Annotated in this window: 775 protein-coding genes, 4 tRNA genes, 1 other RNA gene, 8 pseudogenes and 1 riboswitch (2 of these 789 cut by a window edge); of the genes and pseudogenes, 141 read left to right on the top strand and 647 right to left on the bottom strand. The window is 45.8% G+C overall.

Annotation, left to right across the window (positions count from 1 at the left end):
- The 6 genes from ACR32F_RS13385 to ACR32F_RS13360 form a co-directional block, all read right to left on the bottom strand.
- Window positions 1-363 carry the 5' portion of a response regulator transcription factor gene (locus ACR32F_RS13385; RefSeq protein ID WP_440119153.1) on the bottom strand. The gene continues 306 nt to the left of window position 1, outside the view, so 363 of the gene's 669 nt are visible here — the first part of the coding sequence; its start codon is at window positions 361-363; its stop codon lies beyond the left edge, outside the window.
- A 28-nt stretch (window positions 364-391) separates the two neighbouring features.
- Complete coding sequence (locus tag ACR32F_RS13380; RefSeq protein ID WP_440119152.1) at window positions 392-2,356, bottom strand: ABC transporter ATP-binding protein/permease; 1,965 nt, start codon at window positions 2,354-2,356, stop codon at window positions 392-394.
- A gap of 269 nt (window positions 2,357-2,625) precedes the next feature.
- A complete protein-coding gene (locus ACR32F_RS13375; RefSeq protein ID WP_440119151.1) occupies window positions 2,626-3,918 on the bottom strand; it encodes an amidohydrolase in 1,293 nt (430 codons plus the stop codon).
- A gap of 78 nt (window positions 3,919-3,996) precedes the next feature.
- Window positions 3,997-4,290: a hypothetical protein gene (locus ACR32F_RS13370; protein ID WP_440119150.1), complete on the bottom strand. Its 294-nt coding sequence runs from the start codon at window positions 4,288-4,290 to the stop codon at window positions 3,997-3,999.
- A 74-nt stretch (window positions 4,291-4,364) separates the two neighbouring features.
- Window positions 4,365-5,462: a saccharopine dehydrogenase family protein gene (locus tag ACR32F_RS13365; protein ID WP_440119149.1), complete on the bottom strand. Its 1,098-nt coding sequence runs from the start codon at window positions 5,460-5,462 to the stop codon at window positions 4,365-4,367.
- Window positions 5,446-6,153: a class I SAM-dependent methyltransferase gene (locus tag ACR32F_RS13360; protein WP_440119148.1), complete on the bottom strand. Its 708-nt coding sequence runs from the start codon at window positions 6,151-6,153 to the stop codon at window positions 5,446-5,448. The genes ACR32F_RS13365 and ACR32F_RS13360 overlap by 17 nt, the downstream gene beginning before the upstream one ends.
- Window positions 6,154-6,281: 128 nt before the next feature.
- Between ACR32F_RS13360 and ACR32F_RS13355 the strand changes: the two genes are divergently transcribed.
- Window positions 6,282-7,415 carry a helix-turn-helix transcriptional regulator gene (locus ACR32F_RS13355; protein ID WP_440119147.1) on the top strand — a complete coding sequence of 378 codons (1,134 nt, stop codon included), beginning with the start codon at window positions 6,282-6,284 and terminating at the stop codon, window positions 7,413-7,415.
- Between the two features lie 124 nt (window positions 7,416-7,539).
- Here the strand turns inward: ACR32F_RS13355 and ACR32F_RS13350 are convergent, their stop codons facing one another.
- The 7 genes from ACR32F_RS13350 to ACR32F_RS13320 all read right to left on the bottom strand — a co-directional run bounded on the left by ACR32F_RS13350 (window position 7,540) and on the right by ACR32F_RS13320 (window position 54,189).
- Window positions 7,540-8,277 carry an ABC transporter permease gene (locus tag ACR32F_RS13350; RefSeq protein ID WP_440119146.1) on the bottom strand — a complete coding sequence of 246 codons (738 nt, stop codon included), beginning with the start codon at window positions 8,275-8,277 and terminating at the stop codon, window positions 7,540-7,542.
- The gene (locus ACR32F_RS13345; RefSeq protein ID WP_076214666.1) at window positions 8,270-9,187 is read right to left on the bottom strand and encodes an ABC transporter ATP-binding protein; all 918 of its coding nucleotides are present in this window, start codon (window positions 9,185-9,187) and stop codon (window positions 8,270-8,272) included. Before ACR32F_RS13345 ends, ACR32F_RS13350 begins: the two co-directional genes overlap by 8 nt.
- An 86-nt stretch (window positions 9,188-9,273) precedes the next feature.
- Window positions 9,274-10,314, bottom strand: a complete 1,041-nt coding sequence (locus ACR32F_RS13340) for a sensor histidine kinase (RefSeq protein WP_440119145.1) — start codon at window positions 10,312-10,314, stop codon at window positions 9,274-9,276.
- Window positions 10,307-11,014 carry a response regulator transcription factor gene (locus ACR32F_RS13335; protein WP_440119144.1) on the bottom strand — a complete coding sequence of 236 codons (708 nt, stop codon included), beginning with the start codon at window positions 11,012-11,014 and terminating at the stop codon, window positions 10,307-10,309. Before ACR32F_RS13335 ends, ACR32F_RS13340 begins: the two co-directional genes overlap by 8 nt.
- Before the next feature lie 69 nt (window positions 11,015-11,083).
- Window positions 11,084-30,316 (bottom strand): non-ribosomal peptide synthase/polyketide synthase, encoded by a 19,233-nt coding sequence (locus ACR32F_RS13330; protein WP_440119143.1) that lies wholly within the window; start codon window positions 30,314-30,316, stop codon window positions 11,084-11,086.
- 69 nt (window positions 30,317-30,385) lie between these two features.
- The gene (locus ACR32F_RS13325) at window positions 30,386-38,206 is read right to left on the bottom strand and encodes an amino acid adenylation domain-containing protein (RefSeq protein ID WP_440119832.1); all 7,821 of its coding nucleotides are present in this window, start codon (window positions 38,204-38,206) and stop codon (window positions 30,386-30,388) included.
- 164 nt (window positions 38,207-38,370) lie between these two features.
- A complete protein-coding gene (locus ACR32F_RS13320) occupies window positions 38,371-54,189 on the bottom strand; it encodes an amino acid adenylation domain-containing protein (protein WP_440119142.1) in 15,819 nt (5,272 codons plus the stop codon).
- A gap of 221 nt (window positions 54,190-54,410) precedes the next feature.
- Here ACR32F_RS13320 and ACR32F_RS13315 point away from each other — a divergent pair, with 221 nt between their 5' ends.
- A complete protein-coding gene (locus ACR32F_RS13315; RefSeq protein ID WP_440119830.1) occupies window positions 54,411-55,646 on the top strand; it encodes a cytochrome P450 in 1,236 nt (411 codons plus the stop codon).
- A 65-nt stretch (window positions 55,647-55,711) separates the two neighbouring features.
- Here ACR32F_RS13315 and ACR32F_RS13310 read toward each other — a convergent pair whose 3' ends face one another.
- The 14 genes from ACR32F_RS13310 to ACR32F_RS13245 form a co-directional block, all read right to left on the bottom strand.
- Window positions 55,712-67,978: an SDR family NAD(P)-dependent oxidoreductase gene (locus tag ACR32F_RS13310; protein WP_440119141.1), complete on the bottom strand. Its 12,267-nt coding sequence runs from the start codon at window positions 67,976-67,978 to the stop codon at window positions 55,712-55,714.
- A 12-nt stretch (window positions 67,979-67,990) separates the two neighbouring features.
- Window positions 67,991-88,003 (bottom strand): SDR family NAD(P)-dependent oxidoreductase, encoded by a 20,013-nt coding sequence (locus ACR32F_RS13305; protein WP_440119140.1) that lies wholly within the window; start codon window positions 88,001-88,003, stop codon window positions 67,991-67,993.
- Between the two features lie 110 nt (window positions 88,004-88,113).
- Window positions 88,114-98,103 carry an SDR family NAD(P)-dependent oxidoreductase gene (locus ACR32F_RS13300; protein ID WP_440119139.1) on the bottom strand — a complete coding sequence of 3,330 codons (9,990 nt, stop codon included), beginning with the start codon at window positions 98,101-98,103 and terminating at the stop codon, window positions 88,114-88,116.
- Window positions 98,100-109,709 (bottom strand): SDR family NAD(P)-dependent oxidoreductase, encoded by an 11,610-nt coding sequence (locus ACR32F_RS13295; protein ID WP_440119138.1) that lies wholly within the window; start codon window positions 109,707-109,709, stop codon window positions 98,100-98,102. The genes ACR32F_RS13300 and ACR32F_RS13295 overlap by 4 nt, the downstream gene beginning before the upstream one ends.
- Before the next feature lie 13 nt (window positions 109,710-109,722).
- Window positions 109,723-116,418 (bottom strand): beta-ketoacyl synthase N-terminal-like domain-containing protein, encoded by a 6,696-nt coding sequence (locus ACR32F_RS13290; protein WP_440119137.1) that lies wholly within the window; start codon window positions 116,416-116,418, stop codon window positions 109,723-109,725.
- A 47-nt stretch (window positions 116,419-116,465) separates the two neighbouring features.
- Window positions 116,466-122,708, bottom strand: coding sequence for an SDR family NAD(P)-dependent oxidoreductase (locus ACR32F_RS13285; RefSeq protein WP_440119136.1), 6,243 nt, complete (start codon window positions 122,706-122,708; stop codon window positions 116,466-116,468).
- A complete protein-coding gene (locus tag ACR32F_RS13280; RefSeq protein ID WP_440119135.1) occupies window positions 122,705-126,646 on the bottom strand; it encodes a type I polyketide synthase in 3,942 nt (1,313 codons plus the stop codon). The genes ACR32F_RS13285 and ACR32F_RS13280 overlap by 4 nt, the downstream gene beginning before the upstream one ends.
- A 41-nt stretch (window positions 126,647-126,687) precedes the next feature.
- Window positions 126,688-129,966, bottom strand: coding sequence for an ACP S-malonyltransferase (gene fabD / locus ACR32F_RS13275; protein WP_440119134.1), 3,279 nt, complete (start codon window positions 129,964-129,966; stop codon window positions 126,688-126,690).
- A 20-nt stretch (window positions 129,967-129,986) separates the two neighbouring features.
- Window positions 129,987-130,667: an MBL fold metallo-hydrolase gene (locus ACR32F_RS13270; RefSeq protein ID WP_440119133.1), complete on the bottom strand. Its 681-nt coding sequence runs from the start codon at window positions 130,665-130,667 to the stop codon at window positions 129,987-129,989.
- A gap of 15 nt (window positions 130,668-130,682) precedes the next feature.
- Window positions 130,683-131,426, bottom strand: coding sequence for a hypothetical protein (locus tag ACR32F_RS13265; RefSeq protein WP_440119132.1), 744 nt, complete (start codon window positions 131,424-131,426; stop codon window positions 130,683-130,685).
- 168 nt (window positions 131,427-131,594) lie between these two features.
- Window positions 131,595-132,437 carry an undecaprenyl-diphosphate phosphatase gene (bacA, locus tag ACR32F_RS13260; protein WP_440119829.1) on the bottom strand — a complete coding sequence of 281 codons (843 nt, stop codon included), beginning with the start codon at window positions 132,435-132,437 and terminating at the stop codon, window positions 131,595-131,597.
- Window positions 132,438-132,833: 396 nt separating this feature from the next.
- Window positions 132,834-133,712 carry a membrane protein insertase YidC gene (yidC, locus tag ACR32F_RS13255; RefSeq protein WP_440119131.1) on the bottom strand — a complete coding sequence of 293 codons (879 nt, stop codon included), beginning with the start codon at window positions 133,710-133,712 and terminating at the stop codon, window positions 132,834-132,836.
- A complete protein-coding gene (locus ACR32F_RS13250) occupies window positions 133,649-133,999 on the bottom strand; it encodes a hypothetical protein (protein ID WP_440119130.1) in 351 nt (116 codons plus the stop codon). The genes yidC and ACR32F_RS13250 overlap by 64 nt, the downstream gene beginning before the upstream one ends.
- Window positions 134,000-134,092: 93 nt before the next feature.
- On the bottom strand, window positions 134,093-135,712 hold the full coding sequence (locus tag ACR32F_RS13245; protein WP_440119129.1) for a DUF4153 domain-containing protein: 1,620 nt from the start codon (window positions 135,710-135,712) through the stop codon (window positions 134,093-134,095).
- Window positions 135,713-135,845: 133 nt separating this feature from the next.
- Between ACR32F_RS13245 and ACR32F_RS13240 the strand changes: the two genes are divergently transcribed.
- A complete protein-coding gene (locus tag ACR32F_RS13240) occupies window positions 135,846-137,633 on the top strand; it encodes an ABC transporter substrate-binding protein (RefSeq protein WP_440119128.1) in 1,788 nt (595 codons plus the stop codon).
- A gap of 60 nt (window positions 137,634-137,693) precedes the next feature.
- On the opposite strand, the gene ACR32F_RS13235 is transcribed toward ACR32F_RS13240, so the two are convergent.
- Together ACR32F_RS13235 and ACR32F_RS13230 are read right to left on the bottom strand one after the other, a co-directional pair.
- Window positions 137,694-139,046, bottom strand: coding sequence for an FtsW/RodA/SpoVE family cell cycle protein (locus ACR32F_RS13235; protein WP_440119127.1), 1,353 nt, complete (start codon window positions 139,044-139,046; stop codon window positions 137,694-137,696).
- Complete coding sequence (locus tag ACR32F_RS13230; RefSeq protein ID WP_024631897.1) at window positions 139,043-139,378, bottom strand: PadR family transcriptional regulator; 336 nt, start codon at window positions 139,376-139,378, stop codon at window positions 139,043-139,045. Before ACR32F_RS13230 ends, ACR32F_RS13235 begins: the two co-directional genes overlap by 4 nt.
- Window positions 139,379-139,671: 293 nt before the next feature.
- Between ACR32F_RS13230 and ACR32F_RS13225 the strand changes: the two genes are divergently transcribed.
- Window positions 139,672-140,256 (top strand): AAA family ATPase, encoded by a 585-nt coding sequence (locus ACR32F_RS13225; RefSeq protein WP_440119126.1) that lies wholly within the window; start codon window positions 139,672-139,674, stop codon window positions 140,254-140,256.
- Between the two features lie 166 nt (window positions 140,257-140,422).
- Here ACR32F_RS13225 and ACR32F_RS13220 read toward each other — a convergent pair whose 3' ends face one another.
- The 4 genes from ACR32F_RS13220 to ACR32F_RS13205 form a co-directional block, all read right to left on the bottom strand.
- Window positions 140,423-142,573, bottom strand: a complete 2,151-nt coding sequence (locus ACR32F_RS13220) for a cytoplasmic protein (RefSeq protein WP_440119125.1) — start codon at window positions 142,571-142,573, stop codon at window positions 140,423-140,425.
- A gap of 322 nt (window positions 142,574-142,895) precedes the next feature.
- Entirely contained in the window at window positions 142,896-143,972 is a 1,077-nt protein-coding gene (locus tag ACR32F_RS13215) for an ROK family protein (protein ID WP_440119124.1), read from the bottom strand.
- Window positions 143,973-144,011: 39 nt separating this feature from the next.
- On the bottom strand, window positions 144,012-145,214 hold the full coding sequence (locus ACR32F_RS13210) for an ROK family transcriptional regulator (protein WP_440119123.1): 1,203 nt from the start codon (window positions 145,212-145,214) through the stop codon (window positions 144,012-144,014).
- Between the two features lie 537 nt (window positions 145,215-145,751).
- Window positions 145,752-146,591, bottom strand: coding sequence for a YitT family protein (locus ACR32F_RS13205; RefSeq protein WP_440119827.1), 840 nt, complete (start codon window positions 146,589-146,591; stop codon window positions 145,752-145,754).
- A 375-nt stretch (window positions 146,592-146,966) separates the two neighbouring features.
- Here ACR32F_RS13205 and ACR32F_RS13200 point away from each other — a divergent pair, with 375 nt between their 5' ends.
- The 3 genes from ACR32F_RS13200 to ACR32F_RS13190 all read left to right on the top strand — a co-directional run bounded on the left by ACR32F_RS13200 (window position 146,967) and on the right by ACR32F_RS13190 (window position 149,861).
- Window positions 146,967-147,992, top strand: a complete 1,026-nt coding sequence (locus ACR32F_RS13200; RefSeq protein ID WP_440119122.1) for a fatty acid desaturase — start codon at window positions 146,967-146,969, stop codon at window positions 147,990-147,992.
- 136 nt (window positions 147,993-148,128) lie between these two features.
- Complete coding sequence (locus ACR32F_RS13195) at window positions 148,129-149,265, top strand: histidine kinase (protein WP_440119121.1); 1,137 nt, start codon at window positions 148,129-148,131, stop codon at window positions 149,263-149,265.
- Window positions 149,262-149,861, top strand: coding sequence for a response regulator (locus ACR32F_RS13190; protein WP_440119120.1), 600 nt, complete (start codon window positions 149,262-149,264; stop codon window positions 149,859-149,861). The genes ACR32F_RS13195 and ACR32F_RS13190 overlap by 4 nt, the downstream gene beginning before the upstream one ends.
- A 121-nt stretch (window positions 149,862-149,982) precedes the next feature.
- On the opposite strand, the gene ACR32F_RS13185 is transcribed toward ACR32F_RS13190, so the two are convergent.
- From ACR32F_RS13185 to ACR32F_RS13175, 3 genes are all read right to left on the bottom strand, one after another.
- Entirely contained in the window at window positions 149,983-150,891 is a 909-nt protein-coding gene (locus ACR32F_RS13185; RefSeq protein WP_440119119.1) for a hypothetical protein, read from the bottom strand.
- Window positions 150,892-150,952: 61 nt separating this feature from the next.
- Window positions 150,953-151,693 carry a polysaccharide deacetylase family protein gene (locus ACR32F_RS13180; RefSeq protein ID WP_440119118.1) on the bottom strand — a complete coding sequence of 247 codons (741 nt, stop codon included), beginning with the start codon at window positions 151,691-151,693 and terminating at the stop codon, window positions 150,953-150,955.
- A 399-nt stretch (window positions 151,694-152,092) separates the two neighbouring features.
- Complete coding sequence (locus ACR32F_RS13175; RefSeq protein WP_440119116.1) at window positions 152,093-152,596, bottom strand: ferritin; 504 nt, start codon at window positions 152,594-152,596, stop codon at window positions 152,093-152,095.
- Window positions 152,597-152,770: 174 nt separating this feature from the next.
- On the opposite strand from ACR32F_RS13175, the pseudogene ACR32F_RS13170 reads away from it, so the two are divergent.
- Window positions 152,771-153,200: pseudogene (locus tag ACR32F_RS13170) on the top strand (amino acid permease); the annotation flags it as partial.
- A gap of 187 nt (window positions 153,201-153,387) precedes the next feature.
- Here ACR32F_RS13170 and ACR32F_RS13165 read toward each other — a convergent pair.
- The 3 genes from ACR32F_RS13165 to ACR32F_RS13155 form a co-directional block, all read right to left on the bottom strand.
- Window positions 153,388-153,507, bottom strand: a complete 120-nt coding sequence (locus tag ACR32F_RS13165) for a YjcZ family sporulation protein (RefSeq protein WP_440119115.1) — start codon at window positions 153,505-153,507, stop codon at window positions 153,388-153,390.
- Between the two features lie 103 nt (window positions 153,508-153,610).
- Entirely contained in the window at window positions 153,611-153,868 is a 258-nt protein-coding gene (locus tag ACR32F_RS13160; protein WP_440119114.1) for a YolD-like family protein, read from the bottom strand.
- Window positions 153,869-154,157: 289 nt separating this feature from the next.
- The gene (locus ACR32F_RS13155; RefSeq protein ID WP_440119113.1) at window positions 154,158-154,817 is read right to left on the bottom strand and encodes a hypothetical protein; all 660 of its coding nucleotides are present in this window, start codon (window positions 154,815-154,817) and stop codon (window positions 154,158-154,160) included.
- A gap of 247 nt (window positions 154,818-155,064) precedes the next feature.
- Here ACR32F_RS13155 and ACR32F_RS13150 point away from each other — a divergent pair, with 247 nt between their 5' ends.
- The gene (locus ACR32F_RS13150; protein ID WP_440119112.1) at window positions 155,065-156,183 is read left to right on the top strand and encodes a GGDEF domain-containing protein; all 1,119 of its coding nucleotides are present in this window, start codon (window positions 155,065-155,067) and stop codon (window positions 156,181-156,183) included.
- 113 nt (window positions 156,184-156,296) lie between these two features.
- Here ACR32F_RS13150 and ACR32F_RS13145 read toward each other — a convergent pair whose 3' ends face one another.
- Both ACR32F_RS13145 and ACR32F_RS13140 read right to left on the bottom strand, forming a co-directional pair.
- The gene (locus tag ACR32F_RS13145) at window positions 156,297-156,824 is read right to left on the bottom strand and encodes a hypothetical protein (RefSeq protein WP_440119111.1); all 528 of its coding nucleotides are present in this window, start codon (window positions 156,822-156,824) and stop codon (window positions 156,297-156,299) included.
- Window positions 156,825-156,857: 33 nt separating this feature from the next.
- Entirely contained in the window at window positions 156,858-158,516 is a 1,659-nt protein-coding gene (locus ACR32F_RS13140; protein ID WP_440119109.1) for a diguanylate cyclase domain-containing protein, read from the bottom strand.
- A gap of 308 nt (window positions 158,517-158,824) precedes the next feature.
- Between ACR32F_RS13140 and ACR32F_RS13135 the strand changes: the two genes are divergently transcribed.
- Genes ACR32F_RS13135 through mnhG form a run of 6 tightly spaced genes read left to right on the top strand, consistent with a single transcriptional unit; the run spans window position 158,825 to window position 164,733 of the window.
- The gene (locus tag ACR32F_RS13135) at window positions 158,825-161,779 is read left to right on the top strand and encodes a Na+/H+ antiporter subunit A (RefSeq protein WP_440119826.1); all 2,955 of its coding nucleotides are present in this window, start codon (window positions 158,825-158,827) and stop codon (window positions 161,777-161,779) included.
- A gap of 1 nt (window position 161,780) precedes the next feature.
- Window positions 161,781-162,119, top strand: coding sequence for a Na(+)/H(+) antiporter subunit C (locus ACR32F_RS13130; protein ID WP_440119107.1), 339 nt, complete (start codon window positions 161,781-161,783; stop codon window positions 162,117-162,119).
- On the top strand, window positions 162,112-163,590 hold the full coding sequence (locus ACR32F_RS13125) for a Na+/H+ antiporter subunit D (RefSeq protein WP_440119106.1): 1,479 nt from the start codon (window positions 162,112-162,114) through the stop codon (window positions 163,588-163,590). The genes ACR32F_RS13130 and ACR32F_RS13125 overlap by 8 nt, the downstream gene beginning before the upstream one ends.
- A gap of 6 nt (window positions 163,591-163,596) precedes the next feature.
- Window positions 163,597-164,073 carry a Na+/H+ antiporter subunit E gene (locus ACR32F_RS13120; protein ID WP_440119105.1) on the top strand — a complete coding sequence of 159 codons (477 nt, stop codon included), beginning with the start codon at window positions 163,597-163,599 and terminating at the stop codon, window positions 164,071-164,073.
- Window positions 164,073-164,357 carry a Na(+)/H(+) antiporter subunit F1 gene (locus ACR32F_RS13115; RefSeq protein ID WP_440119104.1) on the top strand — a complete coding sequence of 95 codons (285 nt, stop codon included), beginning with the start codon at window positions 164,073-164,075 and terminating at the stop codon, window positions 164,355-164,357. Before ACR32F_RS13120 ends, ACR32F_RS13115 begins: the two co-directional genes overlap by 1 nt.
- Window positions 164,341-164,733, top strand: a complete 393-nt coding sequence (gene mnhG, locus ACR32F_RS13110) for a monovalent cation/H(+) antiporter subunit G (RefSeq protein ID WP_440119103.1) — start codon at window positions 164,341-164,343, stop codon at window positions 164,731-164,733. The genes ACR32F_RS13115 and mnhG overlap by 17 nt, the downstream gene beginning before the upstream one ends.
- A 129-nt stretch (window positions 164,734-164,862) precedes the next feature.
- Here the strand turns inward: mnhG and ACR32F_RS13105 are convergent, their stop codons facing one another.
- The 8 genes from ACR32F_RS13105 to ACR32F_RS13070 form a co-directional block, all read right to left on the bottom strand.
- Window positions 164,863-166,035 (bottom strand): rhamnogalacturonan acetylesterase, encoded by a 1,173-nt coding sequence (locus ACR32F_RS13105; protein ID WP_440119825.1) that lies wholly within the window; start codon window positions 166,033-166,035, stop codon window positions 164,863-164,865.
- A 63-nt stretch (window positions 166,036-166,098) separates the two neighbouring features.
- On the bottom strand, window positions 166,099-167,124 hold the full coding sequence (locus tag ACR32F_RS13100; RefSeq protein ID WP_440119102.1) for an alpha/beta hydrolase family protein: 1,026 nt from the start codon (window positions 167,122-167,124) through the stop codon (window positions 166,099-166,101).
- Window positions 167,125-167,382: 258 nt separating this feature from the next.
- The gene (locus tag ACR32F_RS13095) at window positions 167,383-169,617 is read right to left on the bottom strand and encodes an MMPL family transporter (protein ID WP_440119101.1); all 2,235 of its coding nucleotides are present in this window, start codon (window positions 169,615-169,617) and stop codon (window positions 167,383-167,385) included.
- An 18-nt stretch (window positions 169,618-169,635) separates the two neighbouring features.
- Complete coding sequence (locus tag ACR32F_RS13090; protein ID WP_440119100.1) at window positions 169,636-170,835, bottom strand: NAD(P)/FAD-dependent oxidoreductase; 1,200 nt, start codon at window positions 170,833-170,835, stop codon at window positions 169,636-169,638.
- A 35-nt stretch (window positions 170,836-170,870) separates the two neighbouring features.
- The gene (locus ACR32F_RS13085; protein WP_440119099.1) at window positions 170,871-171,605 is read right to left on the bottom strand and encodes a methyltransferase domain-containing protein; all 735 of its coding nucleotides are present in this window, start codon (window positions 171,603-171,605) and stop codon (window positions 170,871-170,873) included.
- The gene (locus tag ACR32F_RS13080; RefSeq protein WP_440119098.1) at window positions 171,592-172,746 is read right to left on the bottom strand and encodes a type III polyketide synthase; all 1,155 of its coding nucleotides are present in this window, start codon (window positions 172,744-172,746) and stop codon (window positions 171,592-171,594) included. The genes ACR32F_RS13085 and ACR32F_RS13080 overlap by 14 nt, the downstream gene beginning before the upstream one ends.
- A gap of 210 nt (window positions 172,747-172,956) precedes the next feature.
- Window positions 172,957-173,577 (bottom strand): flavin reductase family protein, encoded by a 621-nt coding sequence (locus ACR32F_RS13075; RefSeq protein ID WP_440119097.1) that lies wholly within the window; start codon window positions 173,575-173,577, stop codon window positions 172,957-172,959.
- 170 nt (window positions 173,578-173,747) lie between these two features.
- Window positions 173,748-174,746, bottom strand: a complete 999-nt coding sequence (locus tag ACR32F_RS13070) for an ABC transporter substrate-binding protein (protein ID WP_440119096.1) — start codon at window positions 174,744-174,746, stop codon at window positions 173,748-173,750.
- A gap of 285 nt (window positions 174,747-175,031) precedes the next feature.
- Between ACR32F_RS13070 and ACR32F_RS13065 the strand changes: the two genes are divergently transcribed.
- The gene (locus ACR32F_RS13065; RefSeq protein ID WP_440119095.1) at window positions 175,032-175,628 is read left to right on the top strand and encodes a hypothetical protein; all 597 of its coding nucleotides are present in this window, start codon (window positions 175,032-175,034) and stop codon (window positions 175,626-175,628) included.
- A 137-nt stretch (window positions 175,629-175,765) separates the two neighbouring features.
- On the opposite strand, the gene ACR32F_RS13060 is transcribed toward ACR32F_RS13065, so the two are convergent.
- Window positions 175,766-176,950: a multidrug effflux MFS transporter gene (locus ACR32F_RS13060; protein ID WP_440119824.1), complete on the bottom strand. Its 1,185-nt coding sequence runs from the start codon at window positions 176,948-176,950 to the stop codon at window positions 175,766-175,768.
- 54 nt (window positions 176,951-177,004) lie between these two features.
- Window positions 177,005-177,748, bottom strand: coding sequence for a GTP pyrophosphokinase (locus ACR32F_RS13055; RefSeq protein WP_440119094.1), 744 nt, complete (start codon window positions 177,746-177,748; stop codon window positions 177,005-177,007).
- A gap of 167 nt (window positions 177,749-177,915) precedes the next feature.
- Here ACR32F_RS13055 and ACR32F_RS13050 point away from each other — a divergent pair, with 167 nt between their 5' ends.
- The 3 genes from ACR32F_RS13050 (at window position 177,916) to ACR32F_RS13040 (ending at window position 181,138) form a co-directional block, all read left to right on the top strand.
- Entirely contained in the window at window positions 177,916-178,866 is a 951-nt protein-coding gene (locus ACR32F_RS13050) for an alpha/beta hydrolase family protein (RefSeq protein WP_440119093.1), read from the top strand.
- 127 nt (window positions 178,867-178,993) lie between these two features.
- Window positions 178,994-179,701, top strand: a complete 708-nt coding sequence (locus tag ACR32F_RS13045; RefSeq protein ID WP_440119092.1) for a YoaK family protein — start codon at window positions 178,994-178,996, stop codon at window positions 179,699-179,701.
- 114 nt (window positions 179,702-179,815) lie between these two features.
- Entirely contained in the window at window positions 179,816-181,138 is a 1,323-nt protein-coding gene (locus ACR32F_RS13040; RefSeq protein WP_440119091.1) for an MFS transporter, read from the top strand.
- 131 nt (window positions 181,139-181,269) lie between these two features.
- Here ACR32F_RS13040 and ACR32F_RS13035 read toward each other — a convergent pair whose 3' ends face one another.
- The 5 genes from ACR32F_RS13035 to treC all read right to left on the bottom strand — a co-directional run bounded on the left by ACR32F_RS13035 (window position 181,270) and on the right by treC (window position 186,923).
- Window positions 181,270-181,473, bottom strand: coding sequence for a hypothetical protein (locus tag ACR32F_RS13035; protein ID WP_440119090.1), 204 nt, complete (start codon window positions 181,471-181,473; stop codon window positions 181,270-181,272).
- 77 nt (window positions 181,474-181,550) lie between these two features.
- Window positions 181,551-181,814, bottom strand: a complete 264-nt coding sequence (locus ACR32F_RS13030) for a YkgJ family cysteine cluster protein (protein WP_440119089.1) — start codon at window positions 181,812-181,814, stop codon at window positions 181,551-181,553.
- A 252-nt stretch (window positions 181,815-182,066) separates the two neighbouring features.
- Entirely contained in the window at window positions 182,067-182,915 is an 849-nt protein-coding gene (locus tag ACR32F_RS13025; protein WP_440119088.1) for a chemotaxis protein, read from the bottom strand.
- A 226-nt stretch (window positions 182,916-183,141) separates the two neighbouring features.
- Window positions 183,142-185,172 (bottom strand): PTS system trehalose-specific EIIBC component, encoded by a 2,031-nt coding sequence (treP, locus tag ACR32F_RS13020; protein ID WP_440119087.1) that lies wholly within the window; start codon window positions 185,170-185,172, stop codon window positions 183,142-183,144.
- Between the two features lie 29 nt (window positions 185,173-185,201).
- A complete protein-coding gene (gene treC / locus ACR32F_RS13015; RefSeq protein WP_440119086.1) occupies window positions 185,202-186,923 on the bottom strand; it encodes an alpha,alpha-phosphotrehalase in 1,722 nt (573 codons plus the stop codon).
- Between the two features lie 284 nt (window positions 186,924-187,207).
- On the opposite strand from treC, the gene ACR32F_RS13010 reads away from it, so the two are divergent.
- From ACR32F_RS13010 to ACR32F_RS13000, 3 genes are all read left to right on the top strand, one after another.
- Window positions 187,208-187,807 carry a TetR/AcrR family transcriptional regulator gene (locus ACR32F_RS13010; RefSeq protein WP_440119085.1) on the top strand — a complete coding sequence of 200 codons (600 nt, stop codon included), beginning with the start codon at window positions 187,208-187,210 and terminating at the stop codon, window positions 187,805-187,807.
- Between the two features lie 98 nt (window positions 187,808-187,905).
- Complete coding sequence (locus ACR32F_RS13005; RefSeq protein ID WP_440119084.1) at window positions 187,906-188,571, top strand: hypothetical protein; 666 nt, start codon at window positions 187,906-187,908, stop codon at window positions 188,569-188,571.
- A 28-nt stretch (window positions 188,572-188,599) separates the two neighbouring features.
- On the top strand, window positions 188,600-189,598 hold the full coding sequence (locus tag ACR32F_RS13000) for a TraB/GumN family protein (RefSeq protein ID WP_440119083.1): 999 nt from the start codon (window positions 188,600-188,602) through the stop codon (window positions 189,596-189,598).
- Window positions 189,599-189,776: 178 nt separating this feature from the next.
- On the opposite strand, the gene dctA is transcribed toward ACR32F_RS13000, so the two are convergent.
- The 9 genes from dctA to ACR32F_RS12955 all read right to left on the bottom strand — a co-directional run bounded on the left by dctA (window position 189,777) and on the right by ACR32F_RS12955 (window position 202,225).
- Window positions 189,777-191,132, bottom strand: coding sequence for a C4-dicarboxylate transporter DctA (gene dctA / locus ACR32F_RS12995; protein ID WP_440119082.1), 1,356 nt, complete (start codon window positions 191,130-191,132; stop codon window positions 189,777-189,779).
- Window positions 191,133-191,367: 235 nt separating this feature from the next.
- The gene (locus ACR32F_RS12990; RefSeq protein ID WP_440119081.1) at window positions 191,368-192,063 is read right to left on the bottom strand and encodes a metal-dependent hydrolase; all 696 of its coding nucleotides are present in this window, start codon (window positions 192,061-192,063) and stop codon (window positions 191,368-191,370) included.
- 80 nt (window positions 192,064-192,143) lie between these two features.
- On the bottom strand, window positions 192,144-193,835 hold the full coding sequence (locus tag ACR32F_RS12985; protein ID WP_440119080.1) for a glycoside hydrolase family 13 protein: 1,692 nt from the start codon (window positions 193,833-193,835) through the stop codon (window positions 192,144-192,146).
- A 120-nt stretch (window positions 193,836-193,955) separates the two neighbouring features.
- Window positions 193,956-194,414: a VanZ family protein gene (locus ACR32F_RS12980; RefSeq protein ID WP_440119079.1), complete on the bottom strand. Its 459-nt coding sequence runs from the start codon at window positions 194,412-194,414 to the stop codon at window positions 193,956-193,958.
- Between the two features lie 43 nt (window positions 194,415-194,457).
- Window positions 194,458-195,324 (bottom strand): effector binding domain-containing protein, encoded by an 867-nt coding sequence (locus tag ACR32F_RS12975; RefSeq protein ID WP_440119078.1) that lies wholly within the window; start codon window positions 195,322-195,324, stop codon window positions 194,458-194,460.
- 205 nt (window positions 195,325-195,529) lie between these two features.
- Window positions 195,530-197,962 carry a glycogen/starch/alpha-glucan phosphorylase gene (locus ACR32F_RS12970; protein ID WP_440119077.1) on the bottom strand — a complete coding sequence of 811 codons (2,433 nt, stop codon included), beginning with the start codon at window positions 197,960-197,962 and terminating at the stop codon, window positions 195,530-195,532.
- Between the two features lie 311 nt (window positions 197,963-198,273).
- A complete protein-coding gene (gene glgD, locus ACR32F_RS12965) occupies window positions 198,274-199,380 on the bottom strand; it encodes a glucose-1-phosphate adenylyltransferase subunit GlgD (protein WP_440119076.1) in 1,107 nt (368 codons plus the stop codon).
- A 27-nt stretch (window positions 199,381-199,407) separates the two neighbouring features.
- A complete protein-coding gene (locus ACR32F_RS12960) occupies window positions 199,408-200,577 on the bottom strand; it encodes a glucose-1-phosphate adenylyltransferase (protein ID WP_440119823.1) in 1,170 nt (389 codons plus the stop codon).
- Between the two features lie 496 nt (window positions 200,578-201,073).
- Window positions 201,074-202,225: an iron-containing alcohol dehydrogenase gene (locus ACR32F_RS12955; protein ID WP_440119075.1), complete on the bottom strand. Its 1,152-nt coding sequence runs from the start codon at window positions 202,223-202,225 to the stop codon at window positions 201,074-201,076.
- Between the two features lie 268 nt (window positions 202,226-202,493).
- On the opposite strand from ACR32F_RS12955, the gene ACR32F_RS12950 reads away from it, so the two are divergent.
- Entirely contained in the window at window positions 202,494-202,574 is an 81-nt protein-coding gene (locus tag ACR32F_RS12950; protein WP_440119821.1) for an IS3 family transposase, read from the top strand.
- Between the two features lie 350 nt (window positions 202,575-202,924).
- On the opposite strand, the gene ACR32F_RS12945 is transcribed toward ACR32F_RS12950, so the two are convergent.
- From ACR32F_RS12945 to ACR32F_RS12935, 3 genes and pseudogenes are all read right to left on the bottom strand, one after another.
- Complete coding sequence (locus ACR32F_RS12945) at window positions 202,925-203,812, bottom strand: GNAT family N-acetyltransferase (protein ID WP_440119074.1); 888 nt, start codon at window positions 203,810-203,812, stop codon at window positions 202,925-202,927.
- Between the two features lie 135 nt (window positions 203,813-203,947).
- Window positions 203,948-205,642, bottom strand: coding sequence for a M3 family oligoendopeptidase (locus ACR32F_RS12940; protein ID WP_440119073.1), 1,695 nt, complete (start codon window positions 205,640-205,642; stop codon window positions 203,948-203,950).
- Window positions 205,643-205,915: 273 nt separating this feature from the next.
- Window positions 205,916-206,344 (bottom strand): annotated as a pseudogene (locus tag ACR32F_RS12935) (GH12 family glycosyl hydrolase domain-containing protein); the annotation flags it as partial.
- Window positions 206,345-206,947: 603 nt separating this feature from the next.
- Here ACR32F_RS12935 and ACR32F_RS12930 point away from each other — a divergent pair.
- A complete protein-coding gene (locus tag ACR32F_RS12930; protein ID WP_440119072.1) occupies window positions 206,948-207,685 on the top strand; it encodes a hypothetical protein in 738 nt (245 codons plus the stop codon).
- A gap of 139 nt (window positions 207,686-207,824) precedes the next feature.
- The gene (locus ACR32F_RS12925; RefSeq protein ID WP_094937532.1) at window positions 207,825-208,037 is read left to right on the top strand and encodes a hypothetical protein; all 213 of its coding nucleotides are present in this window, start codon (window positions 207,825-207,827) and stop codon (window positions 208,035-208,037) included.
- A gap of 102 nt (window positions 208,038-208,139) precedes the next feature.
- Here ACR32F_RS12925 and ACR32F_RS12920 read toward each other — a convergent pair whose 3' ends face one another.
- Entirely contained in the window at window positions 208,140-210,887 is a 2,748-nt protein-coding gene (locus tag ACR32F_RS12920) for a PAS domain S-box protein (protein WP_440119071.1), read from the bottom strand.
- Window positions 210,888-211,163: 276 nt separating this feature from the next.
- Between ACR32F_RS12920 and ACR32F_RS12915 the strand changes: the two genes are divergently transcribed.
- Entirely contained in the window at window positions 211,164-211,985 is an 822-nt protein-coding gene (locus ACR32F_RS12915) for a protein-glutamine gamma-glutamyltransferase (RefSeq protein ID WP_440119070.1), read from the top strand.
- Between the two features lie 117 nt (window positions 211,986-212,102).
- Here the strand turns inward: ACR32F_RS12915 and infC are convergent, their stop codons facing one another.
- The 11 genes from infC to ACR32F_RS12860 form a co-directional block, all read right to left on the bottom strand.
- Complete coding sequence (gene infC, locus ACR32F_RS12910; protein ID WP_440119069.1) at window positions 212,103-212,597, bottom strand: translation initiation factor IF-3; 495 nt, start codon at window positions 212,595-212,597, stop codon at window positions 212,103-212,105.
- Between the two features lie 120 nt (window positions 212,598-212,717).
- A complete protein-coding gene (locus ACR32F_RS12905) occupies window positions 212,718-213,650 on the bottom strand; it encodes a manganese-dependent inorganic pyrophosphatase (RefSeq protein ID WP_440119068.1) in 933 nt (310 codons plus the stop codon).
- Between the two features lie 524 nt (window positions 213,651-214,174).
- The gene (locus ACR32F_RS12900) at window positions 214,175-214,906 is read right to left on the bottom strand and encodes a metallophosphoesterase family protein (protein ID WP_440119819.1); all 732 of its coding nucleotides are present in this window, start codon (window positions 214,904-214,906) and stop codon (window positions 214,175-214,177) included.
- 113 nt (window positions 214,907-215,019) lie between these two features.
- Entirely contained in the window at window positions 215,020-216,027 is a 1,008-nt protein-coding gene (locus tag ACR32F_RS12895) for an LLM class flavin-dependent oxidoreductase (RefSeq protein WP_440119067.1), read from the bottom strand.
- A 208-nt stretch (window positions 216,028-216,235) separates the two neighbouring features.
- Complete coding sequence (locus tag ACR32F_RS12890) at window positions 216,236-218,170, bottom strand: LTA synthase family protein (RefSeq protein WP_440119066.1); 1,935 nt, start codon at window positions 218,168-218,170, stop codon at window positions 216,236-216,238.
- Between the two features lie 153 nt (window positions 218,171-218,323).
- Window positions 218,324-218,590 (bottom strand): N-acetyltransferase family protein, encoded by a 267-nt coding sequence (locus tag ACR32F_RS12885; RefSeq protein WP_440119065.1) that lies wholly within the window; start codon window positions 218,588-218,590, stop codon window positions 218,324-218,326.
- Window positions 218,581-218,967, bottom strand: coding sequence for an HAD-IA family hydrolase (locus ACR32F_RS12880; protein WP_440119063.1), 387 nt, complete (start codon window positions 218,965-218,967; stop codon window positions 218,581-218,583). The genes ACR32F_RS12885 and ACR32F_RS12880 overlap by 10 nt, the downstream gene beginning before the upstream one ends.
- Window positions 218,964-219,185 (bottom strand): hypothetical protein, encoded by a 222-nt coding sequence (locus tag ACR32F_RS12875; RefSeq protein WP_440119062.1) that lies wholly within the window; start codon window positions 219,183-219,185, stop codon window positions 218,964-218,966. The genes ACR32F_RS12880 and ACR32F_RS12875 overlap by 4 nt, the downstream gene beginning before the upstream one ends.
- Window positions 219,186-219,309: 124 nt before the next feature.
- The gene (locus ACR32F_RS12870; protein ID WP_440119061.1) at window positions 219,310-221,583 is read right to left on the bottom strand and encodes a putative PEP-binding protein; all 2,274 of its coding nucleotides are present in this window, start codon (window positions 221,581-221,583) and stop codon (window positions 219,310-219,312) included.
- Between the two features lie 358 nt (window positions 221,584-221,941).
- On the bottom strand, window positions 221,942-222,265 hold the full coding sequence (locus ACR32F_RS12865) for a hypothetical protein (RefSeq protein WP_440119060.1): 324 nt from the start codon (window positions 222,263-222,265) through the stop codon (window positions 221,942-221,944).
- Window positions 222,266-222,752: 487 nt separating this feature from the next.
- On the bottom strand, window positions 222,753-223,571 hold the full coding sequence (locus ACR32F_RS12860) for a serine hydrolase domain-containing protein (protein ID WP_440119059.1): 819 nt from the start codon (window positions 223,569-223,571) through the stop codon (window positions 222,753-222,755).
- A 346-nt stretch (window positions 223,572-223,917) separates the two neighbouring features.
- On the opposite strand from ACR32F_RS12860, the gene ACR32F_RS12855 reads away from it, so the two are divergent.
- Window positions 223,918-224,079 carry a hypothetical protein gene (locus tag ACR32F_RS12855; RefSeq protein ID WP_440119058.1) on the top strand — a complete coding sequence of 54 codons (162 nt, stop codon included), beginning with the start codon at window positions 223,918-223,920 and terminating at the stop codon, window positions 224,077-224,079.
- 305 nt (window positions 224,080-224,384) lie between these two features.
- Here the strand turns inward: ACR32F_RS12855 and ACR32F_RS12850 are convergent, their stop codons facing one another.
- The 10 genes from ACR32F_RS12850 to ACR32F_RS12805 form a co-directional block, all read right to left on the bottom strand.
- Entirely contained in the window at window positions 224,385-225,851 is a 1,467-nt protein-coding gene (locus ACR32F_RS12850) for a helix-turn-helix domain-containing protein (RefSeq protein WP_440119057.1), read from the bottom strand.
- 296 nt (window positions 225,852-226,147) lie between these two features.
- Window positions 226,148-227,143 (bottom strand): ABC transporter substrate-binding protein, encoded by a 996-nt coding sequence (locus ACR32F_RS12845; RefSeq protein ID WP_440119056.1) that lies wholly within the window; start codon window positions 227,141-227,143, stop codon window positions 226,148-226,150.
- A 180-nt stretch (window positions 227,144-227,323) separates the two neighbouring features.
- The gene (locus ACR32F_RS12840; protein ID WP_440119055.1) at window positions 227,324-227,698 is read right to left on the bottom strand and encodes a hypothetical protein; all 375 of its coding nucleotides are present in this window, start codon (window positions 227,696-227,698) and stop codon (window positions 227,324-227,326) included.
- A 12-nt stretch (window positions 227,699-227,710) separates the two neighbouring features.
- Window positions 227,711-228,382 carry a 3'-5' exonuclease gene (locus ACR32F_RS12835; RefSeq protein ID WP_440119054.1) on the bottom strand — a complete coding sequence of 224 codons (672 nt, stop codon included), beginning with the start codon at window positions 228,380-228,382 and terminating at the stop codon, window positions 227,711-227,713.
- Window positions 228,383-228,822: 440 nt separating this feature from the next.
- Window positions 228,823-229,419, bottom strand: coding sequence for a histidine phosphatase family protein (locus tag ACR32F_RS12830; RefSeq protein WP_440119053.1), 597 nt, complete (start codon window positions 229,417-229,419; stop codon window positions 228,823-228,825).
- Window positions 229,416-231,632 carry a class I SAM-dependent methyltransferase gene (locus ACR32F_RS12825; RefSeq protein WP_440119052.1) on the bottom strand — a complete coding sequence of 739 codons (2,217 nt, stop codon included), beginning with the start codon at window positions 231,630-231,632 and terminating at the stop codon, window positions 229,416-229,418. Before ACR32F_RS12825 ends, ACR32F_RS12830 begins: the two co-directional genes overlap by 4 nt.
- Window positions 231,633-231,649: 17 nt before the next feature.
- Window positions 231,650-232,486: an aminoglycoside phosphotransferase family protein gene (locus ACR32F_RS12820; protein WP_440119051.1), complete on the bottom strand. Its 837-nt coding sequence runs from the start codon at window positions 232,484-232,486 to the stop codon at window positions 231,650-231,652.
- A 201-nt stretch (window positions 232,487-232,687) separates the two neighbouring features.
- A complete protein-coding gene (locus ACR32F_RS12815) occupies window positions 232,688-233,278 on the bottom strand; it encodes a GNAT family N-acetyltransferase (RefSeq protein ID WP_440119050.1) in 591 nt (196 codons plus the stop codon).
- A gap of 5 nt (window positions 233,279-233,283) precedes the next feature.
- Window positions 233,284-233,730: a RidA family protein gene (locus ACR32F_RS12810; protein ID WP_440119817.1), complete on the bottom strand. Its 447-nt coding sequence runs from the start codon at window positions 233,728-233,730 to the stop codon at window positions 233,284-233,286.
- A complete protein-coding gene (locus ACR32F_RS12805) occupies window positions 233,708-234,622 on the bottom strand; it encodes a helix-turn-helix domain-containing protein (RefSeq protein WP_440119049.1) in 915 nt (304 codons plus the stop codon). The genes ACR32F_RS12810 and ACR32F_RS12805 overlap by 23 nt, the downstream gene beginning before the upstream one ends.
- A 129-nt stretch (window positions 234,623-234,751) precedes the next feature.
- On the opposite strand from ACR32F_RS12805, the gene ACR32F_RS12800 reads away from it, so the two are divergent.
- Window positions 234,752-236,041, top strand: coding sequence for a Gfo/Idh/MocA family oxidoreductase (locus ACR32F_RS12800; protein ID WP_440119048.1), 1,290 nt, complete (start codon window positions 234,752-234,754; stop codon window positions 236,039-236,041).
- A gap of 377 nt (window positions 236,042-236,418) precedes the next feature.
- On the opposite strand, the gene ACR32F_RS12795 is transcribed toward ACR32F_RS12800, so the two are convergent.
- Window positions 236,419-236,763: a hypothetical protein gene (locus ACR32F_RS12795; RefSeq protein WP_440119047.1), complete on the bottom strand. Its 345-nt coding sequence runs from the start codon at window positions 236,761-236,763 to the stop codon at window positions 236,419-236,421.
- 137 nt (window positions 236,764-236,900) lie between these two features.
- On the opposite strand from ACR32F_RS12795, the gene ACR32F_RS12790 reads away from it, so the two are divergent.
- Complete coding sequence (locus ACR32F_RS12790; protein WP_440119046.1) at window positions 236,901-237,296, top strand: hypothetical protein; 396 nt, start codon at window positions 236,901-236,903, stop codon at window positions 237,294-237,296.
- Between the two features lie 234 nt (window positions 237,297-237,530).
- Here the strand turns inward: ACR32F_RS12790 and ACR32F_RS12785 are convergent, their stop codons facing one another.
- From ACR32F_RS12785 to ACR32F_RS12725, 13 genes are all read right to left on the bottom strand, one after another.
- Window positions 237,531-240,704, bottom strand: coding sequence for a bifunctional cytochrome P450/NADPH--P450 reductase (locus ACR32F_RS12785; RefSeq protein ID WP_440119045.1), 3,174 nt, complete (start codon window positions 240,702-240,704; stop codon window positions 237,531-237,533).
- A 265-nt stretch (window positions 240,705-240,969) separates the two neighbouring features.
- Entirely contained in the window at window positions 240,970-241,524 is a 555-nt protein-coding gene (locus ACR32F_RS12780; RefSeq protein WP_440119044.1) for a glutathione peroxidase, read from the bottom strand.
- A gap of 310 nt (window positions 241,525-241,834) precedes the next feature.
- On the bottom strand, window positions 241,835-242,587 hold the full coding sequence (locus tag ACR32F_RS12775; protein WP_440119043.1) for a LutC/YkgG family protein: 753 nt from the start codon (window positions 242,585-242,587) through the stop codon (window positions 241,835-241,837).
- Window positions 242,550-244,067 carry a LutB/LldF family L-lactate oxidation iron-sulfur protein gene (locus tag ACR32F_RS12770; RefSeq protein ID WP_440119042.1) on the bottom strand — a complete coding sequence of 506 codons (1,518 nt, stop codon included), beginning with the start codon at window positions 244,065-244,067 and terminating at the stop codon, window positions 242,550-242,552. The genes ACR32F_RS12775 and ACR32F_RS12770 overlap by 38 nt, the downstream gene beginning before the upstream one ends.
- Window positions 244,064-244,792: a (Fe-S)-binding protein gene (locus ACR32F_RS12765; protein ID WP_440119041.1), complete on the bottom strand. Its 729-nt coding sequence runs from the start codon at window positions 244,790-244,792 to the stop codon at window positions 244,064-244,066. The genes ACR32F_RS12770 and ACR32F_RS12765 overlap by 4 nt, the downstream gene beginning before the upstream one ends.
- 70 nt (window positions 244,793-244,862) lie before the next feature.
- Entirely contained in the window at window positions 244,863-245,624 is a 762-nt protein-coding gene (locus ACR32F_RS12760; RefSeq protein ID WP_440119040.1) for a DeoR/GlpR family DNA-binding transcription regulator, read from the bottom strand.
- A 1-nt stretch (window position 245,625) separates the two neighbouring features.
- The gene (locus ACR32F_RS12755) at window positions 245,626-247,119 is read right to left on the bottom strand and encodes a rhamnulokinase (RefSeq protein WP_440119039.1); all 1,494 of its coding nucleotides are present in this window, start codon (window positions 247,117-247,119) and stop codon (window positions 245,626-245,628) included.
- A 238-nt stretch (window positions 247,120-247,357) separates the two neighbouring features.
- Window positions 247,358-247,873: a DUF2500 domain-containing protein gene (locus tag ACR32F_RS12750; RefSeq protein WP_440119038.1), complete on the bottom strand. Its 516-nt coding sequence runs from the start codon at window positions 247,871-247,873 to the stop codon at window positions 247,358-247,360.
- A gap of 108 nt (window positions 247,874-247,981) precedes the next feature.
- Complete coding sequence (gene pepF, locus ACR32F_RS12745; RefSeq protein WP_440119037.1) at window positions 247,982-249,784, bottom strand: oligoendopeptidase F; 1,803 nt, start codon at window positions 249,782-249,784, stop codon at window positions 247,982-247,984.
- A 193-nt stretch (window positions 249,785-249,977) separates the two neighbouring features.
- On the bottom strand, window positions 249,978-250,337 hold the full coding sequence (locus ACR32F_RS12740) for a winged helix-turn-helix transcriptional regulator (protein ID WP_440119036.1): 360 nt from the start codon (window positions 250,335-250,337) through the stop codon (window positions 249,978-249,980).
- Window positions 250,338-250,616: 279 nt separating this feature from the next.
- A complete protein-coding gene (hxlB, locus tag ACR32F_RS12735) occupies window positions 250,617-251,180 on the bottom strand; it encodes a 6-phospho-3-hexuloisomerase (protein ID WP_440119035.1) in 564 nt (187 codons plus the stop codon).
- A 4-nt stretch (window positions 251,181-251,184) separates the two neighbouring features.
- On the bottom strand, window positions 251,185-251,817 hold the full coding sequence (gene hxlA, locus ACR32F_RS12730; protein ID WP_440119034.1) for a 3-hexulose-6-phosphate synthase: 633 nt from the start codon (window positions 251,815-251,817) through the stop codon (window positions 251,185-251,187).
- A gap of 368 nt (window positions 251,818-252,185) precedes the next feature.
- Window positions 252,186-253,268, bottom strand: a complete 1,083-nt coding sequence (locus tag ACR32F_RS12725) for a lactonase family protein (protein WP_440119033.1) — start codon at window positions 253,266-253,268, stop codon at window positions 252,186-252,188.
- A gap of 226 nt (window positions 253,269-253,494) precedes the next feature.
- Between ACR32F_RS12725 and ACR32F_RS12720 the strand changes: the two genes are divergently transcribed.
- Window positions 253,495-254,424 (top strand): AEC family transporter, encoded by a 930-nt coding sequence (locus ACR32F_RS12720; RefSeq protein ID WP_440119032.1) that lies wholly within the window; start codon window positions 253,495-253,497, stop codon window positions 254,422-254,424.
- Here ACR32F_RS12720 and ACR32F_RS12715 read toward each other — a convergent pair.
- From ACR32F_RS12715 to ACR32F_RS12695, 5 genes are all read right to left on the bottom strand, one after another.
- Window positions 254,402-254,992, bottom strand: coding sequence for a DUF2062 domain-containing protein (locus ACR32F_RS12715; protein ID WP_440119031.1), 591 nt, complete (start codon window positions 254,990-254,992; stop codon window positions 254,402-254,404). The genes ACR32F_RS12720 and ACR32F_RS12715 overlap by 23 nt on opposite strands.
- A gap of 58 nt (window positions 254,993-255,050) precedes the next feature.
- Window positions 255,051-255,509, bottom strand: coding sequence for an OsmC family protein (locus ACR32F_RS12710; RefSeq protein WP_440119815.1), 459 nt, complete (start codon window positions 255,507-255,509; stop codon window positions 255,051-255,053).
- 24 nt (window positions 255,510-255,533) lie between these two features.
- Window positions 255,534-256,301: a DeoR/GlpR family DNA-binding transcription regulator gene (locus tag ACR32F_RS12705; protein WP_440119030.1), complete on the bottom strand. Its 768-nt coding sequence runs from the start codon at window positions 256,299-256,301 to the stop codon at window positions 255,534-255,536.
- 143 nt (window positions 256,302-256,444) lie between these two features.
- Window positions 256,445-257,575: an NADH-dependent flavin oxidoreductase gene (locus ACR32F_RS12700; RefSeq protein WP_440119029.1), complete on the bottom strand. Its 1,131-nt coding sequence runs from the start codon at window positions 257,573-257,575 to the stop codon at window positions 256,445-256,447.
- Window positions 257,576-257,750: 175 nt separating this feature from the next.
- Window positions 257,751-258,428: an SOS response-associated peptidase gene (locus ACR32F_RS12695; RefSeq protein ID WP_440119028.1), complete on the bottom strand. Its 678-nt coding sequence runs from the start codon at window positions 258,426-258,428 to the stop codon at window positions 257,751-257,753.
- 228 nt (window positions 258,429-258,656) lie between these two features.
- On the opposite strand from ACR32F_RS12695, the gene ACR32F_RS12690 reads away from it, so the two are divergent.
- The 3 genes from ACR32F_RS12690 (at window position 258,657) to ACR32F_RS12680 (ending at window position 260,369) form a co-directional block, all read left to right on the top strand.
- Entirely contained in the window at window positions 258,657-259,178 is a 522-nt protein-coding gene (locus ACR32F_RS12690; protein WP_440119027.1) for a hypothetical protein, read from the top strand.
- A gap of 47 nt (window positions 259,179-259,225) precedes the next feature.
- Window positions 259,226-259,900 carry a hypothetical protein gene (locus ACR32F_RS12685; RefSeq protein WP_440119026.1) on the top strand — a complete coding sequence of 225 codons (675 nt, stop codon included), beginning with the start codon at window positions 259,226-259,228 and terminating at the stop codon, window positions 259,898-259,900.
- Between the two features lie 217 nt (window positions 259,901-260,117).
- The gene (locus ACR32F_RS12680; protein WP_440119025.1) at window positions 260,118-260,369 is read left to right on the top strand and encodes a beta-galactosidase; all 252 of its coding nucleotides are present in this window, start codon (window positions 260,118-260,120) and stop codon (window positions 260,367-260,369) included.
- A gap of 322 nt (window positions 260,370-260,691) precedes the next feature.
- Here the strand turns inward: ACR32F_RS12680 and ACR32F_RS12675 are convergent, their stop codons facing one another.
- From ACR32F_RS12675 to ACR32F_RS12625, 11 genes are all read right to left on the bottom strand, one after another.
- Window positions 260,692-262,599 carry an ABC transporter substrate-binding protein gene (locus tag ACR32F_RS12675; RefSeq protein WP_440119024.1) on the bottom strand — a complete coding sequence of 636 codons (1,908 nt, stop codon included), beginning with the start codon at window positions 262,597-262,599 and terminating at the stop codon, window positions 260,692-260,694.
- Window positions 262,600-262,804: 205 nt separating this feature from the next.
- A complete protein-coding gene (locus ACR32F_RS12670; RefSeq protein WP_440119023.1) occupies window positions 262,805-263,026 on the bottom strand; it encodes a glycoside hydrolase family 2 protein in 222 nt (73 codons plus the stop codon).
- A 78-nt stretch (window positions 263,027-263,104) separates the two neighbouring features.
- Window positions 263,105-264,193 (bottom strand): peptide-methionine (R)-S-oxide reductase MsrB, encoded by a 1,089-nt coding sequence (msrB, locus tag ACR32F_RS12665; protein ID WP_440119022.1) that lies wholly within the window; start codon window positions 264,191-264,193, stop codon window positions 263,105-263,107.
- 16 nt (window positions 264,194-264,209) lie between these two features.
- Window positions 264,210-264,776 (bottom strand): redoxin family protein, encoded by a 567-nt coding sequence (locus ACR32F_RS12660; protein WP_440119021.1) that lies wholly within the window; start codon window positions 264,774-264,776, stop codon window positions 264,210-264,212.
- A gap of 18 nt (window positions 264,777-264,794) precedes the next feature.
- On the bottom strand, window positions 264,795-265,520 hold the full coding sequence (locus tag ACR32F_RS12655; RefSeq protein ID WP_440119814.1) for a cytochrome c biogenesis CcdA family protein: 726 nt from the start codon (window positions 265,518-265,520) through the stop codon (window positions 264,795-264,797).
- A gap of 34 nt (window positions 265,521-265,554) precedes the next feature.
- The gene (locus ACR32F_RS12650; RefSeq protein ID WP_440119020.1) at window positions 265,555-266,595 is read right to left on the bottom strand and encodes a HAMP domain-containing sensor histidine kinase; all 1,041 of its coding nucleotides are present in this window, start codon (window positions 266,593-266,595) and stop codon (window positions 265,555-265,557) included.
- A complete protein-coding gene (locus ACR32F_RS12645) occupies window positions 266,592-267,296 on the bottom strand; it encodes a response regulator transcription factor (RefSeq protein ID WP_440119019.1) in 705 nt (234 codons plus the stop codon). The genes ACR32F_RS12650 and ACR32F_RS12645 overlap by 4 nt, the downstream gene beginning before the upstream one ends.
- A 76-nt stretch (window positions 267,297-267,372) precedes the next feature.
- Window positions 267,373-267,888, bottom strand: coding sequence for a hypothetical protein (locus ACR32F_RS12640; protein WP_440119018.1), 516 nt, complete (start codon window positions 267,886-267,888; stop codon window positions 267,373-267,375).
- A gap of 166 nt (window positions 267,889-268,054) precedes the next feature.
- Window positions 268,055-270,604 (bottom strand): beta-mannosidase, encoded by a 2,550-nt coding sequence (locus ACR32F_RS12635; protein WP_440119017.1) that lies wholly within the window; start codon window positions 270,602-270,604, stop codon window positions 268,055-268,057.
- 257 nt (window positions 270,605-270,861) lie between these two features.
- A complete protein-coding gene (locus ACR32F_RS12630; RefSeq protein ID WP_440119016.1) occupies window positions 270,862-271,887 on the bottom strand; it encodes a LacI family DNA-binding transcriptional regulator in 1,026 nt (341 codons plus the stop codon).
- Between the two features lie 192 nt (window positions 271,888-272,079).
- Window positions 272,080-273,027 carry a DMT family transporter gene (locus ACR32F_RS12625; RefSeq protein ID WP_440119015.1) on the bottom strand — a complete coding sequence of 316 codons (948 nt, stop codon included), beginning with the start codon at window positions 273,025-273,027 and terminating at the stop codon, window positions 272,080-272,082.
- Window positions 273,028-273,189: 162 nt separating this feature from the next.
- Between ACR32F_RS12625 and ACR32F_RS12620 the strand changes: the two genes are divergently transcribed.
- Complete coding sequence (locus tag ACR32F_RS12620) at window positions 273,190-274,065, top strand: LysR family transcriptional regulator (RefSeq protein WP_440119014.1); 876 nt, start codon at window positions 273,190-273,192, stop codon at window positions 274,063-274,065.
- A gap of 48 nt (window positions 274,066-274,113) precedes the next feature.
- Here the strand turns inward: ACR32F_RS12620 and ACR32F_RS12615 are convergent, their stop codons facing one another.
- From ACR32F_RS12615 to ACR32F_RS12590, 6 genes are all read right to left on the bottom strand, one after another.
- Window positions 274,114-274,596, bottom strand: coding sequence for a tetratricopeptide repeat protein (locus ACR32F_RS12615; RefSeq protein WP_440119013.1), 483 nt, complete (start codon window positions 274,594-274,596; stop codon window positions 274,114-274,116).
- A 193-nt stretch (window positions 274,597-274,789) separates the two neighbouring features.
- Window positions 274,790-275,647 (bottom strand): heme o synthase, encoded by an 858-nt coding sequence (cyoE, locus tag ACR32F_RS12610; protein ID WP_440119012.1) that lies wholly within the window; start codon window positions 275,645-275,647, stop codon window positions 274,790-274,792.
- 158 nt (window positions 275,648-275,805) lie between these two features.
- Window positions 275,806-276,372, bottom strand: coding sequence for a hypothetical protein (locus ACR32F_RS12605; RefSeq protein WP_440119011.1), 567 nt, complete (start codon window positions 276,370-276,372; stop codon window positions 275,806-275,808).
- Window positions 276,373-276,617: 245 nt separating this feature from the next.
- On the bottom strand, window positions 276,618-276,971 hold the full coding sequence (locus ACR32F_RS12600; RefSeq protein ID WP_440119010.1) for a DUF3243 domain-containing protein: 354 nt from the start codon (window positions 276,969-276,971) through the stop codon (window positions 276,618-276,620).
- 115 nt (window positions 276,972-277,086) lie between these two features.
- A complete protein-coding gene (locus ACR32F_RS12595; RefSeq protein ID WP_440119009.1) occupies window positions 277,087-277,644 on the bottom strand; it encodes an MFS transporter in 558 nt (185 codons plus the stop codon).
- Window positions 277,644-279,086, bottom strand: coding sequence for an FAD-binding oxidoreductase (locus ACR32F_RS12590; protein ID WP_440119008.1), 1,443 nt, complete (start codon window positions 279,084-279,086; stop codon window positions 277,644-277,646). Before ACR32F_RS12590 ends, ACR32F_RS12595 begins: the two co-directional genes overlap by 1 nt.
- 126 nt (window positions 279,087-279,212) lie before the next feature.
- Between ACR32F_RS12590 and ACR32F_RS12585 the strand changes: the two genes are divergently transcribed.
- Entirely contained in the window at window positions 279,213-279,401 is a 189-nt protein-coding gene (locus tag ACR32F_RS12585) for a hypothetical protein (protein WP_440119007.1), read from the top strand.
- A gap of 123 nt (window positions 279,402-279,524) precedes the next feature.
- Here ACR32F_RS12585 and ACR32F_RS12580 read toward each other — a convergent pair whose 3' ends face one another.
- The 17 genes from ACR32F_RS12580 to ACR32F_RS12500 form a co-directional block, all read right to left on the bottom strand.
- Window positions 279,525-280,454, bottom strand: a complete 930-nt coding sequence (locus tag ACR32F_RS12580; RefSeq protein ID WP_440119006.1) for an NAD(P)/FAD-dependent oxidoreductase — start codon at window positions 280,452-280,454, stop codon at window positions 279,525-279,527.
- 226 nt (window positions 280,455-280,680) lie between these two features.
- Window positions 280,681-282,309, bottom strand: coding sequence for an S-layer homology domain-containing protein (locus tag ACR32F_RS12575; protein WP_440119005.1), 1,629 nt, complete (start codon window positions 282,307-282,309; stop codon window positions 280,681-280,683).
- 162 nt (window positions 282,310-282,471) lie between these two features.
- Window positions 282,472-283,074, bottom strand: a complete 603-nt coding sequence (locus tag ACR32F_RS12570) for a nitroreductase family protein (protein ID WP_440119004.1) — start codon at window positions 283,072-283,074, stop codon at window positions 282,472-282,474.
- A gap of 155 nt (window positions 283,075-283,229) precedes the next feature.
- Complete coding sequence (locus tag ACR32F_RS12565) at window positions 283,230-283,478, bottom strand: hypothetical protein (RefSeq protein WP_440119003.1); 249 nt, start codon at window positions 283,476-283,478, stop codon at window positions 283,230-283,232.
- A gap of 252 nt (window positions 283,479-283,730) precedes the next feature.
- Window positions 283,731-284,579, bottom strand: a complete 849-nt coding sequence (locus ACR32F_RS12560; RefSeq protein WP_440119812.1) for an AraC family transcriptional regulator — start codon at window positions 284,577-284,579, stop codon at window positions 283,731-283,733.
- Between the two features lie 80 nt (window positions 284,580-284,659).
- Window positions 284,660-285,208, bottom strand: a complete 549-nt coding sequence (locus ACR32F_RS12555; RefSeq protein ID WP_440119002.1) for a glutathione peroxidase — start codon at window positions 285,206-285,208, stop codon at window positions 284,660-284,662.
- A 142-nt stretch (window positions 285,209-285,350) separates the two neighbouring features.
- Complete coding sequence (locus ACR32F_RS12550) at window positions 285,351-285,821, bottom strand: hypothetical protein (protein WP_440119001.1); 471 nt, start codon at window positions 285,819-285,821, stop codon at window positions 285,351-285,353.
- Window positions 285,822-285,866: 45 nt separating this feature from the next.
- On the bottom strand, window positions 285,867-286,343 hold the full coding sequence (locus ACR32F_RS12545; protein WP_440119000.1) for a GyrI-like domain-containing protein: 477 nt from the start codon (window positions 286,341-286,343) through the stop codon (window positions 285,867-285,869).
- Window positions 286,344-286,389: 46 nt separating this feature from the next.
- Window positions 286,390-286,899: a hypothetical protein gene (locus ACR32F_RS12540; RefSeq protein ID WP_440118999.1), complete on the bottom strand. Its 510-nt coding sequence runs from the start codon at window positions 286,897-286,899 to the stop codon at window positions 286,390-286,392.
- A 17-nt stretch (window positions 286,900-286,916) separates the two neighbouring features.
- The gene (locus ACR32F_RS12535) at window positions 286,917-287,552 is read right to left on the bottom strand and encodes a hypothetical protein (RefSeq protein ID WP_440118998.1); all 636 of its coding nucleotides are present in this window, start codon (window positions 287,550-287,552) and stop codon (window positions 286,917-286,919) included.
- Window positions 287,553-287,724: 172 nt separating this feature from the next.
- On the bottom strand, window positions 287,725-288,522 hold the full coding sequence (locus tag ACR32F_RS12530; protein WP_440119810.1) for a carbohydrate ABC transporter permease: 798 nt from the start codon (window positions 288,520-288,522) through the stop codon (window positions 287,725-287,727).
- 99 nt (window positions 288,523-288,621) lie between these two features.
- Complete coding sequence (locus ACR32F_RS12525) at window positions 288,622-289,503, bottom strand: carbohydrate ABC transporter permease (RefSeq protein WP_440118997.1); 882 nt, start codon at window positions 289,501-289,503, stop codon at window positions 288,622-288,624.
- A 534-nt stretch (window positions 289,504-290,037) separates the two neighbouring features.
- The gene (locus ACR32F_RS12520; protein WP_440118996.1) at window positions 290,038-291,354 is read right to left on the bottom strand and encodes an ABC transporter substrate-binding protein; all 1,317 of its coding nucleotides are present in this window, start codon (window positions 291,352-291,354) and stop codon (window positions 290,038-290,040) included.
- 172 nt (window positions 291,355-291,526) lie between these two features.
- Complete coding sequence (locus tag ACR32F_RS12515; protein WP_440118995.1) at window positions 291,527-292,321, bottom strand: response regulator transcription factor; 795 nt, start codon at window positions 292,319-292,321, stop codon at window positions 291,527-291,529.
- A 23-nt stretch (window positions 292,322-292,344) separates the two neighbouring features.
- Window positions 292,345-294,165 (bottom strand): cache domain-containing sensor histidine kinase, encoded by a 1,821-nt coding sequence (locus ACR32F_RS12510; RefSeq protein WP_440118994.1) that lies wholly within the window; start codon window positions 294,163-294,165, stop codon window positions 292,345-292,347.
- 196 nt (window positions 294,166-294,361) lie between these two features.
- The gene (locus ACR32F_RS12505; RefSeq protein ID WP_440118993.1) at window positions 294,362-296,695 is read right to left on the bottom strand and encodes an endo-1,4-beta-xylanase; all 2,334 of its coding nucleotides are present in this window, start codon (window positions 296,693-296,695) and stop codon (window positions 294,362-294,364) included.
- Window positions 296,696-297,040: 345 nt separating this feature from the next.
- The gene (locus ACR32F_RS12500) at window positions 297,041-297,808 is read right to left on the bottom strand and encodes a helix-turn-helix domain-containing protein (protein ID WP_440118992.1); all 768 of its coding nucleotides are present in this window, start codon (window positions 297,806-297,808) and stop codon (window positions 297,041-297,043) included.
- 146 nt (window positions 297,809-297,954) lie between these two features.
- Here ACR32F_RS12500 and ACR32F_RS12495 point away from each other — a divergent pair, with 146 nt between their 5' ends.
- Complete coding sequence (locus tag ACR32F_RS12495; RefSeq protein WP_440118991.1) at window positions 297,955-300,231, top strand: FAD-dependent oxidoreductase; 2,277 nt, start codon at window positions 297,955-297,957, stop codon at window positions 300,229-300,231.
- Between the two features lie 369 nt (window positions 300,232-300,600).
- On the opposite strand, the gene bglB is transcribed toward ACR32F_RS12495, so the two are convergent.
- The 27 genes and pseudogenes from bglB to ACR32F_RS12360 form a co-directional block, all read right to left on the bottom strand.
- Entirely contained in the window at window positions 300,601-301,671 is a 1,071-nt protein-coding gene (gene bglB / locus ACR32F_RS12490; protein WP_440118990.1) for a beta-galactosidase BglB, read from the bottom strand.
- 35 nt (window positions 301,672-301,706) lie between these two features.
- The gene (locus tag ACR32F_RS12485; protein ID WP_440118989.1) at window positions 301,707-304,262 is read right to left on the bottom strand and encodes a hypothetical protein; all 2,556 of its coding nucleotides are present in this window, start codon (window positions 304,260-304,262) and stop codon (window positions 301,707-301,709) included.
- Window positions 304,263-304,267: 5 nt separating this feature from the next.
- The gene (locus tag ACR32F_RS12480) at window positions 304,268-305,086 is read right to left on the bottom strand and encodes a carbohydrate ABC transporter permease (protein ID WP_440119809.1); all 819 of its coding nucleotides are present in this window, start codon (window positions 305,084-305,086) and stop codon (window positions 304,268-304,270) included.
- A gap of 5 nt (window positions 305,087-305,091) precedes the next feature.
- Window positions 305,092-305,997, bottom strand: a complete 906-nt coding sequence (locus tag ACR32F_RS12475) for a carbohydrate ABC transporter permease (protein ID WP_105598307.1) — start codon at window positions 305,995-305,997, stop codon at window positions 305,092-305,094.
- 92 nt (window positions 305,998-306,089) lie between these two features.
- The gene (locus ACR32F_RS12470) at window positions 306,090-307,361 is read right to left on the bottom strand and encodes an ABC transporter substrate-binding protein (protein ID WP_440118988.1); all 1,272 of its coding nucleotides are present in this window, start codon (window positions 307,359-307,361) and stop codon (window positions 306,090-306,092) included.
- Between the two features lie 22 nt (window positions 307,362-307,383).
- Window positions 307,384-308,265: an AraC family transcriptional regulator gene (locus ACR32F_RS12465; protein ID WP_076216236.1), complete on the bottom strand. Its 882-nt coding sequence runs from the start codon at window positions 308,263-308,265 to the stop codon at window positions 307,384-307,386.
- 313 nt (window positions 308,266-308,578) lie between these two features.
- A complete protein-coding gene (locus ACR32F_RS12460; RefSeq protein ID WP_440118987.1) occupies window positions 308,579-310,045 on the bottom strand; it encodes an amidase family protein in 1,467 nt (488 codons plus the stop codon).
- Between the two features lie 60 nt (window positions 310,046-310,105).
- A complete protein-coding gene (locus ACR32F_RS12455; RefSeq protein ID WP_440119807.1) occupies window positions 310,106-310,417 on the bottom strand; it encodes a DinB family protein in 312 nt (103 codons plus the stop codon).
- A gap of 25 nt (window positions 310,418-310,442) precedes the next feature.
- Window positions 310,443-310,861 (bottom strand): annotated as a pseudogene (locus ACR32F_RS12450) (PLP-dependent cysteine synthase family protein); the annotation flags it as partial.
- 473 nt (window positions 310,862-311,334) lie between these two features.
- Window positions 311,335-311,691, bottom strand: a complete 357-nt coding sequence (locus ACR32F_RS12445) for a shikimate kinase (RefSeq protein ID WP_440118986.1) — start codon at window positions 311,689-311,691, stop codon at window positions 311,335-311,337.
- Window positions 311,692-311,956: 265 nt separating this feature from the next.
- Window positions 311,957-313,174: a glycoside hydrolase family 5 protein gene (locus tag ACR32F_RS12440; protein ID WP_440118985.1), complete on the bottom strand. Its 1,218-nt coding sequence runs from the start codon at window positions 313,172-313,174 to the stop codon at window positions 311,957-311,959.
- A gap of 391 nt (window positions 313,175-313,565) precedes the next feature.
- On the bottom strand, window positions 313,566-314,630 hold the full coding sequence (locus ACR32F_RS12435) for a polysaccharide deacetylase family protein (RefSeq protein ID WP_440118984.1): 1,065 nt from the start codon (window positions 314,628-314,630) through the stop codon (window positions 313,566-313,568).
- A gap of 367 nt (window positions 314,631-314,997) precedes the next feature.
- Window positions 314,998-315,192: a hypothetical protein gene (locus ACR32F_RS12430; protein ID WP_440118983.1), complete on the bottom strand. Its 195-nt coding sequence runs from the start codon at window positions 315,190-315,192 to the stop codon at window positions 314,998-315,000.
- A 17-nt stretch (window positions 315,193-315,209) separates the two neighbouring features.
- The gene (locus ACR32F_RS12425; protein WP_440118982.1) at window positions 315,210-315,575 is read right to left on the bottom strand and encodes an NIPSNAP family protein; all 366 of its coding nucleotides are present in this window, start codon (window positions 315,573-315,575) and stop codon (window positions 315,210-315,212) included.
- Window positions 315,576-315,610: 35 nt separating this feature from the next.
- Entirely contained in the window at window positions 315,611-316,411 is an 801-nt protein-coding gene (locus ACR32F_RS12420; RefSeq protein WP_440118981.1) for a phosphotransferase, read from the bottom strand.
- A gap of 205 nt (window positions 316,412-316,616) precedes the next feature.
- Complete coding sequence (locus ACR32F_RS12415; protein ID WP_440118980.1) at window positions 316,617-317,156, bottom strand: GNAT family N-acetyltransferase; 540 nt, start codon at window positions 317,154-317,156, stop codon at window positions 316,617-316,619.
- 181 nt (window positions 317,157-317,337) lie between these two features.
- Complete coding sequence (locus tag ACR32F_RS12410) at window positions 317,338-317,610, bottom strand: DUF4367 domain-containing protein (RefSeq protein ID WP_440119806.1); 273 nt, start codon at window positions 317,608-317,610, stop codon at window positions 317,338-317,340.
- Entirely contained in the window at window positions 317,606-317,998 is a 393-nt protein-coding gene (locus tag ACR32F_RS12405; protein WP_440118979.1) for a hypothetical protein, read from the bottom strand. The genes ACR32F_RS12410 and ACR32F_RS12405 overlap by 5 nt, the downstream gene beginning before the upstream one ends.
- Before the next feature lie 4 nt (window positions 317,999-318,002).
- Complete coding sequence (locus tag ACR32F_RS12400; RefSeq protein WP_440119804.1) at window positions 318,003-319,109, bottom strand: hypothetical protein; 1,107 nt, start codon at window positions 319,107-319,109, stop codon at window positions 318,003-318,005.
- Between the two features lie 120 nt (window positions 319,110-319,229).
- Window positions 319,230-319,715 carry an AAA family ATPase gene (locus ACR32F_RS12395; RefSeq protein WP_440118978.1) on the bottom strand — a complete coding sequence of 162 codons (486 nt, stop codon included), beginning with the start codon at window positions 319,713-319,715 and terminating at the stop codon, window positions 319,230-319,232.
- Between the two features lie 25 nt (window positions 319,716-319,740).
- Window positions 319,741-320,442: a metallophosphoesterase family protein gene (locus tag ACR32F_RS12390; RefSeq protein WP_440118977.1), complete on the bottom strand. Its 702-nt coding sequence runs from the start codon at window positions 320,440-320,442 to the stop codon at window positions 319,741-319,743.
- 14 nt (window positions 320,443-320,456) lie between these two features.
- Window positions 320,457-321,038 carry a GNAT family N-acetyltransferase gene (locus ACR32F_RS12385; RefSeq protein WP_440118976.1) on the bottom strand — a complete coding sequence of 194 codons (582 nt, stop codon included), beginning with the start codon at window positions 321,036-321,038 and terminating at the stop codon, window positions 320,457-320,459.
- Window positions 321,039-321,316: 278 nt separating this feature from the next.
- Window positions 321,317-322,369: an ABC transporter substrate-binding protein gene (locus tag ACR32F_RS12380; RefSeq protein ID WP_440118975.1), complete on the bottom strand. Its 1,053-nt coding sequence runs from the start codon at window positions 322,367-322,369 to the stop codon at window positions 321,317-321,319.
- Between the two features lie 84 nt (window positions 322,370-322,453).
- Window positions 322,454-323,428 (bottom strand): galactofuranose ABC transporter, permease protein YjfF, encoded by a 975-nt coding sequence (yjfF, locus tag ACR32F_RS12375; RefSeq protein WP_440118974.1) that lies wholly within the window; start codon window positions 323,426-323,428, stop codon window positions 322,454-322,456.
- Window positions 323,418-324,461 carry an ABC transporter permease gene (locus ACR32F_RS12370; RefSeq protein ID WP_440118973.1) on the bottom strand — a complete coding sequence of 348 codons (1,044 nt, stop codon included), beginning with the start codon at window positions 324,459-324,461 and terminating at the stop codon, window positions 323,418-323,420. Before ACR32F_RS12370 ends, yjfF begins: the two co-directional genes overlap by 11 nt.
- A 4-nt stretch (window positions 324,462-324,465) precedes the next feature.
- Entirely contained in the window at window positions 324,466-325,977 is a 1,512-nt protein-coding gene (locus tag ACR32F_RS12365; RefSeq protein ID WP_440118972.1) for a sugar ABC transporter ATP-binding protein, read from the bottom strand.
- 85 nt (window positions 325,978-326,062) lie between these two features.
- Window positions 326,063-327,085 (bottom strand): substrate-binding domain-containing protein, encoded by a 1,023-nt coding sequence (locus tag ACR32F_RS12360; protein WP_440118971.1) that lies wholly within the window; start codon window positions 327,083-327,085, stop codon window positions 326,063-326,065.
- Window positions 327,086-327,327: 242 nt separating this feature from the next.
- Here ACR32F_RS12360 and ACR32F_RS12355 point away from each other — a divergent pair, with 242 nt between their 5' ends.
- From ACR32F_RS12355 to ACR32F_RS12345, 3 genes are read left to right on the top strand one after another with little or no spacing between them, the layout of a single operon-like run.
- Window positions 327,328-329,139, top strand: a complete 1,812-nt coding sequence (locus ACR32F_RS12355; RefSeq protein WP_440118970.1) for a cache domain-containing sensor histidine kinase — start codon at window positions 327,328-327,330, stop codon at window positions 329,137-329,139.
- A complete protein-coding gene (locus ACR32F_RS12350) occupies window positions 329,136-330,734 on the top strand; it encodes a response regulator (RefSeq protein WP_440118969.1) in 1,599 nt (532 codons plus the stop codon). The genes ACR32F_RS12355 and ACR32F_RS12350 overlap by 4 nt, the downstream gene beginning before the upstream one ends.
- On the top strand, window positions 330,727-331,701 hold the full coding sequence (locus ACR32F_RS12345) for a sugar ABC transporter substrate-binding protein (RefSeq protein ID WP_440118968.1): 975 nt from the start codon (window positions 330,727-330,729) through the stop codon (window positions 331,699-331,701). The genes ACR32F_RS12350 and ACR32F_RS12345 overlap by 8 nt, the downstream gene beginning before the upstream one ends.
- A gap of 156 nt (window positions 331,702-331,857) precedes the next feature.
- Here ACR32F_RS12345 and ACR32F_RS12340 read toward each other — a convergent pair whose 3' ends face one another.
- The 32 genes from ACR32F_RS12340 to ACR32F_RS12185 form a co-directional block, all read right to left on the bottom strand.
- Window positions 331,858-332,109: a hypothetical protein gene (locus ACR32F_RS12340; protein ID WP_440118967.1), complete on the bottom strand. Its 252-nt coding sequence runs from the start codon at window positions 332,107-332,109 to the stop codon at window positions 331,858-331,860.
- A complete protein-coding gene (locus ACR32F_RS12335) occupies window positions 332,093-332,659 on the bottom strand; it encodes a GNAT family N-acetyltransferase (protein ID WP_440118966.1) in 567 nt (188 codons plus the stop codon). Before ACR32F_RS12335 ends, ACR32F_RS12340 begins: the two co-directional genes overlap by 17 nt.
- 72 nt (window positions 332,660-332,731) lie before the next feature.
- Entirely contained in the window at window positions 332,732-333,133 is a 402-nt protein-coding gene (locus ACR32F_RS12330; protein ID WP_440118965.1) for an NUDIX hydrolase, read from the bottom strand.
- Window positions 333,134-333,313: 180 nt separating this feature from the next.
- Window positions 333,314-333,736: a DUF1801 domain-containing protein gene (locus ACR32F_RS12325; RefSeq protein ID WP_440118964.1), complete on the bottom strand. Its 423-nt coding sequence runs from the start codon at window positions 333,734-333,736 to the stop codon at window positions 333,314-333,316.
- A gap of 99 nt (window positions 333,737-333,835) precedes the next feature.
- Window positions 333,836-334,063 (bottom strand): hypothetical protein, encoded by a 228-nt coding sequence (locus ACR32F_RS12320; protein WP_440118963.1) that lies wholly within the window; start codon window positions 334,061-334,063, stop codon window positions 333,836-333,838.
- Window positions 334,064-334,068: 5 nt separating this feature from the next.
- Window positions 334,069-334,491 carry a GNAT family N-acetyltransferase gene (locus ACR32F_RS12315; protein ID WP_440118962.1) on the bottom strand — a complete coding sequence of 141 codons (423 nt, stop codon included), beginning with the start codon at window positions 334,489-334,491 and terminating at the stop codon, window positions 334,069-334,071.
- 49 nt (window positions 334,492-334,540) lie between these two features.
- The gene (locus tag ACR32F_RS12310; protein ID WP_440118961.1) at window positions 334,541-334,990 is read right to left on the bottom strand and encodes an NUDIX hydrolase; all 450 of its coding nucleotides are present in this window, start codon (window positions 334,988-334,990) and stop codon (window positions 334,541-334,543) included.
- Window positions 334,991-335,052: 62 nt separating this feature from the next.
- Window positions 335,053-335,829 carry an rRNA adenine N-6-methyltransferase family protein gene (locus ACR32F_RS12305; RefSeq protein ID WP_440118960.1) on the bottom strand — a complete coding sequence of 259 codons (777 nt, stop codon included), beginning with the start codon at window positions 335,827-335,829 and terminating at the stop codon, window positions 335,053-335,055.
- An 89-nt stretch (window positions 335,830-335,918) separates the two neighbouring features.
- Window positions 335,919-336,392 (bottom strand): GNAT family N-acetyltransferase, encoded by a 474-nt coding sequence (locus ACR32F_RS12300; protein ID WP_440118959.1) that lies wholly within the window; start codon window positions 336,390-336,392, stop codon window positions 335,919-335,921.
- Between the two features lie 190 nt (window positions 336,393-336,582).
- Complete coding sequence (locus tag ACR32F_RS12295) at window positions 336,583-337,122, bottom strand: HAD-IIIA family hydrolase (RefSeq protein ID WP_440118958.1); 540 nt, start codon at window positions 337,120-337,122, stop codon at window positions 336,583-336,585.
- Between the two features lie 285 nt (window positions 337,123-337,407).
- Window positions 337,408-337,719 carry a hypothetical protein gene (locus ACR32F_RS12290; RefSeq protein ID WP_440118957.1) on the bottom strand — a complete coding sequence of 104 codons (312 nt, stop codon included), beginning with the start codon at window positions 337,717-337,719 and terminating at the stop codon, window positions 337,408-337,410.
- Between the two features lie 21 nt (window positions 337,720-337,740).
- Window positions 337,741-338,406 (bottom strand): phosphotransferase family protein, encoded by a 666-nt coding sequence (locus ACR32F_RS12285; RefSeq protein ID WP_440119803.1) that lies wholly within the window; start codon window positions 338,404-338,406, stop codon window positions 337,741-337,743.
- A gap of 34 nt (window positions 338,407-338,440) precedes the next feature.
- The gene (locus tag ACR32F_RS12280; protein ID WP_440120088.1) at window positions 338,441-338,626 is read right to left on the bottom strand and encodes a hypothetical protein; all 186 of its coding nucleotides are present in this window, start codon (window positions 338,624-338,626) and stop codon (window positions 338,441-338,443) included.
- Window positions 338,623-339,168, bottom strand: coding sequence for a GNAT family N-acetyltransferase (locus tag ACR32F_RS12275; RefSeq protein ID WP_440118956.1), 546 nt, complete (start codon window positions 339,166-339,168; stop codon window positions 338,623-338,625). The genes ACR32F_RS12280 and ACR32F_RS12275 overlap by 4 nt, the downstream gene beginning before the upstream one ends.
- Before the next feature lie 56 nt (window positions 339,169-339,224).
- Window positions 339,225-340,316 carry a CHAP domain-containing protein gene (locus tag ACR32F_RS12270; protein ID WP_440118955.1) on the bottom strand — a complete coding sequence of 364 codons (1,092 nt, stop codon included), beginning with the start codon at window positions 340,314-340,316 and terminating at the stop codon, window positions 339,225-339,227.
- Between the two features lie 69 nt (window positions 340,317-340,385).
- Entirely contained in the window at window positions 340,386-340,850 is a 465-nt protein-coding gene (locus ACR32F_RS12265) for a hypothetical protein (RefSeq protein WP_440118954.1), read from the bottom strand.
- A 144-nt stretch (window positions 340,851-340,994) separates the two neighbouring features.
- Window positions 340,995-341,429: a hypothetical protein gene (locus ACR32F_RS12260; protein ID WP_440118953.1), complete on the bottom strand. Its 435-nt coding sequence runs from the start codon at window positions 341,427-341,429 to the stop codon at window positions 340,995-340,997.
- A gap of 18 nt (window positions 341,430-341,447) precedes the next feature.
- The gene (locus ACR32F_RS12255) at window positions 341,448-341,876 is read right to left on the bottom strand and encodes an NUDIX hydrolase (RefSeq protein ID WP_440118952.1); all 429 of its coding nucleotides are present in this window, start codon (window positions 341,874-341,876) and stop codon (window positions 341,448-341,450) included.
- Between the two features lie 113 nt (window positions 341,877-341,989).
- A complete protein-coding gene (locus tag ACR32F_RS12250; RefSeq protein WP_440118951.1) occupies window positions 341,990-342,517 on the bottom strand; it encodes an AAA family ATPase in 528 nt (175 codons plus the stop codon).
- Window positions 342,518-342,636: 119 nt separating this feature from the next.
- Complete coding sequence (locus ACR32F_RS12245) at window positions 342,637-343,383, bottom strand: class I SAM-dependent methyltransferase (protein ID WP_440118950.1); 747 nt, start codon at window positions 343,381-343,383, stop codon at window positions 342,637-342,639.
- A 116-nt stretch (window positions 343,384-343,499) separates the two neighbouring features.
- Window positions 343,500-343,859, bottom strand: a complete 360-nt coding sequence (locus tag ACR32F_RS12240) for a lysostaphin resistance A-like protein (RefSeq protein ID WP_440119802.1) — start codon at window positions 343,857-343,859, stop codon at window positions 343,500-343,502.
- Window positions 343,860-344,381: 522 nt separating this feature from the next.
- Window positions 344,382-345,263 (bottom strand): GNAT family N-acetyltransferase, encoded by an 882-nt coding sequence (locus ACR32F_RS12235; RefSeq protein WP_440118949.1) that lies wholly within the window; start codon window positions 345,261-345,263, stop codon window positions 344,382-344,384.
- A 257-nt stretch (window positions 345,264-345,520) separates the two neighbouring features.
- Window positions 345,521-346,069: an AAA family ATPase gene (locus ACR32F_RS12230; RefSeq protein ID WP_440118948.1), complete on the bottom strand. Its 549-nt coding sequence runs from the start codon at window positions 346,067-346,069 to the stop codon at window positions 345,521-345,523.
- A gap of 68 nt (window positions 346,070-346,137) precedes the next feature.
- Window positions 346,138-346,782 (bottom strand): DUF3885 domain-containing protein, encoded by a 645-nt coding sequence (locus ACR32F_RS12225; protein ID WP_440118947.1) that lies wholly within the window; start codon window positions 346,780-346,782, stop codon window positions 346,138-346,140.
- Between the two features lie 109 nt (window positions 346,783-346,891).
- Entirely contained in the window at window positions 346,892-347,383 is a 492-nt protein-coding gene (locus ACR32F_RS12220) for a GNAT family N-acetyltransferase (protein WP_440118946.1), read from the bottom strand.
- 266 nt (window positions 347,384-347,649) lie between these two features.
- Window positions 347,650-348,012 (bottom strand): hypothetical protein, encoded by a 363-nt coding sequence (locus tag ACR32F_RS12215; RefSeq protein ID WP_440118945.1) that lies wholly within the window; start codon window positions 348,010-348,012, stop codon window positions 347,650-347,652.
- A 256-nt stretch (window positions 348,013-348,268) separates the two neighbouring features.
- Window positions 348,269-349,366 carry a Gfo/Idh/MocA family protein gene (locus ACR32F_RS12210; protein ID WP_440118944.1) on the bottom strand — a complete coding sequence of 366 codons (1,098 nt, stop codon included), beginning with the start codon at window positions 349,364-349,366 and terminating at the stop codon, window positions 348,269-348,271.
- A 91-nt stretch (window positions 349,367-349,457) separates the two neighbouring features.
- The gene (locus tag ACR32F_RS12205) at window positions 349,458-350,630 is read right to left on the bottom strand and encodes a Gfo/Idh/MocA family protein (protein WP_440118943.1); all 1,173 of its coding nucleotides are present in this window, start codon (window positions 350,628-350,630) and stop codon (window positions 349,458-349,460) included.
- Window positions 350,627-351,544 (bottom strand): sugar phosphate isomerase/epimerase family protein, encoded by a 918-nt coding sequence (locus ACR32F_RS12200; RefSeq protein ID WP_440118942.1) that lies wholly within the window; start codon window positions 351,542-351,544, stop codon window positions 350,627-350,629. Before ACR32F_RS12200 ends, ACR32F_RS12205 begins: the two co-directional genes overlap by 4 nt.
- A gap of 470 nt (window positions 351,545-352,014) precedes the next feature.
- Window positions 352,015-352,512, bottom strand: a complete 498-nt coding sequence (locus ACR32F_RS12195; protein ID WP_440118941.1) for a metallophosphoesterase family protein — start codon at window positions 352,510-352,512, stop codon at window positions 352,015-352,017.
- A gap of 36 nt (window positions 352,513-352,548) precedes the next feature.
- The gene (locus ACR32F_RS12190) at window positions 352,549-352,983 is read right to left on the bottom strand and encodes an Rrf2 family transcriptional regulator (RefSeq protein WP_440118940.1); all 435 of its coding nucleotides are present in this window, start codon (window positions 352,981-352,983) and stop codon (window positions 352,549-352,551) included.
- Between the two features lie 43 nt (window positions 352,984-353,026).
- Window positions 353,027-353,404: a DivIVA domain-containing protein gene (locus tag ACR32F_RS12185; RefSeq protein ID WP_024630343.1), complete on the bottom strand. Its 378-nt coding sequence runs from the start codon at window positions 353,402-353,404 to the stop codon at window positions 353,027-353,029.
- Window positions 353,405-353,605: 201 nt separating this feature from the next.
- Here ACR32F_RS12185 and ACR32F_RS12180 point away from each other — a divergent pair, with 201 nt between their 5' ends.
- Window positions 353,606-354,172, top strand: a complete 567-nt coding sequence (locus ACR32F_RS12180) for a TraR/DksA C4-type zinc finger protein (RefSeq protein WP_440118939.1) — start codon at window positions 353,606-353,608, stop codon at window positions 354,170-354,172.
- Window positions 354,173-354,289: 117 nt separating this feature from the next.
- Here ACR32F_RS12180 and ACR32F_RS12175 read toward each other — a convergent pair whose 3' ends face one another.
- From ACR32F_RS12175 to ACR32F_RS12145, 7 genes are all read right to left on the bottom strand, one after another.
- Window positions 354,290-354,973: an ArsR/SmtB family transcription factor gene (locus ACR32F_RS12175; RefSeq protein ID WP_440118938.1), complete on the bottom strand. Its 684-nt coding sequence runs from the start codon at window positions 354,971-354,973 to the stop codon at window positions 354,290-354,292.
- 111 nt (window positions 354,974-355,084) lie between these two features.
- Window positions 355,085-355,504, bottom strand: a complete 420-nt coding sequence (locus ACR32F_RS12170) for an MFS transporter (RefSeq protein ID WP_440118937.1) — start codon at window positions 355,502-355,504, stop codon at window positions 355,085-355,087.
- Between the two features lie 237 nt (window positions 355,505-355,741).
- Window positions 355,742-356,017, bottom strand: a complete 276-nt coding sequence (locus ACR32F_RS12165) for a barstar family protein (protein WP_440118936.1) — start codon at window positions 356,015-356,017, stop codon at window positions 355,742-355,744.
- Window positions 356,018-356,031: 14 nt separating this feature from the next.
- Complete coding sequence (locus tag ACR32F_RS12160) at window positions 356,032-356,472, bottom strand: ribonuclease (RefSeq protein WP_440118935.1); 441 nt, start codon at window positions 356,470-356,472, stop codon at window positions 356,032-356,034.
- Between the two features lie 259 nt (window positions 356,473-356,731).
- Window positions 356,732-357,739, bottom strand: a complete 1,008-nt coding sequence (locus ACR32F_RS12155) for a Gfo/Idh/MocA family protein (protein WP_440118934.1) — start codon at window positions 357,737-357,739, stop codon at window positions 356,732-356,734.
- A 2-nt stretch (window positions 357,740-357,741) separates the two neighbouring features.
- Window positions 357,742-358,116, bottom strand: a complete 375-nt coding sequence (locus tag ACR32F_RS12150) for a helix-turn-helix transcriptional regulator (protein ID WP_440118933.1) — start codon at window positions 358,114-358,116, stop codon at window positions 357,742-357,744.
- Window positions 358,117-358,586: 470 nt separating this feature from the next.
- Window positions 358,587-359,747, bottom strand: coding sequence for an acyltransferase (locus tag ACR32F_RS12145; RefSeq protein ID WP_440118932.1), 1,161 nt, complete (start codon window positions 359,745-359,747; stop codon window positions 358,587-358,589).
- Window positions 359,748-359,808: 61 nt separating this feature from the next.
- On the opposite strand from ACR32F_RS12145, the gene ACR32F_RS12140 reads away from it, so the two are divergent.
- On the top strand, window positions 359,809-360,210 hold the full coding sequence (locus tag ACR32F_RS12140; RefSeq protein ID WP_440118931.1) for a YidH family protein: 402 nt from the start codon (window positions 359,809-359,811) through the stop codon (window positions 360,208-360,210).
- 355 nt (window positions 360,211-360,565) lie between these two features.
- Here the strand turns inward: ACR32F_RS12140 and ACR32F_RS12135 are convergent, their stop codons facing one another.
- The 11 genes from ACR32F_RS12135 to ACR32F_RS12085 form a co-directional block, all read right to left on the bottom strand.
- Window positions 360,566-361,168: a general stress protein gene (locus ACR32F_RS12135; RefSeq protein ID WP_440118930.1), complete on the bottom strand. Its 603-nt coding sequence runs from the start codon at window positions 361,166-361,168 to the stop codon at window positions 360,566-360,568.
- 889 nt (window positions 361,169-362,057) lie between these two features.
- Window positions 362,058-364,577, bottom strand: coding sequence for an ATP-dependent helicase HrpB (hrpB, locus tag ACR32F_RS12130; protein WP_440118929.1), 2,520 nt, complete (start codon window positions 364,575-364,577; stop codon window positions 362,058-362,060).
- A gap of 98 nt (window positions 364,578-364,675) precedes the next feature.
- The gene (locus ACR32F_RS12125) at window positions 364,676-365,482 is read right to left on the bottom strand and encodes an SDR family oxidoreductase (RefSeq protein ID WP_440118928.1); all 807 of its coding nucleotides are present in this window, start codon (window positions 365,480-365,482) and stop codon (window positions 364,676-364,678) included.
- Window positions 365,483-365,673: 191 nt separating this feature from the next.
- Window positions 365,674-366,516, bottom strand: coding sequence for a protein phosphatase 2C domain-containing protein (locus ACR32F_RS12120; protein WP_440118927.1), 843 nt, complete (start codon window positions 366,514-366,516; stop codon window positions 365,674-365,676).
- 10 nt (window positions 366,517-366,526) lie between these two features.
- Complete coding sequence (locus ACR32F_RS12115) at window positions 366,527-367,279, bottom strand: vWA domain-containing protein (protein ID WP_440118926.1); 753 nt, start codon at window positions 367,277-367,279, stop codon at window positions 366,527-366,529.
- 33 nt (window positions 367,280-367,312) lie between these two features.
- A complete protein-coding gene (locus ACR32F_RS12110; protein WP_440118925.1) occupies window positions 367,313-369,412 on the bottom strand; it encodes a hypothetical protein in 2,100 nt (699 codons plus the stop codon).
- Between the two features lie 157 nt (window positions 369,413-369,569).
- Window positions 369,570-369,845, bottom strand: coding sequence for a WXG100 family type VII secretion target (locus ACR32F_RS12105; RefSeq protein ID WP_017689071.1), 276 nt, complete (start codon window positions 369,843-369,845; stop codon window positions 369,570-369,572).
- A gap of 196 nt (window positions 369,846-370,041) precedes the next feature.
- Window positions 370,042-370,590: a WXG100 family type VII secretion target gene (locus ACR32F_RS12100; protein WP_440118924.1), complete on the bottom strand. Its 549-nt coding sequence runs from the start codon at window positions 370,588-370,590 to the stop codon at window positions 370,042-370,044.
- A 6-nt stretch (window positions 370,591-370,596) separates the two neighbouring features.
- Window positions 370,597-371,427, bottom strand: coding sequence for a hypothetical protein (locus tag ACR32F_RS12095; RefSeq protein ID WP_440118923.1), 831 nt, complete (start codon window positions 371,425-371,427; stop codon window positions 370,597-370,599).
- 16 nt (window positions 371,428-371,443) lie between these two features.
- Window positions 371,444-375,448: a type VII secretion protein EssC gene (essC, locus tag ACR32F_RS12090; protein ID WP_440118922.1), complete on the bottom strand. Its 4,005-nt coding sequence runs from the start codon at window positions 375,446-375,448 to the stop codon at window positions 371,444-371,446.
- Window positions 375,449-375,500: 52 nt separating this feature from the next.
- Window positions 375,501-375,821 (bottom strand): hypothetical protein, encoded by a 321-nt coding sequence (locus tag ACR32F_RS12085; protein ID WP_440119801.1) that lies wholly within the window; start codon window positions 375,819-375,821, stop codon window positions 375,501-375,503.
- Window positions 375,822-376,242: 421 nt separating this feature from the next.
- On the opposite strand from ACR32F_RS12085, the gene ACR32F_RS12080 reads away from it, so the two are divergent.
- Window positions 376,243-376,482, top strand: a complete 240-nt coding sequence (locus ACR32F_RS12080) for a hypothetical protein (protein WP_110892980.1) — start codon at window positions 376,243-376,245, stop codon at window positions 376,480-376,482.
- A 375-nt stretch (window positions 376,483-376,857) separates the two neighbouring features.
- Here ACR32F_RS12080 and ACR32F_RS12075 read toward each other — a convergent pair whose 3' ends face one another.
- The 4 genes from ACR32F_RS12075 to ACR32F_RS12060 all read right to left on the bottom strand — a co-directional run bounded on the left by ACR32F_RS12075 (window position 376,858) and on the right by ACR32F_RS12060 (window position 379,995).
- A complete protein-coding gene (locus ACR32F_RS12075) occupies window positions 376,858-377,397 on the bottom strand; it encodes an N-acetyltransferase family protein (protein WP_440118921.1) in 540 nt (179 codons plus the stop codon).
- 44 nt (window positions 377,398-377,441) lie between these two features.
- Entirely contained in the window at window positions 377,442-377,780 is a 339-nt protein-coding gene (locus ACR32F_RS12070; RefSeq protein WP_440118920.1) for a L,D-transpeptidase, read from the bottom strand.
- 56 nt (window positions 377,781-377,836) lie between these two features.
- Complete coding sequence (rsgA, locus tag ACR32F_RS12065) at window positions 377,837-378,862, bottom strand: ribosome small subunit-dependent GTPase A (protein ID WP_440119799.1); 1,026 nt, start codon at window positions 378,860-378,862, stop codon at window positions 377,837-377,839.
- Between the two features lie 539 nt (window positions 378,863-379,401).
- A complete protein-coding gene (locus ACR32F_RS12060) occupies window positions 379,402-379,995 on the bottom strand; it encodes a metalloregulator ArsR/SmtB family transcription factor (RefSeq protein ID WP_440118919.1) in 594 nt (197 codons plus the stop codon).
- Window positions 379,996-380,172: 177 nt separating this feature from the next.
- On the opposite strand from ACR32F_RS12060, the gene ACR32F_RS12055 reads away from it, so the two are divergent.
- The 3 genes from ACR32F_RS12055 to ACR32F_RS12045 all read left to right on the top strand — a co-directional run bounded on the left by ACR32F_RS12055 (window position 380,173) and on the right by ACR32F_RS12045 (window position 382,312).
- Window positions 380,173-381,171, top strand: coding sequence for a YpdA family putative bacillithiol disulfide reductase (locus ACR32F_RS12055; protein ID WP_440118918.1), 999 nt, complete (start codon window positions 380,173-380,175; stop codon window positions 381,169-381,171).
- 5 nt (window positions 381,172-381,176) lie between these two features.
- Complete coding sequence (locus tag ACR32F_RS12050) at window positions 381,177-381,620, top strand: DUF441 domain-containing protein (protein ID WP_440118917.1); 444 nt, start codon at window positions 381,177-381,179, stop codon at window positions 381,618-381,620.
- 176 nt (window positions 381,621-381,796) lie between these two features.
- Window positions 381,797-382,312: an ADP-heptose synthase gene (locus ACR32F_RS12045; RefSeq protein WP_440118916.1), complete on the top strand. Its 516-nt coding sequence runs from the start codon at window positions 381,797-381,799 to the stop codon at window positions 382,310-382,312.
- A 132-nt stretch (window positions 382,313-382,444) separates the two neighbouring features.
- Here ACR32F_RS12045 and ACR32F_RS12040 read toward each other — a convergent pair whose 3' ends face one another.
- Both ACR32F_RS12040 and ACR32F_RS12035 read right to left on the bottom strand, forming a co-directional pair.
- The gene (locus ACR32F_RS12040; RefSeq protein WP_440118915.1) at window positions 382,445-382,891 is read right to left on the bottom strand and encodes an NUDIX domain-containing protein; all 447 of its coding nucleotides are present in this window, start codon (window positions 382,889-382,891) and stop codon (window positions 382,445-382,447) included.
- A gap of 74 nt (window positions 382,892-382,965) precedes the next feature.
- On the bottom strand, window positions 382,966-383,262 hold the full coding sequence (locus tag ACR32F_RS12035; RefSeq protein WP_440118914.1) for a HesB/YadR/YfhF family protein: 297 nt from the start codon (window positions 383,260-383,262) through the stop codon (window positions 382,966-382,968).
- Window positions 383,263-383,793: 531 nt separating this feature from the next.
- On the opposite strand from ACR32F_RS12035, the gene ACR32F_RS12030 reads away from it, so the two are divergent.
- Window positions 383,794-385,539 (top strand): ABC transporter ATP-binding protein, encoded by a 1,746-nt coding sequence (locus ACR32F_RS12030; protein WP_440118913.1) that lies wholly within the window; start codon window positions 383,794-383,796, stop codon window positions 385,537-385,539.
- 12 nt (window positions 385,540-385,551) lie between these two features.
- A complete protein-coding gene (locus ACR32F_RS12025; RefSeq protein WP_440118912.1) occupies window positions 385,552-387,642 on the top strand; it encodes an ABC transporter ATP-binding protein in 2,091 nt (696 codons plus the stop codon).
- A gap of 150 nt (window positions 387,643-387,792) precedes the next feature.
- On the opposite strand, the gene ACR32F_RS12020 is transcribed toward ACR32F_RS12025, so the two are convergent.
- From ACR32F_RS12020 to ACR32F_RS11990, 7 genes are all read right to left on the bottom strand, one after another.
- On the bottom strand, window positions 387,793-388,425 hold the full coding sequence (locus ACR32F_RS12020; RefSeq protein ID WP_440118911.1) for a YdcF family protein: 633 nt from the start codon (window positions 388,423-388,425) through the stop codon (window positions 387,793-387,795).
- A gap of 7 nt (window positions 388,426-388,432) precedes the next feature.
- A complete protein-coding gene (locus ACR32F_RS12015) occupies window positions 388,433-388,978 on the bottom strand; it encodes a hypothetical protein (RefSeq protein WP_440118910.1) in 546 nt (181 codons plus the stop codon).
- 101 nt (window positions 388,979-389,079) lie between these two features.
- Complete coding sequence (locus ACR32F_RS12010) at window positions 389,080-389,790, bottom strand: hypothetical protein (RefSeq protein ID WP_440118909.1); 711 nt, start codon at window positions 389,788-389,790, stop codon at window positions 389,080-389,082.
- Window positions 389,787-390,770 (bottom strand): ATP-binding cassette domain-containing protein, encoded by a 984-nt coding sequence (locus tag ACR32F_RS12005; RefSeq protein WP_440118908.1) that lies wholly within the window; start codon window positions 390,768-390,770, stop codon window positions 389,787-389,789. The genes ACR32F_RS12010 and ACR32F_RS12005 overlap by 4 nt, the downstream gene beginning before the upstream one ends.
- Window positions 390,771-390,775: 5 nt before the next feature.
- Entirely contained in the window at window positions 390,776-392,506 is a 1,731-nt protein-coding gene (gene argS / locus ACR32F_RS12000; RefSeq protein WP_440118907.1) for an arginine--tRNA ligase, read from the bottom strand.
- A 617-nt stretch (window positions 392,507-393,123) separates the two neighbouring features.
- Entirely contained in the window at window positions 393,124-393,459 is a 336-nt protein-coding gene (locus ACR32F_RS11995) for a four-helix bundle copper-binding protein (protein ID WP_440118906.1), read from the bottom strand.
- Window positions 393,460-393,523: 64 nt separating this feature from the next.
- Entirely contained in the window at window positions 393,524-394,597 is a 1,074-nt protein-coding gene (locus ACR32F_RS11990) for a CobW family GTP-binding protein (RefSeq protein ID WP_440118905.1), read from the bottom strand.
- Between the two features lie 170 nt (window positions 394,598-394,767).
- Between ACR32F_RS11990 and ACR32F_RS11985 the strand changes: the two genes are divergently transcribed.
- The gene (locus ACR32F_RS11985; RefSeq protein WP_440118904.1) at window positions 394,768-395,286 is read left to right on the top strand and encodes a MogA/MoaB family molybdenum cofactor biosynthesis protein; all 519 of its coding nucleotides are present in this window, start codon (window positions 394,768-394,770) and stop codon (window positions 395,284-395,286) included.
- A gap of 111 nt (window positions 395,287-395,397) precedes the next feature.
- Here ACR32F_RS11985 and ACR32F_RS11980 read toward each other — a convergent pair whose 3' ends face one another.
- The 104 genes from ACR32F_RS11980 to ACR32F_RS11465 form a co-directional block, all read right to left on the bottom strand.
- Window positions 395,398-395,952: a hypothetical protein gene (locus tag ACR32F_RS11980; RefSeq protein ID WP_440118903.1), complete on the bottom strand. Its 555-nt coding sequence runs from the start codon at window positions 395,950-395,952 to the stop codon at window positions 395,398-395,400.
- Window positions 395,953-396,027: 75 nt separating this feature from the next.
- On the bottom strand, window positions 396,028-397,047 hold the full coding sequence (locus ACR32F_RS11975) for an oxidoreductase (protein WP_440118902.1): 1,020 nt from the start codon (window positions 397,045-397,047) through the stop codon (window positions 396,028-396,030).
- A 406-nt stretch (window positions 397,048-397,453) separates the two neighbouring features.
- Window positions 397,454-398,908, bottom strand: coding sequence for a nicotinate phosphoribosyltransferase (locus ACR32F_RS11970; protein ID WP_440118901.1), 1,455 nt, complete (start codon window positions 398,906-398,908; stop codon window positions 397,454-397,456).
- 195 nt (window positions 398,909-399,103) lie between these two features.
- Window positions 399,104-399,667 (bottom strand): cysteine hydrolase family protein, encoded by a 564-nt coding sequence (locus tag ACR32F_RS11965; RefSeq protein ID WP_440118900.1) that lies wholly within the window; start codon window positions 399,665-399,667, stop codon window positions 399,104-399,106.
- Between the two features lie 63 nt (window positions 399,668-399,730).
- Window positions 399,731-400,534 carry an NUDIX hydrolase gene (locus tag ACR32F_RS11960; RefSeq protein WP_440118899.1) on the bottom strand — a complete coding sequence of 268 codons (804 nt, stop codon included), beginning with the start codon at window positions 400,532-400,534 and terminating at the stop codon, window positions 399,731-399,733.
- 64 nt (window positions 400,535-400,598) lie between these two features.
- The gene (locus ACR32F_RS11955; RefSeq protein ID WP_440118898.1) at window positions 400,599-401,018 is read right to left on the bottom strand and encodes a PaaI family thioesterase; all 420 of its coding nucleotides are present in this window, start codon (window positions 401,016-401,018) and stop codon (window positions 400,599-400,601) included.
- Between the two features lie 346 nt (window positions 401,019-401,364).
- A complete protein-coding gene (locus ACR32F_RS11950; RefSeq protein WP_440118897.1) occupies window positions 401,365-401,829 on the bottom strand; it encodes a RicAFT regulatory complex protein RicA family protein in 465 nt (154 codons plus the stop codon).
- A gap of 262 nt (window positions 401,830-402,091) precedes the next feature.
- Complete coding sequence (gene miaB / locus ACR32F_RS11945) at window positions 402,092-403,648, bottom strand: tRNA (N6-isopentenyl adenosine(37)-C2)-methylthiotransferase MiaB (protein WP_440118896.1); 1,557 nt, start codon at window positions 403,646-403,648, stop codon at window positions 402,092-402,094.
- 311 nt (window positions 403,649-403,959) lie between these two features.
- A complete protein-coding gene (pduL, locus tag ACR32F_RS11940) occupies window positions 403,960-404,532 on the bottom strand; it encodes a phosphate propanoyltransferase (RefSeq protein WP_440118895.1) in 573 nt (190 codons plus the stop codon).
- A gap of 219 nt (window positions 404,533-404,751) precedes the next feature.
- Window positions 404,752-405,729: a dipeptidase gene (locus tag ACR32F_RS11935; protein WP_440118894.1), complete on the bottom strand. Its 978-nt coding sequence runs from the start codon at window positions 405,727-405,729 to the stop codon at window positions 404,752-404,754.
- Between the two features lie 90 nt (window positions 405,730-405,819).
- Window positions 405,820-406,080 (bottom strand): stage V sporulation protein S, encoded by a 261-nt coding sequence (locus ACR32F_RS11930; protein ID WP_007430104.1) that lies wholly within the window; start codon window positions 406,078-406,080, stop codon window positions 405,820-405,822.
- 117 nt (window positions 406,081-406,197) lie between these two features.
- The gene (locus ACR32F_RS11925) at window positions 406,198-406,992 is read right to left on the bottom strand and encodes a TIGR00282 family metallophosphoesterase (protein WP_440118893.1); all 795 of its coding nucleotides are present in this window, start codon (window positions 406,990-406,992) and stop codon (window positions 406,198-406,200) included.
- A 167-nt stretch (window positions 406,993-407,159) separates the two neighbouring features.
- Entirely contained in the window at window positions 407,160-408,701 is a 1,542-nt protein-coding gene (gene rny, locus ACR32F_RS11920; protein ID WP_036670418.1) for a ribonuclease Y, read from the bottom strand.
- Window positions 408,702-409,011: 310 nt separating this feature from the next.
- Window positions 409,012-409,749 (bottom strand): regulatory protein RecX, encoded by a 738-nt coding sequence (locus ACR32F_RS11915; RefSeq protein ID WP_440118892.1) that lies wholly within the window; start codon window positions 409,747-409,749, stop codon window positions 409,012-409,014.
- A 381-nt stretch (window positions 409,750-410,130) separates the two neighbouring features.
- Entirely contained in the window at window positions 410,131-411,195 is a 1,065-nt protein-coding gene (gene recA, locus ACR32F_RS11910; RefSeq protein ID WP_440118891.1) for a recombinase RecA, read from the bottom strand.
- 238 nt (window positions 411,196-411,433) lie between these two features.
- Window positions 411,434-412,690, bottom strand: a complete 1,257-nt coding sequence (locus ACR32F_RS11905; RefSeq protein WP_440118890.1) for a competence/damage-inducible protein A — start codon at window positions 412,688-412,690, stop codon at window positions 411,434-411,436.
- A 105-nt stretch (window positions 412,691-412,795) separates the two neighbouring features.
- Entirely contained in the window at window positions 412,796-413,383 is a 588-nt protein-coding gene (gene pgsA / locus ACR32F_RS11900) for a CDP-diacylglycerol--glycerol-3-phosphate 3-phosphatidyltransferase (RefSeq protein WP_440118889.1), read from the bottom strand.
- Window positions 413,384-413,702: 319 nt separating this feature from the next.
- Window positions 413,703-414,194 carry a YajQ family cyclic di-GMP-binding protein gene (locus ACR32F_RS11895; protein WP_253433904.1) on the bottom strand — a complete coding sequence of 164 codons (492 nt, stop codon included), beginning with the start codon at window positions 414,192-414,194 and terminating at the stop codon, window positions 413,703-413,705.
- A 151-nt stretch (window positions 414,195-414,345) separates the two neighbouring features.
- On the bottom strand, window positions 414,346-414,510 hold the full coding sequence (locus tag ACR32F_RS11890; protein WP_167434746.1) for a hypothetical protein: 165 nt from the start codon (window positions 414,508-414,510) through the stop codon (window positions 414,346-414,348).
- 73 nt (window positions 414,511-414,583) lie between these two features.
- Complete coding sequence (locus tag ACR32F_RS11885; RefSeq protein ID WP_440118888.1) at window positions 414,584-415,696, bottom strand: RodZ domain-containing protein; 1,113 nt, start codon at window positions 415,694-415,696, stop codon at window positions 414,584-414,586.
- Between the two features lie 66 nt (window positions 415,697-415,762).
- Window positions 415,763-416,530 (bottom strand): DUF3388 domain-containing protein, encoded by a 768-nt coding sequence (locus ACR32F_RS11880; protein WP_440118887.1) that lies wholly within the window; start codon window positions 416,528-416,530, stop codon window positions 415,763-415,765.
- Between the two features lie 197 nt (window positions 416,531-416,727).
- Window positions 416,728-416,991 carry a DUF3243 domain-containing protein gene (locus tag ACR32F_RS11875; protein ID WP_440118886.1) on the bottom strand — a complete coding sequence of 88 codons (264 nt, stop codon included), beginning with the start codon at window positions 416,989-416,991 and terminating at the stop codon, window positions 416,728-416,730.
- Window positions 416,992-417,166: 175 nt separating this feature from the next.
- Window positions 417,167-417,937, bottom strand: coding sequence for an elongation factor P 5-aminopentanone reductase (gene ymfI, locus ACR32F_RS11870; RefSeq protein ID WP_440118885.1), 771 nt, complete (start codon window positions 417,935-417,937; stop codon window positions 417,167-417,169).
- A gap of 1 nt (window position 417,938) precedes the next feature.
- Window positions 417,939-419,219 carry an EF-P 5-aminopentanol modification-associated protein YfmH gene (gene yfmH / locus ACR32F_RS11865; protein ID WP_440118884.1) on the bottom strand — a complete coding sequence of 427 codons (1,281 nt, stop codon included), beginning with the start codon at window positions 419,217-419,219 and terminating at the stop codon, window positions 417,939-417,941.
- Between the two features lie 3 nt (window positions 419,220-419,222).
- Entirely contained in the window at window positions 419,223-420,503 is a 1,281-nt protein-coding gene (gene yfmF / locus ACR32F_RS11860; RefSeq protein WP_440118883.1) for an EF-P 5-aminopentanol modification-associated protein YfmF, read from the bottom strand.
- A gap of 128 nt (window positions 420,504-420,631) precedes the next feature.
- Window positions 420,632-421,459: a spore cortex-lytic enzyme gene (sleB, locus tag ACR32F_RS11855; protein ID WP_440118882.1), complete on the bottom strand. Its 828-nt coding sequence runs from the start codon at window positions 421,457-421,459 to the stop codon at window positions 420,632-420,634.
- A 188-nt stretch (window positions 421,460-421,647) separates the two neighbouring features.
- On the bottom strand, window positions 421,648-424,380 hold the full coding sequence (locus tag ACR32F_RS11850) for a DNA translocase FtsK (protein WP_440118881.1): 2,733 nt from the start codon (window positions 424,378-424,380) through the stop codon (window positions 421,648-421,650).
- Between the two features lie 90 nt (window positions 424,381-424,470).
- Window positions 424,471-424,701, bottom strand: a complete 231-nt coding sequence (locus ACR32F_RS11845) for a YlzJ-like family protein (protein WP_440118880.1) — start codon at window positions 424,699-424,701, stop codon at window positions 424,471-424,473.
- Window positions 424,698-425,405 carry a ClpP family protease gene (locus ACR32F_RS11840; protein ID WP_440119797.1) on the bottom strand — a complete coding sequence of 236 codons (708 nt, stop codon included), beginning with the start codon at window positions 425,403-425,405 and terminating at the stop codon, window positions 424,698-424,700. Before ACR32F_RS11840 ends, ACR32F_RS11845 begins: the two co-directional genes overlap by 4 nt.
- A 274-nt stretch (window positions 425,406-425,679) precedes the next feature.
- Window positions 425,680-427,359: a ribonuclease J gene (locus ACR32F_RS11835; RefSeq protein ID WP_440118879.1), complete on the bottom strand. Its 1,680-nt coding sequence runs from the start codon at window positions 427,357-427,359 to the stop codon at window positions 425,680-425,682.
- 437 nt (window positions 427,360-427,796) lie between these two features.
- A protein-coding gene (locus tag ACR32F_RS11830; RefSeq protein WP_440108848.1) for an IS3 family transposase occupies window positions 427,797-429,130 on the bottom strand; the annotation gives its coding sequence in 2 pieces (ribosomal slippage) (window positions 427,797-428,726 and window positions 428,729-429,130; 1,332 coding nt in all).
- Between the two features lie 174 nt (window positions 429,131-429,304).
- On the bottom strand, window positions 429,305-430,180 hold the full coding sequence (dapA, locus tag ACR32F_RS11825; RefSeq protein ID WP_440118878.1) for a 4-hydroxy-tetrahydrodipicolinate synthase: 876 nt from the start codon (window positions 430,178-430,180) through the stop codon (window positions 429,305-429,307).
- A 47-nt stretch (window positions 430,181-430,227) separates the two neighbouring features.
- A complete protein-coding gene (dapG, locus tag ACR32F_RS11820; RefSeq protein ID WP_440118877.1) occupies window positions 430,228-431,445 on the bottom strand; it encodes an aspartate kinase in 1,218 nt (405 codons plus the stop codon).
- A gap of 416 nt (window positions 431,446-431,861) precedes the next feature.
- The gene (locus tag ACR32F_RS11815) at window positions 431,862-432,458 is read right to left on the bottom strand and encodes a dipicolinate synthase subunit B (protein WP_440118876.1); all 597 of its coding nucleotides are present in this window, start codon (window positions 432,456-432,458) and stop codon (window positions 431,862-431,864) included.
- Complete coding sequence (gene dpsA, locus ACR32F_RS11810) at window positions 432,455-433,354, bottom strand: dipicolinate synthase subunit DpsA (protein WP_440118875.1); 900 nt, start codon at window positions 433,352-433,354, stop codon at window positions 432,455-432,457. Before dpsA ends, ACR32F_RS11815 begins: the two co-directional genes overlap by 4 nt.
- A gap of 224 nt (window positions 433,355-433,578) precedes the next feature.
- Window positions 433,579-434,025 carry a dUTP diphosphatase gene (gene dut / locus ACR32F_RS11805; protein WP_440118874.1) on the bottom strand — a complete coding sequence of 149 codons (447 nt, stop codon included), beginning with the start codon at window positions 434,023-434,025 and terminating at the stop codon, window positions 433,579-433,581.
- Window positions 433,985-435,268, bottom strand: coding sequence for a M16 family metallopeptidase (locus tag ACR32F_RS11800; RefSeq protein ID WP_440118873.1), 1,284 nt, complete (start codon window positions 435,266-435,268; stop codon window positions 433,985-433,987). Before ACR32F_RS11800 ends, dut begins: the two co-directional genes overlap by 41 nt.
- Before the next feature lie 98 nt (window positions 435,269-435,366).
- Window positions 435,367-436,362 carry a polysaccharide deacetylase family protein gene (locus ACR32F_RS11795; protein ID WP_440118872.1) on the bottom strand — a complete coding sequence of 332 codons (996 nt, stop codon included), beginning with the start codon at window positions 436,360-436,362 and terminating at the stop codon, window positions 435,367-435,369.
- Window positions 436,363-436,586: 224 nt separating this feature from the next.
- Window positions 436,587-438,689 carry a polyribonucleotide nucleotidyltransferase gene (gene pnp / locus ACR32F_RS11790; protein WP_440118871.1) on the bottom strand — a complete coding sequence of 701 codons (2,103 nt, stop codon included), beginning with the start codon at window positions 438,687-438,689 and terminating at the stop codon, window positions 436,587-436,589.
- A gap of 252 nt (window positions 438,690-438,941) precedes the next feature.
- Window positions 438,942-439,211: a 30S ribosomal protein S15 gene (rpsO, locus tag ACR32F_RS11785; protein ID WP_017689136.1), complete on the bottom strand. Its 270-nt coding sequence runs from the start codon at window positions 439,209-439,211 to the stop codon at window positions 438,942-438,944.
- A 159-nt stretch (window positions 439,212-439,370) separates the two neighbouring features.
- Window positions 439,371-440,309 carry a bifunctional riboflavin kinase/FAD synthetase gene (locus ACR32F_RS11780; protein WP_440118870.1) on the bottom strand — a complete coding sequence of 313 codons (939 nt, stop codon included), beginning with the start codon at window positions 440,307-440,309 and terminating at the stop codon, window positions 439,371-439,373.
- 68 nt (window positions 440,310-440,377) lie between these two features.
- On the bottom strand, window positions 440,378-441,301 hold the full coding sequence (gene truB / locus ACR32F_RS11775) for a tRNA pseudouridine(55) synthase TruB (protein ID WP_440118869.1): 924 nt from the start codon (window positions 441,299-441,301) through the stop codon (window positions 440,378-440,380).
- Window positions 441,295-442,272: a DHH family phosphoesterase gene (locus ACR32F_RS11770; protein WP_440118868.1), complete on the bottom strand. Its 978-nt coding sequence runs from the start codon at window positions 442,270-442,272 to the stop codon at window positions 441,295-441,297. Before ACR32F_RS11770 ends, truB begins: the two co-directional genes overlap by 7 nt.
- Before the next feature lie 18 nt (window positions 442,273-442,290).
- A complete protein-coding gene (rbfA, locus tag ACR32F_RS11765) occupies window positions 442,291-442,650 on the bottom strand; it encodes a 30S ribosome-binding factor RbfA (RefSeq protein ID WP_440118867.1) in 360 nt (119 codons plus the stop codon).
- A gap of 25 nt (window positions 442,651-442,675) precedes the next feature.
- Entirely contained in the window at window positions 442,676-445,267 is a 2,592-nt protein-coding gene (gene infB / locus ACR32F_RS11760; RefSeq protein WP_440118866.1) for a translation initiation factor IF-2, read from the bottom strand.
- Window positions 445,260-445,589 (bottom strand): YlxQ family RNA-binding protein, encoded by a 330-nt coding sequence (locus tag ACR32F_RS11755; protein WP_440118865.1) that lies wholly within the window; start codon window positions 445,587-445,589, stop codon window positions 445,260-445,262. Before ACR32F_RS11755 ends, infB begins: the two co-directional genes overlap by 8 nt.
- A complete protein-coding gene (gene rnpM / locus ACR32F_RS11750) occupies window positions 445,579-445,887 on the bottom strand; it encodes an RNase P modulator RnpM (protein ID WP_440118864.1) in 309 nt (102 codons plus the stop codon). The genes ACR32F_RS11755 and rnpM overlap by 11 nt, the downstream gene beginning before the upstream one ends.
- Window positions 445,888-445,912: 25 nt before the next feature.
- The gene (gene nusA / locus ACR32F_RS11745) at window positions 445,913-447,010 is read right to left on the bottom strand and encodes a transcription termination factor NusA (protein WP_440118863.1); all 1,098 of its coding nucleotides are present in this window, start codon (window positions 447,008-447,010) and stop codon (window positions 445,913-445,915) included.
- A gap of 123 nt (window positions 447,011-447,133) precedes the next feature.
- On the bottom strand, window positions 447,134-447,595 hold the full coding sequence (gene rimP, locus ACR32F_RS11740; protein WP_440118862.1) for a ribosome maturation factor RimP: 462 nt from the start codon (window positions 447,593-447,595) through the stop codon (window positions 447,134-447,136).
- 256 nt (window positions 447,596-447,851) lie between these two features.
- Complete coding sequence (locus ACR32F_RS11735) at window positions 447,852-452,171, bottom strand: PolC-type DNA polymerase III (RefSeq protein WP_440118861.1); 4,320 nt, start codon at window positions 452,169-452,171, stop codon at window positions 447,852-447,854.
- Between the two features lie 152 nt (window positions 452,172-452,323).
- Window positions 452,324-453,778, bottom strand: a complete 1,455-nt coding sequence (proS, locus tag ACR32F_RS11730; protein WP_440118860.1) for a proline--tRNA ligase — start codon at window positions 453,776-453,778, stop codon at window positions 452,324-452,326.
- Between the two features lie 68 nt (window positions 453,779-453,846).
- On the bottom strand, window positions 453,847-455,118 hold the full coding sequence (rseP, locus tag ACR32F_RS11725) for an RIP metalloprotease RseP (RefSeq protein WP_440118859.1): 1,272 nt from the start codon (window positions 455,116-455,118) through the stop codon (window positions 453,847-453,849).
- 113 nt (window positions 455,119-455,231) lie between these two features.
- Complete coding sequence (locus ACR32F_RS11720; RefSeq protein WP_440118858.1) at window positions 455,232-456,371, bottom strand: 1-deoxy-D-xylulose-5-phosphate reductoisomerase; 1,140 nt, start codon at window positions 456,369-456,371, stop codon at window positions 455,232-455,234.
- Between the two features lie 67 nt (window positions 456,372-456,438).
- Window positions 456,439-457,233 (bottom strand): phosphatidate cytidylyltransferase, encoded by a 795-nt coding sequence (locus ACR32F_RS11715; protein ID WP_440118857.1) that lies wholly within the window; start codon window positions 457,231-457,233, stop codon window positions 456,439-456,441.
- Window positions 457,234-457,249: 16 nt separating this feature from the next.
- Complete coding sequence (locus ACR32F_RS11710; RefSeq protein WP_440118856.1) at window positions 457,250-458,017, bottom strand: isoprenyl transferase; 768 nt, start codon at window positions 458,015-458,017, stop codon at window positions 457,250-457,252.
- An 88-nt stretch (window positions 458,018-458,105) separates the two neighbouring features.
- Window positions 458,106-458,660 (bottom strand): ribosome recycling factor, encoded by a 555-nt coding sequence (gene frr, locus ACR32F_RS11705; protein ID WP_440118855.1) that lies wholly within the window; start codon window positions 458,658-458,660, stop codon window positions 458,106-458,108.
- The gene (gene pyrH / locus ACR32F_RS11700) at window positions 458,660-459,388 is read right to left on the bottom strand and encodes a UMP kinase (protein ID WP_024630245.1); all 729 of its coding nucleotides are present in this window, start codon (window positions 459,386-459,388) and stop codon (window positions 458,660-458,662) included. Before pyrH ends, frr begins: the two co-directional genes overlap by 1 nt.
- 229 nt (window positions 459,389-459,617) lie before the next feature.
- Window positions 459,618-460,268 (bottom strand): translation elongation factor Ts, encoded by a 651-nt coding sequence (gene tsf / locus ACR32F_RS11695; protein WP_440118854.1) that lies wholly within the window; start codon window positions 460,266-460,268, stop codon window positions 459,618-459,620.
- 115 nt (window positions 460,269-460,383) lie between these two features.
- Entirely contained in the window at window positions 460,384-461,082 is a 699-nt protein-coding gene (gene rpsB, locus ACR32F_RS11690; protein ID WP_017689155.1) for a 30S ribosomal protein S2, read from the bottom strand.
- Between the two features lie 273 nt (window positions 461,083-461,355).
- Window positions 461,356-461,985 (bottom strand): hypothetical protein, encoded by a 630-nt coding sequence (locus tag ACR32F_RS11685; protein WP_440118853.1) that lies wholly within the window; start codon window positions 461,983-461,985, stop codon window positions 461,356-461,358.
- Window positions 461,986-461,988: 3 nt separating this feature from the next.
- Complete coding sequence (locus ACR32F_RS11680; RefSeq protein ID WP_440118852.1) at window positions 461,989-462,561, bottom strand: hypothetical protein; 573 nt, start codon at window positions 462,559-462,561, stop codon at window positions 461,989-461,991.
- Between the two features lie 66 nt (window positions 462,562-462,627).
- Window positions 462,628-462,942, bottom strand: coding sequence for a hypothetical protein (locus ACR32F_RS11675; RefSeq protein ID WP_440118851.1), 315 nt, complete (start codon window positions 462,940-462,942; stop codon window positions 462,628-462,630).
- Window positions 462,943-462,994: 52 nt separating this feature from the next.
- Window positions 462,995-464,404 (bottom strand): DUF342 domain-containing protein, encoded by a 1,410-nt coding sequence (locus ACR32F_RS11670; RefSeq protein ID WP_440118850.1) that lies wholly within the window; start codon window positions 464,402-464,404, stop codon window positions 462,995-462,997.
- Window positions 464,405-464,465: 61 nt separating this feature from the next.
- Entirely contained in the window at window positions 464,466-465,254 is a 789-nt protein-coding gene (locus tag ACR32F_RS11665; protein ID WP_440118849.1) for a FliA/WhiG family RNA polymerase sigma factor, read from the bottom strand.
- A 15-nt stretch (window positions 465,255-465,269) separates the two neighbouring features.
- Window positions 465,270-465,713: a hypothetical protein gene (locus ACR32F_RS11660; protein ID WP_440118848.1), complete on the bottom strand. Its 444-nt coding sequence runs from the start codon at window positions 465,711-465,713 to the stop codon at window positions 465,270-465,272.
- A gap of 4 nt (window positions 465,714-465,717) precedes the next feature.
- Window positions 465,718-466,215 (bottom strand): chemotaxis protein CheD, encoded by a 498-nt coding sequence (locus ACR32F_RS11655; RefSeq protein WP_440118847.1) that lies wholly within the window; start codon window positions 466,213-466,215, stop codon window positions 465,718-465,720.
- Window positions 466,208-466,828 (bottom strand): chemotaxis protein CheC, encoded by a 621-nt coding sequence (locus tag ACR32F_RS11650; protein WP_440119796.1) that lies wholly within the window; start codon window positions 466,826-466,828, stop codon window positions 466,208-466,210. Before ACR32F_RS11650 ends, ACR32F_RS11655 begins: the two co-directional genes overlap by 8 nt.
- Window positions 466,829-466,838: 10 nt before the next feature.
- Window positions 466,839-467,300, bottom strand: a complete 462-nt coding sequence (locus ACR32F_RS11645; RefSeq protein WP_440118846.1) for a chemotaxis protein CheW — start codon at window positions 467,298-467,300, stop codon at window positions 466,839-466,841.
- 42 nt (window positions 467,301-467,342) lie between these two features.
- Complete coding sequence (locus ACR32F_RS11640) at window positions 467,343-469,415, bottom strand: chemotaxis protein CheW (RefSeq protein WP_440118845.1); 2,073 nt, start codon at window positions 469,413-469,415, stop codon at window positions 467,343-467,345.
- A 33-nt stretch (window positions 469,416-469,448) separates the two neighbouring features.
- Window positions 469,449-470,888: a chemotaxis protein CheB gene (locus ACR32F_RS11635; protein ID WP_440118844.1), complete on the bottom strand. Its 1,440-nt coding sequence runs from the start codon at window positions 470,886-470,888 to the stop codon at window positions 469,449-469,451.
- Window positions 470,889-470,920: 32 nt separating this feature from the next.
- A complete protein-coding gene (locus ACR32F_RS11630; protein WP_440118843.1) occupies window positions 470,921-471,808 on the bottom strand; it encodes a MinD/ParA family protein in 888 nt (295 codons plus the stop codon).
- Window positions 471,805-473,154 carry a flagellar biosynthesis protein FlhF gene (gene flhF / locus ACR32F_RS11625; RefSeq protein ID WP_440118842.1) on the bottom strand — a complete coding sequence of 450 codons (1,350 nt, stop codon included), beginning with the start codon at window positions 473,152-473,154 and terminating at the stop codon, window positions 471,805-471,807. Before flhF ends, ACR32F_RS11630 begins: the two co-directional genes overlap by 4 nt.
- A complete protein-coding gene (flhA, locus tag ACR32F_RS11620; protein ID WP_440118841.1) occupies window positions 473,151-475,184 on the bottom strand; it encodes a flagellar biosynthesis protein FlhA in 2,034 nt (677 codons plus the stop codon). The genes flhF and flhA overlap by 4 nt, the downstream gene beginning before the upstream one ends.
- 25 nt (window positions 475,185-475,209) lie before the next feature.
- Window positions 475,210-476,292 carry a flagellar biosynthesis protein FlhB gene (flhB, locus tag ACR32F_RS11615; RefSeq protein WP_440118840.1) on the bottom strand — a complete coding sequence of 361 codons (1,083 nt, stop codon included), beginning with the start codon at window positions 476,290-476,292 and terminating at the stop codon, window positions 475,210-475,212.
- 23 nt (window positions 476,293-476,315) lie between these two features.
- Complete coding sequence (gene fliR, locus ACR32F_RS11610; RefSeq protein ID WP_440118839.1) at window positions 476,316-477,104, bottom strand: flagellar biosynthetic protein FliR; 789 nt, start codon at window positions 477,102-477,104, stop codon at window positions 476,316-476,318.
- A gap of 10 nt (window positions 477,105-477,114) precedes the next feature.
- Window positions 477,115-477,384 (bottom strand): flagellar biosynthesis protein FliQ, encoded by a 270-nt coding sequence (gene fliQ, locus ACR32F_RS11605; RefSeq protein ID WP_111270016.1) that lies wholly within the window; start codon window positions 477,382-477,384, stop codon window positions 477,115-477,117.
- Window positions 477,385-477,409: 25 nt separating this feature from the next.
- The gene (fliP, locus tag ACR32F_RS11600; RefSeq protein WP_440118838.1) at window positions 477,410-478,165 is read right to left on the bottom strand and encodes a flagellar type III secretion system pore protein FliP; all 756 of its coding nucleotides are present in this window, start codon (window positions 478,163-478,165) and stop codon (window positions 477,410-477,412) included.
- A complete protein-coding gene (locus tag ACR32F_RS11595; protein WP_440119795.1) occupies window positions 478,162-478,698 on the bottom strand; it encodes a flagellar biosynthetic protein FliO in 537 nt (178 codons plus the stop codon). The genes fliP and ACR32F_RS11595 overlap by 4 nt, the downstream gene beginning before the upstream one ends.
- A gap of 11 nt (window positions 478,699-478,709) precedes the next feature.
- A complete protein-coding gene (locus ACR32F_RS11590) occupies window positions 478,710-479,075 on the bottom strand; it encodes a response regulator (RefSeq protein ID WP_017689175.1) in 366 nt (121 codons plus the stop codon).
- 28 nt (window positions 479,076-479,103) lie between these two features.
- Complete coding sequence (gene fliY / locus ACR32F_RS11585) at window positions 479,104-480,375, bottom strand: flagellar motor switch phosphatase FliY (RefSeq protein ID WP_440118837.1); 1,272 nt, start codon at window positions 480,373-480,375, stop codon at window positions 479,104-479,106.
- Window positions 480,365-481,363 carry a flagellar motor switch protein FliM gene (gene fliM, locus ACR32F_RS11580; RefSeq protein ID WP_440118836.1) on the bottom strand — a complete coding sequence of 333 codons (999 nt, stop codon included), beginning with the start codon at window positions 481,361-481,363 and terminating at the stop codon, window positions 480,365-480,367. The genes fliY and fliM overlap by 11 nt, the downstream gene beginning before the upstream one ends.
- Before the next feature lie 39 nt (window positions 481,364-481,402).
- Window positions 481,403-481,861, bottom strand: coding sequence for a flagellar basal body-associated FliL family protein (locus tag ACR32F_RS11575; RefSeq protein WP_440118835.1), 459 nt, complete (start codon window positions 481,859-481,861; stop codon window positions 481,403-481,405).
- Window positions 481,861-482,082, bottom strand: coding sequence for a flagellar FlbD family protein (locus ACR32F_RS11570; protein WP_024630220.1), 222 nt, complete (start codon window positions 482,080-482,082; stop codon window positions 481,861-481,863). The genes ACR32F_RS11575 and ACR32F_RS11570 overlap by 1 nt, the downstream gene beginning before the upstream one ends.
- A 66-nt stretch (window positions 482,083-482,148) precedes the next feature.
- The gene (gene flgG / locus ACR32F_RS11565) at window positions 482,149-482,967 is read right to left on the bottom strand and encodes a flagellar basal body rod protein FlgG (protein ID WP_440118834.1); all 819 of its coding nucleotides are present in this window, start codon (window positions 482,965-482,967) and stop codon (window positions 482,149-482,151) included.
- An 82-nt stretch (window positions 482,968-483,049) separates the two neighbouring features.
- On the bottom strand, window positions 483,050-483,433 hold the full coding sequence (locus tag ACR32F_RS11560) for a TIGR02530 family flagellar biosynthesis protein (RefSeq protein ID WP_440118833.1): 384 nt from the start codon (window positions 483,431-483,433) through the stop codon (window positions 483,050-483,052).
- Window positions 483,430-483,978 carry a flagellar hook capping FlgD N-terminal domain-containing protein gene (locus tag ACR32F_RS11555; protein ID WP_440118832.1) on the bottom strand — a complete coding sequence of 183 codons (549 nt, stop codon included), beginning with the start codon at window positions 483,976-483,978 and terminating at the stop codon, window positions 483,430-483,432. The genes ACR32F_RS11560 and ACR32F_RS11555 overlap by 4 nt, the downstream gene beginning before the upstream one ends.
- A 19-nt stretch (window positions 483,979-483,997) precedes the next feature.
- On the bottom strand, window positions 483,998-485,392 hold the full coding sequence (locus tag ACR32F_RS11550; RefSeq protein WP_440118831.1) for a flagellar hook-length control protein FliK: 1,395 nt from the start codon (window positions 485,390-485,392) through the stop codon (window positions 483,998-484,000).
- Window positions 485,393-485,431: 39 nt separating this feature from the next.
- Window positions 485,432-486,370 carry a MotE family protein gene (locus tag ACR32F_RS11545; protein WP_440118830.1) on the bottom strand — a complete coding sequence of 313 codons (939 nt, stop codon included), beginning with the start codon at window positions 486,368-486,370 and terminating at the stop codon, window positions 485,432-485,434.
- Between the two features lie 43 nt (window positions 486,371-486,413).
- Entirely contained in the window at window positions 486,414-486,866 is a 453-nt protein-coding gene (gene fliJ / locus ACR32F_RS11540; RefSeq protein WP_440118829.1) for a flagellar export protein FliJ, read from the bottom strand.
- A gap of 11 nt (window positions 486,867-486,877) precedes the next feature.
- Window positions 486,878-488,197, bottom strand: a complete 1,320-nt coding sequence (gene fliI, locus ACR32F_RS11535; RefSeq protein ID WP_440118828.1) for a flagellar protein export ATPase FliI — start codon at window positions 488,195-488,197, stop codon at window positions 486,878-486,880.
- Window positions 488,184-489,044, bottom strand: a complete 861-nt coding sequence (locus tag ACR32F_RS11530) for a FliH/SctL family protein (protein ID WP_440118827.1) — start codon at window positions 489,042-489,044, stop codon at window positions 488,184-488,186. The genes fliI and ACR32F_RS11530 overlap by 14 nt, the downstream gene beginning before the upstream one ends.
- Window positions 489,037-490,053: a flagellar motor switch protein FliG gene (fliG, locus tag ACR32F_RS11525; RefSeq protein ID WP_440118826.1), complete on the bottom strand. Its 1,017-nt coding sequence runs from the start codon at window positions 490,051-490,053 to the stop codon at window positions 489,037-489,039. Before fliG ends, ACR32F_RS11530 begins: the two co-directional genes overlap by 8 nt.
- A gap of 11 nt (window positions 490,054-490,064) precedes the next feature.
- Window positions 490,065-491,648 carry a flagellar basal-body MS-ring/collar protein FliF gene (gene fliF / locus ACR32F_RS11520; RefSeq protein WP_440118825.1) on the bottom strand — a complete coding sequence of 528 codons (1,584 nt, stop codon included), beginning with the start codon at window positions 491,646-491,648 and terminating at the stop codon, window positions 490,065-490,067.
- A gap of 137 nt (window positions 491,649-491,785) precedes the next feature.
- The gene (gene fliE, locus ACR32F_RS11515; protein WP_440118824.1) at window positions 491,786-492,097 is read right to left on the bottom strand and encodes a flagellar hook-basal body complex protein FliE; all 312 of its coding nucleotides are present in this window, start codon (window positions 492,095-492,097) and stop codon (window positions 491,786-491,788) included.
- Window positions 492,098-492,152: 55 nt separating this feature from the next.
- Window positions 492,153-492,605, bottom strand: coding sequence for a flagellar basal body rod protein FlgC (gene flgC / locus ACR32F_RS11510; protein ID WP_440118823.1), 453 nt, complete (start codon window positions 492,603-492,605; stop codon window positions 492,153-492,155).
- A gap of 5 nt (window positions 492,606-492,610) precedes the next feature.
- Window positions 492,611-493,018 carry a flagellar basal body rod protein FlgB gene (flgB, locus tag ACR32F_RS11505; RefSeq protein WP_440118822.1) on the bottom strand — a complete coding sequence of 136 codons (408 nt, stop codon included), beginning with the start codon at window positions 493,016-493,018 and terminating at the stop codon, window positions 492,611-492,613.
- A gap of 992 nt (window positions 493,019-494,010) precedes the next feature.
- Window positions 494,011-495,411: an ATP-dependent protease ATPase subunit HslU gene (hslU, locus tag ACR32F_RS11500; RefSeq protein ID WP_440118821.1), complete on the bottom strand. Its 1,401-nt coding sequence runs from the start codon at window positions 495,409-495,411 to the stop codon at window positions 494,011-494,013.
- 140 nt (window positions 495,412-495,551) lie between these two features.
- Window positions 495,552-496,094 (bottom strand): ATP-dependent protease subunit HslV, encoded by a 543-nt coding sequence (gene hslV, locus ACR32F_RS11495; RefSeq protein WP_440118820.1) that lies wholly within the window; start codon window positions 496,092-496,094, stop codon window positions 495,552-495,554.
- Between the two features lie 26 nt (window positions 496,095-496,120).
- On the bottom strand, window positions 496,121-497,464 hold the full coding sequence (trmFO, locus tag ACR32F_RS11490; protein WP_440118819.1) for an FADH(2)-oxidizing methylenetetrahydrofolate--tRNA-(uracil(54)-C(5))-methyltransferase TrmFO: 1,344 nt from the start codon (window positions 497,462-497,464) through the stop codon (window positions 496,121-496,123).
- Between the two features lie 23 nt (window positions 497,465-497,487).
- Window positions 497,488-499,578, bottom strand: a complete 2,091-nt coding sequence (topA, locus tag ACR32F_RS11485) for a type I DNA topoisomerase (protein WP_440118818.1) — start codon at window positions 499,576-499,578, stop codon at window positions 497,488-497,490.
- Window positions 499,579-499,695: 117 nt separating this feature from the next.
- Window positions 499,696-500,826 (bottom strand): DNA-processing protein DprA, encoded by a 1,131-nt coding sequence (gene dprA, locus ACR32F_RS11480; RefSeq protein ID WP_440118817.1) that lies wholly within the window; start codon window positions 500,824-500,826, stop codon window positions 499,696-499,698.
- Between the two features lie 245 nt (window positions 500,827-501,071).
- Window positions 501,072-502,001 carry a succinate--CoA ligase subunit alpha gene (sucD, locus tag ACR32F_RS11475; protein WP_440118816.1) on the bottom strand — a complete coding sequence of 310 codons (930 nt, stop codon included), beginning with the start codon at window positions 501,999-502,001 and terminating at the stop codon, window positions 501,072-501,074.
- A gap of 101 nt (window positions 502,002-502,102) precedes the next feature.
- Entirely contained in the window at window positions 502,103-503,263 is a 1,161-nt protein-coding gene (gene sucC, locus ACR32F_RS11470; protein WP_440118815.1) for an ADP-forming succinate--CoA ligase subunit beta, read from the bottom strand.
- Window positions 503,264-503,514: 251 nt separating this feature from the next.
- Window positions 503,515-503,970, bottom strand: a complete 456-nt coding sequence (locus ACR32F_RS11465; RefSeq protein WP_440118814.1) for a MarR family winged helix-turn-helix transcriptional regulator — start codon at window positions 503,968-503,970, stop codon at window positions 503,515-503,517.
- 223 nt (window positions 503,971-504,193) lie between these two features.
- On the opposite strand from ACR32F_RS11465, the gene ACR32F_RS11460 reads away from it, so the two are divergent.
- Together ACR32F_RS11460 and ACR32F_RS11455 are read left to right on the top strand one after the other, a co-directional pair.
- The gene (locus tag ACR32F_RS11460) at window positions 504,194-504,622 is read left to right on the top strand and encodes an organic hydroperoxide resistance protein (protein WP_440118813.1); all 429 of its coding nucleotides are present in this window, start codon (window positions 504,194-504,196) and stop codon (window positions 504,620-504,622) included.
- Between the two features lie 205 nt (window positions 504,623-504,827).
- On the top strand, window positions 504,828-506,432 hold the full coding sequence (locus ACR32F_RS11455; protein ID WP_440118812.1) for a YifB family Mg chelatase-like AAA ATPase: 1,605 nt from the start codon (window positions 504,828-504,830) through the stop codon (window positions 506,430-506,432).
- A 112-nt stretch (window positions 506,433-506,544) separates the two neighbouring features.
- On the opposite strand, the gene ACR32F_RS11450 is transcribed toward ACR32F_RS11455, so the two are convergent.
- The 10 genes from ACR32F_RS11450 to rplS form a co-directional block, all read right to left on the bottom strand.
- Window positions 506,545-507,096 (bottom strand): nitroreductase family protein, encoded by a 552-nt coding sequence (locus ACR32F_RS11450; protein WP_440118811.1) that lies wholly within the window; start codon window positions 507,094-507,096, stop codon window positions 506,545-506,547.
- A 408-nt stretch (window positions 507,097-507,504) separates the two neighbouring features.
- Window positions 507,505-507,690 (bottom strand): carboxypeptidase-like regulatory domain-containing protein, encoded by a 186-nt coding sequence (locus tag ACR32F_RS11445; protein ID WP_440119794.1) that lies wholly within the window; start codon window positions 507,688-507,690, stop codon window positions 507,505-507,507.
- 32 nt (window positions 507,691-507,722) lie between these two features.
- A complete protein-coding gene (locus ACR32F_RS11440) occupies window positions 507,723-507,884 on the bottom strand; it encodes a hypothetical protein (RefSeq protein WP_440118810.1) in 162 nt (53 codons plus the stop codon).
- A gap of 411 nt (window positions 507,885-508,295) precedes the next feature.
- Complete coding sequence (locus tag ACR32F_RS11435) at window positions 508,296-508,694, bottom strand: YraN family protein (protein WP_440118809.1); 399 nt, start codon at window positions 508,692-508,694, stop codon at window positions 508,296-508,298.
- Window positions 508,691-508,999, bottom strand: coding sequence for an EscU/YscU/HrcU family type III secretion system export apparatus switch protein (locus ACR32F_RS11430; protein WP_440118808.1), 309 nt, complete (start codon window positions 508,997-508,999; stop codon window positions 508,691-508,693). The genes ACR32F_RS11435 and ACR32F_RS11430 overlap by 4 nt, the downstream gene beginning before the upstream one ends.
- On the bottom strand, window positions 508,996-511,053 hold the full coding sequence (locus tag ACR32F_RS11425; protein ID WP_440118807.1) for a DNA ligase: 2,058 nt from the start codon (window positions 511,051-511,053) through the stop codon (window positions 508,996-508,998). Before ACR32F_RS11425 ends, ACR32F_RS11430 begins: the two co-directional genes overlap by 4 nt.
- 30 nt (window positions 511,054-511,083) lie before the next feature.
- Entirely contained in the window at window positions 511,084-511,785 is a 702-nt protein-coding gene (locus ACR32F_RS11420; protein ID WP_440118806.1) for a ribonuclease HII, read from the bottom strand.
- 453 nt (window positions 511,786-512,238) lie between these two features.
- Entirely contained in the window at window positions 512,239-513,102 is an 864-nt protein-coding gene (gene ylqF / locus ACR32F_RS11415; RefSeq protein ID WP_440118805.1) for a ribosome biogenesis GTPase YlqF, read from the bottom strand.
- Window positions 513,103-513,319: 217 nt separating this feature from the next.
- Window positions 513,320-513,940, bottom strand: coding sequence for a signal peptidase I (gene lepB / locus ACR32F_RS11410; protein WP_440118804.1), 621 nt, complete (start codon window positions 513,938-513,940; stop codon window positions 513,320-513,322).
- Window positions 513,941-514,249: 309 nt separating this feature from the next.
- Window positions 514,250-514,591, bottom strand: coding sequence for a 50S ribosomal protein L19 (gene rplS / locus ACR32F_RS11405; RefSeq protein WP_024630190.1), 342 nt, complete (start codon window positions 514,589-514,591; stop codon window positions 514,250-514,252).
- A gap of 529 nt (window positions 514,592-515,120) precedes the next feature.
- Here rplS and ACR32F_RS11400 point away from each other — a divergent pair.
- On the top strand, window positions 515,121-516,080 hold the full coding sequence (locus ACR32F_RS11400) for a polysaccharide deacetylase family protein (RefSeq protein WP_440118803.1): 960 nt from the start codon (window positions 515,121-515,123) through the stop codon (window positions 516,078-516,080).
- A 175-nt stretch (window positions 516,081-516,255) separates the two neighbouring features.
- On the opposite strand, the gene ACR32F_RS11395 is transcribed toward ACR32F_RS11400, so the two are convergent.
- The 20 genes from ACR32F_RS11395 to ACR32F_RS11300 all read right to left on the bottom strand — a co-directional run bounded on the left by ACR32F_RS11395 (window position 516,256) and on the right by ACR32F_RS11300 (window position 534,791).
- The gene (locus ACR32F_RS11395) at window positions 516,256-516,636 is read right to left on the bottom strand and encodes a VOC family protein (protein ID WP_440118802.1); all 381 of its coding nucleotides are present in this window, start codon (window positions 516,634-516,636) and stop codon (window positions 516,256-516,258) included.
- Between the two features lie 190 nt (window positions 516,637-516,826).
- Window positions 516,827-517,594, bottom strand: coding sequence for a tRNA (guanosine(37)-N1)-methyltransferase TrmD (gene trmD, locus ACR32F_RS11390; RefSeq protein WP_440118801.1), 768 nt, complete (start codon window positions 517,592-517,594; stop codon window positions 516,827-516,829).
- A 1-nt stretch (window position 517,595) separates the two neighbouring features.
- Window positions 517,596-518,108, bottom strand: coding sequence for a ribosome maturation factor RimM (gene rimM, locus ACR32F_RS11385; protein WP_440119792.1), 513 nt, complete (start codon window positions 518,106-518,108; stop codon window positions 517,596-517,598).
- 293 nt (window positions 518,109-518,401) lie between these two features.
- Window positions 518,402-518,632 carry a KH domain-containing protein gene (locus ACR32F_RS11380; RefSeq protein ID WP_024630185.1) on the bottom strand — a complete coding sequence of 77 codons (231 nt, stop codon included), beginning with the start codon at window positions 518,630-518,632 and terminating at the stop codon, window positions 518,402-518,404.
- Window positions 518,633-518,655: 23 nt separating this feature from the next.
- Window positions 518,656-518,928 carry a 30S ribosomal protein S16 gene (gene rpsP / locus ACR32F_RS11375; RefSeq protein ID WP_017689219.1) on the bottom strand — a complete coding sequence of 91 codons (273 nt, stop codon included), beginning with the start codon at window positions 518,926-518,928 and terminating at the stop codon, window positions 518,656-518,658.
- A gap of 54 nt (window positions 518,929-518,982) precedes the next feature.
- Window positions 518,983-520,359 (bottom strand): signal recognition particle protein, encoded by a 1,377-nt coding sequence (ffh, locus tag ACR32F_RS11370; RefSeq protein ID WP_440118800.1) that lies wholly within the window; start codon window positions 520,357-520,359, stop codon window positions 518,983-518,985.
- A gap of 69 nt (window positions 520,360-520,428) precedes the next feature.
- The gene (gene ylxM / locus ACR32F_RS11365) at window positions 520,429-520,779 is read right to left on the bottom strand and encodes a YlxM family DNA-binding protein (protein ID WP_440118799.1); all 351 of its coding nucleotides are present in this window, start codon (window positions 520,777-520,779) and stop codon (window positions 520,429-520,431) included.
- A gap of 273 nt (window positions 520,780-521,052) precedes the next feature.
- The gene (gene trhA, locus ACR32F_RS11360; RefSeq protein ID WP_440118798.1) at window positions 521,053-521,700 is read right to left on the bottom strand and encodes a PAQR family membrane homeostasis protein TrhA; all 648 of its coding nucleotides are present in this window, start codon (window positions 521,698-521,700) and stop codon (window positions 521,053-521,055) included.
- A 124-nt stretch (window positions 521,701-521,824) separates the two neighbouring features.
- Entirely contained in the window at window positions 521,825-522,838 is a 1,014-nt protein-coding gene (ftsY, locus tag ACR32F_RS11355; RefSeq protein WP_440118797.1) for a signal recognition particle-docking protein FtsY, read from the bottom strand.
- Between the two features lie 75 nt (window positions 522,839-522,913).
- The gene (gene smc, locus ACR32F_RS11350; RefSeq protein ID WP_440118796.1) at window positions 522,914-526,483 is read right to left on the bottom strand and encodes a chromosome segregation protein SMC; all 3,570 of its coding nucleotides are present in this window, start codon (window positions 526,481-526,483) and stop codon (window positions 522,914-522,916) included.
- A gap of 189 nt (window positions 526,484-526,672) precedes the next feature.
- Window positions 526,673-527,371: a ribonuclease III gene (rnc, locus tag ACR32F_RS11345; protein ID WP_145318996.1), complete on the bottom strand. Its 699-nt coding sequence runs from the start codon at window positions 527,369-527,371 to the stop codon at window positions 526,673-526,675.
- A gap of 13 nt (window positions 527,372-527,384) precedes the next feature.
- On the bottom strand, window positions 527,385-528,623 hold the full coding sequence (fabF, locus tag ACR32F_RS11340) for a beta-ketoacyl-ACP synthase II (protein WP_440118795.1): 1,239 nt from the start codon (window positions 528,621-528,623) through the stop codon (window positions 527,385-527,387).
- A gap of 180 nt (window positions 528,624-528,803) precedes the next feature.
- Complete coding sequence (acpP, locus tag ACR32F_RS11335; protein ID WP_024630176.1) at window positions 528,804-529,037, bottom strand: acyl carrier protein; 234 nt, start codon at window positions 529,035-529,037, stop codon at window positions 528,804-528,806.
- Between the two features lie 152 nt (window positions 529,038-529,189).
- Entirely contained in the window at window positions 529,190-529,939 is a 750-nt protein-coding gene (fabG, locus tag ACR32F_RS11330; protein ID WP_440118794.1) for a 3-oxoacyl-[acyl-carrier-protein] reductase, read from the bottom strand.
- Between the two features lie 37 nt (window positions 529,940-529,976).
- The gene (gene fabD, locus ACR32F_RS11325; RefSeq protein WP_440118793.1) at window positions 529,977-530,909 is read right to left on the bottom strand and encodes an ACP S-malonyltransferase; all 933 of its coding nucleotides are present in this window, start codon (window positions 530,907-530,909) and stop codon (window positions 529,977-529,979) included.
- Window positions 530,910-530,936: 27 nt separating this feature from the next.
- Window positions 530,937-531,926: a beta-ketoacyl-ACP synthase III gene (locus tag ACR32F_RS11320; RefSeq protein WP_440118792.1), complete on the bottom strand. Its 990-nt coding sequence runs from the start codon at window positions 531,924-531,926 to the stop codon at window positions 530,937-530,939.
- Between the two features lie 8 nt (window positions 531,927-531,934).
- Window positions 531,935-532,930, bottom strand: coding sequence for a phosphate acyltransferase PlsX (gene plsX, locus ACR32F_RS11315; RefSeq protein ID WP_440118791.1), 996 nt, complete (start codon window positions 532,928-532,930; stop codon window positions 531,935-531,937).
- Entirely contained in the window at window positions 532,927-533,475 is a 549-nt protein-coding gene (gene fapR, locus ACR32F_RS11310; protein WP_063564670.1) for a transcription factor FapR, read from the bottom strand. Before fapR ends, plsX begins: the two co-directional genes overlap by 4 nt.
- A gap of 447 nt (window positions 533,476-533,922) precedes the next feature.
- Window positions 533,923-534,096, bottom strand: a complete 174-nt coding sequence (gene rpmF / locus ACR32F_RS11305) for a 50S ribosomal protein L32 (RefSeq protein WP_017689233.1) — start codon at window positions 534,094-534,096, stop codon at window positions 533,923-533,925.
- Window positions 534,097-534,284: 188 nt separating this feature from the next.
- Window positions 534,285-534,791, bottom strand: a complete 507-nt coding sequence (locus ACR32F_RS11300) for a YceD family protein (protein ID WP_440118790.1) — start codon at window positions 534,789-534,791, stop codon at window positions 534,285-534,287.
- A 446-nt stretch (window positions 534,792-535,237) separates the two neighbouring features.
- Between ACR32F_RS11300 and hmpA the strand changes: the two genes are divergently transcribed.
- A complete protein-coding gene (hmpA, locus tag ACR32F_RS11295) occupies window positions 535,238-536,479 on the top strand; it encodes an NO-inducible flavohemoprotein (RefSeq protein ID WP_440119790.1) in 1,242 nt (413 codons plus the stop codon).
- Between the two features lie 353 nt (window positions 536,480-536,832).
- On the top strand, window positions 536,833-538,065 hold the full coding sequence (locus ACR32F_RS11290; RefSeq protein WP_440118789.1) for a nucleotidyltransferase: 1,233 nt from the start codon (window positions 536,833-536,835) through the stop codon (window positions 538,063-538,065).
- 293 nt (window positions 538,066-538,358) lie between these two features.
- Here ACR32F_RS11290 and ACR32F_RS11285 read toward each other — a convergent pair whose 3' ends face one another.
- The gene (locus ACR32F_RS11285; RefSeq protein WP_440118788.1) at window positions 538,359-539,399 is read right to left on the bottom strand and encodes a SepM family pheromone-processing serine protease; all 1,041 of its coding nucleotides are present in this window, start codon (window positions 539,397-539,399) and stop codon (window positions 538,359-538,361) included.
- Between the two features lie 193 nt (window positions 539,400-539,592).
- On the opposite strand from ACR32F_RS11285, the gene ACR32F_RS11280 reads away from it, so the two are divergent.
- The gene (locus ACR32F_RS11280; protein WP_440118787.1) at window positions 539,593-540,912 is read left to right on the top strand and encodes a nucleoside recognition domain-containing protein; all 1,320 of its coding nucleotides are present in this window, start codon (window positions 539,593-539,595) and stop codon (window positions 540,910-540,912) included.
- Here ACR32F_RS11280 and coaD read toward each other — a convergent pair.
- The 18 genes and pseudogenes from coaD to ACR32F_RS11190 form a co-directional block, all read right to left on the bottom strand.
- Entirely contained in the window at window positions 540,890-541,396 is a 507-nt protein-coding gene (gene coaD / locus ACR32F_RS11275; protein WP_440119788.1) for a pantetheine-phosphate adenylyltransferase, read from the bottom strand. The two genes, ACR32F_RS11280 and coaD, sit on opposite strands and share 23 nt — an antisense overlap.
- 1 nt (window position 541,397) lies before the next feature.
- Window positions 541,398-542,006, bottom strand: coding sequence for a 16S rRNA (guanine(966)-N(2))-methyltransferase RsmD (gene rsmD / locus ACR32F_RS11270; protein ID WP_440118786.1), 609 nt, complete (start codon window positions 542,004-542,006; stop codon window positions 541,398-541,400).
- Window positions 542,007-542,619: 613 nt separating this feature from the next.
- The gene (locus ACR32F_RS11265) at window positions 542,620-544,827 is read right to left on the bottom strand and encodes an NPCBM/NEW2 domain-containing protein (RefSeq protein ID WP_440118785.1); all 2,208 of its coding nucleotides are present in this window, start codon (window positions 544,825-544,827) and stop codon (window positions 542,620-542,622) included.
- A gap of 131 nt (window positions 544,828-544,958) precedes the next feature.
- Window positions 544,959-545,133: pseudogene (locus tag ACR32F_RS11260) on the bottom strand (IS4 family transposase); the annotation flags it as partial.
- A gap of 454 nt (window positions 545,134-545,587) precedes the next feature.
- Window positions 545,588-545,950 (bottom strand): hypothetical protein, encoded by a 363-nt coding sequence (locus ACR32F_RS11255; protein ID WP_440118784.1) that lies wholly within the window; start codon window positions 545,948-545,950, stop codon window positions 545,588-545,590.
- Between the two features lie 60 nt (window positions 545,951-546,010).
- Entirely contained in the window at window positions 546,011-546,295 is a 285-nt protein-coding gene (locus tag ACR32F_RS11250) for a hypothetical protein (protein WP_440118783.1), read from the bottom strand.
- A gap of 130 nt (window positions 546,296-546,425) precedes the next feature.
- Window positions 546,426-546,731, bottom strand: coding sequence for a hypothetical protein (locus ACR32F_RS11245; RefSeq protein WP_440118782.1), 306 nt, complete (start codon window positions 546,729-546,731; stop codon window positions 546,426-546,428).
- Window positions 546,732-546,884: 153 nt separating this feature from the next.
- Window positions 546,885-549,947: a glycoside hydrolase family 2 TIM barrel-domain containing protein gene (locus ACR32F_RS11240; RefSeq protein ID WP_440118781.1), complete on the bottom strand. Its 3,063-nt coding sequence runs from the start codon at window positions 549,945-549,947 to the stop codon at window positions 546,885-546,887.
- Between the two features lie 157 nt (window positions 549,948-550,104).
- The gene (locus ACR32F_RS11235) at window positions 550,105-550,935 is read right to left on the bottom strand and encodes a carbohydrate ABC transporter permease (protein ID WP_062833750.1); all 831 of its coding nucleotides are present in this window, start codon (window positions 550,933-550,935) and stop codon (window positions 550,105-550,107) included.
- Window positions 550,928-551,818, bottom strand: a complete 891-nt coding sequence (locus ACR32F_RS11230; RefSeq protein WP_036610887.1) for a carbohydrate ABC transporter permease — start codon at window positions 551,816-551,818, stop codon at window positions 550,928-550,930. The genes ACR32F_RS11235 and ACR32F_RS11230 overlap by 8 nt, the downstream gene beginning before the upstream one ends.
- Window positions 551,819-551,959: 141 nt before the next feature.
- On the bottom strand, window positions 551,960-553,243 hold the full coding sequence (locus ACR32F_RS11225; RefSeq protein ID WP_440119786.1) for an extracellular solute-binding protein: 1,284 nt from the start codon (window positions 553,241-553,243) through the stop codon (window positions 551,960-551,962).
- 377 nt (window positions 553,244-553,620) lie between these two features.
- Window positions 553,621-555,411, bottom strand: coding sequence for a cache domain-containing sensor histidine kinase (locus ACR32F_RS11220; RefSeq protein WP_440119784.1), 1,791 nt, complete (start codon window positions 555,409-555,411; stop codon window positions 553,621-553,623).
- 18 nt (window positions 555,412-555,429) lie between these two features.
- Window positions 555,430-556,977, bottom strand: a complete 1,548-nt coding sequence (locus tag ACR32F_RS11215) for a response regulator transcription factor (protein ID WP_440118780.1) — start codon at window positions 556,975-556,977, stop codon at window positions 555,430-555,432.
- A 278-nt stretch (window positions 556,978-557,255) separates the two neighbouring features.
- The gene (locus tag ACR32F_RS11210; RefSeq protein WP_440118779.1) at window positions 557,256-560,315 is read right to left on the bottom strand and encodes a X2-like carbohydrate binding domain-containing protein; all 3,060 of its coding nucleotides are present in this window, start codon (window positions 560,313-560,315) and stop codon (window positions 557,256-557,258) included.
- Between the two features lie 362 nt (window positions 560,316-560,677).
- On the bottom strand, window positions 560,678-561,574 hold the full coding sequence (locus ACR32F_RS11205; RefSeq protein WP_440118778.1) for an SMP-30/gluconolactonase/LRE family protein: 897 nt from the start codon (window positions 561,572-561,574) through the stop codon (window positions 560,678-560,680).
- 14 nt (window positions 561,575-561,588) lie between these two features.
- Entirely contained in the window at window positions 561,589-562,251 is a 663-nt protein-coding gene (locus ACR32F_RS11200; protein WP_440118777.1) for an SGNH/GDSL hydrolase family protein, read from the bottom strand.
- A gap of 27 nt (window positions 562,252-562,278) precedes the next feature.
- Window positions 562,279-563,067, bottom strand: coding sequence for an alpha/beta hydrolase (locus ACR32F_RS11195; protein WP_440118776.1), 789 nt, complete (start codon window positions 563,065-563,067; stop codon window positions 562,279-562,281).
- Between the two features lie 156 nt (window positions 563,068-563,223).
- Window positions 563,224-564,057: a helix-turn-helix domain-containing protein gene (locus tag ACR32F_RS11190; RefSeq protein ID WP_440118775.1), complete on the bottom strand. Its 834-nt coding sequence runs from the start codon at window positions 564,055-564,057 to the stop codon at window positions 563,224-563,226.
- Window positions 564,058-564,187: 130 nt separating this feature from the next.
- On the opposite strand from ACR32F_RS11190, the gene ACR32F_RS11185 reads away from it, so the two are divergent.
- From ACR32F_RS11185 to ACR32F_RS11175, 3 genes are all read left to right on the top strand, one after another.
- Entirely contained in the window at window positions 564,188-566,215 is a 2,028-nt protein-coding gene (locus tag ACR32F_RS11185) for a beta-galactosidase (protein WP_440118774.1), read from the top strand.
- Window positions 566,216-566,622: 407 nt separating this feature from the next.
- Entirely contained in the window at window positions 566,623-567,579 is a 957-nt protein-coding gene (locus tag ACR32F_RS11180) for a helix-turn-helix transcriptional regulator (RefSeq protein ID WP_440118773.1), read from the top strand.
- Window positions 567,580-567,801: 222 nt separating this feature from the next.
- Entirely contained in the window at window positions 567,802-568,479 is a 678-nt protein-coding gene (locus ACR32F_RS11175) for an AlkZ-related protein (RefSeq protein ID WP_440119783.1), read from the top strand.
- Window positions 568,480-568,586: 107 nt separating this feature from the next.
- On the opposite strand, the gene ACR32F_RS11170 is transcribed toward ACR32F_RS11175, so the two are convergent.
- On the bottom strand, window positions 568,587-570,101 hold the full coding sequence (locus tag ACR32F_RS11170) for a UxaA family hydrolase (protein ID WP_440118772.1): 1,515 nt from the start codon (window positions 570,099-570,101) through the stop codon (window positions 568,587-568,589).
- Window positions 570,098-571,615, bottom strand: a complete 1,518-nt coding sequence (locus tag ACR32F_RS11165) for a tagaturonate reductase (protein WP_440118771.1) — start codon at window positions 571,613-571,615, stop codon at window positions 570,098-570,100. Before ACR32F_RS11165 ends, ACR32F_RS11170 begins: the two co-directional genes overlap by 4 nt.
- Window positions 571,616-571,813: 198 nt before the next feature.
- Between ACR32F_RS11165 and ACR32F_RS11160 the strand changes: the two genes are divergently transcribed.
- The 3 genes from ACR32F_RS11160 to ACR32F_RS11150 all read left to right on the top strand — a co-directional run bounded on the left by ACR32F_RS11160 (window position 571,814) and on the right by ACR32F_RS11150 (window position 573,712).
- Window positions 571,814-572,689 carry an AraC family transcriptional regulator gene (locus tag ACR32F_RS11160; protein WP_440118770.1) on the top strand — a complete coding sequence of 292 codons (876 nt, stop codon included), beginning with the start codon at window positions 571,814-571,816 and terminating at the stop codon, window positions 572,687-572,689.
- Window positions 572,690-572,780: 91 nt separating this feature from the next.
- Window positions 572,781-573,017 (top strand): hypothetical protein, encoded by a 237-nt coding sequence (locus ACR32F_RS11155; RefSeq protein ID WP_440118769.1) that lies wholly within the window; start codon window positions 572,781-572,783, stop codon window positions 573,015-573,017.
- A gap of 17 nt (window positions 573,018-573,034) precedes the next feature.
- Complete coding sequence (locus tag ACR32F_RS11150; protein ID WP_440118768.1) at window positions 573,035-573,712, top strand: tetratricopeptide repeat protein; 678 nt, start codon at window positions 573,035-573,037, stop codon at window positions 573,710-573,712.
- A gap of 244 nt (window positions 573,713-573,956) precedes the next feature.
- On the opposite strand, the gene ACR32F_RS11145 is transcribed toward ACR32F_RS11150, so the two are convergent.
- The 15 genes from ACR32F_RS11145 to rpiA form a co-directional block, all read right to left on the bottom strand.
- Complete coding sequence (locus ACR32F_RS11145) at window positions 573,957-575,012, bottom strand: phosphotransferase enzyme family protein (RefSeq protein ID WP_440118767.1); 1,056 nt, start codon at window positions 575,010-575,012, stop codon at window positions 573,957-573,959.
- Window positions 575,013-575,131: 119 nt separating this feature from the next.
- Window positions 575,132-575,758: an SGNH/GDSL hydrolase family protein gene (locus ACR32F_RS11140; RefSeq protein WP_440118766.1), complete on the bottom strand. Its 627-nt coding sequence runs from the start codon at window positions 575,756-575,758 to the stop codon at window positions 575,132-575,134.
- A 198-nt stretch (window positions 575,759-575,956) separates the two neighbouring features.
- Window positions 575,957-579,124, bottom strand: a complete 3,168-nt coding sequence (locus tag ACR32F_RS11135) for an MMPL family transporter (protein WP_440118765.1) — start codon at window positions 579,122-579,124, stop codon at window positions 575,957-575,959.
- On the bottom strand, window positions 579,121-579,579 hold the full coding sequence (locus ACR32F_RS11130) for a MarR family winged helix-turn-helix transcriptional regulator (RefSeq protein ID WP_440118764.1): 459 nt from the start codon (window positions 579,577-579,579) through the stop codon (window positions 579,121-579,123). Before ACR32F_RS11130 ends, ACR32F_RS11135 begins: the two co-directional genes overlap by 4 nt.
- 209 nt (window positions 579,580-579,788) lie before the next feature.
- Window positions 579,789-580,226: a GNAT family N-acetyltransferase gene (locus ACR32F_RS11125; protein WP_440118763.1), complete on the bottom strand. Its 438-nt coding sequence runs from the start codon at window positions 580,224-580,226 to the stop codon at window positions 579,789-579,791.
- A gap of 207 nt (window positions 580,227-580,433) precedes the next feature.
- The gene (locus ACR32F_RS11120; RefSeq protein ID WP_440118762.1) at window positions 580,434-581,420 is read right to left on the bottom strand and encodes a BadF/BadG/BcrA/BcrD ATPase family protein; all 987 of its coding nucleotides are present in this window, start codon (window positions 581,418-581,420) and stop codon (window positions 580,434-580,436) included.
- Between the two features lie 108 nt (window positions 581,421-581,528).
- Window positions 581,529-582,242 (bottom strand): class I SAM-dependent methyltransferase, encoded by a 714-nt coding sequence (locus tag ACR32F_RS11115; protein ID WP_440118761.1) that lies wholly within the window; start codon window positions 582,240-582,242, stop codon window positions 581,529-581,531.
- Between the two features lie 20 nt (window positions 582,243-582,262).
- A complete protein-coding gene (locus ACR32F_RS11110; RefSeq protein WP_440118760.1) occupies window positions 582,263-583,246 on the bottom strand; it encodes an alpha/beta hydrolase in 984 nt (327 codons plus the stop codon).
- 83 nt (window positions 583,247-583,329) lie between these two features.
- On the bottom strand, window positions 583,330-585,039 hold the full coding sequence (locus tag ACR32F_RS11105; RefSeq protein ID WP_440118759.1) for an ATP-binding protein: 1,710 nt from the start codon (window positions 585,037-585,039) through the stop codon (window positions 583,330-583,332).
- A 16-nt stretch (window positions 585,040-585,055) separates the two neighbouring features.
- Window positions 585,056-585,385 (bottom strand): cobalamin B12-binding domain-containing protein, encoded by a 330-nt coding sequence (locus ACR32F_RS11100; RefSeq protein WP_440119782.1) that lies wholly within the window; start codon window positions 585,383-585,385, stop codon window positions 585,056-585,058.
- Window positions 585,310-585,471: a hypothetical protein gene (locus ACR32F_RS11095; protein WP_440120087.1), complete on the bottom strand. Its 162-nt coding sequence runs from the start codon at window positions 585,469-585,471 to the stop codon at window positions 585,310-585,312. The genes ACR32F_RS11100 and ACR32F_RS11095 overlap by 76 nt, the downstream gene beginning before the upstream one ends.
- Window positions 585,437-585,817, bottom strand: a complete 381-nt coding sequence (locus ACR32F_RS11090; RefSeq protein ID WP_440118758.1) for a hypothetical protein — start codon at window positions 585,815-585,817, stop codon at window positions 585,437-585,439. The genes ACR32F_RS11095 and ACR32F_RS11090 overlap by 35 nt, the downstream gene beginning before the upstream one ends.
- Before the next feature lie 266 nt (window positions 585,818-586,083).
- Window positions 586,084-586,545 (bottom strand): MarR family winged helix-turn-helix transcriptional regulator, encoded by a 462-nt coding sequence (locus ACR32F_RS11085; RefSeq protein WP_440118757.1) that lies wholly within the window; start codon window positions 586,543-586,545, stop codon window positions 586,084-586,086.
- Between the two features lie 15 nt (window positions 586,546-586,560).
- Window positions 586,561-587,160 carry a GNAT family N-acetyltransferase gene (locus ACR32F_RS11080; protein WP_440118756.1) on the bottom strand — a complete coding sequence of 200 codons (600 nt, stop codon included), beginning with the start codon at window positions 587,158-587,160 and terminating at the stop codon, window positions 586,561-586,563.
- A gap of 24 nt (window positions 587,161-587,184) precedes the next feature.
- Window positions 587,185-587,856, bottom strand: coding sequence for a ribose-5-phosphate isomerase RpiA (rpiA, locus tag ACR32F_RS11075; protein WP_440118755.1), 672 nt, complete (start codon window positions 587,854-587,856; stop codon window positions 587,185-587,187).
- A gap of 667 nt (window positions 587,857-588,523) precedes the next feature.
- On the opposite strand from rpiA, the gene ACR32F_RS11070 reads away from it, so the two are divergent.
- Together ACR32F_RS11070 and ACR32F_RS11065 are read left to right on the top strand one after the other, a co-directional pair.
- A complete protein-coding gene (locus tag ACR32F_RS11070) occupies window positions 588,524-590,266 on the top strand; it encodes a methyl-accepting chemotaxis protein (protein WP_440119780.1) in 1,743 nt (580 codons plus the stop codon).
- Window positions 590,267-590,312: 46 nt separating this feature from the next.
- A complete protein-coding gene (locus ACR32F_RS11065; RefSeq protein WP_440118754.1) occupies window positions 590,313-594,020 on the top strand; it encodes a non-ribosomal peptide synthetase family protein in 3,708 nt (1,235 codons plus the stop codon).
- Between the two features lie 79 nt (window positions 594,021-594,099).
- Here ACR32F_RS11065 and ACR32F_RS11060 read toward each other — a convergent pair whose 3' ends face one another.
- The 3 genes from ACR32F_RS11060 to ACR32F_RS11050 form a co-directional block, all read right to left on the bottom strand.
- Window positions 594,100-594,723, bottom strand: a complete 624-nt coding sequence (locus tag ACR32F_RS11060; RefSeq protein WP_440118753.1) for a TraX family protein — start codon at window positions 594,721-594,723, stop codon at window positions 594,100-594,102.
- Between the two features lie 51 nt (window positions 594,724-594,774).
- Complete coding sequence (locus ACR32F_RS11055; protein ID WP_440118752.1) at window positions 594,775-595,272, bottom strand: GNAT family N-acetyltransferase; 498 nt, start codon at window positions 595,270-595,272, stop codon at window positions 594,775-594,777.
- A 199-nt stretch (window positions 595,273-595,471) separates the two neighbouring features.
- Window positions 595,472-595,945 carry an RbsD/FucU family protein gene (locus tag ACR32F_RS11050; protein ID WP_440118751.1) on the bottom strand — a complete coding sequence of 158 codons (474 nt, stop codon included), beginning with the start codon at window positions 595,943-595,945 and terminating at the stop codon, window positions 595,472-595,474.
- A gap of 279 nt (window positions 595,946-596,224) precedes the next feature.
- On the opposite strand from ACR32F_RS11050, the gene ACR32F_RS11045 reads away from it, so the two are divergent.
- Both ACR32F_RS11045 and ACR32F_RS11040 read left to right on the top strand, forming a co-directional pair.
- On the top strand, window positions 596,225-596,653 hold the full coding sequence (locus ACR32F_RS11045) for a MarR family winged helix-turn-helix transcriptional regulator (RefSeq protein WP_440118750.1): 429 nt from the start codon (window positions 596,225-596,227) through the stop codon (window positions 596,651-596,653).
- Between the two features lie 30 nt (window positions 596,654-596,683).
- Complete coding sequence (locus ACR32F_RS11040; RefSeq protein ID WP_440118749.1) at window positions 596,684-598,009, top strand: MFS transporter; 1,326 nt, start codon at window positions 596,684-596,686, stop codon at window positions 598,007-598,009.
- Window positions 598,010-598,103: 94 nt separating this feature from the next.
- On the opposite strand, the gene ACR32F_RS11035 is transcribed toward ACR32F_RS11040, so the two are convergent.
- The 3 genes from ACR32F_RS11035 to yicI all read right to left on the bottom strand — a co-directional run bounded on the left by ACR32F_RS11035 (window position 598,104) and on the right by yicI (window position 603,175).
- A complete protein-coding gene (locus ACR32F_RS11035; RefSeq protein WP_440118748.1) occupies window positions 598,104-599,405 on the bottom strand; it encodes an MFS transporter in 1,302 nt (433 codons plus the stop codon).
- A 287-nt stretch (window positions 599,406-599,692) separates the two neighbouring features.
- The gene (locus ACR32F_RS11030) at window positions 599,693-600,712 is read right to left on the bottom strand and encodes a phosphotransferase family protein (protein ID WP_440118747.1); all 1,020 of its coding nucleotides are present in this window, start codon (window positions 600,710-600,712) and stop codon (window positions 599,693-599,695) included.
- A gap of 144 nt (window positions 600,713-600,856) precedes the next feature.
- The gene (gene yicI / locus ACR32F_RS11025) at window positions 600,857-603,175 is read right to left on the bottom strand and encodes an alpha-xylosidase (protein ID WP_440118746.1); all 2,319 of its coding nucleotides are present in this window, start codon (window positions 603,173-603,175) and stop codon (window positions 600,857-600,859) included.
- Window positions 603,176-603,347: 172 nt separating this feature from the next.
- Between yicI and ACR32F_RS11020 the strand changes: the two genes are divergently transcribed.
- Entirely contained in the window at window positions 603,348-604,262 is a 915-nt protein-coding gene (locus ACR32F_RS11020; protein ID WP_440118745.1) for an AraC family transcriptional regulator, read from the top strand.
- 201 nt (window positions 604,263-604,463) lie between these two features.
- On the opposite strand, the gene ACR32F_RS11015 is transcribed toward ACR32F_RS11020, so the two are convergent.
- The 20 genes from ACR32F_RS11015 to ACR32F_RS10920 all read right to left on the bottom strand — a co-directional run bounded on the left by ACR32F_RS11015 (window position 604,464) and on the right by ACR32F_RS10920 (window position 633,689).
- Entirely contained in the window at window positions 604,464-605,381 is a 918-nt protein-coding gene (locus tag ACR32F_RS11015; RefSeq protein ID WP_440118744.1) for a hypothetical protein, read from the bottom strand.
- 387 nt (window positions 605,382-605,768) lie between these two features.
- The gene (locus tag ACR32F_RS11010) at window positions 605,769-607,628 is read right to left on the bottom strand and encodes an adenine deaminase (protein ID WP_440118743.1); all 1,860 of its coding nucleotides are present in this window, start codon (window positions 607,626-607,628) and stop codon (window positions 605,769-605,771) included.
- Between the two features lie 242 nt (window positions 607,629-607,870).
- A complete protein-coding gene (helD, locus tag ACR32F_RS11005) occupies window positions 607,871-610,246 on the bottom strand; it encodes an RNA polymerase recycling motor HelD (RefSeq protein ID WP_440118742.1) in 2,376 nt (791 codons plus the stop codon).
- Window positions 610,247-610,537: 291 nt separating this feature from the next.
- Window positions 610,538-610,999, bottom strand: a complete 462-nt coding sequence (locus tag ACR32F_RS11000) for a pyridoxamine 5'-phosphate oxidase family protein (protein ID WP_440118741.1) — start codon at window positions 610,997-610,999, stop codon at window positions 610,538-610,540.
- A 152-nt stretch (window positions 611,000-611,151) separates the two neighbouring features.
- Window positions 611,152-612,219 (bottom strand): FUSC family protein, encoded by a 1,068-nt coding sequence (locus ACR32F_RS10995; protein ID WP_440118740.1) that lies wholly within the window; start codon window positions 612,217-612,219, stop codon window positions 611,152-611,154.
- Between the two features lie 219 nt (window positions 612,220-612,438).
- The gene (locus ACR32F_RS10990; protein ID WP_440118739.1) at window positions 612,439-613,164 is read right to left on the bottom strand and encodes an HD domain-containing protein; all 726 of its coding nucleotides are present in this window, start codon (window positions 613,162-613,164) and stop codon (window positions 612,439-612,441) included.
- Window position 613,165: 1 nt separating this feature from the next.
- Complete coding sequence (locus tag ACR32F_RS10985) at window positions 613,166-614,605, bottom strand: NAD-dependent malic enzyme (protein ID WP_440118738.1); 1,440 nt, start codon at window positions 614,603-614,605, stop codon at window positions 613,166-613,168.
- A gap of 206 nt (window positions 614,606-614,811) precedes the next feature.
- Entirely contained in the window at window positions 614,812-616,884 is a 2,073-nt protein-coding gene (locus ACR32F_RS10980) for a beta-galactosidase (RefSeq protein ID WP_440118737.1), read from the bottom strand.
- Between the two features lie 40 nt (window positions 616,885-616,924).
- Window positions 616,925-618,034, bottom strand: a complete 1,110-nt coding sequence (locus ACR32F_RS10975; RefSeq protein WP_440118736.1) for a glycoside hydrolase family 53 protein — start codon at window positions 618,032-618,034, stop codon at window positions 616,925-616,927.
- 32 nt (window positions 618,035-618,066) lie between these two features.
- A complete protein-coding gene (locus ACR32F_RS10970) occupies window positions 618,067-618,945 on the bottom strand; it encodes a carbohydrate ABC transporter permease (RefSeq protein WP_440118735.1) in 879 nt (292 codons plus the stop codon).
- A gap of 29 nt (window positions 618,946-618,974) precedes the next feature.
- A complete protein-coding gene (locus ACR32F_RS10965) occupies window positions 618,975-619,865 on the bottom strand; it encodes an ABC transporter permease (RefSeq protein WP_440118734.1) in 891 nt (296 codons plus the stop codon).
- 188 nt (window positions 619,866-620,053) lie between these two features.
- Window positions 620,054-621,745 (bottom strand): sugar ABC transporter, encoded by a 1,692-nt coding sequence (locus ACR32F_RS10960; protein ID WP_440118733.1) that lies wholly within the window; start codon window positions 621,743-621,745, stop codon window positions 620,054-620,056.
- Window positions 621,746-621,868: 123 nt separating this feature from the next.
- A complete protein-coding gene (locus ACR32F_RS10955; protein ID WP_440118732.1) occupies window positions 621,869-623,491 on the bottom strand; it encodes a response regulator transcription factor in 1,623 nt (540 codons plus the stop codon).
- A 68-nt stretch (window positions 623,492-623,559) separates the two neighbouring features.
- Complete coding sequence (locus ACR32F_RS10950) at window positions 623,560-625,314, bottom strand: sensor histidine kinase (RefSeq protein ID WP_440118731.1); 1,755 nt, start codon at window positions 625,312-625,314, stop codon at window positions 623,560-623,562.
- A gap of 338 nt (window positions 625,315-625,652) precedes the next feature.
- The gene (locus ACR32F_RS10945; RefSeq protein ID WP_440118730.1) at window positions 625,653-626,351 is read right to left on the bottom strand and encodes a hypothetical protein; all 699 of its coding nucleotides are present in this window, start codon (window positions 626,349-626,351) and stop codon (window positions 625,653-625,655) included.
- Between the two features lie 121 nt (window positions 626,352-626,472).
- Window positions 626,473-627,999 carry an ABC transporter substrate-binding protein gene (locus ACR32F_RS10940; RefSeq protein ID WP_440118729.1) on the bottom strand — a complete coding sequence of 509 codons (1,527 nt, stop codon included), beginning with the start codon at window positions 627,997-627,999 and terminating at the stop codon, window positions 626,473-626,475.
- Window positions 628,000-628,180: 181 nt separating this feature from the next.
- Window positions 628,181-629,089, bottom strand: a complete 909-nt coding sequence (locus tag ACR32F_RS10935) for a carbohydrate ABC transporter permease (protein WP_440118728.1) — start codon at window positions 629,087-629,089, stop codon at window positions 628,181-628,183.
- 18 nt (window positions 629,090-629,107) lie between these two features.
- Entirely contained in the window at window positions 629,108-630,103 is a 996-nt protein-coding gene (locus ACR32F_RS10930; protein ID WP_440118727.1) for an ABC transporter permease, read from the bottom strand.
- Window positions 630,104-630,283: 180 nt separating this feature from the next.
- Window positions 630,284-631,897, bottom strand: a complete 1,614-nt coding sequence (locus tag ACR32F_RS10925) for a response regulator transcription factor (RefSeq protein WP_440118726.1) — start codon at window positions 631,895-631,897, stop codon at window positions 630,284-630,286.
- Window positions 631,872-633,689 carry a sensor histidine kinase gene (locus ACR32F_RS10920; RefSeq protein WP_440118725.1) on the bottom strand — a complete coding sequence of 606 codons (1,818 nt, stop codon included), beginning with the start codon at window positions 633,687-633,689 and terminating at the stop codon, window positions 631,872-631,874. The genes ACR32F_RS10925 and ACR32F_RS10920 overlap by 26 nt, the downstream gene beginning before the upstream one ends.
- A gap of 299 nt (window positions 633,690-633,988) precedes the next feature.
- On the opposite strand from ACR32F_RS10920, the gene ACR32F_RS10915 reads away from it, so the two are divergent.
- Entirely contained in the window at window positions 633,989-635,425 is a 1,437-nt protein-coding gene (locus tag ACR32F_RS10915; protein ID WP_440118724.1) for a hypothetical protein, read from the top strand.
- Between the two features lie 12 nt (window positions 635,426-635,437).
- Here ACR32F_RS10915 and ACR32F_RS10910 read toward each other — a convergent pair whose 3' ends face one another.
- On the bottom strand, window positions 635,438-636,034 hold the full coding sequence (locus ACR32F_RS10910; RefSeq protein WP_440118723.1) for a DUF4269 domain-containing protein: 597 nt from the start codon (window positions 636,032-636,034) through the stop codon (window positions 635,438-635,440).
- A gap of 21 nt (window positions 636,035-636,055) precedes the next feature.
- Window positions 636,056-636,262 carry a YwbE family protein gene (locus ACR32F_RS10905; protein WP_440118722.1) on the bottom strand — a complete coding sequence of 69 codons (207 nt, stop codon included), beginning with the start codon at window positions 636,260-636,262 and terminating at the stop codon, window positions 636,056-636,058.
- A gap of 251 nt (window positions 636,263-636,513) precedes the next feature.
- On the opposite strand from ACR32F_RS10905, the gene ACR32F_RS10900 reads away from it, so the two are divergent.
- Entirely contained in the window at window positions 636,514-636,939 is a 426-nt protein-coding gene (locus tag ACR32F_RS10900; RefSeq protein ID WP_440118721.1) for a hypothetical protein, read from the top strand.
- A complete protein-coding gene (locus ACR32F_RS10895; protein ID WP_440118720.1) occupies window positions 636,939-637,553 on the top strand; it encodes a hypothetical protein in 615 nt (204 codons plus the stop codon). Before ACR32F_RS10900 ends, ACR32F_RS10895 begins: the two co-directional genes overlap by 1 nt.
- Before the next feature lie 152 nt (window positions 637,554-637,705).
- On the opposite strand, the gene ACR32F_RS10890 is transcribed toward ACR32F_RS10895, so the two are convergent.
- Both ACR32F_RS10890 and ACR32F_RS10885 read right to left on the bottom strand, forming a co-directional pair.
- Entirely contained in the window at window positions 637,706-638,482 is a 777-nt protein-coding gene (locus ACR32F_RS10890) for a polysaccharide deacetylase family protein (RefSeq protein ID WP_440118719.1), read from the bottom strand.
- Window positions 638,483-638,620: 138 nt separating this feature from the next.
- Window positions 638,621-640,645 (bottom strand): Na+/H+ antiporter, encoded by a 2,025-nt coding sequence (locus ACR32F_RS10885; protein ID WP_440118718.1) that lies wholly within the window; start codon window positions 640,643-640,645, stop codon window positions 638,621-638,623.
- A gap of 432 nt (window positions 640,646-641,077) precedes the next feature.
- Here ACR32F_RS10885 and ACR32F_RS10880 point away from each other — a divergent pair, with 432 nt between their 5' ends.
- Complete coding sequence (locus ACR32F_RS10880) at window positions 641,078-641,377, top strand: hypothetical protein (protein WP_440118717.1); 300 nt, start codon at window positions 641,078-641,080, stop codon at window positions 641,375-641,377.
- Window positions 641,378-641,471: 94 nt separating this feature from the next.
- Here the strand turns inward: ACR32F_RS10880 and ACR32F_RS10875 are convergent, their stop codons facing one another.
- Window positions 641,472-641,954: a MarR family winged helix-turn-helix transcriptional regulator gene (locus ACR32F_RS10875; RefSeq protein ID WP_440118716.1), complete on the bottom strand. Its 483-nt coding sequence runs from the start codon at window positions 641,952-641,954 to the stop codon at window positions 641,472-641,474.
- A gap of 188 nt (window positions 641,955-642,142) precedes the next feature.
- On the opposite strand from ACR32F_RS10875, the pseudogene ACR32F_RS10870 reads away from it, so the two are divergent.
- A pseudogene (locus tag ACR32F_RS10870) lies at window positions 642,143-642,325 on the top strand (flavodoxin domain-containing protein); the annotation flags it as partial.
- Between the two features lie 155 nt (window positions 642,326-642,480).
- Entirely contained in the window at window positions 642,481-643,590 is a 1,110-nt protein-coding gene (locus ACR32F_RS10865) for an FAD-dependent monooxygenase (RefSeq protein ID WP_440118715.1), read from the top strand.
- A 142-nt stretch (window positions 643,591-643,732) separates the two neighbouring features.
- On the opposite strand, the gene ACR32F_RS10860 is transcribed toward ACR32F_RS10865, so the two are convergent.
- The 19 genes from ACR32F_RS10860 to ACR32F_RS10770 form a co-directional block, all read right to left on the bottom strand.
- A complete protein-coding gene (locus ACR32F_RS10860; protein ID WP_440118714.1) occupies window positions 643,733-644,062 on the bottom strand; it encodes a metal-sensitive transcriptional regulator in 330 nt (109 codons plus the stop codon).
- Window positions 644,063-644,352: 290 nt separating this feature from the next.
- A complete protein-coding gene (locus ACR32F_RS10855; RefSeq protein ID WP_440118713.1) occupies window positions 644,353-644,586 on the bottom strand; it encodes a ferredoxin in 234 nt (77 codons plus the stop codon).
- Window positions 644,587-644,685: 99 nt separating this feature from the next.
- Window positions 644,686-644,922: a glutaredoxin family protein gene (locus ACR32F_RS10850; protein WP_440118712.1), complete on the bottom strand. Its 237-nt coding sequence runs from the start codon at window positions 644,920-644,922 to the stop codon at window positions 644,686-644,688.
- Window positions 644,923-644,955: 33 nt separating this feature from the next.
- Window positions 644,956-645,159: a heavy-metal-associated domain-containing protein gene (locus ACR32F_RS10845; protein ID WP_440118711.1), complete on the bottom strand. Its 204-nt coding sequence runs from the start codon at window positions 645,157-645,159 to the stop codon at window positions 644,956-644,958.
- Window positions 645,160-645,164: 5 nt separating this feature from the next.
- Window positions 645,165-645,794, bottom strand: a complete 630-nt coding sequence (locus ACR32F_RS10840) for a nitrite reductase (protein ID WP_440118710.1) — start codon at window positions 645,792-645,794, stop codon at window positions 645,165-645,167.
- A gap of 17 nt (window positions 645,795-645,811) precedes the next feature.
- On the bottom strand, window positions 645,812-646,690 hold the full coding sequence (locus tag ACR32F_RS10835; RefSeq protein WP_440118709.1) for a hypothetical protein: 879 nt from the start codon (window positions 646,688-646,690) through the stop codon (window positions 645,812-645,814).
- 26 nt (window positions 646,691-646,716) lie between these two features.
- Window positions 646,717-649,104: a heavy metal translocating P-type ATPase gene (locus tag ACR32F_RS10830; protein WP_440119779.1), complete on the bottom strand. Its 2,388-nt coding sequence runs from the start codon at window positions 649,102-649,104 to the stop codon at window positions 646,717-646,719.
- Between the two features lie 78 nt (window positions 649,105-649,182).
- Window positions 649,183-649,383 (bottom strand): cation transporter, encoded by a 201-nt coding sequence (locus tag ACR32F_RS10825; protein WP_440118708.1) that lies wholly within the window; start codon window positions 649,381-649,383, stop codon window positions 649,183-649,185.
- A gap of 528 nt (window positions 649,384-649,911) precedes the next feature.
- Window positions 649,912-652,488, bottom strand: a complete 2,577-nt coding sequence (locus ACR32F_RS10820; protein WP_440118707.1) for a beta-mannosidase — start codon at window positions 652,486-652,488, stop codon at window positions 649,912-649,914.
- A 59-nt stretch (window positions 652,489-652,547) separates the two neighbouring features.
- Window positions 652,548-654,158 (bottom strand): helix-turn-helix domain-containing protein, encoded by a 1,611-nt coding sequence (locus ACR32F_RS10815; protein ID WP_440118706.1) that lies wholly within the window; start codon window positions 654,156-654,158, stop codon window positions 652,548-652,550.
- Window positions 654,155-655,960 (bottom strand): cache domain-containing sensor histidine kinase, encoded by a 1,806-nt coding sequence (locus tag ACR32F_RS10810; RefSeq protein WP_440118705.1) that lies wholly within the window; start codon window positions 655,958-655,960, stop codon window positions 654,155-654,157. Before ACR32F_RS10810 ends, ACR32F_RS10815 begins: the two co-directional genes overlap by 4 nt.
- 29 nt (window positions 655,961-655,989) lie before the next feature.
- Window positions 655,990-656,844 (bottom strand): carbohydrate ABC transporter permease, encoded by an 855-nt coding sequence (locus tag ACR32F_RS10805; protein ID WP_440119777.1) that lies wholly within the window; start codon window positions 656,842-656,844, stop codon window positions 655,990-655,992.
- Window positions 656,845-656,883: 39 nt separating this feature from the next.
- On the bottom strand, window positions 656,884-657,762 hold the full coding sequence (locus ACR32F_RS10800; RefSeq protein ID WP_440118704.1) for a carbohydrate ABC transporter permease: 879 nt from the start codon (window positions 657,760-657,762) through the stop codon (window positions 656,884-656,886).
- 134 nt (window positions 657,763-657,896) lie between these two features.
- Complete coding sequence (locus tag ACR32F_RS10795; protein ID WP_440118703.1) at window positions 657,897-659,210, bottom strand: extracellular solute-binding protein; 1,314 nt, start codon at window positions 659,208-659,210, stop codon at window positions 657,897-657,899.
- 222 nt (window positions 659,211-659,432) lie between these two features.
- Window positions 659,433-661,520 carry an acyltransferase family protein gene (locus ACR32F_RS10790; RefSeq protein WP_440118702.1) on the bottom strand — a complete coding sequence of 696 codons (2,088 nt, stop codon included), beginning with the start codon at window positions 661,518-661,520 and terminating at the stop codon, window positions 659,433-659,435.
- A gap of 453 nt (window positions 661,521-661,973) precedes the next feature.
- Window positions 661,974-662,534, bottom strand: a complete 561-nt coding sequence (locus tag ACR32F_RS10785; protein WP_440118701.1) for a flavin reductase family protein — start codon at window positions 662,532-662,534, stop codon at window positions 661,974-661,976.
- Window positions 662,535-662,739: 205 nt separating this feature from the next.
- Complete coding sequence (locus ACR32F_RS10780; RefSeq protein WP_440118700.1) at window positions 662,740-663,006, bottom strand: metal-sensitive transcriptional regulator; 267 nt, start codon at window positions 663,004-663,006, stop codon at window positions 662,740-662,742.
- 74 nt (window positions 663,007-663,080) lie between these two features.
- Window positions 663,081-663,512, bottom strand: a complete 432-nt coding sequence (locus ACR32F_RS10775; protein ID WP_440119775.1) for a DsrE/DsrF/DrsH-like family protein — start codon at window positions 663,510-663,512, stop codon at window positions 663,081-663,083.
- Window positions 663,509-663,910, bottom strand: a complete 402-nt coding sequence (locus ACR32F_RS10770; protein WP_440118699.1) for a MarR family winged helix-turn-helix transcriptional regulator — start codon at window positions 663,908-663,910, stop codon at window positions 663,509-663,511. The genes ACR32F_RS10775 and ACR32F_RS10770 overlap by 4 nt, the downstream gene beginning before the upstream one ends.
- A 239-nt stretch (window positions 663,911-664,149) precedes the next feature.
- Between ACR32F_RS10770 and ACR32F_RS10765 the strand changes: the two genes are divergently transcribed.
- The 5 genes from ACR32F_RS10765 to ACR32F_RS10745 all read left to right on the top strand — a co-directional run bounded on the left by ACR32F_RS10765 (window position 664,150) and on the right by ACR32F_RS10745 (window position 673,277).
- Window positions 664,150-668,313, top strand: coding sequence for a sulfite reductase subunit alpha (locus tag ACR32F_RS10765; RefSeq protein ID WP_440118698.1), 4,164 nt, complete (start codon window positions 664,150-664,152; stop codon window positions 668,311-668,313).
- 258 nt (window positions 668,314-668,571) lie between these two features.
- Window positions 668,572-670,332, top strand: coding sequence for a DEAD/DEAH box helicase (locus ACR32F_RS10760; RefSeq protein ID WP_440118697.1), 1,761 nt, complete (start codon window positions 668,572-668,574; stop codon window positions 670,330-670,332).
- 2 nt (window positions 670,333-670,334) lie between these two features.
- Entirely contained in the window at window positions 670,335-671,591 is a 1,257-nt protein-coding gene (locus ACR32F_RS10755; RefSeq protein WP_440118696.1) for a YqhG family protein, read from the top strand.
- 178 nt (window positions 671,592-671,769) lie between these two features.
- Complete coding sequence (locus tag ACR32F_RS10750) at window positions 671,770-672,822, top strand: hypothetical protein (RefSeq protein ID WP_440118695.1); 1,053 nt, start codon at window positions 671,770-671,772, stop codon at window positions 672,820-672,822.
- A 62-nt stretch (window positions 672,823-672,884) separates the two neighbouring features.
- Window positions 672,885-673,277 carry a hypothetical protein gene (locus tag ACR32F_RS10745; RefSeq protein ID WP_440118694.1) on the top strand — a complete coding sequence of 131 codons (393 nt, stop codon included), beginning with the start codon at window positions 672,885-672,887 and terminating at the stop codon, window positions 673,275-673,277.
- An 87-nt stretch (window positions 673,278-673,364) separates the two neighbouring features.
- On the opposite strand, the gene ACR32F_RS10740 is transcribed toward ACR32F_RS10745, so the two are convergent.
- Window positions 673,365-673,589 (bottom strand): YqzE family protein, encoded by a 225-nt coding sequence (locus ACR32F_RS10740; protein WP_440118693.1) that lies wholly within the window; start codon window positions 673,587-673,589, stop codon window positions 673,365-673,367.
- A gap of 196 nt (window positions 673,590-673,785) precedes the next feature.
- Between ACR32F_RS10740 and ACR32F_RS10735 the strand changes: the two genes are divergently transcribed.
- Window positions 673,786-674,565 (top strand): N-acetylmuramoyl-L-alanine amidase family protein, encoded by a 780-nt coding sequence (locus ACR32F_RS10735; RefSeq protein ID WP_440118692.1) that lies wholly within the window; start codon window positions 673,786-673,788, stop codon window positions 674,563-674,565.
- On the opposite strand, the gene ACR32F_RS10730 is transcribed toward ACR32F_RS10735, so the two are convergent.
- On the bottom strand, window positions 674,540-675,457 hold the full coding sequence (locus ACR32F_RS10730) for a divergent polysaccharide deacetylase family protein (protein WP_440118691.1): 918 nt from the start codon (window positions 675,455-675,457) through the stop codon (window positions 674,540-674,542). The two genes, ACR32F_RS10735 and ACR32F_RS10730, sit on opposite strands and share 26 nt — an antisense overlap.
- 439 nt (window positions 675,458-675,896) lie before the next feature.
- On the opposite strand from ACR32F_RS10730, the gene ACR32F_RS10725 reads away from it, so the two are divergent.
- On the top strand, window positions 675,897-677,594 hold the full coding sequence (locus tag ACR32F_RS10725) for a carbohydrate-binding protein (protein ID WP_440118690.1): 1,698 nt from the start codon (window positions 675,897-675,899) through the stop codon (window positions 677,592-677,594).
- Between the two features lie 108 nt (window positions 677,595-677,702).
- Here ACR32F_RS10725 and ACR32F_RS10720 read toward each other — a convergent pair.
- Both ACR32F_RS10720 and pelA read right to left on the bottom strand, forming a co-directional pair.
- A tRNA-Leu gene (locus ACR32F_RS10720) sits at window positions 677,703-677,786 on the bottom strand.
- Window positions 677,787-677,966: 180 nt separating this feature from the next.
- Entirely contained in the window at window positions 677,967-678,926 is a 960-nt protein-coding gene (gene pelA / locus ACR32F_RS10715) for a pectate lyase (protein WP_440118689.1), read from the bottom strand.
- A 410-nt stretch (window positions 678,927-679,336) separates the two neighbouring features.
- A riboswitch (cyclic di-AMP (ydaO/yuaA leader) is annotated at window positions 679,337-679,468 on the top strand.
- 6 nt (window positions 679,469-679,474) lie between these two features.
- Here pelA and ACR32F_RS10710 point away from each other — a divergent pair.
- On the top strand, window positions 679,475-679,939 hold the full coding sequence (locus ACR32F_RS10710) for a C40 family peptidase (RefSeq protein ID WP_440118688.1): 465 nt from the start codon (window positions 679,475-679,477) through the stop codon (window positions 679,937-679,939).
- A 105-nt stretch (window positions 679,940-680,044) separates the two neighbouring features.
- Here the strand turns inward: ACR32F_RS10710 and ACR32F_RS10705 are convergent, their stop codons facing one another.
- The 4 genes from ACR32F_RS10705 to ACR32F_RS10690 all read right to left on the bottom strand — a co-directional run bounded on the left by ACR32F_RS10705 (window position 680,045) and on the right by ACR32F_RS10690 (window position 681,861).
- Window positions 680,045-680,374, bottom strand: coding sequence for a carboxymuconolactone decarboxylase family protein (locus ACR32F_RS10705; protein WP_017689352.1), 330 nt, complete (start codon window positions 680,372-680,374; stop codon window positions 680,045-680,047).
- Window positions 680,375-680,513: 139 nt separating this feature from the next.
- Window positions 680,514-680,732: a hypothetical protein gene (locus ACR32F_RS10700; RefSeq protein ID WP_440118687.1), complete on the bottom strand. Its 219-nt coding sequence runs from the start codon at window positions 680,730-680,732 to the stop codon at window positions 680,514-680,516.
- A 120-nt stretch (window positions 680,733-680,852) separates the two neighbouring features.
- On the bottom strand, window positions 680,853-681,182 hold the full coding sequence (locus ACR32F_RS10695; protein ID WP_440118686.1) for a hypothetical protein: 330 nt from the start codon (window positions 681,180-681,182) through the stop codon (window positions 680,853-680,855).
- A gap of 97 nt (window positions 681,183-681,279) precedes the next feature.
- Window positions 681,280-681,861, bottom strand: coding sequence for a xanthine phosphoribosyltransferase (locus tag ACR32F_RS10690; protein ID WP_440118685.1), 582 nt, complete (start codon window positions 681,859-681,861; stop codon window positions 681,280-681,282).
- 204 nt (window positions 681,862-682,065) lie between these two features.
- Between ACR32F_RS10690 and ACR32F_RS10685 the strand changes: the two genes are divergently transcribed.
- Window positions 682,066-683,121: a YkvI family membrane protein gene (locus ACR32F_RS10685; protein WP_440118684.1), complete on the top strand. Its 1,056-nt coding sequence runs from the start codon at window positions 682,066-682,068 to the stop codon at window positions 683,119-683,121.
- Between the two features lie 136 nt (window positions 683,122-683,257).
- On the opposite strand, the gene ACR32F_RS10680 is transcribed toward ACR32F_RS10685, so the two are convergent.
- From ACR32F_RS10680 to ACR32F_RS10665, 4 genes are all read right to left on the bottom strand, one after another.
- Window positions 683,258-684,388 (bottom strand): glycosyltransferase family 4 protein, encoded by a 1,131-nt coding sequence (locus ACR32F_RS10680; RefSeq protein ID WP_440118683.1) that lies wholly within the window; start codon window positions 684,386-684,388, stop codon window positions 683,258-683,260.
- A gap of 385 nt (window positions 684,389-684,773) precedes the next feature.
- Window positions 684,774-685,322, bottom strand: coding sequence for a GNAT family N-acetyltransferase (locus ACR32F_RS10675; RefSeq protein ID WP_440118682.1), 549 nt, complete (start codon window positions 685,320-685,322; stop codon window positions 684,774-684,776).
- A 106-nt stretch (window positions 685,323-685,428) separates the two neighbouring features.
- Window positions 685,429-686,469 carry a hypothetical protein gene (locus ACR32F_RS10670; protein ID WP_440118681.1) on the bottom strand — a complete coding sequence of 347 codons (1,041 nt, stop codon included), beginning with the start codon at window positions 686,467-686,469 and terminating at the stop codon, window positions 685,429-685,431.
- A gap of 97 nt (window positions 686,470-686,566) precedes the next feature.
- Complete coding sequence (locus tag ACR32F_RS10665) at window positions 686,567-687,370, bottom strand: Cof-type HAD-IIB family hydrolase (RefSeq protein WP_440119773.1); 804 nt, start codon at window positions 687,368-687,370, stop codon at window positions 686,567-686,569.
- Window positions 687,371-687,489: 119 nt separating this feature from the next.
- Between ACR32F_RS10665 and ACR32F_RS10660 the strand changes: the two genes are divergently transcribed.
- Window positions 687,490-687,735, top strand: coding sequence for a hypothetical protein (locus ACR32F_RS10660; RefSeq protein ID WP_440118680.1), 246 nt, complete (start codon window positions 687,490-687,492; stop codon window positions 687,733-687,735).
- Here ACR32F_RS10660 and ACR32F_RS10655 read toward each other — a convergent pair.
- Complete coding sequence (locus tag ACR32F_RS10655; protein ID WP_440118679.1) at window positions 687,715-688,461, bottom strand: pseudouridine synthase; 747 nt, start codon at window positions 688,459-688,461, stop codon at window positions 687,715-687,717. The two genes, ACR32F_RS10660 and ACR32F_RS10655, sit on opposite strands and share 21 nt — an antisense overlap.
- Window positions 688,458-690,155 (bottom strand): RsmB/NOP family class I SAM-dependent RNA methyltransferase, encoded by a 1,698-nt coding sequence (locus ACR32F_RS10650; protein WP_440118678.1) that lies wholly within the window; start codon window positions 690,153-690,155, stop codon window positions 688,458-688,460. The genes ACR32F_RS10655 and ACR32F_RS10650 overlap by 4 nt, the downstream gene beginning before the upstream one ends.
- A gap of 221 nt (window positions 690,156-690,376) precedes the next feature.
- Between ACR32F_RS10650 and ACR32F_RS10645 the strand changes: the two genes are divergently transcribed.
- A complete protein-coding gene (locus ACR32F_RS10645) occupies window positions 690,377-690,922 on the top strand; it encodes a thioredoxin family protein (protein ID WP_440118677.1) in 546 nt (181 codons plus the stop codon).
- Between the two features lie 188 nt (window positions 690,923-691,110).
- Here the strand turns inward: ACR32F_RS10645 and ACR32F_RS10640 are convergent, their stop codons facing one another.
- The 3 genes from ACR32F_RS10640 to ACR32F_RS10630 form a co-directional block, all read right to left on the bottom strand.
- Complete coding sequence (locus ACR32F_RS10640; protein ID WP_440118676.1) at window positions 691,111-691,611, bottom strand: DUF309 domain-containing protein; 501 nt, start codon at window positions 691,609-691,611, stop codon at window positions 691,111-691,113.
- Window positions 691,598-692,413, bottom strand: coding sequence for a GTP pyrophosphokinase (locus ACR32F_RS10635; RefSeq protein WP_440118675.1), 816 nt, complete (start codon window positions 692,411-692,413; stop codon window positions 691,598-691,600). Before ACR32F_RS10635 ends, ACR32F_RS10640 begins: the two co-directional genes overlap by 14 nt.
- A 139-nt stretch (window positions 692,414-692,552) precedes the next feature.
- On the bottom strand, window positions 692,553-693,650 hold the full coding sequence (locus ACR32F_RS10630; RefSeq protein WP_440119771.1) for a quinone-dependent dihydroorotate dehydrogenase: 1,098 nt from the start codon (window positions 693,648-693,650) through the stop codon (window positions 692,553-692,555).
- A gap of 251 nt (window positions 693,651-693,901) precedes the next feature.
- On the opposite strand from ACR32F_RS10630, the gene ACR32F_RS10625 reads away from it, so the two are divergent.
- A complete protein-coding gene (locus ACR32F_RS10625) occupies window positions 693,902-694,039 on the top strand; it encodes a hypothetical protein (RefSeq protein ID WP_017689367.1) in 138 nt (45 codons plus the stop codon).
- An 84-nt stretch (window positions 694,040-694,123) separates the two neighbouring features.
- Here the strand turns inward: ACR32F_RS10625 and ACR32F_RS10620 are convergent, their stop codons facing one another.
- From ACR32F_RS10620 to ACR32F_RS10610, 3 genes are all read right to left on the bottom strand, one after another.
- On the bottom strand, window positions 694,124-695,560 hold the full coding sequence (locus tag ACR32F_RS10620) for a L,D-transpeptidase family protein (protein ID WP_440118674.1): 1,437 nt from the start codon (window positions 695,558-695,560) through the stop codon (window positions 694,124-694,126).
- A 174-nt stretch (window positions 695,561-695,734) separates the two neighbouring features.
- Complete coding sequence (locus tag ACR32F_RS10615) at window positions 695,735-695,977, bottom strand: ferredoxin (RefSeq protein WP_440118673.1); 243 nt, start codon at window positions 695,975-695,977, stop codon at window positions 695,735-695,737.
- Window positions 695,978-696,095: 118 nt separating this feature from the next.
- Window positions 696,096-697,403: a DNA polymerase IV gene (locus tag ACR32F_RS10610; protein WP_440118672.1), complete on the bottom strand. Its 1,308-nt coding sequence runs from the start codon at window positions 697,401-697,403 to the stop codon at window positions 696,096-696,098.
- Between the two features lie 565 nt (window positions 697,404-697,968).
- Here ACR32F_RS10610 and cimA point away from each other — a divergent pair.
- Window positions 697,969-699,588, top strand: coding sequence for a citramalate synthase (gene cimA / locus ACR32F_RS10605; RefSeq protein WP_440118671.1), 1,620 nt, complete (start codon window positions 697,969-697,971; stop codon window positions 699,586-699,588).
- Window positions 699,589-699,851: 263 nt separating this feature from the next.
- Here the strand turns inward: cimA and ACR32F_RS10600 are convergent, their stop codons facing one another.
- Window positions 699,852-700,403 (bottom strand): TlpA family protein disulfide reductase, encoded by a 552-nt coding sequence (locus ACR32F_RS10600; protein ID WP_440118670.1) that lies wholly within the window; start codon window positions 700,401-700,403, stop codon window positions 699,852-699,854.
- A gap of 183 nt (window positions 700,404-700,586) precedes the next feature.
- On the opposite strand from ACR32F_RS10600, the gene ACR32F_RS10595 reads away from it, so the two are divergent.
- Window positions 700,587-701,075 (top strand): M67 family metallopeptidase, encoded by a 489-nt coding sequence (locus ACR32F_RS10595; protein ID WP_440118669.1) that lies wholly within the window; start codon window positions 700,587-700,589, stop codon window positions 701,073-701,075.
- On the opposite strand, the gene ACR32F_RS10590 is transcribed toward ACR32F_RS10595, so the two are convergent.
- Genes ACR32F_RS10590 through ACR32F_RS10580 form a run of 3 tightly spaced genes read right to left on the bottom strand, consistent with a single transcriptional unit; the run spans window position 701,061 to window position 704,323 of the window.
- Window positions 701,061-701,798, bottom strand: a complete 738-nt coding sequence (locus tag ACR32F_RS10590) for an exonuclease domain-containing protein (RefSeq protein WP_440118668.1) — start codon at window positions 701,796-701,798, stop codon at window positions 701,061-701,063. The two genes, ACR32F_RS10595 and ACR32F_RS10590, sit on opposite strands and share 15 nt — an antisense overlap.
- A complete protein-coding gene (locus tag ACR32F_RS10585) occupies window positions 701,795-702,889 on the bottom strand; it encodes a DUF294 nucleotidyltransferase-like domain-containing protein (RefSeq protein ID WP_440119770.1) in 1,095 nt (364 codons plus the stop codon). Before ACR32F_RS10585 ends, ACR32F_RS10590 begins: the two co-directional genes overlap by 4 nt.
- Window positions 702,890-702,922: 33 nt before the next feature.
- On the bottom strand, window positions 702,923-704,323 hold the full coding sequence (locus tag ACR32F_RS10580; protein WP_440118667.1) for an ammonium transporter: 1,401 nt from the start codon (window positions 704,321-704,323) through the stop codon (window positions 702,923-702,925).
- Window positions 704,324-704,672: 349 nt separating this feature from the next.
- On the opposite strand from ACR32F_RS10580, the gene ACR32F_RS10575 reads away from it, so the two are divergent.
- Together ACR32F_RS10575 and ACR32F_RS10570 are read left to right on the top strand one after the other, a co-directional pair.
- A complete protein-coding gene (locus tag ACR32F_RS10575; protein WP_440118666.1) occupies window positions 704,673-705,101 on the top strand; it encodes a MerR family transcriptional regulator in 429 nt (142 codons plus the stop codon).
- Between the two features lie 28 nt (window positions 705,102-705,129).
- Window positions 705,130-705,810 (top strand): zinc metallopeptidase, encoded by a 681-nt coding sequence (locus ACR32F_RS10570; protein ID WP_440118665.1) that lies wholly within the window; start codon window positions 705,130-705,132, stop codon window positions 705,808-705,810.
- 44 nt (window positions 705,811-705,854) lie between these two features.
- Here ACR32F_RS10570 and ACR32F_RS10565 read toward each other — a convergent pair whose 3' ends face one another.
- Entirely contained in the window at window positions 705,855-706,766 is a 912-nt protein-coding gene (locus ACR32F_RS10565) for a LysR family transcriptional regulator (RefSeq protein ID WP_440118664.1), read from the bottom strand.
- A gap of 71 nt (window positions 706,767-706,837) precedes the next feature.
- A complete protein-coding gene (locus ACR32F_RS10560; RefSeq protein WP_440118663.1) occupies window positions 706,838-707,464 on the bottom strand; it encodes a rhomboid family intramembrane serine protease in 627 nt (208 codons plus the stop codon).
- Between the two features lie 147 nt (window positions 707,465-707,611).
- Here ACR32F_RS10560 and tpx point away from each other — a divergent pair, with 147 nt between their 5' ends.
- Complete coding sequence (gene tpx / locus ACR32F_RS10555) at window positions 707,612-708,130, top strand: thiol peroxidase (RefSeq protein WP_440118662.1); 519 nt, start codon at window positions 707,612-707,614, stop codon at window positions 708,128-708,130.
- A gap of 73 nt (window positions 708,131-708,203) precedes the next feature.
- Here the strand turns inward: tpx and ACR32F_RS10550 are convergent, their stop codons facing one another.
- The 4 genes from ACR32F_RS10550 to ACR32F_RS10535 form a co-directional block, all read right to left on the bottom strand.
- The gene (locus ACR32F_RS10550; RefSeq protein WP_440118661.1) at window positions 708,204-708,593 is read right to left on the bottom strand and encodes a DUF1499 domain-containing protein; all 390 of its coding nucleotides are present in this window, start codon (window positions 708,591-708,593) and stop codon (window positions 708,204-708,206) included.
- A gap of 186 nt (window positions 708,594-708,779) precedes the next feature.
- A non-coding RNA gene (gene ssrS, locus ACR32F_RS10545) (6S RNA) lies at window positions 708,780-708,971 on the bottom strand.
- Window positions 708,972-709,021: 50 nt separating this feature from the next.
- Window positions 709,022-709,849: a YesL family protein gene (locus tag ACR32F_RS10540; RefSeq protein WP_440118660.1), complete on the bottom strand. Its 828-nt coding sequence runs from the start codon at window positions 709,847-709,849 to the stop codon at window positions 709,022-709,024.
- Window positions 709,850-710,033: 184 nt separating this feature from the next.
- Window positions 710,034-711,635 (bottom strand): DEAD/DEAH box helicase, encoded by a 1,602-nt coding sequence (locus ACR32F_RS10535; RefSeq protein ID WP_440118659.1) that lies wholly within the window; start codon window positions 711,633-711,635, stop codon window positions 710,034-710,036.
- A 313-nt stretch (window positions 711,636-711,948) separates the two neighbouring features.
- Here ACR32F_RS10535 and ACR32F_RS10530 point away from each other — a divergent pair, with 313 nt between their 5' ends.
- The 4 genes from ACR32F_RS10530 (at window position 711,949) to ACR32F_RS10515 (ending at window position 716,034) form a co-directional block, all read left to right on the top strand.
- A complete protein-coding gene (locus ACR32F_RS10530; protein ID WP_440119768.1) occupies window positions 711,949-712,761 on the top strand; it encodes a YitT family protein in 813 nt (270 codons plus the stop codon).
- A gap of 174 nt (window positions 712,762-712,935) precedes the next feature.
- The gene (locus ACR32F_RS10525; protein ID WP_029880762.1) at window positions 712,936-713,124 is read left to right on the top strand and encodes a hypothetical protein; all 189 of its coding nucleotides are present in this window, start codon (window positions 712,936-712,938) and stop codon (window positions 713,122-713,124) included.
- 162 nt (window positions 713,125-713,286) lie between these two features.
- Window positions 713,287-714,468: a putative glycoside hydrolase gene (locus ACR32F_RS10520; protein ID WP_440118658.1), complete on the top strand. Its 1,182-nt coding sequence runs from the start codon at window positions 713,287-713,289 to the stop codon at window positions 714,466-714,468.
- 213 nt (window positions 714,469-714,681) lie between these two features.
- On the top strand, window positions 714,682-716,034 hold the full coding sequence (locus tag ACR32F_RS10515) for an MATE family efflux transporter (RefSeq protein WP_440119766.1): 1,353 nt from the start codon (window positions 714,682-714,684) through the stop codon (window positions 716,032-716,034).
- Window positions 716,035-716,175: 141 nt separating this feature from the next.
- On the opposite strand, the gene pfkA is transcribed toward ACR32F_RS10515, so the two are convergent.
- Both pfkA and ACR32F_RS10505 read right to left on the bottom strand, forming a co-directional pair.
- Complete coding sequence (pfkA, locus tag ACR32F_RS10510; protein ID WP_440118657.1) at window positions 716,176-717,147, bottom strand: 6-phosphofructokinase; 972 nt, start codon at window positions 717,145-717,147, stop codon at window positions 716,176-716,178.
- A 53-nt stretch (window positions 717,148-717,200) separates the two neighbouring features.
- The gene (locus ACR32F_RS10505) at window positions 717,201-718,280 is read right to left on the bottom strand and encodes a tetraprenyl-beta-curcumene synthase family protein (RefSeq protein ID WP_440118656.1); all 1,080 of its coding nucleotides are present in this window, start codon (window positions 718,278-718,280) and stop codon (window positions 717,201-717,203) included.
- A gap of 395 nt (window positions 718,281-718,675) precedes the next feature.
- Between ACR32F_RS10505 and ACR32F_RS10500 the strand changes: the two genes are divergently transcribed.
- The 3 genes from ACR32F_RS10500 (at window position 718,676) to ACR32F_RS10490 (ending at window position 722,486) form a co-directional block, all read left to right on the top strand.
- On the top strand, window positions 718,676-719,560 hold the full coding sequence (locus tag ACR32F_RS10500) for a glycosyltransferase family 2 protein (protein ID WP_440118655.1): 885 nt from the start codon (window positions 718,676-718,678) through the stop codon (window positions 719,558-719,560).
- 373 nt (window positions 719,561-719,933) lie between these two features.
- Complete coding sequence (locus ACR32F_RS10495) at window positions 719,934-721,274, top strand: multi antimicrobial extrusion protein MatE (RefSeq protein WP_440118654.1); 1,341 nt, start codon at window positions 719,934-719,936, stop codon at window positions 721,272-721,274.
- Between the two features lie 36 nt (window positions 721,275-721,310).
- Window positions 721,311-722,486: an MFS transporter gene (locus tag ACR32F_RS10490; protein ID WP_440118653.1), complete on the top strand. Its 1,176-nt coding sequence runs from the start codon at window positions 721,311-721,313 to the stop codon at window positions 722,484-722,486.
- Between the two features lie 139 nt (window positions 722,487-722,625).
- Here the strand turns inward: ACR32F_RS10490 and ACR32F_RS10485 are convergent, their stop codons facing one another.
- The gene (locus ACR32F_RS10485) at window positions 722,626-722,823 is read right to left on the bottom strand and encodes a cold shock domain-containing protein (RefSeq protein WP_017689394.1); all 198 of its coding nucleotides are present in this window, start codon (window positions 722,821-722,823) and stop codon (window positions 722,626-722,628) included.
- Between the two features lie 163 nt (window positions 722,824-722,986).
- Between ACR32F_RS10485 and ACR32F_RS10480 the strand changes: the two genes are divergently transcribed.
- The 5 genes from ACR32F_RS10480 to ACR32F_RS10460 all read left to right on the top strand — a co-directional run bounded on the left by ACR32F_RS10480 (window position 722,987) and on the right by ACR32F_RS10460 (window position 727,073).
- Entirely contained in the window at window positions 722,987-723,220 is a 234-nt protein-coding gene (locus tag ACR32F_RS10480) for a hypothetical protein (protein WP_017689395.1), read from the top strand.
- A 3-nt stretch (window positions 723,221-723,223) separates the two neighbouring features.
- A complete protein-coding gene (locus tag ACR32F_RS10475) occupies window positions 723,224-723,409 on the top strand; it encodes a hypothetical protein (protein ID WP_440118652.1) in 186 nt (61 codons plus the stop codon).
- A gap of 202 nt (window positions 723,410-723,611) precedes the next feature.
- On the top strand, window positions 723,612-725,402 hold the full coding sequence (gene pepF / locus ACR32F_RS10470; protein ID WP_440118651.1) for an oligoendopeptidase F: 1,791 nt from the start codon (window positions 723,612-723,614) through the stop codon (window positions 725,400-725,402).
- A gap of 134 nt (window positions 725,403-725,536) precedes the next feature.
- Entirely contained in the window at window positions 725,537-725,917 is a 381-nt protein-coding gene (locus tag ACR32F_RS10465) for a LapA family protein (protein WP_440118650.1), read from the top strand.
- Between the two features lie 115 nt (window positions 725,918-726,032).
- Window positions 726,033-727,073: a M42 family metallopeptidase gene (locus ACR32F_RS10460; protein WP_440118649.1), complete on the top strand. Its 1,041-nt coding sequence runs from the start codon at window positions 726,033-726,035 to the stop codon at window positions 727,071-727,073.
- Window positions 727,074-727,399: 326 nt separating this feature from the next.
- Here the strand turns inward: ACR32F_RS10460 and ACR32F_RS10455 are convergent, their stop codons facing one another.
- From ACR32F_RS10455 to ACR32F_RS10445, 3 genes are read right to left on the bottom strand one after another with little or no spacing between them, the layout of a single operon-like run.
- Window positions 727,400-729,334, bottom strand: a complete 1,935-nt coding sequence (locus tag ACR32F_RS10455; protein ID WP_440118648.1) for an ABC-F family ATP-binding cassette domain-containing protein — start codon at window positions 729,332-729,334, stop codon at window positions 727,400-727,402.
- A 60-nt stretch (window positions 729,335-729,394) separates the two neighbouring features.
- The gene (locus tag ACR32F_RS10450; protein ID WP_440118647.1) at window positions 729,395-729,973 is read right to left on the bottom strand and encodes a TetR/AcrR family transcriptional regulator; all 579 of its coding nucleotides are present in this window, start codon (window positions 729,971-729,973) and stop codon (window positions 729,395-729,397) included.
- A gap of 13 nt (window positions 729,974-729,986) precedes the next feature.
- Window positions 729,987-730,796: a DUF92 domain-containing protein gene (locus tag ACR32F_RS10445; RefSeq protein ID WP_440118646.1), complete on the bottom strand. Its 810-nt coding sequence runs from the start codon at window positions 730,794-730,796 to the stop codon at window positions 729,987-729,989.
- Window positions 730,797-731,082: 286 nt separating this feature from the next.
- Between ACR32F_RS10445 and ACR32F_RS10440 the strand changes: the two genes are divergently transcribed.
- Window positions 731,083-731,490 carry a hypothetical protein gene (locus ACR32F_RS10440; protein WP_440118645.1) on the top strand — a complete coding sequence of 136 codons (408 nt, stop codon included), beginning with the start codon at window positions 731,083-731,085 and terminating at the stop codon, window positions 731,488-731,490.
- A gap of 107 nt (window positions 731,491-731,597) precedes the next feature.
- Here the strand turns inward: ACR32F_RS10440 and ACR32F_RS10435 are convergent, their stop codons facing one another.
- The 6 genes from ACR32F_RS10435 to hemE all read right to left on the bottom strand — a co-directional run bounded on the left by ACR32F_RS10435 (window position 731,598) and on the right by hemE (window position 738,054).
- Complete coding sequence (locus ACR32F_RS10435) at window positions 731,598-732,230, bottom strand: fumarylacetoacetate hydrolase family protein (RefSeq protein ID WP_440118644.1); 633 nt, start codon at window positions 732,228-732,230, stop codon at window positions 731,598-731,600.
- 60 nt (window positions 732,231-732,290) lie between these two features.
- The gene (locus ACR32F_RS10430) at window positions 732,291-733,043 is read right to left on the bottom strand and encodes a glycerophosphodiester phosphodiesterase (protein ID WP_440118642.1); all 753 of its coding nucleotides are present in this window, start codon (window positions 733,041-733,043) and stop codon (window positions 732,291-732,293) included.
- Window positions 733,044-733,068: 25 nt separating this feature from the next.
- A complete protein-coding gene (locus tag ACR32F_RS10425; RefSeq protein WP_440118640.1) occupies window positions 733,069-734,484 on the bottom strand; it encodes a CapA family protein in 1,416 nt (471 codons plus the stop codon).
- Window positions 734,485-734,622: 138 nt separating this feature from the next.
- Window positions 734,623-736,047, bottom strand: a complete 1,425-nt coding sequence (gene hemY / locus ACR32F_RS10420) for a protoporphyrinogen oxidase (protein ID WP_440118638.1) — start codon at window positions 736,045-736,047, stop codon at window positions 734,623-734,625.
- Window positions 736,047-736,997 (bottom strand): ferrochelatase, encoded by a 951-nt coding sequence (gene hemH, locus ACR32F_RS10415; protein ID WP_440118636.1) that lies wholly within the window; start codon window positions 736,995-736,997, stop codon window positions 736,047-736,049. The genes hemY and hemH overlap by 1 nt, the downstream gene beginning before the upstream one ends.
- Window positions 736,990-738,054: a uroporphyrinogen decarboxylase gene (gene hemE / locus ACR32F_RS10410; RefSeq protein ID WP_440118634.1), complete on the bottom strand. Its 1,065-nt coding sequence runs from the start codon at window positions 738,052-738,054 to the stop codon at window positions 736,990-736,992. The genes hemH and hemE overlap by 8 nt, the downstream gene beginning before the upstream one ends.
- Before the next feature lie 203 nt (window positions 738,055-738,257).
- On the opposite strand from hemE, the gene ACR32F_RS10405 reads away from it, so the two are divergent.
- The gene (locus ACR32F_RS10405; protein ID WP_440118632.1) at window positions 738,258-739,469 is read left to right on the top strand and encodes an MFS transporter; all 1,212 of its coding nucleotides are present in this window, start codon (window positions 738,258-738,260) and stop codon (window positions 739,467-739,469) included.
- Window positions 739,470-739,582: 113 nt separating this feature from the next.
- Here ACR32F_RS10405 and ACR32F_RS10400 read toward each other — a convergent pair whose 3' ends face one another.
- Window positions 739,583-740,779 carry a cytochrome P450 gene (locus ACR32F_RS10400; protein ID WP_440118630.1) on the bottom strand — a complete coding sequence of 399 codons (1,197 nt, stop codon included), beginning with the start codon at window positions 740,777-740,779 and terminating at the stop codon, window positions 739,583-739,585.
- A 530-nt stretch (window positions 740,780-741,309) separates the two neighbouring features.
- Between ACR32F_RS10400 and ACR32F_RS10395 the strand changes: the two genes are divergently transcribed.
- Entirely contained in the window at window positions 741,310-742,521 is a 1,212-nt protein-coding gene (locus ACR32F_RS10395; RefSeq protein ID WP_440118628.1) for an asparaginase, read from the top strand.
- A 204-nt stretch (window positions 742,522-742,725) separates the two neighbouring features.
- On the opposite strand, the gene ACR32F_RS10390 is transcribed toward ACR32F_RS10395, so the two are convergent.
- Window positions 742,726-743,358 (bottom strand): O-methyltransferase, encoded by a 633-nt coding sequence (locus ACR32F_RS10390; protein ID WP_440118626.1) that lies wholly within the window; start codon window positions 743,356-743,358, stop codon window positions 742,726-742,728.
- 240 nt (window positions 743,359-743,598) lie between these two features.
- Between ACR32F_RS10390 and ACR32F_RS10385 the strand changes: the two genes are divergently transcribed.
- From ACR32F_RS10385 to ACR32F_RS10370, 4 genes are all read left to right on the top strand, one after another.
- The gene (locus ACR32F_RS10385; protein WP_440119765.1) at window positions 743,599-744,753 is read left to right on the top strand and encodes a THUMP domain-containing class I SAM-dependent RNA methyltransferase; all 1,155 of its coding nucleotides are present in this window, start codon (window positions 743,599-743,601) and stop codon (window positions 744,751-744,753) included.
- Window positions 744,754-744,967: 214 nt separating this feature from the next.
- A complete protein-coding gene (locus ACR32F_RS10380; RefSeq protein WP_440118624.1) occupies window positions 744,968-746,965 on the top strand; it encodes an LTA synthase family protein in 1,998 nt (665 codons plus the stop codon).
- Between the two features lie 88 nt (window positions 746,966-747,053).
- Entirely contained in the window at window positions 747,054-747,482 is a 429-nt protein-coding gene (locus tag ACR32F_RS10375; protein WP_440119763.1) for a cytidine deaminase, read from the top strand.
- A 95-nt stretch (window positions 747,483-747,577) separates the two neighbouring features.
- The gene (locus ACR32F_RS10370; RefSeq protein ID WP_440118622.1) at window positions 747,578-748,312 is read left to right on the top strand and encodes a DsbA family oxidoreductase; all 735 of its coding nucleotides are present in this window, start codon (window positions 747,578-747,580) and stop codon (window positions 748,310-748,312) included.
- 380 nt (window positions 748,313-748,692) lie between these two features.
- Here ACR32F_RS10370 and ACR32F_RS10365 read toward each other — a convergent pair whose 3' ends face one another.
- The 12 genes and pseudogenes from ACR32F_RS10365 to ACR32F_RS10310 form a co-directional block, all read right to left on the bottom strand.
- Window positions 748,693-749,523 carry an aldo/keto reductase gene (locus tag ACR32F_RS10365; RefSeq protein WP_440118620.1) on the bottom strand — a complete coding sequence of 277 codons (831 nt, stop codon included), beginning with the start codon at window positions 749,521-749,523 and terminating at the stop codon, window positions 748,693-748,695.
- A 175-nt stretch (window positions 749,524-749,698) separates the two neighbouring features.
- A complete protein-coding gene (locus ACR32F_RS10360) occupies window positions 749,699-749,980 on the bottom strand; it encodes a hypothetical protein (protein WP_440118618.1) in 282 nt (93 codons plus the stop codon).
- 165 nt (window positions 749,981-750,145) lie between these two features.
- Entirely contained in the window at window positions 750,146-750,367 is a 222-nt protein-coding gene (locus ACR32F_RS10355) for a DUF1450 domain-containing protein (RefSeq protein ID WP_024629198.1), read from the bottom strand.
- 21 nt (window positions 750,368-750,388) lie between these two features.
- Window positions 750,389-750,691: an iron-sulfur cluster assembly accessory protein gene (locus tag ACR32F_RS10350; protein WP_440118616.1), complete on the bottom strand. Its 303-nt coding sequence runs from the start codon at window positions 750,689-750,691 to the stop codon at window positions 750,389-750,391.
- Window positions 750,692-750,833: 142 nt separating this feature from the next.
- Window positions 750,834-751,091: a hypothetical protein gene (locus ACR32F_RS10345; RefSeq protein WP_440118614.1), complete on the bottom strand. Its 258-nt coding sequence runs from the start codon at window positions 751,089-751,091 to the stop codon at window positions 750,834-750,836.
- 229 nt (window positions 751,092-751,320) lie between these two features.
- Window positions 751,321-752,535: a M14 family metallopeptidase gene (locus tag ACR32F_RS10340; protein WP_440118612.1), complete on the bottom strand. Its 1,215-nt coding sequence runs from the start codon at window positions 752,533-752,535 to the stop codon at window positions 751,321-751,323.
- Window positions 752,536-752,744: 209 nt separating this feature from the next.
- Window positions 752,745-753,554, bottom strand: coding sequence for a glutamate racemase (gene racE, locus ACR32F_RS10335; RefSeq protein ID WP_440119762.1), 810 nt, complete (start codon window positions 753,552-753,554; stop codon window positions 752,745-752,747).
- A 226-nt stretch (window positions 753,555-753,780) separates the two neighbouring features.
- Window positions 753,781-754,176 carry a YtxH domain-containing protein gene (locus ACR32F_RS10330; RefSeq protein ID WP_440118610.1) on the bottom strand — a complete coding sequence of 132 codons (396 nt, stop codon included), beginning with the start codon at window positions 754,174-754,176 and terminating at the stop codon, window positions 753,781-753,783.
- A gap of 168 nt (window positions 754,177-754,344) precedes the next feature.
- On the bottom strand, window positions 754,345-755,250 hold the full coding sequence (locus ACR32F_RS10325; RefSeq protein WP_440118608.1) for a DUF4261 domain-containing protein: 906 nt from the start codon (window positions 755,248-755,250) through the stop codon (window positions 754,345-754,347).
- Window positions 755,251-755,261: 11 nt separating this feature from the next.
- On the bottom strand, window positions 755,262-755,723 hold the full coding sequence (locus tag ACR32F_RS10320) for a DUF86 domain-containing protein (RefSeq protein WP_440118606.1): 462 nt from the start codon (window positions 755,721-755,723) through the stop codon (window positions 755,262-755,264).
- 173 nt (window positions 755,724-755,896) lie between these two features.
- Window positions 755,897-756,184: a Dabb family protein gene (locus tag ACR32F_RS10315; RefSeq protein WP_440118604.1), complete on the bottom strand. Its 288-nt coding sequence runs from the start codon at window positions 756,182-756,184 to the stop codon at window positions 755,897-755,899.
- Window positions 756,185-756,466: 282 nt separating this feature from the next.
- Window positions 756,467-756,862, bottom strand: a pseudogene (locus tag ACR32F_RS10310) (phage holin family protein); the annotation flags it as partial.
- Between the two features lie 439 nt (window positions 756,863-757,301).
- Here ACR32F_RS10310 and ACR32F_RS10305 point away from each other — a divergent pair.
- Window positions 757,302-757,898: a helix-turn-helix domain-containing protein gene (locus ACR32F_RS10305; RefSeq protein WP_024629188.1), complete on the top strand. Its 597-nt coding sequence runs from the start codon at window positions 757,302-757,304 to the stop codon at window positions 757,896-757,898.
- 130 nt (window positions 757,899-758,028) lie between these two features.
- On the opposite strand, the gene ACR32F_RS10300 is transcribed toward ACR32F_RS10305, so the two are convergent.
- Together ACR32F_RS10300 and ACR32F_RS10295 are read right to left on the bottom strand one after the other, a co-directional pair.
- Complete coding sequence (locus tag ACR32F_RS10300) at window positions 758,029-758,217, bottom strand: hypothetical protein (protein WP_440118602.1); 189 nt, start codon at window positions 758,215-758,217, stop codon at window positions 758,029-758,031.
- Window positions 758,218-758,232: 15 nt separating this feature from the next.
- Window positions 758,233-759,387: a sn-glycerol-1-phosphate dehydrogenase gene (locus tag ACR32F_RS10295; protein WP_440118600.1), complete on the bottom strand. Its 1,155-nt coding sequence runs from the start codon at window positions 759,385-759,387 to the stop codon at window positions 758,233-758,235.
- 164 nt (window positions 759,388-759,551) lie between these two features.
- Between ACR32F_RS10295 and ACR32F_RS10290 the strand changes: the two genes are divergently transcribed.
- A complete protein-coding gene (locus ACR32F_RS10290) occupies window positions 759,552-759,737 on the top strand; it encodes a hypothetical protein (protein ID WP_440118598.1) in 186 nt (61 codons plus the stop codon).
- 196 nt (window positions 759,738-759,933) lie between these two features.
- Here ACR32F_RS10290 and ACR32F_RS10285 read toward each other — a convergent pair.
- A tRNA-Leu gene (locus ACR32F_RS10285) sits at window positions 759,934-760,017 on the bottom strand.
- 393 nt (window positions 760,018-760,410) lie between these two features.
- Here ACR32F_RS10285 and ACR32F_RS10280 point away from each other — a divergent pair.
- The 3 genes from ACR32F_RS10280 (at window position 760,411) to ACR32F_RS10270 (ending at window position 762,426) form a co-directional block, all read left to right on the top strand.
- Entirely contained in the window at window positions 760,411-761,403 is a 993-nt protein-coding gene (locus ACR32F_RS10280) for a Gfo/Idh/MocA family protein (protein ID WP_440118596.1), read from the top strand.
- A gap of 58 nt (window positions 761,404-761,461) precedes the next feature.
- Entirely contained in the window at window positions 761,462-761,857 is a 396-nt protein-coding gene (locus tag ACR32F_RS10275; RefSeq protein WP_440118594.1) for a DoxX family protein, read from the top strand.
- A gap of 209 nt (window positions 761,858-762,066) precedes the next feature.
- A complete protein-coding gene (locus ACR32F_RS10270) occupies window positions 762,067-762,426 on the top strand; it encodes a winged helix-turn-helix transcriptional regulator (protein WP_440118592.1) in 360 nt (119 codons plus the stop codon).
- 72 nt (window positions 762,427-762,498) lie between these two features.
- On the opposite strand, the gene ACR32F_RS10265 is transcribed toward ACR32F_RS10270, so the two are convergent.
- The 6 genes from ACR32F_RS10265 to ACR32F_RS10240 form a co-directional block, all read right to left on the bottom strand.
- Entirely contained in the window at window positions 762,499-764,115 is a 1,617-nt protein-coding gene (locus ACR32F_RS10265) for a sensor domain-containing diguanylate cyclase (protein ID WP_440118590.1), read from the bottom strand.
- 102 nt (window positions 764,116-764,217) lie between these two features.
- Window positions 764,218-764,964, bottom strand: a complete 747-nt coding sequence (locus ACR32F_RS10260) for a spermidine synthase (protein ID WP_440118588.1) — start codon at window positions 764,962-764,964, stop codon at window positions 764,218-764,220.
- A gap of 181 nt (window positions 764,965-765,145) precedes the next feature.
- Complete coding sequence (locus ACR32F_RS10255; RefSeq protein ID WP_440118586.1) at window positions 765,146-766,282, bottom strand: 5-methyltetrahydropteroyltriglutamate--homocysteine S-methyltransferase; 1,137 nt, start codon at window positions 766,280-766,282, stop codon at window positions 765,146-765,148.
- A gap of 125 nt (window positions 766,283-766,407) precedes the next feature.
- The gene (locus ACR32F_RS10250) at window positions 766,408-767,310 is read right to left on the bottom strand and encodes a LysR family transcriptional regulator (RefSeq protein WP_440118584.1); all 903 of its coding nucleotides are present in this window, start codon (window positions 767,308-767,310) and stop codon (window positions 766,408-766,410) included.
- A gap of 59 nt (window positions 767,311-767,369) precedes the next feature.
- Window positions 767,370-768,107, bottom strand: coding sequence for an SDR family oxidoreductase (locus ACR32F_RS10245; protein WP_440118582.1), 738 nt, complete (start codon window positions 768,105-768,107; stop codon window positions 767,370-767,372).
- Window positions 768,108-768,131: 24 nt separating this feature from the next.
- Window positions 768,132-768,407: an Atu4866 domain-containing protein gene (locus ACR32F_RS10240; RefSeq protein ID WP_440118580.1), complete on the bottom strand. Its 276-nt coding sequence runs from the start codon at window positions 768,405-768,407 to the stop codon at window positions 768,132-768,134.
- A 162-nt stretch (window positions 768,408-768,569) separates the two neighbouring features.
- Here ACR32F_RS10240 and ACR32F_RS10235 point away from each other — a divergent pair, with 162 nt between their 5' ends.
- Window positions 768,570-769,505 (top strand): AraC family transcriptional regulator N-terminal domain-containing protein, encoded by a 936-nt coding sequence (locus ACR32F_RS10235; protein ID WP_440118578.1) that lies wholly within the window; start codon window positions 768,570-768,572, stop codon window positions 769,503-769,505.
- Between the two features lie 64 nt (window positions 769,506-769,569).
- Here the strand turns inward: ACR32F_RS10235 and ACR32F_RS10230 are convergent, their stop codons facing one another.
- Window positions 769,570-770,007, bottom strand: a complete 438-nt coding sequence (locus ACR32F_RS10230) for a MerR family transcriptional regulator (RefSeq protein WP_440118576.1) — start codon at window positions 770,005-770,007, stop codon at window positions 769,570-769,572.
- Between the two features lie 168 nt (window positions 770,008-770,175).
- Here ACR32F_RS10230 and ACR32F_RS10225 point away from each other — a divergent pair, with 168 nt between their 5' ends.
- From ACR32F_RS10225 to ACR32F_RS10210, 4 genes and pseudogenes are all read left to right on the top strand, one after another.
- Entirely contained in the window at window positions 770,176-771,024 is an 849-nt protein-coding gene (locus ACR32F_RS10225; RefSeq protein WP_440118574.1) for an SDR family NAD(P)-dependent oxidoreductase, read from the top strand.
- A gap of 113 nt (window positions 771,025-771,137) precedes the next feature.
- Window positions 771,138-771,756: pseudogene (locus ACR32F_RS10220) on the top strand (GntR family transcriptional regulator).
- A 171-nt stretch (window positions 771,757-771,927) separates the two neighbouring features.
- Window positions 771,928-773,091 carry an oxalate decarboxylase family bicupin gene (locus ACR32F_RS10215; protein WP_440118572.1) on the top strand — a complete coding sequence of 388 codons (1,164 nt, stop codon included), beginning with the start codon at window positions 771,928-771,930 and terminating at the stop codon, window positions 773,089-773,091.
- Between the two features lie 78 nt (window positions 773,092-773,169).
- The gene (locus ACR32F_RS10210; RefSeq protein ID WP_440118570.1) at window positions 773,170-774,309 is read left to right on the top strand and encodes a zinc-dependent alcohol dehydrogenase; all 1,140 of its coding nucleotides are present in this window, start codon (window positions 773,170-773,172) and stop codon (window positions 774,307-774,309) included.
- 133 nt (window positions 774,310-774,442) lie between these two features.
- On the opposite strand, the gene ACR32F_RS10205 is transcribed toward ACR32F_RS10210, so the two are convergent.
- From ACR32F_RS10205 to ACR32F_RS10145, 13 genes are all read right to left on the bottom strand, one after another.
- The gene (locus ACR32F_RS10205) at window positions 774,443-775,210 is read right to left on the bottom strand and encodes a class I SAM-dependent methyltransferase (protein ID WP_440118568.1); all 768 of its coding nucleotides are present in this window, start codon (window positions 775,208-775,210) and stop codon (window positions 774,443-774,445) included.
- Window positions 775,211-775,464: 254 nt separating this feature from the next.
- Complete coding sequence (locus ACR32F_RS10200) at window positions 775,465-777,438, bottom strand: PTS fructose transporter subunit IIABC (protein ID WP_440118566.1); 1,974 nt, start codon at window positions 777,436-777,438, stop codon at window positions 775,465-775,467.
- Between the two features lie 270 nt (window positions 777,439-777,708).
- Window positions 777,709-778,620, bottom strand: a complete 912-nt coding sequence (pfkB, locus tag ACR32F_RS10195) for a 1-phosphofructokinase (RefSeq protein WP_440118564.1) — start codon at window positions 778,618-778,620, stop codon at window positions 777,709-777,711.
- 2 nt (window positions 778,621-778,622) lie between these two features.
- Window positions 778,623-779,369 carry a DeoR/GlpR family DNA-binding transcription regulator gene (locus ACR32F_RS10190; protein ID WP_440118562.1) on the bottom strand — a complete coding sequence of 249 codons (747 nt, stop codon included), beginning with the start codon at window positions 779,367-779,369 and terminating at the stop codon, window positions 778,623-778,625.
- A 546-nt stretch (window positions 779,370-779,915) separates the two neighbouring features.
- Complete coding sequence (locus ACR32F_RS10185) at window positions 779,916-780,392, bottom strand: hypothetical protein (protein WP_440118561.1); 477 nt, start codon at window positions 780,390-780,392, stop codon at window positions 779,916-779,918.
- Window positions 780,393-780,528: 136 nt separating this feature from the next.
- Window positions 780,529-781,956: an NAD(P)-binding domain-containing protein gene (locus ACR32F_RS10180; RefSeq protein ID WP_440118559.1), complete on the bottom strand. Its 1,428-nt coding sequence runs from the start codon at window positions 781,954-781,956 to the stop codon at window positions 780,529-780,531.
- A gap of 448 nt (window positions 781,957-782,404) precedes the next feature.
- Complete coding sequence (locus tag ACR32F_RS10175) at window positions 782,405-782,764, bottom strand: hypothetical protein (protein ID WP_440118557.1); 360 nt, start codon at window positions 782,762-782,764, stop codon at window positions 782,405-782,407.
- A gap of 85 nt (window positions 782,765-782,849) precedes the next feature.
- Window positions 782,850-783,803, bottom strand: a complete 954-nt coding sequence (locus ACR32F_RS10170; RefSeq protein ID WP_440119761.1) for an NAD-dependent epimerase/dehydratase family protein — start codon at window positions 783,801-783,803, stop codon at window positions 782,850-782,852.
- Window positions 783,804-783,920: 117 nt separating this feature from the next.
- The gene (locus ACR32F_RS10165) at window positions 783,921-784,442 is read right to left on the bottom strand and encodes a TetR/AcrR family transcriptional regulator (RefSeq protein WP_440118555.1); all 522 of its coding nucleotides are present in this window, start codon (window positions 784,440-784,442) and stop codon (window positions 783,921-783,923) included.
- Between the two features lie 301 nt (window positions 784,443-784,743).
- Window positions 784,744-784,920 carry a hypothetical protein gene (locus ACR32F_RS10160; RefSeq protein WP_440118553.1) on the bottom strand — a complete coding sequence of 59 codons (177 nt, stop codon included), beginning with the start codon at window positions 784,918-784,920 and terminating at the stop codon, window positions 784,744-784,746.
- Window positions 784,921-785,199: 279 nt separating this feature from the next.
- Window positions 785,200-786,009, bottom strand: a complete 810-nt coding sequence (locus ACR32F_RS10155; protein ID WP_440118551.1) for a hypothetical protein — start codon at window positions 786,007-786,009, stop codon at window positions 785,200-785,202.
- Entirely contained in the window at window positions 786,010-786,981 is a 972-nt protein-coding gene (locus ACR32F_RS10150; RefSeq protein ID WP_440118549.1) for an ABC transporter substrate-binding protein, read from the bottom strand.
- A gap of 108 nt (window positions 786,982-787,089) precedes the next feature.
- Window positions 787,090-788,691 carry a helix-turn-helix domain-containing protein gene (locus ACR32F_RS10145; RefSeq protein ID WP_440118547.1) on the bottom strand — a complete coding sequence of 534 codons (1,602 nt, stop codon included), beginning with the start codon at window positions 788,689-788,691 and terminating at the stop codon, window positions 787,090-787,092.
- Between the two features lie 357 nt (window positions 788,692-789,048).
- On the opposite strand from ACR32F_RS10145, the gene ACR32F_RS10140 reads away from it, so the two are divergent.
- The 3 genes from ACR32F_RS10140 (at window position 789,049) to ACR32F_RS10130 (ending at window position 790,534) form a co-directional block, all read left to right on the top strand.
- Window positions 789,049-789,468 (top strand): MarR family winged helix-turn-helix transcriptional regulator, encoded by a 420-nt coding sequence (locus ACR32F_RS10140; RefSeq protein WP_440118545.1) that lies wholly within the window; start codon window positions 789,049-789,051, stop codon window positions 789,466-789,468.
- A 25-nt stretch (window positions 789,469-789,493) separates the two neighbouring features.
- Window positions 789,494-790,144, top strand: a complete 651-nt coding sequence (locus tag ACR32F_RS10135) for a nitroreductase family protein (RefSeq protein WP_440118543.1) — start codon at window positions 789,494-789,496, stop codon at window positions 790,142-790,144.
- 93 nt (window positions 790,145-790,237) lie between these two features.
- Window positions 790,238-790,534 (top strand): putative quinol monooxygenase, encoded by a 297-nt coding sequence (locus ACR32F_RS10130; protein ID WP_440118541.1) that lies wholly within the window; start codon window positions 790,238-790,240, stop codon window positions 790,532-790,534.
- 132 nt (window positions 790,535-790,666) lie between these two features.
- Here ACR32F_RS10130 and ACR32F_RS10125 read toward each other — a convergent pair whose 3' ends face one another.
- From ACR32F_RS10125 to ACR32F_RS10085, 9 genes and pseudogenes are all read right to left on the bottom strand, one after another.
- Window positions 790,667-791,587: an NAD(P)-dependent alcohol dehydrogenase gene (locus ACR32F_RS10125; RefSeq protein ID WP_440118539.1), complete on the bottom strand. Its 921-nt coding sequence runs from the start codon at window positions 791,585-791,587 to the stop codon at window positions 790,667-790,669.
- Window positions 791,588-791,712: 125 nt separating this feature from the next.
- The gene (locus tag ACR32F_RS10120) at window positions 791,713-794,406 is read right to left on the bottom strand and encodes a LuxR C-terminal-related transcriptional regulator (RefSeq protein ID WP_440118537.1); all 2,694 of its coding nucleotides are present in this window, start codon (window positions 794,404-794,406) and stop codon (window positions 791,713-791,715) included.
- A 51-nt stretch (window positions 794,407-794,457) separates the two neighbouring features.
- Entirely contained in the window at window positions 794,458-795,111 is a 654-nt protein-coding gene (locus tag ACR32F_RS10115) for a formylglycine-generating enzyme family protein (protein WP_440119760.1), read from the bottom strand.
- Between the two features lie 253 nt (window positions 795,112-795,364).
- On the bottom strand, window positions 795,365-796,723 hold the full coding sequence (locus tag ACR32F_RS10110) for an FAD-binding oxidoreductase (RefSeq protein ID WP_440118535.1): 1,359 nt from the start codon (window positions 796,721-796,723) through the stop codon (window positions 795,365-795,367).
- A gap of 613 nt (window positions 796,724-797,336) precedes the next feature.
- On the bottom strand, window positions 797,337-797,858 hold the full coding sequence (locus ACR32F_RS10105; RefSeq protein ID WP_440118533.1) for a MarR family winged helix-turn-helix transcriptional regulator: 522 nt from the start codon (window positions 797,856-797,858) through the stop codon (window positions 797,337-797,339).
- Between the two features lie 49 nt (window positions 797,859-797,907).
- Window positions 797,908-798,717, bottom strand: a complete 810-nt coding sequence (locus ACR32F_RS10100; protein WP_440118531.1) for a lysophospholipase — start codon at window positions 798,715-798,717, stop codon at window positions 797,908-797,910.
- Between the two features lie 211 nt (window positions 798,718-798,928).
- Window positions 798,929-799,078, bottom strand: a pseudogene (locus ACR32F_RS10095) (IS30 family transposase); the annotation flags it as partial.
- Between the two features lie 167 nt (window positions 799,079-799,245).
- Window positions 799,246-801,687, bottom strand: coding sequence for a flavocytochrome c (locus ACR32F_RS10090; protein ID WP_440118529.1), 2,442 nt, complete (start codon window positions 801,685-801,687; stop codon window positions 799,246-799,248).
- Between the two features lie 13 nt (window positions 801,688-801,700).
- Window positions 801,701-802,315: an NADPH-dependent FMN reductase gene (locus ACR32F_RS10085; protein WP_440118527.1), complete on the bottom strand. Its 615-nt coding sequence runs from the start codon at window positions 802,313-802,315 to the stop codon at window positions 801,701-801,703.
- Between the two features lie 180 nt (window positions 802,316-802,495).
- Between ACR32F_RS10085 and ACR32F_RS10080 the strand changes: the two genes are divergently transcribed.
- The gene (locus ACR32F_RS10080; protein ID WP_440118525.1) at window positions 802,496-803,425 is read left to right on the top strand and encodes a LysR substrate-binding domain-containing protein; all 930 of its coding nucleotides are present in this window, start codon (window positions 802,496-802,498) and stop codon (window positions 803,423-803,425) included.
- 9 nt (window positions 803,426-803,434) lie between these two features.
- Window positions 803,435-804,373, top strand: coding sequence for an FAD:protein FMN transferase (locus ACR32F_RS10075; RefSeq protein ID WP_440118523.1), 939 nt, complete (start codon window positions 803,435-803,437; stop codon window positions 804,371-804,373).
- A gap of 148 nt (window positions 804,374-804,521) precedes the next feature.
- On the opposite strand, the gene ACR32F_RS10070 is transcribed toward ACR32F_RS10075, so the two are convergent.
- A complete protein-coding gene (locus tag ACR32F_RS10070) occupies window positions 804,522-806,201 on the bottom strand; it encodes a recombinase family protein (protein WP_440118521.1) in 1,680 nt (559 codons plus the stop codon).
- Window positions 806,202-806,319: 118 nt separating this feature from the next.
- On the opposite strand from ACR32F_RS10070, the gene ACR32F_RS10065 reads away from it, so the two are divergent.
- A tRNA-Ala gene (locus ACR32F_RS10065) sits at window positions 806,320-806,391 on the top strand.
- A gap of 37 nt (window positions 806,392-806,428) precedes the next feature.
- Here the strand turns inward: ACR32F_RS10065 and ACR32F_RS10060 are convergent.
- The 18 genes from ACR32F_RS10060 to ACR32F_RS09975 form a co-directional block, all read right to left on the bottom strand.
- Window positions 806,429-806,671: a hypothetical protein gene (locus ACR32F_RS10060; RefSeq protein ID WP_440118519.1), complete on the bottom strand. Its 243-nt coding sequence runs from the start codon at window positions 806,669-806,671 to the stop codon at window positions 806,429-806,431.
- Window positions 806,672-806,680: 9 nt separating this feature from the next.
- On the bottom strand, window positions 806,681-807,625 hold the full coding sequence (locus tag ACR32F_RS10055) for a BRO family protein (protein ID WP_440118517.1): 945 nt from the start codon (window positions 807,623-807,625) through the stop codon (window positions 806,681-806,683).
- On the bottom strand, window positions 807,618-807,986 hold the full coding sequence (locus ACR32F_RS10050; RefSeq protein WP_440118515.1) for a hypothetical protein: 369 nt from the start codon (window positions 807,984-807,986) through the stop codon (window positions 807,618-807,620). The genes ACR32F_RS10055 and ACR32F_RS10050 overlap by 8 nt, the downstream gene beginning before the upstream one ends.
- Before the next feature lie 15 nt (window positions 807,987-808,001).
- Complete coding sequence (locus tag ACR32F_RS10045; RefSeq protein ID WP_440118513.1) at window positions 808,002-808,397, bottom strand: hypothetical protein; 396 nt, start codon at window positions 808,395-808,397, stop codon at window positions 808,002-808,004.
- 43 nt (window positions 808,398-808,440) lie between these two features.
- Window positions 808,441-809,061, bottom strand: a complete 621-nt coding sequence (locus ACR32F_RS10040) for a Rha family transcriptional regulator (protein WP_440118511.1) — start codon at window positions 809,059-809,061, stop codon at window positions 808,441-808,443.
- Between the two features lie 190 nt (window positions 809,062-809,251).
- Complete coding sequence (locus ACR32F_RS10035; RefSeq protein WP_440118509.1) at window positions 809,252-809,566, bottom strand: hypothetical protein; 315 nt, start codon at window positions 809,564-809,566, stop codon at window positions 809,252-809,254.
- A 97-nt stretch (window positions 809,567-809,663) separates the two neighbouring features.
- Entirely contained in the window at window positions 809,664-809,882 is a 219-nt protein-coding gene (locus ACR32F_RS10030) for a hypothetical protein (protein ID WP_440118507.1), read from the bottom strand.
- Between the two features lie 94 nt (window positions 809,883-809,976).
- Entirely contained in the window at window positions 809,977-810,363 is a 387-nt protein-coding gene (locus ACR32F_RS10025; protein WP_440118505.1) for a type II toxin-antitoxin system PemK/MazF family toxin, read from the bottom strand.
- A 280-nt stretch (window positions 810,364-810,643) separates the two neighbouring features.
- A complete protein-coding gene (locus ACR32F_RS10020; RefSeq protein ID WP_440118503.1) occupies window positions 810,644-811,024 on the bottom strand; it encodes a phage holin, LLH family in 381 nt (126 codons plus the stop codon).
- Between the two features lie 24 nt (window positions 811,025-811,048).
- Window positions 811,049-811,957: a peptidoglycan recognition protein family protein gene (locus ACR32F_RS10015; RefSeq protein WP_440118501.1), complete on the bottom strand. Its 909-nt coding sequence runs from the start codon at window positions 811,955-811,957 to the stop codon at window positions 811,049-811,051.
- A gap of 48 nt (window positions 811,958-812,005) precedes the next feature.
- Window positions 812,006-812,548 carry a hypothetical protein gene (locus ACR32F_RS10010; protein WP_440118499.1) on the bottom strand — a complete coding sequence of 181 codons (543 nt, stop codon included), beginning with the start codon at window positions 812,546-812,548 and terminating at the stop codon, window positions 812,006-812,008.
- Between the two features lie 4 nt (window positions 812,549-812,552).
- A complete protein-coding gene (locus ACR32F_RS10005) occupies window positions 812,553-813,011 on the bottom strand; it encodes a Panacea domain-containing protein (protein WP_440118497.1) in 459 nt (152 codons plus the stop codon).
- Between the two features lie 135 nt (window positions 813,012-813,146).
- Window positions 813,147-813,590, bottom strand: coding sequence for a phage holin family protein (locus ACR32F_RS10000; protein ID WP_440118495.1), 444 nt, complete (start codon window positions 813,588-813,590; stop codon window positions 813,147-813,149).
- Between the two features lie 68 nt (window positions 813,591-813,658).
- Window positions 813,659-813,817, bottom strand: coding sequence for an XkdX family protein (locus ACR32F_RS09995; protein ID WP_440118493.1), 159 nt, complete (start codon window positions 813,815-813,817; stop codon window positions 813,659-813,661).
- Window positions 813,810-814,364: a hypothetical protein gene (locus ACR32F_RS09990; RefSeq protein ID WP_440118491.1), complete on the bottom strand. Its 555-nt coding sequence runs from the start codon at window positions 814,362-814,364 to the stop codon at window positions 813,810-813,812. Before ACR32F_RS09990 ends, ACR32F_RS09995 begins: the two co-directional genes overlap by 8 nt.
- An 11-nt stretch (window positions 814,365-814,375) precedes the next feature.
- Complete coding sequence (locus ACR32F_RS09985; protein ID WP_440118489.1) at window positions 814,376-817,927, bottom strand: hypothetical protein; 3,552 nt, start codon at window positions 817,925-817,927, stop codon at window positions 814,376-814,378.
- A 112-nt stretch (window positions 817,928-818,039) separates the two neighbouring features.
- Window positions 818,040-818,222, bottom strand: a complete 183-nt coding sequence (locus ACR32F_RS09980) for a hypothetical protein (protein ID WP_440118487.1) — start codon at window positions 818,220-818,222, stop codon at window positions 818,040-818,042.
- A gap of 48 nt (window positions 818,223-818,270) precedes the next feature.
- Window positions 818,271-818,513: a hypothetical protein gene (locus ACR32F_RS09975; protein ID WP_440118485.1), complete on the bottom strand. Its 243-nt coding sequence runs from the start codon at window positions 818,511-818,513 to the stop codon at window positions 818,271-818,273.
- 452 nt (window positions 818,514-818,965) lie between these two features.
- Here ACR32F_RS09975 and ACR32F_RS09970 point away from each other — a divergent pair, with 452 nt between their 5' ends.
- Complete coding sequence (locus ACR32F_RS09970) at window positions 818,966-819,754, top strand: stalk domain-containing protein (protein ID WP_440118483.1); 789 nt, start codon at window positions 818,966-818,968, stop codon at window positions 819,752-819,754.
- Between the two features lie 43 nt (window positions 819,755-819,797).
- Here ACR32F_RS09970 and ACR32F_RS09965 read toward each other — a convergent pair whose 3' ends face one another.
- The 32 genes from ACR32F_RS09965 to ACR32F_RS09810 all read right to left on the bottom strand — a co-directional run bounded on the left by ACR32F_RS09965 (window position 819,798) and on the right by ACR32F_RS09810 (window position 852,408).
- Window positions 819,798-822,536, bottom strand: coding sequence for a phage tail protein (locus ACR32F_RS09965; protein ID WP_440118481.1), 2,739 nt, complete (start codon window positions 822,534-822,536; stop codon window positions 819,798-819,800).
- 10 nt (window positions 822,537-822,546) lie between these two features.
- On the bottom strand, window positions 822,547-823,314 hold the full coding sequence (locus ACR32F_RS09960; RefSeq protein WP_440118479.1) for a phage tail domain-containing protein: 768 nt from the start codon (window positions 823,312-823,314) through the stop codon (window positions 822,547-822,549).
- Between the two features lie 65 nt (window positions 823,315-823,379).
- Window positions 823,380-823,667 carry a hypothetical protein gene (locus tag ACR32F_RS09955; protein ID WP_440118477.1) on the bottom strand — a complete coding sequence of 96 codons (288 nt, stop codon included), beginning with the start codon at window positions 823,665-823,667 and terminating at the stop codon, window positions 823,380-823,382.
- A gap of 23 nt (window positions 823,668-823,690) precedes the next feature.
- Window positions 823,691-823,999 carry a hypothetical protein gene (locus tag ACR32F_RS09950; protein WP_440110381.1) on the bottom strand — a complete coding sequence of 103 codons (309 nt, stop codon included), beginning with the start codon at window positions 823,997-823,999 and terminating at the stop codon, window positions 823,691-823,693.
- Window positions 823,989-824,174 carry a hypothetical protein gene (locus ACR32F_RS09945; protein WP_440110379.1) on the bottom strand — a complete coding sequence of 62 codons (186 nt, stop codon included), beginning with the start codon at window positions 824,172-824,174 and terminating at the stop codon, window positions 823,989-823,991. Before ACR32F_RS09945 ends, ACR32F_RS09950 begins: the two co-directional genes overlap by 11 nt.
- A 351-nt stretch (window positions 824,175-824,525) precedes the next feature.
- Window positions 824,526-824,615, bottom strand: coding sequence for a putative holin-like toxin (locus ACR32F_RS09940; RefSeq protein ID WP_367988533.1), 90 nt, complete (start codon window positions 824,613-824,615; stop codon window positions 824,526-824,528).
- Between the two features lie 469 nt (window positions 824,616-825,084).
- A complete protein-coding gene (locus ACR32F_RS09935; RefSeq protein WP_440119758.1) occupies window positions 825,085-832,248 on the bottom strand; it encodes a phage tail tape measure protein in 7,164 nt (2,387 codons plus the stop codon).
- A gap of 92 nt (window positions 832,249-832,340) precedes the next feature.
- Entirely contained in the window at window positions 832,341-832,778 is a 438-nt protein-coding gene (locus tag ACR32F_RS09930; RefSeq protein ID WP_440118475.1) for a hypothetical protein, read from the bottom strand.
- The gene (locus ACR32F_RS09925) at window positions 832,768-833,250 is read right to left on the bottom strand and encodes a hypothetical protein (protein WP_440118473.1); all 483 of its coding nucleotides are present in this window, start codon (window positions 833,248-833,250) and stop codon (window positions 832,768-832,770) included. Before ACR32F_RS09925 ends, ACR32F_RS09930 begins: the two co-directional genes overlap by 11 nt.
- A gap of 12 nt (window positions 833,251-833,262) precedes the next feature.
- Window positions 833,263-834,141, bottom strand: coding sequence for a glycosyltransferase family protein (locus tag ACR32F_RS09920; protein WP_440118471.1), 879 nt, complete (start codon window positions 834,139-834,141; stop codon window positions 833,263-833,265).
- Window positions 834,142-834,223: 82 nt separating this feature from the next.
- Window positions 834,224-835,237 carry a glycosyltransferase gene (locus ACR32F_RS09915; protein WP_440118469.1) on the bottom strand — a complete coding sequence of 338 codons (1,014 nt, stop codon included), beginning with the start codon at window positions 835,235-835,237 and terminating at the stop codon, window positions 834,224-834,226.
- A gap of 5 nt (window positions 835,238-835,242) precedes the next feature.
- Window positions 835,243-835,989 (bottom strand): glycosyltransferase, encoded by a 747-nt coding sequence (locus tag ACR32F_RS09910; RefSeq protein ID WP_440118467.1) that lies wholly within the window; start codon window positions 835,987-835,989, stop codon window positions 835,243-835,245.
- 57 nt (window positions 835,990-836,046) lie between these two features.
- Window positions 836,047-836,799 carry a hypothetical protein gene (locus tag ACR32F_RS09905; protein ID WP_440118465.1) on the bottom strand — a complete coding sequence of 251 codons (753 nt, stop codon included), beginning with the start codon at window positions 836,797-836,799 and terminating at the stop codon, window positions 836,047-836,049.
- Between the two features lie 51 nt (window positions 836,800-836,850).
- On the bottom strand, window positions 836,851-837,567 hold the full coding sequence (locus ACR32F_RS09900) for a hypothetical protein (protein WP_440118463.1): 717 nt from the start codon (window positions 837,565-837,567) through the stop codon (window positions 836,851-836,853).
- 9 nt (window positions 837,568-837,576) lie between these two features.
- Complete coding sequence (locus tag ACR32F_RS09895; protein WP_440118461.1) at window positions 837,577-838,047, bottom strand: hypothetical protein; 471 nt, start codon at window positions 838,045-838,047, stop codon at window positions 837,577-837,579.
- A gap of 12 nt (window positions 838,048-838,059) precedes the next feature.
- Window positions 838,060-839,283, bottom strand: a complete 1,224-nt coding sequence (locus ACR32F_RS09890; protein WP_440118459.1) for a hypothetical protein — start codon at window positions 839,281-839,283, stop codon at window positions 838,060-838,062.
- A gap of 8 nt (window positions 839,284-839,291) precedes the next feature.
- On the bottom strand, window positions 839,292-839,780 hold the full coding sequence (locus tag ACR32F_RS09885; RefSeq protein ID WP_440118457.1) for a hypothetical protein: 489 nt from the start codon (window positions 839,778-839,780) through the stop codon (window positions 839,292-839,294).
- A gap of 11 nt (window positions 839,781-839,791) precedes the next feature.
- On the bottom strand, window positions 839,792-840,478 hold the full coding sequence (locus tag ACR32F_RS09880) for a hypothetical protein (RefSeq protein ID WP_440118455.1): 687 nt from the start codon (window positions 840,476-840,478) through the stop codon (window positions 839,792-839,794).
- 55 nt (window positions 840,479-840,533) lie between these two features.
- Window positions 840,534-841,523: a hypothetical protein gene (locus ACR32F_RS09875; RefSeq protein ID WP_440118453.1), complete on the bottom strand. Its 990-nt coding sequence runs from the start codon at window positions 841,521-841,523 to the stop codon at window positions 840,534-840,536.
- Window positions 841,524-841,554: 31 nt separating this feature from the next.
- Entirely contained in the window at window positions 841,555-842,004 is a 450-nt protein-coding gene (locus ACR32F_RS09870) for a hypothetical protein (protein ID WP_440118451.1), read from the bottom strand.
- A gap of 19 nt (window positions 842,005-842,023) precedes the next feature.
- Entirely contained in the window at window positions 842,024-843,394 is a 1,371-nt protein-coding gene (locus ACR32F_RS09865; protein ID WP_440118449.1) for a hypothetical protein, read from the bottom strand.
- A gap of 7 nt (window positions 843,395-843,401) precedes the next feature.
- The gene (locus ACR32F_RS09860; RefSeq protein ID WP_440118447.1) at window positions 843,402-843,542 is read right to left on the bottom strand and encodes a hypothetical protein; all 141 of its coding nucleotides are present in this window, start codon (window positions 843,540-843,542) and stop codon (window positions 843,402-843,404) included.
- The gene (locus tag ACR32F_RS09855; protein ID WP_440118445.1) at window positions 843,539-845,128 is read right to left on the bottom strand and encodes a hypothetical protein; all 1,590 of its coding nucleotides are present in this window, start codon (window positions 845,126-845,128) and stop codon (window positions 843,539-843,541) included. The genes ACR32F_RS09860 and ACR32F_RS09855 overlap by 4 nt, the downstream gene beginning before the upstream one ends.
- A 15-nt stretch (window positions 845,129-845,143) precedes the next feature.
- Window positions 845,144-846,955, bottom strand: a complete 1,812-nt coding sequence (locus tag ACR32F_RS09850) for a terminase (protein WP_440118443.1) — start codon at window positions 846,953-846,955, stop codon at window positions 845,144-845,146.
- The gene (locus ACR32F_RS09845; RefSeq protein WP_440118441.1) at window positions 846,948-848,012 is read right to left on the bottom strand and encodes a hypothetical protein; all 1,065 of its coding nucleotides are present in this window, start codon (window positions 848,010-848,012) and stop codon (window positions 846,948-846,950) included. Before ACR32F_RS09845 ends, ACR32F_RS09850 begins: the two co-directional genes overlap by 8 nt.
- A gap of 225 nt (window positions 848,013-848,237) precedes the next feature.
- Window positions 848,238-849,203 carry an HNH endonuclease gene (locus ACR32F_RS09840; protein ID WP_440118439.1) on the bottom strand — a complete coding sequence of 322 codons (966 nt, stop codon included), beginning with the start codon at window positions 849,201-849,203 and terminating at the stop codon, window positions 848,238-848,240.
- A gap of 102 nt (window positions 849,204-849,305) precedes the next feature.
- Window positions 849,306-850,520, bottom strand: coding sequence for a metallophosphoesterase (locus tag ACR32F_RS09835; protein ID WP_440118437.1), 1,215 nt, complete (start codon window positions 850,518-850,520; stop codon window positions 849,306-849,308).
- Window positions 850,517-850,717 (bottom strand): YonK family protein, encoded by a 201-nt coding sequence (locus ACR32F_RS09830; protein WP_440118435.1) that lies wholly within the window; start codon window positions 850,715-850,717, stop codon window positions 850,517-850,519. The genes ACR32F_RS09835 and ACR32F_RS09830 overlap by 4 nt, the downstream gene beginning before the upstream one ends.
- Before the next feature lie 35 nt (window positions 850,718-850,752).
- Window positions 850,753-851,142, bottom strand: coding sequence for a hypothetical protein (locus tag ACR32F_RS09825; RefSeq protein WP_440118433.1), 390 nt, complete (start codon window positions 851,140-851,142; stop codon window positions 850,753-850,755).
- Window positions 851,143-851,193: 51 nt separating this feature from the next.
- Window positions 851,194-851,649: a hypothetical protein gene (locus ACR32F_RS09820; RefSeq protein ID WP_440118432.1), complete on the bottom strand. Its 456-nt coding sequence runs from the start codon at window positions 851,647-851,649 to the stop codon at window positions 851,194-851,196.
- A gap of 30 nt (window positions 851,650-851,679) precedes the next feature.
- Entirely contained in the window at window positions 851,680-851,931 is a 252-nt protein-coding gene (locus ACR32F_RS09815) for a hypothetical protein (RefSeq protein WP_440118430.1), read from the bottom strand.
- Window positions 851,932-852,081: 150 nt separating this feature from the next.
- The gene (locus tag ACR32F_RS09810; protein WP_440118428.1) at window positions 852,082-852,408 is read right to left on the bottom strand and encodes a hypothetical protein; all 327 of its coding nucleotides are present in this window, start codon (window positions 852,406-852,408) and stop codon (window positions 852,082-852,084) included.
- Window positions 852,409-853,586: 1,178 nt separating this feature from the next.
- On the opposite strand from ACR32F_RS09810, the gene ACR32F_RS09805 reads away from it, so the two are divergent.
- The 3 genes from ACR32F_RS09805 to ACR32F_RS09795 all read left to right on the top strand — a co-directional run bounded on the left by ACR32F_RS09805 (window position 853,587) and on the right by ACR32F_RS09795 (window position 854,307).
- Entirely contained in the window at window positions 853,587-853,763 is a 177-nt protein-coding gene (locus ACR32F_RS09805; protein WP_440118426.1) for a hypothetical protein, read from the top strand.
- A 173-nt stretch (window positions 853,764-853,936) separates the two neighbouring features.
- Window positions 853,937-854,095, top strand: a complete 159-nt coding sequence (locus ACR32F_RS09800) for a hypothetical protein (protein WP_440118424.1) — start codon at window positions 853,937-853,939, stop codon at window positions 854,093-854,095.
- A gap of 11 nt (window positions 854,096-854,106) precedes the next feature.
- A complete protein-coding gene (locus ACR32F_RS09795; RefSeq protein ID WP_440118422.1) occupies window positions 854,107-854,307 on the top strand; it encodes a helix-turn-helix domain-containing protein in 201 nt (66 codons plus the stop codon).
- Window positions 854,308-854,483: 176 nt separating this feature from the next.
- Here the strand turns inward: ACR32F_RS09795 and ACR32F_RS09790 are convergent, their stop codons facing one another.
- From ACR32F_RS09790 to ACR32F_RS09695, 20 genes are all read right to left on the bottom strand, one after another.
- Window positions 854,484-854,753: a hypothetical protein gene (locus ACR32F_RS09790; protein WP_440118420.1), complete on the bottom strand. Its 270-nt coding sequence runs from the start codon at window positions 854,751-854,753 to the stop codon at window positions 854,484-854,486.
- Between the two features lie 62 nt (window positions 854,754-854,815).
- The gene (locus ACR32F_RS09785; protein WP_440118418.1) at window positions 854,816-855,142 is read right to left on the bottom strand and encodes a hypothetical protein; all 327 of its coding nucleotides are present in this window, start codon (window positions 855,140-855,142) and stop codon (window positions 854,816-854,818) included.
- A gap of 153 nt (window positions 855,143-855,295) precedes the next feature.
- Window positions 855,296-855,703, bottom strand: a complete 408-nt coding sequence (locus tag ACR32F_RS09780) for a hypothetical protein (RefSeq protein WP_440118416.1) — start codon at window positions 855,701-855,703, stop codon at window positions 855,296-855,298.
- Between the two features lie 30 nt (window positions 855,704-855,733).
- Window positions 855,734-855,819, bottom strand: a tRNA-Ser gene (locus ACR32F_RS09775).
- Between the two features lie 327 nt (window positions 855,820-856,146).
- Window positions 856,147-856,914 (bottom strand): hypothetical protein, encoded by a 768-nt coding sequence (locus ACR32F_RS09770; RefSeq protein ID WP_440118414.1) that lies wholly within the window; start codon window positions 856,912-856,914, stop codon window positions 856,147-856,149.
- Window positions 856,901-859,717: a hypothetical protein gene (locus tag ACR32F_RS09765; protein ID WP_440118412.1), complete on the bottom strand. Its 2,817-nt coding sequence runs from the start codon at window positions 859,715-859,717 to the stop codon at window positions 856,901-856,903. Before ACR32F_RS09765 ends, ACR32F_RS09770 begins: the two co-directional genes overlap by 14 nt.
- Window positions 859,718-859,742: 25 nt before the next feature.
- Complete coding sequence (locus ACR32F_RS09760) at window positions 859,743-861,104, bottom strand: hypothetical protein (protein WP_440118410.1); 1,362 nt, start codon at window positions 861,102-861,104, stop codon at window positions 859,743-859,745.
- A 263-nt stretch (window positions 861,105-861,367) separates the two neighbouring features.
- Window positions 861,368-861,964, bottom strand: a complete 597-nt coding sequence (locus ACR32F_RS09755) for a hypothetical protein (RefSeq protein ID WP_440118408.1) — start codon at window positions 861,962-861,964, stop codon at window positions 861,368-861,370.
- Window positions 861,965-861,979: 15 nt separating this feature from the next.
- Window positions 861,980-863,149 carry a ParB N-terminal domain-containing protein gene (locus ACR32F_RS09750; RefSeq protein ID WP_440118406.1) on the bottom strand — a complete coding sequence of 390 codons (1,170 nt, stop codon included), beginning with the start codon at window positions 863,147-863,149 and terminating at the stop codon, window positions 861,980-861,982.
- 18 nt (window positions 863,150-863,167) lie between these two features.
- Entirely contained in the window at window positions 863,168-863,389 is a 222-nt protein-coding gene (locus ACR32F_RS09745) for a hypothetical protein (protein WP_440118404.1), read from the bottom strand.
- 12 nt (window positions 863,390-863,401) lie between these two features.
- Entirely contained in the window at window positions 863,402-864,058 is a 657-nt protein-coding gene (locus ACR32F_RS09740; RefSeq protein WP_440118402.1) for a helix-turn-helix domain-containing protein, read from the bottom strand.
- 100 nt (window positions 864,059-864,158) lie between these two features.
- Window positions 864,159-864,356, bottom strand: coding sequence for a hypothetical protein (locus ACR32F_RS09735; protein WP_440118400.1), 198 nt, complete (start codon window positions 864,354-864,356; stop codon window positions 864,159-864,161).
- A 159-nt stretch (window positions 864,357-864,515) separates the two neighbouring features.
- On the bottom strand, window positions 864,516-865,535 hold the full coding sequence (locus ACR32F_RS09730; protein WP_440118398.1) for a tyrosine-type recombinase/integrase: 1,020 nt from the start codon (window positions 865,533-865,535) through the stop codon (window positions 864,516-864,518).
- A 142-nt stretch (window positions 865,536-865,677) separates the two neighbouring features.
- Window positions 865,678-866,037 carry a hypothetical protein gene (locus ACR32F_RS09725; protein WP_440118396.1) on the bottom strand — a complete coding sequence of 120 codons (360 nt, stop codon included), beginning with the start codon at window positions 866,035-866,037 and terminating at the stop codon, window positions 865,678-865,680.
- Between the two features lie 93 nt (window positions 866,038-866,130).
- Window positions 866,131-866,415, bottom strand: coding sequence for a hypothetical protein (locus tag ACR32F_RS09720; protein ID WP_440118394.1), 285 nt, complete (start codon window positions 866,413-866,415; stop codon window positions 866,131-866,133).
- A 194-nt stretch (window positions 866,416-866,609) separates the two neighbouring features.
- Complete coding sequence (locus tag ACR32F_RS09715; protein WP_440118392.1) at window positions 866,610-867,032, bottom strand: hypothetical protein; 423 nt, start codon at window positions 867,030-867,032, stop codon at window positions 866,610-866,612.
- A 466-nt stretch (window positions 867,033-867,498) separates the two neighbouring features.
- The gene (locus ACR32F_RS09710) at window positions 867,499-868,008 is read right to left on the bottom strand and encodes a hypothetical protein (RefSeq protein WP_440118390.1); all 510 of its coding nucleotides are present in this window, start codon (window positions 868,006-868,008) and stop codon (window positions 867,499-867,501) included.
- Window positions 868,009-868,041: 33 nt separating this feature from the next.
- A complete protein-coding gene (locus tag ACR32F_RS09705) occupies window positions 868,042-868,350 on the bottom strand; it encodes a hypothetical protein (protein WP_440118388.1) in 309 nt (102 codons plus the stop codon).
- Between the two features lie 295 nt (window positions 868,351-868,645).
- Window positions 868,646-869,056 (bottom strand): hypothetical protein, encoded by a 411-nt coding sequence (locus ACR32F_RS09700; RefSeq protein ID WP_440118386.1) that lies wholly within the window; start codon window positions 869,054-869,056, stop codon window positions 868,646-868,648.
- A gap of 87 nt (window positions 869,057-869,143) precedes the next feature.
- Entirely contained in the window at window positions 869,144-869,386 is a 243-nt protein-coding gene (locus ACR32F_RS09695; protein ID WP_440118384.1) for a hypothetical protein, read from the bottom strand.
- A gap of 151 nt (window positions 869,387-869,537) precedes the next feature.
- Here ACR32F_RS09695 and ACR32F_RS09690 point away from each other — a divergent pair, with 151 nt between their 5' ends.
- The 3 genes from ACR32F_RS09690 to ACR32F_RS09680 all read left to right on the top strand — a co-directional run bounded on the left by ACR32F_RS09690 (window position 869,538) and on the right by ACR32F_RS09680 (window position 871,596).
- Window positions 869,538-869,759 carry a helix-turn-helix domain-containing protein gene (locus tag ACR32F_RS09690; protein WP_440118382.1) on the top strand — a complete coding sequence of 74 codons (222 nt, stop codon included), beginning with the start codon at window positions 869,538-869,540 and terminating at the stop codon, window positions 869,757-869,759.
- A 216-nt stretch (window positions 869,760-869,975) separates the two neighbouring features.
- Window positions 869,976-870,548, top strand: a complete 573-nt coding sequence (locus ACR32F_RS09685) for a helix-turn-helix domain-containing protein (protein ID WP_440118380.1) — start codon at window positions 869,976-869,978, stop codon at window positions 870,546-870,548.
- A gap of 256 nt (window positions 870,549-870,804) precedes the next feature.
- Window positions 870,805-871,596, top strand: a complete 792-nt coding sequence (locus ACR32F_RS09680) for a helix-turn-helix domain-containing protein (RefSeq protein WP_440118378.1) — start codon at window positions 870,805-870,807, stop codon at window positions 871,594-871,596.
- 501 nt (window positions 871,597-872,097) lie between these two features.
- On the opposite strand, the gene ACR32F_RS09675 is transcribed toward ACR32F_RS09680, so the two are convergent.
- From ACR32F_RS09675 to nrdR, 3 genes are all read right to left on the bottom strand, one after another.
- Complete coding sequence (locus ACR32F_RS09675; protein WP_440118376.1) at window positions 872,098-872,337, bottom strand: hypothetical protein; 240 nt, start codon at window positions 872,335-872,337, stop codon at window positions 872,098-872,100.
- Between the two features lie 1,054 nt (window positions 872,338-873,391).
- Window positions 873,392-874,252: a hypothetical protein gene (locus ACR32F_RS09670; RefSeq protein WP_440118374.1), complete on the bottom strand. Its 861-nt coding sequence runs from the start codon at window positions 874,250-874,252 to the stop codon at window positions 873,392-873,394.
- 607 nt (window positions 874,253-874,859) lie between these two features.
- Window positions 874,860-875,327, bottom strand: a complete 468-nt coding sequence (gene nrdR / locus ACR32F_RS09665; RefSeq protein ID WP_440118372.1) for a transcriptional regulator NrdR — start codon at window positions 875,325-875,327, stop codon at window positions 874,860-874,862.
- A 116-nt stretch (window positions 875,328-875,443) separates the two neighbouring features.
- On the opposite strand from nrdR, the gene ACR32F_RS09660 reads away from it, so the two are divergent.
- A complete protein-coding gene (locus tag ACR32F_RS09660; protein WP_426249373.1) occupies window positions 875,444-875,665 on the top strand; it encodes a small, acid-soluble spore protein, alpha/beta type in 222 nt (73 codons plus the stop codon).
- 150 nt (window positions 875,666-875,815) lie between these two features.
- Here ACR32F_RS09660 and ACR32F_RS09655 read toward each other — a convergent pair whose 3' ends face one another.
- From ACR32F_RS09655 to ACR32F_RS09605, 11 genes are all read right to left on the bottom strand, one after another.
- Complete coding sequence (locus ACR32F_RS09655; protein WP_440118370.1) at window positions 875,816-876,379, bottom strand: lytic transglycosylase domain-containing protein; 564 nt, start codon at window positions 876,377-876,379, stop codon at window positions 875,816-875,818.
- Window positions 876,376-876,972 carry a dephospho-CoA kinase gene (gene coaE, locus ACR32F_RS09650; RefSeq protein ID WP_440118368.1) on the bottom strand — a complete coding sequence of 199 codons (597 nt, stop codon included), beginning with the start codon at window positions 876,970-876,972 and terminating at the stop codon, window positions 876,376-876,378. Before coaE ends, ACR32F_RS09655 begins: the two co-directional genes overlap by 4 nt.
- Before the next feature lie 9 nt (window positions 876,973-876,981).
- Window positions 876,982-877,749 carry a manganese efflux pump gene (locus tag ACR32F_RS09645; protein ID WP_440118366.1) on the bottom strand — a complete coding sequence of 256 codons (768 nt, stop codon included), beginning with the start codon at window positions 877,747-877,749 and terminating at the stop codon, window positions 876,982-876,984.
- A 155-nt stretch (window positions 877,750-877,904) separates the two neighbouring features.
- Window positions 877,905-878,735, bottom strand: coding sequence for a DNA-formamidopyrimidine glycosylase (gene mutM / locus ACR32F_RS09640; RefSeq protein WP_440118364.1), 831 nt, complete (start codon window positions 878,733-878,735; stop codon window positions 877,905-877,907).
- Between the two features lie 116 nt (window positions 878,736-878,851).
- Window positions 878,852-881,506, bottom strand: coding sequence for a DNA polymerase I (gene polA, locus ACR32F_RS09635; protein ID WP_440118362.1), 2,655 nt, complete (start codon window positions 881,504-881,506; stop codon window positions 878,852-878,854).
- A 236-nt stretch (window positions 881,507-881,742) separates the two neighbouring features.
- Entirely contained in the window at window positions 881,743-882,402 is a 660-nt protein-coding gene (phoU, locus tag ACR32F_RS09630) for a phosphate signaling complex protein PhoU (protein ID WP_440118360.1), read from the bottom strand.
- Between the two features lie 64 nt (window positions 882,403-882,466).
- Entirely contained in the window at window positions 882,467-883,222 is a 756-nt protein-coding gene (gene pstB, locus ACR32F_RS09625; protein ID WP_440118358.1) for a phosphate ABC transporter ATP-binding protein PstB, read from the bottom strand.
- A gap of 225 nt (window positions 883,223-883,447) precedes the next feature.
- A complete protein-coding gene (locus ACR32F_RS09620) occupies window positions 883,448-884,626 on the bottom strand; it encodes a methyl-accepting chemotaxis protein (protein WP_440118356.1) in 1,179 nt (392 codons plus the stop codon).
- Between the two features lie 148 nt (window positions 884,627-884,774).
- A complete protein-coding gene (locus ACR32F_RS09615) occupies window positions 884,775-885,503 on the bottom strand; it encodes a response regulator transcription factor (protein ID WP_440118354.1) in 729 nt (242 codons plus the stop codon).
- A gap of 116 nt (window positions 885,504-885,619) precedes the next feature.
- Entirely contained in the window at window positions 885,620-887,446 is a 1,827-nt protein-coding gene (gene pnpS, locus ACR32F_RS09610) for a two-component system histidine kinase PnpS (protein WP_440118352.1), read from the bottom strand.
- 329 nt (window positions 887,447-887,775) lie between these two features.
- Window positions 887,776-888,648, bottom strand: coding sequence for an SDR family oxidoreductase (locus ACR32F_RS09605; protein WP_440118350.1), 873 nt, complete (start codon window positions 888,646-888,648; stop codon window positions 887,776-887,778).
- 395 nt (window positions 888,649-889,043) lie between these two features.
- Here ACR32F_RS09605 and ACR32F_RS09600 point away from each other — a divergent pair, with 395 nt between their 5' ends.
- Window positions 889,044-890,603, top strand: a complete 1,560-nt coding sequence (locus tag ACR32F_RS09600; protein ID WP_440118348.1) for a histidine kinase N-terminal 7TM domain-containing protein — start codon at window positions 889,044-889,046, stop codon at window positions 890,601-890,603.
- 220 nt (window positions 890,604-890,823) lie between these two features.
- Here the strand turns inward: ACR32F_RS09600 and ACR32F_RS09595 are convergent, their stop codons facing one another.
- The 4 genes from ACR32F_RS09595 to citZ form a co-directional block, all read right to left on the bottom strand.
- Complete coding sequence (locus ACR32F_RS09595; protein WP_440118346.1) at window positions 890,824-891,249, bottom strand: hypothetical protein; 426 nt, start codon at window positions 891,247-891,249, stop codon at window positions 890,824-890,826.
- Window positions 891,250-891,393: 144 nt separating this feature from the next.
- A complete protein-coding gene (mdh, locus tag ACR32F_RS09590) occupies window positions 891,394-892,335 on the bottom strand; it encodes a malate dehydrogenase (RefSeq protein WP_440118344.1) in 942 nt (313 codons plus the stop codon).
- 15 nt (window positions 892,336-892,350) lie between these two features.
- On the bottom strand, window positions 892,351-893,643 hold the full coding sequence (gene icd, locus ACR32F_RS09585; RefSeq protein WP_440118342.1) for an NADP-dependent isocitrate dehydrogenase: 1,293 nt from the start codon (window positions 893,641-893,643) through the stop codon (window positions 892,351-892,353).
- A gap of 149 nt (window positions 893,644-893,792) precedes the next feature.
- Window positions 893,793-894,905, bottom strand: a complete 1,113-nt coding sequence (citZ, locus tag ACR32F_RS09580; protein ID WP_440118340.1) for a citrate synthase — start codon at window positions 894,903-894,905, stop codon at window positions 893,793-893,795.
- 468 nt (window positions 894,906-895,373) lie between these two features.
- Here citZ and ytvI point away from each other — a divergent pair, with 468 nt between their 5' ends.
- Window positions 895,374-896,492 carry a sporulation integral membrane protein YtvI gene (gene ytvI / locus ACR32F_RS09575; protein ID WP_440118338.1) on the top strand — a complete coding sequence of 373 codons (1,119 nt, stop codon included), beginning with the start codon at window positions 895,374-895,376 and terminating at the stop codon, window positions 896,490-896,492.
- Between the two features lie 107 nt (window positions 896,493-896,599).
- Here ytvI and ACR32F_RS09570 read toward each other — a convergent pair whose 3' ends face one another.
- The 9 genes from ACR32F_RS09570 to ACR32F_RS09530 all read right to left on the bottom strand — a co-directional run bounded on the left by ACR32F_RS09570 (window position 896,600) and on the right by ACR32F_RS09530 (window position 907,175).
- Window positions 896,600-896,998 carry an FxsA family protein gene (locus tag ACR32F_RS09570; RefSeq protein ID WP_440118336.1) on the bottom strand — a complete coding sequence of 133 codons (399 nt, stop codon included), beginning with the start codon at window positions 896,996-896,998 and terminating at the stop codon, window positions 896,600-896,602.
- A gap of 6 nt (window positions 896,999-897,004) precedes the next feature.
- Window positions 897,005-897,511 (bottom strand): acyl-CoA thioesterase, encoded by a 507-nt coding sequence (locus tag ACR32F_RS09565; RefSeq protein WP_440118334.1) that lies wholly within the window; start codon window positions 897,509-897,511, stop codon window positions 897,005-897,007.
- A gap of 130 nt (window positions 897,512-897,641) precedes the next feature.
- Window positions 897,642-899,069: a pyruvate kinase gene (pyk, locus tag ACR32F_RS09560; protein ID WP_440118332.1), complete on the bottom strand. Its 1,428-nt coding sequence runs from the start codon at window positions 899,067-899,069 to the stop codon at window positions 897,642-897,644.
- Window positions 899,070-899,174: 105 nt separating this feature from the next.
- Window positions 899,175-900,206 carry an acetyl-CoA carboxylase carboxyltransferase subunit alpha gene (locus tag ACR32F_RS09555; RefSeq protein WP_440118330.1) on the bottom strand — a complete coding sequence of 344 codons (1,032 nt, stop codon included), beginning with the start codon at window positions 900,204-900,206 and terminating at the stop codon, window positions 899,175-899,177.
- Window positions 900,207-901,100 (bottom strand): acetyl-CoA carboxylase, carboxyltransferase subunit beta, encoded by an 894-nt coding sequence (gene accD, locus ACR32F_RS09550; RefSeq protein WP_440118328.1) that lies wholly within the window; start codon window positions 901,098-901,100, stop codon window positions 900,207-900,209.
- Between the two features lie 63 nt (window positions 901,101-901,163).
- Window positions 901,164-901,484 carry a hypothetical protein gene (locus ACR32F_RS09545; protein WP_440118326.1) on the bottom strand — a complete coding sequence of 107 codons (321 nt, stop codon included), beginning with the start codon at window positions 901,482-901,484 and terminating at the stop codon, window positions 901,164-901,166.
- Window positions 901,485-901,506: 22 nt separating this feature from the next.
- On the bottom strand, window positions 901,507-901,695 hold the full coding sequence (locus tag ACR32F_RS09540; RefSeq protein ID WP_017689496.1) for a hypothetical protein: 189 nt from the start codon (window positions 901,693-901,695) through the stop codon (window positions 901,507-901,509).
- Between the two features lie 275 nt (window positions 901,696-901,970).
- Window positions 901,971-902,462, bottom strand: coding sequence for a phosphatidylglycerophosphatase A family protein (locus ACR32F_RS09535; protein WP_440118324.1), 492 nt, complete (start codon window positions 902,460-902,462; stop codon window positions 901,971-901,973).
- Between the two features lie 615 nt (window positions 902,463-903,077).
- Window positions 903,078-907,175, bottom strand: coding sequence for a DNA polymerase III subunit alpha (locus ACR32F_RS09530; protein ID WP_440118322.1), 4,098 nt, complete (start codon window positions 907,173-907,175; stop codon window positions 903,078-903,080).
- Between the two features lie 275 nt (window positions 907,176-907,450).
- Between ACR32F_RS09530 and ACR32F_RS09525 the strand changes: the two genes are divergently transcribed.
- From ACR32F_RS09525 to ACR32F_RS09515, 3 genes are all read left to right on the top strand, one after another.
- Window positions 907,451-907,780: a YtrH family sporulation protein gene (locus tag ACR32F_RS09525; RefSeq protein WP_440118320.1), complete on the top strand. Its 330-nt coding sequence runs from the start codon at window positions 907,451-907,453 to the stop codon at window positions 907,778-907,780.
- Window positions 907,781-907,801: 21 nt separating this feature from the next.
- Window positions 907,802-908,302 carry a hypothetical protein gene (locus ACR32F_RS09520; protein ID WP_440118318.1) on the top strand — a complete coding sequence of 167 codons (501 nt, stop codon included), beginning with the start codon at window positions 907,802-907,804 and terminating at the stop codon, window positions 908,300-908,302.
- Window positions 908,303-908,385: 83 nt separating this feature from the next.
- Window positions 908,386-908,727, top strand: coding sequence for a YtpI family protein (locus ACR32F_RS09515; protein ID WP_440118316.1), 342 nt, complete (start codon window positions 908,386-908,388; stop codon window positions 908,725-908,727).
- A gap of 146 nt (window positions 908,728-908,873) precedes the next feature.
- On the opposite strand, the gene ACR32F_RS09510 is transcribed toward ACR32F_RS09515, so the two are convergent.
- From ACR32F_RS09510 to ACR32F_RS09495, 4 genes are all read right to left on the bottom strand, one after another.
- A complete protein-coding gene (locus tag ACR32F_RS09510) occupies window positions 908,874-910,208 on the bottom strand; it encodes a DRTGG domain-containing protein (RefSeq protein WP_440118314.1) in 1,335 nt (444 codons plus the stop codon).
- A 257-nt stretch (window positions 910,209-910,465) separates the two neighbouring features.
- Complete coding sequence (locus ACR32F_RS09505) at window positions 910,466-910,753, bottom strand: hypothetical protein (protein ID WP_062319949.1); 288 nt, start codon at window positions 910,751-910,753, stop codon at window positions 910,466-910,468.
- Between the two features lie 120 nt (window positions 910,754-910,873).
- Window positions 910,874-911,221: a YlbF family regulator gene (locus ACR32F_RS09500; RefSeq protein ID WP_440118312.1), complete on the bottom strand. Its 348-nt coding sequence runs from the start codon at window positions 911,219-911,221 to the stop codon at window positions 910,874-910,876.
- On the bottom strand, window positions 911,221-911,394 hold the full coding sequence (locus ACR32F_RS09495; RefSeq protein WP_440118310.1) for a hypothetical protein: 174 nt from the start codon (window positions 911,392-911,394) through the stop codon (window positions 911,221-911,223). Before ACR32F_RS09495 ends, ACR32F_RS09500 begins: the two co-directional genes overlap by 1 nt.
- A 97-nt stretch (window positions 911,395-911,491) precedes the next feature.
- Between ACR32F_RS09495 and ACR32F_RS09490 the strand changes: the two genes are divergently transcribed.
- From ACR32F_RS09490 to ACR32F_RS09470, 5 genes are all read left to right on the top strand, one after another.
- Window positions 911,492-912,859 (top strand): YheC/YheD family endospore coat-associated protein, encoded by a 1,368-nt coding sequence (locus ACR32F_RS09490; RefSeq protein ID WP_440118308.1) that lies wholly within the window; start codon window positions 911,492-911,494, stop codon window positions 912,857-912,859.
- Between the two features lie 30 nt (window positions 912,860-912,889).
- Complete coding sequence (locus ACR32F_RS09485; protein WP_440118306.1) at window positions 912,890-914,080, top strand: YheC/YheD family endospore coat-associated protein; 1,191 nt, start codon at window positions 912,890-912,892, stop codon at window positions 914,078-914,080.
- A gap of 61 nt (window positions 914,081-914,141) precedes the next feature.
- Window positions 914,142-915,515 carry a YheC/YheD family endospore coat-associated protein gene (locus tag ACR32F_RS09480; protein ID WP_440118304.1) on the top strand — a complete coding sequence of 458 codons (1,374 nt, stop codon included), beginning with the start codon at window positions 914,142-914,144 and terminating at the stop codon, window positions 915,513-915,515.
- Entirely contained in the window at window positions 915,515-916,621 is a 1,107-nt protein-coding gene (locus ACR32F_RS09475) for a YheC/YheD family endospore coat-associated protein (RefSeq protein WP_440118302.1), read from the top strand. Before ACR32F_RS09480 ends, ACR32F_RS09475 begins: the two co-directional genes overlap by 1 nt.
- 35 nt (window positions 916,622-916,656) lie before the next feature.
- Entirely contained in the window at window positions 916,657-917,835 is a 1,179-nt protein-coding gene (locus ACR32F_RS09470) for a YheC/YheD family endospore coat-associated protein (RefSeq protein ID WP_440118300.1), read from the top strand.
- Window positions 917,836-917,933: 98 nt separating this feature from the next.
- On the opposite strand, the gene ACR32F_RS09465 is transcribed toward ACR32F_RS09470, so the two are convergent.
- The 4 genes from ACR32F_RS09465 to ACR32F_RS09450 all read right to left on the bottom strand — a co-directional run.
- Window positions 917,934-919,850: an alginate lyase family protein gene (locus tag ACR32F_RS09465; protein WP_440118298.1), complete on the bottom strand. Its 1,917-nt coding sequence runs from the start codon at window positions 919,848-919,850 to the stop codon at window positions 917,934-917,936.
- A complete protein-coding gene (locus ACR32F_RS09460) occupies window positions 919,847-920,182 on the bottom strand; it encodes a cupin domain-containing protein (protein WP_440118296.1) in 336 nt (111 codons plus the stop codon). The genes ACR32F_RS09465 and ACR32F_RS09460 overlap by 4 nt, the downstream gene beginning before the upstream one ends.
- 67 nt (window positions 920,183-920,249) lie before the next feature.
- Window positions 920,250-921,647, bottom strand: coding sequence for an ABC transporter substrate-binding protein (locus ACR32F_RS09455; RefSeq protein ID WP_440118294.1), 1,398 nt, complete (start codon window positions 921,645-921,647; stop codon window positions 920,250-920,252).
- Between the two features lie 132 nt (window positions 921,648-921,779).
- Window positions 921,780-922,746 carry the 3' portion of a helix-turn-helix domain-containing protein gene (locus ACR32F_RS09450; protein ID WP_440118292.1) on the bottom strand. Its footprint extends 638 nt past the window's final position, so the window shows 967 of its 1,605 coding nt (coding positions 639-1,605); the start codon falls outside the window, past its right edge; it ends in the stop codon at window positions 921,780-921,782.

Here is a 922,746-nt window from a genome sequence, read left to right as displayed (position 1 = left end):
TTTGTTGTATCGCTTCAATAACGATTTCACACGCAGGACTAACTCTACAGGATCAAAAGGTTTGACTAAATAATCGTCTGAGCCAGCATTAAATCCTTTGACTTTATCCTTGGATTCTCCTTTGGCAGTCACCATCAGGATCGGAATGTCCATATAAGATCGGATATCTTCCGTCAGTTCAATGCCGTCTATTCGCGGCATCATCACATCCACAATGGCTAGATCAATCTTCGTATGAGACAGGATGTCCAGTGCCTCTTGACCGTCTGGAGCTTCCAAAACGGAAAAATGATTTTTTTCAAGATAGATTCGGATTAATTTGCGGATATGGGAGTCATCATCCACTACAAGAATCGTGTTCATGTATCCATTATCCTTTCCGCTATTGGTTTTATTCGTATCGTAAAGACTCCATGGGGTCCAGCTTCGCAGCCTTCGATGATGGCATCAAACCAGCAATGATACTAATCACTGTACTTACAGCAATTCCGAAAACAATATAGTATCCAGACAGGTTAATTAGTTTTGCTCCAAAGGCGTTGTCCAAGAGAATATTCAATACATAACTAATGATTATCGCCAAGACTACCGCAATGATACCACTGAATACTCCCAATAGAGCAGATTCTGAGAAGAATATTCGCTTGATGTCTTTCTTTCTTGCTCCAATTGCACGAAGAATTCCGATTTCCTTCGTTCGTTCCACGACACTAATATAAAGCACAACCAAGATCATGATCCCGGATACGATCAACGAAATCCCTGCAATACCAGAAAGTACAATCGTAGCCATGTTCACATAAGTCGTAATATTCTCCATGATTTTTGCCGTTTGGGAGCCCGTGAAGCCCGCATCCACAGCAGCTGCATTAATATCATTTACATATTTCATATCGGTTGCATAAGCATTAACTTGAATTGGACCAATGGAGATTCCATTATCCGTATACATGTGCTCCAGTGTCTCTGATGAAAGGTATCCTGGGGATTGCTGCAATGGAGATCTTTGATCTGCAACTTCATATATACCTGATATGGTCACTTCTTTTTCCAATGTTATTGGTTTATTACTGCCATCCATCTCGTTGATATATAGAAACACAGACTTGCCGATCATCGATTCACCCTGGTCATTTCCACTTAATTGTTTCGCCGTATCCAAGGGTAATAACATCTGATTCTCAACCGGAAGAGTTCCTGCTGTAATCGTTTCTGGATCAAAGGCATCCGTTAACGTCGTCAACTGCGTGAGTCCCACACTTTGTTCTTCATTAACTATTGTTGATTTGCCTGTAATGGAAGTGATGGTCTCTACATGATCCACATTAGGGAAATTACGAATCGTTTCAATATCAGCTTCTGTGAACGGTTCACCTGTCGCCATCAAAGCTTCCGGGCCTTGCATATCTTTGGCTTCTTCACTCGGCTTCGTTATATCCACGAGCAAAGGGTCCATGCTTGAATTGATTTCGTCGTTCATATAAGTCGTTATCCCATTACCCAAGGAGAGCATCAAGAGCACACTTAATATACCTATAGATCCACCCAACGCTACCATTACATTACGCTTGGCATTGAGTTTCATATTTTTGAGAGCCATGTTAAATGAAGCAAGCAGGCCCAGGCTCCGGGAAGAATCTTGACCACTCTCGTAGACAGCCGTAGAAGGATCTTTGAGGTGAATGTCATCACTAATCCGCCCCTCCTCTACCTTCACTATACGTGTACCTGAATCAGCCACTTTCTGCGAGTGAGTTACGGCAATGACCAGCATTCCTTTTTTTGCTATGCTGTCCAGCAAGGCCAGGATCTGATCTCCGTTCTCCTTATCCAGCGCACCTGTTGGTTCATCCGCCAAAATAATGTCCGGATTGTTGGATAAAGCCCGCGCGATGGACACCCGTTGCTTCTGACCACCGGACAGCTGGTTGGGACGTTTGTTCAGATGATCCTTTAGCCCGACTTCTGTCAAAATATCAATGGCTCGCTTGTTCCGGTCCTTCTCATTCGTATCCGTCATTTGCATAGCAATCGTAACATTTTCAAGGACGGATAGATGCGGGATCAGATTAAAATTCTGAAATACAAAGCCGATATTATTCTTCCGATAATCATCCATTTCCTTCTCCGTCATGGCACTTAGGTTCTTGCCGCGAACAAGGACGTCCCCTTCATAATCGGAATCCATTCCACCAATGATATTCATCAGCGTTGACTTGCCACAGCCTGATTCGCCAAGGATTGAGACGAATTCCCCAGTCTCAAAGCTTAGGTTCAAACCGTGGAGTACCGGAACCTTTTCCTTGCCATATAATGTGTATGATTTCTTTACATTTTTAACTTCTAATATCTTCATCTGGATCTCTTCCTCTCCTGATCTTGCGCTGTATATCTATCTATTTGATGTTTCATAGCGTAACAAATGAATGTGAACTGATAATGAACTGGGCTATCGGTATCTGCCTGTACAAAAAAAGACACCTGCACTTACTTGAAGTGAATCGTGTCAAGTAAGTGCAGGTGTCAAAAAAACGCCATGAAATGCGAATTCATGGCGTTTCTTAATTTACCTCTATCCTAAATAATCCATTTATTCCCTAGATAATTCCTAAAATCAACGACTATTCAAACTCCTTCAACAATACGCTTCGCCCTAACCTTCACCTCACGGTACAGTTCGTCTTCATCAATGGTAAGTAACTGCCTGCTTCTCATGAGAATTTGACCATTCACAATTGTGGTGTCCACGTCCGCACCATTTACGCTGTAAGCCAGTAGCGACTCTATTTCATGTACAGGTTGCAGATGGGGTTTGACCAGATCAATCAGAATCAGATCGGCTTTGCGGCCTGCTTCCAGCACACCTACTTCATCATGAAGAGCCAGCAAACCCGCACTTCCGCGTGTAGTCAGGTGTAGAATCGCTTTTGCCGGCAGACGAGTAGGATCGCCATAGTCCAGCTTTTGCAGCCAGGTTGCTGCTTTGATCTCTTCAAACATATCCACTGTTGTCGCACTTCCCGCACCATCGGTTCCGATTCCAACATTAATTCCTTGTGCCAGCATCTCGGTAATGGGAGCAATTCCACACCCCAGCTTCAGATTACTGACTGGATTGTGTGCTACGCCGCCACGCATGCCTTTCAATCTGCCGATGTCCCTTCGATTCAGGTGTACACCATGAGCAAGCAGCACATGTGCCTTTTCAAACAAACCTGCCTCTTCCAAATACTCCGTTGGCGTCATGCCATAGCGATCGCGAATCTTCACGACTTCTTCCTTCGTCTCAGCCAGATGAATGTGGATGGGCACGTTCTCCTGTTCGGCCATCGCAATCACTTCCCGCAAAGGTTCTACGGGACATGTGTAGGGGGAATGGGGTCCATACATCGTTGTGATCCGTCCCTCGGCCCCTCCAGACCAGCGCTGTACAAGATCGATTGCTTCCTGCAACCTGCGTCCCTCATCATCCTCCATGAACACCATTCCGCGTGTCAGTGATGCCCGGATACCCGTTTGCTTCACTGCTTCTGCGATCTCGTTCATATGGATGTACATATCCGCAAAGGCAGTGGTACCCGAACGGATCATCTCGGCGATGGATAGCTGGGCACCCCAATAGATATCTTCAGGAGTCATCCGCGCTTCTGCAGGCAGCATTTTGCGGTCAAGCCAGTCCATCAGCTTCAGGTCATCCGAGAATCCCCGGAGCAGACTCATCGGTGTATGCTGGTGGGCATTAACCAGACCCGGCATGGCAATCTTATTGCGGCCATCGATAATTTCATCTTCAGGTTGAGGCAGAATGTGGTTCGCAATCTGTGTAATGCGATCTCCTTCAACACGAATATCCCCCATGAAGGGGGCATCGGCATCTTTCATCGTTAAGATCGTAGCTTGCTGAATCAATATGCTCATTACATTCACGACTCCTCTGGATTTGGTGTGATTCCTTCCATATCCGAGGGTAAGCCTTCACGTAACGGGAAGGTCAAGTCATTTTAATTTTTGAATCGTCATCTTTCTGAAACTTTGAATAAAGGGCTTGGGGTCCATTTCGACCATGTATGGATAGACTCCTGTACTCGTATGCAGATAGAAAAATCCACCCTCATCGCCCATTCTTCGAAATGACATGTCAAACACCTCCGTGATGTTGAACTCACGGTATTTCGTCACGATTTTATCGGAATACAGAATCATGGAGCGGGCATTCTTATGCACCTCTTGGGCGAGACCCGTCACTTCTCTCTGTACTTTGTAATAGGGTAATACAGCAACGCAGTTCATGATCTCCCTCCATTCATGCCATCATTATTGTTCCATCATAGCAGATCGGAGGGCGCCAGCAAAAGAACATGAAATCAGGTGATCTTGGTCGTCACTTTTAGCGGCATATGAAGTGCATCCTGAATGTCCTGCAAAGAAAGACACTGCTCAATATGAAACACACCATGTGGCAACTCTGTTCTATACATGCGTTCTGCCACGGCTGCAGCCACCGCTGCTGTTGCGTCTGCTTCCTTGGCGCCAACCAGCAGTTGTTCGACGCGGACTTGCTCGCCATTTTCCCATCCTACGACATCAACCTTGACTGCATACATCGGCTCCCCTCCAGGAATAAGGCCAAATGCCTTGACCGTTCCGTTTCGAAGGGCTGGAATACGCAGCAATGTGAATATTCCCATACGTTTCGAAATCGCCATGGATTTGGTTATCCAGCGAGAATCCAGACAGAGTCTGGTAGATACGGTTGGAATACGTAACGTTCGAGCAACCACATGCTGATCCGAAAAGTTAAATCGATATGCCCTCCGGTTGCCCAGTTCCGCTCCAAAATCAATCCATTTGCCATCTCCAAAACTCTGCACCTTGGCAGGTTTGCCCTTTATCATCACTTGATAGGTAGCATTCATCTGATCAACGGTCCACTCCACGGCCGCCTTCCCGTGCTTCTCCCCAAGTCCCAGCATCACAGTAATATCTGCCTCCTCCACCTGATCCATATGCATGGTCGCTTCGCGTACAAGCAGATTAGTCACTCCCGGTGATAATCCAACGCTGAGTATCGCGGTTGATTCCGAACGTTGCATTTTGGAGTGCAGCTGTTCAACCTGAGCCAGAAAATCAAACTTTGCTGAAATATCCATATAATCGGTTCCGGCTTGTGCGCAGGATTCAACGAACCGGGTATCGGTCTGATCCACACACATGATTACGAGCTTCACCGAGCGTAACATTGCCAGGTCCACAGGTTGTGTTACATCCAATTGAAGCGGCTGGACTACGCCACCTGTAGATCTGCTGAATTCTTCAGCCTTATTCATTCGGGTACCTGCCGCCCATACTTTGCCTGGGAAGGAGCGTCCCAACTGGGTACATATCATTTGCCCCACTTGACCGTATCCACCAACCACCCAGATCTGATCTTTCACGAGGCTCAATTTAGTTTCGACTTGCATAATACCCCTCCACCCAGAACGCCCCGAAGTAACGTGTAATTTGTGAGAATCCGCATTCGGCAAGCAGCTGAATCATCTCTTCAGATGATATGGGGTCGGATTCACGGCCCAAGGAAGTAGTAAAGCGCTCCCACTCTTCTGGAAGGACGCCTGCACTCAACATGTGATCCTTCCAGGCTTGCATCATCATTGGATATGCAGGTGAGCGAAGATCAGCATTCACAGCCGCAATGATCAGTGGCGCTCCCGGTTTAAGTCTCGCTGCAAGGCTGGTCAGAAATGTTCGCTTGGACTCCATCCCCTGAATAAAATGCAACATGAGCATGCTCGTCGCCCCATCATATAAAATATCTTTCGGCAATTCTTCCACCGTGACAGGTAGCAGCTTTACTCTGGAACCGATGTCCGCCTCCACGACTCGTCTCTCAGCGAGCTGTAACATGGGCTGCGAAGGATCTACTCCGGTAAACGTCCATCCGGCATGGCGTGATCCAAGCAGAGCAATCTCTTTCCCCCCTCCTGCTCCAGCTATAATTATATGAATATCGTTGTTATCCGTAATCGATGCTGCAAGCAGCCTCTCCATCAGATCATGCATATGAGAATAACCCGGAATTTTCAAGGCTATCGATTGTTCGTAGCGATGTACATCTGCTGTTTCCCAGCTCATGGATGATTGATTCTGATTCATGGATACTGCACCCCTCTTGAAATGAAGTTAGACTTGACTCGTTGTTCGTCTAATTTCATTATAGAAGGATACGCCAAGCCTACAATCCCAGAACATTGGGATATACGCGCATAGGGAGGGGAGAAATCTTGTTGACATCACGTATGGACCGTAACCGCAGACTCATCACTTCTCTTGAAAAAAGGACCTGGACCTCGCGTACCTACCGGGAAGCTGTACTGAAGCAAATCCAGAACATGGTTCCCTATGAAGCTTACTGTTTCACAACGGTTGATCCACAGACCCTTCTCTCAACGGGTGCTGTGACAGAAGACGGAATTGAAGCCATTCATGATCGGCTGTTCGTTAATGAATACATGGAAGAAGACATACATAAGTATGCTGATTTGATTCGCAGCGGTGAGCACACAGCCATTCTTCATGCATCGATCAGCTTAAAATCGGAACAAAGTTTGCGATACGTTCATATTCTTCAGCCAGCAGGTTTCAGCGATGAACTGCGAGCCGTACTGGTCAGTGGAGGTGCTTGCTGGGGATACCTGACCCTGTATCGTAAGACAGGACGGTCCTTCTTTACGGAAGAGGAGCGACTATTCATTCAGGCATCGACTTCTTCCATTGCATCGATGCTGCGATCCACAAGTCTGACACTGATGGATGAGATCACCAGCGAGAGTCCCTCAGAACCGGGCATTTTAATCACATCGGACACGTTCCAGCTCTTATCTGTGAATGCCCCCGCTCAATATTGGCTGTCACAATTGCGTATGCTTGAACATATAGGGCCGGATATCCTGCCCCGCCCAGTTCGTGCAGTCAGTTCACATCTGCAGCGTCAGACTCGTACAGATCGAGATGTAACGGTTGCACAAGAAGCTGCCCATGGTTCCCCCTCCAAAGTCTGTATTCAACTCTTGGACGGTCGTTACCTCGCACTTCATGCCAGCCTCATGCAACAGCCTGCGGGACCGGATCAGATTGCCATACGGCTTGAACAGGCCATGCCACAGGATCTGCTTCCTTTGCTCGCCGAGAGTCATGGACTATCTATTCGGGAACGAGAACTGTTAGGTTACGTGCTACGTAGTTATTCTTCCAAAGAGATTGCCTCAGCGATGCATATTTCTGTCTACACGGTTCAAGACCATTTGAAATCCATTTTTGCTAAAACGGATGTATCTTCGCGCCGTGAGCTGATCTGGTATTTTGTATCCCGTTTCCAGCTGTCGGATGAGCATTCTATTAATAGAACGATAGATTGATTCATTAATTGAATAAATCTGTTATGTATGATCTGAAAAATCCCTTATCAGTAAACAGGATAGTGAACTCATCACTCTGTTTATTGATAAGGGATCTTATCCATCCGTTGTAACTTCTTTTTTATTAATGAATATCTATTTTCTTGAAATAACCGATGGCCAGTCCGAGACAAATGATAGACGTAGCAGCGATCGAAATATATGAATACTCTGGAGGATATTTGGCTTCCAGTGTTCCATTGGCAATATCCAATGCTGCGGTCCATGGAAACAATCCGCGATGTTCGCTAGTAGCAAGCATCACATTCACCAGTGTAATAATAATGGTTACGATAATCGCTGGCACAAAACTTTTTAATACGAGTGTAATCAGAATGATTGGGGTCGACAACAGAAACAACAACAGACCTGCCACTACATAATTGCTGAGCGAGTTGAGCACGAACTGTGGAGTAAGACCTGCAAACTGACCCAGCGAACCAAAAATGATCGCCAGCGCCCAAGCGGATAAGGTAAGCAACATAATCCATCCCAGCAGCATAATCCATTTGGACATCAAAAGAGCGACTCTGGAGACGGGAATGGTCAGCAGATTCTTCATTGTATCCTCTGCATATTCCCTGTTATACAGGTAAGCGGTAATGACACCATACAATGGAACTCCAATGACCAGTACAGCATATATGCTTGTGTTGGACATAAGCACACTGAATTGTGCAACAAGATAAGGCTCTTTTGTTTTCATTTGTACAAACATGGCAGCAGCTACCATCAAAGGGGCAACGGCCGCGCCGATGATACTAAGCAGAAACATTTTAGAGCGTTTCAGCTTGAGAAGTTCAGTGTAAAGCAAATTAACCAATGGTTCCACCTCCAACCAGCTTGGTGAAATAATCTTCCAAACGATCCTCACTCACCATAATTTTGGTTACATTGATGTCATTTTCCATAAAGATTCTGTTTAGCTTCCCTTGTTGTCCAAGATGAGAGTAAACCCGGATATTGCGTTCATCATGAATTTCATATTCAGCCTGATCCAAACCGTCGAGAATTACCGCAGCCTTATTATCATCTGAAACTTGAAATTCCGTGTATTTACGGTTCCTTTTCCGAAGCTGCTCAAATGAAATTTCCTCCAGCAGGTTCCCTTCATGAATAATGCCCATGTAATCAACCAGTTGTTCAATTTCCGATAAAATGTGGCTTGAGATCAAGATGGTAATATTTCTCTCCGTGGCCAGATTTTTAATCAGTCTGCGAATTTCTTTGATCCCAATCGGATCAAGTCCATTGGTAGGTTCATCAAGAATCAGCAATTCAGGATAGTGCAACAGGGCTCGGGCAATGCCTAACCTTTGTTTCATTCCCAAAGAATATTTGCCAACCAATTTTTTGGTTTCATTTTGCAAACCTACGATTTCAAGCGAGTCCTCAATTGCATTCTTTTTGTATATCCCCATGATTCGAGCGTTGATAGATAAATTTTCACGAGCAGTCAGGTTCTCATAAAAACCGGGTACTTCTACAATCGAGCCGGTTCTTCTTAATATTTCTTTTTGATTGGTAAACAGGTTCTCCCCAAATATCTCAATCTCACCATGCGTTGGTTTGATTAGACCGAGCAGCATACGGATTGTTGTTGTTTTCCCTGCCCCGTTGCGTCCAAGAAACCCGTATATCCCACCTTGTTGAACGGTCATGTTCAGTGAATTAACTGATTTTTGAGTCCCGTATTGTTTGGTAAGATTTGTTGTTTTGATAATTACACTCACGTCTAGCGCACCTTCCTTCCAAGAACTGATAATTTCATTCTAGGTTTCAGATTTTAAATAGCGCTTATCCAAATCTTAACTATCTCTTAATTGTGCTGTGACTGTGACAGCCGCTTATACTTGGGGATCGTGAATATAAAGGATGTTTTCACACCAGGTGTGCTCTCTGCCTGCAAATGCCCATCATTTTTCTCAGCCAGTGTCCGGGCAATTGAAAGCCCAAGCCCGCTTGCCCCAAAGACAGGGCTACGTGAGTGGTCACTGCGATACATACGTTCAAACACCAGATTTAGCTCTTTCTCCGATATCCCTGGTCCCTGATCCCATACGGTTAATTGAAAATCGAAATGATAACATGCTATTTCAATTCCCAGAACGCCCCCTTCATGCCCATACTGGATGGAATTTTGAATCAGATTACTGATGAGGCGATTGATACTCAGCCTGTCTGCCATAACGAAGCAAGGGTAATCCGGAATCTGAATTTCTAGATCCATCTCTGCTTTTTTGAGACTGGGTATAAATTCAATCAAAATCTCCCTGGTCAATTCGGCCAGATCCAACGGCTCAGCCTGCATGGGCATCTCGTCTGCATCCAGTTTGGCCATGGTGAACATCTCATCTATCATTTTTTTCAAGTCCTTTGATTTCCTCGACAAAATATCCATATAGTCTCTTCTCTCTTCTTCTGTGGAAGCAATATCATCCTTGAGCGCATCCACATAACCAATCATCGAAGTTAGAGGTGTGCGAATATCATGAGAAATGCTGGAAAGCAGACTCTTTCTTGCTGCCTGAGAGCGCTGGGCATCGATCTTTACGTTTTCTAGCTGCTCCATCAGGTCATTTGCTGCAAAAACGATCTCATCCAGCAGTACATTCCCTTTGCTTAATATTCTTCTTTTTCCTTCTCCATTGACCGCCCGCTGCAGTTCAGAAGCAATCGATTGCTGCTTGCTTCGAATCTGATATTGATTAACGAGTACCAAGACGCTGGTGAAAACGAAAGCTGCAAACAACCACATTCGTGAACCATTCGTCAAGCTCGTGTAGTATTCCAGGACAAGTGCCCCAGCTCCGATGATCAACTGCAGACCAGATAACATCAAGACGGCATCTCTATTCATCCCGTTCACCTACAAATTTATAACCGATACCCCAAACGGTTTTTATAAACTGTGGATTGGAAGGATCGGATTCAATCTTCATTCGCAGCTTTCGGATATGTACCATGACGGTATTGTCATCATCCAAATACCCGTTATCCCATACATTTCTGAATAATTGGGCTTTGGTGAACACCTGACCAGGATTGGACATCATAAATTTGAGCAATTCCGTTTCTTTGCCAGTCAGATCGGTCTCTTTTCCCTGGACATCAATTGTGTATGTTTTCAAATTCATCATCAATCCTTTGAAGCGAATGACCTCACTGTGGTCAGGAACTTCCGTCCCAAGAACCATAAATCTACGCATGAGTGCCTTAATTCTGGCAACCAGTTCATGAATGCTAAATGGTTTGGTAATGTAATCATCTGCGCCGATGCCAAGACCTATAATTTTGTCTGTTTCGTGGTCTTTGGCTGTCACCATCATGATGGGTACATTACTGATACTGCGAATTCTTCGACAAGCTTCCATACCGTCCATCTGAGGCATCATCAGGTCAAGAATGACCATATTATATTTGTGCTGTTGAAACAGCTGCAGCGCTTGTTCACCATCTGCGGCAGTATCTACGGTGTACATCTCCCGCTCCAGGTATTTTCGGATCAGGTCTCGAATCTCCTTATCGTCATCCGCAATGAGTACACGAATATTTTGCATGATTTCAACCTTCTTTCATGTTAAAAAAAGGTTGGCGTTTCTGACTCACGAAACGCCAACCTTGAAATGTTATTTAGTACTTGTCAGCAAGAGTTCGTTGATGAGCGTTGCATTCTGTTTCACAATCTCCGGATAGTTTTTGTCAATCATCTCCATATGTTTGCCGTAACCTTTCACTTGTCGGAATTGTCCTGTGGTGGATTGGGCCCACAATGCAATCGAAGCATTGGCATCCAAAAGTCCTGAAGTCACATAACTGATGTTACCATCAATCGTACCAAAGGTTATGGCTTCGTGAACATACAGGTAAGATTTCGTAATCAGCTCCAGCAAATAGTCATTCGCCAATTTCTCAAGGTCTTGATATTGACTCATGTTGAACTTTTGCTGAATCTCCTGCCTGATTTGTTCTTCAGTCAGACGATGCTCTTCCACTTCTGTTCGGTATTTTGAGTCCAGTATAATCAGGTCACGCACTTCATATCCTCTGCGGTTAAGCTCTTTGGCTACATCAAAGGCCAGCACTCCACCCGAGGAGTAACCCATCAGTGTGAACGAACCCTCCTTTTGAATATCAATCATCATTTGGGCGTAACGAGCAATCCGATCTTCTGAAGTAATGAAATTAAAGCTGTAAACTCCAAACGAGTCCAGGTGCTGAGCAAGTGTCATGTATGCAATACCCATGGAAGCAGCGGGAGGAAAACAGAAAACAATCCGATTATTCTCGCTTGTCCGGGTTAGCTGCATGCAATCTTCGGTGTAGTCCTCCAGGAGATCTTTGGCCTTCTCTACAAAGTTCGCCAGATCAGCAATGGTCGGTTTTTCAAAAATATCCTTAAACGGAATTCTAAAATTCAGCAGACTGTACAAACGGGATACAAAAGACATCACATTTAACGAATTCGCACCCATCTCAAACAGATTTGCATGTATGCTAATCGGCTTCACTGGAAGAATGTCCTCCCAAATATCTGTCATGTGGCGTTCCAGTTCTGTTTCCGGTGGTGTGTAGGATTGCAGAGCTGTCACACTACCCTCATGCTCAGGCAATGCCTTCAAGTCCACTTTTCCATTCACCGTCAATGGGAGCTGATCCATTACAACAAAGAATGCAGGTATCATATATGCGGGAAGTTCGTAAAGCAATCCCTGTTTCAGTTGAACGATGTCCATCTTTTTACTCGGGTCTACAGGTACGATGTACGCACAGAGATAGCTTTGCTGAGCATCATCTTGCCGCGAGGTCACAATTACATCTTTAACTTCCGGTTGTTGCAGCAAACGATGCTCAATTTCTCCCGGCTCAATACGGTATCCCCTAATTTTCACCTGATGATCGATTCGTCCGAGGAATTCCATGTCGCCATTTGGCAACCATTGCACCAGATCACCTGTCCGGTATAGGGTAGTCGCTTCTTTGAACGGATTGGGTACAAACTTCTGCATCGTTAGTTCCGGACGTCCGAAGTATCCTCGGGATACTCCATCACCTCCAATGTATAGTTCCCCTGGCGAACCAGCCGGAAGCAGTTGCTGATGTTTATTCAGCACATATAACTGCACATTTGCAGCAGGTTTCCCAATAGGTACTGAGATTCTCGTGTCCGTCTCGGGATTGTACGGATGGATCATGCAGCCTACAACCGTTTCTGTTGGCCCGTATTCATTAAAGATCTGAACCTTGCCTCCAAAACTCTCGTATACTTCCCGAGCCAATTCCGATTTCAGGTCCTCACCGCCTACAATCAGGCACTTGATACTGGATCGGGTATTGTCCATATCCTTAATCAGATTCAGATGTGATGGTGTCAATTTAACCACGCCTGCTTGCCGATCCCTGAATACATTCAGGATCACCGGTTCATCTCCGCTTGTTGGATATACCACTATTTTATTTCCAGTAACCAGCGGTGTAAAGATCGAAGTGATCGTCAAATCAAACGCAAAGGAGGAGTACAGAGCAAAATCAAGTTCCTGATTCTGCAAATAAACGTCCTTCGCCCAGAAAATATAGTTGATCAGACCGCTGTGCGGAATCATTGTGCCTTTTGGTTTCCCGGTAGATCCTGAGGTATAGATCATATACGCTACATCCTCCGGTCCAGCATATTGCTCCAATGGTTCTGCTGAATAATGGCTATAATCTGCATCAATCGATACGGATGTTCTGCCTAACCCGGTATGGCCTTCTCCCATTTCCAATATGATCGGTGAACCGCTATCCTCCAGAATAAATTCAATCCGTTCTGCGGGATATTCCGGGTCAATGGGCACATACGCTCCGCCCGCCTTCATAATAGCCAGAATGCCAACAATCATCTCGGGTGAGCGCTCAACCATAATGCCTACCATGGAATTTGACCCAACACCGATAGCTTTTAAATGTCTTGCCAACTGATTCGATTTTATTTCGAGCTGTCTGTAGGTCAGCACATCAGAGCCCAAAGCTACGGCGACATGTTCAGGGGTCTTGACGGCCTGTTCACCGACCAACTGATGCATCGTTTTGCCCTTCGGATAGGCTGATGCCGTATCGTTGTACTGGTCCATCAGTATGACCTGCTCTTGTTTCGTCATGATTTGAATATCATTGACCCGCATGTTTTCGTCTGTCACTATTTGTTCCAGCAGGGCCAGCATATGGTTTTCCATGACTTTCATCAGGAATTCATCATACTTGCTGGAATCATAAGCAAACTTGATTACAAGCTCTTCACCAGGTATTGCAATCAGATTGAAACCATAATTCGTCTGTTCCTGACTATGGACGTCCTCAATGACAAACCCAATATCGTTCGCGCCCTGTTCCAAGAGACTTGAATCCACCGAGTAATTTTCAAAAACCATGATATGATCGATTAAATCTCTTTTCAGACTGCTCAAAGACGCAATTTCAGCCAGACCCAGATGGTGATGCTGACTCCCTTCAATCGATAAGGCCTGCATTTCTCCAACCAGTTGTTTGAAGGTATGTCCCACATCCCATTGAATGCGTGCAGGAATGGTGTTGATAAATAAACCAACCATGTTTTCGATCCCTCTTACCTGCGCTTCTCTCCCGGATACCACCGTTCCAAATACGACATCTGAAGTATCGTTGTACTTGGCAAGCATGATTCCCCAGACACACTGCATAATCGTATAAAATGTGACATGGTTCCGGTTGGCAAGGTCATTCATTTGCTTCGTGAGCTGTCTGGAAATGCGGAATTGATGCTCCTGTGGAGTGGCCCCCTCGTTCAATGAACGAGAAGATCCTGCTGGAAGTTGAATCTTGTTCTCGTATCCCCCCAGATAATCCTTCCAGTAAGAGATGGCTTCATCCTTGTTTAACGCCTGCAACCATTCCACATATTCACTATAAGGTACAGGCTCGTGGAGTTGAAGGTTCTTCCCAGAACGTTTGCACTCATACAGGTGGACCAGTTCTGCAAGAATGATGCCTCTTGCCCAGCCATCAAGCAAGATATGATGGTTACTCCAGATTAACGAGTATTGCTCCTCATCGGTCTGCAGCAGTTCAAATCGAACCAGTGTATCTTTTCCAAGATCAAAGCCTTTTCGTTTGTCCTCCAACGCAGCTGACAGTACACGAGTACCTCTGTCCTGTTCTGGCAAACCTCGAAGATTTCGGTATACAAAAGCAGCCCTTCGGTTTTGACAAATGATATTCCGCGGCTCTTCCGTAACATGGTATTCAATGGAAGCACGAAGCATTTCGTGACGTTGCATCAATATGTTCAGACTCTCCTGAAGTAGGACAACGTCAAGGTTTCCTCTGATGTTCATGATCAGTTGCTCAAAATAAACCCTGTCCCCGCGATTCTCAAGTGCATGGTACAGCATCCCGCGCTGCATGTTGGCCAAAGGATAGATTTTCTCAATTCGCTCTGTGCCGAACTTTTGCGTTATGACCTCCAGATTTTGCAGGGTTAGATGCGGATCTCCATAATCGGATGGCGTTTTTTCGGCCTGCTGTTGCTGCGCGCAATGTCCAATGACCCGTTGAAGCATTTTTTTGTAGGTTGTCGCAAAGTTCTCTACGATGGATTCATCAAACAACCTGTGGTTGTAAGTGATGTTAATCATCAATTGACCTTCAGCCACATATGCAATAACTTCCATTGGATTGACCCGAATGACATCATCCCCGACCGAATTGCCCGCTGACAGCCAGGAAGAACGAAACAGACCACTATTGATGTCCTGATCCATCTGTCCCAAATAGTTAAACAACAGGAGCGGTATCTGTTCTTTCAACGTTGGCAATTCATTGGTCATATACTTCAATATTCCGTAACCAATTCCTTTAGCTGGAACTCTTCTTAGCTGCTCTTTTACTTCCTTGATCGTTGTGCCAAGCCCTTCCTCATTTCCGAGATCGATACATACCGGATATTTGCTTGTGAACCAACCAACCGTACGACTGATATCCAGCTCATCTCCCATTAGTTCACGACCGTGACCTTCCATCGTTACCTTAACTTTGTTCGCTCCTGCACATTCCTTAATGGAGAGAGCCAAAGCAGCCAGCAGAATATCGTTAATTTCGGTATAGTAGGCCTGGTTGGTCTCTCGCAAAAGTTGAGTGGTCATCTCCCGGTCCAGCGATACACTGCACATTCGATTATCACCGTAACGGTATTCATTCAGATGAACTTCATGCCTTGGAAGAAAGCCGGCCTCTTCCTGATCCGTCTTGATCCAATACGCACGCTCCTTCGCTAGACGCCCTCCCTTTGCATAGTCCTTCAGGAAAGATGCATAGTACGGGTAAGAATCAGTAATCGGATAAAAAGAAAGACGCTGTCCTTCCAGAAGCTGCCGGTATCCTACTGCTAAATCCTCCAGCAGAATTTTCCAGGATACACCATCAATGAGCAGGTGATGGATTACAATGAGCAGGTGATCTCCCTGATCGGTTCTGAAAATGACGGCTCGCACCAGAGGCCCCTCGAAAACTTCAATCGATTCCTGTATGTTGGAGGCAGCCTGCTGCACCCTAATGTACAATTCCTGCTCATCAAGACCTGTCATATCCTGTACGTCCATTTGGAAAAGACCTGCTTCATAATCGAGATTGGCCTGCACCACCTTGCCTTTTTCCTCACGATAGGACATCCGCAAGACATCGTGATGCATCATTAACCCTTCCATGACCTCCCGGACTGTCTCTGGCATAAATCCTTCCTTGCGGTACAACATCAAGGACTGATTAAAGTGGTTCATTCCTGTACGGTGATGCTGCGTAAAATAAGACTTCTGAATGGGTGTAAGATCAATCGGACCCGTCACACGCTGCTTCATCCGATTTACATGGGAATCATCTCTCATATAACGTCCCAGTAACTTGATCTGTGGATTGGCAAATAGCTCTTTCATGGTCAGCTTTTTGCCAGCTCTGGACAGTCTGGATATAATTTGCAAGGCCTTGATGGAATCACCACCGGAAGCAAAGAAGTGATGGTGAATGCCTATTGGCTTGAAGCCGAGCACCTCTTCCCATATCGAAACGAGCAGGCTCTCCTCCTCATTTCTTGCAGCCTCATAAACCGTCTCTCCACCAGTGCTTGCATCTGGTTCGGGAAGTGCACGTACATCGATTTTCCCATTGCCGGTCAGAGGCAAGGTATCCAATTGCATAAAATGCGTAGGAATCATATATTCCGGCAATTCGATACCCAGATGAACGCGAATTTCGTCCAATGGTATCGTTCTGTTTGCGGTGAAATAGGCACAGAGCACGGCAGAATTGTCCTGGTTTGCTCTAGGTACTATAATTGCCTCGTGTACACCTTCCAGAAGCAGCATTTGTTTTTTGATTTCATCCAGTTCAATACGGTAACCACGCACTTTCACCTGATTATCCTTCCGACCTGCCAGTTCCAGCTCACCATCATGTGTCCAACGGGCAAGATCTCCCGTTTTGTACATGATCTGCCCCGGCTTGAATGGATCTTCAACGAATTTTCCTCGGGTCATTTCTGCCTGATTGAAATACCCGCTGGATACCGCTTCACCCGAAACACAAATTTCACCGAATACACCCCGGGGCACCAGATGGTTATAATTATCAAGCACGTATACGGCAGTGTTATCAATCGGTCTGCCAATAACCGGTTGCTGCGTAAAGAAACGAACGTTCTCAGACGATATCTTATGAAAAACTACACCAATCGTCGTTTCAGTTGGACCATAATGATTCATGATCCGGCTGTTTGGAAACTCTTGAAGGTACTTTTCCACATCGGTTGTATTTATTTTCTCTCCGCCCAGCACAACCAGCCGCAGCACAGGCTGCCATTCTGCAAATGCAGGATCATGGAGCAGCAGATTAAATAATGAAGGTGTCAGCTTGATGAATGTGATATGCTGCTGAGCCATCATTTGTAGTGCTCTGGCCGGATTGGTGTAGTCTTCCTTGGTTGGAATATGGAGCTCGCAGCCTTGCAACAGGGCTGAAAATACACTTGTGTATCCCAGATCAAAAGCACTGGAAGACATCAGCATGGTTCGATCTGTCGCAGAAATTCCCGTCTCGCGGATAAACCATTGTGTGTAATTGACAACATTTCTGTTACGGACCATTACGCCTTTTGGAGTACCTGTTGACCCAGAAGTATAGATCATATACACCTGTTGTTCAGGTGAAGTGGGCAGAGATAGATCCGTATAGTCTAGGTTCTCGATTACGACGTCGTTAACCTGACACACCTCGCCACTGAAATGCATCCCCTTGGACAACGGATGATCCACTAACAGAACGGTAGCCTGACTGTCTTTCAAAATGGCATTGGTCCTGTTCACCGTCTGCTCAGGATCAATCGGCAAATACATCGCTCCCGTTTTGAGGACAGCAAGCATGCTTGTAACCATGGCCACGGATGGATTAACACTTACGGCGACAACCGAATTCGGTGCAGCTCCTTTTGCTCTCAGCGAGCGGGCCAGTTGATTAGCCCTGCGATTCAACTCTTCATAAGATAACTCGTCTTCCCCCGACACAACGGCACGTTGCTTGGATGACTTCCTCACTTGCTCCTCGAACAGTTCAATTAGAGCTGCTTCTGTTCTGTATTGCACAGGCTGACCACAGGATAGCTGCATAATGGAATTTGTCTCTTCTAATGTGATGAATGGAATATCCTGCAACCGCAACGCGGCATCGTTGCTGATATTTTCCAGCAATTCAGTCAGGTGGCCTGCCATGCGCTCTATTGTTTCACGCTTGAACAACTCTGTGGAATACGTAAACACACATTTGATCCGGCCCTCAGCCTCCATTGCGGTTAAGGTGATATCAAATTTGGATCGGATGTTGCTTGGAGGAAGTGAACTGAACTGAACTCCCTCTATTGCAAGTTCCTCACTGTCATAATTCTGGAATACCAGCATCGTATCAAACAAGGCGCTTCGACTCATGTCTCTTGCCAGGGCAAGGTGTTCCACCAATTCATCGAATGCATAATCCTGGTTTTCATAGGCCAGAAGTGTATTTTCCTTGATCGTGTTAAGATACTCCCTGAACGTCAACGTGCCTGCCGGACGATTCCGAAGTGCCAGTGTATTGATGAACAAACCGATTACATTTTGCAGCTCCGGCTGTGTATTGCCCGCTACCGGCGTCCCCACGATAATATCCTCTTGCCCGGTGTATCGATGTAACAGTGTTGTATAGCCAGCAAGCAGAAGCATAAATAATGTTGCGCCCTCTTTTTGAGCCAATTGAGACAGCCGCATCGACACACTTTCGGATAACTCGAACGGGAACAGCTCACCTTCATAATTGCGGTGTTGCGGTCTTGCATAATCGACAGGCAGATCCAGAAGTGGAATTTCCCCTTGATAAGCACTGAGCCAGTAGTCCTTGTGTACCTGCATTACCTCCGTTGTTCTGGACCGTGCTTGCCACTCGGCATAATCCCTGTACTGCAATTGTAATGGTTCAAGCGTTTGTCCTTCATACAGGGCGCTCAGTTCCCTGGTTATGACACCCATGGATACACCGTCCGCAATAATGTGATGCATATCCATAATCAGAATGTATTCCTCAGGCCCCTTCTGCATAAGTTCCACCCGCAGCAACGGAGCCCGAGTCAGATTAAATGGACGTACAAATTCCGCCTGCCATGCTTCTAAAGTCTGTTCACCCAACCCGCGAGATTTGATGCTGAATTCCACCTGTTGTTCAATTCGTTGAACAGGTTGTCCATCAACCATATGGAACGAAGTCCTGAAGGATTCATGACGCTTGACCAGATCCTGAAAGGCTCTTTCCAATTGGCGCACATCCAGATTGCCTGATATGTTCATGGCATAGGGCATATTGTAGGCCAGGCTCGAATCTTCCATCTGATGGATAATAAAAAGTCTTTTTTGTGCAGACGAGAGCGGGTAGAACTCCTTGGTTTCCGCTTTGGTAATCGTGTCATATTTGCTGGAACGAGCAGAATCAATCCATTTGGACAAGGCTCTGACCGTTGGCGTTGCAAATACTTGTCTCAATGGTATGGCCACACCGAATGCCTTGTGGACACGAGATACGAGAGCTGAAGCCTTCAGCGAGTGCCCTCCAACTTCAAAGAAATTGTGGCTTACGCCAATACGGTCATTATTTAGAAGCTGATGCCAGAGTGCAAGCAATTCCGCTTCCATCTTGCTTCCCGGAGCTTCATAACCCCCAAGTGTTGACATGCCCGCTTCCGGGGCTGGCAGCGCCTTGCGATCCACTTTTCCGTTAGAGGTCAGTGGCAATTGTTCCATCTTCACAATGTAGGCTGGCATCATATAATCGGGCAATTGCAGAGACAACTGCTGTCTGATCTGTTGCGTAACCAGATCATCCGCTTCCCCGTTCATGGTGATATATGCGCAAATATATTGTGTATGCTCTTCATCTGCCCTGGCTACAACGAATGCATCCTTAACCATATGAAGCTGAAGCAACTGATGTTCGATTTCACCTAATTCAATTCGATATCCCCGAATTTTGACCTGATGATCCATTCGGCCCAGGTACTCCATACTTCCATCTGCACACCATCTGGCCAAGTCGCCTGAACGATACATTTTCTCACCAGGATAGAACGGATCTTCAACAAATCGTTCTTCCGTAAGACTGGATCGATTGAGGTATCCTCTGGCAAGCCCTTCTCCTGCAACGTATAACTCACCTGCACATCCTACAGGCTGCAATTGGCGATACTGGTTCAGAATATACGCCCTGAGTGTCGGGATGGGCTGACCTATATTACTTCTGCCCGTTTGCATGTCTGATGGGGTGATTTCCTTGTACGTAACATGAACCGTAGTCTCCGTAATTCCGTACATGTTAATTAACTTTGTAGAAGGATAACGCTCATACCATGATGCCAATAATGACGGACTTAACGCTTCTCCACCAAAAATGACTTTTCGCAAAGTCAGTTCCTTCCTCGGACGTTTTGCCTCTTCATGCATCAACCGATAAAAGTAGGATGGCGTCTGATTCAGGACGGTTACCTTTTCACGGATTAATAATTGCACGAATTGTTCAGGCTGTTGGGCGACCAGTTGTGGAACGATAAGTAATGTACCCCCGTACAGAAGTGCTCCATACATCTCCCACACCGAAAAATCGAAACAGAAGGAATGGAACATCGTCCATATATCGTTCTCGCTGAAATCAAATCGATTACGATCATTGATCAACAAACGTACGACATTTTTATGCTCAATCAGTGTTCCCTTGGGATTCCCGGTCGTGCCTGAGGTATAAATCACATAGGCGAGATCGTGTGGCTGAACGGATGTCTCCAGATTTCCTGCATCCACGTGATACGAGTTCTCTTCCTCCAAGACAACGCATGAACCCCGATGAAGTCCACGATCCATCCCTTTTGCAGAAACCACAAGCAGGTGAATGCCCGAATCCTCCAGCATATAACTAATACGCTCATCCGGATAGACAGGATCAATAGGTACATATGCGGCTCCCGCTTTTAATATTGCCATGATGCCAACAATCATATCGATGGACCGATCCGCCATAATCCCTATGAATTGCTCTGTTCCTCCTGTAAGAGAAAACAACGTACGAGCCAGTTGATTGGAACGCTCATTCAGCTCCAAGTACGTCATATGACGATGCTCATCCCGGACAGCGATCCGATCAGGTGTACGGCGAACTTGATGCTGAAACAGCCCATGAATGGTCATATTTCGCGGGTAATCCGCATCAGAGTTATTGAAGGAATTCAGAAGCATTTCACGCTCTTGACCACCCACGAGTTGAATGTCTGTAAGCTGTTGATGGTCGACTGAAGTGACTTGTTCTGCCACACTCCTGAGATGTTGATCCATACGCTCCATGATGGATGAATCATATTTATTGCCATCATACGTAATCACAAGGGTCAGGCTCTCACCAGGTGTTGCTGAAACCAGGAATCCGTAGTTGCTCTGTTCTTCCGCATGCAGTCCGGTAATTTCAAAACCAACCCCACTGCCGGATTGTTGAACAGCCCCATGATCCAAGGCATAGTTTTCAAATACGAAGACGTGATCCATTAATTCCTTGTTCAGTTCACTCAATGCCTGAACCTCGGCCAGATTCAAATAATTGAATCGCTGACTTTCAACAGCTTGTTTCTGAACAGCCTGGAGTACGTCGCCAAAATGCCTCTGATGCTGGTAACCAATCCGAACGGGAATGGTGTTGATGAACAACCCAACCATCTCTTCTATGCCTTCAACTGGCGCTTCCCTGCCAGAGACAACGGTTCCGAATATGACGTCCTCTGTATCATTGTATCTGGCCAGCACCAGACCCCATATACATTGAATGACGGTATTCAACGTTACACCATAGCGAGCACCCATTTCGTTTAATTGGCGAGTTAACCTCTGACCCAGTGATATAGTCTGTTCTATTCGCAAATACGGAACAGCATTCTCTGTAAGAAGCAAACCTGGAACACTCGATTTCGTGTCATAATTTTCCAGATAACGTCTCCAATACGCTTTGGCCTCATCCTTGTCCTGACGAATGAGCCATTCCATGTAATGATGATATCGTTTCGGCTCCTTCAGGCTGTGCGCCTTATTCTCAAGTTTGGCCTTATAGATCTGTAACAGCTCGGATAATATAATTCCCAGACACCATCCATCCAGCAAAATATGATGATGGCTCCATACAAGGGTGTAGGATTGATCTGTGGTGTGAAACAGAGCTGCACGCATAAGTGGCTGTGTATCCAGACGGAAACTGCGAGCCTTATCCTGCTGTGAAAAAGTTTCCAACTGAGCTGCTGAATGATTTGCTTCCAAAGCTGTCCAGTCTTGAAATTCAAATTCAATGGTGAGGTTTTGCATAATGACCTGTCTCGGTTCTTCCAAATCTCGATGTATAAATGAAGCTCTCAATGCTTCATGTCTGTTCATGAGCTCATTGAAACTGGATTGCAAGTAATCCGGGTTCACTTCCCCGCGAATCTCCATGATCGTTTGCTGGAAATACGCAGTTGATGACGCATCTTCCATCGCGTGAAAGAGCATGCCTTGCTGCATATTGGTTAACGGATAAATCCGCTCAATTATCACGCCCGGACAGGCTGACTTAATAAGATCTAACTCCTCCAGTGCAAGGCTTGGATCGCCATAGTCGGAAGGTGTATAAGTCGTTTCACGCTGAGACAAGCAATGGTCCACAATTTCCGTTAATCGTTCGAAAAATGTCTCTGCAAACCGGCTTACGAGCGGCATGTCCACCGTAGTTTGATTTGCTGTTACGTTGAGATGTAACTTCCCACCGGAAACGAAGGTGTTCAGTTCGATTGGGTTATTTCGGGCAATATGGCCACCGATCGTTTGCCCCGCAGAAAACCGGGACTCCCGGAACATGGCTTCCCCAGTCATGGCTCCGTCCATCTCGCCGAGATAGTTAAACGAGATGGATGCTGGGCGCTCTGTCTGCAACTCTGGCATCCGGGCCACATATTTCAGCGCTCCATAGCTAAAGCCTTTATGGGGTACCTTGCGCAATCCCTCTTTCACCTGTTTGATGGTGGTTGAAAGTTCGTCCTCCGCTTCACCTTTCAGCAGCACCGGGTACAGGGTCGTAAACCAGCCCACGGTGCGGCTGAGATCGATGCCTTCCAGCACATCCTCCCGGCCATGTCCTTCCAGATTCACTTTCAGCTTCAGCTCACCCGTCAGTTTCCGCACGGCGAGGTACAGCGCACTGAGTAACAGATCATTGATCTCGGTCTGGTAGGCCCGGTTGCTCTCCCGCAGCAACTGCCGGGTGACTTCCGCACTCAGGGTGCTTTGCAGGGTATGGCTGTCCGCGAATCGATCCGGGCCTGCCGCTTCCTCCCGTTCTCCCAGATTCAGTCCAGCCCCCTCCGCTGCAAGTCTGCTCCAGTAGGCTCGTTCCTTCGCGGCCTGCGGGCTGTTTGCGTAATCCTGCAAGGCTTCCGCAAAGCGCTGGTAAGAGTCGGTCTTCTCACCTGCATCCAGCTCTTCTCCCCGCTCCGCCTGCTGATACAACACTTCCAGGTCTTCCAGCAGGATTCGCCAGGATACCCCGTCCACGACCAGGTGATGAATCGCCAGCAGCAGATGGTCTCCATCCTCGGCTTCAAACCACCCAACCTGCACCAGCTTGCCTTCTTCCAGGCTACATGCCTGCTGCACCCCGGTAGCCGCTTCATAGACCTGGCGATCCGGTTCAGCCCAGCCCCGCACATCAAACCGGTGCAGGGTATACATCCGCTCTCCGGTATGCACCGGGCGGTTGAATTGACGGATGCTGCCGTCCGCTTGTATCTCATACCTCATGCGCAGCGCATCATGATGCTCCAGCAGCCGATCCAGCACCTGCTCAAGCACTTCTGCCTTGAACCCGGCCGCCCGGTGCAGCATGAAGGACTGCGTGAAGTGGTTTCGTTCCGTAGGATTGTTCGCAAAAAACCACTCCTGAATCGGGGTCAGTTGCACCTCCCCTTCCACCGGCCCCTGGTCGAGCCGTTCGCGCTGCTCCCATTTCACATACGGCGAGAGGTCCCGAATCTTCGGATAGGCAAACAAATCCCTGACCTCCATCCGCAGCCCCGCCCGGGCCAGACGTGATCCGATCTGGAGCGCCTTGATGGAGTCTCCACCGGAGACAAAGAACTGGTGATTGATGCCCAGCTCCTCCATGTTTAGCACGTCACGCCAGACTTCCACCAGCAGACGCTCCACCTCGTTGCGCGGTGCTTCCGTCTCCGGTCCGGCAGACAGATGGTGATCCGGCTCGGGTAACGCCTTGCGGTCCAGCTTGCCATGGGATGTCAGCGGCAGCTGCTCCAGCTGCACCACATAGGCCGGGATCATATAATCCGGCAGCTCCGCTTCCAGCCAGTCCCGAACGGTAGCGGCTGTCCACGCTGCTTCGCCTTCGGCTACAACATAGGCGCACAACGCCCGGTTTCCCTGCGGGTCCTGGTGGTCCAGCACCGCTGCTTCCCGGATCACCGGATGTTTCAGCAGCTGTTGTTCGATCTCGCCAAGCTCAATCCGGTAGCCACGGATTTTCACCTGTTGATCGGTACGCCCCATAAATTGCAGGTTGCCACCAGGCAGCCAGCGCACCAGATCACCTGTCCGGTACATTTTGCTGCCGGGTTCATGCGGGTTGTCCACAAATTTCTCGGCTGTCAGTTCAGGATTATTTAAATAACCCCGTGCCAGACTTTGACCAGCAATGTACATCTCCCCGGTCACACCTGTCGGACAGAATTGAAGATGATCATTCAAAATAAAAATTCTTGTATTCGTAAAAGGTTTGCCTATAGGAATGACACCCTCTATGGAATCAACTTCATGCAGAGTGGTAACCACCGTATTTTCCGTTGGTCCGTAAGCGTTGATCAGCCTGTAATTCGGAAGGGTATGAAGTTTGAGCTGTTCTCCCCCGGAAACTAGCAAACGCAAAGACGAATTGGACAGTTCAACAAATGATTCACATACCTTGGAAGAGAACGTTGCAATCGTTATTCCATACTCCAATAAGTATTCATTCAGCCTCAATATATCCAGTCTCAGCTCGGTCGGAATGATATGAAGTGTGGCCCCTGACATCAGTGCAGGGAAAACTTCACTAATCGAAGCGTCAAAGGTCATTTGGAGATAGTTGGCAACCCGGTCTCTCTCGGTTAACTGTAGAGCATCTATATATCCACAACAAAAGTTGGTCAAGGCACCTTGCTCAACCTGTACCCCCTTTGGCATACCTGTAGAGCCTGACGTGTAGATGATATATGCCAAATCGTCAGGATTTGTCGTCATCACTGCGGAATCAGTCTCAGACGGAATCCCAAGCGATTCTGCAGCATTCCAATCCTTCAATGCTGCCTCATCCAGAATGAGTGCCACACATTTGGAATCAGCAGCCCTGAGCCGATCTGACCCATGGTTCTGGGTCACAACCAGTTTTGCTCCACTATCCTGAAGCATGTACCGGATTCGCTCAACCGGAGTTGATGGGTCCAGTGGTAAATAAGCTCCTCCTGATTTCATAATACCGAGAATGCCCGCAATCATTTCTACAGACCGATCCATCATAATACCAACGACCGTTTCTCTGGTTATGCCAAGCTGACGCAGGCGATCTGCAACTAAGTCCGCCGCTTCATTCAGCTCATGGTAGGTCATGCTTCTGCCATCATGTACTACCGCAATCTGATCAGGTGTTCGTACAGCATATTGTTCAACCCACTCGTATACCCTTTGGTGCAGTGGATAAGAGCGGGCGTTATCATTATAGACGTGCTGCAGCATTTGCTTCTCTTCTTCAGATACCACTTCAAACTCACCCAGCTTGCCGTGGGGATTGCTTAATATCCCTTTTAATAATTGAATAAAGTGATGGCTCATGTTTTCAACCGTTTGAAGTGAGAACAGATCACTGCAATATTCCAGTTCAAACTCAAGTTGGCCATTCTGTTCAACAGCAGCAAGAGTCAGATCAAATTTGGCAATGGGTAGCTCCGTCTCATAAGGCTCAACGTGTAAATCGCCCCATTGTTGTCCGGATGTACGCTCAAGCTCCAGATTTTGCAGCACAAACATCGTATCCACCAATGCGTTTCTGCTTCTGTCTCTTGAGACATGAAGCTTGTTGATGAGCTCATCAAGCGGATAATCCTGATTTTCGTATGCCTGTAATGCATTTTCCTTCACTTCTCCAAGGAAATCACTAAAGGACCTTACCGCTACAGGATAGTTGCGCATGGCAAGTGTATTAACAAACATACCGATCACCTGTTGGAGATCTGCGTGTTTGCGCCCCGCAATCGGAGATCCCACGACAATGTCATCTTGTCCTGAATATCTGGAAAGTAAAGTTGTATAAGCGGCCAGCAGTACCATATATAATGTTGCTTCATGATCTCTGGCCAATTGATGCAGTTCACGTGTGAGCTGTTCGTCACAAACAAATTGCACCCGGTTTCCTTTAAAAGAGTATACTTGCGGTCTTGGCCAGTCTGTTGGCAATTGAAGAACCGGAATTTCTCCCTCAAATCGATTAAGCCAGTAGGTTTCCTGTGTCTTCAGTCCTTCACTATTAAACCAATCCTTTTGCCACTCAGAATAATCCTTGTACTGTAACTTCAGCTCAGGCAGAGATTTCCCCTCATACAATTCATGGAACTCCTGAACAAGCACCCCCGTTGACACACCATCTGCAATAATGTGATGCATGTCCATCACGACTACATGTTCCTGTTCACTGATTTTCATGAGTTCGATCCGCATTAACGGGACCTTGTCCAGTTCGAATGGACGAATTCGATTCGAAAGCGTTTCTTCCAGAGATCGGCTTCCCAGTTCAAAATGTTCGACAGCAAACGGAACATGTGAATGAATCCGTTGGACGGGTTCGCCATCCACAATGACAAAGGACGTCCTGAATGACTCATGTCTCTGTACCAATTGCCGGAATGCCTCTTCAAATCGCACCACGTCCAGTTTTCCAGATACCTTCATCACTGCAGGCATATTATATGAAGTTCCGGTATCCGAAATCTGATGCAACATATGAAGTCTGCGTTGAGCAGAAGAGAGTGCATAATAGGGCTTTGATTCGGCCGGTTGGATGGAAAGATAGTCCTCTTTGGCAGCAGATTCAATGTAATGGGCAATACCTCGGATGGTTGGCGCAAGGAAAAGCTGTCGAATCGGCACCATCACCTGAATCTCTTTGTGAATTCGTGATGTCAGTGCTGTCGCTTTAAGTGAATGACCGCCGGATTCAAAGAAGTGATCATGAACTCCGGCAGTTTGCACCCCCAAAACTTCTTTCCATATGGTGCAAATACGATCCTCCAGCACGGTACTTGGTGCTTCATATTGGTCATGCTTCAAATGCTCTATGCAATCTGCCGGTTCAGGCAGTGCCCTGCGATCAACCTTCCCGTTTCCTGTTAAGGGAAGCTCATCAAGCAGAATAAAATAGGAAGGGACCATGTAGTCCGGCAGGCGCTCCGATACATACGCACGAATCCCGGTGGTCGTCAGCGCTGGATCAGCCTTTAGATATGCAATCAATATGTCCTGATCTGCTGCATCTTTTCTCGTCATTACGATCCCTTCGCGAATCCCTTCATGCTCCAGCAGAACATACTCGATCTCACCCAGCTCAATGCGGTAACCACGCAATTTAACCTGGTGGTCCAAGCGTTCGAGAAATTCAATATCGCCGTTTCGGAACCGGCGTACCCGGTCCCCTGTTCGATACATCCGTGTTCCCTTGAGCAAGGGATGTGGAACGAATCGGGAATCGGTCAGTTCCTTGTCATTCAAATACCCCAGACTCAAACCATCTCCGGAAATGCATAATTCCCCTGGAATACCAGCTGGAACCAGATTCTGGTATCGGTCCATCACCCAGACCGAAGTATTGGCAATCGGTTTTCCGATGGGAAGGTTCGTGACCGCTGCTTCGATGGACCTGATGGGATAAGCTGTGGTAAATACCGTACTTTCTGTTGGTCCGTATACGTGAATCAGGCGATCCGGGCCTAGAATATCCAGCCCTTTCCTGGCCTGGGCCACAGATGCCCGCTCGCCCCCAAACAATACTTTGCGGAAGCCGCGGAGACACTCCGGCTCACGATCCACGAGCAGATTAAATAGTGCGGTCGTCATGAAAGAAACCGTGACTTTCTCACGAACGATAACTTCAGCGAGCGCTTGAGTGTCCAGAACCGTATCCTGTTTGAGCAGAACCAGACAGGCTCCGTTCAAAAGTGCGCCAAAAATATCAAAGACAGATCCGTCAAACGCATAATTCGAAAGCTGCAATACCCGATCTTCCGGGCAGATATCGATGTAATCCGTCTCACATACAACCCGAATTACGTTTGCATGAGAGATGATAACTCCTTTGGGCAATCCGGTTGAGCCTGACGTGTAAATCATGTAGGCCAAATCTTCCACGCAGCTCTCACTGTCATGCTTCGCTTCCATTAACTGTGTGGCAGCCGCCATCTCCATGACTGCAGGCATATGATCCATGTAGTCGGCATTCAGCGGTAACATTAGAAAATCTGGAGGTGCCTGGCTGATCCATTCGGGCTGTGTCAAGAGCAGCGCAGCCCTGCTGTCCCGAAGCATATGACTTATTTTTTCTTCCGGCCAACCCGGGTCCATGGGTAGATAAGCCGCCCCTGCTTTCAGAATCCCAAGTATGCCCACAATCATGTCTACCGAGCGGTCTGCCAGCAGTCCTACCACCGCCTGCTCGGGTAGCCCAAATTGATATAACCGGGATGCCATTTGATCCGCTTTTTCCTGCAATTCACAGTAGGTGATGTGCACATCATCCATAATAAGGGCGGTGGCATGAGGCGTTTTCTGGACTTGTTCATCAAAAAGCTGGGGAATGGTTTTCCATTTGGGATAATCCGTCACAACCCCCATGGAATGCCGCTCAAGCGTCAGAAGTTCATCATCCCCGACCAAAGTAATGTTCTGGATCTGGATACTCTCATCTGACGTAATTTGATGGATAATCGTTTTCATATGCTTCTCAATCTGATCCATCAGAGCCTGTTCATAGACATGTTCATCATAAATGAGTAGCAGCGTTAATTTCTCTCCAAGTCCAGCAGCCATTGTAAACGGATAGTTGGTTCGTTCCTCTCCAGTAATCTCGCTGATTTCAAAGCCCAGATTGGACCTCTCTGCCATCTTCCTGGTATCCAGAGCATAATTCTCAAACACAACGACATGATCAAGCAGATCATGTTTGAGTTCAGTGCGGGCCTGCACCTCGGCCAGACTTAAATATTGATACGCCTGACTGCTCAAGGCGTCTGACTGAATCTTTTTCATGAGCTCCACAAATTGTTGCTCTCCGGAAAAGGTGACACGTGTAGGAATGGTATTGATAAACAAACCAACCATATTCTCAATGCCATCAACGGCTGCATCCCTTCCGGATACAACAGTTCCAAAGACGGCATCTTCGTTGTCATTATATTTGGCGAGCAGAAACCCCCACATCGCTTGAATGACGGTGTGGAGTGTCACGGCATGTTTCTGCGCCATCTCTTTCATTTTTGTGGTGAGGGCTTGGGAAAACTCTATTTTCTTCTCTTTTCTGGAGAAGGTCATCTCACTTGTTGGTCGGTTTATCGAAGGCAGGCCGGTCTTCTCACTGTATCCTGACAGATAATGATCCCAGTACCCAAGACCCGATTCCTGGTCCTGCTGCTGGAGCCACTTCATGTAATTGCTATAAGGCCGGGTTTCTGCCATTTTAGACTGTAGGCCATTAGATTTGTCAGCATATATATCCAGTAATTCATTGAAGAGAATGCCCATGCTCCAGCCGTCCAGTATCATATGGTGAAACGTCCAGATCATCTGGAAATGCTGTTCACCCGTACAAACAAGAGCGATTCGAAGCAGGTTATCCTTGGACAAATTAAATCCTTTTGCACGATCCTTCTCCATAAAATCTTGCATTAAGGCAGCGATTTCATCGTCTGACCTGCCCCTTAGATCTTGAAAGGTAAACCCGATGGGCCGCCGCGAAAGCACAACATGAACGGGTTCCTCCAATTTGGTATGAACCGAGGCTCTCAATATTTCATGTCGTTCAAGCAAATGATTAAAGCTTTGCTCCAGAATTTCGGGATGAATCTCCCCGCGTATATCCAGTACCGTTTGTTCAAAATAGGCATCTTCAGACGGATTTTCGAGCGCATGAAACAGCATTCCTTTTTGCATCGGGGACAATGGGTATATTTTCTCGACTTTTGCCTTCATGGACCGATATCATCTCCTTATTGGATCGTACCTAAGCTGTGCTAAACATGGGATGAAAATATACAGATATTAATCCTCAATCAGCTCATACTCGCTTAATAAATCTTCAAGATCCTCTAATGACAAATCATTAAATCCATAGTCGGAAGATGTCTTTTCCGCATGTTCTTTGCTGACACAATGGTCAACCACCTGTTCAAGTGCTTCGATATAATAATGGTTTAAATTAAGAATTACTTCTTCTGAAAACGCAGACTTGGTATAGGTTGTGCTAAGGGTCAGGCTTCCGTTATAGATGGCTGCATTCAACTCAATCGGATTAATGCGGGCAATATGCTCGCCCATGCTTTCTCCCGGTTTAAAATGCGAAGCATGAACCCACCCGGATTGTGCAGATGCTCCGATCTCTCCCAAATAGTTAAAAAGAATTGGAGCCTTCTTCTCCGTCTGCAACTCTGGCATCCGGGCCACATATTTCAGCGCTCCATAGCTAAAGCCTTTATGGGGTACCTTGCGCAATCCCTCTTTCACCCGTTTGATGGTGGTTGAAAGTTCGTCCTCCGCTTCTCCCTCCAACAGAACCGGGTACAGGGTCGTAAACCAGCCCACGGTGCGGCTGAGATCGATGCCTTCCAGCACATCCTCCCGGCCATGCCCTTCCAGGTTCACTTTCAGCTTCAGCTCACCCGTCAGCTTCCGCACCGCAAGGTACAGCGCACTGAGCAGCAGATCATTGATCTCGGTCTGGTAGGCCCGGTTGCTCTCCCGCAGCAACTGCCGGGTGACTTCCGCACTCAGGGTGCTTTGCAGAGTATGGCTGTCCGCGAATCGATCCGGGCCTGCCGCTTCCTCCCGTTCTCCCAGGTTCAGTCCAGCCCCCTCCGCTGCAAGTCTGCTCCAGTAGGCTCGTTCCTTCGCGGCCTGCGGGCTGTTTGCGTAATCCTGCAAGGCTTCCGCAAAGCGCTGGTAAGAGTCGGTCTTCTCACCTGCATCCAGCTCTTCTCCCCGCTCCGCCTGCTGATACAACACTTCCAGGTCTTCCAGCAGGATTCGCCAGGATACCCCGTCCACGACCAGGTGATGAATCGCCAGCAGCAGATGGTCTCCATCCTCGGCTTCAAACCACCCAACCTGCACCAGCTTGCCTTCTTCCAGGCTACATGCCTGCTGCACCCCGGTAGCCGCTTCATAGACCTGGCGATCCGGTTCAGCCCAGCCCCGCACATCAAACCGGTGCAGGGTATACATCCGCTCTCCGGTATGCACCGGGCGGTTGAATTGACGGATGCTGCCGTCCGCTTGTATCTCATACCTCATGCGCAGCGCATCATGATGCTCCAGCAGCCGATCCAGCACCTGCTCAAGCACTTCTGCCTTGAACCCGGCCGCCCGGTGCAGCATGAAGGACTGCGTGAAGTGGTTTCGTTCCGTAGGATTGTTCGCAAAAAACCACTCCTGAATCGGGGTCAGTTGCACCTCCCCTTCCACCGGCCCCTGGTCGAGCCGTTCGCGCTGCTCCCATTTCACATACGGCGAGAGGTCCCGAATCTTCGGATAGGCAAACAAATCCCTGACCTCCATCCGCAGCCCCGCCCGGGCCAGACGTGATCCGATCTGGAGCGCCTTGATGGAGTCTCCACCGGAGACAAAGAACTGGTGATTGATGCCCAGCTCCTCCATGTTTAGCACGTCACGCCAGACTTCCACCAGCAGACGCTCCACCTCGTTGCGCGGTGCTTCCGTCTCCGGCCCGGCAGACAGATGGTGATCCGGCTCGGGTAACGCCTTGCGGTCCAGCTTGCCATGGAATGTCAGCGGCAGCTGCTCCAGCTGCACCACATAAGCCGGGATCATATAATCCGGCAGCTCCGCTTCCAGCCAGTCCCTTACGGTAGCGGCTGTCCACGCTGCTCCGCCTTCGACTACAACATAGGCACACAACGCCCGGTTTCCCTGCGGGTCCTGGTGGTCCAGAACCGCAGCTTCCCGGATCTCCGGATGTTTCAGCAGCTGTTGTTCGATCTCGCCAAGCTCAATCCGGTAGCCACGGATTTTCACCTGTTGATCGGTACGCCCCATAAATTGCAGATTGCCACCAGGCAGCCAGCGCACCAGATCACCTGTCCGGTACATTTTGCTGCCGGGTTCATGCGGGTTGTCCACAAATTTCTCTGACGTCAACTCCGGATTATTAAGGTAGCCCCGGGCTACACTGTTACCAGCAATGTATAGTTCTCCTGCTACACCAATCGGACATAATTGATGATTGCTATTCATTACGTAGGTCCATATGTTGGGGAGCGGCTTGCCAATCGGAATATTGCCCTGAACCTGGTCTACCCGTTGGTAGGTGGTAGCGACCGTGTTCTCGGTAGGTCCATATGCATTGATCAGCGGATAGTCAGGAAGAAACGAAAGTTTCAGCTGTTCTCCTCCAGCAATCAGCAAACGCAACGATGTGTTAGGTTGATGGATAAAAACTTCACACACTTTAGGCGGCAAAGTAATCAATGTAATGGAATGTGCATTCATATATGCATTTAGCTGTGACATGTCCAGACGCAACTGAGATGGGATGATATGCAGCTCGGCCCCCACCACCAACGCAGGAAAAATGTCGATAATAGACCCATCAAATGTAATTTGCAAATAATTGGCTGCACGATCTCGTTCCGTTATCTGCTGAGATTCACTGAAGCCATAACAGAAATTGGCGAATGATCCATGCTCAATTAATACACCTTTGGGCAATCCGGTTGAGCCTGAGGTATAAATGATGTAGGCCAGGTCATGTTCATCATGTTTTATTTTTGGCACGCCATGCCGAGCCGATCTTCCGTCGTTCTCCCGAATGTTCTGTAATGGTGAGCAATGATCGTCAAGCAACAGCGTTTTACAGGAATTTCTATATTTTTTCACTTGGGGCAACAAATGTTCTTGAGTAACAACCACGCTGGCACCGCTATCCTCCAGCATGTAGCGAATACGTTCCTCGGGAAAGGCCGGGTCTAACGGCATATAGGCTCCACCCGATTTGAGAATACCGAGTAAACCGACCATCATTTCCAATGAACGATCCATCATAATGCCTACAGGCATTTGCTTATGCACGCCAAGATCCTGCAGAGCTTTCGCAACATCCGTAGCCCGTTCATTCAGTTCGCTATAGGTCAGTTGTTTCCCGTCATATACAACAGCCACTTTATTGGGAAAACGGATTGCATGGTCTGCAATCTGTTCCGGAACGGGTTTTCGTTGGGAGTAGTCCCGAACATTGTTGTTGAACTGGTACAGCAGCAGTTCCCTTTCCTTTTCCGTCACCAGATTGATCTCACCAATTGTGCGTTGAGCATCGTTTACTATCTCTTTCAAAATTTCGTTATAATGTCCAGCCAATCTCTCAATGGTTTCTTGTTTGAACAGCCTGGAGGCATACCCGTAAAACATCTCTATGCCCTCCGCTGTCTCCAAAGCGGTTACGCTCAGATCAAACTTGGCTGTGGGATGACTGAACGGATAGTATTCTGCTAGCAAACCATTAGCGTCCATTTCGGTTGTCTGTTCAGCCTGAAGGGTGAACAGGGTATCAAACAGCGCGCTCCGACTTGCATCCCTCTTCACTTCAAGTTTGCTTACAAGTTCATCAAACGGATAGTCCTGATGGGCAAAGCCGTCAAGCGTAGTATCCTTAATATGATGAAGCAACTGCTGCAAGGACATATCGAGTTCGGGATAAAAGCGTAATGCCAGCGTATTGACAAACATACCCACCATATCTTCCAATTCCGGATGCTCTCGTCCTGCCACCGTAGTACCTATAATGATGTCATCCTGGGAAGTGTATCGGGCAAGAAGTATCGTATATGCGGTTAACAGCAAAACAAACAGCGTTACACCGTTTTCGGCAGCCAGCAAACGCAGTTTTTGTGTCAGTTGCGAATCCACTGCAAATTGAAGCCGGTTTCCTTCATGACTCTGAATCGCAGGTCGGGAAAAATCCAACGGCAAATTTAACACGGGCAATTCACCTTTAAGCACGTCTGTCCAGTAATGCTGATGCTCTTGCCTTTGTTCCTGTTGTTCCAGGGCCAGAGACCATTCAGCATAATCTTTATATTGAAGGGTTAATGGTGCCAATTGTTTATGTTCATAGATTTGCCCTATTTCCTGGATAAGGATATCCATGGACACCGCGTCTGAAATCAAATGATGCATATCAAGACATAAATATTGGCTGGTCTCCGTTCGCCATAATGCAGCTCTGAACAAAGGGGCCCTCTCCAGATCAAAGGGTTGGATAAATGAATGTATGAACGGATCGAAATCCTGTTGCAACCCGTTGCCTACAAGAAGATTGAAGTTCACTTGGGCATGAATCCGTTGCACGGGCTCGCCATCGATTTCTGTAAATGAAGTTCTCAGCCCTTCATGTCTATGAATGATTTCAAGCAATGTCTGCTCCATGCGCTGCTGTTCAGCCTCTTTTGACAAACGGATAATAAGTGGCATGTTGTACATCAAACCCGTTTGTTGTACCCGGTCCAGAATGTAAAGTCTTCGCTGTGCTGCGGACAAAGGATAATGCGACTTGTCGTTAGCTTTTTGGATTCGAAAAGTGCGCTGTGTCTCCCTTGTTTGAAGCCATGCAGCCAGCTGCCTGATTGTAGGCATGTTAAAAATATCCTTAAGTGTAATCCGAATCTCTAACTTTCTCTGAATGGCTGACATCATGGCAAATGCTCTCAAGGACTGACCACCCAGTTCAAAAAAACTATGATCTACGCCAATGGGCCGAAGCTCCAATATCTCTTCCCAGATGGACGCCAGTATACATTCCAGCTCATTGCTTGGGGCCACATACGTCGTATTGGCCATGCTGTCCCCATCGGGATTGGGCAAAACGTTAAGGTCTGCTTTGCCATTGAGGGTGCGTGGAATGCGTTCCAAACTCATAAACCATGAAGGTATCATGTAAGCCGGCAATCGCTCTCTCGTATGTTTTTTCAGTTCCTCGATGCCATGCCTATGTTCTGGCGAATTCCAGACAATATACGCACAAAGACAGAGCTGACCTTGTTGATCCTTATGAGCTATAACCACAGCGTCGCTTACATCAGGATGAGCTGCCAAATGATGCTCCACTTCCCGAATTTCAACGCGATATCCACGTATTTTAATCTGTTCATCATTTCTTCCAAGAAACTCGATATTGCCATCCGGAAGCCATTTCCCCATATCCCCGGTGCGGTACATTTTGTTCCCCGATGCATCCAGATGATCTACAAAACGGGATTGTGTGAGCTCGGCAAGGTTGAGATATCCCTTAGCGACCCCTGCCCCGCCGATGTATAATTCCCCTGCTACACCAATCGAAACGGGTTGTTGATATTCATCAAGGATAAACACCTCATAATTGCCGAGAGGACTGCCTATGGGAATGGATACTCTTTTCTCATCCTGTGGCATTACACGATAATATGTAGCACATACCGTTGCTTCGGTAGGTCCATATGAATTGTACACCTGAGCCGAACGAACCATATTCCGGACATATTCGTATTTCAGGACGTCCCCGCCACTGATAAATTTCATGTTGGCATGTGGACGCAAATGCATGTTTTTGTCCAACTCGTTTAGAAGCAGCGGGGAACAGCTCAAGACAGTGATGTTCTCTTTATCAATCTGCATAACCAGGTCATCCACATGAGTTTCGTTGAGCTTGCCACTAAGAACAATACGTCCGGATACAGCCAGCAACGGAAATACTTCCTCAGTGAACGCGTCAAACGAAAAGGACACCACCTGAAGAACCGCATCTTCCTTTGTTAGCGGTACTCTGTCCAAAAATGCAGAGATATAGTTCAATACATTTCCATGAGTCGTCATAACTCCCTTAGGCGCACCTGTCGAACCGGAAGTATAGATCACGTAGGCCAAATCTCCTTGGTGATTAACTCGTTTCGGATTGCCTGGTTCCATATGTTCAATCTCCGGGTTGTCCATCGCCAGCTCGGATGTGATGTGGAGTTTGTCTCTCATGGGACATCCGTTCAACAGCAACACAGCCTCGCTATCCATGAGCATGTATGATACCCGGTCATCAGGCAATTCAGGATCAATGGGCAGATAAGCCGCCCCCGCCTTAAGAACTGCCAGTATTCCAACAATCATGTCCAAGGATCGCTCAACCATAACACCAACGATCGAATTGGGCTTAACCCCTTTCGTTCGCAGCAGACGTGCCAGCTTGTTTACCCTTTCATTGAGTTGACGGTAAGACATGAACCTGTCTCCATGGACTACTGCCGTCCGATCAGGCGTGAGTCCAGCGCGTTCTTCAAGCAAATCATTTAATGTGTCTGGATACGTATCCACCCGCTTGCTGTTAAACTGATAAAGGACTTGTTCTTGTTCATGACTGGACAACATGCGAAGCTGACTTACCTTTTGCCCTGCGTTCAACGCAATCTCATTCAGAAGATTCATCAAGTGGCTTAAAAAACGCTCCATGCTTTGCTTGGCAAACAATTCGGAAGCATATTGCAGATCCAGTTTCATATGACTGCCGTAATGGATTACGGTGAGACTAAGATCAAATTTGGAGACCGGCAGATCGAATTCACACATTTCCGCTTGAAGCTGACCAAGTTGGAACACATAATCCTCGGCGTGCTGCAAATCAAACATCGTATCAAACAGCGTGTGTCTACTTCGATCCATTGGCAAGTTCAGTTTTTCAATCAATTCATCAAAAGGATAATCCTGATTCTCATATGCGGCTAAGGTATGCCTTCTCACCTGATTCAAAAACGCGCCGAATGTCTGCTCAGGGTCCATGCTGTGTCGTGTTGCTATTGTATTTGTGAACAAACCGATTACTGATTTGAGGTTATCATGCGACCTGCCTGCGATCGGAGTACCCACGATAATGTCCTGCTGTCCAGTATATTTGGATAAAACCACCACATAAGTTGAAAGAAGCAGCATGTACAGCGTTACGTCATGCTCATCGGCAAGACGCTGCAAATTCCTCGTTAGTTCCTGATCCATCTCGATAACCATTCGTTGACCGGCATAATTTTGTTCTGGCGGGCGTGCATAATCCAGAGGCATTTGAAGTTGTAGCAGTTCCCCACTCAGCGTATCCAGCCAGTATGTCTCCTGCTTCTGCAAATCACCTGAACGTTCTTTGGCTTTCTCCCATGCCACATAGTCCTTGTACTGGATGGCAACAGGTGCCAACGGTTTTCCACTGTACAGTTCAGCCAGTTCATTCAGAAACAATGCAAATGACATCCCATCGGATATAATATGATGCATATCCATGAGCAGCAAATGCTGATCTTGATCCAAACGGACCAGTTCCGCGCGCAGCAGCGGAGCCTGTGTTAGATCAAAAGGCCGAATAAATTGTTTGATCTTGTTTAAAATATCGGATTCATTCCATTCGCTGGAATCAAGCTTAAACCGAATTTCAGGGTGAATCTTCTGAGCAGGCTCACCCTGATCATCCACAAATGACGTTCGAAGCGCCTCATGCCTCTCGATCATGCGCCCAATCGCGCCTTCAAGTGAATCCGGCTCGAGATGGCCCGTCAGCTTCACCGCCATTGGAATGTTATAAGCAATTCCCTGATCGTCCATTTGATGCAAAATATACATTCTTTTCTGGGCTCTGGATAGGGAATACAACTTGTTGGTTGATTCTTCGGCCTTTGGAATAGGTGCATTCCATACTTTTTCCTGATGGATCAGAAATTGAATAAGAGCCTGTTTGTGTTCTTTAATCTGTGATTTAAGGTCAGCATCGATTTCCTCACGTGGTCCGATCATTTTGATTTTTCCCTCTTGATGGTACAATTTCACATTTTTCCTCTGTAAATGATTCATAAACTCCGCTATGTTCATAGGAATTCACCATTCCTTTCAGTATGACGCCTAAGACAGGGAATTCCGGGAGAAACTGCACCTTTGCACCTCGTCTAATGAAGGGGCTATACGTGATGCAGTCTCTCACGGATCATTGAGTCATTCATTGAACTAAAAACGAACTGCTAAATCTCTTCTTCCACATATTCATTCACATCGGTGTCAACTGTACTTCCGCTCAATATATGAATAGCCTGTTGTTTAATCGTTGGATATTCAAAAAATTGACTGATTCTTAATTCCATTTGGAACTTCCGGTTAGTCAGCTGAACTGCATGCATCACTTTCAGGGAATTCCCGCCGCATTCAAAGAAATGGTGGGCGGTACCAATCGGCTTCACATTCAATACTTCTTCCCATATGTTTACTAACTGTTCCTCCACATAATTGGAAGGTGCTTCATACGTTGTCTCGGACTTGACTGCTATCTCAGGACGAGGCAGCGCGCGGCGATCTATTTTCCCGTTTGGCGTAAGAGGGAATTGTTCCAATACCTTGAAATATGAAGGAACCATATAACCTGGCAAACGGGCTTCCATATAGGATTGCATATCCATCCGGTTGACGTCCTGCAGGACAGTAAGGTACGCACACAATGTATCCAGCCCACCCGAATCTTTGACAGCTACGACAATGGCTTCACGGACATGCTCATGTGAGATCAGGACCTGTTCAATCTCCCCAAGTTCGATCCGATAACCTCTCAGTTTCACTTGATGATCCATTCGCTCCAGAAATTCAATCGTTCCGTCAGACCGTCGGCGCACCCGATCTCCAGTGCGGTACATTCGTCCATGGTGCTGATATGGATTGTTGACAAATTTGGCTTCGGTCAGATCCTCATTGTTCAGATACCCGAGACTTAACCCCTCTCCTGAGAGATAAAGCTCTCCAGGTACCCCATTCGGAACAAACTGTTGATTGCTGTCCAGAATCCATGCAGATGTGTTCGCAATAGGCTTGCCGATTGGAAGACTTCCATCGTTTTCACCTATGGCTTGTATAGGGTAACTTGTTGCAAATACTGTACTTTCCGTAGGACCATATACGTGGATCAGTTTATCTGCTCCCATAAGGGAAAGAGTTTTTCGGGCATGGGAGACAGAAGCCCGCTCCCCTCCAAAAAGGAGTTTCCGAAGTCCCATCAAACAATGAGGCGCACGATCAACAAGCAGATTGAACAATGCAGTTGTCATGAAACAGACCGTAATTCTCTCCTCTGTCATCACTTTAGACAGTTGGTTGATATCCAGCAGCGTCTCCTGTTCAATCATGACGAGTCTCGCGCCGTTTAATAGCGCCCCAAAGATGTCAAATATGGAGCCATCAAAAGCATAATTCGAGAGCTGCAATATGGAATCGGAGGACGAAATTTGAATATAATTTGTATCCTTCACTACCCGAATGGCATTGGCATGAGAGATCATTACACCTTTTGGTTTCCCCGTAGAACCAGAAGTGTAGATAATATAGGCCAGGTCGTCTCCTGCCTTATGCTTGTATGCCAAGGTTGGGAATGATTCCTTCGTACCTTTGCTCTCTAATCGGATGATTTCTTCAACATCCGCATGTACATTCATGACTTCAATTACGTCTGTGAAATCCTCCATCCATTGTTTCTCCGTAAGCAACACGGTGGCCCCACTGTCTTGCAGCATGTGGGCAATCCTCGCTCTTGGCCATTCCGGATCGATTGGTAAATAGGCTGCTCCGGATTTGAGAATTCCAAGTATACTTATAATCATCTCGGAAGAGCGTTGTACCATCAGTCCTACGATGGATGAAGGTTGAATGCCTTGCATGCACAAACGTTCCGACATCTGATTTGATTTCTCCTGCAGTTCCAGGTAGGTGAACTGTTTTTCATGCATTACAAGTGCAACTGCATCCGGAGTTCTCTCTGCCTGCTCATCAAATAGCTGAGATAATGTCTTTTCTTTCGGAAATGGTGTCTTCGGACCATGGGACAACAACTCCATCTTGTGTCGGGCCTGCTCGTCAATAAGAGCAATTTCTTTCACTCGGATATTCTGGTTTGCACTGATTTGCTCCGCCACATAGAGAACATGATCACCCAGACCTTTCATCAGATCTGAATCTAATATGTTGCTGTTATAAGACCATTTGAGTCTGAACGTATCGTCCAGGACAGCAGTTACACTCAAATCATAGTGTGTGTGCTCATTACCATAAACGCGCTCTAGCGTTACTCCTGTCACACGTTCTGCCGTTAGGTCCGCAGCCTGTTCACTTCCAAAATTCTGGAACACCAGTACATGGTCAAGCAAATCGGCTTTTAATTCACTTTGATCCTGTATATCTGCCAGGTGTACATAGCCATGCTTTTGACCTTCCATCCCTTCCTGTTGAACCCTGCGGAGAGTATCGGCAAAAAACTCTTCCGGCTCAAGCTTCACTCTGGTAGGAATGGTATTAATAAACAGCCCCACCATGTTCTCTATTCCTTCAACGTCAGCGTCTCGCCCGGAAATGACTGTGCCGTATATAACATCTTCCGTACCACTATATCTGCACAAGACCATTCCCCATATCGCCTGAATCAACGCATTAAATGTAACCTGACTGTTCACAGCGAACTGTTTCAGCCGACTTGTGAGTTCACGTGGGAATTGAATTTCCTGCTCCCGCAACGTTGGCACTTCCGTATTCAGATTAGCTCCTGTTTTGGGCAAAGAGACACGTTCATAGTATCCCTGAAGGTACTGTTTCCAGTAAGTCAGTGCTTCCTCCTTGTTCTGTTGATCAAGCCAGTCAAGGTAGTCCCCGAGCGGTCTGGTCTCTTCCAACATTTCAGGCTGCCCAGCCTGCTGACTGGCATAAATCTCAAACATTTCACGAATCAGGATGTCCAAACACCAGCCGTCCAGCAAAATATGATGATGACTTATGACCAGTGTGTACGCATCCGTCCCCTTGGAAATCAGAGAGAATCTGATTAATAACTCGCGGCTGAGATCAAACCCTCTTTCCTGATCATTGGCCCTGAATTGCTCCATAAGTTCAAGCTGTTCCTGCTGGCTCTTACCGGTCCAATCCAGCATCAGCCATTCAGCTTGTTGCTGATCAATGATAAGCTGGCGTGGCTGCTGCACAAGTTGATATTCAAATATGGAGCGAAGTCCTTCGTGACGCTGTATCACCCGTCCAAAGCAGTATTTCAATAGTTCCACATCAACGTTACCCTTTAATTCCACAAATACCTGTTCAAAATAGGCATGTGATGTTTCTTGCTCCAGTGAATGGTACAACATACCGGATTGCATGAGGGTCAACGGATAAATTTTGCTGATCACAAGTGGATCAACCCTATTTTGTATGGCCTCCAACTCCGCTATGGATACAGGATGCTTCCCATAATCGGACGGGGTTCTCTCTGTGCCCTGCTTGTTCCGGCAGTGGTGAATGATTCGATGCAGATTGTAGATGAACAATCGATTAAGCTGTTCAGCGATCTCACCTGCATATACCCGTTCACAGAAAGTTGTATGAACGGTAAATTTCCCATCCATTACAACTGCATTGATCTCAAAATCATGCGCTCTGATGAGCTGCCCACCGACGGTTTGTCCTACTGGGATATGAGACGAACTGAACAATTTCCGCTCCAGACTGCTGTCCAGTTCACCCATATAATTGAACAAAATAGATGCTTCCTTTTCATCCGAAAAACAACGCTGATCAGCCATATACTTGAGAATCCCGTATCCGATGCCTTTATTGGGGACAGCTCTCAGTGTTTCCTTAACTGTTTTAATTGCCTCAGGCAATTCCAGCTCCTGGAACAGGTCAAATACCACCGGATATACGGATGTAAACCATCCCACCGTTCTGCTGACATCCATCTCGGTTTCGAGCGCTTGACGACCATGCCCCTCCAACATGATTTTGAACAGGGGTTGACCGGTCATCTCGGTTACACTTAGCATAAGTGCAGTCAACAGAATGTCATTAATCTCGGTTTGGTAGGCTCTGTTCGTCTGTTGTAGAAGCCAGCCGGTTTGTTCACGATCAAGCTCAGATACAAGGGTAGCACTATGACCATAGTCATTGACTGTATTCGTTGTTTGGCGCTGAAAATCCAGGAATGGCGTATACACACCGGACACGTTTTTCCAAAATGCCTGCTCCCTTTGCAGAAGGTGATGTTTGGCATATGACTTTAATGCTACAGCAAATTGCTGGTAAGAAACGGTTTTGGGTCCCACATCAAACGGCTCTTGTTCAACCGCTTGCATGTATAACCATTCAAAATCTTCGAGCAAAATTCTCCAGGACACCCCATCCATAACCAAATGATGAATGGTGATTAACAGGTGTTCGCCTTCATCCAGCCTGAAGAGCCGGAGTTTCACAAGTTGTCCCTCGTGAATCAGCATTTTCTTTTGCAACAATGATGCCTGCTCCTCAATGAATGCTTCCGGTTGTGCTGCACCCCTTGCATCCACAACGTCGAATTCAAACATACCGCTTCTATAGTTCCGAATGGTCTGCGTCATTTCTCCAGAAGAGTTGTATCCATAAACCATTCTTAATCCGTCATGATGCTCCAGCAGTTTATCGAAACTAAGTCGAATGGCGTTCTGATCGAACCCTTCCTGCCTAAATAACATAAAAGCCTGATTGTAATGGTTATGCTCCGTATGGTTTCTCGCAAAAAAACGCTGCTGAATGGGGGTTAGGAAAACCTCACCCGTCACCTCAACATTCCCAGTAGAAAGGGTCTGGGCCTGTCTGACATATGGACTAAGCTGACGAATGGTCGGGTTGGCAAAAAGATCCTTCATCTCCACTTTTAAACCCAGCTTGGACAATCCTGAAATCGTCTGGAGCGCCTTGATGGAGTCCCCGCCCATTACAAAAAAGTTGTGATGAATCCCAATGCAATCCAGATTCAAGATTTTCTCCCATATCTGAACAAGATTTTGCTCCTTATCATTCCTTGGTGGTTCATACTTCGAGTCATCCAGTATTCTGCTGCCCGGTTCAGGGAGTTGGGAGCGGTCCACTTTTCCGCTTACCGTTCGCGGTAAGTGATCCATTTTGACAAAATGGGCTGGTATCATATATGAAGGAACCTGTAATTCAAGTCTCTCACGAACATCCATAATGGAGATCCCCGGATCAACAATCACAATATAGGCACAGAGATAATCATTACCTCTTTCATCCTGACCTGCGTTAACAAACGCCTCTTGAATTACCTCCAGACGGGTTAACTGATATCCCACTTCCCCCAGCTCAATTCGATAACCACGGATTTTAACCTGATCATCCTGTCTGCCAACAAATTCAATGGTTCCATCCGGCAGCCATTTGGCGGTATCGCCTGTACGGTACATTTTCCGGTCGCTGTCTACAGGTGAATCCACAAACTTTTCTGACGTAAGATCCGGTTGATTCAAGTACCCGCGTGCCACGCCCTCACCAGAAATACACAACTCACCCGGTACACCAATAGGCTGTGGACGATTGTAACGATCCATAATCAGGATGCTTGTATTTCGGATTGGTCTGCCAATCGGAATCGTTCCTGATCGCTCGCCTGCTCCATACATGATTCTGTTCCACGCGGCGTCCACCGTGCATTCCGTAGGTCCATATACGTTTGTGACGTTTGCTCTCATTCCAGGGAGCGTGGTATATACTTCATTGAGAAGGTCGAAGGTCAGCACGTCCCCACCGATGATCAGCTCTTGCAGTTCATACTGCTGTTTGCGTCCGCCCAAGGCCAGGGTGAGCAATTTCAGATGAGCAGGCGTGCCATCGGACACATGAATATGATGATGAGCATAGTAATTCAGCAAAAGATCTGCTTCCCAGACCGTGCTCTTAGGCACGATATGCAGTGCATGCCCCAGCAGCAGAGCAGCAAAAATTTGCTTTACCGATGCATCAAAGATATATGGAGCAATCAATGCAATATTCAAAGGGGTCTCATAGTGCTGATATACTGCTTCTACCAGTCCGTCCACCAGATTGTGAACATTGTAATGTTCAACAACGACTCCTTTCGGTCTGCCGGTAGATCCCGATGTATAAATGACATAAGCCGCATCACTGGATTGGTTGATCATATCCGGTTCACTTACCCCCGAACTAACCAATGCGTCCAATAAAATAATCGTACCTTCAAACGTAAGGTCATCCACCATGGAATGATCTGCTGTACACAATAAACGTGCACCACTGTCAGTCAGCATATAACGTTTGCGCTCAGCAGGAAGTTCAGGATCAATTGGCATGTAGGCCGCACCTGATTTAAGCACCCCTACAATCGCAACGATCATATTTATGGAACGCTCCACCATCACTGCAACAATGTTATTTGGTCCTGCTCCTTCCTCACGCAATCGGCAAGCTAGGACATTCGCCTTCTCATTCAACATGCGGTAGGTCAGTTGTTCATTCTCAAAAACCAAAGCAATATTGTCCGGATTGCGTTCAACCTGCTCCGCGAACATCTGCACCAGTGTTTTGTCCCGCTCATAGCGTCGTCTCGGCGGGTTGAACTCTGTCAGAACGGTTTTCTCTGCTTGCGTCAGAATATCCAATTGATCAAGTCGCACTTCAGGAGCGGCAGCAACCTGTTTCAATATCTCAACAAAATGTTCAGCAAAGCGCTGCATACGCTCCGCCAGGAACACATCCGTGTTATATTCCAGTTCGAGATTCCAGCTCAGGTTAGTTTTGTTCATTCTGGCCGTCATATCAAATTTGGAACGTTGGATGCCATCTTCAAGCAATACGGCCTCCACATCGTTCATTTGGAGATGAAGATCATCTGTATTTTGAACAAGCATTACGTCAAACAGTGGATTGCGTGAAGGATCACGCTTCACATTAACCTGTTCAACCAAACGTTCAAATGGATATTCCTGATGCTCATAGGCCTGGAGTGTGTTCTCCTTCACTTGTTCCAGATATTGCCGGAAGGTATAATGGCCCAGCGGCGCATTTCTGAGAACTATTGTGTTTACAAACATGCCGACAACACGGTTGAGATCATCATGATTCCGACCTGATACCGGCGTACCAATCAGGATATCTTCCTGTCCGGTATATCTGGAGAGCAATGTTGTAAATGCAGAGACAAACAACATATACATGGTGGCTCCCTGATCATTGGCCAGTCTCTCAAGCGCAGCCGTCAGTGTTTCATCCAGTTGCAAACGAATCTGATCCCCGTTAAACGTCTTGGTCTTTGGCCGTGCAAAATCCAAAGGCAGGTCAAGAACCGGAACCTCTTCCTTCAACACATCAGACCAATATTTTTCATGCCGGACCCAGTCACTGCTTGATTGCCGCTCTTGTGCCCAGAGTGAATAATCCTTGTATTGCACAGCTGCATGTGGCAATTTTTTGCCATTGTAGAACCCGGCCAGTTCATGCATCAGAATTCCGATCGAGATCCCATCTGAAATCATATGATGCATATCAAATAAAAGGACATGTTCGTCTGCTTTGGTTTGCACAAGTTCAGCCCGCATCAGTGGGGCTTGTTCCAGTGAAAAAGGTTGTACCCAGTCGGATAGCACAGGTGATTCCCCTTCTGTAAGGGAGGAACTGAACTGAACTTCAAATTCGACACTTAGCATAATCCTTTGAACAGGCCTACCCTGATTCATGACAAATGAAGTCCGAAGTGATTCATGTCTTGCAATCAGGCGGGAGAACGCCTCATTCAATTGCTTTTTATTCATGCTCCCCTTCAATTTCATGGCAAGAGGCATATTATAGGCTGTACCCGTAGGATCAAGATTGCTCAGAATATAAATTCTTTGCTGCGCCGCTGATAAATCATACATGGACTGCAATGGCGCATGGGAAATGGATACATACCTGCTTTTTTTATGCTCCAGAATGTACTGAGCCATGCCTCGGATGGTAGGTGTACGGAAAATCTGTACCAGCGGCATTTCTACCTGCATCTCCTTGTGTAATCTGGAGATCAGTATAGTTGCCAGCAATGAGTGTCCGCCAATATCGAAGAACCGGTCATGGACACCCAAATTGCCAACCTTTAAAATGTCCTGCCAAAGAGTGACCAGTGCAACTTCAACCGGATTCCTTGGTGGTTCATACGCTATGGTCGTCCGGTTGTCCGACCGTGTAGGAATCGGCAATGCCTTTCGGTCCACTTTACCGTTAGCTGTCAAAGGCAAGCGATCCATCGTGACGAGATAGGAAGGCACCATATACAAAGGCAAGCACCGAGTCAATTCTTCTTTAATCTCATCGATGACTCCCACAGACTGCCCCTCATGACAAACAACATAACCGCAAAGAAACGTCGAGTCTGCCAGGTCCGTATGCGCGACAACTGCCGCCTCTAAAACTCTTGGGTCCTGCAACAGCAGATGTTCAATTTCGCCAAGCTCAATTCGGAATCCCCGTATTTTCACCTGGTCGTCCATACGGCCCAAATATTCAATATTGCCATCCGGTAGCCAACGCACCCAATCTCCGGTCCGATACATCCGTTGTTCTGGATTAAAAGGATGTTGAACAAACTTGTCTGCCGTTAACTGGGGCCTGTTCAAATACCCTTTTGCAAGCCCGGCTCCGCTTATGCACAATTCTCCTGGAACCCCTATGGGCGACAACTGGTCACTGCCACTCAGAATGAATACGTTGGTATTCGGCAGTGGTCGACCTATAGGGATATTGGAATACATCTGATCTATGGCAAAACTTGTGGTGACCACTGTATTTTCAGTTGGGCCATAGTTGTTCACAATTTCATAGTTCCGGGGTTCGAAATAATTCAGTTTGTCTCCCCCCGTCAGCAATGTTCGAAGAGAATGGTTCTCCTGCCGGATAAACTGTTCACAAATTGCTGTAGGCAGGAACGCAATGCTGATCTGATGCTGATGGAAATAGTCATTGATGCGCACCACATCCAGTCTGATTTCATCCTGAATAAGATGCACGGAAGCTCCTGACAACAGGTATGGGAACAATTCCCATACAAAAGCGTCAAAGCTCAAACTTGCATAGCTCGCACTGCGATCAACATCGGTGATCTGATACCGCTTATGGTGCCATGTACACAAATGAACAAGCGATTGGTGCGAAACCATCACTCCCTTAGGCTGACCTGTGGAACCTGATGTGTAGATCACATAAGCCAGATTTTGGCTTTGCCCCCGTATTGGTTGCAATGACGAGGAGACGAGGGATTTGTCCGTTTGCAAAAGTTCAGTCTGCATATCAATGATATGGACAGAGCTTTCTTTTCCTTGAACTACACGTTCAAAATGTTCCTTCCGTGTCAATACCCATGGGGCCTGACTGTCTTCAAGCATGTAATGGATACGATCATTCGGGTAAGCCGGGTCAATGGGCAAGTATGCCCCGCCTGCTTTTAGAACCGCCAGCATTCCGATCACCGCATCTATTGAACGCTCTGCGAGGATCCCAACGATGTCGTTATCACGTACTCCTTTTTTCCGTAGTACATCAGCAAGCTGTTCACTCCGATGGTTCAACTCGCGATAGGTTACATGATTTTCGCCCATCACCAGAGCAACATGATCCGGTGTACGTTTCACTTGCTCTTTAAAGAGCTCATCCACCGTTTGATGCAACGGATACTCCATGGATGGTGGATTAAAGGTATGAAGCAGCTGATGCTTTTCTCCCGAAGACAGGCTTTCAACCTTGCAGAGCGGCTGTTCCAGACCGGATATCATGTTCCCCACTAAGGCAACATAGTTATCACTCATACGCAGAATGGTTTCCTGACCAAACAAATCGGTGGAGTACTCAATGTTAAGCACGATTTCGTTTTCAAACTCAAGGATGTTAAATGTCAGATCAAATTTTGCATTATCCAGATTAAACATGACAGGTGACACCTTCATACCCTCTTTTTCACGGGTAAACAGAGAAGCATTCTCCAGCGAGAACATCGTGTCAAACAATGGATTGCGATTGACCTCACGTTGTGCACCTGTTTTTCGCACCAATTTATCAAATGCATACTCTGAATGTTCAAAGGCTGCTACGGTTGTTTGTTTGATTTGCTCAATAAACTGTCTGACACTATCTGATTCGTTCATCTGATTTCGCAATGCAATGGTGTTCACGAATACACCAAACATATGTTGTAACGGCTCATGCAGACGGCCAGAGGCAGCCGCACCCACAACCAGGTCTTTCTCATGGGTATACCGGTGCAGTAAAAGGAAATAGGCACTAAGCATCACCATATACAACGTTGATCCGGTATCCTTGGCAAGCTGCCTGATGTCGCGGGTCAGGCTCTCGCCCAAGTAATTGTATATATTATTTCCTTCATACGTGTTTACTTCAGGTCGCTTGAAGTCGTAAGGAAGCTCAAGTGTTGGCGGGGTACTACTATAGATATCCAGCCAGTACGCCTCCTGTTTCGCCATCTCATCCGAATGACTGTACTGTTCCTGCCATGCCGTATAATCCTGATAATGCACATCAACGTCTGGCAGAATCGAACCACTGTAGAGCTCCAGCAATTCGTTCATTAATATGCCTTGAGATGTACCGTCAGCCACAATATGGTGGAAATTTATAATAAACAAATGACGTCCATGGCCAATTTTCACCAGTTTTGCCCTCATTAAAGGAGGCAGGCGAAGGTCAAAAGCTTGAGTGGACTGTTTGCACAGGTTGCTTGTCAAACGAACGAGTTCATGGTCATCTGCATCAAGTTCTCCGAGATCATCATAATCAAGTGCGAAGGCTACGTTTGTATAAACTGTCTGGACAAGCTCATCCTCTATCACTTCAAATCCAGTTCTCAGTATTTCATGCCTCTCAATAAACGTTTGAAGCGCTCTCTCAAGCCGTACGAAGTGTACTTCTCCTTCCATAAGCAGCGCCATAGGAATGTGATAAGCTCCCCTATTATTTTCAAGCAGCGAGAGGGTGTACATGCTTCTCTGGGCTGCAGAAGCCCTATATCGGTCACGGCGACTTAACTTCTCAATGATCACAGCAGGTTTGACATATGCTTTTGTAACCAAATACTGTTCCAAGCTATATATCGTATCATTTCGGAACATTTCACCAATGGGAACTTCAACATGAAGCCGCTTCTTCACTTCAGCCACAATTGCCATAATTTTCAGCGAATCACCGCCAAGATCAAAACAACTTACGTTCATGCCAATCTGCTTCAAGCCAAACACATCTCTCCAGATCTGAAGCAGCTGTTCCTGAATGGAATTGACAGGCTCTGTATCCTCTACAGCATGTTCACGAACAGTGAGTTGATGCTGCCTTGCCACTTGTTCAAGTGTCGCTTTATTGACCTTTCCATTGGCAGTAAGCGGGACTTCATCTACATTCAGAAACATGGACGGAACCATGTAATTTGGCAATTTACTCTGCAAAAGAGCTTTGAGTGGCAGTGTGTCCACATCCTGATCTGCAACAACAAAGGCAAAAAGGTTCTTGATTCCTTTCTCGTCACCAACATCAATAACGGCTGCCTTTTGCACTTCATCTGCTTGCAGAAGCACATTCTCAATTTCACCGAGTTCTACCCGATAACCTTTGATTTTGACCTGGCTATCTTTTCTGCCGAGAAACTCCACATAACCTTCAGATCGAAGGACACCGAAATCACCCGTCTTGTAGATGTACCCCAACTGTGGATGGACAATGAAAGATTGTCTCGTTTTTTCCTCGTCATGAATATAACCGCTTGCTACACCGTTTCCACCGATGTACAACTCTCCCTCTACATCTACAGGGCATGGTTGAAGTTGTCTGTTCAGCACATGAATCTGTTGATTGGCTAGCGGTCTGCCGTAAGGGATGCTTTTCCACTGATCAGACACTGCCGAGATTGGATAATAGATGGACCATATCGATGCTTCAGTGGCTCCTCCCAAACTAACCACCTCAGATTCAGGAAATACATCTACTATTTTCTGAGGAAGCCGCAGAGATATCCAGTCACCGCTAAGCAATACCAGACGGAGATCATTGTTCTTCTCTCCCGGAGAATACAGATCAACACACATGTCCATAAGAGCAGGAACCGAATTCCAAATGGTGATTTTTTCTTGTTCCATCACGTTCTTGAGCTGAAACATGTCACGCTGATCATCAATAAGAACCAGACAAGCCCCACAGCTGACAGCGCCGAAAATATCATAGACGGATAAGTCAAAACATAATGAAGATATGCCCATCATTCGATCACTGAAAGTTACGTTAAATCTTTCATTCATATCCAGGATCGTATTGGCTGCTGCGCCGTGCTTGATCTGCACACCTTTGGGCTTGCCCGTGCTTCCAGAAGTAAAAATAACATAGGCCATATCATCATTCGTCACTTCGCTGTTAATGGATTCCGCAGAGTAGGTTTCTAACGATTCCGTCTCATATAGCTCTGGCATGATGAAAAATTTACAGTTGGCCTTTTCGCGAATATATTGCTTACGTTCCTCCGGATAGTCCGGATCAAGCGGAATATAAGCTGCTCCCGCTTTGAGCACACCGAATATATTCACAATGGTGTCAATACATCTCTTGCCATACACCCCGATATAATCGCCCCGCTGAACTCCTTGGCTAGTCAAATACCTTGCAACCTGATTGGATTTGCATTCCAATTCCCTGTAACAGATGGAGCGTTCATGATGCCGAATCGCCACCCGATCCCCCAATCTTTTAGCGGTTACGGATAACATGTCATGCAGAGGTCGCAAAGCGAAAGGGCGGCTCGTATCGTTATACTGTTCGATGAGTTGTCGGCTTGCCTGGCTCACTTCAAGCTCTGTAACTTGTGTTGCAGAAATCACTTGGTTCAGGATGTTCAGGTACTGTTGAAACATGGAATTAATCACTTCTTTTTCAAACAATTGATCCACAAAGTCCCATGTGATATACAACCCGCCATTTATTTCATACACCTGATTATCAATATAAACCTGTGAGGTTCTTGTACTGAAATACTTGATTTGGTCAAAGTTAAACAAAGCGTCAAATGAATCTTCGACATTTTCATTTAAGACACTTGTAAATACAATCGGCATAACTGCTCTTTTATGCATGTCATGTTTTTTGCCCAATTGTCTGATAAAATCAACGCCATCGTAATGTCTGTGATCCAGTGCATCCAGCAATGAATGCTGTACCGACTCTGTAAATGTCCAGAACGAATTCAGTGAATTTCGGGCATCAATATCAAGCAACATTAGCGTTGTAAAGTCTCCCGCCATCCTCTTCACATCTTCATGAAACGGAATCCGATTAAATACGGTCAGGTTGACCCCAAATCTCTCCTGGTTCGACCAGTGTGCAAGTACATAGGCATAGGCTGCGCATAGAACGGAGGTCGGTGTAACGTTATGCAGCCTTGCCTGCTGTTTAAGCTTGTTCCAATGTTCGCCCGTTATGAAGTTGGAGAATTTGCCGAATTTGGGTACGTTTATGTCTGCCGGATTACATTTGAGCGGCAAAGCCGGAGAACCCGGGAAGTCTTCCAGCTTGTCCATCCAGTACCGTTGATCCTTGAAATAACGTGCAGACTGTTTGAAGCGCGTCATTGCTTGAACATAGTCCCTGAAATTGTATTGAAGCTCCGGCAGCTCCTGATCCCTGTTTGCATATAGCCATTTGAATTCCTTGATGAGCAGTTTCAAGCTGCTGTCATCACATATGAGCGGGTCCAGGTTCAGATAAAAATAATATTGACGCTCTGACATCCGGTAGGCTTTCATCTCAAATAATGGCCACTCGCTTGGAATAATAACTTTTGTCATCATACGTTGTCTCTCTGCTTCCATTCGCGAGATACAATATGCCGTATCCCATTCTGTCACGTCTATCACTTCTACCGTGTATAATGGTGGACTTTCCAATATTTGCTGTGTCCCGTTCTCGTACACAACTGTTCTTAATATCGGATGCCTCTTGATCAACTTCTGCAAAGTTGCATTAACCAAATCCATATCGGCCTCGGCCTCGAATTCAACCGTAAAATTGGTTGCAGCTCCACCCATCTCAAATGCAGGGTCTCGTCCAATCAGATAAGCCAGCTGAATACCCGTGAGACCAAATGGCTCAAGCATATGGGCAGGATCACCTTGATCTGTGAAATAAGCCTCCGTATGATCCTCATCTTTATTTTCTTCCAAAAATTTCGCGATATTTTGTATCGTTCCAAGACGAAAAAGCTGATTCAATGGCAGACTTGCACTTAAATCCTCACTAATCCTTGCAATCACTTCAATCGCATTAAGTGAATGACCGCCCAGATGTGCAAAACTGTCATTTACACTCAATTGCTCGATCTGTAGTACATCCTTCCAAATCAAGGACAGGCTTTGTTCCAACTCAGTTGTCGGAGCAACGTATACCCTGCCTGAATGGATACTGCTATCGGGCTCGGGTAATTCACTCTTGTTAATCTTGCCATTAGCAGTCAACGGCAGCTGCTCCAGCTTGACATAATAGCTTGGTATCATGTACTCCGGCATTCTCTGCTCCAGGAAAAGACGCAGCTCCTCAATTGAGGTTTCCTGGGTCAACACCATATATGCACACAGATAGGAATGACCCGCATCGTTTGTTCGCATCATGACAAATGCCTCTGCTACCGCATCATGCCGGGACAAATGGGTCTCTATTTCCCCGAGCTCGATCCGAAAACCACGAAGCTTCACCTGCTGATCCATTCGATCCAAAAATTCAAGGGTATGCTCAGGCGTCCAGCGAACCAAATCACCCGTGCGGTACATCCGTTCTGATGCTAGGAAAGGATGGGGAATGAATTTTTGTTCTGTGAGTTCATCGTTATTCAAATAACCGAGCGCCAGTCCATCACCGGATATGCATAATTCCCCGGCTGTTCCGACAGGGGCGGGATGATCATGCTGATCCAATACCAGAACGGAGGTATTCGCGATTGGATTGCCAATCGGTATTGTAAGCGCTTCCTTTTCAATTTCATTTACAGGATAATATGTGGAAAAAACCGTGCTTTCCGTAGGTCCATAAACGTGAATAAGCTTATTCTTCCCCATATAGTCAAGCGCTTTTTTGACATGTGTCAACGAAACTCTTTCTCCGCCAAAGAGCACTTTGCGAACCGATTTCAAGCAGGAAATTTCACGTTCCACGATGGCATTAAAATAAGCTGTTGTGATGAACATAACGGTTATCCCGTTTTTTTCAATGCACCGGGCCAAGCCTGGCATGTGAAGTGCCTCTTCCTTCTGAATGATAACCAATCTGGCTCCATTCAGAAGGGCTCCAAATATTTCAAATACCGATGCGTCAAACGAATAGTTGGACATCTGAAGCATGCAGTCCTGTTCCGTAATGGTGATGTAATTGGTATTACATACAACACGGATGGCAGCTCGATGAGAGATCACCACTCCTTTGGGGAGCCCCGTTGATCCGGACGTATAAATGATGTAAGCCGGATCTTCTGCCTGGTTAAGGTCCGTCAGTGCATCGGATGGAAAGTCACAATAATCCTCGATCCTGGGATGAATGATTTCCAGGCCGGTACATTCTTTGTATTTGCCTACAGACTGAGATGTCAGCAGCATACATGCTCCACTATCCTTGAGCATATAATTCACTCGTTCCTCAGGTGTTTCGGAATCGATCGGTAAATAAGAAGCCCCTGATTTGAGAACAGCTATTAAAGCAATGATCATTTCAGGGGATCTCTCTAGCATAATACCAATTATTTTGTTGCGGTCTGCTCCCTTCTGACGAAGAAATGCGGCAATCTGATTTGAATACTGATCTACTTCCTTGTACGTATATTGAATAGTGTCTGAGGTTACCGCAATGGCATCGCGATGCAAGCGGGCCTGTTCTTGAAATAACTGATGGATGGTATGATTGCGGGGATAGTAAGTTCTGTTCTCGTTCACTGTCGGATTCTCTCTGATATTGGAATGTCCAGTAATCATAACGATATCCTTCCTTTGTAAGCAGAATACAGCTATTATATTATCCTAAAATTTCCATGTCAATCTATTTACTTATTTGCGTTTTTAAGTAAAACAAACGTAAAATTTGGTGAATATTCAGAGGATAACTCGACAGATTCCAGTATACATGCTACTCTATTTTTGTATAATTTCCTTTATTTTTCAAAAAGCGCATGATAAAAGGAGGAAATCCCTTGTCAATGCCTGTCATTGATGTTAATGATCCAACCACATTTTATAATGAAAACTTCTTTGGTAATCCGTATGACGTGTATCGCCAGCTTATTCAGCAAGGCGAAATTCACAAAGTGAATCTTTATGGAGGACTATGGTACATCGGTGGGTATGAAACCGTAAACAAGTACATTGCAGACCCACGCATTTCCCATAACACGGCACAACAATATTGGGCAGTCCAGTTTTCGGAGCAACAGCTTTATGGAATTCTGGAGTTTATTCGTCTGTTCTCGATGTGGATGTCCCTCCAAGATGGCACTTCCCACATCCGATATCGCAAAATGCTAACCCAGGCCTTCTCCGTGTCGATCAAAAATCTGGCTCCCTACATTATGGATCTGATTGACGACTCTCTTGATGAACTGGAAGGAAAAGAAGAGGTGGATCTGATTCGGGATTATGCTTACCCTCTTCCCACCAAAGTCATTATGAAACTGCTGGGTCTGCCTGAGGAACAGTATGAACGTGTTGCCGAATGTGCAGACAGTCTCGTTCACCTGTTCGGTTCCATGACGGTTACATATGAGGATGTCACCCGGGCACAAAATCTATTGGTTTTGTTGACTGCCTATTTGACAGATGTGATTGAAGAACGAAGAATGCATCCTCAGGAAGATTTTATAACCTATCTTATAGAGGCAACTGATGATGATGGTGTGCACCTGACGATTGAAGAAATTCATGCGCAATGTGCCATGCTGCTCTTCGCCGGACATGAAACCACACGTAATCTGATTGGGAATGGTATGCTTACACTGATGAAACATCCGGAACAACTTCAGAAATTGAAAGACTCTTCGGGTCTGATCAAAAGCACCATTCAGGAAGTCCTTCGCTATGAAAGCCCTGCGCAGATTACCGTAAGAACCGCCCTTGAGGACATGGAAATCCTGGATCAGCAGATTAAAAAGGGAGAATTGATCATGTTCTGCTTCGGTTCAGCCAATCATGATCCGCGTAAATTTACCGATCCTCATCTGTTTGATATTGAACGCAATGAAGCGCGGAATCTGGCCTTTGGTGTAGGCATTCATTCTTGTATCGGTGCCCAATTGGCGATGATGGAAACAGAGATTGCCATGAGCCGTCTGATCGCAAGGTATCCCCATATGGAATGGATTCAGGAGCATCCCGAATGGCTTCCCAATGTAGGCTTTCGCGGTCTGCAACGGTTGCTTGTTCGCTTGAACAATAGATGACCTTTATGTAAGATCGTAAGATCCAAAAAGCGTCGCTCAATAATGAGCAACGCTTTTTTTTAATCTTATTTAATCTGGTTTTTGGAACTTTTGCGTGGAGCTCTTGCTTTGGTACTTTTTTTGAAGGATTGAATGTCTTTTTCCGTGACCCCTTCATTTGAATACAACTGCTTGCAGAAAGCACCTATTCGATCAGAGCTTGCGGGATTGGACAACAGCATCATATGGTTAGAAACATCGATGTCAAACAAATTAAAGTTCGGAATGTTCTCCTCCCATACGCTCCAATAGGATGAGTTGTTCAGTTCGATGCAATCTTCCTCCGTGACAAAGTAAGGTTCAAGTTCACCAAAGAAATGTCCGCTTTGATTGCGGAAATAATAACATGCCACAGCATCTCGATCCGCAAGAGATTGGATTTGGTACTGGTCAGCCTGGTATGCCTGCTGGACCTTGACACATTGCTCAATGAGCTGCTGGAGATGCTTCTCATTTTTGAAAAGCCCTCTGGATTTTGCAATTTCTGTTAAATGTTTTAGAAAATCCTCATTACTCAGTTCCATATTGATTTCATCACGGTGAATCAGCGTGTCTACGATCTTCTCCGGTTGATGAAGAATGGAAGACATTAGCGACATGTTTACAGACTGTAATATATAACCTTTGTCCGAAGAAGTCATTTCATCTTCATCGGAGAGATGGATCGAATCGAGCATCACCATGCTGTTCACCAGGTCACCCTGATTCTGAAGCAATCTGCACACCTCATATGCAATCAGGCCGCCAAGAGAATAACCGCCAAGATCATACGGCCCATCTGGTTGAACGGTTTTAATCACATGGACATAATACATGGACATGCCTTCGATTCCATATAACGGAGAGCGATCAGTCATCCAGCCTCTTGCCTGGATACCATAGAATGGTCGCGTACACCGGGATGCAATAACCTGATAACCTTCAACCCCACCCATTGCGGCGTGAAACCAGAAGACGGGTCTGCCTTCAGAGGCGTGATTCAGCCGAACAAGTTCGGGGAATTGTGGCCATGCCTTAACACCCGACGTCAAAGAGTTTTTTGCTTTCTCCGCTGGTTCGGTGACGCTGGAACTTGTTTCCTTCACTTGAAGCATAGGGGCCTGATTTAATCTGTCTGCCAGGTTTGCAGTGATATCGGCCAAAGTCAAACAATGCTGCAAATCGGCTGCATTGATTTCGGGGCACAGCTCTGTTTGCAAACGCTGAATCAACTGAATAAACACGATGGAGTCCATTCCATATTGCACAAGAGGTGTCGATTCATGAATCTCATCGCTTTCCAACCCAAGCAGATTCAGGATAATGGCTGTGATCTTGTGTTCCAGTGATGTATTCCCGGCTACATCCACACCGGAATCAGATGCCCCTTCCTCCAGGCTAGAAATGACCAAAGATTTGGCATGAGTAGGAGTATGAGTAAGGTCAATCCAGCACCTTCTCTTTTCAAATGGATACCCAGGCAATGAAATGATTTGAGCAGGCTTTCCTTCATACAGATCTTCCCATGAAACGCTACCTCCTTTGGACCAGTACAATGCAATTTTATCAAGGCTGCCCTCAGCCATGAAGGCCCTTATCATTTTTTCGCCAGTCCTTCCTGACAACAGCTCCTTCACTGCCGAGTCTTCTTCTGCCCTTCCAACAAACATCGGACAAGATTCAACAATGTTTTTATTTGCTTTTTCCGCTTTCAAAAACTTCTTCAGCCCGTTAATGAGTTCTTTTTTGTTACTCACAATTAGAGCCAAGCGGTCCGGCATCGCGTCTCTGCCCACTTGCAGCGTATACGCCACATCCCTCAAGCTCAACTCGTTATTTAATATGACTGTATTCAGGAGTTGCTGTACAGCAGCCTGCAGACGTTCCTTATTCAAAGCCGACAGAATGACAACTTGGGCCACTGAATCTTCGCTCACTGCATCATTTTGCTCTGTCTCCGCGGTAACGTACTCTTCAATGACCACATGTGCGTTTGTCCCGCTGATGCCTGTAGTGCTGATCGCTCCCATTCTTGATGCATTCAACTGCGTTCTCCACGGTCTGTTTTCTTTATTGATATTGAGGTTTCCCATGTTCCTGTTGATATACCGGTTAGGCTCTTCATAGGAATGCAGCGCAGGAATTGTTTTATGCCTCATGGCCATCAACATGGTTATCAGACTAACCAAACCGGATACCGCAAAGGTATGTCCGATTAGAGGCTTTACGGAGCCAATTGCCACTGATGCGTCCTGATCGTTATAAGAACCATAAACGTTGGATAATGCCTGCATCTCAATCGCATCTCCTATGGGTGATCCCACACTTTGCGACATGATAAACTGCACGCTGCGTGGATCAATCCGATAACGTTTATATACCATTTTCATTAACTCTGCCTGCGATTCAGGATCAGGCGCAGTTAAACCATTCGTTCGGCCGCTATAATTAACACCACTGCCTCTGATCGTACCATATATACGATCTCCGTCCGCAATGGCCTGTTTTAAAGGTTTGAGCATCAACGCGGTCACAGCCTCACCAGGTACCATACCGTTAGCGCGTTCATCAAATACCCGGCACTGACCGTCAGGGGACAACATACCTGCCCGATGGAGAGCTGTATGCAGCATGGGAGAAAGAATCAGACTCACCGCCCCGGCCAAGGCCGTCTCGCACTCTCCGCTTCGTAGCGCCTGACACGCCTGATGAAGAGCTACCAACCCTGAAGAACATGCAACAGTGATCGCCATATTGGGTCCTTTCAGATCCAGCGCATATGCAATACGGGCTGCAAGTGTAGCATTTTGATTACCGTTGATCGATCCTTTCTCTGCTGTCAAATAACCATACTCGCCTTCTTCAACTCCAACATATACACCACAATTCTTGCCACGGATACGATCCCCCATATAACCGGCATCCTCCAGAGCATGCCACGCCTCTTCCAGAAACAGGCGTTGTCTGGGATCTATCATCGCTGCTTCATTCGGTGAAATATGGAAAAACATTGGATCAAAACGATCAATATCCGCCAGATAACCTCCCCATGCAGGGATGTCAGCGTCTTCGGATACCTCCTTCCTGCCTTCCGAGGTCCAACGGCTGCGGGGTAATCTCGATATACATGAAGAACCCGATTCGACATTTGTCCACAAATCCTCGATGGTGCCTGCCTGCGGAAATCTTCCGCTCATGCCGATGATGGCTATGGGCTCTTCCCTCTGAAGTTCTGAAGGTTCAGGGTCAGGATGCTCCATTGGTCCGCCAAGCTGCTCCATTACAGATGAATTGGTGTTTCTGTCTGCATGGGATTGATCTTGTGTTTGTGCTGGATATGTCGTTGACATCATGCTGTACCTTGCTTCCATTTCTTTGGAAAAGGATGTGATCAGATGCTGCGAAAGTTTGTTCAGGGTGGAATGTGCAAAAAACACTGTCGGCGACAATTCAAGCTGGAATTGCTGGCTCATAAGCTCAGCGAATTCCGCCAGGCTGATCGAATCAAAACCATAATCCGCCAGATTCCGGTCCGGGTCCAACTTGATTTCTTCCATTTTCAACAATTGTGCAGCCCATCCTCTTAGTTCTTGTCCTACATATTCCTGTAAAGTCTTGCCTAATGGTGAATGTGGCTTCCTTACTTCAGCCTGATCCTGATTTTCCGCTTTTGTGCGCAATCCAGGGGAAGGCTGCTTGGGAACCGGCATGTCCAAGCCCAAAAAGCGATGTATCCGGCTTGACCTTCCAGCCAGAGCAAGCTGATGTGTACCGGACTGCCTGATCACCTGATCAAAAAAAGCAATCCCTTCATCCTTTTCCAGAAAACGCAGTCCACTTGTTCTCAGATACATGTCCATAGCTTCTGATGTCTTGGAGCCCATTCCGCCTTCTCTCCAAAGTGGCCATAGAATCGAGATTGTACGAATATTCTGATCCTGCGTCTGGGCGTAAGCCATCTGAAAGCGATTGGCCACTGCGTAGTCACAGGAACCAAAGTCCCCCAGCAGCGCCGATAAGGATGAAAAGTAACAGCGAAAAGCCAGAGGTTCGTTTTGCAATGCTTCATCCATCACAAGTAATCCTTTAACCTTGGGACGTAATACTTGATCAAACGCTTGTATGCTTTTGGACAGCAAGGTTCCCTGACTTTCCATTCCCGCTGCATGGACCCATCCGTGGATATCGCCACATTGCATTTTTGCGGATTGCAGAGCAGTTGTTACTTCCGACACTTTACTCACATCTGCCTGAACATACACGACCTGACTGCCATTTTTTTCGAGGTCCTTGAGCAATTGCCTTTTCATCTCATCAAGCGGAGATCGTCCCATCAAAACGAGATTGATTCCCTCTGACGCCCAGGTTTTTGCGAAAATAACACCTAATCCGCCAAGCCCACCTGTAATCAATACCGTCTGTCCAGGCTTCGGATAACGGGTATGCTCATCCGCAGATTCCGTTAAATCAACTTTCTTCATTCGACTTACCAAACGACGTCCATACTCGAAACGAACACTTTGCGGTGATTGGGATATAAGTTCATCCCACATCAGGTTTGACAGGTCCGCAAATGCCGACAGATCCGAGTCCTGTCCTGCCTGAGAGCTGCAAACGGTTAATTTCGTCTTCTTCATACTCAGACCTATTGAACGTTCAAAGCCAATCCACGAATCGAGGTAACATTGATCCAGCGCAGTGCCATGTTCTCCAGCCAGTAAAATACGTTTGGGCTGTATATTCTCCATAACCATGGCCTGGATCATGTGCACAATTGGACTCGTATCACGTAAATATTGGGCATCATCAAACGGCCACAGATACAGAACCGCATCAATATAATCATCTTCCTTGGCGATCATGCGAAATCGTTGACCGTAAGCTTCCCGATCCATTTTCCCGGCTTCCGGTCCTGCTTCTTCAACAAAATAGACCTTTGTATTCGGACTGCGACGAGCCAACATTTCGCGAATGATGGACTGTTTGTTTTTATCAGATAACAGACATATCAGTCCCCTGACATCTTCTCTGGCCAGCTTGGCTGAATCTGAATCAAGGCGAGGTGTTTCTTCCCAAACTTCTTGAAAAGAAAGCAGCTCCGTCGGTTCTTCCGATGGTACGTGCTGACTCACAGAACCGAACTGTTTTCCTTCGGACGGGGAACCCGATTCGGATTTTTGGACGGACTGATACGGCACCCAATACTTTTCCTTCGCAAATGGATACGTAGGCAAGCTTAATCTGGAAGGTTTATCATGATCATCTTTATATAAATGCTCCCAACGAACCGGATACCCCTTGGTCCACAGATCCAGTACCTTTCCATAGGAACCGTTTTGCAGCCAGTGGTTTACGATTTCCTCTGTTCCCTCGTCCATGCTAAACACCAATGCTTCTTTGCCGCCTTGCAAACCCGCTTGGTACATTAAACCTTCTGGCAGGTGTTCCATGTTGCCATCCACTGCTGCGCTCAGCTTTTCTCTCAGATCGGCGATGCTGGAAGTCAGCACACCCAGCCGCTCCTCCATCGCATTACGTCCCACTTGCAACGTATAGGCCAGATCACGGAGATCGGAATCCATATATGAACCGTGCTGCAATCTCTTCAGCAACAAACGAACCTGCTCCTGAAGCTGACCTTTATTGCGTGCAGACAGAACGATCATTGCCGGATGTTCAGGTGCAGGTGAATGTTTCGCCTCTTTTTTATCCAACCTTCTCGTATACTCTTCAAGAATGACGTGAGCATTGGAACCGCCAAAACCAAAAGAACTGACCCCCGCCCTTCTTGGCATTGCCTTTCCGTCCGCGTTTGTAATCGGCTTCCATTCCTGCAGTTCACGAACAAGGTAGAACGGACTGTCTTCCAGCTGTACGTAAGGATTCACTTCATCCAGATGAAGATTTGGAGCCAGTTTTTGATGTTTTAATTGCAGCAGTACTTTAATTACACCTGCAATGCCAGCAGCCATCTCCAAATGCCCTATATTGCTTTTTACCGAGCCCAGTCCGCAATGCGCCTCATCCATTCGGCTATCGCCAGTGCATTCATACAGATTCCTGAACGTCGCTTTAAGCGCATTGACCTCAATCGGATCGCCCAAAGGGGTACCTGTGCCATGAGTTTCGATATAACCTACCGTTCTCGGATCAATTCCTGCTTTTTGGTACGCTTCAAATAACAATTCCGTCTGAGCTTTAGGGTTGGGTGCCGTTAATGAATTGGCGCGGCCTCCATGGTTTTCGTTTGTTCCACGGATAACGGCATAGATATGATCTCCCGCTTCCTCGGCATCCTTGAGAGGTTTGATCATCAACATGCCGACCCCTTCACTCCGAACATATCCATCAGCCTGAGCGGAAAATGTTTTACACCGGCCATCACCACTCAACATACCTGCCTTAGTTAAGCTGGTATAACCTTCAGGTGTCAAAATGGTATTAATACCACCTACAACGGCTGCATTGCAATCCCCGTTCCTCATCGCAGTGACTGCGCGATGGATCGCAACCAGCGAGCTTGAGCATGCGGTTTCAATCGGCTCACTCGGACCATGGACGTTAAGAAAATAACTCATCCGGTTCGGCCCAACCGAAGGCACGATTCCTGTGGAAGTATAACTATCCATAGCCATGCCTGAGGACGCGATGAGATTGCTGTATCCCGTGCCAGCCGTTCCCACAAATATTCCCAGCTTGCTGCCAGAAAGGCTTTGCGGAGCATATCCAGCGTCTTCAATCGCTTTCCACACATACAGCATCAGCAGCCGCTGCTGCGGGTCCATAAGTTCCGCCTCACGGGGAGAAATGCCAAAGAATCCGGGATCAAATTGATCCACACCCTCAATGAACCCTCCCCACTTCATGTCGAGCTCGCCAGTCTCGTTAATGGAATCCCTGTGATAAACATACTGTTCCCGACGGGACAAAGGTATTTCCGTAATGCAATCCCGCTGTGTTTCCAGATTACCCCACAGCTCGTCCGGGTCAGCAGCCATCGGGAAAATGCCGCTCATGCCTACGATTGCAATGCCTTGATCCTCCATGAAGTTAGTAGGCTTCACCCTTCCCACTTCCGAGGCATGTTTTCTTATCAGTCGCCGGGATGCCAAAGGTTCAGGTCGTTCAGTTATACTCTTCGTTTGTGCGGGAACCATCTCGGACGCAAATCTCGTCAAAAATTGTTGTTGATAGGTACGTGTTACATATTGTGAGAAGGCTTGCAGCGTCGAATATTCAAAAAACAATGCCGGGGTAAGACTCATGTTGAAATTCTCGTTAAGTGTGTTGGTCAGTTCAGTCAGCATGATGGAATCAAGTCCATACTCTCCAAGTTCAACTTCGGGATCAATTTGTGTAACCTGCACCTTAAGCAGTGACGAAATCATGGAAGCCATCGTTTCCCTGACCTTATGTTCGAGCCAGGCTGTATCCGCTTCTTCCTCTGTGATGGCTGACTGCCCCGCATTCCGTGAGTCATGAGCACCGGGAGGAGACAGAAACTTCTGTCTCAATCGAGTCACTTCGCCTGCCGCAACCAGCACCTGACTTCTTCCACTTGCCAATGCCTGATACAAGGCTGCCGTTCCTTCTTGCTCGCTCAGAGGATGCATGCCCGTCTGTTTTTTCAAATTGCGTAATTGCTGTTCATTGATCTGCATACCTCCCGATTTCCATAGAGGCCAGTTCACCGACAACGTTTGTCCGGTCCGCTCTCCTCCTTGGACAAGCGTATTGCGATAAGCAGCATAACGATCCATGAAAGCATTGGCAGCCGCATAGTCTGCCTGTCCGATGTTACCTGTCACGCCTGTACCGGAGGAAAACAAAATCATGACATCCAGCTCATCCATCCGGGTTGCTTCATCCAGATAAACCGTACCCGCCACTTTGGATGCCAGCACCTCTCTGCATTCTGCACCTGTTTTATTTTCAATCAGACGGTCCCGGGTAATGCCAGCGCCATGCAGAATGCCGTTCACTTTCCCATAAGTGTGACGGACCATCGCCAGTACCGTCTGAACATTTGCTTTATCCGCTACATCCATGGTCATGTATTGAATGTGGGCGGACAGTTCCTGTATCCTCTGCCTAACGGCAGTTGGCAACGCTGGAGCCCTACCCGTCAAAATGATCGTTGTCCCGGTTGCTTTGAGTGCGATATCCTGTGCAAAAATTAGTCCGAGACCACCGCCGCCTCCAGTAATAACGTACACGCCCCCATCTTGCCACGGGTGGGCCGGTTGATGCCCATGGCCTTCCCGATTAGAATGCTCCTCGATGGAACTCACTGCCTCGGTGGATACGTCCTGAACAAGTTCCTTCCATGACGCCCGGTACATTTGGTTCTCCATATACCGCAGGTGATCCTCATTCGGCAAATTTGCACAGGACTTAAGCTGTTCCATCCATTGTTCCGGTGACGTGTCATGCTGCATTTCGACGAGCTGACAGCGCACCTGCGGATGTTCAAGCTGAACTGTACGGAGCAGGCCAGACAGCCCTGTCCACAGTCTGGATTGTCCTGCATCGTCGGTTATGACAACCTGAATGAATTTACTTCCTTCATGGCGAAGATTCTCACCATCTTTGAACTGCTCCAACAGAGCAAGTACATATGCTTCGTAACGTTGTGCAATGTTTCCTGCTGAACCGAGTTGTATCAGGGAAACCCCTGGCATTTCCTGTTTCAACACTTCGCTCAAAGTGAAATTTGTCAACTCACCACACAGGATAATCCGGTGTTCGCTGTATGAAACCGGTACGTAAAGGGATGGGAGGTTCGGGACAGTTTCCCAGTATGGCTCCAGAAGGATTACTCCTTCCACCTCGGGTACACTCACGGTGACTTGTTCCATCCAGACCAGAACCTGCCCAACGTTATTGGCTATGGCTATGTCCAGCATGAGATCGGATATAACGGCTCCAACCGAATCATGATGTGGAGTCGTGCCCAGACGAATCCAGACCCAAGCAGGTTGTCCATCTAACACCACATCCAGGGAACGGACCGATTTTAATGCAAACTCCCCACCCAGCTTTGTTTGACCGGTTTGTCCATAAAGTTCACATAATCCGGCTTGAATGGCGTCTTTCAGTATTTCCGGATCAATGATCATGTCAGGTGATCTTGTGGTTTCATCAGAATTGGAAATGTGGAGCAGCACTTCTCCATTTCCCTTATAACTTTGTTTCACACGGCCCGTTATCTGTCTGCCAGACCATGCCGTACCCGCGTCCGGTGTAGCTGTGCTGGAATTCAACTCACACCGCTTGCGTATAGTTTGCAGGTCAAACCTTGTTTGGTCATAAGCAGAGCTTTCCGGTCTGGAGACTCTTCCCGTCGTTAATAACTGCTGTTCCTTGTTGTTGCCTACACTGCCGATTTCAAAAAAAAGTTCTTCCTGATCTTCTTCAGGGCATATTTCAATTTGAATCTGTAATGGAAAATCCGTGTTTATGATGTTCGCGTCATGCTGCACCCACTCCACATCGGATAGTCTGAGATTCATCACGGATTGCCTATCCCCGCCTGACGGCTCCATGGCATGCTGCGCCGCCACACGTGCCATTTCCATACAGGTCACATCGGGGAAAGTGCGTTTTCCAGAATTAGCAGGAGCTTGCAGAAATGACTCGGTTCCAGTGAAAAGAGAGCTATAGCGCTGTGAGTATAAATTGGAAATGTTACTGTGTACAAGGGGATGCATAACCCCTGCCGAGTTTAAATATCCATCTTCGAATGGCCGCAGAATTCGGGAATCGGGCATAGGAACCCAATACTTCTCTTGGGCAAACGGATACGTTGGCAGACTGATTCTGGCTGGCTTCTTCCCTTCGTACAAGGCTGACCATTGGACAATGAACCCTTTTGTCCAGATCTCTGCAACTTTGCCCAGCTTGCCACGCAGGTACCACTTATGGACCAGTTCCTGCATTTCCTCGTCTTCCGTTAGTGACAGGAGTGTATCCTTGCGTTTGGCATGCCCTCTGTAGGTTTCAATCACGTCATGACCTGGGACTGCTCCTTCATGCATAAAATGAGCCAGTCCAGTCTCCAACTCAGCCAATGTTCCAACGATCAGGGCCAAACGCTCCCCCATGGGCTCGCGTCCTACCTGTAATGTATAGGCCATATTAGCCAAATCGTTCTCTGCATACTTCCCTTCACGCAAGGCCTGAAGCAGCTGATTCACTTGTTCACGCAATCGCGCTTCGTTTCTGGCGGACAATACTACGATTGCAGGGTGTTGTCCGGGGATTGCTGTTGTATTTTTTTCATGATTCTCGCGATTCGGAATATACTCCTCCAAAATGACATGTGCGTTCACGCCGCCAAAGCCAAAGGAGCTTACTCCCGCACGTCTGGGCATTTCCCTGCCATCGCTATCTCTCGGGGCGGCCCATTCCCTTGTTTCCCGCACAATATAAAACGGGCTGTTGTCCAGTTGGACATAAGGGTTGATATGATCCAGATGCAAGCCTGGCACAAGCTTGCGATGTTTCATCTGAAGCAATACCTTCATGACACCCGCCACACCAGCCGCCATCTCAAGGTGTCCAATGTGAGACTTTACGGAGCCCAAACCGCAATAAGGTGTACCGAGTGGTTCATCTCCTGATTGGCGAGACAGTTCTTTAAAAGCGGACTTCAGCCCGTTCACTTCTATCGGATCACCCAGAGGCGTCCCGGTTCCATGGGTTTCGATATAACCGATGGTTCTTGGATCTATGCCAGCTTTGCGATAGGCCTGGATCAATAGGTCAGCCTGTGCCTTCGGATTGGGTGCCGTTAAGGAGTTGGCCCGTCCACCATGGTTCTGACTCGTCCCCCGAATCAGTCCATAGATGTGATCACCCGCTTGTTCTGCATCTTTCAACCGTTTGAGCATCAGCATGCCAACACCTTCACCACGAACATACCCGTTAGCCTGTTCGGAAAAAGTTTTGCAGCGTCCGTCTTCACTCAGCATCCCTGCACGGTTAAAGCTGATATGCCCTTCCGGGGTCAGAATTGTATTAATGCCCCCAACGATGGCTGCATTACAATCCCCATTTCTCATCGCTGTTACTGCCCGGTGGATGGCAACTAGTGAACTTGAACAAGCCGTCTCGATTGGTTCACTTGGGCCATGTACATTCAGGAAATAGCTCATTCGATTGGGTCCTACGGATGGAACAATTCCAGTTGAGCTATACCCCTCAATAGCCAGTCCTGAACGGGAAATCAGACTGCTGTATCCCGTTCCGGAGGTGCCCACGAATATGCCCAGATTACTTCCGGACAAGCTTTGAGCAGCATAGCCCGCATCCTCAATGGTCTTCCATACATAGAGCATGAGCAGACGCTGCTGCGGGTCCATAAGTTCTGCTTCCCGAGGGGAGATGCCAAAAAATGACGGATCAAATTCATCCACCCCATCCATAAATCCGCCCCATTTGATGTTGGTTTTATTCGACTCCTTTAGGGGATCTCCATAAATGGACTTCCAATCCCATCGTGACGATGGAATTTCGGTGATACAATCTCTTCCCTCCATTAAATTTTCCCACAGCTTATCTGTATCCTCTGCCATCGGGAACCTTCCTGTCATGCCTACGATCGCAACAGGCTCAAAGGCCATTATCGTCTTGTCTGCTCGCTGAAAGGTTGGTGAGTGGCTGTCCTGAGATCGCTGGTTTGTGTCTCTCATCAGACGATTGTTTCCTTGCTTGGCGACATCCTGAGATTTCTGAAAGCTCTCATCATATTCAGTTGTTTCAGTATTCTCATAAGTTTCAGCGTTCTCATAATTGTGAGCCATTTCGAAATTTTCGGATGACCTAAATCTGTTCTTCATTGTGGATTCAGATGAAATATGTGTTTTCTGGACATCTCTTGCCTTAGCAGGAGATGTCCACAATTCTGCAAATTGATCAACATAGGTGTCCAAAACATAGTCTGTAAATTGCGCCAAAGTTGAATGTTCAAAAAAAACGGCCGGGGTTAGATTCAGTCTGTAGTTCCTGTTAAGGGAGTTGCTCAGTTCGGTTAACATAATGGAATCAAATCCATACTCACTGAGCTCCACATCTGCTTCAATTTCCTCCGGTCTTACCTTTAGCTGGTTAGCCACAGCCTTAGTCAAAATTCTGCGTGTCTTCTCATGTAACTCGGTATTTGCCTGAACCGTATTTCCGGATTCCTGAGGCTCGCCGGAAGTCCGGGTGTGTTGATTTTGTGCCATCAGAGAGGTTAGTTGATTGGCTGCATCCTGCGGATTTAGTTTCCGTGCTCTGATATCATTGTATATTTGATACAAGTCGCCTTTCATCCGATCACACTCCTATTCCTTCATGAACGCTTCAACAAATTGCGCTTCCGTTAGTTCCCCGTCCAGAACACGATTAACCAGTTCCAAATAGAGGTCGTCCCTGTGCTTATCCCCTTCGGGAGCAGCCGTATACATTGGAGAGGAAATATCCGGTGATTGTGATTTTACAGTTCTGATCTTGTCCCGGATTCGTTCAGGGTCGCCTGCCATGACCATCACTCTGGAAGACCCAGATGACAGTGCAAGGGTTAATGCCTGTATTCCCTGATGTGAATGCAGGGGCCTAATTCCCATTTTCTGCCACATCATTTGTTTCACAGATGAGTCAACCTTCATGCCGCCATTTTCCCAGAATGGCCAGTTTACGGACAGTGTCCTGCCGCTTCGTTTGCCCTGACCCACCATCGTTTCCCGGTATGCTGCATAAAGGTCCATGAACGCATTGGCTGTAGCGTAATCACTCTGACCCATGTTGCCGAGGACGGCAGTTCCGGAGGAGAACAGAATGAAGAAATCCAGTTCTTCTTGTTTTGTGCATCGATCCAGGTGAACTGTTCCAGCCACTTTGGGTCTCAAAACTTCACGCCATTCTTCCTCTGTCTTGGCAAGGAACAGACTGTCTCTGATCAGTCCTGCTCCATGAATAACGCCGTGAATAACGCCATAGGCTTGTTTTATGCTATCAACAAGGTTCTGCACGGCTTCACCATCCGCTACATCAACCTGCAGATAGTCCACCCGTGCCCCCTGCTCTCGCAGTACTTTAAGAGATTGTTCCATCGGACCGTCCATCGGTGATCTGCCCACGAGAACAAGCGTTGGATGCTTGGCCTGGGTGGCGATCTCTTGCGCAAATACAAGTCCAAGACCACCCATACCGCCTGTAATGAGGTATACACCATGATCACGCCAAAACCGTTGTTCAAGAACGGTGGACGGATCAATCTCCTGCCAGTCTGCCAGTTCCCGTCGACGGCCCTTATAACGAATCCAGCTATCTTTAGGCTCGCAAACGTCCCACTTCAGCAGCTGTAAAATATCTGCGTTGTCCAACTGCTCATCCATTTCGATCAACTGTCCTGCAACAGCCGGATATTCGAGTTTAACACTTTGCAACATGCCGGATAGCGCAGCATACAAACGCTGCTCTCCGTTATTAGGCACAACTACCTGTACAATCCGCGGTTTATTCGATTCACTGGACAGTATCGTTTGAAGTTTACCAAACACCTGCAAGGCGCCATCCTCGAACCAACTTTCGGCTGTGGCCATTCTCCCATCCAATCCAATCGGTATAAATGATGCAGACGGGAATTCAAACTCCATCTCACTCAGCCTGCAAGCGAATGCACCACATAAAATAACGATATGCTCACCCTCATGAGTCATCTGGTTGTGACCTGTTTCTTCCACCCCCAACTCCCGCCAGTACGGCTTTAACAGCAGCATTTCAGACTGAGGGGTTGTGTCAGCGCCTGACGCTGTGGATTTTGGATCGGGAAGCTGTCTGGAGGAAAAGCCAATTAAACGAACACAGACATTTCCTCTCTGGTCAAACAAATCAATATCAAACGTCATTCCTTTCCCATCCGAACTGGAATCGGAGCTGTAGCGCACCCATGCCCACATGTCCTGAGCACAGGCTTTATATATTTGAACTTTCTTTAAAGCAAAAGGAACCGAGGGCTGTGGTCCACCTGAATCTTGACTTGCCTTTTTTCCATCCGCGTCAGGATGCTCCAGCATCATGCCAATAGAGGCCTGCAACGCGGAGTCCAATATACAGGGATGAAGGACATACGAGTTCATTTCTGGCAACAAATGCTCAGGAAGCTTCAGTCGGGCCAAAACCTCTCTCTCCCCGATATGCAATTGCTGTATTCCTTTAAATGCAGGTCCGTAATGGATACCGGCTTGCCGAAATGCCTTGTAACAGGTTTCACCCGTCCAGACCGATTGATTGCATGCAGCCATGAGTTCGTTCAGATCATGAATTGGAGCCGATTCGGCCTCTTCATCCCATCCCAGCTGTCCTTGACTGTATACATGACGTTTCCCCTCAGCCTGCTGGTCTTGTCGGTAAATCTCATAACTTATAAGCTGAGGATTCTCTGTGACAGGATGCAGTCCGATCCCTACCTGAATGCTGTTATGAGTTGCTGCATCTCCGTCCATGACAACGGGGCTGATCCACACCACATTTTGCAGAAAAACGGGTCGTGTTCCCGCAACGGTAAGCTGCAATGCTGCCCGGGCCATCTCTAACTGGGCCACTCCAGGAAGTACAGAGACTCCATGAATGATGTGATCCCTAAGGAAAAATTCTGTTCCATTGAACACCGAGCTGAACCTTTGCTCAGTGAAATCAGACGTATTTTGTTGCACCAGAGGGTGAAGAGAAGTCCATGAGTGCTCCCGCGATGGCTGCTGCTCTTCCCTTTGCTCCCTTTCCTTTGGCGCCATCCAGTATTCCTCTCGGGCAAAAGGATACGATGGCAGACTGATGCGTAATGGTGGCACATCCCCATACATCTGTCCCCAGTTCAGATCATAGCCCTGGGCATACAGATCAGCCAGCACATGGAGAATTTCCCTCTGTTTTTCCGGGGACAGACTTCTTTCGGTGCTTTTGATAATCCATTCGTCCCCATGCTCCTGCAACAGCTTTTGTCCAGTAAACCTTCTTGGCACCACGCCCTCAAACAAAACCCCTGACTTGGATTGACCCCGCTGCTTCATCATGTATACGGCATCTTCCCTGGACTGCACAACCACCGCACAGCGGTGACGGAAATGCTCACGTCCCTCCAGCAACGTGTAGCTGATTGCCGCCAGATCCGGCTTCTCTTCCCGTTCCAGTACGGCGATCATGTCCTCCACCTTGCGCTGTAGTGCTTCTTCCGTTTTGGCTGACAGTGCCAGCAAATAATAAGGTGACGCATAACCAGGCGTTCGTTTCTGCCCATTACCTTCATAACTTTCCACGACGACATGCACGTTGGTTCCACTCATGCCAAAGGCACTCACCGCTCCCAGCCTCGCCTGCTCTGTTCGTGGCCAAGGCCGATTGCTTTTGTTCACATAAAATGGACCCTCCGACCACCGGATATATTCACTCTCTTCCTCACAGTGCAGACTTGCCGGGATCGTCTCATGACGCATCGCCTGTACCAGGCTAATCAGGCTCACCACACCCGAAGCGGCGAGGGTATGGCCCAAATTCGTTTTTACCGACGTTAACGCACAGGAGCCTGGCGCCATATTTCTTGATTTGTAGGCTTCCTGCAAGGCATTGATTTCGACCGGGTCTCCGAGGCGTGTTCCCGTCCCGTGGGTCACAATGTACTGCATGTTCTCCGCCCGAATGCCGTACCGGGCATACACCTCATTCATCAGCGCCGTCTGTGCCACACCACTCGGCGCGGTAATTCCATTCGTTTTGCCATCATAGTTCATGCCGCTGCCCCGGATGACCCCGTAGATCGAATCTCCATCCGCCTCAGCCTGCGATAAGGCCTTCAGCACAACGACCGCTATCGCCTCTCCCGGAACCATGCCATTGGCACGCTGGTCAAACGCATAACAGCGCCCATCCTCGGACAGCATCCCCGCCTGGGACATCGCTTCGAATCCCTGCTCGGTAAGCAGCAGGCTCACCCCTGCCGCAAGAGCCGTGTCGCACTCTCCGGCCCGCAGGCTGGCACAGGCTTGATGAACAGCCGCCAGCCCCGAAGAGCAAGCGGTATTAATCGCCATATTGGGACCCTTCAGGTCCAGAAAATACGCTAATCGGGCTGCCAGAATGGCATTGTGATTGGACGTAAGCGGCCCATCCAGACCAACAAATTGCAAATACTCATTATTCTCTACCCCGACAAACATGCCGACCCGGCCGGAGGAAAGCTGTCTTTTGCCATATGCGGCATCTTCAAGCGCTCTCCAGGACTCCTGTAACAGCAATCGCTGACGCGGGTCCATGCTCTCGGCCTCACGCGGGGAGATTTCGAAGAAGCGGGGATCAAACTCCCGTACCCCTGGCACAAGACCGCATTTCCAAGGTTCACGCCCATGGCGGGTGGAAAACCGATCTTCCGGTGCCCTTTTTATCGCTTCCTGACCCTGACTGATCATGGACCACATCTCGTCCACATCACGTGCTTCGGGGAACCGTCCGCTAATGCCAATAATGGCAACAGGCTCCGTGAATTGATCCATTTTGTTCAGATTACGGGCAGTTGGACGATGATCGGATGCGGGGATGGATTTGCCGCCAACCCATCTTCCGGAACGTCCAGATCGGTAACCTCGGTCCGCGACATCGTATTTCATGTCGGTCACGGCCTTCCTTTCCTCGTACATGCCAATTAAAACATCCCGATGCTCGTTTTCCAGATATTCAGCCAATCCCTTCAGTGTGGAATGTCCAAAAAATATGGACGGTGTCAGTTCTGCTCCGTAATGACGGCTTAACCGCGCTGCATACTCCGTCAAGCTGATGGAATCAAATCCAAACTCCGCAAGATTGGCTAGAGGGTCCAATTCTTCATGAGGTATCTTTAACAGCTCGCTTGCTATTTCTCCAAGCTCCCATTGCGCGCATTCAGCAACCGTTTTGCCATGCAACTCCACACGCACACTCAGCTCCACCGCAGGATTCGCAGGATTCAAGACCGGATTCCTGACTCCATGTGAAGGCTGAGGTATGCTAACAGCTTCATCAGGTGTGAATTCAACACCCAGAAAACGATGTATGCGCTCCGGTTTCCCCGCCATAACGAGTTGGTGAGCGTAAGGTTCATTTAGAATTTTTTGAAACAGGGCTACCCCTTCGTCTTTTTCCAGAAAACGTTGACCACTCGTTTTGAGATACATGGCCGAAGCATTTTTCTCGCCTGTGCCCATTCCGCCCTCTCTCCAAAGCGGCCAGTTGATGGATACCGTGTGAATAGGACCCGTGCGATGCTGCTCTTGGGCATAAGCCATCTGGAATCGATTCGCCACAGCATAGTCACAGGAACCGAAGTCTCCCAAAATAGCCGATGAGGAAGAGAAATAACTGCGGAACTCCAGCGGTTCGTTGCCCAGAGCCTTGTCCAATGCCAATGTTCCCCGGATTTTGGGAGCAAGCACACGCTCAAAATCAGCTGCTGATTTATCCAGCACACTTACCCGACTTTCAATCCCGGCAGCGTGGATCAGTCCGTGAATTGCGCCGAATTTTCGTATGACTGTCCGCACCGCTTCTTCGACTTGTTCTAATACGGCAACATCAGCCTGAACATACATTACCTGACTGCCCGCCTCGGTCAACTCATCCATTCTTTGCTGTTTCACGGAATCCAGGGAAGATCGGCCCATCAAAGCCAGATTTACACCCAGCGGAGCCCACGCTCTGGCAAAAGCAAGGCCGATTCCTCCCAATCCGCCTGTTATCAAATATGTCTTTCCAGGTAACACGTATTCCGTCCCCGGTTTGTATTGCTCTGTTGGGGGGATCGGTCTGATGCGGCTTACTTTACGCTGATTATGCTCATAACGTACGCTGCATCGCTGGTTTGACCTTAATTCTTGCGATAGCCGTTCACTCCACAATTTCCAGTTCACTTCATTTATGGAATCCACATCGCTGCTGATCACCTGTAATTTCGTATGAGGCATAATGAGTCCAAGTGAACGCTCAAAACCGATCCATGCATCCAGGTAACACCGCTCGATCCCTGTTCTGCATTCCCCGGCGAGAAGAATTCGGCCAGGCTTGATCTTCTCTGCCGCCAATGCCTGAAGCAAAAGTAAAATCGGCTTAGTGTCCTGCAGCAGTAGCGGTTCCTCCAGTGCCGGCAAGTATAGTACAGTATCCACGTTCCCATGTTGCTGGCTGATCTCCTGAAGCGCTCCCCTGTACTTCGCAAGATGAACGGGATCTGTCTCTTTTTCCCACACTGCCGGATCGATGAAGACCAGCTGGATATGAGGACTGTGATGCTTCATCAATGAAACGAACTTCTCCTGGCTCTTCTGACAGGAAAGCACACATAATATGGTCTGTGGGTTCTCTTCACGATGAAGTTCAGGCTCTGAGTTTTCCCATATTTCCTCAAAAGCCATCAGAAGGGTATCGTCAGCGACCTCACGTTCTAACCCTTTCCCCTTCATGCCCTCCGGCACATCATTTCTCGCCAGATCCTTTTGGACCTGCAAACCCGCCATGTGTGCAACCACCTGTTCTTTCTCATCGCAGAAAGTAACATCCAGCCCCGAATCCGACTCCCTGATCCACATCCACAGCGGGTGTTGCAAATGGTCTGCCGAAAATTCCATGGACTCCATTGAAAGCCAGGTATGTCTTTCACTCTGTACCTCATGCACACTCGACTTGTCTACCTCACTTGATGGCATGGCCTTGTTGCGATAATCTGCTGCCGTTCCCGATCTTGTCTGAAAGATGTTTGCCGCCAGTGATACGGCTTCAGTCAGCAAATTCGGTGTAATTAACAAAGCCCGATCCTGATCATTGCTTTCAGGCGAGAGCTTTATTAACACTTCATTTTCGCCCGTATAACAACAAACAATGGATGAGTATATACCTTCTGAAGATGGGTTCCCAAGCTCCACCTGTGTACATCTTTCGGTAATGGACTGTACATCCATAGGGGGATTAACAAATTCCAGAAGCTCATACGCGATACGCCCCCTGCTCCATAACTCTTCTCTGCCCTCAGCTCTTTCACTGAATATCTCATAGATTAAGGATTGATCGGATTGTGGAATAATGGCCAAATGAACCTCCAGCGGCTCCTCTGTCACCACCACTGGATTAACCCATTGATGATCGAACAGCTTCATGTGAACCGGAGCCTGATTCATCTCGTCCGCTCCCTTTAACGCACATGACACCGCTGCCCGGACCATCTCCACATGGGCTGAATCCGGCAGACATTTGTAACCCGATTCCATATGGTCATGCAGTAACGGATCTTCCTGGGCAAAAATAGAGCTATACTGCTGCTCGCGCAGCGTTGACGTATTCCGGTGTACAAGCGGATGAAGCTTTGCTGTATGATGCTGCTCGTTCATTTGACCTGTTGCAGGGGATGACTGGGTCACCCAGTATTCTTCCTGAGCAAACGGATATGAAGGCAGATGAATACGTCCAGGAGCAGCCTCGCCATACATGTTCACCCAATCCAGCGCGTAACCCTGACAGTATAAATCCGCCAACACATGCAGGATATCACGGTATGCCCCGTTTGCCGCTGCGTGAGTTTCATGCTGAAGCTGATGTAAAAGCTCATGACCGTGTTCTCGAACAATGCGCTGTTCAATGAACTCCCGGCTCACTGTCCCGCGAAATATTTTCCCGTTATTTTCTTTCGAGCCGAACGCTTTCCAGACATGCACAGCATCTTCCCTTGACTGCACAACCACCGCACAGCGGTGACGGAAATGCTGTCGTCCCTCCAGCAGCGTGTAGCTGATCGCCGCCAGATCCGGCATCTCTTCCCGTTCCAGCACAGCGATCATGTCCTCCACCTTGCGCTGTAGTGCTGCTTCCGTTTTGGCTGACAGTGCCAGCAAATAATAAGGTGACGCATAACCAGGCGTTCGTTTCTGCCCATTACCTTCATAACTTTCCACGACGACATGCACGTTGGTTCCACTCATGCCAAAGGCACTCACCGCTCCCAGCCTCGCCTGCTCTGTTCGTGGCCAAGGCCGATTGCTTTTGTTCACATAAAATGGACCCTCCGACCACCGGATATATTCACTCTCTTCCTCACAATGCAGACTTGCCGGGATTGTCTCATGACGCATCGCCTGTACCAGGCTAATCAGACTCACCACACCCGAAGCGGCGAGGGTATGACCCAAATTCGTTTTTACTGACGTCAGCGCACAGGAGCCTGGCTCCATATTTCGCGCTTTGTAGGCTTCCTGCAAGGCATTGATTTCAACCGGGTCTCCGAGGCGCGTTCCCGTCCCGTGGGTCACAATGTACTGCATGTCCTCCGCCCGAATGCCGTACCGGGCATACACCTCATTCATCAGGGCTGTTTGTGCCACACCACTCGGCGCGGTGATTCCGTTGGTTTTGCCATCATAGTTCATGCCACTGCCACGGATGACTCCATAGATCGAATCTCCATCCGCCTCAGCCAGCGATAAGGTCTTCAGCACAACAACCGCTATCGCTTCTCCCGGAACCATGCCATTGGCACGCTGGTCAAACGCATAACAGCGTCCGTCCTCGGACAGCATCCCCGCCTGGGACATCGCTTCGAATCCCTGCTCGGTAAGCAGCAGGCTCACCCCTGCCGCAAGAGCCGTATCGCACTCTCCCGCCCGCAGGCTGACACAGGCTTGATGAACAGCCGACAGCCCCGAAGAGCAAGCGGTATTAATCGCCATATTCGGACCCTTCAGGTCCAGGAGATAGGCTAATCTGGCGGCCAGAATGGCATTGTGATTGGACGTAAGCGGCCCGTCCAGGCCAACAAATTGCAAATACTCATTGTTCTCCACCCCGACAAACATGCCGACCCGGCCGGAGGAAAGCTGTTTTTTGCCATATGCGGCATCTTCAAGTGCTCTCCAGGATTCCTGTAACAGCAATCGCTGACGCGGGTCCATGCTCTCGGCCTCCCGTGGGGAGATTTCGAAGAAGCGGGGGTCAAACTCCCGGACCCCTGGCACAAGACCGCATTTCCAATCCGCATCCTTTTTACTACTGGTGAATCGATCCGAGGGAACGGTCTTAACAGCCGTTTGCCCATTTACGAGAATCGACCACATCTCCTCTACATTGCGCGCTTCGGGAAATCGTCCACTGATGCCAATAATAGCAATGGGTTCATCGGCCTTTTGCAATCGACGCGTGTCTCCTGAACGCCGATATTTGCCAGATGCCTGTCTTTGGGCGTTCGGCGTTCGGGCTTTGGAACGATGCTGTGTCGCTTTGCTTTTAAACGGTACGGATTGCTCCGTACGCTCTTCCCCCGTTAGATTTTCGTGATCCGCATATTTTCCCGTAACAGCGTCCTTGAATTCTCGCTCCAGATAATGAGCCAACTCATGGAGGGTCGTGTGATCGAAAAATATGGATGGCGCCAGCTCCAATCCAAAATGCTGATTAAGAACCGTTGCGTATTCAGTCAGGCTAATGGAATCAAATCCATACTCCGCGAGGTTTTCATTGCCATCAATCAGTTCCCTCGAAATTTTCAACGTTTGCCCTGCCAGTTCCTTTAACTCCCATCTTACACACTCCGATGTTGTCAGTCCCAAGAGCTCTGGTCTCCGGCGAGAAGCTGCGGGAGCAGATACTGCTTCTTTCGAGATAATCACGGTTTCTTGCTCGGATGCACCCAATGAAGACTCAAATGAGGATTCAAGGGAAACTGCAGTTGCAGCATCCGAATGGACCGCCATTTCTTCGTTTTCTGCCCCTTGCGGTATGGTTGCAAAGCCTGCTTCTAATGCCTGAATCTTTAACATTAAGCGTCCCTCAGATGAATACAAACGAATGTCCAGCACTTCACGCCCTGGCGGCCCGTCCACCCGTTCTCTCCGATCTACTCTTGCCCAAGAAACGTCTGATCCCCCTAGTGCATCAAGTCTTTGAAGGGATTGAATGCAAACAGGACGCGACCCCGGAATATCCAGCTGTTGCTTTTCTATTCCCGTCCAGCCCAGTCCCCCACAAACGGCAAGCTGAATTGCATCTACCGGCAGTCTGTACATTGGCGGCACAGATAACACATCCGTTGCCTGTTCAAACTTGATCAGGATATGATCTTCCCCCGCATATATACGTTCTACCGCATAAGATGATGAGCACAAGACTTGCTTTGAAGCATCGTTTGCAAAAAAGGCGATCGACGAATCCACCTCAGCAGGATAGATTTCATCAATAGAGTCAACCTCCAGAGCATCTGATGCTGTAAACTCTGAAGCCACCTTTTTAGCCATTCCGCTACTGTATACGGGCTGGAGTTCCCCTCCATTTTCCCCATATATGACGTATCCCACTGTTAAATGTGGTTCGGATTGCAATGAGATGTGTAACGGAAGTGGCTGATCAGACACGTAAATAGAGCTGTCCCATACCACATCCTGCAATTGGATCGATAATTCAGGTTCAGCCGAATCCTGATGATCAGGTATCGCCAAATCCAGAGCCGTATAGGCAATTTCCAGATGAAGCAAGTCAGGCAATAATTTTGCTGCCTGCTCTTCATTGATATCTATAAGCACAGGCGAATCCATCGTGAAGAGTGAACTGTATCGCTGCTCATGAAGATCTGAAGTATTGCTGTGCAGTAGTGGATGAAGCATGGCTGACCCGTCATTTCCAATTACGTTGGAGTTGAACGATGCTTCCTCTGATTTCATTGGAGCCCAATAACGATTTCTTGCAAAGGGATAGGAAGGCAGACTGATTCGGCGCGGGTGCTGCTGTCTGTTTTCCCCGTATAGCTCCGTCCACCGGATCACTGCCCCTCGCGTCCAGGCGTCCAGTACATGCTCATAACGCCCCTGGGACAGCCAGCGTTTCACATTTTCTTTCATGTCTTCCTCATCCGTCAGCCACCCCGGATTCTCCTGTCCTTGCTTCACATGTCCCTGATAATACTGGCTCCCTTTGCCTTCCGGTTCTGCCTGACTAACCTGTTCCACATAACGGTCCAGCTTGGCGACCAGTTCGTCCACCGTTTGCGCCAGCACGCCCAGACGAGCCTCCATCGCTTCACGTCCCGTTTGCAGCGTATAAGCAATCTCCCGCACCTTCCAGCTGCTTTGCGTCATTCGAAGTACATCCCGCAGCTGACGGGCCTGAACGACCAGTCGTTCCTCGTTCCTCGCTGACAGCACAATCATCCCTGGCACTTCATTTTGTTCATGGTTCTCGTTTTGCTCGTTCGCCTTTTCTTGCGCCAGATCAGGTTCCCGGTATTCCTCCAAAATGATATGAGCATTCGCTCCACCTGCCCCAAACGAGGAAATCCCTGCCCGTCGCGGTACAATCTCACCGTCCACTCTCGGACGTGCCCAAACGTCCAGCTCCCGCTGAACCGTGAACGGGGTTTGACTAAAGTCAATATGCGGGTTGGTCTGCTGCACATGCAGGGACGGCGCCAGCTCCCCATGCTGCAATTGCAGCAGCACCTTGGTGACTCCCGCGATGCCTGCTGCGCTCTCCGCATGTCCGATATTCGATTTCGCGGAGCCAATTGCACAGTAGGCTTCTTCCGACGGGTCGCGTTGAAACGCTTTGCTCAGCCCCGCGATCTCAATCGGGTCGCCCAGCGACGTACCCGTACCATGGGCTTCCACATAACTGATCGTCCGCGGGTCAATGTCCGCCTCACGCAAGGCCCGGCCGATGACGTCCGCCTGGGCGTTGGGATTCGGCACGGTGTACCCGTTTGTTTTTCCGCCGTGATTCAAGGCCGACCCTTTGATCACTCCGTAAATCCGGTCCCCGTCTGCAACCGCCCGCGCAAGCGGCTTTAACAGGACCGCGCCCACCCCTTCACCCGGCACATATCCGTCGCCCCCTTCACCAAAGCTCTCGCAGCGGCCTTTGCTGGAGAGGAATCGTCCTTGAGACAGCATGATATATTTGTTCGGGTGGACCGACACATTCACTCCGCCTGCGACCGCAATCTGACATTCGTTCTGTCTCAGACTTTGACACGCCAGATGAATGGAGGTCAGCGAAGACGAACACATCGTATCCACTGCCATGCTCGGTCCACGGAAATTACAGAAATACGACACCCGGTTGGCGATTGACGCCGGATTGCCCGAAAGCGCAATGGATGACTCAGCCCCGTATAACTGGTATTCCTCGTACATCACACCCACGTACACACCCACGATGTCGGCAGCCAAACGCTCCCTCGTATACCCGGCATCTTCCAGCGTCTCATACACACACTGCATGAATAGTCGTTCCTGCGGGTCCATCATCTCGGCTTCCCGGGGAGAGATCTGGAAGAACAGTGGATCGAATTCGTCCACCCCGTCCAGAAATCCGCCCCAGCGTCCATAGGTCTTGCCCGGCGTACCCGGCGCCGGATCATACACCTGCTCCTGATCCCAGCGTTCTGCCGGTATTTCGGTGATACTATCTGTTCCACTACGCAGATTCTCCCAAAACTCATGGATATTCCGCGCTCCCGGATACCTTCCCGCCACACCAATAATGGCGATATCCTGCTCCCCCTCTTGCACCTGAATGGATGATTCGGTTGAATTTATCGAATTCAAAGAATTCATTGGTGCTGCGTTCTGCGACTTTGCATCAACATCTTGTTGATCCCTCAACGTCCTCTTTGTGTGCAGAGTGCCCTTGGATTTAATGTTCTCTATTCCCGGATTTTGTACAGCCAACGAGGTCGGGGATATATCAACGGACTCTTCAGGACGTTCTTCCCCTACAATGAGTCGCAGTTGTTCATGATGGTGTTCAAGAAAATATTCGCTCAAAGCCCGAAGGGTCTGATATTCGAAAAATAGTGTTTTGGGCAAAAGACCAAACTGTTCTTCCAAATTGGTAGTCATCTGCATAATAAGCAACGAATCTATACCGTATCGATCCATGGCTGTATCTGCGTCAACCCTTGATTTTGGAAGTCCGATGACCCGGGCTAAATGCTCTTGCAGAAATTGAACTGTTTTTTCTCGCAAATCAGCATCATTCTTTTGTACGGGGTCATGTTTCTCTTTATTCATATCCAGGTCCATTCGCTCCTTCCCCATTGGGTGGATCTGACCGGTAATATGTCGGATCGTTTGGCTCATGTTCAAGTGTCCCAACAGTTTCTCTGCTGGGATGTCCCATCCATGCCGGGTCAGCAGTCTGCGGGAAAGCTCGCTCCATTGCACCGGGTCCAGAGCATATTCACTCCAGTCCATGGCCGGATCAATCTCCTGCTCCCCCACGTTCAGTAGAGCGGCCACTTCCAATTTAAGCACAGCCATAGCTTTCAGCTCTGCCGCGCTTCCCGCATGAGACGAAGCCTGGGTTGATTCCGTCTGGGTGGATAGCCATTCCGACGCTGCTTCAAGCCCGTCTGTCTTTGCCAACTCGATCGGTTGGCCCGACCACGACCCCCCCGGCTCCAGCAGGCTTCTGCGCAGCGCCAACAGATTGCCTTCCGCCACCGCCACCTGACTGCTTCCACTCGCCCAGGCCTGATACAGTGCCTTCACCCCCGACGCGGTTCCCAGCGGTCTTAGCCCATGCTGTTTCCACAGACGTGCCTTCCCCTCTTCCTCCAGCTGCATCCCGCCTTCTTCCCACAGCGGCCAGTTGATGGACAAGGTTCGACCCTGACACTCCCCGCGTTTCATCCGCACATTTCGGCTCGCCGCATACGCATCCAAATACCCATTGGCGGCTGCATAATCGCCCTGCCCTGCATTCCCCGTCACCGCTGCACCGGAGGAGAACAGCAGCAGCGCATCCAGCGCCTCTGTCCCGATCGCTTCTTCCAGATTCCGTGTGCCATTTACTTTCGGGGCCAGCACCGCCTGCCAGTCGGCTTCCGTTTTGTACCGAATCAGACTGTCCCGGATCTCTCCGGCACAATGCAGCACCCCGTTTACCCGGCCGTATTGCTGACGAAGACGACGAAACAGTGCATGGACCGCCTCCCTGTTGGTGACGTCCATCGTTTCATAAAGCACTCGGGCCGGAAGCTGCGCCATCTCTCGCTGCACCGTCTCCGGCATCGCCGGGGATCGGCCCGTTAAAATCAGCGTGCTGCCTTCTGTCCGTCCCGCAATTTCCCGGGCCCAGATCCGTCCCAGACCACCGGCTCCGCCTGTAATGACGTACACGCCTCCGTCCCTCCAGGGGAACAACAGTGGGAACTCCGTCTTTGTCCTCACCTTCATCTCTATCTCCGCATTCACGTTCCCATTCCCGTTCACATTCTCATCCACATCCACATCCACCGCCTGCCAGCCCGCTCGCTTCAGCCCGTCCGTTTCCCACCGCAGGTGGCTTTCCTCCGCATGGACGGCACACTGATGCAGCTGCTCAGCCAACCCTGCGGCGGATGTCTCTGGCTGGACTTCGACAAGCTGTGCCAGACTGCCCGGATACTCCAGCCGCACAGTCCGCAGCAACCCGCTAAGGCCAGCGAACCGTCTTCCTTCTTCATCTCCAGCCACGACAACCTGCAAGGCCATGCGGCGGCTTCGCTGTTTCGAAAGCTGCTGCTGAATGTGGTACAGGATGGCCTGAACAGCCTGTCCGTACCGCTCCTCCAACGGCCCCGTTAACGCCATCTGCTCCCAGGGTGCATCCGCATCCGCGAAGTCTTTCGGGGCCCAACCACACAGTAGCACCGCTGGCTCGACCGCCGGAACCGCAGGCGTTAGGGAGCGCTTCGGCAGTTCCTGCCACGCGGGCTGCACCAGCAGCACGCCTTCCCGGCTTTCCGGCACACGTGAGGTGACACCCCGCAACCGTATGCAGACCTGTCCCTCTGGATCGCACAGCTCCAGATCCAGTTTGCGGACCCTCGCCTCCGCATCGGAGGATGCCGCAGGCTCGGGGCGAACACGCACCACAGCCCACATCTGCGCCTGGCAAGGGGCGATTACTTCCGCCTCCTCCAGCGCAAAGGGCAGCGGTGCAGAAGCGGACCGATTCCCGATTCGTTCGGCTGGACCCATCAAACTTGCCGCATCCCCCAGGGCTGTAGACTCCAGAGCTTCCGCGATCTGATCTCCTGCCAGCAGGGCGATGGACGCTTGCAGGGCTCCATCCAGCATACCCGGATGCAGCACGGTATCCGCCTGTCCCTCAAAGAGGGCTGGCGGCAGAGACAGCTGCGCCAAGGCCTCGTCCGTCCCCCAATGTAGTTCGACAATCGTCTGATGGGACGGACCGTACTCCAAGCCCAGTTTCCGGAACGTTTCATAACAGACTTCCCCGCTGGCCTGTCCCTGTGTACAACGGCTGTGCACAGCCTGCAAATCCAGACTTTGCACGGATTCTGCGAGGGGGTGTCCTACGCTCACACGCCCTTGGCTATACACCGCTTCCCCAGACTCGATTACAGACTCGGTGGATAACACTGCCGATATTTCATAGGACAGACTTCCATCGGCCTCGGCCTCAAGCGTAAGATGAACCTCCACAGGCTCCTCCCCAACAACGAGTGGCCTGCTCCACATCACATGGCGCAGCAGCAGACTATACATGCGCGGAGGCCAATTGGCTGCGTGTGCCGCTGCTGCACGGGCCATTTCCAGCTGAGCAACAGCCGGAAGCAGCTTGTGCCCCTGCACCACATGATCGCTCAGGAAAGGCTCTCTGCCATTGAACTGACTGCTGTACCACTGGCCTCGTAGCAGATCCGAGCGGTTGTGGTGCAGCATGGAGTGCAGTAATATGCTTTCATTTAATGGCTTAACCGTTGTTGGTTTTTCTGCTAATGCTGAGTAACTCATTTCTTCGTTCTCTACCCAATACCGCTCTCGGGCAAATGGATAGGTGGGTAGTGATATGGTCCGATAGTGACCCTGCTCAAACAACAGATCATAATCAAGTTCATATCCCTGGATATAAAGATCCGCTGCAGTGCCCAAATGCTCCAAATATTCGCTTGCATGTGTCGTCTTCCGGCAACTTCGCAAACATTCATTCCCATATCGTTGCAATGAGGAGTGTTCACGTGAAATATCCAGTGTTCCTTGTGAAACCCGAACCTGCGGTGCACTTCCCTTGTCCAACCAGCGTTGAAGTAAAGTGATCGCTTCATTCAGACTTCGGGTCACACATGCGAGGCGGAAATCCATATGTTTTCGTCCCAATAACAGAGTGTAGCTCAGGTTACCGCAATCCAGTTCCGGCACTTGTCTTCCGTAGGTGGTGAGTTGTTCAACCTGCTGACGCAATTGTTCGTCGGTACGAGCTGAAAGTGCAATCAAATATCCCGGCATCGGCGCTGACGGTCTGGATCGCAGCGGTCCCTCCTCAATGACCATATGGGCATTCGTACCACTGAAACCAAATGAACTGATTGCAGCACATCTTCTGCCACTTGATCCGGCTTTCCATTCCATCGTGGCTGTTGGGATATAGAACGGGCTGTCATTTAAGGCAATCTGGCTGTTGGGTTGATGAAAATGAATGGAGGGGGCTATTTTTTGATGGCGCATCCCCAGCACAATTTTAAACAAACCCGCTACACCGGCTGCCGTGGCCGTATGACCGATATTGCTTTTTACCGAGCCGATTGCACAGAACTGTTTTTGGTCGGTATGTCTTCTGAATGCCTGCGTTAATGCATTGAACTCAATCGGATCTCCCAACCTGGTCCCTGTCCCATGAGCCTCGACCAGCTGGATGTGTTCAGGATTAATATTAAAAGTCTCATATACGTTCTGCTCAAGACGTTCCTGGGATTTTGCACTGGGAGCCGTAATTCCATTGGTGGACCCATCCTGGTTTATTCCGCTCCCTCGAATGACTCCGTAAATCTGATCCCCGTCAGCCAGCGCCTCGCTGAGCCTTTTTAGGATAACAACCCCTGCCCCTTCTCCCGGAACAAAACCATCCGCCGCTTCATCAAAGGTATGACACCGTCCTGTTGGAGACAGCATTCCCGCTCGATTGGAGGCAATGTAAAAGCCAGGGGTCGACTGGATGAATACTCCTCCGGCAAGGGCCATATTCGTCTCTCCTGACCATAATCCCTGACATGCCAGATGAATGGCTACCAATGAACTGGAACAGGCTGTATCTACTGTAATAGCCGGACCATGCAGATTCAGGTAGTAGGCTATACGAGCAGGCACAATAGAATTGGCGTTCCCCCAGAAAGCTTGCGGGGGCCCCTCATGTCCAAAAATGCTCTGGTAATCCATACCACTGCAGCCTACATAAACGCCGCATTGAAGGCCCTCGGCCTTTTTGCCGACATAACCGGCATCTTCAAGCGCCTTCCAGGACTCCTCCAAAAAAATGCGCTGCTGCGGGTCCATATAGGTGGCTTCCACGCCTGATATGTTAAAAAACAGAGGATCAAAACGATCAAAATCCTCTATAAAGCTGCCATGTCGACAATAGGAATGCTGATTAGCGTAATAAGCACCCAAATCCCAACGTTTTACTTCTCCAATCAGATCATCCCCGGCTTGCAAATGTTGCCATAACTCCTCAGGACTGCGACTTTGTGCAAAGCGGCCACTGATTCCAACAATCGCTATTTCCTCCCGGATGGAAGGTATCTCCTGATCCATTGCGGTCTGTTGTCCCACAACGTTTTGCTCCCATGGCTTAGCAGAATACGGCTTAAAGCGTTGATCTTCAGGGATGTGTACCACAATTTTGCCGATATTACTGCGGTTTCCCATCGCCTTGTATGCTTCTTTCACTTGCTGAAAAGGATAGGTGGCATAAATCGTCGGACGAACGACGTTCTGGTCAATCAGGATCGCCATTTCACTCATATAGGTTCGAATTATAGAAGGATCACGGAAGGCCATCCGTCGCAAATCTACCGAATAGAATGCCTGATTGTTCGATAACAAGGATAAATCAATATTTTTGGCTGATTTTAAGGCAGTCATGGCAATTTCAATATATCTGCCACCGGGAGCAAGACAAGCCATACCCTTTTGAATCGCCTCACCCGATAAAGTATTGATGACAATATCTACACCTTGCCCGTTCGTAAGACGGCGAATCTCCTCGGCAAAATCCTGCTCCACATACTGAATGGTATGGTGCACACCCTGCTGTTGCAGATAGTTCAGTTTCACATCTGAACCGGCTGTGGCATAGATTTCCAGACCATAGTGCTGGGCCAACTGTACGGCAATAAGACCTGTCCCTCCGGCCGCCGTCTGAATCAATATTTTTTCACCTGGCTGCGGTTTGGCTTTGTGGAACACATCAAGCATGGTCATAGTGACGGCCGGCAGAGAGCAGGCTTCTTCAAATGTTAATCTTTTCGGTTTGGGTACAACGTGAGCCGCCGGACAGATCACCATATTGGCATGACCACCCATCTGCTCACCCATCATGCCCACCACTTCATCACCATGCCAAAGGTCTGTGACCTCGGAACCTGTTTGAACAACGACCCCGCTGACTTCAAAGCCGGGGGTAAACGGATAAAGGGGCATGGTTGGATACAGCCCTCTTACACATAACAGATCTCCAAAATTAAGTGAAAATGCATGCACAGCAATTTGCACTTCGTTTGGCTGGAGTGAACGCGATTGATCCTGAATTAGTTGAAGTTCATCCGGTTCTCCAGGTTTCTCCAGCAGCAATCGATAATATGCACCTTCCGAAATTGATCCCAGCTTTTCGTTATCAACCATTGTGCTTGTCCAAGTCGAATTGGGATTAGTCCTCTCATCCCGAACTGGCAACCGATCCTCATTCCTATGCACAATGGACTTCTCAGCCGTACGATTATCGCTGCTTATGTCCATAATGATGGCTTGTTCGTCTTTCCTCTGTGGAGATGCAACAGCTGGATCAGGCAGCATCTGCGCCGCAATCTCTTTTCGATATTGCTCCAGCATATGCTTGCTCAAGGCGTGGACCGTATTATGATCGAACAGCACTGTAGTCTGCATCACTATTCCACATTGCTCATTAATGAGATTGACCAGATTTACGGCAACAATCGAATCGACGCCATATTCAGAGAAACTTTGATGATTGTCGATCCGATCCTGACTCATCTTCAGGGATATCTCTATGCTGTCCCGGATGACCGTAATAATATGATCCCGGATCAGGTGGTCCGGAATATCTTCTGTGGGCTGAATGTTTCCAGCCCCTGTAACCAAGGACGGACTGGGCTTCCACTCCACCTCAGGAATCGCTTTTGTTTGTGCCTGTACAGGATGAGATGCAGAGTTTTGTTTCATTTCGTGTATAATGATGCCGTCACTTTGAGATACAACGATTTGTTGCCCCCACTCTTCAGCATTCAACGCCGGAAAACGAGTACTTCTAAACCCCTCCTTGGCAAGCACCTTTTTCCATGTTTTGGGTGTAAGTCCCGGGCAGCCCGGAATACGCAATGCCTCATCTTCGTATAACCACCAGCCTTCCAACAAACCAAACGTAATATGGGCAAAAAGTGTATTATCGGTTATCTCGTTCAGGAACAGATGTCCCTGCTTTTTGAGAGCTGCCTTGATATGTCTGAGGGTTTGGCGAATATTGGCTGTGGCATGCAGCACATTGGCCGCAATCGCTATATCATAGACAGCTTCATCAATTGATTGATCATGCAGCTGTTTGGTAACATCTATTTTTCTGTAGGTCAAATAAGGGTGTTCATCTCCATAGCGCTGCTCTGCCTGCAACAGAAAAGATGAAGAGATATCCGTATAACAATATTCCTCAATGTGCTGGGCATACGGTCTGAGCTTATCCAGCACGGGAGTACTGGTTCCACCTGTACCCGCGCCAAATTCAATGATTCTCAACCGGATGGTTGCATTCTTTTTTCTTTTTTCTTCAATAATTGCTATAAGTTGCGACCCCAGAACCTCATTGAAATAATCAGCGATGGGATTGTTTTTGTATATCCCTTCGACAAGTGTCATGCTTGAATTGGGGAAAAGAACATCCGTTGCCTGTTTGTGTCCCCGAAGAATGTCAGGCAGGTGTTTTAATGCCGTTTCTGCCAAAAGGACCTGGGATCGAATGTGGCCTTTATGCAGCCATTGCTGTTTAACTTCATCCCATTTCTGCCACACATTTTCGAAGGTAGTGGAGGTTTGCCCACCTACAGCGCTGTTCCCCTGTTCTTTGGCTAGTACAGCAAGTGTTTCTTCCATCCAGCGATGGAACCAAACGGCTACCCCGTTCTTCTCTAACAATTCCTTGGTGCTGGAATACCTTTTTTCAAACAAACCCATTGCATTTAATTCCGCTGACAATAATGCGACAAGCCACCCGTGTAACTGATCTGTCTCACTGCGAAGTTCCTCGGGAATATGTTTTGTAACCGGAATATACACCTGATCATCCATTGTTTTAACCTCCCTGTGGTGGCAGATGCCCATTCATCAGAAACATTTATCTTCTGTCGCTACCCATACCGTGCAAAACGGTTCATGCACCCTGTCAACACCTCTTTCTGTTACACATTCAGGGATGCAACTTTGTTCAAGTTCAGCTCTTGCATAAAAAGAGGTCTGGTCGTTCTGACAAGTCCCAGTTGATCCAGTGATCCTGTCAAAAGGATTTCCAGCGCTTTCATGGCTTCAGGTACTTCAATAGAACCGATACCGGCATTGCTCATAAGTGTGTTGTATTCTTCCGAGGCTACACTTCCCACACTTCCCCAATAACCCCAATTGATGACTTTGACATCATAGGAACGCTCCCTCGCAAGCTGATGAGCATACGCATCCTTGAAGGTGCAGCCAGCCGCATAATTGCTTTGCCCAGGTGATCTGGTAAACGAATTAAAAGAGGAGAAGAACAGCATGAAGTCGAGATCATCCTGTCCAAATACCTGAGCCATGCTTGCACTTACAGCAACTTTCGCAGATAAGACAGCCTGAAAACGATCCTCCTCCATATTGGCGATGCTCCGATCCTGCAATACAATCGCAGAATGAATTACACCATGAATATGGGGATGTCTTAGCTTAATCTGTTCATAGGCCCTCCGGAGGGAATCTCCATTTGTCGCATCCGCCACAATGTACTCGGGAGCGGGAGCACTGCCCAGCGAGGCCAAACGTTCCAGACGACTTTGAATAATCAAATCCGGTTCCCTTCTCCCGATCCAGATAATACGCGCATTGTACTTCCGCATCATGTATTCACTCCACACCTGTCCAATGCCACCTGCCCCACCAATGACCACATATACTCCCTCTTGGCGATAAGCATCTTGGATCGCATGTTCATTGTGCACATTTACCGGTATCAACTCCTGGCGTAACCACTCGTTATCTCTGTAGAGATAGGCGTTACCTTGCGTATCCCAAGGAAGATCTTGCATTCGGGTCTCCGCCCATTCAACCTCATGCTCCAGATCAAGCAGCTTTATGTTCCACCGGGAGTATTCTTTGGCCAAAGAACCCGCAAAACCATGAACGCTGGCATGGGTAGGGTTAATTTCGTCCATCGGAGAGGATGGGATCACATTTGTTGTGATGATGGTCAAACTCAAGCTTCGATTACCGTATCCAAGCTCCAGCAGACTTTTGACCAACCTGAACAGTTGAAGAACCCCCTGCTCCTGTCCATCAACAATCGAATGATCTGTCATGCTTACGTTACCGGGAGACGGAGCCTGCCAAACGATATGATCCAGCATGGCTAACTCCGACAGGCTGTCCTTCCAAGCGATGATGCTATTCTGTGGCAGCATGTGCAGTGCACCCGGATATAGTTTCAGGGCTTCCTCATGGCCTGTATCGTTGTCACTGATGATGAGCACCTTGTTACCAACGGATAGCGGAAGCGCTGTTTCCTCCGGCGTAAATACACTCCACATGGGTGTCATCAGAACATGTCCAACAGGAGGGATGTCCCCGGATGTCAACGGATTTTGAAATAAAGAAAGTCTGTCCGCTGAAGGAGCTTTACATGCCAGCTCTGTCATCCGAATGCATAACCTTCCGTCCGGGCTATACATTTCAATTCGAAACTTGATCAGCCCCTGCGCTCCAGAAGGTTGGTCCAACCGTTGGACACGCACCCACATCTCTTCCGTGCAAGGATGCAGGATTTCCAGCTGATCCAGTGTAAATGGCAGTGGCACTGAATCAGAACTTTGGCCTTCCTCCACATGTTGTTTTAACAAAAGACCCACGGACGCCTGAAATGCCGCATCAAGCAAATATGGATTCAATACATATAACTCCTTATGCCCGGCCGCCGGAGACAACCGCAATTGTGCCCAAACCTGATGATCCTGGATTAACAGCTGTACAAGTCCCTGAAAAGCGGACCCGTAGGCTAGACCTAACCCGTCAAACAGGGAATAACACTCGTTACCAGCAAGGACACGTTCTGCCTTCTCAACCAGCCAAAGCTTGTTTCCCGTTTGTTGAGAGAGTGTATGCTTCCCCCGCAGCAGAACGGAACCTTTACAATGACTCCGCTTGAGTTGCTCAGATCCATGAGTGAAGCTATAGATCTCGAAACCTACGATTTCATCATTCTGCTGTTCAAGTTCGATCAGAACATCAACAGGCTGATCAACCTTTAGAGGTATCATCCATGTGACTTTCTGAATACACGATACCTGCAACGAATCGTCGAAAAGTCCAACAGCTTGCTGAACCGCCGCTCTGGCCATTTCCAGATAGGCCGTACCTGGAAGCCATTTCTCTCCATTCACCTGATGATGAGCCAAAATCGTTTCCTCGCCCGTAAACGTACTGGCATATCGCTGCAAGCCAAAGCTGGATGTATTGCAGTGTACAAGCGGATGTAAAATAGGTACGCCAGTATGTTGTAATACTTTGCTTCTCTTTTCGCCCGAGACAAGAGGCTCAGGTACCCAGTAACGTTCAGCTGCAAACGGATACGTTGGCAGATTGATTCGGCGCGGGTGCTGCTGTCTGTTTTCCCCATATAGCTCCATCCACCGGATCACTGCCCCTCGCGTCCAGGCGTCCAGTACATGCTCATAACGCCCCTGGGACAGCCAGCGTTTCACATTTTCTTTCATGTCTTCCTCATCCGTCAGCCACCCCGGATTCTCCTGTCCTTGCTTCACATGTCCCTGATAATACTGGCTCCCTTTGCCTTCCGGTTCTGCCTGACTAACCTGTTCCACATAACGGTCCAGCTTGGCGACCAGTTCGTCCACCGTTTGCGCCAGCACGCCCAGACGAGCCTCCATCGCTTCACGTCCCGTTTGCAGCGTATAAGCAATCTCCCGCACCTTCCAGCTGCTTTGCGTCATTCGAAGTACATCCCGCAGCTGACGGGCCTGAACGACCAGTCGTTCCTCGTTCCTCGCTGACAGCACAATCATCCCTGGCACTTCATTTTGTTCATGGTTCTCGTTTTGCTCGTTCGCCTTTTCTTGCGCCAGATCAGGTTCCCGGTATTCCTCCAAAATGATATGAGCATTCGCTCCACCTGCCCCAAACGAGGAAATCCCTGCCCGTCGCGGTACAATCTCACCGTCCACTCTCGGACGTGCCCAAACGTCCAGCTCCCGCTGGACCGTGAACGGGGTTTGACTAAAGTCAATATGCGGGTTGGTCTGCTGCACATGCAGGGACGGCGCCAGCTCCCCATGCTGCAATTGCAGCAGCACCTTGGTGACTCCCACGATGCCTGCTGCGCTCTCCGCATGTCCGATATTCGATTTCGCGGAGCCAATTGCACAGTAGGCCTCTTCCGACGGGTCGCGTTGAAACGCTTTGCTCAGCCCCGCGATCTCAATCGGGTCGCCCAGCGACGTACCCGTACCATGGGCTTCCACATAGCTGATCGTCCGCGGGTCAATGTCCGCCTCACGCAAGGCCCGGCCGATGACGTCCGCCTGGGCGTTGGGATTCGGCACGGTGTACCCGTTTGTTTTTCCGCCGTGATTCAAGGCCGACCCTTTGATCACTCCGTAAATCCGGTCCCCGTCTGCAACCGCCCGCGCAAGCGGCTTTAACAGGACCGCGCCCACCCCTTCACCCGGCACATATCCGTCGCCCCCTTCACCAAAGCTCTCGCAGCGGCCTTTGCTGGACAGGAATCGTCCCTGGGACAGCATGATATATTTGTTCGGGTGGACCGACACATTCACCCCGCCCGCCACCGCAACCTGACATTCGTTCTGTCTCAGACTTTGACACGCCAGATGAATGGAGGTCAGCGAAGATGAACACATCGTATCCACTGCCATGCTCGGTCCACGGAAATTACAGAAATACGACACCCGGTTGGCGATGGACGCCGGATTACCCGAGAGCGCAATGGATGACTCAGCCCCGTATAACTGGTATTCCTCGTACATCACGCCCACGTACACACCCACGATGTCGGCCGTCAAACGCTCCCGCGTATACCCGGCATCCTCCAGTGTCTCGTACACACACTGCATGAACAATCGCTCCTGCGGGTCCATCATCTCGGCTTCCCGGGGAGAGATCTGGAAGAACAGTGGATCGAATTCGTCCACCCCGTCCAGAAATCCGCCCCAGCGCCCATAGGTCTTGCCCGGCGTACCCGGCGCCGGATCATACACCTGCTCCTGATCCCAGCGATCTGCGGGTATTTCGGTAATACTGTCCGTTCCACTGCGCAGATTGTCCCAAAACTCATGGATATTCTGTGCTCCTGGATACCTTCCCGCCACACCAATAATGGCGATGTCCTGCTGCGTATCGGCAGGTGTGTCCTGCCTGGACACCTTTGTGTGTGATTCATTCATCCGTGGTGCAGTCGTTTGGCCCCGTTCAACAGCCAGATAGGGTGACCAATTCTCTCCAGGGATGGACAAGGCAGGTTGCAGTACGGGCTGCTGTTCTTTGACATGCTTGTCTTCCAAAGGTATGGATACTGCATCTGAGGCTGTATGGGGATTTCCCTCCCTTAGCAACCTGTCCAGTTTTTCGCCTTGTTCCTGTAGAAAGTACCCGCTCAAATCCCCAATCGTCTGGTATTCAAAAAATAATGTTTTGGGCAGAGGTCCAAATAAACTCTCCAGTTTATTTGTCATCTGCATGATCAGGATTGAATCGATTCCATACTGCTCCAGGGGTGCGTTGGCTTGAATCCGAGATTCGGGCAGTCCAATAACTTCGGCAAGTGTTCTGATCAGAAATTGAACCGTCCGTTTGGGTTTGTCACCTGCCTGTGATCGATTTGATTCCCCAACAGAAGGATTTATTTTATTCATCGATCCCAATCCTTTGGTTTCACCATTGGAAACCAGGGACCCCTGTTGGTTTTTGGAATATAAAAGCTCCCTGATCCGGGTCACATTACCCGACAAAACAGCAATCTGTCCGGCCCCAGTTGCCATGGCCTGATAGAAAGCCTGTATGCCGCTGGACGTTTCCATTGCTGCCAAACCGTAACGATGGAACATCCGTTGCTGGACGGATTCAGGTATCGTCATGCCCCCTTCAGTCCATAACGGCCAGTTTATGGAGATGGTCCGCCCAAATCGCTCACCCTTCTGCACTCGCTGGTGCCGCTCAGACACAAAAGAATCCATAAAAGCGTTAGCTGCCGCATAGTCGGCTTGTCCGGGATTGCCAAACATCGCAGCAACAGCCGAGCAAACGATGAACAGATCCAGTTTTTCCTCCCGAGTTGCTTCATCCAAATGAACAATACCGGACACCTTCGGAGCAAAAACGTTGCGAAGATCGCCTTCCTTTTTAGCAAAAATGGGGTGATCATGCATGATTCCAGCACAATGAATGATCCCATTCAGCTCACCAAACTCCATCTTGAATGAATTCACCAATTCTTGTACGGTCTGCCGATCCGAAATATCCCCCTGTCTGTAAATGAGGTTTATTCCTTTCTCACGCAGAGCATCAAACGGCTTCCGAATCGTTGAAGAGGATGCTCTCCCTACAGCAACAATGGTACAGGAGGGTGCATGACGAGATATTTCTTCAGCCATGATGATGCCGAGAGCACCTGCTCCCCCGGTAATTACGTAGACCCCTTCGGATTTCCATGGTATGTCGAATGTACTTGGAAACGGATCATATTCATTCATTTTCCAGTCCTGAACATGACGAAGCCCACTCTCATAACGGATTAACCCATGTTCCGGGTAATTACGGTTATCTACGAGCATGTTCGCCAGCATCTCCGATTCCGTCTCATCCATGAACTCAATAACCTGACCATGAAAGGATGGATTCTCCAGCTCGGCTGTTCTTAACATAGCGGCTAGTCCCTGATACAACGACAAATCGCCAGGAATGACAATTTGGAGCCATTTGTCATCGTCTACATGTGACTCTGCCCGCATCAGACGCTGGATCTCTTCAAGTACCCGTAATGCGCTGTTGGTGAATAATTCGTCCCAAGACTGGCTGAAATCGGTTGACCGAATACGTACACTCTGAATGGAAAAACGCTGTAAATAATGCTCCATTCCCGGATAGCTGTGATTGCAATTTTCGAATAAAAGGACCACATGATTGCCCAACGTTATGGTCTCATTCCCGGAATCTTCTTGGTCAAATTTCTCAACAGGTGACACTTTCCAGTAGGGTTCAGCCAGCAAAGTCCCGTTGGCCTCATGTTCTATCTGCCCGGGAAGCTCACGGAACGTTAGCCCCCTGATCCGAAGGACATGCTGCTCCTTGGAGTCATATCCATCAATATCTACTTTTTTTGTATCAGCTAGAAAGTCATCCGGCTTACAGACGCGAACATGCGACCACATTAATGGTGTATGGTTTCCCAATATCTCCACATGCTCCATAGCATACGGAACTGGCGTTATACCAGGCGAACCTCCTGCTGCCACCAACAGAAGTCCGATGGATGCTTGTAAGGCACTGTCTGTAAGACCAGGATGAAGCCTGCCAGCGCCATACTCGTGTAGCCAGCCTTCCGCGAGATCCAGCTTGGCCAATACTTGGTCCTGCCCAACGTACAGCTCCTCAATTCCCTGATAATATGCACCGTATTGCAGACCCATTTGTTTAAACTGGTTGTAGCAAGCCTCTCTTGTATAAAATCCTTCCATGCATTGTGTTCTGATCTGTGTCAGATCTGTCTGTACAGCTTCCCGAGGCTCCATCATTGTTGCTTGCCCAAGACAGTGCACAACAGGCTCTTCCGCACCATTGCTCTGTATCCGAAACTCGATCTTTCCCCGATCAAGCGGACGAAGCAAAACGTCAACCTGAACAGGCGTATTGCTCACCTGCAGTGGACCATACCAGCCGATATGACTCAGACTTATCCTTATTTGTGCTTGTTCATCGTGCGCATGAGCCATTTCGACTGCAGCACGCGCCATCTCCAGATAGGCTGCACCTGGAAACACGCTATGCCCTTGCACGACATGATCCTTCAGAAAAAGCTCCCCGCCATCAAAGGTAGAACTAAATTGGAGAGCAGCCAAATTTGAAGTATTACGATGCAGCAATGGATGAAGGAACTGGTTTAAATCCTCTCTGCTCTGACCGGAGCGCTGACGGATTGCACGGTCATCTGGTGCATAACCAGCATCAATCCAGTACTTTTCTTTCGCAAACGGATAAACAGGCAATGAGATTCGTCCTGCGGTTGTATGTTCAAACAACAATTCAAAATTAAGGTTATATCCCTGCATATATAAACTTGCTGCTGCTAATAATTTTTCCGTAAATTCAGTTGAATCCGGTGATTCCGAACAATGCCGCAAACATTCATTTCCGTAACGCATTAATGATGACTGTGGGCGCAGCGTATGTGCCAGTTCCACCACCTGAACTTCTGCCGCTGATCCCTTTTCAAGCCATTTCTCTAGTATTCTGATCAACTCTTGCTCGTTACGAACCACACAGCTCAATCGGCAGTTCATATGTTTTCGTCCCATAAGCAAGGTATAACTCATATCCCAGCAGCTCACATCGGATTGTTCCTTGCAGAAGCCAACCAGTTCCTTGACTTGAATTCGCAATTGCTCCTGGGACTGAGCGGATAAAACAATCAGGTTCCCGGGGCGAATGACCTTCTGACTTTCCTTGACGGGTGCTTGTTCAATGACCATATGTGCATTCGTTCCACTGAAGCCAAAAGCGCTGATTGCGGCCATCTTTTTAACACCTGGCGGTGTGATCCAGTCGGTTGTCTCTGTATTGATGTAAAAAGGACTGCTCGCAAAAGGAATGTGTTCATTACCTTCCTGAAAATGAAGGGAAGCTGGAATTTGTGCGTGTTTTAAGGAAAGCAAAATTTTGATCAGTCCCGCCACACCCGCAGCCGCGGCTGCATGTCCAATGTTGGTTTTGATTGAACCGATAGCACAGTAACTTTCTTCTTCAGTGTACGTCCGGAATGCTTTTACAAGCGCGCTGTATTCAATGGGATCTCCCAATTTAGTTCCTGTTCCATGGGCTTCAACCAGTTGAATATTTCCAGGGTCTATGTCAAAACGATCATAGACCTCACACATAAGCTGTTCCTGAGACTTGGCACTCGGCGCAGTGAGCCCGTTCGAAGCGCCATCCTGGTTAATGGCTGTACCGCGAATAACCCCATGAATGTTGTCCCTGTCACGCAGAGCATCACTCAAACGCTTCAGAACAACAACCCCTGCACCTTCTCCAGGCACAAATCCGTCTGCCCGTTGGTCAAACGTATGACATCTGCCTGTCGTTGAGAGCATGCCGGCCCGATTGGATGCAATGAAGAAACCAGGTGTGGACTGTATAAACACACCTCCGGCAAGCGCCATTTCCGTCTCTCCAGACCACAGTCCCTGACAGGCCAGATGAACCGATACGAGTGAACTCGAACATGCCGTATCCACAGCAATGGCAGGGCCCTGCAAATTCAGATAATATGCGATTCGAGCAGGAATGACTGAACCCGAGTTGCCCCAAAATGCCTGCGGAACAGGATTTGATCCAAGCAGTGTCCGATAATCAAGCTCATTAAATCCCGCGTATACACCACACTTCAGGCCGGCAACTACCTCTCCCGCATATCCTGCATCTTCCAGCGCCTTCCAGCATTCTTCAAGAAAAATTCGCTGATGCGGATCCATGTGAGCAGCTTCCGTGCCAGAAATGTTAAAGAATTGCGGGTCAAATTCATCTATGTTTTCCAAGAAACCACCGTGATTGCAATAGGGAGTATCCTGTTCGAAATATGACGACATATCCCAACGCGTGACTCTACCGACCAGATCTTTTCCCGCGGCCAAATGATCCCATAAGGAATGGATATCATCTGCCTGCGGGAATCGGCCGCTCATTCCAACAATAGCAATATCTCCCCGCTCCACCTTTAATGGGCTATAGGACTTCGGCAAGGCAGAAAGGTAATTATCGCGTTCAGATGTACCTTCTGTATTGTGCGCATGTGGGACAGAAGCTTCAGAGATCAATTCCGCCTGTTCTACAGATTTGGAGGACTTTTCGCTGGTCTGCACAAGGACGTCCCGATACTTCTCAACAATATGGTTGGATAACAGCTCAATAGAGCTATAATCAAACAGGCTGGATACCTGCAAGGATATGGATAACGCCTCGTTAATGGACTGGACAAGCCGCACGCCTGTAATGGAGTCCACACCATATTCGGAGAAAGGCTCCTCTGAATCAATCATGGTGGTGTTCACTTTGAGTGATGCAGATAGCATGTCTGTCACGATCTCACTTACTTGCGCTTTCAATGCGGTTGCCGGAGTGCTCGCCAAACCTAAGGATGACTTGCTCGGCTTCTTTTCTTCCAGTTCGGGACGACTTCCCGGAGGAAACGGATCATTGGACTGTAATTCAGACCGTGACTGCGTGGGAGATCCAGCTTGAACCGCTTCAGCATCCGTTTGCCTGACTATGCCGTCACTGTAAGCCACAATGACCTGCTGCCCTTCGTCGTGCCAAACTTTTGCAGGAAATGCAACAGAATAAAAGCCCGCTTCCAGTAACAGTTGTTCCCACATATGAGGTGCTACTCCGGGACAATCGGGTAAACGAAGTTCAGGGTCCTCATACAACCACCACCCATCCAACAAGCCAAAGGTAAGGTGAGTAAAAAGGGAATTGCTGCTAATCTCGTTAATTAACAGCAATCCACCTTGTTTTAATAGAGCCTTGACATTACGCAGTGTTGTCCGCAAATCGGGCGTTGCGTGCAGCACATTGGCTGCGATTACCACATCATACGAACCTGCACCTATTTGCTGTGCAGACGGAGCATGACGGACATCAAACATACGATAATTCATGAATGGCCTGCCTGCTCCATACTTTTGTTCACCGTGCAAAAGAAATGCTTGGGATACATCCGTGTATGCATACTCCTGAATATGTTGTTCCATGGTTTTTAGTCTGTGCAGAACAGCTGCGCTTGTTCCCCCGGTTCCCGCTCCAATCTCCATCATGCGGAGAGCGGAACTGTCCAGCTGGATTTTATGCTGCACATAATGTGCCACTGTTTCAGCAAGTACTTCGTTATAACGGTTTATTTTCACGTGTATATCCCCCCGACCAATTCCATTGAGGAATCAGGAAACATAATCTCGGTTGCCAGGCATTTTCCGCCGAGAATATCCGGCAGGGCCTTCAACATCGTTTTAACCAATCTGATCTGTGGTTCCGCGCCGTGGTGCTTGATCCAGCCGGGTATGCTGTGCTCCCATTCCTGCCAAGCAGATTCGGCATTTGGCGCGTTATTATTGCACAGCCTGTATCCAGATTCAGTTTTCATCAGATAGCCGTAGCGGACTAGAGCTGTCAAGCTTCCCCTGATCCAATGCGCGTAGGTATCCGACAAATTCTGTGTTAACTCCGCCAGAGTGCCAGAGCTAATCTCGGACACAAACCAACCGGAGGCGTGTAGTTGCACCCACATCAGCTTTGCAAGCAAAGGCTCCATCTTTTGGAGCAAATGACCTGTATTCTTCTCTGGATGAGAGGTAAGCATGAGGTCATGAGTCTCTGGCCTACTCACCTTTAGAGGCTGATCCGACATGTAGACCTGTACTGACTTTTGCATATTGATTCCAGGAATCGAATGTGTTCTTGTTTTTAACAAGGCAGCCTGTGTAAGATCTATGCTCATGAGCATCTCCAAAGCTTCCATCGCTTCTGGCCCCTCAATTGAACTCACACCCATCCGGTCCATGCGTTCCCTGTATTCCAATGAAGCCACACTGCCTACACTACCCCAGAAACCCCAATTCATAATTTTGACCGGGCACATCCAGGATTGTCGCAACCAATGCGCAAACGAATCTTTAAACATGCAGCCCGCCGAGTAATTGCTCTGTCCTGGTCGTCTGGTAAATGAATTCATGGATGAGAAAAAGAGTACAAAGTCCAGACTTTCTTTCGCAAATATGTTCGCCATGACGACACTTACATCCAGTTTGGCGGTAAATACATATTGAAACTGTTCCTCTGTCATCTGCTCCAGACTGCCATCTTGCAAAACAATTGCTGAATGCACAATACCGTTTATAGTCTTGAATCGGCTTTTGATCGTTTCATACGCACCCATTAATTCCACTTCATTGGCTGCATTGGCCGAAATATATTCGGGAGCAGTCCCCAGAGCTGACAAACGATCCTGCTTATGTCGTATCTCGTCGTTGTATTCACTTCTCCCGATCCATATCACTCTCGCCTGATAGGTCCGGATCATATATTCACTCCATACTTCACCGATACCGCCAGCTCCACCAATAACAACATAGATTCCGCCATGACGATAGTTGCTGTTGTCATGAGAAGCATTACTCTCCAGGCGAACAAGTTCCTGACCATACCAGCGGCCGTTTCGCTGGACCTGTAGTTCCCCTTGATCTTTCGGTTCCAGAGACAGCGCTGCACGAATGGAACGTTCATTGATGTTACCGGCTTGCAGATCCACGAGACGTACACACCACTGCGGGAACTCCTGCGCCATCGAGCCGGCGAGACCATGAACTCCGGCATCCACAGGATTAACCGGGTCGCTTGACCAGACGGATTGTGTCTGACAAGTTAAGAACGACCATTCCAACGGGCGATGACCATACCCCAATTGAATCATGGCTTTAATGATTCGGAACACATTTTTCACGCCCATATTCTGTGCCGATATCAAATGATCCAGCGAATTTGGTGGGAGAGACATATGATTGGATAACCAAATGATATGATCAATCGAATTGATCTTTTCCAAGACATCCATCAGACTGATGGGATCTGCCGCAATTTCCGCATCCATACGGATTGATTTTGCATGGATCTGTTGAACCATCTCCCATTGCTCCGCTGTACCTCCAATCACAAGCCATCGTTTATTTCCAGGATTGAATTCGGACTTTTCAGTCTTATTGATTACTTCCCATATTGGAGTCAGCATGAGATTATGTTCCGATGGGACAGCAGAAGCACTTTCCTCCTGCTCAACCTTGGATTCAATTGTCGCTTTGGCCTGAACTTGCTGCGGAATCCAGTATCTTTCCCTTGCGAAAGGGTAGGTTGGGAGACTGATCCGTTGGGGTTTTCGCTCAGCAACATATAATGTATTCCAGTCCAGGTTCAGACCCTGTACCCATAGTTCCAATAATTTGTCATGCTGGCCTTTCTGAATCCACCGATTCACCATTTCTTCCATGTCCTCATCCCGACTAAGGATGGAAAGCATCTCTTTACCCTTTTTCACATGACCGGTATAAAACAATTTTTGGGAAGCTCGTGGTTTCATATCGTCTGCCTGTTCAATATAAGCGTTCAGTTTGGCAATCAGTTCCTCTATGGACACAGCGAGCAATCCCAGACGCTCTTCCATCGACTCACGCCCAACCTGCAAAGTATAGGACAGGCTCCTCATATCCGAATCCTGATATATTCCGGTGTATAACACCTCAAGTAATTCTTTCGCCTTACTCCAGAGTCGTTCCTGATTTCTTGCGGACAGCACCACGATAACAGGGGAATGAGGGCAATCTTCGTCTTTGTCAACTGTTGTCTGCTCCGAATACATACCCGCCGGCGTATACTCTTCAATGATGATATGGGCATTTGCTCCTCCGGCTCCAAATGAGGATACGCCTGCACGTCTCGGAATAATCACTCCGTTTATCTTCGGACGCTTCCATGGTTCGAGCAGCTTCTGAACGAAAAATGGGCTCTGGGTAAAATCAATATTCGGATTGGTTTCTTCCGCGTGCAAGGAGGGTGCAAGTTCCCCATGCTGCAGTTGCAGCAGCACTTTTGTTACCGCGGCGATGCCTGCTGCGCTTTCGCAGTGACCAATGTTGGATTTGGCTGAACCGATGGCACACTTGAAGTTGGATTGAACCGCCTGCTCAAATGCCTTTGTTAAACCCGCCACTTCAATGGGGTCTCCGAGCGAAGTCCCTGTTCCATGTGCCTCCACATAACTGATCGTTCGCGGATCGATTCCTGCCTCATGCAGGGCGTCCGCGATAACTTCAGTCTGTGCGTTCGGATTTGGCACGGTATATCCATTGGTTTTCCCCCCGTGATTCAGCGCCGATCCTTTGATCACACCGTAAATCCGGTCCCCATCCGCTACGGCTCTCGCCAACGGTTTCAACAGAACTGCACCAACGCCTTCACCCGGCACATAACCGTCTCCCCCTTGGCCGAAGCTCTCACACCGCCCTTTGGTGGACAGAAAATTCCCCTGGGACAAAAGAATATATTTGTTGGGATGGACCGACACATTCACACCGCCAGCTACAGCTACCTTGCATTCGTTTAGTCTAAGGCTTTGACAGGCCAAATGAATGGAAGTTAATGATGACGAACACATCGTATCCACCGCCAGGCTTGGTCCGCGAAAATTACAGAAATACGAAACCCGATTGGCAATGGAAGACGGATTGCCGTTCAATGCCATGGAGCTCTGCGATCCATAGAGCTGATATTCCTCATACATCACACCTACATATACGCCCACTTTCTCCGTGCTCAAGCTTTGTCTTGTGTATCCCGAATCTTCCAATGTTTCGTATACACACTGCAAAAAAAGTCGTTCCTGGGGGTCCATTGTTTCGGCTTCACGAGGAGACACCTTGAAAAACAAGGAATCAAACTCATCCACACCATCCAAAAAACCACCCCAGCGGCCATACGTTTTGCCGGGAATTCCAGGCTCTGGGTCATACACCTGTCCGTGATCCCAACGTTCAGATGGAATCTCGGTAATGCTGTCCACACCACTACGCAAGTTATGCCAGAATTCCCGGGTATTACGGGCACCTGGATATCTGCCCGCCATTCCAATAATGGCAATATCCTGATGCTGATTATTTGTGCCCTTTTCGCCACCAGAGGGTGAGTCCATATGAATGGAAAGGTCCGGATCCGTTTTTTTCAAAATAGGTTTGGCTTTGGCTTGGACTCCTGTCAGCAGCTTTCGCTTCGATATCATGGCATGCGTTGGAGCGTGCGTTCTGGAGTCCGACACCTTCTGTAAATTCTCTAACACATTCTTCTGTGTCGCTCCGGCTGGTTTTATCCATTTTTGCTGCAGTATCTTATCCAAACGCACCTGATGCATGTTCATCAAGTAATGACTTAGTTCCCTCAGGGTCTGATACTCAAAGAACAGCGTTTTGGACAGGGAACCCAACTCACTCTCCAATACGTCCGTCATTTTCATAATGAGCAGCGAATCGATACCATATTGCTCCAGCGGGGCATCCGGCTCAATCCTTGAATCTGGCAAGCCAATCACGGGTGCCAATTTTTCAATTAACCAAAGGATGGTTCTATCCTCACGCTTGTCATCAAGTCCGGTGATCTCTTCCGTATCCTCGATACCCGCGGGTATATCCGCTTTTGAACTCTTGGCAAGGTTTAATTCAGCGGTTGCGCGAAGGCTCATTTGTTCCAAGAGTGTCTCTGCGGAAATGTCCCATCCATGCCGGGTCAGCAGTCTGCGGGAAAGCTCGCTCCATTGCACCGGGTCCAGACCATATTCACTCCAGTCCATGTCCGGATCAATCTCCTGCTCCCCCACGTTCAGCAACCCAGCCATTTCCGACGTGAGCACCGCTTCCAGCTCGACCGCGCTTCCCGCCTGAGACGCAGCCTGGGGCGATTCCGTCTGGCTGGATAGCCATTGCGACGTTGCTTCAAACCCGTCTGCCTTTGCCAACTCGAACGGTTGGGCCGACCACGAACCTCCTGGCTCCAGGAGGCTTCTTCGCAACACTGGCAGATTGCCTTCCGCAACAGCGACCTGGCTGCTCCCACTCGTCCAGGCCTGATACAGCGCCTTTACACCCGACGCGGTCCCCAGCGGTCTCAGCCCATGCTGTTTCCATAGGCGCTGCTTCCCCTCTTCCTCCAGTTGCATGCCGCCTTCTTCCCACAGCGGCCAATTGATGGATAAGGTTCGACCCTGACACTCCCCGCGCTTCATCCGTGCATTCCGACTCACCGCAAACGCATCCATATAACCATTCGCGGCTGCATAATCGCCCTGCCCTGCATTACCGGTCACCGCTGCACCGGAGGAGAACAGCAGCAGCACATCCAGCGCCTCTGTCCCGATCGCTTCTTCCAAATTCCGTGTGCCATTTACTTTCGGGGCCAGCACCGCCTGCCAGTCGGATTCCGTTTTGTTCCGAATCAGACTGTCGCGGATCTCTCCGGCACAATGCAGTACCCCATTCACTCGGCCGTATTGCTGACGAAGACGCGTAAATAGACCGTGAACGCCCTCCCGATCGGTGACGTCCATCGCTTCATAGAGCACTCGGGCAGGAAGCTGCGCCATCTCTCGCTGCACCGTCTCCGGCATCGCCGGGGATCGGCCCGTTAAAATCAGCGTGCTGCCTTCTGTCCGTCCCGCAATTTCCCGTGCCCAGATCCGTCCCAGACCACCGGCTCCGCCTGTAATGACGTACACGCCTCCGTCCCTCCAGGGAGGCACCAGCAGGGATTCCGTCTTTGTCTTCACCTTCATCTCTATCTCCGCATTCACGTTCCCATTCCCGTTCACATTCTCATCCACATCCACCGCCTGCCAGCCCGCTCGCTTCAGCCCGTCCGTTTCCCACCGCAGGTGGCTTTCCTCCGCATGGACGGCACACTGATGCAGCTGCTCAGCCAACACTGCAACGGATGTCTCTGGCTGGACTTCGACAAGCTGTGCCAGACTGCCCGGATACTCCAGCCGCACAGTCCGCAGCAACCCGCTAAGGCCAGCGAACCGTTTTCCTTCTTCATCTCCAGCCACGACAACCTGCAAGGCCATGCGGCGGCTTCGCTGTTTCGAAAGCTGCTGCTGAATGAAGTACAGGATGGCCTGAACAGCCTGTCCGTACCGCTCCTCCAGCGGCCCCGTTAACGCCATCTGCTCCCAAGGTCTATCCGCATCCGCGAAGTCTTGCGGGGCCCAACCACACAGCAGCACCGCTGGCTCGACCGCCGGAACCGCAGGCGTTAGGGAGCGCTTCGGCAGTTCCTGCCACGCGGGCTGCACCAGCAGCACGCCTTCCCGACTCTCCAGCACACGTGAGGTGACACCCCGCAACCGTATGCAGACCTGTCCCTCTGGATCGCACAGCTCCAGATCCAGTTTGCGGACCCTCGCCTCCACATTGGAGGATGCCGCAGGCTCGGGATGAACACGCACCACAGCCCACATCTGCGCCTGGCAAGGGGCGATCACTTCGGCTTCCTCCAGCGCAAAGGGCAGCGGTGCAGAAGCGGGCCCATTCCCGCTTCGTTCTGCTGGGCTCTTCCGGCTTGCCGTGTCCCCCAGAGCTGTAGACCCCAGGGCTTCCGCGATCTGATCTCCTGCCAGCAGGGCGATGGACGCTTGCAGGGCTCCATCCAGCATACCCGGATGCAGCATGGTATCCGCCTGCCCTTCGAAGAGGGCTTGTGGCAAACGGAGTTGCGCCAAAGCCTCATCCGCACTCCAATGGAGTTCGGCAATGGCCTGATGAGACGGACCGTATTCCAGACCCAGTTTCCGGAACGCTTCATAACAGACTTCCCCGCTGGCCTGTCCCTGCGTACATCGGCTGCTCACTGCCTGCAAATCCAGGGTTTGCACTGCTTCTGCGAGCGGTCGTCCCACGCTCACACGCCCCTGACTATACACCGCTTCCCCAGACTCGGTTGTAGAGTCAGTTGATAACGCTGTCGAGACTTCATAGGAAAGGCCTCCATCTGCCTCGGCTTCAAGCGAAAGATGAACCTCCACAGGCTCCTCCTCAACGACCAGAGGCCTGCTCCACATTACATGGCGCAGCAGCAAACTATGCGTACGTGGAGACCAGTTGGCTGCATGTGCCGCTGCCGCCCGGGCCATTTCCAGCTGAACGACAGCCGGAAGCAGCTTCTGACCCTCTACCACATGATCGCTCAGGAAAGGCTCATTGCCGCTGAACTGGCTGCTGTACCACTGGCCTCGCAGCAGATCCGAACGGTTATGATGCAGCATGGAGTGCAGTACTGCCACCTTCTTGCCGGAATCTGCCGTCTCGGCCTCCCCTTTTACATTTACCATGGGTACCCAATATCGCTCTCTTTGAAATGAATAGGTAGGGAGACTGATTCGAATGGGTCTGTTGTCCTCCGGATACATGCTTTTCCATTCAATGGTTATTCCTTTGGCCCATACTTCAGCGATTGAAGCCATCTTTCTTTTGTTAATCCATATTTCGAGCGCTGTCCGAATGTCTTCATCCGATTGAAACATTTCTGTTATCGCATCTTCTTGAAGCCTGACTTCTCCCTCATAACCAACCCGACTGTTCAACGATCCAATTCGCGGGCCTTGGTCTTTGCTTTGCACATACTCTGCACATTTCCTTTTCAGCTCTTCAAGAGAACTGACAACAAAAGCAACCCTGTATCGCATATGCTCTCTGCCCATCTGCAGCGTGTATGCCAGATTGGATAGCTTGATTCCTTGTGTGGCGGCGGAATTTTGATGTTCCTCACCGGTGGAGAGATAATTCATCATGTCGCGCACATGATCAAGCAGACTTGTTTGAGTTTTGGCAGATAACGGGACAATGACCGGAAGCTCGGACTCAAAATCCGAACTGGAATTTACTACTCCCGATGCATATTCTTCAACAATCAAATGGGCGTTACTGCCGTTTGCCCCGAAGGAACTAATACCTGCTCGCAAAGGTTCCGTTTCTGGATTCATACGATCCACCTTCACATTTCTCCAGTCTCTTCCTTCCCTTTCCACATAAAAAGGAGTGTTCTGAAATGGGATAAATGGATTCAGGCGCTCCGCATGCAGGGAAGGAAAAATCCGGTTGTATTTCATCTGTAGCAGTACCTTGGTTAACGCAGCTACACCCGCGGCTGCTTCCAAATGTCCGATATTGGACTTCAGCGAACCAATTGCACAACTCTGTTCCGGCAGTGTCCAGTCCGCCAACGCTTTGTGCAGTCCCTGTACCTCGATTGGATCTCCAAGGGACGTTCCTGTGCCGTGTGTCTCAAAATAACTGACTGTTCGAGGATCAACCCCTGAGCGTTTAAAGGCCTCTTTAATGACTTCCGACTGTGCCGTTGAATCCGGTACCGTTGGACCTGATGTTTTTCCTCCATGATTGATTGCAGACCCTTTAATAACACCATAAATGGAGTAGCCTTGCTCTTCGGCATGGCTCAGACTGGTTAGCAATACCGTTCCGGCTCCCTCACCCGGCACATATCCATCTCCGCCCTCTCCAAAACTGCGACATCGTCCATCGGATGACAACAGCTGTGCCTCTTTCAAAAACATATATCGATGTGGATGTGTAATGACGTTGACTCCGCCAGCAAGAGCATACTCACATTCCTCATTTCGAATGCTTTCGCAGGCCAAATGAATGGCTGTTAATGCGGAGGAACACATGGTATCTACCGCAAGAGAAGGACCACGGAAATTCATGCAATACGATACCATGTTTGCGACGGACGCTGCGCTGACCCCCAAGGATGTAGGTACACCACGATCTGTCAGTTCCGATGCAAACAGTTCATAATGATTCCAGAATACGCCCGCAAATACACCTACACTCCGGGTACCTGTTGAAGCATCATGGTGCTGACTGCGTTCAACACGAAAACCCGCATCTTCACAAGCTTCCCATGCCGTCTCCAGAAAAAGTCTCGCCTGGGGGTCCATCATCTCCGCCTGACGGGGAGATAAATTAAAAAATAGTGGATCGAACTCATCAATCTTATCGATGAATCCCCCAAACTGATAATATGAATCTGGCGTATACGAAAACCGCCCTTGTTCCCAACGTTCGATGGGAAAGCCTGTAATGCAATCCTTGCCTGATAACAGATTCGCAGCAAACTCATTCACATTACGAGCCATCGGATAGCGGCCAGCCACACCAATAATGGCTATATCCTCTGTATGCATTCCCGATTGCCGCTTTTCTTTTCGAGACGCCTCATTATCATTATTTGAAACTTTTGCGGAGGAGGGATGGATAACCGTTTGCGCAAAGCTTCGGATGAACGAGGGTTTACCATACATCACAACAGTCTGCGTTGAAGCATTCATCATAAGCCAATCGAACAGTCGCAATCCTTCGTTTTGAGGAAGCGGAGCCAACCCCGTCTTGGCTTCCAACTGCTGCTCGTAATCTGGATCAATCGACATGCCTCCATTCGCCCATAGGGGCCAATTGATCGAAATGGTTCTGCCTGATCGCTGTCCTGCCACAACCTGCTGCTGGCGCAGCTCTGCAAACCGATCCATAAAAGCGTTCCCGCAAGCATAATCCGCTTGTCCCATATTACCGAGCACAGCAGATAGAGAAGAAAATAAAATAAAAAAGTCCAGTGGTTCATCACGGGTATATTCATCCAGGTACCAAAGTCCGCTCACTTTAGGGCCAAGCACTTCCGAAATATTCTCTTTCGTTTTCTGTAAAATGAATTGGTCCCGGGTTACTCCTGCACAGTGCACGATTCCCCGAAAGGCTCCCAGGCTGGTCCGGATCTGCTGGATCACATGACTCGTCTGCTCGCTATGAGTGAGATCTGCCTGAAAATAATGAACATCAGCACCCAGGTTCTTCAACTTGGACATCTGGTCAGACTCTTTTTGCCCAAGAGGGGAACGCCCCACCAGCGCCAATGTAATCCTCCCTTGCTCGGCCAAATGACGACTCACCATCAAACCTAATCCACCCAATCCACCTGTAATCAGATAAACACCATCTTTTGCGGCAAACTGGTTTTTCTGCGGCAATTTTATCGGCTTTTCACGATATTTTTTCACCATTCGCACGCGGGACTTTCCGGTGTAATACACTTCAACGACTCCCGATGTATGTGTTACTCGCTCCTTATCCAGCCAGTCCGCCCATTGGGTTCTTGTAACGTTATGAATATCATCCACCGTGATCATCTGCCCATGCAGACGGGGGTTCTCTGCATGAGCTGTCTTTAATAGCGCTCCCAGAACGCTTGCAAAATCACTGCCCGTTCCTGACGGACCAATCACTTGAATGAGGGTCTCGGCCAGTGGAAACTGCTGCATGTACTGCTGAAGCCAGACCATACATTGCTCACACACTTGTTCAAACGATTTTGGCATGGTGCGTTTACTTGTCAGGGTGACAACCTCGGATTGCGGAAAACATTCCTTGATACTTTGATTATGTCCAGTTGCCTCTTCACAAAGAATAACCACGTGGCTGCGCTCCCTATTTGAGGTATTACGCTTATGCAGCAAGGCTTCTTCCCAGAAGGGTTCGAGCATAATCGAGGAGTAATGATCCTTCTTTCCCTTATCATGATCGAATTCCGTAGTTTTGGTGCTAGCCTTGTTGCCCGAAGCCTTGTTCTCCGCATACTGATTTTCAGTAAATGCCTCGGGCCAATGTTGATGCAAATATGCGGCAAGAGACTCCATGTTGGAATATTCAAACAACAGTGTGGGGTAGAGCTGCTCCATCACTTTGTTTTCCAGCGTCCTGGAGAGGTTGATAAGCTGTAAGGAATCCAGTCCCATCTGATAAAATCCCAGCTCTGTGTCCAAAATCGCTTCAGGTGTCCCAAGCACTTTACCTATTTCCTTTTTTAAATAATCCGCAACCTGTTTTACATTCCCTTCAGGGACACTTCTACGCTGAATGGATAGTTCCGGTGCACCTTGTAAGCTACCCTTTGTGACAGGCTTTGGGTTCGTGTCTTCCTCTGATCCTGATGCTTCTGTCCCGTTCGGGTTATGATGAACTTCGGCCCATTTCTGTATCAAATGAGGATTACGTATGCGTTTGGCAGTTAAACGTTCAAATTCAACCAGGGACTTGCCAGCAGAGTCGACAATCCGAATATCCATGGAGACCAGGTCCGGCGATGAGACCGAATGGTCTCCAGTCAATGGTCGGGCAAACGAATGCACACCAATGGTGTCAGGTAACGGGCCAAAAATACGAAACCGATCGATCATAAAAGGAATATAGGGAGTCTGATCATCATACATTCCCTGCGCTTTTGCCTTTAAACGAAATGAGGAACCTGCAAACGTTGCCCCATCCAAAAATGCCGCATGTGCATAAAATTCATCGGAGTAAAAGGAAGCCTGCTCACTGAGATTCAGACACATAAGCTCCTGATTTTCATATTGGTAGACAACCCCTAAAGTTTGCATAAATGGCCCATGTTCGATGTTGACCTGCCTCGCCAATTGATAAACCTCATCCATGCTCCACTGATCCCGGGATTGAGTCTTCAGATCCTGAACATGGATTACCGGCGGATTAAACTCGGGATCAACAAGAAACATCGTACATTGCATATGTTGTTCTTCACTGCTCTGATCGATGATACCATTCATCACTTTTTTGCTCGTGATGGTTACCCCCCACTGCATCTCTGAAGGTACAGGTGAGAAAGTCACAGCGATCTGGCGATCAAATTGCTCTGATGTCACAATGGGCGTTGTAAACAAAATCTGGCGCAATTCGATGGAGTGTGTCTCTATATATAGGGCCGACAAACGATAGATCATATCCAGCAAAGTGACCCCGGGTAACGTACAAATTCCGTGTACACGATGATCCTGAACGATGGCGTTGCTGTGGCTTAACCGTTGCACGTACGTTTCCTGACTGCGTCCTATCAACGACAGTTCCCCCTTACTGCAATTTTTTCGGTGTGAAGAAAGGCAGCATATGCTCAGGTTTACGATTTTCTTGTCCTGAATACGTTCCGACCACCGAGTTTTCCTCACCCTGGTCCGGCCAAAACCGGGCTCTGTTCCAGGCAATGCGATGTAAACGAGATTCCAGTGTCGCTTTATTTTGTTCCGGGACACCTTCATTGCTGACAAGGATATGAGCGTTATTTCCTCCGAGTCCAAATGCGCTGACACCCGCACGCAACACTTTATTGGTCCAGGGTGTAAGGTCTTGAACGAGGAATAACGGACTTTCTTCAAACCGAAATCTCGGATTCGGATGCGGACAATTCAAACTAGGCGGGATCTGACCATGCATCATACTCAGCAAAACCTTGATCATGCTAACTGTCCCTGCCGCGCTCAACAGATGTCCCACATTGCTTTTGACACTTCCCACGCCGCAAAGATCCCCCTTTTCCATCGTGGTTCCCAGCACTCGGGTTAACGCTTTAAGCTCAATGGGATCACCAATAACAGTGCCTGTTCCGTGTGTTTCCACATAACTGATTGAAGCCGGATCAATATTCGCATCTTTGATGGCACGTTCGATCAATGCCTGCTGAGCCTGAGGGTTCGGCGTGGTCACGCCCATCGTATGCCCATCATTATTAATCGCAGAGCCATCAATCACTCCGTAGATTTTGTTTCCGTCCTCTATGGCCTGCTCCAATCGTTTCATGACAATTACTCCACAGCCCTCCCCAACCCCAATTCCGTTGGCAGATGCATCGAAGGTTTTACATTGTCCATCCGGTGACAGCACCCTTGATGCAGTCAGGGAAAGATAAGGCGTCTCATCCAATAGAACTTCAACCCCACCGGCAATCACCAGATCCGCTTCCCCATTCTGCAAACTCCGGGCAGCCAGATGGATCGCTGTTAGGGAACTGGAACAGGCTGTGTCTACCACCATATTGGGACCTCTAAGGTTGTATAAATGAGCCAGATGTGCCGTAATAAAATTTTGACCTGTACCAATGATGGTTTGTTTGTTGTCCTGACGTATTTTACTCATGAAATGACCTGTTCTTGCCCCTGCAAACACACCAACCTCAAGCGACTCAAGCTGATCCTTTCCATATCCTGCATCTGCGAGCGCTTCGGCACTGACCTCAAGCCACTGCCTTTGCAAAGGGTCCAGATGAGTCGCTAGGGAGTGATCCATTCCAAAAAAATCAGGATCAAACGATTCCAGATCATCGAGAAATGCACCCCATTTGCTCATGCTTGTCCCTGCTTTACCTTCAGGATGATAATACGTTCTCCAATCCCACCGGGATGACGGAATTTCACGTATGCTGTTTTTGCCTGTTTTCAGATTGTTCCAAAATTGCTCCGGGTTCACCGCATCCGGGAAATGACAGGCCATTCCAATGATGGCCACTCGGGGACGGGAACGATCTTTCGACGGCAGGAGAATCTGCCGATCCTCAGGTCTGTTGAGCTGTTCAGGAGACACATGCGGACTCGTTACGTACTTTTGCAGCAAAGCCCCTGTCAGCCCTGCGATTGTTGGGTAGTCCAAAAAAAGATGAGGTTCAATCACAGGAATCTGTAGCTCGCATTCCACCCGGCGTGCCAGCTGCGCAATCATGATTGAATCCATCCCAAAATGTTCGAATGATCGGTCCGGGTTCATTTTCTCGGGTTCAATACACAACTCCTCAGCGAAAATGGAACTTAGTTTCATCTGTAATGTCTCAGACGTATCAGAAAAGGGAACGCCACTTATGATGGGTATTTCAGGCATCGTTTCAGCTTTAACAGATCTGGAAAGCCCCGATTCCCCCTCAACATCAGTGGATTCGCCGCTCATTATTGCCGGAAGCATTACTGCGCTTTGTTGAGTGATTAGTGCCCAGTCCAGCAGCTTCAGTCCTTCTTTATCCGTGATACTGAGCAATCCGGTTTCGTTATAGGCTTGACTCGGAAACTCACCCATCCCTGATTCCTTCCAGTTTGGCCACTGGATACTGATAAGGGGACTGTGATGAGCATGCGCTGCGGCATAATAATCCATGTAGGTGTTGGCCATGGCATAATCGCTTTGTCCAACACCAAGTTTCGGAATGGCTCCAGTCACGGAAGAGAACAGGACAAAAAATTGCAAGGGATCGTGACGGAAGCATTCATAGAGCGCAACAGTGCCTAACATTTTGGGGGACAACACCCTCCGAATCGTTTCCAGCGGTTTACGAATAAAGGCGGGATTCTCCAGGTCGGCTATGCCGGCTGCGTGAATTACCCCTCCGGCTGCGCCCATCGTTGAACGTATATGTTCTGCAGCCTCCAGAAGTTTTTCCTTATTACCTATATCAAGAGACAGCACTACAATCTGTATGCCCTGCTTCTCCAATTCCAGGATTTCTCTAACTTTGCTGCCGATCTCGTCTTTGTCCCCGCGTCGTGCCCACCATTCATTCCGAGGTGGAAATGGGGTCTGACCGATCAGAACAAGTTTACGGACCCCGTAGTGTCGAACGGCATGCTGCGCACACAGCATGCCGAGACCTCGTGTTCCCCCGGTTACCCACAGGACATGACTGGATGGAAAAGGGAGTCGGTTTTGATTAGACTGCTGAATATTTATGTTATCGAGCGTATCCAGATAAGCACTGTACCGCTGTCCTTCGCGATAACAGACTTCATGTTCCCTTCCCGCATGAGTTAGCTCCTGGACGATTTGTGCAGCGACATCAAGCTCACTGTCCGCCGGGTCCACATCGATATGCCGCGAAATAATATGACTGTACTCACTTTGGAGCATCCCGTAGAGCCCTGCCCGTTCTGCTCCACCCAGATGAATGGATTTGTTTTGGAAAGACTCCAGGCCCATGGTGACTCCAAACAGTTTTAATTCTTTGTGGTCACGGGAAATAATCATTTGCTGAAGCTGGGCAATCCAGTGAATCAGCTTGTCCAGCATCATTTCTTCCGCTTCCATCTTTCGGTCACAGCCTGACAGGTCTATAAAAGCATCACAATTTATCAAAACATCGAGCAGACGTCCAAAGTCCTTCTCTTCCTCGCTTACAAGCACAACCTTGCTCCCCTGTATCATCTGTGAAAGTTTATTGGCAAGTCCAACGGTTTTCATTGTTGATCCAACCACAACTTTTCCATGCCCCTGATCAAGGTTTGTAACCGCCGAACGCTTCCATTGTTTCCCGAGGAGCTTGGCTATTCTGCGCTCTTTTGTGACAGCACCAACATCCGAAATCTCCCCTTTTACATCCGTTCCAACGGACCGGGTTGCTTCCTCGGAACTCACCCAATATTTTTCCCGTGCAAAGGGATACGTCGGAAGAGGTATCCTTTTATACTTTTCTATCGAATAAAGCCGGTTATAATTCAATTCATATCCTTGTACATACAGTTCTGCAATGGCATGCAGGTTTTCAAAATATCGCGAATCATCTGATGATTCCACAGCAATTCGTTGGATACATTCATTTCCATAACGTCGAAGAACGGATTGCTCTTTGGAAGGCTTGCCTGATAAATCCGCCGTGTAGATCTGTGATGAGCCCCCGGTTTCAAGCCATTGTTCCAAAATGGAGGCCAGATCGTCAGAATGCTGAACTACACATGCTACCCGATGCTCCAGATGCCTTCTTCCCGTCACCAAAGTGAAGCTTGCACTTGCGTAATCAAGCTGGGCTCCCACTTTCCTGTAATGCTGCGCAATTCGTCTCACCAGTTCTCTCAACTGTCCTGTCGATTGTGCAGACCACACCAATAGATAACCCGGTTTATGTATTGAAGGAGACAACTCTCCGGGAGCCTCCTCGATGGCAAGGTGAGCGTTGGTTCCACTAAAGCCAAATGAGCTTACAAGTGCAGTCCTTTTTTGTCCGGGAGGTGTATGCCATGGATTCAATTGGGTATTGACATAGAATGGACTATTCGGAAAATCAATATTGGGATTTGCTTTGGAATAATGAATGGACGGCGGAATCTGTTGATGTTTCAAGGCCAATAACAATTTGATAACACCGGCTATGCCCGCTGCTGCAATTGAATGTCCCATATTCGACTTGATCGAACCTATTGCAGCATATTGTGAACGGCTCGTATACTTCCGGAAGCTCCGGTTCAGTGCTTCAAATTCAATGGGATCACCCAGTTTCGTTCCGGTACCATGCGCCTCGACCATTTGGATCTGATCCGGATTAACACCAAATTGTTCGTAAAGCTGGCTTTCCAGCCTTTCTTGGGAAGCTGCACTGGGCGCCGTAATTCCATTGGTGCTTCCATCCTGATTGATACAGCTGCCTTTAATGATCCCGTGGACATGATCGCCATCTTGGATGGCATCCTCCAACCTTTTAAGCAACAAGACTCCAACACCTTCACCCGGCACAAAACCGTCTGCACGTTCATCAAAGGTATGGCACCGTCCAGTTGGGGACAGCATGCCCGCCCGACTAGTAGAAATATAAAAATCCGGCGTGGATTGGACAAACACTCCACCTGCCAGAGCAAGCTCCACTTCCCCTGACCAAAGGGCTTGACAAGCCAGATGAATGGCAACCAGCGAACTCGAACAAGCGGTATCCACTGCGATCGCTGGTCCCTGTAAATTTAGAAAATAAGATACCCGGGCAGGTACGATGGACGCAGCATTGCCCCAAAACGCTTGTGCAGGCGCCTGTTCACCGATCAACTTTTCATAGTCTCCTCCGCAATATCCGGTGTAGACTCCGCATTTGCGGCCCTGAATCAGTTCCCCTGCGTATCCGGCGTGTTCAAGGGTTTTCCACGATTCCTCCAGAAACAATCGCTGTTGAGGGTCCATATGCATCGCTTCAACATTGGAAATTTTGAAAAACAAGGGATCAAAACAGTCGCTATCCTCTAAATATGCCCCATGATTATTTTCCGTTTTCCCTACAGTTGATCCTGTCTGTTCGGAAGTCCATCGCGCCCCACGCTGAATCAAGTCATTGCCTGCGGCCAAATGCTCCCATAATTCATCCACATGATCTGATTGCGGAAATCTACCGCTGTAGCCAATAATAGCAATCTCCTTGTGTGTGCTGTTGGAACCGGAGGATGTTATACCTCCATCGGAATGACTCTCCATTGCATCACCCAAGCTGAATTCTCGCTCTTCACCAATACCAGTCTGTTGAGTTTGCTGGACATCGCGCTTATGGATACTGTGAACCCCAGAAAACTGCGTTTGTTGTTCTGGCTCCATCGGTTTCTCCTGATACATTGGCGCAATATAATGTGCAAGCTGGTTGACACAAGGAAAATCAAATATATCGGTGGTGAACAGCTCCGTTCCCAAACGTTCATTAATGGAATGAATTAATCGAACACCCGTTATGGAGTCCACTCCATAATCGGAAAAAGCCTCCTCATGATCGATTAGCTGTGCCTCAACTTTCAAAGATTCACATAATGTCCGAACAAGCACTTCCTTTATGTACTTCAGTTTTTCTTCGGATGAACGTGAACTCTCCACTTCGGGCAACCGGATTTCTGACGGTTTTTCCTGAATATTGTGCTGAATGCGGCTCGTTCGACTTTGGGCCTGATGTTTGACAGTTTGCTCATGTTTCACGGTCTGCTGACGTACCACGCCATTACTTGTCCCCATTATCACTTGCTGACCCTTGAATTCGTCAGAATGAGCCAGTAACTGCACTTCCCCGAACCCCTCGGATAACAGAATGTTTTTCCAGGTTTCCTGTTCAAGCAAAGGTCCTCCGGAAATACGAAGAGCTGGGTCCTCATAGTTCCACCATCCATCCAACAACCCAAATGTAAGGTGATTCAAAAGCGTATTTTCGGTGATTTCATTGATCAAAAAAACACCCTGATAACGAAGCAATGCCTTGGCGTTCCTTAAGGCAAGGCGAATATTAGGAGCAGCATGCATTACATTGGTTGCTATCGCTATATCATAGGTCCCCGCTTGCAGAGACTGGGTGGACAACGGTTGGGACAAATCAAACGTTCCGTATGTAAGGTACGGATAACGCGGACCATACACCTTTTGGGCATGACTCAAGAAAGCCTGGGAAAGATCGGTATAACAGTACTCATGAATATGGGGATGAAAATCACTCAGTCGGGCAAGAACTGCCTGACTCGTGCCTCCTGTCCCGGCTCCAATTTCCACAATGCGGATATGTGCACTCGGGTTCTGCACAAGTTGCTGTTTTATAATAGCTGCAACCCGATCTGCCAAAACGGCATTAAAATAATCGGCAGCAGGATTGTTCATGTAAATGTTCTCCACCAGATGCATGGAACTATTCGGAAAAATAATATCGGTTGCAGACTTCTGACCAGTCAAAATGTCTGGCAGCGCTCGGAGCGTGGCATCCAGCAGTGGAATGTAGGAAGACACGTTGTGATCGGCTAGCCACAACAATTTTTTTCTGTCCCATTCCTTCCATGCATGAGCCAAGTCTGTATCGTTGGTCTGAATCAAGGGATTTACAGAGCCGGTAGAGGTGAAATAACCATATTTTTGCAAATAAACGAGACTCTCCTGCCACCATCTCCTGTAACGCTTGATCATTAGATCAGGCATTTCTGCTATAGTGGCGTCTTCACCCCGGAAATTGCTCAAAAGGCCGGCAGCATACAGTCTGCCCCATAATAATTGACCCAACAACTCATTCAGTTCCTTCATTACACGTTCCCCCCACTGTCTGATAATCCCCGTTCTTCAGACCCCTGTTATAAAACCAGAGACGGTACAGATCCCTGATAGACCATAATGGATTCTTCTTCATCCAAGATCTCCAGATCTACCAAAGGCTGTTTCCTGATTAATGCAACCTGATCCAGCCCACCATTCATCAATACATTTAGAGCCTCCATAGCTTCGGGAGCTTCAATTGAACCTTGTCCTGCTTTTTCCATGCGTGTCTTGTAATATTCAGAACGTACCAAACCCACACTTCCCCAATATCCCCAATTCATCACTTTGATTGGGACATCACAGCCCTGTCTTAAAAATTGGGCAAATACATCTTTGAACTTACAGCCAGCTACGTAATTGGCCTGTCCAGCCGAATTCAAAAAGGAGTTCATAGACGAAAAAAAGAGTACAAAGTCAAGCGACTCTCCAATACACACTTTGGCTATATTGATGCTTATGTCTACCTTGGTGGAATAAGCTTTCCGAAAAGAAGCTTCGTCCATATATTCCAGACTGCGATCTTGCAAAACGATGGCTGAATGAATAAAACCGTGAATGGTTTGATGTTTCCTCCTAATCTCTGTACATGCCTGACGCAGTGCTTCCGAATCCGTTGCATCAATAGCCATGTAAGAGGGTACGGGGCCAAGCTTGCCCAGTCTTTGCAACTTCGCCTGAATGTCAGCATCCAGATCCCTTCTTCCCAGCCAGATGATCTGGGCTTTATAATGCCGGATCATATATTCACTCCATGCCTCCCCGATTCCGCCTGCTCCACCAATAACGACGTAAACACCCCCATGGCGATAGGAATGAGGCTGATCGGAATTCGCAGGGGTATTATATGCAACGGGCACGAGTTGCTGGCGAAACCATTCGGCTTGTCTGTTTACATACGGAAATCCATAGGAATCAGCAGGCAGCGACAGCAATTCGTACAGACTCTTCTCATTCAACACCTCCAGATCCACCTGCCTAACCTTCCATCCGGGTCGTTCTTTGCACAATACACCTATAAGACCATGTATCCCGGCATGAGTGGGATCAACCGGATCAAGTGTATGAATGGAGTTTGCCCGCATCGTGATCACAGTCCATTCCATACTCCGATTTCCATATCCGTTCTGAAGAAATGCCTTAATCAGTCTGTAGAGAAGAAATACTCCTTCTTCCTGGGCCTCAATCATTCCCTCGACATCAGGCAAGCTTCCAGCGGTTATTGGAGATATCCACACCACATGACGAAAGTTCATGATTGGGGTCAGCTGTTCCGAGATCCGCATGATGGAATCCTGTGGATTCAAAACGATCATTTCGGCATGTGGCAGATGTTTGAGCAACTGGCTCAAGTGCTGGCTCTTCATACCTACCAAGCATATTTCTCTTGGCAGATCGTTGACTCTCCATGTAAGGTCACGTTCACGTTCATGTTCAGGTTCATGTTCAGGTTCAGGTACATGGATAACCTGCTCTTTCCATACAGGGGCCAGCATTTGTAACTCGTACATCTCCATCCCTTCAGTTTCTTCGAGATCAGTAGCTTTCGACTCAGGTCTTCTGAAACGCATTGCCTTAACAGATACCAGTACATCACCCTTCACATTAAACAAATCCATGTCATATTCGGTATCCGCGTGTACAACGGCGCTACCGCTTTCGTGATGGACTCGGACATGAGCCCACATCTCTGCTTCGCAGGAGCCAAACATTTGGATTTGCTGTACGGAGAAGGGCAACAAAGGCGTATCTTGCTGCTCGTCCTGAATATTTCCCGAAGCACTGGACCAGATTCCAATTGCGGCTTGAAAAGCGTTATCCAGAATACCTGGATGAATGGTACCGTCCTGAAATCCATCTAGAATACCCGAAGGCAGGGCAATTCTGGCCAGTGCCTGATCATGACCCACTGCCACAGATTTCAGGCCCCGGAATTCTGGACCATACCGCATGCCTCTGGCTGAAAAAAAGGAATAACAATGCTCTGTTGTGAGATTTTCCAGATTACAGTTGCTCAGGATGGTCTCCACTTCGCATGTTTTGCTTACTTCCCGCTTGGTAATCACAGCAATCCCTTGGCTGAAAACCATGGTGTCTATCTCATCCCCCTGAGAATTACTTGGAGAATGAACTGTCACTACAATATCTCCATTCATGGAAGGCTTAAGAAGTATTTGAAGCCTTCCCATTCCTTTTTGAGCTACAACAGGTTTGAGCCATACCAGCTTTTTAAGGCTGATTTGTTCATCCTTTGCAGGGTGAGCAGCCATCATGACAGCAGCCCTGATCAGTTCAATATGAGCTGAAGCAGGCAATATGTTATATCCGTTTATTTCATGATCCCGAAAAAAAGATTCTTGGCCAGTAAATGCAAATTCGTAGCTATATGCCCAAAAATCCGATCTGTTTTCCAGCTCCATCATGATTCTGTCATCTATTCCCGACCGATGAGATCCCGGTTTTTTTATGCTGTTGACTGGATCAGGAAGCCAGTGCCGTGTCTCTGCGAACGGATATGTCGGTATGGAGATTTTCCGTTTCCCTTCACTTTTATCCATTGAAGACCAATCAATCCGGTTACCGGTTACCCAGAGCTGAGCAAGTTTATGAAGCTCTGCTTCGATCATAAAATCCTGATCCGTGGACGGATGATTGTAAGTTATAACGCGCTCATCTTGGGGGGATTTGCGCTTGGCTATGCTCCCTTGCCAACATCGAGATGGATCTGCCCGATCTGTGACAAACTGCTCAAGCGTTTCCACGGCATCCGTGATGCTTGAACTCACAATTGCTAGTCTTTCCTCCATCTCCTCCCTGCCCGTTTGCATTGTAAATGCAACATCAGCCAGGGTAATCCCATCCGTTTGACTCAGGAATTGACTGATTCGCCTCGCATATGCTCTCAATCGATCTCTGTTCTTTGCAGAAACGATGAGTAACTGGGGGCGATTGGATATATTCTGGGAACTATTGCGCTTTGTCACGTATTCGCGGATGACGATATGAGCATTGACACCTCCAAAGCCAAATGAACTTACGCCTGCACTTCTTGGGGAAGCGTCATGTTTGCGATTCCACATCTGTCCTTCCTTTACGATATAAAATGGACTGTTCTCCAACTGGATGTACGGGTTAACTTCATTCAGCTGCAGATTTGGCAGCAATCGGTTATGCTTCATACTGAGTAACACGTTCAGTACTCCCGCCACTCCTGCTGCTGCCTCCAGGTGTCCAATATACGTTTTTATAGTCCCCACTGCACAGTGCGGAACGGTGGAATCCGGGGCAGAGTCGCTCAATCTGCCATGCAATTCATCCCAGTTTTTAACCAGCTGAGTGAAGGCTTTTTTAAGCGCATTTATCTCTATCGGATCACCCAATGGCGTTCCCGTACCATGTGCTTCAATATAATCTGCTGTCCTCGGATCAATTCCGGATCTGGACCACGCTTCGATAATAAGTTCTGCCTGTGCGTTAGGGTTTGGAGACGTCAGGGTGTTGGCATGCCCTCCATGATTTATAGCCGTTGCCTGGATTACTCCATAGATATGGTCTCCATCTGCTTCCGCTTTGGACAACGGTTTGAGCAGCAATGCCCCACTACCTTCGCCACGAACGTACCCATCGGCACCTTGATCAAAGGTTTTACAGCGACCATCCACACTGAGCATACCGGCCTGATTAAAGGCAATTGTCAGCTGTGGACTTGCGATAACACTAATGCCTCCGGCAACTGCCAGTTCACATTCTCCGTTGTGTATCGATTCCACTGCCCGATGAATGGCGACCAGCGAACCGGAACAGGCTGTATCCACAGGCTCACTGGGTCCATGCAGATTTAGAAGATATGAAATTCGGTTAGCCAGAATGGAGTGAAATATGCCCAAAGCTGTATGTGCCTCGGTAGGAACGCCAGTTTGATGCATCAGATCATAATAATCCGAACTAACCACCCCAACAAACATCCCTGTTTTACTTCCGGACAACTCGGACGGCCTATAACCGGCATCTTCAATGGCTTCCCATACGGTTTGCAAATAAATGCGCTGTCTCGGGTCCATCAACCCGGCTTCATGAGGGGAAATCCCAAAAAACGAAGCATCAAATTGATCAATGGCTTTCATAAATCCGCCCCATTTGATGTTGGTTTTGTTGACTTCCTTTATCGGGTCCCCATAATATTGATGCCAATCCCAGCGTTCAGGAGGGATTTCAGAAATGAATGTTTTTCCAGAAACCAAGTTATCCCATAGTTCATCCACACTCTCGGATTGAGGCATATGAGCACCTATACCAATAATGGCAATGGGCTCTTTATTCCTCCTATGGATATCGGCAGGCTCACTTGCATTCTCATTCGTTTCATCATCACTGACCGTTTGCGATGTCTGCATTTCGGGTTCATCATCCCCACCACTCATTCCATGATATCGGGCAATGTCTTCGCCATAAGCTCCGATCAGGTAGGTTGCAAATGCCCTTAAAGTCGCATATTCAAACACAACAGGAGGCGTCAGATCAATGTTGTACGTTGCGTTGAGTCGATTGACAAAATCAGTCGTCGAAATGGAATCAAACCCATAGTCACTCTTGTCCGCATCCAGATCCATTTCATGTACATCAACACTGAGAATCTGTGAGGATATGGTTAAAATAACTCCTGCAGCCCTTTCAAGTAAAACTTCCTCATTTATGCCATTCTCCAAAAACATGTCCTTTTTCGACGGTTCCACATCCGCAAATGATGTTTTCTCATGTACCTTCTGAAATTTGGCCGCATTCCCGGCAACAATCACCAGCTGACTTTCCTTACAATGGAAAGCATCTTCAAAAGCCTGTAAGGCATTTTCGCTGGATATTGAATAAATCCCGAGCGTATTTTCCAAAAAAAGACGATGGGTTTGATCTACGCCCATCCCTGCCTCCGACCATAGAGGCCAATTCAGGGAGATCGTCTGACCGGAACGCAACCCCTCTTTATTCAAATGATCCCGTCGACGGCAAAAACCGTCCATAAAGCCATTGGCAAAGGCATAGTCGCATTGTCCAGCGTTGCCCAGAACAGACATGACAGAAGAGCAAACGATGAAAAAGTCCAGCTGTTCATGACAGGATGCTTCGTCAAGCCAAACGGTTCCGTATACTTTCGGAGCCATAACGGCATCCATGTCCGCCTTGTTTTTGGATTGGAGTGTTGAATCTCTCAATACACCAGCGCAATGAATCAGACCATGAATCCCCCCAAATCTGGCTTTGCACTCATGGATGAGATCAAAGGCCGATTCACGTTGCGATACATCCACTGGAATATACTCAATTTCAGCCCCGAACTTCCCCAGATCAAGCAATTGTTGTTCCTGATCCCTACTCAGAATGGAACGCCCGGACAAAACAATGACACGAGCGAATTTGGCAAGCAAGGAGGCAAACTGTAGGCCGATGCCGCCCATCCCACCTGTGATCAAATAAACGCCTTGTTTATTCCACTCCACTTGTGGATATTCTTTTTTCGGCAGCAATACCAATCTTTTCACATAACGCCGATTGTCGCGATAACGAACCTCCACCGCCTGGTCCCGAGCTTCCAGCTCCTGTTTGATGAGTTGGAGCATGTCGATTGGTTCATTTCCCGTGTCCAATGTACGGCATGTCCATTGCGGGTGCTCCCATTTCACACTGCGCATGAAACTGCTCACAGCTTCACTTGCCGGTTCTTCTTTACGATCGCTTGAATAAGCATATAAAAGATTTACTTTCTTTTTGTCAGCGCATTTCGCCAGCCATCGACATGTATAAAATAAGGCGTAGACGCCTTGGGCAAGCTGTTTGCTCAGCAGAGTCCCTCCATCTCCAGGAAGTACCGCACCACTCCATCCATGAACGACAGTATCAGGTATCCACTGTAATTCGGACAGCCGGTTGAATAAACGGTCGAAATCTTCCTGTTCCGGTCGGACTACAAATGTACTCGCATCCTGCTCGATGAATTGATTTCCCTGTAACACACGAATGATGGAAGCTCCCTCGTCCCATTGCCGCATGTTGTCTTTACCGGAAACAAATAGCAGAAGCCTCTCACTTTTGAAAACAGAACGTTGAAGGGCCTGGCTTTCCCAGGATGGATACAGATACGTATTTTGCTGCATGTTTTTTTCATTGGAAGCCGAAGGATCATGTCGCTGTATCTCCTGTATAAGCTGGTAGGCTATCTCTGATGAGAGACGTCGTCCCTTCACCATTTCAAGAATTTGATCCAGTGATAACATCTGATCTTTTCTCATCGTTCCTCCATATAAGTTAAGACATCAACAGGTTCAACCTCTCCGGCTTCCAATTTTTGCAAAAGTGTCTTCAGTGGATCTTCCTTCGTATGGCGTTTTTTGTCCTGAACCTGTCTTACCGTAAAATCGCTCATCTCCATGCATATTTGTTCCTGCTCATCAAGCAATACAATATCAAACTTGAACGCTTTTTCCCCTTGTCTACCCTGCTGTCTAACATACACGCTTCCTTTGTCTGGAAGCCGATTCCACAATCTGACCGCACCTATGGAATAGGGCATACAAGGAACAGAGCTCACTTTTTGAACAAGTAACATCGCTGTCTGCAGGGCGCTGTCCATCGTTACAGGATGAAGCGTATATGCGTGTGACTGTTCACGACAAGAGATTGGGAGCATAAACCTGGCAATAGCCTCCTCTTCACCCATGCAGCAGTCCGTTATGGATTGAAAGGAAGAACCGTAGACCAGATGACTCTTTTCAAGTTTGCGATAAACTCCCGGAACAGGGTCAACACATCTTCTTCTAATCGCATCAATATCCCGTTTAACCTTATATGCATTGCCTTGTCGCGCAGCCTGTTTATTGCCATCTGTTTTTATTCCATACAACGTCCCTTGCCCGTGAATTCGTCTGGGGTTCGCATCATCGCCGGTCCATACGTGGAAATGAACTTTTTCCTGAGCTCTGAACAAAGAAATATTCACTTCAACAGGATGCTCCATAACCGTTAGGGGCCTTGACCACACCACTTCACCAAAACCGGTAACCTCCTGGATTCCTGCATTCTCCGCAGCGGCCAATGCCATCTCCAAATAAGCAACACCTGGTAATGTCCGTTTACCGTCTACGACGTGATCATTCAGAAAAAATTCTTTGCCGGTAAACAGAGTTTGGTACTTGAATTCATCCAACGTTGAGGTATTCCAGCCGATCATCGGGTGTAAAGCTGGATCTAGCCCCTCCCCCTGTGCACTCGGAAGCTTATGTACATCCATAACCGATTGATTCACTGTGGTATTATCATGTAATCGATGTAAAACAGACTCGAAACGCTGAGTCGGTAGGGCAAGCTTGTTAAATGTTCCTGCGGGGAACCATAGGTCCCATCTTACATTGACGCCATGGAGCCATAACTGACCAAGGATATTCCAGACGTCATCCCCCGCTTCATCCTCTTTTAAAGCGATTTTCAGCGTATCAGGTGATTCACACTGAAATGCTCCGATGTCTATGATCTTGATGTCAGACGAAATTTTTTCCAGATCAACCTGGCTTTTTTGCGTTTGACACAGCCATTGCTCAGCACTTCCGATTTCTTGCATGTTATCGTTTCGGGCACGTAATAGGTTGTCATGTTTGTCCATATGCATCTGCTGTTGTTTCAGGTTCATGGATTGAGCAGCAGCCTTATAATCCGCATTGAAATCCAAAACAAGCTGAACGACCATTTCAGGAAGTAAGATGTGATCATCCATCAGATCCAGCATTTCTTCGAATCGTGGATCGGGCTCAACCATTATCGTCAAATCCCATTTGCGGTTCAATCTCCGCAGTGAATGAGCCACAGCCGTAACCATGATGAACAACTGCTGAGGGGAACGCTCCGCAAACATCAGGACATCAGCAGGCTTTCCAAGCAGCTCCTCCAAATTCCAATCGTTTCCACTTGCTACACCCAGCAGATTCGACCATTCCTCGATATACTTTCTGAAGGTGAACTGATTAGAGAGGAGTGACCGGCCCTTAGTCAAAAAATATTGAACCCGCTCCCGATCACTTACAATTGGATATTCCAATCGATCATGTTCTCGATCCCCAGAGCCCACATTTTCAACCTGTGAACCACCCAACAAGTGCCGTAGATAAGACTCGTCAAAAGAAACCGGATACAAAATGACTTGCAATGACGGGTCATAATAGGGAAGACACGGACGATGGAGTTTAATGAAGTCAGCTTCATTCCTCCCTGCAAGCCTCGAAAGAATTTGTTCTGGAGCGATCATCTGGTTTACCCCAAGAACCGCCCACATCCCTGTTCTTTCCCCTGAAATCCATTCCACTTTTAAGCCCACATCGAGTAAACTTCGAAGGACGGCATATCCAGCAATGAACTGACAACACGGAATTGTATCTTTCACCCAAGGTTCATTGTAGAACATCCGCCGATAGTGATCGGCAAGTGGGCGATCGGCAATTTGGTCCAGTAAGGATTGGACGATATCCTTCACATGTGGTAAATCCCGGGTTGACATGTTAAATTGCTCATAGTTTAAATAGGATAAGTGACCCACTCTTATTGCCCACTTTTGCTGTCTTGGCTTGAATGGACGACTTGGGTCCGAATGCAACTCTTCCTTCAACTGCTGTAAGCTGTCTGCCATGACAGCATAACGGTAGGGAAAAGTCACTCTTCCCGTAAGCAATGTTCCACTAATATCACGCAGCGTACATTCAGCAAACTCGGGTGTGAGCGAGAATGCTCTCCACGATTCAAGCTGTTTTTCCAAATGCCATTTCGATTTGCCTGAGAGCGAGAACAGCTGAGAACGGGCTACTGCTGCTTCGCCCTTCTGTTTGTTCGAGGGTGCTGCGCACCACTGTTCAATCATCAGATGTGCGTTAACTCCACCAAAACCGAAAGAGCTTATGCCCGCTCTTAAAGGCAGCCCTTCGCCAGCACTATTCCAATCGGTTAGATGGCTTGCCACCTCAAAAGGAGTGCTCTTAAAATCTATGATGGGATTAGGGTCGTTAAAATGAAGGTTGGCCGGTATTTTGCCATGTTTCATCATCATGATCACTTTCACAATACCAGCCATGCCTGCAGCACTCTCCAGGTGGCCAATATTGGTTTTCACCGAGCCAATCCGACAAAATTGGGTTCGAGAAGTATAAGCAGCAAAAGCATTTTTAAGCGCTTCAATTTCGATCGGATCTCCCAATGACGTTCCTGTTCCATGTGCCTCAATATAAGTGACCATTTCCGGGGAAATACCTGCATCCTGATAAGCAGCCAAGATGACGTCTTGTTGTGCCTTCATGCGTGGAGCGGTTATGGATGCGCTTCTTCCACCATGATTGCAAGCAGATCCTTTGATAATCCCGTAGATATGATTACCTTCCGTTAACGCATCTTCAAGCCTTTGAAGCAACAGCACCCCTGCTCCATCGCCCGGTACATACCCATTGGCTTCCTTATCAAAGGTTTTACAGCGTCCATCCGGACTTAACATTCTTGACTTGGAAAACGAAATAAACTTCCAAGGATGCAAATTCAGATTTACACATGCAGCCAAGGCGTAATTACACTCTTTTCGTTGCAGGGCTTGTTTGGCTTCATGCACGGCCACTAATGAAGATGCACAAGCTGCATTCACCGATATACTGGCGCCCTTTAGGTCCAAAATGTAAGAAATCCGATTGGCAAGAATGCTCTCATAATTTCCAAGGCAGGCGTAACTATCTGTCTCCAATTCGGGAAGGGAGGCCATTTGGCGGTGATCTACAGTCATTACTCCGGCATAAACGGAAGTGACCTGATTCTGTAACCTTTGAAGCGAAATTCCGGAATCCTCTATGCATTGCCAGGATACTTCAAGAATAATTCGTTGCTGTGGATCCATATTTTTGGCCTCTCGGGGAGAGATACTAAAAAAGCGGTGATCAAAAGAATACACATCATCCAGCAGACCACACCATTTTCCAATGCTTTTATTAGGGGCTTCAATATCTTGTGAATAGAACTTCGATACGTCCCATCGATCTGGGGTAACCTCTTTAACGGAATCCACACCATTCGCAAGATTATCCCAAAACGTGGTATAATGATCAGCCTGCGGAAACCTGCATGCCATACCAACAATCGCAATATCCGTAAGGCGCATTCCCGAATCAATATCGGATGTTGGCTCCATGTCCTTCTTTTGTCGCATCATCCTACCCCCTGTCCCCTAACGCTGTTAAAAGTTAGTTCATCTCAACCGCCACAGCCAATTGCTTTCAAGCGTTCCTGCAAAACCAAAGCCGTATCTTCCATCAACTTTATGCCTACTTCAGCTACACGACGGTTTCTCCAGTCCTCAAGATCTGTGCCTTTTACCCATTGATTAAAAGCACCCAAGGCTGGACCACAGTGGACCTGATAATCGACCTGATGACCTGCTGTTCCTTCCATTGCAAGCCTCGTACTGTGGGCAAAATACCACTTAAATACCAATGCCATTTTGTATTTGGGGTTCTGTTCAGCTTTCTGTATTTCCTCGGGAGACCTGTATTGAACAACCTGGCGGTATACTTCATCAAAGGTTTTTTTGAAATATTTGTTTTCCAGCTGCTGTTTGTTTTTTTCACTAATGTCATTCAAAGAATCATGCTGCCGGTACAAATCATAAAGCTTGTTTGCTCTGGCGGGGAAAAATACACCTTTGCGAAGAACCTGTACCTTGGCTCCAATCTCAAACATGTCTCCAGCGGGGGCATATTCCGTGTCGTGAATGTTCATATCCTGTAGCAGATCCTTAACAGCGTCGCTAGTAGCCGCTTCAACGGTGCATTGATTGATTGAACCCGTTACGATGAAATCCGCACCGAGCAAAAATGCTGCTGCTGCTGCTTCAGGTGTACCAATGCCACCCGCAGCACCAATGCAAATCTCTTTCGAATAACCGTACTTTTCCATCATTGTATTGCGAAGACGAACCATGGCAGGCAGCATGACATAAGCCACACCTGCATCTGTATGTCCACCTGAATCCGCCTCAAGGCACAGATCCTCTGCAACGGGTACTTTTTTCAGAAGTTCTGCCTGAACCGATGTAATCTTGTTTTCCTTTAACAACTTCTCAACCATGTACTCCGGAGCAGGACTTAAAAATGCTTCGGCCACTTCAGGTCTGGATACTTTGGCAATAATGCGATTGGTTGCAGACACCCTCCCATTTGAAGAACGCTTCAGTCCATGGGCACGGTACTTGATTAATGCTGGAGTAACACCCATGAAAGCAGAAGCTTCCACTGTATGCACTCCTTTGCGCAGTAATAAGTTAACTTGATCTTCTTCTCGTTCAGGATGAGTCATTTGATGAAGAAGATTTAACCCATACGCCTGTCCATCCTGCAAATGGTGTTGCATATAATCGATTCCTTCTTCGATTTGCTTGAGGTTTAACCCACCTGTTCCCAAAAAGCCCATCATTCCCGATTGCCCCACTTTAACTACCATCTCGGCCGAAGCAATACCTTTGTACATTGCACCCGTCAAATAGGCCAATTTCAAATTGTATTGCGTTTTGAATTGTTTCGAGCCAAGGGACTCGGCCAGTCGAGTTCCTTCGCTGCCGGGCTGTACGACGGATGATATTGGAGAAGTGGAGTGAACTGCTGACGATAACGGTTCGACAGACATGTCATCCGGACGATATACGATGGGCTCACACTCCGTCTGAATCTTTGTAACCAGCTTAGTCAGCACATTGCCCGGACCGATCTCTTCTATTGTTTTTACACCCATGCCCATCAGAATTCTTACCGTTTCACACCAGCGAACCGGATGTGTAATTTGGCGGACCAAATTGGTATGAATTTCATTCGTGCGGTAGGGCTGCGCTGTATAATTCGAGATGACGGTCATCGTTGGAGAGGAAAATGAATAACGCTGGAGGTACTGTTCGAATTGTTTGGCTGATTCATCCATATACCGGGAATGAAATGCCCCACTGACCCTGAGAGGGATATACATCTGTGCACCGTTTTGCTCAAAAATCGTTTTGGCCTGATCAATGATCTCCTGTGGCCCTGCAAGGACAATTTGGGTCGGGGAATTCAGATTGGCGATATCCAGTTGGTGCAGTCCAAATCGTTGGAGAATTGTCTTCAATGCACTCTCGGTTAAACCGATAACCGCTGCCATTCCCCCTTTAGGGGCTTTGCTCATGAGTTCTCCTCTTTTATGTACAAGCTTCAGTCCTGTGGCAAAATCAAATACGTCTGCGGCAAAAAGCGCATTGTATTCTCCCAGACTGTGACCCGAAACCAGGCTTGGCTTTCTGCCCGTCTCCTTAATTTTATGTAAATACGTCATGGCGTTAACAACAAACAAAGCCGGCTGCGTATATTCTGTCAGGCTCAATTGCTGAGAACGATCGTACAAACACAGCTCCCGAATGGAATATCCAAGAATATCATCCGCCTGTCGGGTCAACTCTGAAAACTGCTCAAACAACCCTTCACCCATGCCCAATTTCTGTGATCCCTGTCCTGGAAATACATATGCCCACAAAGGTTCATCCCCTCCAGTTTCATTCGAATTGGAATAACGACTAATGATCTGTTCCACATGTTTTGCATCCTGATGGAAGGGTGTCATGGTTATACATGTTCGTTCCTTCCGGGGGCTAATCTGATTCACGAGGCTGGATAGTGTACCCGAAGGCCCCAAATCCAGAAAAATACTATTCGGTTTCTCTTCTTTAATATGGGATAACGCGCGAGAAAATAGAATCGGTTCCTTGACAACTTGCCAAAAATGATCAGTAGATACCTTGGTCACAGGTTGTCCAGTCAAACTGGAAACAAGCGGGATCGCGGGATCATTGTAAGACTGCTTGTCCAGATAGGCCAAATACTCTTTGGCGGCAGGATTGATATAGGCTGAATGAAATCCATGAGTCACAGGCAGTCTGACATGAGAAATCCCTTGGCTTTTAAGCCAGTTCTCTGCTCTTGTAACCCCTTTCAAGCTTCCGGAGATTACTAGATGATTTGCCGAATTGACAGCAACAAGCTCACACTCTGCATGCAGCTCCAGATTGTTGTCATAGACTTCACGACTATGCAATATAGCAAGCATGCTTCCCGGAACACATGTCTTGTGAATGATTTCAGCTTGTCTATAAACCGCTTCGAGCCCCGCCTTGGGAGTCATTACGTTGGATACAGCTGCTGCGGCAAACTCCCCCAAACTGGTTCCCAAAACGGTAGCGGGTATAACTCCGCTCTCTATTAATGTCCTGGCAAGTGCGTATTCCAGCATATAAATGGCCGGATGTGTAATTAGAGTTTCATTGAAATCTTCAGAAAAAGACCGATTGGAATCATATAATTCCTGTACAATGGATCTGCCGCCGATATCTTGAACCCAACGATCCATCTGCAACATCCATTGGCGAAACACCGGATAACTCTGATATAATTCTTTTCCTGCCTGAAGATATTGTGAACCCTGACCGGAGAACATAAACACAATATTTTCTTTCATATGTCACGCCCCTTGTTCCTTCACACAAAGCTTTTGGCATCCGGCTGATTCTTACGCATACGAAAAGCAATAAACTGTCCTTCATCCAAAATATTAAAATAGATGTTTCTCTCAAGCAGCATACGAAGTGTCTGACCCGGTTCAATGCCAAATGAATGTGCAGGGTATACCCTGACGGAAGGATGTATTTGTTCCCGTATTTTTTGCAAACTCTGATACATCGCACCTGGATCCCCTCCGCGTTCGGGGCATATGCCACATCCCTCTGCAAACAGAGTATCTCCTGTAAAAATATGATTTGTTAATGAATAACATATAGAACCCGGCGTATGTCCTGGGGTGTTTATACAGGATATCAGTGTATTGCCCATTAAAACGGCATCTCGATCCTTTACAGGCTTCAAATTCTTACAGTGGTACCTAAAAAAATCAATTTCGGCACCCCCCATATAAACCCGAGGATTAAAACGCTCGAGCAATGCCCCCACTAGATGTACATGATCTGCATGGGAATGTGTCAACAGGATGTGTGTGAGTTTGGCCTGCTCAGCTTCCAGGGAATCCAGAATGGCTTCAAGGTCCCAGGAAGGATCAATAACCGCTGCCTCACGGGTCGCTTCATCAACGACAATATAGCTATAATTAATGAATGCTTCATAACTGGATTTAATAGAAATCACCTTGTATTCACTGGTTGTCATATGAAGTTCTCCTTGTTAAACAAATGAAATGATCATATACAAACACGCAAAACCAACGATAAGTATAAACGGAGTATCTACGGTATGGGGTGAGAATGCCTCAGCTAGAGTTACAGCTATAGGAAGAACCAGCAGTGCAACAACTAATTGTGGAACTGTAAAACTGCTTGCAAATACCAAAAGGATCAACACTGCTGATAGAAACACACATAAACTGCCTTCGATACTTCTCGTAAACTTTTTCTTCGAAAACAAGGCATGAACACGATATTTATGTTTCCCAAAGCGAATACCGATCGGTTCGGCAAGCCCGTCTCCTAGTCCATTGATGATAACGGGAATAAAGGCCAGCGTGCCATAACCTATGCTTTGAAAATACAGAAAGCATGGTGCCAGAACGACGTAGCCGGCAATTAATTGCGTATTCATCCACAGCAAAGTATGAGGACGATCTTCGGGACGGTCAAAAGAAGCAAACATGCGTTGAACCAATACACTTTTCTCGCGAATTGGCTTAATATAAATGAGCATAATAACGCAGTTCATCAGCATTCCGACGATAAAAATAGGCCCGGTATATCCTGTACTGGAACTCACGATCAATTCAATAGCTATCGGTGTAATAAAAGACATGAAATGAACAATTTTACGAGCGTAATTCACACGCAACTGATATTTGAGTACAATCGTACCGATCAAAAATTGGATTCCGTACAGTATGACAAACATGATGCTTTGCTTTATGATGAATGCTGTCATATTTTGCGCTCCCACCCCAGTAGATGAATGTCCCTTTGATAACTACTTATTTCCAAAAAAATAAAAGGGAATCTTTCCTTTTCAATGTGAGTTAATAAAAACACTGATCATGGATAAGACTCCCCGCGACGGTTAATTTATTCACATGTAATAGATAATAAGAATGCTCTAGTTAAGCAAAAAGATCCAAAAAGCGGCTGCCAATACAAAACGATAGATTGCAAAAGGAATCAGTTTAATCCGGTTAATCAACTTCAGGAAAAATTTAACTGCAATCATGGCTACAATAAAAGCAGTCACAAACCCCGTAATAAATAAGGGAAGATCATCAACCGACAGATGATCCCAGCTCTCGTATAAATCCTTCAGTGAAGCACCGAACATAATAGGAAGCGCCATTATAAACGTGAATTCCGAGGCTGTTTTGTGACTCATGCCTGCTAGCAAACCTCCCGATAGCGTAGCACCCATTCTCGAAAAACCGGGAACAAGTGCAAAGCACTGGAACAGACCCACGATTAAAGCCTGCCGGTAAGTGACTTGATCCAACGTTTCTGCAGCTGGCTTTTTCGGTTTGAATATCTCGGCTGCAATCATTAGAATCCCGCCAAGGATTAACGTCACAACAACCGTTTGAGCACTGAACAAAACCTCTTTTATGTAATCGTAAAAAAATACGCCCCCAACACCAAAAGGGATAACACCAATAATGATATGAATAAGTGTTAATTTTTCCTTAGCTTTATTTGCTTTCCGATCTTCTCCAACATGGATGCCAAGGATGCTGAGAATTCGTTTCCAGAACAGAAAAGCTACAGCCAGGATTGAACCGAGTTGGATTACAATCTCGAATGTCGAAGCACGCACAGTACCCTCGAAACCTAGCAAATGTCCCACCAGAATCAAATGACCTGTGGATGACACTGGGGCGAACTCCGTAAGTCCTTCCACTATCCCTAGTATAAGCCCGATAATAATGTCCACTAATTTTCCTCCAAATCCTAAATGAATTATAATTTATCAAAGTAATAATTTACATAAAACACCATATTAAGTCAAGTCTTTACACTAGAATAGCCCCTCTCCAAAACTCTTAAACAAAATGGTAATTGATGCATCAAATTTTGTCAATAAATCCAAACAATAAATTTTATTTGTTTTTATTCCACGTTTCTACATCATCGTGTTCATTCTGAAATTGACTTGTAATCCCCTCCTACCATAAGTATGTTATCATCCTCCCCTTTATACTAAATACTAAAATTTGTTGAACTATGAAAATTGTTCTTGGATCACTCGGCTTTTCACTCTCACAAAAAGACCCTATAAAGTAGACTTTGTGTCTGCTCTATAGGGTGTGATGTACGTAGACGATGTTCTTATAGTTGTGATGCTACTAGCCAGTCTCTAGGACTTGGCAGGTTTTGCGGAATTGTTACGTTTTGTAGACTTTACCTTCTTCACCTCAATTATAGCAGGCTCCTGCGGATGTTCAACCGGGTACCATTTGCGGAACAATAACGTCTGCAAGACCAGGAATGAACCCCCAACCGTCCAATATAGCGGCATGGCTGCCGGGGCCGAAAGGGAGAAAAAGGCCATCATCAATGGGGAAAGATATCCCATGATGGCGAACTGTTTTCGCTGCTCAGGCGCCATGTTGGCTTGAGAAACCTTCGCTTGAATCAGATAAATGATCGCTACGACCACTGCAAGCACATAATCGGGCGCTCCCAATTTGAACCACAGAAACGAATGGGACGACAGTTCCGGCGTAAGCCGGATGGCTGTGTAAATGCCTGACAGAATGGGCAGCTGGATCAACATCGGCAAGCATCCGATATTCAGCGGATTGAACTTTTGCTTCTTGTACAGCTCCATCGTTTCCTGTGAAAGCTTCTGCCGATCTGCGGGATCATTTTTACCCTCATATTTTTTCTTGAGCGCATCCATCTCGGGTTTCATCGCATTCATGATTACTCGGGTTCCCTGCTGGGACTTGGCTTGGCGCATCATCAACGGCAGCAGCGCAAGACGAATGACTAGTGTAATCACGATAATCGCAACCCCATAGCTACCGTTAAATAGGGTGGCAATGTGCTGAATCAGATACGACAGCGGAAATACAATGTAATGATTAAAAAACCCCGGTGTTGATGAAGTAATCTCCGATACGTTGTTGCTGCATCCGGCAAGCAGCATAACCGCAAACAAAATGGCGATCAGGCCATAGATCCGTCCCTTGCCCGATGTAAAAGTGAACCCCTTGCTTGTCTTATGTTCCATATATATCCTCCTCGTTGATTTGTAGGAAATTCGCTCAACGAGGGCGTGCAATCTGGTTCATCTTCATCCGGTGATTCTCTGCGTCTGACCATTCGAGTTAATGCTTCAGGTCTGTGCTGTGCATCCAGGGACAACGCGGGCAAGCCTGGTTCAAGTCCACCACCGGCGCCACCTTCCATCCAGTACTCTGTCATGCCACAGTGAAGATGGGCAATATAGGCATAACTGACGGTGAAGATGAGTCCAATCGAGAATATATACGGCAATAATTCATGAAGTTCAAACAAGGGATTCACCCCCTTTATAGGTTAGTTTTTATATTATAACACTTACATATTGTTTTTTGCATAAATCCATACGTGAAAATAGCTATTATTCATCTATTCCGTTCTCAATTTGGACAATTCCAGCTCAGCCCTATGTCTTGCCACGTTATAAGAAGGCCAGGAAAGGTCTGCTGAATTCATGTCCAGGTAGGCATGGCGCTCCAACAGTTCCCTCTTTAGAATCGGATACTCTTCCAAGGCAAACTCCCGCAGTAGCGGAACTGCATCTGCCGACAGACTCGCCAGGTAGGAAGCATCAATAGTGCCCGTCTGATGGTAACGTTCGATATTTAGCTCGGCAATCCGTTTATCCATCCCCACATAATTGACTGCAACATAGGCTGTGAGTGCCAGCACAATATACCAGCGAATCAGCGGTATCGATGTGTAACGTATACGAAGACCGGCAATCAGCAACAGGAGTGCCAGGAAAATCATGAATGCGTGCACCAGGAATCGAATGTACGTATATCCATAAGCCTGCTCATAGAGATTCAGACGCATAAACGCGGAATACAACATGATTGCTGAACAACATACCAGAACCAGGAGTAGTACCTGATGTATGATTAAGCCGACTTTTCCACTCGGACGAGTATACTGCAATGCAACAATAAGGATGAAAAAGTTAATGCCTGTGACGAGAACCAACTCTGCGAATCCACTTCTCGCATACTCCGCGTAAGACAGATCTGCCGGAAGATGCCCCTCGCCTGCACCAAACAGGTACGAAAACTGTACGAGTACAAACAGAACGTACACACAGTTGATGACCACCAGCATCGTGCCCACAATGATCGGGTCTAATTTGAATGGTTCCCGATGAGCCTGCGTGTAGATTGCCTCGGCCGTGATCTGATTCGTAACCTGGCCCTCGACAATCGGGTTCACAGGAGGGGCTTCAAGCGTATGATCACGCGGAATAACCGCGGATGCTGCTCCATTTTTCCAATGTGCGTTCGCTCTCTTCTCTGCTTCATATTGCATAGGCTGCACAAATCCCCATATGTAACTGAATAACAATACACCTGCGATAATAATCCAGATGATTCTCGGCAATCCTGGCGTAAAAGCTAATTGGTTCAACCACTCCGGGAAACCGGATAAATATTGATTAAAAATTCCATCAGCTGAAGACAGTAAGGATACGACCACAATGAGGATGGGCAAGGATGCCACCAGGCCAATGAGCACTTTGAAAACAACCGTTTTCTGTGATTTGCCCATCCCACGCCCACCTGCTTTTACAGCGATGGCAGCAATGGTCCCCCAATGACGTATGGCTTGTGGCACCAGATGGTCGATAGCGGTACCGATCAAACCAATCTCCCACCACTGCCTCCGTTTTCTACCCATCAGATATGTCATATGTAAGCTAATGAGGCCCGGTACAGCTAGGAAATTGAGAGCATACAGCGGTTCATTGTCGTATAACATAAAAGTTAGCGACAACAAAAAAACGACGCCCCCTACAAATGCATCAATCCACTTGAATGACCTCATACGATCCCTGGCAAAAAGATACATAAAACCATAAAAGAGAATAACAAAGATGGGATATGATACACCAATCTCATTGCCAAAGAATAAATACTGTTGAATGACAGCCAGTATCCATGCAGATAGTAGCGTGATTAAAGCGCGTTGCGGTGAAGCCATTATTTTATCAATCATGGGAAAAACCTCCATTAAACTTTCTATCCTTAATTTTAGATGATAAAATAAGAATATAAATAGAAATTAAAATGAACAAAACTTCTTATTTTATGACATTACCATAGAGATCATCTCCAGGAGGACTCAATATTTGAAATTACACCAGCAATACTTGCTGTTACATAACCAATTTGGTCATAAGACTGAACATGAAGTTACACTCGCTGACCTCGCTGAACTGTTGGATTGTACTCATCGCAACACATTAACCATTGTCAAAAAGATGGTGGCCCACGACTGGATTCAATGGGTTTCCCAGCGCGGCCGTGGACGACGCTCTTCATTAACCTTGCTTGTTCCGGCTGATCAAATCGCCGCAGAATACATGATGCAGGCCATGAATCGCCGGGAGTTACAGCAAGCAGCCGAACAGGTGAGAGCATTCTCCAGTTCAACGACGATGCAGGATTATCTGAACCAATGGCTGTTAGGTTATTCAGGGCATCATACGGAAGCCGGGAGCCATAATGAGAGAATTGATACATTGAGACTCCCTATTCGGCAGCAACTTCATGCGCTTGATCCGCTTTATATCAATCTGCTGGCTGAATCCTTTGTCACCAGCCATGTCTTTGACGGATTGGTTCAGCGCAATGAACAGGGAGAGATTCTCCCCTGTCTGGCTCACACCTGGGATGTCAGCCCGGATCGGCGAACATGGATTTTCCATTTACGGAAAGGCATTATCTTTCATGATGGGCAGACATTGACTGCTCAACATATTGTGCACACCTTTGAACGGCTGAAGTCCACCAAACGACGGACATTATACCGCGACGTGAGCAAACGAATTCTGTCTATTGAAGCGGTCGATCCCTTAACGGTGTGTTTTCAACTAAAAGCCCCACACGAATTGTTTTTGTCCTTTCTTACGACGAGTCGTGCGGCAATTGTTGCTTCTCAAGCCACATACGAGCAGCGTAAAAACGGACATAACGAAGCAGATGTGATAAATACCATGCAGATGCCTGTAGGAACCGGTCCCTTCAAGGTCACCGCCTGGGATGATCATCTCTGCAGACTTGAAGCCTTTCCAATGTACTTTCAGGGCAGAGCGCAGATCGACCGGGTAGACATCCTGCAAATCCCTTGGAGTGCTCCTGCAAATCTGGATGAAAGCCAAGATATCGAATCGCCCTTCGTTCACCTTGTGCATAATCCTTCTTTGGGTGCTGGTGCAGACTGGGCACAGATTAGCGCAGGCGTGATGGTACACAAATTGCTTACTTGTAATACGCAAAAAACCGGACCGTTAAACGATCCGGAAGTAAGAAGGCACATTCAGTCTTGCCTCGCTGGAATGTATAGAGATGACGGGAATGCAGATCATCTTGAAGTCATGTATCCTGAGGCGGTGAATACCGGGACGGTACACCCGGAGGGGGCGAAGCATATAACTAAACGTTCCAATCCCGCTAGTTCCATCTCCCTGCACATTGCAACCATTCCACAATATCGCAGGGATGCCCAACATTTAGCATCTATCCTGAAGCGATGCGGTTTCTCCTGTACCGTCCGCACGGGTACAATGGAGCAGTTCAAGGGAGATCTGCGGCTGGAATCCGATCTGATTCTCTTCTCGCTGATTCGGGACCGGGACGAAGAATTGCGCAGATATGATCTCTATCTTACCTTATCCGAGCATCTGGAAGACTCTTGCAAAACAAGCGTACAAGAGATGCTGCACACCGTTGTTGCTTCGCAACGACCAGCAGATCGAACGGCTGAACTGGATCGGATCGAACAATTTTTGGTACAGCAGAGTCTGTTGTTCCATTTAACTGAAAAACCTGTGGAGACTGCCTACCTGCCTTCCGTTCGCGGCCTCTCCTTCAACAGCCAGGGATGGGTCAACCTCCGTCATATCTGGTTCCCGTGAATGCTCATTTCGGGCATAACAATATCTTCGTTCAAAGAGTGCGGCCCTGATGTTGGATGCTTATGAACTGATCATTGGATCGGCATCCACCTTCTGCCGTATTTTTTCATTTTTCTTTGAAATGGTATCCTTCCGACGGTAAATACCCAGAAGTAAACCGAGCATGGCATAATCAAACATCAGGTGATTTCCGTATCCAATAAAAGGAAATGAAATGCTAAGGATCGGAACCTTACCGGTGGTCATCGCCAACGAATAGATGGTTTGCAATGCAAACATGGCTGTGATACTGACCATAATCATGCGACCAAATCCATCCCGAATGCGAGGAAGCATCTTCACCATACTGGCAACAAACCAGATGATACCCACCAATAACAGGATCCCGGCTGACCAGCCAAACACATCAATGAGCAGCACACCTGGGTAATCTATATAGCTCGTTTTAAACCTGTCGAACGTTGTATCAACCCCATTACCCCACCAGCCGGCTGATTGTACGATATTCATAATCGAGTTATTGTAAAAACCATCCCCATTGGGATCATCCTGAAGATTCAAAACGACAGAGAGCCTCTCCAAGCGTCCGTATTGATCTCCAAAAAACAATAACAATACAGCAACACTTCCAGTAAATACAGCAGCTATAGTTGTGTATAGCCATTTTCGTGTGATCCAGCCAAATAAAACCACCGATACGATACCAAACAGGAATAAGCGAACCCAATCCGAAATTTGAAACAAGAGCACCGCAGGTAGCGCTACCATTGCAAAATAAGTCAATAATGACTGTACACCACATCTACTTCGGAGTTTATCCAGCGTAATTGCACCTATGGCAAGTGGCAATACCCACATTGAAACCGTTGTCACATCTAGTACAAAACCGAAAGGCAACACCCAGAACCTATTTATACCATTGTAAGTTGATGAAAGTACTGGATTGATCCACAACATGACATTTAGCAGAATATAGATCCACCAGGCCGCTCTTTTCAACTTTCGATAATCAAAGTAAATAAAGGACAACATGAATATAAAACCCATTACGGTGTAAATTACATGATTGCTATACAAGTCCTGATACATTTGTACTGTGACATTAGTCGTAAAAATCCACATTAACAACAGGCTCACTGTAGCTAAACCAAGTAATCCGGTCAGCAGCCCCCAATGCATTCGATGACGATGCAACCGGTGCATGCTTTTGCCCACCACTGCGGGATCACCCATCTGCTCAATGGCATATGTAGCTGCCTCTTCCTGGCCCAGTCCCTCTTGCTCCTTGTCCAGCATCATTTCTTCCATGTGATTTCCCAGTTCATCACGCAGATCGGTATGTACTTCACGAGCCTTGACCTGACCACACATCTGATCAAGATAATGTTTAATCTTCTCGTGTCGATCCGTCATGTTAAGCCTCCCTCCCCAAGCACCCGATCTACGGCTCCGCGAAATAAAAGCCACTCGGCTTTTTTATGCTGTAAAGCCTCCACACCCTTATCACATATGGAATAATATTTGCGTTTCCTACCTTCTACTTCCATCCAGTAGGACTCCACCCACCCCTCAAGCTCCATCGCGTGCAGAATGGGATATAACGTACCTTCTTTCAGATTAAACACACCCTCGGATTGGCGATGAAGTTCCTTAATCAATTCATAACCGTATAGTGGCTGTTCCTTCAACAAAGTTAGAATCAGTGTCTCCGTACTGCCTTTAATCATTTGTTTGTTTACCTGCAAAGCTGTCACTCCCCTTTGTTCATGCTCCCACGTCCAACAACAACCACTTTTACCACTTCTTAAAATTCAACGTGAACTCAATAAAATCACTTGGGTATATACATCGGAAATCTATGCATAGTAAAGCTAGGTATAATATTACCTGATCCTTCCTTTTCTGTCTAGCTATCAATTGAAGACGTTTGTGATAAAATAAACAAGTCATTCCACATCTGACAGTGTCATCATGAATCTCTCTATCCTTACTCTCATCTTACATATTCATCTATTAATTATGAGGAGGTAATTCATCCATGAGTAAACTCATTTTCTTTCTCGGCGGGGCAGGAAGTGGCAAAACAACGCTTGCCAAAGCCCTTTCTCGTAAACATAAAGCGGCTTTCTTCGATATGGATATCCTGCTGCGTCCAGCTGCCGAAGCAATAATGACCCTACAGGGACTTGATCCATCCGATCGGGATTCACCGGAATATAAACGCCTGTGCCGTGATCTGGGATACCGTATTACCATGGATGCGGCTCTGGATAACGTACAATTGGGTATCGACACTGTTGTTGTAGGCCCATTTACCAAAGAAACCGGAACACCCGATTGGATTGAGCAAGAGCTTGCACGAATCGGCCGATCCTTGCAGGACACAGATGTTCGTGTGGCCTATATTTATTTAGAAAATGAAGCCTTATACCGCGAACGGATCATGGCGAGACAATCTCCACTGGATGAATGGAAATTCGCGAACTGGGAGGCTTTCACTGCTTCACTTTCCCGAAAACAAGTCGCTTGGCCGCTGCCCCCCTCATCCGTAGCTTATATCGATAATTCAAAAGAAGATTACCATATTGCGCTGACTGAGGTGGAACAACGTATGTATGAATAACATGTAGAATCAACCAATCAAATCCATTTGTTTAATTTCTACACATCAAAGAAATATAAAGACACAGCAAAAAGAGGTATTTGCCAAGAAGACCTTAATGGGTCCATCATGACACATACCTCTTACTATTTATGTAAAACAAAACCAGACTTCCCACGCTTCATTCTCAAAGAAAATGCTCCAAAATACGTTCCTGCGCCAATGGTGTAATCACAGTTCGATCCACAGCAGGTCCTTCGGTGAGATATTCTGCTACTTCAGCCACACGATTGGACTCCAGTTCCGCCGTAAACACAAAATTTGCTGCACCCAGCGTCTCCACCAATCTTCCGCGTGCGCTGGCATGTAGCATGAATAACGTGTACAGATCAGGCCGTCGCAGCTCAGTCATGGCTCTTCCGATTGATGCTACACCTGGTTTGCTGCTGTCTACATCATTGTGTATACCAAAGGACTGTTTCAGTCCAAGATCACACCAGCACATACGACGCTCCTGCAAATCTATGATAGCTGGCATACCTAGGTGTGCATCCGCCGCCAGATCAATCCGTTCCTGTACAGTATATACTTCAAAAATATCACCCGATTGCGGCACCTTCCGCATCATCCATCCGGCATAACACTCCGGCAAATCACTGAATGGATGTCTCGCAAACAGGTTAACCATCATTGCGATATAACGCGCTCCATATGTCCTCGCAGAAAGCAAGTGTATATCGATATACTCTGCCGCTCCATCCGGTACGGCCACAATATCACCACTATGCACAGCCTGAACGTTATCCGATTTCGGATGGGTAAAAGAAACCTGATCCAGATAGCGCCAATCTGAATTGTATAACACACCGGACAGATCAATATTGATACGCTCGGTAGGTACGTCGCCAACCACGCCCTCTGTCCACCTAATAAAAAAACGAACTGTATCACCGGCTGGTAAGGGGACCCATGATCCACGGGATAGGGATCTATGGGATTTACTAGCTGAGCGAATCTTCTGTGGTATCGTATAATCTTGCAGTCTTTCGTCAATGTAAACATTGCCGAGTGAGGGCAACTTCGCAAAACGTTTTAGCAAAATATCCTCCACTGCCGAGATCATTACATGTACATCCTGAGCATCCATGGGTGGCAACGTCTGTGCAGATACATACAGCTTCGTTATATTGCCTTTCGGAAAAAAGCACCTCCGAACCTGATTATCCACTCTTGTCCGAAAATGAGTAAGTACATGGAGCAACACAGACGTAGAAAGCTTGTCTGCCACAGCTTCCAGTTTGCTCGCCACATCCTGGACGGCAATCCCCGAACGAATCATTCGATCCAATTGCCGCACCATCTCATCAGGCCGTTCAGCCAGTGTATTCAATATAAGTGAACTATCCATTTGTTTAAAAGCATGCTCCACCCTGCCGGAAAAAGTAAGCGGACATTCTCCTGAGCGTAACTGTTCAATAGCCTTCAACGCTCTTGGATAACGTTGCCGATACTCACCCGGATGCAGTCGTTCAGCTAATCTTAGCCAACGTCCTTTGTAACGAAACAGCTCTTCCAATGGTTCAGGAACAGCCTCTAGCAAAGCTAGTAACAAACGACGCTCAGATCGGTTGAATGAACGAAAGCGCGTGTTCTGCTTCAGACTGACATCACCATCGGAACAAGCTACCACCAGCCGCAGTATATCTGTTGCTGTCCGCAAATACCGCTGGAAATGCTCCAGTGAAGCACTTCCTGTTCTTAACCATGCAGCACAATAGACTGCCGCATTCTCTTTCACAAGGATTTGATCCAACTCGAACATATCCCATCCATCATACTCCGTCGCGAACCAAATGAACTGCTCTCGTGCAGCGGGTGACCGTGGCGCTTTGGCTGTGAGCAAGTTCAGTCCGATTCGATGAAATTCAGATTTTTGACCGAGGTCGATCACACGAAGTCTGGTCTGACCAAGCCATAATATTCGTTCATCCGTTTTGCTCTCCTGCAACTGAAGTGTCCAATAATGCATCAAAGCGTTCAAGTAAAGCTCGCTCTCATGAATATTCATCAGCTGATCAGGATACATTGGAACGATAAAGTTCCCCATAAGATTCGCACCCGTCATATGACGGAGTTCCTCCATTACCCGCTCAAACCAGAGCACAAATGACTCTTGTTCCCACGTACTCAGAATATCGATCAATCTGGTCGAAAATGTATACCCCTGTAACTCCAGATTTTTCAGTGCTGTCGCCAGAACACACTCTGGCAAAATGCCATCGCTCTCTGTAATGATTACCTTAAGTTCCCTGTTCAGATAGATTGAAAATAAGTCCATCGCTTGTAATCTCCCTGAAGATCATATATGTCTACTTTCTTTTCCATCCTTCTTCTAACTCGTGCATATCTAACTATCCCGTCAATCATTATGTATAAAAAACAAAAAATCAGGAGAGCGGCACCCCTAATACTGAAGTAAATGTTTAGAAGGAAGGGATGCCATAGCCTGATTATTCCATATTATAGCCCAGAATTTTCGATATTGGCAAATGAACAAATTGGCACAATGCCACAACAACAGAGCCACAAGTGGAGACGGAATCGTTCATCGATGGTTTCTTTGCCCAGCCTGAAATAAAGTCTGCTCTGAAAGGTGCAGCTTATTGAGCTGTCTGTGTCAGTCTCGACCTGATTGCAGCCAATGCCCCGATTGCTCCTGCTCTATTCCCGAGTTCAGCTACAGCTAAACGCGTAGGCAGAACGGTATAACGTTTGAGGCTTGTACGTACTTCATTTAGATAATAGGATGGGTTGGATGCAGCTACGCCACCACCGATAACAATAATAGAAGGATTAAGTAAAGCCGTGATATTCGCCAGACCTCTCGCCATATATCGCATAGGCAGTTCCAGGATCTCCAGTGCAGCAAGATCACCCGATTCGGCTGCTTTGAATACATGCCTGGCTTCGATCTGATCCGCTTTCCCTCCTGCCAGACTCAGAATCAGGGATAAGGAGCTTCCCTTTCCATCGGCAAAATAACGCCTCGCCTGTTCAGTGATCCCGGTACCTGAAGTCGCTTGCTCAAACACACCAAATGAATCAGCATCCGCAACGTAACCTGGTTGAAGCCCTTCATCTCCTGCAATGAAATGCCCAATCTCGCCTGCAGCTCCATTTTGACCGCTGTACAGCTGTCCATTCAGGACAAGAGCAGCTCCAATCCCTGTTCCAACCGTGACCATTACGCAATGGTGGTGGCCCTGCGCTGCACCTTGGTCATATTCTCCCATCGCGGCAAGATTCACATCGTTATCCAAAATGATGCTTCCGCTGTAGTACTTCGCAATAATGGGGCGAATATCTTGCTCAGGCCACTGAAATGCCGGAGCACTTCGCAGCATTCCTTCCTCTTGCAGAATCACACCTGGGAATCCCAGTCCTGCACCGGAGAGTTGATCCAGACTACACCCCACCTCATGGCAGAACGTTTCCACTTCAGCGAATAACCATCCAAAAAACTCATCCGGCTGCTCGCTGGCAAAGGTAGGCAATTGGCGTTCATAGACTTCACTTCCAGCCCGCTGTGATGACAACAGGATTAATGTTTTGGTACCTCCAATATCCACACCTGCGATCCAGCTGGATGAATCACCGCTACCAATCTGATTCCAATCCTTTTCCAACGCTGTTTCCTTTTTCATGGTTACCGTCGCTTTCTTTACGATTTTCTTCATACCTGTTCCTCCCCACTCCCGGAAATGAAATCCGGATTCTTATTCTGATACATCCTGCTGAAGATTCAGCATCGTTTGTTGCAATGCCACATGTATCGCTCCTCTAACTACGGCCTGCTCACCCAACTCAGAACAGATCAGTCTTGGCTGCACGGGAAATTGTTCAGATACGATCTGTCTGAGAAATGGCAACAGCACATCCCCGTTTCCCCCTATACCTCCGCCGAGTACAATAAGTTTAGGAGCAAGGACTACACATATATGACGCAGAGCCGAGGCGATCATCAGGCTATACTTTTTCAAAATCTCTAACGCATCTGCTTCTCCACTGTTAGCAGATGCAAATAACTTCTCTGGAGTCAGGTGTCTGCGAAGATTATCTGAATCCGAATCAACACCCTCCAATAGCACATCATGCTGATAAACATGGCTTTGGGCTAGTTGCATCAGACCTTCACAAGACAGCACATCCTCCAGCCGACGATCATCTTCCAGCAGCATCTCTGCCACCTCTCCGGTTAGCCCGCTCAACCCTCTAAGTAATTGACCATGCACCATGATGCCAGCCCCTGTTCCTGTCCCGATGGAGAAAAAAACGAACAGATTGGACTCCGCGGCTGCCCCGCTTCTGTATTCACCCAATGCGGCCATATTCACATCATTCTCCAGGATCACCTCACAGGGAAATACTCCAGACAATGATTCCAGCGAGAAAGCTTGCTCTAAACCTACTAACGGATCAACAATTCGACGAATCTCCCCCGATTCGGGCAGTACAACGCCTGGAATGCCAAAACCAATACATTGAACTTGATCCCACTTCAGATGATTCCCGTCAAGCAGTTCATCCATATAGCTTTTAATTACAACAAGGATTGTTGCTCTTGCTTGGTCATCAGTGTGGTCGACTAACGTCGGATAAGTTCTGTAGTCGATGATCTCTCCATTCAGATCGGATAAGGCGATACGAATACGTGTTGCCCCGATGTCTATGCCACAGACATAATAAGCCGTTTCATTGAAACGGATGAGGGTTGCCTTGCGACCTTGGGCATTGTTGGCTCTACCCGTTTCCAGAACCAGCTTTCGTTCAATTAAATGTTCGACCGCCGACGACACCGTGGGTTTACTTAGCCCGGTCTGACGGCTAATATCCGCTCTGGACATTGTTCCCTGAGCAATCAAAGCATCCATAATCAGATTTTGATTCAAAGTGCGCATAAACTGAGGTGTGCCAGCCATCTTCTCGTCTCCTTTCATAGTTAGTTAAGTTTATTAACCAATTAAATTCAATATATCATCGCGCTTGGTATGTGTACAGCTTTTTGTCTTTGGTCTCCTCCGTAATGGAAGAACGACATATACTTAGAGTATAAAAGCCTAATAAAGGAATTATTATACAATAATAGACGTTTATATGTTTCCGAAACATTGACCTGTTCATACAATACCTTATCACAATTAGGGAGGGTTCAATATGTATAGAAAGCATAAATGTTATGATCCAAGAACAAAGTGTTTTTACAAGAAAATCACGAAAACTTGTGTTACCAAAATTAAATATGTTCCTACAAAGTGCAAGAAACACTGTCATGTAACGGTTGAATATTGTAGAATCAAAAAAAGAAAGCACTATTAATATTCTTTAGTATCCTTCTGCCCTTCTCTAATGAGGAGGGTTTCTTTTTGAACTAGTTTAATACCGGATAAGATTAACCCATCAAAAAAAGCTGCGGTGAAATGTCACCGCAACTTCCTTCTTCCTTATATACATATTCATTACGATTTGGACAATTCAATGAATCCTTCTCCAAATACATCGCGCACATCATGTATGGTTATGAAAGCAATCTCATCCTCTGCTCGGACAATCTTCTTTAGCATCGGAACCTCTTGCTTGCTAATGACGATGTACAAAATTTCTTTTGGTGTCTTTGTATAGTATCCATGCCCTGATAGGACAGTGACCCCACGATCCATTTTCTCAATCACCTGTTTAGCAATTTCATCCTGCTTCGACGAAATGATCGTAACTGCTTTTTTGGGATTGAGCCCTTCAATAATGAACTCCATCGTTTTGGTACCGACGAACAGCATAACAATTGTACACATCAAACCTTGTGGTCCTATAATGAAGAACGATGAGAACGCCACGATCAGATCGAAGAATAATAATCCATAACTGATGTTCCAATCCAAATATTTGTTGGCAAGCCGTGCCAGAATAACTGTTCCAGCTGTCGTTCCCCCCACTCTAACAATCAAGCCGATGCCAAGACCGGCAAACAATCCGCCAAATATCGTATTAATCCACAGCTCATGTGAATCAATGGTCCAACTCTCGGTAAGGTGCAGGAACAGCGAGTTGAAAACTACCGCGATAATCGTATATACCGTAGTTGTTCTATCCAGAAATCTGTATCCTGCAATTAACAAAATACCGTTCAGTAGCAAGTTCATCAGTCCAGGGGACCATTCAAACAGGTAATACAAAATAATCGTGATTCCTGTAACGCCGCCTTCAGCCAGATCATTCGGGATGACAAACAAGTTCACTGCCAGCGCAAATAGAAATGCACCCGCCATAATAAATAGAATATCCGTTATTCGTTTCTTCATCATGTATTCCATCCAATCCATCAGAAATCAACCTATCGACCAATATTATAAGTTGTCATAACCGCTCAAAGATAGATTCTACCACGCTCACGGCAAAATTTGTATACAAAATACAAATTGTTGCGCAAATTATACAAAGGAATTTAAAATTTCCGCTTTCTACGGCTTTCTAAAAGGGAATTTCTTCCTCCACCCATGACAAATGTCATGCGTAAACATTGATAATTATCATTACAGGGTACTGACGTTTATGACTTACTGTGCTATACGAATTGTTTTACAATAATAAAAACGCATCCCCCATGAAAAGATATACTGAGGAAACGTTGAGTTATCTGATTACAGGTATAACGATTGAAGGAGGAACACATATCAATGAACAGAAATAAAGAAATGGCGCTTAAAAAAGAAGTCACCCCTTACGAGAAAAATAATCTTCGTCTAAGTATCAGACAATTATTGAATACCATAATTCCACTCTTGTTACTATGGGCCGCAGCCTACTACAGCCTGTCCGTTTCCTATTGGCTGACCTTCCCGATTGCCTTGGTGGCATCCGGATTTGTACTACGGACCTTTATCATTTTCCATGACTGCTGTCATGGTTCATTCTTCAAGAGCAAACGCGCCAATGATATTCTTGGCACCATTACTGGTGTATTAACAGTGACACCCTATCAGCAGTGGAAAAACGAGCATTCCATCCATCACGCCACCAGCAGTAATCTCGACAAACGTGGTGTAGGTGATATCTGGGTCATGACGGTTGACGAATACAAAGAAGCCTCTACTTGGGGACGCCTCTTCTACCGGATTTATCGTAACCCGTTTGTGTTGTTTTGTATCGGACCCATTTACGTGTTTCTGTTGGCCTACCGTTTTAACCGCAAAGGTGCAAGACGTAAAGAACGCATCAATACTCACCTGACTACAGTATTGATCGTTGCGCTCTATGCATTCATGTGCTGGCTAGTCGGATGGCAGGCTTTTGTAATGGTGCAGGCACCTATCTTCTTCTTCTCCGGTTTCTTTGGTATCTGGCTGTTCTACGTTCAGCATCAGTTCGAAGAGACGTATTTTGAACATGAAGACGAATGGAGTTATGTGAAGGCTGCTGTAGAAGGCAGTTCTTATTACAAATTGCCAAAACTGTTGCAGTGGATCAGCGGTAATATCGGATTCCACCATGTGCATCACTTGAGCCCACGTGTACCTAACTATTATCTGGAAGAAGCACATAACGCAACACCGCCTTTGCAGAAAGCTACAACCATCACACTACGTTCCAGTCTGGTTGCCCTGCGCTTCCGCTTATGGGACGAAGAATCAAAACAATTTATTAGCTTCAAACAGCTCAAAAGCTTATCCCGCAAGCGTTATGTTCAATCCCAATCCGTGTAACCAATCAAGCGGGTCTGACAGAGAAGCATTAACTCTGTCGGATTCGTTTTCTTGTATTCAAACTACAGTCATGCTACAGTCAGGCTAAGTTTGAGTACATTGCAAGTTTGAGGAGGAGAATTCCATTCAAAAGTGGATGCAAAATTTTTATAAAAAGACAGGGTTGAATCTTTATGTATGGCTCGCCTTTTTCATCCTGCCCTTCTATTTCATTTCACAATATTCCAAATTGTGGACGATGGTAACCGGCATCATCATCATCCTTGTCTTCTTCGTCTGTTATCTGCTCGCCTTCATCACCAAGGGCTGGCAGGTGTACATGTGGATTGGACTGCTTATTGCTATATCCATTACGATGACTATCGCCTATGATTATGCGTATTTCTCATTGTTTCTTGCTTTCTTTATTGGGAATATTAAAAATAAAGCTGGTTTCTTCACTCTCTATTCGGTAAATCTGGGAGCCAGTTTCGTAACCATTAATTATGGTTTCATTAATCAGAGTTCTCTGTTGGTGAGCCAACTCCCGTTTGTATTCATCAGCTTGATGGCCTCCATTCTGCTTCCCATCAGTACATATAACAAAAACAAGACTGAACAATTGGAAGGTCAACTTGAGAATGCCAACAAACGACTGGATGATCTCGTGAAAATGGAAGAACGTCAGCGCATCGCACGTGATCTGCACGATACACTTGGACAGAAGCTCTCTTTGATCGGTCTGAAAACCGATCTGGCGAAGCGTCTGCTCCGCAACAACCCCGATCAGGCCGAGATCGAATTGAACGACCTAAGACAAACGGCAAGTACAGCTCTGAAGGAAGTCCGGGAAATGGTAACCACCATGCGTGGCACACAATTAGTCGATGAAATGTTCCGCGCGGAACAGATCCTGAAAGCTGCTTCGATTGAATTTGTACTGGAAGGCAATCCGAAGTTGCAGGACACGTCGCAGCTCAATGAGAATGTTCTCGGCATGTGTCTGAAGGAAGCCGTGACCAATATCGTCAAGCACAGTCAAGCCACGGTATGCACCATCACCATTAAAGAGACAGAGTCTGATAACGTTTTAACGGTTCAGGATAACGGTGTAGGCATAGAACGCACGCGCAACAAGGATCGGCGCGGTACCGGCATTTTGGGTATGAAGGAACGACTCGAATTTGTGAACGGTTGTCTGGATCTTCGCTCCGGAGCAGACAAAACAGGTACACAAATCGTCATTCAGGTGCCCAAGCTGACGCGCAAACCAATGAAGGAGGATGCAACATGATCAGCATTGTAATCGCCGAAGACCAACGCATGATGCTGGGCGCCCTGTCTTCCTTGCTCAATCTGGAAGAAGACATGCAGGTGGTAGGGCAGGCAAGCAATGGAGAGGAAGCTCTGGCACTTGTCAGAGAACTGACCCCGGATATCTGTCTGATGGATATCGAAATGCCTGTCAAAAGTGGGCTGGAAGCGGCAGAAGAGATGAAAGGTTTGAACTGTAAAGTCATTATTCTGACCACTTTTGCCCGAACCGGCTATTTCGAACGTGCGCTCAAAGGTGGTGTTCGCGGATACCTGCTTAAGGATAGTCCGATTGAAGAACTGGCTGAAACCATTCGTCAGGTCATGAGCGGAAGACGGATCTTCGCCCCTGATCTAGTGGACGAGGCTTATGTAGAGGAGAATCCGCTCACTGAACGTGAGCATGCTGTATTAGGACTCATGGCAGACGGCAAAAACACGAAGGAAATTGCAGGACATCTATTTATTACAACGGGCACGGTACGGAATTATATTTCCATTATTCTCAACAAGTTAAATGCGAGTAACCGCATTGAAGCCATCACCCGTTCGAAGGAAAAAGGGTGGTTTAAATGAAAGTACCGCTTTAACCCACTGAAACATAAATAACCGTTCCGCAGCTAGGATTGGTGCAATATGCTCAAAAGAAAAAGCTTAGCCTGGAGTCATGCTCCATGCCAAGCCTTTTTATTTGTTGTTATTTCACAGAAACAACCATGCCCAAAGCTTCGAGTGCCACCTGCTTGGTCAGAAGCTGATGAATTTGTTTCCCATCTTGCCAGGAAATCGTGACATTAACGGATTGGCCACCGCTTGGGTACTCCACATTTACAAAGCCTTTGTCCTTCGGTGCAGGAAGTGTATGTGATTCCAGATAATCCACGATCTTCTTCGCAATACCAGGGTTATTCATCTGATCTTCGGATAAGGAGCGAATCTGCATCGTCCATCTGCCTTCCATCCAAGTCAGGTATTGGCTGCCTGCTGCCCCTTCCATCATGCCCTTGATACCATGACCCAGATCCACAGTCATATCCTTCGGAATATTCTTCAGGTCGGTCTCTGGAAAAATCCCTGTACTATCCGGGTCTTTATACGTCTTCACTTCATAGGAAGCGAGAACAGGTATCTTACTGCCAGCAGCAGTCAAAGAGGCATCATTAATGGCAACTGGCTGATCAGTGGAATAGAAGTTGACATGGAACGCATCTGTGCTATTCGATGTGATCGATGCAGTCAGATGTTTACCTTGATCCAAGGTAAACGAAGTAGGTAATGAAGCGTTTTTCATGGTTAGCTGACTGCGAACTGCCTGAATGACCTCATTCACAGGTTGCCCCGCTTTGTCCTTACCGCCACTTTCCCCTGAGCCTGATGTGTTGGCTGTGCTATCTCCTCCACTTTGGGAACCTGCTACTGCGTCACTGTGCTCTTCCGTTCCGTTAGAGACATTGGCGCCCCCACTTCCCGACTGTTCCTGTTCACTCACCGCGGAGGATGTGTTATCTGTTGACGATGGGTTTGTACCCTGACCACCACATCCCGCTAGAGTGAGCAACACTGCCGTTGTCACAGGAATGGTCATCCATAATTTAGTTTTACTCATGTTGTTGTCCTCCTTGATGCAATGATTGGGACTCGCTTATCTAGTCCCAATCCCATTGGTTTTAACGTTTGTCATTCCAGAAATTGACTGGCTGCAATTTTTTGTCCAATACTTCAAACTGATACCCTTCGGCCTTCAGTGTTTTCAAGACTTGTGGAAGTACTTTTAATGTTGCTTCCTGGTCATGCATAAGTACAACTGGAGTTATTCCATTCTTTTGCACATTGTGGATCTGTTTCATCACACTGTTGTAGACCTTTTGGTGATCCTTTTTGTATTTCCAATCTTCTGAATCCACATTCCAATCCCACAAGTGGAATCCACCCTGACCCAACAGGACATTGCGGAATGATGACTTGAGATACGGCTTGCTGCCGTACGGGGTACGAACGAGACTCGTTTTAACCCCCGCTGCCTTATTCAAACTTTCATTCGCCTGCTGCATTTCTTGCAGACCACTGTATGCGGATTTATAAAATTTGCCTGGAACATGAGTTACACCGTGCAAGCCCAGTCCATGTCCGTCTGCCACAATACGTTTGGTGGCCTTCTGAAACCGTTCCATTTGTGGACCGAGCATGAAGAATGTAGCTTTGGCATGGTACTGATCGAGTATGTCGAGCAATTGTCCCGTATGAGCAGTCGGGCCGTCATCGAAGGTTAGATATATGATCTTGGATTTTGCTTTATTTCCGGCATTCTGGGATACGGACGATTTGGCTGAAGCCGACTGCGGCAACAGCAATGGGATAATCAATAAAATAGCAAGTGCGATGATAAACGATTTACGAATATGTAGCATAAATATAAGTCTCCCTTATGTCTTGTATTTCCCCGGGTGTCTATGAATCTGTTATTGCATCCCTTGGCGATTAATCCTAATACTATCAAAAAGGGTGCATCCCATTCTCGCTTCAAATACTACGTTCGAGTTACACTTTTGTCAGATTAACCAAAAAAGTAATACGAATTTGATAGATTTGATCGAAAAAAACATCCGTTGGGATAGATTAATGTTGACATATAGCCTATTAACCTGATTTGTAACCTTTGATAGATTTACTTGGAATTAAATAATGAACACGAGAGATTCAGATATATTCACACAGCAAAGAAGCCTGCTCTTCAGCAGGCTCCTCCTATGTAGATCTATTTCGTTGTACTGCGAGTAATCCGGTTATCCAATTATATGGATGAATGGTTACTCCGCAGGAGCGGTGAACGAACGTTTGCCAAACTCGGCGTCCAACATGTAGAAGGCATTGCTGTCTTTTTCGATGCGGCGCAGCTTCTGAATGATATTGTCAAACAGAGCTTCCTCTTCGACTTGCTCATCGATGAACCATTTCAGGAAATACATCGTAGCATGTTCACGCTCATTCAGGGCGAGGTCAGCCAAATTGTAGAATTTCTTCGTATTTTGCTGCTCATGTGCGTATCCGTGCTCAAACACATCCAGCATCGAAGCATATTCATTCTTCGGCTCTGGCAATGCTGCAAGTGTTGCGCGTTCCCCGCGGTCATTCAGGAATTTGTATATTTTCATCGCATGAAAACGTTCCTCTTCTGCCTGCACGATGAAGAAGTTCGCAAATCCGTCCAGGCTTTTACTGGAACAATATGCGGCCATTGCCTGATATACATGAGCTGAATAAAACTCGAAGTTCATCTGTTCATTTAAAGATTGTGTCAACTCTTGACTCATTAGGAATACACCTCATTCTTTCTCTAGGGATGGTTTTATTCTATCATAACGCCCGCAAGACTTACATCGGTTTTTCTACAAAATTCGCCAATGACTGAATGGATCTCTTCCTAATATAATTGCATAGGCATTATTCTGAGTTATTCCAATCTGAAAGGTAGGCCAGCATACGACATGAGTACATCTTCGCAGCTCAAAAAAACAATAGGCATGCCACAAGCCGTTGCATTATATATTAGTGCAGTTCTCGGTTCAGGTGTCCTGATGTTCCGGGACTTGCTGCCGTGCTGGCAGGCCCGGCTTCCCTGCTCGCCTGGAGTGGCATGGTGCTGCTGATTCTTCTACTTGCCCTATCCATGGGCTTACTCTCCGCCCGTTACCCTGATGCAGGGGTGTATCACACTTCGTAACCCTCGCCTTCGGACAGCGAGCCGGAACAATGGTCGGCTGGTACTTTCTGATGTCCGTTCCCATCGGGGCACCGGTAGCTGCCCTTACAGGTGCAGGCTATATGACGGCTGCGCTGGGATTGGTGGAAGGATACAGGACGGCTATCGCGGCTCTCATGCTGGCTGCTGGACTGATCATTAATATCGTTGGTATGTAAGTCGCCGGCAAGGTGCAGATTGGCGTTGTTCTGGCGATTGTTGTTGTGCTTGTTATGACATTTGTGACCCTGCCGTTATCGTCATTCTCTTCGGAATATTCAGCCGCGCACGTCAAGCCGGAATCTGCACAAAAAAAGCTCTGCCAAGATGGCAGAGCTTCCTTTATTCATCTGGAGTAGATAATTATACCAAGAATGCTTTGGAGATGATAACCAACAGGATGAACAGAACCAGAATGGCACCTACAGAAGTGAAACCTCCGTATCCGTAGCCTCTTCCTTCTCCACTTAATACTTCGCTCATTGACCGTACCTCCTCTGCAACAGGTATGGGTTATCTTATGCAGGGGGTAGGGATTTGACAGGGCGGATACCCGGATTGCTCAAATCTGTTTCTAAATCTCCATTCAGTACCGGGGGGAATCAATACGCATAATATCCAGGAAAGGCACTTTGGCCGTCAATTCCTCTTCAACGTACTCCACATGCACAAGCCGGGTACGTGAATCAAGCTTAACGATGACTCCATGAACCTGGTCTGCCTTGCCCCATACCGTCAGCAATACTTCCGAACGTTCACGATATGCTTCGACCAGCTGGTTTCCGAGCTCTTCCAGCTCAAATTCATCCCGCGTAGGTCTTTTTGCCACTTTTGCTTTTGCCAATTTGGCGGCCTCCTCTATAGCTAATCAGGCGACCCTATTCCAAAGGGTGTTGCCGAAGTCAGATATCTTAAGTATACCATTCATTCACGTTTGTGTAATGTCATGACAACAATATGGAGCAAATTTTCCAATTCGTTATCGTAAACCGCAGTTCCCTATTCGTCACCATCCTCTATGAGAATCGTGTACTCATTCGATATTGATTCCCCTGTCCTTTTCTATCCGTTCCATTCATAAGTATACATCGCGATCAGGGAGCCTTTCAGCGTACCCTCAGTTGTGAAGATAGCTACGCAACATAGGATATGTTTCTCTCTGAACCGGGCTCAAGTTCCCCCACATGAAGATACCTTGGCGATGAGTATTCTGGAATACTCCATTGGAACTGTTCTACTGCTTGCCCACGCCATTTCGCTCCCGCAGGGAGAACGTCCGGCAATCGAAACGTATACAGTAGACGTGCCTGGTTAACAAGCTCAAAATGATCGGTTCCCGTATTCTCTGGATGCGTGAGCTTTGCCTCAAAGTGAATATTGATCACAGACCGTGCAGTCAATGTCCCCAGATTAAAACCTTGAACCAGATTAGTACCCGGTCGTTTAACACCATTCCAGCCAAGACTGCCGTCCACAAATTCCATTCCTGCTGGCAGCGAATCGGATACCTTGGCATCCACCGCGTTGTTCACCTGGAGCGTATACGTTACCTGGTCACCCACCGTAGCGTTGGTTGTACTCTCAGACTTCACAATGGACAGGTTTGGTGAATAAACAAGGAGTACAGAGTTATTGGACGGAATAACTCCCGTAATGACTAGCCCTCCTGCCACACTTTGAAATGTAAAAGCTGCATTTGCCGAATTTACCAGCTGCAGAATGTTTGCATCCGAGCCAATGAGTGCACGATAGGTTACAACGGCCCGTAGCATTAACGGTTGAACGAACGACAAGAGGAATGAAGCTCACCTCTCCTTCATCAATGATTTCCTGCATATGGAACGGAGCCAGTTATATAGTCTATGAGGGAATCATTGAATTTTGTTTGTCCTCCATAAAATGTTGTGACCACTTGAAACTTCTGTGAGTTTTGTTTTCATATAACAATTAAATAATTTGCGTTTCGCCTAATGTGCCTTATAATCAGAGTATACGAGAGCGAAGTCTGTCGTATCATTATGATGCAGTCAGCGGTGATATATGAAGAGTTCCAATACACATAGCAGTCATATCCCAACAGAATACGAATTTAAGCACTCCAAATGGATCAAAAAAATGCTTCGGGCTTACTGGATCGTCGTAACAGTCCACTTTCTCATTCAAGTGGGCTGTTATCTCTTTCTGGATTATGATCGCACTCCTGTAGATTTCATGATCCATGTTTTATTTTGGCCTACAGCTGTTAGCAGTGCAGCGATACTGTTTGCCACCTGGGTAAATCGGCGCTTCAGTTCCTATTCATTCTATGCCATGTCTATTGCCAGCACAGTTGTTGCATGGATGATCATTCGTGTCAATTATGATATTCGGATTATACTGGCCATCTGCCTGTTACCAATCTTCGCTTCGGTTCTATTTTTCAATAAAAAGAGGGTCTGGACTGTATTCCTGATGCAGATGGCGGGTTATATGATTGTCCTGTTCGATCCTACCTACCGACTATACTTATCTTCGTTCGATATGGTTTCCATTCCGGCTTTTCTGATCATAGGTACGTTCGTAGCACAGGTGATTGTTACCAGCGGAGTTGAGGTGCTGGACGATCTACAGGCAAGCATGCTTGCCAAGCAGGACCTCATTGTGCGAAACGCAATTATGACCAAGCAATCCAAAACGGATGGCTTGACCAACCTCTATAATCAAAGCTCATTCAAGGATTATTATGAAAAAGCATTTGAATATGCCAACAGTGGTATGAGTCTTCATCTGGCGTTAATTGATATTGATGATTTCAAATGCGTTAATGATACCTATGGCCATCGGGTTGGGGACGTTATTCTGGAAAAAGTCTCCCTGGTCATTCAGGAGAACATCACATCAAGTGATATTGCAGCACGTTATGGGGGCGAAGAATTCGCGTTGCTGATGTTTGAGCAGCCTTTCGAACAAGCCTATGCTCTCGTGGAGCAGATCCGTCAGAAAATAGCTTTGATGGGCCATCTGGAGCTTGAAGGAGCTTCTATTACCGTAAGTATCGGACTCAAGAGCTACAGTTCCAGTCTGACCAAGGACAAATTGTTTGAGGAAGTGGATGCATGCCTGTACGCTGCCAAGCGGACGGGTAAAAATAAAACGGTAACCTCCCTTGACTTGGATTAGGCGGTATCGGGAAAAGATGCCAAAAAAGTTGTGCCGTACTACCGGAATCCCGGTTGGTACGGCACAACTTTTTTATTTGAACCTGGAACGACCATTTCATTCATTCGTTGTCTTCACTCTACCCATTCCCAGCGATGTTCACTCTGCTCCAGCTTTGGGTGAAGATTTGCGGTCGGACCATCAATAATCAGACGCACTTTTGTGATCCACTCCTTAAAGGAATCGAACGAAGCGAACATATTCGCCATCTCTGTTGTTAGATACAGAAAATGAGGAGCCGGATATTCCGCAGTCATATGACGCAGAGCTGCATCCATCGGCGTATATTTCTTTCGCTTGCCCTCCCAGCCTTCCACACGTATGCGAGAAGAAGAGGCTCCATGCTCCCGTTTCCAATTATGAAGACGGTCTTCCCTTTTGAAATACGGCTGCACCCCGTCCCGGCTCATTCTCTTCACGGTGCTCTCATGCAAGGGATAAAGTACAAGCTGCATGAACGAGCGATGTTCTGCCGTTATAGCGGCCCGTTCGAGCTGTTCGTCGGTGACTTGTTCGAATGAATCATAAAAAATGAGCGTGCCTTTCCGGCTGGCCTTAGGCGGCTCGTAACCGTAAGGTACGGTTGTGTATTTTCCAGACATCTCATCTCTCCTTGTCCAAATCTGATCCAATATTCACAATGCGTTTATAGCTAAATCTATGTCCTTTAACTCGGTAAAGAATGTCATTCTATTTTTGCCCGCTCGTTTCGATTCATACAGAGCCTCATCTGCCATGCGGATAATCTCGCTCGGATTACCACTGTTTGTCGGGTATTCGGCACCGCCAATGCTGCAACCAATCTGAATCCGCTCATATTCAATAATAAATGGTTTGTTCAAGCTCTGTATGATATCTTCTGCATAAGTCCAGGCTTCTTCTCTTGGGTTCAGCCCTACAGAGCGGAGTACAATCAGGAACTCATCTCCTCCCAGCCTTGCCGTGATCCCCTTATCCTGACCAAGACTCGTCAAACGCTGAGCGACTTTTTGCAGAAGAACGTCCCCGGTCTGATGTCCAAGCGTATCATTCACACTTTTGAAACCGTCCAAATCAAGATACAGGAACGTTAACGTGTGCTCTGCACTATCCGTCTCCAGTGATTCTTCGAGATATAATTCAAGTGCTGTACGGTTCGGCAGTCCGGTTAACTGATCATAGTGTGCCAGATTCTGCATGACAACCAGTTCCGTATCTTTATTCGTCAAAGAAGTTAGCATGTCCCCAAGCGAACGCGACAACTCCTCAATTTCCTTAAAACCTCGATTCTCGGGAATCTTCACCTGTTCTCCAGCACCAAGTCGATTCGCTACTTGAGTCAGCCGGGCAATTGGAGCAGAGATCTGGCGGGACATCAACCAGCCAATTCCCGCAAATAGTACCGTAACCGCCAATCCTGCCCACACATTAAACCATAACATGTCTGACACAGAGGCAAATGCCGTTGACTTGAGCTGACGAATAACTATCGTCCATCCAAGACCCGGATAATCCAGATGGCCCTGGCTGTAAGCAAATCCGGTGACGTAGTCTCGTCCATCCGGCCACTGATCTATGGACCAGCTGCTCTTGTCCAGTTGCGCTGTATGAATTCCCGACAATTGCAGCGGACGGCCAATCCATTCTTTTGGACCAAGCAATACCGTATTCTCTTTTTTGCTTACAATAAACATTTCGATATCTTTTTCCTTATGTTTAAGTGGCTCCAAGACACTTTCTTCCATTTCTTTCGCCCAGGCCCAACTTAAATGTGCAGCAAGCACTCCCGCAACCTCGCCGTTCTTGTACTTCACCGGAAAACTGATATCGACAAATTGCAGCGGTTCACCCGTTGGATTGGGAAGCAACTTCGCGAGGAGGACCGCTTGATGTACATCTCCAACAAATTTACCCTTAATGCCCTCCTGATACACAGGCCTCTCTGATAAATTTTCACCAAGGAGTATACCTTCCGTTGCAGCCAGCACTTTTCCTTTCGAATCCATGTATCCTACCCAGGAGAATGAGGGAAAGCTATCTTGAAGCTGATCCAGCAGCATTTGAATTTCTGCAGGCTGGAATTCATCTTCCAGCGCAGCCATTCGGCCCAACAGGTCCAGCTCTCCTGAACGCGACCACATGTAGCGGTCCAGCTTGTCTGAAGTCTGAGATGCCGTGCTGGTGAGTGAGTGACCAATCTCTGTCTCAACAGCGACGGATGATTTCTGACTGAGAATATAACCAATCGTTAGTGTAACCAGCAGGGATAACACAGCGAAGGTCATCGTTAGTACGGTTTTAAGCTTAAATGACATAATTAATAATTTCCTCCAATAAACGGTGAATACGCCTTGGTTCTCGCTTAATGTTGTTGCCATAAAAGGCACACGGGATGTCACCTAATCGTTTTCATCTTTATCGGAATTAATGTCTTTTTATATTATATATATTCATACAATATGGCTACAGAAATTGTAACGTGTTTCTTCCATTCAAAGAATAGACACGATTCTGTATATACATACTTGGTTATGAATATAGAGAGCAAGCATGTCCTGAGATCCATATGGACCTGTTTGTCACAACAGAGAGCATCAGAAATTCAAACATTGGGGGTGTAATGTTGAGCCTGCTTCATGTTGCTGTTATCCTGCCTTTTGTGGCAGGCATTGTTCTTGCCATGCTGCACCGATTCTTCCATAAAATACATATGGGATGGCTGGTTTTACTTGTCCCAGTCCTATTATTTGGTTATTTTGCGAGCCTCATACCGGCCGTGTCCCAGCGGATCATGGTGTCGGGGTATATCCCCTGGATTCCGTCACTAGACATTGGATTTAATCTATATTTGGATGGTCTCAGTCTGCTGCTGACACTGCTAATCACCGGAATTGGCATTCTGGTTGTCCTCTATTCTATCTTTTACATGGATACTAAGGAGGCCTTGAACCGCTTCTATTTGTATCTGTTGATGTTTATGGGCGCCATGCTTGGTGTAGTATTGTCTGACAACATGATTGTATTGTACGGATTCTGGGAGTTGACCAGTATTACGTCATTTCTCCTGATCGCTTTTCACTACAAACGTAAAGCGTCCACTTCAGGCGCACAGAAATCATTCCTGATTACTGTATTTGGCGGTTTCGCCATGCTCGCCGGATTCATGTTGATGTATCTCATTACCGGAACGTTCAGCATCCGCGCAACAATTACGACATTGGGACAGATTCAGAATAATGCACTATTTTTACCTGCCCTTGTGCTGATTCTGATCGGTGCTTTTACCAAATCGGCGCAGTTCCCGTTCCATATCTGGCTGCCTGATGCGATGGAAGCTCCAACACCCGTTAGTGCTTATCTGCATTCCGCTACCATGGTCAAGGCTGGCCTGTATGTCGTAGCCCGGTTTACACCGATCTTCGGCGGACAGGGACTATGGTTCTGGCTCGTCACCGGGGTCGGACTTCTGACCTTATGTTATGGCTCTTTCCTTGCCGTGAAAAAAAATGATCTGAAAGCAATCCTTGCCTATTCCACGATCTCACAGCTCGGACTGATTATGTCCCTGCTCGGTGTTGGCTCCGCCGCCCTCTACCTCGGGTATGGAGAGTCATCTGCAATGTACACTGTCGCCATCACGGCAGCGCTGCTTCATCTGTTCAATCATGCAACCTTCAAGGCTGCTTTATTTATGGTCGTGGGGATTGTGGATCATGAAACAGGCACCCGGGATATAAGGAGGCTTGGCGGACTAGCTGCATTTATGCCCGTGACTTTTACCGTAGCGCTCGTCGGTGCACTCGCCATGGCTGGCATTCCGCCATTCAACGGATTCCTGAGCAAAGAGCTGTTCTTCCAAGCCATGGTGGAAGTGACACATCTGCGCATCTTCGGACTGGGTTCATGGAGTGTACTATTACCCGTAGTCGCCTGGCTTGCCAGTGTATTTACCTTGATTTATGCGCTTATTATTGTGTTCAAAACGTTTCTTGGCCGTACCCGCAGCGAGATTCCTGCTGAGAAGCTGCATGAAGCTCCTGTGGGTATGTTGATCCCTCCGGTCATTCTCGGTGTACTCGTTATCCTATTCGGTCTATTTCCGAATCTGCTGGCTGGATCATTGATTGAACCCGCGATGGCTGCGGTGCTTCCTTCCCTTTTGAACGGAAATGAGCATTTTGATGTTCATTTCTCCCTATGGCATGGCATAACACCAGAACTGATTATGACCATCGGTGTTATCGCTCTCGGTATTACGCTGTACAAATTGTTGCCACGGTGGAGAACGATTTACGAGCATTATCCGCAAGGATTAACGATTAACAATATGTACCATGTCGTACTGGATAATCTGCAGCATTATGCACGTAAGTGGACAGAAGCCTACATGAATGGCTCGGTTCGTAGTTATCTGGTGTACATTTTCTCGTTTACCGTTGCATTGCTCGTATATGCTTTTTTTCGTTCAGGAGAGAATATTACTTGGAATTTCAAAGGGAATGCTCCCTTCTCTTTCTATGAAGCTGTGCTGCTGGTCGCTCTGATTGCTGCTGCGGTTTCGATTCCTTTTGCCAAGAACAGACTATCCGCGGTCATTATGACGGGAGCGGTTGGTTACCTGGTAACCCTGTTATTCGTTCTATTCCGGGCGCCAGATCTGGCATTAACTCAGATGATTGTTGAGACGGTCTCGGTTGCATTGTTCCTGCTCTGCTTCTACCATCTGCCTGAACTTCAGCGGGGTAGGTCAAGCCGCAGCTATCTCAGTGTGAATATGATTGTTGCTATTGCAGTAGGTGTCGTGATGACTTTTGTTGCACTCGCCGCGAGTGGAACAGCATCGCTGGATAGTATTTCAGAATTTTTCATTCAGGAAAGCTACCATCTGGCTGGCGGCAAAAATGTCGTTAATGTACTGCTGGTGGACTTCCGCGGATTCGATACTTTACTGGAGATTATGGTACTCGGGGTAGCTTCATTATCCATCTACTCCATGATTAATCTGAACCTAGAGGCGAAAGATCTTGGTGCAAGATTGAAATTCCGCAAGAAAGAACAGACTGAAGAAACCGATAAGGAGATGGATGACGAGGCGGACAATACCAAAAAGTATGGTAACCGTGAAGGCAGCTCATCCTCATGGGATACCGTTCCATTGCAGAGCAACGATGTATTGCTGCAAACGACGACCAAAGTTGTCGTCTTTATCATCCTGACCTTTGCGCTGCATCTGTTCTTCGCAGGACACCATAATCCGGGTGGAGGATTCATTGGCGGCTTGGTAACCGCTGCTGGACTCGTATTGATTGCCCTGGCGTTCAGTACAGATACGGTACGCAAAGCATTACCTATCGATTATCGCACCCTCACAGCTATCGGGCTTGGCATTGCGTTGATAACAGGAGCGGGGTCCTTTTTGTTCGGCGTCCCTTTCCTCAGTCAGACCTTCGGTTATTTCGAGCTTCCTATACTGGGTGAAACGGAACTGGCTACCGCGATGCTGTTTGACCTCGGCGTGTATCTCGCTGTCCTGGGTGTCACCATGACCATCATTCTACAGATCGGGGAGGATCGTTGATATGGAAATATTGATGTGTGTGGCCGTTGGCATTTTGTTTGCGGTCGCCGTCTTTTTAATCTTATCGCGGAGCCTGCTCCGGATTGTGCTCGGCATGTCCATACTCACCCACGGGGTGCATCTGCTGCTGATCACGATGTCACGTCTCAAAACAGGAGCACCACCGCTGCTCGGGGAGCAGGCTGAACAATATGTCGATCCACTCCCCCAAGCTCTGATATTAACGTCAATCGTCATTAATTTCGGGCTGACCGCCTTCTTTTTTGTTCTCTCCTATCGATCCTACCTGAAGCTGAGAACAGACGATATGGAAGAAGTAAGGGGGCGTCCATATGAATAATTTGGTCGTTCTGCCCATTCTGCTACCATTGATTACTGGCGTCATTGCCCTTCTGTTCTTTCGACGGACGGACATCCAACGGGTTGTAAGTGTGATTGGACTTTTGTTGACGGCAGCCGCCTCAACCGTGCTCATTACTCAGGTCACTCAATCTGGGATCCAGACACTTAATGTGGGAGGCTGGGCACCACCCTATGGGATTGTGCTTGTTGCCGATATGGTCTCGACCCTTCTCGTTGTTGCGGCATCCATCATTGCCCTGGCGTGTCTGCTCTATGCCTTCCGCAGTATAAACAAGGAGCGGGAAGAACATCATTTTTACCCGTTCTTTCACTTCCTGATTGCCGGCGTAAACGGGTCGTTCCTTACCGGAGACCTGTTTAATCTATTTGTTTGTTTTGAACTAATGCTCATCTCTTCGTACGCATTAATTGTACTCGGAGGCACGGAAAGACAACTGCGGGAAACGATCAAGTATGTCCTGATTAACATCGTTTCTTCAGCACTATTCGTGGCTTCCATCGGCTTCCTCTACTCTGTCACTGGCACACTGAACATGGCTGACTTGTCCAACCGAATTGCCGAAGTGGGACAGAGCGGAGTCATCACCCTGATTGCTGTCCTCTTCCTGATCGTATTCAGCATCAAAGCCGGACTCTTCCTGTTCTTCTGGTTATCGGGATCTTATGCGGCACCTCCGGCAGTCGTTACGGCGCTCTTCGCCGGATTACTTACCAAAGTGGGCTTGTACGCCATTGTGCGAACATTCACACTGATTTTCTATCATGATCCAGATTTCTTCCATGCACTCATCGGTTGGATGGCTGGGGCAACCATGGTACTCGGGGTGATCGGGGCGATCTCTTATCGTGATGTCAATAAAATTCTCATCTACAACGTTATCGCGGGTGTGGGATTTGTCGCCTTTGGTATGGCATCAGCCAGTCGTCCAGCCCTGGAAGGTCTGCTCTTCTACATGCTGCATGATATGCTGATCAAAACCTTGCTCTTCCTGCTCGGGGGCGCCCTGATCGCAGTTGCGGGAACCTCCAAGCTCGACAATATGGGCGGCCTGATCCGTCGATACCCGCTGCTGGGCTGGATGTTCTTCATCAGTGCGCTGGCTCTGGCTGGCATTCCGCCGTTCAGTGGATTCCCGGGTAAATTACTGTTGTTCGAAGGTGGCTTACAGGCTGGCTTGTACGGTCTGACAGGAATTGCTGTGCTTTCCAGCCTGCTCATGCTCTACTCGGTGCTACGTATCTTCATTCAAGCGTTCTGGGGTGAACCACCTGCTGGCACAGTGAGAAGACCCTATGCCGTGAACGGTCTGCTCATTCCTGCCGGAATTCTGTTTGTGTTCATCATTGTAATGGGTGTGGGCGCTGAGGGGATGTTCCAGCTGACCTCCCGCGCAGGCGACATTCTACTGCATCCTAATGTTTATATTGATGCTGTATTGAAGGAGTAGATGTGTATGGCCTTTCAAATTGTACTGAATCTTATTATAGCTTTTGTGTGGATGTTTCTGAATAATGCGTGGAATGGTGCAGGCTTTCTCATTGGTTATCTGCTGGGCCTGCTGCTGATCGGCGGATTGCGCCGGTTCTTCCCACAACGCTTCTACATCGTGCGTGTCTGGGCGATCATTAAGCTGATTGCTCTACTGTTCAAAGAACTTGTACGTGCAAGTATCGAGGTCATTCGCCAGATTATGAAGCCGAAGCTCGATATACGGCCCGGTATATTCACTTATCAGACAAAGCTGTCCTCGGATTGGGAAGTTACACTCCTGTGTCTGCTCATCTCACTAACGCCGGGTTCCTTGCCACTTGAGATTTCGGGGAATCAACGTAAATTGTATATCCATGCGATCGATATTAAAGACAAACAGAAAATGAGTGATGATATCAAAAACACGTTCGAAAAAGCCATTATGGAGGTGACACGTTAATGTTATCCTCTCTACTATTTATTTCCTTGCTTATTCTATCCTTGGCTATTCTGGGTTGCTTGTACAGGGTGCTAAGGGGTCCATCCATGGCTGACCGGATTACTGCGCTTGATACTATCGGCATTAATGTCATTGCCATTATCGCAGTACTATCCATGATGCTCCAAACCCAAGCCTATCTGGATATCATATTGCTGATTGGCATTCTGGCTTTTCTAAGTACGGTGGCATTTGCACGCTATATTGAACGGGGGGCGGTATTCAAAAATGAAGGAGATCGTTAATGTAACCGCCGAAACGGCTATAGGTTTAATCGTTTTGCTTGGTGCATTGCTGAGTGCATTTAGCGCTTTTGGACTCATTCGTCTGCCTGATGTGTATTTACGCGCTCATGCTGCTACCAAAAGTATGACACTCGGCGTACTGTGTGTACTAAGCGGGACATTTTTCTTCTTCTGGTACTTCGACAACTATATTAGTGCTCGTCTACTGCTTGGTATTCTGTTCGTATTCATTACAGCACCGGTTGCCGGACATCTGAACGGACGGGCTGCCTATCGCACAGACGTACCCTTGTGGGAACAGAGTGTTCAGGATGAACTTGAACCGTTGCTAAAAGGGAAAAAGGTCAACCATGAAGCCAAGGATTTAATGGAATAGGTATTTGCACCAAAATCGAATTCCCCCAAGACAAGCCGCACCTTAAGCGGAGGTCTTGGGGGAATTTGGGGAATGGGGCGTTTATTAATCCAGTCCCCTTTTTGTGGGTAAGGGAGGCCTATATTTTAATCAAAATCCACTCAGTCCCTGTCTTCTCAGGTCGGCAGCAACAATACGCGCAAGTTGGGCAGCCCCTTCACGATTCGGATGCAGACTATCTCCTGTCATGTACAAGGCCAGCGTAGCCGCTGAACCAATGGAAGTGAAGTATGCAGAACTCAGCTTGTTCAGTTCCACCAGTGTTACACCTTCTTCCTGAGCTAATGCTCGCGTAGAAGCATTGTACCAGCGATTCTCCGCTGTGTGTACATTGGCTGAATTGAAATCGGTTGCCCGGCCCTGAGGCGTTGACAGAATCACGGTCGCTCCTTTATTCTTCGCCTGACGAACCATGCTACGCATGATCTCCTTGAATTGTGCTTCAGTCGTATTATTTTTGGCATTGGTATCGTTAATGCCGAACTGCAAAATAAAGTAATCCCCTGGTTTAATGTATTTCAGAATGGCTTCCATCTGTCCATCATCCCGAAATCCTCTGGCAAATTGACCACTCGTAGCCATATTACGAACCTGAAATGTATTGTTATTCACATAAGAGGGAAATAGCTGTCCCCAACCACCTTGGACACTGCTGCTGAGCGGATAATAATTGCAGACCGTAGAATCCCCGCCAATATAAACGGTACGGTTGGTCACCGTTTGATTCGATACCTTCCGGATTTCAAGTGCACTGAGCGTAAAAGCAGTGCCTGCCTTTCCTTCCGTAACAAGCAGGTTGAACTGTCCATCTGTCACCGGAATTTGAAATTTGTCCGTAGCCCCGTTACCGGTCATATTCATAATCTGGTATACACCTTCTGCTGCCACGCTGGCTCTGGCCGTGTTCCCCAAGACCACTTTGACTTCATACAGTCCATTGGACAGATCCACATTAAATGTATTGGTACTCTTGGTGCCAAAAGTAAGAAACTGAACTGCATCACTCGCAACTCCGGTCCCGGACGCAGAGACATTTCGCATATTGGCAGGTGTGTTGAATCCATATCCTTTGGCTGGAGTGTAAGCATTCGTTGCAGACACCCCCGTGTAACCGTTCTCAACTGCACCAGCGCCAAAATCAAATTTGTACTCGTTTGCCGCTGCTTCGACGACCTGTCCACCAGGGGCTGCCAGAACACCTCCAATCAGACTTGTGAACAAAGCGATACTGAGCAAATACTTTACGGATTTTGACCATTTCATCAAGAAATCTCCTCCCCAGAATCTATTGGTTTCATTGCGTATTTCCACACATCCAATAAAGTTTTACAGTACATTCTCAAGCCAGTCATAGGCTTTGGCTCCGCTGATTTCGTGTCCACCTGTGAAAAAGTCCGCACCCAGCGAGTCCTGCGCAGCATACTGTCCATAAATCTCTGTCAATCGTGCATATGCCTCTCTTGCTGGATGTAGCGGGAATACCTGATCCTCACTTCCAGCTTCGATAAACAGGGCCCTTGGAGCAATTAGGCCGATAATATCCGGCAGCTCCGCTTCCCGCAGAATACCAGGTACATAATTATCCAAACAGTGATTGCGATCCAGGATGCTACCATGAAATGTGTTTGCATATCCGCTCACAACAGCGGCACGACAGCGTTCATCAAGCGCAGCTGTAAATGCCGTCACCAGCCCGCCACCCGAGATGCCCATGCTGCCGATGCGATCCGAATTAACTTCAGGGCGGGTGGACAGATAATCGAGCACACGCATCGTCTCATAGATTCGATGGCCCGCGAGGGTCTTCCCTACCATCAGCAAATGTGCTGCAATTTTGGTACAGGAACTCACACCTGGCGGTTCATCCCGATCCTCCTCCAACCTCCGATCACCGAATCCAAGCAGTTCCGGAGCAGCAACCACGTATCCCCGATGTACAAGAGCCACCGCGAAATCCTTGTGTAATCCTGGCTCTCCTGCTCGTGGTGAACCGTCCGGTTCCATACCCGAAATCTCACGGCTGCCGTACCCGTGTCCATGACAGGCAACCATAGCAGGCTGAGATTCTTTGGTAACGCTTACTTCATTCGGGATCAAAATATAGATGGGCATACGCAATCCCACATAGGTCGTAATCTCCACGCGCTCTCGGATGTACCCTTCACACGTCGTGCGCTCCAGCAATATAGGATTCAGCTCAGCCGCCACGGCTGGAAAACCGCCCAGCCGTTCCTTTACCCGTGTTTGCAGCTGGCTGCGCCATTGCTCAAGGGATTGACCCGCCTGATAAGCTGAACGTCCGCGCGGGCTTGTTTGTTTTTGCAGATAGGATTCAATTTCCGATATTACCATTTGTACCTCCTATTTTCTTCTATGATAGACGTATGTGAAAGACTTATATGTTGGACCTATCTTATTTCTTATTTATTATAAAACAACCCTGCCACCCGAGAATTGAACATTATTGCCTGGTTTGAATGAATTCTCATCATTTTAATCAAAAAAAGAACATCCCGTACGCCTGAGCTGAGGCCCGAGAACATCCTTCTTGATCATGTACGTATCCTGTGCATGTAATAACTAAGTTTAATGAGTCGTTGTTGGCAGCCTTCATTCCCTGTATCCTGGCAGCCACCAGTTCCATCGGCCCATCAGTTTCATCAGTGCAGGTACCAGTACGAGACGGATAATTGTAACATCAATCAGCACCGCCGCCGTTATCCCGATCCCCAGCTGTCTCACGCCCGCTACATCAGCAAATACAAACGGCACAGTCACCGCAAGCAGAATCGCGGCCGCCGATGTAATCAGACTTCCTGTGGAAGCCAGCCCCTGCTGTACCGCCAAATCACTGTCTCCTGTTCGTCTGTATACCTCCTGAATGCGGGTCAGCATAAACACACCATAATCCATCGAAATACCGAAGACGAGGCCAGCAATGAATACGGGAATCATAATCGCAACAGCGGATGGCTCCATACCAAGATGCCCCTGATTGAAAACCCATACGAGTATGCCGAAGGAAGCCGCCAAACTGAGCAGATTCATCAGGATAGCCTTGACGGGAATGAGCAATGATCGGAACGCCGCGAGCAGCACGAGAATATTCGATACCACGACAAAAGCCAGTACTTTGGGTAATTGCCCTGTAACTTCCTGCATGATCTCATCCTGCTTGGCAGCTTCCCCTCCATAACGAAGCCGTATGCCATTGGCTGGAGCCACATCGTCTCTGGTCCTCATCTGTTCCAGCCAGTCTGCGGCCTGATCGGAGCCGGGTTCTCCATGTATGGTAGCAACAATACGAATGAAATGGTCAGAAACCGTTGAACGCAACCACGTAGACTGCTGAGACTCTGTTCCTTTCGGTGGATTCGACAGAGATGAAGATGCCATTGGAAATGGGCTATGGAAAACCGGCTTGTTCGGCCGAATCATCATGCCCCAGGCCGATTCAATGCCCATCACATTCGAATCCATCTGGAGCTCACGCACTTTATGGAGCGCCAACTTCCAGTGGGCGGGTGTCAGTTGTTCTCCTGTACTCCCTATCACAATATCAACGGAGGAAGTATTCTTTTGTCCAAACGTATTCTCTAACTGCTCCGCAGTCTGACGAGACTCCATTCTAGCAGGCAGAGAGGAAGCATCCGGGATGGCCAGCTGCAACTGCGCAACCGGAAGAACAAAAAGAAGCAGTGCTCCCGTTCCGAGCAGCGCCATTCGAACCGGGCGTTTCATAATCATGCCTGACCAGATTTGCCACATCCCGCGAGGTTGCGACGATGGGTTGTGCCGTTCCCGATTTAAGTTCATTGGATGCCTGGACTTGCGCCTGAAGATCCGAACAGAATAGAGAGACAGAATGGCAGGCAACAGCGTTATATTCAGCAATACCGACATCACCAGAACGATAATTGCTCCTAGAGAAACGCTCAGAAACATGGGCATCCTGATCCAGAGAAGACCCAAGAGGCCCAGCAGTACACAAGCGGCAGAAAATAATACCGCTCTCCCTGCTGTACGCATCGTTCTCTGCAGGACTTCATCTTCTCTTTCATTTGTGTGTCTCCGGTGAAGTTCCTCCCTGTATCTGCTTAGTATGATCAGCGCAAAGTCTATACTTAGCGCCATCCCCACCATGGGAATAACGTTGATAATAAAGTTGGAGAGCGCCAGATGATAGCCCATGAGTGAGGTAACCCCCATAGCCGTAATCACACCGGACACCCCCATGATCACTGCAATCAGAGCGGCACGGAACCCCCTGAAAGCAAGACATAGAATCACCAAAGCAAGCGGCATACCCAGCACCTCTGCTCGTTCCAGATCGCGAAAGCTCAAACGATTTACATCCTGCTGTACAACCGCCTTCCCTGTCATTCGGATCGTTCCCGGTCCATCTGTCGTGAGCATGGATCGCAGTTGTTCCAGAGTGGGACCCATTCGGTGAGAAGGGATATCAAAGTTTAGCAACGCATAGGCCGCACCCTCCCGGAACATCCGAGTTCCAGGTGAATCAAAGGGAGAGACAACGGACGTTAAACCTGAAACCATGCGTACTTGTTCCAGGCGATCTTTCACCCACCCATGGAATTCAGCGGGATCAGTATCTGCCCTTTTTTCGAAAAAAAGAACAACCGGATCAGCAGATAAATGGAACTGCTCCTGAAGAATAAGCTCAACCGCGTGAGCATCTCCCTGGTTTAAGTTCAAACCATGATCCTGAACAATACCGGGCAGCTTCCACGCCCAGACCGCTGACATCGCGATGACGAACACCCAGAAGAGAATGATGAACCGCGGATATCGGCTAATGAGGACAGCAAGCCTGCGATAACCCATACCCAAGCTCCTCTGATATCAGATTGGTAATCCTGTTTCCTTGAGTCGTGTGGCATTGACCAACATTCTGCGCAGCGGAGGAAACAATCGGACTGCACCGGGAAAAAGCTTCAGCATACCTGGCATACGGCAAGCCGTCTGCAACCATGCTCCCCGCCTGAGCAGCCCGGAGAATTCCTGATCCATCTGAAGAATATGCTTCCCTTTCCATTCTTCAGCCGACAATCGTCCAGCCAGATAGTCCCCTGCAATGTTGCCTGCTCTCAGCGCGGAACGTAGCGCGATGGACATCCCGTCCCCACACAAGGGCGGTATAACCATGGCCGCATCACCGATATGCGGGACGATTCCCCAGGGATCAGGACGCGTAGTCATATGAACGGGCGCCTGCGCTACAGCAGTACCCGCAACAGGAACCGCCCCTTGAAGTCGCTCCGCCAGAGCCACATTGGTCTTGGAGGCCGCAGCAAGAATGTCGTGTACACTGGAGCCCCACTTCTGTACCGTGCCCAGTTCCAGCAGGGCTGCAATGTTGACCCTCCCCTGCTCTACCGGAGCAAGGCCAATATAACCCCCTTCGCAGAAATACAGCTCCACTGCGTTCCCTCCGAGAATTCCTTCATAATGCGATTTAACACCGACATACCCTCCAGTCTTGACCTGCGCTTTTGACCGACGGGTCATTCTTTCATTGGCAGAACGTCTTACAGATGGCAACAACTGAGGCTGACGCCTTGATCCCCACGCGGCAAACACGGTCCGGGCATGAATACTCACTTGTTCGCCTCTTGTTTGGAAATCCAACCGATATCCATTGCTGAACTCTCCTGCCTCCGGTCGAATCGCTACCACCTTGCTATGCTCACGAATGTCAGCACCTGCTCCCATCGCGGCTCCATGTAATTGCATATCCAGCGCGTATCGACTAATCCCCCAGGCTTCCCCAGGCAGAGGCATATCCACACTTGCTCCGTCCTGAAAAATAAGTTTGGCTTGCTGGATGGGCACAGGTTTCAGGATCTGATCCAGATTTTCCAGCCCTAGCGAAGTTAACATTTGCTTGGATTCGGGAGACAGAAATTCTCCACAAGCCTTATGTCTGGGGAAAGATTGCTGATCAAGCAAAAGCGTACTCCAGCCTTTCCTCGCGAGTTGAATCGCCAAGCTGCTGCCCGCAATGCCGCCGCCCACAATGGCCACATCCACCGCTATATTCATGTTCATTCGCCCTCCTTATTTAATCATCTGTTGGATCAACAGTGATTCGTACCTTCATGTGGGAGGATAACCGCATAACGGAACAGAGGCTGCCAGGCATAATGCAACTGCTGTCCTGACGGCAAGACAGCTCTAAGACGCCTCCAGTCCTCTGCACAGAAACCTTTGGCAACCGACAATGGCCCATCATGACGAATATAACGATTGCGGGATATGATCCGGGTCGTCAACCAAACGGCCCCCCAGGCCAGCCAGTGTCGATGAATATCGTTAATCGCTACACCATAACGTGAAATGCGCAGCATCTGCCCCAACACCTCTGGAATCTGCCGTTCATCAAAATGATGTAGAAACTGAGCTCCCGTTACAATATCTGCACTTGCTTCTGGAAGATTGAATACATCGTCCTGACGAACCTGTATACGAGGTTCGTCGGCAAAGTAGGCTCTCGCCTCTTCGCATGCCTCAGCTGTCAGATCCACCAATTCAATAGTGATGCGAATATGATGATGATCTGCCCAGCGCAGAATACGCCGATTGATATCACCTGAACCCGCCCCCACATCAAGAATGGACAGAGTCTCAGGCTCACCCGCCTTTTTCCACAAATGCTCTATTCCATAGAGCGAAGGACGCGAAGCGTTGAAGATCCGATTCAACCAGCGCAGATGTTGATGGGCTTGCCGCAGCTCCACGCCTCCCGCGATATCGTGCTCATCCATTAACTCCTGTCTGGTCGCCCTGTTGGCTAATGGTCTAAATCGTGCCATGATTCACAGGCTCTCTTTTCTCAACGGAAGCAGGTACATACGTGAATGGAAGCAATTCCGCGGTCAGTCCCGGCCCAAAAGCAAGCGCAATCCCGCTGGAAGCCTCTTTTCGCTCCCTGTAATCCTCTCGGATGGCCTGAAGAACAAACAGAATCGTAACGGATGACAAATTGCCGTAATCCCTCAGAATGCTTCGGCTAAATGCGACCTGCTCGTCCGACAGCTGATAAAGCTTCTGCACCGCATCCACAATGCCTCTGCCCCCCGGGTGGATCGCCCAGATTTCTGGCAAATCGCTATTGTTCAGCAGTCGTTCTACCTCCGGTCCCAGATGCAAACCGAGCAACTTTGGAATCTGTGGTGAGAGATACAGGTCGAAGCCGGCATTGCCCACTTCCCAGATCATCTCTTCTGTACTATCGGGAAGCAGCACCGAATGTCCGCACCCAAGGCGGAACAGTTCTTTGCGGCCTGTACCCGATAGACCGATAACACAAGCAGACGCCCCATCCCCAAAGAAGGATGCAGCAAACAGGTCATCCCGCTTGGCGGAAGGCTGGAAATGAAGGGTGCACAGTTCCACGCATACAATAAGAACTGTAGCTGCTTGATCTGTAGTCACAATGGAATTGGCCAGTTGTACAGCCTTCAAGCCAGCAGCGCAACCCTGAAACACAAGCGGAATCCGGTTCACACGCGGTGACAGTTCCAGCTGCTGAATCAGCCGAACATCCAGACCGGGCAAAAATTGACCCGTACAACTTACGGTAATGAGATGGGTGATTTCCACAGAAGTTACGTTTGCATCCTCAAGAGCCTGTCCTGCGGCCTCCAAGCCCAGTGGAACGGCTGCGGCCTTGTATTTGGCCATACGTTCGGCTGTTGTTGGAACGTTCTCCGCCTGCGTAAACGGCAGGTAGCGGCAAGATTCCACAGGCTCAAGCAGGTTCGGTTCACAAGTATAACGAGTCTCGACACCGCACTGATTGAATATTCGCTTCGCCCATCTTCTGGAATCCGGCTCATGCTCCAGAGCTTGCGCGAGACGGGCAGATACATCTTTTTGCTCAATGCGGTGGGCAGGCAAGGCCGTTCCAATTCCCATGATGCTTGCCCCCGTTGTTCCCTCAAACTGATTCATTCGCTCAACCTCCTTATATATAAAATAGGTTCATGTCACATGTGCAGGATATAGTACAAGTCTATTCAAGCCATGCTCCGTTTATGTTCACCAAACAAGCAAAGGCGGACAGCCCATGCAAATTACGCAAGAGTTGTCCGCCTTATCCCGTTTGAGTTGAAACCCTATATACATCAAGGCTAGCCTTACATCAAAAAGCTGTTGGTGGTTCTATTCAGGCCGGATCACCGTAAATCTCTCACCAAGTTTGGCATAATCATTACCAGCCAACCGGCTGATCGGTTTCAGCTGATCCATCAGAATATAACCTGTTGCAGGATCATACACTTTTTCACTGTAATGATACTGCTTAATACGAACCAAAATCAAATCACTTACAGGCTTGCCCTCATCGTTCGCGATAGGAATATGCTGATATAATTGGCATTCCATACGTACGAGCGCCTCCTGAATTCCCGGCACGGATACCACTGTACTTGGTACAGTAGTCAGGTTTGTCCTCTCCAGCTCACTTTCATGTGGCTCCAGCATGGCAGCCGTCTCATTCATATCCTCTACGATCGATTCATCACAGATATGTACAACCAGTTCTTTTCGAGCAAGCACATTGCGAGCCGTATCTTTCATAACTCCATTCTTGCGTGCAATAGATATGGATAACAGCGGCGGATCAGAGCTCACCACATTAAAGAAACTGAACGGCGCTGCATTAACTACGCTGCCATCTTCAGACAGGGTAGTCACAAAGGCGATTGGCCGAGGCACAACCGAACCACTCATCAGTTTATAGTTCTCTCTGCCCGTAAGTTCCTGCGGGTCTAATGTATACATATGAATTGTTCCCCTTCCCTGATCGTGAAACGTGAATCGTGAATCGTTAAATGTCTTTTTCGAGCTATACTTCTTTGTCATTATATATCGATAAAAGTAAAAAAAACAAAAAACTCCTTGATGCCCATTGCATCAAGGAATTTAACCTGCAGCTTCGAATCAGATATCTGTTACTTGACAATACTATTCTGAATATCCTCCAGAATTTGTGTATTGGCTTGAACACCGCTATATAACCAACTGCGCGTGCTTTCAAATTCATAAACATCTCCGTTTTTCACAGCGGGAATACTTTGCCACACTGCATCTTTCAACGCTTCTGCCCCTGCTCCCTTATCACTGTTCACCAGGAATAGATAGTCAGCATCCATTTCTGCGATTTTTTCCAGGGAAATCTCGGACCAGTTGCCTGTTGCCTTGGCGGATACTTCCTTCACGACTTCAGGCTTTACAAGCCCAAGTTCATTGTACATTACATCACCACTGGAGACATTCTCACTTACAATATAAAACTTGTTATTAAACAGCCACAATGCTGCTGCTGACTTGGTACCACCTGTTGCAGAAGCCACCTTTTCCTTTATTTCCTTCGCTTTTGCATCATAATCGTCAAGAGCTTTCTGCGCTTTATCCGATAGGTTCAGAATCTCGCCTATTTTCAATAGTGCTTGACGCCAATCCTTGTTTATATCATCACCGAGAACATAGGTTGGGGCAATTTTGTTGTACTGTTCGTACTTTTCCCCTTCTACTGTACTTTCAGACCCTATAATGATCAGGTCTGGTGAGAAACTGGCCACGACTTCAAAAGGAAGATCACTTGCAATTCCGGGAATACCATTCAGATCCTTTTGCAGATAATCTTGCAAACCACTTCCATTGTTGATAGACCACTGGGCAGCTGGCTTAACGCCGAGTGTAACCAGATGGTCTTCCAGATAGGATGCGATAACACGCTCCGGATTCGCTGGAATGGTTACATCATGTCCCATTGCATCTGCCAGAGTACGTTCTGTCGGAGCTTCTGACTGTGTCTCGGTCTTCGTTCCCGCATTGGTCTCTCCCGTTGCTCCATTCTCTGCCGGCTTCGTTCCACATGCTGCCAGCCAAATGGACATCACGATGACAGTGATCAGAAGCATGATTGCCTTTATATTTCTGTTAAACACCTCATTACCCCCCTTCATAATGAACACCTCAATGATTGAGCCGTTATGCCAGATTCAAACGTTATATTCACTACTCGTACATATAAACGGTATATTCGCTGATTGTACATATAATAGGCATACTTACTTTTTAATTTCATTGACAATGATAATTGTTATCAATCAAGTTGTCAATGCAGTTATGCCATTTATAATCGAATACGCTCTCCAGTCGCATGATTCACACTTAGGCGGATGCCGCCATATGATGATTTCAGAATACGACGACAGGAAGGATGTTCGTACATGGATTACGTATACAACCCGGTTATTGGCTACGGAGAAGACCGTTCATTCCAGCTGCCCCCTTTGTTCCCGGGAGGAGGAATACCTGGTGGTCAGACGATCCCAGGTATTCCTGGAGGGCCCGGTTCTTATCCACCCTTTATTCCTGGCGGAGGAACGGGCGGTCAACCGCCATACTTCCCAGGTGGAGTTCCTGGCACGGCACCGGGCGTACCCGCTCAGCTCGCTCAGGGCAATCTACCTACCTTGCTCGGTGCATACCCACGCCCAGTAGGTCAACCACCCGCAGAAATGGTTTTTCTGTATAACCTGATCAAAAGCAGCCCGGGTCTTCTTCCGCTGTTTATCCAGCAGCAGCCACAGAGCCTGAGCCAGGCGGTACAATTTGCACAAACAGGTGCAGCAGCGCCTCGGGATAACGAACAACGTGTACTACCCCACTTTTGTTACAACAAATGGTCACTCGTTTTCACGTACAATGATGTTTACCTGATGTGGCCAGCCATTAATCTGTTCGGTTTTGTCGTAGGTTACTTCTATCCGTTTCTTACGCCAGGCATTCTGCTTAACACACAAATTTTGTTCGCTCTTTGCTAGATCTTAAAGATCTGTTCGGTCATATAACAAACGCCCCAACTGGAGGGATATACCCTTCCACATTGGGGCGTTTTTTTGTCGACTGAATCAGAGTTACTTCTACTTCCACGAAAGCAACCCATTAAGGGTTCCTATGTTCACGTCAACTGTTGGTCGTTCTGAGACTTAGCTCGCTTACCTACCATCACAAAGTAAATCAACAATGCACCCAGATCCGCACAGGCGATAACAATCCCCATGGGTACAGCAGTGCCTTCTCCTCCCAAACCTACGAGCGGAGCAACAATACCACCGAAGAGGAACGTCATAACCCCGATAAGTGCTGACGCACTGCCTGCCGACTTCTCCTGATTAGCCATTGCAAGCGCAAAGGAAGCGGTGTTGACAAGCCCTACACTGGATACCACAAGAAATAACGGGATCAGGACCGAGATCAGATTACCTCCCGCCAGTACGGCGACCAACAAAGATGTTCCTCCCAATGCAGCAGTTAACAGCCCGGCGATCAACAGCCGAGTTTCAGATACTTTTCCCGCAAATCTCCCGGCAATCTGACTTGCCAATATGATACCCAAACCGTTAATGGCAAAGCAGACACTGAACATCTGCGGAGAGACTCCATATATTTTCTGAAGCACAAATGGTGAACCTGCTATGTAGGCAAACATGCCCGCTGCTACGAATCCCTGGGTTAAGGCATATCCCATAAACAAGCGATCCCCTGCAATTTTGCGGAATGTGACCAAGGTCTGCTTCAGTCCCCCATTGGATCTGCGCTCTGAAGGAAGTGTCTCTCCGAGACCAAAGACCACGGCTACTAAAGTCAAAATGCCAATGACACTCAGCAAAATAAATACGCCCCGCCATGACGTATATACCAGCAATTGTCCGCCGATAATGGGTGCTGCAATCGGTGCGACGCCATTAATCAGCATTAACAGGGAGAAGAATCGTGTTAGCTCGGGGCCAGAGTATACATCCCTTACAACCGCTCGCGAAATGACAATCCCGGCGGCTCCTGCTGCACCCTGAATAAAGCGAAGCACAACAAAAGAACCCATCGTTGGGCTGACCAGGCAGAGTATGGATGCGATCGTATACAGCACAAGACCCGCAATAAGCGGCGTTCGGCGGCCACGCACATCGCTTAAAGGCCCGGCGAGCAGTTGTCCTACCGCCAGCCCTACCATACATGCCGTCAGACTAAGCTGGGCATAGGAGGTCGAAGATTGGAATTCATCGGCCAGCGTGGGCAGTGCTGGCAAATACATGTCTAGGGACAACGGCCCAAAGGCCGATAGTGTCCCCAGAATTAATGCCATCCGCACACGGGATGTGGAGTGAGTGTTTAGCGATGTCGGTGTGCTTTTCACAGGTTACTCTCCGTTACCCAGCAACTTGAGCAGGTTAGACGGCAAGGTGAACTGCTGGTTGTTAATGATAATACGGCGCAGCTCTTCTTCATCCCGATCATTATCAGCATCCTTAATCTCCTGAATCTCCCGGTGAAGTCTCTCCATCTGCTGGTCAAGCGCGTTCGCAGAGTCTGCTGCACTTTTGAGTTCCTTGGTCAAACGCTCAGGTACGTCTTTATTGTATTTATAAAAGATTTTATGCTCCAAACTTGCCCAGAAATCCATCGCGATGGTACGGATCTGGATCTCCACACAAGCATGTTCCTCACCAGTGGACATGTACACAGGCACATCCACCAGAAGATGAAGGCTTTGGTAGCCGTTTGGCTTCGGATTCTCGATATAGTCTTTTACCTCAAGCACGCGCAGGTCAGTTTGGTTGCACAGCATATCCTTAATACGATAGATGTCCGAGATAAAGGAGCAGGTAATGCGTACTCCGGCGATATCCTTGATATTTTGTTTGATACTTTCAAAGGTTAACTCATGATTTTTGCGGAACATCTTGTTCATTATGCTCTCAGGTGACTTCAGTCTGGACTTCGTATGTTCAATCGGACTGTAATCATGCAGGGACTGGAATTCTTCCTTCAGCACTTCGATTTTGGTTTCCATTTGATCCAAAGCAAATTTATAAATCATCATAAATCTCGTAATTTCATATTTGAATTTCTTGAATTGATCGATCGGATGTGGTGCGTTCATTATGGTTTTCTTCCTTTCCTTCTGCACACTAAAGTTAGTTTTATAAGTACGAGGACATCATTCAATTCATATGTCTCTTGAACCATTATAAATCATATGGAGACAATAAACGAATTTCTAACACAGCACTGTCGTTACAGCCCGGAAGGTATGGGAACCTATTTTGGGTGCATCATAAGAAAGAATCCCTGTCATTTTCCACGCCATTAACCATAAAGGAGTTGATTTCTCTGCTCTATCAAGCGACGTATTCGTCAGACACTCTCCGGGTAAAAGCTTATCTCGGTCTACCTGAAGGATTATGCTTCCCCACCCTCTCGGCAAGTGAAAGTTCCGTTAGCAACTCCGCCTTAACTCGCTTCAACTTCCTGCAAGAATCCCTGCAAATGCAACAACTCGCAAGCCGTTATCCTGCTGCAAGGAACCCAACGATCAACGATGCCCGTACACGCTGGCCTGTTCTGATCTATTGCCGCGGCGGATTGGGTAATTATGGCGGGGTAAACACCGCTTGGCTGGAGCAATTTGTCCATAAAGGGTATATCGTATTTGCTCCATCATATCGTGGCAACGAAGGTAGCGAAGGACGTGACGAGTATGGAGGAAGTGATGTCGAAGATGTACATGCCGCGTATCGACTAGCACAAGCGTGGCCTTTTGCCGATTCGGAGCGTATCTCACTCATGGGATTTTCTCGCGGAGCCATCAATGCTGTACATACAGCAACCATCTATAATGAAGGGCCAGATCAGGTACATAAACTGGTGCTTTGGAGCGGTGTCTCCGATGTGGAGCGTACCTATCATGAACGAACAGATCTGAGGCGCACATTAAAACGTGTACTTGGCGGTTCCCCGCGTGCAGCACCCCAAGCCTACCTCGCCCGTTCTCCACTTTCCAATGCACATAAACTTCGCTGCCCGGTGCTTATTATGCACGGCACATCGGATACACAGGTGAATTACAGTCATGGAACCCGAATGTACCATTGGCTGAAACGCCGAGGTGCCAATGTCACATTTCACGCCTATGGTGGACAGGATCATCATTTTCATGAAAGGATGCATCAGGCTGCGGTGAACAATATGTTTGACTGGCTGGAATCCCCATCGTTCTAAACCCGGCACACTCAGAACGCCAAGTTAATTGTAGCTACGTGCTGTGGACTTCATTTTCATTTTGAAGAATCATGCTGTATCGCTGTATACTGGAGGAGTTATGTTTTTGTTGAAAGGAAGAATGGTTATGAAAGAATTTACCCTCCAAAAGTACTCGCTGTTGCTGCTCTGCATGTCCGCCGGAATGATCGATGTCATCGGATATCTCGGTCTGGGGCACGTGCTTACGGCCAACATGACGGGCAATATAGTGTTGCTGGGGATCGCCATTGCACGTGCTCAGGAAATGGTCGTTGTTCGTGCTCTGATTGCACTTATTGGTTTTATTGCAGGCAATGCCCTCGCTGCCCGAATGATTGGACATGTTCATACGAAAAATGGCTGGTCCCCCCGCGTCACAACCGTATTTACCGTAGAAAGCATCCTACTGCTGCTCTTTGCCATCGCCATGATTAGTCCATACTCGGAACACTTATCCTATCTACTGATTGCTATACTCGCCACTGCCATGGGGATGCAAACGACAGCAGCACGCCGCATCGGGATTGCCGGCATCTCAACGACCGTACTGACCAATAATTTGGCTGCGGTGGTTGAGGATACCGTAAGCCTCCTTCATCGCCTTCGACACGCCAATATGGGCTCACTGCTCAAGGCTCTCTCTGAAGATGCCTACCTTCGTGTAGGGGCTGTTGTTATTTATTTTGGCGGCGTAATTGTAGCTGCACTCTTATTTCGCCACTTGCCGATGATTGCAGTCTGGGTGCCCGTTCTATTAATCGGAGGAGTAACCCTGTACGCGCGATTATACGCATGGGGTACGATGGATTCGTGATTGCTCGCGTGTTGGACTCTCTTGGAGCAAAATAAACAGTGGTCAATTGTTCCGCAAATCCCCTATTCCTGTTAAACTGAAATAATTGCATAGGCAACGACTGGGGGAAGACACTTGAGAATTCTACAACAGATTCAAGCGGAAATTCAGGGCTGGTCCCGTAATATTCAGATGTTTTTTCTGGCAAGTATACTGTATCAGATCGGAAATGGCATGTTCTCTGTCCTGTACAATCTGTACATCCAGGGCCTGGGCTACAATGATACAATGAACGGCCAAATCGTAAGTATTCAATCGCTCGCAACAGCCATTATGTTTGTTCCCATTGGACTATGTGGCGATTTGTTCAACCGGAAGCGGCTGCTCATTACAGGGGCTTTATTCAGCGGGATCTTTCTGATTGGCCGTTCCTTCGATTATTCGGCCAGCGGACTGATCTGGTTCGCCGTGTTCTCCGGACTTTTCGCTGGTGTATTTCAGGTACTGGCCATTCCTTATCTGGCTGAGAACGTCAAGAAAAGTCAGCGCCTGAAGATGTTTAGCTATTATTCTTCCCTTGTGCTTGCTTCTCAGGTTCTTGGCAGCCTGGGTGGCGGGATATTTGCAGACCTGTTGCACTCGGCAGGCTTCGCCAAAGTCACCGGCTTACAGACGGTTTTGTTCGTAGGCGGTGCAGCTACACTTGCTGCGTTTATTCCATTGTTGTTTGTAACGAATGATAAGGTTGCTCCGCAGACAACGGTTCTGCCCCAACCTGCCGCACTATCTGCTGAAGAAGTCATTCATGTTAGCCCCAATCAGCGCGACAAGGACAAGCACGATGCGAATATAAAAAAGAAGGACTCCCGACTGATTGGTCAGTTTGTAGTGACTCAGTTATTAATCGGATTGGGTTCCGGGTTGGTTGTCCCGTATCTGAATCTGTATTTTACCAATCGCTTCTCGGTTTCCTTGAGCGCCATGAGTTTATTGATTTCATTAGGTCAGATTATGACCATTGTTTCCATGCTGATTGGGCCGACTCTCGCAGCCAAGGTGGGGAGTGTTCGCGCTGTCGTCATTTTCCAGGTGATGTCACTTCCATTCCTTCTATTGACGGGCTTTACCAATCTGTTGTTCATTGCTTCGGTGAGTTTCCTATTCAGACAGGCACTGATGAATGCAGCCAATCCAATTCATTCAGCGATTCTGGTAGACAGAATATCCGACAAACGACGTGGGATCGCCAATTCGTTGATGCAGACCGCCTTTATGATTGGATGGGCAACCATGGGACCAGTTCAATCCTACCTGGTCACCACGTACGGGACGTATTGGGGTTACGCGATCACGTTCAGCATCACAGGCAGCTTATACGTGATTTCATCGCTGATGTACTATATGATGTTCAAAGAACCCAAACCTTCGGCTCGCGCTCTCTCAGCTGACAGACTTTGACTCCCTCCCTGCTGACTGGCAGTATTTCAGGAGGTTTATGCCGTTAGGGTGTATAATGTTTCGTTCAATCTATCGAGGTATGCCAAAGAGAGTATCCGCTGATTTTCTTCCTGCGGATACTCTCTTGTTTGCTATGAATACATTCGATTGTACATCCAGCTCACGATCCCTACCGTAACAACCGCTGCTACAATAATAAATGCAAAATATCCGATTCTCCTCTTCAACTCCGAAGTCTGATTGTCATAAAAGTCCGAGTTGCGCCTGTAAAAACCCATCCACAGACCTGCAATCATATTTGCAACGACCACTACAAACCGTTTGGCAAGTCCCATCCCATCTGAGTCCCCTTCCTCTAATCAATCCCTTTCCATATTAAGTATAATTATCCTTATAACTTAAAACAACCTTATCACACTGAACTAGGTGCAGTTTCCTGCTCCAGCCAGCTCAGAATATCAAATGCCTCATGATCTGTGTTGCCACACATCTCTTCCGATGCCTGCAATCCACTGCATACAGCTGGACGATCCTTCTGTCCAAAAATTCCGCAGCGATTGTCTTCCGTTAGCTGCACACAACGCACACCTGCGGGTTTTCCATTTGCCATTCCAGGGATCGGCGATGATATAGAAATCGCGATGCAACATGCGGCACAGCCTGTCCTGCATTCCATAGTTGTTCCCTCCAGATTATAATACTTATAGTACGTGTTCAAAAAAACCGGTTTTCAGTACCGAGAAGATGGGATGAAGCTAGAAATGGAGTAGCGGAGCGTAGGGAAAACGACGTGAGCAACTACAATGTTTCCGAAGGAAACAACCTTCGTAAGCATCCACTTATTTCGGCTGAATTCCATCTTCGATGCTGATGATGCCACTAGGCATCCTTCGTAGTCAAAAGCGGACTTTTTGAACAACCTCTTATATTATGAACGATTCACCCATGTCCACGTTCTAGCGAGTCCCTGTGCGATTCTCCGGTTCATGGTCCCATTCGAGAAATAGCCCCCATGGCTTAGTGGATTCCAGCTCCTGATTAAACCACCCGAATTAATTTCCACGTCCTCTTTGACCGCCACCTCATAGGCCGGATCGATGGGACGCAGCGGATAACCCAGAATATCGTCCCGATCATAAAAGTTCACCCATTCTCCTTCCAAGCCAGGAAAATAATGATGTGCCAGAGGAGGGGGTACCTTAATCGGACAGCTAAAGTCATGGTAACGCAAGCTCCACAACGGCAAGGTTGTTCCAAACGAATAAAAGTTCGTCAAGGTATCCCCCCGTTCTAACGCAGAGGTCACATCCACAATCTCAGGACTTTGGTTGGACGGATATTGAAGATCATAGAAAAAATTGCTCGCAATCACAGCTCCCAAACTATGGGCAATGACACAGAGGGGGGCTTCAGGTCCATTACGCTGTGCAAGTGCATGCATTGCCCGATTCAGCGTTCGATGCACCATATTGTAGTTATGGCCTTGATTTTCCACAGGTTGGTACGCAACGGCGTCAGCCAGATAATGAATGATAAAGCGGCGCAGCCTCTGATAATTTAATCCCTGAGAGCGGACAAGCTGCTGAAACATCACTTCTTCCCGATCCTCAAATACATCAGCCCAGTATACAGGTTCAATATCCAGCACCTGTTTGGCTGCCCCGGGCAAGACCATGACCTGATCCAATTCCTTATGCAATCGCGAAATCAGCCTATCGGCATAATCTTCCTTTTGCATACCCAGCCCATGAATGACCATCACCGCAATACGAGTCATGGCTCTCCTCCTCGTTCAATTGACTAGGAACTCTTTCTCAACCATATGAACTTCTCAACTCGAACATGCCTGGACCTGATATGATGATGCCTTCCGATCATGGTTCGTGTGACTTTCGTTCATTCATCCTATATACAGTTTACCACGGGACAAATGAATAAAACGTACCGCACATCAAAAAAAGAAAGCTGCGAATAACGCAGCTTCCTGATTATTGGGTATCGAATTAGCCTTTCAAATGAACCTTGATCACACCGCTCTGGTTGGATGTAACATCACCAGTAGTGACCTCGACGCGATCAACCATATCCTGACCATCCGGAATGATAATCGGCGTAATGAGTGGATATCCCGCGGCTTCAATGACCTTGCGGTCGAATTCCAACAGCGTTTGCCCAGCTCTTACACGCTCTCCAGCTTCAACATGCATCTTGAAGCCTTCTCCCTTGAGTGAAACCGTGTTGATCCCGACATGGATCAGAACCTGTAAACCGCTCGCGTGTTCAAGAATCACAGCATGTTTGCTCTTAATCACATGAGCTACCTGAGCATCAAATGGCGCAACGACCTGGTTGCCAGAAGGCTCAATCGCGACACCTTCACCCATTTGTTTCTCGGCAAAAGCCGGATCAGGTACTTGTTCGAGTGGAACGGCAGTACCTGTTAATGGCGCAAGTATTTCCAATGTGTTGACGGGTTCATCCCCCACCTGAGCTGCGCTGCGTGAGCGCTGATTCAGATCTTTAGCTGTACTTGCAGATTCCACAGACGCATTGGATATATCTGATTCTTTCTTGCTTCCAGCTACAGCTCCAATGGACTGATTTGTATGCTGGTTGCTTTCTTCTTTTCTCATTTTCGCTTTTCCGTAAATAACAGTCAGTACAAACGGGATAACCAATACAATCGCCATCCCGATGAAGAACACTCCCCACTTGTTAGGAAATATCGACAGGAACCCAGGTACGCCGCCCACACCGATGGAGGTTGCCTGAACATTATTTATGGTCAGCAGTACCCCACCGATGGCAGAACCGATCATACCGAAGATAAATGGATATCGATAACGAATATTCACCCCGAAGATCGCCGGCTCGGTAACCCCGAGGAAGGCCGACACGGAAGAAGTCGCTGCAAGTCCTCTCATTTTCTTTTCACGCAGGACAAGCATCATCGCAAGTGCCGCCGAACCTTGGGCGATATTGGACAGCGCCAGCATCGGCCACAGGAACGTACCACCTTGGCTACCAATTAGCTGTACGTCTACCGCGAGGAAGGTATGATGCATACCAGTGATAACCAGCAATGCGTACAGTCCACCATAGATCAGACCACCCAGGGCCGCATATGAATCGTAAATATAGATCAATCCGGATGTAATCGCATTTGCAATGGCAAATGTAACCGGACCAATGATTGTAAATGCCAAGAAGCCAGTAATCAGCAATGTAACAGGTGCTACAACTAACAATTTAATTGAATCATGCACCCTTTTGTTCAGGAAAATCTCCAGCTTGGCGAGCAGATAGGCCGATACCAGTACTGGCAGAACCTGCCCCTGATAACCGATCTTCTCAATATGCCAGCCGAACAGATTCCACGTGGGCACGGTGCCTTTATTCACGGCATCCGCATAACCATATGCACTCAGCAGATCGGGATGTACAAGAATAAGACCAAGCACAATCCCGAGCAGCGGACTGCCACCGAATCTGGTTACAGCTGCCCAACCAATTAACGCAGGCAGGAACGTAAAGGCAGTACTTGCAATCGTATTGATAATGGATGCGAGATCCTTCCAGGCCGGATAAACATCCACTAGTGATTTTCCATCAAAGAATATACCTGGACCTGTCAGAATGTTGTTAATTCCGAGCAAGAGACCTGCTGTAATAATGGCTGGCAAGATCGGAATGAAGATATCCGAAAGTGTCTTGATCGCACGCTGGATTGGATTTTGCTTTTTACCGGCAGCGGCTTTCACGTCATCCTTGGAAGCCCGGTCGCCCCCGGTAATCTGAATCATCTCATCATAGACCTTATCCACAAGTCCAGGTCCGATGACCACCTGATATTGTCCTTGGGAGGAAAACTGTCCTTTGACCAGTTCGTTCTGATCCAGACTTTCCGTATCCACTTTACTCTCATCGTACAAGGCAAACCGGAGTCGTGTGACACAGTGCGTTGCAGCTTCAATATTTTCTTTGCCGCCGACCGCTCGGACGATCTCCTCGACCTGTTTTTTATCAATTGCCATATTGTCACTTCCCATTTATATAATGTGAATTAGTCCTGTTGTGGTACAAGCCACATATAGGATGCATACGGGCTAAGGGAGATTTCCTGCTCCAGTGCAGGCGACTCTTTCGTGTTTCCGATCAACAATTCCGCTGTTTTGCCTGTCATGTGGTCATGCCAGACCGCCTCTGGAAAAGCAAAAGTCACATCTCGCTTGCTGAAATTGGACACCACAAGCAGGGTTTCGCTGCCATTGGTTCGCGCGTATGCAAACACATCCGGATGTGCATCGTCCAGGCGTTCATAGAGACCGTCGGTCAATACGTTAACCTCTTTACGCAGAGCAATCAATTTACGGTAGTGATAGTAGATTGAATCCGGGTCAGCCAGCTGCTGTGCCACATGAATGGATGGATATCTTTCATCGACCTTCAGCCATGGTGTTCCGGTTGTAAATCCGGCATTCTCGCTTCCATCCCATTGCATCGGTGTGCGCGAATTGTCCCGAGAACGCTCCTTCACAATGTGGAAAGCTTCTTCAGCAGATTTTCCTCTTTCTTCCTGAAGCAGCCGATACATATTCGTCGATTCGATATCACGGAACTCGCTAACATCATTCCAGACCGGATTCGGCATCCCGATCTCTTCGCCCTGGTATACGTAAGGTGTCCCCTGCATGCCATGGATCGTGGTAGCAAGCATCTTCGCACTCTCGGCACGATAATCGCCATCATCGGCAAAACGGGACAGCGCTCGTGGCTGATCATGATTATTCAGGAACAAAGCGTTCCACCCTCCACCTGCTTGCATCCCGGTCTGCCAGTCGCTGAACAACTGCTTCATGGCTTCAAAATCGTAGGGCATTAGTTCCCACTTCTGACCATTCGGATAATCCACTTTCAGGTGATGGAAGTTGAACGTCATCGAGAACTCCCGTGAAGCAGGGTTCGAGTACTGGATGCAGTGTTCCAGCGTCGTAGAGGACATCTCGCCTACCGTTACCATATTGTAGGGTCCGAATACCTCTTCATACATCTCGGTAATATACTCGTGTACACGCGGCCCATCCGTGTAAAATTTACGTCCATCGCCCGGTGACACGCTGCCATCGTCATTAAGGAAACGCTGATCCTTGGAGATCAGATTAATGACGTCCATACGGAAACCATCAACACCCTTTTCTGCCCAGAACTTGATCATATCCCGTACAGCCTTGCGTACCTGCTCATTCTCCCAATTCAAGTCAGCCTGCGTTTTGTCAAATAGGGTAAGGAAATACTGTCCCGTTTGTTCATCGTATTGCCAAGCAGGCCCACCGAATTTGGATTGCCAGTTATTCGGCACACCGCCGTCCGGTGCAGGATCTTTCCAGATATAATAATCCCGGTATGGATTATCCTTGGAAGAACGGGATTGCTGGAACCACTCATGATCTGTCGAGGAGTGATTCACCACGATATCAATCATCAGCTTCATATCACGCGCCTTCAGACCCTTCAGCAATTCGTCAAAGTCCTCCATCGTACCAAAATCAGGATTGATTCGATAATAGTCAGCCACGTCATACCCGTTATCATGCTGTGGGGATACATATACCGGCTGCAGCCACACAATATCGATACCCAGATGCTGCAAATAATCCAGCTTCTCGGTCAATCCACGAATATCTCCGGTACCCGATCCGGTTGTATCATTGAAGCTCTTGGGATATACCTGATACACCGTAGAAGTTTTCCACCACGATGATGAAGTTGTGTTCGTTGAACTCATGTTAACGCCTCCAATACATTGTAATGCTCTCATGTGATTCTCTCGGCCTAACTTCAATTCTATATTACATAAGTAAACATGTATATACAAGTTGAAACTACAATAAGTTTATTCTTCGCCTCTTCTACACATTCCCCATAAATGTTTCCTCTGTAACATTTATTGGAATAGAGCTCCATCGTTTACCCATCCTTGACAGGAAGGAATATAAACTTTATCATAATAGCTGATTGACCGATCAAAATAAAAAACAATCAATCAATCCCATGAAGGCGGATGAAAAGATGAAAAACAAGAAATATTTAATAGCCGATGCCCGCAGAGAACAAATTATTCATGCTGCGATTGAGGTTCTCACAGAGATTGGATATTTTAGCACCAGCCTATCCAAAATAGCAAACAAGGCTAATACGAGTACGGGACTCATCTCGTACCATTTTTCTGGCAAGGAAGATTTGATGAACAATACGTTGCTCTATTTGGTTGAACAAGAGAAAGCTTTTATTGTAGAGAGAGTAGAAAAAAAATCATCCAATCTGGAAAAATTGATGGCCTATATAGAAGCGGGAATCACTTATCGCGCTCTAAAACGTGGGAACACCACGGCATTATTGGAAATTGTGTTTAATGTTCGCACACCAGATAATGTTCCTTATTTTCGGTTAGAAATCAATCCTGAAGATGAATTAATCGTCCTGTTAGAAGAGATTCTTCACGAAGGACAAAAATCGAAAGAATTTCAAGATTTTGATCCCAAAGTCATTGCCATGATGATCAGAGGGGCTGTTTCGCTGTCGATGTCCCTGCCTCAAAATGAGAGTTTATTGAGCTTTAAGGATTACACAGAAAAGGTGACAAAGAACGTTTTAAAAATGATTCAATAACACCAAGAGATAAGTAAATTTTTTTAAATTAAATTTGATTGATTGATCAGAATTTAAAATGTTTGTTCAAGTTTAAATAAGGGAGGTATGTTCATCCCATGTTTCATTTCATTCGTCAACGTAAACGTCGTAAGAAATTGGAGAAGGTGAAAGCAGGCGATGGTCATCTTTTGAAAAAGTACCGGTTTTGGAGTATATTTACTCACTCCTTATTTCACATCAAAATAACTAATCATAGTAGTGGGAGAACCACTTCATATGCCATAAAATCTAAATATTTTGCAGAAAAGCCCCGTGTTGATTTATACCGCGAAAATATACATGTTGCCTATTCTAAGCTTCCAGCAGCTTTTCCAGTCGAGAATGGCGTGATCGAAATAACAAACAATTCGACCTGGATTAATGGCATTCATTATAGTAGAGCTAGCCAAGACTCCTTTACCGTATCTCCGGATAGACGTTCGATACGAGGTTTTCGAATGTGGGTGCATCGTCGATTTCCTACCCTGAGCGCATTCATTGGTATGATCGCAATTATCATCTTGTTCATATCAATCGCTTTAAGCATCCCCCAATTCCTGGAAAGCATCTCTGCTATTCCATGGGTTTCAGAAAATATAGGTGTATTTGAATCGCCGATTCAACTGTCTGTGTGGACTTATTTTGCGATTGGTATTGCCGCAGCAATCGCAGGAACAGAACGAGTTCTAATGCTCAAAAATCATTGGTTAATTGATATTGAAAGCACACATTTGGATTATTAATAAAAATGAAGAAAGGGTGAACGTTACGATGATGAAACGACTCATGGCGATATACTTGTTGATCGTAATACTTGTAGTAGCAGGGTGCTCAGGCCCCAATAACGAGCTGATCGAGAGTGAAGGAGCTAATGGACAAGATCATGAACAGCAAATAAGTGAAACGGCTCTTGATTTTGAGGGAGATGGGGGATTTCTGTGGAAGGTGGTTCACGGCGAAACGACCATGTATGTGCATGGAACCATTCATCTGGGTCATCCAGACTTTTATCCTCTTGCTTCTGGAATTGAAGAAGCTTATGAGGACGCAGATGTCATTCTTCCAGAGATCAATATGTTTAAAGCGGAAGTGAATGAAGAAGAAATAAACGAGATGGCTTTATTTGAGGATGATACCACGCTGGATGACGTGTTATCGGAGGCGTCTTATGCCAAGCTTTCAGAAATATTTGAAGCGCACGAAATGACTTTAGCTGATTACAATCGCTTCCAGCCTTGGTTTTTGGGAACCTCATTAAACCAAATTAGTAATGAGGAAAGTGAACTAGCGCCAGAGTATGGGGTTGACCTGTATTTTCTTCAACGTGCTTTAGAAGACAATAAAGAAATCGTTGAGTTAGAAACCGTGGACATGCAATATGAAATGCTAAGTGGTTTTAGTATGAAAACGCAAGTGCAAATGTTAGAAGGTTCTATAGCAGGTCATGAGAAGACAGCGAGTTTCTTAAACCAGTTGGGATATCATTGGATTCATGGGAATGCCGATGCTCTTATGAATCAGTTAACTGAGGGTCTCGAAGATATTGATGAAGAGTATCAACAGGCAATCAATGATACTCGGAATCTTCATATGGCCAATAAGCTTGATGAAATTTTACAAGCGGATGACGGACAGACCTATTTTGTCATCATCGGTGCTGCTCATGTTGTGATTAAACCAGTGTTCCAAGCGAGCTTGAGAAGAAGGGATATAAAATTGAACGGATTTATTAACGCATCCCTTGTTGCGACAAGACCACTTCCTGTGTAATTATTTCGGAAGCTGTGTTCGTGAACCCCATGATATCTGTATGGGTCCACCAAGAAACCGTCTGTTCTTCCCACGATTGATGTGGGTAACAGACGGTTCACTTCGTTGATATATGATCGGTTGAACATGATTGATACGTTTGGGTCACCTGACTAAGTCACTGCACGGGACCCGCTCCTTACGACATCTCGGGTGAAACCAATGCTTTTCCCTGTTTGTCCAGTACATTTAACTTCAATGAAGATAGCGCCGCCTGTTCTTCCCGCTCCAGTTCATCTGCACTGATCTCACCTGACAGTACAGCGCGCATTCGCTTCTGATCCAGCAGCCCTTCCCATTTTGCAACCACGAATGCTGCTACACAGTTGCCCATCAGATTCGTGAAGACACGCATCGTATCCATGAATCGATCCGCACCCAGCAGCAGAGCAACCGCTGCGACCGGGAAGGCATTCACGGCTGCTGCCGTAGCCGACAGGGCGAGAAACGCCGAGCCGGGCACCCCCGCCATGCCTTTGGAACTTAACATCAGCACCAGCAGAATCGTAATTTCCTGTCCCAAACTCAGATCAATGCCTACCGCCTGAGCGACAAAAACGGTAGCCAGAGAAAGATAGATTGAAGCACCATCCAGATTGAACGAGTATCCTGTGGGCACAACAAGTCCTACCACTGCACGATCACAACCAGCCTTGGTTAGCTTGTCCATCATTCGAGGCATGACCACCTCCGATGATCCGGTTCCAATTGCCAGCATCACTTCAGAACGGGTGTATTTCACAAATTGCAGGAAGTTCAGTCCGGTAATCCACCAGGCCGCCAGTGCAAGCATGACCAGAAACAATAGTGCCGCTCCATAACAGGCCAGAATAAGCAGACCGAAGGACGATAGTGTGGAAACCCCATAGGCACCTACCGTGTAGGCCATGGCACCAAATGCACCAATCGGAGCGAGTTTCATGATATAACCGATGATGCGGAACACAATTCCGAGCACATTCTCAATCAGCGTCAGTACATTTTCTTTTGCCTTACTCTCCGTTGCTGCCAGTGCAACCCCGAACAGACAGGCCACAAGCAGCACTTGTAGCAGCGCATTCTGTGCAAAGGCGTCCACAACACTTGTCGGAATAATATTCATGATAAAGTCTACCGTATGCGGTAATTCCGAACCATTGGTTTTCGCTTCAATACCACTTGCGTCTATGGTGGAAGGGTCCACGTTCATTCCCGCCCCCGGACGAAGCAGATTCGCTGTTCCCAATCCAAGCACCAGTGCTACCGTGGTTGCAATCTCGAACCACACAATGGCTTTCAGCCCAATGCGACCTACGGACTTCAGATCACCGATCTTGGCAATACCTGTCACAATGACCATGAATATCAGTGGTGCAATAATCATCTTGATTAATTTGATGAAGCCTGTACCCAGTGGTTGCAGCAAACTACCCAGATCCGGCCACAGGATGCCTACGCCAATTCCGATAATTACCGCTACAATAATCTGAAAAAATAATGATTTTACAAATAACATGAACACTCCCCCTGTTTGCGGTCAATTCGGATTTCCGGTTGGTTTCCGTGTAACTTTTTATATCATTCTAAAAGGGAGTTCAACAATGGAATTTCAATGTTTTTGTCATTTGTACCAACTCTAACGGTGAAAATTGAACCTGAAACCGATAAAAGACGAATATCACGTCAGTTATCTTGACGTGATATTCGTCTTTATCGATAAATCAGTTGATTATTGAACAGGGGTTCAATGTCTACCACAAAGTAATGGATTGTCCCGGGGCCAGCACGCGGCCTTCCAAACCTTTTGCAGCCAGCTGCTGCACAAAGTGTTCCGCATCCTGACGTATCACCGGGAATGTATCATAATGCACCGGAATCGTCAGCTTGGCATTGAACCATTCCGCGGCTTGCAGCGCATCTTCCGGTCCCATGGTGAAATGTCCACCAATAGGCAGGAACGCCACATCGATATCATGACGATCACCAATCATTTTCATATCTCCGAAGAGACTTGTATCTCCGGCATGCAAAATTGTTTTGCCACCTATGTTAATAATATATCCTGCAGGCAATCCTGCGTACATAATCCGTTGCTCTTCTTCCAGCACAATTCCCGACGTATGGAAAGCCTGAATCATTTTGGCTTTAGCAAAATCAAGATCTACCGTTCCGCCCATATTCATGCCAAGCGTGTCCAGACCTTTCCAGGACATATATGTAGCCAGCTCCACAATCGCAACGACCTTGGCATTATTCGCCTTGGCAATGGGTTCAGCATCCAGAATGTGATCCATATGTGCATGTGTCAGCAACACAACATCGGTTTTGATGTCTTCCGGTTTGGTGACAGCAAGTTCGTTACCACGCAGGAAAGGATCAATGATCAATGACTTCTCTTCTGTGCCCAGTTGTACACTGGAGTGTCCGTGGTACGTAATATTCAACAATTTGGAATCCTCCTGACATACGAATTCATATCTTGAAACCATTATAAATCATATCTCTTCACCAAAGCAAAACTACACGATCATCGCTGCATCCGATACACCCTTGCTTCATAAGGCTGAAGCAGAATAGAACCTTCGTCCGTGGAATAACGTCTGCTTACGTTACTGATGAGCAGCTTGGCTTGTTCGGAGTTCCACCCCTCCGGCCATTGCATCTCCGGCTCATGCTCACGAAAATTCAATATGACCAGCATTTGTTCCTCATCCAACGTTCGGGTATAAGCGTAGATATCGGGATCATCCGGCAAAAGCAGCTCATAGGCCCCATAGATGAGTACTTTATGTTGTTTGCGGAGTGTAATAAGCTTACGGTAATAATGCAAAATGGACTGAGGATCACGTTCGGCATCGGCTACGTTAATCTCGGGATAATTTTCATTCACCTGAATCCAGGGCTGAGCCTGGGTAAACCCAGCATGTTCCGTATCATCCCACTGCATGGGTGTACGTGCATTATCGCGGCTCTTCAGCCATATAGACTGCATGACTTCATGCTTCGCCTTACCTTGACCAATGTAATGATTATAATAATTTTTCGTCTCGATATCCCGGTACTCATTGATATCCGAGAAAGCGACATTGGTCATGCCAATTTCTTCTCCTTGATAGATGTAAGGTGTACCTTCCAGCGTGAACATCCATGTCGCCAGCATCTGGGCAGAACGAACTCTGTATTTACCATCATCGCCAAAACGGGAGACCGGACGCGGCTGATCATGATTGCCCATGTAATTGGCATTCCAGCCCTTGTTATGAAGCACGGTCTGCCAGCGGCTCATGATTTCTTTCAGCTCAGGCAATTTCCAAGCCCGATAGTTCCATTTCCCAATTCCGGGTGATTTGGCATCCACAAACATATGCTCGAACTGAAAGACCATATTCAGCTCATTACGATCAGTCCCCACATAGGCCAAGGCCTGTTCCGGCCCCAGTCCAGAGGTCTCTCCAACAGTCATGGGACCGTAAGGTTTCAGGATCATGTCGTTCAGTTTGTTCAGGATCGAATGCACCTGTTCCAGATTGGAAAAGAGCTGGTACGCCGGAACGACTGGCAAATGATTCGGATTGTGTGCATTTGGGAGACCTTCTGCCTTCGCGATGTGCGCGACTGCATCGAAGCGGAACCCATCCACCCCTTTTTGCAACCACCAATGCACCATCTCATACATCTCTTCTGCCATCTGAGCATTGTTCCAATTAAGATCAGGCTGGTGCTCGGAATACAGATGCAAATAATATTCATTTGTTTCGGGATCATGTTTCCACACGGAACCCCCAAAGTAGGATTCCCAGTTGTTGGGTACCTGACCATTTTTGCCTGAACGCCAAATATAATAATCCCGTTTCGGATTCACCTTGGATGAACGTGACTCTGCAAACCACGCATGTTCATCCGACGTATGATTCAGCACCAGGTCCATCATGATCTTGAGACCGCGTTTGTGCGCCTCTGCCAGCAAACGATCAAAGTCCTCCATCGTACCGTACTTGCGCAAAATGGCATAATAATCCCGGATATCATATCCGTTATCATGTCCTGGTGAATCATAGATGGGACAGAGCCAGATCACATCTACACCCAAATCCTCCAAATAATCAAGTTTCTCATAGATCCCCTGCAAGTCGCCCTGACCATCCCCGTTCGAATCCTTAAAACTGTTGGGGTAAATCTGGTATACCACACTCTCTTTCCACCAAACGATATCGCCCACCTCGCTCTCGTCTCTGTTCACTATATTAGCCGTTAATATGTTTTATCCGAAAAGATTCCCTTATAAACACTTGAATACGCATGATGCAAAAAGACCCGATCATGGACCGCCATTTGCGGTTCAATCCCGAGTCCTTCTTTGTGAGGAAATGCATAACCGAAATCCTGTATAACCGATCCAGGCACCGATCGTGTTCAAAATAATGTCATCCACATCAAACGAACCAACACGTGTAACCAATTGTGTGACTTCAACAATCATCAAAAGCATAACAACAATCCCTGTCAATGTCAGAAACGTACGACACCCGCGAAACAACCATGGAATCCAGATTCCCAGCGGAATGAACAATACGATATTGCCAAACAAGTTCTTGACCCAGGTATCTGTATTGTATCTCTCCCTTTCCAAAAGAAGTGGCCGAATCGTCTCCAAGGGTATGAAATTATATTGATAGTTTGGGCCAGGCGCTCGTCCGCTGACAAAAAGCAAATTGCACATGATCAGTGTATACAGGGCTGCCATACAGGTAACGATTGCAAGCATCCATCTGGAGTACAGCCACGATTTTCCGCTCAATGATATTCATCCTTTGACCTTGATCTCCGCGAGGCGGTAAGGTCTATTTTACCGGGATATAGATCTTCATGTCCAGTTGTTCCGGTGTGGACTTCCATACATCTGTCACTTCAAAGTCCGGTCCCTCTCTCCGTTCATAGTTAGACTGGGGTAACCAGCTGCCATAAATCATTTTGCGGATATCCTGACCGGAGCCTTCCACCGTGAATTCGGCATACAAACCACCAGGAATCTCAATCGTGGTAAACCCGGGTTCAAGTCCCTGAGATGTTCCACCGCTTTCTTCACCCACAATAAATGAAAATGCTCCATCCTCTTCAAAATGACAGGCGACACCGTAGGCCATATCAGGACGTACCCTCTCCGGAATCTTCATAAATCTTTGCTCCATGCCAAACTCCTGATAAAATCCGGGGATTTCAGCATAATGCTGCTCATTATTCAAGTTTGTCTTATATGGGTAGCCGATAATCCGGTTCGGTTCCCGTGTTACCAGGCGAGGGGTATTCATGTGGAATGATCTACCAAGCCGAGTGCGATAATCATTAAAATTAATACGTCGCTGTAACTTCAAAGGAGGTAGATGTTCGTTCAGTTTGCGTAACTTGGCGGGTGTAATCCCCCAGTGAGCTGTGAATGCGCGGGTGAATGCCTCTTGGGATTGATAACCAAAGCTCATGGCAATCTCCAGTATGCCTGCCGACGTGTTTTGCAAGTGTTCTGCGGCTTCGGTCAATCTTCGTCTGCGCACATACTCCAGTACTGTAAATCCGGTGATCGCCTGAAATAAACGTTGGAAATGAAAAGCAGAAAAGCTCGCAGCGGCTGACGTCTCCCTGATATTAAAATCATCTTGCAAATGATGCTCCAGATACTCAATGGCAAGCTGGATTCGTGTGTAATGATCCATGGCGACAGGTCCCCTATCTATTTCGAAATATTAAACGATTTCTCATTCAGTATGACTGAGATCGAAAATAGTTTTTTGATTTTCTGTGCGAACTTTACTGCACGCCAAAATCCCCTTGTTCTACAAAGAGGAATCCCTGCTCAGATGGCTTAACCAGCAGAGACCACTCTTGTAGACAAGAGGATTGAACTACATCAGTAGACCCTTAACCTTTCCAGTTCCCAGACACCGGGTGAATCCCCCAAATGTCTGTAGCATACTCACTGATCGTACGATCACTGGAGAATATACCGGATTGAGCCGTGTTCAGCACCGCCTTACGTGTCCAGCCCGGTACATCCCGGTAAGCCAGATCGATCGCAGCATGGGCATCCGCATAGGCAGCAAAGTCACGCAACACAAAATATTCATCGCCATGCGCAAGCAAGGAATCATAGATATCCCAGAATTCACCGTCACGATCGCAGAATGCACCTGGATGTACCAACTGCTCTACCACCTCGCGAATCCGTTCATCCTGCTGCACAATCTCATTCGGTCGATAGCTGCCGGAACGATAATAATCCAGCACCTCGTCTGAACGTAGACCAAAGATAAACATATTTTCCTGACCGACCTGCTCTGCCATCTCTACATTCGCTCCGTCCATCGTGCCGATGGTTAAAGCACCGTTCATCATGAACTTCATATTGCCCGTACCTGAAGCTTCCTTGCCTGCGGTCGAAATCTGTTCACTGACGTCTGCGGCCGGAATGATTTTCTCCGCAAGTGAAACCGAGTAGTTTTCCAGGAAGAATACCTTTAGGCGGTCATTTACTGCCGAGTCACCGTTTACGGTATTCGCCACATTGTTGATCAGCTTAATGATTTTCTTGGCGAAGTAATAGCTCGGCGCAGCCTTTGCACCAAAGATAAACGTACGTGGCACCATATCAAATGAAGCGTCGTTCTTGAGTCGGTTATACAAATGCATAACGTGCAGAATGTTCAACAATTGCCGTTTGTAGCCATGCAGTCTTTTCACCTGTACATCAAAAATAGAATCCGGATTCACAGCCGTTCCGGTATGATCCAGAATATAGGCGGCAAGTCGTTCCTTGTTGTCGCGTTTGATTGAACGGAACTGCTGCTGGAATGATGCATCGTCCGCAGCACTTACCAGCTCGTTCAGTCTGCCCGGCTCCGTAATCCACTCCCGTCCAATCGTATCTGTGATCAGATTCGACAGCTTCGGATTGGCGTGCATCAACCAGCGGCGGTGGGTAATGCCATTGGTTTTGTTATTGAAACGTTCGGGATAGAGTGCATAGAAGGGAGCCATCTCTCGTTCCTTCAATATCTCGGTATGCAATGCCGCGACACCGTTGACGCTATGGCTGCCCACAATCGCCAGATGAGCCATGCGCACCTGATCGTCTGCAATGATCGCCAGATGCTGAATTCGATCCGGTTCTTCCGGATAACGTTCCAGAAGCATGCCGCAGAAACGTTTGTTAATCTCTTCAATGATCATATAAATACGTGGCAGCAGCTTGCTGATCATGGCTACCGGCCATTTTTCAAGCGCCTCACTCAGTGTTGTATGATTGGTATACGATACAGTGCGAGTCGTGATATCCCACGCTTCGTCCCATCCGTACCCTTTGACATCAATCAGGATACGCATCAGTTCAGGAATGACCAGCGTGGGGTGGGTGTCATTAATATGGAATGCCACTTTATCCGGCAATCGATCATAAGACAGCTCCAGCTTGTTAAATGTACGCAGTGCACTCTGCACGCCTGCCGAACACATGAAATATTGCTGTTTCAGTCGAAGCAGCTTGCCCTCGTATTGGGAATCATCGGGGTATAAAAACTCCGAGATCGATTCTACGGAACGACTGTAATCCAGATATCCGTAATAGTTTGAAGGTGTATCCAGCGAGGTCCCCCGCTTGGGCTCCGCGCTCCACAATCGCAATGTGTTCACATGCGGCTGATCATAACCAATAACAGGCACGTCATAGGGAACAGCTACAACCGATTCGGCATCCTTTGTGATAAATTGGTACTGTCCATCCTGTTCATAGGCCTCTACGCGGCCCCAGAATTGGACTTCCACCTTTTTGTCCGGACGACGTACTTCCCATTCATTGCCCTTCTCAAGCCAATTATCGGGTAGCTCCACCTGGTTGCCGTTGATGATTTTTTGTTCAAACAAACCATATTTGTAACGAATGCCGCATCCATGCCCCGCATAACCAAGTGATGCGAGAGAATCCAGGAAACAGGCTGCAAGTCGTCCCAGACCTCCGTTACCCAAGCCTGCATCCGCTTCCTGTTCCTCGACATCCTCCAGCGAAAATCCAAGCTCAGCCAGACTGTCACGAACCAATTCCAATTCATTCACATTCAGCAGATTGTTGCCGAGCAGACGTCCAATCAGGAATTCCAGCGAGAAGTAATAGACCTGTTTATCCTGGCGCTGCTTGAATCCCTGATTCGATGCCGCCCAATCCTGACCCGCATATTCACGAATCATGCTTCCCAGTACATGATAGACATCTTCCTGGGTAGCTTCTTCAAGCGGTTTTCCCAATTTGCTGACCAGACTTCGCCTAAAAATACTCTTGAACGTTTCCTTGTTGTCAAACAAAAGTAGGTTCCTCCCGGTGAAATCCTGTAGGATGGTGGCGGTTCATTCACTCAACATTTTGGTTTGAGCATGTGCCCGTTACGGTTACGAATCGTTCTTTTGATCGCTGTTATCCCTGTATTTTCTTGATTTTATTATTTAGATGTGAAAATACAGTGATAAAGGCGAACGCTACGCTTCTTCAGAATCGATTTCGTCCCCTTCACTTACTGCCTGCGCTCTTTGCCAAACAACTTTCGTCTATGAACCTTAAATCCATCCTACAGGATTTTATTTTATATATTATAGAAGATATCGGTTAAGTGTTGGTATTAGATAATAGTACTCTTCGCCAGAATATACGGATTTGACGGATCGCCGATCAGCGTTTGTCCTCCGCTTAGTCTCACGTCTTTGTCGAGAATAACATTCTCAAGTACGGCGCCTTCGCCAATGTAGCATTTTTGCATGATGATAGAGCCTTTAATTTTGGCACCTTTCGCGACATGCACCCCCCGGAACAGGATACTGTCTTCCACTTCCCCGCCCACAATACAGCCATTCGCGAGCAGTGAATGTTTCACTTCAGCAGTGTCCAAATATTTGGCTGGAGCCTCGTACTTGATCTTCGTCTGTACAGGCTGTTCCTTGAAAAGTTGTTCATACAGTCCCGTATTCAGTAACTCCAGACTGTTCCGGTAATAGCTATCGATTGAATTAATTACAGCATGGTAGCCATCATAGGCATACGCTGCAATGTTCAATCCATCTGGATTTTTCTGAATCACATCACGGAAGAAATGGCTTTCACCATGATCGATGCAGCGCTGAACCTGGCGCAGGAACAGTTCTTTTTCCATAATGAAAATTTCTGTATATATATTCGGGTGGTTGGCGCTTTGGTGAATGTCCACCACATTACCATCCCCGTCATGTTCAACTTTGACACAGGCATCATGTTCAGGCAGCAGTTGATCCACCTTCTTGCAGACCAGTGTTACATCCGCGCCCTTGCTTATATGATACCTGTACACGTCCTGCAGATCCGCTTTGGTCACGTGCCGACTGCCCGCATGGACTACATATTGCCCGGAACCCCGGCGGAAGAAATCAAGATTATTGTGAAAATGCTGTAAATCCCCTTGCGACGTATCGGTTGGATCGTTCCAGTCTGGGGGCAAAATAAACATACCTCCATGCTTGCGATCCAAATCCCACGGCTTGCCATCACCCAGATGATCCATTAGTGAACGATACTTGCGGCGGACAAATACACCGATACTCTCAATGCCTGAATTCATCATATTGGATAATACAAAATCAATCAGACGGTATCGCCCGGCATAAGGCACCGCGGCTCCGCAGCGAAAGTACGTCAATTCCTTCAATTCCTCAAGCTCATGGTCAAGGTTAATAACTCCGATCATCAATGGTTTCATCGCATTCACCGTCCTTTTGGATATAGATTAGGGTTTACTTGGCATTCCCTCGCGAAGCTGACGCTCCAGTTCTTCCTGATCGACGAGCAATACATCACTTTCATCTCCGGGAGCGGGTGATAGATGCACTCCATTCGGAATTTCCAATCCTTCGGCAATAATGGCTTTGTGAATACGCACATTTTGCCCGATCTTCACTCTTGGCATGATCACAGAATCATTGACGAAACTGTTCTCACCAACCTCGATCCCATAGAACAAGACCGAATGATTCACCTCACCATGTACTATGCTGCCTTCACTGATGATGCAATTTCGCACTTTAGCTGAAGGTGAAATATACTGCGCAGGCTGATTCGGATTGCGAGTGTAGATACGCCAGTCCGGATCATTCAGGTTGAATAGAGTTTCCTCGTCCAATAGATCCATGTTGGATTCCCACAGACTTTGGATGGTACCGACATCTCTCCAATACCCTTCAAAAGGATAAGCGTATAAGGATTTTTGATTTTCAAGTAATAAAGGAATGATATCTTTGCCAAAATCATAGGAAGTGGATGCCTGTTGTTCGTCCTGAATGAGGAAACGCTTCAGCACATCCCACTTGAAAAGATAGATACCCATGGAAGCGAGCGTACTCTTGGGTTCAGGAGGTTTTTCTTCGAATTCAAAGATGCGATAGTCATCGTGGGTGTTGAGCAACCCGAACCGGCTGGCTTCTTCCAGCGGCACGTCAATGACGGATATGGTGCAATCTGCATCTTTTTCTTTATGGTATTGAAGCATTTTCTCGTAATCCATTTTATAGATATGATCCCCTGACAAGATGAGCACATGCTCGGGGTCGAATTGTTCGATAAAATTCAGGTTACGAAATATCGCATCAGCCGTGCCACGATACCAGTTACTGCCGTCTTCACGTTCGTGAGGAGGAAGCACATATACCCCGCCGTTTTTGCGGTCCAGATCCCAATCACTGCCAATGCCGATATAAGAGTGCAGCACCAGAGGTTCGTACTGAGTTAACACACCGACCGTGTCGATACCTGAGTTGGAGCAGTTACTAAGAGGAAAATCAATGATTCGGTAGGTTCCTCCAAAATATACAGCTGGCTTGGCCAGTGATTTCGTCAATCCTTTTAATCTTTTACCTTGTCCTCCGGCGAGCAGCATCGCTACAACTTCTTTTTTTGCCATCATTACAGCCTCCTCCACGTGCATTCATTCTGATTCATTTTAGAGCCCATAATCCGATATTCTGTTGTGGACGCTGTTGTTATTGATTAGGAGCGTGCTGTACAGACTTCTGTTTCCTTGGAAATGCAGCCTAACGTCATTCATTTTAATGCTTGAGAAAAGATGAAACGTGTAGAATTGCCTTGCTTGTCGTGCAGAGGTGATTGGTGGATGTAGAAAATTAAGATGTACCTCGTGAGAAATGCAATACACAATTCCTATTTAACATTAAACACGAAACGGGCTGGGGAATCTTGCTGGAAAACTTCGACAAAAATTCAGGTAGAGATCACACCCTCCTTCATGCCGCTGTTATTAAATATTGTATTCGATAAGAGGGAATCAAAATCCTTTTGTTTTAACCTTAATCATCAGCTGGGAAAATAAGTTAAAATTTTAATACATATGAAAAATAGCCGAGATTCCTCCCGGCCCCTATTTTTATTCTTTTAGATAGTTATATAATTTTACGGAACAACTCCACCACTTCATCCTTGGATGGTTGATATGGATTTCCCGGTGCGCAGGCATCTTTCATTGCGTTATCGGCCAATAGCTCCACGTCAGGGTCTTTCACACCCAACTCAGACAATTTCTCGGGAATACCTACTTCCTTGGAGAGCAACCTGATCGCTTCAATTACATACTCGGAGCACTCTTCATCACTCTTGCCCTTCACATCCATACCAATGGCTTTGGCAATATGCCGGAATTTACCTGGCGCGTGCTTCGCATTCATCTCTTCAACATAAGGGAGCAACATCGCGTTGCATACGCCATGCGGCAGATCGTATACTCCGCCAAGTTGATGGGCCATCGCATGAACATAGCCCAAGCCCGCATTATTAAAAGCAATCCCACCCAGGAAACACGCATAGGTCATATGTTCACGCGCCTCCAAATCACTACCGTCCCTCACAGCTCTCGGCAAGTATTCAAAAATCAGCTCAACCGCAGCGGCCGCAGTGGCGCTTGTCACGGTGAATCCTCCAGGTGTGACCATCGCTTCCACGGCATGGGTTAACGCATCCATGCCTGTAGCCGCTGTAAGACTGGCAGGCTTGCTTAGCATGAGTTCTGGGTCATTAACCGACAGGGAGACCTGACTGTTTCGGTCCACCATTACCATTTTCACTTTGCGTTCCTCATCTGTAATCACGTAGTTAATTGTCACCTCACTCGACGTGCCCGCCGTTGTATTATAAGCTACAAGTGGCACGGACTTATGTTTCGATTGATGCAATCCTTCATATTCACGAATATGTCCGCCGTTGGTTGCTACAATGCCAATGGCTTTGGCAGCGTCCTGCGGTGAACCCCCGCCTATCGATATAATGGCGTCACAGCCATGATCCTGAAATACCTGGAGTCCGTCATGTACATTCTGACATGTTGGATTCGGCTGAACCTCATCATATACTACATAGTCTAACCCTGATTTTCTTAATGTAGACAGTACCCGTTCAGCAACGCCGGAAGAGATCAATTGACGATCACTTACGACCAGCGCTTTGCGAATACCCATGTCCTGAATCATCTTGCCTGATTCATGTAAACACCCTCTACCCATCAAGTTCACGGGCGGAACATAATAAGCATGTGTTGCCATTTGAACCAGCCTCCTGCTACCCCTGATTTACTTCCTTTATTGTAACTGAATCCGTTTTCAGATATAGTGAAATAAATCACAACCAAGCTGGTAAATGTTTCATTTAAGGAGATGCTGGACAAAGCGAAACTCACGCAAAGCATGTCCTGAATGGACTGCTGCATGAATAACGGGCCCATGGAATCCTTTTGGGGACACTCAAATGTGAGAAGTACTACTTGCATACCTACCTGACCTTTAAGAGCCAAAAAGAAATTGATGATTTAACATACACTTTTACAATTACAAACGGTTACAGGCAAAACTAAACGGCCTCAGTCCCAATGAATTCAGGACCAAGACCGCTTAATTATCTTTTATTTTTTGCACTGTCTACTTGGCGGGGTGCAGTTCACTTCTGAGACAGCCCCATGGATCATCCAGCGTGTGGCGAGTGAACACTTTTATCGAATCCAGCACACCTTATTCGGTCTTTATTTGTAACTCCGGCGATTTAACGAATCGCAGACACTCTATTTTCTCGTTTCGCCCACCTTTTGGCAGGTTTTCAGCCGAATAGAGCCTGGAGGTCGTTAGAGTTATAATTCCCTGCTAAGCCCTATAATAAGTCGCCCTCGATTCGTTAGCGTCTGAACAAGTACCCAGAACCGGGGAAAAGACTGGCTTTCGGGACAGCCTTATCCATCCCTTTATGCCATGTCATTCACAGCAGTTCAGAAGCTCTCGAATTGGCATGTAATAAGCGGGATACGTACTACCTTGTTCAAAGCCAAGCTTACCCGCGATTACAATGGAATCATGCCGGAAATCCTCTGTCGTCCAATGTGGCACACATCCCTGTTTCAATAGTAATCGGACATAAGCGCTTGCCATGGCTGTAGCCAGTCCTTTACCACGGTGCACCAGATCGTAGGTATGAATACCTGTTTCATGGTGAATGCCACTGACAAACACCGAGATACAGGTACCTACAACCTGACGCTCATGCACCGCGCAAATGCCCACCCCATACCGGATGAAGTCGTCCACCGAATGCCAGAACTTCAAGATTTCATGCTCAATAATACGGCTTTTGTCTTCCACTATTACAGCTCGATCAATAATTTGAAGCGCATATCCGGGAAAAATGGATAAGGAGCTGGAAGCGGAGCTGAGGCCGGGATTGGAACTGCTCTCCAGCCACTTTTCATACTTCGCAAGATTAAATTGAAAAGGAACTCGCCGTCCTTCGCACAGACGTCCATCGAACATACGATGCAAGACTGGAGACCATTCCGAGCCCTGCTCGGGATAAACCTCAAGATTCAGCATGTCTTCGCCGGCATCTAACGCTTCAGGAAGTAGTTCCTGAACAAGTACCTGCCTGACAAGGCTGTTGAACCGTTCATTGCCCGATCTGCCGATCAGATAAAACATTTCATTTTTTGCCCAGATCAGTGCACTTTTGGGAGCATGAAGTTGATCTGCATAGACACGCCCGCTTTGGAGGCCGGTAAGCACTCCACCCATGACCACATGTCCGTTTGTACCCGAGATGAAGGGCGCCAATGCCTTCCTTTGGGAAGGTTGATCCAGTAAAACCAACATGGTATAACCTCGCATTCTTTGTATAGGGTAGTTAAATGGAATTAAATGAATACATTCAAACCCGCCCTGCCTCAGAATGCTATAACGTCAGGTTTATTCCTCGTTCCCCTTCACCTCTTCGACCTTTATTTTTGCTTAGAGCGCCTTGTCGTCTACTCCATCGAGCCATGCTTCGATATCGCCAATCACAGAGGACACACAACCGTCTTCAAACGGAGAATTCAGACCTGCCAGTTCGACCAATCCTGTGAAGGATAGGCTTCCTCCCGCTTTGCACAATGCCAGGTAGTCAGCCCATGCGGACTTCATATCCTGATTGCTGCGTTTCCAGAACTGGAATGCACAGATTTGTGCCAGAGTGTAGTCGATGTAATAGAACGGCGAGGAGAAAATATGACCTTGTTTATGCCAGAATCCGCCCTGTTCCAGATAGGCGTTATCCTTGTAATTGATGTGCGGCAGATAGGTCTTCTCAATATTGCGCCAAGCCTGCTTGCGTTCAGCCGGTGTTGCATCCGGGTTCGCATAAACAAAATGCTGGAATTCATCCACAGCTACGCCGTAAGGAATGAACAGCAGTCCCGAAGACAGGTGGTCAAACTTGTATTTGTCCGTATCTTCCTTGAAGAACAATTCCATCCATGGCCATGTGAAGAATTCCATACTCATGGAATGAATCTCCGCCGATTCATACGTTGGCCAGTTGTACTCAGGCACTGCAAAGTCACGGCTCTCATATACCTGGAAAGCATGGCCTGCTTCATGAGTCAATACATCGATATCGCCCGATGTACCGTTAAAGTTGGAGAAGATAAACGGCACTTTATAATCATTCAGGAAGGTGCAATAACCTCCGCCCTGCTTGCCTTTTTTGCTCACCAGATCCATGAGTTCGTTATCGGTCATCATCTGGAAAAATGCATCCGTCTCTGGTGACAATTCTGCGTACATTTTTTTACCATTGTCAATAATCCAGTCGGCATCACCCTTCGGTGTCGGGTTACCCGTTTTGAAACTGAAGCCCTGATCGTAATAATAGAGGGTGTCCACATCAATCCGGCTGCGTTGACGCTCTCTGAGCTTTGTTGCTACAGGCACGATATAATCGCGGACTTGCGCTCTGAAATTCGACACCATCTCTGCGTTGTAATCCGTACGGTTCATGCGATCATAACCAAGTTCAACGTACGATGGATATCCAAGCTTCTTCGCGATCTGTGTACGCACTTTGACCAGCTCGTCGTAAATGCGATCGAATTCAGCCTCATGTTCAGCCATGAACGCATACCTCGCTTCTGAGGCGCGCTCCCTCATCGAGCGATCCGTGGACAGCTCGAACGGATGCAGTTGTGGCAAGGTGCGTTCTTCGCCTTCAAACGGAATTTTGGCTGAGGCAATCAACTGGTTGTATTCCGTGGAAAGTTTGTTCTCTTTCTGCAGGTCCTCGATAATTTCAGGACTGAATGTTTTCAGGGACAGATCCGCCAGCTGGAACAGCTGTGAACCCCATTTTTGTTCCAATTCTGTGCGGAATTTGGAGTTCACCAATGCCCGATAATAATCGGTGATGTATTCTTGAATGATCGGGGAGCTTTCATCCAGAAATTCGTTTTCTGCTTTGTAGAACGTATCATTGGTATCAATGGAATGACGGATGTAGACCAATTGTGCCTGAGTTTCAAAATCACTCCGTAAAGCGTTAATTTTGTCCATATAACTGCTCTGCTCTTCAACCGTAGACGCAGCTTCAAAACCGCTCAGCAGCTCACGAAATGATGTTTTGATATGTTCCAGATCGGGACGTGTATACGTATACTCACTAAATTTCATTTATGTACACCCTTTCCTGTTAGGCATATTTCGGGATTTCCCGAGTTGAACTAAACCCTATTATACAAAAGAGCAGCCTAAAAATCCCAACTTTATGAAAAATATTTGTCCATGGGTCAAATGGAACAACATCTCTCGTTACGTATGTTACACATGAATGTCAGATACCAAACGCAAGCAAAAGATGCTGCATCCGCAGGAAATGGTTTCCTACCGAGCAGCATCTCCATGTCATTGAATCTGAATCAGAAACATTGCTGAAAAACGAAGCAATTATTGAACATTCACGTACCAGTTGGAATAGTTGATCTGACCGCTGCCCTTGGTAATTTCGCTTCCGTATTCAACACTGCTGACATATTTGCTGTTGGTAAAGTAATTTTTGGAGATCAGGTAATCGGTGAAGTTTTTGACGTTGATGTTAAACTGGTTAGGAGACTTGGCCTTTTTCAGGAAAGAGTATACCCACCATTGATGCACACCGTTTTCAGTAATCTGGCCGCGATACAGATCATAGGTTTGTCCACCGATGGACACATCCGAGAATACTTTGGAACCAATAGGACCTACCCCGGAAGTCCATTCATTCCAGATCATGATCTCCTCGGTGGGTTTGCTTGACCAGGTCGCATTGCCAATGTCGTGCAGCCAGATATCATACGCGTTATTATATTCCCCATTGGTGTTGGATGCCTTCGAATAGCTAGACTTTTTGGGATTATATGCAAATAAGCCCGCCTCGCATCATTTGCGAAGCCAGCTTATAGGCTTGTCTGTTCATACTCTCTTTCAATACAACCTAGTGTTGGTCGTTGTCCATTATCTTGTAGAACCAGCCCATTCCGACCATTCCCACAACCATAATAACAGCCATAATAATGATATATGTCATGAATGTAACCCCCCTGCTCCGTATTTCTTCACACTACTACCAGTTTACACGCTGAAACACCTCTTGAATTGACCGAACATTGACAAAAATACGAAATCTTCAATTTTAATAAATCAATGATCTCCATATTCATTCTGTCTTATGTCCATTTCCCCTTAACGATTATTCCACAACCACTGTATCCGCATCCAAATGTTCAAAACAGAGATTAACTTTTGCACTTCATTTACATCACTGATGGCAAAATGCTGGTATTATTCCTGAATGCTCTCTCTGATCTGATCCAGGTTCAAACTTCCCTTTTGGAATGACTGATTTCCGCTTCGCTGTTCAAAGTTTCATCCGCCACCCTTACGGTGTATACTATACTTCTATGAATTGGAATTGGATTATACGCAGAAAGGTTGAACAGAATGTCGACTCGAATCCCCTTTTATCGTCAGTTATTACTAGCAATACTACTAACTCTTATGCTGTCCATACTATCCGCCTGTGCCGCTGGAGAAGCCCATGTAACCGTTAATATGGACGGATCAACGGATCTGGATCTGAATCTCAGCGTAACCGACTCTGCCCTTGGGAAGATTGGACAAGACAATCTCATGACACTGCTCGCAGACACCCTGAATAAGAACAATTTCCAGGCACAGGTCTCCGATGAAGGTGATCAGAAAAAACTCACAGCTACAACACATTATGAGAAAAAAAGTACAACAAGCTTCGATACTTCCAACTTGCAGGAAGGAATCCAGATTGAGCAGTCGACTGTGCCCGGCTTCTTCACTTCCAAATTGCATATTACTGCTGAAGCAGATCTCATGAAATCCATGCCGGATGGGGAGATCAAAGACCAGATTAACAAGGTACCGGGTTTTCTTAAAAACCTATTGCTGAAAGATGTGAACTTTGACTTTAAACTGACACTGCCCATCAAAGCCCAGGATTCCAACGCAGATCTGGTTGAAGATCATGGGAAAACATTAATTTGGCACGTCTCACCACTCAATCCGAATACACTGGATTTGACTGTACAAGTTCCGAATATTCGGAATATTATCATTACAGCAGTCATTGCCTTGGTGTTGATCGCTGCATTACTCATCTGGTTTTTTGTCCGTCGCAGACGAGCCAGGCAGCGCCGGAGCAATTAAATGTAGTACGGAACGTATTCGTTCCGTAACCACAATTTGGTTAACGACTTGCCAAACCGTGTTATGGATAGTAGAATACATCCGTACTGTATGAACGGTTAAACTTAATTATGGAAAAGCCAAAGAGGTGACAGTTTTTATGAATATTCGAGAATGCCCATTGCCTGGTATCGGAGTGAAGTACCAGTTTGATACAAAAAGCGGCAATAAGCTGGTCATTATTGTGCACGAAGACGGACGACGTGAATTGTTCTCAGTTGACCCAAGTGACAACGAAGAACTTACCTTGATTGCTGAATTGGAAGATGACGAATGCGTAACCCTTTCGGGGTTAATTGGAGGGTGGTCCTGACATCTGTCAAGGCCATTTACCGTGATGTAACGCCAAATAACCTGCACCCTTAAAACCATGGGCAGGTTATTTTTTATGATTAAATTGCTGTTCCACCGCCAATCAGCGTCCCTGCTGGGATCGAATATATGGTACCCACGTGTTTAACACACGGCTAATCTCCGTTGAATTGAATGGTTTGCTGATGAAATCCTGCATCCCACATTCCAGACAAGCTTCGCGGTCATTCGATCCAGCAAATGCTGTTATGGCCGTGATGACCGGGATTTCAGGGTGTGTTTTTCTAATTTTACAGGTGGCTTCAATCCCGTCCATAACAGGCATTTTAATATCCATAAACAGAAGATCGTAGCGTTCCCTTTCCATAGCTCGTACCGCTTCTTCGCCATTGGTAACGATATCACATACTCCGCCAAGCTTACGAAGCATTTCCTCCAGCAAATGGCTGTTCACCGCTTGATCTTCAGCTACCAGAATTTTGATACCCGCTGCCAGGTTTGTTCGATCCAGCTTCTCATCATGATCCAACGTCTCTTCGATTCTATCATTCAATTCATCTTGCCATCTTTCAAGTAATAGAGTGAAGTGAAATTCTGCTCCCTCACCTGTCTCACTCTGCACACCGATCGCTCCGCCCATCAGTTCTACCAACTTTTTGCTGATTGCAAGCCCCAGACCCGTGCCTCCATATTTGCGATTAATGGCTGGATCGAGCTGTGAGAAGGACTGGAACAGTTGATGTTGCTTATCGAAAGGAATCCCAATTCCGGTGTCTTTGACCGTAAAGGATAAGATGAGGTGATCTTCATCGTGATCTCCCACGGGTTTGACGTTCACGTACACCTGAATGCTGCCTTTCTCCGTGAATTTGACCGCGTTACCTACCAGATTAATCAGAATCTGACGGATCCGGGTCTCATCCCCTCTTACGCGTTCAGGAATGTGCTCGGACATCTCGCAGGAAAGCTCGATATTTTTCTCCGATGCTTTGAATGAGAATAGTTCCATGACCCCGCCCAGAACCGCTTTAATATCAACAGGCTCACGTTCAAGATCCATCTTGCCCGCTTCAATCTTGCTGAAATCCAGAATTTCATTCAGAATATACAGGAGTGATTCACCGCTCCCAATGATAATTTCAGCAAAGCTGATTTGTTCGTCATCCAGTTTAGTTTCCATTAACAGATGAGCCATACCCATAATTCCATTCAACGGTGTACGGAGCTCATGACTCATAATCGCCAGAAACTCAGACTTTGCCCGATCGGCATGTTCAGCCGCTTCCTTGGCACGAATAATCTCCTTCACCGATGTCATATCGCGGAAGACCAATACTGCCCCGCGAATGCTCCCCTGATCCATGATCGGTTTCAATTGAAACTCTGCGAGGAAGCTGGACCCATCCTGTTTCCAGAACACGGCCTCTGAACGTTGAATACCACGCCCTTCACGGACAGCCCGAAGAATCGGAGTACCGTTCGACGGATAAGGGATACCTTCACTTTGCATCTGTAACATAATCTCCTCAAGCGATCTGCCTTTCATTTCATTGGGACAGAAATCCATCATTTTTGTTGCAATCGGATTGGCAAATATCAGATTTCCATTCTGATCCAAGCCAATAACCCCTTCAGACAAGGCATTTAGAATTAGTGCTCGCTCGTAACTCAAGTTTTCAATTTCTTCTACATACCTTTTGGACTCCGTAATATCACTGGTTATGCCGTACACACCAACTACTCGATCTTCGAGCAAAATGGGAACATTAATGACACTCGCATCAATACGCTGTCCGTCTTTGTGGATCATACCAATTTCGTAGCTCTGGGCGATCCCCTTCACCGTCTGTTCAAAGTGATATCTCGTCTTCTCCAGATCCGCCGGATCAATGAGATGATCAAAGGACTGGTTAAGAAGTTCCTCCTTGGTATGTCCCGTCAATTGCTCCTGACCTTGATTGGCCTTCAGCAAGTTACCGTCCAGGTCCAGTGAAGCAACACCCAGTGGGTTACAGTCAAACAAAGACTGGTATTCCTGCAGGCTTAATTGCTGTTGCTTGCTGGCTGTAATATCACGGGTCACAGCGATCATCTCCTGCAGATTACCCTGCTTGTCATATACATAATGGGAGATCGTATCTGCCCATACGACAGAACCATTTTTATGCTGGAGCCGATAACTGATTCGATCAGGAGCCAGCCCCTGGATCTGTCCAGCGACATAAGCTTCAACCAGAGGAATATCGTCGGGATGAATGCAGAACAGGCCAGATTGACCAAGGACTTCTTCTGGTTCATATCCCAACATGCTTCTGCAGGCTGGAGATACGTACTTGAACGTCCGCTCGGGATCGGCATGGTGTATCGCAATCAGGTCAAGCGACGATTCGGCCAGTAATCGAGAGATTCGGCTGCTTTCCTCCAACTGCTTGCGCTGAACATTAAGATGATTCTCGGCATGCTTCTGCTTCGTAATATCCACCGCCTGCACGAGCAGGTATAGTGGCTCATCATTCGCTTCATCCCTGACAATACAGGCCCGGATTGTCGCCCATACCAAAAAATCATCCTTTCGTTTCAAACGAACCTCCGTCTCATACATGAGACATGCTCCATTCGTCATTTCCCAGAACTTGCGACGGAACTTTTCCAGCTCCATGTCTTCTTCGTAAATCATATGTACAATTGAAGTGTCAATCAGTTCATCTTCAATGTACCCCAACATTTCACAAAATGCCGGATTAAGCTGTAGCCAACACCCGTTCACATGCGAAGCAACAGCAATGCCGATGGGTGCATGAGTATACAATTGTTCAAACAGAGACCGATTCTCTGTAATTGGATTCGACACTGCGTATTCTCCTTTTTATTAAAATCTGAATATATTCCGTATGAACAGTTCGACCTGCACATAACTTCATCTATAGAGTACTACCCCAAATGCCATAATTTTTAAACGGGGTCGGACAAAATTCTGGGCAATAATCGACAATTTATAACAAATTTCTCCTCGGACTGTACGTGTAGACATACAGATCCACACATCTCGCATCATATACTAAAGAATACTTGTGTACCCCCCTTTATACAAGACTGAACATCCAAACGATATTGGAGGTTATGGATCATGATCATTGTTGCGAATCAACCGGTTAACCTGGTGCGCTCGGATTGGTCTGCATTTGATTGGCACTGGTTACAGCAGCTTCAGAATAGTTCAACGATCTATACTTATCAATCCATGGACCATCTTCATTTTGAATGGACATTGAGAGAGTCTCTTGTTGATGCAGCAGAGGGGTTAGATCGAAGCGGGGTCAGTTTTGCCTCATTCGAGAAATCCAGATGTAATCCCGCCTATTGGAACCTAAATGCTGAGGGTGGCTTCGAACTAAGATCTAATGTAACTCCTGCGAATGGAATTCGCGACATCTGGAGGAATGGTCATTTATATGCCTTTGAATGTGCAACAGCCACAGTCATTGTACTGTATGGTGGAGTACTGGGAAGCATTCGTGAGGATGCTTTCAATTCGCTGTTTCATAACCTGCTGTTGTTTGATTGGCATTACGATAGCGATCTGCGATTGACCGAAAAGAACGGCAGTGACACTGCCCTCCCAGGTGATGTACTGTATTTCAAAAACCCGGACGTATCACCAGAAACACCAGAATGGCAGGGCGAAAACACCATTATGCTGGGCGAAGATCGATATTATGGTCATGGGATCGGGATTGCCAGCGGGAGGGAAATTATTCGTACACTGAATCAAAACCGTATTCCCGGAAGTACAGTATCTGCCTATTTAATGGATACGGTCATTTATCCAGACTTTTTATATCTATCCCGTTTTGCCAATAGTAATAACATGAATCCATCGACTTCTACCCCCGTCTTACCTGGACAGTTATATGTACGTATTGGCGGCAGCCGTTATTTACGAACCTGAATAGGCCGAAAGAATGCCGTTTGACATGTTATACAGATATTCAGATACGAAGAAGCCCCGTGAAGCAGCAGCTCAACTGCTATATCACGGGGCTTCTCTCATCAAAGTACGAACATGCTACGCAAGCGGGTCCAGCTGTACAACCACCTGTTTGCCACTCACCTGCACACCTGTTGTTTTGCTGCCGAATTCAGCCAGCGATTTGCACAGTTGCTCTGCCCATTCCTTGCCTGCTGCTCCTTCTTTGGCACCATGCACCTGTATGACTAGCTTCACGGAGTCACCCTTCTTGAGGATACGCTCCGCCTGAGATTGCTTCGTCTCCCGGTCATGATCTTCCATCTGTAAGTTTAACCGAATTTCTTTCACTTTACGTTTCTCGGGTGATTTGCCCGCTTTTTTCTTTTCCTGCTGCGCTTCTTGTCTTGCCGCTCCGGCCCCAATGAGTTTGCATCGCGGTGGGCTGGTCATTAAAGACTCGCATACCAGATCCACCTTGTTCTGCTTGGCAAGTAGGAGTGCATCTCGCGTGGACATAATCCCCAGATCTTCACCGTTCAGGCCAGTCAACTGGACTTCGGTTGCTTTAATCTTTTCATTTTTGATTATCATAGGACTCTCCTTCAACCAAAAAGCCTGTCCTGACCTATAACAGATCAGAGCAGGCTTGGATGGTTAACTAAATATTAAAACCGTATCTGAACGTATTGGTTATACGTCGGATCGTCTATTTTACAGTGTGTTGAAAGCTTCGGTCAGAACGGGTACAATTTGCGATTTGCGTGATACTACGCCTTTCAACAGCGCTCTGCTGTCAGACAACGTCACATTGTATGCTTTCTCTACAGCTTTGACGGAACCACCATAAGCCAGTGCAACGGAATCGTTATTCAAGATGTCGGTTACGACAAATACGAACAGGTCGAGGCCTTTGCTTGAGATGATTGCTTCAATCGCTGCTTGAAGTTCAGGTTGTTTCACGAGTACATCGTTGACATCAACTGCGTTAACTTGCGCAATTTCCACTTTGGATTGACCCATTACGAATTCTTTTGCATCCAGGGAAATCAGTTCAGCAATCGTCTTCTGACTCAAATCCGCGCCCGCTTTCAGCATATCCAGACCATAGCTGTCTGCATCCACACCAGCAATGGCAGCCAGCTCACGTGCAGCCGCTACATCCTGCTCTGTGCAAGTTGGGGATTTGAACAACAAAGAGTCGGAAATAATCGCGGACAGCATCAGACCAGCAATCGGTGCGCTGACTTCAATGCCGTTCTCCTTGTACATTTTATTCAAAATGGTTGCCGTACAACCTACAGGCTCTGCACGGAAATACAAAGGCTGGTTTGTCTCAAAGTTAGCGATCCGATGGTGGTCGATGACTTCAACAACAGTCACTTCCTCAATATCGCTCACACTTTGCTGACGCTCGTTGTGGTCAACCAGGATCACTTTATTTACTTCATTCGCAGCTGTTTTGATCAGACGTGGTGCTTCAACTTTGAATTGATCCAGTGCAAACTGAGTTTCACCGTTGACGTCGCCGAGACGAACTGCTTCAACGTCCTGACCCAATTTTGTTTTCAAATCCGCATAGGCGATTGCCGAGCAGATCGTGTCCGTATCGGGATTTTTGTGACCGAAGATTAACGCTTTTTCCATAATAATAGCCCTCCGTCAATTCTGATTTAGAATAATAATGTAATATTTCAACCATACCCTACTGATTATAGCGTTAATAGGGTCTAATTCCAATCCCTTTACAGCGAATTGATTGCAAATCATTCTCAGAGAGTACAATATGACGTAGTGAGGAAGTAGCCGTTCCGGTTACGAATCGCTCTTCCGATCGCTGTTATCCCCCGATTTCTTCTTTTACCTTTACAAAAAAATGAATTCCTTCAGGCAATGTAGCTAGTTCAGTCCAAACTGGCTTATCCTTAACAATATGTATTGCAGCCTGTTGGTTCATTCTCGTTGTCTCATCTCTCATCCATCGCACCTGCACTTTAAAAGTGCAACCATATTCAACTAAAATTTCAAATAATTTTGCTGGAGGATCATTATGAATTTCGATAAAGTCACACTACACTGCAAGCTCGATGAGATCTTGAAAAAACACAACAACATGTCTGTCCTCAAATTGTCAGAAGAAATAACGATTTATTTGAAATTCGGCGCGTGGATTAACCCTCGGGACCCTGAGGGGTCTCTCCCTTTTTCACAAAAAAGGTCTGTACGCTTCCGTCTTCACCGATCTCCAGCATGTTCAGTTGGGCACCGTAAGCACATCCGCCATCGATGCCAATCTTGTCCCAGCCCAAGTCAAACCAGACCCCCGAACCGTCATGCAAGTGCGTTACAGGCGTGTGCCCAAATACCACCGTCTCCTTAAGCGAGGTTGGTCTTGTATAGAACGGCTCCCGAATCCAAATAAAATCCTGCTCTGGCTGGGTTCGCCAGTCCTCCACATCCGGGTTGATCCCTGCATGTACAAAGATATAACCAGGAATTTCGTACACAAGCGGAAGCTGCTCCAGAAAACGAAGATGATGCTCAAAGTGTGTACGTATCCACTGTTTGGCTTCAGCATAAGCATTCCAATCGATCTGCTCCTCGTCAAAAGAAACCTGCACATAACTGGCTAATGTATGTAACCCGCCATTTCGAATCCAGTGTTTGTCATACTCCTCCACGTCATGAGTCAGTGCTTTAACCATCATCGCATCGTGATTGCCCTTAATCACTATAATGTTGTGCTGCTCGTGCATCTGCATAATCTGTTCAACGACCTGTTTGCTCTTTGGCCCGCGGTCAACGTAATCACCTAATAAAATCAGTTCGTCCTGCTCCGGATTGTAGGCTACATGCTCAAGCAGAGCATTAAATTCGTCATAACAGCCATGAATATCACTAATGACACATCTGCGGATGTGAATCTCTCCTCTCCCTGACTATGCAAGAGTATAACCGGAACCTTGCCTCACAAGGCTCCAGCCATTTCATTTTATCAATTCCCGCTCTACCTCAATTAATCCTGCTTCAAACTAAAGGCTTCTGCAATCAAGCTGAATGAACGCAGTCGTGCCTCAAACGAATGGATCGCTGATGCAATAATGACTTCATCTGCCTCATGACGTTCAGCCATTGCGGTGATTTTGTCTTTCACCTGATCTGGTGTGCCCACGATGGAAAAAGAACGTCGTTGACGGATCTGTTCCATCTCCATCGCCGTAAATGGATAGTTGTTCACCGTCTCTAAGGACGGGAATGAATTCTGCTCCAGCCCCCTGCCGAGACGCAGGAAGAAAAGTTCATTACTTCGAGCAAGATCAGCAGCTTCATCCTCTGTCTCCGCACAGAATGCCGACACAGCAATCATCGAATGTGGTTTGTCATTCAGGATGGACGGCTTGAAATGTCTGCGGTAATGCTTCATCGCCTCTTCGCCGCCTGGTGTTCCGAAGAATTGAGCAAATGCATACGATGTCCCTTGCGCCGCAGCAATTCGCGCCCCTTCAGAACTGGAACCGAGCAGCCAAACTTCGGGAACCGTTGGAACCGATGGTCCGGCAACCAGTGATGCAAACCGATGATCCTCGGGCAGCTGTTCGTGGAAATATCCACCCAGATCCGCAATCTGCTGCGGGAAGAATTGTACGTTCGACGATTTACCTTCATTCAGAGCCCTGCTGGCAATGGGCATGCCTCCTGGTGCTCTGCCTATCCCCAGATCAATTCGCCCTGGATGTAATGCTTCCAGCAGCCGGAAGTTCTCAGCTACTTTATAGGCACTATAATGAGGCAGCATTACACCGCCGGAACCTACCCGAATTTTGTCTGTATGGGCAGCCACATGTGCAATCATAACTTCAGGACTGGAAAAGGACAGCGCTCCGCTGCCGTGGTGCTCCGACATCCAGAAACGGGAGAATCCCAATTTATCCGCATGTTGGGCAAGTTTTACGGTCTCCTGCAAGGTATCCTGTACACTCCGGCTTTCATTGATATGTCCATGTTCAAGTACACTCAGTTTCATATATATTCAATCCTCTCGTCTGTTAGGTTAATGAGTCCTGCGAGTATTACACTCTCTTCCTTCTTCCATTGTAACATTAATAATTACAGTTTCAAACTTATATATCTCCTTATTACCATACCATGCTTCGATCATGCAAAAAAAAAACGTCACCAGCTCTTAGACTGGTGACGTTTTTTCTTAATCTTTCTTGATTTGTAGAAATTCGTTATGGCGCACGTTTGGGCAACAACTTCACATACTCGTCAGACAGCTTCATCAAGCTGAGTACGTGCTCATAATCGGAACGGTATGGTTCCAGATTCGTTACCTGTTCATATGTTTTCAGCGAGTAGGCCGTTCCATCATCAAAGCCTGCACCCGGAATAAACATGATGTCATTATTGACAAATGAACCTGTCGGCAAGTAATACCGAATACCGAACACATTGCGATCCATGTTGAGCAGATCATGTCCGAAGGCAGTAAACTTCTCATCCTCGAGCGAAACACCCATCAGATTCATGATCGTTGGCAACATATCCAGCTGACCGCCTGGCTGCTCAATCACTTGACCTTTGGCCTGTTTCGGCGTGTGAATCAGGAGCGGGATATTGAAACGGCTCACTTTACCGTCATAAGGGACACCCAGATTCGACTGAATCTGCTGTGTAATTTCTTCGTCAGCGGGTAATCCGAAGTGATCTCCATAGAGTACAAGTGTTGTATTATCCCATAATCCGTTCGCCTTCAATTCATGAATGAGTTGACCGATAGCATAGTCCGTATAGTTAATTGCTTGCAGATAATCGCGAAGCAATTGGTTCGTAATGGTAGCGGGAATCGTAATTCGCGCGCGATCTGCGGGAACCGTGAACGGCGAATGGCTTGATGTCGTAATGAACTGAGCATAGAAGGGCTGATTCGCAGCCTGATGCGCGGTCATTTTCTCCACACCTACACGATATAATTCTTCATCCGATGGCCCAAAATCATTAAACTTGTCATTCTGGAAGCTGGGCTTATCGAAGTATCGGTTGAATCCAAGTGCCGGATACATTTTGTTCCGATTCCAGAAGGTTACGTCATTGACGTGATATGTTTCTGACTGGTACCCCTCTTTCCCAAGTAACTTGGGCAGGCTCGGCAGTTCGCGGTCACTGTATCCCGCTGACATTGGAACAACCCCGGTTGGATAGATGGACGTGTTCGACATGAACTCGGCATCCGATGTGTTTCCCTGTCCGATCTGTTGGAAAAAATGAGAGAAATAATAGCTTTCTTTGGCCAGATCATTCAGTACCGGGGTCAACTCTTGACCGTCCAGTGAAGCGTTGAGCGGAAAATTCTGGAAAGATTCCAATTGGAGTACAATCAAATTACTGCCTTTGGCCTGACCAAAATATTTGGCCTTGATCTCTGAGCCCTGTGCTGCCTTATTCTGATAAGGATACTTGCTAACCAGCTGGTTGATCTTATCGATCGTTTCGTTAATATTGCCATTCGCAATGGCTTCATTCTCTTTGCTCATCAGAATGGCCGACGATACCTGATAATTCAGAAATCCGAGATTCTCCGCTCGAACGAGTTCATTATCAATCGTTTCCCCTTTGACGATAAAACTGCCGGACAGCACAATACAAAATGCAGCGGTAAGCACTACGCCCAACTTGCTCCAGTAACGTCTCCGACTTCTGCCGAAAGTTAATCCGCTATCCCGGTAACTGCCGTTACGTCCAGCCGTGCCTCGCCGCGAGATGAACCATACAAACAGTGCGATTACAATGTCCACAAAAAACAGGAAGTGCACAGGTCGGACCAGAGGTCCGATGCTGCCTCGCACCTGGGCGACTTGCCCCAGCTCACTCAGCGCCGTATATGTGGGAACCGAACTGAAATGTGCATTATAAAGTGTCGCCGCGAACAATAACAGCGAGAACAGCACATTGAAGAATCCGTACACTGGACGCTTCCAGCCTTTTGGCACGATCAGATCGAGAATGCATACCACGGTCAGGGCTCCGAGTGCGTCTGTTACGAAACCAACCCCGGACAGCCCCTGGAAAAAGAAATACCGTAAAAGCGATAGCTTCAGCAACATAAGAATGAATAACACGGCAAATAAGGTCCGTGATGAGGTCCGTTTATTTTCGGAATTATACATGGTCGTTTTCAACCCTTATCTGAAATTTTTACGTTGATTTTACAAAACGTATATTTCAGTATAACAGTTTTATGGTTTTTAAGCCATGTGGGGATGTTCAGCAAACAAGAAAAAAGTTTTACCACCACACTTGGTTTGGAAAATCGATCTTTCCTAGAGCGTTAAGCCACTGTTGTTATTTTCCTCATAAAGCTTACTCATAATAAACTCATCTACATATGTACCATTAACCAACAAAAACCTCAGCTTTTTCCCTTCCTGCTGAAAACCAACATGACGATATAAAGCTATTGCATAAAGATTATGGCTCATGACAGTCAATTCAAGCCGGATAATGCCCGCAGTTGGTCTCCATTCTTCCATCGCTGACATGAGCTTTTTGCCAATGCCTTGGCCAGTATAACTCTGTCTTATTCCCATGACCAAGGCGCATCTTCAACACAGGCCTGACGAATCATGAGGTCCTCGACTGTCCCTTCCCGTTGTTGTAGGATCCACTGTACAGCAGCGTTAAAATCAGTTGCCAAAAAGGCCACTTCCAACGTTTGCCAGCGCCAACGATTCTTCTCTAACGACTCTGCTCCTGCTCCAGTCAATACCAGAACGCATATACAGCCAGCAGAACGGGCGGCAGTCATGTCAGACCAGCGATCTCCAATGACAACACACTGTTCAAGATTGAGATCATGCTCCTGTGCTGCCTGCATCAGCATGTCTGGTCTTGGTTTGCGGCATTCACACCCTGCTTTGGCAGGATGAGGACATACATAGGTGTGCTCTATGCCAAATAGCCTCATTTCCTGCTGAAAAGCTTCAACCGTTGATTTGCCGTCAGTAATACCCGGTTGATTGTGAATCCAAACATTTTAATGCCGTGTTCAGATAATTTGCAGATGGAATCAGCAACTCCATCATATAGTTCCAACTCTCCGGGATAACCTATATCGTCTGTGCCACCAATCGTGCCATCTCGGTCGATAAAGACGGCTTGAATGCATAGATCATGAATGGTCATGTTTAGATACCTCTCTCCTCTTCCAGCGCGTAATGTTCTTTATTCCAAATTAAAAAAGAGGTAACAAATCAGCTCAAACTGCTGATCCAATTACCTCACATTATATCCTACCTGAAATCTAACCTTAAGCTGTCGTTGATATCTCTCCGTTCAGTATGTTTACGCCCTGCCTTTGCGCCCTTATGACTGCTTGTGCAGCAGCAATACGTGCAAAAGGTACCTGCTCTGGCAGACAACTTACGTAAGCCAGATTAATTTGATGACAAAAAGCAATGGAATCCGGATCAGCTGCATTCTCACCACAGATGCCTGCCTTTAGATGCGGTTTCCGAATTCTCCCCTGGGTAACAGCCATTTCAACCAACTGCCCAACTCCCTCGATATCCAATACCTCGAACGGGTTACTTGGAAGCAGGCGACGCTCTACATCCGGATGAAGGAATTGCTTCTCCGCATCATGTCGGCTATAGCCAAACGTCATCTGAGTCAGATCATCTGTGTCAAACGACAAGAAGTCTGCATGGCGAGCGATATGAGCTGCGGTCAGCGCCCCTCTTGGAGCTTCAATCATCGCACCCACCCTGTAGAGGCAATGACGTTTTTCCTCACCAAGCACTTGATCCGCTACATGATCAACCAGATCCCTCATCGTCTGAATTTCACTCGCATGATCTACCTGCGGAATCATAATCTCAGGGCGTACCCACCATCCTTGACGAATGCCTCTCACCGCTGCACGGAAGACCGCTTCAAGCTGCATATCAACGATTTCCGGGAACATGATACCTAACCGACAGCCCCGCTGTCCAAGCATCGGAATCCGTTCATGCAATTCAAGGACTCTGCGGATTACGCGCTCAAGTTCCTCCAATTCACTTTTATTTCCCACTACTCCCCCTATCCGCAACTGCTCATACCGCTCTTCCAACACTTCCAAATCCGGTAGTAGATCGTGTAACGTCAGGTCGAGTAATCGAATGGTTACCGGGAATCCATCCATCGCTTCGAAGAGTTGTTCAAAATCAGACTGCTGCATCGGTAACAGACGTTCCAATCCACGTTTACGCTCAGACTCACTGTCCGCCAGAATCATTTTCTGCACATAAGGAAGACGTGAAGGAGACAATAACATTTGCTCTGTCCGGCACAAGCCAATTCCCTCCGCCCCAAGCGCCCGTGCCGTGATGGCATCCCTCGGATGATCAACATTGGCAAGTACCGTCAGTTCCTTCACTTCATCTGCCCATTCAAGCAGAAGTTGCAGCTCCGGTGATAAAGGTGTCGTTTGTTCCGTCCAGCTATTAGCTACTTCCGTCACATGCCCAGGCTCAATACGCAGCAGCGCATCCTCATGGGTGATTACACCTTCATGAACCAGATCCACCGCACTCTTCAATGTAGCGATAGAGGTTAACCGTGCTTGACCGGCCTGCATTAAATACAACGTTCCTGAATCAACCACAAATTTTATCTCCTGAACCGCTCCTCTACGCTTCTCCAACTGGCTGCTTACCTCTAGCAGAAGTCCATACAGTTCAGGCGCTTCGTTCAGTAATTGTTCTAGACCGCGGTCCACATTCCGGGAAGCAGCAGATGAGATGTATTCACCAGTGATGCCCTGTTCCCCGGTAACCGGGTGACGAGAATATATTGTTCCAATACCGCTACGTTCCCCACATTCTCCATTGACCATCGCTTGTATAAGAACAGGCGATCCTTGCTTCGCAGCACCATAATGGGATTTGCGATAAACATCCGCTTGCTCTCTGGACATGGGAACACACTGAGAATTAAAAACGGCACGAATCACTTCCTGTAATTGCAGCTGGGTATCTTGAGGAAAAGGTTTACGTCCCCGCTCTTCTATTAAGCGTTTATATTCTGCGATAGCCATTTCAAGCTTCGCTTCATCCAGTATCGTGCTGTCACCCACTCGTTCCTCAAAACATTCATACGCAATTCCATGTACCAGCTGACCATAATCCTGTAATAACATCCGGTAACAATTCAGTGCATACTTCCGATCTTTCGTTTGACGAGCGAGCCCTTCTACAGTAATATCGTTCAGGCCTACATGAAGCAATAATTTCTTAACGGTCTGTATTGAACTGGCTCCATCGGAACGTACTGCAAGCAAGAGCGGGTTCTCGGAATGGTCGAAGTATTTTCCCGTTTGCTGTTCCAGATGCCGAATAGCGCTGCCAATCTCTTCAACCCCTTCAGCGGAAAGATGTCCAAGACGGGTACAAAACTCGCGGCAGCATTCTGTTGTTACAACAAATCCGGCTGGTACAGACCAACCTGCATGTAATAGCTCGGCAAGCTCAGCCCCTGTACTGCCCATCAGCCCCTTCATCTCTGCCGTACCTTCTTCCAACAGAATTACCCGTTTCGTCATTACAGCTCTCCCATCCGCCATACATGGCTATGCTTAAAGGCTTTCCACCCTTGTGGATCACCCTTCAGTTAATGGTATGTCGCAAACCTGCAGTCAAGGACATCCGCTTCCGCATTTTGTGCTCGTTATGATGTTTTTTTGTAAACGCTATACTAAATACGATTAAACAAGCCTATCTACCGCTCACATGGGCTCATTCGTCATACTAAAAAAAGAAGCCCCATCAGCCTTAGCTGAAGGAGCATCACTTGTTTAGTATGACGTACCTTGAAACGTCAGCACCTGATCAAACAGGATGTAAACTTTCTGACTCTTAAATCGATAAAGAAATCTTCCACACTCTTGATTAAATGATGAGTTATTCCCATTCACCTTTCTTGATATACGTTGCATCGTAAGCAACAATTACATTCGTTTGGTCTGTTACTTTTTGTATATCATCTACTACAACTTCTTCGCTGTAATCGACTACACTCGAATCTACTTTCTTGAAGACCCCACAATCCTTCACGTAAATTATATCTGGATGCTCAGAATCATATCGTAAGTTATCAGGTAGAGTTTCGCCCGATATTTCATACGATTCAGCAACAGTAGTAGTCATAGATGTTCCCGTAACAGGAACAGAGATCATACCCATCAAAGCTACCATTAATAACGAGGTCAAGATCTTTTTCGGCATAGCACTCTTCCTTTCTTCATTTGAAAATTTACTCTCTAGCATAACATAACCATATACTGGAATGGGAGTATTATTTAAACTGCAGGATATCGTCGATTTTCTTCCCACCCTAGAGGAATGGGAGGTCGTTACCTCGTCCTCCCTTTTTATCATGTGTTAGTTATCTTGGATGGACGTTTTTAGACATAAGAAAAACCACCTAATGATCAGGTGGTTCATGCTGCTATCGTTCCCCGTTACTTTAATGTCGTTTCTCTCCGCATGATTGCTTCCAATATTTTTATACCTGTAGAGTCTATCATAGTTCCTTGAGAAGGCTCTTTTTTAGTAATCAATTTCATTAATTGAGCAAAATAATAATCCATAATATGATTCGAGAAAAAAGAATAATTGGATAGCAATACAACTCCTACACGGAGTTCCTTGTTGAAAGCCAGATAACTATTAAAACCAGCTGAACCCCCGTTATGCCAGAGGATAACTTTATCTAGAAGTTTATCCTCGCCCCAGCCAAAATAAGGTTTGAATTTCCGATCCATATAGGGAGATGACTTTTTTGTAGTGTAGAGGCTATCGGATTATCATCCTTTAGATTGGCTTGGACAAATAAACTCAAATCGCTAACAGATGACTTAATTCCCCCAGCTCCTTCATGTATGGAAAGATCCCAATGAGGGACTCTTTTCCCGGTTGAAGCATGTCCATTCAAAAATCTGCCATTCTGTTCTGAATCAAGCATAACGGCTGTCTCATTCATCCTTAATGGACTCGTTATATATTTTTTTAACAGTTCGTCATATGTACTTCCTGACACCTTACATAGAATGTTTCCCAGTAAGCCCACACCGATATTGGAATATCCAAACGAACCAATGTTATCCGTGTAGTCGGCATTAGATAAAAAAGCAGTTAAATCTTCCTCGGTATACATTGAATAAGGATTCGATCTTTTTTTAGACAAAATGTGGTTGGTTGCCAATATCGGTAATCCCGAGGTATGAGTAGCAAGACTTTTCAAGGTAATTTTATTCAAATAATCGTTTTCAACGTTTTGCACGAAATTACCCACAATGTCATCTGAGGAAACCAGTTTTTCCTGTTCCATTTCTAATAAAAGTATGGATGTAAAAACTTTGGTTATGGAGCCGATTTCAAACAACATATGTTCAGGAGGGATCATACTTTTCTTTTTATTATTATCAAATGAATAGTATTCAACATCTCCCTCCCTAACAATCCCGATAACAAGCTGTAAATGTTTCTTATCTTTTGTGTAATCTGAAACAAAACTTTGTAAATCCTCCATAGTAAAAGTTACTCCTTTTAGTTTTATGATACTTTCATTACTCGAATGTTGAAATCACGATCATCAACCTATTTTAGGCAGATCAAACTATGTATTCGTTTCCAATTTTTGATTTTCCTGCCCCGCTGCACTAATCAACTCAGGACCAGGGATAGCTTCAATAAGGTATAAGACCTTTTCCTACTCAGCAAATTCAATAACAATAGCAAGGCAACAATACTAGAAATAGTCCTCTTGAAAGAACAATTCATGTCTGCTATCCTTTTTTTCAAATATTTGGCACAAGGATACACTATACTAAAATACGTTATAATTCAACCAAATATATACAACAGGAGGTTTTAATTTGAAACACAGAGTGCCTTTTGGTCTATTAATTCTAGCTATTGCAATGGGTGGTTTTTTTGTGACTCAACTTGAGAATGATACGTTTAAGATAGTTTATTCAGTTTTAGGAATCTTGGTTATTGTAATAAGTTACTTTTTATTTTCTAAAAAGAAAGTATAGTTAACCACAGCTTTCAAGAAATCGGAAAAAGCGAGAAGAGGAACGCCCCAGTCATATGCCGCATTGTGCAGCTGTGCGTTTCATTCTCGCTCGATTTCCACATTACAAATATATCACGTCCAAAGTCCAACGAAGGGGTCTATCAGTAGATCTAAAACTATTATGGAACGAGTCGGCATGATGATGAAGAACGCAGATGAAAAAATCCGTTTGCAGTACTCAGGCATAATTCAATTGTGAATTTGCAGAGAATGTGATTTTTTCGTGATTTTTCGAATTAACATTTCTCTCAGATGTTGCATCATTCAGCCCATAAACCGCAGTATATCATCGATCTTCTTCCCATGGGATATCACACCGTAGTTCATCCAGGTCATAAAATCAACCTCATATACATGGCCACGCTTCACTGCAGGAAGCCGTTTCCATTCGTCTCTATCGAGCAGCTCGCGCTCATCTCCAGACATGGCAGAATCCACACTGTCAAACGTAATAACCAGATGATCCGCCTCAAGTTGACTTAATTGCTCCAGCCCAATGCTGATCCTCCGTTCATGTCTGGTCCATTGCTGCACACAGGAATGCGGAGTTAATCCAAGATCCTGATAGATCACAGGTCCCACATAACCATACTGCTCCCCATAAAGTGTAATGTCCAACACGGATATACGCAACAAAGCTACCGTCTGACCACGCACATAACGCGCTAACCGACGCTTGGCTTCCAGTGCCTTATCTTCATAAGCACCGATTACATCCTGCACCCGATTCAATTTCCCCAACACATCGGCTGTAGATTTCAAAATGGAGCGCCAATCCTCTCCCAGATGATCCACGTAAAACGTAGGTGCCACCTGCTCAAAGCGATCCAGATTCCATCTATCATATCCCTTATCCAGCATGATAAATTCAGGGACATTCGCCACATTAAACTGGGCATCCTGCTGGCTTACATCGAATTCGGGTACATCATCCAATCCCAAATAATGCTGTCTGCCCCAGGAACGATGGGAACATTGCAGTACCGGCGTTACCCCGAGCGCCAGCACAAAGTCTTCCAGATACGGAGCAAATACACGTACGTCTTGACGGTAATGGCGGCGATACAAGCCTGGTGAAATACCAGCATATTGCTTGAAACGGCGACCAAAATAATACTCGTTGCTGAATCCAACATTCTGTGCAATATCATGCAAACGATCATCCGTCAGCTGTAATAGCTGTTTCGAGCGCTCCAGCCGAACAGCATTTACATAATCAAGCGGAAGCTTGCCTGTGATTTCTTTGAATTGCCGGGTGTAAGTGGCTCTGGTAAGCCGAATACCGGCCGCCAAATCGTCAACCGTTATGGCCTGATCATAGTGGTCACGAATATAGCGAATTGAACTTTGAAGCCGTGCGCGTTCATCCCTCACTTCATTCCCGGGATCACTTTGGCGAAGCAAGGCTCGGAACCACTCTTGGAAACGTAGCTGTACCTCCCATTGCTCCTGCCAATCACCAGATGTCAGTTGACGCAGTATTTGTTCCAAGGAAGCCAGGCAGGAACTCCACGGACTGTAATTCAGCTGAAAAAGAGGTAGTACTGTCGGAGAATCTGTACATTTGGGAAGTGCCGGCTTTTCCGCAGTGTCTCTTGTATGCAGAGAATTCGAAGTCACTTCTTTCAACTCAGCCACCATCAGATCAAGCCTATAGTATTGCAATTCACTTTCTGTCCAGTTGGAGCCCTCTATCCGAATGGAGGTTTCAGCTGGAACCAACATAATCATTCCTTTTTCCAAATAAGATTCCCGATCTGAGCAAATCATCGAACCTTTCCCACACGTTATGACGAATAGGGAATGACAAGCCGACATCTTATATACCAAACGTTTATCTGTATCGGGTCTGTTGTATTCTACGTATTCCATATGCTGAAGTGAGCATAGCCAGGGCTTAGGAATCAGTTGTACTATCGAGTGGCACATATTCATCGTCCTTAACTGAGAATTATTATCATTTAAAGTGTATACGAAAAAAGAAAGCTCTTCAACCCTGACTGAAGAGCTTTCTTATGGGATTATGCTTATGGAGTCATTTTTTCCAAGAGATCATCAATTTTCATCGAATTCGCTATGACGGCTCCCGATTGCCAGTGCGATCTTTCCATCATGTACACATGTTTGTTTTTAACGGCCGGAAGGGACTGCCACAACTTTCCGTCCAATACTTTGATGGCCGCCTGATTCTCTTTGGAAGACCAAATCCCATTGGAAGGGAACACAATAATGTGATCTGCATCCAGCTCCGGAATCGCCTCTTCTGACAGTAACTCCTGATATTCCTTCATATTAGCTGCCAAGGGATGAGCTGTTAATCCAACATCTGAATAGATAAATCCGGTAAGACGATTCTTCACGCCAAACAAAGCTAACGTCTTCTCGGTCACATTCAGGCGAACAACGGCTACTGTTTCATTTCCAATCACTTCCTGCAGCTTTGACTTGGCGTCTGCAATCTTGTCTTCAAATGCTGCCGCCACCTCTGCACCCTTTTCCGGTTTACCGACAACATCGGCAATGGTTCTCAAGATCTGATTGGAGTCCTGCAAAATGCTCTCAGGTAAACGATACGTTGGTGCTACCTTGGAGTACATTTCATATGTTGCTGCATCCACTCCATCCACAATAATTAGATCCGGATCATATTGCAGCAACGCTTCAATACTCCCGGTCAAATCGAATCGCGGCACATCCAGATCCAGATATTCCTGCACGCCCCACATCGGGTTATACCACTGCACCACAGGTGTAATATCGAGCGCCTTCAGATAATCCTCTACATAAATTCCGGCAATCCGCTGCGGTTGAACTGGAATCGTCACATCTCCAAATTCATCCTTAACGACACGGGTTTCCACCTTTGCTTGTGTTTCAGATGTACGTTCACCAGAAGCTGCATTTTCAGATGCAGGAGCCTGTTCTGCGTTCGAATCGGACTTTGCACCACAGCCCGTTATAACTACAACCATGAGCAGCAATAGGATAGTCCACCCTTTGAACCCTTTACTAAACCTTACCATGATACCTTCACCCCTATGTAATCTGTTGTTGTAAGCGTGAGAATGTGTCTGAAGAATAATGATTATCATTCTCATCTATTACTTAGGTGAATTGTACCTTACGCTGCGTAAGACTCACAATACACATTTGAGGCTATTTTTTTATACAAACGCAACGCATGAACTTAGACTAACCCCTGCTTAACGCAGGGGCAGTGTACCTTGACGATAACTTTCCAATAGCTGATCCACAAACGAACCAGGAACTTCGTCCTGCAATAGGAAAGCACCAATCAAACCAATATCATCACTCTCATATCCCGATAATTCAGGATTTCTTGTATAATCAAGCGTTCGTTTGAACGCCAGCTCCCTGCATGCACGAAGTACTTCTTCCTCCGCTACCTCAGAACCCGGAACAAATTGTTCAAATGCCTGCATCCACTCATCGGCGAATTCGGATGCATCCCGTTCATCCAGGTAGCCGTCCACATCCAGTCCTTCAAATGTCTGCTGACTTAAGATTATCCCCTCATTCAGATCAGCCAGTAACTTATCCGCGTCCGCTCTACTCATCCTGCTTCCCTCCTATTGATCTGTTGTCCTATACATCTCGGGTATAACAAAACGCTTCATCTCACGTCCCCGGTCTGCCGTAAAATGATCCAATGCAAGTTCTTCGTACTCCTTCAGGATATGCTCAAAAATCCGGGCAATCACACCGCAATCCGCTAAGGCATTGTGCCTGTGAATTCCCTCTGTACTCAGGTCGTAATATCGGATCAGGAAGTCCGTAGAGATAACCTCCGAAATTTCAGGATGAATATAAGTAAACATTGCTTTTGTATCCAGAACCGGATTAGTCAACATCGGCAGCCCATACAGATCACAGTGACGTTTAAGAATAGGCAAATCATACTCGTACCCCGCCTGGGTTACTAGTACCTTATCCCCGATGAATTCCAGGAATGCCTGATATCCTTCTGCGAACGAAGGAGCCTTGATCATATCATCATTGGAAATGCCTGTTAGCTTCGCGACCGCCTCTGGAATCGGTTTGGTGGCACGCACAAGTGAAGAGAACGATGAATCTAATGGTTCTCCTTTTTTGTGGTACAACGCACCAAATTGGGTCACACTTTCCTCTGCCGGATTAATTCCTGTGCCTTCAAGATCGAATATGCAATACGTTCTGTCGTGCAGTTGAGGAACTTTCAACTCCTCAACAGTGTATGTATCCGGCATAAATGTAATTTTCATTCATCTCTCCCCTTTTTCAATAGTCCAGTCGTATAATTCGCGTCATTTGCTGTGTTGGTGTTATCCGGGTTCGGTGTACAAAGTACTGGGGAAGTTGATCTATGAATGACTCTATGAAAGGAACACTCGGCGCATAGAAGAAGGAACCTCCAGGCTTTAGCGCTCTTAACAGTTCCATATATTTCCGAGCGTATACTTCCGGTTCACCGTCTGACTTGAGATGATGATGTGTAAAATGGTTGGAGAATGCCATGCTCTTGCTACTTGAGCGCGATATTTCAATAGCCAGCACAACGTTCGCGGAGATGGCCCTAATGCAGACTTGCCCCGATCATAAAACAAACTTTTATCGTCATTGAAACGGATTTGCTGCTCCAAAACGGACCCTATCAACTTGAGGTTCAGCATCATCGCCTCCTATCGTCGTTCGAACGTGTTACTCACAGAAACTCGCTCTGTTCCTCCCACAATCGGGTCACCTGAATCAATCTACTCTCCCGATCAAACTCCAATCTGTATATATCCGGCATCGTTGTATTTGCCCAGAAGTCATAACCATAGGACGGATCATAAGAACCCAAAATCAGGGTCATAACGTCCCCATGTGTACCAATCACAATTTTTTGACCCGGATGTCTGTCCAGAATTCGTTGCACAACAGCCATTGCCCGCGAAACAGCCTCTTCACCCGACTCTCCCCCTGGATAAGAAAAAGTGGGATCAAGGTACAATTGTTGTTTGGCTTCGCGAAAGTTCTCATGACGCACTTCCGAACCCGACAGTGTTCGTTCCCGCAGATCTTCCTCTGTTACCACAATCCCGCCTGACACTTCCGCCAATCCCTGTATCGTATCCACCGCCCGCCTGTAGGGGCTTGAATAGAACAGTTGTACTTGCTCCCGGTGGAGCAGATCCGCGACCGTTGCCGCGTCCCTTTTCCCTTGCTCTGTCAAGCCTCGCTCACGCTCTTGACCCTCCATATACTCAGACTCCGCGTGTCTTACAAAATACAAAGCCGTGTTGGCTTCGTTCCTCATCTGTCCGCCATTCCCTTCTTCTTTTCAATGACAATCAGGCAGGTGCTGTCTGGCAAAGGTGCAAGTTGACCATTTTCCTCCATAAATATAATTCGTTCTCCAAGAGCTTCCGTATATCCTTCCTGAAGAAAATGTTTAAATGTGATCATTTCGGCTTGTTCTCCCAACGCTTCACGAATACAGTTCTCATAGGCTGACGGCGTAAATATGCCGAACTGCTCCTGGATCTCATGGACATACGCTTCCTCACCCCATGTGTACGTGTACAGAAATTCCATGGCATCATTGATATCCAACAAAACCTCGTCTTCCGACATCCGCTCGAATTCAATATGGCGCCCTTGGAAATCCTCTGCGTATCGTTCCAGCCAATGTATGCCGTCCGCTTCCAAGAAGCGAATACGCCGTTTCTGTGTTTCAGGTTCCGTCATGATCCCATCCCGGATCAGTATTCTCCCCCCCGGTGACAACACATTGAACGAACTTCTCAGCGCAGCCACGACCGTGTCGGAATTAAATCTCCGACCATCCAGCTCAATATAGGAATACAATTCATGCAGAATGGATGAAAAAATGACCGTATCCACTGTGCCTGGCTGCACATATTGATCCAGTTGAAGGGCATCGCCCTTTATCACTTGCCAGCGGTGTGCCTCCCGTTGTTTCTTACGCTCCAGCGCTTCAATGACATTTGCTGAAATATCGATGCCGATGGGTTCCATTTCAGGTCGTTCCTGCTCGATGAGATCCAGTAAGATCCCGCCACCCGGACCGATATCCAGTACGCGCTTGCCCACGATGTAGTCCAGTAGCACTTTTTTGTAATCGCCTGAACTGTTCATGTCAGCCAGATACGTCTCTTCATTATGGAATCGATCATACGCATCGCGGCGCAGCCCGAACAGGTCGAATAACAAGAGCACAGCCTTCTCATATAACGGAGACTTCTCTGCCTCAATACAGAATGCAATCAGCTTCTCCGCTGCCGGTGAAAATTCAAAGGTCATGAACACCGTATCCGGTAAATCAGAATGACGCTCAACACGATGAGTTAGATGCGGATAAGTGATCTCTTCGCCTGCTGCAATCAGCGCCCACGAATACTCATCCAAATATTTTTCGATCATTCGTTTCTTGTAGATATTCAGCTTTTTGACACCTTTGTAGTCGTAATACATGGTATTCATCAACGGTTCGAAGCTAATATGGCGGACTGCATCGGGTTGCTGCTCCTGAAACGCTGAATCCATTCCCTCACTGCGAAGCGTCAAAAGGAAAATCTTTACCATTTCCTGCAACGAAAAATCCTGCATAGCTGACTCTACATACCATAAGGTTCGATGAGCCAGAGGTGCCAATGCCTTCTCTACATCAAGCTGGGTTTGAAGTTTGGCATACACCTCATCTATCGCTTCCCCCTGCCGAATAGACGAACTTCTCAAGCGGGATAAACGTTCCTTCACGGTCCAGTCTGTGTGTTCTGATTGTGTAATAATCCAGCCTACGATGCGCTGTACCTCAGGCTGTACCTGATTCCATAGCGCTGAATCAACACCTGCGATAATACACTCATTCAGTGCCATCAGAATGGCCTGTAATTCGTCTGCGGTTAACCACCCTTGTGTAATGAACGAATGTAACGGAGCATTCTCGGCAAAGGGGATTTCGCCTCTTATGTACTGACCAATAAGTCCATGTGTAGCAATAAGGGTACGAACGATCTCGTGCCGGGGTGTGTGGGATAGATGTAAATTCAAGCTCAGATGGTCACTTGGGGAATCGCTCTGGGATTCCGGCTGGAGTGACTTTGTGTATTCGTCCCTACTACTCTTGTCATCCAGATGATGAGCATTACCGTACATGCCATATAATTGGGCAGACCCCACGTTGTGCACGAACAGATTGATGCCCTGCTTCTGCCATATCCGACGCTGCTTCAATGAACCTGCCTTTGCCGTTTCCGACCAGACCAGCACGTCCTCCAGAATTTCTCGTACCCAAAACGAAACACGAAGCTGCTCCAATACCTGGAGTGTACGCTCTACATAATCCAATACCGGATTCGTACCTTCAAGCTCTGCTATGGAATGAATTCGTTCCAGATTAATATTTGGTTTCTCTGCCGCCGCAAGCAACTGCAACCAGGGTTGCTGCTTGGCCTCTGGGGTCGTGCCTGATTTGTAGGATTGTATGGCCTTTAATGAGTGCAGCATGGATCCTTCACCTCGGTTTACTTGTTATTTAAGTTTATATTTTCGTCCAGCAAACGAAGATGCTCCTGAACCAGCTTGAGCAACCGCCCTATCTCAATTTCAGGTAAATCCTCGTCCAGACGTGCAGCAGCCACAGGTAATATCCAGGAATCAAGCTCTTGCCGTGACATTCCTGAAAGCTGCATATAGTGCTTGATATAATTGTCGAGTAGCGTGTTACGAGTGGTTTCAAATCCTAACCGGATAGCTGAATCTGTACCCTCTGGTAATGTAGCGCTCATTAATATTACCCAGCTTCGTGCCACATCACCCGCGGGATCACCAGACATGCCTGTCATCCAATCAATGACCCAATATTGATCTCTCATTTCATTCAGCATGACATTATCGGGATGAAAGTCACCATGACAGATCTGCTGTCGCTCTGGCAGAGTCGACAAATAAGCGATCACCTTTGCTTTATCTTCCTCAGACAAAAGCGGGGTATTCCGAATTGCTCTTGAAAGGATCTGCTTTTGAGCGGGGAGTCGTCCCTCAGCATCATGTTGACCATGAAGTTTGTAGTGACATTCGGCCATTTGAAGTGAAAGCTCTTGGAACAATAAGGGTTGTGTGATGAGTAGAGACAACATCGTCTTGCCCTCGATTCGTTCAAATACAATGCCCGTTTGCGGTGCATGGTCTACCAAAAAATATGCACGAGGTACTGGTAATCCCTTGTTGAACATCCACTCACTAATGTTAAACTCATTCTGAATCACGTCGAATGAAAAATCCATTCGATATAACTTCATAATCTGATGGTTCGAATACCTGAAGATTTCTGCGGTCCTTCCTTGCCCTATTCGTTGCATGCTTTTCCTCCAATCGTGACATCCATGACTTGTTTTGATCCGAGACAGTTTGCTGATTCTTTCTCCCATTCTGATAGTCTATTTCAGTTCAGTCAAGATGAATGTATAGCGTTTTTTTCGCGTATATGGGAACAACAAACAAAAGGTCCTTGCACCAGAACCGTTCAAATGGCTCATGTAAGGACCTTTAACTGTATTCCCTTATTCAAACTCAATGCCTTTCACTTTGGCAAACACCATCACATCTACCAGCATACCTGTAGTATCACGCCGCATCTTGCGCAGTATTCCTTCCAGCGTATATCCTGCCCGTTCCGCCACCTTGGCACTTCGTACATTGCGGGCATCACAGCGGATTTCCAGCCGATTCGCTTCCAGATAGGTCATCGCAAATTGTTCAATGCCTTTCACAGCTTCGGTCATCAGTCCTTCCCCAGTGCGAGACGTTCTGATCCAGTAACCGATCTCAAAACATCGCGCATTCCAGTCGATACGATGCAGACCGCTGCTGCCTATGAATTCATCTGTATGTCTATCACGTAAATGAAGAATCAGGTCAGTACGCTCCATAAACTGCAGCCTGGCTTTACGAGCATGCGCTTCGGATTCTTCCAGTGAAGGTATATTCTCGGCAAAAGGTAACCATAACCTCAGTTGCTCCGCACTTTCACGGATGGCTTCATTAACGACCGCGCCATCTCCCCACTCCGGGGCACGAATCGCGAGACGTTCAGTGTTGAAGCTCTCGGGAAAGGAGAGCATTATGGGATTAAACGAAGTTGAACTTGTCATGTAACCTACTCCTCAACCTGAAAGATCGAATCAATAATAAGCGGCAAATTATCCCTGACGGAGACAGCACCAAATACCGAGCGGGCGTGCATTCCCTGATCCCCAAACACATCCAGCATCAGATCCGAGAAGCCATTCAACACCTTGTGATGCTCCTGATAAGAAGCTGATGCATTAATAAATCCCTGTACTTTAACCACACGTTTAACCCGATCCAGTGAACCGAGCACTTCCTGAACGACAGCCAACACTTCAATTCCGGCATTCCTGGCAAAATCATATCCCTGCTCCGTTGTGAAATCCTCGCCTAGCTTACCGCGTTCTGTCGTGTCCGGCCCTTTGCCTGATACATACATGATTCCATTTACAATCACCGCATTTGCATATTTTGCTGCTGGCGCACTTGCCCGTGGCAATACAATGCCCAGTTCATCCAATCTCGTCTGTATCATCGGCATCTCCCTGCCACCCCCTCAATGAACCTCGCTTTCTGAACTCCTGCCTGTATGTCCTTGGAGACATTTGAACGGTCCGTTTGAACATCTTCCCAAAATGAGAAAAATTGCTAAATCCTACACGCCAGGCGATCTCCGTAATGGAGTCCTCCGTTTCCCGAAGCAAGCGCTGTGCTTCCTTCACTCGCAGCAGATTCAGATAATCAATGAACGTAAACCCGGTCGTTTGTTTGAACAGTCGACTGAGATAATGCGGACTGATGCGAAACAACGCCGCAACCTCTGTTAATACCAGTGACTCCTGATAGTTTTCATTAAGATAACGGACAACAGCCTGCGTTTTGGGATGAAGCACCAGTTCGCTATCCCCAGATCTTACTGTTCCTAGGTGCTGATTTCTGTAGGCGCAGAGCAGCAACTCAACCGATCGGTGGCGCAGCAGCAAGCTGCTCCCCGTTTGCACATGGATCATCTCATTAATCATTTCGCTGACCATTCGTTCTACACCTTCATTTACCAGTGGAGGAAGTGTTAGAATCGGAATCTCCCAACCGAATGGCTCCTGTAATTCTTCGGCCAACTCAGTCGAGATCGCCAGTTCTGTAAATAGCTCGGGCTTGATATAGATCACAATTCGATCATGGTCTGGCCTGCCACTCTCCAGCGTCTTATGAACCGTATTCCGGTCAACAAATACGAGATCACCAGCTTTAACCCGATAGGAACGGTCTTTAATGAAGTATATGCGCTCACCTGATAGCAGGTAATACAGCTCATAATGATCATGAAGGTGGTCATCGGTCATCGAGAAATATCCAATACGGCGATCATATTCGATATGCAAATATCCGGTTGGATCGTTGTAATCCGTTCGAAATACCTGTGTCATGTGACTGCCTGCCCCCTTTCCTTGGATTATAGCAAAATAAGCGGTGTTTGAAAGCGATTACGCAAAAAATGCGGCGAAAGAAGTACTCCCTTGTTATAGTCTAGAACTACATTCAAGGAGGCGATAGATATGAGTAACAAAAAACGCTATGTACTGGTCGGCACTGGCGGCCGGGCTGAATTTTTTTACGGTGCTTTGGCCCAGAATTTCAAGGACACATCCGAGCTTGTTGGCTTTTGTGATATTAACCAGATCCGCATGAATTACGCCAATCAATTGCTGAGAGAAAAATATAAATATTCCGAGGTTCCTACCTATCCTGCAGATCAGTTTGATCAGATGATTACGAACGAGAAACCAGATTACGTCATTGTAACCAGCATTGACCGTACTCATCACAAGTACATCATTCGCGCGATGGAGCTTGGATGTGACGTCGTGACCGAGAAGCCGATGACCATTGATGAGGAAAAATGTCAGGATATCCTCGATGCGGCCAAGCGGACCGGGCAAAATATAAGAGTAACCTTTAACTACCGTTATGCCCCGCACCATACCAAGATAAGGGAACTGATCTTGAATGACACGATCGGGAAGGTAACTTCGGTTCACTTCGAATGGCTGCTCAATACCCGTCACGGGGCAGATTATTTCCGTCGGTGGCACCGGGACAAGCGCAATAGCGGTGGACTGCTTGTACACAAATCCACCCATCACTTTGACTTGGTCAATTTCTGGATTGGTTCGCAACCGGAGACCGTTTTTGCATTCGGAGATCTCATGTATTATGGTAGAGAAAATGCCGAGGAACGTGGCGTAACGCAGTTCTACAATCGCGCAACTGGTAACCCGCTTGCTCAAGAGGACCCTTTTGCACTGCATTTGGATTCAGATGCACATCTCAAGTCTATGTATTTGGATGCTGAGTCGGAAGATGGGTACCAACGGGATCAAAGCGTGTTCGGGGACGGCATCAATATTGAGGATACGATGGGCGTTCTCGTACAGTATCGGAACAAAGCCATTTTGACCTACTCCCTCGTTGCGTATCAGCCATGGGAAGGTTATCGCATTGCTATTAACGGTACCAAAGGTCGGATCGAAATGAATATTGTGGAGCAATCCTATGTCAATTCATTGGGTGACAAAAACCTGGAAGGGGCATTAATTGGCAAAACATTGCGAGTTCTTCCGATGTTCGATTCCCCTTATGAAGTTCAAGTCGAAGAAAAAGAAGGTGGACATGGCGGAGGTGATCCGGTTCTGTTGAATGATCTGTTCGGAGAACCTGCGGAAGATCCATTCAATCGCGCTGCCAACCAATTGGATGGAGCAAGATCCATCCTAACTGGCATTGCAGCCAATCGTGCCATCGCAACAGGCATGCCTGTGCGAATCAGTAACCTGGTTCGTTTCTAATCTTCCATATATAACAAAAAGCGCAAGTTGAAGGGATACATTTCCCTGCACTTGCACTTTTTGCTTACCTCTTTTTTCAAACCCGTTTGCCCCAGATGGACAAACCATTCCGTATGGCGTAGCCATGTCTTCTTGCTTTAAGTGCGTGTTCAAAAAGATCGGTTTTCAGTACCGAGAAGATGGGATGAAGCTAGAAATGGAGTAGCGGAGCGTAGGGAAAACTACGTGAGCAACTACAATGTTTCCGAAGGAAACAACCTTCGCAAGCATCTACTTATTTCGGCTGAATTCCATATTCGATGCTGATGATGCCACTAGGCATCCTTCGTAATCAAAAGCGGACTTTTTGAACAACCTCTTTAAGAACAGGCTTTCGCTTATACCTTCCGTTCCCACGCAGGATGACGATAAAATTCAATCGTATCAATATAGTTTACGGAGTACTTCTGCTCTACCTCCGAAAGCTCCAGCAGCTTTCTGTCGATTTCTTTTAGACCCATGACTACATCATGCCGAAGAAGGTCCATCGCAATTTTGCCCACGAATCCGCCTTCCGCATCCTTGTATTTGTTCCGAAATTCTTCATTATAGATCAGCCCAGGCGTAAATGATGCTTCAACAAATGCGTTAACGAGTGTAAGCTCGTTATCCTCCATCTGTACTGCGATATAATAATTGCCACGTTCATCCCGAATGAGATCTTTATACATTTCCACGTTCACTTGAATCACTCCTATATCTTAAGATGTACATTTATGTTGATAACGTTAATATGATAACGAACATGGGCACCATTTTGCTCACCTTCTGACCTGGTCCATTCATATAGTAGCTATAAATGGCGAACGGAGGATTACTTATGAACTGGCACCAGCTTCATACAGGTAAAACACTACAGCAGCGTCTGGCCGAGTTGCAGGGAAAACTGGCAGAACTGAATGCACCACTGTCCGGCCTGGAACCGGGACGAATCAGCAAAGTATATCCGCGTAACTTTATCAAAGTCAATCGGCAGTTATTCATTCCCCTTAGTCTGAATTCCATTCGTGTATTCGATATTCCCCGAACTCGGCGAGGCATACGGGTGGGCATTCGTACCGTCTTCCCTTCCCGAAATGCATTTAACAATATCCGACTTGTCGGTGTGGGAACAGATTACCTTGAATTGCAGGGAAAAGGCAAGTTCTCCTCCCGTATTCTCTTTCCCCTAACTCAGGTTGAATCGATATATCGACCAACAAACCGCAAGAAATAGTTTGAATGAGGCATCGCCCAATACAGTTCATGAACCAAACGGTTCGTCTATTCATTCCTTACATGAATCAATCCCATGTCAATCCTATGGTTGTCCTTCCGAATTATAACCCAAACGTCCACACATCTGCTGAACTATTGTTGACATGGCAAAAAGCGATGAGAGACAGAAGCAACTCTGTGTCTCACCGCTTAGCCGGTTATTGACCAGTCACATCAACAACTGATCCAAGAATTAGATCCCTGTCCACACGTCTTTTGCATAACGACCTTCCTGTTGTATACGTTCTAACCATGCCTCGGCTTGCTCCGAGGAATTTCCACTAATGTCGGCGTAAGCTTTCTTGAGCGTTGCTTCAACATCGGGTGCCATCTTGCTGCCATCGCCACAAATATACAGATGTCCCCCCTGTTCAAGCAAAGGAATCAGCTTGTGGGCATCATCTCTCATTAGATGCTGAACATAACACTTCTCTTCGCCATCCACTCGGGAAAAAGCGGTATGAAGCTGGACAAGACCCTCTTGCTGTGCGGTTTCCAATTCATTTTTATACAGATAATCATGATCCGGGTTCCGACATCCGAAGTACAGATGGGCTTCACCAACTTGCTGCCCCTGTTCCTTCATTACACGGCGTGCCTGCAAGAAACCACGGAAAGGAGCTACACCCGTACCTGGGCCAACCATAATAACCGGAATTTCCGCTTTTTCCGGCAGTTGGAACCCGGATTCAGGAGTCCTGATGAACATAACGACCTCTTCACCTGGCTTCAGGTTTGCCAAATAGTTGGATGCGATCCCTTTGTATTCACCCTGACCACTCCAGGCCGGAGCCCGCACAACACTTACGGTAATACTTGCTTGTTCCGGTTGTATACGTGGAGAACTGGAGATCGAATAGTATCTGGCTTTCAGGGAAGGCAGTAACTCCAGGAACCGCTCGAACGGAAGCTCACATGCCTCATACTTGAGCAAATAGTCCAGCATGGATATGCGTTTATTACGCACCTCTTCCATATATACAGACTCATCAAGAAGCGCTTCAAGCTCCTTCTTATGCGGTGGGCATACCGTATACGCCGCCAGTTCTCTCAGTTGAGCACGCGTTGCTGCCTCCTGGAGTTCCACACTGTGACTAAGCAGATCATACAGATTAACCGGTTGGTGCAGCGGCAGATGAGCTGCGCTGCGACCGGATGCATCCAGAACCAAATGCTCCGTACCGGTGAATCCATATCGCCGCAATACACGCTCTACAAGCTCCGGTGGATTTTGCGGTAAGACTCCCAGATGATCGCCTTCCTTATACGTTATGCCTTCAGGCAGTTTGATTTCCAGATGACGTGTGCTACGTTCACTGCCCGCATCGTGAAGTTCCCGATTCTCGAGCACTTCAGCAACATGTGCATCATACGTATCTGCGAGCGGTGTTACCGCCAGTCCACTGACAAACTGTACAGACAAGGAACTGCGTTCGCTGCCCGAACTGGTGTTCAATTGGAGCCCCATGATTCGTGCCAAATCCGGCCATAATTGCTCGGTCCAGTCTCCAACTTGCTTCTCAAAATCCCCACTGGCATCACTCTCGCCCAAAGGTGATAAACGTTCTGCTCCCTTGGAAGACAAATGTTCATCAATGAGATGTGGAATACGCTGATAGGTGCTGGCCCAGTTGTGATCGCCACACCCCATCACAGCGAACCGTACGCCCTTGAACTCTCCAGCATCCGCATGCTCAATCCATTCCACGAAATTCTTGGCATTGCTTGGGGGCTGACCATTGTAGGATGCACTGACAATAATAACAGCGCCTTCCTTCGGCAGCTTACCTACACGATCATCGAGTGCGGCTACCTCGCTGCGGAATCCCTGATATCTCGCAGTATCTGCGATTTCACGCGCAATGCCTTCCGCGGTACCCAGATTGGAACCGTACAGAACAAGCATTGGGGTGTGATGGGCATTTGCCGCATCCGGCTCTTGTTTTTTGGCAGCTGGTGTTGGCTCCTCCACAGCAACACCGGGAACAGCCATCACTGGCTGACCGTCGCGTGTACGAACTCGGATCGTGAAGTTATCCGGTTTGAGCGTCAACGTTTCTTTCACTTTCAACTGATAATCGGAATGGTCGATGAGTTCAAAATGTTTGAGAACCATACCCAGCACAAGCGTTGCTTCCTGGAGGGCAAACTGTTGACCAATGCAGGCCCGTTGACCATTACCAAAAGGTTTGTATGCGTCATGTGGCACTTTGCTTGGATCTTCAAACCGTTCCGGTCGGAACGCTTCCACATCTTCTCCCCACGCGTCACGGTCCCGGTGCAGTTTGGGAATCAGCACACTCACACTGTCCCCCTTCTGCAAAGGATATTTCCCGGCAAGCACGGTGTCTTTTTTGGCATATAAGGAAAACGCCGGAGCCGTAGGCCATAACCGCAATGCTTCGTTCAAAACCATGCGAACGTACTTCAGATTACGAACCTGATTGTACGTTGGAACCGGATCTTTCAGAATTTGATCCGCCTCGGCTTGAGCTTTGGCGAGCGTATCGGGATTCTTCATCAGATAATAGATGGCAAAGGACAACAAACCACTCGTCGTCTCATGCCCTGCGATCAGGAATGTGATGATCTGATACCGGATATTCTCATCATCCAGCGTTTCCCCCGTCTCAGGGTCCTTGCCACTGAGCATGTGGGACAACAGATCATCCGCCCCGTCCTGAGGCTGTTCTTTGCGATCTGCAATAATGTGATCCACTAATGCAAACATTGAACGGATATCCTGATCAAACTGTTTCTTTTTGGTGATCATCAGCTTGTCTTGCAGACGCAAACGCTGCAACGAACTCATTGATTCGTCCAGTGCTCGGACCATACTTGTAATGAATGGATGTGGTTCTTCCCGGTAGAAGCTGTTAAACCGATAGTTGAAACCACAGAGTCCAATCGTATCCAGTGTCAGACGGGTCATATCATCGGGTACGTTCACGGTTTCATCGGGGTTTAATCGTGACCATTTCTGAACGAGCTGCACAGCCAGATCAATCATTTTGTTGTGATATCCCTGCATCGCACGTTGACTGAAGCTCGGGAGCAGCACATTATGTGCCTTTTTCCAATTGGGTTCTTGCGTCCAGCTCGTAAACAGACCATCTCCGGCAAATGCACGAACCTTCTCCAGCGGTGCCCACACACGCTTGTCAAATCTGGATTCGTCGGATATCTCTGCTACCAGTTCATGGCCTGAAATGTAGAGTTCGTTTCGACCCGGTAGCTCCATGCGAAAAATCGGTCCGTATTCGTCAGCCAATTTCACAAGGGATTGCACAGGCTCATCAAAATTTAATTGTGGTAAGTTACCTAAAGGACCAAATGTTTTCGGTTGGGGAACTGAAACTTGCTTCATTTCGCTCACTCCTCTAACTTCATTTTCTGCAAATTTTCATATTTAATCCAGATAACCGAAAAAAGAATAACAGAACTAATTGACTAAAATAGTATATTAGTCAATTTTGATTAAAAAAAATGAATGGCTTCGGTATCTATCTTTTACCCTAACATTTCCAGTTCTAATCTTCAACAGTCCCAAAGTCGTAGGACCACAGGATAATCATTTAATCTGCTGCTTGAGCAAACGTGTCCTCTGGCCCTCCGATAGTGGGATCGTCCATTTAGGACTGCTTCAGCAGGTCCTGAACGGCCGATTCTATCTTTAATGGGGCAGTCGTTGTTTCATAGCGGGCATGGACCTCTCCCCTGCGATTAATCAGGAATTTGGTGAAATTCCATTTGATCCCGTCCCCATTGTACAATTCCGGATGTTTCTCCTTAACAAAAGTGTCCATCCACTGGCCTTCTTCCGTATCCAGATCATAACCTTCGAATGGCCCTCCTTCGATCAGATGACGAAACAAAGGATGTATGGATGGACCGACGACCTCTATCTTCTGAAATATCGGAAATGATATCTGAAATTGACTCCTGCAATATTGAACGATTTCAGCATGGCTACCTGGTTCTTTGTCATTAAACTGATTACAAGGAAACGCCAGAATCTCCAGCCCCTGATCATAATACTTCTCATACAACTGCTGAAGCTCTACGAATTGTCGGGAGTGGCTGCACCGACTTGCTGTATTCACAATAAGCAGCACTTTGCCCTCAAAAGCGGATAAATCACCCTTTTGCTCATCCATGAATGGAACCTCATAGGAAAATATACTCACCCATAACGCCTCCTCTGTGTTGTATCTCACATTAAATCTCTCTTGCCATGGATTATACACCTCTGTCACCAATAGGTTAAATATATAATTAATATAATAGTAATAGCTTAATCCTATAATGATAGGGCATTGAAATTACATAATAAGGAGAATAAAAGATACTTTTAACATATCATCGACAATACGACGATTTCCATTATGAACCGCTTCATAGACGGGAAGAATCTGCACAGACAAAAAAACTGCCCTCCGCAGACAAAAGCTGCTTCCCGGACAGTAATTAAGATGATTATACATTCTGAATACGTACCTATCCCATAAGAAGACCATAAACAACGCCGGGGCCGTGTACCCCAATGGTCAGGTCATTTTCGATATCGGAGGAACGACTGGGACCCGAAATAAAATGAATGCCTGCGGGAAGATTTTCTCTTCCCGCTTCGTCGAATCGATTCAGCGTTTCGCCCAGTCTTGTGCGCAGACGATCCAGCGGAATAATAATGATCAGCACCGTTGGCAGCAGACTAACGGAACGCCCTTTATCCGGTGACGACAACACGGTGACCGAACCGGTATACGCCGTTGCATAATCCGCCATAACCACACCCATATCAGCTTCGGCTGCCCGCGCCTTCCAGTTTTCATCTGCTTGGCTATTCCAGACTGAGATCTGTACATCAGGAAGATGCTCTTCCAATCCGAGATCCGTCAGCGCCTGTTCATTCTGGCGAATGATATACTTCGCACTCAGCTCACGAGATTTATTGGCAATAAAATCAGATGCTTCATCGATGTTCTGGACCCGGGCAACGTGGGCACCTACGCTTACAAAATTATCGGTAAATGCCTGTATACGCTTGTCCTCGTCCCACTCCAGTTCATTCCAGAAGGCGGGGGCCCCACGGAAAGGTTGGGTCGGAGCATGTTTCTGTCGTGGTCTTCTCAATTTGGACGCGATGTCGTTCATGAAGTGCTCCTGTTTCTCACGGGACTTCCTCTCCAATTGCTCCAGCCACTCCTGATGTTCAGTGTTCACGTTGGCCGCCCCCCTTTTCTCGGTCACGAAGGATCTGTTCCATTCGATTCCGAACGGAAGAATCCATGGCTTGATGTTCCTGATTCAGTTCCTGATCCAGCTTGTTCCATTGCTGCCGGAAGGAACGTTTGGCCAGGCTCGGTGCGACCCGGTAACTATTCCAGCCCTTGAGGGGGCCCAGCTTGAGGGAAATCCCATTATTCCGTACAATGGCTTTCTGACCGATCTGTCCAAGACGTATAGCCGCACTGAATCGTTTAGAGTTGGAAACCACTGCAGCAAAACCTTTCATGCCTGCACTTTCAAGCTTATTGCCATGACCCTCTTCTACCTTGCGTCTGCGCAAATAAACAAGCATATCATGCAATGGGATTTTGACCGGACACGCTTCATAACAGGCTCCGCACAGACTTGAAGCACCTGCGATGTCATTCCATTCATCAATATTGCCATTGAGTGCAGGTGTGAGCACCGCTCCAATCGGGCCGCTGTACGTACCGCCGTAGGCGTGCCCGCCAATATGACGATATACTGGACAAGCATTAAGACAGGCCCCGCAGCGAATGCAGTTCAACAGCTCCTGAAATTCGGGATCACCCAACTGAAGCGAACGTCCGTTATCCACGATAATGATATGCATTTCTTCCGGCCCATCTCCATCTTCTGTACGACGAGGGCCTGTAATACCTGACATGTACATCGTCAATTTCTGACCTGTGGCAGAACGTGGCAGCAGTGTTGCCATGACCTCCAGATCTGTCCAGGACGGAATGATGCGCTCCATGCCCATCAACGTAATCTGAGTTTTTGGCACGGTGGATACCATCCGGGCATTGCCTTCATTTTCGAACAGTACCATGGAACCCGTCTCCGCAATGGCAAAATTGCAGCCGGTCATGCCGATATCTGCCTCAAGAAACTTCTCTCGCAGCTTTTTGCGTACAAATCCGGCGAGCACGGTGGTATCCGGTTCCAGAATTTCGCCTGCTTCCTTGGATAATAGCTCCGCGATTTGGTAGCGGTTCTTGTGAATTGCCGGAATGACGATATGTGATGGGGCTTCACCCGCCAGTTGGATAATGTACTCACCCAGATCGGTCTCAATCGCTTCGATGCCCGCAGATTCCAATACATGGTTCAAATGTACTTCCTCAGACACCATCGACTTGGATTTCACCACCGTAGAAGCCTGCTTGTGAGCCGCAATATCCAGCGCAATCGCAGCAGCCTCCGCCGACGTATCCGCAAAATGGATATGGACTCCATTCGCGCGCGCATTATTCACGAACTCATTCAAATAATAATCCAGATATGCGATCGTATGCAGACGAATCTGCCGTCCACGTTCACGCCATTCTTCCCAGTTGCCATGTTCCTCTGAAGCAGCCTTCTTGCCATTACGCAATCGTTCAGTGGTAAACTTCACGGCTTTGCGCAAAAAATCATCATTCAACGCCAGTTCTGCACGTTCCTTCACGTTGACATTCATTACCCCTGGCTGACTCATCCTGTCCGCACCCCCTCATACAGTAGTTCGGCCAAGTGCATCACACGCACCGGTTCATTCCGATAACGCAGATTGCCCGCGATATTCATCAGACAGGCCATGTCCAGTCCTACCAATACTTCGGCTTCCGTTTCTTTGATATGATCAACCTTCTCGGTGACCATGGCTCCTGAAATATCAGACATTTTGATGGCAAAAGTACCCCCAAATCCGCAGCAATCCTCTGCGAATGGGAGCGGAACCAACTGCAATCCCTTCACAGCCGACAGTAAGGCCATTGGCTCATCCTTCACCCCAAGCAATCGGCTACCGTGACAGGATGGATGGTACGTTACCTTGTGCGGGAAATGCGCGCCCAAATCTGTTATGCCCAGCACCTGAACGAGAAATTGGGTGAATTCATAAGCTTTCACTTCCAGTCGTTTCGCCTTCTCCAGCCAAACCGGTTCATCGGCAAACAGTTCGGGATAATGATGAATCATATATGTGCAAGATCCCGAAGGACACACGACAAAATCACTGTCATCGAACGCTTCCAAAATGGTTTTGGCGGCTACCCGAGTCTCATCCCAATACCCGCTATTATAGGATGGCTGACCGCAACAGGTCTGCACAGGCGGGAAGTCCAGCCGAACGCCATGAGCGGCGAGCAATCTGACCATCGCTTCCCCCACTCGGGGATAGATGGCGTCACTGAGGCAGGTAATGAACAAGGAGACCTTCATGATTACACGCTCCTAATTAAAGTCGTTGTTATATAACAAACCATTGTCAGAACAATCTTCCGATTCGCTCTTAAACGGTGGTAATGGCAATGTCATATCCGTTCAAACGTTCCATCACATCGGCCTCCAGCGGCTGGTCCATAATAATGGAATGAATCGCCTCCAGCCCGGTTACCCTGGCGAAGGCGCGGACTCCAAATTTACTGGCATCTGCAAGCAAAATGACCTGGTCGGATATGCCAACCATCTTCTGCTTCAACCTGGCCTGAAGTTCATTGGATTCACTGATTCCGCCGCCTTCCAGATGCACACCTTTACAAGACAGGAACAATTTATCGACATGATACGTCTCCAGCGAACGTTCAGCGAGCGGTCCGACAAAAGACAGTGAGCGAGAGGCCAATTGACCTCCAGTCGAGATGACCTCAATCTTATCCCTGCTGCTTAGTTCAGTGGCTACCTGAATGGAATTGGTCAATACGGTCAAAGGCATATCCGGCATACTCGCTGCCATATACCCTGCGGTTGTGCTGGCATCCAGCAGAATTCGATCACCCGGTCGGATCATGGAAAGAGCCGACTGAGCAATCCGTTTTTTCTCCTCCGCATGTGTTGTTTCCCTTACCCTATAAGGAATTTCGGGCTGCTCTTCCTTCACACTGACAGCTCCGCCATGGGAACGACGCAATCTCCCTGCCTGCTCCAGCCGATCCAGATCACGCCGAATGGTCTCTTCGGTCACGCGGCAACGCTCACTAAGCTCAGATACACGCATACTGCCCTTTACATTAACCATCTCCACAATCCGGTCATACCTTTCAGCTGCCAGCATGTTACACCTCACTTCCAGCTTGTGATGTTGATGAAGCAGTCACACGCAGGAATCTGCCATATGCCTCTTCCCAGATGGGTTTGTCCTGTGGCTCATATTCGGTCACCGGGGAGGAATTGCGGATCACCTGGCGAGCTTCCCATATATCCTTAAATTCTCCACTCGCCATCCACTGTACAGCCATGTTCCCAATCGCACTGCCTTCTGCCGGACCAGCCCATACCGGTTTGCCAATGGAATTCGCTGTCCACTGACATAAGAGACGGTTCTGGATACCCCCGCCGACCATGTGCAATCCATTGAAAGACTGCCTGGATAGTTGTTCCGTCCATTCCAGTACTCTTCTATACTTGAGTGCAAGACTCTCCAGAATGGATCGGGCAATGGCTCCCCGATTCTCCGGCTCAATCTGTCCGGTATTACGGCAATACTGGCGTATGCGCGAAGTCATGTCTCCTGCTGGCATAAACAACTCATCGTCGGGATCAAACAAACTTGCAAATGGGGTGGCAAGCTCCGCCTTGGTCAATAATTCAGCATAGCTGATTCCCTGTCCCTGCCGCTCCCATTCCCGCATGCTTTCCTGTAAAATCCACAGACCCATGATGTTCTTGAGCAGCCTGAATGTGCCACCTGCCCCGCCCTCATTCGTAAAGTTCAGAGCCAGACTCTCTGAGCTTATAGCAGGGTGGTCAATCTCCGTACCCATCAGTGACCATGTTCCACAGCTCAGGTAAGCAAATGAACGCTCGGTTGCAGGGACAGCAACGACCGCTGAACCCGTATCATGCTCAGCTACCGCGATCACCGGAATGGCAGACAGACCCCGCTCATTGCAAATGCTGCTTCGCAGTTGTCCAACACGTGTACCCGGCATCACAGCTTCGCCAAACAGATGCTCCGAAATACCAATATGCGCCAGCAACTCACCATCCCAATTCCCCGTAGATGGATTGTACAGTTGTGTTGTTGTCGCGTTGGTGAACTCGTTCACAGCTTCGCCAGTCAGGAAGTAACGAAGCAGATCCGGAATCATGAGAAAACGCTCCGCTTCATTCAGAAGTGGTGAGCCACTCCGCTGGAGTGTTGCCAATTGATACAATGTATTAAAGCTAAGAAATTGAATCCCTGTGCGTTCAAAGATTCGCTGAGAGGTCAACTCCTTCCGCACCTGACCCATCATGCCGTTGAACTGTACATCACGGTAATGATACGGGTTGCCAAGCAACTCGCCGTTACTTCCGAGCAGGCCAAAATCCACCCCCCAGGAATCAATTCCCAGACTTTCAGGCTGCTCTCCTTTTTGTTTCAAAAGGTTTAACCCTTCGAGTAATTCATGATGCAGCCGCAAAATATCCCAATGCATTCGATCTCCGACTTTCACCGGCTCATTCTTGAACCGATGGATCTCAACCGTCTCCATTCCTTTGTCATTCAGATGACCCAATAGCGCTCGCCCACTACCGGCACCCAAATCATACGCCAGCACACTCACCGCTCTTCACCAGCCTTTCATCCTCTGCCCTATTACGACTCCATCTTTCCTCATTTTATCCTGCAGCACCTTGTACTTTATTCTTTATTTTATTGTTTGTTTACTTTTGTTTTATACTGTTTAGCTGTATTTTACGAGTATATCATTATTGTAAGCGTTTGAATACCCTGTAATTGGTTTCTTTGGCCCATACCAAAAACGACTCTCTCCACTTGGGAGGAGCCGTCGTTCAGTATGTTTACGTATAGAAGCTGCTATTGCTTGCACCAGACTGAGGCTGTACATCTCTCTCAAAATGCTTGAACCTTGTCCCCTGATATGTCAGCATCCCCCGGTCTTTTTCCACTAACAAACCATAATTACTTCCATCAACGTTGAGTTCGACACGCTCAACGTTGTCCAACTCAAAAGTAATGTAATAGGAAGTGAAAGCACTACTGTCCCCAGATCCACCACTCACTTTCGTTCTCTTCGCCACAATCGTAGCATGTAATGTCAGTAAGGTTGCCGCATTATTCGAGGACCAGGCGCGTACCCCGGAAATAATAGCAAAAACAATGACGCCCGCAATGATTAGAAATACGCCGCCGATGAAAATGGAACCAAATGCACTCATTGCACCAAACTCATTGAATCCCGAAAAAAAACCACCCTGATTCCCCTCAAAACCCGGCACTTCATTCATGTCATCAAAAACACCGAAGCCATCCACACTTAATCGACCCATCGATGAAGTTATGTTCATTAGCTCCATTCATCATCGTTCCTTTCCCGCTGGAAAATAAGATGCACCGCCCCCAGCCAAGGAGACGGTGCATGCGAACAACCCTACTTGCCTTGTCCATATACTATATGAACCTGATTAGGAATACAGACGTTCAAGTTCATCGACCAGACTACCGACATAGGCCACAGCAGAACGAATCGGCTCAGGTCCCGACATATCCACACCCGCGAGCTTCATCAGTTCTTGCGGGGTGAGACTTCCACCCGATTTAAGCGCTTCAAGCCAGCGATCCACCGCAGGCTGTCCTTCTTCCCGAATCAACTGTGCGGCAGCGGTAGATGCCGTTAGACCTGCTGCATAGGTATATGGATACAGTCCCAAATAATAATGAGGCTGTCTCATCCATGTTAGTTTGGCACCTTCGTCGATCACCAGTTCAGGGCCCCAGAACTCGGAGAGAACGTCCCCTTTTAGCTGACTTAGCGTCTTCGCCGTAATAGGTTCATCGTTTGTTGCGAGTGCATACACCCGGCGTTGCAATTCACCTTCCAGCAGATGTGTTACAAAGTTGTGGTAATACGTATTGAGCAATTGCAAAATAACCCAACGACGCATTCTTGGATTATCGGAACGTTTCAGCAAATGATCGGCCAGCAGCATTTCATTCATGGTGGAAGGCGCCTCAATGAAATATAGGGATGGTCGTGTATTGGTAAGCTGTTGGTATTTTCCGGCAAGCATGAAATGCCCGGCATGTCCCACTTCATGAGCAAGTGTAAATGCTCCGCGCATATTGTTCGCCCATGAGATCAGAATATAGGAATGAGATCCATAAATAGAGGAACAGAAAGCTCCTGTGGATTTGCCTGCGTTATCCGCATAATCTACCCAGCGCTCACTGAAAGCACGCTCTACAATCTCGCCATATTCCGGCCCCAGTACGGCAAGAGCTTCACGGATAAGCGTGCAAGCTTCCTCGTATGTAATGGCAGGACTGAATTCAGGATCCAGCGGCGCTTTCAGATCACAGAACATCAGCTTGTCCAGGCCCAACTCACGTTTCTTAAGGGCTGCGAGTCTGCGCATGTGAGGTGCAAGCTCCTGCTGGATGATGTCCAGTACATTGTTGTACATGTCTTTGCTTACTTGCTGCGGGCTAAGCAACATATCGGTAACATCATCATATCCACGCAGTCTGGACATCACTACCTGCTTCTTCACTTCGGTAGCGTAACCTTCGGCAAACGTATGCTTGTAATCACCCAACTTGGAGCTGAACGCTGCATAAGCGGAACGGCGCAACTTTGTATCCGATGACATTTCATAATTATTCTCATAGAACGACCAGGACAGCGGACGGGTATTGTCATCTCCATCAAGGGCATCATTAAATCTCATATCTGCCAATTTACCGCGCAGATAGATCCGATACGGGGAATCCAGTACCTCTCCCAGAGAAGCGAGTACTTTCTCCGTATCCGGCGACAGACGATGTGCTTTTTCCTGAATCAGACGCTCCAAGCTGCGGGCGTAAGGTTTCAGACCCGGAAGCTCTTCAATATAACGTTCAACCGCTCCATCGGGAAGATCCACTATCTCCGAATGGATAAAAGACAAGGAAGACGACAGATGTGATAGGATATCTCCCGCCTTGGCCGAATTCTCAATGTTGACGGGATTGGTACTGTCCTCTGACTGCTTGAGTCGCGCGTAAGAGGCCGTCTTGCCGATCCGTTCCTGAAGTGCTTCACGGGCATCCAGACAAGCGAGCAGTTGTTCTGCGCTTTCTCCCAAACGTCCTTTGAATGTTTCGATATGAGCAGCAGCCTCAGGTAGTGATTTAAGCTCCTGTTCCCACTCCGCATCAGTCCCAAACAAGTCTCGCAGATCCCAGGTCGTCTCCGGGCTTACTTCATCGCGTGTACGTATTTTTTCCATCTTTATATGCCATCCTCCTTGTATTTCCAATATTTCTCATCGTATCATATTCAGCTCTTCGATACCTGACATCTCCTGAAAAGAGACCTTCGATTCAAATGATTCACAACCAAGTTTTAAAAATTAGGGGAGATAAAAAAACCGCTGAGTGATGGAAGAATCCATTTACCCGGCGGTTCATTCTAAATCTCACTTATTCAGCTTTCCAAATCACATGTTCACCATAGTTTTTACCCCAGTCATACATTGCACGCAGCACTGGCATCAGACTCTGTCCATGATCCGTTAAAGTATATTCCACCCGAGGGGGTACCTCTGCGTAGACCTTGCGCTCAACCAGCTTATCTTCTTCCAATTCGCGCAACTGGTTGGTCAGCATCTTCTGGGTAATATGGGGGATAAGGCGTTTCAATTCACTGAAACGTTTGGTGCCTTCCAGACCCAGATGCCACAATATGATCAGTTTCCATTTGCCGCCAATTACAGCAAGGGTCAATTCCTTCTCACAGTTGATTTCTTTCAGATTAATTCGTTCCTTGACTTCGGCTGCCATGGCTCCGAGCCCCCTCATCTTCTTCACTCTTATATCGCATCGCGTATAATACACATATCGCGGGAACACCCCACAGTGTTGAGCTACCCGTTCCAAGCATGATGTAATAAGTACATTCATTCGATACAGCTTCTATTAATTCTACTACAGCATGGGCTGGATGCAAAGCCGGACGGAAATCAGACAAGAGTTTCACATCATAGAAAAGACCGGAGTCCTTTATATCAAAGGATTCCGGTCTTACATCTATGCTATTTCTTGAATTCTATGAAAAATGGACTATTCCAGATTGGCGTGACGCCCAAACATGTCTGCTCCGGTCATATTCTTCATTTCCATCATGGTGAGTACCAGTGCATCCATACCCAGTAACAGTCCCTGTTCAAACAAAGAGCCCATCGGCTGAATGGTTACTGCTGCTCCTGCAGTCGCTGTATCCTCTTTGGCTGAAGCCGGGAGGCGAACCACCGTATTAGCCAATTGTGCGATTGTGGACTCTGGCTTAATTGTAATCAGGCCGACAGGAGCACCCGCTTTACGGGCTTTCTGAGCCATCGCTGCCAGACTGCCTGTCTCCCCTGAGCCTGAGCATAATAAGAGGAAGTCCTTTGGACTGATCCCCGGTGTAACGGTTTCCCCCACTACATATACCCGAAGACCCATCTGCATCAATCTCATGGCAAAAGCTTTTCCCATCAGACCAGATCTGCCAGCGCCTGCAACAAAAACCTGTTCTGCAGCCAGAATATGCTCAGCCATCGCCTGCATCTCCGAATCGTCGATCTGGCTTAGCGTACGTTCCAGTTCCTTCAAGATGTCCGCCGCGTATTGCCTTGTGCTCATCAGCTTACCCTTGTTTAACGAGACGTTGCATTTCAGCTGCAACTGCTGCTTTGTCTGCCTGTCCTGTAATGCCGCCGCCTACAATAACCAGATCGGGTTGTGCTTTGATGACTTCTGGCAAAGTTTCCAGCTTGATCCCACCAGCTACAGCGGTTTTTGCGTTTTTGACAGCGCGTTTGATCGTTTGCAGATCTTCGAACGGACTTTGTCCTACCGCTTGCAGGTCATAACCTGTGTGTACACAGATGTAGTCTACGCCAAGTGCATCGACTTCGCGTGCACGTTTTTCGAGGTCAGTCACGTTGATCATGTCAACCAGAACCAGTTTGTTCTGTTTTTTCGCTTCTTCCACTGCTCCTTTGATCGTCATGTCATTACTTGCACCAAGAACCGTGATCAGATCTGCACCAGCCTCGGCCGCTTTCATAATTTCATAACCACCGGCATCCATAATTTTCAGGTCGGCAAGCACTTGCAGATTAGGGAAAGCTTCTTTCATTGCTTTAACTGCATGTAGTCCTTCGTTGATAACGATTGGTGTACCGATTTCTACGATATCAATATATTGTTCAACCTCTTTAACAAGTGCGATACCTTCTGGGATATTAACGAGATCCAATGCGAGTTGTAATTTCATGATTTATTTCTCCTTTGTTGTTCAAATATGAGTATTGAGTATTTCCTGTAAAGGGATTCCAAATATTTAGCTTGCACCAATCCGTTTGCTCGGATGCATGCAATGTTTGTTATGGCTACTCATTCATTGTAGAGCCTGACTATCGATCCAGGAAGTACGCACTTTGAAGTGGGGTAGTTACGTGGGGGAAACTAATGACACTTAATCATTGTTATAAGAACTACTATCCAGGGGTAATCATTTCATTCAGGATCGTACGGATATATTAGAGACTTGATTCCAACCTAAATATCATCAACAAAAGACCCCGCCAGACGTGGCAGGGTCCCTTCATTTTGCCTCTCGGCTAGTGAATCAAAATACCGGTTTTACAGATAAACAGGTTTCACGCATACAGGCTTGGATACACCCGTGCTGTGACCTGTGTATTTCAGACGTCCGCTCTCCGGATCAACCGTAAAGGAAACGAGGTTGTTGGTATCACGGTTGGCTGCGATCAGCAATTTTCCGTTAGGTGTCAATGCGAAGTGACGCGGATGTTCACCTTCTGCAGAGACATGCTCAACCAGGTTCAGATGTCCTGTCTCAGCGTCTACTGCAAATACCACAATGCTGTCATGTCCACGGTTTGAACCGTATACGAAACGACCATCATTGGACACTGCAATTTCGGCGGTTGTGTTTTCACTGCCTTCATAACCATCAGGCAAAGTCGACACAGTGGAAATCTCTGTCAATGTGCCAGCTGCTGCATCATAGCGGAAAGAAGTAATCGAAGAATCCACTTCGTTGATCACATAAGCAAATTGACCATTCGGGTGGAACGCCAGATGGCGCGGTCCTGCACCCGGATGTGTTTTGGTTTCGCTGTGCAACACAAGTTCATTCTTGTCTGCATCAATGGAGTAGATCGCAATGTTGTCCGCACCCAGATCCTGTACCATCATATATTTGCCATCCGGGCTAAAGAACGCGGAATGCACATGTGGCTTGTCCTGACGCTCAGGGTGCGCACCTTTGCCTTCATGCTTCTTCTCGTCCAAGAGCGCTCCAACTTCACCATTGTCCGTCAAGGCTTGCAGACCTACCAAACCACCGTGGTAACTGGAAAGGATCAAGTATTTTCCGGAAGGATCACGCTGGATATGACATGGTGGAGCCGAGATGGAATTGTTACGATTCAACAACGATAATTTTCCTGTAGAAGGATCAATGCTCAGAGCTACAGCTTCAGACATTTTATTGCCTTCGGCGGACGCCGTTTCACCAATCGCATACAGTTTATTACCATCAGCATCCACGTTGACAAACGTTGGGTTTTTCACGCCCGAGATGCCGTCAAGCTTCGACAAGCTGCCTGTATCCTCATTTAGTTCATATGCGTAAATGCCCTCATTTTCCGTTTCGGCATAAGAGCCGACCAATACGAGCAAGCGTTTTGATTCACTCATTACAGTTTCCTCCTCTATGTGTATGTAATCTGGTTGCACCTCTTCTATAATAAATCTGCCATATCAAAATAGCAATCCGCCATCGGTACACACCAAAGGTCTGATCAGCTTTATGTGAGGCTTAATAGGGTGCTTATCGCGCCTATCCATACTGAAATCCATTCATATGCTGGGCGACTTCTGCTATGATTAGATAGGCTTTTCATCCAGAAAGGACTGCATTCAATTGTTTAATTCATTTTTGCTTACGTTATATCATGTATTCCTGCCCATATCACTTCCGGTGATCGGAGGCATTTTGTTAAAACGATTCAAAAATTGGGACACCCGGCCACTGTCGGCCTTTTCCCTTTATATTTTGAGCCCAGCGCTCATCTTTGATACACTACTGCACGCTGAGATCACATGGACCGACGTAACGGGTACGTTCTGGTTTTCGATCATGAACCTGATTGCCCTGTGGGCACTTGCCGAATTGCTCAGCCGTGTCTTCCATTTGGGCGCAAGCGAAAAAGCGGGACTTACCCTTGTCTCCACGTTTACGAACTGCGTGAATTATGGGCTTCCGCTTGTGCTGCTCGCCTTTGGACAGCTTGGACTCGATAAAGCTTCGGTTTACGTTATCGGGCAGATGATTATCGTGAATACGGTAGGCATATTCTTTGCAGCAAGATCCCAGTTCACAGTTAAAAATGCCATCTTGTCCGTCTTCCGTATGCCGTCCATCTATGCTGCTGCCATTGCCATCATCCTGCGTTCATCGAAGCTGAGCTTGCCTGAAGCCTTGGATGGAGGCATCTCCATGCTCGCAGCCGGTTACTCTCCTGTCGTGCTGGCCATTCTTGGTGCACAGATGCTGCGGCCACGAGGTACTGTGGAGCCCTGGCTGCCCAATGTACGCCGGGCATTCTGGACTGGACTTGTGGTACGTCTCGTAGCAGCACCGGTACTCTCCTATCTGATTCTGACCGCACTTCAGGTCGAAGGAACGTTATTCAGCGTGCTGCTGATCCTGTCGTCAATGCCTACGGCGGTGAACGCTGTTATTTTGGCTGAGCAATTCAATGCCTCTCCACAGTTTGTGTCCCGTTGTATCCTGTGGACAACCGCTGCGTCCATGTTCATTCTGCCGATTATGATTGTGATGTCTTCCTGATCAACATTGCAGCCGGAGTGAGGGACATCGCCGCTTGGCGGCGTTTCTCCAATCGGCGTTCATATCTGCGCTTGAGTGCTCTTACATAGAAGAACTTCACAATAAAATAAGAAATCACACCCAGGATCACGCCAAGGACGGACATGCCTGCCAGAATATCCAGTCCACCTAGCAGAAGCTCACTCACAGCAGACCAGTTACCACGAAACAGCTCCATAAATGCACTCTCATGTACAGGGCCCTGCCCCATACTGTGAGCAGGCAACATCCAGGAACCGATTTGCTTGGCGAGCGGCATCAAGATAATAGGCAGAAACGTGAGTTTCCCCATCACATTGCCTACAATCGCTGCTGGCATCGAGCCCCCAGACAAGCGCACAATTGGGTAGAACAAGAGATAAATCAGTGATGCGGTCGAGATGACGATCAGTTCCAGACCGAAACCTATGGCAAATCCGGTGGATACTTTATGAGCACCTCCGGGAGCACGTAACAATTTGAGAAAATTCAGCTTCAATGCACGTGTTAAACGTGCAAATCGGTTGGTTTTGCGCTTCTGTATGTTCATACCGAACTTCCCCTTATCTTACAGATGACGGCTTGAACCGCCTATTCTTCCAGGTATATCAAACCGCGTTAACACCTGCTTTTATAATCACAGGCTGAGTCTCTATCTCAACATTGCCTGCCACGGCTCTGGAGATCATGCAGGACTGCTCTGCTTTATGCGCCAGTCGCTCTGCCTTTGCCACATCTGCCTCGGATGCTTCTGCCTTGAGAACAATACGAGGTCTGTGCACGATTCTTTCGTACGTAAATACGTTATGGGTAACATCTACCGTCGCTTCAGACTCCAGTGTCAGATCATCCGGCGTTATATCTGAACGTTCCAGCATCGCTGCCAGCGTAATCAGGTAACAGGTGGAGGCTGCACCAAGCAGCATTTCATCCGGATTGGTACCCGTTCCCGGTCCACCCATCTCCTGCGGAATCGAAATGGTCGTTTTTAATCCGCCTGCATCAATATGTCCTTCACTGTTGCGTCCACCATTCCACACGGCTTTTAGATGAAAAGGATGTTTCATTACACTCACTCATTCCTTCCTATATTAGACCCGGATACATTCTATGAGCTGTTCATTCAGTGCGTTAACATGCTGTTCGTCTATCCCCAGATCCGTGATCACTTTCCCCACGCTTCCGAGTTCAGCCACTCTTGTAAAAGCCTGTATATTGAATTTGCTTGAATCTGCCAGCAAAATGACTTCATCCGCAATGCTGATCATCTTCTGTTTCACCAGGGCCTGCAATTCATTCGATTCACTGATGCCCTTCGTCAGATGTACACCTTTGCAGGAAAGAAACACTTTATCCACGTGATACGCATCCAGCGAACGCTCAGCGAGCGGGCCGACAAAAGATAAAGACTTCGAGGCGAGCTGCCCACCTGTGGCGATCACACGAATCTGTTCCTTGTTGCTCAGCTCAGCCGCCACTTTAATGGAATTGGTCAACACAGTGAGTGGAATGTTAGGCAGTCCTGCTGCCATATACCATGCCGTTGTGCTGGCATCCAGCGCAATACGATCGCCCGGAGCAACCATTTTTATCGCTTCGTCCGCAATTCTGCGTTTCTCTTCCGCATGAGTTACAGCCCGTTCCGGGTAAGGAATCTCCGACTGACCCTCTTCCTTATATTTTACACTGACTGCACCGCCATGGGAGCGCCTGAGCCTTCCTGCCTGTTCGAGCTTGTCCAGGTCACGACGAATGGTCTCTTCCGTCACCCCGCAACGCTCACTAAGCTCGGTTACACGCATGCTTCCCTGCGTATCCACCCATTCCACTATTTTCTCATAACGTTCAGCCACAAGCATATTTATTCACTCCAAACCGTTGATTATCCAAGATGTTTCCTGTTCGTCTCATCATACCACAGTGCTCTCTCAAGAAGAATTTCACGGGATGCAGCAGATACAAAAAGGAGGGAGCTTTCGCCCCCTCCATCCTTCAATACGTATTATTTATCGTCCGCCATTGGGAACCAGCCCGGTGTATGGATAATTGCATTCCACAAGCCATCAGGGATAACCAGACGTTCCTGATCTGATTTAGTCAGGATCGTCTCGATATCTTCTTCCCGTCCGCTCTCAATTTTCTCGACCCAATCCGGCTCGATAATCAGCTCACGTCCAATCGCGAGCAGGGGAACACCGCTTTGAAGAGCTTCCGCTGCTTCATCTGCGGTATGAATGGAACCTACACCGATCACAGGCAATTTACCGCCTACTCTGTCAAGAATATATTCGATTCTGGAACGGGTATCTGCCTCACCCCGTCTTGGCTTGGACCAGAACTCGTTGACGGATACATGCAGGTAATCCAGATTTTTATCTTTCAATGCGTCAACCAGTGCGTATGTCTCTTCCATCGTCAATCCCGGTGTTTCGGGTTCTTCCGGGGAGAAACGGTAGCCAATAATAAACGGTAATTTCGTATGTTTGGCAACGGCTTTCTCTACTTCATCCACCACAGCCAGCGGGAATGTCATACGTTTCTCAATGCTTCCACCCCAGCGGTCTTCACGTCGGTTGGAATGGGGGGAGAAGAACTGCTGAATCAGATACCCATTCGCACCATGAATCTCAACACCGTCAAATCCAGCTTCAATCGCACGACGAGTCGCTTCACCAAAGTCCTTAATAATAGACGTAATTTCGTCATCCGACAATTCTCTTGGTTCAGGAGATCCCGGACGTTCACTGGCAACAGCACTTGGAGCAACCACTTGACCGGCTGGAACTGCTTGTTCCGGTGTTAGACGTCCAGCATGGAATATTTGCAGTACAGCCTTCGAACCCTGCTGTTTAATGGTATCAGCCAATCGTTTCAGACCGGGAATGAAGCTGTCATCATAGACGCCAAACTGGGCCGGAAAACCAATACCATTCTCTGTTACATGCCCTACAGCCGTAATCGACATGCCAGCACCGCCGGTGCGACGTGCATAATAAGCAAGTTCAGCGTCAGATATGGTACCATCGGCATTCGAGGACATATGAGTCATTGGAGCGAGTACGATCCGGTTTTTCAGTGTAATGCCACTCGGTAGTGAAACGTGTTCAAACATCTGGCTATACTTTGGATTCATTCGTGGTTCCCTCCTGATTATAAATATCTCTTTTAATAGATATATGAATATATGCGTTAGCTTACTGTAATGATTATAGTTACGTTTCACTCACATTGCAACTTTTGATTTTATAAAAGACAAAAAAGACGGAGCGTCCTCTGACTCTCCGCCTCTTTAGACTGGCTTGCTCAGCTTAGAAACTGCGTACGTATGCCAGCTTCTGGTCCATCTCTTCCACACATTCATAGCAGTCATGCTCATCATTGGCTACCATTGGAGTGACAGGATAGAGCTTCATTTCTGTACTGTTGTACGATTTCAAAAGGGGAAGCAACTGGGTCACCCGTGTATTGGCCGGATCAAGCCAGGTGTTGATCTCTTCTTCGGACAAGATCGCCGGCATTTTGCTGCCAAACTCACGTGTCACCATGTTCGCCCCCGCCATGAGCATCGTGCAGGTACGAAGCGGCTGTTTGCGAGTGTCTTTCCATACCTCGTATAATCCCGCAATGCCAAACAATCCGCGATCCGGCATAACTACGCGTACCGCATAACTTTTCTTGCCTTCCTGACGCCAGTAATACAAGCCATTGCACGGAATAACACAGCGCTTGGTCTCTACCAACTTGTAATAGGAAGGATTCTCATGAACCGTCATGAGATTGGCGTTGACAGCATCACGTCCCCAGAACGGAATGAATCCCCACCGGAACTCGTCCATTACCCGCTCACCATCCTGATGCAATATGATCGGTGTATGCTGGGTTGGGCTGATATTATATCGGTTTTTGTAATAATACATCACTCGTTCAATCTTGAAATGATCCCTGACCTCATCCAAATCGGCTGCCAATGAAAAACGGTTGCACATGCTCGGACACTTCCTTTCCCTGTGTGAAGTTGAATGTATTGTTTGTTATTGCAGGGAAATTATGCATGCTTGCATGGACAGCAACCGACTTATTTTGACGCAAATGTAGTCTAATCAAGCAAAATTCATTAGTTTAGACAAGAAAAACATAGACTTAAGACTCATTTCAACGTTTCTATTTCTTGTTACTATAATAGAGATAAAATACAATTATTGGAGGTTTTAAGTATGAAAAGGAAGTTTTTGATGAGCATCATGTTGTTTTCGGCCCTCGCGATGTTCGGCAGTACCATCTACGCGGCAACCTTTCTGACCTATGGCTACCCAAGCTCCACCATTCCGATTCGTACTTACAATTACGCCTCTGCGTGGCAAGCTCCCATGGATGCATCTCTCACCAATTGGAACAATGCCGGCGCCAAAGTCCAATTTACCAAAACGAGCAACTCCCCCAACACGATTACTACCGGGAATTTTAATAACACTGCATATGGTGTCAACTACGCCTCCGTATCTGGCAATCAAGTCGTAAGCTTCCGTATTGAATTGAATGCGACCACGATTTCTGCTGACGCAACCAACTTATCCAATTTTATTCAGAGCGTATTCGTTCATGAACTCGGGCATTCGATCTGGCTCGGAGACAACCCGACCACGAGCAGTCCTTCCATTATGTCATACACCCGCAACCGTAATTCCATGACCAAACCACAAACCTTCGATATCAACAATGTTAAATCCAAGTACTAATTAGTCATTCACGATCTTAAAACCTAAATCCAAGGAGGATTCAATCCATGAAAAAAAATCGAATATTGACGATGCTTGCCTCTTCCATTTTCATTCTATCTGCTGTAGGTTGCTCTTCTGCAACGACTTATACGGCTGCCACCAAGGATGAGCCAATGACTATAGTTGCTTCCGAAGACTTTCCAAACTATTCAAGCATTGGCGATCTCTCCGAGAGAGCAAATACCATCGTTAAAGGCAGTGTAATCCAGACCCGGGTTGAAGCATTGGACGACAGAGCACAAGTCTCCGTTACCGGAGACGGGAACGTTATGGATGAACCATTGAATCCCGGTGGAGAAGAGGTTCCTTTTGAGAAAATCTATACCATTCATACGATTCAGGTTGCCGAGTCCTATAAAGGCGATTACACGGCAGGAGATCAGATTGAAGTCAAACAGCTTGGCGGACAACTGGGAAACATCGAGATTATTAATGATGATAACCTCAAGCTGATCCCTGCCAAAGACTATGTTCTTTTCCTCGAAACATATGAGGATACCCCGGCAAGTCTGCTTAATTACGTGCAGAGCCTCTACATGATCAAGCCTGCGGCCAAGTCGAATCAACCAGGTGAGCAACAATCGAAGTCAGAAATCGTTGTGAGCGCGAACCCCGAGAATGACCTCACACTCCAATTGCAAGATCTGCAAGACATTCAGAACGAAGAACAGAACAAATAACCTCATTGGACAAGCTCTGCTTCCCCTTCTATTGTTGAGTCATACATAAGAAAACCGTGTTGCTCAGCAGAACTGGGCAGCGCGGTTTTTGGTGTTGTGCATGTATTGGTAATGAAATAGCAAGATCATTATAACTTATCGCAAGATGTTATTATTTTCCCTGGTAATGTTCCAGTATACAATGGATTAAATTTTCAAATAAAGGAGAACAACCTATATGAACACAAACCGTCCCGTGCAAATGGGCGTCGATTATTATCCAGAACACTGGGACCCTTCCCTATGGGAACATGATGCTCGTTTAATGGCAGACAGTGGTGTACGGATCGTCCGTGTGGGCGAGTTCGCTTGGAGCCGAATGGAGCCCACAGATGGACAATTGGAGTGGGCATGGCTCGATCAAGCAATAGAAACCCTACAGCACTCGATGGAAAAAGTAAAGGCCCTCATCTGGAACTATATAAGTTGAACTAATCATTTACACAGAAACGGAGAGGACAGAAAAAACCTGAAAAAGCGAAGCGTTCGCCTTTATCACCGGATTTTCCCCTTGAGAAAAGGGAATCAAAAAAATCTGGGGATAACAGCGATTGGAAGGTTATTCTGTCATCGGAGTGTACGTGTGAATATATCTTTAGTTCAACTTATATAGATGGCTATACGATCGAAATCTTAGAGATTCATTAACGAGAAGCATCACGATTAAGATAAATGGTGTGAAAAAGAGCAAAGGCCCGTTATGCATCTAAAATGCACTCGGGCCTTTAACTATTGGCGGAAACCACCGATCCTTACTTAGACGGTGTATTGAGTTCAATGATCCATTCAGCCAGATTCTGTGTCTGTTTCAACAAGGCAATGGGATCACGGAACCAGGACTGCTCTTCTGTCCATATGTATACTCTTCCACTTTTGACCGCAGGCAATGAACCCCAGACCGGATCTGCTTGAAGGTCTTTCAGCTGGGATTGGCTGGTCAGAACGATGTAATCCCCGGCATATTTGGAGAGTAGTTCTATGGAGAATTCATGGTATGCCCCCTGCATCAACTCGGATGGAATGGTCTTGGGTGCTTGCAAACCAAGCAACTCGTAGATATTACGCCCTCCCCGGCCCGACTGATTGCCAAAAATAAAGACTTGACGATCATATTCCTGCATAACGGAGAAGGTAGCATCAGCCGGAACAACGCTCTGCACCTCCTGCTTGATTTTTGCAATCTCTTCATCAAAATCCGCAACCCACTTCTGCGCCTCAGCCTCTTTACCAAGCACTTCGCCGAAGTAGTTTACCTCGTCCTTCAATGTTGGGAAAGTAATGGATGCGATCGAAACGGTCGGTGCAATCTTGCTGTATTTCTCATAAGCCTCCTTGTCTGGATTCAATGTAATAATGAGATCAGGTTCCAGCTCCATCAATTGTTCAACGGAATCCCCTATCGTTTCAATCCCATCCAGGTGACCTTCCAGATAAGGACTATTCATCAGAAATTGTCCTCCCCCAACAGGTTTGACACCAAGAGCAATCACAGTTCCCAAATAATCAATGGTAGCGACTCGCTCCGGATGTGCAGGAATCTCTACCTCGCCAAAGGTTGTATTCACGGTTTTCGTTTCCACAACTGCTGGCTGTTCGGGTTCTGCCGCCTCTGATGTTACTGCCCCCTGCTCGGCTGTTCCACAAGCACTCAATGTAAGTACAAGTGCAAGCGACATGATCGCTGATTTAAAATGGTTAAACATGTTGATTTCCTCATCTCCATTATATTGATAATGATTATCATCATCAATTAAAGGATAACGTTCCATGCCTCCTGTTACAATGGATTCATTTGTTACATTTAATGCACTTTTCGAAACTTTTTTCGAGTTCTCCCGCTGCTTCAACCGAAATTGTCCAGGTGTGCTTCCGGTCTCTTTTTTGAAAATACGATTGAAATAGAACGGGTCCGGGTAGCCCACATACGCCGCAATCTCGTGTAATGAAGCTTCTGTGGACGTAAGCAGGCTCCTTGCCTCTGTCATCCGTAACCGAATCACATATTCTGTCGGTGTATATCCCGTTTGCTCCTTGAATTTACGTGACAGATATTGTGGGCTATAATTCAACGATTGGGCAAGTGAATCAAGCGAGATCGGCTCCCGGAAATGAGCTGTCATAAAACGCAAAACCTGATCCGTTAGCGAAGGTTGCTGACCTTCTTTTTGCACTTGATTTTGCTGAAGCAATACATATTGTACCAATTGAAAGAAGTACCCTTTTACCTGAATTTTGCCCACTTGATCCTGTCCTGCCCAGCACTCATGTATATTTCGAACAAGTTCACGCAGTTCAAGCGCATGGTCTGGCTCGATCGCCCAGGATTGCTCGAAAGGGTTACGCTGTAACAGCATCATTCGGTATTCCAGTAGCACGTTAGTTGGCAGCGTTGATTTGTACAAAATTAGATATACCTCAGTAGCCCCGGTCGCTTCAAATGTCAGACGCCTTCCTTTACCCCCGTGAAGCAGCAAGAATTGGCCTGTAGACCATACCTCTTCATCCAGCCAAACTTGCCCCCTGCCATGAACATATACAAATGCACTCGTCGGTAATACATAATTTCGGAATAGCTCGTTTGTTGCCAGTGATATAAAACGGACATCAAGCACACGTACCTGAACCTGATCCCATAGCTTGATATCATTCTGAATTCCCATATAGACTCCCTTTCCTAAGCGATCAACACGCACAATACCTTGGCATTGTGACTAAAAACCCACCTATAACTGATAATGATTATCAATTATAACAATGATGGAACCATCTTTGAAGCCTACCTCCGTTTTTGTTGGATGCCGCAAAATAAAAAACGGTCGAAATCCCTCATAGAGAGATCTCAACCGTTCTAAAATCATGGCCTTATTACAGTTTGATAAAGTCAGCCATGGAACGAACCTGAATGAGTCTTGTATTGGAAACCGCATCGGCAGATTGCAGCCCTTCTCTGGAATTGAACTGCACTTTCACCGGAATGCCAGGAATGAGATCGAAAAAGTTGTCCGAGAATATGCCTTCCGCTTCAGAGGAAATCCATACCTGTCTGGCAAGAACATCTTTGGTCAGATGCACACCTTTGCAAGACAAACTTGCCTGTTACATGAAGGACGTTATTATCTACATCGATCATTTTGATATTCCATATTCTACTGCTACTGCCCTTCTCTACTCGACAAATGACAATAAATACCCGTATCTTTCTTCCTCCATCTTGTCTAGCGGAATAAACCGGATAGATGCACTGTTAATACAGTAACGTTTGCCACCGCGATCTTCGGGACCATCATCGAACACATGCCCGAGGTGGATGTCTCCTGCCCGGCTTCGTACCTCCGTGCGATCCATACCAAAGCTCGTATCCTTTTTATAGGTAACAACCTCAGGTACAATCGGCTTTGTAAAACTCGGCCACCCGCAACCGGAATCGTACTTATCCCGACTGGTGAATAACGGCTCTCCCGTTGCAATATCAACATACAGACCGGGCTCCTCATTATCCCAGTATTCGTTACTGAACGCATGCTCCGTATCATTGTTTACCGTGACCGCATACTGTTCGTCTGTTAATCGTTCCTTTAATTGTTCATCTGTTGGACGTGGATATTGAGCGGGATCAATCCCAATCTCCAGTTCATTCAGGACAGTCATATCAATGTGGCAGTATCCGTTCGGATTTTTTTCCAAATAATCCTGATGGTACTCCTCCGCCAAATAATAATTCTGCAGAGGCATTACTTCTGTTACGATGGGTTGGTCATATTTTTCTTGCTCTACCTCTACAGCCTGCTGAATGAGTTTGGCATCTTCAGGCAACGTATAATATATTCCAGTCCGATACTGAATGCCACGATCATTGCCCTGCTTATTCAAGCTGGTAGGATCAATAACTCGAAAATAAGATTCAAGCAATTTCTGCAAAGATACTTGCTGTGGATCATATTTTACATGAACGGTCTCCGTAAACCCCCGGTCCCCGCGAATAACATCCTCATAGGTTGGATCCTCTCCTTCGCCGTTGGCATAACCGGAAGTCACATCCTGAACCCCCGGAATACGAGCCATATATGCCTCCACACCCCAGAAGCAGCCTCCTGCCAAGTACAGGTTGTGCAGGTTTTCCTCGGAGACACTCGATACCTTGACAGGTTGAGTGGATATCGAAGATGAAGCTGAATGGTTCTCAACCCTGTTTCCACAAGCAGACACGACCATTGCTATAACAAGGAGGCACAAGCCGAGCAGCATCCTCTTCATGACACTTCCTCCCTTCTCACAAAATCTCTTGTAATGATTCCATGATCTGTTCATTGGATGCATGCCCTGGCTGCGATTTCGCTAAAATACCATCTGAGCCAATATAAAAGGAACTAGGATACGCTCTTACACCAAATTCCTTGGCCCATACACCTTTCTCATCCAAAAGAACAGTTATGTTATCATATGGCTGTTGGTCAAACCATTCGGTAAACGCTTGGGAGGATTTCTCTCCTTTGTAGTCTGGCGTAACAATCGTAATGACTTGAAAATCATTGTCTTGACCAGCCAGATTGTTCAGGTCTTCCAAACCCGCAAGACAGATGGAACACCAGGAAGCCCAGTATTTCACATACACTTTCTTGCCTTGAACATCGGACAGTCCAACCGTGTTTCCTTTCAGATCACGCAATGAAAATTCCGGAGCCGTCTCTCCCTTGTTCATCATTGTTGACGAACTCATATCGGTTGTTGATGCTGGGGTTGATGTTGACGCAGTTTGCTTTGATCCACATGCGCTCAAGATCGACAGGACTCCAGCTAATACGATTACAGATACCATCCATTTCCGTGCAATCTTCATACCGAATTCCTCCAATGATTATTGAAACCAGGTAACCAAGCTGTTTAGTCGATCTGTCATTAGCAATAGTCCCATTACAATAAGAATACCGCCGGAAGTTATTTTGATGACGCCCATGTACCTGTATAAACGACGTATCCGCTTCATAACATACTCCGAAAAAACGGACAGAATCAGGAAAGGAATCGCTAACCCAAGGGTATACAGGAACATGAGAAACCCGCCATACAGTGGAGAGCCTTCACCTGCGGCGATACCAAGAATGGCCGCCAGTACGGGCCCGATACAAGGAGTCCAGCCGAAACTAAACGTCAGACCCAGCAGGAACGCTCCGATATACCCTCCCCGTCTGGCATGGTCGCTTGACAGCTTTCTCTCACGTTCCAGCCAGGATAGTCGGATCAACCCGGTTTGATAAATCCCGAAAAGCACCACGATTGCTCCGCAGAAGGCAATAAACACTGGACTTGAGATCATATTGCCAACGATGCCGGAACCAAAACCGAGTAAAACAAATACCAGGGACAGCCCAAGAACAAATAAAAATGTCCGCAAAACAAGTGCAGACCGCAACCGAACCGAATTTGTATCGGGCTGCTGCTGATTCGTACCGTTGACCATGCTTCCGGACAGATAAGACACATATACCGGGATCAGCGGCAGAATGCATGGCGCAAAAAACGATAACAATCCTGCACCAAAAACGCCGAAAAGGAATACCAAATCACTGGTCAAGTCATTCACCACCTAAATAAATACTACGCATGACAAACCAAGGTTAGCGACTGACATAGATCGGAAGCGTGAACCAGAAACAGCTTCCTTCTCCTTTTGTACTCTGAACCCCGATCTCGCCACCATGGAGTTCCACAATCGATTGAGCGATGGCAAGGCCAAGCCCGGCCCCCCCATTGCTCTTGCTGCGTGATTTGTCAATTCGATAAAAACGTTCAAATATTCGCGAAGTTTCCTCCGCTTCAATGCCTTCCCCTTCATCCGTAACTGAAATTCGTATAAACGGCCCCTTCTCTTCGGCAGCCAAAATGATTTTTCCTTCAACAGGAGAGTATTGAATGGCATTTTGCAGCAAATTGGAAAGGACCCGCTTCATTTGTGCAGGCATCATGACCGCGGCTGGTAATTTATCAGGCAAATCGATTTCAACGTTCAGCGTTTTCTCGGCGAGATGAAACGAAAAACTCTCCAACGTACTGAGCAGCAACTCATCGACGTGACAAGGCTGAGGCTCAAATACCTCCCCTTGCGCTTCCAGGCTGGATAATTCGAACAAATCTTGAATAAGCCCTCCCAAACGCTTCGTCTCAAGTCGTATCGTGTTCAGGTAACGTTGAAAGGTTTCTTTATCCTTAATGACATCATCCTCCAACGCTTCGACGAATGACTGAATGGATGCCAAGGGAGTCCGTAAATCATGGGAAACATTGGCGATCAACTCTCGTCTGGCGGTTTCTGAGTGATGCAGATGATCAAAGCTTTCCTTCAGCTTGGAACTCATTTCATTAAATTGCTGTGCCAGGAGCTTAAATTCCTGCGTACCGATGAGAGGGACTTCCGTATGGAAATCCCCTTCGGCAATTCGTATCGTCTGCTGTGTAATTCGCGCAATCGATTTCTCTAATGGTTTAGTCAGCATATATTGAAGAATAAACGAAAGTAAGCCTACCCCTGCCGTTATAGCCGATAACCAATACAATTGTTCGATCGTAAGCAGCATTTTGGAATAACTGATGAACAAACAAATTAATAATACGCCAATACCTGTGAGACTGGACAACACCAAGTATGTGCGAAGTTTCATGAACTGCCACCCGCAAACTTGTAGCCTATACCCCAAACCGTTTTAATATATTGCGGATCAGAAGGGTTCTGTTCGATCTTCTCTCGTAATCTCCGAACATGTACAGTCACCGTCGTTGTATCTCCCTCATAGCTAAAATCCCAAATCTGGCTTAACATCTGGTTACGGGAGAACACCTGACCCGGGTGACTTGCCAGCAAATACAACATCTCAAACTCCGTAACTGTCAATTCGATTGCCTGCCCGCTGATGTGCACTTCACGCTTTGTAAAATCAATGGTGAGCCCTTCATAATTGATCGTATATTCAGATGTTGTAACAGGTGATGCCTGCGCAGCTCGCATTCTCCGCAGGATTGCCTTCACACGCAAAACAAGTTCTCTCGGACTGAATGGTTTGGTCAGATAATCATCCGCCCCCATCGTCAGTCCCATCAGACGATCCTGTTCCTCACCCCTGGCCGTCAGCATTACAATGGGCACATCCTCGGTTTGCCGAATCTCGTTGCAGACCTCCCAGCCATTCTTATGTGGCATCATCAGGTCGAGCACAATCAAGCTTGGCGTTTGGCTGTGCCACAGCTCTATAGCCTCCAGACCGTCCTTGGCCGTCACGACAAGATAACCTTCCCGTTCCAGATACCTGCGACAAACGTCGGTAATATTCGTATCATCATCAGCAACCAGTACACATTCATTCAAACGAACCCACCCCATATTCCAGAAAATACATTCGAGCCAATCATATCATATGGTGATGGCGATGCTTAGCCTTAAATCACTTCATTGTCTTGGCTGGCATCATGTATTGTTTAATTACAGACTCAGCCGCATACGAATTCCCATCATGGATGACAGGCATCGATTTCAAGTTGACTTGCATACCGTCTACCATGATTTTTTTCGATCCAATCCACAATTTAATCGTTTTTCCCGCAGGCATCATCGTGTCTTCCATCATTTTGTCATCTTTCATCATTTTGTCGTCTTTCATCATCATGTCATCTTCCATCATCTTATCGTCTTTCATCATCATGTCGTCTTCCATCATCATGTCATCTTTCATCATCGTGTCTTCCATTTTGCCCATATACATCAAAGTTACCGATCTGTCCTTGCTGTCCCACATAATGCTGTAATCGTACATTTTGGCCGCCTGTCTCAATTGAACAAGTTCCATGCCATCCTTTTTAATCGTTTTCATATCTGCAGCACTTGCCAATCCAGAAAAGGCCATAGACATCATCAATACCGCTGCTACCATCACTTTTTTGCTCTTATTCGTTTTCATCATTCTTATCACTCTCCATTCGTTTATTACTTACATTGATTACAATAAGCAAGACAGCTTACGATTCTCTAAGCGAAGTATTACGAAACCATTACGATATATAAATTGGGTCAGGTTTCAATAAAAAAACGGTTGAAATCTCTCTTACGAGAGACTCCAACCGTGCCTTCTAGGTCAAACGAATAAAATCAATCATGGATCGAACCTCGATCGGTCCCGGATTTGATATCACATCATTAGACTGCAATCTCTCTCTGGAAGTGAACTGCACCTTCACCGGAATGCCAGGAATCAAGTCGAAGAAGTTATCCGAGAAGACCCCCTCCACATCCGAAGATAGCCATACCTGTTTAGCAAGCACATCACTTTCCAGTACCAGATGAACGCCGTTTTCATCCGCTCCCCCGCTTACATCGATGTTTGCAGGCTGCAGAGCAAGGTCTTTGGACGGTACAAAATAGTGTTCCTGTACGATATTCGCCGCACCGTCCTGTTTCAGATCCAGGCGCAGCAGCGTGTTAGCTGTATCATGACCTTCAAGCCATTCCGCGTTACGTAATGACAGCACGCGATCACCTGTATTAGGTGCCAAGGTCACGTCATGTGTTTCATCACGATGCACCGTTCCATCGAACCCGAGCAAACGAATCTGTAACTGCCCTTTTACAGGTTGTAATTGATCCGAGATTATATATATATCTGTTGTATCTTCTTTTGTTCCATCTACCGATACCAACACATCGGCGAAGCTGCGTTTCGCATAATATTGCATTGCTTTCCAGCGACCAAGGTAGTCCATACCTGCCCATGAAGCCACCGGCCAGCAGTCATTCATTTGCCAGTAAAGTGTGCCCATGCAGAATGGTTTGCGGCGACGGTGTGCTTCAATGGCCGTCTTCATCGCTTCCGCCTGAAGCACTTGGCTCATATACAGGAACGATGGAAAGTCCTTCGATTCATGCATGTACATATCCATGTACTGTTTGATCAGACGATTGCCTGCCCCATTCTTTTGATGAGCCAGCATGACTTCTGATTCCAGAGCCAGATCCTCTTCTTCTGCGTAAGTGCGTACTGACTTGTACTCCGGGAATGACTGGAATCCGTATTCACTCATGAATCGACCTACGTGAACATTGTAGTTCTCAAATGGCTCTACATTGTGCCACACACCCCAATAGTGGATATCTCCTTCTGACGTGGAGGGATGAGCATGCTGCTTCTCATCGCCCGACAGGGATACGAGTGGTGAAGAAGGCCAGTAATCCACACCCGGAGCATAGGCTTCAACCACTTCCGGGAGAAGCTCATGGAAAATGGCTTCGTAATCCGCCCAGATCCGTTCTCTTTGTTCCGCGTTGTAATCCTTCTTCCAACCCCAGCCACCATTCTCAACATAGTGAGCCCAAGCCGAATCAATCTCGTTGTTACCACACCAGAGCGCAATACTCGGATGATTCCGCAGACGTTTCACATTATCCATAGCTTCATGTCTCACACTGTTCAAGAACGCTTCGTCTCCCGGATACATGCTGCAGGCAAACATGAAGTCCTGCCATACCAGTATTCCGTATTCATCACACAGCTCGTAGAACACGTCTTGCTCATAGATCCCGCCACCCCACACCCGCAGCATGTTCATATTGGACTCGGCAGCCGAGACGATCTCATGCCGATAACGTTCACGGGTTATTTCGGTTATGAAGCTGTCATTCGGAATGTGATTGGCCCCTTTGGCAAACACCGCAACCCCGTTTAATTCAAAGTAAAAGGTTGCTCCCGCTTTATCCTTGTCACGTACAAGACGAATGGAACGAAGCCCTGTTTTGACGATAGACTCTGCCACAGCTCGTTCACCTTGAAGTACTTCCGCTAGGAATGAATACATATGCGGATCGCCAAGTCCACGGCTCCACCATAGCTTGGGTTCATTGATAGAGATGGGAATCTCCACAATCTGAGATCCTGGCTTCAGCGATACCGTTTGTTCCCATCTCTGACCATCTGCGCCGATTCGAATGACCGTATCCACCGCTTGTGATGTCTCGACTTCCACGACCGCAGTCAATGAGGCTGAGATAGCGGTTACATCATTTTGTTGAATAAATACATCCTTAATTCGTACCTGTGTCCAACCTTCAAGACGCGCTTCACGCCAGATTCCACTGGTTACAAAACGCGGGCCCCAGTCCCATCCATAGTGATAAGGAGCTTTACGCGCAAAAATACTTACTCTTTTATCACCCAGACCTCCAACTTCGGATTGGTCATTCGATGCAGGTAGTGCATATCCAAGCTTCTCCAGCTTCGGCAGATCTTCCTGAATCGGAGACCGAAAACGTATTTGGAGAACGTTGCCGCTCCCTTTTAATACAGATTTTACGTCCACTGTCCACACTCGAAACATGTTGTCCGCCGATAACACATGCTGGTCATTCACATATACATCTGCATACGTATCGAGACCATCAAATACCAGCTCCAGATGTTCCTGAGACAGAAGTGTATCCTTAACGTCAAATTCAGTGCGATATTCCCAAGCTTTCTTGTCCACCCATTGAATCTCTTTCTCGTTGGTTCCATAGAAAGGGTCTGGAATTTTGCCAAGTTCCAGCAGATCCGTATGCACACAGCCAGGTACCTGAGCCGGCATCCACTCTTGATCCTCACAAGCCTTGAACGTCCAATTCTGAAAAATCTGCGATTGTATTTTACTCATGACAGCCTCCGATATCGTTGAAGTGGTGTGAAAAATCATATTGTTAGGTTTTGTTATTACAAAAACAGATAACTTACAAAACAAAATTAACATGATATGCTTACCCCAGTCAATCTGATTTCTGATTTAATTCATAAAAACCTTTATACACAAACAAAAAAAGACATGAAGTCTTACCTCCCCCATGTCTTTCTCTCCAACTTATCCTTAGCTGGCATGCCGATTATTGAAAATAATGAATGTTCGCTTCGCTCATTTCACTCCAAAATCGCATTGTACTCCTCTCTAATGATTAGTTCCGAATAAATCAACTTTCGTTCAAACGGCCCCTCAGGGTGCTTGATCCGCCACAAGAGCTGATCTACTGCCCTTATGCCCAGATTCTCTTTGTTAATATGTACCGAAGCAAGAATCGGCTCATCCGTCCGGGTATTGTCGAACCCCGTTACGGCACAGCGTTCAGGCACCTGAACGCCTCGGCTTCGGAGTGCCTGAATCACAATGACAGCCGTATGATCATTCGCACACACGATAACTTCAGGTATGTCCTCCAGCTTCATTTCAGCAATGGATCTCCGAATCTGTTCATACTCCATTCCCAGCAAATCTGCGTTCTGTATCCTTTGCAACTGCATCTCTTCCAGCACCGAGTGATACCCGAGCCACCGCTCTCTGAAACTTGCCGCGTCAGGCAATGGGCCGGCAAACTGCAATCGTCTATAGCCCTTTCCAACGAGCATTAGCACCAGTTCTTTCATGCATTTGATGTTATCTGTAAACACCGTATCTCCATGGATAGCTGGGTCCTCATGGTCGACCATCACAAGCGGAATACGCAATCGATAGATTTCCAGCAATACTGACGTTGAGATTGAACCCACGGTAATAATTCCGCTGATTGCTTCCAGATTAAGGACCGAAAACATGCGGTCCGAGGACGGTTCCGTCAACGTTAAAATATCCATGCCTTTCTCATTCAGTCGTGCAGAAATGCCGTCGAATACAGGTCCCCAGTACAAGGAGGAACGATTCTGAGAGCGGATGTTGGGAAACAAAATCAGGATGGTACCCTGCTGTACTTCCTTGATCTCCCGTTCCACCTGGATCTCGACAGGGTAACGCTTGGATTCGGCTTTGAAATATCCAAGCTGCCCAGCCGTTCTGATAATCATCTCCCGCGTATGTTCACTAACTCCAGGTTTACCCGTCAAAGCACGGGAGACCGCGAATTTGGATACTCCCGCAGCATCGGCGATTTGCTGCATGGTTACTCTTTTGCCCATCCTACTCACCTGTTTTTCCTGATTTTTCATTCAGTGTAGCATAAAAATGGATATTCAACAAAACTTGTTATGTCATTGTTTGTTTTGTTAGTTTATTCAGCGGATTAGATCCGTTTTCAATGAAATAACAAAGAAGGGTCCCCCACCATCTTCTATCAAAGATGACGAAAGGACCCTTCCTTTTCCACTGCTTTAAACTCCGGATGCACTTTGATCTCCCAATTCGCCCTGTAATGCGGTACGTTTTCTGCGCCAGAAGACCGGCTGTGGAAATTTGATCTCTGTGATGAGAACACCCATCAGCATCAGCGCTGCTCCAGCATACCCTTGCAACGTAAGCGATTCTCCCTGAAAGGTGAATGCAAAAGCTGCGGCAAATAAAGGCTCCAAGGAGAAAATAAGACTTGTCCTTGTGGGTGAAGCATGCCGCTGAGCAAGTGTTTGCAATAGGTAACCAATTCCGCTGCATAATACACCCAGACCCAGAATGGCTACCCAGGATTCAGACGTATCTGGCAGACGTGGCGTCTCCAGCAGAAATGTAGCCGCAATGCCCCATATAGCCGCAACCCCCAGTTGGACCGTTCCCAAGGTCAAAGGATCATGTTTCGGTGTGTATGTACCAGCAATCATAATGTAGATGGCATACATCAGTGCTGCGAGAATGCACAGGATATCCCCTGTATGTAAACTCAGCTCATGCTGAAGTGTCAATAATCCGAGACCAACTACGGCTACGAGAATGCTTACTGTTAAACGCAAGTCAGGCATACGTCTATGCAGGATTGTAGTCAGAATTGGCACAAAAATCACAGCCAAACTGATCAGGAATCCCGCCTGGGACGTTGTTGTACGCTGTACACCATAAGTTATGAATACAAACGCAGCGAACAGGGCCGTTCCCATGATTGTGCCTGCTACAAGCGTTCTGCGATCCATTCTAAACAATCGTCGATGAAATAGAATAGCTGCTGCAATAAAAGCGATGCCAAAACGAAAAGCGACCAAATTCAGCTCCTGCATGGACTCCAGCCCTGATTTCATAAACAGATAGGATGATCCCCAAATTACCGTTGCGAGCAGCATTTGCATATCTGCTCTTCTTGTTGCCTGACCATGTTGTGCACGTACTCCATTCATCTCGCTTCTACCCTCATTCTATGTATTCTGATCTGCCCGAGTCCGTTCACACGCACTCGCCTTGGCAAGTATAAACGATCTCTTTGCATTATAAAAATGAATATTTATAATAGTTAATATGAAATGAACTCATGTTTTATATAGAAAGGAACGGATACTTTCATGTCTTTGGTGAAATACGAAATTTTGAATGCTGTTGTGGAATATGGGAGCCTCACCAAAGCAGCAGAGGCACTGAATATTACCCAGTCAGCAGTCAGCCATGCCATCGCCAGTCTGGAGGCCGAGTGTGGCTTTTCCCTGCTGAACCGTGGCCGATCCGGTGTTCGGGTTACCGCTGAAGGGGAACGCATTCTGGGATACACCCGTGAGATCCTGCGATGGACGGAACTGATGAACCAGGAGATCTCGCTGATTCGCGGCGCCGAGATTGGAACCGTGCGTATTGGCACTTTTGCCAGCGTGTCCACACAATGGCTGCCCGGCATCCTGAAGCAATTCCGCCTGCGTCATCCCGGAATCGAGATCAAGCTATGGGAAGGCGATTATGCAGAAATTGAAGCCTGGCTAGCCGGTGGTGCCATCGATCTCGGCTTTCTGTCCCTTGGCGATTCACTGCCTTTTGAGACCATTCCACTGCAAAAAGACAGGATGATGTGCATCCTGCCTTTGGATCATGCTCTCGCCACGGAGGCGTCTGTATCCTTTGATGTACTGCTGGAGCAACCATTCATTCTGCCCAAATGGGGCGGAGATAATGAGATTGAACGACTCATTCGCCAGCATGCAGCCAAACTGAATATCGTCTATGAAGTCGCCGAAGATCAGGCCATTATGGCGATGGTTCGCAATGGTCTCGGGATCAGCCTTCTACCTGAAATGGTTCTTCAAAACCATACGAATGAACTCGCTCTCGTTCCACTCACTGGAGATCCGTATCGTATCATTGGTATAGCCTGCCCTTCCCTCGCCAATCTGTCGCCAGCTACACGTCGTTTCATTGAAGCAATACAGGAGTGGCTTACCCCATCGTTCTAACCAGTGCCAGCAGTCCATTGCTCGGATAGGTTAGTTCTGGTTCTAGGTCTAGTTCCACACCCGATCCAATTGATCTGCGTAGAAACGGATCGCTCTGCTATAATCGGTTATTCCCTTATCACTCGAAGTATCCGCCAGTTGCACAAGCAGTCGCTGCATGGCCTCTGCATGTTCCCCCAGATTATAAAGCACCATCGCGTAGAAAACTTCAAATTCCCGGTGCTCCGGGAATTCACTCATGCCTTTTTCAAACCAGGCTTTCGCCTGCGCATACTGCCCCAAAGTCCGATACGTGCTGCCAAGTCCAAGTATGGCTCCTGCCCTGTCCTCACCCGGAAGTCCAAGACTCAGGGCTCTCTCGTAATGAGGTACCGCTTCCTGTTCCAATCCAAGTGAATCATGAGCCCATGCCAGTTGATACCAGACCTGTGCGTTCTCCGGATCTTCTACTGCCGTTTCCTGCAAAAGCTCTATCGCCTCCTGGATTTTACCCTCTTGCCTTAAGAAGATCGCCCGCTCCAAAACACTCATCCTGTCACTTCCCATTCACCCAAAATCTTTTCCATATCTATAAAATATCTGTTAATTATAGCAAAAAAACACCCCGAGGAATATGTTGGAACAACCTGAGGTTGTCCATCGTTATTCCACAGCGTGCTTTTTTTTCATGATTCGTTAGTTATCTGAGCCTCTTCTTATCCAGCTACATGCTGAATCTAACTGCTTAGGACCATGTTGTGTTCGCCACCATGACAATAAATACAAGCATGAGATAATTGACGGAGATCAGAAAATTAACCTTTGCCCATTTTTCATCATCCGGTGCGTTCAGTCCACGTAGTGTATGCACGAACCAGATCAGCCCTCCAAGGATGGATACAATCAGGAACACAAGGCCGACGTAATTGAAGTAATACAGCAAAAATACAACAGGGAGCAGCAGAAATACGTAAGGAACCATCTGAACCTTGGTACGTTTCACACCTTTGACCACAGGCAGCAACGGGAAACCCGCTGCACGGTATTCCTCCACTCTGCGAATACCCAGTGACCAGAAATGCGGAGGCTGCCACAAAAACAACAACGCGAACAGTAACCAGGCACCCGCATCAACCTCATTCGTTACTGCGCAATAGCCGATTACAGGCGGCATCGCTCCCGCAATTCCACCAATCGACGTGCTCCAGGTGGAGCTGCGTTTCAGCCACATGGTATAGATCACAACATAAGCGAACCAGCCGAGCAGTGCCATCCAAGCCGACAATGGGTTAACCAGGAGAACCAATAACGCCAAACCGATGATACCCAGAACAATGCCATATCCGAGTACAAACTTGGGTTTAAGATGGTTAATGTAATCAATCCGTTTCTTGGTGCGCTCCATCTTCTGATCCAATTCACGATCCCAGTAGTTATTCATAACACAAGCCGATGCGATGACCAATGTTGATCCAATCAACACCATCAGCAGGGATATCCAGGCGATATCCCATTTTGAAGCTACCCAGAATCCTACCGCCACCGCAAACACATTCAGCCGTAGAAGTCCGGGTTTCGTTAATGCAATCATGTCTTTAAGCATGAGGAGCCTCCTGAACTATGTAAAAACGCCATTCTAATAAATGATACATGTACCTACCATGAATTACAATCTCTTTCATGAATTTGTCATAAGCAAAAAAGCATCCCTCACCGTTTAATGGAACCGGAGGAATGCTTATAGGTTGGATTTCAACTTGTTTATGGAATGTATTGCTGCACAATTTTCGTAACTTTTCCATCCTGCACAGTGATGTGATACGGGAACACGGCAAGATCGAGAACTTTTGTATTCTCATACAATGATTCGAATTTGGCAAGTGTTACAGGTTCATTCCATTGAATGTCTACTCCCTGCATCGTACCATCACGGTCATACAACTGCATCAACACCTCAGCATTGGCACTTACTTCAACCTTTTCCTGTTCTCTGCTGTCGTTGACAATATAATAACCATCTGGAGCACCATCTATTCCGGCATCCGGATTGCGTTGTTCAAAAACTTTATCAGCCTCTGTTCCTTGGTACCAGCCAATCTTGTCTACAACCAAATAGACTTTACCGTTCTCCTGCTGTAAATCATTGACATAGGCAGTAAACATCTCCGAGTTAGCAACCTGTGCTTCTTTGGGAGAAGCCTGAACAGAATCTGCGCTCTCCTCAGCGTTCGCTGGTGTAAGCACATATGTAGCAATCACAATCATGCCAAGTAATGCAACAGCTGCACCCAGCATTCGTATTTTCCATTGTTTCGCCGCGTTCTTCATAGGCAGCATCTCTCCTTATATGAACGTTACAATACCTTAACCGGAAGATTTCCGCTTCAAACGCTCATGTGAAATATTCAATCAACTCTTAACTTTCTCTATCATACTAGAATCAGAATCTTCAAAAGTATCAGCCAGATGAAAAATAGTTACAATCAGCGTCATCATTCAACGTAATCCCCACTGTGCCCAAAAAAAGAAACCCTGAATGCCATCACATCCAGGGTCTCTGTTGCTCTTCAATATTAATGATTTGCGGTCGATGCCTGCGCCATACGAACAAGCATATGAGCCAAGATGTGGCGTTCTTCTTCCTTGCCGACATTCCACAGTTCCTGAAGCAATTTCTCTTCACGGTTACGCGGTTCTTCTTTGGCAGCCAAATAATCGGCTACTTTCTCCGCAATTTTGGCCATCTGCTCCTCGCTTAGTCCAATCGATTCTCCCATGGCAATCCGCTTACCCAGGTATTCTTTGAATGCATCAAAGTTCTGTAAAATCTGTTCTCTTTCTTCCGGTGCAATCTTCTCGATTGCATTGTCCACCTTGTCGGTTGAAACTTGTCCATCTTTATGGATAACATGATTGTTTTCATTCATCTGAAAAACCTCCTTGAGAGTAATCGTTCTTTGAATTTGCAAGATGCTCAGTAATGAACAAGCTACTTATAATATAAACTTCTGGCTGGAGATTAATCAGTTCCATTTCTATCCTTTATTCATTCGGCTCTCCTAAGTCCGTCATGCTTCGTGAACGCCATACAGCCAGAGCACCCCATGCATACAGCAAGGCACTCAGATAAAATAAAACATCAATCGTCAGCCAATCGATCAGCACACCGCCTACAATAACGGCGAATCCGGAAGCAGCTGATGTCCAGAAGTGATAGTTGCCCACCGATTTCCCCCGTTGCCCGGGAACGGTATAATCCGCAAGCAAGACCCGTTCACTCATTCGCTGCATGGCATTACATATCCCCATCATGAGTTGAAGCAACAGCACCCAGATGTAGGATATGACCCAAGGAAAAGCAACCATGGCTACCGCCATTCCTATCGAGCTGACGATAAGCCACTGTCTCGCATGGCTATCCATTCGGGGTGCCAGCCATTGCGAAGCAACGGCTGAACTGATTGTAAATACAGCAAAGGCCAGTCCATATTTGGAGAAACTGTTACCCAGATTTTTGAGAAACAGAAGGTAATAGGGATAGATCATACCTGATGCGAGGGTCACGATACTTTGCGAACGGACAAGCCATTTGATATTCATTATTGCTCCCCTCCATACTGCTCCATAAAATAGTTCATAAACCGATGTTCCGGATCAAAGTGTTCTTTGGCTGCAAAAAACGCTGTTTTACGCGCATAGGCCTGTTCGAATTGTTCTGCTGTTGCGTAAGCTTCATAAGGCAGATAATAAGTTCCATTGTAACGAATGACTGTATCAATCAATTGTTGCAGGCTGGCTTTGAATCTCACCTGGTCTTCCTCGGACAGCGAAGCGTGAAACAAGCAAACCAGACCGAACATATCCTGCGTTGCATACGAAAGCACCGCTTCTTCATCCTGTTTCACATACCTCACTGTGATGTTGAGCAGGTCCAACTGCTCCCGAGATACAATCTCTCCCATCTCCTCCACAAATGCCGGAAAAGCATCCACTGGAATAAAATATTCCTGCAAAAGATCATTAGCCCCCGGCTGATGATACTCCATGAACGCGGACGGGGAAGCCATCGCATTGTTACGGCTCACCCTTTTGCCATCCTGCGACTCGAAGTATCGTTGTTGAAGCGGCCAGAACCAGGCACGCCCCCATTCGAATTCACGGTTTAGATTGAACAACAGTTTACTTGGAAGCACACCCTGCTCTCGTACAGCAAGATGATTATAATCATCCAGAGGAGCCAGTGGATCAAGGGCATAATTCAATACGTACATCTCCCGAAAATATCCCTCACCCGGTTGTACTGAAATTCGGGCAAGATGCATTCGCATCGTTGGATCTCCTAATACATTCTTTTGAAAATAAGATGGGTACTCCCCGACCTGTGTCCGTTCGGTCGTAAGAAGGTAGACTTCATCATCCGTTAACGTCAGTGTCACGTCCAGAATCAAACCAAATAGCCCATAACCTCCAAGTACAAGGAAAAAAAGCTCTGCATTGTCGGTACGGCTTACTTCCTGAATCTGCCCATCTGCTGTCAGGAGACGAAAGGACTCCACACTTTGAATGAGGGAACCGTTACGAAGTTCTCGACCATGAGCATTTACACTAATGGACCCACCTACCGTGAAGATATTCTGGGACTGCATATTTTTGACGGACAGTCCGTATGGGTTAATTGCACGCTGCACGTCAGCCCAGGTTGCTCCGGCTTGTACACGTACCTTTTTGACATCGGCATTCACTTCAAGCACCCGATTGTAGGAAGTCATATCGATGACAATTCCATCCTTATAGTAGGTATGACCTCCCTGACTATGTCGTTGCCCAGCAATCGACACGGTCAGTTTTTTATTCCGTGCATCCTGTAACAGTTTAACAAGCTGTTGCTCTTCATGACCTTGTACGATACGTTCAACCTTAACGGGGTGAAGACGACTATAGTCGGTAATCAGATATGGATTTTGATCATCGCTATCGGTTCTCCAATACGTCCAGGCACACAAGGCCAGAAGCAATAGGAGCACGCTTGTTTTTTTGAACAAATCGCTCCCTCCTTTCACATACAACGTTTCAATTTGGCTCCAGCGGTTAATCGTATACATATACATTACAGTGGTTGGGTATGTTAATGAGTACTTTAAACATACCCGAATAAGGAGGTTTTTTCCATGAACGAATCTAAAAAAGAGCGAAAACAAAAAGAGCTTGAACCCGGTGTCAACATGGTTCTGCATCCTGACCTCAACAATCCCGGCCCAACCGATATGATTGAGGAAGCCGTAGGAGATATCGTCGATAACATCACTCACCCTCAAAAAGCGAAGAAAACCGATACGCGTGGGAAGAACAAGAACTAATCCGGGCCTCATTCCGACGTGAATTCGACCTAAAAAGTCCGCCAACCCTAACACCAAAGGTTGACGGACTTTTTAGGCTGTTTTATTTTTATAACGCGAACTGAGACTGTTCATCACATGTCTTTATAACGGATTCACTTCGTTGTCCTTATTCATCTGCTGCAACGCCTTGTGAATCCAGATTGCAGCAATCGAACCTTCGCCCATGGCGACTGTAGCCTGTTCGGCATGCAGACCCAGATCCCCTGCAATCCATACATTAGGCGCGGCCTGCATGCTGCGTGGATTGGCTTCGACGTGTTTGTTATCTGCAATGACAGCTCCAAGCTGCTCCGCCAACTCATAATGGACACGATTACCTCCAAAAGCAATAAATCCGCGTTCCGACTCAAAGATCTGTCCATCTTCCGTCAACACACCAGTGATGTGACCATCTTCCATCAGTTGCACTTCCTGTACGGCAGTCTCCAGATAACGAACCCCTGCTTCTTTCATGCTTCGATGAAGTTCAGCAGAGATCGGCGTCTGCTCATGATTGATGTATAACAGATCACTTGTACGTTGAATTAAAATCATAGCCATATTTGCACCCGCTTCACCTGATCCCAGCAATATAGTCCGATGATCTTGAATCTCATATCCATCGCAATCAGGGCACACATATACAGTTCGTCCCAAGGTTGGGGTTAAACCCTTGATTTCCGGGATTCTATCCGACAGTCCAGTCGCAAGCAACACGGTTTTGGCCATATATTCAGAGCCGGACGAACCGATCAGTTGTATCTGTTCTCCCTGACGTCCTGCTTCAACGATGCGGTCTTTCTCAAAGCACACTCCAGTTCGCTCTGCCTGCATCCTGCCCCGGGATCGCAGCTCTTCACCCGATATTCCGTCGGGAAAACCAAGAATATTATGATAGGTTCCGCACAGGGTTGATCTGCCCTCTCCTGCATCTACTACCAATACCCGATGGGAACTGTAACGCCCAAGTTGAATGGCTGCCTGAAGTCCTGCAAGCCCTCCACCTACGATTATGCAATCATACTCTCGCATGCTCCGTCTCCTTCCTATCTTCTATCTCTTGTATGGTATTGGACAGAACACTATCCTTCTATACATTAAACCGTTCAACCAGACTCAAACGCTATCCGTTACAATATAGCTTGTACCAAAATAAATAACCCAAACCATCCGTCTGAGTAACGGTGTGTTTGGGTTGATATAAGATCAGGTTATTATGCCGGAAAATGAATGAAGCTATATTAGAATTTTGGAATATTTAGAAAATATATGATTCAAATCGCGAGGCGTTCGAAATAGCGTTCCATACGTCTGCCGTCTCTCCGCCCATATACCAGTAGGCAAATCCCGCAATATTTCGTTGCTCGCTCATCAGCACTTTGGCAGACAAAGAGCGACTGTCCTCTGCCCATATATATCTTGGCGTACCTTTACTGGAGTACCCGATTATATATTGAACAAGACTCGCATCCCATCGTCTAACGGAACCCGAAGCACTTGCACGCACCCCTTGTTCTGCGAGAGTAATGTCCCAAGAACTCGCTGCTGGATTTACGGAAGACCAATCCCGTGTATACAACGGAAGCGCCATAATGATTTTGGCTCGCACTACCTCAGTGAGCATCTTATCCAGTGCCTTCTCTACCCAGGGAAGAGATGCCACAGACCCCGCTTGCGGGTCACCGTTCCAATGTTCTTCATATCCCATCAGCACCATGTAGTCGGATACGGCGCCCAATTTTGCATAATCAAAGGCATCCGTCCAGTCCGTCCCCAGATCAGGGGATACATCCACAGATACAACGGCTCCCAGTGCGTGCAAAGACTTCGTCAATGAGGTAACAAATGCAGTTAGTCCCTCACGATCAGCAGGCAGTACATTTTCAAAATCCACATTAATACCGTCCAGTTTATATGTCTTCACATACGCAGCAACCTGTGAGATCACTGCCGTTCGGTTGGCTGAACTGGATAACATCTGATGAGTAAGCTCCGGGTTAGAGCGATTGCCAAGCAGTGGCCATATCTGTCTGTCCGTAGCAGCTGCCCAAGATAACAGTGCCGTGTCCGTGTGATCCGTAACCTTCATGCTGCTGTTCAGGAAGAACCAGCGGGGAACCAGTGTGTTTACTTCAGACTGTTCCACCTGCTTCTTGAATTCGGCAGTAGTGGAGTTATACTGCCAACCCAGTTGAATGCCGAGTTGATCCGAACTCTTCAACTGGTCTGACCATATTTTCTTTTGCAATATGGCATCCAGCATTACCGCTGCCTCTTCCCGTGTCACCTGATCATGCGGACGAAACATACCATCGCTGCCTCGCATCAGTCCAAGCTGATATACAGTCTGAACATAAGGACGCGCCCAGCCCGAAATATCGGCTGCGTCGTAATAGGTTGAGGATAAGATACCTGTTGATTGGGCCGGTTGTTTCAACATCCTCACAAGCAGTGCAGCAGCCTCCTCCCGAGTAATAGAAGCATTCGGCTGGAATGTCCCCTGCCCCTTGCCCTCAAGAATCGAAAGATTCGTCATGGCCGCAACGTTACCGTAATACCATGCATTGATGCTAATATCATTGTAGGGATTAATGTTATTTTTGACCGCCTTCAAACCTAGCAATCTCACTGCAAAAGTTGCAAATTCAGCACGAGTTACCGTTTTTTTCGGTTCAAACGTATGCTCGGAGGTACCAGCAGCGATTCCTGCGTTCACCAGATGTGAAATGGCATCTTTGGCATAACTGGTGTTCGTATCCTGAAAATGTTGTTGTACTGACGCAGCTTGAGCAGTGGGGCTATATCCTGCCATTGATCCTCCGAGTATTAACACACCGAATGCAGCTGCCGATACTCGTCGGATTCGTTCCATTATTCTATTATTCACATTAAAAAGCCTCGCTTCATTAGAGTACGATCTACCATCATCGTATCAAATTGAAGCGAGGCCGTATGTGGTTAAATATTGGGAAATTCGTTGTGGATGAATCGCATCATCCGCTCTATAGATCACGACTTAAAGCTGTGCTTTAAGATTAATGTCCAATGCTTACTTGTGTACTTTTACACGCTCTTCAATCGGTTGGAATTCTTTCTCGCCTGGTGCTGCCGTTGGTTTACCAAATGGCATTTGAGCGATCAGTCTCCAGTTCTCAGGAATGTTCCATTCTTGTTTAACTTTCTCATCAATTAACGGATTGTAATGCTGCAGGGAAGCGCCCAGACCTTCTTGCTCCAGAGCAGTCCAGATTACAAGTTGCAACATGCCGTTGGACTGGTTCGCCCAGATCGGGAAGTTATCCGCATAAGCAGCAAAATTTTGTTGAAGCTGTGCAATCACATTATTGTCTTCGAAGAAGAGTACAGTACCATATCCGCTGCGGAATCCGGCCATTTTCTCTGCTGTAGATTGGAAGGCTTCTTCGTTGCCAACCACTTCACGCAAAATGTCTTCTGTGTGATTCCACAATGTATCATGTTGTTCACCGAGCAATACAACGGCACGGGATGTTTGAGAATTGAATGAAGTTGGCGTGTATTTCACTGCTTCTTCTACGATTTCCTGAATTTTGGCATCCGAAATAGTGGATTCCTTACTGATTCCATAATAAGATCTTCTGTTTTTCAACGCGTCAAAGAAAGATGTAGACATTAATATTCGCCTCCTGAGATTGTTTATTCTTTGTACTAACTTTAGTAACTATAATATAGTAACATACATTAGTCAACAAACTGTTTTATTTTCACTAAATGTACATTTTTATTTATTATACATCTAGCGATTTACATTATATTCCTTTCGAAGCCTTATTCCTGTGACTTACGATAATCGGCCCGATACTTTTCTTCAGAGGATGAATTACTCTTGGTCTGATCCTTATTCTTCTCTTCTTGCTTCTCCATATTCAAGTCTTCCATCGGTATGGGGTCCACTGTCTGTTCTTCTTCGTATTGGTCAAACAAACTTTCCTTCTCGGTCTTATACTGCTCTGGATTATCATGGGAACGTTCCTTATCTATATCGTTATTATTCTGACCCGGTGTGCGGTTTGTCATTCTTCTACGCCTCCTCTGGTTTCATTACCCTTATTTACCTTTTCTACCTGTCTTCTAAACACACAGCTCCTGCACCACATGTTGAAAGAAACCATCCATGCAGTGAACGGGTCGAAAGACCAAAAAGCCAACCCTAGTGTCTGGTCGGCTTCATGCACATGTTTTAATTTAGTTGTTGCAGGGGGACTGACTTCAATGAACATGCCCTGGCGGGCAGCACCTGCTCGTCCTCTTAATTCAAGGGCTGTATTTCTATGGTTCGCGATGCAAACGGGTGCGATACAGATCAGGCGGACATCCCACACTTTGTTTGAAGATCCGGCTAAAATGGGATAGACGTTTGAACCCTGACAATCGACTCGCCTCCGTTACACTGATATCAGGCTGGAACTGGAATAACAGCTTTGCCTGATTGATACGACGATCGTACAGATACTTGAATATCGTTAATCCTGTCATTTCTTTGAACATACCTGCCAGATAGGGCTTAGACAGATGCAACTCCTGAGCCAGATCATCGAGCCCAATATCCTTCATATAATGGGTATCCACATAACGGATGATATGCTGCACATGCCGCTCCCGATCCGATGAAGGACGGTGCTCGTCCACATTTCCTTCGCAGAGGTCTGCCACAAAATATAACAGGTCACACAATCGAACATTCATGCGCTCCTGTCTGAAGTTGCCCGGATTTAAGGAGATCTGATGGAAGTTCAGCAGCAGGGATTCAAAATCGGAGCGAATATCTCCAGTTAGATTGATCCGGCAATTTCTCAGTTCTTCGAACGGCTTCAGCACCTCACTGATTCGGTCTGGGTGTAAACTGCTGCGAAGTGCAGACGGATCGAAATGCAATGTGGTTCGTTCATAAAGCCTGCCCGGTTTCGGATGTGGCCGATGAAGAGTCATGCCATGCATCAGGACCAGATCCCCTGGCTCGAGGTTGTAAACCCGGTCCCCTATAATATAGCTGCACTCTCCATCATGAAAATAATAAACCTCGTAATGTGGATGGGAATGAAATCCGTCCGACATTCCCGGGTCATACATACTGGTGGAGCGGTAGCTATATTCCAGCGGAGCACTAAATTGCATCATGTTTGGCACATTCATGCACCTCCTGTTCAGAAGAGAGGGACGGTACGTGTCAATGCCCCTTTGAATATATGAAAGGAAAACTATAAAAGCTGTTTAATACTTGCCTGAATCTCGTCAATAGAATCGACAGGTTCAAAACGTCTAACCACTTTACCCTCAGCATCAATTAGGAATTTGGTGAAATTCCATTTGATCGCATCTCCGTGTAACCATTGTGGTGCTTTATCAGCCACCATTAACTTCAACAGTTTAGCCTGCACATCCGACTCATCAAAGCCTGCAAAAGGACCCGACTTTTTCAAAAAGTCGTACAACGGGTGCGCCGTTTCTCCATTGACATCCATTTTGGAGAACATCGGAAATTTCACGCCATAGTTAATCTGGCAGAAGGATTCAGCATCCTCACTGCTTCCTGGCTCTTGCTCAGCAAACTGGTTACATGGGAAACCGATAATTTGAAGTCCCTGTTCTTGATATTGGTCATACAGTTTCTGTATGTCATCGAACTGGTGCGTGTATTTACATTTGCTTGCTGTGTTCACAATCAGCACTGGCTTGCCTTCATATTGATAGAGCGGAAATCGTTCTCCACTAGTCTTGGTAACGGTAAAGTCATAGATGGTTGGCATAAGTCAGGTACACCTCGCGAGTTTATGTAGTCATACAGAGTCATATGTTGTTCTATTATATATGATATAGGCGCAACTGTATTGAGGAAAGATACAGCTCAATTTAAGTTATTTCTTGGGTGTCTACTGTTAGAACATCAACTTACTCTATTATTTTAATACTCATAACGTACTTGGATCTGGGTAGATACTTAATCTCCATTTTTTTATCTTGATCCTCCCAAGCAATGTCCAGAGTATTAATCAATTCCATCTGATTTATTTCGATCGTTTGTTCTCTCCATTTCTTGCCCATGGATGATATTTTAGTTGGAATGCCCTTCGTTGTCTCATATTCCTTAAAGAGATATGGGCCTATATCCCGAATACTTGACACTGCATAAGGAAAAAAAAATAATATCAAGCTGATACCCACAATGATATAAGAACACTTAAAAAATATTCGCTTCACTATGTTTTTTATTACCTTCATCCTGTGAAACAATCCCAAACCAAGAAGTAATATTCCCATGCCCACTCCGATCAAATACATAAAAATCCAACCCGGAAAAAAGGTAGGAAAGAATACGAAGACACCTAAACATAAGAAAAGAACAACTATTAATATTTTCAACGGCGGCCTCCTCCTTTTAAAAAAAGTCATATAAATCCAAAATAATTATTGTAAAGCTACAAATATATCAATCTCGTTGCTGGGACTTTCCGGTTGATACCGTTCATCCCAGATTTCAAAATCATAATCCTTCGGTGCATGTCCCGTCAGATAGATCCACTGTCCATATACATAATCGTATGTATCACCAATCTCTGATTCATACCCTTGATGCGTGCATGTAACATAGTCGCTGTCAGGGACCCTGTGACTTATCATCTCTGATGGAACAACCCCCAGGTTACTTACTTCATAGCCTATTAGATGTGTGAACTTATCAACCTTCGCGTTGAAATCCTCGCTCATTGGATAAATCTGAATCAACATAATATTTTCATTTTTCCTGTGTTGAATTTCATGTTTTCTTTCAACAAGCTTATGATAGCAGCTCTTGCCAAGACCCGATTCAAATGCTTCAACAGTCGCTTCAACTTTATATCCTATTACATGAAAAGCAGGCAATGTGATTACTTTAGTTTCCATAGGATCTCCTCCATCTATAAATCGAATTATGCTTTCACAAATATGATTATGAATTGTTATATGCCCTAAGATCAATGGCATCGGTAAAATAGGTAGAAAAAGTATTGGCAAATGGTTCTTCTCTACTAAAGAATAAAGTTAATGAACTGTCCCAACAAACGATTTCAATCTCGGCTAATGGATGCTGAATCTTTGGATCTGAAATCCAAAAACCAGGATTACCGTCGGCATACGGGGTTTCTTCCAACTCTTCGAGATTGATCCTGATGTCTTTATGAAATCCTGAAAAAACAGCCCAAACAAATTGAATGTCATTACCGTAGAGAATTTTAGTAAGTTCCTCCCCCTCAATCCAGACCACATCCTTCTCCAAAGCATCTGACGGGTAGGTTATATTATTATCCATGTCATGTTCATCCGGCATTTGTTTATAATACTCTACATCCGTAATCAACCAATTCATATTTGAAAGTTGACCCTGAAAGCATTCAAATACTCTTCGCATATCGGTGTGAAATGGCATTTGATTTGTATTTTCCAAAATAAAGCTGTGCACTTATGTCCCTCCTTAAATCACCGTAATGGATAGATCAATTCAATAGGTTCTTTCATCAACTCTTCGCTAAAAATGTAATTATGATCTGCTCCCACAATACATAGAATTCTCTTGCCTCGATTTGAATGATATGTATTTTTGACACGTTGAATCATAATTTGATTTCGGACTACCCATCTAAAGTTATGAGCTTCGGGATTCACCTGCTCCAACCATTCATATTTTTGTTTCGTAATCCCATCAAATTCAATCGAATTAAATGGAATCTCTCCACATGCGTGTGTATTCATTTGCTTTGAAAACCATTCACCATCCATCTTCTCTAAATCTTTACGTTTCTCATCAGAGCAACCGTTGAATGGATCAAAGTTATTCCAGACATCTAATTCAAACCAATCAATAGGTACAAACTCTATATTCCGTTCTTCACATAATGGAAAGATAAGTTCCCAATATTCACTTGCGGGTTCTCCCCAATATCCTTTTTCACTTTTGTCCTTCAAATATTTGCTCCAACTTTGGGGATGGACTTCCCCACATATCATATCTGGATTAAATTCTCTAATAAGCTCTTCGTAAATCGAAAGAGTACTTCCATACTTTTCTCTTAACTCCTGATTATGAATCGTACCCAAGATTCCGACCACTATCATACTGATTTTACGCCTCCCCATTAATAACTATAGTTATTGTAATAGAAGCGCATATCTCGGTCTACTTTCTTTATCATTTCAACTAAAAGGACTTCTCCCTCACGACATAAAACCCTGGCGCCACCAGGATCTCCCGGTTCAGCAGCAGGGTTGGGTATACGATTTCGGCTCCTCAGCCCTTCACGGCGCTTCCCGCCACGCCTTGGATAATATAATGCTGGCCTACCAGAAACACGATAATCATGGGAATAATTCCTGCGGTCGCAGCAGCCATCATTCCGTTATAATCCACGTTGTTCTCCAAAATGAAGTTTTGCAAGCCCAGCGGCACCGTATAGAGGTCTTTGTCGATCAGGAACACCAGTGCATTCTCATAATCGTTCCAATGCCAGGAGAAATCGATGATGGCCAGCGTGGCCAGAGCAGGCTTGGCCAGTGGCAGGATGAGCCTGAAGAAAATCCGCAGATGCCCTGCACCGTCGATGAACGCCGCTTCCGAGATCTCTGATGGCACGGAGAGGAAGAACTGTCGCAGCATGAATACACCGAAGATGGTGAACATCCCGGGCAGAATCAATGCCCAGTGCGTATTGTAGATTCCGACCCATTCAAACATCAGGAACTTGGGTACAAATAGCACCTGCGGCGGGACCATCATCATCGAGAGATAGATCAGGAACAGCGGTTCCCTGCCTTTAAACTGAATCCGCGCGAACCCGTAGGCGGCAAAAGCCGAGAGGAATACAGCGCCGACCGTACTGATTAACGATATTTTTAGAGAGTTCAGGTAATACGTGACGAAGCTATCCGCGCCGCTCCACACCTTGATATGATGCTCCCAATTCAGACTGGAGGGAATCCACTGGATCGGGTAGGTGAAAACATCCGCAGGTGATTTGAACGAAGTGCTGATCATCCAGATAAAAGGCATAATCATCAGCAGTGCACAACCGGACATAAGAAGTGTCATCAAGATTCTCCGAATATAAGTCAAGGGCTCTGCACGGATCTTATATGACTGCGACGCTACCGATTTGGCAGCGGTTGATTTCTCCATGACGATTCCTCCTCAGTAATGAACCCAGCGTTTTTGACCTAGCCACTGCAATACAGTGAAAATCATGATAATCGCGAAGAGCGTCCAACTGATGGCTGCTGCGTACCCCATCTCGTAGTACCGGAAAGCATTCTGATATATAAACAACGAAAGCACGGTGGTACTGTTCCCGGGTCCGCCTTGAGTAATCGCCTGAATAATGCCAAAGTTCTTGATGGTCATAATCAATCCTGTGATTAGCAGCAAAAAGGTGGTTGGGCTTACCAGCGGCCAAATGACGCGGCCCACAGTCTGCCAAGGACGGGCTCCATCAATCCGTGCCGCCTCAATTAATTCTTCCGGGATTTCCTGCAAAGCTGCCAGATAAATAATCATGTTGTAGCCAAGCATAAACCAGATCCAGATGATATCAATTGCATACATGGACGATTCCGTGGTAGATAACCAGCCCGGCGGGTTCGTAATGCCCATTCCCCGCAAAAAACCGTTAATCGGCCCCGACGTCGGCTGGAACAGCAGCATCCAGACAAATGCGATTGCGACACCACTTGTGATGTAGGGCATGAAATAGAGCGCGCGCAGCGTTTTTTGCATATATACGGATTTGTTTAATGCCACAGCCACGATAAAAGCCAACCCCATCGATACCGGAACCGCTAACAGAAATACAAATGTATTTCGCAGCGCCACCCCAAACAGCTCATCATTCAACATGCGACGAATATTATCCAGCCCCACAAAATGGGTTTCCGGGCTCATAAATTTGTAATCGGTAAACATAAGATAGAACGAATATGCGGCTGGTATAATAAAAAATAGCAGGACTCCGAGCATATTGGGCCCGATAAACAAATAACCCAGCCTGCTCTGCCGCTTCATCCAGGATTTATTCATAACTTCCCCACTCCTCAACTGTTGTTCTCGGTTCAAGCATACCAAGATGTCCTCCAACATTTAAGGAACATAACCCCCTACCTGGTATCACAGAAATACGCATTTTATTAAGGGCTTCAAAGGGGTTAAGCATGGAATCGTTCTATCCAGTTCCTGATGCGGATACTCATTTAAAGCCAAAAAAAGACCAGCTGGAATATTCCAGCTGACCTGATCATACCTAAAGTGCTGTCCCGTAAGTCATAGGCATGACGAGGGACACTCCTAGTTAGCGTTCTTTTGTTCTAATGAATCGAGCACACCCTATTCACTCCCCTTTGCTCAGTTCTGAGATGTAACGAATCACAGAGACGTTATTTCGTCGAGTGGGTCGATTTTCAGGCTCTGACGCCATTTTATGACGGAATAACGTTACTGAGGTTTGTTAAAATGTGCATTCCTTAATCATCGACCTCTTAAGATGCGGTAGGTTCGTTAGCTTGGAGCAAGGGGAAGTCCCTTTCAGGACACCCCTTAGGTCTTCTTACACCTCAATTAAGGATTCTGCTTCAGCCATTCATTGTGGCGTTTGACCATATTTTGTACGGTAACTTCTGCGGTCTGATTGCCGAGGAAGTACTTTTCATATTCCTGAGCGCGCAGATCAATAACCTCTTGAGCAATACTGCGAACAAACGTAGGTGTCTTGTCACCGTATAAAACGAACTCCAGTGATTCCTTGTCATAAGAATCGGCATAGTCGCCAAGCAAATGGTCAATAGCTGTCTGCTGGTCCACGGCATTCGATGCAGGAAGGCGGCCACCCGCAGCCATCGGCATCATTCCCCCGTCGGCGTACCATTTCAGGAATTCCCAAGCCGCTTCTTTATTTTTGGACTTGGAATTAATGGAGATGAGATCACCGAGTCCTCCGCTTTTCACCATGTCGGCTTCTTGTGCAGTCAGTCTTGGCACAGGTGCAAATGCAATTTTCCAATCCCGCGGAAACTCCGTCATATTGTTCGAACTGCGAATCAGCCATTCCCCAATGTTGATCATCGCCGATTCGCCACTGAGGAACATGTTTTCCACCGGCATCTTGGAGGTTAGTTGCTCGCCAAGTGGTGGCGTGGTTGCATCCTCCTTCATCATTCCGTTCAACGTTTCCAGCCATTTGGTGACTAATGGATCATCGAGGTTAGAGGTACCATCCGCTTTAACATAGCCATTCTTGACTAGAACGGAATCGAGCGGGTCCACATAAGAAGCGGTATGCTGCACCAATCCGTACTTGAAGCCAGCGGTCTTCAGTTTGAGCGCATATTCACGGGCTTCATCCCAAGTCCAGGCTGTGGGTACGCTCAGTCCGGCTTGATCAAGCGCTTTCATATTTAAGGCGAAGAAGGCAGCATTTTTCTTGGTTGGCATACCATAATATTTACCGTCTACTTTCCAGGAAGCTGCGTCTTCTCCCATTTTCTCATCAATATTGTAGTCACTAAACTCTCCCAGATCGAGCGCTGTCCCGCCCTTGATGCGTTTATCGAGATTCGTGAGGGTATAGTTGACATATAGATCAACGTTCTGCCCGGTGGACAGCGCCGTATCCAACTTCAGGTTACCGTCGTCATCATTTACAAACCGCACATATTCCACCTGAATGTCTGGATGCTCCGCATTCCAGGTATCCACCACTTCCTGTGGACCATTCTCGGGCGGCACCGCCCCCCACATCGTCAGCTTCACTTTTCCCTCAGCAGATCCGCCTCCGCTCTCTCCACCATTCGTCTCATTTTTTCCTACACAGCCTGCAAGCAAGCCAAGTATCAACACGCCTACGATAATTCCGGTTAATCCTCGTTTGATTCTCATCTGGTCACATGACCTCCCTGAATTGAAGTGAATATACCTTCCGTTTCATCGTAACAGGGACCTTGCTTGCTTTATAAGATACATATCCACGATTCGAACTGAACAAAAATACGGATTTACCTTAATCTCGAAAAACAGATGGTACACACATTCCTTCTACTCATTCTGTCGATCACGAGCGGTGACGATACTGGCTGGGCGTGCAACCAGTCCAGCGCTTGAATATTTTGATAAAATAATTGTCGCTCACGAATCCGACTCGATAACCGACCTCCTGCACGGGCAAATCCGTCTCGCGCAAATAGCCTGCCGCTTTTTCCATCCGTACCCCATGCAGATAGTGAATCAGGGTATGGCCCGTTTTCTTTTTGAACAATGCACTGACATAATTCTCACCCATCATCACGTAACGTGACATGGATTTGACGGTAATGTCCTGATCGTAATGCTGTCCGATATACTCAATAATTTTGCTAATCTCCGGGTGGGTCACGACTGGCTCACGTACAGGGCTAAATATCGAATGAGAAGTAGACGGCGAAGTCGAAGCTTCATGATTATCAACCGTACCTGAACTCGCTCCTGCCGCCGCATCCAGTTCAGTTCTCACTTTACGCAGCGTATCGCGCAGTGAATTGACACTCATGGACAGCTTTAGAATATAATTGGAGGCCCCATATTCCATCGCCTGACGAACATACTCAAACTCACCCATGCAAGTCAGCATCACGAACTTGGTCGAGAGGCCGGACTGACGAGTCTGTTTGAGTAATTCAAGACCGTCCATACCTGGCATCACAATATCAGTCAGCACCAGATCAGGCGAGTCTCGTTGGATCATCTCCAGCGCCTCAATCCCATTACCAGACTCTCCAATTACCGTGAAGCCCAGCTCTTCCCAGGAAATAATCTCCCGTACGGACTCCCGGACAAACACCTCGTCTTCCACAAGCAGCACCTTCCACATGTCTGATTCCCCTCTCTATACGTCTAGTCAGAGCGCTTCTGGACGTATGGTGTCGACAATAAAAAAGGAATGCTGAACCGGATTAATGTCCCCGGTGCAGTATCCAATACTTCCAGTTCACTTTGACCCTTGAACAGCAACCGCAATCGCTCCTTCAGGTTGGACAGACCGATACCCGGACGCTTTCGGGTAATCTGCAGACGGTGGGATTCCTCCATTCCGATCCCGTTGTCCTCCACTTCCAACACCAGCGTTCCTGTATCACGCATATAAATTTCGATGCGGATCTGACCGCGCTCCGTAAGTGGTCCGACGCCATGGCGGATCGCATTCTCCACCAGTGGCTGTAGGCTAAGCTTCGGTACCAGCGCATACTCCAGTACATCGTCAAACTCACAGGTCACCTCAAAGCTATCCCGATATCGGATTCGCTGAATATGCAGATAGGCCTGCACCAGCTCGATCTCATCCTTCAGATACACCAGTTCCACCTGTGAATTCAGGCTGACCTCCAGCAGCTTGCCCAGGGAAACACACATCTCGGAAATCTCCTCATTCCCGCTGCGGATGGCACTCCATTTCATTGTATTGAGCGTATTCAGGAGAAAGTGCGGATTCATCTGGGCAAGCAGCATATGAAAATGTACCGCTTCCTTCTGACGCTCTTCCGCCTTGAGTCTGGCGATCATCTGATTCGCATCATCCAGCATGGTATTGAACGTCCGGGTCAGTTCCAGCACTTCTCCGCGGCTGCGGCCTTCAGGGATACGGACCTTGAGGTTTTTGCGTACAACCTCCTTCATCTGGTTCTGCAGATGTGACAAAGGCCGAGTGAACGTCGCCGAGATCATAAAGGCCATGAGCACAAATGCTGCCGTGAAGCCAAAAAACGTTAAAAAGTAGCGCTGCTTGAGCCCCGATATCTCCGTAAACAGCACAGCCAGTGGAATACGGTTTACCATATACCAGTCCAGTGATTCGATGTATACGTAGTTAATCAGCGTATCCGAATCTTTATCCGTCAGATAGGCCTCTGCCGGATGGAGAGCAATTTCCCGGGTCACCTCTGGAGAGAGCATGGCTTTTTCGGACGAGCGGGCGATCGTTTCCCCACTGCCGGTAATCAGGAAGTACTCCTGGTTACTCTGCGAATCCTTCAGCATGGATTGAAACCAATATGAATAATCGATGCTGATCCGTGCCATTCCGTACCTTTTGCCGCCGCTGTCCTTCATGTACGCATAGAGTGACAACAGATACGGGCTGGAGGATAACTCCCGAAGGACATGGTTGGTATCCCGAGCATCCCAGCGATAGAACAACTCTTCCGATGGAAGCGGGTTCGGATCGGTGCCGCCCTCGGTTAAGGTCATTTCTCCAAGATGTTTGCGAAATTGTTCCCGATAGGGGGCGTAGGCCAGGGCTTTTTTTGGCAAATATGAAGTGTAAACGTTATCATGAAAATCCAGCAGGGTGAAATAAACGGAAGGATTATATAGAAAAAAGCTGTTGTTGATCATCTTGAACTTCTCTTCCACCAACGACTTGTTCTCAAGCGGAGAACGATTGGCCGGAGAGGACAGAACGTTTCTTACGGCTGAATCCTGTTCCAGAAAAATCAGCGTTTTGAATGCAATACTCATCTGGTCCTCCAGAGAACCATACAACTGCACCAATTGCTCGTGGCTCTGTTCGCTGATTTTTTGCTCAACCAGAGATTCGATCTGTCCATAGTTGTAGATATTAAGTACGCTGAATGGCAGCAGAATCAACACCACAAACGCACCAAACAGCCGATACCTGAGCTTATGCGGCAAAAAGGTCTTCCAGTCGGGCTTTTTCATCCCCTCAGCGCTCCCCTGCAATTGTTGAAATCATTATACCATCAGTCCACCCGCTTCGGCCGGGGGTGGGCTCATTCGCATGGATATGTGATACCCGTTGCCAGAGGCGGGATAGGGATACACAGATTTGTTCTATTGCATTAAAAAGCCGGAGATCTAGGATCCCCGGCTATGCTGAGTGAGACTAATTATAAATTCATGATTTGGGTTCCACTCCCCAGACAAGCTCGCCATTCCGGTAAAGAGTCACCTTGGTCCAATCGGCAAAAGAGGTCTGTAGCGGGTTAAAGGAATAATCATCCCCTTCGCTGTAATTGGACCAGTCTCCTTTGTGCATCCGGGTATGAATCTCCCCCGAGGTTCCCCCGACCGGAATCAGACCTGCTCCGGTACCAAACTTCAGTTCCAGATAATGGTCCGCTCCAGGAACAGGTGTAGCCAGCTTCACAAAGCTGCCACTGATATGACTGCCTCCAAGCTGTGCATAATCACAGAAAAAGGATTGTGGTTTCTCCCCGTCCACCGTATACCAGTAACGAATCGTCAGTTCATTCAGGTTAACGGCGGAGGTCCCGTTGTTATGAATGACAAACTGCGGCTTCATCTGGTTGTCGAGCAGATTTGTATCCCCTGCACGATAGGCTAGAGCCAGATTGCCAGCAGGCTCTGGCGGCCCTCCACCCTGGACCGTTGCGAAGGCTTGAGCGGAGTTCACACTCTTCCCAACGCTGTTAACCGCATTCACCACATAATAGTAGGTGGTTCCAGCAGATACTGCCGTATCGTTGTAGCTTGTTCCCGCTACAGAAGCCACAGATGTATAAGGTCCAGCTGCTGTCAGCGACCTATTTACCGTATAGGAGGTTGCACTTGCGGATGCACTCCAGCTTAGATGGATGCTGTTATCGCTAACTGCAGTGGCGGTCAGATTCTGCGGAGCGACTGGCACTGCCTCGACCTGTGCCGTCTCTAGTACAGACCAATAGGCTGGCTTGGACTGAAGTCGCTCGTCGAAAAGCAGTGGCCAGTTGTTACGGGCGACCGGAAAGGTGCGCAGCCAGGTATTGGCATCATCCTTGCCCCATAAGGTAACATTCTTGATCGTGTCTGTATGCCTCAGGAAGATCTGGAACAGGGACTTGTACAGCGCCGCCTGCTGTGTCTTCAGTTCTTCCGGGAAGGTATCGTAAGATTGCGAATCATTGGAATAGATACTTACATCAAGCTCTGTAATATGTGTTTCGAGGCCCAGTGCCTTAAATTTGACAATGGAGCTCTCAATTTCCGATAGGGATGGATAATAGAGACTGATGTGTGTTTGATGGCCGACTCCGTCAATAGGCACACCCTTGGCTTGAAGGCGAGTGATCAGGTTGTAGAGGGCCTGGCTTTTGGCCGGCTCATGGGTATTGTAATCATTAATGAACAGCTTGGCATCCGGGTCGGCTGCATGAGCGAATTCAAATGCTTTCTCAATGTATTCTTCCCCGGCAATCTCGTACCACAGACTGCGTCGCAGGCCATCCGGCTGGGAGGCATCGATGACTTCATTTGCAACGTCCCAAGCGTAGATCTGGCCTTGATAACGCTCCATCACCGTCTCAATATGCTGCTGCATCCGTTCATACAGCACCGTTTTACTCACCAGATTGCCGTTGGCATCATGGAATACCCAATCCGGAGTTTGCGTATGCCAAACGAGGGTATGTCCGCGTACCTCTTGTCCGTTCGCTGCTGCAAAAGCTACTGCGGCATCCGCCCCGCTGAAGTTATACACACCTTCTTGCGGCTCGGTACTGTCCCATTTCAGAACATTGCCTGGTGTCAGACTATCAAAATGCTTCGTAAGTAGCTGCTTGTCCGGTTCGGTCAGCAGTTCATTGTTCGTGAAGGCCGTCCCAATTCGAAACTTGCCCGCAAAAGCATCCTGTAGGGAAGGAATGTCCTCTTCGATCACAATGGGTCCGAGATCCGGCAACTTCTCCAATCGGAAATCATCCAAATAAAAAGAAGCTGTAGCACGGTCTGGCACTTCAAAATAAACCGATAACTGATTCGCTGGTTCCAGCATTTTAAACTGCGCAGTAAGCTTGGTCCATCCGCTCGCGGATGCCGTGCCAAATGTTAAATTTTCATAATGTGTTGTATCTGGCAGGGTACGCTGTAATGACATATTGAGGTTTGTGCTGGACGCTCCCGCCGGAAGCTTGACCCAGCCAGTGAATACATACGTCTGCCCCACCTCCAAAAGTTCTGTCACATCCAGCGATGGCCCGTGCCAGCTCATAACCCGCCCGCTCACTTCCAGTCCATAATCGCCGCTACGAGCTGCAGCTGCGCTTGCGCGAAGCGTTTCTACTTCACCGCGTCCGCTCCAGCTCTGGACAGTACCATCTTCAAAATCATGACTCAGAATCAGGGCATTCTCCCCTTCTGCCGCATGGACAGATGGAGCCGCCCAGTACAAAGGAACTAACAAACCTATAACCAACACAAATTTAAGCGCTTTCAAAAATATCATTTTCCCCATCGCTTCCATTCTCCTTTATTGAATATTAGGATAAATTCCTTACGCCAAAGGCCATATCCACCTCCTTGGTTTTAAATATAAAATGAGAGTCCTCATTCAAACGGATACAGGGGGCATACGTTCGGATGAGGACTCTATATGGTAAATTATAGTATAAATTGTCCGTGATCTACAACTGAAATTGTACCTCCCCCTCTAATTTTGGTTAGAAATGTAGTATCCGCAACATCTCCACTCATTCACACCAGCTCCTCCATAATCTTGGCAATCCGTAATGAAGGTATATACCGGGTGCTCCGCTGTCTTCAAAGTTGTCTTTAAAACTTGCAGCTCACTTCTTTCTGCTCATACTCTGTGTCTCCTGCGGTACTCGGATGGACTTATGCCCAACGTTTTGGAGAACACCCTGCTCAGATAAAATCCGTTCTCATATCCGCATCGCTCGGCAATTTGGTTAAGGGTCAGGCTGCTGTCAGCCAAGAGGTTCTGCGCTTTTTTCAGACGGACCCGTTTGAGATAGCCTGATGGCGTCTCCTGAAAAGCCTCCCGGAACCGCCTCGTCAACTGTACCGGACTCAAGGCGAGCCGCTGCGCCAATTCCTGAAGGCTGATCTCCTCTTCCGCCCGCTCCTCCAACAGCGCTGCCGCTTCAGCCATTCGTGCGTCTTCGGTAAATCTCCGTTCCTTTAAGCGATTCTGTCTGCGTTCCACCTGATACTGCTGCCACAAATCCATCATAAAATGTGTCTTCCAACGGGCAGCTGACCCCTTATTCTCCTCACTGTCCTGGCGCAAATAAGCATAGGTCGAGGCTAAACGCTTTGTGTCATTGATCTGTGATTTTCCGGCTGGTGGCAGAAGCTCCTCCTCCTCCTCCAGACTACTGCTAAACTGTAAATAGTGAAATGTCAGCGGGGTAATGACTGTCCTCCGAAAGGGAACCGCCGGGGGGCATAGCACCAGATCGCCAAATCCCGCTTCTCCGATCTGACCCCCAATCTCATAACGGAATATGCCCTCTTCGACGGCAAAAGCGACCCAAGTCGTATAGATATCTTCCGTAAGAGCAAATTGCCCTTTCTGCTTCCAGTAGATGTGGTTAAGGAGCTCCATGACTTGATCACCCCTCCTGTGAAATAAAGTATATGTTTGGTGATAGTATAGTGCATTTGAAAAGTGAATATATAAATCTAAGATGAAATTATAGATATGTAATTGGAGGCCAGATTGATCTAACTCCAGTTAAGGAGGTCACAGATATGAAACAGGAGCATGTACGAAACGACATCACCGTCATCGGCGGAGGACTTGCCGGCGTATGTGCCGCGATAGCCGCTGCCCGCATGGGGCAGCGGGTCGCGCTGGTGCAGAACCGCCCCGTGCTCGGTGGCAATTCCAGTAGCGAAGTTCGGGTCTGGGTGTGCGGTGCCACCGCACATGGGATTAACCGTTATGCCCGGGAAACGGGTATTATGGGGGAACTGTTTGTAGAGAACCAGTACCGCAACCCGGAGGGCAACCCGTATCTCTGGGATCTGGTCATTCTGGAAGCGGTCCGAGCCGAATCGAATATCACCCTGTATTTAAACACGGATGTGCATGAAGTGCAGGCCTCAGGCGATGGAGAGGAACGAACAATCACCTCTGTCACTGGCTGGATGATGGGCTCCGAGCGCAGAATTTGTTTCGAGAGCAGCTTCTACCTGGACTGTACTGGCGACGGGCTGATCGGCTTTCTGGCTGGAGCAAAGTTCGCGCTGGGTCGGGAGGCCCGTAGTGAATACGGCGAGGAATGGGCGCCAGAGGTTGCCGATCAGATCACGCTGGGAAGCACGGTTCTCTTTTATACCAAAGATGCGGGAATGCCTGTCCGTTATGTGCCGCCCTCTTTTGCTAAGGATATTTCGCAGACGACCATCCCAATCCGCCGGGTAATCCGCAGCGGCGACTCCGGGTGCCATTACTGGTGGATCGAATGGGGCGGTGAACATGACACCGTACATGACAATGAACTGATCCGTGATGAGCTGTGGGCCGTCATCTATGGCATCTGGGATTATATCAAGAATTCCGGCAAATTCGAAGCGGACAACATGACACTGGAGTGGGTTGGCTCTCTGCCAGGAAAAAGGGAGTACCGACGCTTCACGGGTGATTATGTGCTGAACCAGAATGATATTATCAGCCAGCGAGAGTTCCCGGACGCTGTAGCTTTTGGCGGCTGGTCGATCGACCTGCATCCACCGCAAGGGATGTACGCGGAAGCCAGCGGCTCAAAGCATATGCACGCCGACGGTGTCTATCATGTGCCGTTTCGCTCCCTGTACTCCGTCAATGTGCGAAATATGCTGATGGCCGGGCGCGACATCAGCGCCTCGCATGTCGCCTTCGGCACGACCCGCGTCATGGCTACCTGTGCGGTCATCGGCGAAGCAGCCGGAACCGGCGCAGCGCTCTGCGCAGCCATGGGACTGACTCCGCGCGAACTGCACGCCGGGCATCTTACGACGCTGCAGCAGACTTTGCTGCGGCAAGGTGCTTCTATCATCGGGCTGCGTAACAGCGATGAATTGGATCTGGCCCGACGCGCCACAGCCACGGCCTCCAGCACGCTGACCGGCATCGCCATCGAACAGCCTGGCCAGAAGTACCCTCTGCGTTACGATGCCGCTCTCCTGCTACCGGTTCATCCGATGCTCAGCGGACTTGAGCTGTTACTGGATACGGATAGCGATACCGATCTGACGGTAGAACTATGGAATACGGGACGCAAGGAGAATTACGTTCCACACACGCTACAGGCCACGACGACCGTCAAGGTTACGGCAGGAATCGCGCAGTGGGTGAGGCTTCCGCTGGAATGGCAGCCGGACGAACCACAGAACGCTTTTATGATCATCCGGGCCAATAAAGCAGTCTCACTCTATCATTCCACGGAAGCACACAGTGGGGTACTGATTTTCTTCAAAACGGAAGAGTCCCATCTCTCCAAAAACCTGGAAGACCACTCCATGGAGCAGCCAGTTGTGCTATGGTCCATGAAAGGCTTGGCGCGTCAGCCTTTCTGCTGTCGGACCCTGGCCCCCACCATGGCTTACACGGCAGATCAAACGATCAACGGCTATCACCGTCCCTTCGGCGGGCCGCAGCAGTGGATGTCGGAACCCATGGAGCCCGGTAAGCCGGAATGGCTTCAGTTGGCGTGGGATGAACCCCAGACCTTAGTTGAGCTTCACCTGACTTTTAACGATGATGTGAATGAGGATCTGGTCAACCTGCACCATCATCGCACCATGTTCCACGTTATCCCTGAGCTTGTTTGCGATTACCGAATTGAAATATTGGAACAGGTTGGTGAATGGACCGAGATCGCACGCGTAACAGGAAACCGCAGAAGGCAAGTCATTCATCGCCTGGATGCGCCCGTTCACGCACAAGCTATGAGAGTGCTCATCGATGCCACCAATGGCAGCCGGTACGCGGAGCTTATTGAGATCCGGGCGTATGCGGAGCCAACAATGACCGGCAGGAGTTGAACGCAAGAAGCGATGTTAATCTAAGCTACAAGAATCAAGAACAACCATGAATCTATGTATGTATATTCAGCCCTTAGAATAGGCATTGGAATAACCCCCTAGTATATCCGCGGAATTCCAGGGGGTGCACTCGAAATTTTAAAAGGGTTATTTCAACTTAAATGATCTGCATATAAAGAATCCAATCGAAATAGGCTGCCTTTTCAGGCAACCGTTTCTAACATATAACTTTATTTACGAACCGAGAGAATGAACTTCTCATGACCAAGTAAAAAATGTGTTGCATCCTATTTCTGAAGATTTTCTATCATAGGCAATAGAGGATACAGGAAACTGTATCCCCTATCCTCCCCACAAGTCCGCCTTATTTTATTCGGTGGCTGGAACCCGCAAGCCCTCAATCAGGATAAACAACGTAAGTGCTTGTCCATAACCCATCGGACTAATCGGTATTTCCTTGTAAAACTGGGCATCCTGCCCCACAGGAGTTCCGTAGGACACTTGCTGTACGACTCCGTTATCATCAATTTGTTTCAACACAGCTTCAAGCGCTCTCAAGCCAATCTGGCGATAGGATTCATCTAGGTATCCATACCGGATTCCCTTGAGAATGCCGTATCCAATTGCTGCCGTTGCGGAGGTTTCTTTGTAAGAGGTTGGATCATCCAGCACGGTGTGCCACATGCCATCCTCATTCTGAAGCTTGCTCAGTGCTCTGACTTGAGCGGTTGCTGTATCCAGCAGATAGGCCTTTAGCCCGTCTTCGATCGGAATGATATTAAGGAAATCCATAACTCCCGCCGTATACCATGCATTGCCTCTTCCCCAATGAACAGCACCATAGTTATGATTTTCATTGAAATCCCAGCCATGATAGAACAATCCGGTTTTCTTGTTATATAGATATTTGATATGCACAAGGAACTGTCGTTTGGCTTCTTCCACCATATCGGGTTTCTTGAAGTATACCCCTGCCTTGGCCAAAAATAGCACCGTCATAAAAAGGGTATCAATCAGAATTTGACCATCATTGGCATCTCCCGTGATCATGTGCTGAAACGCACCATCTCCGGTTCGCAGCAGTCCATCCATGATCCAACTGCTCCACTCCTCACAAACATCTTCGTAATCCCTGTTTCCGGTCAGCTCGCATAGTGAGATCAAAGTAAGGAGCGGAGCGCAGGTGTTCACATTTTTTTCCGGTAATCCTTCCATCAGCCTTGCATTGTACCATGATTCGAGAAATTCCAGCACTTTGGCATCCTTCGTTGCCTCATAAAGCTGAAGCAAGCCATACAGACCGACACCTTGCGGCCATTCCCATAGGTGAATGTCGATCAGTCCAATTGGAAACTGTTCATTGATGCTTGTGTTTTTCATAGACTCCATCGCATGGGATACCTTGCTTATTCTCTCCTGTAGCATCATTTGATTCGGCATGTTGGTTTTCACTCCCTTGGTTTCTTACACACGATTCAGTGCTCCATGTTCAGTAACTTTAGTTGTCCCATCACTCCATAACCGTCGTGTGCAATTTCCTCTTTTTTAATAAGAAAAGGCTTGTTCATTCCCCATTGAATTGGACCATATACCGGGTCTGTTAGAGTGAGAGTTAAAGCTTGACTGTTGAATTGCGGGCTTGCAGAACGAACTTGGTTGATAAAAGCGCCAAATGACCCGAATTGCTGTTCGTTTCCTGCTCTTATAATCCAGGCGTTGCGCAAGCCAGAGGAAATAAGCTCACGCTCTCTCGTCACTCCGTTGCTCTCCATACTCGTCCCGTTGGCCGCATATATGGCCGCATACCCCTTATCCAAACGGGCAAAATGCCAGTTCTCATGCCTTACCCATTCCGTGAAGGAGCCGGTAGGAAAATAAGCATGTGTCCAATCGGAGGTCTGATCCGCAGGAATATCAAACATCATCAAAGCTATCTCCTCATGCTGAACAACGTCGGGCAATATCCCATTCCCAGCCCAAAAGCAAGGCCGACCATCCCCATGCTTATATATTTCTGCCGGATGATTCACCCAAATCTGCGCCTCAGGTGACAGAGATAAATGCTGGACATGCTCCTGATAACCTGGCTTGCCTGGACGAAAGCCAATGATTGATGATAGGGAGTATTCCTTTGTCCGACAATGATAGAGCTTGGCGTAACCCCCCTTACCCTGCTGATTAGCGAACACCAACTGCTGATTTTCCCCAAGCAACAGATGCTCTTGATATGCTGCTGGAGGAATGTAATCCGATAAACTCAAGACAACATTGCTTATTGAATAATTGTTTACATTACCAACGCCATAAGCGATCCAGCACATTGAAGTCGTTCCCGCTGCATAACTGCCCAGCAATTCCTTCTCATAGCTGCGCCCAAACGTTGTGGACAAGACTCCTTGATGCATCTGAACGGTAATATAATAGAATAACAGGTCCATTGCCTTTTTGGCTTGCTGCCTGAGCTGTTCATTATGGGCAAATTCATAGATATGCAACAGCCCCACCGCATCAATAGGAATGTATGCACTTGAATTCCATTCTGCCAATCCTTCATCCAAAAAGCGCTCAAACCATAAGGCAAGCCTCTGCTCTGCTTTTTGACGATGTACTTCACCGGATTCACCACTGTTGCCAAACGTTTCATCCCCAAACAGCTGTCCGGCTAACAGCTCATTGGTATGGAACAACAAGGCATGGTTCTCACTGAAGAACCACATCACATCATCGCCAGGTTCATCAATCCAATATCGATAGCCCAGAATACTTGCTTTTACCCGATCCCAGAACAATTCACTGAACAGACCGCTATTTCGTTCATCTCTCCAAAGACGAAACAGCCCCACCAGATAGAAGTCACTGCAATCCTTCCGTTGCTCAATCCCTTCCACACCATCAAGCAAAATGTTCTCCGCTTCTTGCAGATTGCCATCCGTTTTCAGCATGGCGATGGCCTTATGAATATTGGGACTGCCCTTCTCAGCAATACATCGCAGAGCCAGCGATTTGCGGGCTTCAATATCCGTAGCTTGCTGAGCAGCCTCATCATAGCTGGTATCGTAGGATTGGCAGCCAAACTTCTTGGTTAGTACAACATTTGAAACTGAAATAGTCAGCGTGAAGTATACGTAATGATGACCGAGTTGATTGGTATGTGCCAGAACCAGGTCCGTTTCCTTCTCAGCTATGTGTATCGTCTTATTTTCGGTGCCGTCAAAAAAATTGCCATACTGAATATCAACCTCTCTAACGATGTCCGGCAAGGGAAGCGGAAGCCTGAGCTTAATCTGCTCACCTCTAAAAATATCCGAAGGAAAATAAGCCTGTTCGAGGGCTTGCTCTGCGGATTGTACGGACTCCACCAAATGAGGAGCAATAGGCAGAGAAATCACCAATTCCTCTTTTCCCAGATATTCCACCGCAAAAGCATACATGGTATCCCGCTCAGCCAGATCCTCCCAGCAGGCATATATCTCATTGATTCCGGCTACAAGTTCAGCTTTAATAACGATTTCCTGCTCCTTGTTACGCATGAGAGGCGTAAAGTCCGTCACCAATTCCCCATTCATCCACAATGTCAGACTACCGTAGGTCTTTATCCGCAAAGAGGCGGTATGAGCAGTCGAAGAAATTACCCTTGTCGCCGCGTAACTGCGCAGATGTGTCGGTACAAACCAAAATCCTGATTGCTCCACCCGTGGATTATTCCAGGGAGAATACAGTGCCCAAGGCATCCCGTTCTCTTCTCTACTGAAGTCGTCTCCCGGGCTAGGAAACTCGCTCCATTGATCAAAAAATCGGTTCACAGGCTGCGTTCTCCTATTTTCTACAAACTCCTTTCTACATGGATTCTCATGAATGGCAAAACCATCGATAAGCCAATCATTAATATCTCCCTCCATCGTTGTTGGAACAAAGGCAACAGGCTTCGTATATATGCCGCTGATCATCCAATGATTAATGACCTGATTGTGGCCTAATTTCATAGGTTTGTAATTCAAGGTATCCATCCCGCCACGGGTGGTATCTGACATTCAACTCATCCTTTCATACCTGAAGTAATCATACCGCTGACAAAATATCGCTGGAAAACCATAAAAACAATCAGTACCGGAAGCATCGTGATTACGGACATCGCAAGCAAACTTCCCCAATCTACGTTGTATTCACCAATAAAATTAGAAAGCGCGAGCTGGATGGTATATTTCGATGGATCACTAATAGCAATTAACGGCCATACAAAATCATCCCATCTCCACATGAAGGAGAAGATCGCGAGCACCGCAAGAATCGGCTTTGCTACAGGAAGAATAATGCTCCAGTAAATTTTCCATTCGCCCGCTCCATCCATCCGGGCAGCCTCCAGCAGCTCGTCCGGTACGGACAACAAATACTGCCGCATAAGGAATACACCTGTTGGGGTTGCTGCTGGCGGGATAATAATCGCGAGCAGACTATTATATAAACCCAGTGCGCTCAGCACCTTGAATATGGGAATCATGATTACCTCAATCGGAATCATGAGTGTTGAGATAAAACCGATTAATATGATCGTGCTTCCGCGGAAGCGGTACTTCGCGAGTGCAAAGCCTGCCATGGAATTAATCAATAACAGCAGCACCGTTGAGGACACGGTTACGATCGTACTATTCATAAAATATAAGCCAAAGTCGCCTTTCCTGAATGCCTCCTTGAAATGCTCAAAGGTGACTGGCTGCGGCCACAACTTGGGAGGGAAGCTGTACAGATCGCTATTTGTTTTCAGAGCAGAAATCACGACCCACAGGACAGGCAGGAGCCACACCACTGCAGCAACACTTAACATACTGTAGATGACGATTTTGACCATAGGCTTCATTACCATCACGTAGCCCCTCCTTTCGATAGACGGAATTGCAGAGCCGAGAATCCACCAATAAGGATAAACAGCATCACCGACATGGCACTGGCCAGGCCAAGCTCCTGTCTGTTAAAGCCAATCTCATAAATATATTGAACAATATAGGTGGTATCTTTGCCCGGCCCACCACCTGTAAGCGCAAACATAAGTGGAAAGGCTTTGAACGCGTCAATCAGAGTCAGCATAACAACAAGCAAGCTTGTGGGCTTCAAAAGCGGGAGCGTGATATAGCGGAACACCTTCATTCCCGTTGCCCCGTCCAAGCGGGCAGCCTCATAATAATCCGTAGGTATAGCCTGCAAGCCCGCGATAAAAATGACCATGAAAAAGCCTGCACGTGACCATACTGTCGCGATGATTACAGCCGTATTTGCCCAAAAGGAAGAGGTTAAAAAACCGACAGGTTCCACACCAACCACGGTTAACAGATGATTCAAAATGCCAAATGAATCTCCGAAAATCCATTTCCAGGTCAATCCTACGATAATGTAAGAAATCATGGTCGGCCAGTAAAATACGGCCCTGAAGAAGCCGCGCATTCTAATCTCGCGTGCAAGTAGCAAAGCAATCCCTAACGCTGCTGCATATATTAGCGGGACAACAATTGCTGCATAAATCCCCGTTCGTCCGATGGTCGACCAAAATTCCCGATCCCCTATAATTTTGATATAATTGTCCAGCCCGTTGAACTTCATCGGGTTCAATCCATCATAGACATGGAAGGAATAGTAGAGGCCCAATAAAGAGGGAAATACGATAAAAGTTCCAAAGATCAGGAGGTTGGGAAGTATAAACAGATAAGGAGCAATAACGAGCTTCCTGTTCTGTTTTGCCAGCGTATTCCTGTTTAATCGTTGTCCTTCACTCATCTGCTTGCCCCTTCCTTATGCGTTATTCGAAAGGGAGGCTTCACAGGAATCGATAAGCCTCCGTTATGTGAATTAGCCAAATGACTTTACGTTTATTGACTGCCAATAGCCTCGTTAATCAGCTTGGCTGTTCGATCCAAAGCCTCCTGCGGAGTTGCCTTATCGGATAGAACTTCAACAATATTATTTTTCAGGTCCGTTGAAATTTTGGATATAATTGTCTGTCTGGACCAGTCATTAGCTGCAAGAGGCGAACTGTTCTTCAGTTCATCCGCAAAAATTTCAAACATCTCCTTGCCGAATTCATAATTCAATACAGAGCTGTCCTTCCGTGGACTCATAAACAATGATTCCTGATTATATTTTGAATTCACTTCTTTGGACGTTAAGTATTGAATAAATTCTGCCGCCTCCTGCTCATATCCGCTGCCTTCAAAAGCCATCAGAAACTTCCCGCCGGGCACGGAAGAACGTTGTGTTCCTTTGGGCATATAGGTGACGCCCCATTCAAAATCGGTAATATCCTTGTAATTGCTGATCATCCAGTTGCCAGCCCAGTGGGTAGCCACCGTCCCAGAACGGAACAGGTTGTTCGGATTTTCCCCTCCGAGCCATACGGATTCGGGCATGATCCCTTCTTGATGAAGCTGCTTGAACTGCTCCATGCTACGGATTCCGGCTTCATTGTTAATCGCTGCCGCAGTGCCATCCTCCGTTAAGATGCTTCCGCCATTCTGATACAAAAGAGTGGACCATCTATGCGGAGTGACATCCCATACCATGCCATAACGTGCTCCGCCTTTGTCCATAACCTCTTTTAAAGCAGCTGTGTATTCATCCCACGTCCATACCTGGTCAGGAGAGGTCGGTACTTTGACGCCCGCTTTATCAAATAAGGTTTTGTTATAAATAAGCCCATTCGCTGTGACATCCATAGGCGCCGCTACCAGCTTGTCATTAATAACATAATAAGGTTTAAGTGAGTCAATAAATTGATCCTTGAATTGATCCGCATTGTCCACGTAGGGTGTCAGATCAACCGCCTGATTAGCAAATGATCCGGTATCCGTGACCCGGCTCAGGGCAGGTGGCTTTCCACCAGATAACATTGTTTTTAATTTGGTTTGGATATCTTTGAAGCCAACTTCAATCAGATTGATCTTAACCTTGGTATTGGTCTGCTCATACTCTTTAATGATTTCCTTGATGACCTCTCCTTCTTTTCCGTCAGAGAACCATAGGAAATCCAGAGTTGTTTGTTTTGAATTAGCATTGGTACCTGAATTTCCACAAGCAGTCAATACGATGAGTAACATGACCAATACCATGCTAGTGATGAGCTTAAACGTTGTTCTTCTTGTCATATCAACATCTCCTTGGAAGGGTCTAATGAATTTTGGCTTCGTTAAGCAATTCACTTTTACGGAATAACTGTGGTGATACACCCACATATTGTTTAAAGGCCCTGCTAAAATATACAGGTGTGTTAAAACCTAGCGTCTCAGATATGGACAAAATCGGTGCATCCGTAGACAGCAACAATTTTTTGGCCTCTGCAACTCTTTTCCGTATAACATAATTGCTTATGGTATATCCCGTTGTCTCTTTGAAAGAATGACAAATGTAGTATTTATTCAAATGGAGTGTTTTGGACAGTTCATCCAACGAAACATTCTCCGTATAGTTCTGGTTTAAATAATGAAGAACCCGGCTTACACTTGTCTGCTTCTGGGAGGAACATAAAATAGGATTGGCGGATTGCTCACTGGTTGTTTTCCGGTAAATCCGCAGTAGCAATTGGGTAAGACTTAATTTGACCATTGTTTTATACCCTGTATTTCCTGCCCCCATCTCCTCCTTGATTCCCTTAAATATACCTGTGATATGCTCACGCTCCTCCGGAGGCCAATGCACCAATAACCCATTGGGATGACGGAATATGGACATCAGATTCTCCAACTGACTGACAGCAAGCATGTCCAAAAGCAATAATTCCGTGAAATTGACGAAACTTCGCTTGTACACAATTTCTCTTGAAGGATTGATTCGGTGGGGCACGCCCCCTCTGAATATAAACATATCTCCGGGCAGCGGTTTATATATTCGGTCACCGATTAAAAAGGTTGCATCTCCTTGAATAAAATAATGTATCTCATACCCATTATGCGTATGAACAGGCCATTCATCCTGAAAATTATCTGCTTCTGATCGCACATAAACTTCATTTTCCTGCAAAGCAATATTCGTCGGGGTGTGTATGGTTAGCATCAGTAAAGATCTCCCTTCTCAGAATATAAAAAGCAATATAGTTTAATAATTTACAATGATAGCGCTTTACAATGAATTGTATCACAGTTATTTCGATCTAATCCGAACAATATTGCTGTATTGTTGATCACAATTGTTGAAAATGAATAGAAAGGAATTCATAGGGAAAGGACGTTGGACACAAAAAAAACCGCTGTCCAGCCCATAGGCTATCACGCGGTCAATTAGCAAACATTTTGATAATCATCTTTTAATGATTTGAAGGTAACACCAACATATATTTTTACTTCAAAGCTAAGACGCTCTTTCAATGTTATAGGTTAGGTTTTTTTCTATGAGCTGTTCGTTGTTCAAAGGCAAATGCAATGCGAATCAATAGCGATTCACTAAAGGCTTTACCAGCAAACGTAATTCCAAATGGCCTTCCATTTGCCTTATATCCCGCAGGTACAGCGATCGATGGGTACCCCGCTCTTGCAGAAAGATCAGCACCAACGTAAGAAGGAAATACAATGGCGTCCAGTTCATATTTATGTATTGCATAATCTATTCCATTATTTTGCGAATGATATAGATCCGTTATTAACTCTAAAATGTAATTCGAATTATTAGATGGATTATTCAATTGTGCTCTATATTCGAGCAGGTTTTGACCATATTTTAAAGCTCTATCTCCATGTTGCTTGTTCCACTCCATTAATTCGCTCAGGGTGTGGACAGGTAGATCGGATGGAAGACCTTGCAAATATTGATTAACGCTATGTTTAAATTCATAATTCAGCTTGTTCCACTCCCATTTTCGGTCAAATGATGGGATGTCTATATCTTCAATAATGTGAGCTCCAGCTTCTTTAATCTGCTTCACAGCGTTCTCAAATAGTATATCATCATATTCTTCATTATCATGGTATCGTGTAAGGGGGACATTCCTGAATATGCCTATGTTTGCATTTTTCAATCCATTGAAGTCTAAACATGTTGTGTAATCTACCGTAGGTTGAGGGTTTTTCCAAGTAGCCGGGTCATCTTCATCTTTTCCAGAAAGTATCCCCAGTAGGATTGCTGCATCTGTTACATTCCTAGCCATGGGACCAGCAGTATCTTGCGAGTGTGAGAACGGTATTACTCCAGCACGGCTTATCAAGCCTACAGTTGGCTTTATACCCACAATAGAGTTCTGAATGGATGGACTTAGTATGGAAGCAGATGTTTCTGTACCTATGGAAACCATCGCAAAGTTAGCAGCTACCGCAGCAGCGGAACCCGTGCTTGAGCCCCCTGGAAAGAAATCACCATAAGGATTTAAAACTTGACCGCCTATAGCGCTGTATCCTGCCCACATATCAGATGACATGCCATTCGCCCACTCTGTCATATTTGTTTTCCCAAGTATGACCGCCCCAGCTTGCCTTAGCTTCGTGACAAGAACAGCATCCTTAGAACTGATGTGGTTTTCTAAAGCCAGTGCTCCTGCGGTTGTATGCATTTTGTCGTTGGTTTCTATGTTATCTTTCAACAAAACCGGAATACCATGTAGAAGTCCTCTCGCCCCCGCTGATTTCCTTTCATTATCCATGGCCTCCGCAATAAAGATTGCATCCGGGTTTATTTCCAACACGGAGTTGATCCTTGGTCCGTTTTGGTCAAATTGTGCAATACGATACAAGTTATACATGACCAGGTCTCTTGAGCAAAGCTCTCCCTTTTCCATGGCTGCATGTATTTCAAAAATCGTTTTTTCTTCCACATTAAAGTGATTCATTTCAAATATATTTTCCATCCCATCACCTTTTCCTATATACCTTAAACTTATTTACCCTATTGGTTTCCTCATCGTTCCTTAACGTGCCTCTAAATACCATCTTCGAAGTTGATTCATATGAGCTTGATGATAACGACTGTGGTCAGCGATATGCCATATGCCCCAGCGTATGGTTGCTTGCTTTTCATTCTCATGTCCAAAAGTAACAAGCTTCGTTAGATCGTCATCCGTTAATTGTGTACATTCGTCCTTCAACATCGTTATGACACCTTCATATGTAGACAGAAGTGAATTCAAAGATACCTCTTGAACCATCGGAAGTTTGCCATTTTCATCAATCATGGGGCCATGTTGTTCTGTTACGGTCTGATGAAGGGGTAGCCCCTTTATGCGATAAACCCAATTCAGATCGACGTGGGATTGTAGCGGCTATTACTTCAGCCTTTTTAATGGCTCCAGACATTCCTTCTGTGGCAGGTGTAAGAACTAGTTCCGCCCCCAGAGCGATCAATAGTTTCCTACGTTCAACACTGAACTTTCAGGAAGGGTTATGATTAATCTATATCCTAAAGCTGCAGCTGCGAAAGCAAGTCCCACACCTGTATTTCCACTCGTCGGTTCTATGATCACTGAATTTTGGTTAATTAACCCTCTCTCTTCAGCGTCTTTAATCATTCCGTATCCTATTCTGTCTTTTACACTACCTGCTGGATTAAAATATTCTAATTTGGCAATGATTTTCGACTCCACTTGATGCTTTCTTGCAAAATTTGAAAGCTTCAACAGTGGTGTATTACCAATCAGATCTGTGAGATTCTTCGCAATATTAGTCATTCATCACACCTCCGAGAGTCAATCCCAACTTAAACGGTTGGTTTTGATGATAACATTATCATGATTGGTAAATAAATACAACTGTAAGCGACCACTATAATAGGGGACACGCCCTTTTCATCCGCCGTCGGTGAAATTTCTGGATAACTGTTGATGAACTGTGAAGAGGCGGTGAATCCGACTGTCGCATCATGGAAACTTCTCAATAGCTTGGCTACTTCCCGTTAAAGGTTTTGTGGGATTTAATGAATTCTATATGTTCCTTATGTATAATCCATCATCAAAATGTTATCCATATCACTTTAGCATAAGCTGTTTCATCAAGAGAAACTACTCTCCATGATCCAAAAAATTCAGGCTATGATTGTCTGTTATTCTAATAACTTTGTCCTTATATAATTTCAGCTTCCCTTCAAAATTCACCCTGTTTTTCTCGAAATCATTGGTCCATTTAAACATCATTTTCAACATTTTTAGTCAGACGTATACAGCGCCTTTTCTAATCCTGCCTGTTGTTTAAGATATCGGGTAACTATTCTGAATCTCCGTTTCCATAAGGGCGGGTCAAGAAATATAATGGTATCGGCCATCTCATATAAGCACTGGTACGATTCGCGATCTGTGCCTTCAAAAATCCACTGTCCTTGTCCATCAATAACTTGAATGACTTTGATTTGCTCCTGGGGTGTACGCTTGATTCTTCCATTTTCAGTTTGATTATGCACAATACTATCCAATTCATACCAAGGCACTTGCAAGTGTTTGGATAATTGTTTTGCAAGTGTTGTCTTACCACTAGCTACAATTCCTATTATGAATATCTTCTTCATTGTACTTATCACCTACAGTTAATTGTCTATTTCTGATAAGGGTTCTATCATTCATGAACCTCAAAAAATTTGTCTGCGGTTCAGATTCTTCGAAAAAATCTTGCAGACGAATCAGTCTACAAAGTCTTCTCGAAAATGTATAGATTATCTTCTTCTTTATTTTTGGTGAATCCGGCGCATGATAAAAGAACACCAAAAACGGCGCGTTATCAGCCTTAGCGGGTTCGCGCCGTTTGGTATGAAATTACTGCCTACTAACGTATTATTATTGCATGCCTTGCATTATCGCATTAATGATGCCTTGCTGCGTTACGGTATTGTTCGAACGGTTAAACAGGCCGAAACCATGCTGTCCGTTATAGCCATTGTCCCAATAGACTGGCACCGCTTTGTACTTTTTAGCTGTTGCCGTCACCGCTTTGGCAAACGCCGCACGGTATACGTTGTTGCTGGTGTCGTACGAAGTTTTGTCAATAGAACCGAATTCACCGATCACGACAGGATAGCCTTGGGTCACAAACTTGTTGTACATGGATTGGAACTGCGAATTCAGGTAATCCTCTTGTCCCCAGGTCGATTTCTTGGAAGGGTTCGTCGCGGATGCTCCCCATTGCGTAATCGTACCTGATTCCTCTCCCGCAAAATCCCACGGAGAATAATAATGTGCCGAGATCATAAGTCTTTTCTCAGAACTAGGGATGGTTGAGGATCTGTACGTATCGGTTGGCAGAACGAAGCCGTAGTTCCCCACCGTGTAGTCGATGTTCGTATTCCAACCCGGGATCAGCAGCCATCTTGCGCTATTATTGCCGCTGGTCTGTCTCACCGTATTCACAAAGATTTGATTGTACGCGTTCAGGTTAGCATAGTAAGCAGAGTTCGGGTTACCGTAATTGCCGTCAAACACTTCGTTCATCGATTCGAAAATAAGACGCTCGTCATAATTGATAAACTTGTTGGCAATCTGCTGCCATACACGCTGATATTTCTGTTGAATGGCAGCCTGATTGCCACCGTTCACTAGCAGCCACCCGCCTTGAACGGAATTATATCCATCTCCATGAATGTTAATGACAACGTACAATCCTTCATTGTAGGCATAATCAACAACAGTTTTAATTCGATCCAGCCACGCGGAATTGATTGTATAGTTAGGTGCGCCTCCAATGTGGTTCAAATAAGAAACCGGAATACGGATCGTTTTGAAGCCTGCTTCTTTCACCTTTTTGATTAATGCCTGAGTAACAACCGGGTTGCCCCATGCTATCTCGTTAGGAGTACCATTCACTGTTGCTTCGAGTTGATTGCCCAAATTCCAACCTGCACCCATTTCATTCACGATTTGCGAAGCTTGCAATGACCTGAAATCCGATGTGATCGGGGTTGCCGCCGAAGCTCTGGTACTCCATCCGGTGAATACAACTGAAGCAAACAATGCCAGAGCTAAACTGTAAATCCCGCATTTTTTCATTTTGGACAGCATATCATAACCTCCGTTAAAGTAGTATTGTTCGTTGTGAAAACGATTTCAACAATTCGTAACATTGTCGACTATTCCGGAACTGATCCCCTCCCCATACAACCCTCAATAAAGGAAATAACCATTCAATAACATATTTAAGGAAAAACAAATACTATTTTGCGTCGTAAATGAACCTTAATTTGAACATAGGAGTCCTAGCCTCAGCTTGAATATGATGTTAGGTGATCCGTTCTGTGTATCCTCTCAATCTTGCCTTCTATCATTTCACATTAGTGTATTATGGCAATTCACGGAATTATCAATAATCGCCAGGAATATCTCATGAATCTCGCCGGGTCAACCCGACGGGATCTCGTTAGAATAGCATATCTATTCATGGACCTTGAAATTGTTAATTTATTTCCAAGTAATCAATATACACATCCCATGTCCCATCATCGGCGGTTACAACAAGCTGGATCTCCTGGTTTCCGGTGCCGTGGCTGACATTATTGAGCGTATAGACCGCAGGGCTGTTTCCTCCGAAGTAAAAGGTACCCTTCGTCTGTCCGCCGATCTTCAGTTCAACTCTCGCCATGGTGGAATTGTTTGAAGCTCCACGAAGTGAAAAATTATGGGTTCCACTTGCAAAATTTTGCGTGTATTTAACCAAATCGTTGTTAGCGTACAGCACAACTCCGTTGAAAGGAGAGCTGATATTTCCGGTGTACTGGCCACCTTTGGTCATATTTTCAGCTTCCACTTTCGTTCCGTTACTCGGGGGATTCGTGTTGCCGCCATCAGGCGCGGCTGCCCGACCTGTCGTCGGTGAGATCATGCCGGAGCAGAGGCCACGGTTCTTCAGATTTTGTGCAATCTGCGGAACCGCCTGAAGTGTCGTCTGGTACTGATCATGCATGAGAATGACGTCACCACTTTTCATCGTGTTAACAGACGCTACAATCTGTGCTGCGCTGGCACCATTCCAGTCCTGGGAATCTACATTCCACAGCACTTCCCTAAGGCCATTTTGGCTCACAACAGATTTCAAGGTCGCATTCGTCGCACCATAAGGCGGTCTGAACAGCTTCGGTGAGGTTCCCGTTATCGATTGGATGGTCTGCTGTGTCCGCGTAATCTCTGACGACATCTGAGAACTGTTTAAGTTCGTCATATTGGGATGTGTATACGAGTGGTTGCCGATCCACATGCCCGCGGCTACCTGTGCACTAACCAGAGATTTATTATTTTGCGCATTTTGTCCAACGTTGAACATTGTTGCCCGCAGGCCAGCCTGCTTCAATGCGTTAAGCATGTTGGTTGTATTGCCAGATGGACCATCATCGAATGTCAGGCCCACATAACCGTTGGGGCAACTGGCATCTGCGGCACTGGCGTCAGGCACTGCCGGAATGGAAAACAATGTGCTGAAGAGTGCAAGAGCCATCGCTCCCTTGACTAGTTTGCTTTTAAACATTAATGTACCTCCTCTTAATATAGGGGTAGTATCGTTGATCACGCCACTCCGACCGCCTCAACGTTCTCTTTCTAATGTGCCCTCCTTTCCATCGATATTCAACATGCCCAGAAAAGCGCTTTCATAACTTAGTAAACAAAAGCTTCCCGCCTATTTTTCGATGAAAACTCTTTTTCCAGGTAAATATAGTATACGTGATAGATGGATTTAAAGTAAATTGATTTAAATCCATTATATTCTATTTTTTAGACAATCTTACTCCCCTCGCACATAACAATTTTTATCTCCCATGATTGCTTTTAGCGTTTTACCCAGCGCATAATGGTTGGGTTGATCCTTTTTAAGGACACCTCGTATATTACCAGCTTCACCCGCGGACAGGTTTGTTAATTGCAGAATACTCCTGATTATCGTAGATGTAGGATACCAGATAGTCATTATAGTCTTCAGCCTGATCGCTCACATTCAGACCTAGACCATATACTCTGACTTTTGTCCCTGCCCAGATTAATTCTTCATCATTGATTTGCTCCAATAGAATCCATTCATCGGTTTCTCCCATATTTCCTCCAGCTGTGGTCAAGGTCTGTCTTTTAAAATGGTCTGATCTCTGTCAACTGTCGACGTAAAGAATTGCTGCTTCATTTCTTCTCGAAATACGTCCTTATATCGATGTCTTCCAATCAGATCAAACCGTTCTTGAACTCGCATGACATGTTCGTGATCAGACTTAATCTTCTTCTCTATTTCTTCATATTGTTCAACCGTATCATACTCCCACATCGCAAAAATCTCACTGGTGTTCTCGTCCATAGGCGTATGCCATCTTCCAATAAGTCTTGATCCATACTTCAATTGGGAAGGTAATAGAATATCATTAAATAACGCATTAAACTCCTCTACGAATGAAGAAGCTACAATATATGTTTTCCGCCGATATATCATCTGTACACCTCTCCCGTTTGTTCGCTTTCATAAGATTAACTCCAGTCATCGAAATGCTTCACAAGAAACATTACTTCGTTCTCATAATGAGCCAAATGGCCCTCTTCAATCATTTTGACAAAAGCCGTTTCCCCCAACGCAGCACGATCCGTTAACGTGGTACACATGAAACGAATACGAGAGATCACCCATTCCTTCAGATCAGCCGGCACATCCATACCGTAAGCATTAAAAAACAAAGCTATACGTCTTTTCCGTTCAGATGCATGATCTTCTTTATGGTACGGAACGACTTCCCGCTCATCTTTCCCTGGTGAAAAACCTGCCAAGGGGACAGAGGTATACAGTGTATATACCATATCCCATAAACGCGGGCCCGGACCTGCCATATCGAAATCAATAATTCCTGATGGAAAACCATCTTTATAGACTATGTTATATAATGCAAAATCGTTATGACACGCCACTTCATGTTGAGATGTTTCTGAATAGGGAAAACGGGACGGTGAAGAAGCCGCAAATCCCACGGTCGCCTCATGATAACTTCTCAAGAGCTTCGCTACTGCGGTCAGTGACTCATCCGACCACATGTACCCTTCGATCTCGGGGTAGTCATTGCCTGGAACGTTACCATCCAGGTAAGAGAGTATTTCTCTTCCCTGTTCATCAATTCCCAAATAACGAGGGGCGTGGTCATAACCCACATTCTCCAGATGTAACAGCAGTTCGTTCACGTATGGATTAGGCTTGGTACATCGTCGAAACGTGTTTCCTACTTTCACAACCTGATTCACGTTGCCGCCAGTCAAAACTTCCTCCTGGTCTGACACAAGCATTCCTCCTAGAGAGATATCTTTTCTCGTGAGCAGGATTAACCCACCCTTGGCATATGTAAATCCCAATCATTCAATGTATTCCTATCCTATCATAAAAGAGACTGTGCCTGAATCACGCCGGTTTGTTGAATCTCTCATAGGGTTGAATGATAAGTTAATAGCGCCGCCATAGCTGACGCCGCTAATGTAACCCGTTCTGGATAGACTACGTGGCAACCACGTGCCGTAAACCCTCCATGCTTTCCAAAAAATCCGAACGCTCCACCTGATACAAATCATACCGATGTTGACCGTTATTTATGGAATGATATACTTCGCAGTTTGTTGCATTAGCCAAGTGTACGTACGATAATTTTTCTACCGCTTTCCTGGATCGGATATTTTGTTTGCGGATCTTCATATATACCTTCTTTATGTGCTGTTCAAGAAAAAGTTCAACGAAAAATGACTGCTTCGCTTTTTGATTATACCCTTTTCCAAAATACGGTACGCCCATCCATGTAGCCAAAAAGCCGGTTTGATCCGCAATGTTATATAGCTCAATGGTTCCAATGGGATGGCCCATGTCGTTAAGAATAGTTCTGGAAATCGCTGTGCCTTGTTCTTCCTCTACAATTAACTGCTGGGTCATAAAAACATATTCTTCATACGACTTACAAGGATAACGAACGTAAGGAAACACCATAGGATCTGTCATTAAGCCGTAAAGTGTATGGCATTCGTGCAAGTCGCGTTTTTTCAACATGTAGTCTACCACCTAATCCTTTAGTCCGCTATATCAAGCAAACTAAGTATACAAAAGGATTTGGGGGATTATATGAATTCCATACCACTTTTCTGTAAAATCCAAAACAGGGCTATGCCAGACCACGCGGTAGACGTCAAAGCCTATTACCTCATTAAACATGCAGTACTAATTACAAGTATCATTCCATCATGGATTCAGCGATGCCAAGGACCCTTGCTTTTGAAAAATCATTTCCCGTAATCTCATATTGTAATGCTTTGCCACCGCTATCCTCCTCGATCCAGACCAGCTTCCTTTGTCCAGCGTCTGAAATATAATACCCCTCATGGCCTCGGACATTCACTCTTTCGATCTGGAATGCCTTAGCGTCAGGAATATGAATTCGAGTTTTGGTCGTGCCAAATACTTGAAGGTGAAATGATCCACGTTCTGATCGGTAGGAAAGGCTAATGCCTGTTATGACATCGTGAGGTCTCAGATCTTTTACAACTACGTTTCTTCCCGTGCTTTCGCTCTCTGCAATTCATTTCATCGATTTCTTGGACAGTTAGGTTGTCGAAGCCATAATATAGTTGAATATGTCGAACATCCGAGTCTGTTGGAAAACGCGGTTTCCAAGGATGCAATTTTTCTCTCAGAGCATCGAGATCTGCGTCCCAATCTCTGGCTGCATAATTCGTTTGTTGAGTGAAATTGTTATCCACAGCATCCGCGATATAGATGCCTTTACCTTCACCGGGCGCCAAATCTAAAATAATGCGCTGGATTTCACCCTGATCGACTGTGGTCTGAAACTGAATTTTCCCGATCACATCACCACGTTGATTTTTAACTTCCATTCTCTCAGCTCCTATAAAAGGATTCAAATTCCGCGACAGAAGCAAAGCTGTTTAACGGTACACCTTCTGACGTAATATGATGTTCCAGCTTTTCTATAAGCTGCAAGGTGACGATCCGTAATGGTTCAAAGTCCGTTGGGTCAAGGAGATTCGTCAGATCCGGATACCCCAATTGATCATACAGCTCACGATACTCCATGAATTCAAAGTGCCCGGGCCAGCGTCCTTTTTCGGCAGCATATAATATTCGTGCGATACCATCCTGCGCGCCAATCGCCACAAAATAAGCGGTCTCATAATGTTCCTTTTCACACGCGGTCAACAGTTTATTCAGCATTCCTCGTTCCTCTTCATAAAACCCCTTCATCCGATCCGGGTAAGAACGAGTTTCTTTCTGATGTTTTCTTTGTTCGGAGAGCAGCGCAAGCGTTTCCATAATCAATTGCTCACATGCAGACATGATCTTATCTGGTGAATGACTGAACATTATGGTATCCAAGTGTACATCCAGTTGATCCGGCTTTACCAAAAGCTTCCTGACTTGTTCGCGATAATGGCCCCAACTGCGTGTGTAGTACGTTTGATTCATATAAGCAAGACATTTGAACAAATGACCAGCGATCTCCTGTGCCAGGGTTCGACTATAGGACAGATTCAAAGAATCTCCCGCACGCCTTAATTTATCCAAAATAAGAAAACAATCCCTCAGGATATGCTCAGCTTGATTTATTAAGGCACCAGCCCTGGATGGGTCCTTCATAGCTGCTATCTTCTCACGGAGTTGAAGGAATCTTTCCCGATCTTCTTCTGATCTGACATACAATAACTCACAATCCGCAATGATGGTCGTATTCCAGTCCTCCATTGCCGCCATTCTTTCAGCACGGCTCCATTCAATCGGATAAAAATCAAAACTGATGCCGTCTATGATGAATTGCAGTTCAAGTTCTTTTCCTCTTGTTGTGGCTGGTATAAAAAAGAAGTCCAGATCCGATCTCTCTGTCGCCCTTCCTTGCAGATACGATCCATAATATCCAACAATAGCAACATCCTGTGGGTATTCACACTTAATACGGTTAATGATAATATCTGCTACAGCAAATACATCCATCACTGATGTTTTCCTCCTTATGTATACGTTTTCCCCTCAACCCTGAATTATTTCAAGGAGACACTGCTTGAGTTTGACGCTGCTAAATACAAACGCCTTCTAAGCTGAAGGATAAATCACTCACCAATTTGCTAAAACCCATTCCTTTATATGCTTGGCTACTTCTTCAGGCTGAAGTAATGTGGTGTCTATCGTTGACATTGGAGGCGTGAAAGCTGTATTTGAATTCTGTACTAACCAATTGGCGAAATTCTTATGTTCTTGAACAGCGTCTTCTCCCCAGCCTCGAGCGTATAACCTTTCAGCACGCGTTTCATCATCACAATGCAGGTTAATATACCGAATCGTCTCGAACTTATCTTTATGATCCGCTGCCTCAATATTTTCTGGAACCATCGTTCCACAAAGTACAGTACCACGGCCGCTTAAAGAAATACTATAGGCAATTCTAAGCCAATTTGCTTTGGCAATCTGCCAATCCACATTATCAATAATGTCCATATCAAATACATCAAAATCAGGAAGCATCCTGCGAACCAGTGAACATACTGTTGATTTACCTGTTCCACTGGCACCTGTAACAACAAATAAAGGTACTTTCTTCATTAAACTCACCCTGTCTTGTCTATTTTTAATTCATGACTCGCTCTGTTTGGTAAGCCCCTTCTTGGAAAATCAAAGCGTTTAATTGCAGGCCATACGCACATCCACCATCAATGCTTATCTTGTCTTTATGAAACCAGATATCCGGTTTGCCATAAATATCAATCGTTCTCGTATGTCCAAATATAATTCTCTTGTCTAAATGGAATTCTGATCTGATAAACTCATCCTTGATATACTTAAAGTCATGTTCAGGCTGATTCTTCCAATCCACATATTCGGGATTCAGCCCCGCATGTACATAAATGTGATCATGGTCCTCGTGATATAGAGGTAGTTCAGCCAAAAAATCAATGTGATGACCATACTCCGATTTTATTCTTTCTCTGGACTGTTTCAGCATTTCATCAGAGATGTCATTGGAACCACAATAACTTTGAAGAGTTTGAACGCCGCCATGTTCCAAAAACTTGGATTGCACCGAGAGACTATGATTGTTAATCAGATCAACTAATCGCTGATCATGATTCCCTCGTAAAGCAATGGCCCGATGCTTCTGTACCAGTTCAATGACTTTATCCACAACTTGCTTGCTATGGGGACCACGATCCACATAATCTCCAAGTAAAATTAACTGATCTTCTACAGAATTGAAATGGATGAAATTCAACAACTGATTCAGCTGATCGATACATCCATGAATGTCGCTAATGATAATGGTTCGTTTCATATACATTTCCTTTATCAATTCGCGATTTTCCCTTGGTTCTCCATAAATTCATCTTTCGTTAATCCAAACAAGATAAAGTCTAAATGTTTACCGTTTACATACACCACCTGACGCCGGACCCCTTCTTGCACACAACCGAGTTTCCGCAACATCTTCGCAGATCCTTCGTTTCCTTCAAGAACATAGTCATTGAATTTATGAAGTCTCCGTTCCAGAAAAGCATATTTCAATAAAATGGTCATTGCACTTGTTCCATAACCCCGACCTCGGTATTCTTTATCAATGACAATGCCTATGCTGAATGTTCCGTTTCTCTCGTCAATACTATTTAGATTAATGCCACCTACACTATCACCCTTGAGGTTCTCAATCGTAAACATAATGCGTCCATTCGTTGAAGTGAAGTTCGCATTTTCTCCCACGAATTTCTTAGATTCTGATACGGTAGGCGGTAACTCCACAACACATTCTAATAAAATGCGAGCAGGTGTATCAAAGCCACTGATGTAACAACTCTCCCAATCTTCTTCCTGAATGGCACGTAATCTAACCTTCTCATCCTGCCAATAATAATCTGTGTAATCGCTCTCTCTCATGTTGACCTCCCAAATCTAGTGAGTGTCCAATGATTTCCATATCACGCTTATGCTTTCATAGGGATCTTAGTCATCGGAATGAAAATGGACAAACTGCTTCGTTAACTTATATTCTCCATTACTAAACCAAACCCTTTCGCCTGCGGATACTTTGTTTTTCAAGTAGATTCGTATTGCGGCTTACGGAACAGCCTGCCCGATTGAACTAGACCACAAGCACATGGCAAAATGGAGCTACCAATAGGTAGCCCCCATAATAAATCCAGAATAACGATCCTCTAGAACCGCCTGTTGTGCATCTCTCGTTTCGCACTCTCTTGTGTAAAGATGTCCTCCGGGGGCACCATTTGCTTCGGTAGTGTACGACCTGCAATAATCTCTTTTGTAGCCTGCATGACCTGAGGACCAAGCAACGGATTGCATTCCACCACAGCGTTGATCTGCCCGCTCGCCAGAATTTCGAGTGCTTTTCGAGAGCCGTCTACCGAGACAATGATGATGTCTTCTCCTGGTTTCAAACCCACCTCTTCGATCGCTTGTATAGCGCCGAAAGCCATCTCATCATTATGGGCAAAAAGAACCTGCGGCCTTTCATCTTCTGGAACCTGAAGGAATCCTTTCATCACATGCTTTCCTTTGTCCTCCGTAAAATCTGCAGGAGCACTTTGTGAGAAGATGACATCCGCTCTGGTGTCCATGATGCGTCTAAAACCCTCTCCACGCTGGATGGAGGGAGTAGATCCACTCGTACCTTGTAGTTCTGCGATTCGGATCGATCCAGGATGATTTCGTATGCGATCCTGCACATACTTCCCGGCTTTTACCCCTTCCTCATAGAAGTCCGATCCAATCGTCGTCACAAAAAGCGAGGTGTCCTTGACGTCTACTGACCTGTCTACGATGATCACGGGTATACCTGCACTCTTGGCCTCCTGAAGGATTTCATCCCAGCCAGATTCCACAACCGGTGCAATGGCAATGACATCCACCTTTTGTTTAATGAAAGACCGAACAGCCTCGAACTGTTTTGTCTGAGACTGTTCCGCATTGTTCATGATGAGGGAAATTCCAGATTCAGCAGCAGCATCTCGAATAGACGTGGAGTTCGCCATACGCCAAGCACTCTCTCTGCCCAGTTGTGAAAAACCCAAGATAATGGGTTTCGTAGAGATGTCCTTGGATACCGACGATTGCATCCAGTCATCAACCGATGGAAGGGATTCTATGTCGGATGGAACAGGAAGAGGAGCAGACTCATGCGTTGTGCAACCGGCAAGTAATAGCAGCAATAGCAGCAATAAGAAGCACAGCCAGTTAACCTGTCTCTTCACTAATCCATCCCCCATCCTCCTGTTATTTTCTAAAACCAACGATGTAGATCATATTGTTAATTATTCTCATTTTCATATTCAACTTTAATGTGATGATTTGGCGGATACTCTCCGTCCACTAAGAAGTCTTTGGAACAAAATAAAGACAAACAACATCAGACCAATCACAATCTTTGTCCACCATGAGCTGAGTGTTCCTTCGAAACTAATTATAGTTTGGATAGCACCCTGTATCAATACGCCAATAAAGGTTCCCGCAACATAGCCGACACCACCTGTTAGCAATGTTCCTCCAATCACAACAGCCGCGATGGTATCGAGTTCGAGACCCATGGCGTGCAATCCATAACCAGATAACATATAGAACGTAAAGACTACGCCTGCCAGCGACGAACAAAAGCCACTGAACGTGTACACTAAGATTTTCGTACGTGCAACCGGCAGTCCCATGAGCATTGCGGATTGCTCGCTTCCGCCAATGGCGTAAACGTTGCGCCCGAAACGGGTGTAGTGTGCAAGATAGATCGCAAGCAGTACAACGACCAGTGCAAGAATAACATTGATAGAAACGAAGCTTCCTCCTGGCAGCGGAATCTTTGCCTGTGCAACATTCGTGTAAAATGAGTTGGTGATGGTAATGGTGTCGATACTGATGACATAACATAGCCCCCGTGCCAGAAACATGCCAGCCAGCGTCACGATGAAGGGCTGAATTTTGAAATAGTGGATAATCGCGCCCATTAATGTGCCAAACAATGCACCCATAACAAGCACCATCGGGATAACAATTGCAGGTGACCAGCCTTGCTTTTCTACCAGACTTGCGCTGATTATGGTCGTCAGAGCAATGACAGAACCAACCGACAGGTCGATTCCTCCCGATACAATAACGAAGGTCATACCAATCGCAGTAATAATTAAGAAGGCGTTATCAATTAAGAGATTAAACAGTACTTGTAAAGAAAAAAATCCGGTGTAACGGAAAGAGCCTATCGCAAACATCACGACCAACAAGCCCAGTGTGACCAAGACCGGGAGATACTTTCGATTAAGAGACATGCCGGTTAACCCCCTGTTCAGCTGGAAACTTCCGCTTTTTCCAACGAATCACAATCGACTTGCGGAAGGAGTCCGATTGAATCAAGCAAACGGCCAATACAACAAAGGCTTTTACAACCAGTGTAATTTCTGGCGGTACCCCGATCATGTAAATCGTCGTTGTTAAGGTTTGGATAATGAGTGCTCCCACAACCGTACCCATCAAATAGAAGCGACCACCATTGAGAGAAGTTCCACCGATAACTACAGCAAGAATGGCATCAAGTTCATACCACAGACCTGCGTTATTTCCATCAGCACTGGACACATTGGAGCTGAGAATAAGTCCAGCAATTCCGGCACAGAGACCACAGAAGACATAGACCGTGAGGATCACTGTTTTTGAACGAATACCTGCCAGTCGGCTGGCATTGGCGTTACTCCCGACCGATTCAATAAATAGCCCCAACGCTGTTTTTCTCGTGAGTAAAGATGCAATCAGCAGGACAATCAATACGATGAAGATGGAAAATGGTAGAGCTGCAAGTGATCCAGCACCGATATATTGGTATTTGGCATTGGATACGGTAATGATCTGTCCACTAGTAATCAATTGCGCGATACCACGTCCAGCCACCATCAGAATGAGAGTCCCAATAATCGGCTGGATCTTGGCAACGGATACAAGCGCCCCGTTCCATACGCCCAAGATCAAGGAGAGACCGATGGATAACCCAAGTGCACCAAGCACGAGCCACAACGAGCTCTGGTCCGTTCCTTTACTAATGGTCATACAAGCAACTGCACCAGAGATGGCTACAATAGAACCTACGGACAAATCGATACCCCCGGTTGCGATAACCAGCGTCATGCCGATAGATACCAGAATTAACGGTGCTCCAAAATTGAGAATGTCGATTAAACTGCCATACAGATTCCCATCACGCATAACAAGCGAGAAAAAATCGGGAGAGTATAGCAAGTTAATTATTAAAAGTAAACCAAGCATACATAACGGCCAAAACAAATGATGTTTCCGCATCTTGCCCACCATCACTTCAACCTCCTGCCATTGCTTTCATAATTTGCTGTTGATTGATCTGATCGCCGCTTAGCTCTTTCACTTTTTTCCTGTCGCGAAGTACGGATACCCGGTCGCTGACACGAATCACTTCTTCCAACTCCGAGGAAATGAACAGAACGCCCATGCCTTGTTTCGAGAGGGAGAGCACGAGTTTCTGTATCTCCGCCTTTGCACCGATATCGATTCCGCGTGTAGGTTCGTCAAGAATCAACAGATCCGGGTTCATCAGCAACCACCGAGCAAGCAGTACCTTTTGTTGATTGCCGCCGCTCAGATTTTTAATTAGATGCTCCGGGTTCTTCGGATGGATATTAAGCAGGTTGATGTATTTTTCAGCAATCTCATCCTGCTTCTTGCGAGAAATGGGCTTGGACCAGCCTCGTGTCGCCTGAAAAGCCAAAATAATGTTCTCCCTGATGGTCAAATCGTCGATAATGCCTTCGGTTTTACGATTCTCCGAGCAGAAAGCAATGTTCTGATCAATCGCATGACGCGGCGACTTGACTGTACTTCCTGTATCGGCAACGATCAGCTTGCCTTCGTCCGGACGATCTGCACCAAAGAAGAGACGAGCAATCTCGGTCCGGCCCGATCCTAATAGCCCTGCCAAGCCAACAACTTCTCCCTTGCGAATGGTCAGATCAAACGGGTCAATGGCCCCTTTGCGTCCAAGCGCAGTAGCGGTAATCATGACATCTCCCGCCTCTGCCTTCACTTGGTCATATTCCTTTGGAAGCTCTTCAAGTATTTCGAGTTCCTTGCCGATCATCTTGAGCACCAGCTCCATGCGTGGAAGTTCTGCTGCTATGTACTCTCCTTCCAACTCACCGTTCCGGAGCACCGTAAGACGATCCGACATTTCGTACACCTGATCGAGAAAATGAGTAACGAAAAGAATGGCTAGACCTTCACTCTTCAGCTTGCGCATAATTTGGAACAGTTGTTGCACCTCGTTTTTGTCGAGACTGGACGTTGGTTCATCCAGAATAAGTACTTTTGCCGAGATACTAAGTGCTCTTGCAATAGCGATTAGTTGCTGGATCGCGACCGAATACGTCTGGAGAGGAACTTTAACGTCAATGACCAGATTCAATCTTCCCCGTAAAAGGTTCTCCGCATCTTTGTTCATTTGCTTCCAATTGATTTTGCCAAACTTCATCGGCTCCCGCCCAATGAAAATGTTCTCCGCGACCGTTAAGTTCAGGCAAAGATTAACCTCTTGATAAACGGTGCTGATTCCTGCCCTTTGTGCTTCCAGTGGACCGGAAATTGAAAGTACACGGTTCTCCATGGTCACCGTACCTTCATCAATCGAATAAACGCCCGTCAGAACTTTAATTAGCGTCGACTTCCCCGCTCCGTTCTCACCCATCAAGGCATGAATCTCTCCTGGAAATAAGCGGAAACTAACGTTGGATAGCGCTTTAACTCCCGGAAAACGTTTGGTAATCTCCGTCATTTGTAGAATTGGTGGTTGAACGGCCATATAACCCTCTCCTTCGTTATAGAAAAAAGCCATTTAGCGACAGTCAGGTCGAAAAATGACTTTTCGGTGTTAACCGCATCTGCTTTTAATATTCGCGTGTCGGTAGTGCTTCTTTGGCTTGCTCTGATGTAAAGGTCGTTTCATCAGTTACGATCCGAGGTTCGATGTCTTTCCCGTCCACTACGGATTGAACCGCTTCCATTAATTGAGGCCCGAGCAGTGGATTACATTCCACGATAAAGTTGATTTTGCCATCAGCCGCAGCCTGCATTCCATCCTTCACGGCATCTACGGAGATAATCGTGATATCTATGCCTGGTTTCAGTCCTGCTGCTTCAATAGCTTGAATCGCACCAAGCGCCATATCGTCATTGTGTGCATAGAGAACATCAATTTTTTTGTGTGCTTTGAGGAAGGCTTGCATGACTTCCTTGCCTTTCGCTCGGGTAAAGTCGCCAGATTGCGAAGCAATGACTTTCAGGTTTGAATTCGAACCGATCAGTTCCATAAATCCTTCCTGACGATCATTAGCTGGCGCGGAGCCTGTGGTGCCTTGCAACTCAACGATATTAACTTCCTCTTGTGTATCCTTGTATTTGTCATTAAGCCATTGACCTGCTTTGCGTCCTTCTTCCACGAAGTCGGAGCCAATAAATGTCTTGTAAAGGGTTTTATCTGGGGAATCCACAGCACGGTCCGTCAAAATCACAGGAATACCTGCATCTTTTGCTTCCTTCAATACGGTATCCCAACCGGATTCAACCACTGGAGAAAAAGCGATCACCGTCACCTTCTGCTGAATGAAGGATCTCAAAGCTTTAATTTGATTCTCCTGTTTCTGTTGAGCGTCCGAGAATTTCAAATCATAGCCTGCTTCTTTGGCCGAATCCTGAATCGATTTAGTATTCGCTGAACGCCAGCCACTCTCCGCTCCAACCTGGGAAAAACCGAGCGTAATCGTCTTTGCACTGGCAGGTGTACTACCATTTCCGTTGGTTGAAGTCGTATCACCTGAGTTTGTTCCTCCATTGGTGCTGTTACATGCCGTGCTTACAAGCATCACCATAGTCAGTGTTAATGCAAGTCCCCACTTTTTTTTGCTTCGCATGTTGTGATCCTCCCTTTTTAAGTTCACCTTGTGGTGTGAACACATTATAGAACGCTTTTATTCTGCTCTAATATGGAATTTCTTGCGTTTTTTATGTAATAATTTAGCAATTCCAAAAGAGGAGTGCCAAAACGTGTATTTTCTTTGTTTAATTGTGTACTATTTAGTGATTTTCTTACATCATTGAAAATCATGCTATAATAATGGTACATTTTTGATCCCTTCAGATGGAGTGGAATACGTTGAAACTTATTCAATGGATTGCTTCAAGCCTCAGGCTTAAATTACTCAGCATGTTTATCATCCTCAGTTCTGTGCCACTGATCGTGGTTGGATTGATTTCTTACCACAAATCCTATACTGTCGTTTCCAATCATAACAAGGCCTCTACGCAACTGGTTGCTGACCAGCTCGCTAGAAACATCGACATCATGTTTGAAGATACGGAGCGGTTACTAGAGCTGGGTAAGAACCCGCAGGTACTTCAGTATTTGTACTCTCAATCTGAGTCCTATCCAGAAGCCAAAGCGATCCTTCAGACGTACAATCTCTATCGGGAAACATACAAATACGACAAGGTACTCAATATCTCGTTTGTTAATTTTTATGGAAAAGGCATAAGTGAACGAAAAGGTATTTTTAAGCTGGAACGAAATCCGCTTCGTAATCCTTATTTTCAATATCTGGTACAGTATCCGGATGCCATTCTGCGAATCCCTCATTCCGCACCAGCCGCAGAAAATAATAGGCTTGACGGGTTTGCTTATCCTAAACAGAATGCGCTTTCAATTATGGCAACGGTCAAAGAGCGAATTACACATGAGGTCATCGGGTTTATTGTGATCGATTTAAACGATTCGGTGATTGATGACTTTTTGACGAATACCACCATCAAGGATTCCGGCTTTTTCTATATCAATGATCAACACGGAACCACTCTTTTTAGGCCGGCCGCTAACCCGACATCCAGTTTAATTATAGATCAGATCCGATCGGTACCCTTAAATTTAGAGCACGACAGCTTTACACTGTCCGCAAGATCGAAGCCTCAATTTGTCGTATATAGCACCTCGAAACAGACCGGATGGAAAATTATCGGGGTTGCTCCTTTTCAGGAGATCATCGCAGAGGCTAATGGCATTCGGCAGTTGATCATTATCAGTGTTTTATTAAGCGCATTCTTTGCTATATCTTTATATTTTTTCCTTAATAATCGGCTTATTCTTCCCATTCAGATTCTTATGAACAAGATGCGCAAAGCTGCGAACGGTTACTTGGAAGCCAAGGTCACACCAACCGGCTCGGACGAAATCGCTGATTTGGGCAAGAGTTTCAATATTATGCTGGAGAAGATCAAGACGCTGATCGAAAAGAGCATTAGAGAAAATGAACAGGTAAAAATAGCCGAATTACGTACGCTACAAGCTCAGATCAATCCTCATTTTCTATACAACACGTTGGAATCCATTATATGGATGGCCGAAGCAGAGAAAAAAGAAAGTGTGATCAAGCTTGTACAAGCACTTTCGAAGTTCTTTCGTTTGAGTCTGAACAAAGGATTTGACTGGGTATCCATCAAAACCGAGCTTGAACATGCGCAGAATTATCTGGTCATTCAACAAATGAGGTACCACGATATTTTGAAATACGAAATCAGGGTAGACAGCGAGCTTCAGGATTATCCCATCTTGAAAATGACGCTACAGCCCCTAGTTGAAAACGCACTCTATCATGGTATTAAGAATAAACGTGGCCAAGGACTCATTTCAATTCTGGGGTATGTGGAGGGTACAGACATCATTCTCACCGTGCAAGACAACGGAATTGGCATGCCTACTGATCGATTGGCACAATTACGTGAAGAGCTTGATAACCCGGTAGTCTCCCCTTCACCAAAGGATGGCGAGCAAGAAGGCGGATTTGGTCTACTCAATGTGCATCACCGGATTCGGCTCTATTTCGGACCATCCTATGGCGTTGAAATGGAAAGTACGTATATGGAAGGTAGCAAGTTTATGATTCGTATCCCAAAAAGCAAGGGGGCTAACCGTTGAAAAAGCTGATGATCGTAGATGACGAAATCGGGACCCGAGAGAATATACGCAACTGCGTGGATTGGGAAAAGGAAGGTTTTCATTATTGCGGAGATACATCCGATGGAGAGCTTGCATTACCATTAATCGATGAATGGGCTCCTGATATTCTGATCACTGACATCAAAATGCCATTCATGAATGGTTTAGAACTTACCTCCATCGTACGTACACAAAAGCCAGACATCAAAATTATTATCATGAGCGGTCATGATGAATTCAGCTATGCCCAGGAGGCGATCAGACTTGGTGTTACCGATTACTGTCTGAAGCCCATTAGCGCCGCAGAACTCATTCAGCTCCTGCATAAGGTCAGCCAGAAATTAGATGAAGAACAACAACGAATGACAAACCAAACGATAACGAAAGAAAAACTGCTTGCCGATTTGTGTGGTGGTCTCATCGGTACGACCGATGCGATTGAATCAGCCAAACGTCTCTCTCTCCCTCTCTCTGCTAGGTTCTACACGATTGCAATTTTTGACGTGCGACCAAGAGAGGATTCCCAAGATTCGGAAGCACTAATGAACAAAATCCTTCACGTACTGGAGGAAACGCGTGATCCCCACGTAGAACTTCTTCCCTATATTCGAAGCCGGACCGAATTGGTTCTTCTACTCAAGTGCAGTTCTGATGACATCATATCCGTATATCTGGAGCAGCTACGAGGTCAGGTTCGATTGGAACTTGAACATGAGTTCAAGTGTAACATCGTCCTGGGCATTGGAAGCACTCAGGAGCGTCTGCAAGGTATCCATGTCTCGTATTTGGAAGCGGATGAAGATAAATATATTACCCGTCTCACCCATCAGAATAAGGCCTCGCTCCGTGAGATAAATCTTAGTGAGAAAATGAACCTTTTTCTCGACAGGACTCCGTTTCTTGAATTTCTCAAAATCGGCAGTCCTAACATGCGTGACCGTTTTGTGCGGGAGTTTGCCGCCCCATTGCAGTCCATCGACTGGAAGTCCTCATCTTATGGCTTTTATTTGTTGAATGACCTTACCTTGGAATCGTTTCGAATGGCGAATCAGTTATTCCGAATGGGTAACAACCCGGATGAGAACATTAAATGCCTCCAGCAGACGATCCAAAAGATTACGTGCTGGGAAGAATGTGCCCAATATCTAAGCTCTCTATTGAACCAATTATGGCAGAGAAGAGCAGAATCTTCTGGAAAATACAGTGATGTCATTGATCAGGTTAAAGAATATGTGTCACACCATTATAATAACGAACAGGTTTCGTTAAAGACGATTTCTGCACATGTTAGAATCAGTCCAAGTCACCTAAGCAAAATTTTCAGTCAAGAAACCGGTCAAACCATAACAGAGCACTTAACCAAAATAAGAATCGGAAAAGCCAAGGAACTGTTGAAAACAACCAGCAATAAGACCTTTGAGATTGCTTTTAAAGTCGGTTACAACGATTCTCATTATTTCTCTAATATATTCAAGAAAACGACAGGTTTTACTCCAAGAGAATACCGAACTCAAGGATCTGAGGAACTCCAGTTCAGACCATTAGATAAGAGAAAAGAGCCCATGTATGAATAAAGTCAAATCAGCACTCATACTCAAACTAATGCTTATACTCACAATGGTTATTACATCCGGTTCAGACCACATGCATCCGATTCGTCCGAAGCAGCAGGCTGAAGCACTTCATGTAACTACCTCCATGGAGAAATCTACAAAGGGCAAAACATTCGGTATTATCTACCCGATGACGTATCCAACGTATGAAATGATTACGATGGATGCAACGGAATTTGCTGGTAAACACAATATCACCTTAACCGTAAATGCCCCTGATGAGGCCAATACAGAACAACAAATCCGCATCATGGAGAACATGATCAAGCAAAATGTGGATGGCATTGCCATTTCGCCTGTGGATGCTACTGCACTAACACCCGTTATTAATCAGGCACAAGCTGCGGGTATCCCTGTAATCACCTTTGAATCGGATGCCCCCTCCAGCAATCGAACTGCTTATGTGGGTGCCGATAACTATCACACTGGCCGTCAGTTCGCGATGACAACAACGAGACTTCTGAATAATCAAGGCATGATTCTTGTCGAGAATGGCTTAGAGGAGATGCATGGCTTGCAGCAGCGGCTAAACGGGTTTATTGACTATATCCGCAATGAAACACCCATCGAAATATTGGAGGTTAGTTATAATCAAGGGAACGAAGATCGAGCCATGGCCGATATGGAGAACATGATTAATGCTCACCCTCACTTTAACGCGATCATAGGGCTAGATTTCGTTTCTGTTTCTGCCTCTACCCTGATCTGGAAAGCAAAAGGCCTAAAGCGGCATTTGATAGCTCTCGGTGACAGCCCAACCAGTGAAAAAGGGTTGCTGAATGGACAGCTGTCCGCCGTTATTTCGCAGAATGAGGGTGTGTGGGGAGCTAAGATGATTGAGACCTTATTACTTGCAAGCGAGGGCCTGTCAGTGGACGAAATAATAGATACGGGGATAACTGAATTAAATCAGGAAGTGGTTAACTGAAAATTGGCCTCAGCGGTACTAAACTGTACCCTATGTAAAGGTTTTCACTCGTGGGTTGATCTCCATCCTTGTCTTAATCGGGGCATTCAACAAAAATACCCCATAGAGAGACTTTTTCTAGACTGTCTACTCTATGAGGTACAGTTTGGTTTACCGCTAGGGTCTTTTTCGGGAACTTCCAGGAAATCCAGCAACCAGTAGTACAAAACCGACGAAAAACAGGAAGTATACGAGAAGTCCCATAAAACCCGTATTGTTTGCTGGTATTAACTCGCGCGTTTCCCCAGCGGACGCATATCCAGCTTCCACTATAGCTGTGGATATTCTCACCGAGATTCTATCTAAAGTTGAAATGAAAATACTGCTAATCATAAGAACCACACCCAGGATTTTATTTGTATTGTTCATGCGCTACCTCCTGTTTCACAATTCCGTAGTAGATCAAGTCCTCATACCGGTCCTCTTTCTTGACATGATCAACCAGTACCCCTTCTTTCATCATGCCTATGTTCTGTATCACTTGTCCGGATGCCGGGTTAGAGGCAAAGTGTCGTGCATACACTTTATGATATTTTTTTACATTAAAAGCGAAGTCTAACATAGCTTTAGCAGCTTCTGTTGCATACCCCTTCCTCCAAAACGGTTGACCAACCCAATAAGATAACTCTCCGTTATCGTGACGTTGATGATTAGATAATGCTATTGCCCCGTATAAAGCGCCTGTTTCCCTATCACAAATAGCAAACTCGTATAATATATCCGCATTAAAGTTTTCATTATGATGTTCTATCCATAACAAAGCACAATCCATCGTATACGGGTAAGGTAATGTAAGTGTACTCCTATATATGTTGTAGTCATTACATAGTCTGGTAACGGTTTCAGCATCTGCTCTAGTAAATAATCTCAATAATAACCTCTTTGTAGTCATCGTTTTATTGATCTCGTCGTACAACATGATATCCCACCTTATTTTATCCAAATGGATCATTATACCTTTATCATGGCTAATATCCAGCCTTCACCCATATTATTCAGAGAACTCAACTAAAATGGGATGAGTGCTATCGTCCAGTGCTTTGTGGATTCTCTCCTTAAAATTCCCCCAGGTTATCATTTCATTGGCCTGCTCTAGTGTAAAGAAACCAACCTCATCACTTTCAATACTTGTAGTTAGCGTTCCTCCAATCGGTTTTCCAGTAAATATATTGTTACATACTCCCCGGGTAGTATTCTGATAGAGTCCACAATATTTAATCAGTTCAATATCAATCCCCGTCTCTTCCTTAACCTCTCGAATGGCAGCTTGTGAAATAGTCTCGCCCTCTTCTACACAGCCTTGAGGCATTTCCCAGCCTCTTCGTCCCTTCATAAGTAAGATTTCATTGCTCTCATTAAGGACAATCACACTTGAAGATACGATAAATTTCATTCAAAAACCCTCCTTCATTTGTTTTGGAATCAATGGTTTCAAGTAAATGACGATCTTTCTCTATATTAAAGGCTGTCTCTGAACCGTTAGAAGATCCTCTGCATCATTTGCGTTCGCCCATCGTATATCAATGTTCTTTTCTTTCATCGCATGAGCTCCAATAATATCAGATTAATGGAATTAATGATTTGGATAGGTTTCTTTCAAGAACCTGATGGATTGGTTGATCAAAGCTTGTAATACATCTAGATTGATATCTGCAACTTTATTGATGTATACACATGCTTTTCCTGTTGTATGTTTTCCAAAGTCTTTTAATAGATTCTCTCGCTCTGCATCACCAGTCGCAAAATACAAACTGATTTTTGCTTTTCGGGGAGAAAAGCCCACCAGTGGTGCATCGCCTTCGTGACCAGATTCATATTTATAATGATAGGCGCCGAATCCAATAATACTCGGTCCCCACATCTTTGCTTTATACCCTGTTGTTTCAGTGAAAATATCTAATAGTTGATACGCATCTTCACGTTTTTTGGGATTCTCAACACTTTCAATAAATTCAATGACACTGTTGTCTGTCTCTTTTGTTTTAACTTTGTACATTGATAAAATCGCTCCCTTCATGTATTAGAAACAATTACTTCGTCATTTCACATTTGGCCATAACAACATCAATTCTGTTTAGGCATTCTAACCAATCGATCATGAAGTCTTTCGTAGTTTTAACACAAGAAACAGACTTAATATCAGACCAACAATCAGAAACAATACCCACTGTTCGTAACTAAAGATTATAATCAGTTCCCATAAGCTTGCTGGCCCTGAGTTTGGTTCATCACTGTAGGGATAGGCAAAAATAGCTGGTATTACTCCAAGGGCTATAAAAACTATTCCAATGATCAAAGAAAGAGAATAAACAACTCTTTTCAAAGACATCACCCCCTTAAATAATCAGGAAGTCTTATCATGAAGCGTTCATTATTTCTATTAAATTGATATTGTTCATATAATTCATGTGCATCTAATGTTCCGAGTAACCCCATCAAATCTTTAAAACGTTCCGATTGTGTTATTACTTCAATTAGTTTCTTACCAAGTCCTTGACCCCTATATTCCTCATGAATAAAAACATCACAAAGCCAATACATCGTCGCATCATCTGTGACAACCCTTGCAAAACCAACTTGAATTTCTTCCTTATAAATCCCAAAACATATTGAAGAATGGATGGACTTCTCAATTTTTTCATCGGATCTCTTATTGGCCCAATAGCTTCTAAATAAGAAACCCTTTACCGTTGGGATATCCAGAATTTCTTTGTTGTCACTTATTAAATATTCTCCGTATATAAAATCCATCAATCCATCTCCTATCAATATATTTTGCTGAATGGCATCTGGAATTGCTCTAAAATTCTTGATGCTTTAAGTAAAATTTAATTCCAGCACGATCAACATCGGAAAAATCTAATGGGTTCTCAATAAATAAATGATGTAGTTCCTTCACATCAATCCATTGGATATCTAATGTTTCATCACCAGCTACTAACAGATCACCGTTTGCCTTACATCTAAAATAGTATCCAACGGAATCAATCGGTCCCTTAACCGTCTGATATGCGGTGAATGGTCTAAGACACTCCACTTCAAATTCAGGATTATTGCCCACCGTATCAATTCTGGGTTCAATGCCTTCTATTTCATAAACCGTTAATCCAGTTTCTTCCTTGACCTCCCTTACCAGAGCGTGCACCAACGATTCGAAGGGCTCAATTCTACCCCCAGGAAGTTCAAACTTAAGAGAAGAGTCTGTCTTTGTTCTTCTTTGGATGACGATCTCGGTTGTTTCATTATTCACTCTCTCAATGATAGCTCTTGAGTTAACATAGAACATTGAACCAGTCCTTTATTCGTATTCGTTCACTTCAGCTTCTTTCCTAAAAACAAAGCAACTCTATGATCTTTATCAATAGATCCACCTGCTCTATCAATTGAATTCTTGATTCTATTGAATAAAGTGCCCCTGTCGGATTCAGACAGTTGTCTATGCTTTGAATTTGTATTAAGCAATGCAATATAATCGCTGCTTGTATAGGTAAGGATTTGACTATATTCTTTGACTTCTATATTTGTAAATTTACCTGTTCCCTCAGTAATTGCTTTTCTTTCGTTTATTGTTTCTTCAGGCGTTTGTAATTTGGAATCGTCCAAATGTGGGGCAATCTCTTTATAATGAGATCGTATTTCATTATTAATTTTATCATACATTGGCACATGAATTGTCCAGAAGAACCCCATTACACCTAAACCCTCAAGCAGCTCCCACACCCTCCGATAACCAAACTGAGGATCAATAAAATGAAACGCAGTACCCGAAATGGCTAGTTTAAAAGGACTACCTTCACCATCCCACTCTTCGAATGATGTATTTATTACCTTAAGCGACTGATAGGATTTGAATTTTTCTGCTGTGAACTGGGCTAATTTATCTCCCAACTCAATACAAGTAATATGGTTATATCCTCTGTTAACTAATCCACTTGTTGCTTGTCCAGTTCCACAACCGATTTCAAGGATTTTATCTTCTTTGTCGACATTTGAATAATTAAAAATATCGTCAAACATTTCATCTGGATAGGTAGGTCTATATTTTTCATATTCACTAGCGATATGATTAAACGTCTCTTTATTTTTCACTGGACACACTCCCTTATTATAATTTGGATTAGCTCCAATAATGTTTATGTATCTATGAATTAAACATCAACCTTTATTTTTGTGATTACCTAAATCATGTGTTTTTCATAATAAGCAATTGTCATATTGTCGTTAATTTTTTTTGTTTCCCTTTTCTGTCTATATCCTAATTTTTCATAAAGGTAACAATTCTCCCGTTCTTCTGCGATTGTAGCCAACTCCCACATTCTCGCATCGCTATATTTATCTTCAATACTTGAAAATACTTTTTGTGCAATCCCTCTCCCTTGATATTCGGGTAAAATAAATATGGGGCTAACTTTGTAGATTTTATTCTCTTTTTTCACAATTCTAATGGCCCCTACAGGCATTTCATCTTCTTTTATTAGGTAATAATCCGTGAAAATTTGAATTATTCGCTCTGCTATTTGTTCCATCGTTTCATTTGCTGGGCTTGTTTCATAGTCTTTATATTTATTGAGTAGAGGCATGAATGCTTTTATTTGGATTTCATGAATTATTGAAGCTTCTTCAAGACCTGCTTTGGATAATGAGATCGCCATTTCATAGTATCCTCCATTATTGAAACTGATTAGCTGTTTCCATTAATACGTATAATGCGTGATTCCGTTTACTTTAAAATAGAGGTATTCAAGATATTAAATGTTAATATCGAATGATTCCTTAATCATGTTATAGGCTTCTTCTCCATTTTAAGACTATATACAAACTCCTTACCCCTGTCTTGCCCTCTCATGCCTTGTTCCTTATGATCCAATGTGCTGCTTCTAAAATATCCTCCGCTATATAATCTGGATTTGCTTCAATCCATTTATCCCTATATTTCGATAACGATGAGTTACCCCAGCCTGTTCTCACGATAATTTTCTTAGCTCCTACCTCATGAGCAGCAAGCATATCGGTATCACCTACGTCACCAATAACCACACATTTGGTTAAATCTAAATTGTGTTCTTCGGAAGCTTCTAACAACATTCCAGGTTTCGGCTTTCTACAGTTACAATCCTGTTCATGTGGGCATATGTAAGCTTGATCAAATCCATATTCATTAAATTGTTCTTCAAACTGTTGAATTGTTGCCTCTCCACGTGAAATTCTGTACTGATTCGTAATAGCGAAGACCTTAAGTCCACTTTTCTTCAAAAGATGTATAGCATCTTGCGCATTAGGATATAACTTAAAAGCCTGGGGATGAATAAAATGACCTGTTCCACCAATTGTTCCATCTCTGTCGAGAAAAACCGCTTGCACGTCGTATTTGTATTTAATCATGATTAAATATCCTTTCGCAGCCGAATTTTTGTTATTTATTGGTATATTTGTACATACCACATGTTAAATCCAAGTTCTTCATAGAACTTCAGAACTTCACTATCCTACTCCATTCTTTATTGGATGAACCTAATAGGAAATGATTAACCTCATGATTCCTTGCCTCTTGCTCAAGATCTTCCATAAGTTTACAACCCCAGTTTATCATGGAGAGATTCTACGGAATGACTCACATTCTCATTAGTTCCTTCATTATCACAGGCATGTTTTGGATTATAAAATGTATTATTCAAATTTATTATTATTTCTTCCATCAAATTCTTTATTTCTTAAATTGATTTCTTTTATGGAGTTGTGAATCATTCTTGTTTGACTAATCAAATAAATATTGCCACCCAAAATACATATGGCCCCGATCCAATAATTAAGGTCCAAATTTACTTGGTAATTATCCGGAGTATAAGATCCGGCCGCTGCTGCCTGATATGCTGCAAATCCCAGCTTTTGAATCACTTCTTCCATAATTTTGGAGATCGTAATGATACAAATACCTAAGATGATAAATAATAAAGAAAAGGTAACTTGCAATCGTTTCAAAGTAGTAAACCTCCTTGGTTTTCAAATGAAATTGGTTTGTAATGTCCATTCCAACCTTTTTACCCATTCATTTTTAACATCTATATTTGCGTACTTAATCCGATCTAAAATATTTATTACTCTTGATGTTGAATACGCCTTGACTAACTCGTTCGTTATTTGCATATCTGAAAACCCACTATACGCATTCAAGAAAATTTCAGACAGTTCCTTAGAGAAATGCGGATAATGGAGATGCACAAACCATACTACCCAGGCCACATCTTGCAGGGGATTCCCACATCCTGCCCACTCCCAGTCAATAATGAAAATAGATTCATTAGATAGGATTGTATTATGTGGTCCGTAATCTCCGTGAATTAAGGAGTGCTCTCCTACAACGGATATATTAAGATTTTGTTTTACTGCCCTCTTCAAATCACTTGTTATGAAGTCAAAATCATCAATTCCGACATTTAATAACCCATAAATGGGTAAATCTATGTTACTTTCTTTGCGTTTCAGTGAATGAATATCTCTAGCCAGATGAATACCAAGTAGCTTATAGATTTCTCGGGCTTTATTGATAGCTCTATGTTCCAGAAATTGCTGACCATTAACTCCGTGAACGTAATCCATAATGATATATAGCCATTCGTTATCCTCAAAATAGTCATGAATTCTGGGTGTGACTCCCGAACTCTCCAAAAAGGTTAAACTAGTGATTTCTGTTCCTGCATCTCTATTTTCTTTCTTTGTTGAATATTTTTGCCATAACCAGAGGATTTGAACCCTCAAGTAAAAGTGTGGTATTTGTATAACCGCCGGTAAGTTCGGTCAGTTTTATGTTGTTGAATTTTTGCAATAAGATGTTATGTACCATCGAGGACACTCCTTCTTTCTGCTCTATACTTTCTAGTTCGTTCACTCCTTGACCCACTCATTAGCTTTCAATCCATAAACTATTCTGTCTATGTATCTCCCGTTGATATATTCGTAATCTCTTAGTTCTCCTTCACGAGTAAAGCCTAATTTTTCAGGAATTGCACGGCTCTTCATATTGTCTGTAGCTACTCCGATTTCAATTTTATTTAGTCCAAGTTCGCCAAAAGCATAATTCACTAGCACTTTAATGGATTTCGTGATTAACCCCTTACCCACATATTCTTTACCTAGCCAATATCCAATTTCAGTTTTTTTATTTTCTTGATCTATGTACAAGTAACCAATAGAACCAACAAGTTTATCTCCATCCCATATGCCTAACCAATAACCTTCATCCTTAGCATATCCTATGCGTGTTCTTTCAATAAAAGTTTTTGAATCCTCCACTCTTAATGTAACGCTGGGAAACTTCAACCACTCACCTATATGATCCCTGTTTCTGTTAATCAAATCATATAATTTTTGTGCATCCTTAATCTCCAATAGTGCCAAAGTAGAGGTGTCATCAATTTTGATTTTAAACATGGTTTCTTTCTCCTTTATATAAAAATAGTAAATTCTACATATAATTTCATCTCACCTTATTCTATTGTCGGTGCTACGATCGGTTTATATTCTCCGTCAAAATGAAATTGATAGCTGTCGTCTATTCGTATGTATCCGTGAATACAATGTCCTCTATCCCTGTAAAAAACACCGGAGTAGTTTTTATTGTCTTTGTTTCCTTCTGCAACTAACAATTTGCCGCCCTCACATGCCAGTACAATTCCAATATGATCATGAGAATTATCGGATAGAAGCTTTTCATAAACGATAATGTCACCTCGCTCTGGTTTAAATCCATTATGTCCATCACAATAGAAAAATCCCGTTTCAGGTTGCTGAGCCCAATTCAACCATGCACCAACCCCAGCTAATCGATACATGTGATTCGGGTATCGAATAGGTAATATTAGTTCTACCTGTATACAGCAATGATAAACGAATGCGGCACACCAATTCGCTTCCAGTAATTTATAGATATCCGAGTCTGGCCAATACCTGCATATTTCCCGATAACATTCATCCTCTGGATCCCCAATAATATCTTGACCTGCAAGCGTTTCCGCAAAATCTGCCAGCTTAAGTCGTCTATCTTCAGTTCTCCTGTTTGTTGTTCCCCCAGTAACGTTGCACTTCACTTCCACATGTTCCACGGGAATCCCTAATTCAACAAAAACCTTTTGTAGTCTATTTATCTCAATTTCGGAGAAATGATTGTTTGGATTCTGAAAATACATCTGCACAAGTATAGCGTCTTTAATTATTTCTTCATATGGTCCATGGACTCGATGGTTATCTTCTTGATAAAAGATTGATCGAAGAATGATAGATAACTCTTCGTCAGTAAAGATTTGGAGGCTACGCAAAATTGGTCTTACCGTATCTGCACTGTTTGGACCAGGAAAGGTTTTTATTCCGGTTTTATAGAAATAAAAACCATGGAGCAGCCCCGCGATCGAAGAGATTTCCGAATCTTGTTCTCTTCTTTTAGCAAGCAAAGAAGCGATACAAGAAACTCCGAAAAGAATAACCCACGCTTCCTCTTTCTTGGAGATATTCTCTGTAACAAGAAGCATTTCATGAACAAGAGCACGAACAGTATCAAGCCGATTGAACTTTTTCTCTTCCATAGATTCGATGTCTCCTGTCTTTATCCATGTTGTTATACGCTGTCCCAACTTCTTAGTACACTCCACAAATCAGTCTTCTACTAGCTCATCAGGCTTTATCCAAAATTTATTCGTTTCTTTATTTAATTTAAGATACACTGTTTTTTGTTCGCCTTTTTTCAAACGTTTGTAGCTTGTCCCCATACTATATACACTTCTGCCTGGAATAGGTAATCCGCTTACTCTTATATTATTGTATACTACGAAGTATTCATTAACTTCGATTTCACTTCCTTCAGCAAGGTCATGTGATGTCTTATTTCCTTTGATATTTAAAATTTTAATGTTTGTAGTGACCTCATTACCCTTAATATTCTGTTTGCCTGTTCCTTCAACTAATAGTTCTACATCAGCTGGTGTTATTACGAAATCATAACTCCCCAATACTCGATCCGTTCGATCAAGTATAATTATTCGATTCAAAATTACATATGTTCCGATAATCGCCAATATAATAATGAATAAAGCAGTTCGTTTCTTTCTCTTACGTGTCATCGAAATGACCTCCTGATCTATCGCAGCGTGAATATAATTTTAGGCGAAGCAGTTGTCTTGCATAATTAGTCTGGCATATTCGTTCCATGTCTTATGATCTGTGTTTATTTCAATCGTAGGTATTGCCGATTTTGTTGCTTGTATTCATAGGATTTCCTGGGTTTTAATTAATTCTATACAGGATTGTTCCACATATTCTTTAGACTTATTAATCCATTCATTGGGGTTCCTGCTCTTTATTCTTTCTTCCACTTTATCATTTGAAATTGCAAGCAAAATGCATGTAGCACCAAGTTTCAGCAATTGATTCTCAACTGCTTTTATTTCAATATCATCCGAATTAGGAAACGCGACACGATGATTTAAATGAAAACGCTCAAATATAAAAAAGAGACCTCTTGATTTTCTCCTTCCTGGACCTAAATAAGTCGCCCAATCATTTAATTTCTTTATCATATCTACTCTATTTCTCAACAATTCAAGATGCTGTTCTCGTGATAACTGTACAAACTCCCCTTGTACATTATTTAATATTTGGGAGTAATGTTCTCCGAGTATAATTATACTTAATTCTGCCATCTCGAATACCTTGTAAAATCACTTGTTGCCTTCGTTAAAGTATGTTATCTGTTTGCCATCGATTAATCTTCTTAATCCATCTTTATGAAAAGGCATTAATTGTTCAGCCTTCTCTATATCCATCCAAGCTATTTCAGAAATTTCATTAGGTCTAACGACTTCTTCAACCCCACCAATCACCTCACCTTTAAATGTAAAAAATAATACATGTTCTTCTTTTTTTAGAAATTTACATTCATTCACTGCAACTATTCCATGAACTTTAATATCTAGTCCGGTTTCTTCTTTGGCTTCCCTTATGGCTGCTTGGTCTAATGATTCATCTCTTTCAACAGCACCGCCTGGTAGAGACCAACGGTCACTAGAATCATCAATATTCCTCACCATTAACACTTTGGAATGAGTTGGATCAGTAATTAAGGAGTAAGCTACATCGACTCTGATCATTATGTTTGGTTTCCCTTCTGATTTAGGTTCTCATATTTTCCACTTACGGAATAGTATTTTATGCTTTCCATATTGCTTAAAAATCATGTTATACGGTAGGGCTCTTCTTCGAATTATCTTATCAAAAATCTATTATTATTTACTATCTCTTCAATCACCTCGTCGATCTGGTCAACAGAATATTCTTGGGTATTTAATACATGTCTTTCATCTTTTAAAACTTCTTTAAATTCATTCAATAGGATTACGCTTCGGTCTCCCATTTGAATCATTGGATCTCTTGATTGATCTCTAACAATAATGGTTTCATGATCTACCATAAACACAACATAAATGACCTTTACATTCATACTCTCCAGCTCATTAGCTAACCAGTTAGCCTCTGATGGGAAAGTTACATAATCTATAATGACATCGTAATTAAATTCAATCAGATTCTTCGCTAAACTCAATATGTTGATCCATGTCAGCTGATGAGTTTCTTGACAGAGCCAAGGCTTGCCACTCCCGTTAACAGGTAGATGACTAATATCATCACCGGAGATATATGAACTGCGATCCAAATGTTCAACAAGTCTCTTGGAAGTAGTAGATTTCCCAACACCAGCGGGACCGGAAATGATATAAACCGATCTTGACATTCTGTATCCTCCTTGAAATCTGGCTGCCAGACTGAAGCTGTATGCCCGATGTGTGAATATATAAATGTTAGTCCTTTTCCGAGCCACTAACTCACTTATTTTGGACTTCTTTAGTATTTTTAAAGTTTTCTGGCTTTGATAACAAAGGTTACAGGAAACATCTTCGCTCTTTTTACAAGATCATTATTTTCATCGTGTAATTGGATTATTTCATTGTCAGTTTCTTCAATCATTTGTTCGATAACAAACCCCGCTTTAGCCAACGCATTGATATAGGTGGATAGTTTACGATCAGATAAGGTTAACTCGCCTTGACAAAAATCAGGAGATACCGAATACCATGATTCATCCAAATAAGACTTGTTAAAAACTAATCTATTATTTTCTTCAACAACACATCTGTGTATAGGATGAGACCAACTGAAAATGAAAACTCCGTCTTTTTTTAAATAAGCAGCGATCCGACAAAAAGTGCCTTCAAGGTCGGTTGTCCAGCCTATGGCGTAAATCGAATAAACAAAGTCAAAATAATTTACGGGTATGTCACATTCTTCTTCCATGGGAGAACAGATCAATTTTGCTGAATGGCCGTTTGCTGTCAACTGTTGCTTCGCCTTTTCAATTTGATTTTCTGATATATCCATTCCCCATAGTTCAGCTGCTTTGCGATCTCCCTGATATTGCAAGGATTGACCATTTCCACAGCCGACCTCTAACATCTTTTTTCCTGATACATCGCCAAAAAGTTGGCATTTTTCTTCTGAAACAAATGCTCCATACAAAGGAAGTACGATTGCTCCTAAAAAGTCATTTCCTTTGGTGTCCCAATAGAAGCTGTTTGTTTCATAAACATTATGCTTGTTCATCTGATGGCCTCCTCTAATAACGTATTTTCGAATTCACTTCTAACTCCAACTGGAATAGAGTCCATATGGACCGACGTGTTCAGTGATGTTCCTGATTCCCTCGTTCACACCACAAACTATATTTTTATGATTCTCTTTGAAAAGAGAACTGAAAATAAATTGAATACAATATGTAATATTAGTGACAACATAATGGATTGAGTGATCTCTGTCATTGCTCCCAACAATATTCCACCTAAAAATGCAAAGATCATAAATCGAATAGTCTCGGTTGAATATTTGTAGTACTGCAAATGACAAATCGCGAACAAACCAGCAGTAATGATTACTGGAATGGTTACTGGCACATATAGAACTTCTATCAATTTGGTTGGGACAATATAAGGCTTAATGTTTGGTAAAATCAATCCCCTAAAGATAATCTCTTCTACAACCGGAAATGTAATTACAAAATTACTTATGTTGTACTTCCCCATTGGATTATAGCCCGAGAAGCGGGCTGCGATCACATTAATAACAATAAGCAAAAGAAATATTGGGAATATGCTATTAAGTTCGACTGGCATCTTAAAAATATAACTTCTATTAAAAAAGGGCACGAGAGCTACAATTACAATAGCCCAGCATAATACAGAATATTTACCAATGCTTTGAAATGGAATGCTTTTAATGGCTACATCTACTAGCTTGTATGAAAAGGTAAGTAATAGCGATATGCAAAAATATATCATTATATCTCTCCTAGTTAGGTACATTCTTGATGTCTATCAGGAATTTCATTTAACCTTCTGTATTCACAACTTTTGCTGAAATCCTATATGTCTGCTAAAACGCTTACAAGAAGCCTCCCCAAAAAGATCAATGCTCCTTGAGGAGTCGCTGCTTGAATATGATGTAATCTGATTCCATTGCCTTCTTGAACACCTCAATGGGATACTCGTACTTTATCGCTTTATATATTCACAGATTTACAATGGTTTCATCGGCACGCAGTTATATCAGATATTATGCCAATAGAACGTATAATGAGAATGCTGTTGAAATCCTATTGACTTATAAAAAGAATTATCAGAAATAACATAAGCTTTTTCAGCACCTAAGGAGCGGCCTCTTTTCAAGGCTTCTAAAACGACTACTTTTCCAAGTCCTTTCTGCCGATACTCCGGAATTGTACATACAGGTTCAACATACACATAATCCATTTTTGGACTATACCATAAGCCACAATAAGCAACATATTCTCCAACTTCATTTTCAGCAACAATATGCAGGAATGAATTCAAATGTCTTGCCGATAACATTATTTTTTGCTTGTGAATAGTGATTTCATCATCCGGCACAGGACCTTCGTTGTCAAATCCCTTCCATAGTAATTTATGATACTTATATAAATCATGTTTTATATCCATATTTTTTATGGTTATGCCTTCAGGAGTTATAAAATCAAGGCTAACATCTTCTAGTGTAAGCTCAAGTATATTTTCAGTCAGATCATTCTCCACAAATTTCTTATTGCGCAATAAATTTAGAGTGTGAGTATCCTTATCATTCACCGCGATCCCAAGGCCTTTTTCATTACTAAAAGTAGCAATGGCATATTCTAATATATCTTTGTCTAATTCTTCAAACCCTTGTTTAGTTGCAAAAAATGCTTCCCCGAAATAGTGGTCATAAGTTGCTATACCTACTAACTCGTCATTACAATACCACAATCCAATTTTATTCATTAAATCACGATCAAACTCAGGATGAAAAAACATCCACTCCCACCTTGCCCAATTCCAATTGATATGTGTACGGTCATCCTTTGATAATTCAATCAAAAAGTCACAAACTTGTTCATAATAAGAATCATCGAAATTTCTAAAAACAATTTCCATTTTAATCCCTCCATAATATTAAGAATAATTTTTCAGGTTACAATAAAGTACTCATGCGATTCATACCCAAAATAAATTATACCCTGTCTTTCCAATAGTTGGATGAAAAAATCAATTATAATTAAGTTTTTCTGCTTCATTAGCTAGAGTAGATGTTATTATGTTGGGTTTTACACTCGGATTTTTCCAATCACGTTCCGACATCCTATTTCTTAATTTCAGACCAGTTTCCACTTATCTAACTGCATAACATGATATTATTCATTATTTCTATTTATTGCTTCTATTACAACCTCCCCTTCATCTGAAGGCACTTCAAATCCTTTGAGAAAAAAAGTTAATATTTCCTCCGTAATAGTAAATGCAGCATTTGCGTCAAATCTCTTACTTCGTAGATGAAGCCGTTTACGCAATTCGCTTGGATGAACTTTCAAATAAATCAGTTTCCACTCCCCACCCGCCTCTTCTAAAAGATTCTTATATTCCATTCTTTTTTTCTGTTGCCAAAAACTAAAATCAATCACTACATTACGTTTTTCTGCCAATAGAATCATTAATTCATTACGCAACTTCAGTTCTGCTTCTACTTTGAATTGCTCATACATTTCAGTTGGATAATCAATTCCGTATCGTCCTTTTGTAGCCCATATTTCTTCATCAATGGAGAGACGTACAAAACCATCTTTCTCTAACTGCTGGGCAAAAGTTGTTTTACCAGAACCCGCTACGCCACACATCATGACTACCAATGGAACAGTTGGATCTGTCTGAAGGATCATATCTTTTATATTAAAGTTCTCATACATCAATAATCTCCTTTCACCTTTGGGTTTTCTATGTTCTTAATGTTCAAGCTGTCGCTAACTTCTCGGCCTTACCCTAGAAATACGTTGTTCATTCTTTCTCGATCATAGTCTAAAATCCAATCATTATATTCGTTATAGATGTCCATTAATTCTTCTCTTGATGCTGAAATCACATCGCAACCTCTGTCATCATAGATATGAAATATCGTTTTCTTGCTTATATTGATGAAATACACCCTATGATGAATCATTGGCTTCATTCCAACATCATGATTACAAATAGCTTTGATGAACTGACTATATTTTAAGTCCTCAACTCTACATCTAGCCCAGTACATATACATGTTGTTCCTTGGGGCTGGGATTTCATTTGGTTTACAATCCACATCTGGAAGGATCTCAAGTCTTAAGGCCCTAATCGGCTCTTTCTTCTTGATATATTTTCGATAGAGGTTTAACTTCTTCACTTTGTTTCTAGGCTCATCTGCAAAATGAGCGTGAGTAATGATAAAGACTTCATCTTCTTGATCATGAAGAGCCCTAAATAATTCAAGTGATCGATCATAAACTTGTTCCATGTAATGCTCTACATTTAATCTAAACATCCGAGGATTGCCCAGTTCAAATCGTATTGAAACAGACCAACTGTAGAAAAGAGGCGGTTTAAAAGTCAAGTTTTGAAAATATTCTGCTAGGAACGTCTTCAGATCCATTCTATCTTCTCCCCTCTCAGTTAATTGAATTGTAGTCCTTGCATATAATGTTTCTGTACTCTCGCGCATATCCGGTTTATCCAGCAGCTCCTACTCCCCTGAAATTTTATCAAGTGCTCCACTTGCTATCGCATAAGACTACAGATGTCTCAATTTGTCTTTCTGGAACATTCCAATATGTATTTAATAACTTTTTCTTCTCATCAGGTGAAACAAGTTTAAAGCCATTCTTTAAGTAAAATTTCTTAGCCCATTCAGCCGAGTTCCATGTTCCTATTAAGATCGGTTTATTGGTTAAAGCCACCAGATGAGACAACAGCTTTGTACCTATCCCGCTATTCCGCTGGTTTGTTCGTACATATGCGTGTCTAATTAAAGATACATCACCCTTATTTTGAATTCCCATAACTCCTAATAATATACCTCTTTCTTCAAACCCCCAAAATACTACACCATTGTTCATTTCATACTTCAGTTCTTCCAATTCCATATAAGGTTCATGATACATATCGTCAGGAATTAATCCTTTGTATGCCTTTGCTGCATCATTAATAATCTGATACATCAAATCCGTATCCATGCTTGTACACAATCTAATCATCAAACAGGCCTCCTTATAGTTTATAATATCTTTCGATTTATGGATCACTCTCACCTATAAGATTTGCATATCTTTCAGATAACGTTCCCAGTGTTCACGAGCCCGAAAGGCTTAAGGCAACGCAGTTGCCGGGTGGCTCTGCCACTTAGCCTTGCAGGGTTGATCGCCTGACAACGCTTCCTGGTTCCTTACCTTCTAGCGATCCAAGGGCCGTACAGATCCGATGTGTGAAAACAATGTTATCTGCTGTTACCGGCATCATCGAGTTACATTCTAAAGCTCTTATCCGTTGTAGACATCAAGTAGATGTTTGGCTTGGTTTCTAATAATAAGGTTTTTATAGTGTCTTCATCATTTAGTATAATCTTTAATATTTCCTTTCTATTAGATTTTTCTATTTCCATTCCAACCACATTTTCAAGACTAAGATCATAAATAGGTCTATTATTCACCTTAAGATGTAACGATAAAGTTCCATATGCTGGTTGAAGCAAACATACTAGAGTAACATCATTCCTATTCAGTGAAAAGAACAAATTATTATAATACCATGGTACTTCTTCATCAAAAACTTTAGGTTCTGACTCGAATAATTCGACTAATTCATAGTCTTTAGGAAATGGGTTCACTTCTTCGAAGTTCCTTTCACAGTAGATTTTATATTGTTTTGAATGTATTCCCAGTAATTGCAGATAACATCTAATTCATGGAGTTTGTAAACATCCACTCATTCAGATAAAAATATCTGAACTACATACATAATAAACCATATTGTTCCATTTGCGAAGTAAACTACAACAAACAAAAGAGCAGCCTTTAGAACAAGCTGCTCTTTCTCTTCCTTCATTTGATTTAAAAACGCATTACTCTCTTCAATAGAACAGGTTACTTCACACCACTGCTCCAAACCACTCTCTCGCTCATCGCTTTATGCTGCGCAATCAGACAGAGCTCTGCCGCTTTGAAAGCATGCTCCTGCGTCATGGCTGTTTCGGTTCGATCCAGACAATCGCGGATAAGCTGTCCAAAGAAGGGGTACCCGACTTTTCCTTTGACACTGTAGCGATATTCCCCTTCATGGTTAACCAGATATACCTGATCGCCTTCGCGCTCTCTTCCTACATCAATGTATTTGCGCAGCTCGATATAACCATCGGTGCCGAGAATGACGGTACGTCCATCGCCCCATGTGCCCAGACCGTCCGGAGTGAACCAGTCTACGCGGAAGTACCCGGAAGCGCCGTTGTTGCCGATCAGCGAAGCTTCGCCGAAATCCTCCAGTTCGGGGAACTGTGGATGATTGAAATTGTGTACCCGACTGAATGCCACCTCTGCATCGGTAGATGAAGTAAAGGTTAGGAATTGCTCGATCTGGTGACTGCCAATGTCACAGAGGATGCCGCCATATTTTTCATGCTGGAAGAACCATTCCGGTCTTCCGCCCGCGTTCAATCGATGTGGCCCCGTGCCCATCACCTGCACCACCTTGCCAATCGCTCCCTGCTCAATCAACTGCCCCGCATAGATCGCACTTTCCACATGCAGGCGTTCACTGTAATACACCATATACTTCTTGCCGGTTCGCTTCACTTCTTCCCGGGCGAGCTTTAACTGCTCCATCGTGGTGAACGGCGCTTTGTCCGTAAAATAATCCTTGCCTGCGGCCATAACTCTCATGCCAAGTGGCGCGCGCTCAGAGGTGATCGCAGCTCCAGCTACCAACAGTACCTCCTCATCGGCAAGCACCTCAGCTTCGGACGCTGCGGCCTGTGCTTGCGGGAATTGCTTGCGAAAGGACTCCACCTTCGTCGGATCGGGATCATATACCCATTTGAGCGTTGCGCCCGCCTCTACCAGAGCTCCAACCATGCCATAGATGTGTCCGTGATCCAGTGCAACCGCCGCAATGACAAATTCGCCCGGACCGCATACCACCTCTTTTTTCACACTCTTTGGTGCATAAAACATACCATCTTTAGCCATACCATTCTCCGCCTTTCCAGTTGGATTTTCCGTTTATCCGTTCCGTTATCTAGTACTCGCCCTGAGTTCAGCTTGGTGTATCCGTTTCACTTCACTTGAACGTTTGGGTCAGATCAGCTGGCTGGCCCTTGCTGTAATCCTTGACCTTCTTCGTAGTAGAAGCCACAATCCGCCCCTGCAAATGTTCATAGAACAAATCCTCATCAATCGGAAGATTCACCCAGTTGTCCGTCCAGGTTGACAACAGCATGGCATTTGATAAGGTTAACCCGTAAATTCCATCCTCACCGGGAGCAATCAGAGGTGCACCTGTTCGAATAGCATCGATCCAGTTGCGAATCAGGCCAGGATGTCCGGTTTCCACACCGGTAATCGGCACTTCGCACTTCCAGCATTCCGGCTGTCCAAATCCTCCAGTAAATCTCTGATTGAACTCAGGCTCCGATTCACGCAAACGCCAGAAGGTCAACTGACCGTCTTCTATGACAATTTTCCCCCGATCCCCGTTCACTTCGAAACGGTTCGTCCCCGGTGCTTCCCCTGTGGTTGTCACAAATACCCCTGTTGCTCCATTCGGATATTCCACGTAAGCGGTAACATCATCTTCCACTTCAATATTCCGGTATTTACCGAATGAACAGAATGCCCGCATACGTACAGGCATCATGCCAATGGTCCATTGCCACAGATCCAATTGGTGCGGGTCCTGATTGATCAGCACGCCGCCGCCTTCTCCTGCCCAGGTTGCCCGCCAACCGCCGGAGTCATAGTAGCTTTGGGAGCGATACCAGTTCGTAATAATCCAGTTCGTCCGCCGAACCTCACCGAGTTCCCCTGAGGCAATCAGATCTCTGAGTTTGATATACAACGGATTGGTGCGCTGGTTGTACATGATGGAAAACACTTTACCGCTGGCAACCGCAGCCTCATTCATCCGGCGTACCTGTTTGGTGTATACTCCAGCTGGCTTCTCAATCATGACATGCAAGCCGTGCTGCAAAGCCTGAATGGCCTGCTCCGGGTGGTCATAATGCGGTGTGGCAATGATGACCGCGTCAATTGTACCTGATGACATCATCTGCTCCGCATCCTGCCAGTAGGTGACTGATCCCGGAAGATTACTGGATACCCAGCTCTCCATTTCCATTCTCACATCACATACAGCCACCAGTTCTGCTCCTGGTACTTCTCCTGCTACCAATGTTCTGGCATGCGCTGCCCCCATATTACCAATGCCAATAACGGCTACTCGAACCAAACTCATACCTGTACCTCCTTCTCGTCAACACGACGCTCTATTTCGGCAAAAACATCTGCAAAATGCTGTAACATCGCCTTGGATTCCAATGCTCCACTGAAGTCCTCAATACCGTAGTAACCGTCATAACCGACGGCTCTCAGATCCCGGAACATCTGCACCCAATCCACCATGCCTTCGGTCAGCGGGGTCCATTGGCATTTCCAGGCTGTATTCAGAGCCATTCCTCTGTTCTTTTCATTTACACTAGCCTTATGAGTATCATACGATTCTGTTTCAAACCAACCGGCATTCTTCACATGCACATGAGACAGATATGGACCCAGCAATTCGAGCCCTAATCGATGATTTTCATATCCTTCATGCACCATGTTACCTGGATCGTACAATACGCCCACATACTGCGGGTCCAGCGATTGCACAAGTCGATAGGCCAGGGATGCCGTCGGTGCAATCGTTTGATGATGGGTTTCGACTACAGCCTTTACCTTATACTGTTGGGCCATCTCCTGAACCTCACTCAGATAATGCACAGCTTGTTTGTACAATTCAGGATAGCTGGTTTTGCGATCATAGCCGGGGACTCCTACACGCATCATGGATGCCCCCAAGGCCTGAGCGGCCTCAAATGCCTGCTCCGTCGCAATCAGATCCCCGCAGCTTAGATAAGGCACCAATGCAATCGATTGCCGGCCATGCCTTTTTGCTGCTTCACGGAATACAGGAATCTGTTCCTCCCAGCAGCTCGGGTCTACCGAGCATCGATTATTTCTCCAGTATGAAGGCTTCTCGGATAAAGCATCTTCAGGGATTCCGCGGAATCTCCACTCAATACCTTCGATCCCGGCTGCAGCCGCAGCTAAAGCCAATTCTTCTGCCTTCAAATCAGGGGTTGCTACGGTGAATACGGATAACTTCATCAAGGACCATCTCCTTATGTAAACGTATTCAATTTAGGGTTGTAAACGCATTGTATCACTCCTCTCAGCGTCTCCATAGGGGGCAGCGCCAACAGATGAATGTCAGATAACGAACAGACCATATTCCCCATTCAGGGATAACTGAAACTCCGCCTTTGACCATGAACACAACAAAAAACACCCCTGAAACAGAAACAATGTTCCGATCAGAGATGTCATATTTAAGAGGTTGTTCAAAAAGTCCGCTTTTGATTACGAAGGATGCCTAGTGGCATCATCAGCATCAAAGATGGAATTCAGCCGAAATGTCCGTTGCTCACGTCGTTTTCCCTACGCTCCGCTACTCCATTTCTAGCTTCATCCCATCTTCTCGGTACTGAAAACCGCTCTTTTTGAACACGCACTTTAAATTAAACCCTTACCTAAATCCAGAAATGATATTCAATCAACAAGAATCTGCTGGCTCCATCCTACTCCTTGTCAAAGAAAACATGCTCAGCATGTAATTTGCCCAAGTGTATCGTCAGGATACCGAACGAAAATTGCTTCTGAAAGCGCCGATCCGTGGGTGAACCCGGATTAAATATCAACATGTCATCGACAGTATGCATCACCGGAATGTGCGAATGTCCATATATCACAGCATCGACCTGCTGTCCTGCAAAAGTATAGATTGCATTCTGCTCCGTACCCTTCGCTCCCTGATGGCCGTGTACGAGACCCAGACGAAGCCCATCCGCTTCAACGATGCGGGAATAGCCCAGTTTTTCAGCGATTTCGGACGGGTCCGTATTACCAGCGACCCCTTCAACCGGCGCATACTCACTAAGCAATGGGTATACACTCCAATCCGACCAGTCACCGGCATGAAGAATTAGATCGGCACTCGGCAATACATCAAGGAGCTGAGCCGGTAACTTGTGTGATTTTCGTGATAAATGCGTGTCGGAGATGACTACAATTTTCATATGACAACCCCCCTTTCCTTTGCGTCTTACTGCAATCTACTCTGTCTGCGATGGAACAGCTTGCATCTGGGTACAGGAACGTTCCATATCTTCAAGCGTAATGGATGCAAAGAACTGCTCCACCTTAGCCTCGGCAACCTGATACAGATTGGTCAGCAGGCTGTCTATATGCAAACCCACCTCACAATCCGGGTTACAATTGCCGTGAATCGGAAACAATGGACCTTCATCCTTAGCCACCTGATAGATCATGGCTAATGTAATTTCGCTTGATGGCTTCGCAAGATAGAAACCTCTTGTTCCTGGCGAAGAGTTCACAAATCCTGCCTTTTTCAGCCCGCCCAGAATACGTCTGACGACGACAGGGTTGGTATTTACGCTACCTGCAATATGTGCAGACGTGATTCGTTCAGGCGCGCTGAGTGACAATAACAATAAACAATGCACACTGACCGAAAAATGAGTACTCATGATTAACCACCTTTTATTTTATATAATCCCAGATGTGCCAACACTATTCGGAGAACAGGTCCTGTTCAGGGCGTGCCCTGATTTTTAGCTGTCGCACACTATATTCCAGTTGTTTCACAATATCATCCAGTTGTTTACGATCAATCTTGGTCGGATCTTCCACAGGCTTCGCCGATGACTTCAGATCCCGAATCGTTAACTGCTGTTCTTGCCATTTGTCCATCAGATCTGCGATATTGGCATAAAAACGCTCGTAATCTTTAATCACCAGGTCCAGGTAAGCATCTACCTCATCAGGATCATAACCACGAAGTTTATAATTGAATTGTTTTTCATGAATCGATAAAGCGTCGAGCTGCACGCCCAATTGTTTGAACAATTGTCTTTGTTTGTCCAATCTTCGTTTCATATGTTCATCCATCTTGAACCCTCCATTATCAAACGCGATGCGGTATGAATTAAACGATAATGATTCCGCCGCATTTTCTCTCTCTATTTTTTATAACACATTATCCGTCAGATATAAAACTTAATGCCCTCTTTCCTCATGAAAATGATTGCATATCATGAAATTCGGGTAAGGACAGACTACAACTCCACTACGGGAAAGGAGCATGCCCTTATGAGTACATTAACTAAAGATCAATTTCAAGAGCTGAAAAACGCTCTTTTGGAACAACGTGAAAACTTGCAACGTCATTTTGAATCCAGCATGGAAGATGGAGCTCCAGCCGAGTCGCTCAAAGATTCAACGGGCGAGCTGTCATCCTACGATAATCACCCGGCAGATGCGGGTACGGAGACGTTTGAACGAAGCCGTGACCTAGCGATCGACGATACATTAACAGACGAATTCAATCAGGTTAACGATGCACTGGAACGTATCGAACAAGGCACATACGGAACCTGTGTGACCTGCGGAGAGGACATCCCGTTCGAACGACTTCAGGCTATCCCCTACACTGCATACTGTATTAATGATACGCCTAACCGGGAAATAAGCAACGACCGTCCGGTGGAGGAAGAAGTGATGACAATGCCGCCAAGCGGCTCTGGTGAGGTAAGACAGCGCAATGCTGGAAAATTCGACCATGCCGATGCATGGGAAGCCGTTGAAGAGTATGGCACCTCCAACTCACCTGCAACTGCAGCCAAACGCGATGTGAAGAACTATGATGAAAACATGTAATGTGTCCAAGGACTGACGTTGATATGGACTCCGTTTGGTTGACTCTCAGCCATTCTGCCGAATTACGCATGAAAAAGCCGCCAATGGCGGCTTTTTTCGCGATATGGTATGCTCCATTTATTCTTCCAGTTGACCACCAGACGAGGGGTCCTGCCTCTTTGCAGAAGGTTGTGATGTTTTGGAAACAATCGGAGCTTTACCAGATGAAGCTTTCTTTTTTGCTTTCACATCTGTTTTGGTAACAGGCTTATTCTCCTCTTGTTTGGACAGGGCAGTGAATAACTGATACACCTCTTGCCCCCCTTTTTGCTTGTCTTTTGTTAGGTAGGGCTCACACAGCTTCGTAATATTATCGTACAGAAGCTCTACTTCCTCACGGCTTGCATACAACGTCATATCCGAGATGAACATGTGATCCCCTTTTTCCGCCTGATTCATAAATCGCTTACGGCTCTGCTCGAACATTTCATTTAATAATTTGAGGGTTTCCGATCGAAATACCTGCTTCAAAGGCGAATTCTCTTCATCTTCGTTACGGAGCTGGATTTCTCCCTTAAAGGGTTCGTAGTATTTGGCGATGATTCCATTAATTTCACGAGTGGATACGATCGTAAGCAAGCCGATTTTCTCCAATTTTTTCACATGATAGTGTACCTTGGCTGGCACCTCACCCATCTGGTCGGCTACTTCTTTTACCGTAGAGGGTCTCCCTTGTGTATTAAACATATTCATAATCTGTATCCGATACGGATCGGAGTAGACCTTGATTTCTTCAATCGTTGAAAGTACTTTCTGCTGCAAACCTGTATCCTCATTTCCGGGGTACCTGTTGCTCATCAATGTGTATATTATATCGTTCAGGCAGGGCTTCGGTCAAAATAAGTCAGAGATAACAGGATTCAGAAAGCCAGGCTACAAAACGCTACGGAAGGTCTTGCTCAGAAGCAGCGCAGCTGCGGACATAGCGAGCAAAATACCAAACACGATAAATAGTATCGGTATTGCCATCCAATCTGCAAGTGCTCCTGAAATCAAACTCCCAAGTGGTGCCACACTCAAGACAATCATACTTTGAAGGGCGTACACCCTTCCCAGCATATCGGGAGGTGTAACTTCCATCAGATAGGACGCAAGGGGTGTCGTGGCGAACGGGATACCTATGCCCATCAGTAGACAAAAGACAGCAGCTACAGGCAGCTGGTACGATGTCATATAAGCTGGGAGTGCAGTCATGGCATAACTGAGGCCTAATATGACAATTCCGCTAATGACCAACACACTTTTACGATAATTTGCTCCTTTATGTGTCAACCATAAGCCGCTAAGCACCATGCCTCCCACCAGCAACTCACTCAGCAGACTTAATCCCCCCCCGCTCCGGCGTGCAACGTTTCTATGACATATGGCGTACGCAGAACACCCTTTCGTGAAAATATTTTTAACGTCGTGGTTTTGCTCCTCTATTTTGATGTTTCGTAACCAGATTTCCCTACAACAAACAAATACAAAAAAAACAGACCTCATGGTCTGTTGGGTTGATTAGATATCCGAACTGCCTTCATTTTCTTCCTAGTTTTCAACACTCAATTGAAATCCGGTCTGCTCGGCCTGAACTTCCAACATCAAATCGCGTATCCGGTCCGCTTCATTTCCCAGCCGTTCTTCGCTAATTCGATAGTTTGTCCATCTCAACTCGAGTGGAAGTTCAATCATACCCGTCAGGCAATCCCACAACGCGTCGAGGTTCCCGCCGTAAAAGTCCGGCAGATCCAGCTTATCCTTTAATTGCTGATGAAGTTCAGATGCACTGGCAAAGGCCTCTCCATCCAAAATCACGATATTCATGGCTGCTCCTTCCTCTATTTCATGCGTGTAAATGATGCATAGTGGTCTGTCGTTTTGTAGATGAGTCCATCATTGGAATACACAATCCGATCCGAATTACGGAAGCCGGAAGTATAATTGATATCTGCTTCACGCCATGTACGCCCGCTGGCTTTAGGCAGAAGTCCCTCCCGATTGCCGAATACGTCTCCCCCGATGCTTTTCCCAGGAGCAACCACAGCCAGATTTCCTTTTGACGATACCCAGCCCAGTCCTGTTGCCTGTGATTTGGTAATAAAGTTACATGGCAACGTTCCGTTTGCACTCAAATAGTTCGCTACACCGGTAAACGTATTAATGATGGTACATGTTGCAGCAGAAGCCTTCTGCTGTGTGGCTGGGGTGAACTGTGAACCTGTGAAGAAAACTACCGTTAACAACATTGCCAGTAAAGCGGTTGATATAAGCTTTTTCATTGATCCTGCCTCCCGATCCCTCAAAGTGGATGAACCTTGCCACCATGTACGTTCTACGAGTTGTAACTGCCAGATTGTACGTTCTGCTAGATTATAGTAAACAAGTCATCTCATGACTATTTATATCACATCATTTTGGTAGAAGTATCAAAATAAACCGTTAAATTTGTAAAATATTATAATTATAGCATTTTAAGACAGAAAAAAGACTCTCATCCCTGAAGATGGAGTCTGCGCTTTCTAGTATGTTCTATCTTCTCTAATCGATCAATTGCACCCGTTGACGAGTCCGTGCCGATTCCAGGCACGCATCAATGACTCGCATATTCTGAATCGTATTTTCCGGACTGAAAGGCAAGGCTTCTCCTTCAAGCACAGCGGCAGCAAATGTCTCCACCTGCAGAACATAGGAATTGGATACCGATACACGTTCCTCACGGCTGATCGAATCGGTGTGCACGATAATTTGAGGTGGAATATCACTATTCTCCCAGCCAAATACTTTTGGCAGTTCAATCCGTCCATCCGTGCCCAGGATCTCCATCTCAGCTCGTCCCGAAGCCCACATGCCACAGTCGAAGGTTAAAGCTACCGAATTCGGAAACTCCACAAGTCCCGAGGCCATCATATCGACTCCATCATGCTCGTCCGAGAATAGAGCGTGCACTGTCACCGCTTCCGGCTCCTGTCCCAGGTACATCCGGGCAGCCGAGATCGGATATACGCCTAGATCGAATAATGATCCTCCGCCCATCTCTCTTTTGAACCTTACATTCTCCTTGTCCTCCGCGGTATTACAGGTGAAGTTGCCGTGGATGGCCCTGACGGTGCCAATCTCTCCACTGGCTATAATCTCTTGCACACGTCTGTGCTTGGGATGATATCGATACATAATCGCTTCTGCAAAAAGTACGCCAGACTGATTACATACCTCAATCATCTCCGCTGATTCAATCGCGTTCAGGGCAGCCGGTTTCTCACACAACACATGTTTTCCAGCCTGCGCGGCCTTCATCGTCCACTCTTTGTGCAAATGGTTGGGAAGAGGAATATATACGGCTTCAATATCGGGATCAGCAATGAGTTCTTCGTAACTGCCATACGATCTGGCAATGCCGAGTTCTTCTGCGAGGGCTTCCGCCTTCTCCTTGCTGCGACTGGCTATAGCCAAGACTTCACCACGCTCAGATTGCTGGATGGCCGGAATGACTGCATTCTTCGCAATGGTGGATGTACCGAGCACACCCCACTGTAACTGTCTGTTCATGCTTATCTTCCTTTCGTTCCGTAATTGTCCTCTTCTGCCTTGTGTAACATCCCGAGACATCGATCCAGATCGACTTTGACCTGTTTTTTATACAATTCAGCTTTCTCGGCACCATCGTCCGTGAAGTGATATAGAACGATTTCCTGAAAATCAACCTTGGGATCATTGCCCTTCAGCTTCTTTGTACGATAAAATACACCCTGTTGTACCAATTCATGCAATGCCCGATATACCTCGCTCTGGGGTGGTACATAACCGTAGGCTTTGAATTCCTGCTTCATCTCCTCCAGCATTTCATAACCATATCCCCTGTGCTGTTCAACCATCGTAATCAGATACAGCTTGATAAATGCACGCTGTGCAATCATAAAAGCCACGTTCATTCCCCTCCTGTCAGAACCTATATATCTAGTATTATAAAACTTACGTTCGGGTTCTGCCATCTTTCTCCGTTTTTCTTCCGTTTTCTGTTTCTTTCGATTTTCCTTCCCTTCCTTCATGCTCCCATTAATCCATGTATCAAGGTGGCGAGAAAGAAAGGGGTAGGATGATCAGGAACGATAGGTAGAACAGGAATTGGTGTTTTCTATTGTGAATTTTTCATGTAATGAAATTTTGAAATAAAATTATAAAAGTTTATAAAAGTTTATAAAAGTATTTCGAAGACCTATTGAAAGCACGCCAGATGGTGCTGGCGTCACTTTTTGAGGGGTACTTTTTTCTACTTGATATGATGCTCATTCCTCTTTAATAGACAGATTAGCGATGAAATAGATGAATGAATTACGGTTGGGTGAACCGTGTGATTGTTATATGCTTTTTGTGAATTTTTCATATGTTGATTTACTCACTTATTAAGATTAGGCTTGGGTTTGGCTTTCGGTACCGTTCCCACAATCCACTTGCCCCAGCTTACTCTGGAGATGAGCCAAGTCAGCACACAGGATAACGTAAGGGCGAGCAACCAGGTCATGATCATGCGGACCACCGGATTTAAACCCATTGCCACATAAAACTGTTCATCTGGGATATAGCTGTAACGCAACATAAGCATATGCATCAGGTATCCCCCGTAAGATACACCACCAATCCAGCCAAGCAATCGTAAGACCTTAAGATTGTGCAGCTTGCCAGCGAGCTGGTACATCACCATGATGGAAGCGATGAGGAAAAGGGCCATATCCGGCCGAATCAGGCTAACCGTGTAGAATGTAATCTTTATGCCCTCCGGCTTCTGGAACTCCAGCATTACTAAATAAGTAAACCGCAGACCGAGTACAATAAACATCGTCCAGTACACCCAGCGCAGCCGATGAATCCATTCATTCCAGTGTTGGACCGATAACCCGGCTGCTGCCCCAAGGACAAAATAAAAAAAGAAATACAAGAAATTTCGATCGGCATACGTTGTAAACGAATCTGTCAGTACCGGAATGCTCAACCATTCCATGAATTTTGCGATATTGCTCAGTTGATCGACGAGCACAAGATATACGGCACCGGAGATCAGAAGAGCTACTATGCGCCCCTTCGCCTCATACCGGTTGTATACATAACGAATTGCTCGCAAGAACAGTGGAAACAGCAGATAAAATTGAATAAGCATGATAATGTACCAAAAATGAGAAGACGTTTTGCCTGTGATTAATTTTAACCCAAGGTCAGGAATATCCTGCCAACCAAATCCATTCCAACCGCGAGGCGCGAGTGTGAAGGAGATCAGTGACCAGATGATATAGGGGATAATTACATCCGTTAATCGCTTCTGCATGAAACGACCATAATGCAGCTTGTCTCCTGTGTTATAGAACAGTACCATGCCTGTAATAAAAATAAACAAGGGTACTGCAAATTTGGACAGCATCAGCAGGATCGCGAGCAGCACGCCGTCCTCCAGCTTCGCTTCCGGTACGAAGGAATAATGAGCAATGGAATGCTGGAGAACCACGGCTGCAAAGGCAATTCCCCTCAAGCTCTCTATTTCTGCAATTCGTTCTCTACGAGGCATAGCAGTCAGCCACCTTTCTTGGTTTTGCAATAAAAACAAAGTACAATGAAGCAGTATATTGATGAACGGGGTGATTCACATCTCAGATAGAGACAACGATATAACCACCATTGACTCCAAATATGTACAACAGCATCTGGCTAATGAACGTACCTTTCTGGCCTGGGTTCGTACTGGCATCGCCATGGTTGGCATCGGCTTTCTCGCTGCCGGCTTCGGATTTAACTCCACGGCATATGATCGGATCGCACATATTGCGGCAATCATCACCGGGATTACTTCCCTGATCAGCGGCATAACGATCATCTTGTGTTCCGCTACCGCTTATCACCGTAAACGCAATCAGATCAATTCACAGACATTCCAGGCCTCAACCGGATTGATTCGTTTCCTGACGCTTATGCTGCTCGTGATTGGACTGGCTCTGGCCGTTCTACTGTATGTATTGTTATTCCCTGCCTGACAGGATTAACACCTTCCTGCTAGGGGGGGCGTTCATCCATTGAGCACAGGTACAAAAGCCGGCTTCCCCTAAGGAAACCGGCTAATGACCACCTGGTGGATCATATATGTCATTCGAGTACAAGAACCCTGTCATCGATATCTAATTCCATTCAGCGAAACAAGACATGAGTTATAGTACGTGTTCAAAAAGTCTGTTTTTCAGAACCGAGAAGATGGAAAGAAGCTAGAAATGGAGTAGCGGAGCGTAGGGAAAACTACGTGAGCAACGGACATTTCGGCTGAATTTCAACTTCGATGCTGATGATGCTGCTAGGCATGATTCGTAATCAAAAGCGGACTTTTTGAACAACCTCTTATAGGAATGTATTGTTACCGAATCGAGCTGCCTTATTCTGGGCTTCCAATCTGCGCTCTTCCATATCCAAATCAGGGCGCTCAGCTGGCACTTCTTCTCCATGAACAGTCGCTCTGTCACGGTTCAGATGGTTGTTACTGCTAAACACATCATATACATCCGTGTCCCGATCTGTAGAGTCAACGAGCAACAGGATTTTGCCACTTTGCACGTATTCTTCATACTGTCTAGCGTCCTCTTCGGGAATACCAAGACCTACGAGCCCACCTACAAGTCCGCCAGCTCCCGCACCTACAGCAGCTCCGGTAAATGCTGCTGCGATCGGACCCGCAGCCAGAATAGGCCCTATGCCCGGAATAGCCAATGCCCCAATACCTGCAAGCAACCCGGCTACGCCGCCGAGTACACCGCCGGTAGCCGCACCTGCAGCTACGCCTTCAGGCGCTTTCGTACCCGTTTCTTCCCGAATCGCCTTCAGTTCCTCCCGATCCTGTGTAACTACCGAAATTTCGTCTGAAGTGAATCCTTGCGCTTTCAGGCCCTCGATTGCCCGTGATGCTTCACCTTCTGTATTAAACACACCTACGATTTTCTTCTGCATAGTGATTCCCTCCTCATTTAATTGAGTGGTTCGCTATGTTATTACCCGCCTTGCTTTCTTTCAAACGTTTCCATCGAAATATAATATGTGTTAATACCACTTTGAATCGAGTAGCTCTACCCAATAAAGGGCCCATTTACTAGGTACAGATAGCGATTGTGAAGCAACATTCCACCTTGTGGATTGCCTAGGGGCCGAATGTGCTTCATGAGCCTCTTCACCCTCAGCGCGAGGCGATCCGGCAATGCCCGCAGCAGTCCCCAGATGTCCGATATTGGTTTAAAGTAGTCCTCAAACCTCGGTCTGAAAGCTAGAGTGGAAACCGAACGCGTCCGGAGCCGGAGCGGGTGAATGCGCGGCATGAACGTGTGAGCAAGCGGCAGTGGACGAGAGCCGCAGTCTGAACAGGCAAGCAGTCGAGACGCCGCGAAGTCCGATTTTCTTCTCGGAGACCTTCGTTACGGCGGGCGGTACCCGGAGTCGTCCCTCTCGCTTGTGGCTGGAGTAAAGGTAGAGCGCTAACGAACATGAGACGTGTTATTCAAGGGTTTGAAGCCCCTGCAGAATGATAAGGAACCTGAGACACGCTATATCGGAATGTAGAGCCGTTTGTAGCATTTTTTAATGGATTTTAGGAAATAACTTGTCTGGTGTTCCTTACGTTTGAAAAAGAGAGCCTGGGAGCTAAATAAGACGTCTTATGTTCCTTAGAAAGTCGTCTGGTCCATTCGCCAGGATAAGCTAGCTTGTATTTCAAGAATTTCCGAAGCTGGCATCCAACAGGGTATAGCTTGCCTGAGTTAGAAGACACGTCCTAGTAAACTGGCAATGAAATAGCTACAAATGATCTCCTAGTTAACCAAGATATCACATAAGCAAGGTAAATTGGCTATCTCCCCCGTGGTTTGGCCCGGTTTGTCGCTATTGCTTCAAGCGGATCATCGGGCCAATAATGCTTGGGATAACGGCCTTTCAGGTCCTTCTTGACCTCAAAATAGGTTTCGCGCCAAAAATTCGCCAGGTCACGCGTCACCTGTACAGGTCGTTGTGCCGGTGATAACAGGTGTATGGTTAGGGGGACTCGGCCCCCGCCGATCCGCGGCGTCTCCTGTTGTCCAAACATCTCTTGAAGTCTTACAGCCAGAGTGGGATCTTCTGGACGACTATAATCCACAGGAATGCGTGAACCACTCGGTACCTGAATATGTGTCGGTGCTTCGCGGTCCAGTTGCTGTCGCTGTTCCCAACTCAATCCGCTCAGCAATACATCCTGCATCGATAATCTCTTGAGATCCGCAGCAGATCGCATGCCTGTCAGATAAGGACTGAGATGCTCTGCGAGCTCTTCGGTCAGATCATCTTCAACGAGATCGGGCCATTCGGGCAAATGATGATGCAGAAAACGCAGCCTGTCCGCCAGCTGGCGTGAAGATTTGGTCCAGGGCAGACAGTCCAGCCCTTCCATGCGAATGCCCGAGAGCAGTGCTTCCAGCACCTGATCTTCAGGCGGTTGTGCAATACTGCTCTCTTTCACAATAATGGCTCCGATTCGCAGCCTTTTATGTGCTCGTACGCTGCGGGTGTTACGGTCCCAAGCCACCTGTATCTCTTCATGCAGCACATGCGGACTAAAGTCCAGCAATGTCAGCTCCTGCAGCGGCGCAGCCAGCAGGATGCGCGCATCCGCGCCCTGGTCGTCCGCATCGGCTGCGACCAGATAAGCGGAACGGCTCAGCGATTCTGTCGCTGTGAGCCGCACCCCACGGCCGCTGCTCAGCAGATAGCGGCCGTCCTCCCGGCGCTGCCCGATCCGGTCCGGATAGGCGAAGGACAGCAGCAATCCGCAGCTGTCCTCATCCGGCCGTACCGGATCGGCCGCCGGGCCGAGCGCCGAGCGCAGCTGGCGGCTCTCCAGGAGCATGCGCCGCACGGCGGCATCGTCTGCGACAGCCGATGCCGCTTGCGGCGTGCCGCTGCTGTCCGCAGTCAGCAGCGATTCCACGCGCGGGCGCAGGTCCGTGCCCGCGCCTGCATTGCCATTGCTGCGGAGGCCGGCAGGCTCCTGCAGCAATGCCGCCAGCATGCTGGCGTAGCTGGCCAGCCCAAGCTCCGCTGCGCGGAGCAACATGCTGGCCAGTCGCGGATGCACGCCAAGCGCGTTCATCCGCCGCCCGAAGGGCGTGATGCGGCCGGCGTCGTCCAGGCCGCCCAGCTGGCGCAGCAGCGCCTGTGCCTGGCCGTAGGCCGCGGCAGGCGGGGTGTCCAGCCACTGCAGCTCGGCAGGGGTCTGGACACCCCAGGCGGCAAGCTCCAGCGCCAGCGGCGCAAGGTCCGCGGAAGCAATCTCCGGCCTTGCTGCGTCAGGCAGCGCAGCATAAGCCTCTTCGCTCCATAGCCGGTAACACACCCCAGGGGCAATTCGCCCCGCACGACCCCGCCGCTGATCGGCTGACGCCTTGGATACCGGCAGAGTGACAAGTCGGCTCATCCCCGTTCGCGGCGAGAATACCGATGCCCGGCTAAGCCCAGCATCCACAACAACCTTGATTCCGGCCAAGGTAAGGCTGGATTCTGCAATCGATGTGGACAGCACTACCTTGCGTTTGCCCGCTTCTGCCGGGCGTACAGCTTCATCCTGCTGCTTCATTGGCATGCTTCCATATAAAGAATGCACCTGTACATGGGCAGGAAGGATAAGTCTGGATAGCTCCCGCTCGGTACGATGTATTTCTTTCGCGCCTGGGAGAAAAACCAGTACATCCCCTTCCTGTTCCATCAGCGCCTTTACGATAGCCTGAGCCGTAAATGCCTCCAGTTGATCAGATGTCGACTTGGACATATATCGGGTCTCTACAGGAAACGTACGTCCAGGACAGTCGATCCACCTTGTGCCCTCACCTAGCAAGGTACAGACAGGAACAGGGTCCAGCGTTGCCGACATCACCAGCAGCTTCAGGTCAGGACGCAGCATTGCCCTTGATTCCAGCGCAAGCGCCAGTCCCAGATCACCGTGCAGATGCCGTTCATGAAACTCATCAAATATAATCATCGCCGTATCTTCCAGTCCCTGGTCCTGTTGTAACATCCGGGTCAATACCCCTTCAGTGACGACTTCAATTCGTGTGGTCTGACTTACACGAGTATCCATCCGCACCCGGTATCCGACGGTCTGTCCTGCTTTTTCCCCAAGTGAAGCTGCCATTCGAGCTGCAGCTGAACGAGCGGCAAGCCTACGAGGTTCCAACATGATGATTTTCCGTCCATTAACCCATGGCTCATCCAGCAAAGCCAACGGCACCACGGTCGTTTTCCCCGCTCCAGGCTCTGCGATCAACACCCCTGTATCATGATTCTGAAATAACTGTTTAAGCTCTGGAATAATTGGTTGAATCGGTAAATCCATACTCATCTCATCGCTCCTAATTGATGTACCACACGTCTATTCGAATGTTAGCATTATAACAAAAAAAGCCGTTCCAGAGGAACGACTAATGTATATCTCACCTTCTAGCTCAGCAACGACTCCGCACCATCAATGACAATTTCCGCACCTGTGATGTGTCTTGACTCGGCTGAAGCCAGGAAGGCAACCAGATCAGCAACATGTTCAGGCTGCCCCGGACCGTCCGCAAGTGGCTGCTGTCCTTCCGGGAACTCCATTGGAATAACGATCTGCTGTAATTCATCCGTTTTGACTGTACTTTGATCAATATTTGTGGCAATCGCTCCAGGGCAGATGACGTTGACACGGATCTTGAACTTCGCCAGTTCCAGCGCGGCCATCTTCGCAAAAGCCACTTGCCCGGCCTTAGATGTACTGTACGCCGACATGCCAAAGCTGGAGAAACGTTGATTGCCATTAATCGAACTCGTAATTACAATACTGCCGCCACCACGTTTCTTCATGTGAGACAGTGCATATTTGATCGTAAAAAAAGTACCGTTCAGATTCGTCGTAATGATCTGCTGCCAATCTTCAACCTGGATTTCTTCGATTGGGGCGGATACACCGTTAATACCCGCATTGGCAAACACAATATCCAGACCTCCGAACAATTCCACCGTCTCCAATACCGCTTTTTCCACACGTGCCGGATCGGAGATATCTACGTCAAATGCTCTCGCCGCACCATCATGTAACGCATTAATCTCAGCTTCCGTCTGTGAGATTCGATCATTAACCAGATCAAACAGAGCAACATACGCCCCTTCACTGGCTAACTTAAGCGCTGTCGCCTTACCAATACCCGAGCCTGCACCAGTAATAATTGCAACCTTGCCTTCAAACCGTGACTTTCCGTTTTGTCGTGTCATTTATCCATCCCACTCCTTCTCACTAAGCAATTATGTAAGAATGTGCGTTGTAGCTTTATGCTTAAACCAATTCTTCACAAGATTACCCAAAAAGAGTGCCTTTTAAATCAACACGGACAAGTTTTTTCAAAAATGACTCTCATTGCTTTTCATTACCCAACCTACCATTATGGAACACTCAATCCGAACGCTCACCATTCCAACTCAATGAAAGCGGCATCATCTTCAAGCCCACCCGTATGTCTGGCATCCAGTAGTACTTGGATATGTTCATCTGGAATATAAGTCTGGATGGCATCCAGGTCATTCAGACCATCCGTGTACAACTGGAGACGAACAGGTTCACTCGTCGACAGTTTCGCCTCATAGACATGTGGTTTGCCCCCAACGGGACCTTCCCGTGTGGACCAGCGCTCATTCGTCCGGCAATGCACCTGAAACGCTGCGGATTGCTCCTGACCGTTACGCCAGAGCCGAATTCGGGAATCACCTTGCCACGCGAGCCATACACGACTTTTACGGCCGCCTCCGAAGAGTTCAATACGTCCACATACATACATGGCCTGACTACCCCTGCTTCGTTTCTCCATCAGCACTTCCCGCAGCAATAACGGCGAGTTGTCCAGCGGATGCAACTTCTCCAGCTGGTCCGATGCTGGACTGGTCAGGTCATGAAGCAAGCGCTCCACAGCCTCGGAGGAAGGATGCTGCGTCGTTTCCAACCATTCCAGCAAGGCGTTCCCCAGAAAACGTGCAGCAAAATCACCAAGGTAACTCATGCCAACTCCATCGCATAAGACAAAATTGCACACATTACCCTTCATACGAACAGCAGCAAAATCCTGTCCCGTATCTCCCTGGTTGACCGTCTCCGCAGCTCTTCCATAACCATACCGGCACTTGAATGTACCTTGATAACGGGTCAGCGGCTGTTCTCCAGTCTGAACACTCACATAACGAAAGCTGCCCGAGTGTTGCTCAGCACGGCTTCCCTGTTCTCCGGCAGACAATGTTGCCAAACGCATCGCTTTCATGATTCCCCTCCTATCTCACAGGCGTAGCAGCGGACATCTGAAACCCGATGGATACCAGTTCTGCACAAGTACCTGGAAGCATCATAAGTGCACCGGGTGCAAGCAAATAATCTGCCTCAACAAGCATTTCACGATAACTTTCCGGCAGAACCGAGGACATATTGCGCAGCTTCTCACCATGTTCATCCTGAAGCATCGTCTCTGGCGAAATGCCCTTCCACCTTCTCGGTTCAGCAATCGGTCCTTCCAGCAAATGATCGGATATGAAAATATTCTCTACGAGTACATTGCCATCCGGCACACTCATGCCCATAATTCTCTTGGCAATCGGCTCCGGGTCTTCACCAGTAGCTACCCCATCTGTCATGTGACAAACAAGTGGCGCAGGACAGTCCTGCATGTTTGGAATTTCAGCCTGCAATATTTTCTCAGCCTGAAGAAAAGCCTTCGCTGAATCCGAGAATCTTCTCGGTGTCAGATCTGGCAATGAACCGACCGCAGCAATCTCGTCAATTCCCTTGATGCCGTTCAACAAATCGTACACATCATCACTGTATGCCAGAATCGCAATCCTGTAACGAGGTGTCAATCGATTCCCCTTCGTCGAACGAAACACCATTTGGCGAATAGCCAAGGATAAGGCATCATAGACAACATCAATCCGGCGACGATTTTCCAGAACCATATTCATGGAGGCGCTGATATCAATCAAATATATAATAAGTGCGGGTGTGCGCTGGGATGCTTGAATCGTGTAGTTCATCTGGGATGAGCCACCTCCGTCATTCACGTTATTTTACAAATTGGGCAATTTATAATTGGTATTACTCAGGAATTTGTTAATCGCACTCATTCGTGCTGCCACTTTACCTACACCTTTGAAATAGGCAGCATCGCTGCTGTACAAATTTTTGAAATCACGTGCGTAGGATTCGGCATTTGTAATTTTTTTACCTTTTTGTGCGTTGTATGTTTTGTTGTAGTGAGCAATTAGTGTAATTACATTTTGGGCACGTTTTTTCTTTAGTGCAGCTTTTTGGGCCGCCTCCTGCTTGCGTTGCGCCTCGGCTGCTGCCTTACGCTCCGCTTCCTGTTTTGCTATTTTAGCGTCATTCTCTTTTTTCCAGACCTGGTAGGCTTCATACTTCGCCTGTTTGTCGTACTTTTCTTGCTGTGCCTTCTTGGCTGCTTCAAGCTTCTGCTGTTTCTGCTTTACCAGATAAGCATCATATTTCGCCTGCTTGTCATACTTTGCCTGTAGTGCCTTGCGTGCTTCTTCCTTCTTCTTGGCTTCAGCCTGCTGTTTCTTAGCTTCAGCGAGCTTTTTCTTTTCCTCGGCCTCGAGCTTTGCAGCATCTGCCGCTTTTTGCTTCTCTTCTTCTTCCTGTTGTTTAAGAACAGCCGCCTTGGCAGCTTTTTCCTCTTCAGCAGCCTTGATTTCCGCCTGTCTTGCAGCAGCCTCCTGCTCCTTCTGTTTAACCTCTGCCTGATCGGCCAATATTTTGACGGTTGGCACGCTTCCAGCCAACAGAACAATCAGGACAGCCGAAGAAATCATAAACTTTTTGGATCTGTAAAAAGGAACCTTTACGGGCTGACCTGTAAGATCATCCTTGGGATTAAGCTTGGCATCCAGCTCCTGGATCGCCGCCTCAACTTCCAATTGCATCGCACTATTATGCGGAATAAAATGATGCAACGAACGATATACTTCCAGTGCAGCAGCAGGTTTATCTTCATCCTCCAACGCCCTCGCCTGCAGGAATAGACGGTTTACAACCGCTTCCTGACCAGGTGGTTGTATCGCATCTGCGGCATGTGGATGTTGACCAGAGATATCTTGCTTATTATCCGATAGGCTGTTTGCTGCTCCTGTCTTATCTGTCTCGCTCGAACCAGACGCATTCATCTGATCCACAGCCTTCGCTTCTGATTCTTCCACGGCTGCTGCATCAGCCAGATGGATGTCCACCGAAGCCAGTGCCACAAACCATTCGCCAAACGTAGGGCAACTGCTGAGATCATGACTTTCCCATGCACGAATGAACAGATCCGATACTTTGGAGCCCCAACGCTTCTGAAGCGACTCACGCATCGCATAATAACGTTCACTTACGGTCTGCATTTCATGCTGGTCAAAATAACTTTCTCCCCACGCTTTCTCCACAATCGCTGCATCAGACCAGCTTAACATTTCAGCGATGATGACGGCTCCGGCAAAACGGTCGGCATACGAGCTCCACAAACCGCTGTGCACTGTCCGATGGGCTGCATAACCGGGTGAACCAGCAAGCAGAGCATCTGGACGATCCATTTTGGAACCGTACATCTGCTCAACATCTACCAGTTCAACTGCAGAATCCCCTCTCAGGTTCTCATCTTCGGAAAAAAACGGAATCATCACATTGGGTGCGGACAAATCACAATGAGCCAGCCCGCGCTGTTCCATTGCCGAACCGGTTCGTGCAAGTGCTCTGGCCAGCTTCAGACTTTCCTCCGCCGTTAGCTGTTTCTGATCACTGACTACATCGAACCAGGTCAGACCTTGCACCCACGGCATCAATACCGCATACAACAAATCGGAATGTTCGCCAATTAGCGCTCCGTTTCTTTCCGGAGTGAGCACATCACGTTTGCACACCTGCAAACCTGGCAGTTCACTATAAGATTCCATATGTTCAGACTGATACACCATAGCCGGGATACGGAATTTCGGAAAAAATACTTTTAGTGCTTTAGCCCCATTTATTGAATCGTTACGGGGCAACAATTGATAGACGATACCCTGCCTTCCGGCTTGTGCATAAGCTAGACCGGGTGCAGCTGGATGCTGCCCAATCGTATAGGCAATGTCGTTAATCACCACTTCATCCCCAGGATTTGGTTGAAAAGACATGCTTATCCCTCTCTCTGTCATTCTGTAATAGTGCAGCAAAAACCGGGTGCTGTAACAACGCCCGGTTTTTGCTGTAGTTGTAAATCTTCAGCTTGCTGACTGCATATGATTCAGGGCCAATTCGGATACGGAACGTGCCCGATCTATGTATAGCAGATTAGCGAGCTTGGTCAGCTGTACGGAATTTGTTGGCAATAGCCGTCAGTTCCGCGCTGATGCTGTTCAGCGTTTGAACGAAAGATTGCATTTGTTTGCTGGCTTCCTGGAATTCCTGGAAGAAGCGTTGTTTCGTCATACCTTCCCATTGTCCTTCCATGCTTGTGATGGATTGAGTCAATGTAGAAACGATTTGCTGACTTTGCTCACCGCTTTGTTTAAACTGATTGGAAACCTGATCAAGCTGCTCTGGGGTAACTAAAATACGTCCTGCCATTTGTAAATTCCTCCTTGGTTTGTGCAATTAAATTTTGTCTTGTTCAAATTGTACTATACAAGGATCGATCGGACAAAAGCCGAAGGACCTAATCCTAATTACCCCATTTTCGGCTTTTGAAACTTCCCCTAACAGCCTATTTACAAAAAAATTCACTTTATGCTGTCCTTTTTGTTCAACTCTACATCAAATATTCTCAGGAAACTACCGGTTCGGTTCCTCTTCTCCCTCGAAAGGAGGGATCTGTGAATCTCCACGCCACAGGTTCAGGCTGCATGGCCTGGATCAGAGTAGCGGGTGAGCCATCAGGCGGTGTAGCATCCTGAACACGGTACACTGCCGCTACTGCGGAAAATGGATCGGATACAACAGCAGCAGTTGCCAAATGCGCAGGCATAATTTCACCTGCACGATTCGTCTGAAGAACATTCAGCATATTGACCGCATTACCATAGGCTGTGTTCACATGACTCAACACCGTACGATACTCCATATCTGCCTGCTGGAATAACAAGGCCTTGCGTCCCAGCTGTACGCTCAAGTCCATAAAACGACGTACCGCATCTTCGCAGAGTCGCTTACTGTGATTCCATTCACTCATTACCGCAGCGCGGGCTTCAATATCCCACTCCAGCGAATGAATTGCCTGATCCAATACCGTCATCTTTTGCTGTATTTGCTCCGCTGCATACTGAATCTGCCTACTCAGTGCCCGAAGCACATCCGGTTCCACACGAATGCGCATTTACCATCACCTTTCCTCTTCCCCTGCAGGCTGTTTAAGCCAGTTCAGTAGCATCTCATGAAACTGTTCTCTAGTCGTCAGTGCTGCAACAAGCCAATCATCCGAAGCCGCAGTACTCATGCGAAACAACCAGTTGGATACCGGACTTGCAGCAAAAGCCGCAGACTGTGAGTTCCACCCTTCTCCGTTCCATACGAGCAACCGTAGTTCTCCCTCCGACTCCTTGTTCACCAGACAGCGTGCAAGTGCAAGCGACCCATCAGGATCACTTGTCTCCTGTCCCAGCTCATCAGCCACTGTCTCTACCACTTTGTTTTTCACGTCATTCATCACATCATAGAATTTTTTCTTTGAGCACATCAGTGCCGGTTTCTCTACAGGAGAATGGCTGCTCCACTTCATCCTTTGAATCAGCACATCAATGGCTTCACGAACGTTCCCGAGATCACATAGCCGGAAGGAATCCGGTTCGTCTGCAACACGGCATACTTCAACGACACGTTCATCCGTGCAGTGTACATAACTTTCATACGACTTGCCGCTGTAAGTGTAGCGAATCCAACAAGCCCTATCGGACAGTCCGGCAATGGCTACTCTAGAGAAAACGGTCGGTGTCATGATCAGCTCATTGCTGTCCTGATCCTGAATCAGATATCCCTTGTCGAGCAAAGAGGTTTTGACGCACTCCCACTCCAGAGCAATATCTTCCGCCATATACCCGCGGAACGGATCTTCCACGCCAAGCAATCGGTCTGAACCGAGAATACCGGCCAGGAAAAAAAGTTCTTTTATTTTCAAAGTGACTACCTTTTGCTTGGAATCATGAATCGTCAACATTATGAGCCACCTCCCCTCAAACTACAACATGCCATCGGTCACGAATTTCAGAAATCCAATCGGTCATTTTCCAGCTGTCATCACAAGGAACTGCACCTTTAACCCTGGAATATTTACGTTTTACATAATAACCTTGACCTGGAGGCAGTACCTTAAGCCCATTTGAACTACCTCCGGATTCGGAATAAGGTATACGGAAGAACGAGAGATCGTTAGGGTCTAAAGTCCCGAACAACATTCCGCTCTGGGAAGCCTTCACATCGCTCACCCAGTCAGAACCAAAGGTTGGGAAGTCTGCCGGAACACCTGACAGAACCACATGTATACCTCGATCTCTTCCTTGACGAACGATCGCTCCCAATTGATCTTTCACATTAAAATCATTCAATTGCTTGGACAGCGTATCCGCATCGTCGATAACGAGAACGATCTCCGGTCCCCCGGTATAATCTCCTCTTTTCAGAACTTCATCGTACAACTGTTGGATCACAGGTGCAAGCTGTTCTTCACGGGATACGTGTCCACGGAGATGGGGCAAGCTGCTGATTTCGCCCAGTCCTCCCGAACCATAACGCATATCTACCGTGTATATTTGCACATCTTCAGGAGATGCATGATAGGCAAGTGACAACATCCAAGTCAGCAAAAATGTCGTTTTTCCGCCTTCCATTGGACTCGTAACCATGAAATGGGGCCCTTCGCGCAGATTGAGCTGGAATGGCTCCAGATCATCGGTCAGCAGACCTACAGGTACCGTTAACGAAGAAACATCTGCCACTTGTCCGAATGAACCTGTGCGAATGAGTACATCTTTAAGTTTAACCTCTTCCGGAAGCGGAGCAATCTGCGGCGCTTCTTCTCCGGTCCAGGTATCCCTGATCTCTGCAATCACACGTCGCAGAGTGGACGAACGCTTGCCCTCATCTGCTCCCGACGATGGCAGTGCCGCCTGGAACATCAATGGAGGAACCTGACCTTTGACGAGTCCTCTGCCTGGTGGAAGCTGACTCGGTGCCTTGGAAGGCCGTCCTACGGCGTAATAATAATCGCTTGGATCGGATAATTCAAAGGATACCGCATTGGGAATGTTACTTCTGAACTTCTCGAACACATCGGTGACACGGTTTGCAGTGAGGATAAAAGTAATTCCCAGGCTTCCACCCTCACGAAGAATGGTTTCCAGAAGTTCATTTTCTTCCGGGTAGGCATTACGGAATGAAAGATAACCGTCGATGACAACTATAATCTGCGGAACTACCGCATGGGCTGTCCGGCGATAGGCCGAAATGGTTTTAACGCCGGCTTCCGAGATCATATCTTTGCGCTGTGCAGACAGTTTTAGAATAAAACGGAATAACCGCTTGATTCGATCTTCCTCTTCGGACATCATCACGGCGCCGATCTGAGGCAGACCTGCAAAATCCTTCATCATTCGGCCCATATCAATAATGTAGCCATGCCAAGGTTCAGTTCTGCGAGAACGAGCCAGTGACATCAGTAAGGTCTGGACAAACGTCGTTTTTCCAAAACCGGGCATGCCATAAGCCACCAAATGTCCTTGATCTACCGGAAGAGCAAGCGGCTGTTGTCGTTGATTAGGCAGATCATCCAGCAAGCCCACCAGCGGCTTCAGACCACTAGCCCCACCATCAAGCAGCACCTCACGGTTCTCCTCTTCCTGCCAATCGTCAAGGCTTTCCCATTCCAGCGTTTCTGGCAGAGGTGGCAACCAAGGTCCCGGCAAACGACTGATACCTGCGTCTTTCGCAGCCTGTGCAACATAGTCAATGAAAACCTGAAGCTGTTTGGGAACATCTTCGCCTTTGAGGACAGCCCTGCGTTCTCCGGTCAACAAGGGTTCACGCTTCCCGTTCAAACGCACTTCCATGACAGGCAATACCGTCGTTGCATCTTCCTGCTGGTTGTACGGGGCACCACTCCAAGCGAATTGCATTTCCTCAAACACTTCATCACTGCCGACTTGGAAATATCCGCGACCCGGCTTCGTGATCCAGGCCGCATTAGGAATTTTGATCATATCCCGACTGTCACCCTCGCTTTGTACACGAAGGCAGATTCGGAACCTGGAATTACTCCATATTTTATCATCCACGACTCCCGCCGGCTTCTGGGTTGCCAGGATAAGGTGCACACCGAGCGTCCGGCCGATAGCCGCTATACTAATCAATTCATCCATGAACTCCGGCTGGTCCCGTTTCAATTGTGCAAACTCATCAATGATAATGACCAGATGCGGAAGTGGTTGCTCATGTCTTGAACGCAAAATCTTGTAATATTCATCAATGTGCTGGAGATTTCCAGCATCATTTAATATTTTTTGCCTTCTGACCAACTCAGCCCGAAGTGAAATATTGGCTCGTTCAATCAAATTTCCATCCAGATTGGTAATCGTACCCACGACATGTGGCAGATCAACGAATGTATTGGACATCCCGCCACCCTTATAGTCAATCAACATAAAGGCCAGATCATGCGGGTGGAACTCGGCAGCCAGTGATGCCACAATGGACTGGATAACCTCACTTTTACCTGAACCAGTTGTTCCGGCAATCAGACCGTGAGGACCGTGACCTTGTCGTTCAATTTTATCATGCAGGTTAATGGCTATTTTCTTACCGCCGGCTCGCACGCCCATAGGCACAGGCAATGTGTCCGGGTACCTCGTTTGTCCCCATCGGGACACCACATCCAGATCCTCTACACGTGAGGTGCTCAGCATATCGAACAAAGGAAGCACCTGCGGAATATCCGAGGCGGAAGAACGCTTCAAACGAATGGGTGACATGTAACGCGAGAGCGCCTCGGCAGTCTCTTTCGAGATAACATCCGGTGTGTACGTTTGTTGGATGACATCGGCATCTTCCGTTTTTTTGATATACACCCCTTTGCCTTGGGAGGCCTCCATAATCAATTGACAATGCATAGGAAGAGACTCTTTGCGATTGGCCAGTATAATGGTGCAGACATCAATCTCTTGTGCTGACTCCAGCAATAGTGGAAGAAGTGGTTCTTCTTCAATCAATTGGGTATCGGAGAGTACGACAACATAACACGGTGTTTGCACGCTTTTCTTGTATCGGTCTTCCTTGTTGTTCCGGCGGCGGTTCAATACGGAAAACAAGCTGTCCGCCAATTGATGCGCACCGCTGTGCCTGTCGGCCATATAACGTTGTCCCTGATCTTCATCCCAGATATGAGGCAGCCAGCGCAGCCAATCCCATTCCTTTGTTTCTTTTTCTTCATAAAAGGTAGCAATCTTCAACTCATCCGGTGAATGACGGACCGCCAGTTGGGAGATGATCACGCGCAGTGAAGCCAATACGTCCTCGCGCTTCCCTACCAATCCCATTACTTTCGACTGAAACAGCGGTAACGTAATGGACGCATCTGGCACCGTCTCGAATTCCGCTGCTAATTCATGAGCCGCTTCGATCAACTCATCCTTTTCGTAGCCGTCCACACGCGGAACCTGGAGTTTGATTCTGAACGGAATTTCGCCAATGCCGATTCGTACCTGCATGAAGTCATCATCTTCCGGCGAACGTTCCCACAACGAACTGTTGCGATTCTTCACCACTTGCAGACATACATTCGGATCACCATGAATTTCATACAGGCTTTTGACTTGCTCTGCTTGAGCCTCTTTCAGCTCTTCACGGTGCTTCTCCAGTTGTGCCCGGTACATGACTGTGCGCTCTTCCAGCTTTTTGCGGTATGACTTCTTGTTGCTCAGATACACAAAAAACGGAATGGTATATGAGGTGAGCATCATCATAACCGTCATCATCTGAAACATCATATAATTGCTATTGTTCATTTTGCCGCTCATATTGATATATACGTAGAATCCGATGCTAACCATCGTCATCATGATCGGAACGATAATTGAAATCATTGAAAATGTAGGTTTGTTGGGTTCTGTTGGCGGCCTGAGAATTTCCAGCCTTTCTTCCTTAAGAACCGGTGTCATTCTTGGAGAACGCTGATATAACACATTCACGAAGAGAAGACCTCCTTTAATTCGTTCAATAAAATGTATACGTTAAGATGCTTCATTCGTTGCTGTCCTGCTGAAATAATGAACGTCTTCCATACACGGGCGCTTCTTCAGAAGTGGTTGAAAAGGCCCGCTGAACCCGTACACAGCATCCTTGACGCAGCCCTGTTTCCATGAGCTGTTGTGTGTTCTGCGGGGAGAACCACAATCCTTCCGCAAATTTGGCTTCAAGGATGTACTGAATCCCATCTCCCGGTGCCTGTCCAAAAATGCGAACGCCTAGCAATGTCTTCAGATGTTCAATAGTACATTCATCCGGGACCTCAATGTCGAACCACTCGCCTTCCTCCCGGCCGGAATACACGGTTAGAATCATCATAATCCCTCCCATGGTCTCATATGTAATTTGTCCTAATGTCAAATTAAATCAAAAAAAGCGGATGTAACGCTATTCCAACCCTATTTTCTTACATAAACATCCTGTTTGCAATGTACAAGCTATGATTTTGTTACATATGACCCACGTATATATTAAAATATCGGCCATTGGACTCAGAACTTTTGAGGCAGTAGTAACGTTCAATGTTGCGATGTTGCGAAATTCTCCGTTTTTCTTCCCTATTAATGGAAGAAAAACGGAGAATTGTAGGATTAATTATTGTTTCGCTCACAATTGAATTGTGAACACTTTTCAAACATTGCTCACCTTTATGTTTTCATAAGCTGATTTTAAGGTAATTTTAAGCATTGGAACTTAATATAACGAGTATGAAATAACTCTCGTGAGGTGATTTCGAGTGAGAACCCTAATAACTTTTCAAAACAAATCAATCCCTGTATATTTCAATCAAGAAAACAAGCAGCCTGTGCAAAAGACACTAAGATTGCTTAGCAGTGCCCTTGAGCATAAAATTAGCAATGGTAAACGTGCTTTACAGAAATGTCTGCATTCATTGATTAGTATTGAGATTGTCGGTGGTGAAGCCATTCTTCACAGCCGTAGCGAAAATGACTCCTTGGCCTTATCTCTTTATTAAGAGGAGCCCCTATTCCACTTCAAGTTGAAGACTGGTTCGCGAACATAAGAAAAAAGGAAGCTGTCTGTTCAGACAAGCTTCCTTTTTGATGTGTACAAACTCCCTAATCTATTTCAATGTAATCTGCTGACAACATAGGCACTTTCGTGTTTTTCTACAACCTCAGCCTTCTGGATTCGAATGACAAACAAGCGTACCAGATTATCACGAGTGTTTTCTTTCTGACAAGAACTCAGTTTTCTCAAAATAAAGCGGTCAATGGACATGAACTACAGCCCCTTTACCTTTTTGGATTTACGGATCTATTCTCCCCGTGTATCCATAAATAACCAGATTCCAGCTATGCCAAACAACCTTGTCACATCATTTCCCCACCTATTTTTCAGGCAGGTTCTTTTCTCCAAAGAGTCTAATGTCTTCCCAGCCATAAGCGACCTCAATCAGTTCTTGACCACCAATTCGGATTTGCTTTGTCTGAACAGGAGTTCCGCCCATCTTTTCATAGAAGCGACACGCTGAATTTCGCTCCAGTGCCCAGATTATCAAGCTGTGCATATTCAGGGAATGAAGATAACGAACAATGTACCTGGCCAACTGCTGACCAATACCCTTTTGTTGCACTTCTCTCAACAAATAAATAGCATAGAGCTCTGAATCGTAAGGCAACTTGCCTTCACGTTCCCTTCCACCACATGCAAATCCGACAATTTTCCCATCGGACTGCTCGGCCACTACCAGAATCTGATCCCTTTCGCCAGACCGAATCGTCTGCTGCCATTGCGACAACCTCGATTCAGTAGTCAAATGATCCAAAAAATCATCTGGGATGAGACCCCGATATGTCGTCTTCCAACTCTCCGTATGTACATAAGCTATTGCCTCTGCGTCCCCTTCACGTGCTGCTCTGATCTGCATGGACATCACTCCCCTACTCCGCTTATAGATTTGAAAATCCGGCCCTAAGGCCGGATCGTTACTTGCGTACCGACGGATACCTTGGAAGACAGATCCACCACATCGGAATTGTACATGCGTATGCATCCGTGGGAAACGGATTTGCCGATGGACCAGGGTTCATTCGTACCATGAATGCCGTAATGTGGTGCCGACAATCCCATCCACAGCACACCAAAGGGTCCTCCGGGATTTGATTGTTTGTTAATAATGGTGAATTCTCCGCTAGGTGTTTGTGTGAGCATCTTGCCTGTTGCCACCGGATACCCCTTGATGACCTGATTGCCATCCAAAAGATATAACATGTGGTCAGACAGATCTACAATGATCCTGTAATCCGGCATAATGACATCCCTCCTGACCTATCTTATGCAGGATGCAACGGGATGCCCGCCTGATTTCAGGCTTCTTCCCAGTCTTTCACACTGCGGGCATGCTTGGGTTTGCGACTGCTCTCCGGTTTGCTTGAAGCTGTCCGCCGTTTGGAAGCAATCTCTTCCTTACGCTGCTGAAATTGCAGTTCCTTCTGCATTTTCAGATAATTGCTCAGTCTTTTTTCATCCAACGAACCGGCCTGGATGGCCTCTTTCACTGCACATCCAGCTTCCCTTGTATGACTGCAATCCAGAAACCTACATGTGACAGCGAGCTGTTCAATTTCCTCAAAAGCATGGGAAAGTCCATCGTTGCCTTCATCCCAAAGATTAAGCTCACGCATTCCCGGCGTATCAATTAATACGGCTCCCTGGGGAAGAACAAACATCTCCCGATGTGTTGTTGTATGTCTTCCACGGCTGTCTCCCTCACGGACCGATTGTGTAAGCTGCACATCCTCGCCCATCATCCAGTTCACCAGCGTAGACTTGCCACTGCCAGAAGAACCTGTCAGCGCAACAGTTAACCCTGGCTGCAAATATCTTTCCAGCGACGATTTGCCTTGGCCCTCCACAGCGGATATAGCCAACACTTCGACGCCTGGAGCAATCCCCTCTACACTCCTGATTTGCTCTTCCACATTGGTGCACAGATCACTTTTGCTCAGTACAATGACCGGTCTTACACTCCCATTCCACGCCATCATCACGTACCTTTCGAGCCGTCTCAGGTTGAAGTCATGATTAAGAGCAGCAACGATCAGCAGTGTATCTACGTTCGCGGCGATTAATTGTTCTTTGGTCACCGAACCAGCTGCCTGTCTCGATACCCGGCTCTGTCGTGGTATAAGATTGTGAATTATTGCTTCTTCATCGGGCTGCCCCGTAATCGCCACCCAATCTCCAACCGCTGGCACCAAGCTCGTCTCCAGACTCTCATGACGCATTCGGCCGGAAATTCTTCCCCAGCATTCTCCCTCTTCTGTAATCAAACGTTGCAGATGTCCATGGTCTGCGATAATTCTCGCTGGCTTTCTCGCCTGCTCCTCCATGTCTGCCTCTTGCCACAGTTCCTGCCACTTTGCAGACCAGCCGTACTTCTCAATATGATTATTTAAAATAAAAATTCCTCCCAAAATGAGTTATTTACTGCCTTAAAGCCGATTGAACATGAATCTCCGGTGCCAGATCAAAACAAAAAAAACCACGAGTATAAAACACCCGCGGCAATAAATAGTTAGCCGAATCGAAGACCGCCTGCCTTTGCAGATATAAGGACCGAATACTCAACAATCCGCTACATGCAATTCAGGAACACCCTTTTGATTGGCATACAAAAAAGCCACGGGATCGTCACCCGTGGCTTCATCTGTACATGTGAATATACTCTACGTACTGTGCATAGTATTGCGAACAATACTGCACAGTTGCCGTAAAATTACATGCCTTGATCCGTTCCGGAGACGCTGTTCATATTCAAATTAACGTATACTGCCATTAAGTTTGTCATTTAACATCGCCTCCCTTGTAGAATTATCCATTATGTTACACAGTGTACTCGGCTGTTGTCAAGTTCAATTTTATATTCAACTTATTTGACCTGATCCCACCGCGTCCACATCTCTACTGGATTCAGTTCATAGATCCCATCCTCCCGATACATGAACTGATGCATGATAAACTCCCGGCGAATCGTCGCAAAATCCTCATGGTACGTCAGAATAAAAGTATTGATCTCCTTCTCCGTATACTTTCGACCAAACTCAAGTTGCTCAGCCAAATGACCAAGCACAATCAGCTTTTTCTTATATTGGGCCGGAATCTGACGCAATCGCCCATCTTTGGAGAAAAAATTCCGCATTACGGATACTTTTAACGTTTCGTTAATATCACTCATATCTCCAGCCTCTTCTCTTTTAAATATAAAATCAACAGAAGCCTGAGCATGTTCCCGGATAAACGAAGGATTAAGTGTAAAAAATACCGTGTTTTTCTCTCTCCGTTCCTTAATTAAAGCAGCTTCTCTTAGCTTGGATGCATGATGTGTAACCGTCGGCTGGGATAAATTGAGCCTTTCGGCGAGTGCCTGCCCATGCAGTTCTCCCTGAGACAGCAGCAACAACATACGTAGCCGGGTCGGATCAGCCAGGGCTTTATGGTAAGCCACAATTTTCTCCAGTTGCATTATCCATCATCTCGCCTTCATTTAGATAAACATCTAATTTGATAATAATATTTTCTCTAATCCAAGTCAAATTCTCGGGAGTAGGTCGATTTAATGTTGTCAGACTCATGCTTGAACTGGCATTAGACCGCTATTTACGGTAGGATTATAGTGTTTGAAATAAGGAGGATTAAGAATATGGAAGATGTGATTATTATCGGCGGAGGTCCCTGTGGTCTGTCTGCTGCCATTGAATGCGAACGGCTGGGACTGTCAGCTGTGATTGTTGAGAAGTATAATATCGTTCAATCTATCTATTTGTATCCAACCCATATGCAGTTTTTTAGCACAGCAGAATTGCTTGAGATTGGGAATATTCCGTTCAGTACACCGAATGACAAACCTTTTCGTTACGAGGCACTCGCCTATTATCGCAAGGTAGCCGAACATTTCGGCCTGCGTATTCATAACTATGAGGAAGCCCGTGAAATCAAACGCAAGGATGATGGTACGTTCGAGGTACATACGACCAATCGACGCGGGCAGACCATCATACATGAAGGACGTAATGTGGTGGTTGCTACCGGTTATTTTGACCACCCCAATTATCTGGGTATCCCAGGAGAAGACAAGGATAAGGTCACTCATTATTTCCGGGAAGCCCACCCTTACACTCGTACACGCGTTGCGATCATTGGGGGAAGCAATTCAGCCGTGGATGCAGCCATGGAACTGGTTCGTGTCGGAGCCCATATTGATATGGTATATCGCGGAAGCAGTCTGTCCGAACATATTAAACCATGGGTACGTCCCCTGTTTGAAAGCCTGGTACAGAAAGGTCGTATTACGTTGCATCTTGGCTCACGCGTGAATGAAATTATGGATGATTCGGTTCGTCTGCTTCATACCGATGGATCAACAAGTGAGCTTGAAAATGACTTCGTACTGGCATTGACCGGTTTCCGTCCTGACCGCAAACTGCTCGCTTCCGTAGGTGTAGAAATGTCTGATGACATGGATAAACCCGTTTATGATGTGCAAACGATGGAAAGTAGCGTGCCCGGCATATATGTAGGCGGAGTTATCGCTTCGGGGCGCAATGCCAATGAAGTGTTTATCGAATCCGGACGCTGGCATGGCAGGTACATTGCCGAACATATCGTAAGCCAGCATCGTGGGCAGACCGAAGGGGAATGAAATCGATGGATATGACCTCACTGCTGTTGCTCGTATTCGCCGCACTTGGTATTATCAGCAGCAATACACCGGTGACCGTGGCCATGGTATTTCTATTGTTACTGCGGGTATTGAACCTGAATCAGACTTTTCCCTGGCTTGAAAAATACGGGCTTACGATCGGTATCATCATCCTGACCATCGGAGTCATGGCACCACTCGCCAGTGGAAAGATCAGTCTGCAAACGATCGGTGAGTCTTTCCTGCACTGGAAATCATTGCTCGCCATTGGGGTAGGATTGCTTGTGGCCTATTTGGGCGGACGTGGAGCTACGCTGATGAGTGCACAGCCTACCGTCGTTGCCGGGCTGCTTATCGGAACGGTGCTTGGGGTTGCCCTGTTCAAAGGTGTACCTGTTGGCCCCTTAATTGCTGCCGGGATACTATCATTACTTTTGGGTAAATCCTGATTGAGGTTGGGACTTGACATCCTTCTCTGGACTGGCTGTATTTCCCACCATTGTATGATATACTTCTATTCATGCACTTTAGTCCATAGCAGAGAATTCAATTTGACGATGATTCATTCAGAACAAAATGGATTCACCTTGCAACTATTAATGGCCGCAGGAGGAGTAAGGAACCCATGTCACGTCAGTTTATTACAGAAGCCGTGATGGTGGCTATTTACGGTCAATTGCTCGCGCCCCCGGCGCCTGTTGTATACATTGTTCCTTATACCACCGTCCTGGAATTATATGAGTTTCAGACCAGCCCTGATCCCTTGATGGATAACCCGGCAGATGATCAGCATGTGAAATCCAAAATTAACGAATTGATTTCTTATTTTGAAGAACCGCTGAATAAGAAAAAAATAGAACGTGCCCTGCTTATTCCTTGGGCCAAAAGTCCATCCATTCTCTTTGGTGACCAGGTCTCCATCTCCATTATCAATGCGGTGGATACCGCTCAATATGGTGAATATTTTGATCCGATTGAGACCGAACTGCTGCTCACTTCACAACGTCTGGATACCCCCATACTTACCGATCAGGTTGAATTGATTGCGCGTATTATTGAATCGGAATCCCCTGTGCAGGTATTTGATATTGAAGATTTTGATTTTGCGATGGATGATGAAGAACCGCTTGATCAGGTTTAAGTTATTGTGATTGCATGCACTTCTTGTCAACGAAGACACTCAGGGGCACTGGTCCAATCGTCACGAGCAGCCACAACGTAAAAGAAGAAGCCCTTCCGACTGGAAAGGCTTCTTCTTTTACGTTTATATATGTCATATTTCGGAACGCTTTAGTAACATCCGACTAAATTCATTCAGGATTGGCAATGATTTTGGATCAAAAAACTTCAGTCCTGCTTCGCTATTCACTCGAGACTCCACAAGTCGATCCTGGATAATCCTTGCCCTGAACATGGCTATGACAAAATAGTCCTCATCCCCACTGGCATGCAAATGCCTGAGATCCGGACCCGAATGCAGCCCTTCAAGTGTCATACGATCCGTTGTCCATCCCGTCTCTTCCCACAACTCTCTGTGAGCTGTATCTTCAATAGATTCTCCCGGACGCATCTGTCCAGCGGGAACACGCCAATGACCATGCTCGGCATGCTGAATCAGCAACAATTCACCTTTTTCGTTCTCGGCCCGAACCGCAGCCTTAACAACAATATGAGAACGGTTTGCAATATACTGGGCTAAATCTCGGGCTGGCGGATTCACTTCTTATCTCCTCCTGTTCGAAAACCGGTGCGGCCGGCCGTGAGCTATTCTATATACTCACAGATATGACGTAATTAAACCTCAGTGTAGCGATATTCAATATCCTGTCCTTCTTCGACGACATCCACGTGAAGTTGGTGGCCCTTTAGATACCAATAATCGTGATCCTCCATGAAAAACTGGATACCCGATGCTTGCGTTTTTTCTGCCGGATTTCTCGGTTCCTCCACGGCGATCCCCAGAGAAAAGCCCGGGTGTAGACCTCCGCCGGAGCTATAACGGGCGAAGAAGCGAATGCTGTCTCCTTCGTTCAAATTCAGCTCTTCCTTGTACCAGCGAGCAGCGCGGTCAGATACATGTATAATACTCATTTGGTGTCAGCTCCTCCTCTATTTATATGTTCCATCATATCTCTACAGAGGTTTGATTACAAACCTGAGACGCTCAAATTAAACAAAAAAAGTTCATTCCTTTGCATAATTCGATTACGAATTAGCAACATGTTTCGCTTTGAAAAACGTTTGACAGATTGTAAAAGGCGGTGTTAAGATGCAAACATACGAGATCCACATTGAATTTATTCCCATAAAAAGAAAGGGTGATTACGGTGTTTAACTACGACGATCTACATCAACTCAACACACAACTAAATACCGGAGCACCCATGAAATCGTTATTCCGTTCATAAGACTGCATCACAGAAGCCTGTAATCAGGTTTGCTGTTTTGTACTCTCACAATCGAACTTATTTATGGCGGTGGCTCTGCTCTCGGAGCCATGCTGCCGTATGAATGATATCTAAGACATACCGCCTGCGTGCGGTATGTCTTTTTTTGTGGGCACAAATCGGTAAACATGAACGGAACATGCATTTCACGGACCTTGAAAGGAAGGGATACCACTTGTTCTCTGTACTTAAAAACCTGGCCTGGTTTTTCCGGCTGGAACGCAAACGATACCTCATCGGTGTCATCCTGCTTATTCTGGTGGGCATAATCGAACTGCTGCCCCCCCGTCTTCTTGGCAATGCCATTGACGAGATTGTACGCGGTTCCATCACTGGGGCCTCCCTCACACGCTACATCTTACTTATCCTAGGAACGGTCATCATTATCTATCTGACAACGTACATATGGATGCACAAACTGTTTGGCGGTGCCAATCTGGTTGAACGCTTGCTTCGGTCACGCTTTATGGATCATTTGCTCCGTATGACTCCGCCCTTTTTTGAGAAAAACAGAACCGGCGATCTGATGGCTCGGGCCACGAATGATCTTCGTTCCATTGCCACTACTGCGGGATTTGGTATGCTGACATTAACGGACTCAACTGCGTTCCTGGCAACCGTATTATTCGCCATGGGTTTTCTGGTTAGCTGGAAATTGACCCTGGCCGCAATTTTGCCTCTGCCTTTTATCGCTATTGCCATGATGATCTATGGTAAAGCCGTGCATCAGCGTTACACACTGGCCCAAGACGCATTCGGTGATATGAACGACCAGGTGCTTGAATCCATTGCCGGTATTCGTGTCGTGCGTGCCTATGTTCAGGAACGTCTGGACGAGAAACGCTTTGCCGATGTAACCGAGGATGTGTACCGCAAAAATCTGGCCGTTGCCAAAATGGATGCCCTATTCGAACCTACCATCCGACTCTTCGTTGGACTCAGTTATGTTATCGCGCTTGCCTACGGCATATATCTCGTATTTCATAATGAAATTACCCTGGGGGATCTCGTATCGTTCAATATGTACCTGGGGATGATGATCTGGCCGATGTTCGCGATTGGTGAATTGATTAACCTGATGCAGCGTGGTAGTGCTTCGCTGGATCGTGTCAACGAGACTTTATCTGTAGAACCTGCTGTGAAAGACATTGAGCAGCCTGCTCATGTTACTAATCCAGAAGAGATTACGATGCGTGATGTTACGTTCCGTTATCCGAGTTCAACCGTTGATAATCTCAGTCACGTCAGCTTTTCACTGCGACGTGGGCAAACATTGGGTATTGTGGGCCGCACAGGTAGCGGCAAATCTACCCTTCTCAAACAACTTCTTCACGAATATCCTGCGGGTTCCGGTGAATTAAGCATCTCGGGTCATCCGATTCAGGATATTGCCAAAGATGATCTGCTCAGCTGGATAGGTTATGTACCTCAGGAACAGGTTCTGTTCTCCAAATCGGTTCGACAGAACATTCAATTCGGCAAGCCGGGTGCAGACGATAGCGTGATTATGGAAGCTATTCGCACGGCTGCCTTTGATGGGGATCTGGGCACATTGTCCGATGGTCTGGACACACTCGTTGGTGAAAAAGGAATCGCCCTGTCCGGTGGACAGAAACAGCGGGTTTCGCTGGCGCGTGCCTTTATCGCCGATCCGGACATTCTCATTCTGGATGATGCCTTGTCTGCGGTCGATGCAAGAACCGAAGCCAAAATCATTGAAAATATACGCAACAAACGCTCGGGCAAAACCACGCTGATCTCGACTCACCGCCTGTCCGCTATCGAACACGCAGACCGAATCATCGTACTGGAGCACGGGAAAATTACGGAAGAAGGAACCCATCAGGAATTGCTTGCTATGAACGGCTGGTACCGTGAACAGTATGAACGGCAACAGGTGGAGTCTAATTTGTCCACGTAGGAGGTCAACGCTTTGAAGTCTAATACAGGCAAACGGCTGCTTCATTACGCCCTGAAAGCCAAAGGTACTTTTATTGCTGCTTTAATTATGCTTACCATCGGTGTCGCCGCTGAGCTTGCGGGCCCTTTCATCGCCAAATCCATGATCGACAATCATTTACTCGCCATTGAACAGCCTTTCTATGAGACTACAGCTTCGGATGAAGCAGCAGTCTACAATGGAAAGAACTACAAACGTGAAGGATTGTTTGAACCGGATGAATCGAAAGGTACCGAGGTACGTGTACTGCAAGCCGGAAGAAGTTTTTATTTTGTGAATGAAGCCGTGATTGCATCAGACGGGGATCGATCTTATGCGGATGGAACCCTAACGGTGACACGCGCAGGCGAAGTGACTGGCCAATATGCGGCGGTGCCTTTATCCGCTGGTGAACTCTTTGCTTTTTACAAACCGGAAATGCCAAGCATCTATCAATTGATTGTGTATTACATGATTTTTCTGGTCATCTCCGTCATTATGGAATTTGGTAAAACGTACTGGCTGCAATCGTCTGCGAACAAAGTCATTCAAAGACTGCGCAATGATGTATATGCCCATATTCAGCGATTGCCTGTACACTTTTTTGACAACCTGCCCGCGGGTAAAGTAGTCTCTCGGGTCACGAATGATACAGAAGCCGTCAAGGATCTGTTCGTTGCGGTTCTGTCGAATTTTTTCTCAGGCATTATTACGATTACGGGTGTGTATGTCGCCCTCTTCCTGCTCGATTTCCGCCTCGGACTAATCTCACTGTTCGTTGTGCCAATGCTGATAATGTGGATTGTGCTCTATCGCAAATTCGCTACCCGTTACAATACGATCATTCGTTCACGACTCAGTGAAATCAATGCGATCATTAACGAATCCATTCAGGGGATGTCCATTATCCGGGTATTCCGTCATCAGAAACAGACCCGGCAGGAATTCGAGGATCTGAACGACGATTATATGAAACACCAGAACAAAATGCTGAACCTCAATGCCTTCACCTCACACAACCTCGTTAACGTATTGCGGAATATCGCTTTTGCGGTTGTCCTGTGGTACTTCGGGTCCAGTGTACTTGACGGCACCAGCATAATCTCCTTGGGAGTTCTGTATGCTTTTGTTGACGTGCTTGGCCGTTTGTTCCAGCCGATTACTGGCATGGTGAATCAGCTGGCGAACCTGGATTCCTCTCTCGTATCAGCCGGACGTGTCTTTGAACTGATGGATGAACAAGGTGAACCGGTAACGGATGGCTCGATGCCGAGATACAAGGGGAACGTCGTATTTGACGATGTATCGTTTGCTTATAAAAAAGATTATGTGCTGAACAATATCTCGTTCAAAGCCTCACAGGGTCAGACGGTCGCCCTGGTCGGTCATACTGGTTCCGGTAAAAGCTCGATCATCAACCTGCTATTCCGGTTCTACGATCCGCAAAAAGGCAAGATTACGATCGACGGTCAGAACGTCAAGGATCTGCCCAAACAGTGGATTCGAGAGCATATGGGGATCGTATTGCAGGACCCGTATTTGTTCACGGGTACCATTGCCTCCAATGTCAGTCTCGGTGATAAAAAGATCTCCCGTGCACGGATTGAACAGGCACTGCGTGACGTAGGTGCTGAACGGATTCTCGCTCATCTACCGCAAGGATTTGACGAACCTGTCATCGAAAAAGGAAGTACGTTGTCTGCCGGACAACGGCAGTTAATCTCCTTCGCTCGCGCACTCGCGTATGATCCCGCGATCCTGATTCTCGATGAAGCCACTGCTAACATCGATACAGAAACGGAAGCACTGATTCAGAATGCGCTTGAAGTCCTCAAAAAAGGACGTACCACCTTCATCATCGCTCACCGTCTCTCTACTATTCGTTCAGCAGACCAGATCCTGGTCCTGCATCGTGGTCGAATTGTTGAACAAGGTGCACATGATGAACTGATGGAACTCAAAGGGCGTTATTACAAGATGTATCAGCTGCAACAAGGTGCTCAAGCTGCTGAAGCCACGACTGGCGATAGCCCATTGGGTGAAGCCATACGGACCTCCTCCTCCTTTGCCGGTGGAAATGCTTAAAAAGTAAGTGGAATGCATGAAATGAAAAATGAACATCAAACCGATCTACCTCGTAGCCTTATGGTCTGCGATGTGGATCGGTTTTTTATTTTGAATAGAAGTTAGGTTCAGGTGTAGCGGCAATTAAAAAAAGGCAATCCGCACTACGCCTCATGGCTGCTGCGGATTGCCTACCCATCCTTTAACCGTATATCCCATGTACAGTACCGTCTCTCTTGCGAGAAAAGGAAACTTGCTTCGCCAGGTTTGATAAGCCGTCGTTCGTGTTGGGGATGGAACAGCATCCATACCAAGTCCATCAGCCAGTTTCATGGCCCGCTTCATATGTAATGGATCACTCACAATGGTATACGTTCGATAACCAGCCTCCTTACCAACCTTGAGTGAATTGACCAGATTCTCCTCCGTAATCCGGGACTCTGTCTCTATACGAATATCTCCCGGATCTACAGCATGTGCAATGGCATAATCCCGTCCAACTTCAGCTTCCGGCCGTTCTCCATCCCTTCCAGTGCCACCTGTAAAGAGCAGATTGCGTATTGTACCCTGACGATATAACAATATGGCATGTTCGATACGCTCGCGAAAAACCGGAGATGGGTTATCCCCTTCCACAGCTGCACCCAGAATGATCGCTGCGTCAGATACTCTTGATGATTCCTCATCCGTATATGCTGATATGAGGCCTGCCGTAACCAAAGCCCATACAATCCCAACTATTAATAGGGATATTACGGTGAGTATAATCCAGCGTTTCGTTTTCGTTTTCGTTTTCGTTTTCATTTGGCGCTCATTCATCCTCTTCCAAAGCCCGGGCTTGCATACTCTCGGCATGCATTCGCTCCAACGTTTGCAAAGCTGCTGCTGATTCAGCATCCAGACCAAGCTCTGCAATCCATGCGCCCGTATAATGCTGGAGACTAAGCTCCAACTCCTGTGCGCGGTCCTTGAAATCCTCTAATTCCTTAATCATGCGTGATCGTCCTTCCGGACTGAATGTTTCATGGATTCGTTCCTTGAAATAATGATGTACAATGCTATTGCGCTGTTTCCATAATTCATTTAATTGGCGAGTCTCTTCCTCCGAGAAAGTAAAATGATGGCGAACCTCGTGAATCAGTTGTCCAAGTGAACTGCTCATTTTTCGTTCGTACAAATTCTCCAAATCTTCTTCGGATACCGCCTTGCCTTGAGACATCTTCATTAATAAAATTAGATTGACCAGCTGCTGTTCAAGCGCCTGACCATAGTACACAGCCAATCCGTAATATGCAAACAATTCCCTGGAGTGTTCGCTATCCAGCATGTCACCATTCTGCATGTCTGTATTTTGCATAGGCGAGCGCCTCCTTTATCTCCGTACAATGCTCTCCATTTAACGTCCCTCTATCGTAACCAAACAAAGAGCAACATTCAAGTTGTGGAAATGTACGACTCCTAACTCCGCAAATCTCTTCTTCCAGAGAGCCAGAGATGAAGAATTAGTAACACCCATGCATAGATTACAGCCCACAACGTAATCAAAAAAAGGGAATCTATCTTTAAATCTTCAAATAACATCATTTCACGAACCAGATAAAATGCCGGGGGCAGAATGCGACCAAGCCATTGCAGCGATTCAGGCAACCGTTCAATTAATGAACCTTGGACAAACGATAATAACAACACAACAATTAAGGCTGGCATACTACGGCTAAGCAAGGGTATGTATGATTTTTGAAAGAAAACGCTAATTCCCAGTCCCAGCAGTGATAACGCCAGATGCCCCAACCATGCCATGATCCACTCCTCACCCGTGGGCTGTCTGTCGAACATCCCCGTAAACACCGGGTACATAACCGTAATTGCAATAAGCATTAATTGCGTAACCCATGCACAGATTAACTGGCCCATTACAACCTTACGCCTGCTTCCTGCGTGAAGAATGAGCAATTGATACTGCCCCGCAGGTTCCGTATTCATCACCATCAATCCCAGCCAGGCGGCACCAAAAAAAATCAGCATGGCCGTGACACTGTAACTGTCCGCAATAGGATTAGGTTTGTAAGAATAGATCAGTAGCATAGTGATGATATATAAGATAACCGGTGCAAAATATTTTTGTGAACGGATGTGGTGCCTTAACAAATATCGTGTCAGATGGATCATGGAGCATCTCCCCCAGCAGCATCTATGACAGATCTTGGGACTACAGATTCTGTGACCTGTTCATGAAATGAAGTTTCAGCCGGGTGATGTCCTTCCAGCAGACTTTCCATATGTAATTGACTTTTCTCCTGCTGTACAGACACAATTGAACCTCCAGCCTCTAGAATCATGCGGATGATTCCGTCTACAGAACGTCTCGCTACTTTCAAGTTCAACAACGATTGGTTGGGATCGTTTGAGTCCTTTAGACTTTGAATACTTACAACGGGTTCGCCAACTTGTTGCAAATCCTCACGACTCCAGTGGCGGAATACTTTTCCCTTCTGCAACACAATGACCTGATCAGCCAACCGTTCAATCAGCAGTGGTTCATGGCAAACTGTAACGATGGATGCACCTTCATATTTCCATTTTCTGAGTAAGGATACGATTGACTCTTGGGCCGGAACATCCAAACCGGATAAGGGTTCGTCCAGCAGCAAAAGCCCCCCTGGTCCAGGCAACAAGGCCTGAATCAAATTTACTTTCTGTAGAGTTCCCTTGGACAATAGAGGTAACTTCTGGTCTATCGCTGTACCGAGGAACAATAGTTCACTCAGTTCGCTAATCCGTTGACGCAGTACCTTAGGGCGGACACCTCGAATCCGCCCCATATCCCACAAATACTCCGCAGACGTGAAAGGAAGACGAGGTAATCCATCTAGTGCATACATTTCAGAACCTTTAATCGTTCGATGGACAGTACCTGTATCAGGCAGCAGGATGCCAGCCAATATGCGTAACAAGGTGCTTTTGCCAGAGCCGTTTCTGCCAATAAGCACAGCACACTCCCCCTGACCCACTTCAAGATTGATTTGATTCAGCACCTGAACATTTCCGAGTCGTTTGCTCACCTGTTGGAGCAATGTACCTCGACCTTTTGAGTCTGGAGCAGCTTGCTGCGATTTCCAGCACAAGAGTCCGCGTGCATTCCCTGCCACTGGAATCACATCCGTTCCGGAGCTTGAACCCCAAGTAAATATAAGCTGTAGGCCAGACGCTCGGCTGTACGCTCGGCCAATGCCACCCGGAAGGATCTGACTTCAGATGGCGCGTCTGCAATCCGTTCTGCGTGATAGAAGCGGTTGAACGCTTGAGCAACATCGATCGCATATTTGGCAATGACCGAAGGCTCATTGCGATGAACTGCTTTTTCCAGATACTCAGGATAATCCACAAGCAGTTTCAGCAGTGTCCAAGAAGTGTCACCGATGCTCGCTGGAATGGTCCCGGTGTTAGTCACGCCCTCTATACGATTGACAGGGGAAGTATTGTTGTCATTTTCCACAATCGCCGTTTCTTCCGCCTTGGCAAGTACACTTTTAATCCGGGCATGGGTATACTGCACATACGGTCCGGTCTCCCCTTCAAAACTCACGGCATCCTCAAGAGAGAAATCCACATCGTTCAGCCGATTGTTACGCAGATCCCCGAATATAATGGCACCCACACCAACGGCTTCAGCCACGTCCTGAGCATTTGCAAGCTTCGGATTTTTCTCCTGAATAATCTGTAAGGCACGAGCGACTGCCTCATCCAGCACCTCCTGCAAAAAGACAACTTTACCACGACGGGTGGACATTTTCCGGCCCTCAAAACGCATCAAGCCAAACGGAATATGCTCACAATTCGCAGACCACACATAGCCCATCCGGGATAATACCGCAAATACCTGACGGAAATGAAGTTTCTGTTCACCCCCGACCACGTATAACATCTTATCTGCCTTCATCACATCATGACGATAGACCGCTGTTGCCAGATCCCGTGTAGGGTAGATGGTTGTTCCGTCTTTTTTGATAATCAGACACGGTGGCATATTCTCATCCTCCAGGCGTACCACGAGTGCTCCATCGCTCTCTTCCAGTAAACCTCGGGACTTGAGTTCTTCAACCACCGCCCCCATCTTGTCGTTGTAGAAGCTCTCACCTAGTGTATGGTCAAACTGTACATTCAAACGTTCATACATCCGATCGAATTCCTTCATGCTCACTTCAACAAAGAACGCCCATAGCCGCTGCGCCTCCTCATCGCCTTGCTCCAGTTTGCGGAACCAGTCGCGCGCCTCCATCTCCAAGGACGGATCATTCTCCGCCTCATCATGGAAACGCACATACAGTTCCAGAGACGTACGGATCGGCTCTGCCTGCAATGCTTCTTCATTGCCCCACCGTTTGTACGCTGCGATCTGCTTCCCGAATTGGGTGCCCCAGTCTCCCAGATGATTCACACTCACCGAGGTATAACCCGCTTCGTTATATAAACGATACAACGCTGCACCAATTACAGTCGAACGCAGATGTCCGATGCCGAATGGCTTGGCAATGTTGGGAGACGACATGTCAATCACGACGCGTGCACCTGCCCCCAGCTGCAACTTGCCAAATGCTGTACGACCCAGTTCTTCAAGCAGGTTCGGTGCCAACTCTTCCCGATTGAAACGTATATTCACATAGGGCCCTGCCGGAGAAGCCTCCAGCCCTGCCGCCTGCAATCCAGACGCAATATCTACCGCAATAACCGCTGGTGCTTTTTTCAATGATTTAGCCAAAATAAAACAGGGAAAGGCCGCATCTCCCAGCTCCGCTTGTGGCGGTACTTCCAGCAATCTCAATACCTCTGCTTCTTCCAAACCAGCTAATGGGGCAATGTGTATCGCAGCTTGCTTCATCAACATGTCATACACTCCTTCTCATCATTATTTTGGGCAAAATGAAATACAAAAAAGCTCTCATCTCTATATAAGAGACGAGAGCTGATCTTTACAGTTCCCGCGGTACCACTCTAAGTGAACAGGTTGCTCCCGATGTACATCCACACATACAATAAGAACCTGCTCCGCTCCATGCGAATAACGGTCGCCTACCGGACTGCCCTCAGGCCAATGTGCTACACCCCCTCTATCGGATGCATACATTTCTTCGGACAACCATCTCACGGGTGCGGTTCACTCAGATCATGCCATACCGGCTTCCACCTGCTCCGGCTCGCTGTCATGGTTGAATCTGGCTACTCTCCCGATCACGGATATTCATCGTTTCAATTCATTGCCATCATTATACATATCATGATCTGGTTTGGCAACCTGTGACATGCAATTGGCAGCGGAGCATTCTTTATAGTGTACAACGCAATTTTGTATGAAAGAACATGAACATTACCGAAACCATAAAGAGTCCCCTCTGGAAGACAACGCTTAAGCACATCGTGTCAGATGTCCTATCTTCGTTGTCTACCATGAGGGGATCCCGCCCATATCCTTTTTGATTTTATTTTAATTGAAAGAGTTAATATTTACGCTACGGCTGCCATTGTACGGCAAGCGTCTGCACATTTGCGGCAAGCTTCTGCGCAGGCTTGGCAGTGATCATGGTGGTGTTTGCCACACTCTGCGGCACAAGCCTCACAAGCTTTTACACACAATTCGCAAATTTCCGCGATGAAATCACTTCCGCGTGTCATGGCTTGAGCAGCAAAACTGCAAATCTCTGCACATTCCCGATTCAAACGAATGCAATCACGCAACATCGCCAGTTCATATTCCTTTAGACTCGATATGTAACATACGTTGCAAGCATTCATACACTCCAGGCAAGCATCGATACATTGTTGGTATTGTTGTTGTGTCATTTAAAGTTACCTCCCAGGCAAAGTTTGCTATGCTTCTTAATACCCAGTCTGGAGGAACCTTGAATCATGGAGCCTCATTTATCGCTTCCAATTCCAGCAGTTGGCTACGAATGACATTTCGATCAAAATGTTCACCTATAAATACAGCGACGTTTGGCACATCTCCCTGAGGTGTGATCTTCATGTAATCCGATTCGCGGTAGGCATACTGGAACCAGAACCGACTGGCTGTATCACTAAATGACAAGATACCCTTCGCCCGATACACGTCCCGTGGCAATTCAGATATCAAACGTTCAAAGGCCTCGCTGTTCACCGGCTGGGTGAAATAATGCGTATACACCATAACATGTTCATGAGAAGCATGGGAATGGGTGTGATCATGATGCCCTTGCTCAGGGTCTTCCTGACCATGACTGCATCCATGCTCTGCACATGCTTCGGAATGAACGTGATGTTCCTGCTCTGCATGCTTACTCGCTTCATCTATTGATTGATAGGCATGAACATTGTCTCCGCTATGAAGCAGCAGATCCATAGCGACTTTGCACTTCACTGCAGGTATGACAGGTGCGAAGCCATTCCAGCGCGCGAGCAGGTCCTTCAGATCAGTAAGTTCCTGTTCATTCACCCGATCCGTTTTGTTCAGAAGAAGTACAGACGCACAGCGAATCTGTTCCTGCATCAACTTGAACGTCTGTCCCTTTTGCTCCTGGTACAGCCCGGACAGGTGCGCCGCATCCACGACGGTAATGAGACTTTTCAGCTCCAGTCGCATATAGAGTGAAGTTTCCGTTACAGCATCCAGAATTTCCATCGGGTTCGCGGCTCCGGTTGCTTCGATGATAATGACATCAGGCGCCTCCTCCTGCACAAGCTCGGCAAGCTGAAGCCCCAAATCACCACGCACGGTGCAGCAGATGCATCCACCTAACATTTCCGTCATCGGAACGGTAGAATCGACAATCTGGCCATCCAAATTGACGTCACCCAACTCATTCATGACCACTGCGGGCCTGAGACCACTTTGTTGCCAATGTTCAATCAGTTGAACAAGCAGAGTGGTTTTGCCACTTCCCAAAAAGCCTGACAATATGTATACAGGTATGGATGATTCATTTAATTTTAGTTCATTCATTACTGTTCACCTCTCTGTTTATCCAATGGATCTGGTCTATCTCTATCCTAGCGAGTGTACACTATCCTGCATTCTTTTCGCAATCCTTGCCTTCTCGTTCAACCTTCGTTGCCTCAAACTACTGAATAGTCTATGCTATGAGGACATGTTGATGGAGGAGGATGTTAGATATGACCAGTTCAGTGGAACAACATCGTCAGGAAGCCCCCGACACGGTATCTTGCATGATTGTAACGGTATCGGATACCCGCACCAAGGACACGGATACAAGCGGACAGCTTATGCATCAGCTACTGACTGAATCAGGTTACCAGATCGTCGAATATATCATTACACCGGACGAAACGGAAACCATTCGAAGCATACTTCAGGATGCAGCAGTTCGTGACGATATTGAAGCCGTGCTGCTCAGTGGAGGGACCGGGATTGCACCACGAGATACAACATATGAAGCAGTGTCTTCACTACTCGACAAGGAGCTGCCAGGCTTCGGTGAAATCTTCCGCTTCCTCAGTTATACCGAGGATATCGGTTCAGCGGCCATTCTTAGCCGAGCGGTAGCTGGAACGATTGGGCGCACAGCCGTATTCTCCATGCCAGGCTCCAAAGGAGCTGTTAAGCTGGCAATGGAAAAACTCATTTTGCCTGAGCTGCGGCATGTCATGCGCGAAATATATAAACCCGTCTGATATTCAGACGGGTTTTTCGGGTTTTATTTTAAGCAATACGACAAGAACGTTTCGTAGCCATAGGTTCCTTTTATCCCAGGAGAAACGACAGCTGGCTACTACATGCCGCCATTACTTTAATTGCTCCAGCACATGCTGGAACACCTGCATGACGTCCTGTTCATAATCGTCTTTTTCTCCACCGGAAGCCGTATAGACCAGGGAAACATATGCTTTACTGCGAATCGTTGTTTTGCCAAGCACATTCTCCAATACAGCCTCATCGTTATCATCATTATACATTTGTTTCATTCGGGCAGCTCGAGTGCGCGCATCACTGAAAATGTGGACTTTCACGATATGCCTGCCACTCCCATTCAACAGGTACATATAAGAAATTCCGCCCTCACCGTCATCTGCGGACATGTTGTTCATCAATTGGATGTCCTTAGCGGCGAAACTCTTACTAAGCTCTTTAATGAACGTACCGTTTAACCCGTGGCCCTGACTCTGTGCCCGTACATTTCCTTCATCCGTGGCTTGTCGGGTATATACCTTCCGCTCCTGCTCAATAGACGATGCTGAACAAGCCACCAGGGACCACGCCGCTAGTATGATGAACCCACTTACAAGTGCCCACTTGATTCGTCCAGATCTCCGATACAACTCTTTTCCGCCAACACGCATTCTCAACCCTTCCTTTCCCGCCACATACGTTGTGACGCAATCAGGTAGAGTTAGCATGTCTAAGAGAAAAGAATCTTATTCGGCAGGCGCCTCAGACATCGTGTTAACTACCGTCCGACCTACAGCGCCACCCTGCAGAATCGTTTCCAGCGTCTGTGGCAGCTGTGCCCAGGAGATTTCCCGAATCCCCAGTTCCAGCGCACGATCCGGCTTCCATTCCCCTCCAAGCAGCTTCCAGATCCGTTCCCGCCGTTCCATAGGACAATAGACAGAATCAATGCCGATCAATTGAATCCCCCGCAAAATAAACGGAAACACGGTGGATTCAAACGCAGTCCCGCCAGTCAATCCCGATACGGCTACAGCGCCTCCGTATTGAATTTGTTTCAGTCGTTCCGCCAGTGCCGGACCTGCTGCAGGATCAACGACACCTGCCCAGAGCTGTTTGCCCATTGCTCCTTTGGCTGGTGCGTCCGCCTCTTCGCGCGAAATGACATGAGAAGCACCCAGATCACGAAGCAGCTGTTCCTGTTGAGCCTTCTTACCTGTACTGGCCGTCACTTCAAAGCCCAGCTTCGCCAGAATAGCTACCGCCATACTGCCTACACCTCCGGTTGCTCCCGTCACCAGTATCTTCCCCATCTCCGGAGTCACTCCAGCTCGCAGTATAGCATCTACAGAAAGTGCTGCTGTGAACCCTGCGGTTCCGATCGCCATCGCTTGCTTCTCACTAAGTCCCTTGGGAAGAGGAACGAGCCATTCGCTGCGCAAACGTGCGTACTGACTATATCCGCCAAAATGAGATACGCCAGGTTCGAAACCTGTGCTGATCACTCGATCACCTGGTGCAAATCGACCGCTCACCGATTCCTCTACGATCCCTGCAAGATCGATCCCTGGTACGATGGGATATTCGCGAACCACTCCGCCCTTTTCTGTTGTGGCGAGTCCGTCTTTATAATTGACACTTGAATATTGGACTTGGAGGGTTACATCGCCGTTAGGCAAATCCTCTTTCTTCAGCTGCTCCATAGCAGCCTTTAAGCCACCCTGTTCCTCTTTACGCACGACATATGCGGGAAAAGTTGTTTCCATTCGATATCCTCTCCTCATCTGAAATTTAATGTCAACACAATGTAATCGATCGGCATCATATGTACAAAGGAAGAAGTCCTGAACGCTTCCATCTCATGGTTGCATCTCCTCCTTCTTTCATCCCCGGCTGATATGCAATTGAAACATACAGCATTGCTCATGTCGAAAGGAAAGCTCGGAAAGGTGCAGGATTTGGCGTCTCCTGCGCTTTCCCGAGAAATAATGACTTCATTTCCTTGTGACATTCGACTGATAAAGGTTAGTATAACGCGGTTCATGGGCTGTCTGTCCATGAGGTTTCACACAGGGTTACTTCCTTAATCATTCGTAACACAATGAACCAGACCCCAAAAACCCAAAAAGGCATAACCCGGCATCTTCTTCCGGTTATACCTTTTTGGGTTCATTATTCTTCCGTGGATTGCACATGCTCAGCGATTAATTTCTGCTTCATATTCCAGGCTGCCGGGCTTATGTTCACACGGTAGATCTCCGGATTGAGCTTCCGCTGGTATTCTGGCCAGAATAGACCCAACTGCTCCCGATGATATGCACGAATCTCATCCAACGTAGGCAGCTCATACACTTTGCGTCCATTCACAAAGATCGGCTCCAGCATGTTTACCGCTTCGTAGCGGGTTACGGTCTTCTTCAGATATGGGTGTAGCGGGTTGAACAGCTTGAGCGGTCCGCCCTGTAGCGGCTGCTCTTCCCCAGGGTAACAGATATAATCGGCTATAGCTTTACCATGTTTCGGATCAATGATCCGGAACACTTCCTTTTTCCCAGGTGTCGAAACCTTTTCGGGATTGGCGGAAATTTTGATCGTAGGCAGCATGGCGCCATCCACTTCACGCTCCACCAATTTGTATACCCCACCCAAGGAAGGCTGGTCAGAAGCGGTAATCAGCTGTGTACCCACTCCCCATGTATCAATACGGGCGCCTTGCGCCTTAAGGTTGAAAATCGTATTTTCATCCAGGTCGTTAGAAGCTACAATCTTAACGTAATCCAGTCCAGCGTCATCCAGCATCTGCCGGGCTTGAATGGATAGATACGCAAGGTCACCGCTATCCAGACGAATCGCTTTCATCTTTTTACCCTGGCTTTCCAGCTTCTTGGCTGTCTTGATCGCATGCGGCACACCACTGTTCAACGTATCGAAGGTATCCACCAACAGGGTCACCTGATCAGGCAGCACTTTGGCATAGACGTCAAACGCCTCCTGCTCTGTCATAAAACTCTGCACCCATGAATGTGCATGCGTACCCGCTGTTGGAATCCCGAAGCGCTCTCCAGCCAGCATGTTGGACGTCGCATGAAATCCTGCTACATACGAGGCACGAGCGCCCCAAATGGCCGCATCCGCTTCCTGTGCCCGTCGTGTTCCAAATTCGAGCAAGATGTCTTGGTTCGCCACTTGTTTGATCCGTGATGCCTTTGTTGCAATTAACGTCTGATAATTCATAAAGTTAAGTATCGCCGTCTCCACCAGTTGTGTCTCCATAATGGAGCCTTCTACCCGAATGAGCGGTTCGTCAGGGAAAACGATTTCTCCTTCCTTCATGGAATGAATTGTCCCCTGAAATGAAAACTGGAGCAATTCTTCCAGAAAGACCGGATCATAATTTTCCTCTTGTTTGGATAAAAATTTGATGTCTTCCATCGTGAATCGAAGCTGGCTGATATAATTCACAATCCGTTCCAATCCGGCAAAAACGGCATAACCGTTACCAAAAGGGAGCTTGCGGAAATAGGCTTCAAACACCGCTTTCCGTTTGTGAGTTCCATTCACCCAATGGGCGTACATCATATTGATCTGATATTTATCCGTATGTAAAGCCAGGCTAGTCGTCTGCATTTGTCTCATCCTCTCTGACTTCCGCTTGTGCCAGCAGGCTATGCCTGCAGACACGGGTCAACATATGGAAACTCATTCTTCATGATTCGAATCAATCGTACAATAAACAAGTCTCCGGTTTATTCCTATTCACCAGATTCCGCATCCATATAACACTCGCTCGGCTACATATGGCTATAGGATACAGGGTCACACTTACAACCCTGCGAGCACGGTATCACTCGCTTTGATCACCTGAGCCCCCAGGCTGGAACGAAAATGTCCAAGCGCCCAATCATGTCCCGCTTGATTAAAGCTGGCTACAGCATCTTCATATACCGTAATGTGAAAACCTTTATTATAAGCATCCACTGCCGTATGCAATACGCAAATATCCGTACATACACCGATCAGTGCAATATCTGTAATTCCCCGTTCACGTAACCGGAGTTCCAGATCTGTACCGCAGAATGCGCTGTATCTTGTTTTATCCATCCACCGGATCTGGGTTTCCCGTTCATCCATGACCTCGGCCAGACGACCATATAGCTGTCTACCCTCCGTATCCCTGATGTTATGGGGCGGAAACAGTACGGTCTCCGGGTGATACGGATCATTCTCTTCATGTAGATCTACAGCCATGATTACTTCATGCTTGTTATTACAATAAGCTTCGGTTATCGCTGCTACCGTCTCCTCAATCTCAACCGCAGGCTGGCCTACAGGCAATGAACCTGTCACAAAATCACGTGTAAAATCGATTACAATCAATGCTTTCATCGTCCACACTCCCCTTTGAGAATAGGTTGATCCTGATTCAATCCATGGTGATTCACTTACGAATTACGTATAGATGGAAAGGCGGGGCACAAGTTCTGTGAAACGGTAGAGCTGTGCTGGACGCTGTGAGTACTGATTGGAGCTGAGCAGGTTGCCCTCTTCATCTCGCACTTCTTCCACTATGCCTTTGCGGCTACGAGTTGATGTGATCTTCCGAATGAAGTTCGGCTCTTCAAAATCAGGCACAACACTCTGTATAACCTGGTACAACTCACTTAGTGTAAAATCACGCGGCAGGAACTGTCGTGCAATTGTCGTTTCCAGCATCTGCTGCTGAATGCGCCGATAAGCATCCTCAATAATCGTCCGGTGATCAAAAGCCAGTTCAAGCTCTTGCAATGCTTCCTGAATCGTAAACAATCCAACATCCTCAGCATCATCCGCCGCTTGACGGTGTTCCAGCATCCATTCCTCTACCAGCGCAAAAAACGCATGAGAGATAATCCATCCCCTAGGGTCACGCCCAGGCTGACTATATACATTCAAGTACTCCAGATGTCCACCGTCCACACCTGTCTCTTCCATCAACTCGCGCTTCGCAGCACCATAGATGGATTCATTCTCCTGACAAAATCCACCCGGTAACGCCCATCTTCCCGCAAAAGGCCAACCTTTACGCTTGATCAGCATTACTTTCAGCTCACGGATGGGAAGTGTCTTCGTTACTGTCTTGCGCTCCCGTTTGGTCAAGGTGAACAAAACGATATCCGCAGGAACACCATCGGGGGTACGATATTTCTTGGAACTGTAGGCACGAGCTGCCTCTTCATCGCTCTCAGCATTGACGTGTTCGTAGTTTTCGCTCATGGGCACCACCGACTATTTTCATTTTGATAATTTCATTATGACATAATAATATCGTTTGTCAACCTTAGGATTCTGTGCTTGGTGTTCTTGTCCGAGCTATGCGGAATGTTGCAGTTGCCATACACCCCAGCGTTCCTGATGCATCACGGACCTCGGATTGAGTTGTTACGCTGCGTCCAGCCTGGTGCATTACTGTCGACGTCACCATTAATTCCCCTTGTTTCATGGGTGCCAGAAAATGTACATTTAGATTGGTCGTCACACAGCCGTCGACTTCCATTGCAGCTGTTGCTACCATTCCCATCGCCTGATCCATCAGGGATGTCAGTACACCCCCATGAATAATGCCCATGGAGTTAGTATGATGTTCACCCGCTGTCAGCGCGATCTGCACTTCTTTTCCGTCTCCTTTGATATATCGACAACCCAGGAATCCCCAGAATCGTCCGTTTCCTTCTTCCACCATTTTCTCTAAAATACCCATTATTGATTTCCCCTTTATTGCACTTTATGTGTAAAAGCCCATGATGTGTTCTATATAAATTGAACTAAAGAGTGTTTAGTTCAATTTATATAACTGTGAATATTCTCTTCCAGCACTTTGCCTTCCTAGTGCTGTTGTGAATGCTCCGTTATATTAAGCCTGCTCTTACGGATCAGGTCTTATCCAGTGAAGTTGTCATGAACTGTCTGCTACACAAAATAACCCCACAACGTGGAGCTCACCTTGCTAGCTTTATTCCGTAGGTAGAGCGCCTCATCCGGATTAAACCATCCTCACGTTGTCATGTCAAAAAAGGCGCGGACTGCGTCCGCACCCTTCCGTTCATTTAACCGCAGCTAGTCGGAGGTGAATCCGTGCCTGCCTCCACGTTCACTTTCTCGGAGACGGTATCCCGGATTACGGAGATGACAAGCTGAAGCAGATAATTGATATCACTTTGACTTTGCTGGAATTCCGTAACCAATGGAATACTGTCCATCTCATCTTGCAAATCCTCAATTTCCTGTTCAATCTTGCTGACCATCTCTGTATTGTTGAAGCTTTCAAAAGCAACAATTTCTTTTTGTTTCTTCTTGATCGTTGCAATCAATTGCTGTATGCGTTCATGATCACGAATTTTGGATTCTGCCTGTTGGAACTGTTTAACTTCCTCACTCGTTCCGAGCATATCAGCCAACTCTTTGGCTTTTCCCATAATGTCGTCGCGTATGACCAGATTGCGCGTATCGTAGGTAGGCATTCCATATTGGTTGTACTGCACTTCTTCCTGCGCCACTCGAAATCGCTCCATTCTATGAGATGATATAAGATGGATTGGATGAATGATGTTCCAGCTGGACGACGGCTCCATGACCGCTACGGTTACGGATCGTTCTTTCGATCGCTGTTGTCTCCAAATTTTCCTGATTGAAATTGTTCAAGGTTAAAATTCGGAGACAAAGGCGAACGCTATCGCTTCTACAGAATCGATTCCGTCTCCTTCGCTACGTTCGCTTTACATCATCCAAACCCTGATATCTAAAAATCCAAATCCATCTTATTGGGTTTGTGTATTACTGATTAGAGGCTACCGGCTCTGGGAGCAGATGGCCTGAAATATAAAAAGTCATCGGATCGGTGATCTCCACATGTACAAAAGTACCGATAAGGTCTTTAGAACCTTCAAAATGCACCAGCTTGTTGCTGCGTGTGCGTCCTGCCAGAACGTTGGAATTCCGTTTGCTTTCACCTTCAACGAGCACCTCAACAACCTTGCCGCGCTGCTTCTCATTACTTCTCTGGCTGTAAGCGTTGATCGTTTCGTTCAGGCGTTTCAGACGTTCCTTCTTCACTTCCATCGGCACGTTGTCCTCCATGACAGCAGCAGGTGTACCTTCACGCGGAGAGTAGATGAACGTATAAGCAAAGTCATACCCGACTTCCTTGACCAGTGAAAGTGTATCTTCAAACTGCTCATCTGTTTCACCCGGGAAACCCACGATAATGTCGGTGGTCAGCACTACATCCGGGATGGCGGTTTTTATTTTGTCAGCCAGCTTCAGGTAGTGTTCCCGGCTATACTTGCGACTCATACGTTTCAGTACTTCTGAGCTTCCGGACTGAACTGGAAGATGAATGTGCTCCACCAGGTTTCCGCCTTTAGCCAATACCTCAATCAGATGATCATCGAAGTCACGTGGATGGCTAGTTGTAAACCGAACGCGTGGAATATCGATTTTGCGAATATCATCCATCAAGTCACCGAAACTGTAAGCCCTCTCTGTGAAATCCTTGCCGTAAGCATTCACGTTCTGACCAAGCAATGTAATTTCCTTAAATCCTTGCCGTGCCAGTTCCCGCACTTCAGCAATCACATCTTCTGGACGACGGCTGCGCTCTTTACCCCGTGTGAACGGAACGATGCAATATGTACAGAACTTGTCGCAACCATACATAATATTCACCCAACCGCGCATACCCTCACGTTTCTTGGGCAAATTCTCAATGATGTCGCCTTCCTTGGACCACACCTCAACAACCATTTCTTTGCTGAACAACGCTTCCTGGATCAGATGTGGCAACCGGTGTACGTTATGTGTACCAAAGATCATATCCACAAAACCATGCTTCTGCATAATCCGGTTTACAACGCCTTCTTCCTGAGACATACAACCGCATACACCCAGCAACAAGCCCGGACGTTCGGTTTTTAGTGTCTTCAGATGGCCTAGTTCACCAAACACTTTATCTTCCGCATTTTCACGAATTGCACACGTGTTCAACAGAATGATATCTGCCTCTTTGCGATCCTCAGTAGCCTGATACCCCATTGATTCCAGGAGTCCTTTGATGGTCTCCGAATCATGCTCGTTCATCTGGCATCCATACGTATATACAATATAGTGTTTGCCTTTTCCCATGTTTTTCAGTTCATCGGGTACAGCATCTTGATAATGCACCTGAACGTCTTCCTTACCCCGCTGTTTCTCCTGGCGATGATTGGGTTCCGACTTGATGTTAATCTCACGGCCCCTGATTCTTATCTTTTTGCTGAATTCATCTTGCGAAATTACTTTGGCATCGGAGAAATCAAAATATTGGGAGTAATCCTTTTTTGAGTCTTTAGCCATTTCCTTCGGTCACTCCTTACAGCCTCTATTAATAAAAATTAGTTATTTCATCCTTGGTACGCGTGAATTCCACGCTTCATACATCAAAGAGCATTACAGCAAATTATAACATGAATTGGGCTGTAGTTCCACATCCAAACACGCTCTCCCTTCATCTATGCCGAAGCGTACGCTTGTCTGTCTCACTTCTGTATAACACAGAAAACCTGAGCTTTCCATCAGAGTCGGGATAACCAGCTCTGTGGATGTGTGCTCAGGTTTATAAGTTCATTCAGACTGCCAGGGTGGCAGCTAAAAATGGTTCCATGTGATTAGTCGATGATTTCAGCAGTATCGCCATTACGAGCGCCAGCTGCATTAGCTTCATCCGTATCAATATGCATGTCCAGTGCAAAGGAGTCCGATACACGAGCCAGTACATTTTCCAGCACCAGACCACGATCTCCACTCAGGCGAACTTTCAGCAATTGTTTGTCCTCGATACCCCATTTTGCAGCATCTGAAGTATGGAAGTGGATGTGACGAGCAGCAACGATGACACCTTTATCAATCGTAACTTCGCCAGCAGGTCCTTTGATCGTAATCCCCGGTGTGCCTTCAATGCTCCCGGACTCACGTACAGGCGCTTTAACACCAATCGCAAAAGAGTCAGTCATCGAGATTTCCAGTTGCGTTTCAGGACGAACAGGTCCAAGGATACGCACTTTATCAAACTGTCCTTTTGAACCAATAACGGCTACCGTTTCGTTAGCAGCATATTGTCCTGGCTGAGACAGAGGTTTAAATTCAGTCAGTTCATAACCTTTGCCAAACAAAATTTCAACGTGCTCTTGGGATACATGAATGTGACGGGCAGATACGCCTACAGGTACTGTTTTACTCATCGTAAACTTCACTCCTTGTTTATCTATGGCCTGTAAACAGGCTCTTAACAATCCAATGGTATTATACCCCTTTTTGAAGTGAAATGAAAACGAACTGTTGAAAATTCATGAAATACACTTATTTTACAAACAATTCCCCCCTGCATTTGGTAAATCCATCTGAACATGGACGCCTTCTGCTTCATCTCATTTTTTCTAGAGACCAACAGCTTCAACATTTTAATGTCCCATCTTCAAGTTTTTCCTAGGCAAGTTTTCCCCTAAATAACTCATCGCATTCCCCCATAACCAGCCACGTACCCAATGCTCATCATAATGTTTGAGCAATGTGTCCATGAGCCGCGGATAATGCCCTGCATGTTCGAGTCCCTGAATATACGTCGGAATTCCGTCAAAATCAGACCCCATCATCAGATGGCGTTCCCCGCCCAGCGAACAAATCTGCTCAATGTGAGGCAATAGGTCTTCCATACGGACTTCACCTTCCGGCTTCACGAACCAGGGTACAAACGTCAGCCCTATCCGCCCTTCCCGAGCAATAATGGCTCGAATCTGGTCATCCTTTAGATTGCGCACGTGGGGACATATGGTATAACTGTTGGAATGAGATGCGATAAACGGACGTTCGCTTAAGTCCGCCAGCTCCCAGAATCCGTTCTCTGTTAGATGTGACACATCCAGTAGCATCCCGATTTGATTACAAAGGCGAACAAGCTCCCTACCTTTCTCGGTGAGCCCGGCCCCGCGCTTTTCCATTACACCGTCTGCTGCCCAGTTGGCATAGTTCCAGGTAATCCCCACAATCCGCACACCCATCTGATAACATAACTCCAGATAAAACAGGTTGCCCTCTAATCCATCTACACCTTCTAGTGTAAGCAATCCCCATGGACTCCCCTTCTGCCCTACCTGAATGACTTCTTCACGCCATAACAACGTCTGTGTGCCTTTGGGACGCTCCTTGGTTATTCCCACCCGTTTGCGGTATATCTCCAGCTGTCCCATCACATGTTCGAACTTGCCTCTCCCAAGTACTTCGGGCAGATAGATTGCAAAGGCCTGTAGCCCAACCCCGCCTTCGCGCATGCGTTCCAGGTTCACATCCAGCTGTGAAGCATGTTCAAATACAAGAGCGGGCTGCATCAACATTTTGCTCAAAACATCACAGTGAAAATCAGCTACACGCCAGTTATGCATGACACTCTCTCCTTCTGGGCGAATTATGGGACAAAACGCAAAAAAACCTGTCTACTTCGCGTAAACAGGTTCAATGCATAAGTACATGTATTATCTGGGCTCCACAATCAACTTAATGGCTGTTCGATCCTCACCGTCAATCACAATGTCTGTAAAAGCTGGAATACAAATCAAGTCAACTCCACTTGGTGCTACAAATCCCCGGGCTATCGCTACCGCTTTAATGGCTTGGTTCAGTGCTCCTGCTCCAATTGCCTGCAGTTCAGCATTTCCACGTTCACGAAGAACCCCTGCAAGAGCGCCGGCTACCGAATTAGGATTGGACTTTGCTGAAACTTTTAATACATCCATGGTAAGTACCTCCCTGGGAATGTTGAATGTTTGTTTCCACTTACTAGATGTTATTCGCGGGAGGCAAAAAAATACCTTCTTTTTAGGCGGGTTTCCCTGCAAAATGGGACAATACCCCTATTCCATGCGCCACTCGTCCTCCATCAGACGAATTTTTTCGATGCGTGTTGCAGCACCTGTAGCTTCATCAATCTCCACCAGAACACCGTGGAAATGCCATTTGCCATCATCAACAACAAATCGTACAGGGAGCTGTGTGTAGAACTTGCGCAGCACGGCTTCACGCTCCATGCCCAGTATGCCATCACGCGGCCCTACCATACCCGCATCTGTTAAGTAAGCCGTTCCTCCAGGCAAAATACGATCATCGTTACTCTGTACATGAGTATGTGTACCTACAACCAGCGACGTACGTCCATCCAGATGCCAACCCATGGCAATCTTCTCTGATGTTGCTTCAGCATGCATGTCAACCAGAATACATTTATAATCTTGGCGCAGTTCATCCACAATTTCATCGGCAACGCGGAATGGACAATCCAGTGCAGGCAAGAACGTCCGTCCTTGCAGATTGACAATCGCCAGCTCCTTGCCTTCACCTTTAACCACTGTGTATCCTCGGCCTGGTGTTCCCGGCGGGAAGTTTGCGGGACGAATCATGCGCGGTTCATCATCTATAACATCAAAAATGTCCTTATTATCCCAAGTATGATTACCCAGAGTAATTCCATGCACACCCCAGTTGAAAAATTCATTCGCAATTGCGCCGGTAATTCCCCGACCTGCCGCTGCATTTTCACCATTTACAATCACCACATGCGGTTTATACTTCGTTTTGAGATAAGGCAAATTTTCCTTCAATGCCTTACGTCCCACATTACCCACGATATCACCAATAAACAAAACTTTCATCTTACTGCCTCCTTAATCCCCGCCAAGTTCAACTCTCTTGAGTTTCTTTGAAACGTTGCAGGGTCTCTATCTCATGCTCAACCCTGTTTTTTTGTTATGGAACTGCCTTTTAACAGGCTATCAACAGGAAAAGTGGCCCACTACTGCGGCCACTTTTCCGTAATACTCTATTTTGCGTATTCAACCGCACGGGTTTCCCGGATGACGGTAACTTTGATGTGACCCGGATAATCGAGTTCATTCTCAATCATCTTCGTGATATCACGTGCGAGGCGGAAGGCTTCAGCATCGTCGATTTTCTCAGGTTGTACCATTACGCGAACTTCGCGTCCTGCCTGAATGGCGTATGATTTCTCGACACCTTCGAACGATTCTGAAATCTCTTCCAGCTTCTCCAGTCGTTTGATATACGTTTCCAGCGTTTCGCGGCGTGCGCCTGGTCTTGCTGCGGAGAGCGCATCTGCTGCGCCAACCAACATGGCAATAACCGAAGTCGCTTCGCAATCCCCGTGATGGGACGCGATACTGTTGATTACAACCGGATGTTCTTTGTATTTCTTCGCCAGCTCCACGCCGATTTCGACGTGTGATCCTTCCACTTCGTGATCCAGCGCTTTACCGATGTCATGCAATAGACCTGCACGTCTTGCCAGAGTTACGTCTTCTCCGAGTTCTCCAGCCATCAGTCCAGCCAGATAAGCGACTTCCATCGAATGTTTCAAGACGTTCTGACCGTAACTTGTACGGAACTTCAACCGGCCCAGAATTTTGATCAGATCCGGATGCAGACCATGCACGCCCACTTCAAAGGTAGCTTGCTCACCGTATTCACGGATGCGCTCATCCACTTCTTTGCGGGATTTCTCAACCATCTCTTCAATGCGTGCCGGGTGAATACGTCCGTCAGCCACCAGTTTCTCCAGGGCAGTACGGGCGATCTCACGGCGAATCGGGTCAAAGCCCGACAGAATAACAGCTTCTGGCGTATCATCGATAATGAGGTCAATCCCGGTAAGGGTTTCAAGCGCACGAATGTTACGTCCTTCACGACCGATAATCCGGCCTTTCATTTCTTCATTTGGCAGGGTAACAACAGATACCGTTGTTTCCGCTACGTGGTCAGCCGCACAACGTTGGATGGCGAGCGTAATAATCTCGCGGGACTTTTTGTCCGCTTCTTCCTTCGCTTGCTGTTCAATGTCCTTGATCATTTGAGCCGTCTCATGACGAACTTCCTGTTCTACGTTGGACAGTATGATACTGCGTGCGTCTTCCATAGTGAGGTTGGATATACGTTCCAGCTCCGTCACCTGGTTTTTGTAGATCATTTCGATCTGCTGCTGTGTCTCATCAATTCGTTTCTCTTTGTTAGCCACTTGCTCTTCTTTACGTTCGAGTGATTCCAATTTTTTATCCAGCGACTCTTCTTTTTGCAACAATCGTCTTTCTTGTCGTTGAATTTCGTTCCGACGTTCACGAGTGTCTTTTTCAGCTTCGGCGCGAATGCGATGAATTTCATCCTTCGCTTCCAGCACCGTTTCTTTCTTCAGCGCTTCTGCCTCTTTCTTCGCGTTCTCCACGATTTGTACGGCAGCTTGTTCCGCACTGGAGATTTTAGCTTCTGCAAGAGATTTGCGAATAAAATATCCTACTCCGAACCCAATGAATAGCGCGGCTGCAACGAGAGCGATCGTGATTGCAATTTCCATACTGTTCACCTCCTCGTTGGTTCCTCCAAGGCATTCCTTGGGTCAATTTGCAGTTTTCAAACCTAACATATTTTTGGGAATAACGAATACTCACGGCGATCCCCCGCCGATTTTCATTTCAAGTGTACATGTTGCCACGTACTATCCTCTGTCTCCAGCGGACCCATAATTAAGAATGGTATAAATCTTAAGAAACCGAAACCGCTTTTTTGGAAGGAAAAAGGGTTGTCCATTTCTTACAGACTCATGTCCATTTTAGTATTTGACGAAAGAAATTGTCAAGAGAATGCAGTATAGAGAGTCTAGTCTGCTAATCCCATAACAACGCTTCGTCATCTTCAGAGTCCCCAGCCTCATCTTCTTCAATTAAACAATTCACGACCCGCCGCACCATATCCATTGAAAAACCACGTCTCATGAGGAAAGGAAGCGTTTTATGTTTCTTCTCCTTTACGCCCCCTTTGACCTGATTCCATTTTTTGCGTCCGGCGTTCAAAGCAGTCTCAAATTCCGCATCCGTACTGACACCTTCCAGTGCTTCTGCAATAAGTTCGCTGGCAATGCCCTTTTGACGCAGCTCTTGCCTTATCCACAGTTTTCCCTTCCGCTTGCCCTCCATACGCTGCCTTGTCCATTCCTTCGCAAATAGATCGTCATCCACCAGCTTCTCCCGCTCAAGCCGATCCAACGCCTCTTCAATCAGTGGTGCGGCAAACTCCTTCTGACGAAGTTTCTGACTTAATTCATGCCGTGTACGCGGCTTATGCTCCAAAAAGCGCAGAGACTGTGCATACGTCCGCTGGCGCTCGTCAGCTACAATGATATCTTCCAGATCCTGTTTCATAAACGTATTGCCTCTGGTCAATCGATATTTAATCATTACATCTTCAAGAACAGTAATCGAATATATACCAAATGTGATTCGGTAACGAGCTTCCCTGCTCTTCGTTCGTTCAACCCGGGTAATGATAAGTTCTTCGTTATCCGGGAATTGGGAGATTCCCTCCAGCTCTGCTTCTTCATATACATCATCATCATGTTGATCCATTCAGTTCTCCCCTTCCACATCATACTTTTGTGATCTGCATTGCTTAACTGAGAGCCGTCTAGATCACAAAACCTCCCTCCAAATATGCAAAGCGCATCTCCGGAGGAGACAGCGATTTCCCAGCTTCCCTAAATACGCTAAGCGTACCTTCACAGAAAAACAGTGAACATAATACAAAAGGCCGGGAATCTAGCCCGGCCTTTTCTCTCACAGTCAGCGTGCCAACAGCCCCTGTCCATTCGGACAGGGGCTGTTGGACAGCGCCAGGCACTACAACCACACTCCCTTAGCAAGATCGAGCAAAGCTCAATCAGACAAGCTTAGGGAGTCCAATTGGACAGAACCCAATAGGGCCCTCCTATTAAGGAGGGCTTGAAAAGGTTACTCGCTGATTTCAAATAATTCTTGTTCTTCTGCAGCCTCTTTTTGTTGATCTTCGCTAGTTGGCGCAGGAACTGCAGTAGTTAAGTTACTGGCTACACGAATTTTTTGTTCAATGATTTCAGCAATCTCTTTATGCTCTTTCATGAATTGCTTCGCGTTCTCACGACCTTGTCCTAAACGCTCGCCTTCGTATGAGTACCATGCACCACTTTTATTGACGATATCCAGCTCTGTACCAATGTCAATGATACTGCCTTCTCTCGAAATACCCTCACCGTACATGATATCCACTTCCGCTTGTTTAAACGGAGGTGCTACTTTGTTTTTCACTACTTTGATACGCGTACGGTTACCAATCATGTCATTTCCTGATTTGATACTCTCAATACGGCGTACATCTAGACGTACCGTGGAATAAAATTTCAGAGCACGACCACCAGGTGTTGTTTCTGGATTACCAAACATAACCCCAACTTTTTCACGAAGTTGGTTAATAAAGATCGCGATTGTTTTGGATTTGCTGATTGCACCAGACAGTTTACGCAGCGCCTGAGACATCAAACGCGCTTGCAAACCGACATGGGAATCACCCATTTCGCCTTCGATTTCTGCTTTTGGTACCAGTGCAGCCACAGAGTCAATAACGACAATATCCACAGCACCACTACGTACAAGAGCTTCTGCAATTTCAAGCCCTTGCTCGCCCGTATCTGGCTGAGACAGAAGCAATTCGTCAATGTTAACACCAAGTTTACTTGCATATTGTGGGTCAAGAGCATGCTCGGCATCGATAAATGCAGCTTGTCCACCCGCTCTTTGTACTTCAGCGATAGCATGCAATGCTACAGTTGTTTTACCAGAGGATTCAGGTCCATATATTTCAACAATACGGCCTTTAGGCAAGCCGCCTGTTCCTAATGCAATATCCAAAGCCAAGGAACCGCTGGGTATAATTTCCACATTCATGTGAGTCGACTCACCCAGTTTCATGATGGATCCTTTACCAAATTGCTTCTCTATTTGACGGAGCGCCATATCAAGCGCGGCACGACGGTCTGACAATAAGCTCACACCCTTTACTGTTTATAAGATAATGATACCTTGTTTTAACTCGTTTGCCAAGCTTTTTTTCGAACATACATTCGTTTTTTTGTGAAGGCCGAGGCGCCTCTTCCTCAAAGAAACATTCCATTAAACAGAAAAAAGAACCGTAAACAAGGCTGTAAAGCCTAATTCACGGTTCTTCCGTCTTCCTTAATTATACTTGCTTCGGACTACAATTGCAATCCGAGACAGGTGACTAATCTATAGCCACAAGCTTCTGCCACAAACGATAGAGAATCGCTTTAGCAGAACGGATGCGGACCGTCTCCCGATTACCGTTGATGCGCAGCTCATGGATTTCCGTCTCTTTTCCACGTTCAGCAAGAGCGATAAATACAAGTCCCGGTGGCTTGCGTTCGGAATATCCAGGTCCTGCCACACCCGTAACAGCCAGGCCAAAATCGGTATCCCCAATCATGCGAATCTGCTCTGCAAGTACTTTGGCAACTTCTGGACTCACTGCACCTGGGGCATCTTCACCTTCCAGATAATCATGCGGCACATTCAACAACTTTTCCTTAATTTCGTTAGAGTAACAAACAATTCCGCCCTTCAACATCGACGCACTGCCGGGAACAGATGTCAGACTTTGCATGACGAGCCCTCCTGTACAGCTCTCAGCCGCACTAAGTGTCAGCCCCATATCAGACATCATAGTTACAATAGTGTACTCTATAGGCACATCCTCGTTCGCGTAGAGATGTTCTGTCAATCGTTCCCGAATCTGAACCTCCATCGCATCCAGCTTCAGCTTGGCCTCATTCTCGCTTGGAGCCTTCGTGGATACACGTACCGTAACTTCTCCCTCACTTGCATATGGAGCAATTGTAGGGTCAGTCTGTCCATCAATTAGATCAAGGAGTCGATCTTCCAACGCCGATTCGCCAATGCCTGCAAACTTCAGCATTTTTGAATAGATTGGCATCTCTTCCGTAAGTACGTGTTGGAACAGCCAAGGCTTGACTTCCTGTTCAAACATCGGAATCAACTCTTTTGGCGGCCCAGGCATCACTACATAGTGTTTGCCGTTGTCAGAAATAGCATTCCCTGCAGCAAGTCCCGTTTCATTGGCTAGCGGAGTTCCGCCTTCAATAACAATCGCCTGACGTCGATTATTTTCAGTCATATCCACATTACGATCTCTGAAAAAGCCCTCAATTTTGTCCATGGCCATTCGATCTAGATGCAGCTTGCGGTTCAGAACCGCCGCCAAAGCATCCTTAGTCAAATCATCCTGTGTAGGACCGATGCCCCCGGAAAATAAAATGACGTCTGCACGACCTTGAGCTATGCGAATAGCTTCGCTAAGTCTATTTAGGTTATCACCGACCACCGTTTGGAAATATACATCTATCCCGATCGCTGCCAATTCACGGGATAGATATCTGGCATTGGTATTCACTATTTGTCCAAGCAGTAGTTCTGTGCCAACTGCAATGATTTCTGCCTTCATGCAACATCCTCCTACATGTGGTGAGTGATCAAAGGGCAATAGGATGTTTTCCTATTGCCCTTTGTGCAAAGCTTGCTTCATAATTACCCATTTTAGCCTAAACAGTTACACTTTAGATAAATGAAGCAAATTTTTGTTTTTGATAAAGTAATCGATACCTGACCAGATCGTAATAATCGCTGCAGCCCAAACTGCAATAACGTCCACGTGAACACCCGTGAATGTGAATGGGAAATTATTTAGCAGCAACAACACTATTGCTACAATCTGCACAACAGTTTTTAGCTTGCCCCAAGCACTTGCTGCTACAACCGAACCTTCCAGCAGTGCAATCTGACGCAAACCCGTAACTGCAAACTCACGACTAATAATTACGACAGCAATCCAGGAATCCAGCTTACCCATTTCTACAAGTGAAATAAGCACCGCTGTAACCAACAACTTGTCCGCTAGCGGATCGAGCAGTTTCCCCAGATTGGTGACCATATTATTTTTCCGCGCCAGATACCCATCGATTCCATCCGTGCTCGCTGCAATAATAAAAATGACAGCAGCAACCAATTGATTATACGGAAGCGCGAAGCTTCCAAGTTGCAACGGCTCTGGATAAAATGGAAAATCCACGAGCAGGAACACCATCAAAAAAGGGATTAAGCAAATTCGTGCAAGCGTAATCCGGTTGGGTAAATTCACAAGACGCCCTCCCTCTTATCCTCCATACTCCAAACATTCATCTTAATCCCGTATTCATCATCCGGAACAGAAATTTACAGTTTCACTGTCAATCAGCACTAAAGTGCTCTCACTATGTAAAAACGCAAAAAATAAAGTCTACCGTTCAAACGCAAAACCGTTTTAAACGTTCCGGTGACTTCCAGAAGATGTACTGCTTTTCACAAAGTCAGCAAACGATGATGACTGGGCTTTGATGCTTGACTGCCAGCAATGCACACTTAGTATAATATACGCCAAATGCAGTGTCAAAAAACACGCATAGCTTCAAAAAGCCATATTATTTGAAATTCGTATATTGCAGATCGAGAGGCAGATTGGCACCATTCAACAACTGCATAACGGCTTGCAAATCATTTTTACTCTTACCTGTTACCCGCAGTTGGTCTCCTTGAATCTGACTCTTTACTTTCAGCTTGGAGTCACGAATCAGAATATTAATTTTTTTGGCAATATCCTGATCAATCCCCTGTTTGAAATTCAAACGCTGGCGGACTGTACCAGAAGAAGCTGGCTCAACTTTTGCATAATCAATGTTTTTTAACGGTAAACCCCGCTTGGCCATTTTGGATTGCAGCACATCAATGACAGCCTTGAGTTTGGTCTCATCATCAGATACGATCGTTAACGCATCCTTATCCAGTTTCAGACTGCTCTTGCTGCCCTTGAAGTCATAACGCGTGCCTATTTCCTTTTCAGTCTGTGTAACGGCATTTGTCAATTCCTGCAAGTCCATTTTGGACACGATATCAAATGAATTTTCTGAACTCAAACCAGTCACCCTTTCAGTTAATCATATGTTCTGTAACATTATAGAGGATACGCCAAGCAAAAGTCTAATTTTTAGAAAGTTTCCTCAAAGAAAAAAGCATTTTTGACAGCCACTCGAGGTGGTTGCCAAAAATGCTCATACAGCTGTCATCCTAATAACGGCTGCGATTGGGCTGTCTGAACATATCAAGCACACCCAGAAGAACATGTGCAAGACCAAAACCCAATATTCCGTAACCCCAAGCAGTTGGAGTCAAGTAGTAACCCAGGAGGCTGACAATGATCCCCAAACCTGTTACGATCCAGCTGACTGTCACAGCCATCCACCTCGCTTCACCATAAGTTAACTGCATGATAAGACAAAATTATTGTCTCCCGCAGTTGACTTGATTATTCGCCGCCCGTGGTGGAACCATCGGTTGAGCCTTCTGTGCCAGCACTGTTGTTGCCTTCAAGTCCAGTCGAAGAACCGGTGCTTACCGTGTCATCTCCAATTCTCAAGCGAATGCGGTTTGTGGCCTTTCCATCCGTTACGACCTGACCCCCAACCTCGATGGTTGTTGCTGCAGCGTAACCGGACTTAATGTACATTCCTGTACTATCCAATTCAAAGGTAAAGCTGTCACCATCAGCGGTATTGCCAAACTCCAACTTCTCACCACTAGAGTTTTCGCCTTTATATACTTCCAGCCAGCTATTGCCTGATGCTTTGATCGTGACGGTTACAGGCTTCCCTGCACTTCCGTTCACTTTAAAGTTCGTAATGTTGCCAGATTTGCCGTCCTCGGCAACCGTTACAGAAGTTGACGGGTTATCCGTTGGCTTTTCTTCATTTTCACCTGTCGGTTGCCCTTCGTCAGTTTGGCCGTCAGTTTGGCCGTCAGTTTGGCCGTCAGTTTGGCCATCCGTCTGTCCATCGGTCTGTCCATCGGTCTGACCCTCTGGTGTTCCGCCCCCATTACCACCGGCTTCGCCCTCATTCGTTTTCCCATTACCTGATTCATTAGCTGGGGTATTAGAGGCCTGCCCATTATCCGCAGGCACATCCGGTTTATCTTGAGGTTGCTGTTGGCTGTCTGTAATCTTCGTCTGATCCAGCCCTGGTGTATCCGCATCATCTCTGTTCATCACCACATATACGTACAACAGCACAACAATCAAAATAGGGAATGTCCACATCAGCGCAACAGACATCCAGCGGTTACTACGCTCAACCGGACGGTTTGAGCGCTTCTGAATGACCGGCTCCATCGTTGCTTCCGTCTCTTCTGCAGGTACGTCTTTTTTGTGTCCCTCCAGCAGCTCATCAGGATTCAGTCCCACCGTTTCCGCATAGGTTTTGATGAAAGCACGCACATAGAAGCTACCCGGCAACACTTTGTAGTCTCCTGCCTCTATTGCTTCCAAATACCTCTTGCGAATTTTAGTCATTTCCTGTACATCGTCAAGACTCATCCCTTTTTGCAGCCGGGCCTCTCTTAACTGCTGACCCAGTTCAGACATGCCATCTCCTCCTTATGTTTATCTCTTAAGTTGTTGCTTTTCTATTCCATGATGCCGTACGGAGCCTTACAATTCGTCGGTGTAGCTGGCCGTAAACGTATCATAAATAATCTCTTCATTGGGAATGTTACGCAATTCGATAATAATGTCAAAGTCTTTGAAATCATATTCGGACTCCTGCACAAAAATATCCGGATGCTCAATGACTTTGGTGCTAGGCATCGACATAATATCCTGTAACAAATTATAATGCCGTTCACTGGAACGGATCGTGCTGACAATTCCGTCAATGATAAAAACATTGTTTGGGTTCATTTCATCCTCGGATAGTTGACTCCTTATGGTTTGACGAAGAAGTGTCGAGGAAACAAACGTCCAGCGTTTCATCGCACATACGCTACCCGCAATGATCGATTCCGTTTTGCCGACACGCGGCATTCCACGCAATCCAATGACCTGATTTCCTTCCTTCTTGAATACTTCACCCAAAAAGTCCACAAGTAATCCAAGTTCATCCCGCGTGAAGCGAAATGTCTTGCGATCATCCGAATCCCGATCAATATAGCGACCATGCCGCACAGCCAGAATATCTACCAGTTTGGGTTGACGCAAAGCAGACACCGTTATGCTGTTCACTTTGCCAAGCATCTCACCCAGCAGACGAATCTTCTCATCATCATCCGATTCGAGCAGCATACCCCGGGTTTTGCCTTCAACACCATTAATGGTCAATATATTTACCTCAAGCATCCCCAGCATAGAGGCAATATCCCCCAACAGGCCGGGTCTGTTCTTATGTATTTTATATTCCATGTACCATTGTTTAGTTTCCATTTAAACACCCCGTAAAGCATTATTCCACATTATTCGACAGTAACAGAACGCGTCCACTGGACAACAATCTGAGATATCTTCTAAAAATGGGTCACGTTAATGATATATAAAATGAAAATGAATTACAAGAACAGGTCTGTAATCCGTTTGTAATCATTAGAGAAAAGCCCCCTTGCGGGAGCTCTCCATCTGTAATCTTATGCGTTTTGTTTGGCCAATTTGACCATCAGGCACGCAATCGTACGACGCTCATCTGCATCGCCGACATCCCATAATTCTTTTAATGCCCGGTTGGAATGGTTCGCCGGATCGACTTTCTCATCCAGGAAGTCACCGATTTCGTACGCAAGTTTGTTGATGGTATCTTCACTCATCCCCATCTTCTCTGCTTGCAGTACACGGTCACCCAAGAACTTTTTCCATGTGTCAAAACTGGTGAGCACTGTTTTGTCTGTTGACATGATAAATCCTCCTTTGCTTGACGCATGAGATTTAAAATCAACAGTTGTAATATGTGCTTCCTGGACATTTTATATACGAGCATTTTTGAATTATTTGATGAACAACTTTCAAATCGCTGTACACACAGAAACAACGATCTGGCAGACTAATTGATTGTAAAGCTTAGCCCAACTTTTACGTTAGCCAGCCGCCATTTGGACTTATAATCTGCCCGTTGATATAGCCAGACTCAGGAAGGGCAAGAAAATAAACCAGTGATGATATTTCATCAGGCTGGGCAAGTCTTCCTGCTGGAATTTCCTCTTCCAGCATTTTGAGTTCATTTTGGTCCAGATGATTCAACATGGACGTCTGAACTGCACCAGGTGCGACAGCATTTACCGTTACTCCCGAGGGAGCCAGCTCTTTGGCAAGCGCTTTGGTGAACGCATTCACTCCGCCCTTGGTGGTGGAGTAAAGAACCTCACAGGAGGCGCCTGATAGTCCCCAAATCGACGAAACATTGATGATTCGACCGTATCTTTGCGAGATCATGTGAGGCATCATTTCCTGTGTGCACATAAACGTACCTTTCAGGTTAATCGCCATTACTTCATCCCAGATCTCTTCCGTGACATCAGACAGCATGCCATAATGTGATATTCCCGCATTATTAACAAGAATGTCAGGCATCAGCCCATGTGCTTCCAACTTTTCTCTCATTCGTTCAATCTGTTCCCGGCTACGAAGATCAGCAGACACAGTCATAACTTTCCCACCGCCCTGCTCCATGCACCTTCTCGCCGCTTCATTGGCAGCTTCATGCGATTTCATGTAGTGGATGACTACATTCATGCCCACCTTCGCAAAGCGCTCAGCAATGGCAGCTCCGATGCCACCACTCGCACCTGTTACAAGTACAGTCATTTCTCCGATTGGCTTCAATTGTCCCGTTCCCCTCTCCATATTAAGGACTCACGACAAGCGATACCGCCAGCTGATCCCAGCGAATGTGCTCTTTCAATCTGCGGTTTACATCTTCCAGGGTGATCGATTTATACAGCGGGAGCATATTGAAAAAATCACCGCCACTGAATTGCTGGCGTGTGAATTCGTGGGCAATATTCTCCGGGGAGTTGAGCATACGCAGATATCCGCCTATTTTCTTTTTGCGTGCCCGCTCAAAGTCAGTTGTTTCGAACCCTTTTTCCACAATAGCATCGACTTCTTCACGAATTCGCGCAAGCAGTTGATCCGGGTCTTTAGTATCGCCACCGATAGCGGAAAAAGCGTATTGTGGCGAGCTGTTATATTCATGTCCAAAGCTATCCGAGATCAGATCTTCATCATAAAGTTTTTGAAATAACGGGGTACTGGAGCCAAAAAGCAGATCCATCATTAGTTTGGTCGTCATGTCCCGACGAAGCAGTTCTTCCCCAGTAAATCCAACATCTGTCTCTTTGAAACCAAACAAACATTTGGGCAATGATACCGCAAGTTTGGCCTCACGTCTTGCTTCTGCCACTTGCTTGGGTTCCTCCTCAAACAAACGATCAATCCGGCCCTGAGGCTCGTATTTCTTCCCGGCCTGGTTCAAACGAACCATATCCAGCACTTCCTGTGGATCTACCCCACCAACAACAAACAAAAGCATATTGCTCGGATGGTAAAAGGAATTGTAGCACTGATATAGTGTTTCTTTGGCAATCGTGCCAATGGACTCAACGGTTCCGGCAATATCGATGTGCACTGGATGTTTCTGATACATCGCTTCGATCAGGCCGAAATAAACACGCCAATCCGGATTGTCAGCATACATATTAATTTCCTGAGCGATAATCCCTTTTTCCTTTTCCACATTCTGATCGGTGAAGTAAGGATTTTGCACAAAATCAACTAATGTTTGTATATTTTCATTCACATATTCCGTAGCCGAAAATAAATAAACTGTCTGATCAAAACTGGTAAATGCGTTGGCAGACGCACCCTGCGATGCAAACGTGGCAAAAATATCCCCCGATGGTTCTTCAAACATTTTATGCTCCAGGAAATGGGCAATGCCATCTGGAACCTTCACTTCTTCCTGTCCTTCAACCTGAAAATGATTGTCAACTGAGCCGTATTTGGTTGCAAACGTGGCATACGTTTTCTGGAATCCCGGTTTAGGCAAAATATAGACATGCAGTCCGTTTTCCATCACTTCGTAATACAGCGTTTCCTGCAAATGATCGTATCTTATGCTCTCCACCGATTATTCCCCCTTCTCATCCCGCAAGAAATAAATCGTATCCAAACGGAACTGCTCTGCCGCCTCACGAACATTTTCCTTGCTGATTTGTTCTACCTGAGCCAGCAGCTCGTCTACCGTACGTTCTTTGCCGGATAACTGGCGATTGAAGTCATAAGCGATCATCTCAAAAGCAGAATCCTGCATTTCTTTAAGCAGGTTACGAATCATCGCCTTGGTTTGGGACATCTCCAAATCACTAATCGTTCCATTTTTCATTTCTTCCAGCTGTTGCTTGATAATCATGACGGCTTTTTCATAATTAGGGATTTCAATACCAGATTGGATGGTTGCAATGCCCTTGTGTCCGTCATACCGAGAAGAAGCGTAGTACGCCAGGCTTTCTTTTTCCCGAACATTAACGAACAGCTTCGAATGAGGATATCCGCCGAGAATGCCGTTGTACAATAATGCTGCGGCATATTGGGGATCGCCATATGTGATAGATGTGCGCAGTCCCATATTGAGCTTGCCCTGATTCACATTCAGACGTTCCACAATCGTTTCTACTTCTTTGTCTCCCCGAACAGCTTTCTGGGTCTGATAGTTGGAAGCGGACGCACGATCGACATTGAAGTAACGCTGAACCAGTTGTTCTACCTCTTCCAGTGTCGTGTCACCTACCACATACAAGTCCATACTTGCCTGCTGCAACCACTCCTGATAAGAAGCGGTCAGTGTGTCCGGCTCAATGCCGGGTAGATCCTTACGCTCACCCAGCGGATGCAGACGGTAAGGTTCGTTTTTGCACATCTCCTCAATGCTGCGTTCGGCCGCATAACGCATTTTGTCATTCACAATGGATTCCAGCTTTTTGCGGACGGTCTCCCGTTCTGCCTGCACATAGGAAGTTCTGAAATGTCCATTCTCTTGAGCTGGACGGGTAAGCACTTCTCCCAAAAAGGCAAAAGAGCGATCCAACAGCTGCTCGTCCCCTCCAACAAAGGAATCATTAATGGTATCCATGCGGAACTGTACGATCTGGTAATCTCCACGCTTGTAGACATCAAAGCCAAAACCCGCTCCATACAAATGCTCCAACTGTTCACGAAACTGTGTTGTTTCTGGATAGGTCTCAGTCCCGCGGCGAAGTACAAAGGGTGTAAGGGCTACTTTGGTAACCGTATCTTCTTGCAGGGGTACCCCTGCATAAAGTGATATGGCGAATGTTTTGAAACGCTTGGTTGGAAGTACATGTATGCGAAACTCTTTCTGGTTACCTCGTTCAAATCCTGATGTATTCAAATGTCAAAACCCCTTTACGGCGTCATATGTCGTGCAATACTAGTGAAGCTTAAACGTAACAACCATTTTAACCCATTCAAAAGGCAAGAAGCAACCGAAGTCACGCCTTCTGGTTGCTTCCAACATCATCACATACAAAATATATGTTGCCCGATGGTTTTCACCTGAGCGCGGGTCCAGATCCATTTGGATGTTGCTGTTCTTGGATTAAAATAATAGAGACATCCACCGGATGGGTCCCAGCCATTTATCGCCTGTTCAACGGCTTTTTTGGCCTGTTCATTCGGTTCCAGATAGATCTGACCATCGGCAACAGCAGTAAATGCACGTGGCTGGAAAATTACTCCGGAAGGTGTATTCGGGAAACTTGGTGCTCTAACCCGATTCAGAATTACTGCTGCTACCGCCACCTGACCTTCAAATGGCTCACCCCGGGCTTCACCATATACGGCGTTAGCCATAATTTTAATTTCATTCTCGGATAAACCCAACGCATTGGCTGACCCCATATTGTCTTGCTCTTTATCCGCTTTTTTGTTACTGCCCTCACTTCCACCTGAAGCTCCCTTGTGCAGGGGTGGTTCTGTTGGAGACCATTTTGTTGAAGCATTATAAAGCTTCAGCTTGGTTTCGGCTCCAACGACACCATCGGCCTTCATACCAAATTCGGATTGAAACCATTTGACGGATTTCAGCGTGCTGTTGCCAAAATTGCTATCAATTTTACCCTTGTAAAATCCCAAATACTTAAGCCGGCCTTGAAGCTCATACACATCTTGACCGTAACTTCCATATTTCACAGCGTTGCTGCTGAAAGTGGGCAAGGCCTTCTCTTCAACCTGTGGTGTACTTTGAGCCGAACTTTCGGTTGCTGTATTCTCAGGAAGCAAATAGCGGATTCCCAATGCGGACATCAGCAAAATAGCAGTGAAGAGCCATATGTTCATTTTTCGCATCGACTGTGCTCTACCTTTCTCTTGTGGGATTAACAGAATCGCTAAGGTTATTATGACAAGCCTGCTTGCTTCCTATGCACCAAATCATCCGATCATTGGACATCATGGTAAAACTTCAGCCAAAAGGTATGCAAAAAGCCCCCAACCATTAAGGCTGGGGGCTCGAATCGTCTGACTATTCCCGTGTGTTACGAGCTTATTTTGTTCTGTTGATACTGTTCAAGCGAGACCAATACTTCCCGTGGTTTGCTGCCCTCGTAAGGACCAATCACGCCCCGGGCTTCCATGGAGTCAATCAAACGTGCTGCACGGGTGTAACCTACTCGCATTCGACGTTGCAGCAGAGAAACCGACGCTTGCTTGGCCTCCAGAATAATCTGTACTGCCTTTTCATATAACTCGTCCTGTAATTCATCTTCTTCCTGAATGGAGTCGTCCACCTCAGGTACAATGGATTCGTCATACTGTGCTTCGCCTTGACCACGTACATAATTCACAATATTTTCGACTTCTTCATCACTCATAAAAGCACCTTGCACACGTACTGGTTTCGAAGCTCCCATTGGCATGAACAACATATCTCCACGACCCAACAGTTTCTCGGCCCCGCCCATATCCAGAATCGTTCGAGAATCCACCTGAGAGGATACACCGAAGGCGATCCGGGACGGTATGTTGGCTTTGATTACCCCAGTAATAACGTCCACAGAAGGGCGCTGTGTTGCAATAATGAGATGGATACCGGCTGCACGTGCCATCTGGGCCAAGCGAGCAATAGCGTCTTCCACATCACCTGCGGCAACCATCATCAGGTCTGCCAGCTCATCCACAATGACAACGATATAAGGCAGAACGGCGGCAGGATTGTCCTTCATCAGATTGTTGTAACCTTCAACGTTACGTGTGCCTGATTTGGAGAACAGCTCATACCTTTTCTCCATCTCAACTACGATCTTTTTGAGAGCCAATGAAGCTCTTTTTGGATCAGTTACTACCGGTGCCATGAGATGGGGAATGCCATTATAAACGTTCAGCTCGACCATTTTGGGATCGACCATCAGAAATTTAACCTCATTGGGTTTCGCTTTGTACAGGATACTTGTAATAATGCCGTTAATGCATACGGATTTACCTGAACCAGTAGCACCCGCAACCAACAGATGGGGCATACGAGCTAAATTACCGATAATCGTCTGTCCAGAAATATCTCGTCCAAACGCAATCGTCACTTTAGACTCGGCATCCTGGAAGGTAGCTGTTTCCATAACCTCACGCATCGTTACAACCGAAACCTCTCCATTAGGCACCTCAATACCAATCGCGGATTTCCCAGGAATTGGTGCCTCCATACGAATATCCTTTGCCGCTAACGCCAATGCGATATCGTCTGTCAGACTGACAATTCGGCTTACTTTCACCCCGATGTCCGGTTGAATTTCATACCGAGTGACGGCAGGTCCTCTGACGACTTCAAGCACTTTGGCACGAACTCCGAAGCTTTCCAAAGTAGCTTCCAGCTTGCGTGCTGTCTGCATATAATCCTTTTGGTCCCCACTCTTGCCTCCATTGTTCGGCTTGGACAGAAGGCGGAACGAAGGAAGTTTATACGGTTTCGGAGGAGGTGGCGGCGGTTTGACAGGCAGTACTTCCTGCCCCTCCGTGTCTGGAGAGCCCGTTCCCTGTGCTCCATCGCTCCGTGTGGAATCCCCATCCGGGATAACGTCAGAAGTGTCCATCACACCTGTACCCGCATTCTCTCCAGGCCACTCGTTGGTATCCACCAGTTCATCTGTAACTTTAATTGCAAGCTCGTCTGCCTGCGTTGTATCTGTAAGATCATCCGGGAAAGGATAGGCATCATCCAGATCATCATCCTTGCTCGTATCCTCAGCTCTGACATGTTCAAAGAAGTCACGGATAATCGGGGCAGAATTAGGTCTTGGTTGTGCGCCCACTTTCGAGGAAGCCTTTTTATCGGCTGCCGTCATCGGCTCATCAAGCCACGATTCTGTATGGTTTTCCTGCTCAGCACGATAGACGACCTGTTCCGTGTCTATAAATTCATCTTGATCCAATTCGCTGTCAGCCCTTGTCTGGCCTCGATCAGAGCCCCATTTTCCAAAAAGTTGGAAAAAGATGGGTGATTTCCGTTTTGGCAGTTGCTGACCTTCCATATCATCGTCATCATCTTCCTCAACGTGCACTGGAACAGGCACCACTTTGCGGGTATTTCCGCTCTTCTTGCCCGCAGAACTTGAAGAAGCACGTGCTGCTGGTCTGGACTCCAGCTTCTTATACATCGCACTACCTGCATCCCATATCTTGGTTCTGAAAATGCGAATCAGATCAACATAAGACAGATTGGTAATCAGCATGAAACTGATAATAAACATCACGATCATAATCAAGCGTGCCCCAAGGCTGCCAAACAGCCACAGGAACAAGACAAATTGTGCTGCACCGATGTAACCGCCACTGATATCCTTATTAAGCATGGAATCCCGTTCACCTGGCTTAGCAGGCGTCAGCAGCTCGGTTTGCATGTCGTTATGTACCTGTGTAATTACAGCACCAGGCTCAAGGGCTCCAACAGGAATGAGCTTCTGGTGCATAGCAGAGACGGTACTCATCATCGTTAAGGCAAACACCAACAGTACAAGGCCTGTCTTACGCGTGGTCCAACCGCTTGGCCATTTTCGGTGAATCATCACCATTAAGCCATAATAAATCCCGATGATCGGAATCGCAAAATAAAACTTGCCAAGCATTAATCCAAACATCTTGGAAAGCGAGCGTCCTACGGTTGCTTCACCCGACAGAGCTATAACTGCAAGGGTTATAAGCACAATCCCGTATATTTCATATTTTAAAACACCGCTAAATGCCGCAGTCTTTTTTTTCTTTTTTTTTCCTCTGGTCAAAATCAGGTCACCCCCAGAAGAATATTATACCATACAAATATAATCCGTACATATGTTCTTTTCCTGCTCTATTTGTCTTATTTCGTCGTGTTATGTTGATCCCGGGTTACCCGAAAGCGGAACGGTAGAACCGGGCATATTCGCAGGATTCAGATAAGCTTCCAGGGGACAATCAAGCAAACGTACGATGACAGCTTCATTTTCATTCACAGGTCTAACCTGCATCAATAATCCGTTCATCTTGATCTCCCGAGTATCTTCCCCCTCTTTCCACATTCCCGACCAAAGTTGTTCAGGCGGCATGACCGTATAGAGTGTCATTGTGTATAACCTCCTGCTTGCAGCATCTGTCTCTTGTCTCCCATGAGCTGATTCAATTGGGCAATGGCCTGTCCTATCCCGCCTACCGCATCCATCAATCCATATTTAACCGCATCTGCGCTGCCTACAGCCGTGCCGATATCCCGATTCAATTCCCCAGTCTTAAACATCAGTTCTTTGAACATTTCTTCAGAGATATTTGAGTGAGAAGTCACGAATCGTACTACCCGTTCCTGCATCTTCTCCATGTACTCAAATGTCTGAGGCACACCAATGACGAGTCCGTTCATACGAATCGGATGGATCGTCATCGTTGCACTTCCCGCTATCAGAGAATAGGTTGAAGCTACGGCGATTGGAACCCCGATGCTATGCCCTCCTCCAATCACGACAGTAACCGTAGGCTTGCTGAGCGAAGCAATCATCTCGGCAATAGCCAAACCCGCCTCTACATCTCCTCCCACCGTATTCAAAATGATCAGAATGCCCTCAATGCGCGAGTTTTGCTCTGCCGCAACCAATTGTGGAATGATATGTTCATACTTTGTTGTTTTATTTTGCGGAGGTAAAATTAAATGTCCCTCCACCTGACCGATGATGGTCATGCAGAAGATATTCGATTCCCCTGCCGGGGATTGCGTTTGTCCAAATTGCTGTATGGCCTCCGTGACAGGAGACATCGCCTTTTCCTCTTGCACTGGCATATCGGGTGCTTCAACCTCTGGCTGATTCGATCTTGATGTCTGCTTGTCATTTGTGTGTTTATTCAATCTATCCATCCCCTTATCCAGAAAATTAATGTATCTCCTTAGTATGGGGAATGTTCCAGCTGCCTTATACCCGTTGTTCGTCAAAATCACCACAATATGAATTCCTCTTAAAAAAAACAAAAAAAGCCCCTTCTCTACGAGGAACCGTCCAATATTACTCGTAGAGAAGGGGCGACTGTGTGCCTGATATATTATTGTTTGTTTTATTTTAAACTTCCATAATGATTGGCAAAATCATCGGTCTACGACGAGTTTGCTCATATAAGAAGCGTCCAAGTGCATCTTTAACATTGGTTTTGAGTGAAGCCCATTCGTTAACATTCTCACTCATCAACTTCTGCAATGTGCTGCTTACGATGCGATTTGCTTCGTCTAGCAGTCCTTCTGATTCCCGTACGTACACAAATCCACGGGAGATGATATCAGGACCGGAAACAATTTTGCCATCCTGTTTGCTCAGTGTTACTACGACAACCAGAATACCATCTTGTGATAACAATTTGCGGTCACGCAATACAATGTTACCAACATCGCCTACACCCAAACCGTCGATCAGTACGTTACCTGCAGTAACTTTACCTGCCTTACGTGCTGCTCCGTTTTGAATTTCAACGACTTCACCGATATCCGTGATGAAGATGTTTTCCGGCTCAACACCTACAGATTCAGCGAGAACCGCGTGGCGGCGCTGCATACGGAATTCACCGTGGATCGGCATGAAGTATTTCGGTTTCATCAGATTAAGCATCAATTTCAGCTCTTCTTGGCTACCGTGACCAGATACGTGAACGCCACTGTTAGCACCGCTGTAATGCACGTTAGCGCCCAAGCGGAACAGTTCATCAATCGTACGGCCAACATATTTCTCGTTACCCGGAACTGGCGTTGCTGCAATGATCACCGTATCACCAGGCAGGATATCTACCTTGCGATGAGTGGAACGTGCCATACGTGTCAATGCAGACATCGGCTCGCCTTGGCTTCCTGTGCAGAGAATCACAACACGGTCAGCAGCCATTTTGCCTACTTCTTCCGGTTCAATAATCATGCCATCTGGAATTTCAAGATAACCGAGTTCCGAAGCAATTCCGACCACATTTACCATGCTGCGTCCAATGACAGCAACTTTACGTCCAGTCACTTCAGCGGCGTTGATAACCTGTTGGATCCGGTGAACGTTGGAAGCAAAAGTTGCTACAACCACACGTTGACTTGCTTTGCGGAAGATATCCTCCAGAACGATACCCACATTTTTCTCCGAAGGTGTAAACCCTGGTTTCTCTGCGTTGGTACTGTCGGACAAGAGGGCAAGTACCCCATTGGTTCCGATCTGAGCCATACGCTGGAGATCTGCATATTGACCATTGACTGGAGTATGGTCAAATTTGAAGTCACCTGTATGAACAACAGCACCTTCCGGTGTTTCGACACATACGCCGACGGAATCCGGAATACTATGGTTAGTAGCGAAGAACGATGCTTTCAGCGTAGAACCCAGTTGAATCTCGGAATCAGCATCAATCAGAATACGTTTTGTGTCCCCCAGCAAATTGGCTTCTTTCAGCTTGTTCTCCACAAGTCCAAGAGTAAGCCTAGTCCCGTATACTGGAACATTCAGGTGTTTGAGAACATATGGCAGACCACCGATATGATCCTCATGTCCGTGAGTTAGAATAATCGCTCTTACTTTGTCACGGTTTTCAGTCAGATAAGAAATGTCAGGAATGACAATATCAATTCCGAGCATATCTTCTTCCGGGAATTTAAGACCAGCATCTACGACTACAATGTCGTTGGCGTATTGAATGACGTACATATTTTTACCAATCTCGCCTACGCCGCCCAATGCAAAAATCATCAGTTTATCGTTGTTATTTTTCTTAGACAAATGAATCTAAACCTCCTATGGTAGTTGGACGTCGTACCTTATTATTTATTGTAAGTTAAGAAAAGCAGTCTTTACATCCATGCCCATACATCGGAATGAATGATAAAGAACACCTTTATTCACGATATCTGGAAGAAGTTCTTCGAAGTTAATCCCTTCACCAACGAGTTGGATTTGAAATGATCCTTCTTAGCCGTTCCTTCCTTTTTCACCGCAAAGCTCCATCACTAAAACGATGTTGCTTTCAATTTCAAAAAAATACCGCACCCAGTCACTTGACATCATTATACATGATTAAAAACAAAAAAAACAAGTCACTCTCTCGTTATCCTACAGGTTTGCCTCCCGTAGCGAAATGAAACCTTACCATCATCGATAAAAAAAGAACCACTGCCTCTTAAACTGTACCCTATGTAAAGGACATTTCTAAAAAAGACCTACATGGCCCGAAGAAGGTGATCTCTGTATTCTACAGGGGTCATCCTTTTTAAGTTCCATTGGTATCTGTAGTGGTTGTAGTAGGTCATATATGATTTAATTTCTCGTTTGACTTCTTCCAGTGTGGTGCAGTCCTTCAGCAATACTTCATCCTTAAAATGACCAAAGAACGACTCCTGCGGAGCGTTATCCCAGCAGTTCCCTCGTCTGGACATGGATTGTCCAAAGCCCATACGTTTCACTTTCTTCTGAAAATCCGGATGGGTATAGTGGGTACCTTGATCCGAATGAATGAACGCGTCTTTGGTCTTCTTCCATCTTCGATTCTTCTGTAAGTGAAGCAACGTATTTGTCGCGAGATCCATGGTAATTCGTTCCGACACATGGTAAGCCAGAATTTCATTGGTGGAGCTGTCCTTGATGGTGGACAGGTAGGCTCGTTTCCCTTTTCCATAAGTTAAGTAGGTAATATCGGTTAGAAGCACTTTGCCCGGCACGCCCTGTTTGAAGTTACGTTGTAACAAGTTAGGCACGGTCCGATGTTCGTGGGTCGCCTTCATCATTCGCTTGTACGGATTGGCCTTTCGAATAGGACATACGATACTATATTTCTTCATGATTCTTCGGATTCGCTTGAGGTTCCAGACGATTTGAAACTTTCCCTCCAGTGTCATCTTGATGGAGCGTGCACCTTTGTAGCGCTTTTTAAAATGGAAGGCCCGGCTGACGTGAACGCGCAACTCTTCATCGGCCTGTTCGCTCCGATGGCGTCTGTGGATGGCTGGAGCGCTAAAGTAGCGGTAGTAGCCGCTTTTAGAGACACCTGCGACCTCGCACAAAACACTCACCATCCGCCTTAGATGGTATTTCTGAATCACGAATCGAATCAATCTGTATCGAAGACCAGGCACTAGTTTTACTCGTGGTTCCACCCCCGTTCGGCCATCCGAATCTTTTTTAAGAGTTCATTCTCTGCTTGGAGCAAACGAATCTGCGCTTCGAGTCTCGCGTTCTTCTCATCCAAGGTTAATTCTCGCTTTAAAGGTCTTCCTGAATGCTTGCCTCTTGCATCGTGTAAACCTAAATCGCCCTGCTCTCTGTATCTGGCTCTCCACCGTTTGGCAGCGGCTTCGATGCGAGTCATTCCAACGATCTCCGCATCCAACCCACAGGACTCAAAAATGTCTCTGGGCGGCTTTCCTTGCTGATTCGATGCAATAAAGAGTTGCTTGAACTCGTCTGTATACGTAATCCCTTTGGTCGATACGGACTTTACATATGGGTTTTTTGAAAGTTGTTTCATTTCTCGATCTGTAAACATTTTTTTACTCATCAGCTTATCTCCATCCTCGTCTCGTTCGTGGCATACAACAAAAATACCCCATAGAGAGACTTTTTTCAAAGTGTCTACTCTATAGGGTACAGTTTATCTTGTACGAGGAGCGGTTCTTCTGCCATAGCTATGTGTTTACAAAAGTTAATAAAACAGTGCCGTATGCATAAGGTGCTAATGAAACAAACCCTCAATAAAGATTTGCTCATCCTCCGTTGGAGCTATGAGCGGCAGACGGACAGACCCCACGTTCAAACCACGCAACGTCAGCGCATACTTCACGGCTACCGGGTTCGGTAGAGGCTGTGGGCACTCGAACAAACCTTTGTACACCGGAAACAACTGCTGATGTATCTTAGACGCCTGTAAAGGTGCGCCACCAATGAAAGCTTCAATCATTTGTTTCATTTGCGCACCTACCACATGACTCGCCACGCTGACGATGCCGTAAGCTCCTACAGCAATTGCAGGCAAGCCGGAAGCGTCATCTCCCGAGTACACCTTGAAATGCTCCGGAGCTCCAGCGGCAATCTGGGTTACTTGCTCTAAAGATACACATTCCTTCGTTGCCACAACATTAGGGATCTGTGCCAAGCGAAGTGTTGTTGCAGCAGACAGACTGGCTGCCGTACGTCCAGGAACGTTGTACAACATAATCGGCAATTTCGTTGCATTGGCAATGGCCTCAAAATGTTTGAACATTCCTTCTTGACTCGGTTTGTTGTAATAGGGAACAACCAATAAAATGCCATCCACACCCGCAAGTTCGGCTTCCTGCGTCAGATGAATCGAATGTGCTGTATTGTTGCTACCCGTTCCGGCTATAACTTTACATCGTCCAGCAGCATGTTTCACTGTGAATTTGAATAGTTCTACTTTTTCATTGTCGCTAAGCGTAGGAGACTCACCTGTTGTTCCGGAAACAACGAGCGTCTCAGACTTTTGATCTGCAATCAAGTAGTCTATAAGACGTGCTGTTTCCTCCCAATGAATCTCTCCTTGTTCATTGAACGGAGTGACCATTGCTGTAATCAATCTTCCAAAGTCCAATTCGATTCCTCCTTCAGAACAGGTCTCGTTCGTATTGCTACAGCTTTTTACAAATGAAGTTCGAATGAGGCGTGAAGTGCCCTTAAGGCCTGAACCATGTCTTCTTTTTTCACAAGTACCCAGATCGTTGTATTCGAATCTGCCGATTGCAGAATCTGGATGTCAGCCAGTGTCAATGATTCCACGATCCGTGCCATTATGCCTGGCACACCATTGATTCCTCCGCCTATAACGGAAACTTTAGCACAACCAGACAGACTCTGAGGTTTGAGACCAATCTCCTGCAATACCTGTATGGCCTTCTCGGAATCACTGTCAAACACCGTATAGACAACTCCCGATGGGGTAACATTAATAAAATCTACGCTTATCGAATTTTCAGCCATTGTCTTGAACACTTTCAGCTGCAAACGATCTGCACCGCCGGGTACATCCACCGTAATTTGCGTTACATTACTTACATAGGCAATCCCGGTTACATAACGGTCAACAATGCCTGTCTGCACATCCTGGAACCCTTCCGGATGCGTAACCAGCGTCCCCTCACTGTCTGCAAAGGTAGACCGCACTCGCATTGGAATTTGGGATTGCATTGCAATCTCAACTGCACGAGGATGAATGACCTTAGCCCCTTGATGTGCCATGTTACAAATCTCGGCATAACTCACGACCGTCAACGCACGTGCGTCCTCTACAATGCGCGGATCAGCGGTCAATATTCCGTTTACATCCGTATATATATCTACCATTTCAGCGCGCAATGCTGCACCGAGGGCTGTCGCTGAAGTATCACTGCCTCCACGACCCAGCGTTGTAAAGTCTCCGTTCTCCGTCTGACCCTGGAATCCGGTAACAATAACAACACGCCCACGCTGGAGCTGCTCCAGCACACGAACAGGACGGACATCCAAAATTCGGGCATTCCCGAAATTGTCGTCCGTCACAAAACCTGCTTGCGCACCGGTCAGCACTGTAGTGGGGATACCTTCATGTTCCAGCAAACTGCTCAACGTTGTCGCAGATATTATTTCACCGCAGCACAGCAATAAATCCTTTTCACGTGCAGATATTGCATTTCCGTTCTGTGCAGTCCAGTCCAGCAACGTATCGGTAGCATAAGGCTCGCCGCGGCGGCCCATCGCTGACACAACGACGACCAGATTCAATCCTGCTTCAAGTTCACGTTTAATGTGACGGAGCACGTGCTCTCTCGCCTGAACGGTGGAGAGAGACGTGCCTCCGAATTTCTGTACCATGATGCGCATCTTTATTCCTCCATTTGTGTACGCAAGAATACTGGACACGGGTCGAATCAACAAATAGATCACCCTAGGGAGCGTTCTGATGCGATTAGCTCAGCAAATGATACGGTATTCCATGCCGTTCCTTTTTGCTGGTGGTCTAGGACAATCCACAAAAAGGTGGCGGTTGTTATCGATATCACGACGCACGTTCCCAATGCACGTCCCACTTGCCCGACCTTGCCGTTGCAAGCAGGAATGCCCTTTTATACCAGGAACACGGACACAGTAGCTGTTCAAACCAGCATATCGTCCCCCATGATTTTCCTTGTCTCTCGAACCCTCTTCATTCCTTCTAGCGTCTTACCATTATCCCCGTAACTTTCGTATTGCAGAGTCGTTTATAAACCCACGCTGATACATGACGGACCCTTATATCATCATGCCTGTGCAGAACGCTCCACAATCATTGGCTGCAGCTGTCTGCCTTCCAGTGCACTCCAGCAGGTCTCTGGAATCAGCTCCATTTTGGCGACTAACGAATTCGGTTTTTTTACCGGATCATCCTGCCCAAACGGCACAAAATACAAATATTTGGCCACAAGCAATTTGGCGATGTTCGCAGCATTCAATCCAAGACCATCATTTGTGGAAATGGCAAGCACCAACGGACGCTGATTACGCATCTGTGCTTTGGCTGCCATCAACACCGGAGTGTCGGTCATCGCATTAGCCAGCTTGCTCGTTGTATTCCCTGTGCAGGGAGCGATCACAAGCACATCGAGCAATTTGGATGGCCCTAACGGCTCTGCCTCAACAATTGTAGAAATGATATCATTCCCTGTTATATCTTTCAACTGTTTTTGCCAATTTTGCGCAGTGCCAAAGCGTGTATCTGTCGTCAGAACTGAATTCGAAATAATCGGAACCACATTGGCCCCTTCAGTCACAAAGCGGCTTATCACCGGCATAACCTCTTCAAACGTACAATGAGAACCCGTAATTGCGTAACCTACCGTTTTTCCCTGCCAGTTCATTGTTCAACCTCCCGTGCGTTTTGTTCTTCCAAAAGCAAACGGATCAACGCGTCGGCAATAATGCCACCAGCCGTTTTGGGAGCAACAATGCCGGGGAGGCCAGGCGCAAGTAGCGCTTTGATACCGCGTTTTTCAGCATACCTGAAATCACAGCCACCAGGAGCGGATGCGAGGTCAATAATCACTGCTTTTTGCGGCATTCTGGACAGGATTTGTGCTGTGATTATCATAGTCGGTATCGTATTAAAAAGCAAGTCAACTGCCCCGGTTTGAGCGGCCAAATCCGTTGTCATGAAAGGCTTCCAGCCCATAATAGCAGCGCGAGCAACATCCTCTCCCCGCCTGATTCCCACCCGTACATTTGCCCCAAGTCCCTGCAATGTTTTGGCCATTGTGAATCCTGTTCGACCTAAGCCAAGTACGATGCATTCCGAGCCGTGGATCGTGAAGTCCGTCTCCCGAATCGCCATGGCAATGGCACCCTCAGCCGTTGGAATGGAGTTGTAGAGTGCGATATCATCACGATCGAGTACTTCCACAAGTCGCAGGCCATTTTCCCGGCAAAGTGCACGCAAAAACGGCTTCGCCATTCCTGTGAACACGATGCAATGCTCCGGCAATGCCGCAACATGTTCCTTTTTCAAAAAGATCGGTGTGTCACTGAACGAAGTACTTACTTTCCCCTGATCATCACAACCAACAACAGGAAGCACCAGCACATCTGCCGAAGCAAACACTTCGTCCTCCAGTTCCTGGTGTTCGATACCCGGAATGGAGCGCTCCAGTTTATCAAAACCCACTACACTTACCGTTGCATCCAGCTCAGTGCATTTTTGAATGACTTCAAGCTGCCGCGCATCTCCACCCAGGACTACAATCCGGACTCCGGTCAGCATCGGGACGTCACTCCTTTCACCACATGTATGCCTTATCGTATGCAGTGGCCCACGGGTGGGTGAAAACAATAAAATCTCCCCATCGTGTGAAGTGTTGTTCCCTTAACTCCTCCAGAAATACAAAAAGCCGCCCCTCTATGGGACGACTCTTGGAGACCATGTTCAGTTAACCACAAAGATGGAACCTTCATACAAAAGTTCTATTGGACCGTTTGGATACGGGGTTATTTCCCGGTATGACCAAATCCACCCTCTCCACGTACGGTTTCCGACAATTCAGCTACCTCAGTTAACTCCACTGCTGGAACCGTTTGGAACACGATTTGGGCAATGCGCTCTCCGCGTACAATCGTGAACGGCTCTTGACCGAGATTGATCAACAGAACCTTAACTTCACCGCGATAATCCGCATCAATGGTGCCAGGTGTGTTCAGACAGGTAATTCCATGTTTGAAAGCCAAGCCACTGCGTGGACGGATCTGTGCTTCCAGTCCAGCCGGCATGGCCATCGCAAGTCCGGTAGGGATCAGCGTACGCTGACCCGGCTGCAGCACAACATCTTCCTGAAGTGCAGCTACCACATCAAAGCCGGATGCCAGCTCGGACATTTTTTGTGGCAATTTAATATCTTCATTGCCCGGTAATTTCTGTATTTGAACGTAATGCAACAAAATCATCCCTTCTCAATCCAGCGATCGTCTTATCAGAAGCGCCAACCATGGCGAGTGCGAACGGCTCGGCAAACATCAGGTCGAGTACCGCATTGATATCGTCCATCGTTACTTGCTCAATTTTGGCAATCATTTCATCTAGCGTATGGTGTCTTCCCAGCATCAGCTCGTTTTTACCCAGACGATTCATCCGGCTGCCTGTGCTTTCCAAACTGAGGATCAGACTACCCTTCAGCTGTTCTTTTCCTTTACGCAGTTCATCCTCAGACAGGCCGTTTACCGCCAGATCGTGCAGGACCTCTTTGGTCAGATCCAGTACTTCCTTCGTCTGTTTAGGCGCTGTACCCGCATATATGGTGAAAAGTCCGCTGTCCGCATGAGAACTATGATAGGAATAAACGGAGTAAGCAAGGCCACGTTTCTCACGAATTTCCTGGAACAGTCGGGAACTCATGCCTCCGCCAATGGCGTTATTCAGTACAACCATCGCGAACTGGAGTGGATCTCCGATTTTACATCCCGGGAACGAGATACAGATATGATTCTGTTCCGTTTTCTTTTTGTGAAAGAGCTGTCCGCTCTGGAATGCCGGCATCGTAACTTGCTCAGCCACACCGTTCACATCAAAAGCACCAAAATGTTTTTCCATCAGATCGATTACACTGTCATCAATGTTTCCGACGATACTAATGACTGTATTTTCAATTGTGTAGTGCTGATTCATATATGCACGCAGATGGCTTGAATCCATCGCTTTGAGACGCTCTTCGGTACCCAGAATTGGATAAGCGAGTGGATGCTCTCCATATGCAGCCATGGCCATGAGATCATGAACCATGTCATCCGGCGTATCCTCATACATCGAGATCTCTTCCAGGATGACGTTTTTCTCCTTGATCAACTCACCATCATCCATTTTAGAACGGAAAAACATATCGGACAATACATCAACGGCTATCGGCAGATGTTCATCCAATACTTTGGCGTAGTAACATGTGTATTCTTTGGAAGTGAACGCATTCACGTTACCACCGATCGCATCGAACTGCTCCGCAATCGCTTTAGCGTCATAACGATCCGTTCCTTTGAACAGCATGTGTTCAATAAAATGAGATACTCCGTTGCTTACAGGCTGCTCATTACGAGAACCTGTCTTGACCCATATTCCGAAAGACACGGAACGACAGGTAGGAATCTGTTCCATGACTACTCTGAGGCCATTGCCCAGCTGAATTTTTTTCACGGTTGGCCCTCCTACATCTCTATAATTGCCTTGATCTCGATGCGACATCGAAATCGACATTTGGTTCCAACTGTTTGATATTAACAAAAAAACACCGTTCACTCAACCGCCGACGTTTTCACACGCTCGGATGATAACGTTTCACTAACTGTCCCAAGGGTAAGCCCCTTGGCTCGTATAGCCGAAATCATTTCTTTTAAGGCTCCTGATGAAGCTGCCGTTGGATGCATCAGAATTAATGTACCAGCTTCCGCATTTTTGGTGATTTTAGCCACGACAGAATCAGAACTCGGTTTGCGCCAATCAACGGTATCTAGCGTCCATAGAACCGTTTGCAGGCCCATGCCGGAGGCGATATCCACAGTCTGTTGATTGAAATCACCGGAAGGCGGAGCAAACCAATGATTTTCCACACCCAATTTTTGTTTCAGCAGATCCTGGGTTTTACTAATTTCTAGTTTTGCCCTTTCCCTACTCAGCCGACTCATATTGGGATGTGAATATGCATGATTGGACAGCTCATGTCCGCGCTTTTGGATTTCCTTGGCCAGTTCTTCGTTTTTGCTTAACCAGCTGCCATCCAGAAAAAAAGTGGCTCTGACCTTTTCAGCCTCAAGCGTATCCAGCATCAGGATAATGTACTCATTGCCCCAGGCCACATTAATCATAAACGATACCATGGGTTTTTCGGCATTTCCCCGGTAAATCGGATGAGCACCCAAATCCTTGAGCTGAATCTCAGGTTCTGTCTGACGATAGACATACGAGATCTTGGTATTCAACGTCCCGCCAAGCGCTTTGCGATACGTAGCCTCCACATCAATTTCAATGCCATTATAGCCAGGTATCGCTTTCCAAACCCGGTCCAATCTGGCATTTACCGGAGTGATCTTCGTTTCGGCTGCTTTATCTCGGATCGCCGATAACAGTGCATCTTCTCCAGTTGCCTCTTTGAACATATCAAATGCATTTTGCGTGCCTGGTCCATCACGGATTTCCGTAATGTATGTACGTACACTGCCCACTTGTCCGACCAGTATGACAGCTGCCATACCTACCAGAACAGCCGCCAGCTTTTTGGATTGGTTTCCCACAGCTCCATCCTCCCGCCGTCTTTGTCCCCATCATATGAGGACAAGGGCAAGAATATGAATAAAATAGCCTGTACATGTGAAGCATCCTATGAGCTTGTTCCACAACCTTTACGGGATTCGAAGAGCTATTTCTCAACCTGTATTTAAACGTTAAAAAAAGAGCCAGAAATACATATTCTGTCTCTTCATTCAATATATCATGTTAGAAAACTTGTACCGATAACCTAGGATTGAGCCGGAGCTTCAGTAGTCAATGCGGCCTTGCGGGAAAGGTTGATTCGACCTTGCGGATCAATTTCCGTAACTTTTACAGTAATGGAATCACCAATGGCAACAACATCTTCCACTTTGGCAACACGTTCTGTAGACAGTTGTGAGATGTGTACCAGACCTTCTTTGTTTGGTAACACTTCAACAAATGCACCGAATTTCTCTACACGTTTCACTTTACCGACATAAATCTCGCCGATCAGTACTTCACGCACGATTCCCTCGATGATCGATTTAGCTTTATCATTCATCTCCTGGTTGGAAGAAGCGATAAAGACGCGTCCATCCTGTTCAATATCAATTTTAACACCGGTTTCCTCGATGATTTTATTGATAATTTTACCACCTGCACCGATAACATCACGGATTTTGTCCGGATTGATATGCATGGTTGTAATTTTAGGTGCGTATTGTGAAAGCTGCTCACGTGGAGTTTTCAAAATTTCGTTCATTTTGCCCAAAATGTGCATACGACCTTCTTTGGCTTGCGCCAATGCATCCGACAAAATTTGACGATTAATCCCATCAATTTTAATATCCATTTGAATCGCGGTTACACCTTCTGGTGTTCCTGCTACTTTGAAGTCCATGTCACCCAGGTGATCTTCCATACCTTGAATATCACTCAGAATGGATACATGATCACCATCTTTGATCAGACCCATAGCCACGCCCGCAACCGGAGCTTTGATTGGAACACCTGCATCCATCATAGCTAAAGTGCTGGCACAGATACTTGCCTGAGATGATGAGCCGTTGGATTCCAGAACTTCAGATACCAAACGAATCGTGTATGGGAAATCCGTTTCGGAAGGAATCACTTTGGAAAGAGCGCGCTCACCCAGTGCACCATGTCCGATTTCGCGACGGCCTGGAGCACGCAATGGACGAGCTTCACCTACGCTGAATGGTGGGAAGTTATAGTGATGCATGAATCGTTTCGTTTCTTCAAGACTGATTCCGTCCAAAATCTGAACATCACCCAGTGCACCAAGTGTACAAACGCTAAGCGCTTGCGTTTGACCACGTGTAAACAGTCCTGTACCATGTGCACGTGGCAGCAGAGATGTATCACATTCAATTGGGCGAATTTCAGCAAGTCCACGTCCATCCGGACGAACTTTATCATGGGTGATCAGACGGCGCACTTCTTCTTTGACGATATCATGCAGAACTTCCTTCACGTCTTTGAGCAATTCCGGACTTTCAATATATTTCTCTGCAAAGTGAGCAACGGTTTCGTCATTCACGAGATCGATTGCATCCTGACGAGCGTGTTTCTCAGCAATTTTAACCGCTTCAACCAGACGAGCACTGGCGAAATCACGCACATCGCTGTTAACTTCAGCATTAACGGTATGCAATTTCACAGCCATTTTTTCTTTGCCGGCCACTTTCACGAGTTGTTCGATTACAGCAATAATATTTTGGATCTCATCATGTCCGAACATGATTGCTTCGAGCATCACTTCTTCCGGCACTTCGTTTGCTTCGGCTTCAACCATCATGATGGCATTTTTGGTTCCTGCAACAACCAGTTCAATCTCACTAACTTCAAGCTGTGCAATCGTTGGATTAATGATGAACTCACCATCAATGCGTCCCACTTTTACGCCACCAATCGGTCCACTGAATGGAACATCCGAAATGCTCAGTGCAGCCGATGTACCAATCATTGCAGCGATTTGCGGTTCGCAGTCCTGATCCACACTCATAACGATATTCAGAACTTGTACATCATTCCGGAAGCCTTCCGGGAACAATGGACGAATCGGACGGTCAGTCAGACGGCTTGAAAGGATCGCTTTCTCACTTGGTCTGCCCTCACGTTTAATAAAGCCACCCGGGATTTTACCTACGGCATACAATCTTTCCTCATAGTTTACCGTTAATGGGAAAAAGTCCAGATCTTTCGGCTCACTTGATGCTGTCACGGTACACAATACAACGGTATCCCCGTACGTTACCTTAACGGCAGCATTAGCCTGCTTGGCCAAACGCCCGGTTTCAAGCGTAAGCTTTCTTCCACCAAGCTGCATTTCAACACGCTGTTCCATGAAATTCCTCCTTTTATTCGTTCCTAACACAATGGATTCTGCATTTTCACAGTATTTCCTGCTTGTCCTGTATTCATTAACTCCGCAGCAACATGCTCACTTACAAAACAAAAGCTCCTTGCGGAGCCCTCAGCTACAAATATATGGGAACATATTCATCTACAAAACAACCCGGCTGTAAGTTCCGCTTGTCCTTTTAGACAAAGGAATGACGGATAACAGCCAGGTTGGTTTTGAAAACATGTACGAGAATTAACGACGCAATCCGAGTTTCTCGATCAAAGCGCTGTAACGTTTAACATCTTTGTTTTTCACGTAAGCCAAAAGCTTACGACGTTGACCTACCATTTTCAAAAGTCCACGACGTGAGTGGTGGTCTTTCTTATGCGTACGCAAGTGATCTGTCAAACTTGTGATGTTTTCCGTAAGGATAGCAACTTGCACCTCTGGAGATCCTGTATCGGACTCGTGAGTTTTGTGCTCGTCGATCAGTTGTTGTTTACGTTCTTGAGTCAATGCCATCCTGTTCACCTCCTTCATTATAATCGCCATTAGCCTCGTCACCGCCGGTGAGAGCAAGCAACCAAGCCAAGGTTATGTGTTGTCTCAAACGACAACATAGTACATTATATCATAATTGCCCAGTCAATGTAAATGTAAACATGCATTTTATCCAAAGCCTTAAGATAACAGGCGGCCGGCAGTTAATGCATCTTCACGAATCTGGCTAATCAATGCATCAATCGATTCAAACTTTCGTTCTTCACGAATATAATGAACAAGCTCGACCTTTAATTCCTGGTCATACAAGTGTCCATCAAAATCAAGCAGGTGCACTTCAAACGTAGGTTTCATCCCATTTTCGTGAAACGTAGGTTTCACACCGAGATTCATTACGCCACGCAGTTCCTGATCGCCATACTGCACACGAACAGCGTAAACACCCTTTGACGGTGTAACAAAATGATCCGTGAGTTCAAGGTTAGCTGTTGGAAAACCAATGGTTCGCCCACGCTTCTCCCCGTGAATTACAGTTCCCCTGATACTGTAAGGTCGGCCAAGCCATTGACTGGCCTCATCCATCTCCCCACGTTTCAACAGGCCTCGAATGAGAGAGCTGCTCACTTTCTCACCATTTAACAGGAACGGAGGAACGGTCTCAACCGTCATTTCCCCTTCTCCCAATGTACGAAGAAGCTGTTCATCTCCTGCACCCTTGTGACCGAAACGGAAGTCAAAACCAACTACCGCTGTTCTCGTCTGAAGAGGAATCAACAGGTCATGCACGAATTGTTGCGGCGTCAACCGTGAGAAGTCCTCATTGAACTCCACCACGTAGAGCACATCAACGCCCATCCCTGCCAAGATGTCTTCTTTATCTCTCAAGGGAGTTAAGTAACCCTCGTAATCCCCTTTGCGCATAACTTCCTTCGGATGTGGATGAAAGGTCATGACCGCTGCCTGCATGCCTGTTTCGCGCGCAATGCGGACAGCTGATAAGATGACACTTGCATGTCCGAGATGCAGTCCGTCGAATTGACCAATCGCAAGCACTTGGGGAAGTGTGCTCAGCTCAGTCGAATGTAACGTCTGCGGATAGGTTAGCATTACGGTTTTCACAATCATTCACCTGCATTTCACTTGATAGGCCAAGCCTGAGCATCACCATAACTCAAACCTTTACCTCTTTATTCCGGCAAAAAGACTTTAACCGCTCTCACCGTTGCTTTCAATTCATCCCGCTCAAATATCCCCAGAAACGTTCCATCCTGAGCATATAAGCGCAATAGACCAGGTTGTTCTACAGGTGGTTCCAACAAACGCGCTGACAATTTCTGGCCCTGAAGTGCTCCCTTAGCCAGATCTTTACCCACTGTATGTGATGGAATGGAAGCAATGGCTTCATCAACCGGAATTAACACCTCTGCTAATGTTCCCTCTGCCATGTGTTGCTCCACTTCTTCAATACGGAGGCAACGATCCGCGGAGATTCCCGCCGATATGGTTCGTTCCAGCTGTAACATTGTGGATGGGTATCCCAATTTTCTGCCGATATCCACACACAACGTTCGAATATACGTACCCTTGGAGCACAAAGCGCGGAAGGAAATATCGGTTGTATCACCTTGAATCTCGATTCCTGTCAATTCAAGCTCATATATCGTAACTTCACGACTCTTACGCTCTACCGTTTTTCCTTCACGTGCAAGTTCATACAGACGTTTGCCGTCCACCTTAACCGCAGAATACATCGGCGGAACTTGGGAGATGGTACCCAGAAATTGTTCAAGCACCTTCTGCACCTGTTCCTCAGTCACTTCCACAGGCGTTTCCGACCGCTCGACAACTTCACCCGTCATGTCTTCTGTATCGGTAGACAGACCCAGTCTGAGCGTTGCCAGGTATTCCTTGGGAAGCTCCTGCATGTACTCCACCACACGAGTTGCTCGGCCTAGACAAAGCGGAAGTACGCCAGTGACTTGCGGGTCCAATGTGCCCGTATGACCAATACGCTTCATTTTGAGTATACGACGCATTTTGGCTACGACATCATGGGAAGTAAATCCCGCCGGTTTATATACCGGAAGTACGCCTTCAAATGGTTTTACCATTGTGAATTCACCTGCTTGAGCACTTTTGCGATAATATCTTCCAGTTTGCCTTCCACGCGACATCCAGCTGCGAGAACATGCCCGCCTCCACCAAATGTCTGTGCAAGTGCAGCAACATCAATTTTACCAGCTGAGCGAAGTGATACCTTTACAGCGTTCTCATTAATGACTTTGAAAAAGATACCGACTTCCACACCTTGAATATTACGTGGATAGTTTACTACCCCTTCGAGATCTTCATTCGATGCAACACACGCAATCATGTCTTCAGGTGTGATTACGACCCAAGCTATCTTGCCATCTTCTGTCATCTGTAGGCTGGATAGCGCTTGATTGAGAATCCGAACTTGTGGAAGAGTCACCTGCTCCAACAAGGTCTGGGCCAGATAAGGTCCATCCACTCCATGTTCAAGCAGTCTGGAAGCCGTTGTCATCACATTTGGACTTGTATTGGCATAGCGGAACCCACCTGTATCCGTAAGCAATCCTGTATAGATTGCCGTTGCGACAGCTTTATCCCATGTCACTGGAAACAGGTTGAGGAAATCGAACAAAATTTCAGCTGTTGCAGCAGCATCAGACTTAATGATGTTGACTGTACCATAAGCGTCATTTGTAGGATGATGATCAATATTCAAAATAACAGCATCTTCTTCGAAATACTGACGAGTCAAGCCTACTCTGGCAAAGTCTGCACAGTCCACACAGATTACTGCTTTGTATTTACGCTGCGGGGGTTGTTCGGTCATGTTCACAATGTTGCCGGCTTCCCACAAAAAATGCATGCGTTGCGGAATTTCACCTTCATTTATCATCGTGAATGTCTTACCCAGACATGACAGCAGCCAGCCCATCGTTACCGTCGAGCTGACTGCGTCACCGTCCGGCTGTACATGCGACACGACCAGGTAATCATCATGCTCCAACAGAAATTGCTTTCCGTTCTGAAGCGCCTGTTCATAAGTGTGCATTGCCGTCTCCTTATTCTGTTACTGGGATTCGTTCTTGTCGGAATCAATGTCGCCAAGCAGCTTCTCAATTCGGCTGCCATAAGCGATCGATTCGTCGATCTTGAATATCAACTCGGGAACATGGCGAAATCGGATACGCTTGCCCAGCTCGGAACGCAAAAATCCATTTGCCTTTGCCAGCGCTTTGAGCGTGTTATCTTTTTGCTCCTGTTCACCGAAGACACTCAGATAAACCTTGGCTTGCGACAAGTCTCCTGTCACTTCGACTCCCGTTACGGTAATAAAGCCGATACGTGGATCTTTCAGTTCAGACTGGATGAGCAGACTCATTTCTTTCTTGATCTGCTCGCCCACTCTACCTGTACGAATCTTAGCCATTGTTGTTCACCTCATGCTTCCTTGCTTATCGTTGTACTGTCTCCATAATGAAGGCTTCGATAATGTCGCCTTCTTTGAGATCATTGTATTTATCCAGCGTGATACCGCACTCGTAACCTTGGGCTACTTCTTTGGCATCATCTTTGTAACGTTTCAGGGAATCCAGCTTGCCTTCGTAAAGGACGATGCCATCACGAATCAGGCGTGCTTCCGCAGAACGCGTAATTTTACCCGAGGTAACCATACATCCAGCAATGGTACCCACTTTACTGATAGAGAACGTGCTCCGAACTTCAGCATGACCGATTACTTTTTCTTTGTAGATCGGATCAAGCATACCTTTCATTGCTTGTTCAATTTCTTCAATAACACTGTAGATCACGCGATGCAGACGAATGTCTACTTGCTCTTGATCTGCAGTCAATTTCCCCTGATTATCAGGACGAACGTTGAAACCAATCACGATAGCATTGGATGCCGCAGCCAGAATGATGTCAGACTCCGTGATTGCACCAGCGCCGCTATGAATGATTTTCACGCGTACACCTTCAACTTCGATTTTTGCAAGGGAACCTTTTAATGCCTCAACCGAACCTTGTACGTCACCTTTGATAATGACGTTCAAATCTTTGATCTCGCCATCTTTGATGTGCTGGAACAGATCATCCAGCGTCACGCGAGTATGAGTACCCAGATCGGATTCACGTTGCGTGATCGCACGTTTGTCAGCGATTGAACGCGCTTTGCGCTCATCCTCAAACACCATGAATGGATCTCCCGCACCTGGAACTTCAGTCAGACCTGTGATTTCTACAGGTGTTGAAGGTCCAGCTTCTTTTAAACGGCGGCCTTTGTCATTCACCATCGCACGTACGCGACCGAAGCAGTTACCTGCAACAAAAGCATCTCCAACTTTCAGTGTACCGTGCTGTACGAGGATACGGGCAACTGGGCCACGTCCTTTATCCAGCTCGGCTTCAATCACTGTACCGCGGGCACGTTTGTCCGGGTTCGCTTTGTATTCGTTCACTTCTGCAACGAGCAGAATCATTTCAAGCAGACCTTCCAGACCCATTCTTTGTTTCGCTGACACGTTAACAAAGATGGTATCTCCGCCCCACTCTTCTGGAACGAGTTCATAGCTGGTTAATTCTTGTTTCACTTTGTCTGGATCAGCGCCCGGCTTGTCAATTTTGTTGACAGCCACGATAATGGGAAGCCCAGCAGCTTTGGCGTGGTTAATCGCCTCAATCGTTTGTGGCATAACACCGTCATCCGCAGCTACGACAATAATCGTCATATCCGTAACCTGTGCGCCCCGCGCACGCATCGCTGTAAACGCTTCGTGACCCGGAGTATCCAGGAACGTGATCTTTTTGTTGTTAATTTCAACTTGATATGCACCGATGTGCTGCGTGATTCCGCCTGCTTCGCCATCGGATACATTCGTGGAACGAATCGCATCAAGCAATGTTGTTTTACCATGGTCAACGTGACCCATGATCGTAACTACTGGTGGACGAGATTGCAAGTCAGCAGCTTCATCATTTTCTTCCAGCGTCTCGAAACGATCATCTTCAAGCACGATCTTCACTTCAACCTCAACACCGAATTCACTTGCAAGCAATAGGATCGTTTCGATATCAAGCTCTTGGTTGATTGTTGCCATAACACCCATAGCAATGAGTTTTTTGATAACTTCGGAAGCGTCCTTATGGAGCAACTTCGCTGTTTCACCAACAGTCATATCACCGCGAACGATAATTTTCTTAGGTGTGTTATCAATTTTCTCACGTTGCTGATACTGTTGTTGATTTCTGTTGCGATTGTTTTTGCCGCCACGGTTACCACGGAAGTTGCCGCCACGATTGTCATCATAACGACGTCCACCGCCACCGCTGTTCGAACGGTTACCGCTATTGTTGTTGCTGCCAGTCGTGCCACCTGGGCCGCTTCTGCGTTGGCCTTGTCCTTGGCTCTGACCTTGACCACCACTACGGTTGCCGCCAGTACCGGCATTACCGCCGCCACTTGGTCCTGAAGGTCTTGCTTGACCGCCACCGCTGTTATTCGGACGTTGACCCGATCCTTGCGGACGGGATGTTGTACTGCTTTGTCCACTTTGAGCTGGTCTTGGACGGTTACTTGATTGTCCCCCTTGGCTTGAGCCTTGGGAAGAGTTCGTTCTGTTGCTGCCAGTCGTGCCTTGGCCGCTAGGTCTTTGGGAGCCATTGTTATTGTTTGAATTTGGTCTATTGTTCATACCTACCTGCTTTTCCTGTTGTATTTTTGTTTGTACGGGACTACCGGGTGGGTTACTGCTATTCGGCGTGTTCACTCCGCCGGCCGGCTTGTTGCTGTCCACTGTTTTGTCACTGCGCACTGCCGAAGTAGCAACGGGTTTTGCCTCATTACTTTGCTTCGAAGCAGCAGTGGATTTTATGTCTTTAAAAAATTGTTCCACCTTACCCACTGATCCATTCTCCATAACGCTCATATGATTGTTTACGGGAATATCCAGCTTTTTAAGAATGGTTATAATTTCTTTGCTGCTCATATTAAGGGACTTCGCATACTCATAGACTCGCAATTTATCCTTGTTTTCCTGTTTACTCAATATACTCCACCTCCGACATTATCCCGATTTGCTTGGAGATCATTTTTGCAAACCCTCGATCCGTTACTGCAAGAACAACCCGCGTTTCTTTACCGATACTTGAACCCAGACTATCCCGGTCAAATCCGATCACCAGTGGAACCTTATATGTTCCGCATTTGTCGCGAAATTTCTTTTGTGTATTGGCCGAGGCGTCACCCGCAACAATAACCATTTTAGCTTCGGAAGAACGGATCGCTTTGAGCACGATTTCTTCACCAGTTACAAGTTTACCTGCACGCATAGAGAGTCCCAGATAAGACAGAGTTTTATTATTCATCATTATCACGCTCCTGCGCTGCTACGAATTCATCCTCTACCGCGACGAAATCAGCTGCCAATTGCTCGTAAATTTCCGGTGAAACCTTGCCCTTCAGCGCCCGATCCAGGGACCGGTTTTTGAGTGCAAGTTTAAAACAGGACTCTTTGCCACATAAATAAGCACCTCGTCCGGACTTTTTGCCAGTCAAATCGATAAGCACTTCATCCTCTGGCGTTTTAACGATGCGGATCAGTTGCTTTTTGGGCATCATTTCCTGGCACGCCACACATTTGCGCAGTGGTACCTTTTTTGTTTTCATACGTTAGCGCCCCCCGTGCTTTACTTTAGTCGACGGAGACGGAATCTTGATGCATTTCCGAAGAAGAATCTTTTTCTCTTCCGAATTCCTGTTCCGCCTGGCTCTCGCTCTTAATGTCGATTTTCCAGCCGGTCAGCTTGGCTGCCAATCGGGCATTTTGACCTTTGATACCAATGGCGAGGGACAGTTGATAGTCAGGAACAATAACCCGAGCCATCTTTTCTTCCTCAAACACTTGAACTTCCAATACTTTGGAAGGGCTAAGTGCGTTAGCCACATATTCGTTTACCTGGTCAGAGAAACGAACGATGTCAATTTTTTCACCGCGCAGCTCACCCACAATGGTCTGCACGCGTATTCCTCTTGGGCCTACACATGATCCAACCGGATCAACTTCCTCATTGCGGGAATGAACGGCAATCTTGGAGCGGAAACCCGCTTCGCGTGCAACGGAACGAATCTCAACCACACCGTCAAAAATTTCAGGTACTTCCAGTTCAAAGAGACGTTTCAACAGTCCCGGATGGGTACGGGACAAAATGATTTGCGGCCCTTTGGTCGTATTCTCGACCTTGGTGATATAAGCCTTAATACGATCACCATGAACAAACTTCTCGTTCGGCATCAATTCGGTCAGCGGCAAAGCCGCTTCGATTTTGCCCAGATCGATGTAGATATTGCGCAAATCCTGACGCTGCACCACTCCCGTAACGATATCTTCTTCCTTATCAACGAAAGCGTTGTAGATCAGGCCGCGTTCGGCTTCACGAATCCGCTGGGTAACTACCTGTTTGGCAGTTTGTGCGGCTATACGTCCGAAATCACGCGGCGTAACTTCAATCTCCGCAATATCTTCCAGCTGGAAGTGAGGATTGATTTCTCGTGCAGCAGGCAATGAAATTTCGGTACGTGAATCCAGGACTTCTTCCACAATCAATTTGCGGGCGTACACGCGGATAACACCGGTATTGCGGTTCATATCAACACGCACATTCTGGGCGGTGTTGAAATTACGCTTGTAGCTGGAGATTAGCGCTGCTTCGATTGCTTCGAACAGCACATCCTTGCTGATCCCTTTTTCCCGCTCCAATTCATTCATTGCTTCAATAAAATCCATACTCATGAATGTTGATCCCCCTTTCAAACATGGCATCTCATACGTAAAACGGCGAAAGGCTCTAGACTCATGAGCACCTTGCCGTTATCGTGAGATGTGTCTTTTTCATTAATAAAGTGAACACGGCACCTAAAACAGAATAGCCAGACGCGCACTGGCAACCTTCTCATAAGAAATGGCATGCTGTTTCTTGCCTGCTTCGATCACAAGTTCCCCGTTATCAAAGGAAAGCAGTTTGCCTTCAAATTCCTTTATTCCATTCACCGACTCGTAGGTCGTAATAAATACGTTTTTACCTACGGCTTTGGCAACATCCTCCGCTTTTTTCAGTGGACGTTCCGCACCAGGAGAAGACACTTCAAGGAAATAGATGGTTGGAATCGGATCGTTCTCATCCAGCTTGGCGCTCAGCTTTTCGCTGATCAAGACGCAATCGTCGATGTCGATGCCACCCTCTTTGTCGACATACACCCGTAAAAACCAGTTGCTGCCTTCTTTGACGTATTCGATGTCAACCAGCTCGAAGCCTTGTTCGTTCAAGTAGGGTTGGATCATTTCTTCCACGGTAGATTTAATGTTCGTTGTGCTCAAAACCGATAACCTCCAACTTAGGCTACACCAGTAAATATCACTGGAAAATTATTCATTACCCAAGATTCTTGTATACCAAAGACTAAAGAGTGGGTTTCCCCACTCTTTAGAAATTCGTACTATCTCGTTCACTTCAAAAATTATAACATAGTCTGGTAATAGTGACAAGTAAGCGATAGCTCAGGCCGTTTACTTACTAATGAAGAAAAAAATACGCATACCCGATTACGGATCGATTTATGCCCGTAATCTAACTCTAGAATAAGGATAGCTGATTGCTCTCTGGCAAACCACGGAAACAACCCATGTTGGATAAGAGTTCAATAATAGTCTTACTTGCTTTTGATTTCTGCTGGAAATCTTCCACGGAGAGAAACTCACCATGTTCTCTTGCCGCAGCAATATTGCGTGCTGCATTGTCCCCGATTCCGGCCAAAGCGGAAAATGGAGGGATTAGGGATTTCCCGTCAACGATAAACTTCGTGGCTTCAGAACGATATAAATCGATCGGTTTGAGAGAGAATCCACGAGCAGTCATTTCCAGTCCCATCTCCAGAACAGGCAGCATGTTTTTTTCTTTGGGCAATGCCTGAAATCCTAATTGCTCAATCTCCACAATTTTCCGATAGATAGCGTCATATCCCTGGCAGATCAGTTCGATATCAATCTCATCCGCACGAACGGTAAAGTAGGTCGCGTAATATTCAATCGGATGATACAGCTTAAAGAACGCAGTACGTACTGCTGAGATAACGTAAGCGGCCGCGTGAGCCTTCGGAAACATGTACTGGATTTTGAGACAGGAATCAATGTACCACTGTGGCACTTTACAATTCTTCATCTCATCAATCCATTCCTGTGGCAGACCGCGTCCCTTACGAACACTCTCCGTAATTTTAAACGCCAGACTTGCGTCCATACCCGCCTTGTATATCAGGAACAACATAATATCATCCCGGCAACCAATTACTGTTTTGATGTTACATGTGCCGTTTTTGATCAGATCCTGTGCATTACCAAGCCATACACCCGTTCCGTGTGATAGTCCCGAAATCTGCAACAAATCGGCAAAGGATGTCGGCTGGGATTCGACTAACATTTGACGCACGAATTTTGTACCCATCTCAGGTACACCAAACGTTGCGACAGGTGAACGAATCTGTTCAGGCGTTACTCCCAGCGATTCCGTCGAGTTGAACATGCTCATGACTTTAGGATCATTCATCGGAATCGTCGTTGGATCGACTCCTGTCAAATCCTGTAACATCCGCATCATGGTCGGATCATCATGCCCCAGAATATCGAGTTTCAGCAAATTTTCTTCAAAAGCATGATAGTCAAAGTGTGTTGTTTTCCACTCTGCATTAACATCATCTGCCGGGAATTGAACCGGTGTTACATCTTCGACCTCAATGTAATCAGGTACCACGACAATACCGCCGGGATGCTGTCCTGTACTCCGCTTAACCCCAGTGCAACCAGAAGCCAGACGATTCAGCTCGGCTCCACGCCATTTCTTCTGATGCTGTTCCTCATACTTCTTTGCAAAACCAAATGCTGTTTTCTCAGCCACCGTACCAATGGTTCCCGCACGAAACACGCTTTTTTCACTAAATAGCACTTTCGTGTAGTTATGCGCATGAGGCTGGTAATCACCAGAGAAGTTCAAGTCAATATCGGGAACTTTATCTCCTTTAAATCCAAGGAAGGTCTCGAACGGTATATCCTGTCCTTCTCCTTTGAGTGTGTTACTACAATCCGGGCATTCTTTCTCAGGAAGGTCAAACCCGCTTCGGACACTGCCATCCAGGAACCATTCACTGTGCTTGCATTCCGAATTCACACAGATATAGTGTGCAGGCAGTGGATTAACTTCGGATATACCCAGAAATGTAGCAACGACAGAGGAACCGACTGATCCCCTTGACCCTACGAGGTAACCATCCTGATTCGATTTTTTAACCAGTCGTTCCGAGATCAGATAGTTGGCAGAGAAACCATATTTAATAATTGGGATCAGTTCTTTCTCTAGTCTTGCCACAATCACTTCCGGTAGTTCCTCGCCATAGATTGACTTGGCGGTGTTATAGCAGGTATTACGGATTTCTTCATCCGCACCTTCCAGAATCGGTGTAAACAATTTGTCCGGGAACAGCTTGATTTCTTCAAACCGTTCAGCTAATTCGACCGTATTCGTAACCACAACTTCGTATGCTTTATCCTGCCCTAAGAACTGGAACTCTTCCAGCATCTCATCCGTCGTTCTAAAGTGAGCATCCGGTTTACGCTGATCTTTGAGCGGACTAAATCCTGTGATCCCATGAATCGTGATATCCCTATATAGCTTGTCTCGGGGTTCCAGATAGTGCACATTACCTGTGGCGATTACTGGTTTATCGAGTTTTGTCCCGATATCAATGACTTTGCGTATCGCCGTTTTTATTTCTTCTGGTGTAGCTACTAACCCTTTATCCACCAAATGCATGTACATCGTCAGCGGCTGGATCTCCAAAATGTCATAAAACTCGGCGATCTCTTCCGCTTCTTCAAGCGATTTGTTAAGCACCGCTTCGAAGAACTCGCCTTTTTCACAACCAGATAAAATGATCAAACCTTCACGTAAATTGATAAGTTTGGATTTTGGAATGCAAGGTACCCGCTTAAAATGCTCCGTATGAGAAAGAGATACCAGTTTGTAGAGATTTTTCTTACCAATCTCGTTTAAGGCGTAGATTCCGCAATGGAACGGTCTTGTATTCGACAAATCGACACCCACATAATCGTTAAGACGATCAAACATCGTCAATCCTTTCATCTGGGCAGCATCATTTAGCAATCCGGTCATTATGCCAGCAAGAGCAATCGTATCGTCGATGGCACGGTGATGACTCTCCAGCCCGACCTTATATTTATCTGCCAGCGTATTCAGACGGTGATTTTTCATTTTTGGATAAAGTAATCGCGCCAATTCCAACGTATCCAGAACAGGGTTCGGAAGTTCCGGCATTCCCAGTTGTCTCAGGGAAGCCTGGATGAAGCCCATATCGAAACGTGCATTATGCGCAACCAGTACCCCATCACCAGCAAACTGTACAAATTCACGAATAACAGGTTCCAGCTCCGGTGCATCTTTCACCATGTCATCGTTGATGTTAGTCAGCTGTTGAATATTATAGGGAATGCGCTCATGCGGATTAACAAACGTAGCGAATCGATCAATCTCTTTACCGTCTTCCATTTTCACAGCAGCAATCTCAATGATCTTGTTCTGTGTGACCGAAAGACCGGTGGTCTCAATATCAAATACGATATACGTTGCTGTTTTGAGCTCCAACGGCTGCGGATTCATTACAACTGCAACAGAGTCGTTCACTACATTGGCCTCAAGCCCGTAAATCATTTTAATTCCGTTTTTCTTCGCTACCTTGGAGGCCTCCGGATATACCTGTACACCACCATGATCACTTACTGCAATCGCTTTGTGACCCCATTCTGCTGCTGTTTTCACGTACTTATCGATCGAAGTTACAGCATCCATCGTGCTCATTGTCGAGTGTAAATGGAACTCCACCCGTTTCACCACTGCATTATCCTTGCGGGACGGCGGTGCCTTAACTTCAATCAAATCCGAAGGGATCATAGCCAGTTCCGGAATTTGCATAAATCTGTCGTATTCTACACGGCCACGCACTTTCACCCATTTGCCATTTGACAGCAAGCTGAGAATTTTAACATCCTCTTTTGTCTTGGCAAACATCTTCATTTGCATGGAATCGGTGTAATCCGTCAGATAGAATGTGAACAATGTATTGCCATTTCGCAGTTCTTTGCGGTCAAGGCCGAAAACAGCTCCTTGCAATGTAACCTTTTTCTCTTCATCCTGGATTTCCTGCATGGGTACAGGTGGCTCCTTGATATCGTATCCCATTTGCAAACGCAAGTCGCCCTGTTCTTCATCCACAGGCATTTCCGACTCCGCTTCACTCATCATCTTTTCGATGACCTCAAGTTCCTCTATACGTTTTTTGGCCTGGAACTGCTCCATCGCCTCTTTATTGCTTGCCACTTCGCCCACTTGCATCTTGATGCGAAGCGGTAGATGAAAGTACTTGTCATAAAAAGTCGTGATAGCCTGATCAATCTGTTTCTTACGTGCCAGTTCCATTGATGTTGCGTCACTCATTGTCAGTTGCAGCAGATCTGCTTCACATTCAAACGTGGTACGGTTCATCCAACCGTTTACAGAAGGAATCTCGCGCGTGACCCACTCCAAGAACAGGTTCCAATACTCACTGACGATATCGCCAATCTCTACCTGTTCACTATATTTGAAGCCAAAAGAAATTTTGGCAATATGATTCATCTTCTCCTGGATATGCAGACAAAACGTACGATAGATTGGAGCAGGCACCAAGGTATCCTTCGCGATCAGGATATTCCAGTCCCGATTATTACGATTTGTCTCCACTCGCTCGATCCATCCATCCAAAAAGTAAGGCTCCACTAGGCCAGCCGGGAGCTCCGTCTGTTTCATCAACAACTCAAACCGTTTTCTTTTCTCCTCGAATCCACTCATCCTGTTCCTCCTTGCCCCCCCTTAAAACATAAAAAGCTTCTGCATTCAAAAATGTCCCCGATCCGAACTCGCACCGACTCATTTTATCCGACAGAAGCTCTTCATTCCTTACTCATACAGTCCATATATGCCGCTAGTCAGATTTTCCTGACCTAATACGCTCTTGCAAATACCACAGTATGTTTCGCTTGTTCACCACAAGCCAGGCACGTATGCTTTTCTTCCGCAGGCTGGAACGGGATGTTCCGGCTTGTCGCACCTGTTACTTCTCTCACTTTATCTTCGCAAGCGTCTGAACCGCACCATCCAGCCAGTGTAAAGCCACGCTTGTTTTCCATCAATTCTTTCATCTCATCGAGCGTATCCACGGAATAGAAGTTGTCCGACATAAAAGTCCGAGCACGTTCCAACATATCTTGCTGCACTTGGGTAAGCATAGTCTGGATTTCTTCCACCAGATTCGCCTGTTCTACGACTTTCTTCTCTCCAGTGATACGTGACACGAGCACGCATACACCGTTCTCCATATCGCGTGGGCCAATTTCGAGACGAATCGGAACACCGCGCATCTCGTATTCATTGAATTTCCACCCTGGACGAACATCACTACGATCATCCATTTTAACACGGACTCCAGCCTGTTTGAGCTCGGCGAACAACTCATCCGCACGACCTACAACAGCATCACGTGTTTTGGGAGGTCCGATAGGAATCATAACGACTTGGGTTGGTGCTACTTTAGGAGGAAGCACGAGACCACGGTCATCTCCGTGAACCATAATCAAGGCACCAATCAAACGTGTGCTTGTTCCCCATGAAGTGGTATGAGCCAGTTCCAGCACGTTGTTGCGGCTAAGATACTGGATTTCAAAAGCTTTTGCAAAGTTTGTGCCCATATAATGGGAAGTTCCTGCTTGTACTGCACGTCCGTCCTTCATCATCGCTTCGATGGAGAAGGTGTCAACAGCACCCGCAAATTTCTCGGATTTTGTCTTCTGTCCCGTAATGACAGGAATCGCCAGATATTCTTCCACAACTTCGCGGTAGATTTCAAGCATTTTCATCGTCTCTTCACGTGCTTCTTCTTCTGTCTCGTGGGCCGTATGCCCTTCTTGCCAGAGGAATTCCGTTGTACGAAGGAAAGGTAACGTTCTTTTCTCCCAGCGAACTACGTTAGCCCATTGGTTGATCAGTACGGGCAAATCACGATAGGACTGAATCCATTTGGAGTACATGTGACCAATAATGGTTTCCGAAGTTGGACGGATCGCCAAACGTTCTTCCAGCTTTTCGCCACCCGCTTCTGTAACCCAAGGTAACTCGGGGTTAAATCCTTCTACATGCTCTTTTTCTTTTTGGAAAAAGCTCTCGGGAATAAACATCGGGAAGTACGCATTACGGTGGCCCGTTTCACGGAAACGACGATCCATCTCATCCTTAATATGCTCCCAAATTTCAAAGCCGTCTGGTTTGAAAACAATACATCCGCGCACGGGTGAATAGTCCATGAGATCAGCTTTTTTAATAACATCAATATACCAGCGTGAGAAATCCTCGCCCTGAGGTGTAATTTCAGTCACGAACTGTTTATCATTTTCCTTTGACATAAGACTCCAGCGTCCTCCCATAAAGACTACCTCTGAACACAAAAACTCAGAGCATAGTCAAACCATAATTATCCGTTAATCAAACGTAATATATCGTTATATGTTACAGCCAGCATCAGTACAAACAACATGGCGAACCCAACAAAATGGACCATGCCTTCCCGGTTGGGGTCAACAGGTCTGCCCCGCAGTGCTTCGATTCCAAGGAATACAAGACGACTGCCGTCCAGAGCAGGAATAGGCAACAGATTGAAAATACCGAGGTAGAGACTCAAGATGGCCGCCCATCTCGTCAATTGTTCAATCCCCTGTTTCGCAATTTGGCCTGTTACTTCAAATGTACGAACTGGACCACCGATATCGTCCATATTAAATTGATTGATCAGATGTTTGAATCCTTCAAATATCACTCTGGTCGTATCAACCATTGCTACTCCCGAAACCTTAAAGGTCTCCACAAACCCAACAGATCGGGTTGGAAGCGTAGGAACAATTCCCACTTTTCCACCCTCTTGTCCTTCTACGGCCCGAGGGGTAATCGTTATATTAAACGTTTCATTCCCCCGACGCAGTGTCCACTCCATCGGTTTGTCTTTGGAATCGGCAATCATCGTCACCATTTTTTTCGAATCTGTGCCAATAGCAGTACCATTAATGGTCTCAATGATATCTCCTTTTTGCAGGTTCGCCTGGTAGGCAGCTCCACCTTCGAGCACTTCACCAATTTGGAGATTTTTCGGATTTTCAACCGGAACTCCAGCCATTTGAGCATAGACTGCAAACAATATAAAGGCCAAGATAAAATTCATGAGTGGTCCAGCAAAAATAGCCATTGCCCGTTGTCCAACCGTTTTACTGCCAAATTGGCGATCTTTCGGTGCGATCTGAGTTTGTTTACCTCGACTCACCAACATCGCTTGCGGATGAATTCGATACTGCTGAATTTCACCATCCACATCAAGTTGCAATTTCAATGCCTTCTCCATATCAATGGAGATCACTTCACCACGAATTACATTTTTTCGGTTATCCAATTGATCGAGGTAAATCATTTTCACTTGGTCATCAGCTGACCTTACTGCAATGGTCTGACCTTCCTGAATCTCTACCAGTTCCGGGTCTTCACCTGCCATACGTGCATATCCGCCAAATGGCAGCAAACGCAGTGTGAACTGGGTCTCGTTTCTTTTATATGAGAACAATTTGGGACCAAAACCGATCGCAAATTCCCGTACAAGAATGCCGGCGCGTTTGGCAAAATAATAATGTCCCCATTCATGAACCGTCACGATGACAAAGAACATGAGCACCGTTAGAAATACCACTTGTATGGTTTCCAATCCCTATCCATCCTCCTTCACGGTACGAACCGCAGTCTGTCCCTTTAGATTATCATTATTCTCTGATGCTGCACAAGAGAATCACTTCTTCCATTTTATCTAGAAAAAAGAGATTACAGACTAAACGCAAGTTTACGGCTCTCCTGATCACACCTCGAAATTTCGTCCAGATCAGGCTCCTCCACATTGCGGTGTGCTTCCAGCACAGAAGCAATAATATCCTCTATTTTAAGGAACGAAATCTCTTTACGCAAGAAACGGGCTACGGCAACCTCGTTAGCTGCATTATATGCTGTTGTTGCTGTTCCACCCATTCTACCACACTCATACGCCATTCTTAAACATGGGAACCGTTCCATATCCATCTCACGGAATTGCAACTTGCCAGCTTTTACTAAGGAAAGACGCTTTGCAGGTGATGGTAATCGGTCTGGGTAGGTCAGTGCATACTGAATGGGAACTCGCATGTCTGGATTACCAAGCTGCGCAATAATACTCGTATCATTGAATTCCACATACGAATGAATGATGCTCTCCGGGTGGAGCAACACATTGATCTGATCATACTGAAGACCAAACAGCCAATGCGCTTCAATGACTTCGAGACCTTTGTTCACCATCGTCGCCGAGTCTATCGTAATCTTAGATCCCATTGACCAATTCGGATGTTTAAGTGCATGTTCCACTGTAACTTCCTTCAACTCTTCACGGGTAAGATCACGGAATGATCCACCAGAGGCTGTAAGCGTTATGCCCATCAAACGTTCACGCGGTTCCCCATTTAGACATTGAAAAATAGCCGAGTGCTCACTATCTACTGGTAAAATGGGCACCCCTTTTGCAATGGCTCTCGCCGTTACAATATGCCCCGCTGTAATCAGCGTCTCCTTGTTGGCCAGTCCAATCTGTTTGCCTGCATCAATCGCAGCCAGGGTCGATTCAAGTCCGATGCTTCCCACAACAGCTGTCACGACCATGTCTGCATCCGTACCAGCTGCCACTTCAACCAGTCCTTCATTGCCATAAAAAAGCTGTGTTCCAGCGGGAAGATGTGGAGCAATCGTCTCTGCCAGTTCTTTGGAGCCAACAGACACCTTTTTCGGTCGATAACGCTTCGTTTGCTCAATTAAGAGTTCGGTATTGCCCCCGGCAGCCAGCGCCTCTACCTGAAATCGTTCAGGATGCATGTCAATAACATCCAGTGTCTGAGTACCAATGGAACCGGTGGACCCTAGAATCGCAATTTTTTTCATGCTGCACCTCATCTTTATTTATCCATTGCCAACGACGAATTGTCCGCCATGTGACTTGTGTTCATTTTTAATAGGGCAGAAGCATTAGTATATGTACGAATGGAAAAACAACAATCCAGCTGTCGCACCGATCCAGAATGCCTCCATGTCCCGGGAGAAGATTACCGGAATCTTTGATGTTATACACTCGTTTATAAGCAGATTGGATCAGATCACCCATCTGTCCCACAACGGCGCATGCGATCCCGATCAATATTGCTCTCTGCCAAGACAACAAGCCGTCCGACACCCATGCAAAAACAATAGAGGTTATTATCGCGATCACGATTCCGCCAAGCGCACCCTCCACCGTTTTATTTGGGCTAATCGAGGGCCATAGTTTGTTTTTTCCGATAAGTTTTCCCACAAAATAGGCGCCTGCATCACTCGCCCATATGGAGCCCAGTAGCAAAAACGTCCAGAAGAGTCCATGATGTAAATGTCTGGATTCTGCAATGTAATAGAAACCAATTCCAATATACAGAACGCCCAAAAATAGCATCGCTATTATATTTACGGGAATCCTGTTTTTGGTTACTACTGAGGCTGCCATCAGTACAAGCATTACAAGCCAGCCGATCTGGAATAAGGATAGCGGACTTGCTTCCCATATCATTTCCCAAGGAAACACAATTGCAAATACACCTGCATATCCGATCAGGGCTACTCCTGAAAAAGGCTGTACCCCAGTCATTTTCACAAATTCATAATAACCGATGAGAGCCATAAGCAATACCAAGCCATGGTACCAGGGACCGCCCAGCATGCAAAAGCCCAAAAACAACACACCTGCTATGATTCCTGTCGTTAATCGCTGTTTCAACGGCTTCATCCTCCATCTATTTCAAACCGCCGTAACGCCTTGTTCTGCGCTGATATTCGGCTACAGCTTCAAGCAAGTGCTTTTTGCCAAATTCGGGCCAGTATATATCCGTAAACCATAATTCGCTATATGCAAGTTGCCAAAGCATGAAATTACTTAACCTTAGTTCCCCACTCGTCCGGATTAGTAAATCCGGATCAGGCATATCGACAGTCAACATATGTCTATCAATGAGTTCAGGTGTAATATCCTCTGCCGATAATTCCCCCGACTTTACCTTAAGAGCGATTTGTTTGACACAATCCGTCATTTCACGACGACTTCCATAGTTCATTGCAAAATTCAAAACAAGCCCAGTGTTATGTTCCGTAAGACGAATAGCTTCACGCAAAGCATTAATTGTATGGGAAGGTAAGTGTTCCTCTTGCCCCATCATACGAATACGTACATTTTTTTCTATAAGTTCATCCAGCTCTATCGCCAGAAATTCTTGCGGAAGCCGCATCAGAAAATCCACTTCTTCTTTTGGACGTGTCCAGTTTTCTGTCGAAAAAGCGTACATCGTCAGATATTTGATGCCCAGTTCATCCGCCGCGATGGTCGCACGTTTGACTGCCTTCATCCCATTTTGGTGCCCAGCTATCCGCGGGAGACCCAAACGCTTGGCCCATCGTCCATTGCCGTCCATGATGATGGCGACGTGCTGCGGGATATTATCCTCGGATATAGTCAGCGTTTCCTGCTTGTCAGCCCCATTCCACCACGACCGAACCCGTTTGATCATTCCTGTTCCTCCAAAATCCCTGAAGTTTCTTCACCTGAAGCTTGAAAAAGAGACAAAACCCCACCGTATTGGAGGGGCTGCGCTTGTCTTACACTTCCATGATTTCTTTTTCTTTGGCAGCGAGTACCTTATCGACTTCAGCAATAAACTTGTCAGTCGATTTTTGGATATCGTCTTGATGTCTCCGGGACTCGTCCTCGGAAATATCTGACTTCTCCATTTTTTTAATATCATCATTCGCATCACGGCGAATATTACGAATCGCTACTTTGCCTTCTTCACCGAACTTTTTCGTCAGCTTCACAAGGTCCGCTCTGCGTTCTTCCGTCAGAGCCGGAATGGACAGGCGGATCATGCTGCCATCGTTCGCTGGAGTAAGACCAAGATCCGATTTCATGATCGCACGCTCAATGTCACTCATGGAGGACTTATCCCACGGCTGGATCATCAATGTACGGGAATCCGGTGTACTGATGTTAGCCAGTTGGTTCAGCGGCGTCATAGCGCCGTAATATTCCACTTGAATCCGGTCGAGAAGAGCCGGGGTTGCACGACCTGCACGCAAGGTAGCAAGATCACGTCGTAACGCTTGAATCGCTTTTTCCATACGTTCTTCAGCATGCTGTTTAATCGCTTGTGGCATTAATCTACACTCCCTTTGACGATTGTTCCGATGCGTTCACCAAGAACAACACGTTTGATGTTACCTTGTTCTGTAATGGCAAATACAATCAACGGAATGTTGTTGTCCTTACAAAGCGAGGATGCCGTCGAATCCATTACACCAAGATCTTTGTTAAGTATATCCATGTAAGTCAACTGATCAAATTTCACAGCTGTACTATCCTTAAACGGATCTGCCGAGTACACACCATCGACTTTATTTTTGGCCATCAGGATGACTTCTGCTTCGATCTCCGCTGCGCGAAGTGCTGCTGTTGTATCGGTGGAGAAGAACGGGTTACCCGTACCTGCTGCAAAAATAACGACCCGGCCTTTCTCCAGATGACGAATAGCTCTACGACGAATATAAGGCTCTGCGATTTGCTGCATAGCAATAGATGTCTGTACGCGAGTAGGCACTTCAATCTGTTCCAATGCATCTTGTAGTGCCAATGAGTTCATTACCGTCGCTAGCATACCCATATAATCCGCAGTTGCTCGATCAATTCCGTTCTCGCTACCAGCAATTCCACGCCAGATGTTTCCGCCACCACATACGATAGCAACCTGCACACCCAGTTCAACTACTTCTTTTACCTGCTGGGCAATCGACGAGATCGTCTCTGCATCAATACCGTAGCCGTTTTGACCGGAAAGAGACTCTCCGCTGACTTTTAAGACAACACGTTTAAATACTGGCTGTTCCAATTGTTCACCCTCCACTTTGAATTGAATGCCCTGGGCATTCAACCAACAAAACTTCTCGCGCATGGCCTCCTGCTTAAAAAGAAAGGAACACAGTTGTGTTCCGCTCTTTTAGGAAAAATGTTCAACCGATAAGGCATTGTTTTCCTGAGATATAAGGGAGTTGCGCTTCGAAGTTTTATCATTCTTATATCTTCGAAAATCATTTCTGCTTGTCGGTCTCAAAACCGTCTTATTTCTTCACTTGGGACATAACTTCTTCTACGAAGTTGTCTACTTTTTTCTCAAGACCTTCACCCAGTTCATAACGAACAAAACGACGGATGGAGATGTTTTCACCGATTTGGCTAACTTTTTCATTCAACAGTTGGGAAATCGTTTTGTCAGGATCTTTAACAAAAGGTTGTTCCAACAGGCAGAATTCTTCGTAATATTTACCGATACGGCCTTCAACCATTTTCTCAACGATTTTTTCTGGTTTGCCTTCATTCAAAGCTTGAGCTTTCAAAATTTCTTTCTCTTTTTCCAGCTCTTCTGTGGAAACTTCTTCACGAGAAACAAATTTCGGATTAGCTGCTGCGATTTGCATTGCAATGTCTTTCACGAAATCTTTGAATTGGTCTGTTTTACCAACGAAGTCTGTTTCACAGTTAACTTCTACCAATACACCGATACGTCCACCAGCGTGGATGTAAGACTCTACAACGCCTTCAGTTGCTGCACGACCAGCTTTGCTTGCTGCTGCTGACAGACCTTTTTCACGCAGCAATTCAGCGGCTTTAGTGATATCACCGTTTGCTTCTTCCAATGCTTTTTTGCAATCGAGCATACCTGCGCCCGTTTTTTCGCGAAGTTCTTTTACTGCACTCGCATTAACTGCCATTATAAATTCCCTCCAACATAAGTAATTGTAAGTACACTCTAAAAAAAGGGCAGTGAGAGGTTATCCACCTGCCAACCACCCTTTTCATTTAATTCATTTTGTATGTTCGAATCTATTAAGCGGATGTTTCTTCGCCTTGGTTAGCTTCGATCACGGCATCAGCCATTTTACCTGTCAACAGCTTAACAGCGCGGATTGCGTCGTCATTACCCGGGATAACATAATCGATCTCGTCCGGATCGCAGTTCGTATCAACGATACCTACAATTGGGATACCCAATTTGCGAGCTTCGGCAACAGCGATACGCTCTTTGCGTGGATCGATGATGAACAGGGCGCTTGGCAGGCCTTTCATATTTTTAATACCGCCGAGGAATTTCTCCAGACGATCTTTTTCTTTGCGAAGCAAGATTACTTCTTTTTTAGGCAATACAGCGAATGTACCGTCTTCTTCCCAAGCTTCCAGTTGTTTCAAACGATCAATACGTTTTTGAATGGTTTGGAAGTTAGTCAGCGTACCGCCGAGCCAGCGTTGGTTAATGTAAAATTGACCAGCACGTTCAGCTTCTTCTTTAACGGAATCTTGAGCTTGTTTTTTCGTACCCACGAAAAGAATTTTACCATTCTCTCCTGCGATTCCTTTAACGAAGTTGTAAGCCTCTTCTACCTTTTTCACTGTCTTTTGCAAGTCAATGATATAAATTCCGTTTCTTTCAGTGAAGATATAACGATCCATTTTTGGGTTCCAACGACGAGTTTGGTGACCGAAGTGTACCCCAGCTTCAAGAAGCTGCTTCATGGAGATTACTGCCATCTTCACACACCTCCTAGTATGGTTTTATTGTGTCCTCCGCCGGCATCATTTTTCGCCAAGACTCTCCAACAGGAAAGCACCCTCAACAAAATTAGCACATGCGTGTGTTTTAACACCGTTATCTAATATATCATAACTGATTGCCTGATGCAACAGTCTTTCAAACTAAAACCTTTAACACTAGGAAGTATTTTTTCAAAGCGTACTCACTTAAAATGTAGTACCGCAACATTTGTCGCCACCTACGTAAAAAACCGCCCTGTCTGAGCGCACTCAGCTTGACGGTTCTTTGGTAATCTTGGCTATAATGGATTTGAAGCTTTCCCCTTTTTCAAATGCATAGGTTCCCACTTGTATTTTGGTATTAATTCGCTCCGCCCGACCAGCCTTTATGAAGTCTTGCGCATTATCAACAATTCCAGCCTTCTCTAAATTCCCTGCCACGATGGCCAGACTGTTGCCTGAGCGCACTTTGAAGGACACCGATGCAGCTTGGGGAACGTTAGGTGTTGACGGCTTAGTTGTCTTTGGCTGATCGACTTGATCCTGTTTGCCACTTTCACTCGTGACAGGTTGCTGTGGATTCTCAGGCTGATCAGGATTCTCAGCTGATTTTGCCGGCTCGGGGGCTGTTGCCGATTTCCCTTGCAGCTTGGTGCTCTCCTGTTTTTTCTTCTCCACCCACTCCGCTTCCGTATATAAATCATCTTCAGAACCTACCAATTTCATATCCAGGCTCTTCGCAGCCGTCTCCAACTGTTCCTTTGTTAGGTTTGCTGTCGCCTTCTCCGGATCCAGATTACTCTCAGACATTGCATTTTGACCTACTGTTGCAAGCTGTAGCAATACTGCCCCAACAATCATGCCACTTCCAAGTCCAATCCATAGGGAGCGCTTGTCCATCTGTTAGCTCTCCTCCCGTTCTGCCAGCTGTAAAATCAGCTGTACTTCTCCACGTTGAATGCCTGTATGCTTGGCAATAGCATCCACTGATTTTCCTTCGCCATATAAATGAAACAGCTCTGCATATCGGTCCTTAATGGATTCACGTACAGGCACAGCCTCTTGCTCGTTGACCAGCACTTCTGTATCTGAAGCCAGTTGACCTGAATCTACTCGCACACTGTCTAGAAGCCCTTGGGCTTGTAATCCGCTTGTACTATGCACTAGGTTTCTATTGGGAGATGGATCTGCTTCCTTCGTTTTGCTATTTTCCAGGTTATCTAGCCTTTGCTGTAATTCCTGAAGCTGCGATTGCATACGCTGATCTGCCGCAGTCGCCTCTCCCTTCATTTCAGCAACACGCTGGATAAGGGCATCATTATCGTTTTCTATCTCGGACATATAATGTTCAAGTGTAGATTCCATCTCTTGCACCAGGTGATGTCCTGGCTCCTGCACCTTGTCCTTCTTAGGCATGATGAGTGCATATGCGATTGCGCAGGCTCCTAATATGACAATAATGATCCATGGTGACAAATTGGGTTCTCTCCTTTAATGCAGCCATCGATGCTCAAGACTTCATGTCAATCACAATTTCATCTGTTACAACGACAAGTCAATATGTTTTCCTTTGTATGGATGCTCAGCAGGCTTGACAATGTCCTCCGATAAGGCCGAATCGGGTTCGTGGGAGCCACTCTGCTGCTCCTTGTCTTTGGATTGACCATCGCGCACAGCAGTGTGTGCCGTTTCATCCAGCGCCTCGCTTCTTTGCCTCGCCTCATTGGCTTCTTTGGCCGTTTGCTCCGCCAGCAGATTCTGGTCCGTGATCGGTCTCTGCTGGGCTTCACTCTGATAACGACCAGCTTCACTTGTTCTAGGTACGGCAATCTGCAACTCAACCGCTTTGAAACTCATACGCTCACCTCACGGTATCGAATGGATTTCTTCTTCTGCTTGAATGCTGTACTTAAACGTACGGAACCATGGTTATGTCCCCATCATGATAATAAAAAGATATTCGACTTACGGGATCTTTAATAAATTTGGTGTATCTGCCGATAACTATTTTAGAGCCACCATAAATCATCTTGAGAATATCAACGCGAGCCCTGTTTGTATCTTCAAGTACCTTCTCGATTTCAAAGATACGTGTTTTCGTTTCTTCGCTAAGACGAAGAGCCGATTTTTGTGTAGCACTCAGCTTGATTCGCATTGACATTTTATCCGGGCTCAATTGCCCTGCAGCAGCTAACTGGTCCAACAATGTCAAAGCTTTCTTGGTTTTGTCCAAACCATCCATTTGCACCCTGACTTCTTTGCGCAATTCATTCAGTTCGTTACGAAGCCTAGGCAGTACTCCAACTTCAATGGAGGTCACAGTAGACATGCTGTTGCCAACAATACGTGCCGAGACTTTCTCACCAGCCTGGATCGATCCACCAACGATAAGTCCCTTTGTGCCTGCACAAATCACTTCTTTGCCTGCACGAATGTTGGAATGCATTATACTTTGGGAGACCAGAACATTTTCACCGGCATCCACGTTACCTTCCTGAATAAAGGTACATTTAATGTTATGCCCTGCATGGATAAGCCCTTTGTTATAACCGATAATCCCGCCGGTAATTTCGATAGAGCCGTCTGCTTCCAATTCAGCTCCCTCGACACCTCCGACGACACGTATATCTCCCGCTGCTTTTACTTTAAATCCAGTGAGTACATTGCCGCGAATGACAACCGTGCCCACAAAATCAATATTACCGATATTATAATCTACATCGCCATTGATCTCGTAAACCGGAAATACATTCAGTTTATTGCCTTCCGTTTTGGTAACCAGTCCATCCAGAGCGGCGTACATTGCAGTTCCATTAGGGTTAACGACAACATTTTTCCCAACTTTGAAGCGGGCCTCTTTACCAGGACGAAAAGGGATTTCTTCGCCCGTTACAGCCCTACCCACCGTCCCATCTACAGGAGGGATTTGCTCTGCAATGATTTGACCTGTTCGCACGTTGTTTATGCGGGTCACTTCTTTATAATCTACTTTTCCGTCTTCTGCTTCCAAAGGTCGCCTTTCATCCGAATCATTCATGTCCACCAGTATCTTGATGAATCCATCGATTCCGTGAACGGGTACAATGCCCTCAGCGATTTTGCAACGATCCTTAACATATGTTTCAGGCTGACTCAAAAAAACGAGCAATGCTTCGCTCAACACACCATATTTAATACCCTGACTCGCTATATATTGCTCGAGCTCTTCCAGTGTGCAGGCAAATCCTTCTTCCTGTTTGGAAAATTCAAGGTAGGCCGTACTTTTATCGTCCGATAAAACCATGCTCAAGCACTGTTCCAAAGCAGTCCGCTGTGTCAACGCAGTTCTTCCTCCTTTTAACTTCCCACTCCTCAAAATCCGTATATTAACGCTCTCTCTATTAATCTTTACGCATAAGTAAGTCTTTCTGTTTGTCCAGTGTTCCACGCAACCGCAATATAGCCTTCGAGTGCAATTGGGAAATACGTGACGGAGAAAGAGACATCACCTCGGCAATTTCACTAAGGGACAGGTCTTCATAATACAAAAGTGAAACGACTGTCCTCTCTTTAACTGTCAGTTTTTCGAGCCCTTGCACCAAAGCTTCCTTCAAATAAAATTCATTCACTTTATAATCTGGATTTTTGGCTTTTTCGTCAACCATCAATGAAAGTCGAGTCTCCGACTCTTCTTCACGAATGGGGTCTTCCAGAGAACAAAGTGACATGACTGCCACTTCCTGAAGCATGTGCTGAAAGTCTTTCGTTGACAAGTCCAAATACTGACTCATTTCCTCATCGCTAACGGAGCGCAAATAAGTCTGCTCTAACTGTTGATACGCTTCTTCAATCCGCTTTGCCTTCTCCCGTACAGAACGCGGAACCCAATCTCCCTGACGCAAACCGTCAAGTATTGCTCCACGTACCCGCCAGGATGCATAAGTCTCAAATTGCAAACCACGTTCATAGTCGAATTTCTCCAACGCGTCAATCAAACCCATAACGCCATTGCTCTCCAAATCATCTTTCGGGACATTTTTGGGCAGGCCAACAGCCAAACGCCCGGATACATAATTCACAATATGAAGATACTTTTCAATCAAGGCTTTCTTCGCCTCAATATCTCCATGTTCTTTCCACTTTTCCCACAAATCTGCATGGTTCAAATGTGAAGCTTTACGCTCGTTCAATTGCTTTCACCCTCCTTATTTGTCTGTCAGGTGACGAACGGCCTGCGCCAACTCCTCCGGGTCCTTCGTCCGGACAAGTTTAGGCGGATCCAAAGGGGCGAATCCCGTTGGAGCTTTAGGCTCAGATGGCGGAGGAGCATCCCCAGAGGAGGCGTCCTGTCCATATTTGAGCAAGTCGTTCAGCTCTTGTCCATCGTCTTCGAGTTTGATGTCCACCTGTGAACCTCGTAGTTCTTGAGCACCCGGTGAATCATAACCATATCCATTCCCCTCTATCGAAGGGTTAATCAACAATCCTAATCCCCAGCGTAAACCATAAGCAAGGATAAACCAGGCTACGAATCCGATCAATCCGCGTATTAAACTGGTCATCAACACATTGCTGCTATAAGCTACAAAAAAAGTCAGAATAAATCCGACTATGCCTGCTCCAAGATTAATGCGGTAGTTTCCTATCATCGTCTTATAATTCCTTTACACCCATTTGGACACTTCGAATAGTTAAAAGTCCAGTTTCGCAGTCCAGTTCAATTGTTCGTCCATAATTCCCACCCGTATCTTCGGCGAGCAGTGGAATTCCTAGCTTCTGTAACCATTCCCGACAAGAATCCGCATTCCGCGGCCCAATACGCATGGTGTCACTCGCTCCCGCGAAAGCAAACATCTGTGAACCCCCAGCCATTTTGGACACAATACGTGAACGAGATGCACCAAGATGAATCATTCTTTGCAACAGCTCCGGCAACGCTGTATCTGCATACTTGGCTTTGTTCAAACTTCCTTCACGAGCAATCTCAGATGTGGGGAGCATGACATGCGCCATTCCGGCAAGCTTCAAATGCGGATCATACATTGTTAACCCCACACAAGAGCCCAAGCCAGTCGTACGGATTACACCGGGAAGATGAGCTATGTTCAAATCCGCCATACCGACTTTAACGACGCTTTTGTCCTCAATCATTGTTCAGTGGCACCCCTAGAGATTCAAATATCTTTGCAAATGACGATGGATCTGGAATCAGGAAAAACTGACCTTCTACCTGATCTTCACCTTCAAAGAAAGATGTGTCAATTAATAATGCATCGTCGCCCATTTCACCAAACTGCAGAAGGCCGTAACTGAGAATGGCTCCTGCCATATCTATGGCAAGGCCAGGAACGGTCGGGTACATGGACAGCTTCGTAAAGTCTGCTAATGAGGAGAGATAAGAACCTGCCAGGATATTGCCGATCTCTGATAACGCAGACTGTTCCATATCCGTAAATGCCAGACCTTCCTTCAGATCAAAACCAGCAAGACGGTTTAGCAGCATTTTGGCAGCCTCCGGTGTCATCATAAAGAACAGATTACCCGGCGCATCGCCCTCCACACGAAGAAATACGGTAACAACGATCCGCTCATCTCCGCCCACTTTTTCAGCAACTTCTTCAAAAGGAAGCATTTGTACTGTTGGCACACCCATGTCAATCGGTCTATTGAGAAGCTGAGACAACGCCGTTGCGGCGTTGCCTGCTCCAATGTTACCGACCTCTTTGAGCACATCCATCTGGAATCCCTCAAATCGGCTGAACATTTCCACGATGTTAGCCCTCAACACTTTCCAGCTGTACGATCTCGCTCTTATTTAATACTTCGTTCAGGTTGAGCATAATCAATAAACGAGAATCTTCCAGCTTGGCTACACCACGCAAATATCTTGCTTTGACTCCACCAACCACTTCTGGTGGAGTATCAATAGCACTGCTCTTGATATCAATAACATCATTGGCCGAATCTACGATAAAGCCAACTTGCATATCATCCACACCTACAATGACAATACGAGTCTGATCGGTGTATTCCGTTTCTGGCAAGGAGAAGCGACCACGCAAATCAATTACCGGAATAACAACACCCCGTAAATTAATAACTCCTTTTACAAAAGAGAGGGTTTTGGGAACACGAGTAATTGGCATCATGCGCTCAATGGTTTGAACCTTCTCTACCTCAACACCGTACTCTTCAGAACCTAATTTAAAGACAATGACTTTCAACTCTTCTTCCATGGAAAAAACCTCCCTATTCAATGTAAGACTTAGCTTATGTGCTTATTTAATAAATGCGTTAGGGTCGAGAATCAGAGCTACTTGCCCATCTCCCAGAATGGTTGCTCCAGAGATTCCTTCAATGGAAGGAAGATACGTGCCCATCGATTTAAGAACAATTTCACTCTGACCAATAAATTCTTCAACGGCAACAGCTGCAAGACGCTCACCTTTGCGAATCACGACAATTTCGGTTTCTTTCTCATCTGCATCATTGAAGTCAGGCACTCCGAAAACTTCGCTTAATGACAAATATGGTATTAACGATTCACGGAACGTAATCATTTTATTACCATGAATGTTGCGTACCTGTTCACGCTGCACAATAGCCGTCTCCACTATGGAGGACAAAGGAACAGCGTATTTCTCGGACCCAAGCCGAACAAGCATTGCAGCAATAATGGACAGGGTCAATGGAAGTTGAACAGAGAAGTTGGTTCCTTTACCCGGGGTGGAATGAATGGTTACATTACCGCCAAGTGAAGTGATTTTGGATTTGACAACATCCAATCCAACTCCACGTCCGGAAATATCCGAAATGATATCTGCAGTACTGAAGCCTGGTGCGAACAACAACTGATTCACTTCGTCGTCACTCATTTTGGCACCTTGTTCTTCCGTAACAACGCCACGTTTAACGGCTGTTTTCAACAGCTTCTCGCGATAAATACCTTTGCCGTCATCTTCAATCTCGATAAATACATGATTTCCACTATGGAAGGCACGAAGATTAACTGTGCCCAGCTCAGATTTGCCTGCCGCCACACGCTCTGTGATCGATTCTACACCATGATCAACGGCGTTACGCAGCAGATGCACAAGCGGATCACCGATCTCATCAATTACCGTCCGATCAAGTTCCGTCTCTGCACCACTGATCACCAGATCAATTTTTTTGTCGAGTGACTTAGCCAGATCACGAATCATACGCGGGAAACGGTTAAATACAGTATCCACAGGTACCATCCGTAATTTCAGAACAATATTTTGCAAATCTGTACTGACTCTGCTCAGATGAGCTACGGTATCGGATAAATCATTATTTCCCGTCTCACTGGCCAATTGCTCCAGACGCGAACGATCAATCAATAACTCACTGAACAAGTTCATCAATACATCAAGACGTTCAATATCCACACGAATGGTCCGTGATGGTGCAGCTGTTTGTTTAGGCGCAGCTGCTTTAGTAGCTACCGGCGTTGGTTCATCTTTAGATACAGAATTCGTATCCGAAGATACAACTGCTGGGGCAGGTGCTGCCTCCACTTCAACTGCTGCTGCTACCTGATTGGTCATCTGCTGGAGAGTCTCTTGATCCAACTGAATAACCTTGACACTTTCAATTTCAGAAATGTTCATGATACTTTTTTCAAGTTCCTGCGCCTCTTTGGTTGTTATGTAATACAACGAAAAACTGCGCTCAAACTTCTCTTGCTCGATATCCTGAACCGTTGGGAAGGACTTCACAACTTCACCCGAGCGTTCTAGCAAATCGAAGACCATATATGCACGTACGCCCTTCAATTGGCTCTGCTCGCTGACAAGCACTTCAACATATAATACCCGATGGCCTTCAGCGATGGACTGATCCAACACTGAATATTGGAACTCATCCAGCTCAACAGCGCTTGGGGTTGTTAAAGTTGTTGTACTTGTTGATTGGTTTGCTGCTGCTGGAGCGGTACCTCCTGTCAAATCACCGTTCTCAATCGCATGGAGTGAAGCAACGATAGAAGAGACATCCGCTTTACCTTCCCCACCTCCGGTAATATCCTGGACCATTGTTTCCAAAGCATCCAAACTCTTGAACAGGGTATCAAAAATGAAATCCTGCATTTTTAATTTTTCGTTACGCACCAGATCCAGCACATTTTCCATTTTGTGCGTCAGTGATGCCAAATCCTCAAAACCCATTGTAGCAGCCATACCCTTTAAGGTATGAGCAGAGCGGAATATGACCTGAACAATTCCCAGATCCTCCGGATTGCCTTCGAGTTGAAGCATATTTTCGTTAAGGGATTGCAGATGATCATTAGACTCATCAATAAACATAGATAAATATTGGTTCATGTCCATTGTGAGGCACCTCCTCCATGAGTTACACTTCGTTTATTTCACAGCTTGAACAAGTTTAGACGCGATCTCCTGCAATGGCAGAAGATGACGCACGCATTGCAGTTCTACAGCAGAACGTGGCATACCATACACAACACATGTTTCTTCATTCTCTGCAAAGGTTGACGTGACACCCGCTTCATATAACTTCTTCATCATACGAGCGCCATCACTTCCCATTCCTGTCAGCAAAACCAGATGTCTCTGCAGCGCCGTAAGCGGTAAAAGCGACTCAAACATGGTATCCACTGAGGGTCTGTGCCCGTTCACTGGTTGTTCCTCTGTCAGCTTCAAGATAAACTTTCCGTCTGCTGTTTTACTCACTTTGACATGAAATCCGCCAGGAGCGATATAGGCAGTTCCTTTTTTCAGAATCATGCCTTCCTCAGCTTCAACCACATGCAATTCGCTGAACGTATTCAGTCGCTGAGCAAGTGAGCGGGTAAAATTGGGCGGCATATGCTGCACAATAATGACTGGTGCTGGTAAATCACCTGGCAGTTGCTCCAGTAATGTCTTGAGAGCTCTTGGTCCCCCAGTTGAACAACCAATAGCCACTAGTTTATTGAATGAACCTGCTGTAAGCCCTGCCCCCTTCTGAGAGGGAATTGCTTTGACAATGTCTTTGCCGGGTTCAACAGAAGTTGCCGCTGTCTGTTCCACTGTCATTCGAGAACCATTGGTCAAACGATAATCCTTAGTAGGTTGGGCAGGCTTGTTTACCTTCGCAGAATTTTCAGCATTCTTATCAGAGACCCGATTCGGATTCCGCAAAGGCTCTACCTTTTTATCCAAACGTGCCGGACTCTGGTTCGCCGGAGGAACATTGGGTTGCTTCGATTTTGCTTTGAAGGACTCGGTTTGACTACTGCCAGGCCGTGTTCCCGGTTGGTTAGGTTCAATCGTTTTTTTCACAGGAGCTTTGCGGACTGGTATAACGGCATCCTGCTGAGCTCGCTGGGGAGGAGGCATTACGTTGCTCTGCGCTTCTGCCCGCTTCTTCATAGATGCTTCACGTTCAGCTTTTCTCTTGATTTCATTCATCGCTGCCCGCATTCGCTCAACTAGAGCTTTACCTACTTGAGCAATATCCTGGTCATGCACAATCGATGGTTTGCGGATGAAATCAAATGCCCCAGCCTCAAGCGCCATAATGGTTTCTTGCATGCCCTGTTCATTGATGCCCGAAAGCATAATTACAGGAACGGACGCTTGATTCATAATTGATTTCAATGCATCTAACCCATTCATCTCGGGCATCTCAACGTCCATTGTAATGACATCTGGTTTCAAATCTATCGCTTTTTGGATGGCTTCTTTACCGTTTGACGCTGTTGCCGTAACCTTAAACTCTGGGTCCGCTTCAATTAAATCTGCAACAATTTTACGCATAAAAGCGGAATCATCGACAACCATTACTTGATACACCGCCATGTTGTGTCACCCCTGTTCCCTTTATTCAGAAATCATGTTGTCCGCCTAAGCCACTTGTTCATAAAACCTCTGATTCCTGTCAAGGTTCCGGATTCCGGAGCTGCAGGTACAGCCAAATAGCGAAGAGCGAGTTTCTGTATATCCTTGGAGGCTTTTGCATTTGGATATGCCAGGCTGTATGGCATTTGCCTTTTAACTGCCTTTACGACTTGGGCATCTTCAGAGATGTATCCAAGCAGCGGGATATCAATCTGTAAAAATCTCTTTGCCACTCCAGCTATTTTATCAGCCACCCGTTCCGCTTCCTGATCGTCTTCAACACGGTTAACGATCATCCGAAAGGGTGTAGCATTTTCCTGGCCATGCATCACTTTAACCAAAGCATACGCGTCGGTTATCGAAGTCGGTTCAGGTGTGGTTATGATCAGGCATTCATCGGCTGCACCGATAAATTTCATATTTTCTCTGGAGAGTCCTGCCCCGGTATCAAAAATGACATAGTCCATCTCCTGAGCAATATCTTCAACTTGTTCTGCAAAAAATTCCAAATCACGATCGGACAATGAGAACAGTTCTTTCATACCCGAGCCCCCGGCGATGTAAGGCAACCCGCTTGCACCAAGCTGTATGATTTCCTGGATGGATTTCTCCCGGTACAATAGATGATACAGATTGTAAGATGAAGAAGTTCCCATAAGGACATCGATATTAGCCATCCCTATATCTGCATCAAATACAAGTACCTTCTGTCCCAGAGCCTGTAAACTCAGTGCAAAGTTAAGAGTGAAATTAGATTTCCCCACACCTCCCTTTCCACTGGCGACGGTTATGATTTTGGAAGAACGAGAACCCCGCTCAATCCCTTTCACTTCGTCCGGCATGGATACCATACTTCTGAGTGAGGCTGCCTGGTCCTTCATTGTATCCGCTCTCCCAACAACTGCTTCGTTAGCACACCCGAATCAGGCTTGAGCAGATCGTCCGGAACATTTTGTCCATTAGCTACATAAGCAAGCTTGAGTGGAAATCGATGTAGAAGGTTAAACATCGGACCACAGCTCCCAGTCTCATCTATCTTCGTGAAGATCACTTTATCCAGTCCATACTTGCTGAAATGCTCCGTAATCTGAACCATATCAGCACTTTTGGAAGTCATACTCATGACCAGAAAGGTTTCACTATTCTCCACGGGAGCGAGTAAGCTTTGCAGTTCTGAAACTAACAATTCGTTCCTGTAGTTCCTCCCCGCGGTATCCATGAAGATCAGATCGCATTCCTCAAGACGGGAAATCGCGCGCTGTGTATCACTTGGAGATTGCACAACCTCAAGCGGAACATTTAGAATGGATGCGTACGTTCTAAGTTGTTCAACGGCTGAGATACGGTACGTATCTGAGGTAATAAATCCTACTTTGCGCTGTTTGTTGAACATTTGTTCAGCAGCCAGTTTGGCAATGGTTGTTGTTTTTCCAACTCCCGTCGGTCCAGCAACATACACAATCCGTGTGGTTGGCAGAATGCCTCCATCAATACGTTTTTCCAGAAAATGTGATATTTCCATTTCAACGGCCTGATGAACTTCTGCTTCAGTCAGCTCTTTTTCAGAAAGTTGAGTCTGGACAGCGTCAAACCATGATTCCCATACCTCTGGCCAAACGTCCTGCTCGATCAAACGTTCTCTGAAAGAATGAAGTTTTTCAGGCAGCTGGTCTACCGAAGCACCTTGCTTCGACAACTTGGTCATCATCAGTTTCAAGTCCTGCAATTCAGACATGAGTTGATCTTGCTGTGGATGAGTCTCCTGCTGCACTGAGGCAGATGTTGAACCCGAAAAATCCGCCCCTTGCGGTCGCGGTTTATGTTCGGTACTCAAAGAAGATGTGATGCTGTTCAAATCTGAACCGAAATTAATCGATTCAGACACAGCTGTAGCATTGGCAGGTCTATCTTGTTCATTATTTTCAGCCGTTTTCATAGCCGATTCGTCAGAAGCAGCTTCGAACGAACGTGCCGTTTGTCGATATGCTTCTGGTACAAATGCACGGGGCACGGGTGTAAATTGGTTTTGTGTTTGCTTCGTTGCTTGTTTTTTCTCTTCCTTGTCCACTGCTGCTACAACTTCAATCCTTTTTTTACGGAACATCCCCAGCACACCGCCCACCTTGATCTCTTTGGTGGACAGAATGACGGCGTCACTTCCCAGGTCTTTGCGAATTTGAAGCATAGCTTCGGGCATGGTCTCAACAACGTATTGTTTTACTCTCATAAGTTCACCACCCCGACACTTTGGATTTCAACATTCGGCTCCAACTCACTATAGGAAAGCACGGGTATATCCTGCATGGTCCGTTCGATCACCTGGCGCAGATACATACGAATTGTTGGAGAAGTTAATATAATAGGCTGCTGGCCTGACTGGATCAGCCGATTGACTTGTTCGGTCAATTTTTGATAGACACTTTGTGTTGAAGCCGGATCCAGTGCAAGATAACTGCCTTGATCGGATTGTTGTACACTCTCGGCGATTTTCTTCTCTAGACCAGGTCCAACCGTGATCACTCTCAGCGTCTCGCCTTTCTGGGAGAACTGCTGGGTAATCTGACGTGAAAGGGATTGTCTTACGTATTCAGTCAATACGTCAGGGTCCTTGGTATACGTCCCGTAGTCAGCCAGTGTCTCAAAGATGGTAACCATATCACGTATGGATACTTTCTCACGCAACAGCTTGGCCAGTACTTTCTGTATATCTCCGATGGACAGGACAGAAGGGATCAGTTCTTCCACCAACGCAGCATAATTTTCTCTGAGATTATCCACAAGTGCTTTCGTTTCTTGTCTGCCAAGTAACTCATGTGCATGTTTCTTAATCAACTCAGTCAGATGTGTTGCTACAACCGAAGGTGGATCTACGACCGTATACCCTGCAAGTTCAGCTCTGTCCTTCGTTACTTCATCAATCCATAGTGCCGGAAGTCCAAAAGCTGGCTCTGTTGTTTCGATCCCTGTAACGGACTCCTCTTCATAACCCGGGCTCATGGCCAGATAATGATTTAACAACAGCTCCCCGCCGCCAACAACATTGCCCTTGATTTTGATCACATATTCATTCGGTCTCAACTGGATATTATCCCTAATCCGGATAACTGGAACGACTAATCCCAGTTCAAGAGCACACTGCCTACGTATCATAATGATCCGGTCCAATAAGTCTCCGCCCTGCTGGTTATCCGCCAGAGGAATCAAACCATAACCGAATTCAAACTCAATAGGGTCAACCTGAAGCAGGTTAATTACACTTTCAGGACTTCTGACCTCTTCAATCTGCTGTTCTTCTTCCAATTGTTCCTCTGCTACTTGCTTCTGATTAAGATTGTTCTGCATCCTCCATCCAGAGAAAGCCAGCAAACCTGCAAGAGGCAACGTTGTGATGATATGAATCGGCGTGAAAAATCCAAGCATTGCTATTACAAAAGCTACAATATAAAGGAGCGCCGGGTATGTAAACAATTGCCCCGTAATATCATCAGCCAAATTCCCTTCCGATGAAGCTCTTGTTACAATAAGACCTGCTGCTGTTGATATCAGGAGTGCAGGAATCTGACTTACGAGTCCATCCCCAATCGTCAATACGGAATAGGTAGACAACGCATCGGCAAAGGGGAGACCGTGTACTGTCATCCCGATGATAAAACCGCCAATCAGATTGATCAGGAGAATGATGATACTCGCAATGGCGTCTCCCTTTACAAACTTGCTCGCACCATCCATGGCTCCATAAAAGTCTGCTTCGCGTTCAATTTTGGAGCGACGTTCACGTGCCTGCTGTTCATTGATCAGTCCGGCATTCAAATCTGCGTCAATACTCATCTGCTTACCAGGCATCGCATCCAGAGTAAACCGTGCTGCCACTTCGGCCACACGCTCTGAACCCTTAGTGATAACGATGAACTGAACAACCACCAGGATCAGAAACACGATAAATCCAATGGCAATCTGTCCACCGGCAATCCAGCTACCAAAGGTGGCTACTACCGATCCCGCATTTGCTTGACCCAAAATCAGCTTCGTTGTCGATATGTTAAGTGCTAATCGAAACAAGGTGGTAATGAGCAATAATGCAGGGAAAATGGAAAACTGCAACGCTTCTTTGCTGTTCATTGCAACAAGCAATATCATCAGTGCAATTGAAATATTGATGACGAGTAGCATGTCCAACAACCAGGGTGGGATCGGGAGAATCATCATCAACACGATGCCGATGACACCCGCAAGGACAGCAATATCTTTTATCTTCAATGAATGTACGGCCTCCGATCCCCTGTTATTTCGTTCTGCCCTTTAATTTATATACATAAGCCAGCACTTCGGCTACCGCTTGAAACAAATCGGCCGGTATGGCGTCACCAATCTCGGCTCTCTGGAACAATGCCCGTGCCAGCGGCTTGTTTTCCATCGTAATGACACCGTTCTCTTTGGCAATTTCCTTAATTCGCAAGGCGACGTAATCCTGACCTTTGGCAATAATCTGCGGAGCCTCCATCTCGGAACCTTCATACTTTAGCGCTACCGCAAAGTGGGTTGGGTTCGTGATGATTACATCCGCATTCGGTACTTCCTGCATCATCCGCTGCATAGCCATACGACGCTGACGCTCCCGAATTTTACCTTTGATCAGCGGATCGCCTTCCATTTTCTTGTACTCATCCTTGATGTCTTGCTTAGACATGCGGATGTTCTTCTCATAATCGTACTTCTGGTACATGTAATCGAATACTGCAAGTACAAGAAGGGCTACTGCAATTTTGATTCCCAAATTTAAAGTGATTGAAGCAGCAAAATGCAGAATAGCATCCAGTGAAAAATGAGAAAGTGAAGCAATATCTGACTGGTAACCTGTGATTGTGCTGTATACGAGATAACCAATAATCGACATTTTCAAAATGGATTTAGCAAATTCCACCAAAGAACGGAGAGAGAAAATGTTTTTGAATCCTTTAATCGGATCCAGTTTCTCAAGTTTTGGCTTCAAACCTTCCCCTACAAGCAGAAAACCAACCTGCATATAGTTAACGATCAAAGCAACAAGTGCCGCACCCAGCAAAACAGGAGCAAGTAACAACATAACTTCAATGCCATAACGTATCATGAGCGCCATCACATTCTCGCCGGTGATTTCCATGCTCAGCCGATTAATAAAAATATCCGTAAACAGTCGAACTGTACGTACCTTGTAAAAATCACTGAAAACCATCATGATCAAAAACGTGAACAGGAGAATAGATGCACCAGACAGTTCAGCGCTTTTGACAACCTGTCCTTTTTTACGTGTATCCTGTCTCTTTTTGGGGGTAGCTCTCTCCGTCTTCTCCCCTGAAAACAACTGGAGGTCGAGTTGAAGTTTCATCCGAATCTTGTCCTCCGTTTCACTCAGCCCGGCCTTTGTCCAATGGTCCCAAGCAATTTTTCCATGGATCTGAACATCACTTCGAACAATTGACTAAATACAAAGGCGAAACTGGGAACCAGCAAAAGCAAAATGGCAAGCCCGACGAGTACTTTAAGCGGCATTCCCACAGCAAATACATTAAACTGAGGAGCCGTCTTCGCCAAGAAGCCCAATCCCACATCCGTCAAAAACAAGGCAACTACAATCGGTGCAGACATCTGAAAAGCCAGCATAAATGATTCACCTAATGTACGAATCAAAAATTCAGCAATACTTCCATCTGCCAATCGTAGGAAAAATGCATTGGATAACGGCATCCAACGATAGCTGTATACGATGGCATCCAGCAAATAATGGTGTCCGTTCATTGATAGAAACAGCAGTACAGCAAATGCATACTTGAAGTTACCTGTAAGCGGTGCTGAGGCACCTGTCATCGGATCAAATACGTTAGCCATACCAAAACCAATCTGGAGATCAATAAAGGTACCTGCTGTCTGTACAGCCGTCATGATCAGATAAGCAACAAAGCCAAGGAGCAGACCAATTAAAATCTCTCTGATGACTAGCAATATATAGCTCAAGTCTGTCGGTACGGTCTGGTCTATGCCGTACACCATATATACAGTCAGTGTTACAAATGCAGATAAACCGATTTTAAGGGAATTAGGCACATTTCGAGCCGAAAAAACCGGCGCAGTTACAAAAAATGATGCTATTCGACAAAACATAAGCAGAGCGACAGGATAACTTTGCAAAAATGTCTCCATCAGCTAAAGCCTACCCTATGTATCTGTATAAATTATCGAGAATGTTATACGTAAAATCGACTAATATATTCAAGATCCAGGGTCCGAACAAAAGTACCGCCAGTAGTACGGCAATGATTTTGGGTACAAAGGCCAATGTCTGCTCCTGAATTTGAGTTGTTGCCTGAAATATACTGATTATGAGTCCTACAACCAGAGCTAGAATGAGCATAGGTGCGCTGGCCAGCAATGACGTGTATACCGCTTTCCCGGCCAGACCGATAATAAATTCCGAAGTCATGACCGTCCTCCTTTAACCTTCCGGCTCAAGTGTTAAAACTCAGCAACAGTGACTTGACTACCAGATACCACCCGTCTACAAGAACAAAAAGTAGTATTTTGAAAGGTAATGAGATCATGACCGGCGGAAGCATCATCATCCCCATAGCCATGAGTGTACTCGCGACAACAATGTCTATAACCAGAAACGGTATGAAAATCATGAACCCCATCTGGAATGCTGTCTTCAACTCACTGATTGCATATGCCGGTACCATAACAGTAATTGGAATATCCTGATACGATTTGGGCTGTTCAGTCTGATTGTACTTCATAAACAACATTAGATCTTTTTCCCTTGTGTGGGAAAACATGAATTTCTTCATGGGATCCGCAGCTTTTTCCAGCGCCTCGGTTTGCGTAATGTCTCCCTTGAGATAGGGCTGAAGTGCTACCTGATTAATGGAAGACAACGTCGGTGACATGATGAATAGTGTCAGAAAGAGCGCCAAACCGACCAGCACCTGATTGGGTGGCATTTGCTGCGTACCCAAGGATGTCCGCACAAAACCTAGAACAATAACAATCCGAGTAAAACTAGTCATCAGTACCAGCAATGCAGGTGCTATACTCAGCACCGTGATCAACAGGATAATGGACAGTGAACTCGTACTTGGTGTTCCCCCATCGCCGTTTCCGATTTGAATATCAATATTCGGAATGGGTTCGGCAAAGGCAACAGTGACGGACGCCAGACTGATAAGTCCTATGAAACAACACGCTAACCAAATCTTTTTCTTCATGAATCCCTCGACCGATCTGTAGTATTGTCTTCTTTCAGGAGCTTCTCCATCTTCTCTTTACGGTTAGGCATCTGCCGAAGTTTGGATTCAAACAGTTCGTGAAAAGAGGATGTATCCTCTAGTTCCTTTTCCCGCGGTGGTTCATCTTTACGCAAGCGGGCTGCCAGCTTTTTAATGAGAGGTGAAAGGCTTCCATGTTGTGCCGAAGCGTCCCGTTCAAATGAATCAATGATTCTCTGTGCTTCTTCAAGATCAGAGACTTTATCTACCAGCTGAATATCATCACCCACACCGAGTAAATAGACACTACCGCCAATTTCTATGATTTGCAGCGACTTGTTCTGTCCCAGTCCGACCCCACCCAGGATACGGATTGTGCCGTCTCGGAACAATCGCTGATTCCGTTTGTTTAGAAAACGAATCAGATAAACGATAAGAACCAGGATGACGGCCAGGACAACAATCACCCATATAAGCTGAAAATAATAATTGATTCCCACGCCAGCTCCTCCTGGATTCCCCTCCTGAGCCATCATCATGTCTCTTAAACGCCCAGCGTCTTGCTGATTGCTTCGATAACCCGGTCAGATTGGAACGGCTTCACGATGAAATCTTTGGCTCCAGCCTGAATGGCATCAATAACCATAGCTTGTTGACCCATTGCTGAGCACATAATAACTTTAGCGTTGGCATCAATTTTTTTGATTTCTTTCAATGCTGCAATACCATCCATCTCAGGCATGGTGATATCCATGGTAATCAGATCAGGACGAAGCTCCTTAAACTTCTCAATTGCTTGTGATCCATCCTGCGCTTCGCCAACGACCTCGTATCCGTTTTTGGACAAAATGTCCCGGATCATCATTCTCATAAATGCAGCGTCGTCTACGACTAAAATTCGGTTTGCCATCTTGATTTAAGTCCTCCCTAATTTGTGCTTATTGTAATTTCTGAATTCGGTCCCATTGGCTTACGATATCTATAACACGAACACCAAAGTTTTCGTCGATAACGACAACTTCTCCCTTGGCAATCAGTTTGTTATTCACTAAAATATCGACAGGTTCACCGGCCAGCTTGTCCAGCTCGACAATTGAACCTTGTGACAGTTCTAATATATCTTTAATTTGCTTCTGGGTCCTTCCTAATTCTACGGTGACTTTAAGGGGAATGTCCATCAATAAATTCAAATTGTTCTCGTCTACCTGACCATACGCACCATTTTGCAAATTGGCGAATTGAACTGGCTGTACGTTAACATTCCTATTCGGCATTCCACCATAATGTTGTGGTGCACCATAAGGTTGCTGCGGTGGCATGCCATACGGCTGCTGTGGCGGCATTCCTTGAGGCATACCCATTGGAGCCTGTCCATATCCGTTGTAATCCTGAACAGGCTGCTGTGGCGCCTGTGGAGGCATCTGCTGTTGAACTGGCGGTTGCTGCTCAGGAGCGACCGGTGGTGGTGGCGCTGCTGCTGGCGCAGGTTCAGGTGCAGCAGCTGGTGCACTGGCAGTGGATTCTTGAGCGCCTCCAATCAACATTTCGACCATGTCTTTGGCAAAATGCACCGGAAGCAGCTGCATCAGATTCGAATCAATCAGGTCCCCTATCAACAGACGAAACGACACTTGAATCAGTGTCTCGTCCTCCGGAAGATTACTGACTCCCTCGCCACTCTCCAAATTGAGAATATCAATTCCCGGAGGAGAAATATTCACGAAACGATTGAAGATCGTGGACATCGAAGTCGCAGACGAACCCATCATCTGGTTCATCGCCTCCTGCACCGCGCTGATGTGGATTTCATTCAGCTCTTCATCTGCCGGATTACCTTCACCCCCAAGCATCAGATCAGCGATAACTTGGGCATCCCGTTTTTTAATAACGAGAGAGTTAATTCCTTCAAATCCATCTACGTAATTCACATGAACTGCAACATGTGGCTTGGGGAAAGCTTCTTCAAACTGTGTCCGACTGATGATGGACACCTTGGGTGTTGTAATATCTACTTTGAGGCCCAATAGCGTGGACAAAGCTGTCGCCGCGCTACCAAATGTAATATTACCAATCTCCCCCAGGGCATCCTGTTCCATTTCCGTCAGAAAATCATCAACCGTTTTCTCAGCCGGTTCCGTACTGTTCATCGTTTCCGATTGCCTCAGCAAAGCATCGATTTCTTCCTGGGATAAGTAATCCTTACTCGTCAAATTCTTCAACTCCTTCGGTGACAATCTTGTCTATTTGCACAGCCACACGGTCCTTGATCGTTCCTGGACTGCCCATATACTTCAGCCTGTCGCCAACTTTAATAGATAGTCCCTCATCCACCGATTTGTTCAACGTAATGACATCGCCCACAGATAAACCCAAAAATTCAGCAATCGAAATCTTGGATTCTCCCAATTCCGCAACGATGGGTAATTTGGCTTTGTTCACACGTTCTCTGAGAGCATCATATTCTTCTGGGGCTCTTGTCTTTTTCTCAGAAACAAACCACTGATGGGTCGACAACCGAGACATAATAGGTTCAAGAACGACATGCGGGATACACAAATTGATCATGCCTGTGGTGTCACCGATTTTGGTACTCAGCGAGATCAGAGCAATCGTCTCATTGGGGGATACAATTTGCATAAATTGCGGATTAGTCTCCAGCGCTTCCATTCTTGGAGTGATATCCAGCACGGTCTTCCAGGCTTCCTGCAAACTCTCAAACGCACGGCTGAAGATTCGTTCCATAATCGTTGTCTCAATTTCCGTCATCGACGCTATCTTTGTCGGTGCACTTCCCGTTCCGCCAAGCAGGCGATCCAGCATTGCATAACCCACGTTGGGATGAACTTCCATCACCATCCGGCCTTGTAATGGCTCTGCCTCAAATATGTTCAATATCGTCATCTTCGGAATAGAACGGATAAACTCATCATAAGGCAACTGTTCAACCTGAACGACATTAATCTGAACGAACGTCCGCAGTTGGGCTGAAAAATAAGTGGTGAGAAAGCGTGCAAAATTTTCGTGAATACGGGTCAAACTTCGAATGTGATCTTTGGAAAAACGAACTGCCCTTTTAAAATCATACGATCTAATTTTCTTTTGGGTATCTTCCTTTTTCAATTCCTCAGCATCCATCTCACCAGAGGAAAGTGCAGCTAATAGGGCATCAATCTCATTTTGTGATAATACATCCACCATGTTCTCACCCCCTTACAGGTTTACAGCGTGTTCTGTTCATTACATTGGCGCCATTACAAAAGCAGAAAAACTAGTGCTGGTCAGCTTGCCTTCCGGCAGAGCTTCATTAATAAGATTAGTCAGTTTTTCATTAAATAGCACGCGACCTTTTGCTGTAGCCAGCTCCTCAGACTTGGTATCTGCAAAAGTCTGAATGATAATCGGCTTCACCGTAATTTCCTTGATTTTCTCAAAATCTTCTTTGGCTTTTTTATCGGATAATTTGAAAGAAAAACTTACAACTACCACATGGTCTATATCAGCCAAATTAGTCTTGATCTCTCCAAGGGCCGAAGAAACCTCAACGATTTCATCCGCAGTCATTTTCTTCTCTTCAGAAGCTGCTGCTGTGTTCTCAGCTTTATTCCCGTTCTGTCCTTGCATAAACACAAAAACAACCACCACAACGAGTGTTATAGCAAGCAATATGGTTGCAAGCCAAGGCATCATTTTTTTCATCAGGATTCCTCCGTTTGCTGCACTTTGATAGTGGCTGCCTGAACCCCGATTTCACGGTTGTAATCTTTTATTTTGGAAATGACTTCATCAGCTTTTTCAAGCACAATAAGTCTTTTTCCAGTTACCAGAGTGATATACGTGTCCGGCGTCTCTTCCACAATCTCAACCATCAGCGCATTTAACCACATGGGAGAACCATTTAACCGCGTAACCGAAATCATGCTAAGCCCCCTCGATCAGAGTGGAGGAGCAAGCTCCCCCACGTATTATACATTGCTATTCAGTTATTAACGTTTCAGGTTAACAACTTCCTGAAGCACTTCATCAGATGTTGTAATAATCCGTGAATTTGCCTGGAATCCACGCTGAGCCACGATCATCTCTGTAAATTCTCCAGTCAGATCTACGTTGGACATTTCAAGCTGTCCGGCAATGATTGAGCCTGTTCCATTCTCGGCATCATTTGCTGTTAGAGGATCAAGTGCGCCGTCAGGATTGGCATTGGCCGTCATCCGGTAAAGGTTACCCCCTATTTTTTCCAGACCTCCAGGGTTGACCACCTTCCCAATCCCCAGTTGAGTCTCACCTTCGACTGTTCCATCTGCCATGGTTTGGTTAATCATACCGTTTTGGCCGATTGTAAAGGAAACAACATCATCACCAATTGTGATTTGTGCCCCTGCACTGTCCAGTACGAAGAGGCCGTCAGATGTAACGAGATTACGAGCCGCATCTAGGTGAAAATCTCCAGCACGCGTTAGAAATGGAACCTCCTGTTCTCCCCCCATGGAAACCAGAAAGAATCCATCTCCATTAATACGTAGATCTGTTGGATTGTTTGTTGTCATAGGACTTCCTGCAAGATGCAATGTATCAATAGATCCTATAGATACACCCAAACCGATTTGCTTCGCATTCACACCACCGCTTGGATCCTCCGTCGGTGCAGTTACCCCTGCTGTCGTTTGACTCATAATATCTTTGAACATGACGCGGCTACCTTTGAATCCAACCGTATTCACGTTCGCGATATTATTACCGATTACATCCAGTTTCGTTTGGAAACCCCGCATCCCGGAAACGCCTGAGTACATTGATTTCAACATTTTTTATAAATCCTCCCAGTCTTAATTTGGTTACCGCATCAGTCGGTCAGCGGCGTTCCGGCTCCCGAGAAGGGCCAGCCGGTCAAGAAATGATTACAGCACTATCAATCTGAGTGAACACATTATTCTTCATGCTCTCGCTATCCATGGCTGTAACGACAGTACGATTTTTGACATTGACGATAAAGGCCATATCCTGCATCAAAATTAAGGACTCTTTGGCTCCTTTGGCAGCAGCCTTGTCCAGGGCAGTTCCGATCTGTTGCATCTGCTCACTTTTGAGTTCAATACCGCGCTGTTCCAACCTTTTGGCAGCATGATTACTCAATTTCAACAGATTGTCTTCCAGCACCTGTGCGAACGGTCGTTCAGGGACATTAGACGACTCTCCAGCTTTGGAGCGATTGAGCAAGCTTGGTGTAATGGGACCTGTGTACAATTGGCCTACAGTTATGCGATCACTCATATCGTGTTCTCACTGTCTTCTGGTGGATTGGATGATTGAGTTTCCTTGTTCTCGTTCGCTTCAGGTGTTACATCCTGATTAGTCTGATCTGGAGATTCATTCTCTTCAGCCTGCTTTGGATTGTTCACCTGTATAATCTCATCCAGCTTAATTTCGTCTTTGCCCACTTTGGCGTACTGAACACCATCTCTTACAATGATTGAATCAACAATACCCTGACGTAGTGTTCCGTTATCCTCTTTATTAGAAGAAAGCCAACTGATCTCCCGACCAATCATGCCAGATACCGCACCCAGGGACTGATTTAATGTCTTGAGCTGGGACGAAATATTCACCAGTTGTTCAACCGAACTGAATTGGGCCATCTGAGCGATAAATTCCTTATCTTCCATTGGCTGCATTGGGTCCTGATTCTGCAGTTGGGTGATCAAAATTTTGAGAAACTGATCCTTGCCCAATTCCTTTGTTGCGGCACTTGTTGTGGCTTTATTCGCTGCCGAGTAGTTAGGCCAGGTATTATTGGTTGAAATAAATTCGTTAGCCATTTTTTCACCTCATTTCTGATTAAGCCTCTGCTGTAAACGTATCTCGTTGAACACCGTTTCCTTCCTCATGCTCACTGCGCCAGTTGCGCAGTTCTTCCTGAAGGCTTGCCGTAGTCACGGCATCATCCGATTGTTCTTCTCGTTCACGCGAGCGACGTTGCTGCTGAGAATTGCTTCCCGGCTGACGTCCACCATCCTGATACATTTGTGAACCAAGTGAACTGTTCTGAGTAACCTCAAGTCGTTCCACTTGTATACCCTGAGCTTGAAGCGCGGTACGAAGCTGCACCATTTGTTGTTCCAGCATGTCCTTCGCCATCGAGTGTTCTGTCATGAAACGGGCTACCAATTGTCCGTTTTGCAATGTAATCTGTACATCCAGTTTACCTAGATGCTCAGGGCGTAGTGAGATCGTTGCCTCCGAAAATCCTTTTTGCTGTACAATATCAAGCTTATTCACCACAAACTGTGTCATCTCTTTGGCAAACTGTGATGCTTGCATAACAGGCTCAGCCGGTTTACCTGCTGAAGTACCTGATGTACGCATGGATAACTCACCCGCTGTGATGATGCTTGCATGATCCAATTCCCCAACTCCATTTGCAAGTGTTGTAGAGATCGAATCCCCTTCACCACCTGTTACCTTAGCTCCAGCATTCGATGCTAATGCAGCAATAACTTGAGGCACAGTCGAATCTTGCTTGGAAGATTGAACGGGATTTGTTGGAGCTACTTGCGCCGCCTGATCCTTAACGACAACTAACGTTTCCAGAATCGACTTAAGCTCTGTCCACCCTTTGTTGTTGCCCACATTCACTCCAGCTTCCTGCAACTGAGTCTGAAGAGTTTGAAGCAGTTGTTTAAATTCTGTGGCATTCTTGGCCACCGTACCGTCAGGTTCAGTCATGCTGGCAACCATTTGAGTAAGGACATCTTGTAACACAAAGCGAACCGCTGCGGGATGCTCCGTAAGATCAATCATAGCACCCACTTTCGCGCTCCCGACTCCATCTGTAGTCTCTTCTGAACCCTCAGTCTGAAGACCTGAATCGTCATTCAGTTGTACATACATCTGCTGAATCAGACTCTGCAAATCTCCCAGCAATGACGGATCGTTCTCCAAAGCCTCATCAAGAGAATCCAAATCTGCAAACAATGAACTCAATATGTCGGTAATCGAAGTTTGTTCCCCATCTTCACTAGCTGTAATTGTGAAGACAAGCGGGTTTGCTGTTAAGCTTGCTGCAGCTGAGCTACTTTCCTCCGTTGTACCACCATTCAAAGACTGCACAAGAGTTTGTAGAAAATCACCATTCGTTCCAGCAGTTGCACCTTTGGACCCGGTTCCAGCCGTCTGATTTGCACCTGATGTTTTGGCAGATGATGTGGATGCCATTTGATATACGATCGACATTTTTTTCACCTCCTTCCGGTCATATAGAATCTTTCAAATCTACTTGTTACCCATTAATTTATTCAATATTTTTGCAGTTTCAACCGAATTCTCTGTCGACATATTTTCAAGCAATTGCGAGCGTGTCGCATCATCTACCGAATTCAGGATAGTCAGTGTTTTGTCTGGACTTAACTTGTATGTTTCCAACAACAGCTTGGCACCACTTGAAGCAGACATGGAGGCAAACGTTTGACTGAGCTGATTTTTATCCAGGTTTTTGCTAGTGGTTGTGGAGGCAGTTGTTTTCGCCGCCGTTTCCTTCTGCAGTCTGGATTGTAGTGCATCCAATGCCTGATCCCCGGATGGTTTCGCATCCTTCATCATCATGGTGACATCTGCGGCTGTTTTGGGATCCATCTTTTCGAGCACCTTGGTCCGAGCGGTGGATTGCATGCTGTTTAATAACAACACCATTTCTTCATTCGTCATATTTTGCAAAATGGGTGCAGCCTTGCTTGGGCTCATGTCGGCATACATTTTGGCCAAATCTTTAATTTGCTTCTGATAATCTGACTCCGTCTCTGGAGTTGCGACTGCGGCGGTTTCTGCAGCTTTTTCGGCCTCATCCAACTTTTTCTGAAGTTCGGCTGCTTTCTTGGACTCTGTAGTTGTCGCTTCCTGCGCTGCCTTGAGCTTTGTTTCTTTGTCAGTCACCTGAGATTTCAGCTTTTCAATTGTCGCTTCAGCACTTTCAACCTGCTGCTCGCTCTTTTCCAGCTTCTCTTTCTCAGGGTCCAGCACAGGATCAGGTATCCAGTCCTTGACTATAGGAACTTTGTTAGCGAGTTCAAGCAAATTATTTCGAATATCTACATTAAATAGAGTAAGTAATACACCCAGCAGTACTACGGTGAACACGATCGGGATAGAAATCATGAGAAATTTTTCCCAGCCGCCTCCCGACTCTTTTTCCAAATCTGTGTCTTTAACAGCCATCGTTCATTCCTCCTTCACGAGACAACTTCGCATCCGGCCCACATCAATTCGCGCGTCCGGCTTTGGCAGCGAAGCGTACAGTAGCCATCTCGTCCAGATCGTTCTGTTCCCTGAGGAGCATCTCCTGCTGAAATTTGATTTTGGCCTTGTCTCTCGCCCCAAACCATACTTTTTCATCAATCATCTTGCCGTTCAGAAACGTCTGATTTCGTTGCACATTGACCTGAGCATGTTTGACATCACTGTTTTTTCGAGAAATGCACTCGTCAAGATGATGAACATACCGCTGCATCTCCTGCAGACTGGATACGGAAGCCGTACTTTCCGTAGCAGATTGAATAACACCGATCAGCTCATTTTTATCATTCAAAAGTTGTACAAGATGCTCTTCCTCGGTCTGAAGTTTCCCGATCGCTGTGGATAACATCCACTCCGCTTGCGTTTTTTCATTGCTTTTCAGGTCAATAACCTTCTGGAAATGATATCGAAATTTCATCGTTTACCCATTCATCTCCTTGCAAATTCAAGAATCAAACGTTCCTGCACTTCACTTAGCGTTACTTTTTCATCGACTTTTTGTCTTGTGAAATTCCATATGCTATCAATCTGATCGATCGATTCATCAATGGCTGCATTTGAACCTCGTTGATAAGCACCAATGTTGATTAGATCCTCTGACTCTTTATAAACAGACATGAGTCTCTTCATATTATTAACGGCTTCCATTTGCTCCTCAGGAGCAATATCCTTCATCACACGGCTAATGCTCGCAAGCACATCAATCGCGGGAAAATGACCTTTATTCGCGATGGACCGATTCAACACAATATGGCCATCCAGTATCCCCCTTACCGCATCCGCGATAGGTTCGTTCATGTCATCCCCGTCCACAAGAACCGTGTAAAAAGCCGTAATGGAACCCGTTGGTCCAGTCCCCGCTCGTTCAAGAAGCTTGGGCAAACTCGCAAATACAGAAGGTGTGTACCCTCTCATTGCTGGCGGTTCACCTACGGCTAGTCCCACTTCCCTTTGAGCCATGGCATACCGTGTAACCGAGTCCATCATTAACATGACATTCATGCCTCGATCTCGGAAATACTCTGCAATGGTAGTGGCAATAACCGCACCCTTGATACGAATTAAGGCAGGCTGATCTGAGGTCGCAACAATAACAACAGATCGTTCCAAACCTTCCGGACCAAGATCTCTTTCAATAAAATCACGGACCTCACGTCCACGCTCGCCCACAAGGGCAATCACATTGACATCAGCCGCTGTATTGCGGGCGATCATACCCATCAACGTACTTTTACCAACACCTGAACCAGCAAATATGCCGACCCGCTGGCCTTTGCCAACTGTCAAAAGACCATCAATAGCTCTTACACCAACACTCATCGTTTCAAGGACCCGCGGACGCTCCATTGGGTTCACTGGCGTATTGGATGTTGAGTACATTGGCATTCTTGATGGAAGCAAAGATCCGTCCAGCGGCTGTCCTAGTCCATCCAACACTTTACCAAGCAACTCTGATCCAACCTGAACCCCAAGTGGTTTCCCCGTACCAACCACATCACATCCAGGACCGATCGATTGAAGTTCACCTAGAGGCATAAGCAACACTTTGTTATCCCGAAATCCGACAACCTCTGCCTGAAGCGGCTTTGCTGATTTTCCCGGGTAGATATAACATACATCGCCGATACTAGCATCTGGACCTTCAGACTCAACCATAAGACCGATTACCTGAGTGACCTTACCGTTAATGCGAACGGGATCAAAATGCCGCAGATGTTCCATGTATCGCTGTGAACTAAGAACCTTCATGTTGATTTTTTCGCCCCTCATCCTCTAGTGCAATTCGGATCAGTTCCTTTTTAATTTCAGCAAGCTGTGTATCAATCCTCGCGTCTATACTTCCAAACGAAGAGCGTATAACACAGCCCTTGTCTTTGACAGTAGCATCAGGCAAAATTTGCAAATCTGCTTGGGAATCAATGGACAAAGCCAACTCCTCACGAGCTGCTTGCACAAACGTGAATTGATCAGGTGCCACACATAATGCAATTAACCCCTGTTCTCGTTTGCGTGACAAATTCTGACGAATCAGTTCAAGGGTATGATCCGGATCAACAGAAAGTTGTTTGTCTATGACCTTCTCAGCGATACCACAGGCGAGATCAACCAGGAAAGGCTCTGCTTCCTGAATAATCTGATCTTTGGCTACGTATGCTTCTTCAAGCACTCCACGGGCTTCATTCATCATCTCTTCGATCTTCACCTGGAGATCCAGTTCAGCCTGTACTTTTCCTTCTTCAAATCCCTGCTGGAAACCTTGTGAACGAAGCGCCTCAGTCAGATGCTCATCCTGCTGACGCTGCTCCTGCCACCAGCTGTCGATCTGTTCACGGGCCTCTTGAAGCATTCGCTCTGCTTCTTCCGAAGCTTCACGTACCTGCTTTTCTGCAAACTCCTTGGCATCCTCCAGCATCTCGGCAGTAAGACGTTGTGTTTCCTCGTCCACGCGTGCATGTAGCACCTCTGTTTCAGAACCTTCAGCACCTACACCATCTAATTCAGCTTCAGATTCTGATCCACCATAATGATGATGATTTTCAAGTCGCTTATGGTCCTCCATCGGCACATACTGGAAAGATTTAATCAAATTAGACAATGATATCATCTCCTCCGCCGCGAGCGATAATGATCTCACCAGCTTCTTCCAACCTGCGGATCGTACCTACGATACGACTTTGTGCCTCCTCAACATCACGCAACCGCACAGGTCCCATGAATTCCATTTCTTCCTTGAATGTTTCGGACATCCGTTTCGACATGTTCCGGAACACGGCATCCCGTACTTCTTCGCTTGCCACTTTGAGTGCCAACTGCAAATCTGCGCTGTCGATATCCCGGATAATACGTTGAATGGAACGATCATCCACATTGACGATATCTTCGAATACAAACATCCGTTTTTTGATTTCTTCTGCCAGTTCCGGATCCTGAATTTCCAAAGAGTCCAAAATGGTACGCTCCGTACCCCGGTCGACCCCATTCAAAATCTGAACGATGGACTCGATGCCACCCGCATTTGTATAGTCTTGCGTTACTGTAGAAGATAATTTCTGCTCCAGCACCCGTTCCACTTGAGAAATGACCTCTGGAGAGGTGCTGTCCATCACAGCGACTCTCCGTGCTACATCTGCCTGTTTCTCTTGAGGCAATGAAGACAAGATTGCTGCCGCTTGCTCAAATTGCAGATAGGAGAGTACCAAAGCAATCGTTTGTGGACTCTCGTTTTGAATAAAGTTCAAAATTTGATTGGGGTCCGCTTTGCGTGCAAAGTCAAATGGTCTAACTTGCAGGTTAGCCGTCAAACGGTTAATAACTTCAAGTGCTTTTGCCGATCCGAGTGCTTTCTCCAGTATTTCTCTCGCGTATGTAATACCGCCCTGAGAAATAAATTCCTGTGCCAGACAGATCTGGTGAAACTCAGACATAATCATATCTTTTTCGGAGGCATCGACTTTGCGAACATTGGCAATCTCCAACGTTAGTTGCTCAATCTCCTCATCGCGCAGATGTTTGAAGATTTGCGCCGATACTTCCGGACCTAGTGTAATTAACAAAATTGCTGCTTTTTGTCTTCCTGTCAGACCTTGACTGTTTGCCTTTGCCAATGCATTCACCTCTATTCGTCAGCCAGCCACGTACGCAGCAGATTGACGAATTCGTCTGGCTTTTTCTTCGCCAAACTCTCCAATTGTTTGCGCACTTGACTTTCGTTCGTTACACTGTCCATCGTAATGGACGGAAACTCTGTTGCTACTGGAAGAGGAATCTCCTCTTCTTCCTCTTCGTTTTGTTTGCGGCGACGGCGTACTAACAAAATAACTACCGCTGCTATCAATGCTGCTATCAGTGCTCCTCCACCCCACATCATTCCTGTGGAAAGCTGGAAGCCTGTATTTGCCGCTGCTGTAGTCTGGAAGCCTTGAGACATAACCGAAACCTTTTTTGTCAGATCTGCGTCACTTATTACAGTACCTGAGTCTGCCAATGAAGCACGAACAATGTTAACCAAGATGTTCTCAATTGCATCCTGGACAGGCGCTTGTAATTCCGTTTGTCCTTCAGGTGGTTCAACCGCTACATTAATGGTTAAATCTTTTACAGTATATGGGCTGGAAATGATATCCTTCACAATTCGGTTGACATCGTAATTTTTGGTGCTTGATGATTCCTCCGAGGTGGAATTTCCTGATGCATCCGCTGATGGATAACCCGGAACTTCCTCTTGACCCGTTCCAGAAACACCGCCTGTTGGGTTACTTGCCCCCGTGTAACTCTTCTGAATCTCCTGTACACTGATCTCAATGCCTTTCATATTGTCCACATCGACCGGTGTAACCAGATTTTCTTTCCGTGTTTCTTTATCAAAATTCAGCTTGGAAACAACAAGAACGTTGACGTTTTCATCCCCCACAATCTGGGAAAGAAATTGCTTCACGTTATTCCGAACATCATTTTCAAATTTCTTCTGCAAAGCCATATTTTCTTGTACTTCAGAGGATAATCCACCACTGCCACCACGAGCTGTTGGAATCAACTCCGCTTCATCCGTGTTGGTGATCGTAATATTCTCAATGGGTAGATTAGGTATGGCGGTTTTAACCAGATTAAAATATCCATCCACCGCAGCCTGATTGGGGTGATAACCCGGTTTAAATTGCAATGCAACAGATGCTGATGCTTTATCCTGTTCTTCCAGACCAGCAAAGATATTATCTTTGGGCATGTTGACAAGTACTTTAGCATCCTGTATCCCTTGCATCCGTTGAAGCAACTGTTCGACTTCTCCGTTCAATGCGTTGTTGTACTTTACATCGAACTCATTATCCGTCATCCCAATTGGTGATGATGAATTCTCGAATGACTTATATCCTAATGAACCATTCTGAATAATTCCTTGTGATCCGATATTCACTTTTGCAATAGCAACACTTGTGCTTGGTACGGATATGGTCTTTCCATCTGAACTTAATTTGTATGGAATACTCGAGGAATCCAGGTAATTAATGACACCTGCTGAATCACTTGCATTCAAATCCGTAAATGCAACCTCATATTCCGTCTTGGACAATTGCATAGTTAGTACAACTGCAGCCAAGATCAAAAATAAAAAGGTGGAAATAAATAATACTTTTTGTTTTTTGCTAAAACTATTCCAATACTGGGATGCCTTGTCCCTGTACTGGGCGATTCTCTCATTCACTCTGTCACCCCATCCGAAACTTTGCTTAGTCTGTGCTTACGCAACCCCACTATTTCCCCAAAGGTCAGCGGTAGGAGCAGCATCGCAGCTGCTTGTTGTAATGATCAGCGCTATTCTCGAAGCGCAAGTAAATTGTTCTATAGCTGCGTTCGCATAATCTCCTGATATGCTTCGACCACTTTGTTTCGGACTTGAGTCGTGAGTTGTAAACCCAGCAGGGCCTGTTCAGAAGCGATCATCACCTGATCAACGTTCACCTTCCCAACCAAGAATTGATTCGACATTTCATGTGCTTGGGACTCCTGTGCAGCGACAGACCCCAATGCATTCTGTAAGTATGTACCGAAGCTCTGTATGGTTTCGGCTGGTGTAGATGTCTTGCTTTCGGTTGCGCTTTGCATCTGAAGCGGTTGAATCCCCTGTGTGCTAAACATGTTGTTCTGAATCATTAATGTCCCTCCCCTTCGTCTCTGTTATCTTCTTTTCTTTTTATCCAAAAGCTTACTAACCTCTTCCAATCTCCAAAGCCTTGGAGATCATTGCTTTAGTGGAGTTCAAAGCAGTAACGTTTGCTTCATATGAACGCGAAGCGGAGATCATGTCCACCATTTCCTTCGCAATATCCACGTTAGGCATATACACATATCCTTCAGCGTTCGCATCCGGATGAGAAGGATCATAGACCGGTTTTAGAGGTGACTGATCTTCACGAATCTCAGATACCCTGACCCCATCTCCAGAACCACTGCTTCGCATCTGGTTTTGAAGCATAGTACTAAAGGATTCTTTATTGGGCTCAAGCACGACCATCTTCCGTTTATAAGGAACTGCCTCACCATTCGACACGCTCGCGCGCGTCGTCTCCGCGTTGGCTATGTTGGAAGATATAACATCCATTCGCAAACGTTGGGCCGTCAGAGCTGATGCACTGATACTAAAACTATTACTGATGTTCAATTCAATTATCTCCCTTCAACTCCAACACGCATCATTTTAATCTGTTCGTTCACTTGCTGGATATAAGCGTTATAACGCAATTGGTTCTCCGCCAGAAGACTCATTTCTTTGTCTACATCAACGTTGTTTTGATTGTTGTTCATGGACGTAGACTGGTCCATATTAACTACTGGCGTTGGTATGGAAGAGGAAGGACCTATGACAAAGTGCCTTGTATCAGTTACTTTCCCTTTCAGAACACGCGTGTCTCCATTCATTTGGTCCTTCAACATTTCTTCAAAAGAAACGTCCGAACGCTTGAAGTACGGGGTATCTGCATTTGCGATGTTGTCAGCAATTGTTCGTTGTCTGATGTTGGACGCATCGAGTGCACCTTGCAACCTTTTAAAGCTAATATCGTTTAAAAGATTCACAATCTCCCTCCTCTCATTAGAAGTTATGGAAAAAGATTGAATCCTTTCCCCTGAAGATACTTATGTTTTTTCGACAAAAAATATTCGTTTTTACACGGTTTTCTAGGACTTAAGTAGAATTAACTCTGATGTTGTCGTATAACATAAGTTTCTTCGAGATTGGGATTTATTACAATAAGAAAAAAGCCCTATCTTTTCTGAAAGAGAGAGCTTTTTGTGTATTTTCTGCAAAATAAGATTTTTTTCGTAAATGTAGAGGCCCAAAACAAATGTAAGCTTGTACTCTTCTAATATCTTCTAAAACATTCTTAAGATTTGCAGGACCTTTCTCTAATCACTATCACTACTTTATAGTAGGAAAGGGTTAAGCATTTAGAATTTCCGTTCATGTATATGTTAGAAGTTTTTAGCGTAAGAATAAGGTTTTCAATCGAATTAAATGTACTATTCTATAAATTTATAAATTTAATAATTGACAAAATAATTACTTTGGATTAGTTATTTCTGCCTTTTATAAGCAACACTTTTTTAACATTTAAACTTTGTAAGCCAATTTTAATCTCACAAAAATATTTTGTCACATCTTCACTGCCATTAAATCCATTTTTGCGCATTTACGCAAAATTTCTTAACCTCTTGATTAAACCGATGACCAGACTTGGTAAAACAAAAATCCTTTTTTTGGAATTTTAAGAAATTAGCAAATAGGGTTTGTGAGCATGCTTAAAGCTTTAAATGGATGCTTTCTGCGGCCCAAGTCCTAGTTTATCTCGACACCAAAAATGATTGTAAACTTTTTATCGGTCATATGATTGGATTATATTAGGTTGAAACAGAAAAAAACGGCATCCATATAGAATGAATGAAGAATTATACGGACAGTTGCAGGATGACATATCCTAATTCCGTATAATCATTATCTTCATGCTATCTATGGTATGCCGTCATTCATACTTCATATCCCACGTACATGTAATAACAATAACCCCATGTTACAGGATATAATGACTCAAATCACGATCAAGAGCGATATCATTTAACTTCTCACGTACATATTCAGGAGTGATTACCATACGATCCAAAGTGAGCTCTGGTGCCTCGAAGGATAAATCCTCTAGCAGTTTCTCCAGAATAGTATGCAAGCGACGTGCACCGATATTTTCGGTGTTCTGATTTACAGACTCAGCGAGCTTGGCAATCTCACGAATAGCCTCATCCGAGAACTCAATCTCAATATTTTCTGTACGTAGCAAATCCACATACTGCTTGGTTAATGCATTTTTGGGTTCAGTCAGGATCGATACAAATTCCTCAAGGGTCAAGCTGCTAAGCTCCACCCGGATCGGGAAGCGCCCTTGAAGCTCTGGAATCAAATCTGAGGGTTTAGCTACATGAAATGCACCCGCGGCCATGAACAGAATATAGTCCGTTTTGACAGGGCCATACTTGGTCATTACCGTAGAGCCTTCCACAATAGGCAGAATGTCCCGCTGTACACCTTCACGAGAAACATCAGGACCGCTGCCCCGTCCTTGACTGGCAACTTTGTCAATTTCATCAATGAAAATGATACCGGTCTGTTCCGCCCGACGGATCGACTCTTGTGTAACATCATCCATATCAATCAACTTACCTGCTTCTTCCTGGATCAGCACTTTACGAGCTTCCTTAATCGCCAGCTTGCGCTTTTTCGTACGACGAGGCAGAAGGCTGCCAAACATCTCCTGCATGTTCATGCCCATCTGGTCATTACCCTGACCAGCAAACATGTCCATCATGTTAGGCGCAGTGTCTTCGACATCAATCTCGATGATGTCATCTTCCAACTTGCCGGATAACAGATCAAACTTAATTTTGCGTCGCCGCTCGGCTACACCCGTATCCGGCTCTGATTCTTCAGGTTCTGTTGTATTGTTGCCATTGTTACCGAAGATCATTTCGAACGGATTACGCTGATTTTTGGCCTTGGACTGAGAGGGAGCCAAAATATGTACGATACGCTCATTGGCAGCTTCTTCAGCTTTGTCCTTAACCTTTTCGGTCCGTTCCAACTTGACCATCCGCAGGGACGTTTCAATCAAGTCACGAATCATCGATTCCACGTCACGACCAACATAACCTACTTCTGTGAACTTTGTGGCTTCTACCTTCACAAACGGGGCTCCTACCAGCTTAGCCAGCCGACGGGCTATTTCCGTTTTGCCGACACCAGTAGGTCCAATCATCAGGATATTTTTGGGCACAATATCATCCTGGGTATGCTCAGGCAAAAGGCTACGCCGATAACGATTGCGAAGGGCGACCGCTACCGATTTTTTTGCCTTTTTTTGACCTACAATGTACTTGTCAAGCTCTGCAACAATTTGTCTGGGTGTTAACGCTTGAGTATGCATATAGCTTCCCTCCTACCAGTTTGCTGGACCTTGTTTAAGTAATACGGTTGTACAAAACTAACCTTCAAGGACAAAGAATCTCCACGAAGTACCTGGAGCCGATTCGATAATCAAGCTCCAATACGGGAGATCACTTTTACTTACAACTCTTCTACAATAATATTATTGTTGGTATACACGCATAACTCGGAAGCAATCTGGAGTGCTTCACGAGCAATATCCTTCGCTTCCAGGTCTACGGCATGACGTCTCAATGCACGCGCAGCAGATAAGGCAAAGTTGCCTCCCGATCCGATAGCAATAACATCATCATCAGGCTCGATAATTTCGCCACCACCGGAAATAAGCAACATTCCCGTTTTATCCATAACAATCAGGAGTGCTTCCAGTTTACGCAAAATCCGATCCTGGCGCCAATCCTTGGCAAGCTCTACAGCTGCACGCTGCAAATTACCATGGTGCTCCTCCAGCTTACCTTCAAATTTTTCAAACAGAGTAATGGCATCTGCTACAGAACCGGCAAAACCCGCGACAACCTGTCCACGATATAGACGTCTTACCTTCTTCGCTGTATTTTTCATCACAACACTCTGCCCCATGGTCACCTGACCATCACCAGCAATCGCTGCCTTGCCATTATGACGAACTGCACAGATCGTTGTAGCATGAAATGACATATCCATAATATCAGCCTCCTCCCACGAATAATTTATACGCGTTCCGGAACAGTTAGACCTTCTGATGCAATAAAACGGGCAATGCCATCCAGTGCACGCTTGGCAAGTGCTTCATTCTTTTCCTTTTTGTTACGTATCTTGGTTTCCAAACTTGGCAGCAATCCAAAGTTTGCGTTCATGGGCTGAAAGTGTTTGAAATCAGCAGTTGTGATGTACTGTGCCATACTTCCCAGTGTTGTCTCCACCGGCAATACCACCAGTTCCTGTCCGAGCGCCGCCTTGGCCGCATTCATACCCGCGATCAAACCCGATGCTGCAGACTCAACGTAGCCTTCTACTCCTGTCATTTGACCTGCAAAGAACAGATTCGGCCGCTCTTTGAATTGATATGTTGGACGCAGCAGTTTAGGAGAATTAATAAATGTATTACGATGCATTACGCCATAACGAACGAATTCCGCATTTTCAAGTCCAGGAATCAGGGAAAAGACACGTTTTTGTTCTCCCCATTTCAGATGCGTCTGGAAGCCCACCAGGTTATACAGGGTACCCGCCGCATTGTCCTGTCTAAGCTGAACAACTGCGTGTGGAAGCTCTCCTGTATGCGGGTTGACAAGACCTACTGGTTTCATCGGACCAAACAAAGCAGTTTGTTTGCCACGCTTCATCATGATTTCGATTGGCATACAGCCTTCAAAGTAAATTTCTTTCTCAAACTCTTTCAGTTGCGCAACTTCAGCTGAAATCAAGGCTTCATAGAACACATCGAATTCCTCTTCCGTCATTGGACAGTTCAAATAAGCCGCTTCGCCCTTGTCATAACGTGAAGCAAGATATACTTTGTTCATATCAATTGAATCTTTTTCAATAATAGGTGCAGCGGCATCATAGAAATAGAAGTATTCTTCACCCATAAGTGCCTTGATTTGCTCTGACAATGCCGGAGAAGTCAACGGCCCTGTTGCAACAACAACGATGCCATCTTCCGGCAGAGAAGTAAGCTCTTCATTGACAACTTCAATAAGTGGATGCTGATGAAGCGTCGATGTGATCTCACCCGAGAAACCATCACGGTCAACGGCAAGTGCTCCACCTGCCGGAACTGCATGACGGTCTGCTGCACTAAGTACCAGAGAGTTAAGCATTCTCATTTCTTCTTTCAATACGCCGACTGCATTGGTTAAGCCATTGGCACGCAGCGAGTTGCTGCATACCAGTTCTGCAAATTTGTCTGTATGATGAGCTGGTGTTTTCACAACAGGTCTCATCTCATATAATTTTACGCGTACGCCACGACTCGCAATCTGCCAGGCAGCTTCTGTTCCTGCCAGCCCGGCACCAATAACGGTTACTTGTTGTTCATTCGTCAAAATCATTTACCCCCATTATGCTAATCCAATCAATCTTCTTCCGGTTCCTCTACCGGCTCCTGATGATCACATGAAGTACACTGCAATCGTGTTCCCTTTTTGTTCCGTTTTTCGATCATTAGAGATCCACAACTTGGACATGGTTTCGCTGAAGGTCTATCCCATGATACAAAATCACATTCAGGATATTTGTCGCAACCATAAAAAATACGTCCTTTTTTGCTGCGGCGTTCAACAACATGCCCTTCCTTGCACTTCGGACAAGTTACGCCGATATCTTTAATAATCGGTTTTGTATTCCGGCAATCTGGAAAACCAGAGCACGCGAGAAACTTACCAAAACGCCCTAGCTTATAAACAAGCGGTTTGCCGCACTTCTCACAGATCTCATCCGATACTTCATCTTCAATCTCTATTTCTTTCATTTCTTCTTCTGCAAACACAAGCCGTTTCTCAAAAGACTCGTAGAATTCGGCAAGCACTTTCACCCAATCCTCCGAACCTTCCTCCACATGGTCAAGGTCGCCTTCCATGTTTGCAGTGAACTCCACATTCAGGATTTCTGGGAAGAACTCTTCCATCTGCTCGATGACCAGTTCACCTAGCTCAGTCGGCATGAATTTCTTCTCTTCAATGGCTACATATCCACGTTTCTGAATAGTCTCCAGGGTAGGCGCATATGTACTCGGACGCCCTATGCCCAACTCCTCAAGTGTTTTAACCAACCTTGCTTCCGTATAGCGCGGTGGCGGTTGTGTAAAATGTTGTTTCGGCTCAATCTCCTGCTTTTGAAGTACATCCCCACTCTTCAGTGGAGGCAGCAGACGATCTTCTTCCGTTGTACCGTCATCATTACCTTCCACATATACCTTCATGAACCCTTGGAAACGAACCTTGGAACCGGCTGCACGGAAAATCGTATCTCCTGCGGCAATATCCACAGAGAGCGTATCCAGAACAGCGGATGACATCTGGCTCGCTACAAATCGTTCCCAAACCAGTTTATACAACCGGAACTGATCACGACTCATAAACGATTTAATGGAATCAGGGTCACGCAGAATTGAAGTTGGACGAATGGCTTCATGTGCGTCCTGCGCACTGGCAGCCTTTTTGGAATAGTTTCTAGGCGTCTCAGGCGAAAATGGCTCACCATACTTGCCTATAATGTATTCCTTGGCTTCTTCCTGTGCGGATGCTGCAATCCGAGTGGAGTCTGTACGCATATACGTAATGAGACCCACTGTGCCTTCTTTTCCGAGGTCTACCCCTTCATAGAGTTGCTGTGCGACAGACATCGTCTTGGAAGCTCTGTAATTCAATTTACGTGCTGCTTCCTGCTGCAAAGAACTCGTCGTAAACGGGGCCGAAGGATTACGGCTGCGTTCTTTTTCTTTGACTTCCTTGATGGTAAAGTCAGCACCCTCGATCTGTTTCAGGATGGCTTGCACTTCTGCTTCACTGCCCAGCTCTGTTTTAGCACCGTTCAGTTTATGAAACTTGGCTTCAAACGGATTCCCGTCTGCTGTCAGTTTGGCCGTAATACTCCAGTACTCTTCCGGTTCAAAATCATCAATTTCATTTTCACGATCCAAAATGATTTTGACCGCCACAGATTGAACGCGGCCAGCGGACAATCCTTTTTTAACTTTCTTCCATAATAACGGACTAATTTTATATCCTACGAGCCGATCCAAGATCCGTCTTGCCTGCTGCGCATTAACCAGATCCATATTGATCTTGCGCGGAGTTTTGAACGCATCTTTCACAGCCTGTTTTGTAATTTCATTAAATACAACCCGGCAGTCCGCCGTGTCGTCCAGTTCAAGTGCATGAGCCAAGTGCCATGCAATAGCTTCACCTTCGCGATCCGGGTCAGCTGCGAGATACACTTTTTTTACTTTCTTTCGTGCATCCTTCAGTTCTTTCAAAATCGAACCTTTGCCGCGGATCGTGATATATTTCGGATTAAAATCATTCTCCACCTCAACGCCGATCTGACTCTTTGGCAAATCGCGAACATGTCCCATCGAAGCTTTTACGATGTACTTGCTGCCTAAATATTTGCCGATCGTCTTCGCCTTAGAGGGCGACTCTACGATTACGAGTGCATCCGCCATAGGTTCATCCTCCTCTCAGTCATGAAACTGCTGCTTGTATCTAATTCATACTCCATAACAGCAGGATTAACTTCCGCTAATAATCTATTTTCACATGCTGCCTTGATCACAGCATCGTCATACCCTTGCATATTTGGTTCCAGGTAATTGGCTAATCTGCTTTTTTATGATTAAAGATAACAGAACTGAATGCAAATGTCCAAAATCCCAATGGAGCTGTTCAACGAGTTGATCCAGTGATTGCTCCTCCTGCTCCAACAGATAAATAACGCGTTGTTCATCTGAAGAGAGTTTTACCATGGGGAAAATCCCCTGTTTGGAAGTTTCATCGTTTTCCGTCGAACGTCCTCTATTGTAAGGAAGTTGTTCCGTGTTTGGCAAGTCCAATCGATACTCCTCCAATAAGTCAGTGGCGCATGTCACCAATTTTGCCCCCTGACGGATCAGATTGTGCGCGCCTCGACTCTTGGGAGATGTAATGGGACCAGGGACAGCAAATACATCCCTTCCTGCTTCAAGAGCAGCATCTGCAGTGATGAGTGAACCACTTCGAATATCGGCCTCAACAACCAAAGTCCCTAGAGTTAAACCGGCAATAATCCGATTACGTTCCGGAAATAAGCCCTGTCGGGCACGCGTACCTGGTGGATATTCCGACAAAAGCAAACCCGTCTCCGCGATTCGCTCTGCAAGACTTGTATTTTCGGGTGGGTATATATTGTCAATTCCTGTCCCAAATACCGCAATGGTTTTGCCCTTGACACGAAGCACCGCATCGTGACATACGCTATCTATCCCTCTGGCAAGGCCACTCACAATCGTCAGCCCGGCTTTGCATAATTGCTCCGCCAGCTTCTCACCAACTTTACGTCCGTATACAGTAGGCATACGGGTGCCTACCATGGCAACAGACGGAGTATGTAGCAGATTCAGGTCTCCTCGACCGTACATTACCCAAGGTGGTTGAACGGTTTCCTTCATTAAAATGGGATAATTGTGATCCAGATAGGTAATAACCTCAATCCCCTGTTTATAAACGCTCTCTTGTCTTTGCTCAATCCAGTCGGCATTGAATTGCTTGGCTAGCCGCGCAGCCTGATCCTTGCGTAACCCAGCGGCTGTCCAGTCTCCTTCTTGATAGTTCAGCAGATCGGACAGTTGATGTTGTCCTGACATCAGCTTGGAGATTGTTTTCTTGCCAATGCCATCCGTTTCATGCAAACCAATCAATATCCATCTTTCTTCCATATCAAAAGCCTCCCGAGACGGGAAGAAAATCTTCCCTCATATTGTGTGACAAGTGACAACGGAATGCAAGCGTTCACTCTTACAGGTGGACAACTTCTCTCTTTTCCCCCGAAAAAAAAACGCAAAAAAGCAACCCTTCGCCCTGTTATGGACAAAAGGTTGCTTACCTTTTCCGCATCATTAATAGTCGGTTCACCAGGAAAATAACATTCCTAAACCGTTTCTTCTATTATAACGGAAAAGAATTAATGTGTCGTGCACAAATTCAGAATACCGCGTTCTTCAAGTACACTCACCAGAGTTGAGCCCATTTCAGCCGGAGTCGGAGCAACTTTGATTCCGCAAGATTCCAGTTTCGCAATTTTTTCCTTGGCTGTACCTTTACCACCAGAGATAATAGCACCCGCATGGCCCATCCGTTTGCCTGGAGGCGCCGTAACACCACCGATGAAGCCAACAACTGGTTTAGTCATGTTATCGCGTACCCACTCTGCAGCATCTTCTTCAGCCGTGCCACCGATCTCACCGATCATGATAACCGCATGCGTCTGTGGATCTTCATTGAACCGTTTCAGGATATCAATGAATTCAGAGCCTTTAACCGGGTCTCCCCCGATTCCCACAGCAGAGGATTGTCCAATTCCGCGTGCAGACAGCTGATGAACGGCTTCATACGTAAGTGTTCCACTACGGGAAACCACGCCAACGTGACCAGGCATATGAATATAACCCGGCATGATCCCGATTTTACATTCACCTGGTGTGATAACTCCCGGACAGTTAGGTCCGATCAGAACGGTATCTTTACCTTCCATGAAACGGTCAACCTTGACCATATCAAGTACAGGAATACCTTCCGTAATACAGATCACGAGATCCAACTCTGCGTCAACAGCTTCCATGATGGAATCTGCTGCAAATGCTGGAGGAACATAGATGACGCTCGCTGTTGCGCCTGTAGCTTCCTTCGCTTCCTCGACCGTATTAAACACCGGAAGGCTAACCACTTTACCGTCTTCCAACGTGATATCCACATTGGTTCCGCCTTTGCCCGGTGTAACGCCGCCTACCATCTGGGTTCCATAGTCCAATGCGCCCTTCGTGTGGAACATTCCCGTTGAACCCGTAATGCCTTGCGTAATGACTTTTGTATTTTTATCAATCAAAATACTCACGTTGCTTCACATCCTTACGGTTATTTTTCAATTCCCGGACAGCTCCGGTACTACGAAAGCAATTTACATCCCTCAGGGATGTAAATTACCCAGGAATGAACTTATTTCACGAGGGCAACAATTTTCTGTGCACCATCGGCCATGGAATCGGCAGGAACGATATTCAGACCGGATTCACCCAGAATACGTTTACCAAGTTCCACGTTAGTTCCTTCAAGACGAACAACCAGCGGTTTAGTCAGACCAAGCTGCTTCGCTGCTTCAACAACACCGTTAGCAATGACATCACAACGCATAATGCCACCAAAAATGTTGACGAAGATGCCCGCCACTTTGGCGTCGGATAAAATGATTTTGAAAGCCTCAGTCACTTTCTCCGTCGTAGCACCGCCCCCAACGTCAAGGAAGTTGGCCGGGTCGCCGCCATAGTATTTGATGATATCCATCGTAGCCATCGCAAGTCCCGCACCATTGACCATACAGCCGATGTTGCCATCAAGTGCTATGTAGCTGAGGTCATATTTGGAAGCTTCGATTTCTTTTTCATCCTCTTCATCCAGGTCGCGCAGTTCCAAAATGTCTTTGTGACGGAACAGTGCGTTGGAATCAAAATTCAGTTTTGCATCCAGTGCGATAACGTTTCCATCTCCGGTAACAACAAGTGGGTTGATCTCGGCAATGGAGCAATCTTTTTCGACAAATGCAGTGTACAGTGCAAGCATAAACTTAACCGTTTTGTTTACCAGTTCATTCGGAATCCGAATGCTGTAAGCCAGTTTGCGAGCCTGGAACACTTGTAATCCAATTGCAGGGTCAATAATTTCTTTGAAAATTTTCTCAGGTGTAGCTTCAGCCACTTCTTCAATCTCAGTACCGCCCTCTTCGGAAGCCATCATGACTACACGGCCAGTAGCACGGTCCACAACAACACCCACATAATACTCTTTGCGGATATCGCATCCTTCTTCAATCAGAAGACGCTTCACTTCTTTGCCCTCAGGTCCGGTCTGGTGTGTCACCAATACCTTGCCCAAAATTTCGGAAGCATAAGCACGTACTTCTTCAATACTCTTCGCTACTTTCACACCACCGGCTTTTCCCCGGCCACCTGCATGAATTTGCGCTTTGACTACAGTCACCGGACTGCCCAGTGCCTCTGCGGCCTCAACCGCTTCATCGACTGTATAAGCAACCTTACCGTTTGGAACGATAACTCCATACTGTTTCAGGACTTCTTTTCCTTGATATTCATGGATATTCATTCTCGAATCCTCCTATCAACATGACTGCAACAAGGCGGGTTGTTAGACTAACAAAAGACAAATGTTGACTATTTTCACTTAAACCCAATTCATTGTAACACGTTTTTAAAACGCTTTCCTTAAAAAATTAATGGTTAATAGACAGCATTTTGATATGGATATGATACCTTAATGTGAATGTTTGGATATATATGGAAAAAACCTCAGCCAGTAAGCCAAGGTTTCTTCCTTTTTGGATCTATAGAATCTCTTTATTTTCTAACTTCTTTGGTGTTGGTCTGATGAACCTTATCCAGAAGCCCTTTAAACTGACCGAGTAAAGCCTCAAACTCTGTGCTGTTCAAGCATGCATCACCCTGAATCGCTGCAGGTATGGATAAAGCTTTATTCCGCAGTTCCCAACCGGACTCTGTGAGTGTGATCAATACTTTTCGTTCATCCTGAGCTGAACGTTCGCGATTAATAAGTCCTGCTGACTGTAAACGTTTCAGTAGGGGAGTCAATGTTCCCGAATCGAGATAAAGTGCCTCTCCGATTTCTTTAACCGTACATTCTTCACGTTCCCACAATACCATTAACACCAGATATTGAGAATAAGTTACGCCAAGTACCTCAAGATAAGGCTGGTACATCTTCGTAATTTCACGTGAACATGCGTATATGGCAAAGCATAATTGGTTATCCAGCTTCAAACTGTCAGTCTGCATATGTCTTTCTCACCTACCTATTGTGCATTCTATTCCTTATAAAAAAGGTTTAATTCCCGTTTACACCGCTAGAATCTGCGATTGATCGGGAACTCTAGGTCTATCTTATCACAAATTAAAAAAAAAACAGAATAATTGAGCACAAATGATTTTACTTTTCTATTTAATCACGTTAAATTTAATTGTGCAAAATATAATTGTAGGCATAGAGGAGCGAAATCATATGATGACCATTCAACAAAAAATGTATGAAACAACAGTAAAAGCTGTAGGAGGACGTAACGGATACGTTGAATCATCCAGCCCTGAACTTCGTCTTGACGTTCGTACCCCGAAAGAAATGGGCGGTGCTGGCGGTGAAGGAACTAACCCAGAGCAATTGTTTGCTGCAGGCTATGCCGCTTGTTTTGATAGCGCATTGAACATGGTAGCGCGTATGCAAAAAATCAAGCTTGAAGGAAGCGAAGTTACGGCGACAGTTCACTTCGGCAAAGTGGAAGATGGCAGCTTTGGAATCGCAGCTACGCTGAACGTACTCGCTAAAGGCGTGGATAAAGCTACTGCTGAGAAACTCGTTGAAGCAGCCCATAAGGCATGTCCATACTCCCGTGCAACACGCGGGAACATTGATGTGGAGCTGAACATTCTTTAATTTGAATCGTATCCTCTAATCATGCTCCCTCTTGAAGGGTAACCAATTCAGGAATCAGGGATAGATATACAGCTATGATGATGACAGGTTGACGCTCTGATTTCTTTTATATAAAATGCTTAATAGAAGCTGAGGAAGCACCTTAATTCGTAGACTGGCCCGTAATATGCGGAGTCAAGGACGGAGTGAGGTGTTTCTTTATATTATGTACGGTAAATTGCATAGTGCCTGTTTATATGGTATTGACGGTGTCTTAATTGAAGTGGAGACCGATTTATCAAATGGTCTGCCGCAGACATCCATTATCGGGTTGCCGGATTCGGCCATTCGTGAAGCGGTTGAACGCGTCCGTGCTGCCATTAAAAACTGTGGTTACCAGTATCCGTTGCAGCGGATTACGATTAATCTCGCCCCTGCCGATCTGCGCAAGGAAGGATCTTCTTTTGATCTGGCCATTGCTCTTGGGTTGCTTATGACAAGTGGTCAGCTTGTACTTCCTTTAGGGGAACGGACATTGGCGGTTGGTGAATTGGCATTGGACGGTTCAATCCGATCGGTGCCTGGCATTTTATCCATGGTGGACTTGGCCAAACGGCAAGGATTTACATCTGTTCTTCTCCCTGCTGATAATCTGGAAGAGGCTTCACTGATTCGTGGGATTCAAGTATATGGCATTCGTCATTTGCAAGATATCGTACCCGAGAGTGTAAAAGCCTCCAAGAATACAGAAGGAGCACCACAGAGTGCCCGGCCTGTTGTTTTGGAGAACTACATTCATCTGGCTGCTTCAGTACCGAAACACGGGGATATGAATTCCACTAAACAAATGAACCGATCCTCATCGTTGGAGGAGGATTATAGTGATGTTCTGGGTCAGCACCATGTAAAGCGTGCTCTCATGATTGCCGCAGCAGGAATGCACAATATTTTGCTTGTTGGGCCGCCAGGTACAGGGAAAACCATGTTAATCAAACGGCTGCCTACGATCCTTCCTCCATTGTCGGAAGACGAAGCGCTCGAAGTTACCAAAGTGTTAAGTGCCGCAGGAAAGTTGAAAGAAACTTCTCGTGGTCTGATTGCAGACAGGCCTTTTCGTGCTCCACACCATACGATATCTACTTCCGGTCTAATTGGAGGTGGGGGCATCCCGAAACCGGGTGAAGTAAGTCTTGCCCACCGAGGCATTTTATTTCTGGATGAACTACCCGAGTTCCAGCGGCAAGTACTGGAAGTGTTACGACAGCCATTGGAGGATCGCACAGTCACCATTAGTCGGGCGAGAGCAGCATTTACTTTTCCCGCCCAGTTTATGCTCGCCTGCTCAATGAATCCATGTCCCTGTGGCTATTTGTCCGCTCAGTCGGAAGAACAGCGTTGTATATGCAGCCCTGCCCGTGTTGCTGCATACCGCGCCAAAATCTCCGGACCATTGCTGGATCGAATTGATCTTCAGGTCGAAGTTCCTCCACCAGGTGAGTGGCGTAAGTCTGCTGCTTCGCCTTCATCTGCGGAAATGCAGGCCAAAGTCATTCATGCTCATCAAATTCAGGCTGCTCGGTATGCTAAAAGTTCAGTTCGCTGGAATAGCCAGCTGTCAGGAACTCGTCTGCGCCGAACCATTCATCTCCCGCAAGAGGCAGACAACCTGCTACAGCAAACTTTGCAGACATTGAACTTAAGCATGCGGGCACATGATCGTATTATCAAGATGGCTCAAACGATTGCTGATTTGGACCATAATGGAGAAATTGTAACAGCTCATGTGGCTGAAGCGATACAGTATCGACAGTTGGATTTGAATTTATTTTAGCAACAAATTAAATACCCCTGCATGTGTCTCTATTCTGTGTGAGAGACGTACATGCAGGGGTATTTATCCAAGCATCGTGTTCCGTTTTATTTATTGCTACATCGTATATGAATTATTCAAATAGGGTCAGCTTGTCTTTAGCTGGCGTCCGTTCTTTGGCAGAAGGAATGACATCAGGATATCCCATGTAGACCATGCCTATAATCTTTTCACCTGCCTGAACACCGAGAGGTTTCCGGAATTTGGGCGCATAGAGAAAGGGCTTGGTTACCCAAAACGTACCGATCTCTTCGCTCCAGGCCGCCAGCAAGAAGTTCTGTACTAACGCACTTACTGCTGCGAAGTCTTCATCCCAGACATTTTGTCTCGGATCTTCCTCCAGAACTACAAGCATAATGGCCGGCACTTGCATGATATTGGCTGAGAATTTATTGTCGTCACCCATTTCTGCATCAATGGCCTCAGCCAGCTTTTTTCGCCCATCCCCGGTAAACAACAAAAACCTCCAAGGTTCGCGCAATTTATGGTTAGGAGCCCAGACGGCCGTGTCCAGCAATTCAATGATCTGCTGTGTAGGAACGGCTTCTTTTTTGAACTTTTTCACCGTACGACGGTTTTGAATGGCATTTCTTACTTCATTGCTCGTTTTTGTAGCTTTACTCATCCGTCCATCCCTCCCAGATTATAAATAACATATTACATCACTGCATCAGTAGACTGCTGCGAAACTCGCTACAATAAATCTAGAGATTGTTTTACAAACCCAATGTACATCCTTGATTATACACCCATCTCAACGCGAGATTCAAAGCAGCTGAGTTATTTAGTTGAAATAAAAAAAGCGAATCTTCATTGAATCCTCGGAAGGTCAACTGGAGTCGCTAGAAAACAGCATTCTAATGATAAGTATTTTGCAAAATGCTATCATAAAAAAATAAGCATTTTTAATTAAAATTCAATCTTTTCTACAAATTCCCCAGACCCTTCAAACGCACCTTGAACGAAGTCCATTTTATTGATTTTCTCCTTGTTACCTGCTGTGTCTGTACTATAATACTCTACCGTTTTGACATCAGGTGGTGTATCCATCAACTGTAACGAGGAGTATCGCTGAGCCTGCCTTCACCCGCTTAACTACATAATCACCTTTCGCATCCGTTACTGCTTCTCCATTAACACTGACCTTGGCTGCTGCAATTGGCCTCCCATCCTCATCTACAACCTTACCTCGGACATGAGCGGCTTTTTCCAATACCACATTCAACTTACGGGTTTCTCCCGGACTAATCCCTAAACGACCTGAACATATGGAACATACTCCTCTTTGCCTATCCAAATTGCAATGTTGGGATTATAGTCATAATCAATGCCTGTCACCGTATATATGCCTCTTTGATTTGTGTTTACGGGCTTGTCGTACAGACCGGTTACTGTAACTACTGCACCAGCCACAGGGTTTCCTTCATTATCTGTGACTTTGCCCACCATTGTGGATGGAATGATACATTTTGTATCTAATCATTTTCAGATAAATGATGATTCTTTTTGTCGCCCCCCCTTTGGATAAGTCACAACTAAAAAGCCGCATTCCTTTGTAAAAAGGAAGCGACTTTGAAAGTGACAAATCCATTGGGAAGGTATGGGACAACCACATCTCCCTTCCTAACGCCATCTATTAAGAATAACACTTTGAAATAAACGCTAACCCATTCCGCGAGTATTTCTTAAAAACTGGTAAATAAGAGCCCTATGGTTCCATTTGAAAAGAATAGCTGATATACAAAATTTAAATGTATTTATTTAATACCAATATATAAACGATACATTTCGTATCCATATTATTTCCCCCACATTGCTTCGCTCTCAAAAGGCATTCACAATATGATCTACCGAGATTGTTTCTCCTGCTTTGTTCAACATTACAGCGATCACATCAAAACGGATCTGTTGATCCGTCTCTCCTGTCATTTGCAAATACACGGCTGCTGTCGAGCGTACCTGCTGCATTTTACGCATGTCTACCGACTCCTGAGGTGTACCATACTGCCCGGTTCCACTTCTGCTACGGACTTCAACAAAAATGATCAGACCTTCGCGGGAAGCAATGATATCAATCTCCCCGCTGCGGCAACGCCAGTTTTGCCTGATCATCTGATAACCCTGCTCCCGGAGCCAACGACAGGCGGCCTCTTCACCTAATTGGCCTTTTTGCTGTCGTGACAGCTTCAAGATTGGCTCCTGTTCCGGTCTGCGTTTTATCATGATTCTTCTTCCTCACGTCCAGATGCCAAGCGATCAGCACGATAGACATACGTTAAAACTTCCGCTACCAGTTGATACAGCTCTGCCGGAATCTGTTCATCCAGATCCAGCTTGGAGAGTACTTCCACAAGTGCTGCATCCTCCTGAACAGGTACACCATTTTCCTTGGCTTTATCCAGTATGGCTTCCGCCACTTTGCCGCGGCCCTTGGCGACCACAACAGGTGCTTCGCTCTCTCCAGGGACATATTTTAGGGCAACAGCCTTTTTGGAAAGCAGGTCCGGTTGCGACATCTCGTCTTTCATACCCGCATGTCCACTCCTTTGTAGCGTTCAGGACTGTAATCCGAGGCAGTCATTTTCCGCTCCGCACCCAGTTCTTGGCCCAAAGGCCAAGGCTCTGCCTTAAAGGTCAGCAATTGATAGCCCAGCTTGTCCAAAGCCTTATGGATCTCTTCACGTCCGCTTTCCAAGAGCGGTCCCATCCCTTCGCGGTCATTCAGCACACGCAAACTGACGATATTGTTGACCACATGTACATCTACCAGTGTAGGACCTAAACTTTTCATATCCAGATCAAACCACAGACGGCAGTTGGATGCATCTAACTCCCCGCGTTGCCCCCGGCGTGACTGAATCTGGACAGAAGCGGTCTCTTCTCCGTCAGGTCCGGTTATTGGAATAAACCAATGCATCTGGGCAAACGTGGCACTTCGATCTGTTGTCAGCAATAACTGCTGACCTGTCAGGAATTGCACGGCCTGTCCGGCGGCTTCCTTGAGCGCCGCCGGTGCACCATCGCTGCTGGCAAGCTGCAGCAGCAAGCCCTTCAGCGTGTCCGCGGTTCCCGGACTCGCAACATCACCGGCGCGCGCCTGCGCAGTCGCGCCGTGCACTGCCTGCTGCTCGTGCTCCGCACCGAGCAGCTTCAGCACGCGCCCCACCCACGGGTCTCCCTCGTGGGTGACAGGCGCGTGCCCTGCCGCAGCTCCCGCAGGTGCTGCGGCACTACCGCCAGCCGGCGGCGCATCAGCGCCGGCTGGCAACGGCTGCGGCACGCCTCCGGCAGCCGCAGCCGCCTGACCGCCCTGCGATGCAGGGGCGGCCTGTGCTGCCGCACCAGGCTGTGCCGGTGCGGCTGTGGACGCGCTGCGCAGCGCGTCCAGTAACGCCAGCAGCTTGGGCGCCAGCTGCGCTGCCGATGGAGCTGCTGGCGCCGCCTGCCCTGCTGCGGGGGAAGAACCCGCAGCGGCAGGCGCTTCGGCGCGGCCGTCCGTTCTCCCGGCCGCGGCCATCTCAGGCTGGCCTGTACTCACACGGCCAGCCGCAGAATCAACAGCCGCCCCCGGTGTACCCGGGCGGCTTCCAGCAGCGCCCGCGTCAGCTCCACGCGGGCTCTCCCCCGGTATTCCAGTTCCTGCCGGAATACCTGCACCCGCTTTGCCAGCAGTTTCAACATTGCTGGCACCAGCACCAGCCTTCACTCCAGTTTCAGCATGTGCTGTGCTGCCACCTGTCTGCACGCTGCCTTTCACCGCAGCACCTGCATCCCCCGACCCGCCATCGGTCATTGGAACAGCTCCTGCGGGCGCTCCTTGCACCTGTTGCCCTGACAAAACAGGCGTGCCAATGACCTGACGCCGGTTGCCAGTCGCAGCTAACGTTTCTCCCGTCTGCCCTGCGGTTAACGGCACAGGTACTCCATTGAATACAGCAGACTTCATCGCAGCTGATTGCTCTCCGGTCAATGAAGGTTTGCCCGTCGTTTGGGTTAGCATGGATTCCAGCTGATCCGCCAATCCGTTCAACAACTGGTGCAATGGTGGACCAAATACGGTCTGATGCAGCCCCTTCACCGTTTCCCCCGTAACCGGAAGACCACGCTGAAAAGCAATTCCCGTCGCCTGCACCCACTCTTCAACAGGAACCTGTGCTGGTTTGACTGTCATCATATTTTGAACCATAGCCACATTATCCTTCGTTAAAGGTAATCCGCTGCGTTGCATCGCTAATAGAACTTCCCGGTTACCTTTTGTATCCGGCAGACCCACCTCCTGAAGCAATTTGTTCAGCGAGGCTTGCGGCAATTCAGCAAGGGTACCCGCCAAAGGCTTCATCACCGTGATGCCATTCTCACCTGGAGGCTGTACCTGAAGCAAGGTCGTTTCACCCGGACGAAGTGGGGTTTCCAATTTGGCACGAACCTGAACCCCCTGGATCTGCAGGATCGCATCCCCTCCATCATCCGATACACTAACCACGGAGCCACGAACGATCTGGCCTTCCTTTAATTCAAGCGGCTTTGCATTACCCGGCTTACTATCCCCCAGTAACCCACGAATCATCGAACTGATATTCACTTCTCTCTCCCCCCTTCCTTGAAACCTTCATTAAAATAAAGTGTGCTGTTCTCCCAGCAGATTACCAAGAAAGCTGCGACGATGCATCGGTGTAGCACCAAGAGCCATAATCTGTTCCCGATGAAATTTCGTTGCATATCCCTTATGTATAGATAGACCATATTCCGGATATAATGTATCCCAGTCTTCCTTGCAGAGCCGATCCCGGGTCACCTTCGCTATAATAGAAGCTGCCGCAATGGATTGACTATTCGCATCGCCTTTAATAATGGATTGTTGCGGTACATTCACATCGACCTTTTCCGCATCCACCAGCAGATAATCAGGAACACCGTCCAGTGCCTCCACAGCACGTTTCATTGCCAGTCTCGCAGCCTGCTTAATATTCAGACGGTCTATCGTTTCTGCATCCGCAACTCCGATTCCTACAGACAGCGCTTTTTCCATAATGATGTCAAATAATACATCGCGCTTTTTCTCCGTTAATTTCTTGGAATCATTAACTCCTTCCAGGATCAGATCCCGCGGTAAAATAACTGCCGCTGCAACCACATCCCCAAACAAACATCCCCGGCCCACTTCATCTATCCCAGCGATGCGTTCAAATCCACTTTCCCAATATTCACGCTCATAAACCAGCAAATCTCGGGGTTCACTCAATTCTTTTTTCTTCTTCGATTCATTTAAGGCATCCATTTGAGTCAGCTCATACATTTCATTATTTTCATTCATTACCTTCATCTCCTCTGCCCCACGCTTGTTTCAACGTATCATTTGTATACCTTTTTATCATATTGATGTAAATTCCCGGTTTTTGTCCTATCCACCCGTGAAACATATAGATTCATTGCCGTGATAACCATATATCATCTTAAAAATGGTGATGTCTTATTTTATCGGTATCTAAAGGTTTAAATTGAAGATATTTTGCATCGGTTAACCTTAATCGCCTCACCATTCATCATAGCACGATTTTAAAACCCCTGATACACACATCACCCAATCCCACAAAGTACTCTTTTCTTCAATCCTCTTCCATGTTCATCGGATCTACCAGATTACAACTCCTTAGTAACAAAAAAACAGCCGTTCCCGGTAATCCTATCCGGTAACGGCCGTCTTTCGGCACTTGGTTTATGAAATGAACAGATGAAGATGTATATCTCCATCTTATATAGCCCATCTTTAGTATGGAGCTTCCATTGAGAAACGGCCCATTTTGCCTGCACGCAGTTCCCGCAGAAAAGCACGCGATGCTTTTTCCAAATCGATACGTCCGCCACTTACAACACAACCACGTATACGACCGACCTTTTCCATAATCGCAATGACACTGTCTGGATTATCCGCATCCTTGGAGAACTCCTGAAGTCCGTATCTCTCTTCCAATGAATCCCAGTAGTAACGCATCAGATAGCTGATTGCAAAAAAAGCAATGTCCTCTGCGTTCAGGATCTCTTCCTTAATAGCACCTGTTACCGCAAGGCGATAACCCACATTTTGATCTTCGAACTTGGGCCAAAGAATACCCGGGGTATCCAGTAGCTCCATTTCTTTGCCTACCTTAATCCACTGTTGCCCCTTCGTCACGCCAGGACGATCTCCCGTTAAAGCAATACTCCGTCCAGCTAGTCGGTTAATAAGTGTGGATTTACCCACATTTGGAATACCAACAATCAATCCACGAACGGCTCGAGGATTAATGCCTTTGGACAGTTGACGATCAATTTTCTCTTTTAGAAGAAGCTTGGCTTGAATCGGGATATCCTTGACATTGGTACCTGTCGAAGCATCTACAGGAAAGGCAGTGATTCCCTCTTTTTTGAAATAGTCAATCCATTCTTGTGTCACTTTGGCATCCGCCAAATCGGACTTATTCAACAGAATCATCCGGGGCTTGCCTTGCAAAATTTCGTCAATCATCGGATTGCGGCTGGAGACAGGCAGACGGGCATCCAGCAGTTCGATGACCACGTCAATCAGCTTTAACTTATCCTGAATCTGGCGTCTGGCTCGGGTCATATGACCTGGAAACCATTGTATCGTCACCTTGTCTTCACCTCATTATTTGTTGATATACAAGCTCTAGCTCTAAAATCCACATCACATCACTTCAATGGCAAAATAATCTTCCGAAACGGTTATCCCCAGATATCTAGAGGCAGCCTACTTACAGAAAGCTTTTAAGCTCTGTTTCTTCTGATTTGTTCTGCCCCCTCCGTTCTAGTGTGCGTATTATAGTTCACTTATATATCCTGTACTCGTATTAGTGGTTGATCCACTTGATCTCACCGATCGGCCAGAAAATAACATCAGCACGACCAATAATATCTTTCAACGACACATAGCCAATCATGCGGCTATCTGTACTGTTTGGACGGTTATCTCCCATAACAAACACGTGGCCTGCGGGCACTTTGCCATCAGGAAACTGCTCATTCGGGAAATCCTTCACATTATAAGTTCCACCATTCGCTTCGGCTGCATCAATGGCTCCCTGAATGTAGGTTTCTTCGACTTTTTTGCCGTTAACCATCACTGTATCGTCCTGTACCTCAACCGTATCACCCTCAACAGCAATGACACGTTTGATGAAATCCCGACCTTCAGATGGTACGTGGAAGACAATAACTTCACCGCGCTTCGGTTCCCTGATATCATATAAAATTTCGTTGACAATCACGCGTTCACCGGTATCAAAGTTCGGCTGCATGGACGGCCCGTCCACAACAAACGGTTTAAAAAGTAACCACCGGATTAGAATGACCAGAACTAATGCAATCACGATGGCTTTGAGCCATTCAACAATTTCATTTTTGGCTTTTTTGGATCGACTGCCTTTCTCTTCGGCAGTATTGCCCTGGTCCTGTTGAACTTCATGTTCCATTAATGATCTTCCTCTCTTCACAGTACATGTTTATAGCAGTTTACACATCTAGTACTCCGCATCACTCAAATTCAGTTGATCATTGAATGATGCCAAATCCTCATATCAGTTATGTAATCTTACACACAAGCATTACAGTACATTTAATCCACAATTCAAATGCCCTTCAATAACTGATTTCACAATCCTCCCGGACTATTCACACGTGTACCGCCATACCATTTTACTCGGAAGTGTACCTCCGGTTCAACTTTTCCCGGACAAAAACGAAAAGGGCTTGTCTCCAAGCCCTCTCCGGTATCCGTTATATTAACGAATTTCTTTAATTCTCGCTGCTTTACCGCGTAGTTCACGAAGATAATAAAGCTTCGCACGACGAACTTTACCACGGCGAGCCACTTCGATTCTATCGATTTTAGGGGAATGAAGTGGGAAAGCTCTTTCCACACCTACACCGTAAGAAATTTTACGAACTGTAAAAGTCTCACTGATTCCACCACCACGGCGTTTAATAACAACACCTTCGAACAATTGGATACGCTCACGAGTTCCCTCGATTACCTTAACGTGCACTTTCAAAGTGTCACCAGGACGAAAACTCGGAATATCCTTACGAAGTTGTTCTTGTGTAATCGCTTGAACGATATTCATCTATGACTCCCTCCTTCCGTACAGGCGTTCATATTTCTTCCGGAGAACACCCTGTCTCCTTCATTATCCATAGAGGACCGCCGTATTCCACATAACAGACTTATTGTATCACGCAGCATATCAAAAGACAAGAAAAAATAAACATATTGCTCATGGACTCCTCAGATATCTGACATCAAGCTTGGCAACCATGCGTTCCACTCCAACCCGCTACCATTAAGATCACCAGGAGTGTCTTCATTCTGTTCATTTCATTACCTGTTCAACCTCTGAATCGCTCCTATCTATGCATCTATGTCTTATTCATATTCATGATGTTTCTCATGTTCATTGGTGTTTCTTACGAATCGTCATGATCCGATCATTATTTTTCAATAAGTCAACCTTATGATGGAAAAAATACTGTAACTTTCCGTAAAGAAAGATCGTCTATGATATAGCTTGTTGACCTACGTAACATATCATCCAATTTCACGAAGATATGAAAATGTAGAAAGAGAACTATTGTAGAAGGAGAACTATAAGACTTATGAAATATTGGAAAAGAATCACTCTTGCCGCACTCGTTGTGCTCACCTGTTTCATTACACTGTACGCATATGCAGTAACTCATCCGACAAATGCAATATCCCACAAAGCATGCACGTCCTGGGATATCGTAAAGCGTAAGGCATTTCTGTTGACTCATTCTGACTATTCCAGCAAACCTGTACTCGATAAAAACTTCCAGATTGCACCGGGTACAGCAACTGAAGTTCCTATGCTGATGTATCATTACATAGAGCCAAAGATCAATCATCGTGAAACAAACAACAAATCCATCATTATTTTGGAGGACTTTGAAGCAAACATGAAATATTTGCATGATGAAGGCTACAGTACGATTACATTGGAACAGCTTGAGCAATACGTCAAAGGGCAGATCCCACTGCCCCAAAAGTCAATTGTTATTACCTTTGATGATGGGTACCAGAACAATTACACTTTAGCTTACCCCGTGCTCAAAAAATATAATTTCCATGCTTCCCTTTTTGTCATCGGTAGTAAACTGCAGGATCAGCCTTCCGCCTTTGATCCTGCCAAAAAAACATTCATCTCTAAACAAGAGATGCAAGCTGCAACTGACGTTTTTGAATTTAACAGCCATACCTATAATCTGCATCACAAAGGGTTCCAGCGCTGTGGCAATGACGTGCCTGTTGGACTCGACACAAGTCTGTTGGATGACGACATCAAGCTGATGAAAGAGAAGGGAATTGATACGCCATACCTGGCCTATCCGTTTGGATATACCAGCACACAAATGATCTATCAACTGCAAAAAAACGGGTATCGCATGGCCTTTTCTGTTCGTCCAGGTTTTGTACGTCCAGGTGATAATCCCATGAAGCTGCCGCGATTAACAGTTACAACAGGAACCGATCTGGCTGCATTGCTTCACCCTCAATCAGATCACCCGGAGAGTCTTCCTGTAGAGATCAGCCATTGACCTAGACCCAAACTTCCCCGCCCGGATCAAGAGTCGAGCTATACAGTCTTTTCGACTGAAGCTGGGCTCTTTGGGATTCTGATGAGGTACATAACGATCATCTACGCCGCCATTTGCCTGTACCAGCAACATCTCAGCCTGCCATCACCATTCAGATCTCCCAAAAGCAACTTACTTATGAGGTAAGCCATTCTAGAAACTCAAGCCGATTTCCAAAGGGATCATGTATATAGAAGCGTTTTACCCCTTCATCAATCCTCGCTTCATCATCAATGACTTGAATGTGGTTACGATCCAGTTCTTCACGCAACGCATCTAAATTCTGTACGTGAAATGCAGGATGTGCTTTTGTAGCGGGAACAAACGCTTTTTGAACGCCAATATGCACTTGATGCATGCCACATTGGAACCAAACACCGCCACGTTTTTTCAACATTTCGGGTTTGGGAATCTCGGTCCACCCCAACACTTTATTGAAAAAATTACGAGCCTCCGCTTCACACCCTTCTGGGGCTGCGAGTTGTACATGGTCAAGACCATAAAAGTGATAAGACATATATACGCCACCTTCCGTTTCACTTGATGAAACACAGTTTCATATTATACCATCATTTTATAATAACTGCCTTTAGAAATCCAGTTTTTTCATATTCTCCATAAACGAAAAAGACCAACCCATTGTTTTATAGGCTGGTCTTTCGATCTTCTAATACAATTGTACTTCCGTGCTTATAGGGTACATAAATTTACTCTGTATTATTTTTACGATCTGAACGAATTTTTTTCAACCAGATTCGCTCTTTATCCGTCAAGTCGGCCATTTCCAGCATATCCGGTCTGCGCTCCAGTGTACGAAGCAAAGACTGCTCTCTGCGCCACGCTTCAATGTTCAGGTGATGTCCTGACAACAGCATATCCGGCACTTTCATGCCCCTAAACTCAGGTGGACGTGTGTAGTGCGGATATTCCAGCAGTCCGGTGCTGAATGAATCCGTAACTGCGCTCGTCTCATTACCGAGTACCCCCGGAATTAGTCGTACGATACTGTCAATTGCCACCATCGCGGGCAGCTCACCACCAGTTAATACGTAATCACCAATGGACAATTCGTCCGTCACAAGAAATTCACGAATACGCTCATCATAGCCCTCATAATGTCCGCATATAAAAATCAGATGATCTTCCTGCACCAGTTCTTCTGCTTTTTTCTGTGTAAACGTCTCACCTTGCGGACACATGAGAATAATACGTGGAGGTTTCATCGTTACCCCAGCTTCTCCTCGTTGCTCTAATACATCCTCGACAGCAGCAAAGATGGGATCTGGCTTCAATACCATCCCCCCACCTCCGCCATAAGGTGCATCGTCCACTGTATTATGTTTATTGGTCGCATAATTGCGGAAGTTCGTTGCGCCTAGGGATACAAGCCCTTTTGTCTGGGCTTTTCCCAGGATGCTTGCTCCGAACACACCATCAAACATTTCCGGAAATAGGGTTAATACATCCACTTTCATGTTACAGCAGCCCTTCCATCAGGTGAATCTTAACTTGCTGCTGTTCGATGTCCACATCAAGCACTACATCATCAATAACCGGAATTAATACTTCTTTACCTGCTGGCGTTTTGACGACCCATACATCATTGGCACCCGGAGTCAAAATTTCAGAGATGGTTCCGAGCGTTTCACCCTCTTCGGTGATGACAGAACACCCAACGATTTGATGGAAGTAGTATTCACCTTCCTCCAGCTCAGCCAGGTTCTCTTTTAACACTTTGGCCATGCCGCCTTTAAACTTCTCTACTTCATTAATATTGCCATACTCTTTCAGACGAAGAATATACATATTTTTATGCAATCGAGCCGATTCCACATTAACCATTACCGGGTGATTATCCGGTGTAAATAGAAATAACTCCGCATTTTTAGCAAACCGCACTTCTGGAAAATCGGTTAAAGGCATGATTCTCAACTCACCGCGAATGCCATGCGTATTGACGATCTTACCTACATTCATAAATTCTGCCATAAGTTCCTCCTGCAATCCATTCATATTGGTACTCATATTTGATGATCTCCATGCGACGGTTCCGGTTACGGATCGTTCTTCGGATCGCTGTTATCCCCTAATTTTTTTAATTATTTTTAAAGGTGAAAATCCGGTGATAAAGGCGAGCGCTAACGCTTCTTCAGAATCGATTCCGTACCCTTCACTACTTCCGCAGATAATCATACTTGACGACTATTTCAATCATATTATTTAAGTTTCAGCATGCACGAAAAGGGGCTAGGACATGCATCCTAACCCCCTTTCGTATATCTTTAAGATATGATATCAACGGTAACCCGTTTATCCATCTTAACTGCTGCTGATGTGACGACCGTGCGCAGAGATTTTGCGATTCGTCCCTGTTTACCAATAACCTTCCCAACATCGTCAGGATGAACGGTCAACTCATAAACGACAAGCCGGTCTTTCTCAACCGTCCGAACCGCCACATCTTCCGGATGATCGACCAAAGCCTTAGCAATTATGCTTACTAATTCTTCCATAGATGACCCTCCGAATCAGCACCTTATTTAGATAATTTAGACTCATGGAACTTCTTCATCACGCCCGCTTTGCTCAGCAAGTTGCGGACAGTGTCAGATGCTTGTGCACCGTTTTGAAGCCATGCCAATGCTTTATCTTCATCGATCTTAACAACAGCCGGTTGTTCAACCGGGTTGTAGTAACCGATCTCCTCGATAAAACGACCGTCACGTGGGGAACGGGAATCCGATACCACTACGCGGTAGAAAGGGGCTTTGTGAGCACCCATACGTTTCAGACGAATACGAACTGCCATTTGAAAATTCACCTCCTTCAATGAAATCTGTATATCATTTAGCTGCTCCCAGAATCAACGGAAAGGAAACTTCATTCCTTTGCCCAGACCTTTAAGCTGCTTCATCGCTTTGTTTTTACCGCCTTTAGGTCCCATCATATCCGAGAACTGTTTCATCATACGGCGCATCTCATCGAATTGCTTAATCAGACGATTCACTTCAGCCAATGATGTACCACTTCCGGTAGCAATCCGCTTCCGGCGGCTGTGATTAATCATATCCGGGTTACGTTTCTCCTCGGTCGTCATGGAGTAGACGATCGCTTCAATCCGGCCCATCTGTTTATCATCAACCTTCAGATCCTTGGCTTGTTTCATCTTGCCCATACCAGGAATCATATCCATAATCTGATCGATTGGCCCCAGTTTCTTCACCTGATCCATCTGCTCCAGGAAATCCTCGAACGTAAATTCTGCATTACGCATCTTACGTTCCATTTCCTTGGCTTTATCGGTATCAATGTTGGACTGTGCTTTCTCGATCAGAGAGAGCATATCACCCATACCAAGAATCCGTGAAGCCATACGCTCTGGATGGAAGGGCTCCAGTGCATCCAGTTTCTCTCCAAGGGAGGCAAACTTGATTGGGCAACCGGTCACTGCTTTAACAGAAAGTGCCGCACCACCACGAGTATCTCCATCAAGCTTAGTCAGAACGACTCCCGTCAGATTAAGCTGCTGGTTAAAGTGTTCTGCCACATTAACTGCATCCTGACCTGTCATGCTGTCTACAACAAGCAATACTTCATCGGGGTTCACTACGCTGTGAATCTGGCGAAGCTCTTCCATCAGTTCTTCATCGACATGCAGACGTCCAGCCGTATCGATAATGACATAGTCATTGCCGTTGTCTTTGGCGTGCTGCAGACCCTGACGTGCGATCTCTACAGGGCTTGTCTGATCTCCCAGTGTGAATACCGGCGCATTGATTTGCTCACCGAGTACTTGCAACTGTTTGATCGCTGCCGGACGATAAATATCTCCTGCAACAAGCAATGGTCTACTGTTTTGCTTTTGCAGCATTTTAGCCAGTTTACCCGATGTGGTTGTTTTACCCGCACCTTGCAAACCCACCATCATAAGCACCGTAGGTGGCTTGTTCGCTTTAGCCAGTTTCGACTGACTTCCACCCATCAAATCCGTTAGTTCCTTGTTTACGATGTCGATGATGACCATTCCTGGCGTGAAGCTCTCCATCACTTCTTTGCCAACAGCCTTCTCTTTCACCTTGGCGATGAATTCCTTGACCACTTTGAAGTTTACATCCGCTTCGAGCAATGCCAGACGTACCTCGCGCATAGCTTCGGCTACATCTTCATCAGACACCTTGCCTTTGCCGCGCAGCTTGCTGAACACATTCTGCAACCGGGTCGTTAATCCTTCAAATGCCATGATCCCACCTCCTTAAGCTTTAATACTGTTTTTAGGACCGATACGTTCCGCCGAGCCGTTATGAACTTCTCATTCGTTGAGCTGGGCAACAATATCGTGTATTTGTTTGTTGTTATCAATGGATACGCCTGCGCGTTCCAATGCATTTTGCAAATCTTCAAGATTGCGATTACGCCGTTCATGCTTTTCCAGCAAGCCAAGCTTGCTTTCGTAATTTTCCAGCACTTGTTCGGCACGCTTGATATGCTCATATACCGCCTGGCGGCTGATCTCAAACTCGGCTGCAATTTCACCAAGTGAAAAATCGTCATGAAAGTAATACTTTAGAAAAGTCTGCTGTTTCTCGGTAAGTAACAATTCATAGAAAGCAAACAACAAGTTAATCCGGTTTGTCTTCTCAAGCCGGTTTTCTTGACTCATATCGGGGCACTCCCTTCGTCAAGGAAAAACACTTTACACTCTTGCAACGTTCCTAATAATACCTAAAAGAAATCAGGTTGTCAAGCAAAAATACTTGTCACAATGAAAACACTCATTTCACGCTCGTGTTTCCTTCCCAAAGGGTTGATTTCCACCCGTTATTTTCCTGAAGATACCACCTTGTATCTCCTCATACCTCCTCCTATAGAACAAAAACGAATGGGTCTCCACCACAGGCGGAGCCGATCCGTTTCACAATTACCTACTACGCCCCTAGCGAAGAGGAGTCAGGTATATTAATACCATAAAGAAATGAAGAATACTGCCTGCCAGCACAAAGAGATGCCAGATCGCATGGTGGTACGGAAAACCACGCCACATATAAAAAAGCGTTCCAAGCGTATACATCAGTCCTCCAGCGACCAACAGCACGATTCCGCCTGTAGGAATGGCAGCCACAAGCGGTTGCCAGGCAACAATGATGAGCCAGCCCATCGCAATATAGAAAATCGTGGACATGAATAGAAACTTTTTCGTAAAAAATGCCTTAAAGATTACGCCGAATATTGCGATTGCCCAGATCACACCGAACAGACTCCAGCCGAGTGTGCCGCGGACAGCAATAAACAAAAGCGGAGTGTACGATCCCGCAATAAACAAATAAATTGAAGAATGGTCAAAAATTTCAAATAAATCTTTAACTTTACCATCTTTCCATGCATGCACGAGTGTAGAGCTCGTATAGAGCAGCAGCATCGTGATCCCGTAGATCGTAAAACTGACCACATGCCAGGGCGTGCCTTTCAAACTGGAAACTACAATCAACAGCACCAGTGCAGCTACACTGAGTGCAGCGCCGATTCCATGAGTCACCGCATTAGCGACTTCCTCACGGCGAGAATAGGTATGGGTATTAGCCATATCAACCGTCCTTTCTAGACCTATTAAATTGCCTGATTCATTTCATTATACACCTGTTGCCACTGACTTTACATGCGGAACGCACGCTCATCACTGGCAACAGGATCAAATCAGATCCTTATATCTAGGAATTTGCTTTCTCTTCTTCTGCGTCCTGAGCCGGCTGCTCCTGAATTAATCCAGCAAACAAAGCATGAACAAATTGCTCCGAGTCAAATGGCTGCAGATCATCAATCTTTTCACCCAAGCCGACCAGCTTCACAGGCAGATCCAACTCCTGACGGATGGCAACAACGATACCACCTTTGGCCGTACCATCCAGTTTTGTCAGTACGAGGCCAGTCACGCCACTTTTCTCACCGAAAAGTTTGGCCTGATTCAAGGCATTTTGGCCTGTTGTTGCATCCAGTACCATCAGTACTTCATGCGGAGCTTCCGGAATTTCACGCTGGATAACACGATAGATTTTGTTGAGTTCATCCATCAGATTGGATTTATTTTGCAGACGACCCGCTGTATCACAGAGCAGAACATCTGCCCCCCGTTGCTTCGCTGCCTGCACCGCATCATACATAACAGCTGCTGGATCAGAACCAGATTGCTGCTTGATGACATCAACACCAGCACGTTGTCCCCAAACTTCCAGTTGTTCAATCGCTCCGGCACGGAACGTATCCCCGGCTGCCATAATGACCTTTTTGCCTTGCTGTTTAAACCGATGCGCAAGCTTGCCAATCGTTGTTGTTTTACCAACACCGTTAACGCCGACAAACAAAATAACCGTGATCCCATTCGGATTCATTTTCAATTCGTTATTCTGCTCACCCCGGAGCAGATCTGTCAGTTTCTCGGACAATACAGGCTGTAGCTCAGCCGCATCCTCGATTTTGCGTTTTTTGACTTCATCACGCAGGTCTTCAATCAGATTCATGACCGTATTGACACCTACGTCGGCTCCAATCAGAATCTCTTCCAATTCTTCGTAGAACTCTTCATCGATTTTTTTGCGGCGGATGACGAGATCCGACACTTTCTCCACAAGCCCTTTACGTGTCTTTTCCAGTCCATCCTTGAACTGTTTGGTAACCGACTCTGTTTTGCTTGCAATGCTGTCTCTCAGCTTTTTAAAGAAACTCATAAAGCCCCTCCATCGTGTACATTTCTTAGTTTTAAATGATAGTAGATGAGTTGATGTGTGACAATCACTCCAGCATCAGGCAATGATAGCTTCCTCATCTTCCAGTTTAACCGAAACAAGCTTGGATACTCCGCCCTCTTCCATCGTGACTCCATATAGAACGTCCGCTTCTTCCATCGTGCCTTTGCGATGAGTAACAACGATGAATTGCGTTTGTTCCGAGAATTCACGCAAGTACTGGGCAAACCGGACAACGTTCGCTTCATCCAGCGCCGCTTCAACTTCATCCAGCACACAGAATGGTACCGGCTTAACGTGCAGAATGGCGAATAAGAGAGCCATCGCAGTCAACGCTCGTTCTCCACCGGATAATAGTTGCAGGTTTTGCAGCTTCTTGCCTGGCGGCTGAGCCACGATATCGATGCCTGTCTCCAACAATCGTTCCGGGTCCATCAGAACCAAATCTGCTCGTCCCCCGCCAAACAGCTTGGTGAACACGGTTCCGAACTCACGGCGAATTGCATCAAACGTCGTCTTGAAACGTTTCGCCATCTCGTCTTCCATTTCCCGGATAACCTGATACAAGGTTGTCTTCGCTTCCACCAGATCATTTTTCTGTACGCTCAGAAATTCATACCGCTCATTGACCCGCTGAAACTCCTCGATTGCACCCAGGTTAACGTCACCAAGAGCGGATATACTGCGTTTAAGTTTCTGAACTTCTGCCTGCGTGCTTTCCACGTCTTCCGGCACCGGATAACGCTCTTTGGCCAGTTCATAGCCAAGTTCGTACTCATCCTGCAGTTTACGCAATATATTTTCCAATTCAACATCAAGTCTGTTCACGGAAATTTCCGTCTGTCGCATCTGCTCTTCCACAGCTTTCAGCTGTGTGCGCTGTTCCTTCGTCTCACTCTCTGCGAGCTCAAGTTTCTTCGACAACTCGCTTCGAGCAGCACGCTTGAAGTCCAGCTCCTGTGCGGATTGAGTCTTTTTCAGCTTATACTGATTGAGATCTTCAATCTGCTTGACGCTCTCCGCCTGTGTTTTCTTGAGATCAGCTTCCATGGAGGCCAGCAACGTGCGATTCTGACGAAGATCTTTCACCAGTAAGTCCACTTCCCGCTCCAAACGCCGCAATTGCTCCTCGTTGGAGGAACGCTCCTGATCCAGTTTTCCTTCCCGTACTTTCAGTTCGGTGAGCTGGCTCTGCAGTTCCTCTTTCGCGGATTCATTTGCTTTGCGGGCGAACTCGGCTGCATGGATCGCACGATGATTCGCCTTCTCTTCCTCTTCAAGCTGCTCCAGCTTCTTCACGGCGACGGCTCGGGCTAAATCCATTTCTTTGATTTCTTCGGTAAACCCGCTCTTCTCCTGCCCGGCTACCGCAACCTGCTCCAGCACGTGACGAAGCTCATGCTCCACTTGCTTCATTTCCATTGAAGCTTGCTGTTCCGCATTTCGGGTATCATCCCCGGACTGACGCAGCTCGTCCAGCTTGTCCTGACACTGCTCCAGTTGGACTTTAACATCATCCACACTGTGATGCAGTTTCACGATCTGATTTTCGGTATCCGAAATATCCTGATCAAGCTGGTCCAACTGCCGTTTCCGGCTGAGCAGACTCACATTTTTCTTGTGCTGGCTACCACCCGTCATGGAACCACCTGCATTAACCACATCGCCTTCAAGGGTCACGACCCGGAAACGATACTGGCAGCGAGCTGCAATTTTATTGGCGACCTCTAGCGTTTCGGCAATAATAACATTTCCAAGCAGACTGCCAATAATGGCAGCATAACGAGATTCGAATTGTACCAAGTCAGCACCGATTCCCACAAAACCATCCATGCCTTCGATCATGGAACGTTCAGCCGCACCAATGGCACGAGGACGAATAACATCCAGAGGCAGAAACGTCGCCCGCCCCAATTGACGTTGCTTCAAAAAAGCAATCGCCTGTCTGGAAACTGATTCATTTTCCATGACGACATGCTGCAAGGATGCTCCCATCGCTGTCTCTACCGCAAGCTCAATCTTCTCCGGAACTTTGACGAGTTCTGCAACAGCTCCGTGAACACCGTTCAGTGTACCTTTACGTGAAGCCTTCAGAACTTCCTTGACACCAAGCATGAATCCGTCAAAGTCATCCTGCATCTCTTTCATCGTATCGCGGCGGGAGACCTGAGCTTCGCGCTTCTGTTCCCATTTTCGAACCGTACTCCGACTTTCTTCCAACAGCTTTTGTAAAGACTGGAGTCGTTCACTCTCCGTGATATATCCACCACGCAGATCACTGATTTCCTTGCCCAAACGGATGATTTTTTTGTCAATATCCGCTTTGCGAGCTTCCAGCGTTTCCTTCTGGCCTTCCCACTTGCCGGATTCCTCAGCCGCGCGATTCATTCGCCGCTCCAGCGTTTCTTTCTGCTGATCCGCGTAACGGATCTCATTACGTGTCTGAGCCATCTGGTTCATTAATTCCAACAAGTTGCCCTTGAGGCTTTCCTCCTGCTGCTGGCTGATCCCACCAGTGACACCAATGAGTTTGGCCTCTTCCACGGACAGGCGATTTCTTACGTCGCTTAGTTCCAACTCAAGGTTGGCAAACTTTTCGCGTAATGCAAGTAACTCGGTTTCACGCTCCCGATGTCTCTCTTCGCTCGCCGCAAGCGTCACTTTAAGCTGTTCCTGGTTCGTTTGCAGATGGTGTGAACGCTCCTTGAGCAATTCCCCGAGTCCTTCGCTTTTCTCCGTCGCTTCACTGAATTGCAGTAAGGCGGATTGCAATTGTTCCGTCTCCGTTTCCAGGGTACGCAGTGCATTCCGGTCACTTTCCAGCTTCGCATCATGACTGGAAACGATGGCAGCCAGCCCGACTTCTTCCTGTTTCAATGATTCGAGTCGTTGATTGGCTTTACTCCAGGAAGCATGAATCTGTTCGATCTGATACACATACATGGAGATTTCCTGTGACTTCAGCTGTCCACGCAATTCCTTATAGTGGATTGCCTTCTCCGCTTGTTCCTTTAACGGGCCAACCTGATCTTCCAGTTCTGTAACCAGATCATGAATACGTAGCAAGTTCTGCTCCGTCTCATCGAGTTTACGTGTGGCATCCCGCTTGCGGGATTTATATTTAACAATACCTGAAGCCTCTTCAAAGATTCCTCTGCGATCCTCTGAACGGGTACTCAGAATCTCTTCGATTCGCCCCTGTCCAATAATCGAATAGGCTTCCTTGCCGATCCCGGTATCCATGAACAATTCCGTAATATCCTTTAAACGACACGACTGCTTATTGATAAAATATTCACTGTCTCCACTACGATGTACACGGCGGGTCACGGTCACTTCACCAAAATCTAAAGCAAGCGCGTGATCCTCGTTATCCAGCGTCAACGAAACTTCGCCATAATTGACAGCCTTGCGTGCATCACTACCAGCAAAAATGATATCTTCCATCTTGCCACCACGTAGTGATTTGGCACTTTGTTCCCCCAGCACCCAGCGGATGCCGTCTGAAATGTTACTTTTCCCACTTCCGTTCGGGCCCACTACAGCGGTTATGCCACGAACGAATTCCATTTCCGTTTTGTCGGCGAATGACTTGAATCCACCCAGTTCAATCCGTTTCAAAAACATAGGGCTTCCCGTCACCTCCTCTTGCAAATTTCAAGTGTTGCACCCAGCGCTCAATCATGGATCAGGGAACATTCCCCTAAACCTCTTTACAAAAAAAAGAGCAAAAAGCAGTCCGGCCGATTAATTCCGCCGGGGCGGACCCGCGGGCTGCTCTTTGCTCTTCGTTTGTCTATGCGCTAACGGTAAAGCTTAGGCTTCCGGGAGCTTGAGTCGATCCAGTGCTGCAGATGCAGCCTGTTGCTCGGCTTCCTTTTTGGAACGCCCTGTACCTCTGCCAAGCCGTTCTTGACCCATATGGACCTCGGAGACAAACTCCCGTTCATGAGCAGGGCCCCGTTCCTCAACGATACGGTATTCCAGCGCTCCCATATTGTGATGTTGAGTGAGTTCCTGCAGTTCCGTTTTGTAATCGCTCATCTGCAGCTTGCTTCCCAGAACAATTAGCGGAAAAACATGCTGATCTAGAAATGTCCGGACAGGCGCCAGGCCCTGATCCAGATACAAGGCACCAATGAAAGATTCAAACACATCAGCCAGCAAAGCCGGCCGTGTCCGTCCTCCCGTCAGCTCCTCACCTTTTCCAAGAAGTACATACTGTCCAAAACCCAATGCTTCAGCAAATTTGACGAGGGAAGGCTCACAGACAATGGATGCCCGCAGCTTAGTTAATTCACCTTCCGGACGGTTAGGATACAAGTGATACAAGTATTCCGACACAGTCAGTTCCAGCACCGCATCGCCCAGAAACTCCAGACGTTCGTTATCCTGATGCTGACTGAATCGGTGTTCGTTTACATATGAAGCATGGGTAAACGCTTGTTTTAAAAGCTGCCTGTTGTCAAATTTGATTTGAAGTTTGTGTTGCAACTGCTTCAGATCTTCACTCAAACGAACTAGCCCCTTATGCTTCAAATTTTTTGAGAATAATGGTGGCATTGTGACCGCCGAATCCAAATGAATTGGACATGGCAATATTGACTTTAGTTTGACGTGGAACGTTAGGCACATAATCCAGATCACATTCCGGGTCCTGATTTTCCAGGTTGATCGTTGGAGCCAGTGTCTGATGTGTCAGTGACAATCCACAGATGACCGCTTCCACACCACCAGCAGCGCCAAGCATGTGACCCGTCATCGATTTGGTAGAACTCACCGCGAGCTTGTACGCATGATCACCAAATGCCTTTTTGATCGCAAGCGTTTCGGATCTGTCGCCTACAGGAGTCGAAGTTCCGTGTGCATTAATGTAGTCCACTTCTTCAGGCTCAATACCTGCATTGCGAAGCGCCATCTTCATGCAACGTGCTGCTCCATCCGGATCAGGCTCTGTCATATGATGTGCATCACCAGTGAGACCGTAACCAATCACTTCACCATAGATACGTGCACCACGTTTTTGAGCATGTTCCAGAGATTCTAGAATCAGAACACCAGCACCTTCACCCATAACAAATCCATCACGTTCAGTATCAAAAGGACGGCTCGACTTCGCAGGATCATCATTGCGTGTAGACATCGCACGCATTGCACAGAAACCAGCAAGACCTGTTGGTCTGATCGTCGCTTCCGCTCCTCCACAGATCATGGCATCCGCATCACCGTTAGCAATCAGCTTGAAGGAATCTCCAATGGAGTGTGTCCCTGTTGCACAGGCTGTTACCACGTTGATATTGGGCCCTTTGGCTCCAAGAGAAATCGACATTTGGCCCGAAGCCATGTTGGAGATCATCATTGGAATGAAGAATGGGCTTACCCGTTTTGGACCTTTCTGCAATAATGCATTATGTTGGTCCTCCCAAGTACCCAATCCACCAATACCTGATCCGATGGATACACCGAAACGCTCTGCATCAATGTTCTCGTTAATTTTCAGACCACTGTCCTCGACGGCTTTGAAGCCGGCTGCGACTGCAAACTGAACAAAACGGTCCATTTTGCGTGCATCTTTGCGCTCCATGTACTCTTCCGGATTGAAATCCTTGATCTCGGCTGCAATCTGTGTCGTGTATTCACTTACATCAAACGCCTCAATCTGAGAGATTCCGGACTTTCCTGCCATTAAACTGCCCCAGAACGTTTCCAAATCTTTTCCGAGCGATGTCATTACGCCCATTCCGGTAATTACTACTCTTTGTTTCAAACCGACTCACCTCTATATCGACTGCATTACGCACGTATTTTGTGGGAATATCCGCAAACAGACATCTATTCAACCAAGATCAGAAGACCTGCTTGATTAGCGCTGCTTGCGGAATGAGAAAAACCAATGAATGATGAGAAGTCCCGCCTGTTCGAAAACATGTGCGGGACTGAATTGACTTTAGGTATGAGATTGTATGTAGTTTACAACTTCACCTACGGTCGTGATTTTTTCTGCATCTTCATCAGAGATTTCCAAATCAAATTCATCTTCCAATTCCATGACCAATTCCACTACATCCAAAGAATCAGCACCCAAATCTTCTTTGAAAGATGCTTCAAGTGTAACTTCAGCTTCGTCTGCGCCCAAGCGGTCGACGACGATGCGTTTTACACGCTCCAATACATCGGACATCCGGTTCACCTCCTTCTTTGGTATTATACGAGAATCGCAGGCAAAATGCCATAGAAGACATATGCGGCTCCCGGCCGGGGAACCCAGCCTTTTTCCGACATTTCGGATCGTCCAGCGCCTGTTCCCCGACTATTGTTCAAGTCTGGGAAGAATTACATGTACATGCCACCATCAACATGCAGTGTCTGCCCTGTCATATAAGATGAAGCTTGTGAAGCCAGGAAAGTGACCACACCGGCGATTTCATCCGGCTGACCCAAACGGGACAACGGAATACCACTCAGCATACCGTCCACCAGCTCCTGAGACAACTCTTTTGTCATATCCGTCTCAATAAAACCTGGTGCAACACAGTTAACTGTGATTCCACGGGAGGCCAGCTCACGGGCAGATGCCTTCGTCAGACCGATTACTCCTGCTTTGGCAGCAACATAGTTCGCTTGTCCAGCATTGCCGAGCACGCCCACAACCGAGGAGATATTGATAATTCTTCCCGACCGTTGTTTCATCATTGGACGTGTAACCGCCTTAAGGCAGTTAAACACACCTTTGAGATTGGTTTCAATAACCTGATCGAATTCCTCTTCTTTCATACGCATGATCAGATTATCGCGGGTAATCCCCGCATTGTTCACCAGAATATCAACGTTGCCCCATGCTTCGATCGTAGCTTTGACCATCTGTTCGGCTTCATCCATCAGGCCAACATTCGCTTGAAGTGTTATCGCCTTGACCCCTTTGGCACGAATGGCTTCCGCCACTTCCTCAGCTGCTGCTTGACTGCCCGCATAATTCACGGCCACGTTTGCTCCAGCCTCAGCCAGTGCCAGTGCAATACTGCGTCCAATGCCACGGGATGCCCCGGTAACAAGTGCATTTTTGCCTTCTAATGGTTTAGACATAATCATTCCTCCTTTCCCCAAATCTAATCCTTGTTAATCACTTCAGCGCATTTGCCGTTGTTTCGAGCGTTTCAAGACTGTTCACATTGTACAGTTTTACGGTTTTATCTGTTTTTTTAATCAAACCGGTCAATACACTGCCAGATCCAATCTCAACAAAGGTATCCACACCTTGCTCAATAAGCCATGTCACACTGTCTTCCCATAATACGGGAGAATAGACCTGAGCCGTTAACAAATCCTGAATCTGTCCGTCCTCTGCAGGTCTTGCAGTCACATTAGCGACTACAGGAACCACTGCCGGTGAGAACGTAACGATTTTCAGTTTTTCTTCCAGCTTCTCAGCTGCACCTTTCATCAAAGAAGAGTGGAACGGACCGCTTACTTCAAGTGCAATGGCGCGTTTGCCGCCCGCTTCCTTCACTCGTTCCGAGACAGCAGCCACGCCTTCCTTGACACCCGAAATCACGATTTGTCCCGGACAGTTTATATTCGCAAGTTCAACGGCATAACCACTTTCAGATACGTCCCGGCAAAGCACCCCCAGCGCTTCCCGATCCGCACCCAACACAGCAGCCATTGCTCCTTGTCCACCCGGTACAGCCTGCTCCATATACTGACCACGAGCCCGCACAATGCTCACTGCATCAGCAAACGAAAGAACGCCCGCTGCCACCAGTGCACTGTATTCACCCAGACTGTGTCCAGCCGTATAGTCAGGCTGAATTCCTTTTTCTCTAAAAGCTTCGAGCAAAGCGATACTTGCTGTCAACAGAGCCGGTTGTGTATTTGATGTCTGTTTCAACTCGGTCTCTGGTCCTTCAAACACCAGATTGCTCAGCGAGAAGCCCAAAGCTTCATCAGCTGTGCGAAAAATTTCCGTTGCCGCTGGCACGGACTCATAAGCGTCCTTCGCCATTCCTACCCTCTGCGATCCCTGTCCCGGAAATACAAATGCTATTTTGCCCATGCCATTCATCTCTCCCAGTTGTCTTGTCTACCAAACGAGTACGGATGCTCCCCAAGTCAGTCCTCCACCAAAACCAACCATGAGGACAGTATCTCCGGCTTTCATGCGACCTTCTTCAGCGGCTTCTACCAGAGCAAGCGGAATCGAAGCTGCGGATGTGTTTGCATACTTATCCACGTTGACCACAACCTTCTCTTCCGGAAGCTCAAGTCGTTGCATCGCAGATTGAATTATGCGAATATTCGCTTGGTGAGGAACAAACAGATCTACATCTGTACGATCCAGGCCAGCCTTGCGCAGTACTTCAACTGTAGCCGTGCCCATTACGCGTACTGCAAATTTAAATACTTCACGGCCGTTCATGTAAATATAATGTTTTTTATTCGCAACCGTTTCTGCGGATGCAGGCAGACGGGAACCGCCGCCTTCCATTTGAAGCAAGCTACCGCCCGCCCCTTCAGCTCCGAGGTCGAAGGATTTGAATCCACGGCCTTCCGGCACTTCGCCCACGATAACCGCGCCTGCACCATCACCAAACAGTACACAGGTGTTACGGTCTGTATAGTCCGTAATACGAGACAAACAATCCGCACCAATAACAAGAGCATTATTGTACATACCGCTTTTAATGAAACTAGTCGCTGTCGCCAAGCCGTATACAAATCCGGAGCAAGCAGCAGACAAGTCAAATGCCGCAGCACCCTTGGCACCCAGTTTGTCCTGCAAAATGCAGGCTGTCGATGGGAATGAAGAATCCGGTGTAATAGTTGCTACAATGATCAGATCGAGATCACTGCCCGTCATGCCAGCAGATTCAAGGGCCTTGATCGCTGCCTCGTATGCCAGATCTGAAGTCGCCTGATCCGGTGCAGCGATGTGACGTTCCTTGATTCCTGTGCGGCTGACGATCCACTCATCATTCGTATCTACCATTTTTTCCAAATCGCTGTTTGTCAAAATTTTCTCAGGTACATATTTCCCTGTACCAATAATCCCTACCGGGCGCAAATTATTCATGTCGTCACTCACTTCCCGCTAATTTCCTTAGATATGCTCTCCACCAGCTCGTTCTGTACTGCAATCCGCGCTTGGCGTACAGCATTTTTGATGGCATTGCCATCAGCCGATCCATGACTCTTCACCACAAGTCTACTCAGACCGAGAAGCGGCGCACCGCCATGCTCGGTATAATCCAGTTTCCGTTTCAGACCACGCAGCTCAGGCATGAGCACTGCGGCAGCCAGTTTACTTTTGAGCGACGATGAGAATTGTTCCTTAAGCAAGGCAAAAATGGCACCTGCTGTGCCTTCCAATGATTTCAGTAATATATTTCCGGCAAAGCCATCACATACTAACACATCACAAGCCCCTGTAAGTACATCACGAGCCTCCACGTTACCGACAAATCGGATTGGAAGTTGTTCCAGTAATGGATACGCATGCTTGGTCAACTCATTGCCCTTGCCTGGCTCCGTTCCCACATTGAGCAATCCTACTCTCGGGGACTCTATCCCCTGTACTTTCTGCCGGTACAAACTTCCCATCAGGCCATATTGTGCAAGGTGTTCCGGCTTGGCATCCATGTTTGCTCCAAGATCGAGCGCAAGCACTCCCACATCATCGATCGTTGGAATCATGGGCGCAAGCGCCGGACGTTCTATGCCTTCCATGCGTCCTACCACAAGTAATCCCGCTGTCATCAGCGCTCCCGTATTACCCGCAGAGATCATGGCGTCCGCTTCGCCTTCCTTCAGCATGCGACCTGCCACTACCATGGAGGCATCCTTCTTGCGACGGACAGCTTTGACCGGTTCGTCATCCGAACCAATCACTTCGGAAGCATGCCGAACCGTCAAGTTGGCAGGTTTAACACCTAACTGACTCAGAAGGGGTTCCAGCTTGGCTTCATCGCCGATCAGGACGATCTCTGTATCCGCCCATTCCTTAGCGGCAGCAATCGCACCTTCTACGGTTGACGCGGGTGCATTGTCACCCCCCATGGCATCAATGACGATTCTCATCCCAAATGTCCTCCTTCTACGCTGTCTTCTCCACCTGAATGGTAGATTACAAAGTTGCCTTGAAACACCATTTCTTCCCCAACATAAGTAAACACTTCAACTTTTGCCTTGCCCTTTTGACCCGGGATCGACCTTACATATGCCTTTGCAATACATTTCTCTGCCAAATGAACCGAGCGGACAAAACGAATGTCTGCGGAAGCGGTCAAAGCGATCTCATCGTTAATTACGGCTACAGCCAGGGAATTGGCCTGCGCAAAAACATAGTGCCCTCGAGCAATGCCCGTTCTCGAAAATACGTGTTCTTCCTTAATCTCAAACAAGGAAATCCCACTCTTGTCCAGCTGCAAGTCCACAATATCACCGATAATCTCATGTAGGGGCAAAGAGCGCACCTGATCATATGAACGCTCTGCCATCAATTTCATCCGCTCCCGAAGTTCGGGAATTCCAAGCTCCAGCCTGTCGAGACGAATCGTTTGAATACTTACCTTCAGTTGGCGTGTAAGTTCCTGATCCGTCACAAACGGGTTGTCTTCGATCATTTTGGTCAGCTGCTGCTGCCTCTGTCTCTTCGGTACACGTTCGATGCCTGACACCCCCCGCTGTATCGTTTAAGGAACCGTCCCATCGGGTCAGTTCAACCCTTTTTCCATGTTACTTCTATAGTTGCATCCCTGGTCACAGGGTCGTTCACCACGAATCATGGTTTATGTTTATGTAACGCCAAATCTTAGAACCTGGTACTAAACTATAGTATATCTCATCCCGTGTCAAAAAGAAAGGCTGGCTGTACAAAAACAATCTCACTCTGGGGAGCCTGACTTCAAAGCCCTACACTTTGTAGATAGCAAGCTGTTCATGTTAGGAAAACCCTCTGTCTATCTGAACGCGAATGGGAACAGAGGTATGTAACAGTAGCTTCTCTTACCATGTATAATCCAAAAAAAGTAGCACCTCATCGGAATGAAGTGCTACTTAATGTCTAGCTATTATTGAGAGATGATCTCTCTTGCTTTGTACGTTCCGCACACTTTGCATACGTGGTGACTCAGCTTCAGCTCGCCACATTGTTCACATTTCACCATACCCGGTACTGCCAATTTAAAGTGAGTGCGACGTTTGTCGCGACGCGTCTTGGATGTTCTCCGTTGAGGTACTGCCATTATTCCCACCTCCTTATCAAAATAAACCTTTGCAGGTAATTAGTATTTTGCATAATTCGATCTATACGCTCACGGGAACAAAATATGGACGAACTAAACCATTCCGATCCAATATTTTGCTGATTGAAAGTCGCTCTTTGATTTATGCAAAATACCTAGTTGTTACAATGTTCGATTTTCAATCATGCTCATTTAAAAAAATCCTTGAGCCCTGCAAGCCGCGGATCGATAACTCGGTTATCACAACCGCAGTCCCCTTCGTTCAGCTCATGGCCACACTTAGGGCATAACCCTTTGCATGTATCGCTACACAGCGGTATAAACGGAAGATTCAGCAGAAAAGCTTCCTCAGCATAACCCTTCAGATCAACGCTATCTCCATCCACATAGAAAGTATCGTCGTCTTCGTGCAATTCCTCTGGCTGTTTTCCCTGCTTGAATTGCTCATGAAAATCAATATGAAAATGTTCATTAATCGGCTTAAGACACCGGGAGCACAACATGTCCACTCCTGCTGTCAGCTTGCCATGAACATCCACAACGTCTCCCTCTCTGAACTCTGCAGATAAATCCGCAGTCAGCAGGGTAACGGCTGTGATATCTTGTCGGTTAGAAACCAGTTCCTTGATATCCCACTGTTCATTAAACTGCAGGGGACCATCACTGGTAGCCACTTTGCGAAATGGCATTAACATTTTCCATCACTCCAAACGAAACCAATCTCATAATTTTAGATCAAACGCATTACGACAGTTATACAGACCAAGTCTGACTCTTTGAAACACATCATATCCTGACTGTATGTATTCTGACGATTCATCGTTAAAAGTATTATGAAATTGACTTAACAAACAAAAATCATTATACCGACTTTTCAAGACGTTTGTCAACACTTTTAACTTTACACCCTTTTTAAAAATGATGATGCAGAACCGCACACAATCTCTGATACATTATAGGCTTAGTGTAAGAGAAACTACAAGTCATGCATTTTGCATGCAGTACCGGTCACAATTCGTTAACGATTCGTGTGATCTATATCACACGAGCCCTCAACTCCCCTATCTATACTTGCTATAAACCGACACGATAAGCTTCCACCACCGATTTATTCAAATACGTCTTTCACTATCGGGAGGGAATATCCATGTTAAGTCAACACACGATTAATGTAATCAAATCAACGGTACCCGTACTTGAAGTCCACGGCGAAGCCATCACACGCCATTTCTATGAAACGATGTTCAAACATCACCCGGAGCTCCTGAATATTTTTAATCACGCCAACCAGAAACAGGGACGACAACAAGCAGCCTTAGCCAACATGGTATACACCGCCGCCCAGCATATCGATAATCTGGCCTCCATCCTCCCTGCTGTACGGCAAGTTGCACATAAACATCGCAGCCTCGGCATTGTTCCAGAGCAATATGCGATTGTTGGCACTTACCTGCTTCAAGCGATCAAAGATGTACTTAGAGATGCCGCCACCGATGAGATTATAACGGCTTGGGGTGAAGCCTACAATGTGATTGCAGATGCCTTTATCGGCATCGAACAGGACATGTATACGGAAGCGGAAAACCAGATGGGTGGCTGGGAAGGATTCCGTTCCTTCAAGGTTGCCAAAAAAGTACAGGAGAGTGAATTCATCACTTCCTTTTATCTCTTTCCGGAGGACGGTCTGCCCATTACCAGTCATGAACCGGGACAGTACATCAGTATCCGACTGCACCCGGAAGGACATGCTTATACCCAGATTCGTCAGTATAGCCTTTCGGATGCCCCGGGTAAACCTTATTACCGTATTTCCGTTAAACGTGAATGTGCTGTGATGGAGCGTCCTGACGGGGTCATCTCCACGTATCTCCACGGACACATTGCTGAGGGTAGCCTTGTTGAGTGTTCTGTCCCCGCTGGCGACTTTACCCTGAACGCGGAGGACAAGCGCCCTGTTGTGCTCCTTAGTGGCGGTGTCGGGCTCACACCAATGATCAGCATGTTAAATTCCCTTGTTAACCTTGAGGACAAACGAAACATCACATTTTTACATGCAACGGCCAATGGCAGAACCCATGCATTCCGGGAACATGTGAACGCACTGGCAGAAAGCCACGAAACGCTTCAAGCTTACTATTGTTATACACAGCCTACCGCTTCTGACCGTGAGAACGCATATTTTGACAAGGAAGGTTATATGGATGCAGACTGGCTTCGCCAGATGATCGGAGAACAGGATGCCACCTATTATTTGTGCGGGCCGGTTTCGTTCATGCGAGCAGTTTATACGGCGCTCCAAGCCATTGGCGTTGCACCAGACGATATACATTATGAGTTTTTTGGACCCAAAGCGAGCCTCGTCCCTTCGACGGAGAGTGTGTAAGCGGCCTGTCTATTAATAAGGAACTTATATGGATTTGAATGAATGAGCACATCTCTTGAATCAGCTTCAAAATGGTTTGAATGATAATCTCTCATTACCTCAAAGGCGCGTTCTGACATCCTCAGATGTTAGATTCGCGTCTTTTTCGATTGTCTTCATGGCGACCTGATTTGATCAAATGCCAGCTCATCCCCTATGATGGAACTGAGTAACGTTATTTGAGAATGCTACAGAGAGCGTTCTACATTAAATATATAACTGAAAATATATACCTGCGCTTGAACCATTTGGATTATATATTAAACTGCTATACATACCGATCCCCATCGTGTTCGAAAGGAGTGCGTTCTTATATGAAAGCCGTTGGCGTCATCGTTGAGTATAATCCCTTACACAACGGGCATGTCTATCATTTGAGTGAAGCTCGGCGGCTCAGTGGAGCAGATGCTGTTGTTGCCGTGATGAGCGGCCCTTTTCTCCAGCGTGGCGAGCCCGCCATCGTGGGTAAAAGGGCTCGCACCGAGATGGCGCTTCATGCAGGCGCCGATCTGGTGCTTGAACTGCCGGTGGCTTATGCTGTGCAACCGGCCGAGTGGTTCGCCTTCGGTGCGGTATCGCTGCTGCACCGCACCGGCGTTGTGGACTCGCTCTGCTTCGGCAGCGAGTCCGGCGACCTGGACAGCCTACAGCGCATTGCGCGCGTGCTGGCTGTGGAGCCCGCAGGGCTGCGCGAGGATATCGCGCGCCGCCTGCGGGAAGGCGCCAGCTACCCCGCCGCGTACGCAGGCGCGGCGGCGGCACTGGCGCCCGGCGGCGTCGATGCTCGCGACGCCGCTGCACTGCTGGGGCAGCCCAACAATTCACTTGGGCTGCATTACTTGATCGCGCTGCAACGACTCGGCAGCGCGATCCAGCCTTTTACGGCGGCGCGTACCGGTGCCGCGTATCATGAGGCGACGCCCGGGCCGGGAGCGATCGCCAGTGCAACAGCCGTCCGCCGCCTGCTGATGGCGGACGGCCCCGAAGCCGCCGCGCCATACGTGCCGGCGGCAACCCTTGCCATTCTGCAGCGCGAATGGCAAGAAAGGCGCGCTCCCGTGCACTGGGAGCGCTTTGCACAGCCGCTGCTGCACATCGCGGCGACCCGCCGTGCCTCCGAGCTGGCGGAGATCGCCGAGGTCACGGAAGGGCTCGAACACCGGCTGAGCCGCACGCTCGCTCAGCTTCCAGAAGCTTCAGTCGAGGCATTGCTGGACGCACTTAAGACAAAACGTTACACACGTACGAAGCTACAGCGCATGCTCACCCATTTACTACTCCATCACACCAAGGCGGATGGTTCCCCAGAAAAGTTGGCTGAAGGGCCCGGATATCTTCGGGTGCTTGGGTTTAATTCGCAAGGACAGAGCCTGCTGAAACGGATGAAACAAACCGCTTCTCTACCTGTTTTGTTAAAACCATCAACCTTCACCCACAATCAGCTTGAACTGGATGTGCAGGCTCAGGCAGCATACACCCTTGGCTGTGAACACACCAATACACGTATGATGTACAGCGACTACTATGAACCGCCAGTAAGACTCTAGCGCTGCCTACCGTTTTAACGAAAATGAAACGGTATTAACATAAACAAACTCCAAGACCTTCATGTCATGTGGATGGAGTGGTTGATATCTATTTACTGGATTCAATCGCTGCGTACTGAATGCTTCTATTATGGGCTACTGGAGATATCAGACTCACTCGAAGATCCGTTATTCCATATTTACTAAACTCAAAATCCCCTTATTGCCGGCCTGGTTAGGCATGATTGCAATAAGGGGATTTCACATGAATTCTTGGTTCACTGAGACTATTCTATTCGAAGAATATGATCGTTTTATGATTTGACGGACAAGGTTTTCAAATAAGCCAGCGCATCATCAACCGTACTGACAGGGACCAGTTTCATTTGGGTACCGATCTGTTCAGCCTTCGCTTCTGCTTCCTTATAATTATCCTTCGGCACAAAGAAAATCTCCGCATCTTTCCGGTCTGCTGCGACAATCTTGTGCACAACGCCACCGATCGCACCAACCACACCCTCTTTGGTAATCGTGCCTGTACCCGCAATCCGATGACCTTTGGTCAGATCTCCTGGGGTCAACTGGTTATAAATCTCCAGCGTAAACATCAAGCCGGCAGATGGACCCCCTACCTGAGTATCCGTGAAGGATATTTGTTTAGCCGGATCTTCTGCTTTCACTTTTTGAACCGTTCCGATCATAACACCTAATACCGCTCGGGTCTCACCTGTTTTGCTGTCTTTCACTTCAATCAGTTGAACGTCCCGGCTTATGGTCTCCCCGCCACGTTCCAATTGCATTTCGACCGTATCTCCAGCTTTTTGATCCTTTAACTGCGCAGACAGCACAGTATTGTCTGGAGTGGCCGTTCCGTTCACACCTAAAATAATATCTCCCGGAGCAATATCTCCCTTGGGTTTCGGATCTTCCGAAAGCCCAAACACAAAAATATGCTCAGGCACAATCGAATACTTCACTCCGGCCTGCTCATAAGCAGCTTCCATAGCCGATGATTGGGAGTCACTCATGAACCAGACTTGTTCCGCAGAGTATTCCGCTTCACTTTTGCCACGTAGCCGGTCTTCTTTTTTATCAACTTGTGCGTTCCGGTTAAACAAAGAGGTTCCAAGTAAAAACACATTGGCATACGTTGCCGACACTGTCGTCATCATAAACACACCATGTTCTTCCATGTCTCCATCCTTCACGGTAACCATGGGTTTTACTTCGTCGGCGCTGCCAGGCATATAAATAATATATGGCGTTGGCATATACACCGCAACATAGACGACTAGAGCCACCACGATCACAAAGATCGAAGCTCTGAATCCGCCAGATTTCCGAATACGATTCATCGCGTGAGCCCCCGTTCTTTGTGGTTCTATCCATAATTATAAGTCTAACATCCTCATCTATCCGCATACAATGGTACAGGCCGGATAGGCCGCTGTTTACAACAGCTTATCCGGTCAAGGCCGAACCGTCTGCGGACGTCATTCGGCCGTCCATAACCATTCAGAGATCTATAATAGAGGTTGAGGTGAAACGATGACAATACAGAGCGAGGTTACCGGTTCCAGCCCGTTACGAACGGTACTTCTAAGCACTGGCGCTATATTGCTAGTAATTGCAGTAGTTGTGTCTCCCAAAGAAGCATTTGATGCCTCTATTCAAGGTTTGGATATTTGGTGGAAAATCATCTTTCCGGCGATGCTTCCGTTCCTCATGTTATCCCAAATGCTGACCGCATTTGGCTTCACCCACGCCCTCGGCGTCTTGCTGGGGCCATTGATGCAACGTTGGTTCCGTCTGCCTGGCAAAGCCGGACTAGCCATCGCTGTTGGCATGTGCGGCGGCTTTCCCGCAGGAGCGGATACCGCTTCTCGCTTAGTCCAGGATCGACAAATTACCGCCAAACAGGCAGGAGTTCTGGCAGCCGCGGCTCATTTCACCAATCCGATGATGATTATTTTGGTCATTGGTGCTGCTTTTCTCCATCAACCTGCTGCCGGATATTTCCTTCTGGGGGTTCACTGGGTTAGTGGCTGGATCGCCGCCATGATCGGGATACGCCTTCTACCCATGGCAGAAAAACGCGGCACACGTGTGATCTCCACTACAGCTCCTATAGAGCGCACGAGGAATACTTCTGGTCCGAAAGGCGACCTATCGGTTAACCATCATTCTTCGTTCAAACGACGCAGCCTATGGTCCCTTATGATGCTCTCAGCCCGGGAGGCCCAGGAGCGTGATGGACGCGGGTTCGGCAAACTGCTTGGTGACACGGTCTCCCAAGCTGTGCAAACGTTAATGATGACCGGAGGGTACATGATTGTGTTTGCCGTATTTGTTCGCCTGCTCACGCTTTATCTCACCCCCGGCGCTTCAGTGAGTCTGTGGCCCGCCATACTGGAGCTCCATCTGGGAACCTACCACCTGAGTCAGAGCCAACTGACACCTGTTATCCTGATGTCTTTGCTTGCAGCCGTTCTTGGCTGGGGCGGTCTTTGCTCTCATCTGCAAGTGTCCTCTGTACTGAAAGCAGCCAGACTTGCTACAACGTCCATGTTGTACTTTGCAGGAGTACGCTTGCTTCATGGGTTGGTCGCATTTTTCATCAGTCTGTTCTCATGGGTGCCATTTAGCCGCTACACCTCTGAGGTCTGGACCACTTTTCAAACGAATCCAGGCAAGGGTCTGACACTCCTCCTGCCTGGGCAGTCCCCATTCCATGGGAACCCTTCAAACACGATTGAAACCGCATGGAGCGCTTTTCCTGCAGCCTGCATTGGTCTGGCACTGCTGCTCGCCGTCATGATCAGCCTATCCGGGCTGACCTTCTGGTTCAACCGCCGGATTTCTCGCTGATTTTCTGCCGAAGCGCAGCTTCCACTTCAGGTGAAACCAGATCCGTAACATCTCCATGATAGTGGGCAATTTCCTTGACGATACTGGAACTCAAATAAGAATATTTCGGATTGGTCATCATAAAAATCGTTTCCGCATCCGGATTCAGCTTGCTGTTGGTGGAAGCCAACTGCAATTCATATTCGAAGTCAGTCACCGAACGGATACCGCGGACGATGACCTGAGCATCTTTTTGCCGGACGTAGTTGGCCGTCAGATCGCGGAAACTGTCCACCTCCACATTCGGTAGATGCCTCGTGACTTCCGTAATGAGGCTTTTGCGTTCTTCCACCGTAAACAATGGATTCTTGCTCATGTTATTCAGAACAGCCACAATGACACGGTCAAATTGCTTCGACGCCCTTGCGATAATATCCAGATGGCCCATAGTTACAGGGTCAAAACTCCCTGGATATACGGCGATGCGTTCCTGCCGTTGTATCATTTCAGTCATGAGGAGCCTCCTCTTCCGGTGTGCTGAGTTCTCCATCTTCCACAGCTTCAGGCGCATAATAATAGATGGATACTGCCGTCTCCCCATACAAAGCCTTCCGCGTTTGTTCAAACGGGCCGAATTGCTCAGGGTAATCATGTTTGGATTCATATTCAAGCACGATGGTTGCTTCGGGTTCAAGCAAGTCCAGTTCGTGCATCGTAAGCATTAACTCGTCCCCATTTTTCATACGGTAGGGCGGATCAAGAAATACCAGGTCAAATTGGGTGCTTCGCTTGGCGAGCGCCTTCAACGCACGACCGGCATCATTCCGATATACAGCCGCCTGATCTTCCAGCTTAGTCGCTTTCAGATTGGCACGGATCACTTCAATACTCTTCGATTCCAAATCAACAAAAACAGCCTTGTCCATGCCGCGACTCAGCGCCTCAATACCGAGACCACCACTGCCTGCGAACAGATCCAATGCTGTACCACCCTCAAAATAAGGACCAATCATACTAAACAGCGCTTCCTTCACCTTGTCGGTGGTTGGCCGCGTTCCTGTGCCAGGAACAGCCTTCAGCGGTCTGCCCTTTGCAATCCCAGATACCACTCTCACTGATGAGTCACCTTTTCTCTCTATGTAAGTTTATTGATACGGTTATCGTACCACAATCGGGATCGGTTTGAAAAATAGTCTGTATAGTTTCTCCCAAGAAAAATGTTGACTAATTGTTGACGCAGATGTATAAAAAGGAAGTTTTCCGGCCATCCTGTAATTATCGACATCACAAGTGTCGTAGACAACCGCGGAGAAGACTTACGTTTCCCCATAAGCTCTTCGTCCGGTTTCTCCTCTCCCATGAAAAGTAGGCCCTCGAAAGAGGGCCTGCTTTTGTTGTTTAAACATTGATTCAGAAAGGTTTTTGTTCATTTCTAACGATTGAATGTCATTATCATATCCGTTATTGGCTTCCTCATCAACTAGGAGAGGAGGCGGCAATCTTGGAATAAATTGCTTCTATTATTGAAATCAAAATCTTTTAACATTCCATTCATCACAATTTTGTGTGAGCTAGGCTGTAGCTCTTGTTTGTCATCGCTTCACTGGCTAAAGCCATAACAAAAAAAGAGCGGGCTATCTTTTCGATAGCCCGCTCTTGGCCCTGTACCTTATCTGAATGACATTGGGAATGACCCCGCACTTGTTGACATGCTTTAACCTTACAATACTATTTGGTAAGACGAGCATTTACCCAATCGGCATGGTCACTATTTATACCATCTCCACCATCTGTTACAATAAGTTTTAGCTCATTCTTTCCAGAAAGATTAACGTGTACCTCTTTTGGTTCTATATTATTATGCATTACACCACTAGAGAATACAACTTGATTGTCTACCTGAACTTGGAACTCCACAGAACCTACAGTACCTACCTCATTATCTACCCCAACTAGCGCGGCAAAGGATGTGTACTGCCCATCCAGTTTGTAGACAATTTCACTGTTAGCATGTGTGCCCAAACCTTTTGTATAGGTCTTGTTATTTAACGTAAGTGTTTTTCCTTCAACACTACGATCTTTTTGGATTGTTCCCCAACCTGTTGTGGCAGAAAACCAATCCATATCGCTAAGATACGTTGTAACAGGTTGTGGTGTTTCAAAGATTTTAATCTCACTTGCAGAGGCAAAACCATTTGTTCCACCGCCTTGAGGTACTTCAAGTCGAACATATTTAGCAAGCGTAGGTGTGAAAGTTACTGTCTTTTCTGTGTTGTCCTTTGCCCAGGTGCCTGTTGCAACCTCAGAGAAAGATACCCCATCAAGACTAGTTAGGATTCTATATTTTGTAATAATTCCATTTTCTTCGCTTTGGCGTGGTAAATATGTCAGCTTGTTGAAAGTTAGCGGAGTTGCATACTTTGCTGTAATATTGAAAGGAAATTGATTTTGCTTAGACCATTCACTGTGCCAGATACTACTTGTATTTCCATCAAATGCATTTATTGCGGCATTATTAGCACTTGAAGTCTCTTGGCTATTTGTTGTTACCCCAATGATACTTTTTACCTTATCCATTCCATCCGTCGGTTTAATGATGTTATATTCTGACCCAAACCAAATTGGTGCAGTTAGAAGAGGTAAACTCAATGAATTAATCTTGTTTCGTGTTTCATTTGTTGCAGACAAACCCCATTTATCAAAGAATGGCGTCAAGTCATAGTGAGCTACTTTTGAAGTGTTTAGAATAAATGCCTGTTTTTTCTGATCATCTGTAGTTGGCAAATCAGCTTTTGCCGTCTCACGATATAATCGGTGTAAATCTGGGTAGAAGTTATCCCCAAAAGCAAGATCAAGTTGCCACAACATTTCTAATTTTGAATTAGAGTCTGAAAAATTCTTGGTTGGCTGATCTACAAACGTGAAAGCAGTAAAGTACTCAAATGGTGACCTTGCAGGCTCAGTAGGTTTAAGAGCCTTCTTAGCAGCTAGAGAATATAGATTTACGGTCACCTCACCCATCTCATCCCAAGTCCAGGGTCCTTGTTGTCTCAAATGACCTGCTTCATGATACTGCCCCCAACCCATTCTTGTGAGGTCTAAAGAATCGGCGTTTGCTCCAGTACTTGTAGGCATAATCGCCCCATCCCAAGTTGCATATGCATATGCTCCGCCTGTGTAGTTTGGTTGCTCAATAATGCCAATCAAATGTTTATCTAAATGATGTCTAGGATCAGAATCAGAATTTGATAGTCCAGAAATTTTATCCTGTGCTCCAATAAACGTATCATAAGTCTGTAAAACAGGAACGGGGTCTTGATTCAAGATATGGTCTCTAGCAGAAGCATACGTGAAGACTAAGAGAGCTTTTTCTGATTGAAGAACAACAGAGGGTGCATCAGGATAAGCATTCACCATTTCCTGCCAATCCGCTTTTGTGTTCTTGCCTAATACAAAGAATGGAACTGGACTCCCCCCACTCACTACATTTACATGAATACTACCTTCATTGTTGCTGTTATCAAAAGACAACAAACCGCCATTTGGTGAGGAAATTGTGTTTATACCTGCTTGTAATGGATACCGAATCGCCCACTCTTGATCATGACGATGTGTCCCAATAACCGCTGTAATTGGTTTGTTACCTGAGACTTCAATCTTAATTTGTTCATTAGCTTTTGCATATAGACCTGTTGGCTGAAATATTTTTCGCGCATCTGCATACCCCGCCGCTCTGCGCTCTCGCTCACCTTCCGCCCATATATCTCCAAGAGCTTTTACTTCAAAATTTCGCTGAACAACAAGATTACTTTGCTGTGTGACGGCTGCCTCTGAAGTTTGGGCTAGTACCTCAGATGCCGAGACAGGTACTACAACTGCTGTTGCTGTTACCACCATAAGAGATAAAACCTGAAGTGACTTCTTAAGTTTTCTCATCAAATCCTCCTGAAATAAATTAAATTTATGCATAGCTGGCATTTAAATGCCGGCATATCCATCTTGGTAAGTACTCAATAGATTTCAGACTAATAAGATCTATTGCATTACAATTCCCACTATTTATTCATTCAACTTTCACAGCTTAAATCCCCAAACAAACCCTTGATATAGCTGGGCAAACCAGAGATCCATTCTTGTAGTTGACAAAAAAAACAGTCGTTTAGTTTTCTTATTAGTTTTGGCTTGAGATATCTCAAGAGATAGACTCATGAGTTGTTGAAGTGCCGTCTGGAAATCCACATCGAACGGAGCGAAGTTAAAACCGTCTGACCAGCCAGCGTGAGCACCGTTATTAAATAACACCATTAATCCTATTTCTCCAATTACATCTTTATTCTTCTTTTAATACCTTTAATTTTAATATAAAGTGCGATAGTTACCAGTAAATAAAAAAATGGCTCATGATTGATCCGTTTCATCGGAACAAATGCCATAGAAGTACCAAAAAAATCATCTTAATCAATATATGTATCTACCTTGCGAAGCGATTGATCCCTGAGGAACTAAATCTTCAATGAAAACAAACTCATAAGCTTGTGTTTTTCTCACCTAATTTTATACAATATTAACGCAGTTTCGCTTTAAACAAATGAGACATAAAGAAGGCCCTCGAAAAAGGGCCCTTTTGTTATCACTACACTTCATATTCGTTCATACTGGCTTCCAATTCAGTCTGTAACCATCCGATTTCCCTAAGCTATACTTCCATATCATGGGTAAAATCATCAACATTCAAATATTCGATCTTGTATTTCTTAATCTTCTCACACATAAAAGCATAGAAATAATGACTCAACTCATATCGTTGTTTGCTTTTACTTAACGTTTGATACTGACCTTCGCTGACCGTCAGATCAAAGTAAATCGTATTGTCCTTCTTTGCATACCTGACCGTGGACCTTCTCTCGTAATCTTCAGGAAGACATCTGAAAACAAAGAACATCTCAATATCACACGCTTGATATTTGCTTTCTGCTTTATCAAAAACAGGCTGCAATTCGTCCGATAGATTGGCAACCTGTGTTAACCCTGAAGTGTCGGTTGATTTGCCCAGTATCATAATGAAGCTCCTCCTTGTTCATCTTCCTCTCTCTAATGTCTTTATAGAAGCAACCCTGAATCATTCAACCTTCTTTTTTTTATTTCTACGAGACATCTGAAGGCTCAAAATCGGCAACAGAATACCTAGTAATGGCAAAGTCGTGCTCCAGCTTTTATAAATAATCGATTGAATACCGACTAACAGAATTGCCAGCAAGAGGATGATCTGTATGACCTGCGTTCTATCCAATGTCCGTTTGAAGACCTTCTTGGAGATCAGCGGAATCAGAAAGAAGCCAACCAAACCGTAAAAAGTAACCATGCCCACAACAGCGAGTATAACGATCCACATTTGACTATCCATTAAATCATCCCCACTTAATTTAACCATTTTCATTATTTTACCAGATAAGCTGAAAAAATATTAGTACCCCCCCCTTGTGTGGCACCAAACATTCATTTGCTTTGATCCCTCTTCCCTCACTTTATAATGATCACTTTTCTTCAACAACAATCGTTGCATTATAGATGACAATGCGTTTCCCATCGAGATCGAATAATACTTTATTCCCGTACTCGGTATCCTGCACGTCAATTTTGCCTTCATAGGTCTGAATCATTTCACCCGTTTCACTGTACACTTTAACCACTCGTTCCAGACCGCCAGAATTATTGGATTTCATCGTTTTGAGTGCACGTTCACCTGAAGCGGTATTGAAATACCATATGAAACATCCAACAATAATGCCCAGAAAGACCAACACCGTCACCCATATACCCGTCTTTGCTTTTTTGCTCAAAATAATTCCCCTCTTTCATCTCATGTCCCGTACATTACGAACTTGGAACGAGAACGGTTTCATAGTGCACACCCCAAACTCTTCATTGGCACAACAAAACAGAGGCCTCCAACAATCGAAGACCTCTGTTTCCTATTCTAAAATATCCCTCTACTACAGTGCACGAATGACAAATTCAAATTGCAGCTCGCTATCCGCAGCGATGCGGTATTCCGGATGAACCGGAGCACCCCAGCTGTCGTCTCCACCTACGCCCATTTGTTTGCCAGCCACCGTCACGACGGTATAATGCACCGGAGGAAGCTCATACACATGCTGAGCATTCTCCAGCTCAAATGCTGTATATGGTGAGACATTCAGCTCGACCGGAGCTGCGGAGGCTTCAATTCGGAAACCACGTCCCGCGTTGTCAGTCAGTTTGGCCCAACGTACACCTGTACGGTTCCCCGACTCCTGCGGTACAAGATATGGGGCAACCGTATCCGCTACCTTACGATCATGGTTGACCAGACGTGCGCCAAATGCACGATCCGCATAGTTTTCTTCTGGTCCCATCGCCAGCCATTCCACATTTTCAAAGTCTGGTGACGTCTTGAAGGAAAGGGCATAAATCGGGAGATCCGGCAATCCGGCTACCCCTCTATACATGTTATGCACATGCAGACTTCCGTCAGCACGTACCGTATAAGCCACTTTCACTTGTACATCTGCGGAAATATTAAGCTGGTACGTGAACTCGATGCGGTATTGATCCGAATACTGTTCCGCTTTCCAATCCACAAATCTTGGCATTAGACTTGCCGCATACCAAGCGCCAAGCTCAAAGCCCATGGCCGTTCCTTTATCATTATCGGTTGTAGCGCGCCAGAACAGTGGTGCAGGAGGCTGAGCAATCGTTTCACGACCTGACAGCTTCAGGGATACCAGTGTTCCGAATGCCTTGGAGAACAGGACGTGGGTTTGACCTACTTTTACACCAATATTAACGTCCCCTTCAACCATCTGAATATCGTTAACCAGATTCAGATCCGTCACAACCGTTTCGCCAGATTGACCAGTCACATGATCTTGTGTGAAGATAAACTGTCCAAATGCTACTTCTTCCCCTTTTTCCGCCCAGAGCGTAGATGCTTTCAACACAAGCGCGGTATTCACTGCGTACTCGCCACCCGTCAGCTCTTTTGCATTCAGTGGAAGTTTCACAAGCGTTTCGCTTTGTGGAGCTACATTCACATCAAGCGTTCCGCGCAGCACTTCGTGACCATCACGCTCCAGACTATATGCCAACACAAGTGCCGACGTATCTGCAAACAGGTTGCCATTTATGATTTTGACGCCTTCCCGATCCGGGAACAGTTTGATATTTTGGTACAGGAATTTGACTTCCTGCATCTTTGCTGTCACTTTGCGGTCCGCATGAACAATCCCATTCCCACAGAATGAATAGTCTGACGGACGATCGCCGAAATCTCCACCATAGGCGAGGAATTCCTTACCATAACGGTCTTTTTTGTAAACAGATTGATCGATATAATCCCAGATAAATCCACCCTGATACATCAGATACTTGTCTTCCAGTTCCGTATATTTGTGCATACCGCCGATAGAGTTACCCATGGCATGCATGTACTCACAGCTAATATAAGGCTTATCCGGGTTAGCGTTCAGGAACTCCTCAATGTCAGCCGGCTTGGCATACATGCGGGACTCCATATCACTTGTATCATTGAAACGACGATCATGGAACACACCTTCATAATGAACAAGACGTGTAGGATCAGCCGATTTGAAATATTGTGAAACTTTATAGATGACTTCACCGCCATGAGATTCGTTACCACAAGACCAGATCAGAATGGACGGATGGTTTTTATCCCGCTCCACCATCGATACGGCACGATCCATCACGATATCATGCCACTCCGGTTTGTCGCCAGGAATAACCCATGAAGGCTCCACTGCACCAAGCTTCTGCCACGACCCGTGGGTCTCCAGGTTCATTTCATCAATGACATACAAGCCATATTCGTCACACAACTCATACCACAGGCTTTGGTTTGGATAGTGTGATGTACGGACAGCGTTCATATTGTTCTGTTTGATCGTACGTACATCCCATAACATGTCTTCCTTTGTCACTGCCCGTCCGCGGCGTGCAGTGAATTCATGGCGGTTCACACCTTTGAACACGATACGTTTACCGTTGATGTGCATCACCTTATCAATCATTTCAAACGTACGGAAACCAACCGACTGTGGTACTACCTCTACCAACTCACCTGCTGCATCATATACACGAATATACAAACGATACAGATACGGAATCTCCGCACTCCACAGATTTACGTTACCGACTTCTTCACGAAGCTGCACAAAACCGTTGGTAACCTCAGTCCCGCCAAATACTTTAACCGTACTGCCTTCAGCATCACGCAATTCAGCTTCAACTTTGGCTCCCTGAGCAGCCTTGCCTTCCAGTTTCAGCTCCAGGTTCAATGTACCGTTTGTGTAGGACTTGTCCAGATCGGTCACAACTCGAACATCCCGAATGTGGGCAGTAGGAACCGTGTACAGATACACGTCTCTGAAAATCCCCGAGAAACGCCAGAAATCCTGATCCTCCAACCAGCTTCCGGTGCTGCGTTGATACACTTCAACGGCCAGTTTATTTTCTCCGTCCTGAAGGAACGGTGTTAGATCAAAATCTGATGGGGTGAAGCTATCTTCACCATATCCAACAAACTGTCCATTCAACCACACATAGAATGCGGATTCTACACCTTGAAAAGATATATATACCGGACTGTTCTGCCAGCCTATCGGCAGATGGAACGTACGAATGTAACTGCCAACCGGATTTTTGTCTTGTGGCAATGCTGGTGGGCGCAGCTCGTTTAATCCGTCCCAAGGATATTGGGTATTTACATATTGCATCTGACCGTATCCCTGCAACTGAATATGCCCCGGAACTTCTATATCATCCCAGCCTTCACTGGAGAAATCCTGTTGGTAAAAGGATTCTGCGCGGCAGTCCGGACGAATGGCATAATTAAACTTCCATGTGCCATTCAAATCGTAGCGCATGGCCATCGTTTCGGATTTCTGTGCTTCTTCCATCGTACGGTAATAGCGATGATCCGAGTAGGCTTTGAGTCGGTTCACCTCGTATACACTCACATCACCCAGCCAGTTGATATCTGCTTGTGTTGCTTTCATTCGGCTCTCTCTCCCTCTTCATCTTCATTGTATATTTCTACTTCAAAGACTTCTTATTTCCATTTTGTGCAAACATACAGAAAGGCAGAGGCACGCCATTTCTGGCATCCTCCACACTCCCCGCAACCCGTTATTTCGAGTTTATCTTGCTATTCCATTATTTCACAGAGCCCACCATACCTGCGACAAAATGTTTCTGCATGATGAAGAAAACGATTGCTGTAGGCAGTGTTGCAATCACGATTGCTGTCATGATTACTCCGTAATCCGGAGAATAACCAGCACCAAGATTTGAGATCAACAGTGGAATCGTTTGTTGGTCAGGTGTTTGCAATACAATGAGTGGCCACAGATAGTTGTTCCAGCTACTCATGAATGTAATGATTGCTGCCGCTGCATATGTTGTTTTCATGGTTGGCATATAGATCTTCAAGAAGATGCCGAGTTCACTCAAACCATCAATACGTCCAGCTTCCAGCAAGTCTTTCGGGAACATTTTGGTGTTCTGACGGAAGAAAAAGATCAGGAACGCTGTTGCGATGGTTGGCAGGATCACTGCTGCCATCGTGTTGATTCCGATAACCGGTGCAACTCCCGAGATTGTTGCAAACATACGATACAGTGGTACCATAATCGCTGCAAACGGGATCATCATGGATAACAACAGGATATTAAAAACGACATCACGGGACTTCGTGCGATATACCTCGAAGCCATAACCTGCCATGGAACCAATAAACAGTGCCAAGACAGTGGAGATTACAGAGATAATCGCCGAGTTTCCGAGAGCCTGTACCAGATTTGTCGAATCAATCAGTTTGTTGAAGTTATCAATAAAAGCTGACCCGGGCAGCAGTCTACCCTTGGTGACATCGACTGATGCATTTGTTGAACTGACCAGCATCCAGAAGAAAGGGAAAATGGATACAAAGGCGACGATGGATAGGAACACATATGTGAAAATCCGTTTTGCTTTAGCTTTAGCCATTTTTATTATCACCTGCCACTTTAAACTGGATGATGGACAATACAATAATCAAGATTACGATGGAATACGACACTGTTGCTGCATAACCGAAGTCAGGTGAATATTTGAACGAAAGGTTGTAGATGTATTGTGAAATCGACATGGTCGCATTACCTGGACCACCTTTGGTAATATTCATGATCTCATCGAAGATTTGCAATGTACCAATCGTTGATGTGATGGACGTGAAGAGGATAATCGGTTTAAGCAAAGGTACTGTGATTTTGAAGAATTGTGTAAAAGCATTCGCTCCGTCAATTCTTGCAGCTTCATAGATCGATTGATCGATGTTTTGCAGGGATGACAGATAGAAAATCATGTTATATCCGGTCCAACGCCAAGTAACGGCGATTATGATCGTAATTTTAGCCCAGAACGGGTCTGTGATCCATTGAATTGGATCGCCAATAATGTGCAAGCCCATCAAGAATTGATTCACCATTCCATCTGGTGCGAACAAATATTTAAATACAACAGAGTACGCTACCAATGAAGTTACACAAGGCAAGAAAATCGCAGTACGGAAGAAGCTCCGGAAGCGTAGTGTGCTGTCATTCAGCAATACGGAAATAAACAGACCGAGAATAATCATTACAGGCACTTGAATAATCAAGTAGATAAATGTATTCGATAATGCTGTACGGAACGTTGTATCAACTAACAATCTTTTGTAGTTAGAAAGGCCCGAAAATTCAAGATTGGCTCCTACACCAGACTTGAACGATAAGAGCAGCGCTTGGATCATCGGGTAGAAGTAAAATGCAACAATCCCGACAACAGCCAGCAAAACAAAAGCCCATCCAGTCAAATTATTTTTCTTTTGGAGACTGTCTCCTGTATTCATGGCTTTCACAGTATGGCTCCTCTCTCTCCATGGAACATGGGTAGAACCCACGGAGCCTCTCGCCATATCCGGTTCGACTTGCGCCGGACATGGGAGACGGCTCCGATGTTTCCTAGGGTTCTATAAGTTACCTTGGGTATCTTAGTTTAATTGTGCTTCAGCTTGTTTTTGTGCATCAGCCAGAACGTCATCGATTGATTTACCGTTCAGGAATGCTTGCATTTCTACAACCAGAATATCTTCAATGGCATATGTGTTGATACCATAGTTTACGCTTGGAATTTCTTTCGTCCAATTCGCAAAGTCTGTGAAGATTTTTTGTCCGCCGAAGTACTCGTCTGCTTTCGCATAAGCTTCGCCATCAACTGCTGGTTTGTACGTACCAATTGCGCCGATGTTGTTCAACAGATCTTGATACAATTGTTTGTCAGAACCAAATGTTTTTGCTACAAAATCAGCTGCTTGATCTGCACCAGGAACGTTGTTCATAACATACCAAGAGCTACCACCCAAGTTGGATGCGTGAACAGAGTTTGGTTGACCAGCCATTTTCGGCATTGGAGCTACAGCCCATTTACCGGATTGGGAAGCTTCTTGACGTACAGATGGTGAGAACCAGTTACCTGTAGGAATTGTTGCTACGCTACCGTTATTGGCGTTGGCAACGAATTGACTCCAGTCAGAGTGCAATTTAACAATGTTGGCATCCATCATCGCTTTGTATGTGATGAAAGCTTCTTTCAGTGCAGCGTTAGTAGCAATGTCAGGTGTTTTACCATCTTCTGTGGAATACCATTTACCTGCAGTTTGGATCATCATACGAATCAAACCAAGGTCATTCGGGTCAAGAGAAAGAAGCTCTTTACCTGTTTTAGCTTTTACGTCTTTACCAATTTGGATGTAATCATCCCAAGTGATGTCTTGCAGGTCAGCTGCTTTGTAGCCAGCTTGCTCCAGCAGGTCTGTTCTGTAGTACAAACCAGCAACGCCGGAGTCAAATGGTACTCCGTATTGTTTGCCATCAAACGCTGTTGGTCCGAGTTTGTAATCTGCAAAATCGGAAGCCGTGATACTGGAAGACAGATCTTTGAACGCATCAGGATATGCATTCAAGAAGCTTTGTGAACGATAGTCTTCAATCAGAACTACGTTTGGAAGACCGCTGGCAGTTCCGGAGTTCAAACCTGTGTTCAGTTTCTGAATGATATCAGCTTGAGCGTACTCAATGATGTTAATTTTCACATCAGGATTTGCTTTTTGATATGCTTCTTTTGCTGTTTCCATTGCAGCTACGTTAAACGCTTTGTCCCAAGCCCAGATCGTAATTTCGTTTGTTTTTTCGTCGCCACCGCTGGTAGTTTTACCTCCGCCACCAGATGAACATGCGGACAACAGCAGGACAGTAACGAGCATCAGTACCCACATTTTTTTCAAAACATTCAACTCCCCTTCAACCTCTTTGTGTGTAATTTGTTTGCGTTTTCTGAAAGCGGTTGCTTTCGATGTATTCATCTTATCATTCCCATATCTCCATTCGTTAGTAATAATTTTGTACGGATTTGTCATCTTATTGCCACAATGAAAACCTTTACAGAAACCGCTTGCATTAAATTTGGTTTTTTGTAATTTCTTTTGATTTTGTACGATCTTCATCTTGAATTTTTACCAAAGTCCTCTTTTCTTCATTGGATGGATATCATTTTGCAATAAAAAAAGCCTCCCTACTTCTGCATCATGCAGCATCCGGAAGACTCTTCGTTATATATGATCTAGATCTTGAAGCTTCTCAGCTCGGTGAGCCCTTATTGGGAGATTAACGGGAGCGTCACCGTCACTCTGGTTCCCTCACCAGGTGTACTCATAATCGTAACTCCGTATGGCGTGCCATAGAGCAGTTGAATTCGATCATGTACATTACGTATGCCGATTCCACTGAACAACTGTCGATTGTTTTTGGGATTGGGCAGCGACTCTCCCATGGCGAATCCCTCAATTCCGTCCCCATTGTCCATGATCTCACAGATCAGCGATTCACCCGCTCTGGACACCATGACATGAATCGTTCCTGTCTCCTTACGAATAAAAGCATGGAAGAAGGCATTCTCAATAAAGGGCTGAATCACCAGCTTGGGCACATGATAATGGGTGCAATCCGGCGAGACATAGAAGGCGGCTTTGATCCTTCCTCCATATCTGACATGATTAATGAACACATAGTTCTTCAGATTTTCAACTTCCTGCTCCACCGTGATCGTTTCACTTACATCACTGATCGTATTTTGCAGTAGCGAAATCAACGCATTAATTGTCTCGGCTGCACTGTCCTTGTTGCCCTGCTGTACCAGAACTTTGACCGAAGCAAGCGTATTGTACAGAAAATGAGGATTGATCTGACTTTGCAAAGCAGCAAGCTCTGCATTGCGCTGTTCGCGTTGGGTCAACACCAATTGATCAACATAATCATGCAGCTCATCTAACATGTAATTGTAAGCATGGCCAAGCTGTCGGCTCTCATAACTTCCACTGACCGGAATATAGTTATCCAGATCGCTTTTTGTAATGTTGGACATCTGCTTCACCAATCTGCGGAGCGATTTGGTAATCTGATTGGTAGTTAGGAACACCAGCACCAGTGCGCCTGCAACGATCGCTGCACAGATCAGAGCAATCGTCTTCATATCCAGCAATTGCCCCATGGCCTGCTCCTTATCCACGACATTGACAATGTAGAAACGATACAGCGGCAGGTACTCTGACAGAACAATGCTGTCTTGCTCCATGACTCGTGCGTTAACACCTTTGCGGTTATCATTGTTATCATTGTTATCATTGTTCATTTGTCTCGCATAAGACAGCAGATCCAGTTGTCTGGTTCCGATCCATTCCTCCCGGTTGGAGGACACAATCTCACCGTTTTCGTTCAGGATGACCACATCATTGCCCCGGCTTGTAAAGCTGCTGTAGAACTGGCGGAACACATTCTCTTTCATCGTGACGTATAGCACACCATACATACTGCCCTGGCTTCGATTGGTCAGTGCTTTGGTGGCGGATATCATCTGCTGCTCTGAACCCTCGCCCCTGTCGAGACGATAATCATTGAAAATTAATCGGCTGGGCTGCTTCGTCGCCTCCATTGTAATGGGCATCTGCTTCAGATCATCGGCAGACATGCTCAAGTGAGAACGGTCTGTTGAATACGTTCGTCCATTAATACCACTAATTGTAATGCCTATCTCATACGATTCGGTGATGGTCTGAATCCGATCCATCGCTTCTCTCATACTATAATATGACTTCACCATCGTGAGCGAATCGCTTTCTCCTTCGGACAGAAATCCCCGGATGGCTCCGCTCTGACTCACGTTGTTCGCTACTGCGGCAATAGTATCATTAAACGATTCAAAATTCGTTTTGATCTGGCCAAGCACCTTGGAATTTGTAATGCTGAATGTCTCGGTAAACAATGTAGTCGACATATGCATAGTCGTCCACATAATAAGTACGGAAACGAGAATGATGCTGATCACCATAACCAGAAATAATTTGGGAAACAAACCCAGACGGGACAACGCGTTCATCCATTTCTTCATCATCTATTCCTTCTGACTTTATGCCCAGAATTCACGCCGATATCGGCTTGGTGACAGTCCGGTAAATTTTTTAAACACCTTGCAGAAGTAGCTATGGTCTGAATACCCCACCATACTGCTGATTTCGGATATCGTACATCGGTCCGAGCGAAGAAGTTCCTCTGCTTTCTCGATCCGAATTTTGTTCAGATATTCGTTGAAGCCTTCCTTTTTGTGAGAGGAGAAGTAACTGGACAGATAGGATGGATTAAAATGAAAATGTTTGGCCACCTCGGCAAGTCCAAGTGGCTGGTCAAAATGCTCATGCATATATTCCAGCAGCATCTTCATATTTGGATCGCTTCGTCTTCCGCCGTCGCCGGTTGTACACGACTGAACCTCCACCATGAATTGATCCAGAACCTCCATCGCTTCTCTCAGGCTCGTCGCTCCATCCACATGTTTAAAATAGGCATATTTGCGCTCTTCCAGCACATCAGACTGCACATCCATATCCGCAAGGGTGATAGTCACGTTGAAGATAAGATTGCTCAGGAACGACTTGATCTCAAATACATCCGCAATGTAGTCACGTCCCAGCGTAACGGCATGATCTTGCAAATACGCTCTTGCCGCCTCTGTTCGATTCCGTTTCACATGCTGCAAGAACATGTTCACGTTAAACTGATATCCGGCGGGATGCAGGGGCGGTAGTTCACTGTATACCAGGATGGGACGGTCCTCATAGTAAAAACGATATTCCATCAACTTGATCAGACGATTGCGATATATGTTGCCCATCTCTTCAAATGAAGTGAAGCTGTCACTCAAAACCCAGCAGGGTCCATGCTTACCCGCTTCATTCTCCGTAGCCAATTGCTTGATCCGCTGTACCATCCATTCATCTTTGGTCGAATCAACATTAAGAAGACAGACAGGGAGTGGTTCTTCGGCCGGAACCAGCGCACATTCTACACCTGGGAGCTGAATTCGCATGTCTGACTCCATCCGTTCCTGATCCAGCAGACTGGGTTGTCCAGACCCATTGTCAGATCGATAAACGAGTAAACGAAAGCAAGCATGAGGGAACGTATCCCGGACCATAGCTGTTTCTTCATCCATTTCCAGCGTAAAACCGGACAGCATTTTCTCCATTAACTGCCCCATTCTCCAGCCTTCATGCGAAGGCTCGAATTGTAACTCTGGAATTTTGCCCGCCGTGCGCTGAAGCACCTGTAACAATTCGTTGGTATCCAGTTTCGGTTTCAAAATATAATCTGCTGCTCCATTCTGAAGCGTCGAGCGTACATATTCGAATTCACTGAAGCTGCTAAGTACAATCACTTCAATCTGCGGATGACTGGCTTTTAACGTCCGGACAAATGTTTCTCCATCCATTACAGGCATCACAATGTCCGTAATGACAATATCCGGCTGTAACAAACGCACTTGCTCAAGCCCTTCTTCTCCATTCGAAGCTTCACCCACAATCTGAAAACCTTCGGCTTCCCAATTCATATGGTGCTTGATACCTTGTCTTACAAGAAATTCATCGTCAACAATCAGTACCTTGCACAACCGGTTCATGACCCTTGACCCCCTTGTCTAATCTTTCCTCTATGTCTGTACAGGTTATACCTTAATATATCGGATACAACGGCCGCCCAGTGTTAGCGGTTACATTAATTTTAAAGTTTTGTACATCTTTTTATATCTCAAAACGAATGTTTAATCAATGGTAACTATCTGTATTTTACACTATATTTCGACTTTTCGACAAAACAAGAAGCCCTTGATCCGCCTTGAGTCATTTTGGCGTACCAGGACTTCTTATGCATTTTCCTCTAGATTAGCTCAATCGCTTGTTAAGGTTCAATTCCCCATTGTAGACTTCCGCCAATATACCCCGTTACTTTAGACCAATCGACATAGGCTGTTTGAGTCGGTGCAAAAGAATAATCATCGGTCTGGGTGTAGTTGGTCCAGTCGTTTTTGGAGAACCGGGCCTGGATTTCCGTACTTTGACCCGCTGCAAGCGTACCTGCTGCGGTTTTGAAGCCCATCTCCAGTACGTGATCGGCTCCTGTCACCGTTGTTGGCAAGGCACTGAAGTTACCTGTGACATTTGCAGTGCCTGCAGTTGCCCAATCACAGAAAAAGTTCTGAGGCTGAACACCGTTAATCGTATAATAGTAACGAATTTTGACGTCGGACAGTTGAAGTGCAGTTGTGCCTGTGTTGGTCAGCTTGATCTTGGGATTAATGGCATTTCCCGTTGCCGCTGTCGTTCCATTAAACATCTCAATGCGAATCGTGCCCGCAGGCGCAGGCGTTGTATCTTTAATGATCAGATTCAGGACCGCATCATTGCCTGCACTGAAACGAAATGTTAATGCAACACTTCCTTTGGGCAAAGAAGCCAGATAGGTTTTGCTTATCACCACCTGATTGCCGGATAACGTATAATCTGTACCTGCTACCAGCGTTGAATTTCCATTTCGTATCGTGCTAAGTGTGTTACCATTCAGCGTAAACGTAACAGGAATGTCAGCCTGGTTGCCTGCTTTGTGATCAAACTCCGAAGTCACAGGCGTAATGACCGAATTGGACCCGGGAACGGTACCTCCACCAAGACGATCAGCATAGAAAATCCCCCTGCCATTGGTACCCAGATACACCCTGCCATACAAGCGAGGATCTCCCGTAATCGTGGTTACACGAGCATATTGATGCTCATCATCATTAATCCGGACCCAAGTGGCCCCGCCGTCATCGGAACGGAAGAATCCACGTGTTCCATCGATCTGTGCAATCGTGTACAAAGCAACAACACTCTGTCCAGGTGCAGCTTTACCAAATCCAATACTGTCTGCTTCATCTACATTGTCAAGTTTGGTAAAGGTCGCTCCCGAATCCGTGGAATGCCACAGTCCGTAGGGTCCTTCCTCCTCACTGCCTCCTGCAAACCAGAGTTCGCCTTCTACACCGGGAACGGCATCCAGATCCGAATTCCCTTCTACTGGCAGTCCGGTAGCCGCCGATGCAGTGAAAGACACACCGCCGTTAACACTCACATAGATTTTTCCCGCCGCAAATCCATAGAATTTGTTCGGATTTACTCGATCGGAAATCACTTTCGCCTGTGCAGGTATGCCAGTACTTGCAGTCCATGAATTGCCGCCAGTCGAATAATATACGCCTTTGTCGGACGTGCTCCACAAAAGTCGGTTACCATTCGCAGAGATCGCTACAGTACCCCCTCCGGTTGTGCCGGCAGGCTCTGCACTTGCTTTATACCATGTTGTACCTCCATCGCTGGATAAACCAATGGATTTCGCATTTGGATCAGCAGTGTAATCCGCTTTACCTACGCGTACCATGGTATTCGGACTTAACTCTGCAAAATCGAGACTTTCCGTCGAAGGGTAGTTAGGGCTGGTAAATATCGTAGCTGGTGCCTGATCCAGATCGTTATGACGGAATCCCGAGACATCCCCCAATCCGCTTAACAAATGTGCTCCACTTGGCGGACTGATCAAATCCAGTACGGCGATCTCCTCAACACCCTTTGCCATCACTGAAATATTGATTTTGTTACCGTCATCCCAATCGGTCAGATTATTCGTTCCATAGATGGTTGCACCCGTTCCATACATCATGCGATTAGAATCAAAAGGATCAATCTCCAGATCCCCGATCATCCATCCCAGTTTCGGCGAAACTTCAGGAAGTGCCGGAGTTGTTCCGAATGTCAGCCATGGTGCAGCAGATATATCCTGTGTGTACCCCATTTTACGGTTTGGATACCCATCAAATTCCCAGATGCGTGTCCACGTTGCCCCGCCATCCGTGCTGCGGAACAAATTCGCATCAGGCCACCAGGAGTTGAGGGTTGCAACCATTAATGTGCCGGGATGCTGCGCATCTACGGTCAGTCCGCCGTATCCAAAATAATTATCGGAGCTGCTGCTTGGCACTGGACTGATGTTGGTCCAGACACCCGTCGACGTATTTAATTTCCACAAGTCACCTTTCTGACCATCATAAGGTCCCGCACCATCACTGTACGAGATGTAAAGACTTCCATCGGAATCCAGCACTCCGTGATGTGGGAGATAACCTGTAGGCTGTCCAGCAACAGCTGACCAAGTTGCTCCTCCATTCGTACTGCGATATATACTTTGATTTTTGTCAGCTACCCCGACATAGATGGTCTGTGTCGCCTGCCCTGCGGAACCCGTGGATTTGTCAAAAGTAATCCAGGCAAGGCCTATGATGTCACTGGTATATTCATTCGATGGGTCCTGCACATACGTCCCCGGATTCGGGAAGCTCGTCACTTTATTCCAGGTAACTCCGTAATCCGTACTTTTCCAGAGCCCATTGCCACTTCGTGCACCAAAATACAAGATGCTATTGTCATTGGGATCAATGGTCAAGCGTTCCCCCATGGAACGTCCCGGCATGTTGCCACCAACTTTGAACGGAAGATCGGTTGTCTGCCAAGTATCACCGCGATCGGTTGAACGCAGGATGGCGCCATTGTTTTTAACCCATGAATTCGTGTACGTTCCCACAGCCATATACACTCGATCTGGATCAACCGGGTCTGTAGCCAGCGCATCGACACCGTTGTTGTTCCAGTCATGCCAACCGACAAAATCAGTGAGCGGGGTCCAGCTCTTATCCGTAGGATTCCAGCGATAAGCTCCACCGATATCCGTACGAGCATAGATCAGATCTTTCTCAGATTCGTTGAAAATAATTCCGGGTACAAATCCGCCCCCCGCCCCGGTTACAACATTCTTCCATTGATATGAATCACTCGGGGCCGCTTCTGTTGTTCCAGCGAGTGCTCCCAGTGAAGCAGCTGCCACGGCCACCGTCAGGCTCATGATCCGCAATTTCCCCAAAAACGTTTTCATAGTTACTTGGCCTCCTCTTCCATATGTTCATCGCATCCGGTCTAACCCAGCTGTGTCATCGTGTTGATGATTGCAGTGCCAGACAAATCATGCATTGCTCAGGCAACCAGCCCCACCTCCTCTCTTTCTTATGTTAAGCGCTTTCATAAATATGTTTTATTCGCCATTGTCTGGATTATACATTCAATAAATAACATTCGATGGCAATTGAAAAACACCTTCTGCATAAATTCTATTTTTTGTAATTTTTTTCATGAGTTCTTCTGTTAAATGACAAAAAGGATGCCGTATAAAACAGCATCCTCCATCATTCATTTGTTATTTTCAACTAATCGTACAGATACACTGACCGTTTTACGCGTTTATTTGGTTTCCGCTTGCGTCACACTGCCATATGCATGAGTCTTCTGTCCTTTCACGCCAGGTCTGAATACAAACACAGAGCCAGCATTCGGAGTCTCGGCTAGTCGTTCTTCAGGAATACCGATACGAGCTGTCGTAATATATAAGTCCTCCAACTCCGGCCCTCCGAAGCAGCACGATGTGACCTGGTCCGCAGGTACCTCGATCTGTTCCAGCAGTTCGGCATTGTGCGGGTTCCAGCGGGTAACTCTTCCTCCACCCCAGTGGGCAACCCACAACATTCCCTCACTGTCTACAGTCATTCCATCCGGATACCCGAAATCCTCCGGTACCGCTATGACACTTGTCCGGTTCGTTATCTCCCCCGTAGCTAGATCAAAATCAAAGCGGTCAATGGAACGTGTGGGTGTATCAATGTAATACATCGTTTGCTGATCCGGGCTCCAGCCCAGACCATTCGATGTAGATACATCTCGAACCATCGTCCGCACAGGCTGTCCCTCTTCCAGGCAATAAAATGCCCCTGCTTTGCTTTCACCGTTCATACTCATGGTACCTGCCCAGAAGCGTCCAAAAGCGTCACATTTCCCATCATTGAAACGGTTGTTGTCTTTGCCTTTCTCTGGATCTTCAATTGGTCGCAGCTCTCCTGTGAGCAAATGATACGTGTGGAAACCATTACGCAATGCCACAACGACTTCATCTCCACGGTATGGAACAACAGCACCTACGTGCTCACCGACATCATAAGCTTGATCTTGGCCTGTAGCCGGATCATATACATGCACTTTGTAACCTTCAATATCCACCCATAATAATCGGTTGTGCTCAGCATCCCAGCTTGGGCCTTCCCCCAGCAGTGCCGGAGTATGTACTGCTATGTTCAAGATACTCATGCTATCACGTCCTTTTAAGATTTGACGCCGCCTGACCATTCGAATCCGATGGCATCCAGGAATGCTTTGGACAATACCATATGGCCTGTTGCATCTGGATGCACCCGGTCGTTAGTCAGTACGGACGTATAAAAATGATCCCAGAATGGAGTAAATGCAGCCTGTGTATCCACCAAAATGGCATCATATTCAGCAGCTACTCTGCGAACAGCTTCGCCATAGACATCCATCGTAGCCCGCATCGGATCTTCTGGATTGGCTTCCAAATAATAAGGAGTCATCAGGACAAGCCCTTTCAGCCCAGGACGAACAGATGCAACCAGATCACGCAGCGTGGATTCGTACTCCTCCAAGAAAACCTGCGAATCTGTGGACAACGGATTGTCGAATTGACGCCATACATCATTAATACCGATCATAATCGTTAACCAGTCCGGTTTGAGATCAAGAACATCACGATCCCAGCGCTGCTTCAGATCACGAATCGTATTCCCACTATTACCCACATTCTGGATACGCAGCATCAATTCCGGATAAATGGAACGCAATAGTGCGTATACTTGCGCAACATAACCATGACCCAGACCTGAACTGCCCTCCCCTACAGGATGTTCGCGGCCACAATCCGTGATCGAATCTCCGATGAAAAGCAGCTTGTCATTTTTTTGCAATTTCATTGTCGTTTTCTCCTTCGCTCTCTAATATTACCAGCCTTGATTCTTGAGCCACGTCAGGCACAGATCAGACCAAGCCCGAACAGCATCGTTGTCCTCTGCCAGTCCCAGGCCGTGGGAACCCTTCTCAAAGACGTGCAAATCATAGGCAATGCCATGCGCACCCAATGCGAGAGCGTAACGCAAGCTATTTTCAACAGGCACTGCCTGATCATCACTGGTATGCCAGATAAATGCTTCTGGGGCATCGGCTCTCACCTGCTGTTCAGCACTGAAGGCCTTGATCTGCTCGGCAGATACATCTTGTCCAAGCAGATTTTCACGAGAACCGGCATGACCATAGGACTCCATCGTAATTACCGGATAACAGAGAATAACTCGATCCGGGCGTGAACTCTCCCGTTCAATAGGATCTTCATGATCTGGTTGACCCTCGTCATACAAAGTCCCTAGCGTGGCTGTAAGATGCCCGCCTGCGGAGAAACCAAGCACTGCAATTTTGGAAGGCTGAATGCCAAATTCCTCGGCATGAGCGCGTACATAACGGATCGCACGCTGGCCGTCTGCCATTGGTGCTGGATGCTGATGCGGAGCAACTCGATATTTCAGTACAAATGCGCTTATTCCCGCACGGTTCAGCAATTCAGCAATCGGGGCTCCCTCATGATCCGCCAGAAAACCGTAGCCACCACCCGGACAGATAATGACAGCGCTCTCGGAACCGGGCTGAATAAACGGAATCAGATGGGGCATTTCGTCCTCATGACCCTTGGCTGCATGAGGGGCTGCATGGTCCCACAATGGTATTGTTGATGTCAACTTCAATCATCCTCTCTAAGTAGAACGGATACATCGATCCATTTAGGCACTTTCCAATCTCAGGAATCGATACCATCATAACGGCAACGACCCTTACGCATCAATACCTTCCTGGCATCACTTTTTGTTCAATTTGGTACAGATTACATGAAACGTTTAATATAACGTTCGAAACTGTTCGGGTGTTACACCCTCAATCCGCCGAAATGTAGCGACAAAATGGCTCGCATCACGAAACCCAACCTTCGTTGCTGTTTCCTTGACCGTGAGTCTGCTGTCCCCTGTCATGAATTCTTTCGATTTGCGAATGCGGAGAAGAATGAAATAGCTGTAAGCAGTCATACCAAAGGATTGTTTGAACAGGGTGTTCAAATGTCTAGGCGTAATGCCTGGTACAGTAGCCATCTGTTCAAGGCCAATTTCGGGATCGGCATAATGCTCATTCATATAGGCAATGAGTGGAGCAAGCCGCTCCACGGCATTTGAGATGGATGAACGACTGCCCGTCATGCCATGTTTTTTGAGTAAAATCAAAAATCGGTACATGTCCGCTGATGCTTCCAATCCCGACAAGTCCTGGTCACTGCTAATCGAGCCCAATACTTCTCTACCGTAATATTCAAGCGGGCTTTCCGTTGCCCATTGGTGAAGCGCTGCCTCTCCCAGGCCAAGCGCCTCGGTGATGGCAGGACACTGAGAACCTCCAAACGTAATATACAGGGTCTCCCACTCCCCTTGAGAACGTAGATATTCATGCGGCTCGTTAGGTGGCAATAAAATTCCAGAGCCCTCCCCGAGCCGTACAGTTGAACCGGCAAATCTGAACTCTCCCGCTCCCTTCACTGTCTGAAGCCAGTGATAACAAGGATACCCCGCAGGTCTGAACACCTTTTCCTGATTGCCATTGTAACCAATGCTCTCAATGTACAGTGGAAGCGGCTGATCCCGTGATGTCATGAAATAACGTTGGTGTTGAGGTGAGATTAACATAGGTTGTCTCCTTATAAGTAACAGCCATAATTCATTTCCATATTCTTATATCCATCATTACTTTTATTATATTTTAAAAGTCATATGTATCATATAGTATAGACTTATTCTTATACAAGAGGTGAATACATTGATTAGTAGCAAATTACCCAAAATGTTCTATGGGGGCGATTATAACCCTGAACAATGGGACCAAGAGACGCACCTTGAAGACCTGCGCATGTTCAAATTGGCAGGGATTGATATTGCCACCATCAACGTATTTTCATGGGCGCTGATTCAGCCTGATGAAGTCACTTATCATTTTGAAGGACTGGACCAATTAATCAATAGTTTGTATGAAAGCGGTGTATACGTCTGTCTCGCAACGAGCACCGCTGCTCATCCGGCATGGATGGCGAAGAAATACCCGGATGTCCTGCGTGTCGATACCGACGGACGGAAACGAAAATTCGGTGGACGGCATAACTCATGCCCAAATAGCCCTACTTACCGCAAATACTCCGAGAAGATTGCCGATAAACTGGCGGAACGATATAAGGATCACCCCGCTGTTCTTGTATGGCATATTTCGAACGAATATGGCGGCGAATGTTACTGTGATAACTGCGAGAAAGCATTCCGCGTGTACCTGAAAGAACGGTATCAGACTCTGGAACAGGTCAACAAAGCATGGAACACCAACTTCTGGGGTCATACCTTCTACGATTGGGAGGAGATTGTATTACCGAGCAACCTGAGCGAGCACTGGGGAAACAACAATTCCACGTTCCAGGGCATTTCGCTTGACTACTCCCGTTTCAACTCAGACAGCATGCTCGATTGTTACCGTCTGGAATATGATGCGATTAAGAAACATATCCCGGATTCGGTCGTTACCACCAACCTGATGGGATTCTTCAAACAGCTGGACTATTTCAAATGGGCCAAATATATGGATATCGTCTCTTGGGACAGCTATCCGGGTCTTGCGACACCTGTCAGCTTCACGGCAATGGCCCATGACCTGATGCGTGGCCTGAAAGATGGTCAGCCGTTCATGCTTATGGAGCAGACACCCAGTCAGCAGAACTGGCAGCCGTATAATTCACTGAAACGCCCTGGCGTCATGCGTCTGTGGAGTTATCAGTCTGTTGCCCATGGTGCCGATACGATCATGTTCTTCCAGCTCCGCCGTTCTGTTGGTGCCTGTGAGAAGTATCACGGTGCAGTGATTGAACACGTTGGACACGAGAATACACGCGTATTCCGTGAGGTTGCTGAGCTTGGTAAAGAACTGCAATTGCTTGGTGACAAAACGCTGGATGCTACGGTTGAATCCCGAGTGGCGATTGTGTTTGACTGGGAAAACTGGTGGGCGATTGAGAAATCAAGCGGCCCTACTATTGCTCTGAACTATGTAGATCAGATTCACAAATACTATGCTGCTTTCTTCCGCCGCAATATTCAGGTAGATATCGTCAGTGTGGATACAGATATCAGCAAATATGACATCGTGCTCGCTCCTGTACTCTATATGGTGAAGCCTGGATTCGCCACCAAACTGGAGAAATTTGTTGCAGCAGGCGGTACATTCCTGACCACTTTCTTCAGTGGTGTGGTTAATGAGAGCGACCTCGTGACAACAGGTGGTTATCCGGGAGAGCTGCGCAAACTGCTCGGAATCTGGGTGGAAGAAATAGACGCCCTGCTGCCTGAGCAAAAAAACAGCATAGTTCTGAAAGAAGCCTATGGCGATCTTCAAGGAGAATATGGCTGTGGCATGCTGTGTGATCTGCTGCACAGTGAGGGAGCCGAAGTCATCGCAACGTATGGAGACGATTTCTACAAAGGTATGCCTGTGGTGACTCGTAATACATTCGGTCAAGGTGAAGCCTGGTATATCGCATCCGATCCGGAGGATCGTTTCCTGGACGGTTTGCTGGGACAACTGGCTGCAGACAAAAATATTAATTCTCTTCTGACAACTCCAGCAGGTGTTGAAGTCAGTGCCCGTACCAAGGATGGACAACCATACCTGTTTGTCATGAATCACAACGCTACTACCCAATCCTATGATCTGGGCAAAGTAGAGGCTCACGATTTGCTCACAGATCGTGCACTTTCGGGTAACATCGAGATCGAAGGCCGAGGCGTACAATTGCTCCAATTAAAATAATTTTTGTTTGTTTATGATACAACATGTTACATGTATATCGCATTGATCGTAATTTCAAACTCAAATCGGTATGATTTGTATGAATTAGGAGGTATTCATTCTTTTACACGTTACAATCTGCTACTACCCGTATCTGTTTTTACCGGATACGGGTTTTTGTCATAAATTGTGAGGCGACTAGATAGAAGGAAAACCCGGGGAGCGGAGCGAATTGGACGAGACACACAATTTAACGACGCCCCGCCGGGAAATGGAAGCGGTACCTCAGAATGCAAGCCATGCATGTAATAAATAAAAATGCTGGCGAAATATTGGTGACAATCATGTTGTCACTAATATGCTGCTACAATAGGAGTAATACTCCATCTTCCTTTCCGGCGGCGCACCCTCGAAACGGAGTGGCTGACATGAATAGAACAAATCGGCTTGCCGCCATCGTTATGGCTTTGCAGCACGGTCACGAAACGGCACATTCCCTTGCAGAGAAATTTGAAGTTTCCCGCCGCACCATTCTGCGGGATATCCAATCCCTCTCAGAGATGAATGTCCCGATCATTGCCATCTCCGGTCCCGGAGGCGGCTTCAGACTTATGGAGGGCTATGTACTACCTCCACTGCAATTGGACCCGGTTGAAGCAGCTACTCTCATCTTCGCTCTTGAAGGAATAAGCCATTACGCAGATACCCCTTTTCAAGAGAAGCGCTGGACCTTAATGGACAAAATCAAAAGTATCATTCCAGATGATGTCATGGCAAGGATTGATCCCATGCTCAAACAACTGAAACATCATGTTCCTGAACGCAACTACATCCTTCATCATCTGGAACCACTTCTGGCTTGTATCCCGGAACAAGGTTGGCTGCGTATGTTATATCGCTCTGCTTCTCGACAACGCTGGTTGAGTATCTGTCCGATTCGAATTTATGCTTCAGCCGGCTTCTGGTATTGTGAAGCGTATTCAGAGGAGCATGGCGAACAGCGCCTGTTCCGGGTTGACCGCATTTTGGACGTCAAGACAATCGAAACACTCGAAGTACAAAAACTGGCTGAACTGGCTGAACAGCAGCGTAGCAAGCCGCGTTCTCCTGACCTTTCGTCCACGAGGGTTACAGCACGTTTGAGTTACAGCGGTATGATCGAAGCGGAACAGGACAAGCATATTGGTGAACGTCTGACCGAGATTGCTCCAGACGTCTGGGAACTGTCCTTCCTCTGCCCTCCAGGTGAGTGGGCTTGGGCCGTGCGCTTCTTTTATCGGCTGGGACGTGAGGCAGAAGTGCTTGAACCGGAGAAACTCCGCTGTGAGATTCGCCAACACGCGGAGGAAGTTTGTCAGATGTATAATCTCACTTCCCATAAATAACCGTTGCAGCACATGCTAAAAGTGCGTGTTCAAAAAGACCGGTTTTCAGTACCGAGAAGATGGAATGAAGCTAGAAATGGAGTAGCGGAGCGTAGGGAAAACTATGTGAGCAACGGACATTTCGGCTGAATTCCAACTTCGATGCTGAGGATGCCACTAGGCATCCTTCGTAATCAAAAGCGGACTTTTTGAACAACCTCTAAAAAGGAGCTTGCCACATTGATGAACAAACCTATCGTAACTTACGAAGAAGCTGTACAGCGAATTCAGGCTGTGGGACTGCTCCCACTGGCGCCTTTATTTCCTGAATATCCATCCCTGTCCTCCATAACACCCAAGGAACATTGGCATAAGGATAACGCTCTCGATCCCTGGTTGTGGCGTTCCCGTCTAGCTGAGGAAGGTGTCGCTGCCTATGGCAAATTTATCAAAAAGAAAGCCATTCTAGTCTCTCGTGAATATTTCCCATGGGTGCATCGTCTGTTAGCGGACTCCAGAGTCATGGAAGAACAGTATGATGCAGGATTGCTCTCTCGCGAAGCATTCAAGCTGTACCAAATCATTGAAGAGCAAGAAGGTATTGATGGGCGGGCGCTGCGTTCACAGGCAGGTTTTGCAGCTAAAGAGGACAAAAAGACATTTGACCAGGGACTGCTGGACCTCCAGAGCATTAGTGCCATCGTGATCTGTGGCACCAAAGAAAAAGAAGGGCTCGCTGAAGGTAAAGTAGCCTGGAACAGCTCTGCGTATGAAAGCACGGGGTATTGGATGAAACGTCAAGGTGTTGAACCTTTTGAAGGTAGCGTTAAAGACGCGAGTGACCTCCTGTTACATCATTTGGAGAAACACGCTTCACCTGCCGCATTGACCAAAATCAAAAAGGCATTTGGCATGAATTGACTAGTTAGAACAAAATCCCGGAAACCATAAATGGCGCCGGGATTTTGTTTTTTTGTTTTTGTAATAGTCCTGTACCGATACGGATATTGAACGGGGATGATCACTTATTACAGGATAACGCCATCCTTGAAAATAGCGATCTCCCGAAAACCATGCTGTTCGCTGAGGGTATTCGCCCGCCCGGAAGCAATATCGAGCAGTTGGCTGAACAGCTGCACTTTAACGTCTTCCATCATCCGACCTTCGAGCAGTTGACCTGCGTTGAAGTCAATCCAGTGTTTCTTGCGGTTCGCGAGATCGGATTGGGTCGCAATCTTGACGGTAGGCACCGGGCCACCAAATGGCGTTCCGCGTCCTGTCGTGAAGAGTACAATGTGCGCGCCTGCTGCAGACAGTGCCGTAACAGACACCAGATCATTGCCCGGAGCTTCCACGATGTTCAGACCGGTTTGAGTGACACGTTTGCCATAACGAAGTACATCGACTACAGAGGATCTGCCTCCCTTTTGCGTACATCCCAATGACTTTTCTTCCAGTGTGGTAATCCCACCCGCTTTGTTCCCTGGTGAAGGATTCTCATATATATTCTGACCATGATTGACAAAGTATTGTTTGAAACCATTCACCAGGTCTACCAAATCATGAAATACCTTTTTGTTGGCCGCCCGGTTCATCAGGATGGTCTCTGCACCAAACATCTCCGGTACTTCGGTCAATATCGCAGTGCCACCTGCGGCAACCAGCATATCAGCCACCGAACCGACAAGGGGGTTCGCGGTAATGCCTGACAAACCGTCCGATCCACCACACTTCAATCCAATTTTGAGCTTGCTCAGGGGCAGTGGCTGACGATGTTCATGTTCTACGATGTCCACCAGTTCTTCCATCAGACGCAGTCCTTCTTCAAGTTCGTCATCTGCTTCCTGCGCTTTGAGAAAACGTACTTTGGAACGATACTCGGGTGCAATGCATTCGCGGAACTGGTCTACCTGATTGTTCTCACAACCCAGACCAATGACCAGCACGCCGCCGGCATTCGGGTGTTCTACGAGGGAAGCCAGCACTTGCTGCGTATATTTCAGATCATCTCCCAGCTGCGAGCAGCCGAACGGGTGCGGGAAATGGTACACTCCATCCACTCTGCTGCCGAACTGGGATTGACCCATGCGAGCCAGGGCCTCACATACTTTATTAATGCAGCCAACCGTATTTACAATCCAGATTTCATTACGGATGCCTGCTTCACCGTTAGGGCGCAAATATCCATCGAAGGACCGCAAATGTTCCGGAGGCATGTCTGTCTGAACAGATGGCCCCGGCTGATATTCATATTCCAGTAATCCGTGAAGACCTGTCTTCAGATTGTGGCTATGAATCCAGCTGCCACGCTCAATCTGCTTTTTGGCTATACCGATGGAAAAACCATATTTCATCACATCCTCGCCCGGTGCGAGGGTATGCGCAGCAATTTTATGTCCTTTGGGTACATCGTCAATCAGTGTAAAAGAAACACCGTCTGTCAGCGTAATGCTTTCCCCTTTTGCATAATCCCGAAGAGCTATAATCACGTCATCTTGCGGCTGAATCGCAATCCAGTCATTAACTGTACTTGTTCTGTTCATTTACTCTCACCTTCCAGCAAAACAATTTCGTGAACGAGCGCATCGCGTAATCCTTCTCTTTCATCCAGATTCTCGCCCCAAATGGTTGAATCCGACAATACGTTAGCCACTCTGAGGTCTAATTGCTGCTGATCCCTGTTCAGCGGGTCATAACCCTCCCAATGCCTAGCCAGTGCTGCCAGCACATCCATATCATCCCGTAAGAGGACCGCTTCACTGTTCAGTCGTTGTCCCATATAACCATCTGCCGTGTTCACTGGGCGATACAGACACAATAACCCGGCATATCCCCTAACCAGCCCAACTGGCCATTTACCTTGTTTCTGTTCATATGCCAGAAGTGTAGGCAGCACACGAACTTTGAACTTTCCTACTGTATTTAATGCAATATCCTGCAACTTGTGATCAATATAGGGGTTGAGGAAACGTTCGAATACTTCTTCGGCATACTGATCCAGATGATGATCCGGCATATCCAGTGCAGGCACAATTTCCTGATGCACTACTTCCCTAATCCATGGACCGAATTGAGAATCTTCCATTGTCTCTCTAACATGCTGCTTGCCTTGCAATATACCGAGTGATGACATCAGCGTATGGGCACCATTCAGTATACGAACCTTACGCAGCTGAAAAGGCTTCAGATCCTTCACCCAATGCACATTGAGCCCCGCCTGTTTCAGTGGTAGTTTTTTGTCCAGTGCCTCATCTGCCTGGATAGCCCAGAAATGATATGGCTCTGCCGTATTAATCAGTTGATCTTCATATCCCCAGCGATTCGTCAGGGAATCGGCTTCTTCTCTGGTTGGCGCGCCCGTGACGATTCGGTCAACCAGATTGTTCAGGAACAAATTATGATTCTCAATCCATGAACGGAAGCCCTCCGAATACCCAAAATCTTCACTGTGACGCAGTACACAACTGCGCAGCACATCGCCATTACCTTCGAGCAACTCGCATGGAAGATGAACCAATCCTCTAGAGGGGTCCCCGTCAAATCGCAGATAACGCTGATGCAGAAAGACCGTCAGTTTACCTGGAAACGAAGGTATCGGCTCGCCCTGAACATACTCTGAGTACGTATATTTCAATCCCGATTCGGTCGTGTTGGAGATCACAAATTCCAGTGATGGCAGCTCCGCCAGCTCCAGAAAAGCCTGCCATTCTTCATACGGATTAATAAATTGTGAAAAAACCGAAATCATCTCCGTACGTTCTACCGGTTCTCCCTGTGACAGACCACGGGTAATCATCGTATACAAACCGTCCTGCTCTCGGATCTGTTCCAGCTTTGCCTTTCCCCCAGGTCGAGGCTGTGTCACAGCGACACTACCGTGGAATTTGCCTTGTCTGGCACTTTCATGCAGCATCCAATCTGCAAATCCACGCAAAAAGTTGCCTTCCCCAATCTGCAGCACCTTTACGGGACGCTCCATCATTTCTCTGCATTTGCGCTGACCATCACTTCCCAGCAGATTCAGCTTCAGGCGTGGTCGTTTCGTGCTTGCCGACATGCACACTCACCTCATCGTTTATTTGTCATCATAAGAATAATGTACGATTTCAAACCCTCGCACCCATTCATTGAAAACGCTTTAAATTCATTGTATCATCAATAAAAGGAAATTAAATTGCTTATATTGCGGTAAATGTACTCTTTCATGACCAAAAGTAACATCTCTTTTATGACTACGGTTTGGAAAGGAGCTCCCATGGATCGTTCACCTGTTCGTACGACCATTCAGGCAGAATCGGGCATTCCCTTCCGTCTGGTGTACACTGATACTAAATCCCCGCAGAGCGAGTTGCCGGATCACCTTCATGACTGGCATGAAATCATATACGTCTATCGGGGTCAGGGAACTATTTTTATTGATACTGGTCTTGAAGATATGCGGGCGGGGGACTTGTTTATCATTCCCGGCAACACGGTACATCGTGCTTTACCGGATGCGGGAGATCCCGTAACTTCATCAGCTTTGTTCTTCAGCCCCGGATTACTCGCCTCCGCAGCCGGAGGTAGTGCATCAGCTCTGCTTTCCCTATTTGAACGTTGTCGTAAACGCAGAGTGTACAAGAGGCATTTGGATGATTCAGGACAAACAAAGGTTGCTGCGCTAATTGATGACATCCAAGCCGAATTCCAGTTGGAACATCACCTCAGTGCCCATGCGGCTATGCTGCGGTTGCAGCTATTGCTTATCGTTCTGGAGCGACTGGAGGCAGCTGGTCCGTCCAGTCCTGACAGGAGTATATCCGGACCCGGCTGGCTCTCCACTACGCTGGCTCACATTGACGATAAGCTGCGCAGCGGCCTGTCCCTGCCGGAATTGGCACAACAGGCCGCCGTATCACCAGCCCACTTCAGTCGTGCGTTCAAGCGCTATACCGGTATGACCCTAACCGATTATGCATTGGCTCGCCGAGTCATTATGGCAAAAGAACATCTCCTTCGAAGTGATGACACGATGACAGTTGTTGCCGATGCCTGTGGCTTCGAAAGCCTGCCCCATTTTTACCGCCAATTCAAGAAACTGACGGGCACCACACCCGCTGTCTACCGTAAAACCATGAAAAGCTCAGGTTAAAAGTGATAATACATCCTGAAATGTAGAAAATAGTTCAAGTGTAGCATATTCTTCCATACTATACATGTGATATGATATAATACTGAATTACTTGTCGGAAACGATGCGTGAGCGAGGCATTGTTGAAGGCCAGATGCCTCTGGCATCCTCAATGGATTATCCGGTAAAGCTGCGCTCAGAGACGAGCGGACGAGGCATGCTGCCCCCTTCTTTTGCCGGGTACCCGGATTGTCCTTCAGATGTGACCCACACGCGGAAACGAAGAGGGGTTGATCCGCTGGATCAATCCAAATCTATTTCAAGTGTTCGAAATGTAATTACATCCTAAGTGGAGTTGACTCTGTCGTGCTTATTAAATTTCTAATCTTTGGCCTTTTATGGCGGATTGTAGGTAATCCGTTCGTGGCTGTCCTTATCTTCCTCGTTATTCTTTATTTCCTGGACCGTCGCTATGTCGGGGTGTTCCCCAGCTTCATGAAGCCACTCAAGCGTATGCGCAATGTCTCACGACTCCGGCAACAGCTTGCCATGAATCCGAATGAAGTCTCTTCCAAGCTGGACCTGGCCCGTCTGTTGATTGAACGCAAGCGTTATAGCGAAGCTCATGCATTGCTGCTGGAACTGGAACGTCCTTACGAACATTCCGCTGAATACTGGGAGGCGCTCGGCACAACTGAGCTACATCTGGGCAAAGTAGTTGAGGGTGAGCATCATATTTTGCAGGCACTCGATATTAATCCTAGGGTCAAGTATGGGCAGCCTTATCTAACTCTTGCAGGTGCATTCAAAGAAACGGAGCGGGACAAATCTTTGGAATACGTTCACCAATTCCAAGAGATCCATTCCTCATCCAGTGAAGCTTATTATCTTCTTGGCTCAGTCTACCGCTCGCTTGGGCGTACCGCTGATGCAAAGCAAGCCTATGAACAATCGCTGAACGTATATCGCTCCCTGCCAAAGTATAAGAAGCGTCAGGAGCGCCGCTGGGCTGTCCGCAGCTGGTTCCGCAAACGCGGATTGTAACCGTTGCTGTATTACGTTTGATTCAAACATTAGATACTACAAGAATTGAGTGTATGCAATCATCCGTGATAAAAAAGGTGATCCTACAAAAAAAGTGCACTGGCTTTGCCTTAAGGCAGAAACCCGTGCACTTTTTTTGTGCATCCGTATTTTGCGATAGTCAATCTCACATTGCATGGATACCACTTCACAAGGTGTACACGAAATAGATGAATATCAGCTGTTCGAACCACATTTTGCAGCGCTATTCCAGCATCTCACGTAGCCTTTCCTCATTCCTTTTCATCCAGTCTGCCCGTTCTCTCAGCTTCACGATTTGCTGCACAGCAACTTCTGGCTCATCCGTACCTTCAAACATCCGGCTGATAAAATGCATAACCACATCCAGACTTCGAAGCAAAATAAGCTCTGGAATCGCCCTTAGCTCCTCCGGTTCCAGACTGACATGTTCCCTGAATCCCTGAATCAGTCCCTCCAAAGCCTGCCACATCCATGCTTCCTTCTTGTCCATCGTTAGAAGGTCAGACATGGGAACCGCCAGCTCCATCACCCGCAGATCCCATGTAGCAAATTCAAAATCCAATATCGCACAGATGCGACCCTGCGAATCTTCCAACACATTGGATGCATTCAGGTCTCCATGTACCAGTTGATGCGGCAGATCTTCCATTCCTTTTAAAGCATTGAAGAAAGTTGGCAACACAAGCCTCAGCTTATGCAGGTCTTCTGCACACGCAGTCAGCGCATCTGGTGGTGACGTGCATAGCTCCAGCAATTTTTCTGGTGAGCAGAGCGGATAAGCCTCCTGAATGTGATAGTAGGGCGGGTAAACAGGTTCAAGTGATATATGGAGACGAGCCATGACCGAAGACAGCATTCCCGCTGCCCTGCCCAAACCGATCAGCTGATCGGGCGTATGCCAGACCGGATTGTTGCCATCACAATAGTGGAATACGCTCACGATTTTCGTACGGCCCGTGAGACGGTCCTGTACTGAAAGAAATGTCGCATCCTTGTCGTCAGGAAGGCTAATGGGTGAAGGCACTTGAAGCGCAAAGTCTGAACGAGCCAATGCAGACAGCACCTCATGTTCAAAAGTAATTTTACTTCGATCATTATGCGTTTCATACTGCCTCAGCACGTAGGAATCTTCGTCGATCTGTACCATGAAGGTAGAGTTGTTCATGCCTCCTCTTCCGCGCTGAGCCTTCCAGTTGGATGAGAATCCATATGAGGATAAAACTTTGGATATGAGCTGTTGTTCTGAATTGTCTAGGGAACCTGCTGGGATGTTGTACACCAAAAATAACTCCTTTATCTCACGAAATGCAACCTTTATATGTCCCTATCTTAACGAAAGTACATCTTTCGGTCTAGTGCAGTTTCATGTTGTGGCCCCATAACTCCGCTCCCTACTTATCAGGCAAATGGTTGGTATCCCGCGCGATTCAGCTGTTCTGCAATCACTCGATATCCTCTTGCATTAGGATGAACCCTGTCCCAGAATAACAGTTCACGCTCACGCCCCTCAAACCTGCCATAGACCTGAGCACAGGCATAGTTACCTGATCCCGCACCATTCAAAAATGAATTGTATTGTCGTACCCAATACGCAGCTTCCCGTGCTTGTGGATACGGGTTGTACAATCCAATCGATCGGATCATATATACACTACTGCCTTTCAACTGACGAATGTGCTTCATAATCTGGGAGACATTACTGCGGGTATCGCTCAGTACTTGTGTCATTTTACTCGCGTTCGGAATTCCATGGCTTGCTTTGAACGTACGAATCAGATCGTTCCCACCGATGGACAACGTAATCAGATCTGCTTCGCGCAGCGCTTGTCGTACTCTTGGATTGCCAGATATCATCTGTAACATTTCTCCTGAGGTCAGTCCATTAACGCCCAGGTTGTCCATGGATACAAATGTACGAACATTCATTTCCGCCATTCTTCGATATAAAGGAACAAAGCCGGTGCCCAGCAGCGCTCCTATGCCTACCGTTAATGAATCTCCTATGGCCACATACCGATATACCATCCCGCCGCCCCCCTCTGCTATGTTATGAATACTTCCATATATCATTGCTATATATCTTATGAGAGAAATAGGGACGGGGCGCGGGATGTTGTCCGTAGGCATACACATTTATTTCTCAGTACCTTTATTCACTTGCCAAAAACAATACAGAAAGCCCCGCCGGGATGACCAGCGAGGCTATTCGTGGAACTTATTTTATTACATGCCTATGGTACGATCGGAATCAACGGAATCATCCTGTTCCTTATTCCGGAATGGCCACCAGTTGGCCCGGCCAAACATCTTCACCATCACTGGAACGAAGAATGGCAGGAACAACAGAGAATACAAGATCAGTCCACTGAGTACTACAGTCGCAATCTGCATCATCGAAAGGACGCCCGATGGATACATGGCCGCAAATGTACCACTTAGAATGACAGCTGCCGACAGAATAACTGTCCCCATGTTCTTCATTGCGTACAATATAGCATCCTGTACTTTCATGCCTTTGTTCTCATTGAAACGGTCCATCAGGAAGATGCTATAATCCACACCGAGTGCAATCAGCATGACAAATCCGAAGAACGGAGTAACCCAGCTGATGCCTGCGAACCCGAGGATATTCACAAAGATTGCTTCGGTTAAAGCCATCGAGGTGAAATATGCCAGCAATAGGGAAACGATCAGATACAGCGGCATAATAACCGAGCGGAGCAGCACAACCAGAATAATAAATGTACCCGCCAGCATCAGCATTACAGTGCGTGTATAGTCGTTGTTGGATATTTCCTGCAAATCGGCAAATGTACTGGTTACACCGCCAATCGCGATGTCTGCTTTTTCAAGTGCACTTCCTTGTACGGCACGATGTACAGCAGCTTCGATATCTGGAACACGATCAATCGCTTCTTTCCCGTATGGATTCTCGGCGAAAATAACGTCAATCGTCATCGTTTTCCGATCTTTGGACAGATACGTATCGAATACTTGTTTGAAGTCTTTGTTGCTAAGGGCTTCTTCAGGAACGTACCATCCTGCCAGATCCGAATCAGGTGAATTCTGCAGTTGTGTCAGATAATCCTGTGCTGAATCCAATCCCCCCGAAACTTGTTTGATCCCATCGACGCTCTGGTTAAGACCGTCCGTCAATTGTGTCAATTGGCCACTCAGATCCGAGAAGCCTTGCTGAATTTTCTTCTGACCACCCTGAAGCTGACCAAGTCCATTCTGGATCGAAGGAATTTCGCTAATCACTTTCCCCTGACCATCAGCAGCCTGTTTGAGACCGGATTGCAATTGACCGATTCCTGTAACAATCTGCCCCAGACCATTGGCAAGTGCCTTCTGGCCGGATGCTGCGGAGGCGAAGCCTTCATTGGCCTGATTAATTCCAGCTGCGGCTTCACCCAGCTTGGTCTGAATTTGACCCAGACCTTGAGCTAGCTGTGCTGTGCCCGTACCCGTCTCACCAGTTGTGCCTTTGACCCGCTGATAATCCGCGTCTTGCAGCAATTCAGGGTAGCGTTCTTCAAGCGCTGTAAACGATTCGTTCAGGCTGGTTAACGCCGTAGATACACCTGTAAGCTGTTGCTGCAGTTCACCAACACCATCACCCAGCGCTTTAACCCCTGCGCCTGCCTGACGGTAGGCTTGAAGCAACTGATTATTTGCTTGTGCAAGTTGATCCGCACTTGTTTTGGCTTTCTGAAGACCTGCTTTCAGATCACCTGCACCCGAGGAGCCTTCACGAATGCCTTTTTCAATCTGCTGTAGTCCTTCGGACAACTGTGTTATACCCGATTGCAACTGGGAGGTCCCTTTGGTCAGTTCTCCCGCTCCATTCGCAGCTTCTTTAAGTTGTGGTTCATTTTTACTTAATTGACTGCTGGCCTCACTCAGACCATCACGGATTTTATCCAGACCGGTCTTGCCTTTACCCAGTCCATCCGATAATGTGCCCACTTGTTGCGTTACTTCAAAATCTTTGATCTCATCACCAGTTGGGCGTGTCATGCTGCGGACACCGGAGATGCCTTGCACCTTCTCCACTTCCCGGCTGATTTTCTCAGCAACGGCCATGTACTTTGCATTATCCATCGCTTCATCGTTCTGAATGACAATCTGTCCAGGCAATGATTCACCAGGACCGAAGCTGTCCGAAATAATGTTGAATGCTTTGACCGAATCGTATTTATCACCAATCTCATCGAGACTGTTAAATGACAATTTGCCATCGTATGTCGCCAGTAATGGCACAGAGACCGCTGCAACGATAAGCAGAGCCGCCCATGGACGTTTCAGAGAGAAACGGCCGGCTGCACCATAGATCCGACTCTCGGCATGTTCCAATGATCCTTTGGAAGGCCAGAATAATCTTTTTCCCAGCACCGCCATAAAGAATGGAACAATGGTGACGAGTGCAAGCATCATTACGGCAATACCGACAGCAACAGCTACCGCGGAGCGGTACAGCATAAACTGGGCAAAACCGATGGCAATGAATCCAACCAGCACTGCGAGTGCCGAGAAAAATACCGTTTTGCCTGCTGTGCGGTAGGTCGCAATGATTGCATCCCACGTATTTTCATGATGAGCCAATTCTTCCTTAAACCGGCTGATCAACAAAATGCAATAATCCGTACCAATTCCGAACATGACGGCTACCATAAAAATCTGCGTAAAGGTAGAAATCGGGAAGTCCAATCCGTCCACCAGGAATGCTACAATCTGCTGTGAAACAATGTAGCTGATCCCTACGGTAAGCAGCGGAACAAATGGAGCTACGAATGAGCGGAATACGAGGAACAGAATGAGCAAAATGAATACAACTGTGATGTACTCCGATTTTTTGAGCCCCTCTTGGGAACTCTCTATCGTATCCTCATCAATCAAGCCTTTACCGGTTATGTAATGCTCCACATTGACCGATTTCAACGCTGCATTAAGATCTGCGCGCATTTCCTTGACTGTACGATCTCCCTGTTCAATGGAAAGCGACGTTAAGATCGTCTTGCCATCGGCAGAGATCATTTTGTCTGACAATTCAGGCTGAGAGAAAGGCTCCAGAATCGTCAGAATGCCCAATTTCTCTTTTTCAGCCTCCAATTGCTTGACGGCCTTCTCTGCCTCTTGTTTTCCTTCAGTACCCAAACCATCCGGATTATAAAATACAAGTGCGAGCTGACTGCCCTGCTGCTCTCCTTTTTGCGCTGCAGCTTCGTTCAGAATAGCCGCTGCCTGGGTGGAAGAGTATCCATCGGGAACCGAGAACTGTCCCTTTTCCCGGATCAGTTCACTCATATTAGGGGCGGTGAACATTAATACGGCGGCTACTACGACCCACAGTCCCATCAACCACCATCGTGCTTTCAAGATCGTTCTCATTTGTTCTCCTGTCCTCCTTCATGTGTTAACAATGCTGCAAGCTTCTCAAAAGCTTCAATGAAATTGCGGACCTCTTCCGGCTTGAAATGAACCAGATACGGCTCCAGAATCTGTTGTATTTCCTGTTCAGTTTCCCTGTAAACGTCCCGTCCGTTGTCCGTCAGAGTTAAATACACAACCCTACGGTCGCGTTCATCCCCGGCCCGATGGACCAGATCGCGATCCACCAGCTTGTTGACCAAGGCGGTAATACTGCTCTTCCCCACACACAGGAGCTCAGACAAATCAGAGGGTGTGCAAAACGGTTTCTCTTCGATTAAACGAAGTGCACAGAATTGGTCGGTGGTAATGGTCTGCCCCATGCGTTCACGTATCTGGGTATCAAACCGTTTGTTTACGAGAAAAGAAGCATCCAGATAGCGGTTAACCAAACTTTTGGCATCCGGTGTGTTCATTCTTCATTCTCCTTTCCGTATACATATAGTTCACTTGTCGAACTATTCTTCAATGAAACTATTCTATTATGAAACTATATTGTAAAGCAATACATTTTCCTGTTTTTTCAACCTAACGACAAAACAGGACGTCCGACTCAGCTTATTTGCCAAATCCAACATCCTGTTATAATTATGCTATTTTTACGTTATACAGTAGTAGACAGATATTAGGTTTCGTCTTGCTCCTCGTCCTTCTCCAATACACAGCGGAAGCGTTCCACACCCGGATACAACTCACCCAGGCTATACACCACAAATCCCGTATTTCGATAAAACTCTACAGCTTCCAGATCAGTCTCTGCGATTAATCTGTCCGGATTATATTTTGCCAGCAATTGTGAAATCATGCCACGACCATAATTTTTGAAGCGGTTCTCAGGCAGAACTGCAATATGATGAATGGTAACCTCACTTGTTCCTGTTTTCTCATATCCAATCAGACCCACTAGCTGCTCTTCGTCTTCATAACCGTCCAATAGTAGCTCGTCCTTCTCTACATACTGTTGTAACGCACGATTCAAATGATCCGGGTCTGGAAAGACCGAGTAGGACAACAACTCCTGCACTTCCGGCTCCTGAATTCTTGATTTAAGATTATTTAACACCCTGATTCCTCCTATAACTTGCTATAAAATGAAATAGAGATTGTTACACTCCAGCACTCCAATTGCAGTCCCATCTTCCGATCGCTGCGGGGATAAAGGCGCACGCTCCGCTTCTTCAGATTGGTTCTGCACTCTCCGTTAACGTGTTAATCTTGGTTTCACTGTATAGATTCCGTTATCGTATTGTAGTCGTTACCCTCTCAAAGTTCAAGTCGATTGCCGTTTCAGCTCCGCTTGCAGTACTGTCACGATGCCTTCCGGCACCTGGATTCCTGCCAAATGATAAGCATCCAGCAGCGCACCTCCGACTGCCGGCAGAGTGCTGGTGATGTAATGAATTTTTTGTCCTGCTGGTTTATAGGCTGCATCCAGCCCCTTGTGAACGGACTCCACCATATAAGGTGAACTTAGACAACTTCCCGTAAGCGTTAAGGACACCTTATCCGTCTGAAAACAGCCTGCAAGAATGAGAATACCTACAACAGCCGTATCCGCTGCCGAGTCACAGACTCTCGTCGCAAGTGGAATCTGACGAGCAGCCGCCTCGGTCACCAAGGGAGCCATTTGTCCAAATTTACGATTCATCGCCTGTTTGTTCTTCGTAAAACCCGCTGCACCGAGGGCACCCAGTTCTGAAATGGAAGTTACATTCCAATAGTCTAGTACTTGTTCAATCAGGGTCCGATCCTCTAACTCGTAACGGCCTGCAAGAATGGAATGCACAGTGTCATAAGCCAGAAAACGTGCGGCCGTCGGTGCATAATGCCCAAACTGGTCATTGCGCAGCCAATTCCCCTGTTCCGTTCTGCCGAGAATCAGGGAGCCGGTACCCCCAATAGCTACAATGCCAGGCTCACCTTCAAAGGCCGCCGTGTGCGCAATAAGCGAATCGTTCACCGCACTAATCCTGCCTGTGATCCCCGACCGGGCGAGCAATTCCTCAGCCCAGATCGTTTCTTCGTCAGAGTCCAGTCCTGCCATCCCCGCCTGAATGGAAGCAATCTGCTCTACCTTTAAACCGGCATGGTTTATGGCTTCAGCGATGCCATCCAGCACATGCTGCTCTGCATTTGCATCGTGATAACGGTTGCAACCACCCTTTTGCACATACGACAAAAGCTGTCCGCTCTCATCCGCTACAGCCACACGTGTATGGCTTCCTCCGCCATCAATTCCAATAACATATGTATTCATTCTGATCCCCCATGTTCTTGAGTCATCCATTTCAAAAAAATCGTTGCTGATGACTATGCAGAGCAAAAATGCTGCCAGGCTACAACAAACCTATGCCTGGCAGATGCACTATTGCTTCTGTGCGGCAAACCGAAGCAGTTCACAACGAAACTGTGTTGGTTCATCATACTTTTCCTCTTCAATCGTCTGAGTGACATGTTCCTGAAGAAGAATATTCCAGCCTTCATAGGCCTTTTCCAGTAACGCGACAGCTTCCTCTGTAGGCAAGTTCAATTCAATCAATGGCTTAATTTCCCGACCCGTGCTAATCTCCTTTTCCTCTACACTGGTGCTCATGGTAATACAATGGATGCCTCCTGTACGGGTTCCCGCTTGCAATCGTTCAACGGCTTCCATAAAAGCTTGTTTGTTCGAAACATGTTCCAGACAGGAACATGCTGCAATATAATCAAAACTGTCCGGTTCAATGGGATAATGTTCAACGTCCGCTTTCTCTGCTTTTACCATATGATCTACCTGGTATTCTTTCGCATATTTGCGAAGTCCATCTACAGCCTCGCCTAGCAAATCCACACCGATGACTTCGCTGTTTGTTTGCTGTAGACGCTGGGCAATCGGAATCGTATGCCTACCTACGCCGCATCCCAGATCGAGAACACGTAGTTGCGTCTTATGGGTAAGCAAACGCTCCAGCATATCCATAACCATGGGCATCGGCCTAGACATCCATGTACCGGATGCGAATAATTCATTATTCTGATAGAAGTTGGAATGGTAACCTGCCTCTGCTCTCCGTGCAGCCTCAAATTGTTCATTTCCCATCAAAGCACCTCCATGTTCTTTTACTTGTTATCTGGACCTTCTGGTATTGGGGAAGAAAGTGACATGTTTTTTCTCAAAAAGGATTCTAGTACTTCTTCATAACGGGGGCGATCCACTTGAAAAGCTGTTCCATGACCCGCACGGGGAATGGTCAGCAGTTCCTTCTCTGTCGGACATGCTTCATATAGCCTGTACACCATTTCCGTTGGTACGAACGTATCTGCCTCACCATGTATAAACAGAACAGGGACCTGAACGTTCGCCAGTTGCTTCAGCGCTGAAGCCTCTCCAAAGTAATACCCCGCCTTCCATCTGGAGATGAGACTGGTAACAGGAATGAACGGAAATGCGGGCAACTTGTATAACTGCTTGAGCTGAAAGGTCAGCTCTTCCTTCACAGAAGTATACGCGCAATCAGACACGATGGCCTTAACCTCACCGGGGAGGGCTTCGCCACCTGTCATAAGTACGGTTGCGCCTCCCATTGAAATCCCATGCAAAATGATCTCCGTCTCTGTACCAACCTTACCGAGCACCCAATGGACCCACTGAACATAATCCTTACGGTCCAGCCAGCCGAATCCAATGATGTTGCCTTCACTTTGACCATGGCCACGATCATCCGGCATCAGCACGTTGTAACCCTGTTTTTCCGCGTAAAAGCGAGCAAAGCCCGCCATTTCCCTGCCTTTTCCCGAATAGCCATGGGCCAGAATAACCGTTCGTTGCGATTGTGATTGACTATCTGAAGAAAGCCACGTTCCGTAAAGCTTTAAACCATCATATGATTCAATACGTATCTCTTCCGTTTGTTGCTTATTAAGCCAATCCAAGTCGGAAGCACTGCTGATGATTTCATTATCCGGTTCAGGCATCAGGTTCGGATTATCAACCAGAAATGATTTTGGCGCACGCCGAATAGCAGTTTTGAAGAAGTAAAGCCCACCTAACCATAGTAAAACCAGAATCATCAGGACCAAAAACGCAAGTCCGTATAATAACATAAATGTTTCCCCACCCTTACATGCTTAAATAACATTCAATAAATGGTTTATTACCCGCTTCCCCTAAATGATTCTTCATCATTTCACTTGTGGTTATTAACCTTCTCCAATGCGCAACAGGCTTCCTTGTACGCAGGTAATAAGGCATCCAATAATGGCTCTGCCTTCATCGGCAGGCCCGCCTTGGCGAACTGCTCGATTTTGGCAAACAATGTTGATAAATAGTCGATTCCCAGGCTTAGACTGCCAGACTTCAGATCATGCGCGGACTCCACTGCAGCAATATGATCACCAGACACGATATGTCTTCGCAGCACTTCAATTTTCCCTGGTGTCTCTTCACGATACATTTCAAGCAACATGGCAAGAAGTGTCTGATCCCCTTCACTGCTTAGGTCCACAATCTCATTCACGATACTCATATTCAGTACCTCTCCTGATTCGGATGATTGCTGCCACTTCTGAATCATGTTATTCAGAGCTTCCAGTGTGAAGGGTTTCCCAACAAAATCATCCATCCCTGCTTCAAAACATTTATTTTTCTCTCCATCCGTTACGTTTCCTGTCATGGAAATCACCGGAATGCGATGACGCATCTCATCCTGTTCCATGGCTCTGATTCTACGCGTTGCCTCTAATCCATCCATCACAGGCATCATGTTATCCATCAAGATCAAACTATATTTTTTGCTCAGAAAAGCTGCGATGGCCTCTTCCCCGTTCGAGACGGAATCCACCTGGGTGATGCCCAGCTTTTTGAGTTGCATCAGCACCACTCGCCGATTAATCATGTTATCGTCAGCCAGAAGGACGGACACTGGAAGAGGGGTATCCATCTGAACTTGACTCTCCTGAGGAAGGCTCCTGTCAGTCATGGGTAACGATTTTTGATGTTCTGTCTTACTCAACGGGATCTCAAACCAGAAGGTAGATCCTTGTCCTTCCTGACTCAACACGCCAATCTGGCCATTCATTAATGTAACCAGAGAATGACAGATGGACAAACCGAGACCTGTTCCCTCATACTCCTTGGAACGTCCTCGCTCCGTTTGTGTGTATGGCTGAAATAACGTTTTCTGATCTTCTTTAGCAATACCGATGCCCGAATCTTCGATCTCAAACCTTATATGCTGTGACGCTTCACACTCCTTGACTAGAGAAACCCTTATTCGCACAGATCCTTCGGAGGTGAACTTGTTCGCATTTTGAATCAGATTGATCAGAACCTGAGTGATTCGCGTAGAATCGCCTTCAAGTACAGACGAAATCCGAGAGTCATAATCAAGTGACAACTGGTTTCCGTTCTTTCGCACTTTCGGTTCAAGCAAACGGACAATATATTGGAATATGGAATGCAGTTCCACTTCCGCTATTTCAAGTCGCATTTGTCCTGCCTCCAGTTTGGATAAGTCCAGTAGGTCCTGAATCAGTTTAAGAAGCATTTTTGTCGCTTCCTGAATGACTGAAACGGAGTTTTGCTGCTCATCGGACAGGGAAGATAATTGCAGCAATTCCGCTATACCGAGAATACCGTTCAATGGAGTTCGAAAATCGTGGCTGATGACAGCAATGAACGAGCTTTTGGCTGCCTCTGCGGCGACTGCTTCATTTCTTGCAAATTCAAGGCTGACATTATTTTGGGTAAGCAGGCGTTGCAGAGTAGCGAGTTCATTATTCATCTCTGAGAATTCACTTAGAATCCGTTCTTCCTGCTCCTTATTGCGAATAATCTGATCGGATAAATGTTCAATCGTTCTGCGCAATGATTCAATCTCACTGTCTTCGTTAGGCAATCACATCATCCCTCTCTTATTCGCTTGTCATGCCCATATCGTTGTGCATATTGTGTATAGCCAGAGGCTGATTCATCAATCGCTCAACAACTTCAACAGCCTCGTCCGCTCCTGGAGCATAAGCATCCGCTCCAATCGTTCTCCATAAATCCTGATCCATATTGAAAGGGTAACCTACCAAAATTTTCACATGTGCAGTTGCAGGATGATTACGAATGAATTGGATAAGTTCTTTCGCAAGATGAAGGTGATACGTCATTGTAACTGAGATCAAAACGACTTCTCCTTGATGGCGCTCAATGGCTTCAACGATACTCCCATTGGGAACATTTGCCCCAAATAGTATGTGTCCCATCCTTCCATCTCGAACACATCTGTGAGCATACGCAGCCCGATCTCATGTTGCTCGCTGCCTACACATGCAGCAACCATTTTTCTCTCCTGACCACCATGAACTAGCCATCTGTTCGAATTCTTCTTCCACTGTCTGTTTGATCCATTTCAGATTGTTCGCCAAGTCTTCTGGCGATACGTTATAACCCGCCAGAAGAACTTTCAGCCAGGCTATATAGTGTGTAAATAGATTAGGACTCTTAACAAGCACACTCTCAGCCAAATAGTTCAAGCTATATAATGAATCCTGCTTAATCCGAGCCCGTCCACTCTCACCAAAGCGTTGCACCAGATCCGGTTGCAGATCGTATTGCTTTTCCATTATTTTGTCAACCAGGATTCCTGCTTCTTTTAGCAATTGCTCTCCAGCTTCTTGATGCGTCATATGTCATCCCTCCTCAAGCCACCGCCTCATCTCAATCTTCATCCTTCGTGCCGTAATAAGAATGATTGAGGTCCGTCAGCTACTGTTCAGGATATAATTTTTGCTCCGATTCAGGTACAACCTATCTCTTCATTATACATGAACTACGGATGAGCATGAATTTAGCCGAACCATTATTCACAATAATTTTCCTATATTATGAATAGTACTGCAAGTGATTTAGCTAGTTCCCGTCCTTTTTCCAAGCATAAAAAAACTGACCTGCGTTATAAACGCAAGTCAGTTTTCCCCTCTGCAGCGAGTCCAAGTTTTTTTAATAAACGAATCGCATCCGCTTTTTCGGAAGGTTCTAGTCCCTCCACCGCATCAATGATCACCTGATGGTGCTGAGGAAAGATTTGTGTGAACAAATGTCTTCCTTCCTCCGTCAATTCAGCGTATATGACGCGCCGATCTTCCTTTGATGCCCGACGAAGCAGCAGGTTTTTATTCTGCAATTTGTCCACAACATACGTGATATTACCGCTGGACATGAGTACTTTCTCACCGATCTTTTGCAATGCCTGCGGTCCTTTATGGTATAACAAATCAAGTACGCCAAATTCTGTCGTATTTAGTCCATGGCTCTGAATATCCCGGTTAGACCTCGATGTAACGGAATTGTATGCACGGGCGAGAACTACAAATAATTGTAAAGACAGTTCCCGATTGTCCTCCTTGTTCGGCATTTCGATAATCCTCCATCAGTTGTTTACATTTCGACCTGCGTCTGAAGTTCGCATCTGCTCCCACTCTTCGCGCAGCATTCCCATACGAATTGAATCATAATACTGCCCATCAACGATGCGGCATTTACGCATTCGCCCTTCTACCTGCAATCCCGCCTTTGAAGCAGAACGCATCATTCGTTCATTGCCTGACCATGTTGTCAATCCAACCCGGGCCAATGGCAATTGCTCAAATAAATGGCTGGACCACATTTTAAGAACTCGTGTGCCGATCCCGCGCCCCCATTGGGCAGATCGATATAACACAATTCCCATTTCCAGCCACTTGGATAAACGATGTTCCCAATAATAGCTGACTGTACCAACCATTCTGCCATCCAACTCAATAATTCGAATCGAAGCCGGCTCAGAAGTGAGCTGAGTCCCTTCCAGTCGTTTGAGCATACTTCGTTCGAAATCTTCGTAGCTCTCATGCTCAAGGGCATAATATGGCGCATCCCATTGCTTCCACTCCGGTACATCTTCACTGTAGATCAATTCATAGAGTCCAGCCAGATCTTCCTCTCCCACACTTCGGAGAACAAGTTCACCGTCCATTAACGGGTTTTCTCTCATCTATGCAACGACCTCTCTTTCCGTTCATGAACGATGCCGCTCATCGATGCTGCCATCTTCCTTTGCAAGAATGACGATATTTGCCATATTAATAAATAACCCATTATCCACCACACCTGGCAGCATATTCAACTGATTATTGAGCTCTGCGGCATGTTCTATGGCTGTCATCCTGCAATCCGCAATGAGGTTGCCATTATCCGTAAGATAACGCTGGTCCTCATTCATGCGCCATTCCGGATTACATCCTATTTTTTCAAGTGCCTGAAAGGTCCATTCTGATGCAAATGGAACCACTTCAACCGGCAGTGGAAACTGTCCCAGTTTTTGTACAGCTTTGCTGCCATCAGCTACAATAATCAGTCTGTCACTGTTTGCAGCCACAATCTTCTCACGCAAAAGAGCACCGCCGCCACCCTTGATCAGGTTAAATTCAGGATCAACTTCATCCGCACCATCAATCGTGAGATCCAGACGTCCAATCTGATCGAAAGGAACGATCGGAATTCCCCACTCCCTGGCAAGCTTGTCCGAAGCCTCCGAAGTGGCTACAGCCTGAATTTTCAATCCTTCGCGCACACGCTCGCCAATTCGACAAATGGCATAATATGCGGTTGATCCTGTACCCAACCCAACCTTCATTCCATCCTCAACATATTCTGCCGCACGCTCAGCTGCTATCTGTTTAAGATTCATCTATAAAACCCCCGCCTGCTCATGATTTGAGAATTGCATCCTGTAGTTATTATAGATAAAACCGCTTCCGATGTATATCCGTGCCTTCCTTTGTAGAGTGGTAAACTGGGCTTGATCCTCTTCTCCACATCACACATTGAGCTGTCCTATGTATATTCTTAGGTAGATTAACTTAAAAATCCATGTGGTTCTTTAACCATTCCCTCCCTGGTGTATATTTGATGGGCAGAGGACAAAACCATTTCTCCGTCCATTGCATCTTTAATTTTAATATTTCAGGATGTATTTTAACCCATCATGTTATAGAATACAGAATGAAACTAAAAAATGGAATTATTTTATATAAACAGTTCTAAATACCTATTCATTAGTTTATATGTCCATACATACGTAAATTATTAAAATTTTTTTAACGAAACTATTCAATTTAACGACATTTAATACGACATATTAAGTATAGATGTGTTTTAATAATTAGACACCTATGGGTATCGAGGTACAAAAGTTTCTACTTAGCAACTACAAACCCAAGACCATGGTCGCAGATTATACCTTTGGAGGGATGAAAAAAATGATGTAACTTGCCTGATTGAAAGCACCCAATAGGAGTTTCTAATTTAAAGAAGATCAGGAGTGGAATTTAGTGAAATCATTAAGTTGGAAAAGCATGTCATTTTTCTCCAAAAATCTCTTACTTTCATTTACTAACATCATTATCATCGGTATAGCACTTATCGCCAGTAGCTACTATTTTCAAAAAACGATTCTCGTAGATCAGCTACATGGGCAAGTCGAGCAAATCACCAAAAAGTGGGCAGCAGACATTGACTCTACTGAAGTACAGGCTGCTATTGCAGAAGGTAGCTATGATGGAAAAGCACAAACGAAATTACGTGCCTATTTTGACGAAATGCAAAAATATTATCCTAACATTGCACAAGCCTACATCTTTGGTGTCGAGCTCGGTGGAGACAACAAGCGGTTAACTTCCCTTGTAGCCATGCCGACCAATCTGAGGGAGGCTTTTCAAAGTGATAACGTAAATATCGGCGATATGTATGAACAACCCGTTGTTGTAGCAAACGCCTTGAAAGAAATGCTGAATACCGATCGGCCGACTTTTACGACATTTTATTCCGATGATTTCGGAACCTGGACAACCATTGCCTATCCAATTAAGGACAGCAACGGCAAGATCTACTCTTACTTTGCCATCGATGCAGACGCATCCGCTGTACCTGCAGGACTGAACAAATTGCTCAAGAACGGCATTATTATCCTTGTAGCGTTCCTGCTGCTGTTCCTGATTATTCAATATCTAGTTGTCAAAAACACACTCTCCCCTATCCGTCACTTGATCAAAGGAATTGATGACGTAAGTCGGGGTAATTTGAATGTCAAAATTCCGACGGGTAAAGACGACCTTGGGCTTGTGAATGAAAAGTTCAATACCATGGTGCGCAAGATCAACGATACCATCGTTAAAGTACAAATTACGTCACAAGAAGTTAACGAGTCTGCCAAGGAACTGTATGAAGTCTCTGAAAGAAACAGCGAGAATGCTGATTCCATTAACAACAATGTTACTCAAATCACTGCCAACATTCGTGCACAGGAACAGGCTACTCGAGATAGTGCCCGCGCCATGTCTGAGATGGCTGTCGTTATTCAAACCATTGCCAGCAGTTCAGCCAGCGTAGCTGACGAAGCCTATGAGATGGAACGTCGTTCACAGCAAGGAAACAGCGTGGTACGCCAGGTATCCACACAGATGAATCTGATTACGGAATCCGTTAAAAATACAGCTTCTGCCATTCAAGTTCTGGAGAGCCGCTCACAGGAAATTGGAGATATATTGAATATCATCTCTGGAATCTCTAGTCAGACGAATTTGCTTGCTCTGAACGCATCCATTGAAGCAGCACGCGTTGGTGAAGAAGGTAGAGGATTCGCAGTGGTAGCAGGTGAAGTTCGCAAGCTTGCTGAACAATCCGAACAAGCCACAAGCCAGGTTGCCGTGTTGATCCAGGAGATTCAGGCTGAAATTAAACAAGCGGTTCGTGCCATGGAGCAAGGTACCTCCGAAGTCGATACCGGACTTAGTGTAGCTGATCAGACTGGCCAGTTGTTTGATGAAATCCTGGAAGCAGCCAAGAAAGTATCGAATCAAATTCAGGAAGTATCCAGTGCTACAGAAGAAATCTCTGCAGGTACAGAAGAAATGACAGCAACTGCGGATGACTTATCTGCGAGTGTAAGCAAAACGGCGGACAACAGTGAAGGAATCTCTTCATCCGTTGATGAGCAAAAAGCATCTTTAATTACTCTTGTTGACTCCTCCAACCGTCTGAACAGCATGTCCGAGGAACTGCAAGAACTGATTTCCCACTTTAATGTAAGCAAGATCTAATTCAATCCATATCATGAACGCTTTGAACCAAGGAGGAACAGCTGAAGTGATTGAAAATCAACCATCTTCACCCCATACCGTGGAAACTAGCCTGCCGGTTCTTCAGATTCCACTGGATTTTGGGCGCCGTCAACAAACGTTCTCTTATGAGTCTTCTCATGTTCCACTAGATTCCTCTCTAAGCAAGGATCTCAAAGAAAAGTTCAGCACACAGGCCATTTATCCGGTGATCCTGTCTGCTTATGCAGCCTTGTTGTTCCGCTTATCAGGTGAACAGGAACTTGCCATCGGCACGCTGGCTCCAGATCAGGCAGCCTCTTGTCTGTTATTGCAGGTTCAGGGCAAGTTAACCTTCAGTGAACTGTTTCGTCAGGTCTCCGATCAACTGCAGCTCGATGATAAGCTGCAGACCGGAGGATACCCGGAAACCTTGTTCATGTTTAATCATGTGCAGCTGCCTCAAGCACCTCAATTGTTAAACTGGAATGTTCGTGATGATGAGGACTCGCTCATTCTGGATCTATTCTATGACAGTTCACTTCTGAATGAGTCTACTGTAATGAGATATGCAGAATATTATCAGACCCTTCTTCTTGCCATGATACGCAATGAAGACAAAGCCATCGGTGCAGTGGACATTCTAGCTGCTTCAGACCGGTTGATATACAGGGAAATGAATGATACTGCTGTTCTCGAACCTGAACATCAGACGATTCATGGATGGTTCGAAGCAACGGCGGCCGAATACCCGGACTCACCAGCAATCACTTCTCCATCGGGTCGTTACACGTATAGAGAACTGAACGAACGTGCCAATCAGGTTGCCTGCGTACTGTTATCCAACGGATTGCAAAAAGGTGAATTCGTCAGCATCTTTATGGAGCGGAGTCTAGAAACGGTTATTTCTCTGCTCGGGATTCTCAAGGCAGGCGGGGTGTATGTGCCTGTTGATCCAGAACATCCACAAGAACGAAACAGTTATATTGTTGAAGACACAGCTTCATCATTTGTCTTAACCACAGAATCATCTTTACCTGAAGCTTCACGTTTGTTCTCCGGTATTACTACCGTTCGCCAGATTCTCGCTGTGGACGGACGTCTTGCTGGCTTTGCAGCAAGCAATCCCAATCTGGATATTCAGCCAGATGACCTGGCGTATATCATCTATACCTCAGGATCTACCGGCAAACCCAAAGGCGCACTTATCGCCCATCGTGGCGTAGCCAATCTCGGCAGTGTGGTACAACGGGATTGTGACATTAAGCCAGGTGACGTATTAACCCAGTTTGCTACATACAGCTTTGATGCATCAGTATGGGATACGATTGGCGCCTTGTTCTACGGAGCAGAGTTATACTTGTTATCTGCAGATGAACGTGTATCTGTCGAAGAATTTGCAAATGCAATTGAACGCACGGGTACAACGATTATTACGATACTGCCCACAATCTTTTTCAACCAGCTTGCTTCTTATCTGTCCGATGAAGGTTTCCACAAGCTGGCCCAAGTGAAAATTATTACAGTTGCAGGCGAAGCTCTCTATGGCGAACAGGTTCGTGCCTTCCAGCGCAAATTTGGCAACCAGATTGACATTGTCAATGTGTACGGACCTACCGAATGTACTGTAGCAACAACGACCCACCGGATTAGTGAGCAAGTTCCGGAGAGTGTTGTTAATATCCCAATTGGCAAACCCATTCATAACTACAAAGTATATATCGTCAACGAACAAGAGCAACTCTGTCCGGTAGGTGTGCCTGGAGAGGTGTATATTGCTACTCCTGCCCTGGCTCAAGGGTATCTGAATCAACTGGAGCGTACACAGCAGGCCTTTATTGAGAATCCGTTTGCGATCGATGAGAAAATTTATAAATCCGGCGATATTGCAAAAATATTGGATACCGGTTTGCTCGAATATGTCGGACGCAGCGACTCTCAGTTGAAAATTCGCGGGCATCGGATTGAGATTGGTGAGATTGAAGATCATTTTGCTCGCCTTGATCAGGTTCAGGATGTCGCAGTGATTCCCAAGAAAGAATCGGATGGTCAAAATATGCTTGTTGGTTACTTTACATCCAAGGATGGCAGTACCCTTTCTGTTGCGGACATTAAAGCCCAACTGGCTGTTAAGCTGCCTTCCTATTTTGTACCCAAGTGGATCTGTCAGCTGGATGAAATGCCGATTGCTCCAACGGGAAAAATCAATCGTAAAGCGATGATAGCCCTGCCTCATGCAGAACGTCATGAAAATCGACCTGACCGGGTACTCCCCGAGTCGGAGACTGAGTCCATTATTCTTGACGCTTGGCGAACCATACTTGAACACGATGACTTCGGCGTGGAAGACAGCTTCTTCAATATAGGTGGCGATTCTCTGCGGGTCATCCATGTACTGGTCATTCTGAAGCCGCATTATCCACAGCTGAAGATTGCCGACTTTTTTGCCCAGAAGACCATTCGTGCTCTGGCACAACGCGTGGAGACCTTGAGTCAAAGCTCAGCAGAATTAACGCATTCAGCAGTCACTGATGGCATGATCACCCAATTATCCGAACATCCAGTAGAACTTTCATCTCAGATCGGATACCCGGAAATTCGGAAGCCTGAGCATGTGCTTCTGACCGGAGCTACGGGTTATCTGGGATCTCATGTGCTGCAGCAATTAATTCTGAATTCAGGTACACGGATCTATACACTGGTTCGTCGTCCAACAGATGGAACGAGTGCAATGCAACGACTTACTAAAGTGTTCGAAGGTTATTTTGGAAAACAACTGACGGATCAACTCGCATCACGCGTGGAAATCATCGAGGGTGATCTGGAACAACCGAACCTTGGTCTTTCGTCTGAACAAACGGCTTATGTCCAAGGCTGCATTGATCGTGTGATTCACTGCGCTGCAGACGTACGTCACTTCGGGGACGCTAAACAGTTTGCCAAAACAAACGTGGAAGGAACCATCGCTTTGCTGAATTTAATTCGTAGCAAACCAGGTGCCTCCTTCCATCATGTATCCACGATGGGCATACCGGAAGATCTTGCCCTTAGCGGACAATGGGAGTCATCGCTGCAATATGACCGTTTCCCGGCGGACTTGCATGTGGACAACCTGTACTCGGACAGCAAACTAGAGGCTGAGAAAGTACTCATGATTGCCGCCGAAGAAGGTGTACCTGTTAGCATCTACCGTGCGGGTAATCTGACCTGTCAATCCGAAACCGGGCGCTTCCAGTCCAACATTGATAGTAATGCCTTCTATCGCATGATCAAAGCGATGTTATTGCTGGGTAAAGCTCCGGCTGCAGACTGGATGGTCGATTTTACACCTATTGACTATGCGAGCGAGGCCATTGTTCATCTCGCATTACGTCAGGATACCGCTGGACGTGTGTTCCACATCTGTAATCCGGAGCCCATCCGCTACGATGATCTGATTCGTTCCGTGAACCGTGCTGGTTATGAAGTTGAGACGATGCCTTTCGCAGATTATACCAGCTGGTTGTTCGACGCCAGTATCAGCAAGGAACCCGAGGCGCTTCAACTGGCGATCGCCCAGCTTGAAGGTGATGGAGCCAAGGATTCAGCTTATGTATATGCTTGTCCTGTAACGACTGCCTATGTTGAACCAGCCGGAATTACATGCCCCAAAACAGATGATCGTTTCATTTCGAATATGTTGGATTATGCCGTCAATATTGGGTATTTCCCTATGGCAATTCGACCGCATTTTGGCACTTCTCCAGCAATGGAGTAAGTCCATTGCATAGATTACAAAGAGGCCACCTTCCCCGTCATACCTGGCGGTGAGGTGGCTTCTTTATATGTTTATAAGCCTATGAAGTCCAACGGATCAAAACAATAACCGCCAAATGGGCAGGATAAAAATAACGCCAAATCCAACGTGGCCCCTTCATACGGAAGCCTGCATTGTGATACTGTGCAATGGCAATGCCTGCGGTTGCTACCACGCTATACATTTGAACAGAACTGCTGTGCAGCAAAATATATAACGCATTTAAGAGCACATGTGCCATAACAAGTACCGGGCCTTGGAAATAACGGAACAACAATACCAAAAGAAGGCCATACATGCCATAATCCATATGGGTAACCTCCATGAACAACCCTGCCCCAATCACAATCGGAATTCCCAAGATACGGACCGGCAATTTATCGAGCACAAGCAGTACAAGCAGAGATGACCATAATGTCCACACAACATTCAGTGAAGTATGGTTAAAGGCAGCCATGAATGGCAATTGAGAGATCATCGCAATCCAGAACAGGCGCCATATGTATTTGGGCACGTTGCGTGTGTGTTTATAACCGATATAAACCGCAAAAGCATAGATTGGAAAAGCAATACGTCCTATAATTCGAAGCTCACCCACATGTGGAAAAAAGGCGGCTCCTATATGATCGATCAGCATGGTGATCATGGCGATCCACTGCATCATTTTCGCTAATTCCTCCTGCTTTTCCTGGCTTAAAGGGATTTGATTCCCTTCTCAGACATGCAGTTCATAATACATGAAATCGGTGTCTTGCACGTACCCTTCCGACTCATATAATGACTGAGCCTTCTTGTTACTTACCGCAGTAGATAGTGATATTCGGAGAACACCGCTCTCATATCCCATCTGTCTTGCTGCTCGCAGCAACTTACGCGCAACCCCTCTATGGCGCTGCTCCGAATCCACATACAGATCATTTAGCACCCATATCGGCCTCATAGACACCGAGCTAAAGCTGGGATATATCTGCACAAATCCGGCTAAATTTCTGGTTACTTGCCTATCCCCAAAGCTACCATCATACGGTTGAGAAATATCCTGTTCTGCTTCAGCAATCAATATGACGGATTCATTGCGTTTTATTCGTTCTCTTATATATTGGCTAGCAGCCTGGATGTCTGTGCTTTGATTGTAAAACATTCTATATTCGTTGAACAGCCTGGCTACTTCGTTAACATCGTCAAGCGACGCAGATCTGATCCGATACTCCATCTCGCTTCAGCTCCTTTACCTCTATTGTAATGTACACAGAGCCATTACCCCATTCATCATCTGGATCAAAGTTTGTAATATATTTCGATAATCCAACCTTATCAGTATGTTTCATTGGAAGGGTTGAAAATCAGCCCTATCGTTGGAAAAAGCAATAAGGCGAGCGAAGCATCCACTGCTCCGTCGCCATCATTTTGTTTCATTTCAATTCAACTTGTTGTTCATGCGTATACAGAGCTGAATCGGGGAAAATAACCCCTTTTTTCAAAATCAGATTGGCATACTGCGCACGCTCACCAGTTGCTATGATCGCATAGGCACGGGAAGCCCTCTCATAAAACGCGAAACGCTCTTCATGATCAAAGGCATCCGTGATGCCTTCATGTTCATGGATTAGCCTTCGGTAGTCTTCCCAGATGATTGGTACTACATGATCTCCCTTGACCACCTGCATAACCGCTACTGGATGCTCAGCGTATGTATCCAACGGATACAAACTCAGAATCGCCTCCAACAGCTGCACTGTACCCACAGCATCACAACGGACAAGCCGCTTGGCATGACTGGCTGCGGGGAAATTAGCATCGGCCAGTACCAGTTCATCACCATGCCCCATTTCGGACATGATCTTCAGTAGTTCTGGAGGTATTATTGCGGGAATGTTCTTAAGCATACTCAGCTCTCCTCAGTCAGCTCCACGATCAGTTGGAGCAGATTCGTCTTCGTTACCTCCACTATCCTATGTCCAACCTACGCGAATACAGCGGTATCTCTATTTTATCAGCATTTTCCAATGGTTGCATGAACATTATTCCATTTTCCATTATGACGTATCATCATTTCGCAAAATTCTGGTTCATAATCCATTTTGACAAAATTAGTTGTTTGACTTATAGTTGTTATAACAATTAATTGAAACAAAACTATTCCATTTCAGAAAGGGAGGACGTTTATGGAAATCGACTACTCGCTCGAACAGTCCATTGGATTTATGCTCGGTCTGACACACCGTAAAGCGGCGGCATTGTTATCGATCCGTTTCAAACCCTATGATATTACTACAGAGCAATTCTCTGTTCTCTTCAATATTGGCAGAGGTGAAGGCGTAAATCAGAAGGAGGTCGCCGCTCGCGTCTACAAAGACCAGCCAACGACTGCACGAATTATTGATTTGCTGGAAAAGAAAGGCTGGGTTGATCGCCGGACCAGTGAGCAGGATCGCAGAGCCTACTTACTCTATCTGACCGAAGAAGGCAAAGTCTTGCTAAATACGCTCGTTCCGCTCGAAAGAGAAATGAATAAAGGACTTACTGAAGGTATTCCCGAAGACCAGATGCAAGCATTTAAACATACTCTTTCCCTCATGAACAGCAATCTCTAACGAACTTTACACCAGGGGGAATGAAAAATAATGAAAGCACAAACCTCGCATGTCAAACTATGGACCACCGATTTTATTCTTCTAATGTTATGTAACTTCCTGCTCTTCCTGCAGCTTCACATGATTGTTTCACCGCTTCCTTCCTATGTGCAGGAACGTTTTCACGCCAATGCGTTTGAAGTCAGTCTCTTCACCTGTCTGTTTGCGCTAAGCGCGATTGCAGCCCGGCTATATTCTGCGAAAGCGCTGGAGAAAGGCCTGCGCAATGCCATGATCTATATCGGCCTGTCCGTAGCCCTTCTGGCTACACTCGGGTATTATTTTGCTGCCGGTATTGCTGTACTGTTATTGCTACGGATGTTGTTTGGTATCGGGTTCGGTATGAGCAGCACAGCTTTTCCCACTATGGCCTCGGATATTGTACCTGTAAAAAGGATGGGGGAAGGCATGGGCTACTTCGGCCTGTCCACAAGTCTCGCTATGTCCATGGGTCCGATTATTGGGGTTACATTACTTCAGGGCGCAGGCTTCGTCACACTCATGTTATGTACGGCAGGTGTCATTACCGTTATCTACCCGCTCAGTTATACCCTGACACGCAAAAAAGCTGCCAGAGTAGGTACCGACTCGGTTCGGACTCCTGCAGTTAAAGCTGCTACGTTGTCTGGCACCAAGGAAAAGACTCCATTCAACCGAAAGCTCATCCTTCCGAGTGTGTTGAATTGTTTAATGTCCATCACCTATGGCGGACTTGTCGGTTTTATCGTGTTATATGGCAAGGAAGCTAATCTGCCCAACCCTGCACTGTTCTTTTTGTTCAACGCCATCGCTGTGTTGCTGGTCAGACCTTTTGCAGGGCGAATCTATGACAGTAAGGGTCCAAAGGCGCTGCTGATTCCCGGGGCAATTTTCATAGCGGCTGGACTAATCATTCTCTCATTCGCCACTTCCATGTCCATTTTGTTTGTGGCTGCATTCATATACGGGATCGGATATGGCTCCATGCAGTCCTCCCTGCAAACCTGGATGATTCAGATCGTATCTCCTTCGCAGCGTGGTATGGCGAACGGTATGTTTTTGAACTCGCTGGATTTGGGAATTGCTACTGGAGCTCTTCTGCTTGGAGCCATTGCTTCGATAACCAGTTATACAGATATGTATCGTTACTCGGTCATGTTCATGATTCTTTTTCTGCTGATCTATCTGATTCAGGGGAAACGGAGTGGAAGTTTTGCTGTAGTGGCCCATCCGATACTCGCACATACACATATTGCTGCACAAGATAAAAATCAGCTTACGAACACTGAAAGTGAAACGGAAAACGATAGACCCGCTAAGCCGAATAAAACGGATTGATCCATCTTATATATCAACAATTCAATAGAACGCGTTTACTCCGTGAGGAAAAAGTCTGCCTCCCGTGAGTAAACGCGTTTTTTCATGCCTGAAATCAAAATGGACTTTTCTTTCTCCGTCCTGGTACATACTCACGATTCGATTTCACATCATCATAGTCATGCTCTCGATGGTTTTGACCACTGCCTGATGTTGGCTGATTGCCTTTGTCTGGCTTGACTGCCAACAGTGTCAGCAACCCTCCAACCACACCCGACGCTGCAAGAACACCGAAGAGAATAAAATGATGAGACCCCATCAACAATGACACGACCGGAGGCCCGAGAGAAACCCCGATGAAACGCATGCTACTGAACAGTGCCGTAATTGTGCCACGGTGTTTTTTGTCCACCCCTTCAGTTACCAATGCATCCAGACATGGCAGCGTTGCTCCTATACCTGCGCCTCCAAGGGTGAATAAACCCACAACCACGTATATATGATCAAAAAGCCCGATAACGCCAAGCGATACAGCCAAAATGGCAAGCCCGATAAAGCCTAGCCACTTCATCCGTATCTTGTTCTTTCCAATCCACTTCCCTGCAAGAAATGAGGATAAACACAGAGCAGCTAGGGGAATGGCAAGCACCAGTCCTTTGAGTACACCTTCGAGCTTGAATTCTGTCTCCAATGTCTCCGATAGATAAAAGAGCACACCAAAGAGAACAAACATGCAAATGCCGCCGATCGCAAACAGGGCATATAGCCAGCGTCCTTTTTCCTTCAATACACTTCGTACGGAGGCAACAAACTCAGTGAAACTCGGAGGTTCTTCCGTTTTCTTGGGTGTTTTCACCAGAAAAATAACCAATACCAAAGACAGCGCACAGAGTACAGGGATTGCCATAAAAGGCAAATACCATAACCAGATAGCCAGCACTGCACCCAAAATGGGACTTAACACCTTGCCGAAAGTATTCGATGTCTCAATAATCCCCAGACTTTTACTCACCTGGTCTTCATCATCGAACATGTCACCAACCAATGGGATCACAATTGGAAACGCCCCCGCCGCCCCAATCCCCTGCAGCAGCCTGCCACCAAGAATGGTCCAGTACGCTGCACTACCCGACAAGAGCCATGCTGCACCGCCAGCTACCGCACCCCCTGCGGCCGCAATGATCAGGCTGGGGATAATGACTGCTTTCCTGCCAAACCGGTCAGACAAGTATCCCGCGAGCGGAATGAGCAGGATGGCAACAACGGCATACACCGTAATGAGCATGCTTACTTTGAAAGAGGAGACCTTCAGTTCACGCTCAATTTGCGGAAGGATGGGTATAAGCATAGAATTGCCCAGTGTCATAATTACCGGGATGGACGCAAGTGCGACGAGGTCCCATTTTTTATCTTTCATACCTCAACCACCTTTACAGAATCAGAAAGCAACAACGTTATTGTGGGTTGTTCTGTGGTTGAATATACGGCATATGTAAAAAAGGTCACTTACCCTCCTACTGACTATATCAGTTGAACCACAGAATATTTACACTTGCCACTCCGATGACAGAATAATCTTCCGATCGCTGTTATCCCCAGATTTTTTTGATTCACTTATATAAAGGTGAAAATCTGGGGATAAAGGCGAACGCTTCGCTTCTCCAGCTTATTTCTGTCCTCTACGTTCTCGTGTAAATGTTTAGTTCAACTGGTATAGTTAAGTTTGAGTTGTTTCCATTGTTTCAATAAATTCAATGTACGCTCGTGATATTTCTGGCCTGCTTCAGGCTGATTAACCTGATGTTCATGGACATATGCGTTGAAGTAAGATGAAAGTAATCGGTAGGCAAGCCGGCGTGCCTGTCCCTCATCGGACTGATCGAGTGGCCGACCATACCCTTCGTGAAACGAAGCGGATTCTGTCGAGAGAATAGCCTCAAATTCCCTGTCGGCAAACATGGAACGATCTCCATCAATAATGGCGGCAATACTTAGCTCACCGTTGTCCTCATGGACAAGCACGTTTGCTTCCCACAAATCATTGTGAACAAGAACCGGTACAGTCACCTGATTAAATAAGTCTTTATGTTGGATGAAAATATCTGTGATTTCTTTCCCCACACCTGGCATGTATTCAACTTGTGCCGCTTTGGCTGCCGTTTCTTCAGCAAAAGAGTGCAGCACCTCGGACCAGTGTTCCGAGCCTTTAATCATACCATCGCCTTGCGGCCAACCAAAGGATGCTCCTTGAATCTGGTGCATGACAGCAGTATAGACCCCAAGCTGATGATATAAGCGCTCTTTCTCCGCCTCCGAAATCGATGAATGATCCAGCTGCTTACTGGGGATAAACTCCATAAACATGTACGTTCTCGCAATGATTAATCCGCTGTCATCACAGGCAATCATGTTTGGAGCAGGAATGCCTGCCTTCCGGTAATATTCGTAAACGATAGGTTCAGCCGCCATCATCGTGCGTTCGAACGAAAAAAGTGGATCACTCCCAGAACCGGCTGGCATTTCTCCCCGCTCTGGAGCCAACCGCAAAATCACATCGGTATATGATGCATATTCAAGCTGAATCCGATAGGTTGTATTAAAAAGTCCACCTTGCAGAAGACCAAAGCTCTTTACTTTGGTAGCGGTTCCAAAGGTATTCTCCACCAGATGATGCAGCATCTCAGATGTAATCGTGCAGTGCAAACCCGTATTTGTTGTGTTCATTATATTTGATCTCTCCTATCTATATCTGACAACTAGTAATGAAATGATACTACCATTTCTTTGCTAAAACCATATCTTCTATGGCGCGACAATAGACAAACAGACGGCACCTTGCGGTACCGTCCATTTGTTATCCTATTACACCTATAGTTGTATGGTAAGCGAGCTTACACCTGCTGCTGCCGTAACGACAACACCATTTGCACCCGACGCTTGGGAACCACCCTCTACGCTGGATACACTCTCAATGCCACGCAGCACGAGATTCCATGGTTTGCCCGCACCTTCAGTACGAACTTCCAGCACAGAGCCCTTACGGGATACATGCACAGTAAGTTCCTCCTCAGCACCTTGGTTCACCACAACAGCTTGAGTCGTTTGACCATCAGCCAGTTCGAACAAGTGCAAGGACACATCATCCGCAAAGTCATAATCCGGTTTGTTATCCACAGCACCTACAGCGATCAGACTGTTTGGCTTGATCATCATTGGCAGTGTTTTGAAGTCATGGTTTTCACTGATCCAGCGTCCACCTTGTACTTTCGCTCCTGTCAGATAGTTCGTCCAAGTGCCTTCAGGCAGGTAGTAACGCACATCACCCTCCTTATTGAAGATTGGAGCGACCAGAATGGAATCACCAAACATGTATTGAGTATCCAGGCTGTATGTTGTTGGATCCTCTGGGAAATCCAGCAGCATAGCGCGCATCATCGGAATACCTTTTACAGTGGACTCCACCGCAGAATTGTAAAGGTACGGCATCAGACTGATTTTGAGTTTGGTAAAGTCACGAACAACGTCCACGGATTCCTCGTCAAACAACCAAGGCACACGATACGAAGTGCTTCCGTGTAGGCGGCTGTGAGAAGATAAAAGTCCGAATTGTACCCAGCGTTTGTATACGTCAGGGCTCGCTGTACTTTCAAAGCCGCTGATATCATGGCTCCAGAATCCGAAACCAGAAAGTCCAAGCGAGAGGCCGCCTCGAAGTGATTCAGCCATGGATTCATACGTAGAAGAGCAGTCTCCGCCCCAGTGAACCGGGAACTGTTGACCACCTGCTGTTGCAGAGCGTGCAAACAGGGCAGCTTCGTTTTTGCCGATCTTGTCTTCGAGCAATTCAAATACAGCTTTGTTATAGAGCTGTGTATAATAGTTGTGCATTTTAATCGGATCAGAGCCATCGAAGTACACGACATCTGTCGGAATCCTTTCACCGAAGTCTGTCTTGAATGAATCAACACCTTGATCAAGCAAGACTTCCAGCTTACTCTTATACCAATTCACAGCATCCGGATTGGTAAAATCAACCAGAGCCATACCTGCTTGCCACATATCCCATTGCCATACGCTTCCATCCGCTGTTTTTACCAGATAACCGTTCTCCATACCTTCATCGAACAAGTAGGATTTTTCTGCAATATAAGGATTGATCCAAGCACATATTTTAAGACCCTTGTCTTTCAAACGGCGAAGCATGCCTTCCGGATCCGGGAACATCGCTTCATCCCATACGAAATCAGACCATTGGTATTCCTTCATCCAGAAGCAGTCAAAATGGAATACAGAAAGCGGAAGATCACGTTCAGCCATGCCATCTACGAAATGGTTAACCGTTGCTTCATCATAATCCGTTGTAAATGATGTTGTCAGCCACAGACCAAACGTCCATGCCGGTGGAAGCGCTGGTTTACCTGTTAATTTAGTATAATTATCAAGTACATCCTTGGGATTGTCACCGCCGATAATGAAGTATTCCAAAGTCTCTCCTTCTACGCTGAACTGCACTTTAGATACATTCTCAGATGCAATCTCATACGATACGCGTTCAGGATGGTTTACAAATACGCCATATCCTTTATTGGACAAATAGAACGGAATGTTCTTATAGGACTGCTCGCTGCTTGTACCGCCGTCCTCATTCCAAGTTTCAACCACTTGGCCATTCTTAACAAACGGCGTGAAGCGCTCACCGAGTCCGTAAACGTATTCACCAATGCCGAGATCAAGCTGCTCGCGGAAGTACGCTTCCTTACTCGCACCTGTAATATAACCAGCCGCTCTTTGACCGCTACCTGTAATCCGTTTTCCTCCATACAGGAAGCTGACATCCCATCCGTTCGTTTTGTCGATTTGAACTTCCAGATTGCCGCTTTTCAAAACAGCGCCTTGTTCATTTTTCGAGATGTCCACTTTCGCATCTTGATGGTTAAGCTCAAATTCAGGCCCTTTTTTCACTCTGCCCTTATGATGATTCAACGTTACACGAATAACGTTAGGCATAGGTGAGCTGTACGTTGCTTTAAGCAATGTACCGTTCAAAGTGTCGCCTTTGGTGCGAATATATTTAGTTGCCGCATATACGGTCAAAGAATCCTCTTTTTGCACAATATCACGAATGTCAGTCGGGTTTTGAATGTGGTACCCTTCACGAGTCATCCAGAATCCATCAGTAAATTTCATGTTTTCTTTCCCCCTTCGGTTATACTATAATAATATTGATATTAATCATGAATTTCTTCTCATATTTTGACCAAATATATCACGATTTTGATATTATACATCCGATTCTTGAACATCAACGCCAATCTATGGAAACGATTACATTAATAATGATACAGAAGGGGACTTGAATATGGAACGTGAACGATTACGAGAAGACCGGATTCACGGCAATGCCATGTATCCAGTCAGCGTATATCCAGATATTCAGCAATTGAATGGCGACAGCATTCTCGATTGCCACTGGCATGATGAGATGGAGTTCACCATGGTGACACAAGGCTGTGCCGTTTTTCAGATTGATATGAACACCGTTGAGGTTCAAGCTGGGGAAGCGATTTTCATCAACCGGGGCGAGATTCATGCAGGCTACTTGAAGGGCGATGTTCCCTGCGTTTTTTCGTCCATTGTGTTTAATCCAGAGCTGCTCGGCAGCCGCACCTTCGATACGGTACAGGAGAAATTCATCGGTCCACTGGTGCGCAAAACCGTGATTCCACCTTGTCATATCAAGGCAGACGAGGATTGGGGGCAAGAGATTATTCATTTTTTGAACCGAATATTTGTGGATCATGCCACTGGGTCGGAAACGTGTGAGATGACAACGAAAGCTTACCTGTATCTCATATTTGCACGAATGTTTGAACATATGCGACCTGCTTCACTTAAAGGCACTCTCACTACAGGCAGCCATGATAAGGTAGAGCGTCTGAAATCAGTACTCGGTTATATCCACAAACGTTACCCTGAATCTCTGAAACTGAAAGAACTGGCGGATGAAGCCAATATGAGCGAGGGACACTTCTGCCGTTTTTTCAAACAGATGGTACAGAAAAGTCCTGTGGACTACATCAACTATTACCGTATCCAGCAGGCCTGTATCCAGCTTGAGAATACCGATCACAAAATTGTGAATATCGCCATGGATGTGGGCTTCGAGCACCTGAGTTATTTCATCACGACATTTAAGAAACACAAGAATACAACCCCGTCGCAGTATCGCAAAATGTTTTATGAGAAAGTGGCCATGGAGCCTGCCCTGATCTAACAGAGACGGCCCAGGATGGAGAGCTCTCTTGAAGGTCATCCTCCTAGGCCGCTTTCCTTGTCTCCACCTGGTGGTTCAAACGCCAAAGAAGAAGGTGCCTCAGCTGGTAGGCTGTAAGCACCTTCTTTAACATACTGCGTATGGAATGAATCACCTTGATTTGCTGTTATGCAGCGTAACAGCTTAACTCTCTACCATTCATTATCTCAACGTCTTCCAGGAAGTATACTCATGCACCGAAAAACCGTTGAAGGATGAGTGTGCATCAGCCATTTTCTCTACGAGCTTGAGCTGTGCTTCCATGTACGCTGAACCCTCTTCATAGAATGTAATGAAATCACCTTCCTTGCTCTGTTTGGTTTCCACGGCAATAGATATCGTCTTGCCCAGCAATGCCGCTTCTACAAGCTCATCCTTCGCTACATTATAGATAGCAGCAGCGGTATCACGGTACGCCATAATGGTGATGGAATCAAACTTGCGGATCATCCAGCTGCTCACTGCCATCGTGGAACCCGGAATTTTATAGTTATCCAGCCAAAAAGGCAGGTCAGCCGCTACCGGCATCTTCATCCGTGCCGCCCGATCGACAATATATTGAACGTTCCCCTGCCACTGTGTGATTACACTGGCCTGATTGGTTTTCCACTGTGGATGCACATGGGGTTCAATATCCAGATGGATGCCAGCAAATTTCTCATTGGGTAACGCCTCATCCTGATACATTTCAATCCAGTCCAGGAACGATGCGATCTGATCCCGGCTCTCCGTCAGCCCCCAGGCGGACCTTCCATCCATCACGTCGACGGCGATGTTCTTCGCTCTGGCTTGACGAATAAAACTTTTATACTCAGGAATCTTTACATCGCGATTGATTTGCAGATAGATCGTATTCATCTTGTTCGCTGTGGCAAACTTCAGCACATCCTCAGGATGGCTCTGAATCTGCGTTGTATCCCATACCCAAGTTGCTCTTACTGGCCCCTGTATGTCTCCATGAATGGTTTCGTAACTGTCGACCGAACCAATTGCAACCGCTTTGGAGGAATAGACATTCCCCACAAACAGGATTACACAACTGATCAACAAGAACAAACGATAGCCCCTTTTGCTTTTCATATTTATACACTCCCTCTGATGTTATGCAGCACTGACGTGCAAATCCGGATGAAATCATGTCGTTTTATATTCATTTAATGGATGATTTCTAAGAGTACGACTATTCACATGCTTTTATATGCAATATCATCTCTAAGACTTACGACAAAAGAATCATATAACATTATTTCGGGTGTTCACACTTTTGTATTTATAGTTCTAAAGTCTCAAATATGAAAAACATTTTAATTTAACCCTTCTTTCCTCATGACTTCAGTCATTATTTGCATATAAACCACAACCTCCAGAAGACCTAGAAAGCGTTTTCTTATAAAAACACAAAAAAAAGACGCCCTCAGGCGACTTTGATTTTATTTATTTCAGTGATGAACCGTTGCTGATTTTAGTTTATTCGTTTCCAGTTGGAGCAGCCGGTGTATTGTCCACACTCTCATCAAACAAAGATACCAGTTCAATGCCTTCTGCCGAAATACGTACCAGCCCCTTGTCGGACAAACGCAGTTCCGGAATGACGACCAGCGCGAGCAGGGACAGTGTCATAAACGCATTATTCAACGTACAGCCTGCGGATTGCAACGCTTCGCTGATCGCAGCCGATTGGACTGCAACCTCTTCGAACGGCTCTGTTGACATCAAGCCCGCAATCCGCAGCGGGAATTCCGTCACACCGGAAGAGGTCACGACGGCTACCCCGCCTTGCATACGAATTACACGGTTACCTGCTTCCGCCATCAGTGTATCATCATTACCGATAATCAGCAGATTGTGGCTATCATGCGCAACGGTCATAGCAATGGCTGCAGGACATGTGAAACCAATGCCTCCAACCAGAGCAACAGCACGATTCCCTGTTTGTTTGTGACGCTCCAGCACAGCGATCTTGCAGATTTCCCCTGACGTTGAAATGACGACATTGCCATTTTCCACGGTGACTTGCACATGCTTTTCCTTCGTATCCACATGGTTCTCCGTGACATGAATGACTTTTGCTCCAATCGTACCTTCTGTAATCGGCGCAGACAATTCCATATCCTTCGGCTGGATATTGGCCTCCAGCTTCACTGTGTTCAGCGCTTCTTCCGGATACGTGAAGCTGTCCCAGACCGCCGTCATTTTACCGTTCTCTGACACAACATGTCCGGCAGCAATTGTCATGCCTACACGAACATCAGCCAAGCGGCCATCCAGCAAAATAATATCTGCGATATTCCCCGGAATAACGGCACCAATATCACGCGCAACCCCGAAACGCTCAGCCGTATTGATAGTTGCCATCTGGAAAGCCGTGACCGGCTTCACGCCTTGGGAAATGGCCAGGCGCACGACAAAGTCCATGTGCCCTTCCTTGAGCAGTGACTCCGAGCTCCGGTCATCGGTCACCAGCATCATACGGCGTGTATCCAAGCCAAGCTCGGTACATGCTTTGATCGTCTCCGCCACATCATGCCAGGCTGATCCCTGACGCATTTTGGCATACATGCCCAGTCGCAGACGTTCCACCACGTCTTCCTTCGTAACACATTCATGATCTCCTGTAACGCCACTTGCCGCGTAGGCTGGCAGACGCCAGTCATCCGCTGCCCAGGTGAAGTGGCCGTCAGCCACCTTCCCTGCCCGAAGGGTCGCCTGGATCTCACCGATCATCGTCTCGTCTCCATAAACCACCCCTGGGAAGTTCATCACTTCACCAAGGCCAATCATATCAGGTCCCCAAGAGAGGGCTTCAGCCACTTCTTCCGGTCCGATATAAGCACCTGTCGTCTCCAGTCCCGGATGTGTAGAAGGAACACACGAAGCCACTTGCATGTAAGCAGCCATTGGTGTGGTCCGTGCTTCATCCAGCATCAGTCGCAGGCCCTTGAGTCCAAGTACATTGGAAATCTCATGAGGGTCAAAAAAACCACCCGTTGTACCCGATGGCAATACCGCTCTCGCAAACTCGGTTACCTTCATCTGAGTACTTTCAATGTGGCAGTGTCCATCCAGCAAACCTGGAGCAATATATTTGCCTTCCGCTTCGATGATACGTGTATGTTCTCCGATTGTATGACTTACATCTTTGCCAACATAAGCTATCCGAGCTCCCTGTACCGCTATAGACATTCCTGGCAAAATTTCACCCGATATTACATTAACCAGCGTTCCGCCCCGAATGACCAATGTCGCAGGCAAGTCCCCTCGTGCTGTAGCGACCAGATCCGGTACGCAATCCGCCATTATTGGCCGTTCAAAAGATGTTGTGTTCATGTTGTTGCCTCCTTCATTAAAATAAACGAACCGAAAAAAATATATTGTTACGATTATATGAGCCTAGATTCGTTGTGTAAAGAAAATTCACACCAATTGTGCCTGAACACAAATGAAAGAGCAATATTTATCCATAGAACCCAATCCAGCTAATCTCATGTCAGGAATGCTATTCCAAACTATAGAGAAAGACTCCCGTCCCATTTGAACGGAAGTCTTCTTCATATCCCCTAAAGACGATATCATTCGGCTTGAGCTGCAGATACCTTGCCCATGTCGTACAACGCTTCAGACTGGGATGTGATGAACGGACTAGGTTTACCCATACAATAGACATGCAGCAAGTGCATGGCTCGAGTACAAGCTGTATAGAACAGTTTGCGTTCATGCTCCTGGGCATATTGCTCTGCAGAGCCGTCATAGATCAGTACAGCATCAAATTCCACTCCCTTTGCAAGATATGCCGGAATAACATGCACACCTCGTTCAAAGGCAAGCGTTGTTTTTTTGATTAATTTGGGTGCCGCAGGCAACTTCTTACTCAGCTTTTCCTGTACTTCCTTGCTCTCCTCCGCTGTCTTGCAGATGACCGCAATGGACTCATACCCTTCCTCAATCAGATGGCTGAGATCGGCTGTGATCACATCCATATGCTCCTGCTCATTGGTTGACACGATAACTTTAGGCTTCTCTCCGCTCCGGTTAAATGGAAGAATATCTTCTCCACCCGGCACCATGCTACGTGTGAACTCCACAATCTCCTGAGTGGAACGGTAACTTCTCGTCAGCTCAATCACTTCCGTATTTTCCGGTCCATACAGGTTGGTCAAAGGCCCCGTTCCACTCAAAACAGAAGAATGGGCATAGATTGCCTGATTGAAGTCTCCAAGAGCTGTTATTTTCGAGCGTGGAAACAATCTTTTCATAAAAGCTAACTGAAACGCAGAATAATCCTGAGCCTCGTCAATGATCACATGTCGAATATTCGAGTTGATCCGGAACCCGAGCAACAACTCACGCAAATACAAATACGGAGTGATGTCTTCATAAGCCAGCTCCTGTACTTTCAATCTGCGAAGTGTCATGGTACAGATTTCTTCCCAATGTGTCGGCAGCGCTTCCTCCCCCAACAAACGAACCATCTGAGCCTGGTCTTTGAATAAATCCGCATATAACTGACGAACATCCACGAAACGTAAGGACTTAATCCATTTGCGCAAAGGTTTAAGTCGGTCGCTGACAACCATGCGCGCCAGAATCTCACGTTCCTGCTGGAAGTCATCGAACGTAGTCAGCTTTCCTTTTTGCTTGCGCTTTAGACGCTGATACGCCCGTTGCAGATCCTCCGGTTCCATCAAATCCAGCTGTTGATCGACCCAAGCCGCCTCCAATTCACTTTTACCAAAGGCCGACAACTCTTTCAACATCCAGTCCCGCAGCATTTCCAGTCGACTCACAAGCTTGACGGATGACTCGAAACTGTAGAATTTCTCAGCCATTGCTTCTGACGTGACAATAGCCCGACCCTGGAACCGAACTGGCTTGAACTTCATGCCTTCGGACAACATGCGTTCCTTGTACCGTGTAATCACCTTCAGGAAAGATTCAGATGACTTGAAGCGAATACCGGACATACGTGCATCGTATTCAGGATCTTCCGTTCCCGTAAGTACATATTCGAGCTGAATGAATGGATCTTCCAGCTGATATTCCCGGCCCAGACGGCGCTCCAGATACTCCTGGAAGGTCGTTTGCAGCATGTTTTCCTCCCCAAGCTCAGGCAGAACCGTGGAAACATAACTGTTGAACATCGGGTTTGGCGAAAAAAGAACCATCTGATCCGCTTGCAGATGCTCGCGGTATTTATAGAGAAGATAGGCGACGCGCTGAAGCGCAGCCGATGTTTTGCCGCTGCCAGCAGCTCCCTGCACAATCAACATGCGCGTCCGGTCGTTACGAATAATCCGATTCTGCTCCTTCTGGATTGTCGCCACAATGCTTTTCATCTGCGCATCCGAAGTTCGGCTGAGCACCGCCTGTAACAACTCATCACCAATCGTCACCCCGGTATCAAACATAAAGCGAATCCGTCCATCCCGAATGACAAATTGTCGCTTCATCTCAATATCGCCTTGGATCTCACCACTCGGCGTATGATACGTGACCGGACCTGGTGCACCATCATAATACAGGTTCGATATGGGTGCCCGCCAGTCATAGACTAGAAAAGACTCCTCTTTCTCATCCAGAAGTGACGCAATCCCCAGATAAATGCGTTCTGCATTCGGATATCCATTCTCCTTAAAATCAATGCGACCAAAATACGGTGAGTGGTGCAGCCGTTTCATTTTGTCCAGAGCGGCCGCCGTATTGATATGACTTCGCTCCCGATCCGACAGGACCTGTGATTGTTGCCGCATACTAGTGGAGGTCTCTCCCACATCATCCGCTTCGCTGAAGTTCATGGTGACTTCGTCCCAGAAGTCTTTTCTCATCCCTACAACTTCGTCTCGAAAAGAACCTACTTCTTGTTCAAGGGTGGTTATTTTACGCTCAATCTGTTCGGTTACGGTGTTGACCCGTCCCTGTTCCTCACGCCATTGCTGGTCTGTACTCATATGTTAATACGCCCCTCTTTCCCCGGATTGTGTCCTCATAAGCCCATTTGACAAGCCCGAAAAGGCTATGGTATAATTAATTAGAAAGTAAACATTTTAATTTTATGTTAATTAGTTCTAATTTTCTGAAAACCATTTTTTATTGTACCAGTGACAGCGTCCCGATGCAAGCGGAGGCGTTTTTTTGTTGTTTTTATCTTAATTATTCCCTCTAAATGGATGAATATAGATAGTTATAGTGAAGTAGGCTATCCTTTTCACGACAACGAAGAAAGCATTCTCCCTGCCATTCTATTGTCGTAATTCTCCAATGGTCTCTCTCCAGCGCGTAATGGCCCCAGATTCCTCTTTTAATTGAAACGTTATTCCTGAAGTAATGTCTGCATAAGGCGCATGATCTACACGTACATGTATCACTTTGGCTTCAAAACGATCCCTAGGATGAACAGCCTCCATTAATTCCGGCAGTCTGCTTACTTCCAGTCGAATACTTATTAAGCTTTGCTCGTAAACAGCAATCAAGGTAGCCTTGCCTGTTCGACTCATATTCATACTTGTCTGTGTTCCCGGCCATAGAGCCAGCCTGAGCATGTGCGGGTGAATTGCAATGACCTCCCCCATACTAATCATCGCTTGATGGGGCCATGCATCTTCGGTTACAGTCAGCAGTTGCATCGCTTCATGCTGTTTATGCTCCAGATTATGGCCACTCCACCACTCCAACAGTTCAGCGTCTAGCTTAGTTACATTCATCTCTATATCCCTCGGTTCATTTAAATTCGGATTTCGTTGCAGTATTAACACTATGCGCTATGTATACAAAACAACCCGGACACACTGTCCGGGCTTGTTGTAACTCTATTGTATATGACAGAGCGGTACAACTGCAATCTGTACTGCGATGGTTAAGACCATTTGAGCCAATTCAGAATTTTATCCTGCGAATCCTTGTCTTCACTGGAACTATGCACATGTTCGGCGAGTCGGTTCAGTCGTTCCAGTTGATAGCCATAATCATAGATGGCGGCGGCCACGATGGACAGTCTCAACATCCCGTCCTGATCCATATCAAACCGGGAGATCGCCTGCTCCATGAAATGATCGTTATCCAATATAAACTGTGCCGCCTCTTCTCCATTCGGTTTAAGTTTATCCTCAAACTTGAGAAGTGCATGTTCATGGAATTTGATGACCAGTTCCAGATGTGTGTCGAAGAACTGATCCATTTCCGGTGTCCGCTGTGCCTGAAAATAATGGCGCTCTACCGAATCCAGCACATCAAAGCCTTTTTGCAGGCTTAGTAACATCTGTTTATACACAACCATCTGCCGGGTCTCGCTGAATGTAGAACGTTTCATCTTTTTCTGTTCTTCTTCAAACAAGTTATACTTATCGGATAAGGATTTAATGGAACTGCCCAGATTGTTTTTCTCATCCCGGAACACCGCTTCCTTGATCTCATCCGAGATGGATGTACGCAAGAGCAGTGACATGCCGCTGAATACACTCTGAATCTGCCTCACGAACTGAACTTTTGGCTTGGGTGGAAATACCGTAATATTGATAAGAAAGGCGGATACAATGCCAACGAGAGTCAGCAGGAAACGGTTTAATGCAAAATGCCAGTCACCTGAGGCTTCCATAATGGATACAACAGTGACCAACGTCAGACCCACCGTCTCACCCATATTCAGTTTAAGACAGATCATGATGACGAGTACGATGATTAATCCAACGGCGATGGGCTCATTGGACAACACCATACCTCCCAGCAGTGCCACAATCGCCCCCAGTGTGGTCGTCTGCAGCTGATCAAGGAAGTATTTCCAGGAACGATAGATGGATGGCTGCATGGCAAAGATGGCCGCAATCGCGGCGGGCACGGGAGATTGCGGGTTTAAGAACAGGCTGCTAAGGTACAAGGCAAGCGTAACCGCTATACCTGTCTTAAGTACACGTGCACCAAATGACATGGCGACCCCTCCTCTTGTCCGGACCTGTTTTCATTTGTTTGATGAACATTATTATTATTACCCCATATTTCTTTTTTTGCCTGAATTGGTTCAGGAGAACGATTTATTGTATCATGGAAGGCTGCGGGTTACCATGCCCTGTATCCTTTTTATCCGCAACAATACCCCCGGCTCCATCAACAGAGGCGGGGGTTTGTCATTCGGGTCAGGCTTGCAAAGTTATGAAAGCTTACCTTCCCATTCACTCTTGAACTGTTCTACAAACTGCACCATGAAAGCATGGCGTTGCTCCGCCAGCTCTTTACCATATGAAGTGTTCATGAGGTCTTTCAGCTTAAACAGCTTTTCATAGAAGTGATTGATCGTTGTACTGCGTCCATTGCGGTATTCCTCCCTTGTCATCTGCTCACGTGGTGGAAGGGACGGATCATACATCTCACGACCTCTCGCTCCAGCAAAAGCAAACGTACGGGCGATGCCTATGGCACCTAGCGCATCCAAACGATCCGCATCCTGTACAACCTGGGCTTCCAGCGAGCCAACCGCCGGACGCTGCCCTCCCGCATAAGAGATCGTGCTGATAATGTCGACAACCGCATGGCGAGTCGTTGGTTCAAGCGGCTGGGTATCAAGCCATTGGTTCAATTTCGCCATCCCAACTTCCAGACTTTCGTTCAGCTTCTCATCCGGTACGTCATGGAGCAATGCGGCCAGCTCACAGATCAATGGATCTGCACCCATACGATACGCAAGCTCCACAGCCAGTGTGGTCACCCGTTCGATGTGTGGCCAGTCATGACCATCCGTATGTGCAGCTGCATCTCCTTGCACAAATGCTCGAGCCGCACGAAGAACGGCCTCTCCTGCGGATGTTCCATCGACATGTTCCATGTCTCCTGGTCGGTGCACACTTGGGCTTGGAGGTTGAAGAGGGTGCTCTTGCATCTTACTGTTCCCCGCTTTCACGAGTCTGTTCACGCGGTATACGCCGCGCCACACCTGTCTTAACGGCTGCTTCAATCACGCGATTGCGCATCGATTTAACAATTTTATCGTTAAACACACTCGGAATAATATAGTAGCGGGTACGCTCTTCATCCGAAATGGCCGAAGCAATCGCTTGGGCTGCAGCCAGCTTCATCTCCTCATTAATTTCACTTGCACGGCAATCCAGAACGGCTCTGAACATACCCGGAAAACACAAAACGTTATTGATCTGGTTCGGATAATCCGAGCGGCCTGTCGCCATCACAGCTACAATGTCTTCCACCACAGAAGGCATAATCTCCGGTACCGGATTCGCCATGGCGAAGACAATCGGGTCAGCGGCCATGGATTGCACATCTTCCCGGGTTAACAGATTGCCACGTGACAAACCGATAAATACATCGGCTCCGCGAATCACGTCACGCAGTGAGCCTGTCTCCAGCTCCGGGTTAGTACGCGCCGCATAATCGGTCCATACTTCATTTTCATATGTGTTTGTCCGTACAAGCGCCCCTTCACGGTCCACACCAATGAGCCGACTGGCTCCCGCAGACAGCAGAATATTACTGCAAGCCACTCCCGCTGCCCCAATTCCGCAGACCACAATTTTCACATCCGTGATGGACTTGCCAACCAGCTTGAGCGCGTTGATCAGACCTGCGTATAACACAACCGCCGTACCATGCTGGTCATCATGGAATACCGGAATGTCCAGTTCCTCATTCAGACGGCGCTCGATTTCGAAGCAGCGTGGAGACGAGATATCTTCCAGATTAATACCACCAAAAGCTGGTGATATCGCTTTCACCGTACGAATGATTTCCTCGGTATCCTGTGTATCCAGACAGATTGGAAAAGCATCCACGCCTGCAAACTGTTTGAACAGCATCGCTTTACCTTCCATCACTGGCATCGCCGCGCGTGGACCAATGTTGCCCAGTCCAAGAACAGCACTGCCATCTGACACAACAGCAACCGTATTACGCTTGATCGTGAGCGAGAACGCCTTGCCAGGCTCTTCTGCAATGGCTGAGCATACCCGGGCCACATCCGGTGTGTATACGCGTGACAGGTCTTCACGGTTATGAATCGGGATCTTCGGTGTAACTTCGATCTTGCCGCCCAAGTGAAGCAGGAACGTCCGATCCGATACGTTAATAATGGATACACCTTTGAGCTGGCGCACCCCTTCTATAATTTTACTGTTATCCTGTGCATCCGTTACGGCGACCGTCAAGTCGCGCACACTTACATCCTGATTGGTCGAAATCACGTCGATGGCAATGATATCCCCGCCAGCTTCCGAGATGGCCGAAGCCACTTCGCCAAATTTGATATCTTTTGTTGTCATTTCCAGCCGAATAATGAAGCTGTTGCCGTCAAGATTTCTTTGATTCATTCCAATTCCTCCCAGACTGAAAGTCTTGAGTTGCATGTTACCTGTTTGTCTTCGCTGCACGGACACGTTTATCCTTTATATTACCCAGAAAAAGTGCTCAGCTTGCCCTTTACACGACAAAAAGACCCCCTCATCGTCTACTGGACGGTAAGGGCAGTCTCTCTGTACGCGGACTCGGCTCAACCGGCCGAATCTATATTCCTATACTATTTCCGCTCAGCCACTCTTTTCAATACACGAATGTCATATGGCTGCAAATCTAGACTATGCTCCACACCATCACCACTAAGCAGATCGGTATAGGACTGTTCATCCAGCTCCACTTGCTTCGTTTCCGGTGTGTAGTTCTGCACAAATACATAATCGGCTGTGCCATCTGTACGGATGTGTGCTGTAACTCCAGCCGGAAGCTTCGTTTCAAGCGCACGCTCAATGCCCAGGTCAGCAATCAGACGACCATAGAAATCATCGTAAAACGGTGCTTTGGTACGTGTTGCTATATAATATGCTTTCCCTGATCCCAGACGGTTAACCGTTAACGCTGGTCGGCCAGCATAGAAGTCTGAGCGATACGTTGCCAGGGCTTCTGCCCCTTCCAGATGAATCAGGTCGCATAATTCAATCGCATCATATTCTGCATTCAGCTTGAGTTCATTGCCTTTAGCAGGCACAATTCCGTTCAGATCCCGATCATGCAATCCGTCGATTTCTTCCGACCAGATTCCCAGCGTTTTGCGGAGTGGTCCCGGGAAACCGCCCAGGAAGCAAAGATCATTTTCATTTACGATGCCTGACCAATACGTAGCTACGAATGTACCGCCATTTTCTACGAATTGTTCAATACGTTCCCCGACACCTTCACGCATCAGATAAAGCATTGGTGCAACCAGCAGCTTGTATTTGGACAGGTCAGCATCCATATCGATAACGTCAACGGCAACTCCCTGTTTCCAGAACGCTTCGTAATGGGCTTCAACTGTTTGCTCATATTTCACACCAATATTGCGCGGACCTTGTGAATCATTAACGGCCCACCGATTTTCCCAATCAAAGATAATTGCCACCTCTGCCGGTACCGATGTTCCCACAATGGCTTCCATGCCTTCAAGAGCCGTTCCTACGTCCGTTACATCCTGGAACACACGCGTGTGTTCTGTCCCTACATGATCTACCACAGCGCCATGGAGTTTCTCACTGGACCCCCGGCTCTTTCTCCATTGGAAGTACTGTACACTGTCGGAACCGTGTGCCACCGCCTGGAGAGAAGAGAGCAAATGCATGCGAGGTTTCTTCAGCTTGCTGACCTCTTGCCAGTTGGTTGAGCTTGGGGTACTCTCCATCAACAGGAAAGGCTGGCCGCCCTTGATGGAACGAACGATGTCATGCATCATAGCGATCCGGGACGCCTGCTTCCCATCGTCATCTGCATCATGCCACGTCGGATAACTATCCCATGAGAGGAAATCCAGAATATCTGCGAACTTCCAGTAATTCAGACCTCCATAAAACTCCATCAGGTTAGTTGTGACTGGCAGATCTGGATTCTGAGCTTTCAGTGGTTTGGTTTCATGTACGATAAAATCAGCCGTCTGGTCTGTAACGAATCGGCGCCAGTCCAGATTCATCGCGTGCACCTGTGTTTCACCGTGCGGTGCAGGAGACTCCACTTGACTCCAGTCCGTTACGGTATGGCTCCAGAATGTTGTCCACCAGGAATGATTCAATTCGTCCAGGGTGCCGTATTTATTTTTTACCCAGCCGCGAAATGCGTCCTGGCAATAGTCACAATGGCAATCTCCACCGAATTCATTGGAAATGTGCCAGCCAATCACAGCGGGATGATCCGAATAACGTTCTGCAAGTTTCGTATTCATCGCCGTAACCTTTTCCCGGTATACCGGAGACGTATAACAGTGGTTATGACGGAAGCCATGCAGATTGCGAACTCGGTTCTCTCCAACACGCAGAACTTCAGGGTACTTGGCGGACATCCAGGCAGGTCTTGCTCCACTTGGTGTAGCCAAGAACGCATAGATCCCATTCGCTGCAAAAGTATCCAAAATACCGTCCAGCCAGTCGAAAGTATATACGCCTTCCTCGGGTTCAAGAGACACCCACGAGAAAATGCCGACGGACATCACGTTACATTTGGCAAGCTTCATCAATCTGATATCTTCTGCAAGTACTTCAGGATAGCGGAGCCATTGCTCCGGGTTATAGTCAGCGCCGTGAAGCATGCTTGGCACTTTGGAACTTACGGGTGGAAATTTGTGTGTCATGTTGACAACTCCTTTGCATATTCATTTCATTTTGAATAATCTATCTGATTAACGCGGCATTCAGCTGCGCATATGATTCGGTACCAGGTTCCTGTCCAGCAGATAGTGCTGAAAACGATTGCAACATGCGACCTTTAAAATCGAACATCGTCAGGTTCCCCCAATTATTCGGGTGTCCAACGGACCAGTCTTCCTTACTAGGTATCCAGGCAGGTTCCCAATAATAGAATCCGGCTCCAAGGCCGGCGGGAACTTCACGAATAATCTGCAGCAAATCCTTCAGATAATTCGTCTGTCCTTCCACAGTAGCGGGATATCCGGGCAGAAGCAACTCTTCCTGGTTCATAATCCACTCATGTCCTTCTGGCTGTTCCAACGTCCACGGATAAGCGGTTTCGACAACATTGATAGGTTTGCCGTAGCGTTCCGCCAAGTCGTGCAAATTGTCACGCAATGCATCCAGTGTTCCATGCCACCAAGGATAGTACGAAAGCCCAATGATATCAAACTCCACACCAAGCGCTTCAAATCGATCATAGAATTTGCGGCTCTCCGCATTATCGCCGCCGCGGTCAATATGGATCATAATCTTGATATCCGTATCAACGGATTTAACAGCAGCGATACCATACTTCACAAGTCCGGCAAAACGTTCCCACTGTTCATCCGTATCATGTTCTTCTCCACCGACACGTCCTTCATCCCATAACATGCCTGGAGTAATCTCATTCCCGACCTGCACCATATCCGGCAATGCATCATGCTCCTTGAGTGTTCTCAGCACATCTGCCGTATACGTACATACCGCACGTTTCAGCTCCTCGTAGGACAGATTCTCCCAAGCTTTCGGCTTCCACTGGTTGGCTGGATCGGCCCAACGATCCGAATAATGGAAATCAAGCAAAAACTGTAAGCCCTGTTCCTTGATCCGCTTCGCAATCGCTACCGTCCGCTCCAGATTGCAGAATCCGCCTACAGGATCATTCCAGATGCGCAAACGAATGGCGTTAGCGTCATTGAGCTTCAGGATGGACAGCAAGTCTTGTTCTTTGCCATCCACATCACTATAGCTCCCGCCATGCTGTTCGATTTCATCCATAAAAGACACATCCATTCCCAGAATGAATGTCTTCTCCTCCAAGTTGCTCACTGTATCAACCTCCATTAATTTGTGGTACAGGCTCAGCCTTTAACTGAGCCCAACGTCATACCTTTGACAAAGAAACGTTGCAGGAAAGGATACACAATCAAGATCGGTGCACTTCCGATGAAGATCTGAGCTGCCCTTACCGTAGTCTGGGAGATCGTTTCCATTTCCTTCGGGTTCATTGCCATCGTACTCATGTCACGCTTGATGATGACGGTCTGCATGAAGGTCGCCAGCGGATAATCCTTGGCGTTATTCATGTATAACAGTCCGTCGAACCAGGAGTTCCAATGAAACACCATACTGAACAATGCAATCGTTGCAATGGACGGCATCGAAATGGGAAGGAAGATACTGAACAATGTTCTGAAATGATTGGCCCCATCCATCAGAGCCGCTTCCTCCAGCTCTTTTGGAATGCCGCGGAAGAAGTTCAGCATCAGAATGACTAGGAAGGTGTTGACTGCCCCTGGAAGTACCAGTACCCAGAAGGAATCCATCAGGCCGATCTTCTGAATAACCATGTAGAAAGGAACCAGTCCACCATTAAAGATCATGCTGAAAACAAAAATCCAGGAGTAGATCGTTCTTCCTTTGAACTCACTATTTTCTTTGGACAACGGATACGCTGCCAGGAAAGTAATCAGCAACGTAATCGCCGTACCAATGACGGTACGAAGCAGGGAAATCCAGAGAGAGTTCAGGAATATTGGATTATTCATCGTTTTTTTGTAGGCCTCAAGAGAAAAGCCTACAGGCCAGAGATTGACCAGATTCGCATCGGCAGCAGCCTTTGTACTAAAGGATACCGCCAGGACATGAATCATCGGTACAATACACATAATGGCGACCAAAATCAGAAAGCAGATATTGATTATATTAAACACGCGATAAGGCAATGATTTATGATACATCGTGGTCCCTTCTTTCTCTGTTCATTCAATTAGAATATGCGGTATCCGGCGTATTTTTTGGCTAAGCTGTACGATACAAGAATCAAAATCATACTAATGACCGATTTGAACAATCCGATCGCTGTTGCGAAGCCCATCTCACCGTTTTGCATCGCAGAACGATATACGAATGTATCAATGATGTCACCCGTCTGATATACAAGCGGATTGTACAGATTGAAAATCTGATCAAATCCAGCATTGAGCACATTTCCAAGCGCCAGTGTTCCAACAACCATCAGCATCGGTACAAGCGAAGGAATCGTAATGTGCAGTGTTTGTTTCCAGCGTCCTGCTCCGTCAATTTCTGCTGCTTCGTACAACGCCGGATTAATCCCGGCAAGGGCAGCCAGAAAGACAATCATGTTATAACCAAATTCTTTCCACACATCTGTCAGAATGACCGTAGATCGGAACCAACTGTTGTCCCCAAGGAAAAAGTATGGCCCAAGTCCGAAGGTTCCCAGAACCCGGTTCACCAAGCCGCCGGTTGACAGTAGATCTATCAAAATCCCGCCCAGAATGACCCAGGACAAGAAGTGAGGTAAATAGACAAGGGTTTGAATGGTTCGCTGTATAGCCATCTTGCGAACCTCATTCAAAAGAATAGCAAAAACAAATGGAACAAATAAGTTAAAGATCAGTTTAAGCACAGCAATGATCAATGTATTCCAGATTACCTGTAAGCTGTCTTCACGTTCAAACAAATATCTGAAGTTATCCAGCCCGACCCATTCAGAGCCGCTAATCCCAAGCCATGGCTTGTAATCCTGAAATGCCATAACGATTCCGCCCATAGGCACATAACTGAATATAATCAGAAAGATAATGGCTGGCAAAAGCATAACGTGGAATGGCCAATTTCGTTTCAAAGTTCTCATGATTGCTCCCCCTGTATTTCTTCCTACTCAAGCACTCTTGAGTGGCTTATAATGCGATTATATCAGTCTTTTACAGGGTTCAAACAGCGCATAAAAGCAATATAAATGGCACAAAATCAACCACTTTACTTCAGACTAAATAAACAAAAAAAGCGCACAGACTTGTTCCGTCTGTGCGCCGATTTTGCTTATTTTTTCACGCCATCATACCATGTGTTGACCTCTTGTGTGATTTGGTCACCGCCACCCGATTTCCACGTTTGTACAAATGTATCAAACGACTCTACCGGATTTTTACCATAGATAATTTCATTGAAAGCCTGATTTTCAATTTTGTTCAAATAGTCCAGCTTCGATTTCATCGTCTGCGTTGTAGGACCTGTGAACATGTTTTTGTAAGAGATTTCTTCCTGACTCAGCAACACTTTCGCTGCGGCAGGTGTCTCTTTACCATAGTTCGCGGCAACATCTTTTTCCAGCTTGGTTTCCGGCTCTTTGCCATCTGCCAGATTCATCAGAGCTTTCATCTGAGCGTCTGGAATACGGGCACCATCACGCACGAGCAAATAACGTACAACGTTGACATACCCGCCATCAATTTTTTCATACCGTTTTTGTTTTCCATTTTCATCCAATTGATAGTCATAGCCTGCAAACAGACCGTTATCATATTCACTTCCTGGTTTCGGATCTGCGTATTTATCAAACAGGTAGTTTTGATACGTAAAGAATGCTTCTGGATGTTCCATGTCTTTTTTGATCAAAGTAACACCATTGACAAATTGTGTACCATGACGCATTGCTTTACCATCAGGTCCACTTGGGATCTCAATTGGTTTCCAAACTGCACCTGGGACATTTTTCACCGTATCGTTCAGTGGCCATCCACTCATCCAGTATGGACCTGGAATAATGCCGGCTGTACCCGCAACTGCCGGCTCTGCCGTTTTGTTTTCATCCCATAATGCTGCTTCCTGCGGGATATAACCTTTTTTGAGCCATTCGCTCATTTTAGTCAAACCTTGCTTCATACCAGGATTGATGGAACCATACTCCAGCTTGCCATCTTCACCTACATTCCATTGTTGCGGTAAGGTGCCATATGCACCAAAGATCCATGACGTATCTCCCATCCATGTGTTCATGGATGTTTTGAAACCAACGCTAAGCGGAATGACCTTAGCTGGAGCCAAGCCATCCGGATTTTTATTTTTGAATGCTTCCATCACAACTTCCAGTTCGTCAATGGTTTTTGGTGCCTTCATGTTCAGCTTGTCCAGCCAGTCCTGACGAATCCAGAGAAGGTAGTCGTTGTTGTAAGCATAGTCCAGAACAGGGACACCCATCCTTTTGCCATCACGGCTGTACTGGTTCCATACATTAGGGTCCTGATCCATTGCTTTTTTCCATGTGTCGGAAGCATATTTGTCGAACAGGGGTCCCACTTCCTGATACATGCCGGAGTCAATTAAATCTTGAGCAATTAAATTATCCGGCTGCCCTATGGTCACAATATCCGGCATTTCCTGACCGGAAGACATGGCAAGACGAAGCTTGGTTGCAAATGCGCTGTTTGTATCTGTCACGGACCACAAGGATTTGATCTCAATTCCGAATTTGTCCTTGGCCCACTTGGTTGCCACATTATTTTCCATGGATTCGCCATTTTTAAATTTTAGCTCAGGATCGATTCCCCATGCGGTAGTAATGGTAACTGGCGGATCATATTTCTCTTTGTATTCGTTCTCAGCTCCTGATGTGTTTGAAGCCGCCTTATCTCCGCCTCCACTGCCTCCTGAACATCCTGCAAGAACGACAGTCAGACACAGCGTTGTAGCGAGAAGCGACAGTAATCTCTTTTTCGTTGATTGCGCTCTCATGTTGTTCCCCCTTAAATCGTTTTGGTTACCCTTTCATTATAGGCTGACCAGGACTTTGATCCTATGATACGAAATCAAGATTTCTGCACCTTTGCCAACCTATATTCTGGAATGCTGTTGTAATTATGCCTGATCCCTGAATTCGTTGGGGGTCATGCCATAATGTTTTTTGAACATTTTGCTGAAATATTGCGGATTTTGATATCCAAGCTCACTCGTAATCTCGTAAATTTTCTTATTGGTGTTTTTGAGCAGATACAATGCACGCTCCATGCGCATTCGAATCATATAATCTCCCAGACCCTCACCTGTCTCGGCTTTATAGATCTTGGATAAGTAGACTGGATGCAAATACACCTTGTCGGCAATCATCTTCACGGACAGCTCCTGCCCGGCATCTCTTGTCACCAGTTCCTGAACCTGCTTGATGACATGCCTGCGGCTCTGTACTCCCTCCTGATCCGACAACTCCTCCTGCAGCTTGGCAAGCATCTCTGTCGCCCAACGCCGCAACTTTTCAGGAGATTGGATCAATTGGTGAGCAAGATGCAAGTCAAATCCCGCATGATCAATCTCATGCACCAGATGACCCTGTTTGTGCGCGATATACATAAATGCATTGGTTACGGACAAATACATCTCATACACATGTTCTCTGGAAAGACGAACTCGATCTGCAGCGTCAAAGACAGCGTTCAACTTGCGTGCCGCCGCTTCCCACTGTTTGGTTTCAAGCAACTGAGGCAGCACCGGTGGTTTATAGAGCTCTTCAAGCGCTTGTGCCGCATCATTCTCCGGTCGTTTCGTCAGCTCTTTATCCATATAAATGATCGTATTTTCCTCTGGTCCTGAAAGGACAAGTGATCCCAAACCTTTACGGTAAGCCGTAGTCAAATCGGCGAAATGAAAAGGTGTCGTCACAACCATGGACAGATCCCCTTGCAAATATCGGATGACATGCTCCCGGAAGGTCGCTGCCGGTTCCTTTAAGACTTCCAGATTCGTCTGCACGGGCTCTGTCCATCCCTGATGCTGTACAATCATAACCAGACACTCATGAGGGCCTCGCCCAAACCAGACGTTAAATTCTGATCCAAATACCTCTTCCGCAATATTACCTGCCGCAAAATCCATCAGATCCAGCGATTGCTGATCCATTGCCGAGAACCGACCTGTAAGACGAATCAGCATCATGACTGCCGGTTGTTCTGGCTGGAGCCCGATCTCGTACTGCTGAAGCTGTTCACCTAGTGCCCGTGCTGTAATTTCACGCCCAAGCAGCAAATCATGCATTAGATTTTCACGTAAAATCTTATAGTCTGACTTCCGGCTGTACAACAACCGATGATATTTATCGAATTCATCCCATTCATCCCGAAGAGATGTGATGGCAGCTGAGACCGAAGCCATGAATTCCTCATCGTTAACCGGCTTAAGGATATAATCGGCAGCCTGCAATTGAATCGCCTTCTTCGCATATTGAAAATCACTATGCCCTGTCAGGAGAATACAACGGATATGCGGCGAACGTTTGCTTACCTCCTCAATCAGATCCAGTCCCGACAAACCAGGCATTCGAATATCCGTGACAACGATGTCCACCGCATTTTCTTCCATGATCTGCAGTGCTTCCTTGGCTGAAGCTGCACGCAACACAGTCGTCACCCCAAGTTCTCCCCAAGGAATCGTCAATTCCAGACTTTCTGTCACATATGTTTCATCATCCACTAGCAATATATCAATCAAATTAGTCACTCCCTGTTTGCTTCGTTACGCCATTGATTCTAACGTTTATCTTATAGATCGCCATGTCTCTATCCTTCGATTTCCGGAAGGAGTTCTTTGTCAGCAGGCCACGACAGTATGACACGTAATCCCCCAAGCGGCGATTCTGTAATATCTATTCCTGCCTGCCCCCCATACCTTAGCTGAAGGCGCTGGTTTACGTTCCATAGCCCGCAACCCATTTCCTGCTCCATCGCACCTCTGAGCTTGTTGAGCAGCATCTGCCGGGCAAGTTCATCCATACCTTGTCCATCATCATCTACCGTAAGGATCATCATGCCATCCCTTTTTTCTCCAGAGACCCAGATCTCTCCAGCTTCGGCATCTGCTTCGATCCCATGAATAACCGCATTTTCCACCAGCGGCTGCACGATGAGAGGAGGCACCTCCTGCCTCAGAATGTCCTCGGATAAATCAATCCTGTAACGAATTCGATCCATCCTCATCTGCTGAATCTCCAGATAACAGGTGACGAACTCAATTTCCTCCGAGAGTGGCACCACATCACGCTCCTGCCTCGTCGTATAACGGTAATATCGGGACAGATTATGCGACATGGCAACGACAGCATCGACACGCTTCAGCTTCGCCATACTTGTAATGAACGAGAAACAATTATAGAAAAAGTGCGGATTAATCTGCGATTGCAGCTGCTTCAGCCTAGCTTCACGCACATGAATCTGTTCCAGATATACGTGCTCAAACAACTGCTGAATCTGCTCCACCATAGAGTTGAATCGTTCGGACAAAAAGCTGAATTCATTTCGTCCTTTGGGTGTGATTCTGACTGAATAATCCTCCTGTTTCAATCGTTGGAATCCACGAATCAGCTGTTTGACAGGCACCTGCACCTGTACATATAACAGATATGCCACGCCAAAGCTCATCAACAACAGACAGATCATGGCTGAATAAAACAACAAATTGGATTGGTGGATGGGCCTCAAGATAGCTGATAGAGGCATGTAATCCACCAGATACCAGCCGGTTGTACTCGACTTCACCGTATTAACCATGTAAGGCTCGCCGTCAATGACTACCGTCCGGTTATCTACATCCTTAAGTTTGTCAATAGCCAGCTTGCCCATCAGCTGACCCGTCAGGTCACGATCCGAAGTTCGGTTATAGATAACCCCAGACTCTTCTCGGTAATAGAAGGGATCATGCCGTCCATCGTCCTTGAATCTGTCCAACATATCGCGAATGTTGTCACTGTCGAACTCCAGCTTAATTACAGTTTCGGCATTGGCTGCCGGATCACTAATGCCATATGGAGATACGGTAATCCAGCTAAAGATGAATCGTTCATCATCCCCATCCTGCATCTTTCGAACATTCCATCCAGGGGATATCGTGTTTCGCAGCACCTGCTCATCGTAAAAGCGGGCATCTCTTTCGGAGATGACCCTGCCGAGCGACGGGGAATAGAGATATAATTTCGTCGTCCAGTTGGATGAACTTTCCTGGATGCTCAGCTTGTTCTGAATACGTTTAATCAGGTTAATTGCATCCAGATCAAAATACGTGCTATCGGCATAAACCCGCCGAAAACTGGCGATATCCGGATCATGAATAAGCAGATTCGGCCATGACGATAACAACTCGATATGTGTGTTTACTTGATTCTGGAAAAATTCCAGCTGATTGCTATTGGAACGATTCAGTTCATCCCGTAGAACCGCGGTCGTTTTATGATTGGAATACCAGTACAACAATACGACTGGAACCAACATAATCAGTATTAAAATAACCATTTTGGAAAAAAGATTAGTCCGGTATGACATCTCTTCATCTCACCTTGCCTTCATTTATCAGTGAATCTAATTTTAACGAAGAGAGCGTTAAACACAAACTATTTTTTTCCCGCAGGTCCGGTTCACAGCTCTATCCACCATTCCCCGCTCATCCTAATAAAATCATTTCATATATCGTAAGCGTTATCATATGCAGGCATAAAGGAGACAAAACCAACATTTCTGCACTAATTACAACTTTCACGTACCAAAAGAGCTGGCCATAAGCCAGCTCCCAACTATACCTCGCCCTATTTCTTTGATTGTTCTATTGGACTAATTATACTGCTCTCTTATGTAATCATTTTGCTTTTCCTATGCCTATATCACTACGGAATATCGTAGTCAAACACCATATTCTCCCCATCCACAGCCACATCCAGGACAATATCGATCAGCTCTCCTTTTACTTGCAATGGAGACTCAGCCAATCCCGAAAACTCCAGTTCACCTGTAAAGGTTCCACGAGGCCCTATCTCAATATGTACAGGCTTCAGCCGTACAGATTGCAAGGATTCGTAAAGTGGATCATCCTGGTTTCTGTAACTGCCCGCCAAGTCAGGCATGAGCACAGCCACCACAGACTCTCTGCTGTAATTTTTGAGTGTCAGGTCACAGGTTGCCCTGGCATCACCATTTTTCAGCACATCATAGGTACAGGAGCTTGTATTTTGGATATAGGAGATCCCATCTATGCCTGAAGCTCCCCACTTGGCTACATACATCAATTTATCCGTCATGTACGAATAACTGAGAACGATAGCGATCACAAGGATCCAGAGTCGTTTCGCCAGTCCAGGAGAAGATGACATGATCTCTTTTCTTGTAAGATAAAAGCCACAAGCGAATAAACCCATTCCGAGAAAGAGTGTGATATGCACACCACTTAAATAAGCTGTGGTGTAAGGTGATACACCTATCGCTGATAACAACGTATCTCCAACAGAAAAACCAAGATGGTGCTTAAATGTAAAGATGATGGCAAACAACAGTAAAGCTGCAGAGAACACAAGTCTGGTTCTCGACACACGAACACCTCCAATCAGCCACCTGATTATATCATATTCTTCCTAATTATGGTATACAATCCAAATGATAAAAAGACGCCTTCGGTTATTCACCGAAAACGCCCTTCATTTGAATTTCAGACTATTTCTTGGACAGGAATGCGTCGAGTTGTTCTTGTTTGGCTGCAATAATTTTATCAATGCCCGCAGCTTTCAGTTTCTCCAGATATTTCGGGATCATCTCGTTCGGATCTACTGCACCCGCTGTCATACCCGGTTTGAATTGTTTGTTCACATTGTTGACCGCTGCGATTTCATTTTTGACAGATTGGCTGTTAAACGTGAAGCCCAATGCAGGTGACTTAACCCCTTTGGCATTAAACTCCTTGAACTTTTCCCATTTCTGTGGATCTTCGTTATCCCAGAGAAAATTCAGGAACTGGTTACCCAGTTGCCACTGCGCCCCCGGATTATAGGTACGACTGTTGGCATCTACCCCTTCCGGGAGGGTAATGATGTTATCCTGGCCGTCTTTTTTCACATAATGTGTACCTTCAATTCCGAAGTTAAGCAAATTGTTAATCTCTTTGTCGGAGTGAAGCAGGTTAATGACCTGCATCGCTTTCTCTGGCTGCTCGGAAGAACGGGAGATCGCCAGCATGGCTCCAGATGCATCGCCAGTGGTAATCGTTGGCTGCGTCATCTCAATCTGGGTCAGTGGATATCCAACGTACCCCTCTTCTTCTTTATCCTTGCCCGGCTTCATACCATCGGTCCATAGAAAGGCCTTGCCTGCCTTCGCCTGATCTTTCGGGAATACATTGGAAGTCGCAGCATCACTGTTAATATATCCAGCCTGATACCACTTGCGTGCAAGTTCAGCAGCCTCCTTGAATTCAGGCGTATCCACTTCATTCAGTACAGTCGTTCCGCCTGCTGTTTTGGAGATAACTCCAGGTACGGAAGCATCCCCGAGATAATCCCAATCCAGATTTTCCAGAAGCCCGTTACCATTCGTGTTGGACATATAAAACGGGGTAATGCCTGGCTCGTTTTCCTTGATGGTTTTGAGCAGTGGCTCCAGATCGGCCCAGGTTTTCACTGCTGTCAGGTCCAGCTTGTGTTTGTCCGCGAGATCTTTGCGTACCAGGACGCCACGCGTTGCTGCTAGTTCCTTGTTCGTAGGAACGCCATAGTTCACACCATCCACCTGGGACCCTTCCATAAAGGCCGGGTCGAGATTTTTCTTGATATCCTGCCCATACTTGTCAAGCAGATCATTCAGTGGCATGAAAGCGCCCTTCGCCACATTTACAGTATAGTTCTGCCACGCCGCTGTGAAAATGATATCCGATTTCTCGCCAGAAGAGATCATGAGATTCAGCTTGTTATCCCACTGACCCCAGTCAACGGCATTGATCTTGAGCGTTGCCCCGATCTTTGGCTCCATCTTCTTGTTGATCTCGGCCTCCACCAGAGCCACATCTTTCTGTGGTGTTCCTGGGTAATACAACGTCACTTCATAGGGTTTACCCCCACTCTCAGCTGCACCCCCGCCCTCGGCTTTCGGTGTTGTTCCGCCTTTGTCCGATGAGCATCCTGCCAACACCAGGCTAAGCGCCATAACTGCTGCCGCAATACGCGGCCATACCTTTAACGTTCTGACCAATTGAACCCCTCCCTCATATGTTGGACCCTGCAACCGATTGCCCCAATTCGCAATGTTTCCCAATCTGCAAAAGTCCTTTCCCTTGCCGGCCCTCCGGCGTGACTGCACTCGCTGGTTCTTTGTATATACCCTCTCAGGTCCATCCTTGTTATCCGTTATCCGCTCCGCTAACCGGCCAGAGTTACCCCTTCACTGCACCTACGGTAAGGCCCTTGATGAAATACCGTTGAAAGAACGGATATGCCAGCACAATCGGACCAATACCGACGACAGCCATCGCCATTTGCAGCGTTTTGTTAGGCAGATTCATTAATCCACCCTGAGAAGAAATCTGTGAAGAGACGTTGGAGTTGGATGTTAAATATTGAATATCGAGCAGCGTCCGGTACATAAGGTACTGAAGGCTGATCGTCCGGTTATCCGAAATAAAAATCATGCTGAGGTACCAATCGTTCCAGTAGTTTAATGTACTGAAGAGCGCAACGGTCGCCATAACGGGAAGTGAGAGCGGCAACACAATACGTGTAAACGTTCTCAATTCCCCGGCCCCATCAATTCGTGCCGATTCGAGAATCGATACTGGAATGGAATTGGCAAAGAATGTGCGCATGACCAGAACAAAGAACGGTGATAGCAGCAGCGGCATAATGAGCGCCAGAATCGAGTTTTTCAGATCCAGCACGTTCACATAGACGAGATACCAAGGTACCAGACCGCCATTGAACAGCATGGTGAAGAAGATAAAGAAGGCAAACCAGCCACGGTAAGGCAAATCTCTCCGCGAGAGCGGGTAAGCATATAGCGCGGTCAACGCCACACTGGTGATGGTACCTACTACAGTAACAATAATAGAGATACCATAGGAGTGGATAATCTGATCCATATCCTTGAACAGAAAATCATAGGCCGTAAGGCTGAACTTCTCTGGAATTAGCTTATACCCGTTCGCAATGACCGTCGTCTCGTCCGAGAAGGAGATGGCGAAGACAAGCAGAATCGGCACGATGCAGGCAATCGCATAGAAAATAAACATGGCATGAATAATGGATGCGGAACGCCGGGATACAGCTAATGGATCACGTGATTTCACAGTCTGACTTGCCTCCTCTCAAAATAATGCATTGTCTTTGTCCATTCTCCTTACAATGGTATTGGATACAAGTACAAGCACAAATCCGACAACCGCCTGATACAGACCCGCTGCTGAGGACATTCCGATATCTCCCCCAATGAGGAACGTGCGGTACACGTAAGTATCCAGTACATTCGTTACAGGGAATAACGCTCCCGATTCCAGAGGAACCTGATAGAACAGACTGAAGTCTGCGTAGAAAATACGGCCAATCTGCAACAGTGTCATAATGACGATCAGTGGCACGAGAAACGGAACCGTAATGAAGCGAATCTGATGCCACTTGGTCGCTCCATCCAACACGGCAGCTTCATAATATTCCTCATCAATGCCAACAACGGCTGCCAGATAAATGACGGCGTAATAACCGATATTCTTCCATGTGTTTACAATGGGCAGAATGTACGGCCAATACTTCGGTTCTGAATACCAGTCGATCGGCTGCCCGCCAAAGATCTGCAGGATAGTCGAGTTCATGAAGCCTGAATCTCTGCCCAGAAAAGCCAGGACCAGATAACTGACTACGATCATGGACAGAAAATACGGAAGCAGCATGAGTGACTGATACAATTTGGACATCGCCTTGTTCTTCACTTCATTCAGCAGGATCGCAAGACCTACCCCCACTAATAAATTCAGCGCAATAAATACAGTGTTGTACGCAAGTGTATTACGAGTAATCTCCCAAGCATCGCTAGTGGAGAACAAATACTTGAAATTATCCCAGCCGCTCCAGGGGCTTCCCCAAATACCGTCGGCATAATTTACATTTTTAAACGCAATCAGCACGCCGAACATCGGCATATAGTTGTTTACCAGCAGAAACAGAATGCCTGGCAAAAACATGAGATACAAAACCTTGAATTTACCTAGATTGTGCAGGACAGACTTTCGTTTACGAACTGGTATATCATGTATGTCCCTTACATCCGATATCTGTGCTCCTTTACCCGCCTGGGGTTGTGTCTTCATAACTTGTTCTCCCTCACTCCTCTTGAATTCGTTCCTCAGGATGAAGCAACGTTTGTCTCCTGTGGTTCAAGTATACGGCGGAGCGGTCAGGTCCTCTATCTGCTGTGGTGACCTGTTCACTTATCAAATTATGACTTTAGAGGATAAAAAAACAAAGAACGCAGTATACTGCGTCCAAAATTATACGGTACGGGACTGCTTACGAAACTCCTGTGGCGTTATACCTGTGCACTTTTTAAACATTTTGGTGAAATGGGAGTAGTTATAATATCCGACTTTGCCTGCGATGTCCGTTACCTTCACGGTAGACTGGGACAACAATGTTTTTGCTTTGGCAACCCTGCGCTGCAGAATGAATTCGGAGAGCGACATCCCTTTTTCCTTCCGAAACAGGCGGGACAGGTAGGCTGGATTGAATCCGGCAAAAGAAGCAAGTTCTTCTCGCATCAGCTCTTCGCCGATATGATTTTCGATATATATGCATAACTGATCCACAATGGTCATTGGACTGTGATCGTCCGGATACAGCACCGGGATCGCACGACTGATCAAGTCTGATGTCCAATGCTTCAACTGAGGTAAGGAACGTGTCACGACACTTTCTTCCGGCTCCCGTTCCCCGGGATACAAGCTGCGTACAGACACATTCTTCTGGTGGAGCAAGGGATACACGACATGCAGCATTGCATGGTAGTACAATCGCAATATTTCCGGCGATAGCCGCTCCTGTGCAGCCAATAATTCAAAGATTTCATCAACTCGCTCACGCAAATCTCCGACTTTACCCGTTTCGAACAGGATGGACAACTCGGAAAACCACGGTATCGGCAAAAACCGATCCTCTGTCTCCCGGCCCTGCTCGTCATATAGAAATACCTCTTCAAGCTCATTGATATTGCGGCGCTCCATATCCATCAGTTCATTCAACATGCCCTGCAGGTCCGTTACGGCAACCGGAACTCCGACATAACAGGATAATCGGCAGTAGAAGTACGTACCGCACTGCTGGATATAGCCCTGACATTCTTGTGCCACTTCACTCGCCGTGGGAATGACACCATCCTGTTCATATGCAAGCACAATATTCAGTCCGCTCTGGTCCTGGAACACTTCACCGGGTTTGTCACCAAGCAGCATTTCCTTGGCTGCATTGCGAAGTGCATACTCCAGCACCTCTTCGTCACGAAGATCGAACTCCCGCACCCATTCCTCCACGGAGATTACAATGGGCAATACACGCGCTTGCGGATCGATTTCGGCCCCGTATACTTCGGCCAGTTCCTGCAACCTTTGTTGGGTTAACGTTACCCGCTGTGAGATGGCATCTTTCCAGAAACGCTCGGTTAACAGTGGTTTATGGGTCTTCCAGCGTTTGTACACCGTCTCATATACTTTATTCGTACGGGAGCGCTGCTCGCCATCCTTAATTTTGTCCATAGCCTGGGTGACAACCTTGAGCAACTGATCTGCGGGAGCTGGCTTCAGCACATAATCAAAGCTGTTCAACTTGATTGCAGTCTGGGCATAATCGAACAGGGCGTGGCCTGTCAGAAAGATCGTCAGTATACCTGGATCATGCTTCAGCACCCAGCTCTGCAGATCAAGTCCCGTTTCACCCGGCATCTCAATATCACAGATCATAATATCGATGGAGTGGGCTTTCATCACCATTCTTGCCTCTTCCGCATCACCGGCACTGAACACCCGGTCAATTCCGGCCAAACGCCAGTCTACCCCTTCGACCATCGCTTGCAGCGCGTATACTTCATCATCCACGATTAACAGGTTCCGCATAGGCTCCCCCTTCTTCTCCCTCCGTCTGGACAGGTAAATGAATTATGACCTTGGCACCTCCGTGCACCTGATTCTGGAATTGCAATCCGGCTTGATCGCCGTACTTCACAAGTAACCGATGGGCGACGTTCCAGATCCCGATATGCTGACCACCCGGGTCTTCAGCATATTGCCCCTGTTGCAGCCGCTCCAGAATGTCTTGCTCAAATCCCACACCGTTATCCTCAATCGAAAGTTGAATTACGGTAACCTCCTCAGCAGCGGATGACAGGATATTGTCCGATAGCGTTTTCATTTCCTGTGCTGTTATGCGAATGATGAATGGTTCTGTACGCCGCTGAAATCCATGAATGATGGCATTCTCCACAAAAGGCTGGATCGTTAATGGCGGAAGTACATAATGCCCAAGATCCGGGTCAATGTCGAGCGTGAAATCCAGCTTGTTTGGAAACCTCAACTTCTGGATCTCCAAATAATGACGGATATGTTCCAGCTCTTCATCTAACCGGATAACACGTTTGCCTGCACGCAGGCTGAACCGGAAATAGTCAGCCAGATGACCAGCCATCTGCTGCACAAGCTCATTCTTCTGCAAGGAAGCCAGACTATGAATAATATTTAGCGAATTCAGGTAAAAGTGCGGGTTAATCTGCATCTGTAATTGTTTGAACTCGGCTTCCCTCGTCCGCAGTTGCTCCTCATACACATCAATCTTCAGATGCTGAATTTGACTTGTCATCTGATTGAAGCTCCGTGTGACAAACTCCAGTTCAGACGAAGACGGGGTCTCCAGTCTCACATCAAGTTCCCCCCGGCTCACTCTCCTCATTCCGCGAATCAGCACATTCATTGGGCGGAATAGGAGCTGTCTAAGAAAGATCATAGCTGTGATCAGAATCACAGCTGCACCAATGGGAAGCAAGCGAATAATCTGCTGAAAAAAAGGAAGATTGCGCATCATGTCCTCTTCGGGCAGCAGCACAATATAATTCATCTCGGACATGGCTGAGGGAATGCCCAGCATCAGGTACTGTCTCGCATCTCCTTTGGGCGTCACTTCAGAAATAACCTGATAAGGATTTTTCAGGCCCGAGATATGGGACGCAGCCAGATTAATCTGGTCCGAATTCAGAGCAGAATCAGACAATGCCCAGCCATCTGCTCCCACAATGACTGCACCTCCCCGATCACCAGATTCCGTGAATTGTTCCGGGTGATTCAGTGCATTCATATCCACAAGGGCTCCCGCGTAGAACTGGGCATTAATCCGAACGGTTTTGACCAGTGCATTCCAAGTCCCACCGCGAACGATGCTCCATTCCGGCTTCTGGATATCCCCTTCCAATTGTTGCATCTGGACTGGCATGCTCTCCTGCACAATAGACATTTTGACATCATAGTTGCCTGACGTAGCCAGCAGCAAATCATCATTCACCGCATCGTACAGGAAAAATGAATCAATTAAATTGTAAAAACCGATGTCTGTCATGAATTTGTTCATAATGCGCTGTTTCGCAATAATATAATCCCCGCTGCCGTATTTGAGAAAAAACAGGGATATAATATCCGGGTCCCGCTCGCCCAGACTGTATAAATAACGATTGGTCTCCTGCAACACTCGCTCGTTCTGCTCCACACTCTTCGCAAGATGATTCATATTGGTGAGAGACACCTTATCGCGTACAACTTTCATGGCGTACACGTTGTTGTAGTAGAGCAACAGGAATAGTGGCAGCATAATCAGTGTCAGGCCCACCATAAACTTAAAGCGCAGTGAACGGATGAAATTCATGGATTACCGCCCTTTTGTTCCCTATGGGAATGAGGTTTTTTCTAATTTCTTCCTTATCATGGCATGTTTATTGTAGTCATACTTGCTTGCACCCGTCTATGAGGTTCCGTTACCTGTCTATATCAATTCTGGTGACTTGCACTTGGCCTCCAGTTCGATCACAAAGCTTCACATTCTATTAAGTTCTCCATCTGTAAAAAAAATCCTGCATCCCCTTACTCCACGAACGCCCGATGATGACATGCATACGATATATCACTCCTCGAGATTGGCAGCGGGGATGTAGGGAGGCATGTAGGATGAATATTCAACTCGTCCCATTGCATTATGTATATTTGGTTTTTATCGTCCTGATTGTCGCCGTCATGATCCGACGCAGAGATACAACCATCATTTGTGTTGCGGGTATCCTGACCATTGGACTCTTCGCGACAGAGACTTTAAGCGGTTCGGTTGCCGGCATTTTCAACAGTTTTGTATACGCAGCCAAGGAGCTGTTCAGCACCATTTTTATTATATCGATTATTGTTGCCATGAGCCGGGTGCTCATTCGAACAGGAATTAATGAAATTATGGTGACACCGCTCACCCGATTCATCCGTTCCCCGCAGGTTGCGTATTGGGGAATTGGACTAATTATGATGCTTGTATCGCTATTTTTCTGGCCTTCCCCTGCTGTCGCCCTTGTCGGAGCCATACTTCTTCCTGTAGCCGTACGTGTGGGACTTCCTCCTATTGGCGCTGCCATTGCGATGAACCTGTTTGGACATGGGATTGCCCTGTCGGGAGATTACATTATTCAAGGGGCTCCAAAACTTACCGCTGATGCAGCCGGTCTTCCGGTTACTTCCGTCATGACTGCCAGCATACCTCTGGTCATTGTAATGGGCACGGTATCCACAATTACGGCCTTCTGGATGCTGCGCAAAGAGATGAAGTTGGGCTTAACTCTTCCTCCTCAGAATCCTGTCTCTGGTGAAGCAGTGACCATACCTCCAGCTTCATCTGATCCTGTGCCTGTCTCCGCTAAACCGGTTGTTCACAGTAAACCTATGCCACCCCACCTGCAAAAAGCATTCGCCCTCCTTATCCCCTTGTTATTCGCAGTGGATGTCATCCTGATGTTTGTGCTCAAGCTTCAGGGGGGTGATGCTACAGCGTTAATCGGCGGAACGGCTGTGCTCATTCTGATTGCCGTCTCTCTTGCCTCACATCGACATACAGGTCCAGAGGAGACCACAAGTTATTTAATAGAAGGATTTCAGTTCGGATTCAAAGTATTTGGTCCTGTCATTCCAATTGCTGCTTTCTTCTATCTGGGGGATGCTGCGATCACAGAGTTGTTCAACAACCCGCTGCCTGAAGGTTCACACGGTATTGTGAATGATCTTGGGGTTGTTCTCTCAGGTCTGGTTCCAATGAATGATACGGTAGGCGCGATAACGATGACTGTGACCGGAGCGGTAACAGGAATGGATGGTTCGGGGTTCTCGGGAATATCCCTTGTGGGGTCCATTGCAGCCATGTTTGCAGGTTCGGCAGATTCCGCATCTGTGCTGACGGCACTGGGTCAGGTTTCCGCCATATGGGTAGGCGGGGGAACCTTGATTCCATGGGCTCTGATTCCAGCTGCTGCCATCTGTGGGGTCAGTCCATTCGAACTGGCGCGCCGCAACCTGAAACCGGTACTGCTGGGATTAACGGTGACTACCATTGTTGCTATCTTTCTAATCTGATCAGGGTACTACCTACTCTGACTGAAAAGAGGTACGCAAACGGGCCCAGCTCCAAAGCTCGTCCCGACTCTTTCCTGACAGATGCAGCACTTCCGCATAAGAATAAGGGTCTCCCTGAAGTCCAAGAACTGAAGCAAACGCAGGCTCCGTCTTTAAGCCTTTCAGCTTCAGTCTGCGAATCTCACGATGTCCCGCCGCACCCCAGAGTTGTAACAAATCCCATTCCACCAGCATGTGCACATAAGCATTCTGGCTGGATACAGGTATCGACTGGGCAAAAATCTCAATGGGCCAGTTTCCCATCTGCAAACAACAAGTCACATAAGGAAGCTTGCCTGGACTGCCTTCACCACGCTCACATCGAAAACCCTGCATCTCACCCAGATGGCGATGCAGCAGGTTCTCGAATGCTCCCAGATCCTCTGCCTCACACAACAGATCGAGATCACTCCCGGGAATATCGATATCAATTGGAACTGTTCCGGCCGGATATGGATGGTTTGCAGCCAGAATATGAAGCAATCCGCTTGCCCTCAACACCTGATATGCATCCTGCTGACGCACGTTACCCGAGGCCAGATGTGCCATTACATCCGCCGTTGCAATCATGTTATCGCCTTTGGCACCGAATCATTCCGATGCTCCGGTAATCACTTGTTTCACACGTCCTACTTGTCCATTCGTCAGACGCACTTTGATGCCATGCGGATGCGTAGGTGACTTGGTCAACAGATCCTTCACAATGCCACGTGTCAGCTTGCCTGTGGACTGGTCCTGCTTCAGCACAATATCCACTTCAAGACCTGGTTTAATATTTACTCGCTGTTGTCCATTCATGGGTTTCTCTCTCCTCTACTACGGTTTTCAATATCATGTATCCATGATTCACAAAGCTTCATCTATTGTAGACGTTTTGGATTGAAAACGAAAGTCATGACGATTGTTCAAGAACATAACAGAACGGTCAAACGGTCATTTCCGGTCTGAAGAGGGGTTCCTTGATCTGTGCCATCAGTCCGGGCTTTACAGCCATGCTGATCGGACGTATTGTACAAGGTGAGCATTATACATAGCGTATTTTGTTTTATATGGTCATCCCGCTCGCCTTGCTTGATATCTTGTTTGCATTCATCTGGCTGCGTAATGTGTCCAAGCTTACCTCACCGAAATTTGATGGCTTAGGTGCACTATTCTCTACCATCGGTTTCGGTTTTCTGCTCTATGGATTCAGCTCTGCCGGAGATAAAGGATGGACCAGCGCCACGGTGCTGTTGACATTGATTATCGGAGTGCTCTTTTTCGCCTTCTTTGTCCTTAGGGAGACAGCTATGAAGCACCCCTTGCTGGAGTTTCGTGTGTTCAAATACGATATATTCACCATCTCCACGCTGGCCAGCGCAACGATTAACATGGCACTCTTTGGCGGGATGCTGTTATTACCGATCTATCTGCAAAATATAAGGGATTCTCTCCGCTGCAATCCGGTCTGTTGCTGCTGCCAGGCGCACTGCTAATGCGTGTGATGTCCCCCATCTCAGGTGCCCTGTTTGACCGGATCGGCTCTCGCCCGCTCGCTATTGTGGGTCTGCTCATTACCGCCATCTCCACTTATGAGTTCAGCAAATTGACGGGTGAAACGCCATATGGTCACATCATGATGCTGTATACGTTCCGCAGCTTTGGCATGTCCATGCTCATGATGTCCGTACAGACGGAAGGACTTAACCAATTACCCCCACATCTAACCAGTCATGGCACGGCCATGTCCAATACCATCCGACAGGTGGCTGGCTCGATCGGAACGGCCCTGCTCATTACCGTGATGGCAACACGGGCAGGTATTCATTTGGCTGATTACAGCAACACGGTCACCACAACCAATGCAGCCCTGACCCAGCAAGTTGGCTTGCTGGGTACAGAGGTGGTTACCATGGCTGGAATGCCACCTGAACAGGGTTCAAGTCTCGCCTTGCAACAGCTCTATGGCATCGCTGTTCAGACATCAACGATTGAAGGCATTAACGATGCTTTTATTGTAGCCACCTGGATTTCGATCATCGGGCTTGTCCTCTCGCTGTTTCTGCGACGAGCTCGTTCCCGACCACGTCCAGTCAAGCCGGAACGTTAAATGCGAATGAGGAATGCTTCCCTATCCAAGAGAGGAATTCTCCTCGTATCCAATAGATCGCCATTTACAAATTCGCCTTTAAATGAAAAAAGGAGCATGCCAAAAAACCGCAAGTCTCTTTGATCTAGAGACTGCGGTTTTTCGTTTGTTCGCTATGGATGCTGCTTCAATGATGAAATGCCATCCTTGGCAGCCTCTTTCGCCTTGACGGCAAGTAGTTCCGATACAGTTACAAAACGATATCCCTGTTGCTGAAGCTTAGGCAGAATCGTTTTTAGCGCGGCAACCGTCTGTGATTTGCCTTCCACCTTATCGTGAAATAGTACAATATCCCCGTTACGAGCGTTCTTCAGCACTTTGTTCACAATGGCTGATACGCCTGGAGAAGCCCAATCACGTGTATCCTGATGCCAGGACCAGAGTACAATCGAATATCCTTTTTGCTTGGCGATCTGAATCACCATGTCATTGTAGTACCCACCCGGTGGCCTGAACAACAGGGGACGCTGCGCACCCGCTTCAACGATCGACTTTTCCGCCTCGTCCATTTCCCGAGTGTACTTGTCCGCCCGTGTCGATCTGACCGCATACGTGTGTGCATACGTATGATTGGCGACCTCATGCCCTTCCTGCTGCTCCTGCTTAACCAGATCAGGAAACTTCTCTGCCCATTTACCAAGTACAAAAAAAGTGCCTTTGGCTTGATATTGCTGAAGTAAAGCTAGAATTTGCGGAGTCTGGACCGGATCAGGTCCATCGTCAAAGGTCAGGGCGATTAGTTTATCATGTGTGGGAACCTCCCACACAATCTCTCCTCGCTCCTCATAATACTGGCGATTCTTCTGCACAGGTTTGGCATTGGCAGAACTGGTGCCAAGCATGAGAATCAGGGTAAACAATCCGATGGTTCGGGCTGCCTTCAGGTTCATGTAGATGTCCTCTCTTTATCGTAAAACGTAAACTCCCTGTTAGCATTTCCCGATTCACCAGAACTATTTAACGAAAAATTGGATCAATCACGGCCATCTCTTCTGCAGTAGCCTTATTTAAAATAAGGGTATATCGGATTAGGTGTTTTTCAAAGCAGTGGCTTCCACATCATTGATAAACCGGCGCAATTTCCCAGCTACCTCGCGATTAATCTCACCATTCTCGTACAGTTTTTGCACGGTGTTACGCTGCTCCTGAATGGCCACCATTTGTAATTCCAGCTTCTCCTGATTGAATGGATCTTCCGTTTTGCCCTGGTTCCAGGTACGCAATCTGGCAATGACCCGTTCATATTTGGCGATGACCGACAATGCCACAATCCGATTACCATCATTGATATGAGCACGGATCGCCTTGATTGCTGCCTCGGAGGTACGTAACTTCACCTGGCGGAACAAATCCGCATTCTCAATCATAAATGGCTGATCCGGCTTCTGGGAACGATTCGTAAACAGATGTCCAAGCACACGTCCGATTTCACTGATGGAGAACATCATCTGGGTGTTGGTGCGGTTCGCCAGCATCATTTCCTTCCGATCCAGCCAGCTGTTACATCTGAAAGCTGCCTCCGAAGCAATTACATTTTCATCCAGCATATTTTCGATTTCCCTGCGTTCAGCACGCGTACCAATCAGATTAATCGCTGTTTCCTGCTTCAAAATGTCTTTGCGTTTCCCCGCAGTAAGCTGACCGGCAGCTTGCCTGATGTACTTCGACAGATCAGATAATACGGCAAGTGCAGCAGCTTTGTTCTCGTCGTTCATCTCCGATTTGACAGCGCGAATGGCAGCATTCAGCATAATATCTTGTGCTTTTCGCTCCGTCGTTTGCGGAGTGCCGTCAGCCACTTTTTCCTCATTCTTCGCAAGTACAGGAAGAAACACACTCGCCGCAATCAGAGTAAAGAGAATGACTCCCGCCGCCAGAAAGATAATCAGATCCCTTTCAGGAAAGGGTGAACCGTCCTGTAGAACATAGGGAATGGAGAATGCCCCTGCCAGTGTTACTGCCCCTCTCACACCCGACAGTGTAAGGATGGTAACCTCTCTCATCTTGGGCTTCCCAATGGACTTTTTCTTAAGAAAATGTTCATTTCCTTGCCAGAACAGATAGATCCAGCCAAAACGGAGTACCAATAGAAGTACCGAAATCAATCCCACATAACCAAGTACTTGCAAGTTATTGAATGAAACATTCTCGAAGATCGTGCTCAGCACATCCGGGATCTGCACCCCCAGAATAACAAACACCAAGCCGTTCAAAATAAATATAATGACAGACCATGTGCTGGCAGACACAACTTGCATCTTCAGTTGCACAGACTCCGTCCGGTCACGCTCAATGGCGTGAATAATGCCGCCCGCAACTACCGCCAGAATACCTGAAACACCGATCTCCTCACTCACCAGATAAATGACAAATGGTGTTAAGATTTGCAGTAACATATGAATGGTCACATCTTCCATACCCAAACGCCGAATCCATACGCCCAGTCGGATCAGCAGGAATGACAACAACGCCCCAACCAGCAGGCCTCCAATAGCGATTAGAATAAAGCTGAACGACGCCTGTGCCAGGGAAAATACACCGGTTACGGTTGCGGCAATCGCAAACTTAAATGCAACCAAGCCTGACGCATCGTTCATTAATGCTTCTCCCTCAAGGAGCCTATGTATGCTTTTGGGCAGATGCACACGACCTGCCATAGCGCCAACAGCTACAGCATCTGTCGGTGACAGAATGGCTGCAAGTGCAAAGGCCGCTGGCAGCGGAATCGTTGGAATGAGCCAGTGAATGACGTACCCGGCTACCACCACTGTGACAAACACAAGTCCCAACGCCAGCAGCAGGATGGGAGCCCTGAGATTCCACAGCTCATGCCTTGGCGTTCGCTTGCCATCGTTATATAACAATGGTGCGATAAACAGCACAAAGAACAATTCCGGATTCAGTGGAAGATGCACACCGGCAGGCAGCAGAGCAATGGCCACACCAAGCACAATCTGAATTAGCGGAATGGGGACAAAAGGTACAAATCGGTTCAAAATGTTCGATAAACCGATCAGCACCAGTAAAACAAGTACGGCGATAAACAGTTCCATGATGACATTCCCTTTCCGCATAATAAAGTGGTGAACCCATTTTAAGAGGTTGTTCAAAAAGTCCCCTTTTGATTACGAATCATGCCTAGCGGCATCATCAGCATCGAAGTTGAAATTCAGCCGAAATAAGCGGATGCTTACGAAGTATGTTTCCTTCGGAAACATTGTAGTTGCTCACGTAGTTTTCCCTACGCTCCGCTACTCCATTTCTAGCTTCATTCCATCTTCTCGGTACTGAAAAACTGACTTTTTGAACACGCATTTTAAGTAGCCCTTATTTTAGCATAAACCCGGGAAGATTATAAAAATGTTGTCATATTCATTACCCACACGACCCATCTGTACACGACATGACTGAAGAATTCGAATTGAATTTATATATAAGATGTTACAATAGGGTCGACAATACCCGTTTGGAAAGGAACTTATGTTATGGCCTTTGGAATTAATCGCCAGGAGCTGGCAGAATGGAAGGAATGCGTATCTCGTGGTGAAGTGGCCTACCTTACTCATTTCTGGATTGACAACCGGTTTCCCGGCATTACCAGTGTAACCAAAGTGGGCTGTGCTGATCTGGATCGGCTTGAAGACTGGTGTATAGAACATGGGCTGGATCCGCGTTACATTCATCGGCGTCAGCCTTTCCCCCACTTTGACTTGCTTGGCAAGAAACAAAAGGGAATTCTGATTCAGCAAGGCCTGATCGATCATGTCCAGCGTTTCCATCTATAACTGTTACAAATGAAGACGCCAGTCTTCAAGGTTCGCATCCTTAACTGGACATGAATTCTTGAGAAACTGGCGTCTTCAAACCTATGCGATAGTTTTAACGATGAGTATGCTCAAATGCTTTCATTTTCTCCAGCAGCTTCAGCTCGATCTTCTTCAACATGCCAAACATCTGCTGCTGCTCTTCTTCCGTAAGCGCCTGCAATAATTCCCAGGTCATTCGCCCACGATTATTAATAACCGTTCGTGCAAGTTGCTCCCCATCGTCCGTTAAGGATAACCAGACAATCCTCCGGTCATCTTCACTGCGCTCCCGCTGGATCAGCCCTTCGCTCTCCAACTGGTTTAATACAATGGTGGTTGCCCCGGAAGATAGACTGAGTTGTCTTGCCACGTCTACAGCCATGCAGCGTCCTTCACGTAAAATCATGCCCAATATATGACTTTTTGTCGGATTCAGTTTGCAGTTTGTTTCATTCTTTTGCTGCTGATCCAATACTTTATTTTTATATCTGAAGAAGGCCTCCAACAATTGATCGACATTTGCCAATTGCGAGTTTCGCTCCGTATCCGGGCTCATAAACGTTCCTCCTGCCTTTGATCATAACCTACCTTATATTGTAACATATTTGCATTATTTTGTTTGTGAAAAATGCGCTTGTATCCGAAAACCCTTTACTTGTCTATCCGGCTCATGCTTATTTTGGGGTTTCATGTGACAAGCTACCTTATAGTATGAACAGATATCCATCCAAGGAGGTTGAAGCAGTGAATATTTATATTGTTTTCGACAGTGAGGGCGGGCATACTCGGGCACTTGCCGAATCGATTGCTACAGGGGCAGCCAGTGTGCACGGTGCAACCGTACATTTGCATTCCACAGAAGAAGCCGACATCTACAAACTAGTCGAGATGGATGCCATCATCTGGGATTGCCCGGGTCATTTTGGTTGAGAAATTGAAGCAGCCTATTGCAATATATGAATGAGTTTGTTTATAATAACGTATATATTAAAAGTTACTTTTAGTTACTTAATGATTTTTATAAATTTGTTATTATAAAGTAATACGATTTCAAGCCATTATGTTGCAAGGGAATTATACAGATGAATCAGGATACTCTTTTGAAAACAGATGTTTGTATTGTAGGAGCCGGCCCCGGAGGGGCGCTGCTCTCCTTCCTGCTGAATCGGCAGGGAATCTCCACTATTCTGATTGAACGCCAGCCGCATCTTCTCAAATCGTTTCGCGGGGAAGTGCTGAATACAGATGGTGAGGCTGTACTGAAGAAGCATGGTTTATACACGTCCATCACCCAGCGGGGTGTGCTACCGTTGGAGCAGATTCAATATTGGGAGAATGGCCAGATCATTCATACGATTTCTCCAGGAGAGCAAGAATCCCATGTCGGCATTCATGTGCCGCAGGATCACCTGCTGGAAGTCATCGTGTCACAATCGCAGAAACAAGGCAATGAGAAGGTTCTTTTCAATACCGTAATGACTGGATTGTTACGGGATAAGGCCAACAGAACGGTGGGCATCAACATTCGGCAGGAAGGACGACCCACTTCTATTCAAGCTTCTGTTATTGTCGGTGCGGATGGCAGATATTCAGCTGTACGCAGACACGCTGGGCTGACCCCGGATATTCACAAGCACGGATACGACCTGTTATGGGCACGAATTCCGGCACCAGCAGGATGGGAACCTGCGGTGCGCATGGCCAGTATGGATGGTCAGCAGCTCGCATTATTCTCCCAATTCGGAGGTTACGTGCAGATTGGATGGAATATTCCGCAAGGCTCTTTCTCCAAGCTGCGTGAACAGCCCTTTGCTCCATTTGTGGAGAAGCTTGTGGCTGCCTTCCCCTGTCTCGCCGATTCGGTAGCTGAACATATCCAGACCTGGAGTGATTTTGTTTTATTATCGGTAGAGAGCAGTTTCTCCGAATCATGGGCAAAAGATAATGTTGTCCTACTTGGCGATGCTGCTCACACGATGACCCCAACGGGTACCTTTGGACTGAATGCAGCACTGGAAGATGCGGACGTACTCTCAGAGCTGCTCACTCGGATGGCGGCGGATCAGTTTGTATCCACAGAACGGCTTCAGGAACTACAAACCATTCGTGGGGAGAAAGTGAAGCATCAGCTTGCCCAACAACTAGAGATGGAAACTTCCTTCCAGCAACGTATTGAATCTTTCAATAATTAATGACCTTTTCAATAGTAGACATCACCAAACAGCCGTTCACTTCCTTATTCCTCCAGGAAGCAACCGGCTGTTTTTTTGTTTTTCAGTTTGTTATCTAACGTCTTCTGAAAAATCCACCTTTCCAACTAACACTGATTCTAACTTATTTAATTAACTTATTAATAGTTATCATCAGTTCATCCAAAACCTCGTGATCGCCTTCTGAAATTCGTTCAACGACACAGCTTTTCATATGATCTTCCAATAGTTGCTTTCCTACTCCATTCAACGCAGATTGAATGGAGGCAATTTGATGCAATACGTCATCACAATACGTATCCTTCTCAATCATTCCTTTTACTCCACGCACTTGCCCTTCAATCCGATTCAACCGGCTAATTAATTTTCGCTTCGTACTCTCAGAATGATGGCTTTTCCGTTTATTTGAAGAGGTGTGGTCACATGAAGCGGCCTCAAGTATCGTATTATCCATGTAGATCAACTCCTTTATTACACATTACCATCCCCCCCTACCCTATGTAAAGGGAGCAAGAAGTATCATGGTACGCGCTGACAAGAAATAGAAAACTCAGCCTTGATTAGATATATAAAGATGTATGAAATCATTACAAAAGTAGGCATCCCATACCTAAAAAACTTCTGGTTTGTTCGCTTTGACGTTGAATTCTACTATCAACAAGGAACTGATTACACAGACATTCAATTTATGAAGCTCGCCGTATTCTTCTGGTTTGACAGTCAAACTAACCGAACTGGTACAGACTAAGAGAACGGCTTGTCATCAACCAAGATCGAATCGGTCGGGCAACCGTCTACTGCATCTTGTAAGTCTTCTAGCCAACCCGGACCTATTACTGACATTCCGCGGTTGTCGTCTCCTTCAAAAATTACATGTGCCAAACCCTCATCATCATAACCAAAAATTTCTGGCGCCACTGCTCCACATGCACCACAAGCGATGCAAGTATCTTTATCTACACAGGTATATTTAGACATATTATACCCTCCTTACAACGATATATCACTCAAAGGGCTGTTTTTAGGTAAAAAGTTAAGAATAACCCCGGTCGAAAATTGACCGGGGCCATAGAATTACTATACTAACTCACTGATTTCAGTGAGATTTTCGGCAAAGCCTACAAAGACCTTATCTCCAATTACAATGGTTGGAACAACCTGTTTGCCAGTCAAGTTCCTGACTTCCTCAGCATACTTGGCGTCTTCTTCACAATTGTAATCCGTATAGGGCAGTTCATGCTCATTAAAGTAACGTTTAGCATAATTGCAATCGCTACAGGTTGGGATTGAATAAATCTGAATGGATTCCGTCATGCCCATTTACCCTCCCTTATACTTCATTATATATTACGCTCCGACGTTATATCCTTTTTTACGGATCGCTTCTTCAATTTCAGCGATTTGAACTTTAGATTCGTCAAATCGAACTTCTACTGTTCCTTGTTCAAAATTAACGTGGCCTTCAGCGCCAAGAGCGCCAATTGCACCTTCAATTTTAGATACACAAGAACGGCAAGACATACCTTGAATTTTTACAGTAGCTTCTTTCACTGTTTTCACCCCCTTTTAAGGGTCATAGACTTCAAGTTCTCCAGTGTTATTCGATTTACGAATTTGCTAAATTTTTCTTTGGCTTTCGCATGCCTCTTATAATATTCAATAATTGTGGTAACGAAGGGAATAAGCTGATCCTCCGTTAATCCGGAACTTAGCAGCGTGGCGAAGGAGGTTTTAAGCCCCTTCGACTCACCACCAACATAAACATCGAACTTATCGCGCATCTTTACGACCCCAATATCCTTAATTAACGGTTCACTAGTGCCTAAGGCGCACCCTGCATATCCAATCTTTAGTGGTGTAGGCGTATCTATACCGGAAATGGCTAGATTTAAATTTTTGGCTGTTTCCATCCCTGCTTCTACTGCACCTCTACAAAAATTGCACGCGATCAAACTTTTTGTTACAAATCCTGTAGGATTTATTTCAAGACCGTGATCCTCAAGTTCATTTTTGATCCGATCTCGTTGTTCAATCAATACTTCTGCGTAGAGTTGCTTAAAGGGTGTCATTTCCACTTTTGAATCTGGACCAATAATCTCGCCAATTTTAACTAGTTGCTCCGGAGTGAATAAGCTTCCACCAAGTTGGATTGGTGGACTAATCGCTATTTTAATTTTATCTCCCATGCTCATACGTCTCTAACTCACTTTACATCTACTACGAAAGGTACTGTAAAGACTTCCCCATCATGTTGGAATTGGCCCCAGATTTTATAGCTTCCGCTATGCGGGAAGGAGGTCATAAATTCCGCTTTTGGACCTGTTGCTTTTTCGTCTGTTGGATGAACATGCAGATATTGCTCTGCATTCTCGGAAAGGATAACAACATGACCTACAGCACCCAGGTATTGTTCCAGGTTATTGATCCCTTCGTTCGTTTTCGCATCCATGATATTAAAGGTCAGATTTACGTCTTCATTGGCCTTTGTGCTACTCAATGAAAGTTCGACTTTTTTACCATCCACTTCTTTTACTAGATTGGAATCCGCTTGAATAGGCTCTTGGGCTTTTTCTTGTCCCCCAACATTCACCCATTCACTGAGTGTAGTACTCGCTCCACCTTTTGGAACAAAGTCGGCAAGGATTTTGTATTCGCCACCGGCTGGAAATGAAGTTTCAATCTCAAATTTTCCATCGCCCTTATAATCAGGATGAATGTGATTAAAGTAAGAGAGATCTTTATTCACCACAATAAAGTGCATTAGTTTTTCGTGACCCATTTCAAATTCATTAACCGGATTTCCATCGGCGTCCGTGATTTGGATCGTCAGATGCGAATTTCCCTTGGCCTTCACATCTGATGCAAAGGAGAACGAGGCTTTAAGGGTACTTGCTGTTGAAACAGCATGATGCCCTGCATGATCATGACTCGCACTTTCATTTTCAGAATTCATCTCATTATGATTCATACCACCATGTCCATCTGTATGTGCACTTTCTTTAGGAATTCCGCAAGCAGACAACACACCGAAAGCTAAAACACCGGTTAACATTAGCATGATTTTTTTACTCCTCATCATCATTATCCCCTCCTATTGTAAGGCCTTGATTAGTGACGTATTTTTACGCGTTGCAATCGAAGGGCATTGAGAACGACGGATACCGAACTCAAGGCCATCGCTGCGCCTGCAACCCATGGCGCTAACAGACCGATAGCAGCAATAGGAATGCCTAAGGTGTTGTAACCAAGCGCCCAGAACAAGTTTTGCTTAATGTTGCGCATGGTCTTACGACTCATGTAGATAGCATCAGGAATACTGGATAGATCGCCGCGCATGAGTGTTACATCAGCTGCTTCCATCGCTACATCTGTCCCCGTACCAATCGCCATACCAATATCTGCAGTTGCCAAAGCCGGTGCATCGTTGATACCATCACCAACCATAGCCACTTTTTTACCTTGAGATTGTAGTTTTTTCACTTCTTCCGCTTTTCCTTCAGGCAAGACCTCTGCACGAACATGGTCAATACCTACTTGAGCAGCGATGGCTTTCGCCGTCCGTTCATTGTCACCTGTAATCATAATGACCTGGATGCCCATTTCTTTCAGACGGCTCACTGCAGCTTTCGAAGTTTCTTTAATCGTGTCTGCTACAGCGACCATACCTGCATACTGGCCATCAATGGCAACCAGCATCGCGGTTTTGCCCGCTTCTTCCAAACGTGACATCGAATTATAAGCTGCTTTTGCATCGATATTATACTTTTCCATCAGTCGACGTGTACCCACGAGCAGTTGTTTACCTTCAACCGCTGCCTGGATTCCGAAGCCCGGAATTGCTTCAAAGGATTGAGTTCCTGGTAGTTCAATATTTCGTTCCTGGATGCCAACAACGATGGCTTCCGCAAGTGGATGCTCCGAATTTTTCTCCGCAGCACCAACAAGTTTCAGGAATTCATTTTCATTGCCAAAAGCGACGACATCAGTCAATTCAGGTTTACCTTTTGTAACAGTACCGGTTTTATCCAGAATGATCACATCAATTTTATGCGTCTGCTCCAGATGTTCCCCGCCTTTGAACAACACCCCTAGTTCAGCCGAACGACCAGACCCCGCCATAATGGATGTTGGGGTTGCAAGTCCAAGTGCACAAGGACATGCGATAACAAGAATCGCAATCGCTTTTTCCAACGAACCTGCAAAATCACCTGGTGTCACCCAGAAGTACCAAACCACGAAAGCAACTATTGCAATCCCTACAACGATCGGGACGAATATCCCCGAGATCACATCGGCTACCCTTTGAATTGGTGCTTTTGATCCTTGAGCTTCTTCAACAACCTTAATAATTTGTGCAAGTGCGGTTTCTTTACCCACTTTGGTTGCTTTGATCCGAAGAATACCATTTTTATTAATCGTAGCTCCAATAACAGCATCTCCGACTTTTTTCTCTACTGGAAGGCTTTCACCCGTAAGCATGGATTCATCTATAGATGAGATCCCTTCCAGCACCTCTCCGTCTACAGGTACTTTATCTCCTGGACGAATAAGGACAACATCTCCTACAATGACTTCATCCACTGGAATGGTAAGCTCTTTACCATCCCGAACCACTAATGCCGTCTTCGCCTGCAGACTCATCAATGATTTAATAGCCTCTGATGTTCGGCCTTTCGCAAGTGATTCAAACAATTTACCCATAAGAACCAGGGTAATAAGGACCGCACTCGTTTCATAATACAGGGATGGACCATGATGCATACCGTCAGCCATACTTGACCATTGAATGGTCAAATATAAACTGTAGAAGTACGCTGCAGAGGTACCAAGTGATACCAGCACATCCATGTTGGCACTCCCGTTCCGGAGAGCCTTATACGCACCCACATAGAACTGTCTACCAATATAAAATTGTACTGGTGTAGCCAGGATCAGTTGGAACCACGGATTCATAAACAAATCCGGAACATAGATCCATGAAGTGAACGAGAAGTGACCTACCATAGTCCACAACAGCGGCAAGGAAAGAATCGCCGAAATCAATAATTTCCGTTTTTGATTACTCAGTTCTTTAGCGCGATGTTCACTTGCACCACCACTGGAACCGTCTGCCTTGACGATCGCTGTATAACCGAGTTTTCCCACCTTTTCTTTCATGTCTTCGATGGAAACTTCACCAGGGGAAAACTCAACTCGGGCCGTTTCCATGGCGAAGTTTACTGAAGCGTTAGTCACACCGGGCAACTTGTTCAAGCCCTTTTCAATTTTGTTCGCACATGCTGCACAGGTCATGCCTTCAAGATTGAACTGCGCAACTTCTGATACGGAACCATATCCAAGTTTTTTGATTTTTTCCTCAAGTTCTTTCATTTCCACTTTCGTGGGATCATACGTTACACTTGCTTTTTCCAAAGCGAAGTTAACATTCGCTGATGTGACCCCGTCCATTTTGCCGAGGCCTTTTTCAATTTTGTTTGCACAAGCTGCACAAGTCATACCTGTAATTTGTATACTCGACTGTTTTGTCTGAGCCTCTGCTGTTGACACAATAACTCACTCCCCTCACGCCGTTACTTATGATACTTCATAGCCCTGTTCTTCAATAACTTCTTTGATCTTCTCCAACGAAACCCGACCTTCGTCATACGTCACTTCAACTGAATCATCAACGAGATTTACTTTGCCGGATACATTTATTTCTTTCAAAGCACCTTCGATGGAATTTACACAATGTTGGCAGCTCATACCTTGTACCTTCAATACAATGTTTTTCATTTTATTTTGTCCCTTCTTTTTTTGGATTTAGTTTGACCTAAACAGTGGGTTAACTCTTGAAGACAGTTGTTCAGGTCTCTCGCACTCTGCAAATATAGTATACCCCCCCTACCCTATATTAAGTCAAACGGTTTTTTAAATTTCTGTAATGAATGCACAATAAAGAAGCTATCTCAAAAGTTTATTCCTAATCGTCATCAAACTGCGAGATGATCCGTAACGTCATCATAATACGTTTCCTTTTCAATTAACCCTTCATTCCACGGACTTGACGTTCAATACGACTTAATCGATTTATTCAACTGTGTTTTACTATATTCGAAAGATGACTCTTACGGTTTGAAAGATCAGTGGAGTAATCATACCCCGCACCCCTATATTTATAGATAAAAAATTTTCAGAAGATCATCGCGACCCTCTGAAAAAAAGCATCTTATATAGCAATTTCGTCTACGTCTTACAGAGTTACGCTCTACCTTACTAGGGAGCAACGAACATCTTACATAGCGATCAGAGCACGCAAACAGCTCAGGCTTCGCTTCCATTCATCGCACTTACTCGAAGTTCAGTCCATGGCAGTGACACCTGTTCCGGATGTCGCAGCCGAACGGTTCTGCTCTCCCCAGGGAGCAGATCGAAATAGTTGTCGCTGAATCGCACACGTCCGAGTGGCAGCTCCAGCTTCACCAAACGGGCGATGCCGCCACTCGCTGTCACCGTGACCGATTGTTCCTCCTCATTTACATGTACGCTCAGTTGGGATTGAAGCCACACGATATCTTTAGGATCTCGTAGAAAGTATCGATTGAACGGCGCAACGAATCCCTCGGATACCAGTTCCACCATCACTTCCTCGGCACGTCTGCCTCCCAATACTTCTGCTTCGCTCAGCTCTGTAATACGAATGGATGATTGTGAACCCGCCTCTACAGGATGGGTACTCGAATACACTTTCTCTCCATCCAGTCCATAGACATGAAGCTGAAGCTGCCCCTTCAAAGACTCCAGAGTGTCATTCACAACCCACAGGGAAAGCGGCTCACCTGGCTCATGCTCCAACGACAGCAATACCGGATGAAAGAACACTTTCCCATAATAAAAGGATGCCTTCGGCAGCAGTTCATAGTCAATCATGGACCAGCTTGTGCCTGGCCAGCTATCGTTCAATTGCCACACAAGCGCCCCGCTGTTGCGGTGATTGATCCGCCGGAAATGCTCAATGCCATACCTCAGACCTTCGGCCTGAGTCAGCATGGAATAGTTCATGTACTCTTCCATATTTTGCGGAATGCCCGTGTAACCTTCCATCAGAAGAATACCTTTTTGATGATTGGTATCCTTGTTTCGATAGGCCATTTCAGGACTGCCCCAGTAGAACTGCCCCGCAGGCATGTTCTTCTCCAAGGTGTAGCGGTTGGCTGAAGCATGCATGCCGAATTCACTGCTGAACAGGGCATCATCCTTTTTATAATTTTTGAACGTCACACCTTCAATACTGTAGTCCAGCAGCGGTGGCTCCCCGTATTTCCGCGGATAGACCGAACCATGCCATACCTGCCAGTTGTGGCGATCCCCTACGTCCGGGTCATTGGCGTCATTGCCATTGTTGTCTCCGAACGGTGAAGAAGGCCAATAAGGACGCGAGGAATCCAGACGCTCCAGCACTTCCGGGATTAGCTCATGGTAGATAAGCTCGCCATAGAAGGGGCTGTTGATATCTCCGCTGGCCGACTTCATGTCATAGAGCCAGTCAATTTCGTTATTGCCACACCAGAGTGCAAGCGAAGCCCTGTTCCGCAAACGAAGGACGTTATTTTCGACCTCTTGCTGTACATTGTTCATGAAGTCACGATTGAAGTCCGGGAATAATGCGTTGGCGAACGCAAAATCCTGCCATACCAGAACGCCTTGCCGATCACATTCATCGTAAAAGACATCTTTCTCATAAATGCCGCCCGCCCAGACACGTAACATGTTCATATGCCCTTCTACCGTTAGCTCGATCAGTTCCTTGTAACGTGAGGCAGGAATGACTCCAATGAGATGGTCAGCTGGAATCCAGTTGGCTCCCTTGGCATATATTTTGACTCCGTTCAGAATAAAAGCAAACGCATCCTCGCCCAGTTCATTATGGAGCGCCAGTTCAATTGTTCGTACACCAAATCGCTCGTTGTAACGATCTACTTCCTGACCATCTGCATATAAAGTAACCTCCAGCTTGTACAGGTAAGGCTCACCCAGATCATGCGTCCACCATAACTGCGGTGTAGACAGAGTCAGCGTTGTGTCCGCAAGACCGTCTTTTACTTCCAGGTCAGCATCTCGTGCCACTTCAATACCATCTGCATCCAACAAACGAATATCACAGGTCAGCGCCACAGCTTTACCCCGTTTCTGCCTGCTACGGAAAGACAATACTGACTTCGCATCAGCAGTAACGCGAACTACAGCTTCCTTGCTGCTGGCTGATTCAGTCCGTGCGAATACGTTTCCAAGCTTGGCTGTCGTTCGTCTCTCCAGCCGCACGGTACCCCAGACCCCTACAGTAACCATGCGCGGACCCCAGTCCCAACCAAAGTTCATCGCTGCTTTGCGCAGCCACGGACGTTCTTTAGTATAAGAGGACCAGTCGAAGGTTTCCTTGTCCCTGTGATGCAGATGAAGTGGATCAAACTTGACCGCAATGGCATTCCACCCGTTACGAACCAGCGTTGTGACATCGAATGCATGTGACATGAGCATATTCGCCGTTTGACCTACTTCATGCCCATTCACATATACCGTTGCAAACGTATCCAACCCTTCAAATATTAGCTCGAAATACGCTTCTGACTCTCCGTCCTTCACCAGATTGAAATTGGTGCGATACCACCACTCCTTCTGCTCTACCCAGCGGCTCTTAGCATCGTTATGCCCGTAATAGGGTGGATCAATGATGCTGCGCTCAACCAGTGCTGCGTGTACATCTCCTGGCACTTCCGCTCCGATCCAGAAGCGATCGTCTAACGCAGCTGCCGCTACATCCATGGCCCGCTTCTCACCAATTTCAAAATGCTGAATCTTCCATAGCCCTGATAAATCCTGACTTGAACTATTCATCGTCATCCTATGCCTCGCTCTCCAGAGCCCTGAGTTATTACGCTACGAAACCGCTTGCCGAAAGCTCAGACCTGATCCGTTATCTGCTGTCTTCTACCTTCCGAAGGCTTAAATGACAATGCCTGCTCGCGATATTCACTCGGGGTCTTGCCTGTATGTTTTTTGAACAACCTGCTAAAATACTTTACATCCTCATATCCGCTAATGGCGGCGACTTCACTTACTTTGGCAGGAGATACTGCCAGCATGTCTCTCGCCCGTCGAATCCGCATGTCCGTTACAAAATCACCAAAGGTGATACCGGTCTCCTTCTTAAACAGCTCGCTAAGATGACCCGGATGCAGATGAACCTGTCCCGCCACCTGTTGCAGACTAATATCCTGTACCAAGCCGGATTCCATATAAGCAATGGCCTTCTGTACATGTGTGGTTCGCCCTTGTCCCATTTGACTGTGGTAGGCATGCATCAGACTATATAAATGATGAAACAGCAGATCCCGCAGTTCTCCTGTATCCGCATCCGATTCAGGTATCCAAGGCTCGAATCGTTCCAAATCTTCCCGTCCAATGGCACGCATCGCACGAATCAGCCAGCGCTGACCAGCATTCACGGCAGAATGCAGACAGGCATCCAAGGATTCTGGCGTTACGTCCGGGTCAATCTTGAGCTCAGTCACCAGTTCTCGCGTCCATGTGGTGAGGGTAACCGAGTCATTATCCATCAGCAGTGTCCCGAGCGCAGTCTCTTCCTCATGCTGCAAGACCGTTTTTCCACCTTTTCGATGCAGAATATCTTCATAATGCCAGATTTTGTCCTCCAGTAATCCATGGTAACTGAAAGCCACGGAAGCCGTTCTGTAGCTCTCATGCAAACGATCTATTTCCATCCTGGGTTGACCTGCGGCTGCACGCAACGTGCATTTCAACAGCTGCTCAATCCGATTTAAGGCGAAGCCCAGAACAGATCGGAAATTCGGATCTTCTGATGGCAACGGTACAACACTGATGACCTGTTCTTTTTGAATATGAGTAATCGCACCAGGCAGAACATCCTCCAGCATATTTTGCACTGCAAACCGCAGCAATGCTGCCGAAGAACGACTCCAGCCCTCTGCTTTCAGAATCAGAACTTGTCTCTGCATCGGCTCCATGCCAGCATGAGAATTGCCGTGCACACCCGTCCCCGAATGAAGAAACGCAGGACATGGACCGGAAACAATGTCTCCATCAATAATCCATGCTGCGAACAGCCGCTGTCTGTTCTCACGTAGAAGATGTCCTTCCCTGGACTTCTCTGCCCATCGTTCCGTAATTCGTTGTTTGGCCTGAAGCACCGTCTTGATAATTTCTTCCGGCTTGCTCGTCTTCAGCAGGTAATCCGTGACTCCCTGACGAATCGCCTGTTGAGCATAAGAGAAATCATCATACCCCGATAAAATAATAACCTCCAGCTCCGGCAGCAATTGCAGCCCTTCCGCTGCCAGTTCAAGTCCCGATCTGCCTGTCATCCGAATATCGGTCATCAGAATATGCGGCCTCTCCCCGGCCATACGGGTCAACGCCTCTTCAGCCGAGGCTGCTGGCGGAAGAAGCTCAATCCCCAGCTCATGCCAGGCAATAACACTGGCTAACCCTGTGCGGATAATAACTTCATCATCAACAATCAGTAGTCTCATGGCGATTCCTCCAAGATTGGAATGGAAAATGAAATCCGGGTTCCACCGCCGACCCGGCTGTCCACTTCGAGCTGTGCAGCCGCTCCATAATGGAGTAGCAGTCTTTCGTTCACATTGCGGAGTCCATAACCGCCTTGGGATAACAGATTCACTGGCTGATTTCCCTTCAAATGTTCGCTCGAATGAGCCTGTTCTTCCTCATCTGCTGGAACAAGGTTATGTCTGATCTGCTCCAATCTGTCCGCTTCCATGCCTGCACCATCATCCAGAACCAGTACATTCATTCGTTCCTGCTCCTGCCGGAACATGATGGTGATCGTTCCCATGCCATCTTTCGGTTGAATTCCATGAATCATTGCATTCTCAACCAGAGGTTGCAGCAGCAACTTTAACATCATTCGCCTTTCAAGCGCGGGGTCAACGATATAACGCACAGCGAACTTATCGGGAAAACGAATAGATTGCACGCGTACATAATGACGAATATGAGCTATCTCCTGTTCGACCGGGCAGTAGTCCTTGCCCTGATTCAGACTGATGCGCAAGAAATCGCTCAGTCCCTCGACCATATCTGCAATCCGCTTCTCTTCAGACATCAAGGCAATCCAGTGAATCGAGGATAGGGTGTTGTACAGAAAATGAGGATTGATCTGCGCCTGAAGGGCCCTGAGATCAGCTTCCTTCTTGCGGGCTTCACTGCGAATAATCTCTTCCTTCAGTATCTCGATATGTGCGCCAAGCAGATTATAACTCTCACCGAGTCGGCCGATCTCATCATCGCTTTCAGAGCGGAAGAGGGGCAACGGTCGATCCGGGTCCATTCGGGACAGGTGTCTCGTAAGGACTCGCAGCGGTCTCGTCACACGGCGTACCGTAAACCAGACAAGCCCTGCACTGATCATGGCAGATACGCTCACTGCAACCGCAGTCAGGATAAGAATGTACCCATTCTCCGATTTATATTGATCATAGGGCACCGTTCCCGTTAACGTCCACCCTGTCAGCTGTTCCGGATAATAGAGCAGTGTCCGTTTATTCTCTCCGCTGCCATACGTAGTTGTTCCGCTTCCCCCTTGCCGAAGTAACGCCTGTACTCCCGGCTCAACCTGCTCGAGCGATTGTCCAAGTCGGGATTTATCCATGGAAGACAAGATCTCTCCAGATCGCCCGACCAGCTCCAAGCGGCCTTCGCCCTTACCCAGTCCCAGTGCGGCCCATCCTTTGGATATCGCCTGCTCATCCAGACTGATCGCCAGCCATCCGATAGGTCGATAATCATGGATACTGCGAATAGGTCGAACCAATGTAATCACATTTTGGATACCTGCATAATTCTGAACCGGATATACACCAGTCCATGTTTTGACCGCATCCCCATTCGGAGCAGGTGGATAAGATAGTACATTGGATTCATACCAGGTGGCCGTGGACAAGGAGGCATCAAAACGACCTGGATAGATCGCAATGTTGGCAATATATTTTTTGGAAGCAGCCAGATTGGTCATCCTGCCGAGAATATCCACACGCTCCAGCTCATGGTCCTCATTTCTGCTAAGATACTGCTGAATATCCCTTTCTCCAATCAGAAAGATGGATAGAGTTTCGGCATCCTGCAACATATAGCGAAGATTCGCTTCCACCTGTTTCAGTGTGTCCATACCGGACAGCTTTGTTTTTTGTTCTGTGATGCGGGAAGAGATGAGAAAGGCGAACAGACCCAGCGCGAGCAGCGGCACAATCATGGAAGCCGTAACCACAACGGACAGCTTCCGTTGCAGCGAAGATGTTAACCAGCGTGCCACACCTTTCCCTCCTCTGGATGCGCTTTCGTTTAACCTTTAACTGCCCCTGCTGTCATGCCTTTCATGACCTGTTCCTGAAATACCAGATATAGAATGATGGTCGGAATGACAGACAAGGTCATGGCAGCAAGAGTCAATCCGTAGTCGGTCTGATATCCGTCGGCAAAATTCGCAATCGCCAGCGGTAACGTTTTCAAACCTGTTTTGTTAGTAAACACGAGTGCGAACGAAAAATCATTCCACGCGTGCAGGAAACTCAAAATGGTGACTGTGGACAGAGCCGGTATCGACATGGGAAGTATGATCCGGGTGAACAGTCCCCCGAGTCCTATTCCATCAATAAAAGCAGCCTCCTCAATGTCACGCGGTATACTGGCCAAATATGCTGTCAGTACAAAGATGGCCGTTGGTAAGGCAAAGGCAGTATACGGCAATATCAGAGCCCAATACGTATTCAGCAAGGACATCTGCTTCATGAGAATAAATAATGGAACCAGCGTGCTGTGAATGGGAATCAACATGCCCACCACGAAGAAGGTCATGATCAGTCCTTTCCAGCGAAACTGGAAACGTGCGAGTATAAATGAGGCCAGCGCTGCAATAAACAGCGTAATCACAAGAGATCCTACAGACACGATCAGCGAATTGCCAAAAGCCGTCCCCAGCTTGGAGCTCTCCCAGGCATTGCTGAAATTCGCAACATTCCATTTTTCCGGTAAGCCGAAGGGTCTGCTGTAGAAATCTTCATTGGTTTTGAATGCACTGATCACAAGCCAGTAGAACGGATACAATGTTAAAATACCATAGACCGTCAACAGCGTCCAAACAATTCCGCTGCGTAACCGACGAATCGGATGGGATGAAGTTCTCCCTGGGGTTGGCATCGATAATGGTGTAACACGCATTGCAGTTCCCCCTCTCCCCTAATTCTCTTTTCTTTTACGGCTTGTCATCCACTGGCTTGTTCCGATGAGCAGCAGTGAGATGAGCACAATAGTGGTCGAGATGGCACTCCCGAAGCCGTAACGGTACGTTGTGAAGGTTGAATTATACATATACGTAGCCAGCAGTTCTGTCGCATGTGCCGGTCCACCCTTGGTCATGATGTAGACCAGATCGAATGATTTCAGGCTGCCCGAGATGCACAGAATGATGGCTACCTGAAGCGTTCCCCAGATCATGGGTAGAGAGATGGATACCAGTTTGCGGATTCCAGAAGCACCGTCAATTTGGGCAGCGTCATGGATCTCGCCAGGAATATTTTGTAATGCCGAGATAAATATAATCAGGTACAGACCAACAAAGCTCCAGAGCAGGGGCGGTACCAGTGAGAAAATCGCGATTTTGTCATCGGACAGCCATTGTAGTTTCCAGCTCTCCAATCCCAATGCATCCAGCAAGAAGTTCAGTATCCCGATCTGCGGATGATAGATATATTGCCAGATCATGCCGATGACCACAGTGGATAATACCATCGGCAGAAATACGGCTGAGCGCAGGAAACGCTGTAACGGATTGCTTTTGTGCAGAATGACCGCCAACATCAGCGCTAACGGAATTTGCCCAAATACAGAGGCCAGAACAAAAATGACGTTATTTTTCAAAGCCCGCCAGAATACAGGATCATGCCATATTTCCACATAGTTATCCAGACCGATATATTTGGACTCTCCGATGCCGGACCAGTTAAAGAACCCATAGTACGCTGACCATACGACCGGTACAAATACAAATAACGCGTAAATAATGACCGCCGGGGCGAGCCCCAACATGATAAAACGCCGGCTGCGCAGTGCGTTCATTCCGCTCACTTCCCTTCGTAGAACCTATTCGCAAACACATGACTTCAATATAAAACCCCTCCCCTGCCGGGAAGGGGCCTAAGGTTTATAACATCTCATAGTCCATCCCATCCATACATGGGGTTACATCTGGTTTAATTTCCGACGGTATTGGCTTGAGAGGCCTGAATTTTGTTCGCAATGTCTTCCGCTTTGCCACCCATCATTAGCTCTTGCAAACCATTATTAATGACCTCGACGGTTGCAGATCCCAGCTTGGAATCATACACCGGCGTAATTTTCACTTCCTGCATCAAGTCATATAGTTCAACGAACAATGAGTTTGCCTTCGATTTGTCCAGATCAATCTTGTAACTGACCAAGGTGCTGCTGTCCAGGGTTGCCTTCTGACCGTCAGGCCCTGCCAAAGCATAGAATAGCTCCATTGCCGCATCCTTCTGGGCACCACTTAGCTTTTTGCTTACACCCAAGCCGGTTCCAACCACGCCAGATGTTGTTCTCGGCTCTCCCTGGCCTCCATCCACTGCAGGCAGAATCGTAATATGCGTGTTGTTCAAAATGTCTTCCGGTGCATTGTTGACCAGATTAGCCAATGCCCAGCCGCCGTTCATAACCATGGCTGCTTTTCCCTGGAAGTACAATTGCATCATCTGCGTTTCGTCAATGCTGTTAAAGCCGTCCTGGAATGCCTTGCTGTTACCGAGCTCCTGCATTTTGTCCAGCGCCTGAATGAACTGCGGATCGGTAAAGCTTGCACCCTCCTGTGCGGCCGCTTTCAGAAACCAGTCTGTGCCGGTCACCCGATCAGCCAGTGTACTGAAGATGGTGGATTGTGCAACCCAATTGGCCTTGTTCCCCAGTGCGATCGGTATTACTTTGTTTTCATTAAATGTAGCAATCGCCTGCTCCAGTTCAGCCCATGTTTCAGGCACTTTCACGTTGTACTGTTTAAACAGCGCTTCATTGTAATAGATGAAGGAAGTAGGTGCGAGATTCATCGGTACCGAGTAGATATTCCCATCCACTGTATATCCATCCAGCGCGTTTGGAATAAAGTTATCTTTCCACTCCGTCTTTGCATCCAGTTCCGCATTGATTGGTTGTAGCAGATCACCCTTCACGAACTCTTTGGTCATTGCATCTGGCCACATCACAAACAAGTCCGGCATTTCATTCGCAGCTGCCACTGTCCGAAGTCTTGTCTTGAGCCCATCTGTTGGCAGACCTTCATCCACCACTTCAATGTCCGGATGTGACGCGCGGAAGTCTTCAATAATTTTACGCATCGCTACCGCTTTGGCATCCTGCCCGGTCCAATTGTGCCAGAGTGTAACGGTCACTTTATCCTTGCTGCCGCTGCCTTCTGAGCTGTCACCGCCGCCGCAACCAGCCAGAACGATGGAAAACAACGCCATTGCCAATATTCCCAAAAGCCATTTTTTCAACATCCCTTTAATCCCCCTTGGTGATTTGATTACACTTATTGTAAATGGTAACGCTATCATTTTGTAAGGTGACGATCCACGGATACAGGGGTGAAAAATATCGGATACCCTGATTCGTTAAGCAACATTTGCTTCCATATAAAAAGAGCCCTCACAATGAGAGCCCCTTCCAAATTATAGATTTGTTAGTGTTCATGAATGATAAATGAATAGATAAGTTCTAATTTATTTTATACTGTCTTTCACCAATGCAGCAAAAGCTTCCGAACCTTCTGACGTCAGATGAACACCGTCTCCTTCAAAGTATTCATCGTGTCCTTCACTTGCGCTGTTCCAATCAATGAGTGATACATTGCTATAATTAGAAGCTGCTTCATTCAAGGCTTTATTGACTGCTCTTTCCCATGGGCGAGGGACCCGTACGGTAACCAGATATACACGTTCTTCATCCTTCAAATCATCCAGCAAGGAATCCAGACTTTTGGAATTGAATGAACCGTTTGTTCCAAGTTCCAGTACGATCTGGCTGCCCAATTGGTTGTTTCGCTTCAGACCATCCAGTACATCGGCTGCCTGCCACATCTGACGTCCGACATGACCATCCACGTGGACTCCCGATATGTTTTGTTCGAGATAGGGTTTTGCGTCCAGAATCACCGAGTCTCCAATGACCGTGTAATGAATCTTGCCGTCTTTGGCAGAAGGAGCTGTTTCTTCATTTTCATTGGAAGGGTTCATCGCCCCCTGTGGATCGTCGGATTTGGTTGCTCCTTTATGGTCCAGGTTATGCTTCGGATCATCTTTGGAATCTTCAACTGGTTGATCTTCTGGAGAAATCCCTTTTCCATCGCCTGAGGAACTTTCCTGATCATCAGGTTGGGAAGAAGAATTGGACGAGTCGGTTGACTGCTCATTTATCTCCTGATGATCTGTCGGCTGCTCCGCTGGTTTATTGCTCTGTGACTCCGGTTTCTTGCCCGGGTCGGATGTGCCCGCAGTTACTGGCAGAACGTCCTGCCCTTTTTCTTCCGCTACTGAGTGATCTCCATTCAATGTGGTGGACATAGATGCCGAGTGTGAATCGGAATTCGCTGCAGAAGTAATCATCATCTGTGACACCGTAACAGACATCAGCAGAACGCTCATCAGCAATCCAGCGCGCTTCCACCGTACATTGCGAATACCAGTTTCATTCCGTCCTCCTCTTCCCCATAACCGTGACCAGGAATCGCGGAATCCGTTATGACGAATTGGATTTTCAATATATTTAAGGGAGAGGGAGGCAAGCACAACCGTTGCCGCAACCTGCAAAATCATTCGTACAGGATGTGCTCCCCCTGTATCTACCGTTGGACTCGTCAGGATAATGACGGGATAATGCCACAAATATAAACCATATGAACGTTCGCCGATCCAACGCAGTGGCTTAGCTCCAATCCAACGTGCCAGAACGGAAGATGGATGAGCCAGCACAGCAACAAGTAGTGTCGTCGCGATAGCCTGAAGCACCATTCCCCCTTGGTACAAAGACGGATCGTATTCGCTGCTATTCAGCATCATGTAGATTAACAGAGCCAACGCCGCCAAGCCTGATACGTCCAGAACTAGTCGGTTCATGGGGGCAAGGGACGACGACAACTTGCGACTCGGCCATACCACAGCCAATGCTGCACCAGCAAGTAGCGCAAATGCTCGTGTATCTGTTCCATAGTATACACGGCTCGGGTCCAGATCCGGATTATACATGATGGCCATTGCGCCAGCAGACAACTCAGCTGTGATCACAATGAAGACGACCAGCCAGCCCTTTCGTTTGAACAAGACAATTGCCGCAACCAGAAGAAGAGGCCATACAATGTAGAACTGCTCTTCCACAGCCAAGGACCAGAAATGTCCAAACGGTGATGGAGGGCCGAAACTTTCGAAATAGGAGACGTGATGAAAGATATACCACCAATTGCTTATGTATAATACGCCTGAAAAAATATCGCCACGAAGGGCTGCGAGACGGGAAGGATCTGTGCATAGCAGCCAGATCATAACGACAGCCGTCATTGTAAGCATGCCGGGAAGCAAACGCCTTGCTCGCCGCACCCAAAAATCACCGAGAGCAATGCGTCCATGCTCCTGCCACTGTGACACCAGAATATCTGTAATCAAGTATCCTGACAGAACAAAGAATATACCTACACCGAGCAGACCGCCCGGAATAAAAGTCAAATTGAGATGATACGCGATTACCGCAAGTACCGCGATGGCTCGCAAGCCATCCAGTCCGTTCATATGCCGCTTACTTTTCAACGATTCTGACATGCTTGCCCCTCCTTGTTACTGTGAGCCCATATCATCGGTGCTTGGGGCATGGAATTCCTTATTGTGAATCTGGTTGTTATTAACATACGTATTGCACCTTCCATCTTTCATTTACAACATAAAGAAGACGTTTTTTATCCATTACCTTTCAATCCTTACGATATTCTTTATATTTTTCGTTATCTCACATAAAGCGATGTAACCTTTCCTGCCAAGCATATATAGCTGTAAAATCATACTCTAATTTTGTCGTTTAATACAGCATTTTTCATGGAATGGCTAATATTACCTTGTCTTTTTTCATATATGAGAAAGTCTCTGTTTGAGACATGATTACATGTGCCGATCAATAGCAAAAGGCTGCCGACTTGCTCAGCAGCCAATAACCATTATAAACCTATCTCTTGCCGGATTGAAAGTTTTGCTCATAATTGCTTCTTGGTGCCTAGGACCCTAGAGGTAAAACGGATGAATCTTCTCTTCCGCATTCCCATCGAGTATCCGATAAGAGGAGCGTCCTACGTACATCGGGATTTGCAGTTTATCCAGATCAACCATCCCATTCTCCAGAAAGTACTCATCGTCCTGATACCGCTGCATCACTTCACCCGCGATCCATTCATGATCTCCGTACGTCGTTATATCCATCACCTTGCACTCATAAGCAAAGTAAGCATCGGTCAGGACCGGAATATCCAGTTTGATGCCCTCCTCGTATGTAATACCGAACTTTGAGAATTTATCCGTATCTCTTCCGCTGAATGTGCCCGCTGCCTGAATCCACTCGGATCGATGACCTGGCAGAAAATGTACCCCAAAGACTCTGCTCTGCTCAATCAGCCGGTAAGAGTACGTCTCTTTCCGTATCGAGATGCCATATATTCCGGGTGACGAGCCAATATAGGTATGCCAGCCTGCGGCCATGACGTTCTGTACTCCCTCATAACGGGATGTCACCACCGCCACCATTCCGGGATACGAATAAAACAGGGGTTCATCTATCGGTTTCTTCATTGGATCACCTCTCCATTTCAGTTGGCCTGTATTTTTCAGGCCATTTCTCATCCAATATTATACAGTAACAGCAGAGGATGAGAAAGAATTACTTCATACTTTTCAGTCATTTTTGGAAAAAAATCAAAAATAGCCCTGAACATTCAAAGCGAGATGAATGTCATGGCTACTTTTGCTTTTATATGATCTATGGTCATGTAGTCATTTAACGACTCTTAACCAACAACTCAACCGCTTCCTTAACCATCTTGCTGCTGTCTCTGCCTTCAGCCAACTCATCTACAATACACTGGTGAAGATTCTCAGCCACAATCTGCGCGATTGCTTTGTCTGATGCATTACGTACAGCCGATAGCTGGGCCACAACTTCCTTGCACGTTTTACCTTCATCCATCAACCTCAACACGCCACGAACCTGTCCTTCGATTCTGCGCAAACGGGTTTTTAATTCATTTGAATATTCATAATCCATGTTATCTCCTCGCCCTTCTATGTGTGATACGGGTATGGGTATAGTATAGGACAAAAAAAAGAGAATTTACAAGGCTAGATAAACAAGTTTACTTTACCTTCTGAAGCATCTCCCAGATATGCCGCAACTCCGTCATAGTCAATGCCATCCATAAGTTCCTCCTGCTGCAAGCCGAGTAAATCCATCGTCATCGTACAGGCGATCAGCTTTACTCCTTGTTCCTGAGCCAGTTCGATAAGCTGTGGCAATGAAAGGGCATTGTGTTTCTTCATCACATGTTTGATCATGGGTGGCCCCAGACCCCCAAAGTTCATTTTGGACAAACCCAGTTTTTTGGGACCACGCGGCATCATCCATCCAAATACTTTTTCCAAAAAACCTTTTTTGACAGAGATCGCTTCATCTTTGCGAAGAGCATTCAATCCCCAAAATGTAAAAAATATCGTCACCTCATGGTCATAAGCTGCTGCACCATTCGCTATAATCAAAGCTGCAAACTTCCTTATCCATGATCAAATTCAAGCAATCCGGCCCTTATCAACTCATCTGCATGAAGCTCAGACAGTTCTTCTAATAGAGACATGCCTTCTTCTGTAAGACTGATCAAGACACTTCTGCGATCTTCCTCATTCGGAGTACGATGGACGAGCCCCAGCTCTTCACAGCGTTTGACTAGTTCTCCACAGGCATGTGGTGTAATTTGCAGCCGCTCGGCCAATTCCTTCGGTGTAGCGTGTTCCCTTCCTTGGAAACCCATAATGGACAACATTAACTGGTGATATTGGGGCGTTAATCCTTTGCTTCTGGCCGCCTGTTCGCTAAAGCGGATAAACTTGCGAATCTGATAGCGAAAAAGAGCCAATTGTTCATATACATGTTTGGGCAATCTATGTTCACTCATCATAAACTTCCTTTCTCATTATGAATTCTCTTCAGTGATATGTGATTAAATATGACATATAAATCCGCAATAAAGATATGAATTCAATTTTAGCATATTTAATGTTATTTTATATAACATTAAATATTGACTTAGATCGTAGAACGATATACATTAAGGTATAAATCAGGCAACCCAGGCTGAATCCATGTCATATTTATTTCCTTTTAAAAATTCCATTTCATGCAAGCGGGTGATCAATCATGACCACAGAACCAATTAAAAGTGTTTGTCCCTACTGCGGGGTAGGCTGCGGAATCCTGCTTGAGGTCGCGGATAATCGTGTTGTCAAAGTTACAGGTGACCCGGATCATCCCAGCAATTACGGGAGATTGTGTACCAAAGGAAACACCTGCGCTCAAGCCATTACCGAGTCTGGCCGTCTGGAGTACGCTTATAAACGAACGACTCGTGAAGCAGCGCCCCTTCCTATTCAGATGAACAAAGCCATAAGCGAGACCGCAAAACGATTACGCTCCATTCTGGATATACACGGACCTGATGCTCTTTCATTTTATGTGTCAGGACAGATGTCACTGGAATCCCAATACCTCATTAATAAATTAGCCAAGGGCTACATTCAAACCAATAATATTGAATCCAACTCCCGTCTCTGTATGGCCAGCGCTGGCACAGGATACAAACTGTCGCTTGGATCTGATGGCCCGCCAGGCTCTTACCAGGATATGGATCAATCCGATCTTTTTTTTGTAATTGGAGCCAATATGGCCGATTGTCATCCGATTTTATTTCTCAGAGTTATGGATCGTGTAAAAGCGGGAGCCAAACTCATTGTCGTTGACCCAAGAAGAAATGCAACAGCAGATAAAGCTACCTTATTCATGCAGATCAACCCAGGAACGGACTTGGCTCTGCTCAATGGTCTACTTTATCTGTTGGTTCAAAATCAGGATATTGATGAAGAATTCATCCATGAATTCACTTTGGGCTGGAAAGATATGCCTGCGTTTTTGGAGGAATACCCACCGGATAAGGTATCCCAAATTACAGGCATTCCTGAGAAAGATATACGCCAGGTGGCCCAGTGGATTGGTGCATCCGGTGAATGGATGAGTCTGTGGACTATGGGACTGAATCAAAGCACACATGGTACCTGGCACACCAATGCAATCTGTAACCTGCATCTGGCTACAGGGAAAATATGCCGTCCCGGAAGCGGCCCCTTCTCCCTGACGGGACAGCCCAACGCTATGGGTGGTCGCGAGATGGGCTATATGGGTCCCGGCTTGCCTGGACAGCGAAGCGTGCTGGTTGAGGCGGATCGCCATTTTATCGAGGACATGTGGAATATTCCGCAGGGTACCCTGCGGACTGAAGTAGGAACGGGGACCGTATCCATGTTCCAGAGCATGCAAACCGGAGATATCAAAGCTTGCTGGATTATTTGCACCAACCCTGTAGCGACTGTTCCCAACCGCAAAAATGTCATTGCCGGACTTCAGGCTGCAGAGCTTGTGATAACCCAGGATGCCTTTTTGGATACGGAGACGAATCAATATGCAGATATCCTGCTGCCTGGTGCACTGTGGTCCGAAGCTGAGGGCGTGATGATTAATTCGGAACGCAATCTTACCCTCATGCAAAAAGCCGTCGAGCCTCCCGGCGAAGTTATGCCCGATTGGAAAATCATCGCTCAGGTTGCTTGTGAAATGGGGTATGCCGATGCGTTCACTTATGAGTCCTCTGCTGATGTTTATCGTGAAATCCAACAGGCCTGGAATCCAAAAACCGGTTATGACATTCGAGGTGCCTCCTATGAACGGTTACGCAATACTCCGATACAGTGGCCATGTGCTCCTGAGATTGAACATCATCGCAATCCCATTCGATATTTAAATACAGGAATTAGCCAAACGTTAAAAGTAAATGAAGATGGGCATTCTCCTCGCATCGTATTCGCAACCGAAAGTGGAAAGGCAGTCTTTCTGGCACGCCCCTACCTGCCACCAGCTGAAATGCCGGATGAGGAATTCCCTTTTGTTTTGAATACAGGACGACTTCAACACCAGTGGCATACCCTGACCAAAACCGGAAAAATTCCCAAGCTGAACAAATTAAATCCGAGCCCCTTCATTGAGATTCACCCTGAAGACGCAGCCATGATGCAGATTACAGATCAAGATTCCATCGAAATTCGTTCCCGCCGGGGGATGGCCATTCTGCCAGCTGTCGTCACAGATCGAGTCCAGCCCGGGAACTGCTTTGCCCCTTTTCATTGGAATGATGTCTTCGGCAAAAATTTGGCTATAAATGATGTCACGAATGACGCCATTGATCCGATATCCTTGCAACCTGAATTTAAATTCTGTGCCATCTCACTCGTTCGAGTGGCCGAAGAACACTTTGATCCAATCCATTCATTGCAAAGGGAGGCCATGCATATGGGTAAAGTTGATGCACTCGCGACGATGCTAGGCGTTGAATCCTCGACTACATTAACGCTTGAAACGCATGAAAAAATGTATCTCGCCGGATTTATTACCAGTTTACGATCAGATGAATTCAAGACCACTTCAGGTGTCCCTGTACTTCCACCCACTGCACCGCTTGATGCTACCAAAAAGATCTGGTTGGATGGTGTACTCGCGGGCATGTTTTCAAGAACCTTTATCCCGGAAGCCAGTAGCGCTCCCCTCCTTCCCTCTTCTGGTTCGCAAGCAGCCTTGATGGAATCCGAAAAAACAGTTCCTAATGAGGCCATATCATCATTACGTGTCACCATACTGTGGGCTTCCCAGACAGGCAATGCCGAAGAAGCGGCAGAGGAATGTTCACGGAGATTACAAGCGGCTGGATATGATACCAAGCTGACATGTATGGATGATTACGTCATACAGGATCTATCCAATGAACGATATGTTCTGTTTATTGCGAGTACATTCGGTGCAGGTGACCCTCCAGATAACGGAACAAGCTTCTGGCAGAATTTGCAGGCAGACCATACACTACGGTTGACAGCACTTTCTTACGCCGTTCTGGCACTGGGTGATTCGAACTACGATCTATTTTGCGGGTTCGGCAAAAATCTGGATACCCGCTTGGATCAATTAGGGGCTCGCCGGCTCATGGAGCGTATGGATTGTGATTCGAGTTATCCAGATTTCATTGAAGATTGGGTACAATCCATCAAAAGCGCATTACACCCTCAACTTCCCGACATTACGCATACAACCCATGCATCAGAAGCAACAGCAATAGCAATGGCAGAGACTGCCACTCTTCGGCAAACCTATGACCGAACCAACCCTCTCACTACCCGACTGATTTCCAGTCGCAGTCTAAGTAAACCCGGTTCAGAGAAAGACACTCGCCATTATGTGTTCGATCTGAAAAATACAGGTTTGCACTATGAGGCAGGTGATGCGCTTGGGGTCTGGCCGACCAACTGTCCGGAACTTGTGGATGAATTGCTGCGTACCACCAATTTGCAACCTTCAATCCAGGTGAAAATAAAAGATCAGTCCTTTCCCATACACGAGGCACTGCTTCGGCATTTAGAGATTACCCGGGTCACACCGGAAGCACTTCGCTTCCTCGCTGATCGATCCAAGAATGCTCCTCTCCAACAATTAATAGCAAGCGAGAATAAAGAGGCACTACAATCCTGGTTATACGGCAGACAACTGGTTGATATTTTGCAGGAATACCCTGTTGAGATTCGTGCAGATGATTTGATTGGCATATTGAAACCTATGCAGCCGAGGCTGTACTCGATATCCTCCAGTTACAACGCCAATCCGGACGAAGTGCATATCACGGTCTCAACCGTTCGATACCCATTTAATCAACACCTAAGGAAAGGGGTCTGTTCTACCTTCCTTGCTGAACGCAGCGACTTTACAAAGGAGATCCCTATTTACATCCAAAAAGCCGCTCATTTCCGTCCTCCAACCAACCCCGATGCTCCCATGATTATGGTCGGACCCGGAACAGGCATCGGACCTTTCCTTGGATTCCTGCAAGAACGTCAGGCGGTTGGTGCGAGAGGAGATAATTGGCTCTTTTTCGGAGAACAACGGGCTGAATTCGATTTTTACTATCAGGAGGAATTGCAAACGATGCAGCACAGCGGAATCCTCCACCGTTTGGATACGGCTTTTTCGAGAGATCAAAATGAGAAAATCTATGTACAGACTCGTATGATGGAACATGGTGCAGAGTTATGGTCGTGGCTGCAAAAAGGAGCACATTTCTATATATGTGGCGATGCAAACCAGATGGCCAGAGAAGTGGATCTCACATTAAAGAGCATTATTCAGCAGCATGGCGGACTAACTGAAGATGAGGCAGCGGTTTACGTCAAAGCAATGCTTAAATCCAAAAGATATGCCAAAGATGTCTACTGAATCTGGTGTATGTCAAGCCCTTTTGAATAGCAGCCCGATATTCATGGAACTACAACAGACACGACGAGATGATCAAGAGATATTAGAGTTAACATCATCAGATGATAGAGCGGCCACTAGGGCCGCTTTTTCTTGTTTCCTATTTACAATAAACCTATTGCGATTTTAAACTCATCGATGGTTATGAACTCACTCTCATTCGTCCATACTATTACCTACGAATACAACGTCATCACGTATGGCAGGGGAGGAAGCATCATGAACCGGAAAAATCCGCATCAAACCAATCAACCTGCAGCAGAACTACCCGTTCCGCTTGAATTCGATCGCAGTTGGCTGAACCAACTGGAATCAAGACTCGATAAAGGTGGCCCATGGGGCGATTACAGACTCTTTCAACTTGGCATTCAAGCAGAAGAGACTAACTTAATTCCTAATTTTGATGAAATCCAGTGTTTGAAACACTTACAGGGGCTGACTCCACTTCCACACCAGTTGGACACTGCACGCAAAGTATTATTTGAAATGTCAGGCCGTGCCATTCTCGCCGATGAGGTTGGACTTGGCAAGACGATTGAGGCAGGTCTGATTCTGAAAGAATATATGGTCCGCGGTCTCGTATCCAAAGTGCTTATTCTGGTTCCTGCTTCGCTTGTACTGCAATGGGTTCGGGAGCTGAATTCCAAATTCGGAATCCCTGCGGTTGCCCAGAAAAAAGCTTATTCCTGGCAGTCCGAAATCGTCGTCGCTTCCATGGATACAGCCAAACGTGACCCGCATAAGGATCTGCTGCTGAATACGGATTACGACATGATTATTATTGATGAGGCCCATAAACTCAAAAACAAAAAAACGACCAATTATCAATTCATGCTGAAATTACGCAAAAAATACTGCCTTCTGCTCACCGCTACACCGGTGCAGAATGATATGAGCGAGCTTTTCAATCTGATTAATCTGCTGAAGCCGGGACAGCTTGGTCGTCAGGGTGATTTTGCCGCCAATTTTGTCGTCGACAAACGCATTCCAAAAAATCAGGAGTTGCTCAAGGACGAATTGTCCAAAGTCATGATCCGAAACCGCCGCGGCGAAGGACCCGTGCAATTTACCAAACGGAACGTCTCCAATGTGAATTTGCAGCTCTCTGCAGAAGAACAGGCTTTATACGATGGAGTGACCTCCTTTGTGAAGGACCAGTACCAGGAAGCTGGCGGTAACCTGAGCAGCATGCTCTCTCTCGTCACATTGCAACGGGAAGTATGCAGTAGTCGGGATGCCGTGTTTGTTACACTGGTCAATCTGTCGAAGAAACTTCCGCTGGACTCTCCCTTGCGGGACAAGATTTGGGAACTGGTGGCTCATATCAAGGCAATCAAGGAAAATACCAAAGCCGAGAAAACGATGGAGCTCGTGCGTAACATGAATGAGAAAGTCATCATTTTCACGGAATATCGAGCCACACAAGAATATTTGATGAACTATTTCCGCAACAACGGACTTACGGCGGTACCCTATCGGGGCGGCATGAATCGGGGCAAAAAAGACTGGATGATGGATCTGTTCCGTGGACGCGTGCAGGCGATGATTGCAACCGAAGCTGGTGGCGAGGGCATTAATCTTCAATTTTGCCATCACATGATCAATTTTGATCTACCCTGGAACCCTATGCGTGTAGAGCAGCGAATCGGACGAGTACATCGGCTTGGACAGCAGCATGACGTGAATATCTATAACCTGTCGACTACGGGAACGATTGAAGAACATATCTTGAACCTGTTGCATGAGAAGATCAATATGTTTGAGATGGTTATCGGTGGACTGGATGTCATTCTGGAGCGGCTGGAGAAGAAGGAGTCCATTGAGAAGAGTCTCTATAAAATCATGCTTGAATCACAAACTGAAGAGGACATTCGCCGCAAGATGGACTCCCTTGGACAATCACTCAGCTCCATCAAGCATGAGGTTGCAGGTGAGGCTCCACTCGTTTCAGGGCTCGATCTTCTCAAAGGAGGCAGCTGACCATGACCATGTCACCCCATGAAGTGCAGGCATATGTACTCACTTATCTGGAAGCGATGGAGTGTCAGATTATGGAGCGTTCCCCAGCCCATGTGACCGTCAAACTCTCGCCTGAAGCCGACAAGGCATTGACCAACCGTCCCTACTACTGGGGATTTGTCGAACGAACCGGGGCGCCAGCCGAGACGATGTCTTTTACATTTGTATTCGACCCGGATGGTCATCAACAGGCTATGGAAGCAGCAGAAGCAGAAGCAAAAGCAGCACAGACTGCTGCTCCAGTGTCACCAGGAAATGCGGGTGCTGAAGGTGCAACGGATTCAGGTTCTCAAGCCGAAGCCCCCAAAGACACCATTCTTGGTCGTTACTTCGGCATTGTTCCTTCTCTGCCGCAACTGGGACCAGGTCGAATTTTAAAAGAAGACGTGGTATATGGCAGCCGCAGGTTACAACAGATCTTCACCGCAGCCCGTGAAGGCGGTGCATTTGTGAATCTGTTTGAACAAGCAGCCAAACGCCAATTGCGAGCTACCGCACCAGCGGTATACGAGCCCTGGCTTGGAGTGTGCTTCAAAGTGGAATTCGCCTGTGACTTGAAACGGGAGGAACTTCATTTTCTCGGGATCTCCCTGCGCACGGGTGAGATCATTGAGAAATTTGGCTCCAAGCTGAATCGCCGCGACCTGAGTCCAAGACTCGCCGAGAACATGCATGTACAGACAGCCAAAGTTTCATTGGTCGATGCTGGGATCGCTCTGGAAACTCATCTGACTAACCACCTGCTGCAACTTGATTATAGCTGGGCAGAAAAAGCCAAAGAACGACTGGATCTGGAGCTTGCCGTTGTCGATGCTTACTATGAAGCTGTCCTTAGGGAAGATACACCGGAAGTAGATATAGATGCAAGCAGTAGCTCAGTCTCCGACTCAGAAGTCAGCTCCCCTATCCAAGATCAAGATAAGCCTCTTAGTGGCGGTATTCAATCTTCACACCTTGGGCATTCTCGTATCCCGCCTTCACCTCTTCATTCAGTAGGACCCATTGGAATGACGCTGGGATCTGATGTCGAGCTTGCCGCAGAATCAGCCGTCCAAGTGGAAATGGAACCGGACCCTGAACAAGAGAAGGCGAAACAAGCCATACTGGATCGCGAGGCCATGAAACTGCAATATGAGACACGCCGAACCGAGATGATCTGGCAATATGAGCCCAAAGTGAAAGTCATCGCCATTAACAGCGGCATGTTTCATTTAAGATAGACGAAGACACTACTTTTCCGCATTTCACGGCAAAAGTAGTGTTTATTCATGAGTGCCTGCCCGACAGGTTGCAGCAACCTTTGCATGGCTCGTCCACTAGAATGAAACCAGAAGCGATTATGCAGCGGATATATGGCCCCATTCGTCATGATATCCCTCAGAAAAGAAGGTGTTTGGCATGAAACAAATTTTTCACAACCCGTGGAACATTATTCGACTGATCATATGTATTGCACTATGCCAGCTGGGTTTCACTCTCCTGCTCCCCTTATTGCAAGCTGAAGGAACAATGATCCCAACCCCATCGTCATCCGTGAAATCCTTAAATTCTGCGAGAGGAACTACTGCGCCTCAATCCAGTTTACTAGCCCCAGATGCTGTGCAGCAGTTTGCACGCGAACAAGCAATAGCTCTTGGTGCAGCCAAGACAGGCAATCGATGGAGCGATGCTAGTCTGGACTATTTCCCTCTTGGACCAGGAACCCACGGCTGGCTTGTTTACGCTAACCTTAACGGCAATACAATCGGGTATATGATTATTACAGCCACCGACCAAGAAGACTTGAAGCTCACGGAATATGGTCAGGGCAATCCCGAAGAGCAACTGCCGTACAGCAGTCGATTATTGATTGAATCGTTGGAAAGGCACCATTTGAACTTAAAAGCCATACTAACAGCCGGAGGAGGCATTCATTTACGTTATGCGCCTCCCCTGCTCGCTTATTGGAAAGTAGACAGACCTAATGTCGAAGCAATCTATATCGATGCAACTAATGGCGATACGCTACCCGAGGGTGTTCTGAATAAACTAGAGGCGGACTCAATCGATGAGAGCAATAACGACGGAAGAAACACAGCTGCTCAAGTCCCCCTCAGCAAGAAGGTTCAACAGGTGGAAATGATAGCCTTATCTACAGATCCCATGCAACTGAAACCTACTTTTAACCCTGCTGATCATCTGTTATGGATTACATCCAAACCTGCTGCTGTCAAAGGAATACAGGATTTGTTTCCACTTTGGAAGGAACATAAAGAGGTAGTCTTTTCGGCAGATACTCATAATGTGTTATACGGGGGACCACTACCAGTAAGTGGTTACCAGATTTGGCGCAATAATGATGGATCGGAGCAAATTCAGTATGTAGCGATTGGTGGTCATACTTCAGTAAGACGGTTTGTACCTTTGGTGACGTTGCTACAGGAGGGTCATTTTTACAAGACGAATCCCTGACGCCCCAATTATGCTATGATAAGGTAAATTCTTCTTATACGATTAATGGAGTGTTGATGGGAATGAAAAAATTTTGGATCATCACCGGAATAGGTGTGGTTGGGTTTTTCCTGATGGGTTTGTTATTTATGAACTCTTACGTTCGAAATACCGGAGTGGAAAACGTACAAATGATGTACAAGTTAAGCACGACTGACCAAGCCATTGGCTTCATCGGAACGAATGAGTATGGGAATGGCATCTACCTTACGAAGAAAAACCTTCCTGAAACCGTTGAACTCCTTCAATCCCGAATGGCTAAACAAGGCTGGACTTATGTGAATCAAGATGGCTCGGGACATTTTTTTGAAAAGGAAGACCAGACCGCTGTCATCACAACAACAATATGGCAACGAAAGTACAAACAGATTAGTGTACAGCACAATGTTGTTAATATCGCTGATCCTGCACAGTAAAATAAGACGCCTTCCTCTGTAACGTTGTAGGAATGCGTCTTTTGCCGTTTAAGTAACATTTAGTAAAAGTAAGTTTAGTAAACACTGCTAACCCTTACCGGACGAACTCCGTTTTTGAGGTTTAACATGAGAGTCCATTGATTTTTCTTTTTTCCCCACCCATAACGAGAATGCATACGGAATCATTCCGAACCATTTCATCGCCCAAGGCTCTTTCACTTTGGTTCGCCCCTTACGTTCATCCTTCGGTGTATCGATATAACGAACAACTCGTTGCGTAATGTATTTCACCAACTCATCACTTTTGGCCATGACCTTCTGCCTCCTTTGTGCACTGTGCTCCAAAGACTTGTGTTATCCCTATTGTGCGCAGAAGGACCTATCACTAAACATTTTTTTAAGACAAATGCGTATGAAAAATACAAGAATGCACAGTCTAATGCCAAAGGTATCCATTCAGTCATTCATCTGCATCAGATACCTATTTCATGAAGGAGTGTGTATTCCCATGTATAAGCTACTGGCTACCTCCGTAGCCTTTTTAATCAGCCTCCATTGCCTTCCCTTTACTTCGCATGTCGCACATGGGCAAGCAGTATTATCAGCCAAGTCTCTGAGTTCAAATCATTCTGCTCCGTCTACGAATAGTCCGTCTATGCTGCCGGTGACCGATGGCGATGCTTATCGCTCCACCCATCATGCTTTTGCAGCACCTGTCATCCTGCTCGACGTAGGCCACGGCGGTATCGACGGGGGAACGTCAGCCCATGGTGTGTTGGAGAAAGATGTTAATCTCGCCATTAGCCAAAAAGTGTATCTCCTGCTTCGCAGTAAAGGTTATGCGGTCATCATCAACCGACTTGGTGATTATGCACTCAGTGACGATAACCGTTGGCTGAACAGCCGCTCTCGTCATGTCAGGGACCTTGCACAGCGCAAAAGTCTCAGCGAAGAAGTAAGCACGGATATCGTTGTCAGCATTCATGGTAACTGGAGTCCCAAATCATCTACGCGTGGCCCGGTGGTCCTACATCAGAAGGAAGGCAGAAGCTATCTGCTGGCACAGTCCATCCAGGATTCACTGAACGACTTGTACGGTATACAACGCGAGATCGTGTGGGGCAAGCCCTTCTATTTGTTGAATTACGTGAAGCAACCCGCGGTCATTGTTGAAACGGGATTTTTGAGCAATGCAACCGATCGAGCCAGAATGAGTAATCCCGCGGAGCAAAAACGAATTGCCCAATCCATTGCGAGCGGAATTATTTATTATCTGTCGGCAGTTTAGGCTCTATCTGCCAATGCCACACATCACGAACGAGATCACCAATACCAACAAACTCAATCTGACCCTGAAGACGGGAGACTGATTCTCGAACAACAGCTGATGTATTTAACCCCGAATGTCCCACATGACCAATCACGACGCACATCCCTTTGTCGATCGCACACTGGGTCGCCAAGTCCATTTGTTTGCGAATACGCTGTTTGGTATTATGATCATCCAAAAAAATGTCGTTGCCAATCGGAGGCATATTTTTGGCTATGGCCAATTCTCCCACGACCGAGCGGAAATTGGTGCGGCTGTCTACAAAAAACAGGCCCCTTTCTCGGCATACATCCAATACAATCGACATAATGCGTTTGTCGGAGGTAATTTTGGAACCCATATGATTATTCATGCCAATGGCATGGGGAACATCATCAATGGCTTTCTCTATGCGTTCGCGGACTTCTTCATCCGTTAGATTGGATGTGATTGCACCAGGGCCCAGCCATTCGGGTCTTCCCTTTTTGGGTTCCATGGGCATGTGTACAATCACATCCATTCCTTTTTCATGGGCTGCGATCGCATCTTTCTTGGTGGTAGATAGAAAAGGCATGACCGCAACGGTTAACTTGACGGGCATTGCCAGAATTTCGGCTGTTCCCTTCATGTCATTCCCGACATCATCAATGATAATTGCCATTTTTTTATGATTCGATGGGGACTGAACATGTGGGGCGGCGATGCTCAAACGACCATTGCTTGAAACCATCTGATTATCTATGGTAGCAGGTCCTCTCATTATGTCTGAGGCTCCAGCTGTAGATCCTCCTGCCATACCGTCAACGTAAGTAAGGATTAAAAGTGTGATGCAACCTGCTAATAATCGATAACGCCTGTTTTCTTTACTCATTCTGAATTCCCTCCCTTAGGTCTGTGTTCTCATTGTTTGATAATGGAGGACGTTATATGTAAGTAAAGGCCTGCCTGACATTAAGGAAAAATTGTATAAACTCAAAAGCCTGCGTCATAGCAGGCTTCATTCCCCAATCCCGGACTTCCGTCCCAACGAGGATCTCAATTAGAAAAAAAGGTGTTTTCAGTTTTTTTCTGATATAAAACTGAAAACACCTTGTAAAAAGAGATTAATTAGAAAAAATACTGTAATTTGTCAGGTATTCAGTTTAGGAATAATTTAGTAGAATCAACAAAGGAAAGAAGTTCAAGTCAATTCATTTCTTTCTTAAGATTTATGAAAGGAGGTATTGAAAGGGCTTACATATTTTAACGCCTATTAGCAGCTATTCTTGGTCAAGGTTTTCCTATGTAACCATTTACCATTTTCGAGGAGGATGAAAGTAGTGAATTTAAAACTAAAAAAGACGATCAACGTTCTATTGGCTTGCTTAACAGCTCTTCCTCTCATGTTGACTGTACCCGCTCCCACTCAGGTTTCAGCAGCAAGCGATGCCACCGTTAATCTGTCTGCTGAGAAACAGGTTATTCGCGGTTTTGGTGGAATCAACCTTCCCGCCTGGATCGGTGATCTTACAGCAGCACAACGAGAAACTGCTTTTGGCAATGATCAGAACCAATTAGGCTTTTCTGTACTCAGGATCTACGTCGATCCGGACCGAAATAACTGGTATCGTGAAGTTCCAACAGCCAAACGTGCCATTGAAAAAGGCGCTATCGTATTTGCATCGCCATGGAATCCCCCGAACGACATGATTGAAACGTTCAATCACAATGGAGATACCAATGCAAAAAGGCTGAAATACAGCAAGTACGCTGCCTATGCACAGCACCTTAATGACTTTGTAACCTACATGAAGGATAACGGCGTGAATCTGTATTCCATCTCGGTACAAAACGAGCCGGACTACGCTCATGACTGGACCTGGTGGACACCCCAGGAAATCCTTCGTTTCATGAAAGAGAATGCAGGCTCCATTCAAAATACAAAAGTGATGGCACCGGAGTCCTTCCAGTATTTAAAGAATATATCTGACCCTATCCTGAATGATCCGCAGGCTCTCGCCAATATGGACATTCTGGGAGCACATACGTATGGAACCCAGATCAAAGATTTCGCTTACCCGCTCTTCAAGCAAAAAGGAGCCGGTAAAGAACTCTGGATGACAGAAGTATACTATCCGAATAGTGACAATAACTCAGCAGACCGCTGGCCAGAGGCACTGGACGTATCCTATCACATGCACAGCGCAATGGTTGAGGGCGATTTCCAGGCCTATGTATGGTGGTACATCCGCAGACAGTATGGTCCGATGAAAGAGGACGGAACGATTAGCAAACGCGGTTATAATATGGCGCATTTCTCCAAATTTGTACGTCCAGGCTATGTAAGGGTGGATGCAACTAAGAACCCGGATACCAATACATTTATTTCGGCATACAAGGGTGATAACAAGGTTGTAATCGTGGCAATCAACCGTGGCACTTCGTCAGCAAATCAGAAGTTTGTGCTGCAAAACGGCAATGCCTCTACCGTCTCCTCCTGGATGACGGATGCCAGTCGAAATCTGCAATCAGGCTCACCAATCAATGTATCCAATGGCGCCTTTACAGCTCAGCTTCCAGCCCAAAGTGTCACCACGTTTGTAGCCAGTTTAGGTGGTGGCAGTGGTGGTAATCCTGGTAGCGGTACCACATATGAAGCAGAGACAGGAACCACACTCACTGATGCAGTAATTGAAACGATTAATTCCGGTTACACTGGCTCCGGGTATGTTAATTTCAACGGCTCGACTAACTCCGCAATTCAGTGGAATGCCATCAATAATGCTGTAAGCGGAACCAAAAATGTAAAGTTTCGCTATGCCTTGGAAAGCGGGACCCGTAATCTCGATGTTTTCGTAAACGGAACCAAAGTGATCAGCAATACCCCCTTCTCAGCAACGGGAGGTTGGTCCACCTGGGTAGAAAAAACGATTCAAGTGCCCATGAACGCGAATACCAATACCATTAAAGTGGTAACGACCGGCACAGAGGGGCCAAATATCGATCGTATCCATGTATCGGCTCAGTAATCGTAACCAACAAAGTTGGGACGATATAACAGAAGAATTACATTTCATGTTATCAACACAAAAAAGGTTCCCCGAAGGCGTTAGCCTAACAAGGAACCTTTTATTGGATGCGGTCGAGAGGACTCGAACCTCCACGGGGGTTAGCCCACACGGACCTGAACCGTGCGCGTCTGCCAATTCCGCCACGACCGCATATTGTATATCTCCGACATTATGTATCTCGGCGACAAGAAATAATATATCATGTGGGATACAGCATGTCAATACTCAAAACAATATAATAAAACCCGAGCCAGACATTCATGTCCAGTTCGGGCTTCGCTTATAGCCAGCTATCGATGTACAATGTCAAGCCTCACGTTTGTTTAAATGTTACAGTTTGGAAGGCCAGTTGCCATACCATGCATAACCGCCTCTTCTTTCCTTATCAATATCACTTAATTTGTATCTAACAACCCCATCACGACCAATAAAGATCGGTTTATCTGTCCCCACTTCATAGAAGCGAGCCCAGATGGGTGCCGCTTTGGAATCAGCGACAATTTTGCTGTCTCCGTTTGCTCTTTCGTACTTGTATCCCGAAATCTTCACTTTGTTGAACCAAGCCTCTGCTCCTTTGATGGATGCCGTAATTTTGGCATTAGCAGGTCTGGTCTTCAGGAAATTAACAATCGTTACACTCTCACTAGCCGTCAGAGATGGTACTTCATAAATTCTTGCTCCTGCCGGTTGAAGGGAGCTGGAATCATGTTGTTGTCCCCACGCTGTCAACTTGCCACCTGAAACCACCTGTGTATTCAGGATAGCATCTACCCCTTTAGCAACTGAGTTGTTGCTTCGATTGGCAAGTGTGCTGTCGATAAACGAGAAGTCACCCTTGCGCGCTGCTACTTCATCCAGCATGTACATTACATTAATCATGGCATCGTCATTATAAGTAATGTGCTTGTGATATCCCGAGCTTTGGTAGACTTGAGGCCATCCGCCGTTCGAATACTGCATATTGATCAAAAAGTTGATTCCTTTGATCGCAGCAGCTGAGTAGCGCGGATCATTTGTCTTTTTGAATTCCTTAGCCAATCTTCTAATTTCTGAGTATGTAGCTTTATTGTCGATCGTGGACTTTGCCCATTCCCCGCTATTTTGACTGTAATCTTTTCTCCACCCTCCGTCAGCTCTCTGGTTCTTCAAAATATCAGAAAGACTGGCTGTAGTTCCGGAAGCATCAGCAGCAGACACGGTTCCAACAGGTTGGAATGCCACCCCAACAATAGATAGAACAAACGTGCATGCCAATACGAAAGATGCAAATCTCGCTTTAGGTTTTAACAATTCATTCACTCTCCCCAATTTTTTTTGATTACTACAAAATAAACCCCTTCCCTCCTCCTTTATTTATTTATCTAACCTTTAATATTTCTTTTTATCCAATATGTGGTATAGAATGAAGTTATCTTATGCAATAAAACGGATTTTGTCAATATTTGCAACAAAATGTAACAAAGCACTTGAATTGAACCTTTCGGGATCGTTTTAATCACAAAAGACAAACTTACTTATTTGTCCAATTGGATGACCGCTGAAACAATATTACTTTTTTGTCATCAAGCATATCTAGACGGCAACATCAATTCCACCTAAAAAGCTTGAATTCCTTTAACATTGAGGTGCTAAGAAGTTATTAATATAGGTTTGACATTTACGCATTTATGCAATATAGTGTCAAAAGGTTACAAAAACTTAATTATTCATTGCCGAGTTTCATGTTTGAAAACGGAGGAACCATTCTGGGTGAATTATTCTTGTACATAGGAAATATAGGGAACCTTCAACCGAACCCTTAGCTAACTCCGTAGGCATCGAAGGGAGAACAATAAATTTTGAAAAAGCTTATCATCTCTATTTTTGGAGCAGCAGTTCTATTCACATCCGGTGCAACAAGCACACAGGCAAGTAGTATTAACACCGTAGTTGACAACATGACTGGCATACCTTACAAATGGGGTGGTACTACTCTCGCCGGGTTTGATTGTTCAGGATTTATGAGATATATTTTCAACAAATATAGCATTGAGTTACCTCGTACTTCACAGCAGCAGGCCAAAGCAGGTACTCCAGTATCCAAGGCCAATCTTCGTACAGGTGATCTGGTATTTTTCAATACGATGGGCAACGGCGTTTCACACACTGGCGTATACATTGGTGGCGGACAATTTGCTCATGCATCAAGCAGCAAGGGTGTAAGCATCACCAAACTAGCGAATCCGTATTTCAACGATCGCTACGTAACTTCACGCCGGGTGACAGGACAATTTATGTATAACAAAATGCTCGGAAAAATATAGGTTTGGTCTGATATATTGCAAAGAGGAGGCTCCGGGTAAATCCGGAACCTCCTCTTTGTTTTGGGGCTTATGTTTACGAAACAGGTGTACTCTCGACTTCTATACTTAATGTAGCGCCTTTTGAACCCTCATGGCACCCTGAGACAGTGCATGTCCGCCTCCTACAGCTCCGGCCACAGCAACCGTCTCCATGATCTCCTGATCTGTAGCGCCCTTGGCACGGGCCTCTTCCACATGGTAGAACGTACATACCTCATTGTTCGCGAACAAGCCTATCCCGAGTGCAATCAGCTGTTTTGTCTTTGCATCAATGACTCCAGGCTGAAAACACTCTCCGGTAAACTCATGATAAGACTTCACTACACCAGGTAACACATCGCTCAATGCTCCAATCTGATCCTTGTAGGCATGAACTTTATCATTCATCAATGTCATAGCTTGCAGCACTTCCTCTCGACTATAGTTACAGAACGTCCTCACTGTACCTATCTTCTCTCCCGAGTGAATCATTTATGCCAAAACATCATGGTAATTCCAAGCATTGCTCGCATGGTCCCAGTAAAATCACAAGAGATTACTCACTAAGCGGGCTTTGGCGCGGCTCGCTGAACAGCTGATATCGGTAATGGCGATCCAGCTTAACAACACGCCGATTCTGACGGCGGATGAGTACCTGCTCGCCATCCCAGGCAACAACAATACCCGTTACATCGTTAGACTCCAGCTCGTCCCGCACCACTCTTACTTTTTCCCCCGATAAACGCAAGGTGTCCAATTCTGTATCACTAATCATGTCCATGGCTCCTATACTCCAAATTAATTTACAAAAAGAGACCTAAATGAAAAGTCATTTAGGTCTCACGTGACTGTATTGGACTGTCATGTCATTCGAAAATATGTCCCCGACTGAAAGTTACCGCTGCGCGTGCTCTTTGCTGTCGTTCTTCTCGAACCAAAAATCAAGCACTTTGGCGGACATCACACGTTCTTCAAGGTACGCAACTTGATGCGGTGTAAATTGTTCTTTCCAAGAGAAGGACAACTCTTCGCACAAGCCTACAATCGTCAGCAATTCTGACCAGGCAACATAGCGTTTGTACCAGAAAAATTGAGGATGTTCAATCATATAGGGATAAAGGTCATCGAATTCCGTATGTTTACAATCCAGGGCACGTTCAAAATGAACTTTCGATTTCGCCAGCTTATCAATAAAAAATTGTTCTGTTGCAGGTTGGTTCCCCATGGTGTTGCCTCCTCTCCCTAACATAACCCCATTATAAATGAAATCAGCGGTCATGCAAAGGCATAGTTCAAAAAATAGGCCTTATTCCTTTAAAATGTCACATTACGTTATCGTCGAATTGCACGGTTCCATCGTTCAGAGAACGTATACGTACCAAGGCTTCCACTGGAATACCCTGCTCACGAATGGTACGTGCTCCCGCTTGGAAACATTTCTCAACCACAACACCGAATCCGACCAATTCCGCACCCGAACGTTCAATAATTTTAATCACTCCACGAGCGGCATCCCCATTGGCAATGATATCATCAATGAACAAAATTCGGTCATTCTCATGAATGAACTCACGGGATACCATAATATCCGTTACGATCCCTTTGGTAAAGGATGGTACTCTTTCACAATAGGCATCGGGATCAGCCAAGAGTGTTTTTTTGCGACGGGCGAATACAAGCGGTACCCCAAGTTCATAAGCTGCGGCAAAAGCAACCGGAATTCCTGAAGATTCTACGGTTAACACCCGAGTTACCCCACTTTCACGAAAACGGGCAGCAAACTCGCGTCCCATTTCCATCGTCAATCCAGGGTCAATCTGGTGATTCAACAGGCCATCCAGCTTAAGCACCTGATCCGAGATGACGACACCCTCTTGTAAAATTCGTTGTTTCAATACTTCCATAATTTGACCTCCCCAGCCTATCCTATGAGGTAAAAGTATCATATATCTAGCTCTGAGTTCAAGCGAAATTGCCTGAGCACTGTTCTGACTATCTTTTTCAAGCCACTGCTCTCTATCGATTGTCATGACTTTCGTGGGTCAAGCATACCTTGTACCATGGTACCCGCATGTCCAAACTATACAGGGGCCTGAGAGGGGAAACATATGAGACAGACATTTCGGGTGCTGCAGATTGCATTTACATACATCGGAACGGTTGTCGGAGCCGGCTTCGCAACCGGACAGGAAATTTTGCAGTTTTTTACCCAGTATGGCAAATGGGCCACCATCACCATCGGCTTATCCACCATACTCTTTGTCTGGTTAGGTACCAAAATGATGCTGATTGCCCACGATACCGGTTCCCGCACCTATGAGGACCTCAACAAACACTTATTTGGCCACAAGGCAGGTAAATGGATCACTTGGGTAGTTCTCCTCATTCTCATCGGCGTGAACAGTGTGATGCTTGCTGGGGCAGGTTCTGTTTTCGTCGAACACCTGGGATTACATTATCAGACTGGCTTAATTGTCACGCTCGTAGGTTCATATCTGCTGCTTGGACGAGGCATTCAAGCCATTCTTCAGATGAATAGCATCGTAGTGCCGATGATGCTCCTGTTATCCCTGCTCATGATTACCAGCACTCTTCATCATCCAAGTGCTATGCGATTTATAACACTTACGACAGACGCAAGCCCGATTCAGGTTTGGCTGTCTCCACTGCTTTACACCTCGTTCAATCTGGTGCTGGCCCAGGCCGTTCTCGTACCTCTAGGTAACCAGATTCGCAGTCGCAAAGTACTGAAATGGGGCGGAGTGCTGGGAGGCATTGGTGTGGGATTCATGCTAATGGCAGCTCACTTCGCCATGTCAGCACAGATGCCAGGCATCATCCAATTCGAAATCCCGATGGGCAGCATTGCCTTTCAACTTGGATGGGCGGTGCAATCCGTCTATGTATCCCTCATTTTCATGGAAATATTCAGTACATTTGTGGCCGACATCTATGGAATGACCCTACAGCTCAGGCAGCATTTACGTGTACATCCTCGTTTAATTACATTAACCATTATGCTGTTATGTTACTCACTCAGTCAGTTTGGATTCAGCTCTCTGCTATCCATCCTTTATCCTATCTTCGGAAGTATGGCACTGGTCTGGGCTGCCAAATTGGTGCTGGACCGCTGGGGCGCCTTTCATGGACGCAAAAACATCTGAACTTCATGGTTATGTATTTTATGTACTTTTATGAACCTCATTGGTTCATGACAGAAGTTATTGCGTGTTACTCTATCCTTAAGCATGACAAAAAGCCGCTGTTTAGCACAGCGGCTTGCACTTTCTGTTCTAGGTTCTAGGCTTGGCTGGAAAACTGCAGATACATTTTTTTCAGCTCATTCACCGATCTGCCGAGAGAATAGTGTGTTTTGGCTTTTTCACACGCCGAACGAGCCAGTTCATACCGGTAAGCCGGGTCCAGCATCACCTTTTCAAGCGCTTCAGCCAGTGCAAAAGGATCTTCTGCCGGTACGAGTAAACCATTGCTACCATCCTCGATCTGCTCTGGTATGCCACCTACATCCGTGCCCACAAGAGCAAGGCAACTCAGCGCTGCTTCGGCGAAGACGGAACCAAATGCTTCTGCCCGTGACGGAAGTACAAAAATATCAAAGAATGGCATGAATTCCTCAGGGTGCAGGGTATAACCATAGAAAATGGTCTCATTATAGATCCCCAACCGCTGCGCTAACTCTTCCAGATCAGGTCGAATCGGTCCGTCTCCAATAATGTGTAACACATAATCATGACCTCGACTCTTCAGTTCCGCACAAGCTTTGAAAAGAATATCCAATCCTTTTGCCGGAACGAGGCGACATACTGTCACCAGTTGTGGTATGGCATTATCATGAGGGATCGGCTTAAATCGTTTCTCATCGAATCCATTGGGGATTACACCGATTACATCAGGTTCCTTCACGTAGGGGGCCAGATAACGACGGAACGAATCCGATACGGTCAAGAGGTGCTCTGCCTGGTGCTCCAGCTCACCATAAATCGCCAGCAGGAATCGATGCTCCGGTCCATCCGTTTCAATGCGGCCATTTAGAATTAATTCTCGTTCATAACTGGAGTGAATCGTCTGAATGAGGGGTGTATCCGGGAAAACTGTTTTCATCGCAAGTCCTGCAATCGGGTGGTGGGCATGGATCAGATCGTAGGGCTTCTGAATACGCAGTTTGGTCCACCATAGATAATCACGATAGGTTTGGATATATTTTTGGACAACAGGGCTATCCTGATATTCGGTCCAATCGAACGTTTCGAACTGAACTTCCTCTCTGCCCTTGTTGCGAATTCGCTTCGGCAACGAGAACAGATCCATCTCCCACCTCGGGGTTGTAAACCTCTCTTGCATATACGGAATCATAGAGGATACACCTCCGGGCTGCTCCGGAGGAAAGAAAAGCGCCTGCAGCAATTTCACCGTTAGTTTCCCCCTTTCTAGCTTACGTTCTTTCCATGCATCTTCATTCATGATATATCAGAACATATGTTCAGTAAAGGTGAAAAATGAGAATCCCTCTCACTTCTCCATCCGCTTTTGGATGCATATCCATTTATTTTGTCTGAGGAACTGCTCTACCGTCCATTATGACATAGGGAAGCTAGAACATCTATAATGCGTTAGACACAGTAATCCCTTCGTTTGGATCACTTGCATGCTCTGCTCAATCAGTCTAGCTGACCAAGCCATTGTTCACCAAGTCGTATATACAACATATTCACGAACTGTACCCCTCAGAAGCAAAAACAAAGATCCATTAAACTCTCAAGGTTGTCCGCAACGTACGAATCAGATCGCCAGAATTTCAGGTCAGTAGCTCCACTGGCTTTTCATATGTACTGAAACCATCTGTCTCCCCCAAAAATGTATAACCATTACTCGCATAAAAGGCGTTCAATGTAGCGTTGCTGGCTCCGCAGTCCAATCGAACAGTATGTTTGTCTTCAAACTGTATACCGCTGCTTGACCATTGCAATATCGACCGTCCCAAACCACTCTGGGCATATTTTCTTCGAATCGCCAGCCGATGGAGATAGATAGCGCCATCCTCGGCGTGAGCTTTTGAACCCCAGAGATGAACATCCCACGGGCTTGGCTGACACATGAGTATAACCATCCCCGCTAGATCTGCTCCTTTTTTGAACACAAACACATCCCCACGCCGGATTGCCCCTGCCGTATCATGTGAATCCTCACCTTTGAGCAAGGCGCTCCATTGGGAAGATCCTTGACTCCGCAGCCATTCGGCTGTCTCCACCAGCAGTGAGATCACATCTTCCGTATCCCCTGGCTCCGCCTGAACCGCTTGAAAACCATCGTTAATATATTCGCTACTGATCTCGAATGAGTGCATGATCGTTCTCCTCCACTTCCACATCTCTAATAAACTAATGGTACTATACCGGGAAATGAATTTTTCGTCAAAATAAGGACAAAAAAAGGTAAAAGGCAGCTGCCTTTTACCCCTCCATTCTGGCTTCATCAATAATCTGATTCCGATATAACATCGTGAGGTGCAGGGTATCAAACTCCATTTCCTTGTCCAATTCCCGCATTAACACTTCAACCAGGCTTTTTCGCTGCATACTCGTTCCGGGAACCTCGTAATCAATGTAGCCCGACATATCCGATTGAGAAGTGTCAATTGTTGCCGTGCCAACAGGCAATCCGCCTCGCTCCTGGAGAAAAAGTTCATATACCCGAAACTCCCGATCCTTGCGCTTTAGCATGACATAACATGCTTCCTCGGCAACTTCGATCTCATCCAGGTCGGAACTATCGTAATTCTCTATCTCCTCCGAGAAATCGCGATGAATCCACTCCAGTGCCTCGAGTTCATTCCCCTGGTGCCACATTCGGATCGTGATCGTATCGATGATTTCCTCATCCAACTCTCTGACCAGTAACTCAGCAGCGGCTTCCTGTTGACTCTCTTCTGGCTCTTCATACCAATGTATTTCACCTTGAGCATCGGCACCATATTGTTTTAAGGAAGCTTCCGCAAGTTCCTGTCCATCGATATCATTAAATACATAAGTCGATATACTGCGTCCGGCACTTACCATTTCCATCTCCAGGACATGGTCCCGATCTGCATATGTAAACGATTCGACTTGTGAACTAGGGATTACCTTAACTTCATTAAGGTCCATATCGTCATAACGATCCTCGTCATGGATCATGTCCCCGGATTGCCACGTTGTCTCAAGCTCGGGCTGATGCAGAACGGAATGTAATGACCCGCAACTAACCAGCACTTCATAATATGCAGCTTCCACCGCATCCGCAAGAGATCGGATGTAGGCATGCACTTTTTCCACAATAAGTTGTTCTGTATCATCCGGCAGAGACTCCTGCTCGATCTGAAGACTGCCGGATAGACGATCTCCTTCTCTGTACACAAGGAAAAGTGAGCCTGCATAGTGACCATCGACCATCACATCCTGTACTTCCCCACCTGATGTACGCAGATCAGCAACCAATTCCACATCATGCTTCATTACCTGTCCTCCTCCATTCCTAACGTTATTCTCTTAGGATGCCCCTGAGGACGGTAGATTATGAGGCAGGCATTCATTTCAGATATAAGATGTACGGTTAGACGGACAGAACATATTTTTGGATCGCATGCGCTACACCCTGCTCGTTGTTAGAAAGTGTCACTTCATCTGCTGCCGCCTTCACTTCTTCCGGTGAGTTATCCATGGCAATCCCTTTGCCAGCAAAGGTCAGCATCGTAATATCATTGAAGTAGTTGCCAATCGCCATAATCTCTGCAGGCAAGATCCCTTTGGATTCGGCAAGCCTTTTGAGAGCAGCGCCTTTAGACGCTTCGGGATGCATCAGATCAATAAAAAAGTCACCACTCCGTGTCATATAATAAGGCAGATTCCAGGCTGACCACTCTTGCTGTACCGCATTCATCTGCTCAATAGGTCCAAAAGCAGTAAATTTGGCCAGCGGCTCGGTCATATCCACCCACTGTGGCAGCTTCAGCGGCTCTGCCATAAAGTTGTAGTACATCTCACGCACCTGCAATCCCAGACCTTCCGGTTGATCCACATACAGTCCAAAAGCCGTATTGATGTCAAAATGCACTCCTTGCGTGCGGCAGTAGGATATGAAGGGCTCAAGCCCCTGTCCGTCCAATGCAAAATGATGAACCACTTCACGTGTATCCACCTGCGCCGTTACGGCGCCATTATGTGTAATCACATACCCATCCAGTCCCATCTGCTCCATAAAAGGAATCGTATTGGCAGGACCTCTGCCTGAACACAGAACGATCTCGGCTCCCTGACGGGAAGCTTGGATCAGGGTCTCCTGAGTCCATTCGGTGAGTTCATGCTGATCATTTAGCAGTGTTCCATCTACATCAAGTGCAATTAATTTATAGGTCATTTTGGCTTCATCCTCATCTGTTAGTAATCGCACCCACCCAAACCCTCCCTTCCGAGGGAGGGACCCATAGGGCTCTGCCCTCTGGACTCCCGTCTTGCTCACCGGCGGGAGGTCGGGTCTTGCTATGTGACGGTTGGCGCAGGAGCGCTTGTTGCCAGGCACACCGCTGGCAGCGGCGGTCCCGTCCAAGCTTAACCGGGACCATTACGGGCAGGGCTTCGCTTCCTGCCCGGCTCCCTGCTTCACTTCGCGAAGGACGGGAGCTTTATTCGCCTTCGGCGCTAGTGCTGGGGCTTCGCTTCCCTACACGACTCCCTGCTCCGCTTCACGAAGGACGGGAGCCGTTAGTTCCGCAGCCGGTTTAACTCGTCTGCGGTTAGTTCACGATAGCTTCCGATGGCAAGATCGGAAGCTAGTTCAAGCTCACCCATGGCCACGCGTTTCAGATAAACCACACGCTTGCCTACTGCCTGAAACATACGCTTCACCTGATGATACTTTCCTTCGTGAATAATTAGCGAGATCGACGAAACCGTGCCTTCTTCCGTCTCTTCCTGACCGAGTATAGTCAGCTCGGCAGGCAATGTCTCGTAACCGTCAGCCAGCTGAATCCCGGCTTTGAAACGTTGTACATCCTCCTCATCAACATCCCCCAACACACGGGCTTCATAAGTTTTGGGCACATGCTTGCGTGGAGATAATAGATCATGGGCAAGCGGACCATCATTCGTGAGAATAAGAAGCCCCTCGGTATCCTTATCCAGTCGTCCGACAGGAAACGGACTGAAGACTCGATCCTCTTTACGCAGCAGATCCAGCACCGTCTTATCTCTCGTATCCTCGGTAGCAGACACGACGCCCGGAGGTTTATGCAGCATCAGATAGATCATCTCCCGATACACAATCCGCTCTCCATCGGCTTCAATCACGTTGACCTCAGGATTCACCTGTACGCCGCTGTCCTTCACTGCTTTGCCATCTACACGGATTCTGCCTTGCTTCACCATCTTTTTGAGTTCACTTCGTGTTCCCACACCCATATGACTTAATATTTTGTCCAGACGCAGTGTTTGTTTGCCTTTTCCACTCATACCGATGTCCACCTCCATCCTGCTGGATATTCGTTCTTCAGCACACCATCCAGCCATTTTCCCCAGCCGGCAGCATAACCGTCCACGCATACCAGGACGTACCCTTTGGCAGCCGTACCCGCCTTAAGCACAATTCGATCTTCTTCAATGTTCAACGTTTCACCCTTGAGGTACCTCACCGCTTCGCCATCAGCGGATGACAGACTTACGCTTCGTCGTGCCTCCGATGCATTCAGAGCGCACGCAAGCGGGTGAGACGGAACAAATCGGCCATTCTTAACTGTACCCATAAACCATCCCGGACGAATAACCTTCAGCCCCTCCAGTCTCGCAGCACCCACAGATGATTGATATACACGATCTCCGTAACATACCGTTTCTCCAGCAAGCTCGATCTCCAGTTGTTCATCGACAAACTGACTGTAGAGCGCAACCGGGTCCACACTGTTTGAAACGTTTCCTCGACTCTGCCCCCGTTCCACCCTGCGTCCTCCCGTTTCTTTACCTTTTTTAGCTGCTTTGCTCGTACCCTTATTTTCACGAGCACGTCTGTCACTGCCTTCTCTCGATTCAATTCGCAACAAACGTTCCTTTTTACGATCAGCCTTGGTCATAGCAATTGAAGAAGCAGCAATAGAGTAATCCTTGTTCCCATCTGCTTCAATCCTGGACACATCCACGACCTGTCCATACTCCATTGCTCCTTCTTTAACTACTCCTGGTTGATCTGTTTTTAATCCTTGTCCTGCACGATGCTGTAGTACAGCGACATAATGCCCCTCTCCTTCCAAAAGGTGAGGCCACAATCTGGCCGTGCCACGCGTCTGATCCAGCACCACTTCCGTCTCTTTTGCCTTATCCGGCAACATCTGACGCACCCATTCCGGGCGCCCTGGAGCAAATCCGGCAGCTTCGGGAATGTCCATCACAGCAAACTCATGATTCATATTGAGGAACTCCGCAATCATGGCTTCATTTTCCTCCGGCGCAAAAGTACATGTCGAGTACACAATCATACCTCCCGGCGCCAATAATCGTGCGGCGGTTTCCAAGATATCACGCTGCATGAGCACACATTTTTCCACCGAATGATGTTCCCATGATTTCACCATGTCTTCATCTTTGCGGAACATGCCTTCACCTGAACAAGGTGCATCGATTAATACTTTGTCAAAATAATGAGGAAATGCATCCGCGATCCGCTCGGGCGACTCATTTAATACAACGGCGTTCCGTACCCCGTACAATTCCACGTTCTTGGCCAGCGCTTTCGTGCGTTCGGCATGGATATCATTCGTGACGAGAACGCCCTTGCCTTGCAGCTTGGCTGCAATCTGTGTCGTCTTGCCTCCCGGAGCAGCACACAGATCAAGCACGCGATCTCCAGGTTGCACCTGCAATAATTCAACTGGAGCCATAGCACTTGGTTCCTGTATATAATACAGACCTGCATGATAGTAAGGATGCAGACCCGGTTTCACACCATGAGGTACATAGAACCCTGTCTCACACCACGGAATAGGTCTTAGATCAAACGGAGCAATCTCATCGAATTGTTCCATTGATATTTTTAACGTGTTCACTCTCAGTCCCGCATGTGGAGACTGCTCATAAGATTTCATGAATTGTTCAAACTCATCGCCCAACAAACTTTTCATTCGCTCGGCAAATATCGAAGGTAGCTTTACACCCATATTCCCACTCATCCTGTCTTGGTAAGATTGCATTATTGTTTTATTTTATCATATCCTGGTGTCGCTTTCCTATCACATCGTATGTATTCCACTACAGCGTGTAATGTAGTATAATGGCAAGTAGATTGATTCCTGTGCAAAAATACGGTTGTTTATGCATATTATCCCAGACTCTATTTTTGCCAAAACAATATTCCGATATGATCGATGGGGGATGTCCAATGAAATCCAAGAAAAAGAAAAGTGCTACGATCCTAATATTCCTGGGTATTTTCGTTGTTTTGCTTGCAGCACTTGTACTGGTAAACCAACAATCCAAGAAACAAATGGATACCGTGGAGAATGCTTATGGTATCGCTGCTTCCAAACTCAATCCAGCTACACGGGAGTTGCTTGATGATCCCAATTATCAACAAATTATTTTGCCGGCTGATCTCAAAACCAAAATCAATAACAAGGATAGCTTCTTTGTTTATTTCTTTGCTTCCGACTGCTCACACTGCCGTGCCACTACACCTCAGTTGATGCCCTTGGTGGACAGTGAGGGTATAGAGCTTCCTCAATTCAATCTGCGCGAATTCGAAGCTGGATGGACCGATTACAACATTGAGTTCACGCCTACACTGGTTTATTACCAGGATGGTGTCGAGAAGGACCGCATGGTTGGTGGACTTCAGGAAAATGGCAGTGACAACGGTTATACACTGGATGAGTACAAACAATTTTTCCAAAAATATAAAGCCGGTGCAACTCCTGCGGCAAGCTAAACGATTGGGCACTTCCGCAGTAATGCACGAGTATCAACCTGTGCGTTCTACTTGAAGGACAGGCTCCATAATCTGCAATCATCTAAATATGACGCAACATCCAAAACACCCCGACCATTCCTTTTGCAGGAACGTCGGGGTGTTTGATATACATCGCTGTGCATACCCACGGTATGCACACTTCAATTCTAATCCTGATTTCGCTCCAACTTCTGTCCCTGTTCCATCGTCTTCATCTTCTCTTCGTAGATTCGTCCTCGAGTAGGACTACGACGTTGTGGGATATTGGGTTTCATCTCAAGCGATCTCCTAAGTATCTCCTGTTTCAGCGCCTCATCCCTAATCTGTATGGACAAGTCCCTGTACCTGAGAGCCTGCGGGTCTGATTCAGATAGCTCTTTCACGAGTTCCTGGACTTCCTGTACCAAAGCCCCGAGGTCGATCCCCAGCGTCATATCAGGATAAGGTTCCAGAAGATCAACTGAACTCTGTAACATCATCTTTGCTCCGCGAAGATTGCCATTTCTGAAATGGTATAAACCAACAGCAATTTGCAACAATCCTTTATAGAAGGAATCCCGATTTCGTTCAAGCCACAATTCTTCCAGCACCTCATGGCACTCAAAGTAATCCTGATCCCGATTGAAGTAGACTAAATAGTCAATGTAGAGCGGCTCATAACTGCTCATCCGGGTTTTCGCCCTTTCTAGCGTCGTTCAGCAGTTCTTTCACATCATCCAATAAGTCTTTGAGCCCTTCCATATCATGACGCTCCCAGCAATCATTGAAACGTTTCTGTGCCTCAATTGCTTCGTTTACGAGATGGTAGAAATACAACTGATGTATGATGTTCAGTGTTCTTGACACAATATTGGAATCATCCTCGAAGGCCTTCTGTGCCTCCAGAATCTGCAGACGGATTGCCGACATCTCATTGTCCAGTATAAAAGCGGCCTCAGCCGTCTTTTTCAACCTGGTTCTCATGTCATCCGGTAAGCCTTCCCGAAACTTGTAACTCAGAGAATGCTCAATGGTCGCCCAGAAGTTCATCGCGAGCGTTCGGATCTGTATCTCGGCCAATACATTCTTTTGTCCCAGAGCCGTCTGAACGGGATATTCAATAATCATATGGAAGCTGCGATAGCCGCTCTCTTTGAAATTGGTGATATAATCTTTCTCGATTAGTACCGTCAAATCCTTACGACCACGAATATACTCGGCTACCCGGCGAATATCATCCACAAACTGGCACATAATGCGGATACCTGCAATATCCTCAATGCCTGTTTCTACCTGATCAAGCGGCACATTCAGGCGTCTGGATTTCTCCAGAATGCTGGATATTTTTTTGACACGACCGGTAACGAATTCGATTGGGGCGTATTCTTCCCTTTTCTTCAGCTCCGCTCGCATCGTTTTGAACTTGACTTTCAGTTCCTCTACCGCTTGTTCATAAGGAAGTAAAAATGTACCCCAGTCTCTACCGTCCATGCTTATGCCTCCTGTCTCTATAGCTTCCCCTGTTCTTATCCATTATACATGATGTTAGGCGGGGGGAAGAGTCCCGTGCAACATTACCCTCTTCCACGCTTCTATATTTGCATTCCGGGGAACAACTCCGAAACCATGCTTAACGATGCTCAGCACCAACAGCTTCCGAAATGTGGCTATAACCGTCCTTGCGCAGCAATTCACGAAGTCCGGCATGAATGCGCCGATTGACTTCCGGCCCTTCGTAGATCAATGCCGTATATATTTCCACCAGACTTGCTCCTGCTTTGATTTTTTCATAGGCGTCTTCGCTTGTGAAAATACCACCCGAACCGATAATCGGAAGTTTGCCTTCGGTCTGGCGATAAATCTGGCGAATAATTTCCGTTGAACGGTCACGAAGCGGCTTGCCACTCAATCCGCCAGTTTCCTTCGCATGCTGATGGGACAGACCCGCACGACTAACGGTCGTGTTCGTAGCAATAATGCCTGCCACGCCGCTATCTGCAATCGTGCTCACCATATATTCAAGTTCCTGATCATTCACATCAGGAGCAATTTTGACCAGCACCGATTTAGCTGATCCACCAGCTCTCTTCTGCTGCGTCTTCATCTCTGTCATGACGGCAGCGAGCAGCTCCTTCAATTCGTTCCCATGTTGCAGATTACGCAGATCCGGTGTATTTGGTGAACTAATATTGACTACAAACAGGTCCGCATAATCATATAACGCCCGAATGCATTTGGCATAATCCAGATGGGCTTCTTCATTAGAAGTGGCCTTATTTTTGCCTATATTCACCGCCACCGGAATCCGGCGATCCTTGAGCTGCGCCAATTCAGCTGCCATCGCTTCAGCACCGAGATTATTGAAGCCCATCCGGTTCACCAATGCCTCATCCGGAGGCAACCGGAATAAACGCGGCTGGTCGTTACCTGGCTGCGCAAGCGGTGTAACGGTGCCCACTTCCATGAAGCCAAAACCGATGGAAGAAAAGCCCGTTACAGCCTGCCCGTTTTTGTCCAAACCAGCAGCAAGACCCACAGGTGTCGGAAAGTGGCATCCAAACATGTCCACAGCCAGATCCGGCGTTTCACGTACGCCATACATGACACGCAAGCCTGAAGGAACCGGGCGAATACTGCCCATTCCGCTAAGGCCGCCGATAATCAGATGATGGGCCTGTTCCGGGTCCATTTTGAACAACAAAGGTTTAGCAAGACTTCTGTATAACAAATCACTCACTCCGTTCTCGTCCGGTACGCTGAAAAAACTGCTTTCCGTCTTTTTCATATGTAAAAAAACACTCTACACACAAGTTTATCCGTTTCTTCTTCAAAAGGAAAGTAGTTTGAGCACACAGAATTCAATGATGCAAAATGCTCACAAGAAATCCACCCGCCTACTGGAAATGACAAGGTGAATTCTTTACAATGAGAGCAGGACTACATTTACACCAGCCCTATTTCAAGAAGGAGGAACAGCCCATGGCTCCCAAACGCAAACCACCTGCATTACAGCAAAAGAAAGAAGAAGTTAACCGGAAAGCCATTGCATGGACAGCAGCCAGTGTCGGTGGATTGATCATTATTATCGGCGCACTGATTATTATCGCCAACATGTAAATGGTCAAACCAACTGTCTCTAATTCTACATACCAATCCAGCATGGATTTCACGCTCTCTTGGATCTGAATGATGGTTGTCCAGTTAATTCAGCCAATGGTACGTCTTATTCGGATTACTCTGCTTGGGAACAAGCGTATGCCGATAACGTTCCTTTGCCTCTGGAACAAGCTTGGTCTCTGGCAGCAGATCTTCTCCTATGCGTACCGGAGTTCCCTGAGGAGCAAGAGCAAACAGCTCTTCCACATCTCCAGTGCTCATTCTCACACATCCAAGGGATTCATCCAGCCCGATACTGTTAGGCTCGTTGGTCCCATGGATGGCATAATTGGTGTCAGAGAGTTGCATGCCTCTAGTCCCAAATTCGCCATTAGGGCGACCGTTCGGATTCACGACCTTATCTGAAATGACAAATGAACCCTCTGGTGTGCGCTCACCCCCAAGTCCTACCTCATAACTTCGAATCATGGTATTTCCACTAATGAGTGCAAGCCTATGTTTGCTCTTGTCAACTACAATCTCAAGCTGATCTTGCAAAAATGGCTTTCCGCCAAGCGTATCCACAAAAGCAGCATTTTGGACTTGCGCCGAATTCGATTTCGTCCCTTTCCCGTTCGTTGTGTTTTTGCCTGTTCCCGTTTTGTTTTGTTGATGCATGACCAGTAACGCTGGAAACATCTGAGTCATGCCAGGTGAAGTTTCACCCAGAATATTGTTTGGGAATGGCTGCGCAAGCTGGGTCACATTTTTTGGCCAGGCTCCATTCTTTTTGTGATATGTAATCATTGCGCTGGACAGAGATGCCGCAGCTTCCTGCTTGGCTGTCCACGTTTGTGCCAGACGTTTGATCTCTGGTGAAATTTCAGGTGGTTCACAGTTACACTGCTTCGCATCATAACTCTGTGCAGTTAGCTTGCCACTACGGTTCGTCTGCACGATGTATTTCACTGGCATATTCCGCTTCCATAAGGACCAGTCTCCAGAGACCTGCATTCCAAGCACAGCCGACGTTTTCACTTTCGGTCCTGAGCCCGACCACGCAGCAGCCAGTGCAGTTTCCCCCTGGTTACTTCCACCAAACGCCGCAGCTGTAAACACATTCGAAACGGCAACTGGAGCAGAATCTACCGGATCATTGCCTGATGGCGGCTCCATGGAATCATCCGTGGATTCCAACGCAGTCGACAATGCTTCTGCTGCATCACGGTTGAACCCGGGAGCATCCGCAGGTGGCAATCCTGCTAACACAAGCAGCATCAGCAGTGTCAGCCACATCTTGCGGACACGATGTTTTTTCTCCTTTTGCTCCGCCATTTCGACCAGCTTCTCCTGATAATCTTCCCATATATGTGCCGGTGCCTTGCTTCGTTCGAAAGCCTCGTAGACTTCACCCGCCTGCTGAAAACAATAGTTCGCCTTAGCCTCCTGGCCTTCACCCAAATACTCCTTACCAAGCAAATACCAGGCCATTTTGTTATCTGGATGTTTCTTAACATATGTTCTTAGATGAGTATTTTGCATCCGACCCTCCACCATTTCGCCTTTTTCCGTTTATTTATATATCGGCAGATGATGGCACGAAATCCATAGGACTTGAGAACCCGGATTCAACCTAAAACATTCGACAAAAAAAGCACCTTCCGCTGTCATGAAAACAGAAGAATGTGCTTTTGAAACTTCCTATGAAATGGAATTTTAGCCTTCTTTGTTGAAAGGCTCATCCGCTACTTTAATGGAATCTGTAGGACAACCGTCGCAAGCATCTTGCATATCCTCGAACATGTCATCTGGAATCGCTTTGATTCCTTGGTTGGCATCCCCATCAAAGATTACTTCTGCCAAGCCTTCATCATCATAGTCATAAATGTCAGGCGCCGTTGCTCCGCAAGCACCACATGCAATACATGTATCTTTTTCAACCCAAGTATACTTACTCATTACCAATCTCTCCTCCTATAATTCAAAAACGTACAGTATTTTTATCTAGAAACATATTAATACAAAGTAAGAGTTATTACAAATCATTTTACAACTACAAGTCTTCATTATGCCCTATTTAATCGAGGCTTTGCAAATTATCTTTTTGCAGCGAGGTTCCTCTTACTTTATGATTGCGTAGTAACACGGAAGGATCATCCCCCAGCATACCCGCTGTTACGACAGCATTCTCGCCAAACTTATCACGTAGCTGATCCATAATGCGAATCAGGTTTTCCTTCTTGGGCTTCTGTTCATATTCGAACAGATCAAGTTGCACCGCCGACTCCTCTCGGGGAATCAGACTTTGGAGCGTCACACCCAGCATACGAACAGGTTTCCCGCCGCCCCAATGTTTTGCAAATAGAGCACAGGCTTCCCGGTATATGATCGATGCATCTTCTGTAGGAACTTCCATCATTCGTGATCTCGTAATCGTCTTCATATCCGGTGTACGAATCGTAATCTGAATGCCCTGACTGAGCATTTCGTGCTTGCGCAAACGTCTGGCAACCTGGTCACTGATATTAAGCAACACCCGATGTACATCATGCATTTCAGATATGTCTGCCGGAAGCGTTGTCGTATGTCCAATCGATTTGTTCGCTTCACGCTCAGCCTGAACAGGCGAATGATTTATACCATTAGCTGAATTTTTTAACCAGGAGCCGTTGATTCCAAATACATCATTCAGCATACGCTCGTCGGATTTGGCCAATTGACCTATCGTTTCAATGCCCAGCTTCTTCAGCTTTTCCGCCGTCTTTTTGCCAATACCGAACAACTCGTTACAAGGTCTATGCCACAAAATTTGAGGCACATCTCTCATTCTCAAAATGGAAATGCCGTTAGGCTTTTTCAAATCTGAGGCCATCTTCGCCAGTAACTTGTTGGGTGCAATCCCGATGGAACAAGGTAAACCCAGTTCATCCTTGATTCTCGTCTGAATGCTCTCCGCAATTTCCAGCGGTGTACCGAATTGTCTGGAGCCCGTAATATCGAGGTAACATTCATCTATGGATGTCGCCTCAAGCAACGGCGTATAACTGTAAGCTATTTTCATAAATTCTCTCGAGTATTTACGATATATATGAAAATCAGGACGAATCACAATTAAGTCAGGACATTTCTTCATCGCTTGATGAACAACCATGCCTGTAGAAATGCCTCTGCTTCGGGCCGTATACGAACACGTTACGATAACTCCCTTGCGCACTTCGCTGCTGCCCGCCACGGCAGTCGCTTTACCACGATATAATTCCGGTTCCTCGGCTTCATGTACAGAACAATAAAAAGCATTCATATCGACATGCAAAATCACGCGTCCGGCGGTGGGATAGTATTGATCCACATTGATGTTGTTATGAGTTTCGTCCGAAGAAGACATGATCAAGCACCGCCCTTTCCTGTACATTGTTCCTTGAAATGAAATACCTTAAAACGCAATCTCTAGTCTATTATATCAAATATTCCTTATGTAAAATCATTCACGTTCACTATTTCCTGTTCGATTTAACGATCGATTTAATTACAACCCATCCCACAATGACAAAAATGACGAGCATTATGAATGAAATGACAACATTCTCCCATACAATAGTCATCCTTTTCTCTCACTTCCCAAGTTCTCGTGCACATCTATATTTTCTCCTGGAATATAACCATATATATGAAGCATAACATATTACACGGCGTGGTTTATAGCGTACTTCATTTAATAATCCATCATTTGTTACACTAAACTGTGATTTCGATGTAGCATTTGGCTATAATGGTGCTATAATAATTAATTATACAAATCCGCGATTTTAGGACAAATCAACGCTTGGAGTTTAATACAGTGTAGCGTTGATGAATTGAAGGATCCGTCACCAACATTTGATATGCTTTTCTCAACTCAAACTCAAAACTAAACTTCTCAAAAAAGCGCTTTATTTTAAAGGAGGATCTTCATGTCAAAGGCCATCTCCATCTTCGATACGACTTTACGTGACGGCACACAAGGGGAGGGTGTCAGCTTATCGGCAGATGACAAGCTCAAAATTGCCAAGAAGCTCGATGATCTGGGTGCTCATTATATTGAAGGCGGAATTCCCGGCAGCAACACCAAGGACATTGAGTTTTTCAAAAGAGTCAAAGAATTGAATCTGAACTCAAAGGTTGTCGCTTTTGGCAGCACACGCCGTAAAGGCAGCATTGCCAGTGAGGATGCTAACCTGAAGCGCATGATCGAATCTGGCGCCCAGGCAGCTACTTTGGTCGGTAAATCCTGGGACTTCCATGTGCATACCGCCTTGCAAACCACACTGGAAGAGAACCTCGCCATGATTTACGACTCCATTGCCTATCTGAAACAAAACGGTATGGAAGTCATCTTCGATGCCGAACATTTCTTTGATGGATTCAAACATAATCCGGAATATGCTCAAGCTGTTCTGACCAAAGCACATGAGGCTGGAGCGGACTGGCTCGTCATGTGTGATACCAACGGCGGAACGATGACGCATGAAGTGCATGAGATCGTATCCACACTTTACAGAAGCCTACCTCATGCCCATCTTGGCATTCATACCCATAATGATTGTGAACTGGCCGTAGCCAACACATTAAGTGCAGTACAAGCCGGAGCCAGACAGGTCCAAGGTACAATGAACGGTTATGGAGAGCGTTGCGGTAACGCCAATCTCGCGTCCATCATTCCGAACCTGCAACTTAAGCTTGGATATGAATGTGTTGCTGAGGAATCAATGAGACAGCTCACCAATGTAGCCCGCTATGTCAGTGAGATTGCCAATGTGAATATGCCGATTAATCAGCCTTATGTCGGCAATGCTGCTTTTGCTCACAAGGGCGGCATTCACGTCTCTGCCATCCTGCGGGATTCTCGAACCTATGAACATATCGTACCTGAACTTGTTGGGAACAAGCAGCGCGTGCTCGTCTCCGAACTCGCGGGACAAAGCAACATTGTGTCCAAAGCACAGGAACTGGGACTCGAATTTGATCCAAGCAGCGCCAACTCACGTCAGATTATTGAGAAAATCAAAGATTTGGAGCACCAGGGTTATCAGTTCGAAGGTGCCGATGCCTCTCTTGAATTGTTGATTCGTGAAGCCAATGGTGACATGAAAGAATTATTTACGTTTGAATCGTTCAAGATGCTTGTTGAAAAAACGGCTGGCAAGTCAGTTGTTTCAGAAGCTTTTGTTAAACTTAATGTAGGTGGAACAAGTGCTTATACCGCAGCTGAAGGCAATGGTCCAGTCAATGCGCTGGATAACGCACTTCGGAAAGCACTTGTGCAATATTTCCCTTCACTTGCCAATATGCATCTCTCCGACTACAAGGTACGTGTATTGGATGAGAAAGATGCTACGGCTGCGAAGGTTCGTGTTTTGATCGAATCGAAAAATACGGAAAACACTTGGAATACGGTTGGCGTATCCGAAAACGTAATTGAAGCAAGCTGGGAAGCCCTCGTTCACAGTTTCCGCTATGCGCTTCTCCAGGAAACATTACAGGACGAGCCTGAGGTAGTTCATATTCCCGCTCATGGACTAAGCAACCATTAAAGAGGTTGTTCAAAAAGTCCGCTTTTGATTACGAAGGATGCCTAGTGGCATCCTCAGCATCGAAGATGAATTCAGCCGAAATGTCCGTTGCTCACGTCGTTTTCCCTACGCTCCGCTACTCCATTTCTAGCTTCATCCCATCTTCTCGGTACTGAAAACCGGTCTTTTTGAACACGCATTTAAAGCTTATTTCCCGGAAAATAAAAGAAGCGCCTGTTTCCAAAAACATTTGGAGGACAGGCGCTTTTGATGTCTGACTCAGTCTAATTCGCGATTAATTCCTTGATTTTGCGCTCCAGCTCTTTCTCAGGCAAAATCCCCAGTATAATTTCCTGAATAACACCTCTGGAATCAATCAGTACATTCGTCGGAAAAGCCAGACCGTTATACTTGGCATATGCCGTTCCGTCCTCATCTAACAAGATAGGGAACGTCAGTTTATATTCATCCACGAACGCTTTGGCATCCTTGATTTTATCGTACGTCGTTACGTTTACACCATATAGATCCAGTTCATCTTTATACTTTGCCGCCATTTTATTAAGTTCCGGCGCTTCTTGCTTGCAGGGTTCACACCAGGACGCCCAGAAACTGACGAATATCGCCTTTTCTTTAGCACCACCTACAGTGTACGTTTTTCCATCCATGCCTTGCAAAGAGAATGCTGGTGTCAGCAGTCCCGCTCGTGGTCCCGTCTCCGTGGGCAGAGCTTCCTCCTGCTTGAACACGGCTGCGATCCCATCGCCTGCATTTTGTGCCAATGCAATGCCAACAAGCAATAGAGCACCAAGCAGTATGTATATATTTCGTTTCATGGCCATCCACCCTTTTATGTAATTAGCATATGGAAAGATACACTCACCCATCATGCTAAATGTTACACGCTCTCTTTAACATTGTACCCTTTTCCTTTAAAATTTTACAATCTGGATGATACAAAATAAAATTAAAAAGGACTCCTGCCGAAGCAGGAGTCTAAGAGAGAGGGGTGAATACAAATGGCAGCACTTCATGGGCAGCAAAACAACTTCTACATCCCTTACACCGTAGAGCAAGAGATTTCAAAGCACATGTTCCTTTCGCTGCCGCAGGAAGCCTGCGGGGTTGTGCTGGGTGAAGCCGCAGCGGGTGGCATACGAATCAGTCGGTTTCAGCCCATTCGTAACGTAGCGCCTGACCCGCTGCATCACTTCTCACTAGAAGATGCCGCATGGATTCGGTATGTGTTCAATGAGCAACAACTTATCGGGCTCTTCCATTCCCACCCCCGAACCAAACCCGTACCTTCTACCGAGGATCTCCGTACCCTTCCGAACTTCGCCGGATTGCTCCAGGTATACCTTATAGGTTCACCTGATCTTACAGCAGAATCACAACCGCAGATGCTTCTTAACGGGTATCAAATTCAAGCCGTTGTCGATCAGCGAGCCGGAATGGACCAAGCCCAATCTTACAGTCTTCAGCTCGCCAAGCTACGCGTGACTTAAATGGGTATACAGATCCCCTAATGTTTCTACACTTTTTCGGGACATGTCCTCCAGGTAACAGGACCATAACTGTGCCGTCATTTTGGCATCTTCCAAAGCATGGTGACGTCCAAAGATAGGAATACCTCTAGATTCCAATAGTTCATCCAGACCATACCCCGGTCTGCTCGGTTCGAGCCAGCGCGCCAGCATCATCGTGTCGATGAGCCGGTGTGTGAGTCTTACTTTGGACGTCCGCCATAGAGCAGCATTCAGAAAAGCCCGATCATGCGCGCTCGCATGTGCAACCAGCACACTCCCACCAACAAAAGACATGAAATCATGCAATCCTTTAAGTAACGAAGGAGCTTCCAGCGTCATCTCCTGTGTAATTCCCGTTAATTCGGTAATATGTTCCGGAACGGCTGTTTTGGACTGAACTAACGTATAGAACTCCTGCTCCTCCAATACAACGCCACCACGGATACGCACCGCTCCGAAAGAAAGAATCTCATCTCCATGTTGAGGAGAAAAACCCGTCGTTTCCAGATCAAATACAACAGCATCCAACTCGTTTAACGGCGTGTGGAGTACCTCCGGTCTACGTTGTTCTCGCATCATCGAACGGATAAACGCCATATGTTGCGCCGTAGGGGCTCCCATTATGGAAGCGATGGCGGAAGGAACCCCTCCCTGGCGCAGCGAATTCCAGAATCCAGTATTGCCCCTTGCCGGCTCTCTCATGGACGTCTCCTTTCTGCAAAACGAAGTTGTCTTTGCAACGCACGATGCACTCGCCGCACAAGTCCTAGCGTATCCCTGAGTTCATGTTGCATCTGTTTTTGTTTCAACTGTTTCTCATCCAGAAAACCACTGCTATGTTGCAATCCATTATCGATCTCAATAGGTGTGCTACGTCGAAGTTTAAGAGCAGTCATGAATGCCCGTTGAGATGAATCCAGCAAAGCAAGTGGCACCGCTTCGAGCGAAACTAGCTTCTCGATCCGTTTGAGCGTAGACGTTTCCTTGATTCCATGCTGCAATGCCAGAAACCGCGCACTGTTCACCAATGGAATATACAAGCCATATTTCACATCAAATCCGCCTGCATGTTCTCCGAATCGTTCGGTTACTACCCGACCAAGGATATTCAGAGTCGCCTTGTGTTTGACGGTATTTCGCAACACCGCATCCGAAAGCTCAGGAACGGACCTGAATCCTTCATAAAATGCAGAGATCCACTCCTCCGCCAAATGTTCCTCTCCTGCAACAAAACGCATGTCTGAAGCAATGATCAGATTGCGAACCGGCTCCCAGGACAGGTCCGATCCCCACGCTTTCAGTTGTTGTTTCCATGCTTCCAGCGTTTTCCTCCACAGAGGCTCAGAACACATCACCTTGCCTTCGCATTTGGCATAGCCCAGTTTTTCAAGCATATCGGTCATTCGAAGTCCGAGTTCAGCAAAATATTCTTCTTTTGCCGCATGCGGAGTGTCACTGATGATCATGCCATTGTCCTGATCGCTCCATAGTGTCGCTTCAACCCTGCCTGAACTGCCAAAAACGATAAAGGCATAGGGGACGGGAGGTCGGCCTAAGCCTTCCTCTACCATCCCCTGGATGCATAACTCTACTGCTCGCCGGGCAATCCGGTCATGCAATTCATTTACCGTCTGGTACCATTCAAGCCGTGACAAGGAAGCGGACAACAACTCCTGGAGCTCATTTTGCAATATTACACGTGCCTGGTGCAATTCTTGAGTAGATGCCGCACCATCTATTTCCTCATAGGACCAGGACTGATTTATAAACGGGATGGGTTCCATCATGTCCAGCCTCCTTGAAGCCTGATTCAGCCATCATTCCTCTTAGGAGCTGAACGTACCGCCATTGGATTTAGTTTCTACATTTTTCATTTGTTCAGGGTATCCGTAAGTACCATGCTCACTGATATCCAGACCCATCGTTTCTTCCTCTTCAGTAACACGGATGCCCATGATTGCTTTCATACCACCCAGAATAATGAAGGACATGATCAGTACAAAGGCAAATGCACCTGCAAGACCGAGAAGCTGAACGCCCAGTTGATGGAAACCACCGCCATAGAACAGACCCGCTTGACCTACACCCACCTTCTCGGCAAGTTCAGGTGTTGCGAACAAACCTGTCGAAACGGCTCCCCACATACCTGCAATACCGTGTACAGAGAAAGCATAGATTGGATCGTCGATTCCTTTGCGCTCAAAGAATTGAGCCGTGAAGAATGTGATAATACCTGCCAATGCACCAATGATCAGAGCTGCCCATGGTTCAACGAAGGCACAAGCACCTGTAATTGCAACGAGTGCCGCAAGTACACCGTTCAGCATGCTAGGGATATCGGATTTACCCAATACAGCCCATGAAATCAACAGCGCTGCAACACCACCGGCAGCCGCAGCCACATTTGTCGTCAATGCTACATAACCGAAGAATCCATCCCCCATGGCAGACAATGTGCTGCCTGGGTTGAAGCCGAACCAACCAATCCAGAGGATAATTACACCGAGTACAGAATACACTTGGTTATGTCCCGGAATGATGTTAGGTTTACCATCTTTGTTGTATTTGCCGATACGCGGCTTCAACAGAATGGTAGCTACCAACGCAGCCGTTGCGCCCGTCAAGTGCACAACCGTGGAGCCTGCAAAGTCTTGCATACCCAGCTCAGCCAACCAGCCGCCGCCCCATACCCAGTGAGCAACAACCGGATACATAATAATGGTATAAAGCGTACCGAACACAATATATACACTCATCTTTGCACGTTCTGCCATACCACCGCAGGCAATCGCCAGAGATACAGCTGCAAAAGCGAGGTGGAATACAAATTTAATCGTAAGTGGAACATCCGAGAAGGCCAATGATTCAAAGGAAGCCGCCATGCCGTCACCACTCATGAAGAATCCTGTGGTTCCGAAGAAACTGTTACCATTACCGAAGCCAAGACCGAAGCCAAGAGCCCAGAAGGCAATAATTGAAATCCCCAATGTCAGGATCGTTTTCCCCGCAATATGTCCTGCGTTTTTCATTCGGGTCGAACCTGCTTCAAGTAAAGCAAATCCCCCTTGCATCAGGAAAACCAGTACTACAGCCAAAAACGTAAAGGCTGAGTTCAGGCCGCTTTGAAGTTCGATGTTAGTCGGCCCCTCCGCAGCTGCAAATGCGCTGACTGGGAAAGCCAGTAACGTAAGCATTATTAACACCGACACCAACCATTTCTTTCTCATATACCCCACTCCCTCTTATGTTAGGTTTCTTCACATAACGTGAAACTCTTAATGCCATTATAAGCAGAAGACAGGAAAGTTGACAAGAGTATTTTCATCAAAACTGAAAAATATTTCTGGGAATAAAGTCATACGTCTTTTTCTTGCACTTAAGTACATAATCATATGAAATGAGTACATAGATATAGAAATGCAGTGTACAAGTACTAAAGCATAACGTTTGACTGTACGGTTAAACATCATGTATCATAACTATTAGTAATAAATTGGGCTGAGTATGCATAAACGCAGATGAAATCTGCAAATCCCTACATTTGAACTTGCAAGCGAGGTGAATATCATTGGGGATATGAAACTGTTTCGGATTGGCGAACTCGCCAAGACCGCAGGTGTCAGCGAACGGACGATTGATTATTATACAAAGCTCGGGCTAATCGCCCCTGAAGAGCGTACACAAAAAAACTATCGTCTCTATAGTAATGAAACTTTAACCAGACTTGAACGTATTGTACAGATGAAACAAGAGAAGTATAGTCTCGACGAGATTAAACAATCTCTTGAGAAGTGGAGTCTGGTGAGCACAGAAGAACAGGTGGCCAGCAAACTGACAGCATTGGAACTTCATGTGCAGCAACTTGAGCGAGAGGTCAATGAACTCAAACCGCTGCTTGGGGAGATGAAACCTGTACAAGCACGTAAACTGATGACAGGACTGCTTACCAAGAGCGCTGGTACGATGGAAGCATTGAAAATTTTGCTCGAGAACACCATGATGTAGCTTATTTCTAGAAATCGGAGGTATGAATATGAGTTTTAATAACGGTATGTTCGTTTTGATCATTATCGCCTTTTTGCTCTCTTTGTGGGCACAATTTCGCGTTAAAGGCACTTTCAGACGTTGGTCGGAGGTCCCGAACCAGAACGGAATGACCGGCTACGATGCCGCTCGTCATATGCTTGATGCTAACGGCCTGCATGATGTTCCAATCGAACCTGTTCGCGGCGCACTCTCTGATCACTATGATCCGATCAACCGGGTTGTACGCTTATCGGAACCTGTATATTATGAAAACTCAATCTCAGCTGTGTCGGTAGCGTGTCACGAAGTTGGTCACGCCATTCAGCATAAGGAAAGTTATCCCATGCTGGCACTGCGTCACCGCATCTTTCCGATTGTGAACTTCGCATCTGGACTGGCACCCTTCCTGTTGATTGCCGGATTCATCTTCAACGCCATGAATCTAGTTGGTATCGGAATTATTTTCTTCTCCGTTACAGTTGCCTTCCAGCTCATCACGTTGCCGGTTGAATTCAATGCCAGCAATCGCGCAAGAGAGATTATGGTATCCGAAGGTTACATCCGCAACGAAGAAGAAAAAGGTGTTGCTAAAGTCCTGAATGCCGCAGCTTTGACTTACGTTGCTGCAGCGCTTATCTCACTGCTTGAGCTGATTCGCTACATCGGAATCTTCAACAGCCGCGATTAATTTCAAACCCAGTAACACAACAACAACAAAACAATACCCCACCGTTAATCGGATGGGGTATTGTTTTGTTGTAAACCGAAATAATCTAACAAGAATACACGAAAGGATTGTGCAACCAGCGGCAGCTTATCATGCGCACGATGGATCAACCCAATTGTACGCGTAACTTTCGGATGAGAAATGGCCACATGCGCCGGTTGTAACGGGTTGGTCTGGAATAGCGCCATTTCAGGCAGCAAACTCACACCCATGCCTGCCGCAACCAATCCACGAATGGTATCCGTCTCTTCTCCCTCAAACGCAATCTTGGGTGTAAACCCAGCTTCTAGACAGGCATGCCAGACAATCGGACGCAGAGAGTAACCTTTGCTGAACAAGACAAATTTATCATCCTTTAGCTGCTCCAGTGCAATGGTCTCTTCTCCGGCCAACGGATGATTAGGAGGAAGGATTGCATGCAACTCTTCCGTCAGTACGATATCGCCATCCACCTGGTCATGCTTTTCCGGAAACGGTGATATAAAGGCCAGGTCCACTTCAGCTGATAACACATCACGAATGAGCGTTGGGAACATCCCCTGCTTGAATCTGAATTTGACGTTTGGATAACGCTGACGGAACGCTGCCACAACCGAAGGAATCAAGTGAATACCAAGACTGTGAGGAAAACCAATGCGAATCTCACCATGCTCCGGGTCCAGAAACTCATGAACCTCTCCGACCGCTTTGTCCAGATCTTTCAATATTCCTTCCACTCGTTTGCAAAAGAGCTGCCCCACTGCGGTTAACTGCAAATTCCGCCCTTTTTGCATAAAGAGGTCTACTCCCAGTTCTTCCTCCAGTTGATGAATCTGACGGCTCACCGCAGACTGCGCCACATGTAATTCTTCTGCCGCCTGCGTAACATGCTCCTTCTGTGCCACCTTCAAAAAGTAATGCAACTGTCTTAATTCCACTCGTCCTGATCTCTCCAATCTGCTATTCCCTACTTATATCCTTGATTACATCCCGTCTCCAGATCAATCATTTACTGTTTAAAGTTCCTGGGTTTCCACAATCGGATGATAAGTCCATAGATAAAGAATCCACCTAACAATCCACCGAAATGTGCCATCCAGCTAATGCCCGACATGGCAAAGGAGAATATAATTCCGAATACGAGCAATGTATACAACGTTTTGCGCGAAGCTTCATCCATCATCGTTCGCTGGAACAAAGCTACATACAGAAATGCACCGTAGATTGCATAGATTGCACCTGATGCACCCACCGAGATCGTAATCGATCCAACCGAGTTGTACCACGCAACAGCCAGGATGTTGCCCAGAATACCTCCACCCAAGTACAGCACACCATATCTCACTGTTCCAAGCATCCGCTCCATTGGTGGTGCAAATACGATGAGAGCAAAGCTGTTAAACAATAAATGACTGAAACCCGCATGCAGGAACATGGACGTAATGTAACGCCACCACTCTGCTGCAAATAACTCATGATTCGTCAGCGCTCCAAATTTAAGCAGCACCATACTGTTCGTCGAACCACCATTCAGACTTAACACGATAAACATGACAACATTGGCAATTAAAAGAATCGACGTCAAAGGGAAAAACTTCAAATAGCTTTTCCAGTTCTCATACCTTATAAATATCATACGTTTTCACCTTCACTCCACCTGTTCAGATCGGTCTGTACGTCTGATCCATGTTAATGATCTCTCGTCCAAATTGGACAATGCCTTTCCTAAAAGATTATAATGGATTTTGGCACGGATCACCAATTTATAAGGAGGAACATTATTATGGCACAAGAACGTACAGGCGCAGCCACATTTAAAGGCAACCCTATTACATTGATCGGACCCGAACTGAAGGCGGGCGATCAAGCACCTGATTTTACACTAAGTAAAAACCTGGTTGAAGATGCATCCCTGAAAGACTTCGCAGGTAAAATCAAACTGATTAGCGTTGTTCCTTCACTGGATACCGGCGTATGCGATGCCCAAACCCGTCGCTTCAACGTTGAAGCAGGAGAGCTCGGAGACAACGTTGTCGTGTTGACGGTAAGTGTTGACCTCCCATTTGCACAAGCACGCTGGTGCGGAGCAGCCGGAGTCGACCGTGTCGTAACACTGTCTGATTACAAAACACGCTCATTCGGCGAAGACTATGGTGTGCTGATCAAAGAATTCCAATTGGACATGCGTTCCATCTTTGTGGTTGATACCGAAGACCGAATTACATATGTGGAATATCTGCCTGAAATGACAGACTCCCCTAACTTCGAGCAAGCGATTGCCGCTGTAAAAGCCTTGCTGTAGAAGAACATACACGTTTCAGAACAAAAGCGAGGAAGGATCACCTTCTCTCGCTTTTGTTCTTCAGCCATCTATTTCAATCAGACTTATACTTGCTTAGCTTTTTATCCAATACGGAAAACAGGTTCATAATGGTACGATAATTGGAACCCAAGTCTCCAAGTGAACCACGTGATGCCGAATACATATCGACCGCACTGCGTACTGGACTTACCGATATAATGGAAACTGTAATATCCATCGTCCGTCCAAAGGTAGTCCGCTTTTCCAGTATAACTTCTCCCACAGAAGGCACTTCATGCAGCACTTTATAACCCGGAATTTTTTTGAGAGTCGATGAGACCTCTTCCCAGGCTCTGTCTTTGGATAAGTTATAATACCGTGTTTTTAATTTGGGATCCTTGGCTCGATCGCTGGTCCCCTCCATGCTGCGGATGATACCGACGAGCGTTCTCTTTAAGGTCAAGACCCTTCCTCCTTTGAATGTAACCGTTCCATTTATGTACTCTAGTGTAACATTGTTCAAGTAGTAACAAAAGGGTAAGCATCACTTTTAACAAAAATACAATTCACTCACCATAAAAGGTTTCATATAAAAAGCACCCTGCCATTCCTGGATAAGAGGAAAGTTAGGGTGCTGTACATAATAAAAGAGAAACCCGCCTATGCCGTCCGGCTACATTGTCTTATGAACCTGCTTGGCAGGTGGGTGGCCGCAAAAATGTTTTTTGAAGTCCCCATGTCATATAGACAGGGCGTTTCAGCAACATTCTGTATTGATCTCCCGAAGACATCATCATTGGTTCAAAACAACGAATAACCGAAACGTACATCGCAGGATGTACAATTATTATATCCCTAACTTTGTAAAAAGTAAATGGCGACGCTCATGTTTTATTTACGAAGATTAACATGTTTCTCGTTAGATGAATTCGGTTCAGCCGACTCCAACGTGTCAACTGTCCCGTCAGCCTGTTCAGCAGCTTTTGCAGCTTCCTCTTCTTCCTTCTTCAGCTGCATCTTCTCCATCTGCTCCTGCATCTTATTGAAGGTTGCGTAGAAGTTGAAGAAAGCAAACCAGGCAATAATGCTGATAATGAAAAAGATGAATAAGACCGGATAACGAAAACCGATATAGAACAATAGTCCACTTCCCAGCAATGTGGAAAATACACGGAATGGTCTAATCAATGTTAACAGAACCGCATTTTTAATAATGAGTCCGATGGACATGTGATAATGAACAACCATCGAGAAAAAATTAAAGAGAGAAACAAACAACAACAACAGCAGTACAAGCATGATAATTCCTACGAGCTGCATATTCCGGAATTGCGTCATGTAAACGGTATAATCCAGATACATGATGGCAAACAGCAACGTGTAAAAAATGCCCCCGATCAAACTTTGTTTGTAGTTCTCTTTGTAACCCACAAAGAAAGTACGGAATACAGGCACATCCGTATCGCCCATGTTCCATTTACGCACGACCGTAAATAAGGCCGACGTCGCCGGAAATAGTGTAAGCGGTGCCACAATGGCTATAGCCCAGTTCATTTGCAGTGATTCGTTCGCGAGGTTCTGCTGCATAACCAGCAGTTTCATAATCAAGAAAAACAAGAACGGAGACGAACAAATAGCCCACAACAGATTGGTTGCGGCCAGTCTCGTGATCCACTCTGTAAGCCGATAAATCCCACCCATAGCTCCTTTAAATTCCAAACATTTCTCCTCCTCCGCAGCCTTGCGTCTAACCCTGAAGTCTAATATTAATATACCTTATTATAGATAGGAAAAGCCAGTACTTCCCGAAAAGAGATCCGTAACTTCTCTTGCTTGGCACCCTCCATACATATAAAAAAAATGGAGCAGTTGCCTGCCCCATTTTCCAGTTCATACTTGTATATTATTCGAAAGAAGAATCTTTGGCAGGACGACGTCCTTCGTTGTTGCTTGGACGCGGTTTGCGGTCACGGTTGTAACCACCTTCTCTGCTTCCACCACTCGTGCTGCTGCTTCCGCTGCTACGATCACGGTTATATCCGCCGCGTCCGCCGCCACTGCTGTTGCGATCACGATTGTAACCACCACCACTGCTGCTACCACCGCTACTGCTGCGGTTACCGCTGTAACCCGATGGTTTACGTCCGCCGGAGCGAACATCCGGTTTACGACGCTTAGCACGGATCGGATCTTCAGGAGTCAGGTCAACTTGAGCGTCTTTTTTGTCACCTGTCATGAGCTTCAAGGAAGCTGACAACAATTGAACGGAATCATATTGCTCAAGCAACTGAATCGCGATACCTTTATACTCGTTCAGATCGCCTGTTTGTACAACTTCCAGCAGACGCTCAGCTGTCAAACGTTGTTTTCCTTCTACAGCCTCAGCCATTGTTGGCAGTGGCTTGCGTGGAATACGCTGACGTGTTACACGCTCGATAAAGTGCAGGTGATCGATCTCACGCGGTGTAACGAAAGAAAAAGCAGCACCCTCTTTACCTGCACGGCCTGTACGACCGATACGGTGAACATAACTTTCCGGATCTTGCGGAAGGTCAAAGTTTACTACATGAGTTACGCCGGATACGTCGAGACCACGTGCAGCCACATCTGTTGCAACGAGTACGTCAATGCTGCCGTCACGGAACTTACGCATTACAGCATCACGTTGATTCTGGGAAAGGTCACCATGGAGACCATCTGCAGAATATCCACGTTTTTGCAGAGCTTCAGCCAATTCGTCAACACGACGTTTGGTACGTCCGAATACAATCGCCAGTTCAGGAGATTCCATATCCAGCAAACGGCTTAGTGCTTCGAATTTTTGACGCTCAGGTACTTCGATGTAAGCTTGGTCAATCAGTGGCGCACCCACTTGTTTTGGAATAACGGATACGTGCTCAGGGTTGTTCAGGAATTGTTGAGCCAATTTTTGAATGTTAGGAGGCATTGTTGCTGAGAACAACATCGTTTGACGCTCGTCTGGAACTTGTTTCAGGATGGATTGGATATCCTCCATGAAACCCATGTCGAGCATTTCATCTGCTTCATCCAGTACAACAGTTTGTACATCTTCAAGCTTGATTGTTTTGCGGTTGATATGGTCAAGGAGACGTCCAGGTGTACCAATGATGATCTGTGGTTTTCTTTTCAGAGCACGGATTTGACGAACAATATCTTGTCCTCCGTAAATTGGCAGGGAGCGTAAACCTTTGAAGCGGGTGAGTTTTTCGATTTCTTCGGCAACCTGGATCGCGAGTTCACGTGTAGGTGCCATAATGAGGGCGCGGATTTTTTCATCACTTTTGGAGATTTTGCTGATCAACGGAATACCGAATGCTGCTGTCTTACCTGTACCTGTTTGAGCTTGTCCGATCAAGTCTCTGCCTTCAAGCGCAAGAGGGATCGCTTTGGATTGAATCGGTGTTGCCTCTTCGAATCCAAGTTCGGTGATGGCTTGCAGCACCAGTGGTTCTAGATTGAAATCTGTGAAATTTAAATTTGTCAAAATTATTCATACTCCTTTTATATGGTGGACATGGTGGACAATCCACTTTGTTGTCTGTATTCTTAAGTAGCGTTAATATCTATAGAGTATCCCATCTTGGCGAATTATTTTCACGAACAAACATAATTCATGAATGGGGCCTCAACATAAGACTAAAACTACATACAAGCGTTTGAAACATTTCAAATTTTATTGTTCCATTTGCGGAAAAGTTTCCTACTCAAGAATATCCACAAATTATTATATCACAAAATGATTCTAGATTACCAGCAATCTGGTTTTAAATATAAATGAGGTGATTAAATTGCCCAAAATGATTTGGCACTTTTTAGTGATCGTATTGGGTGCTGCAGCTATTGCCTGCGGCTTCAACTGGTTTTTGGTCCCCCATCAGCTGCTTAGCGGCGGGGTATCCGGTATTTCCATGCTTCTTGGTTATTTCACCACTTTGAATCTTAGTATAATGTATTTTGTTCTTAACATTCCCTTGCTCATTGCAGGTTGGTTTATTCTTGGACGACGCTTCATTACATTAAGTATTCTCTCGGTAGCAGCCACTTCCTGGTTCATTGCGGTGCTGCCTATTTTTGCTGTGGCTACAGACCCTCTTCTAAGCTCTGTATTCGGTGGTGTTCTTATTGGACTGGGCACTGGAGTTTCCTTCAGAGTCGGCGGTTCGACAGGCGGACTGGACATTGTCGGTTCCATTTTCACCCGTAAACGGGACTTTCCAATTGGTACGGTGATGGCCGGCATGAACGGTGCGATCATTATGCTTGCAGGATACCTGAGTGATAACTGGAATACAGCCTTGGCCTCCATGGTATCCATCTACATTACAGGCAAAGTGCTTGATCTGATCCACATCAGTCATGTCAAAGTGACACTGTACATTATTACAAACGAAACCGAATCCATGTTGAAAAAACTTCTTGTTCGCCCTCGCGGGGTTACGAAAATCAAGACCCAAGGAGCATATACCGATATCGAAAAGGACATGTTAATGACAGTGACAACTCGTTACGAGCTGGTTGAAATCAAACGCATCATCAAGGAAACAGATCCGAACGCCTTTGTTAACATCGTGGAAACGGTTGGTGTCATGGGTTCTTTCCGAAGAAGTTGAGACACATGTACGGTTAACAATTCATATAATTGTGGTATAATAACGGTGCACGGCTCCTAAATATGATGTATAGCAGGATGTACCCTTCAATTTCACAGACTATAGGCTTTTCCGATTCGCGCCGAATGACTTACCATTTTGGAATTCGAGTAGGAAAGGGTGATTATTGTGGATATGGAAACGGTAAAACTGTTCGAAATCGTCAACAGATGGTGCCCGGAAATGCTCCCTTTCTTAAAACCGAATGAACTCGACTCACTGATTGTTCTCCGGGATGGGCTGGGCATTCTGGAGCAGGGAGACGCAATGGAAATCATTCAGTACAGTATTTGTGAGCATCAAAATGAGATTTACATTCAATAATTTTTTTCAGATTGATTACGCCGCTTCTTGTGGGAGATTCCCGACAGGAAGCGGTTTTCATTTTTTTACATATGTGTTTCATTAATTGATGAATATGGTTAAAAGCCCAGAGGCTTTATTATATAATTCAAGCATGGACTGCACATAAGGGAGTGGAAAGAAATGAATATGTTATGGGCTTTACTGGCTATGGCCTGGGGAAGCTTCAGTGCTACACCGGTTACGTCAGATCAAGGAAATCAACAATTACAGTCGTTAACCAACAGCTTCAACACCGCCATCATTCAATCGCAAAAAGATCAAGTCGTTATTGATGTGGATAACCCACCTGCCAAGATTGATCCTCAACCCGATGCACCCGTTGTCAAAGGCATCTATGTAACAGCCTACAGTGCTGGTGGTGCACGCATGAAAGAACTACTGGAGCTGACAGACAATACGGAGCTTAATTCCATGGTCATTGATATTAAGGACGATCTCGGATACATAACCTACCCTACAAAGAACAAGACATTACAGGAGATGGGCAAATCCCAACCCTTTATTCGGGATATCGATGCGCTGATGAAAAGGTTGCAAAAACACGATGTGTATCCAATTGCACGTGTGGTTGTCTTTAAGGATACGATTCTCGCCAAAAAGAACCCGGAGCTCTCCTTCCGAAACAAGGACGGTTCTGTATGGGCCAACGGCGGGGGCGACAGCTTCGTAAATCCTTACAGTAAGGAAGTATGGGATTACAACATTGAGATTGCCAAGGAAGCTGCCAAACTGGGTTTCAAGGAAATCCAGTTCGACTATGTTCGGTTCCCGGAAGGCTTTGAAACGCGTGCAGACGTACTGAAGTATACGAAATCTGACAAGTCTCGGGTCGATATCGTAGCTGAATTTGTACAGTATGCACGCAAGGAACTCGCCCCGTTGGGTGTTCGAGTCTCGGTGGATATTTTCGGTTATGCAGCATCTGTACCCGCGGCTGAAGGTATTGGACAGGATTTTGTTAAAATATCTGAAAACGTGGATGTCATCTCGCCGATGGTGTATCCGAGTCATTACTCCACCGGCTGGTATGGTGTGAAAGATCCTGATAAAGATCCGTACACCACCATTAAAGGCTCGATGGAAGACACGCACAAGAAACTGGATCCAACCAAGGAACTCAAACCCGTGATTCGCCCGTGGATTCAAGACTTTACGGCAAGCTGGCTGGGTAGCGGACATTACATCAAATACGGCAAAAAACAGGTAGAAGACCAGATTCGTGCGATGAAAGACATGGATGTGGATGAATACCTGCTCTGGAATGCGTCCAATCGATATACAAAAGACGTAAACTACAAATAATGCACTCTTCTCTATTTATTCCAAAACACCCTCGTTCCGCCAGATGCGGACGGGGGGTGTTTTGCATGTATTTTTTTCTTATGCATTAGTAATAACTAGACAGATTTGCTTCCTCCGCTATTCAAACGAAGCAAAATCCACTACAATAAATAGCTGTCCGTAATATGACAGTTTAGGGATAACTCTTAAGATAGCGAGGCACCGCCAGTGAATATGACCACCACAAGCTTTGCACAGAAATTGAAGCAATTCCTGATCATATTTTTGCCCATCTTTACGACACAGATTGCCCTCTCTGCTATGTCTTTTTTCGATACCAATATGTCAGGCAAGTTCTCTCCCGCTGATCTGGCTGGTGTCGCGATTGGTACAAGTCTATGGTTACCTGTGCAGACAGGACTGAGCGGCATACTGATCGGCATCACGCCTATCGTCTCCCACCTGCTTGGTTCAAAGCGCAATGACAAGATTGGTCATAGCGTCATACAAGCCCTGTATCTCGGTGTTGCCGTCGGGCTGGTGGTTCTTGCAGCAGGTGCATTGCTGCTTCAACCTATTCTGAATGGAATGCCTTTGGAGCCGCGGGTTTCTCAAGTCGCATTCTATTTCTTATGTGCGCTGTCTTTTGGAGTCATCCCCCTCTTCGGTTACACCGTGCTGCGGAGCTTTATGGACGCACTGGGACAGACGCGGATCACCATGATGATTACGTTGGTATCGTTGCCTGTTAACATTTTTCTGAACTATTTGCTCATCTTTGGTCGTTGGGGCTTCCCTCAACTTGGAGGTGTCGGTGCAGGTGTGGCTACAGCATGTACATATTGGCTCATTTTCCTCATAAGTCTCTTTTTTGTATATCGGGTAGAGCCTTTCGCCCAGTACGGTGTTTTTCGAAAGATGTCCTGCGTCTCTCTGGCCAAATGGAAAGAACTGCTTAAGATCGGTGTTCCCATCGGATTCGCCACTTTTTTTGAAACCTCGATCTTTGCCGCGGTCACGTTAATGATGAGCCGATTTGACACCATTACCATTGCCGCACACCAGGCAGCCCTGAATTTCGCTTCTACTCTGTATATGCTACCTGTGAGCATATGTATGGCCCTAACTATTCTCGTGGGCTTTGAAGTCGGTGCAGGACGTCTGAGAGACGCCAAACAATACAGTCTGCTTGGGATTGGGGGCGCCATTGTGCTCTCTCTGTTAACCGCCGTGGTACTCCTTGTATTTGGCGAGCAAGTCGCCAGACTGTATTCGAACGATCTTGAGGTCATCGCGTTAACTCAGCATTTCCTCATCTACGCCATCTTCTTTCAAATCTCGGATGCCATTGCCACCCCAACGCAAGGAGCGCTTCGAGGCTATAAAGACGTGAACCCTGCATTAATCATTACATTTATTGCATATTGGGTCGTCGGGTTACCTGTCGGATATATCACGGCCACGTATACTTCGCTGGGTGCGTTTGGATACTGGGTTGGACTCATTGCAGGTCTTGCTGTTGGAGCAACCGCACTTCTCTGGAGACTCTTCCGGGTACAGAAGCAGGCCTCCCTGCGTAAGACGTAAGCGCCCCTGTATTCCACTAGACAATGTATGCGCACAGCAAGTGAGGAAGGTTCACACAACTCCCGTGATATACTCAGGAATATAATAAAAAGAGCACAATCCTCGTCAATGCGGGACTGTGCTCTTTGCTTATGAATCGAATTACTGGGACAACCGCTGTGCAAGTTCGTAAGTCTCCAGATCGAAATCCTTTTTCGTGTTAACCACTTTATCAATATCCGTCAGGGTAAGTTCGCCCTTGATAAAACCGCAGCCTTTGTCTGTCTCGCCTGCAATCAGACTGCGAACCGCAAAGTCGCCCAGACGGCTTGCCAGGTTACGGTCGAACGGCGTCGGCGTACCCCCACGCTGAATGTGACCCAGAACGGTTACACGCGGCTCATACGTTGGACAGCGCTCCATCAGTTCTTTCGCCACATCTTCGCCCTTGCCCACGCCTTCAGCAACGATAATGATACTGTGACGTTTACCGTGTGCAAAGTTGGCTTTCATACGATCTGCCACTTCGTCCATGTCAAATGGAACTTCCGGCACAAGAATCGTTTCAGCACCCGAAGCAAGTCCGGCATGCAAGGCGATATCCCCGCAGTGACGACCCATAACTTCAACGATGGAAGAACGTTCGTGTGAAGACATCGTATCACGCAGTTTGTTCACTGCATCAACCACTACACTCACGGCCGTATCGAATCCAATGGTGTAGTCTGTGAATGAAATGTCGTTATCAATGGTTCCTGGCAGCCCCATCGTATTGATGCCCAGCTTACTCAGTTTGTTAGCACCATTGTACGAACCGTCACCACCGATGACCACCAGACCATCAATACCGCGCGCCCGCAGAATGTCTGCACCCTTTTGTTGTCCTTCAGCGGTATAGAATTCCTTGCATCGTGCAGATTGCAGTACCGTTCCACCACGCTGGATGATATCCCCGACACTCCTCAGATCCATTGGGAAAATGTCATTATTCAAAAGACCCTGATACCCACGTTGCACTCCGTATACTTCGAGACCGTAGAACAGTCCGCTCCGAACTACCGAACGAACAGCCGCGTTCATCCCTTGTGAATCACCACCGCTCGTTAAAACTGCAATTTTCTTTACTGCTGTCATGATGTTTCTTCCTCCTCTAGTTTCACTTCAGGCTCCGCAACAATACACCTGACTTACATATGATTCCGTATCCAGCGGCTGAAAATGAAGAAAAATATTCTTGTCATCGGACTATTCTTCATCAAACGTTTGGACACGATGCGAACTTCCTGCTGTTCGCTGACTTTGGGATCAGACAGGTAAATGGCAATCAGTCCTTCGATGATCATCCGGTGAAAGGAGCTTCCCGGAATCTTCTGCACATCACTGCGTGCCATCTCCACAATAAAAGCAATTCGGTCCAGCATGGTCTCTACATTCTCATAATAGTTGCAGAAATTGAGATCTCCCCCGATGCGGTCCTCATCCTGATCAATTAAATAATCGAGCATAATGTGTAATGCGCATACATGTGGGAAATAGGCCGTGTGGATCGAGGCCGCTTGCTCCTCAGTCAACTGATCGTCACTCGCAGCCAGAAACAGCATGAATACGCCCAGTGTAGAGCCAGTTGCGGCAGCAAATTCGTTCCAACGAAACTGAGGTGTGCGGTGACGATGCTCCGACCACCATTCGAGCAATGCCGTTTCTCTCAGTTCCGGCTTGATATGCTTATATACCTGCAGGTCCGTGTATAGGCCTGCCAGATCCTGAATTTGAGGCTTGGCGGACGCATAGCCGGGTAACTGACGGGTCAGTTCCTGACATGTGGTCACCAGATTCCGCAGATATCCACCGTCATCCTGCTCCTCACGGAGAGCATAGTAATTGACGGGAGTTGCTTCGGGATCTACCGCATCAAGCATGGATTGATGGAGAAGACGAAAGTCATTCGGGTCCATCGAGGTGCTGCGGTCACACAGATTGTCCAAATAATCACTAATGGTTTGATATGAAACGATCAGCGGAATCAGAATGTGCCTGTTGGGCAAATCAGCTAAAGCGTAGACGGTCCCGCCTTCACAATGAAACTGCTTATCCTTGAGACTGGCAAGTGCCTGCGTACGTAATTCCTCATTCGGAATTTCCTCGGCCTGGGCACGCCATCCATTCAGTGCCTTCCGTGTTTCCGGAATGGTGTACTTGTACACCCCTCTCATCAATGCCAGCGGTCCACGCGGATATTGATGACGTTTTCGATTTGATTGGCTCAAAATAAATGTGCCTCCACTTGGTTGAATACGTATTAGAGCGATTTTTAACCATTCCCATTATAATATGATCCCCTTAATTGTACAAATGATCTACCGCATATTCCGCACAAAAAAATCGCATCCGAGCCGAAAGCTTTGTGATATACTAACCCATTGTTTTTATTAATCGTCCATGTTCATGCATAATCGTTTAATTTTTTGCCAATAATTTTTGGCTATTCCTGACTTTCATCCACTCATGTTTCTATTTATAGCCAAACTTCCCGATACTTATATTGTTCTCATTTTCTTCTATACAAGTGACCTTCACATATACCCTTTTTGCAGAAGAAACGTTCCCTCTGATCTTTACCGGACATACCTTATGATGAATACGAATATAAGGAGGTTTAATAATGCCCAGAATTTCTGTTATTATGCCTGTCTACAATAATGCACCTTATGTACAAGAGGCAATATCTTCAATTCTCAGACAAACATACGCCGACTTGGAGTTGATTATTATTGATGATGGGTCAACTGATGGTTCAACTAGCATGATTCACGATATTCAAGACGCGCGAGTGAAGAAGTTATTTCATTCGGTATCTCTGGGCGTAGCAGCATCTCTCAATCAAGGACTTGATATAGCACAAGGTGAATACATTGCTAGGATGGATGGTGATGATATCGCAGCCCTAAACCGTCTGGAAGTGCAAGCTTATTTTATGGATCAACACCCATACATTGATGTTTGCGGTACAGCTTACACCCAAAATTACTTGGGCCCAGTAAAGTTCACTCCTCTGGACCATGACGAAATTAAAGCGTGGCTATTATTTAACTGTTGTATCTTACATCCTTCAGTTATGATGCGCAGAAGCTCTACTGAGCATGTTGGAATTCGGTATGACCTGAACTATCCTCATGCAGAAGACTTTGAGTTGTGGACCAGATTATCTTTTAGTGGAGCTAGGTTGGCGAATATCCCACACAATTTAATGTACTATCGTTCTCACCCAGGACAAGTGTCTAATACTCACAGAACAGTCCAAGATATTTCAGCTAAAAGAATACGTCAGAGACATCTTTCCCATTTAGGTCTTCATCTTTCCGAAGCAGATTATGCACAATTAGTTAAAATAGCAGAGTTCAGAGTTAATCCGTTTGACTATGAGGATTACCAGCCAGCGGCTATATTAGCGAACTGGATCGTTCAAGTGAACTCTCAAGTGAACGCTTTTAATCAAGAAGCGTTACAAATGGCTTTCTCTAGATGTCTATCTGGATTGCCTTATTAGCGATTTCTTACATTCAAAATAAAGCGCTCATTTAACGCAAGTAAATAATTTTCATAGAACAATATTTTCATATAAACCAGAACTACAGTCAGCAAAGTAAGCCAATAAAGCCCTTAGGGGCTTTTCTTTCAAACCCTAGTCAACATATGTACTATTACATAAACTCACAGTCGAGGATAAATTTTCGATAAAGAGGAATTAGCAGAGTTTTTATTGACAGCAAAAGAGCATGGTTTATACTTGGACAATGAATTCTCCCATTTGTTAGCCTATTTCGAATTAAGATCGCTAAGAGGTTGAAGTTAAATTTGAAATCATTCTGGGCAGAATTGGGGTAACTATCCATATTTCATCCATAAAAGGAGTCGTTGACATGTCGTCAAGTGAATCACTTTCGTGGAGACGGTTATTTTCTTTCTTTGTGCCGCTTGGCATTTCCGCCTCTCTCGTCACCATTTCTCACGTTATCATTAACAGCACGCTCGCACGTTCCGCACATCCAGAGACGGTAATCGCCAGTTACGCCATTGCTGGTAGCCTGCTGACTCTCACGGAACGCCCCTCTACCCTATTGCGGCAAACCTGTTCCGCGCTCGTTCGGGACCGCCTTTCCTTTCAGGCCCTCACTTTTGTAACTAAAGTATTTCTTGCCTGTGTGCTTCTAATTGGATTTCTCATCGTATACTCTCCCGTGGGTACAGGTGTATTCAAATATTTGTTTGGCGTAAGCCCGGATCTGCTAACCAAAGTGATCGATGTTTATGAAATTCTCATGTATGTCAGCATCTTTTCCGTTATCCGCAATATTTATCAGGGCATCATCATTACGAATAATCGGACCAAGTGGCTGACGATTGGCATGTTGTTCCGCCTTGCCGGCATGTATAGCCTTTCGTTGTATTTCATCTACACGGACAGCATTGACAGTGGACGTGTAGGCGCTATCATTTTTGCTGCCGGCATGATGATTGAAGCTTTGGTCAGCTTTCTTGAAGGAAATAGCATCAAGCGCAAGATGCCAGTCAAGCTGGAGGATCATCCCGTCGAAAGTAAAGGAGATGTTTTTCGCTTCTACAAGCCGTTGTTGTTATCCAGTTTTGTCGCTCTGTTTATAGGACCTGTGATTAACATTGTACTTGGCAAAACGACCGGGATCGCTCTCGCCATTTCTTCTTTTGCCGTAGCGAGCAGTCTGATGCAGTTAATGCTGAGCTTTTTCACATACATCCATCAGATCGTGCTGAATTTCTATCTTATTGATCCCAAATTGGTGAAGAAATTCGCGCTTGTCACCGGATTTATTCCGTTTGCCATGACCGTATCGATCGCCTATACCCCCTTGGGACCCTGGGTACTGGAAAATGTAATGAGCGTTCAGGGCAATCTGTTGGAACAAAGTCTCTGGACACTGCGTGCGTTTGTGTTATTTCCGCTGATTTTCCCTTTTTTGGACTTCAGCAACGGTCTGATTCTGCTTCGTGGACAGACCAAAACGATGTTTCGTTCACAGACAGCCAATGCCATATGTACCGTAATCGTACTGCTTATTCTAGTTAGTATATTTCCAGCATGGAACGGCATGATCGGAGCTGTAGCCCAATCCCTTGGCTTACTCGCTGAGCTTATTATTGTCTGGCTTGTTATCCGGCGAACTCAGAAGGAACCTACAATGTCTGTGCCGTCACCCAGGAAATCTTCATCACTCAAAGGATAAAAAATTGAACTGTTATTAAGAATGGAGCTTCTCATCATGAAATTAAGTCACACCGCCCGGCCAGATCAGACCTGGCTGCGGGCATTGATGTTCACCATCTTTGGTTCCACCGTACTGGTGGTATCCTATTTCCAGCTTTTCTTCAGCCACCTTGGATTTAGTCGGGCTGAGATTGGTTATCTGTACGGCATCGGTCCTCTGGTATCCGTGTTCTCGAACATGTTCTGGAGCATGGCCAGCGATCGATACAAAACGGTACGCAAAGTCATGATCATCTTGCTTGCCGGGCAACTAATCACAGGAATAATGCTAGCCAATGCCACGACATTTGGTCAGGTATTTGTGCTGGTGACTCTATTTTATTTTTTCTATTATCCGGTGTATCCACTGGCAGATACGATGGCAATTACAACGGCCAGCAAGTATGGCCGAAATTTCACTTCTATCCGAGTCTTCGGATCGATAGGGTATGCTTTCTTTGCGCTGAGCATTGGGTATTTTCTTGGAGCTTTTGGTCCGGGATGGACGATATGGCTCTGTATCGGACTGGCTGCTACCACACTGCTCATCAGTTTCCGGTTGCAGGACCAGCCTTCTGGCAACAGCAGTAAAATGGATCTGTCAGGGCTCTGGGCGATATTAAAACGTCGGGATGTGCTCACCTTTTTTGGATGTGTCTTCCTGCTTGCCCTGGGCCACAGAATGAACGAAGCTTTTCTCACCATTACCCTGAAAGAACTGGGTGCCAGTGAGGGGCTGATCGGCTGGTCTCTGCTGATCTCTTCCGCAAGTGAAATTCCAGTGTTTCTGCTGCTTAGCAGGTATGGAAATCGTTACAAGGAGCTTCCGCTGCTTACCTTCGCTGCCCTGATGTATACCGTTCGTTTACTTCTGATGTCCATCTCGGATACACCCGCAGCCGTTGTTGCCATTCAGACGATGCACAGTGTTACGTTCGGCATTTTCTATGTTACGGCAGTCCGCTATATCACTCGTCTTGTTCCCGATGGTTACCGCGCTACAGGAATGGCTCTGTTCACCATTGTATGGTCCAGCGCCTCAGGCCTGCTCAGCGGAACATTGGGTGGATTGTTACTGGAACATGCAGGCAGACACACCTTCTATCTCACTGCGATGGCTTTCTCTCTGGCGGCACTGATTGGATTTGCCTTAAAGCTTATGTCCAGTAGTTTGAATAACCGCTTGTCCTAAACGTAGAGAAACCTCGCCCCTTCTGAACTTATCAAATCAAAAAAAGCACAGCATCCCACAAAGGGAACTGTGCTTGTGTTCTTATATTCAGCAAAAGCCAATCATTTATTTATAAGACATCCGGTAACCGGAAATATTCTTACAATTTGTTTACGTTAGCTGCTTGAGGACCACGGTTTCCATCAGTGATTTCGAATTCTACCGCTTGACCTTCTTCCAATGTTTTGAAGCCGTCTCCTTGGATTGCGGAGAAATGTACGAATACGTCCTCGCCGCCTTCAACTGAAATAAAGCCATAGCCTTTTTCTGCGTTAAACCATTTAACTGTACCTTTCAAATGAAAAACCTCCTAAAAATATCGCCATCTATGGCGAATACCTTAATTATACGGTATGACCTTCCTCTTTGCAATTTATCTTTTCAATAAAATTCGAAAAAATTTGCTTTGAATCGTAGGGTACGGTATCATTTTACCAAAACCGTTAGTTTGGAGACTACCTATGATAAAAAAACATGAAATATACAAAACAGACAAGTGGAATATGATGACTGTAGAAGTTCAAGGCAAATATCTTGTCCTTCGTGAAATTTCGGAAGAATGGGGCGAAGAATGCCATACCTTCCTTAGCCGCCCTGCATTGATGCACTGGGCCGAGCGCCGCTTCCCAAAAGCCGATTTTGAGAATCGTGAGGATGAATGGCGTCAACTGATGGCCGCCTTCAAAGGGGTCTAACCCATGCAGCTTGACGGAACCAATGTCGTCATTTTTATTATTCTTGTCTTCTCTATGGGAGTTATTCTAATTCTGGGACGTAATTCCATCCCGGATCGTCTGAGACGTGGAATGGCTCTTACAGCTACCCTGCTGATTTGTTTTGCGTTTTTCCTAATCGTTTACTTCCTGTACAACATGGGAGCCTAGCTTAGTCAAATATTTCAACGCGCTCCAGGCCATACTATACGGGATTATTCGTAATAGTAAGGAGGAAGGCCGTTTGAAATACCGCAAATCACTGGCCATTTTGCTGGTACTTAGCCTGATTCCTTCGTCTCTCTCCGCACAAGCGAGCGGGACGAGGGCTGCTTCGTCTATATTTTCATCACTTCATCAAAGGAGGATTCCCATGAGTCAACTATTGAAACGTTCCGAGGTGCCAACTGAACACAGCTGGAAACTGGAAGATTTATTTGCCGATCAGAAAGCCTGGGATCAGGAATATGAAGAAGTATCGTCTTTGACCAAGAAAGCCTCCGAATTTCAGGGAAAACTGAACAAGCCTGAGGCACTCAAGTCCTGCTTTGAACTCGAAGATGAGATTAGTCTCAAAACGGAACGCCTCTTTGTTTATGCCCGCATGCATCAAGATGAAGACACAGCTAATCCTACATATCAAAACCTGTCCCAAAAAGCGCAAAAGCTCGGCGTACGGGTCGGTGAAGCCCTTTCTTATGTCACACCCGAGATTCTATCCCTCCCGGATGATCAGTTGGATGCCCTCATTTCAAACGAGAAACTTTCAGCCTACAAGTTCACTCTGGAAGAGATGAAACGAGAAAAAGCGCATGTTCTGAGCCATGCAGAGGAAGCACTATTAGCACAGGTGGGCAACCTGTCACAGGCGCCACAGACTATCTTTAGCATGCTGAATAATGCCGATCTCAAGTTCCCCAGAATTAAGGATGAAAACGGCAAAGAAGTGGAACTGACACATGGCAGCTACATTCAGTTTCTGGAAAATCCAAATCGTGAAGTTCGCGAACGCGCCTTCAAAGCAGTATACGAAACATATGCCAAACAAAAGAATACCATCGCTGCTTCCTTGAATGCCAACGTAACCAAAAACATGTTCTATGCCAATGTTCGGAAGTATCCTTCCGTTATGGAAATGTCTCTTTATGGGGATAACATCCCGAAAGATGTCTATACGAATCTTGTGGATACCATTCATGAGAGCCTTCCCCTTTTGCATCGTTACATGGACCTGCGCAAGAAATTGCTCGGCGTAGATCAATTGCATATGTATGATCTCTTTGCCCCACTCGTGGATGAATATAAAATGGATATCACCTATGAGGAAGCCAAACAGATGGTTAAAGATGGCTTGCAACCGCTGGGTAAGGATTACGCTGATGCCCTACAGGCCGGTTATGATGACCGCTGGATTGATGTATACGAAAATGAGAATAAGCGTTCAGGCGCATACAGCTGGGGAGCTTACGGTACGCACCCTTACGTCTTGCTGAATCACAAAGATAATCTGAACAGCATGTTTACACTGGCGCATGAGATGGGCCACGCCCTGCATTCCCATTATTCGGACACTTCGCTTCCGTATCGCGATGCACAATACACCATCTTCCTGGCTGAAGTTGCATCCACAACCAATGAAGCGTTACTGATGGATTATCTGCTCAACAAATCAACAGATCCTAAGGAAAAGCTGTACCTGCTGACATACTATGCAGATCAGTTCCGTACCACTGTATTCCGTCAGACCATGTTCGCTGAATTTGAGAAAATCATTCACGAACGTGCGGAGCAGGGCGAGGCATTAACTCCACAACTGTTATCCGAGATCTACTATGACTTGAACGTCAAATACCATGGGGACAGTATGGTTGTGGACAAAGATATTGAGATGGAATGGGCACGTATCCCCCACTTCTATAACAGTTTCTATGTCTACAAATACGCGACGGGCTTCTCGGCAGCAACCAGCTTCTCCAAGCAAATCTTGGAAGAAGGTCAGCCTGCTGTTGACCGCTATCTTGGCTTCCTCAAAAGTGGTGGCAGCGACTATTCCATCAACATCCTGAAAAAAGCAGGAGTGGATATGTCTACGCCAGAGCCCATTCGTGAAGCCATGAGTGTCTTCAAAGAACTGATTGAACAAATGGAACAACTAACTAAATAAGGTTGCTTTACGTAACATGTGACCTGCATCCCTTGCCCATTTGGGCAAGGGATTTTATAATCAAGCGAGATGCAGGATACCCGAATCGGGGTAATGCATACATAGTCCTGAATTTTCAACAAGGAGGTAACACCATGAAAATGCAATGGGCGCTCATAGCAGGTCTCGTTTTTGCACTGCTCACTGGAATTTTTGCTGTAATTAATGTGGATTCCGTGCAAGTTAACCTGTTATTCAACACGGTTCGTATCCCGCTGATTCTGCTAATTCTGGGATGTACACTGATCGGTGGAATTATAGTGGGGTCTTATGGCATCTTCCGCCAATATCGACTACAACGTGAGAACAAGCAATTGAAATTGCGTGTAACTGAATTGGAAAGCTCGACGGCGAGCAACTCTTCGCTAGACTCTTTCAACACGATGGGACCTTTGGGAACAACAGATTCGGACCATTCTGTTGGCAAGGATTCCATTCAGAGTCAGAATAAAGAAAACCCTACAGGTACGTTGTAACAATTACAGGCAGCCTGCTGGCGATTATGAATGGCATTGTACATTCCGCCAGACAGGCTGTATTCTGTTTGCAGAACACCTTTCTGCGCATTCTTTAACGAGGAGGAAATTTTATATGAGTGTTACTATTGATGAATCATATGTCCTGTCTTTTCTGAAAAAATTACTGGATACTCCCAGTCCTAGCGGCTACACACACCACATTATCGAGATGATCCGCAAAGAAGCGGAATCGCTTAATATTGCTTGTGAATTAAACAACAAGGGTGGCGCAGTGCTCACTTTGCCCGGCCAGGATACGTCCAAGACGATCGCATTGAGCGCACATGTCGACACGTTGGGCGCCATGGTACGCTCCATCACACCTTATGGTACATTGAAACTGACTTCTGTCGGTGGATTTTCCATGCAAAGTATTGAGAATGAATATTGTACCATCCATACCCGTAATGGAAAGACTTACACAGGCACCATTCTCTCCCTTCATCCTTCTGTGCACGTCTACCCGGATGCACGCACGTTTGAACGTACAGAAAGCCATATGGAAGTTCGCATTGATGAAGTGGTCTCTTCTAAGGAAGCTGTACTGGAACTCGGAATTTGTGTGGGTGACTTCATCTCCTTCGACGCTCGTGCAGTCATTACGCCCAGCGGTTATATCAAATCCCGTCATCTCGATGATAAAGCCAGTGTAGCAGCTCTGTTTGGCATACTCGAATCTGCATATCGTGAAGGCTGGAAACCACTACATAACGTTTCGCTACTCATCTCAAACTACGAGGAAGTTGGACATGGTGCATCCTATATCCCTTCAGAAATCAGCGAAATGATCGCTGTAGACATGGGCGCAATGGGCGACGACCTCAGTTGTAAAGAAACCGATGTATCCATCTGTGCCAAGGATTCGTCCGGCCCCTATGACTATGACATGACCAATCGCCTGATTGAGCTGGCTAAACAAGCAGGTATGGATTATGTTGTTGATATCTATCCTCAATACGGCTCAGATGGCAGTGCAGCATTGCGTGGAGGAAACAATATCCGCGCCGCGCTCATTGGTCCGGGGGTTCATGCCTCCCATTCCATGGAGCGCACACATAAGGACGCCGTCATGAATACAGCACGACTGCTCGCCGCCTATATTACAACCAAGTAAATTTTGAGTTTCTTCATGAATTATCACGATCTATCTTGAGAAAGAGAGGACACCTCGGCAGCACCGTTTTCGGCGCGTTGGACGTGTCCTTTTTTTCGTATATATCTTAATTAGGTTCGTTCAATATGCTCGCGATACCTACGCTCCACAACTTCTAACTCTGCCGTGTGTTTACGTATTTCATTTTTCAGCACATGTACGTCTTTCGAACCATCGTTTCATATAACGAATAACGAGCTATATGCTGTAGAAATAAAAAAACGCCCTCTCTCAAAAGGCGACATCACATCACTTTTTGAAGAGAGGGCGATTGATTAATAAAAAGGTTAAGACTTGCTCTGCTCAATCTGCTCTGCAAGTTCATTCAGAACGGTCCAGCGTTCCATCAGTTCGTCCAGATGACGTGCCGCCTCGGCTTGCTGGGCCATTAATTCCTGCAGACGGGCTGAATCGCTGAATGATTCTTCCATCTCTTTGTTAATTCGGGCCAGATTGCCTTCAGCTTTCTCAATATTCTCATCGATCTGCTCATATTCCCGTTGCTCCTTGAAGCTGAACTTCATTTTCGCTTTAGCTGCAGAAGCAGCAGGTTTAGTTTCCTCAGATTCCAGTTTCACCTTGGTCGCTGTTCCTGTTCCATTTTCCTGAGCTGTCCCAGAGGCGTTTTTGAGCATCCATTCCGCATACTCACTGTAGTCACCCACATGTACACGTACAGCGCCATCACCCTCAAACGACAACACTTTATCCACTGTCCGATCAAGGAAGTACCGATCATGGGATACGACGAAAACAACACCCGGGAAGTCATCCAGGTAGTCTTCAAGTACAGCAAGTGTCTGAATATCCAGATCATTCGTCGGCTCATCCAGCAACAGTACATTTGGAGCAGCCATCAACACACGTAACAGGTACAGACGGCGCTTCTCCCCACCAGACAGACGGGAGATTGGAGTCCACTGTGACGCAGGAGTGAACAGAAAACGCTCCAGCATTTGGGATGCTGTAATGAGAGAGCCATCGGCCGTTTTCACATTCTCAGCTACTTCCTTGATGTACTCAATGACACGCAGAGTTTCATTCATCTCCTGATGCTCCTGCGTGAAGTAGCCCAAGTTAACGGTAGGACCAACAACAACCTCACCCGCATCCGGTTCCAGCTTGCCGGAGATCATCTGCAACAGCGTTGATTTACCGCTGCCATTCGGCCCGACAATACCAACCCGGTCACCTGGTACCGCGATATAACTCAGATCCTCTATCAGTTTACGGCCATCAGCCGACTTGGACAAATGTTCGATCTCCAGTATTTTTTTACCCAAACGAGTAGAACCAACAGATACCTCCAATGAGCCTGAACGATTGATTCCCTGCTGATCTTTGAGCTGTTCGAAGCGGTCGATTCTCGCTTTTTGTTTTGTTGTCCGCGCCTTGGCACCACGGCGAATCCACGCCAGCTCTGTACGCAGAAGGTTTTTTCGCTTTTGTTCCGAGGACGATTCTCGCTCTTCACGCTCCGCCTTCAGTTCCAGAAAGCGGGTATAGTTCGCCTCATAACGGAACAAGCGGCCATGATCCAGCTCCAGCATGACATTCGCTACACGATCCAGGAAATACCGATCATGCGTAATCATAAGCAGCGCACCGCGCCGTTTTTGCAAATACTGTTCCAGCCAGACTACTGAATCATTATCAATATGGTTCGTCGGCTCATCCAGAATGAGCAGTTCGCAGGGATGAATCAGTGCAGAGGCAAGGGCTACCCTTTTGCGCTGTCCACCAGACAATGTGCCCATCCGTGCATCGAATTGACGAATTCCCAGTTTGGACAAAATGCTCTTTGCTTCACTTTCCATCTGCCAGATCTGGAGCTGCTCCATCTCCTGATTCAAACGTAATAATTGTTCCTGCACGGCTGGATCAGATGGATTGAGCTCTAATAACTCCATCGTTTCTGTATATTCACGCACCGTTTTCATCTCCAGGCTATCGCCTTCGAATACTTGTTGCAGTACCGTGTTATCCGGATTGAACTGCGGATTCTGTGCAAGGAACTGAATACGTACACCATTCCCGATGGAAATCTGCCCCGCGTCTGCAGGCTCCATGCCTGCAATCACTCGCAAAAATGTAGACTTTCCGGTACCGTTTACACCAACGACGCCAATCTTATCCTGATCGGCCATGCCAAACGAAGCGTCCTTGAATAATATTTTTTCGCCATAACTTTTCGCAATTTGCTCTACCGTCATTATGTTCATTGCTCGTTACCCACTTCTCTGTAAATTAAATTTCAGTATCACCGCATCGGTACACTCCATTTATACTTGTAAAAAGGAACGGCAACCGTCCAGAAACAGAGCTGCTGCAAAGGAAATCCGTTTGTTCAGATCTTCCTCGTTGAACTCTGGATTAAGCATAATATCCATCTTCAGCCGGTCCAGAATTCCGATGTAGGCTTCAGCCAACAGAACAGGCTCAGGTACGCTTGCACTTTTCAGCACCTCACACACCATGCTCATATATTCGTTCATAAATGCTTTCATGAATTTCATCAGATCCGGATCATTATTGGGTGCCATAAAAAACAACTTCGTATGATTGCGACGCTCATAATAATACGTAAGATGAGTTTTGGCTATTGCCCCAAGCTTATCCCCTGTATTTTCACGAGAGTTCAAAGCATAATCAAGACGACTGATAAAACTGTTGCAATCCCGTTTAGATACGGCAATAAATAATTGCTCTTTACTTTTGAAATATAAATAAATAGTGCCTTTTGCGATGCCTGCTTCGTCCGCAATATCAGACATTTTCGTCTCATAGAAGCCTTTTGAGCCAAAAATACCGTATGCTGCATCCAAAATAGCCTCCGATTTGTCTCCCTGCACAGTGCTCAAATGCACTCCCTCCCTACAACGCCAAAATGTTACCCAAACTGATAGCCAAACATCCCCCGATGACCGAACTGAGCACGTTCACCAGATCATTACTCATCCATGACCAGCCACGCGCCCGAACCGTTCGGTGTCCACAATGCTCACTTACCTCGACCTCACGGCCGCACACGGTACAACGATACATATACTGAACCGTCGCGCCCAGATAGGAATCGGCAAAAGCACCTGCCAATCCGCCTACAAGGCCGACACATGTCCAGCTGAGCAGACTCAGCCCTTCTAACCCGGCAATCCAGGAAAAGAAGAACGCTCCCGCACCAATTAATGCTCCGCCCACGGCAGCAGCCAGTGTGCCGAGTAATGAAACACCACCCGAAGTACCTGGCGTCAGAACCTTCCAGGTTACAACAGAGCGTGGCGGCTTGCGACTAAGACTTCCCCATTCGGTTGCCCACGTATCCGATGTAACGGTAGCCATAACACCAATAAAGGCGTACATCCATGCTGGGTGCGGAAAGATCCAGTATCCCAGACATAGAACCATGCCCATTCCTCCATTGGCCATCACTTGTCCAACATCACGATTGCCCGTCTTCGCATAGGACTTCTCCAGTTCCTGCTTGCGATCCTTACGAAACCTGGAGAGCAGCGTTGAAGTAATGAAGAACAGCAATAGTGTGCCAAACCAAAACAGGTTACCAGCTCCGTAATATATCGTCCCCATCATCACAGCTGCCAGGCAGCCAGACAGGGTTAGCGACTTCTTCCAGTAGGCAGCACCCGCCACAATAAAAGCGCACACAGCGCCAATAATCCAGTCCATAAATTCTCCTGCACGTGACAGCATCTAAGCTCACATGACGTTTTATTATATTTTTGAAATTCAATTATACCACGGTTTGATGCCAATGCCGAAATCCATGGGTCAGCACACCAAAAACCTGTTTCAGCATCTTTTTAGAAGCTGCCCAATCCCAAGGCTGAATATTTATTTATCCAAATTTAAGTTTCACTTCAGCTTTCCCGGTTACACTATTATCAGAACGATACATCAGAATCAAGTTACGATTCACTGTTGTACTTCAACTATAGAATTGAGGATGATACGAATGAACATGAAAAGAGTAATGATTGTCGGAACGATGGTTGTAACGATGTCCTTCGCTGGGACTGCCTGGAGTAAATCGGCCATCTCTCCAATTCCTTTGACGAAATGGTCCATCGTCAGTATGGCTGCCGAAGACAAGAATGAGGATAAATTGCTGACTGCCCTGAACCAACCGTCCGAAGAAGATTTGTACCAGGAGCTACTCGTCGGTAAATCACTGAGAACCATTGCAGGAGAAAATGGCGGTGACTTCAGCCAAGTCATTACTTTGCAAATAAGTCAGCTTAAAGAACAGTTGGATGAACGCCTGGCAAGTGGATCTATTGGTTTGGAGCAACACGCGGCACAGAGCGAGGAACTCGAAGAACTGGTAACGAGGAGCGCCAATGCCTCCTACAACTGGGCGTGATGCGTATAGGCTAACATGTCAATTTGCAGTAAAAAATGACATACCAAAAAGGAGCGCTGACACGCCCCTTCATCGAACTTCTTTTTATAGATGCATAGAACTAGAACTTATTCTGCCGCAGTAATCGTGGACTTGCCTAAGGACACACCGTCCCAAGTCAACTCCAGCACATCTCCCGCTGCGGTTGGACCTACACCCTCAGGTGTTCCGGTAAAAATAACATCTCCCGGCCCAAGGCCGTAATGATGACCTACATAATCCACGATCTCTTGAAGGCTGAAGATCATATTACGTATATTCCCCCGCTGGACTTCGTCACCGTTTTTGGTCAGAGTAAAGTCTTTTTCAAGCAATGCCTGAGCCCCCGGAAATGTCTGGAATGCAGTAACCGGTGCAGCGTTTTTGAATCCTTTGGCCGCTGTCCAGGGATGGCCCTTTTTCTTGATAACCGACTGTACGTCTCGTAACGTAAAATCAATACCTAATGCATACGCGTCAACCAATTCATCCACAGTCATCCCCGACTCATAACTCCGGCCGATTCGAACAACCAGTTCAGCCTCATAATGAACTTCACCTTTTGTCGCAGGCAGTTCAATCAGTTCCCCATTCAAAGGCACAACCGCATGAGAAGGCTTCATAAAAATCATCGGTTCATCTGGAACCGCGTTACCCAATTCTTCCGCATGAAGTTTATAATTACGTCCTACACAGTATACATTGCGAATGTTAGTCAACATGGGTTAATAACCACCTTTATCGGATTCATTAGTGCATATAAAGGTTGCACATATATGGAGTTACGGTCTGAAGAATCGGCTGCTCGTCTCCTGGAATGCCTCCTCCCATACATCAGGCCGATTCGTACATAACATAATCTCCGGGTCAACTGCCGCGAGCCGCTTCATAATGATTTTGTCATCCACCGTCCAGGCCATCACTTGAATGCCCGCACTTCGCATCTCGCGCATCAGCGATTTGTCCACATGGGTATATCCAATGGAGAGAAAATCGCAGCCCATTTGCTGTAATGCCGCTAACAGATCACCAGGCCGTGCATCAATAATTAAGCCCGTTTTGAACTCCGGGGCCAGTTTCTTAACCTCCACCAGCGCGGTCGGTTCAAAGGAAGTGATCACCACGTCATTTTGCATATGCCTTTTTCTCACTTCATGAATAACTGCCGCAGGCAGACCCGGATACATGTCTCCCTGCGTTTTCAGTTCAATGTTCAATCGGACTCTTCCACATGAACGATCCAGTAGCTCACTTAGAGCGGGAATCCGTTCGCCTTTATACGTCTTGTTTTTCCACGCTCCGGCATCCAGCCGTTGCAGATCCGCCCAATCCGTATCCCGAACCAGGCCTTTGCCATTGGTCGTGCGGTCCAGTGTAAAGTCATGAATAACTACCGGCACACCATCACGCGACAGCTGTACATCCAGTTCCATCCATTGAACCTCAGGCTGTTCCATGGCAAGCAGGAACGCAGCCATCGTATTCTCTGGTGCAATGGAAGAAAATCCGCGGTGGGCTACACAAAGGTTGTTCATTCCATCCCCTCCTCAAAAATAGATCTCAATTAGGCGAAGCGACCCCATTCGCATCAAATCGAATGCCAGAGGAAAGCTGCGTCATTTGCTCCAGCAGAAGTTTGTTAGCATCATCCAGCATAGGAATCGCTTGACCGAGCCCTGCTTCATAAGGGATAACCTTCATGCTGCATTTTGCATCTGCACTGCATTGTGCCTGAAATACTGCCGTTTTCCAGGTTTCCTCTGTTGTTGATTTTGTGAAAATAAAATTACCCGTACTGTATGCAATCCATTTGCCTTTGTAGTACTCCAGCCCTTGCAGCACATGAGGATGTCCACCGATGACCAGATCCGCACCTGCATCCACGAACTCGTGAGCCAGACGGTTCTGGTCACTATTTGGGGTGCTGACACGTTCCTCTCCCCAGTGGGCGACCACAATGACCAGATCTGCCTTCTTACGTGCCTCCTGAATCGCTTTGACCGCACCGGTGGAATCATAGGCCTCAGCCACGCCAGCCCGATTCCCTTCGGCCTTCCAGCTCGTTTCCGGCACAACTCGGCTGAAACCAAGCAACGCAATCTTCATGCCTTTGCGTTCCAAATACGCAGGTGCATAAGCCTCATCCCTGTTCATACCCGCTCCTGTGTGCGCTATACCATATTCCTTAAGATAGGTTAACGTATCCACCAAACCCTCCACGCCCTGATCCAGAATATGATTATTAGCCAGATTCACGGCATCAAAACCGGCGGAAGCCATGGCGGCCAGCGCCTTAGGCGAAGATTTGTATACATATGTTTTGTCTGCTGCGCTAGTACCACCAAGGGTTACAGGTGTTTCCAGGTTACCAATGGTCAGGTCATCATCCTTGAATAATCTGCCGAGCTTGGCAAAAGGATAATCATAACCGTTCTTATCCAGCAACTCAGCAACTTTACCCGAGAACTGAATATCTCCAACAAAGTTAATGGTTATATTCTTCGCTGAATCGGATGGCTTAGTCGTCTCTGTTCCTTTATTCGTACCTTCATTGCCCTTTGTACTGGAAGGAGTATTGGATTCCGCCGGTTTTTTCGTTCCTGTTACCGGCTTTTCCGTTGTCACGGAGTCTTCTGAATCCGTCTTGTCGGTCCCCACTGAATTCCCCGGTTCTTCTACAGCCTGTTCATCGGAACCTTTCGCATCTGCATCTGAAGCATCGTCTGTCCCCAAATCTGACTCAGGCGAGCTTACTTGATCACCGCCCTTGGTGTCCTTTACATCAGACGGCTCCTGATTCACAATCGTTTCCTTCACCGCCTGATCAGCCTGTTGCCGCTGGTTGCCTGTTGCGTAAATAATGCAGACAAGCCCAATCGTTGTAATCAATAACAGATTGATAACCCAGATGATCCGTCTGCGAGCACGTTTTACTTTCTTCTGCTTTACACTTCGTTTCGATCTTGGGGGATACATAGGCAACTCCTCTTCTTCACAGCAATACTTATCATTATATCAGGCATATTCTGGATTTCCATGATTTCAAAGTAAAAAAAGCTGTCTCTCCAGTAGAAGGAAATATCTACAATCGAGACAGCTCTGGTTTCATCAAAATTACTTCGTCGCAAGCCATTGTGTAGCTTGAACAGACATTTCCTTTGCTTGTCTGATGCAATCAGGCAAGCCTACGCCTTCATAACCAGCACCAGCAATGTACACACCTGGCAGCTTGCTGCCAAGTTCCTCACGAAGGGCGGCAATGTGCTGGAGATGACCCACGGGATACTGTGGCATGGATTTACGAAGCCGTGTAATCTCGGAGAAGATCGGCACTGCTTCAATTCCCATCGTCTCCCGAAGATCTTTAAGCACCAGATCTGTCAGTACATCATCCGGGAGTTCCACGTTCTGTTCATCACCGGAGCGACCGACATAACAGCGGAGCAGTACCTTGTCATCCGGACTGGTATGCAGCCATTTGGTTGATGTCCATGTGCAAGCCGTAATATTGCGGCCTTCTTTCCGCGGAACCAGGAAGCCTGATCCGTCAAAGACATGCTCCACCTCTTTTTTCTCAAAGGCAAGCACGACATTAGCTACAGATACATAGTTAATTGCGTCCAGGGCCGATGTATCAACATGGGGCTGCAAGAGATCCGACGCCACAAATGTAGGTACTGTAATCACCACATCATCCGTATCAAGACACTCACCATTCTCCAGCTCAACACGATATCTGGTCTGAGCCCCATCCTGAACTTCCAGCGATTTCACCGCAGAATTCAGACGCTGGTCTACATCCTGCAATTCATGCACAAGCGCGTGAACCAGGCTCTGCAAGCCCTGACGGAAGTTCAGAAAAGCACTCCGCTTCGTGCCAGTATGCGTCTCCGTCGGCTTGCGGCCTGTCATCATTCCGCGGATCAAACTGCCATAATCCCGCTCCACTTCGCCGAATTGCGGGAAGGTTGCCTGAAGGCTTAATCGACGCATATCACCTGCATAGATCCCAGCAAGCAACGGCTCCGTCAAGTTTTCCAGCACTTCCGCTCCAAGACGGCGTTCGATCATGTAACCGAGCGATTCATCCTCATTCGTACGACGGGGCGGGATTACAAAATCCATCAATGCCCGCAGCTTGCCCGCTGGAGATACCAGACCACTTCTCAGAAATGGTCTTAATTGTGTTGGAATACCGAGAACAAGTCCTGCTGGCATGGGATGCAGCTTGCCACGCTGCATGATATACGTTTTCTTCGATTCCGGATTCTGACTTACCAGCTCATGATCGATTTCCAGCTCTTTGGCCAAATCGATCATTGCTGTTTTGCGAGCCAGGAAAGAATCTGGTCCCTTCTCAATCACGAATCCATCCCGGTGCAGTGTCTCGATCATGCCCCCCATGGACGAGCTTTTCTCGACCAAAGTAATAACGGGCTCAACACCTGCTTCCCGGTAATGCTTACGGATATAAAATGCCGCGCTCAGGCCGGTCAGACCTCCGCCGACAACAACAACACGACGTTTCTGGCCTTCCATTATATAACCGTTCCTTGCTGCCACTGGCTTATAATAACGTCACTTAACGTCTCCATGTAAAGAGGGTCACTATTGAGAGAATCAATCCGCATGAGTCGCATGTCGATCTCTTTTGCAATCGATTTGGCTTCAATGTCCAGATCATAGAGTACCTCCAGATGATCCGAGACGAACCCAATCGGTGCTACAAGTACATCCTCAACCTGTTCACGGGACAGCTCCTGGATCGTGTCCAGAATATCAGGACCCAGCCATGGCTCAGCCGTTCGACCCGCACTTTGCCAAGTGAACTGCCAGTTGGTGATTCCTACCCGGGAAGCAATGACCTCCGAAGTCTCAAGCAATTGCTGCGGATACGGGTCACCCATTTCAACAATTCGTGCTGGCAGGCTGTGGGCACTGAATAGTACTTTAACGTCCCCACGTTTCGCTCCAGCTTCCTCGAAAGCATCCAATTTGGCACTAACACGGGTGGAAAGAGCCTGAATGAGCTTCGGATGCAGATGATAGCTCTCAACGAAAGACATGTGAATGCCCAACTCTTCCGCTTTCTCACGAGCACGCTTAATGTAACTTCCTACACTCATCGTGGAGAAATGCGGTGCCAGCACGATGCCTACCGCTGTCTGAATTCCGTCCTTCGCCATCTGTTCCACGCCATCTTCTATAAACGGATATGCATGTTTCAGACCCTGATAACAACGGAAATCAACCTCTCCGATACGCTCATCCCTGTTCAACGTCTCCTGAAGTGCCTTAACCTGATTATCCGTATTTTCTCGGAGAGGGAATACCCCACCAACGATAGCTTCGTAACGGTCTGTCAGTTCTTTCAGTTGTTCCGGCTCGGGCGGGCGTCCTCTCCGAATATGTGTATAATACGCTTCAATGCTCTCCATATTTTCGGGTGTGCCATACGACATCACCAGTACACCTACAGTATTAGTCATTCGTAACCGTCACCCCAGTCTTCAATGCTTCAGCAGAATATTCATGAACATATGCCGTTAGTTCTCTCAACTTATCAAGAGATGCTTCAGGAAATAGTCCGTGCCCCAGGTTGAAAATATACCCCGGCTCCTTAATTCCTTCGTCAATAATCACTTTGGCTTGCTGCTTGATCAGTTCCATCGGTCCTGTCAGAACATACGGGTCCAGATTGCCTTGCACGGCAAATTTGCCACCAAGGCGTCTGCGTCCCTCGGAAATGGATACTCTCCAGTCCAATCCGATGACATCGGCCTGCAGATCATGCAAGGTTGGCAGCAGTTCACCTGAGGCCACACCAGGGAAATAAATTTTCGGTACATTCAAATCCGATAACTCGGTAAAGATACGGGTAATCGTCGGCAACACATATGTTCTGAAGTCGTTTGGCGAGAGAGCTCCCACCCAGCTGTCGAACAACTGGAATGCCTTGCCACCGTTTGCAATATGCGCACGAACATATGTAATAACCATATCGCCCAGTTTCTGCATCAATCTATGCCACACTTCAGGCTCACTGTACATCATCGTTTTTGTACGGATATACCCTTTGGAAGGTCGACCCTCGATTAGATAACTGGCAATGGTAAAAGGCGCACCAGCAAATGTAATCAGCGGTACATCCAGTTCTTTGTCCAGAATGCGGATCGTCTCTAGAATATGCGATAGGTCTCCTTCAACGTCTATGGGACGCAGGCGGTCCACATCAGCAGCTGTCCGGATTGGATTGTCTATTACCGGTCCAATATTTTTTACAATGTCAAAATCAATGCCAAGCGACGCAACCGGATTCATAATATCGGAATACAAAATAGCCGCATCCACACCGACTTTACGTACCGGCATGAGTGTAACTTCAGCTGCTAGCTCAGGTTGACGGCAAATTTCGAGCAAAGAATACTTTTCCTTAATTTTGCGATATTCGGGATCATAACGTCCAGCCTGACGCATGTACCACACGGGAACACGGTCCACCTGTTGTTTGAAGCTGGCCCGAATCAGACGATCATTATAGCTCATGTAAGAAGCCTCCAATAGTTTTTGGACTCATAATTATCATTATGCCCTTTTTGAAGAGCAGTAACAACCACATGCCGTTGTGTTCCGTTGACAATACTATGACATTCCTTACATCCCTCTCTCCATATGCCAATTATGTTATAATGAAAGAATCGTGTTTTTTCACAAATTACAGAAAAGGTCAGAAAGGAAGTGAAAGCACTTTGAAAACGTGGAAAGTGAATCTCATTGTGCTTTGGTTCGGACAATTTCTGGTCAATTCGGGCATGACCATGATTACCCCTTTTTTATCCCTTTATCTCGCCAGGGATCTAGGCGTTGTTGGTGAGCATGAAATCGGCATCTGGGCGGGATTTATATTTGCTGCCAATTTCCTCACCTCATTTTTGTTCCAACCGCTGTGGGGCAAGTTGTCCGACAAATACGGCCGAAAAATTATGCTCCTGCGTTCCGGATTCGGGATGGCGATTGTGATCGCCCTGATGGGTTTTGCACAGAACCCGTGGCAGCTTCTCTTATTGCGCCTGCTTAATGGTACGATCTCCGGCTTCAACCCAGCAGCTGTCGCCCTGATCTCGGGCACAACGCCGAAGGATCGCATGGGCTTCGCCATGGGGATCAGTCAGTCCGGCCAGGTCGCCGGTACAATTCTGGGCCCGCTCATTGGCGGTCTGCTAGCTGATGCGGTTGGCTTCCGCCCTATCTTCTATATTACAGGCGGACTGATCTTTGCAGCATCCATGCTAGCGATGTTCCTGGTACGGGAGACCTTTGACCGAAAAGAAGCGGCTAAACTGCCGGAACAATCTGTTTTATCCGGTTTGAAAGAATTGAATAAATCCCCTCAGCTGCCTGCGCTATTCGCTGTAACGTTTTTGTTGCAGTTTGCCATGATCAGCCCCATGTCACTCTTGCCGCTGTATGTACAGAAATTGCATGCTTCGGATGTAAATGTGGCGTTCTGGGCAGGACTTGTTGGCGCAGTCACCGGACTATCCAATATGGCTATGTCCCCGATTCTCGGGAAGCTCAGTGACAGGATAGGTTCACACAAGGTACTTACGTTCTCTCTTATAGGAACAGGGCTCATGCTTATCCCACAGGCCTTTGTGCAGACCGTATGGCAACTCATCATCGTGCGTTTCATGATGGGTGTGTTCATGGGTGGACTGCTGCCGAGCGTCAACGCGCTTATTCGCTCCTACACGCCAGATAGCATGCTCAGCCGTGCTTTCAGTTTCAATACAAGCACACTGGCACTGGGCAACATGCTTGGAGCCATCATTGGCGGTTTTATGGCTGGCTTTATCGGCATTGAAGGACTGTTCATCGTCTCTGGCGGACTATTGCTGCTCAATATGGTGTGGGTACGATTCAAACTGTACAAGAAGCCTCCATTGATCAGGGAATCCTGATGCTCGATTCAACTTATATGGACTCCTAAGAAAAGCCGCTTTCAGTGCCCATCAGGCGTGAAAGCGGCTTTTGGCATTTATTTTATTCAAACCTCTACATGAATTTATGGAGTCTAGTGGCTTACGAATTGAATCGGGTATTCTTTGACTCCAAATACAAAGGGACTCTGAATCGGCTGCAAAACGGTTTCCGGCACTAGCTGAATATTCTCCATCTGCCGAAGCATGGTCTGAAGCACAACCCTCGCCTCCAGCCTTGCCAGTGGTGCACCGAGACAAAAATGAATTCCAAACCCAAAACCCATATGTCTGTTCGGTTTGCGATCAGGCACAAACCTGTCCGACTGATCGAATTGGGCAGCATCCCGATTGGCCGAACCAACCCAGGCAATCACCTGTTCCCCGGCCTGGATCGTCTGTCCATTCAATTCCACGGTCTCTTTGGCAACACGTCCAATAGCCACAATCGGCGGATAATACCGCAAGGTTTCCTCTACTGCAGTAGGGACAAGTTCAGGATGCTCAAGTAGCTGCTGCTGAATTTCTGGTTGTTCTGACAGAATACGAACCGCGTTGGCAATCAGATTGGTTGTGGTTTCATTGCCGGCAACAAGCAGCAAGATACAGAATCCGATCACTTCCTCCGAAGTGAGCTTCTCCCCTTCAATCTCTGCAGCAAGCAGCAAGGAGATCAGGTCATCCTTCGGCTGCTGACGTCTATCTTCCATGATGGCCGTAAAATAGCTCGCCAGTTCCTGTTGATTCTTTTTCTTTTCTTCCATCATTTGTTGAAAGGCTCCGTCGCTGTCATCCTGTGCACCCATCACCAATGCATCCGACCAGTCTTTGAACTTCTGGCGATCTGAGGCAGGGACTCCAATCAATTCAGCGATCACAATAACGGGAAGGGGGGCGGCAAGATCCTTGACAAGATGCATGCGGCCTTCTGACAGATGTGGAATCAGTAACTCATCGGCGATTTGCTGAATACGCGGAGCCAATGCTTCAATTGCCTTTGGTGTAAACGCCTGATTGACCAGATCCCGCAACTGCTTGTGTTTTGGCGGGTCTGTGGTGAGCATGGTGGCTTTAGCACGATCACGTTCGGAAGAGAACAGTTTGGGGTTCTTCAACACATATTGCACATCTTCATAGCGAAAAATATCCCAGCATTCTCGATGCTTGTCATAGCGGACTGGAGTGTTGTCACGAAGTTCAGCGTACACCTGGAAGGGTGATAATTGCAGCTCCACTGCTTCCAGTTCCCGGATCGGAATGAAATTTGCATACTTTCTGGGTGCTCGGTTCATCGTTTCTCCTCCAATCAGTAATATATATTTATTGACATATTAAAATTACACTTTATATTATAAACTCAAGTTAATCGTCCTACAAATATTTGACTATAATTGAGCCCCTTTTCCTAGGATGCTTTACAAAAATCGTCAGATCTTGACAACCTGCACTGGATTTTGGACCTACTCGCTTCCGCTATAGACTTTTCTGCAACATCCCTTTGTTCAACGTTCCATACCTTGGTAGGGCCAATGAACCAATATTATATAAATCAATGTTATACGATATACATGTTATATAAAATGACATATTAAACCTATGAACATCTTTAAATCCGCGATATCCACACTGTATACCCTCTCAATATTTATTCAACAAACCTCATAAATACACAATATACTCGTTTTATCTATGAATGTAACCGATTACTCTACCTTTTTCATTGTTTGTTATATTAATTGACATGTAATACAATCAATATGACTCATATACATATATTCTGTATAAACATCACATGATACTAACCTGAAGGAGAGTGCTTTTCATGAAAAAAACTTCAAATCTTCGTCCTTGGGCTGTATGGAGCACAGCTGCTTTGACGGCACTGACCCTTTCCCTGTCCCCAATCGGAACCTATGCGGCTCAGGCGGTTACGGTAGAAGTGAGTGGTACAACAGGTGCAGTTCAGACTGCCTCATCCACTCCGGCTCGCAATACGACCATCCCTGCCGTATCGGATACTTTCAAACAATCGGCTCTGCCTAATGTTCTGGTCATTGGAACGGGTGGTACGATTGCAGGTCAATCCGAGGATGCCACCAGCTTCCAGAACTACAAGGCGGGTACGCTTCCGATTGCACAAATGGTCGACGCCTTGCCGGACAAACAGAAGATTGCAGATGTGAGCACACTCCAATTCGGAAATTCAGGTTCAGGCTCATATACGATGTCTGATCTCTATGACCTGTCCCAGACCGTAGACAAGGCACTTGCACAATATGACAGCGTAGTGGTTACCACGGGTACAGATACCATGGAGGAGATTGCCTATTTCCTCGACATGACCGTCCAGAGTAACAAACCGGTCGTGATCACAGGCTCCATGCGTCCGTGGACGGTCATCGGCTCGGATGCGCAAGCCAATCTGTACAACGCGATCAAACTCGCAGGCAGCGGGCGTACCAAATCATTTGGGACGGTGCTGATGTTGAATGACACCATCCAACTCGCTCGTGGCGTGACCAAGACGAATGATTATCGAACAGATACGTTTGAAACACCGATGCTGGGCGCTGTAGGTTATATTGATGAGACTAATATTCGGATCTACCGCGCTCCTGCACGTGCCCTGAAGCCTGAAGGCACAGCGAAGCCAGCGTTCGACCTGAGCAAAATTACGAAGGCAGACCTCGCCAAAGTCGAAATTGCAATCTCGTATCAGGAAGCTGGCGGCGGAGCCATTGAAGGATTCGTAAGCAGTGGTGCCAAAGGAATCGTGACCTCCGGTACTGGAGCAGGAGGCATTTCCAAAGCGATGGGACAAGCTCGCACCAAAGCAATTGAGGACGGCGTGATCTTCGTGACCACAACCCGGACCGGTTCGGGGAGTGTATATGGCGGAGGGAAAGGTATTATTGCCGGAGACAACCTCAGCCCTCAACAAGCTCGTGTATTGTTAATGCTTGGACTGTCCTTCAGTAATGATTTTGACACAATCAAAAAATGGTTCGAAACATACGGAACACCGGAAGTATAAGCAAGCACTCCTAACTTTATTTCATACAAGAAGCAAAACAAATAAGCAAAACAAGAGACGTTTCATTCCCTGTTACTCGGGTGTTGACCGTCTCTTGTTCTATAGAAATGAAAAAAACCTCTGTCAGACCTCATTCACACCGTCGCAAGTTGCAACAGCGCAAATGTAGATCCATCAGAGGTGATGTGCGATAAGCTCGTATTCTCACTTTACCCAGGCTAGTGCCAGACCATCATAATCCGGCAGCATCGTTGTAACGAGGCGCGGATCACTCGCCATCTGTTCATTAAATCGACGAACGGCAAGTACTGCTGGTCCCTGCTTGTCCTGATTCAACGTACGACCACGAAGGAAACAGTTATCACCCACAATGACAGCACCTGGCCGAGCCAGCTTGATGGCATAGTCAAGATATACCGGATAATTTTCCTTGTCTGCGTCAATAAAGAAGAAATCGAATGTGCGACCTTCCTGTTCCAATTGCTCCAGGCTGTCTGCCGCCGGACCAATCCGGTACTCTACCTTTTCACCAAAACCGCCTTCTTCCAGATGACCACGCGCCATTGCCGCATATTCCTCTTTCAGTTCCAGCGAGGTCAGGGTTCCATCCTCACGCAAGCCGCGTGCAATGCAGATCCCACTGTAACCGCCCAACACGCCGATTTCGAGCGCAGCTTCCGCTTTGGATGTCTTGGCTAGAAACGTGAGCAGACGTCCATACGCCGCAGCAACCGAAACTTCCGGCATGCCGTTCGAACGGATGGCCTCTTTCACTTTCAGCAAAAGATCATCCTCTTGAAATAATTGATTTACATATTCGTCAGGGGTCAGATTCACCACTAAAATCCTCCTTGGACACTTGGACTGCTTTCCATATGGATGCCAATGTTCTATAATAAATGTTTGTTGTCAAACACAGGCGGTTGACTGCTGCATCACCTTGAAAGATGAACGCATACGTTCACCGCATTTCTCATTGTAAGTTTTTTCACGGAAAGCGGCAAGGCCGCGCCGTCACTATACAGCTGAGAGAAGGATATTCCTTCTCCGGCTTGAAATGGAGTTGAAATGAATCACATGGCTCAATTGCAATTGATTGCGACCTCGGCGATGGGACTCGAGGCTGTTGTCGCCCGGGAACTGAAGCAACTGGGGTATGAGGATGTTACGATCGACAATGGCCGAGTTTTCTTCACTGGAGATTTTATTGATATTTGCCGGTGTAATCTGTGGCTGAGAAGTTCGGATCGCGTATTGGTGAAAATGGGTGAATTCCCTGCTACGACATTCGACGAATTGTTTGAAGGCACCAAAGCACTGCCTTGGGAAGAGTGGATTCCAGCCGACGGCGAATTTCCTGTAGAGGGTCGCTCCCAAAAATCCCAGTTGAGCAGCGTGCCTGCATCGCAAGGGATCGTGAAGAAAGCAATCGTAGAGAAGTTGAAGCTGACTTATGACACAGAGTGGTTCCCCGAGGATGGGTCTCGTTATGTGATTGAGGTCATTCTGCTGAACGATCGCGCCCTGCTTACTTTAGATACGACGGGACCAGGTCTGCACAAACGGGGTTATCGTAAACTCGTAACCGAAGCGCCACTCAAAGAAACGCTTGCTGCAGCTCTTATTCAGCTCAGTCGCTGGAATGTATCCCGCCCCTTTTATGATCCATGCTGTGGATCAGGCACAATGCTGATCGAAGCCGCTATGATCGGCTGGAACATTGCACCAGGACTTCGTCGGACCTTCAACTCCGAGAACTGGGCTGTCATTCCTGAAGAACTATGGGAACAAGCGCGTGAAGAAGCATTCGATGCTGTGCGTGACGATATCCCGTTACAGATTTCAGGTAGCGATATCGATCCGGAAGCCATCGAAGTGGCTCAGGCAGCAATCAAGAGTGCCGGCTTCGCCAAAGATATTGAAGTCAGCGTTCTGCCGGCGCACCGCGCAAGACCTCAGGGCGAATATGGTGTCATTATTACCAACCCCCCATATGGTGAGCGTTTGAGTGAAGAGAAGGAAGTTCAGAAGCTGCTCCGCACATTAGGGCGCAGTTACCTCGAAATGCCGACATGGTCCTTTTTTGCGATCACATCGACCAAAGCTTTCGAAGATTATTTCGGTCACAAGGCAGACAAGCGTCGTAAATTGTTCAACGGACGAATTGAGACCCAGTACTATCAGTATTTGGGCCCACTGCCTCCACGAAATAAAACACCACAATCTTCTTAATCAATGCCAATACAAAGTGCTCCTGCCATCCATGGCTGGGGCGCTTTTTTAGTGCGCTCTTCTGATCATATGAATTGGCCTTCATCGGCTTTCCTTGGACAGAATTCGATTCTACCAGAGGCATAGTTGAAAAGCCATGAGGCCACGCTATAATGAATGGAGCCCTATTTTACATTCCGATAACAAAACAACGAAAGCAAGGGGGACATACATAATGGTTGTCACTCGGCCTACGCGCAGCTCTATGACACGCGGGCTTCTGAATCATCCACTAACGTTATATCTTATTTTTCTTGTGTTCATGCTGCTTAAACTCATGTGGCTCCATCACAATCTTCACGCCTATAATATTACGATGGAACTTCTGGATAAAGTCATTGCCATTGGTTCACTATTACTCCTGTCCTTCTGGACCTGGTGGCTGCCTCGCCGCGGCATGGTCATATCACTCGTCGTGCTCAATCTGCTGCTCACCGCACTGATCTATGCGGATATGGTTTATTATCGCTATTTTCAGGATTTCTTGACCATTCCGGTATTGTTGCAGGCGAGACAAGTTGACGCATTGGGCGACAGTATTGCTACGCTGATCTACACAAGTGATCTCTGGTTCTTTGCCGATTGGCTTGTTGTCATTCCGTTCGCGGCTATCGTGCTGTTCAGCAGACGTTATCGTTCGGAACACTCCGGTCCATATGTTAAAAGCTATGGGAGTTATACATCGAGCGACAGCAAGGCGCGGATGCGCCACCGTCTCACCGCTGGGAGTATTGCCCTTGTGCTGGGGCTGGGACTCGCAGTCGGCCCGATCTATTTCTACAGCAAAACCTGGGCCAAAGGGTTGTTCGATAACAACTGGTGGAATGTATCCATGTACAACGTTACCGGACTGCTCGCTTTTCATGGCTATGATCTGTACAGCTATGCCAAAGATCATATCGGTTCAGGACCAGAGGTTGATCCGGCCGATCTGGAACAGGTGCGGGCTTATTTCAAGGACAGACAATACGCACCTCCCCTAAACGATGCGATGTTTGGCAAGTACAAAGACAGCAATGTCATCATTGTGCAGGGTGAAGCGTTCATGAATTTCATGATTGGCCAGACCATTGGTGGTCAGGAAATTACGCCTCATTTTAACAAGTTGATGAAGGAAAGCCAGTACTACAGCCACTTTTATCATCAGACAGGTCAGGGCCGAACGTCGGATGCCGACTTTGGAGCCAATATTTCTTTGCATCCTTTGCCGGTTGGGTCCGCTTTTGTCCGTTTCGCAGACCATACCTATGATTCCCTGCCTTCTATCCTGAAGGAAAATGGTTACAGCACCAATGTATTTCATGCCTATGAGAGCGGATTCTGGAATCGTTATACGATGTATCAGAATATGAAGTACGACAAGTTTTACAGTAAAAATGATTATGTTCAGGATGATCCACTTGGTTGGTCTCTGTCTGATGAGTCCTTTTTCCGCCAATCGGTTGAGAAAATGAGCAGTGAAGTGACCAAACCGTTTTATTCATTTCTCATCACACTCACCAGTCACCATCCGTATGCACTACCACAAGATAAACAGCAATTAGATGTTGGTGAGTTCAAAGGAACGATGTTTGGTAACTATCTGCAATCGGTTCATTACGTCGATTCCGCGTTGGGAAGTATGGTGGAGGATCTGAAGAACCGGGGATTATGGGACAAAACGATATTTATGTTCTATGGTGATCACGATAATTCCATTAAAGAACAGCCACAGTATGAGCAATTTCTCGGACGCTCGCTGAACGATCTAGATATGGAGCAGATCATGAACGAGGTGCCATTACTTGTGCATTTACCGGACGGAGCTGATGCTGGAGTGATCGATAAACCATCAGGACAACTGGACATCACTCCTTCCGTACTTCATTTGCTTGGCTTATCCGATCAGTCCTACTATCATATGGGCAATGATGTGTACGACGGGTCCTCTCGAATGGTGGTCCTGCGCAGCAGCGCATTCTCAGATGGTTCCGTATTTTATATTCCATCTGATGATTATATCTACGAGAACGGTTCTTGTTATGACCTGCCCACACGTACCAAAACGGATATTAATGCTTGTCGTTCCGGTTATACCGAAGCCACGAAGCGACTGCATGTATCCGATACGCTCAATACGTATGACTTGATCTCACGCTTCCGCGAGGAACAAACGTCGGGCTCATCATCCTAAAACACAGGTCCGTACACTGACGAAGCTATTTATAGCCCATTTTAGAAATCCACCCAAAGTAAAAATAAAAGGAGCTATAGACGTTATGATGACATCACCTACAGATCCATTCCATATTGAACAAAAGCTGTTTGAAGAAGCTGCACATTTTGTTAAGCAACGCTACCCTCAAGGCTGGGGCGGCGCGGCTGCCGTTTATACCGAAGCCGGTTCGCTGTTAATCAGCGTGTCTCCAGAAGTAATCAATGATGCCACGCATCTGTGTATGGAAACAGGTGCCTACCTGGAAGCTCATAAATTAAATGAGCGGGTCACCCACTCGATCTGTGTGGCTCGAGATGATGAGCATGCTGAATTCAAGGTTCTCACACCCTGTGGAGTTTGCCAGGAACGATTGTTTTTCTGGGGAGAAGATGTCAAAGCAGCCGTATACAATCCGGATGGAGCATTAATTTACAAGAGGTTGGACGAGATTCAGCCTTATCATTGGACCAAGGCATACCGGGATCAGAAATAAGTTAAAGTTGGCTGAATCCACACCTTGCGAATTATAGAAAGTCGCTATATAATTGTAACTATATTAGTTTCATTTATAATGATGGAGGTTTTACGATGAATATTGAAATATGGTCCGACTTTATGTGTCCTTTCTGTTATATTGGCAAACGTCGTCTGGAGAATGTACTGGCACAATTCCCACACCGCGAGGAAGTGAAATTACAGTTCAAAAGTTTTGAACTTGATCCAAATGCTGAACTGAATAGCGGCAAGACCAACGCGGAATATCTGGCTGCCAAATACAATATGAGTGTGGAGCAGGCACAGGGTATGAATGCCCAGATGAATGCCAATGCTCGCACGGCCGGGCTGGAATACAACATCGATGCCATGATCCCTACGAACTCCTTCTCAGCTCACCGATTGACGCACTGGGCTGAGACGCAAGGAAAAATGCTTGAGCTGAGCGAACGTCTGTTTCAAGCCATTTTCATGGAAGGTAAACATGTCGGCCATACCGATGTAATGATCCAGTTGGCTGAGCAAGTGGGTCTGGATGGCAATGCAGCAGCGGCTGTGTTGTCCAGCGATCAATTTAGTGACAATGTCCGTGCTGACCAGGCCGAAGGCGAGCAATTGGGCATCCGCGGTGTACCCTTCTTCGTATTCGATCGCAAGTTCGCCGTATCTGGCGCCCAGCCTGACGAGGTATTCCTGGATGCTATCCAGAAAGCTTGGGACGAGCGTTCCCCTTTCACGATGGTTGAATCCACCACAGCTGGCGCTGAAGGCAATGGTGTGTGCACCGAAGATGGCTGCGAAGTGCCGCAACCTGATCCATCCAAATAATACAAAAAAAGCAGCAGGATCAAGGGATACTCCCCTGATCCTGCTGCTTTTTTATACTTCCTTTACCCATTCAATATAAGATGAGTTCATAATTCACACCATAACGGAGAGGGCAGAACAAATCTGGAGAAGCGGAGCTAAAAGCTTTCTGAAAGAAAGCTGCATCGGAAGCATATGCTTCGCATTTATCACTGGATTTTTCCCTTTGAAGAAAGGGAATCAATAAGATCCGGGGATAACGGCGATCGTAAGATTGTTCTGCACACGTAGTGATCCAGTGTAATGGATTATGATTACATCTTAAATCACGACGAACGATCCGTAACCGGAACATCCACAAGCGGATCATTAAACACTTATTTTAGGATTGAGCTCCTCACTCAATCCCAAAACAGCTGATCCGGATGTGGCCCCGTCCGCTTATCCGCATCCATCGCATCAATCAGCTTCAATTCATCCGGGGTCAATTCAAAGTCAAAAATATCTGCATTCTCGCGTATCCGCTCCGGTGTAACGGACTTCGGAATCGTTACGATCTGGTTCTGAATATCCCAGCGCAGAATAATCTGTGCCGGCGTTTTCCCGTATTTTTGCGCCAGACTTTTCAAGGTTGATTCCTTATTCAATTTCCCTCTCATAATGGGACTCCATGCCTCCAGCTGAATACCCTGTTCGCCGCAGAAATCCTGCAACTCCTGTTGAATCAGACCCGGATGCAGCTCCACCTGATTCACCGCAGGTACCGTTCCACCTTCATCTATGATATCGCGCAGATGGTGTACTTCAAAATTACTCACACCTATCGCACGGATGCTTCCTTCGCTATACAGACGTTCGAATGCTCTCCACGTCTCCTTGTACTGGTCTCTGCCTGGCCAGTGAATTAAGTATAAATCAATCACATTCAATCCAAGCGCCTTTTGACTGGCCTCAAATGCTCTTAAGGTCGAATCAAATCCCTGATCCTCATTCCAGAGCTTGGTCGTCACAAACAGTTCGTTACGAGCAATACCGCTGCTCGCAATAGCTTGTCCAACTTCCTCTTCATTTCCATAAACGGACGCGGTATCAATACTTCGATATCCCACTTCCAGTGCAGTCTCCACCGCTTGCTGTACTTCTTTGCCCTTCGCTCGATAGGTCCCAAATCCCAGCCATGGCATCGTCACGCCGTTGTTCAGAATCGTACAATCTGTAATATGTTTTGTCATTCTGTACCTCCTGTGTGAAATTTGCCTGCTCTTGGTCTATTAACCTTCTCACCAAATTTTAAGCGGCACTTCACATACAGTTTGAAATTGATCCATTTCTCGGAATGTATTCCAAAGGCACATAAATAACCCGCAAAGCAATGCTGCTCTGCGGGTACTGGTGTGACAGGAACGCCTATAGATCCCCTTGCCCATGCTGACTCTGGATCGAGTTCAATCTTCTCTTCTCCTCAATGAACATTTCTTCTGCCAACTCAACGCCCTGACCTCCAAGCGAGAGCTCCGCCTGTCGCATCGCCTGCTCGGTATGCGCCAAACGGCGTTCCGCCTGTTCAATAGTCTGGTCCGTTGGATGTGACATTGCCTGTGAAACAGCAAAATGAAGTTTGTTCACTGCATTCTGCGCCTGAGATACGGTTGTATCAGCTTGCAAACTGGAATCATAACGCTTCGGCATGAGTATTCCTCCTTGGGATCATGTTCCTGCTACCCTATTAGGATGCATGATGCAAGCCTGACTTATTCTAATTCTATAATTTCCCTCAATTAGATAACTAAAAAAGAGAGGCTCCAGCCTCTCCTTTACAATTATGCGAGCGGTTCTCGCCCGCTTCCTATACCATTACTTCACGAATTTTGCGACCTTTGCCAGCACTTCTTCTTCTGACGGAGCACTAATGTACCGACCGTTGATAAAGACAAAAGCACGCTTTGCGCATGGACCGCAATACGATTTGCAACCAATCTTGATCTCCGTATCCGGAGCCATTTTCTCCAACTTGGCTACAATCGATTTTAGTCTGATATGATTACATTTTTCGCATACACGGATATCGTTTGCCATGAGTTCCCCTTCTTCGCTCCCTTAGTGGTCGCCGTTGTTGCCTTTGGATGGGTTCGTAATAACGAATCCTTCTTCAGGGAAGTACAGGTAGTCAATTTTAACGCCATCCAGCAAAGGCTGGTCATTCTCAAGAATGACTTCAATCTCTTTATCGGTAGATACAACCGTATCATTTTCTTTAGGTGTATCGATATCGAGTCCGTAGTGAGCATGATCCCCATGCGCATGTGTAATCACAACGCGCAGTTTTTTACCCTCGTTCTCAGGCTTGTCCAACTCAAGCTTCAATACTTTAGCAGCATTACGTGTAATTTTGCAGTTCATTCCATTCATCTCCTATATTGTAATTGCTGGTTCCAACAATTTCAGCATTTCTAAACTCCAGCATCTATTGTAAAGAAAGTTACTGCGTTCCGCAATAACATTGATGACAAACCCATGCTAAAACTACCCATTTTGTATTCGATTAAGACGGCGCACCCGCTGTAAGTACCGGATATTTGCGCTCTGCACGACTGACAAACCAGTTCATCAGTAGCAACGTCACACCAATATCATCTATAGGCATAAACGGCATCACGTCAGGAAGTACCCAGTAGAGCAGCGCCGGGATGATGAACAGCAGCTTCTCGCCCAAAGGGATTTGCGGAGCCCGCAACAAGCGGGGTAGCCGTTTAAATACTTGTGTCCATCGTTTGAACGACAGCAGTCTTCTCCACTTCATATGAACCCCTCCGTATGATTATTGCACCGAAATAATTCGGTACACGTTATGGTCACACCCATCATTACCCGCTTCATAGCGATCCGGAACGATTGATGTAATATGCAGATCCAAAAACGAACGCCGGTAACAGCGCCCGTTCCTGTTATACGAGTGGACAAGCAGTAAGTTTCATCTCCACTCGTCCTGATCATGTAAAAACACAGATCAACATACTTAGAAGCTTTAGTTATTGTTCTCCGTCCGATAACAACTCAGCCAGCAACATACCTACCTCCACACAAATGTCATCGAACTGATCAACAGGAAGTGGATTAACCCCTAACCCTACTTCTACCGTAAAGCCCGGCTTGCGAAACTTCTGAATGAACCAGTCTTTATATCCAGCATCGCTCCCACCCAGCTTGACTGCCTTGTAACCCGACGCTCTTGCGAGTCTGCGTGACAACGGCGCACTCTCCTTGGGTTCCAAGTCTCGATAGTTCCAATAGATCTCCTGCCCTTGGCTGTGCAGTGAAACCACAACATCGAAGTTGTGCTGCTCTGTCCACTGTGCAAGAGCCAACGCCTCCGGTTCGGATAATGGAGCTGCTCCCGCGTAATCTCTTGGCCCTGGTGATGTCATCCCTCTTCTAGCCGCCTCTTCCTCCCAATGGGCTGGAAACTGATCGTTGAGATCTACCCCTCTTATGTTAGCCTTCCAATGGGTAAAGTGTGCGCGTCCTGCGTTCCAGGCCAGCAACTGTTCTGCTTGGGGATGTTCATTAACTACCCCCTCCTGAACCAGCTCAACCCCATCCGGATTGACCATGGGGACGACCCATAGCGTGGTTTCCTGCATCCAGCGTTCAGTCTGGAACCTGTGCCAAGGTGAGTGCGTGTTATACGCTCTGGCATATTCTTCGATAAATCGCATGAGAACGGCTGTCGTCAGCCATTCATTAGCATGAACAGAAGCGTTGACATGAATATGTCTGGGTCCTTGACCCAACCGCAGATATGGCAAGGGTTTACCCATGACACTGGTGCCTATCGAACCTCTATCGATAAAAGGATACTTCTTTTCCAGCAAACCGATATCACGGTTCATTTCACGATAACCATACTCACCCTGTATCTTTACTATCGTTTTTCCATTTGAATCGGGAATATGAATACAACGCCCGCACCAATCGGATACGTTCGTAATTTCAGGGTTGGCCTCGCGCAATTCTTGTTCATTCAGCCCAAAACGCAGTGCAATCATGGATGCGTTCTCCCCCGGCTGTACTGCATACCTGCGTCCCGTTCCCGGTCTAATGCGCAGCATCTGCCCTGTCAGCAAATAGGGTTGGGACGCCGCTTCCGGGTTGAGTGCAGCCAGCAACTCCCTGGTCATATGGTGCGCTGCCGCAATACGCGACAAGGTATCCCCCTGATGAACAATGATCCATTGCAGCTCCATGTCAATCTCCTTTCCCGCAGGAAACGCTGTAATCTCCTGTCCTTTTCTCACCTGTGCCCTTGCCGTATGTAATATGTATGCAGTGCGGGTTGTCCGTCATACTCCAAAGCTTAACCCTTCTGAATATGGCTGATATGATTAAAAAAATCCCGGAACGCTAAAGGTCCCGGGATTCTTATAAGGTTCTTAGCTATAGAAATCAAAAAACGCTACGATAATTGCGTAACCTGCCAGACGACAGGCGTTTTGGAGATTTGCTCTCCGAGCCATTGGCGGGTAATATTCTGGAACATGCGTGGGTCTCCAGTGCAGAAAAACTGATGTATCGGAGTCTCATCCCCACTGGCCAGCTTTCTTTTATCATACAAAATCGTACTGATTTCCCTCGCCGTTTCATCTGCCGAACTGATCAGCTTCACTTCCTGTCCCATAACCTCCTGAATGGTATCCATGAGAAAAGGATAGTGCGTACAACCCAGAATAAGACAATCAATCGGCTGTAGTTTGATCTGGCCCAAAGATTGCTTCACCGTACTTGTCGTTTGCTCGGAACGGAATTCACCTTGCTCCACCAGCGGCACAAGTGCCGGACAAGCTTGACTGATGACATCAATATAAGGAGACAACTGTTTGAGTGCAGAGGTGTACGCACCACTTCCAATCGTCCCCACCGTACCGATGACACCGATGCGGCCCGTGCGTGTGGCAGTAATTGCGGCCCGTGCTCCCGGATGAATGACACCGATAACCGGAACATTCACTTTGGCCCGAATATAGTCGAGCGCTGCTGCCGTAGCCGTATTACAGGCGATAACGATAACCTTCGGATCGAACTGGATCAAGAAATCAACGATTTGTTCCGTGAATTGTTTAACTTGTTCGGACGAACGGGGTCCGTACGGTGTCCGGGCAGTATCTCCAAAATATATGATCTTTTCCCGCGGGAGCTGACGCATCACTTCCTTGGCGACGGTCAATCCCCCTACACCGGAGTCTAATATAGCGATTGCTTGCTGCACGAACACACCGCTTCCTTCTTCATTGAATTGGTTCTGATTACGATTGGTTTTCAGAGCTTTCTCCCTACCGTATGAGCTTTCCGGCAAAAAGGTACCTACATCTTACCTGATTTTATCGCTTGGTTCAAACAAAATACCACACACTGCGGACTCGACACAACTGCGCGCAACAAAGCAGGCTCCCCTCCAGATTGAGGAAAGCCTGCTCACGCCAAGCTTTGCTGCTTTAGATACTATCCTTGGAATCATCCACAGGAAGCTTCGCGATGACTTCAACGCCTGACTCATTCGCTGTATCGCTAGTAGCTGAATCGATCGAAGAATCGGAATCGCTAATGAACATGGATACGCGCACTTCTTTACCTTCAGCGCAATTGCGCCAGGATTGAATATCCTGAATAACGACATCCGCCGTTTCTTTTACTTTGGATACGATTTGCGAGCTTTGTTCGCCCACTTTGCCGGCCAGTTCCTGACTTTTCTCACTCACCTGACGTGCACCTTCTGAAATGTCCTGACGCAGCTCGCGTCCAGATTTAGGCGCCAGTAACAGAGCTGTCACCGAACCTACAACCGAGCCAATTAATGCTCCCCACAACAAACTTTTGTTAGAATCCTTCACGTCTCATCTCTCCCTTTACCTTAAATTAGTACCGGATAACCAGTTGCTCGTCAATCCGGGCGAATGCCTACTCTGTTGATGCAGTATAAGCAGCAAGGGCTTGACCTGACACTCCGGTTAACAAATAACTTTCGGACACCAACTTCACGACCTCAGTCGTTATGAAACTTAGGTTTGTCGGGCTGGCTCAAGTGCAGCCCCCGCATGTTCATCGCCCGGGTCCAGATCAATCACATATCGGCCTGGTGCAATCATCGCCTCCTGATGTTCACAACGCCAGCGACGCCCACCGGACGATCCCAGTGTCTGCCCATCCTGTAGAACATCTCCCTGATCAAAGATGTAATAGGCGGCACCCAGTAAGGTCTGGGCTACCGTATCCGGATCAAGTCCAACGAAATGACACTGCACATCAGGTACGCCAAGCGCGGACAGACCTACCGTGTCCATCACCAGCTGACGCTGTTCCTCCGTGCCTCCTGCCTGATACATGCGCACATTCATCGCAGCATAGAGATGTTCTTCACGCTCCTGCGACTGTACATAGGCTTCCGGTTCAACCAATTTGTCACTGCCGTACCAATACATCGCCTCACATGGCAAACATTCCATCACAGCCTGAATGGTCTTCTGGAACAATTCAAGCCGCTCTTTGCGAGGCATGGCAGCAGTGAACATATCATGAAGCCGGATGGAATATCGGGCAGTTTCTACAGCTTGTCCTGCTTCCGTCCAGTGCCAGGCTTGCTGCAAAGCACCCCCAAAGCGAGCGCGATCTGCAATTTCGTTCACCGGGAGCATACAAGTCTGTGCTGGAATGTCCCCTTCCTGAAACGAAACCTTATGGTCCAGATGGTAGAAAACCAGCATCTCAGGGTCTTGCTCTGCATTCCCATGCTTCACGTCAAGCCGGACTTGTCCAGTATGACGACCGAGTGCCTCACGCAACCGTCCGTGGTCTACTACAGGACGCTCCTGAAACAGCAGTTCAGTCATATAAACCGGATGAAATCCGGAAGGTACATCATTAGCTTCATGATTTTCTTCTCTATCTTCTTTCCATTCGTTCGTCATGCGGTTTCCCCTCATTCCTTGCTCTGTCCCTCGGCCTGTACAGTCTGAAAGGGTACCAGTTCTTTTTCCACGTAGGCACTAACCTGATTGGAAAAACGTTCAAGCACGCCTGGCAAGTCACTGCTCAGCGGATGCAGTTCAGCACGCTCCCAGCTGTAATAGTCCTGAACCAGCAGCTTGCGCAACGATACGAGGCGACTAAGCACCTCATAAGTTGCATCGTCAAAAACGTTCTCTTCGTGGTTAATCTGAATAATATCCTCATAACTGCTTGCATCACGCATGATAAAGCCGTCAATGAGATAACTCCCCACATCGGTAACGATCTCGATCGCCAGATGAAGACAACGTTCCTGTACCAGACCCAACATAAGACTGCCATCCCAAGCTTGTGATGCACGTCGAAGTCCTTCGGCCACCTCCGGAACGGCAGCAAGCCGGCGGGCAATCTGTTCCCTGTTTACATAATACAATACGTTCACTTCCCGTTCAGTGAATTATCTGTTCCGTTTTCCTCTTCGCTTAAGCCAGAATAACATCACAGGACAAGCGATTAGAAACACGATAAAAATATATAAAAATTCCATAACGTCTCTTAGATCGCTCATGCAGAATCCCCTTTAATAAAAGTAGAATGAATGAAAGATTAGATTTCGTAGTCCACTGCAATCGACTGTTCTCTGACTTCGTTCATATACTTAATGACTTCCTGATGTAGCGGATGCACCTGATACGCCTGCAGATCCTCCAGTGACTCAAACTCCGCTGTAAGGGAAATGTCGAAAGATCTCTCGGAGCGAAGTACGTCGATACCCACTTCAAGCGAAACCAATACGTCAATTTTACCTTGCAGATTACGCAGAACTTTAGCAGCAGCTTCAACACTTTCAGGAGAACGATCCTTCATTTTGAACAGAACAATATGTTTAATCATGGGACAAGCACCTCATTTGCATATAATAATTTTAGATGAATGAATTTTCTTGTATCCAAAATATATCATAACGCCCTCTATTGCGAAAGGATACTTGGAAACGTTCTCTTAAATGAAAACTATTCGGTACTGCTTTCATTCGTTTTTCGTTTTCGCCTGAGATGGGTCATCCGTCTGTTCCCTTGGGTTCGTTTCGTTGGTCTGTTCCGCTCCCGCTGCTTGCTCCGTTGTCTCTTGGTTCTCTACGTTTAACTTCGGTTTGCCCCATTCACGGTCAGCCAGAGCATCCTCTTTCTTGAGCACTGCAATGGCCTGTCTGAGCTTGTTTGGCAACGGAAGACCGATTCGGGCATAATTTTCAGTTATGGATATTAACTCATTCACCAGATAGAAGTAGATTGCTCCTCCTTTGATGATGTCCGTTCCCATAAGCAGGTCGATTCGGTGAGCAAGCAGAATAACGGTTAGAATTAGACCTTTGCGGGCAAGTCCCCAGAATCCAATGTTACTATTCAATCCGGTACCCGTTCTTACTGCCGCCGCGAGACCCGTTATATAATCCACAGCCATCGCGACCGCGAGCAGGCTAAGCAATTGATCCCATCCACCAAAAGCAAACGTCACAAACGCGCCTGAAATAGCAGCGAAGGTATTCACAGCTGGACTCACGTCTCTCACTCTTCCTTTCACTTGGGTATCCTACAAGATATGTAAGAGTAAGAGAGTTTGACAGGCCACCTGCCTGTCTAAACTGACGGAATTCTAATTTCAGATTTGTGCACATCGGAGATGGACTTCTTTCACGGAAATCGAATATTTATGGGTAAATCATGGAAATAAACCGCATCATATCAACAAAAATTTGATAAAAGTACTTTAGTCCTATCATTAGGTTATATGACCTAATTTTATTTTTACTCATAATCAATTTACTCCCTCAAATTTAGTGAAACATTGTAATCTAGGAATATACTAGGATGTGAATTGCGTGCGGTCTAGTTCATAACTCCTCCTTTGTAGCGGAAACACGCATGGTTACATTTGAAACCGGTGCACCCGGCACTTGAAAGTACCCCACTACTTATTGTAGTATTTGGTTAAAAAAATCGGAGGAAATATGCCTAATCAACCAGAACAACATTCCATCCAGGCGTGGTCTCTGATCAACCGTAAATATTTGGGGAAAGGTGTCCGTGTTAAACGGTTCCGTAAACCGACACGCTGTCAAATCCGCAATCGTGTTCTTCTTGCCGTGCTGATGGCCAATGATATCAAGTTGTCCCAGCTCGCCGAAGACCTATCCATCTCATCACGCAGCGTTAGCGCGTGGGTATATGAGGGGCGAATACCCGGCAGTACCAATTTGGACAAGGCATGCCAATTGCTTGGCTACCCGCGCCACATTCTTTTTAACGAAGAGGTTGTGCGCAAAAGCCCAGTGATTTGTCAGCCAGAGCCTTCCCGTTTCATGAAGCGTACGGTGACCCGTTCTCCGGTTAGCAACCGTATTCTGACAGGCTTGTGTATGGTCCATGATTTGTCGGTGACAGATGTCAGCCACTGGATCGGGGTTCACCCCGGCACTTTCCGCAAATGGCTGCATCAGGGAACGCTGCCTTCTGCTGCGTTTCAGGAACAAGCGGAACAATTTTTCCGCATCCCAAAAACTATTTTGTTCGCAGATGTCATCTTGAAGGATCGTCACAACAACTAAATTAGCGAACAGCCAAAAGGCTCTGTGCTCCCCTGAGGGAGGCCAGAGCCTTTTTTAGAATAACTGAATCTTTGCTCGGTGAGCAGCCTGTACCCAATGATCACGATGATCCATCAGTATACAAAATGACTTAACGGAAGCTATTACGCCAGGTGAGATGGATGAGCACCCTCTCTCCCGGACGATACGTTGCCGCCTGGCTCTCCAGTGTGCTATGGGTATATCCGCCATCCTTTGCCACCTTCTCCTTCACCAGAGCCATCACAGCCTGCCCTACGATCCAGACAATCCGTTCTCCACGCAGCTCACTCTCAATCAATCTTCATGTCGTGGATCAAACCCTCCTCGTATTGAGCACTTCATTGATATATCTCAACCCAGTATACCGATCACGAAGTGTATGAGCTGTTGTCAAAGCATGCTCTACCATCTCCGGGGTTACACCCAGTTGTTCCGTTGTTGTTGGCCCGCCTACCTCTTCCAGCCATGTTGTGAGCTGAGATACTTCAGGCAGATGATGATATATATCGAAAACCGATTCGACCGATGTTTGTGCGAGCTCTTTGTATTTTGCCGTAAGCAATGCACAAGCCACGCCAACTTTGGCACCATGCAAAACAGGCCTGTGCCCCGCTTCCATCAGGGCCATCTCCCAACGATGGGACAGGTGATGTTCCCCTCCGGAAGCCGGACGGGAATGATCAATGATCAGCATGGAGATCCCGGAAGCAATCAACGCATCCATTAATACGGTGACACCTTCCGCTCGTCCCTCAGCGATATCTCTCACATGGTCCACACAGGTAATCAATGCCTCTTCTGTCATTCGATAAGCAACCGGGCAGAACGGCTCTCCGCCCATGTCCCGGGAAACAATCCAGTCTGCAAGCGAAGTATATTTACCAAGCATATCTCCAAATCCAGCGGCATTCATCTCTTGAGGGGCTTGCTCCAAAATATCAATATCGGCAAAAATGGCATCAGGCGCTACAGCCTGAAATGTCTGTTTGATGCCGCTTACAATTAACGGTGCACCTGCCGAGGTAAACCCATCAACCGAAGCTGCTGTCGGTACGGACAGAAACGGCTTGTTCATTTTGGAACAAACAAATCGCACTAAATCATGAATGGTACCTGAACCAACAGCAATGATGGCCTGGCTTTCCAATTTCACGCCCAACAATACCTGAACAATCGCTGCCTCATCGGCAACAACATCACCTGTCTGGTTCTCCGGCATACATATCTCATCCACACTACACCCAGCTTCCCGAATGTTACTCAACACATCATATCCGGCCACCTGAGCCGTATGCCGATCATGGACAACGGTCACCCTATTGTAGCCTTGCTCAGACAAATAACCAGGCAATCGCTGAATTGCGCCATGCTCCAGATGAATCAGCATATGCACCAATCGATGTTCATGCCCACAAGTACACCGCTGTGCTTCTTCGTTCCATGCTGCAATTCGTTCGTTCATATTCATTCGAGCTTAACCTCCCTATGAGATATCATGCATCATGCATAATTACCTGAACAAAACCACAAAATGAAAAAAGGAAATAAATGCTGATGATTTTCCTGATCACACTGTACTTCCATTATCCAAAGTATGCAAACCCATAACTCACTCCCAAAGCAGGTGAACCTATGATAATTACCAAAGAAACAGGGATTTCCCTTGGATTTCTTGCAGGAACCACGTTTGGCAGCGGTATTGCTTTTTTGTTTCGCTACCAGTCGTATGAGGTCATTGCGAGTGTCGCGATTTTCGGGATTGCCGGTGCCCTCGCAGGACTCTGTACAGCAGTCAAGCTACGTCAGCGGCAGCAATAAGATGATTAGATTACGCACAGTAGTTTTAAGAGAAAAGTAACATCTTAGCCTTATATGAGAGAGCCGGATTAGGCTCTCTTTTACTATGCTTTGCAAGGTGGATCAGGCAGACATTCATATCATTTCTGTTTTTTCAAACAACAAAAAAAAGCTTATGAATTGCCTTAAGAGCAATTACACAAGCCTTTTTCTTAGATGCGGTCGAGAGGACTCGAACCTCCACGGGGGTTAGCCCACACGGACCTGAACCGTGCGCGTCTGCCAATTCCGCCACGACCGCATAATATGTATCTTCTCATGCAGGATGAAAAGCATTCTGGTCAAGCAATCACTTGTTTTACCGTAATTTAGAGTATACATACTCTGAAGCAAGATTGCAATATCTTTTTTCAAACTCCAAAAAAGGACATATGTCCTTTTTTAATTCTTCCCAACGCTCTATCGTAGGCATTAAGCAGAAACAAATGTCCTCCTGGACATACTCTACATCGGTATTTGTATTCACATAGAGCCCAAAACACCTGTTCTATGCCGCACACTTCAAGCAGGCACTTGGGCCGCAGCCTGTCCCCACACAGCGTCAATAACACAATCGCTTGACAGATGTTGCAGCATTTAAGCTACACCAATTAACTATGAATGATCCTAAGATGAAATTTAAGGAGAGATACATTTGAGTAAAACCAAACTATGTTTTATCGGTGCCGGATTCCATGCATCCACGAATATATATCCTTCTGCTATTGAAGCCGGAGCAGAAATCCAGGCCATTGCCACCCGCAATATGGAGCGCTCCGAAGCGGCTCTGTTGCGCTTTGGCAGCAACGGAATAGCGTATGACCATGTACATCTCATGTTACAGCATGAAGACTGTGATGGCGTCGTTATTGTGGCACAGCCGCAAGATCAGACTGCTCTTGCCCTCGAATGTATCAAGGCTGGCAAACATGTGTATGTGGATAAACCACTCGGTTGGAACGCAGCCGAAGCATCCGTTGTAGCTGACGCCGCCGAGAAGGCTGGTGTGGTCGTGATGGTTGGATTTATGAAACGATACGCTCCGGTCTATATGAAGCTCAAAGAACTCATCGATGACGGCTCCATGGGTAAAGCACGTTCTTTCCAATTGAAATTCGCCGTAGACAGTACCCCGTTCTGCAAGGATGAGGAACAGTTTATGAAACTGGCCGCCATCCATATGGTGGACCTGATGCGTTTCCTGTTTGGTGAAGCTGTTCAAGTTACGGGCACAGCCCGTAAAAACGGCGAACATATTAACCAGAGTATTTCCCTGAAATTTGATAACGGTGTGGTGGGCAGTGCATATTTTGCTGGGATGAGTGCATGGTCACGCGAAAGTGAAAGTGTATTGGTCACTTTTGATAACGGATTTGCGTCTGCGGATGAGATTAACACAATTACGATTCATCAATCTCGTACAGGGGACACCCCTCCATGGAAGTCTCTTGAAGAACAAGATACGGTATTCACCCCTTCCGGATCTCCCATGTCGGGAGCTTATCGGGACCTTTATCTGCGCGGATTCGTAGGCGAGATGGCTCATTTCATGGAATGCTGCCGGAACAAGTCTGTTCCGCATTCCAGCGGCAAGGATAACATCAGAACAATGGCCTTATGTGACACGATTCTATCCTCATTAATATGACGTTTATACGTATACAGCGCAAATGATTTTATATATCTAGAGAAGAGGAAATAATGACATGTTGGACACAGGGTTACTCATCATTCGACTGGTTATTGGTTTCATTATGATGGGCCATGCATGCAAGAAACTCTTCGGCTGGTTTGGTGGCGAAGGTATATCAGGGACCGCTGGATTTTTCGGAGCGATTGGTCTGAAACCTGCACGATTCATGGCGGTATGCGCAGGACTCCTCGAATTCATTGGCGGATTCCTGTTCGCCGCGGGTCTGTGGACTATCGTTGGCACCATTTTGCTCATCATACCTATGCTCGTTGCCATTGTTAAAGTTCACGCTGGAAAGGGACTTTGGAACCTGAATGGAGGATTCGAATATAATCTGGTTATGCTCGGATCATTGCTCGGTGTCGCACTTGCCAGTGCTGGAGCGTACTCACTGGATGCCATTCTGTAGCATCATTTATTTCAAATTCATACCTAACAACCTCGATGTTTCGTAAAACGAAACCGGGGTTCTTTATCGTTATAATCTCAGACCTTGGATAGGGTTTATAATCTGAATAAGAAATGATATGCTCATAGATGAACCATACGTACAATAATGTGATGTAGTATTCTAATGGATACCATAAACAACCACCGCGAACTGGAGGTGCACCTATAATGAGAAAGAACCCGACCAAGGCGTTTCCTGGACCTTATGGTTGTTCGGTAGAAGTAACGCTTAGTGTCATCGGAGGCAAATGGAAAGGCGCCATTTTGTATCACCTGTTCTCCGGTTCTTTAAGATTCAACGAGATTCGAAAATTATTTCCTGATATCACCCAGCGGATGCTTACTCTTCAGTTAAGAGAATTGGAAAGCAGCGGGATCGTACACAGGGAAGTCTATCCTCAGGTTCCTCCAAAAGTCGAATACTCGCTTACGCCGTTTGGTGAAACGCTGCGTCCGATTATTTATAGCATGAAAGACTGGGGAGAACAGTACACCAACGAAGTTCTGGCCAGATCACAAGAGGTGTAACCATAAAGAAGCTGTCCCATTCTCACACGGGATCAGCTTCTTTTGTTTGTAGGCGTCCATTTTGAAAAACCACTATTTTTCCACCGTTTGGATCGTAACCGTACGATTACGCCCCTCTTCCTTGGCTTGATATAACGCGTTATCGGCCAAGTGAAATAATTCCGTTGCTGATGTAGAATGCAGCGGATACTCAGCAATACCTGCCGAAATGGTCACGGAACGATCAATCGGCAACACACTTTCTTCGACAGTTACACGGATATGTTCGGCAATCTGATACGCTATTTTAGATTCCGTATGCCGCAATAACACAACAAACTCCTCGCCGCCATATCTGGAGCATACATCTTGCGTTCGAACCGAGAGCTTAATCATGCTGGCAATATGCTTCAGAACCAGATCACCGGCATGATGTCCATATGTATCGTTAATGGATTTGAAACGGTCAATATCCAAGACAATTATGGAGAAAGGAATCTCTCCATCAATCCAGTGCTGAATAACTTCTTCAAACGTCCTTCGATTGGTCATTCCGGTCAATACATCCGTTCTGGCATCATAGGTGAGCTGGTCTGTCTGCTTTCGAAAATTCGCCAAAGCACTCAGAACGGTGCGCGTTAACAAGTCAGCTTCCCTGTTCCAATGTGGCTTCATGATCGGCAGTTCCACCTGGCCCTTGTCTACCTGATGAACCAAATCAGCCAGTAGAACAAACGGACTGGCCAACTTGCGTGCGACCCGAATAACAATAAGCGTCAGAATCAGAAACGGCACTGAAGTGTACAACAATAACAGGCGGATATGATGATTCAGCTGATCATATACCGTCTGGGCTGGAGATACTACGACAACTCCCCAATCTGTTGCTGGTACCTTGTAATAACCAGCAAGTGAGTCCACACCAGCCTGATTCATGTATTGTTCTTTACCTGTCTGGTCGTTGAGCAACTTCTGCACAACCTTGTTTTTACTTATATTTTCACCAATCCTTTGTGTGTCCGGGTGAAATAACAGTGTTCCTTTGGCATCAACAATAAAAAAATAAGAACCATTGCTGGTCTTCAATTGACTACCAAATGACAGGTTCAAGATGTTGTTTTCCTGCAAATAGATGCTCCCACTAATCAAACCTTTGAATTCACCTGCTGGACTGAAGATCGGTTCACTCACAAAAACGACTCTTCGTTTCGAATATGGCGTTCGGTATGCTTCGGATATATAGGAGGCTCTGGATTTGAACGCTTCTTTGGCTACATCAGAACTTATAGGCTGTCCCACGCTTTTTTCCGAATAAGGGGATGAGCTCCGGATTACTCCTGTTGCATCGACCAGAGAAACCGCGTTAAAATAATTACTGCTGTTGAGGATCAAAGTCAGCGTGGAAGCCATTTTTTTCGTATCTGAATAATCGATCTCTGGAACATATTTTGCTGCATATTTCAAGCTCTCCTGCATGGATTGGAACAGCGAATCCAGCGCTTGGCTCACCTGCAAGGCATTTGAGTAGTTAAGCGAAAGCGTGTTATCAATTAACGACTGCTTCTGGGATGTATAAGAAGAGATGAACATAATGGTTAACGTCATCAGAACTGCAATGGCAACCAGTCCACTAAGGAGAGCAGTAAGGCTAATTTTTTTAATATTATTCATTTTTTTTCGTAATCTGGATGTTTTATTCTGTGCGATCATTATTGCTTCCCCCGGATTTTCATGAAAAGGCATATTCCTTCTATTTTATACGAAAGTTGTTAAAAAGAAATAAAATTATTTATGAAGTTTTTACAATTGAAATCACACTGAATCCATAATGACATATCCTTCACCAAGTTGTTGTTCGACAAACCCAGCCATATGACGAATCTGAAATTCGATGGGCCGGTCGGAACCCACCAGGATACGATTTTGGGCTTCATCTGCTGCTGTTTCGGTTGGTAGAGCAAATGAACGTGTGTAAGCAAATTGCTCTTGTAACGTCGTATGAATCGCATTCACAAGTATATCATTGCCCGCACGCCCAAATACATTTAGTAATACCGTTCCTCCCATCCGCAATTTATCTTTCAGCATTGTAAAAAACGAACTGGAGGTAAAATGCGCAGGGGTTCCAGTAGCCGTAAAAGCGTCAATAATAATATAATCATATGTACCAGCAGCTTCCTGCTGTAATAGTTCACGACCATCGCCAACCAGAACATGACTTCCACGATACCCAAAGAAAGTTTTACTTAATTCAACGACTTCTGCGTCAAGTTCAGCCACCTTTACATCGCGGTTAGACAAGTAGGTTGATAACGTACCAATGCCATGCCCCACGACAAAAACGGATTTGTATTCAGGGTTATTTCGTTCCATAAGATGAACCATCGCTCTCGGATACTCCAGCACCATTCGACTTGGCTCGTCCAGATCCATCGCTCCCTGAACAGCCGCATTTGAAAATTCAAGCACACGAAATCGGCCCTTTTCCCCATAAAGCTTGGTTGTATCATAAATGGTTAACTCATGTTGCTCACTTTTGTCTCGGTATACCACTCGCACCAGCCGTTCTCCCTTCGTTATGCTAGACGTAATTATAATAAGAATGTTCCTTCTATTATAAGGGATGATACCTCTACACCCTATAGCTGAACAGCGTTAATCAGCAAAAAAAACCGGTTCCAATATAGCGGAAACGGTCTTTGTGTTCATGCATTTGGTGTTTTATACCACTAACTCCCGATTACTTCCAGATCTCGTCAGCAATTTCTTTGATGAACCTCAACTTGTTCCACTGCTGCTCCTCCGTCAAAATATTGCCTTCCTCTGTAGAAGCAAAACCACATTGTGGGCTAAGGCAGATCTGATTGATATCTACAATCTGGGCAGCTTCCCTAATTCGAGCGATAATGGCTTCTTTCTCTTCAAGATCACCTATTTTGGAAGAAACCAGGCCCAGTACAACCTGCTGGTCCCTCACTGCCTTCAGTGGGCTGAAATCTCCCGCACGGTCTGTGTCGAACTCCAGGTAGTATCCATCAATGTGTTCCACGCTAAACAGGACATCGGCTACAGGCTCGTATCCTCCGGAAGATGCCCATGTGGAATGATAATTCCCGCGACATACATGGGTCGTAATCACCAAATCATCCGGCAGACCCGTGATTGCCTCCTGATTCACTTTGGCATACAGCTTCGTAATTTCGGATACATCCACACCTTCATGTTGTCTGGCTTCCCAATAATTTTTGTCACACAGCATGCCCCATGTGCAATCATCCAGTTGCAGGCTGCGACAGCCTGCCGCGTACAGATCAAGAATGACCGCCTTATAGGCGCTAGCAATATCCAATACCAAGTCATTTGTATTGCTGTAATAGGCCTGGGTACTTGTCTTGTTCTCTCCCCGTTGAAGTTCAGCCAGGAACTGTGCTGGTGCAGGAATCGTCTGACGGGCAACAACGTCGTCACCTGCCACTTGTTTCAGGAATTCAAAGTGAGCCACAAACGGATGTTTGGCTTTGCCAAGCTTTCCACTCAGGCGCGCTGTCTCCGCACGAGTTTCAATGCCCTGGAATTTGTACCCCTTTTCCACCGTGACCTTCTCTACACCTTCCAGACCCCACATGAAGTCCAGGTGCCACCAGGAACGTCTAAACTCGCCGTCGGTTACAGCCAGCAGGCCAACTGACTTTTGTTTATCGACCAACTTGATGATTTCCTCATCTTCAATCTGTTTCAATTGCTCAGCCGAGATTTCATTCTTTGCAAACTTAGCTCTGGCATCCTTGAGTACTTGTGGGCGCAAGAAGCTTCCTACGGTATCATGACGAAAAGGTGTTGCTTTTCGGGTCGTTGCTTTTTCCGTAATTAAGCTCATAGGGTTATCTCCTTCATCACTATAATTTCTTGTTGAATGAAAGATAACATAGCTATTTAGATATAGGGTAACTCCAATTAACTATAGCCGGGTATAGCCTGAAGCTATATCCTAAACATCGATCATCAGGACCCTATCGCTTCATGCAGGGCTTTGACATATTCGACGCCCAGATTGGAGAGAGAAGTGCTTTTGTGACTAATCCAGCCCACATTTATCGTTTCCTCACACTCCAGCGGAACAGGGATAATCTCATTTCCGTTCAGGTCAGCGCTAAGCACACCCGTAGAGATCGTATAACCGTTCAATCCAATCAGCAAATTAAACAACGTTGCGCGGTCATTGACCTGTATGCTTTTTGGATGAGATAACGTACTCAGAATTTCTTCAGAAAAATGAAAGGAGTTGTATTCCCCCTGGTCAAATGACAGATACGGATAATCCTGAAGTTGCTCAATCGCAACCGATTCCTGCTTCGCCAGCGGATTCTTCACACTGATAAAGATATGTGGTTTGGCTGTGAACAGGCTCGTGAAGACCAACCCCGCATCTTTTAACAATTTATTAATCACCTTGGCATTGAACTCATTCAAATAAAGTATGCCTATTTCACTTCGCAGACTTTTGACATCCTGGATAATCTCATAGGTCTTCGTTTCCCGCAAAGCCAGCTCGTATTCATCCTGACCGTACTGTTGCACCAGACGAACAAAGGCATTAACAGCAAACGCATAATGCTGAGTCGATACGGAGAAATGCTGGGGAGACGGCTTGGCATTCAGATACCGGTTCTCCAGCAGTTCAGCTTGTTCCACCACCTGACGTGCATAACTCAGAAACTCCACGCCTTCTTTGGACAGTGATATGCCCTTATTGGTACGTTCAAAAATGGTAATACGCAGCTCCTGCTCCAGATCCCGAATGGCATTTGACAGGCTGGGCTGAGAAATAAACAACCGTTTGGCTGCTTCATTCATGGAACCGCGTGTGGCAACTTCAATCACATATTTTAATTGCTGTAAGGTCAAGGTTGAATTCCTCTTTTCGATATCATTGTACCTATTATATACCAAAAGAGACTCTGAACTTAAGCTATACTCGCTGTAGGTCTCACTACAATCTCATTCACGTCGACCTCTGCAGGCTGGTTGATGGCATATAGGATACTTTGCGCAATTGCCGAGGCAGGAATGGAGATGTTGCGATACTCTTTCATCAAATCTCTCGCTGCTTCATCGGAGATCGTATCCGCTAGTTCCGATTCGGTCACGCCCGGTGATACAAGGGTTACACGGATATCTCCGCCTACTTCCTGTCGCAACCCCTCCGAGATGGCGCGGACCGCGTATTTGGTTGCACAATACACCGCTGCCGTGGGCGACACGGCATAGGCTCCAATAGAGGCGATATTAATAAACTGGCCGAAACCCTGCTTTTTCATGACTGGTAGTCCAGCCGCAATGCCATGCAGAACACCACGAATGTTAACATCTATCATGTGATTCCACTCATCTAATTTTAACGATTCAAGGGGAGATAGCGGCATGACTCCAGCGTTATTTAAAATAACATCGATACGTCCATAGCGAGTTTGAGCGAGGTCAACGATCGTTTGCATCTCTTCCAATCTGGTAACATCCAGCGAATGATACTCCACCGATCCGCCTTCCAAACGAATGGAGGAGGCCAATGCCTCCAAACGTTCCATACGTCTAGCTCCAATAACTACATGTGCTCCATGCTGTGCAAGCAATCGAGCTGTTGACTCACCAATTCCACTACTCGCACCGGTAATGACAACAACTTTCCCCTTTACATTGGACATATTAAATCGCTCCTTATTCTATTGTTATTGTACATTTTCTCTATACAAAACCATGCCTGCATGATACAAAACGCCGTCCCTGAAGTCTCCATCAGCTGTAAATCCCGTATCATCCACGTATTCTATATGTTTCCCATGAACAATATAGCGACCCTGATATGCACTTTGCCGATCTCCTCTCGCTTCATCATATCTACCGCAAGGAAGAAGTTCGTGTCTGATATATCCATCCTTCGTGACCCACATCCCCACATACGGGTGTTTTGGTTCTTGTTGGTCACCCATTGAATTGCGCTCCATTGTTTCTCACTCCTCTCTGCTTCAAAAGATTCCGTTGCTTATCTCCATTATGTAGAGGATCAGTCGTTATACGATAGAAAAATCCCGCAGTATTCTTGCCTATTCCTCCAGCGCGTTTTAAACTAATAATAATAATAGTGGTTCACAAGGGGGCTGCAATTCATGCTTATCAAAACAAGTGAAACGGATACGGGCATCACGGAGCAGCAGCAACAATTGGCTCAACTTATTGAGCATTTCACCCCAAATGACGGGATACATCAAACAAAAATTCCATCGCTTGCCTTAATCCGTGCCTCCGAGATCTCACAACCCATATATTCCGTTCATCAGCCTGCCCTTTGCATTGTCGCCCAAGGTTCCAAATTAGTTATACTCGGCCGCGAGAGCTACACCTACGACCTGTTACAATATTTGGTATCTTCTGTAAACTTGCCTATTTCAGGGCAGGTTGTAAAGGCTACAACCGAACATCCCTATCTATGTATTCGACTGGATTTTGATTCAGGGCAGATTTTCGATCTGATTCAGGATACGCCTTCTGCACAACCCAAACCTGACCATTCAACACGAAGAGGATTGTTTGTTAGCTCAACCAAACCTTCCCTTCTTGAAGCCGTGATCCGATTGGTTCGGCTGCTGGACACACCTGAAGACATTCCCGTCCTTGCCCCTCTGTTTATCCGCGAAATTCTATATCGTATTATTCAGGATGAACATGGACATTCCATAAAGCAGTTTGCTATTCAGGACAGTCATGCACAGCACATCGCCGAGGTGATCGAAGTCATCCAATCCGATTACGCTAAGCCACTTCGGATTGAACAACTTGCTGCCATGATCAACATGAGTTCTTCCTCATTACATCATCATTTCAAAGCCATTACCGCCATGAGCCCTTTGCAATTCCAGAAACAAATTCGATTGCATGAAGCCCGGCGAATGCTGCTTGCAGGTTCAACCGATGCCGCCGACGCTGCGTTCCAGGTTGGCTATGAAAGTCCGTCTCAATTCAACCGGGAGTATGCCCGCATGTATGGTCTCCCTCCCAAAAGCGATATCAAACGACTTCGTCATACACTCGATATTAAATGCTAGAAACAGCAAAAAGACCCGCGTCATCATGACGTGGGTTTTCGGATTCAAATAGGCAGCAGCGCCATCAAGAGAATATGTTCTGTTTTTCAAAAACAGACATCTGGTTCTCCCCGGTAATAGGGCATTCATCAGGAAACATACTTCGTTTATCCAACTTCTCATCGATAAAATCAACTACCTGCTGTAGCGAAGCAATCTGTGCTTCAACTTTCTTCCGGTGATTCACCAGCCTCTCCCGTTCATCCGGGAAATCTGCGAGATCCGAATCCATGGACATCTGGAGATATGGCTTCATTTCTTCCAGAGACATCCCTGTTTTTTTCAGACAAGTGATCAACTTCATCGTATGGATGTCCTCCGAGCGGTATACCCGATGGCGATTGGCCTTGCGTTCAGCTCGGGGAAGCAGCCCAATCTTCTCATAATAACGAATTGTATCTTCTGATAATCCGGCCTGTTCTGACGTTTCTTTGATGGAGAACATTACATTGTCGCTCATCATATGGGCCTCCTCCACATTCATTTCTCTCCATATTACAACTTGGAGCTGACTCCAAGTCAAGCATGATCCGTTCAATCCCAACACCCCTTGACTTGGAGTCGACTCCAAGTTATAGAATGAGCGCAGCATACAGATTCGTTCTGTAATCCCATTCTTCTGGAGGTTTATATGAACATACAAAATCAGCTTCGCACCGCTCTCATCACAGGTTCAACGTCAGGAATTGGTCTTGAACTGACACGCAAGTTACTGGCTGAAGGATGGCAGGTAATCGGTCTCAACCGTTCTGCTTTCCCATCCGAGGATACCGATATTCAGAACGCCTTACGTTCAGGCCAACTCCGTTGGGTTCAGGCTAATCTGACCAACTACGACAGTCTGAGAACTGCACTGGATCAGATTAAATCCGATACCGATTCAATTGATGTCTTGTTTAACAATGCGGGGGGCAGCGCTTCGGAGCTTCGTTTCTCTGATCAGGGGCATGAACTACACTTCGAACTTCAGACGGTAGTCCCTTACATCATCTACATGGAATTAGTTGAGCTATTGCTCAAAGGAAAGATGAAAACAGTTATTAATACTTCCACCACCGCGTTCAAAATGGTCAAACAATTTGATCTGAACATCTTGGAACGTCCAGCTGAATTCAAAAAGCTGTTTGGTCCTTATGCCATTTCAAAGCTCGGCTTATCTCTATGGACACGCGAGGTTGCCAAATCTGCCAATGCCGAAGGCATACAACTACTAAGCGTAGATCCCGGTGGAAATAATACGCTACGGGGCAACAAAACATCCGGCCTGCCCTTCTATATCAAACCCATTATGAAATGGTTCTTTCCTCATCCAAGTCATGGCGCTTCATTGCTCTACAGTGCGGCTTTATCAACTACCAGACATGAATCCGGTACATTTCTGGTGAAAAATAAAGCGGCAGCACTTCGTTTCACAGAGCAAGGCCCTGCCGTTCTCCACCGGGTAAACGAGATTTATGAGCAGCGTTTCCGTACAATGTAGTCTGGGAAGCCTGCAACCAACCCATCTTAACGGATCGTGAGTAGTAAAGATAACAAAAACACGCCAAAGCGGCGTGTTTTTAGGTTTATGGGCATTATGAGCTTTGAAATACAATGCAACCAAATAGGGACAAGTCCCGCCCAGCCTATCAGCAGGCGTATGAAGTGCTGCGGGACTGATTTTGCAAGGCACCCTTTCTCCGGGAACCAAACTTGTTGAAGAGAAGCTGGCGACCGATCTGAATGTCAGCCGAACCCCGATCCGTGAGTCCATCCGCCGTCTGGAACAGGAAAGATTAGTCGTGAACAAACGGGTCGTCAAGTTAACCGAGACGGATCTGAGAAATACGTTTGAATTGCGGAAGTTACTGGAGGGACATGCGGCACAATGCGCTGCTGCCTGTTATCTGCACAGGAAGTGACGGCTCTTGAGCATTGCGTGCACGTGGGACATACCGGAAGCAAAGAAGAGATTATGGAAGCCAATAAAGAGTTTCATGAAATCATCATGCGCGCAAGTAATAATGCATTGATGATTGATCTCTTCGATAAAATGCAATCCGTCATTTATCTATTCCGGCAGACGGTTGTATATTATCAGCGCCCCTTCCTCATTGAAGAGCATCATCAGATTTGCGAAGCGATCAAGGCACATGACGGGCAGACTGCCGAACGACTGATGAAAGAGCACCTGCAATCTGATCTGGAATTCTGCCTTCATTTGATTCGATAACCGGATTCATGGATTGTTCGACTTTCTCACATACGTATAAAGACGTGACCGCATGCGGTCACGTCTTTTTTGTCGTTTGTCCCTCATATTATCCAGGCCCTGATTCATAGGTGTAAACATAACGATACAATGTCGCGTGTGACATGTTATTGAATCTGGAGGGATCACTCAATGACTAAAGGACAGCAACCAAACGAAAAACCATTTATTATCCCGCAACCCATTCGTAGTGATGGCGCTGGAGGACCTGACCTGGGACCCAGAGACGTCATGAGAGATATACAAAACCCCGATATGCTGGTACCTCCGGCAACCGATAACGGGTTATTGCCCAATTTGAGAATGTCTTTTTCCGATACACATATGCAATTGAACCATGGGGGTTGGTCACGTGAAATCACCGTACGGGATCTCCCTATTGCCACTACACTGGCTGGTGTGAACATGAGCCTGACACCGGGAGGTGTACGGGAATTGCACTGGCATCAACAATCCGAGTGGGCCTATATGATCTGGGGAACGGCAAGAATCACTTCGGTAGATCAGAACGGACGTAATTTCATTGCAGATGTTGGCCAAGGAGATCTCTGGTTCTTCCCCAAAGGTCTACCCCATTCCATTCAGGGACTGGAGGATGGTTGTGAATTTCTGCTTGTGTTTGATGACGGGTCCTTCTCCGATCTGAATACGTTATCCATATCCGATTGGTTCGCCCATACACCACCGGAGGTGTTGTCTCTCAACTTCGGCGTACCCGAATCCACCTTTCAATCCATGCCGAAGGAACAGGTATACATTTTCCAAGATACCGTCCCGGGTTCCATCGAGAGCCAGGAAGTTCAATCTCCCTATGGTAACGTTCCGCTTCCATTCACACACCGATTGCTGGCACAGGAGCCACTGATTACGCCCGGAGGTAGCGTTCGAATTGTAGACTCCACCAACTTTCCCATCTCAACCACAGTTGCCGCTGCCCTAGTAGAGATCAAGCCCGGAGCCATGCGCGAACTGCACTGGCATCCCAATGCCGATGAATGGCAATACTATTTGACAGGACAAGGAAGGATGACCGTTTTCGGGGGTAATGGCACTGCGCGTACATTTGATTATCGGGCTGGAGATGTTGGATATGTTCCCGTAGCAATGGGACACTATATACAGAATACCGGTACAGACACATTATGGTTTTTGGAAATTTTCAAAAGTGACCGCTTTGAAGATGTTTCGCTGAATCAATGGATGGCTTTGACTCCGCGGGATCTGGTCCGCGACAATCTGAATGCACCTTCTGAGTTGCTAGATGCACTGCGTAAAATAAAATGGCCTGTCGTTTAATTTAGTATGCACCTCTATCATTTGAGCTGGAACGGGGTAATTGTCAGACAATCCCACTATACAAGGAGGAATATGAAGATGAGAGCAGTAACGTTCCAGGGAATTAAAGACATTCAAGTCAAACAGGTTGAAGATCCCACACTGCAACAGAAGGATGACATTATCGTTCGTATTACTTCCACTGCCATATGTGGATCCGATTTGCACATTTACCAGGGAGCCTTGCCAGCTGCCAAAGACTACGTGATTGGTCATGAACCGATGGGAATTGTGGAGGAAGTCGGACCAGAGGTTACACGTGTGAAGAAGGGGGACCGTGTGGTCCTGCCTTTTAACATTGCCTGTGGCGAATGCTTCTACTGCAATCATGACATGGAGAGCCAGTGTGATAACTCCAATGGCAATCCGGATATTCATACGGGTGGTTATTTTGGATTCACCGAGCGATACGGGAACTACCCCGGAGGTCAGGCTGAGTTATTGCGTGTTCCCTACGGAAACTTTACACCATTTGTAATTCCTGAATCCTGCGAACTGGAAGACGAAGCATTATTGTTCCTGTCCGATGTTCTCCCAACCGCTTACTGGAGCGTCGAGAATGCCGGTGTTAAACCAGGAGATACCGTTACTGTACTCGGCAGTGGGCCAATCGGGCTGATGACGCAGAAATTCGCCTGGATGAAAGGAGCCAAACGGGTTATTGCCGTAGATCGCCTGCCCTATCGACTGGAGAAAGCCAAACGCATGAATGATGCGGAGACCTTTAATTTTGAAGATTACGATGATATGGGAGAGCATATTCGTGAGATTACCCATGGCGGAACGGATGTGGTAATCGATTGCGTTGGGATGGACGGCAAGAAAACGATGCTAGAAGAGATCGGCCAGAAACTGAAGCTTCATGGGGGTGCCCTTAGTGCCATTGAGATTGGCATGAAGGCGGTGCGCAAATTTGGCACGGTTCAGCTTACCGGTGTGTATGGCTCATCCTATAATATGTTCCCGCTGGGTAATCTGTTTGAGCGCAATATCATTCTGAAAATGGGACAAGCTCCTGTTATTCATTACATGCCTGAATTGTTCCGCAAAATCACGGCAGGTGAATTCGATCCAACCGAGATCATCTCTCACCGGATCTCACTGGAAAATGCAAGCGAAGCGTACCGCATTTTCAACGATCATGAAGACGAGTGCACCAAAGTTATACTAAAACCCTGAATCGTTTTGGTCTCAAATATGCAAAATAAAACAGGCAGATCTACCTACTCAAGGTACGTCTGCCTGTTTTTATATTGCATTACTTCAGATCATTCTTACATGAACTGCTCATTAAGCATGCTGTATTGCTCTACTAGGATATGAAGTTCGGTTTAACCGCCTGGATATACACACTTTCTCCTTGAAAGCTGATGAGCCCCCCGTGCCCATTCTCTTCAAAATTGAAAACCTTTTTGATGATAGAAGGTGCGCTCAGCATGCTTGCTTCAAGCTCCCTTCTCTCCGACTCCGGTAGTGCAGCACGGTTACACCATTCTTCAAACATAAAGCCCATTCGGAATCCGGCAAACTCCAGCATCTGAATCCATTCCGTCTTGCGCCATGCCCGAACATGGCTTGCATCTCGCCACTTCTCAACTTCATTGTAAAACTGGTCAATCTCATCGCGTTCAGGTGCCACGTTGTCAATTAATAACAACCTGCCACCAGGCTTGATGACTCTAAGCGTCTCAGATACAAAGGAAGATACATCCGGAAAATGATGTGCAGCGATTCGGCAGGTAACAAGGTCAAAGAAATCATCGTCGAAGGGCAGCCTTTCTGCATCCCCGACTACAAAATCTACATTCAAGTGTCCATTCCCCCGGATAAAGTGTTCCGCTACCTGAAGCATCTCCTCCGTCAAATCTAATGCAGTCACCTTCTCAACAAGTGGAGCCAATGCGTTGGCTACATGTCCGCCTCCAGTGGCGACATCCAGCACATTCATTTCCGAAGTGGCTTGAGAGGAAGCCACAAGTAATGCCAAATCCTCACCTTTGGCATGACCCGCACTGGTCACGTATTTCCCTGCATTTATCGCAAACTGTTTCTGTACCTGACTTTTAATTTCATCAGACATTCCAAACCCTCCAGCACTTAGTTTCATTAGATAAAACAAAGTTTCATAATATAATTTCGTTTATTTTACCACAATTTAATATAAAAGCTAAATAAGCATTTAACTTAAATCCTAAATGGGCCTTTTCGTCAGCTGATGAAAAAGCTGAAATTAAATAAAGCATCTCCCAAGTGAATTTCACCTAGAAGATGCCCTGTTTTTATTTTATAATCCATTACAGATTACTCGTTTCCGTCTAACGCTAAACCTCATCGTTACTTCGCGAGCGTAGGTGATTTCTTCCACAGTCCCAGAATCAGACCGGAGATCACTGCACCGATGGCTACCGTAAGCAGGAACAGAATAGCATGGTTCGCCAATGCTGCAACGAAGATTCCACCATGTGGAGCCGGTACGTTAATGCTCCACAGCTGAGTCAATCCGCCAGCAACCGCGGAACCAATGATACAGGATGTCAATACACGAAGCGGATCAGCCGCTGCAAACGGAATCGCACCTTCCGTGATGAAAGAGAATCCAAGGACATAGTTAGTCAGACCCGATTTGCGTTCTTGCTCCGTGAATTTGGATTTGAAGAACGTTGTAGCAAGTGCGATTGCCAGAGGAGGTACCATACCGCCTGCCATAACCGCTGCCATCCATGCTCCGTCTGTGTTACCACTGGATGTGAACACACCAATCGCGAACGTGTACGCCGCTTTGTTGAACGGTCCACCCATATCAATGGACATCATGCCACCAAGCAGCAAGCCGAGCAATACCGCATTACCAGTACCGAGATTACCAAGTGCATCTACCAGCCAAGTATTAAGAGAACCAAAGATGGGATCGAAGACATAGAAACTGATTGCACCCACGATAAGTAAACCGAATACCGGGTAAAGCAAGATCGGTTTTAGACCATCAATCGCTTTCGGTAATCCTTTGAACAGCTTACGCAGACCAATAACGACATAACCAGCCAGGAAACCGGCTGCCAGACCACCTAGGAAACCGGCGTTGGAGTTAACCGCCATCAATCCACCGACCATACCTGGCATCAGGGCCGGACGATCACCAATACTCATCGCAATAAATCCGGCAAGGACTGGAATCAGGAAGTGGAACGCCCCGTTTCCACCACCAATCGTTTGCAACAGTTGAAAGATCGGATTGTCAGGACTTGCGATCTGTTCGATCAGGAAGGAGATCGCAAGCAGGATACCACCACCAACAACAAATGGCAGCATATGCGAGATTCCGTTCATCAGATCTTTATAGATTTTGCTACCTACGCTTATATTGCCAGCGCTTGCTCCCTCTTCATTGGCACTTCCACCCTGACTGCGATAGATGGGTGCATCGCCGTTAACCGCCTTGCGAATCAACTCTTCGGATTTGCGGATTCCATCGCTCACCGGTCTTTGCAATACCGGTTTGCCATCGAAACGCGCCATCTCCACATTTTTGTCTGCGGCAACGATAACCCCTTTGGCACGGGCAATCTCGTCAGCAGTCAGGACATTCTGTGCTCCTTCGGAACCGTTCGTCTCCACGCGTATATTGATGCCCATTTCCTGGGCTTTCTTTTTAAGGGCATCTTCAGCCATGAAAGTATGCGCAATCCCTGTAGGACAGGCTGTAACTGCCACGACAAAATCCTCTGAATCCGCGTTACCCACAATCACACCCGTGGTATTTTGTTTCTGACCATTAGCGTTACCCGAGCCGGATGTGGCATTCGCTGCTTTTTCAGCTTTTGCTTTCTCCTTGGCGGCTTCCTCCTCTGCTGCTTCCGCTTGTTTGGCATCAAACAACGCACTAACTTCGGCAGGTGTATCCGTACTCATCAGCTGTGAGATGAAATCGCTATCAATCAACAACCTGGAAAGTGCCGCAAGCGTACGCAGATGTGTATTACCTGCGCCTTCAGGAGCCGCAATCATAAAGAATATATGAGCTGGCTGATCATCCAACGCTTCAAAATCAAGTCCTTTTCTACTCTTAGCAAATACAACCGTTGGTTCATTGACAGCTGTTGTTTTGGCGTGAGGCATAGCGATTCCGCCACCGATGCCCGTGCTGGATTCAGCTTCTCTTTTATAGATCATTTCCTTGAACAGTACCGGATCATTAATTCGTCCGCTTTGGTTCAGACTTGCAATTAATTCATCAATAGCCTCTTCTTTGGTTGTGGCTTGCAGGTCCATGATCATCGTATCCTGGATCATCAGGTCTGTTATTCTCATTCTGGTACACTCCCTTAAGTTCAGTCGGCCTGCGATATGCAGGCCGGATCAATTCATGCCATTTCATTTACGCTTATAGAGGTTGTTCAAAAAGTCCGCTTTTGATTACGAAGGATGCCTAGTGGCATCATCAGCATCGAATATGGAATTCAGCCGAAATGTCCGTTGCTCACGTCGTTTTCCCTACGCTCCGCTACTCCATTTCTAGCTTCATCCCATCTTCTCGGTACTGAAAACCGGTCTTTTTGAACACGCACTTATATCGTTTAACTATATTTCCGTAATGGTAACTTGGGTACGCAGCTCCTCAATAAGCTCCTTGGTTGCAAGGTCATCAGAGAATGCCGTTGCACTTCCCGAGGCCACGCCTGTGCGGAATGCTTCAAGCAGATCTCTGTTCATTACGTAGGTACCTACAAATCCACCAATCATGGAGTCCCCCGCTCCAACGGAGTTTTTTACAACACCCTTGGGAACGTTCGCATGATGCACTTCTTCCTTAGTGATGAACAACGCCCCTTCTCCTGCCATGGAGATCAACACATGTTTGGCGCCTGCTTCCAACAACTTGCGACCATACGTCACCAGTTCTTCCCTTGTGTTGATGGTTACCCCGAAGAGTTCAGCCAGTTCGTGATGATTCGGCTTCACCAATAGAGGGTTGTGTACAAGAGCTTCCATTAACGCTGGCCCTGTCGTATCAATCACGAATTCGGCGTCCGTCTGCTTGCAGACTGTAATAAGACGATCATAGAAGTCTGCTCCCAATGACGGTGGCACACTGCCGGAGAGAATGACGATATCTCCTTTTTGCAATGAAGACAATTTGTGAATTAGCTGCTCCACTTCGTCTGCACTAATTGCAGGTCCAAGTCCGTTAATCTCCGTCTCGTCTCCATGCTTAAGCTTGATGTTAATGCGGGTATCGTCCGCAATCGTAACAAAATCTGTACGAATGGCATCTTCTTGCAGCTTGTCATTAATGAAACGTCCAGTGAATCCTCCAAGAAAACCGAGAGCTGTATTGTCTGCTCCAAGTTGATTCAACACACGTGATACATTAATGCCTTTGCCACCCGGTAGTTTCAAATCCCGGTTCATGCGATTCAATCCACCAAGCTTCAGATCATCCACTTCCACGATGTAATCAATGGAAGGATTAAGCGTTATCGTATATATCATGGTTATCCCTCAATTATTTTAGTTTTCTGGGCGATTACAGTCCGCCAGTGTTCTGGCATCTGCTCTGTAATCAAATCCGCCTCCTCCAAATCAAACAATTTGGCAAAAGTAATTTCCCCAATTTTGCTGGAATCAGCCAGCACATAAGATTTTCCCGACAGTTGATGTGCACGCCTTTTAATCAAGGCTTCCTCCGGATCAGGCGTTGTATACCCCATTTCAGCATCAACTCCATTGGATCCAAGAAAACACTTGTCAAAACGGAAGTTATCCATGTTCTGTAATGCAATACTGCCAATGACCGCTTTGGTGTGAATTTTCATCATACCGCCGAGTAAATAACTGCGAATTCGCTTACTCACCAGGGCCTCTACATGTGAAAGTCCGTTGGTGACTACCGTTACATCCTTGGCTTCAATGAAAGGAATCATGGCTAACGTCGTCGTCCCTGCATCCAAATAGATGCATTCGCCATTTTCAATCTCTTGTGCAGCCAAACGAGCAATCATTGTTTTTTGTTGAATGTTTTTGAACGTTTTCTCTTCCATACCTGGTTCAAGTCGTTTTTCATTCACCAGTGAAGCACCGCCATGGATACGTTTCAGCATCTGACGACTCTCCAGATCAATCAAGTCACGCCTTATCGTTGATTCAGAAACGCCAAGCAGATCAACAAGCTCTTGTAATTTCACAATTCTCTGTACATGTAAGCGCTCTATAATTGCAGCATATCGTTCTTCAGTCAGCATACTCATTCCTCCAACTGCTTCTATAGTATCATAAATCCCGCAAAAAACAATCATTTTCGTTCATAATAATTTAAAAACATTCAAAAACTTGCATCTTCCGACTTTTTTCTTGTCCAAATGTCCCTTTCATCCAGTACAGGACATGCATCCACTATTCTAGCTCCTAATGAAATGAAGGTGGTGATCTGAATGGCTACCCAAACGCATAAACGCCAAAAACTGTGTGCCCTGCAAGAAAAAAAAGCTTCACCGCTCCGCTTTGGATGGATCTCCTCCAGCTAGAGTGGCTATGCTCGCCCGGGCTACAAACATCAATACCGTCCCATCTTGGCGGAATGGACCGTTCCCTATGTTCTTCCTATTATCTGTAGCTCATATTCATCGTATCATTTCCATGCCCGGGCCACCGAACCTTTGCGGAGATGGATTTGTCGTTCACCGCAATTCCTGAGTGTACATCAAGTTGAAGCAAAACCATAAGCATTCCATAAAAAATCTTGCAGCGCCCAGCGCGGCGTTGCAGGATTTCAATGATGTTCCGCCCCTTTAAACCATCGCGCCCGGCTTCGGTTTAAGCCATTTCCCTTCTTCATTAATAAAAGCGCCCTTGAACCGGCCCATCTCTAACTGTTCAATCAGCCTATCTTCGTCCATGACTAAAATATCAGCCAATTGTCCCAAAGTGTAATAATGATTGGGATTGTAATCGAGCAGTATTGGAATAGAAGTATCATAAAGTTCCTTAATCAAATTCTCATAAGAATTTCGCCCCAGGTTCTCCATGTCCTTGTAAAATTGCAGATTATGGGACACCATATTACGGAAAGACTTATTCTCCAGATTCATCCACAGCGTATTGCACGCTCGGACACTCATATGATTTTGTTCCACATCGTAAAATTGGATATCTTCGATCTTCATATATTTCTCCTGAAAAGCAACGATCTTGAGCAAGGGTACGTTCCGTTTACGTGAAGCTTTTTTCAGATGGGCTTTGAATTGTTCATAATTCATCTCATTCATTTCTTACACCTGCCTTTAACATGTTCCAATCGACATCTTACAACAAATTAAAGGGAAGCGTAAGCTCTTTACCAAAAACAAAAAAAACGCACAGCACTTGTCATGCCGTACGGTCTATCCGTTGGAAGCACGGTGCTCAGTTGAGGGCGCCACTTCTGACCCAGGAAGCTGTAAATTCCTGTTCTTCATAATCGAAAAATTGCTGTAGTATCACTTCTTTATCATCAAGAAACAATTGATCGGCTATGGCAGATACCAGTTTGGGCACTGCACTTTTGGTACCCGATATCGCAGATGCGGACAATCCACAACTGGCAAGTGCGGAGTAATTGAACATAAATAGGCCATGTAGTCTTGCTTTTCCCTCATCGTCCCTGCTATTCATCGCAAAACCAGGACTAAGGAATGGATGCGCATCAAGCATTGCATTACGCTGCTCTGCCGGAGCCTGATAACAATCCTCCCAGCGCGCAATATGCTCCTCTATCAGTCTGAGTTCAGGTCGCAAAGCCGGATCACTAAGGAGTCCAGTGCTAATCACCAGAAAATCAAAAGCAAACTGTCCCTGCGCTGTTGTCACAACAGCCCCATCTTCCACAGCCTCTACCTTCAACCAAGGTGAGTTCAAATGCAGCTCAAATCCAGGCCATGCCGCCGCGCGGTTGAAGGTATCGTTCGTCGGAGGTTGATTGAACTTAAAAAAATGGGAAATAACTGCATATTTATCGGCAACAGGCAGAGTATGGAATCGCTCAATCATACCGGACTGCTCCATTTGACGAATCGGATTGACACTAGGTAACTGTTTCCGTCGCACAAACACATGGGCTTCCGCTACACCTGCGGCAAGTGCAAAACTGGCATTATCAAAGGCGGAGGCTCCTCCGCCAAGCACAGCAATTCTTTTCCCTCTTAACCGTTCAAAATCAATCACTTCCGAAGTATGGGCATATAACTCTCTGGGTAATTTCTCAGCAATCATCGGTGGCACATGCCACTCCCCGCCCCCCTGTATCCCAGTAGCGAGTACCACTTTTCGTGCCAGAATTATATGAGAGGAGGTACCCTCACCCTCAACATGAAGCTGGTGAATCCCTTCACTCGCTGGTTCGATTAATTTTAGCTTAACCTCATTCAACACGGGCAGGTTCAGCACTTCCCGGTACCAGCGCAAATAGTTCATCCAATCTCCTCGCGGAATCTTGTCAACCTCTTCCCATCCCTCGGGCCCAACCTGCGCCTCCCACCATGAACGAAATGTTAGAGATGGAATACCCAGATCAATGGAGGTCAGATGTTTCGGGGTACGCAAAGTAACCATGCGTGCATATGTCTCCCAAGGTCCTTCAAACCCACTTGGATTTTCGTCAATGACTAGAATGTTGGAGATGCGTTCACGCAGAAGACCAAAGGCTGCTCCTAGCCCACTCTGCCCACCACCCACAATCACTACATCATAGACATGCCCATCGCCATGCTCTCTTGACCGGACCCAATCGGCTCCGCCAAATGCCAAAAAAGCAAGATCTTCTTTTACACGTTGGTTCAAAGCATCAAGGCTCATGATTCATCAACCCTTTCGAGGTCACGTAGTGATGTAGTCATTCTCTTTGTTTTTTTATCATTGGTTGGTTAGATACGTTTCATGTTCATTCCAACATAAATTCGATGTCAGATTTGCGTAAGGTGATCAACAAAGTCAAAACGATTTTTACTATATTTTTACGTTTCCTTATACATATTAGCGTTATTATATGAGTTATCTTTCCTTTTTTGAAGTTGGCGGTAGCTTTATTGTCATTCAATCTAAAAATAACTAACATGCTTGTTAATCCTAACGAAATACTCCACTTCAAATGCACTATTCTCAAAACGTATGTACAATTCCTCGCAATGACACAGATGTAACGCCAGAGCAAAAAGACAGAACAGGAAGCAATCCGGAGCTGTCTTGAGATGGGTTAGATGATATGCAAAGCGCCTCTTGTGGGACTGTGATTCACCTTGAGCTTTTAGGTGATTTCATTGACATACCAGAAAATTCCATTGGTGGCCCCACTGCCCAGATTCAAAGTAATGGTTAGACCGTTGGAGGCGCAGAAAAGTCCAATCACATCCCCCGCATTCAAAGCTACTTCCACCGCCAATGTCACAGAACTACCTGCCCAGTACTGCCCGTATTGTGAGTAACGTAACAACTCCGTTGCTCCAAGTTCACCTTCTCCCTCCCGAATTCCTTTGAATCCCCTTGGTCCACAAAAGACAATACATCCGGATCTGACAACGCTTGTCTTTTTAAGCAAACGCTTCTTTTTGGAATTACATTTGGCTTTTCTTTTTTTAGAATTAGTGCTCGCCCATTGAGTAGACATCCGCACCTTCCTCTTTAAATTTTCGCGATCAACCACAATCCAATCTCAGTTAGTTAGTGATTGATCAATTACATATCTACAAAAACTATCCTTTCTGCAACTCCCCAATCGTCAACACAATTCCCTCTTCAAAAGATGTCTCCACAATCGGACCGATACTTCCCTCATACTTCTGTCTGCTCAATATCAACGGTTCCTGCGTCAGATATAACATCTCAACAATTTCTTTCATAACCGGCACACCAAGTCCTAGCAAAGACAGTCCCACTTTCCCTAATGCCATCACAGGTTTGACAGTCCCCGCTGCCTTCTGTGCTATACGCACAACGTCTTGACCCGATATGACACCTGAGCCAGGAATGTTCCAATTCTGCCCATACGCAATCTCACTGCATGCCAGCTCCGCCACCATAACAGCAGCATCCGGTAAATAGATGTACTCTCTTGGCGTCTTCATATTTCCGATAAAAAAAGCCATCTTGCCTTTCGCTATCGCTTCAAGCGTCGAGCCCAAATAGGAAGCCTGATTGGCCGTTGGGCCATAATAATCCGGCAAGCGCACGATCATCACCTGAGCTCTGCTCCATCTACTACTGAATAACATCTGTTCATAGGCAAATCGTGTCTTCCCTTTTCGGGTATGTGGCTGCTTCGGATGCTCCTCTGTTACCTCTTTCATTTGTCTTCTGCCATAGGGGTAGATTCCGTCTATTACAACCACTTTCAGACCTAAGCGTTCTGCAGCCTCCATCACGGACTCTCCCAGTGGGATCAGCCTGCTCTCCATCTCGTTATAGGGAACGTTCGCACAGTGAAACATTACATCCGTTTCTCGGGAAGCAGCAATAATATCATCAGGTTGGAAAGCATCTCCCAGTGCGATCTGAAGATGATCTGGAGATCCCAACTTTACTGCAAGTTGCTCCAGTTTTTGACGTGAGCGGCCAAATGCAATCGTAGAAATCCCCCGTCTAACCAATTCCTCTGTAATCGCTGCACCCGTTCCACCTGTGGCTCCAATGACAATCGCTTTTTTCATCATATATCATCCCCATTTTCATTTTGTTATTGATCAATCACTTACATAAACACACTATAATATATATTTAGTGATTGATCAATAACTAAATCTCAAAAAGGGCTTATTTCTCCCTTTTTATCTATCCTTTAACTCCGGCATATCCAGTGCTGTAGATACATTACACAACATTCCAATCGCCAAGAAAATCATCGTTCTTTTCAGCGGATTGGCAATTCCTGCAACCGTGAAAGCATCCAGCACCATAGCTCGTACTTCACCAAAACCTTTTTGCATCGCCTGCCGAATGACTTCTTCCTGGATCGTCTGCGCCTGCATCTGAAGCAAAATTTCACTCTTGTGCGATTCAAGAATCTCTTCATAGGCTTCAATCAGATCGTTCTCCAACTGATCTGGCGTCGCCGTCTCGACAACAATTCGAAACGAATCGATCACCCGTGTCCAGGAGACCTCAAGTGCATTTAATAATAAAGCTTCTTTGCTTTTGAAAAAACGAAAAATATATGGTTGTGAAATCTGGGCCCTTTCAGCCACTTGAGCTGTCGTCGCACGATAATAGCCAATTTCCGCGAAGATCTCAATCGCTGCGGAGATAATATCATCTCGCCGATTAACGGACGTCGTTGCCTCTTTAGCCACGATAATCCCCCTTTAAAGACAGTAATTAATTGATCAATAGCTTGAAGTATATAGGATACCATCCATCAATGCAAAGATTCGGGTAGTCTTATTTTTTGAGCTTACTTGGATTATAACCGTACCTTTTCCATCCGTTTCTGAATCACGTATGGTGAATCGATATACCGTATGGCTGCGTAAATGCTCGTTTTAGCTTATTTTCATTCATCATGGCCGGTCGGACCAGTTCCGGCATTGTAGGTGAGTCGGCATAACGATATCCAGAATTCGTTTTATCTCTGCAAGTCCGGCACGGTCGGTGTCAGTTACCAATAGCTCCAGTCTGACGTATAGCCTCAAACAGCATGTTATACCGGCCAGCAACTTTCTCGTCCAAAGCCAACAAACCTGCAGACGCTGGCTCAAGCCGCTGCAGGTTATGGAGCATGTCGATGTTCAGCAGGATTACTTGGAAGAATTCCGCAACATCATGATCCACCGGAATGGACCAGCCATGAATTTATTTTGAGCGAACGGAGATGGTGTCATAGCTTTATGCACTGGAAACCGAAGATGTGTGGATTCATCCCCCAGACTACCTTGGGTGGAACCAGCTTCACAGTATTCCCCTGTATCCGGAAGCTCCTTTTTTTGTATAAAAGGATTTTGGACGTAGTCTGGGCCGCGCTTCTGGCATCCGTTTTGAAGATAATATGGATTGCCTGAAGCAGATTCGTGATTCATACCATTTCGTACCATGCGGTACAAAAGTGTCAGTTCACTGCTGTAAAAGGTTACGTAATCGGGATTCCGAATCCAGCTTCGGACAGCTGTTGCAATAACCGTGTGCATGACTGCCGCTCCCTACTTGATAAGCCAAACAACAATATCGGCGAATCAAGAGCGGTGGTCCCTGCCATTTGGAATGCTCAAAGCTTTTCAGTTTGAGGGCAAAAGAATTATCTTGTTGCAGCTCCAGCCATACGCTTTGATCTTCTTGAATCTGCGCAAGTCGTAGATCCGTCTTCCATATTTTTCGATCATTGATCATACGTACGTACAATTGTTGCACATTATGTGCAACCAGAGTCCACATGACCTTTGGGCTCGCCCCCGTAGCCACGGCTACCGATTGAAAAATACGTTGCAGATGTAACTGCAATCGGTCCCTGAGTATACTGATCTCTGACCTGCGCTGGACAGGATTTTCACTTCCGGGCAGAAGGGCGCTCTCCAACTGGGTCTCATACCGCATACCGCCCGATCCGTTCAATTCAAATCGTAAAGCATCGTCAGCAATGCTAAGTGGAGTGTCGTATAGACTCGCAGCGGAGATCACGGCCATAACCAATACGGAATAACGTTTAGCAAAAAGTGTACCCACGGCCACACTTTCTTTGCCCCCCAGTTGAAGCCCTTGCTGTAAAGCCTGTTCGCGCAAGATTGAATCCCGTTTCTCTTCATCTAGCAGATCCTTCACACGGAAAGGATACTTGGGATCATCGCAAGTTGCTCTGATCGTCGTCACAAAAAGATGTTGTAATGCTTCCGACATCTCTGAATGGTCATGCCTTTGATAACGTTCCATCTATTGAATCATAGCTTCAACTTCGTTAATAATCTCGCTTCGCCCGATGGCTCCCCAGCCCTTAAACAGCCAGAACGAGTCTGTCTCGTAGACCTGATCTGCACCAACAGCCGGCACTGCCTTCCAGAGTGAGCTTGCATTGATGCTGTTTATATAATCCTCGGCATTTGGATCAACTTCCAGTACCACGAAATCGGCATCAATATCCGCGATCTTCTCCATGGACAGGTCCTCACGTTTTTCGGCAGGTGTCACAGCAGTAGGTACGAATCCAAGATCATGATACAAGAGTGTGTTGGTTGGATGACCTTTTACCGCATAAATTTGCAAGTTTTTCTCTCTTACACGCAGATAAGCCAGTTTTTTCTGATCCAGTTGTTCGACCTTCGCTTTTAATTGCTCCGCCTGTTGTTCTACCTCGGCAATCTTTTCTTTCGCGAGATCAACCTTATTGTACATCCCGGCAATGGTCAACAAATCCTGAGTCCAATAGGTTGTGTCATCCTCGTAATCCAACCATTCGTTACCAAGTACAATGGTTGGAGCAATTTTCTCCAACTGCTCATACGTATTCTCAGCAGTTCGACTCTCAATTACAATGACATCCGGAGCAATCTGAAGAATAGCCTCCAGGTTTGGACTATCAGCAGACCCTACCGTTGGAACCCCTGCAAGCTGATTTGCGAGATAAGGCAAGTACTCTCCTCCGTAACGTACTTCTACATTAACACCTGCAGGTTTCTCACCAATCGTCAGCATATGGTCAATGTAAGCGGCAGATAATACAACCATGCGCTCTATCTTTTTCGGTACAACCGCTGTTCCCTTAAGATGCTCAATCGTTTGTGTACCACTCTCTTCCACAGGTGTATCCTGTTTCTGAGGCGTTACTTCCGCTGTCTTGCCACATGCCGCCAGAACGAGCACAAGCAGGGTCAACAGTATCATAGATGCTACTCTCTGTCTTACCATTTGTATTAAATCCCCTCTGCTATTTAATAATAATAATCATTATCATTATAGTAGGGAAAAGCGAACAGGCTTACCATGGATTATTTCACTCTCTTCACTTGCACAATATCACCATACGTTAATACCAAGTTGCTTTGCTACATATCGCATGGACCATATACGTCCTGTCGGACCCAGCGTTTTGAAGAAAATATCACCTGCATCATAGACACGGCCTTCTTGAACAGCCTTCAAGACCAACCATTCCTTGGATTGTTGCAACTTCCGAAGGTGATCAGCTGCCGCTTCTGTTGGGTCAACCATCACGAAGATGTGATCGGCCTCGTATAACTGCAAATCGCCAACTCTCGTCTCCACAGCCCACTGCTCTTCCGGAAAATGACGGGGCAAATGAAATCCCAGATCATCATACAACAATGCCCCTGTTTGGTTATTTGAACCATACATTCGGTAAAACTCGGAGGATACACGGATGAACATGGCACTCTGCTTCCCCCATCTCGATTGAATCCGTTCTTGAAGAAGCTGACTTAGATCCGCATGTTGTTCAATCCACTGTGCAGCTAGTTCGGTGCGACCCAGAATGTCCGCCATGTACAGCAGTCTTTCCCCCAAATGGTTTGTGTGCTCCAACATGGCAGTGGGCGCGATATGGTGCAGGGATTCATTCGGCTCCAAACGATTACTTGTAATGATCAGGTCTGGTTGGACTCGCCTCAATCTGTCATAGTTCTGATTGAAGCTATCCAGGATAAGTCCCTGATGACTGTGCGCTTGAAGCGCAGGTACAGCAACATGGTGAGCCACTCTCTGACCATAGGACAATGCGGACACGGGCTTCATACCGAGCGTTATCACATAATCGTCCAACCCATAATACAATGTGGCGATGCGGCTGACTTTATTTTTCATATATAAGGTTGGAGCAATTCCTTCGTTTTTCTTAAAAACCCTGCTGAAATAGTGCTCGTCCCTATAACCTACTTCCTCTGCAATTTCCTTGATTTTATCTGAAGAAAATAATAGCTGTTTGGCCTTTGCCATGCGTTGTTTTAGTATATATTCGATCGGGGTCAACTTTAATTGCCGTTTGAATGTTCTTATAAAATGATTCACACTAAGTCCTGCCATTCGGGCCATCTGATCGATTCGAATCTCTTTCATATAGTGATGCGTCATATATTCAAGTGCCAGATCCATACCTGCTTCAGGCGGAGCTGCTTGTTTCACATGAATCATCAACTGAATTAACAACTGATGCAAGAGATGTTTCCTGCGTGTATTCCCCAGCTCCTTAGAAGAGTATTTCCCATTAGCTAGCGTATCCATCATCTCATGAATATCACGTGCATTGGGAGAAACATTTAGCTTGCCTGTAACAGGAAAATGAAACACCTCGGTATGCCAGGCATTCCGACTCCGGGTAAGACCCACACAGGAAAATAAAATGATCTGATATCGGACAGGTGCCTCTATATACGTCTGAAACTCCACATGCATTCCTGGCTTCAACAAAAACCACTCGTCCTGAGACACCGTGTGTACAACGTCATCAATAGTCAGAGCTCCCTTTCCAGCGATAACCCTGCATATAGCGTACCTCTTCCAAATCCTGCGCTGGACTAGCCCCGGAGTGCTGGAGTAATCGCGGACGTGAACAGCAGAGAAAAAAAGTTGCTCCAGTCGTTTTATCCAATCATTTTCTTCCATGCCGACTTCCCTTCCCTCCCTGTACATTTCCCTTTATTATAGATGAGTTGATAATTATTCTCAATAACATGACCAATCGATATGAAGCTCTCCTGACGAACAACCTACAGTGACTAAAATGCTTCATAATCGGGATAATAGAGGTACATTATTCTTTTCTCCTCAACCTGTTGCAAAAAAATAAAAGTCATGATATATTAATTGAGCCATCAATGATTGAGGCATCAAATATTGATACATCAATGATCGTGAGCAGCCAAAGTAATCATTAGGCAATGGCATTGTATACTGGCAATTTTAATTATTTGTTAACATACGCCGTTGTTCATGATTCAGATTCACCCGGGAGGTCTAGTCATGACACGTATGGTTTCCAAAGAAGAGCAGATCATCAATCTGCTGAACGTGCTGGGCAACAAAATCAGTCCCAAGTTCGAACGCTGCACCGGTATCAGTTCTTCACGGTTTGAAATTCTGCATGAGCTGGATCAGGTGGATGAGATTAACCAGTCTATGCTGCAGAAGATCATTAATATTGACGGTGCCGCCATTACCCGCCATCTGAAGCAGCTTGAGGCGGATCTGATGGTCACAAGACGCAAAAACCCCGAAGATAATCGGGTAACTTTTGTTCGTCTGACGGACCACGGTCGGAAGCAGATTGAAGGCTATAAAGTCGAGAAAACTAATTTTATCAATCAGATTTTACAGGATTTCAGTGAAGACGAGGTTCAAGCTCTCGCTGATTTCTTGGAACGTATGCAAAACAATTTCTAACCACATATAGAGGAGAGATTTATCCATGAATACAGTTCAAAACCAATTCCAAAAAACTAATGATTTTAACGAAATTGCTTATGGTCGCCGTTCCGTCAAGCTTTACGATCCTGAAGTAAAAATCAGCCGTGAAGAAATGACAGAAATTCTGGCAGAAGCTTCACGTGCACCTTCTTCCGTTAATATGCAACCTTGGCGTTTTCTCGTTGTAGATACAGCAGAAGGCAAAGAAAAGCTCGCTCCTCTTGCCAAATTCAATCAAAATCAAGTGTTGACTTCCGCAGCTGTCATTGGTGTATTTATCGACATGAATAATGCTGAGTATCTGGAAGAGATCTTCAGTAAATCTGTAGAGCATGGTTTTATGCCGCAAGAAGTTAAGGATCAACAAGTTCAATTTGTTAAACCTTATTATGAGAACATTCCAACTTCCGCTCTTCGTGACGTCAACCTGATTGACGCAGGTCTGGCTTCCATGCAATTGATGCTTGCTGCACGTGCTCATGGTTATGACACTAACCCGATCGGTGGTTACGAAAAAGATCAAATCGCTGAAACATTCGGTATGGACAAAGAACGTTATCAACCGGTTATGTTGATCTCGATCGGTAAATCGGCCAAAGAAGGTCACCCTTCCTATCGTCTGCCAGTCGATACAATCACAACTTGGGCATAATATCAGGGACCGTTTCCCTATAAGCTACGAATATATTTTAGAACAAGCGTATATTCCAAACACATCCCAAACACACTATGGAGGTTGAATCGTATGATTATCATTCACGCACATCTGCAGGTTAAACCGGATCAGGAGCAAGCTTTCCTGGCAGCAGCCAAAGATTTGGTGTCGGCAACTCGCAACGAAGAAGGTAACCTCATGTACGATCTTGTCAAAAGCACAGAGCACGAGCAGCACTATACGATGATCGAGTTGTGGAAGGACGAGGCTGCTAACGCTGCCCACAACACAAGCCCACATTTTCAGGCTTTCGCACAGCAGGCACCTGCATTCATGGCTGGCCCAATGAACCTTGAAGTATTTGCTGGAGAAGCAGTTAAGGCTTAATACACTTAAGATTAGAACTTATACTACAGTTGGCATGGGAGCTGCTTTGCTGGCGTGATAAGAAGCCGCCCTTGGTCATTTTGGCCAGTGAGCGGCTTTTTCTTGTATGGAAGATACAGAAGCGAGTACACTTTAATCGTTATGGTCAACGGTGATAACCACATTGCCCTTTTTGCGTCCAGTTTCCACATAACGATAAGCTTCGGAAATTTGCTCTAAAGGATAGCGTCTATCGATAACCGCTTGGATCTCCCCAGCTTCCATCAGTTCTTTGAGGAGTATCAAATCCTCTGCAGTAACCTTTGCAATACCTTGCCCATCAACAGTTACATATGTGCCGTTTTGCGTTAATATTTTGCTGCATTGGGCTTTTGAGACTTTGCCTACAGCATCCATAATCAGATCATATCGCTGACTTTTTTTCGAGAAATCTTCCTTCGTATAATCAATGACATGCTCAGCTCCAAGTGAACTCACCAACTCCATATTTGCTGAACTGCATACCCCGGTAACCTCTGCTCCATAATATTTGGCAAGCTGGACGGCAGCAGTTCCCACCGCCCCGGAGGCTCCATAAATCAACACTTTTTGTCCACTTTTGATCTTTCCTTTTCGCAGGAAATGTAAGGCCGTGGTTCCACCAAAAGGAATGACTGCGGCCTCCTCATATGTTGCATTGAGCGGTTTCAGAGCTACTGGATCGTCTTCAGACAGACATATATACTGAGCATGGGCGCCAAAACGCATTCCGTTTAATGCAAATACCTGATCCCCTTGATTAAAGCGTTTCACACTCTTGCCCGTAGCTACAACTTCTCCCGCGAGTTCCACACCCAGAACTGAATTTCGAGGTTTACGGATTCCCAAAAATAGACGCATGGGTATCCAGTACAAGATTGGGCTATTAAAACTGCGAACTCTGCAGTCCCCAGAAGTTACCGTAGTCGCATGAATTTTAATTAGGATTTCACGGTCCTTAAGCGTTGGCTTGGCTACGTCTCTCAGTTGCAATACATCGGGTGACCCATACTTCGTACATACTATGGCTCTCATACATTTCCCCCACATCTCAATATGCAATCAGTATATCGGGAAAATGAGTTCCGAATACAGATACTAAAGTATGGTCTTCATGATCTACCTCGGAACAATACTTCACATTACCAAGGCTATCCATTTTACAAAAGACTCCACTCTCGTGCTCTTGCCACCGCTTCGGTACGGCGCTTCACCTGCAATTTATCAAAAATAATCCGGTTATGCCCTTTCACAGTCGGAAGTGCGATATGAAGCAACTCACTAATTTCACGATTTGATCGCCCCTGGGCAATTAGCCGCAATACTTCCAGTTCCCTCCCACTCAGAGGATCAATCCGCAACTCAGGAACTCGAGAATACACCTCATCCTTTTTCTGATCCGAATAGGATTTCATCGCCAATTCCTGCGTTTCAAATGCTGTAAGCAATTGACGCCGATAAACCCGTGAGTTTCTGTTTGGCGTCATTTCCCTCAGTAGATCGTGTACAATGACACCTTCATCTACAAAAACTCGGATCATGCCCGCTGGCTCCGCAATCATCATTGCTTCTTCCAATAAATCCATAGCCTTCGTTTTCATCCCCTGTGCCTGGAGTATCGCAGCCATCAAAATGTTTGCCTTGAGCTGTTCATCCTTAAAGCCTTTCATTTCTGCCAGTTGAAGGGAAGATTCCATCATGCCAAGCGCCTCCGAGGTGTTTCCCTGCGCCAGAAGTACCCTGGCCTGACTGAAAAGATGATTTCTCTCCCGTGATAATCGGGCCGCTTCCATCAGATGCCCTTGACGAAGTAATACAAGTACGTATGCAGCAGTAATATCAGGCATCTGTTTCACAAAATTTTGCTGCTGAGCCATATCGTTGGCTTTACTCAACATAGCAGAGGCACCGTTTACATCCGCCTGTGCAAGCGCTAACCTGGCAAGCAATACCTCACTTGCAACGACTCTGTCCGTTTGGGCAAATTGCTGTGCCAGATGTAAGCTCTGTTGACCATGCAACATAGCAGCATCAAGGTTATTCCACTCATAATTCACTCGGGCTAAGCCCAGATGTGCTTCGCAAGCAATCGGCAATGGCGGCTTACCTGCCATATGAAGTACCCGCTGATAATATTCAGTCGCCAGAGGCAGATTGTTGTCAGCTTCCTGTAAGTTCCCCAACCCAAGCGTCGCCATCATCGTGATGATGTGATGCCCAATTTTTGTACTGTTAGACAATGATTCCAGATAGGATAAGTTTGCTTCTGCACGCTTTCCCTGAAGCTGGTACGCATAACCCAAGGTCCAGGCTGTAGCTGAACGGACGGGCAGATTGTCAGGATGCAGATACTTCAGTGCAAGGAGCGACTCCTTAATAATGGTATCTGCTTCGTGCTTACTGACTGCCAGCGTGGCCCGAATGGAAGCCATATGACCAATGAGATCTGGGTCTATTTGATCTTTTTCCCTGTTTTGTAGCGCTTGTTCAGCAGCCTGCAACTTCGGTTCAACGTCTGCCATATGACCTGACATTAATAATGCAGAGACGTACATAACCCAGAGTGAGGGCCTTTCATTCATTTCTTCTATTGAGATGGAATCTAACCAATGAAGCGCTGGAACAACTGCCCCACGAAAAAGAAGTGGCATTCCGTTACCTTCCATCAGATATGTAGCGCGGTTGATATCCCCTGCTGCTACAGCATGATGAAAAGCCTCAAGCTCCAGTTGATTATCCTCATACCAGATGCTGGCTCGTTGGTGTATTTCAGCAATAATGATATCGCTCTCCGTCGCCCCAGCGAGTTCAGGATTCTGTTGTACTTTTTTTCGTAACAAATCTGCAAAAAGATGATGATACCGGTACCAGCGTCTCTCATTGTCCAGAGGGATAACAAACAGATTGGATTGCTCAAGCCATTCCAGCATTTGCTGTCCGGAAAAATCAACAAGCTCATGTTCCTTTTGCTTACCCATATCAAGCAGAACATCGCATAATGAGCCGCATAATCGATCCAGAATGGAAGTTCGCAGCAAAAAATTTTGCACACGTCCAGATTGCCTTTGTAATACTTCTTCCACTAGATAGTCCAGCACCAAATGGTCCTTGCCGCTAAAAGAGTCAATAAAACGACTTGGGTCAGAAGAACCCTGCATAGATAGGGCAGCTAATTGCAGTCCTGCTACCCAGCCCTCTGTACGTGCTTCAAGCAAAGCAGCATGCTTCTCTGAAAGTTCCAATGCCATGACCCGGTCTAAGAATTCAATGGCTTCAATAGTGCTAAAACGTAAATCACTGCCTCGTATTTCAATCAAATCACCCTTTACACGCAGACGAGCCAAAGGCAGCTTTGGCTGCTGACGTGTAGTCAAGACAAGATGCATATGAGGCGGCATGTGCTCCAACAGATAGGCAAGGACATGATTTATCGCTTCTGTATTGATGAGATGAAAATCGTCAAGCACAAGTACAAAATGATCGGATATATTAGAAACCTCATTAAGGAGATATGTAATTAGGGTTTCGACTGGCGGCGGCTCGGGTGATTGAATTAAACCCATTATAGCCTCCCCAAGTTTAGGGGAAATCGTCTGTAAAGAAGCACAGAGGTATGTCAAAAAACGGGCGGGATCGTTGTCTGCTTCTTCCAGCGAGAGCCATGCAGTTGGCTGGGAAGAGGCCGTGATCCATTGATTGACTAGCGTCGTTTTGCCCGAACCCGCAGGAGCAGACACTAGGATCAGTTTGGCATGCATCCCCTCGTTCAAACGGTTATTTAGTCGAGGACGATCTACCACTTTGGCACGGAGAGTTGGAATGTATAATTTGGTGGATAAGATAGGTGCAAACATGCTCAAACCCTCCATTCAAGTATCATGAACTACATCCATTCTTTTCTGTATTTATGGAACGTTCCGGGATCTGGCAAGACGAAAACCGAGATCATCAATGCCAAACGTAGGGTGACTGCGGCGACGGCACGTCGCTCCACAACCTCTAGCCTCTTCTGCCCAGCTGCCACCGCGGAACACTCTGTAGGTACCGTACACATCTTCATCGTATAGATCCCAGCACCACTCCCATACATTCCCGAGCATATCGTAAAGTCCCCACGCGTTGGGTTCCTTTTGGTCAACTTCATGGACGTAACCGTCCGAGTTCTCTTCATACCAAGCAATCTCATCAAGTTCACCGTAACGATAACCCGTTGTTCCTGCTTTACACGCATATTGCCATTCTGCTTCTGTAGGAAGACGGTAGCCATCTGCTCCTGCGTTAATGACGATACACTCGCTATCCTCACTGATGGAGTAATATTCGCTCAGACCCGATTGCCGGGATAACAAATTACAAAAGAGAATTGCCTCATGCCATGAGACATTTGTAACCGGAGTTTGAAGCTGGTCGTTAGGTCCAGGAGTCTTTTGCAAAATCGAAAAGTACAACTCGTTCGTGACCGGAACTGGTGCAAGCCATAACGAATCTATCTCTACCGTCCATGTGGTCTTGACTCGATCGTCCCTTAATTCAATGCGACCTGCGGGTATTTCCAGCATTGGATAATTAGCAAAGTTACGCTGTGTATTGAACAATGTTCTTCCTCCCTTACATTTTCTATAAACACTGCACGATTGGTGAATGCTGATACAGGTTAACGTCGCACCTATGACATCTGCTCTCCGTGTTGGTGCCATTCCTGGTTTTGGCATCTATACTAACATAAAAATCAAAAAAACACGCCATTAAAGGCATGTTTTTTACTATTCAACATCAGTTCAGTTTTTTTAATTTAAGGCGGCAGTAAAAAAATCACTTAACCTTTGCACTACGCGCTGGAGGAATACTCTGCGGATTGTTGAACACATTTTTTGGATCATATTTGGCTTTGACTCTGCGCAATCTGGCGTAGTTGGCTCCATAATAGACCGGCCCAGAATTCTCAATGCCTTGGTCTGGAACGTTGATATAGGAACCGACAATGTATGGTTGTAACTTCTTACGTGTATTACGAACGATTGCGATATTTTGGGCGGCATGAGACTTCTTAGTCCACGAGCTGTTCCATTCCACATAAAACTTCGCGTTACGCCAGAAAAACGCTGTGGATGTAGGTGATTTGCGACTTACCGCTCCACCCCAGTTGAGGAAAAAGAAACCGGCTGGCCCCTCTTCCACGTTCTCCAAAAATTCACGCATAGACTTAATGGCTTTGTCTGGAAACGGGCGCTTGCCGAAACCGGAGGAGAACTGGTTGCTGTACCTTTGCGTAAGTACGGGATCAGGAGGCAATAGGAATTTAACCGCTTCTGTATAGGGTACGGATCGAATGATGCTGTTTGTAGGGGTTCCCACACTTGTAAGTGGCTTTAACAGACGGAGAGCCTCCGTTTTGGAGCCGAGGAATAGCCCCTCCATGCTGACATTTCCGCCCTTTTTCGGCCCTATAGACAATTCGCTACCTAGTCTGGTATCGACGGATGGAGCCCACCTTTGCCAAGCTTTGAGCACCTTTTCGAATTGAGCCCATGGCCAGGTGATACGGTACACGGTAGCCTTGGCTGGCGCCCGACGCACTTTGAATTTGTACCGAGTGTAGACCCCGAAGTTGCCCCCTCCTCCTCCACGCGAAGCCCAGAAGAGATCAGCATTGCAATTTTTGCTCGCACGAATGACTTTTCCGTTCGCATCCACCATCTCCAGCTCAAGCAAGTTATCACTGATGAGGCCAATGGTACGCTGGAGCGGACCAATCCCTCCACCTAAGGTAATACCACCGATGCCTACCGTAGGACTGTCTCCAAAAGGAGCTATGAATCCTTGCTTCGCAAGGGTATTAGCTATTCTCCCAACTCGGTTTCCTGTTCCCACGACAACTGTTCCATTTTTTTTGTCCAGCTTGATTGTATTCAGATCACTAACATCAATCACAATACCGCCGTTAACCTGTGAAAGATTGACTTCAAGTGCGTGTCTTCCACTACGCGGTCGAATAGGTACGTTATTCTCACGAGCCCATTTGATGGCATTCGAGACATCTTTCGTTTTTTTGGCAAAAACAAAGACTTTAGGATATTTGTCGGTATGGGGGTCCCAGTTTTTACGCGCCGCTTCATATCCCGGATCTCCTTTATAGATAACCCGTCCTGTAAGCTTTGTTGGTGATTTCACACTTCCCACTCCCTATTGAACAATTGTTCTTCAGCATTTCAACGCAAGGCACTTTATACTGTATGAAGGACATTCGCGGAGGGAATGGGCTGATGACCTTTTTATTATAAATGATACACATCGTTGCGGACTTTCGTCTAAAGCAAACCAAATGCAAAAAAAGAGCTGTCTCGAAAGTAATTTCCCCTCGCTCCAAGCGCTAACGAACCTACCGCATCTTAAAAGGCGGATTCTTAAGAAATGCAACGGTAACGAACCTCAGTAACGTCATTCCTTCACAAAACAGCGTCGAAACCTAAAAATCGACCAAAATGGACGAAATAAAGACTCTGGGATTCGTTAAACCTCCTACCTGTGCAAATGGGAGCGAATAGCGTGGGCTCGATTCATTAGAATAAAATAACACTACTAGGGGGTACCACGTTATACTCATGACTTATGAGACATCCCCTCTTTCAGTATGAGCTCGATAATTAACTCAGATAAAAGAAAAAATATCGATTCCCTCTCCCTTCATATTAAAAAGGAATTTGCCTTCAGGCTAATGAATAGCCTAAGGGAAAATTCCTTTGGTGTGGGATAACTCATTCAACGTTCACAGATCGTAGCAAATTTAATCATTGGCCGAATCAATTTGGATGAGCTTGCGCGGTTCTTGTTCTTTTTCACCATACCAGACCAAAACATCGGCGAACACATCCAAAATGCGAATAAAGCGTTCCTTGTCGGTCTCTGAAATGTTGTCAGCATATTTAAAAAGTTCATCAAAGCAAAGCTGGCGAACAAATTCAGTGTACTTGGCGTACACCTCGCGTCCTTTGTCTGAAGGTTTGACATAGATGTCTTTGCGATTGCCGCTCAAATGATATTTCTCTAGCAAGCCTTTTTCCTTCAGGTTCTTCACGTTTTTGGAGAACGTACTCCGGCTAACTCCAAGACGTGCTGCCATTTCCGACATTTTCTCTTCTTTGTCCTCAGCTTCCAGAATATATTCCAGTGTCTGAATCTGCGAAGCAGAGAACATCACGTCTGTACCATAGCTTCGCTGTAGCTTATAGGTGTTTGAGTATGCATTCCCATATTTAATGATCTTTTCAATAAGTGTTCGATGGTTGCCCATCCATTCTAATTTCATGGTAGTCCCTTTCGTCTTCAAATTCTCTCTCTATTCCAATCTTCTGAAATCAGATATGTTTTTCAATCCAAGTAATCGCTTCTTCAATGACCTCGTCACGACTTGGTTCGTTAAATATCTCATGAATGAGATGGGCATAGATTTTCAACGTTTTATCGGTCGAAGCAATATCTCCATAAAAATCACGAGAATCCTGCTCGCTGACCAGTCCGTCATTAGCTCCATGCAGAACAAGTACCGGATCAACAAATTGCTTCGCATGTTCTTTGAGCCAGGCTACTCCATCCCCCAAGCTATTGAACAAATCTACAGAAATCTGTTTTTCTACAAGCGGGTCATTTGCGTAAGCGGATACAACTTTCGGATCACTGCATACGCCGCTGCCAAGCTCATTCGGAAAATACGTGCCCAGAGGAAGATCCATCGGCAGTTCTCCAGCAACCTTCGTATTGTAACGGGTAAGTGCTCCTGATAGAACAATGCCTTTCACTTTGCCTGGATATTTGGTTCCGAACGAAGAAGTTGCAAAACCTCCCATACTATGCCCGATGACAAAAAGAGGTGTATCACCACTCTCTTGTAATGCCCTTTCGACAATGACATTAACATCGTCAATGATTTGATGAAAGTCACTATAGAACGTGCGCTGCCCTTCGGATCTAGCATGACCCCGATGATCGAACCGATACACGTTAAACCCGCGCTGGTTCAGCTTCTCTGTCAAATAATCATAGCGTCCTGCATGCTCAGCCAGTCCGTGTACAATAACTACCGCTGCCTTCGCGTTATCCACTGTATTCTTGCTGAAATAAAGCTGCGTACCATCAAAGGATTTGATCGTTGTTTCGGTTTTAGCCATCTTTATCCCGTCCTTTTTGTGGTGTCCAAGCTTAAGCTCCGAGAGATCATTTCCTTCAAGCCCTACCATGGACATGTTTAGTATGATGTTCATTAAAAACAATATTGTTTCTTAGAGAAACAATATATCATCAGATATGTGCTATTGTCTATAAAATTTTAGAGCGCTTTCAGATTATTTTTAGTATCACATTTTATCTAGAGACGAATTGTCAAGCCAAGTGCGACACTTCCTCTGAAAAGAATTCGTAAGCGGTTCTCCACTCCAGAGAAATCCGTACCTTTCGGGAAGGACTCTCGAAGCAACCCGTTCGAATTCCACGTTGCCAGGAGGAATACGGATCAGCACGATAAATATCCAGGCAATGTAATATTTCCGTCATATACTTAAATCCTTTACTGAGAACATTCGTGTGACCACGACCACAAAACCAAACCATTTTCACATAGAAAAAAACCCGCAAAACACTCGAAAATCCTTGTGTTAAGCGGGTTCTTTACATATGGAACCTGGAGTGATCTATATTTCTTATTTTACATTCTCTAAATCATTCATCTCATTCACAGCAGTCTTACCAGCAATTCGTCCGAAAGTAAATATGTCAGTCAAGGCATTACCACCTAAACGGTTGCCTGCATGTATACCTCCTGCAACTTCTCCAGCGGCATAAAGATGCGCAATGGGCTGACCTTGTTCATCTAATACACGGGTTTTCGTGTCGATCTTAATACCACCCATTGTATGGTGAACTGCAGGCTTTCTAGGCGTGGCGTAAAATGGAGCTTTCTCTACTTTTAAGCTAAATGTATCCTTATGGAACTCCGGATCAAAGCCCTCTTCCACATACGAGTTATACTTATCAATCGTAGTTCTAAGAACTTGAGGGTTCATATTGATTTTCACTGCCAGCTCTTCTATCGTATCGGCTCTAAATAGAGTACCCGCTTCTACCTGCCGATCTATTTTTTCCTGGCTTGTATTCGCTGCGGTTTTCTTGATCTCATCATCAGCGATAAGGTAAAATAAACTGCCCTGCTCAATAGCAGCTTTCGTTAAGACATCTCGTCCAGAAAATTCATTAACAAATCGTTCTCCCTTTTTGTTAACGATGACAAAATTTTCAGGAGGTACCTGCAGTCCACTGAACAGCTCGCCCGTATCCGGGTCAGCTACAGGCATCATTTGAGTGAAACCCATTCCGGTAAGCGCCGCTCCTACGCTCTTACCAAGTGATATCCCATCACCAGTCATAGCATAGGAATTGGTCGTTTTTACATCATCATCAATATGGCTCCAGTACGTGTTATATTCCTTGAGCATCTGTGTATTTGCACCAAAACCGCCGCTAGCAAGCACAACGGCTTTGGCATGAATGGTTATTTTCTGACCATTGACACCTGTTGCGATAACCCCTGCTATTTTACCATCTTCCAGTATCAATTGTTTGACCGGACTATCTGTAATGATTTTTCCTGAATGCTGTTCTACATATTTGCTAAGTGCAATGATAAACGCAGAGCCATAACTTTTGACAGGTTTATGACCGCGGCGCCAAAGGGCACCCACTGGAGCAAATACGATACTCTTATCATATTCAACCCCGATATCCTCAAGCCACGTAACACTTTCCAAGGCATGGTCTGTAAGTACTTTTACCAGATCGTATTGTCCATATATCATATTTCCATTCAGGTCCGTTCGTTTGCCCCCGAAATAGGTTTGCATTCTGTGAAGAAGCGGGGAGTCAAATAAATAAGCCTTTTGTGTGCCGAATTTCTCCTGATAAGCTGAAAACTCTTCTTTTAGTGCACGGAAATCCTCTACATATTCTGAATGGATCAAGCTCTCTTCGGTACTTAATAAATTCTCAATCGTTTGTCTTTCCCCTGGATTCTCATTAAACTGTTGTTGCCATTCAGGATCTGCAGCATTGACAGGACCACCGGAACGGATGGTGTTCCCTCCCACGGCAGGGTATTTCTCAAGAACAATCGCACTTGCTCCATTTTGTAAAGCTGTAGCAGCCGCACTTAGTCCCGCACCGCCGCCACCTACAATGACCACATCACAAGTATATTCTTCGTCATCCCTCATCTGGCTGCTAGCAGGTTTTGGCCGTCTTTTGAGTATGTCAGGATTAACGCCGGCAAGCTTAACCGCTTTGGCTACACCGTCGATGACACCATTACTGGTTTCAGAAGCACCTGAGAGAGCATCCACATTGAGCGTCTGTCCCTCGATAATTTTATTCGGAATTCTTATAAAAACGACATCGGCAATACCTTCGGTTTCACCCTTCGAATCGATATCGATACTTTCAATTCTATTTTCACTAAAGGATACCTTCATCGGAAGGTTTCCACTATGACCTATTGCATTAACCTCATACACACCGGGCTTATAAGTAAATTCTTCTTCTTCATTAAGCTGATTTGAAATTTTGGTAAAGCGCAGGAAGCGCAGGAAACATATTTCCAGAAAATCGATCGTCCCTTCATTGTTCAGCTTACCTGAATCGTCAAACGCTTTATGTGCACTTCCAAGCAAAAACTCATACCCTGGCATCACATTAGCTTCGACACCTGGTGCATCCAGAATTTGACGAAGATGCAACTGCGCTCGAGAGGAACCTTGTGTTCCCTGTGACGCACCAATGATCATCACGGGTTTGCCAGCAAGCGGATGCAGCTCAAAGCTTAGCCATTCAAGCAAGATTTTAAGGGATGAAGGGATGGAATGGTTATATTCGGGAGTGGCAATAATTACACCATCACTTGCGATAATTTTTTCGTTAAACGTTTGTATAATTTCACTATTCGTTTGGTTATCGGACTGATTAAACATAGGAACATCTGTAATTTCAAGGATTTCAATGGCTGCTCTGGACTCAAAGTGTGTTTTCATGAACTGAAGCAGTTTGCGATTATACGATTTTTTTGCATTTGTGCCAACGATCGCTATGATTTTCATTGTGATTAGCCCCCTACTCTTGCCAGGAAAATTTTTTCGTTTTTTTCTTCAAAGTCCTTTTTGACAGTAGTTCAGAAGTGATCTCAGTAAACAAAACAAACTCCCTGAAGATTTCGTCAAGCTCTGCTACTTTGTAAGCGTTAATAAGATTGCCACTGTTATCAAACGCACTCTGTGATTTTCCCAAAAGAAACTCGCTGCTCGGCATCAATCTCGCACCAAGCTCAGGCGAATCAAGGATTTGTCTGAGATGCGCTTGTGCTCTGGAAGAACCAAGTGCGCCATGTGAAGCACCAACGATTAGAACAGGTTTGTCAACTAACGATTGCGTCGTGTAACTGATCCATTCCAGAGCACTTTTCAAAACGGCAGGTATGGCATGATCATACTCCGGTGTGGCGATAATTACGCCATCAGCATTGGAGATTTGATCCGATAAGTCTTGTACCTTCTCGGGAATGTCAACCTCGGCATCCTCTATTTCATCTTTTTCAATGAAAGCAGGCAAATCCTTAATTTCGTATAAATCAATCTTGACCTCACTCGAAAAATGCTTTTGCATAAATTGAAGCAGCATGCGGTTAGTTGACACATCTGAATTCGTGCCCACGATTGCTAGATAATTCATGGTAATCCCCTTTCTGTCATTCGAGATGATGTTTGTAACTGTCAGACACGTTCTATGGCATAACTCTAGCATATCAAAGGTGAAATGATCTAATAGTTATTCATTGCAGTTTGATAACTAATTTGTTATAATCCAAGCACAACCTAAAGTAAGTTATTTTTTTCACAAGGGGTGAGAATCATGGCAAAATTAGAATCTCAGGACATCCTGTGTTACATTGATAGCCTCTTAAAATACAGTAACTATAGCAAGGCTGCCAAATCACTTTATATTTCTCAGCCCTACCTGACGAAGGTTATTCAAAAAGTCGAAAGTCAGTTAAACAGTGAGATTATAACTCGCAACAAGCTTCCGTATCGATTAACCGAGCAGGGAAAGATCTATTATCAGTATTTAACTTCACTCGAAAATAGCTACGCCAAACTTATCAGGGAAATATCATATGTATCGGATAATGACAACAAGGTGATACGGATCGGAATCCTTCCTAGCCTTGGTTCTTATTTAACTCCCCTTTTTCTACCCGCTTTTTTAGAACTTCATCCTACTTATAAAATAAACCTTTTAGAAGATGTACCTGAAAAAAATGAGAAACGTATCCAAAATAATGAGTTGGACTTTTGGATTGGGCAAAATTCGAGCAGTATATCTCCAAACCTAAACTCGTTTAGCTGGGGCAGGCACAGGTATCGAGCTATTATTCCGCGCTGCTGTGAACTATACCAGAAGAATGTAGCGGTCATTCCGGAAGGAACGATTGATATAAGTACAATGTTGAGTCAAAAGCTGATTTTAACTTCCAAAGGCTCTGCGATCCGAAAACAGATAGATCAATTACTTAGTGTCTACAAGATACAACCCAACATCATTCTGGAAAGTAACGAAATCTATACTGTACTGAAGCTTGCAAAGCAAAATTTGGGTCTGACCATCGTTCCTGAAAGTATACGCATCGACGAGTGCCCCTCGGAATACAACATCTATCCACTTCCTGTAGATAAGATGAGTTTGGATTATTTTATAGCACATCATGGTGAAAGAACGCTAACTAGCGTTGATCATAACCTAATAAATACCTTTCTGAATCATGGACAAAAATGTGCGATGTAGGAGGCTGTAATGAATAATTATACGGAAATCATACATCTCATGGGAACAAAAATATCCCTCTATATAGAGGGGACAGATGCTGAAAAGCTCGCCCATGAAGCCGTGAATATGCTGTTACGTTATGAAAAAGTCTTTAGTGCCAATAGTGATAACTCACAGCTTGCCATGCTCAAAAAAGAAGCTGCATCACATCCTCAAAAGGTGGACGAGGAGCTGTATCGACTCATAAAAAAAGGAAAAGAACACAGTTTGAATGAAGATTCATATTTAAATATTGCGATAGGTCCATTGATCAAATTATGGAGAATTGGTTTCTGCGAGGCACATGTGCCAGAAAATTCAGATATAAAAACGGCCTTGGAGCTCCTAAATCCTGAACATATACAACTCGATGATGAGCAAAACACGGTCCATTTATTAAAAAAAGGCATGGAAATCGACCTTGGAGCGATCGCTAAAGGTTATTTTGCTGATAAAGTTATGGAATTTTTCAAGAAAAATGGAGCTACGTCAGCTATGGTAGATATGGGAGGCAATGTTCTTGTTTATGGAGATTCACCCTCTGGATCTAGTCACTGGAAAGTCGGAATACAAAATCCATTTTTACCAAGAGGAAATGCAGCAGCACTCGTTAGCATAAGGGAGCAATCCGTCGTTACATCAGGAATATACGAGAGAGTTTTAGAGAAGGAAGGGAGTCATTACCATCATATATTTAACAGCAGAACAGGCTATCCAATAGAAAGTAATATCGCTTCTTTAACGATTATTGCGGATAGATCGTTGGACTGCGATATATATACTACAGAATTGTTTGGGTTAGATGTAGTTTCAATTATTCATAGAGTTAGTAAAATGAAGGATATGGAAGCTGCCGTAATCACTACGGATGGAAAACTGGCCTATACAGATAATCTTAGGGGAAGAATTGATCCCGTATTAAGGTAAAGTTATCAGCTACTCCATTAAGCCAGGATGTAACGGCTTTTTGCGTTATACGTTACAAATATCGTGCCGTTCTTTTGCAAACAAAAAACGGCATCTCTGCCGTTTGTGCGTGATGTTGGTGGAGCCTAGGGGGATCGAACCCCTGACCTCATCGCTGCCAGCGATGCGCTCTCCCGCGTAGTTCAGAAACACTACCATTTCCAGCATTAGATAGAAACTGCACAATGTCCAGTCTGAATTTAATATCAACACCATCACGCATTACAGTGACGACATCAATGATGCTTCGAAGCATTGTTTTCTTTTTCTCATCAGTCGCATCTTTGAATATATCAATCCAAACACTAATACTCTCAGCTAACTCTTTAATATCAGTAAGTTCCGATTTTTTAGATTGCAAATCAATTTCTAACTTTCTTACTTCGGAATCCACAAGCGTTAACTCATTTTGTTTTTGCTCTATTAATTCATTAAGCATTTCAGGTTTGAAAGCGCTCTTTCCCAAGATACTTTTCGATATTTCAGATTTCAGGGCATTTATTTCTTCGTAACACGATTCAAGTTCTTTGTTTTTATTTTCAACCTCCTGTTTAATATAATCATATTCATCTTGATTATAGTCTTTAGCATATTCTTGATAATCCATCTTTTTTAAATATGAAAGATAATTATCCACCTCTTCTAAGACTGTATCCTCTATTTTGGCTTGAGCGTACATTGTTTGACCCGCACATTCAACTTTCTTTAGTGCTTTCCCGCTACATCTGTACACTGCTCTCTTCCACTTCTGAATATCGCCATTGGCTAGGATATATTTCTTACTATTATAAGTAGTAGTTAATGGTGACCCACAATAGCCGCACCGGATCATTCCAACAAGCAATAACGGACTTTTGGTACTATTCACTCTAGAGTAAGAGTGATTTTTAATATTCTCTACCGATCTAGAACTCCTAAATGTTTGTATGTAATCAAAATCATCTTCCGGTATGATAACTAAGTGAGTTTGACATTTTTCAGGCATTGTCCATTCACTTTTATCCTTTGTAACAAAAACCCCTTCTTTAGACTTTCTTTTTCCATATGCAGGATACCCCTTGTAGGTTGGATTTCTTAATATAAAGTTTATTGCTCCTGTATTCCAATTGGAGCCAGTTGCAGTTTTAATTCCTCTTTCATTTAAATATTGAGATATTCTATTACTTCCATAACCTTCATCTTTAACAAGATTAAATATTTCTCTAATTACAATAGCTTGATCTTTATCGATTTCAAGCATCATAAGTTCTTTTCCTTTTTTATTTACAATTCCTGATTTTACTAGCTTATATCCAAATGGTGCGCTTCCACCTCTAAAAGCACCATCCTCAGCCATTTGCACATGTTTTTCGTCTACTCGCATGGAAGTCTTACGTGACTCAATGTTAGATTGCCAGAAGCGAAGAAAGTTAGTGATATCATGGCTCTCATCTTTAAATTCTTGCTGTCCTTCTTTGACTGACCACACTTCCACTCCTTGAGTAGTAAACCATTTAATTAACATAGGTGTTTCATATGTTCTTCTTCCTAATCTATCAAACATAAAACACAATAAAATATCGTAATTTCCATTTTCAGCATCATATTTTGCTCTTTGTATTTCATCGCGATCATCGTTAGATGTCTTATATCCAGATACACCTTTCTCCACATACTCCTTTACTAATGTCCAACCTTTTGAATCTATAAATTCGATACACGATCTTCTTTGCATTGGTATATCATTTCCATCCAACTGTCCCTTAGTCGAAACCCTGTAAAATGTTGCTACACGTAACTTACCTGCCATAATTAATTCCTCCAGTCGCTCTTATGTACATCCATAATTATATAGCATTTCTTTAATTGAGTAAACAAGTATTGACTGCCTAAGATTAAAGTGATATATTACTTTTTGTGTTCATCTTGGGGCGTTAGTTCAGTGGGAGAACGCTTCGCTGGCAGCGAAGAGGTCAGGGGTTCGACCCCCCTACGCTCCATACATTAAAGACCCTATCTAATGTAGGGTCTTTTTCTTCATTTAAATATGTAATGTTTCTTATTCCCCAATATTGAAGCTACTTTTTTATCCAACTCCTCTATATCCACTTCATTTGAAAAACTTAAATTTACCCACATCTTAGTCTTGCTATTAAACCGCTTTAAACCTTCTATTTTTCCGTTTATATCTATACTAGTAATTCGATATGTATTATTTCCAACTTTAATCTCTTCGCCAACAACGTCTTCTATGTATGTACTCTCTTTAATACTACTCATACTGCTACCTCAAGCACTATGGCTATTATCTTGAGTGTATTTTGTTTCAATTGTAATATATGCTTCGCTTGCTAATTTCCATTTATTATGAACATCAATGATATGAATACAATTACATTTGTTTTTTAAACTATTGTCCGTAAATGGCTTTTTACCAAGGGATATTCTATCTGCGTTAATTTTCTTCCACTCACCTTTTTGTCTTGAGTACACGTCAAAACTTCCAAGTGTTTTCATCATTCTGTAAAGTTCTCCATAGGCTATTTGTTTGTTACGACCAAAGAATTTATTGGCAAGAATAGTCACTTTTTCATCTAAATTTGTTCGATCACAAACGAATAATTGGCGCTGTTTGATTAATTCGTTTTCTTGTTGAACCTTATCTACAACCTCTGTTAACTGGTCAACTTTTGCGTTAATAGCTTTCATTTCTTGTTGTTGCTTATATAATTCAAGAGATTTCTCTGCATCCTTAAATTGAATCTGTACAAGCTGGTCATAAGGATCAATATCCAGTAGTTGTTTGAGTTTGTATACTTTCAGGTTTAACTTTTTTTCTGTTTCATCTTGGATCTGTACAATTTGATTTTCAGTTTCATCATAGTGTCCCGTTGTTTGAATCTGCTTGATTACTTTTTTGACTTTCTTTTTGAACTCTTTACCCTTGGGCAATTTACTATTGTAGATTAAGTCGAAAATTCCGTCTTCAGTTAGGAATATCTCTCCAGCATTGTTGAGTTTTCGGAAGTCGGGATTCACGACATCCGAATTCATAATTTTATATTTGCAATCTTCGTCTACATGTCTAATAAGTGCATCTCTTGTGTTTGAATACTCTAGAACACTTGCTGATTGACCACCATGAAATAGTGCTTCTCCCTCAAAATCAAAATTCACATCTTCTTTCATAAGAAACTCCACATTAAATCCTTCAAATTTAATCAAATTAGCCAATATTATTTTCTCCCTTATTTTCAAGTTTTTGAATGATACTAAAATATGTATCATAGTTTCTAGCGCACAATTGACTTAAATATTCAAAAGAATAGCGGACTGATAGCCACCAATTAAATTCGTATTTTTCATAAAAAGCTTCTGAATCGTAACTCAAAGTATCTAATACTACTTGGTGAAAATCATTATGTCCGTACAGTTGTAGCCCTTCAATCCATCCATCTAATCCTCGAACTACATTAGAATCAGAAATATGATTTAAAACTAACCATTCTACTCCATTCGCACCCTGTTCCAACTTGTCTTGAATCATACTCCACTCAAGTCCAAATAGTGATTCAGTGTTAATAGTTTTCGTCATGTATCTATCTCCTTTTCATTTTTTAATCTTTGATTTAGATTGTACTTTTTGCAGAAAGTCAAAATATTTATCATAGTTGTTTGCTTTCATAATGAAAAGATGTAGTAGTGTCATATCAACAGTCATCCACCAGTTGTAGCGATGTTTAGAATAAAATTCATCCGACTTCATTAGAAGCGAATCAATAAACACGTCCTCATAATGATATTTTCCGTGCTCTCTTTCTTCTTCGATCCAATCATTTAAACATTCATATTTCCATGGTTTAGGATTAAGATTCAGAACCAACCATTCTACCCCATTAATTCCCGCCTCTAGTTTGTCGTTAATAATTTGTCTTTTCAAACTATAATGAGCTTCATTCTTCTTACAATAAGCATTGAAACTGTTAACATCTACATTAATTATCAATTTACTGTTCTCCCTTTTATGTGTAATCAGGTTGTCTCACTTCTTACAATGCATATATTTTAGCTAGATAGTCGATTCCTTTTGGTGTTACATAAGTTGTAGGAATTACTTTTGATCTATATTTATTCTTCTTTATTACATCTTTGACTTCAAAATATCCATTATCTAGGAATCGCTGTGCTGGTAGATTACTACCCTTGAGTAATATTTTTCTCTTTCTTAGATCAGCCATAACTTTATTTCGTCCAATCCCTATGCCAAATGATTTTACGGCTGCATTAAATGGTAGAGAGTTACTTGCTGTAAACAATTGAGCATATAGGCTTTTGATTTCTTCGAGTGTCGCAAGATATTTTTGTTCTAGTTCATTAAACGCATTTATGTAATCCTCTTTAAGTTGATCGGCCTTCTTTCCTGTGAAGCCCATTGCGATAAATATGTATCCATCTTTTGTCATGTTATATTTTATGTATGTTTGTTTATTTTGACTGTGCATGTAAGGGGTCTCCGCAAAATTGCGGAGGGTGAATTCATTGCTACATCTGACGTTTCTAATTGCTCTAAGTACATCATCGTGCCGTTTATTAAACTTCTCTGCTAACAGTATAGAATCTGTATAAAATCTCCCGTCTTGTTCAAAAACTAATTGTAATTTGTTTGTCATTCTATTTATCGTTCTCCCTTATTTTTGTGCCTTAACTCTAGGACACTGCGTCTCATAGTCATCTTTCTGTCTTAATATGTGCAAACTTATCATTTCATTCAATTGATCAGTATTATTTATTCACTTATAAACATTTAACGGAACCTCATCACATCTGATCTAACCTCACCTCCCTTCATATCGACCATGATCAAACCTCTTTTATTGCTTCGTTCCATTCTTCAACTGTCATCTCTACATACTCCTCATCATTGTGAAGTAATAAGATGTTTGTCAGGATGTCATGTCCATCAAGTTTACGATATGCCTTACGTGCAGCCATAGAATGTCCCTTTACATCATAGGATTTCTTATCAAACTCATTCACAATTCGATCATATTCACGAATCGCTTCATTTTTGTCAGCGTACTCAAACATTTCGGTGTTAAAGTGTTTTGGTTGCTTGTTGATCCGCTTGGATTCATCAAGATAAAAATGTGCCAATACAATTTTCCATGGTTTCATATGTAATCCTCTTTTCAATTGTAATCAATCTATACTTCTTCATTGAAGCGGGTAAACCTTTATGTATCTGCTGAGAGTTTAATCTCAGCTTATTGTTTTACATATAATATCGGTGATCAACAGCAATCCAACATGAGAAAGATCTATTACCAATATCGTTTATTACATAGCTCTCTTCACCCACACCTAGCGTCTGCTGTCTATGTACTTGATACAATCTATCTTTTGTGAGTCTGAGTTTATCTACATTATCCCCACAGAACATTGCGTATGTGGCTTTATCCAAGTCTTTTGTTTCTTGCAACTCCATGATCATTCTTTGTTTTCCCTCCCTGTTTGTTTTGTTCTTACTCTCTCAATATAGTTCTATGTAGTCATAAAGTCAAGTATTATCTTATCATAATTAAAATTCATTTTCCTAAACTGATGTCTATCGCTCTCGAAATCGCTGGTGAATACTCCTCAGGAAGAGTAAATAATTTATTTACAAGATTTTCGTTCTTGTTGAGTGTCATGATCTGTTCACAAAGCAAAATACTATTATCGGCAATATCACATTTGTCTGCTTCTAACAATACATGAGTAGGCATCGACTTTTTAACTTTAGATGTTATAGGAATTGCTAGAACCACTGGTGAATATTTATTTCCAATATCATTTGAAACAATTAAGACCGGACGAACACCGCTTTGAATTGAACGTTCTCTATGTCCCAAGTTTGCCAGCCAAATTTCAAATCTTTTGACCGTTTTAGCCTCTTTAGCCTCAACCCCTCTGCGCTCCATTACCATCGTCATATAAATCTCTCCCTTTCATCTATCGTTGTTATCATCACTATACACTGTTTATTGTATTATTTTTACTCATATAAATCATTATACTCTTATATTCACACAAATCAACAGGAACACACGTTCTTTTCAAATAAGTCAATATGTAAAACCTTACATCATGGAATATTTTAGTCGGCTACTAAAAAAGCTTGACAAGAAAAAAGGAAAAAAATAGGGACTGATATATGTATATATACCAATCCCTATATAATTAATTAATTCCGTATTATTTTTACACTTATAATTATTTTGATGATCGTTCTATTGCTTCCGCTATGGCTATCTCAATTAATTGACGTTCAGACTCTGTTGGCGTGATTCCATATTTCTCAAGCAGATGTCTAACAATATTAAGTGATACTTCTTTTTTATCAACATTGTCATCCATATACTCATCCACATATTCAACAACGGTATCGGCAATATCTAATGCAAATGACGCTTTGTTCTTATCAAGTCCTTTAACGTTAATCGCATCAAGTACAAGTCGTGCAACCATTAGTGTTTGTTGCACACCTTCAGTCTTATCTTTGTTAATCCATCCTTTTCCCTTGACATACGGTATAACAAATAACCCTCCTACAACAGCAGCAAGGATGATTGCAATAATATATAGGTTATCCATTTATCTTATCTCCTTTATGTATGATTACTTGCTTACTTTGATGTTATTATCTTTACGGTAGTTAATCACAAGCTGTCTCCAAAAATCGTAACTACCTGTGGTGTCAGAAATATAATCTTTGTAATACTCATATGCAGCTTTAGCCCAAGATGGACATTCCATATTAGCCTTGATTTTCTCAGCCTTAATCCAATCAGATTGTTGTTGAATTGTTTTCTCAAGACTAGCCACTTGTAACTTTTCTGCTTCGGTCATTGGTTCATCATCCTTTGGTTTTGTAATTGGAGTTGCATTCGAAATCCCATTTCTTAATCGTTCTAACTCTGCTTTAACTTGAGGAATGAAGTTTTTGCTTGCAGAAGCAATTGTGTTGCCGTCTCCCCAGTAAGCAGTGCCCGGACATGACTTACTTGACTTCCCCGGTGTATAGTCTCCTAGACGTGTACCACTGGCAGAGAACCATGCGTGATATACAATCTTATCTGTATTAACGGGTACATAAAACTTTTCACACAATGCAGCATACAAATGAATCGCAGCTTCCCGTTGAATTGGTGTCATTGTGTCTACACCTTTGTCAAAGCATCCAATAATCTCGATACCTACATATCCCGCATTGTTATTGTAGATACAAGCAGGAGTCATGTTTAAATCTCGATCTAATGAAATACCCACCTTACCGTCCTCAAACAAAGTTAGGTGCTGTCCAGTCGCTTTCCATTTGTTCGTGTTAATATGATAGTTCCGCATTCCTTCTAAACATGCAAAATGATCTTGTTGAGCAATCCCGTTAATCATCTTACGAGTAGAGTAGTTAGGCGATCCAGTGTGGTGTACTTGCAAACCTTTGATTCTTCGTGTCACTTTTTGCTTTTGTAGCCATGGTCTGAACTCTGATATTTCTAATAGAAGAAAATTGCCTTTTTGGATCATTAAATCACTCCTTGGATAAATAAAAAAAGACGCTCTCATGTGAGCGCCTTAACTGTATGTACTTATAGGACAATAGCTGTACTTGCTTGTATCTGCTTGATTATGATTTTTGCTTAGATGGATCAAATGATGATAATCGATGAAGACTGGATACATGATGTTATATACATGATCATAGATACAAAAAAGCCTAATTGATTGAGTGGTTCCAAGTTGCCAGATATTAAAACTGTCATCGCTTTCTGTCTCAAACTTATTACCGTGGATTTCAGATGCAATTTTATGAACGAGTGTAATTTTGTTTGAAGCTACTGTGTGACAATGCTTAAACTGACCATTTGAAGCACCATTCTTATAAATCTCCTTCCAGTTCTCATGGATTATTGGAAGGAGTTGAGTGAATATCTCAACGACACACTTAGAAAAACTGGCCTCATCTCTAAGTTTACTTGTGAAATTTCCAACCTCAACTCCTCGCATCCAATTATGATAGGAAAAATCGAAAGATAAGTTTCTTCCGTTTGTAGGAGATATGTCATTGCTGACTCCGGTATTTGCCTTTTTATTGTTCTTTACAACCTTCTTTGCCATACAGCTAACCCAGCCGAGCAACGTAACATTCGAAGATGTCTTTGTCAGAAATTTTAACTTCGCAACGATCAAGCGGTAAGTATCCCTCTCGTGCATTTTGCCATGGAGATTCTTGATGAGAAATGGATTCTAATTCGTTTCCGTTGTAGCCTCCATATACTCCCCAAACTTGGTTCAAAATATCCGTAGTATCAGCATCGAAATTTGGCGCTTCGCCATCAAACTTAGGAATAGCCTGAGATCCTTTGTCTCTGTACTTATTGTAAACCTCTCTGATTACTGGCCCATGCACCCATGCTTCAAACTTATCTGGGAAAAGCCGATCACGAAGATCTTGCACATTTTCGTTCTGAAACGTTAGATGCCACGAGTAAGCATAATACAGAATTTTTTGAAGTTTCTTCGGTGTCATTTCTTCTTTGCTTAAAAACCACTTAATTACATCATCTACACTGTAAGACATGAGGATTCCTCCAATCATATAAAAAGGGGAACAGAAGTTCTCTTGACATTCCGTTCATAATTTAGTATATCACAAAAGTTACGTTTTGTATACACGAAGCATAAAAGTATTCAATTGTCAACGTGAATACTTTTGCTATTGCTTTGTATCTTCTGCTCCACTTTTTTCTTTAAGAATTGAAACTGCCTTTTTCACTTGCTCCGGTAGCGGAAGGTCTAATCGTCCGTAGTTTTCTAAAAGACTAATAAACTCATTCATTAGGTAAAAGTATGTAGCACCAACTGCTAAACTTAATGTTCCATTCAAGCCCAATAGTGTGTCAATACGGAATAGTACTGCAATGACAGTAAACATGAGGACTTTCTTAAGAATCCCAAAGAATCCTTTTCGTGAATTCAATCCTTTGTCGGTTCTATTGGGATTCTTATAGCCTTCATACGCAGACGCAGTTAAGCCTGTAACCCAATCCAAAACAGTAAATACAACAAGCAATGCTAGAGCTTCATTCCATCCTCCAAATGCGTAGCTTACAATTGCACCAACCACCCCCACAATAAAATTTAGAATTTTGTCTGACACATTGTTTTCCTTCTCTCAGATAAAATAAAGACTCCTACTAAGAGGAGTCCTGTAAGTTTAATTTGTTGTTAGGATGAATATGGAGTAGAGGGGATAGGTGGATTTAAAATCATATAACATTCTTCCTCTGTAATAACTCCAAATTTAACATACTGCCATAATTGTGATTCCTTAGCCCATTTGCATTCATAGTAGTATTTAAGTCTTTCATAGTCTGAATTAAACATTTTGCTCTCCTTCCATAGACAGTAATCGAAGCTCAACGCCTACAATTTGAGCACCTAGTGCTTCATTTTGCATTTTAAGGACTGTATTCTCAATTTCTTGCTGAACGATTTGATTTCCTAATATTCCATTTTGTTGTTGTAACTGCAAGGATTCTAATTCATGCATTACAAGTTGATTGCCTAACAAATCTAAACCAGACGGTTCTTGAATTGGAGGCTTGGTTAATTCTTTGATTTCTTCTTGAGTAAGACCCTCATTCCACAAGTCTATAACAATTTCATTGCTATCAAGTTGAAGAGATTCCCACAAATTCAAATTAAATTTCGGATGGAATAAACCAGAAGGAACTGGAATTCCAACAATGTAACCAACAATCTCATCTTCTTTTTCTGCTCTAATAGTATCGCTATCAGTATCACTCATATCTTCAGGCCAACTATTTTGCTCACTTATTGCATAAAAAGGGACGACACCACTAAAGGCATCGTCCACCAACTCGTCCTCCAGATAGAGGCCGTCTATATTTACTTTAGGTACGGCTTTCATGATAAACCTCCTTATTGTTCGGCGGCAAACGGCGGTATAAACATTGATACGTAAGTTCCGTCAATGCCAGCGTTGAAGTAGACCCCGCCATCAACTCCGATAGTCATCTCGCCGAATTTTGCTGCTCCTGAAATGGGTGCCCTTATAGCAGCTTTCGGTCGATATCCTACGGGTAACTTAAAGACCATTGCTCCAGCTACACCAAGTTTAACAAGTCCTCTCAAATGGACATAACCATCACTGTCTTTTCTGTATCCCGCTCCGTCTTCGACACCACCGTAATTAATCCAGCTATTAAGCAATGTCGGTGTAATCCATGCAGGAGCGTCCTTCTCAGCCTTTTTGCTCTCCACCACACTAAGACGTGCATTAGCCTGTTGAACGTCCTTCACCAAGTCAGTAAACAGTGCCTTTTCGTTGTCCGCGATAGAGCCGACAAATGGCGTTATTGGAGACGTGTCCAGCATCAGGTATGTGACGGAATAGGAGGCTGATTGATCAAAACTTGACCAAGGTATTCCAACGTATTCATTACCGTAAGAAACTTCGTACCTACGAGTAATTAAGTAATTGAAAGTTTCTTTACCTTCCTTATACAACGACATAATTACATCGGCTTTATTCTTTAACAAAGCATGATTACCATCATACGTATAGTTAACCACAGCCCAATCACCGTATCTCGTGGGTTTGACGTTTTCCCGCAACACAATCCCTGTACCGACCTCAACCTGATTAGTTCCCTCAATAAACGTCAATTGACCTTCTGACGTGATCGGCTCGACAGTTGGCGTTACGAGCTGGTATAGGAGTTGGTATGGCGTCCAGTTTGGCGCGGGTGTAGTCGGTAAAGAAGTTGTGCCCGCTCCAGGAGTTGAAGTTCCGTCAGACAGTTTATGCCAGTATTTCGTGCCTGACCCGTTGTACGGGGCTCCAGACGCTTCTCCGTCATACATACGCCATCCCATGAAATACGCCTTAATCTCGTCTGCTGTAGGTGTGTATGAGTCTCCCCATCCGCTGTCGGCACTTGGAATAGACATATATACATCCCCTGCTGCTGTGACTGCGTTTGTATCGGGCGTGTTGCCCGTGCTTCCTTGAGGCAATAACTTACCGTCAAATTTTGTGACGATTCCGCTCCCAGCTACTGCGTTCGGTGCTAGACCTGACGCCTTTACCTGTTTTAGCCCAGCAGATCCACCAGCCTCGCCAATTCCCCATGCTTTATTACCGTCCAACGTTAACTTCTTCCACTTCGCCAACCTGAAATACTGCCCGTCTCGCTCAAACACCATATCCGGGTTAGCTCCTGTATTTGGATTGGCATGCAACTCCGTTTGCAAGGCAAGCATGGCATCTTCGCGTGGAACAAATGGCTTGGCTGTATTTCCAAAATTGAGCATCCAGTTTTTGCACGATACATTTTTCGCAGCATCAAAGCTACGCATTACTATAGCAATTTCCGTTCTATTGCCTACGTTGAACGTTTTAACTTTATCGTAAGTATAGGCGAACAACTCTTGGCTATAATCAGAGCTAACTGCTGCCCATCCGACTCCGTTATTCGAACTTGAGTAACCTTCATGTTCATAGGAAAAAGTGTAGTCAGCATTTGGGATTACCGGAATACGAAACGCGATAAAGTCCATGTTTCCACCAGATTGGAAAGTCAATATATAGGGTTCGATTGCAATCGCCTTAGACGCGGCGGTTAAATAAGCAGCTTCGTATAATGGCGGTATCAAATTCTCCCCGTAGCGGATCACATACGGATTTCGGACAGGCTGAACGCTATCGACGTATGGGTATTTAGCAGCTATCTGTTGCGGTGTCATGCTATCGAGTGCGGCGTATTCATCTGCGGTGATTTCATAAAATCTTACAGCGTCAAAATAAGCGTATTGACCTGTAGCGCTGCTATTGGTTTGTACAATAACGGATGCAACGACATCCGCTGTAGGCGCATATGCCCTCCACAAAGGTGCAAATTTAGTAGTATCAGCAGTGGAATTAACGCCTTTAGTTGCCGTTAACCCATTGGCATAAAAAGAGGCATTCGTAGCATTTCCGTTTTTACTATCTACTATAGCAATATAGAATTTATTTGCTTTTGCATTGATTGTATTTACAGCAGTTGCTGTGGCAAAAGAACCTGAAGTAACTGTCAGCTTGATTCCACTGGAACCTTCGGTTTTGTTTGTAGCGTCTGTACTTACTGATCCTTGAAACGATAACCACCGCGAAATATTCTCACAATTTCCATCACGCCCTAATAGGTTAGCCATTGTCCGTCCCTGCATGCCTGTAAGTTTAAATGCAGATTCTTGCTCTGCTTGAACCACTTGCATCCCCGGTTGCAATGTTACCGTTGAACGTTTCTCATTGCTCAAATCATCAATCAATTGGTTTAAACTTTCATGTGTGTGGTCGCTTCTAGATGCCTGTGTGGATACTCCATTATTTTCTTCGAAATCAACAGTAAGTGTTCGATCAGCAGACAAATCGCCTCCACCTGCTAAACCAGCACCAGTTATAATTTCTCGGCTAATTTCGACTAGACTCGGCTTGTTAAGGATATTATTCCATTCTGTTGATACCGAAGTCTGCACAACAATTCTCCAATACTCTGTGTCAACTTCACCCGGCTCAATACCTGTTGAATCTTTTATTGCCATATACAATTTGCTGTTGTACGTAACCATATTGTTAGTTTTATATGGGGCAGTAGGGGAGTACTCACCACGGAGGACTAAATCATCGCCTCGTTGATTTGCGTAATCCCCTTGATCTTTAGCATATTTCCCTTGAGTATTCGCGAATTCTCCCTGAGTTTTCGCATAGTCACCTTGTGCTTTTGCGTAGTCAGCCGATGTATTTGCATTTGTGGTGGCAGTAATTGCTTCCTGTCTTGTTGCTTCCGTTTCTGCAATTTTGTTATTAGCATCAACAATGGTATTGTCCATCTCATCAATTTTTTCATTGGCAGATGTAATAACGCCTGATGCTGTATCGGCTTGAGTCTTAGCATAATCTCCCTGAGTTTTAGCATAATCTCCCTGAGTTTTTGCGTAATCGGCTTTAGTGTTAGCATTGACAGTAGCTTCGTGCACTAACTCAATCGAATCCTCAGTTTCCTTGATCAATTGGTCAAGCTGTTTAACTTGTTCAATTGCATCGTTACCTGCGTCAATGATGTCACCTAGAGTTTCTAGAACTTCACCATTATCTTCCTTTGTCCAGATACGATGATAACTAACAAAGTGATTACCTCTACCTTTATATGTATAAGTTTTCTGAGTTTTTTCAGCAATCATGTGGAATGAAATGATTCCCTCTGTATAATCAACTCGATATTCATTCTCTTTTAGATCACTCTTACTAGTATGAGGGACTTCGAACATATCGGGGATACGAACCTTATATAGAGGAACGGGGATTTCATTCAGTTGAATTTGTCCATTTACAACTGGTTTAGTTTCCGAAATGTCCAAGTAGGGGTCGGTACTTGTACCAGCACGATATTTAGTGATTGTACTTAATTGATAATCAAATGATGACATTGGATGCCTCCTTATGGTAGTTTTTTCGAATAAAGCACAACAAAAAAGCCACCTCCAAATTGAAGGGACTTGTTTCATTATGTGTAGTATGTATTTATGATATCAATGATTTTTACTGTTCCCTCTTTTGTTCCTTAATATAATCCCGCCATGACCTTTTAGGAAGTTTTCCTTCTCTTATGAGTTCCATTTGCTTCATGGATTCCTTCATTGATTCTGTCGGAGTGTTCGGACGCTGAATAGTTGTAATATTCATATTATCTTCCTCCTTATTCTTGTCCTTTTCATTCCACAAACTATCGCCTCCTAGTTAAATACTAGAAGGAATTTGGTGCAAAGTCTATCATTTTAACTTATCTTTACTAAGAGTTGCAAGATTAATTTCTCCGTAATCATAGAGGTTGTAACTATAGATAAAAGAAGCGAATTCTGAATTGCGAAGACAAGAGGGTTGTTCCTTCCAGCCCATTGGGAGCCCATTTTTCCCTTGAATCTTTAGATTAACAGTATATTCTAATTCATTTTCTTTAATAAATATCTCTAGTTCTTCTTTGTAATTTTGGAACTTTTGTAATAGTTCCAGCAAAGCCTTCTCGTTAGAGATGATAACTCAATCCTTTCGTATCTACAGAATGGCTTATAGGATGTTTTCCACGACAACTACAATTACATACGTGATCAGGATTGTTGGGGTCGCAGTTAGCATACCAATTCCTATCTATTGACATATTTAATGGTCTCATATTGACTAAAGAAGGAGTGTGATCATAGATTCTAGGACTATCCTCTTTCACGCTCAACTTAAATGAAACCTCATAATTTGTGTCACCCAAGTCTTCTCTAATGAAGCTATTAATTTCACTTTCATATTTCATCATCTTTTCTCTGAGTCTATCAATTTCTTTTTCATTGAGCAATTTACTCACTCCTAACAAATTCAGTATGTATTGTCGATATATATGGTAAGAAACGGTAACGCATAGTAGAATTAAACGTAAGTACTTTATGTACATAAAATACAATGAGAGAAGTGATAAAATGAGTAAATTGAAAAAGGTAGGCTATGTAAGTTTGGGTGTATTACTTGGAGCATCCCTTACTGTATCGGTTCCAGCTTTAGCAGCTACAGCCAAAACAATTCAAGCTAAGATCAATAGCTCTGTATCTGTGATGGTTGATGGTAAGAAGATGAGCACACAGCCTATCAACTATCAAAACTTAAACTACCTACCTGTTGGTGAGATTGGTAGAGCATTAGACGCTGATGTGAGTTTTGATAAGAGTAAGAATGTGATTAGTATTGAGAGTAAGAATGATACAACGACAAGCAATAGTGGTAATGGTGGTACAGGGAGTAGTGGTAACACAACAACACCTCCAGTAACAGAAACGCCAACACAAGCGACAATTCCAACTGTTAAGGCTGGTGAATCCATTACGGCTAAAGGTGTAACCGTTAGTATTGATAAGATTGAGTATGTAACAGATGGAGAAAAAGTAGATGGATCATCTTTGAGAAAAGGATTCAAAGTCTTTATGACTATAACTAATAATACAAAGTCAAATCTTGTAGAAGTAGGAGGAACATTGGTTTTTGATGCAGGGAATTTTTTAAAGAGTAAAAACATTAACTCGCTTGGTGCTACGTTTAAATTCAATGTTGATGGCTCAAAGTACAATGATTCACAACTACAGCCCGGTAAAACTGCTTCAGGATACATTTACTATGAATTCGATCAAGATGTGAGTATTGGTAAAATACAGTTTTCTCCCATTATTGATCGATTAGAAAATCATGACTACATTGGTACTTGGACATTTGAATAATTAAAAGTTAGAGACTGTATCGGTAAGACACAGTCTCTTTTTATTATGCTCCCACAAATGTTTTCATGTACAAACTAGCATTGATTCGACCTAACGACTGAGAAGACAATTCAATGGTATGCCATCCGGGTGTCTGAATCCATGAGGTTACATCAACGTTATTCTCAATAGAAGAATACATGCCTCCTCTTGTCACTCCATCAATAATCACTCTTACTCCAGTTGCTATTGTACTTTCGTAAATTCCATAATCAATAGCATGAGAATGTGAAGGCATATCGATTCTGTGACTGTGTTCTGGCATATCAATACTGTGTGCATGAGCAGGGATGGTAAATCTGTGTGTATGAGATTGTAGATTTACTGCATGTTGATGATTTCCTGAAGGAACCCAAGTTCTTGTTACGCCATTTACATCTTTAAACTGTGTTCCTTCAGGCCAACCATGGTTATGTCCTCCAGAACCAAAGTATGTCCCTTCTGTTTGAGTTGACCCAGAGACATCACGTGGCTCAGTGGTACTAATTTCAGCCTGTCTCTCCAGAGTTGTAGTCAAATTAATCCGCTCAGACAATGTAGTATTTAAATTAATCACAGCACTAGCAGCACCTTTACTGTACGCTCTAAATCGCTCCAATGAAAAGTTCAATTGAAATTGATGATATGTAATAGTGCTTGGTGAAATATAAAACTTTAGCTTCAATGGATGTGTGCTGTCTACATTATCTGCGAGTTGAATTGTATCTGTCTGAATAATCCCATTTTCATCAAGAACAACTGTTCCAAGTTTACTAACAATCTTAAGTCCATATACTCCCGGTTTATACTCGCCCAATTGTACCCGAATATTCCCCTGCTTATCTTTAATGGTCAATAGGTTACCCTCAATGGTAAACGTGCCATCATTATCAGATATGATCAATTTATTACCCAACAATAGTTTGCCAATTATTCTCTCCGCTATAATTCCATCAGGCAAAATGGCTGTCTTCCAAGTGTTTCCTCCATCATTGGTTAAAGCCATTTGCCCATGTTGTATAATAAGGAATTTTAACGGGTCAGCAGGATCTTTTACAATAACTCCACGTCTTGAAATATCAACTGTTTCCCCTACTCCAGCCGTAATATTACGTTTAACCGTATCAATTGTGCTATTAAAAATTTGTGAGACATCATCTGCGGTTGCTTTAGCTTGATCCCATTTATATTTGCTCATATCTAAAGTAGCCGAACTACTAATACTATTCGTGTGTTCACGCATAAATCTTTCTTGGTCTGTCATCAAATCTTGAGCATTAGACACGACCACATCAATACTTGATGCTTCGAAGTCGTATGTAATTTTCGTTGCAAATGCTTTGACATGGATTCCCAATATTTCATGCTCAACTGTGACCACATCTCCAATGGAGAGCTTATCTTTATTGTGTTGTTCGGTAAAAATTTCATAAAAGTTGACCAAGGATAAATCAACAATAATCTGTGGTTCCCGTACTTTGTTGAATTCCTTTTTACCATCTTCAAGCAGCTTTTTAGCATCTGTGTAATTGTCATCACTGATTTCTTTCTCGTAAACGAATTGATTTAACTCAACTAGCTGGTCACGAGTAAAGTTGTTTTCCATTTTAAATAGATTGTGCAATACTTGCATGGACGCATTTACATTATTTATTTGTGTTGTTAGAGTGGAGATTTCCATGTTCTTTTGATTGATCTGACCCAGTTTAACGTTCTTGTCGTTGATAAGTTGGTAATTTGGTTGCCCAGATTTATCTGTGGCATTATATGTATCAAGATTGTCTTCGATTAGAGCTAACTCTGTTTTTAAAGCTGTTAACTCATTATTCCTTGTACTAAGTTGTCCATTCAGAATCTCAAGTTGATTAAGTAGGGTAGTGTACTCACCTTGTTTATTCTCGATAACTTTTTCGTAACGAGCTAGAGCAATACATAATTCATCACTCATATAGTGACTATGACTAATTACGTTTCCGTTACTGTCTTGCTTGAATGGATAGACAAAATAGGTGAAGTCTTGGATGAAATTAGTTCCAGTTGGATTAGCGGATTGAATAGACATTCCATCTTTTCCGAACAATTTAAGTCGTGTACAAAACTCATCAAGATTCAATTCTTGAGATACACCTTTCATGAGTTTGCCCATCTTTGCTTTAAATCCCTTATTGATCCCATAGTTTTCGGGGTCGTAAAAACTGATTTGTCTCAAATCGGTATCCCAAACAATCAGAGCATTGAATTGTTCCGCAATCTTCTGGACACCTTCAAGTCTCGTACCGCTAAGATCGAATGAACGATACTTCAATTCAAACTGTGCATCCATATAACCAATATTCCAAATGGTTTCTCTTAATATATCGTTAAGCATTTGTTTGGCATTGTAGGATACTACGCTGTAGTCACGAATCAATTTAGCAGACAATTCGTATCCCAAACTATAGCAGTTCACATCTACGGTATCCGTATCGTTCATAATTTTAGATACTTTATCGATTATGTAATATTCTGTTTCATATTCATACTCAAAACGTATAAGAAATTTCTCTCTAATTTCATCTACATGATTATTTCTAATTTGCTTCATATCCAATTGGTCATTGAGAAATAGGGGAAGAGTGAAACTAAGTTCTCCAATATTTCCTTTGCTGACCTCTCGTTTGATTTGATATGCTTCCGTCAGATTAGCAACAGTGGAACGATTAATATTGGGTCTACATAGATAAATCTTAGGCTTGGCTATCTTGGTTGTGAATTCTTCTATCAATCAAATCCTCCTAACATTGGTTAAAGATACAGCGATATTTAAATGTGATTTTGCAATTTCCCTTTACTTTTAGAAAATTTAATCCTTGAACGAAGGAGGGATAGGAGCCATAAACATGATCGAAGTGGTAAGTAAGAGGAATATCAGAGGTAATGTCTTCTTTTTGACAATCAATGATTATTTTTTCTCTGTCGACAAGACTGGTTAAACGAAAGTTAGGACTCTCAGAATTGGAGAAGTTGATAATTTCTATCTCACCATTACCTATCTTTTCAATTTCAATAACAGGCGGTGAATTCATGTTTCCAAGGTTTTCAATTGTAATATCAGATCCAATAGGTACATTGGCAGAAAAATCATACTGCCCTTCTGTTAGAGCAGGGGAGTAGGTGTAAGGACTTATGCTTCTCATGTTGATTGTTATATACCCTTGTTTTAGAGCATTATGTATTAGTTTTGGACTATCGTTATAGATGACATAGTAACGTCTATCAATTTCATTGGAAAAGTATAACTCTTTATAGTAGGGCTGGTTACCCAGCCAGTTTGTAATTGTTCTTATTTTTTCATCATCAAAAACATCTTCAAACGCAAAGCTAAATTCAATTGAAAATGGACTTCGTTCAACTCCAATAAAGTAGGGAGTATCATTATGTCGTATTTTTTCTTCAGTTATGGATTGCTCAGACATTAATTGTTCCTCTAACATACCGCTATTTAGATTAACGTTGATGAGTCCCATATCTTGACTAGTAATACCATCAAATACAAAATACAAATCATCACGTATTGTAATTCAAATCACCTCCATTATATAAATTCGGACAAATAAAAAAGCCCTATTTATTTGGGCTTTCTTCTTGGGATAGATGGAGTATTTTTAATTCTCTGCTTCAGTTCTTCATTTACTTTTCCATATAGTAGCTTATTAAATAGCTCAACTTTTTCAGGTGTATCTAACGTGATTTCTGGATTTTTAAGTAACCGAGTTTCCTCAATCCTTAAAAAGTGTTCCTTTAGTTTCTCAGCATTCATACGTGATCGTTCAGTTGGTTTATTCCTAAGAGAATCAAGTAAACGTTTAGCATCTTCGCCTTTAAGTGTTGGAGTTGAAGCCATTTGAGTTTTCATCTAATCCCACCTCGATTTCGGTATTAACGTTGCAACCTATGTAACAATGCTTGTGCCTGTTTGTTTCGCTGTTTCGCTGCTTCAGTTGGTTTACTGTGTACTTCTTTGATAAATTGTTCAGCGTATTCACTGTCTATGTAGGTGTGGGTCTTGGATGTATCAATTGTTACGACTTTTACAAATCCATCATTTATATCAACAACAATGTGATTGTCACGTAGGTCAATTGACTTTCTTCTTGTTAAACGTTCAGACATTGGTATATGTGAGTGTGGATTGGATAATTTGGAGCGTGTCAATTGATATGGTGTTTCATTAATTCTACTCTTCATGTCTTTTCCTTTTAGGTGTACGAACATGATTCCTTTGTCGTTCCTTAACCTTTTCAATGATTGCGTCATATGGTTGATTCACACCGTGGGCAAAATCAACGAATGCTCTATATTCTTCTTCACTGTTAATTGTAATCTTGGTCGGACGAATCGGTTTCACTTTAATCTCTGTCATACCTTATCCACTCCCTCACTTTGTTCAAATTGACTCCATTTGGCATTGCACTAATATAACTTTTTAGGACTTCTTTTTGTCTGCTGTCTATACCCAAATTGGTTTTATGTATAGGTTTGACTTGTACCAATCTACCTCATCTCCTAACCAAACTGATTAACAATGAGTGTATAACTGATCAACAATCCGCATTGTGAATGTGGAATTTTGGGAATTGTTGTGCTACACTATGGATACAATAAAAAAGAGCAAGGATGCGTGAACATCCCTACTCTTTGCAACAGCCGCTTCTAAGGGCGGTGGCTGAACATAGGTATCCAGAAATTGACCGTCACCTTTGCCGAGGGCGGTCTATTTCTTTTTGTTGAAGGAAAGAATCAAAATCACCAACGTTGCGAATTGAATCATCAACATAAGTGTATCTTTCACTTCCACGGGCATCACCTCCTTTGCAGGAGACTAGCCGACCGCCCATATTAGCCATTCTGTTGTTAAGGAATATTATACCATACATACTAGAATGATGAACACCATTAGACCGATCAGAAACACATCTGATTTATATGACTAGTGATTGCATACGAGTCTAATGGGTTTACTTCATCAGGAAAGCGTGACACTGTGTCACTCTATTCTATGTACTACTTGCAAATTGCTTACTGTCTGAACCAGTCATGAAACTAAAGCCACAATCACTACATATATAGACTGGGACATTGTGAATCATTGCTATAGTTTGATTGGTACGCTTTGACTTAGATGTATGATGCAAAGTAGCAAATGAACCGCATTGACATCGTTTTTTACCCATTACATTACTCCTCTCGAATACAATATAAGTCAAGGGTATGAAATCGTAAAGATAGATATAGAAAAAAGCACCCATTTCCGAGTGCTTAATTGTATTATTCTAGTATCCTTTTTTTCTTCGCTCAGAGGCAATTCTAGTAAAGAAATCTTTCGCTCCTGCTTCATCAGTGTTCAGTCTGTCAATATGTACATTAATGTCTCCATAAGTGGCGGGGGATAGAGTAGGAGATGTCGCTGGTCTAATTGCATCAAGGTTAAAATTACTCTTGAATCTATTGAACATATCTCTTGCCACATCAACAATTTTCAACACATTTGATGTATCTGACTTGTTCAAAACCATCTCTTTTTCATGCGCCAACAGTAATTTACCTTCTGACCCCCAAGCTGGAGTCATGCCACCAGTTTCAGCGCTAAAGATTTTCTGACTAACTAAATCCTTGAAACTACCATCTGGGAATCCATATACTGAACGCAACTGGTCATTGTTTGTCTTCAACTTGTTAAAATCATTCTCCAAATTTTTGTATTGAGCAGAAGACTTATCAAGCTTTTTCATATCGTTCTTGATTGACTCAGCAGACTGTTTATTGTTTAAATACTCAGTCCAAGCCTTTCTTGAAGCCATTGTCCCCTTAATTTTTTCAGTTTCGCTATTGCTGCTTCCGGGCTCTGGTGCTGAATAATCTCCACCTTTAAACTTGTTAAAAGCGTCTTGACTTTGTTGAAATTGATAGACTAAATTCTGCATCTCTTTTGACGTTTCGAATATATGAGTTTTCATGTTGGCGAATAACTTATCATATTCTCCACCAATAATCCCAAGTGTAGCAGTTACGACTGTTGCGTCCTCACTCATCAATCCTTTTTTCAGATCATAGAAATACTTCTGATCCTCAAGAATATCTTTATACTTTTGTTCAGTCTTTTTCTTTTCATCATCCAACTTATCGAGAGCATCTTGATGCTTCTTATCTTCCTCATCTTTGATCTTGTCGTTTACATCCTTACGACTATCAAGTTGATCCTGTAAACCTTGTTTAATAAGTTCGCGTTCACGGTCACGCTGAAACTTAGAAATTTCTTCTTCAACGGAAGCTAACTGTTCCTTAAGCGCTTTTCTCTTGGCATCAGCTTCAATGGAATCGTCTAAAGAGAGATCATTAATGTCACTAAGGATTTTATTTCTGTCCTTGGTTTTCTTCGCAAGTTCTTCCTCGTGATCATCAGAAGCATATTCTCGGTCAAGTGCTTTGAGTCGAGCATTGATATAATCATCAAATTGTTTCTGTTCATCATCAATATTCTTGGTGCGTTCCTCATGGCGCTTGTCTTCTTTTTCACGTTCTTTATCGATGGCATCCAGTGCTAAGTCACGTTGTTGTTCAATGACTTTTTTATATTCTTCGATAATGTTGTCAATGGCAGACTCTTTAAGCTCTTTCATCTTGTTATTGACATCAGTCATAGCGGAATTGGTATCAAGAAGGGAGAGATTTAGTTCTTTGAGTAGTTTGTTATACTTAACAGTTTGATCAGCGTTGAGTTTTCCACTGCTCAAAAGATACTTGATATAGTCAATTTCCTTGCTAACAATTCTGTTCTTTTCCTCAATAATCGGAATCTGATTGCGTAATTCTTTGTTGTATTCTACTGAGCCTTCTGTCATACCCTTTAAATTTGCTTCTGATAACGAAAGGGCATGATCTTGTTCTGCCAACTTATCATTATAGCTTCCAACAAATGATTCAATTACATTTTCGCGTTTAGCATAAATTTGTGCTTCATCGGCTAACATTTGAGTCTCAATTTCAGCTATCTGCTTATTGTAATCCTGAGAGGTGATTTTCTTTTGCTTCATTAACTCATTGATCTTTTTAATTTCTTCTTCTCTCAGTTTACGTTGCTGTCCAATTAAACTGATTTGGGACTGTTCCTCTTTACGCCATTCGTCTGAGTTAACATACAACACAGACTGCTTATTGGAAGATTTATCGATTTTATTCTGCACTTTTTCAATGGCATTGGAGTATTGTAGTACCCAATCATCAATTAATTTAAATTGGTTCTCTCTTTGCTCAGTACGAATCTCCTCAAGATCTTTTTTAGCATCTGCTTTTGCTTGAGCTTTGTCACTTTCGGATGCAGCTTTAGTCGATGTTTTTGTGCTGGCTTTACCGTCTGAACTAGTAGTTGATTCACCAACGCCATCAATACGTCTAGCGCTACGATACTTAGGTGCCCAATAACTACTGTTGAGGCTTTGTTCGCTAAGTCCACTTTCCGTACCCATTTGAATGAACTTACTGTTACCCGTATAAATGCCAACATGAGATGCGTTGTGTCCATCTTTGGTCTCAAAGAAGATCAGGTCGCCTTTTTTCAAATCCTTTTTGGCTACAGCAGTACCTTGTTGCGATTGTTGAGCAGCAGTACGGGGAAGAGTGATATCCATGAACTCTTCAAAGAATTCTTGTACGAATTGAGAACAGTCAGCAAGTGCTCGTTTCTTAAAATCCTCAAATGTCCCCTTAAATTTTCCTTCGACTTGCTGATACTTAAATTGTCCCTGCATATTCAAAGCGGCATTGATCATGGTGTCTAGTTTGCTGTTTGATTTGCCAGAGCCAGACGAAGAAGATGCCGAAGTAGAGGATGAGCTTGTGCCAGAGATTGAATTATAGTTAGCTAAAACTTTAGGAGCATAAGCCTTCGTTTCCGAAAATGGAATATTGCCCATCTGACCTTTTTTAATCCATTTATTCACATTTCCAGAACCCGCATTATACGCAGCTAGAGCATACTCAACATTTCCATTATACTTTTTGAGCAAATCTGCAATGTGCTTTGTACCACCCGCAATGTTTTGTTCTGGGTCGTATGCGTTTTTAACACCCAACCCTTTTGCGGTTTTCGGCATAAGTTGCATTAGTCCCATAGCTCCAGCGCCCGATTTAGCGTTAGGGTTGAAAGTACTCTCAGTTTGAATAATGGCAGCCACAAGTCTTGGATCGACGCCATTTTCAGAAGCGTATTTATTGATTATATCATCGTATTTACCAGAGTAACTTTCACCAGAAGTGTTTGAAGTTGTAGTAACTTTGTAGGAAACAAGCTTACTTGGATCAGCGATACCTTCCTCAAGTAATTTAGCTTTTCGTTCCAAAAGTTTGTTCTCTTCCATTATCGATTTACGGTAAGCAGCAGATCCCTGTTCGAGACTCTTTTGTTTATTATGTAAAGAATCAATAGCACTTTCTACATTTTGAAGTTTCTTCTGTAGGTCTGTTAAAACTTCATTAGTTTCGCTATATGATTCATTCGATTTATCATTGGATTTGGTGGCATCTTTGGTGGCTTTTCCGCTATCTTTGGTGGCCTTACTGGAGTCGTTGGCGGCAGTAGTCAAGTCTGTTCGAGCACTTTCCAACAAACTCAGATCAGCCATCAGATCTTTAAGAGCCGCTCTTTCCATAGCATAGTCAGAAATAGTGGAGTTGTTGATTATGTTTCCATTAGAATCGATACCAGATTGATTTCTCCGATAAGCCCCAAACATTTGTTCAGCTTGTTGTTCAGTAATTAATCCAGCTTCGAGTTGAGAGTTGATTTCTTTAATTTTTGCGGAAGCTTCAACTTTACGCCTACGCTCCCATGCAACCATTTCGATTTCGTAAGCGGTAATCCGCTTCTTTGTTTCTTCAATAGTGGTTTTTGTTTTAGCAATCTCATCATTGACAATGGAGATACGTTCCTCTTTTTTAGCAGCAACATATTTCTTAATAGCTTCCTTACTTAATCCTGTAACTTTGATAAAGTCGCCATATTTATCATTCATCTTTTTGATAGTATCAGTAGATAGACGATTCCCATTTGCCAGTTCAGATTGAGCAGTATTGAGAATATCGATTTCTTTTTTTGTTTCGGAGACAAAAGTTGCTGTTTCACTAATCTTCTGAGACATTTCATCTGTACGCTCAACTGTTTCTTCCATTGTCAAATTGAAAGAATTCAGTGCATCATCTACTGATTCTACACCCTCAACAACTGGAGCATAAGTATATTGAGACAATACTGCTTGTAAATTCTTAAAGGATGTTGCAGTTAAATTTGTAATTCCCGGCATATCCTCAAGAAGTTTCATGCCTTCTTCTGCGTTCGCAATATCTTCACCTTGAATGGAGCTGAACACATCGCCTATGTTCTTTTTGAACTCATCAGATGATACTCCACTTTCAGCAGCAGCGGCAGCATAGATATCTAGAAAACCACGAGTTAAACCCTCAATTTTAACATTATTCGCTTCTTGTTCGTCAACAAATGATTGCCCTGCACCTTTAAATGCGAGAACTTTAGCATTCATTGCGGTTTGCATTTCCGTTTTGGAGTTAGTGAGTAAATCACTTTCTTCTTTTAATCGACCAGCTAAGTCTTTAATGGCATCTTGATACCAATCATAGTGAGCTTTATCTGTGACGGGATCAAACTGTTGTGCTTCTGATTTCTTCTGTTCGTATTCAGCAAGTAGTTCATTATACTTCTTCTCTTGATTTATCAAAGCATCTCTTTTACTCTCGATATCTTTTTCAATGTTTACAGAATTCGAGGTATAATCAAGTTCAGCAGCTAATCTTGAAGCTTTTAAATCTTCTTCTTTTAATGCGATTTGAGACTGGATGGCTTTATTATTTTCTTGAAGCGATTTGGTCTGTCCGTCAACATTTGTGGTAGTCACATTGTATTTACTAGACAATTCACTCTCAATCTGAGCAAGTTTAGACTTTTCTTCAAAACTTAGTTCAGTCTTTTTAGACAACTCATCATACTCTTTTGATAGAGATTTGAGATTTGAAAGATCGTATTGGTTCTGATTTAACTCTTCAGTTTTGTCTGTGAAATCTTCGGTTGCTTTGGTTGTGTCAGAGAAAAGACCTATAATCCACTCTAATCCGAGACCTAGTGCAGAAAATCCTAATCCAACCAGTGTAGCTGACCTTAATCCAAGCAATGCGGTTTTTGCAAATGTAGCCGCAGTACCAGCAGATCGAAGCCCACCCGCAGTTGCTTGGCTTGAAACAGTTAAACCTCGCAATCCAGCAGATGCTGTTGCAGCAGAAGGAGCAATATTGAACAATGCTCTAACTGTATTAACTATATCGATAAGCAGTAGTTTAAATGATGCTCTTAATAGAACTAACCCACTACCTACCACGCCTAAGACAACTGGCAGAGCACCAACAGTTTCAACAAGTGAAGCAACACCGTTCATCATGGATGCGAATAATGAAGTAAGTACAACAATTGAGTCGGAGATAATGGCATTACCAAAGGCAATGGACATAGTTTCCCAAGCTGTTTTCATCTTTGCAATGCGAGCTTCGAGTGACTGCATATATTTTTCATTTTCTCGCGCCGCCGAACCTTGAGAATGGAGAGCTGTTTCAGTGGCGGAAAGGGAAATATTGTAATTTTGCATTAATGCGAGAAATCTTGTGAGCTGCCACGTTCCGGCTAATTGAACAGCAGTATACTGCTGTTGTTCTTTGGATAATCCATTCCATTTACCTGCGAGTTCATCCAGAATTATAGGAACATCTTTAACTTCACCACTCATATCACGCATAGAGATACCAACCTTGGCTAACACACCTTCTGATTTTTTCATTGTGGTAAGCCTAGAGTAGATGGCTTTAAGGCTATTTCCTACAACTGCTCCCGATTCCCGAGTGGCGGTCGTAATTGCTGTAGTGTCACCAAGTAACTTCTCCATTGATACGCCGAAGGTATTTCCAGCGGCTCCAGCCTTCGTCAACGATAAGGCTAGATTTTGAGTTGTAATTGCGTAATTGTTATCGATCTCGTTCAACTTATTCGCAATTTCAATACTCTTGCTTGCTTCAACATTGTATATGGTCATTGCTGCCGTTAATGTATCTACAGCTTCACCCGGGGTTAACTCCGATATGTTCTGCAACAAAGTGGTTGTCTTTGCCAAATTCATGGTCTGATCTTCATCGAATCCCATACGTGCAAAGCCGATAGCATTCTCATTTACCTCTGTAATGCTTCGTCCCAACTCGTTTGCTAACTGAATACTCCGAGACAACATACCTTCAAAATCTGTTGACTCATCCATCACACGTTTTAACTGAGTCATCTGGCTATCCACTTGAATAATGACGCTAGTCATTTCTCTTAATGCTCTGATAACGGTATAAACTGAAGTTGTTGCACCAGTCCATAGGGCAACTTTAGAAGCTGCATCACCAAATCGCTGTCCTAATGTTTTGGCTTCGCCTCCAGCCAGTCTAGCTTGAGAAGTAATCTGTGTGAGTTTGGTTTGCAGTTCAGTTAAAGCATTCTTATAATTACTAACTTTGCCTACATCTTTAAGTTGAGCATTTAGTGCATTCAACTCAGCAACAGCAGATGAATTATTCTTAAACTTTGACTGAGCCGCAGAAATTTTGGCTTCCATATCTGCAACAGCTTTTTTTCTATTCAGATTCTCAGTCATTGCCGCCGCATGTGCCTTATCTAATGCATCACGATCACGAGCAATTTTCTGCTCTTCAGCAAATCTCGTTCTTAACTGAGCAAGAAACTGTTGGTTACGCTGTTCTTCTTCTTTTAAATTCTTGTTGATCAGTGCGTTTTTTCTCGCTTGATCCTCTTGTAATGCGTGATAATGAGCTTTGTCTAATGTTTCGGATTTCTTTATAGTCTCTTCTTTTTGTTTCAGATAGTTAGTTAGTTCAGAATAGTTTTTTACGTTTCCAGCATTATCTAAATTGACAGTTACCTTTTGATTTTTATCGTTTGCGTATGTATTCTTACTACCTGTTACTTCACCAAGCTTATTTTTTGTTGCTTTTGAACTTGCTAATGTGTAACCATTTAGCTCCTTGGATAAATCCTGAAGCGTCTTTTTCTGTTCACTGTAAGCCTTAGATTCTTCATTAATCTTTTTAGTGTTCTGAGTAATAATTGAGCCATTGGTAAGTTGTTTCTGTGTAACTTTTTCAATAGAACCATCTAACTTTTTAGTTGTTACGATTGACTCATTAATTACTTTTTGTTGTTGTTCAAGTGCAGTACTCAACACTTTAGTTGCAGATGCAAACTCATTCATAGCCTTAACAAACGACTTATCAACACTAACTGATAAGTTAAGCTTTTGAAGAGATGGATGCTTGGCTATGGCCTTAATTTCTTCATTGATATTTTTCAGGCTTGAACCGACATTTATGCCAGCATCCACCATAATTTTCAATCTATTATCCAGTTAAATCACTTCCTTTTTGCTTCTAGTGTTAAAAAGAGAAATAAAAAAGAAGCGATTCAAATGATCGCTTCTCAGTGTTTCTTCTCTACTTTAATGTTCTGTTGTTTGAGTCCAGCATACAAAGCCGCTACATGTTCTCCAGTATTTTCCAACTCTTCCCTTGTTGCTTCTGTGAATGGACGTGGAATACCTGAATACTGAAAATCGTATGTATATCCTTTACCTGTCTCCACTATTTCAGCTACATTTCTATCTCCATCTGAACGTACATTTTCAACTACCAACGTAGTGTCATCGTTGATCAATTTAGATTCCATACTATCCTCACTACCTAATCTTCCTGTACGTTGATATACGCTAGGAGTATATGGATCATACACTTCCTCTTGTACTTTATCCTTCATAATTGTTTTAACAGTTTTGGCTACATTGTTATTTAAAGCTTTTGACACTGGTTGCTGTAACTGTTTAAGAAACTTTAACAAGTCTTGCTGTGTCTTAACTTGCATCAGAGATTTCCTCGGCTTGTGCTACTGAAGCTACAGCCATTTCAGCAATTACTTTTGCTGCTTGTTGTTGAGCCGCTTTAAATCTCTGTTCAAGTTTATCGAGTTCTTCTTTTGGGAATGAATTGATTACTTCATTGGTAATTCCGTTGTCAAGAAACTTTCGTGAAATCTCGATCAGACTACCCAAATTCATTTTTTTGGGAAATGGGAGGTCAGTGAATTTCTGCATCACCAACACATTGAACAGACTCAGTGTTCCACGAATCAATACATCGTCAAGCTCAGTTTTATTTCGCAATTCCTCAACTAGGGCAATGTACTCTGTTACTGCATCTTCCATCAATGACTCACGGAAGTAGGTGTGTACATTTACCTCATAATTTTCTGATGTCACATAGATTGTTTTACGCTGATTGTTCTTACTATCAACAGTATTAAGTTTAGCTAGTGTTAGCTTATTTGATTTAGTCATTAATTCATCTCCTTATGGTTTGTGTCCGTGGTACGCATTGATAACTTGCCGAGCTCTCAAATCATAATTATGATACTTGTATACAAATTGTTGTGCTCTTTTTGCTTTCCAAGTCCTATGTCTGTCTGTCATATTCAAAACTTCATCAACCATGAGTAACATCTCGTCGGTATTCTTTGGTAAATATACATGATCATGAAATAGGTATTCTTGAGCTGGTGTCCAAGGGCTAACTAACAATCCTCCACCTATAGACAGACTCTCATAAGGTCTCATCGAGGTTTGTGTAATAGATTTATCATCTAAATTTTGACCGATAATTACTTTACTTGATGAGTAAAGATAGGGGAGATCTTCATATGCACCATATCCTTTATAAATTGAAGGATGACTCAGCAAATTAATCTCACGATTAGAATCCATCCACCATTCATTGCCGTAAATACTCACGTCATATCCATTCTCAACAACTGGCATGATGAAACGTTTAGTCTGTTCAAATCTACGCTCATAGTTATTAGCAATAAGCACAATATCTCTTTGGATACCTGAATCGACTCGTTTGTGAAAGTTCGGATTGCAGCCAAATAACATCAACTCAGCTTGCTTGCCCTTGTTCCAGTAATTTGGTAAGCATTCCGCTGTAGTCGTAAAGATGTAGTCAGCATAGTCAGACCAGTAGTCACCTATCCAATGATCAAATGGGGTATCCTCAATTGAAAAGAATGTGTGGAATATTCCTTTTACTTTTGTGTGCTCAAATATGCCTTCAGCAAAGTTAGCGAAACACTCAGAAAATACAATATCTACATGATTGTTCTCTATGTAATCTTTGAATAATTCAACTTGGGTTTCCTTGTCTTTGTCCCACAATTGATATTTGCCATCCATAATGTGCACTTCATGTCCAAGATTACTGAATCCCGAAGCAACACCATATTTGATAAGGGAACTGTTATTCGTAAATAGAACTTTAAGACCCAAGCACAACACCACTTTTCAGTGCATATTCCTCAATTGCCTCATCGATCTGCCTGTAACGCACACTCCATGTGTTCTTTTTGGCTAAATTTTTTGTTATCTCTGCTACCTGTGCCTTATTGTTAATTGAAAACTGAATTGCTTTGTCTACTTGAGATAAAAATTCTTCATCGTCTTCTGCTGTTAATACTGCATCGGGATAAATTTCAGTTTCTTCCCATTTTGTAGCTACGGATAATGTACCAGATGCCATAGCTTCAAATAGCTTGAGAGGGCAAGATGACTGAGTAATACCATCTTTTAGATTGAATGGAATCAATGAAACATCGGCATGTTGATAGTATGCATGTAAATCATCGTGACTCTTAACACCCAAATTGATTACATTGTCGGGGCAGTGTTTCCCGAATTCTTGTCCTACTAAAAAAGTCTTGTATCTATCCGCTACTTTTTTTATTAAGTTCGTTGAAATCCATGAGCCAACAGCTCCAGAAAACATCACGATGGGCTCACTAACTTCTCTATACTCTTCAGGAACATTTGAATTTTTCTCAATGTATGAATCTGGACAGGCGTTTCTAATCAAATATGTAGGTTTGGATTCCTGAGTCTTAGCATATAGTTTTTGGCTTGTAGTAAATATAATATCTGCCTTATTCATTGCTTCTTGTTCGTATGGAGCCCAATCTGGAAACTCATCAACACGATTATATATATTGATCTTAGCTTTAATGTTTTCTACATATTGAGCAGATTTAGCCCAAGTGTAGTAAAAAACATCCACCTTGAGTTGTTTGTGTTTAATCTTATTCAACACTTCTTGAAAATTATGATAAACATAAACATGAGGATATACTTCTTCAACAGGTCTATTTGATTGTTCATTGTTGCAAAAAATAACATCATAACCGTTATTCGCGAATTGTTCTGAAATTTGTTGTGGAGTTTGCTTTAAAAATCCCCAATTTAATGTTGGTGGATAAAGCATTACTTTTCGTTTGGTCAATTTTTCTAACTCCCTAATTGTTTTAGTTGTTCTGGTGACATAATGTGTTGACTATAGGCAAACAAATCACAAAAAAGCTCAAATCCTTTATCTTGAGCCATCTTGCAGAAATATGCATCTTCGCCTTGTGGATGAAATCCGTATTTTACGGACTTATAAACTGATCTATCCAATAAAATGACTGCACCAGTCAAATCTACTCGTTGCAATTTAGAACAGAGTAGGGAAGGAGCAGTTTTAACATGATAGTTTGTTATATGTCGATATTGTCCTTTATCATCTAACTTCATGATATTTGGATATAAATAAGGCTTATCTTTGTTGGTTAGATATCCATTGTAAATTAGTCCCGATACAATCTTTTTGCCGTGTTTAAGCAGTTTAGTAATTACATCGGATTCAACAATGATATCTGTATCGATAAAGATTAGTTTATCAGTTCTAGTTTTAGTCATAATGTAATTCTTTAAATTGCTCAAATGCTTGTAAATATGCTGGTTCCTTACGCTAAACTCTCGCTTGTCTGCTGGAGTATCGTTGTTGATTACATCGATTCTTATATTATTGTACAAACCTTTGTTATCTTTTTTGAATTCTGTTAACAACTTAAATGTTTTATCGGAGCTATCATTGACAACAAAGTGTAAATCGATTAATGACTTAGGATAGTTAATTTCAAAAATCTTCAACAGATAATTAGGAAGTATCCACTCTCTGTTTCTTACTGGCGCGGCTATTGTAATTGTTTTCATATTTTTCTCCTAGAAAAAAATAGGGGCAAAGCATTAAGCCTCACCCCATATGTATTTTTAGTCTTGGTCGTCGTAAACGATCATGTCAATCAGTGTATCAATACCATCAACTTTTGCAGGGAAGAGGTCAAATACAAGAGTGAGGGTACTTGGATCTCCTTCGGCAGAGTTTGAAATAGTGAAGTTTGGCTGAATTTTTGCTTTATAGCAAACCATTTGTGAGCCCACAGCAGATGTACTAGTTTCATCGATCCAAATTGTGTCACCAATCAGTTTCACATATTTAGGGAATCCCTTAGCAGTGAACGACAGTTTACTTGCTTGTGCAACTTCCGTTTGATAGTAAACTTCAACTTCATCACCCGGTTGTACAGTTGCTCCAGCATCCATAGTAATCGTCTTGTCCGTAACAGTGTGAACTTGATTCTCCTTCACTGAAAGACCATTAACGAATGGGAAAACGACTACATTTCCAACTGGAACCTTTTTAAGAACTACTGTATTGTCTGCTAAAACAGGTAGAATCTCTGTCTTGTAAACATTTTGTTTACCACGTTTAATTTCTTCGCCAGCCAAAATTGCCAAATGCTCCAGTGAGAAGATTTGTGTTTCAACTGTAAGGGTGGCTGTTTTTTCACCATCCCACGCAATACGACGAGTACCCGCACCCATTGCATAGACTCGGCTAGAAGCCATTTCAAGAGACGAAGTATTTGCATAATCCATTTTCATCAATGGGGTACTGCTTACGAAATCGACAATTTGAAGATCCAGAATATCTCTATTACCATAACGACCATCTACTAACATTTATAATTTCCTCCTAATATAAATAATCTCCGACCCTTGGTAGAGTGGAGATTAAAGTTTTGTTCTTTTTATCCATTCGGGTAATTTTGTGTTTTCACCCAAATGTCCGTTTGCCCAAACTGGGTGGAGCCTGTTAAAACTTTCTTTAATATTCAATCGTTCGAATTGTTCATAGACTTGATAGATTGTGAGTGATCCAACATTGAAGATATTTATTCCATTGTTACCAGCATTACAAAGGATAGAAAGAATGTCCTTAATTTCAAGCACATCTTCTTTTTTTTGAGTTTTCTTTTTGAAGAAGTTGATTCGATCTTGAAATGCCTTTGCTTTGGCTGTTTTTTTTGTTTCTTGTTCTGATCCCATATCCATTGCATTCAACTGTTTTATAACGAGAGAATAGTCTTGATAGTTATCTTTGTTGACAAACTCTACGCCATCGACCTTAAAAGAATTGGATAGTTCATCAAAGATTACTGGAGATCTAGCAAAGAAAGATAGTGAATCAGTCATATAATCTTTAAGATTGGGGTGGTCAGTCAGAATATCATAGTCAGAAGTTTCTTTGATCAGATCATAATCTTCATCAGATAAATTGAATAAATCGATTAATATCTTTTCCTTGTTAAACAAAGAAAATTGTACCTTCAACATGTATTCTTCATATCCGACATTTGATATCTCATCCATAGTAGGAGAATAAATATTGACTGATCCATTAAACTTGGTAGGTTGCGCTAAGAATGCTTGAAGGCGATCAATAATCATTTAATCACCTCAGTTAAAATCGTAAGTCTTGTATACCACATAGGAACCATGGTAGTCGGTGTTTACACTTAAATAATCCATTGTGTGAAAGTTCGCTTTTCCAACCCCAAGCCCATCAAAGTCATTAAAAAGTTCATCCAATTTAATAGTTATGTAGTCTGTTCTTAAAGTACCATAATCTGTACGAAACAAGTCTTGATGTGTGAAGACATTAAATGTGATAAATCCAGACTTATAAGAATTACCAACTTTTCTGTAGTTTCCGAAAGTCATTGTTATGTATGTCTTTTTCTCATCAGAAGTTTTGGGTACAAATTTATAGGGGAAAATGTGATTATACATTACCATCTGGGGATCAATATCTTTTTTATTCAAGAAATCAGAATCATTGTAAACTAAAGCCTTGAGTATTTCCTGTGATGACAGAAGTTTGTCTATAACAGTAATTTTATCTCTAGCCAAACTCTCAAATCTGGACATACCTCACCTCCTTTACATTAGTGGCACAATCTTAATTCTCTTATTCCCAACGGATAATCCATTGAGATTCTGTACATTCAATTGTACATACAGAGGAACTCTGATTTTGGTAAAATCAATATTGCTTGCCGCTTTAATCGTGCATTTGTTGTTACCTTGTGACACAATAGAAGCAAACTTACTAGGCGTTACTCCATCATCTGAAGACAGCACAAATAAGCCCTCGTCTTGCCATGGAGAGCCATTCAAATAGAATTCACACGTATAAACACCCTCTCGACCAGACTTAATTGAATCATTGCCTGTAATCGTTACTGAGTAGTCATTGCTAATACTATCTACTACCACAATCATCAGATTAGTCGAAATCCCTTTGTAATTAATAGTGATTTCAGTCTCACCAACTTGTTTAGGTGTAAACAGTCCTGTGGAATCAACATCTCCGATTTCCTTGTTAATTACAATGAATTCAATGGAAGGATTTGATATAATCTTATCGCCTTTTTTGACTTCAACATTTAATTGGATAGTCTGATTGATGCCAATACTATTAATTTGATCATTGAGTAATCTCATACCGTAGGGTGTATATCGATTGTAATCAGCAATACCCAATTCAAGATTGTCTTTGACTGGATCAATTTGATCTGACTGTAAGCTGAGGTTAACTAAACCTTCGTCTGAAACGTAATCATCATCAATCACTTTAAAGACTTCGCTACCGAAGATAAAGCGATCATCACGTTTTAATTTACGAGTATGTTCATTAAGTTGCACAACGGTTTGTCGTCTACCCGCAGGTAAATTCATAACCTTTCCTTCTTCAATACCAAAATTCGATCTAGCGTTATAGTAAAAAACAGTTGGATGCGCTTGAATGTCACCATTGTCATCGATCCACTTTAAAGTTTGATTGCATCTTTCCATAGTACCTTGAGAAATAATTTCTGTATGAGGTTTAGCTTCAGTAATTAACCAATAGTCATCGTTCCAGTAAACAAGTTCACCTGACTCAATGGACTTCTCGTATGGATGGGCAGTAAGCTTGCATATATCCTTTTTAATGTGTGGTAAAATCCAAAGCTTTTTACTGATCTCATTTACCTCAACTGTATATGCTAATGGATTTAACATAAAACTTGATGCTATCTTTCTTTTGTTGTTGTAGACATCAATATCTTTGCGATGTCTTATAGCATGAGCATTATTTATCTTTCGAAAATACCCTAAATCCATATTTCACCTCAATCAAACTGATACTTACTGTAATCAATTCCTTTTAAAGCACCAGTTAGTCGATTCCTAGAGAAATATTCACTTAATCTAAGTCTGTTATCAGAAACTATGCCCTTATACATATCAACAAAGGTTTTTCTTTCATTTGCTGGACTAAATGCTTGTAAGTCTTTTGGACTAAAGTGAATTTGATTCGCTTTAAGAGTTGAGTAATCACGATGAAAGTGACATTCAAGCATTAATTGAGCTATGATATTTATCTCTACTCTTGTTAACTCTTCATCGAACACTTCAGTATCTTTATTATATCCAAATGAAATTTCAGGAAATCCCTGTAGCAACAATTTAGAAATCGCTTCGTTTAAATAGTTGTAAGCTCGATTTTTTACAATACTTTCAGCTTCGTCATCAGGTACATTTTGATATGTAAAGAAATCTAAGTCTCTCTCAATAAGTTTATAAAAAGAATCTAATACCGATTCAACTGGAGTACCCATAAGACACCTGCCTATTCCGAAGGAGCTTCTTGAGCACCATTTGCACTAACACGTTTACCCGTTTGTTTTTTGGTTTCTTTGTTCTCATTTTGTTTTGCTTCAAACTCTGCTCTAATTTCAGCTTCAATTTTCTTTCGTTCTTCAGCTAGAATTTCTTCCAATTCCTTCTGTTTCTTCGAGCTTTCTTCAGCTTCCATTTCAGAAGAAGTTTTTCGAATTTGAATAGCTGTAATCCGTTTTCCTTCATAGAGTTCCTTATAACGACTATCAATAGCGTTTTTCACTCTAGTAGAAATATCATAGGCATTGGAATTGTCTAATTGAGTGACCATTCCACGCACACGTTCAAAAAGGGATGTGGAGTCAATCTTCATCAGTAATTCGAGCCCTTCTTTTGTAGGTTCTAGAATGATTTTTTCAATGTCTTTGTTGGTCAGAATAGTTTCCCAATTACGGACACCCAAGGCTTCATAGATATCCTTCTCCTTGGCTGGATCAAATCTCAGATAACCCTCACGGAAAACATGAGATTGGGTGTTAATACCGCGAACTTCACTGAAAGAAAGCTGCAATACATATGGGATATCATTGCTTGATGGCTCAAAAAGATAACCATCTTGTTTAATGTTGCTTGCTACAGCTACACAACCGTCTGTATAGTTGTGAACGTCAATTAATGTACTGTCGTTAATACTCATAATCTCTCCCTTTCTATAAATAGGGGCGAATTAACGCCCCCTAATTTAATGATGTTTAAGTCAAGACAATCTTGGCAATTTTGTCAATCTTATTGATTGCAGTTCCGAATTCAAATCCAGTAATCTTCAGATCAACTTTCTCACGTTGGTTGTCAAAGGTTTCATACACGCGAAGTTGTCCACGCATATCCAATTTACCAATCTTACCTGCCAAACCGAAAATGCGTTTATCAGGCAACAACTGCATGTTATCACCAGTACGTTTCGCACCGGAAATTTGACCTACACGTACACCGTTATAGAAGTCAACCAATCCATACCGATTGAAGCTATTTTTCATTTCTTCGCTCATAAATGGAGCATGTCCACTCATACGTGCAATTTGTTGTGCATATTTGGAGAGTGAAACTGTGAATGGATTTTCTCCACGATCAACCAAATACAATGCAAGTTGATCCATAGCCGCAATGGAAGGATTGGAACCTCCAGCAGTAATCAATTGCTCGCCACCTGTAATAGCTGCATCTACCTGAGAGAAAATATCATAGAACATTTTGTTTTGAAGTGCTTCTTTACCGAAAACAGTCAGATTGGCAATTGATTTGAATCCGTTGCGTCTAAGGTCTGCATATGTAATCGAAGTTTCAACTTGCTTATGTTTCCATACTGGAGTTACAGCGTTATTATCAATATATGATTTGTTAACATTGCCGCCTTTTGCAGCGTCATGAGCAATCAGGGTATTCTTAGGATCTTCGACAAGTTTATAATCGTCAAACTCATCGATGGTCCCACGATCAAACATGAAATCAAGAAGCTCATCTGGAACATCATACACTTCAGGGCTGATAACGTTGACAATATAGTTTGCTAGTTCATTATTATGATCTGAACCTTTCTCGCCAATATCTTTAGCCCATGCATCCATTACCTGTGAAATCTCTTTATCTTCAGAGCTCATGTCTTTCTTATATTCAACTTTAGATGCCCATTCAAACATTTTACTTTTTTCATTTACTAGACTTGCAATTTCAGTGTTAAGCATATTTTTAGTATCCTCCTTGGATTATCGTTTATTAGACTACTTCAACTACTGCGAGTGTGTGACCATTATCATTTGTGGTTCCATTAAATCGAAACTTTGTGGCGGCAGAAGCCTTTTTAAGTTTTCGAGCATTTGCACCAGCAGTTTCAACCTCAAGGTAGTCCCCATTGACCAATCCCGTTGCAACAAATTCAGTTGTTCCATAGACTTCTCCAGACAAAGGAACTTCCAAGACGACAAATTCTCCATCCTTAATATTTTCCAGTCGCTCATCATAATCTGAGAGTTCACCTTCTACGCTCATCAAGCCTGTAGGATAGTTATCTTTATTCACCCAATACAATCCCTCTTGGGATGTTGGGGTTACTGCGGTTTTAGTTGAGAAATCTTTTTGAACGAGCTGTCCTCGTACAGTTGGTGTAGCGGATTGAAATGTTGCGTCAGCAACCTTATGTGGGTGTGTTTGCAAACTTCTAAGCATTTTTTATTCCTCCATATAGTTATTTTCGAATTAGGGTTGATAGGACTGTTCTGTAGTCAAACTTTTCATCATCAGTATCAATGACTTTTCTTTCTTGTTGCCCTGAACCTTTATTTTTGTTGTCACTTTGTGCTACGACTCTTTCAGCAATTAGTAATTTAATGCCTTTTTCATCGGCTTCATCAATTAGCTGTTTAATTTCACTAGTTTCTAGTTCTTCAATGGTTATGTATCCACTCTTAGTAGCCATTTCTTTAAGCTGACTTCTCTTTTCGGATAACTCATTTTCGATTCGCACTTGTTCAGCAGCTTCAAATTCTGCTTTAAAAGGTTCCAGTTCAGCAATCGACGATTCTAGGATAACAATTTGTTCACTGGCTTCAATCAGCTCTGTATTCTTTTGGTCGAGCTTTTCGGATAGCTCATTGACTTGCTTACTCAGTGATACTACAGGCTCCTTATCTGCCAATAGTTGACTCAACTTAGCTTCTGTTCCTTCTCCAATTGTTACGGTATCATCAGCAATCGAGTACGTGAATACCATATAATCATCATTCGAACTGCGATCAATATCATAAGCTAGAACTTTGTGTTCTTCAGGATATACTTCCCACACTGAGTAGTATGGATTGCTTGAGTAACCCTTTGGATTCAAAGACTCTTTAACTTTTTGATGCAAATCTCTAGCAGAGAGTGCGGACACTTCTGTGTTATTTTTAGGCAATGTATCTTCCTCCTTTCCTTGTTCTTGTTTTTCAATATCTGAACATAACGCTTCGGCTAATTCAAAATCAACTACATCAACAGATGCAACTTGAACAACACCGCTAGAATCATACGCTGGAGATACTGACGATCCTAGTAGGGCATGTCCAAAGAACTCGCCTTTATCAATAACCTTCACTGTACGTCCATCAATTGTTTCTGTGTGACTTTCAGATACTTTAATTTCCCAAGATGTTTTAATTGAATCGGCTCTAGTTTTGAGTACCTTGTATGCTTGATCGTATCTCTTCCAAATATGAGCATTTGCTACGATATATTCTTTGTTATCAATTGTTTCAATAGATACATTGTTGAACATACCGAATGCTGAAGTATCAAACTCAATAGTTTTATATTTTTTACCTTTAGCATCTGCTTTTTCAACTACTTTTGCATTGTGACTCGTAAAATCGGCAGCACCTGTACTAGATACTTCTACTTTACCTACAACAGGTTGACCAACTAGTGTAGAAACCCAACTATCGATAGTCTCTCTATTCAAAGAAACGTCATTCTTATTAGGATCGAAGTCACAAATTACAAATTTCACATCTGCTTTAGTTGAGTTCTCATCAGACTCACTCAAAATAATGTTGAACTGGCTGGTAAAATTAGTTGTTTCCACTTTCTATTTATTCACCTCCTTCAGCTAGTTCAATATTTAGAATATCCAAGTGTTCATTTAATTCGCTTAAATTCACTTTTTCTTTCTTGTGGGTAACTTCTACCTCAAGTTCAGTATTACAGCATGGACAAGAGATCGTTAATTTCATTGACCATTCCTTCTATCTTGATCCTGAACTTGTTTATCTGGATTATTATTGTCTACGGGTCTGCCGCTATTAGAATTTCCAGAATTAGTGTAGGAGGTAGAGCGAGGAGTAAAGATTTTTTCGTAGTTCAGTTCGTTTTCTTTAATTCTCTTTTGCTTTTCATCTTCAACATTGATACCTAAAAGCCCATAAGCTGTCTCTAACGAGGAGTTGAATTTACTATAAAGCAACTCAGCTAATTTTAGTTTAAGCTCTTTATCAAGTTCCTCGGAAGGCAACAGTTTGAGAGTTGGACAGTAATCCAATGGAATGTTATTGTCTTTCAATACAACTCTGTACCATTTCTCAATTATGTCTTGCAATTGCTCACAAATTTTATTGATTGTTTTCATTAATTCATTAACTGAAATGTTTGCAGATGTGTATGTCTGACCATCACCCACACTTAAGAAACCGATACCTAATGATGTCATTTGTTTGTTTCGATGGTAGAGTACATTATTGATGTTTGTAGATTCCGTTTTTGGTTCAATGTACTTAATGTCCTCAACAAAAGCTGGAGCAGCAAATATAACAGTTTCATTCTTCCAAGCTTTCAAGAAGTTATCATGTGTATAAGCCATCTCTTCGAATGATTGTCTGTTATAATCAGTTCCAAGTATCTCCTTATGTAATTTTAAGAAGATAATCTTCTTTGCTTTTGCTCTAGCATTAATGCGATCACTTCTGTCAAAAGTTTCAAGAATGAGGGAAGAACTTAGAGTTCTAAATATAGGAGATAAACCGTATTTCCTGTTCATATTGTTTACACGAATGATTCCTGTATTTTCTACATTCAGTTTTACGTATGTATCCTTCTCTGTATAACCTCTATAGATTTCGTCTGGATAGTTCTCTTTAATTTCCTCATCTAGTTTATCGAAGAACAACTTTTTGCCTTTTCTAGTCTTTATGTTTGTTTTTTGTAATCTTGACTTCAGTTCGTTCATATTGATTAGTAAGACTGGCTCTCCACCGATTTCATAGTCACTAACCTCTAGTACACCTAATGAATAGTGATCAACTATGTAACTGTCTCCCTTAGAGCGAAGATACATAGGATAATTTCCCTCTGCATAGGCAATTGGAATGGCTTTACGCAATAACTGTTTGAGATTGATTTGCTTATTAAAATTCTCAATAAGACGTTTCACATCATCCATTAAAGCAGTATTTCCATTCTTGATAGTTGGAAATGAAAGTCTAAATTCTGTGTTTATGTTACTTTCAATAGTCTCATACACTTTTCCAATTAAGTCATCTTTGTTTATGTAGAATTTAATAATTGAGTTCACTTTACGAATTTTTTCAAGATTGCCCTGAGGGTTATCGGCTAACATTTCGAGTTCTTTTGAACTAGTCTTCGTATCGCCATACGTTTCTTCGTTAAGATATGTAGAGTACTGATTGTTTGAACTATTAAATTGATACATAGCTTGCTCAAGCCAGTGCTTTCCAAGTTCTTCAGATGTGCCAATTATAGATACAGTGTCTTCATCAACCTTCTTAGGGATTAAAACTTCAAACTCTTCCTTTTTGTCCGTCACACTGCCCCTCCTTTCTTAAAATTCAATTTTCGAGACGAATGATGGTGCATTAGCCCAATCTATTTTTTTAGTATTTTTCTTTGTAATACTTTCACGTCTAAGATTCCGCAAATACCATGCTAACATTGCAATCGTATAGGCTCTATCATCCCCGATTTTATTCTGTTTCTCTGGAGGCAGGTCATATCTCACGTTGTTGTTTGTACTCTTGAATGCATAGATACTTACAAGTTCTTCTTTAGCAATATCTACGTTCTTTAGAGCCACTTCTTCATCCAAAGATAGTTTGTGTTCCTTATGTTGACCATCTTCCTCAACAAAATACAAAGAACCTTTACCATCATAACTCTCAGTAAAGGTGATTAAATCTAAACTCATCATTTCAATTAGAGCCTCAAACATATCTCGCTTGAATTTTTGTGGTGAAACTAGAGTCAAAATATTACTTGCATTGGGATATTTGCTTGCATGTATAGCGTATTCATCGTGTTTGGCATCAATTAATCCTTTATGTTTTCTTCCAGAACTATCAACCCAATCATCTAACAATCCATCAGCCCAAGAGGATACACCTGATCCCCCTGCACCGGAATCAATTAGTACCTGCATGACATTTTCATAGTCTGCTGCTTCTGTTCCATTATAATCAAGCAATAATTGTTTAAAATGCTTTATCTGATCTGGGGTTTTAATTGGTGTTTTTTTCTTTTTGGCAACATCAACAAAGCTAACTGAATTGCTAATACTCATCTTCCAACCAACATTTTCATCAAAATAGAACTCAGCAGGGGTACAGATCGAATTATCGTGTTGTCTTGCAGGGTCAATAGCTAAAACAAACTTCTGTTTCCCTTCATTCGCTAGAACAGGGATACTGGCTTTAGAATTTCTAATAATGGAAGCTCTCTTAATAATCTGTAGATCGGAACCTTCTGTTGTGAACACATTCTTGTACTCTCGCATTGCCTTCTCGCTATTTTCACGCATAGCGGTCTCAACTGTCTCTTTTGATAAAAGTGGTACACCATAAAGTTTTCCGTTGTATGTTGCATTGATAACGACATCGCTGCTAATATCGGCAACAAAATACCGTTTATCACCAAGGAACATCTTCTTTGCGAAGTCTTTATACTTTCTATAGAAATATGTATCAGTAGAGGAAGCAGAGGAGGCATAAATCAGTTGATTGGGGAATTGCTTGGGTAAGAGAGTAACGTCTACATCTCCACCTAGTCTAAAATCACTATTTTGTGTGGTAAATGGCTCAGAAGTAGTAAATAATTCATCAGGTGCAAAACCAGATTCATCGTAAAAGTTTAAATTACTACGCTTACTCCTGTTGTTATCGAAGGAACCATTAAGAGATTTTACAGTAGCGGCGTTATATAGCTTATAAGAGAATGATGCAGGGTTGTGAGTGAAACCATCTGTATTGGCAGAGCTTTTCACTGTCTCATTGTAGAATATGTCCGTCAAACCTGTGAATGAAGTGATTTCTTTTTTAGCAATCTTCTCAATTTTCATGAACATCTCTTGCGATTGCGATCCAACACCAGCTAAAATGTAGGCTTCAAAGTTAGGGATCAATAATGATTTTGTCATAATAAAAGGTGAACCCAGTGTAGTTTTCCCACTAGATCGACCCATACACCATAATACATACTGTGTAGACCAACTTTGCATGAATGCATACTTTTGATAGTCTAATAGTTCCATACCTAAAAATCGTTCTACGAATCGTACAGGATTTTTTCTACCCCATTGGATAATTTTCGCTAACTTTAGATAACCATCAATTTTTCTTGTAGACATCGACTCTTTAGACATTTAACTCACCACTTCTAAGCGAGTTTTTAAAACGCCTTAACTCTTCTTGTAATGATTCATTCTCATTTTGAAGTCGCAACAAGCTTTCTCTCTGCTCTACAATCATTTCAGAATAGTCATTTTCATCAAACAATAATTGATCCATAATACTCTTATTGCTTATGTCGGCAACCTGCTTCATTCCATCAGAAGTTTCAATATCAAACAAGTTGATACTAGCCTCTTCGAATCCCTTTTCCTGCAAGTCTTTAATTATTGCACTCAAAGTGCCAGCACCCTTACTTTTGTTGTTATTATGATTGACTGATATGCCATTATCTTTAGCTAGTGCAAGAATGGACTTATACAATTTATCCTTCGTTTCAACTAGAGATTTTATTTGACCGGGATGTTTCACAAGAGCATCAATATCTGTATTCATTGATGCAATTGCATTGTTTAATTTATCCAATTGATTAAATCCTTTAACTATCTCAATCACAGTAGGTAATTTGAAACCATCTTCTAGGGTTCCTTCATCTAGAAAGTCTACTAGCCTATTGTAAAGTAAGGGTTTATCATCTGTTCTCTCATAAATAAAAGGATCGTGTCCTATTAATTTTATAATATCTTTTTTACTAGATTCGCTCGTTTTTAGAAAGTCTAACCGTTCCTGTTCTTCTTGTGTAGGATCATTAGAGAGTAGCTCACGTTCGATTACAGATCGAGCGTTGATATTCTTTCTAATAGATTCATTTGAATCACTATCTAACCAACTTAAATCTTTAAAGTCCTTCATCCCAATTGATTTTATATAGTAACCAAAATAATCTTGAGACCTCTTTGTGTCTGCTTCTTCCTTAGCTGAATCCCAAATAGATAAAATAAATGGTCTATTAATATTCAACAGGACATCTTTCACTGTGTTAACATCGTTATAATCTATACTTTTTTTAAGACAGGTCTTACATATACTTAGCTTCCCATCTTTATCGAATTTATTGTAGCTTGCATAGAATTCACTTTTATTGTGTTCATTGTCGCAAGTTCTACATACTTTACGTTCTCTTTCTCCCAATAGTTTTCACCTTCCTTTTATCTAACTCCCATAAAAAGAAATGATAAGTAGGATTGGGAGGGAGAGCCCGTTTTACATTCCTTAATACAGGAACAACCTACTTAACAAAAATAAATAAGAAATAACCCGATTCTATATGAGCAATCAGGTGATCGATTTATGTATTCTTGCTTACTTTGCTAGGGAATTTGTCTCCCTTACAGATTGAAACTTAATCTTATATGTTTAAGATATAAATTGTTTTACTTTCATAAATCTTTCTGCGGTGAACATCTCATCAATTCTATAGAATGAATCTAGATTTCTTGTACCCTTCCTTGAATTGCATGATACACAAGATGGGACAATATTTTTTGCTTCAAATGATCCATTATCTTTAATGGGAATCACATGTTCTTTACTTAACACAGCACCATAAATCTCTAAATTTTTCTCTTGAGATTCACCACAATAGGCACAAGAGTAATCGAAATGCTCTAAACAATTAACCCAGTCTATCTCAGTAAAATTTAATGGTAGTGATTTAATCAAAGCTCGTCTCTTGTCTTCACTGTGTCTTCTCTTTAATTCTCCACCACTTATTTTCCATTGTTGATAGTATGCTTTTTTTACATCACTGTTATTTTGTGTATAAGTTCTGTCATAGCTGCTTTTCTCTTCTTTTCCAAAGTCTTCACAGTTATAGCAGTATCCCATTATCTTTGTTTTCTTAACTCCGTATGTAGGAAATTCACTAAGCTCTTTTATTTCTAGGCAATATTTACACTTCTTCTTGTTTTCTTGTGCCAAGTGTAGATTTTCCCCATATAAGCTCTCTTTACGAGGTATATCAGTACAGATTCTACAATATGCTCCATTTGCAAAATACTCTTGGTTGTTTTCAAACAATATCAAGCATCCATAGCACATTTTTTTATTTATACTACTTAACTGATTAGCGAAAATATTATGCAATCCTCTAAATACATTTGCCGTATCATTTCTAACTATTTTAGTAAAGAATTGATTGACACATTCTCGGCAATAGTGAAATCCATCTTTTGTAGCATTATGTGGCTTAAAAAACAGAACATGTTTCGGATATCTAAGATGGCATTTACTACACTCTTTCATATCTCCTTCGGTGTATGAATCATAAAATAATTTAGAATACACTTCAGGTATGGAATTGATTATTTCTTTGAAGTTCAATATCTATATCCCCCAATACTAAATAAAACCACCCATGTCTCACGACAATAGCGGTTAATAGTAGGAGACAGGGATAGTGCCTCACGGCATGACTCATTCCTGTTACAATCTAATGTTATATGTAAGTGTCCGACCTTTATTTTCTTCAATAATCATTACTTTAGCACCAGCATTCGATGTCTTTTTAAGTTTGAGTGAGTAGTCATCAATACCAATAATAGAAGGGGATTGCACATACTCAATATCTCTTACACCATTCATACCAATAGTTTTCTCATGAGAATGATGCAAATGTCCGCTTAACAAAAGATGAATTGGCTTGTTGTACGTTAAAGAGTAATCTTTAATACTATTTTCGAGATTCTTTTCGTTCTCGCCGTGTACCCCTAAAATTTTTGTACCAAGGATGTCTAGATACATGAATTCATTGCAATTAGTTACTGAAACATTCTTGTTTCCCTTTAGATTTGCTGAAATCAATTTAGTAATCCACTTTTGAGCATTTTCATGTGGAAATTCATCTCTTTTACCTGATAGCAGTCTAAGTTGATCATGATTTCCAAAGATAGAGTAGTAGTCTACTACACAGTATTTAGATAGTTCATTTAACCATTGACTCATAAATTCTGCGAAATGGATTGCAGAATCAGTGACTCCCATTTTTAGACTCATTAACTGACTTATACGAAGAATGCCATCAACACTATCACCTAGATTGGGAAGGGTGACATGATTAATCTTTTGTTCATCGTTAATCGATACAAACTCTTCGAGTAGACTCCACATACGCTTTTCTAGAATCTCAGGACTGTACTCGTTGAGAACTTCACCTTCCAATCCAAAGAGTTTAAATGATACGCCGTCATGGAGATCACAAACAGGGAAAAGAAAGTCGCGTTTCGCATTGTTTTTCTTAATATAGATATCTGGAATATGTATAGTAGGACGATTAATTACTGCATCTACAATCTTCTCTTCAAGTAATTCAGCTCTAGCTTGGTCGCGAATCATTTTGTTATATTCGATCTTTTCAGTTTGAAGTTTGACTCGTTCTTTTTTTGATTCTAATGTAGCATCTCTAATTTCATCTACGACTTCATTGTTAGCATATTTCTCAAGTACAACAGGCTTCCATTCCAGATATGCAGAGTACTTTTTACGCCATCTAGACTCTGAATACTCATCGCCTGACTCTTTGTTAAGTAGGTCAGCAGTCTGAATCCATGTCAAACCGTATAGTTCTTGATTGTCACCAAGACGAATTAGATAGTCATTGATTGACTCATAGGATTGCTTTAGTAGTTCATTATGGATCATTCAGTTTCCTCCAACACATGGCTAGGATTGAAATCTGAACTCATTGTAATTGAAAACTGCTCACCATCAAACTCTTGTAATAGTGCTTCGAGATTGAAAATGGTTGTATTATCTTTGTCTTTGTAAGTGATAGTCATATCTTTCATACTCAACACACCTGTACGGTTCACATTTTTCGTGTCTTTATTCTTAGCCATTATATATACTCTCCCTATATATTTATGTATTTTTCTTACTCGTTAATGTCACTATTATAGAATCCAGTAATAACCTTAATGTGTTGAGGTACTTGATCTAATGAAACTGTCTCATCAATAACTGCTTCTTTGATAGCTCTAATGCTTCCACCATTTATAGAGTAGATTTTTTCATAGTCATATTTACTTTTCTCATGAGAACATGGGAGACCCACCAAAACTGCAATACCTTTTTTCTTTGCGAATTTTATAAGTGCTTCAGTCTTTCCAATAGATCTTACATTCGTTACATCAATAAATTCATTTTCAAAGTAACCCAAAGTCAAAAGTTTTTCTAATAGAATTTGGTTATTTTTATAGTCAGTTTCAGGAATTGTTAGATATATTCCATGGTTACGTTTTATTTTGTCTACATATTTAATCACTTTATCAATCTCCCTATTTATGTATTTGATTGGATTAATTTTCTATTCTTCTTAATCTACAAAACCATTAAGTCCATTCAAAATACCTACAACGGTCTCTACATCTGGTGAAGGACTTGGATTACATCCGAATGGATCAACAATCATATATCTATTGTCAATGTACAATCTTGCTGGAGTACCTTGAATCTCAGTTTGAACGTATTCTCGGGATACAAAGAATTTGCCCATTTCCAAATACTCACCATCATTCAATTCTTCAACTTCTTCAATTGTAACTTTGCGTACTTTACTCTCTTCTTTTTCTTTAATTTCACCTGAAATGTTAAACCCATGCACAAATGCAACTGTACTATCTGCATCGCCTTGCCACAAGGAAGTTCCCCATTCAGTTATAACTTCGAAATCATTATTTCCATAAGATAGAACTGTCAATAATCCTTTTCGAACGCCTTGTCCTTTTGTAAGCTTAGAAATCTCATATACACTAATCTCATGTTTCTCCATTTTCAATCTCCCTTAATCATTTGTTATATCTCATAGTTTACCTCTGACTTCTCTACATATCTCTTGGACATCAATTTGATTCTTAGTCTTTAGTGATCCACCAGATAACATTGCTGCTTTCTTCATCTCAGGATTAGTATGCTTCTTAAACTCAGACATGAGATGTCTCATATTGTCCATTCCAATACTCTGAGTCTTTGAAGTACTGTCTGCATACTCATTGAAAGATTCGTACTCTGCATGACTTACATTTGCTTTAGTTGGTCGAATAGGCTTAATCATTTATGGATCATCCTTTCGTCGAAGTACTGGATTAGGCGTTTACCGTTACGTTTAGCTAAATCACTAGTTGGCTTGATTGAATCCATTCTGATCTGTTTAGCGACATCACCATACACAATTGGGGTAGCTGCTGATTGTGTTTTCAGATTTCTAGAGAGTGACTGTGCCATCAATATCCTCCCACATCATCTGTAGGTTTAGATTGTTAGCAATAGATTCATGAATATCGGCAGGTTCTTCAATGGTATCTGTTCGCCAAATAGCGATTCCATTTTCATTGAATCCATTCAGATCATATTTATCAATTAAAACTTCGTAGCCACTAGGGATAATCTTGAAAATCGTTATCCCAGAAAAGAACAGTTCACCACTGTCAGCTAGATAATCAATAATCATTTCATCTTCCGTTTCAATTTTCTTGTATAGCTGATCCACTCTATCTTTAATTACTTGCAATTGCTCTTCTCGTGTATTCATATCGTCCTCCAAATTAGGTTGTATCGTGAAATAGCAAAGAACCCTTATATATCAAGGGTTAATGGTGAAATCATATGTAATTGGTATGCTGATATCGTGAAAATGCTTATGTATCAAGGGAAAACGGGAATAAAAGTGATAGATATGAGTAAACAAGGGGACCAAACATGCCAAATTAGGCTATTTTATCAATAGAAAATTGAGTGAAAAGCTAGTGTTTATGCGGGTTTTACGATGGGGACCACGATACCATTTACGATGTGAAATAGGCTGTAAATTGATGATTAGAGTGGAAATCCAACATTGCGGTGTAGGTATAAGTGCTGTCGGAATATTTGGAAATTTTGACTCATTTTTGGGTGTAAATATACCCCCCTATCCTGTCCCCAAGGAATACATAAGATACCTTGTATGCTCTTTAGGACACACTCCGTCATCTTGACGGATTGACTAGACTATGGACTAACAATTGTAAAAAAATTACCAATTTACTCATTTTGAGTTTGAAATTTTTCATATTCGTATATCTATATGGGCGCTGTCCAAAATATCGTAAGGGTAACAGCATAGCCGATTATCATGACTTATCCACAGGTTATACACAACTATATTGTTAACAACTTAATATTACACTATCCATTCACTCGCCACTTAATCCCTCACAACTATATATCACTCACATCTCATCTACTCACGTACCACATCATCCACTCGTTATCATCATTATAGCCAACTCAATATACTATCTGTGTACTCTCTATACTCTGGGTCACATTGTTAACCTTTGCTCCATATACAATCCTTGCAATAGTCTATACACCTTATTGGCTAATTCTATTTCAATTTCCTCATTGGAATTTGGAATTTGATTTTCATTTTTGATTTTTTCATTTTCAAAATGTGGATTCTCAACGTAGCTATACGTTTCATTCTGTCTCAACCATCATCCTAACAGTCAGTATATCATTCTCTATGTACCATTCTTGTACTTCATTAGTCATGTCTGCATACACCACCTCTATTATGATGTATCCAGTATATTACTGTGCTGCATACGAACTGTATCAACAAACCGATACAAAACGTAACCAATATGATTCAATTATGATAAGATAATACTAGACAACCGTTATCGGTCATGATATAATAAGTATATAAAGAAGAGGAGGTGATAACAAATGAAAGAACTACTACCCTACATCATCCCATCACTCGCATTCATCCTCAACCTGATAATCTTCCTAGTGGGTAGGCGAGACAAGAAAGAAGAAAAGAAAGAGAAACGACTCAAAGAAGCAAAAGAGAAACATAAAGAAGGTGAGCAACTCCCGCCAAGAAGTAATACTCACCGATAGGCAACTATGTCAGAAAGGGAATCCGAAAGGGTTCCTTTTCACCTACATTATACACAATAACGTTGACTATATGCAATAAACTTTAAAGAAAAAGCTTTACAACCGTTATCGGTTGGTGTATAATGTAATTAGGATAAGATAACAGATAAGGATAATAACAGGAGGTTAAACATATGAGTAAAACAGCCAATGTATCAATCACTACACTAGCATTTATCATTGCCATTGTAGTATTCGTCTTTATGGAAAAGAACACATTTAATCTTATTATTGGTAGCGCTGCTATTGTATTGGGCTTATATAATGTAGTACAGCTCATACGTAGACGTTAGGGGGATATTATATGGAACCAGATAAAGAACGCATTGAATCAGATATGGATAGCATCATGGGGCGCATCATGACCACTGAGGAAGCAAGCGAGTTATGGGGATTGTCGCCTGTACGTATCAAGCATCTATGTAGTGACGGGAAGGTTGTAGCTCGTAAACGTGGTAAGACATGGTTTGTATATAAAGACCAGCCTAATCCGAAACAATCCTGAAGCTCAGCAAATGGGCTTCTTTTCTTTATCATAGTCTAGCCAACTGGTTAGGCTTATTTTCTTTTGTTCTATACTAATAATAAAAGACCAGTCCAATGAACAGACTGGTTACACATTACTGATCATAAACTTGATCATGCTCAGGATTAATTCCCGAACACTGTCAAATGAATGATTTAATATCCGCTATTAGTCACAACATCAAACAATTCAATTACTGCTTTATAGTCATCTCCGTTAAACTGCGTTGGGTGCTCCATTGATTTATCATATAGGAAGTCATACAGTTTATGATGCTCACAGTTAGCTTCAAACCATTCAAGCATAGTTGTCATGATGCGATAATTCTGTTCATTATCTTGTTTTAGTTGTTCAATCTCTTCATTTACATTTTTATTCTCAAGCATCATCGTAACACCACTTGCGTCAATAATCGCAATTCCCATTCTTCATTATCTCCCTTATGTATAAACTTCTTTGTGGAGCCATCACAGCTCATCTAATTGAATTACTTATTATCCAAACTATAAATATACTCTGCTCGACCTGCTAACATATCAAAAGAAATAAGATTATCAATCTGATATGAGTTACTAAATCTGTCTGTAATGTCCTGCATCAGTTCATCTTGGTTAGGATACTTAGATTTCAAAATGTCCAGTAGAATCAACACTTGCTTATTCAACAGTTCGACTGTCTCGGAACGTACAATGTCCAATTCCCATTCCTTATATTCTTTCCATTTGGTTACAGTTTCTGCACATCCATAGTTATTCATAAAGGAAACTTGAACTTCGTTTTCCAATTGCTCACTTGTTAACAATTTCAATTCCAATATATTTATCTCCCTTAGTCATCTATCTGTTCAAGCAAAGGACTCCCACTTTAACGGTGTATTCTCTACTTGTTCCGTTAATATGTCTACCTGCTACAATACAGGTTAAGGGCTATCATCACGACAGGCCATATAAAATCATGTATGTATTATTTATTTAATTAAAATGTATAGATAATCTTCATCGCTTGTAACTTGTTGTTTATAGTTCACATAGTCACTTTTCTCATCATCCCATGGAACATAGATATAATCCTCAGTTCCATCAATATATTGAACAGAAATAGCAACCAAATCACGCTCCTCTTTAATCCGGTCAAATTTCATAATTGGTTCCACTTGACCATCTTGCTCAAACGGATAATATGGTTTATTGGCTTTCGACTTGATTCCAATGTCAAACAATGCACATTGATTTATTTCAATTATTTTATCATCATTGATCATATATTTACGCTTCCGAATATCGCTAAAGTCCAATCGGTCAATCTCATCGACTTTAAAATCTAAACTGTCACAGTTCTCAAATACCAATTTAACTTTCTCAATTTGCTTCATCATTCAATTTCTCCTTTTGGTTCTAAATTTAAATGGAAGGAGAGGGATTCGAACCCTCGCACGACATAATCGCCTAGCTGTTTTCAAGACAGTCCTCTTAACCACTTGAGTATCCTTCCTCATTTTGTATTACATCTACATCCATTCGCTTCCAATAGGCTCCAAGTGTGATCAAATGACTCCATCTCACTCATTCTAACTACATCTAACTACATAATAGAAAAGGAGGCTCTCATTAACCGGAGAGCATCGGCCTGCCTACAGACAGTGATCCCGTAACTAGCATTAGGGACTTTTAAAAAAATGAAATGAAGAATAATACGAGGTGGAGGTTCCGATATGAAAAGGAGAAAACCCTATCTTCCCCTCCACTACAGACGTATCTAGTAAAACCTCTCAGCCCTTACGGGGCAAGGTATTTCAGCGTTTTCTAACATGTATGATTTTCATTTTCTAGTATTATTTTTACGCTTATAATTCTTTTGGCATACTTTGCATCGTTTTTGTCGATTAGAATTCTTAACAATCAATCTTCCACATTCTTCACAGTTGCCCACATTCTCACCTTTATATCTCAAATATTCATAAATAAAATGGGTAAAGTCCTTAATTGTAATCACTGCTTTACTATCCTCATTACCATATGTAACACGATAACTTGTTGAAGCTGCTTTAAATGGTGTCTCTAGATACTCTAGCTGAATCAACTTATTCATCATTCTATTTTGCTCTACTAAACCATCCTTAATTCCTGCATCCTTCATTACCTCTGACACATCTTCATTAACCCAATATGTATTTTTATTGTTCTTTTGGTTTGCAACTTTGGCGTACACAAGAAATGAGAATGCTATTTTTTCGAGTCGAATACTCTTTAACTGCTGAACACTATCTAATTCGTCCTGAGTGATCACTACCTCTTCAACTTCTATAAGCGGTTCCTTATTTGCTTCTACTCTCTTTTTAATTCTATTTTTATTACTTTGAACAATCTTAGCGATTTCCTTGTACCATAGAACTGAATTATACTTGGGCATGTGTGTCTTTAGAAATTCATCAATTGAATCCTCTGTTTCCTTTAAAGCGTACCCTTCAGCAACATAGTATTTAGCAAGACTATTGATAGTCTTCCTAGGGTATTTGTCTACTTTTCCTGATTTCAATATTTCCTCTGCTTCATAACGTTCATTCAATACTGTATTAATAATTATCAACCTCCATTTGAATTTTAACCATTTTGAATCTGTCACCACTGTATTCAATTTCTCCCTTTTCATCGAGTACAGGGAAGTTAAATGTATATCTGTTCTTTCTCAACAAGTTAAAAATAATCTGCTTTCCAGCGACATCCCATGCAAACTGTTTTGAATTATCAGTCTTGTAACACAAATCCACAACCATGTTACACAGATCTTCTTCGTTGTTGCAAATACTTAATGCTTTTTCTCTAAATCTCTTTAAGAACATACGTCTCGCTTCTTCTTTCGCTTCACTATCCTCTACTATATCTTTGGTACTCAGAATATAACTTTTCACCTCAGCGCTATAGTTCTTGTACAGCTCTTTAATCTCCTTGAAACGGACTTGAGAATATTTTTTATCAGTTTTAAGTATTTCCTTATCAAAATTATTTGTCTTTACGTCTCTAGGCACATCCTTAAATGCTTCTTCGACTCTCCAACAAATTCTATTCATCGTCGATTGGGCAATTGATACTGGAATATCTCGATAATAGTCTTCAAGAAACGCTTTTTCTTTTTCTGTTAAATCAGTTTTGCTTTTCAATTCTTCAAAACTAATGCCAAATCTAATTGAACAATTACGTTCTACTGCTTTTATGTATTTCTTGTAATTCCCTAATTCTGATGAATCTTTCTTCCAGATAAAGAAGTACGGTTTCTTATCGACAACTATGCTCAAGTTGAATTCTCGTTTAGTTCTGTCTTCATCAGTTTCTGGTAGTGGTATGTATTTGCCGTTTTCATCAGTAATTGCTTTTCCCTTTTCGTCAGTAACGATAGGTGTATAACTCAATTTAGGAGTATACCATTCTTTCGGCATGCCTTTTGCTTCCATTCCCTTTGCCTTATCAATAACATTTTGCTGGATCATCTGACCGCTCATAATGCGGTAGTTCACTTCCAAGTATTCGTCACTACCTATAGTAAATCCAGCCATTACATCAAACATTGAAGTTATCCGATTCGTTGTGATTCCAATTTCATCACCAAAACTCGCTTTATTTGCTGCAATCAAATCGGCTTCTGTAGGCACTACTTTTCCTACTGGTTTCTGCATGCATACAAGTGCATCCAATTCATGGACATTATTCATGATCACTTCATCATCTGTTGTAAATACTTGGTCACCATCAAAGTCAGCACCGTTTAAGGCATGAGTGGCTGTATCCCAACTGTTTAGGATTGTTACGTTCTTCATATAGCGATACCAATATGATGTGTCCTTGTCTTTCTTCATTCTAAATACACGAATATTGTTATGGTTTGTCATTGGCGCTCTAAACGCTGCTATCTTCTCGACTTTACGTTCAAGCCAGTAATTAGAGTAGTATTCTCCACCCTTTAACAATCCAGTGAGTGGCATGCCGAATATGTTTTGACACAATGTATACGGATCGCCAGACATCATACTGAAATTACCCTTGACCCTGAGTACACCTGTTTTAGCTTCATCAATTCTTTTATGTATCATTTTATAAACATGATTACGAACAAATGGATCATTTATTATTTCTTTATCAATCATCAATGCTTGTATGAAGTCTGGATTATCATGTAGCACATCTTTCTCACTAATCTTTTTACCTCTAAGATAAAGCAGTGTCTTCCTATAGTCCCCACCAAGCACTTCTTTAATCTCATTTACTGTTAGACTAATTAACTGATCAATTTCATTGTCTGACAATTTTAAAGATTGAATAAACTGATAATTCAAATCTCCCTCATTGTCCAAGTTCTCAGGTGTTGTCTTGGTTACGGCAAAGGCATAGCCAAACTTATCCCAACACTCTTGTACATGCTCTAGGCTCGTATACGAATCCCACAATTTCATCATTGATGTAGTTAGAATTACATCGTAGTCCCTGATATCCCTAGTAACTCCCCATGCGTCTTGAACCATGTATGACTTGGCAATATTCTCAGCATAATCGAGGAAATCGAATGGATGTAAAACGCCTTTGGTGTAACCATGGCGCTCAACCATACTAGCATACCCATCAACACCTAGTTCTTCACTCCACTTTCTACTTCTATCTGGCAACATTAATCCAAATCCGTCTGAAGCGTTCATAGCGCTGTCGCCCTCAAAAGAATAATCCTTAATTTCTTCAATAACAGGGGCATCTGAATACCTGTCGTCAATGGTAATAACATTTGACTTAAATGAGGTCATTGCATCCTGTACAATTAATACTCCTTTTGGTCTAGAAACAGGTGTGCTTGCTGAACATGCGAGTGCTTGATACGCTTCGAGCTTAGCTGGAACCATTTTCTTTGTCATATCTCTACCCATATTCAAACGTTCTTTTAAATATGGATACACGTCATTAGTTACAAACACTACAGTTGAGTCTTTGCCACCTCCTGTAGTAGCAAGCAAACGTTTATAGCTATGACCATTAATTTTGAAACCTTTCTTTGAACACAATCTATCGAAGTCCTTCTTTGACTTCATGACAATCATTACATAGTGTTGATTATACAACCTTTCGTTCAATTCTTTGTACAATGATGCAATGTTACGCTTGTTCTCTTTGTTGGTGTCTAACTTCCGTAATCTTTTGATTTCCATCTTGATTCTATGTATTTCACTTTCTCGGTCAAGGTTGCCTTCCCATTCCTGTATAAATCGCAATGCCTGACTGCTACCAAGTGAAACAATTTCCTTGTTTTCTCGTGCTTGGTCTCGTGGAAGTGTTAGATTGTACTTTTCTTTACTGATTCGTGTGGAATTTATTTTCAAAACATGACTCTGATTTAGTTTGTGTTTCGCCAAAAATAAATCCTCCTTTTAGATTAGATTAAATGAACTCTGAAATATCAACGTCTGAATTAACTCTCTGTTTGTATTGTGCGTCCCTAATTCGTTCCTGAACTTTCCTATTTTGTCTTAGTTGCAATGATAAATTTGTCTCAGTTACTCCGTCATATGATTCATACTCATCGCCATAATGAGTCTCATCATCTGTTTTACCAATGTTTTTACTTTCAAGGAAGCGATCAAATATTATCTTGTACTCTTGGTACACTTCTTGAGTTAATATATTCTCCTTCAACAATGCTTTAAACTGTTCTAGCAGATAAAAAATTTCTTCTGTTCCTAATTTTCTGTAACCTCTAAATTCGCATTTAATCAAATCGTAAACGCTGTGTTTGATTCCATTGTCTACATACATGATGTCATCAAAGTCGATACCATCGATAGAATCTAATACCGTCATCTTTCCATTTCGTTCAACAAATACTTGACCCTTTTTCAAATCTGATAATATTCTACTTCTTTCAGTTTGAATAGTCTTACTCTTTTCAATATCCGCTTTTGATTTTCCACTATCCCACTCTTTCTGTATAAAAGGCCATGCGGTAGTTTTCTTTAGTTTTTCTATTCTCTTTGCTGCCTGTTTCTTCAATTCATCATCTGTAGTTGTCTCATACACATAAAAATCGTATGAATCCAACTTTGAGTCCCATCTATACCATCCATGCTCCTTGGATTCAATTTCAGGATTGTCACTTTTACCTTCGTCTCCAATTGGAGAAAATGGTATAGGGTCATTTTGATAAACAGACATAGCAGTTGAATCAGAAAGGTAAAATGTATATGGTGAACTTCTGAATTTACCCTCTTGGTTCTTATCGATTGACCTATCCATTCTTATCAGATTCCTATCTGCCATTCTTGTGACTAGATTCCTAGCTTTCTCAATTCCCAGATCAAGCAATTGAGCCAAATCATCAATCCTTTTCTTAAATCCATGTTTGAAGCCTTTTAATATACTCATGAAATACAGTTCATACATATTATCTGACGATATCCATGTATCAAAATCAACCTTACTAAATCCTTTGTCCACTTTTTCAATCTTCAGAATTAGCATTTCATCATAGTTATTTGTTATGGACACCTCATTGCTTATTGAAAGGACATTCAGGGCAACTAATTCATTGACTGTTTTAGCCGTGTTACTCTTACACTTACTAGATACCTTATCTTGAAAGATCGATTGGATCTGAGACAATAGATTGATATTAGTTTCAATGTGATTGAAGTATCTATCCTCTCTTAAACCAAGTAGACACATAAAATACCATTGCTTAGGATTTAATTTAAATGGCCCATCACGATAATAACAGTTATAGAAACGGACAAACTTTTCACTCATCTTTTAATTCCTTTGCTTTTGATTTTCAGATTTCAAAAACTACTTACTCAATGAATTCTCTGTTAAGTATGTATCTCTGTTTAATAAATATCTCTGTTAGTACTTATCCCTCGGTTTTGGGTTAACATCTTAACCTGAAACAATAGGACGGTGAGTTAAAATCTTAACTTCAAACCGAGGGACGGAGGGTTAATGTCTTAACCTAAAACAGTATGACGGTTTGTGATGGCCTTTAAGGACATGGCAAATTATAGTATGTATGACTACTGAAATCTTGGGTTACGTTCTAGTCTCACAAGTTCACTATCCTTGTAGCTTTCTACAATGCTTTCAACTGTAATTTCATCTTCTGGGATTAAATCAAAACTGAATCGAATGATATCTTTCCATCTAAAATCACGATAAGCCATATAGTCAGCCATACTTAAGCGTTCGATATATTTCATTGCTGCTTCATACTTAACTTTTGGCGTTTCAGTGTATCCGCATTGATTGTCATTTACCATGTGTCGATAAATAGACCACAAACCTTTGCTTACTTTATTCCACTCTTTATAAAATTCCGACTTTTTCGTTTTGTCTTCTCTAATGGAAGGGAACATCATCTTGGTAATCTTACTTGCTTTATTTGCCATTTCTTTTTTCAAAGTTTTCTTTTGACCGGATGTGACCCTGTCATCTTTACGATATTCCTTATAGAAGTCCAGCATAAAGTTACCAATAGCTTTAACTTCGACAACGTTATTGTAAATTTCATCACGGATATTTTTAACTTCATCTAAACTAGCTTTCGAAGCATCCATCGCTACTGTCAATGCCTTATGTAGTGCGTCAAACTCTTGATTGTTATTAATATTCATATATTCATTCTCCTTTTAATTAACTTCGTATTGTGTAACTTCGATAATTTCATTTGCTTGTTGACGGTCAATATTGGATACATAGATAATTAGATTATTTGTATATTCTTCTAGTGCCTTTGCTGCTTCTAACAGTTCTCTTTTAACTGATCTATCTGCATATGACATAGCACCTTGTAGATATAATGAAGGCGCGGATTCCTTTATAAACTGTTGAATCTTAATCTGTAATTCAAACATGCTTACGTGTGACTTAGATTTAAGCAACTCCTCTTTTTTCTGAGTGTTCAACAATTCAAAATCATCAGACTCTATGTATTGTTCAAGAGACTCCTTTTCCTTTTGTAAATTGGCTACGGTAGACTGTAATGCCTTTTCGTTGTTCTGAGTGGCTTCATATTGCTCTTTAAGGCGCTTAATTTCTGCTGTGACATGTTCTGGTACGACTTCTTTGATTACATCACGATGGACAACCTTGGGTGTATTGTCTTCTTTTAATGATGTAATTGTGTCCTGTAAAAGTTGATTCGTGTCTCTAAGTGCTTCAATTTCAGTTCTCAATTGCTTAACCTCTTTTACACCCACATCTCCAATTGACTTGCCTAAACTATTAAGAAGAGATTCTTGTTCTTCTTCGGTAAGATATGCCAGTTGTTCCCCTACTGATTTCCCAAGTTCACCAGAGGAAACCATAAGTTGTAGAGGGATAATCAAATCACGCAATTTAAGTGTTCTTCTGGCTTGAGATTCTCGTTCACCTATCGCATCTGCTACATCTTTAAAAGTATGTGCATTTTGCATAGACTTTTTAGGCCTACCTTCAAGATATTCACCATGGGCTTTCCAGTATTCTCTAAGAAACTCCCCAATTCTGGCTTTACGTATTGGATCGCTCTCTGGTTCTCCTCTACGTTCTATGTTTTCAGCAATCAGCATATACTCCGCTTGCCATTCATTAACATCAACAATCTCCACAGGTACATCTTTAATTCCCAAGTCATTAGCAATGCGATATCGTTGGTGACCCGAGATGATTGTATAAGCAGTTGTCACTTTGAGTGGATCACGAATGCCATATGTATCGATACTGCGTTTAATTTCTTCATACTTGTCACCTGTAATATCCGTAAAGTAAAAATCGTTCTTTGGATGTGGATTTAATTTGTTAATATTTATAGTTCCCATATAGTACCCCTTTCTTGTTCAAGTTCTAACTTTGGCGTATAGTAACATTGTCATAGCATCAGTAGGTGTTAATTCTAATTGAGGTGCAACATGATTAGCGATTTGCTTTAAACTTGCTTGCTCTCCTAATTGCCGAATACCAATTTCATATATTGCTTGTCCAGCTTCCCGCTTGTAACTATTGATCTCTGCTGTGATTACATTCAAATCATTTGATAATAATGTAGGTTTATTGTCCATAATATCTCCCCTCTAGTCCTCAATGCTGTATAGCAAGTCTTGATAAATTTCTTTGCTGTAGTCTTTAAATCCATTTTCTTCGTCCAACTCAAATTTCTCTTTAATTTTACTAGCAATTCTGTTAAATCCTTCGTCTTCAACTAATACATCTAAGATAATCTCTAGTTTATCTAAGGCAGCACAATATTTTTCTGATGTGTCATCATAATTGCCAGTAAAGAACTCCATTTTTTTGTATTCATTTTGCATTTCATCAGCACTATTGCTTAAACTGATTGATGCATCTGTCAATTTCAGCAATAGCATTTCCCTCTGTTTAAGCAGATTCAATGATTCTTTTTTATCGTTAAGATTTAATATGAGCGATACATTGCCCTCAACAAAAGCGTCAACAAATGATGAATAATTAATATTGTTTGTGTGACAGAAATCTTCAACAACCTTGAGAAAGGGTTTTTCTTGTTCAATGTAGATATTATTAAGAGTTCGCAAGTACAAATGAAAGACATGATTTGCTCCTTCAAGTGAACTCACATATCCTTTTTCAAAAGCATTTAGTTTTTCCTTTGTTATACTCATATGACTAACCATTTCCTCAATACTCACTCCTGCATGTTCTCTAAGTCGTTTTGCTTGATCCCCGATAATTGTTAGTTCGATATTATTCATTTTATGTATCTCCTTTTGTTTTATATTGTATTATTTTAACATTATTAAGCATCCAATGCATCGTTTTACATCTGTCCCACCGCCTTTCATATTCCAAATATCATACTTCGACTGGCAAGTTGATATAGTATGAGTCAATCAATTCTTTCAACTTTTTCTTTGGTTTATCCTTCAAATCATATCTCCCATTTAAAAAATTTGTCATATCAGTTTGACTGATCCCAATTTTATTACAAATAAACACCTTTTTAACCCCTCTTTCATCAGTTAGTTTCAAAGTTCGTTCAACAAGCGTCATATCATGTGTTCTCCTTTTATTTTAAAATAATTTGTTATTGGGTAAAGAAATATGTATGATGTACCTCTTACTTACATTATAATTCAAGCACAGCAATTATGTAAAGATAATATGTGCATTTATTTTTAATTAATCTCTACAGGGTAACAACATTATATATTAGCTACCCTGTTTAACCAGATCTTTCGCCTTCATCTTCATACGCATAAGTACTCCTGAATCTTCTTCAAGAATGAGTTTGATTAGTTCTTCTTTAGATAGTGACTGAAATACGTCATCAGGTATTTTGTTGTGCATCCTCATGCTTGGCATATTAGAATAATCTTTCTTGTCATTATCGTAAGAATTTCTAGTTGTATTTAAATTTGAATGACCTAATTGGTTTGCCGCTTCCTCAAGTGAAAGACTTACTTTTAAAGCTGAATTCCTAAAGCTATGAAAGACAATGTTTCTTGATTCAGGGATATTTAATTCCTGTTTTAGACTGTCCATCATTGCTTGGATCGCTTTAGGTCTCAAATGAAAAATTTTATTGTCAGTGTATTTTTTACGATAATCAAGCGCTTTGAGAGATAGTAATTCTTCGTATAATTCTGTTGGTATTGGGACTTTGTGATACTTTCCACCTTTTATCAACACTTTGGCTACATAACAATTGTCTTCAATCACAATATCATCATAGTTCATGGACAACAAAGAACTTTTACGAAAACTTGTGGTATATGCCAAACGAATTAAAGCTGCTTTCTCTTTTCCTTTTCGTTGCTTTAGTACAGCTTGAGCCATGATCTCTGCTTCATTAGGATGCAATGACCCAGCATGTTCAGGATTCTCAATTAATGTTTTAATTTTAAGTGTGTTGGCGTTGACTTTGTGTTCATTCTTTTCTAGAAACACATATAAACTCTGTATAGATGCAACCATATTGTTTATCGTAGAATTGTTATAGTCTGAGTTACGTAAATGTGTCTGATAATCAATAAACTTAGCATACTTGACAGGTAAGTCTTCTGGTTTTAACTGTTCAATTTGCTTTCCTTTGTACCACATGAAGAATATTCGAATGGAACGCTCATAGGTCTGTTTTGTGTGTTTACTTGTGAATGAACCAATGTGAGAGCGAATATCTGAATATACTGATTCAGTTTGTAAGCCAGTGACATTTAATAATGTACTCATATGTATCTCTCCTTTCCTCTATTATATCATGCATTTAAATAAAATACTAGTATTATTTTATCATAATTAATTAAACCCAGAGAACCATGCATACGACAATCCAACAGTCATTACAACATAGGCAACATACGTTAAATTATTTTTAATAGTGTCCAATGTAATTAATCCTCCTTTTATTTGTTTCTTCCTCTATGCTCTCTGGCGGCAGAGGTCGCAATACATGATCAAATAATATAGATAACATCATTTCCAATTCATTTAACTCTCTGCTGTATGGTGGTAGTAATTTTGCATCAATAATATCAAGCATAGTCTGATAGCGAATGTCAGTTTCCTTAGCCCTCTCCATCATCCCTGTTACAATCGCTACATCTATTCCATAGGAAACAAAGTATTTATCTATTGCTAAGCGAGTACGCAAATAGTGATCATAGTTCCATGCTACCTTTTCATCTGATGGTAAATTGTCATAGTCCTGTTTGTATAATTCGTTTACATCCATCTGTTCACACTCCTGAAGGGGTATTTAATTTGCATACTCCTAGATTGTTAAAGGGGGTGTTAATTTGTCACCCCCTCAAATCTGAGGATCAGATTACAGTTTAACTTTCTGTTCGTTAATCAATCTCATAAACACTTCATAGTCCGATATACTAAACTTGGATATAACAATTTGCTCATTGTAATCATGAATCCAGTCATAGCATCTAATCACTACAAAGTAATACCTGTCCCTCATATACTTAATGAGGACTTTCCCTTCCTCTAATTGATATTCAGTGGCACACAGATATTCAACATCTAAATTTTCAAGTTCATACTTATACATTGCTTGCTTGACACGTTCATGTGCTTCGTAATACTCTTCAGGCTCTTCCATGTTCTTCCATGTTCGACCTCCTTTTCAACGCTGCCTTTGTTGATTACTATTTCCAATTTTTCACCTAGTGCAATAAGAGAATTAGTAATCATGGTTGGCAAAGTTGAATTGTGAATTGATGGTGGTAAGTGAGTAATCATTAGATCAAGTGTGAATAGGAAGACATTGTTAAGTGAGATTAAAAGTTTGTTCACTTATTGCTCATGTCTAAAATCCATGCGTAATGAAACTTGTTCAAGCTCTTTACATATCGGATCATTATTAAAAATCAGAGTGTTATGACTCATTGAAGTATAATCCTCATATTCTTTGAATTTATAGTGGACTACACATTGAGCTAATTTTAATGGCTTGTGAGGGTATCCATGACGCTGAGTAAAATACAAATGCTCAATCCATGTAGCCAATCTAAAACCTTCTTTGGGATTGTCAGTTGTCAATTCCCATTCGGAACTTACGCCTCCATCTTCTCTGACATTTGATTTGATATATAAGTTAATTAATCTTTCATTGAATTCTTTGCAATCCCACTCCCAATTCAACGCTTGTTTTATTTTTTCAAGTTTACCGTCCTTTAATCCTCCATAGAAACATTCATACAATTCAATTTCATTCATTTTTCATTCTCCTTTGTATGCTTTCGCCAACTGTGGCGAAAGATTATCTAAACATAAATCCAGAAACCTGATTCCAATCTAAGCGATTTCCTTGCTTCAATTCACTTATAATCCGACTAGTTAAATACAGCCTGTCACCCGTCCTGTAAGCACCATTACAATTGAGAAACACTATGTATCCCTTCGCTTTGACAGCAGTATAGGTACAATTACCATTCGTGTAATTCCATGTTGATTCAGCTTTTAACCAAACAATTAGAACAACAATCGAATCTATGATACATCTGGATACATACTTTTTGGTAATTCGATAAGGTGTAGTAATTTTTTGATTGATCCAACAGGATAATGTTATTTTGGCGTTTTGTAATTTAGTTTTGTTCATGCTTCACCTACTTTGTATTGGTGCTGTACCAATGCTATCATTACAGCGCCTAGTTTATTTTATTAGTTGTTATATGAATTATTAGTCTCGGTAAACATCGGTAAAGGAAACATATTCATCACTAGCATTCACTGCATCAAAATAACGATTAACAAATTTGCTTTTATCTAAGCTACCAAACCAGAATGATAGGTCTTCGGCGGTCATAAATAACTTATTAAGCATATCAACATCCTGATTTGCAACTGCATATCTCAACTCATCTTTGTTGACTGGATATTCTCTTTGTTTTCTTGCTCTAATCTCAAACAGAATTCTTTCTACTTCTCTTGTAGAAGCGGCATCATTGCGATTTAATTTCGATACTCTATTCACAAAATTTCTTCTATCTTCATGAGTAGTGAGGATAAATTCAGCTTCCTTGATCAAATATGTATCCACTCTGAGCCCATGTGAAAATTTGTGAAGAGCAATCATCCCTACCTCAAAGACATGATCCGGTTTTAATGAGTTAAAAGTAAAATCAAAATCAGTCATAGCTTTTTTGATTAGATCGCCTGTATTGTTTGGCTTGTTAATTGTAATGGTCACTTTAATTCTCCTTTTGTTTGGGTACTTGTATGATTAATTCGCTACTGTAAAATCAGACTCACTATAAAGATTGCCGATTCCGCTATAACCTTTAATAATTGTTTCACTATCACCGTTTACGATTACTTTCTTTTCGGTGTTCCAACTATAAGACTGATCAAAATCATATCCTTTTGGTGGATTGTTATTTAATACGTAATCATTGCGGTCGTAGTCAACGATGTATAGAAACCCTTGATTGACTCGCTTGGCATCTGCCCAATATTCGCATTGAGCGAAACCTTTCATGTACTTGATAGTTTTTGAATGAGGTATTACCTTTGTTCCAATTAAATGATTCATAGATTCACCTCCCTATATACACCTTCAAAGGCGAACGTTAGTTTTGTTGCTCCAGTACCATATTGGCACGTGCCCACAAGTGGGAATGAAAGTGCGGCCGCATTTTGGTGTTTATGTGAAAGTGCCATTTCATTAAGTATGATATACTTTATAAGTCAGATGTATTGTTGTCTCTCCATCTTCGAGGATGTTTTTTCAAAGAGATAACAATACATCTGATACACTAAAACGTTGTTACGTGAATTTTACAATACTATGTTGCTTGTTCCAGTACGTTGTTTATGTATTGATTGGCTTAAACCAGTTGCATTACTGCACGTTCAAATCTGATATTGCTATCATGCTGCTTGGCAGTAATCAGATCCTTTGCATTAATGCCCCACTTCTTCATACGTTCAACTTGTAAAGGGACAATGTTTTCCTTGAAGTACAGTGTCAAAGCCTTCACTGGATTCAACAAGTGCATATCAAGGAACAAATCATCAGACATTGGATTGAGTGTAAGTTGCTCCTTACGCATGTCGCACAGCACCTGAAATGCGTAGCCGTTTCTACAGTGGTCATTAGCACTTGGATGAGTCATAACACGATGTACATATTCAGTAATCAACTCAGGCGTTGTGAGGATGGCTTTCATTTGAGCGATGAGGACGATTGCTTTCGTGCTGATTTTCAATGTAGTGATTGCAGATTCGATAGTTGTCATTGTGGTGATCCCCTTTGTGAGTGAAATTATGGATGGTTTGATGTTTGCTAGTGTCATTATGTATCGTCTCCTTTGGAGTTGGGATTTTTAGTTTATATATGAAGGAACTTGTTTACCTTGCTTTTCACACTCTTCACGGAAGCGTTGTTTCCACTTCTCACCTGAAGCCTTGAGTGCGGCTGCTTGATCTGCTTCACGTTTAGCGGCGTTCTCTGCACAGATGAGTTCATGTTTAGCACGTTCTTTGGCGAGTCGAGTTTGGATTGCTTCGATTCGAGCGGCTTCTTTCTGTTCTTTAGCTTCTTTAAAGCGTTTGATGATGTTCAGCATGTTTGTCATCTCCATTCGTTTGTTTGTGTTGTGCTTTACTTGATAATCTTATTGTACACTAGTCACTAACGACTAGTCAATAGTTATTAATTGATTATTTTTTGTTCTCCTTATATAATCAACTTAGTTACCATTAAGGAGGTTTCATTCATTGTTGATAGTAAAACCCCAGTTAAACAAGATTCTTTCTGAGCGTGGATATACTCAAAATAGTTTCTCTAAAGAATTTGACATACCGCAAACGCTAGTTAACAGATTCGACAAAAGCGTTCAACATAAGAGTGAAAACTTATTCATTATTGCACGAGCTTTAAATTTGAAAATTGATGACTTATTTGAAGTAACAGAAATTGAAGACCCAGCTTCTGTTTAATACTGAAAACTTCTCAGTACTAAATCGTATACTTGACCACTAAACCGACTCTCAGGAGTTGGTTCTTTTTAACTTCTGAGATCATCTTACAATGGATATTTCTTCCCGTCAACAATTTTTATCTCCTATGGTTATACTTTTTTAACTTTCAGGTATTGCCAATACCCTTTTATAGAGTTATCATTAAGGCAACTAATAGTCAAAGGAGATATAATAATGTTATTTAGACTTGAAGAAACATTGCGAGAACTCGATATTACACGAAACAAATTAGCTGTCTACTCCGAAGTAAGACCAAACACAATTAATGATCTAGCTAATGGAGCAACCAAACGGATTGAGATTGATACCTTAGAGAGAATAATCAAATCTCTGAATGAGATATCAATGACTAAGGGAATGAAACGTACCTATAACATTGAAGACATATTAGAATATGAACTCACAGATGAATTTTTAAATGCCAGTAAGCGAAAAAGTCTTATGACTGAAAGTGAGTTTAACAAAATTAATGAGATATTATCAGGTGAATGGATTAATACAGATATTTCTGGACTAGATTTCACCAGCCTTAGCGAACTTCTTCTTCTCTTTGGTGACTATATTAGAGACCATGGGATTAAGATAGGTCAAAAAATGAACGATGATCATACCAATGAGATACTTAACCTTTTACTGAACAGTGGAGATACGTTAAAATTATATGGACTTATGCAACAATCCTCTGATTTAACTTATAGGCTCACAGGTAAAGGCATCGAATTTGTTCAGCGTCTGAAAGAATTTTAGTACTTAACTTTCCCCTCCTTATTACGTATAGTGTGATTATAGTCCTATCTCTGTGTTATAGAGATGGGATTTAGTCGTTTAATGGGATGATTTTTGTCGAATATTGATGTATTATGTATTCACCATTTTGTAAACGACTTGGCAACGAAAAATTACAATGCTATAATAGCAATATATACCACACTAGAATTGAAGTCAACCAAAAATGTAATTTTACTTTTACGTCATTTACACTTTCCGTTTACAGGAGGTTACAATGGAAACTTTTTCACTAAACAATAAACTTGGCGACCTTCTGAAAAATTCAAGGTTGCAACGAGAATGGTCATTAAGAACTGCGGGTGAAGAATCTGGAGTCAGTCATACACATATAGGTAAATTAGAAAAAGGTGTAGTCCCCAAACCAGCACCAGAACAACTTAAAAAGTTAGCTAATGCTTATGATCTTTCATACAATATGCTGATGCTTATGGCAGGATACAAAGAAGAAGTTCAAGTGCCAGAACAGTTTATTGATGATATGTATAGTGTGATTAACGATGTTGAAGAATATGATAATTTTGTTGGAGACGATTACTATAATTCATTGGAGAAAATTTCTATAGATGAACCCAATCAAGAAATTTTAATGTTCTCTGAGGAACGGCAAGAAACAATTGGCGATAGAATTAAACAGCTTAGAGAAGTAGATGATTATTCTATCAGTGATCTGTCTGACAGAATGACAGGGAAACAATTGAATCATGATTTCACTGTATTTACAAAGTATTCTCCCAAGTACATTGAAGAAGTAGAAACAGGAAAAGAAGATGCATCTATATCTTTTCTCGTTGCTGTTAGCGATTTTTTCAAAGTATCAATAGATTGGATTATTACAGGGAAAGACTATACATCAAAAGAAACTGTAGGAAAACAAGATACAATGAATTTTCATCATAAATTTATGGCAATCGCCAAGAGAATTGTTTCTGAAATGGACGAGGAGCATCTTAGTTCTTTCAACCTTAGAGAAAAAAGTAATTTGAATGACAATATCGAAAAAAAATAAGACCCTTTTGGGGTCTTTTCTATTTACCATGTAAAGTATTTTATTTTAAAATAGAACATAGCAATTGCTGCAATTACGATTACACTGTTTATTACAATAGTCTTTGTGTTAGGCTTCTTTTTCATGTGTCATCCCCTGTTGTCATTTGATAAGCCAACTAGACTCCTACAAATTAAGGAGTCCTTTTCTATGTATAATTGCTGTTACTACAACGGTAACAACTATCTTTAGCATACATAATTCAGACTAACATTACAATGCATGTAATATATTGGAGTTGAACAATGAAAAAGGGATCTTACGTTCTGATAATTGGAGACTCGTTAGCCTTACTAGGATTCATTCTGGAGAGGTTTCGAGTGGAGTTAATGTATGTCTATGTTGTGCTTGTTACGAGTGTTCTATTGTTGATAGTGGCTGTGTGGATGGCTGCTAAGGGTAAGTGAGGGTTTTGACATAATGTGAAAAGCCTATAAAGAGGAACGAAATTTCGTTCTCCCCTTACCTTCTCCCCTTCTTATGTCTTCGCAACTCAGTTAACTCTTTCTTGATTTGAATCACCCGTTCGAGAGGTGTTTCTCTATCAACTGATTCAGCAATTAAACTTTTATACTGTATTTCCAAGTCACTAAGTTTGCCTTGTGGCTTGTTCCGCAATTCTTTAGTTTTTGCTTTGCGTTGTACGAGAGTTGCACGTTTTAGTTTCATGATCTGCTCAAATAGGCTGTCTTCTTGCCGCATCGATTTCATTCCTTAGTGTGTGATGAGCTATATTATAACATAAACATTATACTTGGACAGTTTTGTCAATCGAGTAGCCCCCAAACTGGGGGTAACTGAATTGGGTACGCTCAGAGTTGAGCCGTGAGAACTGTTGGACGCTGCGTCCAACTTTCTCTGTATAATGAATAACGAGAGACTTAAACTCCCGCGTTGTATCGTCTGACCATGGACAAGTAGTCCACGGTGTTTAAGTCCGTGGTTGATTGTAGTAACCTCGAATGGTATCTACTAATGGAAGGAACCCCTTGTTCGGCTTCGATCATGTGGTTGATGTCGACCATATGATAGCCCACGACTTCAATTACTAAGTGGAATATCATCCACCTCTTACTTTTCGCCTACGTGGGCGTAAACCTTTATGTCTAATCAGACAATATGGTTGAATGATGTACTCGGTTCCTTTAAGGAACTCGGTTCTCGCACCTCAATTCTGTCGGATGAGGATTGGATCGACTTTCTAACTTCAAAGTTAAAAAGAACTCAAGTTCAACTTGAACCTGAGTTGGCACGGCGAAATTGCCGACCCAAATAATGCTTGTATCAGAACCCAGATTTGGGGTTTGACGGTATGTAATTATTTGTTAAACGGAAAACTTCGTTCCACTACAAGGGTAACTGAGTTAGGTACGCGGTGTACCTAAGTTGACTTTCCAACCTTGGTGGTCAATGTGGTCGACAGCGATTATATACACTTCTTGGGAAATATGATCATTTATGTTTATTTATATATTGGATTCGGTAAAACGCCGAAACCGAATATGATGATAGAGACAACGTTTTGCAACGAACGGTAAATATGATGGTTCGTCATTGTTGATTCTACATTGCACGGAGATAATATGCTACATAGTGAAAGACTGTACGAGAAGCATGGTGAGGATAAAGGAAAGTATGGATTGAGTGTGTATCTTGACAAAAGAGATGAAAAAGTATACAGATGAAGCATACAGCGAGGTAACAGAGGATATAGGTATTCAGATCATTAAGCTGATCGGTGAAATAGAATAAGGACTCAATCCGAGTCCTTTTTTTGTTCATTTGTTTTCTTCAATTCTGATAGTATCTCTTTGTTAACCTCTACCTGTTCTTGGTCAATTTTTATTTGTTGTTGTTTCAATTCAATTTCATTTTGCTGGTTTTGCTCTATTAATAAGTTGTGACGTTTAGTTTCCTCTAAGTCATGCTGAGAGATTTCAACTAAATCAACAACTGGGTTAGGAATTAAAAGATACTCTAAATAAGGACTAGCAATTGCATTAAAAAAGAAGAATATTAGATGAAGCAGAATCTCAAGGCTAGCAACACTAAGTTTACTTTTACTAAGATCAATATGGGTTCCGGCCTTGGCTGAAATTACATTTTCCATACTATTTATATATGGCTCAAATTTTGATTTTGTATCTGGATCATTCTGTAGTTCCTGTTCAAGATCATTGATGTTTGAAGCTATATCTTCAGGCAAAGTATCAACTATTGATTGAATAGTAGAGACGTCCATTGACTCTATCATTGCTCTATATGATGGTGAATTATAAATGCCCTCCATAGCTTTAATGCTCGCACTACTCAAATTCTTTAATTCATTTGTGATACCAATAAACGATGGAGAAGATACCATCTTAGCAATTTCTGATAACGAATCATTCCATGCTAAACCTGCTTGATGGGCAGCGTTAACTACTCCTTGGCTAACCTCCCAAGCTTGACTATATTGAGAGATAGCCTTAGAAGATAAATTTATTTGTTCAATCATTCTTGAGATAGAGGGATTGTTAATCATGTTTCGAGTTCTTGTAATTGTATTGATGTGCTCCTGTTGCAAAATAGCCGCTCGTCTTGCTAATTTAAATGACTCTCTTTCACCATTAGTCATTGGACACCTCGCTAGATATAGTACAATAATTATACTACATAGAAGATAAACAAATAAGCCCTCTAAGGGGCTGTTTTTGAAAAGTCGGGTTGTATATATCCAAGCTGTGTCATCAAGTATCTCCAAATTGATTCAACTAGGTCGGCTAGACCATGCCATGCGAAATGATTGAGTTGGCTGAAGCTTGGGATGTACTTGTAAAGTAAAATTGCTATTGCTACAGATCCAAGTATAAATAGATATTTGATTGCATCCAATTTAATTGTGCGTATGTTATTCATCTCCTTAATATTTATAGGGATATTATACCATGAGAAGACTGGAAAATAAAAAACCACGCTTTAGGCGTAGTTTCGAAATTGCTTTGTTATGTACTTTGGTAGTGTTTCTAGTAAGCGGGGTCTCCCAGCTGAGCTAAGGCCCCAAGATATGATATAACACTTGTCCAGCGCTGCATTGTTCCACAGGCGACTCCTATATCATATAAAATACAGCTTTCGCTGTCAATACCTTTTTCATGAGCTTAAAGCGATTGGAGAAGAACATGCTTTTTCCTGGAACACACAGATGGTAACCCCAGATTGCTCTTCTCCCTTTACCCACTTCATTAATCCTCGTGGTCTCCTTTGGACAACAAAGATTTCAATTCCTTCATGAACATATTGATGTCTTTGAATTGGCGATACACGGAAGCAAAGCGCACGTAGGCCACCTCATCAACTGGAAACAGCTGCTCCATCAACAGCTCACCAATCTGGCGACTCTCCACCTCAGCATCTGCTGTATTACGCAAAGCCTTCTCCACTTCAGATACCATCATCTCCAGCGTCTCGACAGAGACTGGTCGTTTCTCGCAGGCGCGGATCAGCCCACGCAGAATCTTGTCACGACTAAACTCTTCACGGCTGCCATCTTTCTTGATGACGATCAGCGGTGTCTCTTCAATCATCTCAAACGTTGTAAACCTTCTGGCACACTGCTCGCATTCCCGACGGCGACGAATCGATTTTGATTCATTAGCCGGCCTTGAATCAAGCACCTTTGTGCCTAGATAGGCGCAATAAGGACATTTCAAAACAGATCACTTCCCACGTTTTACTTTTTACCACAAATTGCCTGTAATCAATTAGTTATGAAAATCGTATTGGCGACACATAATACTTTTACCAACCCGCGAGGAGGTGAACAGCAATGGCACAAAGCAATGGTAACTCCAACAACCTGGTGGTAACTAGAGCTTCCGCAGCACTCGAGCAAATGAAATATGAAGTTGCTCAAGAACTCGGAATCAGCATTCCACAAGACGGATACCAAGGTAACATGACTTCTTACGAGAACGGTTCGATCGGTGGATACATCACGAAGCGTCTGGTAACAATTGCAGAACAGCAATTGGCAGGTCAATACCAATAATATCTGCATCGTAATATGCTACACAGAGGAGCATGGAGCGGTCGGTGAATAACCGGCCTGCTCTGTGCTTTTACTTATTTTAGACAAGTATAAGTACGCTCAGATCCACATCACAGCCAGTCTGCTGAATTGAATCCGCAATACCGAACCTTAGAATGTATTATAGATCTTTACATATTGATTATAATAATAAATGACTCGTTGTACATAGTGACGGGTCTCACCGAACGGAATATCTTTCACCGTATCGAAGGAACCGTCCCACACACCATCCCTTAGCCATCCGTTCACTTTACCTGGACCTGCGTTATATGCGGCAATCATGGCCACCTCATTGCCTTTGAATTGATCTGACAGATTACGTAGATACCATGTGCCCAACTGAATATTCCGTTCAGGCTCGTGTTTGAGTTCTTCCAGCGAAGTGCCCGGAATTTTGGCTTGTTCCATAATCCAGTTTGCCGTGTCTGGCATCAGTTGCATGAGCCCAATGGCACCTCTTTTGGATTCCTTGCTTGTCTTGAAATTGGTCTCCACCCTGATAATAGAAGCAATAAGAAACGGATCAACCTCATAGCTCTGGGATTGGGCACGAATCTCTTCCTTATAATGAATCGGATAGAACCAGGCCATCCAGTTCGTATTCAGAAATAACACCAATACAAATGATACAAACATCAACAGCAGTACCCTTTTCTTACGAAGTATTTTCATAATAGACCCTTGCGCTGTAAAAATGAGTTGACCTGCTGCTCGGTCTCCGACCACAAGCCGCTGTTATCAATGAGCACGTCAGCACGCCGCTTCTTCTCTTCAATGTCCATCTGCACATCAATACGGGCATCTGCCTGCTCTGCAGTCATTCCATCCCGGCCCATCAGTCGTTCCCGTTGTACCGATCTCGGGACATATACAACCATCACTTCTTCGAAGCCTTCCTCCAGCCCTGACTCGTATAATAAAGGAATATCCGATACTACAAGCTTGTCCGGGTAGGACAGCTCATATGCAGCAGCCCGCTCACGCATCTCCTTGCGAATCGCCGGATGTGTAATGCCCTCCAGGGCTTTGCGTTCCTCCGGGTTTTGAAACACAATACTGCCCAGCTTTTTCCGATCCAGTGTTCCGTCCTCATTCAATATGGCTTGTCCGAACCGCTGAACAGCCGCAGCCAAAACGGGATGCCCGGGCAGCATCACTTCCCGGGCAATAACGTCTGCATCAATGAGCAACGCCCCCTTACTGGCGAGAAAGGCGGAAACACTGCTTTTGCCTGTCGCGATCCCGCCGGTTAAGCCAATATTCATTATTTCACCTCACAACAACTTCATTATTCCCATAATCATTAACAATAGCGCAGGCAGTACAGACAGCCTTCGCATCCAGCGCAGAGCGGCAAATCGCAGCCCAACCCTCATGCCAAGTGACAGAAATGCACCGCTAAACAACGCAATGACCAGTGCCGTCCACAATGTGGGGAACCCGAGCAATGCTGCCCCCAGTCCAGCACCGAAGGCATCCAAGGACAGGGCAATCCCAAGCCACATCGCTTCCTGAGCAGATATACTTCCGGAGTTATCCATATCTGCTTTGGAAGGGCTGCGGAGGATTTGGATGACAACTCCCAGTTTGCGCAGCTCTAATGTAAATACCATTCGTTCCAGAGACCCGCTGGAAGCCGATTGCGCCAGATCCAGTGCAAGCACCTGATTTCTGCCTTTAGACAGAGCCTCTTGTGCTATTTCCATCCCGGTTACGATTGTGTTCTTCCCCTCACCCATTCTAGTGTCTGCTTCCAACGGTTCTTTACCATGTTTCCGAATAAGTTGCAACAGCGACCATGCGCCAATACCGATCAGAATAACCGCCCCAACCATCGAAGCTACGTCTGGAGATACCACATGAGACAGAAGCACACCTACTTGCATGGATAACGCAATAACCAGACCCGAACAGATGGAAATGACAGCAATGGATAACAGCGGAATTTTGGTCCTACGCAGCCCATATGTAATCCCGACTCCAAAACCATCTAAACTAAGCGCCAAAGCAAGCGCCAGCAATGAAATAAAATGATGCAGCACCCCGGATACCTCCCCTGTGCGGAGCACGTTCCAACTGACGATTGCCAGTATGGGTATACGCCCGCTTATTTCTGCCATATCAGTATATGGAGGGAGGAATCCAAGGGTGCTACGATTTGACGATTTCGTTCATTCGTTACAAACCATTCAACGGTTTACCTTAACGGCTGACACTTCGGACAGTAGTGTGTGCCCCTGCCGCCTACTACGCTTTTCTCAATCAACGTACCACACGTTGCACAGGGTTCGGATTTGCGTCCGTAAATTTTCAATTGATGCTGGAACATGCCCATCTCGCCTTGTCCATTCACATACGACTTGATGGAAGATCCACCTGCATCCACCGCATCTTGCAGCGTAGCCACGATCGCTTCATGTAGCACGGTTAACTGGGGCTCGGTCAGTGTCTTGGCAATGGTCTCGGGATGAATCCCTGCGCGAAATAGAGCCTCGTCCACATAAATATTCCCGATACCGACTACATATGCCTGATTTAACAGCACTGCCTTGATTTTGGTTGTCCGTTTCCCGACCGCTTCACGGAAAGCATCGACCGTAAAGGCAGGGTCAAGCGGCTCCAGTCCAAGCTTCATCAAAGGTTTGGATACCAGTTCCTCACCTGCGCTGAACAGATGCATGGTACCGAACTGACGCACATCCTTGTAACGCAATTCGGTGCCATCATTAAAGTGAAAGATGACATGTGTGTGCTTCTCCACGTCTTCATGCTGCTCGTACACACCGTACCTGCCCTCCATCCGCAGATGGGAGACAAGCACCAGCCCGTCCAGCAAAATAAGTAAAAACTTGCCGCGGCGCTCCACTCCATTTACGGTATGTCCCGCGAGTTCCAGTGCAAATGCATCTATGTCGTCCGGCCGCTGAATGATCCGCGGCAAGCTAACGGTAACATGATCAATGGTCTTGCCAACAATAAGCTGATTCAATGTTCTTCTGACTGTTTCAACTTCCGGTAATTCCGGCATGATGTTCTCACCTCCCCTATATTATAACGGAAGATGGCGCTCAGCGGGACCCTTTCTTGTGTCGAAAACAAGCGAAGCGCATATTGTAAAATAACGGAAAACCCGTGAAGCGTGTACTATTTGGCTTCGTACCAGTTATCCCCATAGCTGACTTCTGCTTTTAGCGGTACAGACAGCTCCAATGCTTTTTCCATCACGGAAGGCACCAGCTCTTTCATCAGTTCTAGCTCATCCGCCGGCACTTCGAATACAAGCTCATCGTGCACCTGAAGCAGCATACGGCTCTTCAGCTCGCGCTCACGCAGCGCTTCATCCATCTGTACCATGGCAAGCTTGATGATGTCTGCTGCCGTTCCCTGAATCGGAGTGTTCATCGCTGTACGCTCGGCGAAGGAACGCACGTTGAAGTTGCTGGCATTGATCTCTGGCAGATAGCGACGTCGTTCCAGCAACGTTTTGACATAACCGTCCTGACGAGCTTCCTTCACAATGTCATCCATATATCGGCGCACACCCTGGAATACTTCAAAGTATTGATCGATAAACTGCGCAGCCTCTTTACGCGTAATATGCAAGTTCTGCGACAACCCATAGTCGCTAATACCATAGACGATGCCGAAGTTAACCGCCTTGGCTGAACGGCGCATATCACTATCCACGTCTTCAGCCTTCACACCAAATACATCGGAGGCCGTCTTCGTATGAATATCCATATCTTGAACAAAAGCTTCCTTGAGTCGCTCATCATCCGAGATGTGTGCAAGTACGCGCAGTTCAATCTGCGAATAGTCTGCTGCCAAAATGGACCATCCTGGCTCGGAAGGAACAAACACCTTACGGATTTTACGACCTTCCTCCATCCGAATCGGAATGTTCTGCAAGTTCGGGAATTGGCTGCTAAGACGCCCAGTGGCAGCGATCGTCTGCCGATAGTACGTGTGCACCTTGCCATCCCGATCCGAGATTTCCTTCAGTAGCCCCTCTACATAAGTTGACTGCAACTTGGCAAGCTGACGATATTGCAAAATATGCTTGACCACGTCATTATAAGGGGCCAATTTCTCCAACACCTCGGCATCTGTGGAATAGCCCGTTTTGGTTTTCTTCACCACCGGCAAGCCCAATTTATCAAATAAAATCTCACCCAGCTGCTTCGGTGAATTCAGATTGAATTCAGTACCCGAAAGCTTGTAGATTTCTGTCATCAGCCTGCTGATATGTTCTTCAAACTCACTACCCAAAGCCTGCAGATCCGCTGTATTAGCCTTGATACCCCGTTTCTCCATATCTGCCAGAATGCGTGACAACGGCATCTCCAGCTCATGGAAAAGCGAATTCATCTCATCGCTCTCCAAGGCCTGCTCCTGAAGTGGAATAATGGCTGCTACTGCAGCAGCTTTACGACACAGGAAATCGCCCAATATCTCAGCTTCAGGAAGCTTGTATTTTGCACCTTTGCCCAAGACGGTGTCATCCTCCACGAGAGAAGGCAGACCATACTTGGTAGTCAATCCGCTGATCGTCTGGTTGGATTCGGTGGGATCGAGCAGATAGGCAGCCAGCTGTACATCAAAGGACGCCCCTGCAAATTCAATGCCATGCGCATGAAGTGCCAGGTCGATACGGTGCAGATCATAACCTCGCTTGGGCTCATTCGGATTGCTGAGCCATTCCCGTACTGGAGTCGCTGCTTCGGACTGAAGCAAGTCGGACGACAGGAACGTATAGGTTCCGGCTGAACCCACAGCAAGTCCGATCAGTTTGGCTTGATGCGGATTATCGCCATGTGTCTCCACATGCAGCACATCGATGGAATCAAGTGAGCTGAACAGTTCACCAATCGTTTCCTCTGTTGCGATGGAAGATTCAACCTCGGCGGCGGGAACGGCTTCCTGTTCCGAGATGACACTGCCACTGAACGACAGACGTTCGAGTAAGGATTTGAATTCCAGCTTGGCCAATGCAGGACCAGCACTTTCTTCTTTTAACCCAGCGAATTGCATATCCTCCCACGTCTGTTCCAATGGAACTTCCCGGTGGATCGTGGCGAGTTGCTTACTCATCCGTGCATCTTCGGCGTGGGCTTCAATCTTTTCTTTCATTTTTCCCTTCAGCTCACTTGTGCCGTTAAGCACATCCTCAACCGAACCGAACTGATGCAGCAGCTTCAAGGCTGTTTTCTCTCCAACCCCGGGAATGCCCGGAATATTATCAGACGTATCCCCCATCAGGCCTTTGAGATCAATGATTTGTAATGGAGTCAGACCATAACGCTCCTTGATCTGAGCAGGATCATACAATTCGATCTCGGTTACCCCTTTGCGCGTCAGCCCGATATGTACATGTTCAGAGGCCAACTGCAGCATATCTTTGTCACCCGATACAACCAGAACCTGTCTCCCGGCTTCATCTGCGCGTTTGGTTAACGTGCCAATAATGTCATCCGCTTCGAATCCTGCAAGCTCAAACTGGGCAATGCCGAGTCCCTTCAGCAGTTCTTTCAGCAACGGGAATTGTTCCGACAACTCTGGTGGTGTTTTCTCCCGGCCGCCTTTATATTCCTGATAACCTTCATGGCGGAACGTAATTTTACCCGCATCAAATGCAACCATGACATGTGTAGGTTTATGCTCTTCAAGCAGTCTCAGCAGCATCGTGGTAAAACCATATACCGCATTGGTATGCAGACCTTTCGAATTGGTCAGAGGCGGCATTGCAAAAAACGCCCTGTAAATAATGCTATTTCCATCTATGAGAATAAACTTGTCCATTCCAGCACCTCGCGTATCGTATGGTCAAACCTTCAATTACATCTACTCTCATGATAACATACACACCAGTTACAACAAAAAGATTAGCCATCTTTTCACATCATTTCCTTCCCATAAAAAAAAACCTCCTCCGTAGACAGCCTGTGCACAGGCCACCCGGGAGAAAGTTCCTTCCATTCATTTCATTACAATCTTGCCATGCATTCGATTCTCCAATTCTAATTCAATGCGCTTAACTACTGGTTCAGATCCGGACGTTTGCCTGTCACCAGATACACCGTGCTCTCGCCGATGTTCGTCGCATGGTCACCAATTCGCTCAATGTAACGTCCAACCATCATCAGCAACATAGCCTGTGACGCCTGATTGGGATGATCTGTCATTAAACTGTAGAGATCACTAATCATATGACTGTACAATTGGTCTACCTGGTCATCCGTTTGAGCCATTTTGTAGGCCAGATCGGTATTCTCTTTCAGGAAGGATTCGATGGATTCATCAATCATGGATTTTACGATTTCTGCCATTTGCGGAATGTCCACAAGTGGTTTAATGAGCTTCTGTCCATCCATGCGGAGTGTCACCTTCGCCACGTCGAGTGCAAGATCACCCATACGCTCCAGATCACTGGAGATTTTAAATGCAACGATAATGCGTCTCAGGTCCTTCGCAACCGGCTGTTGTGTAATAATCAGCTTGGAACCGAGTTCCATAATTTTGTCTTCCAGAGCATTCAGATTCGCATCATTTTTGATGATGACCTGAGCTTTCTCTGCATCCATCGTCTGTAAACTCTCAATGGCACCATCCAGTGCCATTCCGACATGCTCACCCATTTGCTGAAGCAGTGTGCGCAGTTCCTCAAGCTCCTGATCAAATTCTCTTCTGCGAATCATAGATTCAATGTCCCCCTTATCCTTCATCTCCGGGTATGCCGGGATCGTTCAAACTCACCCTTGCTTAACCGAACCTCCCGGATATATAATCCTCGGTCCGGTAATCCTGCGGCGTAGAGAATAACGTCTCCGTATCGGCCGCTTCCACCACCTCACCGTTCAGGAAAAATACCGTACGTCCCGATACTCGTGCCGCCTGGTGCATATTGTGAGTTACCATAACAATGGTGTATTTGTGATGCAATTCCTTGACCAGTTCCTCAATCTTTAACGTGGAGATTGGGTCAAGTGCAGACGTTGCTTCATCCATCAGCAGAACGTCAGGCTGGACAGCCAGCGCCCGTGCAATACAGAGACGTTGCTGTTGACCGCCCGACAGACTAAGTGCCGATTTTTTCAGAACATCCTTCACTTCATCCCACAGTGCAGCATGAACAAGACTCTGCTCCACCAACCTGTCCAGCTCAGCCTTTTGAGTTACCCCATGGAGGCGCGGTCCATAAGCCACGTTATCATAGATCGATTTCGGAAAAGGATTCGGCTGCTGGAACACCATTCCAACCCGTTTACGAAGTGTCTCCACTTCAATCTCGTTACTGTAGATATCCGAGCCGTTCAGCAGAACCTTTCCTTCCACACGAACACCCGGAATCATGTCATTCATCCGGTTTAACGTACGAAGCAATGTCGATTTACCACAACCTGACGGTCCAATGAATGCCGTAACCGTTTTCTCCGGCAAATCCATCGATATATTTTTAAGCGCGTGATGCGTATCATAGTATAAATTAAGTCCTTCAATGTGAATGAGGTCCTTCATGGATGTTCACTTCTCCTTCGCTGCAGGGACAACCAAACTCCCTTTACGTAGACCCACGCCAACGATCTAGCTCGGCTTCTGGGCCATCTTTAATATCCTACCTTCCCAATGTAAAAACAGTACCACTTCCATGTTAACGGAATGTAAAAAAGACATCTTTCACAGCCATGATCTTCTCCATCTGATCATAGTGTATGAATGATGCCTGATTTCAATCCAGTATAATTATCCGCCAGAGACCATATCTTCCAATCTCATCCGAATGTGCTCTGCTACGTCTCCAGCCGTTTTGCCTTCCAGAGCAATGTCTTCCGCAATACTGGACAAACCTGCCACAGCGGTATTCAGCTGTCTGAACGCAACGCCTCCTTGTTTCACATGAACCGAACTATCGTCAATCTCTGCCGCACTTGCTCGAACCAGCTCTACAGTCTGTCTGGTCAGTCCTCCTATATCATCAAGCAGAGAGGACATGTTCCCCGCAACTTCACGCGTCTGCTTCGCAAGAGCCCGGATCTCTCCTGCGACGACTTGGAAACCGCGTCCATACTCTCCTGCATGCGCCGCTTCAATCGAAGCATTCATGGCAAGTAACCCACTCTGGTCTGCCAAAGAACGAATGGATCGTGCCATCCCTGAACCCATCTGAATGGAATTCAGCATGTCATCCGCATGTTTCCGTTGGCCTTCCATATGCTCATATACACGGTTATAGGAAACATCCACGTGTCGAAGACTGCTCGCTCCCTGCTCAGACAACTCCATGATCTGTGTTGCCTCGTCTCTCGTCTGACGGGCAGCCTGAACCAGCTTGGTAACGGAATGATTAATCCGTGTTATTTCTTGTCTACTCTCTGTAATCGTATGTACACGTTCCTCCAAAGCCACACGTTGCAGCTTTCTGGAAAGGGACATGACATCCCGCATCGTCAGTACCCCAAGCAGCCTGTCTTTTTCCGTGACAATCAAACTGTCATAGAAATGCTGCTCATTGCGAGAAAGTGCAATGTCAATAATCGCTGTGGCTTCCTCGTACACATCCACAATGACAGGAGACGAGTCCGCTACATGGATAACCGGTTTACGGTAAAACAAATCTGCAGCAAAACGCCCATTCAATATCCGGTATAACGTCTCTCTCATTAACAAACCTAGAGGCTGCATCTGATCATCACATAATACAAGGCAAGGGTACTCCTGATCCTGATTCAGCAGGGTTGCTGCTTCTCCACAGGTTGTATGAATCCCAACAGCGGGAACTTGACGACAATAGTCACGCGCAGCGACGACATGATCTTGGGTAGCCACAACGGTATTTTTCTGCTCCACATTCGGTATTATTGATTCTTCACTATATAAAATCTCTTGGGGCTGGTCAGGCTTCACTTTGAGCAACATGGGCATAAATGCGCAACTCCTTTACGTATGAGCTCCATCCTGAGGCGGATTATGTAGGTCCAAAGTATCACTCAGACAGTTTTATGCTACTCCTTAAACGTAAAGGAAAATAATTCTTTATGTTAACTAAACGTAAAATAAAACTCCCCGATCATTAACTCGAATGATGGGGAGTTTTTCTTTTGACAACCAATTTATATCCTACACCGCGAATGGAATCAATATGAACTGATTCCGGGTCAAGCTCCAGCTTTTTGCGTAATGAGCTGACATGAACGTCCACTGTGCGTTGACCTCCGATATAATCGAAGCCCCAGACCGCATTCATCAGATCATCCCGTGTGAGCACCACTCCCGGCTTCTTAGCCAAGTATAGAAGTACTTCAAACTCTTTGGGACGCAGACTAATGGAATGTCCACCCAGTGTCACTTCATACTTCAGAGGATAAATCTCCAGCTCTCCAAGAATAATTCGTGAGCCATCCTTGTCCTCAGGCTGCGGCAAATCTTCACCATTCGAATATCGTCTCAATACCGCATCCACCCTGGCTAATAACTCAGATACACCAAATGGTTTGGTAATATAATCATCGGCACCCAATTTCAGCCCCTGTACAACCTCGGCTTCACCGTTCTTGGCCGTCAGAATGATAACGGGTGTACTGACACCCTGAATTCTTAACTTGTTCAGAATGTCCAGACCATTCATGCCTGGAAGCATCAGATCCAGCAAAATGAGATCAAATTCCTGGGACAAGGCCCGGTCATATCCTGCAGATCCGTGATCCTCAGCCGTAACGTCATACCCTTCCTGTGTCAGGTTATACGTGAGTAATCTCGATAATGTAGGTTCATCTTCAATAACTAGCAAACGCTGTGCCATGATACCCCTTCTCTCTTCATAGGTTGTCTGTTGCCACAACACTTTTTCTATCATAGCATTTATTTGTTAACGCGGTGTAAAACAATACAACCTTTTTACATTTTGCTCCCACACGCCTACATCTCTTCGTCCTGAATTAATGGAAGGATAACACGGAACGTTGTTCCCATGCCCAGTTCACTTTCTACAGACAATTTGCCATGATGCAGTTCAACCAGATGTTTAACGATGGAAAGGCCAAGGCCAGTGCCCCCGGAATTACGGGATCTGCCTTTGTCCACGCGGTAGAACCTTTCGAAGATTCGTGGCAAATCTTTCTTCGGTATGCCAATACCCGTATCCGACACGGCAAACACAACTTCATCATCGTTTTGATCATCCATCTTCACCTGCAACTTCACGCGCCCACCCTCGGGGGTATAGTTAATTCCGTTGGATAACAGGTTGATGAATATCTGCTTCAGCTTATCCTCATCGGCTTCAATGTACAGTTCCTCCGGAGCATGCATTTCCAGACGAATCTGCTTTTTCTCCGCCACCGTGGACAAGGTGCCCAGCACCATTTCGAAGAACGAGTGCACATGAACAGGTGAGCATTGCAGTGGCGCGCGTTTGGATTCAATTTTGGATAACTCCAGTATATCCCCAATTAACCGGTTGAGTCGGTCTCCTTCGTCGTAGATGATCTTCAGGAATGAACGCTCTGTCTCCTTATCCTGCACTCCGCCACTGAGTAAGGTTTCAGCAAACCCTTTGACCGCAGCAACCGGTGTCTTGAGCTCATGAGAGACATTCGCAACGAACTCACTACGCATCGACTCCAACCTACGAATCGCTGTCACATCCTGCAGAAGGAACAGCATGCCACGATACCCGCCATCATCTTCGGACATCGGAACTCCGTCAATACGGATCAGTCTTTCCTCCGGGTTGAACACACTCACTTCTTCATGCATCCGTTCTCGAAGTGCAACGCTCTCTTCAATGGTACGGGTTAACTCGTAGTGTCTCTTCAGTTCGACATAAGGCTTACCTGTAACTTTTCCCGCCTGAATGCCCAGCATACGCTCCGCTTCCCGATTGACCAGTGCAATGGACTGTCCTGCATCGATCATGACAATACCTCCGGTCATATTCGCCAAGACACTCTGTAGCAGCGCTTCATTATCACGAATCGTTTTCAGTTGGATCTGCAGGCTGTCTGCCATTCCATTAATGGCAAGTCCAAGCTGACCAATCTCATCCTTGCGCGTTACATCGACTCGTGCATCGTAGTCCAGCTTGGTAATCCGGTGAGCCACCTTCGTAATATGCTCAATCGGCGAGGTTAGTCCGCGTGCAACCCGATAACTGACAAACGCGACAATTAAAAACAGCAGCCCAAGCGCGGCAAACATGATCATCCATCCACGCTGAAGACCCTGATCCACAGCTTGCAGACTCATGGACAGACGAATATAACCGTCAAATTTGCCGCTCGGTATTTCAATCATGTCACTTTGATCCGAATTCACAGGCAGGGCCACATACAGCATGTCCTGTCCCAATGTTTCACTATAACGAATCGATCGGCCGAAACCTGCTTCGGTGGCTCCTATAATTTCTTCCCGATTCAAGTGATTGTCCATTGTTGCCGGATCACTCTCGGAATCTCCGATGACCATGCCATCTTTATTGATGAAGGTTACCCGGGAATCCGTCAGACGATCCAATTCCAGAGCTCGATCTGAATAATATTTTCGTGTTTCTTGAGAGCCTGGATCACTTGCATCATGAAATGGAAATGTTGCTTTGAGCAAATTAATCTCCCGCACCATGGTTTGCTCCAGTGCGGTAATGTGGGTTGTCTTAAATACTCTGCCCATCGTATAACCCGCCACAATGACGGATACGCCGATCAGCACCATCATAATGATGGCAAGGCGAATTCGGAACGGTCTCATCTATCTCTTCCTTTGTTATAAATTTATATGTATCCTAGCGAATTAATTCAGTTCGAAGTATGATTATCGGTCTATCATATCACAGATCATTGAGCTTCCAATCTTTTAATCGAGCTTAACAGTATACTGCTCTACAGCGGCTTCAGAAAGGGCTAATGGTAAAATATCATATATGTATCAACGGAGATGCAGTCTTTTGTAAACAGGTGCTAAATGAGTCCTTTGATTACATACTCATTCTACATGAAAAAGACGCACCACTCAGCCATGCTGAAGTGATACGCCTCTGTATAATCAATTCTACCCTGAATCTAAAGCTTCATAACGTATTACCCGTTCACCACTTCGCCGCCATTTACATGCATCACCTGTCCACTCACATACGAGGAATCATCCGAAGCAAGATATACATAAGCGGGAGCCAGTTCATCCGGCTGTCCCGGGCGCTTCATCGGCTGCGTTGCGCCAAACTCGCTTACTTTTTTCTCATCAAATGTGGATGGAATGAGCGGTGTCCAGATCGGTCCTGGTGCAACGGCATTGACACGAATGCCCTTCTCAACCACATTCATCGACAGAGAGCGTGTGAACGAAGTGATCGCTCCTTTGGTTGATGAATAGTCAATCAGAGTCGGACTACCACGATAGGCTGTAATGGAGGTTGTGTTAATAATCGTACTGCCTTGCTTCAGATGTGGCAGGGCTGCCTGCGTTACATAGAACATGCCAAATATATTGGTACGGAATGTACGTTCCAGCTGTTCCGGTGTAATATCCTCCAGATTCTGCTGTGGATGCTGCTCTGCTGCGTTGTTCACGACAATGTCCAGTTTGCCCAGTTCATCTACTGTCTGCTGAACCGTCTTCTTGGCAAAGGCATTATCACCAATGTCACCGGCAATTAAGATGCACTTGCATCCTTCCTGTTCGACCTGACGCTTCGTCTCTTTGGCATCTTCGTGCTCGCTCAAGTATACAATTGCCACGTCAGCGCCTTCTTTGGCGTACGTAACGGCAACAGCCCGTCCAATCCCGCTGTCCCCCCCTGTAATGAGCGCCACCTTACCTGTCAATTTGCCTGCTGCCTTGTATTCCGGCTTCTCAAATTCAGGTCTGGGATGCATCTCCGATTCAATTCCGGGACGTTGATCCTGATGTTGGGCAGGCATCGTTTTTTGGTTTTGTTGTGTATTGGTTGACATCTAACATTCTCCTCTCAAAATGAACAAGTTTGAATTACAGAAGACACGGACATCAATTGCACACTTCCTTGTCTCTTGTTCTCTGATAAAGTCACATTCTGTAGGATGGCATGAATAGTCCAGATTATTCTTCTGCGATGAACAGCAACCCAAGTCTGTTTGCTGTCTCTAATCGTTATTTACCACGCTCTGTGGATATCAAACAAACGAATATCACTATTGTATGTTTTGCCAAAAGTTCAAACTTTTTTCGGATTTAGACTGTTTCCGGATACCAAGTGTATTCCTATGCTACTTGGGCTGATGTACAATGTACAGTATACAGATCAGATATGCTTTGACTATTACACATCTAAAGCTTAACCAACATTCTAACCTGACATGGAGACCTAACAATGGAATCGCACATTAATTCTTATATAACACTAGTAGCCACTTCAGCTGTGCTGAATGCTTTTCTGTGTTTATATACGTATTTTAGAAGATCCGAGATCCCCAGTTCGAAAATATTCATCCTCTATACAGCAGCACTTTCCGTCTACACCTTCGGATATGCGATTGAGCTGTCCAGCAATACGTTGGAACAGATGAAGTTCTGGACGACTGTGGAGTATATGGGCATACCCTTCTCCGCGTCTCTCGGTTTAATCCTGATGATACAATACACGGGAAGAACTTTATCCAAGAAGGTAACTGCCGCGCTGTTTGTAATCCCTTCTATTACGCTATTTATGGTGGCAACGAATGACTTTCATCATCTTTTCTATAAAAAGGTGTGGCTAAGAGAGAACAGTTCTGTACCTCTAATGGATATTGCCGTAGGGCAATGGTACGTTGTTCATGGTGCGTTTACCTTCTCCTGTCTGTTATGTGCATGCCTGATTCTGATCCGACAATGGAAACATACGAAAAGGATGTATCGCCGTCAGTTACTCACACTGATCTCCTCACAGATTATTCCCATGGTGGCGGCCTTCCTATATTTGCTTGGCCTGACTCCAGAAGGGATGGACCCTGTTCCGGTGCTCATGTGCATTACATCCGCAATGTATATCTGGGCGATTCTATCCTCACGTCTTCTTACCATCGTACCGATCGCCAAGGATAGTATCTTCGAGAGCATGCGTGAGGGCGTTATCGTGCTGGATAGCTATAATCGACTGGTCGACTACAACAAGTCTCTGCGTGATATGCTGCCAGAGCTGGAGTTAAGCATGGTAGGTCAACATTTAAATGATATTTGGCTTTCGCTGGCTGGAGAGAGTTTTCCTGTGGAATATGGCAGGGAAGGCCTGCAAACGGATCTGTACTGGCAACTAAACGGAGAAACGGTCTGTTATCAGGTCAGGACTTCTTATGTCCATGACAAAGATACCCAGGCAGTAGGCACGCTGATTATGCTTATTGACATTACGGAGCAGCGATTTCTACAAGAACAACTGAAACAACTGGCTTATTTCGATGGTCTTACAAAAATATATAATCGTACACAATTCCTGCACAAAGGTCGGGAAATTCTGAGTGAAGCCCTGCTTAATCTGCAGCCAGCATCTGTTATTTTATTTGACATTGATCACTTCAAACGAATCAATGATACCTATGGACATGAGGTTGGCGATCAGGCCATCATTCATGTAGTCTCTGTGTGTAATCGATATCTGAGCTCAGAGATGTTATTCGCCAGGTATGGAGGAGAGGAGTTTGTGATCGCTATTCCCAACGCGCATCTCAAGGATGGCGAGCAGCTCGCAGAAACGCTGAGAGTTGCTATGTTCAATGATCCACTGGATGTGCAGGGTATTTCTATTCCGCTGACTTCAAGCTTTGGGGTTGCACAATATAATGGTGAATCGGATTCCCTGGAGTCCCTGTTGCGCGATGCCGACACTGCTCTGTACGAGTCCAAGCGCAATGGCCGTAATGCCGTGTACGCACATGCTGTAAGTATGGCGTGACCGAATAACGCTATTTATCAAATGTAAAGCTGTTGTTTAACGCTATCGCTATGCCGGATGCCGATCTCATGAGTCAACGCAAAAATAGACAGCCTATGAGGCTGTCTATTTTCATCTGCTAGAACAAGCTAGTTACCCTATACGACTGGCTTGTCCAAGTGTAAGTGCAAGCGCTTTAAGTTCCAATTCGCAGATATCGTGTGATCATCTGCAACATGACTTAGATCACCTGATTATTCACCATCAGATATACCATAATGAGCAGGAACACAGCGAGCAATGTACTGAACATGCGGATCTTACTTTGCTCAGGTCCCACATCGCGCTTGCTTTTCACACCTTCTGCTGCCATTCGCAGCGGTTTACCCATAATTCCACCAATAGCGGCAATAGCCAGCAGCAGAACGACAACTACAGCCATCCACAGATGAGAATACTCGCCTTTCGTCATCAGGTAACCACCCGTAAGAAGCTGAATCACAAGTCCATACTGCGCGATTTTGTTCAAAGAACGAAGCGACGTAAATGCCCCTTCTTGTGCCGCAGCACTCAAGGTACGGATTTTGCCAACTACGAATGGCAAGATCAGATAAAATCCCATCGCCAGTGCTCCAACAATATGAAGCAGATACATAATCATTGTCAAAATTTTCATCCTCCTCAAAAAATTTCAGTTCAGTGTGCTATATATCACATCACATCTCATTATACTGGGGAACTTATCCAAAGAAAAGAAAACCTCCGATAATCCGGAGGTTTTCTCTGTATTCCTGTCATAAAGTTTTCAAACTTATAGTTTCACTACGGAAATGACGTTGCGAACCGAATCAGCGGATTTGTCCAACCCCGCTTTTTCTTCTGCAGTCAGCTCCAGTTCAAAAATCTTCTCAATCCCGTTGCCGCCCAGAATCGTTGGTACACCGAGGAACAAGTCATTATAACCATACTCTCCTTCGAGGTAAGCAATAACCGGAATGATCCGTTTCTTGTCTTTCAGAATGGCTTCGGTCATTTGTACCAGTGAAGCTGCCGGTGCATAGTACGCACTACCATTACCGAGCAGGTTTACGATCTCTCCGCCGCCAACACGTGTGCGCTGAACAATGGACTCGATGCGATCTGCCGATATCAGCGTATCGATTGGAATACCACCAACGCTGGAATAACGAACGAGTGGCACCATATCGTCTCCGTGTCCGCCAAGAACGAATCCACGAACATCTTCAACCGATACATTTAACTCTTGCGCGATGAATGTGCAATACCGTGCAGTATCCAGGACACCGGACTGACCGATCACACGGTTTTTAGGGAAACCAAGTGTCTGATAAGCTGCATACGTCATTGCATCTACCGGGTTGCTCAAAATAATGACAATAGAATCAGGGCAATATTTTTTCACATTTTCACATACGGACTTCACAATTCCTGCGTTGGTATTGACCAAATCATCACGACTCATGCCCGGTTTGCGGGCAATCCCGGCCGTAATGATGACAATCTCGGAGCCTGCAGCATCTTCGTAGTTGGAAGTACCTACGATATTGCTGTCAAAGCCTTGAACAGGACTGGCTTCCAACATATCGAGTGCTTTGCCTTTCGTTGGGTTTTCCAGTTGAGGAATATCAACTAGTACAACATCCCCAAGTTCTTTTTGGGCAAGCATCAAAGCCGTTGTAGCTCCAGTAAATCCGGCACCAACTACTGTGATTTTTTTGCGCTGAATAGTCACGATTTTAGTCACCCCTTACAGGTTTTTAATGATTTGATCTGCGAATTCAGAACATTTCACTTCAGTCGCGCCATCCATCAGACGTGCAAAATCGTAAGTAACTGTTTTGTTGTTGATAGACGTTTCCATACCTTTGTAGATCAGGTTAGCCGCTTCTTGCCATCCCAAGTGCTCAAGCAACATAACGCCGGACAGAATAACGGAACCAGGGTTCACGACATCTTTGTCCGCATATTTAGGTGCTGTACCATGAGTCGCTTCGAAGATGGCATGTCCAGTTACATAGTTGATGTTCGCTCCAGGAGCGATACCAATTCCGCCAACTTGCGCTGCAAGTGCATCGGACAGATAGTCACCATTCAGGTTCAATGTAGCGATAACATCGAATTCACCTGGACGTGTCAATACTTGTTGCAAAGCGATATCTGCGATTGCATCCTTAACGATAATTTTGCCAGCATCTTCAGCCGCTTTTTGCGCTGCATTCGCTGCATCCGTACCGTCTTTTTCCTTAATTACATCATATTGTGCCCAAGTGAATACTTTGTCGCCAAACTCTTCTTCAGCCACTTCGTAACCCCAGTTTTTGAAGGCACCTTCCGTAAATTTCATGATGTTGCCTTTGTGTACCAATGTTACAGTCTTACGGTTGTGTTCGATTGCATACTCCACTGCTGCACGTACCAGACGTTTCGAACCTTCCGAAGATACAGGCTTAATACCAATACCCGAAGTTTCAGGGAAACGAATTTTGTTAGCGCCCATTTCTTGTTGCAGGAACTGAATCACTTTCTTCACTTCTTCAGAACCTTCTGCATACTCGATACCAGCATAGATATCTTCTGTATTCTCACGGAAAATGACCATGTCTACCAATTCAGGACGTTTAACCGGAGAAGGTACACCGTCGAAATAACGAACAGGACGCAAGCATGTGTACAAGTCAAGTTCTTGACGCAATGCTACGTTGAGGGAACGAATTCCGCCACCGATTGGTGTAGTCAAAGGACCTTTAATCGCTACGATATACTCACGAATGGCTTCAAGCGTATCGTTCGGCAGCCACTCTCCGTATGTATTGAATGCTTTTTCGCCAGCAAACACTTCGTACCATGCGATTTTTTTGTTGCCATCATATGCTTTCTCAACAGCTGCATCCAATACACGCTTGGAAGCTTTCCAGATGTCACGGCCTGTACCGTCACCTTCGATAAATGGGATGATCGGGTTATTAGGTACTTGCAATGTACCATTATCAATCTGAATTTTTTCGCCTTCAGTTGGATGAGCAAATTTTTCTAATTTCATTAGTATAATTCCTCCTTGGTTTCGTATGAGCAGTATGATAATATACCGCTTGTCTTATTGGGAGAGGGGTTATAAACACGCGGCTAATTATAGCCAACACGGTTCAACCCTTCACCCCATCCTTGTTTATTATACCGTTTTTGTTGCCATTAGCGAAGTTCAATCGTAACGTACTTCTGTTCTGTTGGGCCTGTGTACTCGGCACGAGGACGAATGATACGGTTATCCGCAAGCTGTTCCAGAATATGAGCGGTCCAACCTGACACCCGGCTGATGGCAAAGATCGGTGTGAACAGTTCATGTTCAATACCCAACTGGGTATATACGGAAGCAGAATAGAAATCCACATTCGGTTTCAGGCCTTTTTGCCCTGTCACCAATTCCTCAATCTTCACAGACATATCATACAGACGTGTATCATTGTTCAGCTCGCCCAGTTCCTTGGACATCTTCTGCAGATGTTTGGCACGTGGATCACCGTTTTTGTAAACGCGGTGTCCAAAGCCCATGATCTTTTCACGGTTATTCAATTTTTCCTGAATAGCTGCTTCCAGACGTTCCGGTGTGCCGATTTCATTCAGCATTTTCATAACGGCTTCGTTTGCACCGCCATGCAATGGTCCCTTCAGTGCACCAATGGCAGAAGTTACACCCGAATAAATATCAGACAATGTGGCTACCGTTACACGGGCTGCAAATGTAGAAGCATTCAACTCGTGATCCGCATGCAGGACAAGTGCCTGATCGAGGGCTTTCACAGCGGTCTCAGATGGTTCTTCACCAGTCATCATATATAAAAAGTTCTCTGCGATGGAAGCGCCTTCTTTTGGAGGAACAGGTTCTTTGCCCTGACGGATACGGGCGATAGCTGCCACAATCGTTGGCAATTGTGCTTGTAACTTAACAGCTTTGTTCTCATTCGCTTCCGTTGTCATCTCGTCAGCCTGCTCATCATACAGAGCCAGTGCGGATACGGCGGAACGCAACGCTGCCATGGTGCTCATGTTTTTCGGATACAATCGGATTTGTGCAATCAACTCGCTCGGAATCGGCGCGTAATCGCTCAGGCTTTTGCGAAGGGATTTCAGTTCATCCGTGGTCGGCAATTTACCAAACCACAGTAAATACGCAACTTCTTCAAAGCTTGCATGTTCAGCCAAATCGTCAATATCGTAACCACGGTATGTAAGCACACCGTCTACGATGGAACTGATCGAGGAGGTTGTTGCAACGATGCCTTCCAGACCTTTGGTAGCTGTCATATTACATCTCTCCTTTAATAAACGAAATCAAGAACCAATTCAGAATCTCATGTGAGTACTAAACGCACTCATCCTCTTTTGTAAACATTTACATTTTAAAATGTATAAATACCTTAAAACCCGATTTTCTCATATGTCAATCGGCATTTCCTTATAACATCATACTGGATTTTGTCGTTTATGTGAACAAGATGAAAGGTCATTCGCACATCAAACTTCTTTATCAGACCGATAAAGCATTTTTGAAAGCCTTTACAAAAGCAAGGTTGACATTTTATTCTTTTTATACAATAAGGTGTTACTAATCAACTTTCTATTGCTATATTTTGTGAAAATGAGGCATACTCTAGGCAAAAGAAAAGAGAATATTTGACAACCTCCCGGCGTTTCAGAACGGTATATTTGCTCTATATTAACTAGATAGTTACCTTTATGGGCAGCCTCGAATTCGATAAGGAGAGTTGATGCTTGGACAGAATCATAATGAAACGCCTATTGCGCGGCTTATGGGTCATTATCGCGACCATTCTGATTGCCGTTGCCATATACCTGCTATCCCCTTTATTATATCCCTTTGCCATTGCCTGGATTGTCGCCTATGCGATGAATCCGCTAGTGAAGCTGCTTCAGTACAAAGCACGATTCCCGCGCTGGTTAGCCGTGACCCTGTCACTAATCCTCTATTTTGGGGCCATTGTTGTGGTGCTGTCGGCGGCTGTTACTCGCATGGTGAAAGAAGTCATTTCACTTACGACGAGCTTCGACCTTCATGTCGATGAGATCAAGGAAACGTTTGTCCGTTGGACTCAGAATGATACGATTCAAAGTTTGACAGCGCAGATTAATGAATTTTACAAGGAAAATCCTAATTATCAGGAAACCATCAACAGTAATATTAGCAAAACCACGGAAACCGTGGGTACTGCTGTGACGGATCTGGTCACCGGATTTTTCAATATGATTCTGAATCTACTTACTTCTCTGCCCAATATGGGAGCGGTATTAATCGTTGTTCTTCTGTCTACCTTTTTTATTAGCAAAAGTTGGTCTCGTCACAGCATTACCGTCTCAGGTTGGGTGCCTTCATCCATTCGCAAGCCGATTACCGACATCTGGAATGATCTAAAAAAAGCACTGTTCGGTTACGCACGAGCCCAGTTGATCATGATCTCCATCACCGCATTGTTTGTCATGATCGGATTGATTGTCTTGCAGGTCAAGTCTGCCTTTACGATTGCTTTACTCATCGGTCTGGTGGATCTGCTACCCTATCTCGGTGTCGGTCTGGTTATGGTGCCCTGGGCAGCATACCTGTTCATGAACGGGGATCTGTACCTGGGCATTGGCATCAGCATTGTGTATCTTATTGTACTGATCGCCCGGCAAATCATTGAACCGAAAGTCCTCGCCAGCAGTGTCGGGTTGGACCCTCTTGCCACTCTGGTTGGCATGTTTGTTGGACTGAAGCTGTTCGGTGTACTTGGCTTGATCATCGGCCCAGTGAGCCTGGTTATCCTGGATGCGTTCAACCGCGCCAACGTTCTTCGTGATCTTAGAACGTACATTATTAATGGACGGGTCCGATGAAATAATCACTTTCTTCTACACACATACAGAATGATAAAGGCTCCGACCAGCAGATACATCTCTGCTGGTCGGAGCCTCTTCAATTCAGGTAGTGAATTATTCTATTCTTATTTCGGACGGCGGTAAAACTTAATACTGCCGTTTTTCATTTTTTTCTCCAGCCAGCCCAGGAAGAATAGACGGTACACTGAACGTGTTAACGGAAATAATAGTGTAAATCCAATCAGGTCTGTAATAAATCCTGGGATGAGCAGCAAAAAACCACCGACAAAAATAAAAAGACCATCTACCATTTTCCTTCCAGGCACCTTACCGCGCTCCATCTCAGCTTTGGCATCTACAAGTACTTTTCGCCCCTCAAACTGCAACATTGCTATACCAATCAAGGACGTGAGAACCATGAGAAGCAATGTTTTCCCGGCTCCGATCCAGTCACTCATCAGAATGAAACCAAACAGTTCAATAACCGGAATGATTAATAGTACAGCCCACATCCATCTTCGCATTACATATTACCCCTTTCCTGAAAGCCACACCTTCTCAAGCGCGCTGTAGAGCTCAGAGGCTGCCTTATCCAGCCTGACCGGCTTCCAGTCCCCATTGACCCATACATGCTGGGTAGAGCCTGTAACTAATCGTTCGCCGGGGAGTGACTCATCGGAAGACCATACCCGTTCGCCGATGCTGATATGCTCATCAAGGCCTGCCGTCATGCGTCTTACGTCATACTCATAGTTCAGTCGCAGACCACTGAATGCAGCAATCCGGGTGAAAATGATAATTTCGTCATCATACCGGGCAGGTTTATGATACTTCACATCCAGTCCTGTTACGGGAAGCAGTAACCCCTGTTCTTCCATTTTACGATATGTATACCCCATTTGGCGAATCATCTCGGTTCGACCGATTTCAAACCAATTCAAATAGTTGGCGTGATAGACAACTCCCATCTGGTCACTCTCTTGATAACGCACGCGAAGGCGTGCCGCGTACCAGCTACCATGACTCTGTTGTTGCATGTTATCGGCCTCCTTCGATATACCAATCAGTACGTGTTCAACGGCTGTAACGTGTCATAAAGATGGAAAAAAAGCAACGGGACGTAAACGCCCCATTGCTTCATTCCTGTTGCTTCTCATCCAAAAGCTATTATGCCTTGTTTGGAATTTGGCTTACTTTGATCAGGTTCGTGGAACCGGAACGGCCCAAAGGTACACCTGCTGTGATGACAACCAGGTCTCCTTCTTTCACGAGTCCGGATTTCACGCCGCCTTCAATTGCATTTTCAAACAATGCGTCAGTGGAATCAACAAGTCTTCCTTTGACTGGTGTTACACCCCAAGCCAATGCAAGACGGCGGGAAGTTCTGTCTTCCGTTGTCACTGCGATGATTGGAGATTCAGGACGATATTTGGAGATCATACGTGCTGTATGTCCAGATTCAGTCGAGGTAATGATCGCTTTCGCGTTCAGATCTTGAGCTGACAGAGCAACCGATTGGCTGATTGCTTCCGTAACCGTTGTTTGTTGAGCAACACGTTGTTTCAGATAAAGCTCTTGGTAAGGCAGAGCCGATTCTGCTTTTTCGGCAATACGGGACATCGTCAGAACGGATTCAACAGGGTATTTACCCGCAGCTGTCTCACCGGACAACATGATCGCGTCCGTACCGTCAAAGATTGCATTCGCCACGTCACTTGCTTCCGCACGTGTTGGACGCGGGTTACGCTGCATGGAATCCAGCATTTGTGTAGCTGTAATAACCGGTTTGCCTGCAACGTTACATTTTTGGATCATGCGTTTTTGTACCAGTGGTACTTCTTCCGCAGGAATCTCTACACCCAGGTCTCCACGAGCAACCATCAGGCCGTCAGACACTTCAAGGATTTCGTCCAGGTTGTCGACACCCTGTTGATTTTCGATTTTGGAGATGATTTGGATATGTCCGGCATTGTGTTTCTCAAGCAGTTCACGAATCTCAAGTACGTCACTTGCTTTACGAACAAAAGAAGCCGCGATGAAATCGACACCTTGCTCGATACCAAATACGATATCGTTAGCATCTTTTTCAGTAATACCCGGCAGAGAAATGGCAACGCCCGGAACGTTAACACCTTTTTTGCTTTTGATCGAACCACCGTTAACGATACGGCATTTGATCTCGGTGCCTTGCACTTCCACCACAGTCAGTCCGATCAGACCGTCGTCGATCAGAATTGTAGATCCCGGTTCAACATCATTCGGAAGATCTGTATACGTAATGGAAAGACGTTCTTTGGTGCCCAGAATTTCTTCTGTTGTCAAAGTGATGTACTCGTCTTGAACCAGTTCGATCGGCTCAACTTCGAGTTTACCTGTCCGAATTTCCGGTCCCTTGGTGTCCAGCAGGATCGCTACAGTCTTGTTCAGCTCTTCGCATGCTTGGCGAATCGCAATGATCCGTCCGCCGTGCTCATCGAAATCACCGTGGGAGAAGTTCAGACGGGCCACATTCATACCGGCCATAATCAGTTTTTTGGTGTTCTCCAGTGATTCACTGGATGGACCAATGGTACATACAATTTTCGTTTTGCGCATTTTGGGTTTCCTCCGATTTTAAAGGTCTATCTTTATATCTATTTTTCTTTTTCCAACTATTAAATTTACTATACTTTTGCTCATTTGTATAGGAAATTTGTCACATCATTCAGCATTTCCCGACAAATTACTCCCTACGTCGACTTCCACAGGCACTTGAGGAGCTTCAATCGGCGCATGAGGTTCGAAAGTGACGGAACCAATTTTGCGGAATTTCTCATACCGATCCTGTTTCAACTGATCTGCGCTCCAGCCCTTCATCTCATCCAGATGACGAACCAAAGCTCCACTGATCGCAGCAGCGGTCGCCTCATAATCCCGGTGAGCACCGCCTCGTGGCTCAGGGATGATATCTTCAATGACCTCCATCTCCAGAAGGTCTTTGGCCGTTATTTTCATCGCTTCAGCCGCCTGATCTGCCTTGGTTGCATCTTTCCAGAGAATAGAAGCAGCCCCGTTCGGAGAGATCGCAGAGTAGATCGCATGCTCCAGCATCAACACACGGTTACCCACAGCCATAGCGAGGGCACCGCCGCTTCCACCTTCGCCGATGACCACAACAATAACAGGAACCGGAAGTTTCGCCATTTCCATCAGGTTGCGGGCAATAGCTTCCGATTGACCTCTCTCTTCTGCAGTATTACCCGGATACGCCCCTTTAGTATCAATAAATGTAATAATTGGACGACCGAATTTAGCTGCTTGCTTCATCAAACGCAGCCCTTTTCGGAAACCTTCCGGATGTGCGCTCCCGAAAAAGCGGGCGATATTATCCTTCGTATCTTTCCCCCGCTGTTGTCCGATAACCGTTACCGTTTTTCCGTTCAGCTTCGCCAGTCCACCAACGACCGCCAGATCGTCTCCAAACATACGGTCGCCGTGCAGCTCAATGAAATCCGTAAAGATCAGCTGAATCAGATCCAATGCCGTCGGACGCTGCTGATGCCGCGCCAGATGCATTTTCTGTGCGGCTGTTATGCCAGAGTAAATCTCTTCTTCCAGTCTATGATAACGTTCTTCCAGGCGGGCAATTTCGTCTGTAAAGTCGATGCCTTTTTCCTGTCCAAACTGTACAAGCTCCTCAATCTTTTGGCGCATCTCAACCAGAGGCGCTTCATATGGCAACTCTCCCGCCATTTAGACCCCTCCTTTTTCACTATGCATATCCAGAAGCTTGCCAAGGGTGGTTCGAAGTTCTTTCCGGTGAACCACCAAATCCAGCTGACCATGCTGCATATTAAACTCTGCCGTTTGGAAATCATCCGGCAATTTCTGACGAATCGTCTGCTCGATGACAATTCGGCCGGCAAAACCAAATACGGCTCCAGGTTCAGCAATATTAATATCGCCCAGACTCGCAAAACTAGCCGAGACTCCGCCTGTAGTCGGATCCGTGATCACCGAGATATACAAGCCACCCTGTTCATCCAAACGAGACAAGGCTGCGCTTGTTTTGGCCATTTGCATGAGACTAAGAATACTCTCCTGCATCCGGGCACCGCCTGAGGTAGAGAATATAATTAGAGGCAAGCTCTTTTCTGTCGCAAGCTCGATTGCACGGGTAATCTTCTCCCCCACAACCGAACCCATGCTGCCAGTAAAGAAGTCAAAGCTCATCACAGCCACAACGACAGGAAGACCCTCAATGGTGCCTTCCCCCGTAATTACTGCTTCCTTCAGTCCTGACTTCAAGCGTTGTTGTTCCAATTTATTGCTATATCCAGGAAAGCCAAGCGGATCAACCGATATCATATCAGCGTCATGCTCAACAAACCCTTGATCATCAAGTACCATAGCAATGCGTTCCATTGCGTTGAGACGCATGTGGTAACCGCAAGCAGGACATACTTTCAGGTTTTTCTCCAATTCCTTGCTATATTGAATCGTGCCGCATTTGCTGCACTTGTTCATAAGCCCTTCAGGTATTTCACGTTTTGGGCGTTCTCCGGCTTCCTGGCCTTCGCCGCGAAGCGCACGCTCGGAAGGTATGGTAGCGTACTTTCGTTTTTTCTGGAATATATCTTTGAACACAACTACACCTCTTCAGCCGTTGATTTGATGGCCGCAACCTGCAGTCCGCTGCTTATGGCAGCTTCACCCGCGTGCTGCGGTAAACCGCTTACGACCCACACGCTGCCATGGGCCTTGTCCAGCATTCACAACAAAAAAATCCGCCGGTATTAGGCAATGATCAGCGGCTTCTGTCAGCACGATTGATGTTACCTGCAATAACCGAAAGACTGTTGCGCCGATGTTTGAATCTGTCTTGGTAGGGTCTCCGGGAGCAACCAGGTCGGTCCTTGTCCTAACAAAAAAAGAAGGAAGGACAGCAGCATACAATACATGCAAGTCGATTCCTCTCTCCGCTTTCGCGGTCAGTCCCTTATGTACCGATGGTACTTCTTCATCTGCCAAGGCACGTCTGATATCGAATGAATCAAGAATGCAGAATCGAATTCAACACTTCCTGGACCTCTTCCAATTCCCCTGAAGGGACACGAATCTCAAATTGCTGCTTGGATAAACTGATGGGACGGGTCTGTACCAGAAAACCTTCTTCCGAAAGCTTGGTCTTGATCTTGTCCGCAACCTTTGCTGTCGGTGCAATGTAAATCACCGTCCACATGCCATTTCCGCCCCCTAAGCTAATGTTCAGAGCCCGTTTATTGGACTAATGATAACATACCTCACTTTTTTTCTGCAAGGAAGGGTTCGGGACCTTTGGGGAGAAATACGGATCATGAGGGACATTTGTCCCATGAGGATAACCGATATGGTTGATGGAATTTTCTTGCCTATGAAGGACTTATAGGCCCATCAGGGCAGCACTGGCCGCCCTTGATGACCTTGAAGTGAGTAAAAGAAATAACAAAAAAAAGATGAAAATCCAAATGAAGGGGATTACAGATCCGAAGGATATTTCTTTGCTTTAATATTTTTGTGAGCAATTCGGGCAGAAGCCGCTGCAGCCAGCCCGGCAACCAGGTCGTCCAGAAACACATGGATCGCCGGACCCGCTTCGTTTAAGTCATGAATGACACCTATTTTTTCTTTGTCCAGATAACCAAAGCTGGTTAAACCGATCATACCATATACATGGGTAATGCCAAGAGCAAGAGTCTCGTCCACTCCATACAAGGATTCGTCCGCCTCCATAATGGCTTGCAGCGGTTGTGGCAGAAGACGTTTCTCAGCAAGTTCATCGAGGGCTATACCTGTATATAGCGTATATTGCACCTCACGTTTTTGCAGAACCGATTTTACGCTGGTAACACAGTCATCCATAGTCAGTTCCGGGTGGTACCCTTTTTGCAGACGATATACAATTTCCGCGATTGCATCAATCTGTACACCCCGCCGGGCCAGCATGGCTTCTACGATTTCATATGACATATCTCGACCTCCCGCATCGCTCCCCCGAGGACCCCCAGGTCCTTCGGTGTTCTCAAGTGTATGCGGCACACTCGCAAAATGTTCATAAAAAGTGCGGAGAAGTGGATGTTTGGTTTGGGATACTCCCCCGAATTCATTATATAAGATCGTACATACAGCATATGTCTGCGACCGTCTTATCCAACCGTGACAACCGCCGGGTTATCGCAAAAACAAAAACCTGTCCGGCAGTTAGCCGAACAGGTTTCATCATAAGGAATAAGGGCTACCCCATAAGTCATGAGCATGGCGTGAAAGCACATTGGCTGACCACCGTTGACATGCAGCAATTGCAGCATGCTGGGAGCCGGGCGCGGTGTACCTTTTTACCGTTATTCCGGTCTAACGAAACAAGCACACGCTATTCGCTCCAATTTCCACAGGTATGCGGTATAACGAATCACAGAGAGGCTATTTCGTTTATTTGGTCGAATTTTAGGTTCTGACGCCGTTTTGTAACGCAATAACGTCACTGAGGTTCGTTAAACTTGGCATTCCACGATTAACCACCTGTTAAGGCGTGGCAGATTCGTTAGCTCTTCGAGGCGAGAGAACAATCACTTGCGGGTCAACCTCTTATTTAATTTTGACCGTGCCTTCACCCAGCATCTTCTCCATTTCGGAAAAAAGTGAAGGTGACGGTTTAATCCGATACGCATCACTCAGCGCAAGCAGCTTCTGTTGCTGCTCATAGAAGAGCACCGTCGCCACAGGTCCAGGGTGCTGCTGTAGTAGCTGCTTCAGACGGGCGAGAAGTTCTGGCTTCTCCGCCTCCGTCGTGATCTTCACGAACACCCGCTGCTCCACCACACGCAAACCACGGCTATGCTCCCCGCTGCCAGCGGCCGGAGCGACCCGGCCAGTCAGCGAACTCGCCGGCTCCGCTGCCCCTGTGCCCGCATCGCTGCGCGCCACTGCCGGGCCCTGGCTTCCGCCGCCACGCGCAGCGGAAGCATCTACGCCTGCGCTGCTGCGCTGCGCTTCGGCTCCCGCGCCCACCGGCCGCCGCGGCGAAGCCGCCTGCGCCGGGCGCGAAGCACTGCCGCTGCCGGGCTTACCGCGCCGTTCGCGGCTGCGCAGCTGCTGTTCCAGTGCCGCCGGTGTCAGCGGCACCACTTCCTCAGCCAGCAGCTTAAACCCTTCGTCCTGCTGCTGCACCTTGGCACGCACGACGAGCAGTTCACCTTTCCCGACATGCTGCTGGCTGCGCCGCCATACCTCGGGAAAGAGAACCACTTCACAGCGTTCAATCTGGTCTTCCAGCTCCATGAACGCCATTGCCTTGCCCTGTTTCGTCGTGATCGACTTCACAGACACGACCATTCCAGCTGCGACGGCCATTGTGTCGTCGGCCGCTTCCGTCAATTCCATAATCCGGTCTGCACCGCTGGATTCGAGCACCTCTTCATAATCATCCAATGGATGACCGGATAAATATAAGCCGAGCAATTCACGTTCCAGCTCCAATTGCTGCCCCCCAGAGTAAGGAGGAATGTCTGGATATTCAATCTCCCAGTTTGGCGTCTCAACAAAGTCAAACAACTGAATTTGCAGATCCTCGCGCTCTTTGCGCCATTTCAAAGCTGCTTCCACGGTCTCATCCAGCATCCCCAGCAATTGAGCCCGGTGCCCAGGCAAAGTGTCAAACGCACCTGCCTGGATAAGCGATTCAATCACACGTTTGTTGCATACACGCAGATCAACGCGACGACAAAAATCGAGCAAGCTGTCGAAAGGTCGTTCCTGCCGGACGATCATGATACTTTCCATTGCCTGGGTACCCACGTTTTTCACAGCAGCCAGACCAAATCGTATGCCACCGGATACCGTATCTTCATCAGAATTCGGATCAGACCCTGCGTCTGTCTCCTGTACTGAAGACAATCCATGCTGCTCTGTACGCGCAGAGTCTTTCCCTTCCTTACTATGCAGCCTTTCTGCTGTAGAAACGGTCACCACTCCCGAACTTGTCCGATCCTCAGACTGCTCTGGCACAGCTGTTGCCGCTTGCCACTCGTACGCACCACCGTCTTCTTCCGGTAAAGGGCCCGGATCATCTGGCAGAGGTGCCTCCCCATAATCCGCTTCTTCGGAATAAGCAGCAGCGTCATGCCCCCCATGGTCCTCGGAGGGACTTCCATTGTCACTCTTTGCATCTTTTCCCACCGAACCGATGGATTCAGCCTTATCCGCAGTTCCTGCGCTGCTGCTGGATGACACAAAGACAGGCGTAAACAGAATACCGCTCTCATTCACATCCGGCGGAAGCACATCAATGTTCATACGCCGACACTCCACAACATACTCTGCCACTTTACGATGACTGCCCATCACGGCCGTCAACATGGATGCCATAAAATGAACGGGATAATGGGCCTTGAGATATGCTGTCTGAAAAGCAAGCACACCATAAGCAGCAGCATGTGCACGCGGAAAACCATAGTTGGCAAATTTGACAATCATATCATAGACCAGGTCTGCCTCTTCTTCGCTATACCCTTGCTTGAGACTGCCCTGCACGAAATGTCCGCGTTCCATATCCAATACTTCCCGTTTTTTCTTGGAGACCGCTCGGCGAAGCAAGTCTGCTTCACCGAGTGAGAAGCCTGCCATGCGGGAAGCAATCTGCATAATTTGTTCCTGATACACAATAATGCCGTACGTATCCTTGAGGATGGACTCCAGATCCACATGAGGGTATTCCACTTCGATCTTCCCATGCTTACCCTGAATATATTTGGATATAAACTCCATCGGACCCGGACGATACAAGGCCACCACAGAGATAATATCTTCAAATACACTTGGCTTCATCTCTTTCAGCACCCGACGAACACCAGCAGATTCCAGTTGGAATATGCCCATCGTATCGCCTCGGCCAAGCATCTCGTAGGTTAACGAATCGTCATCCGGAATTTGACGAAAATCTGGAATTTCACCATTTTCGCCAATCCAGCGCAGACAGCGTTCAATAATCGAAAGGGTACGAAGACCGAGGAAATCCATTTTGAGCAATCCAATCGACTCCAGATTTTCCATCGAATATTGGGTTAATGCCGTACCCTCACTACCCTCCTGAAGCGGCACTACATCGGTCAACGGATCACGGGAGATGACAACCCCGGCAGCATGTGTCGAGGCATGACGAGGCATACCTTCGACCTTCATAGCCATATCCAGCAACTCACGCGTTTTGGGCTTCGTCTCATACAGGGCTTTCAGTTCAGGTGTAGCCTCCATCGCCCGCTGAATATTAATACCAAGCTGCGCCGGAATCAGCTTCGCAGCCTTGTCCACTTCGCCGTAAGGCACATTCAGTGCCCGTCCGACATCCCGAACTGCAGCCCGGGCAGCCATGGTACCAAAGGTAATGATCTGCGCGACATGGGCTCTGCCATATTTTTGCGCCACATAGTCAATGACTTCGTCCCGCCGCTCATCACTGAAGTCGATATCGATATCCGGCATGGAGATCCGTTCCGGATTCAGAAACCGCTCGAAGAGCAGATTGTACTTCATGGGATCAACGTCTGTAATACGCAAGGTATAAGCAACCAGACTGCCTGCGGAGGAACCCCGGCCCGGTCCGGTAACAATCCCCTGTTGATGAGCATAGGCAATAAAGTCCCATACGATCAGGAAATAATCCGAGAATCCCATACTGTCTATTACTCGCAGCTCATAATCCAGTCGTTGTTCGAGTTCGGATCTAAGCTCCGTGTCTGTCCAGCGCGATGAATCAGCATAGCGTTCTTCCATTCCCTCTACGCACAGCTGACGCAGATATGCCGAAGGGCTGAGTCCATCGGGAAGCGGTCTGTATTCAGGCAGAATTGATTTGCCGAATTCCAGCTCCAATTCACAGGACTCCGCAATGCGGACGGTGTTAGCCAAAGCTTCAGGCATATGAGGGAACAAGCGAGCCATCTCTTCTTCGCTTTTCAGATAGAGCTGATTAGTTCCGATTCGAAGACGATTCTCATCATCTACCGTTTTTCCTGTCCCAATGCAGATCAACACATCCTGAAGCTCAGCATCCTCTTCGGACAGGTAGTGGGCATCATTGGTTGCCACAAGTGGAATATCCAGTTCGGCAGCCAGACGAATCAGCTGGGGATTCACTCTTTTTTGCTCCGAAAGCCCATGATCCTGCAGCTCCAGATAGAAATCGGGACCAAAGATATTTTTGTAGCGTAATGCCGCACGTCTCGCTTCTTCCTCACGTCCGTGCAACAAATGCTGTGGTACCTCACCGCCCAGACAAGCACTGAGGCAGATAATGCCCTCATGATGTACAGCCAGACTTTCCATATCCACACGTGGTTTATAATGAAAGCCTTCCAGATGTCCAATAGAGCATAATTTCATCAGATTGCGATAACCCGTCATGTTCTTGGCCAGCAAAATCAGATGATGGATCGGTTGATCCTTGCGGCTTCCCCGCTCTTTGCGAGACCCGGCAGTCATGTAAGCCTCGCAACCTATGATTGGCTTAATGCCTCGTTTGACGCAGGCTTTATAAAAAGGAATCGCACCATACATCACGCCGTGGTCGGTCAGCGCCAGTGTTGTCATTCCGAGATCTGCGGCTTTGTCCACGAGATCCGGAATACGCGCAGCGCCGTCCAGCAAACTATATTCACTGTGAACGTGCAAATGCACAAAAGAACTCATGTTTTTTTCTTCCTTTCGCCGCGGATAGTCGCAGCAGCCTTATTACTTACAAACCGTCTGCTGCTCTACCTTCTTCTATCATCATTTTGCATCATTCGATTCAATCTAAATTAAATATAATGAAAATATAGATTCACCCTACTTAAAGAGTACTTTATTATTCTATTTTATCATAACGCTCGGGGGCACGCCCATACAATAGAAGTACAAGCCGCTCCCCCTGTTACGGACCAAAGACAGGAGGTGTGCTGCTGGTCTGAAAGGGGTGTTGCCAGATGAGCACATTTTTATCCAAAGCCATTCTTGATTTCTTCATTGCGTTTGGGATCGTGCTGGGCGGCGCGATGATTGGAGGTGTAGGGGCCGTGGTCTCTCTCCAGCCTCCAACACAGACGATGCTTGATGTTGCCGGAAAAATAAAAATCTGGGCGCTCGCAGCGGCCGTTGGCGGGACCATTGATCCCATGCGTGTGATCGAGAGCAATGTACTGGTCGGCAATCTGTCGCCAGCGGTCAAACAAATTTTGTACCTGATCTCTGCTTTTATGGGAGCACATATGGGTACCGAACTGGTGAAATGGGTCTGCGGTGGAGGTCGGGTTTAGCATGGCCCGGGGACAGCGCCCATGAGAATTCCGCCTTTTTCGCGTTACCGGCCGCTGATGCGCATGACCGCTGTGTTTATTCTGGGAATGATCGCTGGCTGTATCGTGTACAACGGTGTTTTTCACCTGAGTTACAACGAGTTATGGCTGAACAATCAGGAGTTGCAGCTTCAGCTGCATCAGAATGAGGAGGATATTAAAACGCTGAAAAAATATAGTAAACGCCAAACCGTCATCAAGGAAATCAAGGTTCGTGCAGAAGATTCTGACAAGGGTCCCGATGAGGCTTCGCTTAAAATCATGTTGCAGAAACTGGGAGATGAGCTGGAGGTTCTCCGGGGCAGGGACGTATTCAACATCGACGAATACAGCAAAATGACGCGGATCATGCTGAATCAGAAAGTGTACACAGTTCGAGAAAAGGAGTATACCGTCCAAGTAAAAACGATGCTGGTCATGGAAGGTGTGCTGCAAGTCTGGGTACAGATTCGGATGCACGTTCCCACTTTGGAAACGAGATGACAGCCAGAAAAAACTGCCCTCGTCCTTAGCCTCATGGTACAATAGGGGCAGTAAATGCTTTCCAGAAAAGGAGCTGCGTCTTCGTGTTCATCGATGTACTCAAATATGTCCTGATCGCCATCTTTGCCCTTGCCATGGTCTGTTCTGCTCTGAACAGCATTCGTTCACGCAGAACCACTGACGCTGCCACTGCTGGTCTTTATCGCTCGTGGACCAACATCTGGATGGGCGGCATGCTGATTATTCTTGCCCTGATCCTGATGTTTGTTTTTACGGGTTCCACGTTATCTGTCGTTGTGGAAGCGCTGTTTCTGATTATGGGAGCGTACAACCTGTTCGCCGGCTTACGTAATCGAAGTTACTATGCGCGGATTCAGAATCGCGAGGGCAATAAAACAGGGAACACCCCCGGGCAATCTGCCTAATGCATTCGACGATATGATTGTTGTACCAAAAAAAGAGTATCTCCCAACCATCGAACGAAGCTTGAACCGCGTTTATCGACGGAATTCAGCACAGCGTTTCGATCAGGGAGTACTCTTTTTTTATGAAGCTAGGACGACTCGCCATTCTAGGCATGGTCAATGGATTGCAGCGTCATCACCGCTTTGCACACAACGCTTCCTTCACGAGTAATCACAATGTCCATTTTGCAAGTCCTTCGGCTGGTCTCCAGAATAATTGGACGCACCAGGATTTGATCTTCAATCTGTACTGGACGGACAAAATATGTCGTCACATTATCCACCACATGGTCATTTCCTGTAACGTCCCAGGCAGCACGTCGTCCCGCCTGTGTCATCACATTCAACAAAACGCCCTCAGAAATGGTGCCCAGGTCTGTCGCCATCTGTGGAATGATAAATCCGTGAAAAAATAACTCGTTCTGCTCTCCGCGCTCCTCGGCGAACCCGTTCCAGATCAGATGATCAAACGTCTCTCCAAGTTGCGGCTGCTTCTGTGCATCCCGCATGGCTTGCAGCACTTCCTTGCGTGTAACGGACGCAATCAATTTGCGGTTCCGATCCACAATGGGCAGGAAGTCGATGCCTTCCCATGTCATGATCTGAGCCGCAGAAGCCAGAGAAGTTTGCAGAGAAGCCGTAATTGGACGGCGTATAACGCATTTCTCAATACTCTGATCTTCTTTAAGCTCGCTCACATCTTTCAGACTCACAATCCCGATGACCCGGTTCCATTCGTCTACCACGGGAAAGCGGTGCTCTCCCGTCTCCGATACCAGCATATGAAAATCTGCGGCTGAGCTGGTGACCTTAAGCACCTGAAGGCGAGGTTTCTGACCGATAATATCCTCAACAAGCATAATTTTTTTCTTAATCAGCCGATCGAAGATCGCACGGTTGATCATGGAGGCCACTGTGAATGTATCATGTCTGGAGGAAATGATTGGCAGCCCCAGCTCATCCGCCATCACTCTCACTTCACGACTTGTACCGAAGCCACCTGTAATTAACACACCTGCTCCTTGTTCGAGGGCAAGAGAATGTGCATCTTCCCGATTACCTACAATTAACAGACTTCCAGCGTCAATATAACGTGCCATCGCCTGCTCTTTCATCGCACCGATCACATACTTATGCAGGGGTTTGTCAAGGCCGTCGCTTCCGCCCAGCACATGGCCTTCCACGATGGTCACCACGTCAGCAAAGGTCAGCTGCTCTGTCATGCCGCGAGGTCTTTTCTCGATCCGCACCGTCCCGATTCGTTCCTTGGTCACGACCAGGCCAAAGTTCTCTGCTTCTTTTACCGCACGATATGCCGTCCCTTCGCTTACCCCCAGTTCCCTTGCAAGTCCGCGTACCGATATTTTACTGCCAACCTTCAGTCGTTCAATATGTTGAAGCAACTGTTCATGCTTTGTCACGTTCTCTTCCTGTCCATCCATCTGTACCACCCCCAAAGAACCAACTGTACTATTCTGTATCTATTATAACACGCCGTAAAGAAAATAACCCCACTTCACATGCCTTTCTCTTGAAGAAAAAAACGCCGCATAAATCACATTAATCGGCACAGCACCTGATCGGTTCGTACAAAAAAAGACCGGCCCCTTCACACAGAAGGGATTCCGGCCTTGCTCCAAACCTTATAGAGGTTGTTCAATAAGTCCGCTACTAAAAAACAGACTTTTTGAACAGGCACTTATACAGATTTGCTCTGCTCCTGCTTGTCCAGCAGTTTCATCTCCCATTGCCGCAGTTTGGCCCGCCGAACGGCTTCGAGTGCACGTTTCTTCTCCTCATCTACTCCGAGAATAAAATGCAGATGTGCACCAACGATTAATAAGGAGAACAGCACCCATACGATGCCAAAAATATTAACCCAGTCCATTCCACCAGCAAAGGAAATCCGCGGCAACGCAATGACCAGCATCGACAACGCGATAAGCAGATAGATCACATGTTTTGCTTTTTTCAACCTTTTCACCATTCACAGCTCCTTCGTTCTTGATCGACTCTATATGTCTAGTCTATGAACGATAAGGAGGTAATATGAAAGGTTCAGGAAAAAAAGGGGACAAGGCTGTAGGGTTTAGGTTTAGATTTAGGTTTAGGCTTCAGCGCCGCCATACAGATGACCCAGGCTGTCTGCAATAATTTTGTTCACATCTTCAATAATGACACTCAGGCGACGCTCAGCATCAAACAGACGACGGATGTTCAGGTTCAGGCTCAACACTTCAAAGAGTTTCTCCATTTTCTCCATCTCATCCGGAGCAGGCATATCCCCACTCATCATACGTTGTTGCAATTCCATCTGTTGATCACGGAAATTATCCAGCATCGCCTTCGCTTCCGCGTCCACCTCGATCAGTTTCATCGCAGAAGTAATTTCTTCTACCTCGCTGCTTTCTCTCAGTGCTTTAGCCAACTCATTCGCTTTGTCATAAATGTTCATTATAATTCCTCCTCATATTGGGTTGTCAGTCTGTTATTCATTCGTATTCTCATCGCAACGTTCACCCGAGTTAATACACGCATTTCAATTCCGTCAAACAAAGCTGGTGGAAACAGGTCATTCATCCCCTGCCGAGCATCAAATGCATTTAATCCAAATGGGTCAATCACCAAGGGTTATATGTCCTCATATGATGAAGCACATGCCATGTTTAGATGCCGTTCAACTTCAAGATCAGACATCAAGTTGCCGCCCGGAAGGAGATCTGTGATGTCCACAAAAAAAGTAACGATTCAGGTTACCGGCTCGGGCATCCTGCAGGACGACGTCATCATGCTGGGCGAAGGGGTGCTCAAGGCACTTAAAATCCCTTCGGGAAGGCCGCTTCAACTACAATTCGGCTCTTTCCGCAGTGAAGTCACTGTCATCCCGGTTCCGAAATATGATGGTTTGCGCATCAATCAGACGGTTGCCAGCAAGACCGGCCTGGTTCCCCGTTCAGTCTTGCGCGTGTCCTATCGTTCAGCCAGTCGTACGCTGCGTCTTGGACCTCACATCAGTGTACTGGTTAGCCAGGATTACCCCGATCAGCCCGATCGGCCCTTTGGCTCCATCACGATGTTCTGTCAAGAACTGGTGAACGCCTGCCGAAAGCAGGGCGCCTATGTATCCTTTTTCACACCGGAGGATATTGGAACGGTAACGGGATATATGAAAGGCTGGGTGTATGATGACGGCTGGAAAAAGACTGTTCTGCCTGTAGCAGACGTCGTCAATAACCGGCTAACGTCCCGTAAGCTTGAGAACAAACCTAGCGTACAGCATTTTATGAAAGAAGTAAAATCGCTCTACGGCACACAAACCTTCAATGAAAAGTTTCTGGACAAAAATGAAGTATTTGATGCACTCAAGTCCATTTCAACGCTTAAACGAGTTCTTCCCGAGTCTTATTTGCTCAAGACATCCGCCATACTCAAGACGATGTGCAACCGACATCCCGTTGTCTTTCTGAAACCAGTACGCGGTTCATTGGGCAAAGGCATCATCCGGGTCTCTCGTCAAAACGATGGCAGTTTCCTCACCCTCGCGACTGGCGTTGGAGGCACCCGCAAACAAACGTATGTTTCTCTGGATAAATTGTATGCCAGTCTGTCCGGGAAAATGAAAACGACGCGTTACCAGATTCAACAGGGTCTGACCCTTATTGATAACAGCGGTAGACCTGTCGATTTTCGTGCACTTGTACAAAAAAACCGTACCGGCAAATGGAGTGTCACCTCCATCGTCGCACGTATCGCAGGAGGCAGTCACTACGTATCCAATCTGGCACGGGGCGGAAGCCTGAGTACCGTCAAGGAAGCTGTTGCCAAAACCCAGTTGTCCGGGTCAGCCAAAGCTTCGGCTTATGCTGGCTTGCATACGGCTGCGTTGGATATTGCCAAAGGCATAGAGGGGGCTATCCCCGCCCATTTTGGCGAACTCGGCATTGACCTGGCTCTGGACACAACCGGACGGGTATGGCTGCTCGAAGTCAATTCCAAACCATCCAAGAACGATAATACGCCGCTTAGCGAGAGCAAAATCCGGCCTTCTGTCAAAGCAATGCTGGAATACTCAACCTATCTGGCCGGATTCTGAGGAGTCATCCAATAAAGGAGGTACAGAGCGATGTTTCCAAGCGATCAGACAAAGACAGTGGCGGTTCTGGTTCGGGCAATAAAAGGCTCGCCTCCCTTCTCGGATGAACTTTTCTGTCGTCGTCTCCACCTGGAGAGCAAACCATTTGGCTTAAATATCATTGTCTTGCCTGTATCCGATGGTTCCGAGGAATTCCAGCTCAAGCAGGGCTATGCATACGTTAGCGGAAAATGGAAGATCGTTCCTCTTCCTACACTGGACCTGCTGATGAACCGTTGCTTAAAGCCGCTTCCAAGAAAATTCAGACAACAGCTTCAGGAGTTTGTCGCCCCCATTGGCCAACATCAACATCGTTACTGGTCCACTTCCCTTCCAGGAAAATGGAAGGTGCACCGCGCCTTGTCTACTGATGCAGGTCTGCGTTCTCTTCTTGCGCCTACGACGTTGCTTCATTCGGACACTTCATGGGAAAGGTGGCTGGTGCGCTTCCCCAAAGGAATATTTTTCAAACCTGTATCCGGGACCCATGGTAAAGACACGTTCCGCCTTTATCAAGGGGATCGAGATGTTTCTTGGATCATCGAGGGAAGAAATACACGCAATGAATTGATTCACCGTACATTTGATTGTCCCCAGGACGTGTATGCCTGGCTGGAATCATATAAGACCGGAAACAAGATGATCATGCAGCCCTACCTGGAACTGAATCATCATGGACGACCGTTCGACATTAGGGCCCTGGTGCAAAAAAATGGGCAAGGGCGCTGGTCTCTAACCGGATGTATGGTACGAGAAGGACCTGCAGGTTCACTCACTTCCAATTTGCATGGAGGAGGGAAGGCGCACCCTGCATATCCGTATCTGCTGAATCGATATGGGCGAGTCCATGCAGAAACCCTACTGGGGACGATCAGAGAGACCGTTACCCTCATCCCTACCCTGCTGGAAAGCCGTTTCGGCAGGCTGGCCGAACTGGGACTTGATTTTGGAGCAGACACCCAGGGTCGCCTCTGGCTGCTCGAAGTGAATTCGAAACCGGGCCGATCCTCATTCGCAGAGGCGGGTGATCCACGCATGCATACTCTGACCTATACCCGGCCGCTTGCCTATGCCCGTTATCTGCTGCAACAACCTGTTCTTACGGACGTCATGCGTCCAATGAAAATGTCGAATACATCCAGCACAGCTGGCCTGAAACCCGTCCCGATTCACGGCAGCTGAGGCCTGCAGCGCCCCGCTTGCCGTGGAGCCGAAGGATCTTTTCAGGATAGGAGGATAAAACATGAGTTTGACCTTTTGCAATCTACATTTCACACAGCAACCGGATAAAGTCGTTTATGTATCCAATGCATTAATGAAAAGTCTTAATCTATCCGGCAAAAAAACGATACATTTGCGGTTTGGCCGTGACCGGGTACCCGCAACCATCAAACCCATTAAAAAGGCTGGTAAACATCTCTACCTCGCCTCGGGTATACGTAATCTGATGAACGTTCCGAAGCGGGGCAGCATTTACCTCCGTAACCTGCAGAATGATGAAGTACAGCTGGGTCCACTGATCGGCGTACTGTCTGACGGGCCTGCGACGAGCACCAATCCATTTGGTTCCCGTACGGGTTTCATCAAACAATTGCTCCGTGAAGGCAGTCGCAGATCCTATATCTATGCCTTTACCCCAAGAGATATCAACTGGCAGAAGGAAACGGTATCTGGTTTTTTTCTCAACGAGAACGGGAGCTTTAGCCGCAAAACGGTCCCTCTGCCTGACGTGGTCTATAACCGGTTGCCCAGCCGTCGTTCCGACTTCTCACCAGCGATCAACCAGCTGAGGGATCGATTCGTCCGGCGCAAGATCCCATTCTTCAATTGGAGTTTCTTCAACAAATCGGATATCTACAAGTTGCTGGAGAATGAACCTGTAGCAGGAAAATACATTCCTGAATCCATCACCAATCCGACAGTGGAACAGATGAAGGAAATGCTGGAACGCCATCAATTTGTCTACTACAAACCAACTGCGGGAAGCTTGGGTAACGGTATCTACCGATTAACTTATTCACCCAAACGTGGATATTTCGCACGTTATCGTAAAAAGGGTGGTAACGCCCTGCTGCGTTTCGGCTCGTTTAACAGCCTGATGCGCATGCTTCAAGGCAGACATGGCAAACAGCTGCGCGGTTATGTTGTACAACAAGGTATTCGACTAATTGAGATCGACGAATGCCCGATTGACTTTCGCTTTCACATGCATAAAAACGGAAATAATCAATGGGTCGTCGTCGGTATTGGCGCCAAGAAAGCTGGCCGGGGCAGCGTAACCACACATATTAAAAACGGTGGCTCCCTGATGACCCCTGAGCAGGCACTCAGCCGCAACTTCGGCGACCGCGCGGGAGAAGTGCTTCAGCAGGCCAAATCCGTCGCTATTACACTGGCCCAGGCAATTGAAACCCAGCACCAGCATCTGATTGGTGAGATTGGCTTTGATCTGGGCATTGATCAGGAGGAACATGTATGGATGTTCGAAGCGAACGCCAAACCCGGGCGCTCCATTTTTCGTCATCCTTCACTCCGGGTGGAGGGAAAATCGTCGGTGGAGCACATTTTGGAACATTGCCTGTATTTGAGCAAATTCCGGAAGAAGGAAGGCAGTTGATGAGCCTTCATGATGATTTCAAACCTATCATCGCTGTCTTGACCATGCATGATGATCGGCGGATGTTCAGGGGAAATCATCAAAATTTTCAGGATATTGTGCAGACAGGCGAGAGTATGGGATATGTGGTGTACATTGTGACTGTACGAGATCTGAACGTGATTAGTCCTACCGTGAAAGGATATACGTACAACAAGGAGAGTGGTAGATGGACTTCACGGTACTTCCCTCTTCCCCATGTCCTATACAACCGCATACCCAACCGGGAAGATGAGCGCAAACCTTCGGTACAACGTAAAATCGATGAATGTATGCAATCTGGAATAGAATTGTATAATCCTTTTTTCTTCAATAAATGGAATCTGTTCGAATGGCTTAAGAAATCCAAGTCGACTCAGCGTCTGATTCCCTATACTCGCCGGATGAGAACGGCCTCCGCTCTGGGTACGGTGCTGCGTACTCATCCCTACCTGTATCTGAAACCGGAAAGCGGCAAGGCAGGCAAAGGGATCATGATGCTCAAGTTTCAGGAAAAGGAACGGCTTCCCTTTCGTCTCAAAGTACAGACTACACGGAAGAGCACCACATACAAAACAGCTACACTTGCCAGGTTATGGGCCAGAATCCGCAAGGAGACTGGACACACGCCCTATATCATACAACAGGGTATTGAACTGGCTTCGTCACACAAGCGTCCCTTCGATCTACGTGTACTTGTGCAGAAAAACGGCAAAGGACAGTGGAGCGTAACAGGCATTGGAGCCCGGCTCGCAGGTTCACGGAGCATTACCACCCACGTTCCGCGTGGAGGCAGTGTAGAAGATCCGGAGAGACTGCTCACCGATCTGTTCGGGGAAGAAATGACAGCCGTACTGATGAAGAGGGTCAAGTCGACTTCATTGATGATCGCAAGACAGGTGGAACGGGGATCAGGTCATATACTCGGGGAGATGTCCATGGACCTGGGCATTGACGAACTGGGTGAGATCTGGTTCTTTGAAGCCAACGCGAAGCCGATGAAGTTCGATGAACCACAGATTCGGCGGCGATCACTGGAACGCATTTTTCAGTACAGCGCCTACCTTGCCCGTCAATCCAAACGATAATGAACAGGAATAACTGCAAAAGAAGGTGATTGTTTGTGTCCTCACCTGTTCTGGGCATTATGACGTTGTACTTAAATGAACATCGCGCTCTGGAAGAACGGAGCATATACCGCAGAATGATCCTTGAAGGGCGCAAGCGGGGACTCGATATCTATGTGTTCACACCGGCAGATGTACATCCAGGAGGCAAGCGGATTGAGGCGATGGTCTTTCATTCAGAAAAAGGCTGGTCACGGGAATGGCGTTCATTCCCGGATATGATCTTCGACCGCTGCCGCATACAGCGCAACCGCAGATTCCAGCAATTGCTTGCCTTCCGGGAAAAGTACGGACATCTGCTCTTTCTAAACCGTCCGTTGCGCAATAAGTGGACCATTCATCAGACGCTGCTCGCGAAATCGGCCTTTCGCGAGCATCTGCCCGATACGGTTCTGTTTCAGAGTTTGTCCGATGTGAACCGGATGCTGAAAGGCTCCTCTCTCATCTATCTCAAACCCATTAACGGGACGGGTGGACGCGGTATTCTACGCATTGAACGCAGAAACAACGAGGCCGATACAGTCCTCGTGCAGGGACGGGATCAGAAGCGCCGAATTATCACGCCGCGTAAAGTTCATCTCTCACGCCTCGGTTCCCTCCTGCAGCACTGGAACATGAAAGACAAGTATCTTGTACAGAAGGGCATTCAACTTCAGCTTCCGAATGGACGGGTGCATGATTACCGCATGCTGGTTCAGAAGAACGGTGAAGGACAATGGGAAATTACCGGATGTGCAGGACGCATGGGTGCAGAGAAAAGTGTTACCTCGAACCTGCATGGCGGCGGTCAAGCTGTAGCGATGCAACGACTGATGAAACAATGGATCACCGACGAGGATCTTCGAGCCGAAATTAATGCTACCGCCGAAAAATTCGGCATGGATGTCGCTTCATTCCTGGAAGATACGTACGGAGACCTGTGTGAACTAGCTCTGGATTTGGCGATTGACAAGAGTGGTCAGATCTATCTGCTTGAGGTGAATCCCAAGCCTGCACGCGAAGTGTTCGCCCGCATTGGTGACCAGGAAATGTATTCTAAAGCGATCACTCAACCGCTGGATTATGCCTTGTGGGTGTACCGCAACAGGCCTTCCGGAGTGCCCAGAAGAACAATCAGTCCCCAACCCGTCACTCCAAAATTGGCACGAAAGAAAAGAACAAGAAAAGTTAAATAAGTGCACAAAGAAGTAGGAGTGGTGTTCGCTACGTGCGAGCATCCACTCCTACTTCACTGTGGTTTTCCAACCGTCCCTTAAAGGTAAGGGGGCAACTTCTATTCTCTCGTCCATTGCAGCGTATGATTGTCAATCACAATGATTCCGGCTTCATCACCATGCTTGTAGGCCAACTTCAGCCGCATCAGTTCAGGTTCTAATTGGCATGTGGTTACATGTGTCACTTGATCTGTATAATCCGCTGGCAGACACAGCGTAAGAATACCGATTTTCCCCGAAAAAGCCGCCTTGCCTTGAATGACCGATGTTTCCGATTTGGAACCATACACTTCGGATATCCAGCCTGGTTGCTCTGTCAGCTCGAATTCTCCCTCTACGATCCCCGCCGTAACCCACTGCATGGCAAGCGTTATGGAAGATCCCCCATAGCTAATTCCCGCTGTCGTTTCTCCGGCTTCGTTCATTTTTAACGCAAGATCCGCTTGCGGGTGCAGGTGAAAACGTTGCTCCAGTGTATGCTCTTCCTCTGCATCCAGCCAGTCCACAATCAGCAGTATAGGAACTTCCACTCCAGAAAGCACCCATCGACGATGCGTGACCGGATCAGGCAATCGCGTATATCCATCATGTGAAGCATCGATGAAATGATACCTGTCATTACTCTCCCAACGGAGCGTTGTAACCTCAGCCTCCGGTTCACCCCATTGCTGTGTGGAAACATAAGGGGTCTGATCCAGACCGTCCAGTGTGATGGTATTGTGCGCCCGTGTACTTTTGAAATACCTGCGCCATTCCCCTTCCTCGTACGTGTAACGTCCGGTATCCGTGAAGAAAAGCTGATTCTTCCACATCCACTCCACATTCAATGCATCTGCATGTCCGTGAGCTCCACCCATGGCAGCCGCGTCAAAAAACAGATACTGGCGTTTGTCTCTCATGACATAATATCCTGTCTTTGGAAAGGCGCGACTCGATTTGGTTGGAGAAGAAGCTGCCTGTAGCCTGATGGAGCGCTCATATTTCTCCACACCCAGCAACCAGAGACACTCCGAGCTTTCCGCTCCGCGAGCCATCAGATCATCGTCTCCCAGAATAGCGCCAAGCAGGGTCAGTCGTTGTCGTCCATCACCGATCCAATCCGAATCGCCTATACCGGTGGATTGATGGTCAGGTCTGACCAACGCCTCTGTAAATGCAGCCATTTGCCGAAGACAACTTCCATACCATGGCGAGAACGGATGTCCTGAAATCTCGCCGAGCAGATATGGCGTACCAAACATTTCGATGCTGGCATTATGGTAATGCGTCGTCAACTCAATCTGTATCCCTTCATCACCCAACTGGTGCAGCAGGCACAGTTCCAGACGCTCCATCGCCATTTGACGCCAGTACGGACTTCGCGGGTGCTTATGGCAGAACGTGGCAATCATGAACAGCCCTTGCATATGCATGATGGCATGATTGATTTCCGTGCTGCCGAGGTAGCGGGTCAGAAACTCGGCATGCTCCTCCAGACTTTGCAGAAACTCGGCCTGAAAGCCTTCATCCAGCAGCGGACTGGATTCCATATATTTATAGGCGGATATCCAGGATTGCACACGTAGTCCCGTTTCCAGCAGACGCCAGGGGCCCGGTTTTTGGAAGAATACCGCCTCGTCGTAGACCACATTTATAGGTACGGGGTTCTGCTGTCTCCAGCTACGGAAGTGGTCAATGAACGCTGTCACATATAGCGGATTGCCCTTCATCAAGTACGCCTTGCCGAGGTCCAGCATATGCCAGTGTCGGTTGATGCCCCATGTAAACTCCAGATCATTCGTAGGATTGTGAAGCCAGTTCACTGGCGTCCCCATCCGAATCCAGCGATTCAGATCGTTCGTGTATGGGACGATAAATTCATTGAGTATGGCGCGATTAGCAATCGTTAGTGAATTTCGGGCTTCCTCTGGAAAATGTCTTTCATAATAAAGCGCCGCTTGTTGCAGATCGGCCGCTGAAAGGTAGAAATCGCTCATTGGGACTCCTCAAGGAAATCCTGACGGAACGGGGTGAAGACATCCAGAATGACGGAATCCTCCAGTGCCTTGACGCCATGCGGGACGTTAAAGCCGGCATAGAAGCTGTCTCCTGCTTTTAAAATGCGAATTTCTTCACCGACCCTAACCTCAAAGCTGCCTTTAACGATATAACTGACCTGTTCGTGCGCATCATGGGAGTGAACCTCTCCAATGCCACCTTTAGCAAAGGTAACCTCCACCATCATGAGTGTACCACCCATACCCAAGATTTTGCGGGAACTCGTTCCGTTAACGATATGTGCATCAATGGACGCATGATTAATGATCATTTTGATTTCCCCTTTCCTTGCAAATAAGCGACCGGAGCTGTTACACAACGGTCGCTATGAATGCTTCTTACTCTTCCGTGGACAATTTACCCTGAAGCTTGGATGAATCAAAGGATGGGTCAGCAGCAATTTTGGTCAGCCCCGCGGCCTTGGTCTTTTCCAGAGATGCATTGTATCTCGTATCCAAATCCTTAATCACGCCATCAAGGTCACCACCGGTGAAAACAAATATCGAGAATGCATCGCTCCATTTGGTTCCTTCCAGCGAGCTTTCTGTCACAACACTCGGATTCGCCGGGAAGATTGCATCATAACGTTTGGGCAAGAAGCCTTCAATGCCTGGAATGTTTGGTTTTTTCTCGGAGCTCAGTACAGCAGGAATAAGTGAGATCCCGTATCCCTTTTCGTAATATTCACTCTGAAGATCCTTGCTGTATACATACTCCATGAACTTCCATGCCGCTTCCTTGTTGGCAGAATCCGCATTGATCCCGATATAAGAACCTCCAATGACTTGTGAAGCGCCCTTGATCGTTCCGTCACTTGTCGGCACAGGAGCGGCTGCCCAATCTTCTTTGGTCGGGAATTGATCTTTGTATACGCCCGGTTCGCCGGAGTGGTTAATATACATCCCGATTTTGCCTTGGGCAAACTGGGCTCTGAGCGGATCAATGTCCAGACTTTCCACACCCGGCAGCATGCTGCCATCTTCATTCATTTGACGAAGCGCCAGTGCGATATCCTTGTACATGCTAAAGTCAAATTGGCCTGTCTTGTAGTTGAAGCCGTCAATGCCGTCACTATTGCTCGCACCTGCAATTGTATTGGCTGCTCTCCAGAAACCGCTGCCACTTTTGAAGGGGCTGGCAAAGCCATAGATTCCTTCACTTTTACCGGCTTCAGTTATTTTTTTGGCATCCTCCACCATCTCGGCCAACGTTTTTGGTGGACTTTCGATCCCTGCTTTTTTGAAAATATCCTTGTTGTACACCAATCGCCAGACCTGCCCTGTATTGGGAAGGCTGTATACTTTGCCATCAATCGTATTTTTATTATCAATCAGGTTGTCTTTGAACATGGCCTTCATCTCATCACTCATATATCCGTCAATCGGAGCGAGATAGCCTTTTTGGTAATAGGTTTGAAAATCATTAACTTGCAGCACATCGGGTGCCTGCTTGCTGGCAAAGGCAATATCGACCGCCTGCGGATAGTTGTCACCCATTACGGTCATTTCCACTTCAATGTTATCCTTGTTTGTATGGTTAAACTCATCGATCTTGGATTTCATAAAATCAGCATCATGGCGGTCCGGCGTCCAATATACGATTTTGGTTTTCCCTCCGTCATTCTCCCCACTGGCGGACGTTCCGCTATTTGCCTTAGTTCCACTATCAGTAGAACAACCTGCCAAACTTAACGCGACCAATGCACTCAGCGTAGTCACCATCCACTTTTTGACCATTGATATGCCCCCTTATGCTTTTCTGGACAACCTGTTCGGTTACCCGTTAACGTAATGATAATCGCTGTGCTTTCATGGTGGTGAGGGACATTCTGACTTTGCATGGGGGGAAAAATGATGATCCGTGCCGTGTCAGTTCAGATACATTTGCCGGAATCGGGTAGGCGTCATGCCGCAGTATTTCTTGAAGAGGCCGCTGAAATAAGGTCGATCCTCATAACCAAGCATCTGGCAGATCTCCTGCACCTGTACCCCTGCAACCAACAGCTCCTTTGCCTTTTCCATCCTCAGCTTGGTAATATATTGAATTGGCGTCATGCCCGTCTCCTTTTTGAATGCATTCGCAAAGTAACTCGGACTTAAATGTACGGATTGGGCACAGGCATGCAGCGTCAGATTTTCCGCAAGATTCAGGCTGATATATTCTTTGGCCTTGCTAATCGCCTGCTTGACATCAGTGAGTCGTTTCTTATCCATGATCTCGCAACCCATACTGCTAAAATGCTTGATATATCCTCTCCAGCCATCAAACGTCAAGGAGCGCATCGCCTCAAGCACAGTCAAATCAGCCTCCAGACGCAAACGTTCCTCTTCCGTGATCTCATCACAAAAGGCACGGTAGATCGCAAAAGCCAGTCCAGACAACAATCGGATCATCGTCAAGGGCTCCGGGAACCCTTTGGATACCTGCCAAACTTCAAGAATTTCGTCAATGATGCGGTGACAGGTGCTTTCATTACCACATTTAAGTGCATAAAAAAGCTCCTTCTCTTTCTCCAAAGGATATACCGGAGCCATACATTCCTGATTTTCCAATTCAGCATAATGGAGGATGCAATTTCCTTCACTGTAAAAGCGATAGGATATGGCCTTATCTGCATGGGCGTAGGACATCCAGATCTCCTGCGGTCTGCGGGCGATCGTGCCGAGACCAATCGAGATTGTTTTTTTGCTGAATTGCTCCACGTTGTGGCGGCATTGCTCCAGCAGTTCCGAGACGTCGATCTGACCTGGTGTATTGAATATGGCCGCAAGCCTGTATCGGTTTTCACGCAAAACAACGCCCTTGGTATATCGGTTCAATGTTTCTCCCACAATA

This window comes from Paenibacillus hebaui (assembly GCF_051934385.1).
In the GTDB taxonomy this organism is placed as follows: Bacteria; Bacillota; Bacilli; order Paenibacillales; family Paenibacillaceae; genus Paenibacillus.
Note: the sequence above shows the minus strand (reverse complement) of the source record. Positions and strands in the feature narration are given on the sequence as shown.

What these genes read in the sequence shown, in the direction of transcription:
- ACR32F_RS12250 (WP_440118951.1), bottom strand. Translation starts at nt 342,517, where the DNA reads ATGTCAAGATCGGTTTATATCATTTCCGGTCCCGCTGGTGTTGGGAAA.
- ACR32F_RS13120 (WP_440119105.1), top strand. Translation starts at nt 163,597, where the DNA reads ATGGCCTTTCAAATTGTACTGAATCTTATTATAGCTTTTGTGTGGATG.
- ACR32F_RS10075 (WP_440118523.1), top strand. Translation starts at nt 803,435, where the DNA reads ATGAATAATTATACGGAAATCATACATCTCATGGGAACAAAAATATCC.
- ACR32F_RS12225 (WP_440118947.1), bottom strand. Translation starts at nt 346,782, where the DNA reads ATGGATCTGAAGACGTTCCTAGCAGAATATTTTCAAAACTTGACTTTT.
- pfkB (WP_440118564.1), bottom strand. Translation starts at nt 778,620, where the DNA reads ATGATATATACGATAACGCTTAATCCTTCCATTGATTACATCGTGGAA.
- ACR32F_RS09695 (WP_440118384.1), bottom strand. Translation starts at nt 869,386, where the DNA reads ATGCTGAACATCATCAAACGCTTTAAAGAAGCTAAAGAACAGAAAGAA.
- hemE (WP_440118634.1), bottom strand. Translation starts at nt 738,054, where the DNA reads ATGAGCTATAATGATCGTCTGATTCGGGCCAGCTTCAAACAACAGGTG.
- ACR32F_RS12095 (WP_440118923.1), bottom strand. Translation starts at nt 371,427, where the DNA reads ATGTTGACGATTCATGATTCCAAGCAAAAGGTAGTCACTTTGAAAATA.
- ACR32F_RS12100 (WP_440118924.1), bottom strand. Translation starts at nt 370,590, where the DNA reads ATGCGCATTCGTGTGGAACCGGATGTGCTTCGGGCACTGAGTAGGCAG.
- ACR32F_RS13165 (WP_440119115.1), bottom strand. Translation starts at nt 153,507, where the DNA reads ATGAGCGAAGTATTAAGTGGAGAAGGAAGAGGCTACGGATACGGAGGT.
- ACR32F_RS09900 (WP_440118463.1), bottom strand. Translation starts at nt 837,567, where the DNA reads ATGATTATTGATCGCCTTCAAGCATTCTTAGCGCAACCTACCAAGTTT.
- ACR32F_RS10905 (WP_440118722.1), bottom strand. Translation starts at nt 636,262, where the DNA reads ATGAATGGACAACAGCGAGTAAATATTAAACCAGGTCTTGAAGTGGAT.
- ACR32F_RS12385 (WP_440118976.1), bottom strand. Translation starts at nt 321,038, where the DNA reads ATGAGAGAGAGCGATTACACAGATTATTATTGGCAGGATGAGAAGGTT.
- ACR32F_RS09990 (WP_440118491.1), bottom strand. Translation starts at nt 814,364, where the DNA reads ATGAAAGCCGTACCTAAAGTAAATATAGACGGCCTCTATCTGGAGGAC.
- ACR32F_RS12810 (WP_440119817.1), bottom strand. Translation starts at nt 233,730, where the DNA reads ATGATACAGACGAGATTGGATGAACTGGGCATTGTATTGCCACGGGCA.
- ACR32F_RS12220 (WP_440118946.1), bottom strand. Translation starts at nt 347,383, where the DNA reads ATGATTAGATTGTGTACAAGCATGGATACGGATTTGATGTATCAGATT.
- ACR32F_RS10990 (WP_440118739.1), bottom strand. Translation starts at nt 613,164, where the DNA reads ATGCAAGAGCACCCTCTTCAACCTCCAAGCCCAAGTGTGCACCGACCA.
- ACR32F_RS10690 (WP_440118685.1), bottom strand. Translation starts at nt 681,861, where the DNA reads ATGGAAGTATTGAAACAACGAATTTTACAAGAGGGTGTCGTCATCTCG.
- ACR32F_RS10185 (WP_440118561.1), bottom strand. Translation starts at nt 780,392, where the DNA reads ATGAATGAGATGAATTATGAACAATTCAAAGCCCATCTGAAAAAAGCT.
- ACR32F_RS09935 (WP_440119758.1), bottom strand. Translation starts at nt 832,248, where the DNA reads ATGGTGGATGCTGGCATAAATGTCGGTTCAAGCCTGAAAAATATCAAT.
- ACR32F_RS10265 (WP_440118590.1), bottom strand. Translation starts at nt 764,115, where the DNA reads ATGATCGCACAGAATAAAACATCCAGATTACGAAAAAAAATGAATAAT.
- ACR32F_RS11320 (WP_440118792.1), bottom strand. Translation starts at nt 531,926, where the DNA reads ATGAATAATTTGCGCCCGGTAGGGATTATTGGTACAGGGAAATATGTA.
- ACR32F_RS11905 (WP_440118890.1), bottom strand. Translation starts at nt 412,690, where the DNA reads ATGAAGGCAGAAATCATTGCAGTTGGCACAGAACTACTGCTTGGACAA.
- ACR32F_RS10670 (WP_440118681.1), bottom strand. Translation starts at nt 686,469, where the DNA reads ATGAAGCATGATGTGGAATTGGTTGCTGATCTGCGTACATCAGGTGGG.
- ACR32F_RS11930 (WP_007430104.1), bottom strand. Translation starts at nt 406,080, where the DNA reads ATGGATGTATTAAAAGTTTCAGCAAAGTCCAATCCTAATTCGGTAGCC.
- infC (WP_440119069.1), bottom strand. Translation starts at nt 212,597, where the DNA reads ATGATAATCAAAAATGAAAAGATTAAAGCAACCGAAGTCCAGTTGACT.
- ACR32F_RS11010 (WP_440118743.1), bottom strand. Translation starts at nt 607,628, where the DNA reads ATGAACACAACATCTTTTGAACGGCCAATAATGGCGGATTGCGTACCG.
- ACR32F_RS10295 (WP_440118600.1), bottom strand. Translation starts at nt 759,387, where the DNA reads ATGAATATGAACGAACGAATTGCAGCATGGAACGAAGAAGCACAGCGG.
- ACR32F_RS09600 (WP_440118348.1), top strand. Translation starts at nt 889,044, where the DNA reads ATGGAATCGCACATTAATTCTTATATAACACTAGTAGCCACTTCAGCT.
- ACR32F_RS10105 (WP_440118533.1), bottom strand. Translation starts at nt 797,858, where the DNA reads ATGAAATTAGAATGGATGGGCAACCATCGAACACTTATTGAAAAGATC.
- ACR32F_RS12045 (WP_440118916.1), top strand. Translation starts at nt 381,797, where the DNA reads ATGTCACGTCAGTTTATTACAGAAGCCGTGATGGTGGCTATTTACGGT.
- ACR32F_RS09850 (WP_440118443.1), bottom strand. Translation starts at nt 846,955, where the DNA reads ATGTCTAAAGAGTCGATGTCTACAAGAAAAATTGATGGTTATCTAAAG.
- ACR32F_RS11875 (WP_440118886.1), bottom strand. Translation starts at nt 416,991, where the DNA reads ATGTCAACAGACAAAACAGTGCTCACCAGTTTTGACACATGGAAAAAG.
- hxlA (WP_440119034.1), bottom strand. Translation starts at nt 251,817, where the DNA reads ATGAAATTACAACTCGCATTGGATCTCGTTAATATCCCAGAAGGTATC.
- rimM (WP_440119792.1), bottom strand. Translation starts at nt 518,108, where the DNA reads ATGGCAGAATTTATGAATGTAGGTAAGATCGTCAATACGCATGGCATT.
- ACR32F_RS12075 (WP_440118921.1), bottom strand. Translation starts at nt 377,397, where the DNA reads ATGCAGATCAGAGCAGCACGTGAAGGGGACGCAGAGGCAATAGCTTAT.
- ACR32F_RS10270 (WP_440118592.1), top strand. Translation starts at nt 762,067, where the DNA reads ATGAGAAAGAACCCGACCAAGGCGTTTCCTGGACCTTATGGTTGTTCG.
- ACR32F_RS11845 (WP_440118880.1), bottom strand. Translation starts at nt 424,701, where the DNA reads ATGACACTCTATACGGTCATGCCGCCTGAACAACTTTGGTCGGGAATG.
- ACR32F_RS12925 (WP_094937532.1), top strand. Translation starts at nt 207,825, where the DNA reads ATGAATATTCGAGAATGCCCATTGCCTGGTATCGGAGTGAAGTACCAG.
- hemH (WP_440118636.1), bottom strand. Translation starts at nt 736,997, where the DNA reads ATGACTAATACTGTAGGTGTACTGGTGATGTCGTATGGCACACCCGAA.
- ACR32F_RS12895 (WP_440119067.1), bottom strand. Translation starts at nt 216,027, where the DNA reads ATGAAACTGAGTGTACTTGAACATGGACATATCAATGAAAGCCGGAGT.
- fliI (WP_440118828.1), bottom strand. Translation starts at nt 488,197, where the DNA reads ATGAAGGTTCTTAGTTCACAGCGATACATGGAACATCTGCGGCATTTT.
- ACR32F_RS11290 (WP_440118789.1), top strand. Translation starts at nt 536,833, where the DNA reads ATGAAAGCCGTTGGCGTCATCGTTGAGTATAATCCCTTACACAACGGG.
- bglB (WP_440118990.1), bottom strand. Translation starts at nt 301,671, where the DNA reads ATGCCGAATCAAATGATGCTACAGGAGAGAATAAGCAAGGTATCCCAT.
- ACR32F_RS10350 (WP_440118616.1), bottom strand. Translation starts at nt 750,691, where the DNA reads ATGAACTGCAAAATTACACGTAATGCTGCTAAAGTATTGAAGCTTGAG.
- ACR32F_RS12505 (WP_440118993.1), bottom strand. Translation starts at nt 296,695, where the DNA reads ATGGGGAAAATGATATTTTTGAAAGCGCTTAAATTTGTGTTGGTTATA.
- ACR32F_RS10705 (WP_017689352.1), bottom strand. Translation starts at nt 680,374, where the DNA reads ATGACATTGATGAATGATAAAGTTCATGCCTACAAGGATCAGATTGGA.
- ACR32F_RS12695 (WP_440119028.1), bottom strand. Translation starts at nt 258,428, where the DNA reads ATGTGCAACCGTTTTTCATTGGCAGCCGATTTGGATGAGGTCAGGGAT.
- ACR32F_RS09520 (WP_440118318.1), top strand. Translation starts at nt 907,802, where the DNA reads ATGAGAATTCCGCCTTTTTCGCGTTACCGGCCGCTGATGCGCATGACC.
- topA (WP_440118818.1), bottom strand. Translation starts at nt 499,578, where the DNA reads ATGGCGGATGCACTCGTAATCGTAGAGTCGCCCTCTAAGGCGAAGACG.
- ACR32F_RS13285 (WP_440119136.1), bottom strand. Translation starts at nt 122,708, where the DNA reads ATGAGAAAAGATCAGATGTTATCACTGGATCAAATTCTTGAAATGGTG.
- ACR32F_RS12825 (WP_440119052.1), bottom strand. Translation starts at nt 231,632, where the DNA reads ATGCTGCACTCATTAAAGGCCATACAATCCTACAAATCAGGCACGACC.
- ACR32F_RS11655 (WP_440118847.1), bottom strand. Translation starts at nt 466,215, where the DNA reads ATGATTGAGGACAAAAGCGTCGTTAAAGTCGGTATGGCGGATTTGAAC.
- ACR32F_RS09905 (WP_440118465.1), bottom strand. Translation starts at nt 836,799, where the DNA reads ATGTTAGTAGATGGTCGTTATGGTAATAGAGATATTCTGGATCTTCAA.
- ACR32F_RS11230 (WP_036610887.1), bottom strand. Translation starts at nt 551,818, where the DNA reads ATGAATACAGGAGACAGTCTCCAAAAGAAAAATAATTTGACTGGATGG.
- ACR32F_RS12850 (WP_440119057.1), bottom strand. Translation starts at nt 225,851, where the DNA reads ATGATTATGTTGGTTCCAGCTGAAACCTCCATTCGGATAGAGGGCTCC.
- fliQ (WP_111270016.1), bottom strand. Translation starts at nt 477,384, where the DNA reads ATGACTTCGGAATTTATTATCGGTCTGGCCGGGAAAGCGGTATACACG.
- ACR32F_RS09700 (WP_440118386.1), bottom strand. Translation starts at nt 869,056, where the DNA reads ATGACAACTATCGAATCTGCAATCACTACATTGAAAATCAGCACGAAA.
- ACR32F_RS12820 (WP_440119051.1), bottom strand. Translation starts at nt 232,486, where the DNA reads ATGCAACGAATAGGGCAAGGAAGGACCGCAGAAATCTTCAGGTATTCG.
- ACR32F_RS13315 (WP_440119830.1), top strand. Translation starts at nt 54,411, where the DNA reads ATGCCTGTCATTGATGTTAATGATCCAACCACATTTTATAATGAAAAC.
- ACR32F_RS12525 (WP_440118997.1), bottom strand. Translation starts at nt 289,503, where the DNA reads ATGAATAAATCCTGGATGAAGCGGCAGAGCAGGCTGGGTTATTTGTTT.
- ACR32F_RS10515 (WP_440119766.1), top strand. Translation starts at nt 714,682, where the DNA reads ATGACCACCACAAGCTTTGCACAGAAATTGAAGCAATTCCTGATCATA.
- ACR32F_RS10475 (WP_440118652.1), top strand. Translation starts at nt 723,224, where the DNA reads ATGCAGCTTGACGGAACCAATGTCGTCATTTTTATTATTCTTGTCTTC.
- coaD (WP_440119788.1), bottom strand. Translation starts at nt 541,396, where the DNA reads ATGATACAACGGCAGGAACGCATCGCCGTATATCCAGGGAGTTTTGAC.
- ACR32F_RS10380 (WP_440118624.1), top strand. Translation starts at nt 744,968, where the DNA reads ATGGTTGTCACTCGGCCTACGCGCAGCTCTATGACACGCGGGCTTCTG.
- ACR32F_RS10365 (WP_440118620.1), bottom strand. Translation starts at nt 749,523, where the DNA reads ATGACAAAACATATTACAGATTGTACGATTCTGAACAACGGCGTGACG.
- ACR32F_RS09830 (WP_440118435.1), bottom strand. Translation starts at nt 850,717, where the DNA reads ATGGCTAAGAATAAAGACACGAAAAATGTGAACCGTACAGGTGTGTTG.
- ACR32F_RS09880 (WP_440118455.1), bottom strand. Translation starts at nt 840,478, where the DNA reads ATGAGTATTAACGACAGTACATTAATTGACGTTCACAACTATACAGAC.
- ACR32F_RS12110 (WP_440118925.1), bottom strand. Translation starts at nt 369,412, where the DNA reads ATGTCTTTTCAACCAAATCCTGGGGATGAAGTGGTGATTAACGACATT.
- ACR32F_RS10315 (WP_440118604.1), bottom strand. Translation starts at nt 756,184, where the DNA reads ATGATTAAACATATTGTTCTGTTCAAAATGAAGGATCGTTCTCCTGAA.
- ACR32F_RS09755 (WP_440118408.1), bottom strand. Translation starts at nt 861,964, where the DNA reads ATGAATATTAATAACAATCAAGAGTTTGACGCACTACATAAGGCATTG.
- ACR32F_RS10090 (WP_440118529.1), bottom strand. Translation starts at nt 801,687, where the DNA reads ATGAAAATCATAGCGATCGTTGGCACAAATGCAAAAAAATCGTATAAT.
- ACR32F_RS09970 (WP_440118483.1), top strand. Translation starts at nt 818,966, where the DNA reads ATGAGTAAATTGAAAAAGGTAGGCTATGTAAGTTTGGGTGTATTACTT.
- msrB (WP_440119022.1), bottom strand. Translation starts at nt 264,193, where the DNA reads ATGAAGAGGATGCTGCTCGGCTTGTGCCTCCTTGTTATAGCAATGGTC.
- ACR32F_RS12205 (WP_440118943.1), bottom strand. Translation starts at nt 350,630, where the DNA reads ATGAGTTTGGTTCGAGTAGCCGTTATTGGCATTGGTAATATGGGGGCA.
- ACR32F_RS12390 (WP_440118977.1), bottom strand. Translation starts at nt 320,442, where the DNA reads ATGAAACGAACCATTATCATTAGCGACATTCATGGATGTATCGATCAG.
- rbfA (WP_440118867.1), bottom strand. Translation starts at nt 442,650, where the DNA reads ATGGCTAAGATTCGTACAGGTAGAGTGGGCGAGCAGATCAAGAAAGAA.
- ACR32F_RS13065 (WP_440119095.1), top strand. Translation starts at nt 175,032, where the DNA reads ATGGATTACGTATACAACCCGGTTATTGGCTACGGAGAAGACCGTTCA.
- ACR32F_RS11205 (WP_440118778.1), bottom strand. Translation starts at nt 561,574, where the DNA reads ATGAGTATCTTGAACATAGCAGTACATACTCCGGCACTGCTGGGGGAA.
- ACR32F_RS12230 (WP_440118948.1), bottom strand. Translation starts at nt 346,069, where the DNA reads ATGTATGAGAACTTTAATATAAAAGATATGATCCTTCAGACAGATCCA.
- ACR32F_RS09505 (WP_062319949.1), bottom strand. Translation starts at nt 910,753, where the DNA reads ATGGTGAAAAGGTTGAAAAAAGCAAAACATGTGATCTATCTGCTTATC.
- dapG (WP_440118877.1), bottom strand. Translation starts at nt 431,445, where the DNA reads ATGCGCATCATGGTACAGAAATTCGGAGGCACGTCTCTCTCCACCGTT.
- ACR32F_RS11550 (WP_440118831.1), bottom strand. Translation starts at nt 485,392, where the DNA reads ATGTCGATCGTATATCAAATGGCATCCACATCATCTGCCAAAACATCA.
- miaB (WP_440118896.1), bottom strand. Translation starts at nt 403,648, where the DNA reads ATGGCTAAAGACTCAAAAAAGGATTACTCCCAATATTTTGATTTCTCC.
- ACR32F_RS11090 (WP_440118758.1), bottom strand. Translation starts at nt 585,817, where the DNA reads ATGACGCATCAAGAAGCTGGAGAGCAATTGCTAAAAGAAGCAGGAATC.
- ACR32F_RS11925 (WP_440118893.1), bottom strand. Translation starts at nt 406,992, where the DNA reads ATGAAAGTTTTGTTTATTGGTGATATCGTGGGTAATGTGGGACGTAAG.
- ACR32F_RS11755 (WP_440118865.1), bottom strand. Translation starts at nt 445,589, where the DNA reads ATGATGAATAATAAAACTCTGTCTTATCTGGGACTCTCTATGCGTGCA.
- ACR32F_RS13080 (WP_440119098.1), bottom strand. Translation starts at nt 172,746, where the DNA reads ATGAATCAGTTTGAGGGAACAACGGGGGCAAGCATCATGGGAATTGGA.
- ACR32F_RS12960 (WP_440119823.1), bottom strand. Translation starts at nt 200,577, where the DNA reads ATGGCAAAAAAAGAAGTTGTAGCGATGCTGCTCGCCGGAGGACAAGGT.
- ACR32F_RS10210 (WP_440118570.1), top strand. Translation starts at nt 773,170, where the DNA reads ATGAGAGCAGTAACGTTCCAGGGAATTAAAGACATTCAAGTCAAACAG.
- ACR32F_RS12635 (WP_440119017.1), bottom strand. Translation starts at nt 270,604, where the DNA reads ATGAGTAAAATACAATCGCAGATTTTTCAGAATTGGACGTTCAAGGCT.
- ACR32F_RS11555 (WP_440118832.1), bottom strand. Translation starts at nt 483,978, where the DNA reads ATGGCTAACGAATTTATTTCAACCAATAATACCTGGCCTAACTACTCG.
- ACR32F_RS11660 (WP_440118848.1), bottom strand. Translation starts at nt 465,713, where the DNA reads ATGATAGGAAACTACCGCATTAATCTTGGAGCAGGCATAGTCGGATTT.
- flhB (WP_440118840.1), bottom strand. Translation starts at nt 476,292, where the DNA reads ATGAAACTTCAACTCGACCTCCAGTTGTTTTCAGGGGAGAAGACGGAG.
- ACR32F_RS10785 (WP_440118701.1), bottom strand. Translation starts at nt 662,534, where the DNA reads ATGAAGAAACCGATAGATGAACCCCTGTTTTATTCGTATCCCGGAATG.
- ACR32F_RS12115 (WP_440118926.1), bottom strand. Translation starts at nt 367,279, where the DNA reads ATGAACTACACGATTCAAGCATCCCAGCGCACACCCGCACTTATTATA.
- ACR32F_RS12835 (WP_440119054.1), bottom strand. Translation starts at nt 228,382, where the DNA reads ATGAAAATTACATTTATGCCGGATACATACACTGTTGAGGAGTTGAAA.
- ACR32F_RS10930 (WP_440118727.1), bottom strand. Translation starts at nt 630,103, where the DNA reads ATGAAGACACAACCCCAGGCGGGTAAAGGAGCACAGATATCGGATGTA.
- ACR32F_RS12625 (WP_440119015.1), bottom strand. Translation starts at nt 273,027, where the DNA reads ATGAATGGAGTACGTGCACAACATGGTCAGGCAACAAGAAGAGCAGAT.
- ACR32F_RS12295 (WP_440118958.1), bottom strand. Translation starts at nt 337,122, where the DNA reads ATGATTAAATACAAATACGACGTGCAAGCGGTTTTTCTCGACAGAGAT.
- ACR32F_RS10200 (WP_440118566.1), bottom strand. Translation starts at nt 777,438, where the DNA reads ATGAGAATAACAGACCTGATGATCCAGGATACGATGATCATGGACCTG.
- ACR32F_RS10835 (WP_440118709.1), bottom strand. Translation starts at nt 646,690, where the DNA reads ATGATGATGAGGAGTAAAAAAATCATGCTAATGTTAACCGGTGTTTTA.
- ACR32F_RS10880 (WP_440118717.1), top strand. Translation starts at nt 641,078, where the DNA reads ATGGCCTTTGGAATTAATCGCCAGGAGCTGGCAGAATGGAAGGAATGC.
- ACR32F_RS10030 (WP_440118507.1), bottom strand. Translation starts at nt 809,882, where the DNA reads ATGATCATGGAGTTGCAAGAAACAAAAGACTTGGATAAAGCCACATAC.
- rnpM (WP_440118864.1), bottom strand. Translation starts at nt 445,887, where the DNA reads ATGAAAACAAAAAAGGTACCACTGCGCAAATGTGTGGCGTGCCAGGAA.
- ACR32F_RS09930 (WP_440118475.1), bottom strand. Translation starts at nt 832,778, where the DNA reads ATGCAAGTTAAGACACAGCAAGACTTGTTAAAGTTTCTTAAACAGTTA.
- ACR32F_RS13225 (WP_440119126.1), top strand. Translation starts at nt 139,672, where the DNA reads ATGAGTAAACTCATTTTCTTTCTCGGCGGGGCAGGAAGTGGCAAAACA.
- ACR32F_RS10255 (WP_440118586.1), bottom strand. Translation starts at nt 766,282, where the DNA reads ATGAGCTTAATTACGGAAAAAGCAACGACCCGAAAAGCAACACCTTTT.
- ACR32F_RS13185 (WP_440119119.1), bottom strand. Translation starts at nt 150,891, where the DNA reads ATGAGTAAAACTAAATTATGGATGACCATTCCTGTGACAACGGCAGTG.
- ACR32F_RS09955 (WP_440118477.1), bottom strand. Translation starts at nt 823,667, where the DNA reads ATGAAAACTCAAATGGCTTCAACTCCAACACTTAAAGGCGAAGATGCT.
- ACR32F_RS10890 (WP_440118719.1), bottom strand. Translation starts at nt 638,482, where the DNA reads ATGAACCTGAAGGCAGCCCGAACCATCGGATTGTTTACCCTGATTCTC.
- ACR32F_RS11040 (WP_440118749.1), top strand. Translation starts at nt 596,684, where the DNA reads ATGAAAGCACAAACCTCGCATGTCAAACTATGGACCACCGATTTTATT.
- ACR32F_RS10695 (WP_440118686.1), bottom strand. Translation starts at nt 681,182, where the DNA reads ATGGGGAACCAACCTGCAACAGAACAATTTTTTATTGATAAGCTGGCG.
- ACR32F_RS12870 (WP_440119061.1), bottom strand. Translation starts at nt 221,583, where the DNA reads ATGACGAAACGGGTAATTCTGTTGGAAGAAGGTACGGCAGAGATGAAG.
- coaE (WP_440118368.1), bottom strand. Translation starts at nt 876,972, where the DNA reads ATGAATATTGGCTTAACCGGCGGGATCGCGACAGGCAAAAGCAGTGTT.
- ACR32F_RS11965 (WP_440118900.1), bottom strand. Translation starts at nt 399,667, where the DNA reads ATGAAAGCATTGATTGTAATCGATTTTACACGTGATTTTGTGACAGGT.
- ACR32F_RS09540 (WP_017689496.1), bottom strand. Translation starts at nt 901,695, where the DNA reads ATGTGGACGGTGATTTACATTGCACCGACAGCAAAGGTTGCGGACAAG.
- ACR32F_RS10750 (WP_440118695.1), top strand. Translation starts at nt 671,770, where the DNA reads ATGAAACAAATTTTTCACAACCCGTGGAACATTATTCGACTGATCATA.
- ACR32F_RS10730 (WP_440118691.1), bottom strand. Translation starts at nt 675,457, where the DNA reads ATGAGTAAAGAAAACAGGCGTTATCGATTATTAGCAGGTTGCATCACA.
- ACR32F_RS11070 (WP_440119780.1), top strand. Translation starts at nt 588,524, where the DNA reads ATGTCATTTTTCTCCAAAAATCTCTTACTTTCATTTACTAACATCATT.
- ACR32F_RS10970 (WP_440118735.1), bottom strand. Translation starts at nt 618,945, where the DNA reads ATGTATCATAAATCATTGCCTTATCGCGTGTTTAATATAATCAATATC.
- ACR32F_RS13030 (WP_440119089.1), bottom strand. Translation starts at nt 181,814, where the DNA reads ATGGAATGCAGGACAGGCTGTGCCGCATGTTGCATCGCGATTTCTATA.
- ACR32F_RS12785 (WP_440119045.1), bottom strand. Translation starts at nt 240,704, where the DNA reads ATGAAGCAAGTTTCAGTTCCCCAACCGAAAACATTTGGTCCTTTAGGT.
- ACR32F_RS10190 (WP_440118562.1), bottom strand. Translation starts at nt 779,369, where the DNA reads ATGCTGACTGAAGAACGATATGCTGCAATTATAGAGCGCTTACATGTA.
- ACR32F_RS09480 (WP_440118304.1), top strand. Translation starts at nt 914,142, where the DNA reads ATGAGTTTGACCTTTTGCAATCTACATTTCACACAGCAACCGGATAAA.
- ACR32F_RS12930 (WP_440119072.1), top strand. Translation starts at nt 206,948, where the DNA reads ATGTCGACTCGAATCCCCTTTTATCGTCAGTTATTACTAGCAATACTA.
- ACR32F_RS13140 (WP_440119109.1), bottom strand. Translation starts at nt 158,516, where the DNA reads ATGTCATTTAAGCTTAAAACCGTACTAACGATGACCTTCGCTGTGTTA.
- ACR32F_RS10435 (WP_440118644.1), bottom strand. Translation starts at nt 732,230, where the DNA reads ATGTTGACTAACATTCGCAATGTATACTGTGTAGGACGTAATTATAAA.
- ACR32F_RS12010 (WP_440118909.1), bottom strand. Translation starts at nt 389,790, where the DNA reads ATGATCCATCTGACACGATATTTGTTAAGGCACCACATCCGTTCACAA.
- ACR32F_RS11960 (WP_440118899.1), bottom strand. Translation starts at nt 400,534, where the DNA reads ATGAGCGAAAACTACGAACACGTCAATGCTGAGAGCGATGAAGAGGCA.
- ACR32F_RS09490 (WP_440118308.1), top strand. Translation starts at nt 911,492, where the DNA reads ATGTCCACAAAAAAAGTAACGATTCAGGTTACCGGCTCGGGCATCCTG.
- ACR32F_RS12555 (WP_440119002.1), bottom strand. Translation starts at nt 285,208, where the DNA reads ATGCCAACCATCTATGACTTTACCGTTACCAAGACTAGTGGAGAACGA.
- ACR32F_RS13175 (WP_440119116.1), bottom strand. Translation starts at nt 152,596, where the DNA reads ATGAGTCAAGAGTTGACACAATCTTTAAATGAACAGATGAACTTCGAG.
- ACR32F_RS12660 (WP_440119021.1), bottom strand. Translation starts at nt 264,776, where the DNA reads ATGAAGATTGCACGGAAATGGATGGTATCTGTAATCGTATTAGCTGGA.
- pnpS (WP_440118352.1), bottom strand. Translation starts at nt 887,446, where the DNA reads ATGAGACCGTTCCGAATTCGCCTTGCCATCATTATGATGGTGCTGATC.
- trmFO (WP_440118819.1), bottom strand. Translation starts at nt 497,464, where the DNA reads ATGATTTTGACGAATGAACAACAAGTAACCGTTATTGGTGCCGGGCTG.
- ACR32F_RS10135 (WP_440118543.1), top strand. Translation starts at nt 789,494, where the DNA reads ATGAATACAGTTCAAAACCAATTCCAAAAAACTAATGATTTTAACGAA.
- ACR32F_RS10370 (WP_440118622.1), top strand. Translation starts at nt 747,578, where the DNA reads ATGAATATTGAAATATGGTCCGACTTTATGTGTCCTTTCTGTTATATT.
- lepB (WP_440118804.1), bottom strand. Translation starts at nt 513,940, where the DNA reads ATGGAACATGAAGTTCAACAGGACCAGGGCAATACTGCCGAAGAGAAA.
- ACR32F_RS12975 (WP_440119078.1), bottom strand. Translation starts at nt 195,324, where the DNA reads ATGGATCATTACACACGAATCCAGCTTGCCATTGAGTATCTGGAGCAT.
- ACR32F_RS11280 (WP_440118787.1), top strand. Translation starts at nt 539,593, where the DNA reads ATGACAATACAGAGCGAGGTTACCGGTTCCAGCCCGTTACGAACGGTA.
- ACR32F_RS10430 (WP_440118642.1), bottom strand. Translation starts at nt 733,043, where the DNA reads ATGAACAACCTTTGTGTAGCCCACCGCGGATTTTCTTCCATTGCACCA.
- ACR32F_RS12145 (WP_440118932.1), bottom strand. Translation starts at nt 359,747, where the DNA reads ATGCCTCGTAGAGAACGAATTGCAGAAATAGAGAGCTTGAGGGGAATT.
- ACR32F_RS11225 (WP_440119786.1), bottom strand. Translation starts at nt 553,243, where the DNA reads ATGTGGGTACTGATGCTCGTTACTGTCCTGCTGTTGTCCGCATGTTCA.
- ACR32F_RS11160 (WP_440118770.1), top strand. Translation starts at nt 571,814, where the DNA reads ATGGATCGTTCACCTGTTCGTACGACCATTCAGGCAGAATCGGGCATT.
- ACR32F_RS11640 (WP_440118845.1), bottom strand. Translation starts at nt 469,415, where the DNA reads ATGGACATGAACCAATATTTATCTATGTTTATTGATGAGTCTAATGAT.
- ACR32F_RS09925 (WP_440118473.1), bottom strand. Translation starts at nt 833,250, where the DNA reads ATGACTAAATCAAATAAGCTAACACTAGCTAAACTTAATACTGTTGAT.
- ACR32F_RS12400 (WP_440119804.1), bottom strand. Translation starts at nt 319,109, where the DNA reads ATGGATGTATTTGCTGTAGCAGATATTATCATTAACCGTATTAAGTGT.
- ACR32F_RS11935 (WP_440118894.1), bottom strand. Translation starts at nt 405,729, where the DNA reads ATGCATAACTGGCGTGTAGCTGATTTTCACTGTGATGTTTTGAGCAAA.
- ACR32F_RS11980 (WP_440118903.1), bottom strand. Translation starts at nt 395,952, where the DNA reads ATGCGTGTTGGCGGAAAAGAGTTGTATCGGAGATCTGGACGAATCAAG.
- ACR32F_RS11175 (WP_440119783.1), top strand. Translation starts at nt 567,802, where the DNA reads ATGAACAAACCTATCGTAACTTACGAAGAAGCTGTACAGCGAATTCAG.
- flhF (WP_440118842.1), bottom strand. Translation starts at nt 473,154, where the DNA reads ATGAGAGTAAAACAATACGTTGTTGAGACCATGCCCGAAGCTATGCTT.
- ACR32F_RS10815 (WP_440118706.1), bottom strand. Translation starts at nt 654,158, where the DNA reads ATGAGACTACTGATTGTTGATGATGAAGTTATTATCCGCACAGGGTTA.
- sleB (WP_440118882.1), bottom strand. Translation starts at nt 421,459, where the DNA reads ATGCGAAAAATGAACATATGGCTCTTCACTGCTATTTTGCTGATGTCC.
- ACR32F_RS10900 (WP_440118721.1), top strand. Translation starts at nt 636,514, where the DNA reads ATGGTCATCCCGCTCGCCTTGCTTGATATCTTGTTTGCATTCATCTGG.
- ACR32F_RS09910 (WP_440118467.1), bottom strand. Translation starts at nt 835,989, where the DNA reads ATGAAAACAATTACAATAGCCGCGCCAGTAAGAAACAGAGAGTGGATA.
- ACR32F_RS10920 (WP_440118725.1), bottom strand. Translation starts at nt 633,689, where the DNA reads ATGAATTTCATCCGTTCACTGCGCTTTAAGTTTATGGTGGGCCTGACA.
- ACR32F_RS10115 (WP_440119760.1), bottom strand. Translation starts at nt 795,111, where the DNA reads ATGCTGGAAATACCCGCAGGTCGCATTGAATTAAGGGACGATCGAGTC.
- ACR32F_RS09995 (WP_440118493.1), bottom strand. Translation starts at nt 813,817, where the DNA reads ATGTTTAATTCAGACTATGAAAGACTTAAATACTACTATGAATGCAAA.
- ACR32F_RS11460 (WP_440118813.1), top strand. Translation starts at nt 504,194, where the DNA reads ATGATGACCATTCAACAAAAAATGTATGAAACAACAGTAAAAGCTGTA.
- ACR32F_RS12475 (WP_105598307.1), bottom strand. Translation starts at nt 305,997, where the DNA reads ATGAGTGAAGGACAACGATTAAACAGGAATACGCTGGCAAAACAGAAC.
- ACR32F_RS11095 (WP_440120087.1), bottom strand. Translation starts at nt 585,471, where the DNA reads ATGGTTGCTGCATGTGTAGGCAGCGAGCAACATGAGATCGGGCTGCGT.
- ACR32F_RS10155 (WP_440118551.1), bottom strand. Translation starts at nt 786,009, where the DNA reads ATGGAACGTTATCAAAGGCATGACCATTCAGAGATGTCGGAAGCATTA.
- hslU (WP_440118821.1), bottom strand. Translation starts at nt 495,411, where the DNA reads ATGCATACTCAAGCGTTAACACCCAGACAAATTGTTGCAGAGCTTGAC.
- ACR32F_RS11170 (WP_440118772.1), bottom strand. Translation starts at nt 570,101, where the DNA reads ATGAACAGAACAAGTACAGTTAATGACTGGATTGCGATTCAGCCGCAA.
- ACR32F_RS09870 (WP_440118451.1), bottom strand. Translation starts at nt 842,004, where the DNA reads ATGCTTAGAAGTTTGCAAACACACCCACATAAGGTTGCTGACGCAACA.
- ACR32F_RS09685 (WP_440118380.1), top strand. Translation starts at nt 869,976, where the DNA reads ATGTTATTTAGACTTGAAGAAACATTGCGAGAACTCGATATTACACGA.
- fabG (WP_440118794.1), bottom strand. Translation starts at nt 529,939, where the DNA reads ATGTCTAAACCATTAGAAGGCAAAAATGCACTTGTTACCGGGGCATCC.
- ACR32F_RS12615 (WP_440119013.1), bottom strand. Translation starts at nt 274,596, where the DNA reads ATGAGTGTTTTGGAGCGGGCGATCTTCTTAAGGCAAGAGGGTAAAATC.
- plsX (WP_440118791.1), bottom strand. Translation starts at nt 532,930, where the DNA reads ATGAGAATCGTCATTGATGCCATGGGGGGTGACAATGCACCCGCGTCA.
- ACR32F_RS10795 (WP_440118703.1), bottom strand. Translation starts at nt 659,210, where the DNA reads ATGTTGAAAAAATGGCTTTTGGGAATATTGGCAATGGCGTTGTTTTCC.
- ACR32F_RS12050 (WP_440118917.1), top strand. Translation starts at nt 381,177, where the DNA reads ATGGATATGACCTCACTGCTGTTGCTCGTATTCGCCGCACTTGGTATT.
- ACR32F_RS10725 (WP_440118690.1), top strand. Translation starts at nt 675,897, where the DNA reads ATGAAAGTAGTGAATTTAAAACTAAAAAAGACGATCAACGTTCTATTG.
- rny (WP_036670418.1), bottom strand. Translation starts at nt 408,701, where the DNA reads ATGGAAATTGCAATCACGATCGCTCTCGTTGCAGCCGCGCTATTCATT.
- ACR32F_RS10830 (WP_440119779.1), bottom strand. Translation starts at nt 649,104, where the DNA reads ATGACTTGTGCAGCTTGTGCAAACAAAATTGAAAAAGGCCTCGGCAAA.
- ACR32F_RS13265 (WP_440119132.1), bottom strand. Translation starts at nt 131,426, where the DNA reads ATGACAGCATTCATCATAAAGCAAAGCATCATGTTTGTCATACTGTAC.
- ACR32F_RS12340 (WP_440118967.1), bottom strand. Translation starts at nt 332,109, where the DNA reads ATGAACAATACAAATAAAATCCTGGGTGTGGTTCTTATGATTAGCAGT.
- ACR32F_RS12435 (WP_440118984.1), bottom strand. Translation starts at nt 314,630, where the DNA reads ATGTTTAAAAGCAAACTAGTCAAGGGAGCGATGGCTCTTGCACTCTTC.
- ACR32F_RS12605 (WP_440119011.1), bottom strand. Translation starts at nt 276,372, where the DNA reads ATGAAGAACGCGGCGAAACAATGGAAAATACGAATGCTGGGTGCAGCT.
- ACR32F_RS10685 (WP_440118684.1), top strand. Translation starts at nt 682,066, where the DNA reads ATGAGACAGACATTTCGGGTGCTGCAGATTGCATTTACATACATCGGA.
- rpsB (WP_017689155.1), bottom strand. Translation starts at nt 461,082, where the DNA reads ATGGCAGTAATCTCCATGAAGCAGCTTCTTGAAGCTGGGGTACACTTC.
- ACR32F_RS11210 (WP_440118779.1), bottom strand. Translation starts at nt 560,315, where the DNA reads ATGAAAACGTTTTTGGGGAAATTGCGGATCATGAGCCTGACGGTGGCC.
- ffh (WP_440118800.1), bottom strand. Translation starts at nt 520,359, where the DNA reads ATGGCATTTGAAGGATTAACGACCCGGTTGCAGAATGTGTTCAGCAAG.
- ACR32F_RS11130 (WP_440118764.1), bottom strand. Translation starts at nt 579,579, where the DNA reads ATGAACACACCGGATGCCAAAAGTTTGGTTAACCGCTATCTGGATGCT.
- ACR32F_RS09620 (WP_440118356.1), bottom strand. Translation starts at nt 884,626, where the DNA reads ATGCCCATGTTGCTCAAAGTGAAGCCTGACCAGCCCCAAGAGATTTTA.
- ACR32F_RS12680 (WP_440119025.1), top strand. Translation starts at nt 260,118, where the DNA reads ATGAACACAAACCGTCCCGTGCAAATGGGCGTCGATTATTATCCAGAA.
- ACR32F_RS12740 (WP_440119036.1), bottom strand. Translation starts at nt 250,337, where the DNA reads ATGGCAGCCGAAGTCAAGGAACGAATTAATCTGAAAGAAATCAACTGT.
- ACR32F_RS13060 (WP_440119824.1), bottom strand. Translation starts at nt 176,950, where the DNA reads ATGGCATTAATTCTGGGGACACTATCGGCCTTTGGGCCGTTGTCCCTA.
- ACR32F_RS12595 (WP_440119009.1), bottom strand. Translation starts at nt 277,644, where the DNA reads ATGAATATCAAATGGCTTGTCCGTTCGCAAAGTATCGTGACCCTCGCA.
- pepF (WP_440118651.1), top strand. Translation starts at nt 723,612, where the DNA reads ATGAGTCAACTATTGAAACGTTCCGAGGTGCCAACTGAACACAGCTGG.
- ymfI (WP_440118885.1), bottom strand. Translation starts at nt 417,937, where the DNA reads ATGGAGAGGGGAACGGGACAATTGAAGCCAATCGGAGAAATGACTGTA.
- ACR32F_RS11135 (WP_440118765.1), bottom strand. Translation starts at nt 579,124, where the DNA reads ATGAGAACGATCTTGAAAGCACGATGGTGGTTGATGGGACTGTGGGTC.
- pduL (WP_440118895.1), bottom strand. Translation starts at nt 404,532, where the DNA reads ATGAGTAAAACAGTACCTGTAGGCGTATCTGCCCGTCACATTCATGTA.
- ACR32F_RS12955 (WP_440119075.1), bottom strand. Translation starts at nt 202,225, where the DNA reads ATGGCAACACATGCTTATTATGTTCCGCCCGTGAACTTGATGGGTAGA.
- fabD (WP_440119134.1), bottom strand. Translation starts at nt 129,966, where the DNA reads ATGAAAGAAAATATTGTGTTTATGTTCTCCGGTCAGGGTTCACAATAT.
- ACR32F_RS12200 (WP_440118942.1), bottom strand. Translation starts at nt 351,544, where the DNA reads ATGAAGTTATCCGTATTCACCGTAGCAACCCCTGATTTGAAGGCAGAA.
- ACR32F_RS10230 (WP_440118576.1), bottom strand. Translation starts at nt 770,007, where the DNA reads ATGATGAGCGACAATGTAATGTTCTCCATCAAAGAAACGTCAGAACAG.
- ACR32F_RS12585 (WP_440119007.1), top strand. Translation starts at nt 279,213, where the DNA reads ATGAACGAATCTAAAAAAGAGCGAAAACAAAAAGAGCTTGAACCCGGT.
- ACR32F_RS10465 (WP_440118650.1), top strand. Translation starts at nt 725,537, where the DNA reads ATGAAAATGCAATGGGCGCTCATAGCAGGTCTCGTTTTTGCACTGCTC.
- ACR32F_RS13320 (WP_440119142.1), bottom strand. Translation starts at nt 54,189, where the DNA reads ATGATTACTGGACATTCCAATATCAGAGAGAATCCGACAGTGAACGAG.
- dctA (WP_440119082.1), bottom strand. Translation starts at nt 191,132, where the DNA reads ATGTTATTTGTAAAATCATTATTTTTTCAGATTATTGTAGCGGTAATT.
- ACR32F_RS10645 (WP_440118677.1), top strand. Translation starts at nt 690,377, where the DNA reads ATGAAATCCAAGAAAAAGAAAAGTGCTACGATCCTAATATTCCTGGGT.
- ACR32F_RS10765 (WP_440118698.1), top strand. Translation starts at nt 664,150, where the DNA reads ATGACCACAGAACCAATTAAAAGTGTTTGTCCCTACTGCGGGGTAGGC.
- ACR32F_RS12445 (WP_440118986.1), bottom strand. Translation starts at nt 311,691, where the DNA reads ATGAAGAAGATATTCATAATAGGAATTGTAGCTAGTGGTAAGACAACA.
- ACR32F_RS10455 (WP_440118648.1), bottom strand. Translation starts at nt 729,334, where the DNA reads ATGAACATAATGACGGTAGAGCAAATTGCGAAAAGTTATGGCGAAAAA.
- helD (WP_440118742.1), bottom strand. Translation starts at nt 610,246, where the DNA reads ATGAGTACAGACCAGCAATGGCGTGAGGAACAGGGACGGGTCAACACC.
- tsf (WP_440118854.1), bottom strand. Translation starts at nt 460,268, where the DNA reads ATGGCAGTTAATGCGAGTGCAGTAAAAGAACTTCGCGAAAAAACGGGC.
- ACR32F_RS10950 (WP_440118731.1), bottom strand. Translation starts at nt 625,314, where the DNA reads ATGTCATACCGGACTAATCTTTTTTCCAAAATGGTTATTTTAATACTG.
- yicI (WP_440118746.1), bottom strand. Translation starts at nt 603,175, where the DNA reads ATGAAATTTACTGATGGATTCTGGATGACTCGTGAAGGGTACCACATT.
- truB (WP_440118869.1), bottom strand. Translation starts at nt 441,301, where the DNA reads ATGGTAAAACCATTTGAAGGCGTACTTCCGGTATATAAACCGGCGGGA.
- pstB (WP_440118358.1), bottom strand. Translation starts at nt 883,222, where the DNA reads ATGAAGGACCTCATTCACATTGAAGGACTTAATTTATACTATGATACG.
- ACR32F_RS11250 (WP_440118783.1), bottom strand. Translation starts at nt 546,295, where the DNA reads ATGGATAGTCAAATGTGGATCGTTATACTCGCTGTTGTGGGCATGGTT.
- ACR32F_RS09860 (WP_440118447.1), bottom strand. Translation starts at nt 843,542, where the DNA reads ATGAAATTAACGATCTCTTGTCCATGCTGTAATACTGAACTTGAGGTA.
- ACR32F_RS10675 (WP_440118682.1), bottom strand. Translation starts at nt 685,322, where the DNA reads ATGCACTCATTCGAGATCAGTAGCGAATATATTAACGATGGTTTTCAA.
- ACR32F_RS11265 (WP_440118785.1), bottom strand. Translation starts at nt 544,827, where the DNA reads ATGAGAAAACTTAAGAAGTCACTTCAGGTTTTATCTCTTATGGTGGTA.
- mutM (WP_440118364.1), bottom strand. Translation starts at nt 878,735, where the DNA reads ATGCCGGAATTACCGGAAGTTGAAACAGTCAGAAGAACATTGAATCAG.
- ACR32F_RS12480 (WP_440119809.1), bottom strand. Translation starts at nt 305,086, where the DNA reads ATGAAGCCTATGGTCAAAATCGTCATCTACAGTATGTTAAGTGTTGCT.
- pyk (WP_440118332.1), bottom strand. Translation starts at nt 899,069, where the DNA reads ATGCGCAAAACGAAAATTGTATGTACCATTGGTCCATCCAGTGAATCA.
- ACR32F_RS12805 (WP_440119049.1), bottom strand. Translation starts at nt 234,622, where the DNA reads ATGACACAGGTATTTCGAACGGATTACAACGATCCAACCGGATATTTG.
- ACR32F_RS10640 (WP_440118676.1), bottom strand. Translation starts at nt 691,611, where the DNA reads ATGAGCAGTTATGAGCCGCTCTACATTGACTATTTAGTCTACTTCAAT.
- ACR32F_RS12190 (WP_440118940.1), bottom strand. Translation starts at nt 352,983, where the DNA reads ATGAGTACTCATTTTTCGGTCAGTGTGCATTGTTTATTGTTATTGTCA.
- ACR32F_RS10735 (WP_440118692.1), top strand. Translation starts at nt 673,786, where the DNA reads ATGTATAAGCTACTGGCTACCTCCGTAGCCTTTTTAATCAGCCTCCAT.
- ACR32F_RS11110 (WP_440118760.1), bottom strand. Translation starts at nt 583,246, where the DNA reads ATGTTATTATACGGACTTGCGTTTTTGGTCCTGATGATTCTGGTTTTA.
- ACR32F_RS10170 (WP_440119761.1), bottom strand. Translation starts at nt 783,803, where the DNA reads ATGAAAAAAGCGATTGTCATTGGAGCCACAGGTGGAACGGGTGCAGCG.
- ACR32F_RS10360 (WP_440118618.1), bottom strand. Translation starts at nt 749,980, where the DNA reads ATGCCGAAGCGTTATGATTCCAGTTTGCAAGCTGATACAACCGTATCT.
- ACR32F_RS11015 (WP_440118744.1), bottom strand. Translation starts at nt 605,381, where the DNA reads ATGAAAAGCAAAAGGGGCTATCGTTTGTTCTTGTTGATCAGTTGTGTA.
- fliE (WP_440118824.1), bottom strand. Translation starts at nt 492,097, where the DNA reads ATGATTCAGAACAACATGTTTAGCACACAGGGGATTCAACCGCTTCAG.
- hrpB (WP_440118929.1), bottom strand. Translation starts at nt 364,577, where the DNA reads ATGAGTATGGATTTACCGATTCAACCAATTATTCCAGAGCTTAAACAG.
- ACR32F_RS09950 (WP_440110381.1), bottom strand. Translation starts at nt 823,999, where the DNA reads ATGAAGAGTAGAATTAATGAAACACCATATCAATTGACACGCTCCAAA.
- ACR32F_RS12120 (WP_440118927.1), bottom strand. Translation starts at nt 366,516, where the DNA reads ATGAAAGCGATGCGTTTGGCAACATTGTCTGCCGGAGAACAGGGAAGC.
- ACR32F_RS13245 (WP_440119129.1), bottom strand. Translation starts at nt 135,712, where the DNA reads ATGATTGATAAAATAATGGCTTCACCGCAACGCGCTTTAATCACGCTA.
- ACR32F_RS11815 (WP_440118876.1), bottom strand. Translation starts at nt 432,458, where the DNA reads ATGAACTGGCAGGGAAAAACGGTAGGTTACGCAATTACGGGTTCTCAT.
- ACR32F_RS12705 (WP_440119030.1), bottom strand. Translation starts at nt 256,301, where the DNA reads ATGCTTGTGGCTGAACGTTATGAGAAAATAGTGGAATGGGTGGATACG.
- ACR32F_RS10965 (WP_440118734.1), bottom strand. Translation starts at nt 619,865, where the DNA reads ATGAGAACTTTGAAACGAAATTGGCCATTCCACGTTATGCTTTTGCCA.
- ACR32F_RS09885 (WP_440118457.1), bottom strand. Translation starts at nt 839,780, where the DNA reads ATGGGTACTCCAGTTGAATCGGTATTAGATTCTTTTTATAAACTTATT.
- ACR32F_RS10980 (WP_440118737.1), bottom strand. Translation starts at nt 616,884, where the DNA reads ATGACACACAAATTTCCACCCGTAAGTTCCAAAGTGCCAAGCATGCTT.
- cimA (WP_440118671.1), top strand. Translation starts at nt 697,969, where the DNA reads ATGTCAAAGGCCATCTCCATCTTCGATACGACTTTACGTGACGGCACA.
- ACR32F_RS11950 (WP_440118897.1), bottom strand. Translation starts at nt 401,829, where the DNA reads ATGGAGCGATTTCGAGTGGCGCAGGAAGAAGTGCAGTACAACCAATAT.
- ACR32F_RS10595 (WP_440118669.1), top strand. Translation starts at nt 700,587, where the DNA reads ATGGCAGCACTTCATGGGCAGCAAAACAACTTCTACATCCCTTACACC.
- ACR32F_RS12055 (WP_440118918.1), top strand. Translation starts at nt 380,173, where the DNA reads ATGGAAGATGTGATTATTATCGGCGGAGGTCCCTGTGGTCTGTCTGCT.
- ACR32F_RS12770 (WP_440119042.1), bottom strand. Translation starts at nt 244,067, where the DNA reads ATGAGTCAGCCAGGGGTAATGAATGTCAACGTGAAGGAACGTGCAGAA.
- ACR32F_RS12715 (WP_440119031.1), bottom strand. Translation starts at nt 254,992, where the DNA reads ATGAACATACAGAAGCGCAAAACCAACCGATTTGCACGTTTAACACGT.
- ACR32F_RS10860 (WP_440118714.1), bottom strand. Translation starts at nt 644,062, where the DNA reads ATGGATAATACGATACTTGAGGCCGCTTCATGTGACCACACCTCTTCA.
- ACR32F_RS12245 (WP_440118950.1), bottom strand. Translation starts at nt 343,383, where the DNA reads ATGAACAAGCATAATGTTTATGAAACAAACAGCTTCTATTGGGACACC.
- ACR32F_RS11380 (WP_024630185.1), bottom strand. Translation starts at nt 518,632, where the DNA reads ATGGAAGAATTAGTAAGCATAATTGCTAAGGCTTTGGTCGATCATCCG.
- ACR32F_RS09820 (WP_440118432.1), bottom strand. Translation starts at nt 851,649, where the DNA reads ATGGAGAAACATGAGATTAGTGTATATGAGATTTCTAAGCTTACAAAA.
- ACR32F_RS12260 (WP_440118953.1), bottom strand. Translation starts at nt 341,429, where the DNA reads ATGGCAGAATTAAGTATAATTATACTCGGAGAACATTACTCCCAAATA.
- ACR32F_RS10820 (WP_440118707.1), bottom strand. Translation starts at nt 652,488, where the DNA reads ATGACGATGAATAGTTCAAGTCAGGATTTATCAGGGCTATGGAAGATT.
- ACR32F_RS12070 (WP_440118920.1), bottom strand. Translation starts at nt 377,780, where the DNA reads ATGCCGGATTACAGGATCATTGTAGATCTGTCTGACCACATGTTATAT.
- ACR32F_RS11450 (WP_440118811.1), bottom strand. Translation starts at nt 507,096, where the DNA reads ATGAGTAAAGCTACAAAAACGAGCAATGAAGTAAGAAATGCCATTCAA.
- frr (WP_440118855.1), bottom strand. Translation starts at nt 458,660, where the DNA reads ATGCCACAAGCGATTAAACAGCATGCTGAAGAACGTATGGAAAAAGCG.
- ACR32F_RS13085 (WP_440119099.1), bottom strand. Translation starts at nt 171,605, where the DNA reads ATGGCACGATTTAGACCATTAGCCAACAGGGCGACCAGACAGGAGTTA.
- ACR32F_RS10445 (WP_440118646.1), bottom strand. Translation starts at nt 730,796, where the DNA reads ATGGACTGGATTATTGGCGCTGTGTGCGCTTTTATTGTGGCGGGTGCT.
- ACR32F_RS11030 (WP_440118747.1), bottom strand. Translation starts at nt 600,712, where the DNA reads ATGAACACAACAAATACGGGTTTGCACTGCACGATTACATCTGAGATG.
- ACR32F_RS09985 (WP_440118489.1), bottom strand. Translation starts at nt 817,927, where the DNA reads ATGTCATCATTTGATTATCAATTAAGTACAATCACTAAATATCGTGCT.
- ACR32F_RS12170 (WP_440118937.1), bottom strand. Translation starts at nt 355,504, where the DNA reads ATGGTGCTTAGCGGCTTATGGTTGACACATAAAGGAGCAAATTATCGT.
- ACR32F_RS12425 (WP_440118982.1), bottom strand. Translation starts at nt 315,575, where the DNA reads ATGATATATCGGCGGAAAACATATATTGTAGCTTCTTCATTCGTAGAG.
- ACR32F_RS11560 (WP_440118833.1), bottom strand. Translation starts at nt 483,433, where the DNA reads ATGAGTGATCGCATAACTGTAGGCCAATTGTACACAGGTCCCATTACA.
- ACR32F_RS10325 (WP_440118608.1), bottom strand. Translation starts at nt 755,250, where the DNA reads ATGACGAACGAATGGAAAGAAGATAGAGAAGAAAATCATGAAGCTAAT.
- ACR32F_RS11880 (WP_440118887.1), bottom strand. Translation starts at nt 416,530, where the DNA reads ATGGAAACTAAACAATGGTACATGGAATATAAAATACATAAGAACAGA.
- ACR32F_RS10375 (WP_440119763.1), top strand. Translation starts at nt 747,054, where the DNA reads ATGACATCACCTACAGATCCATTCCATATTGAACAAAAGCTGTTTGAA.
- ACR32F_RS12890 (WP_440119066.1), bottom strand. Translation starts at nt 218,170, where the DNA reads ATGTATAATTCCGAAAATAAACGGACCTCATCACGGACCTTATTTGCC.
- fapR (WP_063564670.1), bottom strand. Translation starts at nt 533,475, where the DNA reads ATGATCGAAGACAACCCGTTTGTGACGGATCAGGAACTTACACGCCAA.
- ACR32F_RS12530 (WP_440119810.1), bottom strand. Translation starts at nt 288,522, where the DNA reads ATGACACTTCTTATGTCCGGTTGTGCACTGCTGATGATTATGCCTTTT.
- ACR32F_RS11045 (WP_440118750.1), top strand. Translation starts at nt 596,225, where the DNA reads ATGGAAATCGACTACTCGCTCGAACAGTCCATTGGATTTATGCTCGGT.
- phoU (WP_440118360.1), bottom strand. Translation starts at nt 882,402, where the DNA reads ATGATTCGCAGAAGAGAATTTGATCAGGAGCTTGAGGAACTGCGCACA.
- ACR32F_RS12325 (WP_440118964.1), bottom strand. Translation starts at nt 333,736, where the DNA reads ATGTACAAAGTTAAAACAAAAGAGACAGACAACAGTGTCATTGAATTT.
- ACR32F_RS10240 (WP_440118580.1), bottom strand. Translation starts at nt 768,407, where the DNA reads ATGGAGCGCAATTCAATGGGTGACCAACAAGAACCAAAACACCCGTAT.
- ACR32F_RS11080 (WP_440118756.1), bottom strand. Translation starts at nt 587,160, where the DNA reads ATGAGAGAAAACCCGTTAATGGACGGTGAACTTGTTCTCCGAAGTGTG.
- ACR32F_RS12845 (WP_440119056.1), bottom strand. Translation starts at nt 227,143, where the DNA reads ATGGTAAGGTTTAGTAAAGGGTTCAAAGGGTGGACTATCCTATTGCTG.
- ACR32F_RS11710 (WP_440118856.1), bottom strand. Translation starts at nt 458,017, where the DNA reads ATGATCAAACGGGTTCGGTCGTGGTGGAATGGGGCTGACAAGCAGGAA.
- ACR32F_RS09890 (WP_440118459.1), bottom strand. Translation starts at nt 839,283, where the DNA reads ATGGATTTAGGGTATTTTCGAAAGATAAATAATGCTCATGCTATAAGA.
- ACR32F_RS13090 (WP_440119100.1), bottom strand. Translation starts at nt 170,835, where the DNA reads ATGAATATAGCGGTGGATGTGGCCATTGTGGGCGGCGGCATTGCGGGC.
- ACR32F_RS10060 (WP_440118519.1), bottom strand. Translation starts at nt 806,671, where the DNA reads ATGAGTAGTATTAAAGAGAGTACATACATAGAAGACGTTGTTGGCGAA.
- citZ (WP_440118340.1), bottom strand. Translation starts at nt 894,905, where the DNA reads ATGACAGCTACCAAAGGTCTGGAAGGCATCGTTGCAACAACCTCCTCG.
- ACR32F_RS09735 (WP_440118400.1), bottom strand. Translation starts at nt 864,356, where the DNA reads ATGACGCTTGTTGAACGAACTTTGAAACTAACTGATGAAAGAGGGGTT.
- ACR32F_RS11165 (WP_440118771.1), bottom strand. Translation starts at nt 571,615, where the DNA reads ATGTCGGCAAGCACGAAACGACCACGCCTGAAGCTGAATCTGCTGGGA.
- rpsO (WP_017689136.1), bottom strand. Translation starts at nt 439,211, where the DNA reads ATGGCATTGACTCAAGAACGTAAACAACAACTGATCGACGAGCACAAA.
- rpmF (WP_017689233.1), bottom strand. Translation starts at nt 534,096, where the DNA reads ATGGCAGTACCTCAACGGAGAACATCCAAGACGCGTCGCGACAAACGT.
- ACR32F_RS12470 (WP_440118988.1), bottom strand. Translation starts at nt 307,361, where the DNA reads ATGACAAGAAGAACAACGTTTAAGCTCATCACTAGCATGGTATTGGTC.
- ACR32F_RS10985 (WP_440118738.1), bottom strand. Translation starts at nt 614,605, where the DNA reads ATGAATCAAAGAAATCTTGACGGCAACAGCTTCATTATTCGGCTGGAA.
- nusA (WP_440118863.1), bottom strand. Translation starts at nt 447,010, where the DNA reads ATGAGTATGGATTTTATTGAAGCAATGAATGAATTGGAGCGGGAAAAA.
- ACR32F_RS09780 (WP_440118416.1), bottom strand. Translation starts at nt 855,703, where the DNA reads ATGATGAAGCAAATTGAGAAAGTTAAATTGGTATTTGAGAACTGTGAC.
- ACR32F_RS11300 (WP_440118790.1), bottom strand. Translation starts at nt 534,791, where the DNA reads ATGTTAATGCCATTTCGCAAAGTGGCTACCAGTGATGGTCCCCTGCAG.
- ACR32F_RS09835 (WP_440118437.1), bottom strand. Translation starts at nt 850,520, where the DNA reads ATGATCCATAATGAACTACTAAAGCAATCCTATGAGTCAATCAATGAC.
- ACR32F_RS11545 (WP_440118830.1), bottom strand. Translation starts at nt 486,370, where the DNA reads ATGGCTGTTAAAGACACAGATTTGGAAAAAGAGTCGGGAGGCGGCTGG.
- ACR32F_RS12580 (WP_440119006.1), bottom strand. Translation starts at nt 280,454, where the DNA reads ATGCGAGAGTATGATTGCATAATCGTAGGTGGAGGGCTTGCAGGACTT.
- ACR32F_RS12255 (WP_440118952.1), bottom strand. Translation starts at nt 341,876, where the DNA reads ATGATCAGAGTCGATGTAGCTTACTCCTTAATTACTGATCCAACTCAT.
- ACR32F_RS13305 (WP_440119140.1), bottom strand. Translation starts at nt 88,003, where the DNA reads ATGGATGATCAGGTGTATATTCCGGTTACAAAACATATTCCCGAGGAA.
- ACR32F_RS10460 (WP_440118649.1), top strand. Translation starts at nt 726,033, where the DNA reads ATGAGTGTTACTATTGATGAATCATATGTCCTGTCTTTTCTGAAAAAA.
- ACR32F_RS11140 (WP_440118766.1), bottom strand. Translation starts at nt 575,758, where the DNA reads ATGGTATATCGGTATGTGGCCATAGGAGATTCATTAACGGTAGGCATA.
- ACR32F_RS12750 (WP_440119038.1), bottom strand. Translation starts at nt 247,873, where the DNA reads ATGGAGCTAATGAACATAACTTCATCGATGGGTCGATTAAGTGTGGAT.
- ACR32F_RS09655 (WP_440118370.1), bottom strand. Translation starts at nt 876,379, where the DNA reads ATGAAAATACTTCGTAAGAAAAGGGTACTGCTGTTGATGTTTGTATCA.
- ACR32F_RS09875 (WP_440118453.1), bottom strand. Translation starts at nt 841,523, where the DNA reads ATGCTTAACACTGAAATTGCAAGTCTAGTAAATGAAAAAAGTAAAATG.
- ACR32F_RS10345 (WP_440118614.1), bottom strand. Translation starts at nt 751,091, where the DNA reads ATGAAGTGGAGAAGACTGCTGTCGTTCAAACGATGGACACAAGTATTT.
- ACR32F_RS12620 (WP_440119014.1), top strand. Translation starts at nt 273,190, where the DNA reads ATGTCTTTGGTGAAATACGAAATTTTGAATGCTGTTGTGGAATATGGG.
- ACR32F_RS13365 (WP_440119149.1), bottom strand. Translation starts at nt 5,462, where the DNA reads ATGCAAGTCGAAACTAAATTGAGCCTCGTGAAAGATCAGATCTGGGTG.
- ACR32F_RS12510 (WP_440118994.1), bottom strand. Translation starts at nt 294,165, where the DNA reads ATGAAAAAGCCCGACTGGAAGACCTTTTTGCCGCATAAGCTCAGGTAT.
- ACR32F_RS12160 (WP_440118935.1), bottom strand. Translation starts at nt 356,472, where the DNA reads ATGAAAAAGCTTATATCAACCGCTTTACTGGCAATGTTGTTAACGGTA.
- ACR32F_RS11465 (WP_440118814.1), bottom strand. Translation starts at nt 503,970, where the DNA reads ATGCAGACTGACAGTTTGAAGCTGGATAACCAATTATGCTTTGCCATA.
- ACR32F_RS10780 (WP_440118700.1), bottom strand. Translation starts at nt 663,006, where the DNA reads ATGGATTATGAATATTCAAATGAATTAAAAACCCGTTTGCGCAGAATC.
- ACR32F_RS10180 (WP_440118559.1), bottom strand. Translation starts at nt 781,956, where the DNA reads ATGAGCCTTGATGCTTTGAACCAACGTGTAAAAGAAGATCTTGCTTTT.
- ACR32F_RS12545 (WP_440119000.1), bottom strand. Translation starts at nt 286,343, where the DNA reads ATGGAAACTAAAGTAATCACATTGCCTGCTTTTCATGTAATAGGATAT.
- ACR32F_RS09795 (WP_440118422.1), top strand. Translation starts at nt 854,107, where the DNA reads ATGGAACCAGATAAAGAACGCATTGAATCAGATATGGATAGCATCATG.
- ACR32F_RS10635 (WP_440118675.1), bottom strand. Translation starts at nt 692,413, where the DNA reads ATGGACGGTAGAGACTGGGGTACATTTTTACTTCCTTATGAACAAGCG.
- ACR32F_RS11200 (WP_440118777.1), bottom strand. Translation starts at nt 562,251, where the DNA reads ATGAAATTGCAAAAAAATGACAAGCTGCTTTTCATCGGAGATTCGATC.
- dpsA (WP_440118875.1), bottom strand. Translation starts at nt 433,354, where the DNA reads ATGCTGACCGGAGTCCGGATTGTAGTCCTGGGTGGAGATGCGCGGCAG.
- ACR32F_RS10885 (WP_440118718.1), bottom strand. Translation starts at nt 640,645, where the DNA reads ATGGAACTGTTTATCGCCGTACTTGTTTTACTGGTGCTGATCGGTTTA.
- ACR32F_RS10235 (WP_440118578.1), top strand. Translation starts at nt 768,570, where the DNA reads ATGCTTATCAAAACAAGTGAAACGGATACGGGCATCACGGAGCAGCAG.
- ACR32F_RS11115 (WP_440118761.1), bottom strand. Translation starts at nt 582,242, where the DNA reads ATGGGAAATGAACAATTTGAGGCTGCACGGAGAGCAGAGGCAGGTTAC.
- ACR32F_RS11635 (WP_440118844.1), bottom strand. Translation starts at nt 470,888, where the DNA reads ATGGCGGTGTATCAAGTAATGGTTGTCGATGATTCCGCTTTTATGCGT.
- ACR32F_RS12185 (WP_024630343.1), bottom strand. Translation starts at nt 353,404, where the DNA reads ATGGATGAACATATGAAACGAAGATTGGACAAACAAAGACAATTGTTC.
- ACR32F_RS09500 (WP_440118312.1), bottom strand. Translation starts at nt 911,221, where the DNA reads ATGAACATTTATGACAAAGCGAATGAGTTGGCTAAAGCACTGAGAGAA.
- ACR32F_RS09465 (WP_440118298.1), bottom strand. Translation starts at nt 919,850, where the DNA reads ATGAGCGATTTCTACCTTTCAGCGGCCGATCTGCAACAAGCGGCGCTT.
- ACR32F_RS10600 (WP_440118670.1), bottom strand. Translation starts at nt 700,403, where the DNA reads ATGAAACGAAATATATACATACTGCTTGGTGCTCTATTGCTTGTTGGC.
- ACR32F_RS12180 (WP_440118939.1), top strand. Translation starts at nt 353,606, where the DNA reads ATGAGTACATTAACTAAAGATCAATTTCAAGAGCTGAAAAACGCTCTT.
- ACR32F_RS10960 (WP_440118733.1), bottom strand. Translation starts at nt 621,745, where the DNA reads ATGAGAGCGCAATCAACGAAAAAGAGATTACTGTCGCTTCTCGCTACA.
- ACR32F_RS10275 (WP_440118594.1), top strand. Translation starts at nt 761,462, where the DNA reads ATGTTGGACACAGGGTTACTCATCATTCGACTGGTTATTGGTTTCATT.
- ACR32F_RS12515 (WP_440118995.1), bottom strand. Translation starts at nt 292,321, where the DNA reads ATGTGGAAGGTGCTGCTTGTGGAAGACGAGGTGTTTGTCCGGGAGTCC.
- ACR32F_RS11240 (WP_440118781.1), bottom strand. Translation starts at nt 549,947, where the DNA reads ATGAAAGCAACACAAGCAGATATCAACTGGCTGGGTGATGTGAGTGTA.
- ACR32F_RS10500 (WP_440118655.1), top strand. Translation starts at nt 718,676, where the DNA reads ATGCCCAGAATTTCTGTTATTATGCCTGTCTACAATAATGCACCTTAT.
- ACR32F_RS11455 (WP_440118812.1), top strand. Translation starts at nt 504,828, where the DNA reads ATGTACGGTAAATTGCATAGTGCCTGTTTATATGGTATTGACGGTGTC.
- ACR32F_RS09475 (WP_440118302.1), top strand. Translation starts at nt 915,515, where the DNA reads ATGAGCCTTCATGATGATTTCAAACCTATCATCGCTGTCTTGACCATG.
- ACR32F_RS10590 (WP_440118668.1), bottom strand. Translation starts at nt 701,798, where the DNA reads ATGAGAGAGCCGGCAAGGGGCAATACTGGATTCTGGAATTCGCTGCGC.
- ACR32F_RS13380 (WP_440119152.1), bottom strand. Translation starts at nt 2,356, where the DNA reads ATGAAGATATTAGAAGTTAAAAATGTAAAGAAATCATACACATTATAT.
- rplS (WP_024630190.1), bottom strand. Translation starts at nt 514,591, where the DNA reads ATGAATATCGTTCAAGCGATTACACAAGAACAACTTCGTAAGGATATT.
- ACR32F_RS10865 (WP_440118715.1), top strand. Translation starts at nt 642,481, where the DNA reads ATGAATCAGGATACTCTTTTGAAAACAGATGTTTGTATTGTAGGAGCC.
- ACR32F_RS10855 (WP_440118713.1), bottom strand. Translation starts at nt 644,586, where the DNA reads ATGTCTAAATATACCTGTGTAGATAAAGATACTTGCATCGCTTGTGGT.
- ACR32F_RS13125 (WP_440119106.1), top strand. Translation starts at nt 162,112, where the DNA reads ATGAATAATTTGGTCGTTCTGCCCATTCTGCTACCATTGATTACTGGC.
- yjfF (WP_440118974.1), bottom strand. Translation starts at nt 323,428, where the DNA reads ATGTCTCTTAATCGAAAGTATCTCCCGGTCTTGGTCACACTGGGCTTG.
- ACR32F_RS10490 (WP_440118653.1), top strand. Translation starts at nt 721,311, where the DNA reads ATGAAATTAAGTCACACCGCCCGGCCAGATCAGACCTGGCTGCGGGCA.
- ACR32F_RS12690 (WP_440119027.1), top strand. Translation starts at nt 258,657, where the DNA reads ATGAAAAGGAAGTTTTTGATGAGCATCATGTTGTTTTCGGCCCTCGCG.
- ACR32F_RS12840 (WP_440119055.1), bottom strand. Translation starts at nt 227,698, where the DNA reads ATGAGTAGAGCGGACGCGGATAAGTTACTGGCTGATCTGAATGAGGGG.
- ACR32F_RS09485 (WP_440118306.1), top strand. Translation starts at nt 912,890, where the DNA reads ATGTTTCCAAGCGATCAGACAAAGACAGTGGCGGTTCTGGTTCGGGCA.
- hxlB (WP_440119035.1), bottom strand. Translation starts at nt 251,180, where the DNA reads ATGAGCACAAGGCAATACGCGGCGGACATCTTGAAGGAACTGGAACGT.
- ACR32F_RS12600 (WP_440119010.1), bottom strand. Translation starts at nt 276,971, where the DNA reads ATGAATGAAAACAATCATGTTATCCATAAAGATGGACAAGTTTCAACC.
- ACR32F_RS09810 (WP_440118428.1), bottom strand. Translation starts at nt 852,408, where the DNA reads ATGAATACACGAGAAGAGCAATTGCAAGTAATTAAAGATAGAGTGGAT.
- ACR32F_RS10290 (WP_440118598.1), top strand. Translation starts at nt 759,552, where the DNA reads ATGATAATTACCAAAGAAACAGGGATTTCCCTTGGATTTCTTGCAGGA.
- ACR32F_RS10015 (WP_440118501.1), bottom strand. Translation starts at nt 811,957, where the DNA reads ATGATCCAAAAAGGCAATTTTCTTCTATTAGAAATATCAGAGTTCAGA.
- ACR32F_RS11395 (WP_440118802.1), bottom strand. Translation starts at nt 516,636, where the DNA reads ATGTCTTATCACTTTTATGGTCTTGACCATGTACAACTCGCAGCCCCA.
- ACR32F_RS12345 (WP_440118968.1), top strand. Translation starts at nt 330,727, where the DNA reads ATGAATAAAGTCAAATCAGCACTCATACTCAAACTAATGCTTATACTC.
- ACR32F_RS10340 (WP_440118612.1), bottom strand. Translation starts at nt 752,535, where the DNA reads ATGGAGCTGCAATGGATCATTGTTCATCAGGGGGATACCTTGTCGCGT.
- ACR32F_RS11770 (WP_440118868.1), bottom strand. Translation starts at nt 442,272, where the DNA reads ATGCACACTTATGAACAGGCGCTTCAGAACGGAAAGCAATTTCTGTTG.
- ACR32F_RS09680 (WP_440118378.1), top strand. Translation starts at nt 870,805, where the DNA reads ATGGAAACTTTTTCACTAAACAATAAACTTGGCGACCTTCTGAAAAAT.
- ACR32F_RS12365 (WP_440118972.1), bottom strand. Translation starts at nt 325,977, where the DNA reads ATGGCCGTTCAACCACCAATTCTACAAATGACGGAGATTACCAAACGT.
- ACR32F_RS12710 (WP_440119815.1), bottom strand. Translation starts at nt 255,509, where the DNA reads ATGAAACATCCTTTTCATCTAAAAGCCGTGTGGAATGGTGGACGCAAC.
- ACR32F_RS13270 (WP_440119133.1), bottom strand. Translation starts at nt 130,667, where the DNA reads ATGACAACCAGTGAATACAAGGTGATTTCTATTAAATCCAGTTATGAA.
- ACR32F_RS11735 (WP_440118861.1), bottom strand. Translation starts at nt 452,171, where the DNA reads ATGAGTGGATTCGAGGAGAAAAGAAAACGGTTTGAGTTGTTGATGAAA.
- ACR32F_RS11685 (WP_440118853.1), bottom strand. Translation starts at nt 461,985, where the DNA reads ATGGACAAGCGCTCCCTATGGATTGGACTTGGAAGTGGCATGATTGTT.
- ACR32F_RS11180 (WP_440118773.1), top strand. Translation starts at nt 566,623, where the DNA reads ATGAATAGAACAAATCGGCTTGCCGCCATCGTTATGGCTTTGCAGCAC.
- ACR32F_RS09730 (WP_440118398.1), bottom strand. Translation starts at nt 865,535, where the DNA reads ATGAGTACATTATTAAATGTCACTGGCTTACAAACTGAATCAGTATAT.
- ACR32F_RS12760 (WP_440119040.1), bottom strand. Translation starts at nt 245,624, where the DNA reads ATGCTGGCAGCTGAAAGGTATGACCGGATTGTGGAGATGGTTAATGTA.
- pepF (WP_440119037.1), bottom strand. Translation starts at nt 249,784, where the DNA reads ATGGAAAAAATACGTACACGCGATGAAGTAAGCCCGGAGACGACCTGG.
- ACR32F_RS11055 (WP_440118752.1), bottom strand. Translation starts at nt 595,272, where the DNA reads ATGGAGTATCGGATCAGATCTGCGTCGCTTGACGATGTTAACGAAGTA.
- ACR32F_RS09705 (WP_440118388.1), bottom strand. Translation starts at nt 868,350, where the DNA reads ATGAATCATTTAATTGGAACAAAGGTAATACCTCATTCAAAAACTATC.
- ACR32F_RS12915 (WP_440119070.1), top strand. Translation starts at nt 211,164, where the DNA reads ATGATCATTGTTGCGAATCAACCGGTTAACCTGGTGCGCTCGGATTGG.
- ACR32F_RS10100 (WP_440118531.1), bottom strand. Translation starts at nt 798,717, where the DNA reads ATGGCTAAAACCGAAACAACGATCAAATCCTTTGATGGTACGCAGCTT.
- ACR32F_RS11720 (WP_440118858.1), bottom strand. Translation starts at nt 456,371, where the DNA reads ATGAAAAAAATTGCGATTCTAGGGTCCACCGGTTCCATTGGTACTCAG.
- ACR32F_RS10760 (WP_440118697.1), top strand. Translation starts at nt 668,572, where the DNA reads ATGAACCGGAAAAATCCGCATCAAACCAATCAACCTGCAGCAGAACTA.
- fliM (WP_440118836.1), bottom strand. Translation starts at nt 481,363, where the DNA reads ATGGTGGATGTATTATCACAAAATGAGATTGATGCCCTATTAGCTGCA.
- ACR32F_RS12495 (WP_440118991.1), top strand. Translation starts at nt 297,955, where the DNA reads ATGAAACAGGAGCATGTACGAAACGACATCACCGTCATCGGCGGAGGA.
- ACR32F_RS12500 (WP_440118992.1), bottom strand. Translation starts at nt 297,808, where the DNA reads ATGGAGCTCCTTAACCACATCTACTGGAAGCAGAAAGGGCAATTTGCT.
- ACR32F_RS12905 (WP_440119068.1), bottom strand. Translation starts at nt 213,650, where the DNA reads ATGGAAAAAGCGTTAATCTTCGGTCACAAAAATCCCGATACGGACACG.
- argS (WP_440118907.1), bottom strand. Translation starts at nt 392,506, where the DNA reads ATGTTGATGAAGCAAGCTGCGATACACATTGCCCCATTAGCTGGTTTG.
- ACR32F_RS10025 (WP_440118505.1), bottom strand. Translation starts at nt 810,363, where the DNA reads ATGACGATGGTAATGGAGCGCAGAGGGGTTGAGGCTAAAGAGGCTAAA.
- ACR32F_RS10385 (WP_440119765.1), top strand. Translation starts at nt 743,599, where the DNA reads ATGGCTCAATTGCAATTGATTGCGACCTCGGCGATGGGACTCGAGGCT.
- ACR32F_RS11085 (WP_440118757.1), bottom strand. Translation starts at nt 586,545, where the DNA reads ATGCCGAACAAGGAGGACAATCGGGAACTGTCTTTACAATTATTTGTA.
- rpsP (WP_017689219.1), bottom strand. Translation starts at nt 518,928, where the DNA reads ATGGCAGTTCGTATTCGTCTGAAACGTATGGGTGCTCACAAAGCCCCT.
- ACR32F_RS12395 (WP_440118978.1), bottom strand. Translation starts at nt 319,715, where the DNA reads ATGAAGAAAGTACCTTTATTTGTTGTTACAGGTGCCAGTGGAACAGGT.
- ACR32F_RS13235 (WP_440119127.1), bottom strand. Translation starts at nt 139,046, where the DNA reads ATGACGGATCGACACGAGAAGATTAAACATTATCTTGATCAGATGTGT.
- ACR32F_RS12335 (WP_440118966.1), bottom strand. Translation starts at nt 332,659, where the DNA reads ATGTTGTACGACGAGATCAATAAAACGATGACTACAAAGAGGTTATTA.
- ACR32F_RS10140 (WP_440118545.1), top strand. Translation starts at nt 789,049, where the DNA reads ATGACACGTATGGTTTCCAAAGAAGAGCAGATCATCAATCTGCTGAAC.
- ACR32F_RS10050 (WP_440118515.1), bottom strand. Translation starts at nt 807,986, where the DNA reads ATGACGAAAACTATTAACACTGAATCACTATTTGGACTTGAGTGGAGT.
- ACR32F_RS10480 (WP_017689395.1), top strand. Translation starts at nt 722,987, where the DNA reads ATGATAAAAAAACATGAAATATACAAAACAGACAAGTGGAATATGATG.
- ACR32F_RS11970 (WP_440118901.1), bottom strand. Translation starts at nt 398,908, where the DNA reads ATGCAGACGACTAGCCTGGCTTTACATACGGATAAATATCAGATCAAT.
- ACR32F_RS13325 (WP_440119832.1), bottom strand. Translation starts at nt 38,206, where the DNA reads ATGAATCATTTACAGAGGAAAAATGTGAAATTGTACCATCAAGAGGGA.
- icd (WP_440118342.1), bottom strand. Translation starts at nt 893,643, where the DNA reads ATGAAATTAGAAAAATTTGCTCATCCAACTGAAGGCGAAAAAATTCAG.
- rsgA (WP_440119799.1), bottom strand. Translation starts at nt 378,862, where the DNA reads ATGGAGGAGCAGGCGAGAAAGCCAGCGAGAATTATCGCAGACCATGGA.
- treC (WP_440119086.1), bottom strand. Translation starts at nt 186,923, where the DNA reads ATGAGTTCAACGAACACAACTTCATCATCGTGGTGGAAAACTTCTACG.
- ACR32F_RS13150 (WP_440119112.1), top strand. Translation starts at nt 155,065, where the DNA reads ATGAAGAGTTCCAATACACATAGCAGTCATATCCCAACAGAATACGAA.
- ACR32F_RS09460 (WP_440118296.1), bottom strand. Translation starts at nt 920,182, where the DNA reads ATGATCATTAATCATGCGTCCATTGATGCACATATCGTTAACGGAACG.
- ACR32F_RS12405 (WP_440118979.1), bottom strand. Translation starts at nt 317,998, where the DNA reads ATGGAAGTTAAAAATCAACGTGGTGATGTGATCGGGAAAATTCAGTTT.
- ACR32F_RS13025 (WP_440119088.1), bottom strand. Translation starts at nt 182,915, where the DNA reads ATGACTCGTATTGCGGTGATGGTCATTCATGGGCTGGGTATGCAAAAG.
- ACR32F_RS13335 (WP_440119144.1), bottom strand. Translation starts at nt 11,014, where the DNA reads ATGCAAAATATTCGTGTACTCATTGCGGATGACGATAAGGAGATTCGA.
- ACR32F_RS10305 (WP_024629188.1), top strand. Translation starts at nt 757,302, where the DNA reads ATGCCTAATCAACCAGAACAACATTCCATCCAGGCGTGGTCTCTGATC.
- ACR32F_RS10215 (WP_440118572.1), top strand. Translation starts at nt 771,928, where the DNA reads ATGACTAAAGGACAGCAACCAAACGAAAAACCATTTATTATCCCGCAA.
- ACR32F_RS12420 (WP_440118981.1), bottom strand. Translation starts at nt 316,411, where the DNA reads ATGCTTGTGTCAGACCAGGAGGAAGTTTTGACTGGCGGCAACGTGAAT.
- treP (WP_440119087.1), bottom strand. Translation starts at nt 185,172, where the DNA reads ATGGCAATTGATAAAAAACAGGTCGAGGAGATCGTCCGAGCGGTCGGC.
- ACR32F_RS10650 (WP_440118678.1), bottom strand. Translation starts at nt 690,155, where the DNA reads ATGGGTGTAAAGCTACCTTCGATATTTGCCGAGCGAATGAAAAGTTTG.
- ACR32F_RS13105 (WP_440119825.1), bottom strand. Translation starts at nt 166,035, where the DNA reads ATGAAATGGTCAAAATCCGTAAAGTATTTGCTCAGTATCGCTTTGTTC.
- ACR32F_RS10910 (WP_440118723.1), bottom strand. Translation starts at nt 636,034, where the DNA reads ATGATTGCAACGGCGGATGTAATGGCACATCTGGCCTCGGGTAACGTG.
- ACR32F_RS13000 (WP_440119083.1), top strand. Translation starts at nt 188,600, where the DNA reads ATGATGAAACGACTCATGGCGATATACTTGTTGATCGTAATACTTGTA.
- ACR32F_RS12700 (WP_440119029.1), bottom strand. Translation starts at nt 257,575, where the DNA reads ATGAATCCAAAGTATAGCCAGATGTTTGAACACGTTTCACTACCGAGT.
- ACR32F_RS09725 (WP_440118396.1), bottom strand. Translation starts at nt 866,037, where the DNA reads ATGGATGTAAACGAATTATACAAACAGGACTATGACAATTTACCATCA.
- ACR32F_RS10755 (WP_440118696.1), top strand. Translation starts at nt 670,335, where the DNA reads ATGACCATGTCACCCCATGAAGTGCAGGCATATGTACTCACTTATCTG.
- ACR32F_RS11050 (WP_440118751.1), bottom strand. Translation starts at nt 595,945, where the DNA reads ATGCTTAAGAACATTCCCGCAATAATACCTCCAGAACTACTGAAGATC.
- ACR32F_RS09945 (WP_440110379.1), bottom strand. Translation starts at nt 824,174, where the DNA reads ATGACAGAGATTAAAGTGAAACCGATTCGTCCGACCAAGATTACAATT.
- ACR32F_RS10530 (WP_440119768.1), top strand. Translation starts at nt 711,949, where the DNA reads ATGATTTGGCACTTTTTAGTGATCGTATTGGGTGCTGCAGCTATTGCC.
- ACR32F_RS10150 (WP_440118549.1), bottom strand. Translation starts at nt 786,981, where the DNA reads ATGGTAAGACAGAGAGTAGCATCTATGATACTGTTGACCCTGCTTGTG.
- acpP (WP_024630176.1), bottom strand. Translation starts at nt 529,037, where the DNA reads ATGTCCGATGTATTGGAGCGTGTAAAACGCATCGTCGTCGACCGCTTG.
- pnp (WP_440118871.1), bottom strand. Translation starts at nt 438,689, where the DNA reads ATGGAACAGCGTGTTGAAATGCAGCTTGGTGGAAGAAAGCTTACGCTT.
- ACR32F_RS13210 (WP_440119123.1), bottom strand. Translation starts at nt 145,214, where the DNA reads ATGGCTGGCACACCTCAGTTTATGCGCACTTTGAATCAAAATCTGATT.
- ACR32F_RS12235 (WP_440118949.1), bottom strand. Translation starts at nt 345,263, where the DNA reads ATGGAAATTGTTTTTAGAAATTTCGATGATTCTTATTATGAACAAGTT.
- ACR32F_RS13290 (WP_440119137.1), bottom strand. Translation starts at nt 116,418, where the DNA reads ATGAAGGAACTGAATGAGTTGTTGGGTCAATTATTATGGGGCAGACTG.
- ACR32F_RS09660 (WP_426249373.1), top strand. Translation starts at nt 875,444, where the DNA reads ATGGCACAAAGCAATGGTAACTCCAACAACCTGGTGGTAACTAGAGCT.
- ACR32F_RS11675 (WP_440118851.1), bottom strand. Translation starts at nt 462,942, where the DNA reads ATGAGTTTCAAAGCGGTTGAGTTGCAGATTGCCGTACCTAGAACAAGT.
- ACR32F_RS12210 (WP_440118944.1), bottom strand. Translation starts at nt 349,366, where the DNA reads ATGGCTAAAGATGGTATGTTTTATGCACCAAAGAGTGTGAAAAAAGAG.
- ACR32F_RS11220 (WP_440119784.1), bottom strand. Translation starts at nt 555,411, where the DNA reads ATGAAGAAATGGATGAACGCGTTGTCCCGTCTGGGTTTGTTTCCCAAA.
- ACR32F_RS12460 (WP_440118987.1), bottom strand. Translation starts at nt 310,045, where the DNA reads ATGGAAAATATATTTGAAATGAATCACTTTAATGTGGAAGAAAAAACG.
- ACR32F_RS09605 (WP_440118350.1), bottom strand. Translation starts at nt 888,648, where the DNA reads ATGTCAACCAATACACAACAAAACCAAAAAACGATGCCTGCCCAACAT.
- ACR32F_RS11990 (WP_440118905.1), bottom strand. Translation starts at nt 394,597, where the DNA reads ATGAATGAACTAAAATTAAATGAATCATCCATACCTGTATACATATTG.
- ACR32F_RS10610 (WP_440118672.1), bottom strand. Translation starts at nt 697,403, where the DNA reads ATGTCTTCTTCGGACGAAACTCATAACAACATCAATGTGGATCAATAC.
- ACR32F_RS10010 (WP_440118499.1), bottom strand. Translation starts at nt 812,548, where the DNA reads ATGGCAAAGAAGGTTGTAAAGAACAATAAAAAGGCAAATACCGGAGTC.
- ACR32F_RS09805 (WP_440118426.1), top strand. Translation starts at nt 853,587, where the DNA reads ATGAAAGAACTACTACCCTACATCATCCCATCACTCGCATTCATCCTC.
- ACR32F_RS10840 (WP_440118710.1), bottom strand. Translation starts at nt 645,794, where the DNA reads ATGGGAGATAAAATTAAAATAGCGATTAGTCCACCAATCCAACTTGGT.
- ACR32F_RS12640 (WP_440119018.1), bottom strand. Translation starts at nt 267,888, where the DNA reads ATGATGAAAACGAATAAGAGCAAAAAAGTGATGGTAGCAGCGGTATTG.
- ACR32F_RS13205 (WP_440119827.1), bottom strand. Translation starts at nt 146,591, where the DNA reads ATGAAGAAACGAATAACGGATATTCTATTTATTATGGCGGGTGCATTT.
- ACR32F_RS10080 (WP_440118525.1), top strand. Translation starts at nt 802,496, where the DNA reads ATGGCAAAATTAGAATCTCAGGACATCCTGTGTTACATTGATAGCCTC.
- smc (WP_440118796.1), bottom strand. Translation starts at nt 526,483, where the DNA reads ATGTTTTTGAAACGGATTGAACTGGGTGGATTCAAGTCATTCGCCGAC.
- ACR32F_RS11975 (WP_440118902.1), bottom strand. Translation starts at nt 397,047, where the DNA reads ATGGAAACAACTTTTCCCGCATATGTCGTGCGTAAAGAGGAACAGGGT.
- ACR32F_RS11435 (WP_440118809.1), bottom strand. Translation starts at nt 508,694, where the DNA reads ATGATAAAACGCAGACCGGAACAGGAGCCAATCTTGAAGCTGTCACGA.
- ACR32F_RS09745 (WP_440118404.1), bottom strand. Translation starts at nt 863,389, where the DNA reads ATGGACAATAAACCTACATTATTATCAAATGATTTGAATGTAATCACA.
- ACR32F_RS11235 (WP_062833750.1), bottom strand. Translation starts at nt 550,935, where the DNA reads ATGGCTAAAGCTAAAGCAAAACGGATTTTCACATATGTGTTCCTATCC.
- ACR32F_RS12865 (WP_440119060.1), bottom strand. Translation starts at nt 222,265, where the DNA reads ATGCCGAAAAAGATCTTGACCTCGTTATTAATGGTAGCTTTGATGGGT.
- ACR32F_RS13145 (WP_440119111.1), bottom strand. Translation starts at nt 156,824, where the DNA reads ATGTCTGGAAAATACACAACCGTACCTTACGGTTACGAGCCGCCTAAG.
- ACR32F_RS13370 (WP_440119150.1), bottom strand. Translation starts at nt 4,290, where the DNA reads ATGAACTGCGTTGCTGTATTACCCTATTACAAAGTACAGAGAGAAGTG.
- ACR32F_RS09720 (WP_440118394.1), bottom strand. Translation starts at nt 866,415, where the DNA reads ATGGAAGAGCCTGAAGAGTATTACGAAGCACATGAACGTGTCAAGCAA.
- ACR32F_RS09670 (WP_440118374.1), bottom strand. Translation starts at nt 874,252, where the DNA reads ATGACTAATGGTGAAAGAGAGTCATTTAAATTAGCAAGACGAGCGGCT.
- ACR32F_RS12270 (WP_440118955.1), bottom strand. Translation starts at nt 340,316, where the DNA reads ATGGAAGAGAAAAAGTTCAATCGGCTTGATACTGTTCGTGCTCTTGTT.
- sucC (WP_440118815.1), bottom strand. Translation starts at nt 503,263, where the DNA reads ATGAATATCCATGAATATCAAGGAAAAGAAGTCCTGAAACAGTATGGA.
- ACR32F_RS12725 (WP_440119033.1), bottom strand. Translation starts at nt 253,268, where the DNA reads ATGAGTGAATCAAAACGCTTGCTCGTATTGGTCGGCTCTTATGCCGAA.
- ACR32F_RS11215 (WP_440118780.1), bottom strand. Translation starts at nt 556,977, where the DNA reads ATGAACCGGTTGTGCAAGGTACTGATTGTTGACGATGAATTTCTTGTA.
- ACR32F_RS10580 (WP_440118667.1), bottom strand. Translation starts at nt 704,323, where the DNA reads ATGAGAAAGAAATGGTTGGTGTCGGTGTTAATAATGCTTACGTTACTG.
- ACR32F_RS10245 (WP_440118582.1), bottom strand. Translation starts at nt 768,107, where the DNA reads ATGTCCAATGTAAAGGGGAAAGTTGTTGTCATTACCGGTGCGAGTAGT.
- yidC (WP_440119131.1), bottom strand. Translation starts at nt 133,712, where the DNA reads ATGGAACATAAGACAAGCAAGGGGTTCACTTTTACATCGGGCAAGGGA.
- ACR32F_RS10005 (WP_440118497.1), bottom strand. Translation starts at nt 813,011, where the DNA reads ATGTCTTACAGTGTAGATGATGTAATTAAGTGGTTTTTAAGCAAAGAA.
- ACR32F_RS11840 (WP_440119797.1), bottom strand. Translation starts at nt 425,405, where the DNA reads ATGCCAGTGCAAGAGGAAAAGGCGATGTCTCCTGTCACGGAGGCCATA.
- ACR32F_RS09715 (WP_440118392.1), bottom strand. Translation starts at nt 867,032, where the DNA reads ATGAATGAAATTGAATTGTATGAATGTTTCTATGGAGGATTAAAGGAC.
- fliP (WP_440118838.1), bottom strand. Translation starts at nt 478,165, where the DNA reads ATGAAGAAAAAGATTTGGTTAGCGTGTTGTTTCATAGGACTTATCAGT.
- ACR32F_RS10850 (WP_440118712.1), bottom strand. Translation starts at nt 644,922, where the DNA reads ATGACGGAATCCATTCAGATTTATTCAATCCCAACCTGTAGCGATTGC.
- ACR32F_RS12135 (WP_440118930.1), bottom strand. Translation starts at nt 361,168, where the DNA reads ATGCAGAAGAAAATCGTAGGTGTGTTTAATACAGAAGGTGAAGCATCA.
- ACR32F_RS10655 (WP_440118679.1), bottom strand. Translation starts at nt 688,461, where the DNA reads ATGAGTGGAAAAGGCAAACAAACACTGCGTCTGGACAAAATATTAAGT.
- ACR32F_RS13330 (WP_440119143.1), bottom strand. Translation starts at nt 30,316, where the DNA reads ATGAAGGCAAAAGTCGAGAAAATATACCCATTGTCCCCGATGCAAAAA.
- ACR32F_RS12265 (WP_440118954.1), bottom strand. Translation starts at nt 340,850, where the DNA reads ATGACACGTAAGAGAAAGAAACGAACTGCTTTATTCATTATTATATTG.
- ACR32F_RS12945 (WP_440119074.1), bottom strand. Translation starts at nt 203,812, where the DNA reads ATGTTGGTTTTACTGGATCAACCTTCCCAAAGGAAGGCATTGGCGCCC.
- ACR32F_RS11255 (WP_440118784.1), bottom strand. Translation starts at nt 545,950, where the DNA reads ATGATACTGGGCAAATCAACCGACACTTCAGGGTTAACACAGGTTGCC.
- ACR32F_RS12165 (WP_440118936.1), bottom strand. Translation starts at nt 356,017, where the DNA reads ATGAATATCGTGATTTTGGATGGAGAGGCCTTTGCCAGTGCATCTGAA.
- ACR32F_RS10805 (WP_440119777.1), bottom strand. Translation starts at nt 656,844, where the DNA reads ATGCCAACCCCAGGGAGAACTTCATCCCATCCGATTCGTCGGTTACGC.
- ACR32F_RS13200 (WP_440119122.1), top strand. Translation starts at nt 146,967, where the DNA reads ATGAACAGAAATAAAGAAATGGCGCTTAAAAAAGAAGTCACCCCTTAC.
- ACR32F_RS11915 (WP_440118892.1), bottom strand. Translation starts at nt 409,749, where the DNA reads ATGGATCAACATGATGATGATGTATATGAAGAAGCAGAGCTGGAGGGA.
- ACR32F_RS12465 (WP_076216236.1), bottom strand. Translation starts at nt 308,265, where the DNA reads ATGCTAACCATACACACCCCGACGAATATTGCTTTGCAGGAAAATGAA.
- ACR32F_RS10085 (WP_440118527.1), bottom strand. Translation starts at nt 802,315, where the DNA reads ATGAATTATCTAGCAATCGTGGGCACGAATTCAGATGTGTCAACTAAC.
- ACR32F_RS12685 (WP_440119026.1), top strand. Translation starts at nt 259,226, where the DNA reads ATGAAAAAAAATCGAATATTGACGATGCTTGCCTCTTCCATTTTCATT.
- ACR32F_RS10145 (WP_440118547.1), bottom strand. Translation starts at nt 788,691, where the DNA reads ATGGAAGAAAATGATTGGATAAAACGACTGGAGCAACTTTTTTTCTCT.
- ACR32F_RS12140 (WP_440118931.1), top strand. Translation starts at nt 359,809, where the DNA reads ATGAACGGGGTGATTCACATCTCAGATAGAGACAACGATATAACCACC.
- trmD (WP_440118801.1), bottom strand. Translation starts at nt 517,594, where the DNA reads ATGAAAGTGGATGTATTAACCCTATTTCCGGAAATGTTTGATGGTGTG.
- ACR32F_RS13115 (WP_440119104.1), top strand. Translation starts at nt 164,073, where the DNA reads ATGTTATCCTCTCTACTATTTATTTCCTTGCTTATTCTATCCTTGGCT.
- ACR32F_RS11590 (WP_017689175.1), bottom strand. Translation starts at nt 479,075, where the DNA reads ATGGCAAACCGAATTTTAGTCGTAGACGACGCTGCATTTATGAGAATG.
- ACR32F_RS09940 (WP_367988533.1), bottom strand. Translation starts at nt 824,615, where the DNA reads ATGCCCGTGGAAGTGAAAGATACACTTATGTTGATGATTCAATTCGCA.
- ACR32F_RS09790 (WP_440118420.1), bottom strand. Translation starts at nt 854,753, where the DNA reads ATGGGAATTGCGATTATTGACGCAAGTGGTGTTACGATGATGCTTGAG.
- ACR32F_RS10040 (WP_440118511.1), bottom strand. Translation starts at nt 809,061, where the DNA reads ATGACAAACAAATTACAATTAGTTTTTGAACAAGACGGGAGATTTTAT.
- ACR32F_RS12535 (WP_440118998.1), bottom strand. Translation starts at nt 287,552, where the DNA reads ATGATAGTGGTCGGAATCTTGGGTACGATTCATAATCAGGAGTTAAGA.
- ACR32F_RS09510 (WP_440118314.1), bottom strand. Translation starts at nt 910,208, where the DNA reads ATGGATGGACAGGAAGAGAACGTGACAAAGCATGAACAGTTGCTTCAA.
- ACR32F_RS12415 (WP_440118980.1), bottom strand. Translation starts at nt 317,156, where the DNA reads ATGTTGAAAAAACGCGACTTGCACGAATGCCATACACTTTACGGCTTA.
- ACR32F_RS11035 (WP_440118748.1), bottom strand. Translation starts at nt 599,405, where the DNA reads ATGAAAGATAAAAAATGGGACCTCGTCGCACTTGCGTCCATCCCGGTA.
- ACR32F_RS11995 (WP_440118906.1), bottom strand. Translation starts at nt 393,459, where the DNA reads ATGACACAACAACAATACCAACAATGTATCGATGCTTGCCTGGAGTGT.
- ACR32F_RS13190 (WP_440119120.1), top strand. Translation starts at nt 149,262, where the DNA reads ATGATCAGCATTGTAATCGCCGAAGACCAACGCATGATGCTGGGCGCC.
- ACR32F_RS09800 (WP_440118424.1), top strand. Translation starts at nt 853,937, where the DNA reads ATGAGTAAAACAGCCAATGTATCAATCACTACACTAGCATTTATCATT.
- ACR32F_RS09565 (WP_440118334.1), bottom strand. Translation starts at nt 897,511, where the DNA reads ATGCAACAACAGAGTCATGGTAGCTGGTACGCGGCACGCCTTCGCGTG.
- hemY (WP_440118638.1), bottom strand. Translation starts at nt 736,047, where the DNA reads ATGGAAGGCCAGAAACGTCGTGTTGTTGTTGTCGGCGGAGGTCTGACC.
- ACR32F_RS12485 (WP_440118989.1), bottom strand. Translation starts at nt 304,262, where the DNA reads ATGTCAGATACCACCCGTGGCGGGATGGATACCTTGAATTACAAACCT.
- fliR (WP_440118839.1), bottom strand. Translation starts at nt 477,104, where the DNA reads ATGGAGACATTTTTGCAAAGTTATCCTGTCGCTCTGCTTATGTTTTGT.
- flgG (WP_440118834.1), bottom strand. Translation starts at nt 482,967, where the DNA reads ATGTTGAAATCAATGTACTCAGGCGTTTCCGGGATGCGGGGTTTCCAA.
- ACR32F_RS13055 (WP_440119094.1), bottom strand. Translation starts at nt 177,748, where the DNA reads ATGAACGCACCACATCCGATCGATCAATTCAAGAAATTCAAATATGAA.
- ACR32F_RS10225 (WP_440118574.1), top strand. Translation starts at nt 770,176, where the DNA reads ATGAACATACAAAATCAGCTTCGCACCGCTCTCATCACAGGTTCAACG.
- ACR32F_RS10495 (WP_440118654.1), top strand. Translation starts at nt 719,934, where the DNA reads ATGTCGTCAAGTGAATCACTTTCGTGGAGACGGTTATTTTCTTTCTTT.
- ftsY (WP_440118797.1), bottom strand. Translation starts at nt 522,838, where the DNA reads ATGAGTTTCTTTAAAAAGCTGAGAGACAGCATTGCAAGCAAAACAGAG.
- ACR32F_RS10560 (WP_440118663.1), bottom strand. Translation starts at nt 707,464, where the DNA reads ATGATATTTATAAGGTATGAGAACTGGAAAAGCTATTTGAAGTTTTTC.
- ACR32F_RS11885 (WP_440118888.1), bottom strand. Translation starts at nt 415,696, where the DNA reads ATGTCTGAACTGGGTCAGCAGTTAAGAGAGGCCCGGCTGCAAAAAGGG.
- ACR32F_RS10355 (WP_024629198.1), bottom strand. Translation starts at nt 750,367, where the DNA reads ATGGCAAACGATATCCGTGTATGCGAAAAATGTAATCATATCAGACTA.
- ACR32F_RS12360 (WP_440118971.1), bottom strand. Translation starts at nt 327,085, where the DNA reads ATGCGAAGCAAAAAAAAGTGGGGACTTGCATTAACACTGACTATGGTG.
- fliJ (WP_440118829.1), bottom strand. Translation starts at nt 486,866, where the DNA reads ATGAAATTTCGATATCATTTCCAGAAGGTTATTGACCTGAAAAGCAAT.
- ACR32F_RS12790 (WP_440119046.1), top strand. Translation starts at nt 236,901, where the DNA reads ATGAACTGGCACCAGCTTCATACAGGTAAAACACTACAGCAGCGTCTG.
- ACR32F_RS13130 (WP_440119107.1), top strand. Translation starts at nt 161,781, where the DNA reads ATGGAAATATTGATGTGTGTGGCCGTTGGCATTTTGTTTGCGGTCGCC.
- ACR32F_RS10125 (WP_440118539.1), bottom strand. Translation starts at nt 791,587, where the DNA reads ATGAGAGCCATAGTATGTACGAAGTATGGGTCACCCGATGTATTGCAA.
- ACR32F_RS11060 (WP_440118753.1), bottom strand. Translation starts at nt 594,723, where the DNA reads ATGATGCAGTGGATCGCCATGATCACCATGCTGATCGATCATATAGGA.
- ACR32F_RS13215 (WP_440119124.1), bottom strand. Translation starts at nt 143,972, where the DNA reads ATGAAGAAAATCGTAAAGAAAGCGACGGTAACCATGAAAAAGGAAACA.
- mnhG (WP_440119103.1), top strand. Translation starts at nt 164,341, where the DNA reads ATGAAGGAGATCGTTAATGTAACCGCCGAAACGGCTATAGGTTTAATC.
- ACR32F_RS11650 (WP_440119796.1), bottom strand. Translation starts at nt 466,828, where the DNA reads ATGTTCAGCCGATTTGAGGGATTCCAGATGGATGTGCTCAAAGAGGTC.
- ACR32F_RS09570 (WP_440118336.1), bottom strand. Translation starts at nt 896,998, where the DNA reads ATGCGAAGATGGATGTGGGCTGTACTATTAATCATTCCGGTTATTGAA.
- ACR32F_RS12195 (WP_440118941.1), bottom strand. Translation starts at nt 352,512, where the DNA reads ATGAAAATTGTAGTCATCTCCGACACGCATTTATCACGAAAATCACAC.
- ACR32F_RS10440 (WP_440118645.1), top strand. Translation starts at nt 731,083, where the DNA reads ATGAACATGAAAAGAGTAATGATTGTCGGAACGATGGTTGTAACGATG.
- ACR32F_RS12020 (WP_440118911.1), bottom strand. Translation starts at nt 388,425, where the DNA reads ATGAAAACGAAAACGAAAACGAAAACGAAACGCTGGATTATACTCACC.
- ACR32F_RS11575 (WP_440118835.1), bottom strand. Translation starts at nt 481,861, where the DNA reads ATGAAAAAAATGATGCCTTGGCTTGCAACCATATTGCTTGCTATAACA.
- ACR32F_RS12015 (WP_440118910.1), bottom strand. Translation starts at nt 388,978, where the DNA reads ATGCAAAATACAGACATGCAGAATGGTGACATGCTGGATAGCGAACAC.
- ACR32F_RS13340 (WP_440119145.1), bottom strand. Translation starts at nt 10,314, where the DNA reads ATGAATAGAGATGCCGTCTTGATGTTATCTGGTCTGCAGTTGATCATC.
- ACR32F_RS11430 (WP_440118808.1), bottom strand. Translation starts at nt 508,999, where the DNA reads ATGAAAGACGAGATGTCGCAACCGGACCTGCTTTCCAAAAAGGCTGTT.
- ACR32F_RS12330 (WP_440118965.1), bottom strand. Translation starts at nt 333,133, where the DNA reads ATGAAATTTATCGTATCTTCAAGTGTGATTGTCCTTAATGAGAGCAAT.
- ACR32F_RS13280 (WP_440119135.1), bottom strand. Translation starts at nt 126,646, where the DNA reads ATGATGCGACAAAAGAAGGACATGGAGCCAACATCCGATATTGATTCG.
- ACR32F_RS11595 (WP_440119795.1), bottom strand. Translation starts at nt 478,698, where the DNA reads ATGGCTCAGGAGGGGAATCCAGGAGGAGCTGGCGTGGGAATCAATTAT.
- ACR32F_RS12815 (WP_440119050.1), bottom strand. Translation starts at nt 233,278, where the DNA reads ATGACAAGTTCAACTTCGTTTAATCCCATAATGCTCTCCTTTCCCGAG.
- ACR32F_RS10825 (WP_440118708.1), bottom strand. Translation starts at nt 649,383, where the DNA reads ATGAAAAACATTGTATTGAAGGTACAAGGTATGAGCTGCCAACATTGT.
- ACR32F_RS13045 (WP_440119092.1), top strand. Translation starts at nt 178,994, where the DNA reads ATGAAAGAATTTACCCTCCAAAAGTACTCGCTGTTGCTGCTCTGCATG.
- ACR32F_RS10175 (WP_440118557.1), bottom strand. Translation starts at nt 782,764, where the DNA reads ATGTCTACTCAATGGGCGAGCACTAATTCTAAAAAAAGAAAAGCCAAA.
- ACR32F_RS12035 (WP_440118914.1), bottom strand. Translation starts at nt 383,262, where the DNA reads ATGAGTATTATACATGTATCTGACCGCGCTGCTCGCTGGTACAAGGAA.
- ACR32F_RS12630 (WP_440119016.1), bottom strand. Translation starts at nt 271,887, where the DNA reads ATGGGCAAAAGAGTAACCATGCAGCAAATCGCCGATGCTGCGGGAGTA.
- ACR32F_RS10120 (WP_440118537.1), bottom strand. Translation starts at nt 794,406, where the DNA reads ATGTTTGCACCTATCTTATCCACCAAATTATACATTCCAACTCTCCGT.
- ACR32F_RS09895 (WP_440118461.1), bottom strand. Translation starts at nt 838,047, where the DNA reads ATGTCCAGATTTGAGAGTTTGGCTAGAGATAAAATTACTGTTATAGAC.
- ACR32F_RS13010 (WP_440119085.1), top strand. Translation starts at nt 187,208, where the DNA reads ATGAAAAACAAGAAATATTTAATAGCCGATGCCCGCAGAGAACAAATT.
- ACR32F_RS12300 (WP_440118959.1), bottom strand. Translation starts at nt 336,392, where the DNA reads ATGGCGATCTCATTATCCAAAGCAGGTCTTGAAGAAGCTTCAATAATT.
- ACR32F_RS13195 (WP_440119121.1), top strand. Translation starts at nt 148,129, where the DNA reads ATGCAAAATTTTTATAAAAAGACAGGGTTGAATCTTTATGTATGGCTC.
- ACR32F_RS12520 (WP_440118996.1), bottom strand. Translation starts at nt 291,354, where the DNA reads ATGAGAATCAAACGAGGATTAACCGGAATTATCGTAGGCGTGTTGATA.
- ACR32F_RS12125 (WP_440118928.1), bottom strand. Translation starts at nt 365,482, where the DNA reads ATGACACGACAAAACGGAAAGTCACGGTTTGAAGGCAAGGTTGCAATT.
- rpiA (WP_440118755.1), bottom strand. Translation starts at nt 587,856, where the DNA reads ATGAATCTTAAACAGATAGCAGCTGAGCGTGCGGCAGAATATGTTGAG.
- ACR32F_RS10875 (WP_440118716.1), bottom strand. Translation starts at nt 641,954, where the DNA reads ATGAGCCCGGATACGGAGCGAAACTCGCAATTGGCAAATGTCGATCAA.
- ACR32F_RS11630 (WP_440118843.1), bottom strand. Translation starts at nt 471,808, where the DNA reads ATGAAGGACCAGGCAGCCTCACTCAGAAGTATGGTATCCATGCCGGAC.
- trhA (WP_440118798.1), bottom strand. Translation starts at nt 521,700, where the DNA reads ATGGCTAATACCCATACCTATTCTCGCCGTGAGGAAGTCGCTAATGCG.
- ACR32F_RS12650 (WP_440119020.1), bottom strand. Translation starts at nt 266,595, where the DNA reads ATGAAACTTCGCACATACTTGGTGTTGTCCAGTCTCACAGGTATTGGC.
- tpx (WP_440118662.1), top strand. Translation starts at nt 707,612, where the DNA reads ATGGCACAAGAACGTACAGGCGCAGCCACATTTAAAGGCAACCCTATT.
- ACR32F_RS10790 (WP_440118702.1), bottom strand. Translation starts at nt 661,520, where the DNA reads ATGTCAGAATCGTTGAAAAGTAAGCGGCATATGAACGGACTGGATGGC.
- ACR32F_RS11400 (WP_440118803.1), top strand. Translation starts at nt 515,121, where the DNA reads ATGAAATATTGGAAAAGAATCACTCTTGCCGCACTCGTTGTGCTCACC.
- ACR32F_RS13360 (WP_440119148.1), bottom strand. Translation starts at nt 6,153, where the DNA reads ATGAATCAGAATCAATCATCCATGAGCTGGGAAACAGCAGATGTACAT.
- ACR32F_RS12875 (WP_440119062.1), bottom strand. Translation starts at nt 219,185, where the DNA reads ATGACCATTCATGATCTATGCATTCAAGCCGTCTTTATCGACCGAGAT.
- ACR32F_RS12155 (WP_440118934.1), bottom strand. Translation starts at nt 357,739, where the DNA reads ATGAACAGACAGTTACAGTGGGGTGTGCTCGGTACATCCACCATTGCG.
- ACR32F_RS09675 (WP_440118376.1), bottom strand. Translation starts at nt 872,337, where the DNA reads ATGCGGCAAGAAGACAGCCTATTTGAGCAGATCATGAAACTAAAACGT.
- ACR32F_RS10570 (WP_440118665.1), top strand. Translation starts at nt 705,130, where the DNA reads ATGAGTTTTAATAACGGTATGTTCGTTTTGATCATTATCGCCTTTTTG.
- ACR32F_RS10895 (WP_440118720.1), top strand. Translation starts at nt 636,939, where the DNA reads ATGCGTGTGATGTCCCCCATCTCAGGTGCCCTGTTTGACCGGATCGGC.
- ACR32F_RS13075 (WP_440119097.1), bottom strand. Translation starts at nt 173,577, where the DNA reads ATGTATACATTAGACCCGCAGGAACTTACGGGCAGAGAGAACTATAAA.
- ACR32F_RS09455 (WP_440118294.1), bottom strand. Translation starts at nt 921,647, where the DNA reads ATGGTCAAAAAGTGGATGGTGACTACGCTGAGTGCATTGGTCGCGTTA.
- ACR32F_RS10525 (WP_029880762.1), top strand. Translation starts at nt 712,936, where the DNA reads ATGGAAACGGTAAAACTGTTCGAAATCGTCAACAGATGGTGCCCGGAA.
- ACR32F_RS11120 (WP_440118762.1), bottom strand. Translation starts at nt 581,420, where the DNA reads ATGAATACATATGTTATTGGAATTGATGGCGGAGGAAGCCATACACGT.
- ACR32F_RS09525 (WP_440118320.1), top strand. Translation starts at nt 907,451, where the DNA reads ATGAGCACATTTTTATCCAAAGCCATTCTTGATTTCTTCATTGCGTTT.
- ACR32F_RS11570 (WP_024630220.1), bottom strand. Translation starts at nt 482,082, where the DNA reads ATGATTTCGGTTACGCGGTTAAATGGTTCTCCCATGTGGTTAAATGCG.
- ACR32F_RS12830 (WP_440119053.1), bottom strand. Translation starts at nt 229,419, where the DNA reads ATGAGGAACGAAGCCAACACGGCTTTGTATTTTGTAAGACACGCGGAG.
- ACR32F_RS12085 (WP_440119801.1), bottom strand. Translation starts at nt 375,821, where the DNA reads ATGATTCTAACCGTGTATTCCGGCCGGGAGGAAGGCGAGTGGTTCGAC.
- ACR32F_RS10020 (WP_440118503.1), bottom strand. Translation starts at nt 811,024, where the DNA reads ATGGATAACCTATATATTATTGCAATCATCCTTGCTGCTGTTGTAGGA.
- ACR32F_RS12240 (WP_440119802.1), bottom strand. Translation starts at nt 343,859, where the DNA reads ATGGGGAAGTACAACATAAGTAATTTTGTAATTACATTTCCGGTTGTA.
- ACR32F_RS10425 (WP_440118640.1), bottom strand. Translation starts at nt 734,484, where the DNA reads ATGTATCCCCCAAGATCGAAACGAAGTGTAAAGCAGAAGAAAGTAAAA.
- ACR32F_RS12370 (WP_440118973.1), bottom strand. Translation starts at nt 324,461, where the DNA reads ATGGTGGGCAAGATGCGGAAACATCATTTGTTTTGGCCGTTATGTATG.
- ACR32F_RS12060 (WP_440118919.1), bottom strand. Translation starts at nt 379,995, where the DNA reads ATGCAACTGGAGAAAATTGTGGCTTACCATAAAGCCCTGGCTGATCCG.
- ACR32F_RS10915 (WP_440118724.1), top strand. Translation starts at nt 633,989, where the DNA reads ATGAATATTCAACTCGTCCCATTGCATTATGTATATTTGGTTTTTATC.
- ACR32F_RS12275 (WP_440118956.1), bottom strand. Translation starts at nt 339,168, where the DNA reads ATGTTTAAAATCAAAATTGATGACACCTCTACTTTGGCACTATTGGAG.
- ACR32F_RS11000 (WP_440118741.1), bottom strand. Translation starts at nt 610,999, where the DNA reads ATGAATGTAACTAAGCTAGACGCTGAACTGTTGGAGTGGTGGAGTGGC.
- ACR32F_RS10400 (WP_440118630.1), bottom strand. Translation starts at nt 740,779, where the DNA reads ATGAACCGAGCACCCAGAAAGTATGCAAATTTCATTCCGATCCGGGAA.
- hslV (WP_440118820.1), bottom strand. Translation starts at nt 496,094, where the DNA reads ATGGATATGTCATTTCATGCTACAACGATCTGTGCAGTTCGTCATAAT.
- ACR32F_RS13220 (WP_440119125.1), bottom strand. Translation starts at nt 142,573, where the DNA reads ATGGACTTATTTTCAATCTATCTGAACAGGGAACTTAAGGTAATCATT.
- ACR32F_RS09920 (WP_440118471.1), bottom strand. Translation starts at nt 834,141, where the DNA reads ATGGATGGCAAATATCAATTGTGGGACAAAGACAAGGAAACCCAAGTT.
- ACR32F_RS12860 (WP_440119059.1), bottom strand. Translation starts at nt 223,571, where the DNA reads ATGGAGGATTTACAAAGTTTTGTTTCAGATTACACAAAAGATAAGAAA.
- ACR32F_RS10615 (WP_440118673.1), bottom strand. Translation starts at nt 695,977, where the DNA reads ATGAGTAAGTATACTTGGGTTGAAAAAGATACATGTATTGCATGTGGT.
- ACR32F_RS09555 (WP_440118330.1), bottom strand. Translation starts at nt 900,206, where the DNA reads ATGGCGGGAGAGTTGCCATATGAAGCGCCTCTGGTTGAGATGCGCCAA.
- ACR32F_RS11285 (WP_440118788.1), bottom strand. Translation starts at nt 539,399, where the DNA reads ATGAATCGTATTCGGAAATCTGGCGGATTCAGAGCTTCGATCTTTGTG.
- ACR32F_RS09815 (WP_440118430.1), bottom strand. Translation starts at nt 851,931, where the DNA reads ATGATTAAGCCTATTCGACCAACTAAAGCAAATGTAAGTCATGCAGAG.
- ACR32F_RS10995 (WP_440118740.1), bottom strand. Translation starts at nt 612,219, where the DNA reads ATGTCATTTGGTGCACGTGTACTTAAGACAGGTATAGCGGTTACGCTT.
- ACR32F_RS10620 (WP_440118674.1), bottom strand. Translation starts at nt 695,560, where the DNA reads ATGCAAAATACTCATCTAAGAACATATGTTAAGAAACATCCAGATAAC.
- polA (WP_440118362.1), bottom strand. Translation starts at nt 881,506, where the DNA reads ATGGACAAGTTTATTCTCATAGATGGAAATAGCATTATTTACAGGGCG.
- ACR32F_RS10800 (WP_440118704.1), bottom strand. Translation starts at nt 657,762, where the DNA reads ATGAACGCACTGCGCAGCCGGCGTTTTATCATGTTGGGGCTCGCCCCG.
- cyoE (WP_440119012.1), bottom strand. Translation starts at nt 275,647, where the DNA reads ATGCTTAAAGACATGATTGCATTAACGAAACCCGGACTTCTACGGCTG.
- ACR32F_RS10035 (WP_440118509.1), bottom strand. Translation starts at nt 809,566, where the DNA reads ATGAAACCATGGAAAATTGTATTGGCACATTTTTATCTTGATGAATCC.
- ACR32F_RS12105 (WP_017689071.1), bottom strand. Translation starts at nt 369,845, where the DNA reads ATGGCAGGACGTATTTTAGTTACCCCAGAGCAGCTTGATCAGGTTTCC.
- ACR32F_RS10130 (WP_440118541.1), top strand. Translation starts at nt 790,238, where the DNA reads ATGATTATCATTCACGCACATCTGCAGGTTAAACCGGATCAGGAGCAA.
- ACR32F_RS09760 (WP_440118410.1), bottom strand. Translation starts at nt 861,104, where the DNA reads ATGAGTGAAAAGTTTGTCCGTTTCTATAACTGTTATTATCGTGATGGG.
- ACR32F_RS10205 (WP_440118568.1), bottom strand. Translation starts at nt 775,210, where the DNA reads ATGTCTGATGAAATTAAAAGTCAGGTACAGAAACAGTTTGCGATAAAT.
- ACR32F_RS12430 (WP_440118983.1), bottom strand. Translation starts at nt 315,192, where the DNA reads ATGGGAGAAACCGATGAATGGATTCTATTGGAGCAAATCAATGATGAA.
- ACR32F_RS11420 (WP_440118806.1), bottom strand. Translation starts at nt 511,785, where the DNA reads ATGAATGAAAATAATGAAATGTATGAGCTGACTCAAATGGATGCCTTA.
- dprA (WP_440118817.1), bottom strand. Translation starts at nt 500,826, where the DNA reads ATGGAAGAAAGATGGATATTGATTGGTTTGCATGAAACGGATGGCATT.
- ACR32F_RS12315 (WP_440118962.1), bottom strand. Translation starts at nt 334,491, where the DNA reads ATGGATTTTATATACGGAGAATATTTAATAAGTGACAACAAAGAAATT.
- ACR32F_RS13375 (WP_440119151.1), bottom strand. Translation starts at nt 3,918, where the DNA reads ATGAGCATATTGATTCAGCAAGCTACGATCTTAACGATGAAAGATGCC.
- ACR32F_RS09740 (WP_440118402.1), bottom strand. Translation starts at nt 864,058, where the DNA reads ATGAATAATATCGAACTAACAATTATCGGGGATCAAGCAAAACGACTT.
- ACR32F_RS09615 (WP_440118354.1), bottom strand. Translation starts at nt 885,503, where the DNA reads ATGGCACAGCGTTTGCTAGTTATTGAAGATGAACCTACATTATCGAGA.
- ACR32F_RS13310 (WP_440119141.1), bottom strand. Translation starts at nt 67,978, where the DNA reads ATGAAAGGCGACTTGTATCAAATATACAATGATATCAGAGCACGGAAA.
- ACR32F_RS13095 (WP_440119101.1), bottom strand. Translation starts at nt 169,617, where the DNA reads ATGGGTTATCGCAGGCTTGCTGTCCTCATTAGCCGATATCCGCGGTTC.
- ACR32F_RS12440 (WP_440118985.1), bottom strand. Translation starts at nt 313,174, where the DNA reads ATGCTGTCCAAAATGAAAAAATGCGGGATTTACAGTTTAGCTCTGGCA.
- ACR32F_RS10625 (WP_017689367.1), top strand. Translation starts at nt 693,902, where the DNA reads ATGGCTCCCAAACGCAAACCACCTGCATTACAGCAAAAGAAAGAAGAA.
- ACR32F_RS12570 (WP_440119004.1), bottom strand. Translation starts at nt 283,074, where the DNA reads ATGTCTACATCTTTCTTTGACGCGTTGAAAAACAGAAGATCTTATTAT.
- ACR32F_RS10070 (WP_440118521.1), bottom strand. Translation starts at nt 806,201, where the DNA reads ATGGCAGGTAAGTTACGTGTAGCAACATTTTACAGGGTTTCGACTAAG.
- ACR32F_RS12885 (WP_440119065.1), bottom strand. Translation starts at nt 218,590, where the DNA reads ATGGGAATAAGACAGAGTTATACTGGCCAAGGCATTGGCAAAAAGCTC.
- ACR32F_RS10700 (WP_440118687.1), bottom strand. Translation starts at nt 680,732, where the DNA reads ATGATTAGTGATACAGAATTGGACACCTTGCGTTTATCGGGGGAAAAA.
- ACR32F_RS11190 (WP_440118775.1), bottom strand. Translation starts at nt 564,057, where the DNA reads ATGTTAATCTCACCTCAACACCAACGTTATTTCATGACATCACGGGAT.
- ACR32F_RS11020 (WP_440118745.1), top strand. Translation starts at nt 603,348, where the DNA reads ATGGAACGTGAACGATTACGAGAAGACCGGATTCACGGCAATGCCATG.
- ACR32F_RS09535 (WP_440118324.1), bottom strand. Translation starts at nt 902,462, where the DNA reads ATGTCATATGAAATCGTAGAAGCCATGCTGGCCCGGCGGGGTGTACAG.
- pfkA (WP_440118657.1), bottom strand. Translation starts at nt 717,147, where the DNA reads ATGACAGCAGTAAAGAAAATTGCAGTTTTAACGAGCGGTGGTGATTCA.
- fabD (WP_440118793.1), bottom strand. Translation starts at nt 530,909, where the DNA reads ATGGGCAAAATAGCATTTGTATTTCCGGGACAGGGATCGCAGAGGGTA.
- ACR32F_RS12765 (WP_440119041.1), bottom strand. Translation starts at nt 244,792, where the DNA reads ATGAAGGTCTCCTTGTTCATTACCTGCCTCAGTGACGCCATCTATCCC.
- ACR32F_RS09750 (WP_440118406.1), bottom strand. Translation starts at nt 863,149, where the DNA reads ATGGGAACTATAAATATTAACAAATTAAATCCACATCCAAAGAACGAT.
- ACR32F_RS13005 (WP_440119084.1), top strand. Translation starts at nt 187,906, where the DNA reads ATGTTTCATTTCATTCGTCAACGTAAACGTCGTAAGAAATTGGAGAAG.
- ACR32F_RS12800 (WP_440119048.1), top strand. Translation starts at nt 234,752, where the DNA reads ATGAGTAACAAAAAACGCTATGTACTGGTCGGCACTGGCGGCCGGGCT.
- ACR32F_RS10740 (WP_440118693.1), bottom strand. Translation starts at nt 673,589, where the DNA reads ATGGCCAAAAGTGATGAGTTGGTGAAATACATTACGCAACGAGTTGTT.
- ACR32F_RS11985 (WP_440118904.1), top strand. Translation starts at nt 394,768, where the DNA reads ATGACCAGTTCAGTGGAACAACATCGTCAGGAAGCCCCCGACACGGTA.
- ylxM (WP_440118799.1), bottom strand. Translation starts at nt 520,779, where the DNA reads ATGAGTCAAGAAAACCGGCTTGAGAAGACAAACCGGATTAACTTGTTG.
- ACR32F_RS11645 (WP_440118846.1), bottom strand. Translation starts at nt 467,300, where the DNA reads ATGGAAGAAGAGTTGAAAGTCATTGTCTTTAAATTAGGTTCTGAAGAG.
- ACR32F_RS13100 (WP_440119102.1), bottom strand. Translation starts at nt 167,124, where the DNA reads ATGGTAATATCGGAAATTGAATCCTATCTGCAAAAACAAACAAGCCCG.
- ACR32F_RS10925 (WP_440118726.1), bottom strand. Translation starts at nt 631,897, where the DNA reads ATGCGGAACCTGTTAATCGTGGATGATGAAGTATACGCGCTGCAAGCG.
- ACR32F_RS11955 (WP_440118898.1), bottom strand. Translation starts at nt 401,018, where the DNA reads ATGGGTATTTTAGAGAAAATGGTGGAAGAAGGAAACGGACGATTCTGG.
- ACR32F_RS10575 (WP_440118666.1), top strand. Translation starts at nt 704,673, where the DNA reads ATGAAACTGTTTCGGATTGGCGAACTCGCCAAGACCGCAGGTGTCAGC.
- ACR32F_RS10395 (WP_440118628.1), top strand. Translation starts at nt 741,310, where the DNA reads ATGAAAAAAACTTCAAATCTTCGTCCTTGGGCTGTATGGAGCACAGCT.
- ACR32F_RS10770 (WP_440118699.1), bottom strand. Translation starts at nt 663,910, where the DNA reads ATGATGAGTGAACATAGATTGCCCAAACATGTATATGAACAATTGGCT.
- ACR32F_RS13180 (WP_440119118.1), bottom strand. Translation starts at nt 151,693, where the DNA reads ATGCTACATATTCGTAAATCGTTTATCATCGCACTTGCTATTTTATTG.
- ACR32F_RS10665 (WP_440119773.1), bottom strand. Translation starts at nt 687,370, where the DNA reads ATGACCTATAAATTAATTGCACTTGATGTAGATGGAACACTGCTAAAT.
- glgD (WP_440119076.1), bottom strand. Translation starts at nt 199,380, where the DNA reads ATGAAACCATTGATGATCGGAGTTATTAACCTTGACCATGAGCTTGAG.
- ACR32F_RS12675 (WP_440119024.1), bottom strand. Translation starts at nt 262,599, where the DNA reads ATGGGAATTCAGAATGATATCAAGCTATGGGATCAGGTTCAGGTACGT.
- ACR32F_RS12560 (WP_440119812.1), bottom strand. Translation starts at nt 284,579, where the DNA reads ATGATGCAATTTAGTGCTCCGCTGGAATATAGCTACCGCTCCACCAGT.
- ACR32F_RS09530 (WP_440118322.1), bottom strand. Translation starts at nt 907,175, where the DNA reads ATGAGTTCTTTTGTGCATTTGCACGTTCACAGTGAATATAGTTTGCTG.
- ACR32F_RS12565 (WP_440119003.1), bottom strand. Translation starts at nt 283,478, where the DNA reads ATGACAAACCGCACACCGGGTCAGAATAATAACGATATAGATAAGGAA.
- ACR32F_RS13035 (WP_440119090.1), bottom strand. Translation starts at nt 181,473, where the DNA reads ATGGGACTTGCCAAACGGTTTGTAGTGGTCGTTGCAAATATGATTGCA.
- ACR32F_RS12940 (WP_440119073.1), bottom strand. Translation starts at nt 205,642, where the DNA reads ATGAAATTTAGTGAGTATACGTATACACGTCCCGATCTGGAACATATC.
- ACR32F_RS10745 (WP_440118694.1), top strand. Translation starts at nt 672,885, where the DNA reads ATGAAAAAATTTTGGATCATCACCGGAATAGGTGTGGTTGGGTTTTTC.
- ACR32F_RS10520 (WP_440118658.1), top strand. Translation starts at nt 713,287, where the DNA reads ATGAATATGTTATGGGCTTTACTGGCTATGGCCTGGGGAAGCTTCAGT.
- ACR32F_RS12880 (WP_440119063.1), bottom strand. Translation starts at nt 218,967, where the DNA reads ATGAGGCTATTTGGCATAGAGCACACCTATGTATGTCCTCATCCTGCC.
- proS (WP_440118860.1), bottom strand. Translation starts at nt 453,778, where the DNA reads ATGTCAAAGGAAAATGATAAACAGTTCGTGACTGAAATTACACCTCAG.